A 922746-nucleotide genomic window follows, 5' to 3' on the forward strand; every position below is an offset into this window, starting at 1 on the left:
TGAGCGGGCGCACCCTGCTGGTCGACCGGCGGACCGGCACGACCACCACGGATCTGTGGCCGCCCGGCGACCGCCCCGCGACCGAGGCGACGCACGACGTCGACGAGTGGCTCACCACGATCGCGACGGGCCGGGCCGTCGGCGTGACCGCGGAGTCCACCGCCAACCAGTACCGGCGGCCCGGCGTCGTCTACCGCCCGGTGCGCGACGCCGAGCCGATCGCCGTACGGCTCGCCTGGTGGCGGGATGATCCTCATCCCGCCACCACGGCCGCCATCGAACTGCTGACGGCGCTCTACCGCTCCGGCTGAGCCTGGGTCTTCGGCGTCAACCGCAGTGCGGTGCCCTCCCCGTTGGCCGACGGGGAGGAGGGGGCCGTCCGGGGCGGCGTCCAAGCCCGCGAAACGGCGGACCATGCCGGGCATGACGTCATCGGACAACGCCGGTTCGGTGCGGGGGACGACGCCCGGCGGGCGGCCCGAGGGTCAGGTACTCCGCCTCGACGCGCCACTCCCCCGTGGTGAGGGAGACCTAGACTCCGCCTGCGGTCAGCGGCAGCCGGACCGTGAACGTCGTCGCACCCGGCTCGCTGGTCAGGTCGATGGTGCCGCCGTGGGCGCGGACCAGGGAGTGGGCGACCGCGAGCCCCAGGCCGCTGCCGCCCCGGTCGCGGCTGCGGGCCTTGTCGACGCGGTAGAAGCGGTCGAAGACGCGTTCCTGGTCGTCCGCCGGGATACCGGGCCCGGAGTCGGTGATCCGCGCCTCGGCGGTGCCGGACTCGACGGACACCGCCAGGGAGACCTTCGTACCGGGCGGGGTGTGCACGGCGGCGTTGGTGAGGAGGTTGTCGAGGACCTGGCGGACGCGCAGGGGGTCGAGACGCAGCCGTACGGGGTCGGAGCCGGTCGCCACCGTCAGCGGATGGTCGGGGTGACCGGCCCGGAAGCCGTCCGCCGCCTGACAAGCCAGCTCCACCAGGTCGGCGTCCTCCAGCCGCAGCGGTGTCTCCACGTCGCCGGCGTCGAGGCGGGCGAGCATCAGCAGGTCGTCGAGGAGGACGCCCATACGGGCGGCCTCGGCGCGCAGCCGGGCGAGGTGCTTGTCGCGTTCCTCGGGGCTGTGGGCGGCGGCGTACTGGAAGAGGTCGGCGTAGCCGCGTACCGACATCAGGGGCGTGCGCAGTTCGTGGGAGGCGTCGGCGACGAAGCGGCGCAGGCGCTGCTCGGCCTCGGTGCGGACGGCGAGCGCGTCGTCGATGTGCTCCAGCATGGTGTTGAAGGCGGTGCGCAGTTCCTCGACCTCGGGGCCGCCGTCGCGGTTGTCGTGGCGCACCGACAGCCGCGCGGAGTCCGTCAGGTCGTGCGAGGTGATGCCGCGCGCGGTGTGCGCCATGTCGCCCAGCGGCTTCAGACCGCGCCGCAGCATCGCCCGGCCGAACACCACGAGCGCGAGCAGGGCGAGGGCGAAGGTGACGACCTGGACCGTGATCAGGCGGCCCACGGTGTCCTCGATGTCGTCCATGGGCGCGGCGCTGACCAGGACCACCCCGGGCTCGACCTCGCAGGCCCGCAGCCGGTACCGACCCTCGCCCTTGAGGTGCTCGGTGCGCAGGACCTCCGTGTCCTGCGCGGCCCGGGCGCGGGCCACGAGGGTGAAGTCGTCGATGTCCTCGGGTATGTCGGCCGCGTCCTCGGGCTTGCGGAGTACGGGGGTGCCGCTCGACACGTCGTACACGGCGTAGTACCAGCGGTAGTACTTCTTGCCCTGGAGGGTGCCGTAGTGCGCGATGCTCTTGGACTGGGCGATCTGGGCCATCTTCAGCTGCTCGTTGAGCTGTGCCGACAGGTAGTCGCGCATGGACATGGTCAGCGCGCTGCCGACGACGGCGAACACCACGAGCGCCAGGGCGCCGAGGCCGAGGGCCAGCCGGGTGCCGAGGCGCATACCGCGGTAGCTCTGCCTCAGTCGCACGACCACTCGGTGGCCTGCCGCAGCACATAGCCGAAGCCGCGCACGGTGTGGATGAGGGGTTCGCCGGTGTCGTCGAGCTTGCGGCGCAGCCGGCTGACGACCAGTTCGACGACGTTGGACCGGCCGCCGAAGCCGTACTCCCAGACGTGGTCGAGGATCTGCGCCTTGGTGAGGACGGTCGGGGACTTGCGCATCAGGTAGCGCAGGACCTCGTACTCGGTGGGCGTGAGCGTGAGCTGTCTGTCGCCGCGGCGGACCTCTCGGGTGTCCTCGTCCATCGTCAGGTCCGCCACCCGGAGCACGGACCGCTGGAAGGCCGGCCCGGCACTGCGGCGCAGCACGGTGCGCAGCCGGGCCATCAGCTCCTCCACGGCGAAGGGCTTGACGAGGTAGTCGTCGCCGCCCCGGGTGAGGCCGGCCACCCGGTCGGCAACGCCGTCACGGGCGGTCAGGAACACCACGGGCACCATCGTGCCGGACCGGCGCAGCCGGTCGAGCACGCCGAAGCCGTCCACGCCTGGCAGCATCAGGTCCAGGACCACGATGTCGGGACGGAACTCGGCCGCCTGCCTCAGCGCCTCCTCACCGGAGTGTGCCGTGACCGCGTCCCAGCCCTCGTAGCGGGCGACGGTCGCCACGAGGTCCGCGATGGGCGGATCGTCGTCCACCACGAGAAGTCGCACTTTTTCCACGTGCTCATACTGCGCCACCGATCGCTTCGCGCCATAACCGCTCACAGCTTGGTAACCGATCGATAAGAACTTGAAAGTTGTCCGACAGGAAAACGACAGCTGTCACCGGACAAGCTCGTGTCCCGGACCCGATCAAGGAGCTCTCCACGTGACCACTGTCCAACAGTCCCCCGCGGCGGTCAGCCGCTCGGGAGCGCGCCCCAAAGTGGTCGCCCGCACCGGTCTGTACACGGTGCTGGCGGCGAACGTGGCGGCGGTGGCCTACTTCTTCGTCCAGGCCGGCTTCGCCTCCAACGCCCTCATCGTGCTGGGCCGGCTGACCGGCCTGTACGGAGCGCTCCTCATGGCCTTCCAGCTGCTGCTGGTGGCCCGGCTGCCGTGGCTCGACCGTCGCATCGGGATGGACCGGCTGACCAGTTGGCACCGCTGGACCGGTTTCTCGGTGCTCTGGCTGCTGCTGGCGCACGTCGTGTTCATCAGCTTCGGCTACGCGCGGTTCTCGGACATGGATCCGGTCAGTCAGCTGGTCGACCTCGCCGAGACCGTCGAGGGCGTGCTGCGCGCGATCGCCGCGCTGGGGATCATCATCGTGATCGGCGTGGTCTCGGCCCGCTTCGCCCGGCGCAGGCTCGCCTACGAGACCTGGCACTTCATCCACCTGTACACCTACGTCGCGGTGGTGCTGGCCTTCACCCACCAGGTCGCGGCCGGCACGTCGTTCGCCTCCTCGAAGACCGCGACGGTGTACTGGTACGTGCTGTGGGGCGTGGCCCTGGCCTCGGTGTTCGGGGGCCGACTGGCCCTTCCGCTGTGGCGGAACTGGCGCCACCGGCTGCGGGTCACGGCCGTCGTCCCCGAGGCGGACAACGTCGTGTCGATCTACATGACCGGCCGGGACCTGGACCGGATGCCCGCGCGGGCCGGCCAGTTCTTCCTGTGGCGCTTCCTGACCCGGGACCGCTGGTGGCAGGCCAACCCGTTCTCGCTGTCGGCCGCGCCCGACGGCAAGCAGCTGCGGCTGACCGCGAAGGCGGCCGGCGAGGGCTCCGCCGCCCTGCGGCACGTGAAGGTCGGCACCCGCGTCTTCGCCGAGGGACCCTACGGCGCCTTCACCGCGATGCACCGCACCCGGCCCGGGTCCGTGCTCATCGCCGGCGGCGTCGGCGTCACCCCCGTCCGGGCGCTGCTGGAGGACATCCAGGGACACGCGGTGGTCATCTACCGGGTGGCCACGAACCAGGACGCCGTGCTCTACGACGAGCTCCAGCGGCTCGCCTTCGACAAGGGCGCCGAACTGCACCTGGTGACCGGCCCGGTCAGCCCGGACAGGCTGGCGCCGCGCGAGCTGCTGCGGATGGTGCCGGACATCACCGACCGGGACGTCTTCCTGTGCGGGCCGCCGCCGATGATGAACGCGGTCCTGGTCAGCCTGCGCGAGCTGGACGTGCCCAAGCCGCAGATCCACTTCGAACGCTTCAGCCTGGCTGGATGAGGGACACGAGGACAGCACTGTGAAACGAGCCATACCCGCCCTGGTCCTCAGCGCCGCGTGCCGCGGGTAACGGCGTACGCGGTCGTCGCCGGACTGCCGCCCGCCACCGGCCTCTGGGCGATGCTCCCGCCCTCGCCCCGTACCCCGTCCTCGGTTCCTCCCGCGTGCTGTCGATCGGTCCGGAGCAGACGGCCGCCCTGATGACGGCGGCGGTGATCGGCCCGCTCGCGTCAGGGGTCCCGGCGGTAGGCCACACCGGCCGGCCGTGCCGACCCCGGTGCCACGGCCGGCGAATCCCGCTCCGCCGCCCGGAAATCCCGTTGCGGTCCGTGCCGTCGTCACCCGACAGTGGCCCCATGACGAGCACGCACCCCACCCCGCTGCCGCCCGGCCTGACCGTACGCCCAGCCACACTCGACGACGCGGAGGCGGTGTGCGCGCTGCTCAACGAGATCGATCTGCTGGAGATCGGCCGCGCCGAGACCGAACTGAGCGAGGTGCGGGCCGACCTGAAGCATCCCGAGGCGGACCTGGAGTGTGACTCCTGGCTGGTGTTCGACGGGCACCGGCTGGTGGCGTACGGGCTGCTGTGGGACGAGTCCGGCGGCGAGCGCATCGACATGGACCACTACACGCTGCCCGACCGGCCCCTGGGCGCGCTGCACCTGTTCGACCTGATGGAGGCGCGAGCGGCGGAGCGGGCGGCGGCCAACGGGGCGGACCGGGCCGCGGTGCACATGCACCTCAACATCGCGCCGACCATGGACCTGGACGCGCTGCGCGGGCGCGGCTGGCGCGCGGTCCGCCGTTACAACGTCATGGCCCGCCCCCTGTCCGCCGAGCCGCTGCCCACTCCCCCGCCCGGCGTCACCCTGCGCCCCTGTGTCGCCGAGCCGGACCGCCGGCAGGCCCACGCCCTGCTCCAGACGACCTTCACCGACCACTTCGACTTCCAGCCGCGCACGTACGAGCAGTGGCTGGACGACATCGACGCCGAGCACGTCGACTGGTCGCTGCTGTGGATCGCGCACGTCGACGGTCTCGGTGACGCGGCGGTACTGCGGTCCCGCAACGACCGCGCCGGCATGGCCTGGATCGCCAACATCGGCGTACTGCGCGAGGCCCGTGGCCGAGGCCTCGGGAGTCTGCTGCTGCGTCACGCCTTCGGTCACTACGCGGCGATGGGCCGCGACCGCATCGGCCTCGGCGTGGACACCGACAACACCAGCGGCGCCCTCGCGCTCTACGAACGGCACGGCATGAAGCTCGACTTCGCGGTGGACACGTGGGAGCTGACACGCTCCGTGGGCGAGGCGGGCACGGCGGGCGAGTAGCGGAACTCCGGTTTCCGGAAAGAACGGACGTCGCGCGTTCGACCCGTCGGACATTGTTCGAAACCTCTTGACGCCCCACCACACGTCGATTGACACTCTCGCAACACGACGTCACACGGCCGAAACGACGGGGCGCCCAGGGCGAGGGGCCCCGCCCCCTCCGGCGCGCGCCCCCCTTGGCTTCCGCTCCACCGCCCACCCCTTCATCAGCCGTGCTCTCAGCAGGGATACTCGACATGACGTACATCGCACGTCTGCGCGGCGGCGCGAGACGCTGGGCGGGTCCGCTCGCCGGACTGACCGCCGCGTCGCTGCTCCTGGGCCTCGCCGGGCCCGCCGCGCCCGCCTTCGCCGCCGGCGACGCGAACCTCACCGACGGCCTGGCCCTCTGGTACAAACTCGACGCCGCCTCCGGCACCACGGTCGCCGACGCCTCGGGCAACGGCCGCGACGGCACGGTCAACGGTACCGCCGGCTGGTCGGGCGCCGACGGCCGGGGACTCGCCTTCAACGGCTCCGACACCTACATCAAGGTGCCGGACAACGTCATGAAGGGCATGAACTCGATCAGCGTGTCGATGGACGTGCTGGTCGACTCCACCCAGGCCACCCCGTACTTCATCTACGGCTTCGGCAACACCAGCGGCGGCAACGGCAACGGGTATCTCTTCACCACCGGCAACTCCTACCGGACCTCCGTCGCGACGGGCAACTGGTCGACCGAGCAGACCACCAGGCCCTCGGACTCCCACAACCTGACCCGCGGGGTGTGGAAGCAGATCACGTACACCCAGACGGGCAACACCGGTGTGCTGTACGAGGACGGGGTGGAGGTCGGCCGCAACACGTCGGTCACCACCGCCCCGGGCGCGATCGGCTCCGGTACGACGACCGCCAACTACATAGGCAGGTCGGTCTACTCCGGCGACAAGCTCTTCAAGGGCAGCATCCGTGACTTCCGGGTGTACGACCGGGCACTCGCCGGTGCCGAGGTCGAGGAGCTGTCACTCCCCGTGGCCGAGCAGGGCGTCGCCGACGACAAGGCGGCCCTCGGCCTGGGCGACACCAGCAAGGTGACCGCCGATCTGGACCTGCCGAAGACCGGCACGGCCGGCGGTTCCTCCATCAGCTGGAAGAGCGACAACGCCGACGTGGTCTCGGACTCCGGCGCGGTGACCCGCCCCGCCGCCGGTGAGCCGGACGGCCACGCGACGCTGACGGCGACCCTGAAGAAGGGCACCGTCAGCGACACCAAGACCTTCGAGGTCACGGTCCTGCCCGCGCTGGGCGACGCGTCCGCCGCCGAACAGGCCGCCGAGGCGCTGACCGTGCACAACCTCGACGACGTCCGCGGCAACCTCACGCTCCCCACCGAGGGCGTCCTGGGCACGAAGGTCGCCTGGTCGTCGGCGAAGCCGGACGTCGTCTCGGCCCAGGGCGTGGTGCACCGTCCCGCACACGGCGACGGCGCCACCACGGTCGAGCTGACCGCGACCGTCACCAAGGGCGACGCGAAGGCCACCCGCGACCTCACGGCCAAGGTGCCCGAACTGCCCGCGAAGCAGGCCTACAAGGGCTACATGTTCAGCTACTTCACCGGCGAGGGCACCTCCAACGGCGAGCAGGTGTACGCGGCCCTCAGCAAGGGCAACGACCCTTTGAAGTGGCGGGAGTTGAACGACGGCAAGCCCGTCCTGACCTCCACGCTCGGTGAGAAGGGTCTGCGCGACCCGTTCATCATCCGCTCCCCGGAGGGCGACAAGTTCTACCAGATCGCCACCGACCTCAGGATCTACGGCAACGGCGACTGGGACGCCTCCCAGCGCACCGGCAGCAAGTCGATCATGGTCTGGGAGTCCACCGACCTGGTGAACTGGACGAACCAGCGCCTGGTGAAGGTCTCCCCCGACGCGGCAGGCAACACCTGGGCCCCGGAGGCCTACTACGACGAGCAGCTCGGCGCGTACGTCGTCTTCTGGGCGTCGAAGCTGTACGACAACGAGGCCCACTCCGGCAACACGTACAACCGAATGATGTACGCGACCACCCGCGACTTCCACACCTTCAGCGAGCCCAAGATCTGGGTCGACCGCGGCTACTCGGTCATCGACTCCACGGTCATCCAGCACGACGGCACGTACTTCCGGCTCTCCAAGGACGAGCGGAACAACACCTCCTCCACGCCCAACAGCAAGTTCATCTTCGAGGAGAAGAGCGACTCCCTGCGGAACCTCTCCTGGGACGCCGTCGCCGAGGGCATCGGCAAGGGCGAGATGAGCGCCGCCGAGGGCCCGCTGGTGTTCAAGTCGAACACCGAGGAGAAGTGGTACGCGTTCCTCGACGAGTTCGGCGGGCGCGGCTACATCCCCTTCGAGACGACGGACCTGGCCTCCGGCCAGTGGACCCCGTCCAGCGACTACGACCTCCCGGCCAAGCCCCGGCACGGCACCGTGCTCCCGGTCACCCAGGCCGAGTACGACCGGCTGCTGAAGACCTACCAGCCGGACCAGATCGTCGCGAGCGTCGAGGACGTCAGGGTCGAGACGCGCATCGGTGACGTCCCCGTCCTGCCGGCCACCGTCATCGCGGAGTTCGCCGACGGCGCCCGGCGGCCCGTCGCCGTCACCTGGGCGGACGTCCCGGAGTCGGAGTACGCTCAGGCCGGCACCTTCACGGTCGAGGGCAGCCTGCCGGGCGACGCGGCGATGGAGGTCCGCGCCGAGGTCACGGTCTCCGCGCAGGGCCCGGACGTCCCGGCCGGCCTGCTTGTGCACTACGGATTCGACGAGACCGGCGGTAACATCGCCCGTGACTCCAGTGGCCGCGGCTATCACGGCACCTACGTCCGTACGCCCGGCTTCGGGACCGGTGTGGACGGCGGCTCGTTCAAGATGTCCGGCGGTGCCGGTACCTCGACGACCTCGCCGTACGTCAAGATCCCGAACGGTGTGCTGAAGAACGCGGACAGCGTCACCGTCTCCACGTACGCGAAGTGGAAGGGCGGCGACAACTGGCAGTGGCTGTTCGGTCTCGGCCCGGACAGCGACAAGTACCTCTTCGCCAGCCCGTCGAACGGTTCCTCGTCGCTCTACTCGGCCATCACCACGGCGAGTTGGGGCGCGGAGAAGAAGCTGTCGAGCGGTTCGAAGCTCGCTGTCGGCAAGTGGCAGCACGTCACCGTCACCATCGACTCGGGGTCCGGCACCGCGGTCCTCTACGTGGACGGCATCGAGGTGGCCCGCGCCACCGACGTCAACGTCAAGCCGTCCGAGCTGTACGACGCGGGCAAGGACCACAGCGGCTACATCGGCCGGTCCATGTACGCGCCCGACCCGTACTTCGGCGGTGAGGTCGACGACTTCCGGATCTACGACCGGGCCCTGACGGCCGCCGAGGTCCTGGAGCTCAGCGGCAACACCACGGGCATCACGAAGGTCACCCACCAGGACCTCAAGACCGACGCGATCATCGACGACGCCGGCAGCCGGATGACGCTGCCGATGCGGGAGGGCACGGATCTCACCGCGCTGGCACCGGAGTTCGCCCTCGCCCACGGCGCGGCGATCAGCCCCGCCTCCGGCAGCGTGCAGGACTTCAGCGAGCCGGTGGAGTACGAGGTCACCGGTTCGGACGGGAAGAAGCGCACCTGGACGGTGTCGGCCCGGGAGATGAAGAGCCCGGTCCTGCCCGGCCTCAACGCCGACCCGAACGTCGTCCGCTTCGGCGACACCTTCTACATCTACCCCACCACCGACGGCTTCCCGGGCTGGAGCGGCACGCAGTTCAAGGCGTACTCCTCCAAGGACCTGGTCCACTGGAAGGACCACGGCGTCATCCTCGACCTCGGACCGGACGTCTCCTGGGCCGACAGCAGGGCCTGGGCCCCGGCGATGGGCGAGAAGAACGGGAAGTACTACTTCTACTACTCCGCCGACACCAACATCGGCGTCGCGGTCTCCGACTCGCCCACCGGCCCGTTCAAGGACCCCCTGGGCAAGCCGCTGGTCGCCCGTGGCGCCTACACCGGCCAGATGATCGACCCGGCGGTCTTCACCGACGACGACGGGCAGTCGTACCTCTACTGGGGCAACGGCAGGGCGTACGTCGTCCCGCTCAACGACGACATGGTCTCCTTCGACGCGTCCAAGGTCACCGACATCACCCCCGGCGGCTACAACGAGGGCACCTTCGTCATCAAGCGCAAGGGCACCTACTACTTCATGTGGTCGGAGAACGACACCCGGGACGAGAACTACCGGGTCGCCTACGCCACCGGCTCCTCGCCCACCGGTCCCTGGACCAAGCGGGGCGTGATCCTGGAGAAGGACCTCTCGCTCGGCGTCAAGGGCCCCGGCCACCACTCCGTGGTCCACGTCCCGAACACCGACGACTGGTACATCGCCTACCACCGCTTCGCCATCCCGGGCGGTGACGGCACCCACCGCGAAACGACCGTAGACAAGCTGGAGTTCGACGCCGACGGCCTGATGAAGAAGGTCGTCCCCACCCTGGAGAGCATCGAACCGGTCACCATCGCCCGGGCCGGCGCCGACGCCGAGGGCAAGGAAGGCGCCAGGATCCGGCTGAACGGCACGGTCTCGGGCGCGGGCACCGCCATGTGGACGGCCGGGAGGGGCGCGCCCTGCTCCTTCGCGGACGCGAGGTCGGCGAAGACCACCGTCACCTGCGCCGACAACGGCACCTACGAGATGATCCTGACCGGCGGCCTGAGCAGCGACTCGGCCACCGTGACCGTCACCAACGCGGCCCCGAAGATCACGTCCACGACGGGCCCGAAGTCGCCGGTGGCGGCGGGCAAGAACACGACGGTCACGGCCAGGTTCACCGACCCGGGCGCCGGTGACAAGCACACCTGCAAGGTCGACTGGAAGGACGGCACAAAGCCCACGGCCGGCAAGGTCACGGCCTCCGGCTGCAAGGCCGCGCACGGTTACCGCAAGGCCGGCATCCACCGCCCGGTGATCACCGTCACCGACGACGACGGTGCCTCGGTCGGCACCAGGCTCCCCGAGCTGATCGTCTACGACCGGGCGGCCGGTTCCGCGTCCGGTGCGGGCAGGTTCGCCTCCCCCGCCGGAGCCTTCCCGGCGGGACCCGAGCTGACGGGCAAGGCGGCCTTCTCCTTCGGCGCCAAGTACACCAAGAAGGCCACCGTCCCCACGGGCAAGGCGGTCTTCTCCTTCGCCAAGGGCAAGGGCAAGGGCAAGAGCAAGCTGAAGTTCCGTTCCACCGGCTCCGACTGGCTCGTGGTGACCGGCTCCAAGGCCGTCTACCAGGGCTCCGGCAAGGTCGACGGCAAGAACGGCTACACCTTCCGCATCACCGCCACCGACCGCCCGGACACCTTCAAGATCAAGATCTGGAAGAAGTCCACCGGCAAGGTCGTCTACGCCAACACCACAGCGGCCAAGACGACCGGCGTCACCGTCGGCCGCAGGTGACGGCCGGCCACTAGCGACACCCCTTCCGCCGAGCCGCGCCCGGATCCGCTCCGGGCGCGGCTCGGCGCGTTGCACACCAAGACGGTGGCCCGGCCGCGGCCGGTGCGCCCGCCGGGGAACGGTGGCCGGCACCTGGCCGGTGCGCGGCCCCCGGGCCACGCGCGGGTTTCGTCGGTGTCGGGCACCAGCAGCCGCACGCCGTCGGCGAGGGGTATCCAGAACGGGGCCGGGGATGAGCACCACTCCCGGCCCCGCCCGTCCGCACGATTCGGCGAACGTTCACGATGTGACCACCGCCCACTGCGGCGCGCCCCGAAGGGGCGCGGGGAACCGCGCGACCAGCCACAACAAAACCGCGGCCCGAAGATGACAGGCCCTCTACGGCGCTACCGCTTCCCCGCCTTCCGAGCAGCCCGCAGCCATTCCTTGTTCATGCCCGTAATGGACACCAACGGGATCCCCTTCGGGCAAGCGGTGGCGCACTCCCCCGCCAGCGTGCACCCCCCGAAGCCCTCCTCGTCCATCTGCTCCACCATGTCCAGTACCCGGCTCTCCCGCTCGGGCGCCCCCTGCGGCAGCACGTTCAGATGATTGACCTTGGCCGACGCGAACAACATCGCCGCCCCGTTCGGACACGCGGCCACACACGCCCCGCACCCGATACATTCCGCGTGCTCGAACGCGAAGTCCGCGTCCGCCTTCGGCACAGCCGTGGCATGCGCCTCCGGAGCGGCCCCCGTCGGCGCCGTGATGTACCCGCCGGCCTGGATGATCCGGTCGAACGCGGACCGGTCCACCACCAGGTCCTTGATCACCGGAAACGCCGAGGCCCGCCACGGCTCCACATCGATCGTGTCGCCGTCCGAGAAGGACCGCATGTGCAACTGGCAGGTCGTCGTCCGCTCCGGCCCGTGCGCCTCCCCGTTGATGACCAGCGAACACGCCCCGCAGATCCCCTCCCGGCAGTCGTGGTCGAAGGCCACCGGGTCCTCACCGCGCAGGAGCAGTTCCTCGTTGAGCGTGTCGAGCATCTCCAGGAAGGACATGTCGGGCGAGATGCCGTCCACCTCGTACGTGGACATGGCGCCGTCGGCGTCGGCGGCCCGCTGCCGCCATACGCGCAGGGTGAGCTTCATGCGTAGCTCCGCTGGGTGGGGTGGACGTACTCGAAGACCAGGTCTTCCCTGTGCAGCACGGGGGCGACGCCAGTGCCCGTGAACTCCCAGGCGGCGGCGTACGAGAAGTCCTCGTCCCGGCGCTCCGCCTCACCGTCCGGCGTCTGGGACTCCTCACGGAAGTGGCCACCGCAGGACTCACCCCGGTGCAGCGCGTCGAGGCACATCAGCTCGGCGAGTTCGAGGTAGTCGACGATCCGGTTGGCCTTCTCCAGGGACTGGTTGAACTCCTCACCCGTCCCCGGCACCTTGATCCGCCGCCAGAACTCCTCCCGGATCTGCGGAATCCGCTCCAGGGCCTTCCGCAGCCCGCTGTCGCCGCGCGCCATACCGCAGAACTCCCACATCAGCTCGCCGACCTCGCGGTGGAAGGAGTCGGGCGTACGGTCGCCGTCGACGGCGAGCAGCAGGTTCAGCCGTTCCTCGGTCTCGGCCAGTACCTCCCGCACGACGGGGTGTTCGCGACCGATCTCGCCCTGTTCCGGATGCCGGGCGAGGTAGTCGTTGATGGTGGCCGGGAGGACGAAGTACCCGTCGGCGAGTCCCTGCATCAGCGCCGAGGCGCCGAGCCGGTTCGCCCCGTGGTCGGAGAAGTTGGCCTCGCCGATCGCGAACAGGCCGGGCACGGTGGTCTGGAGGTCGTAGTCGACCCACAGGCCGCCCATCGTGTAGTGCACGGCGGGGTAGATCCGCATCGGCACCTCGTACGGATCCTCGTCGGTGATCCGCTGGTACATGTCGAAGAGGTTGCCGTACCTGGCCTCGACGGCCTTCCGCCCCATCCGCTCGATGGCGTCGGCGAAGTCCAGGTACACGCCCTGCCCGCCGGGCCCGACCCCTCTGCCCTCGTCGCAGACGTTCTTCGCGGCGCGGGAGGCGATGTCACGCGGCACCAGGTTGCCGAAGGACGGATAGACGCGCTCCAGGTAGTAGTCGCGCTCGTCCTCGGGGATCTGGTCGGCGGGCCGCTGGTCCCCCCTCGCCTTCGGCACCCAGATCCGCCCGTCGTTGCGCAGCGACTCGCTCATCAGCGTCAGCTTGGACTGGTGATCGCCGGTGCGCGGGATACACGTCGGATGGATCTGGGTGAAGCAGGGATTCGCGAACAGCGCGCCCCGCCGGTGTGCCCGCCACACGGCCGTCGCGTTGGAGTTCATGGCGTTGGTGGAGAGGTGGAAGACGTTCCCGTACCCGCCGCTCGCCAGCACCACGGCATCGGCGAAGTACGTGTCGATGCGACCGGTGATCAGATCCCGCGCCACGATCCCACGCGCCCGCCCGTCGATCACGATCAGGTCGAGCATCTCGGTGCGCGGATGCATCTCCACGTTCCCGGCCGCGATCTGCCGCGACAGCGCCTGGTAGGCGCCGAGCAGAAGCTGCTGCCCCGTCTGGCCACGGGCGTAGAAGGTCCGGGACACCTGTACGCCGCCGAAGGAGCGGGTGTCGAGCAGTCCGCCGTACTCCCGTGCGAAGGGCACGCCCTGGGCCACGCACTGGTCGATGATCTCCACCGAGATCTGCGCCAGCCGGTGCACGTTGGACTCGCGGGCCCGGAAGTCGCCGCCCTTGACGGTGTCGTAGAACAGCCGGTGGACGGAGTCGCCGTCGTTGCGGTAGTTCTTCGCGGCGTTGATGCCGCCCTGCGCGGCGATCGAGTGGGCGCGGCGCGGGGAGTCCTGGTAGCAGAACTGGACGACGTGGTAGCCCTGTTCGGCGAGCGTGGCTCCGGCCGAGCCGCCCGCGAGCCCGGTGCCGACGACGATCACCGTGTGCTTGCGGCGGTTGGCGGGGTTGACCAGCTTGGCCTCGAAGCGACGCCGGTCCCAGCGCTCACTGATCGGCCCGTCGGGCGCCTTGCGGTCGACGACCGGCTCACCCGTCGCGTAGTCCGCGTACTGGGAGGATGTAGTCACGGTCAGCTCACCACTCCGGTCATGACGGCGACGGGTACGGAGACGAAGCCCACGGTCAGCACCAGCGCGAGGACGTTCGCGGTGGTCTTCAGTGCGCGGTCGCGGGTGCGGCTGCCGGTGCCGAGGGTCTGCGCGGCGCTCCAGAAGCCGTGCCGGATGTGCAGGCCGAGCGCGAGCGTCGCCACGATGTAGATGACGTTGCCGTACCAGGTGGAGAAGGTGTCGATCACGTTCTGGTACGGGTGTCCGGCCTCGAAACCGTTCGGGTGAACGGTGCCGGTCGTCAGATCGAGGATGTGCCAGACGATGAACAGGCCGAGGATGATGCCGCCCCACCGCATGGTGCGGGTCGCGTAGCCCGCCCGGCGCCTCTTGTGTACATAGGCCGTCGGCCGGGCCCTGATGTCGCGGCGGCTCAGCTGGTAGGCGGCCGTGGCGTGGGCGGCAACCGCGGCCACGAGGACCACGCGGGCGATCCACAGGCCCCATTCGTGGTGCAGGAAGGGCTCGCCGAGGGTGCGCAGCCAGTGCGCGTAGCCGTTGAACTCGTCCGAGCCGAAAAAAATCTTGAGGTTGCCCAGCATGTGGACGACCAGGTACGCCAGCATGACCAGACCGCTGACGGCCATCACCGTCTTCTTGCCGACGGAGCTGTCCCACACCGTACGAGCCATGGACGGTTCTCGGTCCGTCCGCGTTGCCAGAGCCATGCGGATGACGCTAGATCCGCGACACCCCATCGGTCCAAGACATGAAACAGCTCGATTCGATAGCCGGGAACTATCGTCCGTATCGTGGATGCATGCAGTTCCAGCAGCTCCAGTACTTCGTGGCGGTCGCCGAGACCCGGCATTTCACCCGGGCCGCCGAGCTGGTCCATGTCGCCCAGCCGTCGCTGTCGCAGCAGATCAAGTCGCTGGAGCGGGAGTTGGGGGCGGATCTCTTCCTGCGGGCCCGCGGCAACATCACGCTGACCGACGCCGGCGAGGCGCTGCTGCCGCTGGCCCGCCGCATCCTCGCCGACACCGACACCGCCCGGCACGAGGTGCAGGAGCTGGTGCAGCTGCGCCGGGGCCGGGTGCGGCTCGGCGCGACCCCGAGCCTGTGCACCGGCCTGCTCCCGGACGTGCTGCGCGCCTTCCACGACCGCTATCCGGGCGTCCAGCTGCTGATCGAGGAGGGCGGCTCCCACGACCTCGTCCGCCAGCTGGCGCGCGGCGCCCTCGACCTGGCCCTGGTCGTTCTCCCCCTCCCCACGCCCTCCCCCGCGCTGACCACGGTGGAGCTGCTGCGCGAGGACCTGGTGGTCGTCTCCTCACCGGACGCGCCGAGCCCGGGCAACGGCCGCCGTACCGTCCGCGTCCCCGATCTGGAGGGCGAGCGCCTGGTCATGTTCCGCCACGGCTACGACCTGCGCGAGCTCACCGTCGCCGCGTGCCGCTCCGCCGGGTTCGAGCCGGACTTCGCGGTGGAGGGCGGCGAGATGGACGCGGTGCTGGGCTTCGTACGGGCCGGCCTGGGCGTCGCGGTCGTCCCGCGCATGGTCGCCACCCGCTCCGGCCGGGGCCTGCGCGTCACCCCTCTCGCCCGCCCCGGGCTGCACCGCGTCATCGCCCTGGCCCACCGCAGCGACGTGGCCCCGCCGCGCGCTGCCCGGGAGTTGCAACGGATGCTGCTGGAGCGGTGAACCCCCTGAGCGGATGCCGCCGGAACGGCGCGTCCCCGCTGCGGAGGCCGCCGGAGCGGTGGCTCGCGTGAGGCTTCTCGAAGGCCGGTCAGCCCGTCGCGTCCACCAGCGCCAGTTCGTGCAGCCGCTCGGGCGGACCCGGCCGGGCGTAGTACCAGCCCTGGGCCGTGTCGCAGCCCAGTATCCGCAGCTGCTCGGCCTGGGCGCCGGTCTCGACACCCTCGACGGTGACCGCGAGGTCGAGGCTGTGGGCGAGAGAGACGATCCCCTCGACGATCTTCAGGTCGACGGGGTCGGCCGGGAACTGCTGCATGCCCTGGGTGAAGGTCCGGTCCAACTTCAGGACGCGGACCGGCAGTCGGCGCAGATTGGCGAGGTTGGAGTAGCCGGTGCCGAAGTCGTCGAGGGCGATGTCGACGCCCATCTCGGAGAGCCGGCGCAGGGGTTTGAGCAGATCATCGTCGGCGCCGATCAGGGCGGACTCGGTGACCTCCAGGCAGAGGGCGTCGGGCTCCAGGCCCGCGCGCTCCAGGATGTCGACGGTGTCCTGGACCAGTCCGGGATGGGTCAGCTGGCACGGGGACAGGTTGACGTTGACGCGCAGCGGGCCGGTGGCCGCCGTGCCGCCGTGCCGTTCCCGCCACGCACTGGCCTGACGCACCGACTGTTCCAGGACCCAGCGGCCGAGCGGCACGATCAGTCCGGTGCGTTCGGCGAGCGGGATGAAACGGTCGGGGCCGAGGACGCCGTGCTGCGGGTGCAGCCAGCGGACCAGGGCTTCGGCGCCGCGTACGGTGCCGTCGCCGAGGTGGACCAGCGGCTGGTACTCGATGAAGAACTCGCCCCGGTCGAGGGCGGCGGGCAGGGCGGTGGTGAGCCCGTGCCGGGTGATGGCTCGGGCGTCGGCCTCCGCGTCCGCGACCTCGTAGCGGTTGCCGCCCGCCGACTTGGCGCGGTACATCGTGATGTCGGCGCTGCGCAGCACCTCCGCCGGGCCGCGCTCGCCGGCAGGCCCCTCGACGATGCCGATGCTGCCCCGCACCAGCAGTTCGCAGCCTTCGATCCGGACCGGGGTGACCAGCGCGTTCATGATGCGGTCGGCTAGTTCGTCGACCTCGCGTTCGGTGTCGGTGCCGGTGGTCAGCGCCACGAACTCGTCGCCGCCGAGCCGGGCGACCATCTCGCCGGGCGCGGTGGCGCAGGACTGGAGCCGGTCGGCGACCTCGACGAGCAGCCGGTCGCCCGCCGCGTGCCCGAGGCTGTCGTTGATGGTCTTGAAGCCGTCGAGGTCGAGGTAGCACAGGCCGAAGCGCTGGCCGTCGCCCGCCGCGAGGGCCTTCTCCAGGCGCTCGAAGAACAGCGTGCGGTTGGGCAGTCCGGTGAGCGCGTCGTGCGTGGCCTCGTAGCGGAGGCGGAGGTTGAGCAGGCGGCGCTCGGTGGTGTCCTCCATGAGCGCCAGCTGGTACTGGGGCCGGCCGTCCGCGTCCCGCAGCAGGGACACCGTCAGGTTGGTCCACAGGACCGTTCCGTCAGGCCGGGCGAACGCCTTCTCGGTGTGGTAGTGCTCGCGCTCGCCGCGGACCAGTTCGTCGTACAGGCGCCAGACCTGAGGGGCGTCGTCGGGGTGCGTCCACTCGGTGACGTCGCGGCCACGCATCGCCTGCTCGGTGACGCCGAACATACGCAGCAGAGCGCCGTTGAACTGCAGGATGTTACCTTCGAGGTCGGCGATGCCGATGCCTATGGCGGCGCCCTCGAACACCGCGCGGAAGCGTGCCTCGGTGGCGTGCAGCGCCCGGGCGACCGCGCCTTGGGCCTCCAGCGCCGCGCGGGCGATCGCCTCCTGCTCGGCCAGCGTCCGCTGCCGCAGGGCCTCGGCGTACCCGGCGGCCATCGCGGACTGCAGCCGCGCGGCGCGGGCCCGCAGATCCTCCCGGGGGCCGTCGCCGCCGCAGTAGAGCACCAGATAGGCCTCGACGCAGTCCAGGGTCTGGCTGAGCGCCTCGGGTTCGGTGCAGTGCGCCTCGACGAGGGCGGCGCCCACGGCCCTGCACTCCCCGGCGTCGTACACCCTGGCTCGCAGCGCCTCGCTGAGCCTGCGGGCCAGCGGCAGGAGTCGTTCCTCGAACTCGGGCCGGGTCAGCGACGTGGAGGTGACGGGGAAGACCGCGCGGCTCCAGATCGTCGCGAACCGGCGGAGTCTGTCCTCCGGCCCGTCCGGCTCCGCCCTCACGCCTTGGTCCCCACGCCGGCGAACCCCGAGAAGGCGTACGGATCCTCGTCCTCGGGAGCGGTGTCGGGCCGCCACGTCGCCATCGGCACCAGTCCGGGTTCCAGCATGTCGTACCCCTCGAAGAACCGCGCGATCTCGTCGCGAGAGCGCATGATCAGCGGATTGCGAATGTCCTTGTACACGTCCACCGCGCCCTCCGCCCGCTCCTGCTCAAGCGGAATTCCCTCGTAGGAGGCGTGCGAGACGACGAGTACGCTGCCGGGCGCGAGCGCGTCACGCAGCTCGGCCACCGCTCCGTACGGGTCGTCCGTGTCCTCCACGAAATGCAGTATGGCAACCAGGAGCAGGGCGACCGGTCGGTTCAGGTCGATCAGTCGCTCAACACGGGGGCTTGCGAGGATCTCCCGGGGCTTGCGGAGGTCGGCCGCGACCACGTCCGCGTCGTCGTTGCCCTCCAGAACGGCCTGACTGTGTGCTACGGCGACCGGGTCGTGGTCGACGTAGACGACCCGAGCGCCGGGGCTGGCCTCCTGAGCGATCTCGTGCACGTTTCCGAAGGTGGGGATCCCGGATCCGATGTCCAGGAACTGGGTGATGCCCGCGCCTGCGGCATGGCGCACGGCGCGGCGCATGAAGGCACGGTTGGCCTGCATGACCTTGGGCAGGCCCGGCATGAACTCCATGGCCCTGCGGGCCGCTTCCCGGTCGACCTCGAAGTTGTGCGAACCGCCCAGGTAGTAGTCGTACATGCGGGCCACGGACGGCATCGAGATGTCGATGCTCCTGGGAGCCCAGGCGGGACGCTCCATCAGTGTTCTCCAACGCGTCGGGGGTGGCGTAGGCGATCCGGTGTTCGAGCTGAGGCTACTGATGGTCCGCCAAAGGAGCGAGCAAAAACGGAAATTGACCGTCCGTTCAACGCCACTGCCGACGGCACATGCCCAACCGCCGCCCCGACCGTGCCTGTTCGTCCCCGTACATTTTCCAGGGCCACACAGCACCGCGCCCGGACAGGCCTGCTCGGCCGTGCCCGGGCGTACCAAGCGGTCCGCCCCCTCCGCGCGGTGCGGAGGGGGCGGACCCTGGGAAAGGTGATCCTTACTTCGGCGCGCCGATCGCCTCTCCGTCACCGTTGATGGCGAACCACGTGCCGCCCACACCCTGGCCGTTGGTGTCACCGGGGGCCTTGTCCCCGGCGAAGGTGTAGAGCGGGATACAGTCGATGGTCTGCTGCTTGATGCCGTCGGGGCGGTCGAAGACGACATAGCCCCGGTTGGGGGTGGATCCCTGCAGGTTGATCCCCTTGGTGTCCTTCTCGTCGACCGGGGCGACCACGGGCCACTTGTCGAGGCAGGCTCCGGTGCACTCGGTCTTCATCGGCCACTGGTTGTCCTTGAGGAACCGGTAGACCGTCATGCCGTTCTTGTCGACGACGACCTCGCCGAGCTTGGCGTCGTTGCGGGTGGTCAGGCCGGCCTGTTCGGCCACCTCGCCGCCGGCGTCGCCCGCAGCGGAGTCGCCGCCCTTGGTGGAGGCCTTCTTGCCGTCGGGGGCCGAGGCGAACCAGGTGCCCTTGAGGCCCTGGCCATTGATGTCACCGGCCTTGGTGTCCTTGGCGTAGTAGTACAGCGGCCAGCCGCCGACCGTGAGCTGCTTGGTGCCGTCGGGGCGGGTGACCTCGCCGAGCAGGGCCTTGTCGACACCCTCGGCGGCGGTGGCGCCCGAGGCGGGCACCGGCGGCCAGGTGGTGGCGCACTCGCCCTCGCAGGTCGTCTTCGGGGGCTCGGCGGTGTCCTTGTCGAAGCGGTACAGGGTACGGCCGGCACTGTCGGTGAGGACCTTGCCGTACTCGTCGCTGTTCCACACGGTCAGCTGGCCCGCGGAGGCGGCCGTGGTCGACTGGGCCTGGTCCTGCGCACTGGAGCCGGCCGCGCCGACGCCGGCGATGGTGCCGGCACCGAGCGTCGGGCTGGAAGCGGCCCCCACGTTCTGCGCGGACGAGGAGCCCTGTTCCTGACCGCACGCCGTCGTCAGCGCCAGCACAGCCGCAGCTGAGGCTACGAGTGAGGCGCTCCGCCAGGAGGTCTTCATTCCAACTCCCCGTGATCCGGTGGATGTTGCGGCGCCGACTGCGCCGCTTGCTGTCCCTAGGTACGCGTGGGAGTGGCTGAAGTGTTCAAACGCGGCACGAATTTCTTTCCGAAGCCGTTGACGCGGTTCGCGGCGCGGCCCCCCGGAGGTATCGGAAAAGGGTCAGCATCCCGCACCGGCGCTCAAACCTTCGGGGGCCGTTTTTCGCTCCTTTGGGGCAATCCGTCCATGCTCTGGCGTACGCGGGCGCGCGAGCACGGATGATCTCCGACGTGCAAGGACCCCAGCGGACCCGATCCGCTCTCGCCCTGCGACTGTCGGCCCTGCTCGCACTGACCTGGCTCCTCACCGGTGCGCCGAGCGGCACGGCGGTCGCCGACGCCTGCGCGTACGCCTCTCTGGGCCCGGACAGCGGCGTCGCGGTCACCGTGGCGGTCGGGGGCACCGCCTCCTGCGAGCCGGTTCCGGCGACCACACCGTCGCCGTCCCCCACGCCCCCGCCGACGCCCTGCCCACCGGAGCCGACACCCACCCCGACTCCTCCACCGCGGCCGAAGCCGCCGTCGTCCGCACCCGCCCCGGTTCCCGAGCCCACTCCCCCGCCCGTGCCGACGCCCACCCCTCCCGAGAGGCCCGCGCCACCACCGCCGCCTCCACCTCCGCCACCGCCACCGCCCGTCGCGGAGGCGTTCCGGCCCGCGCCCAGCCCGACTCCCCCGCCCGAACCGAGGCCGAAGCGCACGCCGAGCGCGCCTCCCGAGGTCTCGCCGACCCCGGTGAGCTATCCGCCGTACCGGGCGCCGGCCCGCTCGCAGGCCAAGCGCTCCGGTCCGTCCCTCGTCTCGCTCGCCCTGCTTGTCACCGTGCCCGCGGTGCTCGCCGCCGCCGCCCTGCGTCCGCGCTGACCCCTTCTGGAGGAACCTCTTGTCGGAATGGCTTGTTCTCACCCTCGCGATGGGGGCGGCCTGTGTCGTCGTCCTCATCGTGGCCGTAGTACGGCATCACGCCGCACCCGCGGACGAGGACCCGTCCGAGACCCCGGACGTCATCGAGTACATCACCATGATGATCGGCGTGGTGTACGCCATCGTCCTGGGCCTGGCCATCGCCGGTGTCTGGGAGGCCCGCAGCGCCGCCCAGGACCAGGTGCAGACGGAGGCGCAGGCCCTGCACGAGATCAGTGAACGGGTGCGGGTGTACCCCGACGACGTGCGTGACCGTATCCGCGCCGACATCGACGCGTATGTCGAGCACGTCGTGTCCACCGAGTGGAAGGTCATGGCCGAGCAGGGCGAGGTCACCGAGCGCGGCTCCGAGCTGCTGGACACCGTCCGCCGGGACGTCACCGACTACGAGCCGCGCAGCGACTTCGAGGCGCAGGCCTACCAGCCGCTGCTCGACCAGGTGGCCACGGCCGACGCCGCGCGCGGCAACCGCGCCGACTCCACCGGCGAGACCATGCCCGGAGTGGTGTGGTTCGGCCTGATCACCGGTGCCGTGGTGACGGTCGGCATGGTGTTCGCCCTGCAGATCCGGCGTACGGCGCGTGAGCTGATCCTCGCCGGGCTGTTCTCCGCCCTCATCGCCTTCCTGCTCTTCCTCGTCTGGGACTTCGACGCCCCCTACAGCCGGGGCCTGTCGGCCACGGCGGAGCCGTTCCTGGCCCTGTTCCCGAACGCGGGCGGGTGACGGACCCGCAAGCCGGGTCGGGGCCGGGGGCGGGTGCCACACCGGGCCCGTCCCCCGGACGGGCGCATGTCCGCCCCTGTGCGGAGCACACGCTTGCCCCATTCGCGCGACTGCGATCGCGCCACCGGGCGCACCTTCCTAGCGTTTCGGTCATCGAGGGGTGTTTCAGGCGCAGGCGGAACAAGTCCGCAGCAAGCTCCTCGGGGACCCGGAGGCTCAATCATGCGCGCGATACGCGTCGCTTCGGCCGCTCTGCTGGGCATGACCGCCCTCTCCTTCACCGCTCCCGCCGCGCACGCGGCACGGGCCGGCGACATCACGTCGTTCGGCTTCAGCGTCCTACCCTCCACGATCGCCGCCGGCGGACAGGTGACGCTGCGCGTCGACGGCTGCCACAACAGGACGACCGTCTCCTCGGGCGTCTTCGACACCGTCACCATCCCCAAGGGCCGGTCCTCGGCCACGGCCACCGTCGACTGGGACGCCAAGCCCGGAGCGGTGTACGAGGTGACGTTCCAGTGCGGCAACGAGAGCGGCCGGACGGACCTCACCATCGCCACCGGCCGTCCCACCGCTCACCCCACGCGGGGCTCCCACACCGGGGCAGGCGGCACCGTCGCGGGCTTCGACCTGCGGGAGATCGGCCTCGGTACCGCGCTCGTCGCGGGTTCGCTGGGCGCGGCATGGCACTGGTCGCGGCGCCGCGCCGAGGACGGCACCCACACCTGACCGCTGATCCCACCGCACCGCCCACAGCCCTTCGCCCCGGACCCTCTCGGGTACCGGGGCGAAGGGCTGTGCTGCGTACGATCCGTGCTCCGAAGGGGCGGCCTCAGGTCCTGTTCTCGGAGCGGCGGCGCATCCAGAAGACGCCACCGCCGACGGCCGCCGCACTCACCAGTGCGCCGCCGATCGCGATGTCGGTGGGTGTGGCCCCGCTGGAGCTGCTGCCGCCGAGGCCGCCGCGGACGCCGCCGACGACGGTGAAGACACCGTTGAACGTCTTGCGCTTGCCCTCGCAATGGGTGGTGACGCTGTACGAGCCGGGGCTGGCGTCGGAGTTGACCCGCACCGTGGCCGTGGCGGTGTTGCCGCCCATGGACTTGAGGTTGGTGGTGGGGAAGGCGTTCGAGCTGATCCTGCTGCCGCGCATCGTGCACGCGTCACCGCCGCTGACGGTGAGCACGAGCTGCCCGCCCCGGGCGATGACACTGGGGGCGGCCGTGACCGAGTTCGGTTGGTCCCAGGCGGCGGCCGTCGGCGCGGCGAGGCCGACCAGGGCGACCGCGGCGGCCGAGGCCGCCAGGGCACGAGTAGTACGCATGTGATCCTCCGCGGAAGACGCCCCGGGACCCGTCCCCGGTCGATCGGCGAGAAAGCGCCTCCCAGAAAGACCCTCAGACGCCCCGCACAGGGCCGCATTTCGGCGATGGTCCGTCCTGGTGAGCGAACATGCCGGGATATCTCCGCGTGATCGGATATCGCCGCAGGTCATGGACCGTCAGAAATTTCCTGTGGGCGGCGACTCGGATGGCGCAGAACTCCCCCGCGCCGCCACCCGTTCGCACCTGCCCCGTCGCCGTCGCCGTGCGGCACGCTTAGCGTTTCCGTATGCGCGACGGACGCGGCGACGGCCGTGTCGAGAGGGGATGGCGAATGTCTTCGTCCGAACCGGCCGAGGCCGAAGAGGAGGAGCGGCGGAAGAAGCGCGCTCCCTGGGGCGTGATAGCGCTGGTTCTGCTGACCGGCCTCGCTCTCATCCGGAATGGCTCGGGGGAGTTCGACGTGGGGCCGCCGCAACCCGCGTCGGCGGCTGCCGCCGACAGTCGCAGCACCCCCCACGGCACCTTCACCAACGTGCCCGACCCGCTGCCGTACGCCATGGTCGACCGCGTGCGGATCCCGTCGATCCAGGTCGACGCACCCGCCATGCCCGTCGGGCTGGACTCGGAGGGCTGGGTGGACGCGCCGCCGGCCCAGGATGCGAACCTCGCGGGCTGGTTCACCGGCGCGGTCTCCCCCGGTGAGAAGGGCACCGCCGTCGTCGTCGGCCATGTCGACAACGACCAGGGGCCCGCGGTCTTCTACGGACTCGGCGCGCTCAAGAAGGGCAGCCGGGTCGAGATCCAGCGCGCGGACCAGAAGACCGCCGTGTTCGAGATCTACGGCATCGAGGTCTTCGAGAAGAACAACTTCCCGGGCGACCGGGTCTACGGGAACAGCGGGATTCCCGAATTGCGGGTCATCACCTGCGGGGGCGGTTTCTCCAAACAGAACGGCTACGACGGGAACGTCGTCGTGTTCGCCCGCCTGGTCGAGGTTCGCTGAACGTTCCCCGGCCGGGCGGGCGAAAGCCCACGGGAATCCCGCGGGATCCCGTTAGGTATATTTCCGCTGCGGCACGGTGATGCGGTATCCGGACTCCAGCAGATCGGGCAGATAGTCGCGCAGGGCCCGTACGCTCTGCGAGCGGTCGCCGCCCGCGTCGTGGGAGAGCACGATCACACCGGGGCCCGCGCCGTTCTCCACGCGCTCGGCGATGGTGCGCGCGCCGGGGGTGCGCCAGTCCAGCGTGTCCACGGTCCAGGCCAGCGGTTCCATGCCGAGTTCCGCGCCGAGCTGGAACGCGGTGCGGTTCCAGGCGCCGTACGGGGCGCGGAACCACAGCGGCGGTTCGCCGTAGGCCTTGTCGATGATCTCGCAGGTGCGGGCCATCTCCGAGTGGATTCTGGACCGCGAGAGAGTGGTGAGCAGCGGATGGGACCAGGTGTGGTTGCCGACCACATGACCGTCGTCGGCCATCTCCCGCAGCAGGTCCTGGTGCTGGACCGCCATCTCGCCGCAGACGAAGAACATGGCCCGGACGTCGTGGTCGCGGAGGATGCGCAGGATGTCCGGGGTGTAGCGGGGATCGGGGCCGTCGTCGAAGGTCAGCACCATGCTCCGGCCGCGCCCGTCCACCCGCAGGAACGGCTTGCGCCGGACGGCGGCTCGGACGAGGGTGCGGCGCCGGGCGGGCGGGCCGTGCCCGGCGATGGGTTGCAGACGGTATGCGGAGGGCTTGAGCGCCCGAAGGGTCCCTGGGCCCGCGGCCGGGGTGGTGGCGCGGGCCGGTGCCGTGCCGGGGCCCCCGTCACCGATGAGCAGAGCGGCGGTGCCCGTGGTGCCGGCCGCGCCCAACATGGCGGCGCCGCCGATCAGCAGGCGGCGTCTCGTGAACATCTGGTCCGTCGTCATGACTCATCAGTCGACCAAGATACGGACGGCGCACCACTGCGACACCAGTGCGGCGGAACGGAAACACCCGATGGGAGTAGTTTCCGCGCCCCCTGCGGATGCCCGGCGCACACCGGGGCCAGGAGGCTCGGACAGCCTCGCGACCGCGACCGATCAGCGAGCACCCCGGTTCGAGCGGGGCACCGACGGACCGAGGTCGTCCTCGTCGCACTGGACGGCTCCGACACCTCACCGCGCGCTGTGGCCCGAGCGGTCGGCCTCACCGGCCGTCGGCACGCGCTGCTCGCCCTCGTGTACGCGCAGCCGACGCCGGCGGCCGGTGCGGCGCTCGGGGACTGGCCAGGGTGCCCTGGTTGCCGCGCGGGTCCAGGGCGCCCGCGTGGTCGTACATGGTTCCCGCGACCTGGTCGCCCGTCCCATGGACGACCCAGTTCCCGCCGGCCTTCTCGTAGGCCTGCGGGACGTGCGGCGGACGACACTCGAGGCCGGTGCGGGGGTCCGGCGGGAGCCGGGCCCCGAAGCGTCGGCATACCGTTCGTCGCACCGTTCGCCGACAGGTTCGACCGTCCGCCGCACACCCGTGACCGGCCCCTGTCCACGCGCGGCTCCCCGCGTTCCCATACGGCCATGACGGCCGGAACCACGATCACCAACGGGACGACCGCCGAACACGAGCTGGCCGAGCTCCAGCGCGAACACGGCCGCCCCCTCTTCGCCCTGCTGCTGCGGCTCTCCGACGGGGACCGCCATCGCGCCGAGGACCTGGTGCAGGAGACCCTCGTGCGCGCCTGGCAACACCCCGAGGCGCTGCGCGCCGACGACTTCGACTCCGTACGCCCCTGGCTGCTCACCGTCGGGCGGCGGCTCGCCATAGACGCGCGGCGGGCCCGGCAGGCGCGTCCCGCCGAGGTGGGGGACGCGGTGCTGGAGAACTCCCGCGTGATGGCCGATCACGCCGAACGGTCGGTCGCCTCCCTCGATGTGCGCGAGGCTGTGAAGACACTCACTCCCGAACATCGCGAAGTACTGGTGCAGGTGTACTTCCAGGGGGCGAGTGTGGCGGAAGCCGCCGAAGCCCTCGGAATCCCGCCCGGTACGGTGAAGTCCCGCGCGTACTACGCGCTGCGCGCCCTGCGCCGGGTGCTTCCGGGTTATGCGGCCGACCTGCGGTGAAACCCATGGCCGAGTCAAGCCTCCGTAAAGCGCCTTGCTGAGGACCGTGGTTGAGGACTCAGCTGTCTTCATCCGTGTTCGAAACCGGGGGACCGGGGTCGGGCGACGCGCACGCACCGGAGGAAGGCAGGAAGGGATGCTGCACAGAGGTCAAGAGAGCACGGACGGCGCCGGCGGCGGCGAACTGTCCGTCCCCATGGCATGGTTCTACGCCGAGTACATCGCGGAGGAGCTGCTGCGGACGGGCGACCTGATGCCGCCGACGTCCTTCGAGTTCCGGGCGGGGCGGGACGCCCTGGCGCTGACCGTCTTCCTCTCGGACGCGTGCGGTGAGCTCTCCGGCATCCGGGTCGTCACCCAGCTGGAGACGTGGCTGTCACTGACGGCCTACGACCAGCCGTGGCAGGACTGGGTGTGCGAGCGCATGACGCATCTGACCGCCGAGGCGCTGGAGGCGGGCGGCCCGTCACCGGACCTGGAGCTGGCCGCTGCGGCCTGGTGCTGGCTGGAGGAGACGGAGCTGCTGGCACCGGATCTGGACGCGGTGCCGGGCGGGGGCGCGGTCCTCGGTGAGGACGACGGGCCAAAGGTTTGGACTCCGGCCTGGCGGCTCGGTCTGCCGCTCGGTCACCTGGCGATCCATCTGTTCTAGTTCCGGCGGTCCTGGGGCCGGCCCCGGGTGATCCCCCTGTTCCGGCCTGGGCGATCCGGGGTTCTCCCTCTCCGACCAATCCGCGGGCGCGCCGGCTCCGAATCTTTTGGTTGGCATTGGTCGCGGGGCTTGAGTGATTCGCCGGTCTGGTCCGTACCGGTGGGGGCAGGAAGCAACCCCCACCGCACACCGGCCCGAGGAATTGCCATGTGGTCCCAGGATCGTCATCACGACGTCGGCGCGTACTCGCTGGGCGTGCTGGACGAAGTGGAGTCCTTCCACTTCGAGGACCATGTCCGCGGCTGCCCCCAGTGCGCGGTACAGGTCACCGAGTTCCGTCCAGCGGCCCGGCAGCTGATGCTGTACCGCAACGCGACACCGCGCGCCGTGCACCCCTTCGCGGCACCCGGTCCCCGGCTGCTGGGACGGCTGCTCGACGAGGTGGGCGCCCGGCACCGGGCGCGCCACAGGCGCTGGCTGTTCGCGGTGGCCGCGGCCGTGGTCATCGCCGTGGGCGGCCCCGCCGTGGCCGTTCTCGCAGGTCCGGGCAAGGCACCGGACACAGTCGCCGCCACCGACGCCAAGACGGGGGTGTGGGCCGAGGTCAGGGCCGAGGACCGCAGCTGGGGCAGTGACATCGAGCTGAAGGTCAAGGAGGCGAACGGCGCGCACGCCTGCCGGCTCGTCGTGATCGGCAAGGACGGCTCCGAGGAGACGGCCGCCAACTGGAAGTCCCCCGACGACGCCGGCAAAGCCTCCGAGATGATGGGGGGCACCGCCATGCAGCGCGAGGACATCAGCCACTTCGAGGTACGCAGCCAGGAAGGCGAACTCCTGGTGACTCTGAAGGCCCCGGCCTGGCGCTGAATCGGTCCGCCGGATCGGTCCGTACCTCCAATGGTTGCGGATCATGACCGGGCCCCGTTCCGAAGGTCCCGATCCGTGCCGGGCGCTCTACTTGAGCAGCCGTGACAGACGCCGGTCGGCGAGGGGCTTGCCGCCCGTCTGGCAGGTCGGGCAGTACTGCAGCGAGGAGTCACCGAAGGAGACCTCGCGGACGGTGTCACCGCACACCGGGCAGGGCTCTCCGGTCCGGCCGTGGACACGCAGCCCGCTCTTCTTCTCCGCCTTCAGGAGCCCGGCGGCCAGCCCCCGGGAGCGTTCGACGGCCTCGGTCAGCGTGGTGCGCAGCGCCTCGTGAAGATGCCTGATCTCCTCCGGCTTCAGCGACGACGCCAGTTTGAAGGGCGACATCCTCGCGGCGTGCAGGATCTCGTCGCTGTACGCGTTCCCGATCCCCGCGATCAGGCTCTGGTCGCGCAGCGCGCCCTTGATCTGCCGCCGCTCGCCCGCGAGCAGCCCGGCGAAGCGGGTCACGTCGAAGTCGTCGGCGAGGGGATCCGGGCCGAGCCGGGCGACGCCCGGCACCCGCGCCAAGTCCCGTACGACGTACACGGCCAGCCGCTTCTGCGTCCCGGCCTCGGTGAGGTCGAAGCCCTCGCCGGTCTCCAGGGCCACCCGCAGCGCCAGCGGGCTCTTGCCGCCCGGCCGGGGCGGACCGTCCGGCAGCCGGTCCTTCCAGTGCAGCCAGCCGGCACGGGCCAGATGCGTCACGAGGTGCAGGCCGCTGCCGTCCGCCTCGATGTCCAGGAACTTCCCGTACCGTCGTACGCCCGTGACCTCCCGCCCCTCGAACGCGCTGACCGGCGGGTCGTACGTCTTCAGCACACTGATCGCCACGGGCAGCACACGCACGACTTCGTGGCCGACGAGATTGCCGACCAGGAAGTCCCGCAGCGCCTCCACTTCGGGCAATTCCGGCATACATCCAGAGTGCCACGAGGCGAGGGGGCCGGTGCGGCCGCGCCTCACGACAGCGCGAACTCACACCACACACACTTGCCGCCGCCCCGGGCCTCCACTCCCCACACGTCCGTCAGCCGGTCGACGAGGAGCAGCCCTCGCCCCGAAACGCCCGCCTCCCCCGCCTCCCGGCGGCGCGGCAGCGCGCTGGAGGAGTCCTCGACCTCGACCCGCAGCCGCCGACCGGGCCCGGTGAGAGCCCTGAGCGTCACGATGGCGGCGCCCTCCGTGTGCATGAGTGCGTTGGTGATCAGTTCGTCGGCGACGAGCTCGATCTCGTCGGCCCGGTCACGGGCGCCCCAGGTGCGCACCGCCTCGCCGATCATGTGCCGCGCCTCGGTGAGCGCCTCCGGGTCGCCGGGCCCGACGTGCTGCTGGAGGCGCCCGCCTGGCTGCTCGGCGCTACGACTGCGGCGGCGCAGCAGGAGAAGGGCCACGTCGTCGTCGCCGCCGCGTTCCTCGGCCACGTCGATGAGCCGGTCGGCGAGGTCGTCGACGTCGTCTGGTCCGGTGGCGATCAGGGCCTTCAGGGTGCGCATGCCGTCGTCGAGGTCGGCGCCCGGCTCTTCGATGAGGCCGTCGGTGCACATCAGCAGAGTCTGCCCGGGGTCCAGCTCGACTGCGGTCACCGGGTACTCCAGGCCGCCGAACTCGGCGGACAGTCCGAGCGGCAGGCCACCGTCCACGGTGACCCGGTGGCAGGTGCCGTCGGTGTGCCGGATCAGGGGGTCGATGTGCCCGGCCCGGACCACCTGGACCACTCCGGTGGACAGGTCGGCCTCCGCGTACAGGCAGGTCGCGAAGCGGTCAGTGTCGAGTTCGTGGAGGAAGGCGGAGGCGCGGGCCATCACGGTGGCCGGGGTGTGCCCCTCGGTGGCGTAGGCCTTCAGGACGATCCGGAGCTGGCCCATGACGGCCGCCGCGTGCGTGTCGTGGCCCTGGACGTCCCCGATGACCGCGCCGACCCGTCCGCCGGGCAGGGGGATGAGATCGTACCAGTCGCCGCCGATGTCCCGGCCGAGCGAGCCCCCGAAGGAGGCGGCGCGGTAGCGGACGGCGACGTCGGCGCCCGGGACGCTGGGGATGGAGCGGGGCAGCATGGCCTGCTGGAGGCCCTCGGCGAGGTCCTTCTCCTGCTCGTAGAACATGGCCCGCTGCAGGCTCTGGGCGATGCTGCTGCCGAGCGCGACGAGGACGTCGCGCTCCTCCCGGGTGAAGCCGCGCCGGTCGCTGTAGAGCAGCCCCATCGCGCCGATGGGGCGGGCCTGGACGATCAGCGGCAGATAGGCCGCCGAGGTGATCTTCAGGTCGGTGATGTGCGGCCACAGCAGCGGATAGGCCTCGGCGAACTCCTCAGGCGACTCGATGAAGCGCGGGACGAGATGCCGTACCACCTCGTTCATCGGGTACTTCACGTCGAGGCGGGTGATCCGGGTGCCGGGCACATAGCTGTCCTCGGGTCCGGCGGCGACCATCCGCACGCGCCCGGCCTCCACCAGGCCCATGACCAGGCTCGTCGCGCCGAGGTGGGTGAGGCCGTCGGTGTCCTCCAGGACGTCGATGACGTCCTGGACGGTCCGGGCGTGGGCCAGGGCGGCCGTGATGACCTGGACGACGTTGGTCTGCCGTCGGCGGGCCTCGTCGTGGGCGGCCCGCTCGGTGCGGGAGCGGATCTCGCTCAGTTCGCGGGTGGCGTCACGGACGATGCCGATGACGCGGTACGGGCGGCCCGTCTCGTCGCGGCGGATGTAGCCCTGGGCGTGGGTCCAGCGCAGGGTGCCGTCGCGCAGCCGGATGCGGAAGTAGGCGCCGTAGTTCTCGCTGCCGTTCTTGAGGGCCTGCGAGACCAGGGTGTCGAGTCTGCGGCCCTCCATCGGGGGCACCCGCGGGGAAAGGCTCTCCGGCTTGCCGTCGTACTCGTCCGGGCGCACGTCGAAGATCTCGTGGGCCGTGGCGTCCATGTGCAAGGCACCGGCGTCCAGGTCCCAGTCGAAGGTGCCCATGCGGTTGAGCGCCAGGACGGGGTCCGGGTGGGCGAGCCAGTCGTCCGGGACTGCCGAGTCGCTCGCTCCCCGATCAGCCATGGGGCTACTTTGCCAGCAATTGCCCGAATCTTCGAGTGGAGGGACGCTCGTCGCCCCGCTCACTATGGTCAGTACTGTGGAGTGGTTCACCGCGTCCGACTACGGGCTGAGCCGACTGGTCTTCCAGCGGGGCCTGGCCGCCGTCTATCTGCTCGCCTTTCTGGGGGCGGCCCTGCAGTTCCGCGCGCTGATCGGCGAGCGCGGCATGCTTCCGGTGCCGCGGTTCGTCGAGCGGGTGCCGTTCCGGCGCGCACCGAGCGTGTTCCACCTCCACTACTCGGACCGTTTCCTCGCGACGTGGGCCTGGACGGGTTGCGCGGTGTCGGTGGCACTGGTCGCGGGACTGGACTCGCTGCTGCCCCTCTGGGGCGCCATGGTGGTGTGGCTGGTGCCGTGGGCGATGTATCTGTCGATCGTGAACGTCGGCCAGACCTGGTACTCGTTCGGCTGGGAGTCGCTGCTCCTGGAGATCGGCTTCCTGGCCGTCTTCCTCGGCAACGACGAGGTGGCGCCGCCGGTCGTGGTGCTGTTCCTGCTGCGCTGGGTGCTGTTCCGGGTCGAGTTCGGCGCCGGAATGATCAAGATGCGCGGCGACGCGTGCTGGCGGAAACTGACCTGCCTCTACCACCACCACGAGACCCAGCCGATGCCGGGCCCGCTCAGCTGGTTCTTCCACCATCTCCCGAAGACGTTCCACCGGATGGAGGTGGCCGCCAACCACGTCACCCAACTCGTGGTCCCGTTCCTGCTGTTCGCCCCGCAGCCGGTCGCGACGGTCGCCGCCTCGCTGATGATCCTGACCCAGCTGTGGCTGGTGCTGTCGGGCAACTTCGCCTGGCTGAACTGGATCACGATCGTGCTGGCCCTGTCCGCGGTCGACTTCGGGACGACCACGCCGGACACACCTGACGCGCCCCTCTGGTACACCGTCGTCGTGCTCACCGTCGCCGCGCTGGTCCTCGGGCTCAGCTACCACCCGGCCCGCAACATGCTCTCGCGCCGCCAGGTCATGAACCGCTCCTTCGACCCGCTGCACCTGGTCAACACCTACGGGGCGTTCGGCAGCGTCAGCCGGGTGCGGTACGAGGTGGTGGTCGAGGGGACGGCGGACGACGTGCCGCGCGAGGACTCGCGGTGGCGGGAGTACGAGTTCAAGGGCAAGCCGGGTGATCCGAGGCGCTGGCCTCGCCAGTTCGCCCCGTACCATCTGCGGCTCGACTGGCTGATGTGGTTCGCCGCGCTCTCACCCGCGTACGCCGGTTCCTGGTTCGGAGCCATGGTGGAGCGCCTGCTGGAGAACGACCGCGACACGCTCCGGCTGCTCCGCCGCTCCCCCTTTCCCGCCGACACCCCGCCCCGCTTCGTCCGCGCCCGCCTCTTCCGCTACCGCTACACGACCTGGCGCGAGCTGCGGGAGACGGGCGCGTGCTGGGAGCGGACGTACGTGCGGGAGTTCCTGCCGCCGACACGGTTGGCCACTCCATCCGCACGGGAGTCGTAGCGGGGCGGCCGTAGCCGGGTTCCTTCACATCCGCCTCGTGACGCGGGGCCGTCCCGCAGGGCACAGCACTCCCCGTACTCGATCCTTACTCACGAGTACGCCCCTCCGTCGCGTACGACACCGGCGGGGGAACGCCCGTGACAGCAGGGGCGGTCGGACCGCTGCCGACGTGCGGGAGAAGCGGGTCACGCCGTGTGCGGAGCTGGCGGAGCATCCGACTTCGGACTCGGACTCCTGGAGGTGCGGGCAGGTTGGAGGAACTGAGCCCGTGGCGGCGGACGGCACCGATCGACCGACGGTCCGCCGAAGGCGGCTCGCCGCGTCCCCCGCCGCGGCAAAACGGCCGCTAGAGCGCCTTGTACATGATGTGCAGCCCCACCCGGCCGTCCTTGGGGTGCTCGAACGCGTCCGGGACGGTGCCCAGGACGGTGAAGCCGAGGGAGGTCCAGAGCCGTACGGCGGGGTTGGTCTCGACGACGGCGTTGAACACCATCCCCCGGAAGCCCTGGGCCTCGGCCTCCGCGAGCACGTGTTTGGCAAGGGCACGGCCGATGCCGCGGCCGGTGCGGTCGGGGTCGACCATGAAGCCCGCGTTGGCGATACGGGCGGCGGGGCCGCCGTAGTTGGGGGTGAGGTAGGCGGAGCCGACGACGGCCGTGCCGTCGGGGGTCTCGTCCTCGGCTACGTACACGCGTTTGGCGGGGGCCATCCACAAGGCGCGGGCGGCCTCCTCGGAGGTGTCCGGGTCCCAGGTGTAGGTCTCGCCGCCGACGACGACACGGTGCCAGAACGGCCAGATCCCGGGCCAGTCCTCGGCGGTGGCTTCTCTGATCCGCATGGGCGTGAGTCTGGCACGCCCATGCGGACGGCGATCGCGAGGGTTCTGCCGGTCAGTCCACGCTGGGCAGGATGTGGGGCTCGGCGAGGTCGTCCTCGTAGCCCGCCAGTCGGATCGGAGCGGACCTGGCCCACACCTCCAGGCTGCCGAGTTCCTTCTTCGACCGGCCGCCGCGCTCCGTGTGTTCCTTGGGGCGCTGATCGCGATTCGTCTTCTCTGGTGTCACCGCGCACTCCTTATGTGTCGGGTCCCCCTCGGGGCGTCGGCCCAGCCTGCCGCTGTGCGCCTTACGTCCGCTCGGGTGTGAGTCGATGTCAGTTCGGACGCGGTGGCGCCGGATGCCTGGATGGTGAGAGCAGGCGTGGTGACCGGCTTGTCCCGGGACGGAACGTGGGTGTGGGTGGGACCCATATAAGGCTGTCCGTCCGGTACAGAGTAACCAAATGAGCGGGCCGCCGCTCGATGGGGCCGGCAACACGAGGTAGCTGTCGCGAGTCGTTCCGCATCGAGCACGCCCACGACAGGAGATTTACCCTTGCCTGCCCGTTTTTCCCGTCACCCGGTCGGCTCCGTACCCGAATACCGCACCGCCCGGACGACCAATCGGATCGCTGCCCTCGGCACGTAGTTCAGGTCCCGTTGGCCGCATCGCAAGCCGACCATGGTCTGCTCATGTACCACGACGGCGTTTGTCGCGGCCGGTCCGCCGACGTGGACGCCGGGGTCCCGGAGAACCGGCGCACGGTGCTGGAACGGGTGGCGGACCGGGCGGGCCGTACCCGGCCGCGTCGGCCCGGTGGGGGCGTCGGCTCACCACTTGCCGGGCGCGTAGTCCTTCAGGAAGACGCCGTACAGGTCCTCGCCCTGCTCGCCGCGCACGACGGGGTCGTAGACGCGGGCCGCGCCGTCGACGAGGTCGAGCGGGGCGTGGAAGCCCTCGTCGGCGAGGCGCAGCTTGTCGAAGTGGGGGCGCTCGTCGGTGATCCAGCCGGTGTCGACCGAGGTCATGAGGATGCCGTCGGTCTGGAACATCTCCTGGGCGCTGGTCCGCGTCACCATGTTCATCGCGGCCTTGGCGGCGTTCGTGTTCGGGTGGCCCGCGCCCTTGTAACCTCGGCCGAAAACGCCTTCCATGGCCGAGACGTTCACGATGTACGCGCGTTTGCTCGCCGCCTTCCGGGCGGCATCGGCCATGACCGAGCGCACCTTGCTGATCAGGATGAACGGCGCCGTGTAGTTGCACAGCTGCGTCTCGAGGAGCTCCACCGGGGAGATCTGCTCGATCGTCTGCACCCAGGTGTTGCTGTCCACCACGTCGGGGACGAGGCCGCCCGCGTCGATGGCGGTGCCGTCGAGGTGCCGGGCGACGCTGGCGTTGCCCGCGACCAGGGCGAGGTCGGCGACCTGCTGCGCGTCGAGACCGCTGATGCCCACAGGCAGCGCGGTCAGCCCGTCGACGGCGCCGGAGTTGAAGGCGCCGATGACGTGGTGCGCGGGAAGCTCACCGGCGGGCAGCGGGGCACTCTCGCCGTCCACGAGGGCGGCGTAGGCGGAGGGCAGGCGGCGTACGGTCTGCGTCGCGTTGTTGATGAGGATGTCAAGGGGGCCCGCCTCGGCGACCTGGTCGGCAAGCGCCACGACCTGCGCCGGGTCGCGCAGGTCGATGCCGACGACCTCCAGGCGGTGGATCCAGTCCGCCGAGTCGTCCATGGCTTTGAAGCGGCGGATGGCGTCCTTCGGGAAGCGTGTGGTGATCGTCGTGTGCGTGCCGTCGCGCAGCAGCCGCAGGGCGATGTACATGCCGATCTTGGCGCGGCCACCGGTGAGCAGGGCGCGCTTGCCGGTGAGGTCGGCGCGGGCGTCGCGCTTGGCGCGGTTGACGCGGGCGCAGTCGGGACAGAGCTGGTGGTAGAAGTAGTCGACTTCCACGTACCGCGTCTTGCAGGTGTAGCAGGAGCGCGGGCGCTGGAGTATCCCCGCGACCTCTCCGGCCTCGGTCACGGACGACGGCAGGATGCCCTCGGTCTCGTCGTCGATCCGCTGGGCGGAGCCGGTGGCCGTGGCCTCCGTGACGGCCTTGTCGTGCGCGGTCTTGGCGGCTCGGCGCTCCTGGCGCCGGCGCTGCTTCACCGTCCGGTAGACACCGGCCGTCGCCCGGCGCACCGCGACGGCGTCGGGGTGGTCGACCTCCAGCTTCTCCAGCTCGTCCAGCACGCTGAGACACACGGCGAGCCGGTCCGGGTCGATCCCCGGGCCGTACGACACCGCCTCGTCCTCGGCGAGGGTCGCCTGCCCGTCTTCTGTCACCGTCATCGCGCTGCCGTTTCCCTGATCACCCCGGCGCTCGTTCCGCGCCCGCCGTCGAACGCGGAATTGTACGGAGCCTCGGCCCAGGGTGCCAAAACGATGTCCGCCCTCGCCGCCCCACCCGTCCCGTCACCAGGGGCCGCACCCGTTCGGCCCCGCCACGGGGTAGGCCCCGGACCCCGGCGCGCGCGGAGGCGTCACGGAGCGCACGCCGCCAGCAGTTCCTCCACCTCACAGGTCACGGCCTTGCCCAGGAGCTCCAGGTCGGGGACGGCCGCCGCGTCGGCGACGAGGCCGTAGTGGACGCTCCCCGGTACGTGGAGACGGCGACGGCGAGGGACTGCCCGTGGGCCAGCGGCGCGAGGGGATAGATCTCGGTCAGGGCGCAGCCGCCGAGCCGGAGGCCGAGGCTGGGGAGGGGCACGCTGGTGACGAGGATGTCGAACCAGAGACGGGCGGCCTGGCTCACCAGGGGCCCGCCCAGCCGGTGCCCGAGGGGCGGCACATGGTCGGCGAGGAGCGCGACCGCACCGGCGCCCCGGTGGGGACCGGCGTCCTTGTTGCGGTCCATCGCCGTACGGACCGTACGCAGCCGCCCCAGCGGATCCGGGTCGTCGACGGGCAGCTTCATCAGATACCCCGAGAGCCGGTTGCCCTGGGGGTGCGCCGTACGCGGCCGGCGCCTGGAGACGGGGATCAGGGCCCGGGGCACGATCCCTTCGCTGCCGTCCCCGCGCTCGTCCAGCCAGCGGCGCAGCGCGCCCGCGACGACGGCGATGAGGACGTCGTTGACGGTGCCGCCGACGGTCTTGCGGATGCGGTGCACGTCGTCGAGGTCGACGAGCACCCCGGTGGTACGCCGGGTACCGCTGGGCTCGCAGGTCAGCGCGGCGGCGGAGCGGGCACCGAGGGCCGCGTCCAGCGTGGTGCGGGCGACGGACGCGCCGATGTCGAGGGCGCGGCCGAGGTCGGAGAAGGCGCCCCGGACGAGTCCGGGCAGCCTGCGCACCTCGTCGACGAGACCGCGCGGCGGCTCCGCGGGGCGCGGCCGGGGCGTGGGCATGTCGGTGGGGTCCATGACTGCGGCGGCGAGCGTCAGCGCCCGCAGCCCGTCGGCCAGGGCGTGGTGGAACTTGAACAGCACGGCGAAGGAGGTGCCGTCCACCCCCGGCAGCACATGGGCTTCCCAGGGCGGCCGGCCGCGCTCCAGCGGGCACTCCATCAGCCGACCTGCCACCGCGTGGAAGTCGGCGGCCGGTGCGTGCAGCCGCACGTGGTCGAAGGGTTCGAAGTCGGCGACGGGCTCACGGGTCGCGCCGCCGAACGCCAGCGGCACCCGTACGTCCGGCAGCCATACGTCCCGGATGCGCATCCGCAGTCCGGGCACCCCGGCGGCGCGGGCTGCGAGCAGTTCGGCGGCGTGCGCTCCGGCGGTGGGAGAGTTCGCCGCGAAGACGCCCAGGGCGGCCAGGTGCATGGGGTGTGCGGCGGACTCGATGTTCCAGAACGCCAGGTCGAGTGGGGCGAGCGGGTCAGATGTCAATGGCTTGCCTCGCGTCGATGACGGGTGAGTCAGCAGTCAATCGCCCCTGCACAATCACGGTCAAGTACGATCACGCTACGCTCAGTTAACACCAGATTAAGTGCCGCCACATGCCGAAAGGCGGGACCCGTGGGACATCTGTGGCTACTCAGGAGCTATCACAACCCGCCCGGCCCAACGCGGCGCGACAGAGCGCACCCAGCCCCGCTCCCCCGCCCCCAGGGGCCTACGGCACCCGCTGGCCCTTCCCCAGGGCGATCACTCCGCCCGTGGAGACCGTGTACAGCTCGGCGTCCCGCTCCGGGTTGACTCCGATGGTGGCCCCCGGGGGCACCTGGACGTTCTTGTCGAGCACGGCGCCGCGCACGACCGCGCCCCGCCCGATGTGGACGTTGTCGTGCAGGACCGAGCCCTGCACGACGGCACCCGGATCGACGACGACCCCGGGGGACAGGACGGACCGTGTCACCTGGCCGCGTATCAGAGAGCCCGCACTGATGATCGACTCGCCGGCGATGCCGCCCGCGTTGAAGCGGGCCGGGGAGAGCTGGCCGGAACTGGTGTAGATGGGCCAGTCGCGGTTGAAGAGGTTGAACGCGGGGCGCTCGGCGATGAGGTCCATATGGGCGTCGTAGTACGCGTCGAGCGTGCCGACGTCCCGCCAGTAGCCCCGGTCGCGGTTGGTCTCGCCGGGCACGTGGTTGGCGCTGAAGTCGTACAGCTGCGCCTCGCCCCGGTCGGTGAGCTGGGGCAGGATCGAGCCGCCCATGTCGTGCACGGAGCTCTCGTCCTCGGCGTCCCGCTGGAGTGCCTCCACCAGGGCCTTGGTGGTGAAGAGGTAGTTGCCCATCGAGGCGAACACGCACTCGGGGTCGTCGGCCAGGCCGGGCGGGTCGGACGGCTTCTCCAGGAAGCGTTCGACGGTCCGGCCGTCGGAGCCGGGCGTGATCACACCGAAGGAGGAGGATTCCGTGCGCGGCACCCGTATGCCGGCCACCGTCACACCCGCGCCGCCCTCGATGTGCTGGGCCAGCATCTGGCGCGGGTCCATGCGGTAGACGTGGTCGGCGCCGAAGACCGCGATGTACTCGGGCTGTTCGTCGTGCACCAGGTTCAGGGACTGCAGGAGGGCGTCCGCGCTGCCCAGGTACCAGCGCGGGCCGAGCCGCTGCTGGGCCGGGACCGGGGTGACGTAGTTGCCGAGGAGGCTCGACATCCGCCACGTCGTGGTGATGTGCCGGTCCAGCGAGTGCGATTTGTACTGGGTCAGGACGCAGATCCGCAGGATGTCCGCGTTCACGAGATTGGAGAGGACGAAGTCCACGAGGCGGTACGTACCGCCGAAGGTCACCGCTGGTTTCGCACGGTCGGCGGTCAGAGGCATCAGCCTCTTCCCCTCGCCGCCCGCCAGTACGATTCCCAGCACCGAAGGTCCACCGCGCCGCATGCCGCCGCCCCTCTCCACCCGGTTGTGCCGAAGCCTGCCCTGTGACTACCCCTGTTTGAGGACTTCCTCGTACAGGTGGACCGTGCGCCCGGCCACCGCGTCCCAGCCGAACTCCCGTAGCGCCCGCTCCCGTCCGGCCTCGCCCATCCGGGCGGCGGTACCGGGGTCGGCGAGGACCGTGTCGAGGGCGCGGCCGAGCCGCGCCTCGAAGTCGTCCCCGGTCGACACGAGGAGGCCCGTGGCGCCGTCCTCCACCACCTCCGGGATGCCGCCGACCCGCGACGCCACCACGGCCGTACCGCACGCCATGGCCTCCAGGTTGACGATGCCCAGGGGCTCGTACACCGACGGGCAGACGAACACGGCGGCGTGTGTGAGGAGCTGGACGACGTCCCGGCGCGGCAGCATCTGCGGGATCCAGAACAGGCCCTCGCGTACGCGGCTCAGCTCCGCGAAGAGATCGCGGAACTCCTGGTCGATCTCCGGGGTGTCGGGCGCGCCGGCGCAGAGCACGACCTGCACGGCCGGGTCGATGTCCCGTACCGCGCGCAGCAGGTGCGGAACGCCCTTCTGGCGGGTGATGCGGCCGACGAACAGGACGTACGGGCGGCCGGTGTCGAGACCGACGCGGCCGAGGACGTCCGTGCCGTGGTCCGGCCGGTAGAGGGAGGTGTCGATACCGTTGTGCACCACGTGGACCCTGGCCGGGTCCAGGGCCGGGTAGCAGCCGAGGATGTCCTCGCGCATGGCGCCGGACACGGCGATCACCGCGTCGGCGGACTCGATCGCGATGCGCTCGGCCCAACTGGACAGGGCGTAGCCTCCGCCCAGCTGCTCGGCCTTCCAGGGGCGCAGCGGCTCCAGCGAGTGGGCGGTCATCACATGCGGGATGCCGTGCAGCAGCTTGCCGAAGTGGCCGGCGAGGGCCGCGTACCAGGTGTGCGAGTGGAGCAGTTCGCGGCCTGCGAGACCGGCGGCGATGGAGAGGTCCACGGAGAAGGTGCGCAGCGCGTCGTTGGCGCCGTCGAGCGCGGACCAGGGCCGGTGGCGTACGACGCCGCCGCCCGCTCCCTCGCCCCAGCAGTGCACGTCCAGATCGACGAGGGATCTCAACTCGTGGGCGAGGAACTCGACATGGACACCCGCGCCACCGTAGACGTCCGGCGGATACTCCCGGGTCAGCAGGCCGACTCGCACCCGGAACCCCCTGTCTCAGCGGCTGGTTCCCACATGGTCACTCAGAAGGGGCGGTTGGGGAAGACCGCGATGCGGCGCGGTGCCGCGCCGGAGGTCAGGTGCGGCCGGGCGGCCGGTCGAAGCAGCAGTCGCCGCACAGTCCGCCGCCGGGCAGCCGGTAGTAGAGGCAGCAGCTGCGGCGCCGGCACGTCACCTCGTCGAGCGTGCCGGCCAGGTCGGGGTGCGCGAACAGTCCGGTGGCGAGGGAGCGAGCCCGATTCCCCACCTCCGCACGGCCGTTGGCGAGGGCCCACCGGTCGATCTGACGCACGGCGCCCATGAGCGCGGACGCCGCGTTCCCCCACAGCAGGCGTGCGGAGACGGGCAGTTGGGCGCGTAGCGCAGCCGCCAGCGGCACCAGATGGGCGTCCCGTACGACCTCGCCGATCCGCTCGGCGGGCAGGCCGCGCACCTCGGTCAGCCACAGCTCGTCCGGGGCGCTCGCGTCGGCGTCCCAGCGCATGAGGCGCGGATCGAGGTCGGGCACGCGGTCGTACAGCGCGGCGGCACCGAGGGCCACCGACCACAGACGCGCGGCGAACCCGAGGTGGGCGATGGAGGCGGCCACACGCGGTTCCGGGGCCCGTACGCTCCGCGCGACCTTCTGGACACGGAAAATTACGGGATTCTCATAAACCTCCCTGTCCGTCTGGGCATCCCGTGCCGCGTAGGCCTCAGCGAGGGTGGGCAGCGGGCGGTGCGGCGGCTCTCCCGTGCGTAGTACGAAGAAGCCGCCGAGGGCGGAGAGGGCGGTGAGGCCGGGGTCGCGATCCACGAGGACGAGTAGTACCAGGGCCCGCAGGCGCGCTCACCCGCCAGGCCTGCACTCCGTGTCGCCGGTCCTGAGTATGACGGCGGGCCCGTCGTACTCCATCGGCAGTAGGACGCATTGAGTGCTCAGGTACGACGACGCGAACCAGTTCGCGCGGCATTGTGGTGACCATGAGAGCCAACCGTTCGCCGCGCCGGGCCGGTAGAGCCCGCACTTCGCCGAGGAGCCGCACATGAGCGCCCTCGCGTTGTCCGTGTTGCTGTCGTTCGTCTCCGCCGTCGCGTACGCGGGCGGGGCGATCGTGCAGGAGCGTGTCGCGGTGTCCTCGCCCGGTCAGTCCTACGCGCCGCTGCGCCGGCCGGGCTGGTGGGCCGCCGTCGGGCTGAACGGCCTCGGTGGGCTGCTGCACGTGGTGGCCCTGGCCTACGGCCCGCTGAGCCTGGTGCAGCCGCTGGGCGCGCTGACCATCGTCTTCGCCCTGCCCATGGCGGCGCTCTTCGTGGGCCGCAAGGCGGGGGCGACGGCCTGGCGGGGCGCGATCATGGCGACGGTGGGCCTCGTGGGTTTGCTCTCGCTGGTCGGCTCGGCCGAGGTGCAGTCCCTGGACACCGCGCAGCGGGTGATGGTGGCCGTGGCCAGCGGTGGCGCGGTGGCCGCGCTGACGGTGGCGGGCCGCGCCGCGCACCGGCACCCGGCGGTGCGCAGCATCCTGCTGGCGGTCGCCTCCGGTGTCGCGTTCGGCATGTCCTCGGTGTTCACGAAGACGGTCGCGGTGGACTGGACGGACGGCATCGCGATCTCCGACCTGCCGACCCTCGCGCTCATAGGGGTCTTCGCGACGGCCGGTCTGCTGCTGTCCCAGGCGGCCTACCGGAGCGGTGGCCTCGCGGCCCCGCTCGCCACGCTGACCGTGGTGAACCCGGTGGTGGCGGCCGCGGTCGGCATCACGATGTTCGGCGAGACGTTCCGCTACGGCACGACCGGCACCCTTCTCGCCCTGGGCTGCGGGGTCGTCTCGGCGGGCGGTCTGATCCTGCTGACCACCGAGCGTCTCGGCGACGGGGTGCGGGCGGAGCGGGCCGACGACGTCACGGTCACGGCCGCCGACCGGGAGGCCCGCGCGGTGGCGGAACTGCTCGCGGGGCTGCCCCGGCAGTCCGCCGGGGTCCCGGCCGCCGCCGACGCGATCGACCTGGACCAGCCCGTGGTCGTACCGGCCCCGTTCCTGCGCAGGAGCACGGCGTATGGGGACGACGGTCCGCCCGGCCGGTTGCTGCCGCAGCCGTTCCACGGCGAGCTGTACGTGCCGCGGCCCCTCCTCGACCGGCATCGCGACCGCGTCAGGTCCTGAGCGGGAGGCCGCAATCCGGCCTCCCGCTCCGTGTCAGATCCGGACCCCGCCCGCCCGCAGGTAGGCGATCGGATCGACGTCGCTGCCGAATCCGGGCCCCGTCCGCACCTCGAAGTGCAGATGCGGTCCCGAGCTGTTGCCCGTGGAGCCGGAGCGGCCGATGCGCTGGCCGGCGCCCACGCCCTGGCCGGCCTTCACGGAGATCGCCGACAGATGCGCGTACTGCGTGTAGCGGCCGTCGGAGTGCCGGATCACCACCTGGTAGCCGAAGGAGCCGCCCCAGCCCGCGGTGACGACCTGCCCGGAGGCGACGGACTTCACGGTGCTGCCGGTCGCCACGGGGAAGTCCACACCCGTGTGGTAGCCCTTGGACCAGGAGGAGCCGGAGGCACGGTAGGGCATGCCGAGGGAGGCGCTCACGGGGGCGACGAGGGACGCCGACTCCTGCCGCTTCTCGGACTCCTGCCGCTTCTCGGACTTCTGCTCCTTCTGGACCTTCTGTTCCTTCTGGACCTTCTTCTGTTCCTTCTTCTGTTGCCTGTTCGGCTCTTTCCGCTTGTCCGAGTCGTCGGTGTCCAGCTGCGGGGCCGTCGGCCTCAGGCTCAGCCGCTGTCCGGGGAGTATCACGTCCGGGTCGGAGCCGATGGTCTTGCGGTTGGCCGTGTAGAGCTGGCGCCAACCGCCCTTGACCGCGCGGGATTCGGCGATCTCGGAGAGGGTGTCGCCCCGGACGACCGTGTACATCTCGATCCTGCCGGCCTGCGACTGCGGTGTGGTCTGCGGCTTCACGTCCTCGATCGTGCGGGTGGGAGCGTCGCCGCCCCGGGGGAGCCCCGCGCGGGCCGAGCACACGGGCCAGGCGCCAGGACCCTGCCCGTCCAGCACCTTCTCGGCGATCGCGATCTGCTGGTCCTTGGTGGCGAGGTCCGCGCGGGCGGCGTAGGCCGTACCGCCGTAGGCCTCCCAGGTGGACTGGGTGAACTGGAGGCCGCCGTAATGACCGTTGCCGGTGTTGATGTTCCAGTCGCCGGTGGACTCGCAGGCCGCGACCTTGTCCCAGGTCTCGACGTCGGCCGCCTCCGCGACACCGGTGCCCATCAGCGGAAGCGCCATCCCGGCGCCGCCCGCCGTGACGGTGAGTGAGGCGCGATTGATCCTGTTCGGCTGGTACCGGCGGTGCCGACCGCGTACGGCCATGGAAAGCCCCCTCGCCTCTGCGATGAGCCGCAAAAGTAAGCGCCGCGAACCGGCCATGACAAGACGCGAAACCAGCCGCTCCCGTCCCGCGAGTGGCGGGGAAGCGACCTGATCCGGCGCGTAAGTTCCTCTGTCCGGCGCGTAAGTGTTCCCGTCCGGCGCGAGAGTGACCAAGGACGGCGCGCATATCACCGGGGTGCGCGCCCCTTTTGAGCCGGGCGGGGTCCTTCCCGCGTACTCAAGTCCGGCAGGCCGCGCAGTGCGGACGGGGCCGGTGCGCGTCAGGATGGCCGGAAGGACAATACTGGCGGGCAGGAACGGCACCACCGATATCAGGATCCATAGGAGCCAACCGTATGAGCACTTCAGCCCAGATCGGCGTCACGGGCCTCGCGGTGATGGGGAGCAACCTCGCCCGCAACTTCGCGCGCAACGGCTACACGGTCGCGGTCCACAACCGCACCCCGGCGCGCACCCAGGCGCTGGTGAAGGAGCACGGGCACGAGGGCGACTTCATCGCGGCCGAGACCGCCAAGGAGTTCGTGCAGGCGCTGGAGCGGCCCCGGCGTCTGGTCGTCATGGTGAAGGCGGGCGGCCCGACGGACGCGGTGATCGAGGAGTTCGCACCGCTCCTGGAGCCCGGCGACATGATCATCGACGGTGGCAACGCGCACTTCGCCGACACCCGCCGCCGTGAGGCCGCGCTGCGCGAGCGGGGCATCCACTTCGTCGGTGCGGGCATCTCCGGCGGCGAGGAGGGCGCGCTGAACGGGCCCAGCATCATGCCGGGCGGCCCGGCCGAGTCGTACGACTCCCTCGGTCCGATGTTGGAGAAGATCTCCGCGAAGGCCGCCGACGGTGCGCCGTGCGTCACGCACGTGGGGCCGGACGGCGCCGGGCACTTCGTGAAGATGGTCCACAACGGCATCGAGTACGCCGACATGCAGCTGATCGGCGAGGCGTACCAGCTGCTGCGCGATGTGGCCGGCTACGCCCCCGCTCAGATCGCGGAGATCTTCCGCACCTGGAACACCGGCCGGCTCGACTCGTACCTGATCGAGATCACGGCCGAGGTGCTGGCGCACGTGGACGAGGCGACCGGCAGGCCGTTCGTGGACGTGGTGGTCGACCAGGCGGAGCAGAAGGGCACCGGCCGCTGGACCGTCCAGATCGCGCTGGACCTCGGCGTTCCGGTGTCCGGCATCGCCGAGGCCGTCTTCGCCCGCTCCCTCTCCGGTCACGCGGCACTGCGCGAGGCCTCCCGCTCGCTGGCCGGCCCCAAGGCCACACCGCTGGGCGCCGCCGAGGCCGGCGCCTTCGCCGACCGGGTCGAGCAGGCGCTGTACGCCTCCAAGATCGTGTCGTACACCCAGGGCTTCCACGAGATCGACGCGGCCCGCGCCGAGTACGACTGGAACATCGACCTGGGCGAGGTCGCCTCCATCTGGCGCGGCGGCTGCATCATCCGGGCGGCCTTCCTCGACCGGATCCGCGCCGCGTACGACACCCGGCCCGACCTGCCTAGCCTGCTCTCCGACGACACGTTCGCCCAGGAGATCGCGCAGGCGCAGGACGACTGGCGTGAGGTGCTGGTGGCCGCGACGCAGCAGGGTGTGCCGACGCCGGGATTCGCGGCGGCGCTGGCGTACTACGACGCGCTGCGTGCCGAGCGGTTGCCCGCGGCGCTCACGCAGGGGCAGCGGGACTACTTCGGGGCGCACACGTATCGGCGGGTGGACCGGCCGGGGTCGTTCCACACGTTGTGGGGGCAGGGGCGGTCCGAGGTCGAGGCCTGAGGGCCCCGAGGAAGCGGGGGCGCGCTGCCGGTCGGCGACCGCGGGTCGCGTGTGGCCGGCCGAGCACCCCTGGCATGCGATGCGGCCCGGCGTGGAGTACTCCGCGCCGGGCCGCATCTCGTCCTGCCTTTGCCTTACGACAGCGGACCCGGTTTCGGTTCGCCGGGGACCGGGTCCGGGCCCGGGGGCTTGGGGACCGGATCCGGTTCCGGGGTGGGGCGGGGGTCGGGAGTGGGGACGGGGTCCGGGAAGGGGGGCGCCGGAGCGGGGTCCGGGCGGTCGGGGCTCGGGCCCGGGGTGGGGCCGGGCGGTACGGGGTCCGGGGTGGGGTGCGTCATCGCGTCCTCCAGCCAGTGGGTACGTCGGCCATGGACTTGTGCCACGGGTACCCGTCGCCCGCACGGGCAGTCACCCGGTCGGCGGAGCTGCCACGGCCGTGCCGGAGTCGGGCAAGCCTCTCAGAACCCCTCGGGGTGGGCGACGAGCCGGCCCTTCGCGGCACGCATCAGTTCCGAATCCGCGGCCGGGGCCTCCTCGGGGTGGCGTTCGGCCCACTTCACGACGTACGGGCACAGGGGCGCCACGGCGGCACCCTCACGGGTCGCGATGCCGTACAACTCCCGGACCAAGGAGCCCGCGACACCCTCTCCCTCGTACGCGGACCCGACGATCGTGTGGACCGGGACCAGCGCGGGCCGCGGGGTTTCGAGGACGAAGTACTGGATGTGACCGGCGAGTTCGTCCCCGGTGAAGGCCTCAAGTCGGTCGGCCGCCCGGTCGTCGCGGATCTGTACGTCGCTCATGGCACTCCTCGCGTGGGGTCGGGACGCCGGGCTGTCTCGCGTGACCTCAGCCGGTGACGGCCTGCGGGCTGCGCCGCTGGTCAGAACCCGGCACCGGCTCGGAGGCGTCCGCTCCCAGGGCCACGATCCGGTTGTCGCGGTCCACATGCACGACCCTGGGTTCCAGGGTCCGGGCCTCGGCGTCGGAGACCTGAGCGTAACTGATGATGATCACCAGGTCTCCGGGGTGGACGAGATGGGCCGCCGCACCGTTGATCCCGACGACCCCCGAACCGCGCTCACCCTCGATGACGTACGTCTCCAGGCGGGCGCCGTTGGTGATGTCGACGATGTGCACCAGCTCGCCGGGCAGCAGATCGGCGGCGTCGAGCAGGTCGGCGTCGATGGTCACGGACCCGACATAGTGCAGGTCGGCCTGGGTGACCGTGGCACGGTGGATCTTGGACTTGAACATCGTACGAAACACGGAAACTCCCGGTATGTCTGCTCCCTGCCCGCTATTCGCAGGTCAAGGGCGGTCTCCGGAGAGTACAACGATTCGCACGGGGCGCAAGCGCCAGTACTCCAGCACTGCCGGCCGCACCATGAACTGCCAGTTCGGCGTCTTCGCCACCTGCGCCGGCTCCGCAGGCGGCGTTCTGGTGGATCTGCCGCGCTGCCCCTCATCAGCCTCGCGAGCGCCCTGTGGTCAGTCCCGAGCCGGGGCGCCGAGTCGCTCGGGACATCAGGGTGCGGTAGCAGACCTTGCCGGTGGGGCCGAGGGGCATCTCGTCCACCACCAGGAGATGTTCGGGGTGTTTCCGGCGGGCCAGGCCACGGTCCCCCAGGTGGGTCGTGAGGTCGGACAGCGTGGGAAGGGGTGTGCCCGGGGTCGGGCGGACGCAGGCGCACAGTCGTTCCCCCAGGTCCGGGTCGGGCACCGGGACGCAGACCGCCTCGGCCACCGCCGGATGGGTGCCGAGTTCGCGTTCGACCTCGGCAAGGCTGATGTTGAGACCGCCGCGCACGGCGATGCGTTTGAGCCGGCCCAGGACGTGCAGCCTTCCGCGCTCGTCCAGCCGGCCGACGTCGCCCGTGCGCACCCAGCCGTCGGGGGTTCGGTAACGGGCGTCCAGTTCGGGCGCGTTGACGTAGCACAAGGGGGTCATGGGGCCCAGGGCCTCGATCTGGCCGGTCCGCCCCGTGGGCAGCGGCGTGCCGTCGGGGCCAGTGACCCGGATCCGGGCGACCTCGGGGTCCGGGGTGCCGACGCTGTCGCCCGGCGGGTGGCTTTCTCCCGCCGTGTGGCAGTTCACCCCGTCCGAGGAACCGTAGACGGTCACCACCGGCCGGCCGAACCGTTCACGGGACGCACGGGCGATGGCCGTCGGCAGAGCGGCGCCGCTGGAGACGACGGCGTACAACGACGATGTCTCCTCGCCCGGCCACGCCGGGAGGTCGGTGATCCGGCGGAGCATGGTGGGCACCGCGAAGAGGTGGGTGGGACGATGCTCGGCGACCATCCGCAGCGCCTCCGCCGGGTCGAAGGCCGACCGCACGATCAGGGTGCCGCCGAGGGCGGCGAGGGTGACCGGTGTGCCCAGGGAACCGAAGGAGGAGGCCAGCGGGACGAGGACGAGGTGGCGGGGCGGCAGCGTGGTGTCGGGGTGCAGGCTCCGGACGTACCGCGCACGGCCGCCGGCCAGGGCGTGATGGCTGTAGGCGACCATCTTCGGCTCGGCTTCGGAACCGGACGACACCAGGATGCGGGCGGGTCCGTACGGGTCGGCCGGCCGTGGCCGCCAGGAGCGACGGGCCGGGGTGCGCGGGGCGTGCAGCCCGTGCGTCCGTCCGGCGCCCGGGCCGGGTGCGAACACGGTACGCAGGTGAGCAAGATCCGCGACGGCCTGTGCCTGGCGGGCCGATGCGAGGACGGCGCCGCGGGCCCGCGAGCGGGCGAGCAGCTGCCGGACGTCACGGTCATCGCCGCCCGGGGGGATCGGGAGGGCCACCGAGCCGATCGCGTAGACGGCGAGTTCCGCGGCCACGGCGTCGCGCCCGTTGGGCAGCAGGAGCGCCACCACGTCCCCGGCCCCCAGGTCCGCCCGGGCGAACAGGGCGGCGATCCGGCGCACTTCGGCGTCCAGCGCCGCATAGGAGAGCACTCCGGCGTCGTCCACCAGCGCCTGGCGGCCCGGGTGTTCGCGGACCCGGGCGGTGAACAGTGCGTAGAGATCGGTGTCCGGGCACAGGTCCGCCGTCACCCAGGCGCTTCGCTGGGCGCGGGGCACCAGGTCCGGGAAGCGCACTCCGGCGCGTGAGGTCCACACCGGCTGCCCGCCCCGGCTCGCGGGCGAGGCGGTACGGCGGCTGGTCGCGGGGGCGGCTGCGGATGTCATGCGAACTCCCAGGGCGCGTACGGGCGTGCGTGGCCGGTGACCGGGTCCGGTGGTGCGACGGCCGCCCGGAAGGCCGGGTCGCGGGCCAGAGCCGTCAGGTCGGTGAGTACAGGGGTCCCGGTCAGACCGGCATCGGCCAGCCGTGCCGTCCACTCCTCGGTGGTGCGGCGGGTGAAGCGGGCCGCGAGGTCCGCGGGTGCCGTGGGGCCGGCGCGGTCGAGCAGGCGGAGCACCGCCTCGGGGCGCGCCCGGGCGTCGGGGCCGAGGCACAGATGGCCGTCCGCGGTGCGCAGCGGCCGGTCCAGCGCCGTCCAGCGGACCCGGTGCGCGGGACGGGGGACGAGAGCGGCCGCGGAGACCAGGGAGGAGTCGACATGGCCGCCCCGGCCGGTCGTCTCCCGGGCCGCCAGCGCGGCCAGCACACCCTGGGCGCACACCAGCCCGCCGAGCACGTCGGTGAGGGTCATCAGGGAGGGGGCCGGGGGCTGGTCTGCCGGCCGTACCGCCGCGGCGAGGCCGCTGTGCACCTGGGCGAGGTAGTCGGTGCCCAGGGGCGGCCGGTCGCCGAACGCGTCCCCGAAGCCGGACGCCCAGGCGTACACCAGGGCGGGGTGGCCGGGCAGCAGGTCGGACGCGTCCAGGCCGAGCCCGCCGGCTTTCCCGGGGGCCCAGTTGTGCAGGAAGACATCGGCTTCGGCGGCCAGCGCGCGGACCGTGTCCCGGCCCTGCGTAGTGGTGAGGTCGGCCTCCACCACCGGCTTGCCCGCGTTGAGAGCCGAGAACCGGGCCGAGCAGTCTCCCGCCAGCGGAGGGAGCCAGCGCATCGGGTCGCCGCCGGGCGGTTCGATCCGGACCACCTCGGCACCCAGCATCCGCAGGACGTGCCCCGCGAGCGGTCCCTGCACCCTGCGGGTGGACTCCACCATCCGCAGGCCCGTCAGCGGCACGACGGCACCGGGGACCGGGACCGCCGGGCGTGGGGCGGGCACGCCGGTGTCCGGGTGCGCCCGGGCCTTGTGGACCGGTGCCGGTCCCGGACTGAGGCGCCAGGGGGCCGGGCGGAGGGCGGGGGCCGGGTCTGAGCCGACGGCGAGGAGGCTGACGCCGGTGTGGTGCGCGGCGGCCCGCAGCTCCGCCAGCGTGCGACGGCGGGCGGCCTGGCGCAGTTCGTCGGGCAGCGGGCAGACGGCGGTGGCGAACCGCTGCTGGAAGGGCGGCCAGCCGCGGCCGGCGAGCGCGGGGGCCACGCCGAGCCGGGCCCAGAACTCCCGCCACGCCAGGGGATCGAGGGTCTCGACCTCCACGCGGGCGTCGTCGGACGTCTCCAGGGTCGCCAGGCCGCCTGCCTGTGGCACGTCGGATCCGGCCGCCGGCGCGTGCGGCACCTCCGGCTCGGGCGCACCGGGGTTGTCGCGGGCCGTCGCGGCGGCGAGGTACTGGCCGACCGCCAGCAGCGCTCCCTGAGCCACCGAGGTCCGGACCTCGCGCAGGTCCAGGCCGCGGGCCCGCGCGACGCGGAGAGCGGTGGCTCCCTGGGCGGCGAGCACCCCCGCCACCACCGAGGCGTAGTCGACGGCCAGCGGGAGTGGCCCGCCCGTCGCCCGGCCGTGGACGTGCATGAGACCGCAGGCGGCCTGCACGGCACGCTCGTCCGGCAGGTCCGCGCCGACCGGGCCCACCCAGTCGACGGTGTGCCGCACCGTGTCCCGGTCGGCGCCGGTCTTCTCCGGCGGGCCCTGCGCGGCGTGCCGCAGCAGCCGGCCGGCGATCGTGGCGGCGACGGCCGGCCGGGCCGCGGCCCGCAGGCGTGGTGTCACGGTCGCTCCCGGCCGGGCCGGCGGCCCTGCACCGAGTACAGGACGCTGGAGGCGGCGCGGAAGGACGGATCCTGCATCAGCCGTCCCACCCGGTCCAGGTCCTCCTGGGTCATGCCCTGTTCCGTCAGCCGGTCCCGGAGGTTGCGGGTGTGGTTCAGCTGGAGTCCGAGGCCGGGGTCCTGGGCGTGCCGTACGCCGATGTGGAGGTGGACGTCGATGGCGGTCAGTCCCGCCGCCCGCAGGGCAGCCGGCGCCTTCCGTCCCCAGTGCGGGTCGCCGCCCGCGGCGCTCAGCGCGGCCGTCTTGGCCCGCAGGAACCGGACGTACAGCGCTTCGGCCTCCGTGTCCGGGGTCAGCAGCGGCGGCTCGTAGGAGGCGTCGATCTCGTCGATCTGCAGCAGGCCGCCGGGTTTGAGAGCGCGCACCAGCTTGTGCAGGACGGCGTCGCGGGTGGGCAGGTGCTGCAGGACCAGGCGGGCCACCACCAGGTCGTAGGCCGCCTCCGGAAGCGGGTCGCGGGCCACGTCGAGGGCGGCGACTGCCAGGCCCGGGCCGGGTGCCAGGTCGCGCGGGTCGAGGTCGGTGGCGAACACCGAGCCGCCCGGTGCCACCCGGCCCGCCAGCCAGCGCGCGATGCTGCCGCCGCCGGCGCCGACCTCCAGGCAGTGCCAGCCCGGGCCGACACCGGTGGCGGCCAGGCGGGGCAGGGTCACCGGGTCGTAGGCGGCGGCCAGGCACCGGTGCTGGTCGCGGCTGTGCGCGGTGCCGTTGCCGAAGACCGCGTGGGTGCCCTCCCGGGCGGGAGCGGGCTGGGACACGGTGTGGCTCCTCTCGTCAGAACGCGGGCCCGGACAGGCCCGGCGTCGTCATGTGCGGCCCGGACAGGCCCGGCGGCCGACGCCGACGGGCTCGATGCCGCCGCCATGCACACGGCGGGGGTGCGCGCACCCGGGCGGAAGGCCGGCCGTGCCACGGTGAGACTCCTCTCACCGTGGAGAGGCCCGGGCAGCCGTTGCCCGCCGTCGGACGGCGGGCCCGGTCACGTCCATCGGCCGGGTCCCGCGGGTGCGCTGCCGGTGAGCTGCCGTGCCAGGGCCGCTCGGCGGACCTTGCCGGTGCCGGTGCGGGGCACCTCGTCCCAGGTGAGGACGGCCGGGTCGCGCAGCGTCGGCAGTCCGTGCGTGGCCTGTTTCCAGGCGTCCGGGTCCAGTCGGCCGTCGGCGGTGACCACCACGGGCAGCGGATCGCCGTCCGGAGCGCCGAGGACCACGCATTCCAGGGCCTGCGGCAGCCGCTGCTCCAGTACGTCCTCGGTCCGCAGGCAGCTCATACCGGGCAGGGTGTCGGCGGCGCGGTCCAGGATGCTGACGCTGCCGTCACGGTGGTGGACGCCCATGTCGCCCGTGGACCACCAGTCGCCGACGCGTTTGGCGTCCCAGCGGTCCTGTTCGCCGACGTAGCCCAGGGCGATGGCGGGGGTGCGGACGAGGAGCAGGCCGGGACGGCCGCGCGGCACCGGGCGCAGCGTGTCCGGGTCCACCGCGCGCAGCCGGGTCCGGCCCGGCACGGGACGGCCGAGCCGGCGCGCCGTGGTCGCCGCGTCCGGTGCGAGCGCGGAGCGTCGCGTGTGGAAGCGGAAGGTCAGCGGTCCGGTCTCGGTCTGGCCCCAGCCCTGCATCCACAGCGGGCGGGCATGGCGGCTGGCGGTCAGGTACGCGCGCAGGGCGGGCGGGTGCACGGCGTCGTAGGTGCTGATGTACAGGCGGACTTGCCGGAAGGGGTTGTCCAGCCGGGTGGTGAGCGGCCTCAGCCGGATGTAGGAGGCGGGCAGGGCCTCGACGACGGTGGGCGGGTGGGCCCGCAGCAGCGGGTCGGCGGCCTCGGCGTCGTCGCCGGTGAGGATCACGATCCCGGCGGGCGCGAGCGACACCACCACGGCCGTCCAGCAGAAGGTGCGTCCGTGTCCGTACGCGCTGGCGTTGGCCAGGACGTCGTCCGGGCGGATGCCGATGCCCGGGTAGCGCACCGCTTCGAAGCGGGCCAGCTTGTGCACGAGTGTCCGCGTGGAGTGGACCACCAGCTTGGGAACGCCGGTCGTCCCCGAGGTGTGATGGATGACCAGGGGTTCGTCGTCGTGGCGCCGCACCGGTACGCGGGGGCGGGACGCGTCCAGCGCGGCCAGGTGGGCCGCACCGGGCGCGGCGGAGTCCACGGTGACGAGGATCCGGGCCGGTTCACCGGCGGCGGCGTCCCGGCAGCGGGCCAGCACCGTGGAGGTCGTGACCAGCGCGGCAGGCCGCAGCCGCTCCAGCAGGGTGACGAGGTCCGCGGTGCCGAGCCGGGAGGACAGCAGCGCGGGTACGGCGCCGAGGCGGGCCGCGGCACAGGCGAGCAGGTCGTAGTCCCAGTGGTTGTCCTTCACGATCGCCACGCGGTTCCCGGGCCTGACCCCGGCGTCGGCGAGGCGGGCCGCGGTGGCGCGGACCAGGCCGGCGAGTTCGGTGACGGTCCACCGGGTGCCGGCCCGCGGGGCGATGTCGAAGGGTCGGTCCAGGTGGACCACGGTCCGGGCGCCGCCTGCCGCCGCCTCGTCGAACAGGGTGCCCATGTCATGCGGTCGCACGGATCTCCTCCGCTCGGTCGTGGCCGGCCGGAGTGTTCCGTCCGAGCCTGCTCAGGACGCGGGACGCGGCCAGCGCGCCCGCCCGGACGGCGCCCTCGGAGGCGGGCCGCAGCATGAGCCAGTCACCGGCGTACTCCACCGCGCGCGCCGGCCGGGACAGGAAGCCGGCGCGTTCCCGCAGGGCCTGGGGTGTGACTTCCGGCAGGCCGTGGCGGAAGGAGTGCACGAGACGGTGGCGGCAGGCGCCGCCGATGCCCGGGACATAGCGTTCCGCCGCGCGGACGAGGAGGTCGGCGGCCTCGTCGGGAAAGGCGTCCAACAGCTCGGGGACCCGGTGCGGACCGGCCACGAGGGTGACCAGGCCCCGGCCGGCGGGGGCCCGGCCGGGGTCCTTGGCGTGGTCGACGACGACGCCGGAGAGCACGTCCTCCTCGGCGGCCGGGGTGAGCAGGATGTGCACCGGGCGCCGGGCGGCAGGGGCGAGGGGGCGCTCCAGCAGGCAGCTGACCTTCATCATGGGCGTGAAGGTGCAGGCGGTGAGGAACGGCTGCTCGTCGGCGGGGGCGTCCGGGCGGAGCGCCGCCGCGACGGGTGCCGGTACGGCGAGCACGGCGGCCCGCGCGGTGACCTGCCCGTCGTCGAACCGCAGTACGGCGTGCCCGCCCGCGTCGGTGACCTCGCGTACGGCGCGGCCGGTGACGACCTCGGTGCCGACGGCGAGCCGGCGGGCCAGGAAGTCCATGCCGTCGCGGTAGGTGCGCCAGGTGGCGGGGGGACCGGCCTCCAGCAACAGGCTCACCATCGGGGCGGCCGTGGACCTGGCGGTGTCCCAGCCGAAGAAGCAGCCGGCGACCGGCTGGAAGAGATAGTCGTGCAGGTCGCGGTGGTAGCGGGCGGCCACCTCGCGCACGGTGGCGGCGCCCAGCGGACTGTGCTCGGGACGGTCGCCGTCGAATCCGGCGCTGCGGCGGCCGGTCCAGGCGGAGAAGGCGGCCAGGTCGAGCCGAGCCCGGGCGGACAGGCCCGCTCCGGTGACCACGGCCGTGCCCTCGCCGACGCCCAGGTGGGCACGCCCGCCGCGCCAGACGGCCACCGCGCCGCCGACCCGGGGCACGTCCGCGGGAGTGACGCGCAGCCGGCGCAGCAGCTCCCAGGTCGCGCGGTAACCGCGGGGCGCAACCTGCTCGGCGCCCGTGTCCACCGTCCAGCCCTCCTGGCGGACGCTGCGCATCCGGCCGCCGACCTGCGGCAGTTGCTCGTACACCCGCACGGCCAGCCCGGCGCTGCGCAGTTCGTGGGCGGCGGTCAGGCCGGCGATGCCCGCGCCGACGACGGCGACGTCGAGATCGGGCTTCATCCGGCGGCTCCCGTTCCGACGACGACGTTGGCCACGATCATCAGCAGCACGCTCAGCCGGTGCACCGCGAAGCCCGTCCGGCGGGCGGTCATGATGTCGCCGCGGACGAACCCGGTCAGGTACTGACGGGCCCGCAGCGCGGTCGCCGGCAGCATCAGCAGCACGAACCACCAGGGGGCCGCCCCGGTGGCCGAGGCGACCGCGCCGATGAGGAACTCGGCGACCGACAGGGCTCCGATGAAGACGGCGTTGCCCCGTTCCGAGACCAGGGCGGCCACGGTCGGACGGCCCACGGCCCGGTCGCCGGCCACGTCGTTGGTGTTGGAGTAGACGCCGAACATCAGCGGCCCGAACCCGAACAGCACCGCCTGCACCATCAGGAAACCGGAGAAGCCACCCGTCACCAGGCCGTACGGAACGATCACCAGCACGGCACCGAGGGCGACGAGGAACACCTCCTGGAAACCGTGGTAACTGATCTTCAGGCCGTACGAGTACTGCAGCGACACCGCGAACAGCGTGCCCGCCGCCAGCAGCGCCCACAGCGGGTGGTGCGGCGCGAGCGCGGCGGCGCCCGCCCACAGCAGCGCCCCGGCGCCCGCCGAGACCCATGCGAAGCGCAGCGCCTGGGGCACCGTCAGCGCCCCGGCGACCAGGGGTTTGCGTGCCTTGTTGCGCAGCGGGTTGTCGGGGCCGTAGTTGGCGAGGTCGCTGCCGTCCCGGAACCCGGTGACGTCGTCCAGGGCGACCATCGCCATGAGGACCGCGACTTCGCCGGCCAGGAACACCGCCAGTACCAGTGCCTGCCGGGTGGTGAAGGCGCCGGCCGGGAACAGCGCGGCGGTCAGGGCGAGGAAGATGCCGAGGTAGTAGTCGTACACGTCCAGCTTGCCGAGCCGCGCGTAGGTGCGCAGTCGGCTGTGGCCGTGGGCGGTGGCGGCGGGACGGCCGGCCGCGATGCTGTCCGTCATGGGTGACCTCATGGGGGGTGTCTGCGTCCGAAGGGGGTGCCGCTCGCCCGGGCAGCGCGGTGTCCGAACGGGCGGTCGCGCGTCAGCGGTGCTCGGTGGCGAAGGCGCTCACTAGATCGGCGACGTGCTGGACCTGAGCGTCGGTCAGCATGTGGTGCACCGGCAGGGCGAGATGGCGGCGGGCGGCCTGTTCGGCGCGCGGCCAGCGGGCGCCGGGCGGCGCGTAGGGAGCGAAGGCACGGTGGGCGGGCAGGGGGCGCGGATAGTAGACGTGCGTGGCCACCCCCCACTCGGCCAGGTGGGCGCCGAGAGCCTCCCGGTCCTCGGCGAGGACCGTGTACACGTAGAAGCACCGGCCGTCCCGGCCGGACGGTGGCGGGAGCACGCCATGGTCGGCCAGCGGCGTGAAGCGCTCGGTGTAGTACGCGGCGATCTCCGCCCGCCGCGCCAGCCGCGCCGGGAAACCGGAGTAGCGGTGCGTCTGGAAGGCGGCCTGGATCTCGTCGAAGCGGCTGTTGAGCCCGACGGCGTGGTGGACGAACCGCCGCCCGGTGTACTGGCCGTGGTTGCGCAGCATCCGCACCTTCTCGCCCAGTGCCGGGTCCCTGGTGACGACCACGCCGCCCTCGCCGGGCATGCCGCAGGTCTTGACCTGCACGAAGGAGTAGAGCCCAGCCTCGCCCCACAGCCCGGCCGGGACGCCCCGCAGCACGCCGCCCTGGGCGACCGCCGAGTCCTCCAGCAGGCGCAGTCCGTGCCGCCGGGCCAGTTCGGCGAAGCGTGGCATGTCGGCCATGACGGAGAACATGTGGGCCGGCATCACCGCCTTGGTCCGCTCGGTGACCAGCCGCTCCGCCTCCTCCGGGTCCATGGTCATGGTGTCCGGCCGGATGTCGGCGAAGACCGGTGCGGCCCCGACGCCGACCACCGAGGCGGCCAGGGGCGCGCAGCCGAACGCGGGCACGATCACCTCGTCGCCGGGACCGATGTCCATGGCCCGCAGCACCAGCGAGAGCGCCGAGGTGCCGCTGGAGCAGGCGACCACGTCGGCGGCCCCCAGGTCCTCGCGGAGCAGATCCTCGAAGGCGGCGGTGCGCCTGCCCAGGATGAAACGCTGCTCCGGGTCGAGGGCCACCTCGCGAACCAGCCCGATCAGTGCGGGGCGGTCGGCTTCGAAGAGGGCGGGAGGGAAGAACGGGACGGCGGGGGGAGCGATGCGGTCATGCGGTCGTCCTCGTTCCGGCGAGGAAGGAGCGGATGGTGTCGCAGACGCGGTCCAGGTCGCCGGATCCGAGATCGGGGTGGAACGGCAGGGCCACGGCGTGCCGGGCCGCCGCCTCGGCGTGGGGGAACTCGCCCGGCCGGTGGCCCAGGTGGGCGAAGGCGGGCTGGTGGGGCAACGGCACCGGGTAGTAGACCTCGGTGCCGATGCCGTGCCGCTCGAGGTGGGTGACGAGGGCGTCCCGGTGCTCGGTCTCGATCAGGTAGACGTAGTACACGTCGCGGTCGTCCGGCTTCCCGGCGGTGGTCCGCGGCAGGCGGGCGATCCCCGGCGCGTCCTCCAGGCGGGCGGTGTAGGCGTCCGCCAGTTCGGCCCGGCGTGCGATGTGCTCCTCCAGGAGGGACAGCTTGGCGAGCAGGACGGCCGCCTGGATGTCGTCCATCTTGCTGTTCGCGCCCGGCAACGCGCTCTCGGTGGAGATGGCCGGGAAGTCGTTCAGCGTGCGGCCCGTCCTGCCGTGGTGGCGCAGGGCCGCGACGGTGGCCGCCACCTCCGGGTCGTCGGTGAGCACGGCTCCCGCGTCGCCGAGCGCGCCGAGCGTCTTGGAGGGGAAGAAGGACAGGACGCCGCCGGCCCCGTGCAGGCCCGCGTGCACGCCGTGCCGGCGCATGCCGATCGCCTCGGCGCTGTCCTCGACGACCGTCAGGCCGTGCCGCCGGGCGACGGCGGTGACGACCGCCATGTCGGCCATCGTGTGGAACAGATGCACCGGCATCACGAACCGGCTCCGCGGTGTGACGGCCGCCTCCAGCGCCGCGGGGTCCATCGCGTACGTCTCCGGGTCGATGTCGACGAACTGTGGTACCCCGCCTGCCAGTACGACGGCCGAGGCTGTGGCGAAGAACGAGTACGCCGGCACCAGGACACCGTCGCCGGGACGGACTCCGCAGGCGCGCAGCAGCAGCACGAGCGCATCGGTACCGCTGTTGACGCCCATCACGTGCCGGGCGCCGGTGTAGTCCGCGAGCGCCGCCTCGAGCTGCCCGACCTGTTGTCCGTGGGAGAACTTGCCGCTGCGGAAAACCTCGTCCAACGCCTTTTCGATAGAAGGCCACAGTCGTTCGAAAGTCGCGGTCTGGGAGAAGAAGGGAATTCGATCGGCCGTTCCCGGCGCAGTCGGTAATGCGCCCTCGGCGCGCGCCGGAATCTGTCCGCTGGAAGGCAATCTCTCACCTGTCTCCGTCGTGTCTGCGGAATGCCCAAGCTAATCGGAATTCCGGTCGACGGAGAAAGGAAAGGATCATCTTCACACGTTCTAGGTAATGGCGCTCCGGACGTCTTGACCATTGCCGCACAGGGCCGCAACAGTGGTGCGGCGCACCGGAGTTGTGTGCGGCGCAACGAAATGAGCGCGCCCGTTTCCTTCCCGTTCCCTCTCTGGAGGCCCTGTGCTGCAGCCCCTCGTGGTCGGGCTCGGCCGGTCCGGATCAGGACTGCATCTGAGCACACTCGTCCGTCTGGCCCGGCGGACCGCGGCCACGGGTGGTCCGCTCGTCGCCCTGCCCGCGGTCGGCTGCGACCCGCGCGCCGGCACTCTGCGGCCCATGGGCATGCCCGGCGAGGTCACGGCCGTCACCACGCTGGAACGGGCCCTGCACCACGTGGACCCCGCCACCGCGGTGGTCCACGTGTGCACACCACCCCGGCTGCGATACGACCTCCTCGCGGAACTGGCCGGACACGGCTTCCGCCGACTGATCGTGGAGAAACCCCTCGCCACGTCCACGGAGGAACTCGACGCCCTGATCCGACTGCGCCAGGACTCCGGCCTCGGTCTCGTGGCCGTCGCCCACTGGACCACCTCCCGGCTCGCCGGCCGGTTGCGCCGGCTGGTGGGCGGCGGACGACTCGGCTCCCTGCGCCGTATCACCGTCGACCAGCACAAGTCCCGCTTCCTGCGGTCCCTGGCGACCGACGGGCATCCGACCGCCCTGGACGTGGAGATCCCCCACTCCCTGGCGCTCGCGCTCGACCTGGCCGGTCCGGCCGAACTCCGCGCCGCGCGCTGCTGGGACCTGCGCTGCGAGGACCGCAGCCTGCCCGGCCTGGGCGGCGCGCACGTCGAACTGGAGCACCGTTCGGGAGTGGTGACGCTGCTGCGCTCCGACCTCGGCGCACCCGTCCGGCAACGCAGCGTCGTCTGTGAGTTCGAGGGCGGGACGGCCACGGCCCACTTCCCGCTCAGCGAGGACGACGACCACGCGCAGCTCGTCGTCGCCCCCTTCGACCGCGGTACGGCGCCCCCACCGGCCGGTGTCCTCGACGCGGACGGAGTGCCCGGGGCCAGGCATCAGGTCTTCCGGGACGACGCCCTGACCGACTTCCTGGACGGCGCCTACCGCGGCTTCGCCTCCGGATCGGCAGGCGTCGGGAACTTCCCGCTCGCCTGCGCGACCGCCCGGCTGCTGTGCGCGGCCCGGGAGCACTGCGCCGCCACACCGCGCGCCCGCGCCGGGAGCCGCTGACATGGCCCGGCACAGCGCCGCCGGCCCCCGCGTCCGGGGGTTCGGGCCGCTCGCCGGCATCGGCGACGAGGCGGCGCCCGGCACCGACGGACAGCTGGCCGCCCTGCGGCGCCTGGGCTGGAACGCCATCGAACTGCGCACGGTCGACGGCACGGCCCTCGCCGACCTCTCCCCGGCCGCCTTCGGCACGCTGGCCCGGCGGCTCGCGGACGCCGGCGTCACCGTGACCGCCGTCGCCTCCCGGATCGGCAACTGGTCCCGTCCCATCACCGGCGACCTCGGCCAGGACCTCACCGAACTCGACGTCCTGGCCGAGCGCTGCGCCGCCCTCGGCTGCCGTCTGGTGCGGATCATGTCGTACCCCAACGACGGTCTGACGGAGACCGAGTGGGCCGATCGCGTCCTGGCCCGCACCGCCGTCCTGGCGGACCGCGCCGAGCGCGCGGGCCTGGTACTGGTGCACGAGAACTGCGCGGGCTGGGCCGGGGACCGGGCCGACCGCGCGCTACGACTGCTACGCGCCGTCGGCAGCCCGGCCCTGCGGCTGCTGTTCGACACCGGCAACGGCGTCCCGTACGGCTACCGCGCCCCGGACATGCTCCGCCACCTCGCCCCCCACGTCGTCCACGTCCACATCAAGGACGCCGTCCGCACCCCGGACGGAGGCACCGCCTACACCCTGCCCGGCGAGGGCGAAGCCGGGGTGCTGGAATGCCTGGAGCTTCTGGCCGCCCACGGCTACACCGGAGCGCTCTCCCTGGAACCCCATCTCGCCGTGCGTCCCCACGAAGGACTGGCCCGGGCGGGTGAGGACGCCACCGACCTCTTCGTACGGGCCGGACAGGCGCTCGCCGGGCTGCTGGGCGCCGAGCAGCCGGTCACCGGCCCCCTGGGCGGCCCGGCGTGAGCGCTCTGTTCACCGGGCGGCACCGGGAGTTGCTGCTGGACCTGCTGCGCCTGCCGAGCGTCAACCCCCTGGAGGCCGGCCCGGACGATCCGCCGTCGCGGCTGCCCGAGATCCTCCAGCTGTACGCGACGGCCGCCGCCGAAGCGGGGTTGCGCACCATCCGCCTCGCCAGTCCGCCCGCCGCCTGCCTGGACCGTCCGGGCGTGCCGTTGACGGTCCGCGCCGCCGCCCGCGATCCGCGCTTCCTCGCGGACCAGCCCAGCCTGCTGCTGCGGCTGGGACCCGAGCGTTCCCGTGCGCACACCGTGATGTTCAACGTCCACCTGGACACCGTCGCCGGACACACCCCGCCCGCCTTCCACGGCGTGCGCTTCACCGGCCGGGGCGCGGTCGACGCCAAGGGACCCGCCGTGGCCCTGCTCGCCGGGGTGCGGGCCGCCGCGTCCCACCCCGCCGTCGGACGGGACGTCACCGTCCTGCTCCAGGCCGTCGCCGGGGAGGAGGGCGGCGCCCTGGGCACCTACGGCACCCGCCCGCTGCTGGAGGCCGGGCACCACGGCCGCCTCAACGTGTTCTGCGAGCCGACCGGGCTGCGCGCGCTGCCCCGGGCCACCGCCGCGATGACCGCGCGGATCACCGTCGCGGGCGAGGACGCGGTGGACGACCACCCGGACGCCGGACACAACGCCACCGTGCTGCTTGGATTCCTGGCCCAGCACCTCGCCGCCCGCCTGGACGGGGCCGTACCCGGTACACGGGTGTGCGTCGCCGGAGTGGACACCGGCCGCACACACAACCGCGTCCACGGCACCGGCACTCTGCTGATGAACCTGTCGTACCGCCGCACCTCCGACGGCGACCGCCTGAAGACCGAGGTCACCCGGCACGTCGCCGACGGCCTGCACCGCTTCACCGAACTCTTCGCCACCAGCCGGGAGTTCGCCCGCACAGCGCGGGACGCGGCACGGATCACCCGGCTCGGCTGGGACAAACAGGGCCTGCCCGCCCTGGACGACTCCGACCCGTGGGCCGAGGAGCTCCTGGCCCGCGCGGGAGCCCGGTCGGCGGCCGGCGACCCCGGCTTCACCTGCGACGCCATCTGGGCCGCAGGCCTGGACGGCGCCTTCACCACCGTGCTCGGACCCGGCTGTCTCGCCGCCAACCGCGCCCACGCGCCCGGTGAGTTCGTCGACCTCGCCGACCTGGAGGACTTCGCCGGCGTGGTCCACCGGCTCGTCACGTTCTTCGCCGAAGCGGTGCCGGCGCCGTCAGGGCACCGACCCCCGTAGAGCACCGCACCCCAAGCGAACGACCTCCGAAGAGAACCGCCCCGCCCTGTAAGGAATCCCGTATGACGGCACCCACCGCCCCACGAGCGACGGTCGAGCGCACACCCGTCCTGGTCGACCACGCGGAGCTGCATGCCTCGCTCACCGGCCTGTTCACCGGCCACGGCATCCCTGATGCACGGGCCCGGCTCGCTGTGGACGCGCTGTGTCACGGCGACCTGACCGGGCTCGACTCGCACGGCGTGTTCAACCTCACCCGGCTCTACCTGCCGTTGCTGGAGTCGGGCCGCTGCGACCCCGGCGCCGAACCACAGGTCCTCACCGACCTGGGCGCCTGCGCGGTCGTCGACGCCCGCCGCGCCCTGGGCCTGTGGGCCGCGGCCGAGGCCATGGACGACGCAGTGGCACGGGCCGGCCGGCACGGGGTCGGGCTGGTGTCGGTGCGCGGGGCGACCCACTTCGGGTGCGCCGGCTTCCACGCCGTGCGCGCCGCGCACGCCGGGATGATCGGCGTGGTCGCGAGCAACTGCGGCGGCCAGCGCATCGCACGCCCCCCGGGCGGCGCGGTGGCGATGCTCGGCACCAACCCGCTGAGCATCGCAGCGCCCGCCCTCGACAAACACCCGTTCCTGCTGGACATGAGCACCACCGTCGCGCCCACCGGACGGGTCCGCGTCGCCGCCCGCCGCGGCACCCCGGTGCCCTCCGGCTGGCTGGAGGACGCGGCGGGCGACCCGGTGACCGACCCGTCCGCCTTCGACCGCGGCGAGGCCTTTCTGCGCTGGCTGGGCGGCACGGCCGAGACCGGCGTCCACAAGGGCTACGGGCTCGGCATCGCCGTGGAACTGCTGGCCGCCGTCGTGTCCGGCGCGGCCGTGGGACCCGCGCCCGCCGCGCTGGAAGGGGACGGCCGAGCGCACGGCAGCGACGACGACATCGGCTTCTTCCTCCTCGCGATCGCCCCGGGGGTGCTGCGACCCGGCGCGGACCTGACCGCCGCGACCCGGTCCCTGTTCGGCGCGCTCGTCGACTGCCCGCCGGTGCGCGGCGGCGAGCCGGTGCGCTACCCGGGCTGGCAGGAGGCGGAACTCGCCGCCGAGCGCCGCCGCCACGGCATCCCCCTGCCCCCGCACCTCCACGCGGAACTGACCGACCAGGGTCTCCTCCGCGGCCCCGGGAGCCCGCGTTGACCCGGCCCTTGCGGCTCGGCGTCGTCGGCCTCGGCGCCATCTCCCCCTACTACCTGGCCGCCGCGGAACGGCTGCCGGAGTGGCAGCTGACCGCCGTCTGCGACGCCCGTGACGAGACACTGGAGCAGTTTCCCGGCCGGGCCGCACGCTTCCGCGACCACCGCACGCTGCTGGAGCGGGCGCGACCGGACGCCCTGGTCGTGGCCGTGCCCAACGACGTTCACCTGCCCCTGTGCCGGGACGCCCTGGTCGCCGGTGTGCCGGTCTGCGTCGAGAAACCCCTCGCCCTGACCGCGGCCGAGGGTTCCGTACTGGTGGATCTGGCGCGGCGCTGCGGGGTCCCGCTGATGACGGCGTTCCACCGCCGCTACAACGCCGCCGTCCGCGCACTGGCGCGCCGGACGGCGGGCCGGGAGATCCGCTCCGTCCGGGTGCGCTATCTGGAGCGCATCGAGGAGCATCTCGGCGGCGAGGACTGGTACCTGGACCCGGCCCGCTGCGGCGGCGGCTGTGTGGCGGACAACGGTCCCAACGCCCTCGACCTCGTACGGCTGCTGCTCGGTGAACTCGCCGTCACCGGCTGCGAGATCCACCGCGACGGCGCCGGCGTCGACCGTCAGGCGGTGATCAGCCTGCACGGCCGTACCGGAGCGACGGCGTCGGTCGAGCTGGACTGGTCGTACCCGGGAGAACGCAAGGACATCGAGGTGGAGGTGGCCGGCGGAGAGGTGCTGCACGCCGACATGCTGGCGGGGCACACCGGCTTCAAGGCGTCGCTGTGGCACGAGTACGAGGCGATCCTCACCGAGTTCGCAGCGCTGGTCCGTACCGGTGCCCCGGTCGGCCCGGGGGCGCACGGCGGCCTACCCGCGCTGGAACTGGTGGAGTCGGCCTATCGCAGTGCCCGGCCCGCACCGGATGCGACGGCAGCGGAGGCGGACCGGTGAATCCGGCGGAGGACGGCCCGAAGCGCGTGGTGCGGGGATCACTGGTCAAGGTGCTCGTGCACCGCCGCACGGACCGCGGCATGCGGCTGGAGGAGCACGCGGCACGCTGCGTGCTCCGGGGCGAGGTGCACGAACTGGTCACCACCGACCAGTGGGACCCGTGCTCCGGCGCCCGGATCGACCGGGTGGGTTTCCTGGGCTTCGCCGAGCTGCTGTGCGGCGGTGTGATCGACCGGGGTGACCTGGTGCGGATCGGGGACACGACGGTCGGCACGGTGCTCGGCTTCGACGCCTGTCACCTTCCGAACCACTACAACATTCTGATCCATGCGGCGCGTCCGGTCAGCGGCCGGGACCTGGGCCTGCGGCCGGAGAGTGCCGTCACCTTCGTCCAGGGCGGGGCCGGGGACCACGGCGCGGTCCCCGCGCCGCCCGGCTCCTGAAGAGCCATCCGCAAAAGCGGTTTCCGCAAGGGTATCCGCAGGTGCCGGCTCTGAAAGGACATCCGCGGAGGCTGTTTTGGACAGCGCTTCCGCACAAGCGGACGGGCACTTCCGCGAACAGGCGGTCGCGCACCGGATGGCGCCGACCCGCTGAACGGGCGGCGCCATCCGGTGGCCGTGGAACCCGGGTGGTCGCCCACCCGGGTCACAGCTGCCGCTCCCGCGGGTCAGCCGAGCAACTCGGCCTCCAGCCGGCCGAAGTGGAAGTCACGGACGACCTGCAGCAGTTCATCCTCGGACAGCCTGCCGTCGCCGTTCCTGTCCACCTTCTGGAACATGTCCCCGGCCTGGGAGGCCGGCACGCCGACGGCGGACAGCCAGGCCTGGAACTCACGGGCGTCGATCTCGCCGTCGTGGTTGTCGTCGCACAGGCGGATCAGCGCCTTCACGATGGGCGAGAGCGCCCGGTTGAGACTCGCCTCACCCTCCTTGAACAGCATCTCCCCCGTGGCGTCGAGGAACTGCTCCCGGCTGATGGCGCCACCGGCCGGGACGCCGGCCTTCTGGGCCAGGTGCTCGTACAGCCCCTGGAAGGCGCTGTGGAGCTCCTGCACTTCCTGGGAGTCGGCGCTCTTGCCGAGGTTCTGGGCGATCCGGGCGGCCTCGCCCTGGAAGTCGCTCGCCTCCAGGACGCCGTTGCCGTCGGTGTCCCACCTCTCGAAGCGCTTCGCCAGGCGGTCGTTGGCGACAGCGGTGCTCATATGTCTCTCCTAGTCTCGGACGGTGTCCGATGGTGTCGGCTGGTGTCGGGTGGTGACGGACCGCGGCACCTGGGCAGGGCCGCGACCGCGCAGGGCGGTGCCGCTGCGCGGGCTCTGGGGCCGGCGGCGGCCGGCAGGAGGGAGGCACCGGCCCAGGCCGGCGCGCGGGGATCAGAGAAGGGTGACCCGGCTGCCCACGGCCTTGCCGCGGGTGTCGAGCAGGGCGCAGCGGTCCTGGCCCAGTGCTTCCCTCGCGTAACAGGCGTGGTCCTGCAGCAGGATCGCCACATCAGCCTGGGCCATGGCTTCCCGGAGGTTCTCGGCGCGCGGCAGGGACCGGCCGCCGACGGTGAACTCGGCTATGTACGGGTCGTGGTAGTACACCGCGGCACCGGCGGCGAGCAGTCCTGCCGCCACCGGGCGCGCCGGCGTCTCCCGGACGTCGGCCACATCCGCCTTGTAGGTGATTCCGAGCAGCAGGGCCCGTGCGCCCTCAGGGCGGCCCCGGACCTCGGTGAGCAGGGCCAGCGCTCGGTCCACGACATGGTTCGGCATACGGCCGAGGACCTCGTGGGCGGCTGCCAGCGTGCGGAAGGCGAAGCCCTGGGAGTCGGCCCGCGCGGCGAGATAGCGGGGGTCGACGGGAATGCAGTGCCCGCCGACGCCGGGTCCGGGCCTGAACGGTGCGAAGCCGAACGGCTTCGACGCGGCGCAGTGCAGCACGTCCCAGATGTCGATGCCGGTCTCGTGGCAGAACAGTGCCACTTCGTCGACCAGGGCCATGTTGACGTACCGGTAGGTGTTCTCGAGGATTTTGGCCATCTCCGCCTCCCGCGTGCCGCGGGCGACCACGAGATGGTCCACGAAACGGGAGTAGAACGCGACGGCGTACTTGGCGCACAGAGCACTGCAACCGCTCACGACCTTCGGTGTGTTGCGGATGGTCCACGTCTCGTTGCCGGGGTCGATGCGCTGCGGTGAATACGCCAGGTGGAAGCCCTCGCCCGCCCGCAGCCCGCTGCCGTGCTCCAGCAGCGGCCTCACGACCTCCTCCGTGGTGCCGGGATAGCTGGTGGACTCCAGGACGATGAGCATGCCGGGGCGCAGCCGGGCGGCGACGGCCCGGGCTGCGTCCTCGACCGCGGACAGGTCGGGTAAGCCCTCCGGTGTGAGTCCGGTCGGCACACAGATCACCACGGTCTGCGCGCCGTCCAGGACCGCTGGGTCGGTCGTGGCGTGAAAGCCCGCGTCCAGCATGGCCGCGACCTCGGCGTCGAAGACGCCGCCGACATGGGAACGGCCTTCGGCGAGTCCGGACACCACCGTGCCGGACACGTCGTAGCCCACGGTCGCCAAGCCGACCGAGACCGCGGCTCTGGAGAGCGGCAGCCCGACATGCCCCAGCCCGATGACGACGAGATCGGCGGCCATGTGCGCGTGTTCTCCTCTGTGTGGGGGGGCTGAACGGGAACAGCGGTGGCTCAGGCGGAGAAACTGCCGCTGCCGGGCGCCACGTGCGAGCCGTATCCAGGCTCCACGGTGAGGCCGGGGGTCAAACAGAACGGGTCGGCGTACACGGTGACGGGACGATCGGAGCGGTTCGTCAGCACGTGCGCGCCGGGCGGCAGCTTCTGGCACCCGTGCGGATCGTGATAAACAGTCAGTGGCGTCACTTCCGTGCTGAACACCACAACGTCGCCCTGCTCCGCCGCGGCGGCAGTGCCGGTGGCGGCGCTTGCCGCGAGCAGCGCACCGGCGGCGGCGAGCATGAAGACACGGGTGCGGCACATGAGTTGGTCCTTTCGACAGCGTCTTGTCGAGAGGATTCTTTTCTGGGGAGGCACCGGCTAAGCGCGGGCCCACCCTTGTGCGCCCGAACCAGCGATGCCGTCAAATGAAGTTGACGTTCCCGGTCGGTGATCCGCGCGCCCCGTCGGTATCGGACTCGCGCGGGGCCGGGCCCGCGCTCACCGCCGCTGCAAGAACCGGTTCCGGCTCAGGCGTACCATCGTCGGCTGCCGACCCGCGGCCGCCCGCAGAAGCACGTGTCACCCCGCGGCAGCGTTGTCGGCGAACTCGGCTGCGTCGAAAAGGCCTTCCTCGGTGCGGCAGCCGCACGAGTTTCTGCCGTGCGTTTCGCCGTGCGTTTCGCCGGGCGTGCGGGGTGACCGTGTCGGAGGCCGGTGGCTGCGGGGTGACGTTGGGGTGTCAGGTCCCCCGGTGCCCGCTCAGAAGAGCGCCAGGCCCTCGCCGCTGGTGTCCGCGATGACTGGCCGGGACTGGGTGGGGAGGCCGTCCACGCGGTCAGGACCGGCCGCGGCGGCCACGGCAGGGGCCGTCTCGGCCAACCAGATGCGAAACAGCTCGACGGCTTCGCGGTAGGGGACTCGCGTCAGGACACGGTGCTCGCCGGAGGGGCAGCAGTCGACGGCGACAGTGAGCAGGCAGGAACGGGGGGCGTTCTGACTGCCCGTCCAGGACACGCGCAGGACACCGCAGGGCGTGCGCCCGCGGGGGGCTCGGTGGGTCGGGCGCAGCGATCGGCAGGCTATGTGGGCGGTCCATGCGGCGAGGTGCGGCAGGGGCAGGGTGGTGCGTGCGCGGCAGCCGGGGCAGCGGTGCCAGTGGCGGAGCCAGTCGTCGGTGTCGGTGTGGAAGAGGCGTGTGTAGCGGTTCGCCACCCGGATGTCGTTGCTGTACAGGTGGTCGGGGCGTTCCAGTGTGTTGCAGGACTGGCAGACGGGGGCGCGGACGTAGCCGTGTTCGTGGCAGTGGTCGAGCACGGTGGCGGGCGCGGTGCGGCAGACGGCGCACGCCCACCCGGCCACCCTGCGGGAGGTACCGGGCTTCCTGCTGAGCACCGAGTACAGCTGGCCTTCCAGCTCTGCGTTGTACGGGCGCGGTGAGGCGGTGGGGCCCTCGGGGCTCGTCGTCTGCCGACCGTCGGCGTCTCGGGCCCGCCGGGGGTGGGAGGGCGGCTCGGTGGCGGTTGCGCCTGCCCGGCGGGTCCGCGCGGCTTGCACCCACTGCGTTTCGGTGTGCTCGGCCGCGTCGAGCAGCCGGACCACGGCGCGCGGCAGCCACCACGTCCGCTGCGTCCCGTCGCGGGTCTGCTCCACGAGCATCTGTCGCCAGTCGATCCCCGCCAGATGGTACGGCCGGCCGACTTCACGTCGTGCTGCCCGCTCGGCGCCGCCCGGCTCCCGCAGTTCACCCGTGATGCGCCGGCGCCAACGCAGCCGCGTCTCCTCGTCGCACTCCTGCCTCGGCGCCACACGAAACGGACCGATGCGGACCAGGTCCTGCCGGTCCATCCCCACCGCGTTCAGTTCCGCGGCCGCCCGGCGCACCTCACCCTCCGGGACACTCCACTGACCGCCGCTCGCCCTCACCGTCGCCACCACATGGCCGCCGAGCAGGACGTACCCCACCCGGGCATGGGCAGGAGAGCAGGTGAACGCCCCAGAAGCCGTCGGCACAGCACTGCCGGCCGTCAGATCGACCCACAGAGCGTCCGCGGCACCCAGGGTGATCAGGCCGTCCGTGCGACCGGGCATGACACGCTCCGACATGCCCACAGGCTAACGGCGCCGACGCGGCAACGGGGTCTCCAAGCGCCTCGGCCAGCCGCCCGTAACTCGGCGGCGACGTCGCGTCGTGCGACTTCCGATCGCAGGGGACGGGGCGCCCCTCGGACGCGACATGCGGCGACGACGGGGGCGCGGTGGAAGAGGACACGACAGCTGGGGCGGACAACCGGGGCCTCTTCGACGGCTTCGGCGCCTTCCGGACCCCGACCACCGAGGACTTCACCTCCGTACTGACCCACGGTCTGGCCGCCCCGACGCCAACGTCCTGCTGAACCGCCGGGAACCGACCAGCCGTCGCGGCTGACGACGAAGTGAGGGTAGGTCACATCCTTGGGGGCACCGATCCGCACCCGCCCTCCGGAAAACCGTGTGGGTGGTCGTGAAGCCGGAGCCACCGGCCGCCAGGCGCCGAAGACCGCCGTCAGTCGACTGCCCTGAGGTAGACGCGGCTCTTGCCGTCGTCCAGCCTGTGCATGGCGATCGCCAGGGAGTTCAGGCCACCGCCGCAGGGGGCACAGACCTGCCCTTCCCGCACGTCCGGCAACGACTCGGGTTCGGGGAGTCCGAGGTGCGAGAAGGGAGCCATGGCCTTCGCGACACTCTCGCGGGGCTCGTCGCGCTGCCTCAGTTCGCTCTCGGGCCCGAGCTGTTCCACGAAGCCGTCCACGCCGGAGGTGGGGAGGGTGAAGACCAGCAGCAGCTCGTTGAGGACCTGCACGCCTTCCTCTCCCGTATGAAACCCGGAGACACCGTGTGCACCATCTCCGGCGGTCGGCTGTACGCCGGAGAGATCGCGGGCGAGGTCGAACAGGTCGCGTCGGACGACGGACGGAGCAACCTGCGTCGACCGGTCGAGTGGGAGGCGGCCGGCTATCCGTACGACGACCTGCCGGAAGAGCTTCAGCAGAAGCTGTCCGTCCAGCACGATGTCGTCGACCTCACCTCCGTACAAGCACATATCGAAGGACTGGGCCGGTCCGACCAGGAACTGGTCGCGGAGGCGGAGGCGGTGGAGCGGGACCCGAGCGTGGAGATCCCGGCGCTCACCGCACGCCGAGAGCTGGAGCTTCCCGAGCCCACGGACGAGCTGGCCGCCGAGTTGCCCATCGTCCGGCTCTTCTTCCTGCTCGGCTACAGCCTTGATCCGAGGCGGAGTTGGCGAGACGGCGAGGTCGAGATGGCCGAGCACCGCGATCTGCTGCCCGCGCTCGCCCACGCCGTGGAACGGCAGGTGGACCGGGCCCTGCGGCAGGGCCTGTTGCAGGGCTATCGGGCGACCGAGGAATCCGCGCTCGTCGTCCGCGGCCGGATCAGGGATGCCGAACAGATCCGGCGGCGCTTCGGGGCGATGCCGCCGATCGAGGTGGCGTACGACGAGTTCACGACCGACATCGCGGAGAACCGCATCCTCCGTGCGGCCGTCGAACGTCTCCTGCGCCTGCCCGGCATACCGCGCGACGTACGCCGCAGGCTGTTGCACCAGCGCGTCCGCCTGACCGACGTCACGGCGATCGTGCGCGGACAGCCGATCCCCGACTGGCGTCCTACACGTCTCAACTCCCGCTACCACCAGGCCCTGCGTCTTGCGCGCGTCGTCCTGGACGGTGCCTCCGCCGAGCACGGCCCCGGCGGTCTGCGCATCGACGGCTTCCTCTTCGACATGAACAGGCTCTTCGAGGACTTCGTGACAACCGCCCTACGGGAGACCTTCCACAGCCAAGGCCGGGACCGGGACCGGTGTTCGGGCGGCCACACCGCCCGTCTCCAGGACTCCCACTACCTCGACGAGGCCGCCGCGATCCGCATGAAGCCGGACTTCGTCCTGTACGGGCCGGGCGGCACCCCGTGCGCGGTCGTCGACGCCAAGTACAAGGCGGAGAAACAGGGCGGCTACCCGGACGCCGACCTGTACCAGATGCTGGCGTACTGCACGGCCCTCGGCCTGCGCGAAGGGCACCTGGTGTACGCGAAGGGCAATGCTGCGCACGCCGCCCACCGGGTGCGCCACGCGGGCATCGTCATCCATCAGCACGCCCTCGATCTTGACCAGGAACCGCCCGGTCTGCTCACGGACATCGAGGAGGTGGCCCAGCGGCTGGAGAACACCCCGCGCGTATGATCGACTGCGGAGTGTCCGTCCAGGGTGGGGAGTTCACCGGCGCAGGATCTGCACCCCGCGCAGTGGCGTGTCCTGCGCGGCGCGGTGGCACCCGGCAGCGACGACCTGTTCATCACGGGCGACCCGCACCAGCGCATCTACGACTCGAAGGTGTCGCTCGGCTCCCTGGGCATCCCGGTGGCCGGCCGCACCCACCGTCGGCACATCAACTACCGCTCCACGGAGGAGATCCTCCTCTGGTCGACCGGCATCCTCAGCCCGGTGTCGATCGACGACCTGGGCGGCGAGGGAAGCGACAGCCTGGCCGGATACCGCTCCCTGCTGCACGGCCTCAGGCCCCACGTGGACGGGTACGGCTCCGAGCAGGCGGAGGTCGCGGCGCTCGTCGAGCGCGTCGAAGGCTGGATCAGCCAAGGCATCCGGCCGTCTGAGATAGGGGTGTGCGCCCGCTTCAACGTGCTGCTCGACAAGGCGTACGACAAGCTGACCGCGGCCGGGATCCCGGTGGTCCCAGGCGGTGGCCGGACTGGAGGACCGGGGCCAGTTGGAGCGCAGGCCGCACCCACGCCACCGGCATGCGCAGGAACTCCATCTCGCCGAGGCCGGCCGCGACGCCCGCACGAGAGCGACGCCGCGCTGTCAGAGCGTGGCCTGTCTTTAGCGGGCGGTGGGGGCTACTGCTCGTCCGCGTTCACGGTCGTCCGGCACCAGGGAACGGTGCATCAAGGGTTCATCTTGATACTGCGTATCAGTTTGCCGTATGGTCTCTCTGCGATACTTCATTTCGAACGGAGCGTTTCCATGAGCAAGGTCTGGTTCATCACCGGCTCCTCCCGCGGCTTCGGCCGCCGGTTCGCCCAGGCGGCCCTCGAGCGCGGCGACAGGGTCGCGGCCACCGCCCGCGACACCGACTCCCTCGCGGACCTGGTGGCCGCCCACGGCGAGGCGCTCCTGCCGCTGAAGCTGGACGTCACCGACAAGGCCGCCGCGTTCGAGGCCGTCCAGAGCGCGCACGACCACTTCGGCCGCCTGGACGTCGTCGTCAACAACGCCGGCTACGGACTGTTCGGTGCGGTCGAGGAGCTGACGGAGCAGCAGGTCCGCCAGCAAATGGAGACCAACTTCTACGGCGCCCTGTGGGTCACCCAGGCCGCCCTGCCCCTCCTGCGGGCCCAGGCCGGCGGCCACATCGTGCAGATCTCCACGGTCGGCGGCGTCGTCTCCTTCCCCAACCTGGGCGGTTACAACGCCTCCAAGTGGGCCCTGGAGGGCCTGACCGAGGCCCTCGCCCAGGAGGTCGCCGACTTCGGCATCAAGGTCACCCTCGTCGAGCCCGGCGGCTTCGAGACCGACTGGGCCGGCTCCTCCGCCACCTTCGCCGAACAACTTCCCGTCTACGACGACCTGCGCACGGCCGTGGCCGCCGCCTGGGGCGACGTCAAGTCCGGCGACCCGGCCGCAACCGGCCCGGCCCTGCTGAAGATCGTCGACGCGGACAACCCCCCGCTGCGCGTCTTCTTCGGCACCGCCCCCCTCCACTTCGTCCCCCAGGCCTACGCCGAGCGACTGAAGACCTGGGAGGAATGGGCCGACATCTCCACTCAGGCCCAGGGCGACGCCGCGTAACCGGACGCCGGACAGCGCCGGTCAGAGCCGGCGCCGTCCGGCGACGCGGCACCGCACCACGCCGCAGCTGTCCGGTTTCCCCTTCCTTTGTCTGTACGAGTCAGGAGACCTCCGAAACCGCCCTGCCGTTCCGCCCGCCGCCCCGCACATCCCCCATGCCGGCGCGGCGGCGGGCTCCCCCATCCACGCCCGGAAGGACACCTCTCATGCTGAACATCGCGGGAGGACCAACTGGCGTCCTCATGCCCAGACCGAGCGACGGCAAGGCCCCGGACCTGCTCGCCTGGACGACGGAGCACGACCACAAGCGCCGAGTGAAGGCGTTCACGACGGTTGACCCGGCTGCCCGCCGGGCACGACGACGACCGGGAGATGGGCGTGATGCACGACCTCGGTGCTGGTGGAGCCCAGGGTGAGGCGCCCCCATACACCCGAGCCCCGGCTACCGACCACCAGGAGGCATGCGTCTTCGCTCGCGTCCAGCAGGACCTGCGACGGGCGTCCCCTCTCGACCCTGACCTCCACCTCCACCGGCGCGCCACCGACCTGCTCCCGGGCCTCCTCCAGCGCCTTGGTGACAGCTTCCAGCGTCGTGTCGCGCAGTTGCGTGTCCAGATCGCGGAAACCGGAGGCGGCGGGCCATTCGAAACCGCTGTACCTGGTGGTGAAGTCGTACGCGCAAACCGCGCGCAGTCCGGTCCCGCGTAGTTGGGACTCCTGAAGGGCGAAGCGTACGGCCGGCCCGGAGGCGGGAGAGCCGTCGGTGCCTACCACGATCGGTGCGGGAGGGGCGGCGTTCGTCATTGCTGATGCCTCCAAGCCGTGGCGGTGGTGTGCTGCCGTGACGGAGAACCATTCAGCCGGTCCCGCGGACGGCGAGCGCGGTCATGTCGTCCCGGTGTTCTCCGGCGGTGTGGCGGTTCAGGTCTTCGGTCAGGTGGTCGGCGACTTCCCAGGGCGAGATGCGCGCCGAGGCTCCCATGCGCTCTTCAAGGGGGATGGAAGGAGCCAGGTAGTCCATCGGGGCCTTGCCCGCACCGCAGGGAGCCGACTCGACACCGCTCTCGGCGCGCGACGTCAGTGGCGTGCCGGGCGCAAGGGCCACCACACGCCGACGAATCACCTCTTCAGACTCCCGCGGCCCACGCGCCGCCGCAAAACGAAGGGCTTGGTGTCGTCCCGGCACGAATGGTGACTGCCGCTCGGCAGTCGCCGAGCGCGGCGCGCTTGGAACACCCGGTCACGGATTTGGCAGCCGTGGATGGTCGACGACTTCGCCCGCCGCCCTCAGGTGCGGGAGCGGCTCACCCAGCAGGTCGCCGATCGGCTCCGGGCCCCTGCGACCCAGGCGTCGGCGTGGCCATCCAGGCCGAGCACACGTGCGGGACGCGCCGCGGCGTCAGGCCCCCGCCGTGACGACCACGGCCTCCACGCCTTTCGGTTCGCTGCGCACCGACGCCCGCCCCCCGCAGCGAATTCCTCGCCCTGACCGGCCTGCCCCGCCGCCCCGCACAGCCGAGCGGGGCGGGATCGGACGGTGCGACGCCGGCCTGGAGCTGCTGCACTCGATGTATGGCCCATGACCGGACCGCCCCCGCAGACGGGTTTCCGACGCGCCGGTTCGAACTGATCACCTTCGGCCACAGCACCGCGGACCGGGGAACGCTGACAGAACTCCTTCGGGGAGCCGGCGTTGTCGCCGTCGTGGACGTCAGGACCGCTCCCGGCAGCCGCCGTGACCCGAACCTGTCACGACAGCGGCTCGCCCGGTGGATGCCCGAAGAGGGCATCGCCTACCGGTGGGAGCCGCGACTGGGCGGCTTCCGCAAACCGGCGCCGGACTCTCCCGACACGGTCTGGCGCAACACGTCCTTCCGCGGCTACGCCGCTCATACCCGCAGCTCGGAGTTCGTCACCGCCATGGATGCCCTCATGCGCCAAGCGGGTCAGGAGCGCACCGCGGTGATGTGCAGCGAAGCGGTGTGGTGGCGATGCCACCGGCGCCTCATCGCCGACTTCGCCGTCCTGGCCCGCGGGATGCTCGTCCACCACCTGATGCACGATGGACGCCTCACAGCGCACCGTCCGACGCCGGGCGTGCGCCTTCGCGGTGACCGCCTTCTTGTGTACGACGACGCCGGCTCGGCGCTCCCCTAACGGCTCGCGTGGTCACGCAGGCGCCCGGACGGCGCCCACGCCGGGGAGGTGACCAACGGCAGAGGGCAGTTCAGGGCCGCCGCGGTCGGCGGACCCCTGATCCCGGCTCCCGGCTCCCGGCTCCCGGCTCCCGGCTTCACTGGAGTCCAGCTGGAACTTCTCGCGGTCCACCGCCCCAGACGCGGTGCGGACCACCGACATCGGTCGCCTCGCCGGTCACCGTGAGCCGCGTTGCCCGTCTGGCCATCGGCCGGAGCCGCACTATCGTGGAGACATGGGCGATCTGGCCGACCCGGACGACGACGGACTCCCTCGCGACCGCACCCAGGCCATTCTCGAAGCGGCCAAAGAGGTCGCTTCGCTGCTCAAGGCCGGCGGACATCCCTTCGCGCTGGCGGGCGGTGTCGCCGTGTACGCCCACGGCGGCCCGGGGACGCTCCAGCACGACGTCGACTTCTGTGTGCTGCCGGAGGACATCGACGCCGTCACCGGCACGCTGGACGCCGCGGGGCTGAAGGTGGCCCAGCCGTCCGAGGACTGGCTGCTGAAGACCCGGAGCCAGGGCCAGGAGGTCGACCTGATCTTCCGGCCGTCCCGGGCGCCGGTCAGCCGCGAACTGCTGGACCGGGCGGAGGTGCTCTCGGTCCAGTCCGTGTGGATGCCCGTGCTGGCGGCGACTGATCTGCTCGTCGGACGTCTCCTGGCGTTCTCCGAGCACTACTGCGACTTCGGTGCCGTGCTGCCGATCGCCCGCACCCTGCGGGAGAAGATCGACTGGAGCCGGGTACGGCGCGAGTGCGGCGGCGAACCGATGCCGGCCGCCTTCCTCTATCTGCTGGAGCGCCTCCATGTGATCGACCCTGAGGAGACCGGCGATGGCGACAGGACATGAAGGCCCACCGGTGGACGGGCCCAGCGACGGTGGCACCCGCCCGCCGGCGAGTACCGAGTACCGCATAGCCCACCTCGGGGAGCGGCTCGCCCGGGGTGATCTGGCCGAGCTCGGGATGCGGATCGAGGCGCGCGGCGACGCCGTGCACATCACCGGCACGGCGTCCACCGCGGCCGATCGCGAGGCGATCCTGCGGATCGCGGCGGCGGAGCTGCCGGGCGTAGCCGTCCGGGCGGACATCGCACTGGCCGACGTCACCGCGCCCGACCGTTCCGAGGACCTGTCGTGATCCGGGTCGCGGCCGTCGGGGACATCCATCTGGGGCCGGACAGCCGGGGTCTGCTCCGTCCGGCGTTCGACACGCTGCCCGGCCACGCCGACATCCTGCTGCTCGCCGGGGATCTCACCCGCCACGGCACCCCGGAGGAGGTGCGGGTCGTCGCCGACGAGGTGGCGGGGCTGCCGGTGCCGGTCGTCGCCGTACTGGGCAACCACGACCACCACGCCGAGCGCCCGGGGGAGGTGACGGAGGTGCTGCGGGACGCGGGGGTGACCGTGCTGGAGGGCGAGGGAACCGTCGTCCAGGTCGACGGGGTGCGGGTCGGTGTCGCCGGGACCAAGGGGTTCGGCGGCGGCTTCGCCGGGCGCAGCGGCAGCGAGTTCGGTGAACCCGAGATGAAGGCCTTCGTCCGCCACACCCGGGGCCTCGCCGACGGACTGCGCCGCGCCCTCGACGAGTTGGCGGAGGACGGCTGCGCGGTCCGTATCGCGCTCACGCACTTCTCGCCCGTAGCGGACACGCTCGTCGGCGAGCCGCTGGAGATCTACCCCTTCCTCGGCAGCTATCTGCTGGCCGAGGCGATGGACGAGTCCGGCGCCGACCTGGCCGTGCACGGCCATGCCCACCTGGGCACCGAGCACGGCATCACGAGCGGCGGTGTCCGGGTGCGCAATGTCGCCCAGCCGGTCATCCGGCGCGCCTTCGCCGTGTACGCGCTGCCGGTGGACAGCGCCCGGACCGCCTCGTAGAGCCGTGGGCGAACAGGGGGCCGTCGTCGCCCCGTGCGGCCCGTTGCGTACGACGGTCCCGGACGCGACCCTCGACGTCGAGCGGGCACTGGGTGCGAGGTCGAGACCTCGGGGTGGCCCTGCGCCCGCCTGCCCTCACGGGCGGTCCTCGACGACCGGTGCGGAGGACCGGACCCCGGCGAACCGCCCCGTTCCTACGCCGCCGCCACGCTGGGAGCCTCGGCCTCCGCCTTCTCGAACTGCGTCCGGTACAGCTCCGCGTAGCGTCCGCCCTCCGCCAGCAACTCCTCGTGCCGGCCGCGCTCCACGATCCGGCCGGCCTCGACGACGAGGATCTGGTCGGCGGACCGTACGGTCGACAGGCGGTGGGCGATGACCACGGCGGTCCTGCCCTCCAGCGCCTCCACGAGGGCCTCCTGGACAGCCGCCTCCGAGGTGTTGTCGAGGTGGGCGGTGGCCTCGTCGAGGATGACGACGCGCTGGCGGGCCAGGAGCAGCCGGGCGATGGTCATGCGCTGGCGTTCGCCGCCGGAGAGCCGGTACCCGCGCTCCCCGACCATGGTGTCCAGGCCGTCGGGCAGGGAACGTACGAGGTCGTCGAGGCGGGCCCGGCGCAGAACGTCCCACAGGTCGTGGTCCGTGGCGTCGGGGCGGGCGAGGAGAAGGTTGGCGCGGACGGTGTCGTGGAAGAGGTGGCCGTCCTGGGTGACCATGCCGAGGGTGCCGCGCAGCGACCGCGCGCTCAGGTCGCGCACGTCGACGCCGCCGACGCGGACGGTGCCCGCGTCCGTGTCGTACAGCCGGGGCAGCAGCTGGGCGACGGTCGACTTGCCGGCGCCGGAGGAACCGACGAGGGCGACGGTCTGGCCGGGCTCGGCGCGGAAGGAGACGCCGTGGAGGACCTCGGTGCCGCCGCGGGTGTCGAGGGAGGCCACCTCCTCCAGGGAGGCGAGGGAAACCTTGTCGGCGGACGGGTAGCCGAAGCGGACGTCGTCGAACTCGACGGTCACCGGGCCGTCGGGCACCTCGCGGGCGTCCGGTTTCTCCTCGATGAGCGGCTTCAGGTCCAGCACCTCGAAGACGCGCTCGAAGCTCACCAGGGCGCTCATGATCTCCACGCGGGCTCCGGCCAGCGCGGTCAGCGGCGCGTACAGCCTGGTCAGCAGCAGCGCCAGGGAGACGATCGCGCCCGCCTCCAGGGTGCCGCGCAGGGCGAACCAGCCGCCGAGGCCGTACACCAGGGCGAGCGCGAGGGCCGAGACGAGGGTGAGGGCGGTGATGAACGCCGACTGCGCCCTCGCCGTCCGCACGCCGATGTCCCGTACCCGGCGGGCCCGTTCGGCGAACTCGGCGGACTCCTCGTCAGGCCGTCCGAAGAGCTTGACCAGGGTGGCGCCGGGCGCCGAGAACCGCTCGGTCATCCGGGTGCCCATCGCCGCGTTGAGGTCGGCCGCCTCCCGCTGGAGCCGGGCCATACGACGGCCCATGCGCCGGGCCGGGATCACGAACACGGGCAGCAGGACGAGCGAGAGCAGGGTGATCTGCCACGAGAGGGTGAGCATCACGGCGAGCGTGAGCAGCAGGGTGACCAGGTTGCTCACCACTCCGGACAGGGTGTTGCTGAAGGCCCGTTGGGCGCCGATGACGTCGTTGTTGAGACGGCTGACGAGCGCTCCCGTACGTGTACGTGTGAAGAACGCGACCGGCATGCGCTGCACATGATCGAAGACCGCGGTCCTCAGATCGAGGATGAGTCCCTCGCCGAGCGTCGCCGACAGGCGCCGGCCCCACAGCCCGAGCGCCGCCTCGGCTACCGCGATGAGGGCGATCAGCACGGCAAAGCGGACGACGAGTGCCTCGTCCCCGTCCGACACGATCACGTCCACGACGGCCCCCGCGAGCACCGGCGTCGCCACGGCGAGCAGCGCGGTCAGGACACTGAGGGCGACGAACCACGCGATACGGCGACGATGTGGACGGGCGAAGGCGCCGATACGGCGTAGCGTCGTCCGGGCGAGGGGGCGGCTGTGCTGCCGGGCGGTCATCATGCCCTGCAGCTGGGTCCAGGCGGTGGTCTCCATACTCATGCGGAGGACGCTAGAACCTCGACCAAGCTTGAGGTCAACACCCGTGGTGAGATGTGCCCGCGTACGGCGGAGTCCCCCGCCGGTCGACCGCCGTCCCGCTGCCCGCGACCGGGGCGACGTGTACCGGATCATCACGCTCTGGATGCCGTTGCCGCCGGGCGCGTTGACGCTCGTCGCGCCGGTCCGGCTGAATGCGATCTGACCGCCGGGTGCCTGCCGGCCCGAGGCTGAAGAGGAGGCCTTCGTACCGGCGGTGCACATCCGGACATTCCCGTGGGCCCGTGGCCTGTCGTCGGCCGATCCGTGCCGGTCCGGTGCCGATCAGCCTGGCGGATACGGCAGGATGAGCGGTCGCGCCCGACGCCGTCCGCACGTCCGGGCCGGCGTGATCGTGCATGACGGATTCGAGCAGGTGGCAAGGTGACGACACATCACATACGGCCCGCGGGGCCTGACATACGGCCCGTCGGCCGCTCCCCACTTCCCTCGGGAGGCGGCCGATGACCCGGGGCCTCGTCCTCGACGACTTCCTCGTGGCCGGAATCACTCTGGCGGCGGGCCTGTTGGCCTCGTTCCTGCTGCGCCTGCTGCTGCGCTGGCTCGGCGGCCACGCGACGAAGACCCGTTGGGGCGGTGACGACGTCATCGTCGACGCGCTGCGCTCCCTGTTGCCCTGGGGCACGTTCGTCGGCGGCGCGGCGGCAGCGGCGGCGGTGCTGCCGCTGACGAAGACGGTGCAGCACACCGTGAACCAGTCCCTGACGGTGCTGTTCATCCTCATCGCCACGATCACGGCCGCCAGGGTGATCGCCGGTCTGGTGCGTTCGGTCACCCAGTCCCGGGCCGGGGTCGCGGGCTCGGTCACCATCTTCGTGAACATCACCCGGGTCGCCGTCCTCGCTATCGGCTGCCTGGTGATCCTCCAGACCCTGGGCATCCCGATCGCCCCGCTGGTCACCGCCCTCGGTGTCGGCGGTCTCGCGGTGGCCCTGGCCTTGCAGGACACCCTCGCCAACCTCTTCGCCGGCATCCACATCCTCGCCTCCAAGACGGTCCAGCCGGGCGACTACATCCGGCTGAGCAGCGGCGAGGAGGGCTATGTCGTCGACATCAACTGGCGGCAGACGACGGTCAGGTCGCTCTCCAACAACCTGGTGATCATCCCCAACGGCCAGCTCGCCGGCACGAACATGACCAACTTCAACCAGCCCGAGCAGGACATGACCCTGCTGGTGCAGGTGGGCGTCGGCTACGACAGCGATCTGGAGCATGTCGAGCGGGTGACCAACGAGGTCATCGCTCAGGTCATGAAGGACGTCGAGGGCGCGGTCCCCGACCACGAGCCCGCCGTCCGCTTCCACACCTTCGGCGACTCCCGCATAGGCATGACCGTGATCCTCGGGGTCGGGGAGTTCAGCGACCAGTACCGCATCAAGCACGAGTTCATCAAGCGCCTGCACCGGCGGTACCGGACAGAAGGCATCACCATGCCGGCGCCCCGGCGGACGATCACGGTCCAGCCCGGCGGCAGTCTGGAGATCCCGCACCAGCGGGAGGCGTCGATCCCGTCCGTCGAGGTGGCTTCCTAGAGTCACCCACCCCGGGTCCGCCGCCCGCGGCGTCCGCGGAGCGAGCGGCGGACCCCTGTCGAGCTCGGCCTCGTCACGAGATATCTTGATGTCGAGCAATGTTGCAGACGTGGAGCGGAGCACCCGGTGACTGACTCGACCATCATCTACACGCACACTGACGAGGCGCCCGCCCTGGCGACCCATTCGTTCCTGCCCGTGATCAAGGCGTACGCCTCGCAGGCCGGTGTCTCCGTCGAGACCCGTGACATCTCGCTGGCCGGGCGCATCATCGCCGTCTTCCCGGAGTACCTGGAGGAGGGCCGGCGCATCCCCGACGCCCTCTCCGAGCTGGGCGAGCTGGCCAAGACGCCCGAGGCGAACATCATCAAGCTGCCGAACATCTCGGCGTCGATCCCGCAGCTGAAGGCGGCCGTCGCCGAACTGCGGAGCCAGGGCTACACGCTGCCGGACTACCCGGACGACCCCAAGACCGACGAGGAGCGGGAGATCCAGGCCCGCTACGACAAGGTCAAGGGTTCCGCCGTGAACCCGGTCCTGCGTGAGGGCAACTCCGACCGCCGCGCCCCCGCCTCGGTCAAGAACTACGCCAAGACCCACCCTCACCGCATGGGCGCCTGGTCCGCCGACTCGAAGACGAACGTCGCGACCATGGGCGAGAACGACTTCCGCTCCACCGAGAAGTCCGCGGTGATCTCCGAGGCCGGCGCCCTGAAGATCGAGCTGGTCGGCGACGACGGCTCCACCACAGTGCTGCGCGAGTCGGTACCCGTCCTCGCGGGCGAGGTCGTCGACGCCTCCGTGATGCGCGTCGCCGCGCTGCGCGAGTTCCTGACCGCGCAGGTCGCCAAGGCCAAGGCCGAGGGCGTGCTGTTCTCCGTGCACCTCAAGGCCACGATGATGAAGGTCTCCGACCCGATCGTCTTCGGCCACGTGGTGCGCGCCTTCTTCCCGAAGACGTTCGCGAAGTACGGCGAGACGCTGGCCGCGGCCGGCCTGTCCCCGAACGACGGTCTGGGCGGCATCTACAAGGGCCTTCAGGCCCTGCCGGAGGGCGCCGAGATCAAGGCCTCCTTCGACGCCGAGCTCGCCGAGGGCCCGGAGCTGGCGATGGTCGACTCCGACAAGGGCATCACCAACCTGCACGTCCCGTCCGACGTCATCGTCGACGCCTCGATGCCGGCCATGATCCGCACCTCCGGCCACATGTGGGGCCCGGACGGCCAGGAGGCCGACACCCTCGCGGTGCTCCCGGACTCCTCGTACGCCGGCGTCTACCAGGTCGTCGTCGACGACTGCCGCGCCAACGGCGCCTACGACCCGTCGACCATGGGCTCGGTCCCGAACGTCGGCCTCATGGCGCAGAAGGCCGAGGAGTACGGCTCCCACGACAAGACCTTCGAGATCCCGACCACCGGCACGGTCCGCCTCGTCGACCAGACCGGCAACGTGGTGATCGAGCAGACCGTCTCCGCCGGCGACATCTTCCGCGCCTGCCAGACCAAGGACGACCCGATCCGCGACTGGGTGAAACTGGCCGTCACCCGCGCCCGCGCCACCGGCGACCCGGCGGTGTTCTGGCTGGACGAGACCCGCGCCCACGACGCCAACCTGATCGCCAAGGTCGACGCGTACCTGGCGGAGCACGACACCGAGGGCCTGGACATCCGTGTCCTCGCCCCGGTCGAGGCCACCAAGCTGTCGGTGGAGCGCATCCGACGCGGCGAGAACACCATCTCGGTGACCGGCAACGTCCTGCGTGACTACCTCACCGACCTCTTCCCGATCCTGGAACTGGGCACCAGCGCCAAGATGCTGTCGGTGGTCCCGCTGATGGCGGGCGGCGGCCTCTTCGAGACGGGTGCCGGCGGCTCCGCCCCGAAGCACGTCCAGCAGCTGGTCAAGGAGAACTACCTGCGCTGGGACTCCCTCGGTGAGTTCTTCGCCCTGGTCCCGTCCCTGGAGCAGTACGCGACGGTCACCGGCAACACCCGCGCCAAGGTCCTCGCCGACGCCCTCGACCGCGCCACCGCCACCTTCCTCAACGAGGACAAGTCCCCGTCCCGTCGTGTCGGTGGCATCGACAACCGCGGCAGCCACTTCTACCTGTCCCTGTACTGGGCCCAGGAGCTGGCCAGGCAGACCGATGACGCCGACCTGGCGAAGGCCTTCGCCCCGCTCGCCGAGACCCTCACGGCGAACGAGCAGAAGATCGTCGACGAGCTGGTCGCCGTCCAGGGCAAGCCGGCCGACATCGGCGGCTACTACCAGCCCGACCCCGCCAAGGCCGCCGCGGTCATGCGCCCGTCGGCCACGTGGAACGAGGCCCTGGCGAACTTCGCCTGATCCTCGCCGCACACCCCTGCGGGCCGACCGGTCCGCACAGCACCGCCCCGGCCGGGGTCGCTCCCGGCCGGGGCGGTGTGCTTCGAAGGGGCGGTGGCCCCTGACGGCGGTTGCACCAGAATACGTCGCAGACCACCGATGCAGCGAGGAGCGACAGCGTGAGTACAGCCGGCGACATCGCGAACACGGCCGGAGCGGCACCGGGACCCAGCCTGCTCCTCGACGACCAGCTCTGCTTCGCCCTGTACGCCGCCTCACGCGCGGTCACGGCCCGGTACCGCCCGCTGCTCGACGAGCTGGGGCTGACCTATCCGCAGTACCTGGTCATGCTGGTCCTCTGGGAACAGGACTCGATCTCCGTACGCGACCTGGGGGCCGCGCTCCACCTGGAGTCCAGCACCCTCTCCCCGCTCCTGAAGCGCCTGGAGGCCGGTGGGCTGCTCCGCCGCGAACGCCGTCAGGACGACGAGCGCTCCGTCGCCATCCTCCTCACCGCATCCGGGGCCCAGCTCAAGGACCGGGCCCGGAACGTCCCCGTGGACATCGGCCAGGCCCTGGGGCTGACCCCCGAACAGCACACCATGGCCCAGCAGTTGCTGCGCCTGCTCACAGCGAACGTGGATCAGGGCTGACCGGCAGGGGACGCTCGCGGACCCGGCGGACCTCGTCACCACGGTTCGGTGCGCGGCGTCGAGTCTGACCCCGCTGCTCCTCCGCCAGCTCCAGCTCCACCGCCCCCGGTCTCCCGCGCCATCTCGTCCAGCGCCTTCAGACGTGCGGGGGCGCCCCGGTGGTCGCACTCCGGCCGCAGCCTGTCCGGCCGTGCGTAACCGCCCGTGAGCAGCGGTGAGCAGCGGTGAGCAGCGGTGAGCAGGCTACGAGGGTGAGGTCGGCTCGTGGCCTCCTGATAGCCCAGCCGTTCGGCGGTGGTGGCCCCGAGGGTGCCGTCCGCCCAGATGGCGCTGGGCGGGTCGGTGCGCGGGCACAGACAGCTGTGGTGGTACTGGTGCCAGCACCTCGTGGCCCGGCTGCCCGGCCACGAGGTGCTGGGCGCGGGCCCGCTCCACCCGCCGCAGCACGGCGTGGGTGCTCCACCGAACAGACCGACCGTGGCCGTCCGCGACGAGTTCCGCGACCCCTCGACGGTCTCGCGACGTCCGTCGCGGGTCCGGTCGGTGGCCGCAGCCGGCGAGCCGGGGGGAAGCGTCTCGTCGGGCGGCCATCGAGGCCGAGCCTGCGCACGCAGGACCGGCGGAACGGCGGTCGGCTCGGCAGCTCGGCAGCGAGCCACCGTCTCAGGATCCGAGGCGGCGGCGCTCCTCCTCGTCCCACTTCCGGGTGTCGCGCGGTTCGACGTACGGCTCCTCGTCCGCGGGATGGCCGCCCTCGATCGCACGCTGGCGCGCCATCTCCGCGTCGAACTCCAGGCCCAGCAGGATCGCGAGGTTCGTGATCCACAGCCACACCAGGAAGATGACCACGCCGGCGAGCGTGCCGTAGGTCTTGTTGTACGAGCCGAAGTTCGCCACGTACAACGCGAACCCGGCCGAAGCGATCATCCAGATCAACAGGGCGAGGAGACCGCCCGGTGTGATCCATCGGAAGCCGCGGACCTTCGCGTTCGGTGTGGCCCAGTACAGAATGGCGATCATGATCGTGACCAGGAGCACCAGCACGGGCCACTTCGCGATCGACCACACGGTGAGCGCCGTGTCGCCGACACCGAGCGCGGCGCCCACCTCCCGCGCGAGGCCGCCGGTGAACACCACGATCAGCGAGCTGATGATGGCCATGACCATGAGCGCCACCGTCACGCCGACCCGGACCGGCAGCACCTTCCACACCGGCCGGCCCTCGGGAACGTCGTACACCGCGTTCGCACTCCGGATGAACGCCGCGACATAGCCGGAGGCCGACCACACCGCGAGCGCCAGCCCTACTATCGCCATGACCGAGCCGAGCCCGGCGTTGCCCTGCAGCTGCTGGACCGCGTTGGTGAGGACATCCCGCGCCGCGCCTGGGGCGAGGTTCTGGATGTTGTCCAGCACCTGCTGCGTCGCCGACTGCCCGATGACTCCCAGCAGGGACACGAGCGCCAGCAGAGCCGGGAACAGCGACAGGATCCCGTAGTAGGTCAGCGCCGCCGCCCGGTCGATCAGCTCGTCCTTCTTGAACCCCCTCAGGGTGCCTTTCAGGACCGAGCCCCAGGAGCCCTTGGTCAGATCCGTAGGACTGTCGGGCGCCTGCCGCTCCACCCGCTCATCCGGTCCGGCGCTCGGCGCCCGCGCGTTCTCGTCCTCCTGACCGACCGGGGCGTGCCCGCCGTTCTTCTCATGCCGCTTCAACGTTCGTCTCATGCGCCACGGGTATCCGACCGGCAGCCACTTATACGCACATTTGGGGCATATTATGCGGAGGCCCGCGAGGTGGCCCCACCCGGTGGCCGTTTCCGTGTCCACGGCCACGCACCTACGCGCCGGCCGTCGCCTGGAAGTCGTCCGCGTGCTCCGTCGCCCACTGGGCGAATGTGCGGGCCGGGCGGCCGGTGACCTTCTCGACGGTGCCGACGGCCGTACGGCCCGCCTCCGGGGTGTCCCCGTAGGTCTGGAGCAGGAAGTCGATCACGTCCTGCGGATGGCCCATCATCGCCGTCTGCCGCCGGGCCGGCGCCCGCTTCTCCCTCGCCACCGGCATGAGCCCCTCCATCAGACGGGCCATCGCCGCCATCCCCGACACCGCGTGGCAGCAGATCACCTCTCCGGCACACCGGACTGACGTGGTTTGCCGACGCCGGAGTCCAGGTCCACGTCCTGCGCGGAGTCGCCGGCCACGGATCGCTGACCACCACCCAGCGCTACCTCCACCCGGACGAACACAAGATCACGGCCGCCGGCGCAGCACTCTCGGCGCACCTCAGCGTGCTCCGCGCACCGCGCTCCCTGCCGAGCCCGGTCGTCATGACTCGCTGACGCCGGTCAAGGACGCCGGCCCCCAACCGGTCCCCAGGAATGGCCAAGGGCCGGTTTCGGATGTCTCCGAAACCGGCCCTGACCTGTGACTGTCTCCAGTCGGGACGACAGGATTTGAACCTGCGACCCCTTGACCCCCAGTCAAGTGCGCTACCAAGCTGCGCCACGTCCCGATGCGCTGCACACGGGGAACCGCGTGAACGCGCAGGTAAACCCTACCCTACGTGCCTCTGACATCCAGTTCTGACAGGCCCCGTGGGGCTCTGGTGAACGGCCCATCGGAAGCCGGGGCTTGGTACAGGCGACCACGAATATCCGGACGTGGTCGGTCAGTTCCGACACCTCGTTGGACCGGGAAACAGCCCCGGACCGTCGCGAGGTCGAAGGCGGGAGGTTCGTCGGCGGGCAGGTTGAGCGGATCCACCGCATGACGCACCCGCCGGGCCAGTTCCTCGACGACATGCCGGTACGCGGCACCCCCGGGGTCCGACTGCGTCAGTTGCAGCGGGCCGTGCTTGAGGTACGCCTCCCCCAACCCCGGCTCGGTGTACTGCACGGCCCTGGCCCCGGCGGGCATCCTGCGCTGCGACACGGGCTCCCAGATCACCGGGACCAGCGCCCTCGGCTGCACCGGATCGTGGCCCCGTGTGGTGCGTCGTCAGTCCCCTCTCACCGGATGCGTCAGGTTCGCTCCGGTCGCCGGGTCGAACACGTGAGCCTTGGCCATGTCGATTTGCAGCTCCACGGGTTCGCCCTCGCGGGCACGCGTGGCGGCGTCCAGGCGGGCCACGATGTGTCGGGTGGCGGCGCCCGTGTCGGGCACGCCCGAGTCCTTGGCGAGCTCCTCCAGTTCGGTGGTCGTGGCGGGCCCGCCCTCCGCGGTGAAGTAGACGTACGCATCGGAACCCAGCGACTCCAGTACCTCCACGGTGGCGGTGAAGACCGGGCCCGTCCGGTCCCGGTCATGTGACAGTGCCACGTCCTCGAATGCCTCCGGTCGCAGCCCGACGATGACCTCGCGGGGCGCGTTCCGGCGTTCCAGCGCCTGCCTCGTGCGGTCGTCGAGGGTCAGGTCTCCCAGGGACGAGCGCAGCGCGCCCCCCTCCACAGAGGCGTTCAGGAAGTTCATCGCCGGGGAGCCGATGAAGCCCGCGACGAAGATGTTGCGCGGCGAGTCGTACAGCTCGGCAGGTGCGCCGATCTGCTGGACCAGGCCCTGTCTCATGACCACGACCCGGTCGCCGAGCGTCATCGCCTCGGTCTGGTCGTGGGTGACGTAGACGGTGGTCGTGCCGAGGCTCCGCTGCAGCCGGGAGATCTGGGTGCGCATCTGTACCCGGAGTTTGGCGTCCAGGTTGGACAGCGGCTCGTCCATCAAGAACGCCTTGGGATCACGGACGATCGCCCGCCCCATGGCCACCCGCTGGCGCTGACCGCCCGAGAGGTTGGCGGGCTTGCGGTCCAGGTGCTCGGTCAGGTCAAGGATCCCGGCGGCCTCCGTCACCTTGGCGTTGACGGTGGCCTTGTCCACCCTGGCCAGGCGCAGCGGGAAGCCCATGTTCTCCCGGACGTTCATGTGCGGGTACAGGGCGTAGCTCTGGAACACCATGGCGACGTCGCGTTCCTTGGGAGCCAGGTCGTTGACGACTCGGTCTCCGATACGCAGGGTGCCCTCGGTGATGTCCTCGAGTCCGGCGATCATGTTCAGCGTGGTGGACTTGCCGCATCCCGACGGACCGACCAGGATCACGAACTCGCCGTCGGCGATCTCTAGGTCCACGTCCTTCACGGCGAGGGCCCCGTCGGGAAAACGTTTGGTGACTCCCTCAAGGATGATCTCGGCCATGGATGGTGCCTCCTTGCCTTCATGCCTTCCGGGTCCGGGTCATGCCGTTGGGGTCCCGGACCGGTGGCCTGTCCCCCGCGGTCGGCCCGTTCACCCCTTGACCGCCCCGGAGGTCAGTCCGGCGACGATCCGCCGCTGGAAGAGCAGGACGAAAACGATGATCGGGATGGTGATGACCACAGCGGCGGCGGCGATCGACCCTGTCGGCTGCTGGAACTGGGAGCTCCCGGTGAAGAACGCGATCGCGGCAGGCACGGTGCGCGCGGACTCGGTGGACGTCAGCGAGATCGCGAACAGGAAGTCGTTCCAGCAGAAGATGAACACGAGAATGGCCGTGGTGAACACGCCCGGCGCGGCCAGCGGCACGATGACCATCCGGAAGGCCTGCGCGGGCGTCGCCCCGTCGACCTTGGCGGCCTTCTCCAGATCCCAGGGGATCTCCCGGAAGAACGCCGACAGGGTGTAGATCGCCAGCGGCAGCGAGAAGGTCATGTACGGGATGATCAGCCCGATCCAGGTGTCGAAGATCCCGATGATCCGCTCGATGTCGAACAGCGGTGACACCAGGGAGATCGGCGGGAACATGGCGATCAGCAACGACATGCCGATGAGCACCCGCTTGCCGGGGAAGCGGAGCCTGGCCACCGCGTAGGCGGCCATGGTGCCCAGCGCCACCGCGACCACCGTGGCGATCAGGGCGATACCGATCGAGTTGATCAGCGCACGGGTGAACTCGGCGGTCTCGAAGATGCCCCGGTAGTTCTCCCAGGTCCAGTCCGTGGGGATGTAGTTGCCGTCCGTCAGGGTGGTGGGGTCCTTGAACGACAGCGCGGCGATCCACCACACCGGGAACAGGGCGTACAGCACCACCACCACATTCAGGACACCCCATCGGGCTGCATGCGTCCTTCCCGCCGCGGCCATCAGCGCCTCACCTCCGCGCCGGGTGCGGCGGTGCCGAACAGTCCGACGAAGGTGAAGGCGATGATCGCGACGCAGATGAAGATCAGGACCGAGATCGCCGAGCCGATGCCCAGGTTCAGCGCGGTGAACAGGTTGTCGTACCCGAGGATCGACAGAGAACCGGTCCCGTGGGCGCCCGCGGTGAGGATGAAGATGTTGTCGAAGATCCGGAACGCGTCAAGTGTCCGGAAGAGCAGTGCCACCAGAATGGCCGGCTTCATCAGCGGCAGCATGATCTTGGTGAAGCGCTGCCAGGCGGTGGCACCGTCCACCATGGCCGCCTTCAGAGTCTCCTCCGGGACCAGCGCGAGGCCCGCGAGCAGCAGCAGGGCCATGAAGGGCGTCGTCTTCCACACCTCGGCGAGGATGATCAGCCAGAGGGCGGGCCACTTCTCGGTCAACGGGGCTTCCCCGCTGGGCAACAGCTCGGCGAGGTATCCGAGCTCCGGGGTCCAGGCGTACTGCCAGGAGAAGGCGGCGACCACGGTGACGATCCCGTACGGAACGAGGACCGACGTGCGGACGACGCCGCGCCAGAGGATCGTGCGGTGCATCACCAGGGCGAGCCCCATTCCGAGGACCAGTTCGATCGCCACGGACACGGCGGTGATGAACAGCGTGACCCAGAAGGCGTCCCACCAGAACGGGGAGGACAGCACCGCCCCGTAGTTGCTCAGGCCCACGAACTCCGCCCGTCCGGGAAAGCGCAGGTCGTACCGCTGGAGAGACAGATAGACGGCGTACCCGATGGGGTAGGCGGTCACGGCGACCATGACGACGACCGCGGGCGCGCAGAGCAGCCAGCCGAGCCGCCGCTCCTGCCTGGCGCCCGCCGAGAGAGCCGCCCGGCCCGGCCCCGCCTGCTCCGTCTCCGACTGCTCCGTCTCTGCCTCGGGGGGCGGCGGGGTTCCGGCCGGTTGCGCCCGCGTGCTCATCTCGGGCCGTCCGAGGACGAGGTCCGCGCACCACGGCGCCGACGGACGGAGTGGTGCCGGAGGAGGCGGTTCACGGGATCACACCCTCTGATCGCAGGGCATCGTCGATCTGCTCCCTGATGGTGTCGACGGAGCTCTCCGGTTTGATCCCGGACGGCGGAGACAGCGTGTGGGAGACGGCGATCGACACGTTCTGGTAGGCCGGAGTGAGCGGGCGTACGCTCGCCGACTCCAGGGCGGCCAGCACCTCCCCGGAGAAGGGGTACTCCTTCATGAACGCGGGATCGTCGTACAGGGCGCGCAGGGTGGGCGGCAGACCGCCCTCGAGCGCGGCGGTGAGCTGGTTCTCCCGGTTGCGCAGGCACAGTGCCGCCTCGAAGGCCAGATCGGGGTGGCGCGAGTAGGCGCTCACCGCCAGATCGATGCCGCCGATGGTGGGCCGTGCCGGGCGGTTCGCGTCGACCCGAGGGTACGGCGCCCAGCGGAAGTGCTTGAACAGCTCGGGGTTGTTCGCCTTCATCGACGGATAGACGAACGGGTAGTTGAGCTCGAACGCCGCCACCCCCGACTCCATGGCGAGGCGGTTCTGGTCCTCCATCTGGTTGGGCAGGGAGGGGTCCGCGGCCGGGGACTTCGCCAGATCACGCATGATCTGGGCGGCCCGCACTGCAGGAGGACCGAGGGAAGGCTCGGTCGCGCTCGCGTTGAGGATGGAGCCGCCCGCGCTGTTGATCAGCGTGTTGAACCAGACGGTCAGGCCCTCGTACTGGGCGCCCTGGATCTCCACGAAGTGCGGTTCGCCCTGCCGGGCGAGAGCGCCGGCCATGTCCAGCATCTCTGCCCAGGTCCTGGGTGGGGTGGGCACCAGGTCCTGCCGATACCACAGGAGCTGGGTGTTGGTGTTGTACGGGACGGCGTACAGCTTGCCCTCCCAGGTCGAGGTCTGCAGCGGTACGCGCAGAGTGCCCTCGGTGGCCTGCCGCTTCGCCGTCCCCGTCCATTCCCGGATCCAGCGTGCCTCGGCGAACTCCGCCGCCCAGGTGACGTCCAGACCCAGGATGTCGAGCGAGTCGTCTTCAGCGGCGAGTCTGCGGACGAGCTGCTGGCGCTGGCCGTCCGCGGCACGCGGGAGCTTGTTGTAGCTGATCCTGTAGCGGCCGCCCGACGCCCGGCCGCACCGGTCGGCCGCCTTCTGGAGCGCACCGGAGTCGTCAGGGAAGTTGTACCAGTTGAGGGTGGGCCTACCGGAGTCCTCGTCACTGCCGCAAGCGGCGAGCACCGACGCCAGCAACGGCAGTACGGCAAACGCCCGTAGCCATCGCGTCCCTCTGGGACGTCCCTTCTGGCCCGAAACCGGCCGACAGCCGCACCTCGCGTGCACGCGCTCCAACACCTCGCTTCCGGACGGTGGCACGGGACTCGGACCTCGCAGCGCTTTCCTCCCGGCGAACACTAAAGACCACGCAAAGTAACATCAAGTACATATCGCATCGAATCGCCGACCGGTCGCTGCCCAGCCAACGAGCTGACCTCCGTGTCACTGCACGAGGAGTTCCGGTTCGGCCCGGACCTGCTCCTCGACGGTCTGGAACAGGCCAAGCGCAATGACCCTCGAAGACTCTGGAGATTGCGCCAGGTCCTGACCCCGGGATCACGCACGGCGCAGGATCCCGGCCACTGACATGTGCCTCCCCCACGGGATCCGCTGCGGCGGCCGCCCAGCGCGTGGGACTCTCGTGTTCGCCGGCTGCCGTCCGGGGAGCGGGAACTCGCCGTAGGCGGGGAATTCGGACTGGCCGCCGTCAACGACGGCCGAGATCCTGTGCTCCACGCCTGGGCGGGGGTAGTTCGTGGCCCGGCGCCGAATCGAGGGCGGGTCAGGGAGGGTGGATCGCCATGCGGGGGAAGTTGACGTACCTTCAGTACGTGAAGGGCGGGGGAGAGAATGACCCAAGGGGTTCGGGCACAGCAGCGGGAGCGGACTCGGCAGGCGCTGGTGCGGGAGAGCAGACGGTTGTTCTCCACGCTGGGGTACGGAGCCGTGGGGCTGTCGGAGATCGTACGCGCGGCGGGGGTCACCAAGGGCGCGCTGTACCACCACTTCTCCAGCAAGGCCGAGCTGTTCCGGGCCGTGCTGGAACAGGTGCAGCAGGAGGTGGCCGAGCGGATCGCGGAGACAGCGGACGCCCGGGAGGACACATGGGACCAACTCGTCTCCGGATGCCAGGCGTTCCTCACCGTATCCACCGATCCGGTGATCCAGCGCATCATGCTCGTCGACGGTCCCGCGGTCCTCGGGTGGAGCGAGTGGCGGGCGATGAACGAGACGACTTCCGGTCGGCACCTGGCACAGGTCCTCGGGGATCTGATCGGTGAGGGGACGATCGCCGCGCAGCCGGTCGAGCCGCTCACCCATCTGCTGTCGGGCGCGATGAACGAGGCGGCGCTGTGGCTGGCCGCTTCGACGAACCCCCGCGATCTGGATGACACCCAGGTCGCACTGGTGGCGATGCTGGAAGCCCTGCGGGTCAAGTGACGGCAGAGGCGCCCCGCTACGTGCGGGGGCGCCTCTGCCGTAGGTGCGAGCGAGCTCGTCAGCTCGCACGGAGGGGGCGGTCGGCGCGGTGTGCGCAGCCATAGCAGCCGCCCTGGCCGCGGCGGATGTTGTTGAGAGTGGGGGTACCGATGTGACCGCATGTCATGCAGCGGCACCTCCACCTGTCACGCACACGGCCGGGGAAAGGTTGCAGCGGTTCCATGCCGATCGCACGCATCTCCGCCTCGGCGGCCTCGCAGTCCACCGGCACCCGCCCCGCGCAGGCACGGCAGCCGCCCTTCCCGGCGCGGATCTTGAAGAGCCGCGGCTGGACGGTACGACCGCAGACAACGTGTCGGCAGGACCATCGGAACCTGGACCCCGGGTACGGCTCCAGCGGTTCGAATCCCGCGGCACGCATGTCCGCCTCGGCCTGCGCCCGGCCGGCAGCCCGTCGCCGCTCCCCGGCGGCGATGCGTCCGCAGTAGCGGCATCCCCCGCTCGTGCCGATGCGCACCGAGGTGAAGGTGGGCGCGACATGGTGCGCGTTCTTGGTGCAGCGGCTGTTCCAGGCCACATTCGCCCCGGGATAAGGCTCCAACGGTTCGAGTCCGGCGGCGCGCATGACCGCGACCGCCGCCCCGGGATCGATTCTTCCGGGCATGACTGCCCTCCCCCCTTGGCTGCCGATCTCGCGCGAGCACCGATGGGTCATTTCGGTGCCGCGACGCGGATCTGCACTCCATTCGGATCGGTGACGACCAAGTCGTTCCCTTCGGGTCCTCCGGTGCCGAGCAAGCGCCTTCCGACCGATTCGCCGCAGGCGGCTATGCGTTCCAGTTCCCCTTCTCCCTCCACTTCGAGGGTGACGCGCACCATGCGCACCGGCCGTCTCAGTGATTCCGGGAGGGCCGGGTGCGTGTGGTCGAGAAGAGCGAGTTCACCAGGCGGCAGCCCGGGTCGGCCGAGGCCGATGTACCAATCCGTTTCGTGAATGACCTTGAAACCGAACAGGCGGGTGTAGAACTCGCGGGACTCCTCGAGGCGTGAGGTGCAGATCACCGGACAGAGGCTGGTCAGCATGGAGCGCCATCTCCAGTCACGTACCGAAGGTATGCGAGTGAACTTAGTGACATACCATCGGTATGTCAACACGGGTCACCACCGGCCGACCGCTGCTTGCTCCTGCAAGTCGTCCTGGAAGACACGCCAGTTCAGTTCGCGTGGCCCGCCGGGTACGCGGGTGCCCGCCGGGACGGCCAGGGCCGCGGAGTGGGTGCCGTTCAAAGGGCCGTACGGCAGGTTCCGGACGGTCCAGCCGGACGGGCGCGGCGGCGCCCCCGGCCCCTCACGGTCCCCCAGATAGTCCCGCTCCAGTCCGCGGCCGAGCCCGGTCCCGAGTGCCTTCAGATAGGCCTCCTTGCGTGCCCAGAGGCGGCAGAACCACAGGAGCCGCTCCCCTTCCGGGACAGCCAGCGCCTCGCGTCGCTCCTCCGGATGCAGGCGTTCCAGGCACAACTCGACGGTCCTGCGGCCGGGTACGCGCTCGGCGTCCACCCCGACGGGCACGCCGGCGACCGCGACGAGGGACAGGCCCGGGGAGTGGGAGAGCGAGAAGTGCAGGGCCGCCGCGCGATCGAGGAGAACGGGCCGGCCGTGCGAGCCTCCGCACCGCGCGCACGGCTCCCGTCCGAAGAGAACGTCAATGGGATGGCATTCAAGGTGCGCGGCCAGCAGCAGGCGGAGTGCCGCGTGCGCCGCGATGTAACGGGAACGATCCGGCTCGCGCCGGAAGGTGAGAGCCTTCCGCCTTTCTCCCGCGTCCAGCAGGGAAAAGCTCAGCGCCTCGCTCCACGGAGGTGCATTCCGCACGGCCCACACCTGCGGATATTCCGGTTCCCTCGGTGCTCGCGCCGTCATGTCTCCCCCGCTTTCACACCCGGCGGACGTGACGGCGGGTGGCGCTCCTCGTTGACACGACGAGCGCCACCCGCGCTCAGACGACCTGCGCCCACCTCAGAACGGTGACCCGATGACGTCCTCCGCCATGACGAGCTTCTACCCGGTGATCTGCACCCCGCGGATCCGGGAATCCCTGGAGTTCTACACGGCTCTGCTCGGATTCGAGACGACCTTCGACAACGACTGGTACGTCAGCCTCCGGCGGCCCGAGCCGCCGCACTACGAACTCGCCCTGGTCGACGCGGCCCACGAAACGATCCCGCAGGCGTTCCGCCGCCCCGCCCAGGGTGTCCTGCTCAACTTCGAGGTGACCGACGTCGACGCAGAGTACGCCCGACTCGTGGACGACCACGGCCTGAATCCCGAACTCCCCCTGCGCAGCGAGGACTTCGGACAACGTCACTTCATCGTGGCCGCCCCCGACGGCGTACTCATCGACGTGATCACACCCATCGCCCCCACCGCCGAGTACGCCGCCGCCTACACGGAGCGCCCCGACGCGTGAGGGTGGCAGCCCGCTCCCGCGTCAGGATGCGGGCTGCTCCGCGGGCGCGACAGGGCTCTCGGCGGACTCTCCGGCCGGCTCCTCGGCCGCGCCCGTGGGCGGGCTCTTGATGACGACCGCCACGAGCACGGCCGTCCCGAGTGCGATCAGCGCGCCGATGACACCGATGACGTTCATGCCCTCGGTGAACGCGGCCCGGCCAGAGTCGACGAACGCGGCGGCCACGTCCGAGGACAGGCCCTTCGCCGCCTCCAGCGCTCCGGCGAGCGTGTCGCCGGCACCGCCCTGGACCTGGGCGGGAACGTCCACCTCACTGCGGTACACGGCGGTGCCGACGCTGCCGAGGATCGCCACGCCGAGCGCCATGCCCAGCTCGGTGCTGGTCTCCGAGATGGCCGCGGCGGATCCGGCCTGCTCGGGCGGCGCCGATCCGACCACGATGTCGGTGCCCAGCGCGATGAGCGGGCCGCCACCGGCGTACACGAAGGCGAAGCCGGTCACGACCTGCGCGATCCCGGACGTGCTGTCCGCGAGGGCCAGCATGACGTGGCCCAGCGCCGATACGGCCAGACCGACCGCGACGACGTACGCGGGCCGCACCTTGCTCGCGGCGATCGGGGACACGACGGCCGTCACGATCAGCGCGAAGGCCGCGGGGAGCAGGTACAGACCGGCCTTCAACGGCGACAGCCCGCCGACGAGTTGCAGGTACTGCGTCACGAACAGGTACGTGCCGCCCGCGACCAGCATGCTCAGCAGCAGCGTCACCAGGGACGTACGGAACGCGGGGTTGCGGAACAGGCGGAAGTCCAGCAGCGGGCTCTCCAGGCCGCGCTGCCGACGGACGAACACGACGCCCACGAGCAGGCCCGCGACGAGGGCCAGCAGCGGGAGCGCGGACACCCCGTCGTTGGCGATCTCCTTCAGGCCGTAGATCACCGACAGGATCGTCGCCAGGGACAGGGCCACGCTGACCAGATCGACCCGGCCGGCCTGCTCGTCGCGGTACTCCGGCAGCAGCATCGGACCGGCCACCAGCAGCAGCGCCATGATGGGCACCCCGAGCAGGAAGACCGAACCCCACCAGAAGTACTCCAGCATCGCCCCGCCGACCACCGGGCCGAGCGCGATACCCACGGAGAACATGGTGACCCAGACGGCGATGGCCACCCCGCGCTGCCGGGCGTCACGGAACATGTTGGTGAGCAGTGCCAGGGTGGACGGCATCAGGGTGGCACCGGCGACGCCGAGCGCCGCGCGCGCCGCGATCAGCGCGGCAGGGCCGTTGGCGTAGGCGGCGGCCACCGAGGCCACGCCGAAGGCGGCGGCGCCGATCAGCAGCAGCTTCCGGCGGCCGATGCGGTCGCCCAGCGAGCCCATGGTCACCAGGAAGCCGGCGATCAGAAAGCCGTAGATGTCGATGATCCACAACATCTGGGAGCCCGAGGGGTTCAGGCCCTCACTGATGTGCGGGACCGCCAGGTGCAGCACGCTCACGTCGATCGACAGCAGCAGCGTGGGAAGCGCCAGCACGGCCAGGCCCAGCCACTGCCGTGGCCCGGCCTGGTGGGGGGTATCGGTGATGGTGCTCAACTTGTCTCCTTCAGAGGGTACTTCGAACCGCCGCCCGGAACGGATGCCGGGTGGCCGGACGCACGAGGGACATGGCCCTCGTACGGGAGGCCCGCGTGCGGTGGGCCGGGGCGGCCGGCCACCAGGCGGTGGACGACGACCGCAGCGTGCGCGGGCTCGTAGAGGTAGAAATGGCCGCCGGTGAACATCCGCCGGCTGAAGCCGCCGGTCGTCTCCAGAGACCACAGGTGCAGCCGTTCGGCGACGACGACGGGGTCGTCGACCGCTCCGAGCGCGAGGATGGGCACGCCGGTGCCCGACAGCGGCCGCTCATAGCGCTCCATCGCCTCCAGGTCCGCGCGGATGGCGCGCAGCGACGGCCGGACCAGCTCGGTCCGGTTCATCAGCTGGGGCGTCATGCCGCCGATGTCGAGCAGGTGCTCCAGCAGCTCGGCGTCGCTCCGGAGGTGGGCGAAGGGCGGCTCGCTGGGGAAGCACGGGGGCTGACGCGCCGAGACGGCGAGCAGCCCCGGCGCGAAGCCCTTCTGCTCCATCGCGCGGGTCAGTTCGTACGCCAGCACGCTGCCAAAGCTGTGCCCGATGACCGTGTACGGCAGCTCGGGCAGGTCCGCGAGACCCCGGCTGAGCGCGTCGACGAGGGGTTCGACGCGGGTCAGCGGCGGCTCGTTGATACGGGCACCCCGGCCCGGCAACTGAGCGACGACCAGTTCGACGTCCTCGGGCAGGACCTGCCACCAGGAACGGAACGCGGAGGGCCACCCGCCGGCGTGTGGAAAGGCCACCACGCGGAACCGGGGCGCCGGGCGGGAGCCGACGGTCATCCACCAGTCACGCATCGGTCGCACCCCGCCCCGGATCTGCGGTGGTCAGGTGACGGGCCAGTAGCGGGTGATGAGCCCGAAGGTGCTCGATCACCCGGCTCTGGTGGCGTTGCAGGCGCTGGCCCGGCAGGTGGTCCAACGAGTGCAGGAAAGGGTCCTGCGGCGCGGGCAGGCCGGCGATCGCGCTCGCCGTGCCCAGCACGCACATCGGCTGGTACCACGCCGAGTAGCCGCCCTCGTGGACCAGGACGATCCGGCCCCCGGTCAGTTCGTCGGCGAGGTCGCACATCGCGGACGTCATGGCGTGGAACGTCCGGCTGGTGCACATCATCCGGCCCATCGGGTCGTGACCGCTCGCGTCGACGCCCGCCGCGACCAGGATCAGATCAGGGCCGAACGCCCGGGCCGCGGGTTCCACGACGCGGCTGACGACGGCGAGGTAGGCGTCGTGTCCCGTGCCCGGAGGCAGCGGGACATTGAGCGTGCTGCCCGTGCCGGCACCCACCCCTGTCTCCATGACGAGGCCGGACGCCGCCGGGAACAGCCCGTCCTGGTGGATCGACACGTACAGCACGCCGGGGTCGTCGTAGAACACCCGCTGGATGCCGTTGCCGTGGTGCACGTCCCAGTCCAGGATCATCACCCGGCGCACCCCACGGCGTTGCGCGGCCCGCGCGGCGACGGCGACGTTGTTGTAGAGGCAAAGAGCCATCGCCCGATCGGGTTCCGCGTGGTGGCCGGGCGGGCGGACCAGGCAGTACGCGCGCCGGAACCTCCCGTCCAGGACCTGCTCGGTGGCCTGCACCGAGGCGCCCACGGCGAGTCTCGCGGCCTGTGCGCTGTGGTAGTTCACCTGCGCGTACACACCGGCGTCACCCCCGCCGGACGCCGACACCGCCTCGACGCGCTCGATGTGCTCCGGCACATGCACCAGCAGCAGGTCCTCGTCCGAGACCGGCGTCGGCGTGACACAGGTGTACCGGTCCATCACGCCGGACGCCTTGACCAGCCCTTCGGCCCGGCGCAGATCGGGGTCGACCGCGAACTGGCGGAGCGGTTCGACACCCGGCCCCACCGGCACGTACCCCGATCCGGGCCCGGGGTCGTGCCAGAAGCACATCTCGTGGCTGTACCACGCGAGGTCGGACGTGTTCACCAGGCGGACACACCCAACGAGGCCCGGCTGACGCCGGAGACCTTCTCGATGTACTGGAGGTAGTACTCCCGCTCCTCGTCCGGGGTGCGCTTGGCGCGGAAGGTGGTCTCCAGCAGGTCCAGCACCTCACCGGTCTGGCCGGAGGTGAGCTGCCTCTCTCCGATCTCCTCCTCGACGGCGCGGATGCGCGCGGCCGGCTCCACCACTCCCTTGGTGTGCTCGTCCCGGTCGGTGCCGTGGTTGCGGGTCGAGGCGATGGTCTTCAGTACCGCCGAGAAGAATGCCGTCTTGTCGATGTCCGTCATGTCCGTTCCCCCTTGGTCGTCATGTGGTCGTGCGGTCAGGTGATGAGGCCGCAGGCACGGCCGGCCTTCTCCAGCGTCGCCACGGCCGTGTCCAGGTCGGCCTCGGAGTGGCTGAGGTTGACGATGGTCCGCAGCCGGGGCAGCGTCCGTGGCACCGCCGGATAGACGATCGGCTGGACGAACAGTCCGTCGAGCTGGCACGCGCGGGCCATGGCACCCGCCTGCTCGGCGCTGCGGCAGATGATCGGCACGACCGGCGTCTCACCGGTGAGCGTGTCGAAACCCAGCGCTCGCAGCTGCTCCCGGTAGCGGGCGGTCCTGGCCCGCAGTTCCCCGGGCAGTCCCGGCGCGGCGTCGATCACCTCGATCGCCGCCCTGGCCGCCGCCACCTGGGCCGGGGTCGCGGCCGCGGAGAACATCCAGCCGCGCGCGTTGTTCTTCAGCGCGAAGACGAGGTCGCTCGATCCGGCGACGTAACCGCCCGCGCTGGGCACGGTCTTGGACAGCGTGCCCATCTTCACGTCGACGCGGGCCGGGTCGATGCCGAAGTGCTCGGTGATGCCGCGCCCGGTGCGGCCGAGTACGCCGAGGCTGTGCGCCTCGTCCACCATGAGCGGGGCGTCGTACCGCTCGCACAGCTCGACGATGCCCGGCAGGTCGGCCACGTCGCCGTCCATGCTGAAGACGGCGTCGGTGACCACCAGTCTGCCCGCGTCCCCCGCCTTCTTCAGCGCGCGCTCGAGATCGGCGAGGTCGTTGTGCGCGTATGTGATGACCTTGGCGCCCGAGAGCCGGTAGCCGTCGAGAATGCTGGCGTGGTTGTAGACGTCACCGATGATGACGTCGCCGGAGCCGACCAGCGCGCCCACGGTCGCCACGTTCGTCATGTAGCCGCTGGAGAAGACGACGGCGTCCTCCGCGCCCAGGAACCGGGCGAGCGCGAGTTCCAGTTCACGGTGCAGGTGGAGGGTGCCCGCGAGGAGCCGCACACCGTGGGCTCCGGTCCCGTGCCGCTCCACGGCACGCAGCGCCTGCTGCTCGATGTAGTCGTGCCCGATGAGTCCGAGGTAGCTGTAGGAGGCGAAGTTGAGGAACCAGCGGCCGTCGAACTTGATGTGGGCGCCCCGGGCCTCCTCGATGACGGGCTCGTAGAAGTACTCGTCCTTGGCTACGACGACACGGTCCTCCACGGAGAGGGCGTCGATGCGCCGCTCCAGGAAGGTGCCGTCCGGCCTGCCGGAGAGACGGCCGGGGAGGGAGCGTCGGGGAGTGCGGGTGGTGGGGCGGGGCGCCTCGGTGGTCGGGGCCGCTGCCGGGGCCGTCAGAGACGTCGCCGCCACGGGCGTCGGGGCCTGCGCGGGATGCGGGGTGTGTGTGGCCGCCGGGAGCGGGCGGGCCGGGGCCGGGCCGTCCTCGCGGCGGGCGGGTGCCGGGTCGCGGAAACGGTCCCAGTCGGGGACGAAGGAGTCGGCCGTGCTCCGGTGCGCGGCGGCGGGCGCCGGCCGTTCCGGCTCCGGGGCCGCGGGTATGGAGGCCAGGGGCACCAGGGCCGGGGCCCCGGAGGCCCCGATCGGCGCGATGCCCACGGTCGTCGGGGGCGGGGCCGGGGCCTTGGCCGCCTCGGTCGTACGGTCCGCCGGTTCGAGGTGGCCGGCCAACGCGCCGACCGTGCTGTGCTCGAAGAAGACCATCGGGTCGACCTCGAAGCCGTCGGCGGTCAGGGACGCGGCCAGCTCGACCGCCATCATCGAGTCGAGGCCCAGCTCCAGCAGATCGTCCTCGGGCACCACGTCGTCGACGTGCAGGACGTTCTTCAGAGCCGTGGTCAGCGACAGCCACAGCCCGCGTTCCGGTGTCACAGCGGTCATGGGTTCTTCCTTCGCGTTGGCGTCGGCGCACAGGACGTAGTGCGCGGGAGGACGGCCGAGGACGGTGCGCAGCAGGGCGACACCGCTGTCCGCCGTGAGAACCGGCACGCCGTGGGCGGCGGCCTTCGGGGCGATGCCCTCGCCCATGCCGATGCTCCACAGCCCCCAGCCGAGGCTGAACCAGGGCTCTTTGTCGGCGCGCCTGCGGGCGGCGTAGCCGTCCAGGTAGGCGTTGGCCGTGGCGTAGGAGCTCTGCCCGAGGTTGGCGCACACGGAAGCGACGGACGAGAAGAGGGCGACGAAGTCCGGTGGGCCGCTCCCTGCGATCAGGTCGGCGATCGCGTGCACCCCGCCGACCTTGGGGCCGAGGACGTCCTCGACCTGGTCCGGCGTCAGGTTGCGGGCCAGGCCGTCCCGAAGCACTCCCGCGGCGTGGAACACGCCGTCGTAGCGTTCGGCACCGTCGAGCACCTTCGGCAGGGAACGGACATCCGCGGCCACGGTGTGCAGGTCGCAGAGGGCACCGAGCCGGTCGAGCCGCGCCCGGGCCTCCCCCGCGTCCGGGACGGTCCGGCCCACGAGCGTCAGATGGGCACAGCCCTCGGCCGCGAGGAACTCCGCGACCCGCAGACCGATGCCGCCCATGCCTCCGGTGACGAGGAAGCGTCCGTCACGGAAGCGGGGAGGCCGCGCGCAGCCGTCGGTCGGCGGTCGCGGTGTGCGCTCGCTCGATTCCAGTGCCGGCCGGTACCAGCCGGTCGCGCGTCGGGCGAGCTCCGGCTCGGCGTGTCCGAGCACGTCCTCGAGCGCGCTCGCCGTGAGGTCGGCGCCGGCCTCCAGGTCCACCAGGCGCACGCTGGTGCGGGGGTGTTCCACGCGCAGGGTGCGGCCGAGACCCCACAGGGAGGTCATGAAGGGGTCGACGGCCTCCTCCCCCGCCACCTGGTGGGCCCCGCAGGTGACGAGCAGCAGATCCGGCATGGGCGGACGTGCCGTGAGCCGCCGTACCAGGGTGAAGACACCCTGGAGGGCTTCCCTCACCCGGTCCTCGCCCACCAGGCCGCGCGGAGCCGCGTACGCCACCGCGCCCACGGGCGTGCCGTCGAGAACGTCGTCGAGGCGCTCCCGGGTCAGCTCCGCCGGCGTCAGGTGGACGACGGACCGGCCTTCCGGCGTCGGGAGCCGCTGCGGCGAGACCAGCAGCAGAGGGCCTTCGAACGCCCGTGGTGCGCGGGCCGGTTCGGCCTCCCGCCAGACGACGGTCTCGATCGAACCCGCCGCGGATCGGCCCTGCTCCTCCGCCGCCCTGGCGGGCGCTTGTACCGAGGGGGACTTGAGCGTGATGCGGTCCAGTTCGAGCAGCACCTCGCCCTGCTGGTTGCAGACGGTGGCCCTCCCCCGTACGCCACCGCCCCGGGACCCGGCCGTCGCGTCGCGCTCGACATGGGCGAGGACCGTGCCGGAGATCCGCCGACGGGCCACGAGCCGACCCACGTACCAGGGCAGGCACATCCCGGCCGCCCCGCCGTCGAGCATGCCCAGCACCTGGAAGACGCTGTCGAGCAGCGGTGGCGGCACGAACCTGGTCCCGTGCAGGTCGTCGTCCGCGCGCAGGACCACCAGCATGCGGTCCTGTCCCCGGTGCGCGGAACGGATGACCCGATAGGCGGGCCCGTACGTGATGCCGCTGGCCTGCCGCCAAGCCGCCACGTCCGTCAGCGCGACGGACTGCGCGCAGCCGGCCCGCAGTCCGGCCAGGTCGACGTAGCGGGGCGGCGGCAGAGGCACCCCACGGGCGCGCGCCGTGCTGTGCTCGACCGGCGCGCCGCCCGCATCGGCGTCGAACGACAGGAGGGAGCACCGCCCGTCGTCGGCCGTGACCACTCGCAGGTCGACTCCGGGCCCGGTCATCCTCAGCGGTGCGCGGAAGGTGACGTTCTCCAGTGTCCACACGCGGTCTGGCCGTCGGGCGTCGCAGGCGGTCAGAACGGCGTCGATCTGGGCGGCGGCCGGGACGACGGGTGTGTCACCGATCCGGTGGTCGCGGACCAGCGGATCGGTGACGCCGAGGTGGATGCGGGCGCCGCTCATGTGCGGAGGTCGAACCGCTCAGTGGCCTTGACCAGGCCGTTCACCTGAATCTCGACGACGTGCTCGCCCGCGTAGTACCGGCGGGTCTGTACCTCCTTGAGGGCGTGGGTCTTGCGCACGACCCGCCGTTCGCCGGCGGCGAGTTCGAGGGTCGTCAGCTTGAAGACCTTCGGGATGCTGCGGCCGTTCCTGCGCACGTGGTGGACCACGTAGTCGACGGTGACGCTGTGCGCCCGGTCGTCGGCGTTCTCGACGGTGAAGTCGATGACGAGGCTGTCTCCGACGGCCACGACCCCAGGGGTGACGCGCAGGTCGGACACATGGGCGAGCTCGCCGCCCGTCGCCCCGAGCATGGCCAGGGCCTGCTGGTCGCCCTTCTTCACCAGGGTGCGCAAAGCGTGCTTCACGATCCAGTTGGTCTCGGGGGTGGGGCTCTCCTCCAGCCAGCGCAGCGCGGTGGCGAGCGCGATGTCGGGGGTGTCCTTGGAAATGTCGTTGAGGTTGTTGGCGACGGACTTGCGCACGTACTCGGAAGGGTCACTACGCAGTGGTTCGAGGATCTCCAGGACGGGCTGCGGGTCCTTCACGAAGACGTCGAGGGTGCGGGCCCAGGGCAGGCGCGGGCGGATTCCCTCGCTGGCGAGGCGCCGTACGTTGTGGCTCGGGCTGTGGGCCCACCGCTCCACGCGCTTCATCGTCATCGCGTAGTGGTCCTCGACGAAGGGCCTGATGGCGTACTCGCCGGTGTGGCGCCGGGTGATTTCCTCAATGGCGTCCAGGGACACCTCGGGGTGGTTCCGGCCGTACTCCTCCACGAACCTGGCCACCGGCATGAGGAACCAGCTGGTGTTGAACATGCCCTCGCCCTCGGCGAGTTCGTCCCCGAGGATCGACACGAGCACGGCCACGGCGGTCGGGTAGTCCTCGGGGAGCCGGGTGCGCAGTCCCTCGGTCAGGACGAGGACGCGGTCCTTCAGTTCCTTGCCGGGGATGCGCTGTTCCACTTCGGCGGCGTAGCCCTCGATGTCGAACTCGGGGTGGACGGCGCGGACCTTGCCGCCGATGAGGCGCGCGGCCTCACCGTTGAAGTGTCGCTTCAGTCCGTATTCGCTAGCCATGGTGCTCGGGCCTCTTCGTCTCGTGCGGATGAGTGCTGTCGGTGGTCGTGGGGTCGGGGCCCGAGGCCTCGGGCGCGCCGGGGGTGATCCAGAACCGGCGGCGCCTGAAGGGGTAGCCGGGGAGGGTGGTGACGCTCTGGCGTTTGCCGTGGTGGAGCCCGGTCCAGTTCAGGTCCGTGCCGGTGTGGTTGTGGTGGGCCGTCAACGCGGCGTGGAACTGTGGCTGGTCCTCGCGGCCCCGCTGGAGCGTGGTGATCCACGCGGGGTCGAGATCGGGGCGCGCCTCGGTGAGCGTTGCGCGGGCGAGCGGGATCAGCTGCGGATGCGGACCGATCTCCCAGACGGTGTGGGGGCCGGTCTCGGCCAGCGTGGTGACGGCCTGGCTGAACCGGACGGCGCGGCGGATCGCCTGGGCCCAGTGCCCGGGATCGGTGGCGGTGACGTCGCTGTGCCAGGTGCCGGTGAGAGTGCTGGCGAAGGGGATCTCGGGCGGCGCGAGCGGGGTGGCGGCGACGGCGTCCGCGAAGGGGGCGAGGGCCGCTTCCATCACCGCGGAGTGGAAGGCGTGGCTGACCGTCAGGGGCCGCACGCGGAAGGAGCTCTGCTCGCGGAACCGGGCCAGCATTCCTTCCGGGCCGCTGATGGTGTGGACGCGCGGCGCGTTGTGGGCGGCGATCTCGATGCCGGGATACGCCTCCAGCTCGGCCGTGAGCGAATGGATGTCGGTGTGGACCACGGCCATCGTGCCGTTGGCGGGCCGGGCCTGCATCAGCTCGCCGCGGAGCACGGTCAGCCGCAGCAGGTCGGGCAGGGTGAGCACGCCGGCCGCCCAGGCTGCGGTCAGCTCGCCCAGGCTGTGCCCGGCGACGACGTCGGGCCGTACCCCGGCCGCCCGCAGGGACGCGACCAGAGCGACCTGGACGCTGACGATGCCGATCTGCGCGTACCGGGTCTGGTCCAGCAGGTGCCGGGCGTCGCCGTACAGCAGGTCCAGCAGGGGCACGTCGGTCCAGTGGGTGAGCAGATCGGCGCATTCGTGGAGCGTGTCGCGGAAGTGCGGCTCGGTCGCCTTCAGGCCCTGGCCCATGCCCGCGTACTGCGAGCCCTGTCCGGTGAAGAGGAAGGCGGTGGTCGTCGCCGTTCGGATGTGCCGGGTCGGTGAGGTGGCTCCGGAGGCGACCTCCGTCAGCCGGGCGGCCAGTTCGGCGGCGGTGGTGCCGTGCACGGCGGTGCGGTAGCGGTGGGCGGCTCGCGCGGTGTTGGCGGTACGTGCGAAGTCGCCGAGCCGGTCCTCGTCGGTGCCGGTCAGGTGGGCGGCGTAGGCACTGGCCAGGTCGCGCAGGGTGGTCTCGTCCGCCGCGCTGACCCGCACGATGTGGCTGTCCTGGGGCAGAGGGGTGTCCTGCGGCGCCGTCGGTGGTTCCTCGACGATGACGTGAGCGTTGACACCGCCCATGCCGAACGCGCTGATCGCGGCCCGCCGCGGATGCCCCCCACGCGGCCAGGGCCGCGCACGGTCAGCCAGATAGAACGGAGTCTCCTCGAAACGGATGTGGTCATTGGGACGCGTCACATGCAGCGTCGGCGGAATCACCCCATGCTCCATCGCCAACAGCGCCTTCACCAGCCCCGCCAGACCCGCCGCCGGCTCCAGATGACCGATGTTCGACTTCAACGACCCGATCGCACAGAACTGCGCACGACCGGTATGCCCCCGCCACGCCCGAGTCAGCCCGTCGATCTCGATCGGATCCCCCAGACTCGTCCCCGTACCATGCGCCTCCAACAACCCGATCGTCTCCGGCTCAACCCCCGCATCCCGCAAAGCCTCGGCGATCACGTCCCCTTGTGCGCGAGCGCTCGGGGCGGAGTAACGGGTGGTACGGCCACCGTGGTTAACGGCCGCGCCCTTGACGAGCCCCCGGATCCGGTCGCCGTCCCGTCGGGCGTCGTCGTGGCGTCGCAGGACTACTGCGACCGCGCCCTCTCCGGGGACGAAGCCGTCGGCGGTGCTGTCGAAGGCACGGCAGCGGTGCCTCGGTGACAGGGCCATCAGATCGCCCATCGAGCGGAAGTACTCGGGGCTGATGGCGGCGTGCACGGCGCCGATCACCGCCGTGTCGATGTCTCCGGCGCGCAGGTGCTGCAGAGCCGTGTGCACCGCCACCAGCGAGGACGAGCAGAGGGTGTTGACGAGTCCGCTCGGGCCGTGCCAGTCCATCAGGTAGGACAGCCGGTTCGCGATCATCGCCTCCAGGCCCAGGCCCCGGCCGTCGGATACGCCGTGGCGGGCGCGCTCCTCGTGGTAGTGGTCGTGGCTGTAGCCGATCCACAGACCGGTCCGGCTGCCCTCGGCCCGCTCGCCGGCCCGTCCCCCGTCCTCCAGGGCCTCCCAGATCGTTTCGTACACGATCCTCGCCTGAGGGTCGATCAGGGGCGCTTCCCGGGGTGAGATCCGGAACGGGCCCGGGTCGAACTCGTCCACGGCCTCCAGGAACGAGGCGTACGGGGCGGGCCCGTGCGGCGGCTGACTCCAGCGGCTGTCGGGCAGCGGGCGTACGGTGTCCCGCCCTTGGCGCAGAAGGTCGGCGAAGTCGGTCAGGGTGTGTGCGGTGGGGAGGCGGACCGCCGCGCCGACGACGGCGATGTCGCGGGAGCGGATGGTCTCGGGCGTCGGCACGGACGGGGTGGGCACGGCCCGGGCCGCGGCCGTCGTGGTGGGTGGGCGAGGGGCCGGGGTCGAGTCCGCGGGTGCTCCGGGTGCGGTGGGCGCCTCGTCAACCGCTGTCGGCTCGGCGGGCGTTGACGTCTCGTCGGCCGGGCGGGGCGAAGGGATCAGCGTGGCGGCCAGCTCCGGGGCCTCGGTCAGGACGAAGTCGGCGAACTGGCGGGGCGTCGGGTACTCGAAGAAGACCGTCGGGTAGAGGGACAGCCCGAACTCCTGGGAGATCCGCTCGCTCAGCGACACGAGGCCGACCGAGTCGAACCCGGCGGACAGGAACTCCGTGTCGGCGTCGTCCGCGGAGGTGCCCGTCAGCTCCAGGAACCAGGCGAGCACCCGCCCGGGTGTCGGCGGTTGGTCGCAGCGCGTCGCGGGGGCGGGGCGGGTGGAAGGCACCGAGGCGGTGTCGCGGGGCCCGGCCGCGGCCGTAGGGCCGGCAGTGGTCTCCGTCGTACCGGCGGTCGCCGCCGCGGCCGTGTCGCCGGCCCTGGCCGCTGTCGTACCGTCGGTCCCCGTTGCCGCACCGGCGGTCGCCGGCGCGGTCGTAGCGCCGAGTCCCGCCGCAGTCGTACGGCCGGGTGCCGCAGCCGCCGTACCCGGGGGCGCCCCCGTCCGGTCCAGCGGCAGCGTCGCCGCGGCGGGCTGCGCCGGCGCCCCCTCCCCGCTGAACGCCTCCAGCGGCACCCGCTTGGACGACATGTCGCCGAAGACCAGCAACGGCCGGCCCTCCGCGTCGGTCACCGTCTGCGTGACGCGGCAGGCCTCCTCGTTCCAGAAGGCGATCTCCGTGCGGACGTAGGCCGCGTCGTCCAGCGGGCCGTGGACGTCCGCCCTGGCCGCCGAGAGCGGTATGAACGCGGACGCGTCGGCGGCGCCGAAGACCGGGTTGTCCGGGGCGATCGCGGCGATGGTGACGCTGTCGAGGAGCCCTGGGAACAGCTGGGTACCGGGCGCGTTCATCTCCCGCTGGCGCCGCCCCTCGATGCGGGCGAGCGTGCCGCCGTCCGGGAGGCCCGCCACCCACGAGATGTTCCGGTAGTAGCGGCCGTGGTGGTAGCCGATCCGCCGCAGCCACCGGTAGAGACCCGAGCCGGCGTGCACCTGTGCGCAGGAACCGAGCAGCGAGGCGACCGGTACGGGGACCGGCTCGGCGGCCGGCTCGCGCAGCAGTCGACCGGTGACGAAGGGGCCCCCGTTCCGGTCGTCCTCCACCGTGAACTGCCCCCGCGCATCGACGCGGCACACCACGCGGCACGCGCCGGAGGGGATCAGCGGGCGGTGGAACAGCAGGTCCCGTACTCCGTGGAAGGGTTCGCCGCGCAACGCGGCACCCTCGCGCAGGAACTCGAACCACGCCACACCCGGCAGCATGATCCTGCGGTACACGGCATGTTGGGCGAGGGGCACCTCGCCCGGCCCGAAGACCCGCGCGAAGACGTATCCGGCGGCTCCCCCGTCCCGCACGAGCTCCGCGGGCGCACCGGGTTCGGGCGAGCGCAGGGGCTCGCGCAGGTCCAGGGCCCGGCCGCGCGGCTGGGACGATGGCAGCAGGCGCTTGCGCCACGCCGTGTCCCGTTGGTACGCGTTCCAGTCGATGTCCTGGCCCGCACGGAAGAGGTCGGTGGTGACCGCGGCGAGCTCCGCGGTCACCTCCCGGCCGTCGTGTGCCCCAACCAGACGTGCGCACAGCTCGCCCTCGGCAGTGGGCTCGTGCGCGGGCCCGGGGAGCGGGTCGCCATCGTGACGGAGGACGTCGGCCAGCGCCTCCTCGAGCGGTACACGGCCCCAGGCGAAGTCCCGGACCGCCTCCCACCCCGGGGGCAGGTCCACCGCGCTTTCCGGCAGTCCCGCGTCGCGCAGCGCCACTGTGAGGGCGATTCCCTCGCTGATGCGCAGCAGTTCGCCGGAGAAATCGGCCAGGCGCGCACCGGTCGCCGTCTCGAAGAGACCGATGATCTCGTGCACGGGAGGCACCGAGCGATCGAGGGCGACGAGCCAGGCGGGGGGTGTTCCGTCCGCCTCGGGACGGACCCGTACGGTGGGTTCCCCGGGCGCGGCGGAGTCAGGAGCGTCGTACCGGAGAAGCCATGTGCGAAGGGCGGACGTCAGCTCCCTCGCGTCGGCCCCGCTTACGGCCACCCGCTCGGAGCGGTGCGGACGCGCCAGTCGCGCGGTGGCGCACACGTCGTCGAGGTCGTCGGCCACGGTGGGCAGGAACTCAATCCACTGCGCGACCAGTTCCCGCAGCGCGTACGGGGTGTCGGCCGACAGGGGCAGGATGTGGACCGCGCGGGACGGCCCGTCGGCGCGGCCCCGCCCGTGCGGAGCCGGGGGTACGGCTTCGGCGACGACGTGCGCGTTCGTCCCGCCGAAGCCGAAACCGCTCACCGCGGCCCGCCGCACGGGCACTTCGGGCCACTGGCTGTGCGTGGCGGGGAGGCGGAAGGGGCTGTCGGCCAGGTCGAGGCGGGGATTGGGCTCCTCGACGGTGAGTGCCGGGACGATGCCGTCGCGCAGCATGACGATCACCTTGGCCAGGCCCGCCAGGCCCGACGCCGAGTGCAGATGGCCGATGCGGCGCTTGAGGGAGCCGAGCGCCACGGAGTTGCGGGGGACGCCGAGCCGGCCGAACACCTCGGTGAGCGCCCGCGCTTCGATCGGGTCGCCGATGGCGGTACCGGTGCCGTGGGCCTCGACGTACTGGACGGTCGCCGGGTCGATCCGCTCGTACACCTTGCCCAGCAGTTCGATCTGGGCGTCCAGGTTCGGCGAGGTGACGCCCATCGTGCGGCCGTCGTTGTTGACCTCGGTCGCGGCGATGGCTCCGAGGACCAGGTCGCCGTCGGCCAGTGCCGTCCCCATCGGCTTCAGGACGAGGGCGACGGCTCCCTCACCGGGCACGTAGCCGTTGGCCCTGCGGTCGAAGGTCCGGCACAGGCCGTCCGGGGACAGGGCTCCGGTGCGGGAGAGCAGGACGAACGTCAGGGGGTCGATCAGCAGGTCGACCGCGCCGACGACGGCCAGCTCGCAGGCCCCCGCCGTCAGGCTCTGGCAAGCCAGCCAGACGGCCGACAGGGCGGACGAGCACGCGGTGTCGACGACAAGGCTCGGGCCCGCCAGGTCGAACCGGTCGGACAGCCAGGCCGCCATGAAGTTCTGCGACCGTCCCCAGAGGGAGGCGGCCCGAGGCCCGCCGCCAAGGCCGGTTGCCTGGGCGCCGGCCGGGCCCTGTGTGCCGTCGGCGCCCAGGCCCCGCCCGTGGTCGAATCCGTACGCGTTCATGCGGGCCCCGACGAACACGCCCGCGTCGAGCCGCCGACGCGCCCTCAGGTAACCGGAGTCCTCCAGGGCCCGGGCACCGACCTCGAGCATCACGCGCTGCTGCGGGTCGAGGAGGACGGCGTCCTCGGCGGTCAGGCCGAACGCCTCGTGGTCGAAGGAGAACGGGTCCAGCAGGAAGGCACCCCGGTGATGCGTGCCCTGGTGGGCGCTGTCCCCGAGGTACAGCTTGCGGTCCCAGCGGCTCGGCGGGACCTCGTCGACCTCGATCCCGTCGTGCCTCAGCTGGGTTCCGAAGTCCATGACGTCCTCGGCCCCCGGGAGCCGCACCGCCATGCCGATCACGGCGATGCGGCTGTCGAGCTCGCTCACAGCAGTCCTCTCGTTCGGCTCCGTCGTCATGGCGTCACCGGTCCCGGTCACGGGTGAGCAGCGGATGCAGCAGGGCGCTCAGGGCCGAGACGCGCTGGTCGTCAAAGGCCACGGAGCGAATCGGGGACGCCTCCTTGGCGGGGGCCGCGGACCGGCTCGCAGTGGTCGCGGCGAGACCGGTCGCGATGTCGTCGGCCGTACCGGCCCGCATCAGCATGGACGGATCGACGGTGAGGCCTCCGCGTTGTTCCAGGGCGGTGGTCAGCTCGGCGATGACCAGGGAGTCCAGTCCCAGTGCCTGGAGCGGGCGGTCACCGGGGTCCTCGCCCAGCACCTGCACAAAGGCGTCCCGCACATGACCGCGCATCACCTCGTGGTCCCGTTCGCCGGTCGGCGGTACGGGAATCACGGTACGGATCTCCGTGGCCCCGCCGTGCGTCCCGGACCGCGCCGCGCCCCGTGCCGGCGCGGCGGGAGCTTCAGGCCCCGCGGGCGTGGGAGCGGTGCCGGGGAAGACGACCGCGCCGCCCGACCGTATGTGGTCGAGGAACGCGTCCGCCGCCTCGTCGGTGCCGATGGAGTGCGCGGCGGAGTAGGACGCGTCCGCCTCCATGCCGGTGCCCGTCCAGTTGGGCCACGCGTGCGCGGTGACCGTGGTGGCGGTGCCGTTCTCGGCCTCGGCCAGCGCCAGTTGGTAGGCGTTGGCCAGGCTGTAGTCGACCAGGCCCCGGCCGGCCCCGGCCCGCGTGCCCGCGATCGAGGACACCAGGACCGCGAAGTCGGCCCCCCGCTCCTGAGCCAGGCGCACGGCGTTCAGCGAGCCGGGGATCTTCGGGGCGACCACCTTCGCGGCGTCGCTCCAGGGCCTGCGGTGCATCGCGCCGAACGGGTTGACCCCGCCGGAACAGTGCACGACACCCAGCAGGCGGCCCCAGCGCGCCCCTAACTCCCGCGCCACGGCGGCCAGAGTTGACGCGTCGGAGACATCACAGGGCAGGTACTTCACCTCGGCCCGCCTCGCCAGCTCCCGCAGCTGTACGGGGTGGGCCTCGTCGATCACGGACCGCCCGACCACGCCGATGCGACGCGCTCCCCGGTCGACGAGCCGCCGGACCAGATGCCGTCCGACCGCGCCGAGTCCGCCGGTCACCAGGTAGTACCCGTCTCCGGACGGCTCGTAGGACGGACCGGGCGGGGCGGCGACCGTCTTCGGCACGTACCTGATGCCGTGGCGGTAGGCCGCGAAGGTGCCGGTGAGCGGGTCCGTGCCCGGTCCGGCGTCGGGGCCGTGGAGCAGGGCCGCGTATTCGGCGGCGATCTGCCGGGCGCGGACGTCGGCCGGGTCCGCCGGGTCCAGGTCGAGGACGGCGGAGTGCTTCCGGCTCTCCGCACAGGCCGCACGTACGGCCATGGCCATGGCGGCGGCCTCCGGACGAAGCCGTCGGCGTTCCGACGCGTGCACGGCCGCGCCGTGGTGTCCCGCCCAGAGCAGCTGCCCGTGTACGGGCAACGTCTTGACCAGGGCACCGAGTTCGGACCAGAACGCCCTCAGGTCGTACGGCTCGGCGTCCCGTCGGCTCGGGGTGTTCACCACGACGACCGTGTCCGCGCTCGGCCCGGTCTCCTTGACGACCGCGCCCCGGTCGCGGAGTGCGGCCGTGAGCGCGTCCCGCAGGGCGGGGTCCGTGGTGACGAGGCGCACCGAGCCATGCCGCAACGAAGGGACGGGAAGCGGGAGTTCGGCGGCGCGCCACTCGACGCGGAGGGCTTCGGGGCGGCGCCCGGCGGTTGCCGTCGTGCCTCCGGCCGTGGCGGCGGTTCCGGCTGCGGCTGCGGCTGCTTCAGGGACGGTCGATGCCGCGGCCTCGTGCCTGTGCCAGTGCTTCTGTGCGGCGAACGGGTAGGTCGGCAGGTCCGTGACGCGTGCTCCGGGCGCGGAGAGCGCCGCCCAGTCGACGTGCGCGTATCCGGCTCTCACCATGGCGGCGACGGCCGTGTGGCGGTGCGGTTCCCCGTCCGGAACGATGTCCCCCAGGGCCTGTTCGGCCGTCAAGCCGCTGTCGACACGGGCGATCGGCACACTGCCGGCTGCGAGGGCACGCAGCGCCGTCGCGAGCTCGGCGGCGTCATGCCCGCTCACAGCCGTCTGGAATTCCAGGGGCGAGCGGCCGACATTGGCCGTGTGGCAGAGGTCTGCTGTCTCCCAGTCCTCGCGTGCCGGGTCGAAGCGGTCGGCGTAGGCGGTGGCGAGGGCGCGCACGGCGGCCTCGTCGGCACCGGTCACCCGGACCAGATGGCCGTCCTGGACCGCCCCCGCGCGGGCCGGCGCCGTCGGTGGTTCCTCGACGATGACGTGAGCGTTGACACCGCCCATGCCGAACGCGCTGATCGCGGCCCGCCGCGGATGCCCCCCACGCGGCCAGGGCCGCGCACGGTCAGCCAGATAGAACGGAGTCTCCTCGAAACGGATGTGGTCATTGGGACGCGTCACATGCAGCGTCGGCGGAATCACCCCATGCTCCATCGCCAACAGCGCCTTCACCAGCCCCGCCAGACCCGCCGCCGGCTCCAGATGACCGATGTTCGACTTCAACGACCCGATCGCACAGAACTGCGCACGACCGGTATGCCCCCGCCACGCCCGAGTCAGCCCGTCGATCTCGATCGGATCCCCCAGACTCGTCCCCGTACCATGCGCCTCCAACAACCCGATCGTCTCCGGCTCAACCCCCGCATCCCGCAAAGCCTCGGCGATCACGTCCCCTTGTGCGCGAGCGCTCGGCACCGTCAGCCCGCTGGTGCGGCCCCCGTGGTTGACCGCGCTCCCCCGGATCACACCGCGCACCCGGTCCCCGTCACGCAGCGCCGCCGCCAACGGCTTCACCACCACCGACACCACACCCTCACCCGGCACGAATCCGTCCGCCGCGGAGTCAAAAGCACGCGACGCGCCCGAAGGTGACAGGGCCCGAAGGTTCCTCATGGCCACGTAGTGCAACGGCGACAGGGCCACCCGGGCACCTGCGACGATGGCCTGTTCGCACTCGCCGTTGCTGATGCTGCGCACCGCCGTGTGCAGGGCCACCAGCGACGACGAGCACAAGGTGTCCACCGTCATGCTCGGACCGCGCAGGTCCAGGAAGTGGCTGAGCCGATTGGCGAGGAAGGCGTTGTGGTTGCCGAGACCGCTGTGGGCGTCCAGTTCCGGCGCGATGTTGTAGTCGCGGTAGTGCTGGTAGCTGGCGCCTACGAACACGCCCGTGGACGAGGGCAGTTGACGCGGCGGGAGGCCGGCCGACTCCAATGCCTCCCAGGTCGTCCGCAACAGCCAGCGGGCCTGGGGGTCGAGCACCTCCGCCTGCTTGGGGAAGAAGTCGAAGAAGCGGGCGTCGAACTCCTCGACGTTGTCGAGGAAGCCGCCGACGTCGGACTCCGAGCCCTCGGTGTACGTCCCCCAGCGGTGGGAGGGAGCGGGGCCGATCTCCGTTCCTCCCCGGGTGAGCAGCGACCACAGCTCCGTCGGGTTCTGGGCGCCGGGCAGGGCCAGCGCGAGGCCGATGACGGCCACGTCCTTCGGGCCGGGCGTGGGTTCGACGGTGACGCCGGGCGTGGCGAGTGCGGCCGTCCGCCCGGCTTCGGTCTGCTCGGCGACACGTGCGGCCAGGGTGCGGCAGTCCGCCGCGTCCAGGACGTCCGTGGGGCTCAGCCTTACGCCGTGGGTCTCCTCGATGTCGGCTGCGACGGCCGTCGCGAGCATGGAGTCGAGCCCGGCGGAGGACAGCGAGGTGGTGGGCGTGATGCTCGGATCGTGCAGGGCGTGCCGCACGACGGCGACCACCGAAGCCTCGATTCCGGCCCCGTGTGGGGGCGAGGACGCGGTCACGGCCGGCCGGGGCACGCCCTGCAGCGGCTCCTCGGCCGCTTCGGGTGCGCCTTTCCCCGCCGCCGTCCGGTACTCCACGTCCTCGAGGCGCACCAGCACCCTGCCGTCCGCGGACAGCAGGGTGGCGTGCCCGCGCCGTACCCCGTCCGGCGCGGTGTCGTCGGCGTCGAGCAGCACGTACGCCGTCCGCGCAGGATCGTCCCGTCGTACCACCCGCCCGATGGACACCGGCAGATACGTCGCGGACGCCGCGGCCGGGTCGGCCAGGGTCAGGACGGCCATGCTCTGCAGCGCGGCGTCGAGGGCGATCGCGGCCCGTTCCAGGTCGTCGCCGGTGGAGCCGTCGACCCGGGCCAGCACGCGGGCCGGCCCGAAGCGCACTTCGGCGAGCGACCGCAGGGGGGCGGCGAAGTCCATCCCCTTGGCCGCGAACCAGGCGTACAGGCCCGTGGGTTCCAGCGTCCGGTCGAGCCCTGCGCGCAGGGCGTCGATGTCCTGGTCGCCGGAGGTGTCGCACAGAACCTCGTCCGCGCGGCCCGTTTCGAGACGGGCGACGATCCGGCCGCCGTGCCGGAAGGTGACCGGCCCCGTGCGGGCGGAATCGTCCAGGTCGCTGGTGAGCGTATGGAGTCCGGTGCCCCGACCCACGAACGCGATCCGCCGCAGGACGTCGGCGCTCCCGAGTGCCAGGGCCAGTGTCAGCGCCCCCGGCAGGGTCTCCTCACCGAACACATGGTGGGCGCGGGACAGCCGGTGGACGGTTCCGGTCACGTCGACCGTGCCCTCCGACCCCGCTGGGGCCGCCCGCAAGGGCCGGCCCCGGAAGGGGTAGGGCGGCAGAGTGACCCGTCGGGTCGGCGTCCCCTCGTACACCCGGCGCCAGTCGACGGTTCCGCCGCCGACGTGGAAGAAGGCCAGTCCGGTGCTCAACCGGTCGTCGGGGACGTGCAGTTGGATCGCCAGCCGCTCGGCCGTGTGGGACGTGAAGGGCGCCAGGCGGGCGGCGAGCACGGCGTCGGCCGCACGGGCTCCGCTCCGAAGGACCGTCCCGTCGCGCAGGACGGACCCGTGGACCTCGCCGTCCCGGCGCGCGGTCCACGCCAGTCCGGCCAGCAGGGCGTCGGCCGTGGAGCCCAGGACCGCGACGCGGTACCGGAGGTGGTCGCGCCCCACGGCGGCCGAGCGGCACAGCGCGTCCGCGGCCGACGGCTCGGCCCGCAGCACCTGTTCCAGGTCCGCCGCGCGCCGGACCAGTCCCTCCGACGTGTGCGCGGACAGAAGCAGGAGGCGTTCACCCAGGTGGGAGGGCACAGGGGCGTCCGCGGCCGGTGGTGCGGCGGGGTACTCCTCCACGACGATGTGCGCGTTGGTGCCCCCCATGCCGAAGGCGCTGATCCCCGCACGGCGCGGCCCGTCGGAGGGCCAAGGCCGCGGTTTCGTGGGGATCACGAAGTGTCCGCCGGTGAGGTCGAGGTGCGCGCCGGGGGTCTCGTAGCCCGCGACGGGCGGGATCTCCCCGTGCCGCAGGCACAGCAGGACCTTGACCAGTCCGGCGAGCCCGGCGGCCGGTTCCAGATGGCCGATGTTGGCCTTCACCGAGCCGATGTGCACCGGCGTACGGCGGTCCGGGTGGTCGCCGAACACCTCGGTGAGCGCGGCGATCTCGATCGGGTCGCCCAGCCGGGTCGCCGTGCCGTGGCTCTCGATCAGGGTGATGTCCGCCGGGGCCACGCCGGCGTCGTCGAGGGCGGCGCGGATGACGGCGGTCTGGGCCTCGCTGCGGGGTACGGGCAGGGCGCTGCCGCGGCCTCCGTGGTTGACGGCCGTCCCGCGGATCACGCCCCAGATCCGGTCACCGTCGCGCTCGGCGTCCTCGAGGCGCTTGAGCATGACGGCGACCGCTCCCTCACCGGGGACGAAGCCGTCGGCGCGGTCGTCGAAGGGGCGTGGCAGGGTCTGCGACAGGGCCCCGAGCTGGCTGAGGCTGCGGTAGTACCAGGGGGTGAGCCCGACGTGGCAGGCCGCCACGATCGCGGCGCCGCAGGTACCGGCGCGCAGTGCGGCGACCGCCTGCTGGACGGCGACGAGGGAAGAGGAGCACAGGGTGTCGACGGTCTGCGAAGGGCCCGTCAGATCGAGTGTGTAAGAGATGCGGTTGGCCAGCACGGCGTTCAGGGAGCCGAGCGCGGTGTGCGGTCCGACGGTGTCCAGGCCCCGGGCGTCGCGGTGGTGGGTGTATGTGGCGCCGACGAAGACGCCGATGTCGCGGCGATCGGCGAGACCGCTCTCGTCGCGTACCGCCCAGGCGTGTTCGAGCAGCAGCTTCTGCTGGGCGTCCATCTCCTCCGCCTCGCGCACGGAGATGCCGAAGAACGAAGGATCGAATCGGTCGATGTCGTCGAGGAAGGCGCCGGTGCGGCAGTAGGTGCCCGTCATGTGGGGGCCGCGCTCCTCGAAGTGCGCGTCGACGTCCCAGCGTTCGGCCGGGATCTCGGTGAACGCGTGTCCGCCGGAACGCAGCAGCGGCCACAGCCCGGCCACGTCGGTCGCTCCGGGCAGGTCGCCCGAGACGGCTACCAGGGCCACGTCCGTGCCCCGCCGGGTGCCCGCCAACTGCGCAGCGGCAGCCGAGGCGGTCTCCGGCTCGGGCAACCGCATGTCCTGTTCCGCCGATGCCGCCGGTTCCCGGGTCTCCGGTGCGGCCGGCGCCCGCACCGCGCCGGCCGCGCCGTACCGGTCCGTCAGCGCCCGTGCGAGTTCCGCGAAGCCGCCGTGTTCCAGGAAGAGGGTGGCCGGGAGGTGGAGGCCCCACCGGCGGGACAGCTCCTCCGACAGCTCGACGCTCATGATGGAGCTCATGCCGTAGTCGGCGAGGGGGGTACGGCGGTCGAAGGAGGCCACGCCGAGCCGTTCGGCGAGGAAGCGCTCCAGCTCGTCCTCCACCCGTTCCCGGCCCTCGTCGGCGTGCACGCCGCCCAGGTCGTCGAGTTCCGGGCCGGTCGGCATCCGTGCGGCCGTGGCGGCGGGCGGTTCGCCGGCGTGGGGCACTGGCTCCGTGCCGTCGGGGTGGGCGACGACCACCTGGCGGGCGTCCCCACCCAGGACGGCGATCAACGCGTCCAGGGCCTCAGCCGTACCCAGCGGCCGGACGCCACGGCACCGGAGCTGGTCCGCGACCGCCGCGCCCATGCCGACCTCGCCCCACAGGCCCCAGTCGACGCTGATCCAGGGCGTGCCGCGTGCGTGGGCGAAGGCGTCCAGGTAGGCGTTGGCGGCGGCGTACCCTCCCTGGCCGAGATTGCCGAAGGTGCCGGAGACGGAGGCGAACAGGACGGCGAAGTCGAGGTCCGTTCCGGCGACGGCGGCGGCGAGTTCGCGGACGCCGTCGGTCTTGGGCCGCATGACCGCGGTGATGTCCTCGGCGGTGGTGGACCGGATCAGTCCGTCCCTGAGGGTGCCCGCCGCGTGGACCACGCCGTGCAGTTCGCCGTGCTCGCCGCGGATGCGTTCCACGACGGCCCGGAGCTCACCGGGGGCGGTGATGTCGGCGGCGTACGACACCACGGCGCATCCCGCCGGTCCGATCCCGGCCAGGCGGGAAGGGTCGGCGCCCGCCGCGCCGCTCCGGCTGACCAGCGCGACGAGTCCGGCGCCCTCCGCGGCGAACCGGCGGGTCACCTCCAGGCCCAGTCCCCCGTGTCCGCCGAGGACGAGATAGCGGCCGCCCTGCCTGACGGGCCGTCTCGCGGGGCGGGCCTGTGCGTCGAACAGGCGGACGGGCTCGTGGCGGACGCCGTCCCGGTAGCCGATCTCCGTGGGACCGTCGCCGAGTTCCGCCGTGAGCGCGTCGTCGGCGGTGTCGTCGAGGTCGACGAGCCGGGGGCGCAGGCCGGGGTACTCGATGGCAGCCGTGCGGACGAGACCCCACAGGGCCGCGCGGGCGGGCACGGGCGCGTCGTCGTCCGCCACCGGCTGGGCGTGCCGTGTCACCACGAGGAAGCGGGACTTGCGCTGCCGCTCGCCGAGCGTCTTCAGAGCGGCGAAGCACCCGTACAGTCCGGTGCGGAGTTCGGTGTCCTCCGTGCCGGCGTCGGCCGCTTCGGTGGCGTTCCACAGGTGCACGACTCCGGCCACCGGGTCCTCGACGTCCTCCCACAGCCGCCGTAGTCCGTCCTCGTCGGCGTGCGGCAGGACGAGGTGGTCGCGGTCCTGAGCCGGGTGCGCCACGGACGTGCCGAGGCCGACCTCCACCACGCGGGCGCCCTCGGCGCGCAGGTGCCGGGCGGTGCGCTCGCCCAGGGCGTCGCCGTGGTGGAGGACCACCCAGGTGCCTTGCGCGGGCTCGCGCTCCGGGGCGGGCGCGTGCTGCCAGTGGATGCGGGAGACGGGCTGCGCGGCCTGCCCCGACGGCTCGGTGTTCCGCGCCACCGCGATCGTACGGCGCATGCGGACACCGTCGAACTCCGCGGCGACCGCGCCCGACGGCCCGAGGACCACGGCGTCGGCCGTCGAGTAGGCGCCCTCGACACCGGTCCGGCGGGCCAGGACGGTGGCCCCGGACGACAGGGCGGACAGATCGCTGTGGACGGCGATGCGCGCCACGCCGATCGGCAGCATGGGCTGCGGCGCGGTGGCTCCCAGGAGGTCCTGGAGCGCGCAGCTCACGACCTGGAACACACCGTCCGTCAGCAGGGGGTGGGCGAACCACGGCATGGGCTCGGCGTCGCTGCGCAGGACGGCTCGGGCGGCGCCCTCCCCGACGGTGAGCTCCCGGACCGTGCGGAAGTCGGGCCCGTACCGTAGACCGGCGCGCGACCAGTTGTCGTACAGGTCGCCGGGGGTGATCGTGCGCGTGCCGGTCACCTGCGGGACGGCCCTGGGCGTGGAGCCGTCCGGGAGCGGCCGACCGCGGCCGGTGGACAGCTGTTTGTGTTCCCCGCCCACGACAGTGCTCAGTTCGAAGCGGGTGTCCGGGTCGTGGCTGACGTCGAGCCGGACGGCCGCCGTGGCGTCGTCGGCGATGGTGAGGGGCCTGAGGAAGGCCACGGCGGTCAGTTCCAGCGGTGTGAACGGCCCGAGCCGGGCGACGCCCGCCATCGCCATCTCCAACTGCACCGCGGCGGGAAGCAGTCCGGTGCCCGCGGCGCGGTGCTGGCCGATGAGTGGCTCGTGTCCCGCGAAGGTCTTCTCGTAGGTCTCGGCTCGGTGCGTCACTGTCCCTCGCTCCGGTGCTCGTAGTGGCGGTCGAACAGCGGGTGGCTGACGGCGTTCGTCACGGCGCGGCGGCGAGCGGGGGGCGCGGCCAGCGGCTCTCGGTGGAACGGATAGGTGGGGATGGTGGTCGTGCGGTGCTGCTTGCCCTCGTGGAGGGCGCTCCAGTTCAGTTCGGCGCCCGTGCGGTTGTGGTGGTCGGCCAGGGCGGTGTGGAGCTGGACCTGGTCCTCGCGTCCTCGGTGGAGGGTGGTGAGCCAGACGGGGTGCGGCTCGGCGAGGGTCGTGCGGGCCAGGGGCGTGAGCTGGGGGTGGGGGCCGATCTCCCAGACGGCCCGCGGGTGTGTCTCGGCGAGGGCGCTCAGGGCCTGGGTGAAGCGGACGGGCCGGCGGATGGCCTCGGCCCAGTGTCCGGCGTCGACGGCGGAGTCCGGGGTGTGCCAGGTGCCGGTGAGGGTGGCCGCCAACGGGATGGCGGGCGGCTTGAGGGATGTGGCGGCCACGGCCTCGGCGAAGGGCGCGACGGCCGGTTCCATGTCGGCGGAGTGGAAGGCGTGGCTGACCGTGAGGAGCTGGGTCCGGTGCGAGGTCTCCTCACCGAAGCGGGCGAGCGCGTCGGCGGGGCCCGTGACGGTGTGGATCCGGGGCGCGTTGTAAGCGGCGATCTCCAGACCTGGGTGGGCTCGCAGCGCGGCGGTGAGGGTGTCGGTGTCGGTGTGGACGACCGCCATGGCGCCGGTCGCGGGCTGGTCCTGCATGAGCCGTCCGCGCAGGGCGGTCAGGCGGAGCAGGTCGGGCAGGGAGAGCACGCCGGCGGACCAGGCGGCGGTGAGCTCGCCGAGGCTGTGCCCGGCGACGGCGTCGGGGCGCACCCCGGCGGCCTCCAGGTACCGGGCCAGGGCCACCTCGACGCTGACGATGGCGGGCTGTGCGTACCGGGTCTGGTCCAGCAGCTGTTGGGCGTCGCCCCACAGCAGGTCGAGCAAGGGGACGTCGATGTGCGGGACGAGGAGGTCGGCGCACTCGTGCAGCGCGTCGTGGAAGTGCGGTTCCGTGGTGTACAGGTCCCGGCCCATGCCGGGGTACTGGGAGCCCTGGCCGGTGAAGAGGAAAGCCGTGGTGGCGGGCTTGCCGGTGTGCCGGACGACGGGTGTACGGCCGGCGGCGACGTCGGTGAGCCGGTCGGCCAGCTCCTGAGCCGTGGCACCGTGCACGGCGACCCGGTGGCGCTGGGCGGCGCGGCCGGCGTTCGCGGTGAAGGCGACGTGTCCCAGCTGGTCCTCGGGCGTGACGGCCACGTGGTCGGCGTAGGCGGCGGCGAGGGCGCGCACCGCGGCCTCGTCGGCGCCGGTGACCCGTACCAGATGGCTGCCCTGCACCGGGCCCGCAGGGGCGGGCACGTCGGGTGCCTCTTCGACGATGACGTGCGCGTTGACGCCGCCCATGCCGAACGCGCTGACCGCGCCACGACGCGGACCGCCCGTGCGCGGCCACTCGACGGGCCGGTCCGCGAGGTAGAACGGCGTTCCCTCGAAGCGGATGTGGTCGTTCGGCCGCGTCACGTTCACCGTCGGCGGGACGACCCCGCGTTCCAGCGCCAACAGGACCTTCACCAGCCCCGCGAGGCCTGCCGCGGGCTCCAGGTGGCCGATGTTGCTCTTCAGGGAGCCCAGCGCGCAGAACTGCGACCGCTCCGTGTGGCGGCGCCACGCACGCGTCAGCCCCTTCACCTCGATCGGATCGCCCAGTCCCGTGCCCGTGCCGTGCGCCTCGACCAGACCGATCGACTCCGGCGACACCCGCGCGTCCGCCAGAGCCGCGGCCACGACCTCCTGCTGGCTCCCTCCGCTGGGGACCGTCAGACCGCTCGTGCGGCCGCCGTGGTTGACCGCACTCCCCCGGATCACACCGCGCACCCGGTCCCCGTCACGCAGCGCCGCAGCCAGGGGCTTCACCACGACCGACACGACCCCTTCACCCGGTACGAACCCGTCCGCACCGGCGTCGAAGGCACGCGACCTGCCGGTCGGTGAGAACGACCTGAGACGTGAGCCGAGTTGGAAGTACTGGGGCGACATACCCAGGTGCACACCGGCGACGATCGCCTGCTCGCACTCCCCGTTGCGGATGCTGCGCACCGCCGTGTGCAGGGCGACCAGCGACGACGAGCAGAGCGTGTCCACCGTCATGCTGGGGCCGTGCAGGTCGAGGAAGTAGCTGAGCCGGTTGGCGAGGATCGCGTTGTGGTTGCCGAGGCCGGCCGCGGTCTGGACGACGTCGTCGACGACCACGTCGCGGTAGTGCTGGTAACTGGCGCCCACGAACACGCCAGTGGAGCGGTGCGGCCTCCCCGCCAGCCCGGCGTCCTCCAGGGCGCGCCAGGCCGACTGGATGAGATGCCGCTGCTGCGGGTCGATCCACTGCGCCTCGGCGGGTGACAGCCGGAAGAACCCGGGATCGAAGTCGGTCAGCCCGTCGACGAAGCCGGCCCGCCTGAGGTACACGGTGCCGGGCTCGCCGTCGGTGCCGTAGTAGGCGTCGATGTCCCAGCGGGAGGCGGGTACTTCGCTGAGGCAGTCCTCACCGTCGAGCAGGATCCGCCACAGTTCCCCGGTGTCGGCGGCGTTCGGGAAGACGCCGTCGATGCCGATGACGGCGATGTCGTGCCGTTCCGGGTCGGCCGTGCCGGCCGTCGGCGCCGCGGGTGTGGTGAACGGCTCCGCCAAGGGGGCGAGTTGTGCCTGCCGAGGATACGAGCGGGTGGCGTCCGGCGCTGCGGTGGACGTGGCGGCGTCCGACTCCGGGGTGGACGTGGCGACGTCCGGCTTCTCGGTGTGGGTGGCCTCGCCGGGGATGGTGGTGACGCCGTACTCCTCGCGGAGTTCGGCGGCGAGCCGGTCGACCGACCCGGTTTCGAGGACGAGGGTCACGGGAATGTCGACGCCCAGCTTGGCGCGGAGGTCCTGCGCCAGCGCGACGGCGAGTACGGAGTCGAGCCCCTGCTCCTGCAACGGGCGGTCCGGTTCGAGCTCCTCGATCCCCGTCTCCAGGGCGTCGGCCACCCAACGGGCCAACGTGGCATCGAGAGCGTCGCCTCGTCCGGGCCGGGCGGGCACGGGACGGTGTCCGTTACTCCCGGCGGCCGGGACCACGGACCGGCCCGAGCCGGCGTCGACGCCCTGGGCCGTGACGGGTCGCGGGTCACCGGCCGACGGCGTGCTGGAGAGCCGCTTCCAGGTGATGCCGCGGGCTTCCAGCACCGGATCGTCACCGTCGAGGATCACCAGACTCGCGGTCAGCAGACCGGAGTCGGGACCGGTCTCCCTCTCGCGCCGGGCATACACCCGCGCGGTGGCCGGGACAGGGCCGACTACCGTGAGCCGTTCGACGGCGAACGGCACGTACAGGCCCTGCGCCCCGCACGCGGTGAGGGCGACCTGGAAGGCTCCGTCGAGGAGCCGCGCGTCGACCACACCGTCGGGTGCGGCGCCGGCGCGGAGCACGCCCCTCGCCTGACCGGGTGCGGTGGAGAGTGCGGCGACGGTCCGGAACGAGGAGCCGTAGGCCAGTCCGTGGCGTTCGAACCCGCGGTAGAGCGCGCCGAGTTCGACGGTGGTGAAGCCGTCGCCGGACGGCGGGACGGGGAGCGCCGGCTGTTCCGGCGCGGTCAGTTCGGCGGTGCAGACGAGGGCGCCGTTCCCGTCGCGGAACGTGACCTGTGCCCCGTCGCGTTCGGCCGACAGGGTCGCGGGCGTCTCGACGACCCTGCGGAACGTCAGGTCGCGCAGACCGAACCGTTCGCGGCCGACGAACTCGGCCACCTTGCCGGGGTAGGCCGCCCCGGGCAGGGTCGGCTTGCCGAGGACCACGTGCTCGGCGGCCTCGGGGAGCTCCGCCCACGAGTCGGTCGTACGACCGCTCGCCGCGGCCCCGTCGCGGACGTCACCCTGCTGGGCCGCGACGCGGGGCCGGGCCGCGCCGGGCGCCGGGGGCGTCGGCTGTTGCTGCGGCCGTCCGGTCGGCTCCAGCCAGAGGTACCTCTCGTCGTGCGGCGCGGTCGGGAAGCGTACGCCCGCCCGGCCCGGCCCCGTGGAGGAGTCCACGCCCGTGACGAACTGCCGGGCCACCGCCTCCAGTTCCTCCCGGCTCACCACGTCCGGGACCGTCGCGTTCCCCGTGCGCCCGGAGCCGTCGGCCACTCCCAGGTAGAGGGAGCGGGCGTCGTCCACGCCGGCCAGGAACAGCCGCAGCTTGTCGTCGAGCTGTTCGAGGCTGTCGACGACGCAGGCGAGCCGGTGTGCCGTCGCCGGACGTCTGCGGCTCGCCTCGCTCAGCGGCGTGAGGGACGGACAGTACGGGGAGCGCAGCATCAGCACGAGGCGGTGCACCAGGGTGCGCAGCGCCGCGTCCGACACGGCCGACAGGGTCAGCAGCCGGGGCAGCCGGTCGCGGTCCGCGGCGTCCTGCGTGGCGCGGGGCGCGGCCTCGACCACGACGTGGGCGTTCACGCCGCCGAAGCCGAAGCTGCTGACGCCCGCGATCCGCGGCCCGTCCCAGGGCAGCGGCCGGTCGGCGACGAACAGCGGTGAGGCCGTGAAGTCGAACGACTTGTTCGGGGTGGTGAAGTTGAGGGACGGCGGGATGCTTCCGGCCTGGAGGGCGAGGATCGTCTTGATGAGTCCGGCGATGCCGGCGGCGGGCTCCAGGTGGCCGATGTTCGTCTTCACCGATCCCACGGCGACCGGGTGCGCTGCCTCCTTGCCGAGGACCGCGTGCAGCGCTTCGAGTTCGATGAGGTCACCGAGCTGTGTGCCGGTGCCGTGTGCCTCGACGTAGCCGATGTCGCCGGCGGCGATCCCGGAGGCCGCGAGTGCCTTGCGCAGCACCGCCGTCTGGGCGGGCCTACTGGGCGCGGTGAGGAAGCCGGCGCTGCCGCCGGTGTGGTTGACGGCGGTGCCGCGGATCACGGCGAGGATCGGGTCCCCGTCGCGCTGGGCGTCCGCGAGCCGCTTCAGGACGACGACGCCGCAGCCCTCTCCTCGGACGTAACCGTCGGCTCCCTCGTCGAAGGCCCGGCACACGCCCTGGGGGGACAGCATGCCGTTGCGTGCGAAGGACCGCGTCTTGTCCGGCGTCAGGACCAGGTTGGCCGCGCCCACGACCGCGGCGTCGACATCACCCGACCGCAGGTGCATGGCGGCCTGGTGCAGGGCGACCAGGGAGGACGAGCACGCCGTGTCGACGGCCACGCTCGGTCCCGACCAGTCGAAGACGTGCGACAGCCGGTTGGCGACCATGGAGATGGCGGTGCCCGTGGCGATGTGCGGGTCGCTGTGGCCGATGCTCCGCGCCACCAGCTCCGGGAAGTCGCTCGCGATCGTGCCGATGAAGACACCGGTGTCGGCGCCGAGCGACACGTGGTCGTGGCCGCCGCTCTCCAGCGCCTCGGCGGTCACGCTCAGCAGGATGCGCTGCAGGGGGTCCAGTCGCCGGGCCTCGCGGTCGGTGAGGCCGAAGCGGCCAGGGTCGAAGTACTCGACTCCGTCGACCCAGCCCATCTGCACCTCGTCGGACTCGGCCTCGGTCCACAGGCTGGCCCAGCCGCGCCTGCCCGCCGGCGCGTCACCGACGCTGGAGACGCCGTTGACCAGGTTGAGCCAGAACGCGTCCGGGGTGGCGGCGCCGGGGAACCGGCACGCCATCCCGACCACGGCCAGCGCGCCGTCGAGGACTTCCTCCCGCCCGGGCCCGGGGCGTCCGGGCTCCGCCGCGACCGTCAGGGGCCTCTTCCTCTCCACCACCGTCTCCCGTACGGGCTCAGCGGCGGAGACCAGGGTGTGTCCCTTTGGCTCCGGCTCGGTGATCCGCACCAGGCCGTCGGCGGCCAACAGACGGGCCAGCTTGATCGCGGTGCCGGTCGCGAAGATCGACGGAGCCGTTACCTCCGCACCCAGCTCGCGGCTGAGGCGTACGGCGGCGACGGCGACGTTGGCCGAGTCGCCGCCGAGATCGAAGAAGTTGGCGTCCGCGGCGAACTCGGGTTGTCCCACGGTGTCGGCGAAGACGAGCGCGATGAGCTCGGTCAGTGCATCAGTGGTCAGGGCGGCGTCCGCGGGAGCGGCGTCAGGTGCGGGAGCGGGGACGGACGGGGCAGGGGCCGCATCGGCGCGCAGGACCGTCTCACGCGTCGGCATCGGCAGCCGGGCCCGCGCCACCTTTCCGTTGTCGGTCAGGGGCAGCGCGTCGAGCCGTACGTACGCGTCCGGCACCATGTACTCGGGCAGCGTGGCGCCGACGAACTCGTCCAGCTCGGCCTTCGTCGGCAGGCCGTCTCCGACCAGATAGGCGGTCAGACGCGGTTCGCCCCGGTCCTCGAACCGGGCGGCGACGGCGACGGCCGCGGTGATCCCGGCGAACCGTTCCAGCACCTGCTCGATCTCGGCGGGCTCGATGCGATTGCCGCGCACCTTGACCTGGGCGTCGGCACGCCCCAGCCATTCGATGGCGCCGTCGGCGTGGAGCCGTACCTCGTCACCGGTCCGGTAGAGGCGCACTCCGCTGACGGGGTGGACGGTGAAGGCGTCCGCCGTGAGGTCGGGCCGGTGGGCGTACCCCCGGGCGAGTCCGGCGCCGGAGATCCACAGCGTGCCCGTCACACCGGGGGCGCACGGCTCCAGCCGCTCGTCCAGGACGTGCAGTTGGAGGTTCGGCAGCGGCTCGCCGAGCGGGACGAAGGCACCCACGGAGGTGACACGGTGGGCGGAGGCCCAGATGGTGGCCTCGGTGGGGCCGTACAGGTTCCACAGGACACGGGCCGAGGCGTGCAGGCCCTCGGCGACGCTCAGGGGCAGGGCCTCGCCGCCCGAGAGGACGGTGAGCTCCGCGGGCGGGGTCCACCCGGTGGCCAGCAACAGCCGCCACATACTCGGCGTGGCCTGGGCGACGGTCACTTCGCCGGCCAGTTCTGCCAGGCGCTGCGGATCGCGTGCCACCTCGCGGGAGGCGAGGACGACCGTGGCGCCGACGGTCAGCGGCAGGAGGAGTTCCAGCAAGGAGATGTCGAAGGCGACCGTCGTGTGGGCGAGTACGGCGTCCTCGGCCGAGGAGCCCAGCCGCTCGCCGATCCCGCTGAGGAAGTTGGCGAGCGCCCCGTGCTCGATCTCCACGCCCTTGGGGGTGCCCGTGGATCCACTGGTGAACAGAAGGTAGGCGAGGCCGTCCGCCTCGACCAGCTGCGGCACGGCCGGTGCCGACCCGTCCGCCTCCGGTACGAGCAGGGCGGTGCCCAGCACGGCGCCGAGAGCGTGGGTGGTGCGGTCGGTGAGGATCAGGTCGCACCGTGCGACCTCGGTGTACCCGCGCAACCGGTCCGTGGGATACGCCGGGTCGAGTGGAAGGAAGGCCGCGCCGGAGCGGAGGATGCCGAGGAGGGCGGGAACCAGGTGGATGCCTCGTTCGACGAGGACACCGACCACCGAACCGGACTCGATGCCCTGGTCGTGCAGACGGGCGGCGATCGCGTCGGCCCAGGCGTCGAGGGCGCGGTAGTCGAGGGCGCGGGTGCCGCTGCGGACGGCGGTGGCCGTGGGCCGGTCGGCGACCGCGGCGGCGAACAGGTCGAGCACGGTCGCGCTGCCGGGTGCCGCCGTTTCCTTCGTCTCTTCGGCGTCCGGCCGGGTGGTGTCGGGCCGGGGCGCGGGCTGCGTCTCCTCGCCGTGGAACAGGGCGGCCAGAGCGAGGTCCTCGACCCGCTCGGTGAACTCCAGCGCCTCGTCGCGTCCCATCGCGGTGTCGCGGATGAAGACGGTCGGCGGGCCGTCCCGCAGGCACAGCAGCGCGATCTCGGTGTGCGGTTCGGCCGATGCCTCCTCCCCGCGCCGCGTTCGAGGACCATCACGTCGGTGAACGTCGGCTCCCCGGAGCCCAGGGGACGTCCCGCGAGGCCGAGCCGGACCTCGAGGTCGGCGGCGTATCCGTGCCGGGCGGCGGCCTCGTCCAGCTTGTCGCGCAGGGCACGGGCGCTGTCGCCGTCGAACCGTACGGGGAAGCGCGCGGCGGCGATGCCGTGGGTCTCCTCGGCCCGTACGCGGGCGGCCGACGGCGACCAGGCGAAGTCGAAGCTCCGCTCGCCCGCGCGCTCGGCCACGACGTCGAGGAAGGCGCGGACGACACCGATCGCCTCCCCCGGGAGCCGGGGACGAACGCGAGCTCGTAGCGGCCGTAGTGCGCCCCGCCGGCGCTGAAGTCGTCGACGGGCAGCCGCGCCGGGCGCAGCTCCCGCAGCCGCGCGCTCCACCACGGTTCGTGGACGCGCAGCGGCTTCTGGGCGGCGGCGATGGCGGCGAGCCGTTCCTCGCCGACGGGAGGCAGTGGCGCGCCTTCGATGGCGCCGAGCCGCTGTGCCGCGGCCTGGCCGCTGAGGGCGCTGCCGTCGACGGCGGCGAAGTCGCTGAGGACGAGGTCGGCGTCCGGGGCGGACAGGGTCAGCGCCGAGGTGGTCACCGACTGCACGACGGTGTCCGTGCGGGGCTCGTCCCGGGGTGTGAGCCTGATCTGCCGGGTGAGGACGGCGCCCTGTTCGGTGACGAGCGTGGGGACGCCGAGCGGGTTCGGGAAGCTGCCGTAGTCCAGGGCCTTGGAGATACGGGCGGCCTCGGCCGCCGAGGTGCCGGCGTGGATGAGCCCACCGGAGGCCATGCGGCCGGACCGCCGGTAGAACCGCCGCTCGCGGTCACCGGTGTCGACGGGGTCGGGCAGGGTGCCCGCCACGATGTGCGGGACGAGGTCCTTGAACAGCTCGATGCCGGCCTCGGCGGTCTCGTACGTCAGCGAGAGCGCGGTGGAGTGATCGCGGACCGGGAACCAGCGTTCGAGCAGGACGCTTCCGGCGTCCACGGCCTCCGTCATCCGGTGCCAGGTCGCCGCGTGCCGGGTCGCACCCTCGTACAGGGCCCAGGCCGGGACGTTGCTGCCGGAGTAGCGGGGCAGGGGGCCGTCGTGGAAGTTGACCGCGGCGACCTCGGGCAGGTCCAGGACGTCCGCGGTCAGGATACGGAAGTTGACCATGCTGAACAGGTAGTCGAACTTGCGCTCGGAGAGCGTCGCCGCCAGGTCGTCGTGCGGGTCGAGCACGGGCACGGCGTGTTCGCCGGCCCACCCGACGACCGCCGGGTCGTCGCTGAGGACTCCCTCGACGCGTACGCCCGCGTCGAGCAGCTGTGCGGCGCACTGGGTGAGGACCCTGGTTCCCCCGATGATGTAGCAGTTGGTCGTCATGCTCACCCCTCTGCCGCGGCGGGTTCGGCGGGGCGGCCCGGGTCGGTGCCGTCCGCGTCCTGCGCGGCGTCCGCGGTGCGGGCGGCGACCCAGGCGTCGATCTGGGAGACGACCTCTTCGTCGAGGGAGAGCTGACCGGGGGTCCACAGCGGGTTCGACAGACCGCGGTGGGTGCGCTCGCACATCTCCCAGTCCTCGTAGTTCGCCTTGTCCCACAGGGCGAACACGGCTTCGTGGGAGAAGTCGGTCTTGGCGGTCTCGGAGGGGTGGAACAGCCAGAAGTGCCGCACGAAGCAGGTGCCGGGGCTCTCGGGCCAGACCCACTGCATCATCACGTAGTCGGCTGTGAATCCGAACAGCAGGTTGGGCAGGATGGTGATCCAGTTGATCCGCTGCCGGTCGGCCTCGGGCACCAGCGGCATCGGCGTGCGCCGGCTGTGCCCCGTCATGGACACGGAGTTGAAGCCGCTGCGGATGGACTGCCAGGCCCCGACGATGTCACCCTCGAGGTCGTACGTGCCCGCGTCGTCGAAATCGGTGATGCGGTGCAGGTCCTTGTGCGCGGTCGGGAAGTGCAGGCTCTCGTTGACGTTGTGCGCGACGAGCTTCCAGTTCGAGGCGACCGGGTAGTCCTTGGCCTGGACGCACTCCAGGTGGGCGAGTTCATAGACGCGCGCGAACTCCCCGAACTCCCCCAGGGCCTTGTCGAGGTCGGGGGCGTCGTCGGAGAAGGTGATGAAGACGACGCCGTGACGGACCTCGGTGCGGATGGGCAGCAGTCCGTTCTTCTCCTTCTCGAAGAAGTGGTCGAAGTAGGTGCCGTTGAGGCTCTTGAGCTTGCCGTTCCGGTCGTACACCCAGCAGTGGTAGAGGCACACGAGGCTCTGCCGTTTGCCGCTGGCCTCCTCCACGAGCTTGTAGCCCCGGTGCCGGCAGTAGTTGTGGTACGCCTGGATGCCGTCGTCGCCGTGGAGGAGCAGAACGGAGCCGCTACCGATGTTCAGGGTGCTGTAGGCGCCCTTCTCCTTGAGGCGTGAGACATGGTCCACTGGGAGCCAGTGTCGGCCGTAGACGCGGGACAGCTCCCGCCGGTACTGCTCCTCGCCTGTGTAGAACTCGTGCGACCGGCCGATGCCGCCGGACTCGAAGTAGGGCCTCTGCTCGGTCTGCTCGCTGATGAGGTCGAACATGCTGGACGCACGCGTCATCTGCTGGGCTCCCTCGGGGTGAGGTGCGTGGAAGGCGGTGGCGGAGTGCCGGCCCGGGCCATGGGGGTGTGCGCATGAGAGCGCCTGTGCCCCCGGAGCGCGCTCGGATAGCTGGTGGCAGGCACCGGCGCGACTCCGTGCACGGCGGCGGCGTGGGATCCGGGACAGGACACAACGACGGGAGGGGATCGGCGATCGGCAGACCGGCGGCGCCGTTGTGCCATCGCGCCGGCACACCAGGGTTGTGCGGACGCCCGTCGCCACTCGGCGAAGGCCGTACGGATCGTGATGCCCCGGACGCGAGGCGGCGCGACGTGGTGTCACGGCGCTCGGTGCGCTGCGGCTGCATGGTTCGCGTCGGTCACTGCGATCGCTGAGGTCACTTCGTGGGTAAGGCGGCCCGCCCGGGCCTCGGTACCGGAAGGTCAGGCAGTCGGGTCGTAGACCCGCTCTTCCTGCGGTACACCCGCGTCGTCGTAGAGACGCTCCAGGGCCTCCGGCGCGTAGATCTCGTAGTCCGGGACCACGCCGCCGATCAGGCCGAGCATCTTGCTCGTCCACTCCTGGCTGGCGCTCATCGCGCTCATCGTCGCCTTGAAGAACGGCGGGAGTTCGGTGAGTTCACCGAGCGTGGTGGTGAAGTCGTAGACACCGGCACTCTCCTCGTCCCGCACCTTGTTGTACTCGGCCAGCGCCTCGTCCATCGGCCGCTCTCCGGACAGCCCCTGATGGACGCGCTCGGCGAGCAGTTCGCCGTGGAGGAAGGCGTCGGTGATGCCCCACCCGGTGTAGGGGTCCTTGTGGTAGCCGGCGTCGCCCACGAGGGCCCAGCCGGGGCCGTGGGCACGGCGGTAGTAGTTGTCCGGGTAGCGCATGGGACGGAAGTCCTCCTCGCGCCGCCCACTGTCGCGCAGTTGGGCGCCCATCTCCGGGGCGACGTCGTCGAAGACGGCCTGGAAGCGGGCCTCCACGTTCTGGCGGAAGTCCTTCAGCTGGGCGCGGGTGCAGATGATGGCCAGCATGTTCAGTCCGTCGTTCGTGGGCCAGCTGCCGAACCAGCGCTCGTTGAGGCCGGTCTTGTGGTGCAGGCCCCAGTCGAGGCCGCTGTAGTACGAGTAGTAGACGAATCCGGCGGCGGGGCGCACGTTGTACAGCTCCGCTCCGACCTTCTTGGCGACCGTGGAGTGGAAGCCGTCCGCGCCGATGACCACCGAGGCCCGGAACTCCCGCTCCGGCCCGTCACCCTCCCGTCCGCGGATGCCCGTCACCTGGCCGTCGGAGGCGATCACATCGGAGACGGTGAAGCCCTCGAGTACTTCGGCGCCGGCCCGCCGGGCGGCGTTGACCAGGATCTCGTCGAGCACGGTGCGGCGCGGGCAGTACACGGTGTCGACGCCGTCGACGGGGTCGGCGAAACCGTTGAGCTCGATCCCCCTGTAGGCGTAGTGCATCTTGCGGATCGCCGGCGTCTTCGCCGCCACGATCTCGTCCAGCAGTCCCCACTCCTGGAGCTTCAGCAGCCCCGCCTGGTGGATGTAGTGCGTCGAAACGGTGTCACTGGGAAAGGAGGACCGGTCCACCACGAGGACCCGGTGTCCGAGCCGCGCCAAGAGCATGGCGACCGGTGATCCGGCGCAGCGGGCACCCACAACAATGACGTCGTACACGCGATCCCCCATGAATCAGATCAGGCACCTGAGAGTGAATCAGGCCCGTTTCCGGCGCACCGTGGTCAGCGGCGCCGATATCGACTGAAGGCTACGAGTATGAGCCAACGAAGGTCAAGAGTTGATAGCGGGACACTATTTCGCACCATAGCGATAAGACACCTGAACACTTCATTCCGCTCCACGGAGCGACACAAGGCGAATCTTACGCCCCGATTTGCACCTTTTGCCTTGGGAGTTTTCGCCCCAGCTATGGCTTGTGTCACAACCTGAAACGCCGGGCATGCGGCCACGCTCGGTGAGAAATCCCGCACGCCTGACGCACATAGAGTAGGCAAAACAAAAAGACCCCCTCCGCGAATGCGCTTCCCGTATCCCGCCGCAAATTACTCAGTTGACGTAACCCGAGAAGTTACATGAATAAATCACGCCAGAGTGTGGCCGAATTCAGTCATGAGTTCTTTCAGGTGAGGCTGAGGCCGGCCAGGCGATTGACGAGATTCGCTCCGGTTGCACTGAAGGGCTACGGGTATTGGCGTCGGGACAGCCTCCACGCCGGACGAGGGTGGGTGCGTCACCATCGTCGGCGAGGCGTGGCGAGCACGGATCGCGCCCCACACAGATCCCGAAGGTCGAGCAGGTTCTGGGCGCTCGCCGCTTCGCCGGTGAGCCCAGGGCCACGTGCAGCTGGTTGGCTTCTCTCCGCCGGGGGGACAGTTCCGGCGTGCCGAGCTGACACCGCTGCGGCGACCCAGGGGGCCGTCAGGGGGAGGGGGGCCGGCGACCGGACCGGTCGATGGACCCATCCCTGCAGGAAGCGCCCAGGGTCAGAGCAACGCCTCGGCCGTGATGGGTGGTTCGCGGATACGGCGACCCGTGACGCTGGTTCCCATCATCGAGGAAATCCGCCCCCTCGTCGCCCGGCACATCCTGTTCGCCGGCCCTGACCCCAACGCTCGCCTGCTCACCGGCCCGCACGGCGGGCGCATCTCCACTGCGGTCCTGCGCGACGCGACCCACTGGGACACGTGGTCACCAAGCTCGGCTACGAACACCTGCGCCGCAACGACCTCCGGCAGACCGGCCTGACCTGGTTCGTCGACGCCGGAGTCCAGGTCCACGTCCTGCGCGGAGTCGCCGGCCACGGATCGCTGACCACCACCCAGCGCTACCTCCACCCGGACGAACACAAGATCACGGCCGCCGGCGCAGCACTCTCGGCGCACCTCAGCGTGCTCCGCGCACCACGCTCCCTGCCGAGCCCGGTCGTCATGACTCGCTGACGCCGGTCAAGGACGCCGGCCCCCAACCGGTCCCCAGGAATGGCCAAGGGCCGGTTTCGGATGTCTCCGAAACCGGCCCTGACCTGTGACTGTCTCCAGTCGGGACGACAGGATTTGAACCTGCGACCCCTTGACCCCCAGTCAAGTGCGCTACCAAGCTGCGCCACGTCCCGATGCGCTGCACACGGTGAACCGCGTGATCGCGCACTGAGCACTTTACCGTACGTCGGCCACTGCCCGGCCGCCGGTGAGGAGCGGGGGACAATCGGGGCATGAGCGGAACAACGGATGACGGGGCGGCACAGGCACGGGACCGGGACACGGAGGGGCGGGCACGGAGCGCACGACCGCGCGACGGGCTGGGACGCCCGCTGCCGTACGGGGCGCCCGGCGTGGAGCGCCAGCCGGAAGGGGTCGTACGGGACCCCGAGGAGACGGTCGCCGAGGCGCAGGCGCTGTTGGACGCGGGGAAGCCGTTCCACGCGCACGAGGTCTTCGAGGACGCCTGGAAGTCCGGACCGGAGGAGGAGCGCGCCCTGTGGCGGGGCCTGGCCCAGCTCGCCGTGGGCCTCACCCACTCGGCGCGCGGCAACGTCAGGGGCGGGGCGCGGCTGCTGCGGCGCGGGGCCGGGGCGGTCGAGGAGTGGGGGGCCGGGAGCGGCCGGGGCCGTCCCCACGGTGTCGATCTGGCCGGGGTGGGCGCCTGGGCACGGGAGCTGGCCGGCGTCGTGGAGCAGGAAGGGCAGGCGGTGGACGCGGGGGCTTGGGCACCTCGGTTGCGTGGGGGCGAGGGCGTGGGCGAGTGACCGGCCGCTGATCCCGGTGGCCGGTAGACGTGCCCGGTGCATGGTCCCCCGGCCACCGGCCGCCCATGGCCGGGGCCGAACGTCGCGCGCTCACACGCTCGCCGCCCGGCCACACTCTCGGGGCAGCGCTCCGGATGCAATGTCGTCTTCGTGGTGGCGACCGCGATCGGGCCGCTGCTCGGTGAGCTGTTCACCGAACCGTCTGGCCTGGCGCTGGTGCCGGTGCTGCTCCTCCCGCTTCTCGTCCTCCCGACACGCCTGGGGCGGCTGGCTGCGCAGACGGCCGGAGAAGGGCTACGGTCGCCCCGCCGGCGCGGATCGGCGGACCGCCGCCGACACCATCGCCGAACGTCTGCCGAGAGAGGGCGGGTCCCTCGAACTGTCCAGGTCAGCACCGGGGTTCGCCTCCTCCGGGACACCGGGGAGGCGACCGGCGGCATCACCGGCCGAGGGTCGCGCGGCCTCCCCCGTCCTCAGTGGAGCAGTAGTTGCAGGCCGCCCACGATCGTCGCGGCGATCACCAGCTGTTCGAAGATCCGCTGGTTGATGCGGGTCACCGCCCACTTGCCGAGGAAGGCGCCGGGCACCACGAACAGCGCGAGTGCGGCGTCCAGCAGGAGGGAGGGGCCGTCGATGAGGCCGAGGCCGACGCTGAAAGGGACCTTGGCGAGGTTGACGATGAGGAAGAAGATGGCCGAGGTGCCGAGGAACCCGAGCTTCCGGAAGCCCGCCGAGAGCAGATACAGGGACATCACGGGGCCGCCGGCGTTGGCGACCATGGTGGTGAAGCCGCCGAGGACGCCGTACGAGCGGGCCTTGGCGCGGCCGGCGCGGGTTGTGATCTCGTCGGGGTCGTCGCCCTTGTCGGCCGCCCGGCGGCGCCACAGAGTGACGGCCGTCATCAGCAGCAGGATCGCGCCGATCGACGTCCGTACGATCTGGTCGTCGGCCCAGACCAGGAACAGCGTGCCGAGGACGACGCCGCCGCCGACCGCCGGGAAGAGTTTCCACAGGGTGGGCCAGTGGGCGTGCCGACGGTAGGTGAGCACCGCGAGGACGTCCCCGACGATGAGGAGCGGCAGGAGGACACCGGTCGAGGCACGGGCCGGCAGGACTGCCGCGAAGATGGCGAGGCTGACCGTGTTGGCACCGCTCACAGCGGTCTTGGAGAAGCCGACGAGCAGAGCGGCGAGGCCGAGGACCGCGAACTCGGCCACGGACAGGTGCCAGGGAGTCATCATGTTCATGCGGCGTCCGATGCTATGCGCACCTATCACCCCACGGCAGGTCCGTCTCGCCAGTTGACCCCGCCACGCCACCGCGGGGCGCGGACTCTGGCAGGCCGCCGAGTACCGTCCCGGCTCAGAGCCTGCCGGACGCGACTGCGATGCCCTCTCCCCTGCCGCTGCCTTCGCCTCGGACGGCCCATGGACCATCTCGCGGTCGGCTGGCAAGATCCCCCGGGTACCTTCACCGACGCAGTTGGAGGAGTCATGGCCGACTCGCGCGAGCACAGCTTCGCCGGTACGCGAGGTGGTGTCACCGCACGGGAGTGGCCGTGTGAGGGGGCGCGGTATGTCGTGCTCCTGGTGCACGGCTACGGGGAGCACATCGGCCGGTACGAACACGTGGCCGACGCCCTGGTGGCACACGGCGCGGCGGTGTTCGGTCCCGATCACATGGGGCACGGCAGGTCGGCGGGCGAGCGGGTGCTGATCGAGGACTTCGAGGACGTGGTCACCGACGCGCACACGGTGGAGGAGCTGGCCCGGGCCGCGTACCCGGGTCGGCCGGTGGTGCTGATCGGCCACTCCATGGGCGGCCTGATCGCCGCCCGGTACGCGCAGCGGTACGGCGCCGGACTCACCGCGGTCGTGCTGTCCGGGCCATTGATCGGTATCTGGGAGCCGCTGACGGTGCTGCTCGCGCCACCGGAGGTGCCCGCCGCGCCGCTCGACCCGAAGCGCCTCTCGCGCGACCCGACGGTCGGCGCGACGTACGCGAGCGATCCGCTGGTGTGGCACGGCCCGTTCAAGCGGCCGACGCTGGAGGCCTTCGACCGCGCTCTGGAGACGATCTCGAAAAGCGGGTCCATCGGTTCACTCCCTCTGCTGTGGCTGCACGGCGACGACGACCGGATCGTGCCGCTGCCGGGCAGCCGTACGGGGATCGAGGAGTTCCGCGGCACCGAGTGGGCCGAGCGCGTCTATCCGGGCGCCCGGCACGAGGTGTTCAACGAGACGAACAGGGACGAAGTGCTGGCGGACGTCAAGGAGTTCGTGGACGACGTACTCACGCGCTGAGGTCCCGGTCTCCGGAAGGCTCGGTTCCACAAGCTCTGGGATGCCGCGTTTCCTCCCATCCGGCCTGGGCACCCGGCCCCGCATGGAGTGGTTGCGGAGTGCGGCCTGCGTGGGAGAGGACCCCGAACTGTTCTTCCCCGTGGGCACCACAGGACCGGCGCTCGACGACGTCGCCGCCGCCAAGCGCGTCTGTGCCCGATGCCCGGTGCGCCGTGAATGCCTGAACTGGGCGCTCGGCAACGGGCAGGCGGCCGGCGTGTGGGGCGGCATGGGCGAGGAGGAACGCACCGACCTGCTCCGCAGGGCCGGGAGCGCCGACGCCGCCCGGCACGCAGCGTTCGCCGGCATGATGCGATGAGGAGTAGCACGTAATGACGATGGTGAGGAGCACACTGCCCGAGCCCGCGCGCCGAGTCGCGGGCGACGCGCTGCAGGAGACCCTGGTGGACCTGCTGGGGCTCTCGCTGATCGGGAAGCAGGCCCACTGGAACATCGTGGGACCGAGGTTCCGTTCGATCCATCTCCAGCTCGACGAGGTGGTGTCCACGGCACGGTCGTACGCCGATCAGGTCGCCGAACGTGCGGCGGCTCTCGGCGTCGCGCCGGACGGCCGGCCCGAGACCGTGGCTGCCCGGTTCGACCTGCAGGGACCGAAGGACGGCTGGGTGCGGGACGACGAGGTCGTGCGGCTGCTCGTCGAGGCGCTGGAGACGGCGATCGGGCGGCTGCGCGGGCGTGTCGACGCCACGGAGGACGCCGACAAGGTGACGCAGGACCTGCTGATCTCCCTCACCTACGAGCTGGAGAAGCAGCGCTGGATGTTCGAGGCCGAGAACTGGCCGCGTGAGGGCTGACGGGACGGCCGCGTACCCGCACGAAGAGTCGCAGGGACACGAACGACGCCGCATGGGAAGGGGGCCACGATGACCGACGCCCTTGAACTCGACGCGCTCTGGGACGAGTTCCACCGCGTGGTGAACATGACCTCGCAGGAGCTGGCGGTCTGGCTGAAGACCCGGTACGCCGGTGAGGAGACGGAGCCGCTGACGGAGCATCCGGGCTCCCCGACCGGGCAGCACGTCCTGGCGATCCTGCAGAAGCGGCGCACGGACCTCACGGACGACGACGTCCGGATCATGTACGAGGTCGTGGACACGGTCAACGCGCAGCGCGACCTGGAGAACACTCCGGAGACCAACGGAACACATCGCCGCCACCGGTTGATGACACTGGGACACGATCCGCTCAGGCCGTCGTAGACGACGCGGACGACTGCTCGCGGTGCCGAGGTGCTGATGCCGTTGGAGAGGGCGAGGTGGGGGAAGCCGGTGAAGGGTGTGTCGGCGCCGGAATTCCCGCGCACTGGGCCATGTGACATAGTACTGGCGTGATCGAGCGACTGACCTGCGACGTCGTGGTGGTCGGAGCGGGAATGGTGGGCGCGGCCTGCGCCCTGTACGCGGCCCGGGCGGGTCTGAGCGTCGCCGTGGTCGACCGTGGCCCGGTGGGCGGCGGCACCACCGGCGCCGGTGAGGGCAACCTCCTGGTCTCCGACAAGGAACCAGGACCCGAACTCGAACTCGCCCTGCTCTCCCACCGCTTGTGGGCGGACCTGGCCGACGAGCCGGGTCTGGGCGCGGCGTTCGAGTACGAGCAGAAGGGCGGAGTGGTCGTCGCCTCCGCACCGGAAGGGCTCGAAGCACTGGAGCGGTTCGCGGCCGGGCAACGCGCCGCCGGAGTCGCGGCCTTGGCCGTCCCCGCACACCGACTACCCAACCTGGAGCCGCACTTGGCGCCCGGCCTCGCGGGCGGCGTGCACTATCCGCAGGACGCCCAGGTCATGCCCACCCTGGCCGCCGCCCATCTGGTACGGGCCTCCGGTGCCCGTCTGCTCACCGGCCGGACCGTGACCGAGATGCTGCGCACGCGGGACGGAACCGTGCGCGGCGTACGGACCGGCCGGGGCGACATCCACGCACCGGCGGTCGTGAACGCCGCCGGTACCTGGGGCGGCGAGCTGGCCGCGCTCGCCGGAGTCACCCTCCCGGTCCTCCCCCGGCGCGGTTTCGTCCTGGTCACCGAACCGCTGCCGCGCATGGTGCGCCACAAGGTGTACGCGGCCGACTACGTGGCCGACGTGGCCAGCGACTCGGCGGCGCTCCAGACCTCCCCGGTCGTCGAGGGCACGGCCGCCGGACCGGTACTGATCGGCGCGAGCCGGGAACGGGTCGGCTTCGACCGGTCGTTCTCGCTGCCCGTCGTACAGGCGCTGGCGGCGGGCGCGACCCGGCTGTTCCCGTTCCTGCAGCGGGTGCGCGCGATGCGGACGTACATCGGCTTCCGGCCGTACATGCCCGATCATCTGCCGGCGATCGGGCCGGACCCCCGGGTGCCGGGGCTGTTCCACGCCTGCGGTCACGAGGGCGCCGGGATCGGGCTCGCCACGGGCACGGGGAAGCTGATCGCCCAGGTACTGGGCGGCAGGGCGCCCGATCTCGATCTGGCCCCGTTCCGGCCGGAGCGGTTCGAAGGGTACGAGGAGGACGCGACGTGAACCCCATGGAGCCGGCGCAGGCGGAACCGGGTCCGGCCTTCACCGTCACCCTCGACGGCCGCGAGCTGGAGGCACTGCCCGGCCAGACGGTCGCGGCCACGCTCTGGGCGGCCGGAGTGACGTCCTGGCGCACCACCCGGGGCCAGGGCCGGCCACGGGGGCTCTTCTGTGGCATCGGCGTCTGCTTCGACTGCCTCGTCACCGTCAACGACCGCCCCAACCAACGGGCTTGTCTGGTCCCGGTCCGGCCGGGGGACGTCATCGGCACCCAGGAGGGGACGGGCCATGAGCACTGAACGACAGCCTCGTCTCGCGGTCGTCGGCGCGGGCCCCGCCGGGCTCGCCGCGGCCCTGGCGGCGGCCGGACAGGGCGTACACGTCACGGTCCTGGACTCCGCGGAAGCACCCGGCGGCCAGTTCTACCGGCAGCCCGCGGCCGGGCTCGGCGCGCGGCACCCCCAGGCCCCGCGCCACGGGTGGCGGACCTGGCTGCGGCTGCGCGACGGCTTCGAACGCCATGTCGCCTCAGGGCGCGTCACCCACCTCGCGGACCGCCATGTGTGGTGCGTGGAGCGGCGGGCCGAGGGCTCCGGGCGTTTCACCGCGCACGCGCTCCTCGGCCCCGAGCAGGAGACCCCCGACGCGGTGCGCGCGGACGCCGTCCTGCTCGCGACCGGCGGCTTCGAGAAGGTGTTCCCCTTCCCCGGCTGGACCCTGCCGGGCGTCGTCACCGCCGGGGGCGCGCAGGCCATGCTGAAGGGCGGGCTCGTCGTGTCCGGTCGTACGGCGGTCGTCGCCGGGACCGGTCCGCTGCTGCTGCCGGTGGCGACGGGGCTCGCGGCGGCGGGTGTCACGGTGGCCGCGCTGGTGGAGTCCGCGGACCCGAAGGCGTTGGTGCGGCGGGCCGGGGCGCTGGGGGGCCGGGCGGACAAGCTCGCCGAAGGGGCCGGGTACGCGGTGGAGTTGCTGCGCCGCCGGGTGCGCGCCCTCGCGCGCCACACCGTCGTCGAGGCACACGGCACCGACCGGCTGGAGGCGGTGACCGTCGCCGCGCTCGATGCCGAGGGGCGGACCCGGCCCGGCACCGAGCGGCGTATCCCCTGCGACACGCTCGCCGTCGGGCACGGCATGATCCCGCACACCGACCTCGCCGAGGCGCTCGGCTGCCGAGTCGATCCCGCCGGGACGCGTGTGTGGGTCGACGACGAGCAGCGCACCGACGTGCCGGGCGTCTGGGCGGCGGGCGAGGCCACCGGCATCGGCGGCGCGGCCCTCTCCCTCGCCGAGGGCCATATCGCTGGACGGTCGGCTGCCGCCCGGCTCCAGGGCCGGGAACCGGAGCCCGGCGAGTGGGCCGGTGCCGCCACGTCCCGTGCGGCACTACGGAAGTTCTTCTCCGCGCTCGACACCGTGTACGTACCGCCGGCGCACTGGACCGAGCAGGTCACCGACGCCACGGTCGTCTGCCGGTGCGAGGAGGTCACGGCCGGGGCGGTTCGCGAGGCCGTCGGGGAGTTGGGCGCCGGGGACGTCCGGACGGTGAAACTGCTCACCCGTGCCGGGATGGGCTGGTGCCAGGGCCGGATGTGCGGGCCGGCGGTCGCGGGGATCGCCGGGTGTGCGGAGACCGTGTCCCGGCGGCCGTTCGCGCGACCGGTGCCGTTGGGCGTACTGGCTCAGACCGGAAGAGAGACCGCGAAACCCGAGGACCGGCAAGGCGTGCCTCCAGGGTGATCGCACCCGCACAGACCTTCGAACCATCCGGCAGTCCCAGTGATATGTCACACCCCATAGAGAGGAAATTCACCCATGACCGGCACCATGACCGCCACCGGGAACCGCCCCTGGCGCGGGGTCCTCGTCGCCACCGCGCTCCCCCTCCGCGACGACCTGTCCGTCGACCACGACACGTACGCCGAGCACTGCGCCTGGCTGGTCGAGAACGGCTGTGACGGTGTCGTACCGAACGGCTCGCTCGGCGAGTACCAGGTGCTGACACCCGAGGAACGCGCCAAGGTGGTCGAGACGGCGGTCGACGCGATCGGCGGTGAGCGGGTGATGCCGGGGGTCGCCGCGTACGGGTCCGCCGAGTCCCGCCGCTGGGCCGAGCAGGCACGCGACGCGGGCTGCGCGTCGGTGATGCTGCTGCCGCCGAACGCGTACCGCGCCGACGAGCGGTCCGTGCTCGCGCACTACGCGGAGGTGGCGAAGGCGGGCCTCCCGGTCGTGGCGTACAACAACCCGACCGACACCAAGGTCGACCTCGTCCCCGAACTGCTCGCCAAGCTGCACGGCGAGGGGCACATCCGGGCCGTCAAGGAGTTCTCCGGGGATGTCCGACGGGCCTACCAGCTCGCCGAACTCGTTCCGGAAATGGACCTGTTGATCGGCGCGGACGACGTGCTGCTGGAGCTGGCGCTGGCGGGCGCCAAGGGCTGGGTGGCCGGCTATCCGAACGCGCTGCCCGCCGCGACGGTGGAGCTGTACCACGCCGCGGTGGACGGCGACCTCGCGACGGCCAAGCGGCTCTACGAGCAGCTGCATCCGTTGCTGCGCTGGGACTCGAAGGTGGAGTTCGTGCAGGCCATCAAGTTGTCGATGGACATCGTGGGGCGGCACGGGGGACGCTGCCGTCCGCCTCGGGTGGAGCTGCTGCCGGAGCAGGAGGCCGTGATCCGCGCGGCCACCGAGAAGGCCGTCGGCGCGGGGCTCGCGTAACCCGCGCGGGAAGGAGACCGGTCATGCGCAGCAAGCTCGTCCTGCACGCCGTCGACTCGCACACCGAGGGCATGCCGACCCGGGTGATCACCGGCGGGATCGGCACGATCCCCGGCGCGACCATGAACGAACGCCGGCTGTGGTTCCGTGAACACCGCGACGACGTCAAGCAGTTGCTGATGAACGAGCCGCGCGGGCACGCGGCGATGAGCGGCGCGATCCTCCAGCCGCCCACCCGTCCCGACTGCGATTACGGTGTCGTCTACATCGAGGTCTCCGGCTATCTGCCCATGTGCGGCCACGGCACGATCGGGGTCGCGACCGTGCTCGTCGAGACCGGCATGGTCGAGGTCGTCGAACCGGTCACCACCATCCGCCTCGACACCCCGGCGGGCCTCGTCGTGGCCGAGGTGGCGGTGGAGGACGGCGCGGCGAAGGCGGTCACCCTGCAGAACGTGCCGTCCTTCTCCGTCGGCCTCGATCGCAAGGCCACACTCGCCGACGGCCGGACGGTGACCTACGACCTCGCGTACGGCGGCAACTTCTACGCCATCCTGCCGCTGGAGCAGTTCGGGCTGCCCTTCGACCGCGACCGCAAGGACGACATCCTCCGGGCGGGCCTCGCCCTGATGGACGCCGTGAACGCCGGAGGGGAGCCCGTCCACCCGGCGGACCCCTCGATCCGGGGCGTCCACCACGTCCACCTGTACGCCCCCGGCGCCACCGCCCGGCATGCACGACACGCGATGGCCATCCACCCCGGCTGGTTCGACCGCTCACCCTGCGGTACGGGCACCAGCGCGCGCATGGCGCAACTGCACGCGAGGGGCGAACTCCCGCTGCGCACCGAGTTCGTGAACGAGTCCTTCATCGGCACCCGCTTCACGGGGCGGCTGCTCGGCGAGACCGAGGTCGCCGGTGTCCCGGCCGTGCTGCCCAGCTTCACCGGCCGCGCGTGGATCACCGGCACCGCCCAGTATCTGCTCGATCCGTCCGACCCGTTCCCCTCCGGATTCGTCCTCTAGGATTCCGGGACTCCAGGACTCCAGGAGAGACCGCATGTCCCCCATGGCCTCGCGGCGCACCGGCGCCCCGTCCGCCGGCACCACTGCCGCCGCTGCCCCGGCGCCCGCCCTGCCGGTGCTGGGCGGCAAGAAGAGCAGTTACCGCGAGCGGGTCGCCGACGCGCTGCGGGCCGCGCTGATCGCCGGTGAGCTGCGGCCGGGTGAGGTGTATTCCGCGCCCGCGCTCGCCGGCCGGTTCGGTGTCTCGGCGACGCCGGTGCGCGAGGCCATGCTGGATCTGGCCAAGGAGGGCTTGGTCGACACCGTGCCCAACAAGGGCTTCCGGGTCACGGCCGTCACCGAGGAACAGCTCGACGAGTACACCCATGTCCGCTCGCTCATCGAGATCCCGACCACCGTCGACCTGGCCCGGACCGCCGACCCGGTCTCGCTGGAGGCGCTGCGGCCCGCCGCCCGGGAGATCGTCGCCGCCGCAGCCGCCGGGGACCTCATCGCGTACGTCGAGGCCGACACCCGCTTCCATCTCGGTCTGCTCGCCCTCGCGGGCAACGCGCACCTCGTCGAGGTCGTCGGTGACCTGCGTAAACGCGCCCGCCTCTATGGTCTGACCGCGCTCGTGGAGTCCGGCCGGCTGCTGTCCTCGGCGCAGGAGCACCTGGAGCTCCTGGACGCGCTCCTCGACCGCGACGAGACGGCCGTACGCGCGGTGATGACCCGCCATCTCGGTCATGTGCGTGGTCTGTGGGCCGCCCGGGACCGATCACCGGCGGGACGCATGCGATCGGTGCGACGGGGGCAGATGTGATCGGAGTGACGCGCTCTCCCGCTGACGCAGAAAGTATGATCAGCCAATGTCTGACATGACCGAAACCACGCCCGGCTGGCTGACGTCCGACGAACTCGAATCGGCGCGCGCCCGGATGCCGATCCTGTACGTCGAGGCCGTGCCCGTGCGCGTCGACGACAGCGGCGAAGTCATCAGCATCGGCCTGTTGCTGCGCATCGGCCCGGACGGAGCGGTCAGCCGCAACCTGGTCTCCGGCCGCGTGATGCACCACGAGCGGGTGCGTGACGCCCTCCTGCGTCACCTGGAGAAGGACCTCGGTCCGGTGGCGCTGCCCCGCGTCCCGTCCGCCCTGCAGCCCTTCACCGTCGCCGAGTACTTCCCGACTCAGGGCACCACCCCGTTCCACGACCCGCGTCAGCACGCGGTGTCCCTCGCCTACATCGTCCCGGTGTCCGGCGACTGCCGCCCCCGGCAGGACGCGCTCGACCTGGAGTGGTTCAGCCCCGAGGAGGCGGCGTCGGCCTCCGTCCAGAATGAGATGCCGGGCGGCCAGGGCGTCCTGCTGAAGCAGGCCCTGGCCCACGTGGGCTGCCTGTCCTAGCTAGTGCCGCGTCAGCCAAGGTTCGCCCCGTCGCGACGCCCGGCACGCCCTCTCGCCGCACCGGACGCCGCTCCTTGACGGGCAAACCTTGACCGACGCGGCACTAGAAGTGCCCTGAAGATCTTGAAATTGCGCCCGGCTTGCACCCATTCACGCCGATTGACATTTACCGGCGATCCGGGGCGAGCCGGGCGGCCGGAGCAAGATCTTCATCGGCCTTCTAGGGCCTGTGTGGTGCCCGCACACACCGAAGAGGCCGTATCGACATGGTGCGATACGGCCTCCGACCTGTTGTTCAACAAGTCGGGACGACAGGATTTGAACCTGCGACCCCTTGACCCCCAGTCAAGTGCGCTACCAAGCTGCGCCACGTCCCGTTGCCCGTCTGACCTGGGGTTTCCCCTGGCTGAACGCGCACGGAAACAATACCGCACTCGTGCCGGTGGTCGCGCACGCGTTTACCGGGGGCGAAGCGCCGGCGCCTCTGCCGCTTGACCTGAAGCTTGGTTGAGGTTGCACGCTCGTCTGTATGACGACAGCAGAACGTACACACGGGTGCACGGATCTGCCCCGGCTGATGGGGCTGATGACAGGCGACGAGAAGCACGGGTCGGCGGCCACGTCCACGCTGGACGTGCTGTGGGTGCTCTACGACCGGGTGCTGCGGGTGGCGCCGGGACGGATGGGGGACCCGGAGCGGGACCGGTTCCCGCTGTCGAAAGGGCACGGGCCGATGGCGTACTACGCGGTGCTCGCGGCCAAGGGGTTCGTGCCGGCGGACTGGCTGCCGGGCTTCGGCTCGTACGACTCGCCGCTGGGCCATCATCCGGACCGGGTGCCGGTGCCCGGCGTCGAGATCGGCAGCGGTTCACTCGGGCACGGGCTGCCGATCGCGGTCGGCGCGGTGCTCGGGCTGCGGGCCCAGGGGCGGCTCGACCCGGCCGTGTGGGTCCTCATCGGGACGCGGAGCTGGACGAGGGCAGCAACCACGAGGCGATCGCCTATGCCGGGCCGGCCGGGCTCGACCGGCTGCACACCGTCGTGATCGACAACTCCTCCGCCAGTCACTCCCTGCCGGGCGGGATCGCCGCGCGGTTCGAGGCAGGAACCGATCTCATGGACACCATGCGTGACCGTTTCGCCCCTGTCGTCTCCCGGCTGCTCGACGAGGACCCCCGGGTCGCGGTGGTCCTCGCAGAAATCAGCGGGGACGGCTTCGCGGAGGCAGCGCGCAGGCATCCGGATCGGGTGATCAACGTGGGCATCCGGGAGCAGCTGCTGGTCGGCGCGGGCGCGGGTCTGGCGCTGACCGGGATGCGGCCCGTGGTGCACACCTTCGCGAGCTTCCTGGTGGAGCGGCCCTTCGAGCAGGTCAAGCTGGATCTCGGACACCAGGACGTGGGCGCGGTGCTGGTGAGCGCCTCCGCCTCCTTCGACTGGCCCGCCGGGGGCTACACCCATATGGCGCCGGGCGACGTGGCTCTGCTCGACACGCTCGACGGCTGGACCGTGCATGTGCCGGGCCATCCCGACGAGGCAGAGACCCTGCTCCGGCACGCGGTCGGCGCGGGCGAGGGCAAGGACGACAAGGCGTACGTACGGTTGTCCGTGCAGTCCAACGGACGGGCCGGCACGGTGGACGGGCAACGGTTCCTCACCGTGCACGAGGGGCGCCGCGGGGTCGTCGTCGCCGTCGGGCCGATGCTCGACGCCGTCCTCGCAGCCACGGAGGGGCTCGACGTGACCGTGCTGTACGAGACCACCGTCCGGCCCTTCGACTCGGCGGCGCTGCACCGGGCCACGGAGTCGAAGGGCACGGATGTCGTGCTCGTCGAGCCGTACCTGGCGGGCACCTCGACCCCCGCCGCGAACGACGCGCTCGGCGATGTGCCGCACCGGGTGCTCGGGCTGGGCGTGGGTCGTCGGGAACTGCGGCGGTACGGGCAGGTCGAGGAGCATATGGCCGCGCACGGGTTGGACGCGGCCTCGTTGCGGGAGCGGATCGACGGATTCCTCGGGGCGCGGCTCGGCGTCTGACGTCGATCTACCTCAGCCGGGCCCCGGGAGTCTGCGACCGGGCGGCCGGACTAGCCGGCGACCGGGCGCCCCAACTCCGGGTAGGCGTCGAGGAGTCTGGTCGGGGCGGCCTGGCGCCAGGAGTCGGCGAGGATGTCACGCAGTTCGTGCTCGTCCTCCAGCGCGGACAGCCGCACCCGGACCCACGCGAACGACGCCTCGTGGTCGGCGATCCAGAATTTGTCGGGCTCGGCGAGGACCAGTTCGTCGCGCTCCTCCTTCGGGCACCGCACGGCCATCGACGCCTCGTCCTCCGGCAGGGTCGCGAACATCTTCTCCGCCACCCGGAAGGTGGGCATGCTCCAGGCGACCTTCTCCGTGGTGTCGGGCAGGGAGAGGGCGACACGTCGTACGTCTTCGGCATCCGGCATGAGACGCACCGTAGCGGTCACCACCGACAAGCCCCCGGCGGAGCCCATGCCGGGGGGCTGAGTTGCGGAGGATCGGGCTAGTTGACACTTGGTCGCGATGGTTGCCACTCGATGGCCTGAAGCTCGCCGAATCGTCGCCTCGTCGGGTGAACAGTTCGCTGTGCCTCGGGAAAGGGGGTCCGTAGGGTTCCCGCATGACGGATGAGAGTGAGCAGGCCGTGCAAGCGGCCGTTGATGGGGAGTTGCAGCTTCTCGATCCTGAGGTGCGTGCTTCCCCGGCCCGTGTCCTGGAGCTTCTGGATCCGGAGTTCACCGAGATCGGAGCTTCTGGGCGCCGATGGGATACGAAGTCGATCCTGACAGTGACGAGTGGTGGCTCGGTGTCCCCGGAGTCTCCAGTCAAGGTCAGTGAAATGTCCGGGGTCGTCCTTGCTCCGGGCGTCGTTCATCTGACGTACTTCGCCGACAACCAAGGCCGCCGGGCATGGCGGAGCTCTCTGTGGCGGCTGACGGAGATGGGCTGGCGGATGTACTTTCACCAGGGCACTTTGGTCAGCTGAGCGTCTGGAACCGCCGCTCACGAGGGGGCGGTCGCCGAGCCGACCGGCACGGAGTCAGTCGACCGCGACGGGTTTTTCGGCTCGTGCACGGGTGCTGTCCGTTACTGAGATTCGAGGCGTGATGTCATCGGCAGGAAAGGGCCTGTGAGCTGGGGCCATTCCCCACACCGAGCGACACCAGGTGGCGATCAACAATAATGGGGGGAAACATGGTGGGCTGATCGAGCATGCTGGCTCGGTGCAGCACAATGAAGAACAGCCGTTGTCCGGTGGGAACGTCAGCGCTGGTGTGGTCCGCGTCGGAGACACCGTTCGCCGCCCGACCGGACCGTGGACTCCCGCAGTGCACGCCTTGCTGACCCACCTGTATGAGGTGGGGTTCCGGGCGGCGCCTCGCCCACTGGGCATCGACGACCAGGGCCGTGAAGTCCTGACCTTCGTGCACGGCCACGTGGTCTGGCCCGATCGGTTTTCTCTGCTCGAGTCCGCTCGGAAACTGGCCGGGGTGGCAGGGCTGATCCGGGACTTCCACGATGCCGTGCAGGGCTTCACACCACCGGCTGACGCGCACTGGCAGGTGCTGATCCCCGCCGAGGGCAGCGACATCATCGCCCATCACGATCTGGCCCCGTGGAACCTCGTGGTCGCAGGCGAGGCCCAGTGGGCCTTCATCGACTGGGACACCGCTGGCCCCGGTTCCCGCCTGTGGGACGTCGCGTATGCCATGCACGGGTTCATTCCGCTGTCCGCTCATCCGGACTGGCAACGCCCCGACGCCGCAGACCGGCTGCGCGTCTTCGCCGACGCCTACGGCCTCGACGAAGACGAACGCCGTCGGCTGGTCCCTCTACTCGGGCGCCGAACGCGATCCATGCACGACTTCCTGCGCGAGCAAGCCGCCCGGGGTGTCCAGCCCTGGGCAACCCTGTGGACCGAAGGCCACGGCGACGCCTGGCGAAGCGATGCCGAATACATCGAGCAGCGTGAAGACCAGTGGATGCACGCCCTGCTCGGCGATTGATCTCGTCTCCGACCTCCGGCCATGACTGATGATCTTTCGCTGGTGTCACTGGGCGACAGGGCATAGCCCCAGCTCACAGGGCTTTTCCTGTCGGCGACATCACTCACGAAAGCTCAGTAGCGGTCGGTCCCGGCGTCGATGCGTGCCGCGAGCTCGTTCGCGTATGCCTCGATCTGCCCCCGGAGAGTCGTGTAGAGCTGCGACGGACTGTCGCGGATGAGATAGATCCACTTGTCCCAGCTGAGCCTGGACCCGACCGGCAAGGGCCGCAAGCGATGGACCATGCGCTGGAAGGCGCCCCTGAACGCCTTCCAGATCGCCTTCGAAGGCCGGCTCACCCCGGCCGCCAACTGACCCCTACAAAAACTGGATCAGCCGTCTACTGGACACACCCGCTCCAGTCAGCTGCTGGGAGACGGCGGAGGGTGCCGGTGATGATGTCGACGCGGCACGCGGTGCACCCAGACGTTGGATGCGGGCAGCGCCACGTACTCGGCGAAGGCACCGTCGCGCCCCACGCCCAGTCCGACGGTGGCACGGCACAGGTGGCGTCGGCCGGCCAGACAGTTGCGGCACCTGCCGCACACCAGGTGCCCCTCGCCGCTGACCCGGTCGCCGACCCGGATGTCGGAGACGTCGCGGCCGGTCGCGACGACCTCGCCGACGAACTCGTGGCCGAGCACGAGCGGCGTGCGGATGGTCTGCCGGGCCCAGCCGTCCCAGGACCGGCTGTGCAGATCGGTGCCGCAGATCCCGGTCCGCAGGACCTTGATGAGTACGTCGCCGGGGCCGGTCTCGGGCTCCGGGACGTCCACGAGCCACAGTCCGGGTTCCGCCTTCTCCTTGACCAGCGCCTTCAACGTGCGGCTCCTGTGCGTGAGGTCCCGGCGCGGAGCATGGAGAACGGACCCGTACCGGGGAGAGGAGTGGGATCGCCCAGCGATCTGCCGTACGGTGGCACCCCGGGTCCATCGAGGTTTTCTCAACCTCCGCCGCGGCTTTCCTTCACACCCCGCCGGGCCGCCGATCCGCCGTGATGTGCCACCCGTCTCCGGCGTCACGGGAACGTCTCGTCACGGGAACGCCCTCCCGCCCCTCGATCCGGGCGGCCAGTTCCGCGGCCATCGACTTGATGGTCTCCAGACCCCTTCTGCCCCAAGGGCGCGGCTGCACGTCGAGGACGCAGACCGTGCCGAGGGCTATGCCCGTGCGGTCGAGCAGCGGGGCGCCGAGATAGGAGCGGATGCCGTGGTCGTCGACGACGGGGTTCCCGGCGAACTTCGGGTATTCGCGCACGTCTTCGAGGACGAGCGCCTTGCGGCGGACCACCACATAGGGACAGAAGCCGCGGTCACGGGCCGGATGACGATCCACCCCGAGGACCCAGGTGTCGGCCGTGGGTTGCGCCGACACATGCAGCCCGGCGAAGAACTGCCGGTTCCCGTCGATGAAGTTGACCATCGCGTACGGCACCGAGGCGAGCTCGGCGAGCCTGTCCGCGAAGGTTTCGAAGGCCGGTTCGGTGTACTCCCCCAGCCCTAGCAGCCGCAGCCGTTCCGCGCGTTCGGGGGCGTCCCGGTCCTCGGGAGTGAGCAGCAGCCGGACGACCGAAGGCGGCGGGTCGTACGTCACGTGTGGGCTCCGTGGCTCGGCAGCTGTGCCGGGGTGTGGGCGAGCAGATGCCGTACGAGGGTGAGCAGGGTCTGGACGCCCGAGCTGGAGATACGGGCGTCGCAGCAGACGACGGGGATCTCCGGGTCGAGGTCGAGGGCCGCGCGCACCTCGTCGGCGTCGTAGCGGAAGGAGCCGTCGAACTCGTTGATGGCGACGATGAAGGCGAGGCCGCGCTGTTCGAAGAAGTCCACGGCGGCGAAGCAGTCCTCCAGGCGGCGGGTGTCGGCGAGGATGACCGCGCCGAGGGCGCCCTCGGAGAGTTCGTCCCACATGAACCAGAACCGCTGCTGTCCGGGTGTGCCGAACAGATAGAGAACATGTCGCGGGTCGAGGGTGATGCGGCCGAAGTCCATCGCGACGGTCGTCTCGACCTTGTTCTCGATGCCGTCGAGGTTGTCGGTGGCGGCGCTCACGGTGGTGAGCAGTTCCTCCGTGCTCAGCGGCGCGATCTCGCTCACCGCGCCGACGAAGGTCGTCTTGCCGACCCCGAACCCTCCCGCCACCAGGATTTTTAGTGCGGTGGGGAAGGGATCAGAGCTGTCGTCGTAGTCCATCGAGCACTGCCTCCAGAAGAGACCGGTCTGTCGGGTTGTGGTGGAAAACCGGGGGCTTGGTGGTGAGGGCCCCGCAGTCGACGAGGTCGGACAGCAGCACCTTGGTGACCGCCGCCGGCAGCTTGAGGTGGGCGGCGACCTCGGCGACCGGGACGGGTGCGCGGCACAGGTCGAGTGCGGTTGCGTGCTCGGGGCCGAGATAGCCGAGGGGGGTCGCCCCGGTGGCCATCACCTGCGAGAGGAGATCGAGCGCGGTGGTCGGCCGGGTCCGGCCGTTGATGACGGTGTAGGGGCGTACGAGACGTCCGGCGGCGTCGTCGTACAGGGGCCCGTCGCCGGCCGCGGGCACGTTCAATGCCTCATCGCGGAGGGTTCGACGGCTTGACGGGGCTGGGTGACCAGGTACGGGCGGACGCTCTTGACGAGCATCGCCATCTCGTAGCCGAGGACCGCGGCGTCGGCCTCGCGTCCGGCGAGCACGGCGAGGCAGGTGCCGGAGCCGGCGGTGGAGACGAACAGCAGGGTCGAGTCGAGTTCGACGACGACCTGGCGTACCTCGCCGCCGTCGCCGAAGCGGACGCCCGCGCTGCGTCCGAGGGAGTACAGGCCCGAGGCCAGGGCCGCCATGTGGTCGGCGCTGTCCGGGTCGAGGCCGTGGGCCGACTTCACGAGCCCGTCGCAGGAGAGCAGCACCGCGCTCGTGGTGTGCGGTACGCGCTGCACGAGGCCGCTCATCAGCCAGTCGAGATCGGATACATGGCCGGTCGGCGCATCGCTCGCCATGGTGGATCGACTCCTTGAGGTACGAAGGTCTGCGGGAGCGGAGGGCGTGGGTACTGCGGTGGGGGTGGTGAGGGGGATGGAGGTGGTCATCCGGCCGGTGTGCTCCCGTCCTGCCGGGACGTGAGGTCGTGTGCCGCGTCGTGGCTCGACGGGGGTACGGCTATGGGCGCGACGCCCCTGGTTCGTTCACCCGGGGTCTGGGCCGCGTCCTTGTGGGGCGCGTCCGTGTGGACTGCGTTGGCGTGGACTGCGTTCGCGTGGCCCGTGCCGCCGTGTGACGTCGAGGCCGGGTGGCCCTTGTCCCATCGGCCCGTGTCCGGTCGGCCCGCGTCGATACGGGACGCGGCGTCGGGGGCGGGGGGTGCCAGGACCGCCGCGTCGGCCGTGCCGAGGGCGGCGGTGTCCCAGTCGGAGTTCTCCATCTGGCGGGACTCGGCGAGTCCGATGCCCCGCTGGAAGGCGGCCATCAGCCCGGGGTCATGGCCGATGTAGTGCTCGGGGTCCTGACGGGGCATGGGCGCGGGGCCGCCGCGGAGCTGGGGCACTATGTGCTGCTGGGCACGGCGGCGGGGCAGTTGGGTCTTTCCCATCGTGCCGCGCACGGCGCCGCCGACGCGTGGGGTCGGGGGTGCCGAGGCGTTCTCCGCGACGGTGGGCCGGGCGTCGGGGCGGATGCCGGGCACGGCGTCGGCCGGATTGGGCCGCTCGTCGCGGGGGCCGCGCACGGGCAGCGGGGTCGCGCTGCCGCCTCCGCCCGGAGCCTGCCGGCCGCTGCTGTGGGCCGGGCCCTGCTGCCGGGGCACGGAGGCGTGCGCCGGACTCGGGGCGGTCCGCCGGCCGGGCTCGGGACGCGTGGGCTGCGCGGGTGCCGGCCGGCCGGGCCGATCGGTCGCGGGCCCGGCGGCACGGTCGGCGGTCGCCGAGCGGTCGGCCGGGCCGGGTAATGACGCCCGCTGGGAAGCGGCGGGTTGCGCGTGGCGAGGCCCGGCGGCCGGGCGTCGCACCCCGGTGGTCTGCGGCGTCTGCGGCTGGGTCCGCGGGATGTCGCCGGGGGCACCGGGTTCGGTGCCGAGGAGGACCCGGGGGACGACGAACGCGGCCTGGACTCCGCCGTAGATGTTGGCCTGGAGGCGGACCTGGATGCCGTGGCGGCGGGCGAGCTGGGAGACCACGAAGAGGCCGATACGGCCGTCCTGGAGGAGCCTGGCGACGTTCACCTGGTCGGGGTCGGCGAGCAGGGCGTTCATCTTGTTCTGCTCGGTGACGGGCATGCCGAGGCCTCGGTCCTCGACCTCGACGGCGAGCCCGGAGGTGACGAGGTTGGCGCGGAGCAGGACCTGGGTGTGCGGGGCGGAGAACACCGTGGCGTTCTCGACGAGTTCGGCGAGCAGGTGGATGACGTCGGCGACGGCATGGCCGCGCAGGGTGCCGTCGACCGGGGGCACCAGCTTGACCCGGGAGTACTGCTCGACCTCGGCGATCGCGGAACGCAGCACCTCGGTCATGGAGACGGGGTTGCTCCACTGGCGGCGGGAGACGGCGCCGCCGAGCACGGCGAGGTTCTCGGCGTGACGGCGGATGCGGGTGGCGAGGTGGTCGACATGGAAGAGACCCTTGAGGAGATCCGGATCCTCGATCTCGTTCTCCAGCTCGTCGAGGATGGAGATCTCACGCTGCACCAGGGACTGGAGCCGGCGCGCCAGGTTCACGAAGACTTCGAGCTTCTGTTCGTCGCCGGCATGGCTGGAGAGCTGGGATGCCTGGACGACGGCGGTGACGGCGCTGTCGTGGGCGCGGGCCAGGTCGGCGGTGAGCAGTTCGAAGTCGTCGGCGTCCGCGGCGGGCTTGGGGCGCGGCCCGCGTGCGGGCGGCTGGTCGCCGCGCTGGAGCGCGTCGACCAGGGCGCGCAGTTCCTCTTCGCTCTTGCCGCTGACCTGGCGCAGGGCGCCGAGGCGTTCCCGTACGGACTTGGCGGTGCGGTCGGCGGCCACGGCGGCGATCCCGATACCGGCGAGGGCCACCGCCGCGGCTCCGGCGAGGACCGCCCACAGGGTGAGGCTGGGGCGGGCGCCGCCGGCGCGGAAGGTGAAGAGCACGGCGGCGCAGGCGCTGAGGGCCACCGCGGTGGGGGGCAGGACCGCCAGGCGCACCAGCTGTGGCCGTATGTGGATCTCGGGCAACGAGGGGACGGCGCGGGTGACCGATCGCCCGTGCCGCCCGCCCTCACGGCGGTCAGCGCGTGCGGCCGGTGCGCGAAGGTGAGACATCAGCGTCCTCGTACTGGTCCGTCTGGGGTGGGGGGTGCCGCGGCTGGGCGACTTGGGCGTGCGCCCTCGCATGTCGGTCGGGAGAGTCGGAGAGTTCGGCACTGCGTCGCCCGACGGCAACTCACAGTAGTCGCCAACGCGTCATGTGGGACGCGCAGTTGACAAAGACCCCCGCAATGAGTCCCGCTCTGGTATGAGGCTTCGCGCAGCAGTGGGCAGTTCTTCGAGCACGCGTTCCTGTCAGAATTCCTTTGTGCCCACATTTCGATCAGGTTTGGTCAGAGCAGATCGAAAACGAATAGTGAGGGCCGGGGAGCAATCCGCTCCCCGGCCCTCATCTTCCCTTGGAAAATCACCCTGTCGGGATAATTTGGAGACCGACTTGATGGCGAGCGAGGAGGGGCGCCCCGGTCCAAGAAGCCGTTCTCCGGGACGGGAAGGGGAGTTGGGCAAGCGATCCGATGCGCTCCTCGCACACCTCGAGCCTCCGAAGTGGGCCGGGAGGGCCCGGTGGTGGTACTGAACCAGGCGCCACACGGGAGGGCCGCCCGACACCAGCCGAAAACCGGAGCCAGCAGCACAGCCAGTCAAGGGTGACCGAGGACATGTGCTGCAGGCGACGCCGGAGGCGTCCTTGACGGGACAGGGCTGCTCCCATCACGACCAGGCGGGCGGCCCCGGCCGGATTGCCGATGACCCCGTCGCCGCATCAGGCAGGCCGTCCTGCTTGTCCGATCCGGCGGATCGCCTCCAGCGGGTAGGGGGTTGCCCGGCTCTCCTGCTGGAATTGGCGATAGAAGTCCCCCATCACTGCGGCGACCGGCGCGTAGCGCTTCAGGACTGCCGCGACCGCCGCTGGGGCTTCCCCGGGGTCACCCCCTGGGCACACGTGCGCACAAACGCCTTGCGTTCTTCCGGTTCGTATCCGTACAGAGCGACGGCCAGCCAGTTCACCAGATGCGTGACGGTGTAGCACCGGTCGTAGGTGCGATGCTGGTCGAAGAAGTCGGCCTCGTCCCGGGTGAGCTCGAAGCGCGAGGATATCGCGAGGCCGTAGTCGGCGAAGAAGAGCCGCCGGCCGTCGGTCAGGATGTTCTCGAAGTGGGCGTCGAAGTGCAGCAAGCCCGCGGGCGTTCATGAACGAGACGCCGGCTCTCAGCTCGTCGTCCACCATGCCACAGGCCCGCTCGGCCACCTCGTCACTGGCCCCGATCTGGACGCCCAACCAGTCGTGCAGGTTCTGCGGGATGTACTCCAGGAACAGCATGAGGCTCGCCGAGGACTGCTGGAGAGCCTCGATCCGACGGCGTACCCCCGATCCGCCTCCCCAGTAGGCGACAGCTCGTTCCACATCGGCCAGTTCCTCGGGAAGTGGCCGGCCAGGGTCTGGTAGCACCCGCCAGTGGTACATCAGGGGGAAACCCTCATGGTCTCCCGCGATCACCCAGTTCGTCGTCATGGTGTGCACGGCCAGCTCCCGCCAGGCTCCGACCCCCGGGCCGCCGATACGGCCGACGCCGTACTGGCAGAAGACCGGCAGTCCGAACAAGTTCGCCGTGGAGTGAACGTTCTCCGGTTGTCGCTCCAGATCGGTCAGGCGTACCTGCTTGACGAAGACCGAGGTTCCGTCGACCTCCAGCAGTACTGTCTTCCCGCCGGTGCCGGAACCGATCGGTGTGGCGGCGTCCACGAGCTCGTGCAGTCTGCGATCACTGCGCAGCGCCAGCGATGTGGAAACGGCACCGTGAGCGGCCAGACGAGCACCACGGGACATGTCAGGGCTATGCCTCCAGCCTGGCGCCCGCCTCTCGTAGAACCACTCCAACGAACACCCGGCAGGAACTGCCGCCACCCTTCACGTCGAGGGCGATGATCTGCTCCTCGATGCCTGACTCTCCTCCGGAGCCTGGCCACCGGAGGCATCCCGCTCATCCACGAGGGGCCGCACCAGGAAGTACCCTGGCGCACCGTTACGGTAAAGCGGGTCGGTCAGCCCGCTTCAGCGTGTTCGGCTCGGGCGGGGGTGCTGGCCAGGCGATAGGCGGCGGAGGGTCCGCACCGGTCCTCAAACCGCAGGCAGCGGAAGCGTTACCGGTCGTCCCAGGCCGAATGTCTCACCCTCGTCGTTACCGACGACCGCGAGGATTCCCGCAGGGACCCCAGGCACCGTGGCCACGCGGGACGCCACCGTCCACTGTGTGTTGCACCACTGCCACCAGGCCAGAGGTCGGAAGTGGGAGGCTGACGTCACCGAACCGTAAGCACCCGCCCCGGTCCTCATCACTCGTTGGCCGGCTTACGGTTCAACCGACCCCGACCATCAGGAGCCGTCCCGTCATGCGTGTCCGCCTCATCCTCCCCGCCCTGCTGGCCGCCACCGCGCTCACCCTCGTCGGCTGCGGCGAGGAGAAGTCCGCCTCCTCCAGCGGTGCCGCAGAGAAGTCCAGCCCCACGGCCTCCGGCTCCTCCGCGCCGGCAGGGGACGGCACCGCGGCGGTCCCCGAGACGCTGCGGTTCACCGGCACGACCGTGGACGGCAAGCCCTTCGACGCGGCCACACTGGCGGGCAAGCCCACCGTGTTGTGGTTCTGGGCGCCGTGGTGTCCCACCTGCAAGGCCCAGGGCCCCGAAACCGCCAAGGTCGCCGCCCGGTTCCAGGGCCAGGCGCACGTGATCGGGGTGGCCGGACTCGACAAGCCGCAGGCCATGAAGGACTTCGTCACCGACACAGGGGTCGGCGCCTTCCCGAACCTGGCCGACGAGGCCGGGGGCGTCTGGAAGAAGTTCGAGATCACCCAGCAGAGCGTCTACGTGATCCTCGACAAGGACGGCAAGACCGTCTTCACCGGCAGCCTCCCCGCCGGCAAGGGCCTCGCCGGCAAAGTCAGCCCGCTCGTCGGCTGAAACCGCCATGTCCGACCTGCCCCTGGCCCTCGCCCTGACCGCGGGCATGCTAGCCGCCGTCAACCCCTGCGGCTTCGCCCTCCTCCCCGCCTACCTCTCCCTGCTCGTCCTGGGCGACGATTCCCCCACCCGCACGGCCGCCATCCGCCGCGCGCTCGCCGCCACCGCGGCCATGACCGCCGGATTCGCCGCCGTGTTCGGCCTGTTCGGACTCGCCATCGCCCCCGCCGCGGGCCAGGTCCAAGAACACCTGCCCTGGTTCACCATCGCCTTCGGCCTCCTCCTCGCCGGAGCCGGCACCTGGCTGCTGACCGGACGCGACCTGCCCGCCCTGCTGCCCAAACTCCGCCGCGCCCCCACCGTCACCCGCTCCGCCGTGTCGATGGCCCTGTTCGGCGCCGCCTACGCCATCGCCTCCCTCGGCTGCACCATCGCCCCCTTCCTCGCCATCGTCGTCTCCGCCTTCCGCAGCGGATCCACCCTCGACGGCATCACCCTGTTCACCACATACGCGGCCGGCATGGGCGTGATCGTCGGCGCCGCCGCCCTGACCGTCGCCCTGACCCGCACCGCCCGCGTCACCGCTCTGCGCCGCCTCGGCTCACTCGCCTCCCGCACCGGCGGCGCCCTGGTCCTCCTCGTCGGCGCCTACGTCGCCCACTACGGCTGGTACGAGATCCGCGTCCAGAACAACCCGGCCACCCAGGACCCGGTCATCAACGCCGCCGGCACGATCCATCGCACCCTCGCCGACACCCTGGACACCATCGGCCCCGGAGCCGTCGCCGCCCTCCTCGCCGCCCTGCTGATCGGGGGCGTAGTCCGGCACCGCCGGCATCCTCGCGCCCCAAGCCAAGCGTCCGCCGACCCCGGCAACGCGCCCGCTCCTTAAGGGGTCCTTGCACTATGAGCGCCCGGGTCGAACGGCCTGGCCCGCACCTCGCCGCGTTGCCGAAAAGCCCTGGTAGCTCCTCCCCCACGCTCGACCTCGCTCACGCGGGAGGGCCCCATCGAGGGCTCTCCGGCGCCCTGCGATGCACGGCACCAGACCACGCGACCTCATCGGGCGCTCATAGACCCCCTCTTCCGGATCCGTTCTGTGGGCGCGGACAACCTGATCCTGCCGCCCCTGGTGACCAGGGTCGTCGGCGCCCGCCTCGCGCGCCGCCTCCCGCCGTACGCCGATCCGCGCACGCTGATCGTCACCGGCACGGCCGTCGCAGGAGCCGCCTGCGGACCACACCTCCAAGAGGAGACCCGTCAGGCGGGGAGCGTCGCCGCCTGGGCGAACTGGGCCCCGTACAGGCGCGCGTACGCCCCGCCGCTCTCCAGCAGTTCCTCGTGCCCTGTTCGACGATGCGGCCCACCTCCGCGCCTCAACGGCTTCCGTCACGCGCCTCAGCTCGTCCGCCGTCAGCCCTCACCCACAAGATCGAGGTCGTCACGAGGCGCCTGCGGTGTGATCTCCGGGACGGGCCACTTACGGTCCAGCGGCGCGGACACGTCCCGCCACCAGGGACGCGTGGGAAGGTCTCCAGCGGGCTCGAACGGCTGGCCCGGAACGGGGACCGCGACCGCCTGCCCGACCGCCTCGCCCGCGGCCATCATCCACTCCCCCGGCTCGGCCCAGGAGTGCATCGCCAGGTTGAACGTCGCCCAGTGGATCGGCATCATCACGCCGCCGGGCCGGCCGCCCTGGAGGTCGAGGTGGGCCCGCAGCCCCTCCTCGGGAGTCATGTGGATGTCGGGCCAGAACTCGGAGTACGCACCGACCTGGATCATGGTGATGTCGAACGGGCCGTACTCGGCACCGATGTCCTCGAATCCCGCGAAGTACCCGGTGTCGCCGCTGTGGTAGATCCGGTGCTCGTCACCGGCAACGACCCAGGAGGCCCACAGCGTGTGCTGGGTGTTGCGCAGACCGCGACCGCAGAAATGCCGGGCGGGGGCCGCGGTCAGGGTGAGGCCCCCGACCTTCGTCGCCTCCTGCCAGTCCAGCTCGCGGATCCGGCCCTCGGAGACGCCCCAGTGCTCCAGGTGGGCGCCGACGCCGAGAGGGACGGCGAAGACCGTGTCCGTGCCGGCCAGCTCCTTGATCGTGGGCATGTCCAGATGGTCGTAGTGGTCGTGCGAGATGACCACGACGTCGACCTGGCCTAGCGCGGCCAGCGGCACCGGCACGGGGTGCAGCCGCTTGGGTCCGGCAAAGGGGAACGGGGAACAGCGCTCGCCCCAGACCGGGTCGAAGAGCACCCGGTGCCCGTCGATCTCGGCAAGCACGCTGGAGTGGCCCATCCATGTGATCCGCAGACCGCCGACCGGGGGTCTGGCCAGGTCGGCGAAGGTCGTGGAGTGCACGGGGATCAGCCCGGCCGGGGCGCGTCCGGCCCGCTCCTCCTTGCGGAAATAGCTTTTCGCCATCTCCACCGCGGCACTGCCGGAGGGACGGATGCCGGCGCCCTCGGGATTCACGAAGACCCCGTTCGCGAAGTGCGGGGATCTGCGGATCCGCTCCAGCCGGGCACCACTCGGGTCCGCCCCGAAGGCGGCGGGCCGCGCTGCGCGCAGCCCCGAGCGCAGAGAACGGGATCCGGACACGGCACCTCCTGGTGGAATCGCTGAGGCATCCCATTATGGGCCGCCCCACTGACAGCCGGGTCCGATGTGTCACCGCGCGATGTCATACTGACCGACAATTCAGTAGCCCCGGTGTTCCCGCCGACTCCGCCCTCTCCGTCGCCCCGGCCGCCTTCGGCCGCCCCGAGGAGCCCGTATGACCTCCCCGTTCCTGTCGCTCACCTGGACCGACCACGTCACAGGCCGACGGGGCTTCCTGGTCATCGACCGGCTGGTCCGCGGTGTCTCCAGCGGCGGGCTGCGCATGCGCCCCGGCTGCACGCTCGACGAGGTCGCCGCTCTCGCCCGCGGCATGACCATGAAGGAGGCCCTGCACTACGACCCCGAGGGCCGCTACGTCCCGCTCGGCGGTGCCAAGGGCGGCATCGACTGCGACCCCCGCGCCCAGGAGGCGTACGGCGTCCTCGTGCGCTACCTGCGCGCGATGCGCCCGTACATCGAGAACTTCTGGACGACCGGCGAGGACCTGGGGATCACTCACGACCTGGTGGACCGGGCGGCCGGCGAGGCGGGTCTCGTGTCGACGATCCAGGCCGTCTACCCCCTTCTCGACGACGAGTGGACGGCCCGGCAGCGGCTCGTGGACGCCTTCGCCGTCGAGGTGGACGGCATCGGTCTCGACGAGTTGGTCGGCGGCTGCGGCGTCGCCGAGTCCGTGCTCACGTCCCTGGACCGAACCGGAACGCCGTATACCGGGACCCGGGTCGCCGTGCAGGGCCTGGGCACCATGGGCGGAGCCACCGCCCGCTTCCTGGCCCGGGCGGGGCTCACGATCGTCGCCGTCGCCGACATCAAGGGCACCGTCACGAACCCCGCCGGCCTGGACGTCGAGGCCCTGCTCGCCGCCCGCGACCCCCACGGCACGGTGGACCGTTCCGTACTGCGCCCCGACGACCGGGAGACGTCCGGTGACGCCTGGCTCACCGCCGACGTCGACGTACTGATCCCCGCGGCCGTCTCGTACGCGATCGCCCCGTCCAGGCAGGCGCGTATCACCGCCCGGCTGATCGTCGAAGCGGCCAACATGCCCGTCCTGCCGCAGGCCGAGGAACTCCTCGCCGCGCGCGGGGTCACCGTCCTGCCGGACGTCGTGGTCAACTCCGGCACGAACGCCTGGTGGTGGTGGACCCTGTTCGGCGACATCGGCCCCACCGCCGACGAGGCCTTCGCCCACACCCGCCGCTCCATGCGTGCCCTCGTCGACCTGATGCTCGCCCGGGCGGAGACCGACGGCACGACCCCTCGGACCGCCGCCCACGCCATCGTCGCCGACCGTCTGCCGGTGATCGGGGAACGGTTCGGCCGGCACCGCTGACACCGTCCGGCCCCGATGGAAGTGGCTCGAAGGCTGCGGTGGCCGTGGGAGGCACAGGTAGGGTGACCGCGTGGGCAGGGTGCGGTTGAGTGTGGCCGAGCGGCGTGCGGAGCTGCTCCGGGCCGCTGTCGGACAGATCGAGGCGCGGGGCGTCGCGGCGGTACGGATCGCCGATGTGGCCGCCGTCCTCGGGGTGAGCAACGCCCTGGTGCTCTACCACTTCTCGACCAAGGAGAAGCTGGTCGCCGAGGCGTTCCGGTACGCAGCCGAGGAGGACCTCGCCCACCTGCGCAAGCTCCTCGGCCGCCGCACGACCGCACTGCGCCGGCTCCGCGCGGCCGTCCGCTGGTACGCCCCGACCGGCCAGGCCAAGGGCTGGCGGCTGTGGATCGAGGGCTGGGCGGTCTCCCTGCGCGAGCCGTCCCTCCGCGAGGTCACCCGCGACCTGGACACCCAGTGGAAGGCCGCGCTCACCGAGGTCATCGAAGCCGGCGTGTCCGCCGGTGAGTTCCACTGCCCCGACCCACCCGCCGCAGCCCTCCGCCTCACCGCCCTCCTGGACGGTTTGGCCGTACAGATGACGACCTACGCGGGAGCCGTCTCCCGCGCCCGCGCCCAGGAGTGGGCCGACGAGGCCCTGGCCCGCGAACTGGGCCTGAGCCGCGACACCCTCACAACCACGCCCCGCTGACAACCACGACCCGCTGACAGCGGAGTCCGTCGAGACGGCGGAGCACCCGCAGGACGTCGGAAGGGCCCCCTGCCGACGTGTCAAGCCCCTCGCAGCACCCAGCGGGCCGGGCAGCTCCCGCCCGTCGACGCCCGGCCGGAGGACACCGAGCGCCAGGCTGACGCACCGACACGACCCCGACTCACGACGCACCCGCAGGGGCGCGTCGCCCGGTCTTCGCTCAAGCGACCGACTCGATCCGCATCCTGATGTCGTCCGGCAACAGGTGCCCCTTCGCCGACACATGGTCCCCGGAGGACTCCCCACGCAACCGCCGCCCGATCCACGGCACCAGATACTCCCGTGCCCACTGGATGTTGTCGCGGCGCATCTCGAGCGTCCCGCGCGGCGGCAGCGGCGGCCACGCCTGGTCTGGGTCGGCCGGGATGTCGATGCCAAGCACCTGACCGGCGCGCAGGGCGACCCGCGTGTGCCCCTCCGGCGACAGGTGCAGCCGGTCGAGGTCCCAGGCCCGCCTGTCCTGGACCGTCTTGAGTGACCACAGGTCCAGGACCGGGCAGCCGTACCTGTCGGCGATGGCCCGCACATGCAGGTTGTACGTAGCGATCTTGCCGCGCAGGTGCTTCAGCACGGGCACGTCACGCGTGTCGAATCCGGTGGTCACCATGACGGTGCCGATGGCCGAGGTGAGTCGGGCGACCGCTCGTTCGAACCGCTCGGCGACCTCGTCGGGGTCGGTGCCGGGCCGGATGATGTCGTTGCCGCCCGCGCAGAAGGAGATCAGGTCCGGGGCCAGCTCAAGAGCCCTCGGCACCTGGTTCTCGACGATCTGGTCGAGGAGCTTCCCGCGCACGGCGAGGTTGTTGTAGTCGAAGTCGCCCTCGGGCACACGGTCCGCGAGGAGCACCGCGAACCGGTCGGCCCAGCCGACGAACCGCCCGTCGGGCCCGGGGTCGCCGACGCCCTCGGTGAAGCTGTCCCCCACCGCCACGTACGACCCGATCACTGATCTGCTGTCATTCTTCGAATCGTCTGCCACATCGGCCCATGATTCACCTTCCGATGTGACCTACGCGACCGTAATAAGAGGTTGACGGGCGGTGAGATAGACCACGCGTCAAGTGTCGGTCAACTCGCAATACGCCACACCGTGAAGTCCTCGATCCGGAAGTGGCTCCATGTGGTCCGGAAGGCGAAGTGCCCGCTCGTGTACGGCTCGGGATCCGTGTGGTCGAAGACGAGCCGTCGGTTGTTCCACCAGCGCACGGTGGAGCCGTCCGAGACGATCCGGACCCGGTGCGGCTGGTTCGCGACGAGCAGCGGCTCGTTGTAGTCGTAGAGGAGCGGCCGGACGCCCGCCTCGCCGACGTACCGACGCAGCCGCGTCGTGGTGTTGTAGTTCGCCCCGTAGCCGGAGTAGTACATCTTCAGGTAGTCGTACTCTGCGAACGCACCACCACGCGGCGTGGCGAAGAGATCGTCGGGCGAGCGCACATCGACGGCGTTCCAGAAGTTGTTGAGGTCGGAGACCCGGTCGTTCACGCCACCCGCGGAGACCGGGGTGGCAGTGTACTCGATGACGTACGGCCCTCCCAGTTTCCGCTTGAACCAGACGGTCGCACCGGCCGGCACGTCGACCTCCAGCACACCGCGTGAGGCCGCGACCGTACCGCCCTTCTCCAGTTCCACGGCCCACTGCCCGAGCCCGCGCCGGAAGTCGTCGGCCGCGATCAGCCGACGACGGCCGTGTCGCGGGACCGCGCTCACGGCCGGGGCCGGCGCGAGCGCCGCGAGGGCGGCACCGGCGGCGAGGACTCCGAAGGCTCTGCGGCTGGTCATGACACTCCTTCGACAGACACCGTGGAAAGCGCTTACGGCGATCACTGTGCCCTTCTGCCGCACCCCTGTCGAGACGTCGCCCGGCCACACCACGAGAGCGTGACGCGGACTGCGCTCCGCGCGGGCCCCCGCCGGCCCCACAGGTCCGACAACGCCGAAGGCCGGCCCCCGGGACACGGGGGCCGGCCTGTCGAGAACGGCGTTTGCGTCAGAGGCTGACGCCCTTCGAGCGGAGATACGCCAGCGGGTCGATGTCCGAGCCGTAGTTCGGGCTCGTACGGATCTCGAAGTGAAGGTGCGGGCCGGTGACGTTGCCGGTCGCGCCGGAGAGGCCGATCTGCTGGCCGCCGCTCACGGACTGGCCCGCGGAGACGGAGATCGACGACAGGTGGGCGTACTGGGCGTAGTAGCCGTCGGCGAGCCTGATGACGACCTGGTTGCCGTAGGCGCCGCCCCAGCCGGCGGAGACGACGGTGCCCGCGCCCACGGACTTGAGGCCGGTGCCGGTCGGGGCCACGAAGTCGACGCCGGTGTGGTAACCGCTGGACCACATGCTTCCGGCGGTCTTGTACGCGGTGCCGACGGTGGCGCCCTGGATGGGCCCGCTGAAGCCGGCACCACTGGACTGCGAGGACTGGCCCGCGGACGTGGAGGTCGACGCCTGGGTGTCCTTCGACTCCTGCGCCGAGGAGCCGGAGGACTTCGACGACTGGGGCTTCGTAGACGACTGCGGCGGCTGGGGCTTCTCCGACGACTGCGGCGCACCGCTCGACGCGGCCTGCCCCCCGATCGTGAGCTTGAGACCCGGGTGGATGAGCGAAGGGTCGGAGCCGACCGCCTCGCGGTTGTCCGAGTAGAGCCGCTTCCAGCCGCCCTCGACGTCCTGCTCGTCCGCGATCTTCGAGAGGTAGTCGCCGACCTTCACCGAATAGGTCTCGGCGGACGCTTTCTTGGTGGCGGTCTTCTCCGCCTGGGCGGCCCTCTCGGCCTGGCCCAGTCTCGCACCGGCCTCGGCGGTGGCCTTCTCGCCGGCGACCGTGAGGGTCTTCTCGGATACGTCGGAAACGGCGGCGGTCGGGGTCGCCGCGTGGGCGCCTGCGGCTCCGATCAACGGCAGCGCGAGAGCGGCCCCACCGGTGCCGGCGGCGGCGATCGAGCGGGTGAAACGCTGGGACTTCGGACGGCGGTGCTTACCCTTCGCGGGCATGGGCGTTTTCCTCTCCGGCGCCTGCGAGGTGAGCTGTCGGGTGCGGACTGGAGATGCCCGGCCGTGCTTGTGCACGGCTTTACCCCTAGCCGTTCCGGAGACCGGAACAGGCGGTGATACCTGTGGGTCCCCCGCTCCTGCCGTGGATCGGGTCGGTACGCGGCTCCGGTCGGCGGCAGGATTGGGCGTCCGTCCGGATTGACGCCGAACGTAAGCGACTTGTGGCCACAGAGACAACCATGGGGATTTCCTGTGCGTCTTCCTGTCTGATCCTTATCTCAATTAATGATCACGCTCCGTAAAAGACCGCCCCTGAGCGTTTACCAACCACCCTGGAAACACCTACGAATTACGTGGACATGGCGACAGCGGACGGTCACGAGTATGACGCTGCTCACTCCGCTACGAGCCAGTAGGTTCTATTCCAGGGCTACTTGGAATTACCGCTTCATTTCGGACAGATAGCTCAAGTACGACGCATGCGGATAACCATCGCATCGAAGTCGCCCCGCAGACCGGTCCGCAGGCCGTGATGCAACAGCACGGCACCTCGGTGCATTTCACCCGTTTCGCGGCACTCATACACTTCTGTCGGGTCGAGGCCGCGCAGCCGGAGCGGCGCGACCGGCTCGCCGTAGTGTTGGGCCTGGAGCCAGGCGAGCACGACGATCTCGTCACCATGGACGTACTGCACGGCGCTCAGCCCACCGGTCGGCGGCCGGAGCCGGTAGAGGTCGCCGCGCTGCACGACCGGCCGGATCTCCTTGTACAGCTCCACCCAGTCCCGCGCCTCGGCCAACTCCTCCTCGCTCCACTCGGCGAGGTCGCCGCCGACACCGAGCACACCCGCCATGGCGCTGACGAACCGGAACCGCAGTGTGCTGACCCGACCGTTGAGCTGGTTGTTCGGACTGTCCGTGACCCACGCGGCCATGGTCCGGGCCGGGTGGACCTGGCTGAAGCCGTGCTGGATGGCGAGCCGGTCGAGCGGGTCGGTGTTGTCGGAGGTCCACACCTGGTCGGTCCGCGCCATGACCCCGAGGTCGATACGACCGCCGCCGCCGGAGCACGACTCGAAGGCGACCTGCGGGTGGGCGGACCGCAACCGGTCCAGCAGCGCGTAGAAGGCCTGCACATGCTCGACCCACAGCTTCTGCGGATACGGCTCCCCGGGCCAGCCGGCATCCGTGAAGCAGCGGTTGAAGTCCCACTTCACATAGTCGATCGGCGCGCTGGACAGGAGAGTGTCCAGTCGCTCCCAGAGGTACTCCTGGACGTCCTCACGCGCGAGATTGAGGACAAGCTGATTACGCAGTTCCGTCCGCTTTCGCCCCGGTTGGAACTGTACCCATTCGGGGTGCGCCCGGTACAGCTCGCTGTCCGGGTTGACCATCTCGGGCTCGACCCAGATGCCGAACTGCATACCGAGGGCATGCACATAGTCGGCGAGCGGCTTCAGCCCCTTGGGGAAGCGGTCGGGGTTGGGTGTCCAGTCGCCGAGGCCGGCCCGGTCGCTGGTGCGCGCCCCGAACCAGCCGTCGTCCACCACGAACAGCTCGACCCCGACGGCCGCCGCGCGTCGCGCGAGCGTGCCCTGCTGCTCCTCGGAGATGTCGAACTCGGTGGCCTCCCAGGAGTTGAAGAGCACCGGCCGGTCCTGGTCCGCGTCCGGGATGACGTACGTCCGCTGGTACGCGTGCCAGGCGCGGCTCGCCCCGCCGTGGCCGCCGTCGCTCCACAGGCCCGCGAAGACGGGCGTGGTGAAGGTGTCGCCCGTCTCCAGCCGCAGCAGACCGGACTCGTCGTACCCGGCGCCGCCGGTGATCTGCACGCGCGCGTCCGGGAGTTGGGCGACCGCGATCCGCCAGGAACCCGACCAGCCGAGGGCGCAGCCGTAGACCTCGCCCCGCTCCTCGCCGGCGTCGGTGTCCAGGGCGACCCAGGGCAGGTGCTGATGCCCGGTGTGCCCGCGGCGGCTGCCGATGACCTTCTCGCCGTAGGTGAGGTCCGCGCGCACCAGCCGGGACTCGGCCGCCCACCGCCCGTGCAGCTGCGACAGCCGCCAGGCCTCCTCGCGCGGCGGCAGCGTCCAGGTCGCCGAGTCGGCCCGCAGCAGCTCCGCTGTCGGACCCTCGTTGACCAGGGTCACCCAGCGCTCCACCACGTCGTCGCGCATCCGGTAGTGCAGGGTGATCCCGAGGCCGCCGTCGGTGAAACTCAGCCGCAGCTCGTCGCCGTCGGCCTCGTACGTCCGGAAGGTCCACTCGGTACCGCGCCGCTCGTCCGTGCGCACGGAGAGGGCGGGGCGGGCGAAGCGGGGGCCGCCCTCGACGGGGTACTCCTCGTATCCGTCGACCGGGGCCTCGAACGGCCAGTACACCAGCTGCTGCCGAGCGGCCAGCTCCTCGGCGTCGGCGAGGGCGATACAAGGGCCCCAGTGCAGGTGCAGCAGTTCGTCGTTCTCCGTGAGCCGTAGGGCATAGCTGCTCCTGGGTCCCGTGAGAAGCCAGGTCCGGCCGTCTGCGCCGATGTCCAACATAAAGTCCCCACAGATTCGAACAGGTGCGATCGGGCTTCAACATCATCGCAGGTCGTCGCAGGCGCTCGGCAATGCCTGTGGACAACTGCCGACGCCCCTTCCCGCAGGGCCCTGTGGACAACCGTCGGGCGCCCCTCACGGCCCCTGTGGACGACTCCTTGGGGTACCCGCCCATGTCGTATCGTCGAGTGCGCGCCTCGGTGTCGAGTGCGCGCCCGTCGACGATCGGCGCCGGCGGCCGGATGGGAGGAGCCCCCGTGACGCAGCAGATCCCGTCGACCGAGCCCGAGCTGACCGGAGTGCGCAACTTCCGCGATGTGGGCGGTCTGCCGACCGTGGACGGCCGTCGGGTGCGTCATGGAGTCCTGTTCCGCAGTGGCCACCTCGCGCACGCGACCGACGAGGACACCGCGTTCCTGGCCTCCCTCGGCCTGCACACGGTCTTCGACTTCCGCAACGCGGCCGACCAGAAGCTGGAGGGCCCGGACGTCGAGCTGCCCGGCGTGCGCAATGTGAACCTGCCGCTGAGCGATCCGGCGGACGGCGCCGAGTTCTGGAAGATGGTCCGCGACGGCGACCTGGACCAGCTGCGCGCGCTGCTGGACGACGGCAAGGCGGCCGGCCGGATGATCACCTCCTACCGCACGATCGTCAAGCACCGCACGGCCGAGCACTCGCGTGTGCTGCACGCGCTGGCCGAGGACAGCGTGCCCGCGCTGATGCACTGCGCGGCGGGCAAGGACCGCGCGGGCCTCTCCATCGCCGTCACCCTCCTCGCCCTGGGTGTCGAGCGCGAGGCCGTCGTGGCGGACTACCTGGAGTCGAACGCCAAGCACCGCCGCTACAAGGTGCACCGCAGCAGCACCTCCGCGAGCGCCTACTCCCCGGAGATCATGGAGCTGCTGAGCCCGCTGTTCGACGCCCGCGCCGAGTACCTCCAGGCGGCCCTGGACACGGTCGAGGAGACCTGGGGCAATGTGGACACGTATCTGGAGCAGGGTCTGAAGGTGACCCCTCAGACCCGGGAGCTGCTGCGCGAGCGGCTGCTCGACTAGGTGCTGTTCGGGCATCCCCTGGGAGGCCGGCCCGCGTCGGCGTGCTGCGGGGCGACGGCGGGCAGCTCCGTCCAGCGGGGGCGTACCCTCGGGAGGGCTCATGCCCTCCGTTCAGCCGGACCTTCGCCTCTGCGGCCCATTCTTGCCTCAGAGGCAAAGACCGCCGGAGCCGCACCGTCGGCGGCCCCTTCCGCCGCCCGTACAACTAGTGCCGCGTCAGCCAAGGTTCGCCCCGTCGCGACGCCCGGCACGCCCTCTCGCCGCACCGGACGAAAGCCCGAGTACGTCCAGGCCCTTCGGGCGGATGACGCCTTCCGGCCGGCACGCCGAGAGCACGCACCGGACGCCGCTCCTTGACGGGCAAACCTTGACCGACGCGGCACTAGCGGCTGGCCACCGCCTGCTTCATCAGCGTCCTGCCGAAGTCCCACATCAGCCCGCTGCCGCCGTGCGCGTCGTCCATCACCTCGGTGAAGGCCTCGACGAACCGGTCCACCTCCCGTTCCCCGATGACCAGCGGCGGAATCAGCTTGATCACCTCCAGATGGTCGCCGGAGACCTGGGTGAGGATGCGATGCCGCCGCAGCAGCGGTACGACGACCATCTGCGCGAACAGTCCCTTGCGGGCCGCCTGGAGCATCGTCCAACGGCCACGCAGCTTCAGCGACTTCGGCCTGCCGAACTCGATACCGATCATCAGCCCCCGGCCGCGTACGTCGCTCAGCAGCTCGTACTTGTCTACGAGCGCCCCGAGCCGGGCCTTCAGCCGCTCCCCCGTGGCCCGGGCGTTCGCCACGAGCTGCTCGTTCTCCATGACCGAGAGGACGGCCAGGCCGGCGGCCATGGCCTGGGCATTGGAGCCGAAGCTGGCCGAGTGGACGAGGACGCGGTCCATCGACGCGTAGACCTTCTTGAAGATCCACTCCTTTCCGAGGGTCGCCCCGACCGGTACATAGCCGCCGGAGAGCGCCTTCGCCACACAGACCAGGTCCGGCTCGACACCGTCCTCGTGCTGGTAGGCGTAGAAGTCCCCGGTCCGCCCGAGACCGGTCTGCACCTCATCGACGATCAGCAGCGCCTTGCGCCGGCGCAGCAGCTCCTGTGCGGCGCGCAGATAGCCGGGCGGCGCCTCGCGCACCCCCTTGCCCTGGATGGGCTCGACGATGAGGGCGGCGACGTCGTCCTTCTTCAACTCTCTTGCCAGGGAGTCGAGATCACCGAATGGTACGGCCGTGTCGGGCAGCAGCGGTGCGAAGCCGTCCCGGAAGCCGTCCTCGCCGTTCACGGACAGCGAGCCGGCGGTGAGCCCGTGGAAGGCGTGGGCGCAGTACAGGACGCGCGGTCTGCCGGTGGCGCAGCGGGCGAACTTCAGCGCGGTCTCGACGGCCTCGGTGCCGCTGTTGCCGAAGAAGACCCGGTCCAGGTGCGGGCTGTGGGTAAGCAGCCTCTCGGCGAGCAGTCCGGGCAGCGGCTGGCAGTCGAAGCGGGTCAGGTCGGCGAGCCGCGCGTCGAGGACGTCGTGCAGCGCCTTGCGGACCACGGGGTGATGGCGGCCGAGCCCCATCACCCCGAACCCGGCGAGCATGTCCAGGTAGTCGGCGCCGTCCGCGTCCCAGAAGTACGCGCCCTCGGCCCGCTCGTAGACCTTGTCGAAGCCGATGGTGTGCAGCATGCGCGGGAGTTGGTGGTTGAGATGCCGGGCGTGGAGTTCGTAGCGCTCGGCGCCGCGCTCGGTCAGGAGTCTGCCGAGGTCGAACTCCTCGATGCCGTCGGTGGGTTCGGCGGTGGTCATTTACGGTTTCTCCTTGGCATGCTCGGCCTCGGGCAGGTCCCCCGTCGTCGGCTCGTCCTTGAGGGCCGGACAGACGCTGATCCGATCGGCGATCTCGACCGGCGTCAGACCTATGTCCGCCAGCACCTCCCCGCGCTTGGCATGCGGCAGGAACTGCTCCGGAATCCCGAACCGTCTTACGGGTAGGTCCACTTCGGCGTCCGCCAGGGCGAGCGCGACCGCCGAACCCACCCCGGCCGCCCGGCTGTTGTCCTCGACGACGGCCACCAGCCGGTGTTCGTCGGCGAGCCACGGCAGTGCCGGATCGACCGGCTTGACCCAGCGCGGGTCGACGACGGTGCAGCCGATGCCCCGCGCCTCCAGCAGTTCGGCGGCCTGCAGGCACACCGACGCCATGACGCCGACGGCCACCAGCAGCACCGCAGGACGCTCCGAGGACGGGGGGCGGTGCAGGACGTCCATGCCGCCCACCCGTTCCAGGGACGGGGTCCGGGGCCCCACCGACTCCTTGGGGAACCGGATCAGCGTGGGCGCGTCGTCGACGGCGACCGCCTCCCGCAGCTGCGCCCGCAACTGGTCGGCGTCGCGCGGCGCGGCGATCCGCAGCCCCGGCACGACCTGGAGGATCGACATGTCCCACATGCCGTTGTGCGAGGCGCCGTCGGTTCCGGTGACCCCGGCCCGGTCCAGGACGAAGGTGACCCCGCACCGGTGCAGCGCCACATCCATCAGCAGTTGGTCGAAGGCCCGGTTGAGGAAGGTCGAGTAGACCGCCACGACCGGGTGCAGCCCGCCGGTGGCGAGGCCGGCCGCCGACACCGCCGCGTGCTGCTCGGCGATCCCGACGTCCCACACCCGGTCCGGGAACTTCTCCGCGAACCTGCCGAGTCCCACCGGGTGCAGCATGGCCGCCGTGATCGCCACGACGTCCTCGCGCTCGTCACCGATGCGGACGATCTCGTCGCCGAAGACGGAGGTCCAGGACGGCCCGCCCGAGGGCGCGAGCGGCTCGCAGGTGAGCGGGTCCATCGCTCCGACCGTATGGAAGTGGTCCTCGTCGTCGGCCAGCGCGGGCTCGTACCCCGGCCCTTCTGCGTCAGGCAGTGGACGAGGACGGGCCCGTGGAAGCGCTTGGCGCGCCGCAGCGCCGACTCGACCGCCTTGAAGTCGTGCCCGTCGATCGGGCCGACGTACTTCAAACCCAGGTCCTCGAACATGCCCTGCGGTGCGAACGCGTCCTTGAAACCCTTCTTCGCGCCGTGCAGCGCCTCGTAGACCTGGTTGCCGACCAGCGGGGTGCGCAGCAGGACGTCCTTGCCCCAGGCGAGGAACTGCTCGTAGCCGTCGGTGATCCGGAGGGTGGCGAGGTGGTTGGCGAGGCCGCCGATGGTCGGGGAGTACGAGCGCTCGTTGTCGTTGACGACGATGACCAGCGGCCGGTCCCTGGCGGCCGCGATGTTGTTCAGTGCCTCCCAGGCCATGCCGCCGGTCAGCGCGCCGTCGCCGATGACGGCGACGACATGCCCCTCCTCCCCCTCACCTGGCGGGCCTTGGCGAGACCGTCGGCCCAGCCGAGGGCGGTGGAGGCGTGGCTGTTCTCTATGACGTCGTGCTCGGACTCCTCGCGCGAGGGATAGCCGGACAGCCCGCCCTTGCCGCGCAGCCTGGAGAAGTCCTGACGCCCCGTCAGAAGCTTGTGCACATAGCTCTGGTGACCGGTGTCCCACAGGATGCGGTCGACGGGTGAATCGAAAACCCGGTGGAGCGCCAGGGAGAGCTCCACCACCCCCAGATTGGGTCCCAGGTGACCACCGGTCCTGGCGACCGCGTGCACCAGAAACTCCCGTATCTCCTCCGCCAGTTCACCGAGTTCCGCCTCGGTCAGCGCCTTCAGGTCGCGCGGTTGCCGGATGCTCTCCAGAATCGTCACGCTCGGGCCCCCTCTCGGTCCTTGCTCTTCAGCCGTGTCGTCAGCTCACGGTGACCGCCGGCTCCCCCGACGCGACGCCGTCCTTCTCCATCTGCTCGGCGATCTTCATCGCCTCGTCGATGAGGGTCTCCACGATCTTTGATTCGGGGACGGTCTTGATGACCTCGCCCTTCACGAAGATCTGACCCTTGCCGTTGCCGGAGGCCACCCCCAGGTCCGCCTCACGTGCCTCTCCGGGCCCGTTGACGACGCAGCCCATGACCGCGACGCGCAACGGCACCTCCATGCCTTCCAGACCCGCACTCACCTCGTCGGCCAGCCGGTACACATCGACCTGCGCCCGCCCGCACGACGGGCACGACACGATCTCCAGCCGCCGCTGCCGCAGGTTCAGCGCCTGAAGGATCTGGATGCCGACCTTGACCTCCTCGGCCGGCGGGGCACTCAGCGAGACCCGGATCGTGTCACCGATCCCCTCGCTGAGCAGCGCCCCGAAGGCGACCGCGGACTTGATCGTGCCCTGGAACGCCGGACCGGCCTCGGTGACCCCCAGATGCAGCGGGTAGTCGCACCGGGCCGCCAGCTGCCGGTACGCCTCGATCATCACCACGGGGTCGTTGTGCTTGACCGAGATCTTGATGTCCCGGAAGCCGTGCTCCTCGAAGAGCGACGCCTCCCACAGCGCGGACTCCACCAGCGCCTCCGGCGTCGCCTTCCCGTGCTTGTGGAGCAGCCGCCTGTCGAGCGAGCCCGCGTTGACCCCGATCCGGATCGGCGTTCCGCACTCCTTCGCCGCCCGCGCGATCTGCTTGACCTTGTCGTCGAACTGCTTGATGTTGCCGGGGTTGACCCGCACCGCCGCGCAACCGGCCTCGATCGCCGCGAACACGTACTTGGGCTGGAAGTGGATGTCCGCGATCACCGGGATCTGCGACTTGCGGGCGATGGTGGCGAGGGCGTCCGCGTCGTCCTGCGTGGGACAGGCGACCCGGACGATCTGGCAGCCCGACGCGGTCAGTTCGGCGATCTGCTGCAAGGTGGCGCCGATGTCCGATGTACGGGTCGTCGTCATCGACTGCACCGACACCGGGGCCCCACCCCCCACGGCCACCGGACCGACCTGGATCAGCCGCGCGAGGCGGCGCTCCGCGACCGGTCGGGCGGGCACCTCGGGAACGCCCAGAGACACGGCGGTCATGACATCACCCCTGGTTCCCGGAGACCGTCTCGCGCAGGGCGCGCAGGGACTCCTTCAGCGATCCCATGGTGGCGAGGACGGCGGTCGGTTCGTAGCCGCAGTGCGCCATGCAGTTGGCGCAGCGCGGGTCCCTGCCCCGGCCGTAGGCGTCCCAGTCGGTCTTCTCGACGAGCTCCCGGTACGTCGTGACGTACCCGTCGCTCATCAGGTAGCAGGGCTTCTGCCAGCCGAAGAGCGAGTAGTTGGGGATCGCCCACGCCGTGCACGGGAAGTCGACCTTGCCCTCCAGGAAGTCCAGGAACAGGGGCGAGTGGTTCAGGCGCCAGCGCCGCCGGTTCCCGCCCGAGAATGCCTTCCTGAACAGTTCGCGGGTCTGCTCGACGCCGAGGAAGTGCTCCTGGTCGGGGGCCTTCTCGTAGGCGTAGGCCGGCGAGATCATCATCTCGTGGACCCGGAGGTCGTCGTTGAGGTAGTCGAGGACCTCGATGATGGTCTGCGGGGTGTCGGTGTTGAAGAACGTCGAGTTGGTGGTCACCCGGAAGCCGCGCCGCTTGGCCTCCTTGATGGCCGCCACGGCCTCGTCGAACACCCCCTCCTTGGCCACCGACTCGTCGTGCCGCTCCCGCAGCCCGTCGATGTGCACGGCGAACGCGAAGTACGGCGAGGGCTTGAACCTGTCCATCTTCTTGCGCAGCAGCAGGGCGTTGGTGCACAGGAATACGTACTTCTTGCGGGCCACCAACTGCCTCACGATCTCATCGATCTGAGGGTGCATCAGGGGCTCGCCGCCGGCGATCGACACCATCGGCGCACCGGACTCCAGGACGGCGCCCACGGCCTGGGCGACCGGCATGCGCTGTTTGAGCACGCCCGCCGGATGCTGGATCTTGCCGCAGCCCTCGCACTTCAGATTGCAGGCGTAGAGCGGTTCCAGCTCGACGATCAGCGGGAATTTGTCCCGTTTGCGAAGCTTCTGTTCAACGAGATACGTCGCCACCTTGATGGACTGGCGGAGCGGCATGGCCATCTGGCTCACCTCCGGGGGAGCAGCAAGGAACGGTGCCATTCGTAGTAAGCGGGAAGTACGGCACGAAGGACGCGGAAGGCCGATATTCCACCGTGTACCGTGCCGATCCGGACCAGTTCGTGCTCTGGAGCGTCCACGACCACCCGGACGGCCGCAACGGGGCGTGCGCCCGATCTCACGGCGCAGTGGAGCGTGACGGCGGACTCCATGTCGACCGCGAGTGCGCCGGTCGCACACAGGTCGGACCGTTCCTGACCGCGTACGACGTGGTCGGATCCGGTGAGCGGGCCGGTGTGGACCGTGCGGCCGGGCACGACGCGCTCCAGCTCTCTGACCAGACGTCGGGGGGAGACACAGGGCGTGACGGCACCGCCGGGCCCCCAGGTCTCCTCGGCGACCACCAGGTCACCGGGGTGCATACCGGGGGCGAGCCCGGCGCAGAACCCGGTGGCCAGCACGGCCGCGTCGCGCAGCCCCGGATCGGCGAGCAGCCGGGAGACGGACCGCTCGGCGGCCCTCGGCCCCATGCCGGTGCGCAGTACGGTGACCGGGCCCCCGGCGCCGCCCCGGTCGCCGCTGCGCAGGGCGAGCTGTTCGATGCCGAGCGCGCAGGCGATCAGCAGCGGAGCCGGGGAGGAGGGCGTGGTCATCAGCTTCCCCTGGCTTTCAGGACGGCCGGTTCACCGTTGACGTACCGGCCGAGCGCGGTGAGCGGGAACACCTGCCGGTAGAGGTGGTAGTTGATCGAGAAGTCCCAGGGGAAGCCGGTGCCGGTGAAGTGCGGCTCGTCCCAGCCGCCGTCCTCCCGCTGGGTCTGGGCCAGCCACTCGATGCCGCGCTCGGTGGCCTTGGCGTCCCGCTCCCCCGCCGCCAGCAGCGCGAGCAGCGCCCACGCGGTCTGGGATGCGGTGGAGGCGCCCTTGCCGCCCCACTCGGCCGGGTCGGGGTAGGAGCGCAGGTCCTCACCCCAGCCGCCGTCGTCGTTCTGTACGGTCTCCAGCCAGGCCACGGCCCGACGGATCGCGGGGTGCGCGGCGGGCAGTCCGGCAGCCGCCAGCGCGGGGACCACCGATCCGGTGCCGTAGACGTAGTTGACGCCCCATCGGCCGAACCACGAGCCGTTCGGCTCCTGTTCGGCGAGGAGCCACTCGATGCCCCGGCGGGTGCGTGGATCACGGGACAGGCCCTCGACCGCCAGCATCTCCACCACGTGCGCGGTGACGTCGGCGGACGGCGGGTCGATCACCTCGCCGAAGTCGCAGAACGGCAGCCGGTTGGGGAACGGGCTGGTGTTGTCGACGTCGAAGGCACCCCACGCCCCGTTCCTCGACTGCATGCCGAGGTTCCAGCGGACCCCGCGCCGGATGGCGTTCTCGACGCGCTCCGGGTCGTGGTGCTTGACGCGGCGCAGCGCGAGCACGACCTCGGCGGTGTCGTCGATGTCGGGGTAGTTGTCGTTGTGGAACTCGAACGCCCAGCCGCCCGGCGGGAGTTGGGGCCGCTTTACCGCCCAGTCGCCGGGGCGGACGATCTCCTCACCGAGCATCCAGTCGGCGGCCTTGACGAGTTGGGGGTGGTCGGCCGGCAGACCCGCGTCGGCGAGCGCGATGGTGGCGAGGCAGGTGTCCCACACCGGGGACTGGCAGGCCTCGATCATCCGGGCCCCGTCCTCGCGCCACACGGCGAACCGGTCGAGGGATTCCAACCCGGCCCGCATCACCGGATGCTGGAGGTCATAGCCGAGCAGGTACAGCGCGATGACCGAGTACACGGCCGGCGGCTGGATGCCGCCCCAGCAGCCGTCGTTCTCCTGCCGCTCGACGATCCAGCGGGCCGCGCTGTTCATGGCCGCCTTGCGCAGCCGCTTCAGCGCCACCTTGTGATAGCCGTGCAGCAGCTTGTCGAGCCGCTGGAAGACACCCTCCCAACTGGCCAACGGGTCGAGGGGCCCGGGCGGACTCGGCCGTCCCGGATCGGTGTGCAGCTCGTCCAGCGGGAACGGCGCGGGCCGCACCGGCCGCTTCGCCGAGACGACTGTCAGCGGGACGATCGTCTGCCGCGCCCAGCACCCGAAGTCGTAGATGTTCAGCGGCATCCACTTCGGGAAGTAGATCAGCTCCGGCGGCATCTCCGGCAGGTCGTCCCACTTCCACCAGCCGAACAGCGCGAGCCAGATGCGGGTGAACACCCGCGCCGCGGCGATGCCGCCCCGCTCCCGGATGAACGCGGACGCCCTCGCCATGTGCGGCTCGGACGGGTCGTCCCCGGCCAGCCGCAGCGCGACGTACGCCTCAACGGTGGCGGAGAGTTCGGGCGGGCCGCCGTGGAAGGTGGCCCAGGTGCCGTCCTCACGCTGCTCGCCTCTGATGAACAGGGCCGCCGCCCGGGTGGTCTTCTCGTCGCGAATTCCCAGGAACTGACGGAGCAGCAGGTCCTCGGCGTCCATGGTGACGTTGGTCTCCAGGTCGCCCTTCCACCAGCCCTGGGCGTCCTGTCGGGAGAGCAGGAAGTCGGTGGCGCGCCGTATGGCGTGTGCGGCGGCCTCCTGGACCCCTGCCGCCCCCGGGGCCTCGTGGTCGGTGTCGCTGGCCGAGGCCGCGCGGGGCGACAGTGCCCCGGTGCTTCCGTCGGTCGTCGCTGTCATGGCTTCCCCTTCGTGCAGTGGACGGATCTCTCTGCGGTGGGTCAGCCGTCGGCCGGTGCGTGTCCGGTGACGAGGCACCGGCCGGCGACTACGCGAGTGCTATTCGACCGACAGTGGTCGGCTCCTGGGCCACGGCGGTCATCTCTTCCGTACGACGACGAAGTCGGCGAGCCCCGCGAACTGGTCCCGCACCCGCTCGGGCATCCGGATGGAGTCCAGCGCGTCGATGGCGATCGTGTGCTGGCGGCGCGCCTCCTCGGCGGTCCACTCCCGGCCGCCCGCCTCCTCGATGAGGACGGCGCGCGCGGCGAACTCCTCCTCGGAGAAGTTCTCGAAGTCGCTGCTCTTGGCGTCGGCGGCGAGCAGTTCACCGAGCTGCTCGGAGGCCGGCCCGCCGGCCGCGAGCGCGGCCACGACCGGCAGGGACTTCTTGCGCTGGCGCAGATCGCTCCAGGTCTGCTTGCCGGTGGCGACCGGGTCGCCCCAGATGCCCAGCAGGTCGTCGACGGCCTGGAAGGCGAGGCCGAGGTGGTAGCCGTACTTCTCCAGCGTGTCGGCGGTGCGGTCGTCCGCGCCGCCGAGGACGGCGCCGATGGAGCAGGCGCAGGCGAGCAGGGCGCCGGTCTTGTTGCCCTCCATCTCCAGGCACTCCTCGACGGTGACCCGCTCACGGTGCTCGTAGGAGATGTCCTGGGCCTGGCCGTCGATGAGGGCGCGGGTCGCCGTGGTGACGCGGCGGGCGGCGCGGGCCGCCTCGGCGGTACCCAGTTCGAGCAGGATCTCGTTGGCGAGGACCATCAGGGCGTCGCCGACGAGGATGGCCTGGGCGGGGCCGTGCACCTTCCAGACGGTGTCGCGGTGGCGGCGCTGTTCGTCGCCGTCCATCAGGTCGTCGTGCAGCAGCGAGAAGTTGTGCACCAGCTCCACCGCGACCGCACCGGGGACGCCGACCTCGGGTGCGGCGCCGGTGACCTCGGCCGACATGACCGCGAGCGCGGGGCGCACGGCCTTGCCGCCGTCGCCGTCGGCGGGGTTGCCGTGGGCGTCGATCCAGCCGAAGTGGTAGGCGGCGACGGTGTCCATGGGGGGCGCCAGCCGGTCGACGGCCGCCCGCAGCACGGGGGTGGCCAGGGTCCGCCCGCGCTCCAGGAGCGCGGTCACGTCCACCGCGGTCCTCGCAGCGGCCGTCACGGCCGGGGGCACAGTGGGCACAGTCTCTCCTCTTGTTGCGGTGCCGGGAGTGCGAAAGCCGGTCCTGCGCGCTTCGAGCGTCACGCTGCCTCCTCGTAGCGGAAGAGGTGCTCTCGGGGCCGGCCCAGAGCGGCGAGGGCGGCGTCCGCCGCGCCGATGCCGCTGCGGACCGCACTCTCCATGGTCGCGGGCCACCCGGTGGCGGTCCACGCTCCGGCCAGGTACAGGCCGGGGGCCTCGGTGCGGGCGCCGGGCCTGAGCCGTCCGACGCCGGGGGTGGGAGCGAACGTCGCGGTGCGCTCCCGGGTCACGAAGAAGTCCTTCACCGCCGCGCCGCGCGCGGAGGGCAACAGCCGGTCCAGCTCGGGCAGATACCGCTCGCGCAGCACGGACACGGGCTCGTCGATCTCGTCGTGGGCGGCCGACTGCGACAGCGCCAGATACTGGCCCTGGCTCAGCCCGGACGCCTCCGTCCGGTCGAAGACCCACTGCACCGGGGAGCCGAGCGCCGCGAAGAACGGTCGCGTGAGCACCTTACGGTCGTACACCACATGGACGTTGAGGATCGGCACGGTGCCGATCTCCAGCAACCGCCCAGGGTCGTCGTGCGCGCCCTCTGGCAGCAGTTCGTACGTCTCGCGCTGCGGCACGGCGAGGACGACCGTGTCCGCGTCGATGCTCTCGCCGGGCGTCTCGACCCGCCAACTCCCGTCCACCTGAGGGCGGACAGAGGTGACACGGGTGCGGAGTCCGGTGCGGACCCCGGCCGAGTCCAGCGCCTTACGGGCCTGCCGGTCGTGCAGTTCACCCAGCGGGACCCGGGCCCATCCGATGTCGGCCGCGCCCGGGTCGGACAGCAGGCCCGTCTTGAACACCATCGCGGCGAGCCCTAGGGAGGCGTCCTGGGCCACCGCGTTGAGGGTGGCGACCCCCACGAGGTCCCACAGCGCCTCGACGGCACGCGCCGACTGGCCGTGCGCGGTCAGCCAGCTGCCGAAGTCCCGTTCGTCCAGGGCCGGATCCGCGAGGTCGAGCGCTTTCAGCGCCAGCGCCGCCCGTCCCACCCGGGCGCGCTCGGCGAGCGAGAGGTGGGGGTACGTGGCCAGGCTGCGCCCCAGATGCAGAGGTACGGGCAGCGCGTCGCGCCGCAGTCTGCCGAGCCGCCTCCCGGGCCGGCCCCCGGCGTCGAGGACCGGCACGTCGAGACGGTTCTGCAGCGGTGCGAGCGCGGCCCCGTCGACACGGTCGAGGAACCAGCGGTAGGCGGTGCAGCAGCGCAGATACACATGCTGTCCGTTGTCGACGGTGAGGTCGCCACGCTGGAAGGAGAAGGCGAGTCCGCCGAGTCGGGGCCGCCCTTCCAGGAGGGTGACCCGGACACCGGCGTCGGCGAGCGCGAGCGCGGCGGTGATGCCCGCCAGCCCCCCGCCGACCACCGCGGCCGTGCTCCGGGGACGGCCCGTACGGTCCGCGTCCGGCAGTCCCCCGGACTGTGCGCCGTCGGTCATCGTGCACCCTCCCCTGCCGGTCCGCCGGGGTGGCGACGCGGTCCCCTGCCGACCGTCGCAGTCAGGGACGCTCCCGCACCGCGGCGGGTTGCGTGCCGCTTTTCCCCGACGGATTCGCCTTTGCCCGGATGGTCCATCAGACGCGCCTCCTGACGGTACGGCGCGACACATGGCGGGTATCCAGACCGGACAGGCCGCGCACGGCGACATACGCCTTCTCACGCCCGGGCAGCGAGACCCGGCCGCGCAGTACGGCCTCCGGCTCGCGTTCGATGCGGTCCAGCAGCCGTCGGTAGATGCCGGCCATGGCGGCGACACAGGCGCCACTGCGCCGGTCGAGCATCGGCAGCAGCCGGTAGCCCTCGGCGAACAGGGCGCGAGCCCGGCGCACCTCGAAGTGCACCAGCCCCGCGAAGTCGGAGTCGGCCGACGGGAGCGGCCCGGCGAACCCGGCCGAGCAGCCGAACTTCGCGAGGTCGTCGGCGGGCAGATAGAGGCGCCCGCCCTCCGCGTCCTCCCGAACGTCCCTGAGAATGTTGGTGAGTTGGAGCGCGAGCCCGAGGGTGTCGGCATACTCCGGCGCGCGCTCCGCTCCGCGCACGCCCGGTTCCGTGCCGAAGACTCCGAGCGAGAGCCGTCCGATGACGCCCGCGACACAGCGGCAGTAGACCTTCAGGTCGTCCCAGGTCTCGTAGGTCTCGCCGCGTACGTCCATGAGGACGCCGTCGATGAGTTCGTCGAAGGCGTCGAGGGGGATCGGGAAGGTCTCCCCGGCGTGGGCGAGGGCCACCGCGACGGGGTCCGTGTCGTCCTCACCGACGGAGCCGTCCCGGACCCGGGTGAGCAGGGCCCTGGTCTCCTCCAGCCGGGCCTCCTTGACCTCGGCGGCGAGCGCGCCGTCTCCGATGTCGTCGACGCGCCGGGAGAACGCGTACAGCGCGGACATCGCGCGGCGCTTGGGCGTCGGCAGCAGTCTGATGCCGTAGGCGAAGTTGCGGGCCTGCCGCCCGGTGACGGCCTCGCAGTAGCTGTAGGCGGCGAGTACCGGCGCGGACGCGTGTGGTTCCGACTCCACGATCCGGATCACCCCTCTCCTCGCAGGGTCGCGCCCACCTCGCGCAGCAGCCGGAGCTTGCCGGGCTTGGGCGGGCCGGGAAGTACGTCGAACTCGGCGGCGGCGAGCGCGTGGAGGGCCGCCCTTCCTCCCGCCACGAACCCCGCGAGGAGCAACTTCAGCCCGCCGTGGACGCTACCCACGAGGGGGGTGCCCTCCTTCAGGAGAAGCCGGGCACGTTCCGCCTCGTACGCGACCAGCGCGCGCACCGACGCGCCCGCTGTGGGTGCGGCGAGATCCGCCTCCTGAACGTGAAAGCGCTTCATGTCCGCGGCGGGCAGATAGACACGGTCGCGGCCGAGGTCCTCGGCCACGTCCTGGAGGTGCTCGACGATCTGCAGCGCGGTGCAGATCGCGTCGGAGTGCCGAACCCGCTCGGGGGTGGTGATGCCGGTGACGGCGAGGACCAGGTGGCCGACCGGGTTGGCGGACAGCTCGCAGTACGCGAGCAGGTCGTCGTAGGTCTCGTACCGCTTGACCAGTTGGTCCTGGCGGTTGGCTGCGATCAGGGCGAGGAACGGCTCGGGGGCGAGCGAGCGGCGGCGGACGGTGCGCTGGAGCCCGCGCAGCAGCGGGTGGCCCGGGGTGCCGTCGAAGACCTTGTGGAGGTCGGCCTCGAAGGCGTCGAGGAGGAGCAGTCGGTCGTCGGCGTCCTGGGGGCGGACGCCCAGGAGGCGGGCGTCGGCGCCGCCGGGAGCGAGGTCGCCGTCACCGATGTCGTCGACGAGGCGGGCGAAGCCGTAGACGGCCATCAGGTCGTCGCGCCAGGCCCTGGGCAGGTAGAACGGCGCGACGGGAAAGTTCTCGGTCCCGGCCTTGTCGAGGGTGTCGCGCTCCGGGTCGCCGGTGCGCGCCGTCCCGGTTTCGGTCACCGCCCGTCACCTGGCGCGGGAACGGCAAAAGCATGGTCGAGCCGGGGAGTCTCCGTAGCCATGGCCATCACATCTCCCGTTCTACACTGCCGACCCAATACGCACTATTTCGGACACGCCGCCCAGCGGTCGGCGTCTGCGGCTGATGCCGGGTGTCGCGCATTATGGACCCACTTGCCGCGATTCGGCACCGGTACAGCTTACGTTGTACAACGCACCCTGCTCCGTCAGGGTGTCCCGCACATCACAAGAACGCACCGATTGCCCCAAGATTCCTGTGGGCGACCGGAGTTGGCGCTTCCTTCGCGCACGACCGGACCCGGCCTCCTTCGCAGACGCCGGGCCCCGCCGGAACAGTTCCGGCGGGGCCCGGTCGTTTCGGGCTACTTGCCCGTGAACTTCTCGTATTCCTTCAGCACCTCTTCGGTCGGACCGTCCATGCGCAGTTCGCCGCGTTCCAGCCACAGGACGCGGTCGCAGGTGTCGCGGATCGACTTGTTGTTGTGGCTGACCAGGAAGACCGTGCCGGCCTCCTTGCGCAGCTCGCGGATGCGGGCCTCGGAGCGCTTCTGGAAGTTGCGGTCTCCGGTCGCGAGGGCCTCGTCGATCATCAGGACGTCGTGGTCCTTGGCCGCCGCGATGGAGAAGCGCAGACGGGCCGCCATGCCGGAAGAGTAGGTGCGCATGGGCAGGGTGATGAAGTCACCCTTCTCGTTGATGCCGGAGAAGTCGACGATCTCCTGGTAGCGCGCCTTGATCTGTTCACGGGACATGCCCATCGCGAGGCCGCCCAATATGACGTTCCGCTCGCCCGTCAGGTCGTTCATCAGGGCGGCGTTGACGCCGAGCAGGGAGGGCTGGCCGTCGGTGTAGACCTTGCCCTTCTCCGCGGGGAGCAGACCGGCGATGGCACGCAGCAGGGTGGACTTGCCGGAACCGTTGGAGCCGATCAGGCCGATGGCCTCGCCGCGGTAGGCGACGAAGGAGACGCCCCTGACGGCGTGCACCTTGCGCACGCCCCGCGCCGCGTCGTCGGAGCCTCGCTTCAGGATGCGGCTGAGGGCGGCGGTGGCGCTGCCCTTGCCGGTCCTGGCACCGTTGACGCGGTAGACGATGTGCAGCTCGTCCGCGATGACGGTGGGAATGAGTGCCTCAGCCACGGCCGTACCTCTCCTCCGCCTTCCAGAAGTACACGAAGCCGCCGAGCGCGATCAGCGCGGCCCAGCCGGCGGCGACCGCCCACACGTGCGGCGGCAGGTTCTCGCGGCCGTAGCCGTCGATCAGCGCGAAGCGCATCAGGTCCATGTAGATCGCGGCGGGGTTCCACTGGAGGATGTCGGCGATCCACTTGGGGTGTTCGGCGAGCATCACGGGGATGGAGAACATGACGCCGGAGGCGTACATCCAGGTCCGCATCACGAACGGCATCAGCTGCGCGAGGTCGGGCGTCTTGGCACCCATACGGGCCATGATCAGCGCGAGGCCGGTGTTGAAGAGGAACTGCAGTGCCAGCACGGGGAGGATCAGCAGCCACGACAGCCGCGGGTAACTGCCGAAGCCGACCACGATGACGAAGAGCACGATCATCGAGAACAGCAACTGCTGGAGCTGCTGGAGCGAGAAGGAGATGGGCAGCGAGGCGCGCGGGAAGTGCAAGGCGCGCACCAGGCCCAGGTTGCCGGAGACCGCGCGCACACCCGCCATCACCGAACTCTGTGTGAAGGTGAAGACGAACACGCCCGTGACCAGGAACGGGACATACACCTCGCGCTCCATGCCCCGGTCGGCGTTGAGGATCAGGCCGAAGATCAGGAAGTACACCACCGCGTTGAGCAGCGGGGTGGCCACCTGCCACAGCTGGCCGAGCTTGGCCTGGCTGTACTGAGCGGTGAGCTTCGCCTGGGAGAAGGCGAGGATGAAGTGGCGCCGCCCCCACATCTGGCGGACGTACTCGACGAGTCCGGGCCGGGCGCCGCTCACGGCGAGTCCGTACTTGGCGGCCAGTTCCGTCGCGGAGAGCCCGTCGTCGGGCGACGGACGGTCGCTCACCGCGAGCCTGCCGTCATGCGTTGTCTCACTCACAAGTGGAAACTTTCGTCCTCAATGTGCGCAGCCTGGTCGGGCCGAGGCGGAAACCTGGACCGGGTACGGCCGCATGCTCTCAGATATCGAGCTTGTCAGATGACGGGAGGCCGGCCCAGTCGGGTCAGCCGCCACACCGTACGCCACTTCATGGGCCGACGGGGGCCGCAGGAGCTCGTCCAGCCCTCCTTGAAGCCGCCGAACCAGGCTTTCAGGGCCGGGGCGGAGGGCTTGCGGAGCAGGGTCAGGAGCAGCCAGACGCCCAGGTAGACCGGGACGAGGAGGGCCGGGAGGTTACGGCGCGCGAGCCAGACGCGGTTTCGCGCGACCATGCGGTGGTAGACCGCGTGCCGGGAGGGCGCGGTCGTGGGGTGGTACAGCACCATGTCGGACCGGTAGTCGATCATCCAGCCCGCGTCGAGGGCCCGCCATGCCAGGTCGGTTTCCTCGTGCGCGTAGAAGAACGCGTCCGGGAGTCCGCCGACTTCGGCCAAGACCTGGGTGCGGACGGCGTTGGCGCCGCCGAGGAAGGTGGTGACCCGGGAGGAGCGCATCGGGTCGGAGGCGCGCAGCCGTGGCACATGGCGCCGCTGGGTCTCGCCGGTATCGGGGTCGGCGATCCGGAAGCTGACGATGCCGAGCTTCGGGTCTTCCTCGAAGGCCCGGCGGCAGAGTTCGGCGGTGTCGTGGTGGGCGAGCAGGCCGTCGTCGTCCAGGAAGAGGAGGACGTCGACGTCCCGGCCGCTGGGGCCGAACGCCTCGATGCCCATGTTGCGGCCGCCGGGGATGCCGAGGTTCTCGGGCAGCTCGACCGTCCGCACGCCCTCGGGGACGTCCGGGACGGGCGAGCCGTTGCCGACGACGACAACCTCGACCCGGTCACCCTCCTGCTTGGCGACCGAGTCGAGGAGGGCGCGGAGCTCGTCGGGACGGTTGCCCATGGTGATGATGACCGCGCCGACCTTCATGCCGTCGCTCACTTCAGCCTGCTGGAGGCGAGGATGGAGACCAGGTGCAGCAGGGTCTGGAGCAGGGCGATGCCCGCCAGCACGGCGACGCCGAGCCGGGAGAAGAAGAGGTCGCCCCGGACCTGGTCCAGGACCGCGAGGAACAGGATCAGCAGGGATGCCTCGACGCCGAGGATCAGCCGGTGGAACTTCAGCGCGGCGGCGGCCTTGCGGGCCAGCGCCATGCCGGAGGAGCGCGGCTCGGAGGCCGACTCCTGGACCGGCGGCTTGCCGGTCTGGTGCCGGGCCACACCGACGAGGTCGGTCTCGGCCTTGATCAGGATGGCGCCGAGGGCGGCGAGGGTGCCGAGGAAGGCCCACAGCCAGTCGATCCGTCCGGTGCCCCACAGGTCGGCGGCGCGCAGCCCGAAGCCGACGAGCACGGCCGCGTCGCACAGGTAGGCGCCGACCCTGTCCACGTAGACCCCGGCCATCGAGAACTGCTTGCGCCAGCGGGCTATCTCCCCGTCGACGCAGTCGAACAGCAGGTACAGCTGGACCATCAGCACGCCGAGGACGGCGCCCGGGATGCCCGGCACCAGCAGGGCCGGGGCTGCGAGGACGCCGAAGACGGTCATCAGGTAGGTCAGCTGGTTGGGCGTGACCCGGGTGTTCACCAGGTGCCGGTCGATGCGCAGGGAGACCTCGCGCATGTAGAGCCGGCCGGCCCAGTGCTCGCCGCTCCGCCGGTCCTTCACACCCGGGGGGTGAACGACCGGGCGGAGCTCAGCTACCGATGGCTTTGGCATAGTCGGCGTATGCGTCCTTGATCTGTTCGGTGCTCAGTTCGAGGTGCTCGAGAATGGTGTAGCGGCCCGGCCGGGTCTGCGGGGCGAACTCCACGACCTGGACGAACTCGTCCACGGTGAAGCCGATCTCGTCCGGGAGGACCGGGAGGCCGTGGTGCCGGAGGACCTCGGTCATCTGGCCCGCGATCTCGTGGTGGCCCCGCAGGAACGTGGCGAACGCGCCGCCGAGACCGCACTGTTCGCCGTGCAGGGCGTTGCGCTTGGGGAAGCTGAGGTCGAACGCGTGGCTGATCTCGTGGCAGGCGCCCGAGGCGGGACGGCTGTCGCCGGCCACGGACATCGAGATCCCGCACAGCACGAGGGACTCCGACAGCGTCGTCAGGAAGTCGTCGTCGCCGACGCCACCGGGGTGGCGCAGGACCGCCTCGGCGGCCTGGCGGGCCATGGCGGCGGCCAGTCCGTCGACCTTCTCACCGGTCTCCCGGCTCGACAGCTCCCAGTCGGCGACGGCGGAGATCTTGCAGATCACATCGCCGATGCCGGCCCGCACGAAGCGCACCGGGGCCTCACGGATGACGTCGAGGTCGATGACGATCCCGATCGGGTTCGGCACTCCGTAGGAGCCGCGGCCCGCGTCGTTGTCGAGGGTGGCGACCGGGGAGCACAGACCGTCGTTGGCGAGGTTGGTGGCGACGGCGACCAGCGGCAGGCCGACACGGGCCGCCGCGTACTTGGCGCAGTCGATGACCTTGCCACCGCCGAGCCCGACCACGGCGTCGTAGTGACCGCCCTTCTTGATCGAGTCGGCGAGGCGTACCGCGCCGTCGATGGTGCCGTCGGCGTCGCAGAACCAGTCCGCCTCCGGAAACGCGGGGGCGAACCGCTCGCGCAGCGCGCGGCCGGAACCGGCGCTGATCGCGAAGGCCAGCCGCCCCGACGGCGCGATGCGCTGGTCCGACAGGATCGTCGCCAGATCATCGAGCGCGCCGGGACGGATGTCCACGACGACCGGCGAGGGGATGAGCCTCGTCAGTACTGGCACGCGATCTCACGTCCCTTGGCGAGGTCGTCGTGGTTGTCGATCTCGACCCACTTGACGTCACCGATGGGCGCGACGTCGATGCGGAAGCCCCGGTTCACGAGTTCCTGGTAGCCGTGCTCGTAGAACTGCTGCGGGTCCGTCTCGAAGACCGTCTTCAGCGCGTCGGCCAGCTCGTCGGCGGCCTCGCCCTCGATGAGGGTGACGCCGATGTACTCACCGGTCGCCTCGGCCGGGTCCATCAGCTTGGTGATCTTCGTCATACCGCCCTCGGGGCCGACGACGACCTTCATCTCCTCGTCCGCGAGGGACTTCACCGTGTCGAGGGCGAGAATGATCTTCTTGCCGTCGCCGCGGGCGGCGAGCAGGGTCTTCTCGACGGAGACCGGGTGCACGGTGTCGCCGTTGGCGAGGATCACCGAGTGCTTGATGGCGTCACGGCCGCACCACAGGGAGTAGGCGTTGTTCCACTCCTCGGCCTTGTCGTTGTCGATGAGGGTGATCTTGAGCCCGTACTTGGCCTCCAGCGCCTCGCGGCGCTCGTAGACGGCCTCCTTGCGGTACCCGACGATGATCGCGACCTCGGACAGGCCGATCTCGGCGAAGTTGGCGAGGGTGAGGTCCAGGACGGTGAGGCTCTCCTCGTTGCCTTCGGGGCCGACCGGCACCAGAGCCTTGGGGAGGGTGTCGGTGTAGGGGCGAAGACGCCGTCCGGCGCCGGCCGCCAGCACGAGGCCGATCATGCGGGTTCTCCTTCATCGTGTACGGCGGGTGCGCCGGTTTTATGGGCGGTCACCCAGAAGCGGATGCTCTCGACGAGCACCAGCAGCGCCACGGCCACGGCGAGAGCCGTGAGCGCGACCTTGAAATCTGTGGGCGCGAGCAGCGCGGCCAGGACGGTGACCAGCAGCGTCCTGCCTTCGTGACCGCCGATCGCCCGCACCAGCCACTGGGGCGGTGCGCCGGCGTCGCCGCGGATGCGGTACACCGTGTCGTAGTGATGGTAGGCGACCGCGGCCACCAGCCCGAAAGCCGCGGGAAGGGCCCCGCTCACATCGGCTTTCGCGGCCAGTACCAGAACGGTGCAGTATTCGGCCGCGCGGAAGAAGGGGGAACGAGCCAGTCCAGGGCGCCCGTCAGCGGCAGCGAGACCGCCGCGGCCGACGTGAGGGTGTACAGCACGGCCGCCGCGACGGGCAGCCCACTGCCGTACGGCTCCAGCCAGGCGGCGGCGACGAGGAGCACGGCGCCCGGCATGGCCACGAAGGCGCGCGCGCCGAACGGCGGCCGGGCGGGCAGCTTCCGCAGCGCGCGTACCAGTGCCTGCGCGAAGGGTCCGCTGTCCGCGAGGTCCGCCAGTGCCCGAGCGGCCCGGTCCGTCCGCCGGGCCTTGCGGGTCAGCGAGCGCAGCACACGGCCCGCCGTGGTGTACGTCGCGGCGAAGGCGCAGCCGATGAGCAGCGCGTAGAAGGTGATACGGGGCGTGGTGACCGCCGTGAGGACGGCGATCATCGCCCAGCGCTCGCCGATCGGCAGCACGACCATCCGGCGGATCCAGACCGTCCAGCCGACGCTGTCGAGCCTGTCGGAGAGGGCGGCGGTGGGACTGGTGTTGGCGGTGCCGGCGGTGTCCCCGGCGTTCGCCTCGTTGAAGGAGAAGTCGACAACGTGGCGGCAGGTCTGCAGGACCATCGCGCCGAGGGCGAGCGCCCATACGTCGTCACCGCCTCGGGCGGCGCCGAGGGCGAGGCCCGCGTAGTAGGCGTACTCCTTGGCGCGGTCGAAGGTGGCGTCGAGCCAGGCGCCGAGCGTCGAGTACTGCAGCGAGTAGCGGGCGAGCTGGCCGTCGGTGCAGTCGAGGACGAAGGAGGAGATCAGCAGCAGGCCGGCCGCGATGAACCCGCCGCGGGTGCCGGTGGCCGCGCAGCCGGCCGCGATCAAGGCGGTGATCAGTGAAGCCGTGGTGACCTGGTTCGGGGTCAGGCCCCGGCGGGCGCACCAGCGGGCGAGGTAGCGGGAGTACGGGCTGATGCAGTACGTGGTGAAGAAGCCGTCGCGGGACTTCACCGCCGTACGAAGCCGTACGGCCTCGTCGTCGACGGCGGCGACCGCCTGGCGGGCCTCGTTGCGGGCCTGCGGGTCGGCGGGGACGACGGCGACGAGGGTGCCGAGTTCGGGCCGGTACAGGGGGACGTCGTCGGCGTCGAGGGCGGCGATGACCCGGTCGGCGACGGCGTCGACGGCGATGGCGGTGTCGCCGCTCGCGGCGGAGCTCTCGCGGGCCAGTGCCCGGGTCAGCGTCTGACGGGCGACGGCCTGCACGGTCACGGCGCCCGGGAGGGCGGCGGTCTCGAAGCGGGGGTCGGTGAGTCCCAGGCGCAGCGCGTGCACATGGCCCACGAACCGGGAGTCGACGATCGCGACCCGCTGTCCCGCGGGCACCGCCGCCAGGAGCGTCTCGGTGTCACCGGCGTCGGAGGCGACCCGCACGTCGAAGCCGAGCGACCGCAGATCGCTCTCCAGCGACGATCCGGGGACCGGCTGACCGGTGAGGATGGCGGTCGACAGACGAACTCACTCCTTGGGTGCCGACGCGACGGCGCCGGACATGTGCGTGGTGGGGGCGCTCCGGCCCGCCAGGGCCTGTCGTCGAACGCCGTGAGGCAGGCGGGAATTTCGACGACAGGCCCTGGGGCCCGGCGGCGTGTCGGCAGAGGTTATCGGATGAAGAGAAGCAGGCGTTCACCGCCCGTTCACGGCCCGATCGGTTCGGCCTGCTCGGCCTGCTCGGCCTGCTCGGCCTGCTCGGCCTCCGCCGCGATCATCATCGGGGATCCGAGGGGTGCGCCACAAACTCCGGTTCACATATCGGCTCATAGGCGGCATCGAGTGCCCCTGAAAGGGGGGCGGGGGACCGCGCGAGCAGCCACGCACCACGTAGCACCCGCGAAGCCTCCACACCCTCCACGACGAAAGACCACAACCCCGCCCCCGCATAGGGTGACCCCATGACATGGCTGATCACAGGCGGGGCTGGCTACATCGGCGCACACGTGGCGAAGGTCATGACCGACGCCGGGGAACAGGTGATCGCGCTGGACGACCTCTCCGCAGGGGTCCGTCGCCGCCTCCCCGACCACATCCCCCTGGTGCGGGGCTCCGCCCACGACGGCGAACTCCTCAAGCGCGTCCTCGCCGAGCACACGGTCACCGGCGTGGTCCATCTCGCGGCCCGCAAGCAGGTGGGCGAATCCGTCGCCCAGCCCACCCGCTACTACCAGGAGAACGTCGGCGGCCTCGCCACCCTCCTGGAAGCCGTGTCCGGAGCCGGCGTCGAGCGCTTCCTCTTCTCCTCCTCCGCCGCCGTCTACGGCAACCCGGACGTGGACCTCATCACCGAGGACACCCCGTGCTCCCCGATGAGCCCGTACGGCGAGACCAAGCTCGCCGGCGAGTGGCTGGTGCGGGCAGCCGGCGAGGCGCACGGTATCGCGACCGTGTGTCTGCGCTACTTCAACGTGGCGGGCGCGGCCGACCCGGCCCTGGCGGACACCGGGATCTTCAACGTCGTCCCGATGGTCTTCGACCGCCTCACCCGCGACGAGGCCCCGCGGATCTTCGGTGACGACTACCCGACCCCGGACGGCACCTGCGTCCGGGACTACATCCATGTCGCCGACCTCGCGGACGCGCACCTCGCGGCGGCCCGGCGCCTCACCACCGAGGACGGCACGGGCGACCTGACCGTGAACATCGGCCGCGGCGAAGGCGTTTCCGTCCGCGAACTCGTCACTTTGATCGGCGAGGTGACCGGCGACCACCGGCCCCCGCTGGTGGAGCCGCGCCGCCCCGGTGACGCGCCGCGCGCGGTCGCCTCGGCCGCGCTGGCGGCGCGAGAGCTCGGCTGGACGGCGCGGCGCGGGGTACGCGAGATGGTCGAGTCGGCCTGGGCGGGCTGGCGGCTGCATCACGGCCTGTGACCGGCCCTCGATCATGGCAACACTCTGACCTGCGTGTCGTTTCCGCAGGTCAGAGCAGATGACAACGGTGTTCAGTGCCGCGTTGCCGGATACCCCCCCACCCGTAGTTCACTGTGATCCCGATCCGAACACACGAACGCGATGAAGGGCGGATGCATGGGGGCTGGGCACGATCACGGGCACGCGCGTCACGCGCCGAGCAGTGGTACGGCGGCAGCGGCGTACCGCGGCAGGCTGCGGATCGCGTTGTCGATCACGCTCACCGTCATGGTGGTCGAGATCGTCGGTGGCGTTCTCGCCGATTCGCTGGCGCTCATCGCGGACGCGGCGCACATGGCGACGGACGCGGTGGGCCTGGGCATGGCGCTCCTCGCGATCCACTTCGCGAACCGTCCGGCGAGCGGCAACCGCACCTTCGGTTACGCGCGGGCCGAGATACTCGCGGCGCTCGCCAACTGTCTGCTGCTGCTCGGCGTCGGCGGCTATGTGCTCTACGAGGCGATCCAGCGCTTCATCACGCCCGCGGGGACCGAGGGCGGGCTGACCGTGGTGTTCGGCGCGGTCGGTCTGGTCGCGAACACGATCTCGCTGACCCTGCTGATGCGGGGCCAGAAGGAGAGCCTGAACGTCCGGGGCGCTTTCCTGGAGGTGGCGGCGGACGCGCTCGGCTCGGTGGCGGTGATCGTCTCCGCGACGGTCGTCCTGTTCACCGGCTGGCAGGCCGCCGACCCGATCGCCTCGCTGGTCATCGCTCTGATGATCGTCCCGCGTACGGTGAAGCTGCTGCGCGAGACCCTCGACGTCCTGCTGGAGGCTGCTCCCAAGAACGTCGACATGGCAGAGGTGCGATCCCACATACTGGCACTGCCGGGGGTGGAGGACGTCCACGATCTGCACGCCTGGACGATCACCTCCGGTTTGCCGGTGCTCTCGGCCCATGTGGTCGTCGGCTCCGACACGTTGGACTCCATGGGACACGAGAAGATACTGCACGACCTCCAGGGGTGCATCGGCGATCACTTCGACGTCGAGCACTGCACCTTCCAGCTGGAGCCGAGCGGCCACGCGGAACACGAGGCGAAGCTGTGCCACTGAACATCGACTGGAGCACGCGGCCGGAGACGCCCGCCGACCGGGAGGCGGTGTACGCGGTCAACGCCGCCGCCTTCGAGACCGACGCGGAGGCGAAGCTGGTGGACGCGCTGCGCGGGACACCGGACGCCTGGCTGTCCGGACTGTCGTACGTGGCCGAGACACCGGACGGCACGGTCTCGGCGTAAGCCCTGATCACCCGCTGCCTGGTGGACGAGACGCCCGCGCCGGCACTGGCCCCCGTGGCGGTGCTGCCGGACCGGCAGCGGCAAGGGGCGGGCGGGGCCGTCGTACGCGCGGCGCTGGCGGCGGCACGCACGAGTGGGGAGCGGCTCGTCCTCGTGCTGGGACATCCCGAGTACTATCCGCGCTTCGGCTTCGCCCGGGCATCCGAGTACGGTATCCGGCCCGGTTTCGACGTGCCGGACGCGGCGATGATGGCCCTGGTCCTGAACGGTTCCGGGCCGGTGGCGTCCGGCACCATCAGGTATCCGGCCGCGTTCGGGGTCTGACGCGCGGGCCGCCCTCGTCGCCGGCGCGGACGCGCGGGTGTCATGGGGCGGGATGCGTGGGTAGGACATGCGGGTTGGCGCGAAGTGCCGGGAGTGCTGGTTTCGTGCGGCAGACTTTGAGGCTCGAAGAACGAGGCGAAGGATGGGCATGCCGATCACACCTGCCACCGCGATGCACAGTTCACAAGGGGGGCACCTCCCAAACCCTGGAGGCTCTGGGGGAGGCACCACGGAAGCGATCCTGTTGGAACTGGTCGACGAGGTCGGCACCACGATCGGCACCGCGGAGAAGCTGGCCGCCCATCAGCCCCCCGGGCAGTTGCACCGGGCGTTCTCCGTCTTCCTCTTCGACGAGCGCGGCCGGCTGCTGCTCCAGCAGCGCGCCCTCGGCAAGTACCACTCTCCCGGGGTCTGGTCGAACACCTGCTGCGGCCATCCCTACCCGGGAGAGTCCCCCTTCGCGGCTGCGGCGCGGCGGACACACGAGGAGCTGGGGGTCTCCCCGGCGCTGCTCGGCGAGGCGGGCACGGTCCGCTACAACCACCCTGACCCGGAATCCGGCCTGGTGGAGCAGGAGTTCAACCATCTGTTCGTCGGGCTGCTGCGGGCCCCGCTGCGGCCCGATCCGGACGAGGTCGGCGCCACCGCGTTCGTGACCCCGGCCGAGCTGGCGGAGCGCCATGCCAAGGACACCTTCTCGTCCTGGTTCATGACGGTCCTGGGCGCGGCCCGGCCGGCGGTCCGGGAGTTGACGGGTCCCTCCGCCGGCTGGTGATCACACCATCTCACCCTTGGATCAGATGTGCGGGCGCGAGCGGCAGGGCGGCCCAGATCACCTTGCCGCCACTCGCGGTGTGCTCGACGTCGCAGACGCCGCCCGCCTCCAGGGTGATCTCACGCACCAGGAGCAGCCCCCGGCCGCCGAGCCGGCCGTGGTCGGTCTCCAGGGCGGTCGGACGGTAGGGGTGGTTGTCCTCCACCGAGACCCGCACCCACTCGGCGTCGACGGCGACCTCGACGGCGAGCGTGGGCGACAGGAGCGCCGCGTGTTTGACCGCGTTCGTCACCAGCTCGGAGAGGATCAGCAGAAGCCCTTGGACCAGGTCGTCGGAGATCGGCACACCCTGCCGGGCGAGCAGGCCCCGGACGGCACGCCGCGCCTGCGGCACCGAGGCGTCGACGGCGGCAGCGGTGAACCGCCAGACCCCTTCGTACGGCAGTGGTACCGGCGGCCTCGGGTCGGCGGGCACATGCCCGTCGCCTCCAGGGCGTGGGTCGCTCCCGCGCCCTTGGTCGTCCATGGTCCGGTCGCCACCCTTGTGCTCGATTGTCACCACATGTCGAGTGTTGGTAACTCAGCGCTGCGCGCGGAGGACTGAACAGAAGTCAGCGCGTATCGGCGACTTTCGGACCACTCGCGTTCACGTCGGGCAGCCCTGCGACCGCTTCTGCTTGGGGCGGGCCCCTTTCGGAACTATTCGGGTTGTACGGGTTCGACGTCGGGCATCGTCGCCTTCCGGGCCCCTTCTTGATCGTGTGGGCGCGGTGGTGGCTAGCATCCCGTACATGGAGCCTCAGCTGCTGGACACCCTCGCCGACGGGGTCGCGACCGTCGTCGTCCATCACCCAGCCAAGCGCAACGCCATGACGGCCGGGATGTGGCGGGCGCTGCCGCCGCTCCTCGACCGGCTGGCCGCCGACCCCGCCGTGCGGGCGCTGGTACTCACCGGGGAGGGCGGGACGTTCTGTGCGGGGGCCGACATCTCCACGCTACGGGAGTCGCCGGACGACGCCCAGCAGTTGGCCGTTCTCGCCGAGGAGACTCTCGCGGCGTTCCCCAAACCGACCCTCGCGGCGATCCGCGGGCACTGCGTGGGCGGGGGCGCGCAGCTGGCGGCGGCCTGCGATCTGCGGTTCGCGGAGGCGGGGTCGCTGTTCGGGATCACGCCCGCGAAGCTGGGGCTCGTCTACCCGTCCTCCTCCACCCGGCGGTTGGTGTCGCTGGTCGGTCCCGGCACCGCCAAGTACCTGCTGTTCTCCGGTGAGTTGATCGACGCGGACCGGGCGCTGCGCACGGGGTTGGTGGACGAGGTGCTGCCCGCCGGTGAACTGGACGGGCGGGTGGCCGGGTTCACCCGGGTGCTGGTCTCCCGCTCCCGGCTGACGCAGGCGGCGGCCAAGGAGTTCGCGAACGGCCGTACGGACCGCGACGCCCACTGGGCCGAGCAGGCGCGCGGCAGCGGCGACACCACGGAGGGCGTCGCCGCGTTCCTGGATCGCAGACCGCCCCGGTTCGCATGGAGCATCTGAACTCGCCTGCCGCGTCCGGCCGCTGACCGCTCGTCGGCCGCGTGCTCACCGCAGCACGAAGCGGCTGTTCTCGCGGAACCACTCGACGAGGTGGGCGGGGGCCTTCTCGGGGGCGCCCGCGTCGTACGGCGGCTGGGGGTCGTACTCGGTCGCCAGCTGGATCGCCTGGGCGTGGTCGTCGCCCGCGATCCGGCCGAGCAGGGTCAGCCCCATGTCGATGCCGGAGGAGACGCCGGCCGCGGTGACGTACTTGCCGTCGAACACCACACGCTCCCCCGTCGGCTCGGCGCCGAACCGCTTCAGCTCGTCGAGGGCCAGCCAGTGCGAGGTCGCGCGACGGCCCTGGAGCAGCCCGGCGGCGGCGAGCAGCAGGGAGCCGGTGCACACGGAGGTCGTCCAGGTGCTGGCGGTGTCGGCCGTGCGCAGCCAGCCCAGCAGGGCCTCGTTCTCCATCTGCGCGCTCTGTCCGGGGCCGCCGGGGACGATCACGATGTCGGGGCTCGGCACCTCCGCCAGGGGCCGGTCGGCCGTGATCGCGAGGGCGCCCTGGTCGGTGCGGACAGGGCCGGTCTCCTCGGCGACGAAGACGAGTTCGGCGTCGGGTGCGCGGCCCAGGGTCTCGTAGGGGCCCACCGCGTCCAGGGCGGTGAAACGGTCGAAGAGGACGATCGCGATCTGCATGGGACTGCCTTCCGTGAGTGCGGCGCTCCGCGAGGCGGTCGCGCGGGTGCGCTACGGGGTCGGAGCGGGGCGAAAGCGGCGGCGGTACTCCGCCGGGGCCGTGCCGAGGGTCTTGACGAAGGCGCGGCGCATGGCCTCGGAGGTTCCGTAGCCGCAGGTGCGGGAGATCTCCTCGACTCCGTCGGAGGTGTCCTCCAGGAGGCGGCGGGCGTGTTCGAGGCGGACGCGGTCGACGTACCGGCCCGGGGTCGTGCCCGTCTCGGCCCGGAAAACGCGGGCGAAGTGGCGGGGTGAGAGCCGGGCGCGGGCGGCCAGGGTCTCGACGCTCAGGTCGTCGCCGGGGTGCTCGGTGATCCACTGCTGGACCTCGCGGAGCGGTTCCCGCCGGGCGGTCTGGGCGGCGAGCTGGGCGCTGAACTGGGCCTGGTTACCCGGCCGGCGCAGGAAGACGACCAGATGGCGGGCGATGGCGAGGGCGGCGTCGCGGCCGATGTCCTCCTCGACGAGCGCGAGGGCGAGGTCGATGCCGGAGGTGACGCCGGCGGAGGTGGCGATGTGCCCGTCGCGTATGTAGATGGGGTCCGGGTCGACCTCGACGGCCGGGTGGTCGCGGGCCAGCCTGTGGCAGTACGCCCAGTGCGTGGTCGCCCGGCGGCCGTCCAGGACCTTTTCTGCCATGGGCGGGACCGGGACGTGGCTCGGGTCGGCCGGGGCTCGCGATCCGCGAGGGCCGACCCTGCCCTTCGTACCAACCAGTCGGTAACCTGCGGGGCATGACCTCTTCTCTGCCGAAGCGCGCCGGTCGGCGCTGCCACAACCTCCTCAATCCCTTCCACTCGGCGCACTACTTCTCGCCGGACCTCGGGCGGGAGCTGGCCGCCGTGGGGGTTCGGGACCCGAGGGCGGCGTACTTCGCGGTGCGGGCCGCGGCGATGGGCGGGGTCGGCCCGGGCGTGGTGACGGCGACGTTCTTCAACTTCCGGCACGAACTGGTGGCGGAGCATGTGCCCGCCGTGTGGGAGACAGCCGCGCCGCCGATGGCGCTGGCGGCCCGCGAGCGGGCCGTCGACGCCACGCTGCGGCGGCTGCTCGGCGAGGAGCTGATCGCCTCCGAGGAGGTCGCCGAGGCGGCGGAGCTGGCGCTGCGTGCCACCGAGGCGTGCGCGAGGACCGCGCGCCCCCTGTACGCCGCGCACGCCGATCTCCCCATACCCGAGCGCCCCCACCTCGCGCTCTGGCACGCGACCACTCTGCTGCGCGAACACCGTGGTGACGGGCATCTGCACGTGCTCCTCGACGCCGGTCTCGATCCGGTCGAGGCTCTGGTCAGCCACACCGCGACCGGCAAGGGCATGTCCCCGAAATGGGTCCTCGGCACGCGCGGCTGGAACCGGGACGAGTGGGACGCGGCGAGCGCACGGCTCCGGGACCGCGGCCTGCTGGACACCGAGGGCGAGCTGACGGAGGCGGGCGTCGCCCTCCGCGGGGAGATCGAGGCCGCGACGGACCGCCTCGACCTGGCGCCGTACGAGCACCTGGGCGCCGCCGGGGTGGACCGGCTCACTGAGCTGATGACCTCTCTGGTGACGACCCTGCTCGCCGCGGGGGCGTTCCCGGCGGGAATGATCGGCACAAGCTGACCGGATCGGTTCAGGCATGAACGGTACGGGGCGCGGTACCCGATCGTTCCTGGCCCAGCCAGCCGGGAGACGAAAGGGGAAGTACGTGTTCCGTGCGATCGCAGACGTGTTGCGGCAGATCGGTGGGGCCATCGCGACGGTGGTGACGCTGCCGTTCCGGGCCGTGGCCCGGCTCTTCGGCGGCGCGTCGAGCTCGACGCGCCGCACCGGGCGAGCCCGTCGGGCCTGATCTTCGGCCGGGCCCTGGACGCCGGAGCCGGACGCGACCACGCGTCCGGCTCCACGTCTGTCCCGGGCCGATGTGACTGGTCGAGATAGTCGTCACCAAGGTGGGTCGGCGAGCTGGTACCGAGCACAGACTTGAGCGCGGTAGTTGTCACTGTTTGGCCATTCCAGTTGTCACCACCTAGGGCTTTTCGCTCTAGTTGTCACCAACTTCGATCGTTGGGATCGCTGTACGTCAGCGATCTGGTTGCTTGGTGATGTGGACACGAGAAGCGGGTTGTCCGGACTCGGCGACGCGGTCGCTGCGGCGTCCACCGATGCGCTGTGGTCGCATTGGTGCACGTGGGCCGACCTGCTCGCCCCGGTCGATGTCTCCGGTGGTCGGGCCGGGCTCGACCTGGCTCCGGGGTGGGAGTCGCGGTGGTCTGTGACGTGGCGAACCACCAGCGAAGAGCTCACGCGGTCGGTCGAGGAGTTGATTCGGTACGGGTTGCGTGAGTTCGCTCCGATGCGCGTGTTCACGTGGCGGCGGGAACAACGTCACCGTCCCGGGCTGCCGTTTGTTCAGAGCACCGGTCGCCTACACGGGGCGGAGAGCATAGAAGAGGCTCGGTTCCTGCTCGCTCTGGACTTCGCCGGCGAGGTGACGGATGTTGTTTCGCAGCCGTTCAGGATGCGCTTCGGCGGAGCCCTCGGAGAACGACCGCACACCCCGGACTACCTGGTGCGCACGAGGGCCGGTGTCTGGCTGATCGACGTACGCCCGGCTGAGCTGATCTTCGAGAAGGATTGGGAGTCGTTCGCTGCCGCCGCAGAGCTGGCTCGCGTCTGCGGTTGGGAGTTCGCGGTCGTGGGTGAGTGGCTGCCTCACATCATGATGACCTTGGACTGGCTGTCGTCGCGTCGGCGGTCGATGGCGGACCCTCTTCAGTTGGAGCCGACCCTCCTGGCTGAAGCAGCAGCCGGCGGGCGAACCTTCGGCGAGCTGGCGGCCTGCACCGCCTTCCCGCCGGTGGCCCGGGCCCACCTGCTGCATCTGCTCTGGCACCGACGGTTGGGGCTGGACCTGCGGGCCCCTCTCGGTGACGGTTCGGTGATCGTCACGGGGAAGGTGTCGCCATGACTGCGACCGCACTGGACGTGTCAGTCGGCAGCGCTCTCGTGCTCGACGGGGACGAGTGGCGCGTCGAGCGAGGCGAACCGCACACCGGCCGCGTCCACTTGGTGGCCCTGGACGGAACTCGGCAGAGCGTGACCTACCGCTTTCTGGCCCACCACCCGGACTGTCACTCCTCCTCGGTCACCGCCGCAGAGGGAGCCAGCCGCAGCCGTCAGCCCAAGAGCCTGGGTGACTTGACGCCGCGCCAGTTGGAGCTGGTCAAGGTCCGACTGGAACACCTGGCGGAAGTCAGGACCGGCTTCCGCAGCGGGGACCGACTTCGACCGGGACCGGGCGAGCCGAAGCCGCAATACAACCCGGACACGAGCACGGTCACCTCGCGGAGGCATGCAAAGGTCGCCGAGTTGCAGGCGATGGGCCGTCAGGAAGCAAGACTTCTCGCGCTGGACCAGGTCGGGCTTCGCACGCTGATCCGCTGGGAGAAGCAGTTCCAGCGGGACGGGATCATCGGCTGTGCTGATGACCGGTGGCTGCGCGAGAGCGGCAGCCACCGGAAGGTCAACAAGGAGGTCCGTGAGGCGATCCACGCGGTCAGGCAGGAGACGAAACACCTGTCGAAGGTGAGCATGACCACCAAAGTCCGGCTGATCACGCAGTACATGCATGAGACGTTCGGGACCGCCCCCGAGGACGTCCCGAGCTACGCGGTGCTGCGGCGGGTCTGGCATGAGTGGTTCGGCTCGGGGCGGGGACGTCAGCGCAATCAGCAGGGCGACGATCTGGTGAGCAATGACGGCTACGTGCTGATCGATCGCCCCGGCAAGGTCGTCGCCCTGGACACCACGGTGCTTCCGGTCATGGTTCGCGAATCGGTCTTCGACGAAGCAGTGAAGGTGCATCTCACCCTCGCCCTTTGCACCTACACGCACTCGATCTGCGCGTTTCGTCTGACGCTGGTCTCGGACACGTCGGTCGACGTCGCGATGGGCAGCGCTTCAGGAATGGCTGATCCCAAGTCCGATCTGGGACGAGATGACGGACAAAATCCTCAACGAACCGATCATGATCTCAGCCTCCGTACGCGAGCTGTTCACGACCAAGGCGGAGAGGATCCTCGCCTCAGCAGTGGTCTGGACTCTGGTGACACGGGGGCGCAAGACGCTCGCTCCACAGATGAACAAGTACAAGGCCGTGCTCACGCAGCGAGGCGATCACCCAACCTGGCGAGTCTTCACCGGCTCCGGAGCCTCCCTCGCAGGCCGACTGTCCATCGACCTCCTGCAGACATACTCAGAGGAGGTAGCGCACCGGATCGACCACGGTATGCAGGCCCAGTGATTCGGTCGGTGGGAGCGGGCAACGGTTGTCGACGGATTTGGGCAGCACTTGGCGATCAGGGAGCTCGAAAATGTCGTTGAGAACTAGCAACGCTGAGCTTGACGTCGGGTGGCGATTTCGCTGAAGGAGGCAGCTGACTGGCTGCCCCCTTCAGCGTGTTAGATGTTGGTTTGCGCCTTCTGGGGTCAGACAGTCAGTTGATCGAGGATGCCGGCCACCTCCGCCGGTTTGAGCAGAAACCCGACGTGGCTGGTGGCCAGGGTGTGCACGTCGTACGGATTGTTGGGCGTCAAGGCGTCGGCCTCGGCGATCAGACGGTTCTGCATTGCCACGGGAAGTGACCGGTCGTCGGTGAGACGGATGTAGGTGCGGGCGATGGTGCCCCAGGTTCCGGCGTGGCCGCGTGCGTCGGCCATCATCACCGCCAGGGATTCGTCCGGCTGCAGGAGGTTGAGAAAGGACCGGAACTGTTCATCGGTGCCGTCCGCCATGATCGCCGCCTTGAGTGCCGCGAGCAGGTTCGGGTCGGCGGTGCGGTAATTGGCCCGACCGACGCCGAGTTCGGCGGGGTCGCCGACGTTCAACGCGGCCAATGGGGCCAGCAGGTTGCCGCCGAACTCGGGATCCTGCATGTACTCGATGGGGTTCGCGCGCTGCACGCACGACCACGCGGAGATGTAGACGAGTCGGCTCACCAGGTCAGGGACCGTGTTGCCCACCCCGGTGATGGTGGTTCCGCCGAGGCTGGCGCCCACCAGCACCACCGGCCCTTGCTCGGCCACCCGTCGGACGATGTCGACGACCATGTCGACGTTGTCCTGCAGGGTGACCCCGGCCAGAGTCGACGGTTCGGCCGCCCAAGCTTCGAGGTCCTGCGGGGCCTGGTAGGCGGCCGGGTACTGCGCGTCGAAGCCGTGCCCCGGCAGGTCGACAGCGAAGCTGCGATGGCCGAGCAGCGCCAGTTCGCGCTGGACAGGAGCCCACATCAGCGAACTGGAGCACGAGCCGTGCACGAGTACGAAAGTGGTATTCGCATCGCGGACCTGCTGCGGAGAGGAGGAGTTGGCGGAGAGGGATGTCATACGGGTCAGTCCAATGTCCGGTGGGCGGCGCGGCAGGCATGCCGGACAAGCCGATGCCGGCGCGGTGAGCCGCCGAAGGTGAAGGAGAATCGCGCACCTGTCACCAGGCGCGTCGCGGTTCGGTAGCCGGGCGCACGCAGACCGGTGCAGCGGTCAACCAGCGCATGCCAGCCCGTCAGGGGCAGCACGCGACGTGGAAGCGCTCACCGGGAACAGTGCGCGTCGACGGACAGGGCCGAGCGATACCCGCAGGGCAGTGCCATGAGACCTCCGTGGTCTCCTGCGGGTTCTCCGACCGGCGCCGGTCGCTGAGCGACTGCGGCGGCAGACGTCTTAGGCGGTCCGAAGGCGGACGAACATGTAGGACATGGCAAGACCCTACCGGATCACGGATCACTGCCGAGTCCGGGTCGTGTCCCAGCGGGGCGGACTGACCTCGGCCTCAGACAGGGGCAACCGCAGCTGCTGACGCGCCGTGCCAACCAGCCCAGTGACAAGTATCGCGACCAGGTGACAACTATCTCGACCAATCACAGCCGACTGCGCCCGTGTCACGCCCTGAGCCCCCGCTGTCGGTGTCACCTGCCACAATTGCCGCGCAACCTCTGTGGAGAAGGCGGTACGGGATCGTGACGACACCCCTCGTAGGGTCCATCGAAGGCAGGATCGCCGAGGAACTCGGCGTACGGGAGCGGCAGGTCAAGGCCGCGGTGGAGCTGCTCGACGGCGGTTCGACCGTGCCCTTCATCGCCCGCTACCGCAAGGAAGCGACCGAGATGCTCGACGACGCGCAGCTGCGCACGCTCGAGGAGCGGCTGCGCTATCTGCGGGAGCTGGAGGAGCGGCGGACGGCGATCCTCGACTCGGTGCGCGAGCAGGGCAAGCTGACGCCCGAGGTCGAGGCGCGGCTCCGCGCCGCCGAGACCAAGGCGCGGCTGGAGGACGTCTACCTCCCGTTCAAGCCGAAGCGGCGTACGAAGGCGCAGATCGCGCGCGAGGCGGGACTTGAGCCGCTGGCCGAAGGGCTGCTCGGCGACCCGAGCAGCGAGCCGTCGGCCGCCGCTGTCGCGTTCGTGGACGCCGAGAAGGGCGTCGCCGATCCGCAGGCCGCGCTGGACGGCGCGCGGGCGATCCTCACCGAGCGCTTCTCGGAGGACGCCGACCTGATCGGCGAGCTGCGTGAGCGCATGTGGGTGCGGGGCCGGCTGGCCGCCAGGGTGAAGGACGGCAAGGAGGAGACGGGCGCCAAGTTCGCCGACTACTTCGACTTCGCGGAGCCGTTCACCGAGCTGCCCTCGCACCGCATCCTGGCGATGCTGCGTGGCGAGAAGGAGGACGTCCTCGATCTCGTCCTGGAGCCGGAGGAGCCCTCCGAGCGGCCCGGTCCCTCGTCGTACGAGGCGATCGTCGCCAGCCGGTTCCAGATCGCCGACCGAGGCCGGCCCGCCGACAAGTGGCTGACGGACACAGTGCGTTGGGCCTGGCGAACCCGCATTCTGGTCCACCTCGGCATCGACCTGCGGCTGCGGCTGCGGACGGCCGCCGAGGACGAGGCGGTGAACGTGTTCGCGGCGAACCTGCGCGACCTGCTCCTCGCCGCCCCCGCCGGTACACGCGCGACGCTCGGCCTCGACCCCGGCTTCCGTACGGGCGTGAAGGTCGCCGTGGTCGACGCGACCGGCAAGGTCGTCGCCACCGACGTCATCCACCCGCACGTTCCGGCCAACAGGTGGGACGAGGCCATCGCCAGGCTGGCGCGTCTGGCCAAGGAGCACGCGGTCGAGCTGATCGCGATCGGCAACGGCACGGCGTCCCGGGAGACCGACAAGCTCGCCGGTGAACTGATCACCAGGCACCCGGAGTTGAAGCTCACCAAGGTGATGGTGTCCGAGGCGGGCGCGTCCGTGTACTCCGCCTCCGCCTTCGCCTCGCAGGAGCTGCCGGACATGGACGTCTCGCTGCGCGGCGCCGTCTCGATCGCGCGCCGCCTTCAGGACCCCCTCGCCGAACTGGTGAAGATCGACCCGAAGTCGATCGGCGTCGGCCAGTACCAGCACGACCTGTCCGAGGTGAAGCTGTCGCGTTCGCTGGACGCGGTGGTCGAGGACTGTGTGAACGGCGTCGGCGTCGACGTGAACACGGCCTCCGCCCCGCTGCTGGCGCGCGTCTCCGGCATCTCCTCCGGGCTCGCCGAGAACATCGTGGCCCACCGCGACGCCAACGGCCCGTTCACGTCGCGCTCCCAGCTGAAGGGTGTGGCCCGGCTCGGCCCCAAGGCGTACGAGCAGTGCGCGGGCTTCCTGCGGATCCGGGACGGCGACGACCCGCTGGACGCGTCCAGCGTGCACCCCGAGGCGTACCCCGTCGTACGGCGGATGGTGAAGACCTCCGGTCAGGAGGTGGCGGCGCTCATCGGCAACACGGGTGTCCTGCGGTCGCTCAGGCCCCAGGAATTCGTGAACGACACGTTCGGTCTGCCGACCGTGACGGACATCCTGAAGGAGTTGGAGAAGCCGGGCCGTGACCCTCGGCCTGCCTTCAGGACGGCCACCTTCAAGGAGGGCGTCGAGAAGATCTCCGATCTCGTCTCCGGCATGGTGCTGGAGGGGGTCGTGACGAACGTGGCGGCCTTCGGGGCGTTCATCGACGTCGGTGTCCACCAGGACGGCCTGGCGCACGTCTCCGCGCTGTCCAAGACGTTCGTCAAGGACCCTCGGGACGTGGTGAAGCCCGGTGACATCGTCAAGGTGAAGGTCCTCGACGTCGACATTCCGCGGAAGAGGATCTCCCTGACGCTGCGGTTGGACGACGAGGCCGCGCCGAAGGGACAGGGCCAGGGGCAGCCGGGTGGGGGTTCCCGGCCTCAGCGTGGCGCTCGTGGATCTCAGCCGCCACGGCAGCAGGGGCGTGGCAGTGGCGGTGGCGGTTCCCGGCAGGGGGGTGCGGCGACGGCTCCGGCGAACAGTGCGATGGCTGACGCGCTACGGCGGGCGGGGTTGGTGGATCCGAAGCGGCGCTGAGCGGTCCGGCGGGGGTTTCGCCCCCGCCGCCCGCGGGACGCGGCGCTGCCGCGCTAACGCTCTGTCAGCTTGCCCGACGCCACCTCGAAGCGTCTCGTCACCCTTACCGCGTCCAGCATCCGGCGGTCGTGGGTGACCAGCAGGAGCGTGCCCTCATAGGCGTCCAGGGCGGATTCCAGCTGCTCGATGGCGGGGAGGTCGAGGTGGTTGGTGGGCTCGTCGAGGACGAGGAGGTTCACTCCGCGGCCCTGGAGCAACGCCAGGGCCGCGCGGGTGCGTTCGCCCGGGGAGAGGGTCGCCGCCGGGCGTAGGACGTGGGCGGACTTGAGGCCGAACTTGGCCAGGAGCGTGCGGACTTCGACGGGTTCGGTGTCGGGGACGGCCGCGCGGAAGGCGTCGAACAGAGGCTCGGGGCCGTGGAAGAGCCCGCGGGCCTGGTCGACCTCGCCGACGAGGACACCGGAGCCGAGGGCGGCGTGTCCGGCGTCCAGGGGGATCCGGCCGAGCAGGGCGCCCAGGAGGGTCGACTTGCCCGCGCCGTTGGCGCCGGTGACGGCGACGCGGTCCGCCCAGTCGATCTGCAGGGACACCGGTCCGAATGCGAAGTCGCCGCGTCGCACCTGCGCGTCGCGCAGGGTGGCGACCACGGCGCCGGAGCGCGGGGCCGCCGCGATCTCCATGCGCAGCTCCCACTCCTTGCGCGGCTCGTCCACGACGTCCAGCCGTTCGATCATGCGCTGCGTCTGCCGGGCCTTCGCGGCCTGCTTCTCGCTCGCCTCGCTGCGGAACTTGCGGCCGATCTTGTCGTTGTCGTTGTTCGCCTTGCGCCGCGCGTTCTTGACACCCTTGTCCATCCAGGAACGCTGCATCTGGGCACGGTCCTGGAGGGAGGCCCTCTTGTCGGCGTACTCCTCGTAGTCCTCGCGGGCGTGCCGGCGGGCCGTCTCTCGTTCCTCCAGGTAGGCCTCGTATCCGCCGCCGTAGAGGTTGATCCGGTTCTGCGCGAGGTCCAGTTCGAGGACCTTGGTGACCGTGCGGGTGAGGAACTCGCGGTCGTGGCTGACGACCACCGTGCCCGCGCGCAGGCCGGAGACGAAGCGTTCGAGCCGTTCCAGGCCGTCCAGGTCGAGGTCGTTGGTGGGCTCGTCGAGGAGGAAGACGTCGTAGCGGGAGAGGAGGAGGGAGGCGAGTCCGACGCGGGCGGCCTGGCCGCCGGAGAGGCCGGTCATGGGCTGGTCCAGGTCGACACCGAGGCCGAGGGAGCCGGCGACCTCCTCCGCCCGCTCGTCCAGGTCGGCGCCGCCCAGGTCGAGCCAGCGCTCCAGGCTGGTCGCGTACGCGTCGTCGGCGCCCGGCGCGCCGTCGACCAGCGCCTGGGTAGCCTCGTCCATCACCCGCTGGGCCTCCGCCACACCCGTGCGCCGGGCGAGGAAGTCCCGTACGCTCTCGCCCTCCCGGCGCTCGGGCTCCTGCGGGAGGTGGCCGACGGTCGCCGTGGGCGGGGCCAGCCGCAGCTCTCCCTGTTCCGGTGGAAGCAGTCCCGCGAGCAGCCGCAGCAGCGTGGACTTCCCCGCCCCGTTGGCACCGACCAGCCCGATCACGTCACCGGGGGCGACGACGAGGTCGAGCCCGGAGAAGAGCGAGCGGTCGCCGTGCCCGGCGGCGAGATTCTTGACGACGAGAGTGGCGGTCACAGGGGGCGATCCTAACGACACCGTCCCGCCCGCTCGCAGGGGCCGGGTGTCAGGGACCGTGTCCGCCGGATCTCACCGCCCCATCGGCTCCACCAGCACCGTCCCCGAGGTCCGGGCCACGATGAACGATTCTCCCTTCATGGCCTGCGGGTCCAGCCCGATGCGGTGCCGGCCCGCCGGCAGGATCCCTTCGAAGAACCGGTAGGTGTGGGGGCGGTGCAGCCGGCCGAGGCGGTACGCGGTCAGCTCCACCCGGCAGGTGGAGGTGATCTCGATGCCGGCCTGGCCGCCGGCGGCGACGAGGCGGGTGAGGCGGCGCTGTTCCGTCGGACTGCGGTCGAGGGCGTGCTCGATCTGGGCGACGAGGAGCGGGATGATCGGGGCGAGCCCGTCGACGTACGCGACCTGGACCCCGGCGCGGTCGAAGACCCGCCGTACGGCGTCGCGGTCCGCCTCGCCGACGGCCCGCCCGAAGGCCACGGCGCCGTAGGCGCGCAGTTCCTCGGCGGACACGCCGGTGGCGTCGTGCGCGATGTCGGCGCCGATCCCGATGGCGCGCAGGGCGGCGGCGAGTCTGGCGAGGACGGCGACGCGGGCACCGATGAGGAGGACCCGGCGGCGGGACGAGGGTTCGGCGGCGGACTCGCTCAGCAGGGACTGCAGTGCGCCGCGGTACTCGGGGCCGTGAAACCGGAAAGGACCGATGCCCGTGTAGCCGTTCAGCTTCAGGTCGGCCTCCTCCTCCGTCTGCCAGGCGAAGTCCCGCCACACGTAGTCGTCGCCGTCCCGCTCTATCACCGCGGTCACCGCTCCGCAGGCGAGGTCGGCGCATTCGGGGCAGCCGTAGATGACGTAACGGTCGCGGGTGAGGGGGGCTTCGGCTTCCAGGAGCAGGCTGCGCACCTGGGCGGAGAAGATCGAGGGCGGGACGTCGGAGGCGAGGGGGGATACGGCGTCGAGGTCGGAGAGCTGGAACAGCAGCGGGCGTCCGTCGACGATGAAGTCCACGAAGTCCCGGTGCACCTGGTAGTCACCGTTGGCGAGGACGCCACCGGCTCTCATCGCCGGTGCCAGGCCGAAGGTCGCGTACTCGGCAGACATGGTGCGAGTATCCCCACAAAGGCAGACTTGCGAGCACGGGATGGCATATTCCGCTAACGTCCCAGCGCGGCCAAGGAATCGAACAGCGATGTGATCGTGGTCGGTGGCGGAATCGTCGGCCTCACGACGGCCGTCGTTCTGGCGGAGAGCGGCAGACGGGTCCGGATCCGGGCGCGGGAGCCCGGGGAGCGGACCACGTCCGCCGTCGCGGGCGGCCTGTGGTGGCCCTACCGGATCGAGCCGGAGGAACTCGTCGGCGAGTGGGCGCTCGCCTCCCTGGCCGTGTACGAGGAGTTGGCGGCCCGGCCGGACGAGACGGGCGTACGTATGGTCGAGGGCGTACATGGCGAGACCGCGCTGGACGGGCTCGGCGCGTGGGCCGCACGCGTGGCGGGGTTGCGGGTGGCGACGGCCGAGGAGTATCCGGGTGCCGGGCTGTGGGCGCGGCTGCCGCTGATCGACATGCCGGCCCATCTGCGGTGGCTGCGTGGGCGGTTCGTCGCGGCGGGCGGGGCGGTCGAGGCGCGTACGGTCAGCGATCTCGCGGCGGTCGACGCGCGCGTGGTCGTCAACTGCACGGGGCTCGGTGCGCGGGAGCTGGTGCCGGATCCGTCCGTACGGCCGGTGCGGGGACAGTTGGTCGCCGTGGAGAACCCCGGCGTCACCACCTGGCTCACGTCGGTGGATCATGCCGGGTCCGAGAGCACGTACTTCATGCCGCAGCCCGGTGGGCTGGTCCTGGGCGGTACGGCGGAGGAGGACGTGTGGTCCATGACGCCGGATCCGGTGATCGCCGAGGAGATCGTGAAGCGGTGTGCGGCGGTGCGGCCGGAGATCGCCGACGCGCGCGTGCTCGACCATCGGGTGGGGTTGCGGCCCGCCCGGCCGGCAGTGCGTCTGGAGCGGGAACTCCTGCCGGGCGGACGGGTGTTGGTCCACAACTACGGACACGGCGGGGCCGGGGTCACGGTGGCCTGGGGCTGCGCCCAGCAGGCGGCGCGGCTCGCCACGGGGTGACGACGACGGGGCGCGAGGAACCGCGCGCCCAGCCCCCCTCACGACCGGCGGTCGCCCGGTCACCGCTCCCCGACGGCGCTCAGTCGCGCCGATGGCCGATCGGGTCACCTTCGGTCTCCGTGCCCTGACCGGGGCCGACCCGGATCTCGAAGTCGCCGTCGTAACGCCTGTGGCCCTCGATGACGGCGAGTTCGACCGCCTCGGAGGCCATCTCCTCGCGGACGATCACCGGGTCCCGGCGCAGGTCGCGCATCAACGCGACGCACATCCCGGTCATGACCAGGACGAACGGCGCGGCGGCCAGGATCGTGAGGTTCTGCAGGCCCGTGAGGGCGTCGCCCTGGCCGCTGCCGACGAGCAGCATGATGGCGGCGACGGCTCCGGTGACGACGCCCCAGAAGACGACGACGAAACGGCCGGGTTCGAGCGCGCCGCGCTGGGAGAGCGTTCCCATGACGATGGACGCGGCGTCGGCGCCGGAGACGAAGAAGATGCCGACCAGGATCATCACGAGCAGGCTGGAGACCGTGGCGATGGGGAACTCGTGCAGAACGGCGAAGAGTTGGCCCTCCGGGGTCGACTCCTCACCGAGCCGCCCCTGCTCCTGCAGCTTCATCGCCGTGCCGCCGAAGACCGCGAACCAGACGAGGCTGACCGAGCTGGGGACGAGGATGACGCCGCCGATGAACTGGCGGATGGTGCGCCCGCGGCTGATGCGGGCGATGAACATGCCGACGAAGGGCGTCCAGGAGATCCACCACGCCCAGTAGAAAACGGTCCAGGAGCTGAGCCAGTCGGCCACGCCCTCGCCCCCGGACACCTCGGTGCGGCCCGCGAGTTGGGGCAGATCACCGAGGTAGGCGAAGATCGAGGTCGGCAGCAGGTCGAGGACCAGGATGGTGGGGCCGGCGACGAAGACGAACACGGCGAGCAGCAGGGCCAGCACCATGTTGGTGTTGGACAGCCACTGGATGCCCTTCTCCACACCGGAGACGGCGGAGGCCACGAACGCCAGGGTCAGGACGGCGATGATGGCGACGAGCAGGCCGGTGCTCACCGTGCTCATCCAGTCCAGCTCCTGGAAGCCGGAGCCGATCTGGAGTGCGCCGAGGCCGAGGGAGGCCGCCGAGCCGAAGATCGTGGCGACGATCGCGAGGATGTCGATGACCCGGCCGCCGGTGCCGTTTGCGTGCTTCTCGCCGATCAGCGGGGTGAAGACGGCGCTGATGGTCTGGCGGCGCTTCTTGCGGAAGGTGCTGTAGGCGATGGCCAGGCCGACCACCGCGTAGATAGCCCAGGGGTGCAGCGTCCAGTGGAAGAGGGTGGTCGCCATCGCCCCTTCCATGCGCTCGCCGGAACCCTCGGGGTTCGTGCCCGGCGGAGGCGAGGTGTAGTGGGCGATGGGCTCGCTGACGCCGTAGAACATCAGGCCGATGCCCATGCCGGCGCTGAACATCATGGCCACCCACGACACCGTGCGGAACTCGGGCTTCTCGCCCTCGACCCCGAGGTGGATCCGGCCGTAGCGGCTCATCGCCAGCCACAGGGCGAAGATCACGAAACAGGAGGCGGCCAGCATGAAGGCCCAGCCACCGTTGTGGATCAGGCCGCTCAGCAGCTTCCCGGAGGCGGCTTCGAGCGAGTCGGTCGCGATGGCGCCCCAGAGCACGAAGGCCGAGGTCAGTACGGCCGTCACGCCGAACACAACGCGATCGGTCTGGGGCCGCCCGCCGCCGGGGAGACCCGCCTCCGAACCTGGAAGCGCGCCTCCCCCTGAGAGGCGGTGCGATGATCGTGCGTCACAGGTGGAACCTTTCCGCGAGTGGCTGGAGCTGACTTTCTCCTGCCCAGGAACCCTTACCACATGTGACGTTGATCCTTTCTTGTTCAACAAGTGATGTGGAGGTCCCCACCGTCACGCGGTACGGCGCCCGCTCGTCGGGCAGGAGCGGGACGAGCGTGCGCAATTGCTGACGCGGCGGTACGAGTACGCCGTCACCGTCTCTTTCCGGCCGCACCCGCCCGCCGTGCAGGGCCGGCTTGTCCGCGAACTCCCCCTACCGCTGTGCGGTGAGCCGGTAGCCGCAGGGCGAGTCCTGGATCACCTCGACGGGCTCGGCCGGGTCGTTGTCGGCGCCGCCGACGTGGACCGGGCCGGTGTCGCGCAAGCCGGCCAGACGGGCGCGCACGTCGCCGCCTCGACCCGTCGGCCACATACGTCCGCGAGGCCGAACAGACCCTTCAGGGCGGGGAGCCGGGAGTTCACCCGGCGCGGGTTGTCGGCCGGGTGCCGAGAACAGAGGTGCGGCGAGGGCGGTGGCGATCAGCGTCGCGATCCGGGCCCTCATACGCCGGCGCCCGGAACGCGCGCCGCCCTGCTCGGGTCGCGTACGCCGTCGAGGACGGAGTCCGCGAGCGTGCCGGCGGTGCCCGAGGTCGCCTTCGCGAAGGCGGCGGCGCCGCCGACCAGCGGGACCTTCGCAAAGGTGCGCCTGAGGTCGATGGTCAGGGTCGGTGTGCCAGACGGCGGGTCGATGAGGTCCTCGTCGGTGCCCGCGACGATCAGCGCGAGACGGTGGCCCGCCGGGACGACGTGGTCGCTCGCGTGCAGATCGAGGGTGATCGTGTACGGCCTGCCGGGCGTGAGCGGGGCTCCCGTGCCGGAGGAGTGGTTGCCGAGGTCGGCCCAGCCGCGGCTGAAGATCGTGTAGTCGACGTCGGCCGTCTTCGTCCCGGTCTCCCGGAAGCAGGAGCTGTCGCCGGTGGTGCTCAGGCCCCAGCAGTTGCGCTCGGTGAGGGTGGTGATGCCCTCCCCCGCGGTCGCGTAGTCACGGATGGTGTCCGGACCGAGGTCCACGAGGACCGCCGAGAGGTGGGCGGTGGAGGTGGTGGGCGTGGCGGTGACAGTCACCTCGGAGGAGCCGGACAGCCGAAGGTCCCGGGTGAGCGGCCGGGTGACGAAGCCCGCCTTGTCGGGGGTGGACCTGTCGATGTGCGCGGCCCAGTCGGTCTCGCTCCGCGCCGGGTCGTCGGTGAAGGTCTCGGTGCCGGTCCGCTTGCGCAGGCCGAGGGTGCCGACGCCCGGCTCGCTGCCCTCGGCCGGGCGGAGGGTCGTGGTCCGCGTGGCGCGCGGCGGCCAGACCGTGGACGTCTCCCACTGGTCCGGGTGGCGTTCGATGTCGGCCATGGGCTCGTCGTCGATGCCGTTGTCGTAACCGAGGAGTTCGTGGTCGAACCAGCGGTGCAGGGTATCCACCCACGTGGCGCGCCGGAAGTCGAACGGGTCCACGTGGCCGACCTGGGAGAGCCAGATCTTGCGCTCGACGCCGTGCTGCGCGAGGGCGTCCCACCACTGGCCGAAGTGCTTGGGGCGGACGTTGAGGTCCTGCTGCCCGTGGATGACGAAGACGCTGGCGTCGATCTTTTGGACGTCCTTGACGTAGTCGCGCTCGGTCCACAGCGGGGTCCGGTCGCCGGTGCGCGGGGCGCCGTCGACGAGTTCCTGCTGGACGGCTCCGCACCTGGCGCGGGCGTCGGGGCTCTCGACGTAGTGGGAGAGCCATTCGGGGCCCGAGTTGTAGAGGGGGGCGCCCTGGGCGAAGTAGTAGTCGTACCAGGAGGAGATCGCGCCGATGGGGACGATGGTCTCCAGGCCCTCGACTCCGGTGGCGGCCACGCCGTTGGCGACGGTGCCGTCGTAGCTCTTGCCGATCATGCCGGTCCTGCCGTTGGTCCAGCCGGCCGTGGCCCTGGTCGTGCCGGTGCGGGTGGTGTACGCCTTGCCGCGACCGCCCAGCCAGTCGACGACGGCCTTGGCCGACTGGATGTCGGAGCGCCCGCCGACGTCGACACAGCCGTCGGAACGGTTGGTTCCGGCGAGGTCGACGGCGACGAAGGCGTAGCCGCGGGGCACGAAGTAGTTGTCGTAGAACAGCGGCATCTGCACGATGTCGCCGTTCGCGTCGTACGTCTTGCGCTGTCCCTCGTTGCCGCGTCCACAGCAGGAGTAGTACGGGCTGGCGTCCATGATCACGGGTATCTTGAGGCCCCGCCGGTCGGGTTCACTTGGGCGGACGATGTCGACGGCGACCCGGTCCGTACGGCCGTCGCGGTCACCGTCGAGCCCGGTGTCCACCCAGACGGCCTCACGGATGGCCCTGTCGTACGAGTAGACCGGCTGGCTCTTGCGGGGCGTCGGGGTGGCGGCGACCGCCGGGGTGAGGAAGCCGGCCGTGAGGGCGGCGGCCGTGGCCGCCGTCGCGAGCGATCTCCAGGTCGTGAAGCGTGTGCGTCGCACTGGTATCGGCATGCGCGGACGGTACTGCGGTCAACTCCCGCGCAGAAGAGGCCCTTCTGCGGCTCGCGGGACTTCGGCCACGGTGTGGCCGGAAAGGAGCGTGGGGCTGGATGGCCCATGTCGGCCGAGGGGAGATCGTGTGACCGTGGCGGCCATGGACACGTCCGGGCTCACAGGGACTGCTCAGGCGCTGAAGGACTCGCGCGGAACCGTTCAAGCGTGCGGGTGGTGACGGGCACCAGGAGTGTTCAGGGACGCGGGTGGACCTCGGCCTCGATGCGTTCGCCGACCACTCTGCTCGCCAGGTCCGAGGCCAACTCCGCGACGTAAGGGCGGAGTTCGGCCTCGGCCATGGCGCGGTCGGCGGCGAGGCGGGCGTGGCCCTCGGCGAGGAGGGCGGCGTACTGGAGCCGGCCGTCGGCGCGGGCCTCAGCGATCAGGGCGGCGCCCTCCTCGAAGGCGCGCCGACGGATGCGGGCGGCCTCGTGGCGGGCGTCGGCCAGAACCCCGGCCACCTCGGCCTGTTTGGTCCGCGCCTGCTCCCGCACGGCTTCGGCATGCGCCTCCGCTCCCTTGGTCGCGGCCTCACGTGCGTCCAGGACCCGCTGGAACCGGGGCAGTAGGCGGACGAAGAAGAGGAACACGAGCGCGAACAGCACCGACGCGACGACGAGTCCTTCGACCGGCGGGTTCAACGGGCCGATGTCCATCGGGAGGAGGTCCATACCGGTGACCTACCCGCCCCCGCACACGGGGTACCTCCCTCGGCCAGGGATCAGTCCCCGTGGTCGTTACGGGGACACCCCCGCCGTACCGGCCGTGCCGATGCCCCTCCGGGCCGACCTGGACGAACTGACGTCACCGTCCCGGGCGGCGCCGGCGATCGCCCTCTGCCGAGGTTTCCCGGCACTGGTGGGACAGCGATACTGCTGTATGACGACCGACACCGGAGAGATCGTCCTCACCGTCGACGAGTTGTCCGCGCGGGCGGTCACGGTGCGTACGGTCCGCTTCTGCAGCACCAGGGGCCTGTTGCCGCCGCCGGTGATCGGTCCGCGCCGGGTCGGTCGCCACGGGGCGGTCGCCGAACGCGACCCCAGGCCGTGAAGCCCCTCTCCGCCCACATGCGACCGCTCGTCACGCAGACCCTGTTGACGACCCTTCAGCCTTCTCTGAGGGAGGAACTCCGGCAGTGGCTGGAGAAGTGGGCGAACCGGAAGATTTCAAGTCCAGTCAGACGTTGCGATGCTATGAGCTCTGTGGTGCGGGTTCCCTGCGCTTGGCGGGATCGTTGATCCACGCCTTCTGAGGTATCTCGGGCGGAGTGGGGCGGCGGCCGAAGCGTGCGGGGTGGCGGGTGTAGGCCGCGGCCAGGGCCCCGGCATCCCGGGCGGCCGCCACTCCTTGACGTGCGAGTGGTAGAGCCGTTCCCGGCGCAGGACCGCACCCTTTTCATTCCTGGGCACGGCGTCGTACTCGGCGACGATCCGCAGTTTGTGCTCCGAGGTGAAGGTACGGCGCTTCGGCCTCGGTGCCGGGTCGGACCCGACGGGCTCAGTGCCTGGGCATAGGGGGCGGTTCTCCTGTCGTGCCCTCTCAGGCTAACCCCGCAGAGCGGGACGTCTCACCCAAGGCTGGCAGAGAGGGAACGGGCCGGCGCAGGACGGCCGCTGAGCCTGACGTTCAACCCCGACAAGAGACGATCTTGTCGGGGTTGAACGTCAGGCGGCCTGCGCCGTGGACGTCCACGGGTGGGTGGGGAGGGCCGGTCGCGCGGTTCCCCACTCACCCGCATCCGCGGGGTCACCCGTCCCCGAACCGCTCCCCCCTCTCCGCCTTCTCCACCAGCAGGGCCGGCGGGGTGAAACGATCGCCGTAGCGGTCGGCGAGTTCTCGTGCGCGGATGACGAAACCCGCGAGGCCGCCCTCGTAGCCGTTGATGTACTGCAGGACGCCACCGGTCCAGCCGGGGAAGCCGATGCCGAAGAGGGAGCCGATGTTGGCGTCGGGGACGGAGGTCAGCACTCCCTCCTCCAGGAGCCGGACGGTCTCCAGGGCCTCCGAGAAGAGCATGCGCTCCTGCATGTCCCGGAAGGGGATCCGGTACCCCGGCTCGGTGAAGTGCTCGCGCAGGCCGGGCCAGAGCCTGGCGCGGCGGCCGTCGGGACCGTAGTCGTAGAACCCGGCGCCACCGCTGCGGCCCGCGCGGCCGTACTCGTCGACCATGCGGTCGATGACGGCCTCGGCGGGGTGGGCGACCCACGTGCCGCCCGCCTCCTCGACGGCCCGTCGGGACTCCGCGCGGATCTTGCGGGGCAGTGTGAGGGTCAGCTCGTCCATGAGGGAGAGGACCTTGGCGGGGTAACCCGCCTGGGCCGCCGCCTGCTCGACGGACGCCGGCTCGATGCCCTCGCCGACCATCGCGACACCCTCGTTGAGGAAATGGCCGATGACACGGGAGGTGAAGAAGCCTCGTGAGTCGTTGACGACGATCGGGGTCTTCCTGATCTGGCGGACTAGGTCGAAGGCGCGGGCCAGGGCCTCGTCGCCCGTCTGTACGCCCTTGATGATCTCTACCAGCGGCATCTTGTCGACGGGCGAGAAGAAGTGCAGGCCGATGAAGTCGGACTGGCGGGCGACCCCCTTGGCGAGCTCGGTGATGGGGAGGGTCGATGTGTTGCTGCACAGGAGGGCGTCCGGTGCCACCACCGTCTCGATCTGCTGGAAGACCTCGTGCTTGAGTTCGGTGTTCTCGAAGACGGCCTCGATGACGGCGTCGCAGCCCGCGAGGTCGGCCGGGTCGGCGGTGGGGATGATGCGGGCCAGGAGGGCGTCGGCCTTCTCCTGGGTGGTGCGGCCCCTGGACACCGCCTTCGCGCAGAGCTTCTCCGCGTAGCCCTTGCCCTTCGCCGCCGCTTCGAGGGACACGTCCTTGAGGACGACCTCGATGCCCGCGCGGGCGCACGAGTACGCGATGCCCGCGCCCATCATGCCGGCGCCGAGCACGGCGGCCTTGCGGACCTGGCGGGGCTCGATGCCCCTGGGGCGGCTCGCGCCGGAGTTGACGGCCTGGAGGTCGAAGAAGAAGGCCTGGATCATGTTCTTCGAGGTCTGCCCGGCGGCCAGTTCCACGAAGTAGCGGGCTTCGACGACCTGGGCGGTCTCGAAGTCGACCTGGGCGCCCTCGACGGCGGCGGCGAGGATGTTGCGCGGCGCCGGATAGGGGGCGCCGCCCGTCTGCTTGCGCAGGGTGGCCGGGAAGGCGGGCAGATTCGCCGCGAACCCGGGGTGGGCGGGGGTGCCGCCGGGGATGCGGTAGCCGGGCTCGTCCCAGGGCTGCCGCGACTCGGGGTTGGCGTCGATGAAGGCGCGGGCCTTGTCCATCAACTCGTCCTGCGTGGCGGCCACTTCGTGGATGAGGCCGTTCTGCAGGGCGCGCCTCGGGGTGTACTGGGTGCCCTGGAGCAGCACCTTCAGCAGGGCGTCGGCGATGCCCAGCAGCCGTACGGTACGGACGACGCCGCCGCCTCCGGGCAGCAGGCCGAGAGTGACCTCGGGGCAGCCGATCTTGGAGCCGGGGGTGTCGAGGGCGATGCGGTGGTGGCAGGCGAGGGCCAGTTCGTAACCGCCGCCCAGGGCCGCGCCGTTGAGCGCCGCGACGACCGGCTTGCCCAGGGTCTCGATGCGCCGCAGGTGGCGCTTGATCTCCAGGCCGCCGTCGAACAGCTGCCGCGCGGTGTCGGGGGTGACCCGGATGAGGTCGCGGAGGTCACCGCCGGCGAAGAAGGTCTTCTTGGCGGAGGTGATGATGACGCCGCGGATGGTGTCCCGCTCGGCCTCCAGACGGTCGGTGGTCACCGCGAGGGAATCGCGGAACGCCTGGTTCATGGTGTTCGCGGACTGGTTCGGGTCGTCGAGGACGAGGGTGACGAGGCCCGTGCGGTCCTGTTCCCAGCGGATGGTTGTGCTGTCGGTCATGTGAGGGTCTCCGTGAGTGTCAGAGTCTTTGGCCGCCTGAGCACCAGAGCGTGTCTGCCGTTCAAGGAGCGGCGCCCGGTACCGGTGCGTGTCGGTGTGCCGGCCGGAAGTCCTCGTGCGGGGGACGTACCCGGGCCTCGGCCGGTGCGGCGAGAGGGCGTGCCGGGCGTCGCGACGGGGCGGACGTCGCCTGCCGCGCCACCGGGGCGTGTTTCGAAAGCACCGTCGTCCGCCCGGAGGGCGGGGCTCGCGGCATCCGGTGCGGTGCGTCGCGAGGCGGAGGGTCGCCCGCGTACCGGGCGTACGCGGGCGATCCCGACAACGCGGCGAGGTGCCGTGCCAGGCGTCGCGAACCAGACGGGACGTTCGAGACACACCTAGAGGCGTTCGACGATCGTCGCGATGCCCATGCCGCCGCCCACGCACAGCGTGGCCAGCCCGTACCGCTTGTCCTGGCGCTCCAGTTCGTCGATCAGCGTGCCGAGGATCATCGCGCCCGTCGCACCGAGTGGGTGGCCGAGGGCGATCGCGCCGCCGTTGACGTTGACCTTGTCGAGTGAGAGCCCCATGTCCCGCACGAAACGCAGGACGACGGCGGCGAACGCCTCGTTGATCTCGACGAGGTCGATGTCGTCGATCGTCAGGCCGGCCCTGGCGAGAGCCTTGCGGGTCGCGGGCGCGGGGCCGGTGAGCATGATGGTGGGCTCGGAGCCGGAGACGGCGGCGGAGACGATCCGGGCACGCGGGCGCAGGCCGTACCGCTCGCCGGTCTCCTCGGAGCCGATGGCGACGAGGGCCGCGCCGTCCACGATGCCGGAGGAGTTGCCCGCGTGGTGGACGTGGTCGATCTCCTCGACCCAGTGGTACTCCTGCAGCGCCACCGCGTCGAATCCGCCCAGCTCGCCGATGTCCGCGAACGACGGCTTGAGCCCCGCGAGGGAGTCGGCGGTCGTGCCGGGCCGCATGTGCTCGTCGTGGTCGAGGAGCACGAGACCCGAGCGGTCCTCGACGGGGACGACGGACTTCTCGAACCGGCCCTCCTTCCAGGCCGCCGCCGCCCGCTCCTGGGACAGTGCCGCGTACTCGTCGACGTCCCGTCGGGAGAAGCCCTCGATGGTGGCGATGAGGTCGGCGCCGATGCCCTGCGGCACGAAGTTGACCGCCAGGTTGGTCATCGGGTCGTTGAACCAGGCGCCCCCGTCCGAGGCCATCGGCACACGGGACATCGACTCGACACCGCCCGCCAGCACCAGGTCCTCCCAGCCGGAACGGACCTTCGCGGCGGCCAGGTTGACGGCTTCCAGGCCGGACGCACAGAAGCGGTTCTCCTGTACGCCGGCGACCGTGTCCGGCAGTCCGGCGGCGATCGCGGCGGTCCGGGCGATGTCGGAGCCCTGGTCGCCCACCGGGCTCACGACACCGAGCACGATGTCGTCGACGGCGGCCGGGTCGAGGCCGGGGAAGCGGCGCCGGACCTCGTGGATCAGCCCGACGACCAGGTCGATGGGCTTGGTGCCGTGCAGGGCGCCGTTCGCCCTGCCGCGGCCACGCGGGGTGCGGATCGCGTCGTACACGTACGCTTCGGTGCTCACGAGTCTGGCCTTTCGGGTGGCGGGAGGGAGGGCCCGAGGGCCGGTGTCAGTCGGTGTCCTTCGAGGAGGCGGCCGTCGGGGAGCCGTCCTGGAGGGAGGCGTCCGTCAGCAGGCCGGGTATGCCCCAGTCGTGGGCCACGTCCGCCGTGTCTGCGCCCGGCTGGGCGGGGCCGCCGCGGACCGAGGTGCGTGTGGCGGAGAAGCGGGGTGCGGGGGCGGGCTGGGTGATGCCGCCGAAGTCGGTGAAGGTGCCCCGGGCCGCGAGATGCGCGTGGTCCGGGGCCTCTCGCAACGACAGGACGGGGGCCACACAGGCGTCGGATCCTTCGAAGACGGCCGTCCACTCGTCCCTCGTACGGGTCCTGAAGCGGGCCGCGACCGTCTCACGCAGCTCGCTCCGGGCGGCCATGTCCTTACGGGCCGGGGCCCGGTCCTTGATGCCGAGGAGGTCGACGAACTCCTCGTAGAACCGCTGCTCAAGGGCGCCCACGGCGACGTACCGGCCGTCGGCCGTCTCGTAGGTGCCGTAGAAGGGGCAGCCGCCGTCGAGGAGGTTGGCGGCGCGGCGGTCCTGCCAGCCGCCGGCGGCGAGCATGCCGTGGATCATCGTGGAGAGGTGCGCGGTGCCGTCGACGATGGCCGCGTCCACGACCTGGCCGGCGCCGGTCGCGCGGGCGTGGTGGAGGGCGGCGAGGACGCCGACGACGAGGTAGAGCGAGCCGCCCGCGTAGTCGCCGAGGAGGTTGGCGGGGGCGACGGGCGGGGTGTCCGGGGCGCCGATCATGCCGAGGGCGCCGGTGAGGGCGATGTAGGCGATGTCGTGGCCGGCGCGCTGGGCGAGCGGGCCCTGCTGGCCCCAGCCGGTCATACGACCGTAGACGAGCTTCGGGTTGCGGGCGTGGCAGGCCTCGGGGCCGACGCCGAGGCGCTCGGCGACGCCCGGCCGGTAGCCCTCGATCAGGATGTCGGCGCGTTCGGCCAGGTCGAGAGCGGTGTTCGGGCCGTCCGGGGACTTCAGGTCGACGATCACCGACCGCTTGTTGCGGTTGGTGACGTCGTACCGGGGGTTCACGGCGAGGCCCGCGCCGCCCGGCCGGTCGACGCGGACGACATCGGCGCCGAGGTCACCGAGGAGCATGGCGGCGAACGGTCCCGGGCCGATGCCCGCGAGTTCGACGACGCGCACACCGGTGAGCGGGCCGTGCCCGGGCGTCTTCGCCACCGCCATCGCCCCCAGCTCCGTGACACACATGATGTGACAGCAGTGATGCTAGGAACGTGTTCCACTCCGCACAAGCCGAAATGAGCAACCGCTTAGTCATTGTGCCCGGAGCCCCGGCAGGTGTCAGCCCGCTCCACCTCGGTACGGTCACGGCCACCTCCGGATCCCGCGCCCTCGGCTGCTCCTCCCTCACGCTAGCCTCGGCGACCGACAACGGCGCGTGGACGAGTGCTGAGGAGTTCCATGAGCAGCGGGCAGGGCAGGGCGGATCGGGCGTACGACATCGTGCTCTACGGGGCCACGGGGTTCGTCGGGAAGCTCACCGCGGAGTATCTCGCCGAGCACGCGCCCGAGGGGCTGCGCTGGGCGATCGCCGGGCGCGACGCGGACAAACTCGCGGCACTGCGCGAGCGGCTGCCCGGCGGCGCGGAGATCGGCGTGCTCCAGGCGGACGGGGCCGATGCGCGGGCCGTCCGCGAACTCGCCCGGCAGACACGGGTGGTGGCCACGACCGTCGGCCCGTACATCGCGTACGGCGAGGAGTTGGTGGCCGCCTGCGCCGATGAGGGAACCGACTACCTGGATCTGACCGGCGAGCCCGAATTCGTCGACCTGACGTTTGTCCGGCACGACGCACGCGCGCGCGAGACCGGCGCCCGGATCGTGCACGCCGCGGGCTTCGACTCGATACCGCACGACCTCGGGGCGTACTTCACGGTCCGTCAGCTCCCGCAGGACGTGCCGATCACCGTGGACGGGTTCGTGCGCGCCGAGGGCATGTTCTCGGGCGGTACGTTCGACTCCGCGCTCACCGGCTTCTCGCGCGCCCGGCAGACGATGGCCGCCGCGCAGGACCGCAAACGGCACGAGCCGCGGCTGGTGGGGCGGCGGGCGTACGCGCCGGTGAGCGCTCCCCGGTACGCCAAGGAGGTCGGGGCGTGGGCGCTGCCGCTGCCGACCATCGACGCGCAGGTGGTGCAGCGCTCGGCACGCGCTCTGCGCCGCTACGGGCCGGACTTCCGCTACCGCCACTACGCGGCCGTGAAGACCCTGCCGTTCGCGGTGGGCGGGGTCGCGTTCGTCGGCGCGGTCGTCGCCGCCGCCCAAGTACCGCCCGTTCGGCGCTGGTTGGGCGACCGGATCAAGCCGGGCGAGGGGCCGAGCGCGGAGCGGCGGGCGAGGAGCTGGTTCTCGGTGCGGTTCGTGGGTGAGGGCGGCGGGAGCCGCGTCTTCACTGAGGTCGCGGGCGGCGATCCCGGCTACGGCGAGACGGCGAAGATGTTCGCCGAGTCCGCGCTGTGCCTGGCCCTCGACGACCTCCCGGCCACGGCGGGTCAGGTCACCACGGCGGTCGCGATGGGCGACGCGCTCATCGAACGGCTGCGCGCGGCGGGGATCACGTTCCGCGTGGCGGCGTCCCGGTAGCACCCGAACGGGCCCCCTCGCCGGGCCGGCCTTACCGGACCCACCCGGTCACCGTGTAGACCATGCCGGCGATCCAGGCCAGTCCGGCGATCACGGCGAGCAGCAGCCCGGCCGTCACGGCACGTTCGACGGGCTGGGTGGGGTCGGCGGCGGGCTTCGGTGCTCGGTGCGTCGTCATGCGGCACAGCCTGCCGAACATGACGACGTACCGGTATCCGTACGCGTACTCAGCTTGAGATTTAACCCATCGGATTCGAACGCCTCTGACCGGCGCTTTCGGATGCGATCAACGCGCCTGCGGCAGCCCTGAATCGGGCGAAAACGCCCAGCTCGTACGGCGGAGGGTCGTGTTCGAACGGCGAGGACAAATCTCAAGCTCAGTTCGTCTCGGATGCCGGCCGGGGGCCTCGTCACGGCCGGGGCTCCGGTGCCATCCTCGGCAGCCGGTGCGTCGGCGGGCCGGGCAGCCACCAGGCCCGGCGGCCCAGGAGTCGTATGACGGCCGGCACGATGAGCCGGCGGATGACCGGGGCGTCGAGGAGGACGGCCGCGGCGAGGCCCAGGCCGAAGTGCCGGAGCATCCGGCTGGGGCATCCGGCTGGGGCCGGGGCCGAAGGCCGCGAAGACGACGATCATGATGGCGGCGGCCGTGATCACCCGGCCGGTGGCGGCTCCGGGCGGCCACCGCGTCGGAGAAGTCCTGCGGGGCCGCGCCGGCTCCGCCGACCAGGTACTCGGCACCGGTCTCCGCGCTCGGTGCGGGCAGGACGCCGTCGTGGACAAGCCCACGGCCAGGGCACCGTCGGCCGCCCGCCCGCCCGCGTGGCAGCCGGGCTCCGCCGAAGCACCTCGCACCATGCGCTCAGCGTGGGACGGCCACCCCCTCGCCGCCCTCGTCGCGCCGGAGGGACCGGCCCCGACCCGACCGCGACCCCTGGGGTCCGCCCGGCCGGGACCGACAACCGCCGGGGTAGCCGGATGTCCGCCCGCTCGCCGGGTCGCGCTCAGCGGCATCCTGGTCGGTGGCGTCGCGCAGGGCCCGTCGGCACAGGGAGTCGGCGCGACGGGTGGACTCCGGAAGGCGGTAGTCGGGGGTGAGCGCGAGGGTGTGCGCGCAGGCGTTGCCGAGACTCACCCGGTGGCCGACGGAGACGAAGACGGGCTTGACGCCGTCACGGGTACGCAGGGCCCTGCCCACCTCCTCGGTGCCCGCGAGGAGCGGGGAGGCGCTGCCGCGTGGGGCGGCGGGCTCGTCGTACGTGAAGGTGAAGGGGTTCTTGGCGACGCCGATCGTGGGGAGCCCGGTGAGGACGCCGAGGTGGGCGGCGAGGCCGAAGCGGCGCGGGTGGGCGAGGCCGTAGCCGTCGCAGACGAGGAGACCGGGGTCGCGGGGCAGCGCGTCGAGGGCGGCGAGCACGGTCGGGATCTCCCGGAAGGCAAGCAGTCCGGGGACGTACGGGAACGACACCGGCCCGATCGCCGTGGCCTCGGCGACCACGCCGAGGGTCGCCCCGTCCAGCACCACGGCCGCCGCCGCGACCACGTCCCGTTCGTCGTCGTACGCGACGTCGACGCCGGTGACGTACCCGGTACCGGGCGGCGGTCCGGTCTCGTCGAGGGCCACCTCCCCCCGCAACTCGTCCTGCACGGCCAGGGCTTGCTCTTCGGTGGCGGGCCAGCCCGCCGGGATGCGTACGGTCGTCATGGTGCTGCCGAGCGTACGCATCCCGGTACCCGGCGCGCTCCAGGACTACTTGCCGCCCAGGGCCCGCTTGAGCTGGCTCTTGTTCATGTCCGAACGGCCGTGGATGTTGCGTCGCTTGGCCTCTTCGTAGAGCTGGTCGTACGTGGGCCCCTCGGACCCCTTGTGCGAGCGCTGGCCGCCGCGCTTGCTGGACGACATGTCCTGGGTGGAGGTGCGGCTCGCCGTCTTGGACTCGCCCGACCGGGCGCGCTCCTTGTTGACGGTCCGGGCGGCGATCTCCTCGGCGCGCGACTCGCTCTCACCGCGGTCCTTGGCGCTTTCCTTGATGTGCTCGTACTGGCGTTCCCTCTTGGGGCTCGAACCGCGTGGCATGGTCGATCACTCCCTTCGTGATTCGAACACGCCACAAGTATCCCCTTTCAGCCGGAACAACCCATCGGAACGGACGGTACCGTTCAGTCTTCCAGCCGGGCCCACGCGCCCCTGCTCCCCGGCGGCCCCGGCCAGGGGCGCGGTCGACGGTGTCGTACGAGCCGGTGTCGACCGTGCGCCAGGTGCGGCCGGCGTCGGTGGTGAGGTCGGGGCCGACGGCGAGTGCGGTCGTACGGCTGTACTGGAGCCAGGTGGCGCCGGAGCGGTGGGCGGGCGGCGGCTGCGCGGCGGGCGGGCGTCCAGGCCCAGCCGTCGCCGGTGGTGGCCACGGCCCTTGGGGACGGCTGGTCGACGCGATAGTCGCCCGCCGACGGCGATGCCGTGCGCCCGGTCGCGGAAGGCGAGGCGATGACACCGCGCGCCGGGTCGCCGACCGGGACGGGAGTGTCGGCGACCGTCCAGGTCAGCCCCCGGTCGGCGGAGTGCAGCACACGCGCGCGTGCCCGCGGCGAGACCGCGAAAGCGCACGTCAGTTCCGTTTTCCTACAGTTCCCAGTGCGGTGGACGACCGTCCCCGTGTGCCTGCGCGGGCACCGCCGGGGCGGCGGCCGGCGCCGCCGCCACGCCCGTCGCCCATCGCCCAACTCGTCCGACTCGTCCGATTCGGCCGGCTCATCCGTCTCGACCGCCCCATGCCCTCATGGCGGGCGAGGCCAGTCCACCGATCCGACGCCGTCCAGATGCCCTCGGCCGGGAACCGACGGGGCACATGCGGTGTCCTCACCCATATCCCGGGACACGGGATGAGAAAAGGATCACCTCAGTGATTGGGCTCGGTGACAGAGGTCACTCGACCCTCATGTGCACGGATCGGCCCGATCCCGCGTCTTTCGAAGTGCCCGGCCTCAGCCATCCGGAGTCCGTCCAGCCGTCACAAGGGAGCAGGCGTTGTCCACCGTCATCGAGCAGCCCGTAGAGGCCCGTCTCGTCGCCGCCGCGCCGCGGATGCCGAGCATTCCCGCAACGCTCCACTACGACCGTCGCGACCCCTTCGCCGTCCGCATGACCTTCCCCGCCCCGGCCACGCTGGAGGGTGTCGAGGTCTGCTGGACCTTCGCCCGCGAACTCCTCGTCACCGGTATGGAGGAGTCCGTCGGCCACGGGGACGTACGGGTCCGCCCGTACGGCTACGAGCGGCTGGTCCTGGAGTTCCACGCCCCGGAGGGCACCGCCGTGATACACGTCCACACCAGTGAGGTACGGCGCTTCCTGGAACGTTCGACCGAGCTGGTGCCGCTCGGCCTGGAGCACCACCATGTCGACCTGGACCACGACCTGGCCGAGCTGATGCGGGACGCCTGCTGAGACGGCCCTCGCGGGTGCCGCCCCGCTCCGCCCGGGGGCGGCCGGCCCGGCACCGGTTCCCGCCTGTCCGGGCGTCGCGTTAATGCGTTGACACCCTCCGACGCCCATTCGTACGTTGTTCCACGGTCCTGTTGCCGTCGATTGGAGAAGGACGTTGCTCGTCTGAGGTCCTGAGACACCGCATCACACACCTGCCGCGTACCGGCTTCACCTGTGTGCTTCGCGTGCGACCTCGGCGTACGAGCCGTCCCCCGGCAGCGGGCTTTCCTCTTGCCCTCGTCGTGTCGTCCTCGCGGTGTTTCGAACGCGTCGCCCGCTGGCCGCTTCCCGCATGCACGAGGTCCTTCATGTCTACTCCCTTGTCCCTCACCTGCACGTCCCTGTCCTTCGCCTGGCCCGTCGGCACCCCCGTCTTCGACGATCTGCAGATCGCGTTCGGCCCCGGCCGGACCGGGCTCGTCGGCGTCAACGGGTCGGGAAAATCAACCCTGTTGAAGCTGATCGCCGGTGAACTCACTCCCACCGAGGGCACTGTCCGCGTGGTCGGCGACGTCGGCTACCTCCCGCAGAACGTCACGCTCGACACCGGCCTGAAGGTCGACGAGGCGCTCGGCATCGCCGCCGCCCGCGCCGCGCTGCACGCCATCGAGGCGGGCGACGTGGCCGAGGAGCATTTCGCGGCGGTCGGCGACGACTGGGACGTCGAGGAGCGCGCCGTGGCGACCCTCGCCCAACTCGGCCTCGGCCACGTCGACCTGGACCGCACGATCGGCGAGGTCTCGGGCGGCGAGTCGGTGCTGCTGCGTCTGGCCTCGCTGCTGCTGTGCCGGCCCGGCGTCCTGCTCCTGGACGAGCCGACCAACAACCTCGACCTGTACGCGCGGCGCCGGCTGTACGACGCGGTCTCGTCGTGGTCCGGCGTCATGATCGTGGTCAGCCACGACCGTGAACTCCTCGAACTGGTCGACCAGATCGCCGATCTGCACGACGGTGAGGTCACCTGGTACGGCGGCAGCTACTCCGTGTACGAGGAGGCCCTCGCCACCGAACAGGAGGCCGCCGAGCGGATGGTGCGGGTCGCCGAGGCCGACCTGAAGAAGCAGAAGCGCGAACTCGTCGACGCACAGGTCAAGTTGGCCCGTCGCAAGCGGTTCGGGCAGAAGATGTTCGAACAGAAGCGGGTGCCGAAGATCGTCGCGGGGGCCCGCAAGCGCGCGGCCCAGGAGTCCGCGGGCAAGCACCGCGTCCTGCACGAGGAGCGACTGGCCGGAGCCAAGGAGCGGTTGGACGAGGCGGTGGAGGCCGTCCGGGACGAGGACGAGATCCGCGTCGAGCTGCCGTACACGGCGGTGCCCCCGGGCCGTACCGTCCTCAACCTGCTGGATCTGGAGCTGAAGTACGGCGCCCGGGTGCGCGGCGGGTTCGATCTGCGCGGCCCCGAGCGGATCGCGCTGATCGGCCGCAACGGCGCGGGCAAAACCACGCTGCTGCGGACGATCGCGGGCGAGCTGGAGCCGGTGAGCGGTGAGACGACGGCGCACGTCCCGCTGCGTTTCCTGCCACAGCGGCTCGACGTCCTCGACGACGATCTGACCGTCGCCGAGAACGTGGCCCGGTTCGCGCCGGACGCCACCAACAACCGGGTGCGGGCCCGTCTCGCCCGCTTCCTCTTCCGGGGCGCGCGTGCCGACCAGCCGGTGGCGACACTGTCCGGCGGGGAGCGCTTCCGGGCCGCCCTCGCCGCCCTGATGCTCGCGGAGCCCGCCCCGCAGCTGCTGATGCTGGACGAGCCGACGAACAACCTCGACATGGCGAGCGTGCGGCAGCTGACCACCGCCCTGGAGTCGTACGAGGGCGCGCTGATCGTGGCCGGCCACGACCTGCCGTTCCTGGAGTCGCTCGGGATCACCCGCTGGCTGCTGATGGAGGAGGGAGAGCTGCGCACGACCACGCCGGAGGAGATCGCGTCGACGGGCTGAGGACGGTACGGCGAGGGGGCACGGGCGCACGGGCCGTCGAGGCCTTGGCTACCGCCGCGTGTCTCAGGAGGGCAACCCGCTTCCTTCGGGGGTTTTGTCCACGTGGACCGGCGCTGCATGATGGCGGACCGGCGTCGCTTCACGGGCGCCGGAAAACCCTCGTCCGATTCGGAGTCCCACACGTGCCCAGCAAGAAGGCCCTCGTCCGCCGTCCCAGCCCGCGCCTGGCCGAAGGGCTGGTCACCCACGTCGAACGCACGGAGGTGGACGTCGACCTCGCGGTCGAGCAGTGGGAGGCGTACGGGGAGGCCCTGCGCGCCCACGGCTGGGAGACCATCGAGGTGGAGCCGGCCGACGACTGCCCGGACGCGGTGTTCGTCGAGGACACCGTGGTCCTGTACCGGAACGTGGCGCTGATCGCACGCCCCGGCGCCGAATCCCGGCGGGAGGAGACCGAAGGGATCGAGGAGGCCGTGGCCGCGCTCGGCTGCTCGGTGAACTGGGTCTGGGAGCCGGGCACACTGGAGGGCGGTGACGTCCTCAAGGTCGGGGACACGGTGTTCGTGGGCCGGGGCGGGCGCACCAACGCGGCCGGGGTGCGGCAGCTGCGGGCGGCGTTCGAGCCGCTCGGCGCGCGGGTGGTCTCCGTACCCGTGAGCAGGGTGCTGCATCTGAAGTCGGCGGTCACCGCGCTGCCCGACGGCACGGTCGTCGGGCACATCCCGAAGATGGACACGCCGTCGCTGTTCGGCCGCTTCCTGCCGGTGCCGGAGGAGGCCGGGGCGCATGTGGTGCTGCTCGGCGGCGACAAGCTGCTGATGGCGGCGAGCGCGCCGAAGACCGCGGAGCTGTACGCCGACCTCGGGTACGAGCCCGTCATGGTCGACATCAGCGAGTTCGAGAAGCTCGAAGGCTGTGTGACATGTCTCTCCGTGCGACTGCGGGAGCTGTACGCCTGACAGGTGGCCGCTTCGCCTTCTCGGCCCCGGGACCTGCGGCTCCACGGGGACCTTGGGCATGCCTGCCGACCACATGGCGGGCCTGACTTATCGGTGATCTTTACAACACGCTTAACCTACGGATACGTAACCTACGGATTCGTAGCCTACGATGCCGTAGGTTACGGTCGCCCGCCCGCGGCCGCGCTACAAGATCCTCGTTCCCTGATCGTCCCCCTGGAGCCCCTGTGTCGATCACTTCTCCTCACCTCGGCAGCCCGTCCACCGCCTGGACCGATGCGCGGCTGCTCTACGCGCTGGAAGAAGTCGTCGAGAAGGAACTCAACCGGCATCTGAAGGTCACCAAGGACTGGATGCCGCACGAGTACGTGCCGTGGGGTGACGGCCGCAACTTCCCCGGCCTCTTCGAGGACGGCGAGGCCTGGGAGAAGGGCCAGTCGAAGGTCACCGAGATCGGCCGGATCGCGCTGGTCGTGAACCTGCTCACGGAGGACAACCTCCCCAGCTACCACCACGAGATCGCCGCCCTCTTCGGCCGCGACGGCGCCTGGGGCACCTGGGTGCACCGCTGGACCGCCGAGGAGGGCCGGCACGGCATCGTGATGCGCGACTACCTGCTCGCCTCGCGCGCGGTGGACCCGGACAAGCTCGAAGAGTTCCGCATGGCCCACATGAGTGAGGGCTTCGAGTCGGACAACCGGCACTCGATGCTCCACACGGTCGCGTACGTCGCCTTCCAGGAGCTGGCCACCCGCGTCTCGCACCGCAACACCGGCCACCAGTCCGGCGACCCGGTCTGCGACCGCATGCTCGCCCGTATCGCGACGGACGAGAACCTGCACATGGTGTTCTACCGGAACCTGCTGAAGGCCGCCTTCGAGCTGGCTCCCGATCTGACGATGCAGGCCGTCCGCGACGTCGTCGTCGACTTCCGGATGCCCGGCCACGGTATGCCCGGCTTCGAGCGCGCCGCCGCGCAGATGGCCATCGGCGAGGTCTACAACATGCGCATCCACCACGACGACGTCCTTCAGCCCGTCCTCCGCTTCCTGAAGGTCATGGAGATCGACGACCTCGGGCCGGAGGGCACCAAGGCGCAGGAGGAGCTCGGCCTCTACATGGACGGACTCGACGCGGAGGCCCGCAAGTTCGACGAGAGGCTCGCGGTGCGCAAGGCGCGGATGGCGGCACGGGCCAGAGCGTAACCGGCTCGCCGCCCGAAGCCGAGGGCCGAGGGCCGCGCAGGGGACGGGGCGGCTGGATTCGAACCAGTGTGTTCCGGTTTTTGGAGAGCGGCGCGCCTGCCTCAGCGCCACGGCCCCGCCCTTGCGGGCCGGCATGGCGGGTCAGACGCGTTCGGTGCGCCGGAGCCGGAGTCTTTCCTTCTCCGAGAGGCCGCCCCAGACACCGAACCGCTCGTCGTTGGCCAGTGCGTACTCAAGACAGGCGGTGCGCATCTCGCACATACCGCAGATGCGCTTCGCCTCACGCACCGAGCTGCCGGGCTCGGGAAAGAAGAAGTCGGCCCCCGTCTGCGCACACAGTGCCCGCTCCTGCCAGACGCTGTCGATTGGGCTGATCGTGTCCTTGTGCATGCTCAGGATCGTGCCGGGCCCCGAAAAACGTTCGATCAACGGGCCATCAACAGAGCACCCGGCCCTCCATGCTCCGCTCACCGACCCGGCGGACGCACGGCGGCGCGCGGAAGGAACGCACACCTCAACGACTCCATGGATCGCCCGGCGTGAGCGGGATGCCACCTTCGGCGGCCGGCTGGGGGACCGACTGGTCGCCCGGGCGGCGACGGCAGGGTGCTGCGGGTCATCTCACCGCAGAACCCGATGGCACCGTACGTCGACCGGCCCGACCGGATGCCGTCCCACGCCTGACCGGGACTCCTTCATCGACTTCACCGGCGGCCACTCCTTCGCCAGGCCGACCTCGAAGGACATCTTCACCTGCGACCACGGCCCGTTCGCGGACGACCCCCGGTGACCACGACGACAAGAAGGCACCTCGCCCGGCTCGCCGCAGGCTTCAACCGCTCGATCACGCTCCACCCGACGCAGCCGAACGGGGCGACGGCGGCCGACGACCAGCGGGAGACCCTGCCGAACCACTGGTCACGCGTGGTGCACGTCAACTCGCCCACCGGGTAAGCGCTTTCGTACGACGACATACGTGCCGACGGACAGCCTGACGTCTCGGGCGCGGACCACGACGCCAATCCGCGGCGCTGCGCGCTGACGGTCGGCGCATAGACGTGTTTCGAAAGTAGCGTCGTCCGCCCGGAGGGCGGGGCTCGCGGCGTCTGGTGCGGTGCGTCGCGAGGCGGAGGGTCGCCCGCGTACCGGGCGTACGCGGGCGATCCCGGCAACGCGGCGAGGTGCCGTGCCAGGCGTCGCGAGCCAGACGGGACGTTCGAAACACGCCCGGGTCCCCGGCGGTCACGCGGAGGCGCGTCGTACCAGTGTGGTCGGCAGGACGACACCGGGCGGCGCGCCGCTCGGGACCTGTTCGTCCTCCTCGGGCCCGCGCCGTTCGAGGCCTCGGAGCAGGAGCCTGGCCATCAACCGCCCCATCTCCTCTATGTCCTGACGGATCGTCGTCAACGGCGGATCGGACTGCTCGGCCACCGGCAGCATGTCGTCGAAGCCCACCACGGCGACGTCTTCGGGGACCCGCCGCCCCCGCTCCCGCAGAACGCGCAGCGCACCGGACGCCGATACGTCGTTGGCGGCGAACACGGCGTCCAGCTCCGGGCAGTGGTCGAGGAGTTCCCGCATGGCTCGCTCCCCGCCCGCCGGGGTGAAGTCGCCCTCCACGATCAGCCCGGGGTCGGCGTCCACCATGACGTCGCGGAACCCTTCGAGCCGGTCCACGGCGGAGGTCTGGTCGAGGGGGCCGGTGATGTGGGCGACACGGGTGCGGCCGAGGCCGACGAGATGCCGTACGGCGTCCCGCGCGCCGCCCCGGTTGTCGCTGTCGACGTACACGGTGGGCGTCTCGCCGCGTGTACCGTCCGCCCAGCCGGGCCGGCCGCCGAACACCGTCGGCACGCCGGCGCATTGGATCAGGCCCGGCAGCGGGTCGTCCAGGTGCAGCGAGAAGACGAGCGCCCCGTCGACGTGTCCGCCGGCGAGGTACCGTCCCACCCGTGCGTAGTCCTCGGGCCCTTCGGTGAGCAACAGGACGAGCTGCGAGTCGTGGGCGGTCAACTCCTTGCTGATACCCCGTAGCTGGAGGGCGAAGAAAGGGTCGGCGAAGACCCTGGTCTCCGGCTCGGCGATCACCACGGCCACGGCGTCGTGCCTTCGGGTGACGAGACTGCGGGCGGCCTGGTTGGGCACGTACCCGAGCTCCTCGACCGCCCTGCGCACCCGCTCGACCAGCGGCTCCCGCACACCCTCGCCCCCGTTGACCACCCGCGAGACCGTCGCCCGGGACACCCCGGCCCGCACGGCCACGGCCTCCAGCGTGGGACGCGATGTCGTCTCGGTCACTTCGGGACACTCCTCCGGGGTGGTTGCGATCAGGATAGCCCTGGAAGGGAGGCGCTGAGAGCGCTCCCTGATCACCGCCCGGCACCGTTCGGGATCCAATCGCGCGAAGCGCCGTCGCTCGCCGAGGAGCGCCGGACGACCTGAGACAAGACCCGTGAGAACTCAGTACCCGGTCCCGTACGCCCGTCTTCCGGGCGCGTACCGCGACCCTCACCTCCACCCCAGCGGGGTCGATGCGGTCGGCCGCGTCCACTGGCTGCCCAACGAGCGGTCGAAGCCCTCGCCGCCTGGCGATTACGCGGCGGAGATGATCCCCCCTCGCCGAGCGCTCGGTGTCCGGGAGACTTCGGCGACTCATGGGACTCGTGCGGCTCGTATCCCGGAATCGTCCCGTCCACCGGCGTGCGTACCACAAACCGGTGGCGTACGGCATGCCGTGATCAGTGGCCGCCGTACGCCACAAGGTCCGCGCTCCCGAAAGGGCTCAGCGGAGCGCTACTGCTTCTTCGCCCGGCTCGGCTGCACCCGCCTCGGCTCCCCCGGCATCTTCGGGTACTCCGGCGGGTACGGCAGGTCACCCAGGCCGTGGTCGTGTTCGTCGCGTGCGGCCAGCTCCAGCAGGGCTTCCAGGGAGAACGCGTGGTCGTCCATGTCGGCGTGGACGTCGCCGACCTCGGCGAAGCGCTGCGGCATGGTGGCCAGGTCGAAGTCGCGGGGGACGGCGACGCCCACCTCGTTCCAGGTGAGCGGCGCGGACACGGGGGCGTGCGGGCGGGGGCGTACGGAGTAGGCGGAGGCGATGGTGCGGTCGCGGGCGGTCTGGTTGTAGTCGACGAAGATCTTCTCCCCGTTCCTCCTTCCACCAGGCCGTGGTCACCTGCTCCGGCATCCGGCGCTCCAGTTCGCGGGCGGCGGCGATGGCCGCGCGGCGCACCTGGGTGAAGGTCCAGTCGGGCCGGATCGGTACGAAGACGTGCAGGCCGCGCCCGCCGGAGGTCTTGGGCCAGCCGCGCAGACCGCCGTACTCGTGCAGGACCTCGCGGAGTTCGTGGGCGGCGCGGACCGCGTCGGCGTAGTCGGTGCCGGGTTGGGGGTCGAGGTCGATGCGGAGTTCGTCGGGGCTGTCGACGTCGTCGCGGCGGACCGGCCACGGGTGGAAGGTGAGCGTGCCGAACTGGGCGGCCCATACGACGGCGGCGGGCTCGGTGGGGCACATCTCGTCGGCGCTGCGACCGCTGGGGAAGGTGATGTGGGCGGTGGGGATCCAGTCGGGCATGCTCTTGGGGGCCCGCTTCTGGAAGAAGTTCTCGCCCGTCACCCCTTCCGGATAGCGTTCCAGGGTGGTGGGCCGGTCGCGCAGGGCCCGCAGTATTCCGGGGCCGACGGCGATGTAGTACCGGGCGAGGTCCAGCTTGGTGAAGCCGCGCTCCGGGAAGAAGATCTTGTCCGGACTGGACAGCCGTACCGTCCGCCCCGCCACCTGCAGCTCCAGCGCTTCAGCCATGCGGCCACGGTAGGCGGAGCGGTCAGATATCGCATACCGGGCGCATCCCCTCACGGGGCCGCAGAATCGTAGGCATGGACCTTCCGGTGATGCCGCCCGTGAAACCGATGCTCGCCAGGTCCGTGGCGACGATCCCGCCGGACATGCACTACGAGGCGAAATGGGACGGGTTCCGGGCGATCGTGTTTCGCGACGGCGCGCAGGTGGAGCTCGGCAGCCGCACGGGGAAGACGCTGAGCAGGTACTTCCCCGAGCTGGCGGCGGCACTGCGCGAGCGGTTGCCGGAGCGCTGTGTGGTGGACGGCGAGATCGTGATCGTGCGGGGCGGGCGGCTGGACTTCGACGCCCTCACCGAGCGCATCCACCCGGCGGAGTCCCGTGTCCGGATGCTGGCCGAGACGACTCCGGCGTCCTTCGTCGCGTTCGACCTGCTCGCCCTGGACGACGAGGCGCTGCTGGACGTCCCCCTGACCGACCGGCGCGCGCTGCTCGAGCTGGCCCTCTCCGAGGTCACCGCCCCGGTCCATCTCGCCCCGGCGACCACGGACCGCAAGCTGGCCGAGCAGTGGTTCGACCAGTACGAGGGGGCGGGCCTGGACGGGGTGATCGCCAAGCCGCTCGGTCTGCTCTACCGGCAGGACGAGCGGGCCATGTTCAAGATCAAGCATGAGCGGACGGCGGACGTGGTGGTCGCCGGCTACCGCTTCCACAAGAGCGGGCCGGTGGTCGGCTCCCTGCTGCTCGGCCTGTACGACACCGGGGGAACCCTGCAGCATGTGGGCGTGTGCGCCGCGTTCCCCATGAAGCGGCGCGCGGAGCTGGTGGAGGAGCTGGAGCCGCTGCGGATGGCGGATGTCGGGCGGCACCCGTGGGCGGCCTGGTCCGAGGAGGCGGCGCACGAGACGGCACGGCTGCCGGGCGCGCCGAGCCGCTGGTCGACGAAGAAGGACTTCTCCTGGGTGCCGCTGCGGCCCGAGCGGGTCGCCGAGGTGGCGTACGACCACATGGAGAACGGCGTCCGCTTCCGCCACACGGCCCGATTCCGCCGCTGGCGCCCGGACCGTACCGCCTCCAGCTGCACCTACGCGCAGTTGGAGGAGCCGGTGAACTACGACCTGGCGGAGGTCCTCGGCCCCGGAGCCTGAGGCTCCGGGCACCCAAGGCACCCAAGGCACCCAAGGCACCCAAAGCTCTCAAAAACCGAGGTCAGGGCTCCATCAGCACCTTCACCGCCCCGTCCTCCTTGCGCTGGAACATCTCGTACGCGTGCGGTGCGTCGGCGAGCGACACCCGGTGCGTGGCGAAGGAGTCGACGCCGAGCGGATCGTCCTCCGTGAGGAGGGGCATGATGTCGTCGCTCCAGGTGCGGACGTTGGCCTGACCCATGCGGAGCCGGATCTGCTTGTCGAACATGGTGAGCAGCGGCAGCGGGTCGACCTTGCCGCCGTAGACGCCGGACAGGGAGATGGTGCCGCCGCGTCGTACGAGGTCGATGGCCGTGTACAGGGCGGCCAGCCGGTCCACGCCGAGGCGTTCCGTGACGCGCGCGCCGATGGCGCGGGGCAGCAGTCCGGCCGCGTTCTGGGCGAGCCGCGCGACCGCGCTGCCGTGGGCCTCGGTCCCGACGGCGTCGATCACCGAGTCGGGGCCGCGTCCGGCGGTCCGGCCCTGGACCGCGGCGACCAGGTCCTTCTCGCTGTCGAAGTCCCGGAGGTCGAATGTCTCGACGCCCCGGTCGCGGGCCCGGCGCAGCCGCTCGGGCACCAGGTCGATCCCGAAGACCTGCTCGGCTCCACGCTGCCGGGCCACGCGGCAGGCCATGTCGCCGATGGGGCCGAGGCCGAGCACGGCGACGCTGCCGCCGGGCGGGATGTGCGCGTACTCGACCGCCTGCCAGGCGGTGGGGAGTACGTCGGAGAGGTAGAGGAACCGGTCGTCGGGCGGTCCCTCCGGCACCTTGATCGGCCCGAACTGTGCCTGCGGTACGCGCAGGTACTCCGCCTGGGCGCCCGGTACCGCGCCGTACAGCCGGGTGTAGCCGAAGATCGCGGCACCCATGCCCTCGCCGGTGCACTGGGTGGTCTCGCACTGGGTGGGCAGGCCGGTGAGGCACATCCAGCAGTTGCCGCAGGCGATCTGGAACGGTACGACGACCCGGTCCCCGGCCGCCAGGTCCGGCACCCCGGCGCCGACCTCCTCGACGATGCCCATCGGTTCATGGCCGAGGATGTCGCCCGGCGTCATGAACGGGGTGAGCACCTCGTACAGGTGCAGGTCGGAGCCGCACAGTCCGCTGGAGGTGATGCGGATGATCGCGTCCGTCGGCTCCTGGATCACCGGATCGGGCACGGTCTCCACGCGCACGTCCCGCTTGCCCTGCCATGTCGCTGCCTTCATCGGGCCCACGCTCCGTCCTCGGCTCGGCCAGCAGGTGCCGCCCGGGTACCCGGCGCCCTGTCCCCGAACCACCGGACCACCGGACCACCCCGACCGCCGAGGCTCCCGGACGGCTCCACCACCCCCGCTCGGTCCAGCAGAAAGCGCGTGATCAGAGAAAATCGAGTATGGCCATCTATGAACTTATAAGCGCACAATCGAAGACAACATGGACGAGACAACGACAGTGCGCAGAACGCACAGGGCACACGGGGCACGACGGACGAGGCGCCGCGGGACGACGGGGGCGCTGCTCGCCGCCCTGACCACGGCCGCCCTGCTGGCGGGCTGCACGGTGACCGGTCCGGACGGGGACGACGAACGCGGGCGGGACGACGGCCGCCGGGACGACCAGGTCGGCACGGCACCCGTCGGCCCGGTTCTCGCCGTGAAGGTCGACAACGCCTCCGCCGCCCGCCCTCAGACCGGCCTCGACGCGGCGGACATCGTCTACGCCGAGCAGGTCGAGGGCGGCCTGAGCCGGCTGATGGCCGTGTACGCGACGACGTTCCCGGAGACCGTCGGACCCGTACGCAGCGCCCGCGAATCCGACCTGGAACTCCTCCGTCAGTTCGACGAGCCGACGCTCGCATTCTCCGGCGCCCAGAGCAAGCTGCTCCCCCTCATCGACCGGGCACCGGTGCACGCGAAGACCCCCGAGGACGCGCAGGACGCGTACTTCCGCGGCGACGAGAAGCCCGCCCCGCACAACCTGTACCTGCGCCCGAACAAACTGATCGACTCCCCACCCGGCGCCGACGCCCTCACCACCGGCTTCCGCTACGGGCCGGCACCCGCCGGCGGCACCCCCGAGGACTCCCGCACGGTCCGCTATCCGGCGGCCCGCTTCACCTTCACCTGGTCCGACGACAGCCGACGCTGGCTTCTCTCCATGGACGGCGCTGAGACGATCACCACGGACGACAGCCGGGTCGCCCCGGCCACGGTGGTCATCCAGCACGTGACGATCCGTGAGTCCCGGTTCCAGGACTTCCTGGGCAACAACACCCCGTACACGCAGACCGTGGGCTCGGGCCGCGCGGAGGTCCTGCGGGACGGCCGGGTCTTCGAAGCGAACTGGGAGCGCGGGACACCGACTCAGGGCACGACCTTCACGACACCGGACGGCGAGCGGATGAACTTCGCCGAGGGCCAGGTATGGGTGATGTACAGGGCCCGGTAACGGGCGACGACCATCCGGGGGCTCTTCCGGAAGTCCCTAGCGCAGCGACTCCGCCGGGCTGCGCAGTTCCTCCGCCGCGTCGGCGACCCGCCGTATCAGCTCGAAGAAGACTCCCTGCTCCTCCGCCGACAACGGCGCCAAAAACACCTGGTTCATCCGCGCCGTCCGCACCGTGAGCCTGCGATGCGTCCGCACCCCGTCCTCGGTGAGCCGCAGCAGAAACCGCCGCCCGTCCCGCGGGTCGCGCACCTTGTCGAGGAGCCCCCGGCGGCCGAGCCTGCTGATGACCTCGGACATGGTGGACCGGTCGAGTCCGACCCGCTCCCCCACCGTGCGCTGGTCGAGCCCCGGCTCGGCGACCAGCGAGTTGAGGACCGCGAACTGCGGCGAGGTGATCTCCTCGGAGACCATGACGTTCCACAGCAGGTAGTGGGCCTGCTGCAGCCGTCGGGCCAGGTGCCCGGGGTGGGTGGAGAGGTCCACCGCGGCCATGTTCGCTCCTCGGCTCGGATCGGATCGGCCGGACGTGCTCGGCGATTGGTTTGTGCACTGAACGATACCCGCCTCCCAGTACCGCGTGTCCGTAACCGCGTATGCGGACGACCTCGCCGCCCGTCAGGGCCTTGACGGGGGTCCCGCCGAGTGGCAGCGTGAAGGAAACTTCACCGAAATGCTCAGTGTCCTGATTAACCGGCCACCGGGTGCGGACGAGATGGGGCCTCACGGATGGACAAGGTGGTCGCCACAGCCCTGGAGGCAGTGGCCGATGTGCCGGACGGCGCGACACTCGCCGTCGGCGGATTCGGGCTGAGCGGTGTGCCCAACGTGCTGATCCAGGCGCTGTACGAGCGCGGGGTCTCGGGTCTCGGGGTGGTGTCGAACAACTGCGGGGCCATGGACTCCGGCCTCGCGGTCCTCCTCGCGGCGGGCCGGATCGCCCGGGTGACCGGCTCGTACATCGGGGCGAACAAGGAGTTCGCGCGCCAGTATCTCGGCGGGGAGCTGGAGGTCGAGATGATCCCGCAGGGCACGCTCGCCGAGCGGCTGCGCGCGGGCGGCGCGGGGATCCCGGCGTTCTTCACCCCGGCCGGCGTGGGGACACAGGTCGCGGAGGGTGGGCTGCCCTGGCGCTACGACGGCGACGGCGGGGTCGCCCTGGCCTCGCCGCCGAAGGAGCTCCGCGAGTTCGACGGCACCGAGTACGTGCTGGAGCGCGGCATCCGTACCGACTTCGCGCTCGTCCGCGCCGCCAGGGGCGACCGGCACGGCAACCTGGTCTTCAACAAGTCCTCCCGCAACTTCAACCCGCTCGCGGCGATGGCCGGCCGGGTGACGATCGCCGAGGTCGAGGAGCTGGTGGAGCCGGGCGGGATCGACCCGGACGCGGTGCACCTGCCGGGCGTCTTCGTCCAGCGGGTCCTCCCCCTCACCCCGGAGCAGGCGGCGGACAAGAAGATCGAGCAGCGCACGGTCTCCGCGCCTGCGGCCGTTGGGACGGTGAGCGAGTGATGGCCTGGACCCGCGAGCAGATGGCCGCCCGCGCCGCGCGCGAACTGCGGGACGGCCAGTACGTCAACCTCGGCATCGGCCTGCCGACGCTGATCCCCAACTACCTCCCCGACGACGTCGAGGTGATCCTGGAGTCGGAGAACGGCATCCTGGGCACCGGCCCGTACCCGACCGAGGACCAGGTCGATCCCGATCTGATCAACGCAGGCAAGGAGACGGTCACCGTCCTGCCGGGTGCCTCCTACTTCGACTCGGCACTGTCGTTCTCGATGATCCGGGGCGGGCACATCGACGTCGCCGTCCTCGGCGCGATGCAGGTGTCCGCCGGCGGTGACCTCGCCAACTGGGCCATCCCCGGCAAGATGATCACCGGGATCGGTGGTGCCATGGACCTGGTCCACGGCGCCCGTACGGTCATCGTGGTCATGACGCACACCGCGAAGGACGGCTCGGCGAAGATCCTTCAGGAGTGCGCGCTGCCGCTGACCGGCAAGGCGTGCGTGAACCGCATCATCACCGACCTGGGCGTGCTCGATGTGACGGACACGGGCCTGGCGCTGGTGGAGACCGCGCCCGGTGTCCCCGTCGAGGAGATCATCGTCAAGACAGCCGCCAAGGTGTACATCCCTGAGGAGATCCAGTCATGAGCAACGGTCCGAGGGACGTCTACCTCGTCGACGCGGTCCGCACCCCGATCGGCCGCTACAACGGCGCTCTGGCGGGCCTGCGCCCGGACGACCTGGCCGCGCACGCCATCCGTGAGCTGCTCGCCCGTACGCCGGATCTGGACCCGGCGCGGATCGAGGACGTGTACTTCGGCAACGCCAACGGCGCCGGTGAGGAGAACCGCAACGTCGGCCGCATGGCCGCGCTGCTGGCGGGCCTGCCGACCTCCGTGCCCGGAGTCACCGTGAACCGGCTGTGCGCCTCCGGCCTGGAGGCCGTGATCCAGGCGGCCCGCGCCATCGCGCTCGGCGACGCCTCGATCGCCGTGGCCGGCGGTGTCGAGTCCATGACCCGTGCCCCGTACGTGCTGCCCAAGAGCGACCGGGCCTTCCCCGCCGGGCACACCGAGCTGTACTCGACCACGCTCGGCTGGCGCATGGTCAACCCGAGGATGGACCCGCAGTGGACCATCCCGCTGGGCGAGTCGGCCGAACTCATCGCCGACAAGCACAAGATCAGCCGGGAGCAGCAGGACGAGTTCGCCCTCTCCTCCCACCGGAAGGCCGCCAAGGCGCAGGCCGAGGGTCTGTTCGACGGAGAGCTCGCGCCCGTGCCGATCCCGCAGCGCAGGGGCGACCCGGTCGTCTTCGGCGCCGACGAGTGCGTACGGGCCGACGCCTCCCTCGCGGTGATGGCGAAGCTCAAGCCGTCCTTCCGCACGGTCGAGGGGACGGTCACCGCCGGCAACGCGTCGCCGCTGAACGACGGTGCCGCCGCGCTGCTGCTGGTGGACGAGCAGGGCCTGGAAGCCACCGGTCGCGAGCCGCTCGCCCGGGTCTCGGCCTCGGGCGTGTCGGCGATCGAGCCCCACTACTTCGGCCTGGCCCCCGTGGAGGCCGTCAACCGCGCGCTCGCCAAGGCGGGCAACGCATTCGGTGACCTGGACGTCCTGGAGCTGAACGAGGCGTTCGCCGCGCAGGTGCTCGGCTGTGTCGCCGAGTGGCCCGAGTTCGACCCGGCGATCCTCAACCCGCAGGGCGGTGCCATCGCCCTCGGCCACCCTCTCGGCGTCTCCGGTGCCCGGCTCGTCGGCACCGTCGCCCACCAGCTCGCCCGCAAGGGCTCCGGCGTCGGCGTCGCCACCCTCTGCATCGGCGTGGGCCAGGGCCTCGCCCTCGTCCTGGAGCGTTAAGGAACCCCATGACTCTCACCCAAGCGGACATCGACCTGGAGATCGCGGCCGAGCACGCCGCCTACGAGAAGCGGGTCGCCGACGGCGGACCGGTCGAGCATCAGCCACGGCGCGACTACGCGCCGTACCGCTCCTCGGTACTGCGGCATCCGAAGCAGCCGCCGATCACCATCGACGTCACCAAGGACCCGGAGCTGGTGGAGCTCACCTCCCCCGCCTTCGGGGAGCGGGACATCACCGAGATCGACAACGACCTCACCCGGCAGCACAACGGCGAGCCGATCGGCGAGCGCATCACCGTCTCCGGACGGCTCCTCGACCGCGGCGGGCGCCCGCTGCGCGGCCAGCTCGTGGAGATCTGGCAGTCCAACTCGGCAGGCCGCTACGCCCATCAGCGCGAGCAGCACGACGCCCCCCTGGACCCCAACTTCACGGGCGTGGGCCGCACACTGACCGACGACGACGGCCACTACCACTTCACGACGATCCAGCCGGGCCCCTATCCGTGGCGCCAGCACCTCAACGCCTGGCGGCCGGCCCACATCCACTTCTCGCTCTTCGGTTCGGCGTTCACCCAGCGGCTCGTGACCCAGATGTACTTCCCCAACGACCCGCTGTTCCCCTACGACCCGATCATCCAGTCGGTGACGGACGACGCGGCCCGGCAGCGGCTGGTCGCCACCTACGACCACAACCTGTCGGTGCCGGAGTTCTCGATGGGCTACGTCTGGGACATCGTGCTCGACGGACCGCAGGCCACCTGGATCGAAGAAGGGCGCTGACCTGCCATGACGAAGATCGACACGAGCCGTCCGGAGACGGTGCTCCCCACCCCCTCACACACGGTCGGCCCCTTCTACGGCCACGCCCTGCCCTTCCCCGGCGGCGGCGACATCGCCCCCGTCGGCCACCCCGGCGCCATCGCCCTCCAGGGCTACATCACCGACGGCCGGGGCAGCCCGCTGCCGGACGCGTTCGTGGAGCTGTGGGGCCCGGACCCGGACGGAAACCTGCCGCAGGTCGACGGCTCCATGCGGCGCGACCCGGCGAGCGGTGGCTTCCTGGGCCGCAACGGCGTGGAGTTCACCGGCTGGGGACGCGTCCAGACCGACGCCAACGGGCACTGGACCGCTCGGACGCTGCGGCCCGGCGCGCGCGGGCGGAGCGCCCCGTACATCAGCGTGTGCGTCTTCGCACGCGGCCTGCTCGTACACCTGTTCACACGTATCTATCTGCCGGGCGACGAGGCCGCGCTGGCCGCCGACCCGCTGCTCTCCCAGGTGGACCAGACGCGCCGCGGCACGCTGATCGCCGAGGACCGGGGCAACGGCACCTACCGTTTCGACATCCGCCTTCAGGGCGAAGGCGAAACGGTCTTCCTGGAGTTCCAGTGACTTCTGCCGACGCCGGCACCGGTCTGCTCGCCCCCGGGTGGGCCGGTTCCCCGGCCGCGACCGCGACGAGCGACACCGCCTATCTCCAGGCGCTTCTCGACGCCGAGGCCGCACTGACCCGGGCCCAGTCCACGCTCGGGCTCGCCCCCGCCGGGGCCGCGACGGCGGTGACCGAGGCGGCCGGGTCCGGCACCTTCGACCTACGGTCGCTCGCCGAGCGCGCCCGCGGCGGCGGGAACCCGGTGATCCCGCTGGTCGCGGACCTCACCGAGGCGGTCGGCGCACAGCACAACCCGTACGTCCACCGGGGCGCCACCAGCCAGGACATCATGGACACGGCGACGATGCTGGTCGCTGCCCGCACCCTCGCCCTGATCCTGGCCGACCTCGGCCGTACGGAGGCCGCGCTGGCCGCGATCGCCGCCGCGCACCGGGACACCGCGATGCCCGGACGGACCCTCACCCAGCACGCCGTGCCGACCACGTTCGGGCTGAAGGCGGCGGGCTGGCGCTCGCTGATCCTGGACGCCAGGGACCGGCTCGCCGCCGTACGGGCGGCCCTCCCCGCGCAACTCGGGGGCGCGGCGGGCACCTTGGCCGCCTTCACCGTCTTCGGTTCGGCCGACACCCATGCGTTGAGCACCGCGTACGCCCGTGAACTTGGCCTGTGTGCACCGGAGTTGCCCTGGCACAGCCTGCGCACGCCCGTCGCCGACCTCGCCGGCGGGCTCGCCTTCGCCGCCGGCGCTCTCGGCAAGATCGCGGTGGATGTGCTCACCCTGGCCCGAACGGAGATCGCGGAGGTCGCCGAGGGCAGCGGGGGTGGCTCGTCGGCGATGCCGCACAAGGCGAACCCCGTGCGCTCCACGCTGATCGCGGCGGCGGCCCGGCGGGCGCCCCAGCTCGCGGCGACGCTGTACGGCGCGCTGGCCGCCGAGGACGAGCGGCCGGCCGGGGCCTGGCACGCCGAGTGGGAGCCGTTGCGCGATCTGCTCCGGCTGGTCGGGGGCGCGGCCCGGGACGCGGTGGAACTCACGCACGGCCTGCGGGTGAACGCCGACGCGATGCGCCGACACCTGGACCTCACCCACGGGCTGATCGTCTCCGAACGGCTGGCCGCCGAGCTGGCCCCGCTGCTCGGCCGGGCCCGGGCCAGGGAGCTGCTCACCCGGGCCGCCGGACGCGCCCACGCCGAGAACCGGCCGTTGGGCGAACTGCTCGCCGAGGAGAGGGAGTTGAAGGACCTCGCCCGCGAAGACCTCGCGGCCCTCACCGATCCCACCCGCTACACCGGTTCCGCCGGAGCCCTCACCGACCGCGCCCTGGAGCGACGTTGACCGAGAAGCTACTCAACCACCGCGCGGAGGGACCGGCTTCCGCTCCCCCACTGCTGCTCGGCCCCTCCCTCGGCACCTCCGTCAAGCTGTGGGACAAGGTGGCGCCCGAACTGTCGATCACCCACCGGGTGATCCGCTGGGACCTGCCGGGACACGGCGACTCCCCCGCCGGCCTGATCTCCCCCGGTGCGACCGTCGCCGACCTGGCCGGACTGGTGCTGGCCCTGGCGGACTCGCTGGGCGTCGGGCGGTTCGCGTACGCGGGGGTCTCCCTCGGCGGCGCGGTCGGACTGCACCTGGCCGCGCACCACCCGGAGCGGGTCTCCTCCCTCGCCGTGATCTGCTCCTCCGCCCACTTCAGCGGCGCCAAGCCGTGGCGGGAGCGCGCGGAGCTGGTGCGCCGGGAGGGGCTGGCCGGGCTCGCGGGGTCGGCCGAATCCCGTTGGTTCACACCGGGGTTCACCGTCCCGGAACTGGTCGAGGACCACCGCGGCGCCGACCCCGAGGCGTACGCCGCCTGCTGCGACGCGCTCGCCGCGTTCGACATCCGCGCGGACCTCGCCGCGATCTCCGCGCCCACCCTCCTCGTGGCCGGCCGCCAGGACCCGGCGACACCGCCCGCGCACCTGCGGGAGATCGCGGACGCGGTGCCGGGATCGTCGCTCACCGAGCTGCCCGGCGCCTCCCACCTGGCCCCCGCCGAGCGTCCGGAAGCCGTCCTGGCCGCGCTGCGCGGGCACTTCGACGGATTCGCGCAGCGCGGCATGGATGTGCGCCGCCAGGTCCTCGGCGATCCGCACGTGGACCGCGCACAGTCCCGGCAGACGCCCTTCACGGCCCGGTTCCAGGACTTCATCTCCCGCTACGCCTGGGGCGAGATCTGGACCGACCCCACGCTGTCCCGCCGTGAACGCAGCATGATCACGCTGACCGCGCTGGTGGCCCACGGCCACTACGACGAGCTGGCCATGCACGTCCGGGCGGCCCGCCGTAACGGCCTCAGCCCTCAGGAGATCGGCGCCGTACTCCTCCAGAGCGCCGTGTACTGCGGGGTTCCGGCGGCCAACTCGGCGTTCGCGGCGGCCCAGCGGGTGCTCGCGGAGGAGGACGCGGGGCAGGACTGACCTACACGATCCGGTTCAGTGCCTCCCGTGCCTTGCGGACCAGCCCGTCCGCGCCGCAGGAGTCGGCCAGGGCGAGACCCCTGTTGAGTTCGGAGGCCGAGCGGATGGTGATGCCGTACTCGACGCGGGCCGCCGCGTGCTCGTAGGCGGAGGGTGAGGCGGCCAGGTAGGTGACGGCCTTGGCACGCAGGTCGACGGCCTTCTTGCCGACGGCGAGGTGGGCCTCGACTCGGAGGGCCTCGCCGATGGCGGTGTCCGTGCCGAAGCGTTCGGCACGGCGGCGGACGCTCGTGGCGAGTTCGGCGGCGCGGCGCGGGTCCTCGGTGGAGAGGGCCCGGGCGAGATCTCCGCCCCAGGGAGCGATGACCGTGTTGTGGTGGCCCCGGGCTGCCGCCGCCTTCTCGGCTGCCTCCAACTCGTTGATCCCGTCCTCGGTGCGACCTACGGCGAGCAGCAGCCGGCCCCGCACTGAACGGGGGTCGGGCAGCACGACGGTGGACGGGTACGGAGGCGCGAAGCCGTGCTCCTCCGCGACCTTCCAGGCCTCCTGGACGTGCCCTCGGGCGAGCAGCGTGTCGACGAGGTTGCAGGTCGACGACCAGTGCAGGGGCAGTCCCCGGCCGACCCGCTCGGCGAAGGCCAGCGACTTGCGCAGGGATTCCTCCGCCTCCCTGAGGCGACCCCGCAACCGGTGTCCGTGCCCGACGTAGGCGTGGGCCAGGGCGAGGTGGCCACCGCTCCACCCGGCGGACTCGTAGGTGTGCAGCGCCTCCGTGTAGAGGCTCTCCGCCCGGTCCAGCCGGTCCGCGTAGGCGTAGGCGATGGCCAGCATCAGCAGCAGTTCGATGCCCCACTCGCTGTCGGTCCAGCCGAGGCCCGGCGCCAGGCGGCCGTTGACGAGGGCTCGGTCGCAGAACTCGACGCCCTCCCCGGCGTTCTCGCCCCGCACCACCGCGTCGAAGCCGCGCAGGATGAGCAGCGCGCGCTCGGAGTTGTCCCGCCCCGTGCAGGTCTCGGCGAGGGCGGCGAGTTCCTCGGGATGGGTCGGGGAGAGCTCCACGTCGGCGTGGATCACCTCCCACATGTAGTGCGCGGCCCGGAGCCGCATGCGGGCCGGGCCCGGCTCCAGCCGGGCGGCCTCCGCGTCGACCGTGCGGACGGCCTCCTCCAGCTGGTCGTTGTGGAGGAGCGCCTGGGAGAGGCGGAAGACGGCGTCCACGCGCTCGGCGCTGTCGAGGCCCGGTTCGGCGAGGGCCGAGCGGAGGTATGCGACGGTGGTGGCGGGCGCGGTGAGGAGGGTGGCGCAGCCCAGCTCGTAGAGCACGCGGACGCGTACGTCCTGCTGCGGCGGTTCCTTCAGGGCACGCTCCAGACAGCGGCGGGCGGCTTCCGGGGCGCCGACGGCGAGGTGCTCGCGTGCCGCGGCACGCAACTGCTCGACCAGTTCGGGGTCGCCGTCCGCGTGCACCTCGACGAGGTGGCGGGAGGCCGCCGCGGCGCCACGTCCGGACTCGGTGACGACCGTCGCGGCCACGCCGTGGAACGCGGTGCGGATGCCCGGCGGGATCGACTTGTAGACGGTGGTGGCGATCAGCGGGTGCACGAACTCCAGATCGCCGTCCTCCGCCCGGCGGTTGACGGGATCGGGTTCGGTGAGGATACGGGCCGCGGTCAACAGGTCGGCGCACTCCGCCGCGGTCATTGGGTTCAGGGAGGCGAGGCGGGCGACGATCTTCACGGAGATGCCGGTGTGCAGGATGGCCGCCGCCCAGGCGAAGCGGGTGGCGTCGGCACCGAGCGTTTCGAGGCGGGCGACGAGACCTCGGCCGCGCGCGGTGCGGTTCAGGGCGCGTAATTCGGCCGCGGAGCCCTCGACCGGTTCCAGGTCGCTGTCCTGCACCTTGGCGAGGAGTTCGACGGCCTCGTACGGGTTGCCGCCGGTCACTGCCCACACCTCGCGGCAGAACGGGTCGTCGGCGTGCCGGCCCACCGTGGCGCGGGTGAGCCCGGCGGTGGCCTCGGGGGTGAGTGACCTGAGCGTGGTGACCGGGCGGGCCTTGGCGGCGACCCGGGCGAGGTGGCGGGCGCTCTCGCCGGTGGCCTCGCCGGGGCGGCGGGCCACCACGACCAGGACGCACATCTCCGTCAGGCGCTCGGCGACGGCGGACAGCCAGTGCAGGGTCTCCTGGTCGGCCCAGTGGACGTCGTCGATGAACAGCACGAGCGGCCAGGTCCGCCGGGCGAGCCGGTTCACGGCGGCGACCAGTCCGTAGCACACGGCCTGCGGGTCGGCCGGGCCCGCGCCCGGCTCGGCGAGCCCCAGGGCGGGTCCGGCGATGTCGTACCAGTCGCCCGGGTACTCGCGCGTCTCCTCTGCCAACAGGCCCAGCAGCGCGGGTTGCAGCAACTGCCGTACGACGTTGAAGGGGACGGATGTGACGGTCTCGCCGCCGCGTGCGTACCAGGCCGTGCAGCCTCGCTCCTCGGCGATCCGGCGGGCCTCGGCGAGCAGTGCGGTCTTGCCGATGCCCGCCTCGCCGCTGAACACCAGGACACTGCCGGGTGACGCCTTGCCGACGCGGAGTTCGTCGATCGCCCGGGTGATGGCGGAGATCTCCGCGTCGCGCTCCCACAGGGAAGCCGAGGCGGCCCCGTCGGACCGTCCCTCCGTCATCCCGCCACCTCCCCGGGTCGCCCGAACGGCGTACAGGTCATCGAGCGTAGCCCCCTGGCCGCCGGAGTGGAGGCCGGTCCGGGCACCGATTGCCGTGTCGGGTGACATCGGGGCCGTGAGGCGACGCATCCGGCCGCCCACCTGCCGCGTTGGAGTGATGGACAGTCAACTGCCCGTGATCCGACACCTTCCGGCGTCGACAGGGCGACGATCACCACGGCGCGGTTCTTCACCCCGAGGGGCACTGAGGTGGAGGGGCTGGTGAGGACGTACGCGTCGTTCGCGCCGGCGTTCTTCTTCCGGCCGGTGGGCGCCGCGCTGTTCGGCCGGATCGGCGACCGGATCGGGCACCGTCCGGTGCTGGTCCTGGTGGCCGCCCTGATGACGGCCGCGACGACCCTGATCGGCGTCCTGCCCACGTACGAGACGATCGGCGCCCTCGCGCCCTGGCCGCTGCCCTTCCTCCGGGTACTCCAAGGTCTGTCCTCCTGCGGGGAGTTTGGGGGCGCGGTGCCGGTGATGGCGGAGTTCGCGCCACCGGGCCGCTGCGTGGGCTGTACGGGTCGTCGGATTCGGCGGCGGCATGACCGTCGCGGGGGCGATTGGGGCGGCGAGGGCGTGAAAAGCCGTCGCTTCTCATCCGCTTCTCACTCCGGCCTCATACGGTTGCCCCATGACGCAGGTGACTCCTCCCGGCTGGTACCCCGACCCCGGCCAGACAAGTGACGCGCCCCCCACCGAGCGCTGGTGGGACGGCAAGGCATGGACGGACCAGATCCGGCCCGCGGGCCAGGCCGCAGGGTTCGGTCCTCCGGCCTACGCGCCGGGGGCCGGACCGTATCCGCCGGGGACGGGGGCATATCCCGGGCACCCGGGGTACCCGGCCGCGGCTCCTCGACGCGGCCTGCGCACCGGGATAGCCGTCGCCGTGGCGGCGGCGGTCCTGGCCAGCATCGGGGTCGGCGTGTACGCCCTGGCCGGCAACGGCGGCGACAGCGGTACGACGTCCCGTGGCCCCGGTGGACAGGACGGCCAGGGCGGTGCCGACGGCGGCCCGGGTGGTCAGAGCCCTGCGCCCGACGGATCCGGGCAGCCGCCGCAGACCGAGGAGGGGTACGCCACCGACACGGTCAGCGGCATCAGCATCCCGGTGCCCGACGGCTGGGTCACCTCGCCCCTGCGGATCGGGGCGCAGGTGACCACGGAGGCGTCGTACGACTGCCCGGCCGACAAGTCGAAGACGTGCACGCGCGGTGGTGCCTACTCGATGCCCGCCGAGTTGCTGGAGCTGAAGGCCACCACAGCCGAGGCGGCGGCCAAGGAGGACATCCCCAAGAACGCCGAGGACGCCTACGGCGCCGAGGGCTACGGGAAGATCACCTCGCACGACGAACTGGCGTCCAAGGCCGTCACCGTGGCCGGTGAGAAGGGCTATCTGGTCCGCTGGAAGGTGGTCACGAGCAAGGGCGACGACGGCTACGTCGAGTCGCTCGCCTTCCCCTCCCCCGCCGACTCCTCACGGCTCGTCGTGGTCCGCTTCGGCATCGACGTCAGCGACGAGGCGCCCGAGCAGTCGGTGATCGACGACATCACCAAGGGGATCAAGAAGGCGTCGATCAGCGGCGGCGGCAGCGGCCAGGACGTGTGACTCTGCCCGCCCCGAACGACCTCCACCTCGAACGAGTCGGCCGGGTGGGGTGCCTCTCCGCTCCGGAGGAACCCCACCCGGCGGGGGGTACGCGCCGCCCCCGTCCCCACGGTGCGGCGCGATCAGGTCATCGCCGGGGCAGACCAGCGGACGGCTGCCTGAGTCACGGTCGAGGCCCGGTGCGGGGAGCACCGCCGGCTCCTCGGTGATCAGCACGTGGCAGGAGTGGGGACGGGGGTGTCGCCGTACTCCTGGGGAACGGCGAGGCCGTGGTCACCGAGTTGCTTCGGGCGCTCGGCCGGCGCCTCGGGGTGGGCGTCGGCGTGCTCATGCGGTGACGCTCCCCGCTGGGTCCCGCGGCGGTCGGCCGCCTCAGATGGAATGGTCGGCCCTGAGGCCTTCGATGTCGGCCGTGCTGTAGCCCAGTTCGGCCAGGATGCCGTCGGTGTGCTCGCCGGCCGCGGGGACGGGGTCCATGCGCGGCGCGACTCCGTCCAGATCCGCGGGGGGCAGCAGCGCGGGCACCATGGCTCCGCCGGGGATCCGTACGTCCCGCCAGCGGTCGCGTTCGGCGAGTACGGGGTGGGCGAGGAAGTCCTCGACGTCGTTGACGCCAGCGTTGGCGATGCCCGCCGCGTCCAGCAGGTCCATCGCCTCCCCGCTGTCCAGTCGGCCGAACCGCTCGGCCACGATCGCGTTCACCTCCGTACGGTGGGCGACGCGGGCGGACCCGGTGGCGAACCGGGGATCCGAGACGAGCCCCGGCAGCCCGAGGAACCGTTCGCACAGGGCGGCCCATTCGCGTTCGTTCTGGATGGAGAACAGCACGTCCTTGCCGTCGGCCGCGGTGTAGGCGCCGTACGGGGCGATCGTGGCGTGCTGAGTGCCGACGCGTGGGGGCTGGGTGCCGCCGAACCGGGTGTAGTACGCGGGCTGGCCCATCCACTCCGCCAGCGCCTCGAACAGCGAGACCTCCACAGCGTGTACGGCACCGGTGGTGGCCCGGGTGAACAGGGCGGTGAGGATGCCGGAGCAGGCGTACATGCCGGCGGCGATGTCGGCGACGGACACGCCCACGCGGGCGGAGCCGTGTGCGTTGCCGGTGAGGGAGACCAGGCCGGTCTGGCACTGCACCAGCAGGTCGTACGCCTTGCGGTCGGCCCAGGGGCCGCTGGAGCCGTAGCCGGAGATCGAGCACGGGATGAGGGTGGGGAACCGCTCGGCGAGGGCCTTCGCGCCGAGGTCCATCCGGACTGCCGCGCCCGGTGCCAGGTTCTGCACGAACACGTCGGCGCCGGCGAGCAGCCGTTCCAGGACGGCCCGTCCCGCGTCCGCCTTCAGGTCGAGTGTCAGGGACTCCTTGGACCGGTTGAGCCACACGAAGTAGCTGGACTCACCGTGCACGGTGGTGTCGTAACGACGGGCGAAGTCTCCTCCTCCGGGGCGCTCCACCTTGATCACCCGGGCGCCGAGGTCGGCGAGCTGCCGGGTGGCGAAGGGAGCGGCGACGGCCTGCTCGATACTCACGACGGTGATGCCGGCGAGCGGCCGTGCTTCGGGGAGCTCGGTCATGGGGTTGGCCTCCAGAAGGGGTGGTCCCGCGCGGGGAGTGCCATTCAATAGCAGTCACGCAGGCGCCTGTGGGACAGCAGCTCGCCATGACGTGGGCGAAGCCCCGGCGGTGGCAGTCGAAGGAGGTCCGCGGACCCTGACCGGTGGTGAAGCGGCAGAACGGGTCGCCGGCGTGCGAAAGCACGCATACCCGGGCCGGAATGGGCAACCCGGGGAGGGAGACGCACAGCTGGGCAGGCCCCGGCCGCGGCACCCCACCATGGCGTTCCAGGGAGGTCTCACGGTGAACCGACCCTGGCAGGAGGCGTCTGGGCGACAAGACATACAAGTAGAGGGGCACGGAGATGGAATGGTGGATCTGGCTGATCATCGCACTCGCCATCCTTCTGGTTGTCGCGGCCTTCGTCGTGTCGCTTCAGGCACGGCGTCGCTCCGGTGGTGTCATCGCCCAGGGGCGTCGGCAGCAGGGACGAGGAGGAGGGCAGCAGCGGTGACCGCTTACATACGAGCAAGTGAGATCGCCAAGAAGCCGGTGGTCACCCTGTCGGGGGAGGACCTCGGGCAGATCAAGGACCTCGTCTTCGATCCCGGGACGGGCAGCATCAGGTGCTTCACCCTCGCGGGCCGGGGCCTGCTGGCAGGAAAGCTCCACCGTGCCCTGCTGTGGGAGAAGGTCCATTCCCTGGGGCCGGACGCGGTCATGGTGCGCGACGAAAGCGCACTGGAGGACGACGACGCAGCCGCCCGGTCGGACGCCAAGGAGTCGGGCGGGGGCGACGTGCTGGGTGTCACGGTCACCACCCGCGGCGGCACACGGCTGGGGACTGTCACCGATGCCGTCGTCGAGACCGGCAGGTCACCGGTGGTGGCGGGCTACGAGATCGAAACCGCCGAGCGTCGCCACGTTCTGCTGCCCGTGACCGGGCCGGTCACCGTCTCCGGCGAACGTGTACTCGTTCCGGACGCCACCGCGCAGCACAGCGCCGGCGACCTGGGCGGGTTCGGTGCCGCCGCAGAACACCTGCGCGACCATCTCCAGGACGACCCGCAGGAGGACTGACCGATGTTGTTCACCAAGGCCCAGGGCCGAGCCGTCATGGACCTCACCACAGCCCAGACCGTGGGAACGGTCGCCGCGTGCACCGTCGCGCCGTCGCCCGCGCGCATCGCCGGACTGCGTCTCAAGACCCCGGGCCGTCGGCACCACACGCTGGACTGGAACGACGTGCGGTCGTTCGGCCCCGACGAAGTCGCCGTCGACGAGGCCGGTCGCATCCGGGACGAGAAGTCCATCGATCCCGGCGACGACACCCACGCGACGCACGACCCCATCGGGAAAGCGGTACTCACCGAGACAGGACTCGACCAGGGCACCGTGCTCGACATCGAATTCGACGGGAACACGGGACACATCGCCCACCTGCTCACCGACAAGGAGCAGATTCCCGGTGACGCTCTCCTCGGAGTGGGCAGCTACGCGGTCGTGGTCGCCACCCCGCAATGACGCCTCGGGGCGCTCGGCTTCCCCGCCTCCCCCACAAGGCCCGGTGCCTCATCCGGTACCTCCGCCTCCCTCACATGGCCCGGCGCCGCCAGGCGGACGAGGACATCAGCCAGGAGGTCACCCGGCTGATGTCCGAGGAGGTGACGATGCCGGCCAGGCGGCCTCCCTCCAGTACGAGGGCGCGGTGGACGGAGCCTGCCTGCAACTCGGGCACGAGCCGCGCCAGCGGATCGTCGGGGCGGGGGGTCGGCAGCTCGTCGACCGGCACCATCACGTCCGCGACGGTACGGGAGGCACGCTCCGGCTCCGTGACCGCGTCGGCGTCCTTCAGGGTGACCAGACCGACCGCGGTGTCCCCGTCGTCGACCACGGGGAAGGCCGAGTGACGGTAGCGCAGACGCGGGTCGGCGAGGAACTCTCTGACGGTGCTGGCGGCCGGGACGGTCACCGGGTCCGGCGTCATAGCGTCGCTCACCGGGATTCCGCCCAGCAGTTCGCGGAGCCGTGCCTGCCCGCCTTCCGCCGTGGCCATGGCGATGACGAACCAGCCGATGATCACCAGCCAGATGCCGCTGAAAACGGCTCCGAAGAGGACGAGATACACCCCGATGCCGACCAGCAGCCATCCGAGCACCCGTCCCGCGGCCGTGGCCACGGCGGTGGCGCGCAGCGGGCTGCCGGTCTTCCACCACACGATCGCCCGCAGCAGCCGGCCACCGTCCAGCGGCGCGGCGGGCAGGGCGTTGAAGATAGCCAGCAGGATGTTGATCGCCGCCAGCCAGGCCAGCGCCCCCACTGCGAGACCCGCGTCGGACAACCCGGCCAGAAGCCCGGCCGCCACAGCGAACAGCCCCCCGAGCACCAGGCTGACCAGCGGTCCCACGCCGGCAATGCGCAGTTCCGCCCCGGGGGTGGCTGCCTCGTTCCGGAGCCGGGCGAGTCCGCCGAGCAGCCACAGGGTGATGCCGTCGACGGACACACCGTTGCGGCGGGCCACCAGCGCATGACTGAGCTCATGAGCCAGCAGCGACAGCAGGAAGACCGCCGCGGTCACCGCTGAGGCAGCCCAGTACTGCCACACCGGTCGATCCGGATGGGCTTCCCGGAAGCCGCCCTCTGCCAGCCCCACCAGGATCACGCCGAAGATGACCAGAACACTCCAGTGCACGCCCACCCGGATACCGGCCACGCGGCCCAGTGAGAACGTCGCCCGCACAGCAGCCACCTCCCTCCTTCGTCCCCGACGGGCCGGCCCCGGGTCGGCGGGAGCGCCGAACTGGTCACGCGGACGCGGTCAGCCCCGTGTTCAGGGCGCAGTGCTCCGGTGCTCGGGTTCTATCAGGGCGAGCCCGAGATCCGGGTGGTAGACCTTGGCGAGCGGAGGCCGGACGCTGCGCACGATCACCTCCAGGGTGGGCCAAACCTGGCCATGCAGGAGGTGGCCGCCCCGAGTCCGACCGTCAGACATGCCGAGGACGGCATGCAGGTGCGGCGTCGGCCCGTCGTCACCGTCGGCGATGTCGCCCACCAGGGACAGCACCTCGCACTGCTCGCCCACGGGGATGGGCCGGTAGTCGTGCGTCTCCCGGTCGAACCACCCCACCACGGCGCCCTCGAACGCCCCCACAGCGGTGATCTGTGCCGCGCGGATGTCGTGGGTCCGGGCGAAGTCCGTCAACGCCTGTACGGGTTCCTCGCCCGGTTCGAGCACGACAACGTGCGTGGCACCCCGGACGTCGTCGAGTCGTTGCCATCTCATGCGCCGCCGGGTACCCACCCCTCCCACCGATACGCGGTGTGCCCGCAGCCGGATTCTCCGCTTGCGGACCCCGCAGAAGGCGCGGCCGTTGGGCCAGGCGCTCCCGGCGGCTCCGGCTTCCGGCGTGGTGACCTGGTGACCGGCGTGGTCCGCCCCCCGATCCGCCGCCCTTGCGGAGCCTGCGCTCACGGTCGCTTCTGGCGGCGCTGATCGGTGTACGGCGGGGGCCTGGACATGGAGGCCCCGACGGGCTCGGCGTCGGCCGTCCCGACTCGCCTCACGGGCGATCACGGCACACTTGCTCAAGGCCGCCCTTCGAGGACGTCGGAGATTGCGGGCGGAGCCAGCCCGTTCGGCTGCAGCGGCTCCTGTTTGCCGCCGGGTGACGACAGGACCGCGGTGAGCAGCATTCCGAGGACGGCCACGGCGACGAACACCACGACGATCACGGTGGTCCATGAGCGACTGTCGCCGCCGTCTTCGGGCCGGTCGGCCGGGTCTTCCTCGACGGCCTTGTCCGTGGCCCGGTCGTCAGTGCTGTGGTCCGTGAGCCGCTCGTCGACTTGTGCCGTGACGCGTTCGCCGGCCAGGTCGGTGAACTGACTGTTGATGGCGTTGATGCGCTGTGCCAGTTCGGGGTCGTCACGCGCGAGACGCCGTTCGATCCGGGCGAAGGCCTGCCTTTCGTTCATCGCGGAACTCATACCGGTCACCTCGTTGTTGAGTGGCGAAAGCCCGCAGACCCGTCTCACGGAGAGTGGTCATGGTGACTTCTTCGCGGTGGCAGGGGTCTGGTCGGACGGGCGAAGCATGTCGACCAGGCGCAGCACCTCCATGGGGAGCGGGAAGATGAGCGTGGAGTTCCGTTCCTCGGAGATCTCGGCCATGGTGGACAGAATCCGCAGGTGCATGGCCGCCGGGTGGCCTTCGAGGCGGTCGGCGGCGTCGGCCAGGGTTTCGGCGGCCTCGTATTCGCCTTTGGCGTGGATGACCTTGGCGCGCCGGTCGCGCTCGGCCTCGGCCTGGCGGGCCATGGCACGGCGCATGGGCTGGGGCAGTTCGACGTCCTTGACCTCGACGAGGGTGACCTTGACGCCCCAGGGGTTGGTGACGCGGTCGATGATCTGCTGCAGCCGTTGGTTGATCTCGTCCCGGTTGACCAGCAATTCGTCGAGATCGATCTGGCCGAGGATGCTGCGCAGGGTGGTCTGGGCGACCTGCGAGGTGCCCTTGACATGGTCCTCGATGGCGACCACCGAGCGATTGGGGTCGACGACGTTGAAGTAGGTGACGGCGTTGACCCGTACGGTGACGTTGTCCTTGGTGATGACGTCCTGGGGCGGGATGTCCATCGTGACGGTCCGCAGGGAGACACGGACCATTCGGTCGACGAAGGGAATGATCACGAAGAGGCCCGGCCCCTTGGCTCCGATGATGCGTCCGAGACGGAAGATCACTCCGCGTTCGTACTCGGGAACGATCTTGACGGCCATGAGCAGGAGCAGCAGCGCGACGGCCGCCGCGACGATGATGCCGGTCAGTGCGCCGTTCATGTTTCCTCCTCCGTGGGATCCCGGCCCTCGCCGGGTGAGGATGCGCCCTCGACGACGAGGTCGAGTCCCTCGCGGGCCACCACGCGCACGCGCCTCCCTTCGGCCACCGGGGCATCGCGTCCGCGTACCGTCCACCACGCTCCGTCGAGCAGGACCTGACCGGCACCGCCCTCGATGCGCGAGACCACCGCCTCGCGCCCCACCAGTGCGTCCTCGCCGCCCAGCGTGGGAGCGCGGCGTGCCCGCCAGGCGAGGCGGCCCGCGATGAGTGCGCCGCCTCCGACGACCAGTGCGGTGGGCCAGAGAACGGCCGGATCGACGCGGAGCTCCCCCTGGAACAGCAGGATCCCCGCCATCACCAGCGAAGCGGTCCCCCCAGCGGCGAACACGCCGACTCCCGGCGTGAGGACTTCGCCGACGAACAGTCCGGCGGCCAGCAGGAGCAGCAGCAGGCCTCCGGCGTTGAACGGCAGCACACTCAGCGCCACGAAGCCGAGGACCAGCAGGATGCCGCCGACGATGCCGGCGAAGCCGATGCCCGGCGCGGCCAGCTCGTACAGCACGGCCAGGGTTCCGATCGACAGGAACAGGAACGCCAGTTCCGGGCTCGCCAGCCACTGGCGCAGGTTGCCGAAGAATCCCAGGTCGTGCTCGACGACCCGGGCGTTCGACGTGTGCAGCTCCACTTCGCGGGTGGCGTCCTGCGGTCCCACGACGACCGTGCGTCCGTCCAGGTCGTCGAGCAGGGCATCCCTGGAGGGGGCCACAAGGTCGACGACGTCGTCCCGCAGGGCCTCCCGGTCGGCGACCGATGTTCCGTCACGCACCATGCTCTCGGCGAACTCGGTGTTCCGGTCACGGCGCTCGGCGATCGACACGGCGAACGCGGCGGAGTCGTTGACGACCTTGTCGCTGGCCTCGTCCCCCTCCCCGGTCACCGGTGTTCCCGCGCCGATGTGTGTGCCGGGTGCCATCGCGGCGATGTGCGCGGACATCGTGATGTAGGCGCCGGCCGACGCCGCCCTCGCACCCGAGGGCGTCACGTAAGCGATGACCGGCACGGGCGAGGACAGGAAGTCCTGCACGATCTCCCTGGTGGAGACCAGCAGCCCGCCCGGTGTGTCGATCTCCACCACGTACGCGGCGTGACCGTCTCGTTCCGCGGTGCGCAGTCCCTCCTCCAGATGATCCGCGATGACCGGCGTGATCGTGTCGTCCACCTGCGTCACCAGCACACGCGACTCCTGCGCCGCACCGGCGGCGGGCAGACCGAGCACACACGCCAGGGCGACCAGGAGCGCCCGGGCGAACATCCCGGCCATCGACCGAGGGCCGCAGCCAGCCACCGCATCCACTCCCTTCCGACGCCTCTTTTTCCGGAACTGAACCTTCCGTTTCGACGCCGTAGCCGAGTACCCCTCTGCGGCGCGTGAAGCGCACGGGGTGCGGGGAACTCGGCCATCGCGGATGTGGCCGCCCTGGCGAGTCTTGGCAACGAAGGGCGCAGCAGCCGTACGGGGGGTGTTTCGAACGGCCCCGCCTCCGGTTCGTCGCCGTGTCGGCGGCGGAGGCTGCTTTGGCCGCTTGGATCGGCCGGCGACTCCCGGATTCGAGACGGCCGTCGTCAGGATTCCGCCAGGAGTCGCTCCTCTTCCGGCAGAACCATCACCGGCATTCGGCAGGCCGGACCGGGCGCGGGTTCCCGGACGAGTCGTCCGCCGGCGGCCGGGGCCTTCCATCCGGCGCGCTGACGGCTCGGAGGCGCGTTCCGGTGGCGCCGTCGGCAAGAGGCACATGGAAAGCGTGGCGCTCATCCCGTGGCCACCAAGGCCTCCGTCCCCACCCGCCCGGCCAGGGCGCGACCTCGGCCGTCACCGATCAGTCCGTGGTGCGACAGGAAGGTGACCCTCGCGGCGTGTGGTGGCTGCCAGAGCACCACAAGAATCGCCACAACATGCCCGAATCGCCACACCAGGGGATAATCGACGCATCGTGGCGACGCGTGACCGTCGCCCCCACTGACAACGAACAGGCAGGTCGGTCCATGTCGAAGAAATCACGTTCGTCCGAGTCGCGGCACGGCAAGGGCCCCGGCCGTCACCAGGGCGCCGGGCAGCACGGCTGGTCGCCCGATGTGGATGAGACGCGCCAGCAGGACAACCCGAGCGCCCACCGCTCCTTCCATACCGCTGAAGAAGCCGGCGACAGAGGCCGGGGCCGGACGAAGTCCGCGGAGGAGACGAAGTCCGTTCCCGGTGACACGGTCGAGAGTCGCGGTGCGCGCGGCGAGGAGCACGGTGACGCGTCCGAGGAGGGCAGGCGCGGCACCGGACGCAAGGGCCGCTCCCAGCGCCCCAGCGGCACGAAGGACGCTTCCGCCACGACCGGCGTGGACCCACAGGACCCGCCGTCCGGGCGCCGGGCGGACTGACGGTCCGATCGGCGCCCGGAGGACCGGCTCCTCGACGGGCGACGCCTCCGTCAGCAGATCCGCGGCAGTTGCTCCCCGATCGGCAGATCGACCACCCGCGTTCCCCCGAGGCCGGTGCGGGCCACGACCATGCCGGGATGCGCCTCGACGGCCTCACCGATGATCACGGAGTCCGCGCCCAGGGGGTGCGCTCGCATCGCCTCGAGGACGGCGTCGGCGTGCTCGCGTGGTACGAAGGCCACCAGCTTGCCCTCGTTGGCGATGTACAGGGGGTCCAGTCCGAGGATGGCGCAGGCGTTGACCACGGCCGACGGGACCGGGACGTCGCGTTCCCGGATGACCACCCCGGTGCCGGAGGCCTCCGCGATCTCGTTGAGCGCGGCCGCCAGGCCCCCTCGGGTGGGATCGCGCAGCACGTGCAGATCCGGGGTGACGGCGAGCATGGCGTCGACCAGGCCGCCGAGCGCCGCGCAGTCGCTCTTGATCTCCACTTCGAACTCCAGGCCCTCGCGAACGCTCATGACCGCCACCCCGTGGACACCGATGGTGCCGCTGACGATCACGACGTCGCCGGGGACGACCCGCTGAGGACGCAGATCGACGCCCGCGGGGACGAGACCGATGCCGGCCGTGTTGATGAAGATCCCGTCGCCGTGGCCGGACTCCACCACCTTGGTGTCGCCGGTGGCCACCTCCACACGGGCGGTGCGCGCGGCCTCCCCCAGCGCCTCGGCCACCCGCGTGACCACGTCCAGCTCGACGCCCTCCTCCAGGATGAATCCGCAGGAGAGGTAGGCGGCACGGGCGCCGCTCATGGCGAGGTCGTTGACGGTGCCGTTGACCGCCAGGTCGCCGATGCTTGCGCCGGGGAAGAACAACGGCCGCACCACGTAGGAGTCGGTGGAGAACGCCAGCCGGGCACCACCCAGGGAGAGGACGGCGGCGTCACCCATCTGGGCGAGCACGTCGCCCCCGAAGGCGGGGGCGAAGATCTGCCGGACCAGTTCGGCGGAAAGGGCCCCGCCACCACCGTGGCCCATGACGACGCGGGGCAGGTCGCGCACCGGTGCCGGGCAGGTCCACGCTGCGGGGTCCGGGGCGGGGACGGGGAGATCGGTGGTGTCAGACAACGGGGCTCGCCTCCCGGGCCTTGGTGGCGGGCAGGTCCAGCCGCCGGTAGAGGTAGTACGCCGCGCAGGCGCCCTCGCTGGAGACCATGGTGGCTCCCAGGGGGGTGCGAGGGGTGCACAGGGTGCCGAAGGCCTCGCACTCGTGCGGCTTGAGCAGCCCCTGCAGGACCTCTCCACTGCGGCACTCGGCGGGTTCGGCCGTCCGGATTCCGCCGACCGCGAAGCGGTACTCGGCGTCGTGGTCGCGGTACTTCGACGACAGCCGCCAGCCGCTGTCGGGGATCACCCCGATGCCGCGCCAGGCGCGGTCGGTGACCTCGAAGACATCCTCCAGCATGGTCCGGGCGGCCGGGTTGCCCTCCGGGCGAACCGCACGGGCGTAGGCGTTGTCGACGGTGTGCTCACCGCGTTCCAGCTGGCGGACGGCCCGGCGCACACCTTCGAGGATGTCCAGTGGTTCGAAGCCCGTCACGACGATCGGAACGCGGAAGCGCTCGGCGAGTTCCGGGTACTCCCCCACGCCCATCACGCTGCAGACGTGCCCGGCCGCGAGGAAGCCCTGCACCCGGCAGCTCGGCGACGACATGATCGCCTCGATGGCCGGTGGCACGCGGACATGGGACACCAGCATGCTGAAGTTCTCGATGCCCAGCTTCCGGGCCTGATGGACCGTCATGGCGTTGGGAGGTGCCGTCGTCTCGAAGCCGATGCCGAAGAACACCACCTCACGGTCCGGGCTCTGCTGGGCGATCCGCAGCGCGTCCAGCGGCGAGTAGACGACGCGTACGTCACCGCCTTCCCCGCGGACCTGGAACAGGTCCCGTCCCGTGCCCGGCACGCGCAGCATGTCACCGAAGGAACAGAAGACCACTTCCGGCCGGGAGGCGATCTCCAGAGCCTTGTCGATGACCTCCAGCGGGGTCACGCACACCGGACAGCCAGGCCCGTGAATCAGCTCGACCTCCTCCGGCAGGAGCTGGTCGATGCCGTGGCGGATGATGCTGTGCGTCTGCCCTCCGCACACCTCCATCAGGGCCCACGGCCTGGTCACCGTGGCGTGGATGTCGTCGAGGAGCCGGCGTGCCAGCCCCGGGTCCTGGAACTCGTCGATGTACTTCACGACTTGCGCACCTCTTCCACCGGGTCCACGCCCGCCTCCATCGCCGCCGTCTCCCAGGCATCGCCGAACTCCTCCTGCAACATTCCGAGTTCGGCGAAGAGATCGAGCGTCTGCCGCGCCGACTCCTCGTCCAGCCGTTGCAGGGCGAAACCGACGTGGACGATGGCGTACTCGCCGACCTGGAGGTCGGGCAGGTACTCCAGGCACACCTCCTTGACCACGCCGCCGAAGTCGACGGTGGCCATCCGGGTGCCGTCCCGTTCCTCGATGTCCATCACTCTGCCGGGTACCGCCAGGCACATGAGCCTCTCCTCGCTGTGGGACGCGCGTGGGTCAGTCGGTGGGAGCGGACCGGGCGGCCACCATCAACTGGCCCAGCGCCAGACCCCCGTCGTTGGGCGGCACCAGGTGGTGCCGCAGGACCGTGAAGCCGTCCTCGCGCAGGGCGGCGGCGCAGGCCGAGGAGAGCGGCGTGTTGGCGAACACGCCTCCCGTCAGGGCGACCGTGTCCAGCCCGTGCCGCTCGCGCGCCCGCGCGCAGATCCGGTGCACCAGACCGGTCACGCCCCGGTGGAAGCGCGCCGCGACCAGCGCCGGCCCGGCGCCCGCCCGCAGGTCGCCGACGATCGCCGCGAGCACGGGTGCCGGATCGGCCCGCACGACGGCGCCTGCGTGCTGCTCCGACGTCCGAAGGGCGAAGGCGTACGCGGTGGTGTCCTCGGCGGGCGCGCGCAGCGCCGCGCCCTCCAGCTCGACGGCGGCCTGTGCCTCGTATCCGGCTCGGTGGCACACACCGGCGAGGGAGGCCACGGCGTCGAAGAGCCGGCCCATGCTGGACGTGGGGACGCAGTTCAGGCCTCGTTCCAACTGCTGTTGCAGGAGGCGGAGTTCATCGGGCGGGCAGGCGGCCGTACAGGCGAGGTCGGCGGACCATTCGATCCCGGCCGCCCTCAGATGGGACAGCGCCATGCGGTACGGTCGGCGCACCGCGGCGTCGCCACCGGGCAGCGGGACGTACGCGAGGTGCCCGAACCGGGTGAAGCGGTCGTAGTCCGCGAGCAGGAACTCCCCGCCCCACACGGCACCGTCGTCGCCGTGGCCCGTGCCGTCGAAGGCGACGCCGATCACGGCCCGGGAGCCGTCCAGCCGGTGCTCGGCCATCGCGGCGGCGACGTGCGCGTGATGGTGCTGGACGCGTACGACGGGCCGATGTGCGGCGTTCCGGTCGGCCCATCGGGCGGAGCGGTAGCCGGGATGCCGGTCGGACACCAGGGTCTCGGGCCGCACCCCGGTGAGGGACTCCAACTGTGTCGCCGCGTGCTCGAAGGCCCGCTGCGTGGCGACGTCGTCCATGTCGCCGATGTGCGCCGACAGCCAGGCTCGGCGGCCCGCCCCCAGACAGAAGGCGTTCTTCAGGTCTCCGCCGACGGCGAGGGCCGGCCGTACGGGCAGCGGGAGGGAGACCGGCAACGGCGCGTAGCCACGTGAGCGGCGGATCACCAGCGGTTCCCCGTCGCAGACGCGGACCACGGAGTCGTCGCACGGGACGTGGATCGGCCGGTCGTGCGTGAGCCAGGCGTCGGCCAGGTGCGCGAGCCGCTCCAGCGCCTCGGTGTCGTCGGTGACGATCGGCTCCCCGGACACGTTACCGCTGGTCATGACGAGCAGCCGGGGGCCGTCCGGGTCGCCGGGCAGGCCGAGCAGCAGATGGTGCAGGGGCGTGTACGGCAGCATCACGCCGAGGTCGGGGCTGCCTGGCGCGACGGCCTCGGCGGGCCGCGGGTCCCCGGCGCCGTACGACGGGTGCGGGCGCCGCCTCACCAGGACGACCGGCCGGGCCCGGCCTTCGAGCAGGCTCCGCTCCTCGAGACTCAACCGGACGAGGTGCCGGACGTCGTCCGCGGTCCGGGCCATGACGGCGAACGGCTTGTCCCCGCGCGCCTTCCGGCGGCGCAGGAGGGCGACCGCCGCCTGGTTGGTGGCATCGCAGGCCAGGTGGTAGCCGCCCAGGCCCTTCACGGCCACGATCGCGCCCCGCGTCAGCAGCGTGCGGGCCTCGGTGACCGGGTCCGCCCCGTCGGGACTCCTGGGCCCTGGCTCATGGGCGACGAGCAGCCGCAGACGTGGCCCGCAGGCCGGGCAGGCGACCGGCTGCGCGTGGAATCGGCGGTCGGCCGGATCCGCGTACTCGCGGGCGCAGTCGGGGCACATCGCGAAGCCGGCCATGGTGGTGTTGGCCCGGTCGTACGGCACACCGGTGACGATCGTGAAGCGCGGGCCGCAGTGGGTGCAGTTGACGAACGGGTGGCGGTACCGCCGGTCCGCCGGGTCGGCCAGCTCGGAGAGGCAGTCGGCGCAGGTGGCGGAGTCCGGGGAGACCAGGGTGCGCGCGGGCCCGTCGGCGCGGGAGGTGAGGATGGTGAACGCGGTGCCGCCGGCCGGAGGCACCTCCCGGTGGTGCACGGACTCGACGCGGGCCAACGGAGGTGCCTGGGCGGCGATCCGGTCACAGAACCGGGCCACGGCCGAGGCGGTGCCCTCGACCTCCACGACGACGCCGTCCGGCGTGTTGGCCACGTGACCGGCCAGGGCGAGTTCGGTGGCGAGGCCGTACAGATAGGGCCGGAAGCCCACGCCCTGCACCACTCCCCGGACAATGACCCGGCGACGTAGCGGAGTGTCCCCGGCGACGGTGGCCGGGGCCTGCGGACCGCTCACGAGTGGGTGTGGGCCATGGTGCCGGTGGCCTCCGGGTGCGCGTGGGTGTGACCGTGGTGGTGGGGCGGGCGGGCCATGACCGGCGCGTGGAGGGGTGCGCCGTCCGCGGCTGCCATCGCCCTGTCGAGCAGCGCGCCGACGCCCTGCCCCCGACGTGCCGAGGTCAGGACCACCTCGACTCCGGGGTTGACCTGCTCCACATGCGCGCGGAACAAGGCCTCGTCGAACTCGACGGCCTCGGCGATGTCGGTCTTGGTGACCACGACCAGGTGGGCGAGACCGAAGGCGGTGGGGTACTTGAGCGGCTTGTCCTCCCCCTCCGTCACGGAGGCGAGGGTGACCCTCAGCGTCTCCCCCAGGTCGTAGGAGGCCGGGCAGACCAGGTTGCCGACGTTCTCCACGAACAGCAGCCGGGTGTCGTCGGGCAGCCACCCGTCCAGGTGCCCGGCGAGCATCCCCGCTTCCAGATGACACAGTCCGTCGGTGAGCACCTGCTTGACCGGGACACCGGAACGCGCCAGGCGTGCCGCGTCATTCTCGGTGGCTAGATCGGCGCTCAGCGCCGCGACGGGAACGGACCGCTCCCGTGCCCGCAGCAGTTCGCCCTCCAGCAGTGCGGTCTTGCCGCTGCCGGGACTGGACAGCAGGTTGACGACCGCGGTGCCTCGGGCGGCGAGGCGGGCACGCAGTTCGTGGGCGCTCGCGTCGTTCCTCGCGAGTACGGTCCGGCGCAGATCGACGACTCGGCACATGGTTCAGCGCTCCTCCGGGATCGGTTCGTGGGCGGGCGTGGGAGCGGGGTCGCCGTCCTCCCAGTGCACGTCGAGGATCTGCAGTTCCCGGCCCGTGAGCAGTTCGGTGCGTGTCCCGCCGCACTCGGCGCAGGTCAGCCGGGGTGGCATGCCGACGGCCCATTCGTGGGCACAGGGCGTGCACCGGGCCCGCCCCGGCACCGCTTCGGTGACCAGTTCGGCACCTTCCAGCGGGGTTCCGGCGCAGGCCAGTTCGAAGCAGAAGGCGAGCGCATCGGGTACGACTCCGGCCAGTTCGCCCACCTGGAGCCGTACCGACCGCACCGCCGTGACGTCTCCGGCACGCGTGGCGGCCTCTGCCACCTGGTCCACGACGGCCAGCGCGACGGACATCTCGTGCATGACCCTCCGTCCTTGCGCAGCCTGCCTCCGGTCGGGCTTCATTAGAGGCGCGCGCATCCGGGGCGCACGGCCCGGCACGCCGTCGCCTGGCCGCAGGTACGCCGTTCGACGCAACGGCACGGCGCCACCGGGCGGCGCCCGTGGTTCACATCCGTCGGATCCGCAGGTAGCGCCTCAGGTCGGGAAGCACCTGGGCGCCGAGAGCGACCATGGCGGCGAGGGCCGCTCCGCCGATGACGATCTTCTTCATCCCGTCTCTCCTCATGTCGAGATCTCCCCGGCCGTGGCCCGCGGCGCGGACTCTCCCGGCTCCCCGTCGTGCAACAGCTCTTCGATCAGCCGGACGGCCTCCGGTACGGCGTCGGACACCGGCGCGCTGAGACCGATGCGTTCGTCCACCGAGGCCGGTTCGCATCCGACGACCAGGACGCGGCGTGGTGGCGCGCCGCCGATCCCGGCGCAGAGGGTGCCCAGGAGCGCCAGGACGGTGTCGGGGGTCATCCGGTGGCCGTCCAGCGCGGGGGCGCCGGGCGAAGGGCTCCGGCCGCCGACGTCGTGTTCGATCACGTACAGCGTGCCGGGGGCTTCGCCGCGTGCGGTGGCGTCCACGAGGACGAGGGTGTCGTAGCCGTCCAGGAGCTGGTAGGCGAGGTGCACCCCACGCACGCCGATGTCCACGACCTCGATGTGTCCGGGCAGGTCGCGCCCGGCGAGCCGGCGCACGGTCTCCACGCCGAAGCCGTCGTCTCCGAGGAAGATGTTGCCGATGCCCGCCACGAGAGTCCTTGGGCCTGCCGGTGGGGGAAGGTTCATGCGTCGTCCTCCAGCGGTGTGACCTCGTCGGGCTGGAAGTACAGGAACCGTCCCTGCTCGCGGCGGATGTCGGCGCCCGGGTCGCCCTCGACCGTGACCGCCAGGTGCACGCCGCCGTCGACGTCGTGCAGCACCGCCTCGACCTTCGCGGTGCGGTCCCGCAGGAAGATGTCCTGTGCGTCGGTGCGCCGCAGGCCCGGGTGCAGCTCGACGCGGCTGCCCTTGCCGACCGACCGGCCGTCGACCACCACACGATCGTGCGCCGGGTCGAAGCCCGCCTCGCTCGCGGGATCCCACCAGGGGGTGTCCGGCCGCCGCACCCCGTACTCGTCGGGGAAACCGCCGTCCGATGCTGCGGGGTCCGGTCCGGTCACCTCGCGCAGGCTCCGCACCGCCCCGTGCAGACGCTCCAGCACCTCGGGCGGCATCGAGTCCGCCAGCTCGATCACGGCGGCTGCTCGGTCGTCGGTGCCCCGGGCCTCGCGTTTCTCCTCGTCGGTGAGGGCCGCGGTGCGCAGCGCGAGGATCTCGTCGATCTCGGTTGCGTCGTAGAGGGCACCGGGGCTCTCCGGTGCGATGGCCGGATGGTCCTCCAGGATGATCGGCGAGGACAGCACGAGGTCGGCGCGACCGGGTTCGCCGGCGAGTACGGGCCAGGTGTGGAGGTTGCGGCAGGCGGCGACCGCGCCCTTGGCCCACTCGGGGGGATCGGTCATCGACAGGAACGATCCGGAGCTGAGGGCCATGAGGAGGTGGGTGGCCATCAGGGAGTGCGGCAGCGCCTCGTCCCGGTCGGCGCCGCGGCCCCCTGGCTTCCAGTCGCTGGTGTTCTCGACGACGGCGGTCAGCCGCAGGGCCCGATAGGGGCCGTCGAGTTCGCGGGCGGACAGCCGGATCGTCCCGCTGATCCCCTCGCACCGCCGGACCAGTCGGCCCACGGTCCGGCCGGCCGCGTCCAGCACGGGTGCGGTGCCCTCCTGGGCCGGGCGTCGGAAGGCATGGGTGACGCCGTCGCCGAGGAGTTCGTCCACCGAGGCGACCACCTCGACGCGTTCCTCGCGTCCCTCGTCCCAGGGCACCAGCACCCGGTCGTCGAGGCGGAGCTCGGCGACCGTGTCGAAGCCGCCGTCCGGGCGGGCCCGCTGCACCGTGCGCCGTCGGGCGTGCAGGAAACGCACCTCGACCGAGAGGGTCGCGCCCGCCTTCGGTTCCATCAGGCATTCGGTGTGCTGGAAGTCGTGCTCCTCGCACTCGGCGCCCCAGCCTGGCGGCACGAGCACCCCGAACTGCCAGCGCAGCCGGTTCTTGGCGGCCGAGGCCCGGTACGGGTAGAGCACATACCCCTCGAAGAGGACGGCGTCGGCCACCTGCCGGGCGAGCGCGAACCGCTCCTCCGTCTCGGGGGCGAACGCGGTCAGGGTCACGGATCCGTCCTTCCGGTGGTGCCGGTGAGCGCGCGGAAGGGGTCGCTCCGGGGCGGGTCCGCGGCCCCGCCGGCGTCCAGCAGTGCGTTGAGGGCGGCTTCCCATGAGGGCAGGGCGTGCCGGGAGCGGTAGGCGAGGAGGGCGTCCATGGTCTCGCGCGGAAGCCGGATCCAGCCGCACCCGGGGAAGTGCTGCTCCACCATCTCCCGCCAGGTGGCGACCGGCAGCCGGAAGGCCGCCTCCCGGTCCCACGGGACCGGCTCGACCTGGAATCCGCCGGCTCCGGTGAACGCCGTGCCGGAGAAGAGCATCAGCAGTGGCGCCTCACCACCGGTGAGGGCGGTGAGGTAGCGGGTGGCGGCGATGTCCATGTCGTAGGTGCAGGGCACGACGAGGTCGGCTTCGGTCTCTCCGGTGAAGCCGGGGACCATGAGCGAGACCTGGGCGAACTGCACCGGCTGGAGCGTGCTGCCCCAGCGTGAGCGCTCGCCGAAGAGGTCCGCCAGCCCGTCGGCCTCGACGGGCTCGTAGCCGCGGCGGGCGGGTTCGACGCGGATCTGGCAGCGCAGCGCGAGGGCGTGCACGCGTGCGTTGCCGGCGGCGGTGACGCGCAGCCGGAAGACGAGGGTCGGACCGGCGGCGTACCGGTCGGCGCGGACGCCGGTGCAGGCGAAGGAGAACTCGGTCACGGCCGCACCGCCTCGTCCACGGGCCGGGCGCGGCGCGAGACGTCCGCGAAGAACGCGTCCAGAGCGGCACGGGCCTCGGCTCCGCCGTCGAAGCCCTGCCACAACAGGCGCATGCGGCCCACGAGTTCGTAGCAGATGTCGATCGGGACGAGGTGACACTCGCAGCGGCCGTCGGTGCGGCGCAGCAGCAGCGCCTCCACGTCGGGTTCGAGCAGTTCGGCGAGACGGCTGCCACCGAGGACCGCTGTCCACGTGGCCGGTTCGAGTTCGCTCTCGGTGGCTCCGGCCGGGCTCGGGTAGAGGGCGACCAGCCGGTCGAGTGCCGCGTTGCGGAAGAGGAAGGCGACGCCGACCGGGATCTGCAACGCGCCCCACGCGTCGTCGTCGAGGCGGTGTGCGGGGTCGGTGAGGTAGCGGGCGGGGACCGTGCGGAAGCGGCCCGCGGCGGCGCCAGGCTGTTCCATCAGCAGCGCGCAGGCGGTGCAGGCGCAGACGAGAGCACGTTTCTCGGTGTCCACCAGGTGGCGGTGGTCCGCTTCCGTCACGGGCACCGCGCACAGTTCACATCGCTCGGGCCGGGGCGGACGCTCGGTGAGGTATCTCCGCAGCCCGGAGGGGCGCGCACGCCGGGCGGGCGCCTGGGACGCGCTCACCGGGTCCTCGTCGGTGCCGGACCGGTACCGATCTGGAGCAGCGCGGGCCCGGCGGGCTCGGTCTGTACGTCGACGGCCCTGACCTCCGGTGCGAAGCAGGCGAGCGCGGCCTCCGCGGCCTCCCGGGCGCCCGCTCCGGATCCGGATCCGCAACCGCAGCCGCCGGTCTCCCGGGCCCGCAGCGTCAGGGTGCCGCTCTCCTCGTCGAAGTCCACGACGTCCAGGGCGTGTTCCCGGACGCTGTCGAGGGCCCGGACGACGCGGGTGTCGCGGTCCTCGGGATGCAGGTCGTGCAGGACGAGCAGGCCGGCGACCAGTTCGTCACCGAGCAGTGCATCCGAAGGCGCTCCGGGGGCGGAGGACAGCAGACGGAGGATGCGGGCCAGGCCGGCACCGTAGAAGTCCATGAGGGACCGGACGAGTTCCTCCGCCGCCGCGGCGGCGGCCGGGTCGCCGCTCGCGGTCAGTCGTTCCAGCACCTCCTCGACACGGCGTCCGGTCTGCTCCGCGTCGACCGGCGCCACCGCCGTCACCGCGCTCATCCGCCCAGTCCGCTCAGGCCGGTGGGCACGTGCATCGACTTCACCGTCTTGCCGCCGCCGACGTACATGTGGACGCCACAGGGCAGGCAGGGGTCGAAGCTGCGGACGGTGCGCATGATGTCGATGCCCTTGAAGTTCTCCGGGGTGTTCTCCTCGAAGATGGGGGTGTTCTGCACGGCGTCCTCGTACGGGCCCGGCGTGCCGAAGGTGTCTCTGGTGCTGGCGTTCCAGGGGGTCGGCGGATACGGGTGGTAGTTGGCGATCTTGCGGTCGCGGATCACCATGTGATGGGAGAGCACGCCCCGGACCGCCTCGGTGAAGCCGACGCCGATGCCCTCGTCCGGGACCTCGAACCTCTCCCAGGTCTGGGTGCGTCCGGCCCGGACCTCCTCCAGGCCCTTCTCCGCGCAGTGCAGGGCGACGGCGGCGGCGTACGCCTGGAAGTACGTGCGGGCGCGGTTGCGCTCCAGCGCGTTGGACCACTTCGGGATCTTCCACTCGAAGGTGGTCTCCGGCTTGGTCATGGTGCGGGGCAGGTTGATGACCACGCTGTGGCCGGTGGCCTTGATGTACCCGATGTCGACGAGTCCGGACAGGGCGGTGGACCACAGGCGGGCGATGGGGCCGCCGCCGGTGTCCAGGGCGAGGTGGTCCTTGCCGTCGAACCAGCGGGGCGACATCACCCAGCTGTACTTGTCGTCGAAGTTCCGCTTCTGCGGGGCGGGGATGGTGTGCTGGTTCCACGGGTGGCGCGGGTCCACCGGGTTGCCGAGCGGGTCGTGGGTGACGAACTGCTCCTGGCCCTGCCAGTCCTCGTAGTAGGAGCTGCCCAGCAGGATGCGGATGCCGAGGTTGATCTCGGTGAGGTCGCTGGTGACGAGTTCGCCGTCGACGACGATGCCGGGTGTGACGAACATGCGCCGGCCCCAGTCCGTCATGTTCGCGTAGGTGAAGTCGCAGTACTCGGGGTCGTTGAGCGCTCCCCAGCAGCCGAGCAGGACACGTCGGCGGCCCACTTCCTCGTAGCCGGGCAGCGCCTCGTAGAAGAAGTCGAACAGGTCGTCGTGCAGGGGCACGACGCGCTTCATGAACTCCACGTAGCGCATCAGCCGGCTGAGGTAGTCCGTGAAGAGCTGCACGGAGGCGATCGTTCCGACGCCGCCCGGGTAGAGCGTGGAGGGGTGCACATGGCGGCCCTCCATGAGGCAGAACATCTCCCGCGTGTAGCGGCTCACCTGCAGGGCCTCGCGGTAGAACTCGCCCTCCAGGGGGTTGAGCGAGCGCATGATGTCGGCGATCGTGCGGTAACCGTGCTCCGCGGCGTGCGGGGCCTCGGTGCGCTCGGCGAGTTCGAGGACACCGGGGTTGGTCTCCTTGACCATCTTCTCGCAGTAGTCGACCCCGACCAGGTTCTCCTGGAAGATGTTGTGGTCGAACATGTACTCCGCGGACTCGCCGAGATTGATGATCCACTCGCCGAGGTGCGGGGGCTTCACGCCGTACGCCATGTTCTGCGCGTACACCGAGCAGGTGGCGTGGTTGTCCCCGCAGATCCCGCAGATGCGACTGGTGATGAAGTGGGCGTCGCGGGGGTCCTTGCCGCGCATGAAGACGCTGTAGCCCCGGAAGACCGACGACGTGCTGTAGCACTCCGCGACCCGCTTCTGCTTGAAGTCGATCTTCGTGTGGATGCCGAGGCTGCCCACGATCCGTGTGATCGGGTCCCAGGCCATCTCCACCAGGCCGCTGCCGTCGCCGGACGCCTTCGTCGTCGGTGCCATCTGTGTGCCGTGCCCTTCGTTGCGCGGGAGGTTCGTGTGGGGGGTGCACGAAGCAAGGAGCGGACTACTTGCGGCGGATACTCACCACGGGGGTCGGTATCCAGTGGTGATCTTGTCTCCGGTGCGGCGCCACTTGGGCTCCTTGTCCACCGTCCTGGCCGTGATCGACCGCAGCTTGCGGACCACGGCGCCGTAGGCTCCGCTGGCGTTGCTCGACACCTTGGCGCCGGGTGGCTCGTCCATGAACGGCATGAACTTGTCGGGGAAGCCGGGCATGGTGCAGGCGATGCAGATGCCGCCGACGTTGGGGCAGCCGCCGATCCCGTTCATCCAGCCGCGCTTGGGCACGTTGCACTTGACGACCGGGCCCCAGCAGCCGAGCTTGACCAGGCACGTCGGCGAGTCGTACGACAGGGCGAACTGGCCTTGTTCGTAGTAGCCCGCGCGGTCGCAGCCCTCGTGCACGGTGGCCCCGAAGAGCCAGGTGGGACGCAGTTTGTCGTCCAGCGGGATCATCGGGGCGGCGCCGGCCGCCTGGTAGAGCAGATAGGTGAGCGTCTCGGAGAAGTTGTCGGGCTGGATCGGACAGCCGGGGACGCACACGATGGGGATGCCGGCGTGGGACTTCCAGTCCCAGCCGAGGTAGTCCGGCACGCCCATCGCGCCGGTCGGGTTGCCCGCCATGGCGTGGATGCCGCCGTAGGTGGCGCAGGTGCCGATGGCGACGACCGCCAGTGCCTTCGGGGCGAGCCGGTCGATCCACTCGCTGGTGGTGATCGGCTGACCGGTCTCCGGGTTGTCGCCGAAGCCGCACCAATAGCCCTCGGGCTTGATCGCCTCGTTGGGGATGGAGCCCTCGACGACCAGGACGAACGGGTCGATCTCGCCGCGCTCCCCCTTGAAGAACCACTCGATGAACGTGTCCGAGCCGCCGACCGGGCCGCACTCGAAGTCGATGAGCGGCCAGTGGACGGCGATCTTCGGGAGCCCCGGCAGCGCACCCAGCACGATCTCCTCGATGGTGGGCTGCATGGCCGCCGTCAACGCGACCGAGTCGCCGTCGCAGCTCAGCCCCGCGTTGATCCAGAGAATGTGGATCGTGGGTGTCTCGTCGGCGGGCGCGCCGCCTGCGTCCGCGGCATCGACTGTGCCCGGCGTCGCCTCAGTCATGGGACCGCCTCCTGGGGAGGTAAGGGATGAAGGCCTGTATTTCGACCGTCAGCCTTCTTCGTATCAGTCGTTCGCCCGTGACGAGACGTCATCGGGGGCCGTTCCGGTGACATGCGCGGCAGAGGGCATCGGAGCCGTTCGCGCAGCCGGGGCCGGACCGAGGTGCGGCGGGGTGCGCGGTGGTCGCTCCTTGTGGACGAAGGAGCGACGCAGAGCGTGATACGGGGCGTCCGGGTCGTCGAAGGTGCGGCGCATCCGGACCAGCTCCCGCTCGCGGAAGCCGGCGAGCGGGGTCGCACTCTCCAGCCGGTCCAGCTCCGTCTTCTTCGCGGTGATCCGTGACGCCGTAGCCGGACGTGAGGCCAGTCGCGCGGCCAGGCCGCCGACCTCCCCCGCGAACTCGCCAGGACCACATCCGATCACGCGGTCGACGAGCCCGAGGCGCAGTGCGCTCGCCGAACTCACCGGCAGAGCCTCACGCATGAGCCGCTCGGCGGTCGCGGGACCCACCCTGCGTGGCAGAGTGCGCGTCCAGTACTCCGAGCCGTACAGGCCCATCAGACGGTAGTGAGGGTTCAGCACGGCGCCCGAGCGGCACCACACCTCGTCGGCCGCCAGGGCGAGCATCACCCCGCCCGCCGCGGCGTTGCCCGCGACCGCCGAGACCACCAGCCGGTCCGTCGTCGTCAGGACCGCCTCGACCAGGTCGTCGATGGCGTTGATGTTCGCCCAGGACTCGGCAGCGGGGTCGTCGGCGGCCTCGATGACGTTGAGGTGGATCCCGTTGGAGAAGAGGTCCCGTTCGCCGCCCAGCACCAGCACAGACGTGGGCCGCGCGCACGCTTCCCGGTAGGCGTCCAGCAGGCGTCGGCACTGCTCGGTGCTCATGGCGCCGCCGGGGAAGGAGAACGAGAGGAAGCCCACGTTCCCGTCCTCCCGGTAGCGGATGTCCGTCCAGGTACGGTGCCGCACCTCGGGCAACGGGGGCAGGGCATGCTCGGGCAGCGGCGGCAGCCGGTCGCCCAGTGCCCGCACGGCAGGCAGTTTGAAGGTGGAGGGCTGCCCGGACCCGCGCCGGGGCCGTAGCTCGGGGATCCACACGGCGCCGTCCTTGGTGGCCCGGCAGAGCGCCCCGGCGCGGGTGGCCAGCAGTTCGCCCGGACGGCCGCGCAACACGCTCTCGGGGTGACCGCCGTGCAGATACCACTCACCGCCGAGCAGCACGTCCAGCACACCGGGCTGCGAATCCGCTGCCCTCAGCTTGCGCAGGACGTCCTGTGTGGAGTCCTCTGTCCAGTCGATCCGCCGGACGCTCTGGTCGAGGTACGGACGCGTGCCGACCGTATCGTCGGCGTCCTGTTGGCGCGGTGCGTGGGTTCCCCCGGCGAAGCGCTCCACCGCGAGCATGACGGCCTCGAGCGCGGCGTCGGCGATCTCGCCCCGGTACAGCTCGCTCTTGGACACCTGAGGAATCCGACACGGTACGCAGGCCCACACGTCACCGGCGTCCATCTCCCCGTCGGCCTGCAGGACGGTGACGCCCCACTGTTCGACGCCCTCGTGGATCGCCCAGTCCAGGGAGGACGGCCCGCGGTCGCCCATGGGCCCCGGATGGACGACGAGGCACGTGTGCGCCGTCCACACCTCCTCGGGAATCGCCGTCTTCAGCATCGGCGCCACGATGAGCTGCGGTGCGTGCCGCCGCACGGCTTCCGGCAACGGGCTGCCGGGCAGGGCGAGTTCCACCGCCACCGTGTGGCCACGGTCGCGCAGTTCGGCGTGGAGGCGCTGGGTGAGGCTGTTGAACGCGCTGGCTAGGAGCAGGATGTGCACGGCTGCCTCCGGGCGGACGAACGGCAGGCAGGGATGACCGCCGACCGCGATCCTCGGCCACGGCGGCCTGCCGTCACCGGCGGCAGACGGTGACGTCATCCGAAAGCGGGCGCCGATCCGCCGTCCGGCCTCACCGGTCATCGCCCGCGACGAGGACCCCGCGCACCGAGGCAGCCGTCGCGGATGATCACCGTCGTCGCAGGCCGCTGGTGATGCGCTCCCACGGTGAGCGGGTGGCACCGAAATGGGTCTCGTGGGTCCAGATGTGGGTGCACGACCGGCACTGCAGGTGGAGCAGGCTGCCGACGTTGGAGAGCAGGTAGCGCCAGTGCTCGGAGCAGGTGCGACCCTGCTCGCAGGTGCCGCACCCGCGGCGGTCGTCGCAGTTCGGGCAGGCCACCCAGGCGCGACGCCCGACGTCGGCCTGCGGGTCAAGCGGCAGCATGGCCGTCCCCTCTCCGCGGGAGGACACCGGCCGCGACCAGCTCGTCGTACACGCGCTGCTGCTCCGCGCTGAGGCCGGAATAGAGCAGCTCATACGCCGCTTCCTCGCCGCGTAGTGCGGCGAGGGGGTCCCAGTCGGGGCCGAGGGCGTCCAGGACGTGAGCGCGCCGGAGCAGTTCGTGTGAGCTCAGGTCGACGTCCAGGTCTACCAGGGGGCGGGCGCCAGGCCGGTCCGCCGCAGGCCTGCTCGCCTCGGCGGGTTCGTCCGGTTCGCCAGGAAGGGCTCGGCCGTGGGAGGACATGCGACCGAACGTAGGTAAGCGTTCCTCGCCCCGGCAAGAGCAGGTGGGAGAAGTCACAGCAGACCCGCGGCCCCGGACACCCTGACGCGGACCTCGTATCGGCCGGGTGGAGCGGGGCGCTCTCCTCGCACACACGGGTACGCCACCGGCAGACGGCTCGCTGCGGGCCCGACCCGCGATCCCCCGGCCGACGCACGGCAGTGGGCGGCGCCTCGCCGGACAGCACCCGCGCCTGACGGCACCCCAAGGGAGTGGGGCCCGACTCGTGGACGGGTGCACGACCTGTGGGGCGCGCGACACCGTCCATCCTCCGGTCCGGCCGGCCGCCGGACCTGTCGGCGGGCCCCGGGCCGCGTCTCCACGACAGGAGGAAGGTCGCCAAGGAGCTGAGGTCCCGGCATCGGCTCCGAGGATCGAGATCCGGACCACCCACGGCCCGGCCACCCCGCCGACGGTGCTCCAGGCATCGTTCCTCCCGGTCAACGGCGGTGTGGCGCGTGTACCACCGTGAGACGAAGAAGCCGCCGGTCGCGCGCCTGGCCGTCGCCACGTCACGGCTGAAGTCCGCCTTGTTCTCGGGGACGGGGATCCTCAGTGCGGAGAACCCCAGCCGGCCCTCGCCGGTACCGAACGCCGTGTCCCGCTGGGCGGCCGTCAGGTCACCGATCCAGGCCGTGTGGGTCATACCGCCGAAGCCTCGGATCGTCTGCCGCCGCGCCGACGGATCAATGACCTGATCACCAAGAGCGAGCGGAGCACTGGCCCGACTTCACGCGCGCGCCGGTGTGGGGCGGATGTTCGGTGGTACATGAGTGCCGACCACTCCGCGCTACCACGTACCGACGAAGGGCCGCCATGCTCACACCGCTGACCGACTTGTGGCCACTGAGCTGGAGCATCGTGGTCTTCCTCGTGGCCACGGCCGTGACCGTGGTGTGCAGCGTCCGGCTCGCGGGGCTGGGTGACACCCTCGCCGACCGAACCGGCTGGGGAGAGGCCCTGTTCGGCGCGGTGTTGTTCGGCCTCGTGACGTCCCTCTCGGGCATTGTGATGACCGCGGTGAGCGCCGCCGCGGACCAGCCTCGTCTCGCGTACAGCAACGCCGTGGGCGGTATCGCGGCGCAGACCGTCGCGATCGTCGTCGCCGACGCCTTCCTGCGGAAGGTCAATCTCGAACACGCCGCCGCGTCACTGTCGAACATGCTGTTCGGCTGCCTGCTCGTCGGGCTGCTGGGCATCGCTCTCATGGCGACGTTCAGCCCGCCCGTCACCTTTGTGGGCCTGCATCCGGCGTCGGTGGTGATGGTGGCCTTCTACGTCGGCGGCATACGGCTCATCCGTAGCCGTGCCGAACCCATGTGGCGGGCGGTGCCCACCAGGGACACTCTTCCCGATGTCCCGGACGAGGACACCGAGGGACTCGGCGCCCATTCGACATCACGGCTGTGGGGCCAGTTCGCGGCGGTGGCCGGCCTCGTCGTGATCGGTGGCTGGGCGGTGGCCCGTGCCGCGGAAGGAATTGTGGAGCACACGGGTCTGAGCGCCGGTCTCGTGGGGGCTGTGTTCATGGGTCTTGTCAACGCTCTCCCTGAGACGGTCACGTCCATCGCCGCCGTCCGGCGTGGCGCTGTCACGTTGGCCATCGCCGCCATCGTCGGCGGGAACTGTCTGGACGCGCTCAACCTGGTCGTCGGCGACATCGCCTATCGAGGCGGGTCCCTGTTCCATGCCGCGGACCCCGACGAGTTGTTCCTCACCAGCGGTGCGCTGGTCATGACGGCGGTCCTGCTCGGTGGACTGCTCATACGCCAGAAGCGCGGCTGGCTCAGAATCGGCTTCGACGGCATCCTGCTCATCGCCGTCTACGCGAGCACGGTTGCCGTGCTCGCTGTCTGAAAGCCACCCGCACCAGGGGGTGCACGCGCCCTTCATGCCCTCGGAGCCGTAGGCCCAGCTCCCTCGCGGAGGTCCACCAGGGCTGGCTACTCGCCTGCCCTGGTGGCCCGTACGACACCGACAGGGCAGTGGGCCTGGTGGAGGACCGCCTGGCTGACCGATCCCAGAAGCAGTCCCGTGAAGCCGCCGTGCCCTCGTGCCCCCACGACCAGCAGCTGGGCCCCTTCGCTCTCCTCGACCAACGACTGACGCACAGGGCCCCGCACCAGGCGGCGGCCCACCCTCATTCCTGTCTGCGGCACGCTCAAGCCCCTCAGCACCTCGGTGAGCACCTGTTCCCCCTCTGCTCGGAGCCGGGCGGCGTGCTCCTCCTCCGCCGGGAGCCCAGGCATCAGCTCGGAGCGATCCCCACGGGTCCCCCACACGTGCACAGCGACCAGTTCGGCGCCCCGCAGTGCGGCCTCGGTGCAGGCGAACGCCGCAGCGGCCCGGCTCCCCGGTGAGCCGTCCACGCCCATCAGCACCGGTCCTGCCGGTCCGGGTCTGCCCCGCACCACCATGACCGGGCAGTGAGCACGTCCCGCCAGGTGCATCGCCACCGAGCCCACCAGCACTCCGGCGAAGCGCCCGTGCCCCGTGTCGCCGACCACGAGCAGGGCCGCGTCGTGTGACTGCCCCTCCAGCACCGCCAGTGCCTCGCCGACGATCACCGCGTGGGTGACGTCCACGTCCGGTGCCCGGGTTCTGGCTCGCTGCACCGCTTCCATCACCATGTGCTCGACCTGTTCACGCAACGCGCTGTGCGCCGGGCCCAACGGGGACGGGCCGACTGGTGGGTGCAGGGCGGGCCAGGTGAATCCGTGCACGACACGCAGTCCCGCTGACCGCGACCGCGCTTCCCGCACCGCGACGTCCACCGCGGCAAGGCTCGATGGCGAACCGTCCACCCCGACAACCACGAGCCCACTCATGGGCACGCATCCCTTCCCGTGGACAACAGGGACTCGTCACGTCGGCAGTCCCTCGGCGTCGCAGGCCGCGCCTCTCCACGCTCCTCCAGCGTCTCTCCGGACTGCGCCCCTCGCCACATACCCAGTCGCCCGTCCGTGCGACGCCGCCCCCCCTGTGCCGCACCCGCCCGCCGACTGCGGGACGGCCCGCCGCCCTGCCGCCGCTCACATGCCAACGCCCGACGGCCGCAGGGAGGACTCGGCCACGACGAACAGGGCACAGGCCAGGGTGAGGAGGAGGGCCCGCAGGAGCAGGATCTCGGTCACCGTGCCACCCTCGATCTCTCACGCACAGGCGGTGCGGGCTGCGGCCGGTACGGCGCAAAGGGCCGCCAAAACGTCGAGGTCAGGTTTCTGGCCGGCCTCCAGGGGCGACTCTTTTCGGACTTTCCCGCGGCGGCCGTCAGGACACGGCGTGGACCGGTCCCGGCGACCCTATGCTTCTACGTGTCTGTAGAGGCAACGGGCGACTCCTACGGGTGTCCCCGGCAGCCGCACGCCTCTCACCTGCTCGCACGACGGAAGAGGACGCATGGCTTCGATCGACCTGGACAAGGTGCTCGACAACGCGTGGGTGGACAAGAACCTGACCGAGATCCTGGCCGCGCCCGTGGGCGCGCTCAAGGGGGTCTCCGAGCGCGACGGCGAGTTGCTGCAGGAGGCGTTCGGGGTCAAGACCGTGGCCGACCTGGCCGACTTGAAGTACGTCCGCTGGGCGCAGGCGCTGGCCGCCCTCGACGCGGCCCGGTAGCCACCTCGCACACGACCCGCGGTGCCGCCGCACCCACACGGGCCACGCGGCACCGCCCTCACGAAACACACGCACGTATAAGGAGTGGACGCCACGATGGTGTTCAAACGACTGCTCGGCTCGCTCGGCGTGGGCGGCCCCACGGTCGACACGGTCCTCGATCCCGGTGCGGTCCGTCCCGGGGGCGCACTGACCGGACAGGTCCATCTCAAGGGCGGTGACGCCGACTTCGACATCGAGCACATCACGCTGGAGCTGATGGCGCGGGTCGAGGCCGAGCACGAGGAGGGCGAGAGCGAGGGTGTCGCCGTCTTCGAACGGTTCATCGTCGGCGGCGGCTTCCGGCTCGCTGCGGGCGAGGTACGGAGTGTTCCGTTCAACGGGATGCTGCCGTGGGAGACCCCGGTCACCGAGCTGTACGGGCAGGGGCTGGGCATCGTCCTCGGGGTACGCACCGAGCTGGCGGTGGCCGGCGCGAAGGACAAGGGCGACCTCGACCAGCTGACCGTGGCCCCGCTGCCCGTACAGGAGGCGATCCTCGAAGCCCTCGGCCAACTCGGCTTCGGCTTCAAGTCCGCCGATCTGGAGTTCGGACATATCCGTGGCACCGGCCAGCAACTGCCCTTCTACCAGGAGATCGAGCTCACCCCCTCCCCGCAGTACGCGCACCAGGCCAACGAGATCGAGCTGACCTTCCTCGCCACCCCGGGCGGCATGGAGGTGATCCTGGAGGCCGACAAGCGCGGCGGCCTGTTCTCCGAAGGACACGACACGGTCACCCGCTTCACCGTCTCCCACGACGGGATCGAGCACCAGGACTGGAACACCCTGGTCGACGGATGGATCCGGCAGCTGGTCGAACACCGGGCGCCGCACGGCTCGCACGGGCACGAAGGCCACTACGGGCACCACAGCGGTCACGGCCACGACGACCACCACCACGGCGGTCACCGTTCCGGTCCCGGCATGGGCACCGCCGTCGCCGCGGGTGCGGCCGGGCTCGCGGTCGGTGTCGTCGGGGGCATGGTCGCGGCCGAAGTCGTCGACGAGGTGGGGGACTTCTTCGAAGGCGACGAGGAGGAAGAAGAGGGCTGACTAGCCGACACGGGCCGGGAGGCGCGGTCAGCTGCCGACTGCCCGCAGAAGGCGATCGGCGTCTCCCGGCCCGTGTCGGCCGTCCGAGCCGCGACCGGGGTCCGCGGGCACGGCGGATCCTGGTCGTGGCGAACCCGCACGACCTGCCCGCCTCGTCTTCGATGCGAGCCTCCCCGCGGGAGACCTCCACGACGGTCCGGGAGTCGTCGGCCTTGGTGAGGGCCGGTCTGTAGCGGGGTGGCACGGCCACAGGGACGCGGTCGCGCCGACATCACCAACCGGCTGGGTACCTTCCGGGTCCGCCGTCGCGGGCCCCGCAGGACGGTCGGCGACTCACTGCCGAACATCTGGAAATGCCGGGAACTTATCCGCCGAGCCGCTAGTTTCTACATTGCTGTAGATATTTTCGGGAGTCCGAACCGCTACGAGCGGGCCGGGCCCAACCGACCACATGGAGTTCTCATGGCCCTCTGGGACCGTCTCAAGGAGTCCGCGTCGACGATGCAGACCCAGCTGATGGCGAAGAAGAACGACCTCAAGAGTGGCGCCTTCCGCGACGCGAGCATGGCGATGTGCGCGCTCGTCGCCGCGGCTGACGGCACCATCGACCCTTCTGAGCGACAGCGAGTGGCCCAACTGATCGCCACCAACGAGGTCTTGCAGAACTTCGACGCCATGGATCTTCAGCGGCGCTTCGACGAGAACCTGAACAAGCTCACCGCCGACTTCGCCTTCGGCAAGGTCAGCGTCCTGCAGGAAGTCGCCAAGGCGAAGAAGAAGCCCGCCGAGGCCCGCGCCGTCATCCAGATCGGCATCGTCATCGGTGGTGCCGACGGCGACTTCGACAAGACCGAGCAGGCCGTCGTCCGAGAAGCCTGTTTCACCCTCGACCTGCCGCCGCACGAGTTCGACCTCTGATCGTCCCACAGCCGCTCCGTCGGCCTCCGACACGAACGGTCACCGGAGTTCGTCGAGGTCGAGGTCCGACCCGACGACCAGGGTCACCCGGGCTCGGCTTGACCTTCAACCCCGACAAGAGACGATCTCGTCGGGGTTGAACGTCAAGTTCAGAGAGGCGTCGCCGCGTACAGGATGAGCGCCATCGTCACCGCGGAGTTCGCGGACGACAGCGCGGACACGACGGTGCCCGCAGCCGCGCCCCAGGCGGCCAGACCCACACTCGTGAACACCGATGGCCAGCTTCGCATCGCGGGCGCGGGGCCGAGCAGGGCGGCCACCCGGCGCGGCACCGGCCCCGGGGCCGCCAAGCCCGCGAGCGTCCCCACCGGGGTACCCCGGGAGACCAGTGCGGCCTTGCCGATCGCGCACGCAACCGCCCTGCGACTGCCGACGGTCCGGGCCGCCTCCTCGTCCGCCCACCGTTCCGTGGTGTAGGACACGGCCGTGTGCAGGGGCCGCAGGAACGGGTTTGCGTGTGCGGCCAGTTGGACGGCGAGCAGGAACCGGTGGTGGCGGGCGCCCAGATGGGCCCGCTCATGGGCGAACAGGGCGCGCCGCTCGGTCGGTTCGAGGCAGGACAGCATGCCGGTGGTCACCACCACCCGACCCCGCCGCCTCCCGGGGAGCGCGTACGCGTACGGCACCTCGTCGGGCAGTACGGCCACCTCCGTGCCCGGCAGCCCGGCCAGGGCCCGGTGGGCCCCACGGCGGACCCGACCGTGCCGCCACCCTGTTCGACCACAGGCCAGGAGCACCGCGATCAGCGCCGGGATGGCCAGTCTCCCGGCGACCTCGTCATACGGAACCGCTTCGCGCACCTCGGGGTCCGACCAGCCGTCGGGCAGCGGGTTGCCCGGCAGTTGGGCGGTACCGACCACCATCAGCAGCCCCAGAGACACCGTGCTGCACGCCGCCATCACCACGGCCACGCCGGTCAGCAGTCGAGTGGCGGTCCGTGGATGCAGCCGCTGCTCGGCCAGACGCGCGATCGGCCACGTCGTGAACGGCAGGACCAGCGGCAGAAAGACGAACACCCCCATGAGGCCTCAGTCTTCCCCTTCGCCCTTCGGCTGACCCAACAGTTCCCGCAGGAGCCGTTCGTCGTCCGGGTCCAGGGAGGTGACGAAGCTGGCCAGCACCGCCTCGCGGTCGCTCTGGCCGTCGAGCACCTTGTGCATCTTGTGCGCGGCCAGGCCCGCCTGGTCGGAGGCCGAGGTCCACGCGAAGGAGCGGCCGGCGCGCTCGCGGGTCACCGCGCCCTTGGCCAGAAGCCGGGTCAGGATCGTGATCACGGTCGTGTAGGCGAGGTCCCCACCGAGCCTCTCCTGCACCCATCCCGCGCTCTTGGGGCCGTCCGCCTCGCGCAGCGCGGACAGGACGAGCGCCTCCAGCTCACCCTGCCCCCGCCGGGGACGCTGATGGTCCGTCACACCCTGTCTCCCTTCCGCTGACCCCGAATCCACGGGTGGTCCATCGTATAGACGCCCCACAGCCGGCCGCCGCGGAGCGGCCTGACCGCCGCAGTCCCCACTTCGCCGTCCCGCCCGGACGCGGCCCGGGCGGCCTCATCGGTACGCCATCCTCACCGCACCGACCGCTTCCCCGCCAGACACGGCACAGCCGAACCGCGCGGGCCGGACAAACCCTTCCCCTTTTTCTACAGTGCTGTAGTTTTTACTCCGGGTCCCTCCGGATCCGACTGACGCGTCAAGACATCAAGGCTTCGAGAAGGAGTACGCAGTGGGAGTTTCCCTGTCCAAGGGCGGCAACGTCTCGCTCAGCAAAGAGGCACCGGGCCTGACGGCCGTCCTGGTCGGTCTGGGCTGGGACGTGCGCACGACCACCGGCACCGACTACGACCTCGACGCCTCGGCACTACTGCTCGACGCCGCCGGGAAGGTCCCCTCCGACGGGCACTTCGTCTTCTACAACAACCTCACCAGCCCGGACGGTTCGGTCGAGCACACCGGCGACAACCTCACCGGTGAGGGGGAGGGCGACGACGAGGTGGTCAAGGTGAACCTCGCGGCCGTGCCCGCCGAGATCCACCGGATCGTCTTCCCGGTCTCGATCCACGACGCCGCGAACCGCGGCCAGAGCTTCGGCCAGGTCCGCGGCGCCTTCATCCGCGTCGTGAACCAGGCGGGCGGCGCCGAGATCGCCCGCTACGACCTGTCCGAGGACGCCGCCACCGAGACCGCGATGGTCTTCGGCGAGCTGTACCGCAACGACGCCGAGTGGAAGTTCCGCGCCGTCGGACAGGGTTACGCCTCGGGGCTGACCGGGATCGCCTCCGACTTCGGCGTCAACGTCTGACACCGGGGGCCCGCCCCCGGGACCGTGTCTCCGGGGGCGGGCCGCACCACAGGGCGAGTACGGCACGTACCTGTCGTGTCGCGCCCTGAACGCGTCCACCGAGGAACCTGGTCAGCGCACTCGTACTCGGTCACCTGCTCCGGCTGACCGACGTGCACGGGACGTTGCCCGACTCACTCATGACCGCCGGCTGGCCCCTCGCGTTCGTCGCGGCCCTGAGCGCCTACCTCACCCTGCCCGCGCTGCTGGGCACGGCGATAGGCAAGCGCGGCATGCTGCCGCGCCGGCCTGGACGGCCGAGCGAGCAGTTCCGGACAGTTCACAGACCACAGCGCCACAGATCCGAAGGAGAACCAATCCGCATGTCGGTCAACATGACCAAGGGGCAGCAGATCAGCCTGAACAAGGCCGACGGCACCGCCCTGGCCTCGGTCCGGATGGGCCTCGGCTGGCAGGCAGCGCCCCGCAAGGGTTTCCTCGCCAAGCTCACCGGTGGCGGAGCCGACATCGACCTGGATGCCTCGGCCGTCCTTTTCGCCGCCGACCAGCCCACGGACGTCGTCTTCTTCCAGCATCTGGTCAGCGACGACGGCTCCGTCCGGCACACGGGCGACAACCTCACCGGCGGAGCCGGCGCCGGAGGCGACGACGAAGTCATCCTCGTCGACCTGGCCCGCGTGCCCCCGCACATCGACCAGATCGTCTTCACCGTCAACTCCTTCACCGGTCAGACCTTCGGCGAAGTGCAGAACGCCTTCTGCCGCCTGGTCGACGAGACGACGGGAGCCGAACTGGCCCGCTACACCCTCACCGGCGGCGGCAACCACACCGCCCAGATCATGGCCAAGGTCCACCGCGCCGACGGCGGCTGGCAGATGAAGGCCATCGGCGAACCCGCCACCGGCCGCACCTTCCAGGACCTGCTGCCGTTCATCTCCACTCACCTGTAGACCAGGGCCCCCGCACCCGGCAGCCACCAACGGGCTCGGGCCATCCGGGCCGGGCCACACGCAGAAGACAGGACCCGCATGTTCGGACTGAGCGAACTCGCCGTCATCCTCATCGTCGTCATAGCCGTCCTCGCCGCCAAGAAGCTCCCCGACCTCGCCCGCTCGGCAGGCAAGTCCGCCCGCATCCTCAAAGCCGAGGCCCGTGCGATGAACAACGACGAGACCCAGGCGGACGCGGCTCCCCAGGCCGTCCCGGGCGAGACCACCATCTCGGTCGGCGGCGCGGCGGGAACCTCCGAGCAGGACGGCAGACCGCCCCAGAACACGCCGACTACGGCCGGGACCAGGAGCACGCCCGCACCGCCGGAGTAGGGAATCCGGGCAGGACCTGGTCCAGTTGTTCGAGATCGACGGCGACCCGGTGACTGACGGTCGCGGGAGTCGCCAGGACCACGCAGCGGGCCTCGACCGCCCCCTCGACACCGTCCTGCCGGTAACGGACCACGACGGAGCCGTTCTTCTGGACGACCTCGTCGACGGTCGCGTTCAACCGCACCCGGTCCGTCAGGGCCGCGGCGATGCCCTCGGTGAGAGTGGACGGCCCGCCGAGGATGCTCTGCGAGAGCCCGGCGCCGATGTTCCAGACAAGGCTGAAGTAGCCCACGCCCGCGCCGGCCGACAGCTGGTCGATGTCGGCGGCGGAGCGGGTCACCGTGCACCGACGCGATGAACCTTCGGCCCCGTCGGGCGCATCTCCGACTCGCCGGCGCACAAGCGGGTTGTCGGCCTCACAACCGCGCAGCGCCGTCTCAGACGGCTCCGCGGATGGCCCGTTCGAAGCCCTCGACGTGACTGCGGGCGAGCTGTGCCGCTCTGTCGGGGTCCCCTGCGACGATCGCCTCGATCAGCGGTCCGTGCTCTTCGACGTGGCCCGCCATGTCGGACAGGCGGTCGATGAACAGGCACCAGATGCGGGTGGCCAGGTTGTCGTGGCGGACGAGGGTGTCCTCCAGGTACGGATTGTGCGTGGCGGCGTAGATGGCGCGGTGGACCTGAAGGTCCAGGTGCATGAGCTCGGCGGCGTGGTGCCGAGCGGGATGCGCGCTCTCCAGCTCCCGCCGCAGGGCCGCCAGGATCGCACGGTCCGTGGCCGTGGCACGCCGCGCGGCCTGGGCCGCGGCCAGGGGCTCCAGTTCCTGGCGCACCTCGGAGATGTGGGCCAGGTCGGTGATGTGGACATCGGTGGCGAAGGTGCCGCGTCGAGGGTAGGTCGTGATGAGGCGCTCGTACTGGAGCCGCTTGAGTGCCTCGCGCACCGGCGTCCGTCCGACGCCGAGGGACTGCGCCAGTTGGTCCTCGTTGATCGGCGCGCCGGGGCGGATCTCCAGCATGACGAGCCGGTCACGGATGGCGCGGTAGGCGCGTTCGGCGAGGGACAGCTCCCCGCCCCCCGGTTCCCCGCCCCTGGGCTCGGTCGCCATCTGCTGCATGAAGCCCCCTTGACCTGTCCGGCGAGCTCCCATACCTTACCGCAGAGGCTGATATATCAGTTGCTCTTCAGTTGACTCTCAGGATGGTGCGTAGATGGCAACGAACCCGTCGATCACCACGGACGCCTCCCCCTCTCCCTCCCGCTCAGCGAGCTCGACCCGGAGGTCGCCACCGCGGTGGACGCCGAGCTGCGCCGTCAGCAGTCCACCCTCGAGATGATCGCCTCGGAGAACTTCGCCCCGGCCGCCGTCATGGAGGCCCAAGGCTCGGCACTGACCAACAAGTACGCCGAGGGCTACCCGGGCCGCCGCTACTACGGCGGCTGCGAACACGTCGACGTCATCGAGCAGTTGGCCATCGTCCGGGTGAAGGAGCTGTTCGGCGCCGAGGCCGCGAACGTGCAGCCGCACTCGGGCGCCCAGGCCAACGCGGCCGCTATGTTCGCGCTGCTGAAGCCCGGCGACACGATCCTCGGCCTCGACCTGGCGCACGGCGGTCACCTGACCCACGGCATGCGGATCAACTACTCCGGCAAGCTGTACAACGTCGTGCCGTATCACGTGCGCGAGTCCGACATGCGCATCGACATGGACGAGGTCGAGCGGCTCGCTCTCGCCCACCGGCCCAAGATGATCGTCGCCGGTTGGTCGGCCTACCCCCGTCGGCTGGACTTCGCCGCGTTCCGGCGGATCGCCGACGCGGTGGGCGCGTATCTGATGGTGGACATGGCGCACTTCGCCGGGCTGGTGGCCGCGGGCCTCCACCCGAACCCGGTGCCGTACGCCGACGTCGTGACGACGACCACGCACAAGACGCTCGGCGGCCCGCGCGGCGGGGTGATCCTCAGCCGTGCCGGCCTGGCCAAGAAGATCGACTCAGCGGTCTTCCCGGGCCAGCAGGGCGGCCCGTTGGAGCACGTCATCGCGGCGAAGGCGGTGGCCTTCAAGGTGGCGGCGAGCGAGGAGTTCAAGGAGCGCCAGCGGCGCACCCTGGACGGCGCCCGCATCCTCGCCGGACGGCTGCTGGCCGACGACGTGGCCGAGGCCGGGATCACCGTGCTGACCGGCGGCACCGAAGTCCACCTGGTCCTCGTCGACCTGCGGAACTCCGCGCTCGACGGGAAGCAGGCCGAGGACCGGCTGCACCGCGTCGGCATCACCGTCAACCGCAACGCGGTGCCGTTCGACCCCCGCCCGCCGATGGTCTCCTCGGGTCTGCGGATCGGCACCCCGGCGCTGGCCACCCGGGGCTTCGGCGCGCCGGAGTTCCGCGAGGTCGCCGACATCATCGCCCAGGCGCTGAAGGACGAGCAACTCGGGGACGAGCGCGCGGGCCTGCTGCGTGACCGGGTCGAGAAGCTCGCCGGCGCGTTCCCCCTCTACGCCCACCTGAACGGAGGCGCGGCATGACCACCAAGCCGCTGCCGGAGCACCCGGACTGGCTCTGGCGCAACCCCGAGCCGCGCTCCTCGTACGACGTCGTCATCGTCGGCGCGGGCGGCCACGGCCTGGCCACCGCCTACTACCTCGCCAAGAACCACGGCGTCACCAACGTCGCCGTCCTCGAGAAGGGCTGGCTGGCCGGCGGCAACATGGCCCGCAACACCACGATCATCCGCTCCAACTACCTGTGGGACGAGAGCGCGGCGATCTACGAGTACGCGCTCAAGCTGTGGGAGCGGCTCCCGGAGGAACTGGACTACGACTTCCTGTTCAGCCAGCGCGGCGTCCTGAACCTCGCGCACACGCCGCAGGACGTCCGCGAGGGGATGCGCCGCGTGGGCGCCAACCGCCTCAACGGAGTCGACGCCCAATGGCTCGAACCGGACGAGGTCGCCAAGGTCTGCCCCATCCTCAACGTCTCGTCCCGCACCCGGTATCCGGTTCTGGGCGGCACCTTCCAGCCGCGGGCCGGCATCGCCAAGCACGACCACGTCGCCTGGGCCCTGGCCCGCCGGGCCGACGAGATGGGCGTGGACCTGATCCAGGGGTGCGAGGTCACCGGCTTCCTCAAGGACGGCGACCGGGTCGTGGGCGTCGAGACCAACCGCGGGCGCATACTCGCCGGCCGGGTCGGCCTCGCGTCCGCCGGGCACAGCAGCGTGCTGGCCGAGCGGGCCGGCGTCCGGCTGCCGGTGCAGTCCCATCCGTTGCAGGCGCTGGTCTCCGAGCTGCACGAGCCGGTGCACCCCACGGTTGTCATGTCGAACCACGTCCACGTGTACGTCTCCCAGGCGCACAAGGGCGAGCTGGTGATGGGTGCGGGCGTCGACTCGTACAACGGCTACGGGCAGCGCGGCTCCTTCCACGTGATCGAGCAGCAGATGGCCGCCGCCGTCGAACTGTTCCCCGTCTTCGCCCGCGCGCACGTGCTGCGGACCTGGGGCGGCACCGTCGACGTCAGTCCGGACGCCTCCCCGATCATCGGCACCACCCCCGTCGAGAACCTCTACGTCAACTGCGGCTGGGGCACGGGCGGGTTCAAGGCCACCCCGGCCGCCGGCTGGACCTTCGCCCACACCATCGCCACGGGCGAGCCGCATCCACTGAACGCCCCCTTCGCCCTCGATCGGTTTACGACAGGTGCGTTGATCGACGAACACGGCGCAGCAGCCGTGGCCCACTGAGAGCCTGTTGAGAGAAGGACACCGTGCTGCTGATCAGCTGCCCATGGTGCGGTCCCCGTGACGAGACCGAGTACCACTACGGGGGACAGGCCCACGTCCCCTACCCCGAGAACCCCTCGGACCTCACCGACGAGCAGTGGGCCGAGTACGTCTTCTACCGCGACAACCCCAAGGGTCCCTTCGCCGAGCGGTGGATGCACAGCACCGGCTGCCGCCGCTGGTTCAACGTCCTGCGGGACACCGCCACCTACGAGGTACTGACCTCCTACCGGCTCGACGAGCCTCGCCCCGAACTGCCCCAGGCCGGAGGGATCCGATGACCGACCAGCGCTTCCGGCTCCGGCAGGGTGGCCGTATCGATCGCGGCACCGTGCTGCGGTTCACCGTCGACGGGCGGGAACTGACCGGGCACCCCGGTGACACCGTCGCCTCGGCGATGCTGGCGAACGGGATCGTCGAGGTCGCCCCGTCGCTCTACCGCGGCCGCCCGCGCGGCATCGTCGCCGCGGGCGTCGAGGAGCCCAACGCCCTGGTGCAGCTCGGCGGTTCGTGCTCGGAGGGCATGCTCCCGGCCACGACGGTGGAGCTGCACGACGGCCTGTCCGCCACGACGCTGTCCGGGATGGGCCGGCTCGACCCGACCCCCGACCCCGCCGTCTACGACAAGAAGTACGTGCACACCGACGTCCTGGTCATCGGCGCCGGACCGGCCGGGCTCGCGGCGGCCGCCGCTGCCGTCGGCTCCGGTGCCCGTGTGATCCTCGTCGACGACCAGCCCGAGCCCGGCGGTTCACTGCTCTCCGCGAGCACCGAAAGGGTCGGCGCGCAGAGCGCCCTGGAGTGGGTCGCCGACGTCCGTGCGGCGCTCGACGCCGCCCCCGAGGCCGTCGTCCTGCGGCGCACCACGGCCTTCGGCAGTTACGACGACAACTACGTGCTGGCCCTGCAGCGGCGCACCGACCACCTCGGAACCGACGCCCCCGAAGGCATCTCGCGCCAGCGGCTGTGGCACATACGGGCCCGCCAGGTGGTTCTGGCGACCGGCGCGCACGAGCGTCCGCTCGTCTTCGCCGGCAACGACCGCCCCGGGGTGATGCTCGCCGCGGCCGTGCGCTCGTACCTCAACCGGTACGCCGTGGCTCCGGGCACGCGGGCCTTGGTGAGCACGACCAACGACAGTGCCTACGACACGGTCGCCGATCTCCACGCCGCGGGGATCGACGTCGCCGCCGTCGTGGACGCGCGCCCCGAACTGTCCGACCGGGCCGCCGAGGTCGCCGTGGCGACCGGGGTGCCCGTACTGACGGGCAGTGCGGTGGTGGACACCGAGGCGGACGGCCGACTCACCCGCGTCACCGTCCAGGCTCTCGACGAGAGGGGTCGACTCACCGGTGAACCGCAGTCGTTCGACTGTGACCTGCTCGCCGTCTCGGGCGGCTGGAGCCCGGTGGTGCACCTGCACAGCCAGCGCCAGGGCCGGCTGCGCTGGAACGAGGACCTGGTCGCCTTCGTCCCCGACGGCACGGTACGGGACCAGCAGGTCGTCGGTGCGGCCCGGGGGACGTACGGTCTCGACGGCTGTCTTACCGAAGGAGCGCGGGCCGGTGCGCGCGCCGCGACGGACGCCGGGTTCGCGGTTCCCGTACCGTCGCCCGGCGATGCGCGGTCCGAAGTCGGCCCGACACACGCACTGTGGCTGGTGCCCTCCCCCGACGGCGAACCCGGCAGCTGGGACACCCACTTCGTCGACCTGCAACGCGACGTCACCGTCGCCGACGTCTGGCGCTCCACCGGCGCCGGCATGCGTGGTGTCGAACACGTCAAGCGCTACACCTCGCTCGGCACGGCGAACGACCAGGGCAAGACGTCCGGCGTCAACGCTATCGGCGTGATCGCCGAGGCCCTCGGCGCGGGCGCGTCTCCCGGGGAGATCGGCACCACGGCCTACCGGGCGCCGTACACACCGGTGGCCTTCGCCGCCCTGGCCGGACGTGAGCGCGGCGAGCTGTTCGATCCCGAACGCACCACCTCCATCCACAGCTGGCACGTCGCGCACGGCGCGGAGTTCGAGGACGTCGGGCAGTGGAAGCGCCCCTGGTACTACCCCCGGCCCGGTGAGGACATGGACACGGCCGTGGCCCGTGAGTGCCGCGCGGCCCGTGAGCAGGTGGCGTTCATGGACGCCTCCACCCTCGGCAAGATCGAGATCTGGGGCGCGGACGCGGGCGAGTTCCTCAACCGCGTCTACACCAACGCCTTCAAGAAGCTGAAGCCCGGCATGGCCCGCTACGGCGTGATGTGCAAGCCGGACGGGATGATCTTCGACGACGGCGTGACGCTCCGCCTCGACGACAACCGCTACTTCATGACCACTACGACCGGCGGCGCCGCCGGCGTCCTGGACTGGCTGGAGGAGTGGCTGCAGACCGAATGGCCCGGGCTCGACGTCCACTGCACCTCGGTGACCGAGCAGTGGTCGACGATCGCCGTCGTCGGCCCTCGCTCGCGCGAGGTCGTCGCCCGGCTCGCACCCGACGTCGACCTGTCCACCGAGGCGTTCCCCTTCATGGCCTTCCGCGACACCACCCTGGCCTCCGGCATCCCGGCCCGCGTCTGCCGGATCTCCTTCTCCGGCGAACTCGCCTACGAGATCAACGTCTCCGCGTGGTACGGCCTGGCCGTCTGGGAGCAGGTGTACGAGGCCGGGAGGCCCTACGGCATCACGCCGTACGGCACCGAGACCATGCACGTCCTGCGGGCCGAGAAGGGCTACATCATCGTCGGCCAGGACACCGACGGCACCGTCACCCCGCAGGACGCGGGCATGTCCTGGGTGGTCTCGAAACAGAAGGACTTCGTCGGAAAGCGCTCCCACGCCCGCGCCGACACCTCCCGCACCGACCGTAAGCAGCTGGTGGGTCTGCTGCCGGCCGACCGCAGGACCCGGCTGCCCGAGGGCACCCAGCTCGTCGCGCCGGACGTGCCCGTCACGCCCGAGGCCGGTCCGGTCCCGATGCTCGGCCACGTCACCTCCAGCTACCACAGCCCCGCCCTCGGCCGCCCCTTCGCACTCGCCCTCGTCGCCGACGGACGGGCGAGGATCGGCGAGACCCTGCTCGCCCCGGTGGGCGAGGACCTGGTGCCCGTCGAGGTGGCCGACTGCGTCCTCTACGACCCCGAAGGGACCAAGCGAGATGGCTGACCCGACCATCGACACAGGCGCGGGCCCGGTGGCCCTGCGCACCAGCCCCCTGGCACATCTGGAGGAGCGGATGCGTGCCGCCACCGTCACCGGCGCCCGCGGCGTCGCGCTGGCCGAGTGGCCGTTCATCACCATGATGAACCTGCGCGTCGACCCCGCTTCCGCAGCGGCCGACCGCATCGAGAAGACCCTGGGGGCACCGCTCCCGCGGCAGTGCGGCCACACCAGCGCGTCCGGCCCCCACACGCTCGTCTGGCTCGGCCCCGACGAATGGCTCGTGCTGTCCCAGGCCGCTGCGAGCGCTGTGGCCGGCGCGTTGGGGGAGGCACTCGCGGGAGCCCCCGGCTCGGTCGTGGACGTCTCGGCGAACCGCACCACGCTGGAGCTGAGCGGCCCGGCGGCTCGGCAGGTGCTGGAGAAGGGCTGCCCGCTGGACCTGCGTCCTCGGACCTTCGGCCCCGGTCAGGCGGTGTCGACCACGGTGGGACCCGTCGCGGTGCTGCTCTGGCAGGTCGACGACGCGCCGACGTACCGGCTCTTCCCGCGCTCCTCGTTCGCCGACTACCTGGCCCGCTGGCTCATCGACGCGATGAGCGAGTACCGCGGCCCGGAGATCCCCTGATGGCGTTGAGCGCGTTCGATCCGTACCCGGCCGGCCTCGGCCCCTTCTTCTCACACGTTGGGGCCGGTGCGGACGGCGCGACGCTTCGGCAGGCTCCTGGACAGTGAGGGTCTCCTGCCCTCCACCAGCCGAGTGCGGGCCGAACTGTTCGGGTCGCTCGGGGTGGCGGTCTCCGTCTCCGATGCAGCGGTCGGCTGTCAGGGCAAGGCCGGTTCCACCTGCTCCATGCGGCCGGGGCGCTGCGCGAGGCCCTCGGCGGAACGCCGGCGCAGGTCGAGAACGTTGAACGACCGGGGCGGGCCGGGTCGCCCCTCGGCCGTCGGCGTGCGGGCGAGGAGTACGGCGAGTGCGGCGACGGCCGGGAGGGCGGTGAGGACGACGAGGGCGGGGCCGTAGTGGCCGGTGATGTCACCCGTCGTCTTGCCGGGCGCGGTCGGCGCCATCGCCAGCGCGCTGTAGGCGACGATTCGCCAGCCGTCACAACGCCCGCCGGACAAGCTGTCGGCGGGCGTTGTGGCGGAGTCGGCTTGCACGCGGAACGGCTTGGCGGCGCGGCTCAGGGTTCCTCCGCCCGGCCGCTTCCTCGTCCCCGAGGAGCGGCACCGGATGCGCGGACCGGGCTCTGGGTCGTTGAGGGCATTGTCCCGGGCCAGGGCCGTACGCGGAAAGGCCGCCCTCCCCCGCTGCGTCCGTGGTCGGGGAAGGGCGGCCGGTCCGGTCGGTCAGTGGCTGCCGGTCAGCTGTCCGGCGAGGCGCCCGTGCATGTCGGCGCTGGGCTTGTTCAGGCCGACGATGGTGACCTTCTTGCCGCGCTGGGCGTACTTGGTCTCGATGGCGTCCAGGGCGGCGACGGTGGAGGCGTCCCAGATGTGGGCGTCGGAGAGGTCTATGACGACGTCGTCCGGGTCGTCCTTGTAGTCGAACTGGTAGACGAGGTCGTTGGAGGAGGCGAAGAACAGCTCGCCGGTGACCGCGTACACCACCTGGTTCCCGTCGGGGTCGACCACGCCGGTGACGTTGACCAGGTGCGCGACACGCTTGGCGAAGATCACCATGGCGGTGATGCAGCCCACGACGACGCCGATGGCGAGGTTGTGGGTGGCCACCACGCACGCGACCGTGATGACCATGACGGCCATCTCGCCGACCGGCATCCGCTTGACGGTCTTCGGGGCGACGGAGTGCCAGTCGAAGGTGGCCACCGACACCATGATCATCACGGCGACCAGGGCGGCCATCGGGATGTCGGAGACGACCGGCCCGAAGGCGATGCACAGCACCATCAGGAACACGCCGGACAGGAACGTCGACAGCCGGGTGCGGGCCCCGGAGACCCGCACGTTGATCATCGTCTGGCCGATCATGGCGCAGCCGCCCATGCCGCCGAAGAAGCCGGTGATGATGTTGGCGGCGCCCTGGCCGAGCGATTCGCGGGTCTTGTTCGAGTGGGTGTCGGTGATGTCGTCGACCAGCTTGGCCGTCATCAGCGACTCCATCAGCCCGACCAGCGCGAACGCGAACGCGTACGGGGCGATGGTGCTCAGCGTGTCCATCGTGAACGGCACATCCGGCAGGCCCGGCACCGGCAGCGAGGACGGCAGATCGCCCTTGTCACCGACATTCGGCACCGCGATCCCGGCCGCCACCGTGATCACCGTCAGGACGACGATGGAGACCAGCGGCGCCGGGATCACCGTGGTGACCTTCGGGAAGAACACCATCAGCGCCAGGCCGGCGGCGATGAGCGGATAGACGGCCCAGGGCACGTCCCGCATCTCCGGCACCTGCGCCATGAAGATCAGGATCGCGAGGGCGTTGACGAAGCCGACCATGACGCTGCGCGGCACGAACCGCATCAGCTTCGCCACTCCCAGCGCACCCAGGACCACCTGGAAGACGCCGCCGAGGATGACGGCCGCGATCAGGTACCCGAGGCCGTACTCGTGGTTAAGCGGGGCGATGACCAGGGCCATCGCACCCGTCGCGGCGGAGATCATCGCCTTACGGCCACCCACGACGGAGATGACCACGGCCATCGTGAACGACGCGAAGAGACCCACGGCCGGGTCGACCCCGGCGATGATGGAGAAGGAGATCGCCTCGGGGATCAGCGCCAGGGCGACGACCAGGCCGGCCAGCACCTCGGTACGGAACACCTTGGGCGAGTCGAGCCAGTCGGGCTTGGACAGGCGGAACTTGGGGGCCGCGGGCAGCAGTGAGGACATGCAACCGTTTCTGTTCGGGTGTGCATCCATGCCGCCGGACGCACAGCGTCGTACTCCTTGGTTCCACAAAGTGTGGGAATCTCCGGCCGTAAGGCTCCGCGCCGAGGCGGGAGCCGGGTGCCGGGCAGAACGGCAACCTCTGGTTGCCGGGTCGGGCGTCATCGCCCGGAAGTCTTCAGGGCCGCCCGGGGCCCGATCGGGGCCCGCTCTACGGCAGGATCACCTCTACCGTGGACTGGACGGCGGGGGCGAACACGTCAACACTCTACCCTGACGTGACGAGAGAGTGCGAGCGGTGGCTTGCGAAACGCAGGCAAACCCCCGCCAAGACCCTGTGATTGATCTCACGTAGACTGACTCACTTCACAGTTCTGAAACCTGGGCGGACGACAAAGGGAGAGGCTCGGCGATGAGCGAGCGGCAGATGCAGATCGGCGAGGTGGCCGAGCGGACCGGTTTGTCGCTGCGCACCATCCGCCACTACGAGGAAGTGGGTCTGGTGATCCCCTCGGCCCGCAGCAAGGGCGGCTTCCGGCTGTATACGGAGTCCGACGTCGAGCGACTGATGGTGATCCGCCGGATGAAGCCGCTGGACTTCTCCCTGGAGGAGATGCGCGACCTGCTTCAGATCAACGACCGCCTCGCCGCCACGGACGGCCCGCCGGCCGGCGAGGAGCTGGAACGGCTGCGGGAGCGGCTGGACTCCTACCGCAAGGTGGTCGACGCCCGCTGCGAGACCCTCCGGGCCCGTCTGGAGATGGCCGAGGACTTCGCCGCCACACTGCGCCGCCGCCTCCATGCGGACGTCCGCTCCGGCGCATGAGCCGCTCCGGCCGCGATACGCCGCGAAGGGCCCGCCCCGCGCTCCTCAAGGCATCGCCCCGGCCGTACCGCGAGCAGCCGCCGACGGCACCCGGTTCGGCGTTTCCCTTCTTCAGCCGTTTCATGAGCGGAGTCCTGCTGCCGGGTCGGAGGCGAGCCAGCCTCGGGCACCCCAGAAGTCGATGGCGCGGCAGATCGTGGTGAGGGCCCGCTGGGCGCGGTCACCGCCGTCTCCCCAGTGCCCGTGACACCAGTCGGCGAGCCGGTCGGGGGCGCCGTCCTGCTCCAGGACGCCGAGCCGGTTGTGGGAGCCGAGGTGGGTGCCCAGCAGCAGCATCGCGGTGGCGTCGGCCTCGCCCGACGCCTCGGTCATGAAGGCGGCGATGGCCTGCCGGACGGTGGGCACCACGGACGGCGACGACCCCGCCTTCGGCCTGCTCGGCCGTCGGGGCGGCGGCGGTGAACTCTTCGCCGCCGCAGCCGGTTTCGCCGCGGGCGCGGGAGCGGGCTTCGGGTCGGTCGGCAAAGTGGGCTTCGGGGCGGGTACGGGCACCGCCGGTGCCGTGTCGGGAGTCTCCGCCGGTCCACGGGCCGCACCCAGACAGGCGGCGACGTAGTCACCGGGGACGGGCACGTTCTGAGCGATGGAGGTCTCCAGCGCCGCGGCGTCGCAGGTCCGGCACAGCGGCAGGTCGCGCCATCCGATGATGGACAGCTGGGTTCCGCGCGAGTGGCGGGTCATCGCCTGCGGGCGGTGCGCGATGTCCCGGCCGCCGCAACTCGCACAGCGCGGGGCGCCGCGCATCCACTGGGCATCGCAGCGCAGACACGTGACCCTGATGTCGCCTTCATCCGGCTCGCCGCGCAGTTCCTCATGCTCACCGCACGACGGGCACGTCATCGCGCCTGCCATGACCCTCACCTTCCACGCCGACTCCCCCGGACACCAAAAAACTCTACCGTGACGTGAAGGTAGGCTCCGTGTCCCGAGGTGGCCGCCCTCGACGGCCTCAGGAATCCGCCCGGCGATCGGCACCCGAGTGGCTGCGGCGGAGCGCCGCCCCCCGCACCGCCTGCGGCTTTGGCCGGGGCGTCGCACACGACGTCCCCTCCGTACGCCGTGGTCGGTCTCTCCCCCGCTCGATGGTCCGCGCCGGTGCCCATGCCGGACTCGGCCCGGGTGTCCCAGCGGTCGAGCGCACGGGCGCAGGGCGGCCCTCGGCGGCGTCGCGGGCACCGCTCGCCGTCAGTCGTGGGCGGCGATGAGGTGGTCGAGCCGGGCGTCGGGGAACTCCCGCTCGAAGGAGTTCGCCTGCCAGCGGTCGGGGAACAGGGCGAGCTGGGCCTTGTCCCGTACACGGGTGAGGGCCTCGCCCTTGACGAGGCGGGAGCGGTTGAGAGCCTCCGCACCGGACGTGTCGGTGGCGCGGGCCAGGTGATACGGCAGCGTCTCCAGTCGCACGGCGGCGGAGAACTCCCCGGCCATGCGGGCGCTGACGACGTCGAACTGCATCGGTCCGACCGCGGCGAGCACCGGTGCCTGGTCTCCTCGCAGATCGGAGACGAGGACCTGGACCACACCCTCCTCGTCCAGTTGAGCGATGCCTCGCCGGAACTGCTTGGAGCGGGAGAGGTCGACCGGGCGGACGACGGCGAAGTGCTCCGGTGCGAAGGTCGGCATCGGCGGGAACACCGCCGCCTGGTCCGCGTACAAGGTGTCGCCCACCCGCAGTGCGGTGGCGTTGACGAGGCCGACGACGTCGCCGGGGTAGGCGATGTCGACCATGGAGCGGTCCTGACCGAAGACGCTGTGCGCGTACTTGGTGGCGAACGGCTTGCCGGAAGCGGCGCGAGTGACGGTCATGCCGCGCTCGAAGATCCCCGAGCAGACCCGCATGAACGCGATCCGGTCGCGGTGAGCGGGGTCCATGTTGGCCTGCACCTTGAACACCAACCCCGAGAACGGCGCGTCCACCGGACGGCTGCCGCCCCCTTCCAGCTCCCGGGGTGACGGTGGCGGGGCGAGGTCCACGACGGCGTCCAGCAGGAGCCGTACACCGATGTTGGAGATCGCCGCGCCGAAGAACACCGGCGTGGTCCGGCCCGCCAGGAACGACTCCTGGTCGTGCACGGCGTCGTCGGCGTGCAGCAGTTCCACTTCCTCGGTGGCCTTGTCCCAGTCCGCACCGTCCTCGGCGGCTGCCTGCTCGGCCGGGACGGTCTCCTCGATCGCCTCGTGGGCGCCGCCGGGGGCACGGGTGTAGCGCAGCATCCGCCCGGGTTGACGTACGTCGATCAGGCCGCGCATGTATCCGGCGTCGCCGACCGGCCAGACGACGGGAGTGGGCTTGAGACGGAACTCGCGTTCGATCTCGTCCAGCAGCTCCAGCGCCTCACGGCCGGGCCGGTCCCACTTGTTGACGAACGTGATCACCGGGATGCCGCGGTGCCGGCAGACGTCGAAGAGCTTGCGGGTCTGCTCCTCCAGGCCCTTGGCCGCGTCGACGAGCATCACCGCGCAGTCCACCGCCGCCAGCACCCGGTAGGTGTCCTCGGAGAAGTCCGCGTGACCGGGCGTGTCCAGCAGATTGAGCACACAGTCGCGGTGGGCGAACTGCAGCACGGCGGAGGTGACGGAGATACCCCGGGTCTTCTCCATCTCCATCCAGTCCGAGGCCACCCCGCGCCGCCCCGACTTGCCGTGCACCGCACCCGCCTTGGTGATCGCGTGCGCGTGCAGGGCGAGGGCCTCGGTCAGGGTGGACTTGCCCGCGTCGGGGTGGCTGATCACCGCGAACGTACGCCGCCGGCCGCCCTCGGACGCCGCCCAGTCGCTGCTCGCACTCATCGCACGGCCTCCGTACCGTCGTCGGCTGCCGCGGCAGCGTTCACGAGGCGGGCCAAGTGACCGTGCAGGGACTGGGCGAACCCCTCCGCCCGCCCCAACTGTCGGCGCAGATCCTCGCACCGCGCGTCCGCTTCGACCCAGTACTTGCGCAACTGTTCCACCAATTTCTCGTGTGCTTGCCCGTCGTTCTCCGGCAGAGGTCCCCCACCCTCGGGCAGCTTCTCCAGCAGGACCCGTACGTCCTCCAGACAGAAGCCCAGTGGCCGCATCCGACGTACCAGCGCCAGCCGACGCACCTCGGCCTCGGCGTAGAGGCGGAAGCCGCCCATACTGCGCTCACTGGGCGCCACCACGCCTACGTCCTCGTAGTGGCGGATCGTCCGCAGGGAAAGCCCCGTCCGTTCGGACACCTCGCCGATCTGCATCAGCCTTCCGGTCACGACCCCACCGCCTCGCGTCGTCCGCCCGGCACCCTTGCCGGACCACAAACCTACCCTGACGTTAGGGTAGGTTGGCAATCGTTGCCACGAAGGCGGCCCCGACCGTCCGTCGACGTCAGGCGGTGCCGGCCTCTTTCCCCCGAGAGGCGGCGCCGTCCCCCGGGGCCCAACGGGCGGTGGCCGACCGCGCCGTCGGCCACTGGCAGGCCACGGGCCACGCCGTCCTCGCCGACGCGCCGTATGCAGGCCGTCTTCACCTGAGCACTGTGGACGGTACAGGTCCGGGACCAGTTCCCGCGGGCGTCGACAGCCGTTCGCCCCGCAAGCGAGGTACCCGCCCGCCCTGCCCTCCCGGGGCGTCGGCGCCTCTCACGGGTGCAACAGGTGCAGGCGGCCCGGGAAGGTCTCGATGCGCAGGGGGCGTGGACGTCGTGCACGGGCGTGCCGTCGACGTCCAGCCGGTAGGCGCCCCAGACCCGCTCGAAGCGCAGGCGCGCCAGTACCGGGAACCGAAGGCGTCGCCACCGCCCCTGAGCAGGCCCCCGTCGGTCAGGGTGACGCGCAGAGGCTGGTCCCCGGGCGCGGTGATCTTCTCGTTGTCCAGGATGAGGCGCACCCTGCCGGGCTGCGGCTGCGGCTGCGGCTGCGGCTGCGGCTGCGGCTGCGGCTGCGGCTGCGGCTGCGGAGAGACGATCGCCGCCTCGCGCACCGCGACGTCTTAGGTACCGGCGGGTAGAAGCTCCGATTCGTCGGCGTACGCCTCGGCGAGCTGGTCGATCTGCTCGTTCGGGTGTGAACCGAAGAACAGCGCCACCCTCGTCTGCGCTGGTGGGCACCGTCAGGCGAACCCCTGCCCTGACCAGCCCTTCCACGGAAGACCTTCCGTCTGGCAGAAGCCGCCTTGCCGAGCCGCCCCAAGCATCACGACCCTGATTCCAACCACGGCACGCGGGGCGCCGACGCCCCGCCGACAGGGACGGGAACCCCCATGCCTCACATGACCGCCTTCGCCAGGAACCAGTGGTACGTCGCCGCCTACGCCCAAGAGGTGGGGCGGGAGCTGCTCGGTCGTACGATCCTGGGCGAGCCGCTCGTCTTCTACCGGACCGAGGAGGAGGGGACGCCGGTGGCGCTGCACGACCGGTGTGTGCACCGGCGGTACCCGCTGTCGGAGAGCGGGCTGGACGGGGACCGGATCGTGTGCGGGTACCACGGCTTCACGTACGACACGACGGGCGCGTGTGTGTACGTGCCGGGGCAGAAGCGGATCCCGCGGACGGCGCGGGTCGCCTCGTACCCGGTGGTCGAGCAGGACTCGCTGATCTGGGTGTGGATAGGTGACCCCGCGCTCGCCGACCCGCAGAGCATCCCGCGCGCCAGGCATCTGGCCACCCCCGGCTGGGTCACCGTGCGCGGCATGGAGCCGATCGACGCCGACTACGGGCTGCTGGTCGACAATCTCCTGGACCTCTCGCACGAGACCTATCTGCACGGCGGCTACATCGGCACCCCGGAGGTCGCCGAGACGCCGATCACCACCGAGGTCGACGAGGGCGCGGGCATCGTGCGGGTGAGCCGGCACATGGACGACGCCGAGTGCCCGCCGTTCTACGCGAGGTCGACCGGCATCGAGGGCCGGATCACGCGCTGGCAGGACATCGAGTACCTCGCCCCGTGTCTGTATCTGCTGCACAGCCGGATCGCCCCGGTGGGTGTGCTGCCGGAGGCGGACGGCAGTGACCCGAACGGCTTCCACACGGAGATCACGTACGCCATCACACCGTCGTCGGACGGCAAGGTGTACGACTTCTGGATGGTCTCGCGGGACTGGGCGACCGGGGACGAGGAGGTCTCCGAGTTCCTCAGGAACAACAACCACACGGTCGTCATGCAGGACGTCAACGCGCTGAACCTCCTCCAGGAGACGCTGGGCACCGAGCGGACCGGCTACCAGGAGCTGAGCATCAACATCGACACCGGCGGTCTGGCCGCCCGCCGCATCCTCGCCCGGCTGGTCGAGCAGGGCGAGAAGCCGGTGGAGAAGGTCCAGTGAGCACACCTCCCACGTTCGAGACCGGTGAGGTCTACCGCATCGACTGGCTGCCGGGCACGGACATCCTGCACGGCACCTGTCACTGCGGGCGCGAGCACACCGCGCAGGACCCCATCGAGATGTGGGAGTGGATGCTCGCCCACCCCCAAGGACACGAGCCGCAAGGAAACAGCTCATGACCTCGCCATCCTCCGCGTCGCCGTACGAAAGCGAACTCGTCGTCGACAGACGGGAGTTCGCGGCTGACGGCGTACTCACCCTCACCCTGCGGCATCCACTGGGCGAGGAACTCCCGGCCTGGGAGCCGGGGGCGCACATCGACGCGCTGCTGGGGCCTGAGCTGGAGCGGCAGTACTCCCTGTGCGGCGACCCGGCGGACCGGAGGGCGTGGCGCATCGGGGTCCTCCGGGAGCCCGACGGACGCGGCGGATCGGCCTATGTACACACGGAGTTGGCGCCGGGCGACAAGGTCCGGGTGCGTGGGCCGCGCAACAACTTCGCCCTGGAGCCGGCGCCCCGCTACCGGTTCGTGGCCGGCGGCATCGGCATCACGCCGATCCTGCCGATGCTGGCAGCGGCCGAGGCGGCGGGCGCGCAGTGGTCGTTGCTGTACGGCGGGCGCAGCCGTGCGTCCATGGCGTTCCAGGAGGAGTTGGGCGCGTACGGGGAGCGGGTCACCGTCGCGCCGCAGGACGAGACCGGGCTGCTCGACCTGGGTCCGGTCCTCGACGACCTGCCCGAGGGCACCCTCGTCTACTGCTGCGGTCCCGGCCCGCTGCTCGACGCGGTCGAAGCTCGGTGTCCGGGGCGGGCGCTGCGGGTCGAGCGGTTCCAGCCGAAGGAGCAACAGACCGGTCCCGACAGCGAGTTCGAGGTGGTCCTGGAGCGGACGGGCAGAACCGTCACGGTTCCCGTCGGCGTCTCCGTGCTCGACACCGTGCGGGCCGCCGGGGTGGAGGTGCTCTACTCCTGCGCCGAGGGCACCTGTGGAACGTGTGAGACGGACGTCCTGGAGGGCACCCCCGACCACCGCGACTCGGTGCTGAGCGACGAGGAGCGCGAGGCCGGGGAGACCATGCTCATCTGTGTGTCCCGGTGCCGGGGGTCACGGCTGGTGCTCGACCTGTAGCGGCGCCGGGCTCATGGCGGCGCCCGGCCGCCCGTGGGCGGCCCGGCCACGCAGAGGTCGGCCTCGATCCGGGCGACGGCGGCCGGCAGAGGGGGCAGCAGGTCTGTCTCGGCGTACCGACTCCACGGAGGTGCGGCCGGCGTGCACGGGGATGTTCACGCCGGCCACCACCTCGCCGGCCCGCTCCCGTACGGGACGGCGACCGACCTGAGCCCCTCCTCCAGGCGCGGCTCACCTCTCGGGTGAGGGCACCACGCTCAGGTGGCCCGCCGGGGCGCGCCGGGTGTGGCGCGGCCTGCGTACGGGTTCGGGCTGCCGGCTGACCTCGCGCAGGACCAGGGTCATACGGGTGTAGCCCATGTCGCGAAGCGCGTCGGAGGTCTCGGCGACGACCCGGCAGAAGGTGGCGCCCCAGCGCGGGTCGGGGTGGATCAGGGGGCGCACGGCGCCGTCGTGCCGGCCCGCCTCGGGGCCGGCCGTGCGGAGCCAGTGCGGGAGGCCGTGGCGGTAGGCGGCGTCCATGATCGGGTCCTGGGCGATGTCCCGACGGGTGGACTGCAGGCCCCGATCCTGGGGGTGCCGTTCCACGGCGGCGGCGAAGTGGGCGAGCATCGGCAGGCACCAGCTGGGCTCGTGGTCGCCGAGGATGGTGGCGGCGTCCGGGTGGAACAGCACGAAGCGGAGGAAGTTGTCGCCAGGCATGGCGCTCGGGTGCGGTCCCACGCCGCCGAAGAGCGCGTGGAACGCGGGGTTGGCGAGAACGACGTCCCAGCGGTGGTCGAGGACTACGGACGGGAACGGAACGGACTGCAGCAGCGCGGCGTAGTCCTGGAGGTACGCCTGTGCTTCCTGGGCTTCGAGACTGTCGGGGACGGGCCGCGGTACCGACCGCTGCCCTCCTGCCTGATATGCCATCGGGAGGTCACCCCTCTTGCCTATGCGGCCTTCACGCGGCGCCTTGATCCTCCTGCCCTGAGCGGAGTCGTGTCAACTATCGTGGCATTTAGTGCCGGTTGACGGCTGAATCTCGCCACAGTTGTGGCGATGTCTGGATGGGGGTTCGACCGAACCGCTAGTCTCCCCGCAGTTCACGGTGTACTTGCCGGGACCAGGGTCTCGCGCCAGGCTTGGATCCACGGATTCCGCAGTACCGCGAAATTGGCCTGAGAGAGACGTAGGAGATCTGTCGGTGACGGATGGCTTCGAGGTTCCGGACGCCGCGGCGACGGTTCTGCTGCCGGCCGTCGTGGCCCGTGTCACCGCGCTGGCGGACAAGTTGCGCGTACCGCACGCGGAGGTCTTCGACACCCGACGGCTCTCGGTCGCCTCCGGTGTGCCGGAGGCGGTGGTGAAGTCCCTGCTGAGCGGGCAGCGCGCCGGCGAGCCGGACATCCAGGCCCGTTTCCTGCAGCGCCTGGACCTGCTGCGACGCACCCGGCTCAAGCCGGGCGGCCGCAAGTACACCCAGCAGGAGATCGCTGACGGCGCCGGAATGTCGCGCCAGCAGGCGGGCGCCCTGATCAACGGGGACCGGCGCCCCACGATGGAGCACTGCGACGCCATCCAGCGTTTCTTCAGAGTGCACGCCGGTTTCCTCACCGCCGAGGATCCCGAGGCGCTGGCGAGCGCCCTGATGCGGACCGAGCAGGAGCTCCTCCAGCAGCTCGCCGACCGTGAGCGCGCGGCGGTCGAGGCCGTCGACGACCCGTTGCAGCGGCTGCTGCAGAACCACGGTGTGCGCTCCATCGCCTGGCGGGCGGCGCAGCTGCCCACCGACCAGCACCGCGACAAGGTCGCGGAGTGGCTGGACATGCTGCTGGAGAGCGTCAAGCGGCCCGAGTCCTGACCGGGGGAGATCTGTGGGCATCGGAAAGGAAATGCGTCGTCTGTGCGGCGAGTTGGTCGGCGAACTCACCCTGCCGGCACCGGCGGACCCCGCCGACCTCTATGGCGCCCTGTGCGACGCCATGAGCAGACGCCGCGGCCGTCCCGTCCAGTACCGCACGGCCGCCTTCCCGCCCGGCACCGCCAGCGGGCTGTGGCTGGACATGGCCGAGCAGGACCTGGTCGTCATCGAGGAACGCACCGCCCCCGACCACCAGTTGGTGATTCTCGGCCATGAGCTGTGGCACATGCAGGCCGGGCACTGCGGCCATCATGTGGAGGGCACCGCGGTCGCCGCGCGCTTATTGAGCCAGAACGCCGACCTCCGGGCGGCCGTGCTGAAGGTGGCCGCCCGCACCCGTTTCGACCTGGCGGACGAGCAGGACGCCGAGAGCTTCGGACTGCTGCTGGCCAGCAAGTGCCGTACGTGGCTCGCCGGTTCGGCGCTGCGCGGGCCCGTGCGCCGCGATCACCTGGCCGGCCGTATCGGGGCCTCGCTGGGCTACCGCGGACCGCAGGGCTGAGCGGCCGAGACGCCGAGACGCCGAGAACGCCGAAGACATGGACGGGTCCAGCTACTACGTTCCGGCCGCCGCGATGACGATCGCCCTCGCCCTCAAGCTGCCCGCGCTGCTGCGGAACTGGGGGGACCCCCTGATCAGGTCCGTGTGCGCGCTGATGACGCTGGCCGCCCTGGTCTTCTGCTTCGCCGCACCGCCTACGATCATCGAGGTCAACCGCGTCACCGGCGTCACCAACATGTCGGCGGCCGTCGTCTACTTCCTGCTGAGTGCCTTCAGCGGCTCCTGTCTGGTGCTGATCACCAACTGGCGCGGCGGCCCGCCCGAGACGACGCGCCGCCTCTCGCGCCGCTGGATCACCGGGTACGGCACGGTGTGTGCGGCGATCGTGCTGCTGTTCGTGCTCGGTGACGCCCCCGTGGAGCGGGTGCGGGACTTCGACACGTACTACGCCGGCACCCCGTTCCTGCGGGAGATGATCGTGCTGTATCTGGTCGGGTTCACCGTCGCGGGCGTCGCGATGAACGTGATGTGCTGGCGCTGGGCCCTCCAGGTACGCGGCTGGCTGCGCGCCGGACTGATGATCATCGCGCTCGGTTTCCTGGTCAACGTCCCGTTCGCCGCGGTCAAGCTGATCGCCGTGGTGGCCCGCTGGCAGGGCGGCGACCTGGACTACCTGAGCACGTACGTCGCCCCGGTGCTGTCGTCCGTGGGCGCCCAGGTGTGCGCGCTGGGTTTCTGTCTGCCGCTGGCGGGAGAGCGCCTCGGGGACTCCTGGACCACCTGGTCCATGTACCGCCGGCTCGGCCCGCTGTGGCGGGAGCTGCGCCCCGTCTGGGCACAGGCGAGCCATGATGTGCGGATCTCCTGGTGGGCGCCGGCCCAGCTCCAGATGACACAGCGCGAGTCCGACATCCACGACGGCATGCTCAGCCTGTACCCGTACTTCGACTCCGAGGTGCGGGCCAAGGCGTACGACGCCGCCGTCGCCGCGGGCTCCGAACCCGTCCAGGCGCGGGCCGAGGCCGACGCGGCGATGGTGACGGCGGCGGTGCGGGCCCGGGAGGACGACCCTGAGGGCAGGGTCATCAGCTCGGCCCCGGCCGACGCCCCCGCCCCGCCGGCCGAGAACCCCCGTGACCTCGTACGGATGTCCATCGCCCTACGTCAGTCACCCGTTGTAGCGGCTGCCCGTGAATGGGCCGCCGCGACCAGGCCAGAGAGCGACTGCCATGAGTGAACCCGTTAGCGTCCCACCCGACACCGCCGTCACCGGTGCCCGGCGTGCCGTCGTCGTCGGCGCGGGCCTGGGCGGCCTGCTGGCCGCCGCCGCGCTGCGCGACCACGCCGAGGTCACCCTCGTCGAGCGGGACGCGCTGCCCGAGGGGCCGGAGCCCCGCAAGGGCGTCCCGCAGGCCCGTCACTCCCATCTGCTGTGGTCCGGGGGTGTCCGGGCGATGGAGGAACTGCTGCCCGGCGTCACGGACGCCTGGCTGGCGGCGGGGGCCCGGCGCATCCCGCTGCCGACGGGCCTGGTGTCCCTCTCGGCCCGGGGCTGGGTGCGGCGCTGGCCGGAGATGCAGTTCATGATCGCGTGCAGCCGCGATCTGCTGGAGTCGGTCGTCCGCGCGCGGCTCCTCGCCGGACCCGGGGTCACCGTGCTCGACCGCACCGAGATCGTGGGGCTGGACGGCGACGCCGCCCACGTCACGGGGGTGCGGATCCGTCCCGCCGAGGGCGAGGTGCGGGTCCTCGCCGCCGACCTGGTGGTGGACGCCGCCGGGCGCGGTTCGCGGGGCACCGCCTGGCTGGACGCCCTCGGCGTCGCGCCGGCGCCGATCGACGAGGTCGACTCGGGTCTCGTGTACGCCAGCCGGATCTTCCGGGCGCCCGCGGGAACCGAGGAGTACCCGGTGGTCAATGTGCAGCCGGACGCGGCGCAGCCGGTGCCGGGGCGGAGCGCCACCCTCGTGCCCATCGAGGGCGGACGCTGGTTGGTGACGCTGTCGGGCACCCGCGGGGGGCAACCGACCGCCGACGCCGACGAGTTCGAGGAGTTCGCGCGTGGCGTGCGGCATCCGGTCGTCGGCGAGCTGATAGCCCGCGCGGAACCGCTGACGGACGTCGTGGTCACCCGCAGCACGATCAACCGGCGGCGCTTCTTCGAGAAGGTGTCCGGCTGGCCCGACGGGTTCGTCGCGATCGGCGACGCGGTCGCCACGTACAACCCGCTCTACGGCCACGGCATGTCGGTCGCCGCACAGAGCGCCCTCGCGCTGCGCGAGCGGGTCGCCGCGCACGGCCTCATGGCGCCCGGGCTCGCGCGCCGGGTCCAGCAGGCCGTGGCGGTGCCGGTGGGCCTCGCCTGGGAACTGGCCACCGGCACGGACATCCGCTACCCGGAGGCCATCGGCAAACAGCCGAACGCCCTGCGACAACTCTTCAGCCGCTACATGGAGCGCCTGACGCGCACCGCGGTGGGCCGCCCCCTGGTCTTCCGGGCCTTCGTCGGCGTGCTCACCCTGTCCGAGCCGGCCGGCGCCCTCGTCCGGCCGGAGGTCGCCCTGGCGGTTCTGCGCGGCCCGGTCAGACCACCGCTGACGGGACCGCCACTGACGGACCAGGAGCGGGAGACGGTGCTGGGCACATCACCGCGGTAGCCCCGGCGACGGCGGCCGTCACTCGTGGAGGGCGGCCGTCCCGCCTGGTGCCCCGAAGGCGTTTCCCTTCCGCTGAGCGAGCGAACCGGCGCGCGGGGAACGGGATTGTCAGTGGCGGACGGCAAGCTGGGGGTGTGCCACCCGTATGCCGGGACGGGCACGCAGTTGCGCCGATCCGACCAGGGGAGAGCCGTTCGATGCCGACCGCCGTACTGACCGACCGCGAGCGCGCCGCCGTGCAGGCCTATCTGCGGCTGCTGGGGACCGTACGAGCCGCCCTCGACGGGCCGCCGCAGGCATGTCGGCCACCCGTGGTCCCGCCGACCGCGCTCGCCGAGGCGGAGCAGGCACTGACGGCGGCCGGACTCGCGGGCAACGAGGAGGAGTTCTTCGAGTTGCTGCGCAGTTGGTGCCCGGAGGTCTGAGCGCCGATCGCGCCGGGTCCTACCTCAGGTACAGGCCGGATGCCTGGCCAACGAGCTGCCGCAGGGCCGGCACGTAGGTCTCGTCGCCGCCCAGTTCGTCGAGAAGGCGGTACGCCTCGTCGCGGAACGCGGCGAGGTCCCTCTCGTAGCGCCGCAGGACGGCGGGGGCGAGCAACAGGGCGCGGAGTTCCGTCCGGGCCTGTTCGGTACTCCGCGTGGCGACGCCGAGTTGCGCCACCCGCGCCCGGGCCGCGGTCGGTGTCTCTTCCAGGGCGCAGGCGAGGAGATGGGTGACCGTGCCGTTGCGCAGGTCCTCGTCACGGCCGGAGAGAATGTCCTCCTGGTCGTTGAAGAGCTGCCAGAGAATGCCGAAGACAACGCCGAACTCCCGCCACAGTTCGGTCCGTTCGGTCCCGGCGCCGGAGAGGATCGCGGCCATCGCGGTGATCATTCTGAAGGGTGCGCCGGATTTCCCGCGATAAGCGGCGACGACCGCGTCCCGCGAGGCGTTCTCGACATCGCCGCGCAGGTCCCTCAACTGGCCTTCGACGGCGTGGATCCAGCAGTTGACGATCTCACCGGTGAGGGCGTTGCGCACCGAGTCGGGGACCGGCTGTGTCTGCACGACCCTGATGGGGAGGGCCTGTCCGCTGAGGACGGACGCCAACAGCGCCTCGTCCGTGCCGAGTCCGTCTGGAGTGCGGGTGCCGTGGCCGTCGGCGAGGTCGTCGAGATAGCAGGCGGAGGTCCACCACAGGACATGCACGGCCGACAGGGGAACGGCCGGCAGCGGGGTGCCGGTCTCGGCGGCGTGCACGAGCAGCGGGACGACGGACAGGGGGTATTTCATCTGCTGGTGGCCCAGCAGACGGGACACGGATCTCCGTACCGCGCCGGACGACGGGCCGAGATCGTCCAGAGCCGCCGCGATTTCCGCGTCGATGTCCGACGAGAATTGTCTGTGCAGGTCCACATAGGAGAGGGGGGTCACCTGGCGTCCTCGTCCTGGGCGGGGAAGGGAATCGAAACCGCCGTCGCCACCAGCCTCTGCCGGACGGTCCAGCTCCCGTCGAAGGCACCGATACGACGACCGTCCACCACCGGCCCCGGTACGAGGAGTTCGGCGCGCAGCCGGCCGGAGCGGCCGTCGGGGTCGACGGACACCTCGATGTCGGCCTCCGAGAAGTCCAGCCACCGCCCGGTGAGCGGGAACCAGGCCTTGTAGACGGACTCCTTGGCGCTGAACAGCAGCCGGTCCCAGTGGACCGAGGGGTGGTCGGCGGTCAGACGGCGCAGCCGGGCCTCCTCCGCGGGGAGCGCGATCGCCGTCAGGACGCCCTCGGGCAGGGCGTCGTGGAGCTCGGCGTCGATGCCGAGGGAGGCGAGGTCGGCGGCGCGGACCAGCGCGGCGGCGGCGTACCCCTCGCAGTGGGTCATGCTGCCGGTCAGCCCGTCCGGCCAGCCGGGGGCACCGCGCTCGCCGGGCACGACGGCCCGCGGCTGCAGGCCGAGCTTCTCCATGGCCTGCCGGGCACAGCCGCGTACGACGGTGAACTCGCGGCGCCGCTTCGGCACCGCGCGGGCCATGACCGCCTCCTCCTCGGGGTACAGCTCGATCCCCTCGGCCGCGGCGGCCGGGTCATCGGTGTGCGCCTCCACGACCACGACCGACCCCGGAAGCAGCTCCTCGATCACCGGTTCCGACCTCCATCGGCAGAATGCGGCGCAGCCTGCCCGGAGGTCCCGGACGAGGCCGCCACTCGCGGGGGTAACCCACGGACACCTCTTCGAAGCGGACGCCGTCCAGCCAGGTGGTGCGCGGGATGTGCAGATGTCCGTAGACCATGACCTCGACGTTGAAGCGCCGGTGCCAGTCGGCGGTCAGCTCCGTTCCGCACCACATGGCGAACTCGGGGTAGTGCAGGACGTCCGTCGGGTGCCGGTCCAGGGGGTAGTGGTTGACCAGCACCGTGGGCAGGTCGGGCGGCAGCTCGGCGAGCCGGCGCTCGGTCTCGGCGACCCGGGAGCGGCACCAGTCGTCGCGGCTCGGGTACGGGTCGGCATACAGCACACGCTCGTCGGCGCACACCACGCCGGTGCCGTACGCGTACTCCAGGCCCTCGTCCTTCGTCGCGCAGCCCTTGGGCAGGAACGAGTAGTCGTACAGCAGGAACAGCGGCGCGACGACCACCGGGCCGCCCGGTCCCTCCCAGCGGGGGTACGGGTCCTCGGGGGTGACGACGCCCAGTGCGCGGCAGAGGGCGACGAGGTGTTCGTACCGCTCGACGCCGCGGTGGGGGACGGTCTCGCTGGGGTGGGTCCACAGCTCGTGGTTGCCCGGCGCCCACACGACCTTGGCGAAGCGGCCGGCGAGGGTCGCGAGGGCCCAGCGGATGTCGGCGACGGTCTCGGCGACGTCACCGGCCACGAGGAGCCAGTCGTCGGGCGACTCGGGGCGCATGCGCTCGACCAGGGCGCGGTTCTCGGGATAGCCGATGTGCAGATCGCTGATGGCCAGCAGACTCCCGTGACGGCCGGTTCTCGACTCCACCCGCGCTCCCTTCCGACCCTCGAATATCAACACGAGAACACATGAGCCCACCGGCCGACAAGACCGACCTGCCGAGCCGCCGGACACGTCGCGGCGCGCCCGCCTGACGAGGATTAACACGCGCGTGACCAAAACCGGGGTCCCGGTGGCCGTATGATCCCTCCTACACCACCGCCACGCCCCCGTTTCGCGTACGGCGGTTCGGCATACCTCCATCCCCCTCGGCCGGGCACGGCCTGCTCCGCCGCGCCCGCGAACCTTTGAAAGGCGGCCTGCATGGTCTCTCCCGTACGCGTCTGGCTCAACCGCACGTACGCGGAGAACGTCTTCTTCATGGATCAGCTGCGGCATAATCCGCACGCTCGTTCGGTGGACATCCATGCCACGCACGGTGACGCCGACTCCCCCGTCCTGGCCGCCGCCGACACCGCCGATCTGGAGCCCGAGGGCCTGTCCCCCGCCGCGTACGTCGAGTACGCGCTCGACCAGTGCGCCAAGCGCGGCATCGACGTGTTCGTGCCCCGGCTGCACCAGGCGGCCATCGCGGCGCACCGCGCGGAGTTCACTGCTGTCGGTACGGCCCTGCTGGCGCCGCCCGCCGAGGCCATCGAGGTCTTCGAGGACAAGGGGACCGCGTACGAGGCGGTCCAGGCGTACGGCATTCCGGTGCCGCCGTGGTTCCGGGTGACGAACGCCGACGAACTCCTCGCCGCTGTCGAGGAGTTGGAGGCCGACGGGCACAGGGCGTGCTTCAAGCCGGCGTCCGGGGCGGGCGGTGTGGGCTTCCGCGTCGTCACGCGCGCCCCTTCTCTCTCACTCAGCTCAGCGGGTTTCCGACGCCGTACGTGCAGCTGGACATGGTCGTCGAGGCCGTGCGGGCGGCCGGGGAGCCCGTCGACTGGATGGTGATGCCGCGCCTCGAACAGCCGGAGGTGTCCGTCGACTGCCTCACCGGCCCCGACGGACGGATCCGCATGGCGGTGGGCCGCACCAAGAACGGGCGGCGTCGGGGGTTCTCCCTCAACCCGCCGTGGATCGATCCGGCGCGACGGATCGCCGAGTCCTTCGCGCTCCACTATCTGACGAACATTCAGTTCCGGATGTACGGCGACGAGCCGGTCCTCATGGACGTCAACACGCGTCCGGCGGGCGGGCTGCACCAGCTCGCCCTGTGCGGGATCAACGCCCCTTGGGCGGCGGTGCGGTTGGCACTGGGCGAGGACCCGGGTGATGTCGTGCCGACGCGGCTGGGCCAGGACTACGCGGTGGTTTCGGGGGCGCGGCCGGTGCGGACCGTGACTCTGCCGCACCAGCCGGAGGCCCTGGCCGCCCCGGCGGTCGCCGCGGAGCCCGCGGAGGCGCGGCTCCTCGCCGTCGCGTCCCCGGACGCCCCGGCCTCCGGCCCGGTCGTGTGCAAGCCGTCCGCCGACCGCCCCCTGGCGGTCTGACTGTCGCGGGAGCCGCGTCCCCGCCGGGGATTTCGGCGTCCTCGACGTTGCCTTCGCTCCGTGCCCGGCACGGACATGGCAGATGGAGGACCCGGCAGGGCGCGGAGGCGCAGCGGGTCAGTCGGGGGAGCCCCAGGCCCCGGCCAGTTCCCTCAGGCGCGGTGGCAGGTCGGCGGTGGTGCCGGCCTGGCTGGCCGGATGGATGCGACCGGACTTGATGGTGGTGGACCAGTCGCCGAGTTGGGGGCGGAAGGTGCCGTGGTCCTGGGTGCCGTAGGTCGCGGCGGGCGGTGCACCCGCCGCGACCAGCTGATGTACCGCTTCCTTAATTCTTGATGGGAAGGACTGCCAGCCGCAGCGTCTGCACCTCGAACGGGCGCAGCGTCACCGGGACGCCGTTCCCCTCCGTGGCCGCCTCCGCGAGCGGGCGCTCCAGCAGGTCGGCGAGCTGGGCCCCGGCGAGCGGGAAACCGGTGTGCAGGACGCCCCGGGCCCGGCCGCCGCGGGACTCGTAGAGCCGGACCACGACGTCGCCGGAGGCGTCGTCGGCGAGCTTGACCGCCTCGACGGTCACGCCCTCGCCGGTGACGGACACGACCGGTTCCGGGGCGCCCGCCGCGTCGGCGACGCGCAGCGGCAGGTTGAGGGCGTACCCCTCGGCGACCGCGTCGTCGATGCTCGCGCCGGGCAGGAGCGCGTAGGTGAGGCGGTGGCGGCCCTGGTCGGCCTCGGGGTCCGGGATGCGCGGGGCGCGGACCAGGCTGAGGCGGACGGTGGTGGTCGTACCGCCGTCCTCGCGGACCGTGCGGGAGACGTCGTGGCCGTACGTCGAGTCGTTGATGACCGCGACGCCGTAGCCGGGTTCGGCGATGTGCACCCAGCGGTGGCCCGAGACCTCGAAGCGGGCCGCCTCCCAGCTGGTGTTGGTGTGGGTGGGACGCTGGATGTGGCCGAACTGGATCTCGGCGGAGGAGTGCGGGGCGCGGACGTCCACCGGGAAGGCCGCCTTGAGGAACTTCTCGGCCTCGTGCCAGTCGATGTCCGTCTCGAAGTCGATCCGGGGGCTGCCGGCGCGCAGGGTGATCGTCTGGGTGATCCGTGAGCCCTTGCCGAACGATCGCTCCACGCGGATCGCGCCGAGAAGGGGGTCCGCCTCGACGACCGTGACGGACTCGGCGTCCAGCAGATCCGTGTAGCGGTTCCTGTAGTGCTTGTCGACGTCCCAGGCGTCCCAGTAGTTGGGGAGGTCGGTGTGCAGGCGCAGCAGGTTGCCCTTGTCGCCGAGAACCTCGCGGTCGGCGCGCAGGTCGCGGACGGAGGCGAGGGTGCCGTCCTCGGCCACCTCGACGCGGACGAGGCCGTTGTCGAGAACGCGGCCGGAGGCGGTGACGGGGTGCGGGAGCCCGGCGGGGGTGAGCGGCGCGCTGCCGTTGGCCGGTGCCTTCACGTACACCGGTGAACCCCCGGGCGTACGGACCACCTCGGCACGGTCGCGCGGACTGGTGTTGAAGACACGCGCGTCGCCGCCGCCGAGAGCCGCGACCGCCTCCCGTGTCAGCTCCTCCAGCTCCTTCGCCACCCTCGCGTACTCCGCCTCCGCCTCTCGGTGCACCCACGCGATCGACGATCCCGGCAGGATGTCGTGGAACTGGTGGAGGAGGACCGTCTTCCAGAGGCGGTCGAGCTTTTCGTGCGGGTACGTGTACTCCGGCGCGTGGAGCGCGGCTGTCGTCGCCCACAGCTCGGCCTCGCGCAGGAGGTGTTCGCAGCGGCGGTTGCCCTGCTTGGTGCGGGCCTGGGAGGTGTACGTGGCGCGGTGGAGCTCCAGGTACAGCTCTCCGTTCCAGACGGGGGCGTCCTCGTACTCGGCGCGGGCCTTGGCGAAGAACTCGTCGGGGTGTTCGACGACGACCTTCGGTGAGCCTTCCAGGTCGGCCAGGCGGCGGGCCCGTTCCATGATCTCGCGGGTGGGACCGCCGCCGCCGTCGCCCCAGCCGAAGGGGGCGAGGGAACGCGTGCCGGCGCCCTTCTCCCGGTAGTTGCGGACGGCGCGGTCCATCTCCGCGCCGCTGAAGCGGGCGTTGTAGGTGTCGACCGGCGGGAAGTGGGTGAAGATGCGGGTGCCGTCGATGCCCTCCCACCAGAAGGTGTGGTGGGGGAACTTGTTGGTCTGGTTCCAGGAGATCTTCTGGGTGAGGAACCACTCGTTGCCGGCGAGCTTGGCGAGCTGCGGGTAGGAGGCGTTGTAGCCGAAGGAGTCCGGCAGCCAGACGCCCTTGGTCTCGACGCCGAAGTGCTCCATGAAGAACCGCTTGCCGTGGATCAGCTGGCGGGCGATGGCCTCACCGCCGGGCAGGTTGCCGTCGGACTCCACCCACATGCCGCCGACGGGCACCCACTGGCCCTTCTCGACGGACTTCTTGATGCGCTCCCAGACGTGCGGGTAGTTGTCGCGCACCCACTCGTACTGCTGGGCCTGGGAGCAGGCGAAGACGAAGTCCTCGTACTCGTCGGCCAGGGCGGTGACGTTGGAGAAGGTGCGGGACGTCTTCCGCTTGGTCTCGCGGATGGGCCACAGCCAGGCCGAGTCGATGTGGGCGTGGCCGACGCCGGAGATGGTGTGGGCGCTGGCGTGGGCGGGCTTGGCGAGGACGGGGGTGAGGACCTCGCGGACGGCGGTGGCGCTGCCGGAGACGTCGTCGAGGTCGACGGCGTCCATGGCCCGGTCCAGGGCATGCAGGATCTCGTGGCGGCGGGGTTCGTGCTCGCCGAGGTGGACCATGAGTTCGCGCAGCACCTGTAGGTCCAGGTCGAGGTGGAAGACCTCCTCGTCGAGAACGGCGATGTCGGCGCGCCGGAAGACGTACAGCGGCTTGTCGCCGGCGGTGAGGATGTCGCCCAGCGGCGTGATCTTCGAGAAGTCGTCGGCGAGGATGTCGGGGTTGGAGGCCGCCTCGACCAGGTAGTCGACGGTCTCGCCGCCGCTGACGGGGTTACCGATCGGGACGTACTGGTTGAGCGGGTTGACCGCCTTCAGCGGGGTGCCGTCGGTGAGGTGGACCAGGGCCTCGGCCTGGTTGCCGGGCCAGCCGCCGACGAAGCCGAGGTCGATGACCGCCTCGACGCGGCGGCCCGCCCACACTGCGGGTACCTCTCCGCGCATCCGGAACCATGTCGTGCCCCAGGGCGGGCCCCACGGGGTGTCCATGGCGAAGGGTGTGTACGAGGCGGCTGCGGCCTCCTCGAAGGGGACGGGCTCGCCCGCCGCCTGCCAGGCCTCGACCTCGAAGGGCACGGAGGCCGCGTAGAGGGCGGGCTTGATGCGCTGGGTGTGGACGCGCTCGACGCGTTCCTCGATGCGGCGGCGTTCGTCATGCATGGCCGTACGTCTCCTCGCGGGTGCGGCTGGGGATGAGCAGGGGGAAGCTTCCCAGGGTCACTTCAGGTATCCGAGGCCGGGGTGGACGGCCGTGTAACCCTCGACCAGACGGCGGGCGACGTTCACGGAGTCCACGAGCGGGTGCAGCGCGAAGGCCTTCACCGCGGTGGCGCGGGAGCCGGCCTCGGCGGCGGCCAGGATCTCGCGTTCGACGGCCTTGACCGCGCTGACCAGGCCGGTGGCGTGGTCGGGCAGGGGGGCGACGGCGACGGGGTGGGCGCCGTTGGCGTCGACCAGGCAGGGCACCTCGATGACGGCCTCGGTGTCGAGGGACGAGAGGGTGGCCTTGTTGCGGACGTTGAGGATGAGGGTGGTGCGCTCGTCGCGGGCGATGGCCCGCATCAGGGCGAGGGCGACCTTCTCGTAGCCGCCGGAGAGGTCGTCGGCGTCGCGTTCGCCGGCGCCCGCCGTCTCGCGGTTCTCCGACATGTAGGTGGCCTCGCGTTCGGCGCGGGTGCGGTCCCAGGCCTTGAGTGCGTGGGCGTCGGGGCGCCGCATCTCCTCGTAGAAGCGGGCCTGTTGGTCTTTCAGGAAGGCGCCGCGGGTCTTCTCGGCCGCCTGGTAGGCGCGTACGGCCTCGCGGTTGAAGTAGTAGTAGTGCAGGTACTCGTTCGGGATCGCGCCGAGGGACCGGACCCAGTCGACGCCGAAGAGCCTGCCCTCCTCGAAGGAGCCGAGGAGGGCTCGGTCGGCGAGGAGGCGCGGGAGTTCGTCGCGGCCGGCGACGCGCAGGCCGCGGACCCAGCCGAGGTGGTTGAGGCCGGCGTAGTCGATCCAGGCCTCCTCGGGGTTCTCGACGCCGAGGACGCGGGCGATGCGCCGGCCGAGGCCCACGGGTGAGTCACAGATGCCGATGACGCGGTCGCCGAGGTGGCGGGACATCGCCTCGGTGACCAGGCCGGCCGGGTTGGTGAAGTTGATGAGCCAGGCGTCGGGGGCGAGGCGGGCCACCCGCCGGGCGATGTCGACGGCGACGGGGACCGTGCGCAGGCCGTAGGCGATGCCGCCGGCGCCGACGGTCTCCTGGCCGAGGACGCCTTCCGCGAGCGCCACCCGCTCGTCGTTCGCACGGCCTTCCAGGCCGCCGACGCGGATCGCGGAGAAGATGAAGTCGGCGCCGCGCAGGGCCTCGTCGAGGTCGGTGGTGGCGGTCACCTCGGGGGCGCCGGGGACGTCGGCGGCCTGCTCGGCGAGCACGCGGGTGACGGCGGAGAGCCGCTCGGCGTCCAGGTCGTGCAGGACGACATGGGTGACCCGGTCCTCGCCGCGGTCCCCGAGGAGCGCCCCGTGGACGAGGGGCACCCGGAATCCTCCGCCGCCCAGAATCGTCAGCCTCACGCAATTACCACCTTCATCGATCGTACACACGTACGGAGATCGTCGTCCGACACGTGTCACCCCGTCCCACGGCTCAAGGTCCCGCTCATCGCCAAGAGTCGGCCGCGCCCGCCACAACCTAGTGTCGCGGCAGGCGCGGGCCCGTGGAGACGACGAAAGACCCCGCTTCTAGGATGGACCGATGGCGTCGATCAAGCAGGTCCAAGTCACCTTCGACTGCGCAGAACCTGAGCGCGTCGCTCGTTTCTGGTGTGAGGTGTTGGGGTACGTCGTACCGCCGCCACCGGAGGGGTTCGCCACGTGGGGCGATTTCGATCGCGCGCTGCCGCCTGAGCGTCAGGGTGCGGCGTTCGCATGCATTGATCCCTCGGGCGTGGGCCCGCGCCTGTTCTTCCAGCGCGTTCCCGAAGGCAAGGTCGTCAAGAATCGGCTGCATCTTGACGTGCGGGTCGGCACCGGGCTCGTGGGCGAAGAGCGTCTGGCCGCACTTGAGGCCGAATGCGCGCGACTGGTCGCGCTCGGCGCGGTACGCGAGCGACTACTGCGTGCCGATGGCGTCAACGAGTCGTGCCTCGTGATGCAGGACATCGAGGGCAACGAGTTCTGTCTGGACTGAGTGGCCGCGAACCTGGCACCTTCGCCAGTCACTGGTGCGGTTTCGCCCTCCCGAGGGTCGCCGTCCCGTCGATCAGTTCGCGCCTGAGTTCGGCTGTGATCTCGTACGGGTGGACGATTCGGTGGAAGGCAGGAGTGAAGTTTCCCCTGATCTTGGACAGCGGGTGCTTACGCCGCGGGGGTGAAGTCCTGTCGCAGCCTGGCTCAAGTGGACCACGGGCCGCTGCGGCTGATCCGGACGCCCGTGGGGCGGAGCACCCCGAGGGGTGCTCCGCCCCACGACGGTTTCAGGGCTTTACGGCGCTCAGGCCTGCTCAGGCGTAGAACCGGGACAGGCTCTGCAGCACGGCCGCCGGCTTCGGCGCGCCCTCGATCTCGATCGTGCCGTCAACGGTGATCTGCACGCCGCCCGGTACGTCCTCGACCGAGGCCAGCCTGCCGACCAGACGGATCTTGGAGCCGACCTTCACCGGCGAGGGGAACCGCACCTTGTTGAGGCCGTAGTTGACCTTCGTCGACACACCCTCGACATCCAGCAGTTCTGTGAAGAGCGGGATGAACAGCGACAGGGTCAGGTAGCCGTGGGCGATCGGCGTCCCGAAGGGGCCATCGGCCGCCTTCTCCGGGTCGACGTGGATCCACTGGTGGTCCCCGGTCGCGTCGGCGAACGTGTTGATGCGTTCCTGCGTGACCTCGATCCACTCACTGGCGCCGAGGTCACTGCCGGCGAGCTTCTTGAGTTCGTCGATGCCGTTCACGGTGATGCTCATGGTGCCTGCTTTCCAGAAGAATGGCGGTGAGTCAGCTGTTTCCGTAGCGCTTGCGCACCCGGGCCTTCAGGAGCTTCCCGGAGGCCGTGCGCGGCAACTCCTCGGCGATCACGACCGACTTGGGGATCTTGTACTTGGCCAGCCGCCCGGCGAGGGAGGCCAGCACCTCGTCGGCGTCCAGGTCGGAGCCCGCGCGCGGTACGACGACCGCACGCGGCACCTCGCCCCACTTGTCGTCCGGTACGCCGATGACCGCGCACTCGACGATGTCGGGGTGGGCGAGGAGCTGGTCCTCGATCTCGGCCGGGTAGATGTTCTCCCCCGGAGATGATCATGTCCTTGATGCGGTCGACGATGAAGACATAGCCGTCCTCGTCGACCCGGGCGGCGTCCCCGCTGCGGAACCAGCCGTCGGCGAAGACCGCGGCCGTCTCCTCGGGCAGCCCCCAGTAGCCGGGCATGACGTGCGGCCCGCGGACCACGACCTCGCCGGGCTCGTCGACGTCGGCCGGTGTCATGTCCGGCCGTACGACCCGCACATCGCTGAAGAAGTGCGGCACGCCCGCCGAACCGGCCTTGCTCACGGCGTGCTCCGCGTCGAGGAAGAGCGTGCCGGGGGCCGCTTCCGTCATCCCGTAGCCCTGGAGGAAGGTGAGCCCGCGCTTTTGGAATGTCGCGATGAGCGGGGTCGGCACCGGGGAGCCGCCGCAGGACAGCACCCGCAGCGACGACAGGTCGGCGTCGGCCCAGCGCGGATGCCGGGCCAACTGGTCGAACATGGTCGGCACGCCGAACATGAAGGTGATCCCGTGCCGTTCGATCAGGTCGAAGGTGGCCTCCGGGACGAAGGCCTCGACCAGGACGCAGGTGCCGCCCTTGAGCAACACGGGCAGCGTGAGCATGTTCAGCCCGGCCGTGTGGAACAACGGGGCGGAGACCAGGGCGCGCTCGTCGGTGACGATGTCCTGGTCGACGAGTACGTTGACGGCGTTCCAGATGATGTTGCCGTGCGTGAGCATCGCGCCCTTGGGCCGGCCGGTCGTCCCCGAGGTGTACATGATGATGCAGGTGTCGTCGGCGGTGACGGGCTGGTCGATCGGCTCGGCCCCGGCCCCGGCGAGCAGCGCCTCGTACTCCGTGCCGGTCTCCACGAACGTACGGACGTCGGTGTCGCCGGGCAGTCCCGCGACGAGCCCGGTGAAACCGGACGCGTACACCAGCGCCTTGGCTCCGGAGTCCGCCAGCTGGTAGGCGATCTCGGGGCCCGCGAGACGGGTGTTGAGCGGGACGAAGACCGCGCCGAGGGTGCCGGCGGCGAACAGTGTCTCCAGGTACGAGGGGTGGTTGGGTCCCAGATAGGCGATGCGGTCGCCCCTGCGTACGCCGGAGGCGCGCAGGGCGTGGGCGAGGCGCGTGGTGCGCTCGTACAGCTCCGCGTAGGTGATGCTCCTGTCGCCGTGGACCAGGGCGGTACGCCCGGGGGTCTTGCGGGCCCGGCGTGCGGGCCACGACCCCAGTCCCTCATTGCGCATGTCTGATCCCCTGTCCGTCATTGCACATGGGGTGTGTCCCTCACGGTTTCGTCAGGCCGAGCAGACGGGCGGCGTTCTCCTTGAGGATCTTCGGTTTGACCTCGTCCTTGATCGACAGCTTCTCGAAGTCGGCGAGCCAGCGGTCGGGCGTGAGGACGGGATAGTCGGAGCCGAAGAGCACCTTGTCCTTGAGGAGGGTGTTCGCGTACTGCACGAGCTGCGGCGGGAAGTACTTCGGCGACCACCCGGACAGGTCGATGTACACGCCGGGCTTGTGCGTGGCCACGGCGAGGGCCTCGTCCTGCCAGGGGAAGGACGGGTGCGCCAGGATGATCTTGAGGTGCGGGAAGTCGGCGGCCACGTCGTCCACGTGCAGCGGGTTGGAGTACTTGAGGCGGATGCCGCCTCCGCCGGGCACTCCGGCGCCGATGCCCGTCTGGCCGGTGTGGAAGAGGGCGATCGCGCCCGTCTCCTCGATGACCTCGTACAGGTCGTACGCCACCGAGCGGTCGTTGGGGAAGAAGCCCTGGACGCTGGGGTGGAACTTGAAGCCCTTCACCCCGTACTCCTCGACCAGGCGGCGGGCCCGCTTCACGCCCGCCTTGCCGCGGAAGGGGTCGATGGAGGCGAAGGGGATCAGCACGTCCGCGTTGGCGGCGGCGGCCTCGGCGACCTCCTCGTTCGGGACGGGCTCGGTGCCGGTCGCGGACTCGGCGTCCACCGTGAAGATCACGGCGGCCATCTTCCGCTCGCGGTAGTAGGCGGCCGTCTCCTCCAGGGTCGGCTTCCGCTTGCCCTCGACCTTGAAGTAGGCGGAGGAGGCGTCATGCAGCTCGTCGTCCAGGGAGGACGCGCCCTTGGAGGAGACCTCGGCGTGCGTGTGGACGTCGATCGCGACCAGTTCGTCCACGTTCATGACGGGGTCCATCACGCCTCCGGGAACTTCGGGGCGGGGACGCCCACGGTCTGCGGCTCGGCGCCCAGCGAGGTCGGCCAGACGTCGGCGAGGGCCTCGGGGGTCCAGCCGCCGTTCGCGTACGCCGTCTTGATCTCCTGCGGATGCGACCAGAGTGCCACCTTGTCGCCGCCGATGCCGATGGCCTGGCCGGTGACACCGCGCGCGGCCTCGGAGGCGAGGAACGGGATCAGGGCCGCGCAGTCCTCGGGGGTGCCGAAGCCCTCGCCCTTGCGCAGGAAGTCAGGGAACGGCTTGCCCTCGCGCAGGGCCTCCACGTACGGGGCGAAGACCGGGATGGTCTCGGTCATCGCGGTGGCGGCGACCGGGATGACCGCGTTGACCGTGATGTTCGCGCGGCCCAGCTCCATCGCCCAGGTGCGGGCGAAGGCGGCGATGCCGGCCTTGGCGGCGGCGTAGTTCGTCTGGCCGAAGTTGCCGCGCTGGCCGGCCGGGGAGCCGACGAGGATCAGGGTGCCGCCCTCGCCCTGTTCGCGCATACGGACCGCGGCGGCGCGGGCGCAGGTGAAGGTGCCCTTGAGGTGGGTGGTGATCACCGCGTCGAAGTCGTCGTCGGACATCTTCCACAGCACCTTGTCACGCAGGATGCCCGCGTTGGTGACGAGGATGTCGAGCCGCCCGAACTCCTCCACCGCGCGGCCCACCAGCCGGTCGGCGGCCTCGGTCGTACCGACCGGGACGACCTCGGCCACGGCCTTGCCGCCCGCCTCGGTGATGGACTTCACGGCCGCTTCGGCCACGGCCTCGTCGATGTCGTTGACGACGACGGAGGCGCCGGCGGCGGCGAGGGCCTGTGCGTAGGCGAGGCCGAGGCCACGGCCACTGCCCGTGACGACGGCGACCTTGCCGGTGAGATCGATGCTGGGCACGAGTGGGGTCCCTTCGGTGGCTGTGCGGCGTCGAGATCGAAGTTAAGAGCAATAGTTGTTGACGTCAATAGTTGTTGTTCCCTGAGCGTTGCGTCATGCTGAGTGCAGTACGCAAAGCGCCGCCCCGTCCGGGGCCTCGATGAGGGAGCCCGCCATCGCCGGCCAGCAGACGCAGAACCCCGCCTCGATCGACGCGCACGAGCCGTGGATGCGCGGACTGCACGCGGACACTGGCTATCTGCTCTACCGCCTGGGTCTGCGGTCCGGGCAGCTGTTCAACTCCTCCCTCCAGGAGTCGGGCCTGCGACTGCGCCACTACGCGCTGCTGCGCTTCCTCGCCACGTCGCCGGGCGCGCTCCAGCGGGAGCTGAGCGCGTCCCTCGGTTACGACCCGAGTGCGATCGTCGGCCTGGTGGACGACCTGGAGCAGCTGGGCTTCGCCGAGCGGCGCCCCTCCCCCGACGACCGCCGCAGCCGGATCATCGTCCTCACCGAGGACGGCCGGTCCTTCCTCCGCGACACCGACGAGGCCGGTCAGCGCGTCACGAACGAGCTGCTGGAGCCCCTCGACACCGCCGAGCGCGATGCGCTCCACGTACTGCTGCAGAAGGTCGCCGAAGCCGGACTGGGGTGACGCCACGCCGATGAGCACCGACGCGCGCCGGTCGCCGGGGACCGCCTCCGGGCCCACTCCGCCGCCGGGGACCGCGCCCCGGCCGGCCGCACCGCCCGGTACCGCCCGCTCGGCGCCCGACCGGCTGCTCGCCGTGCTGGCCGCCTTCGACCACGACCATCCGGCGCTCTCCCTGACCGACATCAGCCGCCGCGCCGGGCTGACGCTCAGCACGGCCCACCGGCTGGTGGGCGCGCTCACCGAATGGGGTGCCCTGGAGCGGGACGACACCGGCGTCTACCACGTCGGGCTCAGGCTCTGGGAGGTCGCGGCCCTCGCCCCGCGCGGCCTCGCCCTGCGGCAGATCGCGCTGCCGTACCTGGAGGACCTCTACGAGGCGACGCACGAGAACGTGCAGCTGGCCGTGCGCGACGGCGACGAGGTCGTCTATATCGAGTGGCTCTCCGGGCGCTCGGCCGTCGGCGTCCACATCCGGGTGGGCGCACGCTGGCCCCTGCATGCCACGGGCGTGGGCCTGGCGCTCCTCGCGTACGGCGATGCGGCGTCCCAAGACGGCTACTGCCGAGAGTCGTTGACCTCCTTCACGCCGTACACCATCACCGACGGGCCCCGGTTGCGGCGCGTCCTCGCCGAAGTCCGGCGTACGGGTGTGGCGGTGAGCAGCCGCCAGATCACCGAGGACGCGCTGTCGGTCGCCGCACCGATACGCGGTCCGGGCGGGGCCGTGGTCGCCGCGGTGTCGGTCGTGGTGCCCCAGGCGGGCGCCCAGGTACCGGTGTTGACGCCCGCCGTACGGGTGGCGGCACGTGGGATCTCCCGGGCCCTGGGCTGGCAGCCGGACGAACCCCGGCGCGGGTCGCTGATACCGGGCCGGGGCACAGGGCCTTCCTGACCGGCGGCCGGCCCCCGGGTTCCTACTGGCCGACCGACGCCTGTGCGGACCGACCCTCCGCCTCCGCCGCCGGAGACCGACCGTCGCGGCACCGGGAATGACGGGCCGTCACCTCAGTCTGCTCTTGGCCGGGACCTCCGACGACGGCCGATGTTCCTATGGTGAACTCGCCCCTCCCCCAGGGACTTTCTCCGCTTTGACTCTTGACGACCGCAGCGTGGGAGCGCACATTGACCGCACGCTGCTTCTGAGAGCGCTCTCAGAACGGGCTCCGCAGAGTGCTCCCCACCCGCGCATTTCACTCCGTACACCCGAAGAGGCCGCTATGAGTGAAACCTCCGGCACACCCGTCAGACGTCGCCGCCCGCTCCGGCGCGTACTGCTCGCCACGGCAGGCGCGCTGGCGCTGGCGACGGCCTGGGCGACGACCGCGCAGGGGGCGGCACCCACACCGCCCGCCGGCTGGACGCAGGTCTTCGTCGACGACTTCAACGGCACGGCCGGCACCGGCGTGAACACCTCCCACTGGCAGTACGCGACCGGGACTTCCTATCCCGGCGGCCCCGCCGACTGGGGCACCGGCGAGGTCGAGACGATGACGAACAGCACCGACAACGTCTCGCTCGACGGCAACGGCAATCTGCGCATCACCCCGCTGCGCGACACCGCGGGCAACTGGACCTCCGGCCGCATCGAGACCAACCGCGCCGACTTCCGGCCCCCGGCGGGCGGCAAGCTGCGCGTCGAGTCGCGCATCCAGATGCCGAACGTCACCGGTACGGCGGCCGAGGGCTACTGGCCCGCCTTCTGGATGCTGGGCGCGCCGTACCGGGGCAACTACCAGAACTGGCCGAGCGTAGGCGAGCTGGACATCATGGAGAACGTCCAGGGCCGCAACCAGGTCTGGGCCACGATGCACTGTGGCACCAACCCGGGCGGCCCCTGCAACGAGACGACCGGCATCGGGAACTCCACCGCGTGCCCGAACACGACCTGCCAGTCCGGCTTCCACACCTACACGATGGAGTGGGACCGCTCGGTGACCCCCGAGACGATCCGCTTCTTCGTCGACGACGTCAACTTCCACACGGTCAACGCGAACCAGGTCGACGCGACGACCTGGAACAGCGCCACGAACCACGGCTTCTTCATCATCCTGAACGTGGCGATGGGCGGCGCCTTCCCGGACGCGTTCGGCGGCGGACTGGACGGCGACACCCGGCCCGGTGTACCCATGGTCGTCGACTACGTGCAGGTGCTGTCGGCCGGTGGGGGCACCACCACCCCGCCGCCGTCGGGCTCCCGTGACGCGTACAGCGCCATCCAGGCCGAGTCGTACAACGGCCAGAGCGGGGTCAGCACCGAGTCCACGGCGGACACCGGCGGCGGCCAGAACATCGGCTCCCTCGCCAACGGCGACTGGGCACTCTTCCGAAACGTCGACTTCGGCTCCACAGCCGCCACCCAGTTCGTCGCCAGGGTCGCCAGCGGGGCGAACCCGGGTGTGAGCGGCCTGGTCGAGGTCCGGCTCGACAGCCGTACGAGCACACCGGTCGGCAGCTTCTCCATCGCCGGCACCGGGGGCTGGCAGTCCTGGCGGACGGTGCCCGCCAACATGAGCCGAGTCACCGGCACCCACGACGTCTACCTGACGTTCACGAGCGGTCAGCCACAGGACTTCGTGAACGTGAACTGGTTCAACTTCGGCCGCTGAGCGGCTTGTCGGCACCGTGTCACAGGGGCTTCGCGCACTCGCGCGAAGCCCTTCGTCACGGAGATCGCGGTCGTCCTCCAGCGCGCCCCGCACTCCCCGTTCGACTCCACGGCCACCGACGGAGCCGGGACAGAACGCGATCGTCATCCGGGTGCAGCCGGACGAGGGAACGACCGTGCGCTTCGGTTCGGAGGCACCGGGTACCTTGATGGACTTCGCGTACGGCGAGTCGTTCTCCGGCTCCAGCCCGGAGGCGTACGAACGGCTGATCCTGGACGTGCCGCTCGGCGACGCCAACCTCTTCCCCCGCCATCAGGAGGTGGAGGAGTCCTGGAGGATCCTCGACCCGGTCGAGGAATACTGGGCGGGTCACGGCAGGCCCCGCGGTACGCCTCGGGCAGTTGGGGACCCGAGGAAGCGGACGAGATGCTCGCACGAGACGGACGGAGCTGGCGCAGGCCATGAAATTCGACCTGACGGACACCACGGCAAGCAAGATCAACAAGGCCCTGGTGCGGGGCCGCCGGGCCATCGGCACGCCCGCGGTGGGCATGGTCCTCACGATGGTGATCGTGACGGACGAGGAGAACGCGTACGACTCGATGAGGGCGGCCGAGGAGGCCTCGCACGAGCACCCCTCGCGCACCCTGGTCGTCATCAGGCGGCACGCCCGCACGCCGAAGGACCGTACGAAGTCACATCTGGACGCCGAGGTGCGGGTCGGCGCCGACGCGGCCTCCGGCGAGACGGTCGTGCTGCGGACGTACGGCGAGGTGTCCGACCACGCCGACTCCGTGGTCCTGCCGCTGCTGCTGCCGGACGCGCCGGTGGTGGTGTGGTGGCCGGTGGACGCGCCGGAGAACCCGGCGAAGGACCCGCTGGGCGCGCTCGCGCAGCGCCGGATCACCGACATGTACGCCGTGGAGACCCCGCTCGCCGCCCTGGAGCAGCGGGTCGCGTCCTACACCCCCGGGGACACCGACCTGGCATGGACCCGGCTGACGCCGTGGCGTTCGATGCTGGCGGCCGCCCTCGACCAGGCCGTGGCGACCATCACCTCGGCCTCGGTGGAGAGCGAGGCCGACAACCCGAGCGCCGAGCTGCTGGCCCGCTGGCTGGAGGCCCGTCTCGGTGTGTCCGTCGAGCGGGTGCTGACCGCCGGGCCGGTCGTGACGGGCGTGCGCCTGGGCACCGAGAAGGGCGAGATCGTCATCGACCGCCCCGAGGGCCCGCTCGCCACGCTCACCCTGCCGGGCCAGCCGTCCCGCACACTCGCCCTGAAGGTGCGTCCCACCTCCGAACTGATCGCCGAGGAGCTGCGGCGCCTCGACGCTGACGACATGTACGCCATCGCCCTGCGCGGCGGCGAGGTCGACCGGGGGGTGAGCGCCCGTGACTGACCCGTACCGGCTCGACCGGCGCCCCGGGCGGGCCGAACGGACCGTCGTACCCACGGTGGCCGCGTACCGCACGCCTCGGAACGCCCACGTCCGCTCCCCCACCACTCATGACGCTCGGAAGAAGTGAACTGACTTGACAGCGATGCAGCTGGGCCTCATCGGTCTCGGCAAGATGGGCGGCAACATGCGCGAGCGGATCCGCCGCGCCGGCCACACCGTCATCGGCTACGACCGCGATCCCGGCCTCTCCGACGTGGGCAGCCTGGCCGAACTGGTCGAGCGTCTCGACGGCCCGCGCGCGGTGTGGGTGATGGTGCCCGCCGGTGGCCCCACGCAGTCCGTCGTCGACGAGCTGGCGGAACTGCTGTCGCCCGGCGACACGGTCGTCGACGGCGGCAACTCCCGCTGGACGGACGACGAGAAGCACGCGGCCGAACTGGGCGCGAAGGACATCGGCTTCGTCGACGCGGGCGTCTCCGGTGGCGTGTGGGGCCTGGAAGACGGCTATGCCCTGATGGTCGGCGGCGACCCCGAGCACGTCGAGCGGCTCCGGCCGGTCTTCGAAGCGCTCAAGCCGGAAGGGCCGTACGGCTATGTCCACGCCGGCAGGGTCGGCGCCGGTCACTTCTCCAAGATGGTCCACAACGGCATCGAGTACGCCTTGATGCAGGCGTACGCCGAGGGCTGGGAGCTGCTGGAGAAGGCCGACTCGGTGACGGACGTGCGCGAGGTCTTCCGCTCCTGGCAGGAGGGGACCGTCATCCGCTCCTGGCTGCTCGACCTCGCCGTCAACGCGCTCGACGAGGACGAGCACCTGGGGGAGCTGCGCGGTTACGCCGAGGACTCGGGCGAGGGGCGGTGGACGGTCGAGGCCGCCATCGACCACGCGGTGCCGCTCCCCGCCATCACCGCCTCGCTCTTCGCCCGCTTCGCCTCGCGCCAGGACGACTCCCCGCAGATGAAGATGGTCGCCGCGCTCCGGAACCAGTTCGGGGGCCACGCGGTCGAGTCCTCGCAGGAGTGACCCGGTCGGCCTGCGGTGGCAGCCGGGGGCGGAAGCCGGGATCCGGCCAGCAACGCGAGGCCGGATCGCGGCAGTTGACAGGTACAAGCGTGCCCGGTGAGAGTCCCGGTGATGATGATCAATGATCTGACGGCGACCGAGCGGCGGGTGTGGGACGCCTTTCCGCTGGGCGTGGCGGTGGACTTCACGGTCCCGGGTGCCGAGGACGAGGACGAGGACGCCGGGTGGGGCCCGGAGCGGACCGTACGGGCCCGGGTGCTGCGGGCGTTGCTGCTCACCGCACCCCAGGAGGAAGGTGAGGTCGCCGCCCTCAAGATCGCGGGGGCCCGGATCACCGGCGGACTGGACCTGAAGTACGCGACGGTCGACAGCGTCGTACGGCTGAGCGACTGCCGTTTCGACGAGGTCCCCGACTTCTCGGGCGCGCAGCTAAGCTACCTCAATCTGACCAAGTCCCGGCTCCCCGGCCTGCGTTCGGCACGGGTGCGGGTCGACGGCGGACTGCGGTTGACGGACTGCCGGTTCCGGGGGCCGGTGAAGCTGACCGGCGCGCAGATCGCCGGAACCCTCTTCATGGAACGGGCCGAGTTCACCGCGCCGGCCGACGAGCCCGCACTGTGGCTCAACCAGGCGGAGGTCGGAGAGGAGTTGTGCGCTCCCGGGCTGCGTGCGGACGGCGAGGTCAGGCTCGGCGGCGCCCATGTCGCCGGCGCGGTCGACCTGCGGCACGCCCGGCTGCACCGGCCCGGCGGCACCGTTCTCAGCGCGGAGGCACTGGTCACCGAATCCGACGCCGTGCTGCGGCGCGCGCGGGTACAAGGCCGGGTCGAGCTGCGCGGTGCCCGCCTGGGTGGCCGGCTGGACCTGTCGTACGTGCGCCTGTCGAACCCCGGTGGTACGGCCTTGCGGGTGAGCAGTTGCGTCATCAGCGAGCTGTGGCTGCGCAACGGCCCTCCGGTGGAGGGCGCCCTCAATATGCGCCGCGCCCAGATAGAAGTGCTGTTCGTGGAGCCGGACATGCTGCCGGACAAGGTTCTCCTGAACAGCCTCACCTACACCTCGCTCATCCCGCACGAGCCCGCCGAGCGCCGGCTGCCCATGCTGGAGCGAGACGGGGAGGCGTATCTGCCGTACTCCTACGAGCAGTTGACCGCGGCGTACCGCAGGATCGGTGACGAGGACGCCGCCCGGCGCGTCCAACTCGCCAAGCAGCGCCGCCATCACGCCACACTCCGCTGGCACGGACGGCTCTGGGGCTACGCCCAGGACGCCGCCGTCGGCTACGGCTTCCGCCCGCTGCGCGCGGCCGTCTGGCTGCTGTCGCTGATGGCGGTGGGCTCCGTGACCTACGCGGTGCAGCCGCCGAGCCCGCTCAAGGCGGACGAGGCCCCGGCGTTCAACCCGGTCGTCTACACCCTCGACCTGCTCCTCCCGATCATCGACTTCGGCCAGGAGCGGGCGTACGCACCCGAAGGCTGGGGGCAGTGGCTGTCGTACGTGCTCGTCATCACCGGCTGGATCCTGGCGACGACGGTGATCACGGGTGTGACGCGTACGGTCAGCCGCCAGTAGGAGCCGTACGCCCCCGACCGGACACCATGCACCCGGGTGTCCCACCCCGCCGCGAAGGGCCCGGCAGCGCGGAGGCATGATGGCCGCACCGCGATGGTGTGGCGCGTGGCTGAGGGGGACGGACGAAGCGCGGTGAGGACCCTCGCCGAGCCACCCCGCGCCCGTGGGAGGGGTGGCCCTCGGCCCGGACCGGGCGGCGGCGCTGGAGGATCGCCCTGCTCGTGCCGCTCATCGGCGTGGCGGGGTGCGGGCTGGTCGTCGCACTGCCGGCGGGGGCGCTGGTTCTGATGTTCGTCGTGGGGCGGATGTCGGTCCCCGCCCCCGAGGGGGAGCCCCTGGCCATCAACGCGACCGAGGTCACGGGCACCTGGGTCGACGAACAGGGCGGACGTCTGGTGCTGAAGGGGGACGGCACGTTCGCCTCGGACGGGGTCTGCGGCGACTTCGACGACGACCAGCTCAACGACGTCTCCGCGCCGGACCCGGGCGCGGGCACCTGGGAACACGACACCTGGGACGACTTGGACACGGACTCGCCGGTGTCCAAGGTCCACCTGACGTTCGCGCCCAGCGGAGTGTGGACCGGGTACGAGGCTCGGGGCACCTCGAAGGCGCCCCTCCTGTGGACGTACGCCGGAGACCCCGACAGCGGCGATCTCTGCGTACCGGGGAAGGCAGCGAAGTAGCGCGTCGCCGCACCCCCGCCCTCGATGCCGCGTGTCGGTGGCGGTCCACCACGCTCATGCCCCTCGGCACGGGTCCCGCGCTGCTGCTCCTGGCCGCCGTGGCCGCGCTCGGTGCGCCGCTCGCCGTGCGAATGCCCCGACCCGCCCGTCCCGCGAGGGATGGAACGCGATCAGTACGGAACGATGAAGGCAAGGATGAACGCGAGCCGAAACCCGGGCAACCGGAGGAGAACCACCATGGAACGACTGCGCCAAGAGGTCGAGCCGCGCGAGGCCGGCCTCGACCCGAAGACCCTGGCCCGACTGGAGGAGTACCTCGCCCTCCAGGTCGACGAGGGCCGACTGCCCGGCTATCTGCTGTCCCTCGCCCGCGGCGGCCGTGTCGCCCGTCTCGCGACGTACGGACAGCGTGACCGCGAGGCCGGACTCCCGGTGGAGACGGACACGTTGTGGCGGGTCTACTCCATGACGAAACCCGTCACGTCGGTCGCCGCACTGATACTGGTCGAGGAGGGACGGCTGTCGCTCACGGACCCGGTCTCCCGCTACCTCCCGGAGTTCGCCGAGCCGCGCGTGTACGAGTCCGGGGAGGGCGCCGGGACCCGGACCCGCCCGGCCGAGCAGCCGATCCTCGTCCGTCACCTGATGACCCACACCTCCGGCCTGACCTTCGGCTTCTACTACGACCACCCCGTCGACGCGCTCTACCGCGACGCGGGTCTGGAGACCTCCGTCCGGCCGGGCGCCGACCTGGCACAGACGTGCGCCCAGTACGCGGGCCTTCCCCTGCAGTTCGAGCCGGGTTCTCAGTGGAACTACTCGGTCGCCACCAATGTCCTCGGGCGGATCATCGAGGTGGTGTCGGGGCAGGCCCTCGACCGGTTCTTCGCCGAGAGGATCCTCGGCCCGCTCGGGATGACGGACGCCGGCTTCCAGGTCACGCCCGAACAGACGGACCGGCTGGCCGAGTTGTACGGCGAGCAGGAGGACGGCTCGATCGCGCCCGTCCCCGGCCTGCCCCTGCGCGGCCGTCCGCGCTTCCTGTCCGGCAGCGGTGGCATGGTCGCCACCGCCCGGGACTACCACCGCTTCACCGAGTTCCTGCGCCGCCGCGGCGAACTCGACGGCGTACGGCTCCTGTCGCCCGCGTCCGTCGACACGATGGCCACCAACCAGCTGCCCTCAGGCGCCGACATCCACACCCACGGCAGCCCCTTCCACCGGCAGCCCGGCAACGTGGGCGTCGGCTTCGGCCTCGGCGTCTCCGTGGTGATCGACCCCGACGTCACCCAATGCCCCTCCTCCCTGGGAACGTTCGGCTGGACCGGCGCCGCCACCACGATCTTCTGGGTCGACCCGCGCCGCGACCTCACGGTCCAGTTCATGACCCAGGTACGGCGACGGTCGTCCTTCTCCGTCTATCCGGAGCTGAAGCGACTGGTGCACGAGGCCGTCGTAGGCTGAGATCCCGTGTCCGCCGGACCGCTCAGTCGATCCGCAGACCGAACTCCACACCGTCCTCGGCGAGTTCGCGGAGCCACGCCTCCGACCGTTCCCCCGTCTCCGCCGCCCGGCTCAGCCCCGCCGGCAGCGAACCGTCGAGGATGTGGCCGACGCCGAGGGCCAGGGGGCGGGACACCAGGCGGGCCATGGCGCTCTCCTCGGGCGTGCCGGTCAGGTCGAGGAGGTAGCGGCCGGACCAGTGGCCGCCGGAATCGGTGTGGACGGCGAGGGAGACGGCGAGGACGACGCGGTCCCGGTCGGCCTCGGTGGTCGGGTAGCGGGCTGCCAGCTCGCGGGCCAGCGCGGCGACGCGCTGGTCGTCGTCGCGTTCGAGTTCCGCGAAGACGGGTGCCCAGGCGGTCAGCCAGCCGTCGAGGCGGAGGGTGCCGCGGACGAAGGTCTGCGGTTTCCAGGCTCGCGGGAGGCCGTACTGGGCCACGAAGGGGACGCTGTCCCGGTTGGGGTAGGCCTCGAAGGTCTCGCCGTCGATGACGAGGGGGCGGGTGGCCGTCCAGGGGCGGCCGACCGTCGTCTCGGCGCCGTCCTCGATGTAACGGGCCGGTGCGCGCAGAGCGTTGAGCACTCCGGCCGGTGCCCAGCTGAAGCGGTACCTGAACTCGTTGGGGACCGCCGGGACGCCGCCGCAGTACGAGGTGAGGCGGTATGAGGCGGCGGTCTCCGCTCCGATCGCCTCACTCGCCCGGGCGATCAGGCTGTGCGCGAAGAGATGGTCGATGCCCGGGTCCAGGCCGGTCTCGGTGAGGACGGTGACACCCGCCGCCCCGGCCGCCGGTACCAGCTCCAGGACCGCTTCCGAGACATAGCTGGAGCAGGCGAAGTGGGCCCGCGCCCCGACACACGCCCCGAGCAGCGGGGCATGGTCCGGTGCCGGAAGCATCGAGACCACCACGTCTCCCGGGGCCAGCTCGGCGACGAGCGCCGAGGGCGTGTACGCGCGGGGCTCGGCACGGCCCGTCAGGCCCAGTGCGGCCAGGGCCCGCTCGGCGCGCTCCTCGGTGCGGTGCCACAGCCGGACGCGGGCGGCGGTGTCGCACAGCGCCGCCAGACCGCTGCCCGTGGACAGGCCGGCACCGACCCAGTGGACGGTGCCGCTCGCGGGGACCACTTCAGTCATCGGACAACTACCTTTCCGTGACGCCGAGTACGTCGCTCACCTGACGGAACCGGTCCAGGCAGCGGCCCCACGCCCCGCCCGTCCCGAAGTCCAGCAGCTGCGGCAGCAGCGCGGCCGAGAAGTCGGTGCTCGCCTCACGGGGCAGCAGCGAGGGGAGGTTGTCGATGGCGATGAGGTCGAGCGGGGGATGTTCGCGCAGCCGCCGAACGGGGCGGTCCCATTCCGTGGTCGTGTCGTAGAAGGGCAGGACGTTCATGGGTGAGCCGACGTCGACGGTGACGTCGGAGACCGTCCTGAGCCGGCGGTCCGGTCCGTCGAGGTCCTTGTCCGTCAGGAAGGGCGGGACGGGGGTGGTCGTCAGGACGGTGTTGACCATCAACTCGTGGGCGAGCAGGGCCGGTCGGTCCAGGTCGCGGGTCTCGGCCAGGTCCCAGCAGGTCGGCTCGACGCCGGCCTCGCCGAGCGCCGCGCGCGCACCCCGGCCGCTGCGCCCGAGGGCGCCGATGACCAGGGCGGTCACGTCACCGGTGGACGCGCGGAGCCGGGCCTCCATCGCCTCCTTCGAGGTGGGCTGGAGCGGTGCCTCCAGGGCACCCCGGTGGTGGAGTACGGCGAGGGCCGCGCCCAGGTAACCGGCCCAGAAGCCGAAGGCGGCGAGCCTGCGGCCCTGGTCGTCCACCAGATACTCCAGGTCGAGCAGCGCACCGCCCCCGGCCGTGAACCTGCGGAGCAGGGCCTCGGCGCCGGGCTGCCCCTTGTAGGCGTGACCGAAGAAGACATGGCGATGGGTCAATTCGGCTGGCTGGTCGGGGAGTTCCTTGAGGCCGACGATCACCGCGTGCGGCGGTGCCGACACCCATGAGCCGGGGGCGGCGATCTGACACCCTGCCTCCTCGTACTCCTCGGCGGGGAAGATCCGCTGCGGGGAGTCCTCGACGGTGATCCTCGCCCCGCTCTCGACGAGCCGCCGTGCGTCGGACGGCACGATCGGGGTACGGCGTTCGGTGGTACGGGTCTCGTGGCGGAGCCACGAGTGGAGATCGTTCATACGAGGTTGGCCTCCGGGCGCAGGGAGCGGCCGTGAACCGGTCGACGCTCAGCGGGCTGATGTCGACGAAGGGTACGCGCCCCTCTCGGTGTGCCGGCCGGAAGTCCTCGTACTGGACGTACTCGGACTTCCGGCCGGTGCGGCGAGAGGGCGTGCCTGGCGTCGCGACGGGGCGAACGTCGCCTGCCGCGGCCCTGGACGGCCGCCGCGCGAGCCCCGGCGCTCAGGACGAGCGGACCACCGCGTCCAGATGCGGCAGGTAGTGGTCGAGCCGCTCGCGCTTGGTGCGCAGGTACGTGATGTTGTCCTCGCACGGCGTGATCAGCAGGGGCACCTGCTCGGAGACCTTGATGCCGTGGCGCAGCAGCGCCTCCCGCTTGCGCGGGTTGTTCGACATCAGCCGGACCGACCGGACGCCGAGGTCGTGCAGCATCTCGGCCGCCACCCGGTAGTCGCGGGCGTCCACGGGCAGGCCGAGGGCGAGGTTCGCCTCGACCGTGTCCAGGCCCTCCGCCTGGAGCTTCATCGCCTGCAGCTTGGCGAGCAGGCCGATGCCGCGCCCCTCGTGGCCGCGCAGGTAGACGAGGATGCCGCGACCCTCCGCGACTATGGCCCGCAGCGCGCTGTCGAGCTGCTCGCCGCACTCGCAGTGCTGGGAACCGAACGCGTCGCCGGTCAGGCACTCCGAGTGCAGCCGGATGAGAATTTCCTCACCGCCGCTGATGTCGCCGTACACCAGTGCCACTTGTTCCTCGCCGCGGTCCTGGTCGAGATAGCCTACGGCCTCGAAGTCGCCATAGGTCGTGGGCAGGGGGGCGTTCACCACGCGTACGGCGCCGGAGGACTGGGCATTCGTGCCGAGTACACCAACATTTTCTGTCATGATCTGGTTCCTATCTGGTAAGCCCTGGCGTCATGGGGAAATGACGGAGCATCAGAAGATGAGAGGCCGTGAAAGATGAGCAGTTCGGGATCCACGTCCGATGCGCGGTCCGGGGGACGAGGGCCGCAGCCGACGGTAGCCGGTCTGCTGCCCGCCGACAGCACCGCGGACGTCCGCGCGCGGGGAGGGCGGCGGGCGGCAGGTCGCCGTGCTTCCCGTGGGCAGCTACGAGCAGCACGGGCCGTATCTGCCGCTGGCCACCGACACGCTCGTGGCCTGCGCGATAGCCCGGGAGATAGCCGCCGCGTACCCGGTGCACCTGTTGCCGCCCGTGACCATCGCCTGCTCGCACGAGCACGCGGCCTGGCCGGGCACCGTCAGCATTTCCGCGACGACCCTCCACGCGATGGTCCGTGACATCGCCGCTTCCCTGCGCCGGTCGGGCGTCGAGGCGCTGGTGGTGGTCAACGGACACGGCGGGAACTACGTTCTGGGCAATGCCGTCCAGGAATCCACCGCGGAGGGACATCGAATGGCGCTTTTCCCGGCCATGGAGGACTGGGACGCCTCGCGCGAACGGGCCGGCGTACAGACCTCGTTGCTCAGTGATATGCATGCCGGAGAAATAGAGACCTCCATACTTCTGCATTGCCACCCCGAATTGGTCCGGCCCGGTCACGAGACCACCGACTTCCTTGCCGACGACCGCCGTCATCTCCTCTCCCTCGGTATGTCGGCCTACACCGATTCCGGTGTCATCGGCCGTCCGTCCCTGGCATCCGCCGCGAAGGGGAAGGAGTTGCTGGCGGGGTTCGTCCATTCCTTCGGGGCGTACTTCTCGCTGGTCACGTCGGACACCTGACGACGCGCGCGCAGGGAGCCGTACCAGCGGCCGACGAGGACGAGGACCCCCGGCAGGCTGGCCACGAAGCTCAGCACCCCGTAGACGACGGCCACGGTCAGCCCCTGGGAGGCGCCCAGTCCTGCGACGCCGAAGGACCACGCGGTGACGCCTTCCCGGGGGCCCCAGCCGCCGACGTTCAGCGGCAGACTCATGGCTATCAGGGCCAGCAGCGCGAGGGGCAGCACCTGCAGCGGGGTCGCGGCGGACCCGGCGACGCGTGCGGCGAGCAGGAACATCGCCACGTATCCGGCGAGCACCGCCAGGGACGAGATCAGCACGGCCGGCCCGCTGTCGCGGTTCAGCAGCGCGCCGCGCGCCTCGGTGAGGGCGGCCCGGATCCGGCGGCCCCGGCCGCCGTCCGCGTTCGGCCTGCGGCCCCTCCGGAACGCCGCCCGGATCGCCAGCACGCCCGGCACGGCGAGCACCGTCACACCCGCCGCGTAGCGGGTCTGCTCCAGCACCGGGGAGGGCAGTACCAGCAGGACCGTTACGCCCACGACGGCCAGCACCAACTGGCCCGCGGTCCGCTCGATCACCACCGCCCGCACACCGCGCCCCATGTCCCCGGAGCTCTGTCCGTGCCGCACCGCCCGGTGCACATCGCCGAGGACACCGCCGGGCAGGGCCGCGTTGAGGAACAGCGCGCGGTAGTAGTCCGCGACGGCCGGCCCGAGTGGCAGCCCGATTCCCAGCGCGCGCGTCACCGCGCACCAGCGCCACGCGCTGAACACCGTGGTCAGCACGCCGATCCCGACTGCCGCCACCAGCGTCCCGCCGTCGATCCGCCGCAGCCCGTCGACGAACACGCCGGTGCCCGTCCGCCAGAGGACGACGGCCAGGATGACCGTTCCGGCAAGCGTGCCGAAGTGGGTGCGCAGGGCGCGGGTGAACCTGGCGGCGAGGCGGGACCCGCCGGGGGCCGCCGCCGACGTGCCGCTCGCCGCCGCACCGGCCACGCCTCCGCTCACCCGGGGCGCCGCCGCGTGCGACACCGCGCCGGCCTCGGCACGGTGTCCGACAGCCGGCTCCGCTGGGGTGTCCGTCCGGACGTCCGGACGGACGCCCGTCGCGGCCGTAGAGGAGTCGAGCGGGTCCGGGGATCCACCGGAAGCCGCGCCGTAGGTGGGCCTTGCCGGGGCCGTACGGCCGTCGGACACGCCCAGGCATCCGCCGGAAGCGCCGGAAGCCGCGTCCAGGGCCGCCCCCGTGGAGGCCGTACGGTGGCCCGGCGCGTCCGGAGGGCCGGCGGGAGCCTGGTCCGACGTTGTCCCGCGCGGTCTCGTGCTCGGTACGGCCACGGCGGCCGGGGGCGTCGCCGACGCGGCGGGGGACAGCGGGCCCGTGGTCGGGGCGGTCGCGCGCATCCGTGCCCGGGGGGCGGACGTGCTCGACTTCACGCGGGCGCGGACTCCCCGTGAACGTACCCGTACGCGGTGCCCCGTCGGTGATGGATGTGCCTCGACCGCCTCCTCCACCGGCGCCGTCACGAGGCTCCGCCCGTCGGCCGGGGCAGGGCCAGCAGGTCGCTGTGGTGGACGACGGCGTGGAGTTCGCCGGCCGCGTTGGCGCGGAGGCGGTCGCGGAGGTAGACGTCGGCGCGCTCGGTGAGTTCGGGGCGCTGTGCGCAGGCGGCGCCGACCCAGCCGCGCAGCCACTCCTCGATGAGAGCCGTGTGCCGTCTGTCGAGCTGCCAGGGACTCGGGTGGACGCGGACCGTGGCACCCTGCTGGGCGAAGGCCTCGCAGGCCACGGTGATCGCGTCGGGGCCGAGCAGATCGCCGGCGCGCTGGTGGGCGTCGAACGCCTCGGCGATCTCCGCGTCCATGGGGTGGGCCGGGGCGAGGTCCACTCGGCCCACGACCGAGAGGGTCAGCAGGGCGGGGGCGCCGGCGCCCGCACAGGCCACCGCGAGCGCCTCGATCTCCTCGCGGGTGAGGACGTCGAGCAGCGCTGACGCGGTGACCAGCGAGGCACCCGACAGGTCGTCCGCCGTCAGCCGCCCGATGTCGCCGCGCCGCGTGGTGACCGTGACGGGGCTGCCGTCGGCGGCGGCGCGGGGCGCCCGCGCGGTGGCCAGCCGCAGGAGACCGGGGTCCTGGTCGTGCAGCACCCACTGCTGGGCGCCGTCCAGCCGGGGCGCGAGCCAGCGGCCCATCGAACCGGTGCCGCAGCCGAGGTCGTGGACGGTCAGCCCGGTGGCCCGCCCCGGCAGGTTCGCGAGGCGGATCCGCAGCGGGTCGAGCAGGTCCACCGCGCGGGCGTCGGCGTCGGCGCTCTCGCGCAACTCCAGCCACTGCGGGGCGTACTGGTGCCCCTCCGGCGCCGGCGTGTCGCCCCCGCGCCCCGCCATGCTCAGCGCCGTGCCGGACGCGGAGGCCGCCGCACCGGAGGCGGAGGCCCCGGCCGAGGCCGCCGCGCCCGAAGCGGTCGCGTCGGCAGCCGTGGCCCTTTCGGCAGAAGTGGTCATGCCACCCTCCGAGGTTCTTGCCGCAGTCGGCCCAGTACATGGGCGAGGCTGCGGGCCGTGGTCGCCCAGCCGTCCAGCGCGGCCCGGCGCCCGCGCGCCGCGGCCTTCAGCCGGCGCCGCACGTCGGCCTCCCCGAACCAGCCGCGCAGCTCCGCCGCGATGGCCGCGGGGTTCTCCGGCGGGACGAGGATGCCGGGCACCCCGCCGTCGGGGGCGCGGCCGACGGCCTCGGGGACTCCGCCGACGTCGGTGGCCAGCACGGGGATGCCGCGGGCGAGGGCTTCGGTGACCGCCATGCCGTACGTCTCGGCGTACGAGGTGAGAACCATGAGGTCGGCGGCGGCGTAACTCGCGTCGAGTTCCGCGCCCGCCTGCGGTCCCGCCAGGTGGAACCGGTCCTCCAGACCGAACTTCGCGATCAGCGCCCGGATGTGCTCGACGTACTCGGGCTCCTGGTCGAGGCCGCCCACCAGCACACAGCTCCAGGGCAGTTCGGTGACGGTCGCCAGAGCCTCGACCAGCCGGTGCTGCCCCTTGCGCGGGGTGACCGCGGCCACGCACAGCAGCCGGGAGACGCCGTCGGTGCCGGAGGCGAGGGGCGCGATGTCGGCGCCGGGGGCGGCGACGTGGACCCGCTCGGGGGCGAGCCCGTGATGTGACACGAGTCGCCGGACCGCCCACTCACTGGTCGCGATCACGGCGGACACGCCCCGCAGGGTCGTGCGTTCGTCGGCGTCGAGTTCGGCCGCGAGGTCGGGCTCCAGGCCCGTCTCGTCGGCGAGCGGCAGGTGCACCAGCACGGCCAGGCAGAGCCGTTGGGCCTCGGGGAGGATGACCTCCGGGACACCGCAGGCGACCAGACCGTCGAGCAGGACGACCGTGCCGTCGGGGAACTCACGCAGCGTTCGGGCGAGTTCGGCGCGTGCCGCCTGACTCGGGCGCGGCCAGCTGCCGTCGATCGCGTGCTTGTGCACCTGCCAGCCGAAGCCAGGCAGATCGAGGCAGATCCGGCGGTCGTAGGCGTTGCCGCCGCTGGGCCGGGCCAGGTCGTCGACGCCGCCCGGCATCACGAAGTGCGCGGAGCGGAGCGACATGGGGACGATCGCGGTGTGCTTCAGTGCCGCGTTCTGCACGGGCACATAGCCGAGCCTGACTTGCTCTTCCCCGTCCGCCGGGGCGGCGGTGCCGATGACCGTCCGGTCGATGGTCACGTCGGTCACAGGGCACGCTCGTAACTCGCCCAGGCGATGTGCGACTCGTGCAGGGTGACCGTGATGCCGGCGATCCCCTTGGCGTTCTCCCCGAGGGCGCCCTTGTGGATCCTCTCGGCCAGACGGTCGGCGACCACCTTGGCCAGGAACTCCGTCGAGGTGTTGGTGTGGGCGAAGTCCGGCTCGTTGTCGAGGTTGCGGTAGTTCAACTCGCTCACCACCGCTCCGAGCTCCTGCGTGGCCAGCCCGATGTCTACGACGATGTTGTCGTCGTCCAGCTCGGCGCGCCGGAAGGTGGCGTCCACGAGGAACGTGGCGCCGTGCAGGCGCTGCGCGGGTCCGAAGACCTCCCCGCGGAAGCTGTGGGCGATCATGATGTGATCGCGGACGGTGATGCTGAACAACGGACGACCCTCCAGTGCGGTACGTCTGCCCCGGGTCGGGGCATGCCGTGTAGTACGGCTGCTCCCTACCCGTTGTTCAGCCGAGTTTGCCGGTTTCTTCGGAGGTCAGCGTTCCGTTCGGACAGTTCATCCGGGCGGTTCAGAAACGGGTGGGGCGACTGCGCGGACTCTCCGTGAGTCACGCGGCGTCGTAGCGCACCCTGTGGCACATCCCCGGCAGCTCTCCGCTCGCGAGCTTCGGCAGGATGTCCGGGAGGTCCTCGAAGGCGCACTCTCCGGTGACGAGCGCGTCGAAGCGGGCGTCGGCGAGGAGTTCGAGGGCGAGCGCCAGCCGGTCGGCGTAGGTGCGGCCGGGGCGCCCGGCCGGGGAGACGGTGCCGACCTGGCTGCTGCGGACGGTGAGCCGGCGTGAGTGGAAGGCCTCGCCGAGCGGCAGGGCGACGCGGCGGTCGCCGTACCAGCTCAGCTCGATCACCGTGCCCTCGGCGGCGAGGAGTTCGAGTGACCGGACGAGGCCCTGCTCGTTGGCGCTGGCGTGCACGACGAGGTCGCACTCCCCCCGCGCGTCGCCGGGCAGCGCGAAGTCGGCGCCGAGCGCGCGGGCGATGTCGGCGCGCGCAGGGTCGGCGTCGACGAGTTGGACCCGCACCCCCGGGTAGCGGGCCAGCAGGGCGGCGACCGAACAGCCGACCATGCCGCCGCCCACGACGGCGATCCGGTCGCCGATGAGGGGAGCCGCGTCCCACAGGGCGTTGACGGCGGTCTCCACCGTCCCGGCGAGTACGGCACGCTCGGCGGGCACGGAGTCCGGTACGACGGTGACGGCGCTCACCGGAACGACGTAGCGGCTCTGGTGCGGATACAGGCAGAAGACGGTTCGCCCGACGAGTGCGTCCGGCCCCTCCTCCACCCGACCGACGCTGAGATAGCCATACTTCACGGGAGCGGGGAACTCGCCCTCCTGGAAGGGAGCGCGCATCGTCGCGTACTGGTTCTCGGGCACGTGACCTCGGAACACGAGGGTCTCGGTTCCCCGGCTGACCCCTGAGTACAGGGCCCGTACGAGCACCTCGTCCTCGGCGGGCGCGGTGAGGGTCTCCGCACGGATCTCCCCCTGTCCGGGAGAGCGAAGCCAGAAGGCGTCGGCTGTCGGTTTCATGTGCGTCTCCGTGAACGGTCGAGCGGTGCGCCACGTACGCAGCGGTGGGAGTCGCGGACACGGTACGCGGCGGTGATCCACTTGTCACACACGTTCGGAAGGTATGCGGTGGCCCTGATCAACACGTACGACGGCCGGCTGTTGCTCTCGGAGACGACGGTGGGCGCGGGCGCCCAGGTGCTGCTCCTCGCCTTCCTGGGCACGGCGATCGGACTGGGCCCGGCGGGCTGGCTGACCGGGCTGGCCTTCGGGCTCGCCACCTGGGCCGTCCTCAACCGCGCCCTCCTGCGCACCCGGACGCGCACCTTCGGCCCCGCCAACCGCGTCACCCTGGGCCGCGCGATACTAGTCGGCGCCGTCACCGCCCTGGTCGCCGACTCCTTCCAGAGCTCGCCGCCCGTCTCGCTCTTCGTCGGCCTGACCGCCGTGGCCCTGATCCTCGACGGTGTCGACGGCAAGGTGGCCCGGCGCACGAACACCTCGACGGCGCTGGGCGCCCGCTTCGACATGGAGGTCGACGCGTTCCTGATCCTCGTGCTGAGCGTGTACGTCTCGATGTCGCTCGGCCCGTGGGTGCTGCTGATCGGTCTCATGCGGTACGTCTTCGTCGCCGCCGCCAAGGTCATGCCGTGGCTGAACGGCTCCCTCCCGCACAGCATGGGCCGCAAGACGGTCGCCGCGGTCCAGGGCGTCTTCCTGCTGGCCGCCGCCTCCGGCCTGCTGCCGTACGCGGCGGGATTCAGCCTGGTCGCCCTTGCGCTGGGCTCGCTGCTCTGGTCGTTCGGGCGGGACATCACCTGGCTGTTCCGCCACCGGGAGGGCCGGGAGAAGCCGACGGCCACGGCGGCCGTGGCAGAGACGGTGACCGTGACCGTGGAGGCCCCCGCCGATCGCCGGGCGGCCGAGCTCGTCACGAGCTGACCGGCGGGCTCACCGCGAGACGCTCTCGTGCCGGGCCCGGGTCAGGTGCCCCCGCACGAAGGGAGCGGGGTAGGGGAATCGCTTCGGCTACCCGGCGACGGCCCCCGGCGGCATGTTGTACGGCGTCACCACCTGGATCGCCGACGGGATGAACGGGCTCTCCTCGGGGAGGGCGTGGTGGGCGCGCATGATGGTCTGGCAGGCGCGGCGCACGTCCTGGCGGAGGTCGTGGTGGAGCACGGCGGAGAGCCGGTGTTCGCGCAGGAGTCTGGTGTTGTCGTGGTCGAGGTCGTGGGCGACGAAGACATGCGGCTGTCGGCCGAGCGCGGCGAATGCGTCGAGCGTCGCGGTGTTGCCGCCGCCGATCGAGTAGACGGCGCCGATGCCCGGCTCCCTCCTCAGCGCGTCGAGGACGAGGTCCCGCTGGGTGGCGTCGAGTCCGTCGCTGTCGGTGACCTCGACGAGTGCCCGCCTCGGCTCGACGGCCCGCATCACGCTCCGGAACCCCATCTCGCGCTCCTCCTCGTTGCGGTAGAAGCTGCGGCTGATCGTCACCAGTACGGCACCGGGCCGGTCGCCGAGCCACTGCCGGAGCAGATACGCGGCGGTCGCCCCGGCGGCCCGGTTGTCTATGCCGACGTACGCTCCGCGCGGGCTGCCGGGCAGGTCCGTCACGAAGGTGACCACGGGGACCCCGGCCGCGACCAGCCGTTCGACGGCGGCGGTGACCTCCGGGACGTCCGGCGCCTTGAGGATCACGCCCTGCGAGCCGCGCCGACCGATCCGGTCGAGCACCCTCACCATCTCCGAGGCGGACCCGGTCTCCCGGAAGTGGAAGCGGGACCGCACCACGGCCGGGTGAAGCGACGGCAGCTCGGCCTCCAACGCCTCCCGGACCGCCGTGGAGAACCGGTCCGGGGTCTGCATCACGATGTCGACCATGAACGTACGGCCTCCGATGCGCACCTGCGTCCGCTGCCGGTCCAGGTCCTTGACGGCCTGGTGGACCTCGCGGGCGGTGCTCTCGCGCACCCCGCCCCGGTCGTTGAGGACCCGGTCGACGGTGGCCTGGCTCAGCCCGGCCTGACGGGCTATCTCACGGATCGTGTAGGGGTGTGCCATGGCGGTGCGTCCTGGTATCTCGGCGGTGGTCCGGCGGTGGACCGGATGATGGGTTTTTGATGGTCTTCTGCGGGTTGTACGAGGGGCCCCGCGCCCCAAGACTGACAGAGGCGAAGGCGCTGGGAAAGGCTGTACGGCCAGGACCGTGCCAGGCCCCGGGCATGGCCCGCCGGAGCCGATCGAAAGGACACTCCCGCACATGGCACTACTGGAGGACAAGGTCGTCCTCGTCGACGGCGGCGGCCAGGGCGTCGGCGCGGGCATCGTCCGGGCGGCCCTGCGCGAGGGCGCGACCGGCGCGTTCACGGGCCGCCGCGCCGAGATCGGCCGGCAGCCGGCGGCGGACACCGGTGCCACGTTCGTACGGGTGGACCCGACCCGGCGCAGGTGCGCGGCGCCGTGGGACAGGTGATCGCGGCCCGCGGCCGGGGCGACAGCCTCGTCCCCGCGGCCGGCCCGACCTCCCGCGGCTCGCTCCCCGACACCGGTGACCGGCTCGGTGAACGACTGGGACCAACGTCCTGTGCGCCTCTGACTGACGACCACCCCCCTGACCTGCTCCTCTCCCCCTGTCGACTCCTCCTCATCTCTGTCCGCACCTCTCCGCCGCACATCCGCACTCCGCACATCTGAAAGGGACACCGGTCATGCGCATTGGCATCCTGGGGCTCGGCCGTATCGGCGCCTTCCACGCCGGAACTCTCGCCGGGCTCGACGTCGTGGAGCAGCTGGTGGTCTCCGACCCGCTGGCCGCGGCCGCCGCCTCCGCCGCCGAGAAGTTCGGCGCCACGGTGGCCGGCTCGCCCGAGGCCGTGTTCGCCTCCGGGATCGACGGCGTCGTGGTGACCGCGGCGACGGACGCGCACCCGGGGCTGATCCTGGCCGCCGTCGCGGCGGGCATCCCGGTGTTCTGCGAGAAGCCGGTGGCCAAGACGATCGAGGAGAGCCTCGACGTGCTGCGGGCCGTCCAGGACAGCGACGTGGAGGTCCAGATCGGCTTCAACCGCCGCTTCGACGCGGGATGTGTGACCGCCCGCGAGGCCTTCCTTAACGGCGAACTCGGCCGGCTGCACACCGTACGCTCGACGACCCTGGACCCGGCACCGCCGCCGGCCGGGTACGTGGCCTCCTCGGGCGGCATCTTCCGGGACTGCGCGGTGCACGACTTCGACGTCGTCCGCTGGGTGACAGGCCGGGAGGTCGTGGAGGTCTACGCGACCGGCGGCAACCGCGGCGCCGACTACATCAAGGAGGCCGGCGACGTCGACACCGCCTCCGCCCTCCTCACCTTCGACGACGGCACCATCGGCGTCATTTCCAACTCCCGCCACAACGCCCGCGGTTACGATGTCCGCCTGGAGCTGCACGGCATGAAGGACAGCATCGCAGCCGGCCTCGACACCCAGCTCCCCCTCCGCTCCGCCGAGCCGGGCGTCACCTTCCCCTCCGGTCCCCCGCACAACTTCTTCATGGACCGCTTCGCCCCCGCCTACCGCGCCGAACTCATCGCCTTCACCGAGGTCGTCACCGGCACCCGCACCTCCCCCTGCACGGTCGCCGACGCCATCGAGGCCGGCTGGATCGCCGAGGCCGCGACCCTGTCGGTGGCGGAACACCGGCCGGTGCGGCTGGACGAGGTGCGCGAGGAAACCGCCTGACCGTCCGCACCGCCCGAGCCGAACACACTCCGCGCGGGCGACCGCCCCCTCGGCGGTCACCGGCGCGAGTGGTGTCATGGCGTGGGCACTGTCGCGGTGCGGGACTCGTCACGGTGCGGGCTCTCGTTGCAGTCGGGCACGCCCTCCAGCCAGACCGCTCCCTTGATGTAGATGTTGGTGACCCAGGCCCTGTAGTCCGGCAGGTAGGACCAGACGTCGTTCTCGTAGCCCTCCGAGGAGACCTTCTCCGCGTGCTTCTGGCACTGGACGCGGATGATGGTGGAGTGGGGGAAGGCGTAGACACGGGCGGCCGCGAGGCGGGGCTCGGCCTTGGTCCAGACGCCGGTGCCCCAGGTCTGGTGGATGTGGCCGGTGACCTGGCCGGTGTTGACGCGGACCGCGCCGAAGTAGCTGCCGCTCAGACGGACGTCGCTCACCATCAGCCTGGTGCCGGACTGCTTGGCCTCGACCATCTTGCCCGCGCCGAGGTAGATGGCGATGTGGTGCAGGTTCTGCGAGGTGCCGTAGGCCAGGAGGTCGCCCGGGAGGAGCGGGGCGAGGCCCTGGGCGGCGGCGAAGCGGGCGGCGGCGCGGTGCGTGTAGTACTGCTGGCCGGCGACGCCGTCGAGGATGTCGGAGCCGGCGGCCTGGGCGTAGGCGTACCGGACCAGGCCGGAGCAGTCGAAACCGTGCCGCTCGGGGTCGTGTTCACTGGCCGGGTCGGTGGGGTCCACCTGCCCGTACGTGGGGCCGGGCCGGGCGCCGTGGCCTCCGCCCCAGGTGTACCAGGTGCCGGCCGCGACCTCGGCGCAGGCAGCGGCGATCGCCCGCTCGGCTGCCGCCGAGGCGCCCGGCGCGAGGACGCGGCACTCGTCGGCGGCGGCAGCGGCCGGTGCCGCCTGCGCGGTGGCGGCCATGGAGACCGGCGCCGAGAAGAGGACGGCCAGGAGCGTGATCAGTGTGCGGATGAGACCGGTCCGGCTCACCATGCCGGGACCCCCGTTTCCTGTGGACGTGGTTGAAGCAGTCGGGACGTGCGTGGTGTGGTCGTCAGCAGCCTGCCGGCGGTGCGGCCCGCCCGTCGAGGTCCGTGTGTCGCCCCACCCGATCGGGCAACGGGGAAACACCTGGGAAACCCCTTCCGAGCAGGGCGGTCTGCCCTCGGCGGATCATCGCCCTCAGGTGCGAGCGCAGGCCGGTTCCGCAGACACCGGGACCCCCGGCAGGAGACTGTCTCGTTCGTCGGGGCTTATTCCGGCGCTCAGTCGGCAGATCTCCGCCAGCCTCACGCCGGGGTCGAGGTCCCACAGCCGGACCGTGCCGTCGGTGCTGCTGCTGGCCACCGTCCGTCCGTCGGGCGCGAAGTCCACGCCCCACACGGCGTTGGTGTGGCCGGTCAGCGTCGCCCACGGCCGCCGCGCGTCGACGTCCCACAGCCGGACCGTACGGTCGTTGCCGCTGCTGGCGAGCATCCGGCCGTCAGGCGAGAAGGCGAGCCCGCGGGCGGAGCCGGTGTGCCCGGTCAGGGCGGCCTCGAAACGGCGCGTGCGGACGTCCCACAGGCGTACGGTGCCGTCGTTGCCGCTGCTGGCGAGGGTGCGGCCGTCGGGGCTGAAGGCGACGCCCCGTACCGCGCCCGTGTGGCCGGTGAGTTCGGCCAGGGGGCGGTGCGAGGTGATGTCCCAGAGCCGCACGGTCAGGTCGTCGCCGGCGCTCGCCAGGGTGCGGCCGTCGGGGCTGAAGGCGACGTCGTTGGCATAGTCCTCGTGCCCCTCGAAGGTGGCGACGCCCCGCCGCGAGGCCATGTCCCAGAGACGGACCGTGCGGTCGGCGCCGGCCGAGGCCAGGGTCTTGCCGTCCGGCGCGAAGGACACCGAGAAGACCTCACCGGTGTGGCCGGTCAGCGTCGCCAGGTGCTTGCGTCCGGCCACGTCCCACAGCCGGATCGTGCCGTCGGAACCCGCCGAGGCCAGGGTCTTGCCGTCGGGTGAGAAGGCCACCGAGAAGACCGTCTCGGTGTGGCCCGTGAGCCGTTTCAGGAGCCGGTGACCGCGTACGTCCCACAGCCGCACGGTGTGGTCGGTGTCGGCGGTGGCCAGCAGTCTCCCGTCGGGGCTGTACACCGCCTGCCAGACCTCCGTGAACGGACGCGCCGTCAGCACCGGGCCGCCGAGGTCCCAGAGGACGACGGACTGGTCGAAGCCGGCCGTGGCCAGCAGGGCACCGTCGGAGGCCATGGCGACGCCCATGACGTAGTCGGTGTGTCCGGCGAGCACGGCCGTCTGCCGGCCGCTGCGCACGTCCCACAGCCGGGTCGCGCCGTCGCCGACCGCGCCGACCACCGTGGCGCCGTCGGGCGTGTAGGCGACGGCGTTGATGTCGTCGCTGCTCCCGGTGAACGTCGCGGTCGCCCGGCCGGACCGTACGTCCCACAGTCGTACGGTCCGGTCGATGCCGCCGGAGACCACCTGCCGCCCGTCCGGGGAGAACGCGGCGCCCAGCACCTCGTCGGTGTGGCCTTCGAGCACGTCGAGTCGCCGGGCGCGGTCGGTGTCCCACAGGCGTACGGTCCGGTCGGCGCCGGCGGAGACGAGCGTCTTGCCGTCGGGGGCGTACGCCAGCGCGTTGAGCGTGCCTTCGTGACCGGTGAGCGAGGCGGTGCGCCGGGGTGTGCGCCCGGCGTCCCAGAGCTGGACCGTTCCGTCGACGGCCGCGACGGCGAGCGCTGCGCCGCGCGGGTCGAAGGCCACCGCCCGGGCGCCCTTCGTGTTCGCGGAGAGGACGGCCGTCCGGCGGCGGTCGGAGATGTCCCAGAGGGTCACGGGGCCGTTCGTCGAGGTGGCCGCGAGGGTGCGGCCGTCGCGGCTGAAGGCGACCGAGCGGACGCGGCCGGGGACGGTGAAGGTGGCGAGCGTCCGGTGGGCGCCGCCCGTGCCGCGCAGGGTGACGGTGCCGTCGGAGCTGGCCGTCGCCAGCGTCCGGTCGTCCGGCGCGAAGGCCACCGCGTTGACCGGCCCCCGGTGGCCGCCGAGCCGGGCGCTGAAGGGCTGGGACTGGGTACTGAGGAGGGCGCCGCGTGCCTCGGCGGTGGTGTCGGCCCGGTAGGCCGCTTCCGCGAGCAGCATCGACGCCTCCGGCTGGCCCCCGGCGAGGGACGCGGAGCGCACGGCGAGCGCCTGGGAGCGGGCGAGGCGCTCCTGACCGAGGGCGCCCTCCCGCTGCTGGTGGGCGAGGCCGCCCGCGGTCACGGCGAGGCCCAGCAGGACGACGAGCGTGGCGAGCATGAACTGCCGCAGCCGTACCTGCCGTCCGGCCTGTCTGCGGCGGCCGTCCTCCTCGGCCTGGCTCGCCCTCAGGAATGCCTCCTCGCCGGGACCGAGCCGGCTCCAGCCGTCCGACTCGTCGGCCCAGGCCCGTACGGTGTCCAGCCGTGTGCCCCGGTAGAGCGCTGACGGGTCGCGGTCCTCGCGCTCCCATTCGGCGGCCGCGTGGGCGAGTTGCTGGTGGAGGAGGAGTCCGGCCCGGTCGGCGTGGATCCAGTCGCGCAGCCGGGGCCAGGCGTGCAGCAGGGCCTCGTGGGTGATCTGGACCGTGTCGCTGTCCATGGTGATGAGCCGGGCCCGTACGAAGGCGTCGAGTGCGGCGTCCGCGCCCTCCGCGTCGCCGAGCTGTTCCATCAGGGCGGCCCCGCTCATCCGGCGCCGGGTCGCTCCGGCACCGTCCGCGACGAGGACCAGTCGGGACAGGATGCGGCGGATCGTCTTCTGCTCGGCCGGGTACAGCCGGGCGAACACGTTCTCGGCGGTGCGGGCGATGGCTCCCCGGATGCCGCCGGCCCGTTCGTACCCGTCGACGGTCAGCGCGGAGTCCGTGCGTCGCTGCCAGGTGGCGAGCAGCGCGTGGGAGACCAGCGGGAGGGCGCCGGACGGCGTCTCGTCGGCACCGATCACGGTGGCCGGCGGGGCGCTCTCGAGTGCCGTCTGCGGGTCGTCGCGCAGTCCGGCGTCACGCAGGAGGAGGGGGACGAGGCCGGGTTCGAGGGTGACGCCGGCGAGTTCGGCGGGGCGGGTGATCGACTCCCGCAGTTCCGCCACGGACATCGGCGCCAGGACGAACAGCCCGTCGGTCAGGACCGGGGTCAGTTCGGGCAGCCCCAGACAGCTGCCCGTGAAGTCGGCGCGTACGCCGAGCACCACGACTGCCGGGGTGTGCGTGTCCCGCGTCGGCCCGGAGGTCGCCAGGGCGCGGAGCACCCGGACGTAGGCACGCCGTTCCCCGTCGTCGGAGCAGAGAGTGAACAGTTCCTCGAACTGGTCCACGATCAGGACGAGTCGAGGGGGCGGGGGTCTGCGGTCCCCGTGGGCGGCCGGCGGTTCGTCCGACTTCGCGCGGACGGCGTCGATCAGGGCGGCGGGGTTCTGCCGCACCTCGTCCACGGTGACGCCGAGGTCCCCGCCGACCGCTTTGGCGGTGCGCTCCAGCAGTTCGTCCAGCGGGCGCGAGGTGGGAGTGAGCAGCACCACCGGCCAGCGGTCGGCGCCCGGCATCGGGAAGTCCCCGCGCCGCAGCGCGGGGACCAGACCGGCGTTGAGGAGGGACGACTTGCCCGCGCCCGAGGGAGCGACCAGCATCAGCGGTCCGCTGCCGACCTGTTCGAAGATCCGTTCCACCAGTGCGGCCGTCGCGCGTTCCTGACCGAAGAACCATTCCGCGTCCTGCGGGGTGAACGCCGACAGACCGCGGTAGGGACACGCCCCGGCCGGCTGCCGCGACCCGGCGTCGGCCTCGGGTTCGCGGTCGCCGTGGCGGGGCGGGGCATGCTGCACCAGCCGCAGCAACTCGCCCTCGGCGCGCAGGACCTGGTCGCAGAGGCGGGCGACGTCGACGGTGACGCGTTTCGTACCGGTCTCGATCTTGCTGAGGTAGCCCTTGCTGTAGTGGGTCTGCCGGGCCAGGTCGGTGAGCGACAGTCCGCGTTCCCGCCGCAGTCGTCTCAGTTGTTCGGGGAAGGACCGCGTGGTCAGCGCGGTCCCGTCCCGGTCGTTTCGGTGGTCTGGGTCATCTCCGAGCTGCGGGTCCCCCAAGGTGTCCCCCAAGGCAGTACGGGCCGTGAGACGGCGGATGCCCAGGCTACTGTCGGGGCGGTGAGGGCGGCCAAGCCTTTCACCCGTAGTGGCGAAAACCCGAACGTCCGGAACCGCGGGGCGGTTCCGGACGTTCGGGCGGGGTGCTGTCACCGGGGCTACTGCCCCACGACGACCGAGTTGATCGGCGTCATGTTCCTGTCGATGTAGGTGTTGGGGTACAGGTACCCCTCGCAGCCCACGCCGTTGTACCCGGTGCAGGTGCGGAACCACGCGTTGCCGGTCTGGTTGTTGAAGATGCGGTACGTACCGGTCACGTTGTTCAGGTTGTAGGTGCCGTACCGGTAGTAGGTGAGGGTCGGGCGGTCGTTGTTCCAGCCGGCGCCCGGGTACAGGCAGACGTACCCCGTGGCACAGCCGTGGACGGTGGCCTGCGGAGCCGCCTGGGCCTGGCTCGCGCCCACCGCGGTCATCGTGCCGACCGCCAGTGCCAGTGCCGCCGCGGTCCGCATCGCCTTGAGCTTGCGCATCGTTCTCCCTTGGTCGTGGGTCTTGCCGCATGCTGTCGACATCAGATTTGCCCCGCTGCTCACCGGGATCGACGGGTTTCCTGTTGCCCGCCTGTGAGCTGTCCGGGAAACCCTTCATGACCTGGGGAAACACTCGACCGGAGGCAACGCGGGAGGCCTGGGCGGAGGGTAAGCGGAATCCCGTCGCGCACAATCCGTGCGCGATCCATTGACGCCTACATGCCCCCCTCTTATCTTCTGACCGAAGTTCCGCACGATGTACGACATATCGAACAAAACAACATCCTCACGCCTCAGGGCAGTTCACGCAGAAATGAGACGAGCGTTGAACAGAACCCTCAGGGCGGTCCTCGCCCTCCTCACCTCGGTGGCCGCCCTCCTGGGGCTCACCACCGCCCTCGGCGGCACGGCCGGAGCCGCGGCCCCGCCCGCCGGACAGGCGACGCGGTACACCATGACCGCGTTCACCAACAGCAGCGAGTCGAACATGTACGTCTACGACTCGCCGGACGCCACCGGGTTCACCCTCCAGAAGGGCCCGGCGTACACCCCGCCCTCCGGCCTGATCCGCGACCCCAGCATCTTCAAGCACACGGACGGCTACTACTACCTCACCTACACCACCCGCACCTGGTCGGCGCTGTCCACCACCATCGGATTCGCCCGCTCCACCGACCGCCTCAACTGGACCTTCCTGTACGACCACACGGTCCCGATCAACGGTCTGCAGCGCTCCTGGGCGCCGGAGTGGTTCGTCGACAGCGACGGCAGCGTCAACATCATCCTGTCGGCGTCCGTGGCGGCCGACGGCGAGTGGACCTTCAAGCCGTACAAGCTGACGGCCACCAACTCCGCGCTCACCGCCTGGTCCACGCCCACCGTGCTGTCGGGTCTCGGCCCGAACTACATCGACACCTTCATCGTCAAGACCGGCTCCACCTACCACGCGTTCACCAAGAACGAGACGACGAAGTACATCGAGTACGCCACCGCCTCCAGCCTCACCGGCCCGTACACCTTCAAGAAGACCGGCAACTGGACCGGCTTCGGCTCCTACGTCGAGGGCCCGGCGCTCGTACCGCTCGACAACGGTGGCTGGCGGATCTTCTACGACGCCTACTCGGCCAAGAAGTACTGGTACAGCGACAGCTACGACAACTTCGCCACCTGGTCGACCCCGACCGAGCTGCCGGGCCTCTCCGGATTCGCACGGCACCTGACCGTGCTGAAGGAGACCGTCTCCGGCGGCGTCACTCTGCCGACCGACACCACCCGGTCCCTCCGGTCCGTCAACTTCACCGGCCGCTACGCCCTGGCCCGCTCCGACAGCCTCGGCTATCTCGACCCGGTGACCTCCTCCAGCACCACCGCCGTCAAGCAGAGCGCGACCCTCACGATCGTGCCCGGCCTCGCGGACGCCAACTGCTACTCCTTCCGCGACTCCGCCGGCCGCTATCTGCGGCACTGGGACTTCCGGGTCCGCTTCGACACGGACAACGGCACGACCGTGTTCGACAAGGACGCCACGTACTGCGCCCGGCCGGGCACGGCCTCCGGCTCGGTCCGTCTGGAGTCGTACAACTATCCGGGCCGCTACCTCCGGCACTACAACTACGAGCTGCGGGTGGACCAGTACCAGGCCACGGACACGTTCCGCGCCGACAGCTCCTTCACGGTGGTGAGCCCCTGGGCCTGACCGGAATCAGATCCTCCGGCCCATGGACGACGACGGTGTCGCCCGTGCCGAGCACGGGCGGCACCGTCGCGTTCTCCTACCGGTCGCCGGCCACCGCCACCGGTGCCGGGGTGTACCCGGCGGGCCGGGTGGTGAATGTGCCCCGACCCTGGGTGCGGCTGCGCAGGCGGGTCGCGTAGCCGAACAGTTCGGCCAGCGGCACGGTGGCGGTGACGACCACCGAGCCCGCCCGGGGCACGGAGTCCGAGACCCGGCCGCGGCGCGCCGCGAGGTCGCCGAGCACCCCGCCCACGGCGTCCCCGGGCACGGTGACCGTCAGCCCACGGAGAACCCAGGTGAGGCAGGCCCTCAGTGCTTCCGGGAGCGGCGGTGGGGATGCGGAATGTGGTGCGGTTCGTGGAGGTACCAATAGCGGCCGACGAGGGCGCCGCCGAAGACGACGAAGCCGACCCCGATGAGCCAGGACGTCACGATCAGGACGGTGCCGACCGAACCGTACGAGACCGCGTTGCTCACGATGAGCGGGGAGAAGACCAGGGTGGAGAACAGGCGCAGGCCGCCCAGACCCACCATCGTGGCGATGGCGCCCGGCAGGAGGGCGCGCCAGGAGATCCGGCCGCCGAGCAGGAAACGCTGTCCCCACCAGAAGAAGAGCACGCCGAGCAGCGCGGACAGCACGAGCCGGGCCCATGAGCTCAGGGTCCCCGATCCCAGGAGGGCGCCGCTCTGCGCTTCGGCGAAGAGGTAGGCCGTCAGGGCGACAAGCCACACGGCGCGTCGCCACACGGTGTGCCAGCGCCCGGCCGACAGGTCCCAGACCTTCTCGTAACCGGTCTGGACACTGCCCGCGAACGTCACGCCGAAGACCGCGAGCAGTATCAGGCTCAGGACACTGATCGTGCTCAGGACCTCGCGGGGAGCGGAGAAGAGGTCCTGCACGGCGTCGGCGGAGCGCCCGGACAGCCCCATACCGTCCACGATCCACAGCGCGAAGCCGCGTTCCTGGAGGGGGCCGGCCGCCGCGACCACGATCAGCAGCGGGGCGAACGTCACCAGTCCCAGCGCCGCGAAGCCCATGGCCCGGTGCATCAGCTCCACTTCCCTGCCGCGCCGCCATACGCGCGTGCCCCTGACGTGGAGGAAGCGGCGCAGTGTCATCGAGCGGTGCCCGCGACCGCGCAGGCGGTTCCTGTTCCCGCGCCTGCCGGGCCGGCCGTCATCCGGGGGACCCGGAGCATCAGGCGACCCGGAAGAATGCGGAACACCCGATGAACCGGACGGCTCAGACCGGCCCGGCGGTCCGACGGGTTCCATGGGTTCCGCCACGGGCTCTACAGGTCCGACGGCCCGACGGGGCGGACAGGCCGGGCAGGACTGCCGCTCCGCTCCTGGTCGAGAGGGCCGCGACAAGCCCGCCGCAGTGGTGGCACCACCCCATGGCGCATGCGTGGTCACCTCGTCCTGTTTCCCCTGCACCGGCATGGGGTCTCATCCCCGCACCGGGCCCGCCCGTACGTCACGAGTGGCTGCTTCCAGCGTGCCCCGCCGACTCCAGATGTGCGACCGGCTCAGCGGCCCCGGCAACTGGGGGAAGGGAGCAGACCCCCACCTCAGCCCCTCAGCCCGGTGCAGTTGGTGGATGCTTGCTCGGGCGCCCGGCCTCGGTCGTTCGTTCCTGCGCATCACGTGCACCAGCGCACGCCGATCACAGAGTGTGACGCCGCACCGGTTCTCGGTGACGCCACCTCCGCTGCCGGGCGTGGGCGGCTCACGTGTGGCGGCGGTCGGCAAGGCGACGGTGCAGGCGCGGCCGACCGACCGCACGCATCGGCCCCACTGCACGTACATGACCGCGGAAGTGGCCGACGGGCGACCGAGTGAGATCCGTCCGCACCGCCGGTGAACCGCATCAGCCACGTCGTGTCACAATTCCGCCCGACATCCGCAACCGTGGTGGAAAATGGCGCGTCTTCGACCCTGTTGGCCGAGCGTGCGGCCCTGCGAAGCGGATAAAAAGGGGGACCTACGGTGAATCGAACCCGGAGCTGGATGAGACGGGGAACGTTGCTGACTGCCGCCCTCACATTGGCGTCGGCCGCGGTGGGATGCCAGGACACGGGGAAGGGCGGGGAAAGCCCGACCTCGAAGCCCTCAAAGCCCTCAAAGCCCTCAAAGCCAGCCGATTCTCCCAAGACACCAGACAGTAACTCGGTCAAGGACGACGGTAAGGAATCGGCCAAGCCGTCGCCGGACACTTCGAAGAAGCCGGGCAACAGCGGCTCAGCAGGTGCGCTGACCTGCGATCAGCTGCGGAACGCCGAGCTGCAGAACTCCTCCATGCGGCTGCCCGACGCCCCTGAGGGGACCGTCGCCTTCACGGACGGACGGTGGGAAGGCGACGGTGTGGTGATCGAGCTGCAGCCGCAGTGCGGCATTGGGGACATGACAGGAGACCCGGCGGCGGACGCCGTGGGCGCCATCAAGGTCACCACAGGGGGCACGGGCAAGTTCTACGGCCTCGTCACATGGCGCAACGACGCCGGAACCCCGGTACCGGCCGCTGCCGTCTCACTCGGCGACCGTACGCCGGTGGTTTCGATCAACATCTCCTCGGGGCCTGAGAAGCAGGCGACGGTCGTCTACCTCACCCGCGGTGACTCCGATCCGACGGCCGTGGTGACGCTCAGACGAACCGCCGTCTACCAGGTGACGGAGCCTGCCATGATCGAACTCCACCACAGCGACGCCCCGTACACGCCGTGAGACAGGGCAGTCCCAGGTGGCGCCGTAATTCCGTACGCCCGGCGCCCTTCCCAGGCAGGCACCTGGAGGCCTCGGTACGGTGATCAGCTGCACCGGTTCACCGGCGTCCCCCAACCGCGCATGGAGGCGGCTCGACGTGAGCTCACGGGGCTCAGACCCATGAAAAAGAGGATGGTGCCGACCGAGAACCGGCCGACACCATCCATGCGCCTACCAGACGTGTCCGAGGGGGGACTTGAACCCCCACGCCCGTTAAAGGGCACTAGCACCTCAAGCTAGCGCGTCTGCCATTCCGCCACCCGGACGAGGTGTCTGTCGCCTGGCCGGGGGTGCTCCCGGCGGCGACACGGACAACAATACCAAGGTTTCGGAGCGCCCTTCACCTGCGTATCCGGGCTCCGGACGGGCCGTGCGGGGTCCGGTGAGGAGGTCCCGCACGGCTTCACCAGGGGTGAGCGGACGAACACCGATCGGCCGTTTCAGGACACGGACGGCATGAGGTGGTACTCGGGGAAGTTGCCGGGCAGCCGCTCCCCCGCCGGGCCGCATGTGACGGCCTTGACGAGCAGCTCACCGCCGACGAAGGCGCCCCGCCAGGACGCGCCGAAGCCGCCGAAGAGCTCCTCGCGGTCGCCGCGGGAGCGGGGTGTGCCGTGGCCGACCTTGAACGCCCGGATCTGGGGTGCCAGCCGTTCGTACGTCTCCCTGTCATCGGTGGACAGGGTGGCGACGAGCGCGCCGTTCGAGGCGTTCATGGCTGCGAGCAGTTCGGCCTCGGTGTCGACCAGGACGATCGTGTCGACCGGGCCGAAGGGTTCCGCGTGGTGGAGCGGGGAGGACGTGGGCGGGTTCAGGAGGGTGACGGGCTGGACATACGCGCCGGTGTCCTGGCCGGGCAGGAAGCGGGCGTCGGCGAGCTTGCCCCGGTGCAGCGGGACGGCGCCCCGGTCGACGGCCTCGGCGACCTGGTCGGTCAGTTCCTTGGCCTTGGCCGCGTTGATGACGGGCCCGAAGTCGAGTGTGGGGTACGGGTCGTCGGGGTGCTCCACGGCCAGCGGGTGGCCGACCCTGAGGGTGCGGACCGCCGGGAGGTACGCCGCGAGGAACTCGTCGAACAGCTCGCGTTGGACGACGAAGCGCGGGTACGCCGTGCAGCGCTGTTTGCCGTAGTCGAAGAGTCTGGGGATGACGGCGGCGAGGGTGTCCCAGTCGGTGTGGTTCCAGATGCCCCAGGTGTTCAGTCCCTCCTGTTCGAGGACGTGTCGTTTGCCGAGGTCGGCGACGGCGGCGGCCACGGCGGCGCCGGTGTCGCGGCCACCGACGAAGGAGACGCAGCCGATCTCGGGGGCGCGGACCAGCGCCTCCGACAGCTCGCCTCCGCTGCCGCTGACGAGGGTGACGGGTATCCCCTCGCGGGCGGCGAGCGCACCGGCCAGGGTGAGGCAGGCGACGCCGCCGTCGGTCGGGGTCTTGGCGATGACCGCGTTGCCCGCCAGTGCCTGGACCAGCATCGCGTGGACGAGCACGCTCATCGGGTAGTTCCAGCTGGCGATGTTGGAGACCGGGCCGTCGAGCGGGACGCGCCCTTCGACCATGGGGTCGATGCCGTCGACGTACCGGCGGACGCCGTCGATGGCCCGGTCCACGTCGGCCTGGGCGAGCCGCCAGGGTTTGCCGATCTCCCAGACGAGGAGCAGGGCGAGCAGTTCGCGGTGCCGGGCGAGGGCGTCGAGCGTGGCGCCGACCCGGGCGCGGCGTTCGTCGAGGGGGACGTGGCGCCAGGCGCGGTGCTGGTCGAGGGAGGCCCGTACCGCCTGGTGCGCGGTGGCACCGTCCAGGCGGGGCGGGCCGGCGACGGGGCTGCCGTCGACGGGGCTGGCGGCCGGGAGCACCTGGCCGTCGGCCTGCCAGGAGCAGTTCCAGAGGTTGAGGACCCGGTCGTCCCGGAAGGCCTCGGGGGCGACGGCGAGACAGCGCCGCCAGGCGTCCGCCCAGGAGGTGCCGGTCTTGGTGGTGAGGGTGGGTGGCATGGGTTGCTCCGCTCTCGGTGCACAGTCGGGGGCGGGGGTGGTGCGTCGCCTACGGGTGAGGTCACGCCCCGGCTTCCAGGGCGGCCGACACCAGCCGGGCCGTCTCGGTCGGCGTACCGCCCACCTTGACGCCGGCCGCCTCCAGCGCCTCCTTCTTGGCCTGCGCCGTACCGGAGGAGCCGGACACGATCGCCCCGGCGTGGCCCATCGTCTTGCCCTCGGGGGCCGTGAACCCTGCGACGTAGCTCGATCTCCGTGCCGCCCTCGGCCGAGGCGATCGCGAGGAAGCGGCCGGCGGCACGGTCGAGGGCATACGAGACGTAGAACTCGCTCTCGATCGCGACGGGTTCGGCGACCATGACCTCACGGACGGTGTGGCCCTTGATGTCCGTGCCGAGGATCTGCCGTGCCGTCAGTTCGGTGGCGGCGGGGTCGGCGGCGAGTTTCACTCCGCCGGCCTTGCCGCGTCCGCCGGTCTTCACCTGGGCCTTGACGACGACGCGTCCGCCGAGCCGCCGGGCGATCTCCCGCGCCTCCTTGGGCGAGTCGGTGCCCTCGGCCCGTGGCACCGAGATGCCGTGCTCCTCGAAGAGTTCCCTTGCCTGGTGCTCGAAAGGGTCCATTCCGGCTCCTGACTCCAAAGTGCCGTACGCCCCCTGGACACCACCCACCGGATGCGGGATAACAAGTTTCATACAGTATTCGTCGACTGTATGCAATCAACCGCGAGAGCGTTCCAACCCCTACGAAGGGACAGGACTTCGCCATGCCCGACGGCAACAGCCAGGACCTCATCTCCGGTGGTCATCTCGTCGCCAAGGCACTCAAAGCGGAGGGTGTGGACGTCATCTACACCTTGTGCGGCGGCCACATCATCGACATCTACGACGGCTGCGTCGACGAGGGCATCGAGGTCGTCGACGTACGCCACGAGCAGGTCGCCGCCCACGCCGCCGACGGCTACGCCCGCATCACCGGCAAGCCCGGCTGCGCGGTCGTCACCGCCGGCCCCGGTACGACCGACGCCGTGACCGGTGTCGCCAACGCCTTCCGCGCGGAGTCCCCGATGCTGCTGATCGGCGGCCAGGGCGCGCACACCCAGCACAAGATGGGGTCCCTGCAGGACCTTCCGCACGTCGACATGATGACGCCGGTCACCAAGTTCGCGGCGACCGTGCCGGACACGGCCCGCGCCGCGGACATGGTGTCCATGGCGTTCCGCGAGTGCTACCACGGCGCCCCCGGCCCCTCCTTCCTGGAGATCCCGCGCGACGTGCTGGACGCCAAGGTGCCCGTGGAGAAGGCGCGCGTGCCGAAGGCGGGCGCCTACCGTGCCTCGACCCGCTCGGCCGGTGACCCCGAGGCGATCGAGAAGCTCGCCGACCTGCTGGTGCACGCCGAGAGGCCCGCGATCCTGCTGGGCAGCCAGGTGTGGACGACCCGGGGGACCGAGTCCGCCATCGAGCTGGTGCGGACGCTGAACATCCCGGCGTACATGAACGGCGCGGGGCGCGGCACCCTGCCGCCCGGCGACCCGCACCACTTCCAGCTCTCCCGCCGGTACGCCTTCTCCCACGCCGACGTCATCGTCATCGTCGGTACGCCCTTCGACTTCCGTATGGGCTACGGCAAGCGGCTGTCGCCGGACGCGACCGTCGTGCAGATCGACCTCGACTACCGGACCGTCGGCAGGAACCGCGACATCGACCTCGGGATCGTCGGCGACGCCGGACTCATCCTGAAGTCGGTGACCGAGGCGGCCTCCGGACGCCTCAACGGGGGCGCGTCGAAGCGGAAGGAGTGGCTCGACGAGCTGCGCGCCGCCGAGCAGACCGCCATCGAGAAGCGGCTGCCCAGCCTGAAATCCGACGCCTCTCCCATCCACCCCTACCGGCTGGTCAGCGAGATCAACGACTTCCTCACCGAGGACTCCGTCTACATCGGCGACGGCGGCGACATCGTCACCTTCTCCGGTCAGGTCGTGCAGCCCAAGTCTCCCGGGCACTGGATGGACCCGGGCCCCCTCGGCACGCTCGGCGTCGGCGTCCCCTTCGTGCTCGCCGCCAAGAAGGCGCGGCCCGACAAGGAGGTGGTGGCCCTCTTCGGTGACGGCGCCTTCTCCCTCACCGGCTGGGACTTCGAGACCCTCGTCCGCTACGACCTCCCCTTCGTCGGGATCATCGGCAACAACTCCTCGATGAACCAGATCCGTTACGGCCAGAAGGCCAAGTACGGCGAGGAACGCGAGCGGGTCGGCAACACCCTCGGCGACGTCCACTACGACAAGTTCGCCCAGATGCTCGGCGGTCACGGCGAGGAGGTCCGCGACCCCGCCGACATCGGCCCCGCTCTCCGGCGTGCTCGTGAGTCGGGCAAGCCGTCGCTCATCAACGTCTGGGTCGACCCGGACGCGTACGCCCCCGGAACCATGAACCAGACGATGTACAAGTGAGGTGCCCCCGGTGACCACCGAGACCGCCACAACGTCGCAGTCCACGCGCCCCTCGCCGCCCGGCAAGGCGCTCGCGGGCATCCGCGTCCTCGACATGACGCACGTCCAGTCCGGCCCGTCCGCCACCCAGCTGCTCGCATGGCTCGGCGCGGACGTGGTGAAGCTGGAGGCGCCGAGCGGGGACATCACGCGCAAGCAGCTGCGTGACCTCCCGGACGTCGACTCCCTCTACTTCACGATGCTCAACTGCAACAAGCGGAGTATCACCCTCAACACCAAGACCGAGCGCGGCAAGGAGATCCTCACCGAGCTGATCCGGCGCTCCGACGTCATGGTGGAGAACTTCGGCCCCGGCGCGGTCGACCGCATGGGCTTCACCTGGGACCGCGTCCAGGAGATCAATCCGCGTATCGTCTACGCCTCCATCAAGGGGTTCGGCGAGGGTCCGTACACGGACCTCAAGGCGTACGAGGTCGTCGCGCAGGCCATGGGCGGGTCGATGTCGACCACCGGCTTCGAGGACGGGCCGCCGCTGGCGACGGGGGCCCAGATCGGGGACTCGGGCACGGGCATCCACGCCGTGGCGGGAATTCTCGCGGCGCTGTACCAGCGGGAGAACACCGGGCGCGGTCAGCGGGTCAATGTGGCCATGCAGCACGCCGTCCTCAACCTCTGCCGGGTGAAGCTGAGGGACCAGCAGCGGCTGGCACACGGCCCGCTCCGTGAATATCCCAACGAGGACTTCGGCGTGGAGGTTCCCAGGTCCGGGAACGCGTCCGGCGGGGGGCAGCCCGGCTGGGCGGTCAAGTGCGCGCCGGGCGGCCCGAACGACTACGTGTACGTCATCGTGCAGCCCGTCGGCTGGCAGCCGATGAGCGAACTCATCGGCCGGCCCGAACTGGCGGACGACCCCGAGTGGGCGACGCCGGAGGCCCGGCTGCCCAAGCTCAACAAGATGTTCCAGCTCATCGAGGAGTGGTCGTCCACCCTGCCCAAGTGGGAGGTGCTGGAGCGGCTCAACGCCCACAACATCCCGTGCGGGCCGATCCTCTCCACCAGGGAGATCATCGAGGACGAGTCCCTGGTCTCCAACGAGATGGTCGTCACCGTGCCGCACCCCGAGCGCGGCGACTTCGTGACCGTCGGCAGCCCGCTGAAGCTGTCCGACTCCCCCGTGGACGTGATCAGTTCACCGCTCCTCGGAGAGCACAACGAAGAGGTCTACGTCGGCGAGCTCGGGCTCGGCGACGAGGAACTGCGCCTGCTCAAGTCGGACGGAGTGATCTGATTGATGGCCGAAGACCGGGTGCTGAGGGTGCGCACGCTCCTCGACACCGTACGGGCCGAGGGCCGGAGCGCGCTGACGGCGCCCGAGGGCAAGGTGATCGCCGACGCGTACGGGATCGCCGTACCCGGCGAGGAGTTGGCACGGGACGTCGACGAGGCGGTGGCGGACGCGGCGCGCTTCGGCGGGCCGGTCGTCATGAAGATCGTCTCGCCGGACATCCTCCACAAGACCGATGCGGGCGGTGTGATCGTCGGGGTGGAGGGCGCCGGTGACGTACGGGCCGCCTTCTGCAAGATCATCGAAAACGCCAAGGCGTACGACCCTCAGGCGCGCGTCGAGGGCGTCCAGGTGCAGGAGCTGCTGCCGAAGGGCCAGGAGGTCATCGTCGGCGCGGTGACGGACCCGACGTTCGGGAAGGTCGTCGCGTTCGGGCTCGGCGGGGTGCTGGTGGAGGTCCTCAAGGACGTGACGTTCCGGCTCGCGCCGGTCGACGCGGACGAGGCGCTCTCCATGCTGGACTCGATCCGCGCGGCCGAGATCCTGCGCGGGGTGCGCGGGGCGGCCCCCGTGGACCGGTGGGCGATCGCCGAGCAGATCCGCCGGGTGTCCGAACTCGTCGCGGACTTCCCGGAGATCGCCGAGGTGGACCTCAATCCGGTGATCGCCACCCCGGAGGGCGCGGTCGCGGCGGACATCCGGGTGATCCTGGCGGAGTCGGTGCCGAAGCCCCGGCGCACGTACACGCGCGAGGAGATCCTCGCGTCGATGCGCCGGCTGATGCAGCCCTCGTCGGTCGCGGTGATCGGGGCCTCCAACGAACAAGGCAAGATCGGCAACTCGGTGATGCGCAACCTCGTCGACGGCGGTTTCTCCGGCGAGATCCATCCGGTGAACCCCAGAGCCGATGACATTCTGGGCCGCAAGGCGTACAAGAGTGTCACGGACGTCCCGGGTGAGGTGGATGTGGCGGTCTTCGCGATCCCCGCCAGGTTCGTGGCCTCGGCGCTGGAGGAGGTGGGTCGCAAGGGCATCCCCAACGCCGTGCTGATCCCCTCCGGGTTCGCGGAGACCGGCGAGCACGGACTCCAGGACGAGATCGTGGCGATCGCCGAGCGGCACGGCGTCCGGCTGCTCGGGCCGAACATCTACGGCTACTACTCCACGTGGCAGGACCTGTGTGCCACGTTCTGCACGCCGTACGACGTCAAGGGCGGGGTGGCGCTGACCTCGCAGTCCGGCGGTATCGGGATGGCCATCCTGGGCTTCGCCCGCACCACGAAGACGGGTGTCTCCGCGATCGTCGGGCTCGGCAACAAGTCGGACCTGGACGAGGACGACCTGCTGACCTGGTTCGGCGAGGACCCGCACACCGAGTGCATCGCCATGCACCTGGAGGACCTCAAGGACGGGCGGGCCTTCGTGGATGCCGCGCGGGCGACCGTCCCCAGGAAGCCGGTCGTGGTCCTGAAGGCGGGCCGTACGGCGGCCGGGGCGAAGGCGGCGGGCTCGCACACGGGCGCGTTGGCGGGCGACGACGCCGTGTACGACGACATCCTGAAGCAGGCCGGTGTCATCAGGGCGCCCGGGCTGAACGAGATGCTGGAGTACGCGCGCGCGTTGCCGGTGCTTCCGGCTCCCCGGGGCGACAACGTCGTGATCATCACGGGCGCGGGCGGCAGCGGTGTGCTGCTGTCGGACGCGGTGACCGACAACGGGCTGACCCTGATGGAGATCCCGCCGGATCTGGACGCGTCCTTCCGGAAGTTCATCCCACCGTTCGGGGCCGCCGGCAACCCGGTCGACATCACCGGGGGCGAGCCTCCGTCGACGTACGAGGCGACGATCCGGCTGGGTCTGGAGGACCCGCGCATCCACGCGCTCGTCCTCGGCTACTGGCACACGATCGTCACCCCGCCCATGGTGTTCGCCGAGCTCACCGCGCGCGTGGTGGCCGAGTTCCGCGAACGGGGCGTCGAGAAGCCGGTCGTGGCGTCGCTCGCGGGTGATGTCGAGGTGGAGGAGGCCTGCCAGTACCTCTTCGAGCGTGGGGTCGTGGCCTACCCGTACACGACCGAGAAGCCGGTGGCCGTGCTGGGCGCGAAGTACCGCTGGGCGCGGGCGGCGGGCCTGTTGGGGGGCGGTCGATGAGCTGAGCGACGGCTCGAACCACGGGGCCCGCGGAGACCGCTCACCGCGGGCCCCGGCGCAGAGAAGCACGGACAGGGGGCGCTGGCCAGACTTCTTCCACGCGGAGGGTTCGATCGACATGGCAACAACAGACATCTCCACAGCCGTCCCCTACAGGGAGGTGACGGACGCCAACGGCCGGATGTACCGGATCGGCGAGTCCGACCTCGACATCATGGGGCGCAAACGCAAGTGGATGGTCATCCTGCCGTGGGTGGGCATGATGGGCATCAGCTCGGCGGAGTACGCGTTCGCGTCCGCCGAGGAGACCCTGCACGCGGCGCACAGCTGGAGCAACCAGCACATCTTCTGGATGCTGGGCGTGTGGGTGTTCTTCCAGGCCGCGGTGGCCTTCCCCGCCGGGAAGCTCCGCGAGAGCGGCAGACTGCCCGCCCGCTGGGCGATGATGCTGGGCGCCGTCGGCACCCTGCTCGGTTATGTGTCCCTCGCGTTCGCACCGCACGTCGTCGTCGCCTACGTCGGTTTCGGCATGTTCAGCGGTATGGGCGCGGGCATGGTCTACGCGACCTGCGTGAACATGGTCGGCAAGTGGTACCCGGAGCGCAAGGGCGGCAAGACCGGATTCGTCAACGGCGGCTTCGCCTACGGTTCGGTGCCGTTCGTGTTCATCTTCACCGGGTTCATGGACCTGACGAACTTCCGCTGGGTACTCGTCGCCGTCGGGGTGTTCCTCGCGGCGGTGGTCGCCGTGGCCGGCTACTTCTTCCAGGACCCGCCGAAGAACTGGTGGCCGGCCGAGGTCGACCCGCTGCGGAAGCCGGACGACCCGCGCGCGCGGCGCGCGCTGGAGAAGAACCCGCCGGCCGTGAAGCAGTACACGCCGAGTGAGGCCTGGCGGACCGGCCGGGTCGCGCTGATGTGGTTCTGTCTGCTGTGCACCTCGGGTGTGAACATCTTCGGTATCGCCTTCCAGGTGCCGTTCGGCAACGAGGCCGGCTTCGCGGGCGGGATCGTGGCCACGGCCATGTCCCTGAAGGCGATCGTCAACGGCACGGGCCGCGGTGTCATCGGCTGGCTCTCCGACCGCTACGGCCGCAAGCAGTGCCTGATCTTCGTCTGCATCGTGCTGGGCCTGTCCCAGTACGGCATCCTCTGGTCCGGCAACATCGGCAACCTTCCACTCTTCCTGGTGTTCTCCAGCGTCTCCGGGTTCGGCGGCGGGGCGATCTTCCCGATGTTCGCGGCGATGACCGCGGACTACTTCGGCGAGAACAACAACGCCTCCAACTACGGGCTCGTCTACAGCTCGAAGCTGGTGTCCGGTCTGCTCGGCTCCGGCATGGGCATCGTGGTCGTGGGTGCCTGGGACTACTCGGGTGCCTTCGTGCTCGCCGGCTCCATCTCGCTGTTCGCCGGGTTCGTGGCCGTCTTCCTGCACCCGCCGGGACGGCCGCGCAGCCGGCACATCGCTCCCAACCCGCGTCCGCTCGGAGACGAGGTGGCCTGACGCTCCGGCGTACGGCGGCAGGCGCCCGCCCCGTGGCCTGGCACCCCGGGGCGGGCGCCTGCGGCCGTTTGTCCACCCGCTTCGGTCAGCACTTCTCGCGCAGCGAGCGCAGGTGCTCGCCGGAGAGGCGGGCGAAGGTGAAGTCACGCGTCGACTGCCGCCGGCCTTCTCCACTCACCAGGACATGGAGCGGCCTGGAATCGAGCGGGGCGGCGGTGGCTCCGGAGGGCGTACTACGACGGGAGGACGGGCGGAGGCGACGACCGGGGCGGACGACCAGCGACAGAGGACCGCCCCGCAGGGGGGCGCCGTTCGGGAGCCGCGGTTACTTCTCGCGCTCGTGGTAGGTCTTGCGCGTGTGCTCTGTGTGTTCCCGCATGATCTCCGTCGCGCGCCGTTCGTCACGGGCGGAGATCGCGGCGATGAGGGCGCGGTGTTCGAGCCAGGACCGGTGGCCGCGTCGGCGGGCGACGGGGGTGTAGTACCAGCGGACTCGGCGGTCGACCTGGGCGGCGAGTCCGGCGAGGACGCTGTTGCCGGCCAGGTCCATGACCTTCGCGTGGAAGCGGGCGTTCACGGTGACCGCGGCGTCGACGTCGTCGGCGTCCACGGCGCGTTCGCCCTCCGCGCAGAGTTCCTCGAGGGCCGCGATGCCGGCCGTGCCGGCGTTGGCCGCGGCGAGGCGGGCCGCCTCGGCCTCCAACAGGGTGCGGACGGTGAGGAGTTGGTCGGCCTCCTCCTCCGTCGGCTCGTGGACGAAGGCCCCTTGGGCAGGCCGCAGGTCGACCCAGCCCTCGGTGTTGAGGCGTTGCAGGGCCTCCCGGACGGGCTGCCGGGACACCCCCAGGTGCCCGGCGAGTTCACTTTCGACAAGGTGCTGGCCGGGGCGCAGCGCGCGCGTGGTGATGAGTTCGAGCAGAGCCTCGTAGACGCGGTCACGCAGCGGGCCGGGACGTTCGAGCTTGGGCACCGCCCCTTGCGGAAGTCCGGTCGACAGCATCGCGGGTCCCTTCCAGAGCACCACCGCCGGGCAGGCACCGCGAACGCGGCGAGCGCAGACGGAAAGCCAAAGGCCTCGCATGACAGCCGAAGCCAGTATGGATTGTCTTTCGTCTACAGTCTACGGCTCACCACGGCAGGCCCGGCGGTGGGGCCGGGCTCGTCGCATCACCTTCGAAGGCGCTGCTCAGGGGCAGCGGACGACCTGACCCGCGTACGACAGATTGCCGCCGAAGCCGAACAGCAGGACGGGGTCGCCGGTGGTGATCTCGCCGCGTTCGACGAGCTTGGAGAAGGCGAGGGGGATGCTCGCGGCCGAGGTGTTGCCGGACTCGACGACGTCCCGCGCGACCACGGCGTTGACGGCGCCGATCTTCCGGGCGAGGGGCTCGATGATGCGCAGGTTGGCCTGGTGGAGGACGACCGCGGCGAGGTCCGCGGGCGCGAGCCCGGCCTTCTCGCAGGCGGCGCGGGCGATGGGCGGCAGCTTGGTGGTGGCCCAGCGGTAGACGCTCTGCCCCTCCTGCGCGAAGCGCGCGGGGGTTCCCTCGATCCGTACCGCGTGTCCCATCTCGGGCATCGATCCCCACAGCACCGGTCCGATGCCGGGTTCGTCGGCGGCCTCGACGACGGCCGCGCCCGCCCCGTCGCCGACGAGGACGCAGGTGGTGCGGTCGGTCCAGTCCGTGACCTCGGACATCTTGTCGGCGCCGATGACGAGCGCCCGGGTCGCGCCGCCCGCGCGCACGGCGTGGTCGGCGGTGGCGAGGGCGTGGGTGAAGCCGGCGCAGACGACGTTGACGTCCATGGCGGCCGGGTTCGGGAGGGAGAGCCGGTGCGCGACCCGGGCAGCCATGTTCGGGGAGCGGTCGACGGCGGTGGAGGTGGCGACCACGACCAGGTCGATGGCCTCCGGGCCGAGGCCGGCCGCGGCGAGCGCCTTGGCGGCGGCGTGGCCGGCCAGCTCGTCGACGGGTTCGTCGGGGCCGGCGATGTGCCGGGTGCGGATGCCCACTCGGCTCGTGATCCACTCGTCACTGGTGTCGACCATGCCCGCCAGGTCCTCGTTGGTGAGCACCTTGGCGGGCTGGTAGTGACCGACGGCGGCGATCCGCGAGCCGTTCATGGGTGGTTCCCCTCGTTGCCTGTGGTCAGCGGGATCCACCAGTCTGATCAGTGACTCACGGGTACGAGGGCGAGTGAGGCGACAGTAATGCGTGGCCCGGGTTGTGGGCTTCTGTCAGACCTCTGGGCGTCCGAGTACTCACCCGGTGAACAATTGCGTGGCCTTTCGTACGAGTTCGTACAGTCCGTAACCGAGCGGCACCCCCACCCACACCCAGGCGAAGAGGATCAACGGTCGCCGGTCAGGCGGATTCGGGCTGCTGTCGCTCGACGACATCGGTTGCCTTTCTCGGGGCGGGGATGTGGAAGCGGGGGTGGACGGGCCGGACCAGTTCGTTGGCGACGAAACCGATCACGAGCAGCCCGATCATGATGAAGAAGGACAGGCCGTAGAGGTCGGGGCCGGACCTGCCCGCCTCCTCCTGCCGGTCCGCGATCCAGTTGACGATCAGCGGACCGAGGACACCGGCGGTGGACCAGGCGGTGAGCAGCCGGCCGTGGATGGCGCCGACCTGGTGGGTGCCGAAGAGGTCCTTCAGATAGGCGGGGATCGTGGCGAAGCCGCCGCCGTAGAAGGACAGGATCACCAGGGCGCAGACGACGAACAGCGGCTTGGAGGCGTCCCCGAACTGGGCGATCAGCAGGTACATCAGCGCGCCCACGCCCAGGTAGACGCGGTAGATGTTCTTGCGTCCGATCAGGTCGGACGTCGACGACCAGGTGATACGGCCCGCCATGTTGGCCGCGGAGAGCAGCGCGACGAAGCCGGCGGCCGCGGTGACGGAGACCGGGGTGGAGGAGTCGGCGAAGAAGTCCGTGATCATCGGGGCGGCCTTCTCCAGGATGCCGATACCCGCGGAGACGTTCATGCAGAGGATGACCCACAGGCACCAGAACTGCGGGGTGCGGACGGCGTCGCGGGCGGAGACCTGCGGGCCCTCCAGGACGCTCGGTCCGCTGTCGACCGGCTTCGTCGAACGCGGCACCCGGACGAGCAGCACGCCCAGCAGCATGAACACGGCGTACGCCAGCCCGTGCACCAGGAAGGCGAGGGCGATGCCGGAGGAGTCGGCACCGAAGGACTCCAGCATCTGGGCGGACCACGGCGAGGCGATCAGCGCGCCGCCTCCGAAGCCCATGATCGCGATGCCGGTGGCCATGCCGGGCCGGTCGGGGAACCACTTGATCAGGGTGGAGACGGGTGAGATGTAGCCGATGCCGAGGCCGATGCCGCCGACGAAGCCGTAGCCGAAGACGATCAGCCAGTACTGCTCGGTGGCCGCGCCGAGCGAGGAGAGCAGGAAGCCGGAGGAGAAGCAGATCAGCGCCACGGTCATCGCCCAGCGCGGTCCGTTGCGCTCGACGAGCGTCCCGCCGAACGCGGCGGACAGGCCGAGCATGACGATGCCGAGTTGGAAGGGCAGCGCGCTCTGCGTGCCGCTGAGGCCCAGCGCGGATTCGAGCGGAGGCTTGAAGACGCTCCAGGCGTAGGCCTGCCCGATGGAGAGATGTACGGAGAGTGCTGCCGGGGGAACGAGCCAGCGGCTCCAGCCCGGGGGTGCGACGGGGGGACTCATGATCCCGGACGGTAGGGAGCGGCAGTCGAGTTGAGAAAGCGGCCCGTCGGCCGTATGCGGTGAGCGGTATCCCCCGAGCGCCGAACGGTCGCTCCTCGGCCGACTTCATGCCCGCGTAATGCCTTGTTCGGCCGCTGCGCGAACCCTTGCCGGGCTTATTTCCATACTGTAGACAATATTTCGTCGACAGAGTTCAGCAGTTCCTCGGTACCCTCGACGAACGGAGCTCCCTCGCCATGAAAGTCGCAGTTCTCGGCGCCGGTGCGATCGGTGCCTATGTCGGCGCCGCGCTCCACCGCGCGGGCGCGGACGTGCATCTCGTCGCCCGTGGACCGCATCTGGCGGCCACGAGGCGGGACGGGGTGCGTCTGCTCAGCTCGCGCGGGGACTTCACCGCCCGCGCCCAAACGGCGGATGACCGCCGCCGAACGCGTCGGCGACCACCGCACCTCCACACTCCAGGACCTGGAGCGCGGCAAGCCGCTGGAACTCGACGTCCTGCTCGCGGCGGTCGTCGAGCTGGCGGACGTCACCGGCGTCGAGGTGCCCACCCTGCGCACCGTCCACGCCATCTCGGACCTGCTCGCCCTGAGGAGCGCCGCATGAGGAAACGGCAACCGAAGACCTACACCAGGCTCACCCACCCGCTGGTACGCGACTCCCGCGACGAGCCCTTCCGGCAGGCGACCTGGGAGGAGGCGCTGGACCGAGCCGCCCGCGGCATCGAACGCAATCGCGGTGCGTTCGGGATGTTCTCCTGCGCCCGCGCCACCAACGAGATGAACTACGTGGCGCAGAAGTTCGCGCGCGTCGTCATGGGCACCAACAACGTCGACTCCTGCAACCGCACCTGTCACGCGCCGAGCGTCGCCGGCCTCTCGGCCGCGTTCGGCTCGGGCGGCGGCACCTCCTCGTACGAGGAGATCGAGCACACCGACGTCATCGTGATGTGGGGCTCCAACGCCCGCTTCGCCCACCCGATCTTCTTCCAGCACGTGCTGAAGGGGATACGGAACGGCGCCCGGATGTACGCGGTCGACCCCAGGCGGACCTCCACCGCCGAGTGGGCGGAGAGCTGGCTCGGCCTGAACGTCGGCACCGACATCCCGATGGCACACGCGATCGGCCGCGAGATCATCCACGCCGGCCTCGCCAACGAGGCGTTCGTCGAGCGGGCGACCACCGGCTTCGAGGAGTACAAGGCACTCGTGGAGCCGTGGACGCTGTCGCTCGCCGAGAAGGTGACGGGCGTACCGGCCGCCGCCATACGGCAGTTGGCGCACGCCTACGCCCGTGCCGAGCGCGCCCAGCTCTGCTGGACCCTCGGCATCACCGAGCACCACAACGGCACGGACAACGTCCGCGCGCTCATCAACCTGTCGCTGCTGACCGGCCATGTGGGCCGCTACGCCTCCGGGTTGCAGCCCCTGCGCGGCCAGAACAACGTCCAGGGCGGCGGCGACATGGGCGCCATCCCCAACCGGCTGCCCGGCTTCCAGGACATCCTCGACCCGGCGTCCCGGCTGAAGTTCGAGTCGGCGTGGGACACCGTCATCCGGCCGCACCACGGGCTGAACCTGACGGAGATGTTCGAGGCCATGGAAGAGGGCTCGCTGACGGCCGTGTACTGCATCGGGGAGAACCCCGCGCAGTCGGAGGCGGACAGCGGGCAGGCCGTACGGCGTCTGTCGGGGCTCGACTTCCTCGTCGTCCAGGACATCTTCCTGACCAGGACCGCCGAGTTGGCGGACGTCGTGCTGCCCGCGACCGCCGGGTGGGCGGAGACGGAGGGGACTACCACCAACAGCGAACGGCGGGTCCAGCGCGTGCGCAGGGCGGTCACGCCGCCCGGTGAGGCCCGCGAGGACATCGACATCATCTGCGACCTGGCCGGGCGACTGGGACACGAGTGGAAGTACGCCGACGCCGAGGCCGTCTGGAACGAGCTGCGGTCGGTGTCGCCGGACCACTACGGGATGACGTACGACCGCCTGGAGGAGCACCAGGGCATCCAATGGCCCTGCCCGGACCCGGACAAGCTCGAACCGACCTACCTGCACGGCCGGTTGTGGGAGACGGACCCGGCCAGGCGGGGCAGGCTCGCGCCCTTCGGGATCGTCCGGCACGATCCGCCGGTGGACCTGACGGACGAGCGGTTCCCGATTCGGCTCACCACCGGGCGGCGGCTCGACTCGTACAACACCGGGGTGCAGAGCGGCGGTTTCGCCTCGCCGCTGCGGCGCGGGGAGTACGTCGAGCTGTGCCCGGAGGACGCGGAGCGCTACGGCGTCGTGGTGGGCGAGGAGGTCCAGGTGTCCTCGCGGCGCGGGTCCGTGGTGGCGCCGGTGTGGATCGACCCAGCGCTGCGGCCCGGCCTCGCCTTCATGACCATGCACTTTCCCGACGAGGTCGACACCAACCAGCTGACGATCGAGGCGAACTGCCCGATCGCGGGGACGGCGGAGTTCAAGGCGTCGGCGATCCGGATCGAGAAGCTGCCCGTCACAGCCGTGAGGAGCTGAGACAGGACATGGATCTGCACTTCGGTGACAGCAAGCCCACGGACGAGGAGAGGGCGGCCGTCGACGCGCTGCTCGGGCCGCCCGAGTCCTCCTGGGAGGGCGCTGCCCGCGATGAGACGAGGGCCGCCGATCTGCGGTGGGCGCGAGGTGGCCGGGAGGCTCGGGAGCGCCGTGACCTGCTGTTACCGGGGCTGCACGCGGTCAACGACCGGATCGGCTGGATCAGCGGGGGCGCGCTTGACTATCTGTGCCGGCGGCTGACGGTGCCGCCGGCCGAGGCGTACGGCGTCGCCACGTTCTACGCGATGTTCTCGGTCCGGCCGCGTCCCGCCACCGTGCTGCACGTGTGCACGGACCTGGCGTGCGCGGCGGCAGGGTCGGCGGACCTGTGCGCGGGGGTCGAGGCGCGGCTGGGGATCGGGAGTGGGGTGAGAGTGGAGCGGAGTCCGTGTCTCGGGCTCTGCGAGCGGGCCCCGGCCGCCCTCGCGATCAAGGCCGGGGATCCGGTGCGTACGGCCGTGGCGGCGCCGGCGACCGTCGAGGCGGCCGTGCTCGCCGCGAGCGCGCCCGACTCGGCGGACGAGGAGCCCCCGGCTGCCATGGCGGTCCCGCAGGCGGGAGAACCCGGGCTCATCCTCCTCTCCCGCACGGGCGTCGTCGACCCGGCCTCCCTCGACGACTACCGCGCACACGGCGGCTACACGGCCCTCCGCCGCGCCTTCGCGCTCGGCCCCGCCGGGGTCATCCGGGAGGTCACCGACTCGGGCCTCGTCGGGCGCGGCGGCGCCGCCTTCCCCGCCGGCCGGAAATGGCAGGCCACGGCGTCCCGGCCCGACCATCCGCACTACGTCGTCTGCAACGCGGACGAATCCGAGCCGGGCACCTTCAAGGACCGCGTGATCATGGAGGGCGACCCGTTCGCCCTGGTCGAGGCGATGACGATCGCGGCATACGCGACCGGCGCGCACGAGGGCTACCTCTATCTGCGGGGCGAGTATCCACGAGCCCTGCACCGCCTGGAACACGCCATGGCCCAGGCCCGCGACCGCGGACTGCTCGGCGACGACGTCCTCGGCCAGGGCTACGCCTTCGACATCGAGATCCGCCGGGGAGCGGGCGCCTACGTCTGCGGCGAGGAGACGGCCCTCTTCAACTCCATCGAGGGATACCGGGGCGAGCCGCGCTCGAAGCCGCCGTTCCCCGTGGAGAAGGGCCTGTTCGGCAAGCCGACGGTGGAGAACAACGTCGAGACGCTGGTGAATGTCCTGCCGATCCTGACGATGGGCGCCCCGGCGTACGCCGCGATCGGCACGGCGAAGTCCACCGGACCGAAGCTGTTCTGTGTGTCGGGCAGCGTGGACCGGCCCGGCGTCTACGAGGTGCCCTTCGGGGCGACGCTCGGCGGTCTGCTGACACTCGCCGGCGTACGCGACGGTCTGCGGGCCGTCCTCCTCGGCGGCGCGGCCGGCGGCTTCGTACGCCCCGACGAACTGGACGTGCCCCTCACCTTCGAGGGGACACGGGCGGCGGGCACGACGCTCGGTTCGGGGGTGGTGATGGCCTTCGACGACACGGTTCCGCTGCCCCGGCTGCTGCTGCGGATCGCGGAGTTCTTCCGGGACGAGTCCTGCGGGCAGTGCGTGCCGTGCCGGGTGGGGACCGTGCGGCAGGAGGAGGCGCTGCACCGGCTCGTCGAGCGGTCGGGCGCGGCGGCGGCCGGTGACATCGCGCTGCTCAGGGAGGTCGGCCGCGCCATGCGGGACGCCTCGATCTGCGGTCTCGGGCAGACCGCGTGGAACGCCGTGGAATCCGCCATCGACCGTCTGGGGGCGTACGAATGACCGTGATCCCGCTCGGAGTGCCGCGTCGCCTCCTGGAGTTCACCCTCGACGGGCAGCCGGCGCGAGCCCCCGAGGGCTCGACGATCCTCGACGCGTGCCGGGCCGCCGGCAAGGACGTCCCCACCCTCTGCCAGGGCGACACGCTCACCCCGAAGAACGCCTGCCGGGTCTGTGTCGTCGAGGTCGAGGGGGCCCGGGCCCTCGTCCCGGCCTGCTCCCGCGAGGCCGAGCCCGGTATGGAGGTGAGGACGGACACCGAGCGCGCCCGGCACAGCCGCAGGATCGTCCTCGAACTCCTCGCGTCGTCGGTCGACCTGGCCACGACCCCGCGGGCCGCCGAGTGGATCAAGGAGTACGAGGCGAAGCCGGACCGGTTCGGCCCGGACGCGGCCCGGCTGAACGAGGAACCCAGGATCGACAACGAGCTGTATGTGCGGGACTACGACAAGTGCATCCTGTGTTACAAATGCGTGGACGCCTGCGGGGACCAGTGGCAGAACACGTTCGCGATCTCCGTCGCGGGCCGTGGCTTCGACGCCCGGATCGCCGTCGAGCACGACGCGCCGCTCACCGACTCGGCGTGCGTGTACTGCGGAAACTGCATCGAGGTCTGCCCGACGGGCGCGCTGTCCTTCAAGTCGGAGTTCGACATGCGGGCGGCGGGCAGCTGGGACGAGTCGGCGCAGACGGAGACGACGACGGTGTGCGCGTACTGCGGTGTGGGCTGCAACCTCACACTCCACGTGCAGGACAATGAGATCGTGAAGGTCACCTCGCCGCACGACAACCCGGTGACCCACGGCAACCTCTGCATCAAGGGCCGCTTCGGCTACCAGCACGTACAGAACCGGGACTGAGACACGACATGGGACGAGTCACGGAACGACGCAAGGTGATCCGCGTCCGGGACGGTGTGGTCTCCACCCGCCCGGACACGCTCGTCGCCGAGGAGCCCCTGGAGATCCGGCTGAACGGCAAGCCGCTCGCGATCACCATGCGCACGCCCGGGGACGACTTCGCGCTGGCGGCCGGCTTCCTGGTGAGCGAGGGCGTACTCGCCGAGCAAGCCGACCTGCGGAACATCGTCTACTGCGCGGGGGCGACGGCGGACGGGTCGAACACGTACAACGTGGTCGACGTGAAGACGGCCCCCGGGGTCGTCGTCCCCGACATCACGCTCGAACGGAACGTGTACACGACGTCGTCCTGCGGGCTGTGCGGCAAGGCGTCACTGGACGCCGTCCGTACGACCGCGCGGTGGCCCGTCGACGACACGCACGGCGGTGACGCTCCTCCGGTCCGCCTCGCACCCGAACTCCTCGCGAGCCTCCCCGACCGGCTCCGCGCGGCCCAGCGGGTGTTCGACCGGACCGGGGGGCTGCACGCGGCGGCCCTGTTCAGCGAGGAGGGCGAGCTGCTGGACGTACGGGAGGACGTGGGGCGGCACAACGCGGTGGACAAGCTGGTGGGGCGTGCCGTGCAGAGCGGGTCGCTGCCCCTGTCGCGGGCGGTGCTGCTGGTGTCGGGGCGGGCCTCCTTCGAGCTGGCGCAGAAGGCGGTGATGGCGGGGATCCCGGTGCTGGCGGCGGTGTCGGCGCCGTCGTCGCTGGCGGTCGACCTGGCGGCGGAGACCGGGCTGACCCTGGTGGGGTTCCTGCGGGGCGCCTCCATGAACGTGTACGCGGGTGAGCACCGCATCGCCCTGCGGGCCGCGGCCGCCCAGGGCTGACCGGCGCTCCCCGCGACACGGCGGCGGGGCCCCACCGGCGGGGAGCGCCCCCTGCGCCGGCGGGCTCCGCCGGTCGACCGCCGGGTACGGGCCGTTGGTCCACCGGTCGCGTTGCCGAGCGCGGGTGGGCAACCACGCACGACACGCACCCGCCGACGAACCCGAACGCCCCAGACTCTCTCGCGAGACACGCCCCGACCGACGCGGGGTTCCCGCGAGCCCCTGAACCTGTGTCTGCCCATGGACCGGGTGGGCGCAGGCCACTAACGTCCCTCCCGTGCCCGACGACGCAGGAGCACGACAGCGGACGGGGGCCGGACCGGTCCTGATCCTGGCCCTGGTCCTGGCCCTCGCCGCCGTGCTGCTCGTCGCCCTCCCGGACGACGACCGGGAGGGCGGCGCCACCTGCACGGCCCGTACGGTCCGGGGCTGGGACCCGGACGCGTCCCTGACCGGCGAGTTCACCCGGTACGGCGACGACGCGACCCGCACCGACGACTGGACCGGCGGTGACGGCACCCATTCGGTGCGCCTCCCGGACGGACGGGTGCTGTGGCTGTTCTCGGACACCTATCTGGGCCAGGTGCACGCCCCGCCCAACCCGGTCGGCGAATCCGTGGCCTGGCGGGACGTGTCGACCCCTCTGGTGCGCAACTCGGCCGTGGTGATGTCCCGTTCGGGCCGTCTGGAGTCCACGCTCCCGGCGCCGGTCTTCCCGGACCCGGCACCGCAGCAGTGGCGCTGGCCGGTGGCCGCCCGGGTCGAGCCGCGTTCCCCCGGCTCCTCCGAGCAGGTCGTACGGGTGCTGTTGTGGACCCGTACGACGGGGCAGTCACCGTGGATCTACGGGGTGCCGACGGCGACCGAGGTCGCGACGCTGTCGCTGCCCGATCTGCGGCTGGAGGGGATCACGACGGTGCTGGACCAGGGGTCGGTCGCCGATCCGGCCCGGCGGGTGCTGTTCGGCACGACGGCCGTGGACGCGGGCGACTGGACGTACGTCTTCGGCGGCACCGACGCCCAGGCGGCCTCCCGGCCGACCTCCCACGCGTATGTCGCCCGGGTGCCACGCGGCCGGCTCGGGGAGCCGGGGGCCTGGGAGTACTGGGAGGGTGCGCGGTGGGCGGTGCGGGGGCGGCCGGCGGCGGTGCTGGGGAACGGAGCGGACAAGGGGGTGGGCAGCGCGTTCACCGTCGTCCGCGACGGTCGTACGTATGTGCTGTTCACCATGGCCGCCGGCGCGGAGGGGCTGACGACCGTCACCGCCTACTGGGCCTGCTCCCCCACCGGGCCGTGGCACGGGCCCACCAAGGCTTTCCGTCCGCCGTTGCCGGCCGACGCCGACAACGCCGCGGCGTACAATCCGCAGGCGCACAAGGCGGTCGGCGACGGGCGGCTGGTCCTCAGCTACGACGTCAACTGGCTGGACACCGACGCGGCCTCGGCACAGCTGAACATCACGCGGAACGTGTCCCTGTACCGGCCGCGGTTCGTATCGCTTCGTCTCGCTGCCCCGTGACCGCCGGCTCCACCGGGTCCTTGGCGCGGCGCTTGGCGATGACCGCGCAGACCATCAGCTGCATCTGGTGGAACAGCATCAGCGGCAGCACGGCGAGGGAGGCCTCGGGGCCGAACAGGACGCTCGCCATGGGCAGTCCGGAGGCGAGGGACTTCTTGGAACCGGCGAACTGGATGGCGACGCGGTCCGCCCGGTCGAAGCGGAGAGCCTTGGCGCCGTACCAGGTGAGCAGCAGCATCACCGCGAGCAGGACGGCCTCGACGACGAGCAGTCCGACGAGTCGCAGCGGGCTGACCTGGCTCCAGATCCCGCGCACCATGCCCTCGCTGAAGGCGACGTAGACGACGAGGAGGATCGAGCCCCGGTCGACGAGGCCGAGGATCTGCTTGTGCCGGGTGATGAAGCCGCCGATCCAGCGGCGGGTGAGCTGCCCGGCGAGGAACGGCACCAGCAACTGGAGCACGATCTTCAGCAGCGAGTCCGCGGAGAAGCCGCCGACCCTGCCGCCCAGCAGGCTCGCCGCGAGCAGCGGGGTGATGACGATGCCCGCGAGGGAGGAGAAGGAGCCCGCGCAGATCGCGGCGGGCACATTGCCCCGGGCCATCGAGGTGAAGGCGATCGACGACTGGATGGTCGAGGGGACCAGGGTGAGGAAGAGCAGACCGGTGTAGAGGGAGTGGTTCAGGAACACCGGTTCGAGACCGCGGGCGGCCAGGCCCAGCAGTGGGAAGACGACGAACGTGCAGGCCAGCACGGTGACGTGCAGTCGCCAGTGCCGGAGGCCGGCCAGGGCCTCGCGGGTGGAGAGACGGGCGCCGTAGAGGAAGAAGAGGAAGGCGATCGCGGCCGTGGCCGCGCCCGACGCGACCTCGGCGGCCGTACCCCGCGCCGGGAGGAGAGCCGCGAGGCCCACCGTCCCGAGCAACAGCAGGATGTACGGGTCGATCGGCATCCAGCTCGGCCACTTCAGGCGTTTCACGGTGCTCCACGTGCGTTCGGTGAGAGGTGCGTTCGATGGGGGATGCGCGGGGCCCGGAGAGCCCCTCTCCATCGTCCCCCTCGGACCCGTGATCGGGAATCCCGCATACCACTCTGACTGTGATCGCATACTGCGATAAGCGGGTAGGGTGGCGGCCGTGTACGACCCCGCCCATCTGCGGACCTTTCTCGCCGTGGCCCAGACGCTGAGCTTCACGCAGGCCGCCCGGCGGCTGGGGCTGCGCCAGTCCACGGTCAGCCAGCACGTACGCCGCCTGGAGGACGCGACCGGGCGGCAGCTGTTCTCGCGGGACACGCACTCGGTGGAACTGACCGAGGACGGCGAGGCGATGCTCGGTTTCGCCCGGCGGCTGCTTGAGGTGCACGAGCAGGCGACGGCGTTCTTCACCGGGACCCGGCTGCGCGGGCGGCTGCGCTTCGGCGCGTCGGAGGACTTCGTGCTGACCCGGCTCCCGGAGATCCTGGAGGCCTTCCGGTACGACCATCCGGAAGTGGACCTGGAGCTGACCGTCGAACTGTCGGGCACGCTGCACGAGCGGCTCGCGGCGGGCAAACTCGACCTGGTACTGGCGAAAAGGCTCCCCCGGGACCCGCGCGGCGAACCCGTCTGGACGGACCGCCTGGTGTGGATCGGCGCGGAACGGCTCCGCCTCGACCCCGACCGCCCGGTCCCCCTGATCATCTATCCACCGCCCGGTATCACCCGCGTCCTGGCCCTGGAGGCACTGGAGCGGGAAGGCCGCGCGTGGCGCGTCGCCTGCACCAGCGGCAGCCTCAACGGCCTCGTCGCCGCCGCACGCGCGGGGCTCGGTGTGATGGCTCATTCTCGTCGCCTGGTACCCCCCGGTCTGGTCCGGATCCCGGAACGGGCGGGGCTGCCGGAACTCGGCGAGGTCGACTTCGTCCTCGTCCACGGCCGGCGGCCGGGAGCCGCGTCGAGCGCGGCGGACGCCCTCGCGGCGGCGATCCTGTCCGGCGGAGACCGGCTGCACGGCCCGGCGTAGGGCGGCGCACCCCAGAACCCTGCCGTGTCCGAACCCGCACGCACCGCAACCGGGGCGTGCGGGTTCGGTGGAGATTACGGTCCCGAAACTTACTCGCACATCAGAAGTTGGCGCCGGAAACATCCCTGAATACAGGCATTCTCCGGCGCCTCCTCGTGCCGTGGGTCCGTATGCGTCCCCTCCACAATTCTCCACAACCCTCCCGCCCGTTCTCCCGGTGAGGTAGCTTTCACGCGCTGTGCGGAGCGCCACGAGGAGCGGGTTTGCGCGAGTTCACCAACCCCCCGTTGGCGTCGGCGCCGCCGGTGGGCGGCCTGGCCGACGTCGTCTTCGAGTACGCCCAGGAGGACCCGACGTACATCGCGCTCGGCCGCAAGGACGAGCGGGGCGTGTGGCGCGACGTGACCTCCGCCGAGTTCCGCGACGAGGTGCTGGCGCTGGCGAAGGGCCTGCTGGCGCAGGGCGTACGGTTCGGCGACCGGGTCGCCATCATGTGCCGGACCCGTTATGAGTGGACCCTCTTCGACTACGCCCTGTGGACCGTCGGCGCCCAGGTCGTCCCCATCTACCCGACCTCCTCCGCCGAGCAGGTCTTCTGGACGCTGTACGACTCCCAGTGCACGGCCGCCATGGTCGAACACGAGGACCACGCGATGACCATCGCGACCGTCATCGACCGGCTGCCCCAGCTGCACCGGCTGTGGCAGCTGGACGCGGGCGCGGTGGAGGAGTTGTACGAGTCGGGCGCGCACCTCGACGACGAGGTGGTCCACCGGCACCGGCGGGCGGTGACCCCCGAGTCGATCGCGACGATCATCTACACGTCCGGCACGACCGGTCGCCCCAAGGGCTGTGTGATCTCGCACGCCAACTTCACGGTCGAGGCGGACACGGTCATCGAGCGCTGGGCGCCGCTGTTCGAGTCCCGCAGGGGCGACGAGGCGGCGACGCTGCTGTTCCTGCCGCTCGCGCATGTCTTCGGGCGGATGGTGCAGGTCGCCGGCATCCGCGGGAAGGTGAAGTTCGGTCATCAGCCGCAGCTCAACGCGGCCGTTCTGCTGCCCGATCTCGCCGCCTTCAGGCCGACCTTCTTCCTCGCGGTGCCGTACATCTTCGAGAAGGTCTTCAACGCGAGCCGGCGCAAGGCCGAGCGGGAGGGCAGGACCGGTCCGTTCGAGAAGGCCGTCGAGGTCGCCGTGAAGTACGCGGACGCGGTGGAGTCGAAGGCGTGGGGCATCGGCCCCGGCCCGTCGGCGGGGCTGCGGATGCAGCACCAGTTCTTCGACAAGATGGTCTACGGCAAGATCCGGGAGGCGATGGGCGGCCGGATCAAGTACGCGATGTCCGGCGGCTCGGCGATGGACCGGCGGCTCGGACTGTTCTTCGCGGGCGCCGGCGTCCATATCTTCGAGGGGTACGGACTGACGGAGTGCACGGCCGCCGCGACGGCCAACCCGCCGGAGCGCACCCGCTACGGCACCGTCGGCCAGCCCATCCCGGGCATGACCGTGCACATCGCGGAGGACGGCGAGATCTGGCTGCGCGGCCCCAACGTCTTCCGGGGCTACCTCAACAACCCCAAGGCCACCGACGAGACCCTGCACGACGGCTGGCTCGCCACCGGCGACCTGGGCTCCCTCGACGAGGACGGCTATCTCACCATCACCGGGCGCAAGAAGGAGATCCTGGTGACCTCGGGCGGCAAGAGCGTCTCCCCCGCGATCCTGGAGGAGCGGGTACGCGATCATCCGCTGGTCGCCCAGTGCATCGTCGTCGGCAACGACCGTCCGTACATCGCCGCCCTCGTCACCCTGGACGGGGAGGCCGTCGAGCACTGGATCCAGATGCGCGGCAAGGCGAAGCTGTCACCGGCCGAGCTGGTGCGCGATCCGGAGCTGGAGACCGAGGTGCGGCGAGCGGTGGTCGCCGCCAACACCCTGGTCTCGCAGGCCGAGTCGATCCGTACGTTCCGCATCCTGGCGCACCAGTTCACCGAGGAGCACGGCCTGTTGACGCCGTCGCTGAAGCTGAAGAGGAAGGCGATCGAGAAGGCGTACGCCACCGAGGTGGAGGCGCTGTACCGGGCGTGAGCGGACAGGGTGCGCGGGGCCCGGTGGCGGCCACACGCCACACGAGCTGATAGCCGCGCAGGTTCCCGAGCGGGAAGGTGGTGGTTCCGCAATGGTCCAGGCCGACAGTCCTGGACCGCCGGGATCGTTTCCGGCCAATCTGCGATTCCGGCCGCGAGCGGTCCGCTCAGGAATGCGTCGCGGGCCGTGATCGTTGACGATGGGGAGTACCACCCGACGACGTAAGGATCGAGAGCTCGTGAGCAGCAAGGTCCCCCCGATCATCCTGAACAACGGCGTCGAGATGCCCCAGCTGGGCTTCGGCGTGTGGCAGGTGCCGGACGACGAGGCCGAGCAGGCGGTCACGACGGCCCTGGAGGCCGGCTACCGCAGCATCGACACGGCCGCGATCTACGGCAACGAAGAGGGCACCGGCAAGGCCGTCGCCGCTTCCGGCATCGCCCGCAAGGACCTCTTCGTCACCACCAAGCTCTGGAACAGCGAGCAGGGCTACGACTCGGCCCTGCGCGCCTTCGACGAGTCCCTGGGCAAGCTCGGCCTGGAGTACGTGGACCTGTATCTGATCCACTGGCCGCTGCCGGCCCGGGGCACGTTCGTCGACACCTACAAGGCGTTCGAGAAGCTGTACGCGGACGGCCGCGCCAAGGCCATCGGTGTCTCCAACTTCCTTCCGGAGCATCTGGAAACGCTGATCGAGGCCACGAACGTCATTCCGGCCGTCAACCAGATCGAACTCCACCCGCACCTCCAGCAGCACGCGTCCCGCGAGTACCACGCGGAGCAGGGCATCGCCACCGAGGCCTGGTCGCCGCTCGGCCAGGGCAAGGGCCTCCTGGAGGTCCCGGCGATCGTCGCCATCGCGCAGAAGCACGGCCGGACTCCGGCCCAGGTCGTCCTGCGCTGGCACCTCCAGCTGGGCAACGTGGTCATCCCCAAGTCGGTGACCCCGGCCCGGATCAGGGAGAACATCGAGGTCTTCGACTTCTCCCTGGACCCCGAGGACATCGCCGCGATCAGCGCGCTGAACGAGGACCGCCGCCTCGGCCCGGACCCGGCGACGTTCGACATGGCGTGACATCCACACACCGAGACCGCCCGCCGCAGGTGTTCCGGCGGGCGGTCTTCGTGTGCCGGGAGTGTGGAGGCCGGGGCCCGGCGGCCCCCGGCCTCAGAGCCGGCTTGTCCGGCCGGCGGTGCGGAGACGGCCGGGCGGGAGGCTGCCGCAGCGCGTGCGGGCCCGATTCACAGCTGGGCCAGGTGGACGGTCTGCGCCGTGAGGACGAAGAGGTCCGTGCGGTGATGCAGGCTCGCCTTGTCGTCGGGGTCGAGGAGACGGTCGAGGGTCGCGAGGTCGGCCGGGTCGAGGAGTTCCGCGTGGCTCTCCCGGCGGCGCCGGAAGGAGGCCAGGGCGTAGGCGCGGGCGGATTCCGGCACCGGTGCCGGGATGTCCAGCAGGAAGGTGCGGGACGTGGCGTCGCGCAGGCCCACGGCGGTGAGCAGACCCGGCCAGTCCTCCGTATCCCGGACGCTGCCGGGCAGCGCCTCGCGCATCTCGGCGAACCACAGCTCCTCCGTCGCGTCGAGCCGTGACTGCAGTCCCGGGCGGCCGATGCCGAAGTCACGCGGCAGGAACCGTACCGGCAGCCCGCCCTCGACCAGCGCCAAAGTGCCGCCGGGGGCCAGGCGTTCGACGAAGGCGGCGAGGCCGGCGCGCTGGTCGCCGAGGTGGTGCAGGCTGTGGCCGGCCCACAGCAGATCGGCGGGGTAGTCCAAGTCTTCGAGTCCGTACGGGAGTTCGGCCTCCAGGATGCCGAGACGGTCGGCCAGGCCCAGACGTTCGGCCCGCGCACGGGCTCGCTCCAGCAGGGGCCCGGAGCCGTCCACGGCGACGACTCGGGCGCCGGGGAACGCGTCGGCCAGCAGACAGCTCACGACCCCCGGGCCGCTGCCGACGTCGACGACCAGCCCCGGCTCGGGCTGTCGCGTGGCCACCCAGGCCGCGGCCTGGCGGTTCAGGGGGGTGAGCAGTTCCGCCTGCTCCTCCAGGTGCTCGGCCAGCTCGGCCCAGACGATGTCGGTGCGGTCGTGCCGACCGTGACTGTGGCCGTGAGCCTGGCCACCGCCCTGACCGTGCTCGCGCCGATCCTGTGCGTGGTGCTGCTGTCCCATGACGGTGAGCCTCTCTTCCGGGTGCCGCCAGACTGCTCCGACCCACCCGGCGGAAGCCAGCCCCCTTGCCGTATCGGCAAATCCCGGATGCCGGGACGGCAGTTCCCGGCGGTCAGGCCTGCGGGGTGGCCTTCCGGTACGTGCACACATGCGCACCCGTGGGGCTGACGGTCGTCGAGACCAGTTCCAGGGTGTGCTTGGCGCCGTCGTCGGGGAAGATCGTCTTTCCGCCGCCGAGGATGACCGGCATGACGATAAGGACGAGCTCGTCCACGAGACCTTCGTACAGGAGGGTGCGGGCGAGGGTCGGGCTGCCCATGACGAGCAGATCGCCGCCGTCGGTCTCGCGGAGCTTGCGGATGTGTGCCACGGCCTCCGCGCCCGGAACCCGCGTGGTGTTGTCCCACGTCAGCTCGGAGTCGGCGAGGGTGGCGGAGACGACGTACTTGGGGAGGGCGTTCATCCGGTCGGCGAACGGGTCGCCCGCCCGCTCCGGCCAAGCGGCGGCCATCGCCTGCCAGGTCCGCCGGCCGTACAGCAGCGCGTCGGCCTTGCCCAGCGCCGCGTCCCAGGCGCCGCCCACGATCTCCGGGTCGAAGAAGGGGTGCGTCCAGCCGCCATGGGCGAAACCGCCCTCGGTGTCCTCCCCGGGACCGCCGGGCGCCTGCACGACACCGTCCAGGCTCATGAACTCGCAGATCACGATGCGCATGCGTTTCTCTCTCCTCGTGCTCTCACAGGCGTTACGGCGATGAAGACCGCCGCGCCACCCGGAACTCATCGCACCCGCCCACCTCCGCCATCGTGACGTGGCTCACACCGGAACGCCACCGGCCCGCCAGGGGCTGGGGAAGCGTGGCTGCCCCCTGGCGGGCCGGTTCACTCGATCGGGCTCAGAGCGCGGGGTACGCGTTCTGCATCAGCTGCTGGAACTGGGCGGAGAACCAGTGCCCGGAGATCGGCGCGTTGGGCAGGGCGCCGGACAGGTTGTTGCCGTTGCGCGGGTTGCCCGTGTAGGTCGGGTCGCACATGCGGTCGAAGCCCTTGCCCTCCTCGTTCGGGATGGCGGAGCTGGACCCGTCGGACTCACCCGGCGGCTTCATCCACACGTAGGCGTCGATCCCGGCCTCGGGGGAGGCCTGCGGACGCTCACCGAGGCCCGCTCCCGACTGGTTGCACCAGTTGCCGATGTGGATGCGGCGGTCGTAGCGCCCACCGTCGACGTAGGTGTCCACGGTGGTCGTGGCACCCGGGCCGGTGGGACGCGCGCTGCCGCCCCAGCCGTTGCGGGAGGTGTCGATCAGCATGCCGATGCCGGAGTCGAAGCCCACCGAGACCAGTTGGTCGCGGAAGGCCTGGGCGAAGGTCAGTTCGTCGACGTAACGGTTCCAGTCGACCCACTTCGACTCACGGACGGAGGTGCCGTTCACCGTCGAGTTGACGGAGAAGTTGTTCTCCTTGAGGGCGCTGTAGTTCGCCGTGTTGGTGATGAAGCCGTGGACGTCGTCGACCGTGGCGCCCTCGGCGGTCGCCGCCTCCTTGAAGACGGTGGCGGAGGCCGCGAAGTTGTCGTCCCAGCCGATCCAGCCGTGGTGGCCGGCGTCGACGTAGTTGTAGACGTTCCCCACGTCACCGAGCTTGTTGAGCGCGTAGCCGACGCCCTTGACGTAGTTGCCGTTGGCCTTCATCACATCGCACTCGGGGGTGGCCGTGGGGCGGCTGCCGGTGTTGGTGACGAGGTTGGGCAGCGAGTCGATCTCGACGGTGGTGACGATGCGCAGGGCGGCGTACTTCGGGTCCGCGAGGATGGCCGCGATCGGGTCGATGTACTCGGTCTTGTAGCGGCCGAGCTCCGTCGGGCCCAGCTCGCCGTTGGAGGCGAGCGCCGCGCAGTCACGGCCGGGCAGGTTGTAGATCACGACCTGGATGGCCAGCTCGCCGGAGCCCTTCTGCTCCAGCGCCTCGTCGAGGTGGTCGCGCAGCCCCATGCCGCCGTTCACCCCGTTGATGGCGGCGATCCGGTCCAGCCAGACACCCGTGGGCTGGTCGGAGATCCGGCTGCCGCCCGGCTCGGACTCGGCCTTCTCGGACCACTCGGGGTTCACGTACACCTTGGCACCGGAGTACGGGTTGTCCACCTTCGTGCCCGGGCCGGGCGGGTCGGTGGGGCCACCGCCACCATCGCCGTCGTCGACGTTGCAGGTCACCCCGTCCAGGGTGAAGGTCGTCGGGAGCGCGTTGGTGCCGCTGTAGGAGGCGTTGAAGCCGAAGCTGACCGAACCGCCGGTCGCCAGCGCGCCGTTGTAGGTCTCGTTGGCGGCGGTCACCGAGGTGCCGCTCTGGGACAGCCGGGCGTTCCAGGCGTTACTGACCGTCTGGTTGCCGGCGTACGACCACTTCACGGCCCAGGAGGTCTTGGCGGCGCTGTTGTTGGTGACGGTGACGGAGGTGGTGAAGCCGGTGGACCACTGGTTCTGCACCTTGTACTCGACGGTGCAGGGGATCGCCTTGGCGCCGACGTCGTCCGGTGCGACGGCCATCGCGGTCCCGGCGGCGCCGGCGACCAGCGCCATCGCCGCGAGGAGTGCTGTTCTGGTACGGCTCATGAGTGCGGGTTTCCTCTTCCGTAGTGGGGTGTACGTGGAGGTTCCGAACGGGGTCCGACGTGGTGCGCGGGCACGCCCAGCGGGACCTGGGCGGCGGCTACGCGGGGATGGTGGTGCTTCCCGGCCACGACGCGGTGAACCCGGCGCCGATGCTCGCGCCGACGAGTAAAAGACCTGAACGCGGGGGGTGTCGCATGAGCGACTCCTTGCAGCTCGGACACGCCGGGACGGACGCGTCGACTGATGGAACCGCTCCCACTGGTGCTGGTGAAGGTAGCGCCAAGTGACGGTAAAAAACAGAGGTGTCGCGTTATTGCGCACCACGAATCTTTTCTGCCGTCGTCGAATCTTTTCGACTCTTCAAACACCTTGACCCCCTGCACCCCTCTCCTCAATATGGGAGCGCTCCCACTGGTTCAAGGCTTGTTGTTGCTGCTCCGCCCCCGCCTTCGTAAGAGCCGCACGGAAGGAACCAGAGCATGCACCCCAGACGGAGACGCCGTGCCACGCGGCGCCTGTGGACCGCCGTGGTGGCGGCCCTCGCCCTCCCCTTGACGATGCTCAGCACCGGCGCGACTCCCGCCAGCGCGGCGGCGGTCGCCTGCAACGTCGACTACAAGACCAACGACTGGGGCTCGGGTTTCACCGCCGAGCTCACGATCAGCAACCGGGGCACGGAGGCCATCAGCGGCTGGACCCTGACGTACGACTACACGGGCGACCAGAAGCTCTCCAACGGCTGGAGCGGTACCTGGTCACAGTCCGGCAAAACCGTGACGGCGAAGAACGCGTCCTGGAACGGCACGATCGCCGTCGGCGCCGCCGTGACCACCGGGGCCCAGTTCACCTACAGCGGCACGAACGCCGCGCCGACCGACTTCGCGATCAACGGCACCGCCTGCGTGGGCGCCCACCAGCCGCCGATCACGGTGCTGACCAGCCCGAGCGCGGGCGCGGTGTACTCGCAGGGGGACGCGGTGCCGATGGCGGCCACGGCCGCCGCCGCGGACGACGCGACGATCACGAAGGTCGAGTTCTACGACGACACCAGGCTGCTGGGCACGGACACGACCTCGCCGTACACGTTCTCGGCGACCGGTCTGGCCGTGGGCAGCCATTCGCTGGTCGCCAAGGCGTACGACAGCCTGGGCGCGTCGGCGGACTCCACACCGGTCGGCATCACGGTCGCCTCGGGCCCCGCCGTGGTCGTCTCGCCGACCCAACTGGGCGTGCGGCAGGGCGAGTCGAGCACGTACGACGTGAAACTCTCGACACAGCCGTCGGCCAACGTGACGGTGACGACCGCGCGGGCGTCCGGTAACACCGGCCTGTCCGTGACGGGCGGCGGGTCGCTGAGCTTCACGCCGTCGAACTGGAACACCGCCCAGAAGGTGACCATCGGCGCCAACTCCTCCGGTACCGGTTCGGCCGTCTTCGAGTCGACGGCCGACGGCCACGCCAAGGCCGCGGTGACCGTGACGCAGCTGGCGGCGGCGAGCGAGTACGACGCCCGCTTCCTGGAGCTCTACGGCAAGATCACCAACCCGGCGAACGGCTACTTCTCCCCCGAGGGCATCCCGTACCACTCGGTGGAGACACTGATCGTCGAGGCGCCGGACCACGGCCATGAGACCACCTCGGAGGCGTACAGCTACCTCCTGTGGCTCCAGGCCATGTACGGCAAGGTCACGGGCGACTGGTCCAAGTTCAACGGCGCCTGGGAGATCATGGAGAGGTACATGATCCCGACCCACGCCGACCAGCCGACCAACTCCTTCTACACGGCGAACAAGCCGGCCACCTACGCCCCCGAGCACGACACCCCGAACGAGTACCCGGCACAGCTCGACCCCGGCGCCCCGGTCGGTCCGGACCCCATCGCCGGCGAGCTGAAGAGCGCGTACGGCACGGACGACGTGTACGGCATGCACTGGCTGCAGGACGTCGACAACGTCTACGGCTACGGCAACTCGCCCGGCAAGTGCGAGGCGGGCCCGTCGGACACCGGACCGTCGTACATCAACACCTTCCAGCGCGGGCCGCAGGAGTCGGTGTGGGAGACCATCCCGCAGCCCACCTGCGACCAGTTCAAGTACGGCGGCCCGAACGGCTATCTGGACCTGTTCACCGGTGACGCGGCGTACGCGAAGCAGTGGAAGTTCACCAACGCGCCGGACGCCGACGCGCGTGCCGTGCAGGCCGCGTACTGGGCGGACATCTGGGCCAAGGAGCAGGGCAAGGGCGCCGACGTCTCCGCGACCATCGGCAAGGCCGCGAAGATGGGCGACTATCTGCGCTACTCCATGTACGACAAGTACTTCAAGAAGATCGGTAACTGTGTGGGGGCCACGACCTGCCCCGCGGGTACCGGCAAGGACGCCTCCCACTATCTGATGTCCTGGTACTACGCGTGGGGCGGCGCCACCGACACGAGCGCCGGCTGGGCGTGGCGCATCGGCTCCAGCCACGCGCACGGCGGCTACCAGAACCCGCTGGCCGCGCACGCGCTCGCCAACTACCCCCCGCTGAAGCCCAAGTCCTCGACCGGGCAGGCGGACTGGGCCAAGTCCCTGGACCGGCAGATCGAGTTCTACCGCTGGCTGCAGTCGGACGAGGGCGGCATCGCGGGCGGCGCCACCAACAGCTGGGCGGGGCGGTACGCCACTCCCCCGGCCGGTACGCCGACCTTCTACGGCATGTTCTACGACGAGAAGCCCGTGTACCACGACCCGCCGTCCAACCAGTGGTTCGGCTTCCAGGCATGGTCCATGGAGCGCGTCGCGGAGTACTACCAGCAGACGGGCAACGCCGGTGCCAAGACGGTCCTCGACAAGTGGGTCGACTGGGCCCTGTCCAAGACCACGATCAACCCCGACGGGACGTACCGCATGCCGTCGACGCTCCAGTGGTCCGGTGCGCCCGACACCTGGAACGCGTCGAGTCCCGGCTCCAACGCGGGACTTCACGTCACCGTCGCCGACTACACCGACGACGTGGGCGTGGCCGCCGCGTACGCCAAGACCCTGACGTACTACGCCGACCGCTCCGGTGACGCCGACGCCGCCCGCGTGGCGAAGGCGCTGCTCGACGGGATGTGGGAGCACCACCAGGACGGGCTCGGCATCGCCGTCCCGGAGACCCGCGCGGACTACAACCGCTTCGACGACCGGGTGTACGTGCCGAGCGGCTGGACCGGGACGATGCCGAACGGTGACGTCATCGACTCGTCGTCGACCTTCGATTCGATCCGGTCGTTCTACGAGGACGATCCCGCCTGGTCGAAGATCGAGGCGTACCTGGCGGGTGGCGCCGCGCCGTCGTTCACGTATCACCGTTTCTGGGCCCAGGCCGACATCGCGTTGGCCATGGGTTCGTATGCGGAGTTGCTGGAGTAGCTCCGGTCGTGTGACGGCCGGGGACTGTCCCTGGCTGATCGCACCCACGCGGCGGTAGCCGCACATCGACGCAGCCCCGCGCCCCCATGGGCGCGGGCGCTGTGCTCTGCTCGAAGAACTTCGCGCCTCCCCCCACCCCTTCGGAGAGGACCCCACCGTGCGAAGAACCCGCATCCTCACGGCCGTACTGGCCCTCTCGGCCGGACTGCTCGCGGGCTCGCCGCCCGCGCTGGCCGCCGACGAGCCCCCCGACAGGTCCGCCGAGAAATCGGTGTCGATCGCCGCCGACACCTACACCTGGAAGAACGCCCGGATCGACGGGGGCGGTTTCGTCCCCGGCATCGTCTTCAACCGCAAGGAGAAGAACCTCGCGTACGCCCGCACGGACATCGGCGGGGCCTACCGCTGGGTGGAGTCGTCGAAGACGTGGACCCCGCTGCTCGACTCGGTCGGCTGGGACGACTGGGGGCACACGGGAATCGTGAGCCTCGCCTCCGACTCGGTCGACCCGGACAAGGTGTACGTGGCGGCCGGTACGTACACCAACAGCTGGGACCCGGGGAACGGGGCGGTCCTGCGCTCCTCGGACCGGGGCGCGAGCTGGCAGAAGACGAACCTGCCGTTCAAGCTGGGCGGGAACATGCCCGGGCGGGGCATGGGCGAGCGTCTGGCCGTGGACCCGAACCGCAACAGCGTGCTGTATCTGGGCGCGCCGAGCGGCGAGGGGCTGTGGCGGTCGACGGACTCGGGTGTCACCTGGTCGCAGGTGACGAACTTCCCCAACGTCGGCGACTACGTGGCCGATCCGTCCGACACCAGCGGGTACTCCAGCGACAACCAGGGCATCGTCTGGGTCACCTTCGACGAGTCGACGGGCAGTTCCGGTAACGCGACGAAGACCCTCTACGTCGGGGTCGCGGACAAGGACAACGCGGTGTACCGCTCGACGGACGCGGGCGCGACCTGGTCGCGGGTGGCCGGACAGCCGACCGGCCACCTGGCCCACAAGGGCGTCCTCGACGCGGCGAACGGCCATCTGTACCTCTCCTACAGCGACAAGGGCGGACCGTACGACGGCGGCAAGGGCCAGCTGTGGCGGTACGCGACCGCGACGGGTGCCTGGACGAACATCAGCCCGGTGGCGGAGGCCGACACGTACTACGGGTTCAGCGGCCTGACGGTCGACCGGCAGGACCCGGGCACGGTCATGGCGACGGCGTACAGCTCCTGGTGGCCGGACACACAGATCTTCCGCTCGACGGACAGCGGCGCCACGTGGACCAGGGCCTGGGACTACACCTCGTACCCCAACCGCTCGAACCGCTACACGATGGACGTCTCGTCCTCGCCGTGGCTGACCTGGGGCGCGAACCCCTCCCCACCCGAGCAGACGCCGAAGCTCGGCTGGATGACGGAGGCACTGGAGATCGACCCGTTCGACTCGAACCGGATGATGTACGGGACGGGCGCGACGATCTACGGCACGGAGAACCTGGGGAACTGGGACAGCGGCAGCCGGTTCACCATCAAGCCGATGGTGCGGGGCCTGGAGGAGACGGCCGTCAACGACCTCGCCTCTCCCCCGTCGGGCGCCCCGCTGCTCAGTGCCCTCGGCGACATCGGCGGCTTCCGCCACACGGACCTGACGAAGGTCCCGTCGGTCATGTTCACGCAGCCGAACTTCACGTCGACGACCAGCCTGGACTTCGCCGAGTCCAGCCCGAACACGGTCGTCCGCGTCGGCAACCTGGACTCGGGCCCGCACATCGCCTTCTCCACGGACAACGGCGCCAACTGGTTCGCCGGCACCGACCCGTCGGGCGTGAGCGGCGGCGGCACGGTCGCGGCGGCGGCCGACGGCGGCCGGTTCGTGTGGAGTCCGGCGGGCACGGGCGTTCGGTACACGACGGGCTTCGGCAACTCGTGGCAGGCGTCGAGCGGGATACCGTCCGGCGCGATCGTCGAGTCCGACCGTGTCGACCCGAAGACCTTCTACGGCTTCAAGTCGGGGAAGTTCTACGTCAGTACGGACGGCGGCGCCACCTTCACCGCGTCGAACGCGAGTGGCCTGCCGAGCGGCGACAGCGTCCGCTTCAAGGCGCTGCCCGGCCAGAAGGGCGACGTGTGGCTGGCGGGCGGCGCGACGGACGGGGCGTACGGTCTGTGGCACTCGACGGACAGTGGCGCCACCTGGACCAAGCTCTCAGGCGTCGAGCAGGCCGACACGATCGGCTTCGGGAAGGCGGCGCCGGGAGCCTCGTACCAGGCCCTCTACACCAGCGCCAAGATCGGCGGTGTGCGCGGCATCTTCCGCTCGACGGACAAGGGCGCGACCTGGACGCGGATCAACGACGACGCCCATCAGTGGGGATGGACGGGTGCGGCGATCACGGGTGACCCGAGGGTCTACGGGCGGGTCTACGTCGCGACGAACGGGCGCGGGGTCATCTACGGCGAATCCTCCGGCACGGGCGGCGGGGGCGGCGGCACCGATCCCGGCCCGGAGCCGGAGCCGACGGGTGCCTGTGCGGTGACGTACACGATCACCAATGAGTGGTCGGGCGGCTTCCAGGCGGATGTGCGGCTGGCCAACACGGGGACGAGCGCGTGGACCGGCTGGTCCCTCGGCTGGTCCTTCCCGAACGGGCAGAGCGTCTCCCAGATCTGGAACGCCGACCACACGCAGTCGGGATCGGCCGTCACGGCCAGGAACATCAGCTGGAACGGCACGGTGGCGGCGGGTTCGTCGGTGAGCTTCGGCTTCACCGGAAGCCGGTCGGGGACGAACGGAGAACCGACCGCCTTCCGGCTCGGTGACCGGTCCTGCACGGTGACCTGACACCCGGGCAGGACGGGACGAGGGCGCGCGCCCGGGGCGGGCGCGCGCCCTCACTCGTCGGCGTCACGGTGCCGGATCCACCAGAACGGCGGGTGAAGGCCCCGTTCCGCCGGCGCGTGCGGGTGCCGCACGGGGCTACCTGCTGGCAGGACGGGCGGATTCCGTTTCCTCGGTCGCCGCCGACCGCCCCGGAGCCGCCGAACAGCACGGGCGGGTTCCGTCAGGTCCTGCGGAAGGCCCGCAACGTGAACTCCGGCTCCGGGCGGGGGCGGTCCTGGTCGGGCAGGGCCGCGAGGCGGGCCGCGAAGTCGTCGGCGAGGGGGTCGCCGGGCGGGAGGGTGACGAACCAGCCGCGGCGCAGGTCGGTGACGGTGCGGCGGGGGCTACGGCCCTGGCCCCGGCCCGGGAAGCGGGCTTCGCCCGCGGCGCGCAGACCGTGTGCGCAGGCGTACCTCTCGACGGCCGCCGAGGTGTCCACGGCCGGCGTCCGGGGTCGCGGGGCGAGAACGGCGTCGATGTCGCTGCCCACGTTGTGGGCGGCGGCCTTGTCGACGGTGGTGACGAACACGCCGCCCGGCCGGAGCACCCGGGCGCACTCGCCGACGACCGTCCGTACGTCCTCCGGGCCGCCCAGCAGGTGCAGCAGCCACACACTGGTCACGGCGTCGAACTCGGCGTCGCGGAAAGGGAGCCGGCGGCCGTCGCCGATGACCACGGAGCCGGGCAGCCGGGCGGCGGCCCGGCTCGCCATGGCGTGCGTACGGTCGACGCCCGTGACCCGCATCCCGTCCCGCGCGGCGGCGAGCCGCCGGGTCACGATCCCGGTGCCGCAGGCGAGGTCGAGCAGGCGGCGGGCGTCCTCGGGGACCAGTCCCAGCACGGCGTGGGCGGCGGCCTCGGCCCGGTGCTCGCCGCCCCGGAGCGCGTCGTAGGCGTCCGCCTCCTTGTCGTAGTCCAGCACCCGGCTCAGCTCGCTCCGTGGCCGGGCGCGAGCGCCTCCACCCTGCGGGCCAGCTCGAAGTCCTTCTCGGTGACGGCGCCGCCCGCGCTGTGGGTGTGGATGGTCAGCGAGACGGTGTCGTAGCCGAGGGTCAGGTCGGAGTGGTGGTCCAGCTCCTCCTGCGTCTGGGCGATGTGCACGACCAGCGCGGTCGCCGCGAAGTGCGAGCCCAGCCGGTAGGAGCGGGCGATCCGGTCCCCGTCCAGTGACCAGCCGGGCAGCTCCGCCAGCCGGTCCTCGATCTCCTTCTGCGACAAGGGTGTGACGGGCATGGCCAACTCCTTCCGAGACGTTCCCCCATGACGTGCGGTCCCCTTCAGCCTGCCACAGCACGGCCGCCGGGTCCCTGGTCGGGCGGGCGCGCCGGCGGCCCGCCCGTACGCGTGCGGGCGCGCCGCCGACGGTCTGACGGGGCCCTCAGAACCTTGCCGGGCGGGGCAGGCGGCGGTCGATTACCTCGGCGGTCATGGCACGCCGTACCTTGTGGGAACGTCATGGCGACCGGTGATCCGGGGCGTCCGGGGGGTCGCGTTCCGGGTACCCGTGAGACGCGCACCGGAACATGACAGACTGTTTCGTACAGCTCGGCGCGTGGGGAGGCGTGGCGTGAGTGAACGGCGGGCCGCACCCACCGTGGGTCAGGTGGTGCTCGGAAGACGGCTGCGGGAACTGCGCGAGGCCGCCGGGCTCAAGCGCGAGGAGGCGGCACGTGTCCTGCGGGTCGCCCCGGCGACCGTACGGCGCATGGAGACCGCCGACGTCGCCCTCAAGATCCCGTACGTGCAGGTCCTGCTGACGACGTACGGCGTCGCCGAGCACGACGTCGCCGCGTTCGTGACGCTGGCCGAGGAGGCGAACCAGCCTGGCTGGTGGCAGCGGTTCCACGATGTGCTGCCCGACTGGTTCAGCCTCTACGTCAGCCTTGAGGGGGCGGCGTATCTGATCCGGCAGTACGAGCCGCACTTCGTTCCGGGGATGTTGCAGACCGAGGAGTACGCGCGGGCGGTCATGGAGGCCGGGACCGTCGGCGGGACAGGGGCCGAGGCGATCGAGCGCCATGTGTCGCTGCGCATGGCCCGGCAGAAGCTCCTGACCCGGGAGAACCCTCCGCACCTCTGGGTGATCATGGACGAGACGGCGCTGGCGCGGCCGGTGAGCATCCGCTCCGACGTGATGCGCGACCAGCTCGACCGGCTCCTGGAGGTCACCGAGAAGGACCATGTCATTCTCCAGGTCTGCGAGTTCACCAGCGGGCCCCACCCGGGCACCTACGCCCCCTTCTCCCTCTTCCGCTTCGCCGAACCCGAACTCCCCGACATGGTCTACACCGAGTACCTCACCGGCGCCCTCTACCTCGACTCCCGGGACGAGGTCGCCATGCACCTGGAGGTCCTCGACCACATGGCCGCGCACGCGGCGTCCGCCGAGCACACGAGAGACGTCCTGCGGCGCTACCGGGAGAGGTACTGAGCCCCCGAACCAGCCGTGACCCGCGACCGCCCTACGCCGCTCCCCCTTCGGGTCCCTCCCGTCCCCCTCACCGAGACCCGCCTCCCCGGCCACCGGGCTCCGGCGGCCGGGGAGGCGGGGTGCGGACGGCTCGGCCGGGGGTCAGACCAGCTTGGCGGAGAGGGTGATCGGTACCGCCTTGAGGGCCTGGCTGACGGGGCAGTTCACCTTGGCGCCCTCGGCGGCGGCCACGAAGCCCTCCTCGTCGAGGCCGGGCACGGTGCCCTCCACGGTGAGATGGACGCCCGTGATGCCCTCGCCCGGCTGGAAGGTCACGTCGGCGGAAGTGACGAGCTTGGTGGGCGGGGTGCCGGCACCGGCGAGGGCGTGGGAGAACGCCATGGAGAAGCAGCTGGAGTGGGCAGCCGCGATCAGCTCCTCGGGGCTGGTTTTGCCGTTCGCCTCCTGGGTGCGAGCGGCCCACGTCACCGGCTGCTCGGCGATGGCGCCGGAGGAGTCGAAGGTGACGACACCGTTGCCCTCTAGCAGGTTGCCTTCCCAGACGGTGTGTGCGGAGCGCGTGGTAGCCACGGTCATTCCTTTCGCGTGTGGTCCCGGTTTCCGGGTGTCGGTGCCGGGTTGCCTGCCCCCATCCGATCACACTCCGGGACATCCCAGGCTCACCGCACCCGGAACTTGGCCTCCCGCGCGGTGAACGGCAGTCGAGCACCCCGTGGACCCGGTGCTCTATGCGTCCGCAGGGTTCTGTTCCTTGGCGGGTGCGGGTCGTTCGTGGCCGGGCGCGCGGTCGCCCGCGCCCCTCGGGGGCGCGCTGCCGTGGGCCAGCGGTACTTGGGGGCCGTTCGCCTCGCGCAGCCATCGCCTCAGTACGTGGTGGATCCGTTCGGCGCCGACCAGGTCCTCGCCGTCCTCGACCGGCGCGGAGAACACCAGCGGGGACATGAGGAAGGGGCGGGCCTGGCAGCCGCCGAGACCGCCGTGGGAGCCGATCTGCTCCTCGAACGCGAGGACCTCGCCCTCGGCCGGGTCGTACCAGGAGTTGACCATGATGTCGGCGACGTGCGGGAAGCCGTGCGTGCGGCGTACGGCGTCGGCGGCGCCCGGACCGAAGTCGGCGAGAGGGCCCGGGTGTTCGTCGCTCAGCTCGTCGACCGGGATCTCCGTGCCGTGCGAGCCGAGGACGACGCCGCCGTGCTCCTCGCTGCGGACGAGGACGAAGCCGATGCCCGGATGGTTGGCGAGAGTGGAGAGCAGGGCCGGGTGGCGGGCGTCGATCTCCTCACGGCTCATCCGGTGCGACACGTCCGGGAAGGAGACGAGGCCGAGGTTGCCGGAGGCGAGGACGATGGGCTCCGAGCGGCGCGTCGGCCGGTACTCCTCGCCGCCCTCCTCGACGGGGATGCGCAGCGCGGCCCGGACCGCCGACCGTGCCTCGGCGCCGCTGTGGGTGCGCTGGGCGCGGCGCGGTACGGGCAGGCCGCAACCGGCGCGGACCAGGTCGCCGAGGGTGAGGCCGTAGCGGCTCAGGAAGGTCTCGCCGGGGCTCTGGCCGTGGTCGGAGAGCAGGACGATCCGGTAGGCGCGCGGGGCGTGTTCGGCGACCTGGGCGATCAACGCGAGGGAACGGTCGAGGCGTTCGAGGACCTGCGCGGCATCCCGGCTGTGCGGGCCGGAGTGGTGGGCGACCTCGTCGTACGCCACCAGGTCCGCGTAGATCGCCGTGCGGCCCGCGAACATGTCGCCGATCACCGCGGTGACGACGACGTCGCGTTCGACGACGGTCGCGAAGGCGCGGATGAACGGGTAGAGACCGCCGCGCTTGACGCGGGGCCGCTGCCTGGCGAACCGTGCGCGCGTGGACTGGCCGGTCTCCCGCAGGACGTCGGCGACGAAGGACATGGCGGTGCGTACGGCGTTGGCCGGGTCGGAGAAGTACGCGAAGTACCCGGCGCGCGAGCGGTTGCGCCTGTCCCTGCGGGCCGCGATCGACAGGACGAGCGCGAGCTGCTCCGCGCCGCCGCTGAAGAGGTTGCCGCGGCTGGCGCCGTCGACGGTGAGCAGACCGCCGTCGCCGGTGCGGTCGATGGCCCGGCGCTGGAGTTCGGCGGCGCTGGAGGGCCGGTTGCAGACCACCACCTCCCGGCTGTCCTTCTCGTACCAGCGGAAGGCCGGCACGTCGTCGTTGCTGCCGTGCAGGATGCCGAGCTGGCTGGCGCCGGTCTGGCTGGACCAGTCGGTGCGCCACGGGGTGAGCCGGTGGGTGGGCCGGACGTGCGTGGTCCCGTCCGCCGGCCGGCCGAGCCAGGCGGCCACGGTCGGCATGAGGCCTCGCTCCGCCGCCGTCTCCAGCACGTCGTGGCCGACGCCGTCGAGCTGGAGGAAGAGGGTTCCGGGCCCGGCGGGCCCCGGCCCGCCGTGGGCGTGCCGGCGACGGCGGTAGGCCAGCCGGTACAGGCGGCGCCGGTAGGCGTCGTCGTCCCGTACGGCGAGGGCACCACCGGTGGCGGAGGCGACGGCGGACATCACCGCGGCGACCACCACGGCGGTCTCGGGCGCCGCCGCACCCTGCCCGGAGGGGCTGATCCGCAGTGCGAGGAGGAGCAGCGAGCCGTTGAGGAAGAAGACCAGCAGACCGAGGACGAGAGCGGGTACGAGCAGCAACGCCCGTACCAGCAGCGGCCACACCAGTGAGGAGAGCAGACCGAACGCGCCGGCCCCGAAGGCCGCGGTCACGGCGATCTGCGTGGCGCTCTCGCCGGTCTCGGACTGCAGCCGGAAGTCGGGCAGCGCCCCCGCGAGCACCAGCATCGTCAGCGTGGACACCACCCACACGGCCAGCATCCGCCAGACGCCGCTCAGCACCCTCCGCCAACGCCGTCCGCCCACGCCCGCCCACCTCACGTCCCGATCCTGCGCCCAGCGTGTCACAAGGGCCGGGGCGCCGGGGAGCCATGCAGGGGCGGCACCGGGCGCAGGGACGGGGCACGCTTGCGGGTCCGTGCGCCCGAGGGCCCCGGCTCAGCGGCCGTCGTACCCCGCTGTCGGCATCGACAGGCGGCGGTGCACCCGGGCCTTCATCTGGGCGTCGTAGGCGGGCTCCGCGCGGCCCACGGTCTCGATCCGCATGCCGCGGCGGGCGCACTCGGCGGTGAAGTCCTCGACGGAGGCGAGCGCGCGTTCGAGGACACGGCGGCTGGGCGCGACGAAGAGGTCGACGAGGCCGGCGTCGACGTCCGCCCACAGGGCGCAGTGGTCGGGGCGCAGCCCGCGGACGAGCAGTTCGCGCGTCACCACGTAGCCGCGCTCGGCGGCCCAGCGGGCACACATGGCGTGCTGGCTGCGGGAGTCGACCAGAAACGGATCCGCCTCCAGCTCCTCCAGCGGCGTCAGGCTCGCTATGGTCGCGACCCGCACCACCGTGCCCCGCACCACCGGCGCCCCGGCGCGTCCCCCAGGCGCGTCCGGGCACACCACGGCGGAGGCATCCCTCTCGACTCCCTTGTCTCCCATGGTGTCCCCCTCACCTCCGGGTTTCGCCGCAGACCCTACTCCAGCCCGTACGCTCGGGGCAGTAGCGCGAAGGAGGCGGACGGAGTGCCGGTGGAGATCACCTGGTGGGGGCACGCGACCTGCACCGTGGAGGACTCGGGGACGCGGGTGCTGACCGACCCCCTCTTCGCGCGCCGACTCGCTCATCTGCGCAGGCGCCGGGGTGCGCCGCCCCCGCCGACGGCGGCGGTCGCGGATGTCGCGCTGGTGTCGCATCTGCACGCCGACCATCTGCACGTTCCGTCGCTGGCCCGGCTCGCCCCGGGGACCCGGCTGGTGGTGCCGAGGGGCGCCTCACGCCAGGTGCCGAGGCTGCGCAGGCTGACGCATCTGCGGCTCTCCGAGGCGGCACCCGGGGACGAGATCAGGGTCGGTGACCTGGTCGTCCGTGCCGTGCCGGCCCGGCACGACGGGCGGCGGCTCCCGGTCGGACCGCACCGGTCACCGGCGCTCGGCTATGTGATCGAGGGCGACGCGCGGACCTACTTCGCCGGGGACACCGAGCTGTTCGAGTCGATGGCCAAGGAGGTCGGGCCGGTCGATGTGGCGCTGCTTCCCGTCGGCGGCTGGGGACCGTATCTCGGCGAGGGCCACCTGGACGCGGGGCGCGCGGCCGAGGCGCTTGCGCTGCTCGCGCCCCGGTGCGCGGTGCCCGTCCACTACGGCACGTACTGGCCGATCGGCATGGACGCCGTGCGCCCCCATGAGTTCCATGCTCCCGGCGAGGAGTTCGTACGCCTGGCCGCCGCCCGCGCCCCCGGCGTGGCCGTGCACCGGCTGGGGCACGGGGAGAGCATACGACCGGGGGAGGCCCGATGAGACGCCGGCCGAGACTGCGTCCGGAGAATGCCCGGTGATCGTTCTGGCCGCCGCGGGCACTCCGCTGCCGTACGCGTCCACACAGCAGGCGATCGGCTATCCGACGCTGTTCCTGCTGGTGCTCGTCGGAGCGCTGGTTCCGGTGGTGCCGACGGGGGCGCTGGTGAGTTCGGCGGCCGTGGTGGCTTTCCATCAGACGGCGCCGTTCACGCTGCTGCTGTTGTTCGTGGTGGCGTCGGTGGCCGCGTTCCTCGGGGACATCGCGCTGTACTGGCTGGGGCGGCGCGGAATGGACTCGAAGAACGGTTCCCGGTGGCTGGAGGCGATCCGCCGACGGGCGCCGGAGGACCGGCTGGCCCAGGCTCGGGCGAAGCTCGACGACCACGGGGTGGCCGTGCTGGTGCTGTCCCGGCTGATGCCGGCCGGTCGTCTCCCGGTGATGCTGGCGTGTCTGCTGTCGAGGATGCCGTTGCGGCGGTTCGCCCGGGGGAACCTGCCGGCATGCCTCGCCTGGGCCCTGACGTATCAGCTGATCGGCATTCTGGGTGGGTCGTTGTTCGAGGAGCCGTGGCAAGGGGTGTTGGCGGCGGTCGTGCTGACGCTGCTGATCAGCGCGGCGCCGGGCGTGTGGCGGCGGTGGCTCCGCCGAGAAGGGGGCTGAGAGCGGGGGAGAGCCCGGGGCTTGTCGTGCGGTGCGGGCCGCGGTTCGTGGTGGTTGATTCGGGCCCGCGCGGCGGAGCCGCACAGAGGCACAGCACCGTTTCAGTCGAGCACGCGGGAGCCGCCCACCGGCAGGTCCCACAGGTCCCCTCGGGGGAGGCCCGCCGCTGTCCAGGCCGCCCTCACCCGCGTCAGTGGTTCCAGGACCGGTTCCGCCGACAGCACGAACGCGGCCCAGTGCATGGGGGCCATACGGTGGGCGCCGAGGTCCTGGAAGGCGCGGACCGCCTCTTCCGGGTCGCAGTGCACGTCGCTGAGCCACCAGCGGGGATCGTAGGCCCCGATCGGCAGCAGGGCGAGGTCGATGCCGGGGTAGCGGCGGCCGATCAGGGAGAACCAGTGGCCGTAGCCCGTGTCGCCGGCGAAGTAGAGCCGCTTGCCGTCGGATGCCGTGAGGACCCAGCCGCCCCACAGGGAGCGGCAGGCGTCGGTGAGGGTGCGCTTGGACCAGTGGTGGGCCGGCACGAAGTCGAAGCGGACGCCGTTGAGTTCGGCCGCCTCCCACCAGTCCAGCTCGGTGACCCGGCTGAACCGGCGCCGCCGGAACCAGCGGCCGAGCCCGGCGGGCACGAGGACCGGGGTGTCGCGCGGGAGTCTGGCCAGGGTGGGCGCGTCGAGGTGGTCGTAGTGGTTGTGGCTGATGACGACCGCGTCCACGCGGGGCAGCGCGTTCCAGTGGACGCCGACGGGGGTGATCCGGGCGGGGGTGCCGAGGATCCGGCGGGACCAGACGGGGTCGGTGAGCACGGTGAGCCCGCCGATCCGCACCACCCAACTCGCGTGCCCCGCCCAGGAGACGGCGACGGTACGCGCGTCCACGCGGGGCAACGGCGCGGGCTCGTACGGCAGTCGTGGGATGTCGGCGAGTCCGTCGGCGCCCGGCCGTACCGAGCCCTCGCGGGCGAACCGGGCGAAGGCGTTCAGGCCGGGCAGGGGTGTGGTCAGCCGGTCGGCGAAGGAGCTCGGCCATCGGCGGCGCTCGCCGAGGGGGCGGGGCTCGGCGAGTGGTGGGAGCGGGTGGGCGGGGTGGGGGACGGACGCCGGACCGTCGGTGTCCTCGGTGGTCGTCGTGGAGGTGGTGCTGGACGTGGTGGCTGAGGTGGTCGACTCGGACCGCTGCGTCATCGAGGAGGCTCCCGTCGCTGAGCGTCGTCACGAAGGATCGTCGTCACTGAAGGTCGCTGAGAGGTGCTGACAGGCACTGAGCGCGCTGAGGACGCTGAGGCCGGGGACCGTTGCGGCTGCGGGGCGCTGACGGGCGGTCGCGCTCGTCGGGCCGGGGAGCACTCGTCATCGAAGATCCGCGAAAGCGGCTCCGAACAACGTCAACGCGCTGCCCACGTGCGGGAGTTCCAGGGGGTCGGGCGCGGTGAGGACCTGTGCCCGCTCCGCGTCCGTGGTGCCGAGGAACCGGTCGGTGGACAGCCGGACGCGCAGCGCCGCTAGGTCGTCCCCGAACCGGTGGCCGCCGGGCGCGGGCATCTGGAGCCGGGCGGTGAGGAAGTCCTCCGCCTCCTGGGCGTCGCCGACGCCGTGTGCGGCGAGTGCCGAACGCAGCGGCGCGAGGTCGGCGTACAGATGCCGCCCGGCGCGCGGCGGCAGCGCGAGCGCACCGGCGGCCACGACGGCCCGGTGCGCGGCGGCGGCGAGGCGCGCGTGCAGACGTACGGTGGCGGCGAGCCGCTCGGTGACGGGGGCGGGCTCGTCTAGGGCGTACGTGGCCGCAGCGGTGACCGGGGTGGCGACCCGGGCGCCGAGCGCGGTGAGCACGTCGAGAACCCGCTCGCGCAGCCCCGTACCGGCCCCGTCTGCCGGGAAACGGGCGACGGCGGCCGGCCAGCCCGGCGGCAGGAAGGGGCCCGCGAGGTCGGTGACGACGGTGACCCGGTCGGGGAGCATCTCGGCGGGGCTGAGCAGCACGGTGTCGTGCGGGTCGTGCAGGGTGTCGCGCCAGGTCTCGTCGCTGACCAGGTGCAGCCCCTCCCCCAGGGCGGCCTCCATGGCCTCGTGCACCAGCTCGGGCGGGGCCACGGTGGCGGTCGGATCGTCCGCGACGCACAGCACGAGCAGTCGGGGGTCACCGCCCTCGGCCCGGATCCTGCGCACGGTCTCCAGGAGCGCGTACGGGTCCGGCACGCCCCCGCATTCGGCGGGCGTGGCCACGTGGAACACGGATCTGCCCAACGCCCGCGCCTGTGGTTCCCACCAGGCGGCGCACGGCCGTGGGAGCAGGACGTCGCCGCCGATCGCGGCGGTCAGCGCGAGGAGCAGGGCGGGGGCACCGGGCGCGGCGACGGCCCGGTCCGGTTCGGTGGTCAGTCCGCGCCGCCCCCAGTAGCCGCAGGCGGCTTCCAGGAGCGCGGGCGGGCCGCCGGTGGGCGCGGCGTGGGGGCTGCCCGCGGCGGCGGAGAGCACGGCGACCAGTTCGGGCAGGACCGGCAGTCCCTGGCCGGGGAGGGGTGGGCCGTAGCGGACCGGACCGTGCCCGACCGGATCCGTCCGCCGCATGTGTGCCTCCGCGCAGTCGTGTTGCGTTGTCCGCCCGCTTCCCGCTCCCGGATCGTCGATCCCGCTCGTCGTGGAGCGGGTTGCTCCGTAGGGCCGCGGAAGGCGCTCTGCGCGCCCTCGGCCTCTCCGTACCCAGGCTCGCGCGCGGCATGGGCGCCCGTACGGGTTGCGCCGGTCACAGCGGCGCCGGGTTCCGGTCGGTCAGGGCGTCCACCGGTCGTGCCGGCGCAGCCGGTGCACGGCGGCGCCGATCGCACCCGCGATGAGGAGGCCGCCGGCGACGAGGGCCGGGACGGAGTCGGTGAACGCACCGCCGCCACCCGCGTGGACGCCGCGCTGGACCGGAGCGGTGTGGTGCGTGGGTTGGTGCGTGGGTTGGTGCGGTGGCTGATGCGGCTGTTGATGCGGTGGTTCGTGTGGTGGTTCGTGTGGTGGTTCGTGTGGTGGTTCGTGTGGTGGTTGATGGTGGGTGGGGTGGTGCGGGGCGCCGCCGAGGGAGACGCTGAAGGTGGCGCTCCACTGTGTCTCCCCGCCGCCGGGTGCCGCCGGGCAGGTGCCGTCGACGCCCCACTCGGTGGCGGCGTCCCACTCGGTGGCGGCGTCCCACTCGGTGGCGGCGTCCCACTCGGTGGCGGCGTCCCACTCGGTGGCGGCGCCCGCCTCGTCGAGGTCGGTCTCGAAGTCCGCGGCGGGCGCGATCTTGGCGGTGCCCTGGTAGGACGGTCCGCCCGAGGAGTCGTCGTTGCCGGGGAGCCGTCGCAGACTGACGGTGCCCTGCTCGAAGGCCTGCGAGCTGGCGTCGATGGTTTCGGGTTCGGGGCCGCCGGTGGGGTCGCAGGAGACGGAGATGGTGAGCGTGCCGCCCGGTTCGACGGTGTGCGGGCTCACCTCGGCCGCCGGTTCCGCGTACGCGGCCGGGGCGGCGGCGCCCAGGACGGCACCGATCAGGGTGGTGGCGGACAGGACACGGGCTCTGCGGCGCATGGGCGGGGCTCCTTCGGCCGGCTCCGGCGGGCGGGGCACGACCGCCGTGCCCCGCGGTCCATCAGAGCGCCGGGCCCGGCGGGGCGCGCGCCGCCGGGCACCATTCGCGGGACGCGGGGCGGCCGAGTGGGTGACCTTGCGCTCCGCGGGGTTCAGCCCGCGCCGCCGGGGTCGGAACTCAAGGATCGGGCGCCGCCCCTGACTCGAGACCCACGGCGAGCGCGCGTGCCAGGGTTCGGGCGCCAGACCGGAGGTGTCACCCGACAGGCGCTCAGTCAGAGAGTGAGACCAGCTTCCTCTCCAAGCCCCTGCCCCTCTTCTCCACCACCGCCGAGGCCACGGCCGCCCGGGGCGGCTCCCCCTCCCTCCAGATCCGGCCCGCCGACCCCGGCGCCTTCGGCCTCGACAGCTCCGGCGCTCCCGCCCTCGTACGAGCGAACGTGGCGTCCCTGCTGACGGTGCCCCTGGCGACCCGCGCGGAGGGCCCGGTCAGGGGCGTCCTGACACTCTTCCGCCCAGGCGCCCGCCTGGCCTTCTCCACGGCCGAGGCCCAGGCGATGGACACGATGTCCCGCCACATGGCACTGGCCATGCGTCAGGGGCGCGGAGACCACGCGTCCAGCCACGACGTTCGCGCGGCTCGACGCGTCCCCTCGCCCCTACGGCGCTACGCGACATCCCGCATGACCTGGTCCCGCAACCGGTCACAGCACCGGCTGATCAACCGGGACACGTGCATCTGCGAGATGCCCAGTTGCTCTGCGATCCGGCTCTGCGTCATGTCCCCGAAGAACCGCATGTAGAGAATCGCCTGCTCCCGCTCCGGCAGCGCGGCCAGGCGCGGTTTGACGGCCTCACGGTCGACGACGGTGTCCAGCGCGGGATCGGGCGCACCCAGCGCGTCGCTCAGCGAGAACCCGTCCTCGCTCCCCGGCAGTTCCGCGTCCAGCGACAGCGCCGTGAAGCTCTCCAGGGCCTCAAGCCCCACCTGGACGTCCTCCTCGCTCATGTTCGCGTGCTTCGCGATCTCCGCGACGGTGGGTCGCCGCCCGGAAATCGTCTGGGAAAGGTCCTGGCTGGCGAACCGCACACGGTTGCGCAGGTCCTGAACCCGGCGCGGCACATGCAGGGTCCACATGTGGTCCCGGAAGTGCCGCTTGATCTCACCGGTGACGGTGGGTACCGCATAGCTCTCGAAGGCGTTGCCACGCTCCGGGTCGTAGCGGTCGACGGCCTTGACCAGGCCGAGCGACGCGACCTGGCGGAGGTCCTCGTAACTCTCGCCGCGGCTGCGGAAGCGGCCCGCGAGCCGTTCGGCCATGGGCAGCCACGCCTCGATGATCTGTTCACGCAGAGTGTCCCGCTGCTGACCGGGGGAAGCGAGGCCAGCTCGCGGAAGGCTTCCGCGGTGTCGGGGGCGTCGTCGTGAGGGTGGTGCTTCGCGTTTGCCTGAGTACGCATGGTGCGTCGCAACTCCCTTGATGGTGCTGGGATGGACGGTCACCGTGGGGGCGCGGGCATGCACAGGGGACAACACACCCGTGATGGAAACGTCGCCTCTTCCACGGACGTGCCTCCTGTCCGAAGCACTGCAGTGCGCTTGCCCCGGACCATGCGCGGCAAACACCTGCGTGTTCTTCCTCTCCCCGGAGCGTGACTCGGGAGGGATCACAACCCCGGGAGCTCCAGTATGCGCACTACGGCCGCCGCTCACATCTTGCGGAGGCCGCGCGAAACGGAGAGCCGAACAGCGCTCGACTCTCCGGGCGGGGAAGTCAATGGTCTGCTCGCGGTGTGCGCGGCGGCGTCGGGGGCCGGTCAGACGTTGCGTCGGTACTGGCCGCCGATCTCGAAGAAGGCGTCGGTGATCTGCTGAAGGGAACAGACACGGGCGGCGTCCATGAGGACGGCGAAGACGTTGCGGTCGTTCACCGCGGCGTCCTTGAGGGCGGCCAGGGCCGCGTGCGTCCGCTCGCGGTGGGAGACCTGGTAGGCGCGCAGCCGTTCCAGCTGGGACTGCTTCTCCGCCTCGGTGGCGCGTGCCAGCTCGATGGCGCCGGGTTCGGCGGTGTCCGCGTGCGGGCTGCGGAAGGTGTTGACGCCGATGATGGGCAGGGTGCCGTCGTGCTTGCGCTGCTCGTAGAGCATCGACTCGTCCTGGATGCGGCCCCGCTGGTAGCCGGTCTCCATCGCGCCGAGCACGCCGCCGCGCTCGCTGATCCGCTCGAACTCCTGGAGTACGGCCTCCTCGACCAGGTCGGTGAGTTCGTCGATGACGAACGATCCCTGGAGGGGGTTCTCGTTCATGGCCAGGCCCCACTCCCGGTTGATGATCAGCTGGATGGCCAGGGCCCGGCGCACGGAGTCCTCGGTGGGGGTGGTGACCGCCTCGTCGTAGGCGTTGGTGTGCAGGCTGTTGCAGTTGTCGTAGATGGCGATGAGCGCCTGGAGGGTGGTGCGGATGTCGTTGAAGTCCATCTCCTGGGCGTGCAGGGAGCGTCCGGAGGTCTGGACGTGGTACTTCAGCTTCTGGCTGCGGTCGTCGGCCCCGTACTTCTCCTTCATCGCCACCGCCCAGATACGGCGGGCAACCCGGCCCAGCACCGAGTACTCCGGGTCCATGCCGTTGGAGAAGAAGAACGACAGGTTCGGGGCGAAGTCGTCGATGTGCATGCCCCGGGCGAGGTAGGCCTCGACGTAGGTGAAGCCGTTGGCGAGGGTGAAGGCGAGCTGGCTGATGGGGTTCGCGCCGGCTTCGGCGATGTGGTAGCCGGAGATGGACACGGAGTAGAAGTTGCGGACCTTGTGGGCGATGAACCACTCCTGGATGTCGGCCATCATCCGCAGGGAGAACTCGGTGGAGAACAGGCAGGTGTTCTGGCCCTGGTCCTCCTTGAGGATGTCGGCCTGCACCGTGCCGCGCACGCTCGCGAGCGCGTGCGCACGCAACTGTGCCGCCTCCTCGGGCGACGGGTCACGGCCCTCGGCGGCACGGAACCTGTCCAGCTGCTGGTCGACGGCGGTGTTGAGGAAGAACGCCAGGATGGTCGGCGCGGGGCCGTTGATGGTCATGGAGACCGAGGTCGTCGGGGCGACCAGGTCGAAGCCGTCGTAGAGCGCCTTCATGTCCGCCAGCGTGGCCACCGACACGCCCGAGGTGCCGACCTTGCCGTAGATGTCGGGGCGTTCGTCCGGGTCACGGCCGTAGAGGGTGACCGAGTCGAAGGCGGTGGACAGCCGGGTGGCCGGCTGGCCCTCGGACAGCAGCTTGAAGCGCCGGTTGGTACGGAACGGATCGCCCTCGCCGGCGAACATCCGCGCCGGGTCCTCGCCGTCGCGCTTGAACGGGAACACCCCGGCGGTGAAGGGGAAGTAGCCGGGCAGGTTCTCCCGGCGCCAGAACCCCACCAGCTCCCCGTGGTCGGTGTAGCGGGGCAGCGCGACGCGGCGGATCCTGTTGCCCGACAGGGACTCGCGGGTCAGCTCGGTGCGGATCTCCTTGTCCCGGACCTTCACCACCTGCTCGTCGCCGGAGTAGGCGGCGACGACGGCGGGCCAGTTCTCGATCTGTGCCGCGACGTCCTGCGGGAGCCGTCGGCGGGCGTCGTCGAGGAGTCGCTCCACGTTCCCCGCGGCGGAGCCCGCCTCGACGAGCTCGCCCCTGACCGTGTCCAGGCGCTGCAACCGCCGTGCGACCTCGGCCAGTCGGCCGGTCTCGGCGTGGTACCAGCGGACCGTGTCCGTGATCTCGGCGAGGTAGCGCACCCGGTCCGCCGGTACGACCTGCCGGATGCCGGAGGAGTGGCGTACGTCGACCGGCGTCAGCGCCCCGTCGGACAGCGGCAGCCCCCGCTCGGCCAGGCCGGCCCTGAGGTGCTGGTAGAGGGCGGTGACTCCGTCGTCGTTGAACGTGGCCGCCGAGGTGCCGTACACCGGCATGTCCTCGGGTTTCGTGCCGAACGCCTCGCGGTTGCGGACCAGTTGCCGGCCGACGTCGCGCAGCGCGTCCTTGGCGCCACGCCGCTCGAACTTGTTGATCGCGACGACGTCGGCGAAGTCGAGCATGTCGATCTTCTCCAGCTGCGAGGCGGCACCGAACTCCGGCGTCATCACATACAGCGAGGTGTCGACGAACGGCACGATCGCCGCGTCGCCCTGGCCGATGCCCGGCGTCTCCACGATCACCAGGTCGAACCCGGCGGCCTTGACCACGTCGATCACGTCGGCCAGGTGCTCGGGCAGTTCGCGGCTGCCACGGGTGGCGAGGCTACGGAAGAAGACGCGGTTGCCGTCGAGGGAGTTCATACGGATCCGGTCGCCGAGCAGCGCGCCGCCGCCCCGGCGGCGGGTGGGGTCGACCGCGATCACCGCGATGCGCAGCTTGTCCTGCTGGTCGACACGGAAGCGGCGCACCAGTTCGTCGGTCAGCGAGGACTTTCCCGAGCCGCCGGTGCCGGTGATTCCGAGCACCGGTGTGGTCCGCGTGGCCGCGGCGGCGCGCAGCCGACCCAGGAAGTCCTCGGGCAGTTTGCCGAGTTCGGCGCCGGTGATGGCGCGGGCGATGGCGAACCGGTCGCCGGCGAGCACGCCGGCCGCGTCGCTCTGCTTGCCGTCCCAGAGGTCGAAGTCGCAGTCCTTCACGACCGAGTTGACCATCCCGGCCAGGCCCATCCGCTGGCCGTCCTCCGGGGAGAAGATGGTCACCCCGCCGTCGCGCAGCCGGGCGATCTCCTCGGCGACGATGACGCCGCCTCCGCCGCCCACCACCCGGATGTGCTCCGCTCCCTGCGCGCGCAGCGACTCGACCAGGTACTCGAAGTACTCCACGTGCCCGCCCTGGTAGGACGAGACGGCCACGCCGTGGGCGTCCTCCTCCAGGGCCGCGTCCACGACCTCCCGCACCGACCGGTTGTGACCGAGGTGGATCACCTCGGCGCCCTGGGACTGGAAGATCCGCCGCATGATGTTGATCGAGGCGTCGTGGCCGTCGAACAGGGCCGAGGCGGTGACCAGACGCACCGGATGCAGAGGGCGGTGCAGATCGCTCATGGGGGCCTTCCCGGGCGGGTCAGAAGAACGCTGCGGAAGAAATACTAGGACGTCCTAGTAAATCAGCGAAAGGGGCGGCGGTGTTGTGATCACCGGCACAGCCCGGGTACGCGAGGCCGTCACAGCGTGGCGACCAGTCGCTCCAGTGTCGCGTGCGCCGGGAGCAGCGACGGGCCGTACCAGGTGAGGTGCCGGCCGCTGACCAGTCGGGTCGGCGCGTGGTGGAAGGCCTCGGGGCCGTCGCGCTCGGTGAACACATAGGGCTCGTCGGGCAGCAGGACGACATCCACCTCCGGCCGGTCGATCTCCTCCCGCGCCACCTGCGGATAGCGGTCCGGGTGCCCGGCGAACGCGTTCGCGAGTCCCGCGCGGCGCAACAGGTCACCCGTGAAGGTCGACCTGCCCACCACCATCCACGGATCCCGCCAGATCGGCACCGCCACGGTGGCTGTGACCGCGGGAGAGGGGCCCGACCACAGGGTTCGTGCCGTGTCGAGCCAGTCGGGCACCGGGGACCCCAGTGCCTCGGTGAACAGCCGGCCGAGTGAATCGAGCGCCTGGGGGACGGTCTCGACGACGGTCACCCACACCGGCACGCCTGCGGCGCGCAGCCTGGTGACGTCGAGTTCGCGGTTCTCCTCCTTGTTCGCGATGACGAGGTCCGGCCGCAGCCGGGCGATCGCCTCGCGGTCGGGGTTCTTGGTGCCGCGCACGCGTACGACGTCCAGGTCAGCGGGGTGCGAGCACCACCGGGTCGCCCCGGCCAGGACGTCCGGGCGGCTCACGGCGATCGCCTCTGTCAGCGACGGCACCAGGGAGACCACCCGTCGGGGCGGGCGGGCGAGCGGGACGGCGGTGCCCATGTCGTCGTACGGCGGCGGCATCGTGCTTCCTCGGTGTCTTGGTTCCCTCGGGGTGAGTGAGGGCAGAGCGTACGGGTCGGAGGGGTCATCCCGGGTGCGGGCCGGCGGATCCTTCCCGGATCCGGGCCGGAGAACCGAGCCGTGCGAGCGGCCCGAGGCCTTGGTCGCCGGGACGGTGCCGTGTCCTTCCGGGCGACCACGGCGCGCGGGCAGCGCCGGCCGACGTTCGGCGCTGCCGTACGGCCGGCGCGCGACCGTGGGTGCCCCTGTCCGACCGCGTGGCTACCGGGAGTCCCGCGGGGGCGGCGTGCGTGTGCGGCGGGCGGTGTGCGAGGCCGGGATCGCCTCTTGGAGAGTCTCCGTGTCGACGCCGGGTCTTCGGGTACGCGGGGGCCACGAAGAATCTGGAGGGGAGTAATGCAACGAGGCAGCGACCGGCTGAACGTGCACCGCGACGACGAGATGAAGCAGGAACTGCAAGGGCTGCTCCGTTCGGGGCATCCCACACGGACGGAGGAGTGGAACGACCCGGAGCCGTACGCCGAGGACGACCCGGAGGTCGCGTACGGGCCGGTGACCCCCGACCGGGCGCCCGCCCGGGTGGACGCCCTCCGGCTGGAGCTGGCCCGTGTCCTGGGCCGCACGTCCTTCCCGGCTGGCCCCGCCGAGCTGATCCGCGTACTGCGTGACCAGCACGCCCCGGACGGGCTCGTGGAGCCCGTGGAGCGGTTGCCGCGGAAGGAGCGCTACGACTCGGCGCACCGGCTCGCGGAGGCGATCGTCCACGCCCAGGATGGATCCGGGAGCGACACACCGCGCCCGGCGGCCGAGGACACGGAACCCGCACACGACCGGGACGCGTAGGCGCCCCGCTCGCGGGTACCGCGGCCGTCGTCACACCGACGCGCGCGTGCCCCCGCAGTCGGGACGGAGCGATGAAAGGCCCGAGAGCCATGGCCGATTCCGTGAGGGAAGTCATGACGCCAGGTGTGGTGACGGTCGGTCCGGACACCTCACCCGTCGAGGCGGCGCAGCTGACGCGCGACGAGGACATCGGCGATGTCCTCGTCGCGACGGACGGCCATGCCATCGGGGGGCTGACGGACCGCGACAGCACCCTGCGCGCCGCCGCCGACGGCGTCGGCCCGTCGACGGTGAGGACCCAGTCCGTCTGTACCCCGATCCCGGTGGTGATCGGCCCGGACGACGCGGTGTCGACCGCCGTCGAGCTGATGGGCGGCCACTCGTTACGCCGGCTCCCGGTCATGGAGCACGGGCATCCGGTGGGCATGGTCAGCCTCGGCGACCCGGCCGTCTCGCAGGACCCGGAGTCGGCGCTCGCCGACACCGGCCGGGCCGAGCCGGGCACCTGGCCGGGCACGGCCGCGGCCTGATGTACCGGTCCGGGGTGCGGCCCCGATGTTCCGTCCTCGGACGTGCTCACACGCAACGGCGTGGACGACCGGCGGACGGCGGGACCGGCCCGATGAACCCCACCCGGGTGCCGCTGCCGTACGGCGGCGAACCGCCGCGCTGTGTCCGGGCCGATCCCGGTCGGCGGAACGAAGCAAGGAAAGGAACTGAGGACTCATGCGTATCGCATTCCTGACCGCACCCGAGGGTGTCGAGCAGATCGAGCTGACCGACCCCTGGGAGGCGGTGACGAGCGCCGGTCACGAGCCCGTGCTGGTGTCGACGAAGGCGGGTCGTGTCCAGGCCTTCAACCACCTCGACAAGGCGGACACGTTCGCCGTGGACGCCGTGGTGGGCGAGGTACCGGCCGACTCGTTCGACGCGCTGGTCCTGCCGGGCGGGGTGGCCAATCCGGACCTCCTGCGCATGGACGAGCACGCCGTGTCGTTCGTCCGGGAGTTCTTCGAGCGGGGCCGCCCGGTCGCCGCGATCTGTCACGCCCCCTGGACCCTGGTCGAGGCGGACGTGGTCGGCGGCCGGGTCCTGACCTCATGGCCGAGTCTGCGCACGGATCTCCGCAACGCGGGCGCCACCTGGGTCGACGAGCAGGTGAAGGTCTGCGACCACGGCCCGGGCAAGCTGGTCACCAGCCGCAAGCCGGACGACCTCAAGGCGTTCTGCGAGACGTTCCTCGACGTGTTCGCCGAGGAGGCTTCCCGATGAGCTCACCCACCGACCGCAAGCGACAGCAGCGTGAGGCCGCCCGCCCGGACGATCCGGCGTCGGGCCCTCTCACCACCGACCAGGGCGTGGCCGTGGACCACACCGACGACTCCCTGACCGTCGGTGAGCGCGGGCCGACCCTGATGGAGGACTTCCACTTCCGGGAGAAACTGACCCACTTCGACCACGAGCGGATCCCCGAGCGGGTGGTCCACGCCCGCGGCGCGGGAGCGTACGGCTACTTCGAACCGTACGAGTCCTGCGCGGAGTTCACCCGCGCCGCCTTCCTCCAGGATCCGTCCGTGCGGACCCCGGTCTTCGTCCGGTTCTCGACCGTGCAGGGGCCGCGCGGCTCGGCGGACACCGTGCGGGACGTGCGCGGCTTCGCGACCAAGTTCTACACGTCGGAGGGCAACTACGACCTCGTCGGGAACAACTTCCCCGTCTTCTTCATCCAGGACGGCATCAAGTTCCCCGACTTCGTGCACGCGGTGAAACCGGAGCCGCACAACGAGATCCCCACGGGCGCCTCCGCGCACGACACCCTGTGGGACTTCGTGTCGCTCCAGCCGGAGACGCTGCACGCGATCATGTGGCTGATGTCCGACCGGGCGATCCCCCGCAGCTACCGCATGATGCAGGGGTTCGGCGTACACACCTTCCGCTTCGTGAACGCGGCGGGCCGGGGCACGTTCGTGAAGTTCCACTGGAAGCCGAAACTGGGCACGCACTCGCTGGTGTGGGACGAGGCGCAGGAGTGCCAGGGCCGGGATCCGGACTTCAACCGCCGGGACCTGTGGAACGCGATCGAGGCGGGCGAGTACCCGGAGTGGGAGCTGGGGGTACAGCTCGTACCGGAGGAGGACGAGTTCGCCTTCGACTTCGATCTGCTCGACCCCACGAAGATCATCCCGGAGGAGCAGGTGCCGGTACGGCCGATCGGCCGCATGGTGCTGGACCGTAACCCCGAGAACTTCTTCGCGGAGACGGAACAGGTCGCCTTCCACACCGCCAACGTCGTCCCCGGCATCGACTTCACCAACGACCCGCTGCTCCAGGCCCGCAACTTCTCCTACCTGGACACCCAGTTGATCCGCCTCGGCGGACCCAACTTCCATCAACTGCCGGTGAACCGCCCGGTCGCCCCCGTGCGCACCAACCACCGCGACGGCTACCACCAGTCCGCGATCCACGGCGGTACGAACTACTTCCCGAACTCCCTCGGCGGCGGCTGCCCGGCCCACGCGGGCGTCGACCCGCACGCCTACACGCACTACGCCGAGCGCGTCGACGGCGCCAAGATCCGCCGCCGCAGCGAGAGTTTCAAGGACCACCACAGCCAGCCCGCCATGTTCTGGAACAGCATGGCGCCCTGGGAGAAGCAGCACATCGTGGCCGCCTTCCGCTTCGAACTGGGAAAGGTCGGCGCCCTCACCGTACGCGCCCGCACGGTCGAGCAACTGGCCAAGGTGGACCTGGAGTTGGCCGCCGAGGTGGCGAAGGGCATCGGCGTACCGGTGCCGACGGACGTCGAGCCGGTACCGTACGAGCGCACCTCCCCCGCCCTCAGCCTGGAGTCCCAGCGCGGCCCCGGTTCCCTCCGCACCCGCCAGGTCGCCGTCCTGGTGGCCGACGGCGTGGACGCCGAGCAGGTGACGAGCGTGCGGGAGGCCCTGGCGGCCGAGGGCGCGATCGTCGAGGCGATCGCGGCCCAGGACGGCACCGTACGCGGCTCGGACGGCGCGGAGTACACCGTGGACCGGGCTCTGCCGACGGTCGCGTCCGTCCTGTACGACGCGGTGTTCCTGCCCGGCGGCCCCGTCGGCACGCCGTCCCCGTCGACCGACCCCGACGCCATGCGCTTCGTCCGCGACGCCTACCGGCACGGCAAACCGGTGGGCGCACTCGGCTCCGGCGTCGGTATCCTCGCCGCCCTGCGAGTCGAGGGCGTACGCCTGTCCGCCGAGTTCCACCACGTCGTGACCGACCGAGGCGTGGTGACCGACACCGCCCAGGGCAGCGCCACCGAGGCCTTCACCCGCGAGTTCGTCGAGGCCATCAAGGCCCACCGCCACTGGGACCGCCCACCGGCCCGCTGCTGAAAGACGGAAGGCGCCTCCTGCGTGCAGGAGGCGCCTTCCGTCTTTCACGGGCGTGCGAACCGGTCCGACTACGGTCTGCGCCCGAGCAGACACAACAGCCTGGTCTGGGTGTCGGCCCCCGGCGGCGGTTCCACCGGCGCCCCGAACAACCCGCTCTTCTCCAGATCACCCGCGTAGGGCGTGATCTCGTCCACGGCGAACCGCACGAGTCCCCCGGGAAGCCGCTCCTCGCAGCCGATCGCCCGGGACAGATCCCACGCGTGGACGACGAGATCGGCGACCATCTGCGCGCAGTACGCGGTCGCCGGGGTGTCCCCGTACGACAGGTGAACCGTCCGGCCGAGCGCGCCGGGCGCGGCGAACGCCTCCCGCGCGGAGTGCGCCGCCGTGTCCCAGGAGGCCGCCGGGTCCGGCCCCAGCAGGTCCCCCTCGAACGTCTCGCCGACCTCTTCGATCATGCAGCCGTCCCGCACCAGCGACGGCACCCAGAGCTGCTCGGACACCAGATGGTTGACCAGGTCACGGACGGTCCACTCCAGGCAGGGCGTCTCCGCGTCCCACTGGTCCTCCCGGACCGCGTGGACCCGGGCACCGAAGAGGTCCTGGGCCTCGGCATGCCGGCCGAGCAGCACATCCGTATGCGCGTTCACATCCGTATGCGCGTCCGGTGTCATGCCGGTCCTCGGTCTCGCGCCCCGTCGCGCGTACGGCCCGAGACGATCGGCCGGCGCGGGTGGCGGCGCAGGTACTCACCCTCCAATTGCGCCATCCGTTCGTTGTGGGTGCGCAGCGCTTCGCCCGATCCGTGCAACAGCGTGTCGTGGCGCGTGCGGTGGATCGACTCCAGCTCCTTCATCAACTGCTGGTCGTCCAGCTCGTGCGGGTGCACTCCGGTCATGGTGGTACCCCGATCTTCGTGTTCCTCCTTGAGGTCCGGGTACCCGCCCGGCAAGCGTTACCCCGAGCGGCATCCGGGAGGGAGCCATGGATCTCGCGTTTCTCCATCCACTCTACGAACATCCCGGGCCCTGGGCCTCTGTGTACGTCGGTTCGTCCGCACCCTCGGAGTCCATGGCCCACGAACGGTCGCTGACGGCGGCGGCCGTCTCCCGTGAGCTGGCCGAGCAGGGAGCGGACGAGGCGACCTGCCGGGCCGTGCACGACGCCGTGGAGGAGCTCCGCCACGACGCCGAGCCGTACGGCCGGGCGTTCTTCGCACGCGACGGCCGGGTGGCCCTGGACCCGGTGCTCACCTCGCCGCCGCCGGCGAGCCAGGCCTTCTGGGCCCCGCTGCCCCGCACGGCACCGCTGCTGGACCTCGCCGGGGAGGACCCGGTGTGTCTGGTGGCGTACGTCGACCGGCGCGGCGCGCGGTTCGAGCTGCGCGGCGCCCTGGGCAGCGAGGACGCCGGGTCCGTGGCCGGGCGGCAGTGGCCCGTGCACCGTACGAGCACGGTCGACTGGTCGGAGAGGCACTTCCAGCTGCGGGTGGAGAACACCTGGGAGCACAACGCGGCGGAGGTCGCCGACGCGCTCGCCGTGTGCCACGAGGAGACCCGCGCCGGCCTGCTGGTCCTCGTGGGTGAGGACCGTGAGCGGCACGCCGTGCGGGACCGGCTGCCGCAGCGGCTGCACGACCGGGTGGCCGAGGCCGCTCACGGGGCGGGCAGCAGGCTGCTGGACGAGGACGTGGAACGGATCCGCGCCGAGCACGTACGCCGACGGGCCGCCGACGAGGTCGAGCGGTTCCTGGCGGCGCGCAGCCCGGACGCCGAGGGGCGCCGGCTGGCCGTGGAGGACGTGGCCGACCTGGTGGAGGCGGCACGTGAGCACCGTATCGACGAGCTGCTCGTGCGCCCCGAGGGACCCGACACGCACCGCGCGCTGTGGGTGGGCGAGGAGCCCGACCAGCTGGCCGTACGCCGTACGGAGCTGCGCACGCTCGGCCTCGCCGAGGACCACGCCCGGTCGGCCCGCGCGGACGACGCCCTGCTGCGGTCCGCGGTGACGACCGGCGCCCCGGCGATCTCCGTGACGGCTGCGGCCGAGGCCACGGAGGGCGATATACCGGTCGGCGGTCTGGGCGCCCTGCTGCGCTGGAAGTGACACGTTCGGTCCGGAGCCGGTGTGGCTGGTGCCGCGGCACCAGGGCGTGTTTCGAAAGTGGCGTCGTCCGCCCGGAGGGCGGGGCTCGCGGCGTCTGGTGCGGTGCGTCGCAAGGCGGAGGGTCGCCCGCGTACCGGGCGTACGCGGGCGATCCCGACAGCGCGGCGAGGTGCCGTGCCAGGCGTCGCGAGCCAGACGGGACTTTCGAAGCACGCCCTAGAAGTGCCCTGAAGGTCTTGAAATTGCGCCCGGCTTGCACCCATTCACGCCGATTGACATCTACCGGCGATCCGGGGCGAGCCGGGCGGCCGGAGCAAGATCTTCATCGGCCTTCTAGCGGGCGCGCACCACGCGCCGCTCGTCCCACACCGGCTCCGGTGTCTCCCGTACGCGGCCGTCGGAGCCGAAGACGAGGAAGCGGTCGAACGAGCGGGCGAACCAGCGGTCGTGGGTGACCGACAGGACCGTTCCGTCGAAGGCCTCCAGGCCTTCCTGCAGGGCCTCCGCGGATTCCAGGTCGAGGTTGTCGGTGGGCTCGTCGAGGAGCAGGGCGGTGACGCCGCGCAGCTCCAGCTGCAGGATCTGGAAGCGGGCCTGCTGGCCGCCGGACAGGCGGTCGAAGGGCTGCTCGGCCTGCTGGGTCAGCTCGTAGCGGCGCAGCCGGGACATGGCGGCGCCTCGGTCCTGGGCGTGTTCCTTCCACAGGATGTCCAGGAGCGTCCGCCCTTCCAGCTCGGGGTGGGCGTGCGTCTGCGCGAAGTGCCCGGGGACGACCCTGGCACCGAGCTTCCACTCCCCCGTGTGGGCCACGTCGTCGCCGGCGAGCAGCCGCAGGAAGTGCGACTTGCCCGAGCCGTTGGAGCCGAGGACGGCGACGCGTTCGCCGTAGAAGACCTCCAGGTCGAACGGTTTCATCAGGCCGATGAGTTCAAGTCCCGTGCAGGTGACGGCCCTCACGCCGGTGCGACCGCCCTTGAGCCGCATCGTGATGTCCTGCTCGCGCGGCGGCTCCGGCGGCGGCCCGGCCTCCTCGAACTTGCGCAGCCGGGTCTGGGCGGCGGCGTACCGCGAGGCCAGCTCATGGCTGACGGCAGCGGCCTGGCGGAGCGTCAGCACCAGCTTCTTCAGCTGGGCGTGCTTCTCGTCCCAGCGGCGCCGCAGTTCCTCGAAGCGCTCGAAGCGCTGCCGTCGGGCCTCGTGGTAGGTGTCGAACCCGCCGCCGTGCACCCAGGCGTCAGCGCCGGCCGGCCCCGGTTCCACGCTCACGATCTTCTCGGCGGCGCGGGAGAGCAGTTCCCGGTCGTGGGACACGAAGAGCACGGTCTTGCGGGTCTCCTTGAGCCGCTCCTCCAGCCAGCGCTTGCCGGGCACGTCGAGGTAGTTGTCGGGCTCGTCGAGCAGCAGCACCTCGTCGGTGCCGCGCAGCAGCGCCTCCAGGACGAGCCGCTTCTGCTCACCGCCAGACAGCGTCCGCACCTGCCGCCACTGCGCCTTCTCGTACGGCATCCCGAGCGCGGCCGTCGTGCAGATGTCCCACAGCGTCTCCGCCTCGTAGCCGCGCGCCTCGGCCCAGTCGGAGAGGGCCTGCGCGTACGTCATCTGGGCGGCCTCGTCGTCCACGGTCATGATCGCGTGCTCGGCGGCGTCGACCGCCTCGGCGGCCCCCCGGATCCTCGGCTGCGCCACCGACACCAGCAGATCCCGCACGGTCGTCTCGTCCCGCACCGACCCCACGAACTGCCGCATCACCCCGAGCCCGCCGGTTACGGTCACCGTCCCCCCGTGCGGCTTCAGCTCCCCCGAGATCAGCCGCAGCAGCGTCGTCTTCCCGGCCCCGTTCGGCCCGACGAGGGCCACCACGGCCCCCTCCCCCACCCGGAAGGACACATCACCGAGCAGCGCTCTCCCGTCCGGCAGGTGGTACTCCAGGTGAGCGGCTTCGAGATGTCCCATGGGGCGCATTGTCCGAGGCCGGGGAACACCCGGGCAAATCCATTTCCCCCGGGCCCCTCTCTGCCGGCCTTCGGTGAGACGCCCGTCACGGTGGCACCCGGCCACCGAGCCCCACCCCGCCCGACACGCCTGCGCCGCCATGGGGTACCCGTGGACGCATGATCCCAGACGTCGACCTCACCGTCCGCCCCCCGGGCCACCACATCATCCGGGACCGTTTCCTCGCCGCGGACAGTCGCCTGTTCAACGCGGTGGCGACCCGCGAGTGGCCCGGCGCCCACCCCTTGCTGCCGAAACTGAGCCGCGCCGCGAACCACGGCGTGCTGTGGTTCGCCACGGCGGCGGCGATCGCGGCGACCCGGAGTCCGAGGGCCCGCAGGGCAGCCGTCCGGGGCGTGGCCTCGCTCGCGCTCGCCTCGGCGACGATCAACACGCTCGGCAAGCGCTCGGTGCGCCGCTCCCGCCCCGTCCTGGACAACGTCCCGATGATGCGCCAGTTGAAGCGCCAGCCGATCACCACCTCCTTCCCGTCGGGGCACTCCGCCTCCGCCGCCGCCTTCGCGACCGGTGTCGCCCTGGAGTCGCGCGGCTGGGGCGGGGCGGTCGCGCCGCTGGCGACGGCGGTGGCGCTGTCCCGCGTGTACACGGGTGTGCACTTCCCGAGCGACGTCCTGGTGGGCGCCGCCCTGGGCGTGGGCGCCGCCTATGCCGTACGGGGCATCGTCCCGACCCGTGACCAGCTCCCCCCGCCCGGCCGTACGTACGTGGACGCGCCCGCCCTGCCGGACGGGGACGGCCTGGTCGTGGTCGCCAACCGGGCCTCGGGGACCTCGGAGCGGGTGCGCGCCCTGCGGGACGCGCTGCCCGGCGCCGAGGCCGTGGAGTGCGAAGCGGAGGACGTGAGGGCCGAGTTGGAGAAGGCCGCCGCCCGTGCGCGGGTGCTCGGTGTGTGCGGCGGCGACGGCACGGTGAACGCCGCCGCCGAGGTGGCCCTGCGCCACGGCCTCCCCCTCGCCGTGCTCCCCGGCGGCACCCTCAACCACTTCGCGTACGACCTCGGCGTGGAGGACGCCCGTGACCTGGGCCGCGCGGTGCGCCAGGGCGAGGCCGTGCGGGTGGACGTCGGCCATTTCACGACCGGAGACACCGAGGGTCACTTCGTCAACACGTTCAGCCTGGGCGTCTATCCGGAGCTGGTGCGCGAGCGCGAACGCTGGGAGCGGACGACCGGCGGCTGGCCGGCCGGGGTGATCGCGGCGCTGCGGGTGCTGCGTTCCGACCGCCGCCCGCTTCTGGCCACCTTCCAGGGCCGTCCGCGCCCGATCTGGCTGCTCTTCGCCGGCAACGGCACATACCACCGGATGGGCCTCGCCCCGGCCCGTCGTATCGATCTGGCCGACGGGCTGCTGGATGTCCGTGTCGTCCACGGTGGCCGCCGCCCGGCCCTGCGGCTGCTGGCCGCGGCCGTCGCCGGCCCGCTGACCCGCACCCCCTTCCACGCGGCGGTCGGCGTGCGGCGGCTCCAGGTGGACGGCCTCGCGCCGGGCACGCTCCTCGCGTACGACGGCGAAGTCACCGAGGCGCAGGGGGACCTGAAGCTCCGGAAGATTCCGGAGGCGCTGACGGTCTACCGGCCCGCGCCGCTCCACTGACCCACCCCGGTCGATCCATATTCCAAGACGGCGGTCTCAATATGCGACATGGTCGCGTACGGTTCGAGGACGGACCCGCGGACCTGGCGGTCCTCATGAAAGGGGAACGACCATGTCGAAGGCGCGGGAGACCGCCGTCTACACGCACGGACACCACGAGTCGGTGCTGCGTTCGCACACCTGGCGGACGGCCGCCAACTCGGCGGCCTACCTCCTCGGTTCGCTGAAACCCCACATGAGGATCCTGGACATCGGGTGCGGTCCGGGCACCATCACCGCGGACCTGGCCGCCCTGGTCCCGGACGGACATGTCACCGGCGTCGACCACGCCTCCGGCATCCTGGCCCGGGCACGGGCGACGGCCACCGATCGCGGCCTGGACAACGTGGACTTCGCGGTCGCGGACGTCCACTCGCTGGACTACCCGGACGACACGTTCTGCGTGGTCCACGCCCACCAGGTCCTCCAGCACGTCGGCGACCCGGTACAGGCGCTGCGCGAGATGCGCCGGGTGACGCGACCGGGCGGCCTCATCGCCGCCCGTGACGCCGACTACGCGGCGATGACCTGGTTCCCGAAGTCCCCGGTCCTGGACGACTGGCTGGACCTGTACCACCGGGTGGCCCGCGCGGGCGGCGGTGAGCCCGACGCGGGGCGCCGACTGAAGTCGTGGGCCCTGCGCGCCGGGCTCACCGACATCACGGCCACCTCCGCCACCTGGACCTACACCACGGCGGAGGAGCGGGCCTGGTGGAGCGGGCTGTGGGCGGACCGGACGGTCGCCTCCGCGTACACCGGGCTGGCCACCGAGGGCGGTCACGCGACGGTCGGGCGACTGCGGGCGATCGAGGCGGCCTGGCGGGAATGGGGGCGGCGGGAGGACGGCTGGTTCGCCGTACTCCACGGAGAAATTCTCTGCCGTAAGGCGGTCTGAACGGGCGTATTCTGGAAACCCGGACCATCAGGAGGTTCGCATAATGGTTCCCATCCTGCTGGTACTGCTTCTGGTGCTGATTCTCTTCGGTGCCGGATTCGCAGTGGAAGTCCTCTGGTATATCGCACTGGCCGTTCTGGTGCTCTGGCTCCTCGGATTCCTGGTGCGCGGCACGTCCGCCTCCGGAGGAAGGAGCCGCTGGTACAGGTGGTGAATCCGCCCGCGCAGGCGGTGAACTCACTCGCGCGGTAGCAACGGTCCGAGCGGCCCGAGGTCCAGGTTGAGGTCCTCGGGCCGCAGGCCGTAGCGCTCGCGCAGTTCGGTCATGCGGTCGTCGAGGAGCATCAGGGTCAGCCCGATGCGCTCCTCCTGGTCATCCGAGAGCTCCCCGGTGTCGAAACGGCGCAGCGCCTGCCGCTCCATGAGCTGGCGGAGCAGTTCGACCACGGTCAGGACCAGCTTGACAAGATCCCGCTCCACCGTGTCGGGATCCAGTTCGAGACGGTTCCGGTTGGTCACTCGATACCTCCCCAGGGTGACGGAACCTGCGCGTTCACCGAGCTGATGAGCGCGTTCAGGTCGATGCGGACGAGGTCGACGTCCGCGATGCGCAGAGTGAGGTCACCGGTGATGACGACCCCGCCGGCGAGGAGCCGGTCGAGGAGATCGACAAGGGCCACTTCACGGCGTTCGACGACGGTCACGGACTCTCCTCCCCACTGAAGGAATACGCCGCCCACGGGCCGGTGAGTTCCACCCGCAGCCCCGGCTCCTCGCCCTTCGTGCTATCCACCAGTTCCACGAACTCCTCGGAATGGGTCCGCGGCACCAGAAAGGCCGCGTTCAGCACATTGCGGCCTGGCACACCGGAGAGCGCCGAATTCTGCGGGGCGTGCAACCGGGTGTCCTCCGCGAATTCCGAAAGGGTCTCGTGCAGGCGCCGCGCGAACCGCTCGGCGTTCTCCCACCTCTCCTCGTGGGCCCGATGGCTGCGGCGCCGCTGCCGCAGATAGTCCCGCCCGCTGGCGGCCTTCGCCGGCGCCTGGGGCGGCTCCTGCTCCTCGGATTCGGCGTACACCTTGACGCCCCACTCCACCCGGCCCGCCAGTCGGTCCAGAGTCCGCCGGAAGTCCTCCTCGCGGGCCTCCAGCATGACCCGTACGCCGCTGTCGTCGCGGAACACGGTACCGAGCCGCAGCGGCAGCGGCGTGGTGACGGCGGTGAGCGCGTCGATCACGCTCTGGTGGGCCCGAGCGGTCTCGGTCAGCCAGTCCAGGTCCTCCAGATGGGCGCGGAGCGGCTGCTCCGCGAAATCCCGCTCCGGCACCTCGCTGACCACGGCGATCAGGTCGTGGTGGCGCAACTGCCGGGGCGGTGCGCCCGCGACCCCGGTGAGCTGGGCCTGGAGAGCCGCGTCGAAGGGGCGGCAGACGGCGTACACATAACGCAGTCCGGTCATGAGGGCTCCTCTCTGGCGCGGCCACGCTCGATGGACGGCTCCGGCTCCCGCCGGTTCCGGCCGTCGTCCAGCTCGGCGAGCCGGGCGCGCAACTCGGCGTTCTCACGGGAGAGTTCGTCGCGGCGGGCGTGTGACGACAGCGCCGGGTCGGTCTCCCACCAGTCGATCCCCATCTCCTTGGCCTTGTCGACGGAGGCGACGATGAGGCGCAGCTTGATCGTGAGCAGCTCGATGTCGAGCAGGTTGATGCGGATGTCGCCCGCGATCACCAGACCCTTGTCGAGTACACGCTCCAGGATGTCGGCCAGGTTGGCACTCCCGTTCTGGCCGTACGGCTCGGGAACTCGGCTCGGGAACGTCATCGTCGGCTCCCGCCCACGGCGGCCCGTTCCTCGTCCTCATCCTCGTACGGTTCCTCGTCGATGTCCTCCCCGGCGTCGCCCCGGGCCTCGGGAACCTCCTCGTAGTCGTCCTCAGGGGCCTCCTCCGCGTCTCCTTCCTCGTCCTCGTCGGCGTACGCGTCGCCCTCGTCGGCGTCGCGGGGCTCCTCGTCGGCCTCGGCCTCGGGCTCCGGCTCCTCCTCCGTGTACCCGGCCTCGGTCTCGTCGTCCCCCGGTGCCTCGTCCCGCTCCTCCTCCGCGAGGGCGTCCTCGTGGCTGACGACGACCTCGCCGTCGCGGATCTCGCCGCGCCAGCCGTCCTCGGCCTCGCCCGTGAGGGTGATGAAGCGGGCGAAGTTCTTGAGGTCGAGCCGGGCCCTGCGGCCCTGGGCACGCCAGATGTTGCCGGTCTTCTCGAAGAGGCCCTTCGGGTAGTACTCCAGCACCAGCAGGACCCGGGTGAGGTTGTCCGCGAGGGAGTGGAAGGAAACGGCCCCCTTCGCGCTGCCCTTGGCGCCCTCCGACGTCCAGGCGATCCGCTCGTCGGGCACCTGTTCGGTGGTGTGCGCCTTCCAGCTGCGGTTGGACCAGAACACCCTCAGCTGCCAGTCGGAGTGGGTGTCGTCCGCCCGGTCGGCACTCTTCACACCCTTGGCGAAGGTGCTGAAGCTCTGGAACCGGGTCCACTGGTCGTACGCGGTGCGCACCGGCACTCCGACGTCGACGGACTCGATGATCACCGTGGGCTTGTCGCCGGAGCCGACCTTGCCTCGGCCCTTGCCGCCGCCGAGGCTCTTGAGCGCGCCGAGCACGTTCCCCTTGGCGCGGCCCGCGCCCACCTCCACGGCGGAGCGCAGCGGTCCCTTGCCCTCGGCGAGCTTGCGGCCGCCCTCGCGGGCGAGCTTCGTGAAGCCGGGGCTGTCGCCCTGGGCGATGTCGTTGAGCTTGACGGTCGTCTCACCGAGCTTGCGGCCGGCGCCGACGAGGATCCGCTGGGCCTGGGCGGCCAGGTACTCCCGGGCCTCGGCCTTCAGATGGTCGACGGCCTCGCTGCGCGCCACGTCGGTGAGCGGGTTGCTCTTCGCGCGGTCCGTCGCGCGGCCTGTCGCCGCGCCGAGGGTGTCAGTCATCGTCGCCGCCTCCCCTCGTGGCCCGCGCCCCGGTGGCCTTGCGGGCGGCCTTCTCGGCCGGGGCCTTTCCGGGCGCGTTCTTCTTGGCGGCCGTCTTCCTGGCCGTGGGCTTCTTCCCGGGAGCCTTCCTCGCGGCCGGCTTTCCCGCCTTGGACGGGGGCCTCTTCGCCGTCCTGTCGCGCGACGGCTTCTCCTCGGGCTCCCCGTCGTACTCCTCCCGCGCGTCGGCGTCCTCGTCGTCGCCGGCGTACGCGTCCTCGACCTCGTCGTCGCGGCGTTTCCGCCCGCGGCCCGGCAGGTCCGGGGCGGCTCCGGAGAGCTGGTCGCGCACCTGCGAGGTGCGTCCGTGCAGCCGGTCGGCGAGTCCTTCGATCCGCCGCTCGACCAGCGCCCCGGTGGCGGCCTTGCCGACACCGCGCAGGTCCTCGCGGAGCTGGTCCCCGATCTCCTTGAACTGCGGGTTGTCCTGCAGTTGCCGGGACACCAGGTCCGCGAGCGCCCGCGGGCTCAGCTGCATCCGCTTGCCGGCCACCATCGTGCCGACCGCGAACGCGACCTTCATCTTCTTGGTACGCCCGAGGACGTACCCGGCCCCGATGGCGAGGCCCAGTCCCACTCGGTTCATTCCGTCATCCCGTCGCCGGTTCCTGTGCTCCTGCGGGCACTGATCTCCAGGCGGTCCAGGAGCTCGTCCTCCAGACGGTCGAACTCCTCCTCATCGATCTCGCCCGCGTCGAGCCGCTGCTCGAGGCGGGCGAGTTCGGCGCGGACGGCCGCCGGATCGTAGTACTGGCGCTCGGCCTCGGTGAGTACCTGTCGCACGGTCCAGAGGCTGCCGCGTACCGGTGCGAACGGCAGCAGCAGCACCTCGGTGATCAGTCCCATGTGTCGCCTCCCTCGGCTCGAAGCGCCGTACCCGCACGCCGTGGACACGCCGCGCGCGATACGCCGTCAGTGCGCCGTCTCCGCGGGCTGCGAGGGCCCCGGTTCGACGAAGCTGTACGGCGGCAGCGGCCCGTTCACGCTCAGTTCGATGTGCGGATGGCTCTTGCGGGCCTGTTCCACCGCGGCGAGGAAGACCTCGGCCGACTGCTGGTCCACGAGGAACGACACGTTGGCGAGCCAGCCCGTGGAGTCGGGGCCCACGCTGACGGCCGCCGCGGCAGGCTCCAGCACACGCTGCAGCTCCGTCGCGTCCTCGGCCTCCCGGGCCTGGACGGCGGCGACCACCATCTCGCCGAGCCGCAGCCGGTCCTCGTAAGTTCCGCCACCCGACTGCCGGTTGGCCTCGGCGAGGGCGCGCAGCTCGGGGTTCTCCCCCATCACGCGGTGCAGCACGGCCTGTTCGTCGTGGCTGGCCTTGACGTTGTACTCGACCTTGCCGTCGAGGGCACCGAGCCGTTCCAGGTAGTGCTCCGCGCGTTCGGCGAGCACCCCGGTGACGGCCGCGTCGTCCGGTGCCACGCTGCCGAACCGCATGGGCAGCAGGGGGCCGCCCGTACCCGCCTCGCTCAGGACGTTCTGGTGGGCGAGGAGGTCCTTGCGCTTGGGCCGCAGGCCTTCGGGGGCCTCACTGACGATCGCCGCCAGCTCGCCCTCCTTCAGGACGCGCACGGGGCGCGGCGGGTCGCCCACGCCGCTCACGCCCTCGGGGAGCCCGGGGTGTGAGCTCGCGGTGATGCCGTAGACGTACGTACTCACTCCTGTTCCTCCCTCTTGCGCGAGCTCGTGGTCTTGCGCGCCCGTGGCCGCGACTCGGTCTGTCCCTCCTCGCGGGCCTCCTTGAAGGCACCGGAGATCGTCTCTGCGGCGCCGGACAGCGCCCCCTTGGACTTGCCGCGCGCGCCGGACTCGGTGATCTCACCGACGAGGTCCGGCAGGCCCGGGTTCTTGCGCGGCCCGGCCTCCAGGTCGAGCCGGTTGCACGCCTCGGCGAAGCGCAGATAGGTGTCGACGCTGGCGACGACGACCCGGACGTCGATCTTCAGGATCTCGATGCCGACCAGGGAGACTCGTACGAACGCGTCGATGACGAGCCCCCTGTCCAGGATGAGTTCCAGGACGTCGTAGAGGCCGCTGCTGCCGCCTCCGCCGCCGGACTGCTGTGCCGGGACTACGGTCATGCCGACCGATCCTCCTTCGTCTGTGGTTGCCGGTGCGGGACGGCCGCCTAACGACCGCCGGAGCGACGTGGGTCGGCCCTTCCGCGCTCGTAACGCCGAACGCGCCGGTAGCCGGTGAGTTCGCCCTCGTGGTCGAGTTCCACCTGATAGCTCGCGAGCAGGCTCATCGTGTCGGGGACACGGGCCATCTCCAGGACCTCGACCTCCAACGTCCAGCCGTCCTCGGTCTGTTCGAAGGACGACACGGACTCGGGCGTCATGCCGGTCAGCTCCGCGAGCTGGGTCCGGGCATGGCGCAGCACCTGCATGGGGCTGGGCCGGCTGTCCGCCGCGCTGTCGTTCCGCGTGTTCCCGGAAGGCTCGCGCGCCTCATTCGGCTCCCGCTCTTCTTCCACTTCTTCCGATTTCTGCGTTTTGCGTGAACTCTGTGCTTTTGATGTACTGGATGTGTTCGACATGGCCACCTCGGAACACCGAGTGGCCATACGGCCGTTGGCCAAACCTTCTGGAGCTGGAGTCAGCCCCGCCGTGCTGCGAGCCTCCGCCGCGCCGGCCCCAGCGAGCGGCCCTTGCTCATCGCGCCCTCCAGGGGTTGGTGCGGGCCTGTTCGACTGCGTCCTCCAGGGCCCGGCGACGGGCGTCCACGCCCGGGGCGTCGAGCTGATCCCAGACGAGGCCGCCCTTGGCTGCTCCTTGCCACCGCGTCACCGGGGAACAGCACCTTCTCCGGGCCGTGGACCTCCTCGCCGCGCCGGCCCATCCGCAGGGTGTGCGTGTCCCCCGTCCCCCACTCCTCTCCGGCGTACGGGGCCCTTGCCCGTATGCGGATCCTTCAGGGCGCGATGGCGTGCTCCACCATCAGCCGTCCGGCGGCCGTGATCGCCTCCGCGTCGATGCCCGCCTCGCGCAGCTGCTCCTCGGGAGAGGCCGAGCCCGGCATCGTACGGACGGCCAGGCGCACCAGGCGGGGCACCGGGCGGCCGTCGAGGAAGGCGTCGAGGACCGCGTCGCCGAGGCCGCCCTCCTCGTGGTGGTCCTCGACGGTGAGGATGCAGCCGGTGCGTTCGGCGGCCTCGCGCAGCGTGGCGCGGTCGACGGGCTTGACCGAGTAGAGGTCGATCACCCGGACCTGGATGCCCTCGGCGTCCAGCGCCTCGGCGGCCTTCAGTGCCTCGTGGACCGTGACCCCGGCCGCGACGACCGTCAGCCGGTCGGTGTCCGAGGCGCGCAGCACCTTGCTGCCGCCGATCGGGAACTCCTCGGTCGGGCTGTAGAGGACCGGCGACCCGCCCCTGGAGGTGCGCAGATAGCGGATGCCGTCGAGGCCGGCCATCGTGCCGACCAGCTTGGCGGTCTGGTTGGCGTCGCACGGGTACAGCACGGTCGAGCCGTGCACCGCGCGCATCATCGCCAGGTCCTCCACGCCCATCTGCGAGGGCCCGTCCTGGCCGATGGCGACACCGGCGTGCGAGCCGACGAGGTTGATGCCGGACCCGCTGATCGACGCCATACGGATGAAGTCGTGGGCGCGGGTGAGGAACGCCGCGAACGTGGAGACGTACGGCACCCAGTCGCGGGCCGCGAGCCCCACGGAGGCGGCCACCAGCTGCTGTTCGGCGATGTAGCACTCGAAGAAGCGGTCGGGGTGCTCCTTGGCGAAGAACTCGGCCCGTGTGGAGTCGCTGACCTCGCCGTCAAGGGCGACGACGTCACCGCGCGCGGTGCCGAGCGCGGCGAGCGCCTGCCCGTAGGCGTTGCGGGTGGCGACCTCGTCGCCGATCTCGTAGCGCGGCAGTTCCAGGTGTCCGGTCCGCACGGCGTGCAGCATCCGGGCGGCGGGCGGCTGCCGCACCTCGACCCGGAGGTCGCGCACCCCGCCGAGTTCGGCGATCGCCTCGTCGGCGTCCTTCAGCGGCTTGCCGTGCAGGCCCTCGCGGTCCTGGACGGCCTCGACGCCCTTGCCCTTGAGGGTGCGGGCGAGGATCACGGTGGGCTGGCCCTTGGTGGACTCGGCCTCGCCGTAGGCGCGGTCGACGGCGTCCACGTCGTGCCCGTCGACCTCGATCGTGTGCCAGCCGAAGGCCGCGAAGCGGCGGGCGTAGGCGTCCAGGTCATGTCCGTGCCGGGTGGGTCCGCGCTGGCCGAGCCGGTTGACGTCGACGATCGCGGTGAGGTTGTCCAGATGCTCGTACGCGGCGTGCTCGGCGGCCTCCCACACGGAGCCCTCGGCGAGTTCGCTGTCCCCGCACAGCACCCACACCCGGTAGCCGGTACGGTCCAGCCGCTTTCCGGCCAGCGCGATACCGACGGCGACGGGCAGCCCCTGGCCGAGCGACCCGGTGGCCGTCTCCACCCACGGCAACCGCCGCGGCGTCGGGTGCCCTTCGAGCCGGCTGCCCTGCTTGCGGAACGTCATCAGCTCCGTCTCGCTGATCGCGCCGACCGCCTTGTACGCGGAGTACAGCAGCGGCGAGGCGTGCCCCTTGGACAGGACGAAGCGGTCGTTGCCGGGATGCCGGGGGCGGTCGAAGTCGTACCGCAGATGCCGGGCCATCAGTACCGACATCAGTTCGGCCGCCGACATCGACGACGTGGGGTGCCCGGAGCCTGCGGCGGCTGCGGCACGCACACTGTCGACCCGCAGTTGCTGGGCCAGCTCGCTGAGTTGACGGGTGTTCATGAGTCTCCTTCCGAACCCTTGGCGGGCTTCTGCGGGTCCTGGGGCGACGGGGCCTCGGGCGGTTTCCGCGACTGGGGCGACGGCGGGGACGGTCGCCGCCGGTCCTCGGATGCGCCCGGCACCGCCGCCGGGCCCGGCTCGGCCGGTGCGTGCTGCTCACGGGCGGCTCCGGGGCGGTCCGCCGCCCCCTCCTCCTTCTCGGGTGCCCCCGGCGTCCCCGGTGCGCCCGGCGTCCGGGCGACCTCCGGGGACGCCGTGTCCAGGGGTACCGACCAGGACCGTACGAGGCCCAACTGGACGCCCTGGCGGGGCAGTACCGCGTCGAGGAGCCAGTCGGCGGCGACGCGGACGCGGTTGCCGGGCATCGCGGCGAGGTGGTAGCCGCGGGTGACGGCTCCGGCGAAGGGGCCGGACAGCGGCACACCGAACGGGTTGGCGGCGGCCTGGACGCCGCCCAGGTCCACGACGAAGCCGAGGTCGCCGTGCCGGTAGGGCTTGGGCTCCCCCCGGCCGAGGGAGGCGGCGACGTTGTACCCGGCCGTCCTGCCCTGCCGCCAGGCGTGCTGCGCGGTCATCGGCGTGTACGCGCCGGGCTCGGTCAGGTCGGGCACGGCCGCCGCGTCCCCGCAGGCGAACACCTCGGGGCGGCCGGGCACCTGCAGTGTGGGCTCGACCAGCAGCCGGCCGCGTTCCATCGGCAGCCCGAGGGACTCGGCGAGCGGATCGGGGCGTACGCCCACACACCACACCAGCGTGCGCGTGTCGACGAACTCCCCGTCGGTGAGCAGCACTCCGTCCGGCGTCGCCTCCTTCACGGAGGTCCCCATCCGCACGTCGACACCCCGCTGCCGCAGCACCCGGTCGGCGGTCCGCGACAGCTTCTCGTCCATCTCGGGCAGCACCCGCTCCGCGACGTCGAGCAGCATCCAGCGTGGCCGCATACCCTCCCGCAACGGCTGCTTGCGCACCAGCTCGTCGGTGAACATCTGGCCGTGGGCGGCGACCTCGGTCCCGGTGTAGCCGGCGCCCACCACCACGAAGGTGCAGCGCGCGCCACAGCTCCTGGGGTCCTCGCCGCCGGCCGCCAGCTCCACCTGACGGGTCACGTGGTCCCTGAGGTACAGCGCCTCGGGCAGCCCGCGGAAGCCGTGGGCGTGCTCGGCGACGCCCGGGACGGGCAGCAGCTTGTTGACGCTGCCGGCGGCGAGCACCAGCCGGTCGTAGGTCAGCGTGCCGACACCGCCCTCGGGGTCCGTGTAGCGCACGGTCCGCGCGTCGAGGTCGATGTCGTCGGCCTCCCCGAGCACCAGGCGCACATGGGGCAGGGTGCCGGTGAGGGAGACGGTGACGCGGCGTGGTTCCAGGATGCCGGCGGCGACCTGGGGCAGCAGGGGCAGGTAAAGGAAGTAGTCGGTCGGGTTGAGCAGGATGATGTCGGCCTTGTTCCGGGTCAGCCGCGCCAGGGTGCGGGCCGTCCGGTACCCGGCGAAGCCGGCACCGACGATCACGATGCGGGGTCGACTCACGGTTCGCCTCCCGGCGGGGTCGCGCATACGGAGTCCTCAGCGTCCTCGGACTTACGGGTCCGGTGACGTACGAGCCTTCCGCGTCCCCCTGGTCAGGGCGCCCAAACCGACAGGGCGCCGGAACGTCCGTGGGTTTCCCCTGTGACCTTCGGGTACTCGAACCCGCGACCCGACCCGCACCCCTCGCGGAGGTACACCCATGCCCGAGTACGGCTACTTCCTGGCGACCGAGGAGTTCGGTCCCGCGGAGCTGATCGAGCAGGCGAGGATGGCCGAGCAAGCCGGATTCGAATGCCTGTGGATCTCGGACCACTTCCACCCGTGGAACGACGCCCAGGGCCAGAGCCCGTTCGTGTGGTCGGTGATCGGCGCACTCTCCGAGGCCGTCTCCCTGCCCATCGAGACGGCGGTGACCTGCCCGACCGTCCGGATCCACCCGGCGGTCGTGGCGCAGGCGGCGGCGACCAGCGCGGTGATGACCGGCGGCCGGTTCCGCCTCGGCATCGGCTCGGGTGAGGCGCTCAACGAGCATGTCCTCGGCACCCGTTGGCCGCCGGCGGACGTCCGTCTGGAGATGCTGGAGGAGTCCGTCCAGGTGATGCGGCGGCTGTTCACCGGTGAGGAGGTGACCCATCGCGGCCCGCACTACACGGTGGAGAACGCCCGCCTCTACACGATCCCCGACGAGCCCGTCCCCATCGACATCTCCGGCTTCGGCCCCAAGGCCACCGGGCTCGCCGCCCGCGTCGGCGACGGCTTCATCACCATGGGCCCCGACGAGGAGCTGGTGACCCAGTACCGCAAGGGCGGCGGGGGGTCCCATCTCGTCAGCGGCGGTACGAAGGTGTGCTGGGGCCCCGACCGCGACGCCGCCGTGCGTCTGGTCCGCAGCCTCTGGTCGAGCCAGCTCCTCCCCGGCGAGATGGGCCAGATCCTGCCCACCCCCAGCCACTTCGAGCAGTTGGAGCCACTGGTCACCGAGCAGATGGTCAGCGAGAACACGGTCTGCGGCGACGACGTCGACGAACACGTGGCCGAACTGCGCGCCTTCGCCGAAGCCGGCTTCGACCGCGTCTACGTCAGCCAGATCGGCCCCGACCAGCGCGGCTTCTTCGACTTCTACCGCACGAAGGTCCTGCCGCGACTCAAGTAGGGAACCCAAGCAGGGCACCACCCTCACGACTCTCGGCCCGGATGGTGTCTTCTCCCCGTCATCCGGGCCGAGCGCGTGGCGCGACCCGGGCGCCCGGGGCCGCGAGGACCGCTGCGCCGTCCGGGGCGACGCCGCCCACCGGCCCGGTGATCCCCCGGAGCGCGTGACGGTGTGCCCGGGGTACCCGGGGCCGGCCTGCCCGCACACGATCCGGTCCGCTCGAACCGTCCGAAACGATCTCCCTCTCGGGCCGGCCCCAACTACGCTCTCCCCATGGAGATTCTCGGAACCACGCTCCGTATCTGCGTCGACGACCTGGAAGCCGCGGTCCCCTTCTACGAGAGACTCTCGGGCGGGCCGGCGATGCGCTTCGAACGCGGCGGAGTACAGGTCGCCGCCGTCGGCTGCTTCCTGCTGATGAGCGGCCCGGAGTCCGAGCTGGAGGTCCTGCGCAAGGTCAGCGCGACCCTCGCGGTCGAGGACGTCGACGAGGCCAACCGTGTCCTCACCGCGTCCGGCGCCCACGTCCTGGCCGGCCCGATCCCCACCCCCGTCGGCCGCAATCTCATCGCGGTCCACCCCGACGGCTCGGTCTACGAGTACGCGGACCGCCGGACGGCGGAATAGCACCCCGGTTCCGCAGCCACGTGCGACGGAGCCGTGCGCCCGGCGGCCGGGGGATCAGCCGGCGAAGGCGGACACCCCCCCGCGACCAGCCCGTACCGCCCGGATCCGGTCGGCAGGCCTGTGGCCGTGCGGGACGCGGGCGTCAGCGGGGGCGGGAACGGGTCATCTCGGTGGTGAGCGCCCACCTCTGGTGGTCCCGCCAGGCCCCGTCGACGAACAGGAAGTCCGGCGAGAACCCCTCCAGCCGGAACCCGCACCGCCGGGCGAGCGCGATGGAAGCGGCGTTACCGGGCTGCACATTGATCTCCAGCCGGTGCAGCCCCATGACATCGAACGCGTACTCGACGACGAGTCCGAGCCCCTCCCCCATCAGCCCCCGCCCGGCGGCGTGCGCGAAGGCCCCGTATCCGAGGGCGCCGCACCGGAAGCCGCCCTCCACGATGTTGTTGATGTTGACGAACCCGGCGATCCCCCCGCCGTCCCGCTCGCACACCAGGAACCCGGCCTTCGTCGGGTCCTCGATGAGCAGCCCCGCGTACGCGGCGTACGCGCCGGGGGTGGTCGGCGGGAACAGCCACGGCTGGTGCAGGACCTTGCTCTCCCGCGCCCGCGCGGTGAACTCGAAGCCGTCGTCGGTGGTGAAGTGCCGTATCCCCACGCGGGGGCCTTCAGCGAGGTAACGAACGTTCTCGGACACCTCGCCACGATACGTCGGCGCAGGCTCACCCGCGCCGTCTCAGGAGGTACGCCCCGCACAGCGCCCCGATCAGTCCGGTTCCCAGCAATGCCATCCACAGCGGCATGGTGACCTCGGGGATCAGCAGCCGGATCTCGGTGCTCCGGGTGTTCTGGAAGACGAAGACGAGAGCCAGCACGGCGAGGACGCCCACGATGACCCTGCCGGGCGTCAGCAGGTCGCCCCACCGCCGGCGCCCGTGCTTCCCGGCACGCTTCGATGTCTTCGGGCTCATGTCTCCAGGATGACGCGCGCGAGCCGGACGCGCCCGGTGGGACCTCCCCGGGACCTCTCACGGACTCGCCCGCTGTCAGGTCAGCGCCGGCTCGTCCAGCGTCAGCGTCCCCGCTTCCGTGTCCAGCTCCGCCGTCACCCCGAACGGGACGGTCAGCGCGCCTTCGCCGTGTCCGAAGCCGAACTCCTCCAGCATCGGCACACCGAGGCCGCCGAGCCGGTCGAGGAGCAGCGCCCGCACCTTCTCGTACGGCTCGCACCCCGTCCAGGAGCCGAGGAGGACGCCGGCGACGCCGTCGAGCCAGCCGGCGCGGAGGAGCTGGGTGAGGTAGCGGTCGAGGCGGTAGGTCTCCTCGCCGACATCCTCCAGGCAGAGGAGGGCTCCTCGGGCGGAGGGGCGGGCGTGGGGGTTGCCGAGTTCGGCGGCGAGAAGGCAGAGACAGCCGCCGAGGAGGACACCCCGGGCGCGGCCGGGTACGAGGGCGGCGCTCCCTTCGGCGGCCCGGATCGTGCGTACCGTCTCCGGGGCGAAGAGGGTCGCCCGCAGGTGCTCCTGGGCTCGTGCGTTCTTGATGAAGTCGACGCCCGCCGCCATGGGGCCGTGCAGGGTGACCAGTCCGGCGCGGGTGGCGAACGCCTCGTGCAGGGCGGTGATGTCGCTGAACCCGACGAGCGGCTTCGGGTCCGCCGCCCTGATCGCGTCCCAGTCGAGCAGGCCGGCCATCCGCTGTACGCCGTAGCCGCCTCGGGCACAGAGCACGGCGGACACGGACGGGTCGCACCAGGCGGCCTGGAAGTCGGCGGCACGGTCGGCGTCCGAGCCCGCGAGGTAGTCGAACCCGGGGTGCCGGTCGAGGGTGTGCGGTGCGACGACGGGGTCGAGGTCCCAGCCGCGCAGGATGTCGAGCCCGGCGCTGAGCCGTTCCTCGGAGACCGGCCCGCTGGGGGCGACGACGGCCACACGGGCGCCGGGGGCGAGGCGGGCGGGCCGGGTCAGCGGCGGGACGGGGCGGGCCCGGCCGGTGGGACCGGGCGGGACGGGCGGTGTCACTTGGCGAGCTCCAGAGTAGGGATTCCGGGAGGATTCAAACCGAAGACCTGCGCGTACAGCGAGAGCTCCGCCTCCAGGACCCGCACCATCGTCTCCGCCCGCCGGAACCCGTGCCCCTCCCCCTCGAACGTGATGTAGGCGTGCGGCACCCCCCGCCCCTCCAGCCGGGCCAGGAACCGCTCGCACTGCGCGGGCGGGCAGATCACGTCGTCGAGGCCCTGGAGCAGCAGAAAGGGCGCGCCGATCCGGTCGGCGTGCTCGGTGGGCGACCGCTCCACGTACCGCATCGGTTCCTCGGCCGGCGGCCCGACCAGGCTGTCCAGATACCGGGACTCGAAGTCGTGGGTGTCCCCCGACCCCCAGTTCGTGAGGTCGAGGACGGGATACAGGATGGTTCCGCAGGCGTAGACGTCGGTCGTGGTGAGGGAGACGGCGGCGGTCCAGCCGCCGGCGCTGCCGCCCCGGACGGCGAGCCTGGTGCGGTCGGCGGTGCCCTCGTCGGCGAGGGCGAGCGCGACGGCCGCGCAGTCCTCGACGTCGACGACGCCCCACTGCTCGCGCAGCCGGTTGCGGTACTCCCGCCCGTATCCGGTGGACCCTCCGTAGTTGACCTCGGCGACGCCGATGCCCCGCGAGGTGAAGTAGGCGATCGCCAGGTCGAGGGCCAGGGGCGCGCGGCTGGTGGGTCCGCCATGCGCCCAGACGACGTACGGCGGCAGCTCGGTGCCGGGGGCGACGCAGCCGGGGTGGTGCGGCGGGTGGACGTGCGCGTGGATCTCGCGTCCGGCGGGGCCGAGGAAGGTGCGGATCTGGGGTTCGGGATAGTAGGCGGGGTCCACGGGGTCGTCGTGCGCGGCCCCGATCACGCGGGCGTGGCCGGTGCCGGCGTCCAGTTCGACCACCTCGTAGGCGATGCGGGGGCCGGCGCCGATGACGATGACGCGACTGCCGTGGACGGCGAGCGACGGGGCGAACTCGGTCCAGGGTCCGTCCGTGTCGACGACCTGGCCGGTCGCGGTGTCGAGGATTCCGAGCGCGGTGGCGCCCCGCCCGTGCACCACGGCTACGAGCCCGCCCTCCAACAGAGCGAACCAGCGCGAGCCGACCTGCCACAGCGGGCCGCCGAACTCCTCCTCCCGGGCGCAGAGAGGCGTCCGGTGACCGCGGTCGACGTCGAGGCGGTACAGGTTCCAGTAGCCGGTGGTGTCGCCGGCGTACACGAGGGTCCCGTCGGCGGACCACTCGGCCTGGGCGACGGACTCGTCCGGGCCGCCGCCGACGGTCCGGGGCTCGCCCAGCAGGCCGTCCTCGCTCACGTCGGCGACGAGCAGCGCGGTGCCGTCCCAGGGCATGCGCGGGTGGTCCCAGGCGAGCCAGGCGGCACGGCGGCCGTCGGGCGAGAGACGGGGGCCGGTGACGAACCGGTGGCTGTCGTCGGTGAGTTCACGTACGGCGTCCCGGTCCTCTGCGGCCGAGCCGTCCAGCGGCACCGCCGCGACGACCCGCCGCACATCGGCGGGCCCGTCCCCGGTGAACTCCTCCAGGACGCACCACACCTCGTTCCGCTCGGGGTGCGGTCGCGGGTCCACCCAGCGCAGTCCTCCGCCCAGCGACGACACCGGGGTGAGCGGGCGGGGATCGCCGCCCGGCTCGTACCGGTAGAGGCGCTGGTCGGCGTGGTTCACGAAGACCACGAGGGGGCCGTCGGCCCGCATGACGCCGGCCCACGGCTGACCGCCGTACTCCATGACCCGGCTGCGCACGTTCCACGGCGCCGGCAGCACCGGCTCCTCCGCACCGTCGGCCGTGCGCCGCACCAGGGTGCGCCGGCCGCCCTCGGTGGGCCGGGGCTCGGTCCACCACGCCTCGTCGCCGACGAAGCCCACGAACTCGGGATGCCCGTCGTGCGCGGCGGCGAGCGCCGCGTCGATCGGCGAGGGCCACTCCCCGTATGCCAGGGTCCGCACCTTGTCCCTCATTTCCCTTCGTGCCCGCAGTCGCATGTCTCAGGCCGTCCGCAGGAAGCGGTCGAGCACGCGGACGCCGAAGTGGAGCGCCTCGACCGGGACGCGCTCGTCGACCCCGTGGAAGAGCGCCGCGTAGTCGAAGCCCTCCGGGAGCTTCAGCGGCGCGAAACCGTAGCCGGTGATGCCGAGGCGCGAGAACTGCTTGGCGTCCGTACCGCCCGACATGCAGTACGGCACGACGTGCCCCTCGGGCGCGAACTCCTCGACGGCGGCCCGCATGCGCGCGTATGTCACCGAGTCGACCGGCGCCTGGAGGGCCACCTCGCGGTGCTCGTACTCCCACTCCACGTCGGGCCCGGTGAGCCGGTCCAGGGTCTCCCGGAACTCGTCCTCGCCACCGGGCAGATACCGCCCGTCCACGTGGGCGACGGCCTGCCCCGGGATCACATTGGTCTTGTAACCGGCTGCCAGCATGGTCGGGTTGGCGCTGTTGCGTACGGCCGGTTCGACCAGGGCGGCGGCCGGACCGAGCTTGTCGAGCAGCCGGTCGACGTCGTGGTGGTCGTCGAGGTCGGCCTCGATGCCGTACAGCGCGGCGAGTTCGGTGAGGGACGCGCGGACGGTCGGGGTAAGCCGGACGGGCCACTCGTGGGCGCCGATCCGGGCGATCGCCGCCGCCAGCCGGGTGACCGCGTTGGCCCGGTTGACCTTGGAGCCGTGGCCGGCCCGGCCGCGCGCGGTGAGCCGCAGCCAGCCGGTGCCGCGTTCCCCGGCCGCGATCGGGTAGATCTGCCGGCCGCCGCCGTCGTGGAAGGTGAACGCCCCCGACTCGCTGATGCCCTCGGTGCAGCCCTCGAAGAGGCCCGGGTGTTCGTCGGCGAGGAACCCGGAGCCGTCCACGGCGCTCGCCTCCTCGTCGGCGGTGAACGCGATCACGACGTCCCGGCGGGGGCGTACGCCCGCGCGCGCCCAGTGCCGGGCGACCGCGAGGATCATCGCGTCCATGTTCTTCATGTCGACCGCTCCCCGGCCCCAGACCACGCCGTCGCGGATCTCCCCGGAGAACGGGTGCACGCTCCAGTCCTCCGCCCGCGCGGGCACGACGTCCAGATGGCCGTGGACGAGCAGCGCGTCCGCCGACGGGTCGCCGCCCTCGATCCGCGCGACGACGTTCGTACGTCCCTCGGTGCGCTCCAGCAGCGTGGGCTCCAGGCCCGCCTCGGCGAGCAGCGCGGCGGCGTACTCGGCGGCGGGGCGCTCCCGGCAGTCCCCGCCGCCCCGGTTGGTGGTGTCGATGCGGATGAGGTCGGAGGTGAATCGGACGACCTCGTCCCGGGCCTGCTGTTCCACGGGCGCAGCCGACGCCACGGGCTCTGCGGGCTCAGCCATATGTCTCCTCCACCGCGGCCGAGACGATCGTGGTGACCGCCTTGAAGGTGCGGATTCCCTCGTACATGGTCGGGCTGGTGTAGGCGGCCTTGCGTTCGCCGATACGGGTGACACCCGGCACGACGGTCGCGGCCATCGCCAGGTGCTCGGCGTCGAACTCCAGCGCCACGGTGAACGGCCCGCCCCTGACCGGTTCGTGACGCACCGCGAGCGACGCGGCCCGCTCGGCCGCCGCGCGGATGTCGGCCGCCGTTCTGGTCGGTGTGCGGCAGACCGCCGCGTACCGCGACACATGGTCCTTGACCGCCACTTTGAGCGCCTCGGGCGCATACCCCAGGGCGTCCTCGCAAGCCACGTCGTCGCCGGTCACCAGCACCACGGGTACCCCGTACTCGGCGACGACATGCGCGTTCAACAGACCCTCGCTGGCCCGCACGTCGTCGAGCCACACGCCGGTGACGGAGTTCGCGAGATACGTGTGGGCCAGGACCCCTTCCATGCCCGCGCCCGCGTGGTAGCCGACGAAGGCGATGCCGTCCACGTCTCCGTGCTGGACACCCTCCACCATGGACAGCGCCTTGTGCCGCCCGGTCAGCATCCGCGCTCGCTCGTCCAGCCGCTCCAACAGGAGATTGCGCATCGTCCAATGCGCCTCGTTGATCAGCACCTCGTCCGCGCCGCCGTCGAGGAACCCGAGCACGGCGGCGTTCACATCCGAGGTGAACATCGACCGACACCGCTCCCACTGCGGCGTCCCCGGCAGCACGTCGGCCGGCCAGGTCACACCGGTGGCGCCTTCCATGTCGGCACTGATGAGGATCTTCATGCGGGTCCGTCCCCTCGCAGGTCAGAGGCTTGCCGTCCGGCCGGTGACAGCAGTTTCCGACAACATGCGGCGGAGACGGGGATCTTCATGCTGCTTCACGTTACGCGTCGGCGAGGGAACTTCCCACAGGGCGGAGAGGAGGTTGAGGCCGCTCCCGGGCCTCGGCACCTCGGAGGCCACGGAACGGGTTCCCGCATGCGTCCCTCAACCCTCCGTCAGGCGCGGTGCGAGTGCGGGTGGAAACGTCCTCCAGCAGAGGCGTGGCCTGCTGCCAGCCTTCGATCGGGTGCGGGTTGGGCCGCGTCTGGTACCGGACGCTCCACTCGTCGAGCAGAGGATGCTGCGCTTGCTCAAAGCAATGGAGCGGGGGCGGAAGGGGTGCCGTCAGAGGGTGAGCGCGCAGACGACCGAGGGAACGGAAGCCGCCGGGGCCGACTGTTCGAGGGCTCCGCTGTCCAGGACGCGCAGCGGGGCGAGCGTGCCGCTGTGCTGGTTGGCGACCAGTAGATGACCGGCCGCGTAGGTCAGGCCGCGGGGCCAGGTACCGCCACTGGGGGTCTCGCCGATCGCTTCCAAGGTGGTGCCGGTGACCCGGAACGCGGCCACGGTGTCGGCGCCGCGGTTCGTCAGCCAGACGAAGCGCCCGCAGAGCGAGGCGACGATGCCGCCGGGCTGGTTGACGACGTCGCGGGCCGTGGTCGCGGGCACCGTGGCGACGGCCGTCAGGGTGCCCGTGGCGGCGTCGTACCGGTGGCAGGTGAGGGTCGAGGACAGCTCGTCCGCGCTGAACACCAGCTCCCCACCGGGGGCGAAGGCGAGGTGACGGGGGCCGGAGCCGGCGGCCAGCCGGTTCATGGCCGCCCGCTCCAGGGTTCCGGTGCGGGTGTCGAGCCGGTAGGTGAAGACCGCGTCCGCGCCCAGGTCGGTGGCGAGGACGAAACGGCCCGCCGGGTCGACGAGCACCTGGTGGGCGTGGCTGCCCTCCTGCCGTCCGGCGACCGGGCCCGACCCCTGGTGGATGACGAGGTCGGTCGGCTCCAGCAGGCGGCCGTCCGCGCCGAGCCGGTGCACCGCGACGGTGCCGGGCGCGGTGTCGCTGCCGTAGTTCGCGGTCAGCAGCCACTCTCCGTCCGGGTGGACGGTGAGGTGGCACGGGTTCGACCCGCCGCTGCTCACCGGGGCGCCCAGCGGGGTCAGTACACCGTCGTGGCGTCGGGCGACGGCGCTGACGGTTCCGGGGTCGGTCTCGTTCGTGCTGTAGACGACGTCGAGGGAGGGGTGCCCGGCCAGGAAGGACGCTCCGATGACCAAGAGGGCCGGCACCTGGCTGTCGTACGTCGGGCGGCCGGTCGAGGGGGCGAGCCGCAGGGTGGCGAGCCCGGCGCCGTCGCCGCCGGTGTCGGGTGTGTAGGAGCCGGTGAGGACGTGAACTGCTTCGGGGTAAGCGGGCGTTGGCATGGGCGTTCCCAGAGGTTCCTCGAGCGGGTGGGATGACGACGCGATGGGGGATGGATCGTGGTCGCGTCCGGATGCGGCGCGTGCGCCTGCTCGGAGCCCGGCGGGCCCGGTCGCGTTCAGCGGACGACGTCGTCGTGGTGGTCGAGCAGCTCCAGCTCGGAACGCCTGGGCAGACCCTCCCAGTCGCCCGGGGTGGCGACCGCGAAGGCGCCCAGCACGACGGCGGTCCGCAACCGCTGCTCCGGTGGTTCTCCCGCAAGCAGTTCCGCCAGGTACCCGGCGACGAACGCGTCGCCCGCACCCACGGAGTCGTGCACGGTGACGGGCACGGCGGGCTGTCGGTAGTCCTGGCCGTCGAGGAGGGCGAACGCTCCCTCGGCGCCCAGTTTGATCACGGCTCCGGCGGGCCCGAGGCCGCAGATGCCCTTGGCGAGCTCCTCCGGATCGTCGGCGCCCGGCACCGCGAGGCGGGCCTCGTGCGGCCCTGCGAAGACCAGGTCGCTGCGGCGCAGCAGGGGCAGCAGCGCGCGCCCGGCCTCCTCCTCGCTCCACAGCAGGGAGCGGAAGTTGATGTCCAGTGAGACCGGTACTCCGGCGTCGACGGCGATGTCCACGGCCCGGGTGATGGCCTGAGACGGTCCTTCGCCCAGCGCCGGGGTGATCCCGGTGATGTGCAGGACCGCCGCGCCGGCGACGAGGTGCTCGGGGACGTCGTCGGCGGACAGCCGGGAACCCGCCGTGTGGGTGCGGTAGTAGCGGGTACGGCTGTGCGTGGCCGTACGGCGTTCCCGCAGCTGCAGCGCGGTGGGAGCGGGGTCGCGTACGGCGACCGTGGTGACCCCTTCCGCCCGCAGCTCGCGGAGGATGAGGTCGCCGAGCTCGTCCTCGCTGACGCGCCCGATCCAGGTGGCGGATCCGCCGAGCCGGCTGACCCCCACGGCGACGTTCGACTCCGCTCCGGCGAGCCTCAGTCGCAGGCCCGCGCCCAGGACGAGCGGGCCGACGTCCTGCGCGGCCATGACCGCGAGGGTCTCTCCGACGGTGACCAGGTAGCGTTCCTGGGAAGGGCCGTTCACGGGCCCACCTCCTGAGTGGGGGGCGTGACCAGGATCGCGTCCAGCAGCGTGCGCGCCCTCGCGGTGAGGGCGTCCAGGCTCTCCGGCGCGGGGTCGCGGTCCGCCCCGCGCAGGAGCGGGGAGCCGATGCCCACGGCACAGGCGCCCGCGGTCAGGTAGTCGCGCGCCTGGTCGACGCCGACTCCGCCGACGGCGAGAAGCGGGACGTCCGGCAGCGGGGCCCGCAGCTGCCGCAGGTGGTCGGGGCCGCCGGTGCTCGCGGGGAAGAGCTTGACGGCGGCGGCACCCGCCCGCCAGGCGGTGGACACCTCGGTGGGTGTCCAAGCACCCGGATAGCAGGGGATGCCGCTGTCTGCGGCGCCGCGGATCACCTCGGTGTCCACGACGGGGGCCACCAGGAACTCGGCCCCGGCGGCGAGCGAGTCCCGGGCGTGCCCGGTGGTGATCACAGTCCCCGCGCCGACCGCCACCTCGGGCCCGAGCTCGTCCCGGATGGCGGCCAGCGCCTGGAGGGCACCCGAGGTGGTGAGGGTGACCTCCAGGCAGGTGATGCCGCCGTCCGCGAGGGCCCGGGCCACGGCGGGCAGTCCCGTCGCGTCGGCCGACCGCAGGATGGCCATGACCCGGGTCCGGCCCAGCTGCGGGGTGAGCGCGGGACGCTCCGTCATGACCGCACCGCCGCAGGGTGGTTGCCGGTGCCCAGGGTGTCGGTCATGAGAAGTTCCTTTGCAAGATGGTGCGTCGGTGAACAGCGTTACTTGAGTCCGGAGGTGGAGATGCCGGAGATGAAGCCGCGCTGCATGATAAGGAAAAGCGCCAGCACGGGTACGACGTACATCACCGCGCCGGCGGCGACCAGGTTGCTCAGCTGGGCACCGTGCTCGTTGGTGTAGCCGGTGGCGAGCTTGACCGCGAGGGTGGTGCGGGCGTCGTCCAGCAGCAGGGCCGGTGCGATGTAGTCGCCCCAGGTCCAGGAGAAGGAGAGGATGAAGCTGGTGGCCATGACCGGCCAGGACTGCGGCAGGAAGATCCGCCAGAAGATGCGGACCTGCCCGCAGCCGTCGACGATCGCCGCCTCCTCCAGTTCCTTGGGCATGTTGGTGAAGAACTGCCGGAACAGGAAGATCAGGTACGGGGCTCCGGACAGACCCCACAGCACCCACGGCATGTAGGTGTTGACCAGGTGGAGCTTGGCGAACATGAGGTACGTCGGGATGAGGGTGATCACGCCCGGCAACATCATCGTCGACAGCAGCACGCCGAAGACGGCCTTCTTGCCCGGGGCCTCCAGCCGGGCGAAGCCGTAGCCCGCCCAGGCAGAGGCGAGGGTGACCAGGACCGCGTAGAGGGTGGAGATCGTCAGTGAGTTGCGGGCGTAGCCGAGGTAGTCGAAGAGGGTCAGCGCCTGGTCGAAGTTGCCCAGGGTGGGTTCGTGCGGCCACCAGTGGATGGGGAGGGCACGCAGTTCGGAGGCGTCCTTGAGCGCGGTGATGACGAGCCAGCCGAAAGGGCTGAGCATCAGCACCAGAACCGCGGTGAGGATCATGTAGACCACGGTGCGCCGGGAGAACACGCTCATCGGCCGCCTCCGATCGTGCGGGCCTTGCGCTTCGTCGGTTCCGGCTCCACGGAGTAGAACACCGCGCCCTTGCTGAGCTTGAAGATGACGAAGGTGACGACGCAGATGATCGCGAAGAGCACCCACAGCAGGGCGGAGGCGTAACCGTAGCGGCCGTTGGCGAAGTACTGGGCGAAGACGTGGATCATGTAGAAGTAGTTGCTCTCGGGCACGGCCGTGACGCCTGCAGGGGTCGGGTTGAGCGCGATGAGCAGTGGCATGAAGGTCTGCAGCGAGCCGATGATGCCCGTGATGACCTGGAAGAAGATCACCGGGGACAGCAGCGGCAGGGTGATGCGGGTGAAGGACTGCCAGGGGCTGGCGCCGTCCACCCTGGCCGCTTCGCTCAGCTCCCTGGGGATGTCCTGGAGCCCCGCCAGCGAGATGATCATGCCGTTGCCCACGGCCCACACTGTCAGCGCGATCAGCACGTAGCGGGCATACGGGTCGACGAGCCAGGTGATGCCGTTGATACCCGCCGCGTCCAGGGCGCCGTTCGCCGCTCCGGAGTCACGGTCGAAGATCAGCTTGAAGGTGAGGGCGGCGCCGACCGGCGGCACCACCGCCGGCAGGTACAGCAGCGTGCGGAACAGCCCGCGGGCGCGGATCGGCTGGTTCACCAGCACCGCCAGCAGCAGCCCCGCCGCGATCGTCAGCGGCACCGTGATCGCGGTGAACACTCCGGTGCGCCACAGGGAATCCAGCGTCGCCGGGTCGGAGAGGACCTCCCGGTAGTTGTCCAGCCCCACGAAGCGCGCGTTGTCCGACAACCCGTCCGCGTTGGTGAAGCTCAGCCACAGCGCGTACCCCAGCGGGAAGACCGTCAGAACCAGGAAGCCGAGCACCCAGGGGCCGGTGAACACGTAGAACGACCGGGCCCGGCGGGTCCGCAGCGACGTCGGCCGACGAGGCGAGCCGGCCGGCCGCCGGGCCGAGGACGTCGCCGCCCTCGGCCCGGCGGTCTGGTCGATGAGCTGGCCGGTGCTCACCCCACCAGCTCCTTGCCCTTGGCGATCTGCTCGTTCATGAGCTCGTTGAGCTCGTCGGCCACCTTGCCCACCGACGTCTTGCCCTTGATGGCCCTCGGCAGCACCTTGTTGATGATCCCGTCCAGGGCGGTCACCTGGGCGTACGGGGTGAACGACAGCACCGAGAAGTGCTCCATCTCCTTCTCCTGCACCCGGAGGGCCTGCTTCTGGAACTCCGTGCCCTGCGGCATCCGGGAACGCAGCGACTTCAGGCTGGGGATGCCCCAGCCGCCTGCGGCCCGGTCCTCGGCGGGCTTGCCGGCGAAGTAGAACTCGAAGAGCTGCCAGGCCGCGTCCTTGTTCTTGGCCTCCTTGGGGATCCAGTAGCCGGTGGCGCCGAAGCAGGGGCTGACGCGGTTGCTGCCGAGCTGCGGGGCGGGCGCGAAGCGCGACACCTTGGCGATCTTGGGGTCGCCGCCGATCGCCCCGCCGAACCAGTAGCCGTCGCCGGCCATCGCCATCCGCCCGGCCTGGTAGGTGGGCCAGTCCCAGCCGTCCGTGTTGGGGTTGGCGACGTTCGGGCCGACGTCGGCCCGCGCGTACTCCAGGTACCACGACAGCGCCTTGCGCGCTTCGGGCGAGGTGAGGTCGACCGAGGCCAGGTCCTCGGCGAACAGGCTTCCGCCGGCCGAGGCGGTCATGTGCATGAGCTGCGCGAAGGTTCCGAGCCCCGCGGCACTCATCCCGTAGACCTTGACCTTGCCGAGCCTGCGCTTGGTCAGCCGCTTGCCCATGTCCAGCCACTCGTCGTACGACAGGGGCTCGGTCTCGCTGGGCCGATCGAGTTTCGCCGCCTCGAGCAGGTCCGTGCGGTACCAGAACATCTGGTCCTGCGAGTAGTCCTTTGCCATGCCGTACCGGGGGCCCGCGCCCTGCTTCTCGCCGTCGTAGCGCCACACGTCGTTGACCGGGTCGAGGTCGGAGACCTTGAGCACCGAGCTCTTGGCGAAGTACGGGTCCAGGTCTGCCATCAGCCCGCGTGCGGCGAAGTACGGCGTCTCCACCGCACCCAGGCCGCGCACCAGGTCCGGCGGGTTCTTCGCCGCCAGCATCGCGTTGAGCCTGGTCTCGTCCCGGGCGATGAAGTTGATCTTTATGCCCAGCGCCTTTCCGGCAGCCTGGAATGCCTTCTTCTCGTCATCGGGGGTCATGACGGTGACCGTCGCGCTTCCGCGCTTCGCACCGCTGCCTTCCGAGCCGTCGTCGACGGAGGTGGCGCAGGCGGGCAGCGTGGTCGCGGCGAGTGCGGCGCCGGCGGAGACGGTGAGGAATCGACGTCTGTCGAGGGGGCCTGTGGTCGGGAAGGTCATGCTGGTGGCCTTTCGTGCGGGACCGTAAGCGCTTGCGGGCGCATGCGGCGTTGCGGGGAGGAGAAACAACGGGCGGGGAGCGGGGCCGGACTGGGGAGGAGCACCGGCCCCGCTCGGCCGTGGGGTGAGATGTCCCGAACCGGACACCCGCACAACCGTCGTACACATGCGCGGGAGTCGGCATCGCCCGACCGTGAAGGCGACGGTGGCCGCGTCCACGGTGAGCCTCTTCGGGGCACCCCGAGGCACACCCCACCCATGGCCGGTAATGGCCTACTTGTGGTTGTCGAGATGGTGACCGGTTCCCTTTGCCATGCCCAGACTTATCGCTTTTTTCCGCCTGGGGAAACCGGTTGACTGAAACTCCGGCGAACGTTAGGTTGCGACGCCAGAAGGTGTCAAGAGGTTGGAAGGCGCCACCGTCGGACACACCGAACGGCTCCTGGCGCACAGCGGAAAGGGGGGACCCACGTGCCGGAACAGCCCGTCAGGGCCAGGCTGGTGGACGTGGCGGAGAGGGCGGGAGTCTCCAAGGCCACCGTGTCCAAGGTGCTCAACGGCAGGCAGGACCTGTCCGTACGGCCGGATACCCGGCGCCGTGTCCACGAGGCGGCCGAGGCGCTGGGCTACCGCCCCCATTCCGGAGCGCGCGCCCTGGCCGGTGCCAGCACGCACGCGGTGGCCCTGCTGGTCCCCGCCCTCGCCAACCCCACGTACGTCACCATCGCCCGCGGCGCCTACCAGCGCGCCCGCGAGCTGGGCTATCTCTCCTTGCTGGCTGAGGACTTCGACGGGCAGGAAGCCGACGAGTCCTTCAACGACCTGGTGCAGGAGGGCCGTGTCGACGGGCTGCTCATCGCCTCCGCACGCCCCGGTCACCCCCTGCTGGACGCTCTGAGCCGCAGCCCGGTCCCGCACGTCTACCTCAACCGCTCGGTGGAGGGCTCCGGCCGGAACGTCACCATGGACGTGGCCCGTTCCAGCGTCACCGCCCTCGACCACCTCCACTCACTCGGGCACCGCGCGGTCGGCCACATCGCGGGCCCGCCCGGCATCACTCCCGGTGAGGTCCGCAAGGAGGCGTTCCTGCGACACGCCGAGGAACTCGGGTTGTCCGCCGCTCCGGTCGCGTCCGGGGACTTCACCGAGGACGGCGGCGTGTCCTGCGCGCTGGAGCTGCTGCGTCCGGCCGACGGCGGTACGCGTCCGCCGGTCACCGCGCTCTACACCAGCTCCCTCGCCCAGGCCATAGGCGCCATGGCGGCGGTCCGGCACCTCGGCCTGCGGATCCCCGAGGACGTCTCCGTGGTCGGGAACGACGACCTGCCCGTCGCCGGCCACCTCTCCCCGCCGCTGACCACCGTGGCGATGCCCCTGTACGAGCTGGGCGCCGCGGCCGTGGAGGCCCTGGTGGCGGCCATCCAGGGGGCGCCCTCGGAAGACGTCGTCGTACCCACCGAACCACGCCTGATGCTGCGCGGTTCCACGGCAGGCCCGGGAGGAACACCATGAGTCGCGCCGGCCTCACGCGCTTCGCGGACCGTACCGCCCTGCTCACCGCGGCTGCCTCCGGCATCGGCGAGGCCACCGCCCATCGCCTCGCCGCGGAAGGGGCGTCGGTCCTCGTCACCGATGTGGACGCCGAGGGCGCCCGCCGGGTGGCCGAGGAGATCCACACCCGGGGCGGACGGGCCCGGCACCGCGGGCTCGACGTCACCTCGGCCGACGCGTGGGCCGAGGCCGTCGAGGCGGTGACGTCCTGGACCGGACACCTCGACGTCCTGCACCTCAACGCCGGCCGGAACCGGCGCGGCGCGGCGCACGAGCTGGACGACGCCGCGTGGCACGACCAGCTACGGCTCTGCCTCGACTCGGTGTTCTACGGCGTCCGGGCCGCGGTCCCCCTGCTGCGGACCGCCCGGGGCGCGGTGGTGATCACCTCGTCCGTGCACGCGGCCATCGGCTTCAAGGGTTTCCCCGCGTACGCGGCGGCCAAGGGCGGCATCGGCGCCCTGGTACGCCAGCTCGCCGTCGAGTACGGCGGCGAGATCAGGTTCAACTCCGTCCTCCCCGGCGCCGTGTTCACGGCCCTGTGGGCACAGACATCACCGGAGGACCGGGCCCGGACCGCCGCGCGTGCGCCGGTCGGCCGGTTCGGCACCCCCGAGGACATCGCGGCCGCCGTGGCCTTCTTCGCCTCCGACGACGCCTCGTTCATCACCGGCCAGAACCTGCTCGTGGACGGCGGCCGCAGCATCAGCTCCCACGAGTAGGGCGTGGCCCCCGCGGGTGGTCGCGCAGGCGGCCGGGCGTGCCTGCCCGTTCCCTGATCGGTCATCCCTCACATACACCCGCCCCGACATCCCCTCACCCCGTACACCGGTACACCGGTACACCCCTACCCGCAGCCACCGGCCCTCGGGCCGTGCGCCTGGACCCGGAGGTCCGCACCGTGAAGATCACTGGATACGAACTCTTCCTCGTCGAACCGCGCTGGCTCTTCCTGCGCGTCGACACGGACGAGGGCATCTCCGGCTGGGGAGAGCCCATCGTCGAGGGCAAGGCCCACACCGTCGCCCGCTGCGTCGAGGAGATGTTCGACCACCTCGTGGGGCAGGACCCGGCCCGCATCGAGGATCACTGGCAGGTGCTCGCCAAGGGTGGCTTCTACCGGGGCGGTGTCGTCCTCAACAGTGCCCTGGCCGGCATCGACCAGGCCCTGTGGGACATCGCGGGCAAGACCCACGGCGTCCCGGTGCACCAGCTGCTCGGCGGCCACGTGCGCGACCGGGTGCGTATCTACGGCTGGATCGGGGGGTCGACCCCGCAGAAGATGGCGGAGTCGGCGGCCGAGCAGGTCGCCAAGGGCCTGACCGCGGTGAAGCTCAACCCCTGCGGGAAGTTGGAGCCGCTGGACACGCCCGCCGCGATCCAGGCCATCGTCGACCGGGTGACCGCGGTGCGCGAGGCCATCGGCCCGGACCGCGACCTGGCGCTGGACTTCCACGGCCGCTTCAGCGGGGCGATGTCCCGTCGCGTCCTGCCGCTCCTCGAGCCCCTGCTGCCGATGTTCGTGGAAGAACCCGTACTGCCGGAGTTCACCCAGGACCTCGGCGCCGTCGTCCGCTCCACCTCCATCCCCATCGCCACCGGCGAACGGCTCTACTCCCGCTGGGACTTCCGTTCCGTGCTGTCGGACGGCATCGCCGTGGCACAGCCGGACATCAGCCACGCCGGAGGCATCTCCGAGACCCGGCGCATCGCGGCGATGGCGGAGACGTACGACGTCCTGGTCGCGCCGCACTGCCCGCTCGGCCCGATCGCGCTGGCCGCCAGCCTGCAGCTCGACTTCGCCGCCCCCAACTTCCTGATCCAGGAACAGGCACTCGGTATCGGCTACGGCGACAGCGGCGGACTGCTGGACTATCTCGTCGACACCGAGCCCTTCGCGTTCCGCGACGGCTATATCGACCGTCTGACCGCACCCGGCCTGGGCATCACCATCGACGAGGACGCGGTCCGTGCGGCCGCCGAACGCGGACACCGCTGGCGCAATGACGTGTGGCGCAACGCCGACGGCTCGCTGGCCTCCTGGTGACCCAGCCCTGCCGAGTGGCCGCCGTCCTGCGGCCGGGCCGTGTCGTATCCGAAGGATCTGTTCGACCTGATCATCGGGGCTCAACCGGTGGGTCCTGTGCGTCTCCGCCCACGCCGCTCTGATGACGGACAAGTACCCACCGTTCCGCCTGGACCTGGGCGGCTCGGAGACGACCGCTCCGGAAGAGCGGGCGTGATCGCACCGCCGTCGGCCGCGTTCCCGATCGTGCACGGGCTGCCGGCCCCCGGTGTGCGGACAGCGCCCGACCTCGGCGGAGCCGCCGCCCCTTCGGCGCCGGCCGCCAGGGGACCTGGCCGGTGCCGACTGGGGACCGCCGGGGCCGAGCCAGTCGGCACCGGGTCCACTTCCGCCCTCTCACCGACGCGTCAGGCCGTCTCGGGCATCGTCATCCAGCGCCACTGGGTGAACTGCTCCAGGTTGGCGGTGCCGCCGATGCGGGAACCGTTGCCCGATGCTCCCATCCCGCCGAAGGGCGCGTTCGCGGCGTCCTTGGCGGTTACATCGTTGATGTGCACCATGCCCGTACGCAACTGTCCGGCGAGGGCGGTGGCTCTCGGCAACGAACGGGAGTGAACGGCCGCTGTCAGGCCGTACTCGGTGTCGTTGGCGATCTCGATGGCCTCGGTGTCGGTGTGGAAGGCAATGACGGGAGCGACCGGACCGAAGATCTCCTCGCTGAAGGCGGGCATGGTGCGCTCGACATGGTCCAGGACGGTGGGCGGGTAGAACAGTCCGTCACGGCGCCCGCCGACCAGCACCCGGGCGCCGGCGGCCACGCTCTCGTCCACAATGCGCTCGACCCTCGCGGCCTGTCGCTCGCTGATCACGGGGCCGAGGGCCACACCGCCCTCGCGGGGGTCACCGACCCGCAGCGCCTTGGCGTGCCCGATCAGTGCCTCGGTGTACGACTCCACGAGGCCACCGTGCACCAGATGACGTCCGGCGGCGACGCATGCCTGCCCCTGATAGCCGAAGGCGCTCATCGCGCCGGCTGCCGCGGCGGCGTCGACGTCCGCGTCGTCGAGTACGACGATCGAGTTCTTGCCGCCCAGTTCCAGGGCGACCCGCTTGAGCCTGTCGCCGGCGGCGCGGGCGACTGCCCGCCCGACCTGGGCGGAGCCGGTGAACGAGACCATGGCGACATGGGGATCGGCCACGACGGCCTCACCGGTGCCAGGGCCTCCGGGCAGGACATGGAGCAGCCCCTCGGGCAGTCCCGCATCCTCGAACAGCCGCGCCACGACGACGCCACCGGACACCGGCGTGCGCGGATCGGGTTTGAGCAGGACGGCGTTGCCCAGCACAAGGGCGGGCGCGAGGGCGCGCATGGCGAACAGCAGGGGCGCGTTCCAGGGAGTGATGACACCGACCACCCCCAGCGGCACCCGCCACGCGTGGCTGGCCCGGCCGGGCACTGACGGGCTGAGGATCTCTCCGAGGGGCAGCGACGCGATCCCGGCGGCCTGCGCGAGTTGGCTGAGTCCGGCCGCGATCTCGTAGTCGCCCTTCGCCGGGACGCCTCCGGACTCCCTGACGAGCCACTCACGGATCGCACCGCTGTTGGCGCGCAGTTCCCGGGCGGCACGAAGCAGGATCTCGGCGCGCTCCGGAGGTGCCACCGCGGCCCAGTCCTGCTGAGCGCGGGCGGCCGACGCACCGGCCCGGGCGACATCCCCGGGCGACGCCACGCCCACCTCCGCCAGCCGCCCTCCCGTGGCGGGTTCGTTCACCAGCTGGGTGCCTCCCTCGGACTGCCGCCAGCCGCCGCTGTAGATCTTCCCGGTCCACTCGGCCGCGTCCGGCCACGTCTCCCCGCTGGTGGCAGTCATGGCAGGCCCTCCCTCATCGAGAGACTGACAGCTTTTTACCTTTACAGCATGATTAATCCTATATGTTTAACCGTTCTGCCCGTCGGTTGCCCCTGGCCGAACGCGGGCGCACGGTGGAAAGACCGAGGCGAGGGCGGATGAGCGCGATGACGGGTTCTGATGCCGCCGGCGACGACCGGGTGGCGCGGCGGTCGAACGACCCCGTCGACGAGGCGGCCACTGCCCGTGCCACGGTGGATCCGCACGGCATCGTGACCGGGTGGAGCAAGGGAGCACGGCGGCTGCTCGGATACCGGTCCGCGGAGGTCATCGGCCGGCCCGCGGCGCGGCTGCTCGCCGGGGAGCCGCCCACGCGGGCACTGCGGTCCCTGCAGACCCTGCCGAGGTGGAACGGGACAGTGAGGCTCCTGCACCGGGACGGCCACCGCCTCACGGTGAACCTGCTGGCACACCGCCGGGAGCCGGACGGCGAGGACATGGGGGCCGGCGAGTGGTTCCTGGTCTCCTCCCAGACCCGCCCGGCGTCGCCGGCCCAGGACGACGCGCTGGTGATGTGGGCGTTCGCCCGGTCCCCGTCCGCTGCGGCCCTCTACGACACCGGCCTGCGGCTGCGGCGGGCGAACGCGGACATGGAACGTGTGATCGGCCTGCCCGAAGCGGCGATGCGGGGACTGCGCGTGTCGGAGATCGTGGTGGACCCGGAGGGCGACCGGACGGAACAGTGCATGCGCCGGGCACTGGAGACCGGCGAACAGCAGCATCTGCGGCAGACCCTGCACCTGGTCGGCCACGATCGCGAGAGCATCTGGACAACGTCACTCACTCCCGTGCGGGACGCCGAGGGAAGGGTACGGGGAGTGCTCCTCTCCGCCCACGACATGACCGAGGAAAACCTGGCCCGGGAGCGTCTGGTCCTGCTCAACGACGCGAGCGTCCGCATCGGCAGCACCCTGGACCTCGCCCGTACCGCGCAGGAACTCGCCGATGTGGCCATCCCTCGCTTCGCGGACTTCGTCACCGTCGACCTCCTCCCCGCCATCGAAGGCGGTGACGATCCACCCGCCGGGCCGCCGGCCGGCCCCGTCACGCTGCGTCGTGTCGCCAACCAGTCCGTCCTGGAGGGCTGCCCCGAGGCCGTGGTCGAGTACGGAGCGCTGGCCGTCTACCCGGACGAGTCACCTGCGGCCGACTGCCTGGCCACCGGCCGCCCACTGATCCGCAAAGTGACCGAGCCCGACATAGACAAGTGGGCGAGCCAGGTCCCGGACCGGGCCGACAGGGTGCGGCGGTACGGCTTCCACTCGGTGCTCGCCGTACCGATGCGCGCCCGCGGCATCACCCTCGGCGTGGCCACCTTCTCCCGCCACCGACGCCCGGAACCCTTCGAGCAGGACGACCTGCTCCTGGGCGAGGAGATCACGGCAAGGGCCGCCGTCTGCATCGACAACGCCCGCCGCTACGCCCGCGAGCGTCGCACCTCCCTCACCCTGCAGAGCAGTCTCCTGCCGCAGCGGCTGCCCCCGCAGGCCGCCGTCGAGGTTGCCTCCCGCTACCTGCCGGCCAGCACGCAGGCCGGTGTCGGCGGTGACTGGTTCGACGTGATCCCGCTGTCCGGTGCCCGGGTGGCGCTCGTCGTCGGCGACGTCGTCGGCCACGGCATCCAGGCATCGGCCACCATGGGACGGCTGCGCACTGCCGTACGCACCCTGGCCGATGTCGATCTCCCTCCCGACGAACTCCTGACCCACCTGGACGACCTCGTCATCCACCTGTCCGCCGAAGCAGAACACACAGCCGACACCGCCGGCGGCATCGGCGCCACCTGCCTGTACGCGGTCTACGATCCGGTCTCCCGGCGATGCACACTGGCCCGGGCCGGCCACCCCCAACCCGCGCTGACGACCCCGGACGGGACCGTGGAGTTCCTCGACGTCCCCGCAGGCCCGCCGCTGGGGCTGGGTGGCCTGCCGTTCGAGGCCGCCGAGATCGAGTTGCCCGAGGGAAGTGTCCTCGCGCTGTACACGGACGGCCTCGTCGAAGTCCGCGGCCGCGACATCGACGAGGGCCTCGATGCCCTGCGTGCGACCCTGGCCCGGCGGACTTCGTCATTGGAAGACATCTGTGACACCGTGCTTCAGACGCTTCTCCCGGAGCGCCCCGCCGACGATGTGGCGCTGCTCATGGCCCGAACCAGAGCCCTGGACGCCGCTCATGTCGCCACCTGGGACGTGCGGCCCGACCCTGCCTCGGTCGCCGAAACACGCAAGAACGCCTGTCGTCAGCTGGGCATCTGGGGCATGGACGAGGCCGCCTTCGTCACCGAACTGATCGTCAGTGAACTGGTCACCAACGCCATACGGTACGGGGGAGCCCCCATCCAGCTCCGGTTGATCCGCGACCGCAACCTGATCTGTGAGGTCTCCGACGCCAGCAGCTCCGCCCCCCACCTGCGCCGGGCCCGTGCTTTCGACGAGGGCGGCCGCGGACTCCTCCTGGTCGCCCAGCTCACGCAGAGCTGGGGTACCCGCAACACCTACACCGGCAAGACGATCTGGGCCGAGCAGGAACTCCCCGCCTCCTCATGACGGTGCCCCGACCGCGTGTGGATCGTTGCGGCGCGCCGGACACCCGGGTCGGTTCAGTGACCACGTGGGAGCTGATGTTCTCCCTCGGCCTCCACCTCGACCGGGACCCCAGCCACCTCATGTGGATCGGCATCGACCCGGTGAGGACCAGCGCCCGCTGGGCCCGCGCACCGCCCGGGCCCAGGCCGAGGACATCGAACTCCTCGGCGGACGCGTCCAGCGCTACGGCATCTTCGGCAAGGCCCTCGACAAGGCCAGCCCCTGGGACGCCCCCACCGCGGCCGGGTCAACTGGACCACCTCCGTCGACGCACTGCACGAGCACGGCTTCACGGGCACCGCGGCCCCTGACGGTGAGCTCTGAGGGACTCGCCTGTTCCGAGGTGGTCAGGGAGTCTCCTGCGCGGCGGCGGTCGTGCCCCTACGCCGTACGCCCCGCCACATACCAGTTCGACGGCAGCTCGATGCGGGTGCCGTCGGCCGTGTACTCGGTGGTCAGCAGCGGAAGTGCACCGTCGGCGACCAGCGTGAGGCCGGCGGCGCGCAGGTACTCCGGGATCGCGGTGTCGGTGACCTCGCCGGGGGCGATGCCGTGGCGGAAGACGGGAGCGAGCTTGGGCGGGGGGCCGGTGGGGCCCTGGGCGAGGCCCAGGAGGACGGGCTTGGCGGCCTCGGCGAGTTCGACGAGGCAGACCCGGCCGCGCTCGCCCAGCAGCGTGGCGATGCTGTCGACGAGGCGTTGACGGTCGTCCGGCACGCACTGGTGGAGGACGCCGCGCACATAGACGTTGGCGTCGCCGAGGTCTTTGTGAAGGGCGTCGGCGTCCGTCTTGTCGGCCGCGTCGAACCGGCGGTACGTGGCCCGGCCGCCGGGATCGGCGCGGCGGGCCAGGTCGAGGGCGGCGGTGGAGAGATCGGTGCCGACCACACGGGCGAAACGGGCGGCCAGGAACCGGGTCTGGGTGCCGTTGCCGCAGCCGAGGTCGACGTGGGGCAGGTCGGGGGCCGTCAAGTACGGCTCGAACAGGGCCAGATGGACTGCGGCGGTCCGTTCGGGCTCGGCGTCCCAGAAGACCGCCCCCGGCTCGTCGGGGGCCTCCCGCCAGAACCCCTCCCAGGCCTCCCTGTACCGACTGGTCACACTCATGCCAACTCCCCGGGATCGCGACGCCCACCCGCCCCTCCGGCGGCCCAGATCGGTCTACCGCGCCCGGAACGGGAGGACAAGCATCGTGCGCGCACCTTCACCTGGCGTCCGGATCGCGCGCGCCCCGAGGGGCAGCCGCCGCGCGCCGCCTCAGCGACGGGCGGGGCAGGGTCAGTTCGAACCACACCGTCTTGCCCGCGCCCGTCCGGCTGGTGCCCCACTCGCGCGCCAGGGTCGTGAGGACGCGCAGCCCCCGGCCGAACTCGTCCGTGGGCGCCGCGCCGCGCAGCGTCGGCAGGGTCGGGTCGTCGTCGTAGACCTCGCACTGCAGCGTGTCGCCCCGGACCAGGCGTAGTTCGACGCGGCGACCGCGGGCGTGTCGTACGGCGTTGGTGACGAGTTCGTCGACCAGGAGCACGGTGGTGTCGACGAGGGAGTCCAGGCCCCAGACGTGGAGTTGCTCGCGGACGGCGGCGCGGGCGCGGGCGGCCTCACTCGGATCGGGGGCGAGACGCCACTCGGCGACGTCCTCGGGTTCGATGCCGTTGAGCCGGGCCATCAGCAGGGCCACGTCGTCCTTGCGGCCACCGCGCCCCGTTTCCGAGAAGGTCGCGGCGAGGGCGCGGATGATGGTGTCGCAGGCGTCGTCCATGGAGGCGGCCGGGTGCGCGGCGGACTCGCAGAGCGTCGCGAGGCCCACGCCGATGTCCTCGCCGCGGACCTCCACCAGGCCGTCGGTGCACATCACGAGCCGGTCGCCGGGTTCCACGCGCACGCGTACCGCCTCGAACGGCACGCCGCCGACGCCGATGGGCGCCCCGGTGGGCAGATCGAGGAGTTCGCTGCGGCCGTCGACCACACGGACCAGTACGGGCGGGATGTGACCGGCGTTGGCGATGTGCAGCTCGCTCGCGATGGGGTCGTACACGGCGTAGAGGCAGGTCGCGAGATAGTGCTCGCCGAGGCGCTGGGCGAGGTCGTCGAGGGCACGCAGGAGTTGCGCGGGCGGCAGATCGAGGGCGCCCATGGTCTGGACGGCGGTGCGCAACTGTCCCATCATCGCGGCGGAGTTGAGGCCGTGCCCCATGACGTCGCCGACGACCAGGGCGGTGCGGGCGCCGGGCAGTTTCACCGAGTCGAACCAGTCGCCGCCGACGCGCCCGAGCGACGTGCCCGGGAGGTAGCGGGTGGCGATGTCGCAACCCGCCATATGGGCCGCGATGGTGGGCAGCATGCTGTCCTGGAGCGTCTCGGCGACGTTCTCCTGGTAGGTGTACATGCGCGCGTTGTCGAGGACGAGGCCCGCGCGGGCGGCGAGTTCGGCGCCGGTCACGCGGTCCATGTCGTTGAAGACCTCGCGCCCGGGATGGCGCAGCAGGATCATGAAACCGAGCACCACGTTGCGGGCCTTCAACGGCACGACCAGCATGGACCGGTTGGTGATCAGCGGCCGGATGTCGCGCTTCTCGAACTGCGCGGCGATCGCGTGCCCCATCTGCTCGCTGATGCGCGGTACGAGAACGGGCTCGCCGGTGGTCATGCACTGGAAGAACGGGGTGTGCGCCGGGAAGGGCATGGCCTCGCCGACCGGCACGACGTCGTCCCAGCGGCCCGGCTCGTCCGTGTGTTCCAGGGCCACCCGGTGCCACATGGTGGTCGTGTCGGGCACCCCTTCGGGGAAGCCCTCACCGGCGACGACCTGTTCGCGCAGATAGGTGCCGGCGACGTCGGTGAAGCGGGGCACGACCGCCCTGCTGACCTCGACGATGGTCCGGGACAGGTCGAGGGAGGTTCCGATGCGTCCGCTGACCTCGTTGAGGAACTCCAGGCGCTCGCGTACGGCCGCGTGTTCGAGGTCCTCGCCCTCGTCCCTCACGTCCTTGGGGACCGGCACCCCCTCGGCCACGGCGCGCGCGGCCCGTTCACGGCGCGCCTGCCGCTCCGCGCGCCGGGGCACGCCCCAGTCGGGAGTGACGGGCACCCGGTCGTTCTGGCTGAACTCCAGCACCGGATAGCCCAGTTCGAGGACCTGGGCGACGATGCGGGCGCTCTCGCCGACGCTCATGCTGGGCAGGATCTCGGGGAGTCTGCGGGCGAGTTCCTCGGCACCGGGGAAGTCGGTGTGCAGGGCGAACCCGGGCGCGATGCGTTCGACGGGCACGTCCTCGTCCGGCAGGCGCAGCGCCTCGGCGTCGGCGGCCAGCACGAGCAGGCGCTCCCGGCAGGGGACGACGAGGGGGTACGCCCACCACAGCGCGTCGACGCGGTCCCGGGCCGGCACGGTGAGCCGGGCGCGGCCGGCCGCCGGGTAGGACAACTGTCCGTCGAGGGAGGACTCCAGGTCGTGGCCGAGTGCGTCGTAAGCGCCGTACGCCCCGAGGGGCGGGGTGCCGTCGATCTCCGGGAGGGCGCCGGAGACGGGCAGCAGGTCCAGGGCGGGGCGGCCCACGGCGTCGTCCCTGGAGGTGCCGAAGAGCCGGCGCGCGCCGCTGCTCCAGTGCGACACGAGGCCCCCGCGGTCGACGACGACCACGGCCAGGGGTACACGTCCGGCCGCGGCGTGCTCCGCCGTGCCGTCACCGCCTTCGTGGCCGGCGGTCGCGCCCGTGTCGGTGCCACGGTCCATGGCCAAGGCCCTTTCTTCCCACGGCTCGCAAGATCTGCGCCACCTCCACCACCGTACGGCCGCGTAGCGTCGCGATGTGCGGCAATACGCTAATTCCCGCGAAGGAGCCTCCGACGCACGGCGGATTCCACGAAGAGCGCGCGGGCGACTCTCGCACGCCCCTCCGACGACCGCCGCCCCCGGTCATACCGCTCACCCCGTACGGCCGCCGGCCTCCTGCGTCCGCCGTCCGCGCCCCGTCGTCGAACACCGGGGCGCGCGCACCGGCCCGCTCGCCGACGCGCGCCCGGTCACCGGCGGTTAGTCCGCGTGCCCCAGGTGCAGGTCCCGTTGCGTCCTGCCGCCGCCGGCCAGCTGGAGCACCGTCGCGACGGAGGGATAGCCGGTGGCGATCACCGTGTACTCGCCGGAGGAGAGGTCGACGAACCGGCATGCCCCGTCGATGCCGGTGGTGATCGTGTCGACGACGTTCCCTGCGCCGTCGAGGAGGGTGACACGGGCGTCCTCCACCGGTCGTCCGCCCCCGACGCGGACCGTGGCGCGAAGAACGGCTCCCCCGGCGGGTTCGACGTCACCGGCGGCCGGCGGCCACCAGCCGCGGGCCGTGAGCGAGAACCGTAAGACGCCCTTGTGGCCGCGGAGTTCGCCGAGTCCGCCGTGGACGGGCAGTGTCACGGTGGCCGTGAGCAGATACGCCGTGATCGCCCAGGACACGCGGTCCACGCCGTGCAGCTCGCCGACGATCTCGGGCAGCGCGGTGGCGACGGTCATCTGCTCCAGCGCGGCGAGGAGCAGGACGAGCAGCAGGGCGGAGAAGACCAGCCGGACGCGGCGCGGGCCGAGTCGGGAAGGTCCGGCCGCCGGTGGCGGTGGTGTCGTGGGCGTGGTGGTCGATTCGTCCTGCACCAGTGTGATCGCGCCCATGCACACCGCTCCCCTCGTCGCACTTACCGCACAATTCCCGCGTCAAGCGGCAACTGTCGGTAAGTACGGCGAGTCACGGCATTCCAGGGAGCGTCATGTCGATCCACTCGAACCGGTGAGGGCGGCAACAAGGCCCGGCCGGCCGCCCGCTGGACCGGGCACCGTGGCCGCAGCGCGTCCGGGCCCCGGCGTTACTTCTCGACCTCGGTGGCGAGGTTGGCGAGCAGGGCGTCGTAGATCCGGCCGAGGCCCTTGGGGGCGAAGGTCTTCTCGAAGAAGCCGCCGATGCCGCCGGCGCCCTGCCAGGTGGTGGTGACGACGACGCGGGACCTGCCCTCGCCGGCCGGGGTGACCCGCCAGACGGTGACCATGGAGGAGTTGCGGTCCTTCTCGACGAGCTCGCCGTCGGAGGGCTCGGTGACCTCCAGGAGGCAGTCGCGGACGCGCTTGCTGGTGGCCTGGAGCTTCCAGTGCACGAGGGTGCCCTCACCGTCGCCGCCCTCGCGCACCTCGTACTCGCTGAAGTGCTGTGGCATCAGCTTCTCGCGCGCGCCGCTGTAGTCGGCCAGGGTGTCGAACACCGTCTCCGCGTCCGCAGCGACGATTCGCTCCGTCGTGGCTTCGACCTGCGCCATTGCACTTCCTCCAGCACTTGGTAACTCGGGATGTGCGGAAAGCCAACCACCACCCGGCCGGAGGGCCCAAATCGGGGTGACCCAAGGGCCGGGAGGAGTCCGCCCGGGCGGTGTCGGCGAGACCTCCACGCGACGCCCGGCGACCGGTTCGCACGATCAAGGGAACATGTGTTCTATTCTGAGCCGGAGCAACCGAGGAGGCGTCCATGCGCTGGGACCATCTGGCCGAGAACCCCGCCACGGCCCGGGACGCCGCGCTGTTCGGCGTGGACAGGGTGACGAGCCGCACCTTCGACACCCCCGAGTTCCGCGGCATGACCTTCCACGAGATCCGGGCGAGAACGATCGTGAACCGGGTGCCGGGAGCCTCCCGGATGCCGTTCGAATGGACGGTGAACCCCTATCGGGGCTGCACGCACGCGTGCGTGTACTGCTTCGCCCGCAAGACCCACGGCTATCTGGGGCTCGACACCGGTCGCGACTTCGACTCGCAGATCGTGGTGAAGATCAACGCGCCCGAGCTGCTGCGCCGGCAACTGGCCTCGCCGCGCTGGCACGGCGAGCACATCGCGATGGGCACCAACGTGGACTGCTACCAGCGTGCGGAGGGCCGCTACCGCCTGATGCCGGGCATCATCACGGCCCTGCGCGACCACGCGAACCCCTTCTCGATCCTGACCAAGGGCACGCTGATCCTGCGCGACCTGGACCTGATCCGGCAGGCGGCGGAGGTCACCGAGGTCGGCGTCTCGGTCTCCGTCGGCTTCACCGACCACGAGCTGTGGCGCACGGTCGAGCCGGGCACACCCGCCCCGGAACGGCGGCTGGACATCGTGCGCGCCTGCGCCGACGCCGGCATCGGCTGCGGAGTGCTGATGGCCCCCGTCCTCCCCTTCCTCAGCGACCACCCGGACCGGCTGCGCGCCACCGTCCGGGCCGTCGCGGCCTCCGGCGCCACCTCCGTGACCCCGCTGGTGCTGCATCTGCGGCCCGGCGCGCGCGAGTGGTACATGGCCTGGCTGGAGCGCCACCACCCCTCTCTCGTACGGCGTTACGAGCGGCTGTACGCCGAGGGCGCGTACGCCCCGAAGTGGTATCAGCGGCAGATCACCCGTCAGGTGCACGAACTGGCCCAGGAGTACGGCATGGGCCCGAGGCGCGCGGGGCTGCCCAGTCGGACACCGGCGCGTGAGCCGGCCGCGCCGGAGACGGTCCCGGCCTCGGAACCCACCCAGCTGACCCTTCTCTGACACCACCCGGGACATCCGGGTGCTTGTCACACCCTCGATCGGGTCAAGTATTCGCGGAACGCGTTCATCCGAGGGCGCGGTCCGGGACGATGCGACGAAGGCCGTGGCGTGCACGGCTCGAAATCCTCCGTCCCGGGAGGCCTGACGATGAAGAAGCGCGCAGTCGCTCTGTGCGGTGCCGCCGCGGTGATGGCCTCAGTGGTCACCTCGGTTCCGGCCGACGCGAGCGGCGGTTTCGCCACCGCGGCGGTGGCGACGCCCGCCTGGAAGAAGTGCGCCACCACCGCATACCCGACGCTCCAGTGCGCGTCCCTGAAGGTGCCGCTGGACCACGGCAGGCCGAACGGCCGCAAGATCACGCTCGCCCTCTCCCGCGTCCCGCACACCGCGAAGACGTACCAGGGGCCGCTGCTGGTCAACCCGGGCGGCCCCGGCGGCAGCGGGCTCACCCTGGCCGGGTTCGTCGCGTCCTCGCTGCCGAAGAAGGTGGCGGCGCAGTACGACGTCATCGGTTTCGACCCACGCGGCGTCGGCGCCGGCGAGCCGGCACTGAACTGCGAGCCGGGCCGTTTCTCCCCGGTGCGCCCCGACTCCCTGCCGACCACCCCGAAGATCGAGCAGGCCAACCTGAACCGCGCCAGGTCCTTCGCCGAGTCCTGCGCCACGAAGTACGCGGACGTGCTGCCGTACATCGACACGATCAGCGCGGCCAAGGACATGGACGCCATCCGCGAGGCCCTCGGCGCCAAGAAGGTCAACTACTTCGGGTACTCGTACGGCACCTACCTGGGCGCCGTGTACGCCAAGCTCTTCCCCGGCCGTGTACGGCGCGCGGTGCTGGACTCCGCCGTCGACCCCACGGGGGTGTGGTACGAGGACAACCTCCGGCAGAACCACGCCTTCGACGACCGGCACCGGGCGCTGATGGCCTGGATCGCCGAGAACGACAGGACCTACGGGCTGGGCACCGATCCGGAGAAGATCGAGGCCACGTGGTACAGGATGCGGTCGGCGTTGTCGAAGAAGCCCGCGGACGGCAAGGTGGGCGCCTCCGAACTGGAGGACACCTTCATCCCCGGCGGCTACTACAACGGCTACTGGCCCCACCTCGCCGAAGCGTTCGCGGCCTTCGTGAACGAGAAGGACGACGACCCGCTGGTCGAGGCGTACGAGAACTTCGGCGCCGTCGACGCGGCCGGCGACAACGGCTACAGCGTCTACGCCTCGGTGCAGTGCCGTGACGCGCACTGGCCGCGCGACTGGGACGAGTGGCGCGACGACAACTGGGCGGTGCACGAGAAGGCGCCGTTCATGACCTGGAACAACGCCTGGTACAACGCGCCGTGCGCGTTCTGGCCCACGAAGCCACTGCACCCCGTGGACGTCTCCAACGCCGCGCTGCCGCCGGTGCTGATCTTCCAGGCCACGGACGACGCGGCCACCCCGTACGAGGGCGGCGTCGTCACCCACCGTCTGCTGCGCGGCTCCAGCCTGGTCGTCGAGGAGGGCGGCGGGAACCACGGCATCACGCTGAGCGGCAACGCCTGCCTGGACAACCACCTGGCGGTGTATCTCACCGACGGCACGGTGCCCCGCGGCCACGGCGAGGCCGACGCCGTCTGCGAGAAGCTCCCCGACCCAAAGCCCCTGGACACCGGGGCCGCGTCCGCCTCCGCACGAGGCTCGACGCTCCACGGCCTGCTGGGCTTCCGCGGCTGAGCAGGGCCTGACGGCGGGGGCGAGGCGCGCAATTCGCGGCCCCGCCCCCGCCGTCCCCTTTAGCCCGGGACGCCTCGGCACCGGCGTGGGCACCGCCCTGCTGCGCGCGGCGACCGACCACCACGCGACGGCCGGACACGACCGCGTGCTCCTGTGGGTCCTCAGGGACAACACCCGGGCCCGCCGCTTCTACGAACACCACGGCTTCACTCCCGACGGCGCCGAGGAACCGTTCGAGGTGGCGGGGGTGGAGGTGCCCGAGGTGCGGTACGTGCGGCAGGTCAGCGCTGCCGGGGGATGCGCGCCAACGCGCGCACAGCGGCCTTGGCCAGCGTCGGATGCGCGAGGGCCTCGTTCAGTACGGTCCTGGCTCTGGCGTCCCCCAGAGCCCCCAGCCCCTCCACACACGCCAGCGCCACCCGGCGGTAGGGGTCGTGCGGACTGAGGCGGCGCTGAAGAGTGGTGATCAGCGCGGGTACGGCCTCGGGGGCGCGCAGTGCGACGAGCAGGCGGACGGGGTGCAGGGCATAGGCGACGCGGAGCTCGTTCGTGGCGAGGGCGGCCGCCGCGCGGGCGGTGCGCGGGTCGCCGAGCCGGGCGAGGGCGTACGCGGCGGAGGCGCAGCGCGGCGGATCGCGGTGGTTGAGGAGCAGGACCAGGGACTCGAAGGCCCGCCGGTCTCCCGCGAGGCCCAGCCGGAACGCGGCCAGCTCCCGTGCCCAGAGCGGCTGTCCGGGCTCCGTCAGCACGGCCGCCAGTGCGTCGGGGGACTCGGTCGCGACGAGCCGCTCGCATCCCGCCGCACCTCCGGCCTCTCTCCGCACACGCTCCGTGAGTGATCGCAACTCCTCGTCCATGCCACCGAGCGTACGGGCGGGCACGCGCTTCGGGGACGTACATCACAAACCCGAGGGCTGGCGTGCTCGTTACCCACGGGTTAAGCTCAGACGAGCGAGATACCCACTCGTGTTCGCCCGCGACGGTTTGGTGACGCAGCCGTTGCGAGCACAGTCGGTTCGGTACCTGGAGTACCCAGTACGGCTCGGCCTCGGGACAGGGCCGGTCGGTTCAGCCGCTCCCCGGGCGTGTTCACGCCCTCGGCGACGGCACCGGGCGTGTGCGTTCAGCAGCCCGGCACCACCAACACCCGCATGACACGCGCCGGTTGCGCTCTCCTCGCGTACCCGCGGCGTTTCCCTCAGTCGTCACCTCATCCTGGAGTCCCGCGATGGCCACTCCCCTTTCCGACGCGTCGCTGTCCCCGCAGTCCCCGTTCAGGACGATCGCCGTGGTCGGCCTCGGCACCATGGGCACCGGTATCGCCGAAGTCCTGGCCCGGGCCGGCCTGGAGGTCGTCGGCATCGACATCAGCGAGGCCGCCGGCGCCCGTGCCGTGGCCGCGCTGGAGACCGCGACCGAGCGTGCCGTGGCACGCGGGCGGATCACCGAGCGGGAGCGCGGCGACGCCCTCGCCCGCTTCCGCGCCTTCACCGATCTGCGGGCCGCGGCCGACGCGGACCTGGTGATCGAGGTGGTCCCGGAGTCGTACGAGATCAAGCAGCAGGTCTTCCGTGAGCTGGACGCGGTCGTGCGTCCGGAGACCGTCCTCGCCACCGGCACCAACGCCCTGTCGGTCACGCGGCTGGCCGCCGAGTCGGCGCGTCCGGAGCGGGTGCTGGGGCTGCACTTCTTCAATCCGGCGCCCGCGATGAAGCTGGTCGAGGTCGTCTCCTCGGTGCTGACCGCGCCCCAGGCCGTCGCCTCGGTCACGGCTCTCGCCCTCGACCTGGGCAAGGAGCCCGTCGCGGTCGGCGACCGGCCCGGTTTCGTCGCCGACGGACTGCTGTTCGGCTACCTCAACCAGGCCGCCGCGATGTACGAGGCCAAGTACGCCTCCCGCGAGGACATCGACGCGGCGATGCGGCTCGGCTGCGGGCTGCCGATGGGCCCGCTGGCACTGCTGGACCTGATCGGCATCGACACCGCGCGCACGGTCCTGGAGGCCATGTACACGGCCTCGCACGACCGGCTGCACGCACCGGCGCCGATCCTCAAGCAGCTCAGCGAGGCGGGCCTGACCGGCCGCAAGTCGGGGCGCGGCTTCTACTCCTACGAGGCGCCCGGCTCCGCCACCGTCGTGCGGGACGCGCTGACGCCGCTGGAGGGGGTCGCCACGACCTCCGGCCGCACCGTCCGCTCGGTGGGTGTCGCGGGCTCCGGGACCATGGCGTCCGGGATCGCCGAGGTGTTCGCCAAGGCCGGGTACGAGGTCGTGCTGGCCGCCCGCAGCGAGGAGAAGGCGCAGGCCGCGAAGGCCCGGATCGGCAAGTCCCTGTCCCGTTCGGTCGACAAGGGGCGGATGACGGCCGAGGCCGCCGCCGAGACCCTCGGCCTGATCACCCCCGCGGGCTCGTACGACGCCTTCGCGGACGTCGATCTGGCGCTGGAGGCCGTGGCCGAGGACCTGGAGGTCAAGCGGCAGCTGTTCGCGACCTTCGACAAGGTGTGCAAGCCGGGCGCGATCCTCGCCACCACGACGTCCTCGCTGCCCGTCGTGGCCTGCGCCCGCGCCACCTCGCGCCCGCAGGACGTGATCGGGATGCACTTCTTCAACCCGGCGCCGGCGATGAAGCTGGTCGAGGTGGTCCGCACGGTCCTGACCGACGACGACGTCCACGCGACGGTCCGTGAGCTGTGTGCGAAGGTCCGCAAGCACCCGGTGGACTGCGGCGACCGGGCCGGTTTCATCGTGAACGCGCTGTTGTTCCCGTACCTGAACAACGCGATCAAGATGGTCCAGGAGCACTACGCGACGCTGGACGACATCGACGCGGCCATGAAGCTGGGCGGCGGCTACCCGATGGGTCCGTTCGAACTGCTGGACGTGGTCGGACTGGATGTCTCACTGGCCATCGAGAAGGTTCTGCACCGCGAGTTCCGCGACCCGGGGCTGGCCCCGGCGCCGCTGCTGGAGCACCTGGTGGCCGCGGGCTGCCTCGGCCGCAAGACGGGCCGAGGCTTCCGCGAATATGCCAAGCGCTGAGCGTCCGGGCGACCGGTTCACGGCGAGCAGGGACTGGGGAGGGCTGCTCGACCCGGGCAGCCGTCCCCCGCCCGCCCGCTCCGCCGCTCCCCCGCCCGGCCACCTGACCTCTCCCCCGCCCGAGCGGGGCGGGGGGACGGCGGGACGTGCGGACTCTCCTGCACGGATGCAGTACGTTCGGGGCATGCCCCAGCCCGCCAAGTCCTCACACACACCAGCTACGCCCGACGCCCCGGAGAGCGCCGCGGGCAGCCGTGCCGCCGCCCAACGGCTCAAGATGCGCCGGGAACTGGCGGCCGCGGCCATGGAGCTGTTCTCGACCAAGGGGTACGAGGCGACCACCGTCGACGAGATCGCGGCGGCGGCCGGGGTCGCGCGCCGCACCTTCTTCCGGCACTTCCGTTCCAAGGAAGAGGCGATCTTCCCGGACCACGACGACACCCTGATCCGCGCCGAGGCGGTGCTGAACGCGGCGCCCCAGCACGAGCATCCGCTCGACACGGTGTGCCGCGGCATCAAGGAGGTCATGAAGATGTACGCGGCCCGGCCGGAGATCTCGGTCGCCCGCTACCAGCTGACCCGCGAGGTGCCCACCCTGCGGGAGGCGGAGATCGCCTCCGTGGCCCGCTACGAGCGTCTCTTCACCCGCTATCTGCTGGGGCACTTCGACGAGCACGCCCACGTCGACGACGGCAACGACGACCCACTGCTCGCCGAGGTGGCCGCGTCGGCGGTCGTCACCGCGCACAACCACGTGCTGCGGCGGTGGCTCAGATCCGGCGGCCAGGGCGACGTCGAGACCCAGCTCGACCACGCCTTCGCCATCGTCCGCAGGACGTTCGGCACGGGCATCGGCGCGGGCCGCACCACGACTCCCGAGCCGAGCGCCGCGACGGCCTCCGCCCACGGCGAGGTCCTGGTGACCGTCGCCCGCACGGACGCGCCCCTCGACGCGGTCATGCGGACCATCGAAGAGGCGCTCCGGGATCGCTGACACAGCGCTGCCAGCCCGTCTCGAAACCACGATGTACTCATTGGTAACTGTGAGAACGGCCACCCCAACGGGTGGCCGTTTCGGCATGTCAGACCCCTTTTCCCGGGCAGCCTGATCGATCATCGCTCATATGTTGCGTAAAGATTTCACCTGAGCGAACTTTCTGGCACTCCGTGCCTTGCGGGGTGACACGGCGTGCCATACGTTGGAGGAGTCCGGGTGGCCGGCGTCCAGAGATCTCTCGTCCGCCGGCTGTCCCCGCAGACCACGTGTCCGCGCGCCCGGACGCCTGCGTCACAGGCACCCTTCAGCGCCACAAAGCGCCGCCGAAAGCACCACCTCCGCCGAACCGACGGCATCACGCTCCCTCATCGCTCAGCACCACCCGACGTAACCCTCAACCGCGTCTCCCCTCAGGACGCTCGTCGCCGGAGGCACCACCGTGAAGGAAATCCTGGACGCGATCCAGTCGCCCGACTCCACGTCCGCCGACTTCGCCGCTCTGCCGCTCCCCGACTCCTACCGCGCGATCACCGTGCACAAGGACGAGACGGAGATGTTCGCGGGCCTCACCACCCGTGACAAGGACCCCCGCAAGTCGATCCACCTGGACGAGGTGCCGCTCCCGGAGCTCGGCCCGGGTGAGGCACTGGTGGCCGTCATGGCCTCCTCGGTCAACTACAACTCGGTGTGGACCTCGATCTTCGAGCCGCTGTCCACCTTCGGGTTCCTGGAGCGCTACGGAAAGCTCAGCGAGCTGACCAAGCGCCACGACCTGCCGTACCACATCATCGGCTCCGACCTCGCGGGCGTCGTCCTGCGCACCGGCCCCGGCGTCAACGCCTGGCGGCCCGGTGACGAGGTCGTCGCGCACTGCCTGAGCGTGGAGCTGGAGTCGTCCGACGGCCACAACGACACGATGCTCGACCCCGAGCAGCGGATCTGGGGCTTCGAGACCAACTTCGGCGGCCTCGCCGAGATCGCCCTCGTCAAGTCCAACCAGCTGATGCCGAAGCCGGACCACCTCAGCTGGGAGGAGGCCGCCGCTCCGGGACTGGTGAACTCCACCGCGTACCGGCAGCTGGTCTCCCGCAACGGCGCCGGCATGAAGCAGGGCGACAACGTGCTGATCTGGGGCGCGAGCGGCGGGCTCGGCTCGTACGCCACCCAGTTCGCCCTCGCCGGTGGCGCGAACCCCATCTGTGTCGTCTCCAGCGACCAGAAGGCCGACATCTGCCGGGCCATGGGCGCGGAGGCGATCATCGACCGCACCGCCGAGGACTACAAGTTCTGGAAGGACGAGCACACCCAGGACCCGAAGGAGTGGAAGCGCTTCGGCAAGCGGATCCGTGAGCTCACGGGCGGCGAGGACGTCGACATCGTCTTCGAGCACCCCGGCCGCGAGACCTTCGGCGCGTCGGTCTACGTCACCCGCAAGGGCGGCACGATCGTCACCTGCGCCTCGACGTCCGGCTACAACCACGAGTACGACAACCGCTACCTGTGGATGTCGCTGAAGCGGATCATCGGCTCCCACTTCGCCAACTACCGCGAGGCCTGGGAGGCCAACCGCCTCATCGCCAAGGGCAAGATCCACCCCACGCTCTCCAGGGTCTACTCCCTGGAGGAGACCGGGCAGGCCGCGTACGACGTGCACCGCAACCTCCACCAGGGCAAGGTCGGTGTGCTCTGCCTCGCCCCCGAGGAGGGGCTCGGCGTGCGCGACCACGACAAGCGCGCCCGGCACATCGACGCCATCAACCGCTTCCGGAACATCTGAGGTCCGAGATGAGTGAGCGTCAGCCCGCCGAGGGCAAGCGGGAGCCCGTGCCTGCGTCCGAGGGCGCGCCGGAGCCGAAAGAGACGAAGACAAGGGAGCGAAGCGACCGCGGGCCGAGGAACGTCGGCTCCGGCACAGAGCGCCCTCAGACGCAGGCGCAGAGGGAGAAGGACCGGCCGTGGCTCATGCGGACCTACGCCGGTCACTCCACGGCCGAGGCGTCCAACGAGCTGTACCGGCGCAACCTCGCCAAGGGCCAGACGGGTCTGTCGGTGGCGTTCGACCTGCCGACACAGACCGGCTACGACTCCGACCACGTCCTCGCCCGCGGCGAGGTCGGCCGGGTAGGGGTCCCGGTGGCCCATCTAGGTGACATGCGCAGGCTGTTCCAGGACATCCCCCTGGAGCAGATGAACACCTCGATGACCATCAACGCCACCGCGATGTGGCTGCTGGCGCTCTACCAGGTCGTCGCGGAGGAGCAAGGTCTCGACGCGGAGGCCATCTCCCAGCTCCAGGGGACGACCCAGAACGACATCGTCAAGGAGTACCTGTCGCGGGGCACCCATGTGTTCCCGCCGGGGCCCTCGCTCCGGCTGACGACGGACATGATCGCGTACACGGTCTCCCACATGCCGAAGTGGAACCCGATCAACATCTGCAGCTACCACCTGCAGGAGGCCGGGGCCACACCGGTGCAGGAGATCGCGTACGCGATGTCGACGGCGATCGCGGTGCTGGACGCCGTCCGTGACTCCGGTCAGGTGCCGCAGGAGCGCATGGGCGATGTCGTCGCCCGTATCTCCTTCTTCGTGAACGCGGGCGTCCGCTTCGTCGAGGAGATGTGCAAGATGCGGGCGTTCGGGCGTATCTGGGACCGGATCACACGCGAGCGGTACGGTATCGAGAACCCCAAGCAGCGGCGCTTCCGTTACGGCGTCCAGGTCAACTCCCTGGGCCTTACGGAGGCGCAGCCGGAGAACAACGTCCAGCGGATCGTCCTGGAGATGCTGGCCGTGACGCTCTCCAAGGACGCACGGGCCAGGGCGGTCCAGCTGCCGGCCTGGAACGAGGCGCTGGGACTGCCGCGGCCGTGGGACCAGCAGTGGTCACTGCGGATCCAGCAGGTGCTGGCGCACGAGAGCGATCTGCTGGAGTACGAGGACATCTTCGAGGGCTCGCACGTCATCGAGGCGAAGGTGGCCGAGCTGGTCGAGGAGTCGTTCGCCGAGATCGAGCGGATCCAGGAGATGGGCGGCGCGATGGCCGCCGTCGAGTCCGGCTACCTCAAGTCGCAGCTGGTCTCCTCGCACGCCGGGCGCCGAGCCCGGATAGAGTCCGGCCAGGAGAAGATCGTCGGCGTCAACATCTTCGAGTCGACGGAGCCGAACCCGCTGACCGCCGACCTGGACGCGGCGATCCAGACGGTCGACCCGGCGGTCGAGGCGCGGGTGGTCGCGTCGCTGCGGAACTGGCGCGACACCCGCTACCAGCCGCCGTTCAACCACCCGCGCCCGTGCAAGGCGCTGGAGCGGCTGAAGGAGGTCGCGAAGGGCACCGGAAACCTCATGGAGGCCAGCCTGGACTGCGCGCGGGCCGGGGTCACGACCGGCGAGTGGGCCGGGGCCCTGCGTGAGGTGTTCGGGGAGTTCCGGGCGCCGACCGGGGTCTCGTCGGCGCCGGTGGCCGTCTCCGCCGAGGAGGGCTCGACCATGGCGGAGGTCCGCCGGAAGGTGGAGCTGACGGCGAAGGACCTGGGGGTCGGCAAGCTCCGCTTCCTGGTCGGCAAACCGGGGCTGGACGGTCACTCCAACGGGGCCGAGCAGATCGCGGTGCGGGCCCGTGACGCGGGCTTCGAGGTGGTCTACCAGGGCATCCGGCTCACCCCCGAACAGATCGTGGACGCGGCCCTCGCCGAGGACGTGCACGCGGTCGGGCTCTCCGTCCTCTCCGGCTCACACGCCCAGCTGGTCCCGGACGTGCTGGAGCGACTGCGCGAGGCGGGCGCCGGCGACATCCCGGTGATCGCCGGCGGGATCATCCCGAACGCGGACGCCGCACGGCTCAGGGCCACCGGAGTGGCCGCCGTCTTCACCCCGAAGGACTTCGACATCACCGGGATCATCGGCCGTATCGTCGACGAGATCCGCAAGGCCAACAAGCTCGACCCCCTGGAGGTCCCCGCATGACCAGCCCTGTTCCCCAGGTGAACCGCCTCCGTCCGCGGCGCTCCTGCCTAGCGGTGCCCGGAAGCAACCCCCGCTTCCTGGAGAAGGCGCAGGGCCTCCCGGCGGACCAGGTCTTCCTCGACCTGGAGGACGCCTGCGCCCCGCTCGCCAAGCCCGAGGCGCGGCACACCATCGTCAAGTTCCTCAACGAGGGCGACTGGACCGGCAAGACGCGGGTCGTGCGCGTCAACGACTGGACGACGGAGTGGACGTACCGCGATGTCGTGACCGTCGTCGAGGGCGCGGGCCCGAACCTCGACTGCATCATGCTGCCGAAGGTGCAGGACGCCCAGCAGGTCGTCGCCCTGGACCTCCTCCTCACCCAGATCGAGAAGACGATGGGCTTCGAGGTGGGGCGGATCGGCATCGAGGCGCAGATCGAGAACGCGCAGGGCCTGAACAACGTCAACGAGATCGCGCAGGCCTCGCCGCGCGTGGAGACGATCATCTTCGGCCCGGCCGACTTCATGGCGTCCATCAACATGAAGTCGCTGGTCGTGGGCGAGCAGCCGCCCGGCTACCCGGCGGACGCCTACCACTACATCCTGATGAAGATCCTGATGGCCGCCCGCGCCAACGACCTCCAGGCGATCGACGGCCCCTACCTCCAGATCCGCAACGTGGACGGCTACCGCGAGGTCGCGGGGCGGGCCGCCGCGCTCGGCTTCGACGGCAAGTGGGTGCTGCACCCGGGCCAGGTCGACGCGTCCAACGAGATCTTCTCGCCGTCCCAGGAGGACTACGACCATGCCGAGCTGATCCTGGACGCGTACGACTACTACACGTCCGAGGCGGGCGGCAAGAAGGGCTCGGCGATGCTCGGCGACGAGATGATCGACGAGGCCAGCCGCAAGATGGCGCTGGTCATCTCCGGCAAGGGGCGTGCCGCCGGCATGCGGCGCACCAGCACGTTCGAGATTCCGGAGGCGTGAGCATGCAGTTCGGGCGCACCTACGAGGAGTTCGAGGTCGGGGCGGTGTACAGGCACTGGCCCGGGAAGACGGTCACTGAGTACGACGACCACCTCTTCTGTCTTCTCACCATGAACCACCACCCGCTCCACATGGACAGCAACTACGCGGAGAAGACGACCGACTTCGGCAAGAACGTCGTCGTGGGGAACTACATCTACTCGCTGCTGCTCGGCATGTCCGTCCCGGACGTCTCCGGCAAGGCGATCGCCAACCTGGAGATCGAGTCGCTGCGGCACGTGGCGCCGACCTTCCATGGTGACACGGTCTACGGCGAGACGACCGTGCTCGACAAGCGGCCGTCGAAGTCGAAGAACGACCGCGGCATCGTCCATGTCGAGACCAAGGGCTACAAGCAGGACGGCACGCTGGTGTGCGTGTTCCGCCGCAAGGTCATGGTGCCCACCGAGACCTACATCAAGGAGCGCGGCGGCGAGCAGCCCGGCCGCCCGGAGCTGAACGCCCCTTCGGAAAAGACGGAGAAGTAGTCATGGCGCGACTCGCCCAGACCCACGGCCTCACGGACATCCAGCAGGAGATCCTGTCCACCGTCCGTGACTTCGTGGACAAGGAGATCATCCCGGTCGCGACCGAGCTGGAGCACCGCGACGAATACCCGCAAGCGATCGTCGACGGGCTCAAGGAGCTGGGCCTCTTCGGCCTGATGATCCCCGAGGAGTACGGCGGTCTGGGCGAGTCCCTGCTCACGTACGCGCTGTGCGTGGAGGAGATCGCCCGGGGCTGGATGTCCGTGTCCGGGATCATCAACACGCACTTCATCGTGGCGTACATGATCAAGCAGCACGGCACCGAGGAGCAGAAGGACCACTTCCTGCCGAGGATGGCGGCCGGTGACGTCCGGGGCGCCTTCTCGATGTCGGAGCCGGCCCTCGGCTCAGATGTGTCGGCGATCACATCGAAGGCGGTCAAGGACGGCGACGAGTACCTCCTGAACGGTCAGAAGATGTGGCTGACCAACGGCGGGACGTCCACCCTGGTCGCCGTTCTCGTCCGGAGTGACGAAGGGCACCCGGAGGGCACGGCGCCCCACAAGTCGATGACCACCTTCCTCGTCGAGAAGGAACCCGGCTTCGGCGAGGTCCGCCCCGGCCTCACCATTCCCGGGAAGATCGACAAGATGGGCTACAAGGGCGTCGACACGACCGAACTCATCATGGACGGACTGCGCATTCCGGCCAATCGTGTACTCGGCGGCGCCACCGGCCGAGGGTTTTACCAAATGATGGACGGCGTCGAGGTCGGCCGGGTGAACGTGGCCGCCCGTGGCTGCGGCGTCGCTCAGCGTGCATTCGAACTCGGTGTCCGGTACTCCCAGCAGCGCCACACTTTCGGCAAGCAGATCGCCCAGCACCAGGCGATCCAGTTCAAGCTGGCCGAGATGGCTACCAAGGTCGAGGCCGCGCATGCGATGATGGTCAACGCAGCACGCAAAAAGGACTCGGGCGAGCGAAACGACCTCGAAGCAGGGATGGCGAAGTACCTCGCCTCCGAATACTGCAAAGAAGTCGTCGAGGACGCCTTCCGGATCCACGGCGGTTACGGCTTCTCCAAGGAGTACGAGATCGAGCGCCTCTACCGAGAGGCACCGATGCTGCTGATCGGTGAAGGTACCGCCGAAATCCAGAAAATGATCATCGGTCGTCGGCTGCTCGAAGAGTATCGATTCCAGGGCTAGCCCTGGGCTGGTCCAGGGCTTCACCAGGGCCTCTCCAGAGCTTCTCCAGGGTCGATTGTCTGGTTCGGGGTGTTTTCTTCGAGAAGAAGATCACACCCCGTCAGCACTGTTCGGCCGTCGACTCGGCTTCCTGGCTTGCCCAGTTGCGGTCCGCGACCGGTACGATCCCGGAAAGCCGCCGTCCCCAGTCACCGCGCGGCATCATCCGCTACGAAGGTCATCCATGCCCCACAGCCAAACCTCTGCACCACGCGACAGCCTCGTCGGCGTACGGCTCGCGCGCGGAGCATCGCCGTGGCTTCTCCCGACCGTCGCCACCGCAGCACTCAGCCTCGCCCGCGCGCCCCGCTCCGGCGCCGCCCGGGCCGTGGCCGTACCCGCCACCGCGCTGGCGGCGGGCATGCTGTGGTTCTTCCGCGACCCCGAGCGTGAGATCGCCCAGGGCCGGGTCATCTCGCCCGCCGACGGAGTGGTGCAGAGCATCATGCCGTGGAAGGACGGCCGCACCCGCGTCGCGATCTTCATGAGCCCGCTCAACGTCCACGTCAACCGCGCGCCGCTCTCCGGCACGGTGACGTCGGTCGAGCACATCCCGGGCGGTTTCGTGCCGGCGTTCAACAAGGAGAGCGAGAACAACGAGCGCGTCGTCTGGCACTTCGACACCGAACTCGGTGACATCGAGATGATCCAGATCGCCGGCGCCGTGGCTCGCCGTATCGTTCCGTACATCCCCGAGGGCACCAAAGTGGAGCAGGGTGACCGGATCGGGCTGATCCGCTTCGGCTCGCGCGTCGACATCTACCTGCCCGAGGGCGTGGAGATCGATGTCGAGGTGGGGCAGAAGACCGTGGCTGGAGTGACTCGCATTGACCGTGACTGATCCGGAGACCCAGCCCGGCCGGACCGGGACCGGCTGGGTGCCCGACGTCGACGAGGTGGAGGACGACGCGGAGGAGATGCCGCTGTCGCTCCGCCTGTCGATAGCGGACACCCTCACCCTGGGCAACGCCACGTGCGGCTTCATGGCGGTGTACTTCACCACCACGGGCATCCTGATCCCGCACCTCACCGGCAGCCAGGAGTCGGGCATGGCCCGGCACAGCGCGGCCACCGCGGTGATCTTGATGCTGTGCGCGGCGATCTTCGACCTGTTCGACGGCCTGGTGGCGCGCAAGCTCCGCTCCTCGCCGATGGGCGCGGAGCTGGACAACCTCTCCGACCTGATCAGCTTCGGCCTGGCGCCGGCGTACTTCGTCCTCGTCTACGGCATGGTCGCGGACGACGCGCACCAGCGGGTGGCGGCGGTGGGCGCCATCGTCGTGCTGCTGGCCGTGGTGCTGAGGCTCGCGAGATTCTCCTGTGTGACGGTGAAGGACGGCACCTTCCAGGGCATGCCGTCGCCGTTCGGCGCGCTGACCGTCGTGTCGATCGTGCTTCTCGAGCTGCCCTTCGTGGCGACCCTCCTGGCGATCATCGGCACGGCGTGGCTGATGGTGAGCCGGGTCGAGTACCCGAAGCCGCGCGGTCCCCTCGCGGTGGCGATGCTCTCCTGGATCGTCCTGTCGATGGGTCTCCTGGCGGCCTGGGCCTTCGACGCCCCCGGCGGCCAGCTCCTCCTCCAGACCGGCTGCGCCCTGCAGCTCGTCATGGGCGCGGTGATCCCCCTCTTCGCCACGGCGCGACGGGTGAACAACTTCCGCGACAACCGACGCGAAGCGCGGGCGGCGCAGCTGCCCTAGGGGTCAGCGGCGGGTGACTCTGGGAGTCCCTGTGCATGGGTGAGGGCCCGAACCATGTGGTTCGGGCCCTCACCCATGCACAGGGACTCCGCGCCCGGCCAGGAAGTCCCGCCTGACTCAGGTCAGGAAGTCCCGCCCGATCCGTTCCGCCACGGCCTCCAGAATCGGCCCCGGCTCAGCGATGCACCGCCCGACATCGGGCTCGACGTCGGTCAGCGGATACACCCGCCGGATACCGGCCCGCCCCAACGCCTTCGGCGGCAACGCCAACCGCCCGCACACGGCGACAACCTCCTTGCCGGCAGCCCGCGCCGCCGCGGCGACCCCCGCGGGCGCCTTCCCATGGAGCGTCTGCTCGTCCAGCGACCCCTCACCGGTGATGACGAGCGTCGCCCGGGACAGCGCGGCCGAGAACCCCAGCACATCGAGCATGACCTCGATACCGGGCCGGAAGCGCGCACCGAGGATCAGGGCGCCGTAACCGATGCCGCCCGCGGCCCCCGCCCCGGGCGCGCCCGCGTGCTCGGCGGCCCGCCTTCCGATCGCCCCCTCCAGAACACCCGCGTAGTGCGCCAGCGCGGCGTCCAGCACCGCCACGTCCTCGGCACTCGCCCCCTTCTGCGGCCCGTACACGGCGGGGGCGCCCTTCGGTCCGGTCAGCGGGTTGTCCACATCGCTGGCCAGCACGAAGTCCACCGAGGCGGACCCGAGTCGGGGGTCGAGACCCGACAGGTCGGCGGTCGCGAGGTCACGCAGTCCCCCGCCGCCGGGCCCGACCGGCTCCCCCACGGCGTCCAGGAACCGCGCGCCGAGCGCGGCGAGCATGCCCGCGCCGCCGTCGGTCGTGGCGCTGCCGCCGACGCCGAACACGATCGTGCGGGCGCCCGCGTCGAGCGCGGCGCGCAGCAGCTCTCCGGAGCCGTACGTGGAGGCCGTGAGCGGCGCGAAGGCCCCGGCGGGGAGCCGCTGCAGCCCGCTGGCCTCGGCCATCTCGACGACGGCCGTGTCGCCGCGCAGCGCGTAGGCCGCCGTGACGGGCTCGCCGAGCGGCCCGGAGACCCGCACCTCGCGTCGTTCGAAGCCGGCCGCGACCGCGGCGGCCACGGTGCCGTCGCCGCCGTCGGCCACCGGCAGCGCCTCGACCTCCAGGTCGGGCAGGACGCGGCGCAGGCCCGCCGTGACCCGCTCGGCGACCTGGACGGCCGTCAGCGTGCCCTTGAACTTGTCCGCGGCGATCAGCACCCGCGGGGTTGCCGTGTCCGTGTCGATCCCGTCCACTGCGGCGTTCGCCACCTTGTGTTCCCCTCGCTCATCGGGCCTTGCGCACGTCAAGGCAGTCGCGCCGCTGCGACCCTAACCGGACCGGCGCCCGTCCGTCATGCCCCGTCCCACCCGCCGAACACCCGCGGCCACCGCGGGCCCACCGGAGAACGGCCGCACCTCCCTGGGCCGGTCCGGCCCAGGGACGCCCCCGACGCCGTACGCCCGCCCCCTCACCACCGCACCTCGACACACCCGCCTCGCCACATCCCACCCGTATGCCGTACTCCGAGCGTCCGCACCCGGAAGTGGGTAGACCTCAGCCATGACCCCCTCGACCCCGACGATCCCCGCACCACCCACACCTCTGACGGGCGCCGGCCTCGCCGACCGCGTTCTCGGGGGCTGGCTGGGCCGGATCGCGGGCAACATGCTCGGTAAGCCGGTCGAGCAGGGCGACCTGTGGACGCGGGAGCGTATCGACGGCTATCTGCGGCGGGCCGGGGCCCTGCCGCTCACGGACTATCTCCCGGAGCCGGCCGACGAGAGCGACGCGCTCGCGCTGCGGCCGGAGTGGCGCGCCTGCGTACGCGGCCGGATCCACGGCAGCTGCCGTGACGACGACGTCGACTACGCGATCCTCGGGCTGCACCTCCTGGAGACGCACGGCTTCGGGTTCAGCACCGAGCAGGTCGGCGACCTGTGGCTGCTGCGGCTCCCGTATCTGCAGACGTTCACGGCGGAGCGGGCCGCCTACCGCAATCTCGCAGGCGGCCTCAAGCCGCCGCTGACCGCCACGTACGACAACCCGTACCAGGAGTGGATCGGCGCCCTCATCCGTGCCGACGTCTACGGCTGGACCTGTCCGGGTCTGCCCCGGCGCGCGGCCTCGCTGGCCCGGCGCGACGCGGTGCTGTCGCACACCGGCAACGGGGTGTACGGGGCGATGTGGGCGGCGGCGCTGGTCTCGGCGGCGTTCACGGCGTCGGGGGTGCGGGCGGCCGTGGACGAGGCGTCGGCGGTGATCCCGGCGAGCAGCCGTCTCGCCCGGACCGTGCGGCGGGTCGTGTCGCTGCACGACGCTGGAATGACCTGGGAGGAGACGCTCACGACAGTGGGCGAGGAAACGGCCGGGCGGGGCTGGATCCATGTCGTGCCGAACGCCGCGGTGCTGACCGCCGGGCTGCTGTACGGCGAGGGCGACTTCACCCGCAGCATCGCGCTGACCGTCCGCGGCGGGCTGGACACCGACTCGAACGGGGCGACGGCCGGTTCGGTGGCGGGTGTACTGTGCGGGGCCGCGGCGATCCCGGACCGGTGGAAGGACCCCCTGGAGGACACCGTGCGCAGCGCCGTCTTCGGCTTCGACGGGGTGCGCATCAGCGAACTCGCGGAGCGCACGGTGCGGTTGGCGGCGTCCGCCGGGCTCTGAGCGCCGCTTCTTCCGCTCCCCGAGCGCCGATTTCCCGCCTCTCGGACGCCGTCTACCCTTCCTGGATGACCACTCAGGACTTTGATGCGTACATCGCGAGCCTGCCCCGTGTCCTCGCCGGTGCCGCCGCGATCTTCCGGGACGCGGAGGGGCGGGTGCTGCTCGTCGAGCCGAACTACCGTGAGGGATGGGGGCTGCCGGGCGGGACGATCGAGTCGGACGACGGGGAGACGCCGCGTCAGGGTGCTCGGCGCGAGACCCTGGAGGAGATCGGGCTGGACGTCGAGCCGGGGCGGCTGCTCGCGGTGGACTGGGTGCGGTGGGTGGGCCGGCCTCCGCTGGTGGCGTATGTGTACGACGGCGGAGTGCTCGGCGAGGAGGACCTGAAGCGGATCCGGTTGCAGGAGGAGGAGCTCCTGTCCTGGCGGCTCGTCCCGCGCGACGAACTCGTCCCCTACCTCTCGGAGACGCTCGGCCGCCGCGTCCTCGCCGCCCTCGACGCGCTGGATGACGGCACGGGCCCGATCGAGCTGGAGAACGGCAACCGGGTGAGCTGAACCGGCGAAGACCGGCCACCGGGGCGTGGCCCGGCTGCCGTCCACCGCTTACAGGAGTCATCTGACACCGGGTCAACTCCCCTTGTACAGAACGTGAGAAGGGTGCGCGCGACACTTAATGGAAGTTTAAAGCTCTGACTGAAAACGCTGCCGGTCCGTCGCTCCAGCATCTAAGGTGACATCACCCCCGTCCGAGCGGTCCCGTCTCATCGCGTCGCTCGGGACCCGGGGCAGCACTCGGGACATCCGTGACCGGCGGCCCGGGCGCGGGCCGTGGCCCCGGGAGATCCGGGGCACCGAGGGAACGGTCACCGGGAGCCGCCCGGAGCAGTCGGTCTCCCCCACCTGCGGGCCGCTTCCCGCCCGTCGCAGTCGAACAGGCAGCTGAGGTCATGGAACCACTGGGCTCAGACGATCCCGAGGAGCTGGGTCCCTACCGTCTCGCGGCCCGGCTCGGCGCGGGAGGAATGGGACGGGTCTATCTCGCGCGGTCCCCGCAAGGGCGGGCCCTCGCGGTCAAGGCCATCCGCCCCGAGCTGATGGGGGACAAGAACTTCCGCATCCGCTTCCGCCGGGAGGTGGAGGCCGCCGGAGCGGTCGGCGGCAGATACACGGCACCCGTGGTGGACGCCGACCCGGATGCCCCCGTCCCCTGGCTGGCCACGGACTACATAGCCGGGCCCACCCTCGCAGAGGCGGTCGCCTCGCACGGCCCGCTCCCGGTGGAGTCGGTGCTCGTGCTGGGCGCCGGGATCGCCGAGGCGCTGATCTCGGTGCAGGCCGCCGGGCTGGTGCACCGCGACCTCAAGCCGTCCAACGTGCTGCTCTCCGCGGAGGGCCCCCGCGTCATCGACTTCGGCATCGTCCGCGCGAGCGACGGCTACGACCTCACCCGCTCCGGGGCCCTCTTCGGATCCTTCGAGTACATGTGCCCCGAGCAGGCCACGGGCGAGCCGCTGGGCCCCGAGGGGGACGTCTTCTCCCTCGGCTCGGTGCTCACCTTCGCCTCGGCCGGGCACGCGCCGTTCAGCGGCACCGCGGCGGCCACGCTCCTCTACCAGGTGGTGCACAACGCCCCCGACCTGACGGGCGTACCCGAGCCACTGGACAAGATCATCAGCCTCTGCCTCACCAAGGACCCCGGGCTCCGGATCACCCCCGACAAGCTGGCCGCTGCCTGCGCGCCCGTCGGCGTGGAGCAGATGACGGGCGCCGGCTGGCTGCCGGCATCGGTGCTCTCCTCGATCGCCCTCCGCGCGGCGGCGGTGAAGGCTTTCGGCATCACGCCGGACGACTCGGTCCCGTCCCCCTCTGCCGGGACGGCCCCGGAGAGGCACGGGTACGGCAAGGGACGGGCGGCCCGACTCTACGATGCGGACCGTCCGACCTCCACCCACGACCAGGACCGTCCGACCTGCGCCCACGACCCGAACCGGGCCGCGTACGACGACCGACAGGACCGGCCCGCCCACGACTTCCCGCAGGACCGGACCGCCACGCACAACGTCCAGGAGGACCATGCGGCCTACGACTTCGAACAGGGTCGGGCCGCCGCGTACGGCGTCCGGCAGGACCAGGCACCCCGCGCCACGGCGCCCGCGTCGACCCGCGGCCCCGGCCCCTACGACCGGGGCGACGGTCGCCCTGGTCACGGGACCGAGGCGGCGACCGACTCCGTGCCGCCAGGCACGGAGCCCTTCACGACACCGGAGCCCGGCTCCGGCCCCGCCCCCCGCCGGGAGGCCGACTCGGGCCCGGGGCCCTACTCCCCTCCCGAGGAGCCGGAGCCGTACCGCGCGGCCTCCCCCAGCCGTCGCCGGGCCGCCGCGCGACCCGGTCCGTCCCGGCGTACGGTCCTGGCCGTGTCGGCGGCGTCCACCGCCACCGCGACCGCCGTCGGCGCAGCCCTGGTGTTCGGCCGACGGAAGAAACCGGCCGTCCGGTCCACGGAACCGGCGGGCCCGGCCCCGAAGCCGCTCTGGACCTACCGCGGCGGCCCGCTGCTCCAGGCACCGGCCGTCTTCCACGACGGAACGGCCCTGGTGAAGACCCGCCCGGGTGACATGGTGTGCCTCGACCTCAAGGACGGCACCCGGCCCAAGTGGGTCTACCAGGGCATCAGCCAGTCGCCCACGCCCACTGTGCTGGCCTTCGACGCCGCGATCGCCCTCGGCGAGGGGGCGACGGTGATCGGCGTCGACCCGGTCGACGGAACGGAACGTTTCACCATCGACTTCGGGCCCGACTTCCGGTTCAACACCCTGCTCGGCGACGTCGAGGACCGGGCCGTCTCCGTCATCGGTGTCCGGCTGCGGCGCGAGTCCGAGGAGCAGGGGGTCGCGACGTCCACGGACACGGTGTTCGGCGTCGATCTCGCGGCCCGCCGGGCCGAGGTCATCCCCATCAGCCCCGAGGACGTCGGTATCCGGCTTGCACCGGTCATCCTGCCCGGCTACTTCGTCTATGCCGACGGCCTGCGCAACATCACCGTCCGGGACACCGACCACTCCGGTGTCCTCTGGCGGTATCCGGTCGGCTACGACCTCCGCCCCGGCCTCGCCGTACTCGACCGTACGGTCTTCGTCATCGGCGAGGACCTCAAGGCCCTGGATCTCGCCACCGGCAAGCTCCGCTGGCGGGTGAGGCCCGAGCGCGGCCAGTTCGCCTCGCTCGGCGTGTACGGCAACACGGTGTACGTCTCCGGCAGGAACCCCTCCGGCGTGTACGCCTTCAACGCCGCGACCGGCTCCCGGCGCTGGTTCTGCCCCACCCCGCGCCTCAACACGGACCAACCGGTCACCGCCGGCCCCGACGCCGTCTTCGTCCCCGCCTTCAAGAACAAGAACGGCTTCTACGCGATCGGCGCCTCCCGGGGCAGACTCCTGTGGAACTTCACCGACGGCCTGGAAACCGGCGTCAACGACTGGCAGCTCGCCTGCGACCACAGCGGCGTCCTGGTCGCCCAGCACTACGACCGCACGTACGGCCTGCCGACCTCCTGACCCCACCCTGATATCCACTCGCCCCGACCGAACAGCCGACCTACCCTCGCCCCATGAACAAGCCCCTCGTCGCCGTCCTCAGTGGCGCAGGCATCTCCACCGACTCCGGCATCCCCGACTACCGAGGCCCGAACGGGTTGTGGCGGCGGGACCCCGAGGCCGAGAAGCTGGTGACGTACGAGTACTACATGGGCGATCCGGAGATCCGGCGGCGCTCGTGGCGGATGCGGCGGCAGAACCGGACGCTGCAGGCGGAGCCGAACGTGGCGCACCGGGCGGTGGCCGAGCTGGAGCGGTCCGGGGTGCCGGTGCGGGTGATCACGCAGAACGTGGACGGGCTGCACCAGCTCGCCGGGATGCCGGCCCGCAAGGTCCTCGAACTGCACGGCACCGCACGGTCCGTGGTGTGCGTCGAGTGCCATGGCCGTACGCCGATGGAGGACACCCTGGCCCGGGTCGAGGCCGGCGAGGACGACCCGCCGTGCCGGGAGTGCGGGGGCGTGCTGAAGTCGGCGACGGTGATGTTCGGCGAGCGTCTCGACCCGGTGGTGCTCGGCGAGGCCGTGGCGATCACCAAGGCCTGCCAGGTCTTCATAGCCGTCGGCACCAGCCTCCGCGTCCAGCCCGCCGCCGGACTCGCCGGTGTCGCCGCCGACCACGGGGCACGACTGATCATCGTCAACGCCGAGCCGACGCCGTACGACGAACTCGCCGACGAAGTCGTGCGCGAGCCGATCGGGACCGCGCTGCCGGAGGTGCTGCGCCGGGTCGGTGCCGCCGGCGCGTGACCGGTCGGGAGGGCCACGTGACACCCCCCGACCAGCCTCGCCCGGCAGCACGGTCGCTCGGCTCAGAAGAGGGCCGCCCCCTGCTCGAAGTCCAGCAGGCGCTGCTTGCGTTCCACGCCGCCGCCGTATCCGGTGAGGCTGCCGTCGGAGCCGACCACGCGATGGCAGGGGACGATGATGCCGACGGGGTTCCTGCCGTTGGCCAGGCCGACCGCGCGGGACGCCTTGGGGTTGCCGAGCTCGTCAGCGAGATCACCGTAGGAGCGGGTCTCGCCGTAGGGGATCCGCACGAGCTGTTCCCAGACACTGCGCTGGAACGGGGTGCCGTGCAACCGGAGTTCGAGGGTGAACTCCTTCAGCCCGCCCGCGAAATAGGCCTCCAGCTGTTCCTCCGCCTCGGCGAAGAGCCTGTCGTCGCGTGCGCCGAAGCTCTCCTCCGGCGGGCGGTGACGCTGCTCGGTCATGTAGAGCCCGCACAGGGCACCGTCGTCGGCGACGAGGGTGAGGGGGCCGTAGGGACTGTCGACGGCGGTGTGCCGCCTCTGCTGCTTCATGGGAGGTCCTTGAAAGATCGATCGGCCGCGAACCGGCTCATACAGGAAGGAAGTTGATGGGGTGGCTGTCCGTCGCCCACAGGTACTGGACCGCGTACGCCCGCCACGGCCGCCACGCCGCCGCACGGGCCGTGAGCGCGGCCGGAGTGGACGGCAGGCCCAACTCCCCTGCCGCACGACGGATTCCGAGGTCGGTGGGGAGGAAGGCGTCGGGGTCACCGAGGGCGCGCATGGCGATGACATCGACGGTCCAGGGGCCGAAGCCGGGCAGGGCGAGAAGACGGGCGCGGGTCGCCTCCCAATCGCTGTCGAGCCCCACGTGCAGTTCTCCGTCGGACAGTTGACGCACCAGTGTGGTGAAGGTGGCCCGGCGGGTGCGCGGCATCGCGAGCGTGGCGGGGTCGACGGCCGCGAGCTCCGCCGGGGACGGGAAGAGGTGTGTGAGGCCGCCCTCGGGGTCGTCGACCGGTTGGCCGTGCGCGACGACCAGCCGAGCCGCGTGCGTACGGGCGGCAGCCGTGGACACCTGCTGGCCGAGCACCGCCCGTACGGCGAACTCGGCCTCGTCGACGGTACGCGGCACCCGGCGCCCCGGCGCCTTGTCCACCAGCGGCGCGAGTACCGGATCCGTGCGCAGCTGCTCGTCGACGGCGACCGGGTCGGCGTCCAGGTCGAGCAGGCGGCGGCAACGGCTGATCGCGACGGGCAGGTCACGCAGATCGCTGAGGGTGAGTCGGCACGCGATGTGGTCGGGCTCCGGCGTGAGGCCGACGATGCCGCGACCGTACGGCAGGCGGAGCGTGCGCCGGTACGCGCCGTCGCGCCACTCCTCCACTCCGGGGACGGCGGTCGCGGCGAGGTGGCCGAAGAGGTTGTCGGGGTTGAGCGGTGCGCGGAACGGCAGCCGGAGGCTCAACACCCCCGACGCACCAGGGGAATCGGAGCGCTGTCGGGCCGACCGTGTCGCCCGTTCGCGCAGTTCGCTCGGCGACAGCGCGAACACCTCCCGCACGGTGTCGTTGAACGTCCGGATCGACGCGAACCCGGCGGCGAACGCGATCTCCGCCATCGGCAGCGCGGTCGTCTCGATCAGCAGCCGCGCGGTCTGCGCCCGCTGCGCCCGGGCGAGCGCCAGCGGCCCCGCGCCCAGCTCGGCCAGCAGCTGCCGCTCGACCTGCCGGGTGCTGTAGCCGAGCCGCCGCGCCAGCCCCGGCACGCCCTCCCGGTCCACCACCCCGTCCCGCACCAGCCGCATCGCCCGCGCCACCAGGTCCGCCCGCTGGTCCCACTCCGGTGACCCGGGACTCGTGTCCGGCCGACACCGCTTGCACGCCCGGAACCCGGCCTGCTGACACGCCGCCGCGCTCGGATAGAACGTCATGTTCTCCGCCTTCGGCGGCACCACCGGACAACTGGGCCGACAGTAGATCCGAGTGGTCACCACGGCCGTGAAAAACCACCCGTCGAACCGCGCGTCCTTCGACCGTACGGCCCGCACACACCGTTCCGTATCCGCGTACATCCCGTTCCGCATGACTCAAGCATCGGGGAGGGTGAGGGCGCGGGGCTGGCGGAAATCCGACATCAAGGCGAAGGTGACCTGCAAGGCTCCGGTCCGCGGAGGCACGGGAACCGCGCGACCAGTCCGTACGGACCCGCAGCCGCCGTACGACGGAGAGCCCCTCCTCCTCAGGCGCCCCTAACCTTCCGCGGCCTTCCGCCATGCGGGCTCCCGCAACAACCGCAGCCCATTGATCCGTCAACCACGTGGAGCACCTGAGACTGGGGCTCAGCGACGCCCCGGACGGCGACTGGGGCGCCGGGGCGCCGGCCGCGGCCCCGGAGGGTGGCCGGAGGCGGTTCACCTTCTTACGGGTGGGTAGCGTCTGACCTGCGGAAATGAGGGTCTCGGGCCTCCCTTTGGGCTCTGGCAGAGTTACAGGGCCGTGACAGGGGTCTATGGGTGCAGAGCCATAGACCCCTTACACGTGGAGTCAGCTATGAGCCGTCCTATCGTTGGCCGATGCGCGCACACCGTATTGACCGCCCAGCCGATCTCGACGTGGTCCGTGAGTCCTATGATCGCGTGGCCGACAACTACGCCCACATGGTGGTGACGACGGGAGTCGGCGACATCCGTAGCCATCCATGGCTCAAGGCATCGATCGACGCCTTCGCTGACACCGTGAGAGACCTTGGCCCTGTCCTCGACGTCGGCTGCGGACCCGGAACGGTGACCGCTTACCTCGCCGAACGCGGACTCGACGTGTCCGGAGTCGATCTCTCACCCCGCATGATCGAAAACGCGCGCCGCCTTCATCCGCGATGCCGCTTCAGCGTCGCCTCTGCCACCGACCTTGACCTTGGAGAAGCGTCCCTTGGCGGCGTACTCGGGTGGTGGTCACTGTTCAACCTCCCCCGCGACGTCCTTCCACAGGTACTCGCCCTGTTCGCGCGCGCACTGAAGCCAGGCGGACACCTCATCACCGCGACACACGTCGGCGACGAAGACGCGGTGCGCACCGAGGCCTACGGAGGTGTACCCGTCCGTTGGACGACGCACAAATGGCGGCCGGAACAGTTCGTGGACCTGATCGAGCAGGCTGGACTGCGCCCGGTCGCCGAACTCCGGCTCCCCCGGAGGAGTACAGCGGGCCGGGTCTCGTCGTCATGGCCCAGCGCCCCGCCTGAGAACGAGGTGCCGGAGACGGTACCGGGGCTCGTGCCGGGACGGTTCTTGGATCGGGTGCGGGGTTCAGTTGCCGCTCGGTGACGGCTCGCCGTGCTGCGGCGTGGTCAGGGGACTGCGCACGACGGCGACGTCCGCCGCGTCAAGGACGAGCGTCTCCCCTGCTTCCAAGTGGCGTCCGGTGATCAGGTCGGTGCCGGAGCGGTCGAGGGTGACGGTCGCCTTGTCCTGCCGGTGGTTCAGTAGGAACAAGTAGGCGCTCGTCTCCGAATTTCGCTCGGTGACCTCGACGCCGCGCGGTGCGGCGTGCACCGGCCGAACCCCGGCACGGTCCAGGACGTGCCGCATCAGGGCCTCTAGGGCGTCGTCGTCCAGACGCGTGCCCACGTACACGGCACGCCCCTGACCGAATTCGTTATCGGCCACCGCGGCCTTGCCGGCCAGATGGCCCTTGCGGTAGACCGCGAGCGGGCGGGCGGTCGCCGTTTCGAGGTCGTCCTGCCACACCGAGGCGGTCGCGAAGAAACCGTTCAGCGCGACCTGGCCGGCTGCCGCCTGGACCGGCACGGTGGACTCGGCGGGCAGGGGGAGAACTCCTGGACGTGTGCTCCGATGATCTCGCGCAGCGCACCGGGATGTCCGCCTTCGATGATCCGGTCGTCCTCGTCGACGATCCCGGAGAAGTACGAGGCGACGAGATGACCACCGTCCTCCACGAACCTGTGCACAGCCGCACCGCGCTGACGGGTCATCAGGTATTGGTTGGGGATGACCAGGACGCGGTAGGGCGACAGGTCGTCGTCGAGGGTGACGACGTCGACGGCGACCTGCCTGTTCCACAGGGCCCGGTAGTGCCGGGCGACGGTGTCCCGGTAGTCGAAGGTGTTGTCCGGGTGGGCGCAGCCTTCCACGGCCCACCAGTTCTGCCAGTCCCAGACGATCGCGACCTGGGCGCTGGTGCGTGCTTCCGAGTTGCTGCGCTGGGTTGACCGCGAGAACCGCGCCGAGTTGGAGTCCGTTTCACGTCAGCAATAGTGAACGTTCACGCGGCGAGCGTAGTGACGGACCACACCCTGGTCAAGGCCCTGCACTCAACACTTGAGCACTTGGTGGCTCTTCACCGGTTCAGGCCCGTCGAGAAGACCGACGGGCCCGCGGGAACATGCCGGAACGGCCCTGTTCCCGCGGGTGGGGACAGGGCACAGGGGTGTCCGCTCGGCAGACGTCGGTTGGGTGAGGATGCGGTCGGCCGACGGTTCACCGCATGATCTGGCCGGTCCTTGCCGGGCCGGTCGACTCCCGCAGCACGAGCGTCGACTTGAGGTCCAAGTGGAGTTCCGGCTCCGCCTCCTGGCGAATGCGGGCGAGCAGAGCCCTCATGGCCTGTCGGCCCATGGCTTCGCGGTCGAGGTCCACGGTGGAGATGGACGGGTTGAAGTACGCGGTGAACTCGTGGTTGTCCCAGCCGAAGACGCTCACGTCCTCGGGAACCCGCCATCCCCGGTCCTGGAACCCGCGGATGACTCCCATGGCGACGTCGTCGTTCGCGGCGAGGACCGCCGTGACGCCGGAATCCGCCGACAGGCCCCTGGCCGCGTCATAGCCTGACCGCACGGACCAGTCACCGTCGATGACGGCGTAGTTCTCCAGACCGCGCTCGGCGATCGTCCGCAGGTAGACCTCGCGTCGCTTGCGTGCCGACATCCAGTCCGTGCTGCCGGCGACATGGACGAAGCGCCGATGGCCTATGGAGGCGAGGTGGTCGATGATCTTGGCGGCCGGCTCGCCGTCAGCCGTGATGCCGTGGGACCGCATCCGGTCGTCGTACTCACCGACGACCACGGTAGGCGTGTGCTCGAGTCCGAGCCGTTCGATGTCGCCGATGGGGGTGAAAGTCAGTACTCCGTCGGCCTGACCGGAGTCGAGCAGGGAGCGGACACGGTCTCCCCGGACCCGTTCGTCGCCTTCGAGTCCGACGATGTCGAGCATGTAAGCGGCTGCCTGCGCCTCCGCGGAGGCACCGCGCAGGATCTGAGAGGGCACAAAGGTCGTCATGGCCGGCAGAACCACCGTGATGCGGTTCGCCTTGCGGGTACGCATGGACCGCGCCACCAGGTTGGGCCGGTAGCCCAGGTCGGCCACGGCCTGCTCGATACGGGTCACCGTCTGCGGCTTCAGACCTCCGTTTCCCCGCAGGAAGCGGGAAACGGTCTGATGGGAGACCCCCGCGTGCGCCGCGACGTCGAGTATGGTGGGTCGCTTCTTGCGCGGAGGCTTCGATCGCTTCACGTCCTGCTCCGATCGCTCCGCCTTCGCGTCCACAGTGCTCCCCCGCCGTCTCTCTCCGCCCGCATGGCCGTCGGTACTCTACTGCCGTGCCCATCGCGGCAACCCTCGTCATCTTGCGGCAACCCTCGTCCTGAACTCTCGTCATCTTGTTCGCCCTGCGCGACCGGTCACACCTGCCGGCGGCGGTCGGCCGAATGGCAACGAGCCGCGGCCCGGGGACGAACCATGGCTTGTGCTGCCGGGCTTGATACGGGCGGTCGGCCTCCTGGAATTCCCGCCCCACCACCATCCGTGCCTCTTGTGCGCCGGCCACGCGGAGGCGCGGCAGCCGTGAAGCCGGTCCGAGCCCGGCCGAGGGCCGGGCTCGAAGCACCTCTCACTGGCCGGGGCACACAGCGTTCAACCGCGGGTGTGCCTGACCGGCGGCACCGCAACGACCTGGTCGGTCACTGTCGTTGGTCGACTGCCTGCCGCCGGTACGACACGTCAGAGCTCCAGGCTCCACTGCTGGTGCTGCTGGCCGCCCAGGCAGTCGGCCTGCTGCAGGCGGGCGCCGTCCGACGCCGAGGCCGAGGCCACTTCCAGGCACTTCCCGGAGTGACGGGCAACGATCTCGACGTAGCCGCCGCCCACATCGCGCAGCCGCCACTGCTGGTTGGGGTCGCCGTGGCAGGTCCACTGGATGATCTTTGCGCCATTCGTCTTCGAGGCCTTGTCCACGTCCAGGCACAGGCCCGAGTGCTGAGCGACGACGCGGTAGTAGTCCCCACCGACGCTCTCCACGCTCCACTGCTGGTTGTCGTCGCCCTCGCAGCTCCGCTGCTGGACCTCGGCCTCTGCGGCCTTCGAGGAGCCGACCACTTCGGCGCACTTCGCCGAGTGCCGCGCCTTGATGGTCGTCAGGTCGGCGAGCCGAACCAGCTCGGAAGTGAGCACGGGCACGTAGAAGTCGGTGATACCGGCGATGTTCGGATGCGTGCCGCTGCCGCCGCTGCCCGGGTAGCCGTTGACGAGGCCGTCGAACGTGTACGCCACCCGTTGGGCGTCGACGCGGGTGTCGAGTGTCGCGTCCGCGAAGACGTCGGCGACCGCGACGCCCCACTTCTGGGCGGCCTGCAGGTTCACCTGGCGCAGGGCGAGCTGCATGTCCCAGTTTCGAGAGCCCATCTTGTGTGCGGCCACGTACACGAGTCGGGCGGTCGGCCACTTCTGCTTCATCGTGTGGATGGTCGCTTCGAACGATCCGGCGTATGTCCCGGTGGCGAAAGTCGCGGGGTCCTTCGAGCCGCTGACGGTGCCGATCTCGTACGTGCGCTTGTCCTGGATCTCGAGCGCGTCGTTCGTGCCACCGTCGAAGACGACGAAGTCCGGCGCCTGGGAGCTGGCCGACTGTACCTGGGTGATGATCTGCCCACCGGTGGCAGTGGGCGCCGGACCCACGGTCGCGCCGTTGCGCGCGTACTTCGTCAGCGTCATTCCCTCACGCTCGGCGACGAAGTTCAGGAAGCTGCGCGAGTACTGGTGGCCCTGGACGATGCTGTCGCCGAAGGCGTAGACGGATGAGCCGGCGAGGGCTCCGTAGGCGGAGTTGGCGTGGCGGACCAGGCGGAAGTTGTCGATCGACTGCTTGCCGGTTCCGTAGTAGTTGCAGGCGACGAGCTTGGCGAGGTTCGTGCCCGTGATGCTTCCCGTCCCGGAAGCCATCACTCTCGGCGCGGCCTCCTTGCTGGTGATCCCGTACTGGACCTTGCCGAGGGTGAAGTCCATGTGCAGATCGACCGTGTACCACTTGCTCCGGTCGAAAGCGATCTTGGTCCAGGTGGGGTTGAGCGAGTCCGGGGCGGAGGTGGAGGCCGAGTCGGGCCCGGTCACGGCGTAGCGGAGTTCGGCGGCGGTCGCGGCGATCCCGAAGACGAGCCGTCCGTTGTCGTCGCGCAGTTCCATACCGGTCTTCATCGCGGTGCTGGCGATGTCCGTCTTCCAGTCGAAGCGCAGATCCAGCGTCTTCTCCTGCAGGGTCGACGACGCGAACGGTCGCACGGAAGTCGTGTAGTTGCCCATGTTCTGGGTGACGCTCAGAACGCCGTTGCCGATGCCGGCTCCGACCGGGAAGCCGAAGTTCGCGGGATCGGTCTGAGCCTCGAAAGCCTCGTTGATCAGCGTCGCGCCGGGGGTTTCCGCGGCCGAGGCGGCGGAAGGAGTGAGGAGGGCCGAGAGGAGCAGGGCTCCGGCGACGAGGGGGCCTGCCAACTTTCGGGGCCAGGAACCCGGTCTGCCTATGGCGGTGTGCACGTTGATCTCCCTTGATCTGTGGTGATGTCGACCGGTGCCCGGTGGGGAGAAGGAGTCCTGGCCATGGCGCCAGCGGAAGGTGGGCGGTCCGCCTCGGATCCGCGCCTCGCTGCAGCCGAGCCGACTCGGCGCTCGCCAGGCATTCGGTTCGTGCGGAGCCGAGCAGGGCGCCGAGCCGGACAGGTCTCCGCCGCCCGGACGCAGGCCACACCTAACGGCGCGGACGCGAGGTCCGCCGCCCGAAAGCCTCGCCGCTCAGCGCGGCACAGGCGGGGGCACCACAGTGACAGCCTTGCCAAGACGGCCTCCTCGTAACAGCGGTGCGACCGTGCCGGCATTGCTGTGCGGTCACATCACCGACGCGTCGAGGCCCCACGACGATGCTCGTCGGCGGTGCCTGCTCAGTGGTAGGAATCACCGGGAAAGATGCGGAGCCCGACAACTGCAGAGGCAAGGTAGTGATCGATCACCCTTAGGGTCAAGATGCCTGCGCGTGATCGTTCACCTTTGCTGGGGTCATCGACCTCATAGACGGAGCCGATCCGGCCCCGCTGCGGCCACTACCGGGCCACCACCGGCCACCAACCGCGGTGAACAACCTCGTTCATCCCATTGACACACAAGCATTCCCGCCAGTCTGATGTGCGGCACCGTTGGTTTCAGTCAACTTTTGATTGCTTGTGGTCTGCCGTGTTGCCTTCGTGTTGCGACCGGCACCCCGAAAGTGGAGGCACATCCATGCGCCGCGCCCGGCTCCTGGTCCTCACCCTGTTCATCGCCCTGCTGCCGCAGACGTTTCTGACCGGCAGCGCACACGCGGCGACTGTCACTATCGCAAACGCCACCCAGTTCACCGACACCACGGGTGCGGTGGTACACGCCCACGGTGGTGGCGTGATCAAGGTCGGCTCGTACTACTACTGGTTCGGTGAGAACCGCAACGAGGACAACACCTTCCGGTACGTCTCCGCGTACCGCTCGACCGACCTGAAGAGGTGGGAGTTCAGACGCCACGTCCTGACCCAGGCGACCGACCCCGAGCTGGCCGTCGCCAACATCGAGCGGCCCAAGGTGATCTTCAACAGCACCACCGGCAAGTTCGTGATGTGGATGCACAAGGAGAACGGCAGCGACTACAACCAGGCCCGCGCGGCCGTCGCCGTCTCCGACACCGTCGACGGCGACTACACCTGGCAGGGCAGCTTCCGCCCGCTGGGCTACATGTCCCGCGACATCACCCTGTTCCGGGACGACGACGGCACCGGCTACATGATCTCCGCCGCCAACAACAACCGCGACCTGCACATCTACCGCCTCAGCGCCGACTACCTGACGGTCGAGAGCCGGGTCCAGCTGCTGTGGCCGGGCCAACTGCGTGAGGCCCCGGCGATGTTCAAGCGCAACGGCGTCTACTTCCTGCTCACCTCCGGCGCCACCGGCTGGAACCCCAACCAGCAGAAGTACGCCACCGCCGGCAGCATCACCGGAACCTGGAGCGAGCCACAGAACATCGGCGACTCCACCGCGTACGGCTCCCAGACCACCTACGTCCTGCCCGTGCAGGGCACTTCCGGCACCGAGTACCTGTACATGGGCGACCGCTGGGGCAACTCCTTCGCCCAGAACGTCAACGCCTCCAAGTACGTCTGGCTGCCGCTGGAGTTCCCCACCGACACCAGCATGACCATGGACTGGTCCCCGCAGCTCTCCATCGACACCGCCACCGGCAAGGTCGACGGCGTCGGCGGACCGTGGGAGACCCTCGCCGCCCGCCACAGCGGCAAGTGCGTCGACGTACCGAGCAAGTCCGTGGACAACGGGATCCAGCTGACCCAGTACACCTGCAACGGCGGTCTCAACCAGGCCTGGTGGTTCAAGGACCTCGGCAGCGGCTACGTCCAGCTCATGGCCAAGCACAGCGGCAAGTGCATGGACGTGGCCGACAACTCCACCGCCGACGGCAACAAGATCATCCAGTGGCCCTGCTCCAGCGGCTTCAACCAGCAGTGGCAGCTCCAGGACGCCGGCGACGGCTACGTCCGGCTGGTCTCCCGGCTCAGCAGCAAGTGCCTGGAGGTCAGCCCCGCGTCCGCCACCAACGGCGCCAAGCTGGTCCAGTCCACCTGCGGCGCCGGCACCAACCAGCAGTTCAAGCGCGGGGCCTGACCCACCCGCCCGCCTTCCTGAGCGGAACCCTTCCAGGGCTCTCCCCGGCGAGTCCACGCGCCAACACATGACTGACGACACCAGCAGCTTCATCATTCGGCGGCTGATCGCCGTAAGGGAAGGGGTTGCGGCCGGCGGGCTCCGCGTGAAGAACAGCCAGACGGGACGGGCATACCTGCACAGGACCTCCGCGGGCGAGGTGAAGTGGAACTCAGGAACGCAGGACTCGAGCACGGTCTGGGTGTTTGAACCGAAGTAGGCGGAAACCCCGTCGCGGGGCCATCGGGTCAGCGGGGTGTCCGGTCCGTCGACCGTCATGGCGGCGAGCCGGACACCCTACTGCCGTCCGGGGTTACCTGTGCCTGTGCCTGAGGGCACCGACCAGCGAAGGGTGTTCCTCCACTCGAAACGGCCCGGCCCCCCCGGTAGGGAGGGCCCCGTCGGGCATGCGGCCCGACCTTCGCCTCACTGCGCACCGGCCTTGATCCTTCCGGTGGCATGAGCCTTTCGCAGCCGAATGTGAACGATCACTGCGTAACTCTTGGTCTCAAGGGTGACCGATCACTACGTTCTTGCCCGCTGCCACGTCACGTCGGCGAGCGCCGGGTTCATCCGCGAAGCCGTTGTGTTCAACCGCACCACCGTGAACACCCCTGGTCGCACATCGACGTGCCGGAAAGGGAGACATGGCACGCCCAGGCCAGGGCGTGTTTCGAAAGTAGTGTCGTCTGCCCGAAAGGCAGGCCCGGCGGCGTCTGGGCAGACGGGACTTTCGAAGCACGCCCTAGGGCCCGGTGCCGCGCCCACCGCAGCACCCGAGCCTCTACGAGAGAGCCACATGACTGAGTACAGACAGCCTGTGAGGGTGGCGATCGTCGGTGCCGGAAACATCGCCGACGGCTGCCACATGCCTGCCGTCCAGGCCCAGAACGGCGAAGCCTCCGTCGTCGCGGTCGTCGATGTCGACCGGGAACGAGCCAAGGCCTTCGCCGGCCAATGGGACACCCCGGCCGTCCACGACGACCTGCGGCAGATGCTCCAGGAGGAGCGCCCCGACCTCGTCATCGTCTGCACGCCCCCGGTCGCCCACCGGGAGGCTGTCGTCGCCTGCCTGGACGCCGGGGCGTGGATGTGGTGCGAGAAGCCGCCCACCCTGTCGGTCATCGAGTACGACGCCGTCAGCGCCCACGAGCGCGAGGGCGGCCCGTACGCCTCGTACGTCTTCCAGCACCGGTTCGGTTCCGCCGCCCGAGCCCTGCGGGAGCAGATCCGCACCGGCAGCCTCGGCGCTCCCCTGGTCGGCGTCTGCCACACCCTGTGGTACCGGGACGACGCCTACTTCGACGTCCCGTGGCGCGGCAAGTGGGAGACCGAGGGCGGCGGTCCCACCATGGGCCACGGCATCCACCAGATGGACCTCATGCTGGCCCTGATGGGGGAATGGACCGAAGTCCGCGCCGCCATGGGCACGTTGGCTCGCGACGTGGAGACCGAGGACGTCTCCATGGCCATGGTCCGCTTCGCAGGCGGCGCCATGGTGTCCATGGTCAACAGCCTTCTCTCCCCCGCGAGACCAGCTACCTGCGTTTCGACTTCCCCGAGGCCACGGTCGAACTGTCCCACCTCTACGGCTACGACAACTCCCACTGGACGTGGACCCCCGCACCCCACCGGGCCAAGGCAACGCCCGCCGAGCTGGGGGCACCGCTCGACGACGAGGCCAGTTCGCACGCCGCGCAGCTGCGCGTGCTCCTGCGCTCGCTGCACGCTGGAGAGCGCCCCGAGGCCAGTGGCGACGACGGCCGCCGCGTCCTGGCCTTCATCGCAGCCCTGTACCAGTCGGCGACGACCGGACGCCCCGTCACCCCCGGACATGATCACCCCGGGCACCCCCTTCTACCACTCCATGAGCGGGCGCCTCGACGTGGCCCAGGACAACGCCGACAAGGAGAAGACCGGTGTCTGACACTCACTTCCGGATCGAGCACGACGAGGCCGGGACCGAATTCGTCGTGTCGGCCGCTGGGACGGACCTCGCCACCTACGTCTACCGGCCGGACAGTCCTCTCGAGGAATCCCTTAAGCCGTATCTCTACCCGTTGAAGACCCTCTCCGGTGCGCCCGTGGGTGTCTACCGGCCCTGGGGCCACCGCTGGCACAAGGGCCTGCAGATGACCTGGTCGCACCTGTCCGGCGACAACTTCTGGGGCGGACCCACCTTCGAACCGGGCGCGCCCGGCCACGGCTACGTCTGGCGCGAGAACCACGGCCGACAGGTACACCGCGCCTTCGACCGGCGGAACGACAGCGGCAGCGAGGTGTAGGTCGCCGAAACCCTGGACTGGGTCGCCTCCAGCGACGAGGTGTGGATCGAGGAGACCCGCACCCTTCGCTTCCACAGCGCCGATGTCGACGAGGGGCTCTGGGCGCTGGACTTCACCACCGACCTGACCAACGTGCACCCCCAGCCCCTGCAACTGGGCAGCCCCACCACCCACGGCCGCCCCAACGCCGGCTACACCGGACTCGCCTGACCGCTCCCCCGGGGCGCCATCCAGCCGCAAGGCCGCGCAGAGGTCGACCTCGCCAACCAGCCTGTCGTCCAACAGGGATGGTCGAGAGGGGCACTTGGACGCCGGCGGCTCATGGACAGGACCGACTCCAGGCAGTACACGAAGACGCCGACCGGCATCTCCGTCGCGCTCAGCGCCGGGGACTGCGTTCGTGTCGCGCACCCCGCGGTGACCAGCGGCTGAGCATCTCGGCCGACTGGAGTTACCAACAAAAGTTCGAATCAAGGAAGTGTTTCGGTTGAGGTTGACGCTGTCGGAGGAGGGCGGGAGCGCCGACGCGGCGACCACCCCCGTCTTGTCAGGGATGACGGCGCGCGGACGAGTTCTGCGAGGTCGGCGAGGCCCACGCCAGGCCGTGAGCCGGAGCGCGGTACCGCTCTCCGATCTTCCATGGCGCCAACTTACCCACGTGAGTTGAACATGCACATGAGCAAGCGTGAAGACCTTGGTCTGTTCGTGACTTCGCTCCCCGCGCCGACGAACCTCAGGGTTCCTGCCGCAGCCGCCGCCACACCGCCTTGGCCGCGTTGTGACCCGACATGCCGTGCACGCCGGGGCCCGGCGGGGTCGCCGAGGAGCAGATGAAGACGGCCGGGTGCTGGGTGTGGTACGGGTGGAGCGACAGCTTGGGGCGCAGCAGCAGTTGCAGGCCGGAGGCGGCGCCGCAGGCGATGTCGCCGCCGACGTAGTTCGCGTTGTGCGCGGCGAGTTCGGGCGGGCCGGCGGTGGCGCGGGCAAGGACGCGGTCGCGGAACCCCGGGGCGAAGCGCTCCAGTTGACGCTCGACGGCGTCCGTCAGGTCGCCCGTCCAGCCGTTCGGGACGTGGCCGTACGCCCAGAAGACGTGCTTGCCCTCGGGTGCCCGGCCGGGGTCGACGACGCTGGGCTGCACCGTGATCAGGAACGGTGCGTCGGGCGCCCGGCCGAGCCGGGAGGCCGCGTCGAGGGCCGCGCCGATCTCCGCCTTGCTCGCCCCCACCTGGACGGTGCCGGCGCTGCGCGCCTCCTCGGCGGTCCACGGCACGGGGCCGTCCAGCGCGTAGTCGAGCTTGAAGACACTGGCGCCGTAGCGGTATGACTCGTAGAAGCGGCCGAAGCCCGCGATCCGGGCCAGCGCGGTGGGCGAGGTGTCGAATACGTAGGCGCGGGCGGGCGGCAGGTCGTCGAGGCGCTTGACCTCGTAGTCGGTGTGGACGGTGCCGCCGAGGTCCTTCAGATAGGCGGTGAGCGCGTCGGAGATGGCCTGCGAGCCACCCCGGGCGACCGGCCAGCCGGCGGCGTGCGCGGCCAGTGCGAAGACCAGGCCGACGGCGCCGGTGGCGAGACCGCCGAGCGGGGCGATGACATGGGCGACGAGCCCGGCGAACAGCGCCTTGACCCGCTCGTCCTTGAAGCGGCGCATCAGCCATGTCGAGGGCGGCAGCCCCACGAGGCCGAAGCGCGCGAGGGTGACGGGGTCGCGGGGCAGCGCGGACAGCGGCAGCGACATGAAGTCGCGGGCGAGGGTGTCCCACTTGGGCAGGAACGGCCGGACCAGCCTGCGGTACGGGCCCGCGTCACGCGGACCGAACGAGGCGGCGGTCTCCGCCACCGAGCGCGACAGCACGGCCGCCGAGCCGTCGAGGAAGGGGTGCGCCATGGGCAGCTCGGCGTGCAGCCACTCAAGACCGTAGCGGTCGAGGGGCATCGCCTTGAACGCGGGCGAGTTGACGCCGAGCGGGTGCGCGGCCGAGCACGGGTCGTGGCGGAAGCCGGGCAGGGTCAGCTCCGCCGTGCGGGCACCCCCTCCCACGGTGTCCTTCGCCTCGAAGACGGCCACGGAGAACCCGCGGCGGGCCAGCTCCACGGCGGCCGTCAGGCCGTTCGGCCCCGCCCCCACCACCACCGCGTCGAGCATCGACGGCACGTCCGGACCCCTTCGTCAGCCGTTGGCCACCAGGCGCTGCCGACGGACTCCCGCCCGACGGCAAACCTGCCATCAGGATATGCCCGGCCACCGACAGTGGCCGGCTGCGGATGGACTTTGCCGGATGACGCACCGGTGGTGACGCACCGATCCGGACGAGAACACCTGGTACTGGTTCGAGGCGGGCGACGGCGGAGGGGCGGTTCGGACCCCACGGCATTCGAGGTGATCACGACCCGTTCCGCATCGAACCGGACTCGCGCCCCGACCTCCAGATCAGGCTCCACCCGACAGCAAACCCACCACCCGGCGAGCCGTGGCCGCGTCCCGGGCCGCGGTGAACGGCAGGGCGTTGCCGCCGGTTATCCGGAAGGGCTCGCCGGTCAGGGTCAGGTGGGCTCCGCCCGCCTCCTCGACCAGGAGGAGGCCCGCCGCGTGGTCCCACGCGGCCTCCCAGGAGAAAGCCGTGGCATCCAACCGGCCCCGGGCGACCGCGAGATACTCGAGCCCCGCCGAACCACAGGCGCGCGGGGTGACGCCCTCCGTCCAGAGGCCGAGCAGGGCCTCCTTCTGCTCCGGCGTGGTGTAGTCCGGGTGGGAGGTGGCGATGTCGAGGTCACGGCCGGGGTCGGGTGAGCCGGCGCACAGCGCTTCCCCGTCGAGGGTGGCTCCCTGGCCGCGTATCGCCACGGCGAGCCGGTCGAGGGCGGGCGCGTACGTCCAGGATGCGCGCAGGTCTCCGCCCTGGGCGAGGGCGACGAGGGTGCAGAAGCCGGGCTCGCCGTGCACGAACTGCCGCGTGCCGTCCACCGGATCGACGATCCAGACCGGCGCGTCGCCCCGGATCGCGTCGTACGACACCGGGTTGGCGTGCACCGCCTCCTCGCCGACCACGACCGACCCGGGCAGCAGCGCGGAGAGCGCCTCCGTCAGACACAGCTCGGCCTTGCGGTCGGCGTCGGTCACCAGGTCGTGCGGCCCGCTCTTCTGGTCGACCTCGTGCGCGGCGAGCTGCCGGAAACGCGGCATGATCTCCGCGGCGGCGGCCTTGCGGACCGCTTCCTCGACGTCCGAGGCGTGCCGGGCGAGAAACTCGTCGATGGTTTCGTTGTCTTCGATCATGCCTCCATGACAGCACGTGCCACCGACAATCCCCACCCGGATGGTGTATTCGGGAGGGAATCGCCATGAACACACGGGGCTGACGGGCCCGCTTCGACCGGGGCGAGGCCTCCGCTGCGCGCCCGGGGCCGGTTCCGCCCGTTCAGCGACCGACCGCGTACCCCTGCATCCCGCGCGGATTCGCCGCCGCCGACAGCACGCCGGTCGCCGGGTCCCGTGCGACCGCGCACAGCCGGCCCTCCGACCAGTCGTCGCCGATGATCACGTCGTGGCCGCGGCGGCGCAGCTCCGCGACGACCTCCGGGGGCGTGCGCGCCTCGACGGTGACGCTGCCGGGGCGCATGCCGCGCGGGTGGAAGGAGCCGGGGAAGCTGTCGTTGTGCCAGTTCGGGGCGTCGATCGCGCCCTGGAGGTCGAGGCCGCCCCGGACCTGCGGGCGGAGGGCGACCGCGAGGAAGAAGTGCAGCTGCCACTGGTCCTGCTGGTCGCCGCCGGGCGTGCCGAAGGCCATGACGGGCACCCCGTGGCGCAGCGCGAGCGACGGGGTGAGCGTGGTGCGCGGCCGGCGGCCGGGCGTGAGGGAGTTGGGCAGCCCCTCGTCCAGCCAGGCCATCTGCAGTCGGGTGCCGAGCGGGAAGCCCAGCTCGGGCACCACCGGGTTGGACTGCAGCCAGCCGCCGCTGGGCGTGGCCGCGACCATGTTGCCCCAGCGGTCGACGACGTCGAGGTGGCAGGTGTCACCCCGGGTGCCGCCGTCGGCCGCGACCTCGGGCTCCCCCGGCACCGGCGCCCTCGGGCCCCTGGCGGCGGTGGGTTCACCGACACCTCCGATTCCACCGACACCACCGACACCACCGACTCGCTTCGCGACCGTGGGCTCACCGGCCCCCGGGGGGCTGGAGCCGGGCTCGTCGGTGGCCACGACATGCGCGTGGCGGCTCAGCCTCGGAGCGCGGCCCCCGGGGCTGCCGGGCCGCAGCTCATGCGATGCCGTCCCGTCGACGAGCGCCCGCCGCGCGGTGTTGTACCCGTCGGACAGCAGCTCGGCGAGGGGCACCGGCGCCGCGTCCCCGTACCAGGCCTCCCGGTCCGCCATGGCGAGCTTGCAGCCCTCGACGAGGAGGTGCACGTACTCGGCCGACCCGTGGGCGGGCAGTTCGGGCGGGAGCAGGGCGAGCTGCTGGAGGAGCACCGGTCCCTGGCTCCAGGGGCCCGCCTTGCACAGGGTCCAGCCGTTCCAGTCGTAGGTGGCCGGGGCCTCGTAGGTCGCGGACCAGGCGGCCAGGTCGGCAAGGGCGAGGGTTCCGGTGTGCCGTTCGCCGCTGGTGTCCATGGTGGGCCGCGCGGCCTGCCGGACGAGGGCCTCGGCGATGAAGCCGCGGCGCCACACCTCGCGCGCCGCCTCGATCCGGGCCTCCCGGTCTCCCGCCCCCTCGACCTCGGCGAGCAGCCGCCGCCAGGTCGCGGCCAGGGCCTGGTTGCGGAACAGCCGGCCGGGGCGGGGCACCCGCCCCGCCGGCAGATACACCTCCGCCGACGAGACCCACTCCTTCTCGAACAGGTCCCGCACCGACTCGACCGTCGCCGCCACGTTCTCCACGGGCGCGTGTCCGTCCTCCGCGTATCCGATGGCGTACTTCAGCACGTCGGCGAGATGCCTGGTGCCGTGGTCGCGCAGGAGGAGCATCCACGCGTCGAACGCGCCCGGCACGGCGGCCGCCAGCGGCCCCGTACCGGGCACCAGCTCCAGGCCGAGCCCCCGGTAGTGCTGGACCGACGCCCCGGCGGGCGCCACGCCCTGCCCGCACACCACCCGGACCTCACCGCCCGCCGGAGCGAGGATGATCGGCACCTCACCGGCGGGCCCGTTCAGGTGCGGTTCGACGACGTGCAGGACGAAGCCCGCCGCCACCGCCGCGTCGAACGCGTTGCCGCCGTCCTCAAGGACGGCCATCGCGCACTGCGACGCCAGCCAGTGCGTGGAGGACACCATGCCGAAGGTGCCTTTCAGGGTGGGACGAGTCGTGAATTCCATATCTGACCTCGGTGTTTACGTGTGTCGGTCGGCCCAGAATGGGCCGTGGGGAGCATTTGGAGAGAATGAGCGCGAGGCCATCTCCTCCAGGTAGACCCATTCCCCTCTTTCCTTGCCAGGCTGTTGAGGCCCGATACTGCTGCGCTTGCGAACGTGCACAGCGGATCAGCAGCAACCCGTCTCACGTTCACGGCTTCCACGTCGACATCGAGTCGCAGACCGCCGACGGGCACGCGCGCCTTGATGTACGCATCAACGGCGCCAATGGCATCGTCCTGGGCTACGAGCCTCAGCCTCGATTGGTCAGCGGCTGTGATTGCCTGACCGGGCTATCGATTCGCCCCGTTTGTTCCGCGTGATCGCGGGCGGGGCCTTCGCGTGTCGCTGCGGCGGCGCCGGGGTTCCACGGCACCCGGAGGTCGTGCAGGTCGCTCCTTTCCTTGTCGCGTCGGGCTGCTGGTCTGGTCGTCAGGTGACGGCGGGCAGGGCGGTCAGCCGATGCCAGCAGGTGGTGAACGCTTCTGCCCAGGGCCAGGTCGCCTCGATGCGTAGCCAGCGGCGGCGGGCGTGGTCGGCGAGGCGCGCGGGCAGGTGGTAGAGGCGGAAGCGCATGGTGTCCGGCTCCGCGTCGGCCAGGCCGTCGACATCGTGCAGGGTCAATAGCCTGACCCAGGCGTCGAGGTCTGCGGCGACGTTCGCGGCGAGCACCCAGCCGCGGTTGACTTCCCACGAGGCGGACGGCAGGTTGTCCAGACCCATGGCCTTGTTGGTGCGTACCCGGTCTTCCACAGATGCGTGGGAGCGGTGCAGCACGTCCAGGTACTGGGCGTGGCCGGAGCCGGCGATGCCCCACATGCGGCCGATGTTGGTCGCGGTGATGCAGTAGCGCCAGCCGGTCTTCTTCTCGAAGTCGGTCAGTTTCTTCAGGTGCCGCCGGGTGGGCTTGGCGCGGCGCACGATCAGCCTCATGCCCTGCGGCCAGCCCTCACGGGTGTTCATGCCGGTCAACTCGGCGACGAAGTAGCCCTCTTGGAGACTGCCGTCCTGGTGCACAGAGGTCTCCCAGGCCGCCTCGGGCAGGCGGGCGATGGCCTTCTCGTCGCCCTCGGTGATCTTCCAGCCGACGGTGTAGCGCACCGTGCGCCGCGTGGTGTTCAACGCCTCCAAGTGCTCCAGCAGCCCGTGAGTGGCCCCGGCACCGTCCACCCGCACCAGGATTTCCGCCGTGGAGGAGCCGGGGATCTGGGCGAGGGCCTCGGTGAGCACGTGGATGTGACAACTGGTGGGGGCGACGAGCGGGTTGACGTCGCTGCGAAGGTTCAGTCAGCCGGCGAGGCGAGTGCCGTCTCGGCTGAGTGGCCGCGAACGTGGCACCTTCGCGAGTCGAATGGTGCGGTTCGCCATCACGAGGGTCGCCGTCCCGTCGATCAGTTCGCGCCCGAGTTCGGCTGTGATCTCGTGCGGGTGGACGATTTGGTGGAAGGCAGGAGCAGCGTTGGGGCCGGTCATCGCGGCGAGTGTCACGTTCGGGTCGATCACGGTTGGGCTGTCGAGTGGTCGAGGGGGTGGACACTTCCAGGACCGGCTCGGACTGAGGGGAATCGCCCCGTTGTCCGGCCGTGATCACCACCGCCTGCGGCGATACCGACGTCGGTCCCGGTCAGACGGGCTCGCCGGGGCCGTTCCGGGCCACCGAGAGGATGACCTCCCGCATCTGCTCGACATACAGCCGCATGTTCTTGTAGGCGGTGTCGGTGTCCGGGTAGCGGCCGGCGAAGTACAGCCCCTCGTGGAGCCTGTTGAACCAGGCGCACACCCTGTCCCCGTAGGACACTCTGACCAGGCCGTACGCCTTCAGCTCGGTCCAGCGCTCCGATCCGGGGATACGCCGGGTGTCGATGAACGAGACGATCGAGTACAGGTCGGGCGACGTCGGGCGGAAGTCCGAGCCGAGCAGGCGCAGCACCCGGCTGATGGGCATGCGGGCCATCGGCCTGTTGTCCTGCACCGCGGTGTGCACCATCTCCAGGACGCACCGGAAATCGACTGCCTGTGCCGTGTGAACCTCGATCGGCGCACCGCCGACGTACCAGCCCACGGAGTCCCGCCATTCGGTCTTCGCGCGTGTGTGGAACGGCACGACTGTCCGGAAGACGGGTTCGCCGCCGATCTTGTGGACGACGAGGCTCGTGGCAGCCACGAGGCCGACCGGAACCCCTCCGAAGGGCCGGCATGCCTCGTCGAACGCGGCGATGTCGTCGGCGTCGACGAGCATGTCGTGCATGAGCTTCTGCGTGGGCAGAGCGCCGCCGGGATCCAGGCCGAGATCGACGGGGAAGTTCGGCAGGTCCCCGCCGCACAGGTCGATGAACTCCCGCCAGCGGGCGACGATTTCGTGCGTGTCGTCGATCCGGTCCGCGTCCGCCCGCTCGATTTCGCAGAAGTCCACGTAACTGCCGACCGGTGCCCATTGAATGGGACGGCTCTCGACGGCCGCCGCGCAGAGCTCGTGGATCTCGGCGGGGATCCGTTGGATGGAGTACCCGTCGACGTTGCTGTGATCGAAGGCCATGTACACGCTCGTGCCGTCGTCCCGGACGATCGCTGCGTAGATGAAGTTCGGCCAGCTGAGCGCGTTCGCCGCGACGTCGAAGCGGTCCTGGAGACGCTGCACGAGTCTCCCCACGTCGGAGAACTCGCCGACCACCTCGCGATGAAGTACGACGGCCTCGGCATCGAGCGTGAACCGGCGCAGCTCGTCGCCGGCCCAGCGGAAGCCGCTGCGCAGCGTCTCGTGCCGGAGCGTCCAGGCCCGCAGTGCGTCCTGCAGTACGTCGGGATCGACCATGCCCGGGATGTCGAACGCCGTGCCGAGCCAGGTCGGAACGGACAGGCCGTCCTCGCGCACCGACTTGGCCGTCCGGATGTGCGACTCCTGGACATACGCCGGTGGTCGGGAATCTTCCGGCAGACCGGTCGCTGTCTCGATGGCCTCCTGATCGAGCGTCCACTCGATGAGGAGCCCCGGCCGGGCCTCGCAATGCTGGATGTCGGTCATTCGCACGGCAGGCATCTCCGTTCACATGGGGTGCAGAAGGGCGGTGACTCGGGCCGGACCGTCTCCTCGCCGGCGTCGATGCGGTGCGGGCCTGCCGCAACACCAGCGTGCCCAGGCCTTCACCCGTGCGGCCCGGCGGGATGGAGAAGGGCGGGCGGTCACCGCCGCCGCAGCGCCTGCGCGGGCCGGCAAAGGCGATGACGGCACCCGCCAGGACGAGGGCGGCCGACGCCGAACGGGCGGCTGCCAGCGTCCCGGCCGGTCCCGGAGGCCCGTCGGCGGCGTGGTGGAAGCAGCGCCCGGCCTGAGACAGCCCCGGGCACTTCCTCTTCCGGCGATCTCCTGGTGGTGGGACCGGTTGGACATCGCGTCACCGACCGTTCCCGCGCAGCGAACCGGTCCTCAGCGGCGCCACCAGCCCGCCAGCCTCCGCCACGGCGACGGCCGCCGCCTGTTCTTCCCCCTGTGGTTGTGGGGTGAAGCGCACCGCGAGCACCAGCAGGTGACGGGAGAACAGCGAGCCGGTGCAGGTACGGCTGTCGCGCGATCGGCACTCGGTGTCGGGGCGGAAGGTCCGGGCCGGCAGGTCACACCGGTGTTGCTGGCTCGGATACGGCCGACGCTGTCGTCCCGGCCGAAGCCGCCTTGGTCGGGGCGGCTGTCAGGGGGCGCAGACCGTCATCGTCTCCCCGTCGGCCTGCAGCGTGGCGCACACGCGCGGCACGCGGGGGATAGTGAGGGTGAGACGCTCTTCCACATCGGCGCGCACGGTCTGCTGCAGGTCCAGCAGCACGGTCTCCCCGATGGTGATCCTCGCCCCCACCGTCTTGTCCACGTCACAAACGACCGTGAGGGTGACCGTACTGGTCAGGTCGCCGTCGATCTTCTGGATGCCGACTTGGCAGGGCAGTTGCTGCTGGGGAACAGCCTGCGCGGGCACGGCCGCGAAGAGGGGCGTGGCAGCCAGCACAAGGGTGGCGACTGAACGGAGTACGAGGTGAGACATTTGGTCCTCCCAGGGGGTTGACAGGCCGGGTCAGGGCTCGTCCTGCCCTCGTGGCCACTAAGGAATGTCCCCTTTGCGACATTCAGGAAGATATGATCACGCCCCTGGGGAGCCTGCAACACGGATGCGCCGCCCAGCCGAGACATGGCGGGTTCTCGGCCTGCCGACCCAGCGGCGCCATGGGCCCCCGGCGCCGAAGGACCTCAACTTCGCGGCTCTCCACTGCGCTTACGGCATCGTGCTCAGCAGATCTGCACGGTGCAGCGCATCGGGACGTGGCTGATGACGACGCTCTGGAGCTCGGGAACGAAGAGGACCCAATTGACGTGTGGGCGGTGAGACGACGTGTGGGCGGTGAGACGAGGAGTCAGCGCATGCGCCCCTTCAGCGGCCATCGCAGGCACCCTCGGGTGCAGCGGACCGAGCACTGCCGCGCGACCAGGGGCCCCGCGAGGAGGACGGCGATGGCCGCGGGGCCGACGCTGCTCCCGGGCGGCTCCGGCACGGTCCCGTCGACGCGTCCCGGTCCTGCGGACGGCTGAGGGAACGTGCCGGTGAACGACCCGGTGAGAGGGCCGAGACGTCAGACGGCGAGGGTGCTGCCGTCGAACCGGCTGAGGGTGAACACCGCACCCTCCGGGGTGACTTCCTTCGCCTCGCGCAGCACGCCGATGGCGATCTCCTCACCCAGCCGCACCGCCTCCGTGAAGTCGGTGCGCCAGTGCACATCGGCCATGTTGCGGCCCGTGGCGACGGTGAACCTCGGTCACGGCCCGTGCACAGAGCGAGTTCGCACTTCCGCCCCACAGGCAGTCGTGTGACACTGGCCTACCCCACCGCCCGGCGGTACCGCCGCCTCGACCCCGAGAAGTGCGCTGTGCGTGATCTCCCTCTGCCGCTCGCCCTCACCGCGCGTCTGCTGCCGGTCGCCGTACTCGCCTCCGCCGGCTGGGCGCTGTCGTCCGGTCCGCTGGCCGCGAGCCCGGCCGGGGAGGACTCGGCACGGGAGACCACCGGGTCCGGGCCCTTCCCGACCTCCGAGTCCGCGCCGCCCACGTCGGCCGCGGTCAAGACGTACACGAAGGCGCCCTCGCCCTGTTCCGGCGTGACGACGAAAACGGTCAAGTCCCTTGTTCCGGGCGCGAAGACGGCAGGCAAGGAGATCGCGTCGACCGACGAGTCCGTGCGCCGCACCTGCTCGTGGAACGCGCTCAAGGGCTACGACTACCGCTGGCTCGACATCTCGTACGAGATCCAGCAGTCGGACGACAAGGCCGAGAACACCTACGAGGAACGCACCACGAAGAACAGCGGCGGCGGGGCCGTCCCCGGTCTCGGAGACGAGGCCTACTCCGTGGTGAACCTCACCGCGGAGAGCAAGCAGCAGACACGCGAGGGCGTGGTGTACGTCCGCCTGTCCAACGCCCTGGTGATCGTCACGTACAACGGCAGCGACTTCGAGTCGAAGAAGGCGCCCGGCACGGACGAGATCAACAAGGGCGCCATCAAGGCCGCGAAAGAGGCGGTGGCCGTGCTGGAGGACACCCGGTAAGGGGCACGTCTTCCAGCACGGCCACCGCTCCGGCGATCTGGCGTCAGACGGTCGTCCACTCCTTCTCCGGCGTCCTCTTCCTCTCCCCGGCCATCAGCGCCACGTACAGCAGCATCGACGCGGCCAGGCCCACCGCCCAGCCGTAGTCGGCGAGCGGCTTGAGGAACGGGATGAGGCCGTCGTGCGGGAAGGGCCCCGAGGACACGCCGTCCGCGGAGACGGTCGAGTACGAGCCGCCGACCGCGAGGACACCACCCACGACGAAGGCCACGATCGCGCGCCAGTTCCAGCCGGAGGCGTACCAGTAGCGCCCGCCGGGCGTGTACAGGTCCACGAGGTGCAGAACGGTACGGCGGATGATCCAGTAGTCGGCGATGAGGATGCCGGCGACCGTGCCGAGCAGACCGCCGACCACGCCGAGCCAGGTGAAGATGTAGAACTCCGGCGTGGAGATCAGCTTCCACGGGAAGATCAGGATGCCGACGACACCCGTGATCAGCGCTCCGGTACGGAAGTTGATGAGCTTCGGGGCGAGGTTCGCCAGGTCGTAGGCGGGTGAGACCACGTTCGCCGCGATGTTCACGGAGATGGTGGCGACCAGCACGGTGATCAGGGCGAAGAGGAGCCCGAAGACGTTGTCGGCCTTCGCGGCCAGCGTGACCGGGTCCCAGATGGCCTCGCCGTAGACGGCCTCGGAGCCTGAGGTGACCAGCACGGCGAGGATGGCGAAGAGTGTCATCGTGGTGGGCAGGCCGAGGGACTGGCCCCAGGTCTGTGCCCGCTGGCTGGAGCCGAAGCGGGTGAAGTCGGGGATGTTCAACGACAGGGTGGCCCAGAAACCGATCATGCCCATGAGGGACGGGAAGAAGACCGGCCAGAACTCCGGGCCCCAGCCGAGCCTCGACGGCTGGTCCAGCAGCGCGCCGAAGCCGTCCGCCTTGACCGCGATCCAGATCAGCAGCACGAAGGCGCCGACGATGACGAAGGGCGCGGCCCAGTTCTCGAAGTGCCGCAGGAAGTCCATACCGCGGTAGATGATCGCGATCTGCAGCGCCCAGAAGAGGAGGAAGCACAGCCACAGCGGCCAGGGGTTGCCGAAGAGCAGTCCGGCCTTCTCCCACTCACCGCCGGTGAGCTTGGAGCCCAGGGCGAAGACACCTGAACCGCCGATCCACGTCTGGATGCCGAACCAGCCGCAGGCCACGGCCGCGCGGATCATCGCCGGGATGTTGGCGCCGCGCAGCCCGAAGGAGGCGCGGGCGAGCACCGGGAAGGGGATGCCGTACTTGGGTCCGGCGTGCCCGGTGGCCAGCATCGGCAGCAGCACGATGACGTTGGCCAGGGCGATGGTGAAGACGGCCTGCTTCCAGTCCATGCCGAGGGCGACCAGGCCGGAGGCCAGGGTCCAGCTGGGGATGCAGTGGGCCATGGAGATCCACAGCGCCGCGAAGTTGTACGTCGTCCACTTGCGCTCGGCGACGGGTACGGGGCGCAGGTCCTCGTTGGCGAAGGGACTGTCGGCGGGGAAGGCCTCGGGGGCCAGCTCGACCCGGCCGGACAGGTCGGCGGGCCGGGCTATCGGCGACCCCGTGGGGACTGTTTCGGTCATGGGCAGGCCAATCAAGGAGGTGGGACGGGAACGAAAGGCCGTGCGGAGGCCTTGGGCCCCTCCCCGGGACGGCGGGGAGGGAGACAAGGTGTGGGGGGTCGGATCGGAATGATGCGTTCCGGATTCTTGCAGGAGCAGGCCGGGCCAGGGAACGGGGTCAGCCGTTGACCGCCGGGATGACCGTCGAGCCGTACGCGTCGATCACGGCCTCCTGCGCGTCGTGCATGTCGTACACGGCGAACTGGTCGACGCCCAGCGCGCGCAGGGCGTTCAGCTTCTCGATGTGCCTCTCGGGGGTGCCGATGACGCAGAACCGGTCGACGATCTCGTCGGGCACGAACGCGGTGTCGGGGTTGTCGGCGCGCCCGTGATGGGAGTAGTCGTACCCCTCGCGTGCCGTGATGTAGTCCGTCAGCTCCTCCGGTACGGCCGCGGAGTGCTCGCCGTACTTCGACACCAGGTCGGCGACATGGTTGCCGACCATCCCGCCGAACCAGCGGCACTGCTCGCGCGCGTGGGCCAGCGCCTGAGGCGAGTCGTCCTCGGTGACGTACGCGGGGGCGGCCACACAGATCTTCACCTCGGACGGGTCACGCCCGGCGGCCACGGCCGCGTCCTTGACCGCCTTGACCATGTACTCGGTGAGGTACAGGTCGGACAGCTGGAGGATGAAGCCGTCGGCCTCCTCACCGGTCATCTTCAGGGCCTTGGGGCCGTACGCGGCCATCCAGACCGGGAGTTCGGCGTCCTTCCTGATCCAGGGGAACCTGATCACCGTGCCCCCGAGGTCGGCCTCCTGGCCGGAGCCCAGCGCACGGATGACCTTCATGGCCTGGCTGATCCGGGCCAGTGTGTTCGGGGTGCGGCCCGCGACACGCATCGCCGAGTCGCCGCGGCCGATCCCGCAGACCGTGCGGTTGCCGAACATGTCGTTCAGCGTGGCGAAGGTCGAGGCGGTGACCTCCCAGGTACGGGTGCCCGGGTTGGTGACCATCGGGCCGACCCTCAGCTTCGTGGTGTGGGCGAGGATCTGGCTGTAGATGACGAACGGCTCCTGCCACAGCACGGCGGAGTCGAAGGTCCAGCCGTAGGTGAAGCCGTTGGTCTCGGCACGCTTCATCAGCTCGATGACGCGCGAGGCCGGCGGGTCGGTCTGCAGGACGAGTCCGAAGTCCATCTGCGCCACTCCTAGGTGAGGTACTGACAGGTGGAGCGGGGGGTGTACACGCCGTGCCCGGCGTGTCCGGTGTACTCCCGCTCGGTGATGACCGGCACACCGCGTGAGAGAACCGTCTCGACCCGGCCGGTGGTCCGCTTGCCCTCGTACGCCGAGTAGTCGACGTTCATGTGGTGCGTCTCGGCGGACATGACCTGCTCGGCGCGCGGGTCGTAGATGACGATGTCGGCGTCCGCGCCCGGCGCGATGGTGCCCTTCTTCGGGTACATGCCGAACATCCGGGCCGGGGTGGCGCAGGCGATCTCGATCCAGCGACGGCGCGAGATGTGCCCGTCGACGACCGCCTGGTGCAGCAGGTCCATACGGTTCTCGACGCCCGGCAGACCGTTGGGGATCTTGGAGAAGTCGCCGCGGCCCAGCTCCTTCTGGCCGACGAAGCAGAACGGGCAGTGGTCGGTGGAGACCACCTGGAGGTCGTTGGTGCGCAGGCCGCGCCACAGCCTGGCCTGGTGCTCCTTGGGCCGCAGCGGGGTGGAACACACGTACTTGGAGCCCTCGAAGTCCGGCTCCGCGAGGTTGTCCGTCGACAGGAACAGATACTGCGGGCAGGTCTCGCCGAAGACGTTGAGCCCCTCGTCACGCGCCCTGGCCAGCTCGGCGACTGCCTCCATCGCCGAGACGTGCACGACGTACAGGGGGGCGCCGGCGACCTGGGCGAGCTTGATGGCGCGGTGGGTGGCCTCCGCCTCCAGGAGGGCCTTGCGCACTTCACCGTGGTAGCGGGGGTCGGTCTCCCCGCGTGCCAGGGCCTGCTCGACCAGCACGTCGATCGCGATGCCGTTCTCCGCGTGCATCATGATCAGGCCGCCGTTCTCGGCGGAGCGCTGCATGGCGCGCAGGATCTGGCCGTCGTCGCTGTAGAAGACGCCCGGGTAGGCCATGAACTGCTTGAAGGAGGTGACGCCCTCCTGCACCAGCAGGTCCATCTCCTTGAGCGTGTCCTGGTTCACGTCGGACACGATCATGTGGAAGGCGTAGTCGATCGCGCAGTTGCCCTCCGCCTTCGCGTGCCAGTTGTCCAGGCCCTCGCGCAGGGTGTGGCCGACGCTCTGCACGGCGAAGTCGACGATCGTCGTCGTCCCTCCCCAGGCGGCGGCCCGGGTGCCGGTCTCGAAGGTGTCCGAGGCGAAGGTGCCGCCGAAGGGCAGCTCCATGTGGGTGTGGGCGTCGACGCCGCCCGGGATGACGTACTTGCCGGTGGCGTCGAGGGTGCGCTCGGCTGCCCAGGCCTCGGCGGCGGGGGTGCCGCTCGCCGCGAGGGCGGCGACACGGCCGTCTTCGATCAGGACATCGGCGTGGATCTCGTCGGACGCGGTGATGACTAGACCGCCGCGGATGAGGGTGCGGCCGACCATGGGGTCACGCTCCGTTCGGTTGTCGGGAAAGTGCCGGTCGTCGGGGGCTGGTCGCGCCCACGCGGCGGTAGCCGCATGGTGTGTCGGCCCCGCGCCCCTGAAGACCGGGGGCGCGGGGAGGCTTCGTCAGGGCGCCGTCAGGGGGGCGTACGCGTCCGGGCGGCGGTCGCGGAAGAACTGCCAGCGGTCGCGGACCTCGCGGAGCTTGGCCAGGTCCAGGTCGCGGACGACGAGTTCGGTCTCCTTGTCGCTCGCCACCTCGCCGACGAACTGGGCCTCGGGATCCACGAAGTAGGAGGTGCCGTAGAAGTCGTTGTCGCCGAGGTCCTCGACGCCGACCCGGTTGATCGCGCCGATGAAGTACTCGTTGGCGACGGCCGCCGCCGGCTGCTCCAGCTGCCACAGGTAGCGGGAGAGGCCGCGCGAGGTGGCCGACGGGTTGAAGACGATCTCGGCGCCTTCGAGCCCCAGAGCCCGCCAGCCCTCCGGGAAGTGCCGGTCGTAGCAGATGTAGACGCCGATCCGGCCGACGGAGGTCTCGAAGACGGGCCAGCCGGCGTTGCCGGGGCGGAAGTAGAACTTCTCCCAGAAGCCGGGGACCTGGGGGATGTGGTGCTTGCGGTACTTGCCGAGGTACGTACCGTCCGAGTCGATCACGGCGGCGGTATTGTAGAGGACGCCCGGCTGCTCCTCCTCGTACATCGGCAGCACGAGGACGAGGCCCAGTTCCCGGGCGAGCGCCTGGAAGCGCTGGACGATCGGGCCGTCCGGGATCTGCTCGGCGTACTCGTAGAACGCCTTGTCCTGGACCTGGCAGAAATAGGGCCCGTAGAACAGCTCCTGGAAGCACAGGACCTGAGCACCCTGGGCTGCCGCGTCGCGTGCCGCCTGCTCGTGGACCTGGATCATCGACTCCTTGTCGCCGGTCCAGGCCGTCTGGAAGATGGCTGCGCGGATGACTCTGCTCATCGGGACCTCCGGTCACTCGGTGTGCGGTGAGCCTAGAAAGTCCCGTTGGCCGGTTTGAGTTGCACGGTGTCACGTCTGGAGCCGTGCGGCGTTCCACCGTGTCACGTCTTGGTGGGCACATGTTTCACCGCCGTTTTCGCAGGTCCCGGCATGTTTCAGCTCTGTTGCGCGTCGTGCGCGAGGAGGGCGATGTGCACGGACGCGGCCTGCTCGAAGTCGTCGAGGTCGGCCCCGAGGCGGGCCTGAATGGCTTCCAGGCGGCGGTACAGCGCGGGCCGGCTCACGTGGTGCAGCTGAGCCGTGTGCGACTTGTTGCGGCCCGTCGCGAGATAGGTCCGCAGGACGGGCAGCAGGTCCTGCTCCGCGTGCCGGTCGCCGTTCAGCAGCCCGTCCAGCTCGCGTTCGGCGAAGGCCTGTACGTGCGGGTCGTCCCGCAGCAGCCGGATCAGGCCGCGCAGATGGACGTCGCGAAGGCGTACGACGGCCGGCCGCTCCAGCCCGGGTGCCGACTGGGCGACGGCGTCCGCGACATGCCGGGCCTCGCGCAGCCCGCCCGGTACGTCCTCCCATGTGGTCCGCGCCTCCGCCGCGGCCACGACCGTCCCGCGCACCCCCGACTCCGACCGCAGGCGGTTCGCGAAGTGCGTGGTGAGCGCAGCCGCGTCCTGGTCCCGGGCGAGGCTGAGGAGGACGGCGGTGGCGCCCTCCGCCAGCTCGGCGACGAGTCCGGGGAGCCCCAGCATCCGCAGTACGCGGTCGATTCGGGCCGGGTCTCCCTCGCGTACGACGAGCGGCACGAAGGTGCGGCGGTTGACCGGGAGTCCGGCCGCCCGCGCCCTCGGCAGCAGTTGCCGGGCCGGTACGACCCCGGAGAGAAGGTCCGTGAGGAGGCCCTGCGCGGACTGCTCCTCCCAGGAGTGCGCCGAACCGCCGAGCATGCGGTGGAGCACGAGCGCTTCGGCGGCGCGGTCGGCGAGCAGCCGCCCGGTGGCGGTGTCGCCGCGATAGCCGCACAGCACGATCCGGCCCCAGAGTTCCCCACGCCCGCCCAGCTCGGCGCGCACCCAGCCGTCGCCCTCGCTGCCGCCCGCCTGCCGGGAGATGCGCTCCCAGTCGCGCAGCACGTCGTCGACCGCCGGCCGTTCCCCCGCCGTGGCCAGGACGCGGTGCGCGAGGTTGGTGACGACGAGCGGACAGCCCGCGTGCTGGGCGATCTCGTCCAGCAGCCGTTGCAGCGGGGCGCCGGCCGTGATGAGTCCGGTGAGTGCCGTCCGTACGGCCTCCGAGAGACTCACGGCCGCGAACTTCCGCCGTACGAGCCGGGACTGGACCTCTTCGGTCAGCTCGGCGAAGGGGAACGGCCGGTGCAGCACCACCATGGGCAGGCCGCACCGCTCGGCCGCCCGGCGCATCACGTCGGGCGGCGTCGGGAAGGCGCGGCCGAGACCTAGGACGACCGCCGCGGCCTCGGCCCGGTACAGCGAGCGGATGTACTCGGCCTGGGCCTCCTCGTTCCCGGCGAGCAGGACACCGGTGGTGAGGACCATCTCGCCGCCGGTGAGCATCACGCCCACATCGGGGGCCTCGGCCACATGCACCCAGCGCACGGGCCGGTCGAGCTGTCCGGCCCCGGCCACCACCTCGGGCTCTCCGGCGAGGACCCGGTCCAGGCTGAGGACCTGGCGTACCGACAGGGCGGGTTCCGAGGCGGTGGTCATGGGAGCGTTCCTTACCTGTGGCGTTACCGAATGCTCCTCAGAGCACGTTCGAGGGCGTCCGCGCCCTCCTCGGCCTCGGCGACGGTCAGTGACAGCGGGGGCGCGATCCGCAGGGCGCTGGTGTTGTGGCCGCCGCCCTTGCCGAGCAACAGGCCCTCGCGGCGGGCGGCTTCGAGGACGGCTGACGCGGCCTGCGGGTTGGCCTCGTCGGTGCCGGGCTTCACCAGCTCGATGCCGATCATGAGCCCCCGGCCACGCACCTCCTTCACCTCCGGGATCTGGGCGGTGATCGCCCGCAGCCGCTCGATGAGCAGTCCGCCCACCCGCCGGGCGTTGCCCTGGAGGTCGTGCTCGACCAGGTAGGCGAGGTTCGCGAGGCCGGCGGCCATGGTGATCTGGGTGCCACCGAAGGTCGAGATCGAGTTGCTGTCCAGGCAGTTCATGATCTCGGCGCGGGCGACGACCCCGCCGATGGACATGCCGTTGCCGATGCCCTTGGCGAAGGTGAGGATGTCCGGCGGCCCGTTCCGCCCGTGCGCCTGCCAGCCCCAGAAGTTGTCGCCGGTACGCCCCCACCCGGTCTGCACCTCGTCGGCGATCCACAGCACGCCGTGCCGCCCGAGCACCTCGCGGAAGGCCGCGTACAGGCCGTCCGGCGGTGAGGTGAAGCCGCCGACGCCCTGGACCGGCTCGGCGATCAGCGCGGCCGGCGGGCGGCCGTGGCCCAGCAGGTCCTCCAGGTCGGCGACGCAGGCCGTGACGAAGTCGGCGTCGCTCAGGTCGGCGTACGGTCCGCGGGTGCGGACACCGCCGTGCACGTACAGCGTCTGGAGCGGGGACAGGGAGGTCGGGGACCAGCCCTTGTTGCCGGTGACGCCGACCGCGCTGAAGGAGCGGCCGTGGTAGCTGTTGCGCATCGCCAGGATCTGGTTGCTGCGCCGGTACGTCGTCGCCAGCATCAGCGCGGTGTCGTTGGCCTCGGTGCCGGAGGTGGTGAAGAAGACACGGGCGTCCGGGATGCCGGACAGCTGGGCGATCCGCTCGGCGAGTTCGACCATCGGCCGGTTGAGGTAGAGCGTCGAGGAGTGGACGATCCGGCCGGCCTGCTCGCTCACCGCCTTGGTGACCTCGGGCAGCGCGTGCGCCGTCATCGTGGTGAGGATGCCGCCGAAGAAGTCGAGGTACTTGTTGCCCTCGGCGTCCCAGACATGGCGGCCCTCGCCGTGGGTGATCTCCATCGGATCGGCGTAGTAGAGCGCGAGCCAGTCGGGCAGTACGGCCTTGTGGCGCCCGAGCAGTTCGTCGGTCACGGCTGCACCACTCCTTTCACTGCGGTACGGGGTGTGCGTGCGGCGGGCTGTACGTGCCCGCGTCAGGGCCGGACGAGTCCTTCGTACGCGTCGGGCCTGCGGTCCCGGTAGAACGCCCACTGCTGCCGTACGTCCTCGATCAGGTCGAAGTCGAGGTCCCGTACGACCAGTTCCTCCCCCTGGTCGCTCGCGACCTCGCCCACGAACCTGCCGCGCGGGTCGACGAAGTAGGAGGTGCCGTAGAAGTCGTTGTCCCCGTACTCCTCCCGCCCGACCCGGTTGATGGCGGCGACGAAGTACTCGTTGGCGACGGCGGCGGCGGGCTGTTCCAGCTGCCACAGATGGGCGGAGAGGCCCCGGTGGGTCGCGGACGGGTTGTAGACGAGCTGGGCGCCGTTCAGACCGAGCTGGCGCCAGCCCTCCGGAAAGTGGCGGTCGTAGCAGATGTAGACGCCGACCCTGCCGACGGCCGTCTCGAAGACCGGCCAGCCGAGGTTGCCGGGCTTGAAGTAGTACTTCTCCCAGAAGCCCTTGACCTGGGGGATGTGGTGCTTGCGGTACTTGCCCAGGTAGGTGCCGTCGGCGTCGATCACGGCCGCGGTGTTGTAGTAGAAGCCGGACTGCTCGACCTCGAAGACCGGGACGACGATCACCATGCCGGTCTCGCGGGCCAGCTCCCGCATCCGGGTGACGGTCGGGCCGTCCGGCACGGGTTCGGCCCAGGCGTAGTGCTCGGGCTCCTGGACCTGGCAGAAGTAGGGCGCGTTGAAGACTTCCTGGAAGCCGATCACCTTCGCACCCTGGCGGGCCGCCTCGCGGGCGTGCTCGATGTGCTTGGCGACCATGGACGCGGTGTCGCCGGTCCAGGTCGCCTGGACCAGGGCGGCGCGTACGACGTTGGCCATGTCAGCTGCTCCTTCGACAGGGACGTCAGAGAGCCTCTACGCCCGTAGACGCAGGCCGTAGAGGCTTGAAACTAAGCCCCGTCGACGGGCTGGGCAAGACCATCGTCGTCAACCAGCCGAGTCGATCACGTTTCGCACTCCAGTGGGTGATGACCCCTGTGTTTCGTGGGGCGGACCCGCGCGCCGGGGGCGGCCGTCAGGTGAGCCCCTGCACGCGCAGCGCGTGCGCCACCTCCCGGTAGCGGTCCTCGGAGACACCGCGCGCCGCCGCCAGCACCAGAGGCGTGAGCCGCTGCGGATGGCTCCCCGCGCTGCGCGCCGCCTCCTCCGGCGTACGCACGCGTACATACGCGTCGAGCAGCGCACGCGCCTCCCGCTCACGCCCCTCGACGGTGAAGCCGAGCACCGCCTCGCCGATCTCCCCGGCGGGCCGCGAGACCCCCTGCCGCAGCATCTGCTCGCCGTCCGCGGTGCGGCCCACCGCGTTCAGGGCGTCCACGACGGCGACCAGCCGGCCGACGGGCAGCGAGGCGGCCTCCCACAGCAGCGTCGCCCAGTCGGCGCCCAGCCCGGCCCGGTGCATCTCCGCCCCGAGCAGCGGGAACCGGGCGGCGGGCGAGTACGCGACCTCCACGAGGAGAGCGTGCGCCTCCCCGCTGCGCCCCTCCCGGCGCAGGCCCAGCAACCGCTCCACGGTCGCGGCGATCTCCAGGCCCGCCTCGTCGTGCAGCGGCTCCCGCGCCTGCGGCTGCGCCGCCACCGCCTCGGCCTGTGCCGCGACACCGGCGTAGCGGGCGCCTCGGGGAGCACGGCCCTTGCGGCCGGTGACGGGTGCCGCCTCGGGCACGACGGCGGGCGGAGCCTCCTCCCCGTCCGTCGCCCCGGCGAAGCGGGCGCCCCCTCGGGGGCGGCGCTTGGAGCGTTGCCTGGTGGGCGCGGGAGCAGTGGGTTCCGGATCGGGGCGCTGGGGTCCCGACTCGGGCTCGGGGGCGGGCCGGGCGCCCTCGTCGAGGTCGGGGAAGGTGCCCGCAGTCCGCGGATCGGCGTGCGTACGGCCGCCGGCCTGCCGGTCCCACTGTGCACGGCCGCCCCCGTGCTCCGGCGTATCGGTGGTACGCCCTTCCGCTTCCGGTGTCCGGAAGACGTCCCGTGCGGCGTCGCCCCGAACGCGCGTCGCGCCCGGCACGGGGCTGCGCGGGGCGCGGCGGTCGATGTCCTCGATGCGGGTGCGCAGTTCGGCGCAGCGGGCGGTGGCGCGTTCGTGGTCGTCGTGGGCCCAGGCCAAATCGAGGCGGAGGGCGTCGGCTTCCTCCCGGGTGGTGGCGGCCCGGAGCAGGCGGGTCAGCTCGGCGGTGCGGTCGGTGGCGTAGCGCTGTTCGCGGAGCATCGCGTCGAGCCGGTCGCCGAGGGCGTCGCGGCCACCGGGCCGGGAGTCGTACGCGGCGAGCGAGGCGCGGTGCAGGACACGGGCCCGTTCCGTCTCCTGGGCCGCTGCCGCCGGGCCGTACGCGGCGGCGAGGTCGTGCATGAGCGCTTCCACGACGTCCCAGGGCGGCACTTCCAGGCCGTCGAGGCAGGCCCGCACGCCGTCGGGGTCGCGTTGCCAGAAGACGGCGCACCAGCCGCCGCCCTGGTCGAGCCTGGTCATCAACCTGTTCAGGTACCCCGCGAACTCCCGTATCCGGACCGGGAGTTGGTCCACAGTCATCGCATACTCCCCGGTCGACTGGAGTGCTCCGGCCCGCTAGAAAACACCAGTTGTGTTACAGGAGGACTACGTGAAGTTTTCAGAGCGGACGCAGTGCGCTCCGAGTGGCGCCGCGGCGGCCGTGGGTGAGGGGTTCAGGCCATGACTGCAGCCGACTCAAGCCACATGACGGTCGGCTCAGGCCACGGCGGCCGTCGGCGACGCCGTGCCGGCCTGCGCGCACCGCCCGGCGAGTTCATCCATGGACAGGCCCAGGGTGCGGGCGAGGGCTGCGACCGTGAAGAACGCCGGAGTGGGGGCGCGGCCGGTCTCGATCTTACGGAGGGTCTCCGCGGAGATGCCCGCGCCCGCGGCGATCTCCACCATGCTGCGACCGCCGCGCGCCTCGCGCAGCAACCGGCCGAGCCGCTCGCCGCGTTCGCGCTCTTCGGGGGTCAGAGGGGTGCGCACCATGGCCCCATCCTAGTGCCGGTCCCCGCCGGTGGACCGGTATATTAATTGGACATTGGGCGGTATAGTAATTGGCATGGTGGAACTGAAGACGGATGCGTCGATGGACGCGATGTACGAGGCCGGGCAGGTCGTGGGGCGGGCGCTCAGCGCGGTGCGGAAGGCCGCCGGCGTGGGCGTCTCCCTGCTCGAACTGGACGAGGTGGCGCACGAGGTGCTGCGCGCGGTGGGCGCCTCGTCGCCCTTCCTGGGCTATCGGCCCTCCTTCGCGCCCACGCCCTTCCCGGCGGTGATCTGTGCCTCCGTGAACGACGCGATCGTGCACGGCATCCCGACCGCGTACCGGCTGCGCGACGGCGACCTCCTCTCCGTCGACTTCGGCGCCGAACTGGGCGGCTGGGCCGGGGACTCGGCGATCAGCTTCGTCGTCGGCGAGCCGCGCGCGGCCGACCTGCGGCTCGTCGAGACCGCCGAACGCGCCCTCGCGGCGGGCATCGAGGCGGCCGTGGTCGGCAACCGCGTCGGCGACATCGCCCACGCGATCGGCTCCGTGTGCCGCGCCGCCGGATACGGCATCCCGGACGGCTTCGGCGGTCACGGGGTGGGCCGCCGTATGCACGAGGACCCGCCGGTGCCCAACGAGGGTCGCCCCGGGCGGGGCATGCGACTGCGGCACGGCATGGTCCTCGCCATCGAGCCCATGCTGATCGGCGGAGGCACGGACGGCTTCCACGCAGCCCCCGACGGCTGGACCCTGCGCACGGACGACGGCTCCCGCGCCGCACACGCCGAACACACCGTGGCCATCACCCACACGGGCCCCCGCATCCTGACAGCACGCTGACCGCGCCCCGAAGAGGGGCGCGGGAACCGCGCGAGCAACCACACACAGACCCGCATTCCGAAAACACCCCGGCCCCCATGGCGCCCCCTGGTGTAGCCGCGCGGCGACAGGGCACTCGCGTGCGAATGAACAGCGGAATCCCGGGGCCCGAGGGCTACGGTCCGGACCCCTTCAGTGAGTTCTTCGCCCGTTTCTTCGGCGGGCCGCGCCCCCAACGGATCGAGATCGGGCGGCTGATGAGCGGCCAGGCCCGCCAGTTGGTGGCCGACGCGGCGTCCTACGCGGCGCGGCACGGGAGCAGTGACCTGGACACCCAGCATCTGCTGCGCGCCGCGCTCACCGCCGAGCCGACCCGGAGTCTGGTGGCCCGCGGGGGCACCGACCCCGACGCGCTGGCCGGTGAGATCGACGAGCGGTCGGGCCCGGAGCGGCACAAGCCGGGCCAGGGCCCGGCGCCCGCGTCACTGGCCCTGACCCCGGCGGTCAAACGCGCCCTGCTCGACGCGCACGAGCTGGCCCGGGCCACCGGCTGCGGCTACATCGGCCCCGAACACGTCCTGAGCGCCCTCGCCGCCAACCCCGACTCGGCCGCCGGGCACATCCTCGGCGCCGCGCGTCTGTCGGCCTCCGCGCTGCCTCCAAAGGCCGCGGAGCCTTCGGCGACGGCCGCACCGCCCGGGGTTCCCCTCTCCGGATTCCCTCGGTCCGACGTGCCGCGCCGCTCCTCTTCCACCCCGACCCTCGACAAGTACGGCCGCGACCTGACCGACCTCGCCCGTCAGGGCCGTGTCGACCCGGTCATCGGACGGGAGGAGGAGATCGAGCAGACCGTCGAAGTGCTCTCCCGGCGCGGCAAGAACAATCCCGTGCTGATCGGTGAGGCGGGCGTCGGCAAGACCGCGATCGTGGAAGGGCTGGCCCAGCGCGTCTCCGAGGGGGACGTGCCCGAGGTGCTGACCGGGCGCCGGGTGGTCGCCCTGGACCTGTCCGGGGTGGTCGCCGGTACCCGTTACCGGGGCGACTTCGAGGAGCGGCTGACGAACATCGTCGACGAGATCCGTACACACTCCGAGCAACTGGTCGTCTTCATCGACGAGTTGCACACGGTCGTGGGCGCCGGGGCCGGCGAGAGCGGGGCGATGGACGCCGGCAACATCCTGAAGCCGGCCCTGGCACGCGGCGAGCTGAACATCGTGGGGGCGACGACGCTGGAGGAGTACCGGCGGATCGAGAAGAACGCGGCGCTGGCCCGCCGGTTCCAGCCGGTGCTGATCGCCGAACCGGGCGCCGGCGACGCCGTGGAGATCCTGCGCGGGCTGCGTGACCGGTACGAGGCCCACCACCAGGTCCGCTACACCGACGCGGCGCTGACCGCCGCCGTGGACCTGTCCGACCGCTATCTCACCGACCGCCGGCTGCCCGACAAGGCCATCGACCTGATGGACCAGGCCGGCGCCCGGGTCCGGCTGCGCGCCCGGACGAAGGGGACTGACATGCGGGCCCTGGAGCGGGAGATCGAGCAGCTGACCCGCGACAAGGACCAGGCGGTCGCTGGCGAGCAGTACGAGCAGGCCACGCGGTTGCGGGACCGGATCGGCGAGCTGAAGGAGCTGTTCACCGACGACCGGGTCGGGAACCGGGCCGACGACGGGCAGAGTCTGGAGATCACCGCCGAGGACATCGCCGAGGTCGTCTCCCGGCGGACCGGCATCCCCGTCAGCAGCCTCACCCAGGAGGAGAAGGACCGGCTCCTCGGTCTCGAAGAGCGACTGCACCGGCGGATCGTCGGGCAGGACGAGGCGGTGAGCGTGGTGGCGGACGCCGTGCTGCGTTCACGGGCCGGGCTCGCCAGCCCCGACCGGCCGATCGGCAGCTTCCTCTTCCTGGGCCCGACCGGTGTCGGCAAGACGGAACTGGCCCGCGCGCTGGCGGAGGCCCTCTTCGGCGGCGAGGACCGGATGGTGCGGCTCGACATGAGCGAGTACCAGGAACGGCACACGATCAGCCGGCTGGTCGGCGCCCCGCCCGGCTACGTCGGTCACGAGGAGGCCGGCCAGCTCACCGAGACCGTACGCCGGCACCCGTACTCGCTGCTGTTGCTGGACGAGGTGGAGAAGGCCCATCCCGACGTCTTCAACATCCTGCTCCAGGTCCTCGACGACGGCCGGCTCACCGACTCCCAGGGCCGCAGGGTCGACTTCACCCACACCGTGATCGTCATGACCAGCAACCTGGGCTCGGAGGCCGTGAACCGGAGCGGGGCCGGGCTCGGTTTCTCGGCCGGCGGGGCCGAGGCGGCCGAGGCGGAACGCCGCGAGCGGATCCTGCGACCGCTGCGGGACCACTTCCGGCCCGAGTTCCTCAACCGCATCGACGAGATCGTCGTCTTCCGCCAGCTCACCGACGACCAACTGCGCCGCATCACCGACCTGTTGCTGGAGCACACCCGGCTCCGGCTGCACGCGCGGGGCGTCACCGTCGAGTTCACCGAGCAGGCCGTCGACCGTCTCGCACGCCAGGGCCACGAGCCCGAGTACGGCGCCCGGCCGCTGCGTCGCACGATCCAGCGGGAGGTCGACAACCCCCTGTCCCGGCTGCTGCTCGACGGGCGGCTCCCGTCCGGCAGCCGGGTGGTGGCGGAAGAGGAGGACGGGCGGCTCACGTTCCGTACGACACCGCCGCCCGCCTCCGACTGACCTACCTCGTGGGGTGCACGACCATCGCCGCGCCGCCGCCGCGCCGTACCGTCTCGGCGGCGGCCAGCCACTTGCCGTTCGGCAGGCGTTGGACGGCGGTGACCGCGCCGATCTCCGTGGCCTGCCGGAACCCGTGTCCGATACCTTCGAGTTCGGTCCTCAACGGGCTGTTCCACAGGCCCGGTTCGAGATCCGTGGTGGTCTGGTTGCGCTGACTGGCGCGCGGCGCGGCGATCGCCTGGACCAGCGGCATCCCCCTGTCGAGGAATCCGGTCAGGGTCTGCAGCACGGTGGTGATGATGGTCGCGCCGCCCGGCGAACCGAGCGCCATCACGGGCTTGCCGTGCCGGTCGAGCACGATCGTCGGCGACATCGACGAGCGGGGCCGCTTGCCCGGCCCCGGCAGGTTCGGGTCGTGCACGGCCGGGTTGGCCGGAGTGAAGGAGAAGTCCGTCAGCTCGTTGTTGAGCAGGAAGCCCCGGCCCGGCACGGTGATGCCGCTGCCGCCGGTCTGCTCGATGGTGAGTGTGTACGAGACGACGTCGCCCCACTGGTCGGCGACCGTGAGATGGGTCGTGCTGTCGCCCTCGTAGGTGGTCGGCGCGGCCGTGCCGCCCGTCGCGCAGGCCTCCGGGTCGCGCGGGTCGCCCGGCGCGAGGGGGCTGGTCAGTACCGAGTCGTCCTTGATCAGGCACTCGCGCGAGTCGGCGTACCGCTGTGACAGCAGTTCCTTCGTCGGTACGTCCTCGAAGGCGGGATCGCCCACCCAGCGGCCCCGGTCGGCGAAGGCGACGCGGCTGGCCTCGATGGAGCGGTGCAGGTACCGGACGTCGCTCGCCTTGGAGAGGTCGGTCCGTTCGACGATGTTGAGCGCTTCGGCGACCGTCGTGCCGCCGGAGGACGAGGGGGCCATCCCGTAGACGCCGAGGCCCCGGTACGACGTCTTCGTGGGCGCCTGGCGCTTGGCGCGGTACGCGGCGAGGTCGGCGGTGGTCAGGTCGCCGCGGCGGGCGTGGTAACCCGAACCCGGGTCGACGGGCGGCTTGCCGACCGTCTTCACGATGTCGCGGGCGATGCCGCCCCGGTACAGGGCCCCGGCCCCCCTGCGCCCCAACTCCGCGTAGGTGCGGGCCAGATCGGGGTTCTTCAGGGTCGAGCCGACCACCGGCAGCTCGCCGCCGGGGAGAAACAGGTCGGCCGTGGCCGGGAAGTGCCGGAACCGGGCCTCGTTCGACGCCGTCTGGGCGCGGAAGGTCTCGTCGACGGTGAAGCCGTCGCGGGCGAGCTTCTCGGCGGGTTTCAGCAGCGTGCCGAGCGGCTTGCTGCCCCAACTCCTCAGCGCCGTCTGCCAGGTGGCGGGGGTGCCGGGCGTGCCGACGCTCAGTCCGCTGGTGACCACCTCCGCGAAGGGGATCGCCCGGCCGTTCTCCAGGAAGAGGTTCTCGTCGGCGCTCAGGGGCGCGGTCTCGCGGCCGTCGATGGTGTGCACCGTACGTGGTCCGGCGTCGTAGTAGACGAAGTAGCCGCCTCCGCCGATGCCCGCGGAGTAGGGCTCGGTGACGCCGAGCGCGGCTGCGGTGGCGACGGCCGCGTCCACCGCGTTGCCGCCCCTGCGGAGCACCTCGATGCCGGCGGCGGAGGCGTCCGGGTCGACGCTGGAGACGGCTCCGCCGTAGCCGACGGCGACCGGCACCTTCTCGACGGGGTCCGTCGCGGCGGAGGTCGGCGGGGCCGCCCCCACCGAGACCACGGCGGACGTAGCCGCCAGAACCGCCAGTTTCCGCGCGACAGGGCGACGCAGACGCATGCGTACCTCCAGTCAAGGACCGTCCGCGCAGACTAACGCGCTGCCATGGCCCCGTCAGCGGCGTCTGCGCCATACGGGGGCGCCGCACCGCCCCTGGCCAGGGCGCGCCGGTCGGCAGTGGCCCGACCTCGTCGGCACCTCGTCCGCCCTGCTCGCACCCGGGCCCCGGACAGCTCGCCGGACGAGAGATCGGACACGGATTCGGGCATGGTTCGTCGGCGCCCGCTACCATGCGCGGCCATGACTGACGACGTGCGCAATATCGTCCTCGGCGTGATCGCGGCGGGCCTCAGTGCCTCGCTGGGCTGGTTCGTCCGGACGTACCTGTGGAAGCGGAAGCTCCGCCGCAAGCAGACGTTCTTCGGGCTGCCCGGGAACTCCGAGTCCCTGCTGGTGGTCAACCGAGATCCGTCCAGCGCGGATCTGGCGGTCCACCGCTTCGACGTGTTCGCGTTGCTGGAGCTCTCCGCGCTGATCAAGGACTGCGGCGCGCACGCACAGATGATCACCCAGGACGCGGTCCAGCAGGGCTTCGGCGAGCGCACCGAGTTCTGTGTGGGCGGGCCCGTCTCCAATCGCCGTATGGCAGCGCACATATCGGCCATGCTGCCCGGCATCCATGTCAACAACGACCCCGAGCCCGGCCCCCACCGGGCGGCCTTCCGGATCGGCGACGAGCAGTACCGCCTGGAGCCCGGCATCACCGAGCACGTCATCCTGGCGCGGCTCACCACCGGCCAGCCGGACCAGTCGCGGCCCGTCTTCCTCTTCTGCGGCCAGCGGGCGATCACCAACCAGGCCGCCACCCGCTACCTCGCCCGCCACCACGAACGCCTGCACCGCAAGTACGGCACCGGCACCTTCGTGCTGCTCCTGAAGGTCGTCAACTCCCAGGCGTACGGCCCCGATCTGGTCGAGCTGGTCGGAGACGTCACCCGCGCGGCCCAGACCCCGGCGCCCTCGACCCCAGCACAGATCTCGCACCGCGCCTCATAGTTCGGAGCAACCGTTACCGTCACGTCACCTACCGGGGAGTTACCTCCGGTAAGGGAGTCCGGTTACCGTCGGGTCACTTTGTACTTGCACGAGGAGGAGTGACCCGTGAGACACCCGCACGGCACGACATCGCGCACGGCCAGGGCCCTGCGCACGAGCGCCACAGGCGCCGTCTCGGCCGCCCTGGTCGCCGGCACGACCCTCGGCCTCGCCCCCGCCGCACAGGCGGCGTCCGGCGCCGCCGCGGCCCCCACCACCCGCTTCGTCGACATCAAGGGCCACGGCGGCACCGTCCTCAAGGCCAACGTCGTCGCCCCGGCCGACGCCTCGCGCGCGTACCCGCTCCTCGTGCTGCCCACGAGCTGGGGCCTCCCCCAGGTCGAGTATCTGGCCCAGGCGCGGAAGCTCGCCGACGCCGGTTATGTCGTGGTCAGTTACAACGTGCGCGGCTTCTGGGAGTCCGGCGGACACATAGAGGTCGCGGGACCACCCGACATAGCCGACGCCTCGAAGGTGATCGACTGGGCGCTCGCCCACACCCCGGCCGACGCGGCGCACGTCGGCATGGCGGGACTGTCGTACGGCGCGGGCATCAGCCTGCTCACCGCCGCGCACGACAAGCGCGTCAAGGTCGTCGCCGCGCTCAGCGGCTGGGCGGACCTGATCGGCTCGATCTACGCCGGGCGCACCCAGCACCTCCAGGCGGCGGGCCTGCTGGACGGCGCCGGACGGATCACCGGCCGCCAGGGTCCCGAACTCCAGCAGATCTTCAAGGACTTCTACGCCTCGAACCTGGCCAAGGAAGAAGACATGGTCACCTGGGGGAAGAAACGTTCCCCCGCGACCTATGTGGACCGGCTCAACAGCAACGGCACGGCGGTCATGCTCGCCAACGCCTGGGGCGACTCGATCTTCCCGCCCAACCAGTACGCCGACTTCTACGAGAAGCTCACCGGCCCGAAGCGGCTGGAGCTGCGCCCCGGCGACCACGCCACCACCGAGATGACCGGCCTTTTCGGGCTGCCCAACGACGTGTGGACGGGCACTCGGCGCTGGTTCGACCGCTACCTCAAGGGCACGGCCAACGGTATCGACCGTGAGCGGCCCGTCCGGCTCAAGTCCCGTACCGGCGGGGCCTTCGAGGGCTATCCGGACTGGAAGTCGGTCACCAAGACGCGCAAGAAGATCGCCCTGACGAGCGCCACGACGATCCGCGCGAACGTCGACTCGGGCGCGAACGGCGGCGTCGTCTTCCTGTCCGGCGTCCTGGACCAGGTGGCCCAACTCCCGCCCATGGCCTCGGTCCCGCTGCTGCCGCGCCGCTGGGCGGCAGTGTGGCAGTCGGAGAGGTACGCGACGGCTCAGGCCGTGCGGGGCACCGCGAGGCTGCACACCACGGTCACGGCCACCAAGGAGAGCGGCACCCTCGTCGCCTACCTCTACGACGTGGGCCCGCTCGGCCTCGGCAAGCTGGTCAGCCACGCGCCGTACACCTTCCACGGCGAGACGCCCGGCCGCCCGTTCGGCGTGGACCTGGAGTTGCTCTCCACGGCCTACGACGTTCCGGCGGGCCACCGTCTCGCCCTGGTCGTCGACACGGTCGACCCGCTCTACATCGAGCACAACCCGACCGGCGCGCAGCTGACCTTCTCCTCGCCGCCGAACGACCCGTCGTACGTGTCGATCCCGCTGCGCGAGCAGTGATCTCCGGCTGCCGCCGGGCGGGCCTGGCCCCTGGCTACTGCGCGCCTGGCAGCAGCGTCCCTCTTCGGCCGGGGTGGCGTCCACGGCCTCGCTCACCCCAAGTGGATGAACCGCTCATCGTAGTCGAGGCCCGCGCCCGGTCCAGTGCCGGTGGCCAGTGCTTCAGGATCCTGGAGAGGAAGCCCATCTCATGGGTGACCACCACCGTGGTCATTCCCTCGCGCGCCAACTCTTGGCTTCGAGGACTTCGTTGAAGAGATGGAAGGACTGGGGAAGGGTGGACCTGCCCGGCCCCGAGAGGCCGAGAACCACGACCACCTCCCCCTTGCCGAGGTGAGGTCGATGCCCCGCAGGACATGAAGCTCGCCGTAGTACGCGTTCACGTCGTGCGTCACGATCAGCGGATCGACCGCCACGGTGCCCTGCCCGCCCCACTCGCTCTCGGCCGTGCCGTGCCGCAGGTGCCGCAAACCATCCGGACGGAAGTTGCCTCGGTACGTGACACGCACCGTCGGGAATCAGGCGTATTGTCAGGAATCGACCGGGCCGGGGGCGATCACGGATCACCCCTCCGCGACCTCGGCGTACAGCTGGGAGAGCTCCGGTGCACCGCTGGCGGCCCACTCCTGACCGGCCTCGACCACGTCGATCTCACGGCCGGAGGCCAGCCTCACCACGGGCTGACCGCTCGGCCAGATCTCCCAGCGGGCGCCGGGGACGGTGCGTACGACGACCGTGCCCAGGTAGAGCCCGGCGTCGTTCCCGAGCCAGGCCACGGTCTCCTCGTCGTCGCGCCAGCGCGGGACGAGCTGGTCCAGCGCCTCCAACGAGGCCGCGGAGTCATCGAGTTCGGCACCGGACCGCGCGGCCTGCGCGCGCAGCAGTTCGCATTCGGAGAGGAGTTCGGCGAGTCCCTCGTGACCCTCGTCGTCACCGTCGCCGCCGGTGAACACCGCGACCCCGAACGCGGGGTCACGCCTCTTGCGCCAGTTGCCCAGGAAAGAGATGTTCATGTGGCCAGCGTGTCATTGGCACGGCCATTCGCACCACAGGCGCGCGGGCCGCTTGTTCGACGGACGTTCGCCGCGGATTCACCCTCACCTCATCGACGGGTCCCTGACGCCTCTTTGGCTTCGTAGCGTATCTGCCGTCTCCTCGTTGAACCGGTGTCGCGTCATCCTCGTGGCCGTCATCGTCGCGAGCGAACCGAAAGAGGGGGAACGCGTGGAACGCGTGCGCCGACGTGTCTGGGGAACGGCCGTCGTCCTGGGGCTGCTGGCGTCACTCGCGCCCGCCGCCTCCGCGCGGGCCGCCGCCGACGGGGCGGCCGAACCGGCTCCGCTGGAGCGCCTCTTCGACAACCGGGCCGTCAGCGACGACACACGGCCCGCCGAGGCCGACTTCGACGGCTCGGGCCGCTCCCTCTCGGCGAGCGGCCTCAAGGCCGCCGGATGGACACCCGGGCGTGCGCTGACCGTTCAGGGCGCACCCCTGACCTGGCCGCGCCGCACGGCGGGCGAGCCCGACAACGTACGCGCCGCCGGCCAGTCCGTACGCGTACGGGGCCGGGGCGACGCCCTCGCCCTCCTCGTCGCCGGCACGAGCGGAGCCGACACGACGGGCACCGGCACGGTCCGCTACTCGGGCGGCACTCGCTCCACCTACCGCCTGACCGCCCCGGACTGGCGCACCGGCCCGCTCGCCACCAAGGCGGTGGCGCTCCCCCACATCAACACGTCCGGCGGCCAACTCACCGAGAGGGCACGGCTGTACGTCGTCACCGTGCCGCTCGTCCGGGGGCGTCAGGTCGCCTCGGTGACCCTGCCGCGCGAGAGGGACCTGCATGTGTTCGCGCTGTCGGTGCGGCCCGAGTCGCCCGGCTGGACCGGTGCTTGGGCCGCCCCCTCCTCCGGCTACACGGCGGTCGGCCCGTGGACCGACCGGACGCTGCGGCTCGTCGTCCACACCTCGGCGGGCGGGCCCCGGGTGCGGATCCGGCTCGACAACACCTTCGCGTCGGCGCCGGTACGGGTGGGGAGCGCGACGGTGGCGGTGCAGGCGGCCGGGGCGACCGCTCGGGGCAGGCCCGTGCCGCTGTCGTTCCGGGGTGCGGCGGGCACCGAAATCCCGGCCGGTGCCCAGGCGTTCAGCGATCCGCTGGGCTTCGAGGTGCCCCCGGACACCAACCTGCTGGTGAGCTTCCATCTGCCGGGCACGGTGACGGCCGCGCCCGTGCACCGGCTGGCCCGGCAGACCTCGTACGTCAGCGAGCCGGGCGATCACGCGGCAGACGGCTCGGCGGCGGCCTACACCTCCACTCTCACGAGCTGGCCGCTGCTGACCGGTATCGACGTGGGCGGCGGACCCGGCTCCGTCGTCCTCCTCGGGGACTCGATCACCGACGGGGAGAAGTCGGCGGTCGACGCCAACCGCCGGTGGCCGGACATGCTCGCCGACCGGCTGCTGGGGCAGCGCGAGGTCCCGCGCTACGGGGTCCTCAACCAGGGGATCTCGGCCAACCGTGTGGTCACCGACCGCTACCCCGGCGACGGTGTCTCCACCGACACGGGCGGCGTGAGCGCACTGCACCGCCTCGACCGGGACGTCCTCGCCCAGACCTCCGCGCGTACCGCCGTCGTCTTCCAGGGCGTCAACGACGTCCGCTGGGGCGCGACGGCCGGCCAGGTCGTCGCCGGGCTGCGGGAGATCGCGGCACGAGGGCACGAGCGCGGCCTGCGTATGCTCGTGGCGACGATCGCGCCCTGCGCGGGCGAGGCCCGGTGCACGGCCGCCGTCGACGCCCGGCGCGTCGAGGTGAACGAGTGGATCCGCCGCAACGAGGAGTTCGACGGTGTCCTCGACTTCGACGCGGTGCTGCGCGACCCGAACCGCCCGGCACGCATGCTTCCCGCCTACGACAGCGGGGACCATCTGCATCCGGGCGACGCGGGGCTCGCCGCGCTGGCCGAGTCGGTGGACCTGCGGCGGCTCTGAAGCCCTCCGGGGGCTACACGTCCAGGTCCACGACGACCGGCGCGTGGTCGGAGGCGCCCTTGCCCTTGCGCTCCTCCCGGTCCACGTACGAGTCGGTCACGGCCTTGGCGAACGCCTCGTTGCCGTAGACGAGGTCGATGCGCATGCCTCGGTTCTTCGGGAAGCAGAGCTGACGGTAGTCCCAGTACGTGAAGGGGCGCTCGTACTTCAGGGGGCGGGGGACGATGTCGGAGAGGCCGGACTCGCGGAGGGAGGCGAGGGCGGCGCGCTCCGCGGGGGTGACGTGGGTGAGTCCCTCGAAGGCGGCGGCGTCGTACACGTCGTCGTCCGTCGGCGCCACGTTGTAGTCGCCCATGACGGCGAAGGGGCGGCTGCCGGCCGCGTCACCCGCGACGGCGGCCTTGAGAGCCTCGAACCACTGGAGCTTGTACGCGTAGTGCGGGTGGTCGACCTCGCGGCCGTTCGGCACGTACACCGACCAGACGCGGACCGGGCCGCAGGTCGCGCAGAGGGCGCGGGGCTCCTCCACACCGTCGTAGCCGGGGTCGCCGGGCAGGCCCTTGACGACGTCCTCCAGGCCCACGCGGGAGATCACCGCCACGCCGTTCCACCGGCCCGTCGCGTGCACCGCCGCCTCGTAGCCCGCTTCGCGCAGCGCGGCGAACGGGAAGCCGTCCTCGGCGATCTTGGCCTCCTGGAGGCAGAGCACGTCCGTGCCGCTGCTCTCCAGCCAGGCCAGCAGCCTCGGGAGACGGGCAGTGATCGAGTTCACGTTCCAGGTCGCGATGCGCATGCCTCACAACCTACCGGGCGGGTCCGACACTCCCCGTCCCGCCCGGTCCGCCCTCAGACGTCCGCCGAGGTGCCGGGGGTGAGGCGCAGGTGTTCCGTGCCGCCCAGGGCGCCGATCTGGCGGTCGTAGACGGGGCGGGCGAGGTCGGTGAGGAGGGCGTCGTGGATGTCGTACGCCCGTTGGGGCCCGACCTCGCGGACGTAGTCGATGACCTCGGAGATCTTGCTCCAGGGGGCCATGACGGGGAGCATCAGCGTCTCGACGGCGTGGTCGGGAACGGTGAGGGCGTCGCCGGGGTGGAAGACGCGTCCGCCGTCGACGAGGTAGCCGACGTTGGTGATGCGCGGGATGTCCGGGTGGATGACGGCGTGGAGTTCGCCGTGGACCTGGACGTCGAAGCCCGCGGCGGTGAACGTGTCGCCGTGGCCGACGGTGTGTACCCGGCCCGGGAAGGCGGCGGAGATCTTCTCGGCGACGGAGCGCAGTGTCCAGATCTCGGCGGCCGGGTCGGCCTCCAGAGCCGCCCGCAGCCGTCCCTCGTCGAAGTGGTCGGGGTGCTCGTGCGTGACGAGGACGGCGTCCGCGCCGATCGCGGCGTCCTCCTCGCTGAACCCGCCGGGGTCGATGACGAGCGTGCGTCCGTCCTTCTCCAGTCGGACGCAGGCGTGCGACTTCTTCGTGAGCTTCATGGTTCCATCCTGCCGCCCGTGGGCCGCCCGCTCACTCCTGCGGGGTGGTCTCCTCACGGATGACCTGCTGCGCCACCCGGAAGGCGCTGTTCGCGGCCGGCACCCCGCAGTAGACGGCGGCCTGGAGCAGGACTTCCTTGATCTCGTTCGGGGTGAGGCCGTTGCGGAGGGCGGCGCGGGTGTGGAAGGCGAGTTCGTCAAGGTGCCCGCCGGCGACGAGGGCGGTGAGTGTGACGCAGCTGCGGGAGCGGCGGTCGAGACCGGGCCGGTCCCAGATCTCGCCCCAGGCGTAGCGGGTGATGAACTCCTGGAAGTCGCCGGAGAACTCGTCCGCCGAGGCGAGCGCGCGGTCGACGTGCGCGTCGCCGAGCACCTCGCGGCGGACCTTGAGCCCCGCCTCGTACGTGTCCGGTCTCCCCGTCGCCTCGGGCTGGGCGGCGGCCGGGGCGATCTCGGCGACGGGTCCGAGCTGCGGCGGGACCGCCGTGAGAACCGGCTTGGCCGGTGCCGCGAGGATGGCGATCTGGCCGGTCGTCGAGTCGTAGGCGGGCTGCCAGGCCGTGGAGAAGTGCCGTACGAGGAGGTCGGTGACCGCGACGGGCTGCTCGACCGGGACGAGGTGCGAGGCGCCGGGGACGACGGCGAGCCGGGCGTCCGGGACGCCCGCGACGAGCGTACGGGCCTCGGCGGGGCCGGTGACCTGGTCGTCGGAGCCGACGAGGACGAGGGTGGGCACCCCGATGCGGCCGAGTTCGGCGCGCACGTCGAACGAGGCGAGCGCCTCGCAGGCCGCGATGTAACAACCGGGGTCGGTGGTACGGACCATCTGCACGGCCCACTCGGTGATCGCGGGCTGCGCCGCCGCGAACCCGGCGGTGAACCAGCGGTCCGGGGACGTCCGGGCGATGGGGTCGAGTCCGTTCGTCCGGACGATCACCCCGCGCTGGCGGAACTCGTCGGCCGTGCCGAAGCGGGGCGAGGCGGCGATCAGCGCGAGCGAGGCGAGGCGGTCGGGGTGGCGCAGCGCCAGTTCGATCCCGAGGGCGCCACCGAGGGCGCAGCCCGCGTAGCCGAAGCGCTGCACGCCGACGGCGTCCAGGGTGGCCAGCAGCCGGGCGGCCAGCTCGGTGACCGAACCGCCGGGGTACGCGGGCGCGCCGCCGTGGCCCGGCAGGTCGAACCGGAAGACCCGCCACTGCCTGGTCAGCTCCGGGACCTGCCGGTCCCACATGTGCCATGTGGTACCCAGGGAGGGACCCAGGATCAGGACGGGAGCCTCTTCTGGCCCGTCAAAGCGGTATTGCAGGGTGTTCGACGGTGTCTCACTCACGCCTCAGACCCTCTCACGTATCACGGACGCCCCTATAACGCGGGGGTGCTTGAAACCGGTCTGACCAGGTTGAATACCTCGCGGGCTGCGTATCGCTTGAGGCATCGGATGATCTCACGTCGGGTCTTGCCCTCCTGGGTGCGGCGTTCGTAGTACGCCTGGGTGCGCGGGTCGTGGCGCAGGCGAGTGAACACGATGCGGTGGAGGGCCGCGTTCGCCTGGCGGTCGCCGCCGTGGTTGAGCCGGCGCGTGCTCCGACGGCCGGAGGAGTACTCGATGGGACTGACTCCGCAAAGGGCAGCAAAGGACGCCTCGGTGCTCAGCCGCTCGGGGTTGTCCCCCATGGTGATCAGGAGAGTGACGGCGCTGTCCGGACCGATGCCCACCGGTACGAGCAGCTGTGGGGCGTGACGTTCGACGAGCCGGGTCAGGCGCTGGTTCAACTCATTGATCTGCCCGGTGAGCTGTTCGATGCGCTCGGCGAGCATGCGTAACGTCATGTGGGTGGCCTGGGCCACCATGTCCTCGTCTCCCTCATCATCGGGTGGGCTGAGCGTCGCGCAGGTGCGGAACAGCTCAGCATTTCCCAAACTCGACAACCGTTCCCGCAGGGCGGGGTCGGCGATGATCAGGACGGCCTTGAGCTGGTTGATCGCCTGGGTGCGGGCCTTGACCGCGGAGTCCTTGGCGAGTTTGTAGATCCGGGCGCTGTGCACGGGTCCGTCGCCGGATTTGGCCTGGGCCCGGGCGCGACCACTGAGCACGGCTCGCGCTGCGGCCTGCGCATCGAGCGGGTCCGACTTACCGAGCAACCGGCGGGCCGACCGGTCGGGCCGGTTCACTTCGAACACCTGGATCTGCTGGGTCACCAGGTAGCGGGACAGGCCCGCGCCGAAGGTGCCGGTGCCCTCCACGCCGGCCCGGCGCACCGTCCCCCGCTTGCGGGCCCACACGAGCAGCTGCCGATAGCCGGCCGCCGTGGCCGGAAACGACTCGTTACCCAGGACTGAGGGGCCCCGAAGTTTCCGGACAGGCACCCAATAGGGTTGTCCTGAACAAGGAAACGAGGAAGAAGTGGCGCCACCCAGTAAGTACTCGCCGGAGTTCCGCGAGGAAGCCGTCCAGATCGCGTTGAGGTCAAGCAAGACGATCTCCGAAGTCGCCCGGGAGCTTGAGCTGAACTCGGAGACGCTACGCGGCTGGGTGAAGAAGTACCAGAAGCAGCAGGAACCGGCCCCCGACGCGGAACTGACGGTGAACGAGCGAGCGCGCCTGAAGGAACTCGAACGACGCAACCGCGAGCTGGAGATGGAAGTTACCTTCCTGAAAAAAGCCGCAGCGTACTTCGCGAAGGATCCCCGGTAGCAAGCAAGTACGAGTTCATCGACGAGATGCGGCTCGACACCGAGAAGTACGCATACAGCGTCGAGTTCATGTGCGGCCGACTCGGCGTCTCCAGATCCGGCTACTACGACTGGCGATCCCGCCCGGAATCCGCGACAGCTCAGCGGCGCGAAGAACTGAAATTGCTCATCGAGAAAGCCTTCGACATGTCCGACAGCACCTACGGGCACCGGCGCATCCAGGCCCAGCTGCACCGCTGGGGCGTCGCCGCGGGCGTGGAGTTGGTCCGCCGCCTCATGCGCGAACTGGGCCTGGTGCCCTGCCTGCCACGGCCGAAGAGGTTCAACCTCACTCAGGCTGCGGCCGGCCAGGTGCCGGACCTCGTCGGCCGCGACTTCACCGCGGATGCGCCCGGTGAAAAGCTCGTCGGTGACATTACTTATATCGCGACAGGGGAAGGCTGGCTGTACCTCGCAACGGTCATCGACTGCTGCACGAAAGAAGTGATCGGTTACGCGATGGACGACCACTACCAAACCTCACTGATATCCAGGGCGATCCGTAACGCGGCACGGAACAGGAACCTCTCGGCCGGCGCGACATTTCACTCGGATCGCGGAAGTAACTACATGTCAGCCGAGTTCGGGAAGACGCTCGACCGGTTCGGGTTCCGCAGATCTGCCGGCCGCACCGGAATCTGTTTCGACAACGCCATGGCCGAATCATTCTTCGGCGCCCTGAAGAACGAGCGCGTATCAAGGGTGACTTACCTGACCCGCGAGGACGCCCGGCAGGACATCACTCGCTACATCGAATTCTGGTACAATCGCAAACGCCTCCACTCGGCGGTGGGTTACCGCCCTCCGCGCGAAGTCCACGCCGAGTATGAGAAGTTGCGAATCGCCGCGTGAAATAAACGGTCATAAGCCTGTCCGGAAAACGTGAGGCCCCTCAGACCTTCCCCAGCGGGGAGGTCACGGCAGCGACATGCATCTCGCCGTGCGTGTCCACGCCCAGTACGACCTCTCTCGTGCGACACGAAGTCGCTCCGGTTGAGTAAGGACGGTCACATGAAGAAGGGATAGATCGGCCGCCCTTCGGGCCAGTATTCGGGCCCGTCCCCGCGCTCACATGCGTCGCTGGTAACGGCGGGGTGTGAAGCTGAGCGTTCAAGCCCAAGAGCCCCCTGGCCATCGGGGAGCCACAGGCGAGGGGAAGGCTGGACGGGCGAACGCAAGTGAACCCCCGATGATGCCTCGTCATCGTAAAACCACTGGATGGTTCGCAATCCATGGTCAAGGACCTGGTGCTGGAACGCACTAAGCGCTCCTTGGGCAAAGAGACCCAAGGTGTGAATACCGCTGGTCCCGGGGTAAAGGGGGCGCCCACCCCAGTCGCTTCTCACCAGAGTGGAACGTGGAAACCCCGTCGAGGTCCAAGCCGAGGCTTGGTAGGCCAACCGCAAGGAAAGCTGAACTCCCCGGCGGGAGAAGGATGATCCAAGAAGCGAAGGCCGGCAGGTCGAAAGACCAGAGGAAAACAGGGACGGGACCTTCACTCGTCCTATGCATAACTCGCCGGATACGGGCCCTGGTGGCTCGACCCGAAAGGGTGCCCACGTGGATCAGGTGAGCCTTTGAAGCCACCACTGCAAGAACGCTGGAACCAAAGGGACAAGTTAGTGCGTTGTGGCAAAGGGAGTCCCTGTTCGATGAGCAGGGGCTTCTTCGTGTGCGGGGCATGATCGCCTTGGGGTAGGGGCAGGGCGGCTTCAAGTTCCCGGTAGGAGCGGGCTGTCGGTGATGCCCCAGATCCAGATGGCGTGTTCGGGTGCGTCCCGGATCGCTCGGGTGGTCTTGGCGATGTTGTCCGCTCCCAGCAGCCGCAGCCTGCCGATGGCCAGGTTCCGCAGAGCGGCCATCGCCCGCGGCGCGCTGCCGGTGTGGACGGTGGAGGCGTCCTCGGCGAACACCACATCTCTGACATGGTGGCTGGAATTTTCGATTCCCCAGTGGCCGCGCACGTATCCGCCCAGGTCAGCAGGGCTGGCCTGGTGGGTATCGAGGCTGGTGACGGCGTAGACCGTCTCCCGGGTCTGCCGCTTGCCGCTCTCCTGGCGGCGCCGGTGGATGCGCAGAGCCAGCCGTGCTTCCGGGAAGGCGATCCCGCCCAGGTTCGCCGCGATGGCCATGGTCTTGACCGAGCGGGACTCCCGCCGCCCGTGCCCGGTCCCCGAGACGGTGTGAGCTACGGGCACCTGCTCCCATGGCAGGGCCTTGAGCTGGGCAGACGCGGTCGGCTGGTTTCCCTTGATCACCGCGATGTAGTGGGCTTTCTTCTCCCGCACCAGCCAGCGCACCTGGTCCTTGACGCTGTGCAGGGCGTCGAAGGTGACCACGGTGCCGGTCAGGTCGAGTGGTTCCAGCAGCGGACGGAAGGCGGCCGTCTCGTTGGTCTTGGCACCCACTTCCCGCTGGGCCAGGGTGACGGTGGGGGCGTGAGTGACGGCGGACAGCAGGTGCCGGTGGCGCTGCTGCCGGTGCGCGGAGCCGGACAGTGCCTTGCCGTCCACCGCGATCGCCGGCCGTGGCGCAGAGCCGGTGCCGCGGCCGGCGTTCGCGGTGTGGTCGCGTTCGGCCAGGTAGGCGCCGATCGCGCTGTCCAGGGCATCGCCGTCGAGGGCGGCAAGGAGCCGGGTGAGGGTGGCATGGGACGGGGCACGGCGACGTCCGGGCAAGTGCCTGCGGATTCCGAGTCGTTCCAGCACCGTGGTGGTGGCACGCTGTCCCCACTCGGTGATCTCGGTGACGGTCCGGGCGCCGGAGACGACTGCGCAGGCGCAGATCAGCAGCAAGCCGACCAGGGGATACCACCGCCCGCGACGCGAACGCGGGTCGGGTACGCGCTGGAGGTGGGCACGCAGGCAGCCGGTGCCGTGCTGGTGCAGGGGGCCCAGTTTCGCCAGGGCGGCAGGGATCGGGGAGGATGGAGCGGCAGGCACGGGACCTCGATGTGATCAGCTGGCGTAGACACCCTGATGATCACCGGTCTCGTGCCTGTGCTGTTGCCACGTCAACTCCCACTGGCCGCGCACGATCTACGCGATCCCGGAACTTGCAACCGCCCTGGGGTAGGGGCAGGCAGCGGACGGCTTGTTGTGGATCGAGGAGGGTGCGATGCCGTCGGTGCTGGGGTTGATGGAACAGCGTGAGGCGCGGGCGAGGCAGGATCTGGAGTCCTGGACGGAGGTCCTGGAGCAGGCTCAGGCGGAGGTGGATGCCGCGCGGGAGCGGGTCGAGCGGGCCCGGGTGGGGCGTAAGGAGCTTGTGTCGGTGCTGGCCGTGGAGAGCCCGGTAAATACGCCGGTTCTGGTGCCGTCCGGTGGTGAGATGGCTGTCGCCGTGGGATCGGGCGGCCCGGGCGCGGGGCATGGCGAGCGGCCGCCGGTGTGGCGGTCGGGCATGGGCGAGGAGGTGCTCGGCGGCTTGTATCGGGAGGTGTTCGCCGCGGTGGTGGCCGCTTCGGGGCCGGTGAACGGGGTGGAGCTGACGCGGGCGGTGGGCCGGGAAGCGGAGATCAAGAACGAGGTGGAGAAGATCCGGCACCGTGCCTATGTGCTGGAGAAGCGGGGCTGGCTGGTGCGGGCGAAGGACGGACGGTTCATGCCCGCGCCCGGAGCAGTCGGCCGGGACGCTTCTCCGGCCAGCGCGGAGCGTCTGCGGCCAGGCGCCGGGAAAGTCTGATCACGGCGGCCCACCACACCATCTGGGCATGGTGGTCGGGGCGGCGTTCGTGGTCGCGGTTGAGGCGGCGTGAGCGGGCCAGCCAGCTCAGCGTCCGCTCCACGACCCACCTGCGGGCCAGTACGACAAATCCGCGTTGTCCGTCGGAGCGGCGCACGACCTCGGTCCGGACTCCGTGACGGGCGAACGCCTTCGCCAGCGCCGGACCCTGGTAGGCGCTGTCGACCCACACCAGTTGCAGCAGCCGGCCCGGCTGCTGCATGAACGTCTCCAGCAGTGCGGGGGCGGCCTTGGAGTCGTGCACATCGGCCGTGGTCACGGTCACTTCCAGGAGCAGGCCCTCGGTGTCGGTCAGGATGTGACGCTTGCGGCCGTCACGTGACTTGCCGCCGTCGTATCCGCGGCTGTCCTCGCCGACGGTCTCGGAGGCGTCCACCGACTGACTGTCGATGATGCCCGCACTGGGCTCGGCGTTGCGGCCGGCGCGCTCCCTCGCCGAACATCGCAGGCGTTCGTACAGTTCACGCGCATAGTCGTAGGCCCGCCAGCGGCGGAAGAAGTCGTAGACCGCCCGCCAGTACGGGAAATCGACCGGCAGAGCCGTCCACTTCACGCCGTTGTCGACCAGGTAGCGCACCGCGTCGAGCATTGTCCGGTGGCAGTACGCCTCCGGACGCCCGCCCCGCTTCAGGAGCCAGGCCGGCACCGGCATCGCGGCGCGGACCTCGGCCCACTCCGCATCCGTCATGTCACTCGGATAGCAGCCTGCCCGCCGTCCCGGAGCGAGCGAACCGAACCGGTGCACGTAGCAGTCACACCCAGGGGTGACCGCGGTGGACGCATGCACAGAGATACTGCTCAACTGATCAGGCAACGGGCTTCCTTGGTCGTGCTGGTGTCGTAACCGCGTCACTACCAAGGGGCCCGTTCTCTCATGCCCGCGACCGCACCCGAACCTCCGTCCAGATCATCACCCGCTGCCGCTCGAACAAGATCCGGATTGCCACAACGCACTGAGGCCCGCGTCTACGTGCACGCCGGTTCTGGTCGGTCGCTGTTCTACAGCTGGCTCAGGAACCTGGGGAGCTTCCCGGCTGAGGCGCCCACCACTTTGCGTGACGTCAGCCGGCACTCCGGCCAGGTCGGCGTCGTCGAACTCGTAGACCGGTATCAGCTGAAATGCCGCCCCGTCCGGGACTTGATCGTCGACTACCTCACCGAGCGGCAGCCATCGCTCGACTACAACTCCCTTGAGGACCTTTCTCGCACGCTCGCCCTGCACTTCTGGGCGAATCTGGAGAAGCACCACCCCGGCATCGACTCTCTCCGCCTGGCTTCCGAGGTCGCCGCCGCCTGAAAGGAACGCTGCCACACCAAGACCTCCGTCCGGCGCTTGCCCGACGGCTCCGCCGTCGAGGTCACCAGTCCGCGGACGAACGCGTTCGCCCTGCTCACCACCGTCCGGGCCTTCTACCTGGATCTGGCTCAGTGGGCTCTGGAAGATCCGGGACGCTGGGGCCCGTGGGTCGCTCCGTGTCCGATCAAGGAAGCGGAGACCTCCCACCGGAAGCACGTCAGCCGGCGCAAGGCCCGCATGGACCAGCGCACCCGGGAGCGGCTTCCGGTTCTTCCCACCCTGGTCAAGACCGCGGCCGACCAGCTCAAAGCTGCTCAGGCCCGGCTTGCCGCCGTCCGCGCGGCGCCACCGGGGACCACGTTCACCGTCCTCGGCGAGACCTATACCAAGGTCAAGGGGACTCGATACACCGACCATGCGGCGTCGGCCACTGCCTACGACGTCGACGGTCGCCGACACTGCTTCGGACCGGCCGAGCAGCGGGCCTTCTGGGCCTGGACGACCGCGGAATTCCTCCGTCACACCGGGGTCCGCATCGAGGAGATGCTGGAGACAAGCCATCACAGCATCACCCAGTACACGCTGCCGACCACAGGCGAGGTCGTTCCGCTCCTGCAGATCGCCCCGTCCAAGACCAGGGCTCGATCAAGTTCCGTGGTTGCGGGGAAGGTTGGCGATCGAGGTCGGTAGGGGCGGGTAGCAGTGCAGGCACGGGGATCCGTGATCATTTTGGTGTCTTAAGCCGATGATCACGAGGATGTCCCGTGCCTGCTGTTGCATCTTCCCCTATCCCCGCCGTACTGACGAAGCTGGGTCCGCTGGATCCCGACCGGATCGCTGACCTGCGCCCTTACCTCGAATCGGTGCCCGATCCGCGTTCCTGCCGGGGCCGGTGGTACTCGCTGACGTCGATCTTGCTGGTGTGTGCCTGCGCGGCCATCGGCGGCGCGAAGAGCATCGCCGAGTTCGGCGAGCGGGCCACGCCTGCGCTGCTGGCATCCCTCGGTGTGCGCCGTCACCTGCTCGGCTGGCGGCGCAGCCCGAGGCCGGTCACCATCGGACGCGTCCTTGCCGCACTCGAGGCGATGCCCTGGACCAGGCAGTGGGCGTCTTCCTGGCCGACACCCGCCGCACCACCACGGACGAGTCCGCCACCCGATCGCGGCAGGTCATCGCCGTGGACGGCAAGGCCCTCAAGGGCTCCTCCCACCTGGGTACGCCGCGCCGGCACCTGCTCTCGGCCGTCACACACGCACCCGTGGCCACGCTCAACCAGGTTGAGGTCAGTGCGAAGACGAACGAGGTGCGCCACTTCAAACCCTTGCTGTCGCCGCTGAACCTGGCTGGCGCCGTCGTCACCTTCGATGCCCTGCACTCGGTAAAGGCCAGCATCACCTGGCTCATCGAGACGAAGAAGGCGCACTACATCGCCGTGATCAAGACCAGCCAGCCCACCGCGTACGCCCAGCTCGCCGCCCTACCCTGGGCCGACATCGCCGTCCAGCACAGCGCCTCACAGACCAGGCACGGCCGCCGCGAGTCCCGCTCGATCAAGACCTGCGCCATCACCGACAACCTCGGCGGCATCGCCTTCCCCCACGCGGCGCTCGCCGTCCGCGTCCACCGCCGACGCAAGCCCGCCGACAAGCCCGAGAGCCGCGAGAACCTCTACGCCGTCACCAGCCTCGACGCCCACCAGGCCGGACCGGCCGCGCTGGCCGCCGCGATCCGCGGGCACTGGGGCATCGAGAACTCCTCGCACCACATCCGGGACGTGACCTTTGCCGAGGACGCCTCGACCGTGCACGCCGGCAGCGCACCCCGCGCCATGGCCGACGGCTTCCGTAACCTCGCCATCGGCATCCTCAAGCTCCTCGGAGCCGAAAACATCGCCAAGACCACCCGCGCCATCCGCCACGACCCCGAACAAGCACTCGCCATTCTGGGCATCACCAACAACCCGGACTACCACGGAACTTGATCAAGCCCTGCTCACGAAGGCGTCGGAATCTCACGCGACGTGTCGGAAGCGCGGCGTGTCGACGAGACCCGTTGAGTGCCGGACAAAGTCTGCCGGTGAGCAGATCCCCAGTCGGGGATCTACTCACCGGCTCGGAACATTGGCCAGGACCGTGAGGGCTCAGGAGGAATCGCCGCGAATGAGCTCGAGAGGTCGCTGTCGAGAACGAGGTGGAAGCAGAATGTCCAGCTTGAGGTATCCGACCAACTCCGCGACGGCCTGGTCGATATAGGCGTCCATGTTGACGTCGATGCTGGTGATGCGGGGCGACACCAGCTGCATGGCGGGGGTGTTGTCGACTCCAATGATCGCGACATCGTCGGGAATCGCGAGCGTGAGGCGTCGGGCGACGGAGGCGACAGCGAGCGCGACTGTGTCGTTGTACGCGGCGACTCCGACCGGCGAGTCGGGGAGCATGGGTGCGAGGGCGTGGAACGCGCCATCCGGGTCGACAGGGATATCGACTCGAATGGGCTCGCTGAGTCCGAGGGCGCGAGAGATGTCCTGAAACATCACGAACCGTCGATCGCTGAAAGGGTCCGGGCGTTGGTCGAGGAGTCCGGCGTACACGATTGGTCGCCGACCGCGCCGCTGCAGTTCAGAGACCTGCATCTCGGCGATATCAAGATCGAGGTGCGCGGTTTGCGAGTCCTGATCAATCCGCGGCACGGTTGGCACACCCTGTTGGGCGAGTCTGTCTCGCGCCTCCTGGGGGAGCGCGCCCAGGTCGACGACAGCGAGTGGCCGTAGCCGCAGCAGGGACGACACCGTCGCGTCGGGATCCTCGTCCGTGAAGCGGAGGACCACGTTGCCAGAGAGAGAGCCGGCGTCTGCGGTGAGGCGGTCGAGGGCGTCTTGCTGGTTCTGACCGATCGTTGAGTTTGGCGCCAGCGCGACGATGGTGTCGCCACGGCCTGTGACCAGGTTGCGGCCGGCCGGGGAGGGGCGGTAGTCGAGCTGGCGAGCAGCAGCGATCACTTTCTCTCGTGTGCTTTCGCTGAAGCTGCTGGCCCGCCCGCCCAGGATGTGGCTGACGGTGGCGCGGGAGACTCCGGCGACGGCAGCCACATCCGCGGCTGTGGCGGGTCGACCGGCGATGCTCGTCATGCCCCCATCATGACACGTTGCGCCAGAGTTATCACGTGTGCATGATGGCCTATCACGTGTGCATACCGTGTGTGACCCGATCTCACCCGCTTGAACGACCAGACAACAATGGGGTTGAAGCATGACTAACGATGCCAACAATCCGGCAAGCGCCGGTAAGCCCCCGGTGGGGCTCCCGGTAGCTGCCGCGATCGCTGCGGAGCAGCTGAGTGATACGGCTGCTGTGCCCACGGTGAAGCTCCGCAAGGGTTACCTGTCGGTTCTGATCCTGAGTTACTGCGCCCTGTACGTGGCGTGGATCGCGCCGACGGCGTTCTCGCTGGCGATCCGAATCGAACAGATCGCACCCGACATCAAGGACACGGCGATTGCGATCGCGGTCGGTGCGCCCTCGCTGATCGTGCTCGTCACCGGGCCCTTGGTCGGCGTCCTCAGTGACAAGACCCGGCTTCGTTTCGGGCGGCGCCGGACGTGGATGCTGGCGGGAATGCTCATGGGCCTCCTCGGCTCGGTCCTCGTCGGGTTGTCGGAGAACATCGGCCTGCTGATCGCCGCGTGGACACTCGCCTTCATCGGCTATACGGCAGCGGGCGGCATGTTCGTCACGCACCTCGGTGACAAGCTGCCCGAGCAGCAGCGCGGCAAGGTCGCGGGTTTCACGGGAGCCGTGACGCAGATCGCCCCGGTGGTCGGTGTCGCCATCGCAGGGGCATTCAGCGCCATGCCGCTGGCCATGTTCGCAGCGCCCTCCGCGATCGCCTTCATCCTCGGCCTCGCGTTCATCGTCGTGATGAAGGACGATCCTGCACCGGCAGACAGCTCGAAGATCAACTTCCGTCAGCTCGTACAGGGGTTCTACTTCAACCCTCGCCGCCACCCGGACTTCGCGTGGGTGTGGATCAGCCGGTTCTTCATCTTCCTCGCCCTGTCGATCATGTCCCTCTACACCGTGTATCTGCTCGGTGATCGCCTCGCGCTCGAGCCGGGCGCGCTCGCGGGCCTCGTTGCTACGGGCGGACTGCTCGGCATCGGCGTCGCGATCACCGGATCGATCCTCAGCGGTGCGATCTCGGACCGCATCCGGCGTCGCAAGCCGTTCATCGTCATCGCAGGCATCCTCCTCGCGGGCGGACTGGTCGTCACGGCGACACTCACCTCCATCACGCAGTTCTACATCGGGTCGCTGGTCGCGGTATTCGGTGTGGGCATCTTCGGAGCCATCGATCAGGCCATCGGACTGGACACCCTGCCCAGCGACCAGGGACAGAACGGACGCTTCCTCGGAATCTTCAACCTCGCCAACCAGCTGGCACAGGGCGTGGGCCCGTTCCTCGCCGCGGCGATTCTGTCCCTTCTCGGCGGGGACTACACCGGCGTGTACATCGTTGCCGCAGCGTTCGCCGTGGTCGGTGGACTGCTGGTCCTCGGGGTTCGACCCGGACGGCCCACCACCGTCAGCATCCCTGTCCCGAAGATCTGACCCGAAGACGACTCCGCGAGTTCGCCGCGGAATGGAGGAACACCTATGCCCGCAACGCTGTTCAACGACGACTGGACGGTCAAGCCGAAGACGAGCATCTTCGCTCAGATCGGACAATCCGCTGACTCGGGAAAGTTGGTCAGGCTGCCGCATGACGCACTGATCTCGGCCGAGCGCGACCCGGCAGGCTCGGGCAAAGGCGCGTACTTCCCGTCTGCGGCGAACTTCGAGTACACCAAGACATTCCTCGCGCCCGACGCGTGGCGAGATCGCAACGTCCGCGTCGAGTTCCAAGGCGCCTACCGTGACGCGGCGGTCTACCTCAACGACGAGTACGTGGGTCAACGCCCCTACGGGTACTCGATCTTCGAGGTCAATCTGGACGACCACCTGCGTTTCGGAGAGGAGAACACTCTGCGCGTTGAAGTACGCGCCCAAGACGACTCCCGCTGGTACACAGGCGTCGGCATCACGCGGGACGTGCTCCTACACGTGACGGACCCGTACCGAATCTCCTCTTACGGCGTGCAAGCGCGACTGGAGGACATCGATGAGGAAATAGCGACCGTGAAGGTCGATATCGCCCTCCTCAACGGTCGACGCCATCGCGCCACCGCACGAGTGGATGTGACCATCCGCGACGCCGACGGCCACGCGGTCGCCAACGCGACGACACCCGCCACGGTCAGCGGCGGGCAGGCCGGCACGGTCTCGACACAGCTGTACCTTCCGGCCCCGCGTCGGTGGTCGACCGATGACCCTTACCTCTATTCGGTTGACGTGCACGTCCGCGAGGGCGACACGACGCTCGACCGATCCGAGGTCCCCTTGGGGCTCAGGACGATCCAGCTGGATCCTCAGCGCGGTCTGCGCCTCAACGGCACCCCGATCAAGATTCGAGGCGCCTGCGTCCATCACGACAATGGTGCTCTCGGCGGAGTCGCCCTCGCCGCCGCGGAAGAGCGCCGAGTGCGCATTCTCAAAGAAGCCGGCTTCAATGCGATCCGCAGCGCCCACAATCCGATCAGCATCCCGATGCTGGAAGCGTGCGACCGGCTCGGCGTCCTCGTCATGGACGAAACGTTCGACGTGTGGACCGAGAGCAAGTCCTCGTTCGACTACTCGCTCGATTTCCCGGAATGGTGGGAGCGAGACGTCGAATCTATGGTCCTCAAAGACCGCAACCACCCCAGCGTCATCTTCTACTCCATCGGCAACGAAATCCCCGAGATCGGGACGGCACCCGGTGCCGAGTGGAACCAGCGCCTCGCCGCGAAGGTGCGCCAGATCGACCCCACCCGCCCCGTCACCAACGGAGTCAACGGGTTCGTCGCCGCGCTGAAAGACGTCATGCAGATGATGCAGCAGGCCACCGACGCCGGAGCCGCCGGTGGCGTCAACGACGCCATGGGAAGCGCCGGCGACATGATGAACCAGATCAGCGCCTCCGACATCGTCTCAGAGAAGCTCGAAGAACCCCTCGCGGCACTGGATGTGGCGGGCATCAACTACGGAGACAGCCGCTACGAGCTCGACCGCACCGCCGCTCCGAACCGCATCCTCGTCGGCACCGAGACTTTCCCGGGCCACATCGATGTCCTGTGGCGCCTCGTGCTGGACAACCCGAACGTGATCGGGGACTTCACCTGGGCTGGATGGGACTATCTCGGCGAAGTCGGAGTGGGACGCACCCGCTACCTCGACGACAACGACATGGCCTTCGAAGCGCCGTACCCGTGGATCTCGGCATGGGTGGGCGACATCGACATGAGCGGACGCCGCCGCGCGATCTCCTACTACCGCGAAACCGTGTTCGGGCTTCGGGAACGGCCCTTCATCGGCGTCCACCGCCCACAGAATCACGGCCGCGCAGCCATGACCGGCGGATGGTCCTGGCCGGACATCCAGGAGAGCTGGACCTGGTCCGTGGACCCAGGATCCCCGATCCGCGTCGACGTCTACTCCACCGCATACGAGGTGGAGCTCCTGTGCAACGGGGAGTCTCTCGGACGCGCGCGCACGGGAATCGCGAAACCCTTCATCGCCGAGTTCGATGTGACCTACGAGCCCGGCGTTCTCGAGGCCGTCTGCTACTCGCACGGCGGAGAGGTGTCGCGCTCACAGATCCGCTCGGCCGCAGGCGAGGCCATCCTGCACCTCACCCCTTCAGCGATGACCATCGCCGATGGGCCCGGTGACGCGGTGTTCATCGAGATCGAGATCCTCGATGCCAGCGGCATCCGGGTCACCGACGACGAGAAGGACATCCAGCTCACAGTCTCCGGCGCCGGTGAGCTGGTCGGCGTGATGAGCGGCCGACCCAACCCGGAGCATCCACTCACAGGGGATGTCTGCCAGACACTCGACGGGCGCGTGCTCGCCATCGTGCGCCCCCTCCACGCCGGGACCATCGAGATCGCAGCGACCGCCGGCACTCTCCAGGGAGGCGTAACGGTGCAGGTCGTCCAGGATTCCGATGACTGACCGCGTGGTCGAGGAGATCGCGGTCGCTGACCGGGAGTCAGCGTTGCGCTGGGCCATCATCGGCACCGGCGCGATCTCCCACCACATCGCCCAAGACGTGACGGGCCTCATAGGTGCGGAACTGGTCGCCGTGGCATCGCGTGACACCCGTCGAGCGGGAGAGTTCGCGCGGCTTCACGGCGCCGCCCATGCGGGATCCCTCAGTGAGGTGCTGGGGCTCGGCGAGGTCGATGTCGTGTACATCGCGACGCCGCACGCCACCCATCACGAGATCGCACGGCGGGCCCTGATGGCAGGCAAGCACGTTCTCATCGAGAAGCCGGCGACCATGGACGTGGCCGAGGCTGAGGATCTCCGCCAACTCGCTCAGGCCACCCACGCGTTCCTCATGGAAGCGATGTGGATGAAATTCAACCCGGCCTACCGCGCTCTGATCGACTTTGTTCAGTCCGGCGGGATCGGGGCCGTGCGCAGTGTGCGGGCGAGTTTCGGACTCCCGTTCCCGCGTGACGACTCGAGCCGCTGGAACGCGGACCTCGGAGGCAGCGCGTTGTTCGACCAGGGCATCTATCCGCTCACCCTCGCCTGCGACATGCTCGGCGCCCCCACGGAGATTACGGCGCGGGGCGTGCGCGAGGCAGGGGTGGATATCGCGCAGCACATGACGCTGGAGTTCGGCGACGGTCGCTACGCGCAACTCGCCAGCTCCATGAGTGAGTTCGTCGAGCCGACCGCCGCTGTGAACGGCACCGACGGGTGGGTCGAGATCCCCTTCCCGTTCTGGGTGGCCACGGAGTTCACCACCCACCTGGCGGACCCGAAAACGTTCCTCACGTCTCAGACCTCGCGATTCAAGAAGCAGGGCAACGGATACACCCCCATGCTGCGAGCAGTGCAGCAGGCGATCCTCGACGGGGCGCGAGAGCACTCTCTCCACACCTGGAGCGACACCACGGCGGTGCTCGCTCTCCTACAGAGCACCGCGACGCAGATCACTCAGAACCGATGACGCTACGGATGAAAGGCTTCTCCCTCATGACCCGATCGCACAACGACTTCCTCTGGGGTGCATCCTCCTCGCCCCACCAGATCGAAGGGAACAACGTCAACTCTGACTGGTGGGTCTACGAGCAGCAGATGCCGAACTTCTCGCTGAGCGGTGACGCGGTCGACAGCTACCACCGGTACGCGGAGGACATGCGCCTGCTGGCCGAGGCCGGATTGACGTCCTACCGGTTCGGCATCGAATGGGCGCGCGTCGAACCTCTGCCCGGTGAATTCTCAATCGCTGTACTGCAGCACTACCGCCGGATGATCGACACCGCACACGACCTCGGCCTCACTCCCGTCGTCACTCTTCACCACTTCTCCAGCCCCCGGTGGTTCATTGAGGAGGGCGGATGGTTCGGGGAGACGGCGATCGACCGCTTGTCCGCCTACGTCACCCGGGTCTGCGAGATCCTGCACGACGTCCAGTGGGTCGCGACGATCAATGAGCCGAACATGTACGCGTTCATGATGCTCATGGCAAGCGGCATCACCGGCTCCGTCGTGCCCGAGTTCGAGACCCCCACGATCCAACCGGAGAACGGCTTCGTGCTTCCGCGGCCGTTGCCCGAAGCGGTCGAGGTGCTCATCAAGGCGCACCATGCCGCACGGGAGATCGTCCGACAGAACACCTCCGCGAAGGTGGGCTGGACCGTCGCGAACCTGGCGATGTATGCCGACGCACCAGAGAACGAAGCGCGGTTCCTGGAGGAGCGGTACGCCCGCGAGGACGTCTTCATGGAAGCAGCCCGCGGTGACGACTTCATCGGCGTCCAGGCGTACACCACCCAGGCGGTCGGCGCGGACGGGCTCATCCCACATCCGCCGCACGAGGACAACACCCTCGTCGGCTCCCCGTACCGTCCCGACTCGCTCGGCATCGCCATCCGCCACGCATGGGAGGTGACCGGCGGCGTCCCCATCCTGGTGACCGAGAACGGCATCGCCACTGCCGACGACAGCCGCCGCGTCGCCTACATCGAAGAAGCGCTGAAGCACCTGTTCGCCGCAGCCGACGACGGTATCGACATCCGCGGCTATCTGCACTGGAGCGCCCTGGACAACTTCGAGTGGGGGCACTGGGAGCCGACCTTCGGTCTCATCGCCGTCGATCGAACCACCTTCGAACGCACCCCCAAGCCCAGCCTCACCCGCCTGGGTGAGATCGCTCGTACGCGCACCACCACGCCCAGCGAGGGATAGCGGGAGAAGACGCCCGCTCCGCTCCTCGGCACCTGACCTGGACGGTGGAGCGGGCGCCCTCGCCCGGAACCGGTCGTACCCAAGTACTACGAGACGGCGCCACACCTGATCGACTCACGTCCCCACTCGCCTACAAGAAAGAGACCGAACATGAAGGACTTCCCGATTCCCACCACCATCAGCCCAGAGGCGCAGAGCATCCTGGCGATGGTGGCACAACTTCCTCAGCAGCCCGACCCCACGCCTGACGATGTAGAGGGTTGGCGCGCTCTCGCGGAGGCGGCAGCTTCCGAGGACCCGGCGACGGTGGAAGCGCTGGCTCTGGCTACGACCGGAGCGGTCGCGACGGATGTCATCGCGACGGTCGAGCCCGCGGAAGTCGACGGGGCAAAGTTCTATATCGCTCAGCCAGAGGGTCTCGGCGACGACGACGAACGAGTGCTTCTCTACATTCACGGTGGCTCGTTCACCTGGGGTGGCGGCGCCACCGCCCATCGTTCAACGCAGCTCATCGCCGCAAATCTCGGCGTACGCACCTGGGGGATGGACTACCGGCAGCTTCCCCAGGACCCCTATCCGGCCGGCCTCGACGACTGCATTGCCGTCTATCGCCATCTCCTGCGAACGCACAAGCCACAGAACATCGCAATCGGCGGCCAGTCCGCGGGCGCCAATCTCACGGCAGCGCTGCTCCTGCGGGCGCGAGATGAAGGCCTGCCCCTCCCCGCCGCAGCAGTACTCATCTCTCCGTGCGTGGACTTCACCATGGCCGGTGACACGCAGACCACGAACAGCTTCGCGCTCCCAGGCCCGTTCGACAACACGCTCGAGCTGTACCGAAACGGGCATGAACTGACCGAGCCGTACATCTCGCCATTGTTCGGAACCTTCACGGAGGACTTCCCTCCAACCATCCTGACTGCCGGGACAAGAGACTTCCTTCTCTCGGACACGGTGCGACTCCACCGCAAGCTTCTCCGCGCCGGCGTCCGCGCGGAGCTCCACGTCTGGGAGGGCGCACTGCACGGCATGTTCATGGGGCAGGCCCCCGAAGATCGAGAGCAGATCGAACAGGTACGCGGCTTCCTCGAAGACGTCTGGACGAGTGCCTAGTCCTCCTCTAAACGCGCTAACCGGACGGCTCTCTCGGCGCCGATTCTTCTGATGTCGATCGGGGCGGTGCGAGCGATGACTCGCTGCTACACCATGTGGAGGGACACGGCCCTTGTGGGTGGTGTAGTTGTCGCGGATCAGGTGGACATCGAGGTGCTCGGGCACCTCCTTGTCGAGCTTGGTTGCGACGACGTCGCCCGCCGCGACCACCGCAGCAACGTCTCCCGTTCCTCGCCCGTCAGGACCACCCCGACCGTCGGCCGACCCAAACGCGCCATGAGCACAGCCCACTTCTATTGCGAAATAGGGGCTCAGGACACCAGGGCCGCAGACATTCACCGTCAGCCGGTGAACAGGGTGCGGTGCAGCATGACGCGCACACGGCGGCTCAGATGCTCGCTTGCGGGGGAGTCGGACGGGGATGCCGCGGCCTCGGCCATTTTGAGCGCCGTCAGCACGTCATCCGCTTCCACGTCCGGGTGGACCGTGCCGCACTCCCGGCCCCGTGCCAGCAGTGGTTCGAAGGCTTCCGTGGTGCGGGTGGCGAGGTGGGTGAACCAGGCGACGTCCGCCCCCGCGAGCACGTGGACGATGCCACGGTTGCGCGCGTGCATGTCCAGGACGAAGTCGAACAGTTCCGCGGCGCCCTGCGCCTTGCCCCGCAGTGCGGCGGCACGATCCTCGATCTGGAGCACGCTGTCCTCGAAGACGGTCGCCGCGAGTTCTTCGCGGGTTGCGAAGTTCCGGTACAGCGTCGTCCGGCTCACCTCCGCGGCACGCGCCACCTCCTCCAGGGGCACGTCGGCGCCCTGCTCCGCGAACATCCGGCGTGCGGCCGCGAGCAGCTGTTCCCGATTGCGCGCGGCATCGCGCCGCAAGGGCCGGCCAGCTTCCTTCGACATGGCGGAAGAATATCCGCGGCCGCGCCGGAGGATGATCGCAGGGCACCGCTGAGCGGGGCTATTCAGGAAACGTACATCAATGTACGGTTTCCATGTCACAGGCGGATCCGCCTGTGACCAGGCGCGCCCCGCGCCCTGATCCACCCGCATCCACGCCACGGCAGTACGGCAGCATCCGGAAGGGAGCCGACATGGACGGACTTGAAGGCAAAGTCGTGGTCTTCGCCGGTGGCGGAGGGATCGCCCAGGCGACCGCGGAGATCCTCGGCGCCGGCGGCGCCAAGGTGATCGTCGGCGACATCGACGCGGACTCGGCCGAGGCGGTGGTCCAGGCCGCGAAGTCCGCCGGCGGTGAAGGTCTGGCGGTGACCGTCGACATAGCGGACCAGGAACAGGTCAGGAAACACATGGAGCTGGCCGTGCGCGAGTACGGCCGCATCGACGGCCTGTTCAACGTCGCCGCCAACATTGGTCCGGACGAGGTGGCCAAGGACACGCACGCGGTTGACATCGACCTGAGCGCCTGGCAGCGGTCCATCGACGTCAACCTGACCAGCTACCTGCTCACGCTCGAGCGCGCGTTGCCTCACATGATCACCGGCGGTGGTGGCTCCGTGGTGAACATCCTCTCGGCGGCCGCCTATGCCGGAATGCCGGACAAGGTCGCCTACTCGGTGACGAAGGCCGGACTCACCGCGCTCACCCGACAGGTCGCCGGCAAATACGGCAAGCACGGGATCAGGGCCAACGGCGTCGCGCCCGGGCGCGCCCTGACCGAGCAGACCAAGCTGAACCTGCCGAGCGAGTACCAGGACGTCGCCCTCCGAGCCACCCCCTCACCGCGCCACGGAGAGCCCGAGGACATCGGCTCCATGGTGGCGTTTCTCCTGTCCGACCGATCCGCGTGGATCAACGGCCAGATGTTCTCGGTCGGCGGAGGCAGCACGATGTGCCCCTGACCGACCCCAGGACCGCATGGCGGCCTTCGCACCGGCGAAATCCAGAATCGAGAAAGGACCGAGCCCTCCCTCATGTCTGCCCCCCACACCTCGACGACCCTCACGACGCCCGGACTGCCGGAACCCGACTTCGACATCGAGTCCCTGCGCGAGAAGTACCGGGCCGAGCGCGACCGACGGCTGCGCCCCGACGGGACTTCCCAATACCACGGCGTCGGCGGAAGGTTCGGCTACTACGCACAGGACCCCTACACGGACCAGGAGTTCACCCGGGAGCCCTTGCACGACCGCGTCGAGGCGGTCGTCATCGGCGGCGGATTCGGCGGTCTGCTCGCGGCCGCGCGCCTGCGGCAGGTGGGCGTCGAGTCGATCCGGGTGATAGAGAAGGGCGGGGACTTCGGCGGTACCTGGTACTGGAACCGCTATCCCGGCATCCACTGCGACATCGAGTCCTACGTCTACATGCCGCTCCTCGAGGAGGTCGGCTACATACCGAAGTGGCGGTACGCGCCGGGCGAGGAGATCCGTCGGCACGCGCAGGCCATCGGGGAACACTTCAAGCTGCACGGCGACGCGTGCTTCCAGACGCAGGCGACCGAACTGCGCTGGGACGACGCCGAGTCGGAATGGCTCGTCAGCACCGACCGCGGCGACGCGATGCGGGCCCGATTCGTGGTGGTGGCCACCGGAGTACTCAGCCAGGCGAAGCTCCCGAGGATCCCTGGGATCGAGTCCTTCCGCGGGCATACGTTCCACACCAGCCGCTGGGACTACGCGTACACGGGCGGCGACGCGAACGGAAATCTCCACAGGCTCGCCGACAAGCGCGTCGCCGTCGTCGGCACCGGCGCCACGGCCATCCAGGTCGTACCGCACCTCGCGGCCGACGCCCAGCACCTCTACGTCTTCCAGCGCACGCCCTCCACCGTCGACGTACGCGACAACCGGCCCACCGACCCGGAGTGGGCCGAGCGCCTCACCCCCGGCTGGCAGCGGCGCCGCATGGACAACTTCCTCAAGGTCCTCACCGGCATCCCGGTCGACGAGGTCGACGAGGACCTGGTGAACGACGCCTGGACCAGCTCTGCGCGACTGCACGAGAAGCTCATCCCCACCAATGTGTACGCGGAGATCCCGGCCAAGGTGCGCGAACGCGTCTACGAGATCACCGACTTCCAGAAGATGAACGAGCTGCGCGCCCGCGTGGACGCGGTCGTCGAGGACCCGGTGACGGCCGAGAAGCTCAAGCCCTGGTACCGGTACATGTGCAAGCGGCCCACGTTCAGCGACACCTACCTGCAGAGCTTCAACCGGGACAACGTCACACTCGTCGACACGGCCGATACCCATGGCGTGGAGAGGATCACCGAGGACGCGGTCGTGGTCGGCGGCACGGAGTACGAGGTCGACTGCATCGTCTTCGCGACCGGTTTCGAGGTCGGCATCTCGGGGATTCTGTCCGGCCGGCTCCCGGTCTACGGACGGGGAGGCGTACACCTCTTCGAGGCATGGCACGAAGGGCCCAAGACCCTTCACGGCTTCTACAGTCACGGTTTCCCGAACCTCTTCCAGCTCGGCCCGCTGCAGAACGCGAGCTCCGTCAACTTCGTCCACGTACTCGACGAACAGGCCACTCACGTCGCCGAGGTCGTGGCCGCAGCCCGCGAGCGCAAGGCCCGCTACGTCGAGCCGAACCCTCAGGCTCAGGACGACTGGGTGGCCGGCCTCCGGAAGAACGCGCCCGACCTGCACAAGTTCCAGGCCGAGTGCACCCCTGGCTACTACAACAACGAGGGCAAGCCACGCGAGCGCAACGAGACCTATGCCGACGGACCGATCGCCTTCCACGCACTGCTCAGGGACTGGCGCGAGGGCGGCGGCCTGGACGACGTACTCGCCCCGGCCGATCAAGAGGGAGGCGAAGGGTGATCACCGACCGACAGGCAAGGACGCCCACCAGGTTCGACGAGCCCGGCAACCACCGGCCGAGAAGCGCTCGTTGGCGGGCCGAGCGGCTCAACCCGCCCCACCGGTTGTGGGGTTCCAACGGCATCGCCTTCGGCCCTGACCGTCGGCTGTACGTCGCCGAGTTCCTGGCCGGGCGCGTCAGCGCCGTCGATCCGGCCACGGGTGACCTGGAGGTGATCGTGCCGATGGACGGCCCGGTGCAGTCCCCGGACGACCTGGCTTTCGGCGCGGACGGCTCGATGTACATCGCCGACCTGGTCCCCGGCCGCGTATGGCGCCGCAGCCCTGACGGAACGTACACGCTGGTCTCCGACCAGGTGCAGGTACCGAACGGCATCACCTGTATCGGGGACCGGCTCTTCGTCAACGAAATGAAATTCGACGGCCGCCTGCTGGAGCTGTTCCCGGACGGCGGCGACCCTGTGGTGCTGACCGACGGTCTGGCCTTGGGCAACGCCATGCAGCGCGGCCCGGACGGTTGCTTGTACTACCCGCACATGGTCACCGGCCAGGTCTGGCGTATCCCACCGGACGGCGGGGAGCCGGAGGTGGTCGCGCATGACGTGCACGAACCGGTTGCCGTCCGTTTCGATCAGGGCGGTGTCCTGCATGTCCTGTCGCGTGGAGTCGAAGGCATCGTGACGCGCATCGATCTGCACGGCAGCGGATCCCGGTCCCTCGTCGTAAGTGGCCTGGTGGGCTTGGACAATGCCGCCTTCGACGCCGAGAACCGCATGTTCGTCTCCAGCTACGCCGGCGGTGGCATCACGGAGTTGCACCCCGACGGTCGCACCCGCGAGATCGTACCGCGAGGGCTCGACGGTCCGTACGGCGTGACCGTCGCCCCCGGCGGCACGGTGTACGCGGCCGACCACTACCGTCTGGCCACCCCGGCGGCCACGCACGAAGGTGAGCCGGCCACCGTCGTCCGGGCCGGCGATGCGGGCGGGGGCGTCACTTCGCTCACCCTGCTGCCGCCCGCAGTCCACGGCGTGGCCGCCGCCGACGGCCTGGTGCACTGCACCTCGCAGTACGGCGACGTCCACACCTATGACCCCGAGCGGAACACAACTCGCCTGCGAGCAACCGGCCTTGATGAGCCCGGCGGGATAGCGGTGGGGCCGGACGGGTCACTCGTGGTCGCCGAGACCGGGGCGGGACGGATCGTGGCCGTCGGGCCGGACGGCACCATCACCGCGCTCGTCGAAGGCATCGACCATCCCGTGGACGTGACCTTCGACGATGAGGGGCGGGCGTACGTCAGCGACGACCGGCGCGGGACGGTGCTGCGGATCGACGACGGGAAGACGGTCACCGTCGCGGACGGACTCGGGGCACCACAGGGCCTGGCGGCCTCAGGGGACGAGCTGTTCGTCGTGGAGACCGACCACCGCCGAATCCGGGTGATCTCCCTCACCACGGGGGCGAGCCGCGTCGATGCCGAGGACCTTCCGCTCGGGCCGCCTCCGGGCGTCGTGCCGCGTGCAGAACCCGCCTTGTTCACTCCTCACGGCATGCTCGGCGTACCCCGCCGGTTCGCCGGCCTCGCGGCCACTCCTTGCGGCTCGCTCCTCCTCGCCGCCCATGGCGAAGGCACCGTACTGCGTTTCACGCCGGTACGTGACGAGTCCGACGACCAGGACGATCAGGGAAGTTCAAGCACACGGCTGGGTACCGCATGAGTGAGGGACGGAATGGGCCGGACATGTCCAAGCCCGCAGTGAGCCACACCCTCAGCGTGGCGGTGCTGGCCTTCGGCGGCATCGTGGCCGCGACCATGCAGACCTTGGTGGTGCCGATCCTCGGTGAACTGCCGGAGATCCTCGGCACCTCCGCGTCCAACGCTTCCTGGGTCGTCACGGTCACGCTGCTGACCGCCGCCGTGGCCACCCCCATCGCCGGCCGCCTGGGTGATCAGCACGGCAAGCGCCGTATGCTGATCGCCTGCACGATCCCCCTCTGTTCGGGTTCTGTCCTGGCCGCCGTGGCCACCTCCCTGCCGCTGATGCTCGTCGGGCGCGGGCTGCAGGGCATGGGGGCGGGACTGGTGCCGCTCGGCATCAGCGCGATGCGCGACATCATGCCGCCGGAGAAGCTCAACACCGCCGTCGCGCTGATGAGCGCCTCGCTCGGAATCGGCGGCGCGCTCGGCCTCCCGCTGGCGGCGACGGTGGCCCAGTACGGCAGTTGGCGCGCGCTGTTCTGGGTGAGCGCGGTGCTCAGCCTGGTCGCGGCGGTGCTGATCCGCCTCATTCTCCCGGTTCCGGCGTCACCGGGGAGGGCCGGAAGCGGGTTCGACTTCGTGGGAGCCCTGGGGCTCAGCACTGGCCTGGCGGCACTGCTCCTCGCGGTGTCCAAGGGTGCCGACTGGGGCTGGAGCAGTGGCATGACGCTCGGGCTCTTCGGCACGGCGACCATCGTCCTGCTTACCTGGGCCTGGTGGGAGCTGCGCACCACGGAACCGATGGTCGACCTGCGCACCATGGCCCGACCGCAAGTCCTCCTGACCAATGCCGCTTCCGTCGTCGTCGGCTTCTCCATGATGGCCTCGTCGCTCATCGTGCCGCAGCTGCTGCAGCTGCCCGAGCGGACCGGCCACGGACTCGGCAAGTCGATGCTGGTCGCGGGCTTGGTGATGGCACCGGGCGGATTCGCGATGATGGCGGTGGCACCCGTGGCCGGCCGTATCTCCACGAAGTTCGGGCCGAAGGTCACGCTTCTCACCGGCTGCCTGATCGTCGCGGCAGGTTATCTGGCCTCGCTGTACCTGATGGACTCCGTGGCGACCCTGATGGCCGTGGTGATCGTCATCTCCGGTGGCATCGGCTTCGCGTACGGCGCGATGCCCGCACTCATCATGGGCGCCGTCCCGGCGACGGAGACGGCGGCGGCCAACGGCTTCAACGCCCTCATGCGGTCCATCGGCACCTCCGCCTCTTCGGCCGTGGTCGGCCTCGTCCTGTCCCAGATGACCGTCACGATCGGACCGATGAGCATCCCGTCCGAGGACGGTTTTCGCACCGGATTGCTCATCGGCGGGCTCGCAGCCCTGCTCGCGGCACTGATCACCCTCGCCATTCCCTGCCGCAGGCCCGCCGAACAGCCCTCGACCAGCACAGGCGTCTCCGCCGAGACCAGCCAGATCCCCACCCATGTGAAAGAGAGCAACTCATGAGCACCATCAAGGAATTCACGGACCGAGCCGTGATCGTCACCGGAGCCGGCTCCGGAATCGGCCGGGCGACGGCGATCGCGTTCGCGGCGCGCGGCGCACACGTGGCCGTCGCCGACCTCAACGCCGAGGGCGCCGCGGCGGTCGTCAAGGAGATCGAACAGGCCGGCGGCAGCGCGGTCGCCGTCGTCGGCGACCTGAGCGACCAGAGCGTCGTCGACGCGGTCGTCGACACAACCTTGAAGTCGTTCGGCAGCATCGACGTCCTCGTCAACAACGCCGGGATCATGGACAGCATGTCCGCGGTCGCCGACGTCAGCGACGCCGAGTGGGAACGGCTGATACGCATCAACCTGACCGCCCCGTTCCTCCTCACCCGGGCCGCACTGCCGCACATGCTGCAGGCCGGGCGCGGCTCCATCATGTTCACCGCCTCGGAGGCGTCCCTGCGCGGATCGGCCGCCGGCGCCGCGTATACGGCCGCCAAGCACGGAATCGTCGGCCTGACCAAGTCGCTGGCGGTCATGTATCGCTCCTCGGGCATCCGCGCGAACGCAATCGCCCCGGGAGGCACCATCACCGGCATCCAGCTCAGCGCGGACCCCGAGGCCCTCGGCCCGCAGACCCTGGCGTCGTACATGGGCAATGTCGGACAGCCGGCCGCCGCCGAGACCCAGGCCGCGGCCATCGTGTTCCTCGCCTCCGACGCGGCGAGCAACATCAGCGGTGTCGTGCTGCCCGTGGACGGCGGTTGGTCCGCGGTCTGAACCCGTTGGGACCGTCACCGAGCTCGGGCTGGCCGGGATGCGACGAGTACGGTTGGGCGAGGGGCCGGTCGGGCGTCTCGCCGAGCCGTCAGGCAGGCGCCTGCCGCGGTGGACGGGAAGGCCGTCCGCCCAAGCTGGACCGCCGCACCACCAGCTCCGGCTGGAGCACGACGTGCTGGTGACGATGGTCCGCCGCCGAATCACCGGTCTCCTCCGCTCGCTGTCATCGCTCTCACCCTTGGGCTTGATCCGCTTTGACGGACATCCGAGATCAGGGGTTCAGCCCCGGGAGGATGTCCATCATGGAGAGCATGGGGAAGAAGAAGCCTCGCCCTCGTCGCTCGTTTACGCCGGAGTTCAAGGCGGAGATCGTCGAGCTGTGCCGACGCGGTGACCGCTCGGTCGGTCAGATCGCCAAGGACTTCGATCTGACCGAGACCGCGGTGCGTGACTGGGTGAAGCAGGCCGAGGTCGATGCAGGCGAGCGGGACGGCCTGACCAGCAGCGAACGCGAGGAACTGGCCGCACTGCGTCGGGAGAACCGCCGTACTCGGAAGGCTCACTGATGAGTGGTCCCTCGGGGCCCGGGAAAGAACCGGTTGGTGACGCGCTGATAGCGGATGTAGTCAGGGCGTCGTTGCCGGCTGAAATACTCGGCGGGAACGGCGCCGGTGTAGTGCACGAGCATGTGGTACGTGGTCCAGGAGATCCAGGCCAGGGCGAGGGCCGTGAGCAGGCCGAAGACGATGTGATGGTGTGGCCAGCGGTCGATCAGCATGGGCAGCGACAACAGGATGAGACTGTTCCACTGCATCCACTGACCGAAGTAGTTGGGGTGGCGGCTGTAGCGCCACAGCCCGGTGTCGCAGGTGCGGCGCACACCGTCTCGTCGGGTGCGGTCGGCGAAACGGGCCTTCTGCAGGTCCGCCACCGATTCGAAGACCCAGAACACCGCCCACAGCGCGATCGCCGTGACACTCACGGCATCGAGGCCGACCGGGCGCTCGGTGGCGAGCGCGGCCGGGACCGCGAGCACAGCGATGTTGGCGCCGCACTGGACCATGATCTCGACCTGGAGCGACACCTTCTCGTTGCGGAACCCGTCTCGCTCCCAACGGCGCCGCTGGTACTGGTACCGCGGCAACTCGCCGGGCAACCGCTTGAATACCATGAACCGCAGCGCCCAGGCGCCCATACGCAGGCCCATCAGCAGGTAGATCACCGCAGTCGCGACAGCCGCAGGCGAATCCAGGCCGCCGAACGCCAGGACCTGCACCCCGATCAGGGCCAGGCCCCACGGCCAGGCCACATCCACGTAGGACATGAGCCCGGTGCGGTGGGCCGGCAGACACGCACCCACGACGAAGACGGCCAGTTGCACGAGCAGGTTGCAGACCATGAACCCCGTGAGGTCGCCCTGAAGTGCAAGGGCCGCGAACAACACGACATAGATCGCGAACGGCATCGTCCGCCTCACTGTGGCCACGGCAACTCCCTCCAAAACTGAGACACTGATGCACACGTGTCTCGTAAGATTGAGTGAGACACTAGGACGGTGATGTCTCAAATGCAAGAGGTTCCGCCTCCGCTGCCCCCGGACGAGCCGGTGCTGCGCGCTGCGGTCGCGATGTTCCTGCGGGACGGCTGGATCGACGCACGGGCGTTGGCTGCCGAGGCAGGCATCGGTCGCGCCACCCTGTACCGGCGTTACGGCGACCGCGACCGCCTGATCGGCGAGGCGATCTGGGCGATCGCCACAACCGAGTTCGCCCAGATCTACCCCCGCAGCCGCGGGCAAGGCGCCGACAAGGTCGCCGACCTCGTTCACGCCATGCTGACCACCAGCGCACAACTGCCGGCCATGCGTCGGTTCGTCGCCGAACACCCCGACACCGCACTACGGGTGATGACCTCGCGTGACGGCGTCATCCAGGGCCGCATAGTCGAGACCGTCAGCCGGCTCATCCAGTCCGAGATCGGCGAACCCGACGACATCGACGCCCCGACCCTCGCCTACGCCGTCGTCCGGGTCGCCGAGTCTTTCTATTACCGCGAGCTCCTCACCGGGCAGCCCACCGACATCAGCGCCGCCACCACCATCATCCGCAGACTCCTGCGCTGACCGGCCGACCTGACGCTCGACGTGTGCGCTGTCGAGGCCAGGCCGGATGTCGTCTCGTACGAGACCATCCGGCGCTGGTGCGCCAAGTTCGGGCTCGGCTGCGGGAGAGGGGATTCGGGACCGCCGAGCGGCTTCAGGGTGCGATGCCCACGCCCTCGATACGGCTCCACGCCTCTTCCTGCGCGGCGGACATCGCGGGCCAGTGGAGGCCGCCGGGTCGGGGGCGGACCTGCGTGGCGAACGGGGCAGGGCGGAACGCCGGATCGTAGAAACAGCCACCACCGTAGGTGGTGTCGAACGCGCTGCACCAACGCGCGATCGAGGTGGGGGTGGGCTTCCGGCCGGTGCGTGCCCATGGATAAGCCGGCCACCAGCGAACTGGGCGGGGTCTCCCCCACGATCGTGCTGCCGGGCGGCTGGTCTGAGGCGGACCTGCGCTACCAGGCCGAGCACATCGCCGCCCAGAAGCTGCGCAACAACGGCTACAACCGCGTAGCGAGCCAGGCGGTCGTCGTCAGTGCCGACTGGGCGCAGAAGGACCGCTTCCTGGCCCACCTGCGAGCCGCGCTGGTCGACGCGCCCGCCCGCCCCCGCACTACCCCGGCAGCGACGACCGGGGCGCCCACGCCCTCGACACGTACGGCGATGACGCCGAACGGCTCGGAGCAGGCCGCGTGCTGATCACCGGTCTCGTCCCGGCGGAACCCGGACCAGCCCTGACCACGGAGCACTTCGCCCCCGTCCTCGCCGTGCTGAAACTCCCCGGTGACCCGCGCCAGTTCCTCGCCGAGGCGGTCCGCACCACGAACGAGGAGTTCGCCGGCACCCTCGGCGTGACCCTCATCGCGCATCCGAGCACGATGGCCGTGCTCAGCCCGCGCTGGACGAAACTGTCTCCGAACTCCGCTACGGCACCATTGCGTTGAACGCCTGGACCGACGTCGGCTATCTCACCGCAACCGCCTGCTGGGATGCTTTCCCGGGGCACACCCCCGACGACGTGCAGAGCGGCATCGGCGTCGTGCACAACGCGCCCCTCCTGGACGGGCCCGAGCGCACCGTGGGCCGGAGCCCGTTCCACCCCGCGCCCCAGGCGCTCCTGCACGGGGTTCAGCTTGATCGGGCGGGCACTCTGGGCACCGATGCAGCACGCCCGTCGCTTCCTGTACCAAAGCGGCAGCACCCGCCTCACCCCGCAGCCAGGCTCTGCGCTCGACGACCGGCGGGCAGAGCCCGGCTCAGGGCAAACTCATCGCCAACGAGACAGGGCGAGGTCGGCGCACGGCCCCGCCCACGGGGTTCCCAACTGTCTCTCTGGCCGGGCTCTCACCTCGTCCCGGCCTCGAGTGGTCCAGAAGCTCCTCACGGTGTGGACTTTCCGACGCGGAGGGAGTCATGGACACGCCACTCGTCGCAGAGAGTTGGTGAGGCGCCCTGACTTTAGAAGAAGTGCTTGCGTCCACCGACCGCGCGACCGGTCGCGCCCAGGATCCACAGGATGGCGCCAACCAGAATGAGGATGCCACCGATCGTCGTCAGCAGACCCATGCCGACAAGCAGGCCGATGATCAGCAGAATAAGCCCAAGAATGATCATTCTAAACCCCATCGTCAATTCCGGCTCAGGCGCGTGTGCGTATGAGCTTCACAAGGGCCTGAGTTCGTCCCTTGGTGGGTAGATCCCGACCAGCTCCGAATGCCAGGACCTCGGTGCGATAGCCCTTGTGCCCGGCGACACGGTGTTCACGCCCTCTTTCGAAACTTCGTTCAGTACGCTATCTCCTCGACCGTCCTCTGCTCCGGAAGGTCCTTCCACCCCGGACCGGTTTGGACGTTGGTGACGGAGACACCGGGCAGCGGCGCCTACGGGCTGGTCCTCAGGTCCAAGGGCTTCTTCACCCTCGCCAGCCGGCCCTGGGGTGACGGGACTGTGGCGGCAGGCCGGTTCGGTGGCTCGCTTCGAGCCTTCCTCTGCTCGTGACACCGCAGCCCTTATGCGCAGGAACTCGTCTTCGTCGGCACCCAGATGGACGCGGAGCTGCTGCGGGCCGACCTGAACGGCTGCCGCCTGCAGGAAGGCGTAGCTCTGCCCGCTTCCGATCCCTTCCCTGCCTGGGACGCCTACGGCTCCTGCGAGAGCTGGGCGCATGAGCACGACCCCCTCACCACGGTGACGGGGGCACTGAAACTCCGGGTCGGTCGGTGGTCGCAGCCACGGCGGAGCTTCAATGGTCCCTGACACGAGACTTTTCTGGCGCCAGCCCCGCCCTGCCTCCCCGCGGGGTTCCGTCGTCTCACGGCTGCCATGTTGACAGCGGATGCGATCACAAATCCGTCATCCCCACAAGCAACGCAGGAATCTGACTGCGTGAGGAGCCGAACGCGTCTTGTGCGCCAGCGCGTTCGACCTCACGGCGAAGCCGCACCGGAGTGCTCCGGTGCGGCTTCGCCCTCTCACGGATCCGCGCAGAGATCCCGCCCCGACGGACCTCGGTGGGGTCTCGCCGTATCACCCGCCTATCACACAGCCATCACCAACTCGTCAGCCCCTCCCGGACCAAGAGGCTCTGACCTGCAATTCCATGCCCGCTCTGGCCTGGCATAGACGTACCTGGACGGTCTCTACAACCTGTGCCATGTGGTACCCAGGGAGGGACCCAGGATCAGGACGGGAGCCTCTTCTGGCCCGTCAAAGCGGTATTGCAGGGTGTTCGGTGGCGTCTCACTCACCCGTCTGACCCTCTCATCTGTCACGAGATGTCACATCGCCGGGGTGGACCTGGCGGGCCTTGCCCCGCTCCGGCAGTGCCGGACCTGCCGACGAGAGCCCAGGTATACCTTCTCCGGCATGTACTCGTGGCCGTGTCGGCAGTGGGCCCTCCGGGCGCGGCCCGCGCCGACGACGGCCCGCCAAGCTGCACGCCGACAAGGGCTACGACTACGACCACCTGCGCCGATGGCTACGCAAACGAGGCATCCGGCACCGCATCGCCCGCAAGGGCACCGAGTCCTCCACCCGGCTCGGTCGGCACCGCTGGACCATCGAGCGAACCATGTCCTGGCTGGGCGGATGCCGTCGTCTGCACCGCCGCTACGAACGCAAGGCCGAGCACTTCCTCGCCTTCACCGCCATCGCCTGCAGCCTCATCTGCTACCGCAGACTCACCAAATGGGACCACGTCATACTGCCAGGCGTCCGGCAGCGCCCGCGCCACCCGGTCGCGGTGGAAGACGTGGAAGCAGCTGGTGACTACGGGGGCGGCGACAGGACCGAGCGGGGCCGGCCGCATGGCGAAGTAGCCCATCCAAAAGCCCCGCAGAGCCATGACGCGGCATGTGCGATGACAGCCAGTCCCGCAAGCCCTGGAAAGCCCGGTGAGCGGTGGAGATTCCTGGTCCGACCCCGGCGGGCGCAGAACGACCGCAGTGCGCCGCGGGGGCCCACGGAAGGGCTGGACGTCCCGGGCTGTCAACCACTCGCGGTCGCGGGTCACGCGGTCCGAGACCACACCCGGGCCGAAGAGCGCCTCCCCCACACGACCGTCCCCGGCGGCGTACGAGTCAGGCCTCCCTCGACGCACCGGTGCATGAAGTGGGTCACGCCCTCCACGGGGGTGTGTCGCGTATGCGGACGACGCCGTAGGACATGGCCATCCCGGGTCCCACCGCGAACATCATCACGTGGTCCCCGGGCTGTAGCGCTCCCTCGCTGATCAGGTGGTCGAGCCCGGCGAGCAGGTCGCTGGCGCCCATGTGGCCGTTCCAGCGGCCGAATTCCAGCATGCCGTAGGAGGGATCGAGGCCGAGGGGTTTGAGGAAGTGTTCCAGGTACTGCTCGTTGGCGGCCGCGGGGTGGAGGACCCGGGTGATGTCGCCGATCTCGATGCCCGCGTCGTCCAGTACCTGCCGGACCGCCTCGGACTCCACCTTTCCGGCGATCAGCGCCGCCTCCTGGGGTGTCACATCACCCGGACGGGACGTCGCCTGCCGCTCCAGTGTCACCTTGCGGCCGACGGTGCAGCCGGGCGGGAACAGCGGCTCGTCCCCGCGGGTCATGCCCTCCAGAGCGGGCACGGAGAAGGAGTTGACGGCCAGCAGTTCGGCAAAGCCCTCACGCTTCGACAGCAGTGCCGCCGTACCGCCGTCCCCCAGGACGAGGCCGTGGTGGGAGCGGTAGCGGTCGATCAGCGGATGGCCGAAGTTGTCGGCGGTGGTGATCATGGCCGCAGTCCGGTCGGGGGAGGCCATCAGAAAGCACGCGGCCAGCTCCGCACCGGCCAGGAACCCCTCGCACCCCTGCCGCAGTCCGATCGCCGGGATCTCCCGGTCCACCGTGTTGCGCAGGATGTAGTGCTGGGGCATCCAGGAGTCCGGGCCCTGGTGCGATGTCGAGGTGTGCAGCAGCAGGTCGACGTCGCCGGGGGCGTGTCCGGAACGGGTCAGCACCTGTTTCCCGGCCTCGATCGCCATGTCCGGCGCCGGCACGGTCCCCGCGACCCGTGCGGCCCGCCAGCCCGTGGTCAGCTGGGACTCGTCGCAGTCGCCCCGGGCGACGGCCTCCTCCAGAGGGACCCGCTCGGGCAGGCAGACGCCCACGCCGCTGAGGTAGATGCCGTTGAACTTCATGGATATGCGTTCCCTTTCGGTCTGGCAGGGTCCGGGTCAGCTGTGCCGCTCGACGGCTACGGTCAGTCGCCTGGGGGCGCAGATCGTGTTGTTCTCGTACCAGTCGACGCCGGTCACCTCCCATGCCGGATAGCGGTCCAGCAGCACGTCGAGTGCGACCTTCGCCTCCAGCCGGGCCAGATGGGCGCCCAGGCAGATGTGGATGCCGTGGGTGAAGGCGAGCTGTGGGTTGGGCTTGCGGTGGATGTCGAACCGGGCCGGGTCGGGGTAGGCGTGTTCGTCCCAGTTGGCCGAGGTGAGTGAGATGAGGATGAACTGGTCGGCCGGGATCGTCACCCCGCCGAGCCTCACGTCCCGGTTGGTGACGCGTCCGGCGTCCGGTACCGGAGGGAGATACCGCAGGACCTCCTCGACGGCGTTCGGGACGAGGGAGCGGTCCGCCCGGACCTGGGCCATGGCATCGGGGTGCTCGTCGAGGCACGCCACCATGCTGCCCAGCAGCCCCATCGTGGTCAGATGCCCCGCGAGCAACAGGAGGACCGAGAAGTTGACGATCTCCGTCTCGGTGAGCCGCCGTCCGTCCATCTCCGCATGCACCAAACGGCTGATCATGTCGTCCCGCGGCCTGGTCCGGCGCTCCCGTGCGTGCTCTCGCAGGTAGTCGAGGATCTCCCGCATCGCCTCCTCCCGGTTCTGGATGAAGGCGCCGTCCGTGGGATCGTCCGTGGAGAGGGTGAGCTGGGCGTCGGAGCAGCGCCGGAGTACCTCGCGGCCCTCCCGGTCCACCCCGAGCAGTTCGGAGATGACGTTGAGGGGCAGCCGGTAGGCGAGATCGGCGGCGAGGTCGAACTCTCCCCGGTCGTCCACCTGGTCCAGGATCTCCACGACGAGGCTCTCGATCCGGCTGCCGAACGGCCCCAGCATCCGCGGGGTGAAGCCCTGGCTGAGCAGGCCGCGCAGGTTCTTGTGCGCCGGGGGGTCCAGTGCGGACAGGTTGCCGTCGATGAACTCCTGCGCCGGCATCACACGGTGCATGTCGTTGGAGAAGGTGGACCAGTCGGAGAAGACCCGCACCGCGTCCGCGTGCCGCAGGACACGCCAGCTGTTCATCGTCGTGTCGAAGTACACCGGCTCGTGGTCCCGCATGTGCCGAAGCCATGCGTGCAGCGATTTGCCGCGGTCCACGTGGAACGGCCGTCGCGGGGGTGCGGTCTGGGACGTCATACGGTTGTTCCCCCTCGGTTCCGCGATCTGTGGGTGGGGTGCTGAACAGTCGTGGGGTGTCATGGCGGTCGGTTTCGCCTTCGGGGGCCCGGTGCAGGGCGCGTCAGGGAACCAGGCAGCGGAACAGGTCCGTCGCGAGGCCGTCCAGTAACTCCTGCCGCCGGTTGTGCAGGAAGAAGTGGCCCCCCGGCAGCATCCGCAGCCGGAAGTCCTCCGTCGTCTGCTCCCCCCAGGCCGTCAGGTCCTCCTCGCGGCAGTCGATGTCCTCCGTGCCGCCGAACGCCGAGACGGGGCAGTCCAGCAACGGGCCGGGGCGGAAGCGGTAGGTCTCCAGCACCGTCGTGTCGGCCCGCAGGATCGGCAGATACAGCGCTTTCATCTCGGGCGAGTCGCGGATCGCCGGGGGGATGGCCCGGAACCGGCGGTCGAGGACGTCCAGGAAGACATCGTCGGGCAGGGTGTGCATGGCGGGATGATGCAGTGGCGTCTGCGGCGCTGGGCGGGCCGCCACACCGAGGTGCGCGGCCCGCAGGCCGTAGCCGTCCCGCAGTTCCCGTACGAGTTCGAAGGCGATCCAGGCACCGACACTGTAGCCGAACACCGCGAACGGCTCCGGCAGTTCGTCCGCGAGGGCCGCCGCCGCCTCGCGGACGATCTCCTCGACGCTGTACAGCAGCGGCTCCTGCAACCGGGCCTCCCGGCCCGGAGGCCGCAGCAGCCAGAGCTCCGCGCCGTCCCGCAGTTCAGCGGCCCAGCTGTGGTACGCCGCGGGACCACCGCCGGCGTAGGGCACGCAGATCAGGCGCAGCGGAGCGTCCGGGGCAGGCCTCGGGCGCAGGATCCACCGTTCGAAAGGTGTCACGGGCGGCGCACCTCGAAGGTGAGTCGCTTGGGGTTGCACAGGGAGTACGACTCGTACCACTGCATTCCGGTGAAGGTCAGGTCGGTGTAGCGATCCAGGATCGCGTTGAGCGCGATCTTCGCCTCCAGGCGGGCCAGATGGGCGCCCAGGCAGTAGTGGATCCCGGTGGTGAAGGCGAGTTGTGGGTTGGACGGGCGATGGATGTCGAACCGGTCCGGGTCGGGGAACTCGCGCTCGTCGCGGTTGGCGGAGATCAGCGAGACCAGCACCAGCCGGTCGGCCGGGATGGTGGCACCGGCCAGCTCGACCTCCACGTTGGTCACCCGGCCGCCCTCGGGTACGGCGGGCGGTAGCGCAGCACCTCTTCGACGGCGCCCGGCACCAGTGAGCGGTCGGCTCGGACCTCGGTCAGCTGGCCGGGGTGTTCACTGAGGGTCAGCATCATGTTGCCGAGCAGGGACATCGTGGTCAGATGGCCCGCGAGCAGCAGCAGAACGGTGAAGTTGACGACCTCTTCGTCGTCGAGGGAGCGGTCGTCGAGTCTGGCGGTCGCCAGCTTGCTGACCAGGTCGTCCTGCGGATCCCGGCGCCGGGCCGGGACGAGCTCCTGCCCGAGATACGACTGGAGTTCGCCCATCGCCTTCTGCACTCCGACGACGAAATCCGGGTCGGCGGGGTTCTCGCAGGTGAGGGCGAGCTGGGCGTCGGCGGTGCGGTAGAGCACTCCCCGGTCCCCGCGTGGCACGCCGATCACCTCCGCGATGACGTTCAGCGGAAGCTGGTACGACAGATCTCGGGTGATGTCGATCTCCGTGCGGTCCTCGACCGCGTCCAGCAGTTCGCCGACGATCCTCTCGATGCGCGGGGCCAGGTCGGCCAGAGCGCGAGGGGTGAATCCCTGGGCGATGATGCCGCGCAGCTGCTTGTGCTCGGGCGGGTCCATCGTGGAGAGGTTTCCCCTGGTGAAGCCGTGTTCCGGCATGATGCGACACATGTCGTTGGAGAACACCTGCCAGTCGGAGAGCACCCGGTGGGCGTCCTCGTAGCGGTAGACCTTCCAGGACTGTGACGCCTCGTCGAACATGACCGGGGTGTTGTCCCTGGCGTTTCGCATCCACGCGTACAGCGCAGGGCCGCCGTCGGCGAAGAACGGCGGCGCGGCGTTGGGCCGGTCAACCATGTGGTCTCTCTCCTCTGTTCTGCTGCCCGGTGGGCGGGGTGAGGGTCCGTTCCGGTCGCCTTCTCCCTTCAGTCTGGGGAGCGCCGGTTCCGGGACGCCCCCGGGGAAGACCCCGGCAGCACCCCGGTGTTGACACCGGGAGTCTCCTGGCCCCCGGGCAGCCGGGCCCACGAGTGGCGGACGTCGCCGGGGATGCGAAGGTCAGTGGCCGGTGGCCAGGCGTGCGGCTCCGTCGATCCGGATCACCTCGCCGTTGATCATGGGGTTCTCCACGATGTGCTGTACCAGGCCCGCGAACTCCTGGGGTTGTCCCAGGCGTTGCGGATGCGGGGTGGCGGCGACCAGAGCGGTGCGGGTCCGGGTGGACAGCTCCGCAAGCATCGGGGTGTCGAACAGCCCCGGCGCCACCGTCACCACGCGCACCCGGTGACGCGCCAGGTCACGGGCGAGCGGCAGGGTCATCCCGGCGATTCCGGCCTTGGACGCCGCGTACGCCGCCTGCCCCTGCTGTCCGTCGTAGGCCGCGATGGACGAGGTGCACACGATGACCCCCCGCTCGTCGTCCGCCGTGCCGCCGCCCCGTACCATCGCGGCTGCGGCCGAGCGCACCACGTCGAACGTACCGACCAGGTTCACCTGCACGATTCGCTGGAACTCCGCCAGCGGCAGTGGGCCCTCGCGGCCCACCACTTTCCCGGAGGCGGTGGCTCCCGCGCAGCAAACGGCGATGTGCGGGCCTCCCCTGCGCCGTGCTTCCGCCACGGCGGCGGCCACGTCCGGCGGACGCGTGATGTCCCCGGCGACGAAGGCGGCCCGGTCGCCCAGGTGCGCCAGGGCCTCGGCACCGCGCGCGGCGGATCGGCCCGTCACCACCACCTCGGCACCCGCCGCGAGCAGCCGCACCGCCACGGCGAGGCCCAGTCCGGACGTGCCGCCCACGACGACAGCGACCTTTCCGGTGATGACCATCTACTCGGCCGGTCCCAGGAAGTCGCTTTCGGCGGGCCAGTGGATGACCGTGCCGCCATGACTCATCCCCGCTCCGAAGGAGGCGAGGACGACCGTGTCCCCGGCCTTGACCCGGCCCTCGTCCACGGCCTCGCGCAGGGCCAGCGGCATTCCGGCGCCGGAGCTGTTGCCCAGGCGGTGGACGTTCTCGGCCGTGCGCTCGGCGGGCAGGCCGAGTTTCTCCCGGAGTACGCGGAGCAGGTGGTGGTTGGCCTGGTGGAAGACGAGGAGGTCCACGTCATCGGTCGACATCCCGTGGTGTTCCAGCAGTTCCAGCACGAAGCCCGGCATGATGTCCAGCGCGAAGTCCCGCACCGAACGGCCGTGCATGTGCACGAAGTTGTCGCCGAATCCCGAGTGCTTGGGTCTGCCGTCGGTGGACCAGGTGCGCTGTTCCCTCTTGACGAAGGCGGTCTCGTACGCCCGGGGATCGCTGCGCAGCAGGGCCGGCGTCACGCCGGTCCCGATGGCGCAGGGCTCCAGCAGATAGCAGGCGGCGGCGTCACCGAAGATCACGCCGGTTGCGCGGTCCTCGGGGTCCAGGGTCTTGGTCACGGTGTCCGCGAGAACCACCGCTATCCGCCGGTAGCCGCCCGACAGCAGGTACTTCGCGCCGACGTCGAGGGCGAACGTACCGCCGGGGCAGCCGCCGCTGTTGACGTCGAACCCCGGGGTGCCGGTGAGGCCCAGCTTGCGGGCGATGGCCACCGCGGCGGCGGGCAGCATGTGGTCTGGTGTGAACGTGCCGCAGATCAGCAGGTCGATGGAGTCCGGGCTGACCCCCGCGCGGGCACAGGCGTCGCGCAGGGCGGCCGCGCCCAGGTCCGAGGTCTGCTCGTCGGGTGCCGACCAGCGCCGCTCCGTGATGCCGATGTGCTCGTTGATCCAGGCGTCCGTGGTGTCCAGCATCTGTTCCAGGTCCGCGTTGGTCACCACGCGCTCGGGTACGTAGCCCCCGATGGCCCGGATGCCTACCCCGTAGGGGGTACCAGCGGTGTTTGTCATTCCTCATCAACCGCTACAGCGGGCTTTGCCTCGGCGTCGACGAGGGCAGCACCGCCGACGGAGCCAACATCGAACAGCAGCCATACGCGTCACAGACACGGCAACAGTGGCAGATCATCCCGTCCTGACCTGCCCTCCGCCCCTCTTCTCCGCTACGGCCCGCTGGACGCGAACGGCCACAAGAACACCGCTCGGAACCACCAGAAGCCAGGCGACCGTGCTCAACGAGGCCCACGCGGACGCCTACAACCACACCGGCCAGCCCCGCACTATCAGGCCACGGACGACGACGCTGAACCGCTCCGGGTTCGGTAGAGATCTCAGATGTTGGTTGTGACCTGGGCTTTCGTGGCGCTCAGGTAGTGGTTGGCCTCGTATGATCGAGTCCCTACCGAACCCGGAGCGGTTCAGTGTTGCTGCCCCATCTGAATGAGCGGCAGCGGCGTCTGGCGGTGGCGGCCGAGGCGAGGCTGCTTGGCCACCGCGGGGTGCGCGCCGCCCGGGCAGCGGCCGTCAGCGAGACCACCGTGCGACGGGGGATCACGGAACTGGAAGCCGGCATCGGGCCGCTGCCCGGCGGACGCATCCGCACCGAAGGCGGAGGCCGTAAACCGGCCGAGGAGATCGACCCTGGTCTACGGATGACATCGCCCTGCTGATCACCCATCGCCAGCAGGGCGACAGGTGAGGCACCAGCGATCCTCACACCGACTGGCAACCTCCGGTCACATCGGGATCTCGAAGTGCACCGTAGCGACGCCCGGTCCATGTTCGCCGGTGGTACGGGCGTCGAACACCTCCTTCGCCGCACTGCGCCAGAAGGCTTCCGTCCCCTCGATGTTCACGTTGGTGTGGAGGTAGATGAGTTCGTAGCCTGGGGTGTTCGCGATGAAGTCGCAGGCGGCGTCGACCAGCGTGCGGGCGAGCCCTCGGCGCCGGTGTTCGGGCTGCACGTAGACACGGACGAGTTGGGCGGTGGTGCCGGACGGGTAGCGTTCGGCCAACCAGCGCGGATGCGGCGGGTGGTTGGGGCCTTGAGACCGTACGCCCGTCGTGGCCACCACCTCGCCGTCGTGGACGGCCACGAGTAGGAGGTGCCGTGGATCGTCAAGATACGTGCCCCCGATGTCCACCACGTCCCGGTGCCACTGGGGCACGTACCCGTATCCGAACTCGTTGTAGAAGGTGTCGAGCATGACGCGGCGCGCGCCGTCCACGTCCGCCGGTGTCGCGTGGCGCACGGTGTATCCGCGAGGTGTGGTCTGACTCATCGAGATGTCCTTCCGTATCGGAGTCCCACGCTAGTCAAATGAAAACGACTTTCAAAAACATCGGCGTGTCACGGCTTCCCAGGCAGCCCGGGCCCCTGCACAGGCACACCCGCCGCCCACCTCCCGTTGATGGGGTAGGCGGCCGCGGTGTCGCCCGTGCAGGCGTTGCCGCGACTGGCGAAGACGCCGCGTGAGTAGTCGTTGTCGAGGGCGACCAGTCGGGAGCCGGGCAGGAGCCGACTCAGCCGGCGCGCCTCTGCGATGGGCGTGACGGGGGCGGATGCGGAAGCCGCCAGCAGTATTGGGCGGTGCGTCGGGACTGCCGAGCGGTGTGCGGCGGGCTGGTCGGTGGTGCCAGTAGGCACAGGGGGACGCCTCCATGCCGGTCACGACCGATTGGGGGTCGAGGCGGCGGGTGCGGCGAATATCCGTCACGAGCTGCCGGGGCGTAGGGGCGGAGCCGTCGGCGCACTTGGCGATGCAGTTGACGGCTTCGTAGCCGCAGGAGGCGGGGCTGTCCAAGTCGGTGGCGGGGCATAGTCGTCGAGGTAAGTGCACAGACCATAGGCGAGACCCGCCCACCATTCGGTGCGGCCGAGCCTCCGATACCTAGCACGGTCGAACTCGGCCGCCTCGAAGCTGCTGACGGGCCGGTCAGCGAGTCCTTCGCGCGCCACGCCGCCGCTGCGCTGTCGCCAGACCGAAACAATCCGGGTGGGCCGCGCTCCGCGAGAAGAAGGTGTCACGCCGACGCAGCGGCGCCCGGCTCTGGATGACGTCAACGTCGTACCGGCCCCTTGGGCCGACGACGCCATCGAGGACCACGCGGCCAGTGCGATGCGGGAGCGGCGGGCAGGACGGTCTTCAGCGGTCGCCGCCAGGGCGCACAGCGGGGCGGGGCGGGGCGGCGCATGCCTGGTGTCACGGAGCGTCCCCAGATGGATCCACTGAGGTACTGACAATGAAAACGATTACCGATAACGTGTCCACGGCACAGCCGGGCCCGCCTCCTCACGGAGGCTTCGCCGGGCTGTCCTGACGTCTGAACAACACCGCACGAAAAGGGGAGCTGTGGCTCATCTGCTGGTGGTCGAGAGCTGGGTCGGATCGATGAGCAGGCTGTTGCCACGGGCGATACGGGAGAGCGGGCACGAGTTCACGTTCCTCACCCGCGATCTGCATCACTACCTGCGATCGGCGCCCGAGGGAGCGGCGCACCCGCTGCTCGGGGCGCGCAACGTGATCACAGCGGACACCAACGACACAGAGGCCGTGCTGCCGGAAGTCGAGCGGCTGCACGCGGTGTTCGGGTTCGATGGGGTGATCACGTCCTGCGACTACTACCTGTCGACGGTGGCGCGGGTAGCCGGGCGGCTCGGTCTGCCCGCGTCGAGCCCCGAGGCGGTGGAGAACGCCTGCCGCAAGGACGCTGCCCGCCGTGTCCTGGCCGACGCCGGGGTGCCCGGGCCGCGCTTCGCCGTGCACGAGGAGTGGGTCGACATCGCGCGGGCGGCGCGGGAGATCGGCTACCCGCTGGTGGTCAAGCCCGTCGACCTGTGCGCGGGCATGTACGTACGCCGGGTGGACGACGAGGAGCAACTCGCCGCCGCCGTTAGGGCGCTGGCCGACTTCCCGGTCAACGCGCGCGGGCAGCGGCGGGCACCCGTGGTGCTGCTCGAAGAACTCCTGGACGGCCCGGAAGTGAGCGTCGAGACCGTCTCTCACGCGGGAGCGGTCCATGTGATCGGCGTGACCGACAAGAGCATCGGCGGGGCGCCCGCGTTCATCGAGACCGGCCACATGTTCCCCGCCGCCCTGTCGAGCGCGGACGCCGAGGCCGCCGAACAGACCGCACTCGGCGCGCTCAAGGCGCTCGGCCTGACCGACGGCGTCGTGGCGCACACCGAGATCAAGCTCACCTCCGCCGGGCCGCGCGTCGTCGAGGTCAATCCCCGCCCCGCCGGGAACCGCATCACCGAGCTGGTCCGCCACGTCACCGGGATCGACCTCGCCGCGGCCTTCGTGGACGTCTCCCTGGGCCGCGCCCCCGACCTTCGGCGCACGGACACCGGGCTGCGCAGCGCCGCCATCGGCTTCCTCGTGCCGCAGACCGCGGGCATGCTCGAAGCCCTGGACGGCAGCGCACTGCGGGACAGGCCCGGCGTCTTGGAGGTGCAGCTCGCCGAGCCCGGCAAACAGGTGAAGGCCGCGGGGAGCAACAACGAGTACCTCGGGCACGTCATGGCGGGCGATGCCGCGGGGCTGGGCGCCCGTGACCGGGTCGAGGCGCTGCTCGGCGAGCTGCGGTCCGGGCTGGTGATCCGATGACCTCCGCCACCTCGGCGTCCACCCGCGTGACGACGTACGACGCGCTCATGGCGCAGGCCCGCGCCGGGGAACTCGGCCCGGACCCGGCCGCCCTGCGGATCGCCGTGGCCTTCACCACGCGGCAGGCCGTACGGCACGACGGGCGCGGCACCGGCTACCGCAACGAGGTGCTCAGCCTGCGCCTGGCCGAGGCCGTCGGCAGTTGCGCGGTCGAGCCCGGCGCACTGCCCGACAGTGCGGTGGAGGACTGCGTCGGCGCGGACGTCGCCCGGCTGCTGGAGCATCCGCTGCTGCCGGTGCGCGTGGCCGCCCTCGACGCCTACCTGATGCACGTCACCCCGCACACCCCGGACAACGGTGCCCGGCCCGTACCGCTGCCGGCCGGGACATCGTTGGAGAAGTCCCGGGCCCGGGCCCGGGCGGTGGTCGAACTGCTCGACCTGTCGCCGGGGTCGACGGTGCTCGTGGTCGGAGTGGTCAATTCCCTGCTGGAGGCGCTGCGGTCACGGGAACTGGCCTACGTTCCGTGCGACCTCAAGGGCGGGGTCACCGAATGGGACGAGACGGTCGTCACCGATGCGCCGGCCGAGGCCGGCCGGTGTGATGCGCTGCTTGTGTCCGGGATGACGCTGGGCAACGGGACGTTCGAGCCGCTGCGGGAGCACGCGCTGCGGCACGGCAAGCAGTTGGTGTTGTTCGCCCAGACCGGCAGCGCCGTGCTGCCCCGCTTCCTGAGCCACGGGGTGAGCGCCGTGTGCGCGGAGCCGTATCCCTTCTTCTGGCTGGACGGCGGTCCTGGCACCGTCTACCGCTACCGCGCCGGCGGTCCGGGAGGTGCCCGGTGACCCCGACCACCGCAACCGCCGTACGCCCCGTCGCCCGCCCGGAACTGCTCACCCTGCTCGGCCGTACGCCCGTCGCGCGCATCACCGCCGGCCTACCGGAACCGCACCCCGGTTTCTGGGCGAAACTCGAAGGGCTCGCCGCGGGCGGGATGAAGGCCCGGGCCGCGGTGTCCATGCTGATGGGCGCCCGTGAGCGCGGCGAGCTGCGGCCCGGTGCCCCGGTGGTGGAGTCCACCTCCGGCACGCTCGGCATCGGGCTCGCCTTCGCGGGCCAGGCCCTCGGTCATCCCATCGTGCTGGTCGGCGACAGTGAACTGGAGCCGTCCATGCGGCAGTTGCTGCACTCTCACGGGGTGCGGCTGGAGATCGTGGACCGGCCCGCGCCCCAGGGCGGCTGGCAGGCCGCACGGCTGGCCCGGCTGCGCGAACTGCTCGCCGTGCTGCCCGGCGCCTACTGGCCCGACCAGTACAACAACCCCGACAACACCGCCGGCTACGCCTCCCTGGCCGCCGAACTCGCCGTCCAGCTCGACCACCTCGACATCCTGGTGTGCAGCGTCGGCACCGGCGGCCACAGCGCCGGCATCATCGGCCCGCTGCGCCGCCACTGGCCCGCCCTGCGGCTCATCGGCGTCGACGCCACCGGCTCCACCATCTTCGGCCAGCCCGCCCGGCCGCGGCTGATGCGCGGCCTGGGCAGCAGCATCCACCCGCGCAACGTCGCCTACGACGCCTTCGACGAGGTCCACTGGGTCGGTCCCGCGGAGGCCGTGGACAGTTGCCGCCGCCTGGCCCGTGGCGCCTTCGTCAGCGGCGGCTGGAGCACCGGTGCCGCCGCCCGGGTCGCCGCCTGGGCCGCCCGCGTCCACCCCGGGGCGGTCGTCGCCACCGTCTTCCCCGACGGCCCGCACCGCTACCTCGGCACCGTGTACGACGACGACTTCGCCGCCGCCCACGGCCTCGACCCCGCTACGGCGGCCACCCGGCCCGTCGAGATCCCGCACCCGCACGCGGCCGAGGCAACCGGCTGGGTGCGGTGCACGCGAGTCGCCGACCCGCTGAAGGCCGTCCCCCCTTCGGAAAGGAACCCGTGAAGGCCAGCCGGCGCACCGTACGCCTCGACCTCACCGAGCCGCTGCGCATCTCCCGCTCCACCATGTCTGCCCGCGACGCCGTGTGGCTGACCGTCGAACACGAAGGCGTCACCGGGCACGGTGAGGCCGTCACCAGCGTCTATTACCGTCTCGACGCCAAGACCCTTGAAGGGCTCTTCGCTGCCGCCGGAACGGAGCTCGCCCGCTTCCCCGATCCCGAGAGCGCCCTGGAGGCCCTGCGAGCGGGTGAGTTGACCGGTGACGGCACTCCCCCGGCCGTGACAGCCGCCGTCGAGGCGGCGCTGCTCGACCTCGTCGGCAAGCGCGCGGGCAGTCCCGTCCACCGGCTCCTCGGTGCCGTGCGACCTCCGGTCGCCGCGACTGCCCGCACCATCGGCATCACGTCCCTAGCGCACGCGTCGGCGCAGGCCCGCTGTCTCGCGGCGAGCGGCTTCGAGGTGATCAAGGTCAAGGCGGGGGCGCCCGATCCGGAGGACGATGTCGAGCGCGTCCGCGTCATCCGCGACGCCGCGCCCCGAGCCCGGCTGCTCCTCGATCCCAACGGTGCCTGGACCTCAGCGCAGGCCGAGGCGCTGCTGCCCCGGTTCGCCGACCTCGGTGTCGAGGCCGTCGAACAGCCCCTCGCCCCCGGCGACCCGGAGGCGCTGGGGGCGTTGGCCGAACGCTCACCGCTGCCGGTCATCGCCGACGAGGACGCCGTGGACCTGGAGGACGTGCGCCGGCTGGCCGGGCGCGTCCAGGGCGTCAACGTCAAGCTCGCCAAGTGCGGCGGGGTGCACGCGGCCCTGCGCATCGCCGAGTTGATCGACGGCACCGGCACCGAGCTGATGCTGGGCTGCCTGACCGCCAGCAGCCTCGGCCTCGCGCCCGCCGTCCACCTCGCCGACCGGGCCCGCTGGGCCGACCTCGACGGGCACCTGCTGCTGGCCCACGACCCGTGGACCGGCATCGGCGGCGAGGACGGCTACGTACGGGCAAGTGACCTGCCCGGGCTGGGCGTCGGGCTGCGGGAGGTGAGCCGTGAAGACGTGGCGTGAGATGCGCCGCTTCCCGCTCGCGGTCCAGCTCCTGCTGGTCAACCAGCTCGGCGTGAACACCGGCTTCTACCTCCTCATCCCCTACCTCGCCACCCACCTCACCGAGAACGTGGGCATGTCGGCCGCCGTCGTCGGTGTCGTTCTCGGCGTGCGCAACCTCAGCCAGCAGGGCCTGTTCATCATCGGCGGCTCGGCCTCCGACCGGCTCGGCGCGCGCGGTGTGATCATCGCCGGCTGTGCTCTGCGCACGGTGGGGTTCGCGCTGTTCGCGCTCGGCGACAACCTGGCCATCCTGTTCGCCGCCTCCGTGCTCAGCGGCTTCGCCGGGGCGCTGTTCAACCCCGCCGTACGCGCCTACATCGCCCAGGAGGCCGACGAGCGCAAGGCCGAGGCGTTCGCCCTGTTCAACGTGTTCGCCACCACCGGGGCACTGATCGGCCCGCTGCTGGGCAGCGCGCTGCTGCTCGTGGACTTCCGCACGTCGGCCCTGACCGCCGCCGGGATCTTCTCCGTCCTCACCGTCGCGCAGGCTCTGGTCCTGCCCGCGCGGCAGGTCGAACCGAGCAGGGGCACGGTGCTCGCTGACTGGCGAGAGGTCGTCGGCAACCGCCCCTTCCTCGCCTTCGCGCTCGCCATGGTCGGCATGTTCACCCTGGAGAACCAGCTGTACCTACTGCTGCCCGACGGAGCACGGCAGGCCACCGGCTGGGACGGCGCGGCCGGCCTCGTCTTCGTCGTCGGCACCCTCGCCAATCTCACCCTGCAGCTGCGCATCACCCGCGCCCTGAAGGAACGGAGGGACAGGGCACGCTGGATTTCCACCGGGCTCGGCCTGATGGCGCTGGCGTTCCTGCCGCCCGCCATGGTGGCCGGTGGCTCCGGTGGGCCGGACGGCACGGTGGACGCGGCGCTGCGCGCCCTGCCCGTGCTGGCGGGAGCCCTGCTGCTCTACCTCGGCGTGATGGTCGCCCAGCCGTTCGTCATGGAGCTGATCCCCGGCTTCGGCCGCCCCGAGCTGACCGGCACCTACTTCGGGATCTTCTACGTCGTCTCGGGCATCGCCGCCGCCGTCGGCAACACCGTCGTCGGCTGGGCCATGGACACCGGGGAGCGGGGCGACGCCGGCTGGCTGCCGTGGGCGTGCTGCGCGCTGTTCGGGCTCGCGTCCGCGCTGGGCGTGGCCTGGCTGCGTCGGCTGGGATCGCTGCCGACGCCGTCGAAGCCCGCCGTACCCGCGACCGCCTGAGGAAGGACACCGACATGACCTCGACGACGACCGCGAGTACGCACAACCTGCTCACGGACAACCCCGAGCTGTACGAGGCCCGCTTCCCCGACCCCGACCGGCTCGCCGGACGCTGGACCGAGGACTGCCTGCGGCGGCACGCGGCAGGCCCGCGCGTGCTGGACATGGGCTGCGGCACCGGCCGCGACGCCGCACACCTGCACTCCGCCGGCCGTACGGTGACCGGCGCCGACCTCTCCGAGGCGATGCTCGTGCACGCCCGCACCCACCATCCCGGCCCCGAGTACGTGCGCGCCGACCTGCGCGGATTCGACCTCGGTCAGGACGCGTTCGACGCCGTCGTGTGCCTGGACAGCGCCCTGCTGTACTGCCACACCAACGACCAGCTCGGCGCCTTCCTGTCCTCCTGCCGCCGGGCCCTGGCCCCGGGTGGACTGCTCGTCGCGGAGATGCGCAACGGCGCCTACTTCCTGGGCCGCACCGACCTGCTCGACACACCCAAGGTCAACGAGTTCAGCTGGCAGGGCACCGCCTACCGCTCCACCACCATCCTCACCGTTGACCGCACGGCCCAACTCCTGCGCCGTACGCGCGTGTGGGCCGCGGACGACGGGTCGGAGCCCGTCGAGCAACGCTCCGCGTGGCGGCTGCTGTTCCCGCAGGAGCTGCGTCACCTCCTGGCCGCGCACGGCTTCGAGGTACTGGAGCTCCACGACGGTCCGGGCCCGCGGGCCGAGCCGCTCTGGCACGAGGGTCTGCTTCCCGGCCGTATCGCCGACGCCGACCGGCTGCACGTGGTGGCCCGCCTGACCCAGTCCTCCTGACCGGGCCCGTCTCCGCGTCCTGACGCCCCAAAACTGCCGCCCCCCGCACCGCAACGGCACATCCACACACCCTGAGGAAACACGCATGCACGACGAATCCACCCGCTCTCTCCCCTCCCTCGACCGCTTCCCGGGCCTTCACCGGCGCGGCTTCCTCGCCGCCACGGGCGCCGCCTCGCTCGGCGCACTCACCCTCGCCGGATGCGGCGGCGGCTCCGGCTCCGGAGACGGCGAGAGCAAGGGCGACGGCGCACCGAGGCGGGGCGGGCGGCTGCGCGCCGCGTTCGCGGGCGGCGGCGCCAGCGAGACCCTCGACCCGCACCTGGCCAGCCTCTTCGCCGACGTCGCCCGCGCCAAGGCGCTCTTCGACAAGCTCGCCGACTACGGCGCCGACCTGTCCGCCCAACCCCGCCTCGCCGACAAGTGGGAGTCCAACAAGACCCTGGACCGCTGGCAGGTCACCCTGCGCGATGCCACCTTCCACGACGGCAAGCCGGTCACCGCGAAGGACGTCCTCTACAGCTACCGCCGCGTCGCCGACCCGAAGCAGGCGTTCAGAGCCAAGGCGTCCCTGGAGCCGATCGACCTCAAGGCCAGCCGCGCCACCGGCGAGCGGTCGATCGAGTTCGTCCTCAAGCGCCCGACGGCCGAATTCCCCAACATCCTGGCCGCGTTCGGCGCATACATCGTGCCCGAGAACGCCACCGAGTTCGACAAGGAGCCGATCGGTTCGGGACCGTTCCGGTTCGTGTCGTTCGCCCCGGGCCGCTCAGCGGTCTTCCGCCGCAACGACGACTACTGGGAGGGCGCCCCTCACCTCGACGAGATCGAGTTCGTCGTCGCCAACGAGGAGTCCGCCCGCGTCAACGCCCTCATCGGCGGCCAGGTCGAGTACGCCCACGAACTCAACCCCACCACCGCCCGCGCCCACGAGGACAAGGGACAGATCGAGATCGTGCGCCTGCGCAACAGCGCCATGCAGGGCTTCTGCATGAAGACCGACCGGGCTCCCTTCGACGACAAGCGGGTGCGCCAGGCGTTCTTCCTCATCGCCGACCGCAAGGAACTCGTCGACGGCGCCCTGTCCGGCGCCGGGGAGATCGGCAACGACCTGTTCGGCAAGGGCTACGAGTACTACGCCGACGGCCTGCCCCAGCGCGAGCAGGACCTCGACAAGGCCCGCGCCCTGCTCAAGCAGGCCGGCGCCGAGAGCCTCAAGGTCACCCTCGACACCTCGGCCGTCGCCGCCGGATTCACCGAAGCCGCCAGCATCTTCCGCGACCAGGCGAAGAAGGCAGGCGTCACGATCGACGTCAAGATGGGCAGCAAGGACTCCTACTGGAGCGACATCCTCGATGGCGGCACCCTGTGCTGCTACCGCTCCGGCGCCATGCCCATCGAGGCCCACCTCTCCCAGCGCCTGCTCACCGACTCCACCACCAACGCCACCAAGTGGCAGCACAAGGACTTCGACGCCCTCTACCAGCAGGCCCAGTCCACCCCCGACAAGACCGAACGCGCCGCCGTCTACGAACGCATGCAGCGCCGCCTGTACTCCGAGGGCGGCTTCCTGATCTGGGGCTTCGCGGACTGGATCATCGGAACGGCCCGCACGGTGAAGGGGGTTGAGACCAAGGCACCCGCCAACACCATCGGCTGGGCCCGCTTCGACAAGGTGTGGCTCGCGTGAGCGGACTTCGCTCCTTCGTCGCCCGGCGGCTGCTCCTCGGCGTCGCGCAGACCGTGGCCGTGGTGCTGCTGGTCTTCGCGCTCACCGAGGCGCTGCCGGGCGACGCCGCCGTCGCCCTAGCGGGCGACCAGCCCGACCCTGCCCGCATCGAGGCCATCCGCGAGGCCATGCAGCTGGACCGGCCCGCGGTGGAGCGGCTGACCGACTGGGCGGCGGGCCTGCTGCACGGCGACTTCGGCACCTCCCTGGCCTCCGGCCGCCCGGTCAGTCAGTACATCGCCGACGGCTTCGGCCCCACCCTGCTGCTGGCCACGCTCACCGTTGCCCTGCTCATCCCCGTCGGCTTCGGCCTCGGCGTGCTGGCCGCCCGCCACGAGGGGCGCCTGGCGGACCGGCTCATCAGCTCTGCGACGCTCGCCGTGTACGCAGTGCCCGAGTTCGCCCTCGGCGTGCTGCTGGTGACCGTCCTCGCGATCCAGCTGGGCTGGCTGCCGCCGACCGCCGTCGGCTACGGCACCGACCTGCTCGCCCACCCGGCCGCACTCGTGCTGCCCGTCCTCGTCCTGCTTGCCCGGCCCGTGTGCTCCCTGGTGCGGCTGGTGCGCGCCGGCATGATCGACGCGCTCGCCTCCCCGTACGTGGCGCAGGCTCGCCGCTACGGCATCGCCGGCGCCCGCATCCGCTACACCCACGCCCTGCCCAACGCCCTCGCCCCCGCCGCCCAGCAACTCGCCCGCACCATCGACTGGCTGCTGTGCGGCGTCATCGTCGTGGAGGCGCTGTACGTGATCCCCGGACTCGGCACCGTCCTGCTCAACGCCGTCGCCGAACGCGACGTGCCCGTCGTCCAGGGTCTCGCCGTGGTGTTCGGCGTCCTCACCGTGGTGCTCAACCTCGGCGCCGACCTGGTCGGCCACCGGCTCGCGCCCCGGGCGGGGGTGGCCGCGTGAGGAACCTGCGTACGGGCCGCTTCACCTACGGCATCGCGGTCATCGCGGTACCCCTCGTCCTGGCGCTCCTCGGCCCGCTGTTCGCGGGCGAACCGGGCCCCCGGGCCGCGTCCTTCACCCTCGGCGACGGGCACTGGCTCGGCACCGACTTCGTCGGCCGCGACGTCTGGCAGCAGGTGCTGCACGGCGGCCGGCCGGTCGTGCTGACCGCCCTCGCCGCGACTGCCCTGGCCTACCTCGTGGCCCTGCCCATCGGCCTGCTCAGCGCGCTCACCCACCGCCGCTGGCTGGAGGAGCTGCTGATGCGGCCCCTGGACGTGCTGCTCGCTGTCCCCTCGCTGCTGCTGATCCTGCTGGCGGCGACGGTGTTCTCCCCCGGCGCCGTCGGCCTCGCCCTGCTGGTCGCGGTGGTCAACGTGCCCGACGCGGCCCGCCTGGTACGCGCCGCTGCCACTGAGGCCGCCGCCCGCCCCGCGGTGGAGGCGCTGCGCATGCAGGGCGAGACGTGGTGGCGCATGGCCGTCGGCTACGTCGGCCGCTCCATGCTGCGTACCCTGGCCGCCGACGCTGGCACCCGGCTGACCGGCGTGCTCTATCTGGTCGCCACGGCCGCCTTCCTCGGCGTCGGCGTGGCCCCGGACGCCGCCGACTGGGCGGTCATGGTCGACCGCAACCGCACCGGTCTGTTCGTCCAGCCCTGGGCCGTCGTCGTCCCCGCCCTGCTGATCGTCGGCCTGACGATGGGCACCAACCTCCTCTTCGACGCCGCGCTGGACAAGGGCGGGAGACAGGGCGCCCCCACGCGCACAGCCACATCCGGAGGCACGGGCGGAAGCCTCCGGAGCCGGACAGAGAAGGAAGCACGTCCGTGAACCACGAGAACGACACCACCGCGGATCCCGTGGCCGAGATCCGCGACCTGCGCGTCGAGATCGACGGCAGGGCGATCGTCGACGGAGTCAGCCTCAAGGCCCTGCCCGGCAAGGTCACGGCCCTGGTCGGCGCCTCCGGCAGCGGCAAGACCACCACCGGCCTCGCCCTGCTCGGCGAGTACCCGCCCGGCGCCCACGTCACCGGTGACGTACGCCTGACGGCAGACGGCCTGGCCGGCTACATCCCCCAGCACCCCGCAGCCGTCCTCAACCCCGCCCGCCGCATCGCCGCCCTGCTCACCGACATCGCCCGCGCCCAGGTCAGCCACCTACCGCTGGGGCAGCGCCGGTCGGCGGCCCGCGAACGCGTCCTGCACGCCCTCGTTGAAGCCCAACTCCCGGACGCCGAGGCCCTGCTGCGGCGCTACCCGCACCAGCTCTCCGGCGGTCAGCAGCAGCGGGTCGTCCTCGCCCAGGCCCTGCTGCTCGGCGCCCGCGTCATCGTCGCCGACGAGCCCACCACCGGCCAGGACGCCCTGACCAAGAACCGCATCGTCGACCAGCTGGCGGCCGTCGCGGCACGCGGCATCGCCGTCGTCCTGCTCAGCCACGACCTGGACGTCGTACGCGCACTCGCCGACGACGTGATCGTCATGCGGGCGGGCCGGGTCGTCGAGTCGGGCCCGGCACCACGCGTCTGGCTTGCGCCCCAGCATGAATGGACCCGCGAACTACTCAGCGAACAGCCGCAGTTCCCGGAACCGGACAGTTCGACCGGCACCGAGCAACCCGCCCTGCGGATACGCGACCTCACCGCCCGCCACCACGACGGCGCACACGGCACGACCGTGGTGCTACGCACCCCCCGACTGGACCTGCACCCGGGCGAATGCCTGGCCGTCGTCGGCCGCTCCGGCAGCGGCAAGACCACCCTCGCCCGCTGCCTCGCCGGCCTCCACCGCGACCACGACGGAGAGCTCCTCCTCGACGGCACGCCACTGCCCCACAGCCTGCGCAACCGCAGCCGCACGCACCTCGCAGCCGTGCAGTACGTCTTCCAGGACGCACGCGCCGCCTTCGACGAACACCGCCCCGTACTCCACCAGGTCGCCCGCACCGCGATCCGCCTGCGCGGCACCGACGCGGACACCGCGACACGGGAAGCCCTGACCACCCTCACCCGCCTCGGCCTCCCCGGGGACCTGGTCCACCGGCGCCCCGGTCAGCTCTCCGGCGGCGAACTCCAGCGTGCCGCCCTCGCCCGCGCCCTGCTCGCCCACCCCCGCGTCCTCATCTGCGACGAGATCACCTCCGGCCTCGACACGATCACCCGCCGGGGCATCCTCGGCATCCTCACGACACTGGTCCGCGACCGCGACGACCTGTCCCTGGTACTGATCACCCACGACCTGGACACTGCGGCCCTCGCCCACCGCATCGCCGTCCTGGACGCCGGCGAACTCGTCGAACAGGGCCCTGCCCAGCGCATCCTGACCACCCCGAAGCACCCGTTCACCATCTCGCTCATGGAAACCACGGCACGCCTGGCAGCCGGAACGGGCACCTGACCGGCACACGTGCGCCCCGCCTCCATCAGGTGGCGTCGCTGCGGCTGTCCGTGGCCACCCTGCCTCTTCGAGCGTGACCAGGGTGCGTTGCACCGGCCGAGCGGAAGGTCTGCCGGCAGCCGCGCGTGGGACATACCAAGCGTCGCACCCGCACCACCACCCGCCGTCCGTCGACCGGCACGTCGGCCACCGTCCGCAGGTGAGATCCGTGCACCCGCCCCGACGACGCGCCGCACACCGGACGGACCGCGGTGCCCTGCGGAGTCCGTGCCCGCACCACGATCCGCTCGCCTTCGCCGGCCACATCCTCTATAACCAGCGGGGAAAGACCCGAAAACACCGTCTGCACAAGCTCGTTGACATCCTTCACGCGAGTGTCAACGAGCCTAACGACTCTCCGTCACCACCGAATGTGAGACAGGGCCAATCGTTCGGTGTAACTCCCGATCAGTGCCGGTCGAGCGTGCGTATGTCTGCACCGCCGACGCGATGCACTCCCGACCCGTGGCACCCGCGGAACGCTCCTCCGCCGAACTCCTCCTGAGCGGACGTAGGCACGCCCTCGCCCGGGCTACCGCTTCTCGTACGGATTCTCCGGCTGCCGCACACGCTTCGAGGAGGTGCCGTCGAGGACCGGCGGCCAAGCCTCCTCCGATCCGAGCTTGCCCTTGGGGCGCCAGGTGCCGGTGACCGTCACCCAGGCGTCGGTGGGAGGTGCGTCCAGGCCACGGATCTCGATCTTGCCGGGACGCGCGTCGGCCGCGCAGCAGGACATGAGCAGGCGGGTCAGGTGCCAGGCGTCGCCGTCTTTGGTGACGAACCCGGTCATCCGAATCGTGCGGCCCGTCAACGTCCTGCCGCTGTCGTACATCGCGCGGGAGGTGAACTCGGCGAGCGTCAGATCGACCGGATCACCCTTGGGCAGTGCGGGGAACGTGCCGATGCCCTGGGCCGCGTATTCGGATGCCGCCCGGTCGGCGCTGTAAGAGCCGAGCGCGGGCGGCGGGAGGAGGAGCAGGACGAGAGCGGGGACGGTGAGCAACCAGGCGACGCTGAGGCCCTGGCTGTGGTCGTGGTCCTCGCCGTGGTGATCCTGCTCGTGCATGTGGTCCGCATCCTCCGCATCCGCGGCGGCGTCTCCGGCCGATCGGGCGGCCACGACCGCCGCCACCAGCCCGAGCACCAGCAGCAGCGCGCCCGAGGCGATCAGATAAGGCCGCAGCCCAGGCTGGACGTACCGCAGATACAGCTCACTGAAGAGCGAGATCCGCAGCACTGCCGCGCCGCAGAGGATCAGCACCAGCGCCTGACCGTAGCGCCTCACAGCAACCACCACCCCACGAGCACACTGCTCACCACCGCGACCACCCAGGTCGCGGCGGAGAACCGCACCGCGAAAGCCCTTCCGAACGTGCCCGTCTGCAGCGCGATCAGCTTCAGGTCGACCATGGGCCCGACGACCATGAACGTCAGCCGCGCCGTCGGCGAGAATCCGCTCAGCGAGGCCGCGACGAAGGCGTCCGCCTCGCTGCACACGCACAGCACCACGGCCAGTACGGCGAGGAGGAGGACGGAGAGCCAGGGCGAACCGGTGAACACGTCGAGCACGGACCGTGGCACGGCGATGTCGAAGGTGGCCGCAGCCGCCGCGCCGACCACGAGAAAGCCGCCCGCGTGCAGGAAGTCGTGCTGGAGTCCGGCACCGAAGGTCGCCCAACTCGAGCCGCTCCTCACCGCGGTACGCCGCTTCGGCAGCCGCAGCAACTCCTCCTTGCCGAACCGCACCCACAGCCAGCCCATGACGACGGCTGTGGCGAGCGAGGCGACCAGGCGGGCGGCGACCATCGCCGGGTTGCCGGGGAAGGCGATGGAAGTCGCGATCAGCACCACGGGGTTGATCGCAGGCGCGGAGAGCAGGAAGGTCAGCGCTGCCGCCGGGGCGACCCCGCGCCGCATCAGGCTGCCGGCCACCGGGACGGATGCGCACTCGCAGCCCGGCAGTACGACGCCGGCCGCGCCCGCGACAGGCACAGCGAGGGCGGGATTACGCGGCAGGAGCCGGGTGAAGACCGATTCCGGCACGAAGGCTCCGATCGCCGCCGACACCAGTGTCCCGAGCAGCAGGAACGGCACGCCCTGGACGACCACCGCGGTGAAGACCGTCCACCAGGCGGATACAGCCGGGGTGTAGAGGTCGAGGGCGACCACCGGGCCGAGGACCGAGCCGACCGTCGCGATGGCGACGAGCGCGAGGCCGCCCAGCACGACGTGGACCAGGGTTCGGGTGACCAGCCAGAACCCGTCGGCCAGATAACGCACCCGCTCGTGACTCTGATGGCTCACCGCGCCTGTTGCTCCCCGCCTCGCCCCGTGCGTCGAACCGCGCCAACGTAGCGTCCGCTGGATGTCAGGGGGCGGAGTGTGCCGAGGGTTGACAGAAACCGGGCGCACGCCCTCGACATGTGGTACCGCGTCAGGACAAGCGACCAACCCCCGTCAGAGACTGCGGCGAGGACCGTCGATACCCGGAAAAGGATGGACGCCACAGACGTCGTAGCCCGGGGTTATGAGCCATCGCGCCGCCGGCGGTGCGGCCGTATCAGAAGTTGTCCACGAGCCAGGTCGCCGCAACCAGCAACACCGCGGCGGAGGACAGCACCACGATCGCCGCGGCAACCCGGCGGGGAATCCTGTTCATCGCGTCCCACCTCGCCGCTGAGTGCGTCGTGCTGGTCCTGGGTGTCGACGATGCCGGGGCCGGCGGTGTCGAGGGCCAGCGTCGAGCCGGGAAAGCGAGTGGCCAGCAGGTCGATGACGTGATGGACGTCCGCCTCGGTCAGGAAGGGCAGGACGGCTTCCGCGACGAAGAGGTACGGGCCCCCGGAGTGAGCGGCGACGGCGTCCGCCCATGCCTCGTCCGAAACCGAGGCGGCGATCATCGTGCGGCGTGGCGTGTCGGTGAAGAAGCCTCGGCGCAGCGCGATCACGTCGGGCAGGTCGAGGTCGACCACGTCCGCCGCGCTCACCGCGAGCACGTGCCCGAACAGGAACGACGAGAGGTCCGTCGTCCAGCTGTCGCGCGTGGACACCAGCACGATGCCGAGCCCGAAGGCGAAGGCGAAGAACACGCCGATGACGGTGTCCTCCTTCAGCCGCCGGTTCTGGGAGACGAAGGCGATCAGCACCGCCGTGGTGATACCGGCCGCGGCGCCGCCGAGCAGAAGGTTGCCCTCGAAGGCGTAGGCGAGTGCGACACCCGGGAACGCGGAGTGGGCGACGGCGTCGCCGATGAACGCCATACCGCGCAGCACGACATACACCCCGATCACGCCGCACACCAGGCCGATGATCGCAGCCACGGCGAAGACCCGCTGCATAAAGGGAAGTTGCCAGGGATCGGTGAAGAAGGCGATCAGGTCGCTCATGACGCGGTCACCGTGCCGATCGCGCGGTCGAGGCCGAAGGCCCGCAGCATCTGGTCGGGGTCGGCGAGGAGTTCGGGGCCGCCCTCGGCGACGACCGTGCGGTTGATCAGCGCCACCCGGTGACAGGTGCGGGCGGCGGACGCCAGGTCGTGGGTGGTCATCAGCAGCGCCTTGCCTTCCGCGGCCAGCCGGCGGAACAATTCGTTCAACAACTCCTGGGTGGGGACGTCGACTCCGGTGAACGGCTCGTCCAGGAGCAGGATGCTCGGGCCGGCGGCCAGCGCTCGGGCCACCAGGACCCGCTGCCGCTGGCCGCCGGACAGCTCGCCGATGGGGCGCCGCCGCAGCTCGGCCAGCCCGGTCAGCTCCAGTGCCTCGTCCACAGCAGCCCGGTCGGCCGCGCCCGGGCGGCGCAGCCAGCTCATCTGCCGAGTACGGCCGGTGAGGACCGCGTCGGCGATGCCGGAGAGCAGAGCAGCGCTCGCCGCGACCAGTGCGGCGATGGTGGTGGTGCGTCTGGGGTGGCCCCGCATGGGGCTCCTCCTTCTCTTGAACACGACCGGACACGACAATGCCGCGTACGACGGACCGGGTGGCTGCCATGCGCCGGTCCGTCGTACGCGGAGCTTTCACTGGGCGGTACGACGATGCCGTAGGCGTACGAGGAACACCGCGCCGCCACCGAAGAGCACCGCGACCATGGCGACGCCGGCCAGCACGGCGCCTTGCGCGCCGGTGGAGGCGAGGCTGCCCGTCGGTGAGGTGTCGCTGCCGCCGGTCGACGAGGTTCCGCCGGTTCCGGAGGTGGTGGAGCCCGAGTCCGTCGCCGAAGCCGAGGCGCTCACCGAGTCCGACGGGGACGCGGGCGCGGTCGGCGTCCCGGAGACTGGGTCCGACTGCGACGGTGACGGGGGGTCGTCGGCGTCGCCGTCGCCTCGTCCCGGGCCCCCGGCTTCACATGCAGCACGACCTTCTCGGGCTCGAACCACTCGAAGTCCCGCGCCGTGCCCTGCTTGATCTGGAACTGCAGCGAACCGTCCACCGGTCGCGCCGCCAGATCGAGATGCCCGTTGTCGATCACTTGGGCGGCGGGGGCGCTCGGGGTGGGAGTGCCGCTGTCCGGAGGAGAGGCCGTGGGGGTCGTACCGTCGCCCGGCAGCACGTCGGCCGGGTCGACGTCATCGCCGACGACCACGGCCAGCGTCTCGGTGTCCGAAGCGCCACCGCTGGTCACGGTGAAGGTCAGCCGGTAGACGCCCTCCGCTGTGAAGTGCCAGATGGGAAGCAGCCGTTCGGCATCGGCCGGCAGGGTGAAGGCGCGCTGGACGGAGGCGACACTGCCGAGGTACGGGATCGCCGGGGCGTCCTCGTTGTCCATCTCGCGGGTGTACATGGCAAGTCCGAAGTCCCCAGGGCCTTCGTACTTGGACAGCGTGACCTCGGTGTCCCCTCCCGCCTTGGAGCCGTTCCAACCGGGCTCCGGCGCGAAGATGTTCTCCGCCTCCCAGCCGTTGAGCTGCCAGGAGTCCAGGTTCGTGGTGCCGAGCGCGGTGGCCACCGGGTCAAAGGTGGTCTGCAGGGACGCCTGCACCGTGTGCAGCACCACGTCCTTCGGCTCGCGCACGACCGTCGAAGTGCCGCTCCGGTCGTCGATCTGCAGTTGTAGCTTCCCGCTGACCAGCCGGGGCGTGAAGTCGAGTTCGCCCTCGTCGAGGACGACGGCACCGCCGGCGGCGCGGGCTGCGCCGCTACCGCCGGCGACCAGCCCTGCCGCGCCCAGGAGCACCGCGGTCGCCACAGCGAGAGCCGCGGCCGTGAAGGCGCGTCTGTCGCGCGTCAGGGCCCGCATCACGAGCTGACGACGACGGTGTACGTCTCGGTGGCCGACTCGGTCACTCCTCCGACCGTGCCCTGGACCCTGAACGTGAGCCGGTAGGTACCGGCCTGCTCGAAGGCCCAGTTGGCGTGGTTGTGGGTGGCGACGGCGAAGGTCCGGGACTTGAAGCTCGTGGTGGCGGTGTTGCTGTCGGTGAGGCCGTGATCCGGGCCGCGGCAGCCGCAGGGGTGACGACGAGGGTGAGCACCGGCAACGCCCCCACGATCTGCACCGACAGCGCGACCGCGAGTCCCAGCACGATGACGAAAGCGAACGACAGCGCACGGACCGGGACCCCACGCGCCTCGGCCACCTCCGGGTCTGCGCTGACGAACACGAGCGCCCGCCACATGACCGCCAGTGCCACCAGCACGACGGCCGACGTACCGAGCAACCAGGACATCTGCGGGGTGTCGACGGCGACGATCTGTCCGGTGAGGATGCCGAACTTGTTCGCCGCCCTGTCCTCGTACAGGGCGAGGAAGAGCACGCCGAGGCCGAGGCCGAACGGCATGATGGTGCCGATCACCGAGTTGCGGTCCCGGGCACGTGCGCCCAGGACACCGATGGTGCCGGCCGCGATCAGGGATCCGACGATCGAGCCGGCCACGATGTTCACGCCCAGCAGCAGCGCGGCCGAGGCTCCGGCGAACGACAACTCGCTGATCCCGTGTACGGCGAACGGCAGGTCCCGCATGATCGCGGAAACCCCCACCAGGCCGCCGACCATGCCGAGTGCGACGCCGGCGATGAGGGAGTTGCGGACCAGGGCGAGCAGCTCACTGTAGTTGTCGAAGTCGAAGATCTGCTGCCAGATCCCGTCGGCGAGGGTCATGGCCGTGCTCCGCGCGGCAGTTCGGGGTGGTGCGGCGGCTCGGCCACCTCGCCGGGGACGCCCATGACCGTGAACTCCCGTCGTCGCGAAGCCCGTACCGTCTGGCCCCCAGTCCACACATGAGCTAACGTTCATTCAGATATGGATGTCATTTTCATTAAGCTGGGCACTGGAGGTGACACTTAGTGTGAGCGACCCGAGGACCCAACAGCGGCCCACCCGGCAACGCTCGGCCCTTCTTGAAGCTCTCGCGGCCAGCCACGACTTCGTCTCCGCTCAGGAACTGCACGCGCGCATGACCTCCGAAGGAACAGGCATCGGGCTGACCACCGTGTACCGCGCGCTGCGCGACCTGGAGGCCACCGGCGCGGTCGATGTCGCACAGGCGGTCGCCGGTGAACGGCTCTACCGGTGGCGGCCCGGCGACAGTCACCGCCACTACCTGATCTGCCGCGCCTGCGGCCACAGCAGGCCGGTGGACTCCGAGGTTGTCGAGGAGTGGGCCGGACGCATCGCCTCCGACTCCGGATTCGCCGCAGTAGAACACACCGTCGAACTCACCGGCGTCTGCGCCGGCTGCCAATCCGCCACCGAGTGAGGAGAACTGCCGACACGCCCCGGCGGAGTACACGAGCAGACCACACTCGAACGCTGAACAAGATCCACGACCTCCTCGGCCAGGGCGTCGGCCTCCTCGACTGCTCCCGCCGCCTGGGCCTGGCCCTGAACACCTTCAAACGCTACGCCCGCATGCCCGAAACCCTGCGCCCGAAGGAAACGACCCTGCTGGAGGAGATCGCTGCGGCCTGCCCGGAGATGACCGCACTCGCCGATCTCGTACGCGGCTTCGCCACCCTGCTGAAACCGGCCGAGGGCAACGACGTGAAACTCACCGAGTGGATCACGACCGCCCGTGCCACCGACCTGCCTCACCTGCGCAGCTTCACCAACGGTCTCGAAATCGACCGGTCCGCCGTGAACGCCGGCCTCACGTTGCGCTACCACAACGGCCGCACCGAAGGCGTCAACACCCGCACCAAGAGGACCATGAGGCAGATGCACGGACACGCCGGATTCGACCTCCTCCGCCACCGCATCCTTCTGCCCTGACCGCTACTCGGCGTCACCACCGACTACGGGCCAGAGCCGAACGTTTTACAGTCCCTCCGCTGGAGTGGTGTATCGACGGCCACTCGGTGATCTCGTCTTTGACGCTATGCGGTGAGTTCAGTGGGCAGGACGGTCTCGACGGTTTCTGCATCGATCGGATGGAGGCGGGCCTTGGCCAGCAGGTCGAGTCCCATGTAGCGGCGGGCCTCGGTCCACTCGTCGTTCTGCTCGGCCAGGACAGCGCCGATTGCCGACCGCGTCGGTGCAGCGGCGGATCTCCTTGTTCAGCCGCTCCTGCGGATTGTTCGACCAGATTTGCCGCCAGATCTCGAGCGGAAAGGTGGTGAAGGCCAGCAGGTCGCGCTGGGCGCGTCCAAGTGGGCTGCGCTGTTGGGGAACTTGACCTCCAGTGCGTCCAGGCCGTGCCCGTCTGGGCTCTCACGGCGTCGGTGTCGGGCTGTTCGAAGACGGTCCGCAGCAGGGTAACCATCCACGGCTGGGCCGACCCAGGCTGGCATGATGAGGAGGTGCCGACGGCACCTTTTCCGAAGGGAGCGGGAATGGCGGAGGGTCCAGCACAGGGGCGCAGGGGCGGCCCGGCGGCGCCCCAGTTGCGGCTGGATGAGTTGCTGGAGGGCCTGCAGGCGCAGGTGGAGCAGGTCCGCGCGGCCCGGGACCGGGTGCACACGCTGTTGGACGCGGTTCTCACCATCGGCACTGATCTGGATCTCGACGTGGTGCTGCGGCGGATCACTGAGTCCGCGGTCACCCTGGTGGACGCCCAGTACGGGGCCCTCGGCGTGGTGGGCGAGGAAGGGAAGATCCGGCAGTTCATCACGGTCGGCATGGACGAGGACACCATCCGTACCATCGGCCACTATCCCGAGGGCCAGGGCATCCTGGGGCTCCTGATCAAGGAGCCGGAGCCGCTGCGCCTGGCCAACCTGGGCCGCCACCCCGACTCGGTCGGCTTCCCCGCGGGGCATCCGCCGATGACCACCTTCCTGGGCGCGCCGGTGCGCGTGCGCGACCAGGTCTTCGGAAACCTGTACCTGACCGACAAGCGCGGCGGGGCGGAGTTCGACGACGATGACGAGGCGGTGCTGCGTACGCTCGCGGCCGCGGCCGGTGTGGCCATCGACAACGCCCGCCTGTACGAGGGTTCCCGGCGCCGGGAGCAGTGGCTGGCGGCGAGCAGCGAACTGACCCGCAGCCTGCTGTCGGGCACCGACCCGGACCGGGTTCTGCAGCAGGTCGCCGCCACGGTCAGAACGCTGTCCGGCGCCGACCTGGTGACGCTGGCGGTACGGTTCGACGGCGGCGAAGAACTGGTGATCGAGGCCGCCGACGGCGAGGGCGCCGAGCGGGTGCGAGGACTGGTCCTGCCGGCCACCGCACTGGCCGCGAAGGTCTACCACTCCAACGAGCGGATCACCAGCAGTGCGCTGTCCGCCGAGCCGCAGGCCGGTGGCGGCTCAGCGGCACAGCTTGGCCTGGGGCCGGGGTTCCTGCTCCCGCTGGGCGGTGGCGAGAACGTGCGCGGGGTCCTGCAGGTCGCCAACCTGTCCGGCGGCACGGAGTTCTCCGACGCCACCATGGCCATGATCGACAGCTTCGCCGACCAGGCCGCACTCGCCCTGGAGATCGCCGAGCACCGGCGCGAGGCCGAGCACCTCATGGTCCTGACCGACCGCGACCGCATCGCCCGCGACCTGCACGACCTGGCCATCCAACGGCTGTTCGCCTCCGGACTGACCCTCAATTCCGTACTCGGCCGGATTTCCGACCGACCCGAGGTGGCCGAGCGCGTCCAGCGCGTGGTCGACGACCTCGACGACACCATCAAGACCGTACGAGGCACGATCTACGCGCTGCACGAGCGCGACCGCTCCGACGGCCGCGGCGGGCTGCGCGCAAGGCTTCTGGCCGAGACCGACCAGGCCGCCGCCATGCTCGGCTTCACTCCCGCCCTGCGCATGACCGGCCTGCTCGACACCGACGTACCCGCGGACCGTGCCGAGCACCTGCTCGCCGTGCTGCGCGAGACGCTCTCCAACGCCGCCCGGCACGCGCACGCCACCGCCGTCGAGGTCACCGCCGAGACGGACGGTCGGCGGCTCCACCTGCGCGTCGCCGACAACGGCGGCGGCATCGACCCGGCCGTCACCCGGCGCAGCGGCCTGGACAACCTCCGTCGGCGCGCCACCGACCTCGGTGGCGGCTTCACTCTCACGCCGAACGAACCCACCGGCACCATCGCGGAATGGACGGTGCCTCTCCCCAGGCAGACGGACGCCTGAAGGACTACCAGCCAGGTCGGCGCCGCCCCCTGCCCCGGCCAAGGCGCGTGCCGCCACGATAGGGACGGCACTGAAGTGGGCCGTTCCCGTCGCCACGGGTCTGACCGTCTACCTGCTGCCGCAGCCGGACGGGATCAAGGCCGGCGGGTGGGCGGTACTCGCCATCTTCACCGGCACAGTACTGGGCCTGATCCTGCAGCCGCTCCCGCTCGGCGCGGTCGCCCTCGTCGGCCTGACAGCGGCGATGATCACCGGCACACTGGAGCCGGACGTCGCGCTCGGCGGCTTCTCCGAGCCGACCATCTGGCTGATCGTGGCCGCGTTCTTCATCTCTCTGGGATTCACCAAGACCGGCCTCGGCCGACGCATCGCCCTGCTGTTCGTCCGTGCCCTCGGCCGCAGCAGCCTGGGACTGGCCTACGGCATCACCCTGACCGACCTGGTGCTCGCCCCGGCCACCCCGAGCAACACCGCCCGATCCGGCGGCGTCATCAACCCCGTCATCGGCTCGCTCAGCACCAACGCCGGCTCGCACCCCGGCGGCGAAAGCCGCCGCAAGCTCGGCGCCTACCTCAGCGTGACCGCCATGCAGATCAACACGGTCACCAGCGCCATGTTCCTGACCTCCATGGCCGCCAACCCCCTGGCGCAAAAGCTCGCCGCCGACCACGGCATCGCCCTCACCTGGAGCTCCTGGGCGCTCGCGGCACTCGTACCCGGACTGGTGGCCCTGCTGGTGCTCCCCGCGCTGCTGTACCGCGTCTTCCCGCCTGCCGTCCGCGCCACCCCCGAGGCCCCGGCCCAGGCCCGCGCTCAGCTCGCCGAGCTGGGCCGGATGTCCCGTCAGGAATGGACCATGGCAGGCATCTTCGTCCTGCTGCTCCTGCTGTGGTCGGTCGGCGGTCAGGCCTGGGATCTGTCCGCCACCGTCTCCGCCTTCACCGGCGTGGCACTGCTGCTCGTCACCGGCGTACTGACCTGGGGCGACCTGGCCGCGGAGAAGGCGGCCTGGACCACCCTGGTGTGGTTCGCCGTCCTGGTGATGATGGCCGGACAACTCCAGGAACTCGGCGTGATCGGCTGGTTCAGCGACTCGATCACCGACGCCACCTCAGGCGTCGGCTGGCAGACCGCATTCGTGATTCTCACACTGGTCTACCTGTTCTCCCACTACCTGTTCGCCTCCAACACCGCGCACGTGGCCGCGATGTACGCCGCCTTCCTGGCGGCCTCCACCGCCACCGGCGCCCCGCCGGTGATGGCCGCCCTGGTCCTCGGCTTCATCAGCTCCCTGTACGGCGGCCTCACCCACTACGCCTCCGGCCCCGCCCCCGTCCTCTTCGGCGGCGGGTACGTCACCCTCGCCGAATGGTGGCGCACCGGGCTGATCGCCGCCGGCGCCAACATCGTGATCTGGATGGGCGTGGGAGCCGTCTGGCTCAAGGTCCTGGGGCACTGGTGAGCAACACGACCAACCGACCTGCTGCGTAGTCCTCCCGGCCCGTTCTGCTTGCGGAACGGGCCGGAGACCTCGGCAGAAGTCGTCGGACAGCAAGAAGCCGCGGACCAGGCCAGGAGGGGCCGTGTCGACTGAGTGCCGCGAAAAGGCCGATGAGGGAACGGAAGCAACCTCAGCAGGACGTACTCAAGTTGCCGGTAACTGCCGTACCTGACGTACCGCCCCGACCAGCCCCCGACAAACGCCGCGCCCCCGCTCATTCCGAGCGAGGGCGCGGGATCTGCGTGGTGTGCCCCGAGAGGGCGGAAGCATTGCCCGGTCAGGTGGCCGGCCGGGACAGGGCGCCGCCCGCCTTCACGCGCACAGCCTCGACCGCTTCCCACTCCTCGGTGCTGAGGTTGGCGAGCGCGGCCGGGAAGCCCCCGTCCTGCTCCTTGAGGATGTGATCGCGCAGCAGGGCCATCGCCTCGATGAGCCGGTCCGACCAGGTCGGGTCCGAGGACGTCGCGCCGTCTGCGGCCTCGGCCAGCACCGCCTCGATACGGCGGTGCTCGGCTTCCAGGGCAGCGATCTGCTCGTGGAAGTCCACTGCCATCGCGGGGAACAGGCCGTACTCCTCGACGCGGGTGTGCGGGTCGAGCACGGTGGTGATCTCACGGACGATCTGAGCCATCCGGGCCACGTCACCGTCCTCGCGGGCGGGGCGGAGGTGGCTGATCAGGCGGACGACCTCGTCGTGCTCGCGGGTCAGCTCGTCCATCGACGCCAGGGAATGGCACCCGCAGTACTCGCACACCGGTCTTCTCCCTGCCTTTCGTTGCTGTCGTTCTGTGCCGCTCGCCCTTACGCGGTGGAGCCGGCGGTGCGGTGCCCTCGCCGACCGCCGGTGCGCGGCTTCCTCTCGCCGCCTTCGGCCGCCGCGCGGACACCGGTGAGGGTGAAGGCCAGCGCCGCGGCGGCCACGATCGCGAGCAGGACGAGACCGATCGCGTACGACTCGTAGGCTCCGTACAGCGAGCCCATCACCAGCGGCGGCAGGAAGCCGCCCAGTCCGCCCGCCGCGCCGACCACGCCGGTGACGGAGCCGACCTGGTTGGCCGGGGTGCGCAGGGCCACCAGGGCGAAGGTCGCCCCGCTGCCCGCACCGAGCGCGGCGGCCATGGCCAGGAATGCGATGGTGCCCACCGGCGCCAGGGCGGGGGTGAACGACTGCACGACCGCCCCGGCCACGACCACGGTCAGCGAGCCGGCCAGCACCCGGACCGGGCCGATCCGGTCGGACAGCCAGCCGCCGATCGGGCGCATCGCCACCGCGAGGAGTACGAACCCGGCCATGCGGTTCGCGGCGTCGGCCTGGGTCAGGCCGTAGCCGGTCTTGAGGTAGGTGGGCAGGTAGACCGAGAAGGCGACGTAGCCGCCGAACGCGACCCCGTACAGCGCGGATGCCTGCCAGGTGATGGGCAGCCGGACGGTGGCGGCCAGTCGGCGGGCCAAGGGCCCGGTCGGCACGGTGCGGCCGGGCGCGTCACGCAGCAGCAGCGCGGCGGCCACGGCATACACGGCCAGGACCGCGGCGGTGATCAGGAACGGAGTGGACATGCTGTTCGCGTCGACCAGCTTCACCGTGGTCAGGGCGCTGATCGCGGTGCCACCCATGCCGGCACCGAATACGCCGATGGCAAGACCGCGCCGCTCGGGCGGGAACCAGGCGTTGACGAGCGGCACACCGACGGCAAAGGCGGTGCCGCCGATGCCGAGGAAGAAACCGCCGATGAGCAGGGCGGCGAGGGAGGAGTGCCCGGCCAGGCCCAGGTAGAGCACCGGCACGACGGTGGCCGCCGACACCACCGGGAACGTGACCCGTCCACCGAACCGGTCGGTCAGCGCGCCAACCGGGATCCGGCCCAGAGAACCGACCACGACCGGCACCGCCACCAGCAGCGACTGCTCGAATGACGACAGGTCGAGCCCGTCCTTGAACCGAGGGCCGAGCGGGCTGAGCAGCGCCCACGCCCAGAAGTTCACGGCGAAACCGACCGTGGCCAGGACCAGCATCAGCCACGCCCGGCCGGACACCGACCCAGCTGACGGTGAGCTGCCGCTCTTCGACTCCAACGGCTGGACCATGTTGTCCGGCCCCTTTCCACTTCATGGTGGTACTGCGCCAACGGGATCGCACGCGCACCCCAGGCCCCTTGCCTGCAGAACGTCGTCCCGTCACCACTGTCCGCATCAGGACGCACCGCGGGCATGGGCCATCAGTCCCTACCGACGGACAGACGGTCCCCGGGTTCGGACCCGGCCGTCCCTCCAAACAGCCCCCTGAACCGCCTTGCCCGAGCGGCTCCCGCGAACAACGGCTGCGATCGGCCGTCCCTGCGGGAGCCGGGAGGGGATAGGGCCAGTCGGCCCTATCCCCTCCCGGCTCCCGCAGGGACGATGGACTGATGTCCCAGAACGACGCCTTTCGCTCACTCGACCGGCAGGAGTGCCTGCGGCTGCTCGCCAAGGTGCCGGTCGGCCGCGTGGTCTACACCAGGCAGGCACTGCCCGCGGTCCTCCCCATCAACTTCTCCCTGGACACGGACGCCTCCGTCCTGTTGTGCACCTCGCCCGACTCGGACCTCGTACGCGCCATCGACGGCGTCGTGGTCGCCTTCGAAGCGGACGAGTTCGACGCGGCAACCCGGTCCGGCTGGAGCGTGGTCGTCACGGGCCGGGCCACCGTGGTGACCGACCCCGCCGAGCACGAGCGGCTGTCCCAGGACGGCCCCATGTCTTGGATGCCCCTGAAAGACGCCGTGTTCGTACGGATCGAATCCGAGATGGTCACGGGCCGGGAGCTCAACGGGGCGCGCGTCAATTCGTGAGGCGCAGCAGAGCGGGCCGGGGCGACGGTCCTCGATCTGCGCGGGCCACTATCGCCCGCCGGGCCGGTGGGGGTGGCGGCAGCTGGTACGCCGCGCACCTGATAGGACCGGGCGCCGACGCGGAAGAAGGGTGGACCTCAAGACCGCGGCCCAGGCACAGGGGCGGGACCCGGGTGCGTGCCTGTCCGTCCGGACGGGGAGGCCACCCGATCGGACAGATGCGTGCGAAGTCATCGCGGGCAACGGGCAGTTGTCCCCGTTCGACGGCAGGGGAAGCACATGGGGCAGCACGGTGACCTGCGGCGGCGCAGGGCCGACCTGGAGGACGAGTGGTCCCGCCGGGTGCCACTGATGAAGATCCTGGGTGCGCCACCGAGCGGTGGCGAACGGCCCCGGCCCCGCCGGCCGGCGGCCCAAGTCCGAGCACCGCCACATGGTCGTCACCGCGGTCGGCAAGGACCTGGCGCTGCAGGGCGACGCGGCGGAAGTGGTGGGCCTCGGTGGTCTTGGCGGGTGTCAGGCCCATGTCGTAGACGAAGTTGAGGACGTCCTCGACCTCGCCGGGCGTCAGCGCGCCGAGGGTGCGGCCGCGGCCGGTCGGCACCAGGAAGAAGGCGCTCCACAGCATCGCCCCGGGCTCGGCGACCAGGCGGACGATGTCGGGGAGGTCGCGCAAGTCGTGCCGGGCGACCGTCGTGTTGATCTGCACCTTCATGCCGAGGGCACGCGCTGCGTCCCAGGCGTCCAGGGTCCACCGGAACACCCCGGGCACACCGCGGAAGTCGTCGTGCAGCTCGGCGGTGGAGCCGTCCAGGCTCAGCGAGAGCCCGACCGCGCCCGCCTCGTGCAGGTCTCGCAGCCGCTCCACGGTGAGCGTCGGGGTACCGGACGGGGACACCGCGACCCGGACCCCGACCTACTTGCCGTAGGCGATGAGCTCCGTCAGGTCGGGGCGCTGGAACGGGTCACCGCCGGTGATCACGAACAGCGGGGCGGCTGCCCGAACGCGGCCACCTGGTCCAGCAGGTCCTTCGCGGCGACGGTGTCCAGCTCGCGCGGAGCGCGGCCGGGCACCACCTCGGCGCGGCAGTGGCGGCGATTGCCCTTGATGAACTCGGCGTAGGCGTGCGCCTCGGAGCCGGTTTCCACACGACGGCCGGCGTAGGCGGCGAGTTCGGTCGGGCCGGCGCGGCCGGTCGATGCGGGTGGGGCCTGCATTCCGGGTGCCGACTCTTGGGGCGAATGCCGCGTCCGGCCGCGGTGAGCGGCCGGACGCTCGACCGAACCGGGCGCCACGCGCCGTACGCGCTGTGCCTGCGGCAGCCGGGGACGGGGGATCGGCCGCCAGGCAGGCACGGAATGCGGTCGTACAGATGGGCATCTGCGGTTCGATCAGTGCCCAGCATGCACGCCGGGCGCAGCCGACTCCTCCGCCGACCGGACCCAGCACGGGGACCAAAGGTCCCTATTGCAACCGGCCAGATAGGGCCGGAAGGTCGTCTGGCAGGGACCGCCAGTCCCAGGTGCACCATGGCCTGCGGCTTCTAGCGTTCCCAGCCATGGAGAACGATCAGAACGCACGGCGCCAGGCATCGCCCACAGGTGAGGGCTGGCCGCTGGCAGCCCGCAGACTGTTGACCCGTCGTGAGGTGTCGGCCGACGGGCGCGCCGTGTTCGGTGAGGGCGACCCGAAGTGGGAGAGCTTCTACCGGGACCGGTGGGCGCACGACAAGGTGGTGCGCTCCACGCACGGGGTGAACTGCACCGGGTCCTGCTCGTGGATGGTGTACGTCAGAGACGGCATCATCACCTGGGAGCACCAGGCCACCGACTACCCGTCGATCGGCGCGGACTGCCCCGAGTACGAGCCGCGCGGCTGCCCGCGCGGGGCATCGTTCTCCTGGTACACCTACTCCCCCAGCCGCGTCCGCTACCCGTATGTGCGCGGCACGTTGCTGAAGCTGTGGCGCGAGGCCCGCAAGCGGCTCGGCAACCCGGTGGCGGCCTGGGCCGAGATCACCGGCGACCCGGCCAAGGCCCGCGCCTACAAGCGGGCCCGCGGCAAGGGCGGCCTGGTGCGCGCCGACTGGGACGAGGTCAGCGAGCTGATCGCCGCCGCCCAAGTGCACACCGTCAAGGCGTACGGACCCGACCGCGTCGCGGGCTTCTCGCCCATCCCGGCGATGTCGATGGCCTCGTTCGCGGCGGGGGCGCGGTTCCACTCACTGATCGGCGGCACCCTGCTGTCGTTCTACGACTGGTACGCGGATCTGCCGATCGCCTCGCCGCAGGTGTTCGGCGACCAGACGGACGTGCCGGAGGCGGCGGACTGGTGGAACGCGGGCTATCTGATCATGTGGGGCTCCAACATCCCCGTGACCCGCACGCCGGACGCGCACTTCCTCACCGAGACCCGCTACAACGGCACCAAGGTCGTCGCGGTCAGCCCCGACTACGCCGACAACGTCAAGCACGCCGACGAGTGGGTCGCCCCGCACCCCGGCACGGACGGGGCGCTGGCGATGGCCATGGGGCACGTGATCCTGCGGGAGTTCCTGGTCGACCGCGAAGTGCCCTACTTCCAGGACTACATGCGCAAGTTCACCGACGCGCCGTTCCTGGTGACCCTGCGCGAGCACGACCGCGGTCTCGTCCCGGACGGGTTCCTGACCGCCGCCGACCTCGGACACGACACGGAGCACGCCGAGTCCAAGACGGTTCTCCTGGACGGGGTCACGGGCGAACCCGTGGTCCCGGGCGGCTCACTCGGCTTCCGGTGGGGGGAAGCCGGGCAAGGCCGCTGGAACCTGGACCTGGGCGACGTCGTACCCGAACTGAGCCTGCTGGAGCGGGCCGAGGAGACGGCCGAGGTCGCGCTGCCCCGCTTCGACGAGGGCGCCACGGAGGGCGGCTCGGTCATGGTGCGCGGGGTGCCGGTGCGCCGGGTCGGCGGCCGGCTCGTCACCACGGTCTTCGACCTGATGCTGGCGCAGTACGGCGTCGCACGCCCCGGGCTGCCGGGCAACTGGCCCAACTCGTACGAGGACGCGTCCGAGCCGTACACCCCGGCCTGGCAGGAGACGATCACCTCCGTGCCCGCCGAGCAGGCGGCGCGCATCGGCCGGGAGTTCGCCCGCAACGCCGAGCGCACCAACGGCCGGTCCATGATCGCGCTGGGTGCCGGCACCAACCACTGGTTCCACTCCGACACCATCTACCGCGCCTTCCTGGCGCTGATCACGATGACCGGCTGCCAGGGCGTCAACGGCGGCGGCTGGGCGCACTACGTCGGCCAGGAGAAGGTCCGCCCGGTCACCGGGCAGCAGCACCTGTCGTTCGCCTTCGACTGGCAGCGGCCCACCCGGCACATGGCGGGCACCTCGTACTGGTATCTGAACTCCGACCAGTGGCGCTACGAGGCGTTCGGGCCCGACGAGCTTGCTTCCCCGCTCGGGAAGGGCCGGTTCAAGGGCAAGGCGTTCGCGGACACACTCGCGCAGGCCGTGCGGCTGGGCTGGACTCCCGGTCACCCCGGCTTCAACCGCAACCCTCTCGATCTGACCGACGAAGCGGCCGCTGCGGGCCGGCCGGTCGCCGAGCACGTCGTGGACGAGCTGAAGTCCGGGCGGCTGCGGTTCGCCGTCGAGGACCCGGACGACCCGGCCAACTTCCCGCGTGTGCTGACCGTGTGGCGGGCCAACCTGCTCGGCTCCTCCGGCAAGGGCAACGAGTACTTCCTGCGCCACCTGCTGGGCACGGACGCGGCGGTCCGCTCCGAACAGACCCCGCCCGAGGGCCGTCCGAAGGAGGTGGTGTGGCGGGAGGAGGCGCCCGAGGGCAAGCTCGACCTGCTGGTCACCATGGACTTCCGCATGACCTCCACCAGCCTGCTCTCCGACGTCGTCCTGCCGGCCGCCACCTGGTACGAGAAGGACGACCTGTCCAGCACGGACATGCACCCCTTCGTGCACGCCTTCACCCCGGCCATCTCCCCGCCCTGGCAGGCCCGCACCGACTACGACATGTTCCTGACGATGGCCGACAGGTTCAGCGAACTGGCCGCCGACCACCTCGGCACCCGCACCGATGTCCTCCCGGTGCCGCTGCTGCACGACACGCCGGACGAACTCGCCCAGCCGGGCGGGGTGGTGCGGGACTGGAAGTCCGGCGAGTGCGAGCCGGTCCCCGGGCGGACCATGCCGAGGCTGGTCGTCATCGAACGGGACTACGCCGCGATCGCGCGGAAGATGCGCGCCGTCGGCCCACTGCTCGACACGCTGGGCACCACCACCAAGGGCGTCACCGTCCACCCGAACCAGGAGATCGACGACCTCCGGCACCGCAACGGCACCGTCAGGGACGGCATCGCCGCCGGACGGCCCTCCCTCGCCACCGCGAGCGACATGTGCGAGGCGATCCTCGCCCTGTCCGGCACCACCAACGGCCGCCTGGCCACCGAGGGCTTCCGGGAGCTGAAGCGGCAGACCGGCAGCGAGGGCCTGGTCGAACTCTCCTCCGAGCGCGAGGCCGACCGGATCACGTTCGCCGACACGCGCACCCAGCCCCGTTCGGTGATGACGTCGTACGAGTGGTCGGGCTCGGAGACCGGCGGGCGCCGCTACTCGCCGTTCGTCATCAACACCGAACACAAGAAGCCCTGGCACACCCTCACCGGCCGCCAGCACTTCTTCGTCCAGCACGACTGGATCGCCGAACTCGGCGAGCAACTACCCGTCTACCGGCCCCCGTTGAACACGCCCAAGCACTACGGCGACGAGCACCTGGGCGAGAGCGGCCGGGCCGAGGTCACCGTCCGCTATCTGACCCCGCACTCGAAGTGGTCCATCCACTCGAACTACCAGGACAACAAGCACATGCTCGACCTGTCCCGCGGCGGCCCGACGATCTGGATGTCCACCGCCGACGCCGAGAAGATCGGCGTCAAGGACAACGAGTGGATCGAGGCGTACAACCGCAACGGCGTCGTCGCCGCCCGCGCCGTGGTCACCCACCGCATGCCCGAGGGAACCGTGTACATGTACCACGCCCAGGACCGCAACGTGAACGCCCCGAAGACCGAGGTCAGCGGCAAACGCGGCGGCATCCACAACTCACTCACCCGGCTCCTGCTCAAGCCCACCCACCTCGCGGGCGGCTACGCCCAGTTCACCTACGCCTTCAACTACTACGGCCCGACCGGCAACCAGCGCGACGAGGTCACCGTCATCCGCCGCCGCAGCCAGCAAGTGGAGTACTGACATGCGCGTCATGGCACAGATCGCGATGGTCATGAATCTCGACAAGTGCATCGGCTGCCACACCTGCTCGGTCACCTGCAAGCAGACGTGGACCAACCGCACCGGTGTCGAGTACGCCTGGTTCAACAACGTCGAGACCAAGCCCGGCGTCGGGTACCCCCGCCGCTACGAGGACCAGGAGCAGTGGAAGGGCGGCTGGATGCTCGACAAGCGCGGGCGTCTCGTCCTGCGCTCCGGCGGCCGGATCAAGAGGCTCCTGTCCCTGTTCTCCAACCCGGACCTGCCGTCCATCGAGGACTACTACGAGCCCGTCACCTACGACTACGACAACCTCGTCAACGCCCCGGCCGGCAAAGACATACCCGTCGCCCGCCCCCGCTCCGTCCTCACCGGCAAACCCACCGCCATCACCTGGGGCGCCAACTGGGAGGACGGCCTCGGCGGCGCCCCCGAGAACGCCGACGGCGACCCCAACCTCACCGGGGAATGGGCGGAGAAGGTCAAGTTCGAGTTCGAGCAGACCTTCCTCTTCCACCTCCCCCGCCTGTGCGAACACTGCCTCAACCCGGCCTGCGTCTCAGCCTGCCCGTCCGGCGCGATGTACAAGCGGGTCGAGGACGGCATCGTCCTGGTCGACCAGGACCGCTGCCGCGGCTGGCGGATGTGCGTGACGGCGTGCCCGTACAAGAAGGTGTACGTCAACCACGCCACCGGCAAGGCCGAGAAGTGCACGTTCTGCTTCCCGCGCATCGAGGCCGGCCAGCCCACCGTCTGCTCGGAGACCTGCGTCGGCCGACTGCGCTACCTCGGTCTGCTGCTGTACGACGCCGACCGCGTCGGCGAGGCCGCGGCCACCCCCGACGAGAAGGACCTGCTCGACGCGCAGCGCGGCGTCTTTCTGGACCCGCACGACCCCGCCGTGATCGCGGCGGCCCGGGAGGCCGGCATCCCGGAGGACTGGCTGGACGCGGCCCGCCGCTCCCCGGTCTACGACCTCGTGATGAGGTACAAGGTGGCGCTGCCGCTGCACCCGGAGTACCGGACGATGCCGATGGTCTGGTACGTACCCCCGCTCTCCCCGTCCTGGACGCCGTCGACGCCGCGGCCGGAAACCAGGACGACCCCGACCACGTCTTCGCCGCCGTCACCCGGCTGCGCATCCCGCTGGAGTACCTGGCGGAGCTGTTCACCGCCGGGGACGCCGATGTGGTCGCCGGGGTACTGATGAAGCTCACCGCCCTGCGCTCGTACATGCGTGAACGCACCCTCGGGGATGACGGCGACGAGGCAGCGCTGAAGGCCGTCGGCCTCACCCCGCGCGAGGCGGAGGACCTGCACCGGCTTCTCGCCATCGCCAAATACCAGGACCGCTACGTCGTCCCCGCCGCCCACAAGGAGGATGCCGCCGCGCTCAGCGCGACGGAGAACCGCTGCCCGGTCGAATCGTCCGACGACCCGGCGGACGCCGGTGGCCGACGAGTGATGCTCGGCATCCCCACCCTGCGCCGCCGTGCGCCCGAAGTCCCCGCCGGAGACCGTCCGTGAGCCCGCTGCCCACCACCATTCCCGCCCTCGTCCGCACCCGCGTCCGCGCCGCTGTACGCCGCCCGTCCCGCCTCACCCCCGAGGAGGCCGAGTCACGCACCCTGCTGCTGCGGCTGTGCTCACTGCTCCTGCAGTACCCGGACGCCGAACTCGCCGCCTGCCGAGCGGTGTTGACCGCGTCCACCGAGACGCTGCCGCCCTCGCCCGCCGCCGAGCACCTGGCCGACTTCACCACATGGTTCGCCGACCAAGGGCCGGAGGCACTGGAGCGCCACTACGTCGAGATGTTCGACCTGCGCCGCAAGAGCAGCCTCTACCTCACCTACTACCTGCACGGCGACACCCGCCGCCGGGGCATGGCCCTGCTCACTTTGAACCAGCAGTACAAGACCGCGGGCTGGGACATCGACGGGGGTGAACTGCCCGACCACCTGCCGGTCGTGCTGGAGTTCGCCGCCCTGGCGGGCCCGGGTGGCGGCGAGGCACCACTGCGCCAGCACCGGCGCGGGCTGGAGCTGATCCACCGGGCGTTGGCCGACGCCGACTCGCCGTACCGGCACGTCCTGGCCGCGCTGCTCACCCTGCTGCCGCCGCCCACCGAGGCGGACCGCGCGGCGGTGGCCCAGCTCGTCGCCGAGGGCCCGCCGAACGAGGAGGTCGGCCTCGACCCCTACGGAACGTACGGGGAAGGGGAGTTCGCCCCTCCGGGCACGTTCGTGCCTCCGATGGCTGCTCCGCCGACCCGTGTGCCGCCCGCCGACCCGACCACCAGCCGTATGGAAGGCACCCGATGAACGCCGCACCCCTCTCCCCGTCGGCCGCCGCGGCGGCGAGCGGCACCGACCTCCTGCTGTGGGTCGCCGTCCCGTACATCTGCCTCGCGGTGTTCGTGGTCGGGCACATCTGGCGCTACCGCCAGGACCAGTTCGGCTGGACCACGCACACCAGCCAGCTCCTCGAACACCGCTGGCTGCGCTGGGGCAGCCCGCTGTTCCACCTCGGCGCCTTCATGGTGATCGCCGGCCATGTCGTGGGACTCGCCATTCCGGACTCGTGGACCGAGGCCGTCGGCATCAGCGAGCACGCGTACCACACCACGGCCGTCTGGGCGGGCTCGGTGGCGGGCATCGCCATGGTCGCGGGCCTCGGCATGCTGTGCACCCGCCGGCTCCTGACCCGCAGGATCCGGCTCACCACCGACCGCAGCGACAAACTCCTCTTCCCCCTGCTGTCCGCCACCGTCGTGCTCGGCATCACCGCCACCGCCGCCCACAACGTCTTCGGCGCCGGCTACGACTACCGCTCCACCGTCTCCGTATGGTTCCGCGGCCTGTTCGTCCTCCAGCCGCAGCCGGAGGCGATCGCCGGCTCCCCACTGCTCTTCCAACTGCACGCCCTGACCGCCTTCCTCCTCTTCGCCGCCTGGCCGTTCACCCGGCTGGTGCACGTGTGGAGCGCCCCGATCGGCTACCTCGCCCGGCCCTACCTCGTCTACCGCAGTCGAGCCACACCGACCGCGGCCCCGACGCACACGCGCCGGACCCGGTCGGCCTCCGGCTCCCGGTGAGCCCCATGAGCCCCGGACCCGCGCTCGCACCGGACGCCACAACCACCCGGCGCCCGCACGCAGTGGGCGCGGGCCGCCGCACGGGATGGGTGATGGTCCTCACCGGTACCGTCGGCTGGCTCGCGTCCTTCCAGCTCACCGTGGACGACTGGCGGCTCCTCCGCGACCCCTCCTACCAACCGCCGTGCAACATCAGCCCCGTCGTGAGCTGCGGCAGCGTCATGTCCAGCCCGCAGGGCAGCCTGTTCGGCTTCCCCAACATGCTGCTCGGACTGGGCGCCTTCGCCGCCGTGACCGCCCTGGGCGTCGCGGTGCTCTCCGGGGCGAGGCTGCACCGCCGGCTGTGGCTCGCGCTGGATGCAGGGGCCCTGGTGGGGGTGGTGTTCGCACACTGGCTGATCGCACAGTCGCTCTACGAGTTCAACAAGCTCTGCCCCTACTGCGCCGTCGTCTGGGTCGCGACCATCGCCCTGTTCTGGTACGTCACCCTGCACTGCCTGGAACGCGGAATCATCCCCATGCCCAGCGGGGTGCTGGCGGTCGTGCGGGACACGCACTGGATGCTCCTCGGCGCCTGGTACGGGTTGATCGTGCTGCTTGTCCTCACCCGCTTCTGGCCATACTGGAGCAGCCTGCTGTAGCCGACCACCGCACCAGACGCTCGCAAGTAACACGAACGAGAGAACAACCATCATGGGCGACGTACTGCAGGGGTGGACGGCCGCTCTCAAGGCCGACCTGGGCATCGACTTCGAAGTCGACCGCGCCCTCCTCCTCGCCCTCGCGGGCGATGCCGCTCACGGCGTCGCGCGGCCCGCCGCCCCGCTGACGACCTTCTTGGTCGGGTACGCGGCAGGGCAGGCGGGCGGCGGTCCTGACGCGGTGGGCGCCGCAGCCCGGCGTGCCGGAGAACTCGCCGGACGGTGGGTCAATGAGGCCGGCCCTGACCACAGCTCCGGGTCCTCATGACCAGCCCTCTTCCGCCGCCGGCAGGCCGGGCGTCCCGGGCTTCGCAGCCTTGGCGGCCCCGCTGACAGCAGCTGTTCGAGGCCCCCACCCGGACACCGGAGAGAGGGCCATGCCGGGCCATCGGCCCGCACCGAGGGCATCCTCACCGGCGTCGGAGCCGCCCTCCACGCCGCCACCACTCTTGCCCGCTCCTCACAGAACAAGGGCGCCCTGATCGTCGTCATCCTGCCCGACACCGGCGAGCGCTACCTCAGCACCGACCTGTTCCACGACGAGTAGTGACGGGCCCACTGGCCCTTCAATCGGGACGTTCGGCCCCCGCGCCCCGTCACCCCTCCGAGTTAGGTTCACCTAAGTAAACCGATGCAGGCAGAGAGCGAGGCACGATCATGGCATCGACGGACCATTCGGCCCTGCAGAAGAACATCCCCGTTCCCTGCGACGGACTGGACGCCGCCCGCATGCCCGGCCACTGGCTGCTGGCCCGGCTGGGCAAGCGGGTGCTCCGCCCCGGCGGTGTGGAGCTGACCCGGTGGATGCTGGACGCCCTCGGCGTGGATCCGCAGGACCGGGTGGTGGAGCTGGCCGCCGGCCTCGGCGCCACCGCCCGGCTGACCCTCGCCCGCCGCCCGGCCGCCTACACCGCCGTCGACCGCGACGCCGCCGCCGTGGCCGCGCTCAGCGCCCTCGCCGCCCCCGGCCCTACCAACGTGCGTGCCGTACGGTCGGACGCCGCGGACACCAGGCTGCCGGACGGCGACGCCACCGTCGTATACGGCGAGGCGATGCTGACCATGCAGCCCGAATCCGCGAAGCGGCGCATCGTACGGGAAGCACGCCGCCTCCTCGACGACTCCACCGGCCGGTACGCCATCCACGAACTGTGCCTGCTGCCCGACGACCTCGACCCGGCACTCGCCGACCGAATCACCCATGACTTGCACGAGGCCATCCACGTCGGCGCCCGCCCCCTGACCCCCACCGCTTGGCGTGAACTCCTCGCCGACGAGGGCTTCACAGTCACCGCCCACAAGACCGCACCGATGGCACTGCTCGAACCACGCCGCCTCGTCGCCGACGAAGGACTGGTCCCCACCCTGCGCATCGCCGGCCGTGCCCTGCGCAACCCGTCCGCACTGCGCCGAGTGCTGCACATGCGCCGCGTCTTCCAACGCCACAGCGCCCACCTGGGCGCGATCAGCCTGCTCGCCGTCCCCACCCCGTCCCGGCCCTGAGGAGCTGTCCCAGATGACTGCCACCGTGATCACCGACCTGGCCGCCGAATTGACCGTGCCCGAGGACGGCACCCTCAGCCGCGTCCTGTACCGCGACGACCGCCTGCGCGTCGTCGGCTTCGCCTTCGCCGCCGGCCAGGAACTGACCGAGCACACCTCCGCCCTGCCCGTGGTCATCCAGGTCGTCCAGGGCCGCCTCGACCTCGTCCTGGGTGACGAGAAGACCGAGGCGACGCCCGGGAGCTGGATCCACCTACCCGCACGTCTGCCGCACACCGTGCGCGCCACCGAACCCAGCGTCATGCTGCTGACCATGCTGCCCGCCCCGGAGCCGTCCGGATCCGAGACGCCTTCCGCAGCATGACCGACGCCTGGCCGAGTGCCCTGCGCTGATCAGCGCACCAGCGCCGCTGCCACCATGGGCGGCAGTACGTCGCACAGGTCGGTGACCCGGACATGGCCGGCGTGGCGCTCGGTGAACTCCGCGACGGAGACGTCCAGGGAGCCGAAGGACTCCTCGAAGACACGGCGCGCGTGCGGCGTGCGGTCCAGTGCCCAGGCCGCTGTCGCCCTGGAGGTCCGCAGGAAGCGGCCGGGCTCAGGTCCGACGACGAACAACTCGGCGCGCCGGCCCGTGCCGTCCGCGGCAAGCATGACCAGGTCCTTGAACGTCTGCCGCTTGCGCATGGCGTCCGCGCCGCGCCACCGCGCCAGTTTGAACTCCGCCACGCGTCGGTCCGTCTCCAGGTCGAAGGGCCGGCCCGGGTCGTTGCCGGCAGCCAGCGAAGGACGTACGGCGATCTCCTCCCCGTCCTCCAGGAGATGCGGCAGCGCCAGCACGATCCCGGCCGCGTGGATGAGGTCGTTCAGTCGGCCGAGGCTCTCACGCACGGTCAGCGCAGCCACCATCAGTTCGGGACTGATTCCCCGAGTGGCAGCCATGTCACCGACCTCCCTCGCGGGCCTTCCCGCCAGGTCCCGCTCCAGTGAGGTGATGGCCGCGGTCAACGGCTCGGCGCCCAGGAAGCCCGCCAACAGCGCCACGGCCTCACCCAGTTGAGGAGCATCCATGCCATCGCCCGCGTCGTCTGTCATGAACGGCATTGTGCCCGGCGGCGCTTCGGCAGCCGACCGGGCCCAGCCGGCCTTTCACAACGGGGCCGATCGGCCCTCACAAGACGACCCCGTTGGTCACTGCCTCCACCGATCTCCGATCCGGCACCGTAGCGGTGTGATGTTCAGGTCCGTCGCGCTCGGAGGGATGCACGCATGCTGAAACGGGATGGCAGGGTGATGCTCTGGCGTTGGCGGCGCAACCCGCTCAAACGGCGCTCCGACATCGCCGAAGCCTGGATCGGCGGCGCAGCGGCGGCGCTGCTGCTCCTCATGGTGCCTGCAGTGGGCGTGGTGATGGCCGGCGTCGGCGAGCGCTCCGCTCTCGACCAGGCGCAGGGCCTGCACCGCACTGCGGCGCGCCTGGTCGAGAACGCCGCCCCCGCGACGCCGTCACGGTTCTCCGGGCTGTCAGACGACCACGTGCGGACGACTGTGCGGTGGACGACCCCCGACGGCTCTCCCAAGACCGGCGAGGCCCCGGTGGCAGCGGGCAGCAAGGCCGGATCCTCCACCACAGTGTGGCTCGACGACGCCGACCGCCTTCGCCCCGCACCGCCCACCCCCGCCGAGGCCAGGTCACAGGGAGCCGCCCTCGGCGCGGCCGCCGGAGCGGGTGTATGCGTGCTAGTGGTGGGCGGCTGGTGGGTCGCTCGGGTACGACTGGATGTGCGTCGCATGGCACGGTGGGAATGTGCCTGGGCCGAGTTCAACGCCAACCGGGGACACCGGCACGCGTAAGACGCCGCCAACAGCGGGGCCAAACACGCCAGGGCGACCCCACTGACCAGCAGCGGGAGAGCGTTCGAGGCACCGCGGGGTGGCGGTGAGACAAAGCAGCCCCGCCCTGGTTCTTGCGAATTCTGCCGCCGGGACGCACCTCCCTTGAGAACAGGATCTCCCTCAAGCAGAGCTGAGCGCCTGGCGCGCCGCCAAGGGAGACCATGTGCCAGTGAGTGTCGAGCCTTGTTTCCGCACGGTTCTCCAGTGACGACATGCCGAACACCCCCACGAGGCACTCCCGGCCGCGGGCCGTCACCGCCAGTCTCGGACCAGAGAGGACCGGGGCGGCGTTGGCCGCGTCACTTCAACCTCCACCGCCCAATCCACGCCTGGGTCGAATCCGAGATGGTCACCGGAGGCGAGCTCAAGGGAGCGGGCGGCGGCACGCAGTGAGGCTCCGCCAAGCTCGTTTCCGCAGTTCAGTGGGGCTGGTGTGATGCGTTGGTGAGGTCCTCACGCTGGCAGGTGGCGTGATCGTCGGGGCGAGATCATCCGCCCGCTCCGTCAGCGCTGTACTTCGCTGTTCGCCAGAACGAGCAGGGCCCGCAGGAGCGTGGTCGCCTGCCGGGTGTCCGTGCGGAGTTTGGTCAGGATCCGCCATGACTTGAGGTTCGCGAAGCCATGTTCGTTGGCGGCGCGTTCGCGGCTGACCAGGCGGTTCGCTTCCCTCTCGGCGACGGTCAGCTTGTGGTTGCGGGTGGCCTTGCGGCCGGTGATGATCACCGGGTCGTCTTCGGGCTTGTCGTCGAGGCCGACGAAGCCGAGGTCGGCCAGGGCGCCGAGGCCGGCTTCCCTCAGGTGTCCGGTGATCTTGTTGTGGCGGGCGGTGGTGATCTCGCTGGACCGGCCGGGCTTGGCCGCGGAGATCCAGATCAGGTTGCCCTTCTCGTCGGTGACAGCGAGAAACAGCAGGCCATGGGCCTTATGTTTGCCGGAGTAGTTCTTCCGGTCGTCCCTCCCGGTGCGGCGGTGGGTGCGGATCAGGGTGCCGTCGAGGAGGACCACGACCCCGCCGCTGCGGGCGATCTTCTTGCATGCGCGGTCCAGGCGCGGGGCGCGGGCGGCCAGCAGCTTGACGACTTCCTTCACCCAGCGGCGGACGGTGGATTCGCCGACCTGGTTGCCGCCGGCCATGTCGGCCAGGCGCTGGTCGTGACGGAGTACGGCGAGCACGATGACGGCCTGCTTACCGGGTTCGGCCTTGCGCCAGACAGAGCGCATCCGGTTGCGGCGTTGGCGTATCAGGTCGGCGACGAGATCGATGGTCCGCTTCGACAGCGGGAGGCGGACCTGGTAGACAACATCCCGAGGGCCCTCGGCGGGCTGGTTTTTGGTCACACACTTACCAACTCCCGCCGGGGGCACTCGCGTTATGGCAGGAATCGGCCCGTCCGGCCAGCGGCGTTACTGGTCAGCGGGGAAGGTAACGCCCGGACGCGGTACGTGAGAGCCAGCCCCGGTCGGCAAGTTTGCGCAGCTGGCCCCGGACCGGCTCGATCTTCGCCGGACTCGCCTCCCGGCCCAGCCCGAGGGCGACGTCCTTGGCCATCACCGGACCGTCCGCCCCGGCCACGATCTCCATGATCCGTCGATATTCTGAGGTCAGGACCTCCAGTCCCATCCCCTCGACGCGGTCCGGCACCACTCGCATCCCGCCCGCACCCGGACCCACCGTCACAACGGCCGGCTCCGGCTCCGGCTCCGGCTCCGGCTCCGGCTCCGGCTCCGGCTCCGGCTCCGGCTCCGGCTCCGGCTCCGGCGACACGATGCCCGGCGGTCGCCGTCCACCATCAGTGGCCTCGGCCCACTGCCCGAACACCACCTCGGCGGCCTCCAACCGGGCGACCTCCGTTTCGAGTTCACCCAGCTCCTTGCGCAGCAGCTCGGCACGTTTCGCCAGCTCAAGCCGCCGCTCGATCGTCCACGCCAGCACGTCCGTCATGAACATCCCTCCCAGCGCAGAACCTACGCGGCGACCCCCGAACCTCACTCCAGAACCCACGAGAACACCTGCGCCAGACGATCTCGTGCTAACGATCACCCCACCTGCCAGCGTGAGGACCTCACCGACCCATCACACCAGCCCCACTGAACTGCGGAAACGAGCTTGGCGGAGCCTCAGTGAACTGCGGCCGCCCGCCTTCCGACTCGTGCCTCGTCGGCAGGGCGTATGCCGCCGGGGTGGCACAGTCAGTCGGATGGAACGGCACGCGCATCGGAACCCGCCGGCTCGGGTCCGAGAGCGGGACGAGGTGTGGCGTGCGCGGCCGCGCGTGGCGTGCGGCCTCCCTCGGGTCCGTACCCGAACCGGATCAGCAACTGCGGGCAACACGGTTGCCTCGATCCGCCCATCGCCGCCCGCAGATCCAGCCACTCCATCGCCTGGTGCAGCATGGAGGTGCGTACCCCGTGCACCGTCGCCGTGAGCAGTACGCGCTGCAGGGCCTGGCCCGCCCGCAACCAGTCCTCGCGCCGGTCCCACGAGGTCCACAACAGCGCTACCTGGGCGTGGCGTTCGAAGTGCAGGGCGGGCAGGTACGGCACAGGCAGCCGGCCGGTGAAATCCCGCATCGGTATCCGCCCGGACGCATCCCGAGCGCCCAGGGCGGTCACGGGGATGCCGTAGGGGGTGTCCCTTCCCGGGGCGGTGAGCCAGGTGCGTGCCTCGGCCGTGCGAGCCGGATGGGATGCGTTGCGGGCCTCGGCCGCCTGGGTCAACTGCAGCAGACGCCGGGTTCCCATGATGTCGGGAACGTCCAGGCGCGCGCCCTCGGCCCGGGCGGCGGTGATCATCTGTGCCACGACCGGTTCCGGCACCGGGCGGCCGGTGAAGGGCATCCGGCTGGTGTGACGCCGCTCGATTGCTTCGTACAGGCCGCCCAGGGTCGAGGGCCCGTGCGCGGCGGGCCGGGCGAGTTGCACGCGGGCGAGCAGGTCCGGATCGTCCGCGGCCGGCAGTAGACGGACGATCGGTTCCCAGCCCAGGTGTGCCGCGGTCACCCGGAGGTTGAGGACGGCCGCGCCCACCGACAGGTGCTGGGCACGCAGGTCGGGATCGGTCATCGGCAGTGGCCGTCCGCGGTCGGCCCGGACCTCGACCGACCGGCTGTCCGGGTCCAGGCCGAACCGCCAGGGCTGCGTATTGTGGATCGACGGTGCTGCCACCGCCGCGGCCAGCAGGGACCGAACGGCTGTGGCGTCGACTTCCCGGGTCTGCATGACGGCTCTCCTCTGCAAAGCTCTCCCCCGTACCGCCAACCCTGCGCCACGGTCCCCGGCTCGGGAGAGGGTTGACCGGCCCTTCCGGGCCTGCCATACGGCCTTGAAATACGAGCCGGACGCGCCGTGCGGTCCCCTGAAGGGCATGCCCGTCAGCCCCTCAGCCGGTCCGTGTCAGGGCCCTGGTATTGACACCCGTGCTACCGGCCACGCTCGGGGAGCACCGTCAGGAACCCGCAGACAGAGCCCCCACAACGAGCTGCGGTGAGTTCCGCGCGGTCTTGGCCGGACGGCGAGGCCAGGACCGTCGCTCCGGCCTGCCTCGTCCGGCCCGACCTGTCTGCTCATCAGGGCCGTACGCCGCCACAGGGCGGGCCGATCGGCCCTGCTGCCGCGACGGCCCCGGCTGTCACCGTGTCAACGGGTCGCAGCAGGCACCCATTCACCCCCAGGAGGTCTCCGCCATGCCCCGTACCGTGACCGTCGGAGTCGACGGCTCGCCCGAAAGTCTCGCCGCCGCGGAGTGGGCCGCGCGCGAGGCGGAACTGCGTGGTCTCCCCCTGCACCTGGTGCATGCCTGGGACTGGCAGCGCTACGCCCTGCCGGAGCCTGACAACGCGGCACACCGGTACTGGGGTGGGCGTGTCCTGCGCGAGGCGACCGAGCGGCTGCACAAGCACCACCCGGGCCTGGAGATCACCTCGCAGCAGGTTCCGCAACCGCCCATGACGGCGCTGGTGTCGGCATCCGCGGAGGCCGAACCGCTGGTCATCGGATCCCGGGGCCTCGGCGGCACCGTGGGCTTCCTGGTCGGTTCTGTCGGGCTCGCTCTCGTCGCGCACACCGACCGCCCCGTCGTCCTCGTACGCTCCGGTGTGAGCGCCGACGACGAGCACCAGATGGACGCGGACGGCCGGCCTTCGAGCACCACGCCGTACCGGGACGTTGTGCTGGGGCTGGACCATCAGCACCCCGACGACGCGGTCATCTCGTTCGCATTCGAGGCGGCGGCGCGTCGTTCGGCAAGGCTGCGCGTGGTGCACGGCTGGAGCCTGCCGCCCTACTTCGCCTACGGGCTCCCCTTGGACCCGGTGCTGAACGCCGAACTCGCCCGCGAGGAGGCGAGCGCCGTCGAGGCGGCCCTGGCGCCGTGGCGCGAGAAGTTCCCCAACGTCGAGGTCGTCGAGCAGGCCTTGGTCGGCAGCGCCGGCGACCATCTGGTCGATGCCGCCCGCGAGGCGTCGCTGGTCGTAGTCGGCCGCCGCATCCGGCACACCCCGCTGGGGGCCCGCATCGGACCCGTCACACACGCGGTGCTGCACCACGCCACGGCGCCGGTCGCGGTGATCCCGCACGAGTGACCGAAGGACCGAGTGATGGCGACGAGGCGCAGCCGCGTCCGGGCCCGGACGGGCTCCGGACGCGGCGCCGCTGCCCCTCTCCTCTGGTCCCGAAAGCGCGAGGCCCGGCAGTGGAAGGGACGACCGTCCCGTACCGGACCCGGGTCGGCCCAATATCAAGAAGGCTGTCCAGGCGCAGGCTGTCCACGACCGATCCCCGATAGGCCAGTGCCATGACCCTCACAGCCGCGTTGCTCTGCACGCTGATCCTCGTCGGCGCATTGCATGACACGGCCCGCCTGCTCGCGCCGGACCAGAGCCGTCACCCGCTGCGATCGCTCCGGCGGCACCACGGGGCGCTCGAGACGGCCGAACGGCGGCTGATCAGACAGCGACCGGGCTCGCCGTCCGCCGCCGGGCAGCCCTTCGGCAGCGACCGGCTCCCGCGATCCGTCGACCGCAGGAACAGAGGCCCGCGGCTCCCTGCCGAACCGCGGAACTCACGCCCGTCCCACGGAAACGGGCCTGCTCGCCGCGTGCCCCCACCGAGGCGGATCACACCGGCTGAACCACACCCGGCGCACACGAGCGGCGTCGAACCCGTCGACGGCCGGAGAGCCACCTCTTCCTGCCCGGCCGGGGCCGGGGGCCTCGGTCACACGATGTCGAGGACATCTCTCACCGGGCGACGGGGGGTAGCCGGGCCCCGGGGGCCGTAGCCGAGTCGCATCACCATCTGCACGTGGCCCGTGCCCCATCCCGGGTCGCGGGCCAGCAGGCGCAGCTCGCGGTCTTCCAGGGCATGGGAGGTCAGGGAGGTGGCCAGGTCGGCCAGGGTGGCCTCCAGCAGAACCCTTTCCAGGGCCTGTCCGCCGCGCAGCCAGTCGGCGGGTGTGTCACCGGGGGTGCTCAGCAGGGCCAGGTGCGGGGTGTGCTCGAAGGCGGTACTGCTGCGGTCGGCAACCGGCCGGCGTCCGGCGAAGTCCCGTACAGGCGCCTTGCCGTCCCGTTTGCGCGGGCCGAAGGCGTACTCGGGGACGCCGTCGACGGCGGTGTCCGCCTCCGCTCCGAGCCGGGTCCAGCGGATGAGGTCCGCGCGGGCGCCGGAGTCCATGGCGTCGCGGCTCTCCGCGTCGCGGACCAGGTCGAGTACGGTCTCGGCGTGCCAGGGGCCGGGGAAGAGGAGGACGGCCGACTCGCGCGCCGCCGCATCCTGCAAGGCGGTCTGGACGTCCTCCGGGATGTCCTTCTCGGCGAAGGGATGGCGGCTGGTGTGCCGCTGCCGGATCGCCTCATGCAGCCGCGCCAGGTCGTCCTGCAGCAAGCGTCGCTCGCCCGGGTCGGCCAGGTGGACGGCCGCGAGCAGCAGCGGATCCTGTGGCTCGGGCAGCAGCCGGATGTCTGGGACGAGGTCCGTGTGCGCGGCGGCGACGCGCAGGTTGAACAGCGCCGCCCCGCAGCCGATGTGCAGCGCCCGGTTGCCGGGATCGGACCGGGGCATGGCCCGCGCGAGGTCGGCGCGCAGCAGCAGGAGACGCTCGTCGGCGACGTACTGGAAACGCCAGGGCTGCGCGTTGTGCATGGACGGAGCCGCCGTGGCCTCTGCCACGAGCATCGTCACCGTTTTCTCGTCGAGTTCGCGCGAAGCCATGGAATCCTCCTGTCCTGCCCCGCCGTGACGCGGGTCCCACCAGGTACCGCATCAGCGGGCCGGCCTACGGGCTGGCACCACGGCTACAACGGTCATCCGGCCCGCACCCGACGGGCCGATTCCAGCGTCTGCCCGGCGGCACCGCCGAGCACCCGGAATCCGCGCACCAACGCGGCCATGCCGGAACACGATGCGCAAGGGCCTCAGTGTTGCCCGGATGGGGCCGATCGCCCCTCTCGCCTCTGTACCCACAAACCGATGATGGAGTCAGGCGCGGACGCCGGGATCGACAATCCGCGAGGGGCTCCCCCGTACCCGACCGGAAGACGGCGCCCGCGTCGTCGGCCCCTCCCCTGTGGGTGGGGCGCCGGCGCCCGGAGGCCGTGGATGGGCGCCGATGCATGACTCCCGGTCGGGTTGGCACTGCGCCGACACAGAAACCACAGCACGCGTACTTGACCGGAGGGTCATGCACACGTGGAGGAAGAGGGCCTCAGGCAGTGGGCGGCCGGACGAGCGTGTTGTCGCCGGTGCGGCCGGCGAAGTAGTCCGCGATGTTCGCCACGGTGGTGGCGGCGATCTCACCTACGGCGTCCCGGGTGAAGTACGCCTGGTGCGAGGTGACCAGGACGTTGTTGAAGGTCATCAGTCGGGCGAGGCGCTCGTCGGTCATCACCTCCAGGGACTTGTCGAGGAAGAACACCCCTGCCTCCTCCTCGTACACATCCAGCCCGACGCCGCTCAGCCGTCCCGCGCGCAGCGTCTCCAGCAGGGCGTCGGTGTCGACCAGGCCGCCCCGGCTGGAGTTGACCAGGATCGCGTCGTCCTTCATCACTGCCAGGGCACGGGCGTCCACCAGGTGGTGGGTGTCTTCCAGCAGCGGCACGTGCAGGCTGACCAGGTCCGCCTCGGCGAACAGCCGCTCCCGCTCGACGTACTCCATACCCAGAGCCAGGCAGTCGGGGTTCTCGGCGACGTCCCAGCCCAGCAGCCGCATGCCGAAGCCGTGGGCGATCCGGGCGAACGCGGCTCCGATCTTCCCGGTTCCCACCACCCCGGCCGTCCGGCCCCGCAGGTCGCGGCCCATCAGCCCGTCGAGCCGGAAGTCGAACTCCCGGGTGCGGTGCGCGGCCCGCACGATCCGGCGGTCCACGGCGAGCGCCAGCGCCCACGCGAACTCCGCGACCGAGTACGGTGAGTAGTACGACACCCGGGCCACCGTCAGTCCGAACTCCTCGGCCGCCGTCAGGTCGATGTTGTTGTAGCCGGTGGCCCGCTGGGCAATCATCCGCGTGCCGCCCTGGGCCAGCGCGCGCAGCACCTCCGCGTCCAGGGTGTCGTTGACGCTGCTGAGCACCACCTCATGGCCGGCTGCGGTCGGTGCGGTGTCCCTGTTCAAGAACAGCCGTAGACAGCGCAGTTCATGGCGGTCACCGAGGGCTTTGCCGAACGCGTCGTGCAGCAGCGGCTCCTCGTCCGCGAGGACGCCGTACGCGACGATCTCCATGTGCTCTCCTCCCGTGAGGCGGTTGATCACCTCTCCACCGTAGGGCCGGAACCATCAGCCGACGGCCACCTGCCGCTCCGGGGCCCCCGGCCCGGCAGGTCAGTTCCGCATGAGCGTCCTGGCGACGTACTCGGTGAGGTCGAGCAGCCGGTGGGTGTAGCCCCACTCGTTGTCGTACCAGCCGAAGACCTTGACCAGATCGCCGTGCGCCTGCGTCAGCGGGGCGTCCAGGACGCACGAGGCTGGGTCGCCGACGACGTCGCGGGAGACGATCGGGGCGTCCGAGACCCGCAGGATTCCCTTCAGCGGCCCGTCGGCGGCCTCCCGGAACGCGGCGTTGACCTCGTCCGCGGTCACGGGCCGCTCCAGAACCACGCTCAGGTCGGTCAGCGAGCCGTCCTCGACCGGCACGCGGACGGCGATGCCGTCCAAGGTCCCGGTCAGCTCCGGCAGGACCAGGCCGACGGCGCGGGCAGCGCCGGTGGACGTGGGGATGATGTTGACGGCGGCGCTGCGACCGCGGCGCAGGTCCTTGTGCGGGCCGTCGAGGACCACCTGGTCGTTGGTGTAGCCGTGGATGGTGGTCATCAGTCCCTTGACCAGGCCGAAGTGCTCGTCGAGCACCTTCACCATGGGCGCCACGCAGTTGGTGGTGCACGAGGCGTTGGAGACCACGTGGTCGCTCTCCGGGACGTACGTGCCCTCGTTGACGCCCATCACGATCGTGGCGTCGACTCCCTTGCCCGGTACGGAGAGCAGTACCTTCCGGGCGCCCCCCTTCAGGTGCAGACCGGCCTGCTCACGGGTGCGGAAGCGGCCGGTCGACTCGATGACCACGTCCACACCGAGGTGCCCCCAGTCCCGCTCGGCCGGGTCACGCTCGGCGGTCACGGCGATGTGGTGGCCGTCGACGGTGATCGAGGTGTCGTCGTGTTCTACGGTGCGGCCGAGGCGGCCGTACGTCGAGTCGTACGCCAGCAGATGGGCGAGCGCGTCCGGCGAGGTGAGGTCGTTGACCGCCACGACCTCGACCGGCTCGCCGGTACCGCTCTCCGCGCGCTCCAGCACGCAGCGCAGATAGTTGCGTCCGATGCGGCCGAAGCCGTTGATGCCCACGCGCACGGTCATGTCCGTCGTCCTCCCGATCAGTGCTGCCCGGCGGTGTCCGGGTGTGCTGCCAGCCTGGTGGCCGGGGAGGGGGTTCGGCATGGGCCGCTCGGGGGCCGGGTGAGGGACGTTCGGCCCTGCGGCTGCCGGCTGCGCGCGAAGCCTCAGCGCCCTTCGTGCCGCAGCCGGTCCTGGGCCTGCGTGGCGATGACCGCGGCCTGGATGCGCCGCTCCACGCCGAGTTTGGCGAGCAGGCGGGAGATGTGGTTCTTGACCGTCTTCTCCGCGAGGTAGAGGCGCTGGCCGATCTGGCGGTTGGTGAGCCCTTCGCCGATGAGGGCCAGAATCTCCCGCTCCCGGTCGGTCAGGCCCGGCAGAGCGTCGGGCTCGGGCTCCGGTTCCTGGCCCTGGCGCAGGCGGGCCATCAGCTTGGCGGTGGCGCTGGGGTCGAGCAGGGACTGCCCGCGGGCCACGGTCCGCACGGCCGACACCAGATCCGAGCCCTGGATCTGCTTCAGTACGTACCCGGACGCACCCGCCATGATCGAGTCCAGCAGGGCCTCCTCGTCGTCGAAGGAGGTGAGCATCAGGCAGGCCAGCTCCGGCATCTGCGAGCGCAGCTCGCGGCAGACGGTCACTCCGTCGCCGTCGGGCAGGCGCACGTCGAGCACCGCCACCTGCGGGCGCAGCGCGGGAACGCGGACCAGTGCCTGCTCCACGTTCGCGGCCTCGCCGATCACGGTGATGTCCGGTTCGTCGTTCAGCAGGTCGTGCACCCCGCGCCGTACCACCTCGTGGTCGTCCAGCAGGAAGACCCGGATCGGGTTGTCGGGTCCGGGTCGCTCGCTGTCCGCCATCAACGGCTCCTGTCCTGTGTCGTCTGTCTCTGGCACGGAACCGCCAGATGGGCGGGACCGGTCCTTCCCTGTCACAGATCCTGCGCGATTCCGGGCCGAACGGCCAGGGCCGACCGGCCCTTTTCGCTCTGCTGTTCCCGCATTCCCCCGCGTACCGGTTTTGATCGCCTGCCCGGCGCCGACCGGTGCCGAACGCCGAGGAGACCCGGGCGGGCCTTCACCGTTGGGCACCATGCCGTCCGAGTCGGGACCATCGGCCCCTGGAACCGCGGCCACCCTCTCGTAAGGCTCGGGGACAAGGGCCGGCGCCATCGTCCGCGGCCCGCTGGTCCCGTATCCGGAGGTCTCTTCCCATGATTCGCCCCATCACCGTCGGCCTGGACGGCTCCCCCGAAAGCCTGGCCGCAGCCGACTGGGCAGCCCGCGAGGCACAGCGCCGCGATCTGCCGCTGCATCTGGTGCATGCCTGGATCTGGCAGCCCCACGACGTGCCCGTCGCACAGGATCTGGACACGCAGAAGCACTGGGCTCTGCGAATTCTGCGGGAGGCCGAGGAGGAGCTGCGCGGGCGGCATCCGGAGCTGACGGTCAGCACCGAGCAGATATCCGAGACCGCGGCCGAGGTGCTGCTGGGCCAGGCGGAGAAGGCCGAGATGCTGGTGCTGGGCTCCAGCGGTCACGGCGCCATTGCAGGGTTCCTGCTCGGCTCCGTGGGGCAGCAGGTGCTGGCCCGGGCGAACAGTCCGGTGGTCATGGTGCGGGCGAACGCCCGCTCGGCCGCCAAGCACGACGGTGGGCAGGTCGTGGTCGGGCTCGACGACCCGGGCGACCCGGCCGCGCCGCTGCTGGAATTCGCCTTCGGCGCGGCCGCCGCTCGCAGGACCGCGCTGCGCGCCGTGCACGCGCCGAGCCTGCCGCCGCTGTACGGACATGGCCCGGTTGTGGGACAGCTGGCCAGCCAGGAAGGCGGCATCACGGGTCAGGCGGAGAAGGCACTGTCCGACGCCCTCAAGCCGTGGCAGGAGAAGTACCCGCAAGTCCCGGTCGACCACACAGTCGATCTCGCCCGCCCCTCCGGAGTCGTACTGCAGGCCGCCGCGCAGGCCGGACTCGTAGTGGTCGGCCGCAGGGTGCACCGGCCCGCTCTCGGTATGCGCATCGGGCCGGTCGCTCATGCCGTCCTGCACCACGCCGCCGCCCCGGTCGCCGTCGTACCGCACGACTGAGGGCCGGTTTCCGCACGGCTTGAGGGCCGAGCGGCCCCACAGGCGAGGACCTCCAGGACCTGCCCACCGCGTCGGGGCCCGTTCGACCCTGGAACCACACCGAACAGACAGACCCGAGGAGCATCAAATGAAGGCAGCAGTCGTCCGGTCCTTCGGCCAGCCGCTGGTGATCGGGGAGCGCCCGGACCCGGAGCCCGGCCCCGGCCAGGTCCGCATCCGCCTGGAGGCGTCCGGGCTGTGCCACACCGACATCCACGCGGCGCACGGCGACTGGCCGGTCAAGCCCACCCCGCCGTTCATCCCGGGCCACGAGGGCGTCGGCATCGTCGAGGCGCTCGGCGACGGCGTGAACCACCTGGAGGTCGGGCAGCGGGTGGCCGTGCCCTGGCTCGGCTGGGCCTGCGGACGGTGCGAGCACTGCCTGTCCGGCTGGGAGACACTGTGCGAGCAGCAGCAGAACACCGGCTACAGCGTGGACGGCGGGTACGCCGAGAAGATGCTCGCCCCGGCCGACTTCGCCGCTGTGGTCCCCGAGGGCATCGACCCGCGCGACGCCGCCCCGCTGACCTGCGCCGGCGTCACGACATACAAGGCTCTGAAGGTCGCCGGAGTGCGTCCGGCCCAGCTGGTGGCGATCTCCGGCGTCGGCGGTCTCGGCCACCTCGCCGTCCAGTACGCGAAGATCGCCGGGGCGACCGTCGCCGCGATCGACGTCACCGACGAGAAGCTCGAACTCGCCCGGGAGCTGGGAGCCGACATCCTCATCGACGCCCGCAAGGAGGATCCGGCCGAGGTGCTCAAGCAGCACGGGGGCGCCCATGCCGCGATCGCGCTGGCTGTCAACGAGCAGGCGTTCGCCTCCGTGTACGGCGGCCTGCGGCGCGGCGGCAAGCTGGTCATGGTCGCCCTGCCCGCCGGCGGAACCATCAGCGTGCCGATCTTCGACACGGTCCTCAACGGCACCTCCGTGATCGGTTCCATCGTGGGTACCCGTCAGGACCTGGACGAGGTGTTCCGGCTGCACGCCGCCGGACGCACCAAGGTGATCTACGAGACCCGTCCGCTGGAGACCGTCAACGACTCCATCGCCGAGGTTCTGAACGGTCAGATCAAGGCACGCATCGTTTTCGAGATGTGAGCCGACCGAACCTGTCCGCCGCGCGTCGTCCGCCGACCTGCCACGAGCCCGGCGGACACGACCGGGCTCCACAACCTCCCCCGGGACAGCAGGATGAAAGGGCACACCGTCATGGTCCGTTACGTGTACGACTTCGCCGCGGGCGGCCGTGACATGGCCGACCTGCTCGGCGGCAAGGGCGCCAACCTCGCCGAGATGACCCGGATGGGCCTGCCGGTGTCGCCCGGGTTCACCGTCACCACCGAAGCCTGCCGCGCTTTCCTGGCCGCCGGCGCCGAGCCGGACGGCCTGGCCCACGAGATCTCCGATCATCTGACGGCACTGGAGGAGGCCGCCGGTCGGCGGCTGGGGCAGCCGGACGACCCACTGCTGCTGTCCGTCCGCTCCGGGGCCCGCTTCTCCATGCCCGGCATGATGGAGACGATCCTCGACATCGGCCTCAACGACGAATCCGTGCTCGGGCTGGCGAAGTCCTCCGGGAACGAACGCTTCGCCTGGGACTCCTACCGCCGCCTCGTGCAGATGTTCGGCAGTACGGTCATGGGCGTCGACAGTGCGCTGTTCGAAGACTCGCTGGCCCGCCTCAAGGAGGCCCGGGGCGCGGTGGACGATCTGGGCCTGGACGCGGCCGATCTGGCCGGGCTCGTCGAGATCTACAAGGAGCTGATCCGTCAGGAGACGGGCGAGTACTTCCCGCAGTCCCCTGCCGAGCAGCTGCGCCGGGCGGTCCTCGCCGTCTTCGAGTCCTGGAACGGTGAACGCGCCCGTCTCTACCGCCGCCGCGAGCACATCCCCGACGACCTGGGCACCGCGGTCAACGTCCAGACCATGGTCTTCGGCAACCTCGGGCCCGACTCCGGCAGCGGCGTCGCCTTCACCCGCGACCCGGCCACCGGCGCCCCAGGCACGTACGGCGACTACCTGTCCAACGCGCAGGGCGAGGACGTCGTCGCCGGCATCCGCAACACCGTGCCGCTGGACGAACTGGGCCGACTGAACCCGGCAGCTTTTGCCCAACTACGCGACCACATGCGGACGTTGGAGACCCACTACCGGGACCTGTGCGACATCGAGTTCACCATCGAGCGCGGCCGACTGTGGATGCTGCAGACCCGGGTCGGCAAGCGCACCGCCGAAGCCGCGTTCGCCATCGCCGCCGAACTGGCCGACGAGGGACTCATCACCCCGGACGAGGGCCTGACGCGCGTCAGCGGGGACGGACTTGCCCGGCTCATGTTCCCCCGCTTCGACACCTCGGGCGTCACCGAGGCTCTCGCTCACGGCATCCCGGCCTCACCGGGCGCCGCCGTCGGTGCCGCGGTGTTCGACTCCGCCGAGGCGGTCCGCCGTGCGGCCGCCGGTGAGAAGGTCGTCCTCGTACGGCAGGAGACCACCCCCGACGACCTGCCCGGCATGATCGCCGCCCAGGCGGTGCTGACCAGCCGCGGCGGCAAGACCAGCCACGCCGCCGTGGTCGCCCGCGGCATGGGCAAGGTCTGCGTGTGCGGGGCCGAGGAGATCACCGTGGATGCGCAGGGGCGCCGCTTCACCGTGGGCGACACCACCGTCGAGGAGGGCACGGTCATCTCCGTCGACGGGTCCGAAGGTGCCGTCTACCCCGGTGCGGCGCCGCTGGTCGACTCCGCGGTGATGCGGTACTTCGAGACCGGCGGGCAGGGTGAGCGGTCGGCCGGGCTGGTCGGCGCTGTGGCCCATGCCATGCAACAGGCCGACGGTGTACGGCGGTTGGGCGTGCGGGCGAACGCCGACACCCCCGAGGATGCCGCCCGGGCCCGCCGGTTCGGAGCCGAGGGCATCGGGCTGTGCCGCACCGAGCACATGTTCCTCGGCGACCGGCGGCAGCTGGTCGAGGCGATGATTCTGGCCCGCACCGACGCCGAACGCGAGCGGGCGCTGGACGCGCTGCTGCCGCTGCAACGGCAGGACTTCATCGGCATCCTGGAGGCGATGGACAGCCTCCCGGTCACCATCCGTCTCCTCGACCCACCGCTGCACGAGTTCCTCCCCGACCGCACCGAACTCGCCGTCCGCCTCGCCACCGCCGAGGCACACGGCACGCCGCCGAGCGCGCACGACGCCGAGCTGCTGGACGCCGTGAACCGCATGCACGAGGAGAACCCGATGCTCGGCCTGCGGGGTGTACGCCTGGGGCTGGTGGCGCCGGGCCTGGTCGCCATGCAGGTACGGGCCATCGCCGAGGCGGTCGTCGAACGCAAGCGCGCGGGCAGCGACCCCCGTGCGGAGATCATGGTGCCGCTCATCGACACGGTCGAGGAACTGCGCCTCGTGCGCGAGGAAGTGGAGCAGGTACTGGCCCAGGTCTCAAAGGAGTCCGGCGTCCCCGTCGAGTGCCCGGTCGGCACGATGATCGAGTTGCCCCGGGCCGCCCTCACCGCCGGCCGGATCGCCGAGGAGGCACAGTTCTTCTCGTTCGGCACCAACGACCTGACCCAGACCACCTGGGGCTTCTCCCGCGACGACGTCGAGGCGGCGTTCTTCTCCGCCTACCTCGACAAGGGCATCTTCAAGGTCTCTCCCTTCGAGACCATCGACCGCGACGGCGTCGGCCGCCTGGTCGAGATCGCGGTCGCCGAAGGCCGCGCCGCACGCCCCGGGCTGAAGATCGGTGTCTGCGGCGAGCACGGAGGAGACCCGGACTCCGTGCACTTCTTCCACCGTGTGGGACTCGACTACGTCTCCTGCTCGCCGTTCCGAGTCCCGGTCGCCCGCCTGGAGGCCGGACGGGCCGCGCTTCCCGAGACCGAGACCAGCGACAGCCGGTGACACACCTCCGGCAGGGCCGGAGGTGGAAGCCCCGGCTTCGGCCCTGCGAGCCTCCACGGGCTGCGATGTGAGATGACGATGTGCGGCAGTGCGCCGCCGCACCTATGCGGAGACGGGCAACGTTTCGAGGCGTCGGCGTCAGCCACGGTGTGGCGATCGGCACGGTACGGCACATGGGGACCGCGGTCCTTCAGCCGCCCGACCGGCGGATCCCGGCCGAGGCCGTCCGGGGTGAACAGGGCCGCGCCCGGCGGGCAGTGGACGCTGTCGCCGCGGATCTCACGGCGCGCGGTGACCTGGCCGGCGGTGAGACACAAGCGGTCCTAGAAGCCCAGGCACTGATGGCCCAGGACCCCGAACTCACAGCCGACGTCGACCGACGTATCGCCGGGGGCAGCTGCGCCGAGCGCTCGGTCTCGACGCCTTCGCCGCGTACCGGGCGCTGCTGGTCCAGGCCGGCGAGTACCTGGCAGGCCGGGTCGCGGACCTGGACGACGCACGCGACCGCATCATCGCCCGGCTGCTGGGGGTGCCCATGCCTGGGCTGCCGGACAGCAAAGAACCCTACGTGCTGCTCGCCCGCGACCTGGCCCCGGCCGACACCGCGCTGCTCGACCCGGACCTGGTCCTGGGCTTCGTGACCGAACAGGGCGGGCCTACGAGCCATAGCGCCATCCTCGCCCGTGCCCTCGGCGTACCGGCCGTCGTGGCGCTGCCCGGCGCCACCGGGGTGGCCGAAGGCACCGTCGTCGCGGTCGACGGCAGTACCGGCGAAGTGTTCCTGGAACCGGATGCCCGCACGCGGGCAGAGCTGGAGCGTCAGGCCGCCGTCCACGAGGCGGCCCTGGCCTCCGCCTCCGGTCCCGGGGCCACCGCGGACGGACACCGGGTGCCGCTACTGGCGAACATCGGCGGCCCCGCGGACGTACCGGCCGCCCTCGCGGCGGGCGCCGAAGGCGTCGGCCTCTTCCGCACCGAGTTCCTCTTCCTCGACGACAGCAAGCAGGCGCCGTCCGAGGAACGCCAAGTGGAGGCGTACCGGAAGGTGTTCGAGGCATTCCCCGGCGGCCGGGTGGTGGTGCGGGTGCTGGACGCGGGCGCCGACAAGCCGATGGACTTCCTCGCCCCTGGCGACGAGCCGAACCCGGCGCTGGGCGTGCGTGGGCTGCGCACGCTGCTCGACCACCCCGATGTACTGCGCTCGCAGCTGCGGGCGCTGGCCACTGCGGCCTCGGGCCTGCCCGTGCGGCTTGAGGTGATGGCGCCGATGGTCGCGGACCGCGCGGACGCGAAGGCCTTCGCCGACGCCTGCCGCCAGGCGGGCCTGCGGGCGACGACCGGCGCGATGGTCGAAATCCCCTCGGCCGCGTTGCGCGCCCGTGCCGTCCTCCAGGAGGTCGGATTCCTGTCGCTGGGCACCAACGACCTCGCGCAGTACACCTTCGCCGCCGACCGACAGGTGGGCGCGCTCGCCCGGCTGCAGGACCCGTGCCAGCCCGCCCTCCTCGACCTGATCGCCGCAGCCGCCGACGCCGCGAACGCCGAGGGCAAGAGCTGCGGGGTGTGCGGCGAGGCCGCCGCCGACCCCCTGCTCGCCTGCGTGCTCACCGGACTCGGCGTCACCAGCCTCTCCATGGGCTCCGCATCTCTGCCGTACGTCCGCGCCGAACTGGCCCGGCACACCCTCACCCAGTGCCGGCGGGCAGCCGCCGCGGCCCGCGCCGCGGACACCGCCGAGGAGGCACGCGCCGCGGCCCGCACCGCCCTGTCCGGCACGGACGAACCGGTCAGTGCGGCTGCCTGACACCCTTGACCGCTCCCGGCACCCGGTTCGCCGACAACCGGATCACCAGCACCGCCGCCGCGTCCGGGACGTTAGTGCCCGTGGGGCGCGTCCGTCGGGCGGCCGAGCCATGTCCGGCCGACGCGCCAGGCATGCTCGGTCAGCAGCACGGTGCAGGCGGTGGCGAGGCAGATCGCCCACTGGGCCGGGCTGAGCGACACGGTGTCGAAGACTCCTTGGGCCATGGGCACTTGCACGGCGATGACCTGGAGGGCCAGGACGGTGGCCAGGCAGATCCACAAGGTGCGGTTGTGCAGCTGGTGGCGGCCGAGGACGGGGCCGTCCTCGCTGCGCGCGGCCAGGGCGTTGCACAGTTGGAAGAGGACGAACGTGGTGAAGGCCATGGTGGCGGCGGTCGCGGTGTCGGTGAGGTGGCGGGCGCCGGCGAAGACGGCCAGGGTGCCGGCGGCCATGACCGCGCCGGAGCGGGTGACGGCGGCCAGGCGGCGGGCGTTCAGGATGCGTTCGCCGGACGGGCGGGGCGGACGCCGCATCACGTTGTCCCGCGGGGGATCGATGCCCAGGGCCATGGCGGGCGGTCCGTCCATGATGATGTTGACCCACAGCAACTGGATCGCGGACATGGGCGCGGGCAGTCCCGCCAGCACGGTGGCGAGCAGGGTGAGGATGGCGCCGATGTTGGTGGACAGCTGGAAGCGGACGAAGGTGACGATGTTGTCGTAGATGGAGCGGCCCTCGCGCACCGCGCGCACGATGGTGGAGAAGTCGTCGTCGGTCAGGACCATGTCGGCGGCTTCTTTGGCCACGTCGGTGCCGGTGATGCCCATCGCGACGCCGATGTGGGCGGCACGCAGGGCCGCGGCGTCGTTGACGCCGTCGCCGGTCATGGCCACGATGTGGCCCTTCCGGGAGAGCGCGCGGACGATGGTCACCTTGTGTTCGGGAGCGACGCGGGCGAAGACACCGACATCCTCGACGCGGTCCGCGAGTTCCTGCTCGCTCATCCGCGCCAGTTCGGCGCCGGCGACGACATCGCCGGTGATGCCGAGTTCGCGGGCGATGGCGGCGGCGGTGTCGGCATGATCCCCGGTGATCATCTTGACGGTGACGCCGGCGGCCTGGGCCAGGGCGACGGCGTCCCGGGCCTGAGGGCGTGGCGGGTCGGCTATTCCCGCGATCGCGGTCAGGGTCAGTTCCGTCGCCTCCCGAGGGTTCGGCTGGTCGGTGGTGGCGGTGGCGGCCCCGAGGACGCGCAGGCCCTGGCCGCCCATCCGCCGGGCGACGTCGGTGACCTCCCGGCGGCGCTCGGCGTCGAGGGGGGCGCGGCCCTGTTCGGTCAGGACGTGGGTGCAGCGGTCCAGCAGGACGTCGACGGCTCCCTTGGCGTGGACGCTGACGCGGCCGTCCGCGTCGGTGTGGAAGGTGGCCATGTACTTGGCGGCCGGGTCGAAGGGGATTTCACCGGCACGTGGCACGCGGCCGCGGAGTCCGGCGTCGACACCGGCCTTGGCGGCGAGTACGACCAGGGCGGCCTCGGTGGGGTCTCCGATGATGCCGTCGGGGGTGATACGGGCGTCGTTGCACAGCGCGAACGGCAGCACCGCGTCGTGCAGGGCGGGCAGGGCCGCGTCCTGCGTGGGCGCGTCATGCGTGCCCACGTCGTGCAGGGTCGCATCGTGCGGGTTCCGGCCGTGCCGCCCGTCGGCGGGGCGGACGGTGCCGGCGGTGTCGTAGCCCTCGCCGGTCACCTCGTAGGCGCGCCCGGCGGCCCACAGGGCGCGGGTGGTCATCTCGTTCAGGGTCAGGGTGCCGGTCTTGTCGCTGCACACCACGGTCGCGGAGCCGAGTGCCTCGACGGAGGCCAGGCGTTTGACGACGGCGCCGCGGCGGGCCATGCGGTGGACGCCCAGGGCCAGGGTGAGCGCGAGAACGGCGGGCAGCCCCTCGGGGATCGCGGCGACGGCCAGGGCCACCGCGCGCAGCGCGAGGTCGGCGAGTTCCTCGCCACGCAGGAGGGACACGAGCGCGTAGGCGGCCACGGCGACGCCGCTGACCAGGGCCAGTCGTCGGCCCAGGCTGTCCATCTGGACCTGGAGCGGGCTGGGTGGTTCCGCTCCGGTGCGCAGCGCCTCGGCGATCGCGCCGACCTCGGTGCGCATGCCGGTGGCCGTGACGACCATCTCGGCGCGGCCTCGGGTCAGCGCGGTGTTCATGAAGAGCATGCAGGTGCGTTCGGCGACGGGTACGAGCTCGTCGCCGTCGGCCGCGGTGGGTGCGGTCGTCTTGGCGACGGGCTGGGACTCGCCGGTCAGCGCGGCCTCGGCGGCCTCAACCGACTCGGCGACCACCAGGCGCCCGTCGGCCGGGACGCGGTCTCCGGCTTCCAGAAGGACGACGTCGCCAGGCACCAGGGCGCCGGCCGGGATCACCTTCACCTGCCCGTCGCGGCGCACGCGGGCGGTGGGGACCAGCATCTGGCGCAGCGCCTCCAGGCTGCGCTCGGCCCGGCGTTCCTGCAGGTATCCGATGGTGGCGTTGATGAGCAGGACGACGGTGATGACGAGGGCGTCCTTGACCTCGCCGATGATCCCTGCGACGACGGCAGCGGCAAGCAGGATGCCGATCAGCCAGCTGCGGAACTGATCCAGCAGGCGCAGCCACTGCGGCCGGCGGGCCGGTTCGGCCAGTTCGTTGGCGCCCCAGGCGGCGGTCCGCTGCTCGGCGTCCGCCGTGGTCAGGCCCGTGGCCGGGGCCACGTCGAGCAGGTCCGCCACTTCGGCGGCGTCGCGTCGGTAGGCGTGCGGCTGCGCGGGCGTCTGTACCGGCGGAGTGTGGATTCCGGCCGTGGTCTGCTGAGGCACGGTCACTCCTTGCCGCGCACGACGGTGACCGGGCAGTGGGCGTGGTGCAGCAGGGCCTGGCTGACCGAGCCGAGCAGCAGGCCGGTGAAGCCGCCCCGGCCCCGGGCGCCGGCCACCACCAGCTGGGCGCCGCGACTGGCGTCGGTCAGGGCCGGGCGGATCCTGGAACGCACCAGGCGCCGCTCCACCTCGACCTGGGGATGGACCTTCTGCCAGGAGGCCACCGTCTCGTCCAGCAGGTGCTGCTCGGCCTCGAGGAGACGGTCGGCGTCCGCCACCACGGCGGTCAGGGGATCGCCGGGGCCTTCGTAGGCGCGCTCGCTCCACGTGTTCCACACGTGTACGGCCACCAGCGGCACCTTGCGCAGGGCGGCCTCGGCGAACGCGAACTCCACCGCCGCCTCGCCGGCTTCGGAGCCGTCCACGGCCAGTACCACTGGGCCGGCCGGATCGGGGCGGCCCCGCACCACCATCAGAGGGCAGCGGCCGTGGGCGGCCAGATGCACCGCCGTCGAGCCCAGCAGCAGCCCGGCGAAGCTGCCCAGGCCCCGGCTGCCGACCACCGCCAGCGACGCCGACCGCGACTCGATCTCCAGCACCTCAAGCGCCTCCCCGGCCACCACCGACCGGGTGATCTCGATGTCCGGCGCGATCGCGCGCGCCCGTTCCTCGGCGCGGGCCAGTGCCCCCCGCGCCATCGGCTCCAGGCCGTGGTCGGCAGGGTTCCACGGTGGTCCTCCGGTCGGCAGGCGTCCGAGCCCATGGCCGAAGGCGTGCACGATCCGCAGTCCCGCCCCTCGCAGGTGCGCCTCACGGGCCGCGGCCTCGACCGCGCCGATGCTGGAGGCGGAACCGTCCACGCCTACGATCACTGGATCACTCACTGGATACTCCCGTCCCGGGGCCATCGCCGACGCGCGGCCCTTCGGCTTCAAGCCTCGGTGCGGCCACCCTGATACGCCCAGGGGCCGTCGGGCCGTCCCATGGGGCCACTCGGCCCTGTCGGGTCCCCCCGGGTGCTCAGCACACTGATCACCGGCCGCGCGGGATCGGACACCTGCGGTACGAGGGCTTGAGTACCCCGCGACGCCTGCCGAAGACCTGTGCACGGCGGGCCGGGACCACGGGCCCGCGCTGGAAATCCGGATGCGTGACGACGGGGAGATCCACATGGACGTCAACGAGGTGCTGCTGCCCGGAGTGGGGCTGCGGTACGAGTTCGTCAACCACGAGGGCGACCGGATCGGGGTCGTCGCCCAGCGCTCGGGCGACTTCGAACTGGTGGTGTACCCCTGCGACGACCCTGATGAGGCCCACTCGGTCCTCCGACTCACCAGCCAGGAGGCCGACACCCTCGCCGAGATCCTCGGCGCCCCGCGCATCGCCGAGCGGTTCGCCGACCTGACCCGCGAGGTGCCTGGTCTGAGCGCGGGTCAGGTCGAGGTACGTCCCGGCAGCCCGTTCGCCGACCGCGCCCTGGGAGAGACCCGAGCCCGGACCCGCACCGGCGCCTCGATCGTGGCCGTCGTCCGCGGCGAGGACGTGATCGCCTCCCCCGGCCCCGGCCAGACCCTGCGGGCCGGAGACATCCTGGTGGTGATCGGCACCCGCGAGGGCATCGCCGACGTCCAGCGCATCATCCAGGGCTGACGGTGCACACGCCCGTCGCCCTGCTGCTGGAGCTGGGCATCATCCTGGCCGCGCTGAGCCTGCTCGGCACGGTCGCACGGCGCTTCGCCCTCTCGCCCGTGCCGCTGTACCTGGTGGCCGGACTGGCCCTGGGCGACGGCGGGATCGCGCCGGTTCCGGCCGCCCGGGAGTTCGTCGACATGGGCGCCGCCATCGGCGTGATCCTGCTGCTCCTGGTCCTCGGCCTGGACTTCACCGTCCGGGAGTTCACCGTCAGCCTCCGCCGCCACCGTTCCTCCGCCGCCGTCGACCTCGTCCTCAACGCCACTCCCGGCGCCGTGGCCGGCTGGCTGCTCGGCCTGGACGCCGGCGGGATCCTGGCGCTGGCGGGCGCCACGTACGTCTCGTCCTCCGGCATCGTCGCCCGCCTGCTCGGCGACCTGCGCCGATTGGGCAACCGGGAGACCCCAGCGGTGCTGTCCGTGCTGGTGGTGGAGGACTTCGTGATGGCCGCCTACCTGCCGCTGCTCGCCGTCGTCGTCTCCGGAGGCACCTGGTGGCAGGCGCTGCTCGCCGTCGCGGCCGCCATGACGGCCGTCGCCGCGGCCATCACCGCCTCCTGGCGCTGGGGCCACCAGGTCGGCCGGGTCCTATCCCACCCCGACGCCGAGCAGGTACTGCTCCGCGTTCTAGGTGTCACCCTCATCGTGGCCGCGCTGGCCGAGATCATCCACGTCTCGGCCGCCGTCGGTGCCTTCCTGATCGGCCTTGCCCTGACCGGCACCGCGGCCGACCGGGCCCGGGCCGTGCTCAGCCCGCTGCGCGACCTGTTCGCCGCGGTGTTCTTCCTCGCCCTCGGCCTGTCCGTCGATCCAGGTGACTTGCTGCCGATGCTGCCCGCCGCCCTGGCGCTGGCCGTGGTCACGGCCGCCACCAAGCTGGCCTCCGGCTGGTACGCCGCCGGACGCGAGGGCGCGGGCCGCCGCGGCCGGCTGCGGGCCGGAACCGCGCTCATCGCCCGCGGCGAGTTCTCTGTCGTCATCATCGGTCTGGCCGCTCCCGCGCAGGGCCGCCTTGCCGCGCTGGTCACCACCTACGTGATGCTTCTCGCCGTCTGCGGCCCCGTCCTCACCCGCTTCGCGCCCACCCGGCCGGCCCCCCGCCCTTCCGCACAGCGGAACAGGGCGGCGGGCCTCGTACCGGACGCGATCAGCGCCGCGCACCCGCTCCCCGCACCACCGCGACCGGACAGTGAGCGTGGTGCAGCAGGGCCTGGCTGACCGAGCCGAGCAGCAGCCCGGCGAACCCGCCACGCCCCCGGGCACCGACCACCACCAGCTGGGCGGACTGGCTCGCTTCGATCAACGCCTCCCGCGTCCCGCCATGCACCACCCTGTGCTCCACCACCACACCCGGGTACCGCTCCTGGCGGCCGGCGAGCGCCTCGGACAGCAGGCGCTCCTCCTCCCCGGCCAGGGCGCCGGGCGGGTTCGCGTACGGCGTCGACGCGTCCTGCGGTGCGGACATCGGCGCGTTCCACGTGGTCCAGGCGTGCAGTGCCACCAGCGGCGCCTTCCGCAGCTCGGCCTCGGCGAAGGCGAAGTCCATCGCATGCTCGCCCACGGCCGATCCGTCGACGCCCAGCACGATCGGGCCCTCCGCACTCGGCTGCTCACGCACGACCAGCACCGGACACCGACCGTGTGCCGCCAGGTGCACCGAGGTCGACCCGACCAACAGCCCGACGAACCCGCCCATGCCACGGGACCCGACCACCACCAGCTCGGCCGCACGCGACTGCGCCTCCAGGACCATCAGCGGCTCACCGGTCACCACGGCATGGCTGACGTCGACCTCCGGCGCCGCAGCGCGCGCACGCTCCACCGCCTCGGCCACCAGACGGTCGGCCATGTTCCGGAGCCCGCCGTCGGACGGGCCCAGCGGTGACGGGCCCAGGGGCACGTGCAGCGCGGGCCAGAAGAACGCGTGCACCACCCGCAGCCGAGCCCCGCGCAGCCGCGCCTCCCGTGCCGCCGCCTCCACTGCGGCGAGACTCGACGCCGCCCCGTCCACACCGACTACCACCAGAGCACTCATCGTGCCTCCCGCATCCAGTACGCCATTGCTGTCACCCCCAGACTCACCCGGCCCCTCCCCTTCTGCATGGGGCCTGATGGCGCCACTGCCAGGGCCGACCGGCACTCCCCTGCGGCGGCGTGCCCAGGCGACGGCCGGTCCTGTACCGGTTGTCCGGCGCGCCGACCACCGGGCGTCGTGGGTCGGGCCTTACCCCTCCGCTCTGGCGAAGGGCCGTACAGACGCGGAGGAGCAGCCGGGAGCTGCGCACCGCGCCATCAGGATCCGCGACAAGCGAGTGGGCCCTCCTCCCCGACAGCACGGTGGACGGTCCCGGCAATGATCCACTGGGCGATGGCCAAAGAATGGGCCGAGAACTCACCGGAGAACAGCACGGAACAGCCCGGGCTCAGTCTGGCGGGGCTGGCGGCCGTCACGGACTTCAACCATGGTCGTTCCGCATCTCCGCCGCGCCCTCAGCCAGTGCCGGCGCCGTGGCAGCGGTGAGCGCAACTGCCCAGCCCCACCTGATGTTTGCGCTTCCCCCAACCCCCGGTCAGCCCCGGCCACCCCCGGCCAGGTGGTCGCCGTTCCGGCCTTCGCCGTGGCGGTCTCGGCACCGACCAGGTCCAGGCGACAAGAGGGCAGTTCGGCCCGGAAGCTCAGGACCAGTTGGCCCTGCCCCGTCAAGCCGGTGCGCGGGAGGCTGAGAGGGCATCGTGGGGCCGGCTACCCGGGACCGTCCAACGGGACAGCGGCGACCGGACCGGCCGCCCTCACCCGCGAGTTCCGGCCCCCGATGCCCACCGCAGGAGCACATGGCCCGGCGGGGATACGGGACGGTGTGCGCGGGTCGCACGCAAGGGAAACCGGTCGCACTCCGCTTGCACCGGTGGAGGAGGGAATGGCCGTGAAGACCTGCAAGGTCGGCGAAGTGATGACTCCCGCGGTCGTCGAAGTCCGCCAGGAGACACCGTTCAAGGACGTGGCACGGTTGCTGGCCCGGCACCGGATCAGCGGCCTGCCGGTGGTGGACGCCGATGACAAGGTCCTCGGCGTGATCTCCGAGACCGAGCTGGTCCGCCGGCAGGCGGCGCAGGCCCGACGAGATAAGGAAGGCCGCTTCCGGCTGCCGGCGCTGCGCCGGAAGGCACGTGTCGCCGCTGCCAAGGCCCGTGCCATGACCGCCGGGCAGCTGATGTCGACACCCGCGATCACCGTGCACCCGGAGCAACGCGTCGCGGACGCCGCACGGGTGATGGAACGTCACCACATCGAACGGCTGCCCGTGGTGGACGAGGAGGATCGCCTGCTCGGCATCGCCACTCGCCGTGACCTGCTGAGGGTCTTCCTTCGCACCGACGAGGAGATCCGTCAGGAGATCATCGACCAGGTCCTGACCAACGCCATGTGCCTGCCGCCCCACACCGTCATCGTCTCGGTCCACGACGGGACGGCCACGCTGGAGGGACGCCTGGAACGCCGCAGCGACATCCCGGTGGCCGTCCAGCTCACCTGGCGGGTGGACGGCGTCGTGGGCGTGATGAACAGTCTCACGTTCCGCGTCGACGACACCCGCGCGCCCGAGAAACACTCCTCGCGCCGGATCGCCCACCACTGGCTCCCCGAGCGGTAGTCCTGGCGCCCGCTTCAGCGACGCACCGCTGGTACGGCAGCCACGACCACTCCGGCGTCCCCGTCACCCGGCGCCGTTCGCACCACCGTCCCCGAACCTCAGCCCAACCAACCAGCACAGCCCAGTCCGCAAGGAGCAGAGCGCATGACCGACTCCGTTGTCCCCCTCATCAATCCCCAACTGATCGACCTCGACCTGACGGCGGAGAACAAGGACGCAGCCGTCCGCGCACTCGCCGAGCGCCTGGCCGGCCAGGGCCGGGTCACCGACCTCGACGCCTTTCTCGCCGACATCGCCGCCCGCGAGGAACAGATGCCCACCGGCCTGGAGGGCGGGATCGGCATCCCGCACGCCCGCTCCGCCCACGTCACCCAGCCGAGCCTGGCCTTCGCGCGCAGCCCGCGGGGCGTGGACTTCGGCGCGCCGGACGGCGCCGACGACGCCCACCTGAGCATCCTCTCCGCACTGGCCAGACGCCTGATGGACAGCGACTTCACCCGTGCCCTGCGTACGGTCGCGGAGCCGGCCGCAGCCGCCGCGCTCATCACCGGCGACCCACCCCCGGACGAGACCCGGACGACCGAGACGGCCCGAGTCCCGGCCCAAGCCCCGGCTCGGGCGAACGCCGTGGAGCCTGCCGCGGAGAGCGAGTCCCGGCCGTCGCTGCGGCTGGTCGCCGTCACTTCCTGCCCGACCGGCATCGCGCACACGTACATGGCCGCCGAGTCGCTCCAGCAAGCCGCCGCCGATCGGGGCGCCGAGCTGACCGTGGAGCCCCAGGGCTCGGCGGGCTTCACCCGGCTACGTCTCGCCCGCCCCTGCCCGAGCCGCAGCCCTGGCGATCGCCTGGTACACAGCCATCGTCTATGCGATCGCCCGCGCCGGGGCGCTCGCGAGCAGCGGCTGGTGGCCCACAGCGACCCTCGTCGCCGCCGTGAGCGGGCTCGCCCTCAAGGCGGTGTGGTTCGACCGGTGGCTCAGCGTCGGCGTGCTGCTCGACGTGGGCGTCATCGTGGCCGTGGTGTGCACTTGGCCCGCCTCCGTCTACTGAGGACGAGCCGGCCCTTCGATTCTCCCCGTGACGGCTCGTATGGCCAACAACGCCCAGCCCTGCCTCGCCCGAAGCGTCCTGGGCAAGGCTCTCAGCGCGGTAGCAGCTCAGAACCCCGGCCGGATCACCCCGGCCGGGGTTCTTCGGGCTTGTGCATCTCGCTCACCCGCGACGGGCCACTCGTTCAAAGGGCCCGCAGCCCATGCTCCCGGAACTGCTCGCGCACCCGCTCCGTCAGGCCCGGATCCGGCGTGGGTGTGTCGCGCAGGGGGAAGGGAAGCCCCAGCACGTCGTACTTGTGGGCGCCGAGCTTGTGGAACGGCAGGACGTCCACCCGGTCGACGTTGCCCAGCCCGCGGAGGAACGCACCGAGCCCATCGACGGCCACCGGATCGTCGGTCCAGCCGGGCACCAGGACATAGCGGATCCACACGGGGACGCCGAGCCGGTCCAAGCGGGTGGCGAAGTTGAGGGTCGGGGAGAGGTCTCCTCGGGTCAGCTTCCGGTACGTGCGGACGTCGAAGGACTTGATGTCCAGCAGCACCAGGTCGGTGTCGGCGAGAAGCTCGTCGGTGGCGCGGGCGCCGAGGAAGCCGGAGGTGTCGAGCGCGGTGTGCAGACCGAGCTCCTTGCAACGGCGGAAGATCCCGGCCGTGAACGCCGACTGGAGCAGGGCCTCGCCGCCGGTGAGGGTTACTCCCCCGCCTGCGGTGGTGATGAAGGGCCGGTACTTCTCGATCTCGGCCATCATCTTGTCCACGGTGGTCTGTTTCCCGTCGCGCATGTGCCAGGTGTCCGGGTTGGCGCAGTACAGGCAGCGCAGCGGGCAGCCGCTGACGAACAGCACGAACCGGGTCCCGGGACCGTCCACTCCCGTGGACAGGTCCCAGGAGTGGACCCGGCCCGTCATCGGCTCGACCGTGGTGCTCACAACGATCCGTGGAAGGTGCGACTGATCACGTCGAGCTGCTGCTCGCGCGTCAGGCGGACGAAGTTGACGGCGTACCCGGAGACCCGGACCGTCAACTCCGGGTACTTCTCCGGGTGCTCCATCGCGTCCTCCAGCGTCGCCCGGTCCAGAACGTTCACGTTCATGTGGAAGCCACCGGAGGCCATGTACCCGTCCAGGATTCCGACCAGATGGCCGGCGCGCTCGGCCGGGTCGTGCCCCAGTCCCTCGGGGGTGATCGTGGTCGTCAGCGAGATGCCGTCCCGGGCCTGCTCGTAGGGCAGCTTGGCCACCGACAGCGCGGAGGCGGCCACCCCGTGCCGGTCCCGCCCGTTCATCGGGTTGGCGCCGGGCGCGAAGGGCTCTCCGGCACGGCGGCCGTCAGGGGTGTTGCCCGTGTGCTTGCCGTACACCACATTCGAGGTGATGGTCAGCACGGACTGCGTGTGCTCGGCGTTCCGGTAGGTCGGGTGGCGGCGGACCTTGGACATGAAGGACTTCACGAGGCCGACCGCGATGGAGTCGACACGGTCATCGTTGTTGCCGTACGCCGGGAACTCGCCCTCGATCTCGTAGTCGACGGCCAGGCCCGTGGCGTCCCGGATCACCTTCACCCGGGCGTACTTGACGGCGGAGAGGCTGTCGGCGGCCACCGACAGCCCGGCGATTCCGCAGGCCATGTAGCGGTACACCGGGTGGTTGTGCAACGCCATCTCGATGCGCTCGTAGGCGTACTTGTCGTGCATGTAGTGGATGACGTTGAGCGTGTTGACGTACGTCTGCGCCAACCAGTCCAGCATGCGGTCGTACGCGGCCGAAAGCTCCTCGTACTCCAGGTACTCGCTGGTCAGGGCGGCGGCCTCGGGCGCGATCTGTTCGCCGGTCATCTCGTCCCGGCCGCCGTTGATCGCGTACAGCAGCGCCTTGGCCAGGTTGACCCGCGCGCCGAAGAACTGCATCTGCCGGCCCACCGCCATCGCGGAGACGCAGCAGGCGATCGCGGTGTCGTCGCCGGTGCGCGGGCGCATCAGGTCGTCGGACTCGTACTGCACGGCGCTGGTCTCGATGGACACCTGAGCGCAGAACTCCTTGAACCCGGACGGCAGCCCGGACGACCACAGCACGGTCAGGTTGGGTTCCGGGGCCGGGCCGAGGTTGTAGAGCGTCTGCAGGAAGCGGAAAGACGTGCGGGTGACCAGCGTGCGCCCGTCGCCGCCGATACCGCCGATGGACTCCGTCACCCAGGTCGGGTCGCCGGAGAACAGCGCGTCGCACTCCGGGGTGCGCAGGAACCGCACGATCCGCAGCTTGATCACGAAATCGTCGACCAGCTCCTGGGCCCGCGACTCGTCGAGGGTCCCCTCGTCGAGATCCCGCTGCACGTAGACGTCCAGGAACGTGGAGGTGCGGCCCAGCGACATCGCGGCGCCGTTCTGCTCCTTCACCGCCGCCAGGAAGCCGAAGTAGAGCCACTGCACCGCCTCGTGGGCAGTGGCGGCGGGGCGGGAGACGTCGCAGCCGTACGAGGCCGCCATCTCCGTCAGTTCACCCAACGCCCGTATCTGCTCGGCCAGTTCCTCACGGTCACGGATGACATCCGGACTCGAGGCCGACGCGTCCAGCAGCGCACGCTCAGCCCGCTTGGACTCGATGAGCCGCTCCGTGCCGTACAGCGCGACGCGCCGGTAGTCGCCGATGATCCGGCCACGGCCGTAGGCGTCCGGCAGACCCGTGATGATCCCGGCCTTGCGGGCAGCGCGCATCTCGGGGGTGTAGGCGTCGAAGACACCGTCGTTGTGGGTCTTGCGGTAGGTGCTGAAGACGCGCTTGACGAAGGGGTCGGCCTTGTAGCCGTACGCCTGCAGACTGTTCTCGACCATCCGCAGCCCGCCGTTGGGCATGATCGCCCGCCTCAGCGGAGCATCGGTCTGCAGGCCGACGATCAGCTCGCGGTCACGGTCGATGAAACCCGGCCGGTGCGAAGTGATGGTGGACGGGGTGCCCGGGTCGACGTCGAAGATTCCCTTTCGCCGCTCATCGGGAAAGTGAGCGGCGACCTTGCGCCAGACCGTGAGGGTGCGCTCGGTCGGGCCGACGAGGAACGCCGAGTCACCTTCGTAGGGCGTGTAGTTGGCCTGGATGAAGTCGCGTACGTCGATGTGGTCCCGCCAGCGCAAGCCGGCGAAGCCTCGCCATGCCTCGGTCGCCGTCCGGGCTCCAGCTGTCACTGTTGCCGTCATCGCCGGTCTCTCCCTCGCTCTGCGCGTGAACTTCTGCGCTTTCGATGCTCGTCGCCCGCGATGCCTGCGGGGAGGGCCTGTCGGCGTACCCGGGGCGCGCCATCGGTCCCTCGCCTGCCGGGCCGTTGGGCCCGGTCAGGCCGAGCCGCATCGTCTGGCCACCGGCGCACGAACGACCGGGGCACCCCCGCCGACGAGCGGAGGTGCCCCGGTCCGACCCGCATGCGGCCATCAGAGCAGCCAGCGGTTGCGGCTGACGAACGGCAGCCGCGCCCACGCCTTGCCCAGTCCCCAGGTGGCGCCGGCGCCCGCGACCGCCAGGGCGATCAGGACGATGGCGTAGATGAGGTGGTAGTCGGCGAACGGGTTGGTCGACATGCTCGCCGAGCCGTCGGAGAGGTGCTTGGCCGGCGGCCACTCCGCGATCCACATGAACGCCATCATCACGGTGCCGGCGACCGCGGCGAGCCGCAGACCGATGCCCGCGATCAGGGCGACGCCGATGCCGAGCAGGCCCAGCATGAACAGCCAGTCCGCCCAAGCGGCCCCGGCCCAGCCGTGGAAGGTGGACTCCATCGGGCCGACGGCGACACCGCCGAGGAAGCCCTTGGTGGGCGAGCCGCCGTCGATCCAGCCCTTGCCGGAGCCGGTCGCGTAACCGAAGCCGAAGGTCTTGTCCAGGAACGCCCACAGGAAGACGAACCCGGTCAGGAGACGGAGCCCTGCGAACACGTACGCCCGGGTCGCCGTCGCGGCGGCGGTCGTCGCGTCGGCGGAGGCGGGAGCCGTCCCCGCCCTGTGCCGGGACGGGAAGCGGAATCCCAGATGCCGGTGGGGGTGGTCGTGCACTGCCATGATGCTCATCCCTTTCGAGGGGTACGACGCGCAGGATGTTGGGCGACTCTCCTTGCGCCTTCAATGTCCCGCGTCGTCGACGCCCGTCGGAGGGGCTGCAGGGCCCCGGACCGTGGGCCGAACGACCCCCTGTCCGGGGCCCATCGGCATCGGTCAGCCGTCCCAGGACCAGTCGGCGACCTCCGGCAGGTCGGTGCCGTGGACGCGGATCCACTCGTGGTGACGCAGCCGGGTGTCCTCCATCCGCTGTCGTACGGCCGCGGCGCGCACCGCCAGGCCGGGGACACGGTCGATGACGTCCATGACCAGCCGGTAGCGGTCGAGGTCGTTGCGGACGACCATGTCGAACGGTGTCGTCGTGGTGCCGATCTCCTTGTAGCCGCGCACGTGCAGGTTCTTGTGGCCGGTGCGGCGGTAGGCGAGGCGGTGGATCAGCCAGGGGTAGCCGTGGTAGGCGAAGATGACCGGCTTGTCCGGCGTGAACAGGCCGTCGTACTCGAAGTCACTCATCCCGTGCGGGTGTTCCTCGGCGGGCAGCAGCCGGGCGATGTCGACCACGTTCACGACCCGCACCGTCAGCTCCGGCAGGTGGGTGCGCAGCAGCTGGGCGGCGGCCAGCACCTCCTGCGTGGGAACGTCACCGGCCGCCGCGAGCACCACGTCCGGCTCCCGCTCGCCGTTCTCCGTGCCGGCCCACTCCCAGATCCCGGCGCCCCGCGCGCAGTGGACCTTCGCCTGGTCCATGGTCAGCCAGTCGAAGCAGGGCTGCTTGCCGGCCACGATCACGTTGACGTAGTCGCGGCTGCGCAGCGCGTGATCCGCCACCGACAGGAGGGTGTTGGCGTCCGGCGGCAGGTAGACCCGTACGACCTCAGGGCTCTTGTTGAGGACGTGGTCGACGAAGCCGGGGTCCTGGTGGGAGAAGCCGTTGTGGTCCTGGCGCCAGACGTGCGAGGTCAGCAGGTAGTTGAGGGAGGCGATGGGGGCGCGCCAGGGCAGGTGGCGGGTGACGCGCAGCCACTTGATGTGCTGGTTGGCCATCGAGTCGACGATGTGCACGAAGGCTTCGTAGCAGGAGAACAGTCCGTGCCGGCCGGTCAGCAGATAGCCCTCCAGCCAGCCCTGGCAGGTGTGTTCGGAGAGGATCTCCATCACCCGGCCATGCCGGTCCAGGTGCTCGTCCACCGGAAGCGTCTGTGCCTGCCACGCCTTGCCGCTCGCGCCGAAGACGGCCTGGAGCCGATTGGAGGCGGTCTCGTCCGGGCCCACGATCCGGAAGTCACGGCTCCCGCGGGTGGCGTGCATGACGTGTTCCAGCACGTCGCCGAGAACGCGGGTGGGCTCGTGCAGGGTCGCGCCGGGCTTGTCCACGGGGACGGCGTACCGCTCCAGCGAGGGCAAGGGGAGTTCGCGCAGCAGGAGCCCGCCGTTGGCGTGCGGGGTGGCGCCCAGGCGCCGGGATCCTTCGGGGACGCAGGCCAGCACCTGCTCGCGGGGGCCGCCGTGCTCGTCGAACAGTTCTTCGGGCTTGTAGGAGCGCAGCCATGTCTCCAGCTGCCGCAGGTGCTCCGGGTTGTCCCGTACGGCGGACAGCGGGACCTGGTGGGAGCGCCAGGTGCCCTCCACGGGGAGGCCGTCGACCTCGGCCGGGCCGGTCCAGCCCTTCGGGGTGCGCAGCACGATCACCGGCCAGCGGGGGCGCTCGGTGGCGCCGTCCTCGCGCGCGGCGCGCTGGAACGCGGCGATCCGGTCCAGCGCGTCGTCCATCGCGGCGGCCATCGCCCGGTGGACCGTCATCGGGTCGTCGCCGGTGACGTGGATCGGGACGTGGCCGTATCCCCGCAGCAGGGCGTCGAGTTCGGACTCGGGGAGCCGGGCCAGCACAGTCGGGTTGGCGATCTTGTAGCCGTTCAGGTGGAGGATCGGCAGCACCGCCCCGTCGTGCACGGGGTCGAGGAACTTGTTGGAGTGCCAGGACGCGGCCAGTGGTCCGGTCTCCGCCTCGCCGTCGCCGATCACGCAGGCGACCAACAGGTCCGGGTTGTCGAGGGCGGCCCCGTATGCGTGGGAGAGGGAGTAGCCGAGTTCACCGCCTTCGTGGATCGAGCCGGGCGTCTCGGGTGCGACGTGGCTCGGCACGCCGCCGGGAAAGGAGAACTGCCTGAACAGCCTCTCCATACCGGCCGCATCGCGCGAGACGTCGGGATACGTCTCGCTGTAGCTGCCCTCCAGCCAGGAGTTGGCGAGCACCGCGGGGCCGCCGTGGCCGGGGCCCCAAATGCACAGGGCGTCCTGGCCGCGGGCCTTGATGACGCGGTTGAGGTGGGTGTGCACCAGGTTCAACCCGGGCGAGGTACCCCAGTGGCCGAGCAGCCGCGGCTTGACGTGCTCGGCGCGCAGCGGCTCGGTCAGCAGGGGGTTCGCCATGAGGTAGATCTGGCCGACGGACAGGTAGTTCGCGGCGCGCCAGTGGGCGTCCAGCGTCCTCAGCTCGTCGTCGGTGAGCGGAGCGGACGCCTGCCGCGTGTCGACGGACATCATGGGGTCCCTTCCGGGTCGGGGTTCGGTCGGAGGTGCATGCGGGGTGGTACCTCCTCACCCTCCCCCCACCCGCCGGGTACCCGACAGGGCCGACCGGGCCATCCGCTCTACCGGTGTGCTCGTCTTCAGGTCGTCGGCACCAGCACCACGGGGCAGTGGGAGTGGTGCAACAGGACATGCGCGACCGGGCCGAGCGGTGGACCGAGCCGGCCCACGCGCCGGCGCGTGCCGATGACCACCACGCCGGCCTCGCGGGTACCCGCCAGCAGGGCGTGGGTCGGGCCGGTGCGGACCGTGCGGCTGTCGACCTCGACCTCGGGGTACTCCTCCCGTAGTCGGGCGATGCCGAAGCGCGGCACGGCTTCTTCCGCCCGGTCGCTTTGGGCCTGGCGCTGCTGGCCGGGGCTCGTCGCGGCAACCAGCGAGGGCAGTTCGGGCGTGGTGTGCCGGTGCGTTGCGGAGTGCACGACGCGCAGCCGGGCCCCACGCCGGGATGCCTCCTGGAAGGCATAAGCGGCTGCGGCCTCATCGGCGTCGCTCTCCAGGCCGAGCAGCACCTCGCGTCCCTCGTCGCGAGGGTGATCCCCACGGGCGACCAGCAGCGGACCGTGCGCGTGCGCGGCCAGGCGCCAGCTCACCGAGCCGGCCAGCAGACCGGAGACACCGCCGAACCCCCGGGTCCCCACGACGGTGAGGACCGCGCCCTCGCTCTCCCCTGCCAGCACCCGCACAGCGCCGCCCTCCACGGCCCTGGTCTCCACCGGCAGACCGGGATGACGCTCGTGGACCCGCGAGGCGGCCGACGCCAGAACCGGCCCGGCCTCGTCGCGGTCGGCCACGGCGTACACGATGCGCAACGCGGCGCCGCGGCGCGCCGCCTCCTCTGCGGCCCAGTCCAAGGCCCGTACGGCGACCAGTGAACCGTCCACTCCAACGACCACATGGCGGTCAGTCATTTTCCTGTTCCCTTCTGTTCCGTGCTCGGGGTGTGCAGCCCCCAGGGGTGCCGAGGGCGGTGACAAGATCGACGCCGGTCGGCCGGACGTCGATCCCGCCGCGGCTCCACGGAGATGCTCGTCGTCCGCGGGCGTTGCGGGCAGAGGCCGACGGAACCCGTCGGCACGCCGTACGGCCCCGTCCCGTCGGGCCGTACGGCCCCGGACCCGGCCCGGACGAAAAGAAGCGGGAAGACGGAGGAAAGACCTTCAGGCAGTGAGGTCCACCCCGTACAGGGTGCGTCCACCGACGAGCTCACGGCCGGTGACCAGTTCGGACTCGATACGGACGAAGACCTCCTGCGGCGCGGGCACCCAGGAGACCGGGCCGGTGCGGGCCAGACGTTCGTGTTCGGCCGGGTCGGTCACCACCGTGGCCGACCCGGTGACGACAACGCTCCAGCCGGAATGCCGGGCCGCGTCGACCTCGTCCGCCTCAAAGGCGACCACCGCGCCGTCGATCGCGCGGACCAGTTCCGAGGCTGCGGAGGTGCGCAGCAGGACCGCGCCGTCGCCGTCCAGGCTGAAGTTGACCGGCAGCACGGCGGGCAGGGCGCGGCGCGTGAAGACGATACGGCCGATAGGCACCTTGGCGCGCATGGCTTGCGTTCCTCCATGGGGGCCACGAGTACGGCCTTGACGGTGTCCAGCCGGGCGTCTTGCCGTTGACCTGGTAGGGCGGCCAAAGGCGTCCCAGGCTCAGCGATGGACCGGGATCCGATCAGATCGACGGGGTGCCTCGGTCGCCCGCACGACGGCCGACCGGCGACGGATGCGGCGCCGCTGTGCCCGCAGCGCCAGCGCGTCGAGCGCGGCGCTGAGCACAAAAGCGACCGCGGTGGAGATCATCAGGATGACGGCGAACAGCCTCCAGAACTCCGGTGTCAGAGACGTACCCACAATGCACACCCCCTTCTGCCGAGTGGTCTCTCGTCTTCATCGAACATCGAGGACCGTTTCGGCACAGGGTGCCGAAGGACCCGGACGTGGTGCCGGGTGGCCCGGCCATGGGGCCGGGTGGCCCGGCCATGGGGCCGGGTGGCCCGGCCATGGGGCCGGGTGGCCCATCGCCCGGCACGGGGGCACGGGAGCACGCTGGAGGTGGCAGGTTCGTACGCCCTGACTGGAGGCACGTCATGAACGCTCCCGCGACGGCCAGCATGCTGCAGGCACTGCCGGCCGAGCACCGCCATCGGCTGATGCACTTCGCCCGGGAGGTGTCGTTTCCGCAAGGCACCCGCCTCTTCGAGGAAGGCGCCAAGGCGGATCGGTTCTGGATCATCCGTACCGGCAATGTCGCCCTCGACATGCGCGTGCCCGGCCGCCGCGCGGCCGTCATCGAGACCCTCGGGCACAACGAACTCATCGGCTGGTCCTGGCTGTTCGCCCCGCACAGCTGGCACCTGGGCGCCGAGGCGACCAGCCCGGTGCGCGCCTACGAGTTCGACGCCACCACGATCCGGTCGATGTGCAAGGACGACCCCGCGCTCGGCGCGAGCGTCGCCCAGTGGGTGGGCGGTGTCCTCGCCCACCGCCTGCGCTCGGCCCGCACCCGGCTGCTGGACCTGTACGCCCCCTACGGCAGCGGCAGCCTCCTGTGACCGCGCCGAGTGGAAGCGACCGTCGCCAAGGACGCATCATGCACGGCACCCCGCACATCGTCAGCGACGTGATGACCCACACTGTCGCCGCCATCGGCCGTGCCGCCTCCTTCAAGGAGATCGTGCGGATGATGCAGGACTGGAAGGTCAGCGCCCTTCCCGTCCTGGAGGGCGAGGGCCGGGTTGTCGGGGTCGTCTCCGAGGCGGACCTGCTGCCCAAGGAGGAGTTCCGCGACAGTGACCCCGACCGGTACACCCAGCTGCGCCGCCTGTCCGACCTGGCGAAGGCCGGCGCTGTGACCGCCGGGGAGCTGATGACCTCTCCGGCCCTCACCGTCCACGCGAACGCAACGCTCGCCCAGGCCGCGCGGACCATGGCGCACGCGAAGGTCAAACGGCTGCCCGTCGTCGACGACGTAGGCATGCTGCAGGGCATCGTCAGCCGCGCCGACCTGCTGAAGGTGTTCCTGCGCGAGGACGAGGAGATCGCGGAGGAGGTCCGCCGGGAGGTGGTGTCGTACCTCTTCCCCGCGTCGACGTCAGCCGCACTCGTGACGGTGCGGGACGGGGTCGTGACGCTCAGCGGCCGCATCCGGGACACGTCCCTGGTCCCCGTGGCGGCGCGTCTGATCCGGGCTGTTGAGGGGGTCGTGGACGTGGACTTCGACGTCTCCGAGCACGGCCGTTCCTCAAAGGCGACCCCTGACCAGTCGAGTCACAGCGAGGACGCCTCACCGTCGTGAATCGCCCCGAGTGAACGTTGCAACATCGCGGCGAAGACCTGGCGGCGCTGCGTACGTCCCCGTCGAGCGCGCACCGTCCCTGCGGCGACCATGGCCGCGTTGCTGCCTCAGGAGCTGAGGGCCGCCAGGGCGTACGCCGGCTCCTCGAACACACGTCGGCTGTCACCTTCAGGTCGGGGTGCCGGGCACGTGCCCGCTGAGCAGCGGCGCCGGCGACGTCCTGGGCCAACGGCAGCGCGATCGGCTCCCGAGGTCCCGGGCGAGCGCGGCACCCTCGTACCGCTCCCACAGGCCGGCGTACACCACCCGCAACGCACCCCGCGCAGCACGGCCTCGTCGGCCGCCCAGTCGACGGCACGCAAGCTCGGCTCGGAACCGTCCACGCCCACGACCAAGGGCCCGCTGAGGGTCGTTCCACCGCTGCGTTCGTGATCTCCACTCCTTCAGGGGGTGCGTTCAGTCGTGCGCGACGACGGCGACGGGGGCGGTAGCGTGGTGCAGTACCGCGTGCGTGACAGGGCCGATGTGGGCGCCGAGCGGGCTACGGCGGATCCGCCGGCCCACGACGACCAGGGACGCCTCCCGGGAGGCGTCGACCAGCTGGACGGCGGCACTGCCGGAACGGGACTCGTGGATGACCTTGACGGCCGGGTACTTCTCCTTCCAGCGGTGCAGCACCTCGGCCAGCGTGGCAGCGTCCTGCTTGCCCAGCATGGCGTTGAGCTCGGGGTCGGCGGGCAGGCCGTAGGCGAAGTGGTGCGGAAGGTTCCAGGCGTGGACGACCCGCAGGGGAGTGACACGGCGGGCGGCCGCCTCGAAGGCGAAGGTGAGCAGCGTGTCGTCGGGGCTGTCGGTGTCGAGCCCGAGGACGACGGGCCCGGACAGGGCCGCAGCGGACGGGATTGCGGACGGATCCATGGCATGCCCGTCCGCGGACTGCTCCCCCGCCCGGACGAGGACCACCGGCTGCTCGGCGTGCGCCACGACGGCCTGGCCCACGGAGCCGACGAGGAATCCTCCGATGCCGCTCATCCCTCGGGAGCCGAGGACCAGCAGCTCGGCGTCCTTCGCCGCCTCCGTCAGCGCCTCGGCGGGCTGGCCGAGAATCTGCTCCATGTCCACGTGCACGCCGGGGTGGCGCAGGCGGAGTCCCTCGGCCGTCTCGCGCGGAATCCTCCCCCAGCCTTCGGCCGGGGGTACCCCCGTCTCGCTTCGCTCGCTCCAGTGCTGATGCGTCTCGGCGCCCAGGAGCGGGGCTTGCGCCATGGGCTCCGGGACGGGCTCCCAGACGTGCACCAGCCGCAGCGGCAGGCCGCGCAGCTTCGCCTCGCGCGCCGCCCACTCGGCAGCGGCACGGCTCTCGGTCGAGCCGTCGAGGCCCACGGTGACGTTGCGGGACATGTCGTCCACCTCCTGGTCGGGGTTCTGACTCCAGGGTGGCGACGAGGCGAGACGCGATGCAGAGCCCGCAGGTCCCCGGTCCGGGGCCGATAGGCCCCATCGGCCGAGGTGTCCGCGCCATCGCAGTGCCCGCGACGCCAGCCGTGACAGAGCGGTACTTGCGAGCAAAGCGAGGCCAGTGTCGAGCAGACCGAGGGTCACCAGCCCGATCCGCCGAGAGTCGTGCGCTCGGAGCCGAACCGCGTCCGAGAACACCTGGGAGCAGCGGCACCCGCGGGCCGTTCGGCATCCCGCGGCCGACCAGGGTTCCGGAGGATCATGAGTTCCTTCGGCTCAAGGAGGATCATGTCCCAGAGCTCGGCCGGCCGTATTCCAAGGTGGCGCCGCTTGGTGCCCGGGCTCGGTGCGCTGTTCGGCTATCGGCGCTCGTGGCTGCCGGGTGACGTCCTGGCCGGGGTGACAGTGGCCGCGTATCTCGTGCCCCGGGTGATGGCGTACGCGAGGGTGGCCGGCCTGCCGCCGGTCGCCGGACTGTGGGCGATCCTGCCGGCGCTCGCCCTGTACGCCCTGCTGGGCTCCTCCCGCCTGCTCTCGGTCGGCCCGGAGTCGACGACCGCACTGATGACGGCGACGGTGGTCGGGCCACTCGCCGCCGGAGATCCGGCCCAATACGCAACCCTGGCAGCCACCCTCGCGATCGCGGTCGGCTTGTTGTGCGTGCCGGCATGGGCGGCGCGGCTCTGCTTCATCGCTGACCTGCTGTCCCGGCCGGTGCTGATCTGGTATCTGGGCTCGACCCCAACCAGGAGTTCCTCGCGCTGGGCGCCGCCGACCTCGGCGCGGGCACGCTGCACGGCTTTCCGGTCAGCAGCAGCGCCAGCCGAACCGCACTGGGCTCCTCAGCCGGTGCAGCCAGGCGTACTCGCTGGTGGCCGACGCGGCCGTCCTGTCGGTCCTGCTCTTCCTGAGCCCTCTGCTGACCCGCACGCCCACGGCGGTCCTCGGCGCGCTCGTGGTCTACGCGGCGGTCCGCATGATCGACCTGGCGGGCTTCCGACGGCTGGCGTCCTCCCGCCGCCGAGAACTGCTACTGGCGCTCGGCTGCCTGGCCGGGGTGCACGCCCTCGACATCTTGTACGGCGTGCTGGTCGCCGTCGGTCTGTCCGTGGCCGAACTGCTCACTCGGGTGGCCCGCCCGCACGACGCCATCGAGGGCCTGGTGCCCGGCGTGGCCGGCATGCACGACATCGACGACTACCCCGAGGCCCGCATCATCCCCGGCCTACTCGTCTACCGCTACGACTCCCCGCTCTTCTTCGCCAACGCGGAGGACTTCCGCCACCGGGCCCTGGCCGCACTCGACGAACAGACCGAGCCGGTCCGCTGGTTCGTCCTCAACACCGAGGCCGATGTGGAGGTCGACATCACCGCCCTGGAAGCGGTCGACGAACTCCGCCGCGAACGGTCATGCAACTGCCGGGCGCCCGCGCGGTCTTCTGGTACGAGCGCCCCGGCCCGGAGGAACCCGACGCCCGCGACGGCCTGATGAGCCTCGACGGCATCGAACTGCCCGACGGCGCCACGGTCTTCCTGTGCGGCCCGCTCCCGTTCATGCGCGACGTCCGCGGACAGCTGCTGCGCGCCGGGGTTCCGGCACAGCGCATCCGCTACGAGGTCTTCGGCCCCGACCTGTGGCTGCCCGGCCCGGCGGCCTGAACGAGGTCGGACATCCCACCGCACTTCCAGGAGAGGAACCGACATGACCAGCAAGGACACCCAGGCCACCACTCCCATCGTACTGCTGCGCTCGGACGGAGAGGTGGACGAGGACACCATGACCTACGCCCGCACGAAGATCGACGCCGTCGTGGACCGGCCGGGACTGCCTCCCGTCACCGGTGAGGTGCGGATCACGAGAGCAGCCGCCCACCACGCAGACCGTCCCTGGTCGGCGACGGCAGCTCTGCACGTCGGACGGCGTGAAGTGGTCGTGTTCGCCGAGGAGGCTACCGGCCGTGAGGTCGTCGACCAGCTCCAGGCCCGGCTGCGCCGCCAGACCGACAAGGCGGCCCACGCCGGGCACCACGGTCACCACACATCAGCACCGCCGTGGCGCGGCGGCAACCAGATCCAACGTCCTGCCGAGGGCAGTGGCAGGGCGGCGGACGCGCACCCGGCGACGACCACTGGCAGCGGCTCGTCGGGATGGATTGTCGGCTCGGGACAGTAGGCGATGTTCCCCCACCCACGCTGCCAGTCTAGCCAGGACTCGTCTGCTTTCACCTGCCGAATGCCACGCGCTTTGTCCGCTCGGCGACTGCCACGTACCGCACGTTTTCCAGCAGCTGCGGCCTCATGGCATCTTCACGGCCGGCGTGTGCACGTTCCACTGCATGAACTCCAACCATGACGGTCCTTGTACCTCGGGTGATCGAAGAGCGCGTGACGTGATGGCGCCGGCCGCGCCGGTGACGGAACTACTGCGCGGGTGCGCCTCCGGATACGGCGACGCCTGCCTGGCGGAAGTCCTCGACGGCCGCAGAAGTGGTGTCGGGTGCGACCCCGACCGCGTAGTCCACTCGACTTGCGGGATCGCCCACGCTCCGGCACCGCGTCTCCTGTCCGGCGCGTTGAAAACGGCGTGGTGCACGGATTCACCAGATGGTGTGGGTCATCCGCTGTTCGGCCGTCTCGCCATTCCCGTCCCGCTGATGATCGGAGAGCGCCCGTCGCCGTCCAGAGAGCGTGGTCCGCGCCCCTCGGCATGCCCGGTCGCACGCACCACCGTCCGATCAACAGGATTGGCTCATCGTGCATTTGACTCCGCATGAGCAGGAGCGCTTGCTGATTCACGTCGCGGCCGACGTGGCAGACAAGCGCCGCGACCGGGGGCTGCCTCTCAACTACCCCGAGACCATGGCCCTGCTGACCGTTCACGTCTTCGAGGCGGCACGCGACGGCAAGACGGTCAGCGACATCATGGACTCGGGCCGACGGGTCCTCACCCGTGACGACGTGATGGACGGCGTCCCGGAGATGATCAAAAACGTCCAGGTGGAGGCCACCTTCCCGGACGGCACCAAGCTGGTCACGATCCACGACCCCATCCCGGAGGCAACCGAGGAGCCCGAGGTCTACCCCGGCAAGGTCGAGCACCCCCAGCCGGCGCGCAGGCCGAACTGCCCGGTCGACTGCGCCGACACCGACTCGTCCGCCTGTTGCGATGAGTGCGAGGACGCCGCGTCCTGGCATGAGGCGATCGTGTTCAACGAGCACCTGCAGGGCGACAAGAAGACGATCAAAGTCAGGAACACGTCCGACCGCCCCATCCAGGTCGGCTCCCACTACCACTTCGCCGAAGCCAACCCCGGCCTTGAGGTGGTCGAGAACCCCGCTGGCACGTCCGTGACCAACCAGCCGCTCAAGGACTGCCCTGAGGCGAAGGGGCGCCGGCTCAACATCGCCGCCGGCACATCCGTGAGGTTCGAACCAGGAGATGTGTGCTGCGTTGAACTGGTGAAGATCGAGGGCGACGCCAAGAAGGACACCCGCAAGATCCAGGGACTACGCAAGGGGATCGTCCGATGAGTAGCCAGCCGGGGCAGACGGGCCAGCAGAGGCAGAGCAATGTGCTGAAGCGGGCGGACTACGCCACTCTGTACGGGCCCACCACCAGGGACCGGGTCCGCCTGGCCGACACCGATCTCACCGTCGAGATCGAAGCTGACTGGAGCGGCGGACCGGAGAACAGCGGCAACGAGATGATCTTCGGTGGCGGGAAGGTGATCCGGGAGTCGATGGGCATGTCCCACATCCCGAGGGACGGGGGCGGCAAAAAGGGTCGCGTTCCCATGGACACGGTCATCACGGGGGCGCTGATCCTCGACTGGTGGGGCGTGGTCAAGGCCGACGTCGGCATCAGAGATGGCAAAGTTCATGCCATCGGCAAGGCGTACAACCCCGAGACGATGGACCCGGTCTCGGCGTTCGAGAAATCCGCTCGTGAACAGGCCGGCGAGCAGCTGCCGGTGACGGCGACGAACTTCGTGGTCGGCCCGAGCACCGAGGTCGTCTCCGGCAACGGCCGGATCCTCACGGCGGGTGGTGTGGACACCCACGTCCACTTCATCTGCCCCGGGGAGATCCACGAGGCCCTGGCCTCGGGCGTGACCACGCTCATCGGCGGCGGCACCGGCCCCGCTGAGGGCAGCACGGCGACCACCGTGACCCCGGGCGAGTGGCACATCACCCGACTCTTCGAGGCTCTGGACGAGTACCCGGTCAACATCGGTCTGCTCGGCAAGGGCAGCACGATGAACGCTGAGGCCCTGAACGAGCAGGTGGACGCGGGTGTCATCGGCTTCAAGATTCACGAGGACTGGGGTGCCACGCCCGCGGTGATCGACAAGGCGCTGGCAGTCTGTGAGAAGCGCAAGATCCAGCTCGCCCTGCACGCCGACTCGCTCAACGAGTCCGGCTTCCTGGAAAGCACCAAGGCCGCTTTCAAGAAGCGATCCATCCACATCTTTCATATCGAGGGCGCCGGAGGAGGCCACGCCCCGGACATGATCGAGCTGGTCAAAGAGCCGAACGTACTGCCCGCCTCGACCAACCCCACCCGGCCCTTCACGGTGAACACCGTCAAGGAGCACGTCGACATGATGGTCGTCTGCCACCACCTCAACCCGGACATCGCGGCGGACATGGCCTTCGCGGATTCCCGCATCCGGCCCTCCACCATGGCGGCGGAGGACCTCCTGCACGACATGGGCGCCATCTCGATGATGTCCTCGGATGCCCAGGCGATGGGGCGCATCGGTGAGATGATCATGCGTACCTGGCAGACCGCGCACGTCATGAAGTGCCGCTACGGCCCACTGCCCGAAGACCTGCGGAGCGCGAAAGTCCGAACGATCCGCAAAGACAACAAGGACAAGAAGCACTCCTTCAACGAGGACAGGCTGACGCCGAACGACAACTACCGGGCGCGCCGGTACGTCGCCAAGTACACGGTCAACCCGTCGATCACGCACGGAATCGCCGGTCACGTCGGTTCCGTGGAGCCGGGGAGGCTGGCGGACCTGGTGCTGTGGGAGCCGAAGTTCTTCGGCGTCAAGACGCATATGGTCCTCAAGGGCGGCCAGCTCGCCTACGCGCAGGTCGGCGACGCCAATGCATCGATCACGACGCCGCAGCCTTACCTGCCGCGGCCCGTGTGGGGGTCCACCGGCCGCGCCCCGGGGAGTAACTCGGTGAACTTCGCGGCACCGGGCGTGGCCGACAGGCTGAACACCCGATTCGTCATCACCCAGGACAGCAGCAAGAAGGTCACGGACGCGAAGACGGAGGGGCTCGGACTCCGCAAGAGGTTCGTCGAGATTGCCGACACCCGGCACGTCAAGAAGACCGACATGAAGCTGAACGACACGGTGCCCGAAAGCCTCGAAGTCGACCACAACAGCTTCGAGGTCACCATCGGCGGTGCGACGACGAGCGACGCCCGCACGGAACTCAACGGTGTGACCGTACCGCGCTCCTACGTCAGCGAAGTCCCGCTGGCACAGCGGTACTTCCTCTTCTGACCCACCACCAAGCCCGGCCGCCGCGCCGCCCTGGCGACCGGGCCCGGACTGTCAGTCCCGGCCACCTCGTTACCTCCTCTCCTGTGAAAGGCAGCCGCTCGCCGATGAGTCGCGCAGCCCTGCTCCTTCTGGCCGACGGCCGTTTTCCCGCCGGTGGGCACGCCCACTCCGGCGGCGTCGAGGCCGCGGTCGCCCACGGAGCCGTCCACGGCATCGCCAGCCTGGAGGCGTTCTGCCGCGGGCGTCTGCACACCACTGGTCTGACGACGGCTGGGCTGGCCGCGGCCGCCGCTGGCGGACACGATCCGCTGCTGCTTGATGAGGCCGCCGATGCCCGCACCCCCGTCCCCGCACTGCGTGCCGTCGCCCTCAGGCTCGGCCGGCAGATGATGCGGGCGGCTCGTGCCACCTTCCCTTCGGCCGAACTCGAGCACCTGGCCGCCGCGCGACCCCAGGGCGCTCACCAGCCCATCGTCCTGGGGCTCGCCGCCCGCGCCGCCGGGCTCGACCCGGTGGATGCCGCCTATGCGGCCGCGTACGAGAGCATCGGTGGCCCGGCCACCGCAGCCGTGCGCCTGCTGAGCCTCAACCCGCTCGACGCCTCGGGGCTGCTGGCCCGCCTCGGTCCGGAAACCGACGACGTCGCGTCGGCCGCGGCCGACGCTGCGACCCTCGCCCTGACCGAGGGCATCGACGCCCTGCCGTCGGCCTCCTCACCCCTGCTGGACATCACCGCGGAGCAGCATGCCGCCTGGACCGTCCGGCTCTTCGCCTCCTGACCACCACCCGATTCGATTGCGCTTCGCAACGGAGTTGCCATGCACCTCGACCACTCTCTGCCTCACCAGCACATCCCCAGCGCTTCGGCGACCCGGCCTGACGGCAGCCGTCGCGCCCTGCGCGTCGGCCTGGGCGGGCCTGTCGGCTCCGGCAAGACCGCGACCGTCGCCGCGCTCTGCCGCACGCTGCGCGACCGCTGGTGCATCGCCGCTGTCACCAATGACATCTACACCCGCGAGGACGCCGAGTACCTGCTGCGCGAAGCCGTCCTGCCGCCCGAACGGATCACCGCCGTCGAGACCGGCGCCTGCCCGCACACCGCGATCCGCGACGACATCTCCGCCAACCTGGAAGCCGTCGAGCACCTGGAAGAGACCCTCCACCCCCTCGACCTTGTGCTCGTCGAGTCCGGTGGTGACAACCTGACCGCCACCTTCTCCAAGGGCCTCGTCGACGTACAGATTTTCGTCATTGACGTGGCCAGCGGCGACGACATCCCCCGCAAGGGCGGCCCCGGCATCACCACCGCCGACCTCCTCCTCGTCAACAAGACCGACCTCGCCCCGTACGTCGGCGCCGACCTGGACGCCATGGCCGTCGACGCGAAACGACAGCGCGGCGACCTTCCCGTCATCTTCACCGACCTCACCTCCGACGACGGCATCCACGAAGTCGCCGAGTGGTTGACCGGCCACCTCACCCGGTGGCGCGCCGGGGCAACTGTATGAGCCCCGCCACCCGACTTGCCTCCGCCCGAGCCACGTCCGACGTCAGCAGTCCCCCACCTGGCGCACAGGAGCCGACCGGCCACCCAGACGGTGTACGTGCCACGGCCCGGATCCGCGCCGCGCACAACGGACGCGCCACCACCCTCCCGCAGCTGCGCAGCGACGGCCCCTTCCACCTGCGGCGCCTGCGCACAGGCGGCAACGCCGCCAGGGTGGGGATCATCGGCGCGATGAGCGCCCCGCTCGGCGGCGACCGGCTGTCCCTCGACATCACCGCCGAGGACCGGGCCGAACTGGAGGTCACCACGGCCGCCGCCACACTCGCTCTGCGCGGCCCCACCACCGCCCCGGCCACCTACGACGTACGGCTCTCCGTCGCAGAGCACGCCATCCTGCGCTGGCTGCCGCAGCCGCTGATCAGCTCCGCGAGCAGCAACCTGCGCCAGACCTGCACCGTTGAACTCGACGCCACAGCACGGCTGGTACTGCGGGAAGAGCAACTCCTGGGCCGGGCCGGCGAAGAGCCCGGCCGCCTCGTCAGCCGGATCCTGGTCCGCCGCGCCGGACGCACGCTGCTCGACCAGCACACGGCGTACGGCAGCCCGGAGCCAGGCTGGGACGGCCCGGCCGTCCTGAACGGCAATCGCGCCGTCGGCCAGCTTCTGCTCGTCGGACCCGGCGTGAACGCCCGCGCGGACCCCGTCCTGCTCCGAGAGGGCTCCAAGGACGGGTGCGCCCTCCTCGCGCCGCTGGCCGAGGGGCCGGCTCTGCTCGCCACAGCCGTGGCACCGACCTCGTCGGTACTGCGCGAGCTCCTCGACGAGGCGCACGCGCATGCCCTCGGAAGGCAACGTGGCCGGTCCGGGGCGTGATCACCGTCCCCTCTCCACCACGTCGATCCGTTCGCCGGTCTCGACGCCGATGAGGATGGTGGCGTAGCGGTGGCGCCGCTTGAGAGCGAAGTCGTCGACGCCGGGCACTTTTGGCACGCGCAGCGGCGGCAGGGGCAGCCGTGTCAGCATCCGCAGTGCGGACAAGCGCGATTCGCTCTCCTGGGATGGCGTCAGACCGCTGCCTAAAGAGTGGGGCAGAAGGCCGTGATCAGGGCACATCCGTTGCGTGTCTGGGATGTTGAGGGCCGAGTGGGTGTGAGTGGAGACGTTCACCAGGCTACGGAGTGACCAGTTCGGTCGGTTGCTGCACGCGGTCCGCGTACGCGGCGGCGAGAGCTGCGGGTGGGGCCGTCCATGGCGGCTGCCGCTGACCGAGCGGGTGCTGCTGGTGGCCGTGTATCACCGCACGAACCTGACCATGCGGCAGCTCGCCCCGCTGTTCGGCGTCTCGCCGGCGACCGTGTGCCGGTTGATCCAGCGGCTCAGCCCACTGCTCGCGCTGGACCTGGCCGGGCCTCCCGGGAGAGCGCCGAACGCCTGTGGATCGTGGACGGCACCCTCGTACCGGTGCGGGGCCGCAAGGCCAGCGCGTCCTCGCCTAAGAGGTTGTCTCACGTGGCAAGTTCTGCGAGCTTCTTGCGGCAGCTCAGGACAGTGGCCATGGCCGGGCTTCGGCTCTTCCGGTCGTTGCGGTCCACGTACGGGATCTTGAGGCCGCGAGTAGTCCATGGCAGGCTCATGCCGCATGATCGATGAATTCGCCAAGGACACCCTGCACGGGAGACTGCGGCGGGACCGCAAGGCGCTGCTCTGGAAGCTCGATGGCTTGTCCGAATACGACGCCCGCCGACCATTGACAGCGACCGGGACCAACCTCCTCGGCCTGGTCAAACACGTGGCCAGCGTCGAGGCCAGGTACTTCGGCGAGGTCTTCGACCGCCCTTCCCCGGAACCGCTGCCTCGGTGGCAGGACCATGACGGCAGCGATCTGTGGGCGACTGCGGACGAGACCCGCGATCAGATTATCGAGTCCTACCGGCGCACGTGGGAACACTCAGACGCGACGATCAACGAGCTTCCCCTCGACGCCCCCGGCCACGTGCCGTGGTGGCCGGAGCCTTATCTCAACACGAACCTGTTCGCCATCCTGGTCCACGTCCTCGGCGAGACCAACCGGCATGCCGGGCACGCCGACATCCTGCGCGAAGACGTCGATGGCCGAACCGGGATGCGGCCCGAACACGAGATGCAGATCGATGAGGAAGCCCGCGACGCCTACTGCGCGAAGATCGAGCAGGCCGCCAGATCGGCCGCATCGGTCAAGGCATAGAAGGCTGTGCCACGTGACTTGATGTTCGAGCGGCATGATGCCGACCGTGGGTGCTGATCTGTCGAAGCGTCTGGTTCCTGATGAGCTCTGGGAGCTGGTCGCCCCGTTACTGCCGACGTTCGCGGCTCGACCGCAAGGTGGCGGGACCGCTCCGCGTGACGAGCGGGCCGTGTTCACCGCAGTGGTGTACGTGCTGACCAGCGGCTGTGCCTGGCGTCATCTGCCGCCGACGTTCGGCACGTCCTCCGCCACCGCGCATCGCCGCTTCACGGTATGGACCGGGGTCGGCCTGTGGCGTTGGCTGCATCGGGCGGTGCTGGACGAACTCGGAGCCCGGGGCGAGGTGGACTGTGAGGGGCCTCACGTTTTCCGGACAGGCTTATGACCGTTTATTTCACGCGGCGATTCGCAACTTCTCATACTCGGCGTGGACTTCGCGCGGAGGGCGGTAACCCACCGCCGAGTGGAGGCGTTTGCGATTGTACCAGAATTCGATGTAGCGAGTGATGTCCTGCCGGGCGTCCTCGCGGGTCAGGTAAGTCACCCTTGATACGCGCTCGTTCTTCAGGGCGCCGAAGAATGATTCGGCCATGGCGTTGTCGAAACAGATTCCGGTGCGGCCGGCAGATCTGCGGAACCCGAACCGGTCGAGCGTCTTCCCGAACTCGGCTGACATGTAGTTACTTCCGCGATCCGAGTGAAATGTCGCGCCGGCCGAGAGGTTCCTGTTCCGTGCCGCGTTACGGATCGCCCTGGATATCAGTGAGGTTTGGTAGTGGTCGTCCATCGCGTAACCGATCACTTCTTTCGTGCAGCAGTCGATGACCGTTGCGAGGTACAGCCAGCCTTCCCCTGTCGCGATATAAGTAATGTCACCGACGAGCTTTTCACCGGGCGCATCCGCGGTGAAGTCGCGGCCGACGAGGTCCGGCACCTGGCCGGCCGCAGCCTGAGTGAGGTTGAACCTCTTCGGCCGTGGCAGGCAGGGCACCAGGCCCAGTTCGCGCATGAGGCGGCGGACCAACTCCACGCCCGCGGCGACGCCCCAGCGGTGCAGCTGGGCCTGGATGCGCCGGTGCCCGTAGGTGCTGTCGGACATGTCGAAGGCTTTCTCGATGAGCAATTTCAGTTCTTCGCGCCGCTGAGCTGTCGCGGATTCCGGGCGGGATCGCCAGTCGTAGTAGCCGGATCTGGAGACGCCGAGTCGGCCGCACATGAACTCGACGCTGTATGCGTACTTCTCGGTGTCGAGCCGCATCTCGTCGATGAACTCGTACTTGCTTGCTACCGGGGATCCTTCGCGAAGTACGCTGCGGCTTTTTTCAGGAAGGTAACTTCCATCTCCAGCTCGCGGTTGCGTCGTTCGAGTTCCTTCAGGCGCGCTCGCTCGTTCACCGTCAGTTCCGCGTCGGGGGCCGGTTCCTGCTGCTTCTGGTACTTCTTCACCCAGCCGCGTAGCGTCTCCGAGTTCAGCTCAAGCTCCCGGGCGACTTCGGAGATCGTCTTGCTTGACCTCAACGCGATCTGGACGGCTTCCTCGCGGAACTCCGGCGAGTACTTACTGGGTGGCGCCACTTCTTCCTCGTTTCCTTGTTCAGGACAACCCTATTGGGTGCCTGTCCGGAAACTTCGGGGCCCCTCACTGGACCTCGGCGATCGTCGACGCGGCCTCCGTTCGCGCCAAAAGGGGGGATCTCTGACAGGGCCGAACCCGGTCGATCGCGGCAAGAAGGGCAGCAAGCTGCACGTGCTGTCTGATGCCCAGGGAGTCCCGCTCGCCGTCGCCGTGTCAGGTGCGAATATGCACGACAGTCTCGCCCTCAAGCCGCTCATCCTCGGCATTTCCGCGGTCCGGTCCCGCCGGGGTCCACGGCGGCGCCGGCCCGTCAAACTCCGTGCGGACAAGGCGTACTTCTCCGCCGAACACCTCAGCTGGCTACGCGAGCGTGGGCTCGTCGCGCGCATCGCGCGGCCAGGCATCGAGTCCGGCGAACGCCTTGGTCGGCACCGCTGGAAGATCGAGCGGTCGATTGCTTGGCTCTTCGGCTACCGTCGCCTGACCGTCCGATACGAACGAAAGGGCTCGCACTTCCTCGCCTTCCTCGGCCTGGCCGCTGCCCTGACCTGCTACAAGAAGCTCGCGAAACTTGCCACGTGAGACGTCCTCTAAGCACCGCAGGCTGCGGCGCGTCCACCAGTTGAGGCAGTGAAAGCGCTCCGCAGTGAACGCGCGCTTGCCGGCCGCAGTCCCCATCGTGGCCGATGGGGCGCCGGTGGAGTGGGGACCTGCGTCGGTGCGGCGTGTCGCGGTTTCCCACGAAATCCGGTGGAGTCTCAGCGGCCGGAAGTGGTTGGGTCCTGCTCAATGAGGCTCCGCCAAGCTCGTTTCCGCAGTTCAGTGGGGCTGGTGTGATGCGTTGGTGAGGTCCTCACGCTGGCAGGTGGCGTGATCGTCGGGGCGAGATCATCCGCCCGCTCCGTCAGCGCTGTACTTCGCTGTTCGCCAGAACGAGCAGGGCCCGCAGGAGCGTGGTCGCCTGCCGGGTGTCCGTGCGGAGTTTGGTCAGGATCCGCCATGACTTGAGGTTCGCGAAGCCATGTTCGTTGGCGGCGCGTTCGCGGCTGACCAGGCGGTTCGCTTCCCTCTCGGCGACGGTCAGCTTGTGGTTGCGGGTGGCCTTGCGGCCGGTGATGATCACCGGGTCGTCTTCGGGCTTGTCGTCGAGGCCGACGAAGCCGAGGTCGGCCAGGGCGCCGAGGCCGGCTTCCCTCAGGTGTCCGGTGATCTTGTTGTGGCGGGCGGTGGTGATCTCGCTGGACCGGCCGGGCTTGGCCGCGGAGATCCAGATCAGGTTGCCCTTCTCGTCGGTGACAGCGAGAAACAGCAGGCCATGGGCCTTATGTTTGCCGGAGTAGTTCTTCCGGTCGTCCCTCCCGGTGCGGCGGTGGGTGCGGATCAGGGTGCCGTCGAGGAGGACCACGACCCCGCCGCTGCGGGCGATCTTCTTGCATGCGCGGTCCAGGCGCGGGGCGCGGGCGGCCAGCAGCTTGACGACTTCCTTCACCCAGCGGCGGACGGTGGATTCGCCGACCTGGTTGCCGCCGGCCATGTCGGCCAGGCGCTGGTCGTGACGGAGTACGGCGAGCACGATGACGGCCTGCTTACCGGGTTCGGCCTTGCGCCAGACAGAGCGCATCCGGTTGCGGCGTTGGCGTATCAGGTCGGCGACGAGATCGATGGTCCGCTTCGACAGCGGGAGGCGGACCTGGTAGACAACATCCCGAGGGCCCTCGGCGGGCTGGTTTTTGGTCACACACTTACCAACTCCCGCCGGGGGCACTCGCGTTATGGCAGGAATCGGCCCGTCCGGCCAGCGGCGTTACTGGTCAGCGGGGAAGGTAACGCCCGGACGCGGTACGTGAGAGCCAGCCCCGGTCGGCAAGTTTGCGCAGCTGGCCCCGGACCGGCTCGATCTTCGCCGGACTCGCCTCCCGGCCCAGCCCGAGGGCGACGTCCTTGGCCATCACCGGACCGTCCGCCCCGGCCACGATCTCCATGATCCGTCGATATTCTGAGGTCAGGACCTCCAGTCCCATCCCCTCGACGCGGTCCGGCACCACTCGCATCCCGCCCGCACCCGGACCCACCGTCACAACGGCCGGCTCCGGCTCCGGCTCCGGCTCCGGCTCCGGCTCCGGCTCCGGCTCCGGCTCCGGCTCCGGCTCCGGCTCCGGCTCCGGCTCCGGCTCCGGCTCCGGCGACACGATGCCCGGCGGTCGCCGTCCACCATCAGTGGCCTCGGCCCACTGCCCGAACACCACCTCGGCGGCCTCCAACCGGGCGACCTCCGTTTCGAGTTCACCCAGCTCCTTGCGCAGCAGCTCGGCACGTTTCGCCAGCTCAAGCCGCCGCTCGATCGTCCACGCCAGCACGTCCGTCATGAACATCCCTCCCAGCGCAGAACCTACGCGGCGACCCCCGAACCTCACTCCAGAACCCACGAGAACACCTGCGCCAGACGATCTCGTGCTAACGATCACCCCACCTGCCAGCGTGAGGACCTCACCGACCCATCACACCAGCCCCACTGAACTGCGGAAACGAGCTTGGCGGAGCCTCAATGCTTCGCTGACACGGCCCGGCACAGTGCGAGGCGCAAGGTCCGAATCGCAGGCGCGGTCTAGCCCGCGTGTCGTCGAGTGATGGAGGTTATCGCGGTGGCTGGTTATGGGGCGCTTTCCGACGCATACGAGTGGCTGATCGGGGACGACAGGTTGACCCCCGCCAAGGCAGCCGCGGTTTACTACAGCGATGTCGTGGGCTCTCTGCCGCCCAACGCGCGCGTCCTCGACTGCGCGTGTGGAACCGGCCAGCTCGCCGTCGGTCTCGCGAGTCTTGGCCTTGACGTGGTCGCCGCAGACGCCAGCAATGGGATGGTTCGCCGGACCGAGAAGGCCGCCGACGAGCAGGGTGTCTCGCTTCGAGCCCTCCGCGCGAGCTGGGACGAGCTGCCCGACCACCTGGAGGACTCCACGTTCGATCTGGTGTTCTGCGTCGGCAACTCGCTCGGGCACGCCGAGGGCGCAGCCGGGCGCCTGACCGCACTGGAAGCGATGTCGCGGCTGCTGAATCCGGGCGGACGCCTCGTGCTCACGTCACGCAACTGGGAGCTCGTGCGCTCCGCCGGCTCACGGGTAGACGTCCGCGATCGACTCATCCGCCGCAACGACCGCGATGCGGTCGTCAGCTACTACTGGCAGATCGAGCAGCGCTGGGAGCAGGAACACTTCCTCGAGATCGTGGTCGCCCAGATCGAGCCGGATGGGGCAGTGCGAGCCTGCTCGGAGCGGTTGTCCATCTGGCCCTACCGGTACGAGGACCTCGTGGCGCAGTTGCGGAGTGTCGGGCTCACGGTGCAGTCCACCACCTTCGACCCCGAGAGCGATGGATACCTGGTGGTCGCCAGCCGCGACCAGGCGCGAGGCACGTCTGAGCCGGCGCGCTGACCCGCCTTTCGTCGTTGTCGTTGCCGACCTGCCGGCTCGCGACCGCCTGCAGCGGGTTCTTCGCGAAGTGTTCAGCGCTTGAAGCGGTTGCTGCGGGTGCGGTCCTCGCCGCGCTGGCTTCCGACCTGCGGACCGCGGCCTGCACCGCCTCCACCAAGGCATTCGTGATCCTGGACGGCACGCTGCTGCCGATCGACCGAATCGCGGCCGACCGGCCCTTCTCTCTGGGAAACATGAGAAGCACGGCATGAACGTGCAGATCATCACCGATCCCGCCGGGCGACTGGTGTGGGCATCGCCTGCACTGCCCGGCGCAGTCCACGACATCAAGGCCGCGCGAACCCACGGCATCATCGACGCCCTGGAGGAAACCAGCGTGGAGTGCTAGGCCGACAAGGGTTACGGGGGCGCCGGCGGCACCGTACGGCTGCCCTATTGGGGTCGCTGGGAAACGCTTTCCGTAGGTCAGCAGGCTGTCAACCGCTCGCATGCAAGGATGCTTACGCTCGTCGAGCAGGCCATGGCCACCCTCAAGATCTGGCGGCTCCTGCGTAAGCTGCGATGTTCCACGACTCGCATCACCAGCCTGGTTCAGGCCGTCCTCACCCTGCATCTGACCTGCTCAAACTGAGGTTGGAAACAGCTCAGTGAGACAACCGCGTTCATGGCCCCGCTGGGATCCGCTCGATGCGAACAGTAGAACTTGACAGGGAACGCGACTAATTGCGAGCAGCGCATCAGGGTGGAGCTGGTGATGGCCGCCAAGCGGCACGGCATGCCGACCGCCGCGGTCGTCGTCGCCACGCCGCTGTCGGTCTGCCTGACCCGGCAAGGCCCGCGCCCGGACAGTCGGCGCGTGCCCGAGGACGTCGTCCGTGCCCAGCACCAGGCGATGACGTACTCCCACCAGCAGCTGGCGGCCGAAGGATTCAACACGATCGTCTTCGCCGACAACCTCCACCGGCTGGAGCCGTTCCTGAAGCGGCTCTCGCAGGCCAGGGAGGCCGGCCTCGGACGGGACGGCAGCAAGGGCTTGGGTGACCTGCTCCTGGTCCGCCGCTTCTTCGGCCCGGAGATCCTGCCGCTGTGGCGGTGGCGGCCGGGCTCGGACCTGGTGACCGGTCGGGACCGCGTCGCGGAGATCCGGCTCGGGGAGCAGCACCTCATCCTGGCGTTCCGCGACGACGTCGACGGCGAGGGCGACTTCGGCTTCGGCTTCGGCTTCGACGTCCTGCTGCCCTGCCCCTTCGACCCGGAGTGCGCCGGGCAGGCGTGGGCGCCGGTCTACTCGGTCACCGACCTGCACAAGGCGCTGACCGGCGCCATGGACAGCGACCCGGACATCGTCTGCACCGTCCACGGCGACGGCGTCGACGACCAGGACGACGACCCCGAGGGCCGCGCGGACCTTCAGGCGCAGTTCGCCGAAGCGGTCGCATGAGCCGCGCGGCCGACGGCCCGCACCCGCACCCGCTCACCCCGGCCGACCTTCCGGCCGGGGATGAGTGGTGGCGCGGCTGCCGTCATTGCCACCTCCCGATTCAGGGCGGGGGCGCCGGCCTCGCCGCGCACCGCCGCACCGTCCACACCAGCGCCGGTGACCCCCGGCGGCCCATCACGATCCACCTCGAGTGCAGCGCCGCCGTACGGATCGCGCACGAGGTCTACGACGCGGCACGCCGTCGCCGGACCTGCTGGACCGCGTGTTCCAGCAGCTTCCCGACTTCCGGCCGTGACCGCCCCCGAGGCAAGAAGCCGCTGTTCGAGCCGGGGCTCATCCCGGCTCCCGGCGCCCTTCTCGACTGGCGCGACAACCAGCACCTCGACCGCTGGCAGGACCGCCCCTGCGCGCTCTGCGACAAGCCCACGCCGATGCGCTCCCACTACGGGGAGCCCGTGCACAAGGCGAGAGCGGAGGGCTGGATTTCCGAGCACCCCACCGAGGCCCGCCTCGGCCGGTTCGCCTCCGACGTCCAGCCCAAACGCCGGCGCGACGACGACCACGCCTGAACCCCTCCACCTGGAGGCTCCCTTGAGCAGCACCCAACGAGACGTCGACCACGCCCTCGCCTATCCCGAGCCGCCCGCGTCCCCGCTCTGGCACCGCCATGGCGGCGTGAAGGCCCGGCCGCTCACCGATGCCCAGAAGCGGCGCAACCGCGAACTGCTGGACATCGCCCAGTGCACCACCCGACCCCGCTCCCCTCGCCCCACCGAGTCCCTGGCGGAGGCCAGCTAATGGACACCAAGCACTGCGCCGTCGACGGATGGGTCGACGCGATACCCGCCCCCGGCCCGCGCGGCACCGCCACCTTCGACCTGATCGTCCGCCCGGCCGACGCCGACACCGTCGCCCAGGACGCCCCCGACACGGTCGTGGCCTGCACCAGCGGAGACCCCCGGATCACCCACGAGCTGCTGACCGGCATACAGCCCGGCGACCTGCTGCGCGTCACCGGCACCCTGGTCCAGTCCCAGACGCCCGGCGAGCCCGCCCGGCTCACCCTCGACGCCCTGGAGGTCCTGGACACCGCGCTGGTCCCGGTCCTGCGGGACATGGTGATGGACCGGTACGGCGACTACTGCGTCATCTTCGACGCCGACACAGACGCCGTGCCCGTCTTCACCGCGCTCGGGCAGTGGGTCGGCCTGGCGGACAACCCCGACGCCATCGCCACCCTGATCGACATCCACGAGCGCGTGACCGGAGGTGACGCCTGATGCCCACGACCACCGCGCCTTCCCGCACCGTCCTGGAGCATTTCCCCGCCGGAGGCCCCCGCGGCTCCTGGCCGGCCGAAGAGTACGCCGCCGCTAGGCGCGCCCAAGGCACGGACGCTCAGGTCGTGATGGACCTGCGCACCGACCAGTTCCTCGTGGTCACCCACACCACCACCCAATAGCACCACCACCCCCGAGCGCCGCGCCCGCCTTCCCGGCCGGGCGCGGCGCTCCGCACGTTCCCGCCCTTCACCCCCGAGCAGGAGGCACCCTTGCACCCGATCCGCCTGATCTCGTTCGGCTACCTGCACCTGCCCACCGGCCCGGACGGCAGCCCCGTCCCGCCCGCCGCCGACCGGATCGAAGACGTCCGCGACCGGCTCCGCGACCCGGCCGCCGCCCGCGAAATCCTCGACCTGGACGGCTTCCACCCCAGTGTTCAGGACGTCGTCCTGAACACCCCCGGAGCCCGCGAGCTGCTCGACAACCTCGCCGACTACGCGACCCTTCCCGCCGGTCCCCGCCGCATTGCCATCGGATGCGCAGGCGGCAAGCACCGTGCAAGTGGTCTCACCGAACTCCTTGCCCGAGCACTCCGCGACCGCGGCCGCCAGGTCGAAGTCGAGCACCTCCACGTCCACCTGCCACGCGTGCTGACAACGCCTACCGCCAGCCCCGCCCACACCAACCCCGAGCAGGAGCCCACCCGATGAAGCGTCTCTTCCGCCGCTGCAGCCACGCGCCCGGCGCTCTCAGCCCCGAGGACCAGGCCGCCGTCGACCAGTTCCGCGCGCTGCTCGCGGCACTGCGCGACATGGAGACCTGGACGCCCGGCCTCTACCGGGACATCGCCGTACGCGTCGGACCGTTCGTGGAAAGGGCCCACCCCCGTCTGGGCGACGACCACGGCCCCGACCTGATCGCCGTCTCCCTGGTCCACCCCGACACCCCGCACGCCGCGGCCTACCTCCACGGCCACCAGCTCGGCTACACCGGCAGGGGCTGACTGCGCTGCGAGACGGACAAGATCCTCGCACTGTGGAACCCGGCCCTCACACCGCTCACCCACGCCGCGGCGGGCCTGGACCTCCCCGACGACGTCGGCATGAAGCCCGCGCACTACGCCGTCCACGTCGAAGCCCGCCGGAAGGACAACACCGGCCGCATCCTGCTCCGCATGGGCCCGTACACCCAGACCTGGCTCGCCTCCCGTGACGCGGAACGCCTCAACACCCTGCTGGAGGGCAAGGCAGCCACCGTCATGCCCGGGTACACGGTCACCGCGAAGGACACCGTGTTCCACGTCAGCGACCACGCCTCCTACAACGACCCGCACGAGACCGACGCCTGCGACCTCCTGGCAGCCCTCCTCGAGGACGTGAGCGCCCCATGGTGACCACTGCCCTGTACGAGATCGAGACCAGCGAAGCCGACGACGGCACGACGGTCCCCGCTGAAGGCATCTGGACGCCGGGCGAGGACGCGGCCGACAACGGGTTCGTCGTCCACCAGAGCCTCTACGTCACCGGCATCGCAGCTCCGAACGACGACGGCCTCTACCCGGACAGGTTCGTCGTCCTCGGACACCAGCGGTGGGCAGACACCATCGAGGCCGCCGCCGCGTACATGGCCCGCATCCACTGCTGGCGCGCCCTGCACCTCTACCCGGGCGACGACCCGGCGGAGCACATCCCCCGCATACCGCGCGCAGTCCACACCCACGGCGTCTTCTTACGGCACCCGCACCCTTGTGTACAGCCGGTCACTGACCGATAGCTGGAGTTCTCAGGGCGGCGTCGGTTGAGTGAGAACAGCGTTCGTGCCGCTGCGGCCGGTGGCGGTCGGGTCTGGGTGACGCGCCAGAGCTGACCCGGCAGGTCGCCCTCCTCGAAGGCGGGGACCTCGTCCAGGCTCCAGCCCTCGGCGAGAGCGTCGACGAGGTCGCGCGGGAAGAAGTGCACGGCGAACCCGCCGTGTTCGAAGACGTCGTCACGGTTCTGTCGGGGCTTCAGCTGGCATGTCCCGCCACGGGCTGCCGGTGCGGAACCGCCAGATGGACCCCTCGAACTGCTGCCGCAACCGCTCTGGGTATGGGCCGAACCTGCCTATCGACAGGAATGGCTCGATCAACTCCCATTCTTCATCAGTAAATTCCGCATGCGCCACGTTGGCGTTCTACCAGACCGGCCAGCGGCCCGAAGCCGGATCTCACGTGTGGGGGCTCACCCAAGCTCGTGGAGGCATGCCCTCACGCCGCCCGGCACGCGCCCCCATCCTGGCGTCAGCCTCGCGCAGGAAAACGTCCCGCCAGGAACTGCTCGAACGTGACCTTACCCACGGCCCGCTCCGGCGTCAGATGCCCGCCCGCCCGGAACCCGCGGTAGGCCTTGCCGGGCAGACGCACGTTCAGCACGGGACGGCGTCGTCCGCTTGCGCGCAGATAGGCCCGGGCCAACTCCGGAAACGTACGGATCACGGGGCCGCCCATGTCCGGCACCCGCCCCGCGGGCGCCCCGGTTGCGAGCTCGGCCAGGTAGGCGGCGACCTCCTCCACCTCGATCGGCTGGTCCGCGACCTGCGCCGGGAGCAGCATGACCGGGAGCTTCGCCGAGCCCTGGAGGAACTGCAGCACCAGGTCGTGGAACTGCGTCGTGCGCAGCACGGTCCAGCCGAGCCCCGACTCCTCGATCAGACTTTCGACGGCAAGCTTGGTCCGGTAGTAGCCAAGCGGCACCCGGTCGACGCCGACGATCGAGATGTACGCCAGATGCCGTACCCCGGCGCGGCGGGCCGCCTCGATCAGATGGCGTGCCGCCTGCTCGTCGCCGCCGCGCGGGTTGGTCGCACAGTGCACGACCGTGTCTACGCCCGCGACGGCAGCGGCCAGCCCGGTGCCCTCGCGCAGATCCACGGCGTAAGGCCGGGAGTGCCGGCTCAGCACTCTCACCTCGTGCCCGTCCGCACGCAGCCGCTCGGTGAGGCGCCGGCCGAGCGTTCCGGTGCCGCCCGTCAACAGGATCGTGGTCATCGCAGTTGTCGTCCCTTCGGCGGGCGGGCGCTCCCCGGTGGAGCGCCCGTCACCCGCTGGGAACCGACGAGCATCCGAAGATGTGACAGCCTCTTCGTGTCTGCACTCGCACGCGGCTCACGCCCCGGGAGCCATGGCGGCGAACTGGCGGCCCGCGAAGATGAGTTTGTCCGGGTTGACGACGACCCGCACCTGGGCGATGACGCTCTCGCGCAGTTCGAAGGAGGCGACGGCGATGAGCTGCTCCGCCGCGTGCGCCACCAGCGCCGGCGCCCCGTTGACCTCGGCGACCGCGAGGTCCAAGCCGCCTTCGAACCGCTGCGCGCCGCCCACCAGGAAGCGCATGACCGTCTCCCGGCCAACGAGGGGCCGCCGGGCCGCGGTGACCTTGCCGCCGCCGTCGCTCCACCAGGTGAGGTCCTCGGCGAGCAGCTTCTCCAGGCCTGCCAGATCGCCCTCACGTGCCGCTGTAACGAAGGACTCGACGAGTTCGCGCTGCTGCTCGGCTGCCGGTGTGAAGCGGGCCTCGGGCGTCGCCACCCGCTGGATGGCCCTGCGGTACAACTGGCGGCAGTTGGCCTCGCTGAGGTCAAGCACCCCGGCGATGTCCCGATGACCGTAGCCGAATGCCTCGCGCAGCACATAGACCGCATGCTCCGTCGGCGTGAGCCGCTCCAACAGCACCAGCAGCGCCGTCGACACGGCATCGCGCTGCTCGGCCAACTCCATCGGGCCGAGAGACCCGTCCTGCGTGAACACCGGTTCCGGCAACCACGGCCCCACGTACTGCTCGCGCTGCACACGGGCCGAGGTGATCCGGTTAAGGCAGAGGTTGGTGACAACCCTGGCGAGCCAGGCCCCCGGGTGATCGATCACCACACGGTCGGCGCTGCTCCAGCGTAGATACGCGTCCTGCACCGCATCCTCCGCCTCCTCGGCGGAACCGAGCAACCGGTAGGCCAGGCCGAACATCCTGGGGCGGTGGGCAGTGAACTCCTCGGCGATCCCTGACGTCACACGCCCAGCCTGCCAGAGGCGCGGGAGCATCCGGCATCCGGCAGTTGCCCCGGATGGGACATCGGCCCACGTGTGGCACCATGCGGTCACCTGGCTCCGCAGCCTCCGCCCAGCCACATGATCAGAACCAGGAATACGCCCTAGGGCGTGTATCGAAAGTGGATCTTGACCGTGGGATGATCTTGTTACGTGGCACGTGGAGATCTGACGGACGCGCAATGGACGGTGCTGGAACCGCTGTTACCGAAGGGCAAAAAGCCCGGACGACCTGCGACGTGGGCCAGGCGGCAGCTGATAGACGGGATACGGTTCCGGGTCCGCACCGGCATCCCGTGGCGGGACCTCCCCGCCGAGTACGGGCCCTGGGGCCGGGCGTACGACCTGTTCCGGCGCTGGCAGCGGGACGGCACCTGGCATCGAATCTTCTCCGACCTGCAGGCACGGGCGGACGAGAAAGAGCTGATCACCTGGGACATCAGCGTCGACTCCACGGTGTGCCGGGCCCACCAGCACGCCGCCGGGGCGAGGAAAAGGGGAGCTGCAGAAGGAGCCGCCTGGCGGCGTCAGCGTCGAGCCGGACGACCACGGGCTCGGGCGCTCGCGCGGCGGCCTGACCACCAAGTTGCACCTTGCGGTCGAACAGGGCCAGAAGCTGGCTTTATTCACGAGTAGTGACGTCAGTTGTTCACGGGTTTGGGAGGCACCCAGATCCACGGTCGGGTGATGTTCACGAGTTTTGACAGCACTGGAGTACTTGCCAGGGCAGCATCGGGGTGCTCCTGGTGAAAGGTCCTGGTCATGCCGCAGATGTCCAAGGTCGAGCTGTACGCGGCGATCCGGCGTGACCACCGTGCTGGCATGAAGATGCGCGAGCTTGAGCGCAAGTACAACGTCTCGTGGAGGACGGTCAAGAAGGCCGTGGACTCCGTCTGGCCGGAGCCGCGGAAGAAGCTGCCGCCACGGCCGACTGCGCTGGATCCGTACAAGCCGGTGATCGACGAGATACTGCGGACGGATCTCGACGCGCCGCGCAAGCAACGGCATACGATCACGCGGATCTTCCACCGGCTCATCGAGGAGCACGGCGCCGACGTGTCCTACCAGATGGTCCGACGCTACGTCTCCGACCGAAAGCCGGAGGTCCTCGCGGCCTCGGGCAAAGCCCCTGTTGAAGCCTTTGTGCCGCAGACCCACCTGCCCGGCCACGAGGCAGAGGTCGACTTCGGCGACGTGACCGTGCGCCTGGCCGGCGAGCTGGTGACCTGCTACCTGTTCTCGCTCCGCATGTCCTACTCGGGCAAAGCCGTCCACCGCGTCTTCGCCTCCTGCGGCCAAGAAGCCTTCTTCGAAGGACACGTACACGCGCTTCGCACGCTGGGCGGTATCCCGCGAAGCAAGATCCGCTACGACAACCTGAAGTCGGCCGTCGCCCAGGTACTGGGGCTGAACCGGGCCAGAGTGGAGACCGACAGGTGGATCGCCTTCCGCTCGCACTTCAATATCGAGAGCTTCTGCTGCCGCCCGGGCATTGAAGGCGCCCACGAGAAGGGCGGCGTCGAAGGAATGATCGGCTACTTCCGCCGCAACCACTTCACCCCGGTCCCGGAAGTCGACTCCCTCGCCGAGCTGAACGAGATGGTCGATCAGTGGGACCTGCACGACGGGCACCGCAGGATCGGTTCACGGCTGCGGACCGTCGACGAGTACTTCGCCATCGAGCAGCCACTGCTGATGCCGCTTCCGCAGGAACCGTTCGAGACCGGCCGACTGTTCACGCCACGCGTCGACCGCCGCAGCCAGATTGCCGTCCGCACCAACCGCTACTCGGTCCCGACCCGCCTGATCGGCAATCGGGTGCGAGTCGTCCTACACGCCTCTCACCTGTTCGTTTATGACAGGAACATCGAGGTGGCCCACCACGAGAGGCTGATCGCGAAGGGCAGCTGCCGCCTGGACCTGGACCACTACCTCGAAGCCCTCATCCGCAAGCCCGGCGCCTTCCCTGGCGCCACTGCCCTGGAACAGGCCCGATCCGCGGGCAAGTTCACCCCGGTCCACGACGCCTGGTGGGCCCAGGCCCGCAAGGTTCACGGCGAGCGGGACGGCACCCGGGCGTTGATCGAGGTCCTGCTGCTGAACCGGCACCTCGCCCACGAGCACGTGGTCGCGGGTCTGGCCACCGCGCTGCGGGCCGGCGCCCTGACCGCCGACGCCGTCGCCCTGGAGGCCCGCAAGGCCGCCCAGACAGAGGACGAGCCAACCATCGGCGCATCCATCCCGGCGCTTCCCGGGCAGACACCTGCCTCTGTCACGTCGCTGCACGAGTGGCGGCTCGCAGACCTCCCGCCGGACACCAGGCCGCTGCCGTCGGTGACCCCCTATGACCAACTGCTCCGACGCCGCCGCACCAGCGGCAGTGACCACCGTGAGGGAGAAGCCCAGTGACCCTGCCCCGCCAGCGAGGCTTGACCGAGCAGGCCGCCGACGCCGCGATCGACACTGCCTGCCGCCTGCTGCGGTTGCCCTCGATCCGCAACGAGTTCAACGACATCGCCGACAGGGCCGTCAAGGACCAGATGACCTACCGCGGCTTCCTCGCCGAACTGTTGATGACCGAGTGCGACGATCGGGCACGCCGCCGCTCGGAACGGCGCATCAAGGCCGCCGGTTTCCCACGGGAGAAGTCACTTCGGGCCTTCGACTTCGGCGCCAACCCGAACATCGACGCAGCCACCGTTCACACCCTCGCCAGCTGCGAGTGGATCAAGAAGAGCCAGCCGCTCTGCCTGATCGGCGACTCCGGCACCGGCAAGTCTCACATGCTCATCGCCCTGGGCACCGAGGCCGCCATGAAGGGCTACCGGGTCCGCTACACGCTCGCCACGAAGCTGGTCAACGAGCTGGTCGAGGCCGCGGACGAGAAGCAGCTGAACAAGACCATCGCCCGCTACGGACGCGTTGATCTTTTGTGCATCGACGAGCTGGGATACATGGAGCTCGACCGGCACGGCGCCGAACTCCTCTTCCAGGTCCTGACCGAACGGGAGGAGAAGAACAGCGTCGCCATCGCCTCCAACGAGTCCTTCGGTGGCTGGACCAAGACCTTCACCGACCCCCGCCTCTGCGCGGCCATCGTCGACCGGCTCACCTTCAACAGCACCATCATCGAAACCGGCACCGACTCCTACCGCCTCGCCTCCACTCGAGCCCGAGCCGAGGAACCCGCCAAAGCCGGCTGATCTCCCCGATCCCACCTCGCCGGCCGACCGCCCTCACGGGCGGCGGGCCAGCCCGGGTCGCGGCGTCCTTCAGGATGCCGATTCATCCGGCTCAGAAGACCTACGGTCGTGGGCACGTCGCAGAAGGCGCCTCGCCACCAACACCAACCAGCCCACCAGCCCACCAGCGTCAGTGTCGCGGCAACCCTCACCCAGGGCGCGGAGCCGCTACTGGCCGCCGTCCACCCACAGAACAGGATGCTCAAACATATCCAAGCCGGGCTATCAAGGAACTCGCCCCTCGGATTTCGCGACACCCCGCCCCTCCTCCTGCCCCATACTGCGGCCTGTTCGCCACGGCAGAAGGATATGGCAGCGGATCGAGCGTCCCCGATCACGGCCGAGTAACTCCGTCGGCCACCACGTGCTCCGGCGGTGACGTCATTTCTCGTGAACATCCGTGAGCCTCAAGATCGCCAACTGCTGCCCAAACCGGCAGACAAACGCTGCTGCTTGAAGTGAACGAAGCCAGGTGCGTGCAGACAAGGCGTACGCCTCCCGGAGGAACCGCGCTTACCTGCGGCGGCGTGGGATCCGCTGCACCATCCCGGACAAGGCCGACCAGGCCGGCAACCGCAAGAAACGCGGTTCGCACGGCGGTCGGCCGCCGAAGTTCGACCCGCACGACTACAAGGCTCGGCACGCGGTCGAATGCGGCATCAATCGCCTCAAAAGGCACCGGGCTGTGGTCACGAGGTACGACAAGCTCGCGGTCCGCTACGAGGCGACCGTGCTGGTCGCCGCCATCAACGAGTGGCTGTGACCAGTTCGAGACACGCCCTAGACCAGCCACTTCCCGTCGCGCATCAGGGTCCGTCCGGCCATCTCAGGAACCGTTCCCCACGCCTGCAGCACCTGCGGGGTGACCTGGAAGAAGACGTACGAGGGATGGTCCTTGCGAGGGTCCCAGCCACCCTTGGCAGCGAAGGCGTCACCCACCTCGGCCGGAAGCTCGTCGCGGGTCAGCATGCGCGCGGTGCCGTGGACCAGGACCACGTCCCGGCTATGGCCGAAGCAGAGCCGGACCCGGCCCGAGGCACACAGGTTGCGCCCAGTGAGGCTCCGCCAAGCTCGTTTCCGCAGTTCAGTGGGGCTGGTGTGATGCGTTGGTGAGGTCCTCACGCTGGCAGGTGGCGTGATCGTCGGGGCGAGATCATCCGCCCGCTCCGTCAGCGCTGTACTTCGCTGTTCGCCAGAACGAGCAGGGCCCGCAGGAGCGTGGTCGCCTGCCGGGTGTCCGTGCGGAGTTTGGTCAGGATCCGCCATGACTTGAGGTTCGCGAAGCCATGTTCGTTGGCGGCGCGTTCGCGGCTGACCAGGCGGTTCGCTTCCCTCTCGGCGACGGTCAGCTTGTGGTTGCGGGTGGCCTTGCGGCCGGTGATGATCACCGGGTCGTCTTCGGGCTTGTCGTCGAGGCCGACGAAGCCGAGGTCGGCCAGGGCGCCGAGGCCGGCTTCCCTCAGGTGTCCGGTGATCTTGTTGTGGCGGGCGGTGGTGATCTCGCTGGACCGGCCGGGCTTGGCCGCGGAGATCCAGATCAGGTTGCCCTTCTCGTCGGTGACAGCGAGAAACAGCAGGCCATGGGCCTTATGTTTGCCGGAGTAGTTCTTCCGGTCGTCCCTCCCGGTGCGGCGGTGGGTGCGGATCAGGGTGCCGTCGAGGAGGACCACGACCCCGCCGCTGCGGGCGATCTTCTTGCATGCGCGGTCCAGGCGCGGGGCGCGGGCGGCCAGCAGCTTGACGACTTCCTTCACCCAGCGGCGGACGGTGGATTCGCCGACCTGGTTGCCGCCGGCCATGTCGGCCAGGCGCTGGTCGTGACGGAGTACGGCGAGCACGATGACGGCCTGCTTACCGGGTTCGGCCTTGCGCCAGACAGAGCGCATCCGGTTGCGGCGTTGGCGTATCAGGTCGGCGACGAGATCGATGGTCCGCTTCGACAGCGGGAGGCGGACCTGGTAGACAACATCCCGAGGGCCCTCGGCGGGCTGGTTTTTGGTCACACACTTACCAACTCCCGCCGGGGGCACTCGCGTTATGGCAGGAATCGGCCCGTCCGGCCAGCGGCGTTACTGGTCAGCGGGGAAGGTAACGCCCGGACGCGGTACGTGAGAGCCAGCCCCGGTCGGCAAGTTTGCGCAGCTGGCCCCGGACCGGCTCGATCTTCGCCGGACTCGCCTCCCGGCCCAGCCCGAGGGCGACGTCCTTGGCCATCACCGGACCGTCCGCCCCGGCCACGATCTCCATGATCCGTCGATATTCTGAGGTCAGGACCTCCAGTCCCATCCCCTCGACGCGGTCCGGCACCACTCGCATCCCGCCCGCACCCGGACCCACCGTCACAACGGCCGGCTCCGGCTCCGGCTCCGGCTCCGGCTCCGGCTCCGGCTCCGGCTCCGGCTCCGGCTCCGGCTCCGGCGACACGATGCCCGGCGGTCGCCGTCCACCATCAGTGGCCTCGGCCCACTGCCCGAACACCACCTCGGCGGCCTCCAACCGGGCGACCTCCGTTTCGAGTTCACCCAGCTCCTTGCGCAGCAGCTCGGCACGTTTCGCCAGCTCAAGCCGCCGCTCGATCGTCCACGCCAGCACGTCCGTCATGAACATCCCTCCCAGCGCAGAACCTACGCGGCGACCCCCGAACCTCACTCCAGAACCCACGAGAACACCTGCGCCAGACGATCTCGTGCTAACGATCACCCCACCTGCCAGCGTGAGGACCTCACCGACCCATCACACCAGCCCCACTGAACTGCGGAAACGAGCTTGGCGGAGCCTCAGTTGGGTTGGTGTCGCGGGTGGACAGCCACACCGCCTCGCTATCCCACCAGAAGGCCAGCGGAACGAGGCACGGCTCGCCGGTAGCGTCGGCCGTGCCGACCCATACGTCGTTGTCCCGTGCGAGACGTTCAAGCGCCTCGCGCTTGCGCTGCTTCGCGCTACGGGGTCCGCTGGGGTGAGAGTCAACTGCCGTCATGTGGAGAGGCTATGGCGTGAGGCACTCGGTCACATCCGGCGGCGGAACTAGGTCGCAAGGCGGAGGGTCGTCCTCGTCCTTTTAGAAGTCATCTCATTTGGTGAGTCTGCGGTAGCAGATGAGGGTGCAGGCGATGCTGGTGAAGGCGAGGAAGTGGTCGGCTTTGCGTTCGTAGCGGCGGTGGAGGCGGCGGCAGCCGGCGAGCCAGGCCATGGTGCGTTCCACGGTCCAGCGGTGGCGGCCCAGCCGTTGCGAGGGCTCGATGCCTTTGCGGGCGATGCGGTGGGTGATGCCGCGTTCGCGCAACCATCGCCGCAGGTGGGCGTAGTCATAGCCCTTGTCGGCGTGGAGTTTGCCGGGCTTGCGCCGTCGCCGTCCGCGGCGTGAGCGGATCGGCGGGATGCCCTTCACGAGCGGGATCAATGCCTGGCTGTCGTGCAGGTTGGCCCCGAGATGCCGACGGATATGGGCAGACCCGACCGTTCCGTGATCAGGTGGATCTTCGAGCCGTACTTGCCCCGGTCGACAGGATTCGGACCCGTCAGGTCCCCCTTTCAGGGCCCGCATGTTCACCGAGTCGATCGCGCACCGCGACCAGTCCAGCTCGCCTCGGGCACCGAGTTCGTCGAGGACCAGGCGGTGGAGCTTGGCCCACACCCTGGCCTTGGACCACTCCGAGAACCGCCGGTGGGCGGTCGCTCCGGACGGGCCGAACGACGCCGAAGGCAGCTGCAGCCAGGTACAACCCGACGTGACCACGAACACGATCGCGGCCAGCACCTCCCGGTCGCCGTGCCGACGCCGACCACCACTCTGCGGCCGCGACGGCGCCTCCGGCACCACCCGCTGGAACAACTCCCACAACTCGTCCGGCACCAGCCGCTCAACGATCCCCACCATGACGCACAGAATACCGAGCCACCCAAATGAGATGGCTTCTAACTACGGGCTCTCAGCGAACGTGCAGGTCATCGTGGACGCGGAGACCCGCCTGGTGGTGGCCGCGGCCCAGCTGGAGCCCGGCAACACTGCGGACGCGAACCTGGCGTGACTCCGGCTAGCCACATTGAGGGGGCGAAGTGGAGTGCGTCAGGAGCCCTTCGCATCGTGCGCGCCTGCGCAGCCGAGGCCACCATCACCTGGGAGCCCACCGTGGTCAACGGCAGCCCCGCACTCGCCGTATACCTGGGCGGCGAGCTCGACGGCGTCATGACCGTCCGTGTCGAGGACACCCGCATCACCGGCCTCTACTTCGTCCGCAACCCCGAGAAGCTGACCCACACCTCCGAGACCCCGCTCACCCTGCACTGACGCCAACGACTCGGGAGCACCCGCCGATCGCCGCACACGACAAGAGGGGAAGGTCATGACGGGTGGCCCAAAGTCCTTCAGCGACATGGCCTGTCGTCGGCGTTTCCACCGGCCTGCCCTTGGCGTAGCGTGGCCGCGTGTCAGAGCCGCCGCTGTCGCCCGCCGCGCCCCGTATCCCTCCGCAGCCCGCGGATGAATGGGCTGAATCCGTGCGGGAGACGTTGTCCGCCGACATCGGTTCACTGGGCCTCGGCGTGTCTTCGCTCGGTGAGGCCCATGTGTTTACGACGCTTGCCCGTCATCCGGAGTTGTTCGCCGCCTGGCTTCCCTTCAGCAGCCAGTTGCTGCTTGCGGGCGAACTGCCCTTCGCTGAACGCGAGTTGGTGATCCTTCGAGTGGCGCGCAATTGCGAGTCGGCCTACGAGTGGGGCCAACACGTGAAGATCGCCGCGAAGGCCGGGCTGTCATCGGACGACATGGCGCGGGTCGCTGCGGGTCCCGACGCGCCGGGTTGGACGGAACGGCAGTCGTTGCTGCTGCGGGCCACGGACGAGTTGCACTGCGGCGCCCGGATCGGCCAGTCGACTTGGGAAGGGCTGGCCCAGCACCTGACGGAGCGCCAGTTGATCGAGCTGCCCATGCTGGTAGGCCACTACCATCTGCTGGCCTTCACCCTGAACTCCCTGCAGGTGCTGCCGGAACCCGGACTGCCCCCCATGATCTGACGGGATGTCTCGGGCAGCAGCGGGGTCCGCATTTTCCGGACCCGGTTGTGCGTACGCGTCCTCAGTCACGGTAGTCGAAGAAGCTCCGTCAGGGCCGCAGCGAGGGACCCTGGTGCTTCTTCTATGACGAGCCTTCTCCACCAAGGGCGTGACCGGCGCCCATGATGGTCCGCCTCCTCGCGCACATGAGGGAGACGGAAGGACAAGAACCGCAGGATGGCGGTGGTCCCATCGGCACCGAACCACAGCACGAAATCCCGGCCGTGCCGGTAGGAGACGTAGGCTGCACCCAAGGCCACCAGAAGGGGGCACGGAGAGCCGGCGCCGGGGCGCTGGCCCTCACCCGCCTGCGCGCCGCAGCGGCAGAGGGCGCCTTCGACCTGGACCTCTTCGAGGACAAAGGAAACTACCGCAGGTGAACGCCGCGCAATTTCCTGAATCGACACCAGCGCTCGCTTGTCTGCTGCGCGGCGACGCCGAGCGCTACGGATGGGATCAGGCGGCGGCCGCCGGCTCATCGCCACCTGCCCCATCACCGAGCTGGAGTTCTTCTGAAGCGCGCGCTCCGCCGCCGACTGCACCCAGGGCATCGAGGACATGCGCCTGCTCTTCGGCTGGGTACCGGTCGTTGACCGCGCCTACGACCGCGCCTGGCAGGTACAGGAAATGCTCACCCAGCGCGGACAGTACCGCAGCGCCGGACCCGTCGACCTCGTCGTGGCCACAACAGCCGAGCTGCAGGGCCTGACCTTGCTCCATCGCGACCGGGACTTCGAGTGAATCGCCGCCGTCACCGGCCAGGCCCTCCAGTGGTACGGCCCAGAAGCCGGCAAGTGAGCCAAGGCAGGCGCTACGGGGACGGAGCGACAACAGGCACCTCGACAACTGCATCGGGCTGCGAAACAGCCCCGAGCATGCCCGCTGATCATGCGGGCGGACCGGGAGATCCAAGATCCCCGACAGAGTCAAGAGCTCACGACTCCACCAATCTCATTACAGCTCAGGTGACCAACAGGTCATCATGTCCTGGCAAGCCGCAGATCATGGCCGGGCCACCCGCCGTACGGCGGGCAGGTTCCGCCGTACGGCGGAACCCCGGTCGGCCGCCGGTGCGCGAATGATGGCCGCACGAGCCGCCGCGCCCCCGGGCGCCCAGTGTGAGGAGCACCCATGACCCAGGTACCGCCCCCGTTCGACCCCGAGCTCGCCGCCGCCCTGGAGCTCATCAAGGACGTCATCTCTCCCGGTGTCACGCCGGACGAGATCGATGCGGTCCGCCAGGGTCCGGGGATCGAGATGCTGGCCGGGCTGGATCTGACCATGGACGGCTTCTTCGAGATCGAGGACCGGACGGTGCCCGGCCCCGAGGGCGCGCCCGAGATATCGCTGCTGATCTGCCGTCCCGGCGCCCCGGCGGAGGACGGCCCGCGGCCCGTGATCTACCACGTCCACGGTGGCGGCCTGATCCTCGGCAACAACCGGCTCGGCGTGGACGCTGCGCTGGCCTGGGCGAAGGAACTGGACGCGGTCGTGGTCTCGGTGGAGTACCGGCTGGCGCCGGAGAACCCGTACCCGGCACAGATCGAGGACGTGTACGCCGGTCTGGAGTGGACCGCGAAGCACGCGGCGGAACTGGACGCCGACCCGGGGCGGATCGTCCTCGCCGGTGCCAGCGCGGGCGGCGGCCTGTGCGCGGCGCTGGCCCTGCTCTCCCGGGACCGCAAGGGCCCGCTGCCGATCGGCCAGCTCCTGATGTGCCCGATGCTGGACGACCGCAACGACACCCCCTCCTCCCACCAGATGGCGGGCCTCGGCGTCTGGGACCGTACGGCCAACGAGACCGGCTGGACCGCGCTGCTCGGCGAGCTCCGGGGCGGCCCCGACGTCCCCGCGTACGCGGCACCGGCCCGCGCTAAGGACCTGACCGGCCTGCCCCCGGCATTCCTGGACGTCGGCTCCGCGGAGACCTTCCGGGACGAGGTCGTCACCTACGCCTCCCGCATCTGGCAGGCGGGCGGAGTGGCCGAACTCCACGTCTGGCCCGGCGGCTTCCACGGCTTCGACGGCTTCGCTCCGCAGGCGGCGCTGTCGCAGGTGGCGCGGGCGGCGCAGGCGAGGTGGCTGCGGAGGTTGTTGGGGCGGTGAGGTACGGGCGGGAAGACCGGGGCGCGGGACATCCAGCGTCGCGGTGGATGGCCGAGCTCTCTTCACGAGGCGGCAATTCCATGAGGGGCGCGAGGGCTATCGCCCCGGGTTGCCCGATGGGCGGGACGGGCGCTGAGGCGAGGAGCCGGGTCACGGGGGACTCCGCGAAGGGCCGAGCTCTCCTCAGGAGACGGCACCCCATGAGGGGCAGCGGCCCCACACCGAGGCACTCGGTGAACAGCCGCGCGGTCACCTCTCGCGGATCAACGGTGGGCAGGCATCGCCCCCACCCTCCCCCGCAAGGCACCGCGGCAACAGCCGTGCGAATGCCTCCCGTGCCCCCACCTCTCACCCCCGCCCCGTCCCCACCCCGCATCCAAAGCCCCCACACACTCCTCGAACCGCACCCCCATACCGCACCATGTGCCTATGAAAGAGCTGGCCGGGCGCCTCACCGCGCTGGACCCCGATGCCGGTGCCGCCGTTCGCGTCATCGCCTACTTCGATCGGCTCGCGGAGTCGCGCGCCGGGCTGGAGTCGCTGGTCCGTGGGGCCGCCGTGCTGGCCGGGGTGCCGGCGCGGCTCGTCGATGCCGAGCGGCGGGTGTCCGTGCGCGTCGAGGCAGACGGGCAGCGCTCCGACAGCGCCCTGCCGCCGGATCCGGCCTGGCCGTCCGCCGCGCTCACCCCGGACGGCGTTCCGGCCCTGTGGCTGGAGCGGGCCGAGGCGGGACCCAGTGTGGTCGACGCGGTGATTCTGGAGCGGGCCGCCGGTGCCGTACGGCTGGTGCTCGACCGTACGCGCGGGCGGGCGCCCGCCGATGATCCGGCCCTGGTCGAGACGCTGCTCGACGCCACCGCCCCGGACACCGCCCGGCTGCACGCGGCCCGCCGACTGGGACTGGATCCCGCCGTACCGGCACGTGTGCTGGCCCCGCTCGACGGCCGACCCCGGATCGTTGCCACGCACGCGGACTCCGAGCCGCCCGCCGAGCGGGTGGGCGTGGGGCCCGCCGTCGCCGTGCTCGACCTGCCGGACTCCTGGGCCGCCGCCCGCACCGCCCTCCGCTTCACCGCCGAGGGGACCACGCAGGATCCCGGCCCTCGTGTGGTGCACGCCGACGACCTGGGCGGTATCGCACTGCTCGCCGGTCTCGTCGGGCCGGGTGCCGAGCCCCCGTCCGACGTACAGACCCTTGAGACGGCCGCGGCGGCCTCGCCCTGGCTGTTGGCCACGCTGAACGCCGTCGCGTCGACGGCGAGTCTGCGTGCGGCAGCCACCGCGATCAACGTCCACCACTCCACTCTCCAGGAGCGGCTGGTCCAGGCCGAGCACCTGCTGGGCTGGCCGGTGCGCACCCCGCAGGGCCGGTTCCGGCTTCAGCTGGCGCTGACGATGCGGCACCTGGCACGGCCGTAGCGGCGGGTCAGCGGAACTCGGGCACGACCTCGATGGTGCCGACGATGTGCGCGTTGAACTCGTCGAGTTCCCCGGCCGGCACCCACAGCTCGAGGATCGTCTCGCCGTCCGCCCGCTGTACGGGATACCGGCTCAGGAACTCCACCTCGACCTCGAACCGGTCACGAAGCCGGCGCCGTCGTGCTTGACGTTCAGCTCTTCACGCTCGGCTGCCGTCAGCCCTCCCGGCGCCCCCTGTCCGCGGCACCAGGTACAGCCGTAGCCCCCAGTACCGTGAGTGCGACGCGTAGTAGCCGTACTGGGCCCAGCCTGCCAGGTCCGAGCGTTTGGCCGTCTCACGGGAGCATCCGCAGCCGACCGGGGTGGAGTCGACCGGCCACACATCGTCGCTCCACAGTGAGGTGTCCCGGCCAGGATCCGGATCAGGCTGGTGAGCAGCGAGGACGCGGCGCGCAGCCGCTTGTTGTAGCCGGACTGCTGTGGAAGATGAACGCGCTTGTCACCGGGTGGGGGTCGCGGTCGCGGGTGACCGGCAGCGGGCCGCCCGTCCCGTGGTAGTGCGAGGGCCCGTCCTCGAGGTCCTCCGAGCGTCTGAAGTACGGCAGGACCTCGTCGTACGACCAGCCGGTGGCCCCGTGGCGTTTGGCCCAGTCGTCGTAGTCGGAGCGGTGGCCCCGGACGTAGATCATGCCGTTGAGGGCACTGCATCCGCCGAGGACCTTGCCGCGCGGCCAGAAGACCTGCGTGCCGTCCGCGTGTTGCTGGGGTTCGGTGAGGCAGGCGTAGTCCTCGGGGGCGTTCCACAGGCTGAAGTGAGCCGGGTCCGGGAACCCCCGGCGACCCCCGATGGCGCCCACCGACAGGTGCCTCAGGGCCGGATCACCGAGGTCACGCCGGCAACGGGCGAGACGCTGCTCCCGCAGCCAGCCCGAGACGGTGTACCCCTCCTCGGCCATGAGCTTGTAGAGATGACGACGCGAGACGCGATGAGCGGCCGCGATCTCGTCGGGGCCCAGCGCCGGGTCGTCCAGGCGTCGCTCCATGTACGTCAGGATGCGCCGGACAAGCAGGTTGTTTTTAGCGGGGTGAAGTAGAGCCAGTAGGGCGGTGGTTTTGGGAGCCGCTGGTTCGGCGGTGGGAATGGGAGCCACCTGGTCTGGTGGTGTGCGACATGCCGCCGATGGAGTAATCGGGGTTTTGGGCTGTCTGGCCGCTCACGCTGTGGTCGTTGATCACGGTCGTGTCAGGAGACCCGTGTGTACAGGTCGCGTGAGTGGATCTTTGAGCGGATCCGCCGGGACCGGCGTCTGGACCCCGCGGTGTCGGGGCGGGCGCTGGCCCAGCGGTACCGGGTGTCGCGGAACACGGTGGCGAAGGCGTTGGCGTCGCCGGTGCCGGCGAAGCGGAAGAAGCCGCCGCCGCGTGCGAGCGTGCTGGAGCCGGTAAAGCCGTTCATCGACGCGATGCTGCGCGCGGACCTGGACGCGCCGAGGAAGCAGCGGCACACCGTCGACCGGATTCTTCAGCGGCTGGCGGGCGAGCATGATTTCGAGCTCGCGGCGTACTCCACGGTGCGCGACTACGTCGCCAGGCGGCGCCCGGAGCTGGCGCTGGAGGCGAAGGAGGGGCGCCGTCACCTGGAGGGGACGGTCCCGCAGGCCAAGCGGCCCGGTGAGGAGGCCGAGGTCGACTTCGCGGATGTGTGGCTAGACCTGGCCGGGCAGCGGCGCAAGTGCGTGCTGTTCACGCTGCGGATGTCGTACTCGGGCAAGGCCGTCCACCACGTCTACGCCACCGCTTCGCAGGAGGCGTTCTTCGAGGGACACGTCGAGGCGTTCGAAATGCTGGGCGGAGTGCCGACCGTCCACATCCGCTACGACAACCTCAAGCCGGCGGTGAAGCTGGTGCTGTTCGGCCGCTCGCGAACGGAGTCGGCCCGGTGGGCGGCGTTCAGATCGTGGTACGGCTTCTCGGCGTTCTACTGCACGCCGGGTGAGGAAGGCGCCCACGAGAAGGGCGGGGTGGAACACGAGGGCGGCCGGTTCCGCCGCAAACACCTGGTCCCGCCACCCCAGGTCGAGTCCCTGGCGGAGCTCAACGAGCGCCTGGCGGCGATCGACGCGGCCGAGGACGCCCGGCATGTCCACGGCCGGCCCACTTCGATCGGGTTCGACTTCGAGCAGGAACGGGAACTGCTGCGGCCGCTGCCGGTGGACGGCTACGACTGCGGGATCGACCTGACACCGGTGGTGCACCGCAACGGCCGGATCACGGTCCGGCAGTGCTACTACTCGGTGCCCGCGAAGTTCATCGGGGCGAAGGTGCGGGTGAAGCTGCGGGCCAACGAGTTGTGGATCTACGACGGCCGGCAGGTCGTCGCCCGCCATCCGCGGCTGACCCGCCGCTACACCTACCACGACATCCTCGATCACTACCTGGAGATTCTCCTGGTCAAGCCCGGCGCGTTCGCCGGGGCCTCGGCGCTGGCGCAGGCGCGGGCAGAAGGCGGCTTCACCAGGACGCACGAGGCGTTCTGGGCCGCGGCCAAGCGGAAAGCGGGGGACCGGGAGGGCACCCGGATGCTGATCGAGGTGCTGCTGCTGCACCGGCAGCTGCCCGCCGACGCACTGATCGCCGGGATGACCACCGTCCTGCGGGTCGGCTCGGTCAGCACCGATCTGGTGGCGATCGAGGCCCGCAAGGCGATGGAGAACACCGAGGCAGATGCCTTCGACAATCTCGACGACATCGATGAGCCGGGCCCGGTCGCCGAGGACGACGACGATCCCAACGGGCCGGGCCAGGACGTGACCGACGGCGAGGGGGCGAAGGTGATCTCGCTGCACACCCGGCGGCTGCCGGCCGATCCGCGCACCGCGCTGCCGGACATGGCCAAGTACGACCAGCTGCTCACGCCGGTGAAGGACACAGGCACCACGAAGCAGAAAGGCACCAGCGCATGACCCCCACCAAGGCCGCCGACCCGACCGCCCGGCAGGTGCCGCCCACCCGGATGCCGCTGCCCGGCGACCCGGAGGACGCGGCGATCGACGAAGCGTGCCGGGACCTGCGGCTTCCGGCGTTCCGCGAGCGGTTCGTTGAACTGGCCGCCACCGCGCGGCGCGAGCAGTCCACCTACAAGCAGTTCCTCCTGGACCTGCTGCAGGTCGAGGTCGCCGACCGGGACGTGCGCCGGCAGCAGCGGCTGGTGCGCTCCGCGAAGTTCCCCAGGCCCAAGCGTCTGGAGGACTTCGCGTTCGAGAAGAACCCCAACGTCTCCCCCGAGGTGATCGCGGATCTGAAGTCCCCGTCCTGGGTGCGTGAGGGCCGCCCGCTGGTGCTGATCGGCGACTCCGGCACCGGCAAGTCCCACTTGCTGATCGGGGTGGGCACAGCGATCGCCGAGGCCGGCCTTTCGGTCCGCTACACCACCACCTCGGCGCTGGTGAACGAGCTCGCCGAGGCCGACGCGGGGCGCCGCCTGTCCTCCGTGATCGCCCGGTACAGCAAAGTCGATCTTCTGTGCCTGGACGAGTTCGGCTACCTGAACCTGGACAGGAAGGGCGCCAAGCTGCTCTTCCAGATTTTCACCGAGCGGGAGGAGTGCAAGGCGACCGCGGTGGCCACCAACTCCCCGTTCGCCGAGTGGGACAAGACCTTCGGAGATCCCAGGCTCTGCGCGGCCATCGCCGACCGGATCACCTTCCGCTGCACACTCATCCAGACCGGCACCGACTCCTACCGCTACCAAGTCACTCAGGACGAACATCGAGGAAAGAAGCGGTGACCGACGCTCCGTCAGCGGCGGACAGGGTTGGCGCCGGTGCCTGATGCCTCAGCTGACAAGCATGCCTATGCCTTCTTCCGGGCCTTGATGAGGAAGCGCTGTGAGTAGGCCACGAAGGGGCCGTGACGCTCAATGAACTCATGGAGCTCTACCAGGCGATCACGGTAGGTATCCACCGTGAAACCCGGGACTATCCAGATCACCTTGCGGAGGAAGTGGACCACCGCGGCAATGTCGTAGAACTCCATCCGGAGTGCTTCCTGACGAAGGTCCATGACGTCCAGGCCCGCTGCCTCCGCGCCGGCCACCGCCACGATCGGGCTTCGAGACGGGTGGACTGGCTGCGGGCCCATCATGAAATCAGTCAGCTCGCGCACTGAGCCTGCGCCCACATCTTGGGAGAGGTACATACCGTTCGGGCGCAGGACACGACAGACCTCATCCCAACGGGTGCAGACCGGGTGCCGACTGACCACCAGATCGAATTGGTCCGTCGGGAACGGCAGGTCGTCCGAATCGGCAACCTCAACCACATGGGCATGGAACTTGGCCAGGTTACGCCGGGCAATCTCCAGGTTCGGCGGCCACGACTCGGTCGCCGCCAGCACCGACGGGGCAAGCGGAACGGAGGCCAGCACCTCGCCCCCGCCGGTCTGGATATCGAGCGCCGCCTCGGCCTTCGACATCCGGTCGGCGAGCAACTTCGCATAGCCCCAGGACGGACGCTCCTCGGTCGCACGGCCCGCGAACCAGGAGAAGTCCCAGCCCTCAGTCGGGACTGCTTCGCCCTCAGCAACAAGATCTTCGAACGTGGACATGGGGGTGAGAATGGCAGGCGGCAGCAGTGTCCGCACCAGAATTAGACGCCGCCCAGCCATCGGCACCGGCAGTTTGGCCGTTCCGCGGCCGATGCTGACCGACTCACGAACCGGGGCTAACCTCGATTCGTCAGCGGGGTTCGGTGGCTGGCCTGCTCGGCAGTTCGTCCGTAATGTCCTCGGGCCGTTCGAGGTGGGCCGTCGCGTGACGCCGCGGGTGCGCCGGGTTCCACGGGCCCGGAGTGCTGCCGGTCTTCTCCTTCCTGGTGTTTGTCGGGGCAGTGCCCGGCTGTCAGGTGACAGCTGGGAGGGCGGTGAGCCGCTGCCAGCAGGTGGCGAACGCTTGGGCCCAGGGCCAGGTCGCGTCGATGCGCAGCCATCGGCGTCGGGCGTGGTCGGCGAGGCGGGCGGGCAGGTGGTAGAGGCGGAAGCGCATGGTCTTGGGCTCGGCGTCGGCCAGGCCCTCGATGTCGTGCAGGGCCAGCAGCCGAACCCAGGCGTCGAGATCGGCGGCGAGGTTCGCGGCGAGCATCCAGCCGCGGTTCACTTCCCAGGAGGCGGACGGCAGATTGTCCAGTCCCGTCGCCTTGTTGGTGCGGACCCGGTCCTCGACTTTGGCGTGCGAGCGGTGCAGGACGTCCAGGAACTGGCTGTGGCCCGAGCCGGCGATGCCCCACATGTGCCGGATATTGGTGGCGGTGATGCAGTACCGCCAGCCGGTCTTCTTCTCGAAGGCGGTCAGTTTCTTCAGGTGCCGGCGGGTGGGCCTGACGCGGCGCACGATCAGCCGCATGCCCTCCGGCCAGCCCTCACGGGTGTTCAGCCCGGTCAACTCGGCGACGAAGTAGCCCTCTTGGAGGCTGCCGTCCTGGTGCAGGGAGGTCTCCCAGGCGCTTTTGGGCAGCTTTGCGATGGCCTTCTCGTCGTCTTCGGTGATCGTCCAGCCGGCCGTGTAGCGGACCGTACGCCGCGTGGTGTTCAACGCTTCGAGGTGTTCCAGCAGCCCGTGGGTGGCCCCGGCCCCGTCCAGCCGGATGAGGATCTTCGCTGCTGAGGAGCCGGGGATCTGGGCGAGGGCGTCGGTGAGCACGCGGATGTGGTCGGCTACCGTGTTTGCTCCGGCATTCCCCGGACGCAGGAGCATCGCCAGCGATTCGGTGGTGTTCGCGCACCACGCGGCCAGCGGATGAAACCCGAACGTCTTTTTGAAGGTGACTGCTGCCCCCGCCTTCTTGGACGCGGACGTGATGATGGTGGCGTCGATGTCGATGACGATCCAGCCGGTCAGCCGTTTGCCCGCCACCGTCAGCCAGGGGAAGCCGCCCGGCCGCAGACGCAGCAGACTCCACACATGCCGGCGCACCCGCGCCCGCGCCTTCGCAATCTTCGCCAGGACTGTCTCGTCGAGCGCGGCCAGGGTGCGGCGAGCGGTGGAGTCCGAGGCCGACGGCCCGAACAACGGCCGGTGATGAAGCTGGAGTTGTTCGGCCTCCGACAGGTTCGCCGCCCCCAGCGCGATCGCGACGGCCAGGTGCACCAGGACGCCCGCCCGTTCCCGCCAGCCGGCCGCTGTGCTGGACGGTAACTCCTTCGCCAGCGCCCCGGTGAGCCCTGTGCGGTCCGCGCACCGGCGCAGCAGCACCGCACCGGCATGCCCGATCAGTCTCTTCCCGTCAGCCACCACGGACAGCCGACGGTCCCACCCTGTACTCTTGCTCACCAGATTGGTGCCCTGATTCTTGCAGCGGATACGACGTAGACACTCGCATCCTCGCAGGTCAGCGGCACCATTCTGCTATCGGGGCGTCAGGTCACCCAATTCCGCTGAATATCCAGGGCTAACTCCTACCAGTCATCGCATCCGCCACCATGGCCACCGCAGAACGGGGGCCGGGCTCTTCCAGACCGCGCCTGTCAGGGACACGGACCAGCAGAGCCCGGGACCCACAAGCTACCGGCCCACCCCACATACCTGCCGCAGACACTCCCACCCCCGATCCGCACTGGCAGAACTCACCCGATAGGGGTGGCTCCCGCTCTCATCGCCGATCATGAACCTGCGCTGCGAGCCATCCGCCTCACGGACGGACGAACCTGGCTCCCGAAACCGCCGTCCCGCTGGCTCTACTTCACCCCGCCGAAAACAAGCAGGTCCCGGCCCTCGTCTCCCGGTGCTCGGTCCACGCCCATGTACTCGGTGAGCAGCGTTCCGATGAGGTCCGCCACGTTGTGGCCGAGCCGGGGCGTGTCGAGGGACTCGGACTGCTCCACCTGCCGAACCAGCCCGTCCAGAAAGGGACGCACCAGAGTGCCGATGCCTTGGTGGCACGGCACGCGGGTGGCGAGGGTGGGCGCATGGTCGGTGAAGCCGGGCGTACGCGTGGTCGGCACGATGACCGCCAGACTGGCGACCACCTCGCCGTCCCCGTCGCGTACCGGCACGGCCAGGCCGTACGCGCCGACGCGTAGCTCGTCGTGCGTGACGGCGTAGGTCGCCCTGCTGCTCGCCCACGAGGTGGACGACGCCGAACGCGTCCGCACGGCCGTCGAGGCGGCCGCGACCCCCGACGGCCGGTAACCCCCCGTCCGCTGCGCGCTTCTGGAGGAAGCTTGCGAATCGACAAGACCATCGACGACGCGGCACTCGCACAGGTGCTCGCCGCGATAGCCCGGGATCGACGCTCGCCGTCGGCGGTTTCGGCCTCTGCGGCACCCCCGTGTCCCTGATCCAGGCCCTGCACGCCACGGGCGTGGACGACCTGCGCGTGGTGTCCAACAACTGCGGCGTGGACGACTGGGGCCTGGGCATCCTGCTGCGCGACCGTCGGCTCTCCCGCGTCACCGCCTGCTACGTCGGCGAGAACAAGGAGTTCGCCCGCCAGTACCTCACCGGCGAGTTGGAGGTCGAACTCATCCCGCAGGGCACCCTCGCGGAGAAACTCCGCGCCGGAGGCTGCGGCATTCCCGCCGCCTGCCCACCCTGGTGCCCGGCCACCTGCCGGACGGCGTCGAGGTCGTCCTGCACTCCGAGAACGGCATCCTCGGCGTCGGCCCCTATCCGTACCAGGGCGGGGAGGACCCCGACCTGATCAACGCCGGCAAGGAGACGGTGACGGTACGCCCGGGCGCCTCGTTCTTCGACTCCGCCCTGAGCTTCGGCATGATCCGCGGCGGCCACATCGACGTCGCTCTCCTGGGCGCCATGCAGGTCTCCGCCCGCGGCGACCTGGCCAACTGGATGATCCCCGGCAGGATGGTCAAGGGGATGGGCGGCGCCATGGACCTCGTGCAGGGCGCCCGGCGCGTCATCGTCGTCATGGAGCACACCACCCGGGACGGCGACCCCAAGATCGTCCAGGGCTGCTCGTTGCCGCTGACCGGGCGCGCGGTCGTCGACCGGATCATCACCGACCTGGCCGTCATCGACGTCACCGACGACGGCCTCGTCCTGCGCGAACTCGCGCCCGACGTCACGTTCGAGCAGGTCCAGCGGGCAACCGAACCGGCCCTGACGGCCGGTTGACCGGGTCAGCGAGGCGACGACCAGACGGCGCCAGCCGCGAGCAATCACCGTTTCGCGTGACTGCCCTCTGGCCCCGTTGTGCCGTTGCCCCGAGGACATGACGAACCCGGAGCGAACCGCCGTCCCCTGGGCCTTCGAGAGACTCCGCATCCGCACAACCTGAGCTTTCTGCAGCTCGTCCAACCCGCCGCTCGTGCCTTGTTGCCGATGCGTCGGCCGGCCGGGAGGGCGTAAGCGGCTGCATCGGCGAAGCACCGCGCCCGGACGAACACCCGAGAGGCCCCCGGCTCGGGCAAGCCCGCAGGGGTTCTGCAGCGCGTCTTCTCTCAAGCCCCTATAAGCGGGGTCCTGGCTGTAGCTGTCCTAGCAGGTGGAAGACCTCCCGGGCAGCGTGGCGTTTGAGGCAACGGACGATTTCGCGTCGGGTCTTGCCCTCCTTGATCCGGCGCTCGTAGTAGTCCTGCGTGCGCGAGTCGACCCGCAGGCGGGTGAACACGATGCGGTGCAGCGCGGCATTGGCCCGCCGGTCGCCACCACGGTTGAGACGACGAGACTGCCGGCGTCCCGAGGAACGCTCGACGGGACTGACCCCGCACACAGCGCGGCAAAGGACGCCTCACTGTCCAGACGTTCCGCTCGGATCCTCCGTATCAGCGGCTATACCGACATCGAGCCGCAGGCCCCTCTGGGCGGTCCGGACGGGAAGAGGGACGTCGTCGTACGGCGGGACGGCAGGAGGTACGTCACGGCCGTCTACTTCCCCACGACGGCGAGTACCCTCGCTGCGACCAGAAGGAAGTACAAGGACGATCTCCGTGGCGGGGCTGCTGAATCCCCGGCTGCCCCGGGTGGTCGGCTGAGACACGGTGCTCGGCCGAGAGCTGAGTCGGGACCGGCCGCGCCCGGTAGGGCAGCAGGGCCCGGACCGCGCGTCGCGGTCCGGGCCCTGCCCCATGCGGTGCCGCCCTGCGGCGGCGGTGCGTCAGCTCTGGGCGGTGTCGTCGCTCGTCTGCCCGGCGCCCTCAGCTGCGCCTACCTTCTCGCGCATCTTGCGCACCAGCTCCGCCTTCTGGTCGGCGGCACCCTGGCGGTCGAGGTTGCGGTGCGGACCGTTGTTCTGCCGTTCGGCACGGGACAGCTTCCTGCGCTGGCCGCCGCCCATGCCCACAGGGTTGTTGATGTTCTTGCTCACGGGTTCTCCCGAAATGATGTGAAGTGACCTACGGATTCATCGGTGGGGGACGGTGCGGCGTCGAAGGACGTCAGCAAGGGCCCATCACGCTCTCACTCGTAAATCGGCGTCTGGAAGAACATGACCAAGACGTTACCGGGTTCCGTCGACCCCGCACACCAAGTTATTCGCCGTCCCGGCGTCGGCCGGGCCTTCGGCGAGCACCCGGGGTCAGCCGTTTCCTTCCAGTCAGCTAAGGGACCGTGCCCCCTCACATCACGGATCCCCGCCAGATGGAGGCGAGCCAGCGGGGTTCGGCAGCGCCATTCCTGTCACAGCCCTACGAGCGGGGTCCTGGCTGCAGCTGTATGACCAGGTGGAAGACCTCTCGGGCAGCGTGGCGTTTGAGGCAACGGACGATTTCGCGTCGGGTCTTGCCCTCCTTGATCCGGCGCTCGTAGTAGTCCTGCGTGCGCGAGTCGACCCGCAGGCGGGTGAACACGATGCGGTGCAGCGCGGCATTGGCCCGCCGGTCGCCACCACGGTTGAGACGACGAGACTGCCGGCGTCCCGAGGAACGCTCGACGGGACTGACCCCGCACACAGCGCGGCAAAGGACGCCTCACTGTCCAGACGTTCCGGGTTGTCCTCCACCGTGATCAGCAAAGCGACGGCTGTATCCGGACCGATCCCCACCACCTCAAGCAGCTGCGGGGCATGACATTCCACGAGCCGGACCAGACGAGCGTCCACATCCCGGATCTGCTCGGAGAGCTGGCCGATCCGGTGAGCCAGCAGGCCCAGGGTGATCCGAGTGGCCTGCAGCACCGACTCCTCGCCGGCCTCCCCGTGACTGCTCACATCGATGAACCGCGCACAGGTCCGGAAGAGTTCGGCATTGCCCAGTCCAGCCAGGTCTTCCCGCAGGGCGGGATCAGCAGTGATGAGGACGGACTTGAGCTGGTTGATGGCCTGAGTGCGGGCCTTGACGGCCGACACCTTCGTGAGTTCGTACATTCTCGCGATCTGCACCGGCCCGTCGCCCGGTTTGGCCCGAGCGCGCGCCCGCCCGCTCAACACGGCTCGCGCCGTGTTCTGGCCATCGAGCGGATCCGATTTGTCGCGCCGACGGCGATCTGCCCGGTCCATCCGACCTGATAGAGGGCGGCCAGGGCCGCGTGCGGCAACTGGAGGGCAGCACGACCAGGCTGACCAGCACCCGGTCGGTGAAGGCCAGTTGATGGGTCGGGCCGGCGCCGGCGGCGCGTCGCCGGCGTCCGGCGCGCCGCTTTTGGAGGGCCGACTGGCACCGAGCGGTCCACGGGACGGCCAACTCCTCGATCAAATCACCGAGATGTGCACGGGACAATCCGCAGAAGGCAGGATGGGACAAGGCCGCACGGGCCGGGTATGGCGTCACAACCTCCCCAACCCGTGCGGCCTTGTCACGTCACGGCTGACCACGTCTCTGACGGACCGACTCGCAGGGCGATCATCAAGATCCACAGAAGTCACGCGGGGCATCCAAACACCAGGTCGCCGACCACCGCCACCGCATTACGACTCGCCCACGACCACCTTTCGCGCGGACGATCATGCACGGGACAGCACTATGGCGTACCAAGTCGTAAGCGTCCTGCGGCCCTGCCGGAGCGGCCATCGCCGCCCGAGCGGAGCCGCCTCAGCAGTGGCCGAATGGCCGAGGCGCCCGCGGGATCCCGCGAGGAAGGTGGGCGATGTCCGCTGCGGTCCTCCGCGCGCTGATACCGCTCGCCGTCCGGCAGGGCACCGACTCGAACGGCTCACCCAACGCCGACGGCGATGACCGCCCACGCAACGACTGTGTCCACTGCCTCGTGCGCGTCGGGCGGGCGCTGCATGGCCCGATATGACACCTGGAGACGTCAACGCTCCAGGCCACTACCATGACGCGCAACTCGCACCGGCGTCGACCACCTGCGTTTCCGTGTCCGCCTCGCCGAGCCGGACCGGATGAACGCACCCGGACCGATCCTTCCCCCTTCCCCGCCGAGAGTGAGCCGCGCCGATCTGTCAGCACTCCGATGAAAAGCGTCAGCAGGAAGTCGCCGCCGCGTCCGACGCGACCGTACGCCCGAGCGGAGGTCACCCGTTGGCGTCGCGGAGCGTGCGCAGGATGCGCTCCAGGTGGTGGCGGTCCTCGGAGGAGAGCGGTCCGGTGACGTGGCTGCGGAGATGGGAGACGTGGGCGGTCAGGGCGCGGTCGAGCGCCTCGGCGCCCTTGTCGGTCAGTGCGGCGAGTGCGGCTCGCCGGTCGGCGGGGTCGGGGTCGCGGCGGATCAGCCCTTCCTTCGCCATGCGGTCGGCGAGCCGGGTGAAGCCGCCCGAGCTGAAGGACACGGCCTCCGCCAGGTCCGTCATGCGCAGCCGGTGCCCGGGTGTGCGGCCCAGCCGCAGCAGCACCTCGAACCAGGTGTCCGGGACTCCCAGGTCGCGGTGTACGACGGGCTTGAGGCGAGCGAACGCCTCCACGAACAGGCCGTAGAGCGTCACGTCGTCGTCGTTCAGCAGTTGCTCGTCCACCCCAAGAGGATGACAGAAGGTCGCCAGCGGAAGAAGCTGCTGTTGCAATATCTATACCTGCAGATATATTGTCTGCGTCGGCAGATACTTTTCTCTGTACGCCCCCACAGATGTGGAGCCCGATCATGCGCAAGCGCATCCTCCCCGCGTTCGGTGTCGCCGCCGCCACGGCCGGCGCCCTCACCCTCGGCCTGTCCCTGGCGCCCGCTTCGGCGGACGCCGCTCCCGTCTCGCACGGGCATCGCACGATCACCATCGAGGCCGTCGAGAAGGGCACCGCGGTCAACATGGTCGACGTCGCCCCGGCCGACTCCGCCCTCGGCGACCAGCTGATCGGGACCGGCGACCTCATCGGCCGCGACGGCCGCAAGCTGGGCAGCAGCAGCTTCGTCGGCGTCTCCACCGACGCCGAGCCGCGCACCGCCGAGCTGCTGACCTTCGTCTACGAGCTGCCCGGCGGCAAGATCACCACGGCCGGCACGGCGAAGCTCTCCGCCTCCGGACCCGTCTTCGACGAGCGGTTCGCCGTCACGGGCGGCACCGGCAAGTACAAGAACGCCTCCGGAGAGGTACGCGTCCTGCAGGAGACGGTGGAGCGGGCGAAGGTCACCTTCGAGATCCAGCGCTGACCACACCCACGCATACGAAACGAGCACGAACGGAGTCACCCGTGAAGATCCTCCTGATCGGCGCCACCGGCATGATCGGCTCCCGCATCACGGCGGAAGCGCTCGGCCGCGGCCACGAGGTCACCGCCGCCACCCGCTCGGGCCGTGCGGACGGCCTGCCGGAGCACCGGGCGCTGACCGTCCTCGCCGTGGACGCCACCGCGCCGGGCAAGGTCGCCCAGGCCGCCGCCGCACACGACGCCGTCATCTCCGCCGTCTCCCCGCCCCGCGACGGCTCCGACCCGACCGCCCCGCTGCTGGCGACGTACAAGTCCCTGGTCGAGGGGCTGCGCACAGCGGGCGTACACCGCCTGCTGGTGGTCGGAGGGGCGGGCAGTCTGAAGACCGCCTCGGGCCAGGACCGGGTCGACACCCCAGACTTCCCCGTGATGTACAAGGCCGAAGCGCTCGCCCAGCGCGAGGTGCTGCGCCTGCTGCGCGCCGAGGTGGGCGACGACCTGGACTGGACGTACGTCTCCCCGGCCGACGAGATCGCCCCCGGCGAGCGCACCGGCACCTTCCGCCTCGGCGGCGACGACCTGCTGTTCGCCGAGGACGGCACCAGCTTCATCAGTGCCGAGGACTACGCGGTCGCCCTGGTCGACGAGGCCGAGAAGAGCACGGCGCTCCGCCGCCGCATCACCGTCGCGTACTGACGGACGTCTCTCGATCGAGGGCGTCCGTTTCGACGTCAGACCGACCGACAGCGCAAGGGCGAGGCGAGCAAGGCTTCAGATCTTCCGCTTCGCGGCTGTCCGTGCACCTGGGCAGTGTGCTCTGGCAGTCCGTGACTGACGTGTTCCGGCGCGGCGACCGCCCCAATGCCGCACGAGGCATGATCGGTGGATGCATGGTGTGGAGGACCAGTTGGGCGGTGGGAACATGGAAGAGCCGGCGGAGATCGCGTCGCCGAAGGAGGCCGCGGACAATGCGCTGGTGCTGGCGTTCGGGCGGTTGCAGGGAGCGGCGAACCGGCTGGAGTACATCCTCGGGCGGTCGCTGGAGCTGGAGTGCGGCATCAGTCATCTGATGTTCGAGGTGCTGCTCATCCTCGGGCGGGCAGGCGATCCCGGGCTGCCGATGCGGGCCATCGCCCAGGAGCAGGTGCTGACCACAGGCGGGGCGACCCGTCTGGTGGACCGGATGGAGGCAGCCGGACTGGTGGAGCGCGCCGAGGATCCCGGTGACAGGCGCGGGCGGCTGGTACGACTGACCCGGTTGGGGGAGGAGACCACCGTGCGGGCGTCCCGGGTACACGTGGAGAACATCCGCCGTTACTTCCTGGCACCGCTGCCGCCCGAGGACCGGGAGCGGTTCGCCGAGGACCTGCGGATCCTGAGCCACTCCGCACGGGACGAGCTGCCCCGCCTGCCCTGAACGGCCCCTCCGGGCTGCGGCCGCGCGGCTTCACCTATGCACTGACAGCGAGATTGCCGGTTTAGCTGCCACCACAAGGGAATATCTGACTAGTCAGTTACTGTTCTCTCAGACGAACCGCTCGCACCAGCGGGCGCCACACCTTTGCCGGGACCTTCGATGAAGTTCGGACCTTCGATGAAGCTCGTCTACGTCTTCGACGCCTACTGCGGCTGGTCGCACGGGTTCTCCGGAACTCTGCGCGAGGTCGTCTCCCGTCATCCCGCGCTGCCGGTCGAGGTGGTCTCCGGCGGTCTGTTCACCGGGCCACGCCGGGTACCCATCCGCGAGTTCGGCTACGTCCAGGGCGCCAACGCCCAGATCGCAGAGCAGACCGGCGCCGAGTTCGGCGAGAGCTATGAGCGGCTGATCGCCGACGGGTCGTTCGTGATGGACTCCGAGGCCGCCGCGCGCGGCGTCGCCGCCCTGCGCCGGGCGGCCCCCGACCGTGCGGCGGAACTGGCCTGCGCCCTCCAGCGGGCCTTCTACGTCGACGGCCTCAGCCTCTCCTCCCCCGCGACCTACCGGAAGGTCGCCGAGGAGGCCGGTCTGGACGCCGACGCCGTCGTCGCCGCCTTCGACGCGCCCGAGGCCCACAACACGGCGACGGACGACTTCCACCGCTCCGCCGAACTGGGCGTCACCGGTTTCCCCACCCTGCTCGCCGTCGACGGCGACCGAGTCGCCGCCCTGGCACATGGCCACGCCACCGCCGACGAGATCGACCGGCGACTGGCCGCCCTGACCACCGCCCCCACCCACTGAATTTCCATCCCCTTCAGGAGGCCCCCCATGAGCACCCTCTCCTTCAAGATCTTCGACCTCGACTTCCCCGCCGGCAGCAAGAACAAGACCGCCACGCTCGTCACCGGTGAGCAGGAGGCGCTGCTGGTCGACGCCGCCTTCACCCGCGCCGACGGCCACCGCCTCGCCGCCGAGATCCTCGACTCCGGCAAGAAGCTGACCACCGTGTTCGTCAGCCACGGCGACCCCGACTTCTACTTCGGCGCCGAGATCCTCGCCGACAACTTCCCCGACGCGACCTTCGTCGCCACCCCGATCGTCATCGAGCACATCCAGCACTCCTACGAGGGCAAGCTCAAGGCATGGGAGGCCGTCGGCCCGAACCTGCCCACCCGCCTGGTCGACCTCACCCCGCTGACCGGCGACCTCACCCTCGAAGGCCACCGCTTCGAGCTCAAGGGCGGCCCGACCGGCCTGCCCGACCGCCACTACCTGTGGCAGGCCGAGCACCGCGCCCTCCTCGGAGGCGTCCTGCTCTTCCAGCAGGAGCACGTCTGGGTCGCCGACACCCCCACCCCCGAGCACCGCTCCGTCTGGATCGGGCTGCTGGACGAGATGGCCTCCCTCCAGCCGGAGCTGGTCGTCCCCGGCCACCGCCTGCCCGGCACGGCGGCCGACGCCTCAGCCATCACCGCCACCCGCGACTACCTCGTCGCCTTCGAGGAGGAGCTCGCCAAGGCGGCCGACGGCGCCGCGCTGACCGAGGCGCTCGTCAAGCGCTACCCCGACAACGGCATGCTCATCGCCGCCCAGCTCGGGGCGAAGGTCGCCAAGGGCGAGATGAAGTGGGGCTGAGTGTCATGACGTACGAGCACACCGACTTCGCGACCTCCACCGCCCCGGCCGACGTGGTCCGCCGCCAGTACCTGGCCTCCGCGGCCGGCGACCTGGAGGCCCTGCGCGCCACCCTCGCCCCCGACGTGGAGTGGACCGAGATGGCCGGCTTCCCCCTCGCCGGCACCTACCGCACCCCCGACGGGGTCACCTCCCACGTCATGGAGCCGCTGGGCAAGGAGTGGGACGGCTGGACCGCGCACGACGACACCTATGTCGTCGAAGGGGAGAACGTCGTCGTCCTCGCCCGCTACACCGCGACCAACAAGGCCACCGGCAAGCCGATCGACGTGCGCGTCGCCCACCACTTCCTGGTCCGCGGCGGCCTCATCGTCCGCTTCGAGCAGTTCACCGACACCGCCAAGGTTCGCGACGCCATGACGTAGTCGTGGCAGCGCCTCACAGACGAACTCACACACCGGGAAGACGGTGAGGTCCACCGTCGGCAACGGCACCGTCTTCCTCAACACCTCCGCCGCCGATGTCAGCGGCCCGCTCGACGGAACCGTCGCCGGGACGGCGACAGGCACGGCGGAGAAACACGCCCGCACGTCGCCGGAATCACTCCCCGGCGCCTTCCCGGTCCGGCCGACGGGGGCAGCCGGGACCGACCGTCGCCGTGCGCTGAACGTCGCCACCGCGATCAACCACGCCCTCCGGACGTACGTGCACCCGGAGGCGCTGGTGGCCGTACCGCACACCAGCACCACCGCGAAAACGTGAGAGGCCGACACGCGGCACCTTCTCCCGTGCACCCCCACACCCACCATCAACAGGGAGCAACAGACATGCCCATGAACAGGCGTCACTTCCTCGCGGCAGGCTCGCTCACGGCCACCGGCATCGGCCTGGGCCTCACCCCTGCCAGCGCGTCGGCCACCCCGCTCGCCGACGGACACGGAGCCCGACAGCACAAGGAAAAGCACCCCGGGGGCACGCTCGACTTCAAGGTCCTGGACCTGGACTTCCCGGTCGGCAGCAAGAACAAGACGGCCACTCTGGTCACGGGCGAGCGTGAGGCGCTGCTGGTCGACACCGGTTTCACCCGGGCCGACGGGTACCGGCTGGTGGCCGAGGTACTGGACTCGGGCAAGAAGCTGACCACCGTGTTCATCAGCGCCGGCGACCCGGACTACTACTTCGGCGCCGAGGTCCTGGCCGACGCCTTCCCCGACGCCAGGTTCGTCGCCACCCGGCCGGTCATCAAGCACATACGGCGCACCTTCGAGAGCAAGCTCAAGACGTGGGCCGACCTCGGGGCCAACCTGCCCACCCGCCTGGTGCAGATCAAGCCTGTGACCCGTGGCCTCACCCTGGAAGGGCACCGCCTCGAACTCAAGGGCGGATCGGCCCTTCTGCCGGACCGCCACTACCTGTGGCAGCCGGAGCAGCGCGCGATCCTCGGCGGGGTGCTGCTGTTCCAGAAGCAGCATGTGTGGGTCGCGGACACCCCGACCCCCGAGATCCGTGCTGCCTGGATCAAGCTGCTGGACGAGATGGCCGCCCTCGACCCGGCGCTGGTCGTGCCCGGTCACCGCCTGCCCGACACTCCCGCGGACTCCTCCGCCATCACCGCCACCCGCGAGTACCTGCTCACCTTCGAGGAGGAACTGGCCAAGGCCGCCGACGGCGCCGCGCTGACCGCGGCGCTCGTCAAGCGCTACCCGGACTACGGCATGGTCATCGCCGCCGAGATCGGTGCGAAGGTCGCCATGGGCGAGATGACCTGGGAGTGACGACTGCGAAGTACCGGAACACCGGCTTCGCGGTGCCCCTCGGCCGACTTCGTCAGGAGACGTCAGCCGGGGGGCACGCCGAAGTGCCGCTGCCACACGACGAGCGGGTGTCCGGTCAACTGGCCGCCCGGCATGGCCGGCCGGGCGATGGCGACCTGGACCGGCTGCAGCGGTCGGGCCGGCGAGGTACAGGCCGGCGCCGATTCTCAGTTGGTCCAGACGACCGGGCTGTCGCGGTACGCGTCGCCCTCGTCGAACGAGGCGCCGGTGATGGGCGAGCTTTTCGTGGCGCTGAGCGCGCAGGTCTCGTACGACGCACCCTTGGTGGTGAACTCGGTGGGCGCGCTCTCGCGGTCGCACTTGCCCGGGATGTCACCGAACAGTACGACGCCCGTCCCGGCGCCACCTTCCAGCACACCGTCCAGCTTCAGGGACGCGTAGGACAGGTCGGTGCCGCCGACGTTCTCCACCTTCATCTTGATGAAGTAGGGCGTCATTCCCTTCGCCTTCTCACCGAAGGCGGCCATGTCGGCCTCGGCGCCCTTCTCGATCGCCGTGACGGTTACGGCGATGGTGCCCTTCTTCTCGCTCGTGTACTCGAAGGGCAGGACAGCCCTGTCGCCGACCTTGAGTTCCGTGCCCGGCGCGGTGACGTCACCCTCGGCCGACGCGGCACTGTCGTCGCCGCTGTCGGCAGTCGGGCTCTCGCTGCTCGGCGCGGACGAGGCCGGGGCTGACGCCGTCGGCGAATCCTGCGCCACCGGCCCTCCCTCGTCGTCGGCGCAGGCCGAAAGCCCGAGCCCCATGGTGGCCAGAGCAGCCGCGAACACGATACGTCCCTTGTGCACTTACTACTACCTCACTGCTAACGAGAGCTGTCCGATACGGCAGCTTGGAACAGTCGATGGTTTCGAGAAATGACCGACCACACAGCCGGACATGCCAGAGCGTATTCCGGCCCGGTGGCGAAGTGTGACGGTCATTTGCCCCACACCGGAGTGCGCGCAGGCCCCGACCGGATGCGCTCTCGACCGGGCGGCCGGATCAGGTGACGTAGGACGTGCCGGGCGCGCACGTGGAACATGCTCCGCGTGCGCGTGTAGACGGCGATGCTGTCCGCGTCCTCCAGCCACAGCTCGGCGTGGCGGTCCTCGACGACCACCAGCCGCTCGTCGTACATCCAGAAGCCGTGGCCCGGGGCGAGCTTCAGTGAAGCGGAGAACGGCACGACGGCCAGCTCCACGGTGTGCAACCCGATGACGCCGATAAGCCGGTCAAGCTGGGCGGCGAACACGGCCTGCGGGCTTCTACGACTGGGCAAAGCTCCCTACAGGAGAGCTACACCCAAAGCCTTCCTGGGCGTTCGTGATACCCCGCGGGTCTCGACAACGACTTCGGCCGCTGGCCTGTACCAGCCGATCCCTGGTCATGTCTGGCGCCGGTTGTCCCCCAGCGTGTGGGATGATCAGCCCAGGCCAGGCGCCCTGATCGGGTTGCTGGAAGAACCCGGCTCCTATGCCTGCGTCGCCTCCGGAATGAGCTGTGACCTGGTGCACCGGGCAGCAGGCCGCCCAGTCGGCGGACCGGTCAGGGCCCGGGACGTCTCTGGGCGGTGCCACTCCAAGCTGACAGGCGGCTGGGTTTGGTCCGGCCCACCGCGATGAGCCGGACTGCGCCCTGGTCCGCGCCGTGCACTCCACCGATTCCAGTTCCCGTTCGGTCAGCGGGCAGGGGGCATCCGGCTCGCGGCGGCACGAAGGGCGTGACGGCTCGTTGTACTGAATCAGTTCTGTTCGTGCTCGTTCGGTTCGCGACATCCGAGCACCATCGGAGCACCACCGCGACGAATCCGGCAGCGGATCGACCTGCTCGACCTGCCGCGTATCACCGGGGCGCGGTGAGCCGGGCTACGAGGCTGTCGGTGACGAGATCGTAGCGGGCCGCGTCGCGGTAGCACCGGGCCAGGAGCTGAGCTCCCTGCGCTTCGGAAAAAATCACCTGCGCTTCGGTGATCGGGTCATCGACCGACACGAACCGCCCCGCGGCGGCACCGTCGCGGAGGACCCCGGCGAGCCATTCGACGTTGATGTCGTTGAACTTGGTGACCAGATCCTTCATCGGCGCGGGCAGCATTTCGTAGTCGGCGGCGAGCATGGTGCACAAGCACAGCGACCCGCCGTCCGCCAGGGCGGCCCGCAGGAGCGTGAGATAGCCGCGTAGACGTTGCACCGGGCCGTCGGAACGCTTGTCGATGTCAGCGAGTTCGGACTGAAATGTGGAGTTGTACCGCGTGACGAGTGCTCGACCGAGTTCGGCCTTTCCCGGAAAGTGGTGGTGGATGCTCGCCGTGCGGATGCCCACCCGCTCGGCCAGGTCGGCATAACTCACCGCTGACCAGCCCCGCGCCTTCACCAATACCTGAGCGGCATCGAGCACCCGGTTGGCCGTGGAGTGGTCCTTCAAGTTCTGCGGCACTCGACCAGCCTACCCCCCTTCACGAACCTATCTACCAGTAGGTAGAGTGATCTCGGTGGAGCCGTCTCGGCCCACGTCAGGCGTACGACGCACGAGGAGCAGACGATGCACGCACAGCTGATCACCTACAAGCTCAGGGACATCTCGGTGGAGCAGTACACCGAGCAGATGGTCACCCCCGACTCGGCATACTTCGCAAAAATCGACACCCTGGTATCCAAGGTGTGGTTGGCGGACGAGGCCACCAACAGCTACGGCGGGTTCTATCTCTGGGTCGACCAGGCGGCGATGACGGCGTTCATGTCTTCCGATGCCGTCAAGACCGTCATGGCTCGTCCCTATCTCAGTGACATCGCCTCCACCGACTGGCCGGTCAACGAGCCGCCCAGCGTGCTTACCCGCGGAGTGGTCACCGCCTGACCTGATCACTGACTTGGGTCGGTCGCGGCACTGCGAAAGCTGTCGTCGACAGGTGACGCGACTTGGGCCAGATGTCGCGGCCGGGGCTGATACCGACGTCGAGCCGGCGCGTGGGGCCTGGTGATGGCACGTCGCGCGTACTCGACTGATCTCATTGACGCCCTGCTCGTGGGTTGCCCTCGGTGAGCCATCCGGCGATGCTGCCGAGGGCGTAGTGGTACTGGGACATATTGGCCCCGGCTCCTACCGTCGTGGCCTTCACAGGTCTCCCACACGGTCGTCGCTCCGTGCTCGCCGCCGTCCTGCCCGGCTCCTGATCCGACGCGGCGAGTCTGGTCGGCGCCGCGCGAGGGACGGGCCGACAACGACCTGCGCTACGAGCAGGTGCTGCGTACCTGGGACGGGGACTGGGCAGTCGTCGACCCGCTGGTCGTGAGCGGCGTCCTCGAATTCCAAATGGCCCCCTTGCTGTGGAGCCGGTTCGACGAGCCCGGCTCGTCGCGCGTCGAGTGGCGCATCGACGCGCTGGCTGACGCCGCGGACCTGGACCGCGACCGGGCGGGCAAGTGGGCGCTGCTGCGAGCCATCGAGTACTGGGCTTGGCCGGATCGGCCGGGTGACGGCTTCAGTGGCCCGGTGGCGTCGAGCCGGTCTCAAGGTCTGGTCAAGCGGTCAGCGTCAGAGTGCTGTTGATCACGCAAGCGTTGGCGGGGCGTCCGGGAGTCGGTGGGCAACTGCTGCGGACGGAACCGCCCGACAGGTACGCACGACGACGCCAGTGACGAGAAGGCGGACCACGCCGTGACCAGCAGACTGCCTTGGCCCGAGCCCGGTCATGACACCGGCACCCCGGACACCCCGATCGTGATCGTCGGCCTCGCGGCCCCGGAAGGGGCTCCCGAGGCCGTGCGCCGGGCGGAAGTGTCCGGCCCGGTCGGCGTGCGGGTGCGCTGTGCGCCCGACGGGATCACGGCGTTCTTCGGGGACTCCGTGCGCGGGGCGTCCCGGGAGCGGCTCAGCGCACTGCACCTGGTGTGGGCCGCGTTGGAGGACGCCGGGATCGTTCCCGGTTCGCTGCGCGACGCCGATGTGGGTGTTTTTCTCGTGCAGGCGGAGGCCGGGGACAGGGAAGCCGACGGCTCAGACGCGCTGGCGGCGCTCGTCGGGGGCGATCTCCGCTGGGAGCGGGGGCCCCGGGTGACGCTCGGGGCGGAACTAGCGGCGCCGGCGGCGGTCGAGTCGGCCGCCGAGCAACTGCGCCGGGGGGAGTGCGACGTGGCTGTGGCGGGTTCCGTCACGGGCGCGGTCGCGGTCCTGCGTCGGGGCTCCACCGCCATACGGGCCGGTGAGCGCGTGCTCGCACCGGCGGAGGCGTTCGGCTCCGGCGATCCGTTCACCCTCAGCGATGTGCCGGCGCCGCCGCCCGCGCGGCTCGTGCCGCTCGTGCTGTCCGGGCGCAGCGACGCCGCCGTGGCGGCGCTGGCCCGGGATCTGCTCGCCCGTTTCGAGGCCGACCCCGAGCTGACGCCGGACGACCTGGGGTGGTCGTTGGCGACGACCCGTACGACCGGCCTAGGGCGGCGGGCCGTGCTGCTCGCCACCGACCGGGCGGAGGTGGTGCGCGGACTGCGTGCGGTCGCCGAGGGCGGGTTCGCCCCGCTGCTGTTCCGTACGCCACCCGGCGCGAGCGTCGAGGGCGGTGGACGCGCGGTACATGTCTTCCCCGGCGTGGGCTCCCAGTGGCCGGGCATGGCGCTCGACCTGCTGAACGCCTCCGACGTGTTCCGTCTACGGATGGAGGACTGCGCGCGGGCTCTCGAACCCTTCGTTCCGTGGTCGCTGCACGACGTCCTGCGCGGTGCCCCCGGCGCGCCGGCGCTGGAGGGCGCGGACGTGGTCATGCCGGTCCTGTTCGCGGTGAGTGTGGCGCTGTCCGCGCTGTGGAGCTCCTGCGGTGTGGAGCCCGCAGCCGTCGTCGGCGCCAGCCTCGGTGAGGTCGCCGCCGCGCATGTCGCGGGTGCGCTGACGCTGGACGAGGCCACCCGGGTGGTCGTCCTGTGGAGCCGAATGCAGGCGGAGGCGGCCGGAGAGGGCGAACTGGCCGCAGCGGCCCTGTCGCCCGACGAACTCCGTCCGCTGCTCGACGCCGAGCACCTGCGCGGCCGGGTCCACTTCGCCGGTACGAACGGTCCGCGCTCCGTGCTGCTCGGTGGGGAGCGCGCGGCAGTGACCGAAGTCGTCGAGATGCTCGTGGCCAAGGGCATACCGGCCAGGACGGTGTACCCCGGTCTCGCCGTGCACACACCGGGCCTGACCGTCGACGCCACCCCGCTCCTCACCGGTACCGCGGCGATCGCGCCGGCCCCCGCCACCGTGCCCTTCTACTCCTCCGTCACCGGCGGCGAGTTCGAGACGACCGGCCTGGACGGCGCGTACTGGCTCCGCAACGTCACCTCCCAGATCCGTTTCGAGGCGGCCGTACGTGCCCTGTGGACAGCAGGTCACCACGTGTTTCTCGAGGTCGGCCCGCATTCCGTGCTGCTCGGCGGGGTGCAGGAGACGCTGGAGGACATCGGCGCGGGCACCGGGGCGGCGGCATCGTCCGGCGTGGTCGGCACTCAGCGCCGGGGACAGGACGGGGTCACGGAGTGGCTGACGGCGATGGCGCAGCTCTACGTGCGCGGGGTCCCCGTCGACTGGGCCGCCTTCTTCCGGGGCCGTGACGGCCGGCGGATCGCCCTGCCGACGTATCCGTTCGGCGTCGAGGAGACGGACACGGCTCCGGGCGCGGCGGCGGCCGGCGGTGCACCGGCCCGGGGCACCGGCACCGCAGGGCTGTCCCTCGCGGGTCTCACGGCGGGCGAACGGTCGTACGCTGTCGAGGAGTTCGTACGGGCCCAGGTGGCGATGGTGCTGCGGCACAACGACCCGGACGCGGTCGCCCTGGACAGTGGCTTCCTGCAATCGGGCTTCGGCTCGTTGCAGGCCGTGGAACTGTGCAACCGGCTCAATGAGGCCACCGGGCTGCGGCTGCCCACGACGCTGACCTTCGACCACCCGACTCCCGCGTCCGTCGCGGACCTCATCGGCGAGCTGCTGACCGCCCGGACGGAGCGGGGGCCGCGGCGGGGCGCGGAGCAGGGCCCGGAATCGGCGGTCCTCGCCCGACTCGACGCCCTGGAAGCCGAACTGCGCGCCTGCGACCTGCTGCGTGACGGACACGAAGCCCCCGGGAACACTCCCGCGCGGAAGCGGGTCGCAGCCCGGCTGCGCCACCTGCTGGACCGGCTGGCGCCGGACGACAAGGACGAATTCGGGGACGCGTCCTTGGAGGAGTTGCTCGACCTCGCCGAGAACGAACTGCGCAAGTCATGACCTGGCAGAAAGAGCTGCCGCGAACTCCGCGTACTCAGTAGTACGCATCCGTGCGCAGTCGTAGGCGCGCACGCGCCCGTACGCGATCGGAAATCTCCCTCACGCACATGAAAGGCCACGGCATGACGAGCGGTGCGAAGCACGGGACGGCCTACGCTGCGACCGGCGACAACAAGGTCATCGACACGTTGAAGCGGCTCACCGTCGACCTGCGCAACGCCCGGCACCGGCTTCGGGAAGTCGAGGAATCGGCCCGTGAGCCGATCGCGATCGTCGGCATGGCCTGCCGCTTCCCCGGCGGGGTCGAGTCCCCCGAGGACCTGTGGCGGCTGGTGGCGGAGGGCCGGCACGTCAGCTCGCCGCTGCCCACCGACCGTGGCTGGGACGAGGGTTTGTACGACCCGGACCCGGCGCGGCAGGGCACGGTCTACGTCCGGGAAGGCAGCTTTCTGGACGATCCGGCCGGCTTCGATCCGGCGTTCTTCGGCATGAGTACGCGCGAGGCGCTGGCGACCGACCCGCAGCAGCGGCTCCTGCTGGAGACCTCGTGGGAGGCCGTCGAACGGGCCAATATCGACCCGGCGTCGCTGCGGGGCAGCCGCACCGGCGTGTTCGCGGGCATCATCCCCCAGGACTACGCGGCCCGGCTGCGCAACTCCCCGAACGAGTTCGAGGGCTATCTGGGCAACGGCAGCACGTGCAGTGTGGCGTCCGGCCGGATCGCGTACACGCTCGGCCTCGAAGGACCGGCCATCAGCACCGACACGGCCTGCTCTTCGTCGCTCGTTGCCCTGCACCAGGCCGTGCAGTCGCTGCGGGCGGGCGAGTGCGAGCTGGCACTGGCGGGCGGGGTGACGGTGATCGGGTCGCCGCTGTGGCTGCTGCAGTTCAGCCGGCAGCGCGGGCTGGCCACGGACGGGCGCTGCAAGTCGTTCGCCGCCGCAGCGGACGGCACCTCGCTCGGCGAGGGCGCCGGGATGCTGCTGCTGGAGCGGCTGTCGGACGCACGCCGCAGCGGCCGACGGATCCTCGCCGTCATCCGGGGTTCCGCGATCAACCAGGACGGTGCGAGCAGCGGACTGACCGCGCCGAGCGGGCCCGCGCAGCGCAGACTGATCCAGCAGGCCTTGGAGCAGGCGGGGCTGGCGCCCGCCGAGGTGGACGCGGTGGAGGCGCACGGCACCGGCACGAAGCTCGGTGACCCCATCGAGGCACAGGCCCTGATCGCCGCCTACGGCCAGGACCGCCCCGTCGGCCGGCCGCTGTGGCTCGGCTCGCTCAAGTCCAACATCGGGCACCCGCAGGCCGCCGCCGGTGTGGCCGGCGTGATCAAGATGGTGAAGGCGATGGAGCACGGCGTGCTGCCGCGCACCCTGCACGTGGACGCGCCGAGCCCGCACGTGGACTGGTCGGCCGGTGCGGTCGAGCTGCTGACCGAGGCCCGGGACTGGCCGGACACGGGGCGCCCGCGCCGGGCCGGCGTCTCGTCGTTCGGCGTGAGCGGCACCAACGCGCATGTGGTGCTGGAGCAGCCGGAGCAGAGCGCCGATGCCGGACCGCCCTCGGAAGCGGACCAGATGCGGACGTGGCCCACCGGGGTGCCGTGGGTGCTGTCCGGGCACAGCGTGGACGCCCTGCGGGCACAGGCCGAGCGGCTGGCGGCCCACGTGGCGGAGCATCCGGAGGTGACGCGTGCGGAGGTGGGCGCCGGGCTGGCACGGGGCCGGGCGGTGTTCGAGCACCGGGCGGTGGTCCTCGGCGCCGACCGCGCCGAACTGCTCGAGGGCCTGACGGCCCTGGCGGCGGGCCGACCGGCGCCCCGGCTGTTCCACGGCCGTGTCACCTCCGACAGCCGTACCGTGCTGGTGCTCTCCGACCACGGTCTGGCGCAGGACATCGGCTGGGCGGCCCGGCTCGTGCTGACCTCGCAGACGTTCTCCCGGCGGCTGGCGCACTGCCAACGGGCGCTGGCCAAGGTCGGCGACCACGCGCTGCGCGGCGGTGCCTTCCCGGGATCCGAACCGGCCGTGCGGTGGGCGGTGCTGGTGGCGCTCGCCGGGGTGTGGGAGGAGTACGGCGTACGGCCCGCGGCGGTGGTCGGCGAGGGCGTCGGCGAGATCGCGGCGGCCTGTGTGTCCGGCGCGATGTCGCTCATCGACGGCGCGCGGGCGGCGGCTCACGACACCGGGGTGGAGCCCGACGAGGGCCGGATTCCGCTGCTGGCGACGTCCTCGACCCCGCTCGACGATGCCGTCCGCACGTTGAGCGCGCGCGGTCATACGCTGTTCGTGGAGGTCGGTGCCGCCTCGGCCGTCGCTCCCCGACTCACGACGGCCCTGGAAGGGCACACGGCTGGGGTCGTCGTCTCGCCGGTGGGCGGGGGCAGCGGTGCGGACGGGCTGCTGCCCGAGCTGGCCCGGCTGCACGTGTCCGACACGACCGTGGCCTGGCCCACGGCCTTTCCCTACCAGATCCTGGCGGACCGGCCGTCGGCCGACCTGCCGACGTACGCCTTTCAGCGGCGCCGGCACTGGCTGGACGACGGGCCCCGCACGCTCGACGCGGCCGGGCTCGCGCCCGCGGACCATCCGCTGCTCGGTGCGGCCCTGGAACTCCCGGAGGACGGCGGCCTGTTGTTCACCGGCCGGCTGTCGACGGCCACTCAGCCGTGGCTCGCCGACCACCTGGTGGCGGGCAGGGTGCTGCTGCCGGGCACGGCGATGCTGGAGCTGGCCCGGTGGGCAGGGGCGTACGCCGGCTGCGACCGGGTGGCGGAGCTGACCCTGCACAGCCCGTTCGAACTGTCCGCCGATCCGCACGCGGGCCGGGCGATCCGGCTCCGGCTGACCGACGCCGACGCCACGGGCCGTCGAGGCCTCACTCTGTCCTCCCGGCCCGATCCGGACGAGCCATGGACGCGCCACGCGACGGGAACCCTCGACGCGGCCGGCACGGGCGCGGCGGCACGCCGGTCCGACCTGGTCACCTGGCCGCCCGTGGACGCCCGGAGCGTGGACATCGACGGCTTCCACCGGCGGGCGGAGGAGCACGGACTCACGTACGGGCCCGCGTTCCGGGGCCTGCGGGCGGTGTGGCGGCGGGGCGACGAGGTGTTCGCCGAGGTCGCCCTGCCGGAGGGGACGCGGTCGGCGGCCGGGCGGTACGGACTGCACCCCGCGATGCTCGACGCCGCGCTCCAGGCCTGGTATGCGGCGCGCCCCGAGCCGCTGGAGCAGCGGCTGGTGCCGTACGCCTGGCACGGGGTGACGACCACCGGTGCCGCCGGACCGAGCGTGCTGAGGGTGCGGCTCGCACCCGCGGACGGTCCGGCACGCGGCACCGGCACCTCGGTGTTTATGGACGTCGCCGACGCGGCCGGGGTTCCGGTGGCATCGGTGGCGGCCCTGCACCTCAGGTCCCTGGGCCGGGTACCGGCCGGTGCCGCCGGCGCGGGCGTGCTGCTGCGCGGCCGGTGGATGCCGTACGCCGGGCCGGGTCTGCCTGTCGACGACGGGCTGGTAGCCGCGCTCGGAAAGCCGGACGCGCTGCCGGTGACCGTCGATGTCCGTTACGGCGATGTCGCCGCCCTCGGTTCGGCGCTGGCCGCCGGGGCACCCGCGCCGGACGTGGTCCTGCTGCCGGTCACCGCGGACCGCGATCTCGCGGATGTCCCGGGAGCCGTGCGTGCGGCGACCGCCGATGCCCTGGCCGCGCTGCGGTCCTGGCTCGCCGAGCCGGCGCTGGGCGCGAGCAGGCTGGTGGCGGTGGTGCGGGAGCGGGACGGCGAGGCCTTCCTGGTCGACGAGGCCGTACGCGGACTGGTCCGCAGCGCGCGCACCGAACACCCGCGCCGGTTCGGGCTGCTGTCCCTCGCCGCCGGTGAGCCGCCGACGCCGGAGGTGTTCACGCAGGCGCTGGACGCCGTCCGGGAGGAACCGGAGGTCGCCGTCCGGGACGGGCGGCTGTGTGTGCCGCGCCTGTCGGAGGTGGCGGAGACACCGTACGAGCGGGACGGCGAGACGCCGGCCCGTGCCCTGGACCCCGACGGCACCGTGTTGATCACCGGAGGGACCGGCGCCCTGGGCGGGCTGGTGGCCCGGCACCTGGTGGCCCGGGGAGCCCGGCACCTGGTCCTGACCGGGCGGCGCGGCGAAGCGACGCCCGGGGCAGCCGCGTTGGCGGCGGAGCTCACCGCCAGAGGGGCCGAGGTCACGGTGGTGGCCTGTGACGCGGCCGACGCGGACGCCCTGGCGGCGGTGCTGGACGGCGTACCGGAGGAGCACCCGCTGACGGCCGTCGTACACGTCGCCGGAGTGACGGACGACGCGGCGGTCATCTCGCTGACCGAGGACCGGCTCGGCACCGTACTGCGGCCGAAGGTGGACGCCGCCTGGCTTCTGCACGAATTGACGCGCGGGCTGGACCTCGCCGAGTTCGTGACGTTCTCGTCCACGTCCGGCACCTTCGGTGCCGCCGGGCAGGCGAACTACGCGGCGGCGAACGTCTTCCTCGACGCCCTCGCCGGGTACCGGCGCGCCCGGGGCCTGCCCGGTCTGTCGCTGGCCTGGGGCCCGTGGGCCGAACGCAGCACGCTGACCGGTGACCTGACGGAGGCGGACTGGGCGCGCATCGGCCGGGACGGTGTGCGTGCCCTGGCCACGGGGGACGCTCTCGCTCTCTTCGACGCCGCCCGCCTGATGACGGAGACGGTCGAGGAGCCGGTGCTCGTCGCCCTGCGGCTCGACATGGCGCAGGTGAACAAGCGGAACGCCGCCGGTCTCCTCCAGCCGCGGATGCGCTCGCTGGTGGACGGCGCCGAGGCGGCCGGGACGGAGCAGCGGCCGGGCACCCGCGCCGAGGTGACCGGCCGGGCACCGGCGTCCTCCTATGCGGAGCGGGTGCGGGCGATGCCGGAGGCGGAGCGCAGGCGTGCCCTGCTCGACCTGGTCCGCACGCACACGGCGACGGCGCTGGGCGAGGGGACGGCCGAGGACATCGAGCCGGACCGGGGCTTCACCGACCTGGGCGTCGACTCCCTGGCCGGCCTGGACCTCCAGGAGAAGCTGCTCGCAGCCACCGGCGTCGACCTGCCCAGCACCCTGATCTTCGACCACCCGACCGCCGCCGCGCTCGCCGACCACCTGTGCGCACAACTGGGCGGTGCGGCGGACGACGACGCCTCGGCCGGGCCGGCCCTGGCCGAGGTGGACCGGCTGGAGGCGTTCCTGGCCTCCTTCGCCGAGACCGCCGATGCCGAGGCCAGGGAGACGGTCGCCCACCGGCTGCTGGACCTGGTGTCCCGCTGGCCCGGTGGCACGGGAACGGACGACCACGTCGGTTCGGACGACGACGGACCGCAGCCGGCGGACCTCGCGTCGGCGTCCGACGACGAACTCTTCGAGGTCCTCCAGCAGATGCGCTCCGCCGACAACGGAACTCCGTCGATTCACCAGCGTTCTTAGGAGCGGGATCACGTGTCGCAGTCATCGACGTCACCGTCGCAGCAGTCGCCTTCACCGAACACCGCGTCGCAGTCACAAGTGGAGAAGTTCCGCGAGCACCTGCGCTGGGCCACCAGCGAACTGAGCGAGGCCCGGCGCCGGGTGGCCGAACTGGAGGAGGCCGACCGCGAGCCCATCGCGATCGTCGGCATGGCGTGCCGGTTCCCCGGCGGCGTCGACTCCCCCGAGTCCCTGTGGCGGCTGGTCACGGAGGGCCGGGACGCGATCGGCCCGGCGCCGGCCGAACGGGGCTGGTCCACCGAGGAGTTCCACGACACCGACGGTGAGCAGCCCGGTGCGTCCTCCGGCTGGCAGGGCGGCTTCCTGGACCGTGCCGCCGACTTCGACCCGGCGTTCTTCAGGATCAGCCCGCGCGAAGCCCTCACCATGGACCCGCAGCAGCGACTGCTGCTGGAGGCGTCGTGGGAGGCCTTGGAACGCGCCGGCATCGACCCGACGACGCTGCGCGGCACCCGGGTCGGCGTGTACGCGGGGCTGATGTACCACGACCACCCCACCCGCCTGGGCGAGGCGGACGATGACGGCTCCGGTTTCCTGAGCAGCGGCAACTGGGGCAGCGTCGTCTCCGGCCGGATCTCCTACACGCTGGGCCTGGAGGGGCCCGCCGCCACCGTCGACACCGCCTGCTCGTCGTCGCTGGTCGCCCTGCACCTGGCTGTGCAGGCGGTACGGCGCGGCGAGTGCGCCATGGCCCTGGCGGGCGGTGTGACCGTGATGGCCACACCGATCACCTTCGAGGGCTTCAGGAAGCTGGGCGGACTGGCGCCCGACGGGCGCATCAAGTCCTTCGCGGCCTCCGCCGACGGCACGACCTGGAGCGAGGGCGCCGGCATGCTGGTCGTCGAACGGCTGTCGGACGCGCGGCGGGCCGGTCACCGGGTCCTCGCTGTCGTCCGCGGCTCCGCGGTCAACCAGGACGGCGCGACGAGCAGCCTGTCCACGCCGAACGGTCCCTCGCAGCAGCGGGTCATCCGGGCCGCGCTGGCCGAGTCCCGTCTCTCCCCCGACCTGGTGGACGCGGTGGAGGCGCACGGTACGGGCACGACGCTGGGCGACCCCATCGAGGCGCAGGCCCTGATCGCCACGTACGGCCAGAACCGCCAGCGGCCTTTGTGGCTGGGCTCGTTGAAGTCCAACATCGGGCACGCGCAGGCCGCCGCCGGTGTCGGCGGCGTCATCAAGATGGTCATGGCCATGCGCCACGGCGTGCTGCCCAGGACGCTGCACGTGGACGCGCCGACCCCGCACGTGGACTGGTCGGCGGGCAAGGTGGAGCTGCTGACCGGGCAACGGCAGTGGCCCGACACGGGTCGGCCCCGCCGCGCCGCCGTCTCCTCCTTCGGCGTCAGCGGCACCAACGCGCACGTGGTGCTGGAGCAGGCGCCCGCCGACACTCCGCAAGCGGCGGGCGAGCCTGCCTCGCCGGTCGTGCCGCTGGTGCTCTCCGCCCGCGGCACCGCCGCGCTGCAGGCCCAGGCCGAGCGGCTGGCCGCTCATATCGGCGACGGCCCGTCGGACGTACGCGCCACCGCCCGCGCCCTGCTGACAGGGCGCACCACGTTCGATCACCGGGCCGTGGTCCTCGGCACCGACCGGAATGAACTGCTCGCCGGCCTGCGGGCGCTGGCGGCCGGGGCCGAAGCGCCCGGTGTCATCACCGGACAGGGGGCCTTCGAGCGTCCGGTGTTCGTCTTCCCGGGCCAGGGCTCGCAGTGGGCCGGTATGGCCACCGAACTGCTGAAGGCCTCCGAGGTGTTCGCCCGGTCCATCACCGACTGCGACAAGGCCCTCTCCCCCCACGTCGACTGGTCCCTCATCGAAGTCCTGGGCAGCGGTGAACAGTTGACCCGAGTGGACGTCGTCCAGCCCGCCCTGTTCGCGGTGATGGTCTCCCTCGCCGCCCTGTGGCGCTCCCTCGGCATCGAACCCGCCGCCGTCATCGGCCATTCCCAGGGGGAGATCGCGGCCGCCGTGGTGGCGGGTGCGCTCACCTTGGAGGACGGGGCCAGGATCGCCGCCCTGCGCAGCCAGGCCATCCTCAAGATCGCCGGGCGCGGCGGGATGGTCTCCCTGCCTCTCCCCCACGACCGGGCCACCGACCTGATCGACGCCTGGCGCGAGCGGATCGCAGTCGCCGCCCACAACAGCGGCGACTCCACGGTTGTCGCGGGCGACGCACGGGCTCTCGACGAACTCCTCGCCCACTGTGAGGAGAAGGAGATCCGCGCCCGCCGGATCGACGTCGACTACGCGTCCCACACCCCGCACGTCGAGGCCATCAAGGACGACCTCGCCCGCGTCCTGGCCGGCCTCAACCCCCGCACCGGCACGATCCCGTTCTACTCCACGGTCACCGGCGAACTCATCGACACCGCCGGGCTCGACGCCGGCTACTGGTACACCAACCTCCGCCGGCCCGTCCGCCTCACCGACGCGCTCCAGGCCGCAGCCGCCGCAGGCCACACCGCCCTCATCGAGTGCAGCCCCCACCCCGTCCTCACCCACGCGATCGACGAGGTCCTGGAAGAAGCCGACGCCTTCACCGTCGGCTCGCTGCGCCGCGACGAGGGCGGCTGGACCCGCTTCCTCACCTCCGCCGCCCAGGCCCACACCCACGGCCTCCCCGTCGACTGGTCCCCCCTCCTCGGCATCGGCGACCGTGACCCCGACCTGCCCACCTACCCCTTCCAGCGCAGGACCTACTGGCCGGACGCGGCACCGAGCACCACCGCCGACGTCCGCACCGCCGGTCTCGACCCCGCCGACCACCCCCTGCTCGGGGCCACGCTCACCCTCGCCGACGACAAGGTGGTCCTGACCGGCAGGCTGTCGATGAAGGCGCAGCCGTGGCTCGCCGATCACACCGTGTGGGGCACGGCTCTGGTGCCGGGAACGGCGCTGCTGGACCTCGCCGTACGGGCCGCCGACCAGGCAGGGTGCGCGGTGCTGGAGGAACTGACGCTCCAGGCGCCACTCGTCCTGCCCGAGGACGGCGTCCTGCGGCTTCAGGTCACGGTCGGGGGGGCCGACGACAGCGGTCGGCGGTCGGTGGCCGTCCACTCGCGGCCGGAGCGGGCGGCGGCCGAGGTGCCCTGGGAACGCCATGCGACCGGTTTCGTGGCGCCCGGCGCCACCCGGCCGGACTGGGACCTCGCGCAGTGGCCGCCGGCCGGTGCGCGGCCGGTGGACCTGTCCGGGCTGTACCCGCGGCTCGCCGAGAGCGGGCTCGGCTACGGGCCGGTGTTCCGGGGGCTGCGCGCGCTGTGGCGGCGTGACGGCGAGCTGTTCGCCGAGGTCGTGCTCCCGCGGGAGCAGCACGACGCGGCCGGCGGTTTCGGGATACACCCGGCCCTGCTCGACGCGGCGTTGCACGCCAGTCTCGCCGAGGGCGTCGACACGGTCCGGCTGCCGTTCTCGTGGACAGGCGTCTCGCTGTACGCGACCGGCGCCACCGCCCTGCGCGTCCGCCTCGTTCCCCGGGGCGAGGGCGGGCTCTCGATGGTCGTCGCGGACCAGGGCGGGGCTCCGGTCGCCGAGGTGGACTCGCTGGTGACCCGGGCAGTGAGCGAGGGACAGCTCCATTCCGCCCTCGCGCCGGAGCGGGACCCGCTGCTGATGGTGGACTGGACCGGTCTTCCCCTCCCGGACACCGAGCCGGACCGGGTGATCGTCCTCGGTTCGGACGACCTGGACCTGGGCTTGGAAACGTGCGCCGACCTCGACGCCCTGGCCGCGCTCGCTCCTGCGGCGACGGTGGTGCTGGCCTGCGCGGCCCCCGTGGCCGAGGCCGAGGCGGACACGGCCGCGGCCGTGCGTGCCGAGGTGCACCGTGTGCTCGCCGTCGTGCAACGGTGGCTGGCGGACGAGCGGTTCGCCGAGGCGACGCTGGCCGTGGTCACCCGCGGCGCGGTCGCGGCGGGCGGCGGCGAGAGCGCGCGGGACCTGGTGCACGCCCCGCTGTGGGGTCTGCTGCGCTCCGCGCAGTCCGAGAACCCCGACCGGTTCGTGCTGGCCGACGTGGACGGGCGGGCGTCCTCGCGTGCGCTGCTGGGCCGTGCCCTGGCGTCCGGTGAGCAGCAACTCGCGCTGCGCGACGGGCGCTTGTCGGTGCCGCGACTGGTACGGGCCTCGGCCGGGCGGTCGCTTCAGCCGCCGGCGGAAGGCTCGACCTGGCGGCTGGACACCGCAGGCAAGGGCACGCTGGAGAACCTCGCGCTGCTGCCGTGTCCGGAGGCGTCGGCGCCACTCGCCCCGGGGCACGTGCGGCTCTCGGTACGGGCGGCCGGCATCAACTTCCGCGATGTGCTGCTGGGCCTCGGCGTGGTCGACCAGAACGTCATGGGCGGCGAGGCCGCGGGCGTGGTCCTGGAGGTGGCGCCGGACGTCACGGACCTGGCTCCCGGTGACCGGGTGATGGGCCTGGTCATGGGCTCCTTCGGCCCGGTCGCGGTCGTCGACCGCCGGCTGCTCGTGCCGCTGCCGGAGCAGTGGACGTACGCGGAGGGCGCCTCGGTGCCGGTCGCGTTCCTGACCGCGTACATGGGCCTGGTCGATCTGGCGGGCCTCGGCGCGGGCGAGTCGGTGCTGATCCACGCGGCCACCGGTGGTGTGGGACTGGCCGCGCTGCAACTGGCCCGGCATCTGGGCGCCGAGGTGTTCGCGACGGCCGGCCCCGCCAAGTGGGAGACACTGCGCGCGCTGGGCGTGCCCGAGGAGCGGATCGCCTCGTCCCGGTCGCTGGACTTCGAGGGGCGGATCCGGGCGGCGGCCGGCGACCGCGGGGTGGACGTCGTACTGAACTCGCTCGCGAACGAGTTCGTGGACGCGTCGCTGCGGCTGCTCACCTCCGACGGCGGCCGGCTCCTGGAGATGGGCAAGACCGACATCCGTGACGCCGAGCAGGTCGCGGCCGACCACCCCGGCGTCTCCTACCTCTGGTACGACCTGGTCTCGGCCGAGGTCGAGCACGTCGCCCGGATGCTGGCCGAGATGATGCCGCTGTTCCACAGTGGGGTGCTGCGGCCGATCCCGACGTCGGCCTGGGACGTCCGGCGCGCCGTGGACGCCTTCCGCTTCATGAGCCAGGCCCGGCACGTCGGCAAGCTGGTGCTCACCATGCCGCCGGCCGCGCTCGACCCGAACGGCACGGTGCTGGTCACCGGTGGTACGGGCGTGCTGGGGGGCCTGGTGGCGCGTCGGCTCGTCACCGAACACGGTGTCCGGCGTCTGCTGCTGCTCGGCCGCCGTGGCCTCGCGGCCGAAGGCGCCGAGGCGCTGCGCGCCGAACTGGCCTCGACGGGCGCGGAGGTGACGATCGCGGCCTGCGACAGCGCCGACCGTGAGGCGCTCGCGACCGTCCTGGCCGAGGTGCCACGGGAGCACCCGCTCACCGGCGTCGTGCACGCGGCCGGCGTCCTCGACGACGCGTTGGTGGGCTCGCTGACGCCCGAGCAGGTCGACGCGGTGCTGCGGCCCAAGGTGGACGCGGCCTGGCATCTGCACGAGCTGACCCGGGACATGGATCTGGCCGCCTTCGTCCTGTTCTCCTCGGCGGCGGGCACGCTGGGCACCCCGGGACAGGGCAACTACGCGGCGGCCAACGTCTTCCTCGACGCCCTCGCGGAGCTGCGGCGGGCCCAGGGTCTGGCCGGTGTCTCGGTGGCGTGGGGCCTGTGGGAGCGCGCGAGCGGGATGACCGGCCATCTGGACGCCGGCGATCTGGCACGGCTGCGCCGGGCCGGGCTGAGCGCGCTGACCGACGCCGAGGGGCTGGAGATGTTCGACGCTGCGCTCGGCGCGGACCGGGCACCGGTGGTGGCAGTGCGGCTGGACGTCGGCGCGGTCCGCGCCTCGGGCACCGTCCATCCCCTGCTGCGGCAGCTGGTCGGCGCCCCGGCCCGGCGGGCGGTGGCGGCCGGCCCGGCGGGTGCGGAGCCGGGCGGGCCGGGCCTGCGGGACCGGCTGGCCGCGCTGCCGGCCGCCGAGCGCGGCCGGATGCTGCTGCATCTCGTGCGCGATCAGGCGGCCCTCGTCCTCGGGCACGAGACGAGCGCGGCGATCGGCCACGACCAGGCGTTCAAGGAGTTCGGCTTCGACTCCCTCACGGCGGTGGAGCTGCGCAACCGGCTGAACACGGCGACCGGTCTGCGGCTCCCGGCGACGCTGATCTTCGACTACCCGACGGCAGCGGCCCTGGGCGAGCACCTGCTGCGCGAGCTGGACTTCGACCCGGCGCCGCAGGTGCAGGCCGACGTCAGCGACGACGACGTACGCCGACTGCTCACCGCCATCCCACCGGCCCGGTTGCGGGAGTCCGGCCTGCTGGCAACCCTGCTGGAGCTGGCCGGGCCGGCCCGGGAGGCGCCCGGCGGCCCGGCGCCCGTGACGGACGGCGCCCCGGATGACATCGACGTCCTGGACGCGGACGACCTCATCGAGCTGGCGCTCGGCGCGGGCGAGCAGTGACCGCGCACGGACCGCGGAGAGAACGACCTTGAGCGGAGAGGGAATCCCTGTGAAGCAGGACATACCGGACACGCGGGCCGAGGAGGGTTCCGGGACGACCGGCCCGGGCGGTGACCGGAGCGAGCGGTTGCTGGAGGCGCTGCGTCACTCCGTGAAGGAGACCAAGCGCCTCCAGCAGCAGAACCGGGAACTGGTTCAGGCCCGCCACGAGCCGATCGCCATCGTCGGCATGAGCTGCCGCTTCCCGGGCGGCGTGCGCTCGCCCGAGGACTTCTGGCGGTTGCTGGCCGAGGGGCGGGACGCGATCACGCCGTTCCCGTCCGACCGCGGCTGGGACGTCGAGTCGCTGTACGACCCGGACCCCGACCGGCCGGGCAAGACCTATGGGCGCCACGGCGGGTTCCTGCAGGACGCCGGCCGGTTCGACGCGGGCTTCTTCGGGATCAGCCCGCGTGAGGCCCTCGCCATGGACCCGCAGCAGCGGCTGCTGCTGGAGACCTCCTGGGAGGCCGTCGAGCGGGCCGGTCTCGACCCGACGTCGCTGCGCGGCAGCCGCACGGGGGTGTTCGTCGGTGCGGCGCCGCTCGGCTACGGCCCCGGGATGGGGGCCGCGTCCGAGGGCACCGAGGGCCATGTGCTGACCGGCACCACGGTCAGCCTCGCCTCTGGCCGGCTGGCCTACACCTTCGGCCTGGAGGGGCCGGCGATCACCGTCGACACGGCGTGCTCGGCGTCGCTGGTCGCGCTGCACCTGGCGGCGCGCTCGCTGCGGGACGGCGAGTGCGAGCTGGCGCTGGTGGGCGGGGTGTCGGTGATGGCCCGGCCGTTCATGTTCGTGGAGTTCAGCAGGCAGCGCGGGCTCGCGGCCGACGGCCGCTGCAAGGCGTTCGCCGCCGCCGCGGACGGCACGGCCTGGGGTGAGGGCGTCGGGGTGCTGCTGGTGGAGCGGCTGTCGGACGCGCAGCGGCACGGCCACCGGGTGCTGGCCGTGATGCGCGGCAGCGCCGTCAACCAGGACGGCGCCTCCAACGGCCTGACCGCCCCCAGCGGACCCTCCCAGCAGCGCGTGATCCGGGCGGCCCTGGCCGACGCGCGCCTCACCCCGGCCGACGTGGACGCGGTGGAGGGGCACGGCACCGGCACGAGGCTGGGCGACCCGATCGAGGCGCAGGCGCTGCTCGCCACGTACGGCAAGAACCGGGCGGCGCCGCTGTGGCTGGGCTCGGTGAAGTCCAACATCGGGCACACCTCGCACGCGGCCGGTGTCGCCGGGGTCATCAGGACGGTGCTGGCGATGCGGCACGGCATCCTGCCCGCGACCCTGCACGTGGACGAACCGACCCCGCACGTCGACTGGTCCAGCGGGGCCGTGCGGCTGCTGGAGGAGGCGCTGCAGTGGCCGTCCACCGGCCGGCCCCGGCGCGCGGCGGTGTCGTCCTTCGGGATCAGCGGCACCAACGCGCACGTCATCCTGGAGCAGGCCGAGGAGTACGCCGCCGGGGAAGCCGACGAGCAGGGCACGTCCGGCGAGGAGACCGGTTCCACCGTCCCGGCGCTCGTCCCCTGGCTGCTGTCCGCCGCCGACCCGCACGCCCTGCGTGCCCAGGCCGAGCGGCTGCACGACGTGGTCCTCGCGCACCCGGACCTCGATCCGGCCGCGCTCTCCCTGCCGCTGGCCGTCGAGCGGGCGAGCCTCACCCACCGGGCCGTGATCGTCGGCACCGGCAGGGACGAGCTGGTCGCGGGGCTGGACGCACTGCACGGCGCCGGTCTGGCCGAACCCGGCCGGGTCATCACCGGCACGGCGGCGCACGGCGACGGCCTGGCGTTCCTGTTCACCGGCCAGGGTGCCCAACGAGTCGCCATGGGGCGGGAGTTGTACGCCGCCCAGCCGGTGTTCGCCGAGTCCCTGGACCGGATCTGCGCGCTGTTCGAGGAGCGGGCGGACCTTCGGCTGCGCGAGGTGCTGTTCGCCGGCGAGGGGTCGCCGCAGGCGTCGCTGCTGGACCGTACGCAGTGGACGCAGGCCGCGCTGTTCGCCCTCGAAGTGAGCCTGTACCGACTGGTCGAGTCCTGGGGGCTGCGCCCCGACCATCTGCTGGGGCACTCCGTCGGCGAGCTGGCCGCCGCGCACGTGGCGGGCGTCTTCTCGCTGGAGGACGCCGTCATCGCGGTGGCGGCACGCGGCCGGCTCATGCAGGAGCTCCCGGCCGGTGGGCTGATGGCAGCCGTCCGGGCCACCGAGGACGAGGTCACCGAACTGCTCGCGGGCCGCACCGACCTGGCCGGCATCGCCGCGGTCAACGGCCCGACCTCCGTGGTGGTGTCGGGTGACGAGGGCGTGGTGCGCACCGTGGCCGAGGCACTGCGCGCCCGGGGACGGCGGACGAAGGAGCTGGCCGTGAGCCACGCGTTCCACTCGCCGCGCATGGACGGCATGCTGGACGCCTTCCGCACGGTCCTGTCGTCGCTCGCGCTGCGCGAGCCGCTGATCCCCGTCGTCTCGAACGTCACCGGTCGTCCGGTGACGGCGGAGGAGATCCGCTCGGCCGACTACTGGGTGCGGCACGTCCGCCAGGCGGTGCGTTTCCACGACGGAGTGCGCACGCTCCTGGGCCTGGGCGTGCGGACGTTCCTGGAGCTGGGGCCGGACGGGGTGCTGTCCGCGATGGCCCGCGAGGGCGCCTCCGCCGTGCTCCCCCAGGAGGAGCGCTCCGACGTCCTCGCGCTGCCGCTGCTGCGCCGAGGCCGCTCCGAGGTCCGCACGGTCCTCACCGCGGTGGCCGAGGCGCACGTCCGGGGTGTCGCCGTGGACTGGCGGGCGCACCTCACGGCCGCCGGTGCCGGGGCCGGGCGGCTGCCGCTGGAGCTGCCGACGTACGCGTTCCAGGGCGAGCGCTACTGGCTGTCCGGCTCCACGGACGGACCGGACGCGCCGACCGAGCCGGGCGACCTGGGCCTGGACCCGGCACGGCACCCGCTGCTCGGTGCCGTCCTCACCGCGGCGGACGGCGGCGGGCTGGTCCTCACCGGCCGGCTGTCGTCCCGTACCCAGGGCTGGCTCGCCGACCACGTGGTGCTGGGAACGACCCTGGCCCCTGGCACCGCGTACCTCGAACTGGCCCTGCACGCAGGCGGTTTGGCAGGCTGCCGCACGGTGGAGGAACTGGTCCAGGAGAGCCCGCTGATCCTCGGCGAGGACGATGCCGTCCACATCCAGCTCACCGTCGGACCGGACGACGGCAGCGGACGCCGGCGGTTCACCCTGGCCTCACGGCCGGCGCCTCCGGCGCTTGCGGAGGGCGAGGCCCCCGCGCTGACCTGGACGCGCCATGCCAACGGTGTGCTGTCGGACGCCGACGCCAGGACTCCCGCCGACAACGGTCTGACGGGCGCGTGGCCGCCCGCCGGTGCCGAGCCGGTCGACCTCACCGGCTTCTACGACTCGGCCGCCCGCGCCGGCTTCACGTACGGGACGTCCTTCCAGGGGCTGCGCACGCTGTGGCGCTCGGGCCAGGACCTCTTCGGCGAGGTGGAGCTGCCGGAGCCCTTCCGGGCGGAGGCGGCCCACTACGGCATACACCCCGCGCTGCTGGACGCCGCCCTGCACGCGGGCCTGGTCGGCACCACCGGCGACCGGGTGCGGCTGCCGTTCGCCTGGCAGGGCGTACGGCTGCACCGCACCCGCGCCGCGGCGTTGCGGGTGCGTCTGTCGCCGGTCGGCGACGACACGGTGGCGGTGCTGGTGACGGACGCGGACGGAGCGCCGGTGGTCTCGGTTCAGGCGCTGCGGGGCCGGCCGGTCTCCGCCGCGCAGCTGCGGGCCGCCGGCCGGCACCGGCACACGGACAGCCTCTTCCACGTCGCGTGGCAGCCGCCGGCCGGGGCCGGCACCGGGACGGCCCGGGATGTCGTCGCCGTGGGCGACGGCACACTGCCGGACGGCCTGGCCGCCGAGACGTTCGCCGACGTGGCGGCGCTGGGGGCGGCCGTGGCGGCCGGCCGGCCGGTGCCCGGCACGGCGGTGTGGGACTGCGCCGCGGCGGCGCCCGCCGACGCGGACGTCCCGGCCGCCGCGCGGGCCGTCGAGCGTGCGGTGCGGTCCGTGCTCGTGGCCTGGGCGGCGGACGAACGGCTCGCCGGGGCACGGCTGGTCGTGGTGACCCGGGAGGCGGTGGCCGTCGACGCCGACGACGACGTACGGGGCCTGCGGCAGGCGCTGGTGTGGGGGCTCGGGCGGGCCGCCCAGGCCGAGCATCCCGACCGGTTCGTCCTGCTGGACGTGGACGGGGCCGCGGCGCGGAACGCGGACCTGTGGCGCGCGGCGCTCGGCTGCGGCGAACCGCAGCTCGCGCTGCGGGACGGCACGTTGCTGGCGCCTCGGCTCGTGCGCGCCCAGGCGCCGACCCCGGACGGTCCGGCACCGGTCGCGGGGCTCGGGCCCGAGGGCACGGTCCTCGTCACGGGCGGCACGGGCGCCCTCGGCGGTCTCGTCGCCCGTCATCTCGTGACGGAACACGGTGTGCGCAGGCTGGTTCTGCTGAGCCGCGGCGGGCCGCGGTCCGCAGGGGCCCGGGAGCTGGCCGACTCGCTGGGCGCACTGGGCGCGGACGTGGCCGTGGAGGCGTGCGACGCGGCCGACCGTGACGCGCTGTCGGCCGCACTGGACCGGATTCCCGCCACGCACCCGCTGACAGCGGTGATCCACGCGGCGGGGGTCGTCGACGACGGCGTGCTCGACGCGGCGACCCCCGACATCGTGGACGCCGTCCTGCGCCCGAAACTCGACGCGGCCTGGCATCTGCACGAACTGACCCGGGACATGGATCTGGCCGCCTTCGTCCTGTTCTCCTCCGCCACGGCCACGCTCGGCGCACCCGGCCAGAGCTCCTACGCGGCCGCCAACGCCTTCCTCGACGCCCTCGCGCAGCACCGTGCGTCCCTGGGGCTGCCGGCCGTCTCACTGGCCTGGGGCGCCTGGGACGCGGGCATGGCTGCCCTGCTGGACGACACGGCCGTGCGGCGCATGCGGCGCTCCGGTGTCCTGTCGCTGTCCCCCGAGGACGGACTGGCGCTGTTCGACACGGTCCTGACGGTGCCACGCTCCGGTAACGGGGCGCAGGGGGATGAAACGCCCCGCACGCTGTTGCCGGTCCGCCTCGACACGGCCGCGCTGGGCGGCGCGGGCGACTCCGTTCCCACGTTGCTGCGCGGGCTGGTGCGCCAGTCGGCCCCGACGGCAGCAGCCGGGGCACCGGCACGGGAGGAAGACGCCTCCGGCGAACTGCGGCGGCGGCTCGCCGGTGTCGACGCGGAGGAGCGGGAGCGGATCCTGCTCGACGTGGTGCGCCGCACGGTCGCCGAGGTGCTCGGGCACACCGGCAGCTCCGCCGTCCCACCGGGGCGCGCCTTCGGCGACCTGGGCTTCGACTCGCTGACGGCTGTGGAACTGCGCAACCGGCTGGGCTCCGTCACCGGGCTCCGGCTGCCCGCGACCCTCGTCTTCGACCATCCGACGGCACAGGCCGTCGCCCGGTACGTGGACAGCGAGCTGCCGCGGGACGACGCCCCGTCGGTCGAGCCGGTGCTGGCCGAACTCGACCGGCTGGAGCGTTCACTGGCCGGCGTCGCGGCCGATCACCCCGACCGCGCCCGGATCGCCGCGCGGCTGCGCTCGGTCGTCGCCGACTGGGGCCCGCAACCGGCGACGCACTCCGAAACGCCCCCGGACGGAAAGCCATTGCACCTCGACTCGGCCGGCGACGACGAGGTCTTCGACTTCATCACCAAGGAACTCGGGATCTCCTGACCCGTGCGAAACAGAGAGGAGAGCGCAACCGTGGCGCACAGCGAGACCACCGAGGACAAGCTCCGCTACTTCCTCAAGAAGGTGACGGCCGACCTCCAGCAGACCCGCGCGCAACTGACGGAGCTGGAGTCCGTCGAGGGCGAGCCGATCGCCGTCGTCGGCATGTCGTGCCGGTACCCCGGCGGTGTCGGGTCGGCGGACGGGCTGTGGGAGCTGGTCCTGGAGGGCCGGGACGCGACGTCTCCCTTCCCGACCGACCGGGGCTGGGACCTCGAGTCGCTGTACGACCCGGACCCGGACGTGCCGGGGACGACGTACAACCGCGAGGGAGGTTTCCTCGACGAGGCCGGCCACTTCGACGCCGGTTTCTTCGACATCGCCCCCCGCGAGGCCCTCGCCATGGACCCGCAGCAGCGGCTGCTGCTGGAAACCGCGTGGGAGGCGTTCGAGCACGCCGGCATCGACCCGACGACGCTGCGGGGCAGCCGCACGGGCGTGTTCATGGGCACCGGCCAGCAGGACTACGCGGCGCTCGTGCGGAACGCCCCCGAGCTGGAGGGCTATCTCATCGGCGGCCTCGCCGCGAGCGTCCTGTCGGGACGGCTGTCGTACTTCTTCGGCCTTGAGGGCCCTGCGCTCACCGTCGACACGGCGTGCTCGGCGTCGCTGGCCGCCCTGCACGTGGCCGTTCAGTCGCTGCGGCGCGGCGAGAGCGAACTGGCCCTGGCCGGCGGGGCGACCGTGATGGCCGGACCCGGCATGTTCACCGCGACGGCGCGCCAGCGCGGCGTGTCGTCCGACGGCCGTTGCAAGGCCTTCGCCGCCGCGGCGGACGGTACGGGCTTCAGTGAGGGCGCCGGTGTCCTCGTACTGGAACGTCTCTCGGACGCGCGTCGCAACGGGCACCGGGTGCTCGCCGTCGTCCGCGGCAGCGCCGTCAACCAGGACGGCGCCTCCAACGGCCTGACCGCCCCCAGCGGGCCCTCCCAGCAGCACGTCATCCGGCAGGCCCTCGCCGACGCCCGCCTCACCCCCGCCGACGTGGAGGTGGTGGAGGCGCACGGCACCGGCACGACGCTGGGTGACCCGATCGAGGCGCAGGCGCTGCTCGCGACGTACGGCCAGGATCGCGAAGAGCCTTTGTGGCTGGGCTCGTTCAAGTCCAACGTCGGGCATACTCAGGCCGCCGCCGGTGTCGGCGGCATCATCAAAATGATCATGGCGATACGCCACGGCATCCTGCCCAGGACCCTCCACGTCGACGCGCCCACCCCGCACGTGGACTGGTCGGCGGGCAAGGTGGAACTGCTCACCGAGCAGCGCGAGTGGCCGGCCACGGACCGGCCCCGCCGCGCCGCGGTCTCCTCCTTCGGCGTCAGCGGCACCAACGCGCACGTGGTGCTGGAGCAGGCGCCCGCCGAGACTTCGGAGGCGGCGGACGAGCCCGCTCCGTCCGTCGCGCCCATCGCGCCGGTCGTGCCGTTGGCCCTCTCCGCCCGCGACACCGCCGCGCTGCGCGCCCAGGCCGGGCGTCTGGCCGCTCGCCTCGACGACCTTCCGGACGTACGCGAGGTGGCACACGCACTCCTCACCCAGCGAGCCGCCCTCGACCACCGCGCGGTGGTCCTCGGCACCGACCGGGACGAACTCCTGGCCGGACTCGAGGCCCTGGCCACCGGTGCCGCGGCTCCCGGGGTCATCACCGGGCAGGGTCAGTACGAGCGTCCGGTGTTCGTCTTCCCCGGCCAGGGCTCGCAGTGGATCGGCATGGCCACCGAACTCCTGGAAACCTCCGACGTGTTCGCCCGGTCGATCGCCGACTGCGAGGCCGCCCTCGCCCCGTACGTCGGCTGGTCCCTCACCGAGTTGTTGTGCGGCGGAGAGCGGATCTCCCGCTCCGACGTCGTGCAACCCGCCCTGTTCTCGGTGATGGTCTCCCTCGCCGCCCTGTGGCGCTCCCTCGGCGTCGAACCCGCCGCCGTCATCGGCCACTCCCAGGGCGAGATCGCCGCAGCCGTCGTCGCCGGCGCCCTCACCCTGGAGGACGCCGCCAGGATCGTCTCGCTGCGCAGCCAGGTCCTGCGCGCCTGCTCCGGACAGGGCGGCCTGGTCTCCCTGGCGGTCTCCGAGGAGCGGGCAGGCGAGCTGATCGCGCCCTGGCAGGGCCGCATGTCCGTCGCCGTCCTCAACGGCCCCGCGGCCACCGTCGTCGCCGGAGAGCCGCGGGACCTCGACGCACTCGTCGCCCTGTGTGAGGAGAAGGAGATCCGCGCCCGCCGCATCGACGCCGACTACGCCTCCCACTCCCCGTACGTCGAACCCGTCAAGGACGACCTCGTCCGGGCCCTCTCGGGCGTCACGCCCCGTTCGGGCAAGGTCCCGTTCTACTCGACGGTCACCGGCGAACTCGTCGACACCGCCGGGCTCGACGCCGACTACTGGTACGCGAACCTGCGCCAGCCCGTCCGCCTCATCGACGCGGTCCGCACCGCGTTCGCCGAAGGCCACACGGCGTTCATCGAGTGCAGCCCCCACCCCGTCCTCACCCTCGCCCTCGAGGCCAACGCCGAGGAGACGGAGCGCGACATCTTCGTCACCGGCACTCTCCGCCGCGACGAGGGCGGCTGGCCCCGGGTCCTCACCTCCGCCGCCCAGGCCCACACCCATGGCCTCCCCGTCGACTGGAGCGGGGTCACGACCCCGCCCGGCCGGGTCCTGGACCTGCCGACCTATCCCTTCCAGCGCAAGCGTTACTGGGTGGACGTCCAGCGGGCGGGCGCCGCCCCCGCGCCCATGGGCGCCGTCCCCGCGTTCGCGTCGGCGGGCGCCAGCCAGGAATCCGGGGGCGACGTCGAGGGCACGGACCTGGCACGCCGGCTGGCAGAACTGCCCGAGGCCGACCGGAAGCAACGGGTGCTGGAGCTGGTGGTGGACCATGCCACGGCCGTGCTGGGCCTCCAGGACCCCGTCCCGCCCGGCCGCACCTTCAACGACCTCGGCTACGCCTCGATGACCGCCGTGGAACTGCGCAACCGGCTGCGCGCCGCGACCGGCACCCGTCTGTCGGCGTCCGTCGTCTTCGACCACCCGACGCCGCAGGCCCTCGCCGGGCATCTGCTCGACCGGCTCTGCGGCACCCGGGACCGTGCTCCGGTGGTCCGGGCCGACGCGGCCGCGGACGGCGACCCGATCGCGGTCGTCGCGATGGCCTGCCGCTACCCCGGAGGCGTACGGGGGCCGGAGGACCTGTACCGGCTGGTCGCGGACGGCACCGACGCGATCTCGTTCTTTCCCAAGGACCGCGGCTGGGACGTGGAGGCGGTCTACGACCCCGACCCGGAGCGCGTCGGCCACACGTACACCCGCGAGGCCGGCTTCATCGACGACGTCGACCGCTTCGACGCGGCGTTCTTCGGGATCAGCCCGCGCGAGGCCCTCGCCATGGACCCGCACCAGCGGCTGCTCCTGGAGACCTCCTGGGAACTGTTCGAGCGCGCCGGCATCGATCCGACCACCCTGCGCGGCAGCCGTACCGGCGTCTTCGCGGGCATCAGCGGGCAGGACTATCCGCAACTGGTGGCGGGCACGTCCGCGCGGCAGGGCGTCGAGGCCTTCATGATGACGGGCAGCGCGGCCAGCGTGCTGTCCGGCAGGATCTCGTACACCTTCGGCCTGGAGGGGCCTGCGGTGACCGTGGACACCGCGTGCTCGTCGTCGCTGGTGGCGCTGCACCTGGCGGCGCAGTCGCTGCGCTCGGGCGAGTGCGAGCTGGCCCTGGCCGGCGGTGCCACCGTGCTGTCGACTCCGGAGGCGTTCATCGGCTTCAGCCGGACGCGCGGACTGTCCGCGGACGGCCGGTGCAAGCCGTTCTCGGCCCACGCCGACGGTACGAGCTGGGGCGAGGGCGTCGGTCTGCTGCTGCTCGAGCGGTTGTCGGACGCCCGGCGCAAGGGGCGTCGCGTGCTGGCCGTCCTGCGCAGCAGCGCCACCAACCAGGACGGCGCCAGCAACGGGCTGTCCGCACCCAACGGCCCCTCCCAGCAGCGCGTCATCCGCCAGGCCCTCGCCAACGCCGGCCTCGTCCCCGCCGACGTCGACGCCGTGGAGGCGCACGGCACCGGCACCACGCTCGGCGACCCGATCGAGGCGCAGGCGCTGCTGGAGACCTACGGGCAGGACCGGCCGGCCGATCGGCCACTGTGGGTGGGCTCGGTGAAGTCCAACATCGGGCACACGGCCGCCGCCGCCGGAGTTGCCGGTGTGATCAAGATGGTGAAGGCGATGGAGCACGGGTTGCTGCCGCGCCTGCTGCACCTGACCGAACCGACCCCGCACGTGGACTGGTCCGCAGGGGCTGTGGAACTGCTGTCCGAGGCGGTCCCGTGGCCGGAGACCGGGCGGCCGCGGCGCGCCGGTGTGTCGGCGTTCGGCATCAGCGGGACGAACGCGCACGTGATCCTGGAGCAGCCGCCCCAGGAGGTCGAGACCCCGCGACCCGAGGCACCCGCGACGGCGCCGGGGGCCCTGCCGTGGCTGCTCTCGGCGCACAGCGCAGCCGCCCTGCGGGGGCAGGCGGAGCGCCTGCACGAGCACCTGTCCGCGCAGTCCCGGACTGACCTCACGGCCGTGGCCGGGACGCTGGCCCTCACCCGGGCCACGCTGCCGCACCGCGCGGTGGTCGTCGGCGCCGACCGGGTGGCCTTCGAGGCGGGCCTCGCGGCCCTGGCGTCGGGCGCGTCGGACCCCGGCCTGGTGCGTGGTACGCCCGCCACCGGCAGGCTCGGCTTCCTGTTCCCCGGCGAGGGCAGCCGGTTACCCGGCATGGGGCGGGAGTTGTACGGGCGGTACCCGGTCTTCGCACGGGCCTTGGACGAACTGTGCGAGGCGCTGGACCGCGAGCTGAACCCCGAGGGCGACGCGGCCCTGCCCCGGCTGCTCGAGGTGCTGTTCGCCGGGGCCGGCACCCCTGAGGCTGCCCTGCTGGACGACGCCGGGTACGCCCAGGCCGCCATGTTCGCCGTCGGCGCCGCGTCCTTCTGGCTGCTCCAGTCCTGGGAGGTGGTCCCGGACGTGCTGGGCGGCCACGCGGTCGGCGAGCTGACGGCCGCGTACGCGGCGGGCGTGCTGACGGCCGAGGACGCCTGTCGGCTGGTGGCGGCGCGCGGGCGGCTGTTGCGGGAGGCGTCCGGCGGGGGCGGGCGACGGCGGTCGTCGCGGGAATCCCGCCCGGCGTCGGCCGACGGCGCCCTGGAGGAGTTCGGCCGGCTGGCGAGCACGCTGGCCTTCCGGCCTCCGCGCATCGCCCTGCTGTCGAGCGGAACGGCCGAGGAGGCGAGCACTCCCGAGTACTGGGTGCGCCGTCTGCGTGAGGAGGCCGGTGCCCGCGACGTCGTGGGCGCCCTGCTGGACGCCGGGGTCGCGACCGTGGTCGAGCCCGGCGCGGGCGGTGTGCTGACGGCGCTCGTCGAGGATGTGGCGGCCGAACGCCCGGGCCCGGCCGTCGAGGCGGTGCCGCTGCTGCGGCACGACCACCCGGAGCAGCACAGCGCGCTCCAGGCGCTGGCCCGGCTGCACGTCCGCGGGGCGCGGGTCGACTGGTCCGCCGTCCTGGACGTCCCTGCCGACGCCCCTGTCGACCTCCCCACGTACGCGTTCCAGAGCCGCCGTTTCTGGCCGGACGGCACACTCCCGGCGGCGGCCGCGACGGGCGGCGAGGCGAGCGAGGGGCGGTCGGCCGACGACGCGGCGGCGCGGCTGCACGAACGTCTGGCGCCGCTCACGGCCGGCGCTCGTGAGGACGTCCTGCGCACCCTGGTCGCCCAGCGTGTCGCCACGGCCCTCGGGCACACCGACACCACCGAGGTCGAGGCGGCGTTCAGCCTCCCGGAGCTGGGCATCGAGTCTGTCATGGCCGCGGAGATCCGCGGCCATCTCCAGACGGCCACCGGAGCGCGGTTGCCCTCCACTGCCCTCTTCGAGCACCCCACGCTCGACGGGTTCGCCGCCCACCTCCACACGCTGCTTGTCACCGCGTCGCTGCTGCCGCCGCCCGGGGACGAGCCCGGGGACTCCCCGGCCGTCACGACCGGGACGGCCGGCCCGGAGCCCACCGGTGCGGGCGTCCTCGCCTCCCTGGCCGCACGGGCCGCGAAGGACGGTCACTTCGCCGAGTTCACCACGTTCCTTCAGGACGCCGCCCGGTTCCGGGACACGTTCGACGCGGCGGACGTCGAGGCCGGGACGGTACGGCGGCCCGTGCCGGTGCGGCTGGCGCGCGGCGGTGACGGACCCGCACTCGTGTGCTTCCCGTCGTTCGCGGGCAGGTCCGGCGCCCACCAGTACGCCCGGCTCGCCTTCGGCGCGCGCGGCGAACAGGACGTCTGGGTGCTGCCCGCGCCCGGCTTCGTCGCGGGTGAACCCCTGCCCGCGGACCTCCACGCACTGGTCCGGCTGCACGCCGACGACGTCGAACGGTGCACGGACGGCGCACCCTTCGCTCTTCTCGGGCACTCCGCCGGGGGCTGGCTCGCGAACGCGGTGACCATGGAGCTGGTGCGCCGGGGCCTGCGTCCGGCGGCCCTGGTCCTGCTGGACAGCTACGCGCCCGGCAGCCCCGTACTGCCGCACATCGGGGAGTACATCGGCCGCTCGATGGTCGAGTCCCTCGCCGAAGGCGCCGCCACCCTCCTGGACGACACCGTCCTGACCGCGATGGGCGGGATCGGCCGGGTCTTCGCGGGCTGGCGGCCGGCCGACCTCGACGTCCCGGCCCTCCAGGTCCGGGCGACCGAGTCGCTGCCGGAACCCGGGTTCCCCGACTCCGGCTGGCAGGCGCACTGGCCCGGTCAGCCCGCGCCCGTCGAGGTGGACGTGCCCGGCGACCACTTCACGATGATCACCGAGCACGCCGGGACCACCTTCGACGCGGTCCGCACCCACCTCGCGTCCCTGCCCCGGTGACCCTCATCGACCTCCCCATCTCCCCACCTCCCCACCGGACTCCGGAAGGACGACCCCCCGATGCCCACCCGCTGGTACCCGGTCGAAGAGGCCGACGACTCGCTTCTCACCACCGCGTCCCTCTACCTGACGCGCTCCGTCGACGTTCCCCACCCGGCCGAGGAGACCTGGGCGGCCCTGACCGACGACACCGGCCCGGCGCACTGGACGAAGGGCGTGAAGCGGCTGACCTGGACCTCTCCCCGGCCGTTCGGGGTCGGCACGACCCGGGAGGTCGAGACCGTCGGAGGCTTCGCCCTGCGCGAGCTCTTCTACCGCTGGGACGAAGGACACCGCAAGACGTTCACCGTCGTCGCGAGCACCCGCGACATGTTCCGGCACCTCGTGGAGGACTACGTCGTGGAGTCCACCCCGGACGGCTCCCGGCTCACCTGGCAGTGGGCCGGCGAGCTGAACCGCCCGTGGTCGTATCTGAAGCCCGTGCTGAAGCGGCTCGTCCTGGAACCGACGGCCCGCTCCCACATCGACGGACTGCCGGCCCACATGGCGGCCAACCGTTGACACCCGCGCGAACCTGACCAAGACCGAACGAGACATCAGGAGAAGACGGATATGTGTGGGATCGTCGGCTGGATAGCCTTCCAGCGTGACCTGGAGAAGGAACGCCCCACGTTGGACGCGATGACCGCCACCATGGTCTGCCGCGGCCCGGACGCCGGGGGGACCTGGGTGTCGCCGCACGCCGCCCTGGGGCACCGCCGGCTGTCGGTGATCGACCTGGAGGGTGGTGTCCAGCCCATGACGGTGGACACCCCGGACGGGCCGGTGGTGATCACGTACAGCGGTGAGGCGTACAACTTCCGGGAGCTGCGCGACGAACTGCGGCGCCGTGGCCACGCGTTCCGCACCTCCAGTGACACCGAGGTCGTCCTGCGCAGCTACCTGGAGTGGGGCGAGGAGGTCGCCGACCATCTCCTCGGCATGTTCGCGCTGGGCATCTGGGACGGCCGCAAGGACCGCCTGATCCTGCTGCGCGACCAGCTCGGCATCAAGCCTCTGCACGTGTACGAGACCGAGGACGGTGTCCTGTTCGGATCGGAGGCCAAGGCCATCCTCGCTCATCCGGACGTGCAGGCCGTGGTGGACGCGGACGGCTTCCGGGAAATGATGGGGTACGTCAAGGAACCCGGCCGGTCCCCGTGGAAGGGCATGCGGGAGGTCAAGCCAGGCACCATGCTGATCGTCGACCGGGCCGGGGTGCGCGAGCGGGTCTACTGGCGGCTGGAGGTCGAGGAGCACCACGACGACACGGAGACGACGGTACGCCGTGTCCGTGAGCTGCTGGAGGACAGCGTCAGCCGGCAGCTGGTCGCGGACGTACCACTGTGCCTGCTGCTCTCCGGCGGTCTGGACTCCAGTGCCCTGACGGCCCTGGCCGCCCGCAAGCTGGCCGAAGAGGGCCGGGAGACCATGACGTTCACGGTCGACTTCGAGGATCCGGACGGCTTCCGCGGCGACGAGTTCCGCAGCTCGCCGGACGCTCCCTTCGCCCACGAGGTCGTGGACCACGTCGGCACGCTGCACAGCGACATCCGGCTGGACCACCAGCAGCTGGCCGACCCCGACGTACGCCGGGCCGTGATCGCGGCCCAGGATCTTCCGTTCAACTTCGGCGAGGGCGACAACTCCCTCTACCTGCTGTTCAAGGCGATCCGCGAGCACTCGACGGTGGCCCTGTCCGGCGAGTCCGCCGACGAGACGTTCGGCGGTTACCCGTGGTTCCACATCCCCGCGGTGCAGCAGACCGCGATGTTCCCCTGGCTGACGGCCGCGCAGCCCGCCAGGACGTACGACCGGGAGCTGACGCTCGACACCCTGGACCTGCCCGGCTTCCTGGCGCAGCGCTGGTCCGACACGGTCGCGCGAGTGCCGTCCCTGCCCGGCGAGGACCCGCACGAGCGCCGGATGCGCGAGTTCTGCTACGTCCATGTGACCAACTGGCTCGGCACGTTGCTGGACCGCAAGGACCGGATCAGCATGGCGGTCGGCCTGGAGGTGCGGGTTCCGATCTGCGACCACCGGCTGGTGCAGTACGTCTTCAACACGCCGTGGTCGATGAAGACGTTCGACGGCCGCGAGAAGAGCCTGCTGCGCGCCGCCGTGCGCGACACGCTGCCGGCCTCGGTGGCGGACCGGGTCAAGGCGAGTTTCCCGCTGACCCAGGAGCTGAGCTACCTCAGGGAGGTGCAGCGCCAGGTCGGCGAGCTGCTGTCGGCCGGCGACCGCGCGGTGGAGTTCTTCGACCGGGCGCTGCTCACCGAGGCCGTACGCGGGAAGCCGGAGACCCTGACGCGCGACGGGCGTGACGTGCTCGAGCAGGTCCTCGACCTGGCCGTCTGGCTCGACCTCTACCGCCCCACCATCAAGCTGTCCTGACTTCGCGTCGCGGAACGAGTCGAGGGGCGCGGCCGAGGCCGTGCCCCTCCGCCCGCCCCTGAAGGGGCCCGGCCCATCCTCCACGTCGGAGCAGACGCCCTGCGCCTTCAGCCGTTTGAAAGCGACGCGGTGTCAGGCAGTCGCGTCGGAGCGCCGCTCCTCGTCGGACTTGGCGAGAGCGAGCAGGCTCGCGTGGACCTCGTCGCCCAGCTCGCGCATGAACAGCCGGCTGAAGCAGGCGGTGTGGTGCGGGAACTCGATGGCGAGACGGCGGTCGAACGTCGTGACGCAGGCCATGATCGGGCTGCGGCCGGCCTGCGGGAAGTAGTGTTCGCGGGCGGGCACGAGCCGTACGTCGGTGATCCGCGTGCCCTCCGGAAGGCGCGGGCCGGACACGGCTCCCATGTTGGTGACGATGACCGTGCCGAGGTGGAGTGTCGGATGCCGCGGGGCCGACGGCATGATCCGCATCTCCCGGAAGTGGTCGCCGCGGTCGAGGAAGTCCCGCATGCCGTCGCCGACTTCACGGGCCAGCTCCAGGACGTCGGTGTCCTCGCCGACGGGCAGGGCCTGCAGATGCATGGTGACCGCGGCGACCATGACCGTGGCGGGCACCCGCGGCGACAGACGCGAGCGCAGATCGACCGGTGACACGCAGCTCAGGACGCGCGGATCCGTGCCGTCCATGCGCCGGCGGGCCGCAAGCAGCAGGACGGCGCTGATCAGGGCGTGCACGGACAGACCTTCCACACGGGCCCGCTCGCGCAACCCGGCGGTCGGTTCGGTGTCGAGCAGCAGCCGCTGGACCTCGATGCGGTGGGGCTCCTCGGGCGTTTCCTCCGTCGCCTTCACGTCGTACGGGACGAGTTCGACCGGGCGGCGGCCGACGTTCTCCACACGCTGTTCCAGGTACTTCGCCGTCTCTGCCGCGTCCGAGCGGGGCAGCAGTGTGCTGATGGGCCCGGGGAATTCGGCAACGGGCGTGCGCGGGGCCCGGGTGCCGCCCATGAGCTCCCGGTAGCGGTCCCAGAGGGTGTTGAGCAGGGTGATCCCGCTGTGTCCGTCGGTGATGACGTGGTCGATGCTCAGTACCAGGGTGTGCCGCTCCTCGTCGGGGTCGCTCACGAGGACCACCCGGGCCAACGGACCCCCCACCGTCAGCGGGGTGTTGAGCTCCTCTTGATACGCCTGCCCGTCTCCGGTACGCGTCCGCAGCCGGGGTCGCTCGGCCTCCGGGAGAGATTCGAGGGCGTGGCCGTCGCCGTCCGGGACGATGTGCGTCAGCAGCTGCGGCTGCTCCGCCGTGACCGCCTCGAACGCCGCGGACAGGACCGCCGAGTCGACGGGACCGTCCAGGGCGCAGGAAAGGACCGCCCTGCTTCGCTGGGCGACGTAAAGGTTTTCCACGGGGCACAGCGTGCGTCGCATGCAAACAGCCTTTCTGCTCGTCGAACTTGCCGGTGATATTCACTTGAATGACCGGCTCACGCGGCAGGATAAAGCGGCCCCTGGAGCGGGCGCGACGGAATCCGGAACCTTGAGGAAACAGTCGAGCGCGACTCAAGGAGAGTCCGAGGTACCGCAGGTGCTTCGGGGCGTCGCGCCTCAGACCAATTCCCTTCGACCAAACCCGGAAGCAGCGCGTGAGAAGTTACCTTGAGTCTTGTTCGCGCATCACTTGAGCCTCCCTGGAGCGCCTTGACTGGCCGACTCCCGATCGATCACTGTGGGGCGGCGCAAGGTGATCGCCGCCTGCCCATATTCCCCATTCGACAGCATCCAACGGGTGATTCGTGTGAATCCCGCTCGTCATTGAGGGGTTGGTGCCATGTCCATCCAGCAGCACGAACATCGCCCGCTGTCGGGAGCCCAGGAGGGTCTGTGGTTCGCCGGGCGGCTGGCGACGCACCCTGCCGCCTGCAACACCGGCGAGTACGTGGAGATACACGGCCCGATCGACGCCGGCCTGTTCGAGGCCGCGCTGCGCCGTACGGTCGGGGAGGCCGACACCTTCGCGCTGCGTTTCGTCGAGACCCCGGACGGCCCCCGCTGCGTCGCGGCCGGCGACCCGGACGACTGGCCGTTGCACCGTGTCGATGTCAGTGCCGAGCCCGCTCCACGGGCCGCGGCGGAGGACTGGATCCGGCGGGACCTGACGACGGCGACCGACCTCGTCGCGGGGCCGCTGTTCTCGCACGCGCTGATCACACTGGGGCCGGACCGGTTCATCTGGTTCCTACGGGCCCATCACATCCTGCTGGACGGTTACAGCTACAAGCTGGTGGCCCGTCGGCTGGCCGACACGTACACCGCTCTCGCCGCCGGGCGCGAGCCGGAGCCCGCCGGCTTCGAGCCGGTCGCCCGGCTCCAGGCCGAGGAAGCCGCCTACTTCGCCTCCGAGCATCACGACCGGGACAGCGCGTACTGGGCATCCCGGCTGGCCGGTCTGCCCGACCCGGTCCGTCTCACCGAGCGCACGGCCCCGCCCGAGGCGCCCTTCCTGCGCTGCACCCACGACCTCACACCCGCCGAGACCGAGGCGCTCAGCGCGGCGGCGGCCCGCCTCGGTGTCTCGCGCACCGACCTGCTGGTGGGTGCCGTCGCCGCGTATCTGCACCGCATGACCGGCGCCGACGATCTGGTCCTGGGCCTGGCCACCCTGAGCCGGATCGGCTCGGCCTCGCTGCGCACGCCCGGCACGGCCTCCGACATCCTGCCTCTGCGCGTCCCCGTCTCCCCCACCGCGCCGGTGGGCGATCTGATGCGGTCAGTGGCCGAGGAGCTGCGGTCGCTGCGCCGGCACCAGCAGTACCGGGGCGAGTTCGTGCGCCGCGACCTGGGTCTCATGGGCGCGGGGCGGAACGTGCACGGACCGGTGGTCAACATGGTCCCGTTCGCCGAGGACCTGACGTTCGCCGGGCACCCCTCGACCTCCCACCACCTCTCCGGCGGCGCGGTCGACGACCTGCAGATCAGCGTGCGCCCGGGAGCCGAGGCCGGCGGCCTGTGGCTGGCGTTCGACGCCAATCCGGCGGCGTACGAGCAGGCCGAACTGGACACCCACCTGCGGCGGTTCCTCTTCCTGGTGGACCAACTCGCGTCCTCAGACGGGCAGTCGGCACTCGCCGACGTATCACTGCTGCTGCCGGGCGAGGAACCGCAGACCCGGCCCCGGCGCGCCTACAGCGTCACGGGCACCCTCACCCGGCGCTTCGAGGAACAGGCGTCCCGCGTTCCGCACGCCACCGCGGTGAGCTACGAGCGGGTTCAACACAGCTACACCGAACTCAACGCGGACGCCAACCGGTTGGCGCGACTGCTCGTCGAGCGCGGTGCGGGACCGGGCAAGGTGGTCGCGCTCGCGCTGCCTCGCGGGACGCGCCTCGTCGTGGCGCTGCTCGCCGTGCTGAAGACGGGGGCCGCGTATCTGCCGTTGGACACCGGTCACCCGGCCGAGCGGCTGCGGCTCGTCGCCGAGGACGTACCACCGGTCGTGCTCGTCACCGACACCGCAACCGTGGGGGCGCTTCCCGCGATACCGGCGCCGACCGTCGTCCTGGGCAGCCCGGAGACCGACGGGGACCTCGCCGTACGCCCGCCCGGCGACCTCACCGACGCGGACCGCACCGGACCCACGGGCCCGGACGACATCGCGTACATCATCCACACCTCCGGCTCCACCGGCCGCCCCAAGGGCGTCCCCGTTCCGCACTCCAATGTGCTGCGGCTGTTCGAAGCGTCCGCCGAGCACTTCGACTTCGGCGCGGACGACGTGTGGACGCTCTTCCACTCGTACGCCTTCGACTTCTCCGTCTGGGAGGTCTGGGGTCCGCTGCTGCACGGCGGACGGCTCGTCGTCGTGCCGTCCGCGGTCAGCCGCTCGCCGCGCGACCTCCTGCGGCTGCTGCGGGAAGAGCGGGTCACGGTGCTCAATCAGACGCCGTCCGCGTTCGAGCAGCTGATGCAGGCGGATCTGGAAGGCGAGCACGCCGAAACGGCCCTGCGGTACGTCGTGTTCGGCGGCGAGACGCTGAGGGTGGAGCGGTTGCGGCCGTGGGCGGACCGGTACGGCCTGGACGCGCCGGCGCTTGTCAACATGTACGGCATCACCGAGACGACCGTCCATGTCACCTTCCAGCGCCTGACCCGTGCCCACCTGGACGATCCACGCCGACCGAGCGTGATCGGCACTCCGCTGGCCGATCTCTGCGTCCACCTGCTCGATGCGGCACTCCGGCCCGTTCCGCCCGGGGTGACCGGCGAGATGTATGTGTCGGGGGCGGGTCTGGCACCCGGCTACCTCGGGCGGCCCGAGCTGACGGCCGAGCGGTTCGTGAAGGACCCGTTCGGCTCGCCCGGCACGCGGATGTACCGCACCGGCGACCTCGCCCGGCGTGGGGCCGACGGGATCCTGGAGTACGCTGGACGCGCCGACGAGCAGGTGAAGATCCGCGGGTTCCGTATCGAACCCGGCGAGATCAAGGCCGTGCTCGCCGATCACGCGGACGTCGCCTCGGCGGCGGTCGTCGTACGGCGGACCGCGGACGGCGACCCGCGGCTCGTCGCGTACGCCGTGCCCGTCGAGGGACACCACCCGGCCCCGGCCGAGCTGCGCGCCCGCCTGGCCGAGCGGCTGCCCGGTCACATGGTCCCGGCTGCCTGTGTGCTGATCAACGCGCTGCCGCTGACCGCGAACGGCAAGCTCGACGTGCGGGCCCTGCCCGAGCCGGACTTCACCGACGCCGCGGCGGGGCAGCGCGCCACGACGCCCGAACAGGAACTGGTCTGCCGGCTGTTCGCCGAGGTGCTGCGGCTGCCCGAGGACTCCGTGGGCGTGGGCGCCGACTTCTTCGACCTGGGCGGGCACTCGCTGCTGGCGGTGCGGCTGCTGGCCAGGCTGCGTGCCGAGACGGGCCAGGACATCCCGATGACGGCGCTCTTCGACACGCCCACCCCCGCTGCCCTGGCGCTCCGGCTGACGGAGGAGTCCGGTACGGCGGTCCGGCTGCCCCCGCTGGCGGCGGCGACGCGTCCTGAGCGGGTGCCGCTGTCGTCCGCGCAGGAGCGGATGTGGTTCCTCAACCGGCTGGACGGCGCGGCTGCGACGTACAACATCCCGCTGGTCGTCCCGCTGGAGCACGACCTCGACGAGGAGGCGCTGCGCTCGGCGCTCGCCGATGTCGTGGACCGGCACGAGAGCCTGCGCACGGTGTTCACGGACGACGGGGACGGTCCGCGCCAGCGGATCCTGCCGCCCGGGACGCTGCGTCCGGAGCTGCGGATCGTGGACTGCCCGGGCGAGGAGGTGGACGCTCAGGTCGCCGCGGCGGGCCGGCACAGCTTCGATCTGACGCGGGAGAGCCCCCTGTGGGCCGCGGTCGTGGGCACCGGGGCGCGGCGCACGCTGCTGCTCGTCCTGCACCACAGCGCGGCCGACGGCTGGTCGCTGCGGCCCCTGGGGGAGGATCTGAGCGCTGCCTACGAGGCCCGCCGGGAGGGCCGGGCGCCGCACGGGAAGCCGCTGCCGGTGCAGTACGCCGACTATGCGCTGTGGCAGCACGGGGTTCTGGCTCCCGCGCCCGAGGGGCCCGGCCGACTGGAGCAGCTCACCGGTTTCTGGCGCGAGGCTCTGACGGGGCTGCCCACGGAGAGCACTCTGCCCGCCGACCGGGCCCGGCCCGCGGTGGCCGGCGGCGCGGGCGCGCGTGTGTCGGCGACCGTGGACGCGGCGCTGCACGAGCGGCTGGAGCGGCTGGCGGACGCCGAGGACGCGAGCCTGTTCATGGTCCTGCACGCCGCCGTGGCCGCGTTGCTGTCCCGCTGGGGCGCCGGCACCGACCTGGCGATCGGCACGCCTGTGGCCGGACGCTCCGAGGCAGCGCTGGACGACGTCATCGGGCTGGTCACCAACACACTCGTGCTGCGGACCGACGTCTCGAACGACCCCGACTTCCGCGAACTGCTCGCGCGGATCCGGCGGTTCGACCTCGCGGCACTGGACCACCAGGACCTACCGCTCGACCTGCTCGTCGACGACCTGAACCCGCCCCGGCACCCGGCCCGCCATCCGCTGTTCCAGGTCATGCTGGCCCTGCAGAACAACGAACCGGCCGTGCTCCGACTCGGCGACCAGCGCACCCCACTGCGTCCCACGGCCACCGGCACCGCCAAGTTCGACCTCTTCGTGGATGTCATGGAACGGCGCGACGCGCAGGGCGCGCCCGACGGCCTGGACCTCCATGTCGAGTACGCCACCGACCTGTTCGCCCCGGAGACCGCCGTCTGCTTCACGGAGGCACTGTCCGCCGCTCTCGATGCCGTGAGCGCGGATCCGGCGCTACGAGTGAGCGGCCTGCCCGCACGCGGGCCCCGGCCGCAGAGCCTGCCCGATGACCTGGCCGCCGTGGCCCTGGAGGTCGCCGGTGTGCGTGACGCGGTCGCGCTGCCGCCCGGCGAGGCCTTCTGCGCGCCGGCCCTGTATGTGGTGCCTGGGCGGGAGACCGCGCCCGGCCAGGTGGAGCACTCCCTCGACGCCACGCGCGTCATCGCCGTGAACGGGCTGCCGCGCACCGCGGAAGGCGCCCTGGACATCGCCGCCCTGCGTGCGCTGCCCGCCGTCGACCGAACCGCCGCCGCCCGCTGGGAGCGGGAGTTGGCCGGGCTCGCCGGAGTCCGCGGGGCGAGTGTCGAACTGGAGGAGTTCCCGGAGGAGTTGGGCCGGATCCACGCCGGGCCGCCGCGGACCGGGCTCCGGCCGGAGACCTCCCCGGGGCCCGGGTCGCGGTCCGGCCGCGTCCCCGCTCTCAGCGCGGGCCCGCCCCTGCCCGAACCGTCCGTCCCGAGCTGGGCGGCAGCCCTCACCCGCGCGGCGGCGGGGCCGCACGGCGAGATCGTGCACGTGCGCGCCGACGGCAGCGAGGCCCGCCGCAGCTATGCCTCACTCGTCGAGGAGGGCTCGCGCGTCCTGGCCGGACTGCGGGAGAAGGGGCTGCGTCCCGGCGATCAGGTCATCCTCCAGTGCTCGGACACGGAGGACTTCGTGGCCGTGCTGTGGGGCTGTGTCCTCGGCGGGTTCGTGGCCGTGCCCCTGACCGTGCCCGCCTCCTACACCACCCCCTCGGCCGCCGTCACCAAGCTGGAGGGCATCTGGCGGATGCTGGACCGGCCGTGGATCGTCGCCTCGCCGTCGGACGCGCCCGGCCTGCGGCAGCTCGCCGAGCGGGACGGCTGGCCGGGGCCGCGGCTGACCACCGCCGACGTACTGCGCGAGGCGCCCGAGGACCGCGGTTGGCACGAAGCGGCACCGGACGACCTGATCCTGATGCTGATGACCTCGGGCAGCACCGGCCTGCCCAAGGCCGTGCGGATCACCCACCGGGGCGTTCTGACCCGGTCGGCGGCCACCGAGGCGATGAACGGCCTCGGCGAGCACGACGTCAGCCTCAACTGGATCCCGCTGGACCATGTGACCGGCGTGGTGATGTTCCACCTGCGGGACGTGTACCTCGGCTGCCGCCAGGTCCACGCGCCGACCTCCTGGATCCTCCAGGACCCGCTGCGCTGGGCCGACCTCGCCGACCGGCACCGTGTCACCGTCACCTGGGCGCCCAACTTCGCCTTCGGACTCTTCGCCGACCAGGCGCACCGCTTCGAGGGCCGCACCTGGGACCTGTCGCCGATGCGGCTCGTGATGAACGCCGGCGAGGTCGTCGTGGCCTCGGCCGCGCGCCGCTTCGTGCATGAGCTGCGCCCGTTCGGGCTGCCGCAGGACGTGATGCACCCCGGCTGGGGCATGTCCGAGACCTGCTCGGTGGTCACCGACAGCGTGCTGCCCGCCGAACCGCCGGGCCACGACGAGTCGTTCGTCAGCTGCGGGCTGCCCTACCCCGGGTTCGCCATGCGGGTCGTCGGCGACCGGGACACCGTCCTGGCCGAGGGCGACGTCGGGCGACTCCAGGTGCGCGGGACCTCGGTGACCCGGGGCTACCACGACAACGCGAAGGCCAACGCGGAGTCGTTCACCGAGGACGGCTGGTTCGACACCGGCGACCTGGCCTTCCTGCGCGACGGCGAGCTGTACATCACCGGCCGGGCCAAGGACGTCATCATCGTCAACGGCGTCAACCACTTCAGTCACGAGATCGAGTCCTGCGTCGAGGAACTCCCTTGTGTCGTACGGAGTTTCACGGCCGCTGTCGCGGTCCGCTCCGATCCGTCAACGACCACCGACGAACTCGCCCTCTACTTCCATCTCGCCGACGGCCACGACCCGGCCGCCGCCCTGCGGGAGATCGGCGGCAAGGTGACACGGGAGATCGGCGTGAGCCCGGCCTTCCTCATTCCCGTCGGCACCGAGGACATCCCGAAGACCGAGATCGGGAAGATCCAGCGCACCAAGCTCCGCAAGGGTTTCGAGGCAGGCGACTTCGACGAGGCGATGCGCGAGGCGCAGCTACTGCTCGGCGGCGCGGCCACACTGCCGGACTGGTTCCTGCGGCCGGTGTGGCAGCGGGCCGACGCCCTGCATCCGCCGCTGACAGCGGCGGGGCGGCACGTCCTGGTGCTGGCCGGGCACGATCCCGAGGCCGCCGCACGCGTGGCAGGACGGCTGCGGGCCGCGGGCGGGCTGTGCACGGTGGTCACCGACGGGTCGGCGTACGAGCGGATCGACGCCGCCGCCTACCGCGTACGGCCCACTGAGGCCGGCGACTTCGCCGCCGTGCTGGAACGGCTCGGCGCCGACGGGCGCGAGGTCGACGCCGTGATCACATTCGGCTCGGCCGGCCACGCCGACCACGCCGAATCCCTGCTCGCCTTCGTCCGTGCGCTGATCGTCCGGCATGACAAGAGGCGCCCGGTGCCGCTGCTGTTCGCCACGGCCGGCGCACACGCCCTCACGCCGTACGACCGGCCGCGCTGCGACCACGCCACAACCGTGGGTCTGCTCAAGTCCCTGCGTGAGGAGCAGCCTTGGCTGCGGGGTGTGCATGTCGACCTGGCGCCGGGCGGGGACGTGGACACGCTGCTCGGCGAGCTGACGGCCGCGTCCGTGGAGGCCGAGGTCGCCCACCGGGACGGCCACCGGTATGTGCGCCGCCTGGCACCCCTGCCCGAACCGCTGCCGCGCGCCCAGCCGTCCACGGCCGGCTTCCACCTGATCAGCGGCGGCCTGGGCGGGGTGGGCATCGAGATCGCCGAGCATCTGCTCAGGACACCCGGTACGAAGCTGCTGCTGCTCGGCCGCGGTACGCCCGGCGACGAGCTGCGGCGGCTCCAACAGCTCGGGGACGTGCGCTGGGCGCGGGCCGACGTCACCGACACCGCGCAGGTGCGGGCAGCCGTACGCGAGGCGGGCGAGGCTTGGCTCGTGCCCCTGACCTCGGTGCTGCATCTGGCCGGTGCTTTCGACGAGCGGCCGGTGAGCGAGCTCGACACGGAGAGCTGGCGCACGGCTCTGGCGGCGAAGGTGCGGGGGGCCTGGGCGCTGCACGAGGTCGCGTCGGAGCACCCGGTCGACTCCTTCGTCACCTTCTCCTCCGTCAACGGCTGGTTCGGCGGCGCGATGAACTCCGCGTACGCGGCCGCCAACGCCTTCCTGGACGCGCTGGCCGTGCACCGCCGTCACCTGGGGCTGCCCGGGCAGAGCCTGGCGTGGAGCATGTGGCGCGAGCGTGGCATGAGCCGTGGCTACGAACTCGCCTCGCTGACCGAGGCCCGGGGCTATCGGGTCCTCGACCCGGCCACGGCGGTGCGTTCGTTCGACTTCGCGCTCTCCCTGGACGAGCCGCACGTACTGATCGGCGCCGACCGTACGGCGCCGTGGGTGCGCAGCCACGTCGTGGGCCCGGTACGACAGGTGCGGCGGCTCACGGCGCGGGTCGCCCTCGACGAGGGCACCGACCTCGGCGCGCTGTACCGCGAGGCGGCCCGGAGCGCGGAGGGCGACGCGTGGGTGCTGCGGTCGGCCGGAACGGCCGTCCACCGGTCCGAAGCCCCGGAAGCGGGCGAGGAGTCGCGTCGCCGCCTCGAGACACGACTCGCCGCCATCTGGTGCGCGGTGCTGGACCTGGACCGGGTCGGCCGGGACGACAACTTCTTCGGTCTGGGCGGCAACTCGCTGCTCCTGGTCGGCGCGCAGGCAGCGATCAACAAGGAACTGGGATGCGATCTGAAGGTGGTGGACCTGTTCGCGCATCCGACAGTGCGGGCGCTCGCCCGGCACCTGGCCGAGAGCGGAGTCGGCGCCGCCGAGGCCGGGGCGGCCCCCGCGCCCGAGCGGCCCACCGGCCTGGGCCTGGCCAGGCAGCAGGCGCAGCGGCAGCGTACGGCCCGCGGCGCCCGTCGCGCCGTACGGGAACGGAAGGACCGAACCGATGGCTGAGCCCACCACCGAGCCGGACGAGGAGGTCCCCGCCGTCGCCGTGATCGGCATGGCGGCACGCTTCCCGGGCGCGGACGACGTCGACGCGTTCTGGAAGAACCTGGCGGCGGGCCGGGAGGCGGTACGGCCGGTCACCGACGAGGAGTTCCTCGCGGCGGGCGGAGACCCCAAGGACCTCGACGACCCGGCCCTGATCCGGATGGCATCCGTGGTCGAGGGCATCGACCTCTTCGACGCGGACTTCTTCGGCATGAGTCCGACCGAGGCGGCTGTCGTCGACCCGCAGCAGCGGCTGCTGCTGGAGACCGCGTACCACGCACTCGAGGACGCGGGACAGGTGCGCGAGGCGCAGGAGGTCACCACCGGCGTCTACGCGGGCGCCGGCGACAGCCGCTACTACCCGGCGCACATCCATCCCCGGTACGCCGGGCAGCCGGGGTCGATGGCGCTGGTGCACGCGGCCACGGCCAACTCGCTCGGCGCGCTGGCCACCCGGATCTCCTACGAACTCGGGCTCACCGGGCCGAGTCTGTCGTTGCAGACGGCGTGCTCCACGGCGCTGGTGGCTCTGCACACCGCGTGCCAGGACCTGCTGGACTACCGCTGTGACCTGGCGCTCGCGGGGGCGGTGTTCCTCAACCCCTCGGCGGTTCTCGGCTATCGGCATGTGCAGGACGGGCCGTTCTCGCCGGACGGGCGCTGCCGGGCCTTCTCCGCGCAGGCGGCCGGCACCTCCTCGGGCAACGGGGGCGGGCTGGTCGTACTGAAGCGGCTGGAGGACGCGCTCGCCGACGGTGACCGGATCCGGGCCGTGGTGCGGGGCTCGGCGGTCAACAACGACGGGCGCCGCAAGGTCGGGTTCTCCGCACCCAGCGCGGCCGGCCAGACCGAGGTGATCCTCGCCGCGCAGGTGCAGGGCGACATCGACGCCGGCACGATCGGGCTGGTCGAGGCGCACGGTACCGCCACGCGGATCGGCGATCCGATCGAGGTGGCGGCGCTGACCGAGGCGTTCCGGCAGAGCACGGACCGACGCGGGTTCTGCGCACTGGGCTCGGTGAAGACCAACATCGGGCATCTCGGCGCGGCGGCCGGCATCGCCGGCGTCGTGAAGGCCGTACTCGCCCTCGAACACCGGCAGATACCTCCCAGCCTGCACTTCGACGCGCCGAACCCGCTGATCGACTTCGCGTCGAGTCCGTTCCGGGTACCGACCGAGCTGGAGGGGTGGCCGGACGCCGGTCATCCGCGCCGGGCGGCGGTCAGCGCCCTGGGCATCGGCGGCACCAACGCCCACGTCGTCCTCGAGGAGGCACCGGCCTCCACACCGGAGCCCCGGCCCGCCGAAACGTCCCGGCGGCATGTCCTGCCGTTGTCCGCGCGCACGGCCGGCGCGCTGCGCGGCCAGGCCGAGGCCCTGGCCCGCCATCTGGAAGTCCACCCCGAGCCACGGCTCGACGACGTCGCGCACTCCCTGCGCACCGAGCGCCCGGCCCTGCGCCACCGGCTCGCCGTCAGCGCCACGACCCCCGCCGAGGCCGTGGCCGCGCTGCGCGCCCCGCAGTCGCCGGTGGGCCCGGTGCCCGACGATCCGCCGCGGGTGGCGTTCCTGCTGCCCGGCGGCGGCACCCAGTACGTCGGCATGGGGGCCGAGTTGTACCGGGACGACGACGTCTACCGCGACGTCGTGGACCAGTGCGCGCGCGTCCTGCGGCCGGTCGTCAAGGGCGATCTGCGCACCGCTCTGTTCGAGCGGGTCGAGCCGGGCGGCATCACCTCTTTCCTCGCGCTGGTCATCACCGAGTACGCGTTGGCCAGGACGCTCATGGAGCAGGGGGTGCGCCCCGACGCACTGATCGGGCACTCGCTCGGCGAGTACACGGCGGCCTGTCTGGCCGGAGTGATGGATCTCGACGAGATGCTGCCGGTGGTCGCCGAGCGTCTGCGGCTCATCTCCGTCTGCGCCGGGGCGACCGTCGGCGTCGCCGCCTCCGCGGACGCCGTCGCGCCGCTGCTCGGCCCGGACCTGTCACTGGCGGCGGTGAACGGCCCCGCGGCCTGCACGGTCGCCGGACAGGCGGACGCGGTGGCCCGGCTCGAGGCCGAACTCACCCGCCGGGACATGCCGTTCCGCCGACTGCGTATCCCCGCCGCCGCCCACTCCCACGTCCTCGACCCGATCCTCGAGACCTTTGCCGACCGTCTGCGCACCCTGCGGCTGCGCGCGCCCAGGATCCCGTACGTCACGAATGTCACCGGCGCCTGGATCACCGACGCGCAGGCGACGGACGTACGGCACTGGGTCGAGCACACGCGGCGCACCGTGCGGTTCGCCGACGGCATCGGAACGCTGTGGGCGGACGGGCGGCCGGTGATGGTGGAGATCGGGCCCGGGGACAGCATGACCAAGCTGGCCCGCGCCGCGCTGGAGGGCGAGGACCCGGTGACGGTCACGACCATGCGGCACGCGAAAGCCGACGCGCCCGACGGATTCGTCCTCGCAGGCGCGCTCGGCAGGCTCTGGGCCGCCGGTGTCGACCCGGCGCTGCCCCACGCCGTCGATCCCGCCGGGCCGCCACGCCGGGTGCGGCTGCCCGGGTACGCCTTCGACCGGCGGCGGCACTGGATCGACGCCCCGGGCGCGCACACCGGGTCGGGGGCGGCCGAGCGGGAGCGGGCCGTGGACGCCCGGGGCGGGCGGACGCCCCGTCCGCTGCTGACCACCGAGCACGTGGCACCGCGCACGCAGCGGGAGCGGGCCGTGGCCGAGGTGTGGGAGGAGCATCTGGGTATCGACGGCATCGGCGTCCACGACAACTTCTTCGACCTCGGCGGCGACTCGATGCGGGCCGTGCTCCTCGCGGGTCGGCTGCGGGCGACAGGTGTGCTGGACGTGGCCGGCGGCTCGCTGCTGGCCGCTCCCACGGTCGCCGGCCTGCTGGAGTCGGTCGGCGAGCGAGGCGGCCCGTCCTCCGCCGCGCTCGGGCCCTTGCTGCCGCTGCGCTCCGAGGGCGCCGAGACGCCACTGTTCTGCATCCACCCCGGCGCCGGCGTCGCCTGGCGGTACACCGGACTGCTCCCCCAGCTCGGCCCGGACCAGCCGGTGTTCGGCATCCAGGCGCACGGCCTCGACGGCACCCGCCCGCCCGCGCCGGACGCAGCGTCCATGGTGGCGTCGTACGTGGACCTCGTGCGAGAGGTCCGGCCCAGGGGTCCCTACCGGCTGTTGGGCTGGTCCTACGGCGGTTTCGTCGCGCACGCCATGGCCTGCGCGCTCCAGGAGCAGGGCGAGCGGGTCGAGTTGCTGGCCATGCTGGACGCCCCGCAGACCCGGGGCATGCGCTACGTCCCGGAGCAGGTCGAGCGGCAGGTGGCCGGGCTGCTGATGCGGGTGGCGGGGCTGCCGGTCGACGCGGACACCGCGATCCCGGACGTCGACAGCGTACTGGCGCGTATCGGCGCGGTCCCGGTCGATGGCGACGCGACGGCTCCGGTGTCGCGTGCCGAGGCCACGGCGATCGCCGACGTGATGCGCAACAATCTGCGCATCGCACCGCAGTTCAGTCCCGGCGTCTACCGAGGCGAGGTGCTGTTCTTCACCGCCACCGAGGACGCCCGCACCGACGACGCCGATCTCGCGCTGGCCGCCGGAAAGGCGGACGCTTGGCGGCCGTACGTCGACGGATCGCTGACCGATCACCCCGTGCCGTGCGGCCACTACACGATGACCGAACCCGCGCCCATGGCCGTGATCGGCTCCGTGGTCGCCAAGGCGCTGCGCCCCGCCTCCGGATGAGCCGACCCTGTTCCCCCGCTACCCACCTCGCAAGACCTTCATTCATTCAGAACAAGGAGACGACCTTGGCAGGCACCGGACGACACCAGGGCAGGACCGCGCTGGTCACAGGAGGCAGCCGCGGCATCGGGCGAGCCGTCAGCAGGCGGCTGGCGCGGGAGGGGGCGCTGGTCGCCGTCCACTACGGGCACGACGCGGCGGCGGCGGACCGTACCGTCAAGGAGATCGAGACGGACGGCGGCCGGGCGTTCGCGATCCACGCGGAACTGGGCGTCCCCGGTGACGCGACCACCCTGTGGTCCGCGTTCGACCGCGAGCTAGCCGTGTACGCCCCGGATGCCGAACCGGGCCTGGACATCCTGGTCAACAACGCCGGCATCACGCTTCCGCGGACGATCGAACATGTCACCGAGGAGGACTACGACCGCGTCTTCGCCGTCAACACCAAGGCCCCGTTCTTCATCCTCCAGCAGGGCATCGGCCGACTGCGGGACGGGGGCCGGATCATCAACATCTCGTCGGGGGCCACGCGCTTCGCGTACCCAGCGATCATGACGTACTCCATGACCAAGGCGGCCATGGACCACCTGACACTGTCCCTCGCCCTCGAGCTCGCTCCGCGGAACATCACGGTGAACGCGGTCGCCCCCGGCTTCACCGAGACCGAGATCAACCCGACCCTGAAGAACCCGGAGATCCGGCAGGCGCTCTCCGCGTACTCGGCGTTCAACCGGCTCGGCCAGCCGACTGACATCGCCGACGTGGTCGCCTTCGTCGCGAGCGAGGACGCCCGCTGGGTGACCGGCCAGTGGCTCAACGCGACCGGCGGCGTCCGCCTCGGCCTGTAGACCGACCGGTTCGCGCATCCCCAGCCCGTTTCCAGCCGTTTCAAGAGGGCGTCAGTCCCAAGGAGCACTTCATGAGGGAGATTTCGGCCTTCGCGGCCGAGGAGGAGCAGCGCGTCCTGAGCCTGAAGCCGGTCCTCGCCCCGGTGCACGGGAAGTACGGTGACCATCCTCATCAGGTCTACGACGCCTGGCCCGCCGAGGACCCGGAAGCACCGCTGGTGCTGCTGCTGCACGGCGGGTACTGGCGCTACGACCGGATGCATCTGACGCCGTTCGCCTCCTGGCTGGCGAAACGGGGCTTCTCCGTGCTGCTGCCGGGCTTTCGCCGGGCCGGGGGTGCCGGCGGATATCCGGAGACCTTCGACGACATCGCCCGGATCGTCGACACGCTGCCCGAGGGCCGACCGTACGTCCTGGCCGGCCACTGCTCCGGCGGCCATCTCGCCCTGTGGTGCGCGGCCCGCGCCCTCCTGCCCGCCGACTCGCCCTGGCACACGACGTCCCTCCCACCCGCCGTGCTCGCCCTCGCCCCGCTGACCGACCTCGCGGCCACCCGCCGGGACCGTCTCAGCAACGACGCGGCGCTACAACTCCTTGGCGGATCGGGCCTGTTCGAGGCGCGGATGCAGTACGCCGATCCGCTGACGCTGCTGAAGGGGCCGCGAACGACGGGCGTACGGACCGTGCTGCTGCACGGCGCGGTCGACGAGGAGGTGCCTCTGTCGCAGTTCACGGACTACGCGGCGGTGCACGACGACCTGGAGACGGTCGCTCTGCCCGACATCGGCCACTACACACTCATCGAGCCCGACGCGCCCGGCGCGATCGCGGTCGCCGACACCGTGCGCCGCCTGGCTGCGGCCGTAGCCGTATCCGTCGATGGACACCGCCGCCCCACAGCGCCGGGATGTCCAACTCCTGGAGCGCCTCGAGATCACGACGGCCGATGCAACGCCGTTGTACCGGTGGGCCGCGGAGACACCCGCCGCCCGGCTCAGGGCAACCAGCCTTGGTCGTAGGCGATCCGGACCGCGTCGATCCGGTTCCGCGCAGCGAGCTTGGAGACGACGGAGGTCAGGTAGTTCCGGACGGTCCCTTCGGTCAGACAGAGGCTGTTGGCTATCTCGCAGACGTCGGCGCCCCGGGCAGCCTGCCGCAGGACCTCCGTCTCCCGGGCCGAGAGGGGCTTCTGCTGGAAGTTCCAGGCGTTCAGCAGCAGCTCGGCGTCGATGGCGTGCTGACCGGCGGCGACTGCACGCACCGACTTGGCGAGCTGGCCCGGCGGGGCGTCCTTGACGAGGAAGCCCCGCGCATGTGCGGCAAGCGCGCGTCGCAGCAGGCCCGGGCTGTCGGAGGAGGAGAGGATCAGGGTGCGGCAGCTCGGGAGTCTCTCGTGGAGTTCCGCCGCCGCGGTGAGCCCGTCCGTACCGGGAACGTCGATGTCGAGTACCACTACGTCGGGCCGGGTTTCCAGAGCGGTCGGTACGATGTCGTCCACCCGGCTCACCGCGCCCACAACGAGCAGATCCGATTCCATCTCTAACAGGGCGGCCAGTGCGCCGCGGACCAGATGGACGCCCTCGGCGAGCAGGATTCTGGTGTGCATGATCGCGTACTTTCGTGTCGTTCCATGCGCTCCGGCTCCAGCCGGTGCACTGCTCTGCCCCGTCGCTGTCGGCAGCGGCCGACTGACCGGGCGAAGGCCGCAGTGGTGCCCCCGCTCGGCCACCGGACTCCGCCGGGCGTGCTCCGGGATCGACCGGCCCGTGGACGCCGGGGAGTCCGGCGGCGGACGGACGACGCCGTCGTTCACCATGACGAGTCGCCCGGTGCTGCCGGACGCGGTCACCGTGACGTGGCACTTCGCGGCCTCGCTGTGCCTGATGACGTTGGCGGTCTCTTCTCTCGACACGATGGTCTGGACGGCTTCGAGCACCGCGTCCGGCCGGTCGTGGTCGGCTGCGAACGACATGGAGTACCGGTAGTCCCTGGCGACCACACGCAGGTCGGTGAGGGCCTGGCGTGAGGTGTCCGGAATCGCCGCGGTCTCCTGACGGGCGCGGTGCGCTTCTGCCGGAACCCGTCGATGGGCCGGCTCCCCCTTCAGGACGATGGCGGCTCTCCAGGTCATCCACCCCGTCAGCAGCGTGCACACGGCGCACGGGACAGCTGTGTGGAACGGCGCTTCCGCCCAGGCGATGCCCATAGCGCCGACGACGACCCGGGACCGGACGAGCCGGACCCCGCGCCGTCTGAACGGCGAACACGAGCACGAAGAGGGCGATGAGGGGCGCGGGTTGGGTCCGGTCACCGCGTCAATGACACCCTGGGAGGCGATGACCGAGTGGGACGACGGTGACGATCCGGGTCGTCCAGTACATGGGGATGTCATGGTCCGGCTGCCGGTCCTGTCCGTCCGGCGACCACTCCCCAGCACTCCCGGGACCGTCTTGCGCGAGGCGCCGACGCGCCTTCCACTGCTCCGAGGAGCACCCACATTTCGTCTCCTCACTCCGGCCGCGCACGGTCCGGCCCCCGTCTGAATTCGACACCCATGACATACGAACGCCATTTCCGTTCACCTGGGGACGGCCGCAGCGAGAGGCGGCTGGTGAGGCGTGGATTTTCGCGCCTGAATGAGGCAATCAGAGCGCAGGAATAACACGGAGACAAAAGTCGAGGATGCGCTCCGACCTTCCTTCTCGGCTTTCCCCTTCTGTCTTCGGCAGGTCTCGAGCATCGGCGACCCGGCATTCTGCTCCGCCTCGCGAACTCCATTCCCCCGCGGCACGCGTCCAAACCGCCCAGGGCAGACCTGAATGCGGCATACACCACTGACGGCGTATGCACCCCAACCCCCCCTAGCAAGAGCGGCACATACGCGAGGGGCCAGGTCAACCGTCTCTGCACCCGGCACCCTCTCCGCCCCGTCGGGCCCCGCCCGCCCTCGCCACGCCCGAGCCGGTGGTAAACACAACTTTCTGATTCCGCGATGCGCCCCACAGCGATAAATCCAACATGAAATTAGGGGGGGCGATGAGCAGGGAGCGATCATGAACCCATGATGGCAGACCCAGCCATCGTGTCAAGATTCTTGAACACTAAAGTCTCCCCCAGCTTTCATGAACGATCTCACTTTCCATTTAGAGGAAAGGAGCCAGGGCTTCGGCATAGTCGGACCGTTGTCCGGTTTGTTATCACCCGCACCGAGAAGTACGAAAAGCCGTCCGGAGTCGCGGGCGTTTCGCCGGAGTCCTGCCGCGATGCCGATCGCGCCGGTTCGCTGCACAGCGCCGATGGCCAGGCGCCATCGCGCCGGGTGCGTTGCCGGTCCGCAGCCGGGAGGCGTCCTCGGCGAAGGTGGTGGCGCGGACGTGGGGCAGCGATTCGCCGGTCCCGTGGTCGCGGTCAGTCGTGCGAGCGCCGCGGAGTGGCCTGTGCGACGGTCAGGCCGGTGACGGCGTAGATCGTCTTGACGGCGGCCTTCCGGGCCCCGGCAAACAGCAGGTTGTTCACGGTGGCGGCCTTGGTCCGTTGCCCGTCAGCGATCCACTGGCCGACCGCCGGCACGAGGTCGCCCGGCCGGTACCGCACAAGCGGTCAGCGCGTACACGACCGCCAGGGCACGCCGGACGCCGCGGGGATCACACGGGTCCGGTACCGCGTTGTCTGCGGCCTTCCGTGCTGGCGGAGTTGGCCAAGGGCAGGCGGTATCCGCGATGATGCGTCGGCAGGTGCGGTCTCCCGGTCGGATCACGGGGCGTCGAGAGCTCCATGATCCTGGAAGCCGCGCCGCCTCCCGTTTCCGTGGTCGCCACCGACAGCCCGTCATGAACCGGACGCCACATGACTGCCGAAGCCCTGGGCCAGATGCCGTCCGGCCCTCGGGCACAGGCCTTCCGAGGCCGCTCGGCCACTTGAGGCACGACATGACTTATTCACATGCAAACTCGTGAATGGATCACTGGGCCCCACGGCACGATCCTGCCAGTCTTCAAGGCACGGGGGGTTCCGCAAGAGGAGCAGAGGAGTCCGAATGACGGACATCACGGTTCTGGGGCCGTTCACAGCTACCTACGGACAGTCGTCGTTCGCCCCCAGCGCCACCAAGCCCCGCCAAATCCTGGCACTCCTGGCATTACAGGCCGATCGCGTCGTCCCCGCGCCAACCCTGATGGAGGAGATCTGGGGCGAGGAACTGCCGCGCAGCGCCGTCACGACACTGCAGACCTACATCCTGAAGTTGCGCCGCAAGCTCTCCGCCGCGCTGGAGTGCGACGCGGTGGAGGCGAAGGACGTACTGGTGACCCTTCACGGTGGGTATCTCCTGCGGACCCAGCCCGAGCGGGTGGACGCACAGGAATTCGAGAAGCTGGCCGCCTCGGGTGGCAGAGCCTTCGAGGCGGGTGACGAGCCCACGGCATCCCGACTCCTCGGCCAGGCGCTCGGGCTCTGGCGCGGGCCCACGCTCATGGATGTGAAGGTGGGCCGTGTTCTGGAGCTGGACGTCGTCCGACTGGAGGAGAAGCGGATGACCGTCCTGGAGCGGCGGATCGACGCGGACCTCGGACTCGGGCGCCATGGCGAACTCGTCCCGGAACTCTCCGTGCTGGCCGCCCGGCACCCCATGCACGAGACGTTCTGCGTGCAGCTCATGACGGCCCTGTACCGGTCCGGCGGCGCGTGGCGGGCCCTGGAGGCCTACCAGCGACTGCGCTCGGCCCTGGTGAAGGAACTGGGCCTGGAACCCTCGCAACGACTGAAGCGGCTCCACCAGGCGGTGCTGTCCGGCGAGGAGTTTGCCGACCACCGCAGCTTCGGCACATCCCACAGCGCCACCGCGGCCCGGCTGACCAGCCGGACGACCGCCGCCTGAGGCTGCCCGGGGCCACCGGGGCCGTCCACCGCCACGTGCCGGCGGACCTCCGGGGCCCCCGTGTCCCCTGCACCGGTCCACACCCGACGTCGTCGATCTCGAGCGGTGCTTCGGCCCGCCGTTCGCCGCGGGCGCTCTCGGGCACGCCACGCGGCTCGCCGTCGACGAGCGCGGCCAGGTGCCGACCGAGGCCGGGCGGGTGCTCGACGAGTGCGGTTCCCACACCGCGTTCGTGCCCGGCCCGCTCGGCGGGAGGCCGATCCGGCTGGATGACCTCAGCCGGGCCGTCGGGCCGGTCTTCCGGCGGGAAGCCTCGCGCGGCTTCGGCCACGGCTCACCGCCCTCTGCGCCGGCGCACCGTGCGGACCTGTGGCGACAACCGGCAGCGTGACCGAACTGCCCGACCAGGGCCGGTGTCGGAAGTCCCGTCGTCCGCCCGCAGGGCGGGCCCCGCGGTGTCCGGTGCGCGCTCTCGGCGTGCCGAGCTTTTCCTCGTGCTGGACGTACTCGGCGTTTCGGCCGTTGCGACGCGAGGGCGTACCCATCAATGCTCCGGTCCCGCAGTCGGGCCTGACTCGGTCGCCGCCAGAACGGCCGGTGGACCGATCCGGCCGAGCCGGCCCGCCAGGGCCGTCAGGAACTCCGGCTCGTCGAGGAAGAAGTGACCCTCGCGCAGCAGCGTCAGGTCGAAGGGCTGTTCGGTGAGCTCGGCCCAGGCCTCCATGCCCGCCGGATCGGTCAGCCGGTCCCGGAGCCCCGCGAAGGCGGCGATCGGCACGTCCAGCGGCTCACTGTGCGTATGGGCGTAGGTCTCGACCATCCGCAGGTCGGCGCGGAGCGACGGCAGGTACACCTGCAGCACCGACGGATTCGCGAGCAGGGCTTGAGGGATGCCGCCCATCCGGCTCAGTCCGGCCGTGAACAACGGATCCGGAAGCATGTGGAGGGGCTCGTGGGACAGCGGCCAGACAGGACTGGTGCGCCCGGAGACCAGCAGCAGTTCGGGCGGTGTGCCCAACTCCCGCAGACGCCTCGTGGTCTCGTAGGCGACGAGTGCGCCGAAACTGTGGCCGAACAGGGCGAAGGGCCGACCCTCGTCCTCCCCCATCAGACGGATCACCTCGGTCACGACCTGCCCGATGTCCCGCAGCAGGCGCTCGCGCAGCCGCGTCCCGTGGCCGGGCAGTTCCAGCGGGACGACCCGCACTCCCCGTGGCACCGCGGTCTCCAGGCGGCCGTACGGCCGTGCGCTGCCGCCCGCGTGCGGCAGGCAGTAGAGAGTAAGCCAGGTCTCGGGAGTGCAGACCTGCGTCATGGATCGTCTCCTTCCGCGGCACGGAGAAGGCCCGTGCCACCTCGATCACCAGTGGGTTCGGATCACCCGTAGTGATAGAACCCTCGCCCCGCCTTCCTGCCCAGGCGTCCGCTCTCGACCATGCGCGTCAGCAGCGGCGGCGGGGCGTAGAGCGCGTTCTTGAACTCGTCGTAGAGGGCGTCGGCCACCGAGCGCAGGACGTCCAGGCCGATCAGGTCGGCGAGTTTGAGCGGGCCCACGGGGTGGGAGCAGCCCAGTGTCATGCCGCGGTCGATGGTCTCGGCGGAGGCGAAACCCGACTCGACCATCCGCACGGCAGCCAACACATACGGCATCAGCAGCGCGTTCACCACGAAACCGGCGCGGTCCGTCGACCGGATGGCCTGCTTGCCGAGGCCCACGGTCACGAACTCCTCGGCCCGGGCCAGCACCGACTCCGCCGTCTGCAGGGAGGAGATGATCTCGACGAGCGGGATGAGCTGCGCCGGGCTGAAGAAGTGAAGGCCCAGGACCTGCCCGGGCCGACCGGTCGCGCTCGCCATGGCCGTGATGGACAGGGAGGAGGTGTTCGAGGCCAGGATCGCCTCCGGGTCCTCCAGCGTCTTGTCGAGCAGGGCGAACAGCTCGACCTTGGCGGCCTTGTCCTCGGCGATGCTTTCGATCACCAGCTGACGGTCCGCCAGGTCGATCAGGTCGGTGGTGAAGGAGATCCGGCCCACCGCGGCATCCCCCTCGGTCGCGCCGATCCGCTCCGCGCGAACCGCCCGGTCGAGGGAGGCCAGGATGCGGCTCCGCCCGGCCACGAGCGAGTCCTTCGAGGAGACGGCCACCCGCACCTCGTACCCGGCCAGCGCCGACAGTTCGGCGATGCCCGAGCCCATCAGTCCGCAGCCGACGACACCGACCCGCTCCACCCGTCCGACCGCTTCCTTGCGGCGTGACGTCGGCATCATGCGGCGGCCCCCCAGCGCAGATAGGCGGCCGCCATCGACATGCCACCGCCGAAGGTGCCCAGCATGACGAGGTCGCCGGGCCGCAGGTGTCCCGCGCGGGCGGCGTCGTCCAGGGTGACCCCGGCCGAGGCGCTCCCGGTGTTCCCGTAGCGCTCCAGCGTGCGGTGGGTGTGCGCGTGGGCCAGACCGCCGACCTCGACGAGTTGGGAGAGCAGCACGCCATTGGGCTGGTGCGGAACGAAGTGCCGCACCTCGCTGAGCGGGATGCCCGTCCTCTCGGCCAGGCGCCGCGCGAAGGGCGGAAAGTTCTCCATCACGAAGTCCCGCACCCCCCGCCCGTCCATGCGGAAGAAGTGGTCACCCCGGGCGAGGGTCTCGGCGGATGCGGGGAGCCGGCTGCCGCCCGCGTCCACCCGGATGAGCCGCTGGGCATCACCGCGGCTGGCGAGTTCGAAGTCGACGAACCCGTACCCGTCCCCCGTCCGGCCGACGAGCGCCGCCCCGGCGCCGTCGCCGAGCAGCACCGCCGTGCGGCGGTCGGAGAAGTCCAGACACCGGGAGTACACATCGGCGGCGACCACGAGGGCAAGGCTCTCCGGCCGCTGGGCGACCAGGGCACGGGCTAACGCGAGGGCGTAGACGAAGCCGCTGCACACCACGTTGATGTCGAAGCAGGCGGCACGAGCGGCACCCAGGAGGTCCTGCACGAGACAGGCAGTGGGAGGCTGCGGTGAGTCCCCCGTCGAGGTGGAGACGATCAGATAGTCCACGTCGCCAGCCGACACACCGGCCTGATCCAGTGCCTCGGCCGCGGCGCGGGCGGCCAGATCGGACGTCGCCTCGCCGGGTGCCGCGTAGCGCCGGCTCCTGATCTGTGTCTTGCGCTCGATCCATTCGGTTTCCACTCCGACGCGTACGGCGACCTCGGCGTTGCTCACCTCCTGCTTCGGAAGATACGAACCCGTACTCAGGATTCCTATGGGGCGGGAAAGCATGGAGGGAGGTTCTCCTTCGGACGGGATTCCGCGTTCATGTCGGGTTCCGGGTCAGGCACGACTTCAATTGCGGGCGGGATTCCGGTCGGGATTCCGCAACAAGTTGAGCCGCTTCTCCCCGATCCTCGCCCTCAGTTCGGGATCCGTCACGCCCAGTCCCTCGCGAGGGGCCAGGCAGAGCACTCCGACCTTTCCGACGTGCCGGTTCTGCTGCACCAGGCGTACCGCCGCGCCGGTTTCCTCGAGCGGATAAACGTCGGACAGCACCGGAAGCAGTTTCGAGAGGCTGAACAGCCGGTTACACTCCGCCATCTCCTGAAGGTTCGCGGCATGGCTGCCCACGATGCGCTTCACATTCATCCACAGATAGCGGTTGTCGTACTGGTGCTGGTAGCCGGTGCTCGATCCGCAGGTGACGACCGTGCCGCCGCGGCGGGCCACGAACACCGAGATCCCGAAGGTAGCCCTGCCGACGAAATCGAAGACCACATGGGGATCCTCACCGGTCTCCCTGCGGATGACTTTGCCCAGCCGCTTGCCCAGTGTGATCGCGTCCTCGGGCGCGGTGTCGCCGTGCAGGCCGATCTCCGCACGGTTGACCACCACGTCGCAACCGAGGGCCCGCACCAGCCGTGCCTTCTCCTCCGAGCCGACCACGCCGACCGCGATACCGCCCGCGTTCTTGACCAGTTGGACGGCGTAGGCGCCGAGGCCGCCGGCCGCTCCCCAGATCAGGACGACGTCGCCGAGCTTGATCTGGGCCCCCCGGTGGCTGATCAGCATTCGGTAGGCGGTTCCTGCGGTCAGCAGGTTGACGGCTGCCTCCTCCCATGTCAGATGGGCCGGCTTGGGCAGGAGCTGGCTCGCCCGGACCACCGAGTAGTGCGCCAGCCCACCGAAGTTGGTCTCGAAGCCCCAGGCGCGCTGCCCGCTTCCCTGTATGCCGTCGGAGTGTGTCATCGGCTCCTGGTCGTCGACCTGTCCGGGGCTGACCACGACGTGGTCGCCCACCCGCCACCTGCGGGTGCCGGAGCCCACGCGGACGATGACGCCGGCGGCGTCGGACCCGATGACGTGGTAGGGCTGGTCGTGCCGGGCGGCGTAGCCGCCCTCCCTGCCCCAGCGTTCCAGGAAAGTGAAGGTCGGGATCGGCTCGAACATGGCCGACCAGACGCTGTTGTAGTTGACGGAACTGGCCATCACGGCCACCAGCACCTCGTCCGGGGCCAGTTCCGGCATGGGCACCGTGCCCACGTGGAGCGACTTCCGGACGTCCTTGTCCTCGACCCCCGTGAAGATGCCCACATCTTCCTTGCGAAGGTGGGCGGCAAGGTATTCGTCCGGGACATTCTCCCGTTGCAGTTCTTCCGGGTCCGCACCGGCCAGCACCGCCTCGGTCAGAGAAGACATGGGAATTCCTCCAATTCGACTCAGAACAGCTTCTTTCCCACGGCTTTGGCCTTGGCCTCTGTCCGCGCTCGGCGAGGCCGAAATACCTGACGACGCACTTCGCCCCGGCCATGTGGTCGTACAGGGCGTCGATGAACCCGGACGCATGCGAGGTCGGGCATCAGCGGTGGCCACCGTCTACCGGGAGGAGTGACTGGAGCCGAACGCTTCCGGGCCGGAACCGCGTCCGCGAACTGCGGCGCGATGTCCGGGAACCGGAAGATGCGCCAGTGGGACTCCTCCTCTGGCAAGCGGTCCCGTTCCGGGTGGACACCCGGAACGGAGCTGAGGCCGACGCTGCACGGGGAGTTCGGGGAGCGGCCACGTTGTACTGCGGTGGTTTGCCGAGCATCACGTACCCCTCCGCCGGTCCGGGAACACCAGGCCCGGTCCGGATCACATCACTGGCGAGTCGCACTTCGGCGGAAATCCACTTGAAGACTGGCCGGTCGGTTCGTCGTTGGGGAGCCGGGCCGGTGGACGTCGACCGCGATGCCCCGCGCCCGAGCGTGCCGGATGAGCCGTTCGGCCGCCCGCTTGCTCTGCAGGTAGCCGTTGACCAGCTTGCCGCCCCCGAAGATCCGATGTGCCAGCGGTCCGGCGGCACCTCGGTGACGACATCGGTGGTGTCCTTCAGCAGCCGCCACAGCCGCTCGGCTCCCGATCCGCCGCCGGGCAAGCGCCATCCCACGCCCACGATGGCCACGGCGTCGGTGTACTGAGATGCCGTGCCGAAGCCAGTCATCCCTTCGGACCGCCGGGCGAACGGTGTGCGACCACCCTCCGCGGGCTGTCCGGAACGGCCCTCGAGCACGGCTGGCCAGCACATCCCGAGCCGTTCGGCCGGGGTTCCAGGCAGATTCCAGTCGGCCTGGCCAGGCTTCGGGGCATGAGAAACCACGATGCCAGGGCTCACCCGGCGTACGACGTCGCAGTGCTCGGCGGCCGTCTCTCAGCAGGCCTGCCGGCGGCGGTTCTGGCCGGACCAGCGTCCGGGTTCTGCTGGTGAGCACTCCGGGTGATCGCTTTGAGCCCGGGCGAGACCACGATGCCGTGCACCACCGACCGCCTTCGGCCTGTCCACCGAGTTGCCCGCGTGGCTCCGCGGCACCAGCGGCGCGAACCCCGGCCTGGGCCGCCTCTCTCACCGGCCGGGCCGGAGGGACGCGATCCGGCCGGGCCGGCACCCGCCCCTGACCACGGCGACCGACGCTGAGGGACGTCCTCAAGGAGAGCAGACCAGCCCCCGAACGCCCGCCACACTCGTGAGGCCCCATGTCCAGCACCCTTACGTCAAGCACGCCCAAGGCCAGCCCCGAACCCTGCGACGCCGACGTCGTCCCTCTCCGCGACCGCCACGCCCCGCAGGTGAGCATCCTGTTGCCACGCGCTCAGGCCGGCGACCGTCAGGCCATGAACGACCTGTTGCAGCACGTCGCCCCACTGGTCGTGCGGCACTGTCAGCGGGTCACCCGGCGGCACGGCCCGGATGCCGCGCAGGAGGCCATGCTCGCGATCTACCGCGGCATCCGCGGACTGCGCGAGCCCAATGCCTTCTACGCCTGGGCCCGCGCGATCGCCGTACGGGAAGCCGTCCGCGCCCACCGGCGCCTGGGTGACTTCGCGGCCGAGGATCTGCCCGACCTGGTGCAGGACAACAATCCCATGGCCGCCGTCCACATCAGCGATGTCCTGGACCGGCTGCCGAACCACCATCGCGAGGTACTCACCCTCCGCGCGGTCTACGGCCTGGACGAGCAGGAGATGGCGACGGCGCTCGCCCTCCCTCTCGGGACGGTCCGCTCCCGGCTGCACCGGGCCCGGCAGAACTTCCACGACGCCTGGCACCGGCAGTCCGCCTGACAGCCCGGCCCACGGCGTCATGCCACACCCTCCCGCTCCGGGATCTCCGGCCCAGGACAACAGGAGGCCGAGGGCGGACTCCGGTCACGAGCGGTCCGCCGCGCGGCCTGGTGTCGCGTCTCGGTATCCGGGCACAGCGCGCGAGTCACCCCGTTGCCATCGCCTGCGCCTGCTGGTGCCGGCCGGGAGACCCGAGCGCAGCCCGGCACGGACAACTCGTCGCCGGGACCGCGCCGGACGTCGCCGTCCGAGGGTGGCTCGACGCCGACCGGACCCGGGGGGAGCCGGACCGCTTCCGCGTCCCGGGGCGGGACGCGGCTCGTGCGGGTCCCGCTCTGCTCCGGTCCTGGTCGCCAGGGCCTGCTCGCCCCGGCCGGCGCGCGGCTCGCACTGCGGGAGGCCACGTCCGCCGTGCGCAGCGCGAGGCGTGTGGTCTGCACTTGTGCCGGTCGGTCAGGTGACGGCGGCGCGGTGTCGGAAGCGCGGGTCCCGGTACTCCCCTCGGGTAACAGCCTCCCGCAGGTGTCGTACGGCCGTCAGCATGTCGCGATGGGAGACGTACAGGGCGTTGACGCCGAACCGCAGCAGGTCCGGAGCCCGCATGTCCCCGATGACGCCGCGGGCGGCGAGCGCGCGCACCAGCGGATACGCGTCCGGATGCCGGAGAGCCACCTGGCTGCCGCGACGGTCCGGTTCCCGGGGGGTGACCACGGTGAAACCGAGACCGTCCAGCAGGGTGTCGGCGCATTCCATGAAGAACCCGGTCAGCGACAAGCTCTTGGCCCGGACCTGCTCCATGCCGACCCCCTCGAAGGCGGTGAGGGCCGCCTCCAGCGCGAGCAGGGAGAGGATCGGCGGCGTGCCGATACGGGCCCGCTCCACTCCCGGGGCAGGGATGTAGTCACCGCTCAGTTCGAAGGGATCCACGTGCCCGTTCCAGCCGGTGAGCGGATGGTCGAAGGCGGCCTGGTGGCGCCTGGCGATGTAGATGAAGGCCGGGGCGCCCGGTCCGCCGGACAGGAACTTGTAACCGCAGCCCACCGCCAGATCGACGCCCAGCTCGTCCAGTCGGACGGGCAGCGCGCCGGCCGCGTGGCACAGATCCCACAACATCAAACCTCCGGCCTCCTGTACGGCACGGGTGATCGCAGCCATGTCGTGGAGCTCACCGGTGCGGTAGTCGACCGGGGAATAGCCGGCCACCGCCACCTCGTGTCCCCGTTCGGCCAAGCACCGCGGCAGGTCGTCCACCGCGACCCTGCGGACCTCCAGACCGAGCAGCCGGGCCACCGAGTCGGCGATGTACCCGTCGGTGGGGAAGTGGCCCGGGTCGGTCAGCAGCACCCGCCGCCCGGGACGCAGCCGCGCTGCCGCGATCAGGCCGTTGAACAGTTGGACGGTGGTGGAGTCGCCCGCCACGGTCTGCCCGGGCGCCGCGCCGAGCAGCCGTCCGATCGCCTCCCCCACCCGCAGCGGCGCCTGCCACCACTGGTGCTCGTTCCAGGAGCGGATCAGGCCCACACCCCATTGCCGGTGCACGCCATCCGCGAGCGCTCCCGGCACCGCGGCCGGCAGGGCACCGAGCGAGTTGCCGTCCAGATAGACGATTCCGTCGGGCAGGACGAAGCGTTCCCGCTGTGCTGCCAGCGGGTCCGCGGTGTCGAGTGCGGACGCCCGTGCCCTCAGTTCCTCCAGGGCGGGTGTGCACTCGGAGACGGTCACGGGCGCTCCTTCCCGTGGCGGGCCGGCCGGGTGAAGACGGCGGTCACCTCGTGGAGGTCTGCGCGCCGGGCTCCACGAGGGTGTGGTGGCCGGCCTCCGACAGGATGACCAGCTCCTCCTCGGGGCGCACCGCCCAGTGGTCGCAGAACTGTTCCAGCGGCGCCTCCTCGGCGGCGGCGCCGTGCGGGACCGTCATCGGCACGCCGGTCGAGTCCCTGTCCCGCAGCAGCGTGAGCGCAGTCCGGAACTCGGCGTGGTCGGGGCCGCCGAGCAGTTCCAGCGCCGCACCGTTGCTGTGGCCCTCCCGGATCACCCTGCCGAGATCGGTGACCGGAGCCGGCGCGAGCACCGCGGGCAGCCGCCCGCGCGCAGCCGCCCACAGGGCGAGGTGGCCGCCGGCGCAGCACCCAGGAGCGGCCGGCCGGGACGGTGTCCACCGCCAGAGCGACGTCGTCGAACGCGCCCGGACAGCCTCCGTCGCCACCGGCCCGCCGGAACTCGGGCAGCACCGTGGTGAACCCGTTCGCCGCCAGGTACGCGGCGAAGCGCGTCAGACGCATCCGGTCGTACCGCCAGTGGCCACCGTGCCGCAGTAGGACCGGCGGGACCTCCGGGTCCTCGGCCGGCCACAGGTCGTAGACCTGGCTGGAGTGCTCGCCGCAGGAAGGGTGGACCGGCGCGAGCACGGGCTTCAGGCCCAGCACTCGGCGCTCTTCCTCGGCTGCGACTGCGACTGCGACTGCGACTGCGACTGCGACTGCGGAGATCTGCCTAGACATGACCGCGCGCACTCCAGATCTCGGGAAACACGGGTCGGGCGGCACGTTTCTCCAGCCAGGCGACCCCCGAGGAGCCGCCGCTGCCCGCCTTGGAGCCCATCGCCCGGCGGGTGGCGAGCACATGGTCGCTACGCCAGCGTATGACCAGCTCGGCGATGTCGGTCAGGGCCTCGCCCAGGTCCAGCAGCGGGTCGTTCTGCGGGCCGGCGTAGATACGCCGCCAGACCTCCTCGACGTCCGGGTCGGCCTCGTACGGGGCGGTCACGTCGCGTTCCAGCACGTGGTCCGGGACGGGCAGGCCCCTGCGGTGCAGGTAGACCAGCGTCTCGTCGTACAGCGACCGCTCGTTCAGCAGCTCCTCCAGCTCGACGTACGCCCTGGGATCCTCCCGCTGCGGGTTCATCAGCGAACGGGACTTGTCGCCGAGCAGGAACTCCAACTGCCGGTACTTCGCCGACTGGAAGCCGGACGCCACGCCGAACGCCGCGCGGAATCCGTTGAACTGGCCCGGGGTCATCCTCGCGATCGGCCGGAGGGAGTCGTTGAGGGCGTGATGAGCGCTGATGCTGCGGCGCAGGGCGCCCATGGCGCGCTCGTGGTCGTCCTTGACCAGCGCGTCCCGGGCGGACCGCCACTCGTGGACCACCAGGGTGAACCACAGCTCCATCACCTGGGCCGTGACCAGGAACCCCATCTCGTGCGGGTCGTCGGTCAGAGGCTGCTGCAGGGAGGACAGCACCGAGGCGTGGACGTAGTCGTCGTAGGGGGTCCTTCCCCGGAAGGTCACCACCGGATCGTCCGTCCCCGGGTCGCGGGGCCCTGACGTGGTGTCGGTCATCGCGTCTCCTCAACAAGGTGCGCCGATCAGCGCGCTGGGATGCAGCAGGCAGTGGTCGTGCGGTGCCCTTCTCGTCCGCTCAGAGGTCGAAGTCCAGCCCCGTCTCGTCGGACTGCGGGCGGGCACGGCAGGCAAGGGTGTATCCCGCCGCGAGTTCTCCGGGCCCCAGCACGTACTGGCGGCCGGTCGTGACTGCTCCGTGGGTCACCCTGGCGCGACAGCTTCCGCACAGACCCTCGCGGCAGGAGTACGGAATGTCCGGCCGGTCCCGCAGCAGTGCGTCCAGCGCCACCCGGTCCTGGTCCTCCATGACGGCTACGGTCGTCCGTCCGCCGAGAGAGGCGGTGATCCGCATGGTGCGGGCGCGCGGTTCGGCCACCGGCGGTGACGGGTCCCGGGAGGCGAGGGAGAAGTGTTCGGAGCGTATCCAAGCCGGGTCGGCACCCCACTGGGTCAGGGCCTCGCGCAGCGACGTGACCATTGCCCAGGGCCCACAGAGGTAGAAGTACGCGTGGCCGTCCGGCTCGGCGCCGACCGCGCGGAGCAGTCGCGGCAGCCTCGTGGTGTCGATGTGGCCGGAGAGCATCTCGGCCTCGCGGGTCTCCCGGGTCAGCAGGTACAGGGGGAGGAACCGGTCGACGTGGGCGTCCTTGAGGTCGACGAGTTCGTCAGCGAGCAGCACCGACCGGGCCGTTCGGTTGATGTAGACCAGCGACACCCTGCACCGGGGATCGTCCTGCAGTGCCGCCGTAGCCATGCTCAACAGCGGAGTGATACCGCTGCCGGCGGCCACCATCACGTGGTGCGCCCCGGGCCGCGCCACGAGTCCGAAGCCGCCGGTCGGAGGCGCGATGTCCAGCACGTCACCGGCGGACAGCACGGTCGTGGCGTACTCCGCGAAGCCGCCGGGGCCGAGCCGCTTGACCACCAGGCGCAGTTCGCGCTGCCCGTAGGGTGACGGGCAGATCGAGTAACTGCGGCGGATCTCGGTCCCGTTCAGGAGGTGCCGGACGGTCACGTGCTGGCCGGGCCGGTGGGAGAAGGCACCGGCCAGCCGGTCCGGGAGGTCCAGAGTGAGGGCCACCGCCTCATCGGTGAGCGGCTGCACCCGCGCCACCCGCAGCCGGTGCCATCCGGTCGCGGGCCCGGTAAGCGCCACCACGCCCTGCTCGGTCGTCGTCATGGGCGCCGTCACACCGCCTTCATGTGGGGGAAGGACTCCCGGCAGGCGGTGCACACCAGGATCGTCTGGCATCCGGTCGACCCGAACGGGCCCAGCGGCCGGGTCGCCGCGGAACCGCAGTTCGGGCAAGGTCGGCCCAGGCCGAGCCGGACCGGCAGCGGTGCTCCTGCGGCACCGGGGGGCACGATGCCGTGTTCGGCGAGCTTGCGGCGACCCGCCCCGCTGATCCAGTCGGTGGTCCACGCGGGCGAGAGCGCCCACGTCACCCGCCCTTCGGGATGCCCGCACTCCGCCAGTACGGTCCGCAGGTCGGCCTCGATCACCGGGAGCGCCGGACAGCCGAGGTAGGTCGGCGTGACGACAACCTCCACAACACGGTCCGCGCCCTCCCGCACCGAACGGATCACTCCCAGGTCGGCCAGGGTGATCATCGGCAGTTCCGGGTCCGGTACGGCCTCCACCCGGGCCCGGACCTGGTCGGGGTCCAACCGGACGGCCGCGCTCACCAGACACCTCCGGGATACTGTCGGAAGACCGACTGGAATTCGGCCAGCAGCGGGGCGAACGCCTCGGTGTGGAGTCCCGACCGCCCGCCGGTCGCCTGCCAGGACGGCGCCGGGACGGTGAGCCCGGCCTCTGTCAGGATCCCGGTCACCTCCCGTTCCCAAGCGGCCCGGAGGCGGGCCGGGGCGACCGCCGTGCCGTCCGTGTCGAGCCGGGTCGTCAGGTCGTCGGCCTCGAACAGCTCGGCCGCATAGGGCCAGACGTGTTCCAGACCAGCCTGCATCCGCCGACGGCTCTCCTCCGTTCCCAGACCCAGCCGTACGGTCCACTGCGAGGCGTGCAGGCAGTGGTACTCCGCCTCCTTGGCCGCGCGAGAGGCAAAGGACGCCAGCCCCTCATCGGCCGATGCCGCCAGCTCCGCGTACAGCAGGCTCGTGTAGTGCGTGTACGCCAGCTGCCGGGCGATGGTGACGGCGAAGTCGCCGCCCGGCAGCTCCAGTAGCAGCGCGCTGCGGAACTCGCGCTCGGTCCTGCGGTAGGCGAAGTCGTCGTCGCTGCGGTTCGTCCCGTCCGAACGGCCACTGAAGCCCAGCAGGACCCGGGCGTGGCCGAGCAGGTCCAGTGCGATGTTCGACAGGGCCAGATCCTCTTCGATGGTGGGGGCGTTGGTCACCCAGGCGCACAGTCGCTGACAGAGGATCAGCGCGTCGTCACCGAGCCTGAGGGCGTAGTCGGCGACGTCGTGGTTCCGCGTACCGGCGAAGCCACCGGGGAGTTCACTCGTCATGGTCGTCTGCCTCGTTGAGCGGCACGTACATCTGCGGATACCGGTAAGGCTTGTCGGCTCCGTTGCTGAAGAAGGGGTCCTTCTCGCCGGGAGAGGAGGCCCGCACCGCGTCGGAGCGCACCACCCAGATCGACACCGGGTCCCCGCGGCGGGTGTAGAGGTCCCTTGCGTTGGCGATGGCCATGTCGGCGTCCGCGCCCTGGACCGAACCGACATGCTGATGGGAGAGGCCACGGCGCGGCCTGATGAACACCTCCCAGGGCGTCTGCGCCCCGACGGCTTCGCGGCTCATTGCTCCTGCCCCTCCGTCACCCGGCGTGCCGCGTAGGCGTCGGCCGCCGCCCGCACCCAGGCGCCGTTCTCGTGGGCCGCCACGCGGTGCGCCAGCCGCTGTCGGCCGCACTGAGCGCCGGCGGCCAGGGCCGTGCGGTACACCTGCCAGTCCACCGGCGTGAAGTCGTAGTGCCCGCGCTCCTCGTTCCAGCGGATCGCCGGGTCGGGCAGAGTCACTCCGAGTCGCTCCGCCTGCGGGACGACGTTGTCCAGGAAGCGCTGCCGCAGCTCGTCGTTGCTGTGGCGTTTGATCCCCCAGGCCATCGAACGGCGGCTGACCGCGGCGCCCATTGCCGCGGCCCTCGTGTCCCCGCCGCCCTCCACCGTGTCCGGCGGGCCGAACATCAGGGCCACCGCGGGCAGCCACCACCGGTTGACGGCGTCCTGTGCCATCTCCTGCTGCTCCCGCGTGCCCCGGCACAGCGTCCAGAGCAGGTCGTATCCCTGACGGACGTGGAAGGTCTCCTCCTGGCACACCCGCTGCATGGCCCTTGCGTACGGGCCGTAGGAAGTGCGGCACAGCGGGGCCTGGTTGATCACCGCAGCGCCGTCCGTCAGCCAGGCGATCGCCCCGGTGTCGGCCCAGGTCAGGGCGGGGTGGTTGAACGTGTCCGAGGACCGCTGGTGTCCACTGTGCAACGCGTCGAGGAGTTCGGCCCGGGTGACGCCGAGAGTCTCCGCCGCCGCGTACAGGTACAGGCCGTGTCCGGCCTCGTCCTGCACCTTGGCGAGCAGGGCGGCCTTGCGCCGGAGGGAGGGGGCCCGGGTCAGCCAGGACCCCTCCGGCTGCATCCCGATGATCTCCGAGTGCGCGTGCTGAGCGATCTGCCGGACCACCATCCGCCGGTAGCCGTCGGGCAGCCAGTCCCGGGGTTCGATGAACTCGTCGGCCGCGACGAGTTCATCGAAGTACTCGTCGCGATGCTTCCCGTCGTCCGCGGCAGCGGCCGTGGAACCTGCCTCGGTGATCACCTGGCACCTCCTCTGCCCTCTTCCCCATGGGCTTCACATACGGAGGAGTGGCGGCGCGGCGGGTTCAATCCCTCACCAGCTGTCGGAACCGCGTGAGCAACACCACAGCGGCGACAGGGATTGTCGGCACCCTCCCGCTCCTCCTTTCCGATCCGAGAGACCGCGTGGCGTTGTGAAGGGTGGACAAGCATGAGCACCATACGAGAGCTACTCACCGAACTGACTGGAACGTCGGAGTACGCCGAGAAACTCAGCGACGACACCGACCTGGCCGCCAGCGGTATCGACTCGGGGGACCTCGTTCGTCTGATCCTGCTCATCGAACAGCACACGGGAGCGGAGATCACCGCCCAGGACATGGAGAAGCTGTCCACCATCGCGGACTACGAACGGTTCCTCGCCGACCGTGCCGACTCCGCCCCGCAGCCGGGCGGTGCGTGATGTGGCTGACCCAGTTGCTGCAGCGCAACCACCAGTGCTTCCCGGACCGGACGGCACTGGTGGACGCGCGCCGCTCGGTCACCTGGGCCGAGCTCCACGACAGGGTGGCCCGACTCGCCCGCGGTCTCTCCGGGCGCGGCATCCGCCGCGGCGACCGCGTGGCCGTCCTCTCGCTGGACCGCATCGAGGTGCTGGAGACGTACTTCGCGCTGGCCCGTCTGGGAGCGCTGTTCGTCCCGCTCAACCACAGCCTCACCCCCGCTGAGGTGTTCGCGATCGCGGAGTCCTGCGATCCGGTGGCGGTGATCGGTGAGTCGGCCCTGCTGGAACGGCATCCGGACCTGCCGGTGCGGATCCGCGTGCCGGTGGACGGCGCGGAGTTCGCCGCACTGTGCGAGGCGGACGGGCCGGCCCTGTCCGACGCGCCCGTGCCAGACCATGCCGGGACCTCGGGTCTTCCCGACGTGCCGGACGACGCGCCGGCGGCGATCCTGCACACCTCGGCGACCACCGGCCGGGCCAAGGGCGTCGCCGTCGACCACGCCTCCTTCCGCGCCATCGCGCTCGGCTGGCTCGCCCAGGTGCGGCCCACGAACGACATCGTGATGGTCAACTGCTGCCCGCTGTACCACGGCAGCATGGTGGTCTCCCTCACCTACATGGCCGCGGGTGCCACCGTGGTGCTCATGCCGGGCTTCCAGCCTCAGCGGGCGCTGGCCGCGATCGAGGAGAACCGAGCCACGCACGTCTGGCTGGTGCCTCAGATGATCCGTTTCCTCATGCAGTCGAAGTCGCTGCAGAGCACGGACCTGTCCAGTCTGCGCGAGGTGCTCTACGGTGCCGCGCCGATGCCGCCGGAGGTCTACGCCGAGGCCTTCGATCGGCTCGGCTGCGGCTTCCGGCAGGTCTACGGGATGACCGAGGTGGGCGGTCCGTTCGTCACGCTCGGTCCGGACGAGCACCCCGCGCCGGGCACCACCGACGTGATCCCGGCCGGCCGGGTGATCCCCGGCATGTCTGTGAAGGCCCTGGACCCGAAGGACCAGGAGGTGTCCCCCGGCGTCATCGGGGAAATCTGTACGCGCGGCCCCGGAGTGATGCGCGGCTACTGGAACGACGAGAAGGCCACCGCCGACATCACGACGGACGGCTGGATCCGCACGGGCGATCTCGGCTTCATCGATCGCGACGGCCGGGTGCACCTGATCGACCGGAGCAAGGACCTGATCATCCGGGCAGGGCAGAACGTCTACCCCAGGGAGATCGAACAGGCACTGCGTTCCCACCCCGCGGTGCACGACGCCGCCGTGGTCGGGGTGGCGGACGCCGACTACGGCGAGGTGCCGCTGGCCTTCGTGGTGGCCGAGGACGGGACCACCCCCGACGAGGTGCAGGCCCACCTGGCCGGCCTCCTCGCCGCGTACAAGAGGCCCCGGCACATCCGGTTCATCGAAGAGGTGCCCAGGAACCCCGCAGGCAAGATCCTCAAGAAGTCACTGCCCGTCTGACCCGCACACCCTCTTGCGCACAGAGCCCGCACCGGGCCTCGACGCCGGGGAAACCGTCCTGGAGTTGCGCTCGTGCGAGAGGCGCAGGCGTGGTGGTCGGTCGGCCCGCGAAGCGGGCAGCCTTTGGCTGTGTTCTGTTGTACTGGCCAAGTTATTGCCGAAGTCAGCGCATGTGCTGGTGGTCTCGGTCGATGTTTCTGGTCCCGTCGTCGCAGTCCAGGCCCAAACGTCGAGGCGGTCGGCGTTGTGCCGGTCGGCCGGGGCGGGGCGAGCCCTTCCCCGCCGCGCGTCCGCGGCGGTGCGGGCCCGCTCCGCCGCGCCCTCGTCAGGGGCAGGAGATCACCTGCGCCGCGTAGCTGAGGCCCGCGCCGAAGCCCATCAGCAGGATCGGTTCACCGGGCCGGACCTGGCCGAGGTCGATCAGCCGGGACAGCGCCAACGGCACGGAGGCCGCCGAGGTGTTGCCGGTCTCCACGATGTCCCGGGCCACGGCGGCGTTCGTGGCGCCGAGGCTCGTCGCCAGACGCTCGATCATCCGCAGGTTCGCCTGGTGCGTCACGAAGCCCTTGAGGTCGGCCGGGGTGATCCCGGCGCGAGCGCAGGCCGCCGCCGCCACCGCGGCCAGCTCCGAGGTCACCCAGCGGTAGACGGCCTGGCCCTGCATGGTCACGCTGCCGTGTCGGTCGGGGATGGCGACCAGTCCGGCCTTGTCGCCGTCCCCGCCCCACTCCACCGGGTGAATCCCCGCCCGCTCCGCGGCGACGACGACCGCGGCACCGGCCCCGTCGGCGAAGACGGTTGCGGTGTCCACGTCTTCCTGGTCCACCCAGTCGGTCATCCGCTCGGCCCCGATGACCAGCGCGCGGCGGCTGGTGCGGGAGCGGATGAGGCCGTCGGCTACGCCGAGGGCGTAACAGAAGCCCGCGCAGGCCGCGTTGACGTCGAAGGCCGCGATGTGCGGGACACCGAGGAGCGCCGCGACGGACGCCGCGCCGCTCGGCATGGGCGACGGCATGGAGCAGGTGGCCAGGACCAGCAGATCGACGTCGGCGGCGGTGAGACCCGCCGCCGAGAGCGCCTTGGCCGCCGCGCCGGCCGCCATCCCCGTGACGGTCTCCTCCGCTCCGGCGAACCGCCGCTCGCGGACGCCCACCCGCCGCTCGATCCACTCGGCCGTGACGCCGAGGCCTTTCCCCAGCTCTTCGTTGCCGACGACCCGTTCCGGGCGGACGCCGGCGACGGCCGCGATCCGGGAACCGCCCGCGGCGTCGAAACCGGCCAGAGCGAATGAATTGGACAACATGCGGTCACCTCAAGCTGTCTGCGGCGGGGATGGTCCGGCGGGCACCGAAAATCCGGCCCTCCGGGGGCCTTGAATGCGGGGCGGTGTTTTGCACGGAACCGTCAGTTCCCCTTGGGTGAGAGTTTTTTCCTTATCCGCATCCGGCTTCGGACACGGCCACGAACCGGAGAAGACTGAATGAAGAACCGGTTTTTACGGTGCGGATTGCGCTTCACCACCCCTGCGGAGATTCCTGCACGAGGGTCGAAGGGCGTACGTCCACCCCTCGGTGACCATCGCAACGGTGGCCGACACAGGCGACTGGCCACGCCAACACCTGGGTCACCGAAGAGAGTTGAGTGATCGACTCATTTTGATTACAGTCAACGGGGCCGCCGGTAAAAGCTTGAACAGAACCACCGTTTCGCTTCATGGTTGATGATCTCTGGCGATCGGGTCGGTGCGTCCGGCTCCGGACTTGGGGTGGCGGCTGGTCTGCCCAGCATTCCCACGTGCCGCAGGTCTCGGCCTTCTCGGGGCGGATCGACCCATATTCGAGTGGGAATCCAGTCCAACCGGTGACCCTTCGCCATGGGAGTCCAGCGCGAGTGACGCAAGCCACAACGGCGACCGGCCGGTGCGAGTGCTGTCTAGATTCACTGTCGAGCCGAGGGGGGGATCGCGGTTGTGTACAACAAGTCGATCCGATTCCTCCTGCGGTGACGGCTTCCTCAAGGAGTTGGAGAACGCATGCATGGGGAGAAGCTTCCGGCCGACGGAGGCGTCGACGGACGAATACGGGTCGGTGGCGGCCGCCTGGCATCGGTGGAGCGATCCGCCCTGCGGGTGCTGACCCCACGGGAGCTCGAAGTGTTCAGCGTGCTGCCGGACGGTGAGGGGAACCGGGAGCTCGCCCGCCGGCTCGGCATCGCAGAGCGGACGGTCAAGGCCCATCTGACCAGCATCACCAGGAAGCTGGGGCTGCGGTCCCGGGTGGAGGCCGCACTCCTCGCGGCGGAGTGGTCGGACGACCTCCGGCTCGATCCGAAGGGCCTCGACAGGCCGTAGTGGCACCTTCATGACTGAGTCCCTTCCGGTGGGGGCGGCGGGCGGGCCGCCCGGGCCTCATGACACCGACACGGACGATCCGCTCGACCGGGCGGACAGGATCGACGCGGTCGACGTGTGGACGCTGTGGATTCCGGACCACGCCGCGGCAGCCGCCGCGCGCGCCGCGATCCTCGACGCCGAAGAGGCGAAGCGTGCCGCCGGGTTCCAGGACCCCGCAGCACGCATGCGCTTCGTCACGTCCCACGTGGGGCTGCGCGTGCTGCTCGGCGCCCGCCTCGGGACCGCTCCACAGGACGTCGCGCTCGTCCGCGAGCGGTGCGGGATGCCCGGCTGCGAGAAGCCGCACGGGCGTCCCGCCGTCGCCGACCACCCCGGGGTGCACTTCTCGCTCTCGCACGCCGGGGACGTCGCACTCTACGCGCTGGCCGCCTCGCAGGTGGGGGCCGACATCGAGTCGCTGGAACTGGCCGGCGACGGCCTCGAACGGATGGCCCGGCGCCTGCACCCCGACGAGCGGCGCGCCCTCGACACCCTGCCTCCGACGGTGCGTCAGGAGGGGCTGCTCGGTTGCTGGGTGCGCAAGGAAGCCTTCCTCAAGGGGATCGGCACCGGACTGCCCGGCGGGGTCGGCACCCATCACGTCGGCCTCGCAGCGGCACTGGCCCCACCCTGGGCACCGTCCGGGCCCCACGGCTGGGCCCTCCTCGACGTGCCCGCGCCCGACGGCTGCCACGCGGCCGTCGCCCTGCGTCTCCAGAGCCCCGTGGGACGAGGACGGCTCCCCACCATGCGTACCTCCCGACTGCTGCTGGAATCGCTGCTTGAGTGACCGGGGCGAGGGGACGCACGGCTCACCTCCGGACGACGGCCGGCGTGGGAGACGTGGCCGAGCTGCCCGACTGAGGTGGACAGCGTGATCGGTCCGGCACCGTCGAACCGGTCGCCTACTGCTCCGCCGCCGACTTGACCACCTTGTTCAGCCGGTGCATCCGGGTCGCCAGGCTCATCCGGCCCTCCAGGCGGAAGGCCGGCGGCTGCCGTCCGTCCACGTCGGCGAAACCGTACTCCACCGCCAGGTCGCCGGTGCTGAGCACCTTGCCCGTGCGCTCCATCACCTCGGGGTCCGCGAGCAGGGCCGCGATCGCCCGCCCCACGTACTCCGGGGAGTGGACCACCGAAGCGGGACCGTCACCCATCGCCTCCCAGGCGGCCTCCACCCGCTCCGTACGGACGAAGCCCGGGTGCAGGGAGAGCGCCGCGACACCCTTCTTGCGCAGGTCGGCGGCGAAACCCCGGCACATGCGGTCGGAGGCCGACTTGAAGACGTCGTAGCCGACCTGGCCGAGGTAGATGTCGCCGTCGGAGAAGCTGATGCCGACGACCAGGCCGCTCTGCTGCGGCAGCATCAGGGGGACGAGCCTGCGGGTGACGTCGTACTGCGCGCGCAGCGACGTCTCGAACAGGCCGTAGCGCCACATCGGCTGGTCCCAGAAGGGCGCGTCGAAGCGGACCTCGGAGGAGCGTTCGTAGCCTCCCCAGGCGTTGTTGACCAGCAGGTCCAACTTGCCGTGGTCGGCCTGGACGCGGGCGGCGAGCGCCTCGTTGTCCGCGGCCGCTCCGTGGTCGCAGCGCACGGCGATGCCCTTGCCGCCGCGCTCGGTGACCTCCTCGGCAGTGCTGTCCACCGTGCCGGGCAGTCCTTCGGTGCTCGCGCCGTCCCGAGTGCTGCGGCCCGTGACGTACACGGTGGCGCCCGCGGCGCCGAGCGCGAGCGCGATGCCGCGGCCCACTCCACGGCTGGCGCCGGTGACCACGGCCACCTTGCCGCCCAGGTCCGGCGAGTTCCAGTCCTCGTTCACCGCACTGTCCTTCCGTTCGTCCGGCCGCTTGGACCGGCCGTTCACTCTGACCGCGTGGTCCGGCCGTCCGGTCTAGCCGAGGTGTTCCGCGGCGTACTCCAGGCTCGTCAGATACGCCGTCGTGTCATCGACTTGTGGAATGCCGTAGCGCTCGCGCAGCTCGGGCATGGAGGTGGGCAGCACGCCGCCGCTGCACCGGGTGACCTCGCTGACGTCACGCAGGACGGACAGGTAGGAGCGGGTCCGCGGGGCGGTGTTCTCGATGGCGTCCGGGGCGAGTTCATCGGCGTTCACCACCGGCGGCGGTGTCAGCGAACGCCCGCGTCCGGCAGCGTGCTTGACCAGCACCCGCAGACAGGACTCGATGTCCATGGCCTCCGGGCCGTACGTCACCCAGAACTCGCCCGCCTCGTCCCCCAGTTCGATGGCGCGCAGCACTGCCTTGGACAGCAGGTCCTGTGGGACGAAGTCCATCCGGATGCCCGGGTGCGCGGGAAGGAAGGGCGCCCTGCCGCGGCTCAGCCAGTCCGACATCAGCTGCACGATCTGGCCCTGCGAGGTCCAGCCCGTGGTGGAGTCGCCGATGAGGTTGGTGGGGCGGAAGACGGTGTGCCGCACCCCGCTGTCGCGCAGGACGTGCTCCGCCTCGCGCTTGGAGCTGATGTAGTTGCGGCAGATGTTGTCCGCGCCGAGCGCCACGGGCGCGCTGTCCGCGAGCGCGGCGACGAACGCCGTGCTCATGAAGTGGACGGTCGAGTCCGCCCGCTCGGCGAACTCCGCGACCCGCCGGGTGCCCTCGATGTTGATCGGCCGGTAGTCCTCGGCGGGCAGACCCCACTCGGTCAGGCCCGCGGAGTGGATGACGACGTCGACCTCGGCTGCGAGGGCGGCGTAGCTGTCCTCGTCGAGACCGAACCTCTCCGCGGTCAGGTCCAGGCGGACCGACCGCGCGTCCCCGGCCTCGGGCACCGGCGTGCTGTGGGTGGCGACGACGAACCGCGGGCCGTCCGGCTCCCGCAGGAGGGAGCGTCCGACGACCCCGGACGCGCCGGTCAGCAGGACGGTGGGGCGAGCGCCCGCGCCGTTCCCTCCGCTCACGGTGCGGCTCATGCGCGGGAGTCCTTCCAGTCCATCAGCCGTGCCACGGCACGGGTGCCGGCGAACAGGACCGGGTCGGGCGGGAAGGAGGCGGGCGGCTTGCGCCGCTCGTCGTCCACGAAGAGCAGCCGTGAGTAGTCCGTGTCCTTGCCGAGCGTGAGGTCGCGCAGGACCTTGCCGCCGGTGTGGGTGGCCGCGATGCCGTTGCCGCAATAGCCGTACCCGTACAGGATGTTGCCGCTGCCGAGCCTGCCGAAGTGCGGGGCGAAGTCACGGACGACATCGGCGGTCCCGCCGTACGCGTAGCTGAACTCCACGTCGCCCCACATCGGGAAGAACCGCAGGAACTCCCGGTGGATCTCCCGGTATACCTCGGGCCGGTTCATGTTCCGCTGCCGCTTGTCCCTGCCGTAGTAGTACGGAGCCGGGCCGCCGGCGAACATGATGCGGTTGTCGTGTGTGAAACGGGCGCAGGTCAGCAGGGACTTGGCCTCGACCAGGCCCTCGCGTCCCTCCCAGTTCACGCGTCCCAGCTGCGCGTCGGTGAGCGGCTCGCTCACCATCGCGTACGTCCAGATCGGGATGACCTTCCTGCGGAAGGGCGGGAAGGCGTCCATGTGAACGTTGGTGGCCAGGACGACCTTGTCGGCCTTGACCTGCCCGCCGGCTGTCACGACCGTCGGCCGCACTCCAGGTTCCACGCGCAGGCAGGGCGAGTTGTCGTAGATCGTCACGCCCTTCTCACGCACCACGCGGGCGATGCCGCGGGAGAGTTTGAAGGGGTTCACGAGCGCGCCGCCGGTGCGCATGCTCCCGAGCACCGCGGGCGAGCCGATCACGGCCTGGGTCTCCTCGCGCGGGAGGATCTCCACCTGCGCGGCGCCCATCTGCTCGGCGAGACCGCGGTCGTGCTCCAGCCGCTTGAGCTGGGCGGCGTCGGTGGCCACCATCAGGTAGTCGTTGGCCTCGTACTCCGCGTCGACGCGGTTCTTGCGGGCGAACCTGCCGATTTCCAGGATCGACCGGCCGACCGCCTGCGACGCCTCGAGCGCGCGCTGGAGCCCGAATTCCTTGACCAAAGCCTGGATGTCTTTGCCGATGGTTGGCGTGACGAATCCGTCGGCGCGGCCCGAGGCGCCGTAGCCGGAGTGGTTCGCCTCGACGATGCGGATGTCGAGCGCGGGCTCGGCCTCTTTGAGGAAGTAGGCGGTCCAGAGTCCCGTGAAACCGCCGCCGACGATGCAGACGTCGCAGTCGACGGATTCCCGGAGAGGGGCCCCGACGGTGACCTTTTCGGTGTCGTGCCAATAGACGACGTGCTTGTACGCATTCAACTGAGTGCTCCTCGAGAGCCGGTGGAGCTGTCGGTCACACGGCTTCGAGAATGATCCTCGACAGGCCCAGATGACGGTTCTTGAAGTGGCCGACGGTGGAGCTCAGATACCGCTCGTAGTTGGCGACGTTCTCCTCGCCGGCCACCTTCACGGCCTGAACACGGTTGGCCCGCAACCGGTCGAGCCATTGCTGGCAGGTGCGGCTGTAGTGATCCGGGTCGTTGCGCAGACGGACGACATCAAAGCGCTTCTCGCTTGATTCGAGAACCTCGGAGAGCGCCGGAATCTCGGACTCCGGGAAAATGATGTCGATGATGAATAGCAGATCCCGCACGGTCTGCTTGTCCATCTGGACGTTGTTACCCTTGATGTTGGTCTGCAACGCGATCCTGCCGCCCTTGGGCAGCCAGGCGCGGCAGCGCTCGAAGAACTCGCGGTACGCGGCGACCCGCTCGGCACGGGACAGGCCGGTGCGCGCGAAGTGCTCGAAGGCGCCGATGGAGATGATCGCGTCGTAGTGCTCGGCGGGCTCGTGGTCGAGCCAGTTCTCCACCCGCACCTCGGTCCGCTCGAGCGCCAGCTCACGCAGGCGTTCCGCCTGGCTGTCGCTGAGCGTGAGGCCGACGGCCTGCTGCACGCCGTGTGTGCGGACCAGCCGTTCGAGCAGGCTTCCCCAGCCGCAGCCGACGTCGAGGACGCGGCGCGCGCCGGCCGCCCGCGCGCCCTCGATCAGGTAGTCGAGCTTGCGCTGCTGGGCGCTTTCGAGCGTGTCGCCCTCGTCCCACAGCGCACACGTGTACGTGAGGTCCGTGTCCAGCCACAGCGCGAAGAAGTCGTTGGAGACGTCGTAGTGATGCTTGATGGACTCCGCGGTGGCGCCCTGGTAGTCGATGGCCGTCACGCGGCGGCGCTGCCCTGCTTGGTCTCCTCGGCGAGCTTCACCAGGTCCGCGACCGTCTGCACGCTCGCGGCCTTGCTCTCGTCGAATTCGATGTCGAGGTCGTCCTCGATGGTGTAGACGATGTCGGCGATCTGCAGGCTCGACAGGCCCACGGAGTCAAAAGCGGTGTCCTCGTTCAGGGTGTACGAGTTCGCCTTGCTGCCGAGCTTCTTGGCAATGCGGGCACAAACTTCTTCAGCAGTGATCACGGGGCAGCCTTTCCGATGCACGTGATGGGATGACCGAGGTTCTGTGAGCCCGCGATCCGAACCGCTGCGCCAGGGGACCGGGAGTAATGACCTCTGGGGCGTGTGCTGAAGCCGCACGGCACACCTCGTCCGTGCGCTAGTCCTTCATCTTGCTGCGGACGGCTCCTGCACGGGAGTTGCCACGGTACCCAGACGATCGTCGACCGACTATTGCCCTTAAGGGCAATGATCGTTCTTGGTCGGGTTGTTGCTGGCGAAAACGAGTCGGAGATGTTTTGCTTATCCCGGCTCATCCGTCCGGGCAGCCACCACGCCGCCCAACTGGGCATCGGGAGTTGCGTACTGTGCGAGCACCCCTTCGCGGCCTCCCGAACCCGTAGAGCTCTGAGGAGATGTGAAATGGCTGAGTTAAACCTTTCGGCTGGCACGGTGGAGTATCAGGACACCGGCGGGGAGGGGCCGGTCGTGGTCCTGCTGCACGGCGTCGCGATGGACGGCTCCCTGTGGCGGAACGTGGTGGCGTCTCTGCGTTCCGAATTCCGGTGCGTGGTACCGACGTTGCCGCTGGGTGGTCATCGCCGGCCGATGAAGCCGGACGCGGACCTGTCGATCGCGGGCGTGGCCCGGCTGGTCGCGGAGTTCCTCGACCGGCTCGACCTGCGCGAAGTCACGCTGGTGATGAGCGACTGGGGCGGTGCGCAGGCCCTGGTCTCCGAGGGCAGGGACGAGCGTATCGGGCGCCTTGTCATCACCTCGTGCGAGGCGTTCGACAACTTTCCGCCGGGCGTGCCCGGAAGCAACCTCTTCACCTCGGCAAAGCTGCCGGGCGGCATCAACTTCGCCTTCAAGCTGCTGAAGTGGAAGCCGATGCGCCGACTGCCCATGACCTGGGGCTGGATGAGCAAGCGGCCGGTCCCGCACGAGGTGATGAACGCCTGGTTCGAACCGCTGTGGACCTCCAAGGAGATCCGTCGCGACCTGCGCAAGTACGTGCTCGGGGTGCCGCCGAAGAGTGAACTGCTCGACTGGGCAGAGAAGTTGCGCGACTTCGACCGGCCCGCGCTCGTGGTGTGGGCCGCCGAGGACAAGGTGATGCCGCCCGAGCACGGGCGCAGGCTCGCCGAGCTGCTGCCCAAGGGCCAGCTCGTCGAGATCGAAGACAGCTACACCCTCATTCCCGAGGACCAGCCGGAACAGCTCAGCGCGCACATCCGGTCCTTCCTGCTGACGGGCAAGGCCACCTCCTCGTAGGAGGCTCCCCGGAGGAGTGCCTCCCGGCAGGAGGACGGCCTTCCACCAGAACGGACGACGGAACTCTGTGGCCGCGCATCCCGTACCCGGGAGCGGCGGTCAGGCGCGGGGGCGCCGGGAGCACGACGTGGAGGACGGCATGGCTGACGCGATGGACGAGCGGACCCGGCGATCAGAGCGGGCCGAGGAGGTGCGGGCCGAGGAGGTGCGGGCCGGGGAGGTGCGGGCCGGGGAGTCCGGGCCGACCGAGAGCTTGGCGGGGCGCCTGGCCGGGCTGCCGGCCGACCGCCGCCCGGCGGCCCTGCTCGACCTGGTCCGCGAGGAGACCGCGGGCCTGGCGGGCACGGACCCTCTCGACATCGACCCGGAGACGGCCTACCGCGACTACGGCTACAACTCCCTCGCGGCCGTGGAGCTGACCAGTCGGCTGAGCCGGGCCACCGGCCTCGAACTGCCGCTCACCCTGCTCTTCGACCACCCGACGGCGTCCGCCGTGGCGGAGCACCTGCTCGGCCTGCTCGGCTTCGCGCACCCCGAGGACGACGCCCCGGAGGCGGAAGCGGAGGGCGCCGGCATGGGCCATGCCCACGACGACGACCCCATCGCCGTCGTGGGCATGGCCTGCCGTTACCCGGGCGGCGTGACCTCCCCCGCCGGCCTGTGGGACGTGGCGGCCGCCGGTCGCGACGTCGTCTCGGACTTCCCCCGCGACCGGGGCTGGGACCTCGACGGTCTCTTCTCCGCCGACCCCGAGCAGCCCGGCACCAGTTACACCCGCACCGGCGGATTCCTCGACCCGGTCGCCGACTTCGACGCGGAGTTCTTCGGCATCTCGCGCCGCGAGGCACTGGCTATGGACCCCCAGCAGCGGCTGCTCCTGCAGACCGTCTGGGAGTCCCTGGAGAACGCGGGCATCGACCCCGGCCGCCTGAAGAAGTCGCGGACCGGCGTGTATGTGGGCAGCAGCGGCCAGGACTACGAGATCGTGGCGCGGTCCGGCCCCGGCGAGCTGGAGGGCTACTGGGGCATCGGCGCCGCGGGCAGCGTCCTGTCGGGCCGGGTCGCCTACGCCTTCGGCTTCGAGGGCCCCGCCCTCACCGTCGACACGGCCTGTTCGTCGTCACTGGTGGGCGTGCACCTGGCGGTGCACGCCCTACGCCGGGGCGAGTGCACGCTCGCCGTGGCGGGCGGCGCCACCGTGATGGCCACGCCGAAGGTCTTCACCGAGTTCAGCAGGCAGCGCGCGCTCTCGCCGGACGGCAGGTGCCGTTCGTACGCGGAGGCCGCCGACGGCACCGGCTGGGCCGAGGGCATCGGCGTCCTCCTCCTGGAACGCCTCAGCGAGGCCCGCCGCAACAACCACCGTGTCCTCGCCCTCATCCCGGGCACGGCGGTCAACCAGGACGGCGCCAGCAACGGCCTCACCGCCCCGAACGGCGGCTCCCAGCAGCGCGTCATCACCCAGGCACTCGCCGACGCCGGTCTGCGCCCCCGCGACATCGACGCGGTCGAGGGGCACGGCACCGGCACCACACTCGGCGACCCCATCGAGATCGACGCCCTCGCGGCCGTGTTCGGCCACGACCGCCCCGCCGGACAGCCCCTGCGGCTGGGTTCGCTGAAGTCCAACATCGGGCACAGCCAGGCCGCGGCAGGCGTCGGCGGACTGATCAAGATGATCCAGGCGCTGCGCCACGAGGTGCTGCCCAGGACCCTGCACGTCGACCGGCCCACGCCCAAGGCCGACTGGTCCGGCGGCGGCATCTCCCTGCTGACCGAGGCCACCCCGTGGCCGCGCGGCGAGCGGGTCCGCCGGGCCGGGGTGTCGGCCTTCGGTGTGGGCGGGACCAACGCGCATGTCCTGGTGGAGGAGGCGCCCACCGTGCAGGCGGGGACGCCCGCGCCCGAGGCCCGGACGCCACGGCCCGAACTCCCTTCCTCCTCCACCCCCTTGGCGACGCCTCCCGTGGTGCCGTGGGTGCTGTCCGCCAAGACGCCGGCCGCCCTGCGCGCCCAGGCCCGCCGCCTGCACACCCACCTCACCACCGCACAACCGGACGCCACCCCCACCCAGGTCGGCGCCGCCCTCGCCCACACCCGCGCCCACTTCGACCACCGGGCCACCCTCACCGGCACCACCCGCACCGAACTCCTCGACGCGGTCGCCGCCCTCGCCCGGGGCGAGGAGGCGGAGCAGGTCACCCGGGCCCACGCCCGTACCGGAAAGACCGTCTTCGTCTTCCCCGGCCAGGGCTCCCAGTGGATCGGCATGAGCCGTGAACTTGCCGCCGCCCACCCTGTGTTCGCCGAAGAGCTCAGCGCCTGCGCCGCCGCGCTCGCGCCCTACACCGACTTCTCGCTCGACGAGGTCCTGAGCGGGGCGCCCGGCGCTCCCCCGCTGGACCGGGTGGACGTCGTGCAGCCCGCGCTGTTCGCGGTGATGGCGGCACTCGCCGCGCTCTGGCGCCACCATGGCGTGCACCCGGACGCCGTGGTCGGGCACTCGCAGGGCGAGATAGCCGCCGCGTACGTCGCCGGGGGCCTCTCGCTCCAGGACGCCGCCCGCGTCGTGGCGCTGCGCAGCAAGGCCATCGCGGAGATGGCTGGGCGAGGCGGCATGGCGTCGGTGACGGCGTCGCCCGAGCGGCTGCTGCCGCTCCTGGAGGGCTGGGACGGGCTCATCTCCGTCGCCGCCGTCAACGGCCCCTCCTCCATGACGGTTTCGGGTGACTCCGACGCCCTGGACGGGCTGCTGGCCCGCTGCGCCGCCGAGAACATCTGGGCCCGGCGGGTCCCCGTCGACTACGCCTCGCACTCCCCCCAGGTCGAGTCGCTCAAGGAGCGTCTGGCCGAGGTCCTGTCACCGGTCGCGCCACGCTCCGGAGAGGTGCGCTTCCACTCCACGGTCACCGCGGGCGAGTTCGACACCAGCGGCCTCGACGCCGACTACTGGTACCGAAACCTGCGCCGGACCGTCCGGTTCGAGGAGGTCGTCCGCGCGCTGCTCGACCAGGGGCACACCACGTTCGTCGAGGTGAGTCCGCACCCGATCCTCACCTTCGCGGTGGAGCAGACAGTGGAGCGGACAGGGGGGCGGGAAGGCGGAAGCGGCCGGACCGCCGCGACCGTCCTCGGCTCGGCCCGGCGCGAGCAGGAACAGGCACAGTTCACCGCCTCGCTCGCCGCCGCGCACGCCCACGGAATACCCGTGGACTGGGACACGGTGTTCGACCCGGCCTCCGCGCGCAACGTAGAACTCCCCACGTACTCCTTTGAGTCGACGCGCTACTGGGCGGCGCCCCGGCCCGCCGCGGGCGACGCCGGGGACGCGGGACTGCGCTCCACCGGTCACCGGCTCCTGACCGCCGGAGCCGAACTCGCCGACGGCAGCGGGTGGTTGTTCACCGGGCGCGTCTCGCGGGACACGCACGGCTGGCTGGACGACCACGCGGTCTACGGCACGGTCCTGCTGCCGGGCACCGCCTTCGTGGACATGGCCGTCCTCGCCGCCTCGCACGTCGGCTGCGACGTGGTCGAGGAGCTGACGCTGGAGGAGCCGCTGGTACTCCCCGACGACGGCGCCGTCGACCTCCAGGCGTCGGTCGGGGCCCCGGACGCCCGGGGACGGCGGCCGGTCGCGGTCCACTCCCGGCCGGCCGACGCGGCGGGCGGCGACGACTGGACGCGGCACGCCGGCGGCTTCCTCGCGCCCTCCCCGGCGCACGGCGACGCCTCCCCCGCTCCCCTCTCGTGGCCCCCGTCGGGCGCCGACCCGCTGGACGTCGACGGCCTCTACGACCGGCTCGCCGACCGGGGCTTCGGATACGGGCCCGTCTTCCGCGGGCTGCGCGCGGCCTGGCGGCGCGACGGTGTGCTCCTCGCCGAGGTGGACGCCGCGGCGGCCGGGGGAAGTGGGGGCGCCGAGGGGTACGGGGTGCACCCGGCCCTGCTCGACGCCGCGTTCCATGCCCAGCTGACCGAACTGGCCGGTGCCGACGGAGCGTCCGGGCAGGCGTGGCTGCCGTTCACCTGGTCCGGTGTGCGCGTCGTCCGACCCGGCGCCACGCACCTGCGGGTGTCCCTCACCACGCTGGGCGAGGGCACCGTACGGATGTCCGCGGTCGACGCGGCAGGCGCCCCGGTGGTCACCGTCGACTCGGTCGTGGCCCGCCCGGTGGCCCCGGCCCGCCTGGTCGGCGCACGCGGGCCGGCCGACTCCCTCTTCCGCGTGGACTGGCAGGCGGCACCGGGCCCGGGCCCCGCCCCGGACTCCGTCTCCGGACGCTGGGCGGTCCTGGCCGAGGACGGGACGACCATGGCGAGCCCGGATGCCGTGATCGGCTCGGTCTCCGGGGCCGACTCCACCGCCCCGCCGCTCCCCACCTACCCCGGCCTCCCCCACCTCTCCGCCGAGCTCGACGCGGGCGAACCCGTGCCGGACACCGTCGTCGCGCTCGTGCCCGCGGCGCACGGTACGCCCACCGCGGAGGCGGCCCGCGCCCGCGCCCACCACACCCTCGCGCTGCTGCGCGGCTGGCTGGCCGACGAGCGGTTCGCCGACGCGCGTCTGGTGCTGGTCACCCGGGACGCCGTGGCCACCGCTCCCGGCTCGGCCGTCGCCCCCGACCTCGCGCCCCTGTGGGGTCTGGTGCGTACCGCGCAGTCCGAGCACCCCGGCCGCTTCACGCTCGTCGATCTGGCCGGCGACGCCTGCGACGATCCCGCGCGCGTCCTGCCCGTCGCGCTCGCCGCCGAGGAGCCCCAGGTCGCCGTACGCAATGGCGTGCTCCACATCCCCCGTGCCGTCCGCGTCCGCGGCGCCTCCGGCGGGCCGCTCCCCTTCGAACCGGACGGCACGGTCCTGATCACGGGGGGAACCAGCGGACTCGGCGCCCAGCTGGCCCGGCACCTCGCCGCCGAACGGGGCGCGCGACACCTGCTCCTGGCCAGCCGCCGCGGCCGGGACGCCGAAGGCGTGTCGGAGCTGACGGCCGAACTGGCCGGCCTCGGCGCCCAGGTCACCGTCGCGGCCTGCGACGTCACGGACCGGTCGGCGACGGCGGCGCTCCTCGCGTCGGTCGACGCCGCGCATCCGCTGACCGCCGTCGTCCACTCCGCGGGGGCGCTCGACGACGGCCTCCTGGAGGCGCTGACGCCCGAGCGGCTGGACCGCGTGCTGGCACCCAAGGTGGACGCGGCCCTGCATCTGCACGAGCTGACCGAGTCCGTGCCGCTCGCCGCGTTCGTCCTGTTCTCCTCGGTCGCGGGCACCATCGGCGGCCCGGGACAGGGCAACTACGCGGCGGCCAACACGTTCCTCGACGCCTTCGCGCAGTGGCGGCGTGCCCAGGGGCTGCCGGCGCTCTCGCTGGCCTGGGGCCTGTGGGAGGAGGCGAGCGACATGACCCGGCACCTCGGGGACGCCGAGGTGGCCCAGCTGGGCAGGTCGGGGCTGGCGCCGCTCGCCACCGACGAGGGGCTGCGCCTGTTCGACGCGGTGCACGGCACGGAGGACGCGCTGCTGCTGCCCGCCCGGCTCGATCTGGGCGCCCTGCGCACCCAGGCCCGCGAGGGCTCGCTGCCCGCCGTACTGCGGGCCCTGGTGCCGGCCGCGCAGGGGCCCGCGGGCCGGTCGTGCCCGGCGCTGCCCGCGCGCCTCGCGGCCGCTCCGCCCGAGGAGCGGGACGTGCTGGTGCTGGCGGCGGTCGCCGCGGAGGTCGCCGTGGTCCTCGGGTACGAGGACGCGGGCGCGGTCGACCCGGAGCGTCCCTTCAAGGAACTGGGCCTGGACTCGCTGGGCGCGGTGCGGCTGCGCAACCGGCTGAGCCAGGTGACCGGCCTCAGCCTTCCGTCCACCCTGGTGTTCGGCCACCCGACGGTCCCCGCGCTCGCCGCGCACCTGCGCACATTGCTCGACGAGCACGGCGCCGGGGGGCAGGAGGCAGCGGCGGCGCCCGGTGTGCACACGGATCTGGACCGCCTCGCCGGGCTGCTCCCGTCGGTCGCCGACTCCGACGTGGCGGCTGTCCGCACCCGGCTGCGGTCCCTGCTCTCGGCGCTCGACGACAGGGGCGGCGAGGGCGCCGGCAGCCTGCGCAGGGAGCTCATCGAGGAAGCGTCCGCCGACGACCTGTTCGACCTGATCGACAACGACCTGGGATTGGGCTGAATCATGCCGGACGACGACAGGACACTGCGGTACCTCAAGCGTGTCACCGCCGAACTGCAGTCCACCCGTGAGCGGTTGGTACAGGCCGAGCAGCGCGCGTACGAGCCGGTCGCGGTGGTGGGCATGGCCTGCCGCTATCCGGGACTCGTGACCTCCCCCGACGACCTGTGGGACCTGGTGGCCGCCGGGCGCGACGTGGTCGCTGACTTCCCCGCGGACCGGGGCTGGGACCTGGACCGGCTCTTCCACGACGACCCGGACCATCCCGGCACGACGTACGCCAGGGCCGGCGGGTTCCTGGAGGGGGCGACGGAGTTCGACGCGGAGTTCTTCGGCATCGGCCGCACCGAGGCCCTGGCGATGGACCCGCAGCAGCGGCTGCTCCTGCAGACCGCCTGGGAGTCCCTGGAGAACGCTGGCATCGACCCGGGCGGCCTGCGCGGCTCGCGGACGGGTGTGTTCGTGGGGACGACGGGCCAGGACTACGCGCAGTTGGCGCGGTCGGGTCCGGACGAGCTGGAGGGCTACTGGGGCATCGGCTCGGCGGGCAGTGTGCTCTCCGGTCGCGTCTCGTACGTGCTGGGGTTCGAGGGCCCGGCCCTCACGGTCGACACGGCCTGTTCGTCGTCGCTGGTGGGCGTGCACCTGGCGGTGCAGGCACTGCGCCACGGCGAGTGTTCGCTGGCCCTGGCGGGCGGCGTGACGGTGATGTCCACACCGGGCGTCTTCACCGAGTTCAGCAGGCAGCGCGCGCTCTCGCCGGACGGCAGGTGCCGTTCGTACGCGGAGGCCGCCGACGGCACCGGCTGGGGCGAGGGGGTCGGGGTCGTCCTGCTGGAGCGCCTCAGTGAGGCCCGCCGAAACAACCACCGTGTCCTGGCGGTCATCTCGGGCTCCGCGGTCAACCAGGACGGCGCCAGCAACGGCCTCACCGCCCCGAACGGCGGCTCCCAGCAGCGCGTCATCACCCAGGCACTCGCCGACGCCGGTCTGCGCCCCCGCGACATCGACGCGGTCGAGGGGCACGGCACCGGCACCACACTCGGCGACCCCATCGAGATCGACGCCCTCGCGGCGGTCTACGGCCGCGAGCGGACCGCCGTGCACCCGCTGCGGCTGGGCTCGCTGAAGTCCAACATCGGGCACAGCCAGGCCGCCGCGGGCGTCGGCGGACTGATCAAGATGATCCAGGCGTTGCGCCACGAGGTGCTGCCCAGGACCCTGCACGTCGACCGGCCCACGCCCAAGGCCGACTGGTCCGGCGGCGGCATCTCCCTGCTGACCGAGGCCACCCCGTGGCCGCGCGGCGAGCGGGTCCGCCGGGCCGGGGTGTCCTCGTTCGGCATCAGTGGCAGCAACGCGCACGTCGTGGTGGAGGAGGCACCGCTCGACGCGTCCCCCGACACCGGGGCGGGGCGGGAGCCGGAGACCCTGCCGGTGGTGCCGTGGGTGCTGTCCGCCAAGACGCCGGCCGCCCTGCGCGCCCAGGCCCGCCGCCTGCACACCCACCTCACCACCGCACAACCGGACGCCACCCCCACCCAGGTCGGCGCCGCCCTCGCCCACACCCGCGCCCACTTCGACCACCGGGCCACCCTCACCGGCACCACCCGCACCGAACTCCTCGCGGGGCTGGCGGCGTTCGGCGCGGGGGAACTGCCGGGCAACGCCGTCCTGGGAGTGGCGGCGCGGGCACGGAAGACCGCCTTCCTCTTCTCCGGGCAGGGGTCCCAGCAGGCCGGTACGGGCAGCGGACTCGCCGCCGCCCACCCGGTGTTCGCCGACGCCCTGGCCGCGGCCCGCGCCGAGCTCGACCGGCATCTGGAGCTGCCCCTGCGCCAGGTGATGGACGCCGCCGACGGCACCCCCGAGGCGGAGCTGCTGCACCGCACGGGCTGGACGCAGCCGGCGCTGTTCGCCCTGGAGGTGGCTCTCTACCGCCTCGTCGAGTCCTGGGGCTTCACACCGGACTTCCTGCTGGGCCACTCGATCGGCGAGCTGTCCGCCGCGCATGTCGCCGGGGTGCTGTCCCTGGCCGACGCGAGCGCCTTGGTCGCCGCGCGCGGCAGGCTCATGCAGGCCCTGCCGGAGGGCGGCGCGATGGTCGCCGTGGAGGCGACGGAGGACGAGGTCCTGCAGAGCCTGCGTGACGACGGCCGACTGGCCGTGGCCGCCGTGAACGGGCCCCGCTCGGTCGTCGTGTCCGGCGCCGCCGACCCCCTCGCGGCCTGGCAGCGAGCGTGGCAGGAGCAGGGCCGCCGCACCCGCCGACTGCGCGTCAGCCATGCCTTCCACTCGCCTCTGATGCGGCCGATGCTCGAGGAACTCGCAGCCGTCGCGGGCGGCTTGAGCTACCACGCGCCGACCGTACCGATCGTTTCGAACGTGACGGGGACCTTCGCCGACGCGACCGACCTGGCCACGCCCGACTACTGGGTCCGCCACGCCGCGCACCCCGTCCGCTTCCACGACGGGGTACGCCGCCTGGAAAGCGCGGGGGCGACGGCGTTCCTGGAGCTCGGGCCGAGCGGTGTACTGACCTCGATGACCCGGCACTGCCTGCGCGACCCGGGGTCCGCGGTGCTCGCTCCCGCCCTCGACGGGCGCGGGCCCGAGCCCGCCGCCCTCATGACCGCGCTCGCCGAACTGCACACGCACGGCGCGTGCGGCGACCTCGCGGCCCTCCTTCCCCGGGACGCGGCTCGCCAGGTGCCGCTCCCGACGTACGCCTTCCAGCCGCGCCGCCACTGGATCGACGTGCCGCAGACCGTACGGGGCACGGAGTCCGGCCCGTCGGCGGACCAGGCGGCTCCGGCACCGGCCGCGCAGGAAGAGCCGAGCCGGGACGAGCCGGAGCGGGCGGACCAGGAGCGGGACGTCCTCGGGCTGGTTCGTACCCAGGCGGCCCTCGTCCTCGGTTACGAGGACGGCGCGCGGATCGACCCGGACCTGACGCTGCTGGAGCTCGGTATCGACTCGCTCGGCGCCGTCCGCTTCCAGCGGCGCCTCGCCTCGGTCACCGGCCTCGACCTTCCGGCCACCCTCCTGGTCGACCACCCCACCCCGGCGGCCCTCGCGGAGCACCTGCGGCCGCTGCTCGCCCCGAGCGCTCCGACCGACCCGGCCGACCTGCTCAGGGACCTGCACCGGCGAGGGCAACTCGGTGACGCCGTACCGCTGCTGCGGGCGGCTGCCGCGGACCGGCCCACCTTCTCCACGGCGGAACGGCCCGCGGGCCCGCCGGAGTCCGTGCTGGTCTCCGACGGACCCGCTACGCCCGCCGTGGTCTGCGTGCCGTCCTTCCTGGCCGGGTCGGGCCCGCACCAGTTCGCGCGGTTCGCCGCCGGATTCACCCACCGGCCGCGGATGTCCGCGCTCACCCTGCCCGGCCTCGGCACCTCGGCACTGCTGCCCGGCTCGTGGCGGGCAGCGGTCGACAGCCTGGCCGCCGCCGCGCTGCACACCGCGGGCGGTGCCCCGCTGGTCCTCGCGGGGCACTCCATCGGCGGCGCCCTCGCGCACGCCGCCGCGGCGTCGCTGGAGCGCACCGGGCACCGCGTCGAAGGGGTCGTGCTGATCGACACCTACGAACCCGAACCCGCCCAGCAGCAAGCGGTGTTCGCCTGGGCGATGGGCCGCATCCTCGCCCGGGACGGCGCGCCCGCCGACATCGACGCCGACGGCGTGCTGGCCATGGGCGGCTATCTGCGGCTCCTCGACGACTGGGTGGCCGACCCGCTGACGGCGCCCGCGCTGCTCCTGACAGCCGAGCGGGGGCCCGACGCGCCGGACGGCGCGGCCTGGCGGCTCTGGCAGGCCGCGGACACCGTCACGCCCGTCACCGGCGACCACTTCTCGCTCCTCGAGGAGCACGCCGCTCACACGGCACGCACCGTCGAGGAATGGCTTCGAAAGGAACTGTCATGCAGCCCGTCGGCATAGTCGACTTCGGGAGCTATCTGCCCGAGAACGTGGTGGGGCCCGAGTTCTTCCTGGACGAGAACGCCCCGGTGGACCCGCTGGCCAACACCCCGCTGTTCCGCGTGCCCCCGACCCGGCACCACGTCGCCCCCGGCGAGCGGGCAGCCGACATGATCGCCAAGGCGGCCCGGCCGGTCTTCGAGCGCCTCGGCAAGGGGCCGGCGGGCCAGGTCGACGTGCTGCTGACGAACGTGCTGCTGCCGGACGAGCCGTTCATGGGTGTCGGCGCCCAGGCCGCGCACGCCCTCGGCATCGATCCCGAGTGGATCGTGGACCTGCACAACGGCGGCTGCGCCTCGTTCCCGTACATGCTCTCGCTGGCCCAGAAGATCATGGCCGACGGAGCGGCACACACCGCGCTGATCGCCAACGTGCAGAACACCGCGGGCCAGATGTACGCCCAGTCCGAAGTGCGCAAGCTGTCGCACGCGCCGATTCCGGGCGACGGCTGCGGCGTGGCCTACCTGGAGGCCGGCACGGGTTCGCCGCTCCTCGGGGTGCGGACCCGAAGCATCCCCGCGTACTCCGTGGACCTCGGCATCAAGACCCCGGACGGGCGCAGGTACTGGGAGCCGGGCGAGGGCCAGATGGACATCGACTTCGACGCCGGCAAGACGACGGAGATCCTCCAGCGCGGCAACACCCTCGTGCCCGAGCTCGTCGGGAAGCTCTGCTCAGACCTCGGGGAGCAGCCGTCCGACATCGACGTGCTCGTCACCAACCAGCCGAACCGGATCTTCCTGAAGAACTGGCGCCAGGCCCTGAAACTGGACGAGGCGCGGCACTTGGACACCTTCGACCGCTACGGGAACCTGTACGGCGCCGCCGTGCCCGTCACCCTCGACCGGGCGGCCCGCGCCGGAGACCTGCGTGACGGCGACCTCGTGGTGATGTCGGGGTTCGCGCACGCCGGTGACTTCGCTGCGGCTGCTGCGGTGCGCTGGAACGGCGCCTCGTGAGCGAGCTGAACGAGCGGGCCGGGCAGTCCGTCGAGAACGACCGGCTCGCCGCGACGGAGCGGTTCGGTGAGGCAGAACGCCCCGGCGGGACCATGGAGTTCGACGTGATCGTCGTCGGCGCGCGCTGCGCCGGGGCCACGCTCGGCGCGCTCCTCGCGCGCCGCGGTCTGCGGGTCGCCGTCCTCGACCAGGCCGCAGAGATCCGCTCGACTCTCTCCTCGAACATCCTCCAGGCCGACTCCCTGGCCTTCCTGAACCGCCTCGGCGTGATGGAGCGGCTGCGCGCGGCCGGGGTCACCACCATGAGCCACGTCGACATGCGCCTGGAGGAGTTCCGTTGCCGGGCCGCGTTCCCGCAGGAGCCCGGCGACGTGGGCGGCGCGGCGTGCATCCGCCGCGAGGTCCTCGACCCGGTCCTGGTGGACGCGGCCCGCACGTCCGGCGCCGAGGTGCGGCTGGGCACCCGGGTCGTCGGGGTGATCCGGGAGGGCGGCCGCGTCACGGGGGTCCGGGCGGTGTCGGGCGGCGTCGAGGCGCGGCTACGGGCCCGCGTGGTGGTCGGCGCGGACGGGCGGAACTCGAAGGTCGCCGAGGTGTGCGGGTCCCGCATGTACCACGTGAGTCCCGGCGAACGCAGCTACTACTGGACGTACTTCGAGGGCGCGGACACCGGTCCGCGGCCGACGTTCGTCTTCCACCGCTGGGGCGACCGGCACATGCTGGGCGGCCCCGCCGACAACGGCCTCTACATCGTGGGCGTCTCCCCGCAGCGCCACGAGCGGGAGAGCTTCCGCGCCGACCTCGACGGCTCCGTGCGCGCCCACGCGATGCGCTGCGCGCCGATCGCCGACGCCCTCTCGGGCGCCACCAGGGCGAGCAGGATCTACGGCATCCGGCGCTTCTTCGGCTACTTCCGCGAGGCGGCGGGCGCCGGCTGGGTGCTGCTCGGCGACGCCGGGCACTTCAAGGACCCGGCGGGCGGGCGCGGCATCGGCGACGCCTTCCACCAGGCGGAACGGCTCGCCGACGCGGTCGGTGACGCCATCGGGTCGGGCGTCCGGCTCGACCGCGCCGTCGCGGAGTTCGGCCGCTGGCGGGACCGCACGTACGCCGAGTACTACGGCCTGGCCGCGGATCTCGGCGTGGCCGGACCCATCGCGGGCGTCGTCCCGCGGGTCGTGCGCGGGCTGCACGCGCGCGGCAAGGTCGACGGCGTCCTGAACCTGCTGAGCCACCGGGCCTCCGTCCTGGAAGTCCTCACCCCGGCGCGGGTGCTCGGCGCCACGGGCGGGCATCTGCTGCGCGCCCCCGGCGGGCGCCGCGCCACGCTCGGCGAGCTGGGGCGGCTCGCGACCACCGAGATCCGGCGCAGGAACGCGATGCGCAAGCCCGTCTTCCAGAGCGGCCCGGCGCCGCGCCCCGTACACCAGGACACGTCCGAACCGGAGCTGAGCCGATGACCAGCACGATCCCGCACACCACCGCGCGCGGCCAACTGCCACCCCCGGGCGTCGAACTGGCCTTCGAGCAGACGGTGCCCCGTGCCCTCGCCCACCGCAGGCAGATCGGAGAGGTGTTCGTCACCGACTCCGCGCAGGGGTCCGACGACGATTTCCACCTCTCCTTCCAGGTCCCCCGCGCCCACAGCCTCTGGTCGGACCAACGGGCCGGTTTCCACGACCCGTTCGCGTCCGCGGAGGCCGCGCGGCAGTCCATCTTCGTGCTGCTGCACCGCCATGTCGGGGTGCCCGTCGGGCTGCCCTTCAGCCTCCAGCGGATCACGCTGCGGGTGACGGACCCACAGGCGTACGCCCACGACGGGACGTCGGCGCTCCAGGGTTATGTGCACTACCGGGTCACCGAACGCCAGGGCAAGGGCTCCGACGTGGTGAGCATGGTCCTCCAGGGCGTCATGGAGATCGGCGGGCGCCCGGCGATGACCCTGAGCGCGGTGCTCGCCTTCATGTCGCGGGAGGACTACGACATCTTCCGGGCCTTCCAGCGGGCGCAGAAGCCGGTGGCCGACGCCCGCCTGACCCCGGCACGGCGGCTCGACGCCGGCCTGGTGGGGCGCGAGAACCCGCGGAACGTCGTCATCGGCCTGCCGGGACCGGAGGCGCGGACGGACGGCGGACCCGACGACGGGGCGTTCCGCTGCCTGCTGGCGGCCGACCCGCACCACCCCGCCTTCTTCGACCACGAGTACGACCATGTGCCGGGCCCCCTGATGGTCGAGGGCATGCGGCAGGCCGCCGTGGCCGCGGCCTGCCGGGCCGGGGCGATGGCCACCCCGCACGCCCTCACCGTCGGCTGCGAGGCGGCCTTCCTGGACTTCGCCGAGTTCGAGGCCGACCTGGTCCACGAGGCTGAGGTCGGCGCCCCCGGCGCGGACGGCCGCGTCCCGGTGGCCGTGGTCCTGCGGCAGTTCGGCAAGCCCATCGTCGAGGGCCGCATCGACCTGCTTCCCGACGCGGCCCCGCGTCCCCGATCGACCGCGCGAGCGGACGGAGTCTGATCCATGGCAGTTGCACACACGGGTGAAAGCGCAGGAAACCGGCGACGCGTGGCGGTCGTGGGGGCGGGAATCTCCGGTCTCACCGCGGCGCTCCGCCTCGACCTCCTCGGGTACGACGTCGAGCTCGTCGAGGCGGCCGAGATCCTCGGCGGCCGTTTCGGCCTCGACAAGCTCGGCGACCGGCAGGTCATGACGGGCGGGAAGAACATCGGCCGCCGCTACCACACGTTCCGCTGGTTCACCTCGGAGCTCGGCGCGGACGCGTACGACTCCTTCGGCTACAACGCGTCCCGCATCAAGGACGGCGAGATCCTCACCCTCGACAGCGAGCGGCGAAGCCAGACCCTGAAGAACATCCGGCGGATGGGCTCGGCCCGCGACTTCGCACGGATGGCGGCGATGGCGGCGCGGATCCGAGCCGACGAGCGCAACCGCTTCCTCGGTTCGCGCTACTTCAGCGGCATCTCGCGGCGCCACGACCACGCCCCGCTCAGCTCGTTCTTCGGGCGCGAGATGACGGACATGCTGGTGCGTCCCATGGTCATCCGCAACAACGGGGCCGAGCCCGACGAGGTCTACCCCGGCACGTTCGGCACCAACCTGGCGATGCTGATGGACCACTATGATCAGCTGGCCGGTGGCATCCAGCCGGTCCTGGACGCGTTCGCCAAGCGGGTCCCGGTGCGGCTCGGCGCCACCGTGGAGGGCCTCGAGGTCCGCGACGGCAAGGTCACCGGACTGCGCGTCCTGGAGGGCGGGGCGCCCGCGCGGACCAGCGACTACGACGGCGTGGTGCTGGCCACCCCGGCCTACGCGACCGCCGAGATCGTCCGCTCCGCGCGGCCCGCGCTCGCCCGGCGGCTGTCGGACGTGAACTACTTCCCGTCCACCGTGGTACTCGTCGAGTACGACCGGCCCGTCTTCGGCCACGACGTGCGCGCGCTCGCCATGGACGACGGGCCGTGCAGCAACGCCGGTTCGTACGGGATGGAGGAGCGGCACATCGTCCGCTACACCTACAGCGGGCACGAGGGGCGCCTGACCGACCTCAGCCCGGAGAACATCGACCGGCTGACCGGTGAGACCGAGGAGCGCCTGGTGAAGTACCTGGGGGCGCCGCGCGCCGAGCGCGTCAACCTTCTGGTCAAGCATTGGAAGGCGGCCTACAGCGGCTACCTCCCGCACCACGCCGACTTCCTCGCCGAGGTTCGGGAGAGCGTCGCGGGCGTGGCGGGCCTGGAGCTCGCGGGCGACTACATCCAGGGCGTGTCCATCGAGGCGTGCGCCCGCACTGGCCGTGCCGCGGCCGGCCGGCTCGCCGCGCACCTCACCTCGCCCTCGGCACCCGCCCGGGCGGCGGCATGAACAGCCCGGCGGACTGGGCGGTGGTCACCGGCGCCTCGTCCGGCATCGGCGAGCACCTCGCCCGGGGCCTGGCCGCGCGCGGGTACGGACTGTGGCTCGTCGCCCGCTCCACCGACGCCCTCGAACTGCTCGCCAAGGAGCTGCGCGACCGGCACGGCGTGCCGGTGCGCGTGCGGACCTGCGACCTCGCGGACCCGGCCGCGCGGCGGGTGCTCGAAGAGGAACTGGCCGGGCAGCCGGTCTCCGTGCTCTGCGCCAACGCGGGCTTCCCCACCTGCGGGCCGTTCAGCGAGAACGACCCCGCCAGGGAGAGCGCCGAGGTCCAGGTCAACGTCGTCTCACTGCACGCGCTGACGCAGGCGCTGCTGCCGGGCATGCTGGCTCGGCGGCGCGGCGGGATCCTGGTGACCGGCTCGACCGCGGGCTGTCAGCCTGTGCCGACCGCGGCCACCTACTCGGCAAGCAAGGCGTTCGCCAACACCTTCGCCGAGTCGCTGCACGTCGAACTGCGCGGCACCGGGGTGAACTGCACCCTGCTCGCCCCCGGCCCCGTGCGCACCAACTTCTACGCGGTGGGCGGCATGTCACGGCTCCAGGAGCGGAGGTTCCTGGCGTGGCTGACGCCCGAGCGGGTCGCCGAGGCGGGCCTGCGCGGCCTGGCGCAGGGGCGCCGCGTGGTGATCCCGGGGCCGGTCGCCAAGGCCCAGTACCTCGCGGGCCGCCACACGCCGCGTCCCCTGCTCTTTCCCGTGCTGCGCGCGCTGGTGCTGCCCGTCTTCCGCAGCGCGCGGAGCGGCTCCCACACCCGCCCGTGAGTCGGTACCCCCAACTTCCGCAAGTGAGAGGAACAGCTACATGGACGGCAGAAAGCACCGTTGGTTCATCCTCGGGGCGTCGCTGATACCGCTGGTCGCGGTGTTCGGCGCCATGGCCCTGCTGTGGAACAAGATCTTCAGCTGGTCGGACGTGGTGGTCCTGGTCATCATGTACGCGGTCTCCGGCTTCGGTATCTCGGCCGGTTACCACCGGATGCTCACCCACCGCTCGTTCGAGACGTACAAGCCCATCCGCGTCGCCCTGGCCACCGCCGGGGTGATGGCCGGACAGGGCCCGCCGCTGATCTGGGCGGCCCACCACCGCAAGCACCACCGCGTCGCCGACAAGCCCGGTGACCCGCACAGCCCCCACCTGGACTTCGAACCGGGCTTCAAGGGCACGATGGCCGGTCTCTGGCACGCCCACCTGGGCTGGCTCTTCGACGTCAACCTCACCTCCGACCCGATGCGCTACTGCCCGGACCTGGTGCGCGAGAAGCCGCTGCGCTGGCTCAGCGAGAACCTCCTGCTGGTCACCGCCGCCAGCGTCGTGCTGCCCGGCCTCATCGCCTACGCCATCACCGGCGGCGACTGGCAGGCCGGCCTGACCGGCATGCTCTGGGGGGGCCTGGTCCGCATCTTCCTGATCAACCACATGACCTACGCGGTCAACTCCGTCGGCCACGTCTTCGGCCGCCGCCGCTTCGAGACCACCGACCAGTCGCGCAACGTCGCCTGGCTCTCCATCCCCTCCTTCGGTGAGGCTTGGCACAACAACCACCACGCCTTCCCTCGCTCCGCCCGCCACGGCATGAAGTGGTACGAGATCGACCTCTCCGCGATCCTCATCTGGAGCCTGGAGAAGACCCACCTCGCCTGGAAGGTCGTGCGCATCGACCCCGAGCGCATGGAGATGCGCGAGGCGGGCGTCAGCCGCGTCAACGCGTTCTCCCTGGACAAGAGGGAACTCCTGGAGACCCAGCAGAACATCGCGCCCATGGCGGAGCGCCGTCGCGAGGCCCGTGAGGCCGATGCCTCGCTGGTGGACGTGGAATAGCCCGGCCACCGGACGAGCAGACGGGAATCACGTACATGGAGTTATTCCACGCCCTGACCAACGGGGCTTCGCACGGCGTGCTGCACGAATGGACGGGCGAGGAGTTCGAGCACACCCCCTGGCGCGACGTCGTCAGGGACGCCCACGGCATGGCCGCCGAGCTCCGCACCCTCGGCGTCGGGCCGGGCACCCGGGTCGCCGCCATCCTCGCCAACACGCCCGACACGGTCCGCGGCCTGCTGGCGATCTGGCTGGCCGGCGGCGCGGTGGCCTCGCTGCCGCTGCCGACCCGCGGCCAGAGCCAGGAGGCGTACGGCGAGCAGCTGGTGGCGCTCTCGGCGCGGCTGGACCCGACGCTGCTCCTGGTCGACGACTGGCTGACCGCCACGGTTCCCGCGGAGCTCAGCAAGGAACTGCCGGTCCGCGGCTGGTCGTCCCTGCGCGGCGCAGGACGCATCGAGCCGAGCCCACCGGGCCGGGACGACGTGGCCTTCATCCAGTACTCGTCCGGGTCCACCAGCACCCCCAAGGGCTGCGCGCTGACCACCCGCGCCATCGAGCAGCAGCTGCAGATCATCCTGCACCTGACGGGCGGCCGACCCGGCGCCGACACCGTCGCCTCCTGGCTGCCGCTCTCGCACGACATGGGCATGTTCGGCTGCCTGCTGTACTCGTGGGCGTACGACTTCGACTTCGTGCTGTCGTCGCCCGACCGGTTCGGGATGGCGCCGCGTACGTGGTTCCGTGACATGTCGGAGTACGGGGCGACGATGACGGCGGGCACGAGCACCGCCGTGTACCTCGCGGCGCGGGCGCAGGGCCGCGGGGCGCTGCCCAAGGAACTGAAGCTGCGGGCTGCCGTGATCGGGGCGGAGCGCGTCGACTGGGACACGCTGGCGACGGCGACGGAGAAGTTCCGGCCGTTCGGTCTGTCCGACACCGCCTTCCAGCCCGCGTACGGCATGGCCGAGGCGACGCTCGCGGTGACCGGGAAGCCGTGGGCCCAGGCACCCAAGGCGCTCGCCTTCGACGGTCCCGCGCTCGTCGAGGGCTCGGTGATCGAGGTGGCGCCCGACCATCCGAAGGCGGCCCGGCTGGTCTCCAACGGCGTGACGCTGCCCGGGGTGTCGGTCCGGGCGGGGAGCGGCGGCGGCATCGCGGAGATCCTGGTGTCGTCGCCGAGTCTGGCCAGCGGCTACTACGCCGACCCCGGACGAACCGCCGCACGGTTCCAGGACGGCTGGCTGCGCACCGGCGACCTCGGCTTCGTGCGCGACGACGAACTGTACGTCCTCGGCCGGGCCGACGACATGCTCTCGGTGGGCGGCCGGAAGGTCTACGCCTCCGAGATCGAGTCGGCGGTCGACTCCCTGAAGAACGTCCGCAAGGGCTGCGCCGTCGTCGTCGACGCGGGCGACTCGGGCATGTCCCGGCTCGTGCTGATGATGGAGCCCCAGGGCAACCCTCGGGACTTCCGGCCGATCGCCGAGGAGGCCGCCTCGCTGGCCCTGGAGAAGGCCGGGGTCGCGCTCGCGGAGTGCCTGTTCCTGGCGCGCGGGGTGCTCCCGAAGACGCCCAGCGGGAAGATCCAGCGCTTCCGCTGCCGCGCGCTGCTCGACGAGGGGCGGCTCGTGCCCGTGGCGCGGGTGACGCTCGCCTGACCGGGACGAGGGGCCGGTGTGGGGCCAGGGTCCGCCACGCCCGCCCCGATCCGCCCGGTCCGCGCCACCCGACGTGCGCCGCTCGCTGCTCCTGCAGAAGGCGTACGCGGAGGGGAGGCCCGAATCCTCCTCGCAGGGTACGGGCGAAACGGGCGGTTCGGGCCTCCGCGGAGGCGGAACCGCCCGTATCGCCCGTACCCTTCGTGGTCTAGGGCGTCACATAGCGGGCGCCGAACCACTGGAGGCAACACCCGTGCTGATTGCTCAGCGTCCGTCCCTGACCGAAGAGGTCGTCGACGAGTTCCGCTCCCGGTTCGTGATCGAGCCGCTGGAGCCGGGCTTCGGCTACACCCTCGGCAACTCCCTCCGTCGTACGCTCCTCTCCTCGATCCCCGGTGCGGCGGTCACGTCCATCCGTGTCGACGGTGTCCTGCACGAGTTCACCACCGTGCCGGGCGTCAAGGAGGACGTCACCGACCTGATCCTCAACATCAAGCAGCTGGTCGTCTCCTCGGAGCACGACGAGCCGGTCGTGATGTACCTGCGCAAGCAGGGCCCGGGCCCGGTCACCGCCGCCGACATCGCGCCCCCGGCCGGTGTCGAGGTGCACAACCCCGACCTCGTCCTCGCCACGCTCAACGGCAAGGGCAAGCTGGAGGTGGAGCTGACCGTCGAGCGTGGCCGCGGTTACGTCTCCGCCGTGCAGAACAAGCAGGTGGGCCAGGAGATCGGCCGTATCCCGGTCGACTCCATCTACTCGCCGGTCCTGAAGGTCACGTACAAGGTCGAGGCGACGCGTGTCGAGCAGCGCACCGACTTCGACAAGCTGATCGTCGACGTCGAGACCAAGCAGGCCATGCGTCCGCGTGACGCCATGGCCTCCGCCGGCAAGACGCTCGTCGAGCTGTTCGGGCTCGCCCGCGAGCTCAACATCGACGCCGAGGGCATCGACATGGGTCCGTCCCCCACGGACGCCGCCCTCACCGCCGACCTGGTACTGCCCATCGAGGAGCTCGATCTCACCGTCCGGTCGTACAACTGCCTCAAGCGCGAGGGCGTCCACTCCGTGGGTGAGCTCGTGGCCCGCTCCGAGGCCGACCTCCTGGACATCCGCAACTTCGGTGCGAAGTCCATCGACGAGGTCAAGGCGAAGCTCGCCGGCATGGGCCTGGGCCTGAAGGACAGCCCGCCCGGATTCGACCCGTCCGCCGCGGCGGACGCCTTCGGCGCGGACGACGACGCGGACGCGGGTTTCGTGGAGACCGAGCAATACTGAACGCTGCGTGGCGCCGGCCATGGAGACAGGGTCCAGGTGCCGTCCCAGTCGTTGTTGACGGCGCTCGTCTCCCAGATGCGGTGCCGCCCGTCGTGGAGGATTTGCGTGGCATGCGGGGTCAGACCGGAGTACATTCGGCGTCCCTGCCGCTGACGTCGCAGAAGGCCCCGGTTGACCATGCGGGTGAGGGTGGAGCGGACAGCCTGCTCGCCGACTCCGGCGCGGGCGGGGACGTCGATGATGCTGCCCGAGTACACGCACACGGGGCCTTCCGCCAGCATGTGGTTGCCGAAGAAGGCGAGCAGGAGCGACTGGGGACGCGACTGCGGACCGCCGGGGGAACTGGGCGGATGCACGTCGTTCACCTGCACCAGGTTACGGCCACCCGGTGTGTCCCCCGCGGGGAGTGCGGTGTCACGGCTGGTGCCGGTCGTTGGGGTGGGCCAGGTCGTAGGGGCGCGGATAGGGCGTGGGGTGATGGCGGACGTAGCGTGCCGGTGTGGAGGGGTCGGCTTCGGTGGCACGGGCGTTGAGGACGGCGGGACCGGTGCCGTGCCAGCGGCCGGTGGTGATGCGGCCCTCCAGTGTGTGCAGGGCGGCGATCTGTTCGGCGGGGCTGAAGGTGCAGTGTCCGGCGTTCTCGACGTAGGCCTGGCGCAGCAGGCGCGCGGAGCCGGCGGCGGAGACCGCGCGGCGCAGGGCGCTTTCGGCCTGTACCGGGATGAGCGCGTCCCCCGTGGTGTGTATGTTCATCTGCGGCTTGGTCAGCCGACCGGTGAACGAACTGGTTCTGCCCATCCGTTCCACGGCGTTCGGCTCCGCGCCGATCCGCGGGGCTCGGTTCAGGGTGGTGAGATCGGACTTCAGGGAGAGGCCGGCCTTGGCATAGAGGTCGGCGACCTCCTTGTGGAGCGGGGAGTGGTGGAGCATCGCGGCGTAGTCGACGCCGGTGTTCCAGGACATGTTGCCGCCGACCCGGCTCTCGGCCTCGTGGCGCCAGACGAAGGCCGGGAACTGCACCAGCCCCATGACGGCCTGGTACTGGTTGGCCTGCTGGGTCTCCCGGTCGGTCGGTCCGGGGCGGGGCTGGGAGGGGTTGTTCCAGCCGGGGATGTTGTGCAGGGCGGCCGCCAGTGCGATGCGGGCCCGCCCGGTGGCGGTGCCCTGCGCCTGGGCGACGATTCCTGCCAGGGCGTTCGCCGCGTCGGTGGCGGCGGCCTGGCTCTCCAGGCCGGTCAGACGGAGGTCGGCGCCGGGGGCGAGGAGCGTCTTCAGCGCGAAGACCGGGTCCAGCGTGCTGTTCCAGTTGGCGACGCCGCCTTGGACCAGGCCGCACATGGACAGTGAGCCCGTGATGCGCTCCGCGTGGCGTTCGGCGATGGCGGTGGTCACGAGCCCGCCGTAGGAGGTGCCCCAGGCGATGGTGCGGCGGGCGGTTCCGAAGCGGACGGTGAAGGCGTCGAGGGTGGCGAGTTGGTCGGGCACCGCGTCGGCCACCGCCCAGCCGTTGCTGGCGTACGAGGAGCCGATGAGCGCGTAGCCCTGGTCCAGCAGGAGCGACTTCGTGGCGTCGTCGGGGGCGTTGCGTGCGGGGTTGGGGACTCCGGTCGGTGTGTAGCCGTGGCTGTACAGCAGGACCGTGCCGTTCCAGTGCGCGGGGATGTCCATCGTGTATGCGGCGCCGGACGGCAGGCGGCCGTCGATGTGGGCGTCGGTGTCGGCGGCGTGGGCGGCCGGGGTGAAGGGGGCGGCGAGCAGCAGGGCAGCCAGGGCGACGAGCGTACGCGTGCGGATGCGGGGCTTCACGGGGTGACAGCTCCTTCGTGGCGGGGTGGAGAGGGAGCGGGCGGCGCGCCGTCTACCGACGAGCGCGGGGTGGCTCGATCGGAAACCCGTCGATGGGGCCGGGCCCGGAAAGGAGCGGGGCGCGGTCGGGAGGGCCGGCTCAGGGGCCGGGTGAGGGGGCGGGGAGGGGAGATGAACCGGTGCAATCTCCTTGCCGCAGAGGGACTGACATCGCGAAGGTAGGCGTGTACATTGCTGTCGTCAATATTCTGCACAACGATTTCGACGGCCGGTCGGATCGCCGCGGTCACCGGGCCGAACCGGTCGGGTCAGCGGGCTTCGTGCGGTCGGCGCCACGGGCCGCTCAGGCCCCGAGGCACTCCTCTTCGGTGATGCCGAGCGGGCATGCCTGCTCCGGGGGCGGTGTCGACAGGCAGCGATGGGGCACGTTCCTCGACTTCCAGGCGTCACCCATTGACGGCCTCTCGAGATCGCCCTAGCGTCCCGCCCGACTCGTTTTGATTTACGCACTCATGTGCGCATCCCAGATGTTTTGTTCTCGCTAGGAGGACCCATGCAAAGGCGCACTCTCGGGCTTGCGATAGCGGTGGTGACGGTTTTCGGCGCGGCCGGATGCGGGTCTTCGGACTCGGGAAGCGGTGGTTCGTCGCCCTCGGCCGGGAGTAAGTCGACGCAGGTCAAGGTGGGCATCATCCCTATCGTCGACGTGGCGCCGCTGTACCTGGGGCAGAAGAAGGGATTCTTCAGCAGCCGTGGCATCGACCTGAAGATGGAGAGCGCGCAGGGCGGCGCCGCGATCATTCCGGGTGTGCTGAGCGACCAGTTCCAGTTCGGGTTCAGCAACACCACGTCGCTGATGATCGCTCAGTCCAAGGGTGTTCCCGTCAAGTCCGTGGTCAACGGGGCGTCCTCCAACGGCAGGGCCGGAGCCGACGTCACCGGTGTGGGCGTCAAGAAGGACAGCCCGATCAAGTCCGCCAGGGACCTCGCCGGGCGCACCGTGGCGGTGAACACGCTGCAGAACATCGGCGACACCACGGTCCGTGAGTCGATACGCAAGGACGGCGGCGACCCCTCCGAGGTGAAGTTCGTCGAGATGCCGTTCGACCAGATGCCCGCCGCCCTGGACGGCGGGCAGGTGGACGCCGCGTGGATGGGCGAGCCGGCGATGACGATCGCCAAGTCCCAGGGTGCCCGCGTCGTGGCGTGGCCGTTCGTCGAGACCGATCCCGAGCTCACCGTGGCGACGTACTTCACCTCGGCCAAGCTCCTCCAGGAGAACCCCGACCTGGTGAGGAAGTTCAGTGAGGCGATGACCGAGTCGCTGAAGTACGCCTCAGAACACCCCGACGAGGCACGCCAGATCCTCACCACTTACACCAAGATCAAGGGCGATGTGCTGAAGAACCTGACGCTGCCCGGCTGGCCGGCGCAGATCGACATGGCCTCCCTGGAGAAGCTGGCCTCCTTGGGGGAGAAGGACGGCATCTTCGGCGGCACCAAGCCGGATCTCGACGCCCTGTTCTCATGACGCGGTCAGGAGCCGGTTCTGTGATGACGACGATCGCCGGGGCCGGTACCGGCTCCGGCGGCGCCCGGATCCGGGCGAGCGTGGGCGCCGCAGCCCCCTGGCTTCGGGGCCTTGCCGGTCTGGCCGGTCTGCTGGTGCTGCTGGAGGTGTTGCCGCGCACGCCGGTGGTGTCGGCCGAGTACCTTCCACCGGCCTCGGAGATCGGCCGTACCCTCTTCCACCTGCTCGCTGAGGCCTCCTTCTGGAGCGCCTTCGGCGACACCCTGACCGGCTGGGGAGTGGGCCTGGCGATCGCCGTCGCGGCAGGGGTGGTGGCCGGAATGGTCATCGGCTCCATGCCAGTGCTGCGGGCGGTGACCGCCTCCACCATCGAGTTTCTGCGGCCGATCCCGTCCGTGGCCCTGATCCCCGTCGCGGTACTGCTCTACGGTACCGATCTGCGGTCGAAGCTGCTGCTCGTGGTGTACGCCTCCTTCTGGCAGGTGCTCATCCAGGTACTGGCCGGAATGCACGACGTCGACCCGGTCGCGGACGACACCGCTCGCAGCTATCGACTGGGCAGATGGGGGCGGATGCGCCATGTCATGTGGCCCACCGCGCTGCCTTACGTGATGACGGGCGTACGGCTCGGCGCCACCGTGGCACTGGTCCTCACGATCACCGCCGAACTCGTCATCGGCTCGCCCGGGCTGGGCCATGAACTCGCCGTCGCCCAGACGTCCGGCGCCGTGCCCGAGGTGTACGCACTGGTTCTCGTCACCGGGCTGCTCGGGATCGCGATCAACCTGGTGGCACGTGCGGTCGAGCGACGGGCGCTGCACTGGCACCAGTCCCTGCGCAGAGAGGGTTAGAAGGATGACCGTCCTCACCGTGGCCCGGCGCATGCTGCTCGTCCTGGGCCTGCCCGCGGTCCTGTTCGCGGCCTGGTGGTTCGCCAGCGCCGGCAGCACCAGCTTCTACGTCCCGCCGCTGTCCACCATCCTGAGCAGTTTCGGGGAGGTCTGGACAGTCGACCGGCTGCTGTCGGACGTCCTGCCCAGCCTGCTCCGGCTCACCGCGGGCTATCTTCTCGCCGTGCTCATCGGGGTCGGACTGGGCCTCGTCGTGGGCATGAGCCGGGTCGTACGGGATGTCCTGGAACCGGTCCTGGAGCTCTTTCGGGCCATCCCGCCACCGGTGCTCGTACCCGTGATCATGCTCTTCGCCGGCATCGGCGACACCATGAAGGTGATCGTCATCGTCAGCGGCTGCATGTGGCCGGTCCTGCTCAACACCGTGGAGGGCGTCCGCGCCGTCGACGAGGTGCTCAGCGACACCTGCCGTTCCTACGGCGTCAGCGGCCCCTCACGACTGTGGCATCTGGTACTGCGTTCGGCGAGCCCGCAGATCGTCACCGGCATGCGCCAGGCCCTGTCGATCGGGATCATCCTGATGGTCATCAGCGAGATGCTCGCCTCCAGCAACGGACTGGGCTTCACGATCGTGCAGTTCCAGCGTTCGTTCGCGATCCCCGAGATGTGGAGCGGCGTGCTGCTGCTCGGCCTGCTCGGGTTCGCCCTCTCGCTGCTCTTCCGACTCGTGGAGAACCGTGCCCTGGCCTGGTACCACGGTCTGCGCCGCGCCCAGCGCAACCCCTGACCGGCCCGGCCACCGGCCGCTCTACGGACAGCTTCATGAAGGAGGCGTCGATGCTCGACGTACGAAACCTGCAGAAGACCTACACCGGCCGGCATCGCACCGTCGAGGCGCTGCGCGATGTCACCTTTCACCTGGATGCCGGTGAACTGGTGTGCCTGGTCGGCCCGTCGGGCTGCGGCAAGACCACACTGCTGAAGTGCATGGCGGGCCTGCTCGCCCCCACCGGAGGCGAGGTGCGCCTGGAGGACCGTCCCATCGCCGGGCCTCCGCCCGGCATGGCGGTGGTGTTCCAGGAGTACGGCCGCTCCCTGTTCGCCTGGATGGACGTACGCCACAACGTCGCTCTGCCGCTGCGCCGGAAGAAGCTGGGCAAGGCGCGCGAGAAGCAGCTGGTGGACCACGCGCTGGAGGTGGTCGGGCTCGCCGACGCCCACCAGGCCTACCCCTGGCAGCTCTCCGGAGGGATGCAGCAGCGGGTCGCCATCGCCCGCGCCATCGCCTTCGAGCCGAACGTACTGCTCATGGACGAGCCCTTCGCGGCGGTCGATGCCCAGACACGCGCCGAACTGGAGGACCTCGTCCGGCGCCTCTGGCGTGAGCTGGGCGTCACCGTCCTGTTCGTCACCCACGACATCGACGAAGCCGTCTACCTCGGACAGCGCACCCTCATCCTGTCGAAGTCGCCCACGATCGTGCTGGAGGATCTGGCCATCGATCTGCCTGATGAGCGGGACCAGTTGCACACCCGCTCCAGCGCCCGCTTCGGTGAGCTGCGCGCACACGTCTACGAGCAGATCCAGCGGGCGAAGCACCGCAACGCCGCGGCGGACGGCGGCCCGGGCGGCGGCGGGCAGACGGCGGAACCGGCCCAGTCGGACGGACGCGCTCTGCAGAAGGCCGAGTCCTGAACCACCGTACGGCCGACGAATCGTTGTGCGCGGTCGGCGGTGGTCCCCGGCGCGGCTCCGTGTGGACGCCGTCCGCGCCGGAGCGTGCCACCGCCGTGCCGGCCGCACGGCGTGTCGCACGGGAACATGTACCGCGCCCGGATCCGGCGGATGTCGGCCTCGGCCTCCAGCACCTCGATACGGTGGATGAGCGTGGCGATCGTGGTCTCGTCGGTCATCGGGATCTCCTTCACCAGACGTTCGCCTCAGCCCTCGGAGTCGGGACGGTGCCGGGGTTGCTCGTGGCGGGAGACGGGACGATCGAACAGAAGGGCTGGCCGCCTCTGCACTCTGTCGCCGGGCGACTTCATCCTCTACATGCGGTGGGCGCCGGTTCCGCCTCGGCAGCGACTACCACTGGTTCCTGATGAGACTGGACCACCCTCGCGAAGATCCTCGGCCTCGGACTTCACACACCACCGCTCGGTGGTCGCCACGCCGGTGCGGCCCGCCGAGCAAGGACGCGGCCGGGCATCCGGCCGGGCGTTCACGCCAGAGCGTTCACGGCCGCGGTGAACAGGCGCGGCAGGCGTGCGGCGGTGGGCATGATGTGGGGGGCGAGCGCGGGCCGCTGGCGGGCCCTCACCAGGAGTTCGGTCAGGAGTCGGTGGCGGCGGGTCGCGTGCCTCCAGTCCGCTTCGTAGCGGCTCGGTGTGCCCCGGCGCAGGTTGGTGACCAGGGCCTCGGCGCCGGTGAGGGCGAGCGAGATGCCCTCACCCGTCAGTGCGTCGATGTATCCGGCGGCGTCACCGACGAGCAGTACCCGTCCGTGGGCGCGGGTGCGAGCTCTCTGGCGCAGCGGTCCCGAGCCTCGTACCGCGGTGACGGCTGCTTCGGGCGGGAGGCGGGCGGCCAGTTCGGGGAAGGTCTCCAGTTGGGCGGCGAAGGGGGCCCGCCGGGTCGTCAGCAGGGCTACGCCGACGAGTCGTGGGCCGAGCGGGGTGACGTAGGCCTCTTCCCGCGCTCCCCAGTGCACCTCGACATACGGGGACCAGGGCGGCACCGCGTAGTGCCGGCGCAGCCCGTACCGGGGTACGCCGTGGGTTCTCACATCCAGGCCGAGGGAGCGTCGCACGGGTGAGTGGAGGCCGTCCGCGGCGACCAGCCACCGGGCGCGCAGCCCCGTGCCCGGAACGGTCACGCCCGCGGTGTCCTGCCGTACTTCCCCCACGCGCAGGGGCAGTACGGGCACGCCCGCGTCGAGGACTGCGTGGTGCAGGACGTCGTGCAGGTCGGTGCGGCGCGCGCCGAGGCCGGGGCCGTGCCGGAACGCGGCCTGGACCTGGCGGGATCCTTGGATGTAGCGGATCCCGGTGACGGGGTGGCCGGGGACGTCCAGGCCGAGAGCGGTGAGGGCGCGGACCGCGCCGGGCATCAGGCCCTCACCGCACGCCTTGTCGACGGGCGCCTGGCGCGGCTCGGCGATGACGGTGTCGAGGCCGGCGCGCGCGGCGTGCAGGGCGGTGGCGAGGCCGGCCGGGCCGCCTCCGACGATCAGCAGGTCGTGGCCGCCGCTCACGCGGGTACCGCTTGGGTGAGCGCCGTGTTCTCGCAGCGGAGCCGGACCGTGAGCAGTACGGCGTTGGCGGCGGTGAACACCGTCGCGGTCAGCCACGCGGAGTGCACCAGGGGCAGGGCGGCGACCTCCACGACGACCGCGACGTAGTTGGGGTGACGCAGGAAACGGTAGGGGCCGGCACCGACCAGGCGCGCCCCGGGAACGACGATGACCCGGGTGTTCCAGTACGGCCCGAGTGTGGTGACGCACCACCAGCGCAGGGCCTGGGCCAGTACGACGAGCGCCAGCATGGGCCACCCGAGAGCGGGCAGGAACGGGCGGTCGGTGAGCGCGGGTTCGAGCAGGCAGCACACGAGCAGGCCCGTGTGCAGCACGACCATCACCGGGTAGTGGCCACGGCCGTGCTCCACGCCGGCGCGGGCGAGGGTCCAGGCGGCGTTGCGCCGGGCGACGAGGAGTTCGGCGGCGCGTTCGGCGGCGACGGCGAGGACGAGAAGCGTGTACCAGGGCATGAGAATCCCTCACCAGCGCAGCAGGACGAGTTCGGAACAGAAACCCGGGCCCATCGCCAGGAGCAGCCCCCACGTACCGGGCCGGGGGCGGCGGGACTCCCTGATGGTTTCCAGGATGTGCAGTACGGAGGCCGAGGACATGTTCCCCACCGTCGCGAGGGAGTGCCACGCGGAGTCCAGGGCTTCGCCGGGCAGGCCGAGGGTGTCGGTGACGGCGGAGATGACCCTGGGGCCTCCCGGATGGCACACCCAGGTGCCGATGTCGTCGGTGGTGAGGCCGTGTTCGGCCAGGAAGGCACGCAGGTGTCGGCCCAGGTTCTCCCGGACGACGCCGGGGACACCGGCATCGATCACGACGCGGAACCCACTCGCTCCGATGTCCCACCCGAGGAGTTGTTCGGTCTCCGGGTACAGGTGGCTGCGCGTGGCCACCACCGAGGGGCCGGCCGACCCCGGCCCACTGCCGGTGCCACCGCCTCGCGCGACGAGGGCTGCCGCACCATCACCGAACAGGGCGCCGGCGACGAGGTTGGCGCGGGAGTCATCACCGTGTTGGAGCGTCAGGGAGCACAGTTCGACCGTGAGCAGCACCGCGGTGTCGTCGGGGTGCCCGCGCAGGTAGTCGTGCACCCGGGCGAGGCCGGCGGCGCCCGCCACGCAGCCCAGGCCGAAGACCGGAAGTCGCTTGACGTCGGGCCGCAGTCCCACGCGCCCGGCCAGGCGGGCGTCGAGCGACGGGGCGGCGACGCCGGTGATGGACACGCACACCAGCAGGTCGACGTCGCCCGGTGCGAGCCCCGCCTCCTTCAGCGCGCCGGTGAGGGCTTCCTCGCCCAGGTCTAGGCCCGCCGCCAGCCAGGCGTCGTTGCGCCGCCCGAAGTCGCCGAGACCGGCGTACCGCTCGATCGGCAGGGCGAGATGACGGGTGCGCACGCCGGCGGACGCGTGCAGGCGGCGCAGCACGGCGCGGTCCGCCCCCGACGGCAGACACAGGTCGCCGATCGCGTCGGTGAGGTCGTCCTGGGCGTAACGGTGCGGCGGCAGCGCGGTGGAGACGGCGGCGATGATGCTCGCCGCGGCGGGCACCGTCGTCCGGCACGGTGCCGTGGCCGGAGAAGGACCAGGGGCAGGGGCCGGGCCGGAGGCAGGGGCGGGGTCGGCGATCAGGGGGACACGCATGTCGGTAATGCCTTCCTCGTCCGGGGTGCCCGACTACCGTGCATGCGTGTCTCTCCACCCGTCTGGGGTTCCCTCACGTACGACACACCGCCTCCCCGCGCTGCTGCGCTCCTGCCATGCGGAACCCGCGCTCGCCGTGACGGTGTTCGTCACCGCCCTGGCCGCGGCGGCGGGTCGCGGGGTGGCGGGGTCGGCGGCGGTGGCCTCGGCCGTGCTGGCCGGCCAGCTGTCGATCGGCTGGTGCAACGACGCGGCCGACGCGCGGCGCGACACGGCCTGCGGGCGCCGCGACAAGCCGGTCGCCACCGGTGAACTCCCGCCCCGGACGGTGGCTGTCGCGGCCGGGACGGCTCTGGGACTGTGCGTGCCGCTGTCCCTGCTGAGCGGCATCCCTGCGGGAGCGGTGCATCTGGTGGGTGTGGCGGCGGGCTGGGCCTACAACCTGCGGTGGAAGCGCACAGTGTTCTCACCGCTGCCCTATGCCGTGGGCTTCGGCTCGCTGCCGGCCTTCATCACCCTCGGTCTGCCGTCGCCGTCCTGGCCCGCCTGGTGGGCCGTGGCAGCGGGCTCGCTGCTGGGTGTCGGGGCGCATCTGTTGAACGTCCTTCCCGACATCGAGGACGATCTCGCGACCGGTGTGCGGGGGCTGCCGCAGCGGCTGGGCCGGCCGGCCTGCCGGTGGCTGGCCCCGTTCGTGATGCTGGCGGCCGTGGGCCTGGTCGTCGCGGGGCCGCCCGGGACGGCGGAGACAGCCGCCCGGGCGCTGGCGGGGGTCGCCGGAATCGTCACGGTCGCGGCTGCGGTTGTGCCGTCGGGGGCCCGGGACCGGTGGCCGTTCCGGGTGTCGATCGTGGTGGCCGGCATCGCTGTGGTCCAGCTCCTGCTGCGGGGCTCGGACATGGCCTGACGCCGGCACCCGGCCCAGGCGGTGCCTGTCAGCGCGGGGACCGCCTCCTCCACGCATCGCCGGCGAGCCCCCGGCGAACGGCCTCGTCCTCGTACTCCTTCCCACAAGGCGGAACACCGCTCAGACGGATGGATCGTTCGGTCATTCAGCCCAGAAACCAGCCCATTCCGGGCGCGCTTCCGAATCGATGGGCCTACCTTCCGTTGGGCTGGTTGCGCACAGCCCGACGTCAGGAGCACTCAGGGCGCGGCACCCGCTCCCTCCCCCGTACCCGACCATCCGCTACTGCCGACCGAGGGAACTGATGGCGACGCATACTGAACCGGTTGCTCCGGTTCCCGCGGTGGAGCGCCGCAGCAAGGGGCAGGTGGTCGTTTCCTGGCTGACCACGACCGATCACAAGAAGATCGGTCACCTCTACCTGATCACGTCCTTCGGGTTCTTCCTGATCGGCGGGGCGCTGGCGATGGCGGTCAGGGCGGAGCTGGCCCGGCCGGGACTGCAACTGGTGTCCAGCGAGCAGTACAACCAGGCGTTCACGCTGCACGGCACGATCATGTTGCTGCTGTTCGCGACGCCGACCTTCGCCGGGTTCGCCAACGCGATCATGCCGCTGCAGATCGGCTCGCCGGACGTCGCCTTCCCCCGGCTGAACATGCTCTCGTACTGGTTCTTCCTCTTCGGCGGGCTGATCGTGCTGGGTGGCCTCGTCACGCCCCAGGGCGCCGCCGACTTCGGGTGGACCGCCTACACGCCGCTCAGCCGGGAAGAACGCAGCCCGGGCATCGGTGCCGACATGTGGATCATGGGGCTCGCGCTGGCCGGGTTCGGCACGATCCTCGGCGCGGTCAACTTCATCACCACGATCATCTGCATGCGCGCCCCCGGCATGACCGTGTTCCGGATGCCTATCTTCACCTGGAACGTGCTGCTCACCTCGGTGCTGGTCCTGCTCGCCTTCCCCGTCCTGGCCGCCGCCCTGTTCGCACTGGAGGCGGACCGCGAGTTCGGCGCCCACGTCTTCGCACCCGAGAACGGCGGGGCCGTCCTGTGGCAGCACCTGTTCTGGTTCTTCGGCCACCCCGAGGTCTACATCGTCGCCCTGCCGTTCTTCGGCGTGGTCACCGAGATCCTGCCGGTCTTCTCCCGCAAACCGATCTTCGGATACATGGGACTGGTCGGCGCCACCATCGCCATCACCGGCCTGTCCGCGACCGTGTGGGCCCACCACATGTTCGCCACCGGCGCGGTACTGCTGCCGTTCTTCTCCTTCCTGAGCTTCCTCATCGCCGTGCCCACCGGGGTGAAGTTCTTCAACTGGATCGGCACGATGTGGAAGGGCTCGATCTCCTTCGAACCGCCGATGCTGTGGGCGGCCGGCTTCCTCGTCACCTTCCTCCTCGGCGGCCTCACCGGCGTCCTGCTCGCCTCACCGCCGATGGACTTCCACGTCACCGACAGCTACTTCGTCGTCGCCCACTTCCACTACGTGCTCTTCGGCACCATCGTCTTCGCGATGTTCGGCGGGTTCAGCTTCTGGTGGCCGAAGATGACCGGCACCATGCTCGACCACCGCCTGGAGGAGATCCACTTCTGGACCCTGTTCACCGGCTTCCACACCACCTTCCTCGTCCAGCACTGGCTCGGCGCAGAAGGCATGCCCCGCCGCTACGCCGACTACCTGGCCGCCGACGGCTTCACCGCCCTCAACACCCTCTCCTCCATCGGCGCCTTCCTCCTCGGCCTGTCCACCCTGCCGTTCCTCTACAACGTGTGGAAGACCGCCAAGACCGGCAAGAAGATCGAGGTCGACGACCCCTGGGGCTACGGCCGGTCCCTGGAATGGGCCACCTCCTGCCCTCCCCCGCGCCACAACTTCGTCACGCTGCCACCCATCCGTTCCGAATCCCCCGCCTTCGATCTGCACCACCCCAGGCTGGCGCAGATCGAACAGCGTGAGAACGTGGGCAGGCGCGACGCCGTGGACGCCGAGAGCCACAAGGGCGAACCGCGGTGAAGCGCGGCCGGCACGAGGCGCCGCTCGACGGGCGCGACGGCCTGCCGACCGACGCGATCGAGGGCTATCTCCTCGCCCGTACCCACCAGGAGCAGGCACTGCGCGAAGCCGAGGACCTCTGCGCCCGGATGCCCTGGCTGACCACCGCCCAGGCGGAGGACGTCACGCACCACTACCTCCGCCGGCGCATCGACCTGACCCGCCGGATACTGCTGTCCACGACCGAGCGGGCCGCACAGCTCCAGGAGGAGTACGAGACCCGTTACGCCCTCCTGCGGCGCTCCCTGCTCAAACGCCACGCAGCCTGCGCGTCCGCCTTCCTCGCCTGCTCCGGCGGCATCAGCACACTGATCTGCCTGCTCACCCGCTGACGGCTGCACGCCAACCGGTTGGGCGAACCCGTCGGCGACGGCCCTGACCGGCGGGCGGGCCTTCCGGTCCCCACCACCCCGGCCGTCCGGCCGCGCAGATCTCGGCCCATGAGCCCGTCGAGTCTGAGGTCGAACTCCCGGGTGCGGTGCGCGGCCCGCACGATCCGGCGGTCCACGGCGAGCGCCGGCGCCCAGGCGAACTCCGCGACCGAGTACGGCGAGTAGGACGACACCCGCGCCACGGTCAGCCCCAGTTCCTCGGCCGCCGTCACCTCGCGGGCCGGGCCGGCGATCCGGACGACGCACGGACCGCGTCGTCGCCCGGCTTGGAAACCACGCACCGTCGACAGTCGGGAGAACGACCGGTCCATGGGGTCAGTCCTCGGTGGTTCCGAGGCCCGACAGCGTGCCCACCGGGTCGAGGTCCGGGGTGCCTCTCGGCCACCAGTCGTCACGGCCGGGTTCGGACTCGTAGGCGTACCAGAGGCCGTCGCGGCCGAGGCGGAGCTGGACGTGGCCGCGGGGGTGGGTGAGGTGGTTGCGCCAGGGGCGGAACGCCGGGAGGTCGGCGGCGAGCAGCAGGGGGCGGGCGCGGTCGAAGCGGCCGGCCGGCGGGTCCCAGGGCTCCTCCAGGACGGTCAGCCCTTCGAGGCCGCCCTGGCGCCAGGCGGCGACCGCGCGGGCCAGGTCGGCGGGGGTCCGGCCGGTGGCGGCGGCCAGGGAGGAGTACAGGGCGCGGGTCGCGGCGGTGAGACCGGAGCCGGGGCGGGCGGCGGCGAGCCGTACCGCGTCCTGCCACAGCGTCAGTTCGGCCACCGGGTCGCGTCCGGTGGTGAGCAGCGCGTGCGCGCGGGCAGCGGCGTCGGTGGCCAGCTGGTCCAACGCGAACGGGTCGGGGTCGCCGGGCCCGCCCGGGTACGCCGGGGGTTGCTCCGGGTGCGGAGGCGGGGGCAACGGGGCGGGCAGCGGCGGGAGGGTGCGCGGGGCGAGGGCGTCGCGGGCCCGCACGCCCGGAAGCGGTGCGGGCTCGCGCTCCTGAGCGGCGCGTGCCGCACGGGCCGCGTTGCGCCGCGACAACGCGTCGATCAGCTCCCGCTCGCCGCGCCCCCGCAGCAGCAACAGCACGAACGGGTCCTCGTCCAGCAGTCGCGCCGTCTGATAGCAGAGCGCGGCGGCGTGCTTGCAGGGGTGCCCGAAGTCCGGGCAACCGCAACGGGGTTCGAGCTCTCCGGGGCCGGGCAGGAGCCGCACGCCTCGCGGTGCGGCGGGTCCGGGGCCACCTTCCGGTCCGGCGAGAGCCTGCGGCAACTCCTTGTCCAGCAAGGCGGCGATGTGTCCCGGCTGCTCCGCCGCCGCGTCCAGGAAGCGGTCCCACTCGCCGTCGTCGAGTGTCCGCAGGCGGACCTGTACGCGGTACGGCCGAGGCCTGCTCCCGTGCACGTACGCCAGCACCAGCCCCGGCGTGACGGTGATCGCGTCCACGTGCCCCTTGTCGGCATACGCCCGCCCCCGCGCCAGCCGCGCCGGGTCCAACGCCTCCTTTTCCAGGGCCGTCACCCACGCGTTGCCCCACCAGCTCCCCGCGAACGCCTCCCCGGCCGAGGGACGCGGCGGGAAGGGCCGGAAGGTGCGCCGCAGCTCGCCGTCCCGGGAGGGGGCGGCCATGGTGCGGGGGACGCGGGGGGTTGCGGGGGAGTCCGGTCGGGGGCCGCCGGGGCGGTCGGCACGTGGGTGGTCGGCGCCAGGGGGCAGGGCGGTAAGTGAGTCTCGCCGGTCGACGCCGGGGGCGGACTCCGGGCCGGACACGGCCCCTGGCTCGGCTTCGGCCGGCGAAGGTTCCCGCCGCGCGGAGGTGCCGCCCGGGGCCAGGGACAGGCCAGGGTCGTCGTGCGCGGTGTGGTCGTGGACGGAGGAGTCGTGGACAGCGGCATGGGGCACGCCCTCGCCGGTGGCCGTCACACCGTCACGGGCCCGCCCGTGGTCCGTGCCCTCGGTGGGGGTCTCGTGGGGTTCCGGCCCTTCGGACGGCGACTGGAAGGCGTCGGCGAGCAGTTCGCGCAGGGCGCGAGCCCGGTTTCCCTCGTCTCGGTCTCCGAGTGCACGCCGGGCACCGCCCCGCGTACCTCGCCCCTCCCCCGGCCGGGCCGGCCGCGAACCCCGGCCCCCCTTGCCGCCCGGATCCTCGGCGTCGGTGCCCTCCGCCTCGACGCGGGCCCGGTCAGCCGCGTCACGCGCGGCACGCAATGCCTCCCGTGCGATGTCACCGGGGCGAGCCCCCGGCTTGGTGTCCTCGCCGGAACGAGCGCCGGGCTCAGCCTCCTCACCAGGCCGCGCACCGGGATCCCGTCCCGTCGTCGGCGCGGCGGCGCCCCGCTCCGCCGCCTGGCCCTCCGCCCCCGCCGCCCGGGATTCGGCGGCCTTCCTCAACGCCTCCCGCGCCACGTCACCCGGCCGAGCGGCGGCGCGCGCGGCGGCCGAGCCTCGCGGCTCCCCGGCCTCGGCCCCGTACCTCTCCCGTTCCCGCGCGGCCCGCAACGCCCGGCGGGCCGCATCTGCGGGCCGGTCACCCTTCCCGGCGGGTCCGTCCACGTGCCCCGGCGTCCCCTCTCCCCCACTCACGCCGGCCTCCGCAACGACACCAGGTCGGTCAGCTCGCGGTCCGTGAGTTCCGTGAGGGCGGCCTCTCCCGAGCCGAGGACGGCGTCGGAGAGGGCCCGCTTGGACTCCAGCATGACGGCGATGCGGTCCTCGACGGTGCCCTCGGTGATGAGACGGTGGACCTGGACGGGCTGGGTCTGGCCGATGCGGTAGGCACGGTCGGTGGCCTGTTCCTCGACGGCGGGGTTCCACCAGCGGTCGAAGTGGATGACGTGGCCGGCACGGGTGAGGTTCAGGCCGGTGCCCGCGGCCTTGAGGGACAGGACCAGTACCGGCGTCACCCCGCTCTGGAAACGGTCCACCATGTGTTCGCGGTCCCTCACGGGCGTACCGCCGTGCAGCAGTTCGACGGGGACGGCGCGGGCGGCGAGATGCGCGGTGATCAGACGGGCCATGCCGACGTACTGGGTGAAGACCAGCGCGGAGCCGTCCTCGGAGAGCAGGGTGTCCAACAGCTCGTCCAGGAGGGCCATTTTGCCGGAGCGGGCGGCGAGGCCGTCCCCGGCGGACGCGCCCGCCTCCTCTTTCAGATACAGCGCCGGGTGGTCGCAGATCTGCTTCAGGGCGCCCAGCAGTTTCAGGACCAGGCCCCGGCGGGCGATGCCCTGCGCCGTCTCGATGGCCAGCAGCGACTCGCGGACGACGGCCTCGTACAGCGCGGCCTGTTCGCGGGTGAGGGCGACGGGGTGGTCGGTCTCGGTCTTGGGCGGGAGTTCGGGGACGATGCCCGGGTCTGACTTCTTGCGGCGGAGCAGGAAGGGGCGGACCAGGCGGGCGAGGCGGGTCACGGCCTCCTCGTCCTCGCCGTTCTCCACGGCGCGGGCGTGGCGGGCGCGGAAGGACTTCAGGGGGCCGAGGAGCCCCGGGGTCGTCCAGTCGAGCAGGGCCCAGAGCTCGGAGAGGTTGTTCTCGACCGGGGTGCCGGTGAGGGCCACGCGCGCGGGGGTGGGGATCGTGCGCAGGGCTTTCGCCGTCGCCGCGTAGGGGTTCTTCACATGCTGGGCCTCGTCGGCGACGACCATGCCCCATTCCTGCCTGCCCAGGCGCGGGGCCGCCGAGCGCATGGTGCCGTAGGTGGTGAGGACGAAGCCGCCGTGGAGATCGTCCAGGGTGCGGTCGGGGCCGTGGAAGCGGCGTACGGGCACGCCGGGGGCGAACCGGGCGATCTCGCGCTGCCAGTTGCCCAGCAGGGAGGCGGGGCAGACGACGAGTGTGGGGGCGGGGCGGGCCCGGCGCAGGTGCAGGGCGATGACCGTGATCGTCTTGCCGAGGCCCATGTCGTCGGCGAGGCAGCCGCCGAGGCCGAGTGAGGTCATGAGGTCCAGCCAGGCCAGGCCCCGCAGTTGGTAGTCGCGCAGGGTGGCCGTGAGGCCCGGCGGCGGGTCGACAGGGCCGATGCCGGCCGTCAGTCGGTCGCGGAGGGCCGCCAGTGCGCCGACCGGTACCGCTTCCACCGTCTCGCCGTCGACCTCGGCGGTGCCGGTGAGGGCCACGGACAGCGCGTCCACCGGGTCGAGCAGGCCCAGTTCGCGGGCTCGGGCCTTGCGGACGAGGGCCGGGTCGACGAGGACCCACTGGTCGCGCAGACGGACGATCGGCCGGTGTGCCTCGGCGAGGGTGTCCATCTCGGCTTCGGTGAGCGGGTCGCCGTCGAGCGCCAACTGCCAGCGGAACCGCAGCAGTTCCTCGCTCTCGAAGAAGCCGGTGCCGTCCGTGGCGGAGCCCGGCGCCGGGCGTACCTCGGCGCGTGCGCTCAGGTCGTGGGCCAGGCCCCGTGGCCAGTGCACGGCGACGCCGGCCGCGCCGAGCCGGGTGGCGGCGACACCGAGCAGGTCGGACAGCTCGTCCTCGGAGAGGGCGAGGACGTCGGGCACGTCCTGCTCGGAGAGGCGGTCCAGGGGCGGCCAGACCCGGGCGGCACGTCGGACGGCGAGGGCGGCGTCCACGCGCGCGCGGGGCCCGAACGCCGGGTCCGCGTCGCCCGCCCACAGCGCCGCCGCGTCGACGACGAGCGTGGGGTCGGCGAGGCTGTGCACCTGCACGACGGCCGCGCCCGCCCGCGAGGCCCCTTCGCTGTCGTCGAAGAGCTCGTGTGCCGCCAGGTCGAGGCGCAGGGAGACGCGTACGCCCGCGTCCATACCCGCGGCGACCTCGGCCGCCCAGTCACGTGCGCCCGGCAGCCGCTGTCCGGCACTCGCCGCGAACGGTTTCCCGGAGACGTACGGCGCCGCCGGACCGCGCGGCAGTGTGTCGGCGACCGCGTCCAGGAAGGACCGCATCAGCGGCTCCGGCTCGGGCAGCCGCAGCGGGCCCGTGCCGGGCAGCGGCACGGCGTGGCCCTCGTACGACAGTGCCGCGGCGACGGCTCTCAGGTGCGCGATGTCGTCCGGGTCGAGCGGTCCCGCCCGCCACGCGTCGTACCCCTCGGCGGTCAGTCCCGGCAGCAGCCGCCCCCGGGCGACCAGTCGCAGCGCGTGCAGCGCCGCCGCACCCCAGCAGGCCGTGGCGGGATGGGCGGCCGGTTCGCGCCGGGCACGCGTGAGCAGCGGCAGGGCTTCACCGACCGGCAGGCACACGGCGGGGACGGTGCCCCGGCGGACGCCGGAGCCGTGTCGTCGTACGACCGTGAGGTCCTCGGTGTCTCCCGGCGGCGGCTCCCCGCCTTCGGGGTCCCAGAAGGCGAACCGGCCGTGGCGGGGCAGCGGGGCAGGCAGGAAGACGGCGGCCAGCCGGGAGGTGGGGGCCGTCCGCGCGGGGACGGCCGTGTCGGCCTCCGGAACAACCATGACCCGCATACGTCCGGTCACCTCCCGCCCCTGTGTCGGATGAGCCGCCTCCGGCTCCGATCAGCTGTCTCCGACTCTACGGGCGGGGTCCGACAATCGGCTCCGACGCCTGTGCACGGGCGGGTCCGGGCCGGTATTCTCCCTGGTCAGGGGACTGTCCGTGAGACCACGTACACCATCGGATGGTCCGGGTCGGACCGGTTCACGACGATGTCATGGGTGGGCGCGGGGTTCTTCTGGTCGTTGACGAGGCCGTACCAGGGGCCGGGGCCGGTGAAGTCCCAGCCGACGATCCGCCGGTCCCGGGTGTTGATGGCGATCTCGTCGTCCTCCAGATCGTCCGTACCGACCCCGATCTGGTGGAGGAAGCGCTCCAGGCCCTCGTTGCTCGTGTAGAACTGCACGTACAGACGGCTGGTCTTCCAGTTGTTGGTCTCGTAGTACGCGACGTACTCGGAGTACGGCGGGATCGGCACCTCGTAGAGGCGCCGCTGGACCCGGGAGGGCCAGCGGGCGGTGAGGCCGGTCGCCGAGTACTTCGCCTCCTTGTCCTTGCCGCTGTCGCGGCTCTGGTTGGCGGAGATCACCAGATAGCCGGCCGGTACGCCGATGAGCAGCACGATGATCGCCAGGGTGATCGCCCGGCGGCGGATCCTGCGACGGCGGTTCTCGACGGGCCGCTCCGGCTCCTCGGGGGAGGCGTTCCGGCGCGGCGCCGAGGGGCTCACGCGGTGTCCTGGGTGGTGCGGCGGGCCTCCACGTACCGCGCGTAACGCTCGTACCGCTCCACTCTGCGCCGGTTGGCCCGGCGGAAGCGGCGGGCGACGAGTCTGGCGAGGTCGGCGGCGCCGACCATGCCGGCCTCGGGCCCGAGCTGGGCGCGCGCGATCCGGGCCTCGGGGCGGTAGCCGCGGCCGGTGAGATGGCGGCGGAAGGCGTCCCGGGCAGGGCCGATGAGGAGGTCGTCGGCGGCCGAGACGCCGCCGCCGATGACGAAGCAGGACGGGTCGAGGGCGGCGGCCAGGTTGGCGATGCCGACGCCGAGCCACTGGCCGATGTCCTGGAGCAGTTCGACGCACATCGCGTCGCCCTCGCGGGCGAGTTCCGTGATCACCGGCCCGGTGATGTCGCCGATGTTCCCCTTGACGTGCTCGATGATCCCGTACGCCACCGGGGAGTCGGCCGCCGCGAGTTCGCGGGCCTCTCTGACCAGGGCGTTCCCCGAGCTGTACTGCTCCCAGCAGCCGCGGTTGCCGCACGGGCAGCGGTGGCCGCCGGGCACGACCTGCATATGACCGAACTCGCCCGCGACGCCGAACTTGCCGCGCTTGACCTGGCCGTCCTCCAGGATCGCGCCACCGATGCCGGTACCGAGCGTGATCATGACCAGGTGGTCCTCGTCGCGGCCGGCGCCGAAGCGCCACTCGGCCCAGGCGGCGGCGTTGGCGTCGTTGTCGACCAGGACCGGCACCGCGAGGCGGCCGGCGAGACGGTCGCGCAGCGGCTCGTTGCGCCAGGACAGGTGGGGGGCGAACAGCACGCGGTTGCGGTCCGCGTCGACCCAGCCGGCGGCCCCGATGCCGACGGCGTGCACATCGTGCCGGTCGGAGAGGTCCAGGACCAGCTCCGTGATGGTGTCCTCGACGACCCGGGGGCTCTTGGACTTGTCCGGGGTCTCCGTGCGGAGCTTCTCCAGGATGTTGCCGTCGGCGTCCACGACGCCCGCCATCACCTTCGTGCCGCCGATGTCGATGCCGACGGTCGGGACGCGGGGGGCCGTCAGGTGGGAGCGGCGCTCGCGCGTTCCCACGGTTCGCAGGACGGTGGCCCGCGCGGAGCCGCGGTGGGTGAAGTCGCGGTAGGTGCTCATCGGGCCGATTCTGCCTTAACGCTCCGCTGGGTGCGGTGTGGGGGCCGGGGGTGCCATCGGTGTCGTTCCCGGGTGCGGGTGCGTGCGGGCTGGTCGCGCGGTTCCGCGCCTCTGAGGAGCGGGGCCCCTTTCTACGACCTCACCAAGAGCTGGAAGTCGAACGAGTAGCGGGATGCCCGGTAGATGTGGGTGCCGTATTCGACTGCTCGTCCCGTGTCGTCGAAGGTCGTGCGTTGCATGGTGAGGAGGGGGGCGTTCTCCGGCTCGCTGAGGCGGTCGGCCTCGTCCGCGGTGGCCGATCTCGCGCCGATCGTCTGGCGGGCGCTGTGGAGGGTGATGCCCGCGGCGCGCATGAGGCGGTAGAGCCCGGTGGCCTCCAGTTGGGGGGAACCGAGGTCGAGGAGGTCGCTGGGGAGGTAGTTGCAGAGGTAGGCCATCGGTTCGCCGTGGGCCAGACGGAGTCGCTCGATGCGGTGGACCTCGCCGCCCTCGGCGACGGCGAGGGCGGCGGCGACCTCGGCGGAGGCGGTGACCATGGTGTTGAGGAGGACGCGGGTGGCGGGGCGCTGGCCGGCGGCCTCCAGGTCGTCGTAGAGGCTGCTGAGTTCCAGGGGGCGTTTGACCTGGCTGTGGACGACCTGGGTGCCCACGCCCCGGCGGCGTACGAGCAGCCCCTTGTCGACCAGGGACTGGATGGCCTGGCGGACGGTGGGACGGGACAGGCCCAGGCGGGCGGCCAGCTCGATCTCGTTGCCCAGCAGACTGCCCGGGGTCAGCTCGCCGCGCTCGATCGCGGCCTCCAGCTGCTGGGACAGCTGGAAGTAGAGCGGGACCGGGCTGCTGCGGTCAACGCTCAGCTGGAGCGACACGGTCGGATCCACTTCTGGTTTCGGCACGGGCCGAGCGTAGCCCCGGTGCTTGTCGACGGGAAGTTGCGTAGTTCGGTTGTCCGGACAAACCATTGACACGGCGGCTGGTGCGACCCCACTTTGTTTCCCATGCGCATCGGACTCATCGGAGCTGGTCGGATCGGTACCATCCACGCGACCACGCTCAGCCGCCACCGTGATGTCGGCTCTCTGATCATTACGGATGTCGACGCGGCACGAGCCCATGACCTGGCGGATCGCCTGGGAGAGACGGCGGCGCCGGGCGTGGACGAGATCTTCACCTGGGGTGTGGACGCCGTGGTCATAACGGCGGCGACCTCGGCCCACGGCGAACTGATCGGTCGGGCAGCACGCTCGGGGCTGCCGGTGTTCTGCGAGAAACCCATCGCCGTGGATCTGCCGGGCACCTTAAGCGCGCTGACCGAGGTCGACGCGGCCGGGACCGTGCTGCAGATGGGCTTCCAGCGGCGTTTCGACTCCGGCTACGTCACCGCGCGGGAGGCGGTGCGCTCGGGCCGGCTCGGGCGGCTGCACACCGTACGGGCGCTGACGGCCGACCAGACGCCGCCGCCCGCGGAGTACCTGCCGATCTCCGGGGGTATCTACAGGGACTGCCTGATCCATGACTTCGACGTCGTGCGGTGGGTGACGGGGCGTGAGGTCGCCACCGTGTACGCCACCGGGTCGGACGCCGGGCACCCGATGTTCCGGGAGGCGCATGACGTCGACACGGCGGCGGTCGTGCTCACGCTGGAGGACGGGACGCTCGTCACGGCCACGGCTGCGCGGGTGAACGGGGCCGGGTACGACGTGCGGCTGGAGCTGGCCGGGGAACTGGACACCGTGGTGGTCGGGCTGGACGACCGTACGCCGGTCGCGTCCACGGAGCCGAGCGGACCACCTCCGGCGGACAAGCCGTGGACCGGGTTCCTGGAGCGCTTCGCCGCCGCGTACGAGGCGGAGATCGCGGCGTTCGTCGAGGTGGTGCGCGGCGAGCGGGCGAACCCGTGCGACGGGCGCGAGGCCCTTCAGGCCCTGCGGGTCGCGGAGGCGTGCGAGTTGTCGCGCCTGGAGCATCGGCCGGTGAACCTGGGGGAGATCCCGGGCGGGCGGGACTAGTGCCGCGGCAGGCGGCGTCCGCCCGTGAAGGAGCGGCGTCCGGTGCGTGCTCTCGGTGTGCCGGCCGGACGTCCCCGCACTGGGCGTACTCGGGCTTTCGGCCGGTGCGGCGAGACGACCGGCTCCGCCGCCTGGTTCGGCAGCCCGGCTCCGCCGCCGGGTTCTGCGGCTCTTCGCCTGCCGAGGTGTCCCCCAGCCTCCCTCACCAGCGCAACGGCAGGTGAACTCCCGGGCTATCAGCCCGCGCAGCCGTGTGTGCTGGGGCGGGTCGGCGACCAGCTGATACTTGCCGATCAGCTCCTCGTCGAGGAGGGTCACCCCGGCCTTCGAGCCGTCCTTCGCCAGCCGGGGATCGGCGAGCGCCGCCCGCGCCTCCTCGTACCCCACCACGGGCCAGACCTCGTGGTGCGCGTCGGCCCTCGGCATGCGCACCCGGTGCACCGGCCGAGCGCCCGCAGCTCGGCGTACACGGGATACGGGTCTGCCGTGAACCGCGGCCCGTACTCCCCGAGATCCACAACCCGTGTGTGTCCCATGAGTTCCCCCTCGCCCGTACAACGCGCGGGTCCACGCGGGAGGGCCCGGTCCCACGCCCCGTTCGGCCTCCAAGAAGCGGTCGGATCACGGTCATCGGCCCACCGTTCGGGGGTCGGCGGTGGGGCTACCGTGATGATGCCCGTCCGGGACCGCCGCGTTGCCAGGGGCCGACCCGTTAGTGTCGGCCGGTACGGCATTCAACTGATGGAGGTTATGGGTGCGTTACCGACTCCTGGGCCGGACCGGGCTCCGCGTCTCCGAGCTCTTCCTCGGCGCCATGACGTTCGGGGAGCAGGGCGGGGTGGGGGCGCCCCGAAAGGAGTGCGCGCGCATCCTCGACGTGTACGGGGAGGCTGGCGGCAATGTGATCGACACGGCGGTCAACTACCGGGGCGGGGAGAGCGAGCGCATCGTCGGCGAGCTGCTCAAGGGGCGGCGCGACCGGTTCGTGCTGTCCACGAAGTACACCGTCTCGCGCGACGGCTCCGACCCCAACGCCGCGGGCAACCACCGCAAGAACCTCACGCTGTCCCTGGAGACGAGCCTGCGGCGCCTGGGCACCGACTACGTCGACCTCTACTGGGTGCACATCTGGGACCGGAACACCCCGGTAGAGGAGACGATGCGCGCCCTCGACGACGCCGTACGGTCCGGGAAGGTGTTGTACGTCGGTATCTCGGACGCCCCGGCCTGGGTGGTCTCGCGCGCCAACACCCTTGCGGAATGGCGGGGTTGGTCGCCGCTGTCGGCGCTCCAGGTGCCGTACAGCCTGCTCAACCGGGACATCGAGCGAGAACTGCTGCCGATGGCGGAGGCGTTCGGCATGTCGGTCGCGGCCTGGAGTCCCCTGCAGAACGGCGTACTGTCCGGCAAGTACACCCGCCCTGGAGGGATCGTGCCGGGCACCGCGACCCGACTGTCCGCCGAGGCGATCGGGGAGCGTGAGCGCGCGGTGGCGGGGGCCGTGCGGGCCGCCGCGGACGAACTCGACGCCACCCCCGCCCAGGTGGCCATCGCCTGGACCATGGCCCACTCCCCCGCCGTGCACCCCATCCTGGGCGCCCGCCGGGTCGAGCAGCTCATGGACAACCTCGGCGCCGCCCGGCTCGTCCTCTCCGAGGAGGTGCTGTCCCGGCTGGAGGAGGCCACCGACTTCCGCCTCGGATTCCCCGGCGACTTCATCGACGAGGCGTCGGCGTGGGTGTACGGGTCGGCGGGGCAGCGCGTGGTGCCGCGTACGGTCTGATCGGGCCTGTCGGTGGGTCGCCCTCAGCGCAGCCGTACCCCGTGTCGGGTGCGCAGGCGGCGCACTTCCCACCACGCGAAGGCCGTCACCGAGGCCGGGCCGCCGAAACAGCGCGCTCACGGCGAGGGCGGCGGCCACCCGGGCCACGCACCGGAAGGCCCGGTGCACGGCGAGTGTGAAGAGGGCGACGAGGGCGCCGCCGGCGGTGCTGGACACGAGAACCGGAAGGCCGAGTGACCGGCCGACCGGTCGGCCGCGTACCCGGCGGTCCGCCTGATCGTCGAGGGGTCAGGCGAGCGAGATGACGACCGACTTGGTCCTGGTGTACGCCTCCAGCGCCTCCGGCCCGGACTCGCGTCCGTAGCCGGACTGCTTGACACCGCCGAAGGGCACGGCGGGATCGAGCATGGCCCAGTCGTTGACCCAGACGATGCCGGCGTCGAGTCGCGCGGCCACCCGGTGGGCGCGGGCCAGGTCGGAGGTCTGCAGACCGGCGGCGAGTCCGTACGGCGTGCTGTTGGCGAGCGCGATCGCCTCGTCCTCGGTGTCGAAGGGCTGGACGGTCAGGACCGGGCCGAAGATCTCCTCCTGGACGGTGCGGGCGTCGTTGTCCAGGCCGGCGATGACGGTGGGCCGGTAGTAGTAGCCGCCGTCGAGTTCCATGCGCTCGCCGCCGACGACGATCCGGCCGCCGTCCTCGACCGCCGCTCTGACGTACCGCTCGACGTTCTCCAGGTGCCGCGCGCCGGCCATCGGCCCGACGACGGTTGCCGGGTCGAAGGGGTCGCCGACGGGGACCGCCGGCACCGCGTCGGCGAGGACGCCCAGGGTGGTGTCGTACAGGGACCGGTGGACCAGCAGCCGGGGTCCGCCCATGCAGAACTGTCCGGTGTTGAAGACGAAGCCCTTGATGATCGCGCCGATCGCCTTGCCGACGTCGGCGTCCTCGAAGACGATGTGCGGAGCGTTGCCGCCCAGCTCCATGGTGACCGGCTTGAGCCCTTCGCCGGCCGTGCTCGACGCCAGGCGGCCGACCCTCGTCGACCCGGTGAAGGCGATCTTGTCGACGCCGGGGTGACGCACCAGCGCCTCGCCGAGGACGGGGCCGCTGCCGGTGACGACGTTCACGACACCCGCGGGGACGCCGGCGTCGGTGAGGATCTCCGCCATCAGCAGCGCGGTGAGCGGGGCCTCGTCGGCGGGTTTGTGGACGAGGGTGTTGCCGACCGCCAGCGCGGGGGCGATCTTCGACGTGCTCAGGATCAGCGGGAAGTTGAACGGGGTGATGGCTCCCACCACGCCGATGGGCTCCCTCCGGGTGTAGGCGTGGGAGGGGATGGGGATCTGCCGGGTGGCCCCGTCGAGAGTCTGCGCCAGCGCCGAGTAGTACTCGTACGTCTCCGCCACGGTCTCCACGTCCACCGCCCGGCTGAACGAGACGGGCTTGCCGACGTCGAGGCTCTCCACCGCGGCGAGCTCGTCCGCCCGTTCGCGCACCAGATCGGCCACCCGGTGCAGCACACGGGCGCGCTCGCGGGCCGGCGTCCGGGGCCACGGCCCCGCGTCGAAGGCCTCGCGGGCGGCGGCCACCGCGACGGCGAGATCCGTCCCGTCGCCCTCCGCGACCGTGGTGACGACGGTGCCGGTGGACGGGTCGATGACGTCGCGCCGCTCCTTGGACTCCGCGTTCCGCCACTCTCCGCCTATGAACAGCCCGCCCGGTTCGATGTGTGGTCGCTGCACGCTCATGGCCCGCTCGCCCTCCCGGTGCGGCGCTCAGCCGTCACCGTGCTCACGCCGGTCGCGCCACTGCGGCCGGCTGGTTTTCGGATGATGGCCCAGCGGTGCCCGCCTGGACAGAGAGCCGGGAGACGAGCCCCGGAAGTAAGGACGAATGACGTATCCCGGGCACGACGTTCGGCCTTTCCGGCTCGGTCCGCTGTCCCACCGGACGGCGTCGGGCAACGGGCTCCCCCGCGTCGACCTCGCCACGAGGTCACCGACCCGGGGCATCGTCGCCACCGTGCGCGTCAGCGCGGTCGGCACGATGGGGTTGACGGTGACATCGGTCTTCGCGAGTTCGAGCGCCCAGGTGCGGGTCATCGCGACGATCGCGCCCTTGGACGCCGAGTACGCGGTCCGACCGAAGCTCGCGCGCTGCCCCGCCGGTGATCCCACCGGCCGGGGTCGGTACGGCGACTCCCTGAGCCTGGGAACGCCGGGTCCCGTGAGGATCCCGCTGATGACGGCATCCGCGGCCGACCTGTGTCCCGGCCGGTCCGGGACATCCATCGTGGTCGGCACCGCGGTCAGCCCCTCGGTGGCACCAGCCCCTGCCGCACCGCGAACAACGCCGCCTGGGTCCGGGAGGTGAGCCGGAGTTTGCGCAGGACGTTGCTCACATGGGTGCGGGCGGTGCGCTCGCTGATCACCAGTTCGTCGGCGATCTGCTGGTTCGACCGCCCCTCGGCGACCAGGACGAGAACGTCGCGTTCCCGGCTCGTGAGCGAGGCGAGCCCGGTCGGGGGCGAAACGATCTCCTGGGTGAGTCCCCTGGCCACCGCGGGGTCGAGGAAGACCTCACCCCGGGCGGCGGCGCGGATCGCGGCGACCACCTCACCCGCTTCGGCGTCCTTGAGCAGATAGCCGGCGGCCCCCTGGGCGAGCGCCGCGTGGACGCGTTCCATCTCACCGAAGCTGGTGAGCACCACGACCCGCAGGCCGGGGTGGCGCTGCTTGATCACGCCGATCGCCGTCGCCCCGTCCATCCTGGGCATGAGCAGGTCGATCAGCACCACGTCCGGCAGTTCCCGGTGCGCGGCCATGGCGTCGAGCCGGGTGAGGGCCTCCTGCCCGTCGGCCGCCTCCGCGGCCACCTCCATGTCGTCCAGGACCTCCAGATAGGCACGGATTCCGCGGCGTACGACGGCGTGGTCGTCGACGATCAGGACCCGGACGGGGCGGGGTTCGCCGCTTCGGGGAACGGGACCGTCGACGGGGCGCTCCGGGAGCCCTCCGAGTCCGCGGGCGGCGCCTGGGGCACCCGGACCGGAAGGGGTATGACGACCCGCACGGTCGTGCCGCTCCTCGCGCCGGATCTGATCCTCATGGTGCCGCCCCATCGCTCCGCCCTTTCCCGCATGGTCGTCAGTCCGTAGCCGTGGTGTCCGGCGGCACCGGCCGCCGCGCCGTCCTCGTTGTCCGGCGCGGCCCCTCGCCCGCCGGATTCCGCGACTCCGCGACCGTCGTCGCGGACAAAGGCGGTCAGTGTGTGGTCGCGTACGGCGAGGCGGATGGTGGCGGTGGTGGCCTCCGCGTGCTTGACCACGTTGTGGATGGCCTCCGCGACGATCCGGTACATGTCCTCGGCCAGTTCCGGTTCGACCGCGTCCACCTCCTCTCCGCACACCAGCCGGATACCGAGGCCCGTCCGGTTCTCGGTGCTCTTGACGAGCGTGGTCACCGCGTCCTCCAGCCCGAGCCGGAGGGAGGAGGACGGACGCAGTTCGTGCACCATGGCCCGGAGATCGGCGAGGACGGTCCGCGAGAGGGCCCCGACCTCGTCCGCGAAGGTCCGGACCGCTTCCGCGGGAACCACCTCGCCCCGCGCGCCCAGCACCCCCACGGCGTTGGCCTGCAAGCCGATGGAGAACACCTGCTGGACGATCGAGTCGTGCAGGTCGCGGGCGAGGCGCTGCCGCTCGTCGCGGCGGGCACCCTCGCGTTCCCGCTGGAGCAGCGTGGCGTGGTCGACGGCGAGGGCGGCCTGCTCCGCCATGGCGGCGAGGAACTCCAGTGTCCGGCCGCCGATCTCCTGCCCGGGGGCGAAGTAGGCGTTCAGCACCCCTTCGGGACGACCGCGCGCCATCAACGGAACGCTGACGAAGGAGTCCCAGTTCAGCTCGCCGAGGTAGCCGTGCAGCGGTTCCCAGGCCGGGTCCTCGCGGATCTGCGCCCACCGGTGCGGGACGACGATCGGCTTGCGCTCCCTCAGGGTGTCCAGCATGCACAGTCGGGCACCCCGGTCACGGCACTCCAGCAGACGGTCGAGGAACCCGTCCCAGTGCCGCAGCCCCGCGGAGCCCATCAGCCGCAGTTCCCGGCCGGTGCTGTCCAGGATGAGGATCTGCACGCCGGCCAGGCCGTCCGCCTGGACGATCTGCCGGGCCACGGCGTCCAGTGTCGAGCCGAGCGAACCCTCCGAGGCCAGTGCGATGGACGTCTGGGCGATCGCCGCGATCCTGCGCTGCCGGTGCCACTCGTCGGTGACGTCGCGGAACGACACCACCGTGAACTTCGGGTCGGCCGGCAGCCTGCGGGCCCGGTAGGCGAACTCACGCCGGGGCCCGGCGGGGGGCTCCCAGTGGGCCACCTGTTCGTCCGACCGGACTTCCAGGAGTCCCGCACGGCACGTGGCGGCCCCCTCCACCAGCGCGAACGGGGACGGCGCACCGAGCAGGTCGCCCTCCGTGCCCGCCTCCAGCAGCGCGGCAGCCGCCGGGTTCAGCCGTAGGAACCGGCCCGTGCAGTCCAGCACGGCGAGGCCGTCCGGCGCGGCGGCGGCGAGCTCGTCCCACCCCACGAGCGGCGACGCGGACATGACCGATCTCCTCATCGTCGACGACCGAAGAACCTGCCCCTGGAGGGATCCTTGAGCCCGGCCGGACCGACGCGGCCGTGGCACCGGGCACCTGAGCGGTAGGGCGCCGGTCGACCCGGGGACGAGGGCGACGCGCGGCCGGCCGGCCACAGCATCGTAGCCCGGCGGCTTCGGGGCGGTCCTACGTCATTCGACCTGTTCACCGGCGGGTCGAAGCGCCGAGCCGGTTCAGTCATTGCGCGCGTTCCACACGGTGAGGGCGTCTGCCTAGGTTGAGAAGGCGCCCCCGTGGACCGTTTCCCCGAGGGGCCCGCGAGGGCGCACGGGCGGCCGGCCCGGCCGTGCGGTCCGTCCAACCCATCGAGGACGAGGAGGTCTGAGACGTGGACGTGTCCATCGGCACGATCTGGGAGGCGGTCTGCCGCGCGCTGCCCGATGTCGTCGCCGTCACGGAGCCCGGTCGTGAGACCACGTACCGGGAGTTCGACGAGCGTGCGTCACGGCTGGCCGCCGCGATGGAGGAGGCCGGGGTGCGCGAGGGCGACACCGTGGCCTGCTACCTGTACAACGGCGCCACCTATCTGGAGACGGTCTTCGCCGCCTTCAAGCTCGGTGCCGTCCCGGTGAACGCAAACTACCGCTACACCGGCGAGGAGCTCTCCGAACTCCTGACGGACGCCGACGCGGCCGTGGTCGTCTTCAGCGGCGCCCTGGCCGGCCGGGTCACGCATGCCGCCGGCCATGTGCGCACGCTGAAGCTGCTCGTGCGGGCCGGGGCGCCGCCTGCCGACGGCCCGGCCGGCCCCGCCGTACCGGAACTGGAGGAGCTGCTGGCGGCGCACGAACCGCGTGAGCCGCAGCCGCGTCCCGGATCGGACCGGCTCTTCATGTACACCGGCGGGACGACCGGCAAGCCGAAGGGCGTGGTGTGGCGGCAGAGCGATCTGCTCCACTCCCTGGTGGTCCCGGTCTTCCATCCGCTCGGTGTCACCGAACTTCCGGCGACGCTCGACGAGGCCGTGGCCACAGCGGTCGAGGCACACCGCGAAGGCCGCGCGCCGACCACCATGCCCGTCGTGCCGCTGATGCACGCCACCGGCCTCTTCAACACCATGGGCGCCCTGATGGTGGGCGGCCGGGCGGTCACCGCGCGGCAGGGCGGACTCGACCCGGAGCACGTCTGGCGCACGGTCGCCGAGCAGCGGGTCGCGACGGTCATCGTCGCGGGCAACGCCGTGTGCCGGCCGCTCGTCGACGAGCTCGTGCGCGCGGAACGGGCCGGGACGCCGCACGACCTGGGCCCGGTGCGCAGGGTCCTAAGCTCCGGTACCGCTCTCAGCGATGTGCTCAAGCAGCGGCTGCACGAGCGCGCGGAGGTCACGGTCATCGACGCCATCGCTTCGAGCGAAGGGGGGCCCTTCGCCTTCGCGATCACCTCTTCGGTGGGAGACCTGCCCGCCCGCTTCTTCCCCGTGCCCGCGACGAGGGTGATCGGCGAAGGCGACCGGTTCGTCGAGCCCGGCAGTGACGACGTCGGGAAGCTCGCCTACCGCGGGCCCATGCCGCTCGGCTACTACAAGGACACCGAGAAGAGCGCGACGACGTTCCGCACCATCGACGGGGTCCGGTACGCGATCCCCGGTGATCTCGCCCGTCTTGAGGCCGACGGTGCGATCCGGTTCCTCGGACGCGGCTCGGGCGTGATCAACACCGGCGGGGAGAAGGTGCACCCGCAGGAGGTGGAGAACGTCCTGCTCTCCCACCCCGGTGTGACCGACTGTGTCGTCGTCGGCGTCCCCGACGAGACCTGGGGCGAGCGGGTCGGTGTCGTCGTGGCGGTGCGGGCGGACACACCCGTCACCGCCGGGGAGCTGCGCGACTGGGCGCGGCGGAGCCTCGCCGGCTACAAGGTGCCGCGCTCCGTGGTCCTGACGGACGTCCTGCCCCGGACCCCGACCGGCAAACTCGAAATCGCCTGGGCCAGGAAGACCGTCCAGGAGTCCGACGCGGGCGACGGAGTGTGACGGTCGGGTGCGAGAAGCCCTGACCGGCGGTGGCGCCGCCGTGCGGTCCACGCGGCACTCCTGCGGCGGCACCGGCCCGCCGCAGGTGTACGCCCCGTGCCGACTCGCGGGCGGCGATCAGGCCGTCCGCGACCATCCGCACCCCGGTGATCCGGACGGCCTCGGCGAAGCCGGTCTCCCGGACGCGTGCGCCGCGGTCGCGCTGGATCTCCACCAGCCCCCCCACCGCCGGCTGCCGAAGTGCCGACCTGACGCCGGCACGGCCGGCGCCGAACCGTCCGCGGAGGTCGGCCTCGTCCAGACGCTGTCGCGGCGCGTACGCACCGCGCGGCAGCGCGTCCCGGATCGCACCGGTGACGTCGGTCCCGACAGAAGCGCTCACGGTGCTCAGCCTCCGTCCGCACCACGTTCACCGTGGGAAGTCCGGTCAGTCCTGGTAAACGACGCCCAGGTCGGCGAGCTTGGCGCGCAGCCCGTAGTGGTCGACGCCCAGGGTTCCGGAGCGCAGCACCTCGCGGGTGGCCGCCTCCTTGGCGGTCCGCTTCTCCGCGAGTTCGGCCGCCTCCGCCGCCTGAGCGAGCGGTACGACGACCACGCCGTCGTCGTCCGCCACGACGACGTCTCCGGGCGCGACGGTCACCCCGCCGAGCGTCACGGGCACGTTGACCGAGCCGGGGGATGCCTTCACGGTGCCCTGGGCGGACACCGCCCGGGCCCAGACGTGGAAGCCCATGTCCCGCAGTTCGGCGGTGTCGCGGACACCGGCTCCCGTGACCAGGCCGATGACGCCCCGGGTGGCGAGGGACGTCGCCAGCAGTTCGCCGAACATGCCGTCCGTGGACGGCGAGGTGGTGGTCACCACGAGGACGTCCCCGGGCCGGCAGACCTCGACGGCCGCGTGGATCATCAGGTTGTCCCCCGGATGGGAGCTGACCGTCACCGCCGGTCCCGCCAGGCGCACGTTCCGCTGGTTCGGCCACAGGCCGGTTCCCGCGAAGCCGCGGCGGCCGATGGCCTCGTGGACCGTGGACACCCCCGCCTCGGCGAGCCGGGCGACGACGTCGGCGGCGGGCCGGGCGATGTTCCTCACGACGACATGGCGGTCGGGCATGTCTCCTCCGGGCTGCTCTGGACTGGTGTCAGGAGAATTACCGAAGTCGACACTATTGTCAACAGAAACGTTGGAGATATGGTGACTTGGGTCCGGTCGACCTGCTTCGTCCCGCCTCCGTCCGCCAAGTCCGTTCCGGGACACGGGACTTCGGCCGAGACACCCGAGATCCCCCACCCGGCACACCGGAGATCTCCGGCCCGGCACGCCACGGACCACCCGGCCGACTCCGGCCCGCACCCGGCGCCGTGCCACCCGCCCACTCCACTCGACCCCCAGGAGTCCTGATGAACCACGACACCTCCACTCCGTCCGAGGGCGCGCTGCTGGTGATCAGCGCGCACGCGGGCGACTTCGTCTGGCGGGCCGGCGGTGCCCTTGCCCTGGCCGCCGAACGCGGGCAGCGCGCCAAGGTGTTGTGCCTGAGCTTCGGTGAGCGCGGCGAGTCCGCCCGTGCCTGGCGGGACGGCCTGCGTCTGGACGAGATCAAGCAACTCCGCCGCACGGAGGCCACCAACGCCGCGAACGCCCTGGGCGCGGAGATCGAGTTCCTGGACGCCGGGGACTACCCCCTGCTGGAGACACCGGAACTGGTGGATCGCGTCGTGCGCGTGTACCGGGAGGTCGACCCCGCGGTCGTTCTCACCCACACGCTCGCCGACCCCTACAACGGCGACCATCCGGCCGCCGCCCGTATGGCGCTCCAGGCACGCGTGCTCGCCCAGGCGGTCGGCTACGACGCGCCCGGTGAACCCCTCGGCGCTCCCCCGGTGTTCTTCTTCGAGCCGCACCAGCCGGAGCAGTGCGACTTCAAGCCGAACGTCCTGCTGGACATCACCTCCGTCTTCGACAGGAAGCGCGAGGCGATGGAGTGCCTGGCCGCCCAGCAGCACATGTGGGACTACTACACCGACCTCGCCAAGCGGCGCGGCGTCCAGCTCAAGCGCAACGCCGGACCCAACCTGGGCCTCGCGCACGGGACCCTGGGCGAGGCGTATGTGCGGCTCTACCCGCAGACGACGGGTGTGCTGGCATGACGGCGCAGGACACGGCGGGCGCCCGCGCGGCCACGCACATCTGGGTTCCCTTCCGTGACACGTCCCTGTACGTGCGGTTCGCGGACGAGACCGACGGGGCGGACGCGACGGCCCGCACGTACGACCGCCGGAGCCTGCTGGCGGACGCCGCCTTCGAGGGCGCGTTCACCCGCGACGACCGCTACGGCGTACCGATGTGGCGCACCGACGTCCAGCGGCTGCACGCCGTCGTGGAAGCCCTGTGGAACGAGGACGACCGCCAGGTGCGGATCCATCTCGACCAGGCCCCGCGGCCCGTCGTGCGCGCCGGGGTGCCCGCCCCGCACGACGGATGACGTAGTCCCGGCCACGACCATGCGCCGCCCCGGTCCGGTCATTCGAGCGATGACCTGGGTGTTCTTCGATGGCTAGCGTCGATCGTGCAGCCGCCGACCGCGGCCGGAGCGATCCCTGCCGACCGTACCGAGGAGATGACGAACGTGACGAGCCCATCAGCCACCGCCCCGGACACGCACCCCCTCGGTACCACCGAGGCCGGTACGCCGTCAGAGGACCGACGCGAGGCCGGGTTCGAGGGCGCCGTCACCGTGGTGACCCGGCGGACGGTGGCGGACGGCGTCGTGTCGCTGGAGCTCGCACCGGGCTCCGGCGAACCGCTGCCGGCCTGGCGGCCGGGAGCGCACATCGACGTCGCCCTCCCCACGGGCGTCACCCGGCAGTACTCGCTCTGCGGCCCGGTGGGAGACACGGCCCGCTGGCGCGTCGCGGTGCTCCGGGAGCCCGACGGGCGCGGCGGATCGCAGTGGATCCACGACCACGTCGAGGAGGGCGGCGAGCTCCGGGTGCGCGGCCCTCGCGACAACTTCCCGCTGCGGCCCGCCGCCCGGTACCTGTTCGTCGGCGGCGGCATCGGCATCACACCCCTGCTCCCTATGATCGCCGGGGCCGAGGCCGCCGGGGCCGAGTGGTCCCTGCTCTACGGGGGCCGCACGCGCTCCTCCATGGCATTCCTGCCCGAACTGGAGGGCTACGGCGAGCGCGTGACCGTGCGTCCGCAGGACGAGTACGGCCTGCTCGACCTCGCCGGCTTCCTCGGTGATCCCGACCCGTCCGCCCTGGTGTACTGCTGCGGCCCCGCCGGGCTCATCGACGCGGTCGAGGCGCACTGCGCCGGCTGGCCGACCGGGACGCTGAACGTGGAGCGGTTCGCCGCGGCGGCCGTGCGCCGGCCCGCCGGTGGTGCGGCCGAGCAGCCGATCGAGGTCGAACTGCGGGCGTCCGGGACCACGCTGACCGTGCCGCCCGAGCTGTCGGTTCTCCAGGCCGTGGAGCGGGCGGGCGTCCCGGTCCTGTCCTCGTGCGAGGAAGGCATCTGCGGCTCGTGCGAGACCGCCGTCCTGGAGGGCGAGATCGACCACCGCGACTCACTGCTCACCGAGGACGAACAGGCCGCGAACGACACGATGCTGATCTGTGTCTCGCGCGCGCGGGGCGGACGCCTCGTCCTGGACCTCTGACACACCGTCGATCCGGTCCGGGCAGCGCACGGTCGGTCGCCGTCGGACCCGTACACCTCAGCACCCGTCACCGACCACACGCCCGAGCCGGACGGCCGACGCCGAAGGAAGGACCCGCGATGACACTGACACAGCAGGTGCGCAACGGCTGGTACCTGGGAGCCTGGTCCGACGAGATCGGCCGGACCCTCAAGCAGCGCTGGATCACCGACATCCCGGTCTGCTTCTACCGGCTGCCCGACCAGGCGGTCACGGCCGTCGAGGACCGCTGCCCCCACCGCAAGTACCCGCTGTCCCTGGGCCACCTGGACGACCAGGGCACCCTCCAGTGCGACTACCACGGCTACCGCTTCGACGGACAGGGTGTGTGCGTCGGGGTCGCCGAGCAGGCCGACCGTCCCAAGGCCGCGCTGCGCCGGTTCCCCCTGGTCGAGCGGGACGGCGCGATCTGGATCTGGCCCGGAGATCCCGAACTGGCCGACGAGAGCCTGCTGCCCGACACCTCGTGGCTGACCGACCCGAGCTGGACCCATGTGCACGGCGTCGTCCCGCTGAGGGCACGGCACATGCTGCTGCTGGAGAACCTGCTCGACCTCACCCACGAGACGTTCCTGCATCCGACGAGCATCGGCAACGCCGCCGTCGCCGCGACCCCGATCGACGTGACCGTGGACGGCGACCGGGTCGGCTTCAGCCGACGCATGATCGGCATCGAGGCCCCGCCGTTCTACGAGAAGTCCTGCGGTCTGACCTCCCCGGTGGACCGCTGGCAGGACGGGGACTTCTACCCGCCGGGCATCTTCGTCCTCAACATCCGCGTCGCGGCCACCGGCACCGAGGAGCCGGACGGCTTCCACATGAAGGTGCTGTACGGGATGACGCCGGGGCGCGGCAACGAGACGCACGACTTCTACGCGCTGGGCCGCGACTACCTCATCGACGACCAGGAACTCACCGAGTTCCAGCACGAGCAGCAACTCGCCGTGATGCAGGAGGACGTCGACGCCCTGGAGGCACAGGAGGTCATGTACGCCACCGATCCGGGCGGAACGGCGGAGTCCAGCATCAAGTCCGACCTCGCCGCGCTCCGCGGTCGCCGTGCGGTGGCGAAGATGCTCGCCCGCGAACAGCGGGCCGGCGGCACACGGCCCAGGGCGTCGGCATGAGCGTCTTCGTCCTGCTCCACGGGGCCTGGCACGGCGGCTGGGTGTGGCAGCGCGTGGCACCGGCGCTGCGTGCGGCCGGGCACGAGGTGCACACCCCCACCCTGAGCGGGGTGAGCGACCGCGCCCACCTGCTGAGCCCGCAGACCGGGCTCAGCACGCACATCCAGGACGTCGTGGCACTGATCGAGGCCCATGACGCCCGGGACGTCGTGCTCGTCGGGCACAGTTACGCCGGCCAGGTCGTCACCGGGGTCGCGGACCGGATCCCGGGCCGGCTGGCCAGGCGGGTCCACCTCGACGCCTTCGTCGGCGACGACGGTGACGCGGCGATCGACCTGCTTCCCGAACGCATCGCCGGGCACTACCGGGAGTCCGTCGCCGGACCCGGATTCGGCTGGCTCGTGCCGGTGCGCTCACTGAGCGTGCTCGGCGTCGAGGAACAGGCGGATCTCGACTGGCTCTGCCCCCGGCTGACCCCGCATCCGTGGCTGACCTACACCGAACCGCTGCGGCTGACCGGCAGGGCCGACCAGGTCCCCGGTGCCTTCGTCGAGTGCACCGACTGGATGCGGGTGTTCACCCCGCACGCCGAACGGGCCGCCGCCCGTGGCTGGCCGGTCCACGAGCTCGCCACCGGCCACGAGGCCATGGTCACCGCCCCGGGCCGACTGGCCGAACTGCTGCTGGAGATCGCCGCAGCCTGACCCGTGAAGGGACGCCCCGTGGAATTCCTCGTCCGCACCGAGAACACGCTGCCCCCGGACACCCCCGACGACGTACGCGCGTCCCTGCGCAAGGGCGAGCGCGAACGGGCCATGCGGCTCAGGGAGGCCGGAATCCTCAAGCGACTGTGGCGGGTTCCGGGCCGCAACGCGACCATCGGCCTGTACGAGGCGGCCGATCCGGCGGAACTGCACGACGCGTTGGCCTCCCTGCCCATGTGGAAGTGGATGGACATCACCGTCGAGGCGCTCGCCACCCATCCGCAGGAGAAGGCGCCGTGACCGCGGGCCCTGACGGCCGGAGCCCACGGGTCGCGGTGGTCACGGGCGCCGCCGGCGGCCTGGGGCTCGCCGTCGCCCGCAGACTGGCCGGGGACGGATTCACGGTCGCCGCCCTGGACATCGCCGAACCCGACGACACGGACGCCATCGCGGGCGTCCGGACCTGGCGTTGCGACGTCCGAGATCCCGCCGCGACCCGCCGGGCCGTGGCGGAGATCGCCGAGGCGTACGGCGGGGTCGACGTCCTCGTCAACAACGCCGGACTGCTCTCCGGCCGGGCTCCGCTGCTGGACACGACCCCGGAGGAACTGCACCGCTTCTTCGCCGTCAACGCCGTCGGCCCGCTGCTCATGGTGCAGGCGTGCGTGCCCTGGCTGAGCGCGAGCCCGCACCGGGGGCGGGTGATCAATGTCGCGTCCCGCACCTTCTTCACCGGAGCGCCGGGACAGATCGCCTACGTGGCCAGCAAGGGCGCACTCATCGGCATGACCCGGGTGATGGCCCGCGAACTGGGCGAGCACCGGATCACCGTCAACTCGGTGGCACCCGCGCAGGTGGCCACCCCGGGCACCCGGGCGCACTCCGGCGACGAGGTGTTCGCCGCGACCATGCGCCGACAGGCGATCGAGGAGTTCGTCACCCCTGACCACTTCGCGGGGCTCGTCTCCCTTCTCGCGTCCCCCGACGCGGTCATGGTCACCGGCCAGACACTCGTCTGCGACGGCGGCGGACTCCTGCACTGACCGGCGACACCACGGGAGAGGAGAGGAACGAAATGAACGGCATCACACCCCGGGTCCCCGGCACCTACGTCTTCGACGCGGCGGAAGGCCGACGCGGCCGGGCACTGAACCGGCTCTGCGGATCGCTCAAGGAGGCCGGGAACCGGGAGAGGTTCAAAGCCGACGAAGGGGCGTACTGCGAGGCGTACGGGCTCACGGCCCGGCAGCGGGACGCCGTCCTGCGGCGGGACTGGAACCTGATGATGGAGCTGGGCGGCTCCATCTTCTACGTCTTCAAGCTCGCCATGGTCGACCAGAGGTCCATGCAGTACCTCGGCGGGGTGTTCACCGGCATGACCACCGAGGAGTTCGCGCAGGCGCTGAAAGCGGGAGGGCGGAACTTTGGCTGAGGTGATATGGGGTCTGGCCACCTCGCACGTGCCGTCGATCGGTGCGGCCATGGACCGCGGGAAGACCGAGGACCCCTACTGGAAGCCGTTGTTCGACGGATACACGCCGGCCCGGGAGTGGATGGCCCGGCACACGCCCGACATCGCGGTAGTCGTCTACAACGACCACGCCAACGCCGTCGACATGAGCGTCACCCCGACCTTCGCGCTCGGGACGGCGGAGACGTACCGCGTGGCCGACGAGGGGTGGGGAAGCCGGCCCGTGCCGGCCGTCCCGGGCGCCCCGGAGTTCGCCGACCATCTCGTCAAGAGCCTGATCGACTCCTCCTTCGACCTGACCGTCTTCCAGGAACTCGACGTGGACCACGGCCTGACCGTTCCGTTGTCGGTGTACTGCCCGGACCCCGGCGAACGCTGGCCGTGCGCGGTGGTCCCCCTCCTGGTGAACGTCATCCAGTACCCGCAGCCCACCGCCGCGCGGTGCCTGGCCCTCGGTCACGCGCTCGGCGCGGCGATCCGCTCCTTCCCCGAGGACCTCAAGGTGGCCGTCTTCGGCACCGGGGGCATGTCGCACCAGCTCGCGGGCGCCCGTGCGGGGCTGATCAACCAGGACTTCGACCGGATGTTCCTGCACGCGATCGAGGACGAGCCCGAGAAGCTGGCCGCACTCACGCGGGAGGAGTACATCCGTGAGGCCGGCTCCGAGGGCATCGAGCTGATCATGTGGCTGATCATGCGCGGCGCGCTGGGTTCCCGGATCCGACGCGTGCACGAGACCTACCACGTGCCCGCGTCGAACACCGCGGCCGGGATGGTGCTGTTCGAGAACCTGAGCGGCTGAAGCACCGTCGGCCCAGCTCGGCCAGTGCCCGCGCTGCGGGGGCCACATGGCGCTCGATCCACATGGCGGGGGCGCCGTCCGGGGGTGTGACGACGGCCTCGTCGATGCCCGGCGCGGCGTACCCGCTCATCGCTGCGGGGCTGCCGCCGGGGTCCATGGACAGGACGGTCTCGCGGGTGGCGGCGTAGTCGCGGCCGACGTCGTCGCACCGGTCGCGGCCGGCTCGGGAACTGGGGCGGCCGGGCCGTCCGGGTGGCCGAAGCGGGGGGATGTGTTTCTGACGCGGCCCGCCCGAAGGGCCCACCGCGGGGCAAGCTCCAGGGCGACGCGCGAGGCAATACTTGAAACTTCAGTTGAAATACTCAAATACTTAGGGAGACACCATGGCAGGCAGCATCCGCAGGCACTGGAAGCGCTGGCTCATCGCGGGCGTGGCCACCGCCGCCGTGCTGGGCACGGCGGGCCCGTACGTCTACATCAACCACATCCAGGACAAGCCGCCGGCCGCCCTCTCCCTGGACAGCCCTCCGGGGTCGGACTCCTCCGGCAGCTCCTCCGCCTCCGGGGATCAGGCCGCGCAGGAGGGTGTCGAGGGCGCCTGGCGGGTGGGCAGCGGCTCCCAGGCCGGCTACCGCGTCGACGAGGTCCTCTTCGGGCAGAACGTCACGGCGGTGGGCCGGACCGAGGAGGTCACCGGTGAGCTGGAGATCGAGGGCAGCCGGGCCGTCAGCGGATCGTTCACCGTCGACCTGGCCTCGGTGAAGAGCGACTCCGACCAGCGCGACGGCCAGTTCCGCGGCCGGGTCATGAACACCGAGCAGTACCCGGAGGCCACCTTCGAGCTCACCGAGCCCGTCGACTTCGGCTCGACGCCGGAGGTGGGCGAGCAGGTCAGCGCCGAGGCCACGGGCGAGCTGACCGTCCACGGCGAGAGCAACTCAGTCTCCTTCGAACTCGAAGCCCAGCGCACCGCCGACGGCTTCCGCGTCAACGGCTCCATCCCCGTCACCTTCGCCGACTACGGCATCGACGCGCCCGACTTCGGCGGGATCGCGGTGGAGGACGAGGGAGACATCGAGTTCCTCCTCGCCTTCGACCGCGCCTGACCCGCACCCGGGCGCCCGCGCACTCCGCCCGGTCCCGCACCTGACACCCATCGGCGCATGCGCCGCCATCCGCACACTCTGGAGAAGATCCCATGAACAGCACCACCCGGCTGCCCCGCAGGGCCATAGCCACCCTCCTCGCCGCCGCGAGCGTCGCAGCCGTGGCCGGCTTCGCACCCGCCGCCACCGCCTCCCCACCGGCCCCGAGCGGCCAGAGCATCGGCCTCGACGCCTCGCACACGAGTCCCGCCACGCAGGAGCGCAACAAGCGCGTCGCCGTCCACGTCCTCACCCAGCTCTTCGAGGAGGGCAACCTCAAGGTCGCCGACCGCTACATCCGCGAGAACTACATCCAGCACAACCCCGTCGCCCCCGACGGCCGGGAATCGATCAAGAGCTTCATCCGCGACTGGACCGCCCGGTACCCGGACCACAAGTACAACATCAAGCGGGTACTCGCCCAGGGCAACCTGGTTCTGGTGCACGCCAACCCGGTCTACGAACCCGGCACCCGCGGGGTGGCCGTGGTCGACATCTTCCGCTTCGACAAGCAGGGCATGATCGCCGAGCACTGGGACACCGTCCAGGACGTGCCACCGACCACCGTCAACGGCAACGACATGTTCGGCACGATCAGCAACCCGCACACCGACCAGCCGAGCGGCCCCCGCTGGAAGACACCCCTCAGCGAGAAGATCGCCACCCGTTACTTCGACACCCTCCTCGTCGACAAGAACCCCGATGCCGTCAGGTACCTCGCGCCGGAGTACTACCAGCACAACCCGACCATCCCCAGCGGCTCGGCCGGCCTGCGTGAGCAGTTCACCGACTTCTTCCGCCAGTTCCCGAACCTGATCGTGGAACGCAAGCGCGTCATCGCCGACAAGGACTACGTCGCCATCCACGCCCACTACCGCCTCAGCCCCGAGGACCTCGGCCAGTCCGTCGTGGACATCTTCCGCGTCGCGAAGCAGAAGAACGGCGAGCTCAAGATCATCGAGCACTGGGACGTCGTCCAGGACGTCCCCGCCACCTCCGCCAACGACAACACGATGTTCTGACCCCCTCCGGACTGCCGAACGCACCGCGTGGCCTGTCACCTGTGAGTGACGGGCCACGCGGTGCACAGGGCTTGATTTACGACTCAACCATGCGTTCTCGAACCCCTACACCTACAGCGAGTACCGCGGCGAAGGCGTCGCGGCGCAGCACGAGGAGGCGTAGCCCATGGACGGCGGTTCACCCGCGCCACGCGGGCCCCTGGACGGGCTGCTGGTCGCGGACTTCTCCCGCAACCTGGCGGGCCCGTACGCGACCATGCTGCTGGCCGACCTCGGGGCCGACGTGGTGAAGGTCGGAGGGCCGGACGGGGACGACACCCGCACCTGGACGCCCCCGGCACGCGACGGTGTCTCGACCTACTACCTGGGAATCAACAGCGGGAAACGGTCGATCGCGCTCGACTTCCGCGACGACACCGACGCGCGGCTGGCCCGGGAACTGGCGCGGCGCGCGGACGTCGTGATCGAGAACTTCAAACCCGGCGGGCTGGCCAGGTACGGCCTGGACCACTCCTCGGTGAGCGCCGTGAACCCGGGCGTGGTGTATGCCTCGATCAGCGGTTTCGGCGCCGGGCCCGGCCGGAAGGTCCCCGGGTACGACCTGATGGTGCAGGCGATCTCCGGGTTGATGAGCCTCACCGGTGGTCCGGACGGGCCGCCGTACCGGGCGGGCATCTCGGTCTTCGACGTGCTGGCGGGCAACCACGCCGCCATCGGCACCGGCGTTCGCGCGCCAGTTCAAGACCGTGGTCGGCCTCACCCCCCTCGCCTATCTCTCGCGGGTACGGATCGACCTGGCCGCCCGGCTGCTCCGCGACACCGGCGACCCGGTCGGCGACATCGCCCGAGGTCGGCTACAGCTCCGAGTTCGCCTTCTCCCGGGCCTTCTCCCGCGAACACGGCATCGCGCCCGGCCGCTACCGCCGTTCGGCGGCGGCCCACGCGTGACGAGGCGATCAAGGGCATCCGCGTGCGGCGGACGTGACCGGTCGGTGGTGTCAGTCCGGCTTGCGTAGCGGGAGGTCCGCGCGGACCTCCCAGCCGTGCCCGGCCCGTGGCCCCGCGTGCAGGGTGCCGCCCACGGTGGTCACGCGTTCCGTCAGGCCGACGAGGCCGAAGCCGCCGCCGTGCGCCGCGTCCGGGAGCTGGGTGCCGCCGCGGCCGTCGTCCGCCACGGTGACCGTCAGCCGCCGGTCCTCGCACCGCAGACCGACGCCGATCTCCGTCGCGTCGGCCGCATGCCGCCGGATGTTGGTCAGGGCCTCCTGGACGACCCGGAAGGCAGCCGCCTGCACCTCGTGCGGGAGGTCGTCGCGGACGGACGGGTCACGGTGGAGCGTGACCTGGTGGATCGGGCTCGCGAAGCCCTGGATCAGGTCGGTGATCCCTGCGAGGTCGCCCACGGGCCGCAGGTCGGCCGCCTCCGGCCCGGCGTGGCGCAGCACGCCCACGGTGCGGCGCATGGACGCCAGGGCCTCGGTGGCGGCGCGTTCGATACCGGCCAGGACCGGATCGAGGCCGTCGGTGTGGGAGGCGGCCATCATGCGCGCCATCTGCGTCTGCACGAGAATCCCGGTGACGTGGTGGGCGACGAAGTCGTGCAGGTCGGCGGCGATGGCCACGCGCTCGGCACGGCGGGTCTCGGCCACCGCGGTCGCCCTGCGGTACTCCCGCCAGCGCAGATAGCCGGCGAGTCCGGTGACCGGGATGACGACCCAGAGCAGGCCGAGCAGCAAGTAGGCCACTGATTCCTCGCGCAGACCGAGATAGCCCATCGGCAGGACGAGCCCGGCGACCGCGTCGAGCGCGCCGCACGCCACGGCCTGCCGTAGGGGGAGACGCCGTACGGCGAGGAACGCCAGGCACAGCAGGATCACGCTCTCGCCGGGGCCGAACAGACGGCCGTGGCCGGTCAGCGCCATCCCGACCGTGAGGGCCAGGGACACGACGGCGGGCACCGCGGTGCGGACCTGGAGCGTGAGCCACACGGGCCGGCGGTCGGCCGGCCACAGGAGGGCGGCGAGGCCGACGGCGAGCACGACCAGGGACGGCTCGATGCTGCGGCCCTGTGCGCCCGACAGGGCGAGGTCGCCGACACACAGCGCGAGCAGGGCGCCGACGCCGACGCCCCGGGCGCAGCCCCGAGGGGAAACGGATCTCATGCGCTGACGGTAAGGCAGCCGCCCCGGCGCGGAGGATCGGCCGAACGGCCGAGAGAACCGGCCCCGGCGGCAGGGCCGATCTGGCCGTTCGGCCGATGCCGCCGCCCGCGCCCACCGGAGAGATTGGAATCACCCACCTCCCGATGCGATGCGGAGTACTTCATGCAGCGAAATCCCCTTGTCCCGCCGGGTGCCGCGGTGGCGGCCGTGGCCGCCGGGCCCGGCACCCCCACGTACGCCATGAGCGGCACCGAGGCTGCCGTTCACCCAGGACTACCCGAACGCCATGGACAACGTGCCCGTGGCCCGCCTCGGCGTGGTCAGCACCGCCACCCTGGCCGTGAGTTTCCTGGTCGCCGCCGTCTCCGCCGGTCTGACCGCCGCCGCGAGCGTCCTCGACCGGCGCCGCGTCTACGGTCTGCTGCGGCTGGCCGGTACTCCGCTGAAGATGCTGGACCGGGTCCGCACGCGTGAGACGGCCCTTCCCCTGGGTGTCCTGGCCGGCGGCACCACCGCGATGGGCGCCTACGGCGCCTTCCAGGTCAACCAGCTGGCCGGCAGCACGATGAACACCTCCGGCGCGCTGCAACTGGCCGTCTGCGTGGTCGTGGGCACGCTGGCGGTGTTCGGCGCGATCGGCGCCAGCAGGCCGCTGCTGCGCAAGGTGACGGCGGAGCCGACCCAGACCGCGGACTGACGGCCCAGTCGGGTCGGCCGTCGCCGTCGCCGTCGCCGTCGCACGCACACACGCACACACGCACGGAAACTATTCGGTTCCATATGTATGGGTTTGCGTGCCTCTGGTGGGTACTCGGGTCCCGCTCACCGGGGACGCGCGCGTCGTGGACCCCTGACGAAGGAGGCGGGCATGACCGACCGGACCCAGCAGACCACCCTCGAGTCGCATCCGGACATCCTGGAGATGCGGGAGCGCCACACCCGGGCCGAGCGGGCGGCCACGACCCAGCGGGGCCAGGCCGTCGAAGCGCTGGCCCTGGTCACCGGCCTGTACCTGGCCGCGTCTCCCTGGATCGCGGGCTTCAACGACTTCACCACCCTGGCCGTGAACAACCTGATCGTCGGTATCGCCTACACGTTCCTGCTGAGCGGCTTCGGCCACGCCTACGAGCGCACGCACGCCAGGGCCTGGGCAGCCGCGCTGCTCGGAGCCTGGACCGTCATCGCGCCCTGGGTGGTGGCGGGGAACGTGGACACCACACGCACCATCGTCAACAACATCATCGTCGGCGTCGTCGGGCTGCTCCTCGCACTGGCCGCCGCCGCAGCGGCGGGCGAGACCGACAGGAGCGGACGTAACCGCTCCGCCCGCTCCACCCCCTCCGACCGGCCGACTCCCTGACACCGGAGACACGCGCCACCCCACCGGCACTCACCCCTACCCGACGCGTCGAACGTCGACAGCCCGAGTCCGAGGCCGGCCCCGTCAGGGCCGGTCCGGCCCCGGGCTCCGGCGTGTCCGACCTCGGGCCGCGGCGTGCCGGGGAACTCCTCCACCGCAGAACCGTGGACTTCGGCGAACCGCCGCCCGCTTGTCCTGTTTGTCGCTTCCCCGGGCGGGGACCCGCCCGCCATGAGAACGATGCCACGCCGCCTGACGGGGCGGAACCGGGTCCTGTCACTGCTGGACCGCCTGGAAGGGGAACCCCGGGCCGACGCGCTGATCGACGCGCTCGGGCGGAAGGTGAGGTCCCTGCCCCTGGGGCGCGGAAAGGACCTGCTGCACGGCAGGTGGCTGGGGCACCCGGTGCATCCGCTGATGGTGCAGGTGCCGATCGGCAGCTGGCTCTCGGCGGCGGTACTCGATCTGCGCCCCGGACGCTCACGCGAGGCGGGGCTGCTGGTCGGCCTGGGGCTGGCCACGGCTGCCCCCGCGGCCCTGGCGGGGGCCGTCGACTGGGCGGAACTGCACCGCCGCCAGCAGCGGACCGGGCTGGTGCACGCCCTGGCCAACTGGACGGCCGTCGGCCTGTACGCCACCTCGCTCGCCTGTCGCGTCCAGGGCCGCACGGGGGCCGGGAAGGCGTACGGCTTCCTGGGGCTGACAGCGGTCGGCCTCGGCGGGATGGTGGGCGGCCACCTGGCCTACCGGCAGGCGTCCGGCGCCAACCACGCGGAAGAGGTGCCGCAGGTCGTCACGGAGGGCTGGCACAGGGTCGGGAGCGTGGACGAGTTCCCGGTGGGCCGGGCCGTGCGGCGCGGTGTGGACTACGTGCCGGTTCTGGTCGTGCGGGAACCCGGCGGGACGCTGCACGCGCTGGCCGAGCGATGCAGTCACCTCGCTGGGCCGCTGTCGGAGGGCACCGTCACCGACGGATGTGTCCGGTGTCCCTGGCACGGCAGCGTCTTCCGGCTCTCGGACGGCTGGAACGTACGCGGCCCCGCCACGGCGCCCCAGCCCTCCTTCGACACCCGGATCGTCGACGGCCACGTGGAGGTGCGCCTGCGCGAGCGGAACCCGCGGAAGCACACGGAGGAGAGCCGGGAAGCGGACCGGCGAAGGAACGCGGTGGAGGCGGGCCCAGTCCATGGACTGGGCAGCTGACCTCCGTCTCGCGGGGCGTCTGCACAGGCTTGTCGAGCGTACGGAGCGACGTTACTCGGCAGGGCGGGAGCGGTCGCTCGGCGGCTATCTGGCGGCCATGGCGGGATTCGGGGTGTACACGGCGGCCTGGGCCACGGCGGTGCGACTCCGCGGACGTCCGCTGCCGGAACGGCCCGAGCCCTGGGACGTGGTCCTGACCTCGGTGGCCACGTTCCGGCTCAGCCGGCTTCTGAGCAAGGCGGCGGTCACCAGTCCGCTGCGGGCACCCTTCACGAGGTACGTCGGTCCGCAGGGCCCGGCCGAGCTGCACGAGGAGGCACAGCCCGAGGACGGCAAGGACACCGTCGGTGAGCTGGTGACCTGCCCCTTCTGTGTGAGCGTCTGGGTGGCCTCGACCCTCACCGCGAGCGGGCTGCTCTGGCCGCGCGCGACCCGCACCGCCACGGGCGGGCTCGCGGCACTGGCCGGCGCGGACGCCCTGCAACTGGCGTACGGCGCGCTGGTGGGCAAGGCGACAGGGGACGACTGAGCCCCGGAAGGCCGCGGAGCGAGGGACCCGGCGCCGACTACCCGGCAACCGCCCAGAACGTCCTGGGCGGCAGCCCCTGCCGGTCGACCGGGCCATGCACGACGGCCAGGCCGCCCGCTCGGCAGCCGCCGTCGTTCGTCACGTCAGGCTCTCGCCGTCGGCCTGGGTGCCCCGGGCCGGATGGTCCTACTCCGTGCCGAGGGCCGTCGCTCACAGTTTGCGCGGCTCGTCGTTCCTGGCCGGGTCGGTGATCTCGATGCCCGCCGGGAGGAAGCCGCTCTGCCCCCGGTCGGCCAGCTGCCGCAGGTGCCTCTGGTAGCGCTCCGGAGAGACGACCTTGACGTTGAAGAGCATCCGGGCGTGGTCGACGCCGCAGAGTTCGGCGCACTTGCCCCGGAAGGTGCCCTCCTGCGTGGGCGTCACCTCGAAGACGTTGACGTTGTGGCCGGGGAAGACGTCCTGCTTCATCAGGAACGGCAGCACCCAGAAGGAATGGATGACGTCACGGGAGGACAGCACGAACCGGACCTTCTCGCCCCTCGGCAGCCACAGGGTCGGACCCGGGTTGCCGTTCTGCGGGTTGCGGGTGCCGGGGACACCGACATCGAAGACGCCCTCGGCACCCGGAGGGAAGGCCCTGCGGTATCGGTCCGGAACGATGCCCAGGGCCGGGTCGGCCGCCGCGTCGCCCGTGCCGGTGCTGCCGTCCACGTCCTCGATGTAGTTGAAGCCCCAGCTCCACTGGAAGCCGACCACACCGACGGTGTGCGCCGGCCTCTCGGAGACTTCGAGAAGCTCGGCCTCGTCACGGGCCGTGAAGTAGAAGAGCACCGAGACGATGATCAGCGGGACCACCGTGTACAGCACCTCGATGGGCATGTTGTACCGGGACTGCGGGGGCACCTCGACTTTGGTCCTGCTGCGCCGGTGGAAGATCGCCGCCCAGAGGATCAGCCCCCACACCAGCGCGCCCACGGCGAGCGCCGCGGCCCACGAGCCCTGCCACAGGGAAAGGATCCTCGGCGCCTCCTCCGTGACCGGGGTGGGCATCCCGAGACGGGGAAAGTCTCGCCATGTGTACTCGCAACCGGAAACGGCCGCCAGGACCAGGACCAGGACCGCGGTCAGCGCCCGCAGTGGCCTCCGAGGCATCGGACGCCGCGACGATCGGTCACAGCCGTTGGGGCTCACGTAGCGCCTTCCCGAGAAGCTAGGGATCTTTATGCGGACAAAACACTACTGAGGCTCACATCGGAGGCATGTCCAACGCGCCGCCGGCACTCGGCGCGCGTCGGCTGCCACGCGGGGGCGCGGCGCGGTGTGCCGACGTCACTCGGCGATGTGGCGCTCGATCCAGTCGGCGGCGGTCCGGCGGAAGATCTTCCGGCTGTCCGCGCGCAGGAAGTCATGGCCCTCGTCACGCAGCGTAAGCAGTTCGGCCTCCAGACCGCGCTCGCGGGCCGCGCGCACGAACTGCTCGGATTCACCGAGGGGCACATTGGTGTCGTGCTCACCGTGGACCGCGAGCAACGGGACGCGCAGCGCGTCGACGCGGGTCATCGGGGACAGCGCGTGCAGCAGCTCCCGGTCGTGTTGCGGGTGACCGTACTTGTGTGCGGCCGATTCCGCGATCCACGGCTCGGTACCGGCGTAGAAGGTCGCGAAGTCGGACATGCCGCAGGCCGCGACGCCGGTGCGGAAGAGGTCCGGGTGCCACACGAGGGACGCCATCACCAGGTAGCCGCCGTACGAGCGGCCCATGACGGCCAGCCGCCTCGGATCGGCGAGAGAGGCCACGACGACGTGGGCCGCGCAGTCGGCGACATCCTCGATCGCGGCGAACCGTCCCTTGCCGAGGTCGGAGTCGACGAAGGACCGGCCGTGGCCGGAGGAGCCGCGCACGTCGGGAGCGAAGATGTCCAGGCCCCGGCCCAGCAGCTCGTGGTAGAGCGGGTTGAACACGGGCCGCTCCTGCTCCTCCGGGCCGCCGTGCAGATGGATCACGCAGGGTGCCGGCTCCCCGGGGCCCCGGCCCGGCGCCCGGTAGTACCAGCCGCTCAGCGGCAACCCGTCGCGTGCCGTCGGCCGCAGCGGTACGGGACGCACGGGCGGACGGCCCGGCGGGACGGCGTCCTCGTCGCGGGAGGACCACTCTGTCCGCAGCGCGGCGCCCTCGGAGAACCACCACACACCGGGGCGGCGCTGCGACCCGGACAGCGCCAGCACAGGTCCCGCCCGGCCGTCGGCCCGCGCGATACGCGTCACCACCTCGTGCGGCAGCGGCACCGCCCGCGGCGGACCCACCCGGGCGTCGCCGCCGGATGCCGCCACGATGGGGGTGACCTCCAGTTCACTGGCCCCGCGCACGTTCCAGGCCAGGGCCGCGGTGTGCCCGTCGTGGCCGAACGCCAGCAGTTCCAGTCCGCAGTCCTCGCGCTCCGCGGCGACGGTCAGCCCCCGCCGCGCCCCTCCGCCGTCCAGGTGGACGGCGAACAGCGCGGCGAACTCGCGTGCCGCGTCGCTGCGCAGCCACAGCGTGGTGCCGTCCGGGGAGAACCGGCCGACCCAGGGATCGCCGTCGGCGACCGGCAGGGCGCAGGTGGTCCGCAGCTCGGCGGTACGCACGACGAGGGCTTCGCGGCGGCCCCTCGGTCCCCGGCGCAGGAGTGCCAGCCGTCCGTCCCGGCTGATGTCGCACACGCGCAGCGTGGCGGCGCCCCGTTCGACCGCCAGCAGGGCGGGTGCCGCCGCGCCCAGGGGGTCGACGAGGTAGGCGGCCAGCCCTCCGCCGGCCGCCCCCTCGGGATCCACCTTGCCGCTTTCCCGCTCGTGGGCACCGGGGCCCCCCGTGCCACGACCGGCGTCGCCGTGGTGCGGGCCGCCGAGCAGCACGGCGCGGCCGTCGCGGACGGCCCAGCCCGCCGGACGGGGGACGGTGTAGGTCCGTGGGTCGGCGAGGCCCGGCTCCGCAGGGGCGGGGCCCTCTTCCGTGTCGGCCCCGCCGGGCGCGAGAACCGGCTCGGCGACGGTGACGGCGACGGCCGAGCCGTCGTGCTGCCAGCAGCCCAGGTACGCGGAGCTGCCGGGCTCGGCACCGGCGAGTACGCGTCGCCCGGTTCCGTCCGGGCGGACGCACAGCACCCGCGTGTGTTCGCCGCCCCCGGGGGCGGTGGTGTAGGCGATCCAGCGGCCGTCCGGCGACCAGGCCACCTCCTTGACCGGGTGGGGGTCGGAGTCGAGCAGATGGACCTCGGGCCCGTCGACGGGGCCGGTCCACAGCTGCGGAACCCCGCCCCGGTCGCAGATGAACGCGACGTGCCCACCGCTCGGGTCCACGGACGGATACCAGCAGCCGTGGGACGTCAGCCGTTGCGGGGTGTCCCGGTACCCGGCGGTGTCGGGCAGGAGTACCGGTACGGGAGCCGTGGAGGCCGGTGTCGGGCCGGTCGCCGACACCGCCCGGCCGCCGGCCGCCCCGGCCGCCCCCGCCGTCAGCGCGGAGGAGGCGCCACCGTGGTCCTCGGGCCGCCACGGCACCCCGTCGGCGACGCCCCCGCCGCCGGGGGAGCCGCGAGGGGGTGCGGTGGGGCCGCCGTCGCCGGGCGCGAGGGCTGAGTCCCCTGCGCCCCGGTCAGCTGATTCCGTGCGTTTGCAGCCATATCTCCAGCAAAGCTACCTGCCACAGCTCGTTCGCCCCACGCCTGGTGCGGTGCTCGTCCGGCGCCGACAGCAGCCTGGCCACGTACCCGTCCTGGAAGACACCCCGTGACCTGGCCTCGGGCGCCGACATGGCCTCACGGACCCGCCCCAGCACGGGACCCGCCATGTGTTTGACGGCGGGGACCGGGAAGTAGCCCTTGGGCCGGTCGACGACCTGAGCGGGCAGGAGCCGGCGGCCCGCGGCCTTGAGGACCCCCTTGCCGCCGTCGGCGAGTTTCAGGTCCGGCGGACAGGCGGCGGCCAACTCCACCAGTTCGTGGTCGAGGAACGGGACGCGGGCCTCCAGTCCCCAGTCCATGGTCATGTTGTCGACGCGCTTGACCGGATCGTCGACGAGCATCACATGGGTGTCGAGCCGCAGCGCCGCGTCGAGAGCGGTCTCGGCGCCCGGATGCGCCATGTGCTCCCGTACGAAGCGGCCGGACACGTCGTGGCCGGGCAGCATGGAGGGATCCACGATCCCGGTGAGGGCGGCGTGCGGCCGGTCGAAGTACGTCTCGGCGTACGCCTCGGCCGCCCGCTCTCTGGGGGCGGCGGCCATGTCCGGGTACCAGTGGTAGCCGGCGAAGACCTCGTCGGCGCCCTGACCGCTCTGGACGACCTTCACCTCCTTCGCGACCTGCTCCGACAGCAGGTGGAAGGCGACCACGTCATGGCTGGTCATCGGCTCGCTCATCGCCTCGATCGCCGCGTCCAGCGCCGTCGACACACGGTCCGAGGGCACCATGAGCTGGTGGTGGTCCGTGCCGAAGTGCCGGGAGACCAGGTCCGAGTAGCGGAACTCGTCGCCCTCCTCGCCGCCCTCCGACTCGAACCCCACGCTGAACGTCGCGAGGTCGCGCTGCCCCTCGTCGGCCAGCAGCGCCACGATCAGGCTGGAGTCGAGGCCGCCCGACAGCAGCACGCCGACCGGTACGTCGGCGACCATGCGCCGGCGTACGGCGGTGCGCAGCGCGTCGAGCACCGCGTCGCGCCACTCGTCCGCGCCCAGGTGCGCGTACTCGGGCCGGCGGGTGTACGACGGCTGCCAGTAGCGGACGTCGCGGTGGCGGCCGTCCGGTTCCACGACGCGCACGGTGGCCGCGGGCAGCTTGCGTACTCCGGTGAGGACCGTGTGGGGCGCGGCCACCGTGGCGTGCCAGCTCAGGTACTGGTGCAACGCGAGGGGGTCGAGCGAGGTGTCGATGCCGCCGCCGGCCAGGAGGGACGGCAGCGAGGAGGCGAAGCGCAGCCGCCCCGGCGCCTGGGCCAGGTACAGCGGCTTGATGCCCAGCCGGTCACGGGCCAGGACGAGCCGCCCGGTGGCCTGCTCGACGATGACGAAGGCGAACATGCCGTAGAGGCGGTCGACACAGGCGGTTCCCCACTGCTGGTACGCCTTGAGCACCACCTCGGTGTCGGATCCGGAGAAGAAGCGGTGGCCGAGACCGCGCAGTTGCGCGCGCAGCTCTTTGTAGTTGTAGATGCAGCCGTTGAAGACACCGGCGATCCGCCCCGCCGAGTCGGCCATGGGCTGGGCCCCGTACTCGGACAGGTCGATGATCTTCAGCCGACGGTGGCCCAGCGCCACGGCGCCCTGCGACCACAGCCCCCTGCCGTCCGGTCCCCGGGCGGTGAGGCGGTCGGTCATGCGCTCGACGGCCGCCAGGTCGGGCCGTCCGCCGTCGAAGCGGATCTCTCCGCTCAGGCCGCACATCAGGCCACACCTCCTCGCAGGGGGCCGCTGTGGGCCGTGCCCGGAGGCGAGGCCTTGAACGAGCACGATGCGGTCCGTCGCGTGTGGGTCCTGCTGCTGGGCATGCGAGCCACTCTCCTTGTTCACGGTGGCACCGGCGCCACGGGGCGGACGGCGGGTTCTCCGCACCGTGGCACCCTGTCGCGGGGCGACGGCCGGCGCCTGCCTTTATGCATGGCCGCGGTGTGTCAGCCGCCGACGGTTTCCACCGAGTACGGTGGCGGGGCCCCTGGCGGGGCGGCACCCGCCGCCGCGACGGGGCGGCGGGCGGCTCCGGAAGCGGGGCCCCGCCTGTGCTCACCGCGGGTCTCGGCGACCATCGTCTCCACACAGGCGAGCAGGCCCTCCTCCTCCGCGACCCCGCGCAGTCGCCGCGCCGCGCTGCCCCGAGCCAGCGCCTCTTCCATGAGCACGCGTACGGAGTCCCAGTCGCCGTAGGCTTCCAGGGCCGGGCGCAGCCTCCGCAGCATGTCGCGCAGGACGGTGGGGGCGGGCGCGGCGAGACGGGTGACCGGGTCGACCAGGGTGCCCTCCAGCCCCGCCTGGGCCGCCCGCCAGACGGCGGCCCGGAGCCATTCGTGCCTGCCGTCGCAGACCCGGCCCGGCTGCTCCAGCCGGACTCGCGCGTCCTCGACCAGGGCGCGGAACAGCCCGGCGACGAGCACGACCGTCTCGGTGCGCGGGCAGGCGTCGCAGACGCGCAGCTCCAGGGTCTGCTGGTGATCGGACGGCCGTACGTCGTAATAGACCATGCCCCGGTCGCTGATCACACCGGAGCGGACCAGAGCCTCGACCGTGGCGTCGTAGTCGGCGGCTCCGGCGAAGCAGCCGACCGGCCCCGCGGTGGGCCAGCGCTGCCACAGCATCGTGCGCCAGCTGGCGTACCCCGTGTCCGCGCCGAGCCAGAACGGTGAGCTGGCGGACAGAGCCAGCAGCGGGGGCAGCCACGGGGAGACGGCGCACATGATCCGGACGGCCGTGTCGCGGTCGGGTACGTCGACATGGACCTGCGCGCTGCACACGAGATGCTCGTCGGCGACCCGCCGGTAGGCGTCGACCATGTGCCGGTAACGACGATCGTCGGTGGCGTCACCGCGCGTCACCCGCGCCAGCGGCACCGTGCCGGCCGCGACGACGGCCAGCCCGAGAGGGGAGGCCGCCGCGTCCAGCCGCCGCCGCGCCCCGGACAGATCGGCGTGCAGGGAGTCCAGCGCGGTGTGCACCGGGCTGTTCCACTCCACGGCCGATCGCTGCAGCTCGGGCTTGAACTCGCTTCTGGGCAGGCGACCGAGGAGCGCGTCGGCGCCCGGGACGAGCCGCCCGCTCCTCGCGTCCAGAACATGGAACTCTTCCTCTACGCCCACTCGAACGGTCACGGCCTCTCCCTCGTCCGTTACCCGAGATCGCCCGCCGGGAAGGAGACCCGTGGCGATCGCTGCGCACTACGAGTTCCCGGCAAACACACAAATAAGCCCCAGGCGTGCACGTCCTTCACCGGCGCATCACACATGAGCGGCGTTGGCCGGACGGTGCCGGCCGTAGCCGGGACGCGGAGGGTCCAGCGGAGGGGGCTCTCGCCGTCCCGCGCAAACGGTCGGTGTCGAGTCAGGCGTTCCGCGGGAGCTCGTAGGTGCCGTACTGCGGACGTCCCGCCAGGTCGTACGTCTGGATCGAGACGCCCGTGCTCGTGATGCTCCCCGCGGCGTGGCGGAACGCGGTCGGCAGAGCGCCCTCGGCGAAGAGGCGGCGGCCGGAGCCGAGGACGACCGGGAATGTCAGCAGGTGCACGGTGTCGACCAGGTCGAGGGCGAGCAGCGACTGGGCGAGGTCGCCGCTGCCGTGGACCTGCACCTCGCCGTCGGTGTGCTCCTTGAGGGCGGTGACCTCCTTGGCGAGGTCGCCGGAGAGCACGGTGGTGCCGCTCCATTCCGGGTTCGTGACGGTGCTCGAAACGACGTACTTGGGCAGGGAGTTGAGCTTCCCCGCGACCGGGTCGGCCGGTTCGGTGACCTTCGGCCAGTGCGCGGCGAAGATCTCGTACGTCCTGCGGCCCAGCAGGAAGGCGCCCACGCGGCCGAAGACGCCGTCGATGAACCGTCCGAAGTCCTCGTCCCCGTACGGGACGCTCCAGCCACCGTGCTCGAAGCCGTCGCGGCGGTCCTCGTCGGGGCCGCCGGGGGCCTGGTACACGCCGTCGAGAGTGACGAAGGAGGTGAGGGAGAGCTTGCCCATGGCGGGTGCCTGCTTCCTTGTTCCGTGGCGGGGTGCCTTGTGTCGTCGGCGGTCCGCCGTCCCCGGCGGCCCGCTGTCGTGAGCGGTCTGTCGTCATCAGGGCAGACCCCGTCGGCGCCCGCAACTCATCGGTGGGCGGGGAGGCACTTGTCCGCTCAGGCGCCCAGTTCCCGGTGGCGGGCCGACAGGTGGGCCGCGCCCTCCTCCGTGAGGGAGCCGAGGAGGCGCAGGCGGGCGATTCCGCCGTCGGGGTAGATGTCCACGCGCGCGTGGGTGGCGATCGCCGGGTCGGGGAGGATGAAGCGGTGGTTGGTGTCGGGCTGGAGGCGGGTGCGGGGGAGGATCTCGGTCCAGTCGCCGTCCTCTCCGTCCTTCACCGAGACCGTGGCCCAGCCGGCCGCGTTGCCCTTGAGGTAGGCCGTGTCGAGCTCCAGGGCGCGGATCTCGGCCTGGGCGGCCAGGCGGTAGCGGATCCAGTCGTTGCCCTGGTCCCGGCGGCGGCGGGTCTCCCAGCACTCGTGCATCACCCGGGCGCGGCCGGGCTGGATGGTGTTGGTGGCGGGTGAGTAGAAGAGGTTGGAGGCGTCCTCGGCCCGGCCGCCGTTCTCCAGGGCGACCACGTCGAAGGTACCGAGGGCGGTCAGCCAGGCCGGGTCCGGCACGACCTCGCCGTGCACGCGGAGGCGGGCGATGCCGCCGTCGGGGTGCTGGTTCAGGCGGAGGTGGGTGAAGCGCTGCTCGACCGAGACCACGAAGCCGTTGGCCGCGTGGCCGCCGACCGGGGTGCGCGGGACGAGGGTCGTCCACTTCACGTCACCGGCGAGGAGGTCCTCCGGGGACGGGGAACCGGCCACGCACGCGCCCTCGACGGACACGGCCTGCGGGTAGTTGCCGCGGAAGTGGGCCGTGTCGACGATGACCCCCCGGATCACACCGGGCGCGCCGAGGCGGACCAGCGCCCAGTCGTGGTCCTCGGCCGCAGGCCAGGGATGGCCGGCGGAGGCGCCCCGGCGCCGCCGCGTCTCCCAGCCGTCCATGATCTTGCCCTTGTGCCCGAAGTTCTCGGGGTCGAACTCGGCGCGCTCGGGCACCAGCAGGTTCTCTCGCTGGGCGAAGAACTCGTCGTTGGCGGCGACGACACCGGCGCCGAGCCTGCGGTCGGCGAGGTCGGCGTACCGGGTGAAGGGGAAGTCGGCGGTGCGGTAGTCCGCGTACGGGTCGCCGCCGCGGTACGGGTTCGCGTCGCCGGTGAAGCTCGCCACCGAGGGTTCTCGCTGCGCCGTCACGATGATCAGGTCTGCCTTTCGGTTGTCGGCCGCCGGGAGTGCGGGATGCGGTCAGGCGGTGCGGGTGAGGAGCCGCCCCTTCGGTTCGGTGAACCCGCCGTCCACGACGATGCGCTCGCCGCGCAGCCAGGTGGACCTGACCACGCCGTGCAGGGTCTTGCCCGCGTACGCGGTGACGCGGTTGCGGTGTTGGAGTGCGGCCGGGTCGACGGTGAAGGTCTCGTCGGGGGCGAGGACGGCGAAGTCGGCGTCGCGGCCCGACTCGATGGCGCCCTTGCGGTCGTCGAGGCCGACCAGTTCGGCCGTGCGTGAGGACATCCAGCGGACCACGTCCTCCAGGCCGTGGCCGCGCTCGCGGGCCGCCGTCCAGACCGCCGCGAGGCTCAGTTGCAGTCCGGAGATGCCGCCCCAGGCGGTGGCGAAGTCGTCGGTCTTCAGGTCGGCCGTCGACGGGGAGTGGTCGGTGACCACGCAGTCGATGGTGCCGTCCGCGAGGGCCCGCCAGAGGAGGTCCTGGTTGGCGGACTCGCGGATGGGCGGGCAGCACTTGAACTCGCTGGCCCCGTCCGGGACTTCCTCGGCGGTGAGGGTGAGGTAGTGCGGGCAGGTCTCGACGGTGATCCGCACGCCGTCCCGCTTGGCCTCGGCGATCAGCGGGAGCGCGTCGCTGGAGGACAGGTGGAGGACGTGGACGCGTGCGTCGAGTCTGCGGGCCTGGGCGATGAGGGCCGCGATGGCGGTGTCCTCGGCGTCGCGCGGGCGGGAGGCGAGGAAGTCGGCGTACCGGGGGCCGCCCCGCTGCGGGGCCGCGTCGAGGTGGTGGGGGTCCTCGGCGTGGACGATGAGCAGTCCGCCGAAGCCGGCGATCTCGGCCAGGGACCGGGCGAGCCCCTCCTGGTCGAGGTGCGGGAACTCGTCCACGCCCGACGGTGAGAGGAACGCCTTGAAACCGAAGACCCCGGCGTCGTGCAGCGGCCGGAGGTCCTTGGCGTTGCCGGGCAGGGCACCGCCCCAGAAGCCGACGTCGATGTGGGCCTTGCGGGCGGCGACCTCCCGCTTCGTACGGAGGTGGTCCACCGTCGTGGTCGGCGGGAGGGAGTTCAGGGGCATGTCGACGAGGGTGGTGATGCCGCCGGCCGCCGCGGCGCGCGTGGCGGTCCAGAAGCCCTCCCAATGGGTGCGGCCCGGGTCGTTCACATGCACATGGGTGTCGACGAGGCCGGGCAGCAGGACGTCGTCGCCGAGGTCCTCCAGACGCGCGCCGGGCGGTACGTCGGTGTCGTACGGGAGTACCGCCGTGATCCTGCCGTCCGCGACGGCGACCGCGGCGGGGCGCGACCCGTCGGGGGTGATGACGCGCGACGAGCGCAACACCAGTTCAGCCTCGGACACCGGGACCCCTCTCGCCGTACCGCTGTTGACTTCCGGGTACGGTATGTACTTCCGCGTAACGGAATTCAACGTTCTGTTGAAGGAGTTTTCACTCCCGTCCCCGCCGCGTCAAGGGCACACCCCTCCACCCTGCCCGACGCGTCCACTCTGGATGTTTTCACAAGACGGAATCAGGATTCCATTTTACAGAACGTAGTGACAGACAAGCCAGTGGTCAACGAACCGCCCGGTAGGCTGCGACCTCGCCCGCCATCCCGAAAGGACCGCGCCCGTGCCGTCGTCCAGCGCCAGCACCACCGGCTCCGCCAAGTCGCCCTCCGGCGGTGTCCAGTCCCTCGAGCGCGCCTTCGATCTGCTGGAGCGGATGGCGGACGCCGGCGGTGAGGTCGGCCTCAGCGAACTCTCCGCGAGCAGCGGGCTGCCGCTGCCGACCATCCACCGGCTGATGCGGACGCTGGTCGTCTGCGGCTACGTACGCCAGCAGCCCAACCGCCGGTACGCCCTCGGCCCCCGCCTCATCCGCCTCGGCGAGTCCGCGTCCCGCCTCCTCGGCACCTGGGCGCGCCCCTACCTCGCGCGCCTCGTCGAGGAGACCGGCGAGACGGCGAACATGGCCCTCCTCGACGGCGACGAGATCGTGTACGTGGCCCAGGTGCCGTCCAAGCACTCCATGCGGATGTTCACCGAGGTGGGCCGCCGGGTGCTTCCCCACTCCACCGGCGTCGGCAAGGTCCTGCTCGCCGGCTTCCCCGCCGACGAGGTGCGCGCCCTGCTGGCCCGCACGGGCATGCCGGCCGCCACGGAGAGGACGATCACCACACCCGACGGCTTCCTCGCCGCGCTCCGCGACGTACGCGACCTCGGTTACGCCGTCGACGACAACGAACAGGAGATCGGCGTCCGCTGCCTCGCCGTCTCCGTCCCCAACTCCCCGACCGCCGCGGCCATTTCGATCTCAGGACCCGCGGGACGCGTCACCGAGGCGGCGACGGAACGGATCGTGCCGGTGCTCCGGCAGGTGGCAGCGGAGCTGTCGGAGGCTCTGGCGAGTTCGACCGCGAGCGGCTGACAGCCGAGACGTTCGGCCACGGGCCCACCGCTGCCCGGTCGCGTCCCTCGAAGGGCCGCAGGCCCCTTCAAGGGACGCGGGGAACCGCACGAGCACCCACGAACTGCCCGCACCCGCCGACCGATCACCGCCGCGGCGGCTCCCCGAACACCTCGACCGCCGTACGCACCTCCGCCAGCCCCTTCGCCAGCGCGCTGACGGAGCCGATGGAGCCCGCTATCAGAAGCAGGGAGCGGCGCAGCCGGAGAACCTCCGGGGCGCCGCTGACGGCCATCGCCGCAAGAGCCGCCAGCTCGTCCTCCGCGATCCCCCGGTCCGAGAACTCCACCGGATAAGCGGCGAGTTCACGACGCAGCCGGGACACGGCCGAGCGCAACTCCGCCACCCTCGGGTCCTTGTCACTGCCGGTCACTGGCCTCTGCCCCAAGCTCCGCAACACAGCCGCCTCCCCCTTGCTCGCCCACACCCCTGGACGCGAGTCACGGCCGAACGCCACCGCACGGCCGGCCGCCCCGTGGCGTAGGTCGGTCGCCAAAGGCGGCGCGGGCAAGTAAACGCCAATCAGTGTGGCGAGCGCCACTACGGGGACTGAATTCCAGTCCCCAAGCATCACAGAGCCGGCCCACGGCCGGTCCGGCTTTCACGCGACGCCCACGCCGGGTCGGGTATGCAAGAGGCATGACGCACCACGAGGCCGAGAACACCGCCCCACGCGCGGCCCACCACGGGGCCCAGGACACCACACCACGCGCGGCCCACCACAGGAGCGAGGTCGCCGGGCTGCTGCTGGCCGCCGGCGGCGGGCGGCGCCTCGGGGGACGCCCCAAGGCCCTGCTGACCCACCACGGCCGCCCCCTGGTGGAGCACGCGGTCGCGGTGCTGCGGGCGGGCGGCTGCGCCCGGATCCACGTGGTCCTCGGCGCCGAGGCGGCGACCGTACGGACCCGCGCCGAACTGCCCGGCTGCGTGCTGGTCGACAACCCGCACTGGGCCGAGGGCATGGGCTCGTCGCTGCGGGCGGGGCTGGAGTCCTTGGCCGGAACGGGCATCGACGCCGTCCTGGTCTCGCTCGTCGACCAGCCGGGCATCGGGCCGGAGGCGGTGGCCCGCGTCCTCGCCGCGCCCCGGTCACATCCGGCGGGCCCGCCGCACGAGCCGGGCCCGCCGAGCCGGCCCGACACCGCGCTCGTCGCAGCCTCGTACGACGGCCGGCGGGGCCACCCCGTCCTCCTCGGCGCGGGCCACTGGCCCGCTGTCGCGGCGACCGCCACCGGCGACCGGGGGGCACGCGCCTATCTGACGGCGCACGAGGAGGCGATCACGCTCGTCGAGTGCGGGGACGTGGCGCGGCCGTACGACATCGACACGGCGGCCGATCTGGTCCACCTGGAGTGACCCGGGCGGGCAAGGGTCACCTTGCGTGAGCGAAATGACACCGAACGCCACCTCGCCGACCCCAAAGGGCCTGACATCAACACAACATTGAACTTCCACCATGAGAAAACTAGTATCCACTTCTCAGAAGCGTCTCATGGTCCGGAGGCGCTCGCCGCCCTACCCGGGTCGACCGACACCCGGTGCCACGCCCGCTGAAGGAAGTGACAGCTCATGTCCGCACCAGCGCCGTCCCCGCTGGCCATCGTCGACGCCGAGCCCCTGCCCCGCCAGGACGAGGTCCTCACCGACGCCGCCCTCGCCTTCGTGGCCGAGCTGCACCGGCGGTTCACGCCCCGGCGTGACGAGCTGCTGGCCCGCCGTGCGGAGCGCCGTGCCGAGATCGCCCGTACCTCCACGCTCGACTTCCTCCCGGAGACCGCCGCGATCCGCGCCGACGACTCCTGGAAGGTGGCGCCCTCCCCGCCGCCCTGGACGACCGCCGTGTCGAGATCACCGGCCCCACCGACCGCAAGATGACGATCAACGCCCTGAACTCCGGGGCGCGGATCTGGCTCGCGGACTTCGAGGACGCCTCCGCGCCGACCTGGGAGAACGTGGTCCTCGGCCAGGTGAACATGGCCGACGCGTACACCCGGAACATCGACTTCACCGACGAGCGCACCGGCAAGTCGTACGCCCTGCGCCCGAACGAGGAGCTGGCGACGGTCGTCATGCGCCCGCGTGGCTGGCACCTGGACGAGCGCCACCTCGTCGACGCCGACGGCACGCCCGTCCCCGGCGCGCTCGTCGACTTCGGCCTGTACTTCTTCCACAACGCCCGACGGCTGCTCGACCTCGGCAAGGGCCCGTACTTCTACCTCCCGAAGACGGAGTCGCACCTGGAGGCCCGCCTCTGGAACGACGTGTTCGTCTTCGCGCAAGACCACGTCGGCATCCCACAGGGCACCGTCCGCGCCACCGTCCTGATCGAGACGATCACGGCCGCGTACGAGATGGAGGAGATCCTCTACGAACTCCGCGACCACGCCTCCGGGCTGAACGCGGGCCGCTGGGACTACCTCTTCTCGATCGTGAAGAACTTCCGTGACGGCGGCGCCAAGTTCGTCCTCCCGGACCGCAACGCGGTGACGATGACGGCCCCGTTCATGCGGGCGTACACCGAACTCCTCGTCCGCACCTGCCACAAGCGCGGCGCGCACGCGATCGGCGGAATGGCGGCGTTCATCCCGTCGCGTCGCGACGCGGAGGTCAACAAGGTCGCGTTCGAGAAGGTCAAGGCGGACAAGGACCGTGAGGCGAGCGACGGCTTCGACGGCTCCTGGGTCGCCCACCCCGACCTGGTCCCGATCGCCATGGCCTCCTTCGACGCCGTCCTCGGCGACAAGCCGAACCAGAAGGACCGGCTCCGCGAGGACGTCGACGTCAAGGCCGCCGACCTGATCGCCGTCGACTCCCTCGACGCCAGGCCGACGTACCAGGGTCTGGTCAACGCCGTCCAGGTCGGCATCCGTTACATCGAGGCCTGGCTGCGCGGCCTCGGCGCCGTCGCCATCTTCAACCTCATGGAGGACGCCGCCACCGCCGAGATCTCCCGCTCCCAGATCTGGCAGTGGATCAACGCGGGCGTCGAGTTCGAGAACGGCGAGAAGGCGACCCCGGAACTGGCCCGCGAGGTCGCCGCCGAGGAACTCGCCGCCATCCGCGCGGAGATCGGCGACGAGGCCTACGCCGCCGGCCACTGGCAGCAGGCCCACGACCTGCTCCTCCAGGTCTCCCTCGACGAGGACTACGCCGACTTCCTGACCCTGCCGGCGTACGAGCAGCTCAAGGGCTGACCTACTCCCGCGCGGCCCTGTCCGAGTGGCCCAGGGACTTTCCCGGGGCCACTCGGTCCCGTACGGCCTGCTTGACGGCGGTGGGCTCGGGGAACCCCTGGTCGCGGCGGTTCCAGACCACCTCGTCGTCGACACGGACGACGAAGACACCGCCGGTGCCGGGCTTGAGCGACAGCTCGCTCAGCTCCGCCTCGAAGGTGGTGAGCAGCTCCTGTGCCAGCCAGGCCGCACGGGGCAGCCACCGGCACTGGGTGCAGTACTCGATCTGTACGACGGGACTCATCCGAGATGCACCGACCAATCCTGTTCCGCCGCCGGTTCGCCGTGCAGGTCGGGGACCCGCTTGAGCCAGTCCGGGCGGCCCTGCCGTGTCTTCGCCGCGCGGAGGGCCTCCTCGGCGGCGAGTTCCTCCCGGGTGGGGAAGCCGGTGGGGAGCCAGGCGGCGGAGGCCCGTGCGCGCGCGTGGAGGTAGCGCACATAGGCGTCGCGGACCTCGTCGGGTGACGCGAAGCCGTCCTCGGCGGGCAGCCAGGAGCCCGGGACCTCGGCGACGATCCGGCGCAGCAGCTTCTCCGTCACCTTCGGCGCCAGCTCGGCGTCGGCCGCGCTCACGTCCGGGGCGAGGGACGTCCCCCCTGGTCGAGCGGGGCCGAGAGCCTGGGTGCGGCCGAGGGCGTGGTGGCGGAAGTCGTACGCCTTCGTGGGGTCCGAGGCGTCCCAGCGGTGGTGGAAGACGAGAGCCGCGCCGTGGTCGATCAGCCAGAGACGCGGGGGCGCGGTGCCGAACGTGGGCCAGACCATGAGGTTCGAGCTGTGCACGGTGCGGTCGACGTTGACCGTGAGGGCGTCGAGCCAGATGATCCGGCCGGCTTCGAACGGATCGACACGAAACTCCTTCGCGACCTCCGGGGTGAAGTCCTTCGCACCCGGCAGATAGTCCATGCCGAGGTTGAGTCCCGCGCTCGCGCCGTGCAGTTCCCGCACCTCCTGGTGGGGCTCGTCCTCGGCGATCGCCGGGTCGAAGTGGACCAGGACCAGCTCGGGGAACCGCAGCCCGAGCGCACGCGCCAGCTCGCCCACGATCACCTCGGCGACCAGCGCCTTGCGTCCCTGCGCCGAGGCCGTGAACTTCACGACGTAGGTGCCCAGGTCGTCGGCCTCGACGATTCCGGGAACGGAGCCGCCGGAGCGCAGGGGTTCGACATAGCGGGTCGCGGTGACCTCTCTTAGCATTTCCTCAGGTCACCCATCCCTTCAACCTTGAATCCACGCTCGTCCTCGGAGGCGGACAACAGCGGCAATCGCCCGTCGTCAGCCCTGGGGAGAATCTGGGGAGTCTCGACCGGCACGCGGATCTCCCTGTCTCCCCAAGCAGTCCGTCGATGGCCCTCCGCCTCTTGTTCCGGCCTCCGGCCTCCGGCATGAAGTGAGCATAGTAACCGACGGTGACCGCTGGTGAGGAGTGCCCGAGCCACCGTGCCAAGGTCACTACGGGCTCCCCCGCTTCCAGCGTGATCGAGGGCACGGAGGTGGCCGAAACCGTGTTCCTCATCGGTGAACGTCCGCGGTCACGCGGTGGCCGGAGCCGCCGGTCCGACCAGCTCCGACAAGACGTCCTCCATCGTGACGAAGCCGATCACCTTGCCGCTCTCGCCGAGGACGGCGGCCAGGTGGCTGCCGTCGGCCCGCAGTGCGGTGAGAGTGTCGTCCAGCGGGGTGTCGATGCGGACCTGGGTGACCGGGTGGAGTGCGGCGCGTGGGAAGGGCCGGTCGCGGTCGGTGCGGCCGAGCGTGTCCTTGATGTGCAGGTACCCCAGGAGGGTGCCGTCCTGGCCCGCGACGGGGAAACGGGAGTAGCCCGCCTCGGCCGCGGTCCGCTCCAGCTGCGCCGGGGTGATGGTGTGCTCGACGGTGTGCATCCGCTGCGCGGGGACGAGGATCTCACCCACCGGCCGGGTGCCGAGCTCCAGCGCGTCGCGCAGCCGTTCGCCGTCGGCGGGCGGGAGCAGGCCCGCCTCGCTGGAGTCGACGACCATGCGAGCCAGTTGGTCGTCGGTGAAGGCGGATTCGACCTCGCCCTTCGGCTCGACGCGCAGCAGCTTCAGCAGGGCGTCGGCGAAGGCGTTGATGCCGAAGATGACCGGCTTGAGCGCCCGGGTGAGGGCGACCAGGGGCGGGCCGAGCAACAGGGCGGTGGGGGCCGGTGCGGCCAGGGCGATGTTCTTGGGGACCATTTCCCCGATCAGCATGTGCAGGTACGTCGCCAGGCTGAGCGCGATGACGAACGCGATCGGGTGCACCAGACCGTGCGGGATGTGGGCCGCCTCGAAGCCGGGCTCCAGCAGGCGCGCGATGGCCGGTTCGGCCACCGCGCCCAGCACCAGCGAGGACGCGGTGATGCCGAGCTGGGCGGTGGCCATCATCGCGGACAGGTGTTCCAGACCCCACAGGGTCATCCGCGCCCGCTTGTTGCCCGCACGGGCACGGGGCTCGATCTGGCTGCGGCGCACCGAGATCAGGGCGAACTCGGCGCCGACGAAAAAGGCGTTGACCAGCACCATCAGAGCGCCGACGGCAAGCTGAAGGGCGGTCATCGCGACTCCTCCCCGTCTGCGCCGGAACGCGGACCGGTTCGGTGATGCGGATCCGGTCGGCGATGTGGTGCTCGACCTCGAGGACGTCCAGCTGCCAGCCGTCGAGGTGGAGGGCGTCGCCCTTGGCGGGGATGCGGGCGAGGCGGGTGGCGATCAGGCCGGCCACGGTCTCGTACGGGCCCTCGGGTGCGGTGAGTCCTATGCCGGCGAGCTGGTCGAGGCGTACGCTGCCGTCCGAATCCCAGACCGCACGGCCGTCCCCGGTGGCGGGTGCGGGCACCAGGTCGGGTGTCTCAAGGGGGTCGTGCTCGTCGCGGACCTCACCCACGACCTCCTCGACGATGTCCTCCACCGTCGCCACGCCCGACGTACCGCCGTACTCGTCGATGACCACGGCCATGGTGCGGGTCACCCGGAGCCGCTCCAGCAGCCGGTCGGCCGTGAGGCTGTCGGGCACCAGCAGTGGCTCGGTGGTCAGCTCGGTGACCGGCGTGACGGCACGCTCTCCCGGTTCCAGGGCGAGGACGTCGCGGATGTGGACTGTGCCGACGACCTCGTCCAGGCTGTCGCGGTAGACCGGGAAGCGGGACAGGCCGGTGGCGTGGGTGAGGTTGGCGGCGTCGGCGGCCGTCGCGTGCACTTCCAGGGCCTTGACGTCCACACGCGGGGTCATCACGTTCTCCGCGGTCAGCTCGCTCAGGTGGAGCGTACGGACGAACAGCTCGGCCGAATCCGCCTCCAGCGCCCCCTCGGCGGCCGAATGCCGGGCGAGCGCGACCAGCTCCTCGGGCCCGCGGGCGGAGGCCAGCTCCTCAGTCGGCTCCAGGCCGAAACGGCGTACGAAACGGTTCGCGGTGCTGTTCAGGTGCCGGATGAACGGGCCGAAGGCGGCCGTGAAGCCGCGCTGCGGTCCGGCGACGACCTTGGCGACCGCCAACGGCCGGGAGATCGCCCAGTTCTTGGGCACCAGCTCGCCGACGACCATCAGCACGACGGTGGACACCGCCACGCCCAGCACGGTCGCCACAGACGAGGCGGCACCGCCCAGGCCGACCGCCCGCAGTGGACCGCGCAGCAGCGCCGCGAGCGACGGTTCGGCGAGCATGCCGATCACCAGCGAGGTGACGGTGATGCCGAGCTGGGCGCCGGACAACTGGAGCGTCAGGCGGCGTACGGCCTTCAGCGCGCTCTCGGCGCCGCGCTCGCCGGCCTCTGCGGCGCGCTCCAGGTCGCCGCGCTCGACCGTGGTCAGAGAGAACTCGGCCGCGACGAACAGCGCGCAGGCCAGGGTGAGAAGGAGGGCCAGCAGGAGCAGCAGGACCTCGGTCACCGTGCCACCCCCGATCCCCCACTCACGGACATCGGGCGGGGTACGGCTCGCGCGGTACCGGCACTGGGAGGCTCACCCATCGGCGGAACGTCGCTCCTTCTCAAAACGCACGAAACACCTACGACGGCAGTGGCTGAAAACAGGCTTCCCTGCCCCTACACCCACTGTAAGGGAGACGCAAGGAAGCCACCCGCCGCCTTCCCCGACCCGCAGGCCGGGACGCCAAGCGGCACCGGGGAACGGCAGCGGGCGGCTGGGGCGCGAAGCCGGACGGTGCCTCAGCCGTGTATGCCTGATGGCCAGCGGGTCCGCATGCGCGATTCGCGTACATCGCCTCAAGCACCCCTTGTTCGGCGCCGGGCAACCCTGCCCGGCGCCGCCACGAGGAGGAGCAGCTCAGTAGGGTCCGGCTTCCTGGCCGGAGTCGGCGGATTTGGGGGGATGCGCGCGCAGTGAGCCGGGGTGAGCCTTGGCGGTCGGGTCGCGCCTGGTCTTGATCAGACTTGCCGCGGTGACGACCACGAGCACGAGGGCGATCACGGCGAGGCTGATCGGGGTGGGGATCTCGGGGACTCCCTCGTGCAGGTCGACATGTGCCCAGTGCAGGATGAGCTTGACGCCGATGAAGGCGAGGATCAGCGAGAGTCCGGCGGACAGATACACCAGCCGGTCCAGCAGCCCCTTGACGAGGAAGAACAGGGCGCGCAGGCCGAGCAGGGCGAAGGCATTGGCGGTGAAGACGATGTAGGGCTCTCGGGTGACCCCGAACACCGCGGGGATCGAGTCGAGCGCGAAGAGCAGGTCGATGCTGCCGATGGCGAGCAGGACGATGAACAGCGGGGTGGCCATCCGGCGCCCGTCGACGCGGGTGGTGAGTCTGCCGCCGACGTAGTCGGCGGTGATCGGCAGGAGCCGGCGGGCGGCCTTGACCATGACGTTGTCCTCGATGTCGGGGTCCTCGTCGCGGTGCCGGAACAACTGCACGGCCGTGTAGATCAGCAGCAGGCCGAACAGCAGGAACATGAACGAGAACAACGCCAGCAGGGTGGCACCCAGCGCGATGAAGATCGCGCGCATGACCAGGGCGAGCACGATGCCGAAGGTGAGCACCTTGTGCTGGTGTTCCGCCGGCACGGCGAAGGTGGTCATGATGATGACGAAGACGAACAGATTGTCGACCGACAGGCTCTTTTCGACGATGTAGCCGGCGAAGTACTCGGTGCCGAACTCTCCGCCGTAGCGCGCGGCGAACCAGACGCCGAAGCCCAGCGCGACGAGGATGTAGAACACCGACCACGCGGTGGCCTCGCCGTAGCCGACCCGGTGCGGGCGCGCGGCGGCCAGGATCAGGTCGACAGCGAGCAGGGCGAGGATCAGGCCGATGGTGACGGCCCAGGTGAGTGCGCTGATGTCCAGCACCGGTCCTCCAATCGGTATCGGTGCTGCGGCGGTCGCCTTCAGCGACGCCGCCTCCGGGTGGAGGCCGGCAGCAGGGCGGTTGGCATCCTGCTCGACGCAGTACTGGCAGTACATCAGCATCAGGGTGCCCACCGGCGACAATCCACAGCGTCAGCAGGACAGGGCGTCCAGCCGCGGGGCGACCGGCAGTCCGAGCGAGGGAGCACACGACAGGGACTCCCGTCTCTGCCGTCCAGGACCCGCGCCGCCAGCGTGCCCGCCCGGCCCACCGCGGCCGGCGGTGGCCAGAGCCGCTACGACCCACACGGCGCCGCCGGCCACGGTGAGGACGGCGGCGCCGGTGAGCCCGCCGCGACGGACCGGTTGACCTTCGCCTTCACGAGCCGTCGGTGGAGGAGGAGCACTGCGGTGCCGAGCAGGGCGAGCAGGGCGGTCTTGGCCAACCGCTCGCTGCCAAGGGCGAGCGTGCCGTCTGGGGCGGGGCGGCGCACGCGCCCAGCCCGCCCCGGGCGATGGTTGCGGGCCCCGCCGGCCACCGGTTCCTATGATGGCCACATGCCCGGCCTGCGCGAGCTCGCGGAGCGCACACCGCCACAGCGGGAACGCTACGTCGATCTGCTGCGGGCGCTCGCCATCCTGATCGTGGTACTCGGCCACTGGATGGTCATCGTGGTCACCGGCGGCGCACGCGGGCTGGATGGCTTCAGCGCTCTGGAAGTGCTGTCGTGGGGCCGCCCGATCACCTGGCTGGCACAGGTCATGCCGGTGTTCTTCATAGTGGGTGGGTTCGCCAACGCCGCCTCGCTGACCTCGCACACCCGCCGGGGCGGCGGCGTCCAGGACTGGCTGCTCGACCGCAGCGCGCGGCTCGTACGGCCGACGACCGCACTCCTGGTGACGCTTGCCGCCGCCGCGCTGATCGCCCGGTTGACGGGCGCCGACCCCGTGCAGGCGGGCCGGGCGGTGTGGCTGGCCTCGATCCCGCTCTGGTTCCTGCTGGTCTACCTCGTGGTGGTCTTCCTGACGCCGTTGATGCACCGCCTGCACCGGCGGGCGGGGCCGGTCGTGCCGCTGGTCCTGGTGGGGCTGGTCGCCGCCGGGGACATGGCGCGGCTGGCGTTCGGCGCGCCGACGCTGCAACTGGGCAACTACCTGTTCGCCTGGCTGGCGGTGCACCAGATCGGCTTCGCCTGGCAGGACGGGACGCTCCCGGTCCGGCCCAAGGTGGCCGTGCCGCTGCTGGTGGGCGGTGCCGCGGTGGCGGTGCTGCTCACGGTGGCCGGCCCCTACCCGGTCAGCATGGTCGACTATGCCGGCATGCCGCTGCGGAACCTCTCGCCGCCGACGCTCGCGCTGCTGGCGTTGGCCACGGCCCACCTCGGGCTGGTGCTGCTGCTGCGCGACGCGGGGACTCGGCGGCTGCAACGGCTTGGGCCCTGGATGGCCGTGATCACCGTGAACTCGGTGATCCTGACCGTGCTGCTGTGGCACATGGGCGCGTTCGTGCTCGTCGCCGTGGCCGTGTACGCCTCCGGCCGGTTCCCGCTCCCCCAACCCCCGGGGACACCGAGGCGTGGCTGCTGTGGAAGCTGCCGTGGCTGGCCGTGCTCTTCCTCGTGCTCGGCGTGCTCGTGGCGGTCTTCGGCCGGATCGAACGGCGCGGCCTGCGGCGCGACGCCGCGATGCCGCGCAGGTGGTGGATGCCGAGGGCGCTCGGCCGGCCCAGGCCGCGCGCCGCCGCAACCACCGTCGGCTACGCCGCCTGCGTGCTCGGCCTGCTCGGGGTGGCCGACGCCGGTCCCGCCGACCATGGCCCGTTCGGGCTGCCGACCGCGGCCCTGGCCGGCTTCCTGGCCGGCGCGGCCCTGCTCCGCGCGGCCCGCGCGGCGGCCGACCCCCGGATCGGCTGAGCAGCTTACGAGTCGTGGCGCCCAGCTCATGGTGGTCGGTGCGCGCGGGCGCGGCGGATTCACCGGACGGCGTTCTTCTCGCCACCGCGCCCGGGAGGTCCGGACCGCTCAGCCGCTCCGCCGGATCGGGTTGGGCAGCGGCAGGTACCGCGCGTCCGCGCCGTCCGCCCCGGTCCACCGCAGCAGCAGGTTCGCCTTGCCGGGCAGAGTGGGCGAGTCGAGCAGGTCGGCGACCTCCGGGACTTCGCCGTGGCGTCCCAACTGCCGTCGCACGGCGGTCCAGAGGTCGACCCCCGGGTGGTGTTCGGTGACGGCCGCCGCGATCTCCAGGAGGTTGTTGACGCACAGGCAGTACACCAGCCGTTCCCAGCCCGCCTCGCGCGTCACGTCCGGCAGGAGCTTCACGCCCTCGGCGTCACGGTAGACGGCCCGTACGGGCGTGCCGGAGGTGTCGCAGGCGACGACGGTGTTCTGGAGATGGGCCTCCAGGACGACGCCGTGGCGGTGGAAGGCGCCGAGAGCCGGTGGCACGACCGCGCGCAGATACGCCTCCCACCAGGCCTGGGGGTCGGCGGCGCCGGCCAGGGGGTTACCCGGGAAGGCGTCGGTTCCCTCGGTGAAGGCGGCGGCGAGGAAGGGGGTCGTGCCGGGGGCCACATGGCCGTCCAGACCGTCCCGCACCAGTACCGCCAGTTCCTCGAAGGCGAAGTCGGCGGTGCGGTACCCGCGGTCGCTCAGCCAGGCGCCCGGCAGATCGACGAAGGCCTCGGTGACCGCCCGGTCCGTGCGGCGCAGCTTGAGCAGGTCGTGGCGCCACAGACGGCGTACGTCGTTGGTGATGCGCACATCCAGACTGAACTTGAGGAAGAGATCCGCGTCGCGGGACCCGGCGGAGGAGCGACCCGGCACGCACACCGTTCGGATCGCCGCGGTGGGCCACACCCGGCCGTCCGTGCGGCCCAGCCGTACGAGGCGGCCGTCGGTGAAGGCGTCGGCCGCCTCGCCGCCCACAAGGGCGAGTTGCCAGGGGTGGGCGGGCAGGAGTCGGTAGCCGGGCGGGGCCGTGCCCAGGGTGTCGAGGGCGGTGGTGTCGCCATCCTCGACCACCGTGTCCTCGCGGACGCCGAGAAGGGTCAGCGGGAAGTGGGCGTACGCCTCGGGCGCGTACGGCAGCCAGCCGGCGGCCGGGCCGCCGCCGCGCGCCTTGGGGGCGGGGTGGTGTGGGTGCCCGGTGATCAGGGACTGTTCGGAGCGCCGGTACGGGTCCTGGGGCGTCGGCGTGTGGGTGCGGGCGGTGAGGAGGGCGGCCACGGCCTCGCGGCTGTCGAGCATCTCGGCGGGCAGTTCGGAGTTGGACAGGCCGGTGACGGCGCGGAGTTCCTCGGCGGCGATCTTGACGAGTTCGGTGTGGGTGAGCGGGTGCCAGGTGCCCGCCGTGAGCACCTCGGGTCCGGTGGGGCGACGGGTGCCCCGGACCCGCAGGAGGCGTCCGCTGGCCTTGAGGCGGTGCACTCCGTCCGCCGCCCGCCCGACGGGCTCCGCCACCTCACGCAGGAGGCAGTTGAGCAGCGGAGCGGCGGCGTGGGCGTCGGCGGCGATGCCGGCGGCGTCGTGGGGCGGATTGGCGTCCACGGGGTCCATTCGTTCCATACGGTGCACTCGTGATCAGTATGTCTGCCCATCACGATTCGTCGCGAAGCGGCCGTGTGGCGTCCCGCCGCGACGCCGTCATGCGTCGCGGCGGAGGCGGGCGGGCAGTGGTCGTACGCCGATGCCGATGGGCCGACGCGGGTTCCGTACCCGCGCGGCCACCGTCCCGCACCAGAGGAGCCCGTCCGTGGACCGTCACCCGATGGCCGACGCCGAGGCGGCGCTCGGCGCCGAACTGGGCGTCGTACGCCCCGACCTGACGCTGCCCTACACGATCGCGCTGCCCGGCGCCCGCGCGGCCGTGCTGACCCGGCTGTGGCGGGGCCTCGTCCATGAGCCGCTGCCCTGGGTGGTGCGCCGGGACGCGGCCGGGGGCGACCGGGTCACGCTGCACCTCGCCGACGGACGCCGGCTGCACGGCCCGGCCGTGGACCCGTACAGCACCGCCGCGCAGGTGGAGGAGGTGTGGTTCGACGAGCGGCCGTACGCTCGCCCGGCGCGGCTCATGGCCGCCCTCGCCGTTCCGCACAGCGCCGCGTTCGCCGCCGAACTCGACCACAGTGCGGCCTCGTTGGCGCTCTCGCGCGCCGGCCGACGGACCGCCACCGCGTCCCCGGTGGCGAGCTGGGAGTGGGAGCAGCGCATCGTCGACGGGCATCCCTTCCATCCCAACTGCCGTGCCCGGCCGGGCTTTTCGGCAACCGATCAGCTCGCCTACGGGCCGGAGCACCGGCAGGTGGTACGGCTGGGGCTGGCACCGGTGGACGAGGCGCTGGTCGTCGGGGAGTGGCCGCAGTGGTTGCGGGACGGTGGGCGGGTGCTGGTTCCGGTGCATCCGTGGCAGGCGGCCCATGTGCTCAAGTGCCCCTTGGGGGAGGTGATCGAGGCTCATCCGCTGATGTCCCTGCGCACCCTCGCGCTCCCGGACGGCGGGCCGCATGTCAAGACGGCGTTGAGCGCCCGCCTGACCTCCTCCGTGCGGGACATCTCCGTCTACTCGATCGAGACGTCTGCGGTCGTCTCGGACTTCATGACGGAGGTCGCCGCCCGCACGGACGGGCTGCTGCATGTGACCCGCACGCTCGGCGCGGTCACCGCCGGTTCTCCCGATCTGGCGGCGGTGCTGCGCGAGTCGCCGGAGACGTACGCGGACACGGTGAGCGGTGAACGGGTCGTGCCGGTGGCCGCGCTGTCGACGACCGGGCTGCCCCGGTCGCCGTCGTGGCTGGCGGACTTCACCCGTCTCGCGCTCACGGTCTGTCTCCGGCTGCTCGACCTGGGTGTGGCCCTGGAGGCACACGGCCAGAACCTCCTGGTGGTCCTGTCCCCGTCGGGAGCCCCCCGCCGCCTCGTCTACCGTGACCTCGCGGACATCCGGGTGAGCCCCGCCCGCCTCGCCCGGCACGGCGTTCCGGCCCCGGCGATGACCGGCCGCATCATCACGGACGACGAGACCACCCTGCGCCGCAAGCTGTTCGGTGCCCTGATCACGGGCACGCTCGGCGCCACGGCCGGTTCGACGCCCGTACTGGGCGAGGCGCTCTCCACCGCCGTACGGGACCTGCCGCGCTCCCCCGATCTCGACACGTTGCTGGAGGGGCCGGTACCGACCAAGGCGTTGACCCTGATGCGACTTTCGCCGGAGCGGCCCGGGGACATCTGGGCCCAGGTGCCGAGTCCGCTGCGGTGAACGGTTCGTCAACAGGAGGTCTCGTTTTGAAGCGTGCCCCTCCGGATCAATAGGATCCGCCGATGATCACAAGACAACGGTCGGCAGCCGGGGTGTTCGCCCTGCTCGCCGCCCTGACGGCCGGGATCGCGATCCCCTCCACGGCCGTCGCCGACGAGACCACGGCCACCGCGCCCAAGGTCAACCTCCTGCTGGACGTCAGCGGTTCGATGCGGGCGAAGGACATCGACGGCCAGTCCCGCATGGCCGCGGCGAAACAGGCGTTCAACGAGGTGCTGGACGCCACGCCCGAGGAGGTCCAGCTCGGTATCCGCACGCTGGGCGCCGACTACCCGGGCGACGACCGCAAGACGGGCTGCGAGGACACCGCACAGCTCTATCCGGTGGGGCCGCTGGACCGCACCGAGGCGAAGACGGCGGTGGCGACACTGACGCCGACCGGCTGGACCCCGATCGGTCCCGCGCTGCTGAAGGCGGCCGACGACCTGGAGGGCGGCGAGGGCACCAAGCGCATCGTGCTGATCAGCGACGGCGAGGACACCTGCGCCCCGCTCGACCCGTGCGAGGTGGCCCGCGAGATCGCGGCGAAGGGCATCGGCCTGACCATCGACACACTCGGTCTGGTCCCGAACGCCAAGATGCGGCTACAGCTGAGCTGCATCGCCGAGGCGACCGGCGGCACGTACACCTCGATCGAGCACCGTGACCAACTGACCGACCGTGTGAACCAGTTGGTCGACCGGGCCGCCGACCCGGTGGTCGTGCCGAAGGCCGTCGAGGGCGCCGGGGCATGCGCCGAGGCGCCCACGCTTGCATCGGGGCTGTACACCGATCGCGAGGAGTTCGGGAAGCAGCGCTGGTACCGCGTGGACGTGAAGCCGGGCCAGGAGCTGCGCGCCTCGGTGAGCGTCGCGGCGGACCGGGAGGTCAATCCGGACTACGGGGTGCTGCTGCGTGCGGTGACCGTCGAGAACCGCGAGATCGTCCGCGGCGAGGCCGCCGGCACCGGCCGTACCGACGTCATCTCCACCGGCCTGCGGTACCCGAAGGCGGCGGCCGAGGACGAGGAGGACGAGGATGTCGCCGAGGCCGTGTGCCTCCAGGTGACCCACTCCTACTCGCCCGCGAGCGGGGTGAAGACCACGCCCGGTCTGCCGCTCGAAATCACCGTGGACGTCGTGGACGGGCCGGACCAGGCCGCCGACGTGGCCTCCTTCGGACTCGGCCGCGGCTGGTGGCTGCTCGGGGTACTGGTGCTCGTCGGGTTCCTGGCGGGTGTGCTGTGGGGCTGGCTGTCACGCTGGCGTGTCGCGGTCTGGAGGACCAACTGATGCGGAACACACGTGTGTTGAGCGCGGCCGCGCTGATGCTGGGCCTGGCCGTGTCCCCGGCCGTCGCCGACTCCACCCCCTCCGCGAGCCCCACGGAGGACGGTGACGCGCCCACCGAGGCGGGCACCTCCTTCCGTACGGCGACGGAGTTCGAGCAGGGCCAGACAGCGACCGCGAACGCCTCGACCGGTGACTACCTCTACTGGTCCTTCCCGGCCGACGCCGGGCAGCGGCCCGCCGTACGGGCGACCGTGAAGCTGCCCGAGGCCGCCCGGTCGTCGTCCACCTGGCAGGTCGACGTGTACGACGGACTGCGGCGCCGCCAGGCCTGCCAGTACGGCGCGCAGACCCGGACCGCCGGGGCGGAGGCGGCCTCGGTCGAGCTGTCCTGCACGCTGCGCACGGTCCGCGCCTGGTCGGAGCAGTGGGCCGACGATCCGCTGCCGGGCACGTACTACATCCGTCTGACCACCACCCGGCCGGCCACGGCCGACCTGGGCCTGCCCGTCGAGGCCGAGGTCCGGGTCGACTCCGTGGACATCGGCGGTTCCGCGGCGGTCGACGGCTCGCTGGCGCAGCCGCTGGTCCCGGGCATCGCCGTCCCCTCCCGGCAGCAGGAGGACGAGGACTCCTCGGCCGAGGCCGTCCTCTCCTCCCTCGAACCCGACGACGGCTGGGCCTCCGGCCGGTGGAGCGACCGCTGGGTCTGGACCGCGCTCGGCGCGGCCCTCGCCGCGTTGGCGGGCATCGGCGGGTACACGCTGACAAGGGGCGCCGACCGCCCGCCGAGGGTGCGACAGCCCGGAGCCTGACGGCTGGTCAAGGGCACGCCGGACCAAGCGGGTTCGGCGTGCCCGGCGCCCCGTCGGGGGCGCGGGGATCCGCGCGACGTGCCACGACGAACCCGCGGCCGGCCACCGACTTCCTGTCCCCTCACTCAGGCATCCCGCAGCTCCTTCGCGAGCGCCCCCTCCCCCACCACCTCGACCCGCCCCAGCCGAACGGCGTCCCGCACGCTCAACTCCCCCCGTCCGATGGCGCCGGAGACCTCACCGCTCAGGGAGAGCCGTACATCCGGCTCCTCGGGCGCGGGCCCGTCACCGTAGACCGGCCCCTCCCCGACGGCACCGACCCGCACATGGAACCCGCCTTCCTCCAGGCGGACTTCGACGAGCCCGGCGTTCCCGCAGCTTTCAAGGCCCCGCAGCAGCGGCAACGCGAACCAGTGCGCGCGTACGGCGTCCGTCGGCCGACGCTCCCCGAGCGCGACCTCACCCCACGCCCCCAGCGCCTGCAACACCGGCAGCAACCCCCGCCCCCGCCACGTGAGTTCATACACGTACACGACCCCCGGCGGCGGCAGCCGGCGTCGCGTCGTCAGTCCGTCGCGCTCCATGTCCTTCAACCGCGAGGCGAGAACGTCCGTGCTGACGCCCGGCAGGTCCGCGTGCAGGTCGGTGTAGCGGCGCGGGCCGGCCAGCAGTTCGCGCACGATCAGCAGGGTCCAGCGGTCACCGACGAGATCGAGCGCGCGGGCGGCTGAGCAGTACTGGTCGTAGCTTCGGCGAGGTGGCATGGGACGCAGTCTAGACATGTCGTTGGACTTTCCAAGCTTCTACTTGGTAAAACCAAGCAACACAACGAACCGGAGGGCTAGGCGCATGGAGTTCCGGCAGTCGAACAAGCTCAGCGAGGTCTGTTACGAGATCCGCGGCCCCGTGATCGAGCACGCCAACGCGCTGGAGGAGGCGGGCCACAGCGTGCTGCGCCTCAACACCGGCAACCCCGCGCTCTTCGGCTTCGAGGCGCCGGAGGAGATCCTCCAGGACATGATCCGGATGCTCCCGCAGGCCCACGGCTACACGGACTCGCGCGGCATCCTCTCGGCCCGCCGGGCGGTCGCCCAGCGCTACCAGGACCGGGGCCTGGACGTCGACGTCGACGACGTCCTCCTCGGCAACGGCGTCTCCGAGCTGGTCTCCATGGCCGTGCAGGCGCTGGTCGAGGACGGGGACGAAGTCCTCATTCCCGCCCCGGACTTCCCGCTCTGGACGGCGGTCACGACCCTCGCCGGCGGCAAGGCCGTCCACTACCTGTGCGACGAGCGGGCCGACTGGTACCCGGACCTCGACGACATGGCCGCGAAGATCACCGACCGGACCAAGGCCGTCGTGATCATCAACCCGAACAACCCGACCGGCGCGGTCTACCCGAAGGAGATCATCGAGGGCATCCTCGACCTCGCCCGCCGCCACGGCCTGATGGTCTTCGCCGACGAGATCTACGACCAGATCCTGTACGACGACGCCGTCCACCACTCGGCCGCCGCGCTCGCCCCCGATCTGGTCGTCCTCACCTTCTGCGGCCTGTCCAAGACGTACCGCGTCGCGGGCTTCCGCTCCGGCTGGCTGGTCGTCACCGGCCCCCGGCAGCACGCCCGCGACTACCTGGAGGGCCTGACGATGCTGGCCTCCATGCGGCTGTGCGCCAACGCGCCCGCCCAGTACGCCATCCAGGCCGCGCTCGGCGGGCGCCAGTCCATCACCGACCTCACCACGCCCGGCGGGCGCCTGCACGAACAGCGCGACGTCGCCTGGCAGAAGCTGAACGAGATCCCCGGCGTCTCCTGTGTGAAGCCCAGGGGCGCCCTCTACGCCTTTCCCCGCATCGATCCCGAGGTCCACCGGATCCATGACGACGAGAAGTTCGTCCTGGACCTGCTGCTGCGGGAGAAGATCCAGGTCGTACAGGGCACGGGCTTCAACTGGCCCACCCCCGACCACTTCCGCATCCTCACCCTCCCGCACGCGGACGACCTCGATGCGGCGATCAGCCGGATCGGACGGTTCCTGAGCGGTTATCGGCAGTAGTTTCGACGGCGGTCCGGGCGTCGACGCGCACCGGGGGCGGGTATCCATTCCTCCATGAGCGATCGTCCGCTGCTTCTCCTCGACGTCGACGGCCCCCTCAACCCCTTCGGCGCCCGCCTACGGCGCCCGCGCGGCTATGTCACGTGCCGCGTGCACCCCGCGAACTGGTCCTCCCGGCAGAAGCCGGGCTCCCGGCGGCTGCGCCGGGGCCTGCGGATCCGGCTCAACCCGGCGCACGGGGAACGACTGCTCGCACTGCCCTACGAGTTGGCGTGGGCCACGACCTGGATGCACGACGCGAACGAGATGATCGGGCCGGTGATCGGGCTGCCGGGCGACCTGCCGGTCATCGAGTTCAGCGACCTGTTCGCCCGGGATCCGGACGGGCTGTACTGGAAGACCCGGCGGGTCCTGGAGTGGGCGGAGGGACGGCCGTTCGTGTGGGTCGACGACATGATCACCGACCTCGACGTACGCCATGTGGCCGAGCACCACGACGCGGCGGCGCTGCTGCTGCGGATCGATCCGCGCAGAGGGCTGCGGGAGGCGGAGTTCGCGGAGTTGGAGCGGTGGGCTCGTGCCCTGTGAGGCGCGGACATCTCGTCGGTGCGGCGGGCTCGTAGCCTGGAAGCATGGGTGATCTTCTTCTCGTGCGGCACGGTGAGACCGAGTGGTCGGCGTCCGGGCAGCACACCAGCTGGACCGACCTCTCACTGACGGACGACGGCCGTGAGCAGGCGCGCGGGCTCGCTCCGCTGATCGGCTCGCACCGCATCGGCGCTGCCTTCGTGAGCCCGCTGAAGCGGGCCCGGGAGACCGCGGAGCTGGCCGGGCTCACCGGGGCGCGCGTCGACCCGGATCTCGTCGAGTGGGACTACGGCGGGTACGAGGGAATCACGACCGTCGAGATCCATCGCACCCGACCGGACTGGTTCCTGTTCACGGACGGGGTCGCGCCCGGACCGCCGGAGCATCCCGGGGAGAGCCCGGAGGAGGTCGGGGCGCGCGCCGACCGGATGCTCGCGAGGGTGCACGCGGCGCTGGGAAACACCGAGGGGTGCGTGGTGCTCGTGGCCCACGGGCACTTCCTGCGCGTCCTCACCGCCCGCCATCTCGGACTGCCCGCCTCCGGTGGAGCGCTGTTCCAACTGGCCACGGGCACGGTGTGCCGACTCGGTACGGAGCACGGGCGTCCGGTCGTCGCGGGGTGGAATGTCAGACCGTCCTCGTAGTCTTCGAGTGGGTTGACCGACAGCCGGCTCGCGTGAGGAGGGTGCCGTGACACGACCGCCGACCGCCGCCCAGCGGCGGATCATCGACGCCGCCGAGCCCGTGACCGGGCGGCTGACGGGAACGCAGGCGCAGCTCGCGGCGCTGGTGAAGCGGGGTCTCGCCTTCCGGCATCCGCGCCCGCCGCACGACCACTTCCTGACACCGGCCGGGCATCGCGTGCGGGAGACGCCACCAGCCGAAGTCGCGGAGACGGCTCCGAAGGACACCGCACCCGCCGAGACCGGTGTCTTCGCCGCGCGGATCGGCGGTGAGGAGGCCGCCGAGACCGGGCCGGCGCGTATACGGGAGGTGCACAGCGCCTGGCAGGGACTTTTGGAGCTGCGCCGGATGACCGATCCGGGCGGTGCCAGGGACCGCCCGTGCGGCTGGGAGCGGACCCATCTGGTGCAGGCCGCCGCGCTGGCCCTGGAGGCCGCCGGCCATCGCCCTGCGGGGGCGCACGCGGCGGACGGCGGCTATCGCGTACGGGCCACGCCCCAGCCGGAGGCCGTCGCCGTACGCGAGCCGGACGCCGAGGCGCTGCGGGCCTGCGCGGCCACGCTGGAGAAGGCGGGCTGGCAGGTCGGCGCACACACGGATCCGCGTACGCGGGAGCGGTATCTGCTGGCATCGCCGAGACGGACCTAGCGCATGAGCAAGCACTCAGTAGGCCGGCGGGTGTCCAGTTCGCCGCAGAGTCGTTGACGAGCCGTAGGCATCCGGCCCCGGGGGAAGTCCTTTCGGGCACTCCGGGTGCCTCGACATGAAGACGCCGTACGGGACGAAGGCGAACCTGACGAGCGGGGACGGTACGAGCGGTGATCCGCAGGGACTTCGGCCGAAGGTAGGCTGACGCGGCGGAAGGAGCCGTTCACGCCGGGTTCTCCCCCTTGTGACCGCGTGTCTGGGCACAAGGGTGGTTTCGGCGGGTATTCCTCCCACGGCGTACCCCCCACCGCACCTCGGAGACACCATGCCGCTCGCCCGCCGTGCCCTTCTCGCCGCCTTCGCCGCCGGTTCCGCGGTGGCCTGCACCTCGGCCCGTGCGATCCCCTCGGACGACGCCCCCCGCGCCGGCAAGGCGCTGCCGACGGCCGCGGCGGCGGCCCGGCGGCTGCTGCCCCGCCACTGGTGGCAGATCACGTTCGTGGGAGGGAAGGAGCGGGACACCTTCCGGGTATCGGGCCGGGACGGCCGCGTCACTGTCGCCGGCGACAGCCCCGCCACCCAACTGACCGGGCTGAACTGGTACTTGAGGCATGTCGCGTACGCCGAGATCAACTGGGCGGGCGAGCAGACCGACCTGCTGCCGCGCAAGCTGCCGGGCCTCGGCGCGCCGGTCACGCGGCGGGCCAACGTGCCCCACCGGTTCGCGCTCAACGACACCAACGACGGCTACACGGGTGCGTACCTCGGCTGGGCGTACTGGGAGCGTGAGCTGGATGTGCTGGCGCTGCACGGTTACAACGAGGTCCTGGTCTACGCGGGCGCGGACGCGCTGTACCACCGGGTGTTCCAGGAGTTCGGGTACGGGGAGGAGGAACTGCGGGAGTGGATCCCGGGCCCGGCCCATCAGCCGTGGTGGCTGCTGCAGAACATGTCGGCGTTCCCATCCCCCGTCTCCCGGCAGCTTCTCGACGCGCGGGCCGACCTCGGCCGCCGGATCGCCGGCCGGGTGCGTGAGCTGGGCATGACGCCGGTGTTCCCCGGCTACTTCGGAACGGTACCGGCCGGTTTCGCGGAGCGCGATCCGGGGGCGCGGACCGTGCCGCAGGGCGACTGGATGGGCTTCGGGCGCCCCGACTGGCTGGACCCGCGCACGGAGGAGTTCGCGCGGGTGGCGGCGGCCTTCTACCGTGTGCAGGACGAGATGTTCGGCCCGTCGACCCTGTACAAGATGGACCTCCTGCACGAGGGCGGCGACCCGGGCGACGTGCCCGTCGGCGACGCGGCGAAGGGTGTCGAGCGGGCGCTCCAGCGGGCCCACCCCGGGGCCACCTGGGTGATCCTCGGCTGGCAGCACAACCCGCCGCGCGCGATCGTCGACGCCGTCGACAAGCAGCACATGCTCGTCGTCGACGGCCTCTCCGACCGCTTCCCCACGGTCACCGACCGCGAGGCCGACTGGGGCGACACCCCGTACGCCTTCGGCTCGATCTGGAACTTCGGCGGCCACACCGCGCTCGGCGCGAACACCCCCGACTGGGCCGAGCTGTACGAGAAGTGGCGCACGAAGGAGGGCAGCAAGCTGCACGGGATCGCGCTGATGCCGGAGGCGGCGGACAACAACCCGGCCGCGTTCGCCCTCTTCTCCGAACTCGCCTGGCGAGAGGGGGAGTTGAACCTGAAGGCATGGTTCGCCGACTGGGCGCGCGCCCGGTACGGGGCCCGTGATCCGCATGCCGAGGCCGCCTGGGACATCCTGCGCCGCACCGCGTACGGCACCACCCGCGCCGACCGGTGGAGCGAGGGCGCCGACGGCCTGTTCGGCGCCCGCCCGGCACTGAACTCCGTACGGGCCGCCCGCTGGTCGCCGAAGCAGCTCCGCTACGACGCCGCCGGCTTCGAGCCCGCGCTCGATGAGCTGCTGCGTGTACGCGCCGAGTTGCGCAAGTCGTCGGCGTACCGTCGCGACCTCCTCGACGTGGCCCGTCAGGCCCTGTCCAACCGCAGCCGGGTCCTGCTGCCGAGGATCAAGGAGGCGTACGACGCCGGTGACATCGCCCGCTTCGACGAGGCGAGCGGTGTGTGGCTCTCGCTGATGGACCTGCTGGACGAGCTGCTGGCCACCGACTCCCGTCATCTGCTGGGCCGTTGGGTCGCGGACGCCCGTTCCTGGGGCGCGCGCGCCGCCGAGCGGGAGCAGTTGGCGTACGACAATCTGTCGCTGCTGACCGTCTGGGGAACGCGGAAGGGCGCGGACGCCGGGCTACGGGACTACGCCAACCGGGAGTGGGCGGGGCTGGTCGGCGGGCTGTACCGGCTGCGCTGGTCGACGTACTTCGAGGAGGTGCGTACGGCCATGGAGCAGGGCCGGGCGCCGGAGAAGATCGACTGGTTCGCCCTGGAGGACCGCTGGACCCGTGACCCCGGACCGCTCGCGACCGAGCCGACCGGGGACACGTACACGGTCGCCGCCCAGGTCCGGGACCGGCTGGCGGCGCTCTCCTGACGGGCGATGCGGCCGGGCCGCACGGTCGCGTCGCCGGGTCGCGGGTCGCGAGCCACCGCGACCGTCTCCCCGCCGCCACCGACGTGGCCCGCCGCCCGCCGGTCCCGCACCCGGGAATGTCACCGGTGTGCCTCCGGCACGGGGCTGCCGCAGGAGGCCCGCTGGTGTGTCGAAGACGAGTTCACCCGCGCCGAGGCGTTCGGTGAGCACCACCGCCGTGGCGATGGTGGCGTGTCCGCAGAACGGAACCTCGGCGGCGGTGCTGAAGTAACGGAGCCGGAAGCGCCCTCGCTCGTCGTCCCAGGCCGTACGAACGCCGACTCGGAACGCTCTCGCCGAGGGCCGCTTGGCGGTGGTGGCCGGGCCGCCGGTTCCACCTGTCCCGGTGGGGAACCGTTCCGGGGCGCACTTGTGCGTGCGCCCCGGAGACGGCCGCCGTGCACCCCGCCCGGGTCCCCGGCTTCCGGCCGAGGGCCGTCCCCCTCGGCCGGAGTCCAGGTGCCGTACGCACGGGGGACTTGCCGGGTCAGCTCCCGGCGGCGATCCGTGCCAGGCGCCGGGCCTCTTCCCGCGTGGAGCGGGCGACGGCGTCCTCGTCGACGTGCAGCAGGCGGCCGTTCTCCACGATCTGCCGGCCGTTCACGAACGACGCCGTCACCGGGGCGGCAGCGCCGAAGACCAGGGCGGTCACCGGGTCGGCGATCGACGCGTGGGCGAGGGTGTCGAGTTTCCACAGGACCAGGTCGGCGAGCTTGCCGGGCTCCAGGGAGCCGATCTCGCCCGCCCGGCCGAGGACTTGGGCGCCGCCGAACGTACCGAGGCGCAGTGCCTGGCGGGCGTTGAGCGCCGCTTCGCGGTGGGCGCCGAGGCGGTTGATGAGGAGCGCGTTGCGCAGCTCGGTGTGGAGTTCGCCGGACTCGTTGGACGCGGTGCCGTCGACGCCGAGGCCGACCGGGACGCCGGCCGCCAGCATGTCCGGGACGCGGGCGATACCCGCGGCCAGCCGGGCGTTGGAGGACGGGCAGTGGGCGACCCCCGTCCTCGTACGGGCGAAGGCGTCGATGTCGGAGTCGTTCATGTGGACGCAGTGGGCCATCCACACGTCTTCGCCGAGCCAGCCCGTGGACTCGAAGTAGTCGGTCGGGCCCATGCCGAACAGCTCGTGGCAGAACTTCTCCTCCTCGACCGTCTCCGATCCGTGGGTGTGCAGGCGCACGCCCTTGCGGCGGGCCAACTCGGCTCCCTGCCTGAGGAGTTCGGTGGAGACGGAGAACGGAGAGCAGGGGGCCACGGCCACCTGGGTCATCGCGCCGAAGGAGGCGTCGTGATGCTCGTCGACGGTCGCCTCGGTGGCGGCGAGCGCGTCCTCGAGAGTCTCGACGGCGAAGTCCGGGGGCAGCCCGCCGTCCTTCTCGCTGCGGTCCATGGAGCCACGGGCGAGCGTGAAGCGGACGCCCGTCTCCCGTGCCGCCCGGATGATGGAGCCCGACAGGTCGCCGGAGCCCTTCGGGAAGACATAGTGGTGGTCCATGGCCGTGGTCACGCCGCCGCGGGCCATCATGCCGAGCGAGCCCTGGGCCGCCGCGTAGGTCATGCGCTCGTCGATGCGCGCCCAGGTCGGGTAGAGCGCGACGAGCCAGTCGAAGAGGTTGTGGTCGGTGGCGAGGCCCCGGGTGATCCACTGGTAGAAGTGGTGGTGGGTGTTGACCAGGCCGGGGGTCACCAGATGCCCGGCCGCGTCGATCCGGCGTACGACGCCGGTCAGGCCCTCGGGGGCGGTGCCCGCGCCGACCGACTCGATCACGTTGTCCGCGACGACCACATGGCCGGAGGCGTGCTCGGTGTCCTTCGCGTCCACGGTCGCGATCGCCGCGTTCTCGATGACGATGCGCTGTGCCATCGTTCGTCCCTGCTTCCTGTGTCCGTGTCCGCGTCAGAGGCTGGTGAGGTCCGCGGGGATCCGCGCCTCGCTGCCGTCCCGCAGGACGGTGGCCTCGATGAGGCCGTAGGGGCGGTCGGCGGCGAAGTACACAGCGCCCTCGGCGGTGTCGTTCTTGAGGCCGAACGGGGCGAGGTCCACCAGGAAGTGGTGCTTGTTCGGCAGGGAGAAGCGGACCTCGTCGATCTCGCTTCGGTGGTCGATGATCCGCGCGCCCATCTGGTACAGGGTCTGCTGGAGCGAAAGCGAGTACGTCTCCGCGAAGGCCTGGAGCAGGTGCTTCTTGACCTGCTCGTAGGACGTCTCCCAGTCGGGCGCCTCCCGCTCGTCGTCGGTCCAGTTGAAGCGCCAGCGGCCGGCGACCTCGGTGGCGAGGACGCGGTCGTGCGCCTCGGGGAGGGTCGTGTACTTGTCCTTGACGTAGCCCCAGAACTCGGAGTCGGTCGAGTTCATGACGGTGAGGTCCTTGAGGCCGGAGACGACCTCCCACGCGGAGCCGTCGTACGTGATCTGGGCCAGGCGGGTCTCCTGGCCCCTGCGGACGAAGGAGTGCGCACCCTCGCCGGCGTGCTCGATGCGCTCCCAGGTGTACTCCTCGATCCGGATACGCGCCCGGTGGATCGCCGGTTGGGAGGTCACGAAGTGGCGGGCGAGGTGGATACCGAACTGTTCGGCGGACTCGATGCCGTGCTCCTTGGCGAAGGCGTACACCGTGTTCTTGGTGGTGTCCGTCGGCAGGACGTTCGCGTTCGAGCCGGAGAGGTGGACCTCGTCCATGTCGCCGCTCAGCGACACCGACACGTTGAGGTCCTTGACGTGGTGGGTCGCGCCGTCCCGTGTGATCCTGACGACCCTGTTCTCGGCCTTGCCGTACTGGTTCTGCCCCAACACCGGGCGGCCGGGGCGGGCGTTGTCGGTCATGTAGCTAGCTCCCTCGGTATACGGAGTAGCCGAACGGGTTGAGCAGCAGCGGCACGTGGTAGTGCTCGCCGGGCGTCACCGCGAAGGTGATGACGACCTCGGGGAAGAACACGGCACCGCTGTCCCGGTTCGCGGGGGCGTCCTGCTGCGCATCGGCTTGCTTGTTCGTGGATTCCTCGAGGTACGGCTCGACCTCGAAGTCGAGTCGTACCTGGGTCGTCCCCTCCGGCAGGGCCGGCAGGTCCTTGCACCGGCCGTCGGCGTCGGTCGCGGAGCCGCCGAGGTCCTGCCAGTCGGCCGCGCGCCCGCCGCGGGCGGCGAGCCGGACGGCGACGCCCGCGGCGGGGCGGCCGACGCTGGTGTCCAGGATGTGCGTGGACACCGAGGCGGTGGTGCTGGTGCTCATACGGCCGTCAGCTCTCTTCGGTCTGCTCAGTCGTCTCCGACGAGTCGGGTGAGGCGGATGCGGTTGATCTTGCCCAGTTCGGTGCGGACGATCTCGCGTTCCCGCTCCGGCGCGTTGCCGAGCCGCTCCTTGACCGCGTCGCGCATCTGCTCGCCGGTACGGCCGGTGGCGCAGATCAGGAAGACATGGCCGAACTTCTCCTGGTAGGCGAGGTTCAGTTCGAGCATCTGTGCCTTGAGCTCGTCGGGGGCGCCGGCCATGCCGCGCTGCTCGCGGGCCGAGGCCGGGTCGCCCGGCTTGGGGCGGCCGATCGGCGGGTGTCCGGCCATCGCCTCAGCCAGGTCCTCGGCGGTCAGCTGCGCCATGGCGGCGTCACTGGCGGCGTAGAGGTCCTCGACGATGGCGTACGGACGGCCGGCGAGCACCCTGCGCCCCCACTCCGCCGAGGCGCACGCCTCGTGGAGCGCCGCGGTGGCCTCGTACTCCTCCAGGGCGTTGAACCGGGCGAGGCCCGGGGTCGAAGAACGCGAAGTCACGGGAGCCTCCGTGGCCGTGGTGCTGGACTGGCTACGGCAAGCTAACGCCCTGCGACGACATCGCGTCAACAGTTTGTTGAAAAATCTCGGGTGCCTTCAGGCTTCCTTCTCGCGGTTGAGGTAGTTGTAGACGGTGAAGCGGCTGACGCCGAGCGCGCTCGCGACGGTCTCCACGCCGTGGCGCACGGAGAAGGCGCCGCGTGCCTCCAGTAACCGTACGACCTCCTGCTTGGCCTTGCGATCGAGGTCGGCGAGCGGCTTGCCCCGCTGGCGCTCCATCGCTGCCAGGATGTGGTCCAGCGACTCGGCGAGCTGCGGCAGCCGTACGGCGACGACGTCGGCGCCCGCCCAGGCGAGCACGACGTCGTCGGGACCGGCCTCGTCCGGCGGCAGCATGACCCCGCCCATCGCGTCGACCAGCGGCTTGACGGCCGCGACGAAGGGCTCGTCGCCGGTGGCGGTCACGCTCCGCCCTCCCCGATCACATTGACCTGGAGCGAGACCCGGGTGGCGCCGGACTCCAGGGCCTTGCGCAGCAGGGTGTCCACGGCGGTGAGCACGACGTCGGCCCCGCCCTCCGCCGTGTTGCCGAACGGTCCCACGTCCACCGCGTCCAGCTCGGCCGCCTCGACGACCTCGCGGGCCACGAGCGCGTGCGCGGGGGCCTCGTCGAGGTCGAAGGGCTCGGTCGTGAACTCCACTCTCAATCGCATCGCCACGAGGCGACCCTAACCGACCGAAACATCCCTCCGCCCCGCACGGGGCCAGGCCGCCCGCGCGGCGCCATGGCCCCATGGCCGGTCGTCGTACCGGGCTCCGGTCGGTCGAGGCGGGGTCTGCGGTGACCGCCCAGGGACCGCCTCAGGCGGTCACCGGCTGCAGTTTGGCGCGGAAGTGCCGCAGAATCGGGGACTGCTCCACGATGCGGTACCCGCGGACGGATTCCGCGTCTTTGGCGATCCGTTCCAGGGACCTCGCGACGTGGTCGTAGTGGCTGCGGGTGTAGACACGGCGTGGGAGCGCCAGTCTGACCAGTTCGTACGGCGCGCTCTTGACGGGGTTGCCGTCCTCGTCCTCCTCGCCGAGATAGAGGGAACCGAGTTCGGCCGAGCGGATGCCGCCTTCGAGGTAGAGGCGGCAGGCGAGGGCGTGGCCCGGGTAGTGGTGGGGCGGTATGTGGGGAAGCAGCCGTCCGGCGTTGAGGTACAGGGCGTGCAGCCCCGGGGGTTCGAGGATGTCGACGCCCGCCGCGCGGACACGGTCGGCGAGATGGGAGGCGACGTCGGCCCGCTCCGCGAGGTACGCGGGCTCGGTCACCTCGACCAGGCCGGTGGCGATCATGTCGAGGTCGCGTCCCGCGAGACCGCCGTAGGTCGCGAAGCCCTCGGTGGCGATGAGGAGCCGTTCGCACTTTTCGGCGAGTTCGTGGTCGTTGAGCCCGATGAAGCCGCCGATGTGGACGATGCCGTCCTTCTTGGCGCTCATGACGCAGCCGTCGGCCAAGCGGAACGCTTCTTCGGCGACCTGGCGGGGGGTGTGACCCTGGTAGGCCGCTTCGTGGCGGGTCACCAGCCAGGCGTTCTCGGCGAATCTGGCGGCGTCCAGGATCATGGGGACACCGTGCCGACGGCAGATCTCGGCGGTCTGCCGCAGGTTCTCCATGGAGACCGGCTGGCCGCCACCGCCGTTGTTGGTGATCGTCATGATCACCACGCGGACACGGGGGCCCTCCGGTCCCTCGAGCGTGCGCCGGAGCGCGTCCAGGTCGATGTTCCCCTTGAAGGGCAGTTCGCTGTCCAGGTCCCGGGCCTCGTCGCAGGGTATGTCATGCGCCTGACACCCGGAAAGCTCCACGTTGGCCCGGGTGGTGTCGAAGTGGGTGTTGGACAGGACGACGCCGCCGGGCTCGAGGAGCGTCGAGAACAGGATGCGTTCTGCCGCACGTCCCTGGTGCGCCGGCAGGATGTGCTGGTAGCCGGTCAGTTCCGTCACCGTCTCGTGGAAGCGGTAGAAGGAACGCGAACCCGCGTAGGACTCGTCGCCTTCCATCCCCGCGGCGAGCTGTGCGGCCGAGATCGCGCCGGTGCCCGAGTCGCTGAGCAGATCGATGGTCACCTCCTCGGCGCGCAGGTCGAAGAGGTTGTAGTGCACCCGTTTCAGCGCCGCTTCGCGCTGTTCCCGAGTGGTGAGCGCGATGGGCTCGACAACCTTGATGCGGTAGGGCTCCACTCTGATCCCTGCTCCTGACGTTCCGTGGGCTTGCTTCGTGTTCCGCGTGCTTGTTTCGTGTCCGGCGTGCCGGCGACCGGCTAACGCCGTCCGGCGGCGGGCACCCCCCGAGACGACAGTGGCGCGGTCGGCGGCCGGACCTCGTAGGCTTCCGACGAAATGTACGCGGTCACCCGCGGCGGCCGGCCCTGCTCGTGGGCCAGTGCCACGTACGCGATGAGCCCTGCACCGTCCTGCGGCTGCCGCGAGGTGACGGCAGCCAGCGACCGGTCGAGCAGGGCGGCGGTGTCCACACCGTGGCGGTCGAGGACGGCCCTCGCCCGCCCGAGCGCCTCTGAGTCGTCCCGGGCGTAGTCCCTGACCGGTACATGCAGGGTGAAGCCGGTGGGTCCGCCCGTCGTCCGTCTGAAGGAGTGGCAGGAGAGGACGGGCCGCCGGTCGAACCGTTCCTTTGACCGGGCACCCGGGTGCCCCGTCCCGTCGTCGAATCCGCCCACCGTGCGGAGGAACTCCTGCAACGTCTCGCTGTCGGGGCCGGATTCCATCCGGCACAGACCGCCGGCGGCTGTTGCCGGCAGCCCGTGATGAGTGGCGTAGATCTTCACTCGGGGCTCCGCCCAGTCGCCCAGGTCGAGCGCGAAGAACGGATAGCCGTCGGCCGGCGGCAACGCGTCGAAGGCGTGCCGGTGGCCCAGCCGGTCCAGTGCCTCCCGTACCGTCTCGGCGGCCCGCGTCGCGCCGGCCGCCGCCGGGTTCAGGTACACCTTGGCCCTGGGGACACCGCCGGGGAACAGCTCCAGCGCGATCCACAGCGCCAGCGGACCCTGAGGGTCGGGAGGCAGGAACAGGTCCTCCAGCACGTCCAGTTGATCGGTGGCGAAGCCCCAGCGCCGCGCCATCGACCGGATGACGCGCAGCCCGGTGCGCCCGTTCTCCCCCAGGCCGCCGGCACCGCATCCCGGTTCCAGCAGTACACGCACCGTCGGCGGCGTGTCCGGTGTGAAGGAGAGCGAGAACTCCACCGGTGTGGAGTCGTCGGACAGGAAACTCCGGGAGGGGGGCGGCAGGTCCAGGGGCCGTTCGGCCGCCGCTCCCAGCGCGTCGGTCAGTACGTGCGCGTATGTCTCGGCGTCGGACCGTCCGAGTCCCGACACCTGGCACAGCCGCAGCAACTGGCCCGTCACGAGCCCGCCGAGCGTCCGTTCCTGCCGGGTCCTGCCGGCGCCGGACCCGATGGCGCTCACCGATGCTCCTGCCGCCGGTCGGAGTGCGGAGGCAGGGCTCCGGGCGGGGATACCACCCCGTGGGTGGCGAGGGCGCGGGAGGATACAGAAAGATACCCGCCTACCCGGGCGGGTATCTCGTCTCGCTGCGGCCGGTGGCGGGGCACGCGTCTCGCGGCCTCCGCGTGGTGTAACGGGGTGCGTCGTCGGGAGCGGTGGGAAACGTCAGGATGTAGAGCAGAACCTGCGTCGGTTGATATGTGGTACACGACACTTCCCTTTGTTCATTGGTCACCACGAATGCCGCCGCGTTACTACCCCTTTGGTTGAACACTCATGCAGTACCTCCTGTCACAGGCTGTTGTGTACGTCACCCCTTCAACCAGGACAGGAAGGAGCCCCACACACCTCGCTCCGGCTTGCGGCCCGCCGTGGCGTTCTCGCCGCGTGCGGACGTCTCCGTCGCGTGCGGCGGGTTCGGCCGCTGCACGACCTGAGGGGTGAAGCGGCAGGGAAGCGCGGCCAGCGCGCGGTGGAACGGGCCCGGACGCCAGGTCAGGCTGTCCTCTGGCACCGCGAGTTCGATGTCGTGCAGCCGATTGAGCAGGTTCTCGACGGCCACCATGGTGACGAGGCGCGCGAGTTCCTTGGAGGGGCAGGCATGCGGGCCGGCACTCCATGACAAGTGGGACCGCCTGCCGCCGGTCTGGCGGGCGGCGGTGAGCGCCGGGTCGGTGTTGGCGGCCGTCATGCTGACGAGGACGAGATCGCCCGCCCTCAGCTTCGTCCCGCCGAACTCCATGTCGGCCGCGGGATAGTGCGGCGCGTAGTTCGCCATGGGCGGGTTCTCCCACAGCGTGTCGTCGATGGCCTCGTCGATCAGGCCACCGTCGGCGTACCGGTCGTGGAGAAGCAACCGGTGCAACGTGTTGCCGATGAGGTTGCGCAGCGGTTCGGCCCCCGCCCCCAGGAGCAGGATCAGTTGGTGGACCAGTTCCTCGTCGGTCAGCCCCGCCTCGTGCCTCATCAGGTACGAGGCGACGTCGTCGGCCGGCCTGGCCCGCTTGAGCGCCACCAGTTCGAACACGGCCTGCCCCAGCACTTCATTCGCCTTCTCGGCGTTGACGCCTTCGAAGACTCCCGAGATGCCGAAGACGACCCGGTCGCCGACGTCCGCCGGGCAGCCGAAGAGCTCGTTGAACACCAGCAGCGGCAGTTGCTTGACGTACTCGTACATCAGGTCGACCGAACCGCGGGAGGCAACCTGGGCTATGAGGTAGTCCGAGGCCCGCCTGGTCATGTCACTCAGTCGACGGGAGTCCACCTTGGCGAGGCTGTCGGTGACCGCCTGGCGCAGTCGCGCGTGCTCGGCACCGTCGGTGAACATGCAGTTGGGCCGGTACCCCAGCATCGGCACGACCGGGTTGTCCGGGCCGACCCTGCCTTCGGCGACATCCCGCCAACGGCGTGCGTCCTTGCGGAAGTTGCCGGGATCCTGGAGCAGTCTCAGCGCCGTCGCGTGGTCCGTGACGAGGGTCGCGTCCACACCGGGCGCGATCTCGACCGGCGCGGTCGGCCCGTAGAGCCGCATGTGCGCGTAGTACGCCTGCGCGTGGGCCGCGAACTCCGGCCCGTACAACGGAACACGCTGTCCGCTGTCGTGGGCCGGACAGCCGGGTGGGGGTGCGGGAAGGGCGGAATCAGGGGTCATATCAGCTCTGCTCCTAACGGGCGCGGTCCATCAAGTAGCGGACGAGCGTGATCAGGGCTTCGGCGGACGACCGCTCATCCCGCGCGTCGCAGGTGACGACAGGGGTGTCGTCGAGCAGATCCAGCGCTTCGCGCAGCGCCCTTGCGTCACGTATCGACGTACCGTCGAAATGGTTGACCGCGATCGCGTAGTCGAGTCCGTAATGCTCGATCAGGTCGATCACGGCGAACGAGTCGGCCAGCCTCTCGGGGTCGACCAGCACCAGCGCTCCGAGGGCGCCGCGGGCCATGTCCTCCCACATCTGCACGAAGCGCTGCTGGCCGGGTGTACCGAAGAGATACAGCACGACGCGGTCGCTGACGGTGAGACGGCCGAAGTCCATGGCGACCGTTGTGGTGGTCTTGTTCTGGACGCCCTTCAGGTCGTCGATCGCCTCGCCCGCCTGGGTCATCGTCTCCTCGGTGGTGAGCGGCGAGATCTCGGAGATCGACCCGATGAACGTGGTCTTGCCCACCGCGAAGTGCCCGACGACCAGGATCTTCACGGCGGTCTGCGTCTCGCCGCCCGGGACGTAGGCGCGCTCATCCAAACTTGGACTGGAGACCATGGAGCACCTCCTCGAGAATCTTCAGGTTGGCGACGGGAGCGCGCGTGACCGGCGGGCGGGTGACGAGATAGCCCGCCTCGGAGAGGGCGGCCAGCAGGATCTTGACCACCCCCACCGGCAAGTGGGTGTGCCCCGCGATCTCGGCGACGGAGAGATAGCCGCCGACACACATCCGCAGGAGGTTCTGTTCCTCGGGCGAGAGACGGGCAGGCCGCTGCTGCTGCTCGGCCACCGCCGTGACCAGCGTGATCAGGGAGAGCTGGTTCTCGCCGGGGAGACTGCGGCCACCGGTGATGACGTATGGCCGCACTAACTCGGCGGCCTCGGGCTCCTGCTTGTCGGAATCGGTCATGGCCGTACCACGCTGCTCTCCCGGGGAGGGGCCGTCATGACCTTCCCCAACTGGCCGACAAGCTGCTGCATCCGGAAGGTGATGTCCGCCATGTCGACGTCGGAGGAGGCCGACACGGCGAGGTAGGCGCCGTCACCGGCAGAGATCAGGAAGATCCAGCCGCCGTCGAACTCGACCAGTGTCTGCTGCCAACGCAGATCCGACCGGGAGCAGAAGAACGCCAGCGATCGGCTGAGCGACTGCATGCCGCTCATCGCGGCGGCGGCCTTGTCCGCGTCGTCCTTGTCCACGTCCTTCGAACGGGCTCTCAGCAGGCCGTCGGAGGAGACCAGAACCGCGTGGAGAGCTCCGGGGATCTCCAAGGCGCTGTCAAGCATCCATGAAAGATCGTTGTTCATCAGACCTCGTGCCCTTCGCTGCTTGCGTCAAGGGTGCTGCTCGGCCGCTCCGCCGCCTCGGGATGTGTGGCGCGGCCCGCGTCCGTTCCCTGCTTGAAGGCGGCCATGATCGCTGCCGTGTCCTCACTGCGACGCTTCGGGGCCGGCGAGGCGGACGGGCCCGTCGAGACCAGGGCCATCGGCCGCTTGCGCCGCCGCTTGGGCAGACCGTCCTCGGTCGTGGCCATGGGCAGCGAGGGCTCGGGATCGGTCTCGTACGAGGGGGCACCCGCCTCGACGGTCGACGACACCTCCCTCGGCGTCACCGAGTCCACCGACGCCGTGGGCTGCTTCGGCTCCGGCATGCTGGTGAGCAACTCGTCGGGCAGCAGCACGACCGCCCGCACACCTCCGTAGGGGGAGGTGGAGTCCACCGACACGGTGAAGCCGAACCGCTCGCAGAGCACACCGATCACCGCGAAGCCGAACTGCGGAGGGTTACCCAGCCCCGATACGCCCGTGGCCCGCTCGCTCGTCAGGAGTTTCTCGGCTCTGGCCTTCTCCTCCTCGTTCATACCGACACCGGCGTCGTCGACGATGATGCAGACGCCCTTGGGCACGGAACGGACGTTGATCTCGACCACGGTGTCCGGGCTGGAGTAACTGGTCGCGTTGTCGAGCAACTCCGCGAGCGCCAGCGCCACCGGTTCGACGACCCGGCTGGTGATGCCGAAGTCGACCTTCGACAGGATCTGCGCCCGCTGGAAGTGCCGGATCCTTCCCTGGGCACTGCGCACCACGTCGTACACCGAGGCCACGTCACGGTGCCGGCCGAGCCAGCCCTCGCACAGCACGGCGATGGACTGTGCACGCCGGCCGAACTGCGCGTTCATGTGGTCGATCTCCAGGAGGTCCTGGAGCATGACGGAGTCACCGTACTTCCGCTGCAGCCCGGAAATGACGCGCTGCTGCTCGGCGGCCAGACCCTGCAATGTCCGCATGGCGGACTTCAGGGCCGTCCTCGTTTCTCCCTCGGCTTCCTGCTGGGCCGCACGGACGGATTCCGAGTATTGGCTCTCCAACTCGCCGTAGTGGTTCCTGAGCTCCGCGATCTCCTGTCGTAACTTCCGCGCCGCACGTCGCTGACGAACAATCAGGACGGCGGCGACAAGGGCTACGGCAAGGAGTGCCCAGAGCGCCGGATTTTGCATGTATTGCGTCATGAGACCCTCTTCAGGCGGCCGAAAGCCAGCTACTGAATTCCCGTCAATTCACACAGACCGAAGGCCAGCCACTCGGGAGTTGCCATCCAGGCCTCCACCAGTGGCGAAAGATGCTCCTTTTGCACCCATCCGCCCGTTCGGCAAGTGCCGTGATCGTATCATCACTCCGACTGATGACGGCCCGTCAACGTACGCAACACCGACGTGAGTTGACCCGCCCCGGAACGTCCCGCACGCGGGTGTACGGATGATAGACGGGTGCATTGCGTCACCCACCCCGAACCCTGCACGTCGCCGCAGTCGAGCACCGGCGGCCGAGTCCGCCGTTCGGACCGGGCCGGGCAAGCGGACGCTCGGCTCGTGGGGCCGCGAGGGTGTGGAATACGGGAGCGCCCACGGCCGGGGCGAGTCGGACGGGCGGCTTCGTCGACGGGGACGGCAGGACCGAGGCACCATCCACGCGTCACCATCCGTGGTTCCGCCCGCCGTTGGTGGTTCGGCCTGTCGCGCGGTGAGCCCCTCGGAAGCCATGATGGGCCGTAAGCGGAATTTCAGGGGGAGATCGCTGTGGGTGGGAACGACGGCCCTGACACCGGACCCGGGTCAGGGCACTCGTTTGACTCGCCACGCCGTCGGCCAAGCCATCCCGACGTCGGCGCCGCTCCCCCGGACCCACGGGAAGCGCAGGCGGCGTGTTCGGGGAAACGGCGGTGTCGGCTGTACGCGGCCGTGTGCGGCCGGGGCACGCGTCCTCCGGCGGTCACCCCGGGTACGGGCGGCGAAGGCGGTTCGCCGGCATGCCGCCGACCGGGGCACGGCGTCACCGTGCGGAACGTGGAGGCCGGGCCGTGCGCCGGAGTTCGGCCGTCGACCCCGCACGACTCGCTCAGCTGATTTCGCCCCGAGGCCAAGACGACGAACCCGAGGCGGGTGTGCCTACGACCCGCCGCGCCACTACCACGGAGAGTGTCATGTCACCCGAAGAGCATGGTCCCCTCAACAGACGTCAGTTCCTGTCCCGGTTCGGAGCCGGGACCGTAGCACTCGTGGCGGGCTTCGACCTGGTCGCCCGGCAGTGGGTGACCGAGGCCGCAGCCGCGGAAGGTGCCTCGTTCGCCACAGCGCCGTCTCTCGACGGCACCCTCACGTTCGACGCGGAGTCCATAGCGGCGAACTCGCACGACCAGGGCAACATCGTGTTCCGGAGACCGTGCGCGGTGCTCCGGCCGGGGTCGGTCCAGGACATCCGGAAGATGGTGGGCTTCTGCGCCCACCACGACATCAAGGTCGCACCGGCCGGTACGCACCACGCGATGTTCGGTCAACCGCTCGTGAGCGGTGGCCTGATCATCGAGATGCAGTCACTGAACACGATCCACTCGATCGGCACGGACGGCGCCGACGTCGATGCCGGCGTGCTGTGGAAGGACCTGATCGAGGCCACGTACGAGCAGGGTCTCACGCCGTCGTCGATCACCAGCTACACCAAGACGACGGTCGGCGGGACGCTGTCCATGGGCGGCATCGGGATGATGTCGGCCTACCGGGTCGGCGCGCAGGTCGATCACGCCCGGAAGCTCCAGGTGGTCACGGGCGAGGGGCTGGTGAAGCAGTGCTCCGACACGCAGAACAGCGACCTGTTCGAGGCGGCACTCGCCGGACTCGGCCAGTGCGGCGTGATCACGCGAGCCACCGTCGATCTGGTACCGGCCAAGCAGCTGGCCCGGACGTTCCGGATCGGGTACTCGGACATTCCGACCTTCTTCCAGGACGTCCGCGTCCTCGCGAACCGCGGCGAGTTCGACTCGCTCGGCAGCATTCCCCAGCCGGGTACGGCACAGCCCCTGACGCTGTGGGCCACCGTCTTCCACAACCCGGGCGAGGTACCCGACACGTCCCACCTCCTCCGTGGGCTCAGCTCGGCCGCGGACACGGCGCCCTTCGAGGACTCCCCCTATCTCGACTACATCTCCTTGGTCACCACGATGTACGACGCGTTCGCGGCGAACCTGGACTGGGACGCGAAGGTCAAGCCCTGGTCGGACCTGTTCCTGCCGGACGGCGCCGTCGAGAAGTACGTCGAGTCGGTGTTCACGTCGTTGACCTCCGAGGACCTTGGCCCGACCGGTTTCGGGCTGGTCTTCCCGATGCTGCGTTCGAGCTACGGCCGACCGCTGCTGCGGCTCCCCAGCGAGGCGAGCGGCCCCTGGGTGTGGCTGGTCAGCGTGCTGACCGATTCAGCGGAGTCCGGCCCCGATCCTGAGTTCGCGTCCCGGATGACGGACCGCAACTACCGCTTCTACCAGGAGGCGGCGGCCGTCGGCGGCGTGCGCTACCCGCACGGCGCCTGCCCGTTCACGGAGGCCGACTGGCAAGCGCACTACGGCTCGATGTGGTCGCAGTTCACCGCGTGGAAGCATCGCTACGACCCGAGCGGCATCCTGACACCCGGTCCGGGCATCTTCTGACCCGTCGGGTTCAGGGCCCCGGCGAGAAGCCGGATCGCAGAACCGCTCGCGCTTGATCGCCGGCGCCGGTGTCGCCGCGGCCCTCCTCCGCCCGTGTCCGCTCCGGCCGACATCCGCCTCTCGCGGTGACGCGTTGATCCCGCGCGTCACCGCGAGCAGCGCCACAGGAGTAGCAGAAAATGTGTTCCGCAATGCGGAAGTCATTGCGGAACGGCGGCACCAGAGGCCCTATGGGATTCCCGGAGCAGCGCCGTCCTGCCTACGCAAGTGTGCGTAGGCCGTTTACGGAAACCTCAAATCAACCTCTGAACCCCTGCGCACGGGCTTCAACTGCCCCTGGGTGAGGGAACATTCTCATCACACGAGGCCCGTCGGCACGGGGGCGGCGGGCCTCGACGGGGGAGCACACGGGGGAACGGGGGAGGACGGGGGAACCGGGGGACCCCACGCCGCGGCAGTGCGACGAGGCGGCCCGCAGGGGAAGTCGCGCCGCCGCGGCGTGGGGTGTTCCGGCCCTCGGCGCGGAACGGGGCGGGCCGGCCCACCCTCCGGACGGGCCGGCCGCTGACGTCCGCGCGCTCTCGGTCGTCCGTGGCCTCAGACCTTCAACGGCCTGATCGACGTGGGCGCGTGGGCGGGCTCCGTCTTGAGGTCCTCGAACTCCACCGCGTTGCCGATGTCGTTCGTCGTGGACATCGAGATGTCGGTGACGCGCTCCAGGATCGCCTCGACGACGACCTGCACCCGGTAGTCCGCCGTGAGCTTCTTCGCCTGCGCGAAGGCGGCGCCCGGCTCGTTCGGGTCGGTCGCCTCGCAGCTCAGGCCCTCCGAAACCTTGACGTGGTCGACGCCGTAGACGCCCGGCTCGGGCGAGTTGACGTTCTCGGACTCCAGGCTGACCTGGAAGCCGATGCCGAAGGCGCGCTGGGCCTGGCGGATCAGGCCCAGGTAGGAGTTGTTGACCAGGACGTGGACGTACGGGATGCGGCGCCGGCGCTCTGGGAGAGGCCGACGGTGGAGACGTACGGGTCTCGGGGCCGAAGGTCATGTTCATCTCCTCGTAGACGCGCTGCGGCTTGGGCCCGGGGCCTGGATCGTCAACGGCGTGGACAGCGGATCGGCCTGGCCGGTCGAGGAGTTTCCCTGCCGGAACGGCCTTGTCTGCACGACGATGAGGGGGCGTCTGCGATGTGGCCGGAGGTGGGGGTGGAGCATGAGCGAGAGCATGCCGGTGCGGTGCCCGGACTGCGGGCGGGAGCATCAGTACGCGGCCCCGGCCTACCCGTGCGCCTGCGGCACTCCCGTCGCCCCGCCGCTGAACCGCCGGGCCGCCCCCGCCACCCTCACCCACCACACCTGGGACGAGGACTGGGTCACGGTCCGCTGCGGGAGCTGCGGACGGCGGGACCAGTGGCCCCACCCCGAACTGGGGTGCGCCTGCGGAACCGTGCTCCGCGTCCCCGTCGCGGGCGCCCTGCGGCCACTGGGGGATCCGAACGGAGCCGACCCGGCCGCCCGTCCCCGTACAGCCTTCCAACCCGTCACCATCCGTGCCGCCCGCGACGCGGTCACCGCCGTCGCCCTCTATCTGCGCTGGCTGGGCTACCGGGACATCCGCCGCGCCGACCAGCGGCAGCCCTCCGGGGTCGGCCTGGCCGCGCGGGGCGTCCTGGCCCAGGTGGACCCCTCGGTCCGCCCGGCCTCGCCGCGCGACGTCGAGTGTCTGTGGCTGACCGCCATGACGGAGTCCACCGACTGCGTCTACTTCTCCCTCGCCGGGTACGCGCCCGACGCCCGCGACCGCGCCGACGGCCTGGGCGTCTGCCTGTTCGTCCTGGACCTCACGGGCACCCCGCAGCCGGTGAACGGCGCGGCGACGCAGCTGGTCGCCACCGGCGCGGGGACCTGAGGGCCTGGGCCCCGGCGAGGGGCTGCCCCACGGCGGCGTACCGCTCCCGCAGCTCGGTCTTGCGCACCTTCCCCGACACCGTCATCGGGAAGGAGTCCAGGATCCGCAGGACCCGCGTGTGCCGTCACCGGAAGTCCTCCTCGCGGTACTCCGCGTCCGAGCCCCGGGCCGTGGACTCGCGCAGCTCGATGCGGCGGATCTTGCCCGACACGGTCTTCGGCAGGTCGGCGAACTCCAGGCGGCGGACCCGCTTGTAGGGCGCGAGGACGGTCCGGGAGTGCTCGAAGAGCACCTTGGCGGTGTCCGGGCCCGGCTCCCAGCCGGCGGCCGGCACGATGTACGCCTTCGGCACCGCGAGCCGCGTTTCGTCCGGCGCGGGCACCACGGCCGCCTCGGCGACCGCCTCGTGCTCCAGCAGGGCGCTCTCCAGCTCGAACGGGCTGATCTTGTAGTCGCTCGCCTTGAAGACGTCGTCGGCGCGGCCCACGTAGGTGATGTAGCCGTCCGCGTCCCGTGCACCGATGTCCCCGGTGCGGTAGTAGCCGCCGGCCATGACCTCTGCCGTTCGGTCGGGGTCGCCGTGGTAACCGGTCATGAGGCCGACGGGCCGGTTGGAGAGGTCGAGGGCGATCTCTCCCTCGTCGGCGTCGGGGGCGCCCGAGACGGGGTCGAGGAGGACGACCTTGAAGCCGGGGCCCGGCCTGCCCATCGAGCCGGTCTTCAGGCGCTGGCCGGGGCTGTTGGAGACCTGGACGGCGGTCTCGGTCTGGCCGAAGCCGTCGCGGATGGTGACGCCCCAGGCGCGGCGCACCTGCTCGATGACCTCGGGGTTGAGGGGCTCCCCGGCCGCGACGGTCTCGCGGGGCGGGGTGCGCAGCCGGGAGAGGTCCGACTGGATGAGCATGCGCCACACGGTGGGCGGGGCGCAGAAGGTGGTGACGCCCGCGCGCTCCATCGCGGCGAGCAGCCGGCTCGCGTCGAAGCGGGTGTAGTTGTGGATGAACACGGTCGCCTCCGCGTTCCACGGGGCGAAGAGGTTGGACCAGGCGTGCTTGGCCCAGCCGGGCGAGGAGATGTTGAGGTGGACGTCGCCGGGTTTCAGGCCGATCCAGTACATGGTCGCCAAGTGGCCCACGGGGTAGGACACATGGGTGTGCTCGACCAGTTTGGGCCGGGCGGTGGTACCCGAGGTGAAGTACAGCATCAGCGGGTCGGTGGCGTTGGTGGCGCCGTTCGGCTCGAAGCGGGCGGGCGCCGCGTAGGCGTCCTCGTACGGCCGCCAGCCGTCCACCGTGCCGCCGACCGTGGTACGGGTGTAACGGCCGGGTACGTCCTGGAACTTGGGGGCGTCCTCGGCCCGGACGATCACGTGCCTGACCCGGCCGCGCTCCACCCGGTCGCGCAGGTCGGCGGAGCCGAGCAGCGGGGTGGCGGGGATGAGGACGGCGCGCAGTTTCATGGCGGCGAGGGCGGTCTCCCACAGCTCCGCCTGGTTGCCGAGCATCACGAGGACGCGGTCGTCGGCGCGGACGCCGCGGTCCCGCAGCCAGTTCGCGGCCCGGGAGGAGCGCTCGGACAGCTCGGCGAAGGAGAGCCGGGTCTCGGTGCCGTCCTCTTCCACGATGTGCAGGGCGGTGCGGTCGTTCCCGCGTGCGATCACATCGAACCAGTCGAACGCCCAGTTGAAGTACTCCGGGCGCGGCCAGGTGAAGCCCTTGCAGGCCGTGGCGTAGTCCTCGCGGTGGGCCAGCAGGAAGTCCCGGGCAGCCCGGAACTCGTCCGTGGCGCTCGTCCTCGCCGACATGTGTCCTCCTCATTGCCGGACGGTCGCCTGACATCGTGTAATGCGTGATACACGTCTCACTACCCCCGAACGGGGGTGTGCGCCGCGCGGAAGGGGCGAGTTCGTGGCACTGGATCCCTCGGATTCCGTCGGGACGGCCTGGTCCGGCCGGGCGGACATGCGCGGCACGCTGAACCGGCTCCGGCGGGCCACCGGGCTGCCGCTCGCCTTCGCCGGGCTGGTCGAGCCCGGCCCCGGGCAACTGCGCATCAGCGAACTCCAGGGCAACCGGACCACCGCACTCAGCGGCCTGGCGGTGCGCCCGGGGAACGGTCTCGGCGGCAAGACGGTGGCGCTGGCCCGTCCGTGCCAAGTGACCGACTACTCCGTCTCCCGCCAGATCAGCCACGAGTACGACGCCGCGGTCGATGCCGAGGGCATCCGCTCCGTCCTGGCCGTCCCCGTCGTCGTACGGCGGCAGGTCCGCGGGGTGCTCTACGGCGCCCTGCGCGCGGCCCGGCCGCTGGGTGACCGCGTCGTGGAGGCGGCGCTGGAGGCGGCACGGGACATGGAGCAGGCACTGGTGGTGCGGGACGAGGCACACAGTCTGCTGGCCGCGATCCGGGCCACCGTCGGGCACGAGGTCTCGCCGGGGGCGTGGGAGGAGGTCCGGGAGGCGCACGGGGCACTGCGCGCGCTCGCCCCGCGTATCGACGATCCGGTGCTGCGGGCGGAGCTGCTCCAGGTGTGCGGACGGCTGGCGGGGGCCACGGCCTCCGGCGCGGGCACCGGGCCGGCCACACCCGCCACGGACGGCGGCGGGGCGGTCGCCCTCACCCCGCGCGAGGTGGATGTGCTGGCCTGCGTCGCGGTGGGCGCGACCAACGCGGGCACCGCCGAGCGGCTGGGGCTCCGCCCGGAGACCGTCAAGGCGTATCTGCGATCAGCCATGCGGAAGCTGGGGGCTCACACACGTCTGGAGGCGGTGGTGGCGGCCCGCCGGGCGGGGCTGCTCCCGTAGGGCCGACGGTTCCCGGCCACTACCCCACCGGCGGGGTCGCCCGCTCGCTCTTCGGGTGACAGGCGTGCGCAATTCCTGATGACGTACCCTCCCTGTTATTTCCCTCACCAGGGCTAAGTTCCGAAATTCAAGGACCGGACGCCTAATATTGGCCCGGACACGACACTCGAGGGGAGCGGTGGCCCGTGCGACGGGACTTCAAGGAGCCTGGGAGACCCCGCCCCGACCTGGTCATAGGCAGGGAGGAGCTGTTCGTGGGCGCGCGTGAGCAGCTCGCGCGCGGCGGCAGCGTGCTCGTGCACGGCTCGGCGGGCATCGGAAAATCCACCGTCCTGCGTGCTCTGGCCGCGGAGAACGAGGCGTCGGCACGGACGGTGCTGCGCTGCTCGGCCACCGAGTCCGAGTCGCATCTGCCGTTCCTCGCGCTGACCGACCTGCTCGGTCTCGTCCTGGACGAGGTGTCCGACCGGCTGCCCGCCCCGCAGCGCACCGCGCTGGAATCGGCTCTCACCGGCCGTGGCGAGTCCACGCTCCAGCGGGACGGGCTGGCCCTGCGCCTCGCGGTCCTGTCGACCTTGCGGGCCCTGGCCGCCAAGGGTCCCGTCCTGATCGTCGCGGACGACCTCCAGTGGCTGGATCCGGCCAGTGTCGAGCTGCTCGGGTTCGCCGCGCGCCGGCTCGGCGAGATGCCGGTGCGCATGCTGTGTGCCGTGCGTACCTCCACGGACCCCCATGGCCACGAGCAGGACAGGTATCTACGCGCGTCCCCTCCCGACACTCTCGCCCTGCGGGTCAACCCGCTGTCCAGAGCGCACGTCGCCGAGCTGCTCGAGAACCGCGGCTACACCGGTCTGCCCCGTTCGACCGTGCGGGACATCCACCACACCAGCGGCGGCAACCCGCTGTTCGCCCTGGAGCTGGGCCGCGCCCTGGCCGACAGCCCGACCCCGCCGCGCCCGGGGGAGCCGCTGCCGGTGCCGACCTCGCTGCGGACCCTGGTGCTGAACCGGCTGGACATGCTGTCGGCCGAGGCCCGGCACACCCTGCTGGTCGCCAGCGGGGGTGCCCGGCCCACGGTGGCCCTGCTGCACGCCGCCGGGCGGGAGAACGCCGAGGCGGAGACCGCGCGCGCCGTCGAGCTGGGGCTGCTCGCGCCGGAGTGTGAGGGGCCGGGTGTGCGGTTCGCGCACCCCCTGGTGTCGGCCGCCCTGTACGCCGAGGCCACCGCCCAGGAGCGGCGGGCCGCCCACGCCGCGCTGTCCACCGCCGCCGTCGACCCCATCGAGCGGGCCCGTCATCTGGCGCTCGCCACCCACGGCACCGATCCGCAGGTCGCCGGTCAGCTGGGCGAGGCCGCGGCCGTGGCCCGGGACCGGGGCGCGCCCTCGGTCGCCGCCGAGCTGGGGCTGCTCTCTGCCCGGCACACCCCGGGGGACGCGACGCCCGGCCCGGACGAGCGGCGGCTGCAGGCCGCCGAGGACGCGCTGACGGCCGGGGAGAACGACCTCGCCCGTGACATCGCCCGGGACGTGCTGAGCCGGGCCACCGAGCCCGCCGAGCGGGTGCGGGCATGGATGGTGGTGATCGACGCGGCCGGGCAGTCCCTCGCGGAGGTCGACGCCGTCTACCCGCAGGTACTCGCCGACGCGGGCGACGACCCGCGGCTGCTCGGCCTGGTCCGCTACCAGCTCGCCTGGCGGGCGCTGGTCCTGGAGGGCGACTTCGCGGAGGGCCGGGAGGAGGCCGCGCGGGCGGCGGAGCTGGCCGGGCGGGCCGAGGACCGGCGCACCGAGCTGCTGTCCCTCGCCTTCCAGGCACAGGCCGAGATCCTGATGGGGCACCCGGACGCGCCCATGACGATCAAGCGGGCGCTGAGGGAGCCGCAGGACCCGCAGCTCGCGTGCCACCACAACGGGGCGGGAGCGACCCGCTTCCGCTGGCTGATGATGAGCGACCAGCTCGGCGAGGCGCGCGCGACGATCACCTCGCTGCTGCGTGAGGTGCGGCGGCGCGGCATGGTCGAGAGCGAGGTGCACTATGTGCGTTTCCTCGCCGAGACCGAGCTGCGTTCCGGACACTGCGGCCGGGCCCTCGACCTGGCCCGGGAGGGCTATGTCCTGGCCCGGGACTCCGGTATCGGCGAGGGTGCCTCCGCCATGCTCACCTCGTTCGCGGAGGCCGCCGGCGGTGACGTGGAGCGGGCCCAGGCCCTCGCCCGGGAGGCCGCCGAGCACGCCGAGCAGGACGGCGACCTGATGTATCTCTCCCGCGCCCTGGGCGCCCTCGGGCACGCCCGGCTGGTGGCGGGGGACGCGCCGGGGGCGGTCCGATCCCTGCGCCGTGTACGGGAGTTGGAAGACGGACTGGGGGTCACCGACCCCGCGCGGGGCCGCTGGCACGGCGATCTCGCCGAAGCCCTGGTACGGGTCGGCGAGTTGGCCGAGGCGCAGGACGTCATCAACGTCACCCGGCAGCAGGCGCTGCGGCTCGGCCGGGAGAGCGTGCTCGCCGTCCTCGACCGGGCGGAGGCGCTGGTGCGCGCGGCCCGGGGTGAACAGGACGCCGCAGTAAGGCAGTTGACCTCGGCGCAGGACCGGCTGGCCAAGCTCGGCTACGGGCTTGAGGAGGCGCGGGCCGCGTACGCCCAGGCGGGGCTGCGCACCCTCCCCCAGGCTCTGGGCCCCGCCCGGCCAGGGGGACGCCCGCGCCCGGGCCCGCCGCGTACGACGAGGCGACGCGGCTGTTCCGGCGCTGCCGTGCGCTGCCCTGGCTGCGTCAGGTGGAGCAGGCCTCCGTGGCCCCGGCGCCCCCGCAGCAGCCACCGATCGCGCCGCCGGCGCTGGACGCCCTCGCCGTGCTCGCGACGACGGAACGCCAGGTGGCCGAGCTGGTCATGGAGGGGGCGACCAACCGGGAGATCGCCGGTCGGCTGTACATCAGCGTGAAGACGGTCGAGGCGACGCTCACGCGGGTCTACCGGAAGCTGGGCATCCGGTCGCGTGTGGACATCGTGCGTCTGGCGGCGGGACACCGTACGAACTGACCTCCCCGGGACCGGCTGACGAGCCCCTCCCGGGACCGGTGCGCGCAGCGACCTTGCGGCTCCAGCCTAGGCTCAAACCCCGGCCCGGGTCATCGAGGGTTTTCCCTCCCCGACTCGGCTAGGGGGATCCCCCCTTGGGAGCGGATTACCACCGCTCATAGTTTTACGCCGTGCCGCACGCCAGGGCACACGGACCGGCTCACCGCCCCGCTCGGCTCCCCCGGGCGGGGCGGTCCGCACGGTCCGTGCACCACCCCCCACCCGCGCGTCCCCCACCGGCAACCCCCCATGAGGAGAACCATGTTCGGGTTCAACCGCGCCAAGAAGTCGATGGTCGCCGCCGCGGCCACCGCTGCCGCCGCCGCAGCCGCGCTGCTCACCGCTCCAGCCGCCGTCGCCGCTCCCCAGCCCATCGTCGGTGGTACGACCACCACCGCGAGCGCGTACCCGTACGTCATGCAGATCACCAACGCCTCGCAGACCCAGTTCTGCGGCGGCACCCTCGTATCACCCACCAAGGTGATCACCGCCGCCCACTGCGTGGACGGCAGAACGACCTCCAACACCCGTGTCGTCGGTGGCCGCACCTACCGCAACGGCACGAACGGCACCGTCAGCACGCTCAGCAAGATCTGGATCCACCCGAGCTACAACGACTCCACCCTGAACAACGACGTGGCGGTGCTGACGCTGGCGGTCGCGCAGCCGTACACCACGACGTCGTACGTCACCTCCTCACAGACCGGCGTCTACGCGGCCGGCACCACCGCCCGCATCATCGGCTGGGGCACCACGTCCTCGGGTGGCGCCTCCTCCAACCAGCTGCGCACCGCGACCGTGCCGATGGTGGCCGACTCGGTCTGCGGCAGCTCCCGCTCCTACGGCTCCGCGTTCATCGCGAGCACCATGGTGTGCGCCGGTTACTCCTCCGGCGGCGTCGACACCTGCCAGGGCGACAGCGGCGGTCCCCTGATGATCGGGGGACGCCTGGCAGGCATAGTTTCCTGGGGTTACGGCTGCGCCGACGCGCAGTACCCCGGTATCTACACCCGGCTGACCACCTTCTCCAACACGGTGGCCGCGCAGATCGCCTCGTAGCCGAGGCGCGGCGCGTGCCGACAGACTCCTGAGGTACGCCCTCAGGAACTACCAGGGGGCGCTGCGAACCTGCCACGAGCGGTTCGCAGCGCCCCCTCACGATGTCGGGTGCGTCGGTCTCGCGCTGTTCGGTCAGGCACGCCTCCGCGCAGGCGGCGCACCGTTGCGGCGTGCGGCATCGGTCGCAGACCGGTGAGGGATCAGCCGCGAAGTCGAGTTGAGGGTTCTGTTCGGTCTCCGCCAGGGTGGCCGGGATGAAGGCGTGTCGAGTGCCGGGTTCTCCTCGACACCCCCATCGACTCGGATCGCAGCAGAGTTCCGGGCCGCCCGGCTATCGGCGGTGCCCCGCTCTGGTCGCTTGAGCTGGGCTCCCGGCCGGTGGGCTCAGACGCGTTGGCGCGTGAAGCGCTGGTTGGCGTTGCCGGTGTAGGTCCATTGGGAAAAGCGGGCTCCGTCAGAGGTGGAGTACTCCCAGACGTCCATGGCCAGGCCGCTGGCCCGGTTGACCAGGCTGACCGTGCCGTCGCCGTGGTCGACGACCCTCCACTGCTGGCCGACGGCGCCCGTGTCGGACTGCTGGGTGATGTCGGCGCCGCCTTCGTTGCCGGCGGTCTGGAGCACCAGGCCCGAGTGGCGGGCTCTGATGCGGACGTGGCCGTCCCCGGAGTCCAGGAACTCGAACTGCTGGTTGGTTCCGCTGCCGGCCCTGTACTGGATGAGTCTCGTCCCGGCCGCCGTGGATGCCTCACTGATGTCGGCCGCCTTGCCGCTGTGCTGGGCGACCAGGCGGTAGTGGGCCGGGCCGCCAGGGGTGTCGCCCAGCTGGGCTTCCCACCTGGTGTTGGACCCGGACGCGTCGGCGGGGAGGCGGTCGCGTGCGGCGGTGTCGCCGTACATGGTCCAGCGGGCCCAGTCGACGACGGTCCTCGGGAAGCGCTGGTCGCTCCAGAAGCTGGTGTGGCTGCCGCCGACGAAGGTGAGGAACGCCTTGGGCCAGGTCATCTCCGAGTACGCCTGCCGGGCCGAGGAGTACGACGTGGTCGAGTCCCGGTCGCCGTGCACGAACAGGACCTTGGCCGAGACGGAGCTGGACGGGTTGCCCATGTCCACGCAGGACTGGGGGTTGGCGGAGATGATCCGGCTGTCGGGCCAGGAGGTCAGCAGACCGTGGGTGACCATGCCGCCCAGGGAGTGGCCCGAGACGCCGACCCCGATGCCGGTGTTGACGTGCCCGGCCAGCGGTCCGCTCGCGTTGAGCGCGAGGGTGTTGGTGAGGATCTGCGAGACGTCCTTGGAGGTGTTGCCGTTGTTGACGTCGCTGAAGTTGTGGTTGAAGTGCGGGGCGGGGACGACGAAGCCCGCCGAGGCCAGGGCCCGGATGATGAACAGGGAGTTCTGCGGGCTGCTCCCGTAGCCGTGGGTCATGTTGTAGACGGGGAAGACGCCGTTGGCGACGGGGGCGTCGGTCACCGGGTTGCCGCCGGGGGTGCCGGTTGCGGGGTAGTAGACGTAGGTGGTGCACGGGCGGCTGCCGCGGGTCCAGTTGTACCGGCGCACGCCGACCGCGAACGGCGTGGTCGGCGCCGTGTCCAGCGGCCCGACGGCGGCCGGTGCCTGTCCCGCGCCGACCAGAGACAGGCCCACGCCCGTCGCTCCGGCCGCGCTCAGGCTGAGGAATGTCCGTCGTCGCATCACATGACTCCTGGTGTGAGATGAGCGGGTGGTTGGTCGGCTGATGTGGGGGCCGGCGTCCAGGTCTTCGGCGCCCTGGACTGACGGAAGCCGTGTCGGCTCCACATGCGGCGCATCGGAACGGTGAGGACTCCCTTGCCTTTGACGCAGGTGTTCGGTGGGAGACGATGTGGGTGTTGTCCTCACCCTGTTCACCTTCACGTTTCGCCTTGGCCCCCTGCACATGGGGACCGCGAGGCCGACCGGGGGTTGTCCCGGCCGGCCTGGCGGTGTTGTTCCTTCCCCGCGTGCCGACGGGGTGCCGTCAGCGCACGTAGATGTCGGGCTGCGGCGGGCGGGTCATGCCGGCGCCGAGGAAGTAGCCGGGGTGGGGCGGCTGGTTGTAGGCGGTGTTCTGCCAGGCCAGGGCGGTGCGGTACTGGGCGTCGTGGGCCAGGGTGTGCAGTTTGGTGGTCGTGGGGGTGGACGTGGCGTAGATGCGCAGGGCGTTGTTGCCGGAGTGGCGCCAGATGACTTCCTCGCGCCAGTCGCCGAAGAGGTCGCCCGAGAGCACCGGGGTGGACTTGGTGCCGTTGCTGGAGGCCACGCCGCTGCCGGTGAGCAGCCGGGTGTCGCCGCCGGTGCCGTACTTGTCGATCTGGGTGCCGTTCAGCAGTTCGCGCACCGGGTCGGCGTCCCACCAGGCGAGGAAGTTCGCCGAGGACGGGTTGCGGCCGACGTTGCCGCCGGAGGAGTTGCGCAGGTTGCTCATGTTCGGTCCGGAGCCCCAGAACTCGGCGCCCGCGTTGCCGGCGTGGATGTCACCGGCGACGCCGCGGCCCGGTCCCTCGGAGCCACTGGTGGGGGTGCGGTGGATGACCTGTCCGGTTCGGGCGTCGTGCAGGTCGGAGCCGGGCTGGTTGCTCGCCTCGTGGATGGAGAAGACCTCCAGGCCGGCGCGGCCCGGCACGAAGTCGCCGACGTGCAGGGCGTCGCCGTGGCCGAAGCCAGTGGCATACATCAGGCGGCCGTTGTCGTCGATGGTCGCGGAGCCGTAGACGATTTCCTGGCGGCCGTCGGCGTCGACGTCGGCGACGGACAGCTGGTGGTTGCCCTGGCCGTACGCGGCGCCGTTGCCCGAGGCGTTGGAGTCGAACGTCCAGCGCTTGACGAGCTGCCCGTTGCGGAAGTCCCAGGCGGCGATGACCGCGCGGGTGTAGTAGCCGCGGGCCATGATCAGGGACGGGCGCCGGCCGTCGAGGTACGCGGTGCCGGCCAGGAAGCGGTCCGCGCGGTTGCCGTAGTTGTCGCCCCAGGAGGAGACGTTGCCGCGCGGCGGGTCGTAGGTGACGGTGGACATCGCGGCGCCGGTCAGACCGTTGAACATGGTCAGGTACTCGGGCCCGGCCAGGATGTAGCCGCTGGAGTTGCGGTGGTCGGCGCCTGCGTTGCCGATGACCGTGCCCTGGCCGTCGCGCGTGGCGTCCGCCGTCTTCAGGGCAACCTCGGCCCGGCCGTCGCCGTCGTAGTCGTACACCTGGAACTGGGTGTAGTGCGCCCCGGCCCGGATGTTGCGGCCGAGATCGATGCGCCACAGCCGCTGGCCGCCCAGCCGGTAGGCGTCGATGTAGACGTTGCCGGTCACGCCGGACTGCGAGTTGTCCTTCGCGTTGCTCGGGTCCCACTTGACGATCAGCTCGTACTGCCCGTCGCCGTCCACGTCACCCGGGCTCGCCTCCACCGGTGTGTAACCCGAACCGGGCGAGGACAGCGGCACGTCGAGGTGGTTGCCGCCGGTGAAACGCAGCGAGGACTCCGAAGCCGGCTGCTCCGTGCCGTTCACCACCGCGCGCACGGTGTACGAGGCATCCGAAGGGGCGCCGCCGTCCAGGTAGTTGGTGGAGTCGGTGACCGGCGAGCCGTTCACCTTCGTGCCGTTGCGGTACACGTTGAACGCCGTGTCGTAGCTCTCGGTGCCCAACAGCCGCCAGGACACCAGATTGTTCGAGCCCGAACGCACCGAGACCAGGCCCCGGTTCAGGTCCTCCATCTGCAGGGCCTCACCGGCCGGCGGATCGGGATCCGGGGCGGTGCCGCCGACCTTGACCAGCCGCCACTGCTGGTTGAAGCCGTCGACGTCGTCGTACTGCGAGATCCGGGCACCGTCGTCCGCCGACTGCTCCCAGACGTCCAGAGCCTTGCCGCTGTTGCGGTTGATCAGCTGCACATACTGGCTGTCGATGTCGACCACGCCGAACTGCTGGTTGACGGCGTTGTTGTCCGTCCACTGCAGCACGTTCGCGCCGTTGGCCGTGGACCGCCCCTCGACGTCGAGCACCTTCCCGCTGTGCCGGGCCTTGATCCGGTAGTACCCGCTGCCCGAATCGACGAACTGGAACTGCTGGCTGGCGGCGGTTCCAGGGGTCCGCTGGACGACCCCGGCGCCGTCGGCGGTGGAGCCTTCCGAGATGTCGACGGCCTTGCCGCTGTGGCGTGAGACCAGTTGGTAGTAGGCGGACGTGTCGATCACGGCCGCGCTCGCGCTGGACGCGGGCAGGGCGACCGGTGAGACGGCGGCCAGCAACACCGCCAGCAAAAACGTGACCGGCCCGCGGGTTCTTCGCAGACTGTGGACGGACATGTGCGGCTCCTTGAGGTGGGGGGCAAGAGCTTGCGTGGTCCGCGACACCGTGGATGAAACGATTCACCCACGTCGTTCTTGAGGCAGGGGTCTCGCTTCGGCGAGTGGGAGCGCTCCCACCGAGGCTAGAAGGGGCCTCCCGGAGCGGCAAGACCTATGCACGGACTGAATGTGACAATCTGTTTGATCAAGTGGGTTCCCCGACGCAGGGTCACGGTTGCCCGTCCCCGCATGCGACCGATTCACGCCAGCGCGTCGACTGATCCCAACCTGGGAGCAGAGGGCGGTCGTTGCCTGATCAGCGCTGGTTCCCGCCCTGCGGCGAGACCCGGGTACCTGGCGGGCTGATGCCTTGCCGTATGCCGGGCGCCTTAGTACCGTCCTCAATTGTCAACAGAACCGGAAGAACCTCAACGACCTCTCCGGCGTCGCGACGACGAGCCGCACGCGTCGCGACAGAACCCGTCACGCCCGAACCGGACGACGTGCCGGTCTCGTAACCCGCCGAATCCACCCCCGTGACGGCGTGCTTCCGGAGTCCCGCACAGGGGTCGCATTTGTTGGGCAGTCAACCCAAACGGCACCATCACCAGCACCCGGTCCGGCCTGTGCCTGGACGCGTATGACGCCGGAACCGCGAACGGCACCCAACTGGTCCTGTGGACCTGCAACGGCGGGTCCGACCAGCGGTGGACTCACGGCTGAAACGGGCGGGCCCGAGGCCCGAAGTCGGCTCAAGCAGGAGCGCCGGGCGGCGCACCCGGCACCCCGGCCGGCGCCTGGGTCTGCTCCGGGCCCGATGCGGGGCACACCGGACCGGGCCCGTTGGAGCTGCTCCTGTCCGGGGGCAGAGATGAGGAGTAGGCAGTGATGCGAAAACACCCTGTTCGCACGGCACTCAGCATCACGACCGCGGTCGTTTTGGCTTGCGGCGCAGCCGCATTCGGGCCGGTTGCCCCGGCCTCCGCACACTTCGGCGAGGCCGAGATCTCGCCGATCGAGAGCGACATCAGCGCGAAATCCTGGGCGAGCGTCGCCGTCAGCAGCGGGGCGTCCACCGCTGACCTGGCGATCGACCAGGACGACCAGACCGCGTGGATGGCGGATGGCACGTCCGCGAACCAGTGGCTGACTCTCGATCTGGGCGGCGCCTACGACAACGTCAGGAAGGTCGGGGTCGTCTTCCCGGGCACCGGGGCCGCCTACCGGTACGTGGTCGAGGCGTCCGCGGACGGCGACAGTTGGAACGTCATCGCCGACCACTCGGCCAACCACCGGCCCGCTCGCGGATCGGTGGACCTCTTCACCCGGCCGGGGACGAGATTCGTGCGGGTGACGTTCACGGGAGCCTCGCCCGGCGCGACCATGGGAATCAGTGAGCTCAGCGTCCACAACTATCTGCGCGACGACCTGATCCTCGGCGCCGATGCCTCCTGGGTGGACAACGACGTCGCCGAAGGACGCAAGTACTGGGTGAGTCCGACCGAGGAGGACCAAGGCGCGGGTCCCCACCTGCTCGACGTGCTCCAGGACCGTGGCGTCGAGTACGTCCGGCTGCGGGTCTTCAACGAGCCTCGCAGCGAGTCCTCAGGCGACGTACCGGCCGTCCCGTACCAAGGCCCCAAGCGGTCACTCGAGGTCTCCAAGTGGATCAAGTCCGAACGGGACATGGGCCTGGGGATCGACTTCCACTACGCGGACTCGTGGGCCGACCCGTCCAAGCAGCCGAAGCCGCGGGCATGGGCCCAACTGGAGTTCGACGACCTGACCCAGGCGGTGTACGAGTACACCTACGACTACGTCGGGCAGCTGATCGAGCAGGGCACGACGCCGGACAAGGTCGCGATCGGCAACGAGATCGTCAACGGCTTCATGTACGGCAGTGAGGCGGCGTTGATCGGCACCACCGATCCGGCGTACTTCCGGAACCAGCCGGAGATCTACCAGGCGCAGCCCGGCGGTGGCCTGCTCTGGAACTACTGGGGCTCCGACGACCCGGAGGAGCAGCGGCTCTACGAGGAGGCGTGGGACCGGTTCACGACGCTGTCCGCGGCAGGGATCCGCGCGGTCCGCGACGCGTCGGCCCACCAGGGCGAGGACATCGACGTCGAGACGCACATCATCATCGGCAATGGTCGGGGCGCCAAGACGCTCGAGTTCTGGGATCAGTACCTGACCCGGGTGAACGCCAAAGGCGCCGACCCGGACGTTCTCGCCCATTCGTACTACCCGCAGTACCACGGGTCGCCGGACCACTACGAGCTCAACATCAACGCGGTGGCGGCGGCGCACCCGGGGTACAAGATCGATATCGCCGAGACCTCGTACCCGGCGTCGGGTGGCGGCGGGGCCCCGATGCCCAACTCGACATATCCGCGGACCGTTCAGGGTCAGGCGGACGCCCTCCAGCGCGTGTTCCAGATCGCCAACGACATCCCGGACAACCAGGGCTTGGGCGTGCTGGCGTGGGAGCCGGCGAGATGGCAGTCCTTGTTCACCGCCGTACCGGGCATGACGGGCACCTGGGAGCCGAACGCGTCGATCGACATCTTCACCAAGAGTCGCGCGTCCCACGTAGTGGAGGACACCGTGTACGCGTCCGCACTGGTCAGCGACGAGGTGGTGCTACCGGATTCGGCGCGGGTGCTGACCATGGCCGATGGTTCGACCGCACCGGTCCCGGTGGAATGGGACCCGGTACCGGACGGCGCCACCGACACGGCCGGCCGGCTCACGGTCCACGGCTCGACCGAGTACGGTCCGGTGACGGCGATGCTCGACGTGGTCGAAGCGTATGCCGGCCTCGACTGCGACCGGGTGATCACCGGTCGGCATGCCGGGCCGTTGACGGTGACCGAGGGCGTGACCTGCCTGGACGGAGCGACGGTGTCGGGCCCGGTGTCGGTGCGTGCCGGTGCCTCGCTCCAGGTGGACGGTGCGGTGATCGCCGGCCCGGTGCGGGCCGACGGCGCGGCGGGGGTGGTGATCTGCGACAGCCGGATCTCCGGCCCGGTGACGTTGTCCGGGACCTCGTCGGTGACGATCGGCAACCCGGTGCTGGGATGTGCTCCGAATACGATCACCGGCCCGGTGACGGTGACGCGGACGCATGGGTGGAACGTGATCGCCGGGAACACGATCAACGGCCCGCTGATGTGCGGGGAAACGCTCAGCCACCGGTGAACAACGGATCGACCAACACGGTGAGTGGTCCGAAGTCGGCGCAATGCCGCGACCTGTAGCGATCCGGCGTCCGGCTGTTTCGAGGCACCGCCGGGCCGGGAGGCCCGGCAGGCAGCGCGCTCACGGGGCCCGACACCGCCTGAAGGTGGGGGAGGACTTGGGACGGTGCCCAGGCTGAGGCGGGGAAGTCTCATCACGGCCGGAAGAGGGTCGAGTTGCCCCTTCATCGCGGGACCGCCGAAGTTGGTGTAGTGGCGGCCCGGATCGCTGCCCAGACGTGCGCCGGTAAGACGGTCGGCCGTGTCCGCGTCGCCGATAACCCGCCTACCGCGGAGCAGCTGTGCGGAGCCGGTGGAATGCCGGAGCCTTGGGTAGTCGGTTGATCATGTGTCCCGAGGACCGGGTCGTGAGCGCCGCCCGACCGAGGCATACGGGCCGGACCGCGTGATGGGGGCTCCGGCTCCCCTTGGAACGTGCGCGGGGTCCTGGGCAAGCACACGCCCACCCAGCGGGGCCCGGCCCCTGTCAGAGTGCCGGCCCCCGCGCCTCCCCTGACGTCCGCGTGAGCGAATCGGCGCGACCTCGGTGACCGATGTGGGGTCCGGTGGCTTACGGGTACTCGGGAGGCTGAGCGGCGGTGGAAGAACCGTCCATTCCATGAAGGGAAGGTTCCATGACTCAGCGTGTCAGCGACGTCATGACGAGTGCCCCGGTGACCGTCGAACCGCAGACCTCGGTGACGGCCGTGGCCCGGATGATGCGGGACGAGGGCATCGGCGCTGTTCTGGTCACCGAGGGCGAGCGGCTGCGCGGCCTCGTCAGTGACCGCGACCTGGTGGTTCGCGCGGTGGCCGAGGGCGGCGACCCGAACCGTACGACCGTGGCGAACGCGTGCAGCGACGATCTGGTCACGGTGACGCCGGAGGACGACGTGGGCCGCGCTGTGGAAGTGATGCGTGAGCATGCCGTGCGCCGTGTGCCGGTCGTCGACGAAGGGCAGCACGCGGTGGGCATCGTCTCCATCGGTGACCTGGCCATCGAGCGCGACCCCGAGTCGGCTCTCGGCGACATCAGCGCGGCGAGGCCCAACACGTAGCGCGGCCTCGTCCTTTTGTGACCGTGGCGAGAGAGCCGGGGGCCGACTGGTTTCGGACCGCTCTCGGCCACCACGACGCCGTCGGGCGGGGGGCCGCGTGCCCACCCGCCCCGCGGCACGTCTGAAACACCTGTCGACCCCAAGGACGACCAGGACGACCAGGACGACCAGCCAACCATAGGCGGCTGGGTAAGAGAGGAACGTGCGCCATGACCACTCCTGACCCCGAGCCGACTCCTCCTGACCCCGAGCCGAGGGGAACGCCGGGACTCGAACCAGGCGGCGGTGGGGTGTCACCGGGTGAGACTCCACCCGCCGAAGGGGGCACTCACGGAATCTCCCATCCGGAGCCGCCCGAACTGCGCAAGGGATGGGGACCGCTGCCGCTCGCTCTGATCATCGTGGTGGTGGCCCTGGTAGCGGTCGGGCTGATCGGCATGGCGGTGGCCCTGAACATGTGACGCATGCCGGCTTCGGCCAGCCGGACAGCCGTGGCGCGGCCGATCCCGGAGCCTGAGCCGGTGATCAGGCCCACGGGGAACGGCATGGGGGCCTCGGGCGGCGTGCGTCGGTTCCCTCGCGCCTCCAAGGAGGTGGGGCGAGTCGACCGGGTGTGCAGTCACCGAGGGACGCCGACCGTGCGGCGGGTCGTCCGGCGCCCCGGGCCCTGCCACGGTGGCCCGGGGCGCCCGCTCCGAAGCCGTACAGCGCCTCGGTCTCAGGCCGAACCGGGGTCTTCGGGCCGGACACGTCCTCGCCAGGCGCCCGTCTCTCCGCCGCGCTGCTCCATGTAGTCCTTGAAGCGGTGCAGGTCTCCCTTGACGCGGCGGTCGATCATGCCGAGCATGTCCGCCCCCTTCTCCGCCATGCCGGAGGGCTCGACCTCCATCGTGAGCTCCACCCGGGTGTGGGTGTCGTCCAGCCGTTCGAACCTCACCGATCCCCGCTGCCGGGGCTCGCCGCCGATGACCCGCCAGGTGATCCGGTCGTCCGGCAGCTGGTCGACGATCTCGGTGTCGAACTCGCGCCGCACTCCGCCGATCTTGGTGGTCCAGTGGTTGTGCCGGTCGTCGAGCTGCCGAACCTCCTCGACGCCCTCCATGAAGTTCGGGAAGTCCTCGAACTGGGTCCACTGGTTGTAGGCGGTGTGCACGGGCACCTCGACGTCCACCGCTTCCTTCACCGTACTCATCGGTTCCTCCTCGCTGACGGTCGTTGCGCACGACGCCGGGTACCCGGATACGGAGGCGTGAAAAACCTGCGTGCCGGGGTGCGTCCCGCGTGCGGGGCGGACGGCCGCAGCTTGTCGCCGGACCCGTCGACGTGGGCTTCAGGTGTGAACCGTGTGGGTGAGACACCCGCACGACCGGTGAGCGGGCCCGTGTGAGGGGTACCGCCGTGAGCATGCCCCTGTCGATGGAACTGCTGCCCGAGTCCACCCTGCGTGATGTGATCGGCCTGCTCGTCAGAGTCATCGAATCCGCCGGCGCATTGATCATCTTCATCGGGGCCGTCTGGGCATTCGTCCAGTTCCTTCTCGCCGGGATGCGAGGCGGCCGACGGGTGTCCGGCTTCAACCGCATCCGTCTCAGCCTCGGACGCTTCCTCGTCCTCGGGCTCGAGTTCCAGCTCGCCGGTGACGTACTGCGCACGGCCGTGGCGCCGAGCTACACGGAGATCGGGCAGCTGGCGGCCATCGCCGCGATCCGTACCGCACTCAACTACTTCCTGGGCCGGGAGATCGCGCAGGAACGCGCCGAACTCGACGGGAAGGAGAAGGAGAAGGCCGCCACCTCATGACCACCTGGCTGCAGACGGCGGCCGTGTTGACAACGGCGGCAGGCCTGATCGGCGCGGGCGCGGCCTACATGTCCACCAGGCAGGTACGCGTATCACTGGGCGTACTGCTCGACTTCCTCACCGCTGCCGGACTGATCAGGCTCGCGGACGAACCGTCGTGGGGCAGCATCGCCGCGGCTACGGCCGTGATCGCCATCCGCAGACTGCTCGCGACACGCCTCGGGCGGCACCCGCTGGACAGACCCCGGCCGAGGTAGCGGGCAAGGCCACGACATGACCACGAGAAAGGCGGCACACCATGCGCGCACTGACCGTGCACCCCGGCCGGCAGAACTCACTCGAACCGCGACAACTGCCCGACCCGTCCCCGGCCGACGGCGAGCTGCTGGTGCGCGGCTTGACGGTGGGTGTCTGCGGAACGGATCGCGAGATCACCGGCGGCACGTACGGGTGGGCGCCGCCCGGCCGCGACCGGCTCGTCCTCGGGCACGAATCACTGGGCCGGGTCGAGCAGGCTCCGCCGGGCAGCGGGTTCTCGGCCGGTGACCTGGTGGCCGGAGTGGTGCGCCGCCCCGACCCCGTGCCGTGCGGTGCCTGCGCCCGGGGAGAGTTCGACATGTGCCGCAACGGCCGCTACACCGAGCGCGGTATCAAGGAGATCGACGGCTACGGCGCCCAGCTGTGGTGCGTGGAGCCCGGCTACGCCGTGAGGTTGCAGCCGCACCTGGAGGATGTCGGCGTGCTCATGGAGCCGGCCTCGGTCGTGGCCAAGGCATGGGAGCAGGTGGAGCGCGTGGGCGGGCGCTCCTGGTTCGAGCCTCGGCGTGTTCTGGTCACCGGTGCCGGGCCGATCGGCCTGCTGGCCGCCCTTCTCGGCACGCAGCAAGGCCTGGAGGTGCACGTTCTTGACCGCGTGAGCAGCGGCCCCAAACCCTCGCTGGTACGGGATCTCGGCGCGACCTACCACACTGATGACGTAGAGCGGGTGATCGACAAAGTGTGCCCGGACGTCATCATCGAAGCCACCGGAGCCAGCGCCCTGGTCTTCGCCTCGCTGACGGGCACCGCGTCGTACGGCGTGGTCTGCCTGACGGGTGTCTCGCCCGCCGGCCGCAGGATCACCGTGGACGCCGGCAGCATCAACCGGGAGATCGTGCTCCAGAACGACGCCGTGGTCGGCTCCGTCAACGCCAACCTCACACACTTCCGGCAAGCCGCCGCCGCTCTGGCGAAGGCGGACAGGAGGTGGCTGGAGCGTCTGATCACCAGGCGCGTCCCGCTCGAACACGCCGCCCGGGCATTCGAGACTCAGCCGGACGACGTCAAGGTGGTCATCGACCTGCAGGACTGATCTTCACCGCGCCGTGCTCCTCCTTGTGGGAAGCGCTCTCGCGCGGGGTACCGGTCGGTTCATGTTCTTCGACTCCTGGAACGACCTCGTCCGCGTACTCGTCATGGCCGTGCTGGCCTACCTGATCCTCATCGCCGCCGTACGCGCGTCGGGCAAGCGGGCACTGTCGAAGATGAACGCCTTCGACCTGGTGGTCACCGTCGCGCTGGGCTCGACCCTGGCCACTGTCCTGCTCAACCGGCAGGTAGCCCTCGGGGAAGGGGCTCTCGCGTTCGGATCGCTGGTGGCCCTGCAGTTCGTCACCGCATGGGCATCGGTCCGCTGTCGTAGCGTGCGACGGCTGGTGAAAGCCGAACCGACTCTGCTGCTGCACGACGGCCGCATGTTCCATGACGTGATGCGCCGCGAGCGGGTCACGCCGGACGAAGTGCGCCAGGCGATCCGCGCCCAAGGGACGGGGGCACTCGAACTGGTACACACAGTCGTGCTGGAGACGGACGGCAGCTTCAGTGTGATCTCCCGCTCGCACTACGGATCAGGAAGCGCCCTGGAAGACATGGCGCACCGGCGTTCCCCGCACGACGACGATGCCGACCAGCCCCGAGACCACCGGGCGTGAGGACGTGGCGGGCAGGACCGTGGGAGGAGGGAGCGAGCGTCCGGCTGTCTGCCTGGAAGTGGCTCGGCAGCGCGCCCGACCGGTGGAACCTGCCCGGCCTTCCGAGAACCCGCTCGGTCGGATGCGGGTGGGCGGAGCTGGACCTACCTGTGATCGGGACGTTCGTAGGCGACCGGCGGGGGCTTGCCGCGACCGCTTCACGGCGAGTATCTCGGCGCCGGCCCGTTCGGCGGCCCCGGCCAGGCCGTGGACGAACTTGTACGAGGTCGACGAGTTCGCGGGCGGGCGCCCTGGAGGGCTACGGCGAGGAGACCATCACCGACGCGGTGGAGCTGCGCGCGGAGCTTCAGCGCGTCAGGGAGCGCGGATACGCCGTCAACCACAACCAGTACCGCCCGGGGATCTGCGCCATCGCGGCACCCGTCCTGGACGGTGACGGCGTGCCACTGGCGTCCGTGGCCGTCTCCCTGCCCGACTCCCGCTTCGCCCCCGACCGGCTCGCCGAGCTGGGACGCCTGGTGACCGACACCGCGGCGGAGATCACCGCCCGCCATCTGGGCTGAGGGCGGTCTCACGCCGGAGGACGGCCCTGTGTCCTCTTGGGGTCTGCGGCGCTGTGCGCCCCACGACGCCCCGTGCCGAGCCGGACGGACGGTCCGGCACGGGCACGGGGGCGTTCCGCGCGGTGCGCGACGGGGCGGATGTCAGGGCAGGACGGCCACCGTCATCGCACGGGCACCGCGAGGTACTGGTACTCCAGGAACTCGTCTATCCCCACCCGGCCGCCCTCACGGCCGAGCCCGGACTGCTTGACGCCGCCGAAGGGCGCGGCCGGGTTGGAGACGAGGCCGGTGTTGAGGCCGACCATGCCCACGTCGAGGCGTTCGCTGACGCGCAGGGCTCGGTCGAGGCCTTCGGTGAACACGTAGCCGACCAGCCCCCAGGGGGTGTCGTTGGCGCGGCGGACGACCTCGTCCTCGTCGTCGAAGGTGAGGATCGCCGCCACGGGGCCGAAGATCTCCGTGTCCATCAGGCGGCTGCCCGGGTCCACGTCCGCGAGCACGGTCGGCGGGTAGAAGCAGCCCGGCCCTTCGGGCGTACGGCCGCCGACGAGCACCCGCGCCCCGCGCTCCACCGCGTCGGCCACCAGGTCCTCGACCTTGGCGCGTCCGGCGCCGTCGATCAGCGGGCCGACATCGACGCCGCCCCGGGTGCCGGGACCCACGACCAGTGCGCCCATGCGCTCCGCGAGCCGCCGCCCGAACTCCTCCGCCACCGACCGGTGGACGAAGAAGCGGTTCGCGGCCGTGCACGCCTCGCCCATGTTGCGCATCTTGGCGAGCATCGCGCCGTCCACGGCCACATCCAGGTCGGCGTCCTCGAAGACGATGAAGGGCGCGTTGCCGCCCAGCTCCATCGAGGTGCGTACGACGGTGTCGGCGCACTGGGCGAGCAGCACCCGTCCGACCTGCGTGGAGCCGGTGAAGGACAGCTTGCGAATCCGCCCGCCGCGCAGGAGCGGTTCGCACACCTCCCCGCACGGGAGGTGGTGACGACGTTGAGCACGCCGTCGGGCAGCCCGGCCTCCTTGAGGATCGCGGCGAGGGCCAGGCTGGAGAGCGGGGTCTGCGGGGCCGGCTTGAGGATCATCGTGCAGCCGGCGGCGACCGCCGGGCCGATCTTGCGGGTGCCCATGGCGAGGGGGAAGTTCCACGGGGTGATCAGCAGGCAGGGGCCGACCGGGCGGCGGGTGAGCAGCATGCGGTTACGGCCGTCGGGCAGGATCCCGGCGCCGCCGTCGATGCGGACGGCCTCCTCGGAGAACCAGCGGAAGAACTCCGCCGCGTACGCCACCTCTCCCCTGGCCTCGGCCAGGGGCTTGCCCATCTCGGAGGTCATCAGGTGGGCGAGCTCGTCGGTGCGCTCCAGGATGATCTCGTAGGCGCGCCGCAGGATCTCGCTGCGCGCCCGGGGTGCCGCGCGGGCCCACGACTCCTGCGCGGCGACGGCCGCCTCCTCCGCGAGCCGGGCGTCCTTCGGGCCGGCGTCGGCGACGTGGCAGAGGATCTCGCCGGTCGCGGGGTCGTCGACGGGCAGGGTGGCGCCGTCCGCGGCGTCCACCCAGGCACCGCCGATGAACAGCTGGGTCGGTGTGTCGGTCATGGGGTCTCTCCTGGTCGGTCGGCGGCGGGGTCGAGCAGTTCCGCGAGGTGCAGGGCGCGGATGCCCCGCTCTCCGGCGAGATGGTCGATCTGGGTGGCGCAGCTGAAGCCGTCGGCCACGACGACACCCGGTGCGTCCTCGTCGAGGCCGTCGAGACGGGGCTTCAGCGCCAGGTCGGCGACGGCCATCGAGGTGGCGTAGTGCTGCTCCTCGAAGCCGAAGTTTCCGGCGAGTCCGCAGCAGCCCTCGGCCTCGTCGACCTTCCGCACGCCGAGGCGGCGCAGCAGGTCGCGGGGGCGGCGGCCGGCGAAGGTGGCGTACTCGTGGCAGTGGGTCTGCAGGACGACGTCGTCCGGCATTTCCGGGGGCGTCCAGTCCGGCGCGGCGAGGTCGGTGAGGGCGCCGGTGAGGGTGTGGACGCGGGCCGCGACGCGCCGGGCCGCGTCGGTGTCGAGGAGTTCGGGCACGTCACGTCTGAGCGCCGCGGCGCAACTGGGCTCGGCGACGACGATGGGCCGGTCGTCGCCGTCGTCCAGGCGGGCGACCGTACGGGCCATGACACGGCGGGCGACGGACAGTTGGCCGGTGCTGACCCAGGTCAGGCCGCAGCACAGGTCGTCCTCGGCCGTGCAGGGGAGGCCGGCGTCGGCGAGCACACGGCTCACGGCTCCGGCGACCTCGGGGCGGAAGGCGCGCGTGAAGCTGTCGACGAAGAGCAGCGCCTTGGGCGGCTCGGCCGTCCGCGCCGCGCGCAGGACCCCGCGCAGGGCGCGCCGGGAGGTGAAGGCGGGGATCCGGCGCCGCGTGGTCACACCGCCGAGGCGGGCGAGCAGTCTGCCGACCGGGCCGCGCAGCAGGGCGTTCACCGGCCGGGCCGCGTAGCCGGCGAGGGCGGAGGTCAGGGGCAGCCAGCCCAGCGAGTAGTGGGAGCGCGGCCTGAGCCGGCCCTTGTAGTGCTGGTGCAGGAACTCCGCCTTGTAGGTGGCCATGTCGACGCCGACCGGGCAGTCGCTGGAGCACGCCTTGCAGGACAGGCACAGGTCGAGGGCGTCCTTGACCTCGGCCGAGCGCCAGCCGTCCTGGACGGTCCCGCCCCGCACCATCTCCTGGAGCAGCCGGGCCCGGCCGCGCGTGGAGTCGTTCTCCTCGCCCGTGGCCCGGTAGCTGGGGCACATCACGCCGCCCGCGTCGCTGCGGCAGCGGCCGACGCCGACGCAGCGGCGCACGGCACCCGCGAAGCCGTCCTCGTCGTGCGGGAAGGAGAAGAGCGACTCGACGGGCAGCACGGCGGAGGGCGTGTGCAGCGCGAGATCGGCGTCCAGGGGCGCCGGGGCCACGATGACGCCCGGGTTCAGCAGCCCGTCGGGGTCGAAGACCTCCTTGAAGGCGGCGAACGCCTGGATCATCCGGTGGCTGTACATGGCCTCCAGCAGCTCACCGCGCGCCCGTCCGTCGCCGTGCTCGCCCGACAGTGTGCCGCCGTGCTCGACGACCAGGGCCGCCGCCTCGGTGAGGAAGCGGCGGGCCGCGGCCCGGCCGGGGTCCGTGGCGAGGTCGAAGTCGATGCGGACATGGACGCAGCCGGCGCCGAAGTGCCCGTAGAGCACACCGGTCAGGCCGTGTGTGGCCAGCAGCGTACGGAAGTCCCGCAGATAGCCGGGAAGGTCCTCGGGCGCGACCGCCGCGTCCTCCCAGCCGGGCCAGGACTCCCCGCCGTCGACGAGGCGGGCGGCGAGCCCGGCCCCGTCCTCGCGGACCCGCCACAGCGAGCGCCGCTCGGCCGTGCTCTCCACGACCCGCCCGCCGGTCGTCCGGCCCCGGGCCTTGAGCACGTCCAGCAGTTCGGCGGCGCGGGTGTTCACCGTGGCCTGGTCGTCGCCGTCGAGTTCCACGTACAGCCAGGCCCGCCCGTCGGGCAGCCCGGTGACGGAGTCGGGGCCGCGGCGTGCGCGCATGGTGGCGACGATCGCCTCGTCCATGCCCTCCACGGCGGTGGGGTTCCAGCGCAGGATCTCCGGGATGTCCTCGGCGGCGTCCACGACGTCGTCGTAGCCGAGGGTGAGCAGCGTCGCGGCCTGTGCGGTCGCCACCAGGCGGACCGTCGCGGCGGTGACGACCGCACAGGAGCCCTCGGTGCCGACCAGGGCACGGGCCACGTCGAACCCGTGCTCGGGCAGCAGGTGGTGCAGCTGGTAGCCGGAGACCTGGCGCGGGATACGGCCCAGTTCGGTGCGGATCGGCGCCAGGTTGGCGTCGATGAGCCGCCGTACGTCCGCTTCGAGCCGGGCGACGCGCCGCACGGCGTCCGGGTCGTCCGGGTCGGCGGCGCGCAGTCCGGTGCGGTCGGCGACGGCACGTACGCCGTCTGCCGTCACGATCTCCAGGGACTCGATGTGGCCGCCGGTACGGCCGTGCCGCACCGACCGGTTGCCGCAGGCGTCGTTGCCGATCATCCCGCCGAGGGTGCACCGGCTGTGCGAGGACGGATCGGGGCCGAAGTCCAGCCCGTACGGCGCGGTGGCGCCGCGCAGCGCGTCGAGGACCACCCCGGCCTCGACGCGCGCGGTGCGGGCCCGCGGGTCGATGTCGAGGATCCGGTTCATGTGGCGGGAGAAGTCCAGGACGGCGCCCGGCCCGACCGCGTTGCCCGCCATGCTGGTGCCGCCGCCGCGCGCGGTGACCGCAACGCCCGTCGCGCGGCAGGCCCGCACCACCGCGACCACGTCGTCGGCGGTACGCGGGAACACCACGGCGAGCGGCGGCACCCGGTAGTTGGAGGCGTCGTAGGCGTAGAGGCCGGTGGCGCCGGGGCCGGTCTCCACACGCAGTCCGGGAGCGGTCTCGGCGAGTCTCGCGACCAGCGGCTCCACGGTCGTGGCGGGCGCGGCGGTCTCCGTCATCGGTCCGACGCCCCTGAGGTGCCAGCCTCCACCGCGGTCGCCCACGCCTGAAGGCCCTCGTCGACCGCCGTCTCGTCGATCACCAGCGCCGGGATCATGCGCACGACCTGGTTCCAGGCGCCGCACAGCAGCAGGAGCAGTCCCTGGTCGACGGCGGCGCGCTGCACGCGGGCGGCGGTCTCGGGGTCCGGGCCGCCGTCCTCGGTGACGAACTCGGTGGCCAGCATCAGCCCCAGGCCCCGTACGTCCCCGATGCCCGGCGTCCGGTCGGCCACCGCCTCCAGGCCCTGGCGCAGCCGCGCGCCCATGGCCTCGGCGTTCTCGACGAGCTTCTCGTCGCGTACGACGTCGAGGGTGGCGCAGGCCGCGGCGCAGGCGACGGCGTTGGCGCCGTACGTGCCGCCCTGGGAGCCCGGCCACGCCTTGCTCATCAGCTCCTCGGGGGCGGCGATGCCCGACAGCGGGAAGCCACTGGCCAGGCCCTTGGCGGTGACGAGGATGTCCGGGGTGACACCGAAGTGGTCGTGGCCCCAGAAGCGGCCGGTGCGGCCCACGCCGGTCTGCACCTCGTCCAGGATCAGCAGGAATCCGTGGCGGTCCGCACGCTCCCGCAGGCCCTCCAGGAAGGCGCGGGTGGCGGGCACGTATCCGCCCTCGCCGAGGACCGGCTCGACGATCACCGCGGCCGTGTCGGCGGGCGAGGAGATCGTCTGGAGGGTGTAGTCCAGCTCCCTCAGGGCGAAGCTGGTGGCCGCCTCCTCGTCCCAGCCGTAGCGGTAGGCCGTCGGGAAGGGCGTGACGACCACGCCGCTCATCAGGGGCGAGAACCCGGACCGGAAGCGGGTGCCGGAGGTCGTCATGGAGGCGGCGGCGACGGTACGGCCGTGGAAGCCGCCGTGGCAGACCAGGACGTTCGGGCGGCCGGTGGCCTGCCGGGCCAGCCGCAGCGCGGCCTCCACCGCCTCGCTGCCGGAGTTGGTGAAGAACAGACTGTCGAGCCCGGCCGGCAGCACCTCACCGAGCTTCTCCACGAGCCGCCGCAGCGGCTGGTGCATGACGGTCGTGTACTGGCCGTGGACGAGCGTGGCCACCTGCTCCTGCGCCGCCGCCACCACCTGGGGATGGCAGTGTCCGGTGCTGGTGACGCCGATGCCGGCGGTGAAGTCGAGGTAACGGCGACCGTCCTCGCCGTAGAGGTGGACGCCCTCGCCCCGGGCCGCCACCACGGGGGTGGCCTGGCGAAGGTGCGGCGACAGTGCGGTCATGGTCGTCTCCCGGCCGTGTGTCGTGGTCTGCGTGACCTGGGTGGTCTGCTCCGGCATCCCGAGCATCCAGGCCGCCCGGGAACGCGACAACACGTGATGTGTCCGGCGGGGGCCCGGTGTTCGGACGTTGTGTCAACCTCGGGCGGCAGGACGGCGCGCGCTGCCCCGTACGCCCCGGTCGAAACATCTCTTGCGCAGGTCAGCGCGGCTTGTCAGAGTGACCGGGCAGGTAGGGAGTCACCGTGACCGAGAACCATCAGGCGCCACCGCCGCCACCGCCGGACTCCGGCGACCGGGGCGGCGCCGCGCCCGGCCGTCCCCCGACCGTCGCCGACGTTCTGGCGCTCCCCGTCCTGACCGCCGGGCAGCCGCAGGTCGTCACCGGCGTGAGCGGGCTCGACCAGCCCGTGCGCTGGGTCCACATCACCGAGCTGACCGACCCCGCCTCCTTCCTCAAGGGCGGCGAACTGGTCCTGACCACCGGCATGCCCCTGCCCGAGGAGCCGGCCGGCGTACGCCGCTACGTCGACGAGTTGGCCGACATCGGTGCCGCGGCCCTGGTCATCGAACTGGTCCGCCGCTACCACCGGCCGCCCGACGCCCTGGTCCACGCCTGCCGGGCCCGTGGGCTCCCCCTCGTCACCCTGGCCAAGGACGTCAACTTCCTGGAGGTCACCCAGGTCGTCCACGCCCTCATCCTGGGCAACCAGGCGGAGGTGATGCGCCGGACCCAGCGCGTCCACGAGGCGTTCACCGCCCTGACGCTGCGCGGCGCCGGACCGGAGGACGTCGTACGGGCCGCCGCGGAGATGAGCGGTCACACGGTCGTCCTGGAGAACCTGGTCCACCAGGCGCTGGTCTGCGAGCCCTCCGGGCACACGGTCGAGGTGGCGCTCACCGGCTGGGAACAGCGCTCCCGGGCGACACCGCCGGCCGACCGCACGGCCGTCTCCGGCCCCGAGAGCTGGCTGGTGGCGCCCGTGGAGTACCAGGGCGAACGGTGGGGCCGCGCCGTCATGCTGCCCGCTCCGCCCGGCCCGGGCGTCACTCGGTCCTTCGGCCCCGAGGACGTCACGGTCCTGGAGAGAACGGCGATGGCCCTCACCATCGCCCGCCTCATCCACCCCACGCCCTGGGAACGCGTCGCACACCGCAACGTCCTGCGCGACCTCGTGGAACAGCGCCACCTCTCCCCCGCCGACGCCGAGGCCCGGGTGGCCGCACTGGGCCTGCCCACGCGGGACTCCCGTTTCGTCGCGGTGCTGACGGACGTCCCGCGCGAGGACGACACGACGAAGGCGGAAGCCCTCCTGTCCGACGACCTCAGAACGAAGGGAGTCCAGGCCCTCACCGGCCTGCTCGGCCCGGCCCGCCTCGGCATCCTGCTGTCCCTGCGCCCCGACCAGCCGTGGCGGCCCGTCGTCGAGCAGCTGGGCCGCACCGCGCTGGGAGTCACGCCGGGTGCCGCGGTGAGCGTCGGCGGCGCGACGACGGATCTCCCGGAGGTCGCCCGCTCCTTCCGCGAGGCGATCCGCGTCGCCGAGGCGACCGAACCCGGCCGGCCGCTGCCCGCCGGACGCTCCTACCACGAACGGTCCGACATCGGCCTGCGCAGCCTCCTCTTCGCCCTCCGCGCGGACACCCGGATCCAGGACTACGCAGAACGCCGGCTCGGCCGGCTCGTCGACCACGACACCGCGCACGGCACCGACCTGCTGACCACCCTGCGCCACTACCTGGACGCGGCCGGCAACAAGACGGTCGCGGCCCGCCACGGCGGCCTCTCCCGGGAGACCGTCTACCAACGCCTGCGCACCATCGAACGCCTCCTCGACTGCGACCTCGAATCCGGAGGGCAGCGCACCGAACTCCACGTGGCCCTCACGGCACTTGACGTCCTGCGGGCCCGCTGAACCGCCGTGACGAGCCGCCCCCGCATGCGAGCGGCGCCCGGGGCCCGACGTGGACAGCACTTCCACCCGCCCCGGCCTTCTCGCCGGGCAGACCGCCGCCCCGCCCGCGTCCCGCACCGCGCTCCTGGACACCGCCGACGGTACGGCTGTCGAGTCGAAGGGCCGCCGAGTCCGCCGTGCGGAGATCAGCTCCGGGCCGGGGTGAGGAGGACGAAGTCGGCGTTCGACGGGTCGAGGCAGACCGCCAGGCGGCCGACGCCCTCCGCGTCCTCCGGTCCCATCTGCACACTGCCGCCGTTCTCGGTGACCCGGGCGACCGCGGCGTCGCAGTCGTCGACGGCGAAGACAGGGTGCCAGTACGGCCGCCCGTTCGCCAGGGCGAGGGCCTGCGCGCCGAGCTCCATGAGGCCGCCCTGCATGCGCTCCTCGGGAAGCCCGGTGGGTGTGATGAGGCTGTACGTACCTCCGCCGCCCGGCATCGGCATGTCGCCGAACTCCCAGCCGAAGATCCCGCCGTAGAACTCCTTGGCCGCCGCCGCGTCCGTCGTGTACAGCTCGGTCCAGGACAGCGAACCCGGCTCGTCCGCCAGCTCGAAGCCCGTGTTCTTCCCCGGCTGCCACACGGCGAACTGGCCCCCGAGCGGGTCGCTGTACTGCGCCATCCGGCCCCAGTCGCCGAGGTCCCTCGGTGCCACCCGCACCGTGCCACCCGCCCGCTCCACGGCCTGGGTCGTGGCGTCCGCGTCGGTGACGGTGTAGTAGATCATCCAGGCGGAACGGGCGCCCTCCTCGGTGAGCCGGCCGAGCCCTCCGACGACCTTGCCGTCCTTCCGGAAGGCTCCGCCTTCGCCTTCCGTCTCCTCCCCCTCGCCCGCGCCGTCGCTCATGGACTCGTACTCCCAGCCGAGCACCGCGCCGTAGAAGGCCGCCGCGGCCGGGACGTCGGGCGCACCGAGATCGAGCCAGCAGGGCGAGCCGGGAGTCAGGTCAGTGGTGATCACGAGGATTCCCCCTTCGCGTTCGCAGGTCCTGTGATGTCAGCCTGACACCCGACACTGACACCCGCCCGTCGGCGCCCACGCGTTCGGCGAGGCGGGCGGGGAACGTCTCGGGGTCCTCGACGTGGGTGACGATGTGGAACCGGTCGCACCGCCATGCGAAGCCGAGCCCGGGCCGGCTCGCCGTGGGCTTGCCCCGTGAAGGACTACGGCATCCCGGGCATCCCGGACAGAGCCGCCCCGGACGGCATCGTCCCGGACGGCAGTTCGAACTCCGCCGCCTCGAACGGCTTGCCCACCCACGCCGAGCGGCGGGCCCGGGGGCAGAGGTCGAGAATGTCGACGGTGGCGCAGGCATCGCTCGACCTCGGCGATCAGCTCGTCCACTCTCGCTGAGGGCGCACGCGCGACACGGGCGACACGGGCGCGGGGCACGGGGCCGTCAGCCGTGGGGTCCACCGTCACGACGCTGCGCCGAACCACCGCTCACGCCCCCTCGTGGGCCGGTCCGCCTGCCCGGCTCCTGCCGAGGGCCGGTTAAGGTGACCAGGCGAATCGAACGTACGCAGGGCTGGCGGAGGACACGTGGTGTCGGACGTAGGACGGCTCATCGCCGGGCGCTACCGGCTCACGGAGCAGATAGGCCGCGGCGGCATGGGCACGGTGTGGCGGGCCGGGGACGAGGTCCTCGACCGCCAGGTCGCGGTGAAGCGGCTGCATGTGCAGCCGCATCTGTCGCCCGACGACCTGGTCACCCTGTACGAGCGCACCCGCCGCGAGGCCCGCAGCGCGGCCCGGATCGCGCACCCCAACGTGATCGTCGTCCATGACGTCGTCGACGACCATCTGGGCGACGCCGAAGGCGGCACGGGTGACGGCCGGCCCTGCATCGTCATGGAGTACGTCCCGGCGCCCACGCTCGCCGATCTCCTCACCGACGGCCGGACCCTCCCGCCCGAGGAGGCGGCTCGGGTCGGTCTGGGCATGGTGGCCGCGCTGCGCGCCGCACACGCCGCCGGCGTACTGCACCGCGACGTCAAGCCCGGCAACGTCCTGCTCGGCGCCGAGGGCCGCGTCGTGCTCACCGACTTCGGTATCGCGATGACCGCCGACGCCTCGACCCTGACCAGAACCGGCGAGATGGTCGGCTCCATCCACTACATGGCCCCGGAGCGGATCCGCGGCCAGAAGCCGGGCCCGCCCTCGGACCTGTGGGCCCTGGGCGCGACCCTCTACCAGGCGGTGGAGGGCCGCCCGCCCTTCCGCCGCCTCACGGCGATGGAGGCCGCGTACGCCATCGCCGTCGACCCCCTGGAGCCCATGAAGCAGGGCGGCGCCCTGGAACCGCTCGTCGAGGCGCTCCTCGCCAAGGACCCCGCCGACCGTCCCACGACCGCGCAGACGGAACGGGCGCTGCGCGCCGTGGTGTCCGGAGCGGCCACGATCGCCCTGCCGGTGCCGGGACCCGGGCACTCCTTCGGCGAGGATCCGTCCCCCGGGGGCTCGCCGGCCGACCGGGGAACCGGTCCGGCCGCGGATCGGCGGTCGCAGCGCGACGGTGGCCGAGCCGGGGCGGGCCGGGGTGGCTCACCGGCCGACGCGGGCCCGGGGGCGGACCGTTCCACGCGTCCGGGCCGGGGCAGGCGCCGGGCCCTCCTCCAGGTCGCCGTCGCCGTGACCGTGGCCGCCGCGATCGTCGGGGCGGCGCTCTACACGGGGTCGGACCCCGACGGGGAGTCCGCATCGCCGAGCGGCGGAAACTCGGCCGGGCCCGCCCCGTCCCCCTCCCCCTCCCCCGTCCCCGTCGGCTTCCACCTGGTCACGGACCAGAGCCTCGGGGTCTCCTTCCCCGTCCCGGACGGCTGGAAGGCGGGCAGGCGGACGGCCGAGCAGGTCACCTACACGGACCAGGCCGGCCTGGTCGAGCTCACGATCGGCGTCGTGGACCCGGCCGGTTCGCACCCCATGGCCCACTTCGAGGACATCGAGGCGAACACCAAGGTCAACTACCCGACGTCGTACCGAAGACTGCGCATGCAGCGGACCACCTTCCGTGGGCAGCCGGCGGCCGTCTGGGAGTTCACCTTCCACGGGCGGGCCCGAGCCTTCCGCGCCATCGACCTCGGATACGGCCGCGAAGGCGAACGGGAGTACGACATCTATCTGTCGGCCCCGGACACCGAATGGGACACTCACCGGCCGGTCTTCGACAAGGTCAGGGACGGCTTCGCCGCGGGCGTCTCCTGAGACCCGTCCCCCTTCTCCTCGACGACGCCGTCACCCCGCTGCCCGTCGGCGCCGACCGTGGGCGCCACATGGAGTCGGAACCCCGGGGCCTGACGGGTCGGCCACCCCAGGGCGAAATCGGGAGGCCTGCCGCCCGGTGCGACGAGCGCGGCCACGGGGATGCGCTCGGCGGTGCGCAGGATGCCCTCCCGGGTGGCGTTAGCGTTGTTGCCGTGGGTGTGGGCGGAGGCGCAGCCGGCGTAGTACGCGATGGGGATGGAGAAGTCACCGGTCAGCAGGCAGGGCGGCCGTACGCCGAGGCGCCGTAGTTCGGCGGCGGTGCGGTCCCAGTTGCGATGGGACGCGGTGCTGCGCTCGACGGTGCGCGTCAGCACCACGAACTGCACCGCCAGATGCCCGACGAGCCCCAGCACCACGACCGCCCCGACGACGGGCCGCCACGCCCCGCCCGGCCCCGTGACGAGGTCGAGCAGCGCGTCGGCGACGGGAAGCGCGAGCAGGGCGTACGCGGGCAGCATGAAACGGGGCGCGGCGTATCCGATCAGGAACAGGTACGGGACGGCGGCCGTGGTGGCGCAGACCAGCAGCACCGATGTGGCTGTCGCCCTCCCGGCCCGGAGCGCGACGGCCAGCGCGAGCGCGGCCAGCACCGGCAGCACGAACCACCACGCGATGACCGCCGGGTTCGGCAGATCGCCGGTGCACGGACGGCACAGCGTGCGCCCCACCAGACTGCGCAACTGATCGTCGACCGCGATGTTCCAGCCCAGCCCGCCCTGAATCCGGGACGCGTCCGCCAGCCGCTGTGCCAGCCCGCCGTACTGGGCGTACGCCTCGACGACCCACGCCCCCGCCCCGGTGCCCAGCCCGGCCGCCATCGCCACGAGCAGCCGGGGCCGGCGCCACCGTCGTGCGCCGACCAGGAGCGCGAACAGCGGAAGGGTCACCCACACCGCGTCCGTGGGCCGCATCCAGGCCATCAGCGCGGTGCCGGCGCCCGCCCCCCACAACGCCGCCCGGTCCGAGGGATCGTTCCGCACCCGGAGAAAGCACCCCGCGCAGCCGAGCGCGCCGAACGCGACCCAGTGGTTGGGCATGGCCTGCGGCCCGTAGAAGAGGGTCATCCACAAGGACGCGAACAGCGCGCCCCCGAGCGCCAGCACCCGTACCGGGAACAGTCCCCGCCAGACGCGCAGCGCGAGGTAGAGCCCCAGACCGGACAGCACCGCCAGATAGACCCGCAGCAGGACGGTGGACGAGGACCACGCCGCGATCGGCGCGACCAGCAGCGGCACCCCGCGGGCGCGTGGCGCGCTGAAGAACGCCGCCGGCGCCTGCGGGCTGACCTGGCTGACGTACACCGTCTCGTCCCAGCCGAGCCCCATCCCCGGTGGTACGAGCAGGAGTTGGGCCAGGGTGAAAGCGCCCGCCACGGCGGCGACGGGCGCGAGGAACGGCGCGGCCCGCACGGCCACGGGCGTGACGACCGGCGCGGCGTCCGAAGAGCTGATCCGCATGACCCATCCCCTGAACTCGGGCAAAAAGCCTGTAAAGCTATAAAAGGATGAGATATTCGCTATCGATCGCCGATACGGCGCACCGGCCCACGAGCCCCCCTCACCCGCCCGGCCCAGCACCGCGGTGAACGGCTACCACCGGCCCACGCGCGGTTCCCTCACCCGGTTCGGGGTACCCGTCCCGCATCCGGAGCGGGTCGTGCACGCGGTGCCGGACCACAGCCGCGAAGATCGGCCGACAGCCAGGGAGCGCCCGGGCCATCGGCCACGCCGTGTACACCGCCTCGAACCGGCGGACGGAACGTGGGGCGCGCCACTTCCGGAACGTCAGCGTCCGTCCTGGTCCGTACGGGTGGTCGCGCCCTCACCCACGTGCCGGGCACCGCCCGGATCCGGAGACCGCCCCACATGCGCGGTGACGCCGTTTGTCCCACGGCTCACTCGTCCACCAGGATTCCCTCCTCGTCCGGCGACCCGTGGCGCGGTGGACTACCTTGGGGCGTGAACAGCCGAGCGGCCCACGTCTACCCAATTCTTGCCACATGAAGCCAGAACGGCTGAGCAGCTACTAGGAGCGGGACCTCCCATGCGCAATGCTGGGAGGTCCCGCGCTTCCAGTCCACAGCCGCTGGCAACGGGAGGGCATCGGGTGGTCAAGACAGTGAAGACACCGTCCGGGCGGACGATCGCCTACGAGACATGGGGCGATCCCGACCCGGAAGCACATCCGGTGTTTCTGCTGCACGGAACTCCCGGAAGCCGACTCGGCCCGCGACTGCGCACCTTCGATCTGCACAAGCTCGGCGTGCGCCTCATCGCCTACGACAGGCCGGGGTACGGCGGCTCCGACCGCCAGGAGAAACGCACGGTCGTCGACGCGGCCGAGGACGTCGACGCCATCGCCCAGGACCTGGACCTCAAGCAGTACTCCGTGGTGGGCAGATCGGGCGGCGCGCCCCACGCGCTGGCCTGCGCGGCCAAGAACATCGGCAGCCAGGTGGTGAGTGTCGCCGCGCTGGTCTCCCTCGCCCCGCCGGACGCCGACGACGACGGACTGGACTGGCTCAAGGGGATGTCGCAATCCAACGCGTCGACCTACGACCTGCTCGACCGCCACGCCCCCGACGTGACCGAACTGGGTGCGCTGCTGGCACGCAACGCCGAGACGATCCGTCGCGATCCCACCGTGTTCCTCGCGTCCCTGCGGCAGGAGATGCCGAACGTGGACCGGGTGATCGTCGAGGACGCCGGAATCCGCCAGCACCTCCTCGTCAACTACCTCTCCGCGGTGGGCCGGACGCAGGAGGGCGAGGGCTCGGCGGTCGATCCGCGCGCGCCCATGGGCTGGGTGGACGACCTGGTCGCGTTCCGCACGCACTGGGGGTTCGACCTCAAGGAGATCGACGGTTCGGTGCCGGTGATGCTCTGGCACGGCGAGCGCGACGTCTTCGCCCCGGTCGCCCATTTCCACTGGCTGGCCAGGAAGATCCCCTCGGCCAAGGCCGTACTGCAGCCGTCCGCGGCCCACTTCGCGGCGCTGCCCGCCCTGCCCCAGGTGCTCGCCTGGGCTCGCGACAAGGCCGGCTGACCACCAGCGCCCCCGCGCGTGCGGCCGTTGCCGGATCACGGCACCGGCCGCACCGCCGCAGCGGACTGCCGCGACGCACCGGCTAGATCGGGTGCGGTTCCAGGTCGAGACAGCTGAGGTTCCACTCCTGGAGGGCCAGCACACGGGGGTGCTCCCTGCCGATGCGCTTGCTGAGCGCGGCCAGCGTGTCGTTGTGCCTCTTGCGGGCCTCGTCGGCTCGGCCCAGTCGGCTCAGGACGACCGCGTGGTTGCCCACACAGGTCAGCGCCGACGGGTGAGTGGGCTCAAGAACCTCCTTGAGCAGTTCGAAGGCCTCGAAGCTGGTCGTACGGGCTGCTTCCCACTCGCCGAGCGCCGCCTCCGCGACGGCGAGGTTCGCACGGCAGATGAGTACATAGGGATGGTGCTCGCCGTTGAGGACGCGGAACCTCTCCTGCGACTCCCGCAGTGACTCCCGTGCCTCGGCGGCCACTTCGGGACGGATGGACTCGAGGTCGCCGAGCAGCAGGACCGCGTGGTTGACCGCGCAGGCCACGGTCTGGGAGTGGCCTTCCCCCAGGCTGTCCCTGAGGTCGCCCCGGACCCTGCGGATCAGGGTCAGGGCCTCGTCGACACGGCCCTGTGCGGCCATGTCTCCGGCAAGGCTCATCTCCAGCAGCAGCCGCTCCGAGGCCGATCCCTTCTCCCCCTCGGGCGTGCTTCTCAGCACATGGCGCACCAGTTCCTCGGCCTCCGCCGCCCGGCCCGCCCGGCGCAGCGAACCGGCCAGGCCCTTGGCCGTGTTGAGCACGGTCGGCGAACCCTGGGTGAGGCGAGGATTGCGCAGACAGCGCTCGTAGGCGCGCTTCAGCAGCGTGACGGACTCCTCGTAGTCACCGCAGTCACGCAGGTCACGGCCCAGGTTCACGGCCGACTCGATCGTCAGAGGGTGATCGTGGAGCTGGATCGCCTCCCGCAGCTCCAGCGTCCTGCGGTCGAGATCGCGGGCTCTGTGGTAGTCACCGGAGAGCCTCAGGGCGACGGCGAGGTTGTTGGCCGCGCTGAGGGTGCGTGCGTGGTCCTCGCCGTAGATCTGCTCGTACCTCTGGTACGTCTCCTCGTCGTAGCGCAGAGCCTCCGTCAGCCGGCCCAGACCTCTCAGGTCGGCCGCGATGCTGCTGGTGGTCATGAGGATGTGCTGGTCGTCCACGTCGTCGAGTACGGCGAGCTGGCGCTCCAGGACTTCCTGGTCCAGGGAGAGGGACTCCTCGTATCTGCCCTGGGCGCGCAGGATGTTGGCGATCTGGAAGCGCATGTGCAGCGTCCAGCGTTCGTCCGGGGAGCCGTCCGCGGACCAGGCGGCCACCCGTCGGGAGCTGTAGTCCATGGCCTGGGCCAACTCGCCCCGGCGGCGCAGTTGGCGCACCCGGTCGACGAAGAGTTCCTTGATGCCCTCGTCGGGAGCGGTCTCGGCCCACGGTGTGCCGAGATGTGGCCAGATGATGCGGTACTTCTCCCAGGTGTTGGGGTTCTCGGGGTCGTCCCCGCTCGGCCTGGCCGCGATCAGCGAGCGGTAGACGACCTCTTGCGCCGCCTCGCGCTCCGCCTCGGTCATCTCCTCCCGCATGGCGATCTGCATCATGCGGTGCACGGTCACGCTCCGCGCCTTGCGGTCCACCGTGACCAGGGAGAACTTGCTCAGCTCCTTGTACGCGCGGGAGACGATGCGCACCCCGCCCAGCGCCCGGGAGACCTCGAAGCCCTCCAGCAGGTCCATGGAGATCGGCTCGGGGCTGTAGTACGAGCAGATCTGCAGCAGCCTCACCGCTGCCGGGAAGTTCTCCTTCAGCTGCCCGAGGGCGAACTCCCAGGTGTTGGTGCTGGACTTGACGACCTCCCCGACCGTGTCCGCGGCCGGGGCCCCGGTGGCCTGGGGCTGGAGCTGCTTGATGTAGCTGCGGACGTCGACCCTGGTCTGCTCGATGTAGGCCGCGGCCCGTTCGATGGCGATCGGCAGGTCGCCCAGGGCGTCCGCGATCTGGTCGGCCTCCGTCCAACCGCAGTCGGGCAGACGGCTGTGCAGGTGGGTGATGCTCTCGTTCCGCTCGAACACGGGGACGTCGACGATGTCCACGAAGCGGCCCCAGCCCTCGGAACGCTGGCTGGTGATCAGGATGTGTCCGGTCCGACCGTCCATCATGAACTCGGGGAGGTAGTCCGCCTCCGTGACGTTGTCCAGGATCAGCAGCCAACTACCGTAGGGATCACCCTGGTTGAGGGTCTCGTACACCGTCTTGGCCGTGTCGGTCGGATTCGTCCGCTCCGGCAGACCGAGCCTCTCGGCCATGCCCGCGTACTGCTCGACGGCCAGGATCTGCTGTTCGGCCTGGATGTGCCAGACGACGTCGTAGTCGCTCTTGTAGCGGTACGCGAACTCCTGGGCCAGCAGCGTCTTGCCCACCCCGCCCATGCCCTTGAGCACGAGGGCACGGGTGTCCTCCTTCCACAGCTTCTCCCGGATGCCTTCCAGGAGTTCTGTACGGCCGGTGAAGGACGAGGTGCGCAGCGGGACCGAGAAGACCGGCGGCTCGGCCCCCGGATAGCGCGGCACCCTCCGCTCGCCGCCCGTGAAGTGGCTGTGGGCCAGGGACTCCGCCGTCCTGCCGAAGCTGCTCAGCAGCGCCTCACGGCCCACCTCGCCGGTGTAGCAGCGGGTCATGTCGGCGAGCTGTTCGGTGAAGGGCGCGTCCAGCGACAGCTTCCGGTCTACCTGCATCGAGACCAGCTGATGGGCCCGCCGGTCGCCCTCCGCGTAGACCGCCTCCCAGGTCGTGCGGAAGCGGGACGACCTGAGGTAGGCCTTGGAGAAGACGACCAGGGTGTGCGATGCCGACTCGACGCCGCGTTCGATCTCCTCCCTCAGCAGGGTTCCCTCGGTCGTGCCCTCCTGCGCGAGGTGCACCTTGAAACCGGACTGCTCCAGGACCGCGCCCGCCCAGTTGGCCCAGCTCCGGTCCTGCGGGACGAAACTGACGTACACGTCGGAGATGCGCGGCGGGCGGTGGCGGGTGTACCGGTCCAGGGTGTCGCGACGCAGCGACTCGTCCATACGGGGCATGGACTCGACCTGGCCGTCCGTGATGACCGTGGTGAGTCTTTCGTAGGCGGCGAGCAGGCTCTTGGGGTCACCGGGCTGCTCGCGGAACGGGGCGAGCGTCTCCTCGTAGGAGTAGATGGGCCGGTAGGGGATCTCCACGCTGCCCCAGTAGTCCTCCGGGTCCCGGTCGGTGATGTGCTTGCGCACGATCCGGTCGAAGCGGTACTGGATCTGCCCCCGGGCGGCGTCCAGCCGGTCCGCCTCGGCGTTCTCCACCCTCATGGGGACGGGCAGGATCCGGATGTCCCGGTTGCCGTACATCCCGTCGATGCGTTCGGCGACGCCGGCCGCGCCCTCGATGCTCTGGCTGCTCGGGGTGAAGCAGGTGACCAGCGTGTGCGGCAGATTGACGGTGCAGATGTCGGAGATGTCGTTGAGGCCGGTACGGCTGTCGATGAGGACGTAGTCGAAGTTCTCGACGAACTCGCGCTTGAGCCCTTCCAGGAACCGGGTGGCCAGGGGGCCGTCCATGAAGGGCTTCCAGTCGAACTGCGAGAAGGCCGAGAGATAGCCCTTGTTCTTCGTGCCGGCCGGGAGGTAGTAGAGCTGGCCGCCCGCGGGGAAGTCCCAGTCGACCTGGATGAGGCAGCTGTTGAGGGAGATCCCGTCGGCAGCCCAGGAGTCGACCCCGGAAGCCGGTGCCTCGGAACCCGGTTCGATCTGACGCCCCTGCTCCATGAAGTTCGAGGTCTGGAGCATCAACTGCGTGGAACGGCTTACCAGTTCGAGGACGCCCGGGGTGGTGCGCAGCTGACCGTCGCTCAGGAAGGGGTGCAGGAAGCGGTCCAGGCCCGGCGCGTCGAGATCCCAGTCGACCACCAGGACGCTCTTGCCCGAGGAGGCCAGGATCCAGGCCGTGTTGGCGAGCGCCATCGTCCGCCCCGTACCGCCCTTGTACGAGTAGAACGTGATGATCCTGCCAGCATCCTCGCCGGTCATGGCCTGCCCTCCACGCGACGTCCGTCGCTCGATGCCCCGTCGTCCCGTCCGGCGACGGGCCGCCCGGGCAGGTCCGCACCGGATTCCGGAACATCCCGGGCGCCTGTCCCGCTCCGGGACAATTGCGAATGAATGTACCGCAGATAGCGAATCTTGGTTGCCTCGGCCAGCTCACCGAACCAGCGGGTGAAGACATCCGCCCCGGCGAGACCACGGACCGCTTCCTGTTCCCCGGCCCGGCCCTCGCTGAGGAAGCGCGGAAAGTTCGCCGCCAGCAGCCCACGCAGCCGATCGGACTGCTCCTTGGTCTGCAGATCGTCGCCCGCCAGGGTACTCAGCACCGCCGTCCACGGACGCCGGGCCCTGTCGAACTCCCGTGCCTGGCTTGCCATTCGGGGATTCTCCAGCGCCCAGGGGTCCACCACCAGGATCCAGGGGGCCGTCGGGATCTCCGTGCTCCTCAGCTCCGCCTGCGTCTTGTGAAAGGGCAGCACGGTGGGCTCGAAGCCGAGATTGCGGGCCAGGGCCTCCATCTGTTCGACCAGGGGACCCACTGCCTGCCCGTAGGGCCGCCAGTCGTCGACACGTGGTCCGTAGCGTGTGTTGTCCCGGCCTACCGGTAACTGTTCCTCGGTCGGGGCGAGCACCGTGATGTGCAGCGGGGAGGCGAAGGGAGGGTCGGCGAAGGCGTCGTCCAGCCCGGCCAGCGTCACCGGCTCGGGCACCCTCCCCCGCCGGCGGGCGTCCGCGGCTGCCCGGGCACCGTGGCCGCCTGGTCGACGATGCGCTGGGCGAGCCAGTCGGTCACCTGGGCGACCTGGGAGGCGACCTGGGCCGCCGCGTGCTCGTCCTCCGGGTCCGGCCGTTCGGTCAGGTCGAGCAGCTGGTCCAGCAGCCGGTGCAGCCCCACGGAGGCGTAGTTCTCGGCTGCCTCGCCCATCCCTTCCGGCACCTCGGGGTACTGCTCCTTTACCCTCTTGGGCAGCGACGTGGGCGAGTACGGGGTCCACAGCACCGGGACGATGCTCGGCCTTGCGCCCTGAGCGGCCCCCTGGGTGACGGCGGTCCACTGGCGCCCGCACTGCGGGTTGCTGAAGTACCTTTTCGAGTACAGCGGAACGAAGACCTGGCAGTCCAGAAGCGCCTTGATCGACCTTTCCCCGGGGGCACCGGGCCGCTCGACGTAACCCGCCTCCTCCCGTGACACTCGCGCGTGCCGCGCCACTTTCGCGCACAGTTCGTCGAAGAACTGGAAAACCAGACGATTGGGGTCCTGCGAAATGTCCCGGTGTCGGGGAGCAGGGACCCGCGCATAGCTCATGAAGAACATCGGCATCCCGCTATTCCCCCTCGAAGACGTTCCGGAGGTCTTTGAACAGCTCCACGTCGCACGGTTCAAGCCTGGTCTGCTGAGCCACGTTGACGATCATCTGGGCGAGTTCCCACACGATGCTGCGGTACTTGGCGTGGCGGCCCGCCTGCTTCAGTCCGTAGAGACCGGACTGCAGGTAGTCCTTACCCAGATCGGGGTGGGCGTACTGCACCTTCGCCGCCACGGGCGGCAGTGTCAGATGCTGTGTCCCCACCCAGAGGACGGGGATGATCGCGTTACCCGTGTACGGCCGGGTACGGAGCTGTTCCTCCTGACGCCGCGCGAAGGCGTCCCATTCCCTTCCGCACCATTCCCGCCTGAAGTACCGGCTGTTGTAGATAGGTACGAAGACCCGGCAGGTGGCCAGGGCCTGTTTGAGTCTGTTCTCCCAGTCGGCGCCGACCCCCATGCGCTGGTCGAGGAATCCGGGCGATTCCTCTCCGTCGTGGTCGGTCAGCTGCATGATGGCGCTGCATAACTGGCCGTGGAACTGCTCCAGCGCCACATCCGACTGGTCTTTCCTCGGCCGTTCCCCCGTCATAGGGGTCCGGGCATAGCTCATGAAGAACACATACGGATCGGAGGAAACCGTCGACCGGGTCGCCTCAGAAGCCGGATGAATCATGGACTCGCCTTTCCCCTCCCCCGTCGCCCACCTCGGGTCTCCCAGCCCCGAGCATCACAGCCGGATCTCGTCCGGGATCCATTGGAACGCGAAAACCACCGCGGGTGCCAGGGGTCGGCCGGAGCAAGTTGTACCGGACACCGGTGCGCTGAACGTGAGTTGTCCGCCATCACACCGCGACGGGACCGGTTTCGGCCACTCCGCCCAGGGCTTCGACCTCGCCCCGGAGGCCTCGGACGAAGCGGTGGCCCAGGGCGGTCAGGGAGCCGGTTCCGGCCACGGTGTCGAGGGCGTCCAGCACCGCCGTACGCCATTTGTCCGCCTCGACGCGGGAGCGTTCGTGCAGGGCGGCGCCGACGGCCGTACCGCGGCGGGCCCTGATCCGCCAGACGTCGGCGACCGCGAGATGGGCGTACGCGCCCTGGACGATGGCGTCGAGCGGCCTGGGGTCGGGTCGCCACAGCACCTGGTGGCGGCCTTCGTCGAGGCCGTCGAGCAGGTCGAACATGTCGAGCATCGCGCCCAGTTTGACGTGCTGGTACTCGTGGATGAGCAGCAGGGCCAGGTCCTCGGCCGTGCGGGGCAGCGCGATGCCGACCGCCCCGAAGGCGTGCCGGGAGGTGGCGCTGACGTCGTGGCCGGAGCGTGCGGGCGCGAGCGGGGTCACCGTGGTGAGCCCGGCGGCGATGCCCTGCGCGTAGTCCGGGTACTCGGTCCGGATCAGCCGCCATGCCTCCTTGAACATCGCCTCCCAGCGTCGGAATCCGGCCTCGGAGAGCCGGGAAAGCGGACGGTACCGGTAGCAGTCACGGGAGGGGTCCACGTCGTCCAGGGCGACCGCCGGGCCGTCCGCGGACAGGTGCCGCAGCGGCTGCCAGACCATGCCGGCGGGCGGGCGGTCCCGGCCCAGGGTCCGTCCTTCGACGGTGATCGCGGCGTCGGTGGCCGTCACGGTGACGGTGCCCGGCCGCCGGTCGCGGCTGCCGGCGCGCACCAGCAGCCGTCCGATGCCGGGCAGATGGATGGCCGAGCCGTCGGGGCCGTGCCGCAGCGGGACGGGCAGGGTCAGCTGTCCGCCGGTGCGGGCGACGGCCGACAGGGCGGCCTCGGCCGGGTGGCCCTCGGCCCGCCGTACCGACTGCCCGCAGGCGAGCGCCCACACGCGTAGATAGGGGTCGGCCAGCAGCGTGTCCAGGGCGACGGCGGGCAGCGCGAGGACCGCTTCCCAGCCGGGCGCCGAGTCCGCCGAGCCGTGAGGGCCGGGGGTCTCCGCGCGGCGGGCGGCGGCCAGCAACGCCCGTCGCTGGCTGTTCTGGGCCGCGGCGAGCGACCGGACGGCCGCCGTGCTGCCGTGTCCGGTGGCCAGTTCGTCGAAGTGGAGCCAGGACAGGCCGTGCCAGCCGTGGCGGACGTCGGCGTCGTCGCGCTCGGTGGTCTGGACGTGTTGGATGATCTTCAGCAGGTCGGCGCAGTAGACGGAGGGGTTGTCGAAGCCGTTGGACGTGCGGTGACGGTGTCCGTAGAGGCCGCCGCCGCAGACCGATACGACCGGGCAGGCGCGGCACTGCGCGCTCAGGCCGTCCAGTCCGGCGCGGCGGGCCTGGATGCCCCGGTGCGCGGCGGCCTCCTCCAGACGGTGGGTGGCGATGTGCATGCCGGTCCCCGGGGCGCCCGGATAGGCCGTCTTCAGCCAGTCCGCCTGTTCGACGGCGCCGTCGGTCTCCACCACCAGCAGGTCCGAACTGCCCAGTCCCAGCGCCTCGGTGAGGCTGCCGCGGCCACGGGACAACCGGCTGATCGACTCGAACATGCGGATCCGCGTCGGCATGCCGTCGGCGGTCCACTGCTTGTGCACGGCGATCAGCCAGTCGGCGTAGTCGGAGCCGCTCTCGCCGCCGGGGCGGGGCGGCGGGTACTCCCAGGTGGCGTGCGGCAGCAGGAAGTCGATGGCGGGCGGGCGCAGTCGGGCGAGCGCCCGGTACACCTCCACCGGGTCGTTCTCGACGTCGATCGTGCAGAGCAGTCCGCCGAACGCGCTCCGGTGGGCGGGGGCACCCAGTCGGCGCACCGCGCGAACCACGTCCCGGTAGGAGCCCGAGCCGTCCCGCCTGATCCGGTGGCGGTCGTTGGACGCCTCGTCGCCGTCGAGCGAGATGCTGGTGACGATGGACTCCTCGACGAGCATCGCGCAGAACGCGTCGTCCAGCCGGAGACCGTTGGTCTGCATCCGCAGGTCGAGTTCGGCCACGCCGTCCAGGGCGGAGCGCAGCGCGCGGGCGAAGCCGCGCAACTGTTCCCGTCCGGCGAGCAGGGGCTCGCCGCCGTGCAGCACGACATGGACGCGGGCGAGCCGGTGCGCGGTGGCGTGTTCGGCGATCCGGGCCGCCGTACGACGAAACGTCCGCTCGGACATCGTCACCGGACGTCCGCGCCAGCTCTGGTCGGCGTGCTGGTAGACGTAGCAGTGGTCACAGGCCAGATCGCAACGGCTGTGCACCTTGATCACGAACTGGCGGAAGGGCCGCGCCGCCGCGGTCACCGGGACGATCCCCCGTCGTTGCGGTCGGCCCGGTCAGAGCGACGACTGGAAGGCGGCCACCGGCTCTCCGCCACCCGCGAGCATCCTTGCCAGAGCCGACTCCTGCGCGGACTCCGGTACCTCGTCCAGCGAGGTGTCGTGCAAGTCCCTGACGACGCTCGTGGCGAAGGGCTGCTCGTACCTGTCCATAGGCGTCTCCTCGGGCGTACGGCTCCGGGCGGCACACCTCATGGTGACGGCCCGGTAACCGAACGGCAAGGCGATCGCCAGCCAAGTACGTGAATCAAACAGACATCGCCGGACGCCCCTGGCCTCGCCGGGAGGCAGGTGCCGGGTGGCTGCCCGCGAGGAGCAACCGCCGGCATCACGCGGTCTGCTCCTTCGAGGCCGCCGTGGGGGCGGTGAGGTCCTCCTCCCGGGGAGTTCCTCGACGTCGACGCCGCGCACCTGGGCCAGTTCGTGCTTGAGGGCGGCGAGTTCGGTGCCGCCGGCCATGTGGTGGGTGAGCTCTTCGAGACTGACGTCGCTGCGGGCGGCGGACAGTTCGAGGGTGCCCAGGCGCAGGACGCTGAAGTGGTCGCCGACCATGTAGGCGTGGTGGGGGTTGTGGGTGATGAAGATTACGCCGAGACCTCGGTCGCGGGCCGCGGCGATGTACTTCAGCACCACGCCGGACTGTTTGACGCCGAGGGCGGCGGTGGGCTCGTCGAGGATGAGGACGCGGGCGCCGAAGTAGACGGCGCGGGCGATGGCGACGCACTGGCGCTGGCCGCCGGAGAGGGTGCCGATGGGCTGGTCGAGGTCGTCCAGGACGATGCCCATGTTCCGCAGTTCCTCGTCCGCGGTCTTCTTCATCCTGTCGATGTCGAGGCGGCGGACGGGCCAGGGGCCTTTGGTGAACTCGGAGCCGAGGAAGAAGTTGCGCCACACCGGCATGAGCGGCACGGTGGCGAGGTCCTGGTAGACGGTGGCGATGCCGGCGTCCAGGGCTTCGCGGGGGGTGGTGAAGCGCACCGGCCGGCCGTCGACGAGGACCTCGCCCTCGGTGTGCTGGTGCAGGCCGGAGACGATCTTGATGAGGGTGGACTTGCCGGCGCCGTTGTCACCGAGGACGCAGGTGACCTTGCCGGGGTGGACGGCGAGGTTCACGCCGTGCAGGGCGCGGACGTTGCCGTACGACTTGCCCGTGCCGCGCAGCTCGACGACCGGCTCGTCCTGGCCGGGGGCCGCGTCCTGGCCGGGGGCCGCGTCCCGGCCGGTGTCCCGCGCGGGGGCGTTGTCGGCGGCGGATCCGTTGGTGGTTGTCATGGGGTGGTTCACCTCCGGGTCGCCTGGCTGCGGACCCACAGATTGACGAGGGCGGCGATCAGGAGCATCACGCCGAGGAATGCCTTGAACCAGTCGGGGTTCCAGTTGGCGTAGACGATGCCCTGGTTGACCATGCCGAAGATGAAGGCGCCGATGACCGGGCCGACGGCCGAGCCGTAGCCGCCGGTCAGCAGACAGCCGCCGATCACCGCCGCGATGATGTACAGGAACTCGTTGCCCACGCCCTGGTTGGACTGCACCGTGTTGAACGAGAAGAGCAGGTGCATGCCCACGAACCAGGCGCCGAAGCCGACGCCCATGAACAGGGCGATCTTCGTGAAGTCGACGGGGACACCGACCGCGCGGGCGGAGTCCTTGCTCCCGCCGACGGCGAAGATCCAGTTGCCGAACTTGGTGCGCAGCAGCAGCCACGTCGCGATCGCGGCGAACACCAGCCAGTAGAAGATCGTGATCCTGAAGTCGATGCCGCCGATGCCGATCTCCGAGGCGAAGACGCTCTTCGCCTGGTCGAAACCGTCCATGTCGGCGATCGAGTCACTGGCGACGTTGTTGGTGAAGAACTTGGTGACGGCCAGGTTGGAGCCCTGGAGGATCAGGAACGACCCCAGCGTGACCAGGAAGCTGGGCAGGCCGGTCCTGATGAGCAGCCAGCCGTTGAAGGCGCCCACCGCGAGAGACACGATCAGGGCGACGCCGACGCCCGTCCACACGTTCAGCGTGAGCTGGAAGCTGAGGATGGCGGCGGTGAGGGCGGAGGTCGTGACCGCGACACCGGCGGACAGGTCGAACTCCCCGCCGATCATCAGCAGCGCCACCGGCAGGGCCATGATGCCCATGACGGAGGCCTGGTAGAGCACGGTGGCCAGGGAGCCGGCCTCGCGGAAGGAGGGGGCGACCGCGAAGAAGAAGGCGTACACACCGATCGCGGCGATGAGCGCGCCGACCTCGGGACGGGCCAGCAGGCGCCGGCCCAGGGAACGTTCCACGGTACGGCCGTCCTTCCGGGCCGCCGGCGGAGCCGGCGGCGAGGGGGAGCTCGCCGCCGGTGCCGTTGCTTGGGTCATCTCAGATCACCGGGTGCCCTTCGCGGCGAACTCGGCGATCGTGTCGACGTTGTCCTTGTCGACGAAGGCCGGGCCGGTCAGGACCGGCTCCTCACCGCCGCCCATGTAGTTGCCGTTGTTCTTGTAGAGCCACAGGGAGTCCACGGCCAGGTAGCCCTGGAGGTAGGGCTGCTGGTCGACGGCGAACTCGATGTCACCCGCCTTGATCGCGTCCGTCAGCTGATTGTTCAGGTCGAAGGTCGCGACCTCGGCCTCGCTGCTCGCGTCGTCCACGGACTGCACGGCGGTCATGGCGATCGGAGCGCCGAGGGTGACGACCTCGTCGATCGAGCCGTCCTGCCTGAGCTTGGCCGTGATGGTGGACTTCACCGAGGGCATGTCCGTGCCGTTGACGTAGAGGTTCTCGGTCTCACCCTCGAACGTCTTCTTCACGCCGGCGCAGCGCGCCTCCAGGGAGACGTTGCCCTGCTCGTGGATGACGCAGAGCGCGTGCTTGACACCGGTCTCGTTGAGCTTCTTGCCGAAGGCCTCGCCGGAGACGGTCTCGTCCTGGCCGAAGAAGGAGAGCAGCCCCTGCTCCTGCCACACGTCCATACCGGAGTTCAGGCCCACGACCGGGATACCGGCCTTCTCCGCCTTGGCCAGGACGTCCTTCATCGCGTCGGGCTTGGCGAGGGTGACGGCGATGCCGTCGACCTTCTGGTCGATCGCGTTCTGGACGAGGCTGGCCTGGTTGGCCGCGTCCGGGTCGTTCGAGTAGACGAGCTCGACGTTGTCCTTGGCGGCGGCCGACTGCGCGCCCTTGCGGACGATGTCCCAGAAGGTGTCGCCCTGGCCGGCGTGGGTCACCATCGCGACCGTCATCCGGGGGGTGTCGGCCTTGCCCGCGGAGGCGCTCGCCCCGCCCTCCTCGGCCTCCTTGCCGCCGGAACCACTGGAACAGCCGGCTATCAGCAGCGCGGATGCCGCCGCCATGGCGAAGTAGGGGGCCACTCCGCGTGAGCGGGGGTGAAATGTGCGGTCCATCTTTCCTGCACCTCACTGTGCGACAGGGGGAAAGGGAACGGGACAGCGTCGGGCGGAGTGCCCGCGCGGGCCCGGACGTTCGAAGTCCGGATCATTGTGCCGGTCGGCCGGCCGCGCTGTTTCGTTGGGACGGGATACAAACCCCTGTCACACCCGACTGTCAATACTTTGTCAGGACATCATTTCACGCACAGGTCCGAATGTCCGTACAAAGTCTTGACAGTGGACCGCTCCGGGTCCTACACCTGGGACACATGGGATACACCGGGACCCGTGGGCGCGCATCTCCACGCGCACGGGTCTGCGTCGGCCCCCGTATCCCCCACCCGAGGAGCGACGCGCGTGCCCGAGTCCGCCGAATCCCTCGGTCCGGTCGCCACGGGCCGTTTCGGAATCGATCTCCATCCGTTGCAGACCGGCGTCCCGCTCGCACGCGTCGAGGCCTGAGCACCGAGACCCGCCGGTCACCGGCGCCCGCAAAAATCCCTTCGCCCCCTGTGAGGTCCCGATGTCCCAGCCCACCCGGATGTCCCAGTCCACCCGCCGTCTGACCGTCGCCCAGGCGCTGGTGCGGTTCCTGTCCGCGCAGTACACCGAGCGCGACGGCGTGCGCCACCGGCTGATCGCCGGGACCTGGGGCATCTTCGGCCACGGCAACGTCGCGGGGCTCGGCCAGGCCCTCCTGGAGGCGGGTGAGGAGTCGATGCCGTTCCACCAGGGCCGCAACGAGCAGTCCATGGTGCACGCCGCCGTCGGCCACGCCCGCCAGCTGAACCGCCTCTCCGCCCAGGCGGTCACCACCTCCATCGGCCCCGGCGCCACCAACCTGGTCACCGGCGCCGCGCTGGCCACGATCAACCGGCTGCCCGTGCTCCTCCTGCCCGGCGACTACTTCGCGACCCGCACCGCCGACCCGCTGCTCCAGCAGTTGGAGCACCCCACCGAGGCCGACGTCTCGGTCAACGACACCCTGCGCCCGGTCTCCCGCTCCTTCGACCGGATCACCCGCCCCGAGGCCCTGATCCCGGCCGCCCTCAACGCCATGCGCGTCCTCGCCGACCCGGCCGACACCGGCGCCGTCACCCTCGCCCTCCCCCAGGACGTGCAGGCGGAGGCGTACGACTGGCCGGAGGAGTTCTTCGCCGAGCGCGTGTGGCGCGTACGGCGTCCCGTGCCCGACCCGGTCGAGCTGGCGGACGCCGTACGGGCGATCCGCGCCGCCCGGCGTCCGCTCCTCGTCGCGGGCGGCGGGGTCCACCACAGCGAGGCGGAGGAGGCGCTCAAGGCTCTGGCGGACGCCACCGGCATCCCGGTCGCCTCCACCCAGGCGGGCAAGGGGTCCCTGCGGTACGACCACCCGGCCGACCTCGGCGGCATCGGCCACACCGGCACCGCGGTCTGCGACGACCTCGCCCGCACCGCCGACCTGATCGTCGGCGTCGGCACCCGCCACACCGACTTCACCACTGCCTCCCACACCCTCTTCCAGGCCCCGGACGTCCGTTTCGTCAACCTCAACATCGCCGCCTTCGACGCCCACAAGCTGGCGGCCCGGACGGTGGTCTGTGACGCGCGCGCCGGTCTCGCGGCGCTCACCGAGGCGCTGGACGGACACCGGGTGAGCGAGGCGTACGAGGCCGAGTACCGAGCCGGCAAGGAGCGCTGGGAGCAGGTCGTCGAGGCCGCGTACACCGCAGCCGACGAGCACGCCGTGCCGACCCAGAGCCAGGTGATCGGCGCCCTGGACGCGGTCGTCGGCGACGAGGACGTGGTCATCAACGCCGCCGGTTCGCTCCCCGGCGACCTGCACAAGCTGTGGCGGGCCCGCAGTCCCCGCCAGTACCACCTCGAATACGGCTACTCCTGCATGGGCTACGAGATTCCGGCCGCGATCGGTGTGCAGCAGGCGGCGCCCGGTACGGCCGTCTGGTCGCTGGTCGGGGACGGCACGTATCTGATGATGCCGACGGAGATCGTGACGGCCGTCCAGGAGGGCCTGCCCGTCAATCTGGTCCTCGTCCAGAACCACGGCTACGCCTCCATCGGCGGCCTCTCGGAGTCGGTGGGCGGCGAGCGCTTCGGCACCGCCTACCGCTACCGTGCCGCCGACGGC

General features: G+C 71.1%; 722 protein-coding genes, 4 tRNA genes, 84 pseudogenes and 1 riboswitch (2 of these 811 cut by a window edge). Of the genes and pseudogenes, 386 read left to right on the top strand and 424 right to left on the bottom strand.

Annotated features, from left to right (window positions below; all coding sequences use genetic code 11):
- A protein-coding gene (locus WBG99_RS02430; protein WP_338894693.1) for a LysR family transcriptional regulator crosses the window boundary here: on the top strand, window positions 1-311 show its final stretch. It extends 568 nt beyond the left edge of the window; the window shows 311 of its 879 coding nt (coding positions 569-879); its start codon lies beyond the left edge, outside the window; it ends in the stop codon at window positions 309-311.
- Window positions 312-531: 220 nt separating this feature from the next.
- Here the strand turns inward: WBG99_RS02430 and WBG99_RS02435 are convergent, their stop codons facing one another.
- Together WBG99_RS02435 and WBG99_RS02440 are read right to left on the bottom strand one after the other, a co-directional pair.
- Window positions 532-1977 carry a HAMP domain-containing sensor histidine kinase gene (locus WBG99_RS02435; RefSeq protein WP_338894694.1) on the bottom strand — a complete coding sequence of 482 codons (1446 nt, stop codon included), beginning with the start codon at window positions 1975-1977 and terminating at the stop codon, window positions 532-534.
- Window positions 1962-2663 (bottom strand): response regulator transcription factor, encoded by a 702-nt coding sequence (locus WBG99_RS02440; RefSeq protein WP_338894695.1) that lies wholly within the window; start codon window positions 2661-2663, stop codon window positions 1962-1964. The genes WBG99_RS02435 and WBG99_RS02440 overlap by 16 nt, the downstream gene beginning before the upstream one ends.
- Before the next feature lie 148 nt (window positions 2664-2811).
- Between WBG99_RS02440 and WBG99_RS02445 the strand changes: the two genes are divergently transcribed.
- The 4 genes and pseudogenes from WBG99_RS02445 (at window position 2812) to WBG99_RS02460 (ending at window position 10951) form a co-directional block, all read left to right on the top strand.
- The gene (locus WBG99_RS02445; RefSeq protein WP_338894696.1) at window positions 2812-4155 is read left to right on the top strand and encodes a ferredoxin reductase family protein; all 1344 of its coding nucleotides are present in this window, start codon (window positions 2812-2814) and stop codon (window positions 4153-4155) included.
- Between the two features lie 57 nt (window positions 4156-4212).
- Window positions 4213-4397 (top strand): annotated as a pseudogene (locus WBG99_RS02450) (SulP family inorganic anion transporter); the annotation flags it as partial.
- Between the two features lie 114 nt (window positions 4398-4511).
- Window positions 4512-5489, top strand: a complete 978-nt coding sequence (locus tag WBG99_RS02455; RefSeq protein WP_338900183.1) for a GNAT family N-acetyltransferase — start codon at window positions 4512-4514, stop codon at window positions 5487-5489.
- A gap of 236 nt (window positions 5490-5725) precedes the next feature.
- Window positions 5726-10951: a family 43 glycosylhydrolase gene (locus WBG99_RS02460; protein ID WP_338894697.1), complete on the top strand. Its 5226-nt coding sequence runs from the start codon at window positions 5726-5728 to the stop codon at window positions 10949-10951.
- Between the two features lie 386 nt (window positions 10952-11337).
- Here WBG99_RS02460 and WBG99_RS02465 read toward each other — a convergent pair whose 3' ends face one another.
- From WBG99_RS02465 to WBG99_RS02475, 3 genes are read right to left on the bottom strand one after another with little or no spacing between them, the layout of a single operon-like run.
- Window positions 11338-12087, bottom strand: a complete 750-nt coding sequence (locus WBG99_RS02465) for a succinate dehydrogenase/fumarate reductase iron-sulfur subunit (protein ID WP_338894698.1) — start codon at window positions 12085-12087, stop codon at window positions 11338-11340.
- On the bottom strand, window positions 12084-14042 hold the full coding sequence (locus WBG99_RS02470; RefSeq protein WP_338894699.1) for a fumarate reductase/succinate dehydrogenase flavoprotein subunit: 1959 nt from the start codon (window positions 14040-14042) through the stop codon (window positions 12084-12086). The genes WBG99_RS02465 and WBG99_RS02470 overlap by 4 nt, the downstream gene beginning before the upstream one ends.
- A 2-nt stretch (window positions 14043-14044) precedes the next feature.
- Window positions 14045-14752, bottom strand: a complete 708-nt coding sequence (locus WBG99_RS02475) for a succinate dehydrogenase (protein ID WP_338894700.1) — start codon at window positions 14750-14752, stop codon at window positions 14045-14047.
- A 92-nt stretch (window positions 14753-14844) separates the two neighbouring features.
- Between WBG99_RS02475 and WBG99_RS02480 the strand changes: the two genes are divergently transcribed.
- Window positions 14845-15729, top strand: a complete 885-nt coding sequence (locus WBG99_RS02480) for a LysR substrate-binding domain-containing protein (protein ID WP_338894702.1) — start codon at window positions 14845-14847, stop codon at window positions 15727-15729.
- Window positions 15730-15817: 88 nt separating this feature from the next.
- Here the strand turns inward: WBG99_RS02480 and WBG99_RS02485 are convergent, their stop codons facing one another.
- The 3 genes from WBG99_RS02485 to WBG99_RS02495 all read right to left on the bottom strand — a co-directional run bounded on the left by WBG99_RS02485 (window position 15818) and on the right by WBG99_RS02495 (window position 20053).
- Window positions 15818-17962, bottom strand: coding sequence for an EAL domain-containing protein (locus WBG99_RS02485; protein WP_338894703.1), 2145 nt, complete (start codon window positions 17960-17962; stop codon window positions 15818-15820).
- The gene (locus tag WBG99_RS02490) at window positions 17959-18771 is read right to left on the bottom strand and encodes an SAM-dependent methyltransferase (RefSeq protein WP_338894704.1); all 813 of its coding nucleotides are present in this window, start codon (window positions 18769-18771) and stop codon (window positions 17959-17961) included. The genes WBG99_RS02485 and WBG99_RS02490 overlap by 4 nt, the downstream gene beginning before the upstream one ends.
- Window positions 18772-19060: 289 nt before the next feature.
- Entirely contained in the window at window positions 19061-20053 is a 993-nt protein-coding gene (locus tag WBG99_RS02495; RefSeq protein WP_338894705.1) for an SCO0930 family lipoprotein, read from the bottom strand.
- A gap of 272 nt (window positions 20054-20325) precedes the next feature.
- Here WBG99_RS02495 and WBG99_RS02500 point away from each other — a divergent pair, with 272 nt between their 5' ends.
- The 3 genes from WBG99_RS02500 (at window position 20326) to WBG99_RS02510 (ending at window position 22471) form a co-directional block, all read left to right on the top strand.
- Window positions 20326-20958, top strand: a complete 633-nt coding sequence (locus WBG99_RS02500) for a hypothetical protein (protein WP_338894706.1) — start codon at window positions 20326-20328, stop codon at window positions 20956-20958.
- Window positions 20959-20977: 19 nt separating this feature from the next.
- Window positions 20978-21742, top strand: coding sequence for a hypothetical protein (locus WBG99_RS02505; protein ID WP_338894707.1), 765 nt, complete (start codon window positions 20978-20980; stop codon window positions 21740-21742).
- 222 nt (window positions 21743-21964) lie between these two features.
- Window positions 21965-22471 (top strand): hypothetical protein, encoded by a 507-nt coding sequence (locus WBG99_RS02510; protein WP_338894708.1) that lies wholly within the window; start codon window positions 21965-21967, stop codon window positions 22469-22471.
- A gap of 103 nt (window positions 22472-22574) precedes the next feature.
- On the opposite strand, the gene WBG99_RS02515 is transcribed toward WBG99_RS02510, so the two are convergent.
- Window positions 22575-23066, bottom strand: coding sequence for a hypothetical protein (locus tag WBG99_RS02515; RefSeq protein WP_338894709.1), 492 nt, complete (start codon window positions 23064-23066; stop codon window positions 22575-22577).
- A gap of 332 nt (window positions 23067-23398) precedes the next feature.
- Here WBG99_RS02515 and WBG99_RS02520 point away from each other — a divergent pair, with 332 nt between their 5' ends.
- On the top strand, window positions 23399-24070 hold the full coding sequence (locus tag WBG99_RS02520) for a class F sortase (RefSeq protein WP_338894710.1): 672 nt from the start codon (window positions 23399-23401) through the stop codon (window positions 24068-24070).
- Between the two features lie 51 nt (window positions 24071-24121).
- Here WBG99_RS02520 and WBG99_RS02525 read toward each other — a convergent pair whose 3' ends face one another.
- Complete coding sequence (locus WBG99_RS02525; RefSeq protein WP_338894711.1) at window positions 24122-24979, bottom strand: polysaccharide deacetylase family protein; 858 nt, start codon at window positions 24977-24979, stop codon at window positions 24122-24124.
- Window positions 24980-25319: 340 nt separating this feature from the next.
- A pseudogene (locus WBG99_RS02530) lies at window positions 25320-25445 on the bottom strand (CapA family protein); the annotation flags it as partial.
- Between the two features lie 161 nt (window positions 25446-25606).
- On the opposite strand from WBG99_RS02530, the gene WBG99_RS02535 reads away from it, so the two are divergent.
- From WBG99_RS02535 to WBG99_RS02545, 3 genes are all read left to right on the top strand, one after another.
- Entirely contained in the window at window positions 25607-26152 is a 546-nt protein-coding gene (locus tag WBG99_RS02535) for a sigma-70 family RNA polymerase sigma factor (RefSeq protein WP_338894712.1), read from the top strand.
- 136 nt (window positions 26153-26288) lie between these two features.
- Window positions 26289-26804 carry a hypothetical protein gene (locus tag WBG99_RS02540; RefSeq protein WP_338894713.1) on the top strand — a complete coding sequence of 172 codons (516 nt, stop codon included), beginning with the start codon at window positions 26289-26291 and terminating at the stop codon, window positions 26802-26804.
- Between the two features lie 207 nt (window positions 26805-27011).
- Window positions 27012-27671, top strand: a complete 660-nt coding sequence (locus tag WBG99_RS02545; protein WP_338894714.1) for a hypothetical protein — start codon at window positions 27012-27014, stop codon at window positions 27669-27671.
- A gap of 87 nt (window positions 27672-27758) precedes the next feature.
- On the opposite strand, the gene WBG99_RS02550 is transcribed toward WBG99_RS02545, so the two are convergent.
- Complete coding sequence (locus tag WBG99_RS02550) at window positions 27759-28628, bottom strand: DNA-formamidopyrimidine glycosylase family protein (RefSeq protein ID WP_338894715.1); 870 nt, start codon at window positions 28626-28628, stop codon at window positions 27759-27761.
- A gap of 44 nt (window positions 28629-28672) precedes the next feature.
- Window positions 28673-30751, bottom strand: a complete 2079-nt coding sequence (locus tag WBG99_RS02555; protein WP_338894716.1) for a SpoIIE family protein phosphatase — start codon at window positions 30749-30751, stop codon at window positions 28673-28675.
- Between the two features lie 76 nt (window positions 30752-30827).
- Here WBG99_RS02555 and WBG99_RS02560 point away from each other — a divergent pair, with 76 nt between their 5' ends.
- Window positions 30828-32252 (top strand): lipase maturation factor family protein, encoded by a 1425-nt coding sequence (locus WBG99_RS02560; protein WP_338894717.1) that lies wholly within the window; start codon window positions 30828-30830, stop codon window positions 32250-32252.
- A gap of 346 nt (window positions 32253-32598) precedes the next feature.
- Here the strand turns inward: WBG99_RS02560 and WBG99_RS02565 are convergent, their stop codons facing one another.
- The 7 genes and pseudogenes from WBG99_RS02565 to WBG99_RS02595 form a co-directional block, all read right to left on the bottom strand.
- Complete coding sequence (locus WBG99_RS02565) at window positions 32599-33090, bottom strand: GNAT family N-acetyltransferase (RefSeq protein ID WP_338894718.1); 492 nt, start codon at window positions 33088-33090, stop codon at window positions 32599-32601.
- A 52-nt stretch (window positions 33091-33142) separates the two neighbouring features.
- The gene (locus WBG99_RS02570) at window positions 33143-33316 is read right to left on the bottom strand and encodes a hypothetical protein (RefSeq protein WP_338894719.1); all 174 of its coding nucleotides are present in this window, start codon (window positions 33314-33316) and stop codon (window positions 33143-33145) included.
- A gap of 584 nt (window positions 33317-33900) precedes the next feature.
- Entirely contained in the window at window positions 33901-35403 is a 1503-nt protein-coding gene (locus WBG99_RS02575; protein ID WP_338894720.1) for an SDR family NAD(P)-dependent oxidoreductase, read from the bottom strand.
- Window positions 35404-35594: 191 nt separating this feature from the next.
- Window positions 35595-36940 (bottom strand): annotated as a pseudogene (locus tag WBG99_RS02580) (wax ester/triacylglycerol synthase family O-acyltransferase).
- Between the two features lie 226 nt (window positions 36941-37166).
- Window positions 37167-38387 (bottom strand): glucose-1-phosphate adenylyltransferase, encoded by a 1221-nt coding sequence (gene glgC, locus WBG99_RS02585; protein ID WP_338894721.1) that lies wholly within the window; start codon window positions 38385-38387, stop codon window positions 37167-37169.
- 45 nt (window positions 38388-38432) lie between these two features.
- On the bottom strand, window positions 38433-39584 hold the full coding sequence (gene glgA, locus WBG99_RS02590) for a glycogen synthase (protein ID WP_338894722.1): 1152 nt from the start codon (window positions 39582-39584) through the stop codon (window positions 38433-38435).
- Window positions 39585-39678: 94 nt separating this feature from the next.
- Window positions 39679-40398 carry a (2Fe-2S)-binding protein gene (locus tag WBG99_RS02595; RefSeq protein WP_338894723.1) on the bottom strand — a complete coding sequence of 240 codons (720 nt, stop codon included), beginning with the start codon at window positions 40396-40398 and terminating at the stop codon, window positions 39679-39681.
- Window positions 40399-40627: 229 nt separating this feature from the next.
- Between WBG99_RS02595 and WBG99_RS02600 the strand changes: the two genes are divergently transcribed.
- Window positions 40628-41746, top strand: coding sequence for a DMT family transporter (locus WBG99_RS02600; protein ID WP_338894724.1), 1119 nt, complete (start codon window positions 40628-40630; stop codon window positions 41744-41746).
- 33 nt (window positions 41747-41779) lie between these two features.
- Here the strand turns inward: WBG99_RS02600 and WBG99_RS02605 are convergent, their stop codons facing one another.
- Window positions 41780-42943: a transglycosylase family protein gene (locus WBG99_RS02605; protein ID WP_338894725.1), complete on the bottom strand. Its 1164-nt coding sequence runs from the start codon at window positions 42941-42943 to the stop codon at window positions 41780-41782.
- 356 nt (window positions 42944-43299) lie between these two features.
- On the opposite strand from WBG99_RS02605, the gene gndA reads away from it, so the two are divergent.
- Window positions 43300-44739, top strand: a complete 1440-nt coding sequence (gndA, locus tag WBG99_RS02610; protein WP_338894726.1) for an NADP-dependent phosphogluconate dehydrogenase — start codon at window positions 43300-43302, stop codon at window positions 44737-44739.
- Between the two features lie 134 nt (window positions 44740-44873).
- Here gndA and WBG99_RS02615 read toward each other — a convergent pair whose 3' ends face one another.
- The 11 genes from WBG99_RS02615 to WBG99_RS02665 all read right to left on the bottom strand — a co-directional run bounded on the left by WBG99_RS02615 (window position 44874) and on the right by WBG99_RS02665 (window position 57003).
- Window positions 44874-45077 (bottom strand): hypothetical protein, encoded by a 204-nt coding sequence (locus WBG99_RS02615; protein ID WP_338894727.1) that lies wholly within the window; start codon window positions 45075-45077, stop codon window positions 44874-44876.
- Window positions 45078-45197: 120 nt separating this feature from the next.
- Window positions 45198-45542 carry an N-acetyltransferase gene (locus tag WBG99_RS02620; RefSeq protein ID WP_338894728.1) on the bottom strand — a complete coding sequence of 115 codons (345 nt, stop codon included), beginning with the start codon at window positions 45540-45542 and terminating at the stop codon, window positions 45198-45200.
- A 46-nt stretch (window positions 45543-45588) separates the two neighbouring features.
- Window positions 45589-46008: an aspartate 1-decarboxylase gene (gene panD, locus WBG99_RS02625; protein ID WP_338894729.1), complete on the bottom strand. Its 420-nt coding sequence runs from the start codon at window positions 46006-46008 to the stop codon at window positions 45589-45591.
- Window positions 46009-46207: 199 nt separating this feature from the next.
- Complete coding sequence (locus WBG99_RS02630; protein WP_338894730.1) at window positions 46208-47920, bottom strand: class I adenylate-forming enzyme family protein; 1713 nt, start codon at window positions 47918-47920, stop codon at window positions 46208-46210.
- Complete coding sequence (locus WBG99_RS02635) at window positions 47917-49737, bottom strand: CoA transferase (protein WP_338894731.1); 1821 nt, start codon at window positions 49735-49737, stop codon at window positions 47917-47919. The genes WBG99_RS02630 and WBG99_RS02635 overlap by 4 nt, the downstream gene beginning before the upstream one ends.
- Complete coding sequence (locus WBG99_RS02640) at window positions 49734-50555, bottom strand: class I SAM-dependent methyltransferase (protein WP_338894732.1); 822 nt, start codon at window positions 50553-50555, stop codon at window positions 49734-49736. Before WBG99_RS02640 ends, WBG99_RS02635 begins: the two co-directional genes overlap by 4 nt.
- Before the next feature lie 221 nt (window positions 50556-50776).
- Window positions 50777-52360, bottom strand: coding sequence for a class I adenylate-forming enzyme family protein (locus WBG99_RS02645; protein ID WP_338894733.1), 1584 nt, complete (start codon window positions 52358-52360; stop codon window positions 50777-50779).
- Window positions 52347-53717, bottom strand: a complete 1371-nt coding sequence (locus tag WBG99_RS02650; RefSeq protein ID WP_338894734.1) for an FAD-dependent oxidoreductase — start codon at window positions 53715-53717, stop codon at window positions 52347-52349. The genes WBG99_RS02645 and WBG99_RS02650 overlap by 14 nt, the downstream gene beginning before the upstream one ends.
- Window positions 53714-54688 (bottom strand): UbiA family prenyltransferase, encoded by a 975-nt coding sequence (locus WBG99_RS02655; protein WP_338894736.1) that lies wholly within the window; start codon window positions 54686-54688, stop codon window positions 53714-53716. The genes WBG99_RS02650 and WBG99_RS02655 overlap by 4 nt, the downstream gene beginning before the upstream one ends.
- An 82-nt stretch (window positions 54689-54770) precedes the next feature.
- Entirely contained in the window at window positions 54771-55823 is a 1053-nt protein-coding gene (locus WBG99_RS02660; protein WP_338894737.1) for a DegT/DnrJ/EryC1/StrS family aminotransferase, read from the bottom strand.
- A gap of 85 nt (window positions 55824-55908) precedes the next feature.
- Window positions 55909-57003, bottom strand: coding sequence for a DegT/DnrJ/EryC1/StrS family aminotransferase (locus WBG99_RS02665; RefSeq protein ID WP_338894738.1), 1095 nt, complete (start codon window positions 57001-57003; stop codon window positions 55909-55911).
- A gap of 355 nt (window positions 57004-57358) precedes the next feature.
- Here WBG99_RS02665 and WBG99_RS02670 point away from each other — a divergent pair, with 355 nt between their 5' ends.
- The 6 genes from WBG99_RS02670 to WBG99_RS02695 all read left to right on the top strand — a co-directional run bounded on the left by WBG99_RS02670 (window position 57359) and on the right by WBG99_RS02695 (window position 63211).
- The gene (locus WBG99_RS02670; protein ID WP_338894739.1) at window positions 57359-58435 is read left to right on the top strand and encodes a Gfo/Idh/MocA family oxidoreductase; all 1077 of its coding nucleotides are present in this window, start codon (window positions 57359-57361) and stop codon (window positions 58433-58435) included.
- Window position 58436: 1 nt separating this feature from the next.
- The gene (locus tag WBG99_RS02675; RefSeq protein ID WP_338894740.1) at window positions 58437-59342 is read left to right on the top strand and encodes a sugar phosphate isomerase/epimerase family protein; all 906 of its coding nucleotides are present in this window, start codon (window positions 58437-58439) and stop codon (window positions 59340-59342) included.
- A complete protein-coding gene (locus WBG99_RS02680; RefSeq protein WP_338894741.1) occupies window positions 59339-60631 on the top strand; it encodes a M20/M25/M40 family metallo-hydrolase in 1293 nt (430 codons plus the stop codon). Before WBG99_RS02675 ends, WBG99_RS02680 begins: the two co-directional genes overlap by 4 nt.
- Window positions 60632-60693: 62 nt before the next feature.
- On the top strand, window positions 60694-61821 hold the full coding sequence (locus WBG99_RS02685; RefSeq protein ID WP_338894742.1) for an Ldh family oxidoreductase: 1128 nt from the start codon (window positions 60694-60696) through the stop codon (window positions 61819-61821).
- A complete protein-coding gene (locus WBG99_RS02690) occupies window positions 61818-62768 on the top strand; it encodes a Gfo/Idh/MocA family oxidoreductase (RefSeq protein WP_338894743.1) in 951 nt (316 codons plus the stop codon). The genes WBG99_RS02685 and WBG99_RS02690 overlap by 4 nt, the downstream gene beginning before the upstream one ends.
- Window positions 62765-63211 carry a hypothetical protein gene (locus tag WBG99_RS02695; protein WP_338894744.1) on the top strand — a complete coding sequence of 149 codons (447 nt, stop codon included), beginning with the start codon at window positions 62765-62767 and terminating at the stop codon, window positions 63209-63211. The genes WBG99_RS02690 and WBG99_RS02695 overlap by 4 nt, the downstream gene beginning before the upstream one ends.
- 227 nt (window positions 63212-63438) lie before the next feature.
- On the opposite strand, the gene WBG99_RS02700 is transcribed toward WBG99_RS02695, so the two are convergent.
- The 4 genes from WBG99_RS02700 to WBG99_RS02715 all read right to left on the bottom strand — a co-directional run bounded on the left by WBG99_RS02700 (window position 63439) and on the right by WBG99_RS02715 (window position 67544).
- Window positions 63439-63972: an EF-hand domain-containing protein gene (locus WBG99_RS02700; RefSeq protein WP_338894745.1), complete on the bottom strand. Its 534-nt coding sequence runs from the start codon at window positions 63970-63972 to the stop codon at window positions 63439-63441.
- Window positions 63973-64143: 171 nt separating this feature from the next.
- Complete coding sequence (locus tag WBG99_RS02705) at window positions 64144-65403, bottom strand: nucleotide sugar dehydrogenase (RefSeq protein WP_338894746.1); 1260 nt, start codon at window positions 65401-65403, stop codon at window positions 64144-64146.
- Window positions 65404-65453: 50 nt separating this feature from the next.
- Window positions 65454-65762, bottom strand: coding sequence for a hypothetical protein (locus WBG99_RS02710; RefSeq protein WP_338894747.1), 309 nt, complete (start codon window positions 65760-65762; stop codon window positions 65454-65456).
- Between the two features lie 438 nt (window positions 65763-66200).
- Window positions 66201-67544, bottom strand: a complete 1344-nt coding sequence (locus WBG99_RS02715; protein ID WP_338894748.1) for an endonuclease domain-containing protein — start codon at window positions 67542-67544, stop codon at window positions 66201-66203.
- A 152-nt stretch (window positions 67545-67696) separates the two neighbouring features.
- Here WBG99_RS02715 and WBG99_RS02720 point away from each other — a divergent pair, with 152 nt between their 5' ends.
- Window positions 67697-67834 carry a hypothetical protein gene (locus tag WBG99_RS02720; RefSeq protein WP_338894749.1) on the top strand — a complete coding sequence of 46 codons (138 nt, stop codon included), beginning with the start codon at window positions 67697-67699 and terminating at the stop codon, window positions 67832-67834.
- A gap of 149 nt (window positions 67835-67983) precedes the next feature.
- Here the strand turns inward: WBG99_RS02720 and WBG99_RS02725 are convergent, their stop codons facing one another.
- Entirely contained in the window at window positions 67984-68280 is a 297-nt protein-coding gene (locus WBG99_RS02725) for a hypothetical protein (protein ID WP_338894750.1), read from the bottom strand.
- A gap of 15 nt (window positions 68281-68295) precedes the next feature.
- Between WBG99_RS02725 and WBG99_RS02730 the strand changes: the two genes are divergently transcribed.
- Window positions 68296-69681 (top strand): restriction endonuclease, encoded by a 1386-nt coding sequence (locus WBG99_RS02730; RefSeq protein WP_338894751.1) that lies wholly within the window; start codon window positions 68296-68298, stop codon window positions 69679-69681.
- 801 nt (window positions 69682-70482) lie between these two features.
- Window positions 70483-71307, top strand: a complete 825-nt coding sequence (locus WBG99_RS02735; RefSeq protein ID WP_338900184.1) for an SDR family oxidoreductase — start codon at window positions 70483-70485, stop codon at window positions 71305-71307.
- A gap of 324 nt (window positions 71308-71631) precedes the next feature.
- On the opposite strand, the gene WBG99_RS02740 is transcribed toward WBG99_RS02735, so the two are convergent.
- Complete coding sequence (locus WBG99_RS02740) at window positions 71632-72111, bottom strand: universal stress protein (RefSeq protein WP_338894752.1); 480 nt, start codon at window positions 72109-72111, stop codon at window positions 71632-71634.
- Between the two features lie 52 nt (window positions 72112-72163).
- Window positions 72164-72415 carry a hypothetical protein gene (locus WBG99_RS02745; RefSeq protein ID WP_338894753.1) on the bottom strand — a complete coding sequence of 84 codons (252 nt, stop codon included), beginning with the start codon at window positions 72413-72415 and terminating at the stop codon, window positions 72164-72166.
- A 464-nt stretch (window positions 72416-72879) separates the two neighbouring features.
- Between WBG99_RS02745 and WBG99_RS02750 the strand changes: the two genes are divergently transcribed.
- The 4 genes from WBG99_RS02750 (at window position 72880) to WBG99_RS02765 (ending at window position 75385) form a co-directional block, all read left to right on the top strand.
- Complete coding sequence (locus tag WBG99_RS02750) at window positions 72880-73464, top strand: DUF488 domain-containing protein (protein WP_338894754.1); 585 nt, start codon at window positions 72880-72882, stop codon at window positions 73462-73464.
- Window positions 73465-73738: 274 nt separating this feature from the next.
- Window positions 73739-74356 carry a nucleotidyltransferase family protein gene (locus tag WBG99_RS02755; protein ID WP_338894756.1) on the top strand — a complete coding sequence of 206 codons (618 nt, stop codon included), beginning with the start codon at window positions 73739-73741 and terminating at the stop codon, window positions 74354-74356.
- Window positions 74340-74645, top strand: a complete 306-nt coding sequence (locus WBG99_RS02760; RefSeq protein WP_338894757.1) for a BON domain-containing protein — start codon at window positions 74340-74342, stop codon at window positions 74643-74645. The genes WBG99_RS02755 and WBG99_RS02760 overlap by 17 nt, the downstream gene beginning before the upstream one ends.
- A complete protein-coding gene (locus WBG99_RS02765) occupies window positions 74642-75385 on the top strand; it encodes a metallophosphoesterase (RefSeq protein WP_338894758.1) in 744 nt (247 codons plus the stop codon). Before WBG99_RS02760 ends, WBG99_RS02765 begins: the two co-directional genes overlap by 4 nt.
- Before the next feature lie 194 nt (window positions 75386-75579).
- Here the strand turns inward: WBG99_RS02765 and WBG99_RS02770 are convergent, their stop codons facing one another.
- Window positions 75580-77466 carry an ABC transporter ATP-binding protein gene (locus tag WBG99_RS02770; protein ID WP_338900185.1) on the bottom strand — a complete coding sequence of 629 codons (1887 nt, stop codon included), beginning with the start codon at window positions 77464-77466 and terminating at the stop codon, window positions 75580-75582.
- 506 nt (window positions 77467-77972) lie between these two features.
- On the opposite strand from WBG99_RS02770, the gene WBG99_RS02775 reads away from it, so the two are divergent.
- From WBG99_RS02775 to WBG99_RS02785, 3 genes are all read left to right on the top strand, one after another.
- Complete coding sequence (locus tag WBG99_RS02775) at window positions 77973-79061, top strand: mechanosensitive ion channel family protein (RefSeq protein ID WP_338894759.1); 1089 nt, start codon at window positions 77973-77975, stop codon at window positions 79059-79061.
- A gap of 126 nt (window positions 79062-79187) precedes the next feature.
- A complete protein-coding gene (locus tag WBG99_RS02780) occupies window positions 79188-81407 on the top strand; it encodes an NADP-dependent isocitrate dehydrogenase (protein ID WP_338894760.1) in 2220 nt (739 codons plus the stop codon).
- Window positions 81408-81565: 158 nt separating this feature from the next.
- The gene (locus tag WBG99_RS02785; RefSeq protein WP_338894761.1) at window positions 81566-82039 is read left to right on the top strand and encodes a MarR family transcriptional regulator; all 474 of its coding nucleotides are present in this window, start codon (window positions 81566-81568) and stop codon (window positions 82037-82039) included.
- Window positions 82040-82702: 663 nt separating this feature from the next.
- Here the strand turns inward: WBG99_RS02785 and WBG99_RS02790 are convergent.
- Window positions 82703-83764, bottom strand: coding sequence for a YihY/virulence factor BrkB family protein (locus WBG99_RS02790; RefSeq protein ID WP_338894762.1), 1062 nt, complete (start codon window positions 83762-83764; stop codon window positions 82703-82705).
- A gap of 112 nt (window positions 83765-83876) precedes the next feature.
- A pseudogene (locus WBG99_RS02795) lies at window positions 83877-84086 on the bottom strand (hydroxylase); the annotation flags it as partial.
- 77 nt (window positions 84087-84163) lie between these two features.
- Between WBG99_RS02795 and WBG99_RS02800 the strand changes: the two are divergent.
- A pseudogene (locus tag WBG99_RS02800) lies at window positions 84164-84376 on the top strand (site-specific integrase); the annotation flags it as partial.
- A gap of 99 nt (window positions 84377-84475) precedes the next feature.
- On the opposite strand, the gene WBG99_RS02805 reads toward WBG99_RS02800, so the two are convergent.
- From WBG99_RS02805 to WBG99_RS02825, 5 genes are all read right to left on the bottom strand, one after another.
- A tRNA-Pro gene (locus WBG99_RS02805) sits at window positions 84476-84549 on the bottom strand.
- Window positions 84550-85034: 485 nt separating this feature from the next.
- Window positions 85035-86222 (bottom strand): sn-glycerol-3-phosphate ABC transporter ATP-binding protein UgpC, encoded by a 1188-nt coding sequence (gene ugpC, locus WBG99_RS02810; protein WP_338894763.1) that lies wholly within the window; start codon window positions 86220-86222, stop codon window positions 85035-85037.
- Between the two features lie 90 nt (window positions 86223-86312).
- Window positions 86313-87146 carry a carbohydrate ABC transporter permease gene (locus WBG99_RS02815; RefSeq protein WP_338894764.1) on the bottom strand — a complete coding sequence of 278 codons (834 nt, stop codon included), beginning with the start codon at window positions 87144-87146 and terminating at the stop codon, window positions 86313-86315.
- Window positions 87146-88120: a sugar ABC transporter permease gene (locus WBG99_RS02820; RefSeq protein ID WP_338894765.1), complete on the bottom strand. Its 975-nt coding sequence runs from the start codon at window positions 88118-88120 to the stop codon at window positions 87146-87148. The genes WBG99_RS02815 and WBG99_RS02820 overlap by 1 nt, the downstream gene beginning before the upstream one ends.
- Window positions 88121-88190: 70 nt before the next feature.
- Window positions 88191-89411, bottom strand: coding sequence for an ABC transporter substrate-binding protein (locus tag WBG99_RS02825; RefSeq protein ID WP_338894766.1), 1221 nt, complete (start codon window positions 89409-89411; stop codon window positions 88191-88193).
- 654 nt (window positions 89412-90065) lie between these two features.
- Between WBG99_RS02825 and WBG99_RS02830 the strand changes: the two genes are divergently transcribed.
- Entirely contained in the window at window positions 90066-90656 is a 591-nt protein-coding gene (locus tag WBG99_RS02830) for a TetR/AcrR family transcriptional regulator (protein WP_338894767.1), read from the top strand.
- A gap of 58 nt (window positions 90657-90714) precedes the next feature.
- On the opposite strand, the gene WBG99_RS02835 is transcribed toward WBG99_RS02830, so the two are convergent.
- The 3 genes from WBG99_RS02835 to WBG99_RS02845 all read right to left on the bottom strand — a co-directional run bounded on the left by WBG99_RS02835 (window position 90715) and on the right by WBG99_RS02845 (window position 92528).
- A complete protein-coding gene (locus tag WBG99_RS02835) occupies window positions 90715-91320 on the bottom strand; it encodes a hypothetical protein (protein WP_338894769.1) in 606 nt (201 codons plus the stop codon).
- A gap of 47 nt (window positions 91321-91367) precedes the next feature.
- Window positions 91368-91739 carry a VOC family protein gene (locus tag WBG99_RS02840; RefSeq protein WP_338894770.1) on the bottom strand — a complete coding sequence of 124 codons (372 nt, stop codon included), beginning with the start codon at window positions 91737-91739 and terminating at the stop codon, window positions 91368-91370.
- A 75-nt stretch (window positions 91740-91814) separates the two neighbouring features.
- Entirely contained in the window at window positions 91815-92528 is a 714-nt protein-coding gene (locus WBG99_RS02845) for a 4'-phosphopantetheinyl transferase superfamily protein (protein ID WP_338894771.1), read from the bottom strand.
- Between the two features lie 160 nt (window positions 92529-92688).
- Here WBG99_RS02845 and WBG99_RS02850 point away from each other — a divergent pair, with 160 nt between their 5' ends.
- The gene (locus tag WBG99_RS02850) at window positions 92689-93123 is read left to right on the top strand and encodes a VOC family protein (RefSeq protein WP_338894772.1); all 435 of its coding nucleotides are present in this window, start codon (window positions 92689-92691) and stop codon (window positions 93121-93123) included.
- 21 nt (window positions 93124-93144) lie between these two features.
- Here WBG99_RS02850 and WBG99_RS02855 read toward each other — a convergent pair whose 3' ends face one another.
- The 12 genes from WBG99_RS02855 to WBG99_RS02910 form a co-directional block, all read right to left on the bottom strand.
- Entirely contained in the window at window positions 93145-94716 is a 1572-nt protein-coding gene (locus WBG99_RS02855; protein ID WP_338894773.1) for an MFS transporter, read from the bottom strand.
- Window positions 94713-95552, bottom strand: coding sequence for a thioesterase domain-containing protein (locus WBG99_RS02860; RefSeq protein WP_338894774.1), 840 nt, complete (start codon window positions 95550-95552; stop codon window positions 94713-94715). The genes WBG99_RS02855 and WBG99_RS02860 overlap by 4 nt, the downstream gene beginning before the upstream one ends.
- Complete coding sequence (locus WBG99_RS02865; RefSeq protein WP_338894775.1) at window positions 95545-96693, bottom strand: class II histone deacetylase; 1149 nt, start codon at window positions 96691-96693, stop codon at window positions 95545-95547. Before WBG99_RS02865 ends, WBG99_RS02860 begins: the two co-directional genes overlap by 8 nt.
- A complete protein-coding gene (locus WBG99_RS02870; RefSeq protein ID WP_338894777.1) occupies window positions 96690-96998 on the bottom strand; it encodes a hypothetical protein in 309 nt (102 codons plus the stop codon). The genes WBG99_RS02865 and WBG99_RS02870 overlap by 4 nt, the downstream gene beginning before the upstream one ends.
- A gap of 35 nt (window positions 96999-97033) precedes the next feature.
- Window positions 97034-100957, bottom strand: coding sequence for an aminotransferase class I/II-fold pyridoxal phosphate-dependent enzyme (locus WBG99_RS02875; RefSeq protein WP_338894778.1), 3924 nt, complete (start codon window positions 100955-100957; stop codon window positions 97034-97036).
- Window positions 100954-102075 (bottom strand): DNA alkylation repair protein, encoded by a 1122-nt coding sequence (locus WBG99_RS02880; RefSeq protein WP_338894779.1) that lies wholly within the window; start codon window positions 102073-102075, stop codon window positions 100954-100956. Before WBG99_RS02880 ends, WBG99_RS02875 begins: the two co-directional genes overlap by 4 nt.
- Window positions 102068-108448 (bottom strand): beta-ketoacyl synthase N-terminal-like domain-containing protein, encoded by a 6381-nt coding sequence (locus WBG99_RS02885; protein WP_338894780.1) that lies wholly within the window; start codon window positions 108446-108448, stop codon window positions 102068-102070. The genes WBG99_RS02880 and WBG99_RS02885 overlap by 8 nt, the downstream gene beginning before the upstream one ends.
- A gap of 34 nt (window positions 108449-108482) precedes the next feature.
- Entirely contained in the window at window positions 108483-117545 is a 9063-nt protein-coding gene (locus tag WBG99_RS02890) for an SDR family NAD(P)-dependent oxidoreductase (RefSeq protein ID WP_338894781.1), read from the bottom strand.
- Window positions 117542-125326: an amino acid adenylation domain-containing protein gene (locus tag WBG99_RS02895; RefSeq protein ID WP_338894782.1), complete on the bottom strand. Its 7785-nt coding sequence runs from the start codon at window positions 125324-125326 to the stop codon at window positions 117542-117544. Before WBG99_RS02895 ends, WBG99_RS02890 begins: the two co-directional genes overlap by 4 nt.
- A gap of 109 nt (window positions 125327-125435) precedes the next feature.
- Window positions 125436-126818 carry a formyltransferase family protein gene (locus WBG99_RS02900; RefSeq protein ID WP_338894783.1) on the bottom strand — a complete coding sequence of 461 codons (1383 nt, stop codon included), beginning with the start codon at window positions 126816-126818 and terminating at the stop codon, window positions 125436-125438.
- Between the two features lie 2 nt (window positions 126819-126820).
- On the bottom strand, window positions 126821-128026 hold the full coding sequence (locus tag WBG99_RS02905; protein WP_338894784.1) for an aromatic ring-hydroxylating dioxygenase subunit alpha: 1206 nt from the start codon (window positions 128024-128026) through the stop codon (window positions 126821-126823).
- Window positions 128027-128451: 425 nt separating this feature from the next.
- Window positions 128452-129705, bottom strand: a complete 1254-nt coding sequence (locus WBG99_RS02910; RefSeq protein WP_338894785.1) for an NAD(P)/FAD-dependent oxidoreductase — start codon at window positions 129703-129705, stop codon at window positions 128452-128454.
- Window positions 129706-130578: 873 nt separating this feature from the next.
- On the opposite strand from WBG99_RS02910, the pseudogene WBG99_RS02915 reads away from it, so the two are divergent.
- A pseudogene (locus WBG99_RS02915) lies at window positions 130579-130976 on the top strand (tyrosine-type recombinase/integrase); the annotation flags it as partial.
- 99 nt (window positions 130977-131075) lie between these two features.
- Here the strand turns inward: WBG99_RS02915 and WBG99_RS02920 are convergent.
- Window positions 131076-131149: transfer RNA gene (locus WBG99_RS02920), tRNA-Pro, on the bottom strand.
- A 99-nt stretch (window positions 131150-131248) separates the two neighbouring features.
- Between WBG99_RS02920 and WBG99_RS02925 the strand changes: the two genes are divergently transcribed.
- A complete protein-coding gene (locus WBG99_RS02925; RefSeq protein ID WP_338894786.1) occupies window positions 131249-131782 on the top strand; it encodes a DUF309 domain-containing protein in 534 nt (177 codons plus the stop codon).
- A 473-nt stretch (window positions 131783-132255) separates the two neighbouring features.
- On the opposite strand, the gene WBG99_RS02930 is transcribed toward WBG99_RS02925, so the two are convergent.
- Window positions 132256-133029, bottom strand: a complete 774-nt coding sequence (locus WBG99_RS02930; RefSeq protein WP_338894787.1) for a sulfite exporter TauE/SafE family protein — start codon at window positions 133027-133029, stop codon at window positions 132256-132258.
- Window positions 133030-133275: 246 nt separating this feature from the next.
- Here WBG99_RS02930 and WBG99_RS02935 point away from each other — a divergent pair, with 246 nt between their 5' ends.
- From WBG99_RS02935 to WBG99_RS02985, 11 genes are all read left to right on the top strand, one after another.
- Window positions 133276-134085, top strand: a complete 810-nt coding sequence (locus WBG99_RS02935; protein ID WP_338894788.1) for a lysophospholipase — start codon at window positions 133276-133278, stop codon at window positions 134083-134085.
- 82 nt (window positions 134086-134167) lie between these two features.
- Window positions 134168-134443, top strand: a complete 276-nt coding sequence (locus WBG99_RS02940; protein ID WP_338894789.1) for a WhiB family transcriptional regulator — start codon at window positions 134168-134170, stop codon at window positions 134441-134443.
- 13 nt (window positions 134444-134456) lie between these two features.
- Window positions 134457-134939 carry a DNA starvation/stationary phase protection protein gene (locus WBG99_RS02945; RefSeq protein ID WP_338894790.1) on the top strand — a complete coding sequence of 161 codons (483 nt, stop codon included), beginning with the start codon at window positions 134457-134459 and terminating at the stop codon, window positions 134937-134939.
- Between the two features lie 69 nt (window positions 134940-135008).
- Window positions 135009-135344 (top strand): DUF3140 domain-containing protein, encoded by a 336-nt coding sequence (locus WBG99_RS02950; RefSeq protein ID WP_338894791.1) that lies wholly within the window; start codon window positions 135009-135011, stop codon window positions 135342-135344.
- Between the two features lie 128 nt (window positions 135345-135472).
- Complete coding sequence (locus WBG99_RS02955) at window positions 135473-136639, top strand: FAD-binding oxidoreductase (RefSeq protein ID WP_338894792.1); 1167 nt, start codon at window positions 135473-135475, stop codon at window positions 136637-136639.
- On the top strand, window positions 136636-136935 hold the full coding sequence (locus tag WBG99_RS02960) for a (2Fe-2S)-binding protein (protein WP_338894793.1): 300 nt from the start codon (window positions 136636-136638) through the stop codon (window positions 136933-136935). The genes WBG99_RS02955 and WBG99_RS02960 overlap by 4 nt, the downstream gene beginning before the upstream one ends.
- Window positions 136925-138373: an NAD(P)/FAD-dependent oxidoreductase gene (locus WBG99_RS02965; protein WP_338894794.1), complete on the top strand. Its 1449-nt coding sequence runs from the start codon at window positions 136925-136927 to the stop codon at window positions 138371-138373. The genes WBG99_RS02960 and WBG99_RS02965 overlap by 11 nt, the downstream gene beginning before the upstream one ends.
- An 87-nt stretch (window positions 138374-138460) precedes the next feature.
- A complete protein-coding gene (locus WBG99_RS02970; protein WP_338900186.1) occupies window positions 138461-139357 on the top strand; it encodes a dihydrodipicolinate synthase family protein in 897 nt (298 codons plus the stop codon).
- Window positions 139358-139380: 23 nt separating this feature from the next.
- Window positions 139381-140382: a proline racemase family protein gene (locus WBG99_RS02975; RefSeq protein ID WP_338894795.1), complete on the top strand. Its 1002-nt coding sequence runs from the start codon at window positions 139381-139383 to the stop codon at window positions 140380-140382.
- Between the two features lie 43 nt (window positions 140383-140425).
- On the top strand, window positions 140426-141187 hold the full coding sequence (locus WBG99_RS02980) for a GntR family transcriptional regulator (RefSeq protein WP_338900187.1): 762 nt from the start codon (window positions 140426-140428) through the stop codon (window positions 141185-141187).
- Window positions 141188-141233: 46 nt separating this feature from the next.
- A complete protein-coding gene (locus WBG99_RS02985) occupies window positions 141234-141770 on the top strand; it encodes an NUDIX hydrolase family protein (protein ID WP_338894796.1) in 537 nt (178 codons plus the stop codon).
- 303 nt (window positions 141771-142073) lie between these two features.
- Here WBG99_RS02985 and WBG99_RS02990 read toward each other — a convergent pair.
- Window positions 142074-142147, bottom strand: a tRNA-Pro gene (locus WBG99_RS02990).
- Between the two features lie 152 nt (window positions 142148-142299).
- On the opposite strand from WBG99_RS02990, the pseudogene WBG99_RS02995 reads away from it, so the two are divergent.
- Window positions 142300-142874 (top strand): annotated as a pseudogene (locus WBG99_RS02995) (transketolase); the annotation flags it as partial.
- A 12-nt stretch (window positions 142875-142886) separates the two neighbouring features.
- Entirely contained in the window at window positions 142887-143807 is a 921-nt protein-coding gene (locus WBG99_RS03000; protein WP_338900188.1) for a transketolase, read from the top strand.
- Window positions 143808-143857: 50 nt separating this feature from the next.
- Here the strand turns inward: WBG99_RS03000 and WBG99_RS03005 are convergent, their stop codons facing one another.
- Window positions 143858-144217: an MmcQ/YjbR family DNA-binding protein gene (locus WBG99_RS03005; RefSeq protein ID WP_338894797.1), complete on the bottom strand. Its 360-nt coding sequence runs from the start codon at window positions 144215-144217 to the stop codon at window positions 143858-143860.
- Between the two features lie 194 nt (window positions 144218-144411).
- On the opposite strand from WBG99_RS03005, the gene WBG99_RS03010 reads away from it, so the two are divergent.
- The 3 genes from WBG99_RS03010 (at window position 144412) to WBG99_RS03020 (ending at window position 146152) form a co-directional block, all read left to right on the top strand.
- Window positions 144412-144777, top strand: a complete 366-nt coding sequence (locus WBG99_RS03010; protein ID WP_338894798.1) for a DUF4440 domain-containing protein — start codon at window positions 144412-144414, stop codon at window positions 144775-144777.
- A 262-nt stretch (window positions 144778-145039) separates the two neighbouring features.
- Window positions 145040-145798 carry a phosphotransferase gene (locus WBG99_RS03015; protein WP_338900189.1) on the top strand — a complete coding sequence of 253 codons (759 nt, stop codon included), beginning with the start codon at window positions 145040-145042 and terminating at the stop codon, window positions 145796-145798.
- Window positions 145799-146029: 231 nt separating this feature from the next.
- Window positions 146030-146152 (top strand): hypothetical protein, encoded by a 123-nt coding sequence (locus tag WBG99_RS03020; protein WP_338894799.1) that lies wholly within the window; start codon window positions 146030-146032, stop codon window positions 146150-146152.
- 92 nt (window positions 146153-146244) lie between these two features.
- Here WBG99_RS03020 and WBG99_RS03025 read toward each other — a convergent pair.
- From WBG99_RS03025 to WBG99_RS03055, 7 genes and pseudogenes are all read right to left on the bottom strand, one after another.
- Window positions 146245-146658, bottom strand: a pseudogene (locus WBG99_RS03025) (alcohol dehydrogenase catalytic domain-containing protein); the annotation flags it as partial.
- A gap of 145 nt (window positions 146659-146803) precedes the next feature.
- The gene (locus WBG99_RS03030) at window positions 146804-147430 is read right to left on the bottom strand and encodes a GAF domain-containing protein (protein ID WP_338894800.1); all 627 of its coding nucleotides are present in this window, start codon (window positions 147428-147430) and stop codon (window positions 146804-146806) included.
- Window positions 147427-148026 carry an ATP/GTP-binding protein gene (locus WBG99_RS03035; RefSeq protein ID WP_152172823.1) on the bottom strand — a complete coding sequence of 200 codons (600 nt, stop codon included), beginning with the start codon at window positions 148024-148026 and terminating at the stop codon, window positions 147427-147429. Before WBG99_RS03035 ends, WBG99_RS03030 begins: the two co-directional genes overlap by 4 nt.
- A complete protein-coding gene (locus WBG99_RS03040; RefSeq protein ID WP_338900190.1) occupies window positions 148004-148375 on the bottom strand; it encodes a DUF742 domain-containing protein in 372 nt (123 codons plus the stop codon). The genes WBG99_RS03035 and WBG99_RS03040 overlap by 23 nt, the downstream gene beginning before the upstream one ends.
- Before the next feature lie 2 nt (window positions 148376-148377).
- Window positions 148378-148809, bottom strand: a complete 432-nt coding sequence (locus WBG99_RS03045) for a roadblock/LC7 domain-containing protein (protein ID WP_338894801.1) — start codon at window positions 148807-148809, stop codon at window positions 148378-148380.
- An 86-nt stretch (window positions 148810-148895) separates the two neighbouring features.
- On the bottom strand, window positions 148896-151076 hold the full coding sequence (locus WBG99_RS03050) for an ATP-binding protein (protein ID WP_338894802.1): 2181 nt from the start codon (window positions 151074-151076) through the stop codon (window positions 148896-148898).
- A gap of 709 nt (window positions 151077-151785) precedes the next feature.
- Window positions 151786-152850, bottom strand: a pseudogene (locus WBG99_RS03055) (protein kinase family protein).
- Window positions 152851-153413: 563 nt separating this feature from the next.
- On the opposite strand from WBG99_RS03055, the gene WBG99_RS03060 reads away from it, so the two are divergent.
- Both WBG99_RS03060 and WBG99_RS03065 read left to right on the top strand, forming a co-directional pair.
- Complete coding sequence (locus WBG99_RS03060) at window positions 153414-153980, top strand: redoxin domain-containing protein (RefSeq protein ID WP_338894803.1); 567 nt, start codon at window positions 153414-153416, stop codon at window positions 153978-153980.
- Between the two features lie 7 nt (window positions 153981-153987).
- Window positions 153988-154872 carry a cytochrome c biogenesis CcdA family protein gene (locus WBG99_RS03065; RefSeq protein ID WP_338894804.1) on the top strand — a complete coding sequence of 295 codons (885 nt, stop codon included), beginning with the start codon at window positions 153988-153990 and terminating at the stop codon, window positions 154870-154872.
- A gap of 521 nt (window positions 154873-155393) precedes the next feature.
- Here the strand turns inward: WBG99_RS03065 and WBG99_RS03070 are convergent.
- The gene (locus WBG99_RS03070) at window positions 155394-156578 is read right to left on the bottom strand and encodes an MBL fold metallo-hydrolase (protein ID WP_338894805.1); all 1185 of its coding nucleotides are present in this window, start codon (window positions 156576-156578) and stop codon (window positions 155394-155396) included.
- 175 nt (window positions 156579-156753) lie between these two features.
- Between WBG99_RS03070 and WBG99_RS03075 the strand changes: the two genes are divergently transcribed.
- Both WBG99_RS03075 and WBG99_RS03080 read left to right on the top strand, forming a co-directional pair.
- The gene (locus WBG99_RS03075; RefSeq protein ID WP_338894806.1) at window positions 156754-157932 is read left to right on the top strand and encodes a Glu/Leu/Phe/Val dehydrogenase dimerization domain-containing protein; all 1179 of its coding nucleotides are present in this window, start codon (window positions 156754-156756) and stop codon (window positions 157930-157932) included.
- 70 nt (window positions 157933-158002) lie between these two features.
- Window positions 158003-158623, top strand: coding sequence for a TetR family transcriptional regulator C-terminal domain-containing protein (locus tag WBG99_RS03080; protein WP_338894807.1), 621 nt, complete (start codon window positions 158003-158005; stop codon window positions 158621-158623).
- Window positions 158624-158843: 220 nt separating this feature from the next.
- Here WBG99_RS03080 and WBG99_RS03085 read toward each other — a convergent pair whose 3' ends face one another.
- From WBG99_RS03085 to WBG99_RS03100, 4 genes are all read right to left on the bottom strand, one after another.
- The gene (locus WBG99_RS03085) at window positions 158844-159629 is read right to left on the bottom strand and encodes an SGNH/GDSL hydrolase family protein (protein WP_338894808.1); all 786 of its coding nucleotides are present in this window, start codon (window positions 159627-159629) and stop codon (window positions 158844-158846) included.
- A 122-nt stretch (window positions 159630-159751) separates the two neighbouring features.
- The gene (locus WBG99_RS03090; protein WP_338894809.1) at window positions 159752-160462 is read right to left on the bottom strand and encodes a DUF6250 domain-containing protein; all 711 of its coding nucleotides are present in this window, start codon (window positions 160460-160462) and stop codon (window positions 159752-159754) included.
- Between the two features lie 208 nt (window positions 160463-160670).
- Window positions 160671-161669, bottom strand: coding sequence for a peptidoglycan DD-metalloendopeptidase family protein (locus WBG99_RS03095; RefSeq protein ID WP_338894810.1), 999 nt, complete (start codon window positions 161667-161669; stop codon window positions 160671-160673).
- Window positions 161670-161674: 5 nt separating this feature from the next.
- Window positions 161675-161833, bottom strand: a riboswitch (cyclic di-AMP (ydaO/yuaA leader).
- 302 nt (window positions 161834-162135) lie between these two features.
- Window positions 162136-164208, bottom strand: coding sequence for an alpha-galactosidase (locus WBG99_RS03100; RefSeq protein WP_338894811.1), 2073 nt, complete (start codon window positions 164206-164208; stop codon window positions 162136-162138).
- A 257-nt stretch (window positions 164209-164465) separates the two neighbouring features.
- Here WBG99_RS03100 and WBG99_RS03105 point away from each other — a divergent pair, with 257 nt between their 5' ends.
- The gene (locus WBG99_RS03105; RefSeq protein WP_338894812.1) at window positions 164466-165263 is read left to right on the top strand and encodes a tyrosine-protein phosphatase; all 798 of its coding nucleotides are present in this window, start codon (window positions 164466-164468) and stop codon (window positions 165261-165263) included.
- A gap of 382 nt (window positions 165264-165645) precedes the next feature.
- On the opposite strand, the gene WBG99_RS03110 is transcribed toward WBG99_RS03105, so the two are convergent.
- From WBG99_RS03110 to WBG99_RS03190, 17 genes and pseudogenes are all read right to left on the bottom strand, one after another.
- Entirely contained in the window at window positions 165646-167055 is a 1410-nt protein-coding gene (locus WBG99_RS03110; RefSeq protein ID WP_338894813.1) for an aspartate aminotransferase family protein, read from the bottom strand.
- A pseudogene (dxs, locus tag WBG99_RS03115) lies at window positions 167056-168985 on the bottom strand (1-deoxy-D-xylulose-5-phosphate synthase).
- A gap of 40 nt (window positions 168986-169025) precedes the next feature.
- Window positions 169026-170183: a flavodoxin-dependent (E)-4-hydroxy-3-methylbut-2-enyl-diphosphate synthase gene (ispG, locus tag WBG99_RS03120; protein ID WP_338894814.1), complete on the bottom strand. Its 1158-nt coding sequence runs from the start codon at window positions 170181-170183 to the stop codon at window positions 169026-169028.
- Between the two features lie 4 nt (window positions 170184-170187).
- Window positions 170188-171210: an adenosyl-hopene transferase HpnH gene (gene hpnH / locus WBG99_RS03125; protein WP_338894816.1), complete on the bottom strand. Its 1023-nt coding sequence runs from the start codon at window positions 171208-171210 to the stop codon at window positions 170188-170190.
- Between the two features lie 5 nt (window positions 171211-171215).
- Window positions 171216-171860: a 1-hydroxy-2-methyl-2-butenyl 4-diphosphate reductase gene (locus WBG99_RS03130; RefSeq protein ID WP_338894817.1), complete on the bottom strand. Its 645-nt coding sequence runs from the start codon at window positions 171858-171860 to the stop codon at window positions 171216-171218.
- The gene (gene shc / locus WBG99_RS03135) at window positions 171860-173854 is read right to left on the bottom strand and encodes a squalene--hopene cyclase (protein ID WP_338894818.1); all 1995 of its coding nucleotides are present in this window, start codon (window positions 173852-173854) and stop codon (window positions 171860-171862) included. Before shc ends, WBG99_RS03130 begins: the two co-directional genes overlap by 1 nt.
- Before the next feature lie 138 nt (window positions 173855-173992).
- Window positions 173993-175045, bottom strand: a complete 1053-nt coding sequence (locus tag WBG99_RS03140; protein ID WP_338900191.1) for a polyprenyl synthetase family protein — start codon at window positions 175043-175045, stop codon at window positions 173993-173995.
- Window positions 175046-175125: 80 nt separating this feature from the next.
- Window positions 175126-176553, bottom strand: coding sequence for a hydroxysqualene dehydroxylase HpnE (hpnE, locus tag WBG99_RS03145; protein WP_338894819.1), 1428 nt, complete (start codon window positions 176551-176553; stop codon window positions 175126-175128).
- A gap of 136 nt (window positions 176554-176689) precedes the next feature.
- Complete coding sequence (gene hpnD, locus WBG99_RS03150) at window positions 176690-177640, bottom strand: presqualene diphosphate synthase HpnD (protein WP_338894820.1); 951 nt, start codon at window positions 177638-177640, stop codon at window positions 176690-176692.
- Complete coding sequence (hpnC, locus tag WBG99_RS03155) at window positions 177637-178539, bottom strand: squalene synthase HpnC (RefSeq protein ID WP_338894822.1); 903 nt, start codon at window positions 178537-178539, stop codon at window positions 177637-177639. The genes hpnD and hpnC overlap by 4 nt, the downstream gene beginning before the upstream one ends.
- Window positions 178540-178922: 383 nt before the next feature.
- Complete coding sequence (locus WBG99_RS03160) at window positions 178923-179699, bottom strand: ABC transporter ATP-binding protein (protein ID WP_338894824.1); 777 nt, start codon at window positions 179697-179699, stop codon at window positions 178923-178925.
- The gene (locus WBG99_RS03165) at window positions 179692-180621 is read right to left on the bottom strand and encodes an ABC transporter permease (protein WP_338894826.1); all 930 of its coding nucleotides are present in this window, start codon (window positions 180619-180621) and stop codon (window positions 179692-179694) included. Before WBG99_RS03165 ends, WBG99_RS03160 begins: the two co-directional genes overlap by 8 nt.
- A 95-nt stretch (window positions 180622-180716) precedes the next feature.
- On the bottom strand, window positions 180717-181601 hold the full coding sequence (locus WBG99_RS03170) for a glycosyltransferase (protein WP_338894828.1): 885 nt from the start codon (window positions 181599-181601) through the stop codon (window positions 180717-180719).
- Window positions 181598-182377 (bottom strand): CDP-alcohol phosphatidyltransferase family protein, encoded by a 780-nt coding sequence (locus WBG99_RS03175; protein WP_338894829.1) that lies wholly within the window; start codon window positions 182375-182377, stop codon window positions 181598-181600. The genes WBG99_RS03170 and WBG99_RS03175 overlap by 4 nt, the downstream gene beginning before the upstream one ends.
- A complete protein-coding gene (locus WBG99_RS03180; protein WP_338894830.1) occupies window positions 182355-183419 on the bottom strand; it encodes an iron-containing alcohol dehydrogenase family protein in 1065 nt (354 codons plus the stop codon). The genes WBG99_RS03175 and WBG99_RS03180 overlap by 23 nt, the downstream gene beginning before the upstream one ends.
- Window positions 183407-184159: a phosphocholine cytidylyltransferase family protein gene (locus tag WBG99_RS03185; protein WP_338894831.1), complete on the bottom strand. Its 753-nt coding sequence runs from the start codon at window positions 184157-184159 to the stop codon at window positions 183407-183409. Before WBG99_RS03185 ends, WBG99_RS03180 begins: the two co-directional genes overlap by 13 nt.
- Window positions 184156-185984 (bottom strand): annotated as a pseudogene (locus tag WBG99_RS03190) (DUF5941 domain-containing protein). The gene WBG99_RS03185 and the pseudogene WBG99_RS03190 overlap by 4 nt, the downstream one beginning before the upstream one ends.
- A 440-nt stretch (window positions 185985-186424) precedes the next feature.
- Here WBG99_RS03190 and galE point away from each other — a divergent pair.
- From galE to idi, 4 genes and pseudogenes are all read left to right on the top strand, one after another.
- The gene (gene galE, locus WBG99_RS03195; protein ID WP_338894832.1) at window positions 186425-187396 is read left to right on the top strand and encodes a UDP-glucose 4-epimerase GalE; all 972 of its coding nucleotides are present in this window, start codon (window positions 186425-186427) and stop codon (window positions 187394-187396) included.
- 156 nt (window positions 187397-187552) lie between these two features.
- Window positions 187553-188491: a cation diffusion facilitator family transporter gene (locus WBG99_RS03200; protein WP_338894833.1), complete on the top strand. Its 939-nt coding sequence runs from the start codon at window positions 187553-187555 to the stop codon at window positions 188489-188491.
- Window positions 188492-188499: 8 nt separating this feature from the next.
- A pseudogene (locus tag WBG99_RS03205) lies at window positions 188500-189000 on the top strand (N-acetyltransferase); the annotation flags it as partial.
- A 172-nt stretch (window positions 189001-189172) separates the two neighbouring features.
- Complete coding sequence (gene idi, locus WBG99_RS03210) at window positions 189173-189775, top strand: isopentenyl-diphosphate Delta-isomerase (protein ID WP_338900192.1); 603 nt, start codon at window positions 189173-189175, stop codon at window positions 189773-189775.
- Between the two features lie 10 nt (window positions 189776-189785).
- Here the strand turns inward: idi and WBG99_RS03215 are convergent, their stop codons facing one another.
- A complete protein-coding gene (locus WBG99_RS03215) occupies window positions 189786-190301 on the bottom strand; it encodes an ATP-binding protein (RefSeq protein ID WP_338900193.1) in 516 nt (171 codons plus the stop codon).
- Between the two features lie 265 nt (window positions 190302-190566).
- Between WBG99_RS03215 and WBG99_RS03220 the strand changes: the two genes are divergently transcribed.
- The gene (locus tag WBG99_RS03220) at window positions 190567-191310 is read left to right on the top strand and encodes an enoyl-CoA hydratase-related protein (protein ID WP_338894834.1); all 744 of its coding nucleotides are present in this window, start codon (window positions 190567-190569) and stop codon (window positions 191308-191310) included.
- 45 nt (window positions 191311-191355) lie between these two features.
- Here the strand turns inward: WBG99_RS03220 and WBG99_RS03225 are convergent, their stop codons facing one another.
- Window positions 191356-191991: a DJ-1/PfpI family protein gene (locus WBG99_RS03225; protein ID WP_338894835.1), complete on the bottom strand. Its 636-nt coding sequence runs from the start codon at window positions 191989-191991 to the stop codon at window positions 191356-191358.
- Window positions 191992-192042: 51 nt separating this feature from the next.
- Window positions 192043-192657 (bottom strand): annotated as a pseudogene (locus tag WBG99_RS03230) (helix-turn-helix domain-containing protein); the annotation flags it as partial.
- A gap of 107 nt (window positions 192658-192764) precedes the next feature.
- Here WBG99_RS03230 and WBG99_RS03235 point away from each other — a divergent pair.
- The 4 genes from WBG99_RS03235 (at window position 192765) to WBG99_RS03250 (ending at window position 196394) form a co-directional block, all read left to right on the top strand.
- Complete coding sequence (locus tag WBG99_RS03235; protein WP_338894837.1) at window positions 192765-193631, top strand: hypothetical protein; 867 nt, start codon at window positions 192765-192767, stop codon at window positions 193629-193631.
- An 85-nt stretch (window positions 193632-193716) separates the two neighbouring features.
- On the top strand, window positions 193717-193860 hold the full coding sequence (locus WBG99_RS03240; protein WP_169797823.1) for an LPFR motif small protein: 144 nt from the start codon (window positions 193717-193719) through the stop codon (window positions 193858-193860).
- Window positions 193861-194133: 273 nt separating this feature from the next.
- On the top strand, window positions 194134-194979 hold the full coding sequence (locus WBG99_RS03245) for a TnsA-like heteromeric transposase endonuclease subunit (RefSeq protein WP_338894839.1): 846 nt from the start codon (window positions 194134-194136) through the stop codon (window positions 194977-194979).
- Complete coding sequence (locus WBG99_RS03250; RefSeq protein ID WP_338894840.1) at window positions 194976-196394, top strand: hypothetical protein; 1419 nt, start codon at window positions 194976-194978, stop codon at window positions 196392-196394. Before WBG99_RS03245 ends, WBG99_RS03250 begins: the two co-directional genes overlap by 4 nt.
- Window positions 196395-196499: 105 nt before the next feature.
- Here WBG99_RS03250 and WBG99_RS03255 read toward each other — a convergent pair whose 3' ends face one another.
- Window positions 196500-197396 carry an alpha/beta fold hydrolase gene (locus WBG99_RS03255; RefSeq protein WP_338894842.1) on the bottom strand — a complete coding sequence of 299 codons (897 nt, stop codon included), beginning with the start codon at window positions 197394-197396 and terminating at the stop codon, window positions 196500-196502.
- A gap of 629 nt (window positions 197397-198025) precedes the next feature.
- Here WBG99_RS03255 and WBG99_RS03260 point away from each other — a divergent pair.
- On the top strand, window positions 198026-200416 hold the full coding sequence (locus WBG99_RS03260) for a Tex family protein (protein WP_338894844.1): 2391 nt from the start codon (window positions 198026-198028) through the stop codon (window positions 200414-200416).
- Between the two features lie 53 nt (window positions 200417-200469).
- On the opposite strand, the gene WBG99_RS03265 is transcribed toward WBG99_RS03260, so the two are convergent.
- Both WBG99_RS03265 and WBG99_RS03270 read right to left on the bottom strand, forming a co-directional pair.
- Window positions 200470-202110: an ABC-F family ATP-binding cassette domain-containing protein gene (locus WBG99_RS03265; RefSeq protein ID WP_338894846.1), complete on the bottom strand. Its 1641-nt coding sequence runs from the start codon at window positions 202108-202110 to the stop codon at window positions 200470-200472.
- Between the two features lie 72 nt (window positions 202111-202182).
- Window positions 202183-203211, bottom strand: a complete 1029-nt coding sequence (locus WBG99_RS03270) for an oxidoreductase (RefSeq protein ID WP_338894848.1) — start codon at window positions 203209-203211, stop codon at window positions 202183-202185.
- A gap of 90 nt (window positions 203212-203301) precedes the next feature.
- Between WBG99_RS03270 and WBG99_RS03275 the strand changes: the two genes are divergently transcribed.
- The gene (locus WBG99_RS03275; RefSeq protein WP_338894850.1) at window positions 203302-204228 is read left to right on the top strand and encodes an FAD-dependent oxidoreductase; all 927 of its coding nucleotides are present in this window, start codon (window positions 203302-203304) and stop codon (window positions 204226-204228) included.
- Between the two features lie 79 nt (window positions 204229-204307).
- On the opposite strand, the gene WBG99_RS03280 is transcribed toward WBG99_RS03275, so the two are convergent.
- From WBG99_RS03280 to WBG99_RS03295, 4 genes and pseudogenes are all read right to left on the bottom strand, one after another.
- Window positions 204308-205933, bottom strand: a complete 1626-nt coding sequence (locus WBG99_RS03280; RefSeq protein ID WP_338894852.1) for a BCCT family transporter — start codon at window positions 205931-205933, stop codon at window positions 204308-204310.
- Between the two features lie 202 nt (window positions 205934-206135).
- Window positions 206136-206509: pseudogene (locus WBG99_RS03285) on the bottom strand (carboxypeptidase); the annotation flags it as partial.
- A gap of 63 nt (window positions 206510-206572) precedes the next feature.
- Window positions 206573-208537, bottom strand: coding sequence for a Xaa-Pro dipeptidyl-peptidase (locus WBG99_RS03290; RefSeq protein ID WP_338894854.1), 1965 nt, complete (start codon window positions 208535-208537; stop codon window positions 206573-206575).
- Between the two features lie 236 nt (window positions 208538-208773).
- Window positions 208774-209250 carry a hypothetical protein gene (locus tag WBG99_RS03295; protein WP_338894856.1) on the bottom strand — a complete coding sequence of 159 codons (477 nt, stop codon included), beginning with the start codon at window positions 209248-209250 and terminating at the stop codon, window positions 208774-208776.
- 208 nt (window positions 209251-209458) lie between these two features.
- Between WBG99_RS03295 and WBG99_RS03300 the strand changes: the two are divergent.
- Window positions 209459-209602, top strand: a pseudogene (locus WBG99_RS03300) (transcriptional regulator); the annotation flags it as partial.
- A 726-nt stretch (window positions 209603-210328) separates the two neighbouring features.
- On the opposite strand, the gene WBG99_RS03305 reads toward WBG99_RS03300, so the two are convergent.
- The 3 genes from WBG99_RS03305 to WBG99_RS03315 form a co-directional block, all read right to left on the bottom strand.
- A complete protein-coding gene (locus WBG99_RS03305) occupies window positions 210329-212503 on the bottom strand; it encodes a 3-hydroxyacyl-CoA dehydrogenase NAD-binding domain-containing protein (RefSeq protein WP_338894857.1) in 2175 nt (724 codons plus the stop codon).
- Window positions 212504-212880: 377 nt separating this feature from the next.
- Window positions 212881-214095: an acetyl-CoA C-acetyltransferase gene (locus WBG99_RS03310; RefSeq protein ID WP_338894858.1), complete on the bottom strand. Its 1215-nt coding sequence runs from the start codon at window positions 214093-214095 to the stop codon at window positions 212881-212883.
- A gap of 46 nt (window positions 214096-214141) precedes the next feature.
- Complete coding sequence (locus WBG99_RS03315; protein WP_338900194.1) at window positions 214142-215323, bottom strand: CaiB/BaiF CoA-transferase family protein; 1182 nt, start codon at window positions 215321-215323, stop codon at window positions 214142-214144.
- Window positions 215324-215560: 237 nt separating this feature from the next.
- Between WBG99_RS03315 and WBG99_RS03320 the strand changes: the two genes are divergently transcribed.
- Window positions 215561-216742: a saccharopine dehydrogenase NADP-binding domain-containing protein gene (locus WBG99_RS03320; RefSeq protein ID WP_338894860.1), complete on the top strand. Its 1182-nt coding sequence runs from the start codon at window positions 215561-215563 to the stop codon at window positions 216740-216742.
- Window positions 216743-216773: 31 nt separating this feature from the next.
- Here WBG99_RS03320 and WBG99_RS03325 read toward each other — a convergent pair whose 3' ends face one another.
- The 4 genes and pseudogenes from WBG99_RS03325 to WBG99_RS03340 form a co-directional block, all read right to left on the bottom strand.
- Window positions 216774-216920: a hypothetical protein gene (locus WBG99_RS03325; RefSeq protein WP_338900584.1), complete on the bottom strand. Its 147-nt coding sequence runs from the start codon at window positions 216918-216920 to the stop codon at window positions 216774-216776.
- 232 nt (window positions 216921-217152) lie between these two features.
- A pseudogene (locus WBG99_RS03330) lies at window positions 217153-217414 on the bottom strand (MMPL family transporter); the annotation flags it as partial.
- 352 nt (window positions 217415-217766) lie between these two features.
- Window positions 217767-218447 (bottom strand): annotated as a pseudogene (locus WBG99_RS03335) (endonuclease V); the annotation flags it as partial.
- A 45-nt stretch (window positions 218448-218492) separates the two neighbouring features.
- Entirely contained in the window at window positions 218493-218819 is a 327-nt protein-coding gene (locus WBG99_RS03340; RefSeq protein ID WP_338894861.1) for a plasmid stabilization protein, read from the bottom strand.
- Between the two features lie 948 nt (window positions 218820-219767).
- Here WBG99_RS03340 and WBG99_RS03345 point away from each other — a divergent pair.
- The 4 genes from WBG99_RS03345 (at window position 219768) to WBG99_RS03360 (ending at window position 224327) form a co-directional block, all read left to right on the top strand.
- Window positions 219768-220184, top strand: coding sequence for an SsgA family sporulation/cell division regulator (locus tag WBG99_RS03345; protein ID WP_338894863.1), 417 nt, complete (start codon window positions 219768-219770; stop codon window positions 220182-220184).
- A 347-nt stretch (window positions 220185-220531) separates the two neighbouring features.
- On the top strand, window positions 220532-222163 hold the full coding sequence (locus WBG99_RS03350) for an ABC-F family ATP-binding cassette domain-containing protein (protein WP_338894864.1): 1632 nt from the start codon (window positions 220532-220534) through the stop codon (window positions 222161-222163).
- 182 nt (window positions 222164-222345) lie between these two features.
- Window positions 222346-223122 carry a dimethylargininase gene (ddaH, locus tag WBG99_RS03355; RefSeq protein ID WP_338894866.1) on the top strand — a complete coding sequence of 259 codons (777 nt, stop codon included), beginning with the start codon at window positions 222346-222348 and terminating at the stop codon, window positions 223120-223122.
- A 227-nt stretch (window positions 223123-223349) separates the two neighbouring features.
- Window positions 223350-224327, top strand: coding sequence for an acyl-ACP desaturase (locus WBG99_RS03360; protein ID WP_338894867.1), 978 nt, complete (start codon window positions 223350-223352; stop codon window positions 224325-224327).
- A gap of 141 nt (window positions 224328-224468) precedes the next feature.
- On the opposite strand, the gene WBG99_RS03365 is transcribed toward WBG99_RS03360, so the two are convergent.
- A complete protein-coding gene (locus tag WBG99_RS03365) occupies window positions 224469-224717 on the bottom strand; it encodes a WhiB family transcriptional regulator (protein WP_338894869.1) in 249 nt (82 codons plus the stop codon).
- A 201-nt stretch (window positions 224718-224918) separates the two neighbouring features.
- Here WBG99_RS03365 and WBG99_RS03370 point away from each other — a divergent pair.
- Window positions 224919-225383, top strand: a pseudogene (locus WBG99_RS03370) (beta-1,3-glucanase family protein); the annotation flags it as partial.
- A 186-nt stretch (window positions 225384-225569) separates the two neighbouring features.
- Here WBG99_RS03370 and WBG99_RS03375 read toward each other — a convergent pair.
- Together WBG99_RS03375 and ligD are read right to left on the bottom strand one after the other, a co-directional pair.
- Window positions 225570-226625 carry a LacI family DNA-binding transcriptional regulator gene (locus WBG99_RS03375; protein WP_338894871.1) on the bottom strand — a complete coding sequence of 352 codons (1056 nt, stop codon included), beginning with the start codon at window positions 226623-226625 and terminating at the stop codon, window positions 225570-225572.
- A gap of 495 nt (window positions 226626-227120) precedes the next feature.
- Window positions 227121-228129: pseudogene (gene ligD / locus WBG99_RS03380) on the bottom strand (non-homologous end-joining DNA ligase).
- 74 nt (window positions 228130-228203) lie between these two features.
- Here ligD and WBG99_RS03385 point away from each other — a divergent pair.
- On the top strand, window positions 228204-229274 hold the full coding sequence (locus tag WBG99_RS03385; protein WP_338894873.1) for an ATP-dependent DNA ligase: 1071 nt from the start codon (window positions 228204-228206) through the stop codon (window positions 229272-229274).
- A gap of 61 nt (window positions 229275-229335) precedes the next feature.
- On the opposite strand, the gene WBG99_RS03390 is transcribed toward WBG99_RS03385, so the two are convergent.
- On the bottom strand, window positions 229336-230526 hold the full coding sequence (locus tag WBG99_RS03390; protein WP_338894875.1) for a zinc-dependent alcohol dehydrogenase: 1191 nt from the start codon (window positions 230524-230526) through the stop codon (window positions 229336-229338).
- A 208-nt stretch (window positions 230527-230734) separates the two neighbouring features.
- On the opposite strand from WBG99_RS03390, the gene WBG99_RS03395 reads away from it, so the two are divergent.
- Window positions 230735-231748 (top strand): DUF3048 domain-containing protein, encoded by a 1014-nt coding sequence (locus WBG99_RS03395; protein ID WP_338894877.1) that lies wholly within the window; start codon window positions 230735-230737, stop codon window positions 231746-231748.
- A 36-nt stretch (window positions 231749-231784) separates the two neighbouring features.
- Here the strand turns inward: WBG99_RS03395 and WBG99_RS03400 are convergent, their stop codons facing one another.
- A complete protein-coding gene (locus tag WBG99_RS03400) occupies window positions 231785-232240 on the bottom strand; it encodes a MarR family transcriptional regulator (RefSeq protein ID WP_338894879.1) in 456 nt (151 codons plus the stop codon).
- A 234-nt stretch (window positions 232241-232474) separates the two neighbouring features.
- On the opposite strand from WBG99_RS03400, the gene WBG99_RS03405 reads away from it, so the two are divergent.
- Genes WBG99_RS03405 through pcaD form a run of 7 tightly spaced genes read left to right on the top strand, consistent with a single transcriptional unit; the run spans window position 232475 to window position 238970 of the window.
- Window positions 232475-233257, top strand: coding sequence for a CoA transferase subunit A (locus tag WBG99_RS03405; RefSeq protein ID WP_338894881.1), 783 nt, complete (start codon window positions 232475-232477; stop codon window positions 233255-233257).
- On the top strand, window positions 233257-233904 hold the full coding sequence (locus WBG99_RS03410) for a CoA transferase subunit B (protein WP_338894883.1): 648 nt from the start codon (window positions 233257-233259) through the stop codon (window positions 233902-233904). Before WBG99_RS03405 ends, WBG99_RS03410 begins: the two co-directional genes overlap by 1 nt.
- Window positions 233901-235115 (top strand): thiolase family protein, encoded by a 1215-nt coding sequence (locus WBG99_RS03415; protein ID WP_338894885.1) that lies wholly within the window; start codon window positions 233901-233903, stop codon window positions 235113-235115. Before WBG99_RS03410 ends, WBG99_RS03415 begins: the two co-directional genes overlap by 4 nt.
- An 8-nt stretch (window positions 235116-235123) precedes the next feature.
- Window positions 235124-235897 (top strand): protocatechuate 3,4-dioxygenase subunit beta, encoded by a 774-nt coding sequence (pcaH, locus tag WBG99_RS03420; protein ID WP_338894886.1) that lies wholly within the window; start codon window positions 235124-235126, stop codon window positions 235895-235897.
- A 6-nt stretch (window positions 235898-235903) separates the two neighbouring features.
- Window positions 235904-236509 (top strand): protocatechuate 3,4-dioxygenase subunit alpha, encoded by a 606-nt coding sequence (gene pcaG / locus WBG99_RS03425; protein ID WP_338894888.1) that lies wholly within the window; start codon window positions 235904-235906, stop codon window positions 236507-236509.
- Window positions 236506-237846 carry a 3-carboxy-cis,cis-muconate cycloisomerase gene (gene pcaB, locus WBG99_RS03430; RefSeq protein WP_338894890.1) on the top strand — a complete coding sequence of 447 codons (1341 nt, stop codon included), beginning with the start codon at window positions 236506-236508 and terminating at the stop codon, window positions 237844-237846. Before pcaG ends, pcaB begins: the two co-directional genes overlap by 4 nt.
- On the top strand, window positions 237843-238970 hold the full coding sequence (gene pcaD / locus WBG99_RS03435) for a 3-oxoadipate enol-lactonase (RefSeq protein ID WP_338894892.1): 1128 nt from the start codon (window positions 237843-237845) through the stop codon (window positions 238968-238970). The genes pcaB and pcaD overlap by 4 nt, the downstream gene beginning before the upstream one ends.
- A 1-nt stretch (window position 238971) precedes the next feature.
- Here pcaD and WBG99_RS03440 read toward each other — a convergent pair whose 3' ends face one another.
- Window positions 238972-241644, bottom strand: coding sequence for an AAA family ATPase (locus tag WBG99_RS03440; protein WP_338894894.1), 2673 nt, complete (start codon window positions 241642-241644; stop codon window positions 238972-238974).
- 204 nt (window positions 241645-241848) lie between these two features.
- Between WBG99_RS03440 and WBG99_RS03445 the strand changes: the two are divergent.
- Together WBG99_RS03445 and WBG99_RS03450 are read left to right on the top strand one after the other, a co-directional pair.
- A pseudogene (locus tag WBG99_RS03445) lies at window positions 241849-242210 on the top strand (MFS transporter); the annotation flags it as partial.
- A gap of 107 nt (window positions 242211-242317) precedes the next feature.
- Window positions 242318-243292, top strand: a complete 975-nt coding sequence (locus WBG99_RS03450; protein ID WP_338894896.1) for a DUF2510 domain-containing protein — start codon at window positions 242318-242320, stop codon at window positions 243290-243292.
- Window positions 243293-243664: 372 nt separating this feature from the next.
- Here the strand turns inward: WBG99_RS03450 and WBG99_RS03455 are convergent, their stop codons facing one another.
- The gene (locus WBG99_RS03455; RefSeq protein WP_338894898.1) at window positions 243665-244864 is read right to left on the bottom strand and encodes a CaiB/BaiF CoA-transferase family protein; all 1200 of its coding nucleotides are present in this window, start codon (window positions 244862-244864) and stop codon (window positions 243665-243667) included.
- Between the two features lie 344 nt (window positions 244865-245208).
- Between WBG99_RS03455 and WBG99_RS03460 the strand changes: the two genes are divergently transcribed.
- From WBG99_RS03460 to WBG99_RS03470, 3 genes are read left to right on the top strand one after another with little or no spacing between them, the layout of a single operon-like run.
- Window positions 245209-245358, top strand: coding sequence for a hypothetical protein (locus tag WBG99_RS03460; protein WP_338894900.1), 150 nt, complete (start codon window positions 245209-245211; stop codon window positions 245356-245358).
- Entirely contained in the window at window positions 245355-245924 is a 570-nt protein-coding gene (locus WBG99_RS03465) for a PRC-barrel domain-containing protein (protein WP_338894902.1), read from the top strand. The genes WBG99_RS03460 and WBG99_RS03465 overlap by 4 nt, the downstream gene beginning before the upstream one ends.
- Before the next feature lie 3 nt (window positions 245925-245927).
- Window positions 245928-246368, top strand: coding sequence for a PRC-barrel domain-containing protein (locus WBG99_RS03470; RefSeq protein WP_338894904.1), 441 nt, complete (start codon window positions 245928-245930; stop codon window positions 246366-246368).
- Window positions 246369-246438: 70 nt separating this feature from the next.
- Here WBG99_RS03470 and WBG99_RS03475 read toward each other — a convergent pair whose 3' ends face one another.
- The 5 genes from WBG99_RS03475 to WBG99_RS03495 form a co-directional block, all read right to left on the bottom strand.
- Window positions 246439-247593, bottom strand: coding sequence for a site-2 protease family protein (locus tag WBG99_RS03475; RefSeq protein ID WP_338894905.1), 1155 nt, complete (start codon window positions 247591-247593; stop codon window positions 246439-246441).
- 81 nt (window positions 247594-247674) lie between these two features.
- Complete coding sequence (locus tag WBG99_RS03480) at window positions 247675-248127, bottom strand: PPC domain-containing DNA-binding protein (protein WP_338894906.1); 453 nt, start codon at window positions 248125-248127, stop codon at window positions 247675-247677.
- A 302-nt stretch (window positions 248128-248429) separates the two neighbouring features.
- Window positions 248430-248831 carry a hypothetical protein gene (locus WBG99_RS03485; protein ID WP_338894907.1) on the bottom strand — a complete coding sequence of 134 codons (402 nt, stop codon included), beginning with the start codon at window positions 248829-248831 and terminating at the stop codon, window positions 248430-248432.
- A 57-nt stretch (window positions 248832-248888) separates the two neighbouring features.
- On the bottom strand, window positions 248889-249680 hold the full coding sequence (locus WBG99_RS03490; protein ID WP_338894908.1) for a slipin family protein: 792 nt from the start codon (window positions 249678-249680) through the stop codon (window positions 248889-248891).
- Window positions 249677-251002, bottom strand: a complete 1326-nt coding sequence (locus WBG99_RS03495; protein WP_338894910.1) for a nodulation protein NfeD — start codon at window positions 251000-251002, stop codon at window positions 249677-249679. Before WBG99_RS03495 ends, WBG99_RS03490 begins: the two co-directional genes overlap by 4 nt.
- Before the next feature lie 722 nt (window positions 251003-251724).
- Here WBG99_RS03495 and WBG99_RS03500 point away from each other — a divergent pair.
- On the top strand, window positions 251725-252111 hold the full coding sequence (locus tag WBG99_RS03500; protein WP_338894912.1) for a hypothetical protein: 387 nt from the start codon (window positions 251725-251727) through the stop codon (window positions 252109-252111).
- Window positions 252112-252161: 50 nt separating this feature from the next.
- On the opposite strand, the gene hypE is transcribed toward WBG99_RS03500, so the two are convergent.
- From hypE to WBG99_RS03580, 16 genes are all read right to left on the bottom strand, one after another.
- Window positions 252162-253241, bottom strand: coding sequence for a hydrogenase expression/formation protein HypE (hypE, locus tag WBG99_RS03505; protein WP_338894914.1), 1080 nt, complete (start codon window positions 253239-253241; stop codon window positions 252162-252164).
- Window positions 253234-254361 carry a hydrogenase formation protein HypD gene (gene hypD / locus WBG99_RS03510; protein WP_338894916.1) on the bottom strand — a complete coding sequence of 376 codons (1128 nt, stop codon included), beginning with the start codon at window positions 254359-254361 and terminating at the stop codon, window positions 253234-253236. The genes hypE and hypD overlap by 8 nt, the downstream gene beginning before the upstream one ends.
- Window positions 254358-254663, bottom strand: coding sequence for a HypC/HybG/HupF family hydrogenase formation chaperone (locus WBG99_RS03515; protein WP_338894918.1), 306 nt, complete (start codon window positions 254661-254663; stop codon window positions 254358-254360). The genes hypD and WBG99_RS03515 overlap by 4 nt, the downstream gene beginning before the upstream one ends.
- A 31-nt stretch (window positions 254664-254694) precedes the next feature.
- On the bottom strand, window positions 254695-257079 hold the full coding sequence (gene hypF, locus WBG99_RS03520) for a carbamoyltransferase HypF (RefSeq protein ID WP_338894920.1): 2385 nt from the start codon (window positions 257077-257079) through the stop codon (window positions 254695-254697).
- Window positions 257076-257831, bottom strand: coding sequence for a hydrogenase nickel incorporation protein HypB (hypB, locus tag WBG99_RS03525; RefSeq protein WP_338894922.1), 756 nt, complete (start codon window positions 257829-257831; stop codon window positions 257076-257078). Before hypB ends, hypF begins: the two co-directional genes overlap by 4 nt.
- 3 nt (window positions 257832-257834) lie before the next feature.
- On the bottom strand, window positions 257835-258233 hold the full coding sequence (locus WBG99_RS03530) for a hydrogenase maturation nickel metallochaperone HypA (protein ID WP_338894923.1): 399 nt from the start codon (window positions 258231-258233) through the stop codon (window positions 257835-257837).
- A 261-nt stretch (window positions 258234-258494) separates the two neighbouring features.
- Window positions 258495-259046: a hydrogenase maturation protease gene (locus tag WBG99_RS03535; protein WP_338894924.1), complete on the bottom strand. Its 552-nt coding sequence runs from the start codon at window positions 259044-259046 to the stop codon at window positions 258495-258497.
- Complete coding sequence (locus WBG99_RS03540) at window positions 259043-260470, bottom strand: hypothetical protein (protein WP_338894926.1); 1428 nt, start codon at window positions 260468-260470, stop codon at window positions 259043-259045. Before WBG99_RS03540 ends, WBG99_RS03535 begins: the two co-directional genes overlap by 4 nt.
- Window positions 260467-261159 carry a DUF6084 family protein gene (locus WBG99_RS03545; RefSeq protein WP_338894927.1) on the bottom strand — a complete coding sequence of 231 codons (693 nt, stop codon included), beginning with the start codon at window positions 261157-261159 and terminating at the stop codon, window positions 260467-260469. Before WBG99_RS03545 ends, WBG99_RS03540 begins: the two co-directional genes overlap by 4 nt.
- A complete protein-coding gene (locus WBG99_RS03550) occupies window positions 261156-261812 on the bottom strand; it encodes a DUF5947 family protein (protein ID WP_338894928.1) in 657 nt (218 codons plus the stop codon). The genes WBG99_RS03545 and WBG99_RS03550 overlap by 4 nt, the downstream gene beginning before the upstream one ends.
- On the bottom strand, window positions 261809-262354 hold the full coding sequence (locus tag WBG99_RS03555) for a hypothetical protein (protein WP_338894929.1): 546 nt from the start codon (window positions 262352-262354) through the stop codon (window positions 261809-261811). Before WBG99_RS03555 ends, WBG99_RS03550 begins: the two co-directional genes overlap by 4 nt.
- Complete coding sequence (locus WBG99_RS03560) at window positions 262351-264135, bottom strand: nickel-dependent hydrogenase large subunit (RefSeq protein ID WP_338894930.1); 1785 nt, start codon at window positions 264133-264135, stop codon at window positions 262351-262353. The genes WBG99_RS03555 and WBG99_RS03560 overlap by 4 nt, the downstream gene beginning before the upstream one ends.
- A gap of 81 nt (window positions 264136-264216) precedes the next feature.
- Window positions 264217-265305 carry a hydrogenase expression protein HypE gene (locus WBG99_RS03565; RefSeq protein WP_338894931.1) on the bottom strand — a complete coding sequence of 363 codons (1089 nt, stop codon included), beginning with the start codon at window positions 265303-265305 and terminating at the stop codon, window positions 264217-264219.
- A 63-nt stretch (window positions 265306-265368) separates the two neighbouring features.
- Window positions 265369-267138, bottom strand: coding sequence for an enoyl-CoA hydratase-related protein (locus WBG99_RS03570; RefSeq protein WP_338900195.1), 1770 nt, complete (start codon window positions 267136-267138; stop codon window positions 265369-265371).
- A gap of 187 nt (window positions 267139-267325) precedes the next feature.
- A complete protein-coding gene (locus WBG99_RS03575; protein WP_037749509.1) occupies window positions 267326-267583 on the bottom strand; it encodes a hypothetical protein in 258 nt (85 codons plus the stop codon).
- A complete protein-coding gene (locus tag WBG99_RS03580) occupies window positions 267570-267884 on the bottom strand; it encodes a DUF6400 family protein (RefSeq protein ID WP_338894932.1) in 315 nt (104 codons plus the stop codon). Before WBG99_RS03580 ends, WBG99_RS03575 begins: the two co-directional genes overlap by 14 nt.
- A gap of 855 nt (window positions 267885-268739) precedes the next feature.
- Between WBG99_RS03580 and WBG99_RS03585 the strand changes: the two genes are divergently transcribed.
- Entirely contained in the window at window positions 268740-269780 is a 1041-nt protein-coding gene (locus tag WBG99_RS03585) for a cation transporter (RefSeq protein WP_338894933.1), read from the top strand.
- Between the two features lie 86 nt (window positions 269781-269866).
- Here WBG99_RS03585 and WBG99_RS03590 read toward each other — a convergent pair whose 3' ends face one another.
- Window positions 269867-270751, bottom strand: a complete 885-nt coding sequence (locus WBG99_RS03590) for a universal stress protein (RefSeq protein WP_338894934.1) — start codon at window positions 270749-270751, stop codon at window positions 269867-269869.
- A 571-nt stretch (window positions 270752-271322) separates the two neighbouring features.
- Between WBG99_RS03590 and WBG99_RS03595 the strand changes: the two genes are divergently transcribed.
- From WBG99_RS03595 to WBG99_RS03605, 3 genes are all read left to right on the top strand, one after another.
- Entirely contained in the window at window positions 271323-271541 is a 219-nt protein-coding gene (locus tag WBG99_RS03595) for a hypothetical protein (protein ID WP_338894935.1), read from the top strand.
- Between the two features lie 96 nt (window positions 271542-271637).
- Complete coding sequence (locus WBG99_RS03600; protein WP_338894936.1) at window positions 271638-272636, top strand: sporulation protein; 999 nt, start codon at window positions 271638-271640, stop codon at window positions 272634-272636.
- A gap of 462 nt (window positions 272637-273098) precedes the next feature.
- Window positions 273099-273554, top strand: coding sequence for a TerB family tellurite resistance protein (locus WBG99_RS03605; protein WP_338894937.1), 456 nt, complete (start codon window positions 273099-273101; stop codon window positions 273552-273554).
- A gap of 149 nt (window positions 273555-273703) precedes the next feature.
- Here WBG99_RS03605 and WBG99_RS03610 read toward each other — a convergent pair whose 3' ends face one another.
- Window positions 273704-274636: a M48 family metalloprotease gene (locus WBG99_RS03610; protein ID WP_338894938.1), complete on the bottom strand. Its 933-nt coding sequence runs from the start codon at window positions 274634-274636 to the stop codon at window positions 273704-273706.
- 6 nt (window positions 274637-274642) lie between these two features.
- A complete protein-coding gene (locus WBG99_RS03615) occupies window positions 274643-275026 on the bottom strand; it encodes a BlaI/MecI/CopY family transcriptional regulator (protein WP_338894939.1) in 384 nt (127 codons plus the stop codon).
- Window positions 275027-275336: 310 nt separating this feature from the next.
- Between WBG99_RS03615 and WBG99_RS03620 the strand changes: the two genes are divergently transcribed.
- The 3 genes from WBG99_RS03620 to WBG99_RS03630 all read left to right on the top strand — a co-directional run bounded on the left by WBG99_RS03620 (window position 275337) and on the right by WBG99_RS03630 (window position 277234).
- Window positions 275337-275912, top strand: a complete 576-nt coding sequence (locus WBG99_RS03620) for a TerD family protein (RefSeq protein WP_338894940.1) — start codon at window positions 275337-275339, stop codon at window positions 275910-275912.
- Between the two features lie 362 nt (window positions 275913-276274).
- Window positions 276275-276862 carry a TerD family protein gene (locus WBG99_RS03625; RefSeq protein WP_338900196.1) on the top strand — a complete coding sequence of 196 codons (588 nt, stop codon included), beginning with the start codon at window positions 276275-276277 and terminating at the stop codon, window positions 276860-276862.
- A 78-nt stretch (window positions 276863-276940) separates the two neighbouring features.
- Complete coding sequence (locus WBG99_RS03630; RefSeq protein WP_338894941.1) at window positions 276941-277234, top strand: twin-arginine translocase TatA/TatE family subunit; 294 nt, start codon at window positions 276941-276943, stop codon at window positions 277232-277234.
- Here WBG99_RS03630 and WBG99_RS03635 read toward each other — a convergent pair.
- A complete protein-coding gene (locus WBG99_RS03635; RefSeq protein ID WP_338894942.1) occupies window positions 277194-277574 on the bottom strand; it encodes an FAD-dependent oxidoreductase in 381 nt (126 codons plus the stop codon). The two genes, WBG99_RS03630 and WBG99_RS03635, sit on opposite strands and share 41 nt — an antisense overlap.
- Window positions 277575-277671: 97 nt before the next feature.
- Window positions 277672-278352 (bottom strand): GntR family transcriptional regulator, encoded by a 681-nt coding sequence (locus WBG99_RS03640; RefSeq protein WP_338894943.1) that lies wholly within the window; start codon window positions 278350-278352, stop codon window positions 277672-277674.
- A gap of 177 nt (window positions 278353-278529) precedes the next feature.
- Between WBG99_RS03640 and glyA the strand changes: the two genes are divergently transcribed.
- From glyA to WBG99_RS03670, 6 genes and pseudogenes are all read left to right on the top strand, one after another.
- Window positions 278530-279762, top strand: coding sequence for a serine hydroxymethyltransferase (glyA, locus tag WBG99_RS03645; RefSeq protein WP_338894944.1), 1233 nt, complete (start codon window positions 278530-278532; stop codon window positions 279760-279762).
- A complete protein-coding gene (locus WBG99_RS03650; RefSeq protein ID WP_338894945.1) occupies window positions 279759-280979 on the top strand; it encodes a sarcosine oxidase subunit beta family protein in 1221 nt (406 codons plus the stop codon). The genes glyA and WBG99_RS03650 overlap by 4 nt, the downstream gene beginning before the upstream one ends.
- A 23-nt stretch (window positions 280980-281002) precedes the next feature.
- The gene (locus WBG99_RS03655) at window positions 281003-281299 is read left to right on the top strand and encodes a sarcosine oxidase subunit delta (protein WP_338894946.1); all 297 of its coding nucleotides are present in this window, start codon (window positions 281003-281005) and stop codon (window positions 281297-281299) included.
- A complete protein-coding gene (locus tag WBG99_RS03660) occupies window positions 281296-284181 on the top strand; it encodes a sarcosine oxidase subunit alpha family protein (protein WP_338894947.1) in 2886 nt (961 codons plus the stop codon). The genes WBG99_RS03655 and WBG99_RS03660 overlap by 4 nt, the downstream gene beginning before the upstream one ends.
- Complete coding sequence (locus WBG99_RS03665; RefSeq protein WP_338894948.1) at window positions 284174-284803, top strand: sarcosine oxidase subunit gamma family protein; 630 nt, start codon at window positions 284174-284176, stop codon at window positions 284801-284803. The genes WBG99_RS03660 and WBG99_RS03665 overlap by 8 nt, the downstream gene beginning before the upstream one ends.
- A pseudogene (locus tag WBG99_RS03670) lies at window positions 284803-284965 on the top strand (serine dehydratase beta chain); the annotation flags it as partial. The gene WBG99_RS03665 and the pseudogene WBG99_RS03670, both read left to right, overlap by 1 nt.
- Window positions 284966-285000: 35 nt before the next feature.
- Here the strand turns inward: WBG99_RS03670 and WBG99_RS03675 are convergent.
- Both WBG99_RS03675 and WBG99_RS03680 read right to left on the bottom strand, forming a co-directional pair.
- Window positions 285001-285336, bottom strand: coding sequence for a hypothetical protein (locus tag WBG99_RS03675; RefSeq protein ID WP_338900585.1), 336 nt, complete (start codon window positions 285334-285336; stop codon window positions 285001-285003).
- A gap of 189 nt (window positions 285337-285525) precedes the next feature.
- Window positions 285526-287028: a SulP family inorganic anion transporter gene (locus WBG99_RS03680; RefSeq protein WP_338894949.1), complete on the bottom strand. Its 1503-nt coding sequence runs from the start codon at window positions 287026-287028 to the stop codon at window positions 285526-285528.
- Between the two features lie 409 nt (window positions 287029-287437).
- Between WBG99_RS03680 and WBG99_RS03685 the strand changes: the two genes are divergently transcribed.
- On the top strand, window positions 287438-287851 hold the full coding sequence (locus WBG99_RS03685; protein ID WP_338894950.1) for a MerR family transcriptional regulator: 414 nt from the start codon (window positions 287438-287440) through the stop codon (window positions 287849-287851).
- A 120-nt stretch (window positions 287852-287971) separates the two neighbouring features.
- Here the strand turns inward: WBG99_RS03685 and WBG99_RS03690 are convergent, their stop codons facing one another.
- The 3 genes from WBG99_RS03690 to WBG99_RS03700 all read right to left on the bottom strand — a co-directional run bounded on the left by WBG99_RS03690 (window position 287972) and on the right by WBG99_RS03700 (window position 291138).
- Window positions 287972-288763: a hypothetical protein gene (locus tag WBG99_RS03690; RefSeq protein WP_338894951.1), complete on the bottom strand. Its 792-nt coding sequence runs from the start codon at window positions 288761-288763 to the stop codon at window positions 287972-287974.
- A gap of 333 nt (window positions 288764-289096) precedes the next feature.
- On the bottom strand, window positions 289097-290698 hold the full coding sequence (locus tag WBG99_RS03695; RefSeq protein ID WP_338894952.1) for a peptide chain release factor 3: 1602 nt from the start codon (window positions 290696-290698) through the stop codon (window positions 289097-289099).
- Complete coding sequence (locus WBG99_RS03700; protein WP_338894953.1) at window positions 290695-291138, bottom strand: MerR family transcriptional regulator; 444 nt, start codon at window positions 291136-291138, stop codon at window positions 290695-290697. Before WBG99_RS03700 ends, WBG99_RS03695 begins: the two co-directional genes overlap by 4 nt.
- A 988-nt stretch (window positions 291139-292126) precedes the next feature.
- Between WBG99_RS03700 and WBG99_RS03705 the strand changes: the two genes are divergently transcribed.
- From WBG99_RS03705 to WBG99_RS03715, 3 genes are read left to right on the top strand one after another with little or no spacing between them, the layout of a single operon-like run.
- Window positions 292127-293191: an aromatic ring-hydroxylating dioxygenase subunit alpha gene (locus WBG99_RS03705; RefSeq protein ID WP_338894954.1), complete on the top strand. Its 1065-nt coding sequence runs from the start codon at window positions 292127-292129 to the stop codon at window positions 293189-293191.
- Window positions 293188-293370 carry a hypothetical protein gene (locus WBG99_RS03710; protein ID WP_338894955.1) on the top strand — a complete coding sequence of 61 codons (183 nt, stop codon included), beginning with the start codon at window positions 293188-293190 and terminating at the stop codon, window positions 293368-293370. The genes WBG99_RS03705 and WBG99_RS03710 overlap by 4 nt, the downstream gene beginning before the upstream one ends.
- Window positions 293367-294320 carry a PDR/VanB family oxidoreductase gene (locus WBG99_RS03715; RefSeq protein WP_338894956.1) on the top strand — a complete coding sequence of 318 codons (954 nt, stop codon included), beginning with the start codon at window positions 293367-293369 and terminating at the stop codon, window positions 294318-294320. Before WBG99_RS03710 ends, WBG99_RS03715 begins: the two co-directional genes overlap by 4 nt.
- 231 nt (window positions 294321-294551) lie before the next feature.
- Here WBG99_RS03715 and WBG99_RS03720 read toward each other — a convergent pair whose 3' ends face one another.
- On the bottom strand, window positions 294552-295235 hold the full coding sequence (locus WBG99_RS03720; protein ID WP_338894957.1) for a hypothetical protein: 684 nt from the start codon (window positions 295233-295235) through the stop codon (window positions 294552-294554).
- A gap of 274 nt (window positions 295236-295509) precedes the next feature.
- Here WBG99_RS03720 and WBG99_RS03725 point away from each other — a divergent pair, with 274 nt between their 5' ends.
- The 5 genes from WBG99_RS03725 to WBG99_RS03745 all read left to right on the top strand — a co-directional run bounded on the left by WBG99_RS03725 (window position 295510) and on the right by WBG99_RS03745 (window position 299810).
- Entirely contained in the window at window positions 295510-296166 is a 657-nt protein-coding gene (locus WBG99_RS03725) for a helix-turn-helix transcriptional regulator (protein ID WP_338894958.1), read from the top strand.
- Window positions 296167-296197: 31 nt separating this feature from the next.
- A complete protein-coding gene (locus WBG99_RS03730) occupies window positions 296198-296728 on the top strand; it encodes a toxin-antitoxin system, toxin component (protein ID WP_338894959.1) in 531 nt (176 codons plus the stop codon).
- A 37-nt stretch (window positions 296729-296765) separates the two neighbouring features.
- Window positions 296766-297965, top strand: coding sequence for an MAB_1171c family putative transporter (locus WBG99_RS03735; protein WP_338894960.1), 1200 nt, complete (start codon window positions 296766-296768; stop codon window positions 297963-297965).
- A complete protein-coding gene (locus WBG99_RS03740) occupies window positions 297958-299385 on the top strand; it encodes an FAD-dependent monooxygenase (RefSeq protein WP_338894961.1) in 1428 nt (475 codons plus the stop codon). The genes WBG99_RS03735 and WBG99_RS03740 overlap by 8 nt, the downstream gene beginning before the upstream one ends.
- Before the next feature lie 197 nt (window positions 299386-299582).
- Window positions 299583-299810 carry a hypothetical protein gene (locus tag WBG99_RS03745; protein WP_338894962.1) on the top strand — a complete coding sequence of 76 codons (228 nt, stop codon included), beginning with the start codon at window positions 299583-299585 and terminating at the stop codon, window positions 299808-299810.
- Window positions 299811-299829: 19 nt separating this feature from the next.
- Here WBG99_RS03745 and WBG99_RS03750 read toward each other — a convergent pair whose 3' ends face one another.
- Genes WBG99_RS03750 through WBG99_RS03760 form a run of 3 tightly spaced genes read right to left on the bottom strand, consistent with a single transcriptional unit; the run spans window position 299830 to window position 302361 of the window.
- On the bottom strand, window positions 299830-300801 hold the full coding sequence (locus tag WBG99_RS03750; RefSeq protein ID WP_338894963.1) for a class 1 isoprenoid biosynthesis enzyme: 972 nt from the start codon (window positions 300799-300801) through the stop codon (window positions 299830-299832).
- Complete coding sequence (locus WBG99_RS03755) at window positions 300798-301505, bottom strand: 4'-phosphopantetheinyl transferase superfamily protein (RefSeq protein ID WP_338894964.1); 708 nt, start codon at window positions 301503-301505, stop codon at window positions 300798-300800. Before WBG99_RS03755 ends, WBG99_RS03750 begins: the two co-directional genes overlap by 4 nt.
- Complete coding sequence (locus WBG99_RS03760) at window positions 301450-302361, bottom strand: metallophosphoesterase (protein WP_338894965.1); 912 nt, start codon at window positions 302359-302361, stop codon at window positions 301450-301452. The genes WBG99_RS03755 and WBG99_RS03760 overlap by 56 nt, the downstream gene beginning before the upstream one ends.
- Before the next feature lie 276 nt (window positions 302362-302637).
- Here WBG99_RS03760 and WBG99_RS03765 point away from each other — a divergent pair.
- Window positions 302638-303809 (top strand): annotated as a pseudogene (locus WBG99_RS03765) (ATP-grasp domain-containing protein).
- Window positions 303810-304134: 325 nt separating this feature from the next.
- On the opposite strand, the gene WBG99_RS03770 reads toward WBG99_RS03765, so the two are convergent.
- Window positions 304135-307188 (bottom strand): glycoside hydrolase family 38 C-terminal domain-containing protein, encoded by a 3054-nt coding sequence (locus WBG99_RS03770; RefSeq protein ID WP_338894966.1) that lies wholly within the window; start codon window positions 307186-307188, stop codon window positions 304135-304137.
- Between the two features lie 57 nt (window positions 307189-307245).
- On the bottom strand, window positions 307246-308586 hold the full coding sequence (locus WBG99_RS03775; RefSeq protein WP_338894967.1) for a 6-phospho-beta-glucosidase: 1341 nt from the start codon (window positions 308584-308586) through the stop codon (window positions 307246-307248).
- A gap of 181 nt (window positions 308587-308767) precedes the next feature.
- Between WBG99_RS03775 and WBG99_RS03780 the strand changes: the two genes are divergently transcribed.
- A complete protein-coding gene (locus WBG99_RS03780; protein WP_338894968.1) occupies window positions 308768-309202 on the top strand; it encodes a VOC family protein in 435 nt (144 codons plus the stop codon).
- 313 nt (window positions 309203-309515) lie between these two features.
- Here WBG99_RS03780 and WBG99_RS03785 read toward each other — a convergent pair whose 3' ends face one another.
- From WBG99_RS03785 to WBG99_RS03800, 4 genes and pseudogenes are all read right to left on the bottom strand, one after another.
- On the bottom strand, window positions 309516-309971 hold the full coding sequence (locus tag WBG99_RS03785; RefSeq protein ID WP_338894969.1) for a MaoC family dehydratase: 456 nt from the start codon (window positions 309969-309971) through the stop codon (window positions 309516-309518).
- Between the two features lie 31 nt (window positions 309972-310002).
- Window positions 310003-311503 (bottom strand): annotated as a pseudogene (gene menE, locus WBG99_RS03790) (o-succinylbenzoate--CoA ligase).
- Between the two features lie 40 nt (window positions 311504-311543).
- Entirely contained in the window at window positions 311544-312419 is an 876-nt protein-coding gene (locus tag WBG99_RS03795; protein ID WP_338894970.1) for an amidohydrolase family protein, read from the bottom strand.
- An 11-nt stretch (window positions 312420-312430) separates the two neighbouring features.
- Window positions 312431-313348 carry an SDR family oxidoreductase gene (locus tag WBG99_RS03800; RefSeq protein WP_338894971.1) on the bottom strand — a complete coding sequence of 306 codons (918 nt, stop codon included), beginning with the start codon at window positions 313346-313348 and terminating at the stop codon, window positions 312431-312433.
- Window positions 313349-313556: 208 nt separating this feature from the next.
- On the opposite strand from WBG99_RS03800, the gene WBG99_RS03805 reads away from it, so the two are divergent.
- The 9 genes and pseudogenes from WBG99_RS03805 to WBG99_RS03845 all read left to right on the top strand — a co-directional run bounded on the left by WBG99_RS03805 (window position 313557) and on the right by WBG99_RS03845 (window position 322734).
- Window positions 313557-313982: a MarR family transcriptional regulator gene (locus WBG99_RS03805; protein ID WP_338900197.1), complete on the top strand. Its 426-nt coding sequence runs from the start codon at window positions 313557-313559 to the stop codon at window positions 313980-313982.
- Between the two features lie 10 nt (window positions 313983-313992).
- Window positions 313993-314874, top strand: a complete 882-nt coding sequence (locus tag WBG99_RS03810) for an IclR family transcriptional regulator (protein ID WP_338894972.1) — start codon at window positions 313993-313995, stop codon at window positions 314872-314874.
- A gap of 325 nt (window positions 314875-315199) precedes the next feature.
- Window positions 315200-316588, top strand: a complete 1389-nt coding sequence (locus WBG99_RS03815; protein ID WP_338894973.1) for a glycoside hydrolase family 16 protein — start codon at window positions 315200-315202, stop codon at window positions 316586-316588.
- A 54-nt stretch (window positions 316589-316642) separates the two neighbouring features.
- Window positions 316643-317053, top strand: a pseudogene (locus tag WBG99_RS03820) (glucose-6-phosphate dehydrogenase); the annotation flags it as partial.
- On the top strand, window positions 317050-317988 hold the full coding sequence (gene opcA, locus WBG99_RS03825) for a glucose-6-phosphate dehydrogenase assembly protein OpcA (RefSeq protein WP_338894974.1): 939 nt from the start codon (window positions 317050-317052) through the stop codon (window positions 317986-317988). The pseudogene WBG99_RS03820 and the gene opcA, both read left to right, overlap by 4 nt.
- Before the next feature lie 142 nt (window positions 317989-318130).
- Window positions 318131-319012, top strand: a complete 882-nt coding sequence (gene gnd, locus WBG99_RS03830) for a phosphogluconate dehydrogenase (NAD(+)-dependent, decarboxylating) (RefSeq protein WP_338900198.1) — start codon at window positions 318131-318133, stop codon at window positions 319010-319012.
- Between the two features lie 111 nt (window positions 319013-319123).
- Window positions 319124-320584 carry a membrane-associated oxidoreductase gene (locus WBG99_RS03835; RefSeq protein WP_338894975.1) on the top strand — a complete coding sequence of 487 codons (1461 nt, stop codon included), beginning with the start codon at window positions 319124-319126 and terminating at the stop codon, window positions 320582-320584.
- A 221-nt stretch (window positions 320585-320805) separates the two neighbouring features.
- Window positions 320806-321270 carry a hypothetical protein gene (locus tag WBG99_RS03840; protein WP_338894976.1) on the top strand — a complete coding sequence of 155 codons (465 nt, stop codon included), beginning with the start codon at window positions 320806-320808 and terminating at the stop codon, window positions 321268-321270.
- A gap of 237 nt (window positions 321271-321507) precedes the next feature.
- The gene (locus WBG99_RS03845) at window positions 321508-322734 is read left to right on the top strand and encodes a serine hydrolase domain-containing protein (RefSeq protein ID WP_338894977.1); all 1227 of its coding nucleotides are present in this window, start codon (window positions 321508-321510) and stop codon (window positions 322732-322734) included.
- A 22-nt stretch (window positions 322735-322756) separates the two neighbouring features.
- On the opposite strand, the gene WBG99_RS03850 is transcribed toward WBG99_RS03845, so the two are convergent.
- The 3 genes from WBG99_RS03850 to ribA form a co-directional block, all read right to left on the bottom strand.
- Complete coding sequence (locus WBG99_RS03850) at window positions 322757-323908, bottom strand: saccharopine dehydrogenase family protein (RefSeq protein ID WP_338894978.1); 1152 nt, start codon at window positions 323906-323908, stop codon at window positions 322757-322759.
- 7 nt (window positions 323909-323915) lie between these two features.
- A complete protein-coding gene (locus WBG99_RS03855) occupies window positions 323916-324956 on the bottom strand; it encodes a saccharopine dehydrogenase (RefSeq protein ID WP_338894979.1) in 1041 nt (346 codons plus the stop codon).
- 223 nt (window positions 324957-325179) lie between these two features.
- On the bottom strand, window positions 325180-325839 hold the full coding sequence (gene ribA / locus WBG99_RS03860) for a GTP cyclohydrolase II (RefSeq protein ID WP_338894980.1): 660 nt from the start codon (window positions 325837-325839) through the stop codon (window positions 325180-325182).
- A 75-nt stretch (window positions 325840-325914) separates the two neighbouring features.
- Here ribA and WBG99_RS03865 point away from each other — a divergent pair.
- A pseudogene (locus tag WBG99_RS03865) lies at window positions 325915-326695 on the top strand (creatininase family protein); the annotation flags it as partial.
- On the opposite strand, the gene WBG99_RS03870 reads toward WBG99_RS03865, so the two are convergent.
- The 5 genes from WBG99_RS03870 to WBG99_RS03890 form a co-directional block, all read right to left on the bottom strand.
- Window positions 326578-327735: a lysylphosphatidylglycerol synthase transmembrane domain-containing protein gene (locus WBG99_RS03870; protein ID WP_338900199.1), complete on the bottom strand. Its 1158-nt coding sequence runs from the start codon at window positions 327733-327735 to the stop codon at window positions 326578-326580. The pseudogene WBG99_RS03865 and the gene WBG99_RS03870 sit on opposite strands and share 118 nt — an antisense overlap.
- A gap of 491 nt (window positions 327736-328226) precedes the next feature.
- Window positions 328227-329093, bottom strand: a complete 867-nt coding sequence (locus WBG99_RS03875; RefSeq protein ID WP_338900200.1) for a class I SAM-dependent methyltransferase — start codon at window positions 329091-329093, stop codon at window positions 328227-328229.
- A gap of 113 nt (window positions 329094-329206) precedes the next feature.
- Complete coding sequence (locus tag WBG99_RS03880) at window positions 329207-330430, bottom strand: glycosyltransferase family 4 protein (RefSeq protein ID WP_338894981.1); 1224 nt, start codon at window positions 330428-330430, stop codon at window positions 329207-329209.
- Window positions 330427-330825: a 6-carboxytetrahydropterin synthase gene (locus tag WBG99_RS03885; RefSeq protein ID WP_338894982.1), complete on the bottom strand. Its 399-nt coding sequence runs from the start codon at window positions 330823-330825 to the stop codon at window positions 330427-330429. The genes WBG99_RS03880 and WBG99_RS03885 overlap by 4 nt, the downstream gene beginning before the upstream one ends.
- Window positions 330826-331003: 178 nt before the next feature.
- Window positions 331004-331984: a zinc-binding alcohol dehydrogenase gene (locus WBG99_RS03890; RefSeq protein ID WP_338894983.1), complete on the bottom strand. Its 981-nt coding sequence runs from the start codon at window positions 331982-331984 to the stop codon at window positions 331004-331006.
- A 108-nt stretch (window positions 331985-332092) separates the two neighbouring features.
- Here WBG99_RS03890 and WBG99_RS03895 point away from each other — a divergent pair, with 108 nt between their 5' ends.
- A complete protein-coding gene (locus WBG99_RS03895; protein ID WP_338894984.1) occupies window positions 332093-332905 on the top strand; it encodes a CDP-alcohol phosphatidyltransferase family protein in 813 nt (270 codons plus the stop codon).
- An 87-nt stretch (window positions 332906-332992) separates the two neighbouring features.
- Here the strand turns inward: WBG99_RS03895 and WBG99_RS03900 are convergent, their stop codons facing one another.
- The gene (locus WBG99_RS03900; protein ID WP_338894985.1) at window positions 332993-334027 is read right to left on the bottom strand and encodes a LacI family DNA-binding transcriptional regulator; all 1035 of its coding nucleotides are present in this window, start codon (window positions 334025-334027) and stop codon (window positions 332993-332995) included.
- 199 nt (window positions 334028-334226) lie between these two features.
- Here WBG99_RS03900 and WBG99_RS03905 point away from each other — a divergent pair, with 199 nt between their 5' ends.
- Both WBG99_RS03905 and WBG99_RS03910 read left to right on the top strand, forming a co-directional pair.
- A complete protein-coding gene (locus WBG99_RS03905) occupies window positions 334227-334439 on the top strand; it encodes a hypothetical protein (protein WP_338894986.1) in 213 nt (70 codons plus the stop codon).
- A 235-nt stretch (window positions 334440-334674) separates the two neighbouring features.
- Entirely contained in the window at window positions 334675-335685 is a 1011-nt protein-coding gene (locus tag WBG99_RS03910; protein WP_338894987.1) for a Gfo/Idh/MocA family oxidoreductase, read from the top strand.
- Window positions 335686-335759: 74 nt separating this feature from the next.
- Here the strand turns inward: WBG99_RS03910 and WBG99_RS03915 are convergent, their stop codons facing one another.
- From WBG99_RS03915 to WBG99_RS03925, 3 genes are all read right to left on the bottom strand, one after another.
- Complete coding sequence (locus tag WBG99_RS03915; RefSeq protein WP_338894988.1) at window positions 335760-336674, bottom strand: NlpC/P60 family protein; 915 nt, start codon at window positions 336672-336674, stop codon at window positions 335760-335762.
- Between the two features lie 189 nt (window positions 336675-336863).
- The gene (locus WBG99_RS03920; RefSeq protein WP_338900201.1) at window positions 336864-340769 is read right to left on the bottom strand and encodes a WD40 repeat domain-containing protein; all 3906 of its coding nucleotides are present in this window, start codon (window positions 340767-340769) and stop codon (window positions 336864-336866) included.
- A 158-nt stretch (window positions 340770-340927) separates the two neighbouring features.
- A complete protein-coding gene (locus tag WBG99_RS03925; RefSeq protein WP_338894989.1) occupies window positions 340928-341299 on the bottom strand; it encodes a hypothetical protein in 372 nt (123 codons plus the stop codon).
- A gap of 325 nt (window positions 341300-341624) precedes the next feature.
- Between WBG99_RS03925 and WBG99_RS03930 the strand changes: the two genes are divergently transcribed.
- Entirely contained in the window at window positions 341625-342995 is a 1371-nt protein-coding gene (locus WBG99_RS03930) for a glycoside hydrolase family 43 protein (protein ID WP_338894990.1), read from the top strand.
- Window positions 342996-343071: 76 nt separating this feature from the next.
- Here WBG99_RS03930 and fusA read toward each other — a convergent pair.
- Window positions 343072-343314: pseudogene (gene fusA, locus WBG99_RS03935) on the bottom strand (elongation factor G); the annotation flags it as partial.
- Window positions 343315-343343: 29 nt separating this feature from the next.
- Entirely contained in the window at window positions 343344-344153 is an 810-nt protein-coding gene (locus WBG99_RS03940) for a ribonuclease BN (protein ID WP_338894991.1), read from the bottom strand.
- Between the two features lie 1179 nt (window positions 344154-345332).
- Here WBG99_RS03940 and WBG99_RS03945 point away from each other — a divergent pair.
- Window positions 345333-345758, top strand: coding sequence for a hypothetical protein (locus WBG99_RS03945; protein ID WP_338894992.1), 426 nt, complete (start codon window positions 345333-345335; stop codon window positions 345756-345758).
- A gap of 220 nt (window positions 345759-345978) precedes the next feature.
- Here WBG99_RS03945 and WBG99_RS03950 read toward each other — a convergent pair.
- The 4 genes and pseudogenes from WBG99_RS03950 to WBG99_RS03965 all read right to left on the bottom strand — a co-directional run.
- A tRNA-Leu gene (locus WBG99_RS03950) sits at window positions 345979-346063 on the bottom strand.
- Window positions 346064-346237: 174 nt separating this feature from the next.
- Window positions 346238-347788: an aldehyde dehydrogenase family protein gene (locus WBG99_RS03955; protein ID WP_338894993.1), complete on the bottom strand. Its 1551-nt coding sequence runs from the start codon at window positions 347786-347788 to the stop codon at window positions 346238-346240.
- 61 nt (window positions 347789-347849) lie between these two features.
- Window positions 347850-348032 (bottom strand): annotated as a pseudogene (locus WBG99_RS03960) (succinate--CoA ligase subunit alpha); the annotation flags it as partial.
- A 1-nt stretch (window position 348033) separates the two neighbouring features.
- A pseudogene (locus WBG99_RS03965) lies at window positions 348034-348411 on the bottom strand (ATP-grasp domain-containing protein); the annotation flags it as partial.
- Window positions 348412-348554: 143 nt separating this feature from the next.
- On the opposite strand from WBG99_RS03965, the gene WBG99_RS03970 reads away from it, so the two are divergent.
- The 4 genes from WBG99_RS03970 (at window position 348555) to WBG99_RS03985 (ending at window position 355183) form a co-directional block, all read left to right on the top strand.
- The gene (locus WBG99_RS03970; RefSeq protein WP_338894994.1) at window positions 348555-350240 is read left to right on the top strand and encodes a thiamine pyrophosphate-binding protein; all 1686 of its coding nucleotides are present in this window, start codon (window positions 348555-348557) and stop codon (window positions 350238-350240) included.
- A 10-nt stretch (window positions 350241-350250) separates the two neighbouring features.
- Window positions 350251-351528 (top strand): formyl-CoA transferase, encoded by a 1278-nt coding sequence (gene frc, locus WBG99_RS03975; RefSeq protein WP_338894995.1) that lies wholly within the window; start codon window positions 350251-350253, stop codon window positions 351526-351528.
- A gap of 3 nt (window positions 351529-351531) precedes the next feature.
- Entirely contained in the window at window positions 351532-353676 is a 2145-nt protein-coding gene (locus WBG99_RS03980) for an acetate--CoA ligase family protein (protein ID WP_338894996.1), read from the top strand.
- 118 nt (window positions 353677-353794) lie between these two features.
- On the top strand, window positions 353795-355183 hold the full coding sequence (locus WBG99_RS03985) for an OFA family MFS transporter (protein WP_338894997.1): 1389 nt from the start codon (window positions 353795-353797) through the stop codon (window positions 355181-355183).
- A gap of 325 nt (window positions 355184-355508) precedes the next feature.
- Here the strand turns inward: WBG99_RS03985 and WBG99_RS03990 are convergent, their stop codons facing one another.
- The 3 genes from WBG99_RS03990 to WBG99_RS04000 form a co-directional block, all read right to left on the bottom strand.
- Entirely contained in the window at window positions 355509-356183 is a 675-nt protein-coding gene (locus tag WBG99_RS03990) for a GntR family transcriptional regulator (protein WP_338894998.1), read from the bottom strand.
- Between the two features lie 186 nt (window positions 356184-356369).
- The gene (locus WBG99_RS03995) at window positions 356370-357308 is read right to left on the bottom strand and encodes a beta-ketoacyl-ACP synthase III (RefSeq protein ID WP_338894999.1); all 939 of its coding nucleotides are present in this window, start codon (window positions 357306-357308) and stop codon (window positions 356370-356372) included.
- Window positions 357309-357549: 241 nt separating this feature from the next.
- Window positions 357550-358884 (bottom strand): OFA family MFS transporter, encoded by a 1335-nt coding sequence (locus WBG99_RS04000; protein WP_338895000.1) that lies wholly within the window; start codon window positions 358882-358884, stop codon window positions 357550-357552.
- Between the two features lie 236 nt (window positions 358885-359120).
- On the opposite strand from WBG99_RS04000, the pseudogene WBG99_RS04005 reads away from it, so the two are divergent.
- The 6 genes and pseudogenes from WBG99_RS04005 to WBG99_RS04030 all read left to right on the top strand — a co-directional run bounded on the left by WBG99_RS04005 (window position 359121) and on the right by WBG99_RS04030 (window position 366495).
- A pseudogene (locus tag WBG99_RS04005) lies at window positions 359121-359490 on the top strand (2-dehydropantoate 2-reductase N-terminal domain-containing protein).
- On the top strand, window positions 359487-361406 hold the full coding sequence (locus WBG99_RS04010) for a molybdopterin-dependent oxidoreductase (protein ID WP_338895001.1): 1920 nt from the start codon (window positions 359487-359489) through the stop codon (window positions 361404-361406). The pseudogene WBG99_RS04005 and the gene WBG99_RS04010 overlap by 4 nt, the downstream one beginning before the upstream one ends.
- 8 nt (window positions 361407-361414) lie before the next feature.
- Window positions 361415-363247, top strand: coding sequence for an NAD(P)H-dependent oxidoreductase subunit E (locus WBG99_RS04015; protein ID WP_338895002.1), 1833 nt, complete (start codon window positions 361415-361417; stop codon window positions 363245-363247).
- Window positions 363244-364104, top strand: coding sequence for a 2Fe-2S iron-sulfur cluster-binding protein (locus tag WBG99_RS04020; protein WP_338895003.1), 861 nt, complete (start codon window positions 363244-363246; stop codon window positions 364102-364104). The genes WBG99_RS04015 and WBG99_RS04020 overlap by 4 nt, the downstream gene beginning before the upstream one ends.
- An 8-nt stretch (window positions 364105-364112) precedes the next feature.
- Complete coding sequence (gene fdhD, locus WBG99_RS04025) at window positions 364113-364976, top strand: formate dehydrogenase accessory sulfurtransferase FdhD (RefSeq protein WP_338895004.1); 864 nt, start codon at window positions 364113-364115, stop codon at window positions 364974-364976.
- Window positions 364977-365253: 277 nt separating this feature from the next.
- Window positions 365254-366495, top strand: a complete 1242-nt coding sequence (locus tag WBG99_RS04030; RefSeq protein ID WP_338895005.1) for a hypothetical protein — start codon at window positions 365254-365256, stop codon at window positions 366493-366495.
- On the opposite strand, the gene WBG99_RS04035 is transcribed toward WBG99_RS04030, so the two are convergent.
- On the bottom strand, window positions 366434-367474 hold the full coding sequence (locus WBG99_RS04035; protein WP_338895006.1) for a bile acid:sodium symporter family protein: 1041 nt from the start codon (window positions 367472-367474) through the stop codon (window positions 366434-366436). The genes WBG99_RS04030 and WBG99_RS04035 overlap by 62 nt on opposite strands.
- Window positions 367475-367631: 157 nt before the next feature.
- Here WBG99_RS04035 and WBG99_RS04040 point away from each other — a divergent pair, with 157 nt between their 5' ends.
- The 3 genes from WBG99_RS04040 to WBG99_RS04050 all read left to right on the top strand — a co-directional run bounded on the left by WBG99_RS04040 (window position 367632) and on the right by WBG99_RS04050 (window position 371663).
- Window positions 367632-368498 carry a LysR substrate-binding domain-containing protein gene (locus WBG99_RS04040; RefSeq protein ID WP_338895007.1) on the top strand — a complete coding sequence of 289 codons (867 nt, stop codon included), beginning with the start codon at window positions 367632-367634 and terminating at the stop codon, window positions 368496-368498.
- A 263-nt stretch (window positions 368499-368761) separates the two neighbouring features.
- Window positions 368762-370588 (top strand): AMP-dependent synthetase/ligase, encoded by a 1827-nt coding sequence (locus WBG99_RS04045; RefSeq protein WP_338895008.1) that lies wholly within the window; start codon window positions 368762-368764, stop codon window positions 370586-370588.
- Between the two features lie 238 nt (window positions 370589-370826).
- Window positions 370827-371663, top strand: coding sequence for an aldo/keto reductase (locus WBG99_RS04050; RefSeq protein ID WP_338895009.1), 837 nt, complete (start codon window positions 370827-370829; stop codon window positions 371661-371663).
- Window positions 371664-371830: 167 nt separating this feature from the next.
- Here the strand turns inward: WBG99_RS04050 and WBG99_RS04055 are convergent, their stop codons facing one another.
- From WBG99_RS04055 to WBG99_RS04065, 3 genes are all read right to left on the bottom strand, one after another.
- Window positions 371831-372757 carry a methyltransferase gene (locus tag WBG99_RS04055; protein WP_338895010.1) on the bottom strand — a complete coding sequence of 309 codons (927 nt, stop codon included), beginning with the start codon at window positions 372755-372757 and terminating at the stop codon, window positions 371831-371833.
- Between the two features lie 112 nt (window positions 372758-372869).
- On the bottom strand, window positions 372870-373469 hold the full coding sequence (locus WBG99_RS04060) for a dihydrofolate reductase family protein (RefSeq protein WP_338895011.1): 600 nt from the start codon (window positions 373467-373469) through the stop codon (window positions 372870-372872).
- Between the two features lie 181 nt (window positions 373470-373650).
- Entirely contained in the window at window positions 373651-375363 is a 1713-nt protein-coding gene (locus WBG99_RS04065) for a glycoside hydrolase family 6 protein (protein ID WP_338895012.1), read from the bottom strand.
- Window positions 375364-375842: 479 nt separating this feature from the next.
- Here WBG99_RS04065 and WBG99_RS04070 point away from each other — a divergent pair, with 479 nt between their 5' ends.
- A complete protein-coding gene (locus tag WBG99_RS04070) occupies window positions 375843-378758 on the top strand; it encodes a glycoside hydrolase family 48 protein (protein WP_338895013.1) in 2916 nt (971 codons plus the stop codon).
- A 157-nt stretch (window positions 378759-378915) separates the two neighbouring features.
- Complete coding sequence (locus WBG99_RS04075) at window positions 378916-381597, top strand: cellulose binding domain-containing protein (protein WP_338895014.1); 2682 nt, start codon at window positions 378916-378918, stop codon at window positions 381595-381597.
- Between the two features lie 220 nt (window positions 381598-381817).
- Here the strand turns inward: WBG99_RS04075 and WBG99_RS04080 are convergent, their stop codons facing one another.
- Together WBG99_RS04080 and WBG99_RS04085 are read right to left on the bottom strand one after the other, a co-directional pair.
- Entirely contained in the window at window positions 381818-382558 is a 741-nt protein-coding gene (locus WBG99_RS04080) for a class I SAM-dependent methyltransferase (protein WP_338895015.1), read from the bottom strand.
- A gap of 5 nt (window positions 382559-382563) precedes the next feature.
- Window positions 382564-382869, bottom strand: a complete 306-nt coding sequence (locus WBG99_RS04085; RefSeq protein WP_338895016.1) for a 4a-hydroxytetrahydrobiopterin dehydratase — start codon at window positions 382867-382869, stop codon at window positions 382564-382566.
- A gap of 334 nt (window positions 382870-383203) precedes the next feature.
- On the opposite strand from WBG99_RS04085, the gene WBG99_RS04090 reads away from it, so the two are divergent.
- Window positions 383204-384067, top strand: a complete 864-nt coding sequence (locus WBG99_RS04090; RefSeq protein WP_338895017.1) for a helix-turn-helix transcriptional regulator — start codon at window positions 383204-383206, stop codon at window positions 384065-384067.
- A gap of 141 nt (window positions 384068-384208) precedes the next feature.
- On the opposite strand, the gene WBG99_RS04095 is transcribed toward WBG99_RS04090, so the two are convergent.
- The 3 genes from WBG99_RS04095 to WBG99_RS04105 all read right to left on the bottom strand — a co-directional run bounded on the left by WBG99_RS04095 (window position 384209) and on the right by WBG99_RS04105 (window position 387577).
- On the bottom strand, window positions 384209-384637 hold the full coding sequence (locus WBG99_RS04095; RefSeq protein WP_338895018.1) for an OsmC family protein: 429 nt from the start codon (window positions 384635-384637) through the stop codon (window positions 384209-384211).
- A 156-nt stretch (window positions 384638-384793) separates the two neighbouring features.
- A complete protein-coding gene (locus WBG99_RS04100) occupies window positions 384794-386908 on the bottom strand; it encodes a phage holin family protein (protein WP_338900202.1) in 2115 nt (704 codons plus the stop codon).
- A 177-nt stretch (window positions 386909-387085) separates the two neighbouring features.
- Entirely contained in the window at window positions 387086-387577 is a 492-nt protein-coding gene (locus WBG99_RS04105) for a hypothetical protein (RefSeq protein ID WP_338895019.1), read from the bottom strand.
- Window positions 387578-387661: 84 nt separating this feature from the next.
- Here WBG99_RS04105 and WBG99_RS04110 point away from each other — a divergent pair, with 84 nt between their 5' ends.
- Entirely contained in the window at window positions 387662-388435 is a 774-nt protein-coding gene (locus WBG99_RS04110; protein ID WP_338895020.1) for an MBL fold metallo-hydrolase, read from the top strand.
- 34 nt (window positions 388436-388469) lie between these two features.
- Window positions 388470-389096, top strand: a complete 627-nt coding sequence (locus WBG99_RS04115; RefSeq protein WP_338895021.1) for a VTT domain-containing protein — start codon at window positions 388470-388472, stop codon at window positions 389094-389096.
- A gap of 101 nt (window positions 389097-389197) precedes the next feature.
- Here the strand turns inward: WBG99_RS04115 and WBG99_RS04120 are convergent, their stop codons facing one another.
- From WBG99_RS04120 to WBG99_RS04145, 6 genes and pseudogenes are all read right to left on the bottom strand, one after another.
- Window positions 389198-390280 carry an MBL fold metallo-hydrolase gene (locus tag WBG99_RS04120; protein ID WP_338895022.1) on the bottom strand — a complete coding sequence of 361 codons (1083 nt, stop codon included), beginning with the start codon at window positions 390278-390280 and terminating at the stop codon, window positions 389198-389200.
- 165 nt (window positions 390281-390445) lie between these two features.
- Window positions 390446-391663, bottom strand: a complete 1218-nt coding sequence (locus tag WBG99_RS04125; RefSeq protein ID WP_338895023.1) for an aminotransferase class I/II-fold pyridoxal phosphate-dependent enzyme — start codon at window positions 391661-391663, stop codon at window positions 390446-390448.
- Window positions 391664-391864: 201 nt separating this feature from the next.
- The gene (locus WBG99_RS04130; protein WP_338895024.1) at window positions 391865-392647 is read right to left on the bottom strand and encodes a hypothetical protein; all 783 of its coding nucleotides are present in this window, start codon (window positions 392645-392647) and stop codon (window positions 391865-391867) included.
- Between the two features lie 667 nt (window positions 392648-393314).
- A pseudogene (locus tag WBG99_RS04135) lies at window positions 393315-394108 on the bottom strand (RNA polymerase sigma factor SigF).
- Window positions 394109-394465: 357 nt separating this feature from the next.
- Complete coding sequence (gene icmF, locus WBG99_RS04140) at window positions 394466-397696, bottom strand: fused isobutyryl-CoA mutase/GTPase IcmF (protein WP_338895025.1); 3231 nt, start codon at window positions 397694-397696, stop codon at window positions 394466-394468.
- A 119-nt stretch (window positions 397697-397815) separates the two neighbouring features.
- Complete coding sequence (locus tag WBG99_RS04145) at window positions 397816-398580, bottom strand: helical backbone metal receptor (protein ID WP_338895026.1); 765 nt, start codon at window positions 398578-398580, stop codon at window positions 397816-397818.
- Between the two features lie 396 nt (window positions 398581-398976).
- Here WBG99_RS04145 and WBG99_RS04150 point away from each other — a divergent pair, with 396 nt between their 5' ends.
- From WBG99_RS04150 to WBG99_RS04165, 4 genes are all read left to right on the top strand, one after another.
- Window positions 398977-399423, top strand: coding sequence for a DUF2795 domain-containing protein (locus tag WBG99_RS04150; RefSeq protein ID WP_338895027.1), 447 nt, complete (start codon window positions 398977-398979; stop codon window positions 399421-399423).
- An 89-nt stretch (window positions 399424-399512) separates the two neighbouring features.
- Window positions 399513-399953, top strand: coding sequence for a CBS domain-containing protein (locus WBG99_RS04155; protein WP_338895028.1), 441 nt, complete (start codon window positions 399513-399515; stop codon window positions 399951-399953).
- 196 nt (window positions 399954-400149) lie between these two features.
- Complete coding sequence (locus WBG99_RS04160) at window positions 400150-400695, top strand: type 1 glutamine amidotransferase domain-containing protein (RefSeq protein WP_338895029.1); 546 nt, start codon at window positions 400150-400152, stop codon at window positions 400693-400695.
- Entirely contained in the window at window positions 400692-402797 is a 2106-nt protein-coding gene (locus tag WBG99_RS04165) for a catalase (RefSeq protein ID WP_338895030.1), read from the top strand. Before WBG99_RS04160 ends, WBG99_RS04165 begins: the two co-directional genes overlap by 4 nt.
- 68 nt (window positions 402798-402865) lie before the next feature.
- On the opposite strand, the gene WBG99_RS04170 is transcribed toward WBG99_RS04165, so the two are convergent.
- Together WBG99_RS04170 and WBG99_RS04175 are read right to left on the bottom strand one after the other, a co-directional pair.
- Window positions 402866-403471 (bottom strand): TIGR03086 family metal-binding protein, encoded by a 606-nt coding sequence (locus WBG99_RS04170; RefSeq protein WP_338895031.1) that lies wholly within the window; start codon window positions 403469-403471, stop codon window positions 402866-402868.
- On the bottom strand, window positions 403468-403695 hold the full coding sequence (locus WBG99_RS04175) for a DUF6158 family protein (RefSeq protein WP_338895032.1): 228 nt from the start codon (window positions 403693-403695) through the stop codon (window positions 403468-403470). The genes WBG99_RS04170 and WBG99_RS04175 overlap by 4 nt, the downstream gene beginning before the upstream one ends.
- A gap of 86 nt (window positions 403696-403781) precedes the next feature.
- Here WBG99_RS04175 and WBG99_RS04180 point away from each other — a divergent pair, with 86 nt between their 5' ends.
- Window positions 403782-404903 carry a Vms1/Ankzf1 family peptidyl-tRNA hydrolase gene (locus tag WBG99_RS04180; protein ID WP_338895033.1) on the top strand — a complete coding sequence of 374 codons (1122 nt, stop codon included), beginning with the start codon at window positions 403782-403784 and terminating at the stop codon, window positions 404901-404903.
- Window positions 404904-405236: 333 nt separating this feature from the next.
- Here WBG99_RS04180 and WBG99_RS04185 read toward each other — a convergent pair whose 3' ends face one another.
- Window positions 405237-406856: an ATP-binding cassette domain-containing protein gene (locus WBG99_RS04185; protein WP_338895034.1), complete on the bottom strand. Its 1620-nt coding sequence runs from the start codon at window positions 406854-406856 to the stop codon at window positions 405237-405239.
- A 158-nt stretch (window positions 406857-407014) separates the two neighbouring features.
- Here WBG99_RS04185 and WBG99_RS04190 point away from each other — a divergent pair, with 158 nt between their 5' ends.
- The 3 genes from WBG99_RS04190 (at window position 407015) to WBG99_RS04200 (ending at window position 409656) form a co-directional block, all read left to right on the top strand.
- Window positions 407015-408508 (top strand): phosphatase PAP2 family protein, encoded by a 1494-nt coding sequence (locus tag WBG99_RS04190; RefSeq protein ID WP_338895035.1) that lies wholly within the window; start codon window positions 407015-407017, stop codon window positions 408506-408508.
- 112 nt (window positions 408509-408620) lie between these two features.
- Window positions 408621-409442: a methyltransferase domain-containing protein gene (locus WBG99_RS04195; RefSeq protein ID WP_338895036.1), complete on the top strand. Its 822-nt coding sequence runs from the start codon at window positions 408621-408623 to the stop codon at window positions 409440-409442.
- A 43-nt stretch (window positions 409443-409485) separates the two neighbouring features.
- Window positions 409486-409656 (top strand): hydrophobic protein, encoded by a 171-nt coding sequence (locus tag WBG99_RS04200; protein WP_338895037.1) that lies wholly within the window; start codon window positions 409486-409488, stop codon window positions 409654-409656.
- 23 nt (window positions 409657-409679) lie between these two features.
- Here WBG99_RS04200 and WBG99_RS04205 read toward each other — a convergent pair whose 3' ends face one another.
- The 13 genes and pseudogenes from WBG99_RS04205 to WBG99_RS04265 form a co-directional block, all read right to left on the bottom strand.
- Entirely contained in the window at window positions 409680-409961 is a 282-nt protein-coding gene (locus WBG99_RS04205) for a gas vesicle protein K (RefSeq protein ID WP_338895038.1), read from the bottom strand.
- On the bottom strand, window positions 409958-410146 hold the full coding sequence (locus tag WBG99_RS04210) for a gas vesicle protein (protein ID WP_257537891.1): 189 nt from the start codon (window positions 410144-410146) through the stop codon (window positions 409958-409960). The genes WBG99_RS04205 and WBG99_RS04210 overlap by 4 nt, the downstream gene beginning before the upstream one ends.
- Window positions 410143-410901: a GvpL/GvpF family gas vesicle protein gene (locus WBG99_RS04215; RefSeq protein WP_338895039.1), complete on the bottom strand. Its 759-nt coding sequence runs from the start codon at window positions 410899-410901 to the stop codon at window positions 410143-410145. The genes WBG99_RS04210 and WBG99_RS04215 overlap by 4 nt, the downstream gene beginning before the upstream one ends.
- The gene (locus WBG99_RS04220) at window positions 410898-411263 is read right to left on the bottom strand and encodes a gas vesicle protein (RefSeq protein ID WP_338895040.1); all 366 of its coding nucleotides are present in this window, start codon (window positions 411261-411263) and stop codon (window positions 410898-410900) included. Before WBG99_RS04220 ends, WBG99_RS04215 begins: the two co-directional genes overlap by 4 nt.
- Window positions 411260-412411, bottom strand: coding sequence for an SRPBCC family protein (locus WBG99_RS04225; RefSeq protein WP_338895041.1), 1152 nt, complete (start codon window positions 412409-412411; stop codon window positions 411260-411262). The genes WBG99_RS04220 and WBG99_RS04225 overlap by 4 nt, the downstream gene beginning before the upstream one ends.
- Window positions 412404-413036, bottom strand: a complete 633-nt coding sequence (locus WBG99_RS04230) for a DNA primase (protein ID WP_338895042.1) — start codon at window positions 413034-413036, stop codon at window positions 412404-412406. The genes WBG99_RS04225 and WBG99_RS04230 overlap by 8 nt, the downstream gene beginning before the upstream one ends.
- Window positions 413033-413296 carry a gas vesicle protein GvpG gene (locus tag WBG99_RS04235; protein ID WP_338895043.1) on the bottom strand — a complete coding sequence of 88 codons (264 nt, stop codon included), beginning with the start codon at window positions 413294-413296 and terminating at the stop codon, window positions 413033-413035. Before WBG99_RS04235 ends, WBG99_RS04230 begins: the two co-directional genes overlap by 4 nt.
- A gap of 66 nt (window positions 413297-413362) precedes the next feature.
- Window positions 413363-414112, bottom strand: coding sequence for a GvpL/GvpF family gas vesicle protein (locus tag WBG99_RS04240; protein ID WP_338895044.1), 750 nt, complete (start codon window positions 414110-414112; stop codon window positions 413363-413365).
- Window positions 414109-414534: a gas vesicle structural protein GvpA gene (locus WBG99_RS04245; protein ID WP_338895045.1), complete on the bottom strand. Its 426-nt coding sequence runs from the start codon at window positions 414532-414534 to the stop codon at window positions 414109-414111. Before WBG99_RS04245 ends, WBG99_RS04240 begins: the two co-directional genes overlap by 4 nt.
- A 47-nt stretch (window positions 414535-414581) precedes the next feature.
- Window positions 414582-414992 (bottom strand): gas vesicle protein, encoded by a 411-nt coding sequence (locus WBG99_RS04250; protein WP_338900203.1) that lies wholly within the window; start codon window positions 414990-414992, stop codon window positions 414582-414584.
- A 59-nt stretch (window positions 414993-415051) separates the two neighbouring features.
- A pseudogene (locus WBG99_RS04255) lies at window positions 415052-415209 on the bottom strand (ATP-dependent DNA ligase); the annotation flags it as partial.
- Window positions 415210-415366: 157 nt separating this feature from the next.
- Entirely contained in the window at window positions 415367-417214 is a 1848-nt protein-coding gene (locus WBG99_RS04260) for a transketolase (protein WP_338895046.1), read from the bottom strand.
- On the bottom strand, window positions 417211-418767 hold the full coding sequence (locus WBG99_RS04265) for an FAD-dependent oxidoreductase (protein ID WP_338895047.1): 1557 nt from the start codon (window positions 418765-418767) through the stop codon (window positions 417211-417213). Before WBG99_RS04265 ends, WBG99_RS04260 begins: the two co-directional genes overlap by 4 nt.
- A 172-nt stretch (window positions 418768-418939) precedes the next feature.
- Here WBG99_RS04265 and WBG99_RS04270 point away from each other — a divergent pair, with 172 nt between their 5' ends.
- Together WBG99_RS04270 and WBG99_RS04275 are read left to right on the top strand one after the other, a co-directional pair.
- Window positions 418940-419893, top strand: a complete 954-nt coding sequence (locus WBG99_RS04270) for an LLM class F420-dependent oxidoreductase (protein WP_338895048.1) — start codon at window positions 418940-418942, stop codon at window positions 419891-419893.
- Between the two features lie 273 nt (window positions 419894-420166).
- On the top strand, window positions 420167-420520 hold the full coding sequence (locus tag WBG99_RS04275) for a VOC family protein (RefSeq protein WP_338895049.1): 354 nt from the start codon (window positions 420167-420169) through the stop codon (window positions 420518-420520).
- A 142-nt stretch (window positions 420521-420662) separates the two neighbouring features.
- Here the strand turns inward: WBG99_RS04275 and WBG99_RS04280 are convergent, their stop codons facing one another.
- The 12 genes from WBG99_RS04280 to WBG99_RS04335 all read right to left on the bottom strand — a co-directional run bounded on the left by WBG99_RS04280 (window position 420663) and on the right by WBG99_RS04335 (window position 433213).
- Complete coding sequence (locus WBG99_RS04280; RefSeq protein WP_338895050.1) at window positions 420663-421217, bottom strand: GNAT family protein; 555 nt, start codon at window positions 421215-421217, stop codon at window positions 420663-420665.
- 25 nt (window positions 421218-421242) lie between these two features.
- Entirely contained in the window at window positions 421243-421491 is a 249-nt protein-coding gene (locus tag WBG99_RS04285) for a LapA family protein (RefSeq protein WP_338895051.1), read from the bottom strand.
- 75 nt (window positions 421492-421566) lie between these two features.
- A complete protein-coding gene (locus tag WBG99_RS04290; protein WP_338900204.1) occupies window positions 421567-422451 on the bottom strand; it encodes an LD-carboxypeptidase in 885 nt (294 codons plus the stop codon).
- Between the two features lie 86 nt (window positions 422452-422537).
- Window positions 422538-424520: an LpqB family beta-propeller domain-containing protein gene (locus WBG99_RS04295; RefSeq protein WP_338895052.1), complete on the bottom strand. Its 1983-nt coding sequence runs from the start codon at window positions 424518-424520 to the stop codon at window positions 422538-422540.
- 27 nt (window positions 424521-424547) lie between these two features.
- Entirely contained in the window at window positions 424548-425897 is a 1350-nt protein-coding gene (locus tag WBG99_RS04300; RefSeq protein ID WP_338895053.1) for a M20/M25/M40 family metallo-hydrolase, read from the bottom strand.
- Window positions 425890-426723 carry a M55 family metallopeptidase gene (locus WBG99_RS04305; protein ID WP_338895054.1) on the bottom strand — a complete coding sequence of 278 codons (834 nt, stop codon included), beginning with the start codon at window positions 426721-426723 and terminating at the stop codon, window positions 425890-425892. The genes WBG99_RS04300 and WBG99_RS04305 overlap by 8 nt, the downstream gene beginning before the upstream one ends.
- 384 nt (window positions 426724-427107) lie before the next feature.
- On the bottom strand, window positions 427108-428181 hold the full coding sequence (locus tag WBG99_RS04310; protein ID WP_338895055.1) for a lactonase family protein: 1074 nt from the start codon (window positions 428179-428181) through the stop codon (window positions 427108-427110).
- A 116-nt stretch (window positions 428182-428297) separates the two neighbouring features.
- Window positions 428298-429257, bottom strand: coding sequence for a sugar kinase (locus WBG99_RS04315; RefSeq protein ID WP_338895056.1), 960 nt, complete (start codon window positions 429255-429257; stop codon window positions 428298-428300).
- Window positions 429254-429925, bottom strand: coding sequence for a bifunctional 4-hydroxy-2-oxoglutarate aldolase/2-dehydro-3-deoxy-phosphogluconate aldolase (locus tag WBG99_RS04320; RefSeq protein WP_338895057.1), 672 nt, complete (start codon window positions 429923-429925; stop codon window positions 429254-429256). The genes WBG99_RS04315 and WBG99_RS04320 overlap by 4 nt, the downstream gene beginning before the upstream one ends.
- A gap of 86 nt (window positions 429926-430011) precedes the next feature.
- Entirely contained in the window at window positions 430012-430836 is an 825-nt protein-coding gene (locus WBG99_RS04325; protein WP_338895058.1) for a carbohydrate ABC transporter permease, read from the bottom strand.
- Window positions 430833-431864, bottom strand: a complete 1032-nt coding sequence (locus tag WBG99_RS04330) for a sugar ABC transporter permease (RefSeq protein ID WP_338895059.1) — start codon at window positions 431862-431864, stop codon at window positions 430833-430835. The genes WBG99_RS04325 and WBG99_RS04330 overlap by 4 nt, the downstream gene beginning before the upstream one ends.
- Window positions 431861-433213 carry an extracellular solute-binding protein gene (locus WBG99_RS04335; RefSeq protein WP_338895060.1) on the bottom strand — a complete coding sequence of 451 codons (1353 nt, stop codon included), beginning with the start codon at window positions 433211-433213 and terminating at the stop codon, window positions 431861-431863. Before WBG99_RS04335 ends, WBG99_RS04330 begins: the two co-directional genes overlap by 4 nt.
- Window positions 433214-433684: 471 nt before the next feature.
- Between WBG99_RS04335 and WBG99_RS04340 the strand changes: the two genes are divergently transcribed.
- From WBG99_RS04340 to WBG99_RS04355, 4 genes and pseudogenes are all read left to right on the top strand, one after another.
- Complete coding sequence (locus tag WBG99_RS04340; RefSeq protein WP_338895061.1) at window positions 433685-434725, top strand: LacI family DNA-binding transcriptional regulator; 1041 nt, start codon at window positions 433685-433687, stop codon at window positions 434723-434725.
- Window positions 434722-435486 (top strand): SDR family NAD(P)-dependent oxidoreductase, encoded by a 765-nt coding sequence (locus WBG99_RS04345; RefSeq protein ID WP_338895062.1) that lies wholly within the window; start codon window positions 434722-434724, stop codon window positions 435484-435486. Before WBG99_RS04340 ends, WBG99_RS04345 begins: the two co-directional genes overlap by 4 nt.
- A 179-nt stretch (window positions 435487-435665) precedes the next feature.
- Window positions 435666-436811, top strand: coding sequence for a galactonate dehydratase (dgoD, locus tag WBG99_RS04350; RefSeq protein WP_338895063.1), 1146 nt, complete (start codon window positions 435666-435668; stop codon window positions 436809-436811).
- A 45-nt stretch (window positions 436812-436856) separates the two neighbouring features.
- Window positions 436857-437007 (top strand): annotated as a pseudogene (locus WBG99_RS04355) (DUF4389 domain-containing protein); the annotation flags it as partial.
- A 190-nt stretch (window positions 437008-437197) separates the two neighbouring features.
- Here the strand turns inward: WBG99_RS04355 and WBG99_RS04360 are convergent.
- Window positions 437198-438661: a benzaldehyde dehydrogenase gene (locus WBG99_RS04360; protein ID WP_338895064.1), complete on the bottom strand. Its 1464-nt coding sequence runs from the start codon at window positions 438659-438661 to the stop codon at window positions 437198-437200.
- A gap of 137 nt (window positions 438662-438798) precedes the next feature.
- Here WBG99_RS04360 and WBG99_RS04365 point away from each other — a divergent pair, with 137 nt between their 5' ends.
- Window positions 438799-441246, top strand: coding sequence for a SpoIIE family protein phosphatase (locus WBG99_RS04365; protein WP_338895065.1), 2448 nt, complete (start codon window positions 438799-438801; stop codon window positions 441244-441246).
- 420 nt (window positions 441247-441666) lie between these two features.
- Here the strand turns inward: WBG99_RS04365 and WBG99_RS04370 are convergent, their stop codons facing one another.
- The 4 genes and pseudogenes from WBG99_RS04370 to WBG99_RS04385 form a co-directional block, all read right to left on the bottom strand.
- Window positions 441667-442392, bottom strand: a complete 726-nt coding sequence (locus tag WBG99_RS04370; protein ID WP_338895066.1) for a class I SAM-dependent methyltransferase — start codon at window positions 442390-442392, stop codon at window positions 441667-441669.
- 97 nt (window positions 442393-442489) lie between these two features.
- Window positions 442490-445018: a SpoIIE family protein phosphatase gene (locus tag WBG99_RS04375; protein ID WP_338895067.1), complete on the bottom strand. Its 2529-nt coding sequence runs from the start codon at window positions 445016-445018 to the stop codon at window positions 442490-442492.
- A gap of 300 nt (window positions 445019-445318) precedes the next feature.
- Window positions 445319-445591, bottom strand: a pseudogene (locus WBG99_RS04380) (carboxypeptidase-like regulatory domain-containing protein); the annotation flags it as partial.
- A 542-nt stretch (window positions 445592-446133) separates the two neighbouring features.
- Window positions 446134-446577 carry an SRPBCC family protein gene (locus WBG99_RS04385; RefSeq protein WP_338895068.1) on the bottom strand — a complete coding sequence of 148 codons (444 nt, stop codon included), beginning with the start codon at window positions 446575-446577 and terminating at the stop codon, window positions 446134-446136.
- A 206-nt stretch (window positions 446578-446783) separates the two neighbouring features.
- Here WBG99_RS04385 and WBG99_RS04390 point away from each other — a divergent pair, with 206 nt between their 5' ends.
- From WBG99_RS04390 to WBG99_RS04400, 3 genes and pseudogenes are all read left to right on the top strand, one after another.
- Window positions 446784-447827 carry an Rv2578c family radical SAM protein gene (locus tag WBG99_RS04390; protein WP_338895069.1) on the top strand — a complete coding sequence of 348 codons (1044 nt, stop codon included), beginning with the start codon at window positions 446784-446786 and terminating at the stop codon, window positions 447825-447827.
- A gap of 147 nt (window positions 447828-447974) precedes the next feature.
- Window positions 447975-449546, top strand: a complete 1572-nt coding sequence (locus WBG99_RS04395) for an alpha/beta hydrolase (protein ID WP_338895070.1) — start codon at window positions 447975-447977, stop codon at window positions 449544-449546.
- A gap of 64 nt (window positions 449547-449610) precedes the next feature.
- Window positions 449611-449832: pseudogene (locus tag WBG99_RS04400) on the top strand (GNAT family N-acetyltransferase); the annotation flags it as partial.
- On the opposite strand, the gene WBG99_RS04405 reads toward WBG99_RS04400, so the two are convergent.
- A complete protein-coding gene (locus WBG99_RS04405; RefSeq protein WP_338895071.1) occupies window positions 449828-450403 on the bottom strand; it encodes an adenylosuccinate lyase in 576 nt (191 codons plus the stop codon). The pseudogene WBG99_RS04400 and the gene WBG99_RS04405 sit on opposite strands and share 5 nt — an antisense overlap.
- Window positions 450404-450774: 371 nt before the next feature.
- Here WBG99_RS04405 and WBG99_RS04410 point away from each other — a divergent pair, with 371 nt between their 5' ends.
- From WBG99_RS04410 to pssA, 9 genes and pseudogenes are all read left to right on the top strand, one after another.
- On the top strand, window positions 450775-452589 hold the full coding sequence (locus tag WBG99_RS04410; protein WP_338895072.1) for a 3-hydroxyacyl-CoA dehydrogenase family protein: 1815 nt from the start codon (window positions 450775-450777) through the stop codon (window positions 452587-452589).
- A 166-nt stretch (window positions 452590-452755) separates the two neighbouring features.
- Entirely contained in the window at window positions 452756-453583 is an 828-nt protein-coding gene (locus WBG99_RS04415) for a TetR family transcriptional regulator (protein ID WP_338895073.1), read from the top strand.
- Between the two features lie 442 nt (window positions 453584-454025).
- On the top strand, window positions 454026-455363 hold the full coding sequence (ccrA, locus tag WBG99_RS04420; RefSeq protein ID WP_338895074.1) for a crotonyl-CoA carboxylase/reductase: 1338 nt from the start codon (window positions 454026-454028) through the stop codon (window positions 455361-455363).
- A 158-nt stretch (window positions 455364-455521) separates the two neighbouring features.
- Window positions 455522-457552: pseudogene (locus tag WBG99_RS04425) on the top strand (protein meaA); the annotation flags it as partial.
- A complete protein-coding gene (locus tag WBG99_RS04430; RefSeq protein ID WP_338895075.1) occupies window positions 457549-458523 on the top strand; it encodes a CoA ester lyase in 975 nt (324 codons plus the stop codon). The pseudogene WBG99_RS04425 and the gene WBG99_RS04430, both read left to right, overlap by 4 nt.
- 2 nt (window positions 458524-458525) lie before the next feature.
- Window positions 458526-459050: a MaoC family dehydratase gene (locus WBG99_RS04435; protein ID WP_338900205.1), complete on the top strand. Its 525-nt coding sequence runs from the start codon at window positions 458526-458528 to the stop codon at window positions 459048-459050.
- Window positions 459051-459052: 2 nt separating this feature from the next.
- The gene (locus WBG99_RS04440; protein WP_338895076.1) at window positions 459053-460258 is read left to right on the top strand and encodes an acyl-CoA dehydrogenase family protein; all 1206 of its coding nucleotides are present in this window, start codon (window positions 459053-459055) and stop codon (window positions 460256-460258) included.
- A gap of 223 nt (window positions 460259-460481) precedes the next feature.
- Window positions 460482-461138: a phosphatidylserine decarboxylase gene (locus WBG99_RS04445; protein ID WP_338895077.1), complete on the top strand. Its 657-nt coding sequence runs from the start codon at window positions 460482-460484 to the stop codon at window positions 461136-461138.
- Window positions 461139-461175: 37 nt separating this feature from the next.
- Entirely contained in the window at window positions 461176-461997 is an 822-nt protein-coding gene (gene pssA / locus WBG99_RS04450) for a CDP-diacylglycerol--serine O-phosphatidyltransferase (protein ID WP_338900206.1), read from the top strand.
- 117 nt (window positions 461998-462114) lie between these two features.
- On the opposite strand, the gene WBG99_RS04455 is transcribed toward pssA, so the two are convergent.
- Window positions 462115-463239, bottom strand: coding sequence for a glycerate kinase (locus WBG99_RS04455; RefSeq protein ID WP_338900207.1), 1125 nt, complete (start codon window positions 463237-463239; stop codon window positions 462115-462117).
- Window positions 463240-463582: 343 nt separating this feature from the next.
- Between WBG99_RS04455 and WBG99_RS04460 the strand changes: the two genes are divergently transcribed.
- The 4 genes from WBG99_RS04460 (at window position 463583) to WBG99_RS04475 (ending at window position 469036) form a co-directional block, all read left to right on the top strand.
- Window positions 463583-464689 (top strand): ADP-ribosylglycohydrolase family protein, encoded by a 1107-nt coding sequence (locus tag WBG99_RS04460; RefSeq protein WP_338895078.1) that lies wholly within the window; start codon window positions 463583-463585, stop codon window positions 464687-464689.
- Window positions 464690-464754: 65 nt separating this feature from the next.
- Window positions 464755-465246, top strand: a complete 492-nt coding sequence (locus WBG99_RS04465) for an NUDIX hydrolase (protein ID WP_338895079.1) — start codon at window positions 464755-464757, stop codon at window positions 465244-465246.
- A 392-nt stretch (window positions 465247-465638) separates the two neighbouring features.
- Window positions 465639-468248 carry a PQQ-binding-like beta-propeller repeat protein gene (locus WBG99_RS04470; RefSeq protein ID WP_338895080.1) on the top strand — a complete coding sequence of 870 codons (2610 nt, stop codon included), beginning with the start codon at window positions 465639-465641 and terminating at the stop codon, window positions 468246-468248.
- Window positions 468249-468301: 53 nt separating this feature from the next.
- The gene (locus tag WBG99_RS04475; RefSeq protein WP_338895081.1) at window positions 468302-469036 is read left to right on the top strand and encodes a Sir2 family NAD-dependent protein deacetylase; all 735 of its coding nucleotides are present in this window, start codon (window positions 468302-468304) and stop codon (window positions 469034-469036) included.
- A gap of 62 nt (window positions 469037-469098) precedes the next feature.
- Here the strand turns inward: WBG99_RS04475 and WBG99_RS04480 are convergent, their stop codons facing one another.
- Complete coding sequence (locus WBG99_RS04480; protein WP_338895082.1) at window positions 469099-469590, bottom strand: methylated-DNA--[protein]-cysteine S-methyltransferase; 492 nt, start codon at window positions 469588-469590, stop codon at window positions 469099-469101.
- 37 nt (window positions 469591-469627) lie between these two features.
- Window positions 469628-471112: an AlkA N-terminal domain-containing protein gene (locus WBG99_RS04485; RefSeq protein WP_338900208.1), complete on the bottom strand. Its 1485-nt coding sequence runs from the start codon at window positions 471110-471112 to the stop codon at window positions 469628-469630.
- Window positions 471113-471613: 501 nt separating this feature from the next.
- Here WBG99_RS04485 and WBG99_RS04490 point away from each other — a divergent pair.
- Window positions 471614-472281, top strand: a pseudogene (locus tag WBG99_RS04490) (class I SAM-dependent methyltransferase).
- Window positions 472282-472345: 64 nt separating this feature from the next.
- Here WBG99_RS04490 and WBG99_RS04495 read toward each other — a convergent pair.
- From WBG99_RS04495 to WBG99_RS04510, 4 genes are all read right to left on the bottom strand, one after another.
- The gene (locus WBG99_RS04495; RefSeq protein ID WP_338895083.1) at window positions 472346-472846 is read right to left on the bottom strand and encodes a beta-galactosidase trimerization domain-containing protein; all 501 of its coding nucleotides are present in this window, start codon (window positions 472844-472846) and stop codon (window positions 472346-472348) included.
- Complete coding sequence (locus tag WBG99_RS04500; protein ID WP_338900209.1) at window positions 472810-473220, bottom strand: beta-galactosidase trimerization domain-containing protein; 411 nt, start codon at window positions 473218-473220, stop codon at window positions 472810-472812. The genes WBG99_RS04495 and WBG99_RS04500 overlap by 37 nt, the downstream gene beginning before the upstream one ends.
- A 316-nt stretch (window positions 473221-473536) precedes the next feature.
- Window positions 473537-474568 (bottom strand): LacI family DNA-binding transcriptional regulator, encoded by a 1032-nt coding sequence (locus tag WBG99_RS04505; protein WP_338895084.1) that lies wholly within the window; start codon window positions 474566-474568, stop codon window positions 473537-473539.
- Between the two features lie 486 nt (window positions 474569-475054).
- Window positions 475055-476860, bottom strand: a complete 1806-nt coding sequence (locus tag WBG99_RS04510; protein WP_338895085.1) for an RICIN domain-containing protein — start codon at window positions 476858-476860, stop codon at window positions 475055-475057.
- A gap of 738 nt (window positions 476861-477598) precedes the next feature.
- Here WBG99_RS04510 and WBG99_RS04515 point away from each other — a divergent pair.
- The 4 genes from WBG99_RS04515 (at window position 477599) to WBG99_RS04530 (ending at window position 481560) form a co-directional block, all read left to right on the top strand.
- Window positions 477599-479026, top strand: coding sequence for an RICIN domain-containing protein (locus WBG99_RS04515; protein ID WP_338895086.1), 1428 nt, complete (start codon window positions 477599-477601; stop codon window positions 479024-479026).
- Between the two features lie 865 nt (window positions 479027-479891).
- Complete coding sequence (locus tag WBG99_RS04520) at window positions 479892-480992, top strand: Gfo/Idh/MocA family oxidoreductase (protein WP_338895087.1); 1101 nt, start codon at window positions 479892-479894, stop codon at window positions 480990-480992.
- Window positions 480985-481350, top strand: a complete 366-nt coding sequence (locus tag WBG99_RS04525; RefSeq protein WP_338895088.1) for a DUF6807 family protein — start codon at window positions 480985-480987, stop codon at window positions 481348-481350. Before WBG99_RS04520 ends, WBG99_RS04525 begins: the two co-directional genes overlap by 8 nt.
- 12 nt (window positions 481351-481362) lie before the next feature.
- Window positions 481363-481560, top strand: coding sequence for a DUF6807 family protein (locus tag WBG99_RS04530; RefSeq protein WP_338900211.1), 198 nt, complete (start codon window positions 481363-481365; stop codon window positions 481558-481560).
- 523 nt (window positions 481561-482083) lie between these two features.
- Here the strand turns inward: WBG99_RS04530 and WBG99_RS04535 are convergent.
- From WBG99_RS04535 to WBG99_RS04570, 8 genes are all read right to left on the bottom strand, one after another.
- Window positions 482084-483496: an NAD(P)/FAD-dependent oxidoreductase gene (locus WBG99_RS04535; RefSeq protein ID WP_338900212.1), complete on the bottom strand. Its 1413-nt coding sequence runs from the start codon at window positions 483494-483496 to the stop codon at window positions 482084-482086.
- Window positions 483497-483781: 285 nt separating this feature from the next.
- Entirely contained in the window at window positions 483782-484627 is an 846-nt protein-coding gene (locus tag WBG99_RS04540) for an inositol monophosphatase family protein (RefSeq protein WP_338895089.1), read from the bottom strand.
- A 142-nt stretch (window positions 484628-484769) separates the two neighbouring features.
- Entirely contained in the window at window positions 484770-486662 is a 1893-nt protein-coding gene (locus tag WBG99_RS04545) for a gamma-glutamyltransferase (RefSeq protein ID WP_338895090.1), read from the bottom strand.
- Window positions 486663-487130: 468 nt separating this feature from the next.
- Window positions 487131-487928, bottom strand: coding sequence for a transposase (locus WBG99_RS04550; protein WP_338895091.1), 798 nt, complete (start codon window positions 487926-487928; stop codon window positions 487131-487133).
- Window positions 487929-487985: 57 nt separating this feature from the next.
- Window positions 487986-488201: a hypothetical protein gene (locus WBG99_RS04555; protein ID WP_338895092.1), complete on the bottom strand. Its 216-nt coding sequence runs from the start codon at window positions 488199-488201 to the stop codon at window positions 487986-487988.
- A gap of 121 nt (window positions 488202-488322) precedes the next feature.
- Window positions 488323-489720 carry a condensation domain-containing protein gene (locus tag WBG99_RS04560; RefSeq protein ID WP_338900213.1) on the bottom strand — a complete coding sequence of 466 codons (1398 nt, stop codon included), beginning with the start codon at window positions 489718-489720 and terminating at the stop codon, window positions 488323-488325.
- 661 nt (window positions 489721-490381) lie between these two features.
- Complete coding sequence (locus WBG99_RS04565) at window positions 490382-490726, bottom strand: hypothetical protein (protein WP_338895093.1); 345 nt, start codon at window positions 490724-490726, stop codon at window positions 490382-490384.
- Window positions 490727-491309: 583 nt separating this feature from the next.
- Entirely contained in the window at window positions 491310-491462 is a 153-nt protein-coding gene (locus WBG99_RS04570; RefSeq protein ID WP_338895094.1) for a hypothetical protein, read from the bottom strand.
- 141 nt (window positions 491463-491603) lie between these two features.
- On the opposite strand from WBG99_RS04570, the gene WBG99_RS04575 reads away from it, so the two are divergent.
- Window positions 491604-492278, top strand: a complete 675-nt coding sequence (locus WBG99_RS04575) for a hypothetical protein (RefSeq protein ID WP_338895095.1) — start codon at window positions 491604-491606, stop codon at window positions 492276-492278.
- Between the two features lie 43 nt (window positions 492279-492321).
- On the opposite strand, the gene WBG99_RS04580 is transcribed toward WBG99_RS04575, so the two are convergent.
- The 9 genes from WBG99_RS04580 to WBG99_RS04620 all read right to left on the bottom strand — a co-directional run bounded on the left by WBG99_RS04580 (window position 492322) and on the right by WBG99_RS04620 (window position 503542).
- The gene (locus WBG99_RS04580; RefSeq protein ID WP_338895096.1) at window positions 492322-493887 is read right to left on the bottom strand and encodes an NCS1 family nucleobase:cation symporter-1; all 1566 of its coding nucleotides are present in this window, start codon (window positions 493885-493887) and stop codon (window positions 492322-492324) included.
- A gap of 157 nt (window positions 493888-494044) precedes the next feature.
- Window positions 494045-495064 (bottom strand): TIGR03842 family LLM class F420-dependent oxidoreductase, encoded by a 1020-nt coding sequence (locus WBG99_RS04585; protein WP_338895097.1) that lies wholly within the window; start codon window positions 495062-495064, stop codon window positions 494045-494047.
- 11 nt (window positions 495065-495075) lie between these two features.
- On the bottom strand, window positions 495076-496479 hold the full coding sequence (gene hydA, locus WBG99_RS04590) for a dihydropyrimidinase (protein ID WP_338895098.1): 1404 nt from the start codon (window positions 496477-496479) through the stop codon (window positions 495076-495078).
- 126 nt (window positions 496480-496605) lie between these two features.
- A complete protein-coding gene (locus WBG99_RS04595; protein WP_338895099.1) occupies window positions 496606-497448 on the bottom strand; it encodes a nitrilase-related carbon-nitrogen hydrolase in 843 nt (280 codons plus the stop codon).
- A 155-nt stretch (window positions 497449-497603) separates the two neighbouring features.
- The gene (locus WBG99_RS04600; RefSeq protein WP_338895100.1) at window positions 497604-499166 is read right to left on the bottom strand and encodes a PucR family transcriptional regulator; all 1563 of its coding nucleotides are present in this window, start codon (window positions 499164-499166) and stop codon (window positions 497604-497606) included.
- Window positions 499167-499189: 23 nt separating this feature from the next.
- Window positions 499190-500476 carry an aspartate aminotransferase family protein gene (locus WBG99_RS04605; protein ID WP_338895101.1) on the bottom strand — a complete coding sequence of 429 codons (1287 nt, stop codon included), beginning with the start codon at window positions 500474-500476 and terminating at the stop codon, window positions 499190-499192.
- A gap of 62 nt (window positions 500477-500538) precedes the next feature.
- The gene (locus WBG99_RS04610) at window positions 500539-501381 is read right to left on the bottom strand and encodes a nitrilase-related carbon-nitrogen hydrolase (protein WP_338895102.1); all 843 of its coding nucleotides are present in this window, start codon (window positions 501379-501381) and stop codon (window positions 500539-500541) included.
- Between the two features lie 196 nt (window positions 501382-501577).
- A complete protein-coding gene (locus WBG99_RS04615) occupies window positions 501578-503089 on the bottom strand; it encodes a hypothetical protein (protein WP_338895103.1) in 1512 nt (503 codons plus the stop codon).
- Window positions 503090-503266: 177 nt separating this feature from the next.
- Entirely contained in the window at window positions 503267-503542 is a 276-nt protein-coding gene (locus WBG99_RS04620; protein ID WP_338895104.1) for a helix-turn-helix transcriptional regulator, read from the bottom strand.
- A 73-nt stretch (window positions 503543-503615) separates the two neighbouring features.
- On the opposite strand from WBG99_RS04620, the gene map reads away from it, so the two are divergent.
- Together map and WBG99_RS04630 are read left to right on the top strand one after the other, a co-directional pair.
- Window positions 503616-504383, top strand: a complete 768-nt coding sequence (gene map, locus WBG99_RS04625) for a type I methionyl aminopeptidase (RefSeq protein ID WP_338895105.1) — start codon at window positions 503616-503618, stop codon at window positions 504381-504383.
- A 125-nt stretch (window positions 504384-504508) separates the two neighbouring features.
- Window positions 504509-507079 carry an ATP-dependent Clp protease ATP-binding subunit gene (locus WBG99_RS04630; RefSeq protein WP_338895106.1) on the top strand — a complete coding sequence of 857 codons (2571 nt, stop codon included), beginning with the start codon at window positions 504509-504511 and terminating at the stop codon, window positions 507077-507079.
- A 1-nt stretch (window position 507080) separates the two neighbouring features.
- Here WBG99_RS04630 and ggt read toward each other — a convergent pair whose 3' ends face one another.
- Window positions 507081-508886, bottom strand: a complete 1806-nt coding sequence (ggt, locus tag WBG99_RS04635; RefSeq protein WP_338895107.1) for a gamma-glutamyltransferase — start codon at window positions 508884-508886, stop codon at window positions 507081-507083.
- 240 nt (window positions 508887-509126) lie between these two features.
- On the opposite strand from ggt, the gene WBG99_RS04640 reads away from it, so the two are divergent.
- Together WBG99_RS04640 and WBG99_RS04645 are read left to right on the top strand one after the other, a co-directional pair.
- Window positions 509127-509882, top strand: coding sequence for a hypothetical protein (locus tag WBG99_RS04640; RefSeq protein WP_338895108.1), 756 nt, complete (start codon window positions 509127-509129; stop codon window positions 509880-509882).
- A 105-nt stretch (window positions 509883-509987) separates the two neighbouring features.
- Window positions 509988-511586: a CocE/NonD family hydrolase gene (locus WBG99_RS04645; RefSeq protein WP_338895109.1), complete on the top strand. Its 1599-nt coding sequence runs from the start codon at window positions 509988-509990 to the stop codon at window positions 511584-511586.
- Between the two features lie 563 nt (window positions 511587-512149).
- Here the strand turns inward: WBG99_RS04645 and WBG99_RS04650 are convergent.
- On the bottom strand, window positions 512150-512599 hold the full coding sequence (locus WBG99_RS04650) for a DUF6278 family protein (RefSeq protein WP_338895110.1): 450 nt from the start codon (window positions 512597-512599) through the stop codon (window positions 512150-512152).
- Window positions 512600-512777: 178 nt separating this feature from the next.
- Here WBG99_RS04650 and WBG99_RS04655 point away from each other — a divergent pair, with 178 nt between their 5' ends.
- Complete coding sequence (locus WBG99_RS04655; RefSeq protein ID WP_338900214.1) at window positions 512778-514580, top strand: SGNH/GDSL hydrolase family protein; 1803 nt, start codon at window positions 512778-512780, stop codon at window positions 514578-514580.
- Between the two features lie 13 nt (window positions 514581-514593).
- Here the strand turns inward: WBG99_RS04655 and WBG99_RS04660 are convergent, their stop codons facing one another.
- From WBG99_RS04660 to WBG99_RS04675, 4 genes are read right to left on the bottom strand one after another with little or no spacing between them, the layout of a single operon-like run.
- Window positions 514594-515373, bottom strand: a complete 780-nt coding sequence (locus WBG99_RS04660; RefSeq protein ID WP_338895111.1) for an exodeoxyribonuclease III — start codon at window positions 515371-515373, stop codon at window positions 514594-514596.
- Window positions 515374-515426: 53 nt separating this feature from the next.
- Complete coding sequence (locus WBG99_RS04665) at window positions 515427-516062, bottom strand: MBL fold metallo-hydrolase (RefSeq protein WP_338895112.1); 636 nt, start codon at window positions 516060-516062, stop codon at window positions 515427-515429.
- Window positions 516063-516093: 31 nt separating this feature from the next.
- Window positions 516094-517392 carry a 4-carboxymuconolactone decarboxylase gene (pcaC, locus tag WBG99_RS04670; RefSeq protein ID WP_338895113.1) on the bottom strand — a complete coding sequence of 433 codons (1299 nt, stop codon included), beginning with the start codon at window positions 517390-517392 and terminating at the stop codon, window positions 516094-516096.
- 32 nt (window positions 517393-517424) lie between these two features.
- Window positions 517425-518429: an IS110 family transposase gene (locus WBG99_RS04675; RefSeq protein WP_338895114.1), complete on the bottom strand. Its 1005-nt coding sequence runs from the start codon at window positions 518427-518429 to the stop codon at window positions 517425-517427.
- 37 nt (window positions 518430-518466) lie between these two features.
- Here WBG99_RS04675 and WBG99_RS04680 point away from each other — a divergent pair.
- Window positions 518467-519647, top strand: a protein-coding gene (locus tag WBG99_RS04680) for an IS3 family transposase (protein ID WP_338895115.1) whose coding sequence is annotated in 2 segments (ribosomal slippage) — window positions 518467-518731 and window positions 518731-519647 — 1182 coding nt in all. Because the reading frame shifts where the segments join, the coding sequence is not laid out codon by codon here.
- A gap of 860 nt (window positions 519648-520507) precedes the next feature.
- Here the strand turns inward: WBG99_RS04680 and WBG99_RS04685 are convergent.
- Window positions 520508-521737, bottom strand: a complete 1230-nt coding sequence (locus WBG99_RS04685; protein ID WP_338895116.1) for an ISAs1 family transposase — start codon at window positions 521735-521737, stop codon at window positions 520508-520510.
- Window positions 521738-521912: 175 nt separating this feature from the next.
- On the opposite strand from WBG99_RS04685, the gene WBG99_RS04690 reads away from it, so the two are divergent.
- Complete coding sequence (locus tag WBG99_RS04690) at window positions 521913-522479, top strand: hypothetical protein (protein WP_338895117.1); 567 nt, start codon at window positions 521913-521915, stop codon at window positions 522477-522479.
- On the opposite strand, the gene WBG99_RS04695 is transcribed toward WBG99_RS04690, so the two are convergent.
- Window positions 522397-523227, bottom strand: a complete 831-nt coding sequence (locus WBG99_RS04695) for an IS5 family transposase (protein ID WP_338894346.1) — start codon at window positions 523225-523227, stop codon at window positions 522397-522399. The two genes, WBG99_RS04690 and WBG99_RS04695, sit on opposite strands and share 83 nt — an antisense overlap.
- Before the next feature lie 252 nt (window positions 523228-523479).
- On the opposite strand from WBG99_RS04695, the gene WBG99_RS04700 reads away from it, so the two are divergent.
- The 4 genes and pseudogenes from WBG99_RS04700 to WBG99_RS04715 all read left to right on the top strand — a co-directional run bounded on the left by WBG99_RS04700 (window position 523480) and on the right by WBG99_RS04715 (window position 525817).
- Window positions 523480-523836, top strand: coding sequence for a hypothetical protein (locus WBG99_RS04700; RefSeq protein WP_338895118.1), 357 nt, complete (start codon window positions 523480-523482; stop codon window positions 523834-523836).
- A gap of 36 nt (window positions 523837-523872) precedes the next feature.
- Window positions 523873-524526: a hypothetical protein gene (locus WBG99_RS04705; RefSeq protein WP_338895119.1), complete on the top strand. Its 654-nt coding sequence runs from the start codon at window positions 523873-523875 to the stop codon at window positions 524524-524526.
- Between the two features lie 173 nt (window positions 524527-524699).
- Window positions 524700-524858, top strand: a pseudogene (locus WBG99_RS04710) (transposase family protein); the annotation flags it as partial.
- Window positions 524859-524938: 80 nt separating this feature from the next.
- A complete protein-coding gene (locus WBG99_RS04715) occupies window positions 524939-525817 on the top strand; it encodes an ISAs1 family transposase (RefSeq protein ID WP_338895120.1) in 879 nt (292 codons plus the stop codon).
- A gap of 159 nt (window positions 525818-525976) precedes the next feature.
- Here the strand turns inward: WBG99_RS04715 and WBG99_RS04720 are convergent, their stop codons facing one another.
- Window positions 525977-526963 carry a LacI family DNA-binding transcriptional regulator gene (locus WBG99_RS04720; RefSeq protein ID WP_338895121.1) on the bottom strand — a complete coding sequence of 329 codons (987 nt, stop codon included), beginning with the start codon at window positions 526961-526963 and terminating at the stop codon, window positions 525977-525979.
- A gap of 232 nt (window positions 526964-527195) precedes the next feature.
- Between WBG99_RS04720 and WBG99_RS04725 the strand changes: the two genes are divergently transcribed.
- From WBG99_RS04725 to WBG99_RS04745, 5 genes are all read left to right on the top strand, one after another.
- Window positions 527196-528443: an MFS transporter gene (locus tag WBG99_RS04725; RefSeq protein ID WP_338895122.1), complete on the top strand. Its 1248-nt coding sequence runs from the start codon at window positions 527196-527198 to the stop codon at window positions 528441-528443.
- A gap of 45 nt (window positions 528444-528488) precedes the next feature.
- A complete protein-coding gene (locus WBG99_RS04730; RefSeq protein WP_338895123.1) occupies window positions 528489-530927 on the top strand; it encodes a glycoside hydrolase family 2 TIM barrel-domain containing protein in 2439 nt (812 codons plus the stop codon).
- A complete protein-coding gene (locus WBG99_RS04735) occupies window positions 530920-531936 on the top strand; it encodes a Gfo/Idh/MocA family oxidoreductase (protein WP_338895124.1) in 1017 nt (338 codons plus the stop codon). The genes WBG99_RS04730 and WBG99_RS04735 overlap by 8 nt, the downstream gene beginning before the upstream one ends.
- Window positions 531937-531962: 26 nt before the next feature.
- A complete protein-coding gene (locus WBG99_RS04740) occupies window positions 531963-533177 on the top strand; it encodes a family 1 glycosylhydrolase (protein WP_338895125.1) in 1215 nt (404 codons plus the stop codon).
- Between the two features lie 150 nt (window positions 533178-533327).
- Window positions 533328-534290 carry an alpha/beta hydrolase gene (locus WBG99_RS04745; RefSeq protein ID WP_338895126.1) on the top strand — a complete coding sequence of 321 codons (963 nt, stop codon included), beginning with the start codon at window positions 533328-533330 and terminating at the stop codon, window positions 534288-534290.
- A gap of 341 nt (window positions 534291-534631) precedes the next feature.
- Here WBG99_RS04745 and WBG99_RS04750 read toward each other — a convergent pair whose 3' ends face one another.
- A complete protein-coding gene (locus WBG99_RS04750) occupies window positions 534632-535192 on the bottom strand; it encodes a helix-turn-helix domain-containing protein (RefSeq protein ID WP_338895127.1) in 561 nt (186 codons plus the stop codon).
- A gap of 191 nt (window positions 535193-535383) precedes the next feature.
- Here WBG99_RS04750 and WBG99_RS04755 point away from each other — a divergent pair, with 191 nt between their 5' ends.
- The 6 genes and pseudogenes from WBG99_RS04755 to WBG99_RS04780 all read left to right on the top strand — a co-directional run.
- Window positions 535384-536151: an SDR family NAD(P)-dependent oxidoreductase gene (locus WBG99_RS04755; protein ID WP_338895128.1), complete on the top strand. Its 768-nt coding sequence runs from the start codon at window positions 535384-535386 to the stop codon at window positions 536149-536151.
- Between the two features lie 72 nt (window positions 536152-536223).
- Entirely contained in the window at window positions 536224-538080 is a 1857-nt protein-coding gene (locus WBG99_RS04760) for an NAD(P)/FAD-dependent oxidoreductase (RefSeq protein WP_338895129.1), read from the top strand.
- On the top strand, window positions 538077-539801 hold the full coding sequence (locus WBG99_RS04765) for a hypothetical protein (protein ID WP_338895130.1): 1725 nt from the start codon (window positions 538077-538079) through the stop codon (window positions 539799-539801). The genes WBG99_RS04760 and WBG99_RS04765 overlap by 4 nt, the downstream gene beginning before the upstream one ends.
- A gap of 23 nt (window positions 539802-539824) precedes the next feature.
- The gene (locus WBG99_RS04770; protein ID WP_338895131.1) at window positions 539825-541294 is read left to right on the top strand and encodes an MFS transporter; all 1470 of its coding nucleotides are present in this window, start codon (window positions 539825-539827) and stop codon (window positions 541292-541294) included.
- The gene (locus WBG99_RS04775; RefSeq protein ID WP_062930037.1) at window positions 541291-542058 is read left to right on the top strand and encodes an SDR family NAD(P)-dependent oxidoreductase; all 768 of its coding nucleotides are present in this window, start codon (window positions 541291-541293) and stop codon (window positions 542056-542058) included. Before WBG99_RS04770 ends, WBG99_RS04775 begins: the two co-directional genes overlap by 4 nt.
- A gap of 311 nt (window positions 542059-542369) precedes the next feature.
- A pseudogene (locus WBG99_RS04780) lies at window positions 542370-542618 on the top strand (transposase); the annotation flags it as partial.
- On the opposite strand, the gene WBG99_RS04785 reads toward WBG99_RS04780, so the two are convergent.
- Window positions 542618-543544: a DUF1295 domain-containing protein gene (locus WBG99_RS04785; RefSeq protein WP_338895132.1), complete on the bottom strand. Its 927-nt coding sequence runs from the start codon at window positions 543542-543544 to the stop codon at window positions 542618-542620. The pseudogene WBG99_RS04780 and the gene WBG99_RS04785 sit on opposite strands and share 1 nt — an antisense overlap.
- A 72-nt stretch (window positions 543545-543616) precedes the next feature.
- Here WBG99_RS04785 and WBG99_RS04790 point away from each other — a divergent pair, with 72 nt between their 5' ends.
- Complete coding sequence (locus WBG99_RS04790; protein ID WP_338895133.1) at window positions 543617-544180, top strand: QsdR family transcriptional regulator; 564 nt, start codon at window positions 543617-543619, stop codon at window positions 544178-544180.
- A 133-nt stretch (window positions 544181-544313) separates the two neighbouring features.
- On the opposite strand, the pseudogene WBG99_RS04795 reads toward WBG99_RS04790, so the two are convergent.
- Window positions 544314-544535: pseudogene (locus WBG99_RS04795) on the bottom strand (hypothetical protein); the annotation flags it as partial.
- On the opposite strand from WBG99_RS04795, the gene WBG99_RS04800 reads away from it, so the two are divergent.
- Window positions 544535-544861, top strand: coding sequence for a hypothetical protein (locus WBG99_RS04800; protein WP_338895134.1), 327 nt, complete (start codon window positions 544535-544537; stop codon window positions 544859-544861). The pseudogene WBG99_RS04795 and the gene WBG99_RS04800 overlap by 1 nt on opposite strands.
- The gene (locus WBG99_RS04805) at window positions 544855-545106 is read left to right on the top strand and encodes a hypothetical protein (RefSeq protein ID WP_338895135.1); all 252 of its coding nucleotides are present in this window, start codon (window positions 544855-544857) and stop codon (window positions 545104-545106) included. Before WBG99_RS04800 ends, WBG99_RS04805 begins: the two co-directional genes overlap by 7 nt.
- A gap of 514 nt (window positions 545107-545620) precedes the next feature.
- On the opposite strand, the gene WBG99_RS04810 is transcribed toward WBG99_RS04805, so the two are convergent.
- Window positions 545621-545776 (bottom strand): hypothetical protein, encoded by a 156-nt coding sequence (locus tag WBG99_RS04810; RefSeq protein WP_010059700.1) that lies wholly within the window; start codon window positions 545774-545776, stop codon window positions 545621-545623.
- A 171-nt stretch (window positions 545777-545947) separates the two neighbouring features.
- Here WBG99_RS04810 and WBG99_RS04815 point away from each other — a divergent pair.
- A pseudogene (locus WBG99_RS04815) lies at window positions 545948-546418 on the top strand (GTP-binding protein); the annotation flags it as partial.
- Between the two features lie 392 nt (window positions 546419-546810).
- Here WBG99_RS04815 and WBG99_RS04820 read toward each other — a convergent pair.
- Window positions 546811-546909: pseudogene (locus WBG99_RS04820) on the bottom strand (3-oxoadipate enol-lactone hydrolase); the annotation flags it as partial.
- A 155-nt stretch (window positions 546910-547064) separates the two neighbouring features.
- On the opposite strand from WBG99_RS04820, the pseudogene WBG99_RS04825 reads away from it, so the two are divergent.
- Window positions 547065-547331 (top strand): annotated as a pseudogene (locus WBG99_RS04825) (transposase); the annotation flags it as partial.
- A gap of 445 nt (window positions 547332-547776) precedes the next feature.
- On the opposite strand, the gene WBG99_RS04830 reads toward WBG99_RS04825, so the two are convergent.
- The 7 genes from WBG99_RS04830 to WBG99_RS04860 all read right to left on the bottom strand — a co-directional run bounded on the left by WBG99_RS04830 (window position 547777) and on the right by WBG99_RS04860 (window position 554084).
- Window positions 547777-548805, bottom strand: a complete 1029-nt coding sequence (locus WBG99_RS04830) for a ketoacyl-ACP synthase III family protein (protein ID WP_338895136.1) — start codon at window positions 548803-548805, stop codon at window positions 547777-547779.
- Window positions 548806-548841: 36 nt separating this feature from the next.
- Window positions 548842-550029: a cytochrome P450 gene (locus WBG99_RS04835; protein ID WP_338895137.1), complete on the bottom strand. Its 1188-nt coding sequence runs from the start codon at window positions 550027-550029 to the stop codon at window positions 548842-548844.
- Between the two features lie 103 nt (window positions 550030-550132).
- The gene (locus tag WBG99_RS04840; protein ID WP_338895138.1) at window positions 550133-550891 is read right to left on the bottom strand and encodes a thioesterase domain-containing protein; all 759 of its coding nucleotides are present in this window, start codon (window positions 550889-550891) and stop codon (window positions 550133-550135) included.
- Entirely contained in the window at window positions 550888-551214 is a 327-nt protein-coding gene (locus WBG99_RS04845; protein ID WP_338895139.1) for a cytochrome P450, read from the bottom strand. Before WBG99_RS04845 ends, WBG99_RS04840 begins: the two co-directional genes overlap by 4 nt.
- Window positions 551211-552071, bottom strand: coding sequence for a hypothetical protein (locus WBG99_RS04850; RefSeq protein WP_338895140.1), 861 nt, complete (start codon window positions 552069-552071; stop codon window positions 551211-551213). The genes WBG99_RS04845 and WBG99_RS04850 overlap by 4 nt, the downstream gene beginning before the upstream one ends.
- 201 nt (window positions 552072-552272) lie before the next feature.
- Entirely contained in the window at window positions 552273-553040 is a 768-nt protein-coding gene (locus WBG99_RS04855; protein WP_338895141.1) for an SDR family NAD(P)-dependent oxidoreductase, read from the bottom strand.
- Complete coding sequence (locus WBG99_RS04860) at window positions 553041-554084, bottom strand: ketoacyl-ACP synthase III (protein WP_338895142.1); 1044 nt, start codon at window positions 554082-554084, stop codon at window positions 553041-553043.
- Between WBG99_RS04860 and WBG99_RS04865 the strand changes: the two genes are divergently transcribed.
- Entirely contained in the window at window positions 554078-554212 is a 135-nt protein-coding gene (locus tag WBG99_RS04865) for an RICIN domain-containing protein (RefSeq protein ID WP_338895143.1), read from the top strand. The genes WBG99_RS04860 and WBG99_RS04865 overlap by 7 nt on opposite strands.
- A 324-nt stretch (window positions 554213-554536) precedes the next feature.
- A pseudogene (locus WBG99_RS04870) lies at window positions 554537-554722 on the top strand (ISAzo13 family transposase); the annotation flags it as partial.
- Window positions 554723-554809: 87 nt separating this feature from the next.
- Here the strand turns inward: WBG99_RS04870 and WBG99_RS04875 are convergent.
- Window positions 554810-555355, bottom strand: a complete 546-nt coding sequence (locus WBG99_RS04875; protein WP_338895144.1) for a GNAT family N-acetyltransferase — start codon at window positions 555353-555355, stop codon at window positions 554810-554812.
- 68 nt (window positions 555356-555423) lie between these two features.
- Complete coding sequence (locus WBG99_RS04880) at window positions 555424-555720, bottom strand: alpha/beta hydrolase (protein ID WP_338895145.1); 297 nt, start codon at window positions 555718-555720, stop codon at window positions 555424-555426.
- Window positions 555721-556426: 706 nt separating this feature from the next.
- Here WBG99_RS04880 and WBG99_RS04885 point away from each other — a divergent pair.
- The 10 genes from WBG99_RS04885 to WBG99_RS04930 all read left to right on the top strand — a co-directional run bounded on the left by WBG99_RS04885 (window position 556427) and on the right by WBG99_RS04930 (window position 567830).
- Window positions 556427-557683, top strand: a complete 1257-nt coding sequence (locus tag WBG99_RS04885) for an ATP-grasp domain-containing protein (RefSeq protein ID WP_338895146.1) — start codon at window positions 556427-556429, stop codon at window positions 557681-557683.
- Window positions 557680-558528, top strand: coding sequence for a DUF364 domain-containing protein (locus WBG99_RS04890; RefSeq protein WP_338895147.1), 849 nt, complete (start codon window positions 557680-557682; stop codon window positions 558526-558528). The genes WBG99_RS04885 and WBG99_RS04890 overlap by 4 nt, the downstream gene beginning before the upstream one ends.
- Entirely contained in the window at window positions 558525-559622 is a 1098-nt protein-coding gene (locus WBG99_RS04895) for a pyridoxal-phosphate dependent enzyme (protein ID WP_338895148.1), read from the top strand. The genes WBG99_RS04890 and WBG99_RS04895 overlap by 4 nt, the downstream gene beginning before the upstream one ends.
- Window positions 559619-560680, top strand: coding sequence for a dipeptide epimerase (locus tag WBG99_RS04900; RefSeq protein ID WP_338895149.1), 1062 nt, complete (start codon window positions 559619-559621; stop codon window positions 560678-560680). The genes WBG99_RS04895 and WBG99_RS04900 overlap by 4 nt, the downstream gene beginning before the upstream one ends.
- Window positions 560664-561926, top strand: a complete 1263-nt coding sequence (locus WBG99_RS04905; protein WP_338895150.1) for an MFS transporter — start codon at window positions 560664-560666, stop codon at window positions 561924-561926. The genes WBG99_RS04900 and WBG99_RS04905 overlap by 17 nt, the downstream gene beginning before the upstream one ends.
- A gap of 14 nt (window positions 561927-561940) precedes the next feature.
- On the top strand, window positions 561941-562750 hold the full coding sequence (locus WBG99_RS04910) for a class I SAM-dependent methyltransferase (protein ID WP_338895151.1): 810 nt from the start codon (window positions 561941-561943) through the stop codon (window positions 562748-562750).
- 85 nt (window positions 562751-562835) lie between these two features.
- Complete coding sequence (locus WBG99_RS04915; RefSeq protein WP_338895152.1) at window positions 562836-564440, top strand: ABC transporter substrate-binding protein; 1605 nt, start codon at window positions 562836-562838, stop codon at window positions 564438-564440.
- Window positions 564437-565390: an ABC transporter permease gene (locus WBG99_RS04920; RefSeq protein ID WP_338895153.1), complete on the top strand. Its 954-nt coding sequence runs from the start codon at window positions 564437-564439 to the stop codon at window positions 565388-565390. The genes WBG99_RS04915 and WBG99_RS04920 overlap by 4 nt, the downstream gene beginning before the upstream one ends.
- Entirely contained in the window at window positions 565387-566262 is an 876-nt protein-coding gene (locus tag WBG99_RS04925) for an ABC transporter permease (RefSeq protein WP_338895154.1), read from the top strand. Before WBG99_RS04920 ends, WBG99_RS04925 begins: the two co-directional genes overlap by 4 nt.
- A complete protein-coding gene (locus tag WBG99_RS04930) occupies window positions 566259-567830 on the top strand; it encodes an ATP-binding cassette domain-containing protein (RefSeq protein WP_338895155.1) in 1572 nt (523 codons plus the stop codon). Before WBG99_RS04925 ends, WBG99_RS04930 begins: the two co-directional genes overlap by 4 nt.
- A 100-nt stretch (window positions 567831-567930) precedes the next feature.
- On the opposite strand, the pseudogene WBG99_RS04935 reads toward WBG99_RS04930, so the two are convergent.
- The 8 genes and pseudogenes from WBG99_RS04935 to WBG99_RS04970 all read right to left on the bottom strand — a co-directional run.
- Window positions 567931-568170 (bottom strand): annotated as a pseudogene (locus tag WBG99_RS04935) (ISL3 family transposase); the annotation flags it as partial.
- A 231-nt stretch (window positions 568171-568401) separates the two neighbouring features.
- Window positions 568402-569154 (bottom strand): TIGR03943 family protein, encoded by a 753-nt coding sequence (locus WBG99_RS04940; protein WP_338895156.1) that lies wholly within the window; start codon window positions 569152-569154, stop codon window positions 568402-568404.
- Complete coding sequence (locus WBG99_RS04945; protein ID WP_338900215.1) at window positions 569151-570140, bottom strand: permease; 990 nt, start codon at window positions 570138-570140, stop codon at window positions 569151-569153. The genes WBG99_RS04940 and WBG99_RS04945 overlap by 4 nt, the downstream gene beginning before the upstream one ends.
- A gap of 254 nt (window positions 570141-570394) precedes the next feature.
- Window positions 570395-571255 carry a metal ABC transporter permease gene (locus WBG99_RS04950; RefSeq protein ID WP_338895157.1) on the bottom strand — a complete coding sequence of 287 codons (861 nt, stop codon included), beginning with the start codon at window positions 571253-571255 and terminating at the stop codon, window positions 570395-570397.
- Window positions 571252-571788: an ATP-binding cassette domain-containing protein gene (locus WBG99_RS04955; protein WP_338895158.1), complete on the bottom strand. Its 537-nt coding sequence runs from the start codon at window positions 571786-571788 to the stop codon at window positions 571252-571254. Before WBG99_RS04955 ends, WBG99_RS04950 begins: the two co-directional genes overlap by 4 nt.
- Before the next feature lie 96 nt (window positions 571789-571884).
- Complete coding sequence (locus WBG99_RS04960) at window positions 571885-572100, bottom strand: LPXTG cell wall anchor domain-containing protein (protein ID WP_338895159.1); 216 nt, start codon at window positions 572098-572100, stop codon at window positions 571885-571887.
- The gene (locus tag WBG99_RS04965; RefSeq protein WP_338900216.1) at window positions 572097-573104 is read right to left on the bottom strand and encodes a choice-of-anchor M domain-containing protein; all 1008 of its coding nucleotides are present in this window, start codon (window positions 573102-573104) and stop codon (window positions 572097-572099) included. The genes WBG99_RS04960 and WBG99_RS04965 overlap by 4 nt, the downstream gene beginning before the upstream one ends.
- Before the next feature lie 43 nt (window positions 573105-573147).
- Complete coding sequence (locus WBG99_RS04970; RefSeq protein ID WP_338895160.1) at window positions 573148-573966, bottom strand: metal ABC transporter permease; 819 nt, start codon at window positions 573964-573966, stop codon at window positions 573148-573150.
- A gap of 187 nt (window positions 573967-574153) precedes the next feature.
- On the opposite strand from WBG99_RS04970, the gene WBG99_RS04975 reads away from it, so the two are divergent.
- Window positions 574154-574564: a Fur family transcriptional regulator gene (locus WBG99_RS04975; protein ID WP_338895161.1), complete on the top strand. Its 411-nt coding sequence runs from the start codon at window positions 574154-574156 to the stop codon at window positions 574562-574564.
- A gap of 9 nt (window positions 574565-574573) precedes the next feature.
- Window positions 574574-575076: pseudogene (locus WBG99_RS04980) on the top strand (transposase); the annotation flags it as partial.
- Window positions 575077-575180: 104 nt separating this feature from the next.
- Here WBG99_RS04980 and WBG99_RS04985 read toward each other — a convergent pair.
- Window positions 575181-575557, bottom strand: a pseudogene (locus WBG99_RS04985) (transposase); the annotation flags it as partial.
- 79 nt (window positions 575558-575636) lie between these two features.
- Here WBG99_RS04985 and WBG99_RS04990 point away from each other — a divergent pair.
- Entirely contained in the window at window positions 575637-577376 is a 1740-nt protein-coding gene (locus WBG99_RS04990; protein WP_338895162.1) for a GAF domain-containing protein, read from the top strand.
- A 70-nt stretch (window positions 577377-577446) separates the two neighbouring features.
- The gene (locus WBG99_RS04995) at window positions 577447-578838 is read left to right on the top strand and encodes a DASS family sodium-coupled anion symporter (RefSeq protein ID WP_338900217.1); all 1392 of its coding nucleotides are present in this window, start codon (window positions 577447-577449) and stop codon (window positions 578836-578838) included.
- 316 nt (window positions 578839-579154) lie between these two features.
- Here WBG99_RS04995 and WBG99_RS05000 read toward each other — a convergent pair whose 3' ends face one another.
- Window positions 579155-579595, bottom strand: coding sequence for a hemerythrin domain-containing protein (locus tag WBG99_RS05000; RefSeq protein ID WP_338895163.1), 441 nt, complete (start codon window positions 579593-579595; stop codon window positions 579155-579157).
- 83 nt (window positions 579596-579678) lie between these two features.
- Window positions 579679-580890 (bottom strand): MFS transporter, encoded by a 1212-nt coding sequence (locus tag WBG99_RS05005; RefSeq protein WP_338900218.1) that lies wholly within the window; start codon window positions 580888-580890, stop codon window positions 579679-579681.
- A 392-nt stretch (window positions 580891-581282) separates the two neighbouring features.
- Between WBG99_RS05005 and WBG99_RS05010 the strand changes: the two genes are divergently transcribed.
- Entirely contained in the window at window positions 581283-581705 is a 423-nt protein-coding gene (locus WBG99_RS05010) for a pyridoxamine 5'-phosphate oxidase family protein (protein WP_338895164.1), read from the top strand.
- Here WBG99_RS05010 and WBG99_RS05015 read toward each other — a convergent pair.
- Both WBG99_RS05015 and WBG99_RS05020 read right to left on the bottom strand, forming a co-directional pair.
- Window positions 581695-582603 (bottom strand): radical SAM protein, encoded by a 909-nt coding sequence (locus tag WBG99_RS05015; RefSeq protein ID WP_338895165.1) that lies wholly within the window; start codon window positions 582601-582603, stop codon window positions 581695-581697. The two genes, WBG99_RS05010 and WBG99_RS05015, sit on opposite strands and share 11 nt — an antisense overlap.
- Before the next feature lie 80 nt (window positions 582604-582683).
- Window positions 582684-582923, bottom strand: a complete 240-nt coding sequence (locus tag WBG99_RS05020; protein WP_338895166.1) for a hypothetical protein — start codon at window positions 582921-582923, stop codon at window positions 582684-582686.
- Between the two features lie 341 nt (window positions 582924-583264).
- Between WBG99_RS05020 and WBG99_RS05025 the strand changes: the two genes are divergently transcribed.
- The 8 genes and pseudogenes from WBG99_RS05025 to WBG99_RS05060 all read left to right on the top strand — a co-directional run bounded on the left by WBG99_RS05025 (window position 583265) and on the right by WBG99_RS05060 (window position 592643).
- On the top strand, window positions 583265-586963 hold the full coding sequence (locus tag WBG99_RS05025; protein ID WP_338895167.1) for a nitrate reductase subunit alpha: 3699 nt from the start codon (window positions 583265-583267) through the stop codon (window positions 586961-586963).
- A gap of 1 nt (window position 586964) precedes the next feature.
- Window positions 586965-588508 (top strand): annotated as a pseudogene (gene narH, locus WBG99_RS05030) (nitrate reductase subunit beta).
- Complete coding sequence (narJ, locus tag WBG99_RS05035; RefSeq protein WP_338895168.1) at window positions 588505-589302, top strand: nitrate reductase molybdenum cofactor assembly chaperone; 798 nt, start codon at window positions 588505-588507, stop codon at window positions 589300-589302. Before narH ends, narJ begins: the two are co-directional and overlap by 4 nt.
- Entirely contained in the window at window positions 589299-590075 is a 777-nt protein-coding gene (gene narI, locus WBG99_RS05040; protein ID WP_338895169.1) for a respiratory nitrate reductase subunit gamma, read from the top strand. Before narJ ends, narI begins: the two co-directional genes overlap by 4 nt.
- Window positions 590076-590080: 5 nt before the next feature.
- Window positions 590081-590716: a vitamin K epoxide reductase family protein gene (locus tag WBG99_RS05045; RefSeq protein ID WP_338895170.1), complete on the top strand. Its 636-nt coding sequence runs from the start codon at window positions 590081-590083 to the stop codon at window positions 590714-590716.
- 55 nt (window positions 590717-590771) lie between these two features.
- A pseudogene (locus WBG99_RS05050) lies at window positions 590772-591044 on the top strand (DUF6457 domain-containing protein); the annotation flags it as partial.
- Between the two features lie 389 nt (window positions 591045-591433).
- Entirely contained in the window at window positions 591434-592279 is an 846-nt protein-coding gene (locus tag WBG99_RS05055) for a methyltransferase domain-containing protein (protein ID WP_338895171.1), read from the top strand.
- Between the two features lie 13 nt (window positions 592280-592292).
- Window positions 592293-592643: a cupin domain-containing protein gene (locus tag WBG99_RS05060; RefSeq protein ID WP_338895172.1), complete on the top strand. Its 351-nt coding sequence runs from the start codon at window positions 592293-592295 to the stop codon at window positions 592641-592643.
- A 29-nt stretch (window positions 592644-592672) separates the two neighbouring features.
- On the opposite strand, the gene WBG99_RS05065 is transcribed toward WBG99_RS05060, so the two are convergent.
- Window positions 592673-593374 carry a PE-PGRS family protein gene (locus tag WBG99_RS05065; RefSeq protein WP_338895173.1) on the bottom strand — a complete coding sequence of 234 codons (702 nt, stop codon included), beginning with the start codon at window positions 593372-593374 and terminating at the stop codon, window positions 592673-592675.
- Between the two features lie 174 nt (window positions 593375-593548).
- Here WBG99_RS05065 and WBG99_RS05070 point away from each other — a divergent pair, with 174 nt between their 5' ends.
- Entirely contained in the window at window positions 593549-594133 is a 585-nt protein-coding gene (locus tag WBG99_RS05070) for a hypothetical protein (protein ID WP_338895174.1), read from the top strand.
- Window positions 594134-594679: 546 nt separating this feature from the next.
- Here WBG99_RS05070 and WBG99_RS05075 read toward each other — a convergent pair.
- From WBG99_RS05075 to WBG99_RS05085, 3 genes are all read right to left on the bottom strand, one after another.
- A complete protein-coding gene (locus tag WBG99_RS05075) occupies window positions 594680-595513 on the bottom strand; it encodes a transposase family protein (protein ID WP_338895175.1) in 834 nt (277 codons plus the stop codon).
- A 73-nt stretch (window positions 595514-595586) separates the two neighbouring features.
- Entirely contained in the window at window positions 595587-596117 is a 531-nt protein-coding gene (locus tag WBG99_RS05080) for a hypothetical protein (protein ID WP_338895176.1), read from the bottom strand.
- Window positions 596118-596365: 248 nt separating this feature from the next.
- Complete coding sequence (locus tag WBG99_RS05085; protein ID WP_338895177.1) at window positions 596366-597394, bottom strand: hypothetical protein; 1029 nt, start codon at window positions 597392-597394, stop codon at window positions 596366-596368.
- A gap of 464 nt (window positions 597395-597858) precedes the next feature.
- On the opposite strand from WBG99_RS05085, the gene WBG99_RS05090 reads away from it, so the two are divergent.
- On the top strand, window positions 597859-598755 hold the full coding sequence (locus WBG99_RS05090) for a universal stress protein (protein ID WP_338895178.1): 897 nt from the start codon (window positions 597859-597861) through the stop codon (window positions 598753-598755).
- A gap of 634 nt (window positions 598756-599389) precedes the next feature.
- On the opposite strand, the gene WBG99_RS05095 is transcribed toward WBG99_RS05090, so the two are convergent.
- From WBG99_RS05095 to WBG99_RS05110, 4 genes are all read right to left on the bottom strand, one after another.
- Window positions 599390-600385, bottom strand: a complete 996-nt coding sequence (locus tag WBG99_RS05095) for a nitroreductase (RefSeq protein ID WP_338895179.1) — start codon at window positions 600383-600385, stop codon at window positions 599390-599392.
- A gap of 493 nt (window positions 600386-600878) precedes the next feature.
- The gene (locus WBG99_RS05100) at window positions 600879-601892 is read right to left on the bottom strand and encodes a 2-hydroxyacid dehydrogenase (RefSeq protein WP_338895180.1); all 1014 of its coding nucleotides are present in this window, start codon (window positions 601890-601892) and stop codon (window positions 600879-600881) included.
- A 99-nt stretch (window positions 601893-601991) separates the two neighbouring features.
- Window positions 601992-603020, bottom strand: a complete 1029-nt coding sequence (gap, locus tag WBG99_RS05105; protein WP_338895181.1) for a type I glyceraldehyde-3-phosphate dehydrogenase — start codon at window positions 603018-603020, stop codon at window positions 601992-601994.
- Window positions 603021-603163: 143 nt separating this feature from the next.
- Window positions 603164-603856 carry a response regulator transcription factor gene (locus tag WBG99_RS05110; protein WP_257561291.1) on the bottom strand — a complete coding sequence of 231 codons (693 nt, stop codon included), beginning with the start codon at window positions 603854-603856 and terminating at the stop codon, window positions 603164-603166.
- A 353-nt stretch (window positions 603857-604209) separates the two neighbouring features.
- On the opposite strand from WBG99_RS05110, the gene WBG99_RS05115 reads away from it, so the two are divergent.
- From WBG99_RS05115 to ptsP, 4 genes and pseudogenes are all read left to right on the top strand, one after another.
- Window positions 604210-605082, top strand: a complete 873-nt coding sequence (locus WBG99_RS05115) for a universal stress protein (RefSeq protein ID WP_338895182.1) — start codon at window positions 604210-604212, stop codon at window positions 605080-605082.
- Window positions 605083-605209: 127 nt separating this feature from the next.
- Window positions 605210-606220, top strand: a complete 1011-nt coding sequence (gene adhP, locus WBG99_RS05120) for an alcohol dehydrogenase AdhP (RefSeq protein ID WP_338895183.1) — start codon at window positions 605210-605212, stop codon at window positions 606218-606220.
- 111 nt (window positions 606221-606331) lie between these two features.
- Window positions 606332-609025 (top strand): pyruvate, phosphate dikinase, encoded by a 2694-nt coding sequence (gene ppdK / locus WBG99_RS05125; protein WP_338900219.1) that lies wholly within the window; start codon window positions 606332-606334, stop codon window positions 609023-609025.
- A 104-nt stretch (window positions 609026-609129) separates the two neighbouring features.
- A pseudogene (gene ptsP / locus WBG99_RS05130) lies at window positions 609130-610829 on the top strand (phosphoenolpyruvate--protein phosphotransferase).
- Window positions 610830-610900: 71 nt separating this feature from the next.
- Here ptsP and WBG99_RS05135 read toward each other — a convergent pair.
- Both WBG99_RS05135 and WBG99_RS05140 read right to left on the bottom strand, forming a co-directional pair.
- Window positions 610901-613690, bottom strand: a complete 2790-nt coding sequence (locus WBG99_RS05135; protein ID WP_338895184.1) for a cation-translocating P-type ATPase — start codon at window positions 613688-613690, stop codon at window positions 610901-610903.
- Between the two features lie 2 nt (window positions 613691-613692).
- Entirely contained in the window at window positions 613693-614598 is a 906-nt protein-coding gene (locus WBG99_RS05140; RefSeq protein ID WP_338900220.1) for a universal stress protein, read from the bottom strand.
- 238 nt (window positions 614599-614836) lie between these two features.
- Between WBG99_RS05140 and WBG99_RS05145 the strand changes: the two genes are divergently transcribed.
- Together WBG99_RS05145 and WBG99_RS05150 are read left to right on the top strand one after the other, a co-directional pair.
- On the top strand, window positions 614837-615340 hold the full coding sequence (locus WBG99_RS05145; RefSeq protein ID WP_338895185.1) for a cation:proton antiporter regulatory subunit: 504 nt from the start codon (window positions 614837-614839) through the stop codon (window positions 615338-615340).
- Between the two features lie 2 nt (window positions 615341-615342).
- Window positions 615343-616599, top strand: coding sequence for a cation:proton antiporter (locus WBG99_RS05150; protein WP_338895186.1), 1257 nt, complete (start codon window positions 615343-615345; stop codon window positions 616597-616599).
- Here the strand turns inward: WBG99_RS05150 and WBG99_RS05155 are convergent.
- Window positions 616529-617416 (bottom strand): universal stress protein, encoded by an 888-nt coding sequence (locus tag WBG99_RS05155; RefSeq protein ID WP_338895187.1) that lies wholly within the window; start codon window positions 617414-617416, stop codon window positions 616529-616531. The genes WBG99_RS05150 and WBG99_RS05155 overlap by 71 nt on opposite strands.
- Before the next feature lie 889 nt (window positions 617417-618305).
- Between WBG99_RS05155 and WBG99_RS05160 the strand changes: the two genes are divergently transcribed.
- Complete coding sequence (locus tag WBG99_RS05160) at window positions 618306-619031, top strand: CBS domain-containing protein (RefSeq protein ID WP_338900221.1); 726 nt, start codon at window positions 618306-618308, stop codon at window positions 619029-619031.
- Window positions 619032-619175: 144 nt separating this feature from the next.
- A pseudogene (locus tag WBG99_RS05165) lies at window positions 619176-619835 on the top strand (PTS sugar transporter subunit IIA); the annotation flags it as partial.
- Between the two features lie 431 nt (window positions 619836-620266).
- Here the strand turns inward: WBG99_RS05165 and pflA are convergent.
- From pflA to WBG99_RS05200, 7 genes are all read right to left on the bottom strand, one after another.
- Window positions 620267-620992 carry a pyruvate formate-lyase-activating protein gene (gene pflA / locus WBG99_RS05170; RefSeq protein ID WP_338900222.1) on the bottom strand — a complete coding sequence of 242 codons (726 nt, stop codon included), beginning with the start codon at window positions 620990-620992 and terminating at the stop codon, window positions 620267-620269.
- A 17-nt stretch (window positions 620993-621009) separates the two neighbouring features.
- On the bottom strand, window positions 621010-623271 hold the full coding sequence (gene pflB, locus WBG99_RS05175; protein WP_338895188.1) for a formate C-acetyltransferase: 2262 nt from the start codon (window positions 623269-623271) through the stop codon (window positions 621010-621012).
- 231 nt (window positions 623272-623502) lie between these two features.
- Entirely contained in the window at window positions 623503-624126 is a 624-nt protein-coding gene (locus WBG99_RS05180; RefSeq protein WP_338895189.1) for a hypothetical protein, read from the bottom strand.
- A gap of 153 nt (window positions 624127-624279) precedes the next feature.
- A complete protein-coding gene (locus WBG99_RS05185) occupies window positions 624280-626664 on the bottom strand; it encodes a phosphoketolase family protein (RefSeq protein ID WP_338900223.1) in 2385 nt (794 codons plus the stop codon).
- 128 nt (window positions 626665-626792) lie between these two features.
- Window positions 626793-627623, bottom strand: coding sequence for a universal stress protein (locus WBG99_RS05190; RefSeq protein WP_338895190.1), 831 nt, complete (start codon window positions 627621-627623; stop codon window positions 626793-626795).
- A gap of 249 nt (window positions 627624-627872) precedes the next feature.
- Window positions 627873-628262, bottom strand: a complete 390-nt coding sequence (locus WBG99_RS05195; RefSeq protein WP_338895191.1) for a pyridoxamine 5'-phosphate oxidase family protein — start codon at window positions 628260-628262, stop codon at window positions 627873-627875.
- A 99-nt stretch (window positions 628263-628361) separates the two neighbouring features.
- Window positions 628362-628562 (bottom strand): hypothetical protein, encoded by a 201-nt coding sequence (locus WBG99_RS05200; RefSeq protein ID WP_338895192.1) that lies wholly within the window; start codon window positions 628560-628562, stop codon window positions 628362-628364.
- 236 nt (window positions 628563-628798) lie between these two features.
- Here WBG99_RS05200 and WBG99_RS05205 point away from each other — a divergent pair, with 236 nt between their 5' ends.
- Together WBG99_RS05205 and WBG99_RS05210 are read left to right on the top strand one after the other, a co-directional pair.
- Window positions 628799-629263 (top strand): cyclic nucleotide-binding domain-containing protein, encoded by a 465-nt coding sequence (locus tag WBG99_RS05205; RefSeq protein WP_338895193.1) that lies wholly within the window; start codon window positions 628799-628801, stop codon window positions 629261-629263.
- Between the two features lie 38 nt (window positions 629264-629301).
- Window positions 629302-630006 (top strand): CBS domain-containing protein, encoded by a 705-nt coding sequence (locus WBG99_RS05210; RefSeq protein ID WP_338895194.1) that lies wholly within the window; start codon window positions 629302-629304, stop codon window positions 630004-630006.
- Between the two features lie 125 nt (window positions 630007-630131).
- Here the strand turns inward: WBG99_RS05210 and WBG99_RS05215 are convergent.
- Together WBG99_RS05215 and WBG99_RS05220 are read right to left on the bottom strand one after the other, a co-directional pair.
- Window positions 630132-630401: pseudogene (locus WBG99_RS05215) on the bottom strand (universal stress protein); the annotation flags it as partial.
- 61 nt (window positions 630402-630462) lie between these two features.
- A complete protein-coding gene (locus tag WBG99_RS05220; RefSeq protein WP_338895195.1) occupies window positions 630463-631407 on the bottom strand; it encodes a universal stress protein in 945 nt (314 codons plus the stop codon).
- A 345-nt stretch (window positions 631408-631752) separates the two neighbouring features.
- On the opposite strand from WBG99_RS05220, the pseudogene WBG99_RS05225 reads away from it, so the two are divergent.
- From WBG99_RS05225 to WBG99_RS05265, 9 genes and pseudogenes are all read left to right on the top strand, one after another.
- Window positions 631753-632869 (top strand): annotated as a pseudogene (locus tag WBG99_RS05225) (SulP family inorganic anion transporter); the annotation flags it as partial.
- Between the two features lie 11 nt (window positions 632870-632880).
- Window positions 632881-633123, top strand: a pseudogene (locus WBG99_RS05230) (hemin transporter); the annotation flags it as partial.
- A 43-nt stretch (window positions 633124-633166) separates the two neighbouring features.
- Window positions 633167-633637, top strand: coding sequence for a hypothetical protein (locus WBG99_RS05235; RefSeq protein ID WP_338895196.1), 471 nt, complete (start codon window positions 633167-633169; stop codon window positions 633635-633637).
- Window positions 633638-634218: 581 nt separating this feature from the next.
- Window positions 634219-634515, top strand: a pseudogene (locus WBG99_RS05240) (urease subunit gamma); the annotation flags it as partial.
- A 153-nt stretch (window positions 634516-634668) separates the two neighbouring features.
- Window positions 634669-634995 carry an urease subunit beta gene (locus tag WBG99_RS05245; protein WP_338900224.1) on the top strand — a complete coding sequence of 109 codons (327 nt, stop codon included), beginning with the start codon at window positions 634669-634671 and terminating at the stop codon, window positions 634993-634995.
- The gene (locus WBG99_RS05250) at window positions 634992-636989 is read left to right on the top strand and encodes an urease subunit alpha (RefSeq protein WP_338895197.1); all 1998 of its coding nucleotides are present in this window, start codon (window positions 634992-634994) and stop codon (window positions 636987-636989) included. Before WBG99_RS05245 ends, WBG99_RS05250 begins: the two co-directional genes overlap by 4 nt.
- A 104-nt stretch (window positions 636990-637093) precedes the next feature.
- A complete protein-coding gene (locus WBG99_RS05255) occupies window positions 637094-637768 on the top strand; it encodes an urease accessory UreF family protein (protein WP_338895198.1) in 675 nt (224 codons plus the stop codon).
- Between the two features lie 39 nt (window positions 637769-637807).
- Window positions 637808-638497, top strand: coding sequence for an urease accessory protein UreG (ureG, locus tag WBG99_RS05260; protein WP_338895199.1), 690 nt, complete (start codon window positions 637808-637810; stop codon window positions 638495-638497).
- Window positions 638494-639369, top strand: coding sequence for an urease accessory protein UreD (locus tag WBG99_RS05265; protein WP_338895200.1), 876 nt, complete (start codon window positions 638494-638496; stop codon window positions 639367-639369). Before ureG ends, WBG99_RS05265 begins: the two co-directional genes overlap by 4 nt.
- 15 nt (window positions 639370-639384) lie before the next feature.
- Here WBG99_RS05265 and WBG99_RS05270 read toward each other — a convergent pair.
- Window positions 639385-639540: pseudogene (locus tag WBG99_RS05270) on the bottom strand (ISL3 family transposase); the annotation flags it as partial.
- Window positions 639541-639784: 244 nt separating this feature from the next.
- Between WBG99_RS05270 and WBG99_RS05275 the strand changes: the two are divergent.
- From WBG99_RS05275 to WBG99_RS05285, 3 genes are read left to right on the top strand one after another with little or no spacing between them, the layout of a single operon-like run.
- Window positions 639785-640102, top strand: coding sequence for a transposase family protein (locus WBG99_RS05275; RefSeq protein WP_338900225.1), 318 nt, complete (start codon window positions 639785-639787; stop codon window positions 640100-640102).
- 33 nt (window positions 640103-640135) lie between these two features.
- A complete protein-coding gene (locus tag WBG99_RS05280) occupies window positions 640136-640720 on the top strand; it encodes a DinB family protein (RefSeq protein ID WP_338895201.1) in 585 nt (194 codons plus the stop codon).
- A 46-nt stretch (window positions 640721-640766) separates the two neighbouring features.
- Window positions 640767-641105, top strand: coding sequence for a transposase (locus WBG99_RS05285; protein ID WP_338895202.1), 339 nt, complete (start codon window positions 640767-640769; stop codon window positions 641103-641105).
- 9 nt (window positions 641106-641114) lie between these two features.
- Here the strand turns inward: WBG99_RS05285 and WBG99_RS05290 are convergent.
- Window positions 641115-642295 (bottom strand): IS3 family transposase gene (locus WBG99_RS05290; protein WP_338895115.1). Its coding sequence is split into 2 segments (ribosomal slippage): window positions 641115-642031 and window positions 642031-642295, totalling 1182 coding nucleotides; the frame shifts between segments, so codons are not numbered across the junction.
- A gap of 37 nt (window positions 642296-642332) precedes the next feature.
- Here WBG99_RS05290 and WBG99_RS05295 point away from each other — a divergent pair.
- A complete protein-coding gene (locus WBG99_RS05295) occupies window positions 642333-642878 on the top strand; it encodes an IS5 family transposase (protein ID WP_338895203.1) in 546 nt (181 codons plus the stop codon).
- A gap of 322 nt (window positions 642879-643200) precedes the next feature.
- Here the strand turns inward: WBG99_RS05295 and WBG99_RS05300 are convergent, their stop codons facing one another.
- Both WBG99_RS05300 and WBG99_RS05305 read right to left on the bottom strand, forming a co-directional pair.
- A complete protein-coding gene (locus WBG99_RS05300; protein ID WP_338895175.1) occupies window positions 643201-644034 on the bottom strand; it encodes a transposase family protein in 834 nt (277 codons plus the stop codon).
- Between the two features lie 73 nt (window positions 644035-644107).
- Window positions 644108-644662, bottom strand: coding sequence for a hypothetical protein (locus WBG99_RS05305; protein ID WP_338895204.1), 555 nt, complete (start codon window positions 644660-644662; stop codon window positions 644108-644110).
- A 261-nt stretch (window positions 644663-644923) separates the two neighbouring features.
- Between WBG99_RS05305 and WBG99_RS05310 the strand changes: the two genes are divergently transcribed.
- The 11 genes and pseudogenes from WBG99_RS05310 to WBG99_RS05360 all read left to right on the top strand — a co-directional run bounded on the left by WBG99_RS05310 (window position 644924) and on the right by WBG99_RS05360 (window position 650224).
- A complete protein-coding gene (locus WBG99_RS05310; RefSeq protein WP_338895205.1) occupies window positions 644924-645727 on the top strand; it encodes a class I SAM-dependent methyltransferase in 804 nt (267 codons plus the stop codon).
- Window positions 645728-645813: 86 nt separating this feature from the next.
- Window positions 645814-646358 (top strand): annotated as a pseudogene (locus WBG99_RS05315) (transposase family protein); the annotation flags it as partial.
- An 81-nt stretch (window positions 646359-646439) separates the two neighbouring features.
- Window positions 646440-647168: pseudogene (locus WBG99_RS05320) on the top strand (AAA family ATPase); the annotation flags it as partial.
- The gene (locus tag WBG99_RS05325) at window positions 647165-647737 is read left to right on the top strand and encodes a hypothetical protein (RefSeq protein WP_338895206.1); all 573 of its coding nucleotides are present in this window, start codon (window positions 647165-647167) and stop codon (window positions 647735-647737) included. The pseudogene WBG99_RS05320 and the gene WBG99_RS05325, both read left to right, overlap by 4 nt.
- Window positions 647738-647759: 22 nt before the next feature.
- Window positions 647760-647966 (top strand): hypothetical protein, encoded by a 207-nt coding sequence (locus WBG99_RS05330; RefSeq protein ID WP_338895207.1) that lies wholly within the window; start codon window positions 647760-647762, stop codon window positions 647964-647966.
- A complete protein-coding gene (locus tag WBG99_RS05335) occupies window positions 647966-648448 on the top strand; it encodes a hypothetical protein (protein WP_338895208.1) in 483 nt (160 codons plus the stop codon). The genes WBG99_RS05330 and WBG99_RS05335 overlap by 1 nt, the downstream gene beginning before the upstream one ends.
- Complete coding sequence (locus WBG99_RS05340) at window positions 648448-648630, top strand: hypothetical protein (protein WP_338895209.1); 183 nt, start codon at window positions 648448-648450, stop codon at window positions 648628-648630. The genes WBG99_RS05335 and WBG99_RS05340 overlap by 1 nt, the downstream gene beginning before the upstream one ends.
- Window positions 648631-648720: 90 nt before the next feature.
- Complete coding sequence (locus WBG99_RS05345; protein ID WP_338895210.1) at window positions 648721-649161, top strand: RNase adapter RapZ; 441 nt, start codon at window positions 648721-648723, stop codon at window positions 649159-649161.
- Window positions 649158-649454, top strand: a complete 297-nt coding sequence (locus WBG99_RS05350) for a hypothetical protein (RefSeq protein WP_338895211.1) — start codon at window positions 649158-649160, stop codon at window positions 649452-649454. Before WBG99_RS05345 ends, WBG99_RS05350 begins: the two co-directional genes overlap by 4 nt.
- Before the next feature lie 99 nt (window positions 649455-649553).
- Window positions 649554-649844 (top strand): hypothetical protein, encoded by a 291-nt coding sequence (locus tag WBG99_RS05355; protein ID WP_338895212.1) that lies wholly within the window; start codon window positions 649554-649556, stop codon window positions 649842-649844.
- Window positions 649838-650224: a hypothetical protein gene (locus tag WBG99_RS05360; protein WP_338895213.1), complete on the top strand. Its 387-nt coding sequence runs from the start codon at window positions 649838-649840 to the stop codon at window positions 650222-650224. Before WBG99_RS05355 ends, WBG99_RS05360 begins: the two co-directional genes overlap by 7 nt.
- Before the next feature lie 231 nt (window positions 650225-650455).
- On the opposite strand, the pseudogene WBG99_RS05365 reads toward WBG99_RS05360, so the two are convergent.
- From WBG99_RS05365 to WBG99_RS05375, 3 genes and pseudogenes are all read right to left on the bottom strand, one after another.
- Window positions 650456-650614 (bottom strand): annotated as a pseudogene (locus WBG99_RS05365) (transposase); the annotation flags it as partial.
- A 115-nt stretch (window positions 650615-650729) separates the two neighbouring features.
- On the bottom strand, window positions 650730-651476 hold the full coding sequence (locus WBG99_RS05370) for an NAD(P)H-binding protein (RefSeq protein ID WP_338895214.1): 747 nt from the start codon (window positions 651474-651476) through the stop codon (window positions 650730-650732).
- Window positions 651477-651593: 117 nt separating this feature from the next.
- Window positions 651594-652493: an RNA polymerase sigma-70 factor gene (locus WBG99_RS05375; RefSeq protein ID WP_338895215.1), complete on the bottom strand. Its 900-nt coding sequence runs from the start codon at window positions 652491-652493 to the stop codon at window positions 651594-651596.
- A gap of 225 nt (window positions 652494-652718) precedes the next feature.
- Here WBG99_RS05375 and WBG99_RS05380 point away from each other — a divergent pair, with 225 nt between their 5' ends.
- From WBG99_RS05380 to WBG99_RS05395, 4 genes and pseudogenes are all read left to right on the top strand, one after another.
- The gene (locus tag WBG99_RS05380) at window positions 652719-653165 is read left to right on the top strand and encodes a transposase (protein WP_338900226.1); all 447 of its coding nucleotides are present in this window, start codon (window positions 652719-652721) and stop codon (window positions 653163-653165) included.
- Window positions 653166-653300: 135 nt separating this feature from the next.
- Entirely contained in the window at window positions 653301-654938 is a 1638-nt protein-coding gene (gene istA / locus WBG99_RS05385; RefSeq protein WP_338900227.1) for an IS21 family transposase, read from the top strand.
- Window positions 654935-655732, top strand: coding sequence for an IS21-like element helper ATPase IstB (gene istB, locus WBG99_RS05390; RefSeq protein ID WP_338895216.1), 798 nt, complete (start codon window positions 654935-654937; stop codon window positions 655730-655732). The genes istA (WBG99_RS05385) and istB (WBG99_RS05390) overlap by 4 nt, the downstream gene beginning before the upstream one ends.
- A 511-nt stretch (window positions 655733-656243) precedes the next feature.
- Window positions 656244-656534, top strand: a pseudogene (locus WBG99_RS05395) (transposase); the annotation flags it as partial.
- Between the two features lie 17 nt (window positions 656535-656551).
- Here WBG99_RS05395 and WBG99_RS05400 read toward each other — a convergent pair.
- The 4 genes from WBG99_RS05400 to WBG99_RS05415 all read right to left on the bottom strand — a co-directional run bounded on the left by WBG99_RS05400 (window position 656552) and on the right by WBG99_RS05415 (window position 659648).
- Window positions 656552-656767, bottom strand: coding sequence for a hypothetical protein (locus WBG99_RS05400; RefSeq protein ID WP_338895217.1), 216 nt, complete (start codon window positions 656765-656767; stop codon window positions 656552-656554).
- A 173-nt stretch (window positions 656768-656940) separates the two neighbouring features.
- Window positions 656941-657774, bottom strand: a complete 834-nt coding sequence (locus WBG99_RS05405) for a transposase family protein (RefSeq protein ID WP_338895175.1) — start codon at window positions 657772-657774, stop codon at window positions 656941-656943.
- A gap of 73 nt (window positions 657775-657847) precedes the next feature.
- Complete coding sequence (locus WBG99_RS05410) at window positions 657848-658372, bottom strand: hypothetical protein (protein WP_338895218.1); 525 nt, start codon at window positions 658370-658372, stop codon at window positions 657848-657850.
- 469 nt (window positions 658373-658841) lie between these two features.
- Complete coding sequence (locus tag WBG99_RS05415; RefSeq protein ID WP_338895219.1) at window positions 658842-659648, bottom strand: IS5 family transposase; 807 nt, start codon at window positions 659646-659648, stop codon at window positions 658842-658844.
- Between the two features lie 231 nt (window positions 659649-659879).
- Here WBG99_RS05415 and WBG99_RS05420 point away from each other — a divergent pair.
- The 6 genes and pseudogenes from WBG99_RS05420 to WBG99_RS05445 form a co-directional block, all read left to right on the top strand.
- Window positions 659880-660059, top strand: a pseudogene (locus WBG99_RS05420) (RNA polymerase subunit sigma-24); the annotation flags it as partial.
- A gap of 137 nt (window positions 660060-660196) precedes the next feature.
- Complete coding sequence (locus WBG99_RS05425; protein WP_338895220.1) at window positions 660197-660784, top strand: carboxymuconolactone decarboxylase family protein; 588 nt, start codon at window positions 660197-660199, stop codon at window positions 660782-660784.
- Window positions 660785-661113: 329 nt separating this feature from the next.
- Window positions 661114-661203, top strand: a pseudogene (locus WBG99_RS05430) (type II toxin-antitoxin system VapB family antitoxin); the annotation flags it as partial.
- Window positions 661200-661564: pseudogene (locus WBG99_RS05435) on the top strand (PIN domain-containing protein). The pseudogenes WBG99_RS05430 and WBG99_RS05435, both read left to right, overlap by 4 nt.
- Before the next feature lie 390 nt (window positions 661565-661954).
- Window positions 661955-662929 carry an alpha/beta hydrolase gene (locus WBG99_RS05440; RefSeq protein ID WP_338895221.1) on the top strand — a complete coding sequence of 325 codons (975 nt, stop codon included), beginning with the start codon at window positions 661955-661957 and terminating at the stop codon, window positions 662927-662929.
- A gap of 429 nt (window positions 662930-663358) precedes the next feature.
- The gene (locus WBG99_RS05445) at window positions 663359-664348 is read left to right on the top strand and encodes a helix-turn-helix domain-containing protein (protein ID WP_338895222.1); all 990 of its coding nucleotides are present in this window, start codon (window positions 663359-663361) and stop codon (window positions 664346-664348) included.
- 7 nt (window positions 664349-664355) lie between these two features.
- Here the strand turns inward: WBG99_RS05445 and WBG99_RS05450 are convergent.
- The 3 genes and pseudogenes from WBG99_RS05450 to WBG99_RS05460 all read right to left on the bottom strand — a co-directional run.
- A pseudogene (locus WBG99_RS05450) lies at window positions 664356-664540 on the bottom strand (hypothetical protein); the annotation flags it as partial.
- 52 nt (window positions 664541-664592) lie between these two features.
- A pseudogene (locus tag WBG99_RS05455) lies at window positions 664593-664834 on the bottom strand (IS982 family transposase); the annotation flags it as partial.
- Window positions 664771-665391: a GMC family oxidoreductase N-terminal domain-containing protein gene (locus WBG99_RS05460; RefSeq protein ID WP_338895223.1), complete on the bottom strand. Its 621-nt coding sequence runs from the start codon at window positions 665389-665391 to the stop codon at window positions 664771-664773. The gene WBG99_RS05460 and the pseudogene WBG99_RS05455, both read right to left, overlap by 64 nt.
- Window positions 665392-665604: 213 nt before the next feature.
- Here WBG99_RS05460 and istA (WBG99_RS05465) point away from each other — a divergent pair, with 213 nt between their 5' ends.
- Window positions 665605-667311, top strand: coding sequence for an IS21 family transposase (gene istA / locus WBG99_RS05465; RefSeq protein ID WP_338895224.1), 1707 nt, complete (start codon window positions 665605-665607; stop codon window positions 667309-667311).
- On the top strand, window positions 667308-668135 hold the full coding sequence (istB, locus tag WBG99_RS05470; RefSeq protein ID WP_338895226.1) for an IS21-like element helper ATPase IstB: 828 nt from the start codon (window positions 667308-667310) through the stop codon (window positions 668133-668135). Before istA (WBG99_RS05465) ends, istB (WBG99_RS05470) begins: the two co-directional genes overlap by 4 nt.
- Window positions 668136-668200: 65 nt before the next feature.
- Here istB (WBG99_RS05470) and WBG99_RS05475 read toward each other — a convergent pair whose 3' ends face one another.
- From WBG99_RS05475 to WBG99_RS05485, 3 genes are all read right to left on the bottom strand, one after another.
- Complete coding sequence (locus tag WBG99_RS05475) at window positions 668201-668953, bottom strand: class I SAM-dependent methyltransferase (protein WP_338895227.1); 753 nt, start codon at window positions 668951-668953, stop codon at window positions 668201-668203.
- A gap of 292 nt (window positions 668954-669245) precedes the next feature.
- A complete protein-coding gene (locus WBG99_RS05480; RefSeq protein WP_338895228.1) occupies window positions 669246-670673 on the bottom strand; it encodes an IS1380 family transposase in 1428 nt (475 codons plus the stop codon).
- A gap of 404 nt (window positions 670674-671077) precedes the next feature.
- Window positions 671078-671494, bottom strand: coding sequence for a hypothetical protein (locus WBG99_RS05485; protein WP_338895229.1), 417 nt, complete (start codon window positions 671492-671494; stop codon window positions 671078-671080).
- Between the two features lie 75 nt (window positions 671495-671569).
- On the opposite strand from WBG99_RS05485, the pseudogene WBG99_RS05490 reads away from it, so the two are divergent.
- Together WBG99_RS05490 and WBG99_RS05495 are read left to right on the top strand one after the other, a co-directional pair.
- Window positions 671570-671922 (top strand): annotated as a pseudogene (locus WBG99_RS05490) (CoA-transferase); the annotation flags it as partial.
- Window positions 671923-671924: 2 nt separating this feature from the next.
- Window positions 671925-672476, top strand: a pseudogene (locus tag WBG99_RS05495) (3-oxoacid CoA-transferase subunit B); the annotation flags it as partial.
- Window positions 672477-672810: 334 nt separating this feature from the next.
- On the opposite strand, the pseudogene WBG99_RS05500 reads toward WBG99_RS05495, so the two are convergent.
- The 4 genes and pseudogenes from WBG99_RS05500 to WBG99_RS05515 all read right to left on the bottom strand — a co-directional run.
- Window positions 672811-673109, bottom strand: a pseudogene (locus tag WBG99_RS05500) (transposase); the annotation flags it as partial.
- A gap of 349 nt (window positions 673110-673458) precedes the next feature.
- Window positions 673459-673668 (bottom strand): DUF6243 family protein, encoded by a 210-nt coding sequence (locus tag WBG99_RS05505; RefSeq protein ID WP_338895230.1) that lies wholly within the window; start codon window positions 673666-673668, stop codon window positions 673459-673461.
- Between the two features lie 319 nt (window positions 673669-673987).
- The gene (locus WBG99_RS05510) at window positions 673988-674149 is read right to left on the bottom strand and encodes a hypothetical protein (protein WP_338900586.1); all 162 of its coding nucleotides are present in this window, start codon (window positions 674147-674149) and stop codon (window positions 673988-673990) included.
- A gap of 12 nt (window positions 674150-674161) precedes the next feature.
- Window positions 674162-674251: pseudogene (locus WBG99_RS05515) on the bottom strand (transposase); the annotation flags it as partial.
- A 113-nt stretch (window positions 674252-674364) separates the two neighbouring features.
- On the opposite strand from WBG99_RS05515, the gene WBG99_RS05520 reads away from it, so the two are divergent.
- Window positions 674365-674805, top strand: a complete 441-nt coding sequence (locus WBG99_RS05520; protein WP_338895231.1) for a hypothetical protein — start codon at window positions 674365-674367, stop codon at window positions 674803-674805.
- 578 nt (window positions 674806-675383) lie between these two features.
- Window positions 675384-675539: a hypothetical protein gene (locus WBG99_RS05525; protein WP_338895232.1), complete on the top strand. Its 156-nt coding sequence runs from the start codon at window positions 675384-675386 to the stop codon at window positions 675537-675539.
- A 232-nt stretch (window positions 675540-675771) separates the two neighbouring features.
- Here WBG99_RS05525 and WBG99_RS05530 read toward each other — a convergent pair whose 3' ends face one another.
- Entirely contained in the window at window positions 675772-676209 is a 438-nt protein-coding gene (locus WBG99_RS05530; protein WP_338895233.1) for a MarR family transcriptional regulator, read from the bottom strand.
- 125 nt (window positions 676210-676334) lie between these two features.
- On the opposite strand from WBG99_RS05530, the gene WBG99_RS05535 reads away from it, so the two are divergent.
- The 8 genes from WBG99_RS05535 (at window position 676335) to WBG99_RS05570 (ending at window position 681667) form a co-directional block, all read left to right on the top strand.
- Window positions 676335-676838 (top strand): hypothetical protein, encoded by a 504-nt coding sequence (locus WBG99_RS05535; protein WP_338895234.1) that lies wholly within the window; start codon window positions 676335-676337, stop codon window positions 676836-676838.
- Window positions 676839-676879: 41 nt separating this feature from the next.
- Window positions 676880-677533, top strand: coding sequence for an NAD(P)H-binding protein (locus tag WBG99_RS05540; protein WP_338895235.1), 654 nt, complete (start codon window positions 676880-676882; stop codon window positions 677531-677533).
- 226 nt (window positions 677534-677759) lie between these two features.
- The gene (locus tag WBG99_RS05545) at window positions 677760-678254 is read left to right on the top strand and encodes a MarR family transcriptional regulator (RefSeq protein ID WP_338900228.1); all 495 of its coding nucleotides are present in this window, start codon (window positions 677760-677762) and stop codon (window positions 678252-678254) included.
- Between the two features lie 177 nt (window positions 678255-678431).
- Window positions 678432-679058 (top strand): DsbA family protein, encoded by a 627-nt coding sequence (locus WBG99_RS05550; protein ID WP_338900229.1) that lies wholly within the window; start codon window positions 678432-678434, stop codon window positions 679056-679058.
- Window positions 679059-679085: 27 nt separating this feature from the next.
- Entirely contained in the window at window positions 679086-679892 is an 807-nt protein-coding gene (locus WBG99_RS05555) for an MBL fold metallo-hydrolase (RefSeq protein WP_338895236.1), read from the top strand.
- A 5-nt stretch (window positions 679893-679897) separates the two neighbouring features.
- The gene (locus WBG99_RS05560) at window positions 679898-680317 is read left to right on the top strand and encodes a nuclear transport factor 2 family protein (protein WP_338895237.1); all 420 of its coding nucleotides are present in this window, start codon (window positions 679898-679900) and stop codon (window positions 680315-680317) included.
- A 43-nt stretch (window positions 680318-680360) separates the two neighbouring features.
- On the top strand, window positions 680361-680654 hold the full coding sequence (locus tag WBG99_RS05565; protein ID WP_338895239.1) for a hypothetical protein: 294 nt from the start codon (window positions 680361-680363) through the stop codon (window positions 680652-680654).
- A gap of 65 nt (window positions 680655-680719) precedes the next feature.
- Window positions 680720-681667 carry an MBL fold metallo-hydrolase gene (locus WBG99_RS05570; RefSeq protein WP_338895240.1) on the top strand — a complete coding sequence of 316 codons (948 nt, stop codon included), beginning with the start codon at window positions 680720-680722 and terminating at the stop codon, window positions 681665-681667.
- Between the two features lie 206 nt (window positions 681668-681873).
- Here the strand turns inward: WBG99_RS05570 and WBG99_RS05575 are convergent, their stop codons facing one another.
- From WBG99_RS05575 to WBG99_RS05585, 3 genes and pseudogenes are all read right to left on the bottom strand, one after another.
- Entirely contained in the window at window positions 681874-682473 is a 600-nt protein-coding gene (locus WBG99_RS05575; RefSeq protein WP_338900230.1) for a hypothetical protein, read from the bottom strand.
- Between the two features lie 287 nt (window positions 682474-682760).
- A pseudogene (locus tag WBG99_RS05580) lies at window positions 682761-682970 on the bottom strand (Scr1 family TA system antitoxin-like transcriptional regulator); the annotation flags it as partial.
- A 581-nt stretch (window positions 682971-683551) separates the two neighbouring features.
- Window positions 683552-684142: a TetR/AcrR family transcriptional regulator gene (locus WBG99_RS05585; RefSeq protein WP_338895241.1), complete on the bottom strand. Its 591-nt coding sequence runs from the start codon at window positions 684140-684142 to the stop codon at window positions 683552-683554.
- Window positions 684143-684247: 105 nt separating this feature from the next.
- Between WBG99_RS05585 and WBG99_RS05590 the strand changes: the two genes are divergently transcribed.
- The 9 genes from WBG99_RS05590 (at window position 684248) to asnB (ending at window position 715129) form a co-directional block, all read left to right on the top strand.
- Entirely contained in the window at window positions 684248-684562 is a 315-nt protein-coding gene (locus tag WBG99_RS05590) for a YdhR family protein (protein WP_338895242.1), read from the top strand.
- A 189-nt stretch (window positions 684563-684751) separates the two neighbouring features.
- Entirely contained in the window at window positions 684752-685255 is a 504-nt protein-coding gene (locus WBG99_RS05595) for an aminoglycoside phosphotransferase family protein (RefSeq protein WP_338900231.1), read from the top strand.
- Window positions 685256-685363: 108 nt separating this feature from the next.
- The gene (locus WBG99_RS05600) at window positions 685364-687937 is read left to right on the top strand and encodes an acyltransferase domain-containing protein (RefSeq protein ID WP_338895243.1); all 2574 of its coding nucleotides are present in this window, start codon (window positions 685364-685366) and stop codon (window positions 687935-687937) included.
- A 122-nt stretch (window positions 687938-688059) separates the two neighbouring features.
- On the top strand, window positions 688060-693399 hold the full coding sequence (locus WBG99_RS05605; RefSeq protein ID WP_338895244.1) for an SDR family NAD(P)-dependent oxidoreductase: 5340 nt from the start codon (window positions 688060-688062) through the stop codon (window positions 693397-693399).
- Window positions 693400-693477: 78 nt separating this feature from the next.
- Entirely contained in the window at window positions 693478-699924 is a 6447-nt protein-coding gene (locus WBG99_RS05610; protein ID WP_338895245.1) for a type I polyketide synthase, read from the top strand.
- A 49-nt stretch (window positions 699925-699973) separates the two neighbouring features.
- On the top strand, window positions 699974-705733 hold the full coding sequence (locus WBG99_RS05615; RefSeq protein WP_338895246.1) for a type I polyketide synthase: 5760 nt from the start codon (window positions 699974-699976) through the stop codon (window positions 705731-705733).
- 30 nt (window positions 705734-705763) lie between these two features.
- The gene (locus tag WBG99_RS05620) at window positions 705764-712693 is read left to right on the top strand and encodes a beta-ketoacyl synthase N-terminal-like domain-containing protein (RefSeq protein ID WP_338895247.1); all 6930 of its coding nucleotides are present in this window, start codon (window positions 705764-705766) and stop codon (window positions 712691-712693) included.
- 60 nt (window positions 712694-712753) lie between these two features.
- On the top strand, window positions 712754-713254 hold the full coding sequence (locus tag WBG99_RS05625; protein ID WP_338895248.1) for an SRPBCC family protein: 501 nt from the start codon (window positions 712754-712756) through the stop codon (window positions 713252-713254).
- Window positions 713255-713305: 51 nt separating this feature from the next.
- Entirely contained in the window at window positions 713306-715129 is a 1824-nt protein-coding gene (gene asnB, locus WBG99_RS05630; protein WP_338895249.1) for an asparagine synthase (glutamine-hydrolyzing), read from the top strand.
- Between the two features lie 132 nt (window positions 715130-715261).
- Here asnB and WBG99_RS05635 read toward each other — a convergent pair whose 3' ends face one another.
- Window positions 715262-716557: a protein kinase gene (locus WBG99_RS05635; RefSeq protein WP_338895250.1), complete on the bottom strand. Its 1296-nt coding sequence runs from the start codon at window positions 716555-716557 to the stop codon at window positions 715262-715264.
- A gap of 400 nt (window positions 716558-716957) precedes the next feature.
- On the opposite strand from WBG99_RS05635, the gene WBG99_RS05640 reads away from it, so the two are divergent.
- The 4 genes and pseudogenes from WBG99_RS05640 to WBG99_RS05655 all read left to right on the top strand — a co-directional run.
- Window positions 716958-725510 carry an amino acid adenylation domain-containing protein gene (locus WBG99_RS05640; protein WP_338895251.1) on the top strand — a complete coding sequence of 2851 codons (8553 nt, stop codon included), beginning with the start codon at window positions 716958-716960 and terminating at the stop codon, window positions 725508-725510.
- Window positions 725503-729306: a beta-ketoacyl synthase N-terminal-like domain-containing protein gene (locus WBG99_RS05645; protein WP_338895252.1), complete on the top strand. Its 3804-nt coding sequence runs from the start codon at window positions 725503-725505 to the stop codon at window positions 729304-729306. The genes WBG99_RS05640 and WBG99_RS05645 overlap by 8 nt, the downstream gene beginning before the upstream one ends.
- A gap of 65 nt (window positions 729307-729371) precedes the next feature.
- Window positions 729372-730154 (top strand): SDR family oxidoreductase, encoded by a 783-nt coding sequence (locus tag WBG99_RS05650; RefSeq protein ID WP_338895253.1) that lies wholly within the window; start codon window positions 729372-729374, stop codon window positions 730152-730154.
- A 71-nt stretch (window positions 730155-730225) separates the two neighbouring features.
- A pseudogene (locus WBG99_RS05655) lies at window positions 730226-731017 on the top strand (alpha/beta fold hydrolase); the annotation flags it as partial.
- 131 nt (window positions 731018-731148) lie between these two features.
- Here the strand turns inward: WBG99_RS05655 and WBG99_RS05660 are convergent.
- On the bottom strand, window positions 731149-731760 hold the full coding sequence (locus WBG99_RS05660) for a response regulator transcription factor (protein WP_338900232.1): 612 nt from the start codon (window positions 731758-731760) through the stop codon (window positions 731149-731151).
- A 2430-nt stretch (window positions 731761-734190) separates the two neighbouring features.
- On the opposite strand from WBG99_RS05660, the gene WBG99_RS05665 reads away from it, so the two are divergent.
- Window positions 734191-735030 carry an AfsR/SARP family transcriptional regulator gene (locus tag WBG99_RS05665; protein WP_338895254.1) on the top strand — a complete coding sequence of 280 codons (840 nt, stop codon included), beginning with the start codon at window positions 734191-734193 and terminating at the stop codon, window positions 735028-735030.
- A 544-nt stretch (window positions 735031-735574) separates the two neighbouring features.
- On the opposite strand, the gene WBG99_RS05670 is transcribed toward WBG99_RS05665, so the two are convergent.
- The 4 genes from WBG99_RS05670 to ccrA (WBG99_RS05685) form a co-directional block, all read right to left on the bottom strand.
- Complete coding sequence (locus tag WBG99_RS05670; RefSeq protein ID WP_338895255.1) at window positions 735575-736345, bottom strand: alpha/beta fold hydrolase; 771 nt, start codon at window positions 736343-736345, stop codon at window positions 735575-735577.
- 62 nt (window positions 736346-736407) lie between these two features.
- The gene (locus WBG99_RS05675; RefSeq protein WP_338895256.1) at window positions 736408-737298 is read right to left on the bottom strand and encodes a 3-hydroxybutyryl-CoA dehydrogenase; all 891 of its coding nucleotides are present in this window, start codon (window positions 737296-737298) and stop codon (window positions 736408-736410) included.
- Window positions 737295-738293 carry a ketoacyl-ACP synthase III gene (locus tag WBG99_RS05680; RefSeq protein ID WP_338895257.1) on the bottom strand — a complete coding sequence of 333 codons (999 nt, stop codon included), beginning with the start codon at window positions 738291-738293 and terminating at the stop codon, window positions 737295-737297. Before WBG99_RS05680 ends, WBG99_RS05675 begins: the two co-directional genes overlap by 4 nt.
- A 63-nt stretch (window positions 738294-738356) precedes the next feature.
- Window positions 738357-739703, bottom strand: coding sequence for a crotonyl-CoA carboxylase/reductase (gene ccrA, locus WBG99_RS05685; RefSeq protein ID WP_338895258.1), 1347 nt, complete (start codon window positions 739701-739703; stop codon window positions 738357-738359).
- Between the two features lie 515 nt (window positions 739704-740218).
- Between ccrA (WBG99_RS05685) and WBG99_RS05690 the strand changes: the two genes are divergently transcribed.
- Together WBG99_RS05690 and WBG99_RS05695 are read left to right on the top strand one after the other, a co-directional pair.
- A complete protein-coding gene (locus tag WBG99_RS05690; protein ID WP_338895259.1) occupies window positions 740219-740464 on the top strand; it encodes a hypothetical protein in 246 nt (81 codons plus the stop codon).
- A 553-nt stretch (window positions 740465-741017) separates the two neighbouring features.
- Window positions 741018-741605, top strand: coding sequence for an RNA polymerase sigma factor (locus tag WBG99_RS05695; protein WP_338895260.1), 588 nt, complete (start codon window positions 741018-741020; stop codon window positions 741603-741605).
- A gap of 453 nt (window positions 741606-742058) precedes the next feature.
- Here WBG99_RS05695 and kynU read toward each other — a convergent pair whose 3' ends face one another.
- The 8 genes from kynU to paaA all read right to left on the bottom strand — a co-directional run bounded on the left by kynU (window position 742059) and on the right by paaA (window position 748720).
- Window positions 742059-743327, bottom strand: a complete 1269-nt coding sequence (gene kynU, locus WBG99_RS05700; RefSeq protein WP_338895261.1) for a kynureninase — start codon at window positions 743325-743327, stop codon at window positions 742059-742061.
- Between the two features lie 43 nt (window positions 743328-743370).
- Window positions 743371-743811, bottom strand: a complete 441-nt coding sequence (locus tag WBG99_RS05705) for a hypothetical protein (RefSeq protein ID WP_338895262.1) — start codon at window positions 743809-743811, stop codon at window positions 743371-743373.
- A 287-nt stretch (window positions 743812-744098) separates the two neighbouring features.
- Window positions 744099-744944 (bottom strand): tryptophan 2,3-dioxygenase family protein, encoded by an 846-nt coding sequence (locus tag WBG99_RS05710; protein ID WP_338895263.1) that lies wholly within the window; start codon window positions 744942-744944, stop codon window positions 744099-744101.
- 79 nt (window positions 744945-745023) lie between these two features.
- The gene (locus tag WBG99_RS05715; RefSeq protein WP_338895264.1) at window positions 745024-746127 is read right to left on the bottom strand and encodes a 2Fe-2S iron-sulfur cluster-binding protein; all 1104 of its coding nucleotides are present in this window, start codon (window positions 746125-746127) and stop codon (window positions 745024-745026) included.
- A gap of 8 nt (window positions 746128-746135) precedes the next feature.
- The gene (gene paaD / locus WBG99_RS05720) at window positions 746136-746633 is read right to left on the bottom strand and encodes a 1,2-phenylacetyl-CoA epoxidase subunit PaaD (RefSeq protein WP_338895265.1); all 498 of its coding nucleotides are present in this window, start codon (window positions 746631-746633) and stop codon (window positions 746136-746138) included.
- A complete protein-coding gene (paaC, locus tag WBG99_RS05725) occupies window positions 746630-747418 on the bottom strand; it encodes a 1,2-phenylacetyl-CoA epoxidase subunit PaaC (RefSeq protein ID WP_338895266.1) in 789 nt (262 codons plus the stop codon). Before paaC ends, paaD begins: the two co-directional genes overlap by 4 nt.
- Window positions 747408-747710, bottom strand: a complete 303-nt coding sequence (gene paaB, locus WBG99_RS05730) for a 1,2-phenylacetyl-CoA epoxidase subunit PaaB (RefSeq protein WP_338895267.1) — start codon at window positions 747708-747710, stop codon at window positions 747408-747410. The genes paaC and paaB overlap by 11 nt, the downstream gene beginning before the upstream one ends.
- Entirely contained in the window at window positions 747707-748720 is a 1014-nt protein-coding gene (gene paaA, locus WBG99_RS05735) for a 1,2-phenylacetyl-CoA epoxidase subunit PaaA (protein ID WP_338900233.1), read from the bottom strand. The genes paaB and paaA overlap by 4 nt, the downstream gene beginning before the upstream one ends.
- A gap of 192 nt (window positions 748721-748912) precedes the next feature.
- On the opposite strand from paaA, the gene WBG99_RS05740 reads away from it, so the two are divergent.
- A complete protein-coding gene (locus tag WBG99_RS05740; protein ID WP_338895268.1) occupies window positions 748913-749164 on the top strand; it encodes an acyl carrier protein in 252 nt (83 codons plus the stop codon).
- Complete coding sequence (locus tag WBG99_RS05745) at window positions 749164-750672, top strand: AMP-binding protein (protein ID WP_338895269.1); 1509 nt, start codon at window positions 749164-749166, stop codon at window positions 750670-750672. The genes WBG99_RS05740 and WBG99_RS05745 overlap by 1 nt, the downstream gene beginning before the upstream one ends.
- A 325-nt stretch (window positions 750673-750997) precedes the next feature.
- Here WBG99_RS05745 and WBG99_RS05750 read toward each other — a convergent pair whose 3' ends face one another.
- On the bottom strand, window positions 750998-751975 hold the full coding sequence (locus WBG99_RS05750; RefSeq protein WP_338895270.1) for a beta-ketoacyl-ACP synthase 3: 978 nt from the start codon (window positions 751973-751975) through the stop codon (window positions 750998-751000).
- Window positions 751976-752704: 729 nt separating this feature from the next.
- On the opposite strand from WBG99_RS05750, the gene WBG99_RS05755 reads away from it, so the two are divergent.
- Entirely contained in the window at window positions 752705-753022 is a 318-nt protein-coding gene (locus WBG99_RS05755) for a helix-turn-helix transcriptional regulator (RefSeq protein WP_338895271.1), read from the top strand.
- A 10-nt stretch (window positions 753023-753032) separates the two neighbouring features.
- Window positions 753033-753854 carry a 4'-phosphopantetheinyl transferase superfamily protein gene (locus WBG99_RS05760; RefSeq protein ID WP_338895272.1) on the top strand — a complete coding sequence of 274 codons (822 nt, stop codon included), beginning with the start codon at window positions 753033-753035 and terminating at the stop codon, window positions 753852-753854.
- Between the two features lie 115 nt (window positions 753855-753969).
- Here the strand turns inward: WBG99_RS05760 and WBG99_RS05765 are convergent, their stop codons facing one another.
- The 5 genes from WBG99_RS05765 to WBG99_RS05785 form a co-directional block, all read right to left on the bottom strand.
- Window positions 753970-754884, bottom strand: a complete 915-nt coding sequence (locus tag WBG99_RS05765; RefSeq protein WP_338895273.1) for an SDR family NAD(P)-dependent oxidoreductase — start codon at window positions 754882-754884, stop codon at window positions 753970-753972.
- A gap of 72 nt (window positions 754885-754956) precedes the next feature.
- The gene (locus WBG99_RS05770; RefSeq protein ID WP_338895274.1) at window positions 754957-755994 is read right to left on the bottom strand and encodes an SDR family oxidoreductase; all 1038 of its coding nucleotides are present in this window, start codon (window positions 755992-755994) and stop codon (window positions 754957-754959) included.
- Window positions 755991-757316: an FAD-binding oxidoreductase gene (locus tag WBG99_RS05775; RefSeq protein WP_338895275.1), complete on the bottom strand. Its 1326-nt coding sequence runs from the start codon at window positions 757314-757316 to the stop codon at window positions 755991-755993. The genes WBG99_RS05770 and WBG99_RS05775 overlap by 4 nt, the downstream gene beginning before the upstream one ends.
- A 34-nt stretch (window positions 757317-757350) precedes the next feature.
- The gene (locus tag WBG99_RS05780; RefSeq protein ID WP_338895276.1) at window positions 757351-758217 is read right to left on the bottom strand and encodes a cyclopropane-fatty-acyl-phospholipid synthase family protein; all 867 of its coding nucleotides are present in this window, start codon (window positions 758215-758217) and stop codon (window positions 757351-757353) included.
- Window positions 758214-758465, bottom strand: coding sequence for an acyl carrier protein (locus WBG99_RS05785; RefSeq protein ID WP_338895277.1), 252 nt, complete (start codon window positions 758463-758465; stop codon window positions 758214-758216). The genes WBG99_RS05780 and WBG99_RS05785 overlap by 4 nt, the downstream gene beginning before the upstream one ends.
- Window positions 758466-758864: 399 nt before the next feature.
- Here WBG99_RS05785 and WBG99_RS05790 point away from each other — a divergent pair, with 399 nt between their 5' ends.
- The 11 genes from WBG99_RS05790 (at window position 758865) to WBG99_RS05840 (ending at window position 779514) form a co-directional block, all read left to right on the top strand.
- Window positions 758865-759716, top strand: coding sequence for an alpha/beta hydrolase (locus WBG99_RS05790; protein WP_338895278.1), 852 nt, complete (start codon window positions 758865-758867; stop codon window positions 759714-759716).
- 139 nt (window positions 759717-759855) lie between these two features.
- Complete coding sequence (locus WBG99_RS05795; RefSeq protein WP_338895279.1) at window positions 759856-765885, top strand: SDR family NAD(P)-dependent oxidoreductase; 6030 nt, start codon at window positions 759856-759858, stop codon at window positions 765883-765885.
- Between the two features lie 3 nt (window positions 765886-765888).
- Complete coding sequence (locus tag WBG99_RS05800; RefSeq protein ID WP_338895280.1) at window positions 765889-769827, top strand: alpha/beta fold hydrolase; 3939 nt, start codon at window positions 765889-765891, stop codon at window positions 769825-769827.
- Window positions 769809-770825, top strand: a complete 1017-nt coding sequence (locus WBG99_RS05805) for a 3-oxoacyl-[acyl-carrier-protein] synthase III C-terminal domain-containing protein (RefSeq protein WP_338895281.1) — start codon at window positions 769809-769811, stop codon at window positions 770823-770825. Before WBG99_RS05800 ends, WBG99_RS05805 begins: the two co-directional genes overlap by 19 nt.
- A complete protein-coding gene (locus tag WBG99_RS05810; RefSeq protein ID WP_338895282.1) occupies window positions 770822-772285 on the top strand; it encodes an NAD(P)/FAD-dependent oxidoreductase in 1464 nt (487 codons plus the stop codon). The genes WBG99_RS05805 and WBG99_RS05810 overlap by 4 nt, the downstream gene beginning before the upstream one ends.
- Entirely contained in the window at window positions 772282-773340 is a 1059-nt protein-coding gene (locus WBG99_RS05815) for an AfsA-related hotdog domain-containing protein (protein WP_338895283.1), read from the top strand. Before WBG99_RS05810 ends, WBG99_RS05815 begins: the two co-directional genes overlap by 4 nt.
- 48 nt (window positions 773341-773388) lie before the next feature.
- Entirely contained in the window at window positions 773389-774705 is a 1317-nt protein-coding gene (locus WBG99_RS05820) for an FAD-dependent oxidoreductase (RefSeq protein WP_338895284.1), read from the top strand.
- On the top strand, window positions 774702-775520 hold the full coding sequence (locus tag WBG99_RS05825) for an SDR family oxidoreductase (RefSeq protein WP_338895285.1): 819 nt from the start codon (window positions 774702-774704) through the stop codon (window positions 775518-775520). Before WBG99_RS05820 ends, WBG99_RS05825 begins: the two co-directional genes overlap by 4 nt.
- A gap of 40 nt (window positions 775521-775560) precedes the next feature.
- Window positions 775561-776577: an acyl-CoA desaturase gene (locus WBG99_RS05830; protein WP_338895286.1), complete on the top strand. Its 1017-nt coding sequence runs from the start codon at window positions 775561-775563 to the stop codon at window positions 776575-776577.
- A gap of 35 nt (window positions 776578-776612) precedes the next feature.
- Window positions 776613-778238: an AMP-binding protein gene (locus WBG99_RS05835; RefSeq protein ID WP_338895287.1), complete on the top strand. Its 1626-nt coding sequence runs from the start codon at window positions 776613-776615 to the stop codon at window positions 778236-778238.
- Window positions 778239-778491: 253 nt separating this feature from the next.
- Window positions 778492-779514 carry a DNA-directed RNA polymerase subunit alpha gene (locus WBG99_RS05840; RefSeq protein ID WP_338895288.1) on the top strand — a complete coding sequence of 341 codons (1023 nt, stop codon included), beginning with the start codon at window positions 778492-778494 and terminating at the stop codon, window positions 779512-779514.
- A gap of 26 nt (window positions 779515-779540) precedes the next feature.
- On the opposite strand, the pseudogene WBG99_RS05845 reads toward WBG99_RS05840, so the two are convergent.
- Together WBG99_RS05845 and WBG99_RS05850 are read right to left on the bottom strand one after the other, a co-directional pair.
- Window positions 779541-779879: pseudogene (locus tag WBG99_RS05845) on the bottom strand (PaaX family transcriptional regulator); the annotation flags it as partial.
- Between the two features lie 49 nt (window positions 779880-779928).
- Window positions 779929-781320 (bottom strand): hypothetical protein, encoded by a 1392-nt coding sequence (locus WBG99_RS05850; protein ID WP_338895289.1) that lies wholly within the window; start codon window positions 781318-781320, stop codon window positions 779929-779931.
- Between the two features lie 553 nt (window positions 781321-781873).
- Between WBG99_RS05850 and WBG99_RS05855 the strand changes: the two genes are divergently transcribed.
- Genes WBG99_RS05855 through WBG99_RS05870 form a run of 4 tightly spaced genes read left to right on the top strand, consistent with a single transcriptional unit; the run spans window position 781874 to window position 785397 of the window.
- Complete coding sequence (locus WBG99_RS05855; RefSeq protein WP_338895290.1) at window positions 781874-782851, top strand: ABC transporter substrate-binding protein; 978 nt, start codon at window positions 781874-781876, stop codon at window positions 782849-782851.
- Window positions 782852-782874: 23 nt separating this feature from the next.
- The gene (locus WBG99_RS05860; protein ID WP_338895291.1) at window positions 782875-783702 is read left to right on the top strand and encodes an ABC transporter permease subunit; all 828 of its coding nucleotides are present in this window, start codon (window positions 782875-782877) and stop codon (window positions 783700-783702) included.
- 4 nt (window positions 783703-783706) lie between these two features.
- Complete coding sequence (locus WBG99_RS05865) at window positions 783707-784489, top strand: ABC transporter permease (protein WP_338895292.1); 783 nt, start codon at window positions 783707-783709, stop codon at window positions 784487-784489.
- A gap of 50 nt (window positions 784490-784539) precedes the next feature.
- Window positions 784540-785397, top strand: a complete 858-nt coding sequence (locus tag WBG99_RS05870) for an ABC transporter ATP-binding protein (RefSeq protein WP_338895293.1) — start codon at window positions 784540-784542, stop codon at window positions 785395-785397.
- A gap of 526 nt (window positions 785398-785923) precedes the next feature.
- Here WBG99_RS05870 and WBG99_RS05875 read toward each other — a convergent pair.
- From WBG99_RS05875 to WBG99_RS05885, 3 genes are read right to left on the bottom strand one after another with little or no spacing between them, the layout of a single operon-like run.
- Window positions 785924-786955, bottom strand: coding sequence for an NAD(P)/FAD-dependent oxidoreductase (locus WBG99_RS05875; protein WP_338895294.1), 1032 nt, complete (start codon window positions 786953-786955; stop codon window positions 785924-785926).
- Window positions 786952-787467, bottom strand: a complete 516-nt coding sequence (locus WBG99_RS05880) for an isoprenylcysteine carboxylmethyltransferase family protein (protein ID WP_338895295.1) — start codon at window positions 787465-787467, stop codon at window positions 786952-786954. Before WBG99_RS05880 ends, WBG99_RS05875 begins: the two co-directional genes overlap by 4 nt.
- A 9-nt stretch (window positions 787468-787476) precedes the next feature.
- Window positions 787477-788646, bottom strand: a complete 1170-nt coding sequence (locus tag WBG99_RS05885) for a 3-oxoacyl-[acyl-carrier-protein] synthase III C-terminal domain-containing protein (protein ID WP_338895296.1) — start codon at window positions 788644-788646, stop codon at window positions 787477-787479.
- A gap of 46 nt (window positions 788647-788692) precedes the next feature.
- Here WBG99_RS05885 and WBG99_RS05890 point away from each other — a divergent pair, with 46 nt between their 5' ends.
- The 3 genes from WBG99_RS05890 (at window position 788693) to WBG99_RS05900 (ending at window position 791941) form a co-directional block, all read left to right on the top strand.
- Window positions 788693-789553 (top strand): UbiA family prenyltransferase, encoded by an 861-nt coding sequence (locus WBG99_RS05890; protein WP_338895297.1) that lies wholly within the window; start codon window positions 788693-788695, stop codon window positions 789551-789553.
- A 304-nt stretch (window positions 789554-789857) separates the two neighbouring features.
- Entirely contained in the window at window positions 789858-791570 is a 1713-nt protein-coding gene (ctaD, locus tag WBG99_RS05895) for a cytochrome c oxidase subunit I (protein WP_338895298.1), read from the top strand.
- Complete coding sequence (locus tag WBG99_RS05900; RefSeq protein ID WP_338895299.1) at window positions 791567-791941, top strand: hypothetical protein; 375 nt, start codon at window positions 791567-791569, stop codon at window positions 791939-791941. Before ctaD ends, WBG99_RS05900 begins: the two co-directional genes overlap by 4 nt.
- A gap of 59 nt (window positions 791942-792000) precedes the next feature.
- Here the strand turns inward: WBG99_RS05900 and WBG99_RS05905 are convergent.
- The 6 genes and pseudogenes from WBG99_RS05905 to WBG99_RS05930 form a co-directional block, all read right to left on the bottom strand.
- A pseudogene (locus tag WBG99_RS05905) lies at window positions 792001-792204 on the bottom strand (2-hydroxyacid dehydrogenase); the annotation flags it as partial.
- A gap of 112 nt (window positions 792205-792316) precedes the next feature.
- Window positions 792317-794560, bottom strand: a complete 2244-nt coding sequence (locus WBG99_RS05910) for an SWIM zinc finger family protein (protein ID WP_338895300.1) — start codon at window positions 794558-794560, stop codon at window positions 792317-792319.
- The gene (locus WBG99_RS05915; protein ID WP_338900234.1) at window positions 794557-797385 is read right to left on the bottom strand and encodes a DEAD/DEAH box helicase; all 2829 of its coding nucleotides are present in this window, start codon (window positions 797383-797385) and stop codon (window positions 794557-794559) included. Before WBG99_RS05915 ends, WBG99_RS05910 begins: the two co-directional genes overlap by 4 nt.
- A gap of 146 nt (window positions 797386-797531) precedes the next feature.
- Window positions 797532-798113 (bottom strand): sugar kinase, encoded by a 582-nt coding sequence (locus WBG99_RS05920; RefSeq protein WP_338895301.1) that lies wholly within the window; start codon window positions 798111-798113, stop codon window positions 797532-797534.
- A complete protein-coding gene (locus WBG99_RS05925) occupies window positions 798110-799255 on the bottom strand; it encodes an ROK family glucokinase (RefSeq protein WP_338895302.1) in 1146 nt (381 codons plus the stop codon). Before WBG99_RS05925 ends, WBG99_RS05920 begins: the two co-directional genes overlap by 4 nt.
- Window positions 799256-799386: 131 nt before the next feature.
- Complete coding sequence (locus tag WBG99_RS05930) at window positions 799387-800124, bottom strand: GntR family transcriptional regulator (protein WP_338900235.1); 738 nt, start codon at window positions 800122-800124, stop codon at window positions 799387-799389.
- Window positions 800125-800253: 129 nt separating this feature from the next.
- On the opposite strand from WBG99_RS05930, the gene WBG99_RS05935 reads away from it, so the two are divergent.
- Window positions 800254-801264, top strand: a complete 1011-nt coding sequence (locus WBG99_RS05935) for a Gfo/Idh/MocA family oxidoreductase (protein ID WP_338895303.1) — start codon at window positions 800254-800256, stop codon at window positions 801262-801264.
- A gap of 213 nt (window positions 801265-801477) precedes the next feature.
- Here WBG99_RS05935 and WBG99_RS05940 read toward each other — a convergent pair.
- Window positions 801478-801800 (bottom strand): annotated as a pseudogene (locus WBG99_RS05940) (cytochrome P450); the annotation flags it as partial.
- Window positions 801801-802018: 218 nt separating this feature from the next.
- Here WBG99_RS05940 and WBG99_RS05945 point away from each other — a divergent pair.
- On the top strand, window positions 802019-803047 hold the full coding sequence (locus WBG99_RS05945; protein WP_338895304.1) for an aldo/keto reductase: 1029 nt from the start codon (window positions 802019-802021) through the stop codon (window positions 803045-803047).
- Between the two features lie 288 nt (window positions 803048-803335).
- Here WBG99_RS05945 and WBG99_RS05950 read toward each other — a convergent pair whose 3' ends face one another.
- The 4 genes from WBG99_RS05950 to WBG99_RS05965 are packed head-to-tail and all read right to left on the bottom strand — an operon-like array spanning window position 803336 to window position 807647.
- Window positions 803336-804796: an aldehyde dehydrogenase family protein gene (locus tag WBG99_RS05950; protein ID WP_338895306.1), complete on the bottom strand. Its 1461-nt coding sequence runs from the start codon at window positions 804794-804796 to the stop codon at window positions 803336-803338.
- 27 nt (window positions 804797-804823) lie between these two features.
- Window positions 804824-805339, bottom strand: a complete 516-nt coding sequence (locus WBG99_RS05955; RefSeq protein WP_338900236.1) for an SDR family NAD(P)-dependent oxidoreductase — start codon at window positions 805337-805339, stop codon at window positions 804824-804826.
- Window positions 805340-805356: 17 nt separating this feature from the next.
- Window positions 805357-805995 (bottom strand): response regulator transcription factor, encoded by a 639-nt coding sequence (locus WBG99_RS05960; protein WP_338900237.1) that lies wholly within the window; start codon window positions 805993-805995, stop codon window positions 805357-805359.
- Window positions 805992-807647, bottom strand: a complete 1656-nt coding sequence (locus tag WBG99_RS05965) for an ATP-binding protein (protein ID WP_338895307.1) — start codon at window positions 807645-807647, stop codon at window positions 805992-805994. The genes WBG99_RS05960 and WBG99_RS05965 overlap by 4 nt, the downstream gene beginning before the upstream one ends.
- A 383-nt stretch (window positions 807648-808030) precedes the next feature.
- On the opposite strand from WBG99_RS05965, the gene WBG99_RS05970 reads away from it, so the two are divergent.
- A complete protein-coding gene (locus tag WBG99_RS05970; protein ID WP_338895308.1) occupies window positions 808031-809671 on the top strand; it encodes an AMP-binding protein in 1641 nt (546 codons plus the stop codon).
- Window positions 809672-809864: 193 nt separating this feature from the next.
- On the opposite strand, the pseudogene WBG99_RS05975 reads toward WBG99_RS05970, so the two are convergent.
- Together WBG99_RS05975 and WBG99_RS05980 are read right to left on the bottom strand one after the other, a co-directional pair.
- Window positions 809865-810053 (bottom strand): annotated as a pseudogene (locus WBG99_RS05975) (GntR family transcriptional regulator); the annotation flags it as partial.
- Window positions 810054-810098: 45 nt separating this feature from the next.
- Window positions 810099-810782 carry a 4-carboxy-4-hydroxy-2-oxoadipate aldolase/oxaloacetate decarboxylase gene (locus tag WBG99_RS05980; RefSeq protein ID WP_338895309.1) on the bottom strand — a complete coding sequence of 228 codons (684 nt, stop codon included), beginning with the start codon at window positions 810780-810782 and terminating at the stop codon, window positions 810099-810101.
- Window positions 810783-811069: 287 nt separating this feature from the next.
- On the opposite strand from WBG99_RS05980, the gene WBG99_RS05985 reads away from it, so the two are divergent.
- The 12 genes and pseudogenes from WBG99_RS05985 to WBG99_RS06040 form a co-directional block, all read left to right on the top strand.
- On the top strand, window positions 811070-811819 hold the full coding sequence (locus WBG99_RS05985; protein WP_338895310.1) for a PIG-L deacetylase family protein: 750 nt from the start codon (window positions 811070-811072) through the stop codon (window positions 811817-811819).
- Window positions 811816-812154 (top strand): hypothetical protein, encoded by a 339-nt coding sequence (locus WBG99_RS05990; RefSeq protein WP_338895311.1) that lies wholly within the window; start codon window positions 811816-811818, stop codon window positions 812152-812154. Before WBG99_RS05985 ends, WBG99_RS05990 begins: the two co-directional genes overlap by 4 nt.
- 144 nt (window positions 812155-812298) lie before the next feature.
- On the top strand, window positions 812299-813336 hold the full coding sequence (locus WBG99_RS05995) for a PDR/VanB family oxidoreductase (RefSeq protein WP_338895312.1): 1038 nt from the start codon (window positions 812299-812301) through the stop codon (window positions 813334-813336).
- Between the two features lie 119 nt (window positions 813337-813455).
- The gene (locus WBG99_RS06000; RefSeq protein ID WP_338895313.1) at window positions 813456-814502 is read left to right on the top strand and encodes an aromatic ring-hydroxylating dioxygenase subunit alpha; all 1047 of its coding nucleotides are present in this window, start codon (window positions 813456-813458) and stop codon (window positions 814500-814502) included.
- Window positions 814499-815206, top strand: a complete 708-nt coding sequence (locus WBG99_RS06005; RefSeq protein ID WP_338895314.1) for an alpha/beta fold hydrolase — start codon at window positions 814499-814501, stop codon at window positions 815204-815206. The genes WBG99_RS06000 and WBG99_RS06005 overlap by 4 nt, the downstream gene beginning before the upstream one ends.
- Before the next feature lie 18 nt (window positions 815207-815224).
- Complete coding sequence (locus WBG99_RS06010) at window positions 815225-815506, top strand: muconolactone Delta-isomerase family protein (RefSeq protein ID WP_338895315.1); 282 nt, start codon at window positions 815225-815227, stop codon at window positions 815504-815506.
- The gene (locus WBG99_RS06015) at window positions 815503-816249 is read left to right on the top strand and encodes an SDR family oxidoreductase (RefSeq protein ID WP_338895317.1); all 747 of its coding nucleotides are present in this window, start codon (window positions 815503-815505) and stop codon (window positions 816247-816249) included. The genes WBG99_RS06010 and WBG99_RS06015 overlap by 4 nt, the downstream gene beginning before the upstream one ends.
- 32 nt (window positions 816250-816281) lie before the next feature.
- Window positions 816282-816638 (top strand): protocatechuate 4,5-dioxygenase subunit alpha, encoded by a 357-nt coding sequence (gene ligA, locus WBG99_RS06020; RefSeq protein WP_338895318.1) that lies wholly within the window; start codon window positions 816282-816284, stop codon window positions 816636-816638.
- A gap of 1 nt (window position 816639) precedes the next feature.
- Window positions 816640-817479: a class III extradiol dioxygenase subunit beta gene (locus WBG99_RS06025; RefSeq protein ID WP_338900238.1), complete on the top strand. Its 840-nt coding sequence runs from the start codon at window positions 816640-816642 to the stop codon at window positions 817477-817479.
- Window positions 817480-817862: 383 nt separating this feature from the next.
- Window positions 817863-818585: a YceI family protein gene (locus WBG99_RS06030; protein WP_338895319.1), complete on the top strand. Its 723-nt coding sequence runs from the start codon at window positions 817863-817865 to the stop codon at window positions 818583-818585.
- Between the two features lie 92 nt (window positions 818586-818677).
- Complete coding sequence (locus WBG99_RS06035) at window positions 818678-819646, top strand: nuclear transport factor 2 family protein (protein ID WP_338895320.1); 969 nt, start codon at window positions 818678-818680, stop codon at window positions 819644-819646.
- A gap of 166 nt (window positions 819647-819812) precedes the next feature.
- Window positions 819813-820394: pseudogene (locus tag WBG99_RS06040) on the top strand (CoA transferase); the annotation flags it as partial.
- Between the two features lie 250 nt (window positions 820395-820644).
- Here WBG99_RS06040 and WBG99_RS06045 read toward each other — a convergent pair.
- On the bottom strand, window positions 820645-821808 hold the full coding sequence (locus WBG99_RS06045) for a sensor histidine kinase (RefSeq protein ID WP_338895321.1): 1164 nt from the start codon (window positions 821806-821808) through the stop codon (window positions 820645-820647).
- Window positions 821809-822094: 286 nt separating this feature from the next.
- Here WBG99_RS06045 and WBG99_RS06050 point away from each other — a divergent pair, with 286 nt between their 5' ends.
- The 4 genes from WBG99_RS06050 to WBG99_RS06065 all read left to right on the top strand — a co-directional run bounded on the left by WBG99_RS06050 (window position 822095) and on the right by WBG99_RS06065 (window position 824900).
- Entirely contained in the window at window positions 822095-822505 is a 411-nt protein-coding gene (locus WBG99_RS06050) for a hypothetical protein (RefSeq protein ID WP_338895322.1), read from the top strand.
- Between the two features lie 171 nt (window positions 822506-822676).
- A complete protein-coding gene (locus tag WBG99_RS06055; RefSeq protein WP_338895323.1) occupies window positions 822677-823168 on the top strand; it encodes an SPW repeat protein in 492 nt (163 codons plus the stop codon).
- A gap of 231 nt (window positions 823169-823399) precedes the next feature.
- Entirely contained in the window at window positions 823400-824371 is a 972-nt protein-coding gene (locus WBG99_RS06060; protein WP_338895324.1) for a Rieske 2Fe-2S domain-containing protein, read from the top strand.
- On the top strand, window positions 824355-824900 hold the full coding sequence (locus WBG99_RS06065; protein ID WP_338895325.1) for a DUF1360 domain-containing protein: 546 nt from the start codon (window positions 824355-824357) through the stop codon (window positions 824898-824900). Before WBG99_RS06060 ends, WBG99_RS06065 begins: the two co-directional genes overlap by 17 nt.
- A 210-nt stretch (window positions 824901-825110) precedes the next feature.
- Here the strand turns inward: WBG99_RS06065 and WBG99_RS06070 are convergent, their stop codons facing one another.
- The 7 genes from WBG99_RS06070 to allB all read right to left on the bottom strand — a co-directional run bounded on the left by WBG99_RS06070 (window position 825111) and on the right by allB (window position 835265).
- Complete coding sequence (locus tag WBG99_RS06070; protein ID WP_338895326.1) at window positions 825111-826091, bottom strand: cytochrome c oxidase subunit II; 981 nt, start codon at window positions 826089-826091, stop codon at window positions 825111-825113.
- A 138-nt stretch (window positions 826092-826229) separates the two neighbouring features.
- Window positions 826230-828356 (bottom strand): prolyl oligopeptidase family serine peptidase, encoded by a 2127-nt coding sequence (locus tag WBG99_RS06075; protein ID WP_338900239.1) that lies wholly within the window; start codon window positions 828354-828356, stop codon window positions 826230-826232.
- A gap of 175 nt (window positions 828357-828531) precedes the next feature.
- A complete protein-coding gene (locus WBG99_RS06080) occupies window positions 828532-830316 on the bottom strand; it encodes an N-acetylglutaminylglutamine amidotransferase (RefSeq protein ID WP_338895327.1) in 1785 nt (594 codons plus the stop codon).
- Between the two features lie 227 nt (window positions 830317-830543).
- Window positions 830544-831731 carry a YbdK family carboxylate-amine ligase gene (locus WBG99_RS06085; protein ID WP_338895328.1) on the bottom strand — a complete coding sequence of 396 codons (1188 nt, stop codon included), beginning with the start codon at window positions 831729-831731 and terminating at the stop codon, window positions 830544-830546.
- Between the two features lie 229 nt (window positions 831732-831960).
- Complete coding sequence (locus WBG99_RS06090) at window positions 831961-832587, bottom strand: dihydrofolate reductase family protein (RefSeq protein WP_338895329.1); 627 nt, start codon at window positions 832585-832587, stop codon at window positions 831961-831963.
- A 155-nt stretch (window positions 832588-832742) separates the two neighbouring features.
- A complete protein-coding gene (gene alc, locus WBG99_RS06095) occupies window positions 832743-833873 on the bottom strand; it encodes an allantoicase (RefSeq protein ID WP_338895330.1) in 1131 nt (376 codons plus the stop codon).
- Window positions 833874-833924: 51 nt separating this feature from the next.
- Window positions 833925-835265 (bottom strand): allantoinase AllB, encoded by a 1341-nt coding sequence (gene allB / locus WBG99_RS06100; RefSeq protein ID WP_338895331.1) that lies wholly within the window; start codon window positions 835263-835265, stop codon window positions 833925-833927.
- Window positions 835266-835536: 271 nt separating this feature from the next.
- On the opposite strand from allB, the gene WBG99_RS06105 reads away from it, so the two are divergent.
- A complete protein-coding gene (locus tag WBG99_RS06105; protein ID WP_338895332.1) occupies window positions 835537-836334 on the top strand; it encodes an IclR family transcriptional regulator in 798 nt (265 codons plus the stop codon).
- 124 nt (window positions 836335-836458) lie between these two features.
- On the opposite strand, the gene WBG99_RS06110 is transcribed toward WBG99_RS06105, so the two are convergent.
- Window positions 836459-836773 carry a DUF5955 family protein gene (locus WBG99_RS06110; RefSeq protein WP_338895333.1) on the bottom strand — a complete coding sequence of 105 codons (315 nt, stop codon included), beginning with the start codon at window positions 836771-836773 and terminating at the stop codon, window positions 836459-836461.
- Window positions 836774-837012: 239 nt separating this feature from the next.
- On the opposite strand from WBG99_RS06110, the gene WBG99_RS06115 reads away from it, so the two are divergent.
- On the top strand, window positions 837013-837729 hold the full coding sequence (locus WBG99_RS06115) for a nucleotidyltransferase family protein (protein WP_338895334.1): 717 nt from the start codon (window positions 837013-837015) through the stop codon (window positions 837727-837729).
- Between the two features lie 213 nt (window positions 837730-837942).
- Window positions 837943-839567 (top strand): annotated as a pseudogene (aceB, locus tag WBG99_RS06120) (malate synthase A).
- 1 nt (window position 839568) lies between these two features.
- On the opposite strand, the gene WBG99_RS06125 reads toward aceB, so the two are convergent.
- The 7 genes and pseudogenes from WBG99_RS06125 to WBG99_RS06155 form a co-directional block, all read right to left on the bottom strand.
- Window positions 839569-839850 (bottom strand): SelT/SelW/SelH family protein, encoded by a 282-nt coding sequence (locus tag WBG99_RS06125; protein ID WP_338895335.1) that lies wholly within the window; start codon window positions 839848-839850, stop codon window positions 839569-839571.
- On the bottom strand, window positions 839847-840800 hold the full coding sequence (locus WBG99_RS06130; protein ID WP_338895336.1) for a HipA family kinase: 954 nt from the start codon (window positions 840798-840800) through the stop codon (window positions 839847-839849). Before WBG99_RS06130 ends, WBG99_RS06125 begins: the two co-directional genes overlap by 4 nt.
- A 4-nt stretch (window positions 840801-840804) precedes the next feature.
- Window positions 840805-841086: pseudogene (locus WBG99_RS06135) on the bottom strand (hypothetical protein); the annotation flags it as partial.
- A 49-nt stretch (window positions 841087-841135) separates the two neighbouring features.
- Complete coding sequence (locus WBG99_RS06140) at window positions 841136-842161, bottom strand: hemolysin family protein (protein WP_338895337.1); 1026 nt, start codon at window positions 842159-842161, stop codon at window positions 841136-841138.
- Window positions 842162-842195: 34 nt separating this feature from the next.
- Window positions 842196-843491: pseudogene (locus WBG99_RS06145) on the bottom strand (hemolysin family protein); the annotation flags it as partial.
- A 396-nt stretch (window positions 843492-843887) separates the two neighbouring features.
- The gene (locus WBG99_RS06150) at window positions 843888-845042 is read right to left on the bottom strand and encodes a TerC family protein (RefSeq protein ID WP_338895338.1); all 1155 of its coding nucleotides are present in this window, start codon (window positions 845040-845042) and stop codon (window positions 843888-843890) included.
- A gap of 161 nt (window positions 845043-845203) precedes the next feature.
- Entirely contained in the window at window positions 845204-845401 is a 198-nt protein-coding gene (locus tag WBG99_RS06155) for a hypothetical protein (protein WP_338895339.1), read from the bottom strand.
- A 1113-nt stretch (window positions 845402-846514) separates the two neighbouring features.
- Here WBG99_RS06155 and WBG99_RS06160 point away from each other — a divergent pair.
- A complete protein-coding gene (locus tag WBG99_RS06160) occupies window positions 846515-846820 on the top strand; it encodes a hypothetical protein (RefSeq protein ID WP_338895340.1) in 306 nt (101 codons plus the stop codon).
- 108 nt (window positions 846821-846928) lie between these two features.
- On the opposite strand, the gene WBG99_RS06165 is transcribed toward WBG99_RS06160, so the two are convergent.
- On the bottom strand, window positions 846929-848461 hold the full coding sequence (locus WBG99_RS06165) for an IucA/IucC family protein (RefSeq protein ID WP_338900240.1): 1533 nt from the start codon (window positions 848459-848461) through the stop codon (window positions 846929-846931).
- A 196-nt stretch (window positions 848462-848657) separates the two neighbouring features.
- Between WBG99_RS06165 and WBG99_RS06170 the strand changes: the two genes are divergently transcribed.
- From WBG99_RS06170 to WBG99_RS06180, 3 genes are all read left to right on the top strand, one after another.
- Window positions 848658-850160: an IucA/IucC family protein gene (locus tag WBG99_RS06170; protein WP_338895341.1), complete on the top strand. Its 1503-nt coding sequence runs from the start codon at window positions 848658-848660 to the stop codon at window positions 850158-850160.
- A 62-nt stretch (window positions 850161-850222) separates the two neighbouring features.
- Entirely contained in the window at window positions 850223-851491 is a 1269-nt protein-coding gene (locus WBG99_RS06175) for a VWA domain-containing protein (protein ID WP_338895342.1), read from the top strand.
- Complete coding sequence (locus WBG99_RS06180) at window positions 851491-852303, top strand: hypothetical protein (protein WP_338895343.1); 813 nt, start codon at window positions 851491-851493, stop codon at window positions 852301-852303. The genes WBG99_RS06175 and WBG99_RS06180 overlap by 1 nt, the downstream gene beginning before the upstream one ends.
- Window positions 852304-852428: 125 nt before the next feature.
- Here WBG99_RS06180 and WBG99_RS06185 read toward each other — a convergent pair whose 3' ends face one another.
- Window positions 852429-853067: a helix-turn-helix domain-containing protein gene (locus WBG99_RS06185; RefSeq protein WP_338895344.1), complete on the bottom strand. Its 639-nt coding sequence runs from the start codon at window positions 853065-853067 to the stop codon at window positions 852429-852431.
- 85 nt (window positions 853068-853152) lie between these two features.
- Here WBG99_RS06185 and WBG99_RS06190 point away from each other — a divergent pair, with 85 nt between their 5' ends.
- The 5 genes from WBG99_RS06190 to WBG99_RS06210 all read left to right on the top strand — a co-directional run bounded on the left by WBG99_RS06190 (window position 853153) and on the right by WBG99_RS06210 (window position 858805).
- Window positions 853153-854361: a pyridoxal phosphate-dependent aminotransferase gene (locus tag WBG99_RS06190; RefSeq protein WP_338895345.1), complete on the top strand. Its 1209-nt coding sequence runs from the start codon at window positions 853153-853155 to the stop codon at window positions 854359-854361.
- Between the two features lie 54 nt (window positions 854362-854415).
- On the top strand, window positions 854416-854949 hold the full coding sequence (locus tag WBG99_RS06195) for an HAD domain-containing protein (RefSeq protein ID WP_338895346.1): 534 nt from the start codon (window positions 854416-854418) through the stop codon (window positions 854947-854949).
- A 44-nt stretch (window positions 854950-854993) separates the two neighbouring features.
- Complete coding sequence (locus tag WBG99_RS06200; RefSeq protein ID WP_338895347.1) at window positions 854994-855593, top strand: histidine phosphatase family protein; 600 nt, start codon at window positions 854994-854996, stop codon at window positions 855591-855593.
- A gap of 46 nt (window positions 855594-855639) precedes the next feature.
- Window positions 855640-856281 (top strand): hypothetical protein, encoded by a 642-nt coding sequence (locus tag WBG99_RS06205; RefSeq protein WP_338895348.1) that lies wholly within the window; start codon window positions 855640-855642, stop codon window positions 856279-856281.
- A gap of 325 nt (window positions 856282-856606) precedes the next feature.
- Window positions 856607-858805 (top strand): alpha-N-acetylglucosaminidase, encoded by a 2199-nt coding sequence (locus WBG99_RS06210; protein WP_338895349.1) that lies wholly within the window; start codon window positions 856607-856609, stop codon window positions 858803-858805.
- Between the two features lie 156 nt (window positions 858806-858961).
- Here WBG99_RS06210 and WBG99_RS06215 read toward each other — a convergent pair.
- The 14 genes and pseudogenes from WBG99_RS06215 to WBG99_RS06280 form a co-directional block, all read right to left on the bottom strand.
- Window positions 858962-859105 (bottom strand): annotated as a pseudogene (locus tag WBG99_RS06215) (PhzF family phenazine biosynthesis protein); the annotation flags it as partial.
- Window positions 859106-859331: 226 nt separating this feature from the next.
- The gene (locus WBG99_RS06220; RefSeq protein ID WP_338895350.1) at window positions 859332-860705 is read right to left on the bottom strand and encodes an 8-oxoguanine deaminase; all 1374 of its coding nucleotides are present in this window, start codon (window positions 860703-860705) and stop codon (window positions 859332-859334) included.
- Between the two features lie 33 nt (window positions 860706-860738).
- Window positions 860739-861665: a factor-independent urate hydroxylase gene (gene pucL / locus WBG99_RS06225; protein ID WP_338895351.1), complete on the bottom strand. Its 927-nt coding sequence runs from the start codon at window positions 861663-861665 to the stop codon at window positions 860739-860741.
- A 4-nt stretch (window positions 861666-861669) separates the two neighbouring features.
- Entirely contained in the window at window positions 861670-862071 is a 402-nt protein-coding gene (gene uraH / locus WBG99_RS06230) for a hydroxyisourate hydrolase (protein WP_338895352.1), read from the bottom strand.
- A gap of 26 nt (window positions 862072-862097) precedes the next feature.
- The gene (gene uraD / locus WBG99_RS06235; protein ID WP_338895353.1) at window positions 862098-862607 is read right to left on the bottom strand and encodes a 2-oxo-4-hydroxy-4-carboxy-5-ureidoimidazoline decarboxylase; all 510 of its coding nucleotides are present in this window, start codon (window positions 862605-862607) and stop codon (window positions 862098-862100) included.
- A 96-nt stretch (window positions 862608-862703) separates the two neighbouring features.
- Entirely contained in the window at window positions 862704-863072 is a 369-nt protein-coding gene (locus WBG99_RS06240; protein ID WP_338895354.1) for a helix-turn-helix domain-containing protein, read from the bottom strand.
- A complete protein-coding gene (locus tag WBG99_RS06245; protein ID WP_338900241.1) occupies window positions 863069-863320 on the bottom strand; it encodes a hypothetical protein in 252 nt (83 codons plus the stop codon). Before WBG99_RS06245 ends, WBG99_RS06240 begins: the two co-directional genes overlap by 4 nt.
- Window positions 863321-863468: 148 nt before the next feature.
- Window positions 863469-864836 carry a tryptophanase gene (locus tag WBG99_RS06250; protein ID WP_338895355.1) on the bottom strand — a complete coding sequence of 456 codons (1368 nt, stop codon included), beginning with the start codon at window positions 864834-864836 and terminating at the stop codon, window positions 863469-863471.
- An 80-nt stretch (window positions 864837-864916) separates the two neighbouring features.
- A complete protein-coding gene (locus WBG99_RS06255; RefSeq protein ID WP_338895356.1) occupies window positions 864917-866080 on the bottom strand; it encodes a tryptophan dimethylallyltransferase family protein in 1164 nt (387 codons plus the stop codon).
- Between the two features lie 349 nt (window positions 866081-866429).
- The gene (locus WBG99_RS06260; RefSeq protein ID WP_338895357.1) at window positions 866430-867770 is read right to left on the bottom strand and encodes a cytochrome P450; all 1341 of its coding nucleotides are present in this window, start codon (window positions 867768-867770) and stop codon (window positions 866430-866432) included.
- 13 nt (window positions 867771-867783) lie between these two features.
- The gene (locus WBG99_RS06265; protein WP_338895358.1) at window positions 867784-868377 is read right to left on the bottom strand and encodes an ATP/GTP-binding protein; all 594 of its coding nucleotides are present in this window, start codon (window positions 868375-868377) and stop codon (window positions 867784-867786) included.
- Window positions 868352-868729, bottom strand: a complete 378-nt coding sequence (locus tag WBG99_RS06270; protein WP_338895359.1) for a DUF742 domain-containing protein — start codon at window positions 868727-868729, stop codon at window positions 868352-868354. The genes WBG99_RS06265 and WBG99_RS06270 overlap by 26 nt, the downstream gene beginning before the upstream one ends.
- Window positions 868726-869127 (bottom strand): roadblock/LC7 domain-containing protein, encoded by a 402-nt coding sequence (locus tag WBG99_RS06275; RefSeq protein ID WP_005475236.1) that lies wholly within the window; start codon window positions 869125-869127, stop codon window positions 868726-868728. Before WBG99_RS06275 ends, WBG99_RS06270 begins: the two co-directional genes overlap by 4 nt.
- Window positions 869127-870329 carry an ATP-binding protein gene (locus WBG99_RS06280; protein WP_338895360.1) on the bottom strand — a complete coding sequence of 401 codons (1203 nt, stop codon included), beginning with the start codon at window positions 870327-870329 and terminating at the stop codon, window positions 869127-869129. The genes WBG99_RS06275 and WBG99_RS06280 overlap by 1 nt, the downstream gene beginning before the upstream one ends.
- A 971-nt stretch (window positions 870330-871300) precedes the next feature.
- On the opposite strand from WBG99_RS06280, the gene WBG99_RS06285 reads away from it, so the two are divergent.
- Window positions 871301-872797, top strand: a complete 1497-nt coding sequence (locus tag WBG99_RS06285) for an FAD-binding protein (RefSeq protein WP_338895361.1) — start codon at window positions 871301-871303, stop codon at window positions 872795-872797.
- A 597-nt stretch (window positions 872798-873394) separates the two neighbouring features.
- On the opposite strand, the pseudogene WBG99_RS06290 reads toward WBG99_RS06285, so the two are convergent.
- Window positions 873395-873875, bottom strand: a pseudogene (locus WBG99_RS06290) (thiamine pyrophosphate-dependent enzyme); the annotation flags it as partial.
- Between the two features lie 135 nt (window positions 873876-874010).
- On the opposite strand from WBG99_RS06290, the gene WBG99_RS06295 reads away from it, so the two are divergent.
- On the top strand, window positions 874011-874706 hold the full coding sequence (locus WBG99_RS06295) for a hypothetical protein (protein ID WP_338895362.1): 696 nt from the start codon (window positions 874011-874013) through the stop codon (window positions 874704-874706).
- Between the two features lie 124 nt (window positions 874707-874830).
- On the opposite strand, the gene WBG99_RS06300 is transcribed toward WBG99_RS06295, so the two are convergent.
- Complete coding sequence (locus tag WBG99_RS06300) at window positions 874831-876510, bottom strand: AMP-binding protein (protein WP_338895363.1); 1680 nt, start codon at window positions 876508-876510, stop codon at window positions 874831-874833.
- Window positions 876511-876667: 157 nt separating this feature from the next.
- Between WBG99_RS06300 and WBG99_RS06305 the strand changes: the two genes are divergently transcribed.
- The 3 genes and pseudogenes from WBG99_RS06305 (at window position 876668) to WBG99_RS06315 (ending at window position 881651) form a co-directional block, all read left to right on the top strand.
- Entirely contained in the window at window positions 876668-877510 is an 843-nt protein-coding gene (locus WBG99_RS06305) for a helix-turn-helix transcriptional regulator (RefSeq protein WP_338900242.1), read from the top strand.
- A 185-nt stretch (window positions 877511-877695) separates the two neighbouring features.
- Window positions 877696-880553: pseudogene (locus WBG99_RS06310) on the top strand (AAA family ATPase).
- A 300-nt stretch (window positions 880554-880853) separates the two neighbouring features.
- Window positions 880854-881651 (top strand): serine protease, encoded by a 798-nt coding sequence (locus WBG99_RS06315; protein WP_338895364.1) that lies wholly within the window; start codon window positions 880854-880856, stop codon window positions 881649-881651.
- A gap of 384 nt (window positions 881652-882035) precedes the next feature.
- Here the strand turns inward: WBG99_RS06315 and WBG99_RS06320 are convergent, their stop codons facing one another.
- Together WBG99_RS06320 and WBG99_RS06325 are read right to left on the bottom strand one after the other, a co-directional pair.
- A complete protein-coding gene (locus WBG99_RS06320) occupies window positions 882036-883343 on the bottom strand; it encodes an RICIN domain-containing protein (protein ID WP_338895365.1) in 1308 nt (435 codons plus the stop codon).
- 304 nt (window positions 883344-883647) lie between these two features.
- Window positions 883648-885963: an RICIN domain-containing protein gene (locus WBG99_RS06325; protein WP_338895366.1), complete on the bottom strand. Its 2316-nt coding sequence runs from the start codon at window positions 885961-885963 to the stop codon at window positions 883648-883650.
- A 561-nt stretch (window positions 885964-886524) separates the two neighbouring features.
- Between WBG99_RS06325 and WBG99_RS06330 the strand changes: the two are divergent.
- The 4 genes and pseudogenes from WBG99_RS06330 to WBG99_RS06345 all read left to right on the top strand — a co-directional run.
- Window positions 886525-886668: pseudogene (locus WBG99_RS06330) on the top strand (RICIN domain-containing protein); the annotation flags it as partial.
- 165 nt (window positions 886669-886833) lie between these two features.
- Window positions 886834-889146 carry a glycosyl hydrolase 53 family protein gene (locus tag WBG99_RS06335; RefSeq protein WP_338895367.1) on the top strand — a complete coding sequence of 771 codons (2313 nt, stop codon included), beginning with the start codon at window positions 886834-886836 and terminating at the stop codon, window positions 889144-889146.
- A gap of 673 nt (window positions 889147-889819) precedes the next feature.
- On the top strand, window positions 889820-890242 hold the full coding sequence (locus WBG99_RS06340) for a CBS domain-containing protein (RefSeq protein WP_338895368.1): 423 nt from the start codon (window positions 889820-889822) through the stop codon (window positions 890240-890242).
- A 209-nt stretch (window positions 890243-890451) separates the two neighbouring features.
- Window positions 890452-890703, top strand: coding sequence for a DUF6480 family protein (locus WBG99_RS06345; protein ID WP_338895369.1), 252 nt, complete (start codon window positions 890452-890454; stop codon window positions 890701-890703).
- 257 nt (window positions 890704-890960) lie between these two features.
- Here the strand turns inward: WBG99_RS06345 and WBG99_RS06350 are convergent, their stop codons facing one another.
- Entirely contained in the window at window positions 890961-891434 is a 474-nt protein-coding gene (locus WBG99_RS06350) for an SRPBCC family protein (RefSeq protein WP_338895370.1), read from the bottom strand.
- Window positions 891435-891646: 212 nt separating this feature from the next.
- Here WBG99_RS06350 and WBG99_RS06355 point away from each other — a divergent pair, with 212 nt between their 5' ends.
- The 5 genes from WBG99_RS06355 to WBG99_RS06375 all read left to right on the top strand — a co-directional run bounded on the left by WBG99_RS06355 (window position 891647) and on the right by WBG99_RS06375 (window position 894575).
- The gene (locus tag WBG99_RS06355; protein WP_338900243.1) at window positions 891647-892042 is read left to right on the top strand and encodes a DUF1622 domain-containing protein; all 396 of its coding nucleotides are present in this window, start codon (window positions 891647-891649) and stop codon (window positions 892040-892042) included.
- Complete coding sequence (locus WBG99_RS06360; protein WP_338895371.1) at window positions 892039-892299, top strand: hypothetical protein; 261 nt, start codon at window positions 892039-892041, stop codon at window positions 892297-892299. Before WBG99_RS06355 ends, WBG99_RS06360 begins: the two co-directional genes overlap by 4 nt.
- Window positions 892300-892340: 41 nt before the next feature.
- Entirely contained in the window at window positions 892341-893393 is a 1053-nt protein-coding gene (locus WBG99_RS06365; RefSeq protein ID WP_338895373.1) for a glucose 1-dehydrogenase, read from the top strand.
- Between the two features lie 61 nt (window positions 893394-893454).
- On the top strand, window positions 893455-894012 hold the full coding sequence (locus WBG99_RS06370) for a YetF domain-containing protein (protein WP_338895374.1): 558 nt from the start codon (window positions 893455-893457) through the stop codon (window positions 894010-894012).
- A gap of 326 nt (window positions 894013-894338) precedes the next feature.
- Window positions 894339-894575 carry an IclR family transcriptional regulator C-terminal domain-containing protein gene (locus WBG99_RS06375; RefSeq protein ID WP_338895375.1) on the top strand — a complete coding sequence of 79 codons (237 nt, stop codon included), beginning with the start codon at window positions 894339-894341 and terminating at the stop codon, window positions 894573-894575.
- Between the two features lie 161 nt (window positions 894576-894736).
- Here the strand turns inward: WBG99_RS06375 and WBG99_RS06380 are convergent.
- From WBG99_RS06380 to WBG99_RS06390, 3 genes and pseudogenes are all read right to left on the bottom strand, one after another.
- Window positions 894737-896175: pseudogene (locus tag WBG99_RS06380) on the bottom strand (NAD-dependent succinate-semialdehyde dehydrogenase).
- Window positions 896172-899075 (bottom strand): FAD-binding and (Fe-S)-binding domain-containing protein, encoded by a 2904-nt coding sequence (locus tag WBG99_RS06385; RefSeq protein WP_338895376.1) that lies wholly within the window; start codon window positions 899073-899075, stop codon window positions 896172-896174. The pseudogene WBG99_RS06380 and the gene WBG99_RS06385 overlap by 4 nt, the downstream one beginning before the upstream one ends.
- A complete protein-coding gene (locus WBG99_RS06390) occupies window positions 899072-900340 on the bottom strand; it encodes an aminotransferase class III-fold pyridoxal phosphate-dependent enzyme (protein ID WP_338895377.1) in 1269 nt (422 codons plus the stop codon). Before WBG99_RS06390 ends, WBG99_RS06385 begins: the two co-directional genes overlap by 4 nt.
- Window positions 900341-900678: 338 nt before the next feature.
- On the opposite strand from WBG99_RS06390, the gene WBG99_RS06395 reads away from it, so the two are divergent.
- Both WBG99_RS06395 and WBG99_RS06400 read left to right on the top strand, forming a co-directional pair.
- Window positions 900679-902253, top strand: a complete 1575-nt coding sequence (locus WBG99_RS06395; RefSeq protein WP_338900244.1) for a PucR family transcriptional regulator ligand-binding domain-containing protein — start codon at window positions 900679-900681, stop codon at window positions 902251-902253.
- Window positions 902254-902302: 49 nt separating this feature from the next.
- Window positions 902303-902458 carry a hypothetical protein gene (locus WBG99_RS06400; protein WP_338895378.1) on the top strand — a complete coding sequence of 52 codons (156 nt, stop codon included), beginning with the start codon at window positions 902303-902305 and terminating at the stop codon, window positions 902456-902458.
- Here WBG99_RS06400 and WBG99_RS06405 read toward each other — a convergent pair.
- On the bottom strand, window positions 902439-903254 hold the full coding sequence (locus WBG99_RS06405; protein ID WP_338895379.1) for a VOC family protein: 816 nt from the start codon (window positions 903252-903254) through the stop codon (window positions 902439-902441). The genes WBG99_RS06400 and WBG99_RS06405 overlap by 20 nt on opposite strands.
- Before the next feature lie 195 nt (window positions 903255-903449).
- Between WBG99_RS06405 and WBG99_RS06410 the strand changes: the two genes are divergently transcribed.
- Window positions 903450-903647, top strand: coding sequence for a hypothetical protein (locus tag WBG99_RS06410; RefSeq protein WP_338895380.1), 198 nt, complete (start codon window positions 903450-903452; stop codon window positions 903645-903647).
- 189 nt (window positions 903648-903836) lie between these two features.
- Entirely contained in the window at window positions 903837-905498 is a 1662-nt protein-coding gene (locus WBG99_RS06415) for a serine/threonine-protein kinase (protein WP_338895381.1), read from the top strand.
- On the opposite strand, the gene WBG99_RS06420 is transcribed toward WBG99_RS06415, so the two are convergent.
- Window positions 905444-907015: a hypothetical protein gene (locus WBG99_RS06420; protein ID WP_338895382.1), complete on the bottom strand. Its 1572-nt coding sequence runs from the start codon at window positions 907013-907015 to the stop codon at window positions 905444-905446. The two genes, WBG99_RS06415 and WBG99_RS06420, sit on opposite strands and share 55 nt — an antisense overlap.
- 649 nt (window positions 907016-907664) lie before the next feature.
- Here WBG99_RS06420 and WBG99_RS06425 point away from each other — a divergent pair.
- Window positions 907665-908603: an alpha/beta hydrolase gene (locus WBG99_RS06425; RefSeq protein WP_338895383.1), complete on the top strand. Its 939-nt coding sequence runs from the start codon at window positions 907665-907667 to the stop codon at window positions 908601-908603.
- 82 nt (window positions 908604-908685) lie between these two features.
- Here the strand turns inward: WBG99_RS06425 and fxsT are convergent, their stop codons facing one another.
- From fxsT to WBG99_RS06470, 9 genes and pseudogenes are all read right to left on the bottom strand, one after another.
- Window positions 908686-912678: an FxSxx-COOH system tetratricopeptide repeat protein gene (fxsT, locus tag WBG99_RS06430; protein ID WP_338895384.1), complete on the bottom strand. Its 3993-nt coding sequence runs from the start codon at window positions 912676-912678 to the stop codon at window positions 908686-908688.
- Window positions 912675-913403, bottom strand: coding sequence for an FxsC protein (gene fsxC / locus WBG99_RS06435; RefSeq protein ID WP_338895385.1), 729 nt, complete (start codon window positions 913401-913403; stop codon window positions 912675-912677). Before fsxC ends, fxsT begins: the two co-directional genes overlap by 4 nt.
- Window positions 913388-914014 carry a TIR-like protein FxsC gene (locus WBG99_RS06440; protein ID WP_338895386.1) on the bottom strand — a complete coding sequence of 209 codons (627 nt, stop codon included), beginning with the start codon at window positions 914012-914014 and terminating at the stop codon, window positions 913388-913390. Before WBG99_RS06440 ends, fsxC begins: the two co-directional genes overlap by 16 nt.
- A gap of 4 nt (window positions 914015-914018) precedes the next feature.
- Entirely contained in the window at window positions 914019-914612 is a 594-nt protein-coding gene (locus tag WBG99_RS06445; RefSeq protein WP_338895387.1) for a TIR-like protein FxsC, read from the bottom strand.
- A gap of 232 nt (window positions 914613-914844) precedes the next feature.
- On the bottom strand, window positions 914845-917214 hold the full coding sequence (locus WBG99_RS06450) for an FxsB family cyclophane-forming radical SAM/SPASM peptide maturase (RefSeq protein ID WP_338895388.1): 2370 nt from the start codon (window positions 917212-917214) through the stop codon (window positions 914845-914847).
- Window positions 917215-917247: 33 nt separating this feature from the next.
- Window positions 917248-917445 (bottom strand): FxSxx-COOH cyclophane-containing RiPP peptide, encoded by a 198-nt coding sequence (gene fxsA / locus WBG99_RS06455; RefSeq protein ID WP_338895389.1) that lies wholly within the window; start codon window positions 917443-917445, stop codon window positions 917248-917250.
- Window positions 917446-917578: 133 nt separating this feature from the next.
- Window positions 917579-918534: pseudogene (locus WBG99_RS06460) on the bottom strand (ATP-binding cassette domain-containing protein).
- A complete protein-coding gene (locus WBG99_RS06465; protein WP_338895390.1) occupies window positions 918531-919607 on the bottom strand; it encodes an ABC transporter permease in 1077 nt (358 codons plus the stop codon). The pseudogene WBG99_RS06460 and the gene WBG99_RS06465 overlap by 4 nt, the downstream one beginning before the upstream one ends.
- Window positions 919608-919613: 6 nt before the next feature.
- Entirely contained in the window at window positions 919614-920633 is a 1020-nt protein-coding gene (locus tag WBG99_RS06470; RefSeq protein WP_338895391.1) for a sugar ABC transporter substrate-binding protein, read from the bottom strand.
- Window positions 920634-921159: 526 nt separating this feature from the next.
- Here WBG99_RS06470 and iolD point away from each other — a divergent pair.
- Window positions 921160-922746, top strand: the 5' portion of a protein-coding gene (gene iolD, locus WBG99_RS06475; RefSeq protein WP_338900245.1) for a 3D-(3,5/4)-trihydroxycyclohexane-1,2-dione acylhydrolase (decyclizing). Its footprint extends 288 nt past the window's final position; 1587 of the gene's 1875 nt are visible here — the first part of the coding sequence; its start codon is at window positions 921160-921162; the stop codon falls past the right edge of the window.

The sequence above is a fragment of the Streptomyces sp. TG1A-60 genome (assembly GCF_037201975.1).
GTDB lineage: Bacteria > Actinomycetota > Actinomycetes > Streptomycetales > Streptomycetaceae > Streptomyces.

Bases quoted from the DNA above. Each gene is read 5' to 3' on its own strand.
- WBG99_RS02455 (WP_338900183.1), top strand. From the start codon at position 4,512: ATGACGAGCACGCACCCCACCCCGCTGCCGCCCGGCCTGACCGTACGC.
- WBG99_RS02460 (WP_338894697.1), top strand. From the start codon at position 5,726: ATGACGTACATCGCACGTCTGCGCGGCGGCGCGAGACGCTGGGCGGGT.
- WBG99_RS02465 (WP_338894698.1), bottom strand. From the start codon at position 12,087: ATGAAGCTCACCCTGCGCGTATGGCGGCAGCGGGCCGCCGACGCCGAC.
- WBG99_RS02475 (WP_338894700.1), bottom strand. From the start codon at position 14,752: ATGGCTCTGGCAACGCGGACGGACCGAGAACCGTCCATGGCTCGTACG.
- WBG99_RS02480 (WP_338894702.1), top strand. From the start codon at position 14,845: ATGCAGTTCCAGCAGCTCCAGTACTTCGTGGCGGTCGCCGAGACCCGG.
- WBG99_RS02490 (WP_338894704.1), bottom strand. From the start codon at position 18,771: ATGGAGCGTCCCGCCTGGGCTCCCAGGAGCATCGACATCTCGATGCCG.
- WBG99_RS02495 (WP_338894705.1), bottom strand. From the start codon at position 20,053: ATGAAGACCTCCTGGCGGAGCGCCTCACTCGTAGCCTCAGCTGCGGCT.
- WBG99_RS02510 (WP_338894708.1), top strand. From the start codon at position 21,965: ATGCGCGCGATACGCGTCGCTTCGGCCGCTCTGCTGGGCATGACCGCC.
- WBG99_RS02515 (WP_338894709.1), bottom strand. From the start codon at position 23,066: ATGCGTACTACTCGTGCCCTGGCGGCCTCGGCCGCCGCGGTCGCCCTG.
- WBG99_RS02520 (WP_338894710.1), top strand. From the start codon at position 23,399: ATGTCTTCGTCCGAACCGGCCGAGGCCGAAGAGGAGGAGCGGCGGAAG.
- WBG99_RS02525 (WP_338894711.1), bottom strand. From the start codon at position 24,979: ATGACGACGGACCAGATGTTCACGAGACGCCGCCTGCTGATCGGCGGC.
- WBG99_RS02535 (WP_338894712.1), top strand. From the start codon at position 25,607: ATGACGGCCGGAACCACGATCACCAACGGGACGACCGCCGAACACGAG.
- WBG99_RS02540 (WP_338894713.1), top strand. From the start codon at position 26,289: ATGCTGCACAGAGGTCAAGAGAGCACGGACGGCGCCGGCGGCGGCGAA.
- WBG99_RS02545 (WP_338894714.1), top strand. From the start codon at position 27,012: ATGTGGTCCCAGGATCGTCATCACGACGTCGGCGCGTACTCGCTGGGC.
- WBG99_RS02550 (WP_338894715.1), bottom strand. From the start codon at position 28,628: ATGCCGGAATTGCCCGAAGTGGAGGCGCTGCGGGACTTCCTGGTCGGC.
- WBG99_RS02555 (WP_338894716.1), bottom strand. From the start codon at position 30,751: ATGGCTGATCGGGGAGCGAGCGACTCGGCAGTCCCGGACGACTGGCTC.
- WBG99_RS02565 (WP_338894718.1), bottom strand. From the start codon at position 33,090: ATGCGGATCAGAGAAGCCACCGCCGAGGACTGGCCCGGGATCTGGCCG.
- WBG99_RS02575 (WP_338894720.1), bottom strand. From the start codon at position 35,403: ATGACGGTGACAGAAGACGGGCAGGCGACCCTCGCCGAGGACGAGGCG.
- glgC (WP_338894721.1), bottom strand. From the start codon at position 38,387: ATGCGGCGCGGTGGACCTTCGGTGCTGGGAATCGTACTGGCGGGCGGC.
- WBG99_RS02600 (WP_338894724.1), top strand. From the start codon at position 40,628: ATGAGCGCCCTCGCGTTGTCCGTGTTGCTGTCGTTCGTCTCCGCCGTC.
- WBG99_RS02605 (WP_338894725.1), bottom strand. From the start codon at position 42,943: ATGGCCGTACGCGGTCGGCACCGCCGGTACCAGCCGAACAGGATCAAT.
- gndA (WP_338894726.1), top strand. From the start codon at position 43,300: ATGAGCACTTCAGCCCAGATCGGCGTCACGGGCCTCGCGGTGATGGGG.
- WBG99_RS02615 (WP_338894727.1), bottom strand. From the start codon at position 45,077: ATGACGCACCCCACCCCGGACCCCGTACCGCCCGGCCCCACCCCGGGC.
- WBG99_RS02620 (WP_338894728.1), bottom strand. From the start codon at position 45,542: ATGAGCGACGTACAGATCCGCGACGACCGGGCGGCCGACCGACTTGAG.
- WBG99_RS02630 (WP_338894730.1), bottom strand. From the start codon at position 47,920: ATGACATCCGCAGCCGCCCCCGCGACCAGCCGCCGTACCGCCTCGCCC.
- WBG99_RS02650 (WP_338894734.1), bottom strand. From the start codon at position 53,717: ATGAAGCCCGATCTCGACGTCGCCGTCGTCGGCGCGGGCATCGCCGGC.
- WBG99_RS02655 (WP_338894736.1), bottom strand. From the start codon at position 54,688: ATGACGGACAGCATCGCGGCCGGCCGTCCCGCCGCCACCGCCCACGGC.
- WBG99_RS02675 (WP_338894740.1), top strand. From the start codon at position 58,437: ATGGCCCGGCACAGCGCCGCCGGCCCCCGCGTCCGGGGGTTCGGGCCG.
- WBG99_RS02685 (WP_338894742.1), top strand. From the start codon at position 60,694: ATGACGGCACCCACCGCCCCACGAGCGACGGTCGAGCGCACACCCGTC.
- WBG99_RS02700 (WP_338894745.1), bottom strand. From the start codon at position 63,972: ATGAGCACCGCTGTCGCCAACGACCGCCTGGCGAAGCGCTTCGAGAGG.
- WBG99_RS02705 (WP_338894746.1), bottom strand. From the start codon at position 65,403: ATGGCCGCCGATCTCGTCGTCATCGGGCTGGGGCATGTCGGGCTGCCG.
- WBG99_RS02710 (WP_338894747.1), bottom strand. From the start codon at position 65,762: ATGTGCCGCACCCGTGTCTTCATGCTCGCCGCCGCCGGTGCGCTGCTC.
- WBG99_RS02715 (WP_338894748.1), bottom strand. From the start codon at position 67,544: ATGTCGGAGCGTGTCATGCCCGGTCGCACGGACGGCCTGATCACCCTG.
- WBG99_RS02730 (WP_338894751.1), top strand. From the start codon at position 68,296: ATGAAACCCGGAGACACCGTGTGCACCATCTCCGGCGGTCGGCTGTAC.
- WBG99_RS02735 (WP_338900184.1), top strand. From the start codon at position 70,483: ATGAGCAAGGTCTGGTTCATCACCGGCTCCTCCCGCGGCTTCGGCCGC.
- WBG99_RS02740 (WP_338894752.1), bottom strand. From the start codon at position 72,111: ATGACGAACGCCGCCCCTCCCGCACCGATCGTGGTAGGCACCGACGGC.
- WBG99_RS02750 (WP_338894754.1), top strand. From the start codon at position 72,880: ATGGCCCATGACCGGACCGCCCCCGCAGACGGGTTTCCGACGCGCCGG.
- WBG99_RS02755 (WP_338894756.1), top strand. From the start codon at position 73,739: ATGGGCGATCTGGCCGACCCGGACGACGACGGACTCCCTCGCGACCGC.
- WBG99_RS02760 (WP_338894757.1), top strand. From the start codon at position 74,340: ATGGCGACAGGACATGAAGGCCCACCGGTGGACGGGCCCAGCGACGGT.
- WBG99_RS02770 (WP_338900185.1), bottom strand. From the start codon at position 77,466: ATGGAGACCACCGCCTGGACCCAGCTGCAGGGCATGATGACCGCCCGG.
- WBG99_RS02775 (WP_338894759.1), top strand. From the start codon at position 77,973: ATGACCCGGGGCCTCGTCCTCGACGACTTCCTCGTGGCCGGAATCACT.
- WBG99_RS02790 (WP_338894762.1), bottom strand. From the start codon at position 83,764: ATGAGACGAACGTTGAAGCGGCATGAGAAGAACGGCGGGCACGCCCCG.
- ugpC (WP_338894763.1), bottom strand. From the start codon at position 86,222: ATGGCCGAGATCATCCTTGAGGGAGTCACCAAACGTTTTCCCGACGGG.
- WBG99_RS02815 (WP_338894764.1), bottom strand. From the start codon at position 87,146: ATGGCCGCGGCGGGAAGGACGCATGCAGCCCGATGGGGTGTCCTGAAT.
- WBG99_RS02820 (WP_338894765.1), bottom strand. From the start codon at position 88,120: ATGAGCACGCGGGCGCAACCGGCCGGAACCCCGCCGCCCCCCGAGGCA.
- WBG99_RS02830 (WP_338894767.1), top strand. From the start codon at position 90,066: ATGACCCAAGGGGTTCGGGCACAGCAGCGGGAGCGGACTCGGCAGGCG.
- WBG99_RS02835 (WP_338894769.1), bottom strand. From the start codon at position 91,320: ATGCCCGGAAGAATCGATCCCGGGGCGGCGGTCGCGGTCATGCGCGCC.
- WBG99_RS02840 (WP_338894770.1), bottom strand. From the start codon at position 91,739: ATGCTGACCAGCCTCTGTCCGGTGATCTGCACCTCACGCCTCGAGGAG.
- WBG99_RS02850 (WP_338894772.1), top strand. From the start codon at position 92,689: ATGACGTCCTCCGCCATGACGAGCTTCTACCCGGTGATCTGCACCCCG.
- WBG99_RS02860 (WP_338894774.1), bottom strand. From the start codon at position 95,552: ATGCGTGACTGGTGGATGACCGTCGGCTCCCGCCCGGCGCCCCGGTTC.
- WBG99_RS02870 (WP_338894777.1), bottom strand. From the start codon at position 96,998: ATGACGGACATCGACAAGACGGCATTCTTCTCGGCGGTACTGAAGACC.
- WBG99_RS02875 (WP_338894778.1), bottom strand. From the start codon at position 100,957: ATGAGCGGCGCCCGCATCCACCTCGGCGTCACCGATCCGCTGGTCCGC.
- WBG99_RS02880 (WP_338894779.1), bottom strand. From the start codon at position 102,075: ATGGCTAGCGAATACGGACTGAAGCGACACTTCAACGGTGAGGCCGCG.
- WBG99_RS02895 (WP_338894782.1), bottom strand. From the start codon at position 125,326: ATGGGACGCGACGAGGCGCTGGAGTTCACCGAGCGGGTCGAGGACCTC.
- WBG99_RS02900 (WP_338894783.1), bottom strand. From the start codon at position 126,818: ATGACGACCAACTGCTACATCATCGGGGGAACCAGGGTCCTCACCCAG.
- WBG99_RS02905 (WP_338894784.1), bottom strand. From the start codon at position 128,026: ATGACGCGTGCGTCCAGCATGTTCGACCTCATCAGCGAGCAGACCGAG.
- WBG99_RS02910 (WP_338894785.1), bottom strand. From the start codon at position 129,705: ATGGGGGATCGCGTGTACGACGTCATTGTTGTGGGTGCCCGCTGCGCC.
- WBG99_RS02925 (WP_338894786.1), top strand. From the start codon at position 131,249: ATGAGCGGAACAACGGATGACGGGGCGGCACAGGCACGGGACCGGGAC.
- WBG99_RS02930 (WP_338894787.1), bottom strand. From the start codon at position 133,029: ATGAACATGATGACTCCCTGGCACCTGTCCGTGGCCGAGTTCGCGGTC.
- WBG99_RS02935 (WP_338894788.1), top strand. From the start codon at position 133,276: ATGGCCGACTCGCGCGAGCACAGCTTCGCCGGTACGCGAGGTGGTGTC.
- WBG99_RS02940 (WP_338894789.1), top strand. From the start codon at position 134,168: ATGGAGTGGTTGCGGAGTGCGGCCTGCGTGGGAGAGGACCCCGAACTG.
- WBG99_RS02945 (WP_338894790.1), top strand. From the start codon at position 134,457: ATGACGATGGTGAGGAGCACACTGCCCGAGCCCGCGCGCCGAGTCGCG.
- WBG99_RS02950 (WP_338894791.1), top strand. From the start codon at position 135,009: ATGACCGACGCCCTTGAACTCGACGCGCTCTGGGACGAGTTCCACCGC.
- WBG99_RS02965 (WP_338894794.1), top strand. From the start codon at position 136,925: ATGAGCACTGAACGACAGCCTCGTCTCGCGGTCGTCGGCGCGGGCCCC.
- WBG99_RS02970 (WP_338900186.1), top strand. From the start codon at position 138,461: ATGACCGCCACCGGGAACCGCCCCTGGCGCGGGGTCCTCGTCGCCACC.
- WBG99_RS02975 (WP_338894795.1), top strand. From the start codon at position 139,381: ATGCGCAGCAAGCTCGTCCTGCACGCCGTCGACTCGCACACCGAGGGC.
- WBG99_RS02980 (WP_338900187.1), top strand. From the start codon at position 140,426: ATGGCCTCGCGGCGCACCGGCGCCCCGTCCGCCGGCACCACTGCCGCC.
- WBG99_RS02985 (WP_338894796.1), top strand. From the start codon at position 141,234: ATGTCTGACATGACCGAAACCACGCCCGGCTGGCTGACGTCCGACGAA.
- WBG99_RS03000 (WP_338900188.1), top strand. From the start codon at position 142,887: ATGGACACCATGCGTGACCGTTTCGCCCCTGTCGTCTCCCGGCTGCTC.
- WBG99_RS03005 (WP_338894797.1), bottom strand. From the start codon at position 144,217: ATGCCGGATGCCGAAGACGTACGACGTGTCGCCCTCTCCCTGCCCGAC.
- WBG99_RS03010 (WP_338894798.1), top strand. From the start codon at position 144,412: ATGACGGATGAGAGTGAGCAGGCCGTGCAAGCGGCCGTTGATGGGGAG.
- WBG99_RS03035 (WP_152172823.1), bottom strand. From the start codon at position 148,026: ATGGACTACGACGACAGCTCTGATCCCTTCCCCACCGCACTAAAAATC.
- WBG99_RS03045 (WP_338894801.1), bottom strand. From the start codon at position 148,809: ATGGCGAGCGATGCGCCGACCGGCCATGTATCCGATCTCGACTGGCTG.
- WBG99_RS03050 (WP_338894802.1), bottom strand. From the start codon at position 151,076: ATGTCTCACCTTCGCGCACCGGCCGCACGCGCTGACCGCCGTGAGGGC.
- WBG99_RS03060 (WP_338894803.1), top strand. From the start codon at position 153,414: ATGCGTGTCCGCCTCATCCTCCCCGCCCTGCTGGCCGCCACCGCGCTC.
- WBG99_RS03065 (WP_338894804.1), top strand. From the start codon at position 153,988: ATGTCCGACCTGCCCCTGGCCCTCGCCCTGACCGCGGGCATGCTAGCC.
- WBG99_RS03075 (WP_338894806.1), top strand. From the start codon at position 156,754: ATGACCTCCCCGTTCCTGTCGCTCACCTGGACCGACCACGTCACAGGC.
- WBG99_RS03090 (WP_338894809.1), bottom strand. From the start codon at position 160,462: ATGACCAGCCGCAGAGCCTTCGGAGTCCTCGCCGCCGGTGCCGCCCTC.
- WBG99_RS03095 (WP_338894810.1), bottom strand. From the start codon at position 161,669: ATGCCCGCGAAGGGTAAGCACCGCCGTCCGAAGTCCCAGCGTTTCACC.
- WBG99_RS03100 (WP_338894811.1), bottom strand. From the start codon at position 164,208: ATGTTGGACATCGGCGCAGACGGCCGGACCTGGCTTCTCACGGGACCC.
- WBG99_RS03110 (WP_338894813.1), bottom strand. From the start codon at position 167,055: ATGACCACCGCCGAACCCACCGACGGCATCGAGGAGTTCGACCTCGGC.
- ispG (WP_338894814.1), bottom strand. From the start codon at position 170,183: ATGACCGCCGTGTCTCTGGGCGTTCCCGAGGTGCCCGCCCGACCGGTC.
- hpnH (WP_338894816.1), bottom strand. From the start codon at position 171,210: ATGGCCATGCCGCTCCGCCAGTCCATCAAGGTGGCGACGTATCTCGTT.
- WBG99_RS03130 (WP_338894817.1), bottom strand. From the start codon at position 171,860: ATGACCACGCCCTCCTCCCCGGCTCCGCTGCTGATCGCCTGCGCGCTC.
- shc (WP_338894818.1), bottom strand. From the start codon at position 173,854: ATGACAGCGACGACCGACGGAAGCACCGGGGCACTGTCGCCCCGCGCG.
- hpnE (WP_338894819.1), bottom strand. From the start codon at position 176,553: ATGACCGACGGCGCACAGTCCGGGGGACTGCCGGACGCGGACCGTACG.
- WBG99_RS03175 (WP_338894829.1), bottom strand. From the start codon at position 182,377: ATGCCAAAGCCATCGGTAGCTGAGCTCCGCCCGGTCGTTCACCCCCCG.
- WBG99_RS03185 (WP_338894831.1), bottom strand. From the start codon at position 184,159: ATGATCGGCCTCGTGCTGGCGGCCGGCGCCGGACGGCGTCTTCGCCCC.
- galE (WP_338894832.1), top strand. From the start codon at position 186,425: ATGACATGGCTGATCACAGGCGGGGCTGGCTACATCGGCGCACACGTG.
- WBG99_RS03200 (WP_338894833.1), top strand. From the start codon at position 187,553: ATGGGGGCTGGGCACGATCACGGGCACGCGCGTCACGCGCCGAGCAGT.
- idi (WP_338900192.1), top strand. From the start codon at position 189,173: ATGCACAGTTCACAAGGGGGGCACCTCCCAAACCCTGGAGGCTCTGGG.
- WBG99_RS03215 (WP_338900193.1), bottom strand. From the start codon at position 190,301: ATGGACGACCAAGGGCGCGGGAGCGACCCACGCCCTGGAGGCGACGGG.
- WBG99_RS03220 (WP_338894834.1), top strand. From the start codon at position 190,567: ATGGAGCCTCAGCTGCTGGACACCCTCGCCGACGGGGTCGCGACCGTC.
- WBG99_RS03225 (WP_338894835.1), bottom strand. From the start codon at position 191,991: ATGCAGATCGCGATCGTCCTCTTCGACCGTTTCACCGCCCTGGACGCG.
- WBG99_RS03235 (WP_338894837.1), top strand. From the start codon at position 192,765: ATGACCTCTTCTCTGCCGAAGCGCGCCGGTCGGCGCTGCCACAACCTC.
- WBG99_RS03250 (WP_338894840.1), top strand. From the start codon at position 194,976: ATGACTGCGACCGCACTGGACGTGTCAGTCGGCAGCGCTCTCGTGCTC.
- WBG99_RS03255 (WP_338894842.1), bottom strand. From the start codon at position 197,396: ATGACATCCCTCTCCGCCAACTCCTCCTCTCCGCAGCAGGTCCGCGAT.
- WBG99_RS03270 (WP_338894848.1), bottom strand. From the start codon at position 203,211: ATGTCTGCCGAGTACGCGACCTTCGGCCTGGCACCGGCGATGAGAGCC.
- WBG99_RS03290 (WP_338894854.1), bottom strand. From the start codon at position 208,537: ATGCCGATACCAGTGCGACGCACACGCTTCACGACCTGGAGATCGCTC.
- WBG99_RS03295 (WP_338894856.1), bottom strand. From the start codon at position 209,250: ATGGACCTCCTCCCGATGGACATCGGCCCGTTGAACCCGCCGGTCGAA.
- WBG99_RS03305 (WP_338894857.1), bottom strand. From the start codon at position 212,503: ATGACCGACAGCACAACCATCCGCTGGGAACAGGACCGCACGGGCCTC.
- WBG99_RS03315 (WP_338900194.1), bottom strand. From the start codon at position 215,323: ATGGCGGTGGCGAAGACGCCCGGGCACGGCCCGCTCACCGGTGTGCGC.
- WBG99_RS03320 (WP_338894860.1), top strand. From the start codon at position 215,561: ATGAGCAGCGGGCAGGGCAGGGCGGATCGGGCGTACGACATCGTGCTC.
- WBG99_RS03325 (WP_338900584.1), bottom strand. From the start codon at position 216,920: ATGACGACGCACCGAGCACCGAAGCCCGCCGCCGACCCCACCCAGCCC.
- WBG99_RS03340 (WP_338894861.1), bottom strand. From the start codon at position 218,819: ATGCCACGCGGTTCGAGCCCCAAGAGGGAACGCCAGTACGAGCACATC.
- WBG99_RS03350 (WP_338894864.1), top strand. From the start codon at position 220,532: ATGTCTACTCCCTTGTCCCTCACCTGCACGTCCCTGTCCTTCGCCTGG.
- WBG99_RS03365 (WP_338894869.1), bottom strand. From the start codon at position 224,717: ATGCACAAGGACACGATCAGCCCAATCGACAGCGTCTGGCAGGAGCGG.
- WBG99_RS03385 (WP_338894873.1), top strand. From the start codon at position 228,204: ATGGACCTTCCGGTGATGCCGCCCGTGAAACCGATGCTCGCCAGGTCC.
- WBG99_RS03390 (WP_338894875.1), bottom strand. From the start codon at position 230,526: ATGAAGGCAGCGACATGGCAGGGCAAGCGGGACGTGCGCGTGGAGACC.
- WBG99_RS03395 (WP_338894877.1), top strand. From the start codon at position 230,735: ATGGACGAGACAACGACAGTGCGCAGAACGCACAGGGCACACGGGGCA.
- WBG99_RS03400 (WP_338894879.1), bottom strand. From the start codon at position 232,240: ATGGCCGCGGTGGACCTCTCCACCCACCCCGGGCACCTGGCCCGACGG.
- WBG99_RS03405 (WP_338894881.1), top strand. From the start codon at position 232,475: ATGGACAAGGTGGTCGCCACAGCCCTGGAGGCAGTGGCCGATGTGCCG.
- WBG99_RS03410 (WP_338894883.1), top strand. From the start codon at position 233,257: ATGGCCTGGACCCGCGAGCAGATGGCCGCCCGCGCCGCGCGCGAACTG.
- WBG99_RS03415 (WP_338894885.1), top strand. From the start codon at position 233,901: ATGAGCAACGGTCCGAGGGACGTCTACCTCGTCGACGCGGTCCGCACC.
- pcaH (WP_338894886.1), top strand. From the start codon at position 235,124: ATGACTCTCACCCAAGCGGACATCGACCTGGAGATCGCGGCCGAGCAC.
- pcaG (WP_338894888.1), top strand. From the start codon at position 235,904: ATGACGAAGATCGACACGAGCCGTCCGGAGACGGTGCTCCCCACCCCC.
- WBG99_RS03440 (WP_338894894.1), bottom strand. From the start codon at position 241,644: ATGACGGAGGGACGGTCCGACGGGGCCGCCTCGGCTTCCCTGTGGGAG.
- WBG99_RS03450 (WP_338894896.1), top strand. From the start codon at position 242,318: ATGACGCAGGTGACTCCTCCCGGCTGGTACCCCGACCCCGGCCAGACA.
- WBG99_RS03455 (WP_338894898.1), bottom strand. From the start codon at position 244,864: ATGACCGAGCTCCCCGAAGCACGGCCGCTCGCCGGCATCACCGTCGTG.
- WBG99_RS03460 (WP_338894900.1), top strand. From the start codon at position 245,209: ATGGAATGGTGGATCTGGCTGATCATCGCACTCGCCATCCTTCTGGTT.
- WBG99_RS03470 (WP_338894904.1), top strand. From the start codon at position 245,928: ATGTTGTTCACCAAGGCCCAGGGCCGAGCCGTCATGGACCTCACCACA.
- WBG99_RS03480 (WP_338894906.1), bottom strand. From the start codon at position 248,127: ATGAGATGGCAACGACTCGACGACGTCCGGGGTGCCACGCACGTTGTC.
- WBG99_RS03485 (WP_338894907.1), bottom strand. From the start codon at position 248,831: ATGAGTTCCGCGATGAACGAAAGGCAGGCCTTCGCCCGGATCGAACGG.
- WBG99_RS03490 (WP_338894908.1), bottom strand. From the start codon at position 249,680: ATGAACGGCGCACTGACCGGCATCATCGTCGCGGCGGCCGTCGCGCTG.
- WBG99_RS03495 (WP_338894910.1), bottom strand. From the start codon at position 251,002: ATGGCCGGGATGTTCGCCCGGGCGCTCCTGGTCGCCCTGGCGTGTGTG.
- WBG99_RS03500 (WP_338894912.1), top strand. From the start codon at position 251,725: ATGTCGAAGAAATCACGTTCGTCCGAGTCGCGGCACGGCAAGGGCCCC.
- WBG99_RS03515 (WP_338894918.1), bottom strand. From the start codon at position 254,663: ATGTGCCTGGCGGTACCCGGCAGAGTGATGGACATCGAGGAACGGGAC.
- hypB (WP_338894922.1), bottom strand. From the start codon at position 257,831: ATGTGCCGAGTCGTCGATCTGCGCCGGACCGTACTCGCGAGGAACGAC.
- WBG99_RS03530 (WP_338894923.1), bottom strand. From the start codon at position 258,233: ATGCACGAGATGTCCGTCGCGCTGGCCGTCGTGGACCAGGTGGCAGAG.
- WBG99_RS03535 (WP_338894924.1), bottom strand. From the start codon at position 259,046: ATGAACCTTCCCCCACCGGCAGGCCCAAGGACTCTCGTGGCGGGCATC.
- WBG99_RS03555 (WP_338894929.1), bottom strand. From the start codon at position 262,354: ATGAGCGCGGTGACGGCGGTGGCGCCGGTCGACGCGGAGCAGACCGGA.
- WBG99_RS03560 (WP_338894930.1), bottom strand. From the start codon at position 264,135: ATGGCACCGACGACGAAGGCGTCCGGCGACGGCAGCGGCCTGGTGGAG.
- WBG99_RS03565 (WP_338894931.1), bottom strand. From the start codon at position 265,305: ATGACTGAGGCGACGCCGGGCACAGTCGATGCCGCGGACGCAGGCGGC.
- WBG99_RS03575 (WP_037749509.1), bottom strand. From the start codon at position 267,583: ATGCTGCCGCTTGACCCGCAGGCCGACGTCGGGCGTCGCGCCTGGGTG.
- WBG99_RS03580 (WP_338894932.1), bottom strand. From the start codon at position 267,884: ATGTCCTCCCACGGCCGAGCCCTTCCTGGCGAACCGGACGAACCCGCC.
- WBG99_RS03585 (WP_338894933.1), top strand. From the start codon at position 268,740: ATGCTCACACCGCTGACCGACTTGTGGCCACTGAGCTGGAGCATCGTG.
- WBG99_RS03590 (WP_338894934.1), bottom strand. From the start codon at position 270,751: ATGAGTGGGCTCGTGGTTGTCGGGGTGGACGGTTCGCCATCGAGCCTT.
- WBG99_RS03595 (WP_338894935.1), top strand. From the start codon at position 271,323: ATGGCTTCGATCGACCTGGACAAGGTGCTCGACAACGCGTGGGTGGAC.
- WBG99_RS03600 (WP_338894936.1), top strand. From the start codon at position 271,638: ATGGTGTTCAAACGACTGCTCGGCTCGCTCGGCGTGGGCGGCCCCACG.
- WBG99_RS03605 (WP_338894937.1), top strand. From the start codon at position 273,099: ATGGCCCTCTGGGACCGTCTCAAGGAGTCCGCGTCGACGATGCAGACC.
- WBG99_RS03610 (WP_338894938.1), bottom strand. From the start codon at position 274,636: ATGGGGGTGTTCGTCTTTCTGCCGCTGGTCCTGCCGTTCACGACGTGG.
- WBG99_RS03625 (WP_338900196.1), top strand. From the start codon at position 276,275: ATGTCGGTCAACATGACCAAGGGGCAGCAGATCAGCCTGAACAAGGCC.
- WBG99_RS03630 (WP_338894941.1), top strand. From the start codon at position 276,941: ATGTTCGGACTGAGCGAACTCGCCGTCATCCTCATCGTCGTCATAGCC.
- WBG99_RS03640 (WP_338894943.1), bottom strand. From the start codon at position 278,352: ATGCAGCAGATGGCGACCGAGCCCAGGGGCGGGGAACCGGGGGGCGGG.
- WBG99_RS03650 (WP_338894945.1), top strand. From the start codon at position 279,759: ATGACCACCAAGCCGCTGCCGGAGCACCCGGACTGGCTCTGGCGCAAC.
- WBG99_RS03660 (WP_338894947.1), top strand. From the start codon at position 281,296: ATGACCGACCAGCGCTTCCGGCTCCGGCAGGGTGGCCGTATCGATCGC.
- WBG99_RS03665 (WP_338894948.1), top strand. From the start codon at position 284,174: ATGGCTGACCCGACCATCGACACAGGCGCGGGCCCGGTGGCCCTGCGC.
- WBG99_RS03680 (WP_338894949.1), bottom strand. From the start codon at position 287,028: ATGTCCTCACTGCTGCCCGCGGCCCCCAAGTTCCGCCTGTCCAAGCCC.
- WBG99_RS03685 (WP_338894950.1), top strand. From the start codon at position 287,438: ATGAGCGAGCGGCAGATGCAGATCGGCGAGGTGGCCGAGCGGACCGGT.
- WBG99_RS03690 (WP_338894951.1), bottom strand. From the start codon at position 288,763: ATGGCAGGCGCGATGACGTGCCCGTCGTGCGGTGAGCATGAGGAACTG.
- WBG99_RS03695 (WP_338894952.1), bottom strand. From the start codon at position 290,698: ATGAGTGCGAGCAGCGACTGGGCGGCGTCCGAGGGCGGCCGGCGGCGT.
- WBG99_RS03705 (WP_338894954.1), top strand. From the start codon at position 292,127: ATGCCTCACATGACCGCCTTCGCCAGGAACCAGTGGTACGTCGCCGCC.
- WBG99_RS03715 (WP_338894956.1), top strand. From the start codon at position 293,367: ATGACCTCGCCATCCTCCGCGTCGCCGTACGAAAGCGAACTCGTCGTC.
- WBG99_RS03720 (WP_338894957.1), bottom strand. From the start codon at position 295,235: ATGGCATATCAGGCAGGAGGGCAGCGGTCGGTACCGCGGCCCGTCCCC.
- WBG99_RS03730 (WP_338894959.1), top strand. From the start codon at position 296,198: ATGCGTCGTCTGTGCGGCGAGTTGGTCGGCGAACTCACCCTGCCGGCA.
- WBG99_RS03735 (WP_338894960.1), top strand. From the start codon at position 296,766: ATGGACGGGTCCAGCTACTACGTTCCGGCCGCCGCGATGACGATCGCC.
- WBG99_RS03740 (WP_338894961.1), top strand. From the start codon at position 297,958: ATGAGTGAACCCGTTAGCGTCCCACCCGACACCGCCGTCACCGGTGCC.
- WBG99_RS03745 (WP_338894962.1), top strand. From the start codon at position 299,583: ATGCCGACCGCCGTACTGACCGACCGCGAGCGCGCCGCCGTGCAGGCC.
- WBG99_RS03770 (WP_338894966.1), bottom strand. From the start codon at position 307,188: ATGCATGACGAACGCCGCCGCATCGAGGAACGCGTCGAGCGCGTCCAC.
- WBG99_RS03780 (WP_338894968.1), top strand. From the start codon at position 308,768: ATGGCGTCGATCAAGCAGGTCCAAGTCACCTTCGACTGCGCAGAACCT.
- WBG99_RS03785 (WP_338894969.1), bottom strand. From the start codon at position 309,971: ATGAGCATCACCGTGAACGGCATCGACGAACTCAAGAAGCTCGCCGGC.
- WBG99_RS03795 (WP_338894970.1), bottom strand. From the start codon at position 312,419: ATGAACGTGGACGAACTGGTCGCGATCGACGTCCACACGCACGCCGAG.
- WBG99_RS03805 (WP_338900197.1), top strand. From the start codon at position 313,557: ATGCGCGGACTGCACGCGGACACTGGCTATCTGCTCTACCGCCTGGGT.
- WBG99_RS03810 (WP_338894972.1), top strand. From the start codon at position 313,993: ATGAGCACCGACGCGCGCCGGTCGCCGGGGACCGCCTCCGGGCCCACT.
- WBG99_RS03815 (WP_338894973.1), top strand. From the start codon at position 315,200: ATGAGTGAAACCTCCGGCACACCCGTCAGACGTCGCCGCCCGCTCCGG.
- opcA (WP_338894974.1), top strand. From the start codon at position 317,050: ATGAAATTCGACCTGACGGACACCACGGCAAGCAAGATCAACAAGGCC.
- gnd (WP_338900198.1), top strand. From the start codon at position 318,131: ATGCAGCTGGGCCTCATCGGTCTCGGCAAGATGGGCGGCAACATGCGC.
- WBG99_RS03835 (WP_338894975.1), top strand. From the start codon at position 319,124: ATGATGATCAATGATCTGACGGCGACCGAGCGGCGGGTGTGGGACGCC.
- WBG99_RS03845 (WP_338894977.1), top strand. From the start codon at position 321,508: ATGGAACGACTGCGCCAAGAGGTCGAGCCGCGCGAGGCCGGCCTCGAC.
- WBG99_RS03850 (WP_338894978.1), bottom strand. From the start codon at position 323,908: ATGACTGAAGTGGTCCCCGCGAGCGGCACCGTCCACTGGGTCGGTGCC.
- WBG99_RS03855 (WP_338894979.1), bottom strand. From the start codon at position 324,956: ATGAACGATCTCCACTCGTGGCTCCGCCACGAGACCCGTACCACCGAA.
- ribA (WP_338894980.1), bottom strand. From the start codon at position 325,839: ATGACAGAAAATGTTGGTGTACTCGGCACGAATGCCCAGTCCTCCGGC.
- WBG99_RS03875 (WP_338900200.1), bottom strand. From the start codon at position 329,093: ATGGCGGGGCGCGGGGGCGACACGCCGGCGCCGGAGGGGCACCAGTAC.
- WBG99_RS03890 (WP_338894983.1), bottom strand. From the start codon at position 331,984: ATGAAACCGACAGCCGACGCCTTCTGGCTTCGCTCTCCCGGACAGGGG.
- WBG99_RS03900 (WP_338894985.1), bottom strand. From the start codon at position 334,027: ATGGCACACCCCTACACGATCCGTGAGATAGCCCGTCAGGCCGGGCTG.
- WBG99_RS03905 (WP_338894986.1), top strand. From the start codon at position 334,227: ATGGCACTACTGGAGGACAAGGTCGTCCTCGTCGACGGCGGCGGCCAG.
- WBG99_RS03910 (WP_338894987.1), top strand. From the start codon at position 334,675: ATGCGCATTGGCATCCTGGGGCTCGGCCGTATCGGCGCCTTCCACGCC.
- WBG99_RS03915 (WP_338894988.1), bottom strand. From the start codon at position 336,674: ATGGTGAGCCGGACCGGTCTCATCCGCACACTGATCACGCTCCTGGCC.
- WBG99_RS03925 (WP_338894989.1), bottom strand. From the start codon at position 341,299: ATGCGCAAGCTCAAGGCGATGCGGACCGCGGCGGCACTGGCACTGGCG.
- WBG99_RS03940 (WP_338894991.1), bottom strand. From the start codon at position 344,153: ATGACACTGCGCCGCTTCCTCCACGTCAGGGGCACGCGCGTATGGCGG.
- WBG99_RS03945 (WP_338894992.1), top strand. From the start codon at position 345,333: ATGCGGCTGCCCGACGCCCCTGAGGGGACCGTCGCCTTCACGGACGGA.
- WBG99_RS03955 (WP_338894993.1), bottom strand. From the start codon at position 347,788: ATGCCACCCACCCTCACCACCAAGACCGGCACCTCCTGGGCGGACGCC.
- WBG99_RS03970 (WP_338894994.1), top strand. From the start codon at position 348,555: ATGCCCGACGGCAACAGCCAGGACCTCATCTCCGGTGGTCATCTCGTC.
- WBG99_RS03980 (WP_338894996.1), top strand. From the start codon at position 351,532: ATGGCCGAAGACCGGGTGCTGAGGGTGCGCACGCTCCTCGACACCGTA.
- WBG99_RS03985 (WP_338894997.1), top strand. From the start codon at position 353,795: ATGGCAACAACAGACATCTCCACAGCCGTCCCCTACAGGGAGGTGACG.
- WBG99_RS03990 (WP_338894998.1), bottom strand. From the start codon at position 356,183: ATGCTGTCGACCGGACTTCCGCAAGGGGCGGTGCCCAAGCTCGAACGT.
- WBG99_RS03995 (WP_338894999.1), bottom strand. From the start codon at position 357,308: ATGAACGGCTCGCGGATCGCCGCCGTCGGTCACTACCAGCCCGCCAAG.
- WBG99_RS04000 (WP_338895000.1), bottom strand. From the start codon at position 358,884: ATGAGTCCCCCCGTCGCACCCCCGGGCTGGAGCCGCTGGCTCGTTCCC.
- WBG99_RS04010 (WP_338895001.1), top strand. From the start codon at position 359,487: ATGAGGAAACGGCAACCGAAGACCTACACCAGGCTCACCCACCCGCTG.
- WBG99_RS04015 (WP_338895002.1), top strand. From the start codon at position 361,415: ATGGATCTGCACTTCGGTGACAGCAAGCCCACGGACGAGGAGAGGGCG.
- WBG99_RS04020 (WP_338895003.1), top strand. From the start codon at position 363,244: ATGACCGTGATCCCGCTCGGAGTGCCGCGTCGCCTCCTGGAGTTCACC.
- fdhD (WP_338895004.1), top strand. From the start codon at position 364,113: ATGGGACGAGTCACGGAACGACGCAAGGTGATCCGCGTCCGGGACGGT.
- WBG99_RS04055 (WP_338895010.1), bottom strand. From the start codon at position 372,757: ATGGGACAGCAGCACCACGCACAGGATCGGCGCGAGCACGGTCAGGGC.
- WBG99_RS04060 (WP_338895011.1), bottom strand. From the start codon at position 373,469: ATGCGCATCGTGATCTGCGAGTTCATGAGCCTGGACGGTGTCGTGCAG.
- WBG99_RS04065 (WP_338895012.1), bottom strand. From the start codon at position 375,363: ATGAGCCGTACCAGAACAGCACTCCTCGCGGCGATGGCGCTGGTCGCC.
- WBG99_RS04070 (WP_338895013.1), top strand. From the start codon at position 375,843: ATGCACCCCAGACGGAGACGCCGTGCCACGCGGCGCCTGTGGACCGCC.
- WBG99_RS04085 (WP_338895016.1), bottom strand. From the start codon at position 382,869: ATGCCCGTCACACCCTTGTCGCAGAAGGAGATCGAGGACCGGCTGGCG.
- WBG99_RS04100 (WP_338900202.1), bottom strand. From the start codon at position 386,908: ATGCTGGCCGTGTGGGTGGTGTCCACGCTGACGATGCTGGTGCTCGCG.
- WBG99_RS04105 (WP_338895019.1), bottom strand. From the start codon at position 387,577: ATGGGAGACAAGGGAGTCGAGAGGGATGCCTCCGCCGTGGTGTGCCCG.
- WBG99_RS04120 (WP_338895022.1), bottom strand. From the start codon at position 390,280: ATGACGCAGCGGTCCGAGTCGACCACCTCAGCCACCACGTCCAGCACC.
- WBG99_RS04125 (WP_338895023.1), bottom strand. From the start codon at position 391,663: ATGCGGCGGACGGATCCGGTCGGGCACGGTCCGGTCCGCTACGGCCCA.
- WBG99_RS04130 (WP_338895024.1), bottom strand. From the start codon at position 392,647: ATGCGCCGCAGAGCCCGTGTCCTGTCCGCCACCACCCTGATCGGTGCC.
- icmF (WP_338895025.1), bottom strand. From the start codon at position 397,696: ATGAGCGATCTGCACCGCCCTCTGCATCCGGTGCGTCTGGTCACCGCC.
- WBG99_RS04145 (WP_338895026.1), bottom strand. From the start codon at position 398,580: ATGCCGCCGCCGTACGACGACATGGGCACCGCCGTCCCGCTCGCCCGC.
- WBG99_RS04150 (WP_338895027.1), top strand. From the start codon at position 398,977: ATGCAACGAGGCAGCGACCGGCTGAACGTGCACCGCGACGACGAGATG.
- WBG99_RS04155 (WP_338895028.1), top strand. From the start codon at position 399,513: ATGGCCGATTCCGTGAGGGAAGTCATGACGCCAGGTGTGGTGACGGTC.
- WBG99_RS04160 (WP_338895029.1), top strand. From the start codon at position 400,150: ATGCGTATCGCATTCCTGACCGCACCCGAGGGTGTCGAGCAGATCGAG.
- WBG99_RS04165 (WP_338895030.1), top strand. From the start codon at position 400,692: ATGAGCTCACCCACCGACCGCAAGCGACAGCAGCGTGAGGCCGCCCGC.
- WBG99_RS04170 (WP_338895031.1), bottom strand. From the start codon at position 403,471: ATGACACCGGACGCGCATACGGATGTGAACGCGCATACGGATGTGCTG.
- WBG99_RS04175 (WP_338895032.1), bottom strand. From the start codon at position 403,695: ATGACCGGAGTGCACCCGCACGAGCTGGACGACCAGCAGTTGATGAAG.
- WBG99_RS04180 (WP_338895033.1), top strand. From the start codon at position 403,782: ATGGATCTCGCGTTTCTCCATCCACTCTACGAACATCCCGGGCCCTGG.
- WBG99_RS04185 (WP_338895034.1), bottom strand. From the start codon at position 406,856: ATGGGACATCTCGAAGCCGCTCACCTGGAGTACCACCTGCCGGACGGG.
- WBG99_RS04190 (WP_338895035.1), top strand. From the start codon at position 407,015: ATGATCCCAGACGTCGACCTCACCGTCCGCCCCCCGGGCCACCACATC.
- WBG99_RS04195 (WP_338895036.1), top strand. From the start codon at position 408,621: ATGTCGAAGGCGCGGGAGACCGCCGTCTACACGCACGGACACCACGAG.
- WBG99_RS04200 (WP_338895037.1), top strand. From the start codon at position 409,486: ATGGTTCCCATCCTGCTGGTACTGCTTCTGGTGCTGATTCTCTTCGGT.
- WBG99_RS04215 (WP_338895039.1), bottom strand. From the start codon at position 410,901: ATGACCGGACTGCGTTATGTGTACGCCGTCTGCCGCCCCTTCGACGCG.
- WBG99_RS04220 (WP_338895040.1), bottom strand. From the start codon at position 411,263: ATGACGTTCCCGAGCCGAGTTCCCGAGCCGTACGGCCAGAACGGGAGT.
- WBG99_RS04225 (WP_338895041.1), bottom strand. From the start codon at position 412,411: ATGACTGACACCCTCGGCGCGGCGACAGGCCGCGCGACGGACCGCGCG.
- WBG99_RS04230 (WP_338895042.1), bottom strand. From the start codon at position 413,036: ATGAACCGAGTGGGACTGGGCCTCGCCATCGGGGCCGGGTACGTCCTC.
- WBG99_RS04235 (WP_338895043.1), bottom strand. From the start codon at position 413,296: ATGGGACTGATCACCGAGGTGCTGCTGCTGCCGTTCGCACCGGTACGC.
- WBG99_RS04245 (WP_338895045.1), bottom strand. From the start codon at position 414,534: ATGACCGTAGTCCCGGCACAGCAGTCCGGCGGCGGAGGCGGCAGCAGC.
- WBG99_RS04250 (WP_338900203.1), bottom strand. From the start codon at position 414,992: ATGTCGAACACATCCAGTACATCAAAAGCACAGAGTTCACGCAAAACG.
- WBG99_RS04260 (WP_338895046.1), bottom strand. From the start codon at position 417,214: ATGAACACCCGTCAACTCAGCGAGCTGGCCCAGCAACTGCGGGTCGAC.
- WBG99_RS04265 (WP_338895047.1), bottom strand. From the start codon at position 418,767: ATGCGCGACCCCGCCGGGAGGCGAACCGTGAGTCGACCCCGCATCGTG.
- WBG99_RS04270 (WP_338895048.1), top strand. From the start codon at position 418,940: ATGCCCGAGTACGGCTACTTCCTGGCGACCGAGGAGTTCGGTCCCGCG.
- WBG99_RS04275 (WP_338895049.1), top strand. From the start codon at position 420,167: ATGGAGATTCTCGGAACCACGCTCCGTATCTGCGTCGACGACCTGGAA.
- WBG99_RS04285 (WP_338895051.1), bottom strand. From the start codon at position 421,491: ATGAGCCCGAAGACATCGAAGCGTGCCGGGAAGCACGGGCGCCGGCGG.
- WBG99_RS04295 (WP_338895052.1), bottom strand. From the start codon at position 424,520: ATGAGGGACAAGGTGCGGACCCTGGCATACGGGGAGTGGCCCTCGCCG.
- WBG99_RS04300 (WP_338895053.1), bottom strand. From the start codon at position 425,897: ATGGCTGAGCCCGCAGAGCCCGTGGCGTCGGCTGCGCCCGTGGAACAG.
- WBG99_RS04305 (WP_338895054.1), bottom strand. From the start codon at position 426,723: ATGAAGATCCTCATCAGTGCCGACATGGAAGGCGCCACCGGTGTGACC.
- WBG99_RS04310 (WP_338895055.1), bottom strand. From the start codon at position 428,181: ATGCCAACGCCCGCTTACCCCGAAGCAGTTCACGTCCTCACCGGCTCC.
- WBG99_RS04320 (WP_338895057.1), bottom strand. From the start codon at position 429,925: ATGACGGAGCGTCCCGCGCTCACCCCGCAGCTGGGCCGGACCCGGGTC.
- WBG99_RS04325 (WP_338895058.1), bottom strand. From the start codon at position 430,836: ATGAGCGTGTTCTCCCGGCGCACCGTGGTCTACATGATCCTCACCGCG.
- WBG99_RS04335 (WP_338895060.1), bottom strand. From the start codon at position 433,213: ATGACCTTCCCGACCACAGGCCCCCTCGACAGACGTCGATTCCTCACC.
- WBG99_RS04345 (WP_338895062.1), top strand. From the start codon at position 434,722: ATGAGTCGCGCCGGCCTCACGCGCTTCGCGGACCGTACCGCCCTGCTC.
- WBG99_RS04360 (WP_338895064.1), bottom strand. From the start codon at position 438,661: ATGACTGCCACCAGCGGGGAGACGTGGCCGGACGCGGCCGAGTGGACC.
- WBG99_RS04365 (WP_338895065.1), top strand. From the start codon at position 438,799: ATGAGCGCGATGACGGGTTCTGATGCCGCCGGCGACGACCGGGTGGCG.
- WBG99_RS04370 (WP_338895066.1), bottom strand. From the start codon at position 442,392: ATGAGTGTGACCAGTCGGTACAGGGAGGCCTGGGAGGGGTTCTGGCGG.
- WBG99_RS04375 (WP_338895067.1), bottom strand. From the start codon at position 445,018: ATGGACCGTGGCACCGACACGGGCGCGACCGCCGGCCACGAAGGCGGT.
- WBG99_RS04385 (WP_338895068.1), bottom strand. From the start codon at position 446,577: ATGGCGCAGGTCGAAGCCACGACGGAGCGAATCGTCGCTGCGGACGCG.
- WBG99_RS04390 (WP_338895069.1), top strand. From the start codon at position 446,784: ATGCGCTGGGACCATCTGGCCGAGAACCCCGCCACGGCCCGGGACGCC.
- WBG99_RS04395 (WP_338895070.1), top strand. From the start codon at position 447,975: ATGAAGAAGCGCGCAGTCGCTCTGTGCGGTGCCGCCGCGGTGATGGCC.
- WBG99_RS04405 (WP_338895071.1), bottom strand. From the start codon at position 450,403: ATGGACGAGGAGTTGCGATCACTCACGGAGCGTGTGCGGAGAGAGGCC.
- WBG99_RS04410 (WP_338895072.1), top strand. From the start codon at position 450,775: ATGGCCACTCCCCTTTCCGACGCGTCGCTGTCCCCGCAGTCCCCGTTC.
- WBG99_RS04415 (WP_338895073.1), top strand. From the start codon at position 452,756: ATGCAGTACGTTCGGGGCATGCCCCAGCCCGCCAAGTCCTCACACACA.
- WBG99_RS04430 (WP_338895075.1), top strand. From the start codon at position 457,549: ATGACCAGCCCTGTTCCCCAGGTGAACCGCCTCCGTCCGCGGCGCTCC.
- WBG99_RS04435 (WP_338900205.1), top strand. From the start codon at position 458,526: ATGCAGTTCGGGCGCACCTACGAGGAGTTCGAGGTCGGGGCGGTGTAC.
- WBG99_RS04440 (WP_338895076.1), top strand. From the start codon at position 459,053: ATGGCGCGACTCGCCCAGACCCACGGCCTCACGGACATCCAGCAGGAG.
- WBG99_RS04445 (WP_338895077.1), top strand. From the start codon at position 460,482: ATGCCCCACAGCCAAACCTCTGCACCACGCGACAGCCTCGTCGGCGTA.
- WBG99_RS04460 (WP_338895078.1), top strand. From the start codon at position 463,583: ATGACCCCCTCGACCCCGACGATCCCCGCACCACCCACACCTCTGACG.
- WBG99_RS04465 (WP_338895079.1), top strand. From the start codon at position 464,755: ATGACCACTCAGGACTTTGATGCGTACATCGCGAGCCTGCCCCGTGTC.
- WBG99_RS04470 (WP_338895080.1), top strand. From the start codon at position 465,639: ATGGAACCACTGGGCTCAGACGATCCCGAGGAGCTGGGTCCCTACCGT.
- WBG99_RS04475 (WP_338895081.1), top strand. From the start codon at position 468,302: ATGAACAAGCCCCTCGTCGCCGTCCTCAGTGGCGCAGGCATCTCCACC.
- WBG99_RS04480 (WP_338895082.1), bottom strand. From the start codon at position 469,590: ATGAAGCAGCAGAGGCGGCACACCGCCGTCGACAGTCCCTACGGCCCC.
- WBG99_RS04485 (WP_338900208.1), bottom strand. From the start codon at position 471,112: ATGTACGCGGATACGGAACGGTGTGTGCGGGCCGTACGGTCGAAGGAC.
- WBG99_RS04515 (WP_338895086.1), top strand. From the start codon at position 477,599: ATGCGCCGCGCCCGGCTCCTGGTCCTCACCCTGTTCATCGCCCTGCTG.
- WBG99_RS04535 (WP_338900212.1), bottom strand. From the start codon at position 483,496: ATGCTCGACGCGGTGGTGGTGGGGGCGGGGCCGAACGGCCTGACGGCC.
- WBG99_RS04540 (WP_338895089.1), bottom strand. From the start codon at position 484,627: ATGATCGAAGACAACGAAACCATCGACGAGTTTCTCGCCCGGCACGCC.
- WBG99_RS04545 (WP_338895090.1), bottom strand. From the start codon at position 486,662: ATGGAATTCACGACTCGTCCCACCCTGAAAGGCACCTTCGGCATGGTG.
- WBG99_RS04560 (WP_338900213.1), bottom strand. From the start codon at position 489,720: ATGACCGACATCCAGCATTGCGAGGCCCGGCCGGGGCTCCTCATCGAG.
- WBG99_RS04565 (WP_338895093.1), bottom strand. From the start codon at position 490,726: ATGTCTCACCTCGTACTCCGTTCAGTCGCCACCCTTGTGCTGGCTGCC.
- WBG99_RS04570 (WP_338895094.1), bottom strand. From the start codon at position 491,462: ATGGCCGATGTGCACTGGCGCACCGACTTCACGGAGGCGGTGCGGCTG.
- WBG99_RS04580 (WP_338895096.1), bottom strand. From the start codon at position 493,887: ATGACCGAAACAGTCCCCACGGGGTCGCCGATAGCCCGGCCCGCCGAC.
- WBG99_RS04585 (WP_338895097.1), bottom strand. From the start codon at position 495,064: ATGGACTTCGGACTCGTCCTGCAGACCGACCCGCCGGCCTCGCGCGTC.
- hydA (WP_338895098.1), bottom strand. From the start codon at position 496,479: ATGGTCGGCCGCACCCTCATCCGCGGCGGTCTAGTCATCACCGCGTCC.
- WBG99_RS04595 (WP_338895099.1), bottom strand. From the start codon at position 497,448: ATGAGCAGAGTCATCCGCGCAGCCATCTTCCAGACGGCCTGGACCGGC.
- WBG99_RS04600 (WP_338895100.1), bottom strand. From the start codon at position 499,166: ATGACCACCGCCTCGGAACCCGCCCTGTCGGTACGCCAGGTCCTCAGC.
- WBG99_RS04610 (WP_338895102.1), bottom strand. From the start codon at position 501,381: ATGGCCAACGTCGTACGCGCCGCCCTGGTCCAGGCGACCTGGACCGGC.
- WBG99_RS04615 (WP_338895103.1), bottom strand. From the start codon at position 503,089: ATGACTGTGGACCAACTCCCGGTCCGGATACGGGAGTTCGCGGGGTAC.
- WBG99_RS04620 (WP_338895104.1), bottom strand. From the start codon at position 503,542: ATGGTGCGCACCCCTCTGACCCCCGAAGAGCGCGAACGCGGCGAGCGG.
- map (WP_338895105.1), top strand. From the start codon at position 503,616: ATGGTGGAACTGAAGACGGATGCGTCGATGGACGCGATGTACGAGGCC.
- WBG99_RS04630 (WP_338895106.1), top strand. From the start codon at position 504,509: ATGAACAGCGGAATCCCGGGGCCCGAGGGCTACGGTCCGGACCCCTTC.
- ggt (WP_338895107.1), bottom strand. From the start codon at position 508,886: ATGCGTCTGCGTCGCCCTGTCGCGCGGAAACTGGCGGTTCTGGCGGCT.
- WBG99_RS04640 (WP_338895108.1), top strand. From the start codon at position 509,127: ATGACTGACGACGTGCGCAATATCGTCCTCGGCGTGATCGCGGCGGGC.
- WBG99_RS04650 (WP_338895110.1), bottom strand. From the start codon at position 512,599: ATGAACATCTCTTTCCTGGGCAACTGGCGCAAGAGGCGTGACCCCGCG.
- WBG99_RS04660 (WP_338895111.1), bottom strand. From the start codon at position 515,373: ATGCGCATCGCGACCTGGAACGTGAACTCGATCACTGCCCGTCTCCCG.
- WBG99_RS04665 (WP_338895112.1), bottom strand. From the start codon at position 516,062: ATGAAGCTCACGAAGAAGTCGCACGCCTGCGTCCGACTGGAGAAGGAC.
- WBG99_RS04690 (WP_338895117.1), top strand. From the start codon at position 521,913: ATGCCGTCGGTGCTGGGGTTGATGGAACAGCGTGAGGCGCGGGCGAGG.
- WBG99_RS04695 (WP_338894346.1), bottom strand. From the start codon at position 523,227: ATGACGGATGCGGAGTGGGCCGAGGTCCGCGCCGCGATGCCGGTGCCG.
- WBG99_RS04720 (WP_338895121.1), bottom strand. From the start codon at position 526,963: ATGACGAGCATCGCCGGTCGACCCGCCACAGCCGCGGATGTGGCTGCC.
- WBG99_RS04730 (WP_338895123.1), top strand. From the start codon at position 528,489: ATGCCCGCAACGCTGTTCAACGACGACTGGACGGTCAAGCCGAAGACG.
- WBG99_RS04735 (WP_338895124.1), top strand. From the start codon at position 530,920: ATGACTGACCGCGTGGTCGAGGAGATCGCGGTCGCTGACCGGGAGTCA.
- WBG99_RS04740 (WP_338895125.1), top strand. From the start codon at position 531,963: ATGACCCGATCGCACAACGACTTCCTCTGGGGTGCATCCTCCTCGCCC.
- WBG99_RS04745 (WP_338895126.1), top strand. From the start codon at position 533,328: ATGAAGGACTTCCCGATTCCCACCACCATCAGCCCAGAGGCGCAGAGC.
- WBG99_RS04750 (WP_338895127.1), bottom strand. From the start codon at position 535,192: ATGTCGAAGGAAGCTGGCCGGCCCTTGCGGCGCGATGCCGCGCGCAAT.
- WBG99_RS04755 (WP_338895128.1), top strand. From the start codon at position 535,384: ATGGACGGACTTGAAGGCAAAGTCGTGGTCTTCGCCGGTGGCGGAGGG.
- WBG99_RS04760 (WP_338895129.1), top strand. From the start codon at position 536,224: ATGTCTGCCCCCCACACCTCGACGACCCTCACGACGCCCGGACTGCCG.
- WBG99_RS04770 (WP_338895131.1), top strand. From the start codon at position 539,825: ATGTCCAAGCCCGCAGTGAGCCACACCCTCAGCGTGGCGGTGCTGGCC.
- WBG99_RS04775 (WP_062930037.1), top strand. From the start codon at position 541,291: ATGAGCACCATCAAGGAATTCACGGACCGAGCCGTGATCGTCACCGGA.
- WBG99_RS04790 (WP_338895133.1), top strand. From the start codon at position 543,617: ATGTCTCAAATGCAAGAGGTTCCGCCTCCGCTGCCCCCGGACGAGCCG.
- WBG99_RS04800 (WP_338895134.1), top strand. From the start codon at position 544,535: ATGGATAAGCCGGCCACCAGCGAACTGGGCGGGGTCTCCCCCACGATC.
- WBG99_RS04810 (WP_010059700.1), bottom strand. From the start codon at position 545,776: ATGATCATTCTTGGGCTTATTCTGCTGATCATCGGCCTGCTTGTCGGC.
- WBG99_RS04830 (WP_338895136.1), bottom strand. From the start codon at position 548,805: ATGAAGTTCAACGGCATCTACCTCAGCGGCGTGGGCGTCTGCCTGCCC.
- WBG99_RS04835 (WP_338895137.1), bottom strand. From the start codon at position 550,029: ATGACGTCCCAGACCGCACCCCCGCGACGGCCGTTCCACGTGGACCGC.
- WBG99_RS04850 (WP_338895140.1), bottom strand. From the start codon at position 552,071: ATGGTTGACCGGCCCAACGCCGCGCCGCCGTTCTTCGCCGACGGCGGC.
- WBG99_RS04855 (WP_338895141.1), bottom strand. From the start codon at position 553,040: ATGGTCATCACCGGAAAGGTCGCTGTCGTCGTGGGCGGCACGTCCGGA.
- WBG99_RS04860 (WP_338895142.1), bottom strand. From the start codon at position 554,084: ATGACAAACACCGCTGGTACCCCCTACGGGGTAGGCATCCGGGCCATC.
- WBG99_RS04875 (WP_338895144.1), bottom strand. From the start codon at position 555,355: ATGAGTCAGACCACACCTCGCGGATACACCGTGCGCCACGCGACACCG.
- WBG99_RS04890 (WP_338895147.1), top strand. From the start codon at position 557,680: ATGACCTCCGCCACCTCGGCGTCCACCCGCGTGACGACGTACGACGCG.
- WBG99_RS04910 (WP_338895151.1), top strand. From the start codon at position 561,941: ATGACCTCGACGACGACCGCGAGTACGCACAACCTGCTCACGGACAAC.
- WBG99_RS04915 (WP_338895152.1), top strand. From the start codon at position 562,836: ATGCACGACGAATCCACCCGCTCTCTCCCCTCCCTCGACCGCTTCCCG.
- WBG99_RS04950 (WP_338895157.1), bottom strand. From the start codon at position 571,255: ATGAGCGACCTGATCGCCTTCTTCACCGATCCCTGGCAACTTCCCTTT.
- WBG99_RS04955 (WP_338895158.1), bottom strand. From the start codon at position 571,788: ATGCGGGGCCACCCCAGACGCACCACCACCATCGCCGCACTGGTCGCG.
- WBG99_RS04965 (WP_338900216.1), bottom strand. From the start codon at position 573,104: ATGCGGGCCCTGACGCGCGACAGACGCGCCTTCACGGCCGCGGCTCTC.
- WBG99_RS04970 (WP_338895160.1), bottom strand. From the start codon at position 573,966: ATGACCCTCGCCGACGGGATCTGGCAGCAGATCTTCGACTTCGACAAC.
- WBG99_RS04990 (WP_338895162.1), top strand. From the start codon at position 575,637: ATGGCGGAGGGTCCAGCACAGGGGCGCAGGGGCGGCCCGGCGGCGCCC.
- WBG99_RS05000 (WP_338895163.1), bottom strand. From the start codon at position 579,595: ATGGACGAGCTGACCCGCGAGCACGACGAGGTCGTCCGCCTGATCAGC.
- WBG99_RS05005 (WP_338900218.1), bottom strand. From the start codon at position 580,890: ATGCTGGTCCTGGCCACGGTCGGTTTCGCCGTGAACTTCTGGGCGTGG.
- WBG99_RS05010 (WP_338895164.1), top strand. From the start codon at position 581,283: ATGTCCCAGAACGACGCCTTTCGCTCACTCGACCGGCAGGAGTGCCTG.
- WBG99_RS05020 (WP_338895166.1), bottom strand. From the start codon at position 582,923: ATGCAGGCCCCACCCGCATCGACCGGCCGCGCCGGCCCGACCGAACTC.
- WBG99_RS05025 (WP_338895167.1), top strand. From the start codon at position 583,265: ATGGAGAACGATCAGAACGCACGGCGCCAGGCATCGCCCACAGGTGAG.
- narI (WP_338895169.1), top strand. From the start codon at position 589,299: ATGAACGCCGCACCCCTCTCCCCGTCGGCCGCCGCGGCGGCGAGCGGC.
- WBG99_RS05045 (WP_338895170.1), top strand. From the start codon at position 590,081: ATGAGCCCCGGACCCGCGCTCGCACCGGACGCCACAACCACCCGGCGC.
- WBG99_RS05055 (WP_338895171.1), top strand. From the start codon at position 591,434: ATGGCATCGACGGACCATTCGGCCCTGCAGAAGAACATCCCCGTTCCC.
- WBG99_RS05060 (WP_338895172.1), top strand. From the start codon at position 592,293: ATGACTGCCACCGTGATCACCGACCTGGCCGCCGAATTGACCGTGCCC.
- WBG99_RS05065 (WP_338895173.1), bottom strand. From the start codon at position 593,374: ATGACAGACGACGCGGGCGATGGCATGGATGCTCCTCAACTGGGTGAG.
- WBG99_RS05070 (WP_338895174.1), top strand. From the start codon at position 593,549: ATGCTGAAACGGGATGGCAGGGTGATGCTCTGGCGTTGGCGGCGCAAC.
- WBG99_RS05080 (WP_338895176.1), bottom strand. From the start codon at position 596,117: ATGACGGACGTGCTGGCGTGGACGATCGAGCGGCGGCTTGAGCTGGCG.
- WBG99_RS05085 (WP_338895177.1), bottom strand. From the start codon at position 597,394: ATGCAGACCCGGGAAGTCGACGCCACAGCCGTTCGGTCCCTGCTGGCC.
- WBG99_RS05090 (WP_338895178.1), top strand. From the start codon at position 597,859: ATGCCCCGTACCGTGACCGTCGGAGTCGACGGCTCGCCCGAAAGTCTC.
- WBG99_RS05095 (WP_338895179.1), bottom strand. From the start codon at position 600,385: ATGGCTTCGCGCGAACTCGACGAGAAAACGGTGACGATGCTCGTGGCA.
- WBG99_RS05100 (WP_338895180.1), bottom strand. From the start codon at position 601,892: ATGGAGATCGTCGCGTACGGCGTCCTCGCGGACGAGGAGCCGCTGCTG.
- gap (WP_338895181.1), bottom strand. From the start codon at position 603,020: ATGACCGTGCGCGTGGGCATCAACGGCTTCGGCCGCATCGGACGCAAC.
- WBG99_RS05110 (WP_257561291.1), bottom strand. From the start codon at position 603,856: ATGGCGGACAGCGAGCGACCCGGACCCGACAACCCGATCCGGGTCTTC.
- WBG99_RS05115 (WP_338895182.1), top strand. From the start codon at position 604,210: ATGATTCGCCCCATCACCGTCGGCCTGGACGGCTCCCCCGAAAGCCTG.
- adhP (WP_338895183.1), top strand. From the start codon at position 605,210: ATGAAGGCAGCAGTCGTCCGGTCCTTCGGCCAGCCGCTGGTGATCGGG.
- ppdK (WP_338900219.1), top strand. From the start codon at position 606,332: ATGGTCCGTTACGTGTACGACTTCGCCGCGGGCGGCCGTGACATGGCC.
- WBG99_RS05140 (WP_338900220.1), bottom strand. From the start codon at position 614,598: ATGGCCCCGGGACGGGAGTATCCAGTGAGTGATCCAGTGATCGTAGGC.
- WBG99_RS05145 (WP_338895185.1), top strand. From the start codon at position 614,837: ATGCGTGACGACGGGGAGATCCACATGGACGTCAACGAGGTGCTGCTG.
- WBG99_RS05155 (WP_338895187.1), bottom strand. From the start codon at position 617,416: ATGAGTGCTCTGGTGGTAGTCGGTGTGGACGGGGCGGCGTCGAGTCTC.
- pflA (WP_338900222.1), bottom strand. From the start codon at position 620,992: ATGACGGGCCGGGTCCACTCCTGGGACCTGTCCACGGGAGTGGACGGT.
- pflB (WP_338895188.1), bottom strand. From the start codon at position 623,271: ATGACGGCAACAGTGACAGCTGGAGCCCGGACGGCGACCGAGGCATGG.
- WBG99_RS05180 (WP_338895189.1), bottom strand. From the start codon at position 624,126: ATGGCAGTGCACGACCACCCCCACCGGCATCTGGGATTCCGCTTCCCG.
- WBG99_RS05185 (WP_338900223.1), bottom strand. From the start codon at position 626,664: ATGTCCGTCGACACGCGGCAGGCGTCCGCTCCGCTCACCGACGACGAG.
- WBG99_RS05190 (WP_338895190.1), bottom strand. From the start codon at position 627,623: ATGACTGACCGCCATGTGGTCGTTGGAGTGGACGGTTCACTGGTCGCC.
- WBG99_RS05195 (WP_338895191.1), bottom strand. From the start codon at position 628,262: ATGCGCGCCAAGGTGCCTATCGGCCGTATCGTCTTCACGCGCCGCGCC.
- WBG99_RS05205 (WP_338895193.1), top strand. From the start codon at position 628,799: ATGAACGCTCCCGCGACGGCCAGCATGCTGCAGGCACTGCCGGCCGAG.
- WBG99_RS05210 (WP_338895194.1), top strand. From the start codon at position 629,302: ATGCACGGCACCCCGCACATCGTCAGCGACGTGATGACCCACACTGTC.
- WBG99_RS05220 (WP_338895195.1), bottom strand. From the start codon at position 631,407: ATGTCCCGCAACGTCACCGTGGGCCTCGACGGCTCGACCGAGAGCCGT.
- WBG99_RS05235 (WP_338895196.1), top strand. From the start codon at position 633,167: ATGACCAGCAAGGACACCCAGGCCACCACTCCCATCGTACTGCTGCGC.
- WBG99_RS05250 (WP_338895197.1), top strand. From the start codon at position 634,992: ATGAGTAGCCAGCCGGGGCAGACGGGCCAGCAGAGGCAGAGCAATGTG.
- WBG99_RS05255 (WP_338895198.1), top strand. From the start codon at position 637,094: ATGAGTCGCGCAGCCCTGCTCCTTCTGGCCGACGGCCGTTTTCCCGCC.
- ureG (WP_338895199.1), top strand. From the start codon at position 637,808: ATGCACCTCGACCACTCTCTGCCTCACCAGCACATCCCCAGCGCTTCG.
- WBG99_RS05265 (WP_338895200.1), top strand. From the start codon at position 638,494: ATGAGCCCCGCCACCCGACTTGCCTCCGCCCGAGCCACGTCCGACGTC.
- WBG99_RS05280 (WP_338895201.1), top strand. From the start codon at position 640,136: ATGATCGATGAATTCGCCAAGGACACCCTGCACGGGAGACTGCGGCGG.
- WBG99_RS05305 (WP_338895204.1), bottom strand. From the start codon at position 644,662: ATGACGGACGTGCTGGCGTGGACGATCGAGCGGCGGCTTGAGCTGGCG.
- WBG99_RS05310 (WP_338895205.1), top strand. From the start codon at position 644,924: ATGGAGGTTATCGCGGTGGCTGGTTATGGGGCGCTTTCCGACGCATAC.
- WBG99_RS05325 (WP_338895206.1), top strand. From the start codon at position 647,165: ATGAGCCGCGCGGCCGACGGCCCGCACCCGCACCCGCTCACCCCGGCC.
- WBG99_RS05335 (WP_338895208.1), top strand. From the start codon at position 647,966: ATGGACACCAAGCACTGCGCCGTCGACGGATGGGTCGACGCGATACCC.
- WBG99_RS05340 (WP_338895209.1), top strand. From the start codon at position 648,448: ATGCCCACGACCACCGCGCCTTCCCGCACCGTCCTGGAGCATTTCCCC.
- WBG99_RS05350 (WP_338895211.1), top strand. From the start codon at position 649,158: ATGAAGCGTCTCTTCCGCCGCTGCAGCCACGCGCCCGGCGCTCTCAGC.
- WBG99_RS05355 (WP_338895212.1), top strand. From the start codon at position 649,554: ATGAAGCCCGCGCACTACGCCGTCCACGTCGAAGCCCGCCGGAAGGAC.
- WBG99_RS05360 (WP_338895213.1), top strand. From the start codon at position 649,838: ATGGTGACCACTGCCCTGTACGAGATCGAGACCAGCGAAGCCGACGAC.
- WBG99_RS05370 (WP_338895214.1), bottom strand. From the start codon at position 651,476: ATGACCACGATCCTGTTGACGGGCGGCACCGGAACGCTCGGCCGGCGC.
- istA (WP_338900227.1), top strand. From the start codon at position 653,301: ATGTCCAAGGTCGAGCTGTACGCGGCGATCCGGCGTGACCACCGTGCT.
- WBG99_RS05410 (WP_338895218.1), bottom strand. From the start codon at position 658,372: ATGACGGACGTGCTGGCGTGGACGATCGAGCGGCGGCTTGAGCTGGCG.
- WBG99_RS05415 (WP_338895219.1), bottom strand. From the start codon at position 659,648: ATGGTGGGGATCGTTGAGCGGCTGGTGCCGGACGAGTTGTGGGAGTTG.
- WBG99_RS05440 (WP_338895221.1), top strand. From the start codon at position 661,955: ATGACCCAGGTACCGCCCCCGTTCGACCCCGAGCTCGCCGCCGCCCTG.
- WBG99_RS05445 (WP_338895222.1), top strand. From the start codon at position 663,359: ATGAAAGAGCTGGCCGGGCGCCTCACCGCGCTGGACCCCGATGCCGGT.
- WBG99_RS05460 (WP_338895223.1), bottom strand. From the start codon at position 665,391: ATGGAGCGACGCCTGGACGACCCGGCGCTGGGCCCCGACGAGATCGCG.
- istB (WP_338895226.1), top strand. From the start codon at position 667,308: ATGACCCCCACCAAGGCCGCCGACCCGACCGCCCGGCAGGTGCCGCCC.
- WBG99_RS05475 (WP_338895227.1), bottom strand. From the start codon at position 668,953: ATGTCCACGTTCGAAGATCTTGTTGCTGAGGGCGAAGCAGTCCCGACT.
- WBG99_RS05520 (WP_338895231.1), top strand. From the start codon at position 674,365: ATGACATTCCACGAGCCGGACCAGACGAGCGTCCACATCCCGGATCTG.
- WBG99_RS05525 (WP_338895232.1), top strand. From the start codon at position 675,384: ATGTCCGCTGCGGTCCTCCGCGCGCTGATACCGCTCGCCGTCCGGCAG.
- WBG99_RS05535 (WP_338895234.1), top strand. From the start codon at position 676,335: ATGCGCAAGCGCATCCTCCCCGCGTTCGGTGTCGCCGCCGCCACGGCC.
- WBG99_RS05545 (WP_338900228.1), top strand. From the start codon at position 677,760: ATGGAAGAGCCGGCGGAGATCGCGTCGCCGAAGGAGGCCGCGGACAAT.
- WBG99_RS05550 (WP_338900229.1), top strand. From the start codon at position 678,432: ATGAAGCTCGTCTACGTCTTCGACGCCTACTGCGGCTGGTCGCACGGG.
- WBG99_RS05555 (WP_338895236.1), top strand. From the start codon at position 679,086: ATGAGCACCCTCTCCTTCAAGATCTTCGACCTCGACTTCCCCGCCGGC.
- WBG99_RS05560 (WP_338895237.1), top strand. From the start codon at position 679,898: ATGACGTACGAGCACACCGACTTCGCGACCTCCACCGCCCCGGCCGAC.
- WBG99_RS05570 (WP_338895240.1), top strand. From the start codon at position 680,720: ATGCCCATGAACAGGCGTCACTTCCTCGCGGCAGGCTCGCTCACGGCC.
- WBG99_RS05575 (WP_338900230.1), bottom strand. From the start codon at position 682,473: ATGGGGCTCGGGCTTTCGGCCTGCGCCGACGACGAGGGAGGGCCGGTG.
- WBG99_RS05590 (WP_338895242.1), top strand. From the start codon at position 684,248: ATGCACGCACAGCTGATCACCTACAAGCTCAGGGACATCTCGGTGGAG.
- WBG99_RS05605 (WP_338895244.1), top strand. From the start codon at position 688,060: ATGACGAGCGGTGCGAAGCACGGGACGGCCTACGCTGCGACCGGCGAC.
- WBG99_RS05625 (WP_338895248.1), top strand. From the start codon at position 712,754: ATGCCCACCCGCTGGTACCCGGTCGAAGAGGCCGACGACTCGCTTCTC.
- asnB (WP_338895249.1), top strand. From the start codon at position 713,306: ATGTGTGGGATCGTCGGCTGGATAGCCTTCCAGCGTGACCTGGAGAAG.
- WBG99_RS05635 (WP_338895250.1), bottom strand. From the start codon at position 716,557: ATGCGACGCACGCTGTGCCCCGTGGAAAACCTTTACGTCGCCCAGCGA.
- WBG99_RS05640 (WP_338895251.1), top strand. From the start codon at position 716,958: ATGTCCATCCAGCAGCACGAACATCGCCCGCTGTCGGGAGCCCAGGAG.
- WBG99_RS05645 (WP_338895252.1), top strand. From the start codon at position 725,503: ATGGCTGAGCCCACCACCGAGCCGGACGAGGAGGTCCCCGCCGTCGCC.
- WBG99_RS05660 (WP_338900232.1), bottom strand. From the start codon at position 731,760: ATGCACACCAGAATCCTGCTCGCCGAGGGCGTCCATCTGGTCCGCGGC.
- WBG99_RS05665 (WP_338895254.1), top strand. From the start codon at position 734,191: ATGACGGACATCACGGTTCTGGGGCCGTTCACAGCTACCTACGGACAG.
- WBG99_RS05670 (WP_338895255.1), bottom strand. From the start codon at position 736,345: ATGACGCAGGTCTGCACTCCCGAGACCTGGCTTACTCTCTACTGCCTG.
- WBG99_RS05675 (WP_338895256.1), bottom strand. From the start codon at position 737,298: ATGATGCCGACGTCACGCCGCAAGGAAGCGGTCGGACGGGTGGAGCGG.
- WBG99_RS05680 (WP_338895257.1), bottom strand. From the start codon at position 738,293: ATGCTTTCCCGCCCCATAGGAATCCTGAGTACGGGTTCGTATCTTCCG.
- ccrA (WP_338895258.1), bottom strand. From the start codon at position 739,703: ATGTCTTCTCTGACCGAGGCGGTGCTGGCCGGTGCGGACCCGGAAGAA.
- WBG99_RS05695 (WP_338895260.1), top strand. From the start codon at position 741,018: ATGTCCAGCACCCTTACGTCAAGCACGCCCAAGGCCAGCCCCGAACCC.
- WBG99_RS05710 (WP_338895263.1), bottom strand. From the start codon at position 744,944: ATGACCGACACCACGTCAGGGCCCCGCGACCCGGGGACGGACGATCCG.
- WBG99_RS05715 (WP_338895264.1), bottom strand. From the start codon at position 746,127: ATGACGACGACCGAGCAGGGCGTGGTGGCGCTTACCGGGCCCGCGACC.
- paaC (WP_338895266.1), bottom strand. From the start codon at position 747,418: ATGACGAGTGAACTCCCCGGTGGCTTCGCCGGTACGCGGAACCACGAC.
- paaB (WP_338895267.1), bottom strand. From the start codon at position 747,710: ATGAGCCGCGAAGCCGTCGGGGCGCAGACGCCCTGGGAGGTGTTCATC.
- WBG99_RS05740 (WP_338895268.1), top strand. From the start codon at position 748,913: ATGAGCACCATACGAGAGCTACTCACCGAACTGACTGGAACGTCGGAG.
- WBG99_RS05745 (WP_338895269.1), top strand. From the start codon at position 749,164: ATGTGGCTGACCCAGTTGCTGCAGCGCAACCACCAGTGCTTCCCGGAC.
- WBG99_RS05750 (WP_338895270.1), bottom strand. From the start codon at position 751,975: ATGTTGTCCAATTCATTCGCTCTGGCCGGTTTCGACGCCGCGGGCGGT.
- WBG99_RS05755 (WP_338895271.1), top strand. From the start codon at position 752,705: ATGCATGGGGAGAAGCTTCCGGCCGACGGAGGCGTCGACGGACGAATA.
- WBG99_RS05760 (WP_338895272.1), top strand. From the start codon at position 753,033: ATGACTGAGTCCCTTCCGGTGGGGGCGGCGGGCGGGCCGCCCGGGCCT.
- WBG99_RS05770 (WP_338895274.1), bottom strand. From the start codon at position 755,994: ATGAGCCGCACCGTGAGCGGAGGGAACGGCGCGGGCGCTCGCCCCACC.
- WBG99_RS05790 (WP_338895278.1), top strand. From the start codon at position 758,865: ATGGCTGAGTTAAACCTTTCGGCTGGCACGGTGGAGTATCAGGACACC.
- WBG99_RS05795 (WP_338895279.1), top strand. From the start codon at position 759,856: ATGGCTGACGCGATGGACGAGCGGACCCGGCGATCAGAGCGGGCCGAG.
- WBG99_RS05800 (WP_338895280.1), top strand. From the start codon at position 765,889: ATGCCGGACGACGACAGGACACTGCGGTACCTCAAGCGTGTCACCGCC.
- WBG99_RS05805 (WP_338895281.1), top strand. From the start codon at position 769,809: ATGCAGCCCGTCGGCATAGTCGACTTCGGGAGCTATCTGCCCGAGAAC.
- WBG99_RS05815 (WP_338895283.1), top strand. From the start codon at position 772,282: ATGACCAGCACGATCCCGCACACCACCGCGCGCGGCCAACTGCCACCC.
- WBG99_RS05825 (WP_338895285.1), top strand. From the start codon at position 774,702: ATGAACAGCCCGGCGGACTGGGCGGTGGTCACCGGCGCCTCGTCCGGC.
- WBG99_RS05830 (WP_338895286.1), top strand. From the start codon at position 775,561: ATGGACGGCAGAAAGCACCGTTGGTTCATCCTCGGGGCGTCGCTGATA.
- WBG99_RS05835 (WP_338895287.1), top strand. From the start codon at position 776,613: ATGGAGTTATTCCACGCCCTGACCAACGGGGCTTCGCACGGCGTGCTG.
- WBG99_RS05855 (WP_338895290.1), top strand. From the start codon at position 781,874: ATGCAAAGGCGCACTCTCGGGCTTGCGATAGCGGTGGTGACGGTTTTC.
- WBG99_RS05860 (WP_338895291.1), top strand. From the start codon at position 782,875: ATGACGACGATCGCCGGGGCCGGTACCGGCTCCGGCGGCGCCCGGATC.
- WBG99_RS05865 (WP_338895292.1), top strand. From the start codon at position 783,707: ATGACCGTCCTCACCGTGGCCCGGCGCATGCTGCTCGTCCTGGGCCTG.
- WBG99_RS05870 (WP_338895293.1), top strand. From the start codon at position 784,540: ATGCTCGACGTACGAAACCTGCAGAAGACCTACACCGGCCGGCATCGC.
- WBG99_RS05880 (WP_338895295.1), bottom strand. From the start codon at position 787,467: ATGCCCTGGTACACGCTTCTCGTCCTCGCCGTCGCCGCCGAACGCGCC.
- WBG99_RS05885 (WP_338895296.1), bottom strand. From the start codon at position 788,646: ATGCGTGTCCCCCTGATCGCCGACCCCGCCCCTGCCTCCGGCCCGGCC.
- ctaD (WP_338895298.1), top strand. From the start codon at position 789,858: ATGGCGACGCATACTGAACCGGTTGCTCCGGTTCCCGCGGTGGAGCGC.
- WBG99_RS05915 (WP_338900234.1), bottom strand. From the start codon at position 797,385: ATGGTTGTTCCGGAGGCCGACACGGCCGTCCCCGCGCGGACGGCCCCC.
- WBG99_RS05925 (WP_338895302.1), bottom strand. From the start codon at position 799,255: ATGAGCACCTACCGCGACTTCACCCACCGCGGCTCCGCGCGGGCCACC.
- WBG99_RS05935 (WP_338895303.1), top strand. From the start codon at position 800,254: ATGCGCATCGGACTCATCGGAGCTGGTCGGATCGGTACCATCCACGCG.
- WBG99_RS05950 (WP_338895306.1), bottom strand. From the start codon at position 804,796: ATGAGCGTGCAGCGACCACACATCGAACCGGGCGGGCTGTTCATAGGC.
- WBG99_RS05955 (WP_338900236.1), bottom strand. From the start codon at position 805,339: ATGGATGTCCCGGACCGGCCGGGACACAGGTCGGCCGCGGATGCCGTC.
- WBG99_RS05965 (WP_338895307.1), bottom strand. From the start codon at position 807,647: ATGTCCGCGTCGCCGCTCGTGGGGTGGGACGAGCTCGCCGCCGCCGCG.
- WBG99_RS05980 (WP_338895309.1), bottom strand. From the start codon at position 810,782: ATGCCCGACCGCCATGTCGTCGTGAGGAACATCGCCCGGCCCGCCGCC.
- WBG99_RS05985 (WP_338895310.1), top strand. From the start codon at position 811,070: ATGAACCACGACACCTCCACTCCGTCCGAGGGCGCGCTGCTGGTGATC.
- WBG99_RS05990 (WP_338895311.1), top strand. From the start codon at position 811,816: ATGACGGCGCAGGACACGGCGGGCGCCCGCGCGGCCACGCACATCTGG.
- WBG99_RS06000 (WP_338895313.1), top strand. From the start codon at position 813,456: ATGACACTGACACAGCAGGTGCGCAACGGCTGGTACCTGGGAGCCTGG.
- WBG99_RS06005 (WP_338895314.1), top strand. From the start codon at position 814,499: ATGAGCGTCTTCGTCCTGCTCCACGGGGCCTGGCACGGCGGCTGGGTG.
- ligA (WP_338895318.1), top strand. From the start codon at position 816,282: ATGAACGGCATCACACCCCGGGTCCCCGGCACCTACGTCTTCGACGCG.
- WBG99_RS06030 (WP_338895319.1), top strand. From the start codon at position 817,863: ATGGCAGGCAGCATCCGCAGGCACTGGAAGCGCTGGCTCATCGCGGGC.
- WBG99_RS06035 (WP_338895320.1), top strand. From the start codon at position 818,678: ATGAACAGCACCACCCGGCTGCCCCGCAGGGCCATAGCCACCCTCCTC.
- WBG99_RS06045 (WP_338895321.1), bottom strand. From the start codon at position 821,808: ATGAGATCCGTTTCCCCTCGGGGCTGCGCCCGGGGCGTCGGCGTCGGC.
- WBG99_RS06050 (WP_338895322.1), top strand. From the start codon at position 822,095: ATGGACAACGTGCCCGTGGCCCGCCTCGGCGTGGTCAGCACCGCCACC.
- WBG99_RS06055 (WP_338895323.1), top strand. From the start codon at position 822,677: ATGACCGACCGGACCCAGCAGACCACCCTCGAGTCGCATCCGGACATC.
- WBG99_RS06060 (WP_338895324.1), top strand. From the start codon at position 823,400: ATGAGAACGATGCCACGCCGCCTGACGGGGCGGAACCGGGTCCTGTCA.
- WBG99_RS06065 (WP_338895325.1), top strand. From the start codon at position 824,355: ATGGACTGGGCAGCTGACCTCCGTCTCGCGGGGCGTCTGCACAGGCTT.
- WBG99_RS06080 (WP_338895327.1), bottom strand. From the start codon at position 830,316: ATGTGCGGCCTGAGCGGAGAGATCCGCTTCGACGGCGGACGGCCCGAC.
- WBG99_RS06090 (WP_338895329.1), bottom strand. From the start codon at position 832,587: ATGGGCAAGCTCTCCCTCACCTCCTTCGTCACTCTCGACGGCGTGTAC.
- WBG99_RS06115 (WP_338895334.1), top strand. From the start codon at position 837,013: ATGACGCACCACGAGGCCGAGAACACCGCCCCACGCGCGGCCCACCAC.
- WBG99_RS06125 (WP_338895335.1), bottom strand. From the start codon at position 839,850: ATGAGTCCCGTCGTACAGATCGAGTACTGCACCCAGTGCCGGTGGCTG.
- WBG99_RS06130 (WP_338895336.1), bottom strand. From the start codon at position 840,800: ATGCTAAGAGAGGTCACCGCGACCCGCTATGTCGAACCCCTGCGCTCC.
- WBG99_RS06140 (WP_338895337.1), bottom strand. From the start codon at position 842,161: ATGACCGCCCTTCAGCTTGCCGTCGGCGCTCTGATGGTGCTGGTCAAC.
- WBG99_RS06165 (WP_338900240.1), bottom strand. From the start codon at position 848,461: ATGGACCCCGTGGACGCCAATCCGCCCCACGACGCCGCCGGCATCGCC.
- WBG99_RS06175 (WP_338895342.1), top strand. From the start codon at position 850,223: ATGATCACAAGACAACGGTCGGCAGCCGGGGTGTTCGCCCTGCTCGCC.
- WBG99_RS06180 (WP_338895343.1), top strand. From the start codon at position 851,491: ATGCGGAACACACGTGTGTTGAGCGCGGCCGCGCTGATGCTGGGCCTG.
- WBG99_RS06185 (WP_338895344.1), bottom strand. From the start codon at position 853,067: ATGCCACCTCGCCGAAGCTACGACCAGTACTGCTCAGCCGCCCGCGCG.
- WBG99_RS06190 (WP_338895345.1), top strand. From the start codon at position 853,153: ATGGAGTTCCGGCAGTCGAACAAGCTCAGCGAGGTCTGTTACGAGATC.
- WBG99_RS06195 (WP_338895346.1), top strand. From the start codon at position 854,416: ATGAGCGATCGTCCGCTGCTTCTCCTCGACGTCGACGGCCCCCTCAAC.
- WBG99_RS06200 (WP_338895347.1), top strand. From the start codon at position 854,994: ATGGGTGATCTTCTTCTCGTGCGGCACGGTGAGACCGAGTGGTCGGCG.
- WBG99_RS06210 (WP_338895349.1), top strand. From the start codon at position 856,607: ATGCCGCTCGCCCGCCGTGCCCTTCTCGCCGCCTTCGCCGCCGGTTCC.
- WBG99_RS06220 (WP_338895350.1), bottom strand. From the start codon at position 860,705: ATGGCACAGCGCATCGTCATCGAGAACGCGGCGATCGCGACCGTGGAC.
- pucL (WP_338895351.1), bottom strand. From the start codon at position 861,665: ATGACCGACAACGCCCGCCCCGGCCGCCCGGTGTTGGGGCAGAACCAG.
- uraH (WP_338895352.1), bottom strand. From the start codon at position 862,071: ATGAGCACCAGCACCACCGCCTCGGTGTCCACGCACATCCTGGACACC.
- WBG99_RS06245 (WP_338900241.1), bottom strand. From the start codon at position 863,320: ATGCGATTGAGAGTGGAGTTCACGACCGAGCCCTTCGACCTCGACGAG.
- WBG99_RS06260 (WP_338895357.1), bottom strand. From the start codon at position 867,770: ATGACCCCTGATTCCGCCCTTCCCGCACCCCCACCCGGCTGTCCGGCC.
- WBG99_RS06265 (WP_338895358.1), bottom strand. From the start codon at position 868,377: ATGGTCTCCAGTCCAAGTTTGGATGAGCGCGCCTACGTCCCGGGCGGC.
- WBG99_RS06270 (WP_338895359.1), bottom strand. From the start codon at position 868,729: ATGACCGATTCCGACAAGCAGGAGCCCGAGGCCGCCGAGTTAGTGCGG.
- WBG99_RS06275 (WP_005475236.1), bottom strand. From the start codon at position 869,127: ATGAACAACGATCTTTCATGGATGCTTGACAGCGCCTTGGAGATCCCC.
- WBG99_RS06280 (WP_338895360.1), bottom strand. From the start codon at position 870,329: ATGACGCAATACATGCAAAATCCGGCGCTCTGGGCACTCCTTGCCGTA.
- WBG99_RS06285 (WP_338895361.1), top strand. From the start codon at position 871,301: ATGTCACCCGAAGAGCATGGTCCCCTCAACAGACGTCAGTTCCTGTCC.
- WBG99_RS06295 (WP_338895362.1), top strand. From the start codon at position 874,011: ATGAGCGAGAGCATGCCGGTGCGGTGCCCGGACTGCGGGCGGGAGCAT.
- WBG99_RS06300 (WP_338895363.1), bottom strand. From the start codon at position 876,510: ATGTCGGCGAGGACGAGCGCCACGGACGAGTTCCGGGCTGCCCGGGAC.
- WBG99_RS06305 (WP_338900242.1), top strand. From the start codon at position 876,668: ATGCGCGGCACGCTGAACCGGCTCCGGCGGGCCACCGGGCTGCCGCTC.
- WBG99_RS06315 (WP_338895364.1), top strand. From the start codon at position 880,854: ATGTTCGGGTTCAACCGCGCCAAGAAGTCGATGGTCGCCGCCGCGGCC.
- WBG99_RS06320 (WP_338895365.1), bottom strand. From the start codon at position 883,343: ATGCGACGACGGACATTCCTCAGCCTGAGCGCGGCCGGAGCGACGGGC.
- WBG99_RS06325 (WP_338895366.1), bottom strand. From the start codon at position 885,963: ATGTCCGTCCACAGTCTGCGAAGAACCCGCGGGCCGGTCACGTTTTTG.
- WBG99_RS06335 (WP_338895367.1), top strand. From the start codon at position 886,834: ATGCGAAAACACCCTGTTCGCACGGCACTCAGCATCACGACCGCGGTC.
- WBG99_RS06340 (WP_338895368.1), top strand. From the start codon at position 889,820: ATGACTCAGCGTGTCAGCGACGTCATGACGAGTGCCCCGGTGACCGTC.
- WBG99_RS06345 (WP_338895369.1), top strand. From the start codon at position 890,452: ATGACCACTCCTGACCCCGAGCCGACTCCTCCTGACCCCGAGCCGAGG.
- WBG99_RS06350 (WP_338895370.1), bottom strand. From the start codon at position 891,434: ATGAGTACGGTGAAGGAAGCGGTGGACGTCGAGGTGCCCGTGCACACC.
- WBG99_RS06355 (WP_338900243.1), top strand. From the start codon at position 891,647: ATGCCCCTGTCGATGGAACTGCTGCCCGAGTCCACCCTGCGTGATGTG.
- WBG99_RS06360 (WP_338895371.1), top strand. From the start codon at position 892,039: ATGACCACCTGGCTGCAGACGGCGGCCGTGTTGACAACGGCGGCAGGC.
- WBG99_RS06365 (WP_338895373.1), top strand. From the start codon at position 892,341: ATGCGCGCACTGACCGTGCACCCCGGCCGGCAGAACTCACTCGAACCG.
- WBG99_RS06370 (WP_338895374.1), top strand. From the start codon at position 893,455: ATGTTCTTCGACTCCTGGAACGACCTCGTCCGCGTACTCGTCATGGCC.
- WBG99_RS06385 (WP_338895376.1), bottom strand. From the start codon at position 899,075: ATGACGGAGACCGCCGCGCCCGCCACGACCGTGGAGCCGCTGGTCGCG.
- WBG99_RS06390 (WP_338895377.1), bottom strand. From the start codon at position 900,340: ATGACCGCACTGTCGCCGCACCTTCGCCAGGCCACCCCCGTGGTGGCG.
- WBG99_RS06420 (WP_338895382.1), bottom strand. From the start codon at position 907,015: ATGCGGATCAGCTCTTCGGACGCCGCGCCGGTCGTCACGCCCGTGGCC.
- fxsT (WP_338895384.1), bottom strand. From the start codon at position 912,678: ATGACCGGCGAGGATGCTGGCAGGATCATCACGTTCTACTCGTACAAG.
- WBG99_RS06440 (WP_338895386.1), bottom strand. From the start codon at position 914,014: ATGCCGATGTTCTTCATGAGCTATGCGCGGGTCCCTGCTCCCCGACAC.
- WBG99_RS06445 (WP_338895387.1), bottom strand. From the start codon at position 914,612: ATGAGCTATGCCCGGACCCCTATGACGGGGGAACGGCCGAGGAAAGAC.
- fxsA (WP_338895389.1), bottom strand. From the start codon at position 917,445: ATGAGGTGTGCCGCCCGGAGCCGTACGCCCGAGGAGACGCCTATGGAC.
- WBG99_RS06465 (WP_338895390.1), bottom strand. From the start codon at position 919,607: ATGACCCAAGCAACGGCACCGGCGGCGAGCTCCCCCTCGCCGCCGGCT.
- WBG99_RS06470 (WP_338895391.1), bottom strand. From the start codon at position 920,633: ATGGACCGCACATTTCACCCCCGCTCACGCGGAGTGGCCCCCTACTTC.